An 867,581-nucleotide genomic window follows, 5' to 3' on the forward strand; every position below is an offset into this window, starting at 1 on the left:
GAGAACCAAGGCGAGCGATGCAAACAGTGCGATGACTGTTTTCTTCATGGATTTCCTTGTCCTGGCCGGTTAGCCATTCACGGAGAGTGCTTGCCAAAAGTTTTTGCTCTACACCAACCCTAGGTCAGGTCGGGGTCACCTTTGGACGATCCGACGAAGAGTTCACGGCGACGAAACACGTGTCCGTAAGAGTTACTGACGGGTGTTGAAAATTGCCTGCAATTGCAGGGGTGAAACCATGTCACCAAAGCTGTGTGTGGCGCAGGTCACGTGATGTGACGTGGGCCTCAGCTTTTGGCTGGAGACGTCTCGGGCGCATAGCCATAGCCATAGCCATAGCCATAGCCATAGCCCCCGCCACCCTTGGCCGGCGTCATGTTGAGGATGACGCCGACGGGCTTGGCGCCGACCGATTCCAGGCGCTCGACGGCGACCGAGACCTGGTCGGCGGTGGTCTTGCCGTGGCGCACGACGAGCAGTGCGCCGTCGGCCTGAGAGGCCAGCAGGGCACCGTCAGTGACGGGCAGCAGCGGCGGCGCATCGATCAGCACGATGTCGAACTTCGCCCGCAGCGATGCGATCAGCGTGCGCATCGCATCCGACTTCAGCAGCTCGGCCGGGTTGGGCGGCGTGGCGCCGCTGGTCAGCACGTCAAGTCCGTCGTGCGAGGTCGGCTGCAGTGCGTCGTCGAGCGGCAGCCGGCCGATCAGCACGGTCGTCAGGCCGACGGCAGACTCGAGGCGCAGATATTCGCTGATCTTCGGGCGGCGCAGGTCGCCTTCCACGAGCGCGACGCGCTCGCCGCCTTCGGCCAATGCCAGCGCGAGGTTGACCGACGTGGTGGTCTTGCCCTCGCCCGGCAGCGAGCTGGTGACGACGAAGACCTTGCGCTCGATGTCGGGGTCGATGAACTGCAGGTTGGTACGCAGCACGCGAAACGCCTCGGCACGCGGCGCGTACGTGTCGAGCGACGAGATGAGCGGGGTGTCGACGGCGTCAGTGTCGTAGCTGATGGTTCCGATGACAGGCGCGTCAACCAATGGCTCGAGCTGCTTCGTCGACTTGATCGTGGTGTCGAGAGTTTCACGCAGCACTGCTACGGCGGCTCCGAGCAGCAGTCCGACGATCAGTCCGAGCGCAATGTTTCGCTTCGGACTAGGTGAGATCGGGCCTGCTGGCGTGGACGCCGGGTCGACCACAGTTGCCTTGATAGTGGCCGCGTCCTTGCCGGGGGGGGTCTCGAGTTCGGCCACATAGGACACGAAAACGCTCGCAACCGCGTTGGAGAGCATGCGGGCACGCTTCGGATCTTGGTCAGTGACTGTCACAGTCAGGATCACCGTGTCGACCTTCGCGGACGCCGAGATCTGACGTGAAAGGGAGGTCGGCGTTTCGTCCAGACCCAGTTCATCGACAACCCTACGGGCGATCTCCCGCCCGGTGAGAAGGTCGGCGTAGGACTTGACTCGCTGAAGTGAAAACTGACCGCCCTGATTTGCTTGCGCGTCGTCGGTAGACCCCTGTGTTGAGACAAACAGGCGGGTGGAGGACGCATATTCGGGGGTGGCTCGAATGGTCAGCAGCGCTGCGATAGCGACGCAGACGAGACCCCCAATTGCGACGGGAAGCCAGCGCGTCCGGAGGATCGTGAGATAGTCGCGCAGTTCCACAGGTGATTCCCGTCCGAGATGAGAGCGGCCAACTTGCCCGGCCGCGATGACTGAGTCTAACGATCCGCTACGGTCACCGGAGGCACTGTGACCAGTCCTACTCGGTCACTGCACGGTTCGCATGCACGACGGCGGCATAGGGTCATGACCAGTTGGGGCGGGGCGAGCCTTGTCGACGCGCGGCGTTTCTGCCTAGGTCGGCTGAAGGCAGGCATCCGTCAAACGCACAGTTCTGAGCTCAATTCAGACTTCGACTACGACCAGTTCTTGAAGAGGTGGATTGCGTTGCCGTTGGGGCGGAGTTCGAGCGCGAGCGCCGCTTTGCAAGCGCGTCCGCGACGCCAATGGGGAACGCAAGAAGGGCAGTTCCCGGATAACTGAGAAACAAGCCGCCGAGAACAATAGTCAAGCCAGTTAGCGCAAAGTTCGTGTTCCTATGACGGAAGAGAGCCACTGCAGCCGCCAGTGTGAGGGAGCCGATCAGAAGGCCAGCGATTCCCCCTTGCCCGAACAGTTGTATGAAGTTGTTGTGAGCGGCGTTCTGCCGTCCCGACTCGGTCTCGATGAAATCTTGAGCGTTAGATCCGGCCCCGAATGGGAGACTCTTTACTCCAAGGCGCATCCACGCCTCGGCATACTCGCGCCTGTCTGATGCTGATACCTCAGCTGCAGCATCGGACTGATACGAGATGGCTGCGCTTCCAGATATTGCGACTTGAAGTCCATCGAGGACTCGATCTCGTTGACCTCCGACGTTCGCAGCGAAGCCGATCATCAAAACAATGCACGCAGTAACGACCAGGCCGCGGCCGCGGGAATTGGGCTGCTGGCCCGACCCGCGGCGTTGTCTGTTGAAGAAGAGGATCACCACAGACACAAGCGCGAGGATGAACCCTGCACGCGAGTTCGTGCTTAGAAGGCCAGCGGTGACTATCGCGAGGGCAGGGAGTCGGGCTTTGAGGCGGTGCCACTGCATGATTAGCGGGATTGACGAAGCCAACAGCACCGCGAGGAAGTTCGGGTCTCCAAGCAGTCCGCTTCCGCGAAGGCTCCCGTCTGCGGCGGTTGCTCTTCCCCAAAGGTCTCGACCCAATGCCCCGACCAGGCCTTGTTGCTGTAAAAATGCAACCGCGCCGCTAACGACCGAGAAGAAGATGTACATGTCTGTGAGGCGTTGACGCCCGCTCGTAGTCGCGAGCGATCTAGCGGCGACTATGGCCACACCTACCGCGGCGAATTGCTTCGTGAGTTCGGAAAGCACCTGAACGGCGTTTCCGTACCCTTCGATGGCCCACGGGAGGAGGCAGTATGCGGGCAGTAGCAGTGCTAATGTCGCCGCCCCGGGCGTACGAACGGAAGGCCCCTTGCAAAGTAAGAGGATGAGGGTTGGGATCAGCGCAAGCCGAAGGATTGACCCGAAGCCTGGGACGGGAACATCGACGAACAAAACGAGGCAAACGAGTAGAGGTCCCCAAGTCCCGTTTGCCCGAGAGGGGGTTTCCGTTGGCTCACTCATGGATCGTCTCCAACGCGGCGTCCAGGTTGTCGGCAAACGTGACGAAGGGTGAAGGCCAGGCACCGAAGTAGGCTCTGAGCTTTCCGTAACCGGTGTCGACTGCGATCACGTCGATCTCAAGTATCGAAGCGATGATCGCGGCGTGGAGTCGGTCAGTGATCAATCTCTGCGCTCCAGCAATCAATTGCACGGCGCGCCGCACCTCAGCATCTGCGTGCAAGTCGTATACAGGCGTATTCGGCAGGGCTCTCATGAGGACGTTGAACGCGACAGAGTGCGGCGCCCGCGCTCGGACGAGTTCGTGAGTCCAGCGCAAAGCACGATTGGTTCTCGAACTCGGAGCATCCACGAAATCAAGCACAGGGATGTTCAGTTCGAGTGCTCGGGCGACTAGTGAGCCGTCACCTTCGGAGTCGGATCTAGCGATGACTCGCACGTCGCTGAGTGTCCGATCCGGTTGCTTGATGAGCTCGCTCAGGTCGGTAGCAGCGAGAGCTTGAGCGGAGTCCGGCACCAAATCAGAGTCTGCGGATGGGAACAGAGCCCGGGCGATGTCCAAGCTCCGAGCGTCCCGAAGTAAAAGTCGCACATCACCGTGTTGGCGGATGCTTGATTGCAAGGAATCGACGGTCGATTCACTTAGGGTTCCGATGGACTGTGGCATGAAAACGAGCCTGCTACCGGAATACTGGCGGCACGCATCGAAGAATGCCTTGAGTTCGGTCGGCCATAGGTCACCCAAATAGCCCCCGCCGCGCACCAGGACAATCGGTGCTGGGCCAGGCACGTCGAATTGGTCTAGAACATTTGTGAAGGATCTCAGACTTGACCGCCCAACGCCCAAGGCCTGGAGAAGCTTGCGTTGGCCGAGCCAGATCGCACTGTCGCCGCAATTGTTGTGCAGCGGAACATTGACCAAGTCGACGTGGGTGTTCGGAGGAAACTCCGATGAGAGGGCCTTGACCAATACTTGGGCGTGGCCCCCAAGCGACGAAGGGGTGGCGTCTCGCCTCGCCTCGCGGCTTCCTATAACCCGCCCAATTGACTCGACAATGTTCGCCGGTCGAAATGGAGCTAGCCGGCGAATGCCACGCCTACTTCGGGCGATGTTGATGGCGTGACTAGCCGCATCTTTGGGTGTCCATATGGCTCGACCCGCGAACTGGGCAAGTGATCTCGCCTCTTTGACTGCGCGGATATAGAGCGCTCGAAGTCCTTCTCTGCGGCGATGCAAGCCGGAGACTGAAAGGTCCGACACATAGACGAGTTTCAATCCGCGGCGCGCTACCCGGTTCGCCCACTCCTTGTCCTCGCATGCCGCAAGAGTCTCGTCGAAGGGCTCAGACAGGGCGGTCGAGCGACGGACAGCGGAAGCGTGATTGGAGAAGCCGGCGAACGAAAACCACTCCTCACTTTGCTCGGCTGAACCAGCCACCGCAGCCAACTCGACCGCGGCCAGTGGATCGCGAACCGTCAGCGGGATACTGCCGCCGTTGACTGAGCTCACACCGTTCAGTCCGACGACGTCGTCATCTGTGAAATAGGCCAGTGCTCGCTCGGCCCAGTCGGTGTGAGGTAGTGAGCAGTGAGCGGAAAGTACGAGAACAACATCGGCGCTGGCCTCGCGAACGCCGATGTTGATCGCTCGGCCGTAGGTGAACTCACCAGGGTCGATCTCAATGACCTTCGCGCCGAGTGATCTCGCGACCTCTACCGTTCGATCGGAGGAGCCTGAGTCTATGACGAGCACCTCGCTGGAAACGCTCTGCGCCATCACGGACGCAATGGCGGCACCGATCGTTCCTTCCCTATCCTTTGCGCGGATGACAGCACTAATTGCAGGCGAAGTCACTTCACGAACCTCCGGTGACGATTGATAAAGTTGATCGGTTGGCTATCACTCGCGCGACGGTGTAGACGCACGCGTAGGTGACGACATTCACGAGCGCGGCTCCGAGTATGCCGCCGCCTAGGGGAACGACTACGAGCAACAGAGCGACGGACATGATGAGGCCTGAGCCTTGGCTAACGACGGTCAAGCGGCCCAGGCCGCGTGCGATGAGAGTGCTGTTCACGAGCCCCGCCGCGATGATGAAGGCGCTTGCAAGGATGAGAGACGCAAGAACTTGGGCGGCCGAGTCGAATGCTGATCCAAAGACCCAACCCATGAGGGGACCGCCGACCATCAAGCTCGCCGACGAAATCAGAATTCCGGCAATCAGAATGGTGTTGGTGGCCTTGATGACTCCAGCAGCGCCTCCACGTTCGGACACGCGGACGATGATGATCTGGCGAAGACCAGAGGCGAGCACCACAGGGAGTTCGGCTAACGTGACGCATACGGCATAGATGCCAAGTTGATCCGGAGCGATCAGCGTGGCCAAGACGAGCTGGTCCAAGCGCGAGTTCAGCGACCATGCCAGGTTTGCGGGCCAGAGCGTCAGAGCCTCGTGGCCGATGCGTCGGAACTCCTCAGGCTGCGACGTGATCGGCGCCTTGAATGGCCGCGCGAGGAGTACAGGGATGCTGGCGACCGCAGTCGAGCCCGCTATCAAGATCAGCGCAAGGTTCGGATCATCGCGGTTGGCGAGGAGGAGGATCCCTGGAGCGATCAGCCGTACCACCCCGCCGGCCAGCACGACTCCAATGAGGCGTCGAAATGCGCGACGACCCGCCAAGACGCCTCGACCAAGTGCAGCAATGGTCGCGATCGGAACAACCGCTGCGGCGGTTGCAGCAGAAAGTGGCTCAAAACTGCGATCGATCGCCCACCACCAAACGATGGCCGCTGGGACCATCGATCCGGCCACACCGATGATCAAGACCCGACGGAGGGCGCTCGCAGAGATGGTCTTCCTGGAGACATGCCGCGTTAGTACATCAGGGAATCCAAAGACAAGCACCGCCTCGCACACCGCCAGCGCAGCAACTACAGCCGCTAGCTCGCCGCGACCAGACGGACCGAGAGTGCGGGCGTAAACGATGTTTGCAGCGAAACCACCGATGGGTCCCAACAGGCTTGCGGCACCCAAGAGGAGTGCGGCGCGCCCGTCCTTGCCTAGGGCGCGGCTCGAGAATCGGCCGTTGGTGAGGCTAGCCATGACGACTCCGAAGGCCGACCCAGAATGCCTCGCGTCGACCGCGAGCGTCGAGTTGGAAAGCCTCTAACCATCCTTGGCGTTCGGTCACGGAAAATGTCTGCGACTGCTTCTCGAGAAGTTGAGCCAGTTCCTCAGCAGTCCAAAAGGACCCGCCAGAGTCAGCGAACAGCTCGTGGTGAGGAGGAATTGAACTCCACAGGACATTGGCTCCAGCCAGGATTGCTTCCTGGCCAACGATGGGCATGCCCTCGGAGTAGCTGGGGAGCACCACGAGATGGGCGTGATGCATCATCGAGGTGATTCCCGGGATGCTCTGTGCAAATGTCACGTTCGACTCGACCCCCCGGAGTCGAGCCAGCTCGATCAATCGATCTCGGTAGGCCGGGTCGTCGACGGAACCGCAGAACAGAACAGGCCTCCGTGGGGCCGACGTCAATGCAAGCGCTTCAATCACGACCTCAAGACGTTTCTGTGGGTTGTATCCGCCGGGGACAAGCACTGTGGAGTTGAGAGCCGGCACAGGGTCCGCTACAGGCGGGATGCTCACGCTGGCAAGGACCAAGTTTGGAAAAAACACGATGCGAGGTGACCCGTCGCGACGTGTCCAGTCCGCCTGCTCCGCACGCGAGACGCAAAGGACCGAGTCAGTCCGTCGAAGGAGGATCCGCTCCGAGATCTCGGTCATGAGGAAGCCGCGGGTGGAGCCGCCAGACCATGGAGTGCCATGCGGCGTGTATAAAACTGTCCCGACCTGATTCCGGGGCCCCAAGAGCCGAAGTAGAAACCCGGCCTGTCGACCGTGGAGGTGCAGGATCTGCGGGCGGCTCTTGGCGATGGCGCGGCGTGCTTGGATCAGTCCGCGAAGCGAGGCGAGTGGGCGGGTCAACACCACATGATCGACTGTGGGCGGTAGTTCTTTGACGCGGTCGCCATCTTGGACCAGAACGCTGACCTCGAAGCCACCCAGAGCGGTCAATTCGGCGGCTTGTGACACGACGGCGGAGAAGCCTCCGCGCGTCGGACGAGAGTGAACAAGCATGATGCGTGTCACGCGCGGTACCAGAATCGCTTGCCGACCCAAATGGAACTGGCGCAATTGCGGATCAGTCCGCGCGCTGAGACCTGACGCGTCAATCGTGCATGCTCAACAAGAATACGGACGGTGCTCCGAGCCTGAAGCCGTCGCTTGCCAGCGTGTGTCGTACCCGCGCTGAGGCGATAGTCGTACACAGCCGTATCGATCGTGGCTAGACGACCAATTCTCGAGAGGCGCATCCAGAGGTCGAAATCCTCGGCTCCGGGTAGGCGTCGGTACCCGCCGACATCCTCGATGGAGCATCGCTTTGCCAGTACAGCCCCATGAATTAGGGGATTCCCCCGCAACATGGATTGACGAAGCGGGTCCCCTGAGCGCGGGGGCGCTTGGATCGTTTTGATTTCGCCAGATGGGCGGCGCAGGATAGCGGCGCCAAAGACGGCGACCGCTTCGGGTTCTGACTCAAGGTGCTGTAGTAAGGAGTCGATATGCCCGGGAAGCCACAAATCGTCCGCGTCACATCGAGCGATGTATGTGCTTCGGCAGGTGACTAGGCCAGTGTTAAGGGCGTCAACGATTCCACGACCAGTGTTCTTCAATAGACGAATCGGTCCCGGGATCGACTTCAGCACGTCTGATGTTGCGTCATCAGATCCATCGTCCACGACGACGAGTTCGTCATTTGGTCCGAGGTCGGCGAGCACCGATCGTGCCGCAGCTTCGACGGTTGCTGCCCCATTCTTCACGGGCATCAGCACGGAAACCCTCGCGGACGGCGTTTGGGTGTCAACGTTCATGTTGCCCCACTTGCTGCGAAACCTCTTGGTTGTCGCCGATCCACGATCGGATCCGTGACTGAAACTGTGTCTCACCGAATTGGCGAACCTGATCAAGCATCATCTTCTTGTCGATCGCTATTGCAAGAAGCGCGGCCTCGCGAAGCTCTGCGGCGCTGGCGGACTGTGGGACGACAGAGCCGCCCTGCGCCAGACGTACGCTTTCGGCGCCGCCGCCAACTGCGTTGGCCAGAACCGGTGTCCCTGCGGCCATGGCCTCAACCGGCATGATCCCAAAATCCTCGACGGCCATGAACACAAACAAGACTGAGCGTTGGTAAAGCGCATAGAGAAGCTCGTCAGACACACGGCCCAAGAAGGTCACTGGCGTGTCGGTCTTTTCCGCCTGATCAACTAGCTGGGAGCGAAAGGGGCCATCACCCGCAATGACTACAGGTAAATCGAGCAGGCTGCCGACCTTGATGGGCATATCCAATCGTTTGTACTCGACCAGGCGGGACGCGCCGAGGACGAAGTCGGAGGGCAGCGCTTCCAGCGTCTCCCTGTCCGTGTTCGATAGCGACCCGGACCAATTGTTGATTTCTTGGATGCGCTCAACGGCAACCGGGGGATAAATGACTTCGGCCGGCTGCGCCCACGCGCGTTCAATTCGTGAGCGGACGAAGTTGCTATTCGCCGCGTATTGGACGGCCGAGGACGTAAGCCGCTTGTCGCGCCGCTTCAGCGCAGAAGCCATCATGCGGGCCGCAGGACCAGCGCCGCGCTGATCAAGATCCGGGGTCCATAGATAGCGAGCCGGAGTATGAACGTAGGCGTAGGCATCGATGCCTTGCTCGGCGGCCCGTGTCGCTAGGTGGTGTCCGAATGCGTGACTACTTGATATCACCCGATCAACAGCGCGAAGGTCGACAGAGCCCCACGCCGAATCATGGAAGAGTAAGGACAACGCCTTTGAGTGTCGAACGGGCGTCCGGGCGAGCCACGTCTCAGAAACGTCGGACCCAAAGCGCTCAGGAGCATCATTCCAAAGGCATTGCGCAGTTGCAGACGGGACCGCTTTGAGGAGTTGCTCAAAGACGTTTTCGGACCCGCCATGAGCGGCCAACCATTCATGACTGATCAGCGTCGATGCAGAAGGCGAGTTCACGATCGCAGGCCCTTGATAGTCGCTCTCCAGACTCCGCGTATCGCTGGTCCGTGCGAGGCTCTGATGGGTGCTTCATCTCGCCCCTTTGAGCACGAGCTTCTCTTCGCCAGCGGTCCGAATGCTTGCGTTGTCGCGCGGCCGCTCGATGTGACGTTAGTAGGCGCCATCGGAGCCCAGAACCGCTCGCACAGTTCGCCAGAGGATGATGAGGTCCGCGGTCATGGACCAGTTCTCGACGTAAGACATGTCGAGGCGGATCGCCTCTTCCCAAGACAGGTCGGATCGACCGGAGACCTGCCACAGCCCGGTCATGCCAGGGCGAACGCGGAGGCGACGGTGCGCCTTGTCGTCATAGAGCTCGACTTCGGCGGCCTGCTGGGGCCGGGGGCCGACGAGGCTCATGTCTCCCTTGAGGACGTTGAAGAGCTGGGGAATCTCATCAATCGAAAAGCGCCGAAGGAAGGCGCCGACCTTGGTGATCCGGGGGTCGTTGGAGATCTTGAACAGTGGTTTGTCAGCCGTGCCCTGCGCGACCAGCAGTGCCTGCAGCTCGGCATCGGCGCCGCTACGCATGGACCGGAACTTCATCATCCGGAACGCCGTGCCGTCGCGGCCGATGCGCTCCTGGTGGAAGAAGACGGCGCCAGGGCTCGTCAGCTTGACGGCAATGGCTGAACCAATGAGCAGTGGGGAGAGCATGACGATGAGGAAGGCCGCGCCAGCCCGGTCGAAGAGCGCCTTGGGCCAGGTGCCAGCTGCCGCATACTGCGGCTCCTCGAGGTGCAGGAACGACATGCCGGCGACCCCACGCATGTGAAGCCGTGACCCCGCGACGTCGACGAGGTTGGGCGCGACCATGAGGTCGATGCCGGCGCTCTCGAGCTGCCAGACCAGGTCGCGCAGGCCTTCGTGTCCGAGGTGCTCGGTGTCGGTGAGCACGACAGTGTTGGCGTTCGAGATCGCCAAGGCCTCCGAGAGACTGCGCTCGGTGCCGATCACCGGCACGAAGCGGTGGGGCACGTCGAGCCATTCAGTCATCACGTGGTTGCGGTCGGGCACCCAGACTCCGGTGACGCGGTAGCCGGCTGCCTTGTTCTTGTCGAAGCTGTCGGAGATGCTCTTGGACGACTGGGCGCCGCCAATCACCAGCACGCGAGACAACCCGCGACCGCGATAGCGCTGCTTGCGGAGCCACACCCGCCACAGCTTGCGGCTGACGAGGAGCACGGCGCCACCGAGGGGAAAGGCAAGGGCCAGGTAGCCGCGTGACATGTCAGCCTTGATCAGCAGCGAGACGATGGCCAGCAGGCTGAAGGTGAACACGGTGGCCTTGATGACGCGGCGATACTCCTCGGCGTCATCGCCAAACAGTCGCTGGTCGCGGGAGCGATAGATGATCAGGCTGAGCCACCAGGTCACGACGATGATGGCGCCGAGCTCGGCGTAGTTGAGCCCGACCGGGCCGTTGGTCCGCTCCTCGGGTGCCGAGCCGAACTTCGTGATCATGGCAATCAAGACGGCGACCGTGAGCACGATCAGATCTGTCGCGGCGAGGCGGGCCGCATGCCGGTGCTCCCAGGCGTCGCGCGCTGCATGCTGGTCCGCAGGCCGATCGAAGCGAGGCCGACGGCGTCTGGACGGTCCGCCGCGGCGGTCTCCGCTCTGACGGCGCTCCTTGCGCGCGGTCTCGATCTGTTGCGTCACTACGGCTCCCTCGAACCCGGCACCCTGGAGCCGGCTCAACTGACTAGGGACGACACGCCACTCCCATGAGTGCCGCCCTCTGAGATAACCGTAGGCACAATTCCGGCAGGTTTCTGCCGTTTGACGAACCTACGCATCAGTACCACTTGTGATGAGAGTCACCAATGCGCGGCAAAGAGGAAATCGTCGCGTCACCTTGGCGTTTCACTCTCGTTATCGATGCATGGTGGTTGTGGTGTGGGTCACGATTTCGATCGTCGCGGTCAATGCGCTGGTCGTGGGTGCGCTCATCGTGAAGTTCCGAAAAGAGGCTCGGCGACGCGAGCCCGAGTCCGATGGCGATCGGTCGACCAGCCACGCGCGGCCGACCGTCAAACTGGCCTGACTCAGCCCGTTGCCAGCAGGATGGCGCCGCTGGCGACAAGCGCGACCGCGAGCCACTGCTTGGGGTCAAGGCGCTCGCCCAGCAGGGCTACGCCGAAGATGGCGACCAGCACGACGCTGAGCTTGTCGACCGGCGCGACGAGTGAGGCGGGTCCGAGCTTGAGGGCCCGGAAGTAGCAGATCCACGAGGCTCCAGTGGCCAGCCCCGACAGGATCAGGAACGTCCACGTCTTCGTCGACAGCTGTCCGGGGGAGTGGAACTTGCCGAGCGAGACGAGGATCAGTCCGAGCGTCACCAGGATGACGATGGTGCGGATGAAGGTCGCGACGTCGGAGTCGACATCCTTCACCCCGACCTTGGCGAAGATCGCCGTCATGGCCGCGAAGCCGGCCGAGAGCAGAGCCCAGAAGGGCCACGAGTCGACGAGCGAGCTGTTCATGGGTCTCCTTGGTGGTGTCACCTCGATAGTGCCCTTGTGGCTCAGGCAACTCGATGACCCGAGAGTGTGTCGTTCGAGGGATCGTCGCGATGTGGCCGCACCGATAGGCTCTCCGGGTGAGCACAAAGATTGCCGTTGTCGGGCTCGGCTATGTCGGACTGTCCATTGCCGTGCTGCTGTCGCAGCACCACGAGGTCGTCGGTCTGGAGATCGACGCCGCCAAGCTCGCTGAGCTCGAGGCCGGCCGCAGCCCCATCCAGGACCCCGAGATCGAGGGCTTCCTGGGTCGCGACGACCTGCACCTGTCGTTCACCGACGACCCCGCCGTGGCCTACGCCGGCGCGGAGTATGTCGTCATTGCGACGCCGACCGACTACGACGCCGAGTCCAACTACTTCAACACCCGCACGGTCGAGAGCGTCATCAGCGACGTGACCAAGCGGGCGCCCGACGCCACTATGGTCATCAAGTCGACCATCCCGGTCGGGTTCGTCCTCGACGCCCGCAAGCGACTCGGCACCGAGAACGTCATCTTCTCGCCGGAGTTCCTTCGCGAGGGCAAGGCGCTCTACGACAACCTGCACCCGTCACGCATCGTCGTGGGGGAGCGGAGCGATCGTGCTCAGCGGTTCGCCGACCTGCTGATGGAGGGCGCCGCCGAGAAGGGGTGCCCGGTGCTGCTCACCGAGCCCACCGAGGCCGAGGCGGTCAAGCTGTTCGCCAACACCTATCTGGCGATGCGCGTCGCCTACTTCAACGAGCTCGACTCGTTCGCCATCAGCCACGGGCTGGACACGCGCCAGATCATCGACGGCGTCGGCCTCGACCCCCGCATCGGCACGCACTACAACAACCCGTCGTTCGGCTACGGCGGCTACTGCCTGCCCAAGGACACCAAGCAGCTGCTGGCCAACTACCAAGACGTGCCGCAGACGCTGATCAGTGCGATCGTCGACGCCAACCGCACTCGCAAGGACTTCATCGCTGACGACATCCTGAGTCGGCAGCCCAAGATCGTCGGCATCCACCGGCTGATCATGAAGGCCGGCTCCGACAACTTCAGGGCCAGCTCGGTGCAGGGCATCATGAAGCGGCTCAAGGCCAAGGGCATCGAGGTCGTCCTCTATGAGCCCGAGCTGGCTGAGGACGAGTTCTTCCACTCCAAGGTCATCCGCGACCTCGACGAGTTCAAGCGGCTGTCGGACGTGATCGTGGCGAACCGACGTGTCGACGAGCTCGAAGACGTCCGTGATCGGGTCTACACGCGTGACCTGTTCGGGTCTGACTGACAGCGACGAGAACCGCCACTGCAAACTGCCCCTCTGCTAGGGGGAGCGCTGGGAGCAGCGCATACAGAGAGGCAGTCGCACGGGTTGGTACCCTCCCGCACTCCGAGCCTATGACCGCAAGGGAAATGTCGCCATCAAACGTGACTCTGTGTCTCAGGTCACAGGGCTTGTGGGAGTTTGTCCGCGGAGGGTCGCCTCAGCGCCGGCCGTGATACTTCGTCGGGTGCGGGCACGCCTGATGGTGCCTCAGACGGCAGCGCAGCTTGGATCGCTTCCAGATCCTCTTCATGCCCATACGAGAAGGGTCGTCTCGTCCTCTGGTTGGAGGCAACGTGATGTCGGGCACGCCCGCGAGGGGTTGGCGAACCGCCGGGGGCCGCTTGTGGGCCGCCGGTCTCAGGTGCGGATCAGTTGGAGCGCGGACCCGTGCCGGGCTTGACGGGCTTGCCGTCCTTGAGCTGGTTCTTGCGCTCGGCCAGGCCGTACTGAGCCTTCACCTGAGCCTGCGCATCGGCCAGCTCCTTGACGAGACGCGCCTTGTCTCCCTCGAATGACATAACTGAATGATAAACCGGTCCGGGGTCGGAGGCAGCACGGGCAAGGCCATCTCGGCGATCGAGGACTTTGGTCTCGACCTGTGGGCGGCATGGCCATTCGCCATACCGGCGCGCCGGCAAGCGATAGGTTCGCGCCATGTTTTCGCGGAGGCAGGCGCGTCGAGCGGGGGCCTCAGAGGCCACGCCTTGGGGCGATCGGAACGCCATCGACCTCTTCAGCTACGAGATGCTGCTCTCGCGTGAGGCCGAAGAGCATGCCCACATGTGGCAGACGCCAGCACTGGCACTGACTGCTCAGGCGTTCCTGCTCACCATCTCGCTCGACACGGGGCAGCACTGGTTCGCTCGATGCATCGCCTCCGGTCTGGGCGTCGTTCTGGCTTTCATGTCCGTCCAGCTCATGGCCAAGCACAGGTTTCACATGCTGCTGGACCGCGAGATGCTGAAGCAGATCGAGACCCGCCTGGGCATGACCCCCGTGTCTCAAAGAAGCTGGGCTCCGAGCCCGCAGCATCCGTCGACTCGTCTCAACCGCCTGCGGAGCTACGCACTCTGGCGGACGGGGCTCCTGGCGATCCTGTTGGTCAATGCTGTCGTCTTCGGCTGGGCCCTCACCGATGCGCCGTGGGACTGGTCGATCGACGTCGGCTGAGCCATCCACTCGATCAGGCAGCATCAGGCGTTCGGCTGCGGCACAGGCTGTCGGTCCGTCAGGATGCGGGGATGCGCGTCGGCCACCTCAACTGCGGCACCTTCGGACCCCCTTTCGTGGGTGAGATCGTCTGCCACGTCCTGCTCGTCGAGACGGGTGACGGGCTCGTGCTCGTCGACACCGGACTGGGTCTGGATGACTACGCCGACCCCAAGGGTCGGATGGGTCCGGTGCGCAAGCTGCTGCGCGCCCAGTTGGGCACCGAGGCGACCGCTCTGCGCCAGATCGAGGCGATGGGTCACTCGGCGGCCGACGTCTCGCACATCGTGCTGACCCACCTCGACTTCGACCACATGGGTGGCCTGTCTGACTTCCCCGACGCCACGGTGCACACCACCGCCGACGAGCACGCGGCCGCGATCACGTCGCCCGACTTCCTCGACAAGCGGCGCTACCGCCCCGCGCAGTGGGCGCACGGCCCGGCGTGGAAGATCCACGGCGGACGCGGCGACGAGTGGAAGGACGGGCTGACCGGTCACGAGGTGCTGCCGGGCATCACGCTGGTGCCGATGCCCGGCCACTCACGGGGTCACGCGGCAGTGGCGGTCGACGCGGGGGAGCGGGGGCTGCTCGTCCACGCCGGCGACGCGGTGTTCGACGCGTCGTCGTACGCCGACGTCTCGCCGTCCGGAGCCCCGCTCACGAAGGTCGGCATGCTGCGGACGTTCGAGAAGACTGTCGGCCGCGACCGCGCGGCGATCAAGCGCAACCACGTGAGCCTGCGCCACCTCAACGACACCGACGGCATCACGGTGCTGCCAGCGCACGACAAGCGCATCCTCGATGCGTTGACCGCTCCCAGCTGACAGTCGGTCGCTCCGGGACGGGCCACGTCACCGATCCGTGTGCCACAGGTCCCGCGATCGCCGATTCACCCCACGCGGGGGCCGTCCTTCCGCCAAACTCGGGTGTCGACGTATCGACAGGCTCCTGAGCGCGTCTGGGCTCACCGGGGGGAGAGCCCACCAGTGACACCGATGGAGACGCAATGGGACAGACCGGACGGCAGATGCGGCAGCGCACCGTCAAGACCATGAAGGCCGGCACGAACACCAAGCAGGGCAAGGCGTACGTCGAGCCGACCCGCGGTGCACGGCTGCGCTACTGGTTTGACGGCACGATGGCGCGGGGCACGTCCGCTCTGGTCGGCTGGCTCGCCGTCGTCACCGTGGTGCTGATCCTCGTGTTCACGGTCTTCGTCACCATCACGGGTCTCGAGCCCGGCCAGGGCAACGCCAAGGACGGCTTCTTCGGCCGCCTGCTCACGACGTTCTTCCACACCCTCGACCCCGGCACCGTCGCGGGCGACAGCGGCACGTGGCGCTTCCTCATCACGATGCTCGTGCTGACGGTCGCCGGCCTGTTCATCGTCAGCGCCCTGATCGGCGTCATCGCGACCGGCATCGACGACAAGCTCGCCGAGCTGCGCCGCGGACGGTCCCTCGTCATCGAGAAGGACCACACGGTCATCCTCGGCTGGTCCGACTCGGTGTTCGCGATCGTCCGCGAGCTGTCGATCGCCAACGAGAGCCGCAAGAAGCCGGCCGTCGTCATCCTCGCCGAGCAGGACAAGGTCGAGATGGAGGACGCGATCCGCGAGAAGGTCGACGACCTCCACGGCACCCGCGTCGTCTGCCGCACCGGGTCGGCGCTCGACATCGGCGACCTCGCCCTCACCAACCACGGCCTGGCCCGCTCGATCATCGTGCTCTCGCCGGGCGGCGACGACCCCGACAGCGAGGTCATCAAGACCTTGCTCGCCCTGACCCACGAGGGGTCCGGGCCGCACATCGTCGCGGAGATCCAGGACCCGCAGAATCTCGAGGCGGCCCGCCTCGTCGGCGGCGACCGCACGGTCATCGTCGACAAGCGCGAGACGATCGCCCGCCTCATCGTCCAGACGTCCCGCCAGTCGGGTGCCGCCGCGGTCTACACCGAGCTGTTCGACTTCGACGGCGACGAGATCTACTTCCACTCCGACGCGTCGCTGGCCGGCAGCTCGTACGCCACGGCCGTCGCGGCCTACGAGTCTGCGTCCGTCATCGGGCTCGTCTCGCCCGAGGGGATGGTGCAGCTCAACCCGCCGATGGACACCGTCATCGCCGGCAGCGAGCTCGTCGTCGTCGCCGAGGACGACTCGGTGCTGACCGGTGCCGCGCGCACCTCGGCGCCGGTCGACGAGAGCCGCATCAACACCGCCGACGTGCTGGCCGAGGCGACGTCCAAGATCCTGCTGCTGGGATGGAACGAGCGCGCCGCGACCGTCGTCCGCGAGCTCGACGAGTATGCCCAGACGGGCTCGACCCTCGAGATCCTCACCGAGCTCGGCACCCCCGACGTGCCCGAGCTGACCAACCTGACCGCGACCGTCCAGCACGGACGGACGTCGGACCGGGCGACCCTCGACCGGTTCGAGATCTCGACGTACGACCAGGTCATCGTGCTCTGCTACTCCGACGAGCTGTCGGTGCAGCGGGCCGACTCCAAGACGCTGGTGACGCTGCTGCACCTGCGCGAGATCGTCGGCGACCGCACCAAGGGCGAGCGCCCGTCGGTCGTCAGCGAGATGCTCGACGACCGCAACCGCGCTCTCGCCCAAGTCGCCCATGTCGACGACGTCATCGTCAGCGACGAGATCCTCAGCCTGATCCTGTCGCAGCTGTCGGAGAACGAGCGCCTCGAGGCGGTGTTCCAGGACCTCCTCGACGCTGACGGTGCCGAGATCTATCTGCGTCCCGCCCGCGACTACGTGCTGCCGGGGGAGCCCGTCACGTACGCGACCGTCGTCGCCGCGGCTGCCCGGCGCGGCGAGACCGCCCTCGGCTATCGGGTCTCGGCGGAGTCGGACGACCCGGCCGCCGGGTTCGGCGTCTACGTCAACCCGGCGAAGTCGGCACGTTTCTCCGTCGAGCCCGCCGACCGCGTCGTCGTCCTCGCCGAGGACTGACCCCGTCCCTCTCCCACCCAAGATTTCGGCACTTATGGGTCACCGTGCGCTCTCGCGCCACCCATAGGTGCCGAGATCTCGAGTCTCGGGACGGGCTGGTGCGCGCTCCACCGTGACGGAACCCACGCAGCCGCCCGTAGATATTCGGAGACACACTCCGTAAAGTTGGTTGCACGAAGCAATCGCTTCGGAACTCCATCATGCTCTTCGAGGGATGTACAGCTGTGCCCACGTCCACCCGCCGCACCCACTACTGGGTGACCTTCGCGGTCCTCGCCGTCTCCGTCGCGTCCTACACGCTGATGCAGTCGCTGACGATCCCGGTTCTCTCCGAGATCGAGCAGGAGATGAACACCGACCAGAGCACCGTCACCTGGGTGCTCACGGCATACCTGCTGTCGGCCTCGGTCTTCACCCCCATCGTGGGACGCCTCGGCGACGCGTTCGGCAAGCAGCGGATGCTCGTGCTGTCGCTCGTCGCCCTCTCGGTCGGCTCGCTGCTCGCGGCCCTCGCGCCCAGCATCGGCGTGCTCATCCTCGCCCGCGTCATCCAGGGCGTCGGCGGCGGCGTGCTGCCCCTCGCGTTCGGCATCATCCGTGACGAGTTCCCGCACCACAAGGTCGGCAGCGCCGTCAGCGTCGTGTCGTCGCTGCTCGCCGTCGGCTTCGGCGCCGGCATCGTCCTGGCCGGCCCGATCTCGTCCGGCCTCGGCTACCACTGGCTGTTCTGGCTGCCGTTCATCGTCACGGCCGTCATGGCGGTCGCCGCGGTGCTGCTCGTCCCCGAGTCCCCGGTGCGTACGCCCGGCCGCATCGCGATCTTCCCGGCCGTGCTGCTCTCGGCGTGGCTCGTCGCCCTGCTGCTCGCGCTGAGCGAGGCGCCCAAGTGGGGCTGGGGCTCGCCCAAGACGGTCGGCCTGCTGATCGCCGCCGCCGTGCTCGCCGCCGCGTGGATCCGCGTCGAGCTCAAGGTCGACGTGCCGCTCATCGACATGAAGATGATGCGCCTGCCCGGCGTCTGGACGACCAACCTCGTCGCGCTGCTGCTCGGTGTCGGCATGTATGCCTCGTTCGGCTTCATCCCGCAGTTCAACCAGACGCCCAGCGCCAGCGGGTACGGCTTCGGGTCGTCCATCACCGAGTCGGGCATGCTGATGCTCCCGTCGGCTGTCGCCACGTTCCTCACCGGCCTCGTCGCCGCGTCGATCGCCCAGCGCATCGGCGCCAAGACGGTCGTCGTCTTCGGCTCGGCCGTGGGTGCGCTCGGCATGTTCCTGCTCGCGTTCTTCCACGACGAGAAGTGGCAGGTCGCCGTCGCCAACGGCATCGTCGGCATCGGGATCGGCCTGGCGTTCGCGTGCCTCGCCGGGCTCATCGTCGCGGCCGTCACGCCGGAGCAGACCGGTGTCGCGAGCGGCATGAACGCGAACATCCGCACGATCGGTGGCTCCATCGGCACCGCCGTCATGGCCAGCATCGTCACGGCGCACTACCTGCCCAACGGGTTCCCGAAGGAGATCGGCTACACCGCCGGCTTCCTGGTGCTCGCCGGCGGACTGCTCGCCGCGGCCATCGCCGGTCTGGCGATCCCGAGCGTCTCGCCCGAGAAGCTCGAGGAGCGCCTCGAGATGGACCCCGCCAGCGGCGAGACGTTCGACCGCGAGGGCAACCTCGAGCCTGCGTCGGCCTGATCGCTCGTCGAGAATGACCCCATGACGCCGCGCTCGTCCGACCGCGCCCACCCCCGCACCACGATCGTGGTGCTGGCGGTGGGCGTCGGATCGTTCGGGCTGCTGCAGTCGCTCGTCGTCCCGGTGCTGTCGCTCGTCCAGGACCGGTTCGACACCGACCAGGCCACGACCGCCTGGGTGCTGACGTCCTATCTGCTGTCGGCCGCTGTGGCGACGCCGCTGATCGGACGCATCGGCGACGCCGTCGGCAAGCAGCGGATGCTGATCGTCACGCTGACGCTCCTCGCCGTCGGGTCGGCGATGGCGGCGCTCGCCCCGTCGATCGAGTGGATGATCGTGGCGCGCGTCGTGCAGGGCATGGGCGGCGGCGTGCTGCCCCTGTCGTTCGGCATCATCCGGGACGAGGTGTCGCCGCGGCGAGCGGCCACCGCGGTGGGGATCATCGCCTCGCTGGTCTCGGCGGCGTTCGGCATCGGGATCGTGCTCGCGGGCCCGATCGTCGACGTGCTCGGCTACACGTGGCTGTTCTGGCTGCCAGCGATCTTCACCGGGCTCGCGGCGCTCGGCACGCTGCTGCTCGTCCCGGAGTCGCCGGTGCGGATGGCCGGCCGCATCAGCATCCTCCCGGCGGTGCTGCTGTCGAGCTGGCTCGTGCTGCTGCTCCTCGCCCTCAGCGAGGGCAACGACCAGGGATGGACGTCAGGCGTCATCCTCGGGATGCTCGCCGCCGCCGTCGTGACGTTCGGCCTGTGGGTCCGCTCCGAGCAGCGAGCCAGGGTGCCGCTCATCGACATCCAGCTCATGCGCACGCGCGGGGTGTGGACGGCCAACGCCGTGGCGTTCGTGGCGGGGCTCGGCACGTTCGCCTCGCTCGGGTTCCTGCCGCAGCTGCTGCAGACCCCGACCGCGTCCGGATACGGCTTCGGTGCGTCGATCTCGGAGTCGGGGCTGATCCTGCTGCCGTCGTCGGTCATGGGGTTCGTGATGGGGTTCGTCGCCCCGAGGCTCGTGCGGCGCTTCTCGGCGCGGGCGGTCATCTGCGTGGGGGCGGTCTCCAACACGTTGGCGTTCACCCTGGTGGCGCTGCTGCACGAGGAGACGTGGCAGATCAGCCTGTGGATGCTGCTGCAGGGCATCGGCGTCGGGTGCGTCGTGTCGAGCCTTGCCGGCGTCGTGCTGGGCTCGGTACCGCCCGAGCAGAGTGGCGTGGCCAGCGGGATGAACGCCAACATCCGGCTCATCGGTGGGTCGCTGGGGTCGGCGATGATGGCCGGCATCGTCACTGCTCGCGCGGACGCCAACGGGTTTCCGCTCGAGGCCGGCTATCGCGACGGCTTCCTCGTGCTGGCGGTCGGGGCGCTGCTGGCGGCAGGCGCGGCGCTGCTGATCCCGCGGACGCCGGGACGTGCTGTCGTGCGCTCGGTCGATGAGTCGGCGGCGCAGGCGCAGGTGCCGGTCTGAGCCTCGTCCTCGAGGTGATTTCGGCCCGTTCGTCCACAGGCGCGGTCGTCGGCATGGTGGGGTGTCGGGGGTGTTCTGTAGGCTTGGAGCGACTCGCTCCGTATCTCGATATGCACTGTTATTGCAGTGAAAAAGTTTGCTCAGGCTCTTGTGCTCGCGGATTCCTGCTGGTTGAATAGAACACATGTTCGAGTCATCGTCACCGCAGTCGCCGGTCGGGAGCCTCCCGACCCTGGCGGGTGTCGCCGCGATGCTCGACTCGATCCCGTTGGACTCCTACGACCGCCTGGCCGTCCGCGACCAGATCGCCGCGTGCGAGGCGCTGGGACGGATCGAGGCCCGGGTCAAGGCCCACCAGCTCGCCGCCGCGACAGCCGCCGACCAGGGCGATGCCGCCTCCAGCGTCGGCGCGACGTCGACCAGCGCGATGATGGCCAGCTCGTTCGGCGGTGACGTCAAGGCCGCCGGCCGCCTGCTCAACCAGGCCAAGAAGCTGCACGCCAACACCGCGACCCGCCAGGCGTTGGCCCAGGGCGAGGTGTCGTTGGGGCAGGCCGAGCTGATCGCCGACAAGCTCAACGACCTCAAGGGCGACCCGACCCCCGCCCAGCGTGAAGGGTGCGAGACCCAGCTGCTCGACGACGCGAAGAAGCTGTCGATCAAGGACCTCGCCCGCAGGGCCGACCGCATCACCGACACCTTCGCCGCACCGGGCGACGTCGACGCCCACGAGGACCAGACCCTGCGCCAGCGCGAAGCCGCAGCGTTGAAGAAGTCGTACTTCTGGATGGCCGACCGAAAGGACGGCACCTTCAAGGGCGAGTTCGTCATCCCCGAGGCCCAGGGCGAGATGCTCAAGAACTGCCTCGAGGCCCTCAACGCACCCCAGGTCAAGAAGCCCGACGACGACCCCGCCCTGGCGATCCTCGACGACAAACCCACCTACGGCCAGCAGATGGCCGTCGCGTTCATGACCCTCATCGAGCACCTGCCCGGCAACAGCCTGCCCGACGTCGCCGGCGTCGGCGTGACCGTCACGGTCAACATCGACCTCAAGTCTTTGATCGACGGCCTCAAGGCCGGCACCCTGTCGACCGGCTGCCGCATCTCAGCCGTCGAAGCCCGGCGCATGGCTTGCGAGCAGGCGATCATGCCGATGGTATTCAACGGCAGACCACTGCCCCTGGACTGCGGACGTGAGCAGCGCCTGTTCAACCGCGCCCAGCGACGCGGCGCCGAACGCCGCGACCGCGGCTGCACCTTCCCCGGCTGCGAACGCCCACCCGCCTGGTGCGTCGGACATCACGCCCGCAAACGCTGGGCCGAGGGCGGCACCACCACCCTGGACGACATCGTCCTGATCTGCGCCCACCACCACCGCGTGGTCCACGCCCAGGACTGGGACGTCCACTTCGCCGACGACGGCTACCCCGAATACGTCCCACCCGCCACGATCGACCCCCACCGAAGGCCACTGCGGAACGCCCGATTCAGGGCCGACACCGCCACGGGTCCACCTGGCGCCAGTCCCGGTGCCACGAGCCCCAGCGCCGCGAGCCCCACCGCCACCAGCTCCACCAGCAACGCCGCCTGAGCCTGCCCTCCGCAGGTTCATCGGCATGCCCGGGGTCGGGTGGTCTAGCGGCCGAGCTCCTCGACGAGGTCGATGAACCGCTGCGCCGGCTGGGCGCGGTCGGGGCCGCCGAGGTAGTGGTCGGCCCGCTCGGCGCGCACCACCGCCATGGGGTCCTTGCCGAGGGCCGCGTCGAGCACGGCGTCGAGCTGTGTCAGGTCGCGGTCGATGACGTAGGCGCCCTGGGCCGACGGGTGGGTGGCCCGGAACTCGTCGGGGTCGGCGTACTGCGCGGCATACATGACCAGCGGCTTGTTGCTGGCCATGAAGTCGACGACGATGCCCGAGACGTCGGAGATCATCGCGTCGGCCTCGTTGAACGCCTCGATGAGCGGCTGCTCCATCATGGCGACGCCCCAGCCGTGGGGGTCACCGGTGCTCTCGTGCTGACGCTCGAGCAGCTCGTTGACCCGCTCGATCATCGCCTCGGCCTCGGCATGCTTCTGGCCTGCGAAGTGGCGGCGGAACCGGACGATGCACCCACGGTCGATCAGCCGCTGCACGATCTGATCGGCGACTGCCAGCGACGAGACGTTGAGGGAGTCGTCGGCGTGACGCCAGGTGGGGGCGTAGAGCACGACCGGCTTCTTGGGGCGGCGGCGACCGCCCGGGGTGATGCCCTCGGTCTGGGGCCGGCCGATGACCCGGATCCGGTCGGCTGGGAGGTCGAGCCCGGCAGCGGCGAAGCGGTCGATCGCCGCCTGTCCTGCGACGGCGACGATGTCGTACTGCAGCACGCGCTCGGACGCGCTGAGCGGCTTGTCGCTGTCGCCGTGGCCGAGGAACACGTGGGTCGCGGCCGAGCCGGCGATGAAGTCGGCGTTGGCTGCAGCGCCGTGCGGGTAGAAGGCACCGGTGACGCTGGCGGGGATCTCGCCCTGGACGATCGGGGTGTCGGGATACATCGCGGCGAGCTCGTGGAACAGGCCGGGCGTGCGGGCGACGATGACCCACGGGATGCCGGTGCGATAGATCCACGGCGACCACATGCCGATGTGGACGCCGACCTTGCCGGCATAGGGGACGGCGATGCGGGGGGCGAACGCGTCGAGCGCCTGCTGGGACTCGCGGCACCCGGCAGCGTAGCGGCCGAGGATCGCGGTGATGAGGCCGAGGACGACCAGTGCCAGCAGGGCCGCGGCGACCTGGAACTCGGGCGCGAACGCGATGCACAGCGCCGTGATGACGGTCGTGACGACGGCCGCCACGGCCCAGACCCGGAGCCGGAACGGCGGGGCCGGGCTGAGCCAGGTCGGCTGGCCCGGGACGTGCGCGGCGAGCGGCGGGCGGGCGGCGACGTCGCGGCGGGCGGGGACGACGGTGGCCAGAGCTGCGAGGAGCACCACGACGGCCACGACGATCACGGCTCGACTCTATCGGCCGGTCCGGCAGCCGACGGGCGCCCGGCCACCGGACGCCGCGGCGTCAGCCTGTCGCGCGGCCTACAGTGGCAACCGTCGGGGGCGACGATCGGTGACACCGGTCGACGACATCGACGAGGAGCCCAGATGCGTACCATCACCCAGCAGGTCTTCGGCGGCACCGAGGTGCTCGAGCTCGTGGACATCGCGACGCCCGAGCCCGGCGCCGGTGAGGTGCGGGTCGCCGTGGCGGCGATCGGGGTCAACCCGCTCGACGTCGCCGTGCGTGAGGGCTGGTACCCGATGATCGGCGAGCCGCCGTTCACCCTCGGGTGGGACGTCGCCGGCAGGGTCGACGCCGTCGGCGCGGGGGTCACGTCGCTCGCGGTGGGTGATCGCGTCTTCGGCATGCCCGCGCTGCCGGGGGCGGGCAACACCTATGCCGAGCAGGTCGTCGTCCGCGCCGACGAGCTCGTCCGGACGCCCGACGACCTCGACGACCAGCGGGCCGCGGCCCTCGGTCTGGTCGCCTACACTGCGCACCGGGCGATCGTCGAGATCGCCGACCTGCAGCCCGGACAGCGCGTCCTCGTGCAGGCCGCCGGTGGCGGGGTGGGGCACATCGCGGTGCAGCTGGCGAAGGCGCTCGGGGCAGAGGTCGTCGCGACCGCCAGCACGGGCAAGGTCGATGTCGTGCGCGGGCTCGGGGCCGACGAGGTCATCGACTACACGCGGCACGACTTCACCGAGGTGCTCGCCGACCTCGACCTGGTCATCGACCCGTTCGGCGGCGAGAGCGTCGAGCGCTCTCTGGCAGTCGTGCGCGACGGCGGGACGGTCGCGTCACTGCTCGACGTCCGGGACGAGGACGTCGCGACGGCTGCGGAGCGCGGCATCACGCTCGACCGCATCCGCATCGTCCCGCGCACCGAGCACCTGCAGGCGATGCTCGACCACGTGATGGCCGGTCGCATCAACGTCCACGTCTCGGCGACGTTCCCGCTCGACCGGGCCGGCGACGCGCACGACCACCTCGGGACCGGTGTCGTCGGCAAGATCGTGCTGCTGCCGTAGCCGGTTCTCGGGCAGCACCGGGAACACCCGGGCGGCCGAGATGGTTGAATCTTGTATGAAGAACGTCGGTTTTCTCTCCTTCGGCCACTACCAGGCCGTCCCGGGCTCGCAGACGCGCACGGCGTCCGACGTCCTGCTCCAGTCGATCGACCTCGCGGTCGCGGCTGAAGAGCTGGGCCTCGACGGCGCGTACTTCCGGGTGCACCACTTCGCCCGCCAGCTGGCGTCGCCGTTCCCGCTGCTGGCCGCCGTCGGTGCCCGCACGAGCCGCATCGAGATCGGCACCGGCGTCATCGACATGCGCTACGAGAACCCGTTGGGCATGGCCGAGGACGCCGCCGCGGCCGACCTGATCAGCCAGGGCAGGCTGCAGCTCGGCATCAGCCGGGGATCACCGGAGACCGCGATCCGCGGCTACGAGGCGTTCGGCCACGTCCCGCCGGAGGGCATGTCGGACGCCGACATGGCGCGGGCGCACACCGAGCTGTTCCGGGCCGCGATCGACGGTGCCGGCCTGGTCGACTCCGACCCCCGCATGACGGGTCGCTCCGTCCGGCTGCCGCTGATGCCGCAGGCCCCGGGCCTGTCCGAGCGCATCTGGTGGGGCTCCGGCACCCGCGCGACGGCCGAGTGGACCGCGCAGCAGGGCATGAACCTCATGAGCTCGACCCTGCTCACCGAGGACACGGGCGTGCCCTTCGACGAGCTGCAGCTCGAGCAGATCGAGATGTTCCGGGCCGCCTGGTCCGCCGCCGGGTGGGAGCGGACGCCGCGGGTCTCGGTGAGCCGCAGCGTCATCCCGATCCTCGACGCTCAGGACCGGGCGTGGTTCGGCGAGCGGTCGGGCGACGACCAGGTGGGTCACCTCGACGGCGGGCTCGCGCGGTTCGGCAAGTCGTACGTCGGCGAGCCCGACGTGCTGGCCGAGGAGCTCGCCGAGGACGTCGCGGTGCAGGCCGCCGACTCGGTGCTGCTCACGGTGCCCAACCAGCTCGGCGTCGACTACAACGCCCGCCTGCTCGGCGCGCTGGCCGAGCACGTGCTGCCGGCGATCGACTGGAAGCCGCGTCTCTAGCCCAGGTGACGGCGAGATCGCGGCTGCTCCGGGTGCCTCCGTGGCGCCCCCACCTCTCCCCTCAGTGCCGCTGACACGGCACGACGAAAGGACATCCAGATGCCTCTGGTCATGATCGACACCATCCGCGGCGCGTATGACGAGCCCCAGCTGCGCACCCTGCTGGACGTGGTGCAGGAGGCCGTGGTCGAGGCATTCGACGTGCCCGAGACAGACCGCTACCAGATCTTGACCCAGCACGAACCGTTCGAGCTCGTCGCCCTCGACACGGGGCTTGGCATCGAGCGCAGCGACCGCCTCGTCATGATCCGGCTGTCGTCGAAGGCGCGCACGCAGGAGGCCAAGGTCGCCCTGTACGCAGCGCTCGCGCGCAACCTCGGCGACCGTCTCGGCATCTCTGGAGACGACCTCGTCGTCACGATCAACGAGAACGGTGACGCGGACTGGTCGTTCGGGCACGGCACGGCCCAGTTCCTCACCGGCGACCTCGCGTAGGGGAGAGGGTTCGCCGCCGGGACCGGCCGATCAGCCCTAGCGGTCGCGGGGGACGTCGCGGGGGCTCGACCCCCACGACGTCTGCGGCTCGGGGCCGACCGAGACCGTCAGGTCGCCGCCGCGGTTGAGCACCGAGGCCGGGATCCACGAACGGGTGTGGGTCCGGCCGTCGAGCCGGGCCGACTGCACGTAGACCGCGTCGTCGGCGGCGCCGGGGGCGGTGACCGTCGTGGTCGGTCCGCCGTGGCGGTTGATCCAGGCCTTCGAGAACGTGGGGCTCGACAGCAGCATCTCGCCGCGGCTCGGGGTCTGGGGATACATGCCCAGCGCACCCCAGACGTACCAGGCCGACATCGTGCCGAGGTCGTCGTTGCCGGGCAGCCCGCGCGGGCCGGTGCCGTAGACGCGCGCCATGTAGTCGCGGACGGTGCGCTGGGTCTTCCAGGGCTGGCCGAGCGCGTTGTAGAGCCACGGGGCGTGGATGCCGGGCTCGTTGGTCGGGTCGTAGCCGTTGACGAAGAACGCGTCGAGGCGCGCGGCGGCCACCTCGTCGCCACCCATCAGCGCAGCGAGTCGGTGGACGTCGTGCTGCACCATCCACGTGTAGGTCGCCGAGCTACCCTGAGCGAAGCCGACGTCGCTGGTCGGGCTGAACGGCTCGACCCACGAGCCGTCCGCCCGCCGGGCCTGCTGATAGCCGGCCTCGGGCGTCGCCTCCGGGTTGAACGTGTTGCGCCACCACCCGGCGCGCTCGGTGAAGCGCCGGGCGTCCCGGTCGCGGCCCAGCCGCTTCGCCCACTGGGCGAGGCCGTAGTCGGCGGCGCTGTCCTCGAGGGTCTCGGCGGCACCGCCCCAGCAGTGGCAGGTGTCCTGCGGGGCGTACTGGAGCCTGAGGTACTCGGCGAGGTTGGGGCGCATGCCGGCGCACTGGCCGGGGCAGCCGTAGTCGGACAGGCCCGCGGGGTTGGGCACGGTCGCCTGCCTCGCGAGGGACGCGTATGCCGCCGCGACCTCGAAGTTGTCGACGCCGAGGGCGTTCATGCCCGCGAGGGTCGGGGCGCTCGGGTCGCCGGTCATGACCCGGGTCGGGCCGTTGACGTGCACCCAGCGGTCCCAGACGCCGCCGTTCTGACGTGACAGGTTGAGCAGCGACTGCGCGAAGTCGCCGGCGATGCGCGGCTCGAGCAGGGCGAGCAGCTGGGTGTGGGCGCGGTACTGGTCCCAGCCGGAAAAGTTGCCGTACTGTGCCCGCTGGCCGCGCTCGAGCCGGTGGACCAGGCGGTCGGCACCGAGGTAGGTCCCGGCGACGTCGCTGGTGATGTTGGGCTGCAGGAACGAGTGGTAGAGCGCGGTGTAGAACGTCGTGAGCCTGTCGCGGCTGCCGCCGGCGACCTCGATGCGGCGCAGCTGGTCGTTCCAGTCCCGGGTGCCGGCGTCGGCGACCCGGTCGACCGTGGTGCGGGGTCGCAGCTCGTCCGCGAGGTTGGCCTCGGCAGCGCGCTGGCTCGTGTAGGAGATGCCGACCCGCATCGTCACGGGGCGGTCGGTGTCGAAGCCGACGTAGCCACCCGAGCCACGTCCGGCGCGCTTGGCGCCCGTCTCGTAGCCCTCGCCGCCGCTCGCGGACGTGGTGCCGGGCCGCAGCTGGTCGTCGATCCAGGTGCCGGTGCGGACGAACGGCTGGTCGAAGTGGGCCGTGAAGTAGAGGCGGTAGTAGCTGAACTTGTTGCTGCCGCCGCCGTTGCCGCGGCGACCGCAGAATCCGCCGGTCAGCACCGATCCGGTCACGGTGCGGGCCTTCGCATCGATGCGGGTCGTGGCGTCCTCGCTGCCGTTGAGCGAGTTGGACGTGCGGAAGAGCAGGTTGGCCTGCTTGCCCTGGGGGAAGTCGAACGTGCCGACGCCGGCGCGGGTCGTCGCGGCGAAGTCGGTCTCGACGCCGTTGGCGAGCCCCAGGGCGTACCGGCCGGGCTCCGCGCGCTCGTCGTCGTGGGAGAAGTCGCTCGCGTAGGTGGCGTCCTTGGTGTCGGCCGTCGGAGACCCGGTGACCTCGCCGACGTGCGGGAAGATCGGCACGTCTCCGGCGGCGCCGGGGTGGCAGCCGGCCCCGTTGACGTGCGTGAGGGCGAAGCCGCGCAGGCGGGTCGTGTCGTACTGGTAGCCGTTGGCCGCGCCGGTGTCGGTCTGGTCGCCCTTGGTGCTGGTCGGCGACCACGAGAGCATCCCGAACGGGCGGACCGCGCCGGGATAGGTGTTGCCGCCGTTGGCGGTGCCGATCAGCGGGTCGACGTACTGCGTCAGGTTGCCGTGCGGCCGCCCGGCCGGGGGCGGTGCTGCCGCCGGATCGGCCGTCGCCGGTCGGGCGACCCCGATCGGTGCCATCAGGCCCAGCGCGAGAGCGGCGGACAGCATGCGTCGAACGTTCATCGTCTTCCCCCCAGAAGAGACCGGCGTGGTCTGCCCGCATTGTGCGCACGTCGAGATGGCGAAGGGAAGGCCCGCAGGTGAACGGCGGTGGGAGCGACCGAACATACGCCCGCAACATTCGTTCGGCAGACTGGTGCCGTGACACCACAGAGCCGATTGACCACCGAGGAGATCCTCGAGTCCGACCGTCGCCAGCCCGACGCCGCCCTGTTCGGCGGTGGGCTGTCGTCCGACACCGAGCACGCTGCGCTGCGGGCGTCCGTCCGCCAGCTCACGACGCTGCTCGGCGAGGCGCTGACCCGGCACGAGGGCGCCGACCTGCTGGCGCTCGTCGAGCAGGTGCGACGGCTCGCGCGTCAGCCCGAGGACGCCGAGCTGCACCGGGTGCTCGACGAGATCGACCCCGCCACGGCGGTCGTGCTGGCGCGGGCGTTCACGGCGTACTTCCAGCTCGTCAACACCACCGAGCAGCTGCACCGCTGGCAGGAGATCACGGCCGACGACGAGGGGCCGCTGTCGGCCACGGTCGGTCGCATCGGCGCGGCGCTCGAGGACGGGTCGCTGTCGCGCGAGCTGCTCGACGACGTGCTGGGCCGGCTGGAGTACCGCCCGGTGTTCACCGCGCACCCGACCGAGGCCAGCCGCCGCAGCGTGCTGCGGCTGCTGCGCAAGGTCGCCGAGACGATCCGCGCCATGGAGGACCCGCGCCGGGCCGCCTCGCAGGTGCAGGCCGACGACCGGCGGCTCGCCGAGCTGGTCGACCTGCTGTGGCAGACCGACGAGCTGCGCGTCGTCCGGCCCGAGCCCCAGGACGAGGCCCGTACCGCGGTCTACTACCTGCGGTCGATCGCGTCGGAGGTCGTGCCCGACCTGCTGGCCGAGCTCGACCGCCAGCTCGCCCGCATCGACGTGACGCTGCCGACGACGGCGCGTCCGCTGCGCTTCGGCACGTGGGCCGGCGGTGACCGCGACGGCAACCCCAACGTGACGCCCGCGGTGACGCTGGAGATCCTGCACCTGCAGCACACGTCGGGCCTGGCCGAGCTGGTCGGCATGGTCGACGAGATCCTCACCGAGATGACCGCGTCGACCCGCATCGTGCCGGCGACCGACGCGCTGCGCGAGAGCCTCGAGGCCGACGCCGTGGCGCTGCCGATCACGTGGGAGTCGATCCGCCGGCTCAACGCCGACGAGCCCTACCGGCTCAAGCTGAGCTTCGTCCGGGTGCGGCTGATGCGCGCCCGCGACCGTCTGGTCAACGGGACGCCGCACGAGCCCGGCCGCGACTACCTGACGTTCGACGAGCTCGTCCACGACCTGCAGCTGGTGCGCGACTCGATGCTCGCCGGTGGCGACGAGCTGACCGGTGACGGGGCGATCCTGCGGCTCATCCGCACCGCCGTGGCGTTCGGCGCCGGTCTGGCGACGATGGACGTCCGCGAGCACAGCGAGAAGCACCACGCGGCGCTCGCCGAGCTCTACGCCCGCGTCGGCGACGACACCTACGGGACGCTGGACCGTCCGGCGCGCATCGAGGTGCTGCAGCGCGAGATGGCCTCGGCCCGCCCGCTGACCGGTGTCGTCGGCGGCGGTCTGGGCGACGCGGCGACGGCGTCGCTGAGCCTGCTGACGGTGATCCGCGACGCCCTCGACGCCTACGGGCCCGAGGTCATCGAGACCTACATCGTGTCGATGACCCACGACATCGACGACCTGTTCGCGGTCGTCGTGCTGGCCCGCGAGGTCGGCCTGGTCGACCTCACCGGTGACGAGGCCACCGCCCGGATCGGCTTCGCGCCGCTGTTCGAGACCGTCGCCGAGCTCGAGGCGGCCGGTCCGCTGCTCGAGGCGCTGCTGGCCGACCCGTCGTACCGCCGCATCGTCGCCGCGCGCGGTGACGTGCAGGAGATCATGCTGGGCTACTCCGACTCGTCGAAGGACGCCGGCATCGCCGCCTCGCAGTGGCAGGTGCACCGGGCGCAGCGCGGCCTGCGCGACATCGCCCGCCAGCACGGCGTCGTGCTGCGGCTCTTCCACGGGCGCGGCGGGTCGACCGGTCGCGGGGGAGGGCCGACGGCCGAGGCGATCATGTCGCAGCCGTACGGCAGCCTCGACGGGCCCATCAAGATCACCGAGCAGGGCGAGGTCATCTCCGACAAGTACGCCCTGCCGGGCCTCGGCCGGCAGAACCTGGAGTCGGCGCTCGCCGCGGTGCTCGAGGCGTCCGTGCTGCACCGCACGTCGCTGCTGCCCGCCGACCTGCTCGACGGGTGGAACGGCACGATGGACCTCGTCGCCGAGCAGGGCAAGCAGGCCTATCGCGCGCTCGTCCGTGATGACGCGCTGGTGCCGTTCTTCGTCGCCGCGACGCCGGTCGACGAGCTGGGCAAGATGAACATCGGCTCACGGCCCGCGAAGCGTCCCGGTGGCGCGGGCGGTCTCGACGACCTGCGGGCGATCCCGTGGGTGTTCGGGTGGACCCAGTCGCGGATCATCCTGCCCGGCTGGTTCGGTGTCGGGTCGGGGCTCAAGGCCGCGTTCGACGACGGCCGTGGCGAGACGCTGCGCGAGATGTACGGCTCGTGGGCGTTCTTCCGCACGTTCGTCTCCAACGTGCAGATGACGCTGGCCAAGACCGATCTCGACATCGCCGCGGAGTACGTCCAGGCGCTGGTGCCGGACGGTGCCCGCCAGGTCTTCGACGTCATCCGGCGTGAGCACGAGCTGGCGGTGGAGCAGGTGCTGCGGGTGACCGGCGACGGCTCGCTGCTGGAGTCGGCTCCGGTGCTGCAGCGCACGCTCGAGCTGCGCGACTTCTACCTCGCGCCGCTGCACGCCCTGCAGATCTCGTTGCTCCGCGCGGTGCGGGCCGTCCCCGACGGCGAGGAGCCCGACGACGACCTGCAGCGCGCCCTGCTCCTGACGATCAACGGCATCTCCGCCGGTCTGCGCAACACCGGATAGCCCCCCCAACCCAGAAGCGGTGCACTGGCGTCCAGATCAGTGACGATCGTGGACGCCAGCGCACCGCCCTCGCGCTGGCGGGTCCTACAGGCCCAGGCGGGCCTTCAGGCCGTCGAGCTCGGTCCAGAGGACGGCCGGCAGGGTGTCGCCGAACTTCTCGAACCACTCGTTGATCTGCGGGATCTCGGCCGCCCACTCGTCGGTGTCGACGGAGAGGGCCTTGGCGAGCTGCTCCTCGGTGACGTCGAGTCCGTCGGTGTCGATCGACGACGTCGGCGGGACGAGGCCGATGGGCGTCTCGTGCGCCTCGACCTTGCCCTCGACGCGGTCGATGACGTACTTGAGGATGCGGCTGTTCTCGCCGAAGCCGGGCCACAGGAAGCCGCCGTCGTCGTCACGACGGAACCAGTTGACGTAGAAGACCTTGGGGAACTTCGACTCGTCGTTGTTCTTGGCCATGTTGATCCAGTGACCGAAGTAGTCGCCCGCGTCGTAGCCGATGAACGGCAGCATCGCCATCGGGTCGCGGCGCACGACGCCGACGGCGCCGGTCGCGGCAGCGGTGGTCTCCGACGACAGCGTCGCACCCATGAACGTGCCGTGGGTCCAGTCGCGGGCCTCGGTCACCAGGGGGATCGTCGTCTTGCGGCGGCCGCCGAACAGGATCGCGTCGAGCGGGACGCCGTTGGGGTCGTCGTACTCGTCGGCGAGCGTCGGGCACTGCTTGATCGGCGTGCAGAAGCGGCTGTTGGCGTGGCTCGAGAGCTGGTCGCTCTCGGGCGTCCAGTCGTTGCCCTTCCAGTCGGTCAGGTGGGCCGGCGGCTCGTCGGTCATGCCCTCCCACCAGATGTCGCCGTCGTCGGTCAGGGCGACGTTGGTGAACACCGAGTTGCCCTGCTCGATCGTGCGCATGGCGTTGGCGTTGGTGTCCCAGCCGGTGCCCGGCGCGACGCCGAACAGGCCGAACTCGGGGTTGACGGCGTAGAGGCGACCGTCGGCACCGACGCGGATCCACGCGATGTCGTCACCGATCGTCTCGACCTTCCAGCCCGGGATGGTCGGCTCGACCATCGCGAGGTTGGTCTTGCCGCACGCGCTCGGGAAGCCGGCGGCGATGTACTTGACGACGCCCTCGGGGTTGGTGAGCTTGAGGATCAGCATGTGCTCGGCCATCCAGCCCTCGTCGCGGCCCATGACCGAGGCGATGCGCAGCGCGTAGCACTTCTTGCCGAGCAGGGCGTTGCCGCCGTAGGAGGAGCCGTACGACCAGATCATGCGCTCCTCGGGGAACTGCACGATGTACTTGGTGTCGTTGCACGGCCACGGGACGTCGGTGGCGCCGTCGGCCAGCGGGGCGCCGAACGAGTGGAGCGCGGGGACGTAGTCGGCCTCGGTCTCCTCGATCTTGGTGAGGACGTCCTTGCCGATGCGGGCCATGACGGTCATCGACGCGACGACGTAGGCGGAGTCGGTGATCTCGACGCCGAACATCGGGTGGTCGGACTCCAGGTGACCCATGACGAACGGGATGACGTACATCGTGCGGCCCTGCATGCAGCCGTCGTACAGATCGGTCATGACCTGCTTCATCTCGTCAGGAGCCATCCAGTTGTTGGTGGGTCCTGCGTCCTTCTCGTCGACGGAGCAGATGTAGGTGCGGTCCTCGACGCGGGCGACGTCGTTGGGGTCGGACGCGCAGTAGAAGGAATTGGGCTTCTTCTCGGCGTTGAGACGCTTGAACGTGCCTGCCTCGACGAGCCTGTCGGTGATCGAGACCCACTCTTCGGGCGATCCCTCGCACCAGTAGATGTCGGCCGGCTTCGTGAGGGCGGCCACGTCGTCGACCCAGCTCTGGAGCTGGGCGTAGGACGAGCGGTAGGTGGTGCTGATGGACGTGTCTGCAGACATATGTGGACTTTTCCTTCTCGCGCATCGCGAACCAAGCGCATTGGATCGCACTCCCGGGACGGTCGGGGTCACGGGTAGCTGATGTGTGATGAATCGCCACCGACCGGCGGTGACGATTCAGCCGACTTTACGGGTGATGCCCGTGAGCGGCTATGGCGAGGCGGGTGAACATCGTCACACGTATGTCAGGAGGGAGGCACCGGACCGGCGCCTCCCTCCTGACCTGCTGTGCTGCTGCGGCTACTTGCGGTAGGACAGCTGGAGCGCGAAGTCACCACGGGTCACGGCAGATGTCGAGACCTTGTTGCGGCTGATCTTCGACGTCCCGTTGGAGTTGCGGAAGATCTGGTCGCTGACCACCGAGTCGCTGCGGACCTGGGCCTTGAGCGCGGCCAGGACCTCGGCCAGGGTGGCCGGGGTCTCGTCCTCGTAGAAGTACTCCTCGTCCTCCTCGTCGAGGCCGATCGTGAAGTCCTCCTCCGACGTCGGGTAGTAGCTCTGGCCGCCGCTGATCAGCGCCAGGCCGCTGCCCGCGGCGTACTTGTCGATCTTCTGGTCGATCCGCTTGACGGCCGGAGCGGCCACCGAGTCGGGGTTGGCGGGCGTCAGGAAGACCTGGAGCGGCAGGGTGCGTCCGCGCTGGGCGGAGAGCCTCTGGCCGTTCTTGACGGTCACCCACTTCATGACGGTCTTCTTGCCGACCTTCGTGCTCTTGCGGTACTGCACCTTGGAGATGCGCAGGGCGTTGTAGTCGGGCTTCAGCGCCGTGTTGACCGTGATCGAGTGGATCGCGACCTTCTGGTCGGAGCCGAACTGCAGGAACTCGACGTCGCTGGCGACCTCGTACGGCAGCTGCTCGGCGAGGTACTCGTTGTAGGAGATGCGCTGCGAGCGGGTGTAGCTCGCGGCCGCGCCGCCCTGGGGCGTGTAGTTGATCGTCCAGCTGACCTCGGCCTCGCCGCCGTTGGCGTACGCGTCGAGGCCGTCGAGCACGTCGTTGAACAGCTGGCTGGCCAGCACCGTGGAGACAGCGGCCGGGGTGCCGACCTTGGAGACCGCCTGGGTCGAGTCGCCGTCGAGCGTCGTGTTGGTCGTGATGGTGGTCTCGGTCGGGAACACGCCCTTGATGCCGAGGATGCCGCTGAGGCGGTCCTGCGTCAGCTTGCCGACGGGATCCTGGTCGATCGACGCGAGCTTGTAGGAGCCGAACGTGCCGTCCTCCTGGATGTAGTCGGCGTACGCCGCGTGGAACGTCTCGTTCGTCTTGTTGCCGTCGAACTCGTCGGGGTGGCCGTAGGCGAAGACCTGGTTGCCGCACACCGCGGTGATCGAGCCGACCGCCGCGAGGGCGACGTCGCCGTGCGACCACGAGGTGGCGATGTTGCCGCCGGGGACGATCGCGGCGTCCTGGTCGAGGTCGCCGTCGTACTGGGTGCCGGGGGAGAACTTCGGCGTCGCGTTGTTGAGCTTCTTGTTCAGCGCGCGTGACCTGCCGGCGAAGTCGGTCGCGGCGTCGGCGAGGCGGCTGCCGCCGACCGACACCTTCGGCAGCGTGAGCTGGCGGATGTAGCCGTACTGGGACGCGCTGTCGCTGGTGGTCGTGGTCGACTGCGCGACCTGCTTGCTGACCGCGGACGGCACGGCGACCTTGCCCGCGGCGGCGGCCGGCGAGCTCTGGATGTCGAGGACGTCCTTGGCCGGGGTGATGCCGGCGAGGTTGCTGGGGGCGCCGCTGAAGCCGTAGGAGACCGATCCGACGAGGTTGTTGTCGTCGTCATAGACGGGGGAGCCGGAGATGCCGGCCCAGATGCCGGCGTCGACGTTGACGTTGCCGTCGGCGTCGGTCTTGGTGATGCGGCTGCCCTCGAGCTTGAACAGCAGGATGTCCTTGCCGCGGCCCGCGCCGTTCTTGAGCGTGCTGACGTACTCGCCGCTGAACGACTCCGGCGTGATGCCGTGCGTCGTGGTCAGGCCGTGGACGGACTGGCCGGCGGTGAAGCCGCCGGTCCACACCGGGGTGCCGGCGCACAGGGTCGTGTCGACGTCTCCGACGGCCGTGGCTGCGGTGGTCGTTGCTGCGATTCCTGCTGCCACGAGAGCAAGAGTGGACGTGGCGCTGGCAGCGATGCGCAGCGGTCGTGATGACATGGGAGGGCCTCCCCGATAGGTGAAAGGTTGTGACCTGACACACTAGGTCCACCGGGTTCACGCGGGGGGAAGTCCAAGAATGTTGGCCGGATTTTCACCCACGGCCAGGGCACGGTAGGATCGACGAGGCCCTTCGGGGTGTGCGCCCGTAGCTCAACGGATAGAGCATCTGACTACGGATCAGAAGGTTAGGGGTTCGAATCCCTTCGGGCGCGCAAAGCAAGTCCCCCACCTGCATCGCTGCAGGTGGGGGGCTTTTTTTGTGTGCTCTGCCGAGTGGCGCAAACCGCACCGCGAGTGGCGCAGAAGTGGACGACTCGCCGTCTCAAAAACTTCTGTCTGCGCCACTCGCGGTGAGGGGGGTGGGTCAGGCGTCGGCTTCGAGGTCGGCCTTGACGCGGCGGTGCGCCTCCCAGATCTCCTCGGGCAGGTCGTGGAACTGCTCGAGGTGGGTCTGGCGGAAGCCGATCTCCTGCTGCCAGCGGGCGTTGTCGATCGTGAGGATCGTGTCGAGGTCCTCCGGAGTGATCTCCACGCCCTCGAGGTTGAGCTCCTCCTTGGTCGGGATGATGCCGACCGGGGTCGTGCGACCGGTGACCTCGCCGGCCTTGAGCTGCATGAGCCACAGCAGCGGGCGCAGGTTGTCGCGGTAGCCGGGCCACAGGAAGTGGCCGTCCTCGCCGCGCTGGAACCAGTTGACGTGCGCGAACATCGGCACCTCGGTGGCCTCGCCGATGATCTTGAGCCAGTGGGCGGCGTACGCGCCCTCCGGGTAGGACATGAACGGACGCATCGACATGGGGTCGTAGCGCAGCTGGCCGTCGACGCCCTCGGCCGCGAACGTCGCCTCGGCGCCCAGCGTCAGGCCGTCGTAGACGCCCTCGGCGAGGTCGGTGATCGCGCGGATCAGCGGCTCACGGTCGCGCGTGCGGCCGCCGAAGATGATCGCGTCGATCGGCACGCCGGCCGGGCTGTTGAAGTCGGGCGCGACGTTGGGGACGTTGGCCAGCGTCGTCGTGAACCGGCTGTTGGGGTGCGCCCACGGCGAGTCGTCGCCCTCGGTGCGCTCGGAGACGAGCTCGCCCTTCCAGTCCTGCCAGCCCGTGACGTCGGCGGGCGGCTCCTTGGTCTTGCCCTCCCACCACACCTCCTGGGTGTCGGGGTTGTAGGCGATGTTGGTGAAGATGGCGCCGGAGCCCGGGCCGATCGAGTCGAGGGCCGTCGGGTTGGTCGCCTCGTTGGTGTCCTTGGCGACGCCGAACACACCGAACTCGGGGTTCATGCCGTAGAGCTTGCCGTCCTCCGGGTCGACCCAGAGCCACGCGATGTCGTCGCCGTAGAAGTCGACGTAGTAGCGGTCGCCGAGGGCGTCGGGCGCCAGCGTCATGGCGAGGTTGGTCTTGCCCGAGGCGCTCGGGAAGCCACCGCAGATGTGGTACTTCTTGCCCGTCTCCTTGTCCGTGATGCCCAGCAGCATGAACTGCTCGGACAGGAACTTGCCCGACGCCCAGCCGTCGTACGCCGCCTGGCGCAGGCCGTGGGCGATCTTGCCGAGCAGCGCGTTGCCGCCGTAGGACGAGCCGAAGTGCAGGATCGTGCGCTCGTCGGCGACCGTCACGAAGTAGCGGGCGTCGTCGGGCGTGCCGTGACCCAGGTTCTCCAGGTCGCCGGTCACGTGGACGGCGCGCGCGAAGCTGTTGGGGTCGGCGAGGTTGTTGATGAAGTCGACGCCGACGCGGGCCATACGGATCATGTGCATGACCACGGTGCGCGAGTCGGTGAGCTCGACGCCCGCGGCGTAGGCCTCGAGGGGGGAGCCGGGAGGTGCCATCAGGTAGGGCACGACGTACATCGTCTTGCCCGCCGAGGCGCCGCGCATCTTGCCCTCGAGCAGCGGCTTCATCTCCGACGACGGACGCCAGTTGTTGTACTGGCCGGCGTCGGACGGGTTGCTGGTGGCGACGATCGTCCGCTCCTCGGAGCGTGCGGTGTCCTTGTGGAAGCTGCGCGAGTAGTAGAGCCCCTCGCCGGCGGGCAGGAGCTCTCCGGCAGCCAGCGCCTCCTCGGCCAGGCGCGGGTCGTCCGACGCGCTGATGACCTCGACCCGGTCTGCGCCGGTCAGGTCTGCCCAGTAGTGGACGTACTCACGGACGTGCGGATTGGTCAGTCCCGCCAGGTCCAGTGCTGCCTCAACATCTGCCATTGACTGCATGCCTCTCGTATCAGTGGTGCCGCGCGGGCGCGCCGTGCTGCACCGAAGGTTACGCGTGGTGCTGCGAGAACGCCCGTGTCCGTGCGATTTCTCACGTGTGACGCCGTGTGACCACGGCGTGGACGGCGGCGCCGGCCGCGATCAGGCCCAGCACCAGCGCCGTGCCGATCTGGCCGGACGGGCGCGCGTCAGGCCGTGGCGTCCTCGACGCTCCCGAAGACCTGGAAGACGTCCTCCATGCCGGTGATCGTCAGCACGCGGTGCACGGCCGGGTTGGCGCCGGCGAGGCGGAAGTCGCCCTCGTCGCGCGTCATCTGCCAGCCGCTGACGAGCGCTCCGAGGCCGGACGAGTCCATGAACTCGACGTCGGAGAGGTCGATGACGAGCTTGGACGTGGGATCGGCGCGGTCGACGATGTGGGCGCGCAGGTCGCGGGCGGTCTCGATGTCGATGTCGCCGGCCAGCGCGACGACGTGGAAGTCGCCGGCGGAGCGGTCCGAGATGGAAAGGGTCATGAGGTGGCTCCTGTCGTGCGGAGTGCGACGATCGTGAGGTCGTCGTCGAGGGTCCCGGGGACGGCCGTCAGGAGGTCGTCGATCCAGGTGTCGAGAGTGCGGGTGTGGTCGGTCGTGACGGCGGCGCGGCGGAAGCGCTCGATCGAGGTGTCGATCTCGACGCCCCGGCGCTCGACCAGGCCGTCGGTGTACATCAGCAGGACGTCTCCGGGGGCGAGCACGAGCTCGTCGGTGCGCGCCTGCCCGTGGGCCACGCCGAGCAGCGGGCGTCCCGCGGTCGGCAGCGCCTCGCAGGCGCCGTCGTGCAGCAGCAGCGGCGGCGGGTGGCCGGCGTTGGCGACCTCCACGCGTCCGGTGGTCGGGTCGACCGCGGCCACCACGACGGTGGCCGTCTGGCCCGGCAGCAGCGACTGCACGAGCACGTCGAGACGGTCGAGGCAGGCCGCAGGGGAGTGGCCGTCGATCATGTACGCCCGCAGGGCCGTGCGGACCTGCGCCATCGCGGTGGCGGCAGAGACGCCGTGGCCCGCGACGTCGCCGACGGCGAGGACGACCCGTCCGTCGGACAGCGGGAACGCGTCCCACCAGTCACCGCCGAGCTGGCTGCCCTTGGCGGGGCGGTAGCGCGAGAGCACGTCGATGCCGGCGAACTCCGGGGCCTCGTCGAGCACGACGGCGCGCTGCAGCGACTCGGCGATCGCGGTGTGCTCGTGGCTGCGCCGCAGCAGCTCGCTCGCCAGGTGCTGGCGCAGGTTCTCGACCATGCTGAGCTGCCACGCGTGCCAGGGCGCGCTCTGGCCGCGGACGACCTGCTGCCACTTCTCGAACGACTTGCGGGGGCTGAGGCGGACCGAGGGGTCCTCGGCGGCGGCGAGCGCCTTGTTGGTGGGGTCGCCGCCCCAGTCGACGGTCTTCTCGATCTCGGGGCGCAGCCACATCATCCAGCGGTCGGGGCCGTTGCCGATGTGCACGGCACCCGCGGCCACGTGAGCCGCGTCCGCGAGCTCGGGAGCGAGGCCGGCGAGGTGGCTCGTCGACGTGACGTGGCCGTCGGCCGAGCCGAGGTGGCGGGCGATGACGTGCAGGGTGGACTCGTCGGGCACGTCGCCCACGGTCAGCAGGCGGCCGTCGACCCACAGGGCGGCGCCCCGGGCGTCGATCAGGTCGAGCAGCCCGGGGTGGGCGAACAGCGCGTCGTAGACGGGCCGCGGGTCGGCCGCGAGTGCCGCGGTGAGGCGGGCCAGCACGACGCTGGCCCGCAGCTCGTCGGTGTGGCTGTCGGCGCGCTCGCGGTCGTCGATGAGCTGGGACGCGGTCTGGCCGAGGAACTCCGCGGCGGAGCGGGCATCGAACGGCACCCGGAGCGGTCCGGAGTAGTGGTGGCAGGCCACGAGGCCCCAGAGCAGCCCGTCCTTGACCATCGACACCGACATCGACGCCGAGACGCCCATGTTGGACAGGTACTCGACGTGGATCGGCGAGACGCTGCGCAGCACCGAGTGCGACAGGTCGAGCGGCGCCCCGGTGGACGGGTCGAGCACGGGGTCGAGCGCGACGGGCTCGTAGAGGACGTCGGCGATGAGCCGGGTCCAGTTGACGGTGTAGAGCCGGCGCGCCTGGGCCGGGATGTCGGTCGCCGGGTAGTGCAGCCCCAGGAACGGGTTGAGGTCGTCGCGCCGTTCCTCGGCGACGACCTCGCCGTTCCAGGCCTCGTCGAAGCGATAGACCATGACCCGGTCGAACCCGGTGATCCGGCGGATCTCCCGGGCGAGCTGCTGGCACAGCTCGGCGGTCGTCGACGACTCGGTCAGGCGGGTCACGGCCGCTCGGGCCGACCGGTACGAGACGGTCTGCGAGGTCTGGGGCGCGGCGACCGGCTCGAGCTCGACGACGGTGCGGCTGCCCGAGCGGTGGACGATCAGGTCGACCTCGGCGGCGCCGAGCTGGCCGAGGTTGGGCGCGATGGTGACCGGGATGGGTGCCGAGAGGTCGCCGTTGGCCAGGGCCTGGGCGATCGCGGTGGCCGGTCCGGCCCCCAGCACCTCGCGGACGTCGAGGCCGAGCAGGTCGCGCGTCGGTCGGCCGATCAGCTGGGCGGTGTTGCGCGAGGCCATCACGATGCGGCGCTGCTCGTCGAGCGCGAGGAGCAGCCCGTGCGGCTGGATGGCGCCGGGAATGTGGATCGGCTCCTGCTCACAGTTGGTGAGATCGGGAGCCGAGTAGGCCGGGGTGTGGTCGAGTCGACCGAGGGCGTCGGAGGTCAAGGCGCAACTTTCTACAGGTGTCACCGCCTGGCTGCACAACCGGTGGTCGTCAGCATATCCACTCGGCGAGCCGCCTGCTGAGAGCGATCGAGTCTGAGCGCCGACTCCGTTATGGTTCGGGCATGGACGTCACGCACGAAGACTTCTTCGACGAGGCCCCGTGCGGATGTGTCGAGCTCGACGCCGACGGTGTCGTCATCGCCGCCAACCGCCGATTCCTGGCGCTGGTCGACCGTTCGTCCGCCGACGTCGTGGGCTCGTCGTCGTTCGCCACCCTCGTGGCGGCCGCCGACCGGAGCCGGCTCGAGGCGCTCCTGCGACAGGACGAGCAGGCCGGCGGCGAGACGACCGGGACCGCCGTGTCGCTGGTGCGCCCCGACGGCAGCCTCGTCCGGGTGCTGCTGAGCGCCAGCTGCCGCACCGTCGGCGGCGCTGTCACGACGCGGGTCGTCGTCCTGCCCTCCGGCAGCGAGCAGGCGCCCGCCGAGGAGCACACCGCCTCGCTGGTCAAGGCCCTGCAGCGCACCTTCGTGCCGGCGATGGTCACCGACGTCCCGGGTCTCGAGGTCGCAGGCGCCCATCGTCCGGCCGGTGACGGCACCGAGATCGGCGGCGACTTCTACGACGTCTTCCAGATCCGCTCCGGCGAGTGGGTCGTCGTGGTCGGTGACGTCTCCGGCAAGGGCGTCGAGGCCGCGGTGCTGACGACGTACGTCCGTCACGCCGTGCGGGCCCTTGCCGTCCAGAACGACTCGCCCGCCGGGGTCCTGAGGGCCCTCAACACCCTGCTGCTCGCGCACGGCAGTGAACGGTTCTGCACCGTCGCGATCCTGCGGCTGCTCAAGGAGGACGACCACTGGCTGGCGACCGTCAGCTCCGGCGGACATCCGTTGCCGCTGCTCGTCGCCTCCGAGGGAGCCGTCGCCGAGGTCGGCACCCCCGGCTCGCTCATCGGCATGCTGTCGACGGTGCAGCTCGACGACGGCCGAACCACGATCGGCCCGGGGGACCGGGTCGTCCTCTACACCGACGGCGTCACCGAGGCCAGGCGCGACTCCGAGCCCTTCGGCATCGACCGGCTCATGTCACTCACGTCCGGCGACGCGTTGTCGGCAGACGAGACGACGGCCGCGGTGCTCGACCGGGTCCTGGAGTTCCAGGACGGCCAGGCCCGCGACGACATCGCGATCGTGACGGTTCGGGTGCTCGAGCCCGCAGAGGCCGAAGCAGGCGGGGCAGGGCAGGCGCCGACCGCTCCGCTCGACGCCGAGGCCAGGAACCGTGCCCTGATCGCCCTCCAGCAGGCCGAGTCAGACGCGGAGTGACTCAGCTGCGACCGGTCTCGGTCGCCAGCAGCTCGGGTCGCACGCGCACGAGCGCCAGGGGCTGGTGCCACGGGTCGTCCAGCGACGAGTCGATCGCGATCTCGACGACGGTGCCGGGATGCACGAGGTGGACGGTCTCGCGCTCCTGCGCAGGCCAGCCGGGGACGTCGCCCGGAGCGAGGTCCGACCACGGGTGGTCGTCGTGCGGGCGTTCCAGGTGGGCGCCCAGGCGCCGGCTCTGCGGGAGGGTGAGCTCGGTCGTGCAGCCGACGATCTCGACGGTGCCGTCGGCGCCGGCCCGACCGAGGACGAGACGACACGGCGCACGCAACGACCCGGTGACGGCGCCGACGACGCAGGTCACGGCGTCGCGGATGCGGAGCGTCGACCAGCCTCGCTCGCCCGACTCGTACGTCGTGGCGAGGCCCTTGGCGACGACTCCCTCGACGCCGACGTGCGCCTCGGCATAGCTGACCATCCACTGGCTCGCCTCGTGGAAGTCGCGCGTCTGCGGCACGACGTGCAACGGAGCGGGGAGGTCGTCCATCAGGATCGTGAGGGCCTGGCGTCGCACCCGGAACGGGCTGTTGCGCATGTCCATGCCCGCGCCGGCCAGCACGTCGAACGCGATCAACGACGCGGGGTGTGACGCCATCAGGTCGTCGGGGACGTCGCCGTCGAGCCGGCGCTGCAGCTCGGTCGCGTCAGACGCGTCGTCGCCCCACACGACGATCTCGCCGTCGAGCACGACGCCTGACGGCAGGCACTCGATCGCCGCCGAGACGATGTCGGGGAACGACGCGGTGATGTCGCGGCCGTGCCGTGACTGGATGCGGCACCAGCCGTCCTGGACGAAGACCAAGGCCCGATAGCCGTCGAACTTCGGCTCGTAGACCGTGCCACCCGGCAGGGCGTCCTCGTCGGGGAGGGCGTGCACCGTCCGCGCGAGCATCGGCTCCTGCGGATACGGCAACACGGAGAACTCCACTTCCTGGGCCCGATCGGAGAAAGACTGTCGTCGAGGAGTCTGCCACCGTTGACGGGAGTGGTGATGGTTCGTCCTGATCTGGCGTGGCTGCGTCAGCTTCACGGTATCCCCTCTCACTGCAGGAGGAGTACCCAACAGTCCGCGGCGCAACCCGTCAGTCGGGTCGGGTCACCTCAGTGGGCGCAGGTCATGCACAGGGTCGCGCGTGGGAACGCCTCCAGCCGGGGCCGGGCGATCTCGCCGGAGCACGACTCGCAGACGCCGTAGAGACCGGCCGACAGGCGGTCGAGCACGTGCTGGGTCTGGGCCAGGATCGCGGCGACGTTCTCGGCCTGCACGGCGTCCTGCAGCAGCTCGGAGCGCTGCGACGCGAGGTCGAGCTCGTCGTGGAGGACGTCGAGCGTCGAGGCCGAGGCGGCGGCACCGAGGTCGCTGTCGACGACCATGAGCTCGGCCTGCAGGCGGGTGACGGCGGTCTCGAGCCCTTCGCGGACGGCGTCCAGCTCGGCGGCGGACCAGGCGGACGGGGCGGTGCGTTGCAGCTCGGCAGTCATGAGACACCTCGGGGTCGGGCGGAGAAAGGTGAAGTGCCTTTACCCCGCCCGACCCCGGGCAATCGTGCGCGTCAGGACTTTTTCGTCGGCGCCTTCTCGGCGGCCGCCGCCGCCTCGTCGAGCACGTCGGCAGCCGTCGGCACGTCGGTGGGCGCCGGGGCGGCCTCCGGTGCGGGCGGGGCGGCAGCGGCGGGCGCCGGTGCCGGTGCCGGCGGCGGGGTCGGCGGCACGTACGCGGCCGGTGCATCGTCCTTGCGCTTGAGCACCGCGAAGGCGGCCGCTCCGGCACCGGTCAGGACGCCGACGGCGGCGATCCGGCGCAGGCGCTTGCGCTTGGGCTTGACCTTCTCGGGCAGCTTCTCCTGGACGTTGTCGGGGAGACGGTCGAACAGGTCGTCGCGCAGGTCGAGCAGCTGGTCCTTGTCGGGCAGCGCCGCGACGATCTGGTCACGGACCACGGGGGCCCGGTCGGCGACGTGCTGGCGCAGCCCACCGGCCTGCTCCACGATCTGGTCGCGCACGCCCGGGGCGCGCTCGACGACCTGCTTGCGCAGCTCGTCGGTCTGCTCCACGAGGTCGCTCAGCTGAGTCTCGAGCTTGTCGCGCAGCGTCTTCTTCTTGAAAGGCCTGGCCATGTGCTTGCTCCTCTTCATCGGTCGTGCCTGCTCAGGTGATCTTCATCCGGTGGATGAGCCACTGGTTCTTGTTGGTGTGGATCAGTGCGTACTTGCGGCGGCCGCCGAGCCCGCCCTTCTTCGTGCCGGTGAGCGTGGCGATGATCTCTCGACCCTTCCACTTCTCGAGCTCGTACGTGCCGTGGTCCCAGATGGTGACCCTGCCACCTCCATACTCCCCCTTCGGGATGGTGCCCTCGAAGGAGCCGTAGGAGAGGGGGTGGTCCTCGGTCTGCACCGCAAGATGATTCTTCGCCGTGGTGGTCGGGACGCCCTTGGGCAGGGCCCACGAGACCAGCACGCCGTCGTGCTCGAGCCGGAAGTCCCAGTGCAGGCTGCTCGCGTGGTGCTCCTGGATCACAAAGGAGCGACCGTCCGACGGCTCGGGCGCGTCGTCCGGCACCGGCTCGGGGGTCTTGGCGCCGTCGCGCTTGGACCGGTAGGTCGCGAGCCGGTCTCCGGCACCGTCGGCCGGCTCGGCCGCGTGGTCGGCGAGATCGGCCATCGGGTCCTTGCGCCGCTTCATGCGCGCCAGCACCTCGTCGAGCGTCAGGTGCGTCAGGTCGTCGTTCATCTCCCGCCACGTGCGGGGGACGGCGACGCGTGGCTCGACGGTGCCGCGCAGCGAGTAGGGGGCGACGGTCGTCTTGCTGCCGTTGTTCTGGCTCCAGTCGACGAGCACCTTGCCGTGGCGCTCGCTCTTGCGCATCGAGCTGACGACGAGGTCGGGCAGCTCGGACTCCAGCGCCTGCGCGACCTGCTTGGCGAAGGCGTTGATGTAGTCGGAGTCGTGCGAGCCGTCCAGCGGGGCGTAGAGGTGGATGCCCTTGCTGCCGCTGGTGACGGGGCAGGTCGTCAGGCCGAGGTCGCCGAGCAGCTTCTTGGCCCGCTTGGCGACGGCGACGCACTCGGGCAGGCCCGTGCCGGGCCCCGGGTCGAGGTCGAGCACGAAGCGGTCGGGGTGCTGCGGTGTGCCGTGCCGGTCGACGCGCCACTGCGGCACGTGCAGCTCGAGCGCCGCCACCTGACCCGCCCATGCGAGCGCCGCGGCGTCGTCGAAGACCGGGTAGGTGTTGGCGTGGTCGCGGTGCTTGATCTCGACCCGTCGGATCCAGGACGGCGCCGAGTCGGGCAGGTTCTTCTCGAAGAACACGTCGCCCGGTGTGCGGGCCGTGCCGACGCCGTCGACCCAGCGCTTGCGGGTCACGATGCGGCCGGCCACGTGCGGGAGCAGGTAGGGCGCGATCTGCTGGTAGTAGGCGATGACGTCGGCCTTGGTGGTGCCGGTCGACGGGTAGAGCACCTTGTCGGGGTGCGTCAGGCGCAGGCGGTGCCCGGAGACCGACACGGTGTCGGGGGCGCTGCTGCGGGCCATGGAGTCCTCTCGCCGCCGGGGACGTCCCGGATCGCGTGGGAGCGTCGTACCCGTCGCGAGGTCACCGAAACCCGGGTCGCCGAGGCAATCGCGAGGTGAATAGTCCCTCCGAACTAGGTGAACTAGTTCATCCTCACCGCGACGGGCTTGCCATGCAGGGTCGAACAGTGCCATGCTCGAATGGTCGGTTGAGCAGTTAGCCGCACGTGGTTCTAGACCCTTAGGGGGTCGTCATGAACATTGCTCCCGCAACATCCAGCATCTCCACGAACGTCTCGTCGGCGCTGTCCTCGACCGAGTCGGACGACACGTCAGCGCTCATCGAGGCCGCCGCGAAGGCCGGTCCGGCCGAGCGTGCAGCCCTCGAGGACGAGGTCGTTCGTCGTCATCTCGGCCTGGCCCGGCACCTCGCCGGCCGCTATGCCGGTCGAGGCATCGACCGCGAGGACCTGGTGCAGGTCGCCAACTTCGCGCTCGTGAAGTCGATCCGCGGATTTCACCACGACCGGGGCGAGTTCGTCCCGTTCGCCACGGTGACGATCCTCGGCGAGATCAAGAAGTACTTCCGCGACCACGGTTGGGGGGTGCGTCCTCCGCGGCGCATCCAGCAGCTGCAGGCCGACATCTCCGCCGCGTCCGAGCGCATCTTCCACGCCGAGGGTCACGCACCCGACGCCGCCGAGATCGCCAAGGAGCTCGGCGCTGACCGGGCTGACGTCGACGAGGCCATGGCGGCCCGTGGATGCTTCTCGCCGACGTCGCTCGACCAGCCGGTCCGCGACGGCGGGCAGCCGCTCGGCGAGACGATCCGGTGGGACGAGTCGGCATACTCGTTCATCGACGACTGGGTCACGGTCGGCCCGCTCTGCGAGGGTCTGGAGGACGATGAGCGCGAGCTGCTCCGCCTCCGGTTCGTCGAGGACCGCACCCAGCAGGAGATCGCCGACCTGGTCGGCGTGAGCCAGATGCAGGTGTCGCGCCGTCTCGCCAAGCTGCTCGAGCAGCTGCGCACCAAGGCGGCCGTCGAGGACGTCGCCTAGCCGGCACCCCTTCCACGCAGCAGGTCCCGGGCGGGTGCGCCCGGGGCCTGCTGCGTTGGTAGGGTCCTGTCACCGGTTCAGCAGCAGCCGTTCGCTCTGCTGATCCGGAAAGGCCCTTCCCCGATGCCTCGCACCACCTTGGTGTTCAGCCTGAGCAGCAGCCAGGCCCAGCGTGACCTGCTCCACGAGTTCTCGCTCCACCGCGACCTCGACGCGACCGGCGAGGTCACGGCTGGCCTGCCGACGATCCAGGTCGTGGTCGGTGACGTCGCCACCCGGGTCTGGGAGGTGCGAGCGACCGTCGGGATGTTCGACGATGCCGCGACCGAGGTCGGTGGTCAGGCGTGACCGCGGTGGCGGCGCGGCTCGAAGGTCTGGGTCACGAACGACGGCGCGGACGTCCACGCCTCCTGGACTCCGACCTCGTCGGCGATCGTCGCCGCGAGGTCGCGGGGCGCCGGGGTCAGCTCTGCTGGCAGGACGCGGCGGGCCTCGTCGAGGCGCACCTCGAGCGGGGCGTGCCAGATGACCGAGACGTCGTGGTGCTCGCCGCACTGGCGGCACAGGTCCTGCAGGCGCTCGGTGGTGGCCGCGTCGGTAGGCGTCCCACACACGATGACCACGTGGCTGGCCGGTGCGTCCCGGCTCGCCAGGTCACGGATCGCCTGCTCGCCGGTCGTGGTGTCCAGGCGGATGACGGCGTGACTGACCGACGTCAACCAGCCGACCGGCGTCGTGACGGAGTGTGTGCTGCAGCCGCGCCGACCGAGCTCGGCGCTGAGCGCCTCGTCGAGTGCATCGCGCTCGCCGAACACGGTCACGGTGGGGCCGGAGAGGTGAAGGTCGGCGGTCATGCGTGCGTTCCTTCTGGTCGAGGTCCACGGCGGAGGGTGTCGCCGGTCGGGCGTATTGGTGTCCTTGCCGTACCCTGCCGTGCATCGGGCAAACGATCGGCCTATCCTCACCTGTATTCCGACCGCGGGCCGTGGTTCTCGTGACCAGCGGCTCTGACTTCTGGAGGAGTGGATCCGTGGAGAGCTCGACCTTCTTCGCCCAGATGGCACTCGACCTGCACGACGAGCCGACGGCCGAGCGCACGATCGAGCGCATCACGGAGTACGCCCAGCTGGCGACCAGCTGCGACGACGCCGGCATCATGCTCGTCCACGCCCGCAACCAGATCGAGACTGCGGCCGCCACCTCGCAGCGCGTGGGCGAGTCGCACAACCTGCAGATCGTCCACGACGAGGGACCGTGCCTCGACGCGATCGAGGGCGAGCCCCACTACCAGTCGCCCGACGTGAGCGCCGATCCGCGATGGACCAAGTGGGGGCCGGCCGTGGCCGAGCTCGGCATAGGCAGCGTGCTCAGCCTGCGGCTCGAGACGCGCTCGCGCCGCTACGGATCGCTCAACCTCTATGCCGATCGGGTCGAGGCCTTCGACGACGACGACCTCGCCGTCGCCACGATCTTCGTCCGGCACGCCTCCGTCGCCCTCGCCAACGCGCACAACGAGGAGGGCCTGCAGACCGCGATCGACGCACGCAAGCTCATCGGCCAGGCGCAGGGCATCCTCATGGAGCGGTTCAACATCGACGCCGACCGGGCCTTTGAGTTCCTGCGGCGCCAGTCGCAGACCCACAACGTCAAGCTGCGCTACGTCGCGGAGTGGGTCGTCGACCACCGTGGATCGCCCGACGCCGTCTTCGCGGTCTCGGCATCGAGCGAGGTGCCCTCGACCTAGCCGGTCTTGCGGGCCGCCCTCTTGGCAGGAGTCTTCTTGGCGGCGGGCTTCTTCTTCGCCGCCGTCTTCTTCGCGGGTGCCTTCTTGGTCCCCGCCTTCTTCGCCGCTGTCTTCTGGGTGGTGGCCGACTTCTTGCGGTCGAGGCTCTTTTTGAGCGCCTCCATCAGGTCGACCACCTCGGCGTCGTCGCCGTCCTCGGTCTCGCCGAACGTGGCGTCGGTGTCGAGGGCGTCGCCCTCCTTGATCTTGGCCTCGACCAGGGTCCGCAGCTGCTCCTGGTAGTCGTCGGTGAACGAGGCGCTGTCGAAGTCGCCGGCCAGCGAGTCGACGAGCTGCGCGGCCATGTCGCGCTCCTTCTGGCTGATGCGCGGCACCTGCTTCAGCACGTCGAACGCCGGAGCGCGGACCTCGTCGTCCCACAGCAGCGTCTGCAGGAGCAGGACGTCACCGCGCACACGCAGCGCCGCGAGTCGGGTCTTCTGGCGCAGGGCGAACCGGACGATCGCGGTGCGGTCGGAGTCCTCCAGCGCCCGGCGCAGCAGGGTGTACTGCTTGAGGGTCTTCTCCTCGGGCTCGAGGTAGTAGCTCTTGTCGAGGCGCAGCAGGTCGACCTGGCTCGCCGGGACGAACTCGACGACCTCGATCTCGTGGTTGCGCTCGGCCGGCAGGGACGCGAGGTCCTTGTCGGTGAGCACGACGGTCTGCTGGCCGTCGTCGTACGCCTTGTCGATGTCGCCGTAGTCGACGACCTTGCCGCACACCTCGCAGCGACGTTGATAGCGGATGCGACCGCCGTCCTTGGCGTGCACCTGGTGCAGGGGGACGTCGTGGCTCTCGGTCGCGCTGTAGACCTTGACCGGCACGCTCACCAGCCCGAAGCTGATCGCGCCCTTCCAGATGGACCTCATGCTCCATTGGACCGCCGTCACCCCCACCCCGCACCTCGGGCGGTGGATTCGCCACCTTTTCGCGGGGCGCGGTGGATCCTCCACCGTACGAGCGCCGTCCGGCCCTGGGACGGTGGAGAATCCACCGCGCCGGGGTGGGGTCAGCGCAGGAAGAAGCGGCGGCGCCGTGCGGGGGACGGGGCGGCCGGCTTGGCGATCTCGACGAACCCCGGGTCGTACGGCTCGAGGCCTGCGGCGATGCGGGGTCGCAGCTGGGCCGCCGCCGCGGCCGGGTCGTCGTAGGGGATGCCGCTCAGCTGGTTGGGGGAGTGGCGCCACCACTGCAGGTCGAGCAGCTCGGCGCGCAGGTCGTCGTCGACGCGGGAGCGGATGACCTTGGCGGGCATGCCGCCGGCGATCGAGTAGGGCGGGATGTCCTTGGTGACGACGGCGTTGGCCGCGACGATCGAGCCGTCGCCGATCGAGACGCCGCGCAGGACGACGACGTTGGCGCCGATCCATACGTCGTTGCCGATCGTGGCGAGGTCGCCGGCGACGCTGCGGAACGACTGGCGTCCGCCCGCCTCGGGGTCGACGACCTCGGTGTCGTCGGCCGAGGGGTGCCAGCCCCACGTGGCCTTCTTGTACTGGAACGCCGAGACGCTGAGCCACGACGTCGGGTGACCCGTCGCGCCGATCAGGCTGCCGGGGCCGATCTCGCAGTAGCGGCCGAACGTGGCGGCCTGCACCTCGACCTCGCGGCCGAACTCGGTGAACGCGCCGATGCGGGTGTCGGCGCGGATGACGAACGGGCCGAGGAACCGCACCGGCGGCTCGACGATCAGGCGTGACGAGCCGATGCGCTGCACGTGATGTGCGCCGCGGGTGTGCTCGTCCACCGTTCCTCCTCAGGGGTGCCGCCTCAGGCTATCGAGTGCGACGACGTGCCGATCGGCGACACCGCGCAACGGGGTCGCGGGGCGATATCGTCGGGGTGTGATCAGACTCTGGCACGGCCTCGTCGCGGCCCTCACGGCCTTCGCGCTGGTGGGCCAGGCCTGCCTGACGATCGACCGCGACCGCTCGTTCACCAACTTCATCAGCTACTTCACGATCGAGTCCAACATCCTCGTGCTCGTCACGAGCCTGCTGCTCGTGCAGCGGCCCGACCGCGGAGGCACGGCGTTCGGCATCCTGCGCCTCGGCAGCCTGGTCGCGATCACGGTGACCGGCATCGTCTATGCCACGGTGCTCGCCGGCAACGGCAGCTTCACGGGTGTCGAGTGGTGGTTCGACAAGATCTTCCACTACGTCGTCCCGGCCATGTCGGTGATCGGCTTCCTGTTCCTGCGCCCGCGCACCCGCCTGGGATGGACGGCCCTGTGGTCGCTCGCGTTCCCGATCGTGTGGCTGGCCTACACGCTGGTGCGGGCCGAGGTCGCCGACCCGGTCTTCGACCTCACGCCGACGGTGACCGCCAAGGTTCCCTACGGATTCCTCGACGTCGCCGAGCACGGAGCCGTCGCCGTCACGGTGGCCTGCCTCGTCGTGACGGCGCTGTTCGTCGCGCTCGAGCTGGCCTACGTCCGCGTCAGTCGCCGCGGCGTCAACGCCTGACGACGGACAGGGGCAGCCGCGCACAGCTGACGACCTGGGAGCACTCCTCGAGGTCGATCAGGCTGCCGGTCGCCTGGTGCGGATCGGCTGACATGACGGTGCGTCCGAGGTCGTTGACGAGCGTCGCGCCGACGGCACGGAAGGTCGGGAGCAGCAGCTTCTCGAGGGTCTCGACGAGGGTGTCGGCGCCGACGACGCCGACCATGCGGCCGTGCGAGAAGACCGGCGTCGTCGACGTCATGACGTACTCGTCGGTGCAGACGAAGTCGACGTAGGGCCCCGTGACGTGGGGCTCGCCGGTGCGCTCGGGCGTGCGGAACCACGGGTGGCGCGTGTAGTCGAGCGGTGCACCGGTGGCGGGTGCGTCCGGCTCGGCGAGCAGGTGCTGGTCGTCGCCCTGCCACCACGCGAGGTAGAGCGGCTGGTCGTCGAGGGCGCCGCGCGCCGCGACGTAGCCGGCACCGACGATGTCGGACGTGGCGAGGAACGTGCGCACGAGCGGCTCGATGCTGCTGCGGGCGGTGTCGGCGTCGACGGGCCCCCGGTCGAAGAGCCCGACCAAGGGGGCGCGCATCGACTCGAGCTGGTCGAGGATGTGGTGGAAGTGGGTCTCGACCCGCTCGACGCACGCCGCGAGCTCCGCTGTCTGGACCGTCATGCGGGGTGCTCCTTCGTCGTGAGCCGGGGCCGTATTTGGTTGATCATTGCATCGATGCGTGCACATCGGCCAGCCTTTCCAGGGCATCGCCGACGTGCTCCTTCACACAGGTCCGGGCCGTCGCGGCATCATGCTGCTCGATCGCGTCGACGAGGGCGGCGTGCCGCGCGCACGTCTCGGTGCGGAAGTCCTCGTCGGCCAGGGGCATGCGCAGCAGCGCGCCGAAGTCGGCCTCGAGGCGGACGACCTCGCGCGTCATCCGCGCCGACTGGGTGAGGGCCGCGACCGAGAGGTAGAGCTCGGAGTCGGCGTGGCGCCAGACCCCGACGTCGGGCTCCTCGGCCTCGACGAGCAGCTGGCGCAGACCCTCGACGTCGGTGGGGTCGGAGCGCTCCGCGGCGAGCTCGGCGCACCCGGCGAGGATGACGCCGTAGATCGTGCCGCGGTCGCGCAGCTCGACCCGTGACATGGCCGTCAGGCGGCTGCCCAGCTCGTCGACGCTGCTCGGCTCGGGGCGGGTGACGAAGCTGCCGCCGCCCCGTCCGCGGGTCGTGGTGACGAGTCCCTGGGCGCGCAGGGCGACCAGCGCCTCGCGCGCGGTGACGGTGGCGACGCCGAGCATCGAGGCCAGCTCGGGCTCGCTCGGCAAGCGTTCGCCGTCGGCGAGGACGCCTGAGCGGATGGCCTCGGCAAGGCGGTTCTCGACGCGGACGGCGCGGCCTTCGTCACCGAGGGGGGCGAAGATCGCGGATCGTGCACGCGTGGCGGGACGTCGGACGGTCGCCATCTGCACCTCCTCGGGATCGTCACCTGATCGTTACAGAGTGAGCCTAGCCATTTAATATCTGGTCCCATATGATTTTGCCACCACGTGGCTCAGGTCACACCCACCGACCTCGAGGGGACCGCACACCGATGGCTGTGAGCACGACCGACGAGACCTCCGCAGGGCTCACGGCGCCCTCCGGCACCGCGATCTCCCTGCGCGGGCTGAGCAAGCACTTCGGCGAGGTCAGGGCCGTCGACGACGTCGACCTCGACATCGCCGACGGCGAGTTCTTCTCGATGCTCGGCCCCTCGGGCTCCGGCAAGACCACGGTCCTGCGCCTGGTCGCCGGCTTCGAGCAGGCCACCAGCGGGACGATCGAGCTGGCCGGCGAGGACGTCACGTCCCGCGCGCCCTTCGACCGCGACGTCAACACCGTCTTCCAGGACTACGCCCTCTTCCCGCACATGAGCGTGCTCGACAACGTCGCGTACGGGCTGCGGGTCCGTGGGGTCAAGAAGTCCGTCCGTCGTCGCCAGGCCGAGGAGGCCCTCGGCACGGTGCAGCTCGCGCACCTCGCCGACCGCAGCCCCGGCCAGCTCTCCGGCGGTCAGCGCCAGCGCGTCGCCCTCGCCCGCTCGATCGTCGTCCAGCCCAAGGTGCTGCTGCTCGACGAGCCGCTCGGTGCGCTCGACCTCAAGCTCCGCGAGCAGATGCAGGTCGAGCTCAAGCAGCTGCAGCGCAACCTCGGCATCACCTTCGTCTTCGTGACCCACGACCAGGAGGAGGCGCTGACGCTGAGCGACCGGGTGGCCGTCTTCAGCGAGGGCAAGATCGTGCAGCTCGGCACCCCGCAGGAGATCTACGAGACGCCGACGTCGGAGTACGTCGCGTCATTCGTCGGCACCTCCAACATCTTCGACAGCGCCACGTCCCAGCGGCTCCTCGGACGCGACGGCACCCACGCGCTGCGGCCCGAGAAGATCTCGATCAGCGCGTCGGGGACGTCGACCCGATCCGGTGGCGCGGGCGTCGTCCGCGCCGAGGGCGTCATCTCCGAGTCGATCTACCTCGGCACCGGCCACCGCATCCACGTCCTGCTCGACGACGGCACGCGCCTCGTCGTGCTCGAGCAGAGCACCGGCGCCCAGGCGCAGAGGGAGCAGCGCGGCGAGAAGGTCGTCGCCAGCTGGTCCCTCGACGACCTCGTGCCCCTCACCTGACCCGACCCCCACCGAGCACCACTCCGCAAGGCACCACTCCCACCACCGAAGAGAGATGGAGACACCGATGAGAAGGACGACACACCGCAGGAGGGCCCTCGGAGCCCTCCTCGCCAGCAGCGCGCTCGTCGCCCTCGCCGCCTGTGGCGGGAGCGACTCCGGCAGTGCTGCCGAGGTCCCGACCAAGCTGGGGAAGATGGAGGGCAAGGTCTCCATCCTCGCGTGGCCCGGCTACGTCGAGGACGGCAGCAACGACCCCAAGGTCGACTGGGTCACCGCCTTCGAGAAGGAGACCAAGTGCGAGGTGACCTCCAAGACGTACGGCACCTCCGACGAGGCCTTCAACCTGGCCAAGACGGGTGACTACGACGTCGTCGTCTCCTCGGGGGACCTCACGGCGCGGATGGTCGCGTCGAAGGAGGCCGTCGAGGTCAACACCGACCTGATCCCCAACTACGAGAAGGTCTTCGACTTCCTCAAGGACCAGGAGTGGAACACCTTCGACGGCAAGCACTACGGCGTCCCGCACGGCTACGGCGCCAACCTGCTGATGTACAACGAGGACGAGGTCTCGCCCGCTCCCACCTCGTGGTCGGCCGTGTTCGAGCCCGAGGAGATGGCGAAGTACAAGGGCAAGATCACCTCGTACGACTCGCCGATCTACATCGCCGACGCGGCGCTGTACCTCATGAAGCACTCGCCGGAGCTCGGGATCAAGAACCCGTACGCCCTCGACGACAAGCAGTTCGCGGCGACGATCGACCTGCTCAAGGAGCAGCGCAAGAACGTCGGCGAGTACTGGTCGGACTACCTCAAGGAGATCTCCGCGTTCGAGACCGGCGACTCGGTCATCGGCACGACGTGGCAGGTCATCGTCAACTCGATCGACACCAAGAAGACCAAGGTCAAGGCCGTCCTGCCCGAGGAGGGTGCGACCGGCTGGTCGGACACCTGGATGATCTCGTCGCAGGCCAAGAGCCCCAACTGTGCGTACGCGTGGCTGAACTACATCGACTCGCCCCAGGCCAACGCCCAGGCGACCGAGTACTTCGGCGAGGCGCCGAACAGCAAGGAGGCGTGTGACTTCGCGAGCGATCCCGGCTTCTGCGACTCCTACAAGGCCGGCGACGAGGACTTCGCGTCCAAGCTCTGGTACTGGCGCACGCCGGTCGCCGAGTGCCTCGACGGCCGCACCGACGTCGAGTGCAAGGACTACTCGGAGTGGACCAAGGCCTGGACAGAGATCAAGGGCTGATCTGATCCATGTCGACTGACACCAGCCGTGCGGCCGTCCCCTCGCGGACGGCCGCACGGCGGGCCTCCTCCCTCCTCACCTCCAAGCCGTGGCTGAGGTTGACCCTCCTGCTCACCGCGCCCCTGACCTGGCTGGTGCTCGTCTACGTCGTCGCGCTCGCCGCGCTGCTCGTGACGGCGCTGTGGTCGGTCGACAGCTTCACCGGGGAGATCACGCGCTCGCTGACGTTCGACAACATCAAGGAGATCGCGACCGAGTCGCTCTATCGCACCGTCACGCTGCGCACGATCGGCGTGGCCGCCGCGGTGACGATCATCGACATCGCGATCGCCCTGCCCATCGCGTTCTACATGGCCAAGATCGCGTCGCGCCGCATGCAGCGCGTGCTCGTGATCGCGGTGCTGACGCCGCTGTGGGCGAGCTATCTCGTCAAGGCGTTCGCGTGGCGCTCGGTGCTGTCGGACGACGGCATCTTCGAGTGGGCCAGCAGCAAGATCGGCATGGGGACGCCGGGCTACGGCATCACGGCCGTCATCATCACGCAGGCCTACATCTGGCTCCCGTACGTCATCCTGCCGATCTTCGCCGGTCTCGAGCGCGTGCCCAACTCGCTGCTCGACGCGTCCGGCGACCTCGGCGCCTCCGCCTGGCAGACCCTGCGGACGGTGGTGTTCCCGCTCCTGAAGCCGGCCATCATCGCCGGGTCGATCTTCAGCTTCTCGCTCACCCTCGGCGACTACATCACGGTCAACATCGTGGGCGGCGCCAACCAGATGCTCGGCAACCTCGTCTACACCAACGTCGGCGCGGCCAACAACCTGCCGCTCGCAGCGGCGGTCGCACTCATCCCCATCGTCATCATGATCGGCTACCTGACGGCTGTGCGCCGTACGGGTGCCCTCGAGAACCTGTGAGGTCGCAGCGATGATCCTCGGCGCCGGAGTCAAGCGCATCCTGGCCACCCTGACCGCACTGACGTTGCTGGTCATGTACCTGCCGCTGATGCTGGTGGTGCTCAACTCGTTCAACACCAGCCGCTCGTTCGCGTGGCCGCCCAGCGGCCTGACGCTCGAGTGGTGGCGCCGGGCGTGGAGCTCGGACGGCGCGCGCGAGGCGGTCATGACGAGCGTCCAGGTCGCGCTGGCGTCCACGGCGATCGCCCTCGTGCTCGGCACGCTGATGTCGCTGGCGCTGCAGCGCTACTCGTTCTTTGGCAAGAACTCGGTCAACCTGCTGGTGATCCTGCCGATCGCGCTGCCCGGCATCGTCACGGGCATCGCGCTCAACAACGCGTTCCGCGGCGTCATGGGCATCCAGCTGGGCCTGCTCACGGTCATCGTCGCGCACGCGACGTTCTGCATCGTCACGGTCTTCAACAACGTGCAGGCGCGCCTGCGGCGGATGGGTGGATCGTTCGAGGAGGCGTCCGCCGACCTCGGTGCGGGGGTCTGGACGACGTTCCGTCTCGTCACGTTCCCGCAGCTGCGCTCGGCGCTGCTGGCCGGTGGCCTGCTCGCGTTCGCACTCAGCTTCGACGAGATCATCGTGACGACGTTCACCGCCGGTGCGGGCACCACGACGTTGCCGATCTGGATCCTCAACAACCTCTTCCGACCCAACCAGGCGCCTATCGTCAACGTGGTGGCGGTCGTGCTGATCCTGCTGTCGATCGTCCCCATCTGGATCGCCCAGAAGATCAGCGGTGACGCCGAAGGAGTCCGATGAGCACGATCGACCGGTCACGGCTGGAGGAGCTGCTCGTCCGCGAGCGGGCGCTGTTCGCCGAGCGCAACCCCGCGTCGGCGCGCCTCTACGCCGCGGCGACCCACCTGTTCGGGCGGGTGCCGATGACGTGGATGAACAAGAACGCCGCGGGCTTCCCGCTCTACGTCGACCGGGCGCGGGGCAACCGCGTCTGGGACGTCGACGGTCACGAGTACATCGACTTCGCGCTCGGCGACACCGGGGCGATGGGTGGTCACTCGCCGCAGCCGACGCTCGACGCCGTCACGCACCGCATGAGCGGGCTGGGGGGCCTGACCACGATGCTGCCGACCGCGGACGCCGAGTGGGTCGGGGCCGAGCTGACCCGTCGCTTCGGGCTGGGCCGCTGGAGCTTCTCCCTCACCGCGACCGATGCCAACCGCTGGGCCATCCGGCTGGTGCGGGCGCTGACGGGTCGACCCAAGATCCTGGTCAACGCCTACTGCTACCACGGCAGCGTCGACGAGTCGCTGATCGTCGTCGGCCCCGACGGCGAGGGCATGATGCGTCCGGGCAACGTCGGCGCGCCGGTCGACGTCACCGAGACCAGCCGCGTCGCGGAGTTCAACGACCTCGCGGCGCTGGAGCGTCAGCTCGCCCACGGCGACGTCGCCGCGGTGCTGATGGAGCCGGCGCTGACCAACATCGGCATCGTGCTGCCGGAGGAGGGCTATCTCGCGGGCGTCCGTGAGCTCTGCACCCGTACGGGCACGCTCCTGATCATCGACGAGACCCACACCTTCTCCGCCGGTCCCGGCGGGGCCACGGCCCTGTGGGGGCTCGAGCCCGACGTGCTGGTGATCGGCAAGGCGATCGGCGGCGGCATCCCGTGCGGCGCCTACGGCCTGTCCGACGCGCTCGCCGAGATGGCCGAGGGGCGTACCGACCTCGACCTCGTCGACATGGGCGGTGTCGGCGGGACGCTCGCCGGCAACCCCGTGTCGGTCGCGGCCATGCGGGCTACGCTCGAGAACGTGCTCACCGACGAGGCGTTCGAGGTCATGGTGCAGACCGCCACGGCCTTCACCGACGGGGTCCAGGCGGCGATCGACCGCCACGACCTGCCATGGTCGGTGAGCCAGCTCGGCGCACGCACGGAGTACCGCTTCGCGTCGCCGGCTCCGCGCAACGGCACCGAGTCGGCCGCCGCCCAGGACGACGACCTCGAGGACTATCTCCACGTGTTCCTCGCCAATCGCGGCATCCTGCTGACCCCGTTCCACAACATGGCGCTGATGTCGCCCGTGACGTCGATCGCCGACGTCGAGCGCCACCACGAGGTCTTTGCCGAAGCCCTCGCCGACCTGCTTGCCTGACCCCGCCACGACCACGAGGAGAACCATGACCAGCCCCACGTACCAGGTGACCGACCCGTCGACCGGCGAGGTCGTCGAGTCCTTCGAGCACGCGACCGATGCCGAGATCGAGTCGGCGTTGGCGGCGTCGGCCGGGGCGTACTCGGCGTGGAAGGACGTGCCGATCGCCGAGCGCGCCGTCGTCGTCAAGCGGGTTGCTGCCCTGTTCGCCGAGCGGGCCGACGAGCTCGCGGCGATCGCGACCCGGGAGATGGGCAAGCCTCTCGGCGAGGGGGTCGAGGAGGCCGAGTTCTGCCAGGCGATCTTCGACTACTTCGCCGACGAGGGTCCGACGCTGGCCGCCGACCAGGAGATCAAGAGCTTCTCCGGCGGCAAGGCGATCGTCCAGAAGCTGCCCGTGGGGCCGCTGCTCGGGGTCATGCCGTGGAACTTCCCGTACTACCAGATCGCCCGGTTCGCGGCGCCCAACCTGATGCTGGGCAACACGATCATCCTCAAGCACGCCGAGTCGGTGCCGCGGTCGGCGCTCGCGGTCGAGCAGATCATGAAGGACGCCGGCGTGCCCGAGGGCGCCTACGTCAACGTGTTCGCGACGTTCGACCAGATCGAGACGATCATCGCCGACCCGCGGGTGGCCGGGGTGTCGCTGACGGGGTCGGAGCGGGCCGGGTCGGTGGTCGCCGCGCTGGCGGGCAAGAACCTCAAGAAGTGCGTGCTCGAGCTCGGCGGGTCCGACCCGATGGTCGTGCTCGACTCCGACGACCTCGACTCCGTGGTCGGTGACGCGTGGGACTTCCGGATGTACAACACGGGTCAGGCCTGCAACTCCAACAAGCGCATGATCGTCATGGACGACCTGTTCGACGACTTCGTCGCCAAGCTCACCGAGAAGGCCCTGGCGCTCGACACGTTCTCGCCGCTGTCGTCGCGCAAGGCCGCCGAGACGTTGGCCGAGCAGGTGCAGGACGCCGTCGACAAGGGCGCGACGCTGCATGCCGGCGGTGTGCTCGGCGAGGCCCCGGCGGCGTTCTACTCCCCGGCGGTGCTGACGGGCATCACCCAGGACATGCGGGCGTACTCCGAGGAGCTGTTCGGCCCCGTCGCGGTCGTCTACTCCGTGGGGTCCGACGAGGAGGCGCTCGCGCTCGCCAACGACACGACGTACGGGCTGGGTGGCTCGGTGTTCAGCGCCGACCCGGAGCGGGCGCGGTCGCTGGCCGAGCGGCTCGAGGTCGGCATGGCCAACGTCAACTCCACGGCCGGTGAGGGTGCGGAGATCCCGTTCGGCGGCGTCAAGCGCTCCGGCTTCGGCCGCGAGCTCGGTCCCCTCGGCATGGACGAGTTCGTCAACAAGCGCATGTTCTACGTCGCCGACTGACCCCCTTTTCGGTTTACCACGGTCCCTACGCAAATTGAATGGGGCGGACGGTCCGCCCGAGGTAAACGTCGTCCGCCCGAGGGAGATCTCCCTGGGGCGGACGATGTTTGTGTGGGGGAGACGGTTGACCCGTTCGGTTTGCCCAGGGGAGACGGTTGACCCGCTCGGTTTGCCCAGGGGAGACCGTCATCCCGTTCGGTTTGCGTAGGGACCGTGGTAAACCGTCGCCGGGGGATCAGTCGGGCCAGGCGACGCTGAGGTACTGGGTCTCCTGGAACTCCTCCAGGCCGGCGCGGGCGCCTTCACGGCCGATGCCGCTCTGCTTCATGCCGCCGAACGGTGCCGCCGGGTCGGACACGAGCCCCCGGTTGACGCCGACCATGCCGGCCTCGATCGCCTCGCCGAGGCGCAGGCCGCGCTGGAGCTCGCCGGCATAGACGTACGCCGCGAGGCCCATCTCGGTGTCGTTGGCGTAGCCGATGACCTCCTCGTCGGTCGTCCACGTGACGATCGGCGCGATGGGGCCGAAGATCTCCTCGTGGACGATCTCGGCGTCGGCCGGGACGTTGCTGAGCACGGTCGGCGCGAACCAGAAGCCCTTGCTGTCAGCAGGGACGGGAGCCTGGTGAGCGATCCGGGCACCGGCCTCGATCGCCCCGGCGAGCAGCGCGTGCGTCGAGTCGACGGCCTTGGCGTTGATGAGGGGCCCGATGTCGGAGCCCTCGGCGGCCGGGCCGACGGTCAGGGCCTCGACCTTGGCGCCGAGCTTGGCGGTGAACTCCTCGGCGACGTCGGCGTGGACGTACAGCCGGTTGGCCGCCGTGCAGGCCTGACCTCCACCGCGGAACTTCGCGACCATCGCGCCCTCGACCGCGGCGTCGATGTCGGCGTCCTCGGTGACGATGAAGGGAGCGTTGCCGCCGAGCTCCATCGACGAGTTCACGACGCGGTCGGCGGCCTGCTTCAGGAGCACCTGACCGATCGCGGTCGAGCCGGTGAACGAGATCTTGCGGACGCGCGCGTCCTCCATCCACGCGCCGACGATCTTGCCCGCCGACGACGACGGCACGATGTTGACGACGCCCTCGGGCAGCCCGGCCTCGACCATGAGCCTCGCGATGGCGAACGCCGTCAGGGGCGTCTCCGACGCGGGCTTGAGCACCACGGTGCATCCGGCGGCGAGCGCCGGGGCGATCTTGCGGGCGGCCATGGCGGCCGGGAAGTTCCACGGCGTCACGAGCGCGGCGACACCCACGGGGTGGTGGGTGACGAGCGTACGGGTGCCGCCGGCGGGCGCGGAGCCGTAGTCGCCCCCCATGCGGACGCCCTCCTCGGCGAACCAGCGGAAGAACTCCGCGGAGTACGTCACCTCGCCCTTGGCGTCGGTCAGGGACTTGCCGTTCTCGGCGGCGATCAGCGCGCCGAGCTCGTCACGGTCGCGGATCATCAGCTCGAACGTCCGGCGCAAGATCTCGCCGCGCTCGCGCGGGGCGACCCGGCGCCAGCTCTTCAGGGCGGTGGCGGCCGCGTCGACGGCCGCCGTGGCGTCGGAGACGCCGCCGTTGGACACGGCGCGGATGGCCTCGCCGGTCGAGGGGTCGACGACGTCGAACTCCCCGTCGGCGCCGGGCAGCCAGGCGTTGTTGATGAAGACGTCAGAGCTCATGAGGTGGCCTCCTTGAAGATGTCGGTCAGGATGTCGAGCGCCTCGGTGAGCAGCTCGTCGCTGATCGCGAGCGGCGGCAGGAACCGGAGCACGTTGCCGTACGTCCCGCACGTCAAGACAATCACGCCGGCCTGGTGGGCGCTCGTGGCGACGATCCTGGCGAGGTCGGCGTCGGGCTCGTCGGTGCCGGACCTCACGAGCTCGACCGCGATCATCGCGCCGCGGCCACGGACGTCGCCGAGGCGGTCGTCGTCGGCCTGCAGGCGGTGGAGCCGGTCGAGCATGAGTCGCTCGATCTGCGCCGCGCGCTCGACCAGCCCGTCGGCCTCGATGGTCTCGATCGTGGCCAGGGCCGCGGCGCACGCCAGGGGGTTGCCGCCGTACGTGCCGCCGAGGCCGCCGACGTGCGAGGCGTCCATGATGTCGGCGCGACCGGTGACCGCCGAGAGCGGCAGGCCGCCGGCGATGCCCTTGGCCGTGACGATGAGGTCGGGGACGACACCCTCGTGGTCGCACGCGAACAGCGCGCCGGTGCGGGCGAAGCCGGTCTGCACCTCGTCGGCGATGAACACGACGCCGTTGGCGGTGCACCACTGCGCGATGGCCGGCAGGAAGCCGTCGGCCGGGACGATGAAGCCGCCCTCGCCCTGGATCGGCTCGATCACGACGGCCGCGAGGTTGCCGGCGCCGACCTGCTTCTCGATGACGGTGATCGCGCGGCGCGCCGCGACGGTGCCGTCGACGTCCTTCTCGTCCCGGTAGGGATAGGACAGGGGCGCGCGGTAGACCTCGGGGGCGAACGGCCCGAAGCCGCTCTTGTAGGGCATCGACTTGGCCGTCATGGCCATCGTCAGGTTGGTGCGACCGTGATAGGCGTGGTCGAACACGACGACGGCCTGCTTGTTGGTGTGGACGCGGGCGATCTTGATGGCGTTCTCGACCGCCTCGGCGCCGGAGTTGAACAGCGCCGACCGCTTCTCGTGGTCGCCGGGCGTGAGCCGGTTGAGGGCCTCGGCGACGGCCACGTAGCCCTCGTAGGGCGTCACCATGAAACAGGTGTGCGTGAAGGCGGCCACCTGCTGCTGGACGGCCTCGACGACGCGGGGCGCGCTGTTGCCGACGGTGGTCACGGCGATGCCGGAGCCGAGGTCGATGAACGAGTTGCCGTCGACGTCCTTGACGACGCCGCCTCCGGCCTCGACGGCGAACACGGGCATCGTGGTCCCGATGCCGTGGGCGACCGCAGCGCTCTTGCGTGCCATGAGCTCGACGGAGCGGGGACCGGGGATCGCCGTGACGAGGTGACGGCGTTGCTCGAGAGAGGCAGACATGCCCCCATCCTCCCGCGCTGGGACTATGCCGTCCAATACTCATCTCTGATCAGGACTATGCTCTGCAGGCATGGAGCTGCGCACCCTCGGATACTTCGTCGCGGTCGCCGAGACGGGCTCGGTGAGCGCCGCTGCTGACGTCGTCCACGTGACCCAGCCGGCGATCTCACGTCAGCTCCGCCAGCTCGAGACCGAGCTGGGCGTCGACCTGTTCTCCCGCTCCGCCGGACGGCTGCGGCTGAGTGCGGCAGGTCGGGAGTTCCTGCCGCACGCGCAGGACGTCCTGCGGCGCGCGGACGGCGCGCGGGCCGCCGCGCGATCATCCGCAGCGGGACGGCTGGAACGTCTGACGATCGCCGCGCCGACCACGACCCTCACCGACGTCATCGCGCCGTTCCTTGCGACCCTGGGCGCCGACGACCCGATGCCGACGGTGTTCGAGTCGGACCCGCACGAGGCCTACGCCTCGCTGCGGCACGGCGCCGACCTCGCGATCGTCACGGAGCCGCCGCGACCACCGCTGGCGAGCGCACCGATCGCGGTGCTGCCGGTGTGGGCCTACGTGCCGGCGGGGCACCCGTGGGGCTCGGCCTCCACGGTCCGGCTGAAGGCGCTGGTTGACGAGACGCTGCTGGTGCTGACGCCCGGGTTCAGGCCGCGGCAGATCCTCGACCTCGCGATCGACCGCGCCGGGCTCGGCCCCGCCACGGTGGTGGAGTGCAGCAACCCCCAGGTCGCCCAGGCGCTCGCCGCGGCTGGTCGGGGCGTGGCCGTGGTGACCGACGACCCGCGGTTCGACCTGCACGGCCTCGAGGTCATCGGACGTGACGGGCCGCTGCGCATCGAGCTGTTCGCGGCGTGGGAGCCCGAGCACCACGCGGCGTCTACGCTCGAGGCGTTCACCGGACGCCTGCGCGACTTCTGCGTCGAGCGCTACGGCGCCGAGGTCGCGCCCGTCTGAGATGCGACGGCCAGCCGGCCCGTGCGGTCGGCCCAGGTCTCGAACCAGATGGTGAAGAACGGCGGGATGCTCGACGCCAGCGCCAGCAGCGTCGTCCTGACGTCCCAGCGGAAGCGGCTGCGGGCGACCAGGCACATGACGACGTAGAGGACGAAGATCGTGCCGTGGATGGGGCCCATGATCGGCACGCCGCCCTCGGCCCCGGTGTGCGGGTCGTCCGCGATGACCCACTTGAACAGCATCGCGATCAGCAGGCCCAGCCAGGAGATGGCTTCGGCGATGGCGACGTAGCGGAACACGGTGCGGGTGGTGGTGGGATTCACGCCACCACGCTACCCGCGTAACCGCAATGAAATGCCGGCCGGTGACAATGGTCATATGGCATTCCTGCTGCGCGTCGAGCTTCCTGACGTGCCCGGATCACTCGGCGCGCTGGCGACGGCGCTCGGTGGTGCGGGCGCCGACATCGAGGCGATCGAGATCGTCGAGCGGCGCTCTGACGGCAAGGTCGTCGACGACGTCCTGCTCGAGCTGCCTCCGCGCGTCATGCCCGACGCGCTGATCACGGCGTGCCACCAGCTCGAGGGCGTCAAGGTCGACTGGATCTCGCGCTACAACGCCGGTGCCAACCTCAGCATGGACCTCGAGGCGGTCGAACGGTTCACCGACGACCCGGCGCGCGCGATCGCCCGGCTCGTCGACGTCATCCCCGAGACGTTCCGCACCGACTGGGCGATGGCCCTGGAACGTGTCGACGGCGAGGCGCACGTGATGGCGAAGTCGTCGACCGCGCCGAAGCTCGTCGAGGGTGCCACCGAGTGGCTCGGCATCCGCAAGGCCAAGGTGCTGCGCGAGGTGCCGGAGTGGGACTCCATGGTGCTGGCGGCCTGCCCGGCGCGCGATCGTCGCGGCAACGGCCTGGTCGTCGTGGTCGGACGCCACGGCGGCCCGGAGTTCCTCAACTCCGAGGTCGCCCGGCTCGGCCACATGGTGTCGCTGGCCGCGTCGGTGCAGACGGTCTGAGACCGCGGCGGTCTGAGGCCGCGACGGTCCGAGGTCAGTCGGCCGGCTTGGTCTCGGGGACGTGGGAGTGGTGGAAGCGTCCGAGGGCGTCGACCTCGCGCTCGAGCCCGGGCACGGTCTTCTTGGCGATGCGTCGCAGCACCGGCCACGCCACGGGTGAGTTGGTGAGCGCCTTGGTCCAGCTCGCGAGCATCACGCCCTTGGGGACGTAGACCCGGCTCTTGCGCTTGGCGAAGCCGCGCAGGATCAGGGCGACGCAGTCCTCGACGCTCGTCGTGCTGTTGGCGGGGTAGGGCAGCTTCTGGCGCACCTCGCGGAACGACGGCAGGTCCTTCTCGGCGTTGCGGACGATGTCGGTGTCGATCCACGACGGGTGGCAGATGCCGACGTCGATGCCGAGGTGGGCGACCTCCTGCTTGTAGGCCAGCGCGAGCGACTCGGCGCCGGCCTTGCTCGCGTTGTACGACGCGAGGCCGGCGAGGGCGGTGAACGAGGCGAGCGAGGCGACCACGAGGGCATAGCCGTGGGTGGTCGCGAGGTGCGGGGTCGTGTGCTTGAGCGTGCGGAAGACACCGTTGATGTTGATGTCGACGACGCGCTCGAACGCGGTGTCGTCGATCTGGCGGACCGTGCCGTACGACGCGATGCCGGCATTGGCCAGCACGAAGTCGATGCGCCCGAAGTGGGCCGCTGCGGCGTCGACCGCCGTCTTGACCGCGGCACTGTCGCGGACGTCGGCCTCCCACCAGGCGGCCGCGTCGCCGAGCTCGTCTGCCAGCTCGGCGAGCATCTCGGGCTCCAGGCCGACGAGCGCGACCCTGCCGCCGCCCTCGACGAAGCCCCGGGCGACGCCGGCGCCGATCCCGCGCGCAGCGCCGGTAACGAGTGCGACCTTGCCTGCAAATGTGTCAGCCATGATCGTCAACATACCGTCGGTATCTGGAATGCGCCATGCCCCGCGGCGTCCGGACGATCAGCTGGGCGCAGGAGCCCGGCGGTCGAGGCGGGTCTTGAGGTCGTCGAAGGTCGGGCAGAACCACAGGTCCTTGCCCGTGTTGGCCTCCGCGACCCACGCGCTGAGCGAATCGCTCTCGCCGACCCGGCGGCCGATGTCGCCGACGATCGCCAGGCGCATGCGGTAGTTGGCGAACTTCTGGACGATCTCGCTGGCCACCTGCGTGCGCAGGTCGAAGAAGTCGTCGGTCAGTCGCTCGGCCGGGATGACGACCATCTCGGCCTTCAGGCTGAAGGCCTCGCCGAGGAGCTCGACGGCCGCGCCCTCGGTGTCGAGAGGAAAGCCCTCGGGCGCACAGATCATCATCGAGGTGCCGTAGACCGTGACGAGATGCTCAGGGCTCATGCGTCGACCCTAGCGACAGGGAGACGCTGTGTCTGCGCGAGTCGCGGCCACGGACGGCTCGGATGGCCGTCGTCGCGCCAGGCGATAGCCTGCCGACATGAGCGCCCTGGACCACGTCTCCGACACCTTCGACCCTGCCGCCTGGGAGGCCGTCCCCGGGTTCGAGGGCCTCACCGACCTCACCTACCACCGGGCCGTCGACCACGGGACGGTGCGCGTGGCGTTCGACCGGCCGGACATCCTCAACGCCTTCCGGCCCCACACCGTCGACGAGCTGCTGACGACGCTCGAGCACGCCCGCACGTCGGCCGACGTCGGCTGCGTCATCCTCACCGGCAACGGCCCGAGCCCCAAGAACGGCAAGCACTCGTTCTGCACCGGCGGCGACCAGCGCATCCGCGGCAAGGCCGGCTACCAGTACGAGGAGGCCGGCCACGACGAGGAGGCGGCGCCCCCCAACCCGATCGACCGGGCGAAGCTCGGGCGCCTGCACATCCTCGAGGTGCAGCGCCTCATCCGGTTCATGCCCAAGATCGTGCTGTGCGTCGTACCGGGCTGGGCGGTCGGCGGTGGGCACAGCCTGCACGTCGTCGCCGACCTGACGCTCGCCAGCGCCGAGCACGCCCGCTTCAAGCAGACCGACGCCGACGTCGGCAGCTTCGACGGCGGCTACGGCTCGGCCTACCTCGCCCGGCAGGTGGGCCAGAAGTTCGCCCGCGAGATCTTCTTCCTCGGTCAGGAGTACTCGGCCGAGGACGGCGTCCGCATGGGCACCGTCAACCGGGCCGTCCCGCACGCCGAGCTCGAGGCCACGGCCCTGGAGTGGGGCCGGCTCATCAACGCCAAGAGCCCGACGGCCCAGCGCATGCTCAAGTACTCCTTCAACATGATCGACGACGGCCTGGTCGGCCAGCAGGTGCTCATGGGCGAGACGACGCGGCTCGCGTACATGACGGACGAGGCCCAGGAGGGCCGCGACCAGTTCCTGGAGAAGCGCGACCCCGACTGGTCCGCCTACCCCTGGTACTACTGATCCCCGCCTGAACCCACCGCCCCCGAGGTACGCTGGAGGAGCCGAGGGTTCCCAGCACGAGAGTCTTTTTGCTCCGTCATTCTTGGATGCACATCGGCCCTGTGGGCCGGGGACGAGCCGGTTGTCGATGGTCACCACTCACGAAGCTGCGGCGCCTGCCGCCAGATCCACCCGCCTGCCGCACCTGCGCGACATCGTCAAGCGGGTCGCGCTGAGCCTGCTGGCCGCCGTGGTCGCGCCGGCCGTCCTGTTCGCGACGGTCCTGGTGCTCGTCAACGTGACAGCGGCGATGATCGCGGCGCTCGGCTGGACGGCGGGCGTCGTCGCCTGGCGAGCCGCCACCGGTCGGTGCGTGTCGGTGCTCCTGCTGCTGACCGGCGGGATCATGACGGTGAAGACCGGCATCACCCTCGCGACCGGCAACACCTTCATCTACTTCGTGCAGCCGGTCTTCGTCGATCTGGTCGTCGCGCTGCTCTTCCTCGGGTCGCTGTGGTCAGCCCGGCCCCTCGTGGCGCGGCTCGCGCCGGACTTCTGCCCCATGGACAGCGAGCTGGCGGCGCATCCGGAGATCCGCCGGCTGCTCCACCGGCTGACGCTGATGTGGGGCCTGGTCATCCTGGTCAAGGGCAGCGTGACCCTCTGGCTGCTGCTCTCGCTGTCGACCGTCGACTTCGTGCTGGTCAAGAGCGGGGCGATCATGACGTTGACCGTCACGGCCGTCGCCGCGACCATCGTGTGGGCGACCGCCGTGGGCCGCCGGGAAGGCCTGCTCGGCCTGCCGCAGGGGAGCCGTACACCGGCGCCCTGGTGATTCACATACTCAAAGGATGAGACGCGTGTCTCACAGGGTGGTCGGCCTAGGTGACGAACAGATAACGTTCGCCGAATGAGCGTCGTCGGAGTAGTCACTGAGTCGGTAGCGGGTGAGACCCGTGTCGCCGCCACACCGGAGACGGTGGGCAAACTGATCGGTCTCGGGTACGAGGTCGTGGTCGAGTCGGGTGCGGGCGAGAAGGCATCGTTCACCGACGAGGCGTACGCCGCTGCGGGTGCCACGATCGGCGCCACGGCCGACGTGTGGCGCAGCGACATCGTGTTCAAGGTCAACGCGCCCTCCGAGGCGGAGATCGGCCTGCTCGCGGACGGCGCGACGCTCGTCAGCCTCATCAGCCCGGCGCTCAACCCCGATCTCGTCGAGCAGCTGTCGGCCCGTCCGATCACGGTGCTCGCGATGGACGCCGTCCCGCGCATCTCGCGCGCACAGTCGATGGACGTCCTGAGCTCGATGGCCAACATCGCCGGCTACCGCGCCGTCGTCGAGGCCGCCAACGTCTTCGGCCGGTTCTTCACCGGCCAGATCACCGCCGCCGGCAAGGTCCCGCCGGCCAAGGTGCTCGTCGCGGGTGTCGGCGTCGCCGGTCTCGCCGCGATCGGCACCGCCAACAGCCTCGGTGCGATCGTCAAGGCGACCGACCCGCGCGCGGAGGTCGCCGACCAGGTCAAGAGCCTGGGTGGTGAGTACATCGCGGTCGACGTCGAGACCGAGCAGTCGACCGACGGCTACGCCAAGGCGACGACGGACGCCTACAACGCGCGCGCCGCGGAGATCTACTCCGAGCAGGCCGCGGACGTCGACATCATCATCACGACGGCACTCATCCCGGGCCGCGCCGCCCCGATCCTCATCACCGAGGCCGACGTCGCGTCGATGAAGGCCGGCTCGGTCATCGTCGACATGGCCGCAGCCAACGGTGGCAACGTCGTCGGGTCGAAGCCCGGCGAGGCCGTCGTCACCCCCAACGGCGTCACGATCCTCGGCTACACCGACCTGGCCGGTCGCCTGCCCACGCAGGCCTCGCAGCTCTACGGCACCAACCTGGTCAACCTGATGAAGCTGCTGACGCCCGGCAAGGACGGCCGGCTCGTCCTCGACTTCGAGGACGTCGTGCAGCGCACCATCACGGTCGTGCGCGACGGCGAGACGACGTGGCCCCCGCCGCCGGTGCAGGTGTCGGCGGCCCCCGCGGCAGCGCCGGTCGAGAAGGCCGAGCCCCAGCCGCCCAAGGCGGTGATGACGCAGCGCGCCAAGCTCGGGCTCGTCGGTCTCGGCATCCTCGCGCTGTTCCTGGTCAACGCCTACGCCCCGCCGCCGCTGCCCGAGCACTTCACGGTGCTCGTGCTCGCGATCGTCATCGGCTACTACGTCATCGGCAAGGTGCACCACGCGCTGCACACGCCGCTGATGTCGGTCACCAACGCGATCAGCGGCATCATCGTCGTCGGCGCGATGCTGCAGATCGGCATCGACGGGGACGCCGAGAACGGCACCGTCATCCAGGTGCTCGCGTTCATCGCGATCCTGCTCGCGTCCATCAACGTCTTCGGCGGATTCGCCGTGACCCGCCGCATGCTCAGCATGTTCTCCAAGTAAGGGCTGATCATGGATTCCGCAAGCATCGCCACCGCGGCGTACATCGTCGCCTCGCTCCTGTTCATCCTGTCGCTGGCCGGGCTCTCCAAGCACGAGACGGCGTCGCAGGGTGTCCTGTTCGGCATCTCCGGCATGACGATCGCGCTCGTCGCGACGTTCGTGCTGGTCGCCGACCTGGGCAGCACGACGTCGGTCGTGCTGCTGATCATCGCCGTCGCGATCGGCGCCGCGATCGGCCTGTGGCGCGCGCGGGTCGTCGAGATGACCGGCATGCCCGAGCTCATCGCGCTGCTGCACTCGTTCGTGGGTCTCGCCGCCGTGCTCGTCGGCTGGAACGGCTACCTCGAGCACGGCTACTTCGAGCTGCAGTCGCTCGAGGACATCCACAACGCCGAGGTCTTCATCGGCGTCTTCATCGGCGCGGTGACGTTCACCGGCTCGATCGTCGCGTTCCTCAAGCTGTCGGCGCGCATCAAGTCGAGCCCCCTGATGCTGCCGGGCAAGAACTACATCAACCTCGGCGCGCTCGTGCTGTTCGTCGCGCTGACGATCTGGTTCGTCATCAGCCCCGCGCTGTGGCTGCTGGTCGCGGTGACGGTCGTGGCGCTCGCACTCGGCTGGCACCTCGTCGCCTCGATCGGCGGCGGCGACATGCCGGTCGTCGTGTCGATGCTCAACTCCTACTCCGGCTGGGCCGCGGCGGCGTCGGGCTTCCTGCTCAACAACGACGCGCTGATCGTCACCGGCGCGCTCGTCGGCTCCTCGGGCGCCTACCTGTCCTACATCATGTGCCAGGCGATGAACCGCTCGTTCATCTCCGTGATCGCCGGTGGCTTCGGCATCGAGGCCGGACCGGCCGACGACAAGGACTACGGCGAGCACCGCGAGATCAACGCCGAGGACACCGCCGAGCTGCTCAAGAACGCCTCGAGCGTCATCATCACGCCGGGCTACGGCATGGCCGTCGCGCAGGCGCAGTACCCGGTCGCCGACCTCGTCCGCAAGCTCCGCGAGCGCGGCATCGACGTGAAGTTCGGCATCCACCCGGTCGCCGGTCGTCTGCCCGGTCACATGAACGTGCTGCTGGCCGAGGCCAAGGTGCCCTACGACATCGTGCTCGAGATGGACGAGATCAACGACGACTTCAAGGACACCTCGGTCGTCCTGGTCATCGGCGCCAACGACACCGTCAACCCCGCCGCGACCGAGGACCCGTCCAGCCCGATCGCCGGCATGCCGGTGCTCACGGTCTGGGAGGCCACCGACGTCGTGGTGTTCAAGCGCTCGATGGCCACGGGCTACGCCGGCGTCCAGAACCCGCTGTTCTTCCGCGAGAACTCGCAGATGCTCTTCGGAGACGCCAAGGAGCGGGTCGAGGACATCCTCAAGGCGCTGTGACCACGGCGCGCCGACCTCGGGACCGGGGTCCGGGCGCGCTGCACGTCACAGGCGGTGGGCGTGTCCCACGGCGGCCTCGGTCGTTAGTGCTGGCGAGGGACCGTCAGCCCGACATTGGAGCACGCCGTGGACAAGTCCGAGTACGACCGCCCCGAGGACCAGGAGAGCAAGGGCAACCGCGCCCTGATCTTCGTGGGTCTGGCCATCGTCGTCGTGGGAGTCTTCTACTTCGGCTACTACCGCTGAGGCCTGCCCGGCACCGCACGATCGCGGCACCGGGCAGACCAGCCGTCAGCGGCGTGCGGCCGAGCTGACGATCGAGTGCTTGCCCGCCGTCAGGCCTGACACGCGGACGTACCCGTCCTCGAGGCTGACGCCCGACGCCTTCGCGCGGCGGCCGTCCCAGACCGTCCTGCCGTCGACCTTCACGGTGACGCGTCGTCCGAACGTCGGGACGCCCGCGGTGCCCGTCGTGCGTCGCGGCGCCGACACCGTCGCCCGGTAGGTGCCCTTGCGGACGCTCCACCCGGCCGTGACGGCACCGTGGGTCGTGGTGATGCGACCCTGGGCGAAGGTGAGGTCGGCCGTGTGCGGCACGAACGACCACGCGTCGCCGCCCGCGGTCGTGGGCTCCAGGCCGAGCACGTAGCTCGTCAGGGCCGGTGTCGGACCCGCTGCCCAGCCGTGGGCGAGGCTCACGTACGTGCTGCAGAAGACGCAGTCCTCGCCGTTGCGGTAGGACTCCCAGAACGTGCTCTTGGTGCCGGCCGGGTGGTCGAGCATGTAGCCCCACTGGCGCCGGATGATGTCGACGCCCGCCTGGTCGGCCTCGGGGTTGCCCGCGGCGAAGTGCGCGTTGACCTCCATCGACCCGGAGAAGACGCCGGGGTTGCCCTTGTTCTCCGGTGCCGTCGAGGCGATCGGCGACCAGTTGCCCTTGAGCTCCTGGCTGATGGTCCGGGCCTGGTCGGCGTCGGTCATGCCGTACCAGACGGCGAGCGAGTTGCCGTCCTGCGGATGGATCGTCGAGTCGGGGTAGAACGTGTAGGCACCCGCAGCCCGATCCCACAGCCGGTCGTTGATCGCGGTGCGCAGCGACCCGGCCTGCGAGGCGTACGTGCGGGCGGTCGCGTCGTCGCCGATGCTGCGGGCGAGCGTCGCGCCCTTGTCGAGCGAGCGCCACAGCAGCACGTTGGCGATGAGGTTCTCGCCCTTGGCCAGGATGCGCACCGAGTCGGACGTCCCGGTGATCGAGAGCAGGCCGTTCTGGCTCATCTTGGCCCGGCTGAAGTCGATCGCCGAGCGGTACGCCGACCAGTGGTCGCGCAGCCACGCCGTGTCGTCGGTGTAGAGCATGTAGTCGTACGTCGCCGCCAGCGTCCACAGGTGATAGGTGTCAGACCCCCACTTGTCGAGCTCGGGGCCGGCGTACGGGAGCTCGCCCGTCGGCCGCTGCTCCTGGTAGATCGTCGTCAGGGCGTTGCGGGCCGACGTCGTGTCGTTGAACGCCGCGTAGGCCGCGGGGATCTGGATGCCGAGGTCGCCGGGCCACACCGTGCGGTCGCGCTTGGCGCCGTCGACCAGGATCGTGTCGCCGACCCCGACGTCACCCGTGTTGTCCCACAGGGTCGCCGGCGGCTCCCAGATGCGGCCGCTCTTGGGGTCGATCGTGTTGAGCTGGGTCGTGTAGGCGCCGGCGTACCAGATCCGGTTGAGCAGGTCGTCGCTGGAGTAGAAGTAGTTGGCATAGTCGTCGAGCTTCTTCATCGCGGGTGCGGCGGTGAAGTGCAGCGAGATCTTGTCGAGGTCGACGTGGCCGCCCGACTCCAGGTAGATCGTCAGGTAGCGAAAGCCGCCGCGCTGGTAGGCCTGGGGCATCCGGTAGCGGGTGCGGCCGTCGACGTCGGCGATGAGCGAGCCGTCGCGGCTGCGGGGACCGCCCGTGGAGGCGTCGGAGGAGGTGCCGACGTACATCGACGACTCGCTGAACGCGAGGCCCACCTGCTGCGGGCCCGACGACCCGGTGAAGTCGAGGCTGACGATGCCGCCGACCTCCTTGCCGAAGTCGACCGTGACGGCCGACCCGGCCCCGGAGATCCGCGTCGTGCGGTGCTTGAGCACGGCCGACGGCCGCGAGACGTCGCCGACCGTGGAGTGGATCGCCGTCGGCGCGACGGTCCGCGAGCTGGGTGAGTAGTTGTAGGCCTGCCACGGGCGGGCGGACGATGCGGAGTGTGCCGGCTTGTCGGGCTGCCGCGGGCTGGCGGCGACCCAGGCGGGCACCAGGGCCACGGAGGTCGCGGTGGCGATCACCACGACCGGCCTGCTGAGGAGTCTTCGGATCACGGGGTTCTCATCTCTGTGCTCGGAGGTGATCCGGCGGACGGGAGATGAAGACGGACGTGCAGAGCTGCTGGGTGATGCGGTGTGCCCCCGATGGCGCCGGAATATTGAAACGATTCAATATCTGGTGCGACCGACACTTCCACGGTGCGTGGGGTGTGTCAACGGTCACACGTGGCCGGAACCGGCAACCGGCGGTGGGGCCGGGTCGGTCAGTCGGCGACGCCGTAGAGGCGGTCGCCGGCGTCGCCGAGCCCCGGCACGATGTAGCCCAGCTCGTTGAGCTTCTCGTCGAGCGCGGCGGTCACGAGCGTGACGGGCACGCCGACGTCGGCGAGGTCGGCCTCGATGCGCGCGATGCCCTCGGGTGCGGCCAGCAGCGTGATCGCCGTGATGTGGTTGGCTCCCCGCTTGACCAGGAAGTCGATCGCCGCGGCGAGCGATCCGCCGGTCGCGAGCATCGGGTCGAGCACGTAGCACTGGCGGCCGGTCAGGTCGTCGGGCAGGCGCTCGGCGTAGGTGACGGCCTCGAACGTCTCCTCGTTGCGGACCATGCCGAGGAAGCCGACCTCGGCCGTCGGGAGCAGCCGCTGCATGCCCTCGAGCATGCCGAGACCGGCCCGCAGGATCGGGACGACGAGGGGACGCGGATCGGTCAGGCGTACGCCCTTGGCCATCGCGACCGGGGTCTTGACGTCGACCTCCTGCACGCGCACGTCGCGGGTGGCCTCGTAGGTCAGCAGCGTCACGAGCTCGTCGACCAGGCGACGGAACGTCGGCGAGTCGGTGGTCTCGTCGCGCAGCAGCGTCAGCTTGTGCGAGATGAGCGGGTGGTCGGCGACGTGTACCTGCATGTCACGAGACTAGCGGCGAGTCGATGCCGTCTGTCACCATCGCAGAGGAGACGTTGCCTACAGGTGGCGTTCCGCACCGGACTTGTTCCGTACAGGAGGCACGACCGTGGCCGAGGACGATGTCGACTTCGCCGTTGCCGCCTATCACGACGAAGGACGCTGGCAGGTCGTGGAGCTGCTGCCCGGGCTGGGCGAGGACGTCGACGAGCTGAGCGCCGCGCTCGGACGATTCCCGTCCGACGTCGGGGTGCTGGGGATCGTGTCGATCCAGGACGACTTCTTCGTGATCGTCCGCCGGTCGGGCACCGACATCCGCGCGATGCTGTCCGACGTCACGGCGGTCGACGACTTCCCGCTCGCCGGCGGCGTGGTCGAGCTGCTCGACATCGTCGACACCGGTGGCGACGACGACCCGATCGCCGTCGGAGACCTCGCGCTGCTCGCCGACCTCGGCATGTCGGCGCACGACCTCGGTGCGCTGTGCGAAGAGGTCGAGCTCTACCCCGAGGACATGCTGATGGACGTCGCGGAGCGGCTCGGCTTCGGCTCCGAGCTCGAGGCCGTCATCCGGTGACGTACGACCAGCTGATGGGTGAGGCTCTCGACCTCGCCCGCTCCGCCGTGGCCGAGGGGGACGTGCCGGTCGGCGCCCTCGTCGTCGACCCGTCGGGCGTCGTCATCGGGCGGGGGCGCAACACCCGCGAGCGCGACGGCGACCCGACCGGGCACGCGGAGGTCGTGGCGATCCGCGAGGCGGCGGCAGCGCGGGGGGAGTGGCGGCTCGAGGGCTGCACGCTCGTCGTCACGCTGGAGCCGTGCACGATGTGCGCCGGCGCGATCGTCGCGGCGCGGGTCGAGCGGCTCGTCTTCGGGGCGTTCGACGACAAGGCCGGCGCGGTCGGGTCGCTGTGGGACGTCGTGCGCGACCGCCGGCTCAACCACCGGCCCGAGGTGCTCAGCGGCGTACGGGCTGCGGAGTCGACGGCGCTGCTCCAGGAGTTCTTCGCCGCCCACCGGTGACCCCCCGCCCCGGGAGGTGGATCTGCAACGTCACGCGGTGCCCCTCCCGCCCGGCAGGTGGATCTGCAACGTCATTCGGCCGGATGAGGTTGCGGATCCACCCGGGCCGCGGGTGTGAGGTTGAGGATCCACCCGGGTCGCGGGTGTGAGGTTGAGGATCCACCCGGGCCGCGGGTGTGAGGTTGCGGATCCACCCGGGTCCCGGGTGTGAGGTTGCCGATCCACCGCACGGTATGGGGTGAGATGCGGTCGGGGAACATCCGGACGCCTGTGGACGGTTGACCCAGGTGTGAGGCTCTCGATCCTGGACCGTTCGCGGACGCGGGCCGGCCGTCCCGAGGCGGAGGGGCTGACCGGCTCGGTCGAGCGCGCCGTGCAGGCCGAGGCGCTCGGCTACGACCGGTTCTGGGTCGCCGAGCACCACGCCGTCCCGGGCATCGCCAGCGGCTCGCCCGCGGTCCTGCTCGCCGCGATCGGCGCGACGACCGACCGCATCCGCATCGGGTCGGGCGGGGTGATGCTGCCCAACCACCAGCCGCTCGTGGTCGCCGAGCAGTTCCTGATGCTGGAGGCGTTGCACCCCGGCCGGGTCGACCTCGGCATCGGCCGATCGCTCGGCTTCACCCCGGCCGTACGGGCGGCGCTCCGGCACGACCTCGACGGTCCCGACACGTTCGAGGACGACCTCGACGAGCTGCGCCGGCTGCTGGCCGGCGAGGCGGCAGTCACCGCCCATCCGGTCGCGCCGGCACCGGTGCCGATCTCGCTGCTGGCGACCGGGCGTGGCATGGAGATCGCCGCCCGGCTCGGCCTGCCGGTCGTGGTCGGCGGGCCGGTCCTGCTCGAGGACGCCGGCGTCGAGGCGCTGGCGTCCTATCGCCGCGACTTCCGTCCCAGCAAGCAGGCCGCCGACCCCCACGTCACGATCTCGCTCGACGTGACGGTCGCCGATGACGACGCGACTGCCCGGGAGCTGGCGCTGCCGGAGGCGTGGGCGATGGCCCGGTCGCGGCAGACAGGGGAGTTCCCTCCGCTGGAGGCGGTCGAGTCGATCCGCGCCCAGGCCTGGACGTCACAGCTCCGGCAGCGGGTCGAGGCCTCGCTCGACGCGGCCGTCGCGGGGTCGCCTGCGACCGTCCGCGCCAGTCTCGACGAGCTGGTGACCCGCACCGGCGCCGACGAGCTCATGGCGTCGACCTCGACGTACGACCGCGAGGCTCTCCTGGCGTCCGACGCCCTGCTGCGCGAGATCGTCGGCGGCGACCGGAACATCTGACCGCTGTGCGTGTTGCACCTGACATGAGAGCAGTCGTCTACAGCAGTGCAGGGGACCCCTCGGTCCTGGACGTCGTCGACCGTGAGCCCGGAGTGCCGGGCGACGGTGAGGTGCGGGTGCGCATCGTCGTCTCCGGCGTCAACCCGACCGACTGGAAGGCCCGCGCGGGCGCGACCGGACAGACCGTGGCCTTTCCCGAGGTCGTGCCGAACCAGGACGGCGCCGGCGTGATCGACGCGGTCGGCCCCGGCGTCGAGGGGCTTGCCGTCGGTGACCGGGTCTGGCTGCTGCTCGCGCAGCACCAGCGGCCGACCGGCACGGCGCAGGAGCTCACGGTCGTCCCGACCGACCGGGTCGTCAAGCTGCCTGACAGCGCGTCGTTCGACCTCGGCGCCACGCTGGGCGTGCCGGCCGTGACGGCCCACCGCGCCCTGACCGTCGCCGAGGGTGGGCCGTCGAGGCTGTCGCCCGGGGCCCTCGCCGGACGGACGGTGCTCGTCGCCGGTGGGGCGGGGGCGGTCGGCCACGCCGCGATCCAGCTCGCGCGCTGGGCCGGTGCCACCGTCATCACCACGATCAGCAGCCCTGAGAAGGCCGCGCTCGCGACCGCGGCCGGGGCCCACCACACGGTCGACTACACGACAGGAGATCCGGCCCAGGCGATCCGCGCGCTCGCGCCCGCCGGTGTCGATGTCGTCGTCGAGGTGTCGCCGGCGGTCAACGCAGGTCTCAACCATGCCGTCATCGCCAACCACGGCACCGTCGCGGTCTACGCCAACAACGGCGGCGACCAGATGACGCTCGACGTGCGGGCGCACTTCGCGCTCAACATCCGCTACCAGTTCCTGCTGCTCTACACGCTCGCCCCCGAGGCGCTGCGGGCCGCGACGCAGGACATCACGTCGGCGCTCGTCGACGGCGCGCTGCCGGTGGGCGAGGGCGCGGGTCTGCCGCTCGTGCGCTTCCCGCTCGAGCAGACCGCCGAGGCGCACGCCGCGGTCGAGAACGGGGTCGTGGGCAAGGTGCTCATCGACGTGACCGCACCCTGACGGGTCGACGCGGCGCGGCCGCGAACGATAGGTGTGGGGGATGACCTTCGCGATCGACGAGCTGCAGATGCCGGAGTCGCTGGACGCGCCGGGCGGTGCCGAGTTCACGGAGTACGCCACCGTTCGCAATGCGATCGAGGCCGACACCCTCGGCACCGACCTGCTGGTCATGGGGGTACCGGAGCTGCTCGCGGAGTACCGCAGCAACCCGCATCGCGTGCGGCGGCACTTCGTCGTCCGCGAGAGCTGCGCGGTGATCGGCCGGGCCCTAGTCACCACGCGGCCGCACACGCCCGAGACGGGTGCCCACCTCATGGTCGACGTGCTGCCACAGCACCGTCGCCGCGGCGTCGGGCGCGCACTGCTCGATCGGGCCGAGGGCGCCGCGCGGGAGGCGGGTGCCCCGGTGCTCAAGGTCGCGGTCACCCACTCCGTCCGGCCCGGAGGCGAGCGCGTGGAGCCGCCGACCGGGTTCGGCGACCTGTCGGCGGACGACGACGGGGCGCGGTTCCTGCTGCGGCACGGCTTCGCGCTCGAGCAGGTGACCCGCATCAGCCTGCTCGACGTCCGCGGCCTGCCGGAACGGCTGACATCCCTGCGGGACGCCGCAGCCGCCGTGGCCGGCGACGGCTACCGGCTGGTGACGTGGACGGGTGCGACGCCGGATCGATGGGTCGCCGACCTTGCCGCGCTGCGCACGCGCATGAGCACGGACGCCCCGATGGCCGGCATGGTGATGACCGAGGACGTGTGGGACGCCGGCCGGGTCCGCGAGCACGACGAGCGCATCACCTCCAGCGGCCGCGACCTGGTGACGGCGGCGGTGGAGCACGTCGCGTCGGGCACGCTGGCGGGCTTCTCCGAGATCGTCGTGGCGAGCGGCGATCCGGTCGCGGTGCAGGAGGACACCCTCGTGCTGCGCGACCACCGGGGACGACGCCTCGGGATGCTCCTCAAGGCGGCGACGGCCGAGCTGCTGGCGACGTCGGTCCCCGGGGTCGAGATGATCGTGACGTGGAACGCCGAGGAGAACCGGCCGATGCTCGACGTCAACGAGGCGATGGGCTTTCGGCCGATCGGCTCCGAGGGAGGATGGCAGAAGCGGGTCTGACCGTCCCGTGGGCGTGCGGGGAATAGGGCGCGTGCTAATCTAGTTTAAGATTCAACAAGGCCATTCGGCTTGGTGAAGGAGAACCATGAGCAGCATGCAGTTCGGCATCTTCAGCGTCGGCGACCTCACGGTCGACCCGACCAACGGATCGATCCCGACCGAGAACGAGAAGTTCAAGGCACTGGTCGCGATCGCCAAGAAGGTCGAGGACATCGGTGGCGACGTCTTCGCCGTCGGCGAGCACCACGACGCGGGCTTCGTCCCGCCGTCCATCAGCACGCTCCACGCTTTCATTGCGGCGCAGACCGAGCGACTCATCCTGTCGACGTCGATCGCGCACATCACGACCAACGACCCGGTCAAGATGGCGGAGGACTACGCGACTCTCCAGCACCTGTCGGACGGTCGCGTCGACCTCGTGCTCGGCCGCGGCAACACCGCGCAGGTCTATCCGTGGTTCGGCAAGGACCCGTCCAAGGGTGTCGAGCTGACGATCGAGAACTACCAGCTGCTGCGCCGCCTCTGGGACGAGGACCTCGTCAACTGGGAGGGCAAGTTCCGCACCCCGCTGCAGAGCTTCACGTCGATCCCGCGCCCCCTCGACGGCGTCGCGCCGTTCGTGTGGCACGGCTCGATCCGTACGCCCGAGGTCGCCGAGATCGCGGCCTACTACGGCGACGGCTACTTCGCCAACAACATCTTCTGGCCCAAGGAGCACTACATCCGGCTGATCAACTTCTACCGGCAGCGATACGCCCACTACGGGCACGGCGAGCCGGAGCAGGCGATCGTCGGACTCGGCGGCCAGTTCTTCATGCGCAAGAACAGCCAGGACGCCGTCAACGAGTTTCGCCCCTACTTCGACAACGCGCCCGTCTATGGGCACGGCCCGTCGCTCGAGGACTTCCAGGCGCAGACTCCGCTGACGGTCGGCAGCCCGCAGGAGGTCATCGAGAAGACCCTGTCGTTCGCCGACTACTTCGGTGACTACCAGCGGCAGATGTTCCTCGTCGACCACGCCGGCCTGCCGCTCAAGGTCGTCCTCGAGCAGCTCGACCTGCTCGGCGAGATCCTGCCGACCCTGCGCGCCGAGTTCGACGCACGGCGTCCGGCCAACGTCCCCGACGCCCCGACGCACGCCAACAGGGTCGCCGCCCGCGATGCCGCGCTGGCCGCCGAGTCCAGTGTGGAGGTGGACGCATGACCACCGTCGTCGCCCTCTCCGCGGGGCTCAGCGAGACGTCCAGCACGCGGCTGCTGGCCGACCGGCTCGTCGAGTCGTTCGGTCGGCAGTTCGGTGACGCCTCGGTCGAGGTCGTCACGCTGCGCGAGCTCGCGCACGACATCGTCGATGCGACGCTGACCGGCTTCGCGTCGCCGCGCCTGCAGGACGTCCTCGACAAGGTGACGGCCGCCGACGGGCTGATCGTCGCGACGCCGATCTACAAGGCGTCGTTCCCGGGTCTGTTCAAGTCGTTCATCGACGCGCTCGACGCCGACGCCGTCATCGGCAAGCCGGTGCTGCTGGGCGCGACCGGCGGGACGGCGCGGCACTCGCTCGCGATCGACCACGCCCTGCGGCCGCTGTTCGGCTACCTGCAGGCGCTGGTCGTGCCGACCGGCGTCTTCGCGTCGACCCACGACTGGGGCGCCGACGGTGCTCAGGCGCTGGAGCAGCGCATCGACCGGGCCGCAGGCGAGCTCGCGAGCCTGCTCAAGGGCGCCGGCACGGGCCGGGCCCGCGACGACGAGTTCGACCTGTTCAGCGACACGTTCCTGTCGATCTCCAACCCGGGCGGGGCGGCCGACGACCGGTCGTAGGGCTGGCCCGGTCAGTCCTCGCTGACGACCAGGTCGGCGGTGTCGCGCCGGGCGACGACGCGCTGGGCGTTGGGCTCGTCGACCCGGTCGACCCACTCCTGCGCCTCGTCGCGGGTCTTGCCGAACTTCACGTGCCGGTCGACGAGCCGTGCCCGGCGGCGGCCGTCGTCGAGGTCGACGAACCACACCTCGTCGAGCGCGGCGCGCACCCGGGGCCACGGCTCGTCGGCGTCGAGCAGGTAGTTGCCCTCGGTGACGACGACGCGGATCTCGGGGTCGACGGCGATCGCGGCGGCGATGGGCTGCTCCAGCGTCCGCTCGAACCCGGGGGCATAGACAGGGTGGTCGGTCTCGGTGCGGAGGCGATCGAGCAGGGCGAGGTAGCCGTACGCGTCGAACGTCTCGGGGGCTCCCTTGACGTCGAGCAGCCCTCGCAGCGTCAGCGCGTCGTCGGACAGGTGGAACCCGTCCATCGGCACCCGCGTCGCCGGGGTGCCGGCGGCGGTGAGGCGCGAGGCGAGCTGCTTGGCGAGTGTCGTCTTGCCTGATCCGGGGCTCCCGCAGATGCCCAGGACGACGCGTCCGTCGGCAGGAACCAGCTGCTGCGCGCGGGTCACGAGGGTGTCGGTCGAGGCAAAGGGCACGTCCCCAGTGTCCCGGGCCGACCGCGGATTCGGAGCGCCGACACCGGTCCGGTAATGTACCCGGCGGTGGCGTGTCCGAGCGGCCGAAGGTGCAACACTCGAAATGTTGTGTGGGTTCACGCCCACCGTGGGTTCAAATCCCACCGCCACCGCACGATGAAGACCCCCGATTTTCACTGGAATCACAGTGATATCGGGGGTTTTCTCAATTGCACAAGCGTCTTCGTGGGCACATTTTGGGCACACATTTCTCACTATGCGGATGAGATTGAGCGGCGAAACGCGATCTCCTCGGCCCTACCCTCGGGCTGTCCCGAAACCGCCACTTTTGATTCTGGCCCCACTTCGCTTCTGCCCATTGCGGTGCGCGATTTCCGCCCAGGAAGGACTTGTTGGGCGGTCTCAGCACCAAGTCGCGAAGATGTCGTACCGAGCATCTACAGTCCGAACTTGGATGCCACTGGGGCTTCTAGGCGGGTCCTTTCAGCACAAGCCGCGCTGCCGCAGCCAGCCAGTGGGGCACTGACATTCTCATTTAGGAGAGCTCGTGGGCGCTGACCAGAACGAACAAGAGTCGCCGCCCGATACGCCGACGATGGAAGACGTCCGGGCAAGTGGGTGGGAAGAAGTCATCGCATCTGTCGACCACGATGATCCTGACTTGGCGAACCTCGGAATGGCGTTCTGGCAGGCTGCGGAAGTCGCCGATGAACCCACTACGAGCCGGGTATTTGAACTGTTCGCCCTCGCAGCGTCGGCCACCCTAGACGCCGAAAGCTGGAACGAACCGTTCAAGCCGTTCATGACAATGGCCGGGAAGCGATCAGTCATCCCAAGTGACCTGCACCCGATCGAGGTTGCGTTCCTTGGCGAAGCAGCCGGATTAGTGGCAGGCGCCCCTGCCCTGCAAGCACGCCTGTACGACATCGCTTGGACACACGGTTCGCCGCGCCGTATCGAACACGCTTTAAGAGCTATAGAGGCGTACACCGGCGAGCCGCTTACTAACGACGCATGGATTGGTGATGCTGAGGAGGCTTGGCGACGGGCTATATTTCTAAGCCGCCGGCTAGGAAAAGCCACTGCAACCCAGCTAGCGGGCATTGAGGCCACGGTCGTCGACACCCTTCTCAGCTCCTCGGCCTCTGATGGTTTCCTCGCCGTGTGGCTAAGCGATCTGCTCGAACACTTCGGTCTGGCACGTGGCTCGGCCATCAAGATCGCGGCACACCTGCGAGCACTAGCGGATCTCGACCGTGCTGCCGACGATCATCATCGCAGCCAAGAGGAGTATCGCGCTGCTGCGAGGTGGTTCGAACGCGGTGACGAGAACGACCGAGCGTACGCATGCGCAGCTGACCTCGCCGAGTCATACGTCGCTCAGGCCGACAACCCTCGCAGCAGCGCGAATGTGTCCAATATCGTGGCAAGCAGTCACCTGGAAAAGGCTGTCGCAACCCTTCGATCACTTCCAAAGGATTACCGAACCGCGCAATCGCTCGACAAACGGCTCGAACATCTCCAGCAACGACTTCGGCAGTCCCGCAAGGATTCACTCAGGGAGATGGCGCGGATTGAGTCCGACCCCATCGATATTAGTGCCTACGTGCAGAGCGCGAAGCAACTCGTGTCTGGGCACGAACTGCCCGAGGCGCTGCTTCGGTTCGCGCTTGTCCTTCCACTCGTAGACGTACAGTCGCTGCGCGAAAACACCATCGATGCAATGAGGACGTTCCGCCTCTCCAGTCTATTCGGAGGAGCGACCCTGTCAGCCGATGGTCGAAAGGTCGCCGCCACGCCGGGAGGCACGTTTTCCGCCGACGACAACGCAGCGATCTTCAACCGGATGGTCCGCGATCATCAGAGCACTGCGGGGCTCGGCGCTCAGGCGCGAATCATTCCGGCGCTAGACGTCCTCAAGACTGAACACTGCATCAGCCGAGAGGTCGTGCGACAGATCTGTGGCGAGTCCCCGGTCATCCCACCGGATCGAAGCAACCTGTGGGCTGCCGGTCTGTTCGCCGGCTTTGACGGTGACTACGCGACCGCTTTGCACATTTTGGTCCCGCAATTGGAAGCCCTCATCCGCGCCCATCTCAACGATCAGGGTGTTTCGACTCTGCTTTTCGGCGAAAACGGAGTTGAGACCGAAAAGAGCCTAGGTCCATTGCTTGCACTCGAGGAGACGGCGGCGATATTTACGCCGTCGTTCCGGTTCGAATTGCAGGCACTCTTGACCGAGAGTCACGGCCCAAATTTGCGCAACTCTGTCGCGCATGGGCAAATGACTGACGAAACATCTTGGACCACTGTGACTCTGTACGTTTGGTGGTTGATGCTCAGGCTCTGCTACCTGCCGTTCTGGAACATGCATTCGGATCAAGCTCCCGTCGGCAAAGAATGACGGCCTGCCAGCGCATGAACCTCTGCCGCACCCCTAATTAGGGTCCTGGTCGTATGAAACCGCGTCGGCGGGCACCGACTGTCGGCTCCGGCCTCTAGGCTCCAATCTGTGCGATCGAACGCTCAGGTCCTGTGGGTTCCTCTGCGTTCGAACGCGCACTCTCTCGTCGCCGGCGCTCCCATCGCGTCGCTGAGGCGCCGTCTCAAACAAGCGGCAATCTTCTACGAGGAAATACTTCTCGAGAGCGGCGCACTCAGCATCACGGCCGGTCCAGGTGGCTGGATTGAGATGCCGCTTCCCAACGACCAGAAAAGTTCGTTCCAGAGTCCAAGGCACCGGCATGTCGCGGGTGGGCAGCGGTTTCGCGTTAGTTTCGGACCCGAGTCCGAAGTCGGTGTACCCGCACGAGAATTGCAACAGTTCATCAACTCCGAAACATCTATCATTTGGTTCCCCACACTCGCGCCATTCGCTGCTGAGTTGCCATCCACGGTGGACTGGATGAAGTTCGTCACGACTGAGCGGTCATCAGAGGTCAAGACCATTGCCGACGAGTGGCGACGCCGCGACGGCCGCAACGAGGCGTTGCGCCAGATGATTCCGCAGACTTTCGTTCGAGAAGTGGTCGTCAGGCACGCGGATACCGACCTCGCGGTCGCCGCGCAAGCCGGGGTTTCCGTAATGCAGGATTCGCGGCACCAGGCCGTGCTTCAAGCACGGTTCGAGGTGAACTCGCCGTGGTTCGCCACCGGCTTTGCACTCCCGATCCTGCTGCTGGCAGTTGGACATCTCGACTGGGAGACTGTTGCGGCCATCCGGTCACATAAGTCAATTAAGGATCTCCGCCGAATCCTTCGCGAAATCGAAGCGACTGCCCTCGAGGAGGCTCAGGGTGGCGACGTGGAGCGCGCAGTGAGGCAAGCGATGGAGAGCTACCTCATCCGGGCAAATGGGAGGGTGGAGAGCCTCGGATCCGTTCCGAAGCATGCTGTTGTCGACTTCGGCGTCGGCTCGATGACAGGCGTGCTGACCGCCGGATTCGTCGGTCCAGCGGCGATCTTGGGCGGGGCTGCTCTGGGTGCAGGGATAACCGCCACACGTGCAACCGTCGCCGCCATCAAAGGAAAGCGGAACAGAGGCTGGATGTCGGCTTACACCGAGCTCCGCGCCGCTGCGAGCGTGAACTGAGCCGCTTCCGTTGCGCCATGCCGGACTTTGAATGCCGGGAACTTGGCCCGCTCAACCATTGCACAACAACGTCACCCAATTGACCGAGTCGCATATGCCGAACCGCCGCAGGTTCCGCTCTCCAGCGATACCGCCTGGGCGCGTACGCCGCTGGGGCCTGTGCGCTGCTGATGACGAGGCCCGTGGTGCGTAATTGCGCCGCGACACGTGCTGGCCGTTGGGCGCGCGTGCGGGAAATGACCTTTGACGGGCCTACGCTCCCGATATGGAGCTTGATCTCGAGTGGGATCGCCAGATCTGGTGGCGTCGAGGAGCGCCCCAACGGCTCTGCGGTATCTCGGTGTTCTACGACTTCGCTTGGCTTGACGTATTCGCGGATGAGCGCACCCACTTCAGGCACGGGCAGAGGCTCGCTGAGGGCGTGCAGGAGCGCTGTCCGGAAGGCCTTGAGGCGGCGTTGCTCCTCACTCGACGCACTGACGTCGCGCAAGGCCTCCGAACCACCCCAAACCACTTCATTTATGTGCTCAACATTGACGAATGGTTGGCTGCCGAAGACGACTTCTCATTGGCCTATCTCGCTACGCACTTGTCGGTCGAGCCCGAGGATCTCAGCCAGTACGCGGATCTCAGCCTGATCGGGGACCCGGCCGAGGTCAGCAAGGTTCTCGACCAACAACTGACAGTCGATCGTGTCGCTGAGTGGTTGCAGCAGGATGGAGAACGTATCGAGCGCCTGGCGGGCCTCGTGGATTTCCGGCTCGCCGCGCCAACCGACGTTGATCACGCTTTGGATGTAATAGAAGCGCTGGGCGACCTCGACGAGCGCCAGATCCAGAAGCTAGTTGATTTCGTATCACGTCTCACCGACGCGGATCAACGAGCGGCGCTCATCCGGGGTGCGACGACTGACCAGCCCGGGCGCGCGGCTGCCGCAGTCGTGCTGCACGAAAGAGTCGCCGAGCGTGTCGCCGATGCCGGCCGAGACCTCGAGGCGTATCGCACGCTCCTGAACAACCCCTTGGCCAGCGAAACCAACATGCAAGACTTCCTCGCCACTCACCCGCTCCTCTTTGGGCTCGAGTACGCCAGCATCCGGCCGCAACAATCCGGCCCTAGCGGCTCGATGGACTTCCTCCTCGAGCGCTTTGACGGCTACAACGACGTGGTTGAATTGAAAGGCCCAAACGAGCCTATCCTCCGCTCTCGCCAGCAAACGCCGGGCTCAGCCGTCCCGACTCCGCATCACTACCGTCTGGGGAAGGAACTCGCTCACGCACTTCCCCAGGCACTTGCATACCGTGATCGCCTAAGTCGCCATCCCGGCGCGGCCGAGGAGTTTCATGGGATCCGAAATGCGCGGGAGCCGAGACTTCTCATCATCCTGGGCCGACAGTCAGCCCTTGCCGATCACGAGCGTCTGGTCTTGCTGGAGCTCAATCGTTCCCTGCACCGTGCTGAGGTCGTGCCCTACGACGTCATCGCCCAGCGGGCCGAAGTAACGCTCACCAACATCTCGTCCTACTTGGGTTTAACCGAAGGCTCAGAACAACCAACGTGAGGCCTCCTGAGCCCGACCTGTTGAGACAGGCACGCAGTTCGTTAGATCATCCGGATGCTGTGATGACAGTTCGGGCCGGAGGGAACTGAGAAGGCACGTCGATCGCCCGGAGGGGGGTGATAACGGACTCGGTGACCAGCGAGCACGTCACAGACTGGGATCTCCTGATCTTCCCAGGCGGAGCATTCCGAGCGTGGAACGTAGGCTTCGTCCGCGCGATAGACCATGCACATGTCGGCTCCACGGGACTGCAGCACCGTGGCCACGCCACGGATGTACGCGATATTGAACTCACCGAGCGTGAGCTTCTGAATCGCGTCGGGTTTGTTGTACTCGACCAGCTTCCCTTGCCGGAGAAGATGAGGGTCCCAAAAGGATGAGTCTGTCATTTGGGAGCGAAGCCACTCGTCGTCGTGCGCCTCGAGAGCTTGAGGCATGACGACTTTGAATGCGTTCCATCCGGCCTCGGTGAGCTGTTTTCCGTAGCACGCATCGACAGTCCAGTGGCTCTCGAATTCCGCGAGCTCATCAAGCCACAGAGACTTCATCGTCCGCCGTACGTCAGCATCGTCTAGATGGTGATAGTTCATTCCCACCGCACGTCCACCTCCAGGAGCGACTGACATGGGCTCGACAACTCGATGGTATTCCTGCTCGGGCCACGCTGGGTAGGGACTACGAACATGCTTTCGCGTTTGCCGACGCGCCTTGATTGGAACTTTCGTCAAAGTGGCTTCGAGGTTGTTTTCACGGCTCGAGGGCTCGAAGAGCCGCTTGGTTCATGGCAACCGCAACTGCGTCAAGGTCGTCCTCAAAGAGGTCGGCATACACGTCAAGAGTCATCGCGGCCGACTTGTGGCCGAGCATCCGTTGGACTGCCTTGGCGTTCGCGCCGGATGAGATGGCCAGCGACGCTGCTGTGTGGCGGAGGTCGTGGGGCGTGACGCGGGGGATGCCTGCGCGGCGTACGGCGCCGGCGAACCAGCCGCCGGATGAGCCGTCGGTACGGGTGCGGCGGCGGACCCCGCCGTCGGGTCCGGGGAAGAGGAGCCTGTCGGGCGGCTTGCCGGCGCTGGCCTTCTCGATGACGGGGTCGAGCATCTGGATGTAGGGGACGGACCGGCGTTCGTGGTTCTTGGGTGAGCCGACGTGGATCTGGGTGCCGACCTCGACGGCGTTGCGTTCGATCGAGAGGCGGCGTCGGTTGGTGTCGACGTCGCGCACGCGGAGCGCGATCATCTCGCCCCAGCGGATGCCGGTGTACGCGAGTACCAGGACGACCCCGGCGGAGTCGCCGGCCTCGCGAGCGAGGCGGTCGACCTGGTGGTGGTTGAGGTAGACGCGTCCGCGCATCTCCTTGCGCTTGGTCTTCACGCCCTTGGCCGGGTTAGCGATGATGCGGCGGTCGTCGACGGCGTCGTCGAGGATCGATGAAAGGACGCCGTAGGCGCGCTTGACCGTGGTGGCCGAGCGGTTCTTGCCGAGGGTTGCAACCCAGTCTTGAATGATCGTGCGGCTGATGTCGGTGACCCGGACGTCGCGCCAGCGCGGCTCGACGTGGACTCGCCAGCCGACCTCGAGCGCGAGCAACGACGACGGTTTCAGGTGGGCGCTCTGGCGTACGAGCCACGGTGGTCCGAGCTCGCCGATCGTCGCTTGGCCGGCTTGGTGAGAGACGTACTCGCCGCGGTACTTCTGGACCTCGACCGATGCCGCGTACTCCTGTGCCTCGCGCTTGGTCTTGAAGCCGCGCTTCTTGGTCTGCTTGCGGTCAGGGGTGCGGTAGCGGACTTGGTAGCGCTTGCCAGTGGTCGTCTCGTACGACTCGATCGTCGCCACGGGTCACCTCCTTCTGTGACTGGCCTATCGCCGAACCGGCGTCCGCCGTTATCGAGGTCGGGCTGGGTGTGGAGAACCTCGGTCAGGGAGGTCGCCTGTGGATGGCGGTGCTCACGTTTGGGAGCGGCGGTGCTCGGTCAGCCAGGTCTGCACGTCGGACAGCGCGTACCGGACGCGCGTGCCGACCTTGACGTATTGCGGGCCGGTTCCGAGGTAGCGCATCTGGGCCAGCTGGCCGGTGGTCACCGAGAGCATCGCGGCGAGGTCGTCCGGTGCAACGAGCCGCTCCATCATCTGGTCAGTCATTTCAGTCCTCCGTATACATGGGCATCACGCTTATTCACGGCCGTTCTTCCGGCGTTGGTGGCGGGGGAACGTTCGAACTTTCGGGGGAACGTCGGTAGGTAACGTTCACCGCGCGGGAGGGCGAGGCGTTCGCAGGGTTTGGCCGTGTTGTGTTTGTTGTGTTTAATAGTGGTATGGAGTCGGTGCTATTGAAGACGGGCGAGGTCGCCGAGATGCTCGGCGTCTCGCGTCAGCACGTCGTGAACCTGGCTGACCGCGGCGACGTCGCGTCCGTCAGGGTGGGCTCGCACCGGCGCATTCCTCGCTCCGAGGTCGACCGGCTCAGGGGCTACGCGCAGCTCTCTTCTGAGCGGCTCAAGTCCCTTCGCCTGCACCAGGCGTTGATCGCCGATCTGCTTGTTGATCCTGAAGGTGTCATCAGCAAGGCGCGCAGCAACATCGAGCGTTGGCTGCCCGAGCAGCGAGTCGACGGCATGACCGCCGCCTACCTGCGGGATTGGGAATCGGTCCTGGTCGGCGGCGTGGATCAGATCATCCATGTCATCACCTCGCTCGATGAGCGATCGGCTGATCTGCGTGAGAACTCGCCGTTCGCCGGTGTCATGTCACCCGAGCGCCGTACGAAGATCCTGCGAACGATCCGCGAGCAGCAGGCGGCAGCGCTCCGGTGAACCGCACTCAGCTCGCTCACGTGTTGCGTAGTGCGTCCCGCATCGCGAACGACCGTGATGTGCTGGTGGTCGGCTCGCAAGCGATCCTCGGATCTCGTGACGAGGACGAACTGCCAGCAGAGGCGACCGCCTCGATGGAGGCCGACATCGCGTTCCTCGACGATGTAGACCGCGCCAAGGCCGACGAGGTCGAAGGTGGCATCGGTGAGTTCTCGGCGTTCCATGAGCAGTTCGGCTACTACGCCGAGGGAGTCCACGTCGACACGGTGACGCTCCCGTCGGGCTGGGCGGAACGGCTGCTCAGGCCCGAGCTGCCCGATTCGGAGCCAGCGCAGGCGGCGTTTCTCGAGCCGCACGATCTGGTGGCGTCCAAACTGGTGGCTGGGCGCATGAAGGACCTGGCATTTGCCGGTGCGCTCGTTCGCGCCGGCCTGATCGATCTGGACGTTCTTGTCGAGCGGATCCTTGCGCTCCCGGACGAGACACAGCAATCCGTCATTGACCGCTTGATCGGCTGGGTCGAGTCGCAGCGAACGCCGTAGGCCTGAGGCGTTACCGGAGAGCCACACACCTGGTGCACTGCCGGACAGAGGTTGCGTCCGTACGAAACGTTCGCTCACCACCGAGACCTCGTGGGCGGGTTGAGCGCGTGGATCAGACCGACCAGTGCTGTCCGCGTGGACTCCCACTTCGGGTCCGCGCGGAGTGATCCATCTCGTGCTCGTTCGGTCAGCGCGAGAATCATCCGCCGGCAACCGACCGGTGATGCGATGGCGCGGTCCACGCACTCGGCAGTGGTGTGCTCGCGAGTCTCGATACGTTCCACGACCTCGACGGCAATCGCGCCTCGAGCTGCCGCTCGACGTTCCTCGTACGCAGCTCGTCGGCACTCCTGGGAGCACCAGATCGGCGGCCGCCCCGTCGGCTTGCGCCCGACGGGCTCGCCGCAGCGCGGGCAGGTTGCCTCTGTGTCGGTCGTCTGCTCGTTGGGATTGTTCATGCGTCCGAAGGTCTTTCGTACGGACGCAAGTGGTCACCGGCGGTGCATGAGGTGTGTGGCAGTTCGTCGGTGAGCGGCCGACCGGGATGTCGCTGAGGGTGTGGGTGTCGGCGATGACAACGGCGCGCGCATCTGACAAGCGGGTCGAGGACTTGTCGAAGCGGACCGAGACGACGCGCACGTTCGCGAACCCTGACGGAACGTTGACCGATGAGCAGTTCGGTGCCTCGGTGCGGGTGATGGATGAGACCGATGGCACCTGGCAGGACGTCGACAGTGACCTGACCCGGCAGGCTGACGGGTCGTGGGTGCCGAAGGTTTCGCCGGTAGATGTTCGGATCAATGGCGGCGGTGCGCAGGAAGCGTCGCAACCTACGAGTTGTCGGAGTCGGCTGGCCTGCTGGTCACGCTGACCGGTGAGGGGCTGACGACGCGCATCCGTATGAACGAGCAGCCCGCTGCGGACGATCCTGTGCACACGTTGGGTCTTCGCGCCGATGGTTTAGGTGTTGACGAGCTGGGTAACGGGAGCCTGGAGATCGCCGCCGGCGGCGACACGGTCGCCAAGACCTCGACATTGGTGGCGTGGGACGTCGCGACCACTGACGCCGGTGAACCAGTCAGCGTGGTGGCGCTGGAGAGCAACCTCGAGGAGCCGCGCTGTCCTTGCCACGCTGACCGCCCAGGGCAAGATCCGGCGGGACTATGGCTCCTTCGGTCCTGATGCCGTCGTCCGTGAACTGAGCAACCTTTCCCCGCAGCCCTGGGAGGTCGATTCGTGACCCCCGAGGAGGCGGCTCGCCACCGCTATTAGGAAGGTGGTCGATCAAGGGGCCCCTTGTGGGTGGCAGCTCTGGCCGACTTGCCCTGGCCGATGCTCGCCCTGGCCGATGCGGCCAACGAAGATTGAGCTCGTCATTACTTGGCGCAGAAATAGCGTTGATCGCCCCGCGGTTGCGGGGTGAGCCGCATCGATCGCTGCAAGACAGTGATGATACAGAAACATCTAGTCTGTTGTTTCGTTGACAAAAACGGCAAAGTGTCTCAGGATGGGGAGCGTGGTAGCGCTTGGGAATCGAGTCGTCGCAAAGGGGCTTCCGGTGGCGGATCTGGGGTTGCCCAGCCCCTCGTTGCCTCGCCCGGGGGCTACGGAAGCCTGGCGCCTGACACGGTGGGGAGTGCCCAGCTGCCTTGGGACTCGCAGCATGCATCTGAACCGGGCTCGGCGTCAGGCCTTGACATCAGGGTCGCAGAGCGGCTTGGTCTGTCGGTGAGTCCGACGCACGGAGCACTCCTTGGCGCAACCGAGTTCCTTGACACCGAACACGAAGCAGTGCGCGACTTCGTCACGACCGCGGTCGTAGGTGCGAACACCGATCGCGAAAAGGCGGTGCGACTGTTCACCGCTGTCCGAGATCAAATTTGGTACGACCCTTACCAGGTGTCAGACGATCCCGCTCATTACCGAGCGAGTCATGTCGTGAAGACTGGGCGTGCCTATTGCGTTCCCAAGGCGGTGCTGCTGACTGCGGCCTGCCGCTCGGCCGGTATTCCGGCGCGCCTGGGTTTCGCTGATGTGCGCAACCATCTTCAGACCGATTCGCTGCGTGAGTTGATGAGCGGGTCAGATCTCTTCGTCTTCCACGGTTACAGCTCCCTGTACATCGACGGACAATGGGTCAAGGCCACCCCGGCATTCAACCGCGAGTTGTGTGCTCGATTTGGAGTGCCACCCGTTGAGTTCGACGGCGAGAACGACGCGCTGATGCACGCATTTACCCCTGACGGCACCCAGCACATGGAGTACGTACGAGACCGTGGCGTCTTCGACGACCTGCCGTTGACCGAGATCCTGACGGAACTCCAACTTCACTACGGACTGCTGATGGGGGCCTCGATCCCCGCGGTCTCCGATGCCTTCACCGACGTGCTCAGCGCCGAACATGCCGAAAACACTCGAACAACGCCCTCGACGTCGGAGATCCCATGACCATTGCGAGCATTGCGGCAGCCCTGGACGTCCGCAACCCGTCAGATGGACGTTCGGTCGCGACCGTCAAGGTGAACGATCGCGAGTCGGTGAACGCCATCGCGGGTGGGCTCCGAGTTGCGCAAGGTGCGTGGGCAGAAACGGCCCCCCGCGAGAGAGCGAGATGGATGCATCGCTGGCGCGACTGGATCCTGGCACACACTGACGAGCTCACTGACCTGTTGCAGGCCGAGACTGGCAAGGTCCGCCCCGACGCACTGGTGGAGACGACAGCGTCATGCGAGTTCATCACCTACTACGCCGATCACGCGGAGCAGTTCCTCGCCGACAATAAAGTGAAGTCGTCTGGTCTTCTGAGCCTACCGAAGCGACTGTCCACGTCCTACCACCCCTACCCGCTGGTGGGACTGATCACGCCGTGGAACTTCCCGATCACCCTCTTCCTTATGGACGCCGCCCCGGCACTCGCCGCCGGGTGTGCAGTCCTGGCCAAGTCGTCCGAGGAGACCCCCTTGACGTGCGCGCGCGTCGTCGAGGGCTGGAATGAGATCGGGGCACCTCCGGTTCTTGCCCACGTCGTCGGTGCCGGCAGCACGGGAGCAGCTGTGGTCGATGCCGTTGACTACGTGCAATTCACGGGCTCAACGGCTACTGGTCGCGCGGTCGCAATCCGTTGCGCGGAGCTTCTCAAACCGCTGAGCCTGGAATTGGGCGGAAAAGACCCGGCAATAGTGCTCGAGGACGCCGACTTGCCGCGGGCGGTGGAGGGCATCGCGTGGGGCGGCCTCTTCAACGCCGGCCAGGTCTGTATCTCGGTCGAACGCGTGTACGTCGTCGCCGAGATCTACGACGATTTCGTGGCTCGACTCACCCAGCGCGTGCAGTCCCTGTCTCAGGGGTCGGGGCTAGGCAATGACGTGGGGGCAATGGTCACCGAGAATCAGGTCGACATCGCAGATCGTCATGTCAGCGAGGCCGTTCTCGCCGGAGCGCGCGTCGCGGCTGGCGGAACGCGCGGTGCTTTGGGCAACTACTACGCTCCGACGATACTCGTCGATGTCGATCACACGATGGCGTGCATGACCGAAGAGACGTTCGGCCCGACCATTCCGGTGATGCGTGTTGCCGACGAAGATGAGGCCATCCGGTTGGCCAACGACTCGACGTACGGTCTGTCTGCAACGGTCTGGACCCGCGACCACGCGCGAGCGCGACGTGTCGCGCGGCGACTGCAGGCGGGCGCGGTCAACATCAACGACGTCTTCAGCAACCTCTTCGCCACAACGTTGCCCCACAGCGGTTGGAAGTCGTCAGGGATCGGTGCGCGGTTAGGTGGCGCACAGGGGATGCGCAAATACTGCCGCGTCCAAGCCGTGACGGAGCCGCGCGTGCCTGTACTGGCGCGTGAAGTCACCTGGTATCCGTACACCTCCCGGCGTACGGCCATCGCTGGACGGGTGTTGCGAGTGGCAGCTGGTCGCGGTGTGAAGCAACGACTCGGACTGAACAAGGAGCAGAGCAGATGACGAACAGCAGCACACGAACCATGCCCAAGACAGTGGCGATCACTGGAGGGGCTCGTGGGATCGGGTATCAAACCGCCAAGGAGTTGATCCGCCGTGGCCACCGTGTCGCCATCGGTGATGTCGACGAAGTTCGGGCCAAGGAGGCCGCTGACGAGCTCGGGGTGACAGTGGTGACCCACCTCGACGTGACCGATCCCGAATCATTCCGGGCCTTCTTGGACCTGGTCGAGGCCGAGCTCGGTCCTCTCGACGTGCTGATCAACAACGCCGGCATCATGCCCACCGGGTACGCGCATGAAGAGGAAGACGCAATCACTCGCCGGCAGGTCGAGATCAACATCCTCGGTGTCATCTTTGGGACCAAGCTTGCGCTCCAGCGGATGCTGCCGCGGCGTACAGGTCACATCATCAACACTGCCTCGTTGGCTGGCGAGCTTGCCGTCCCAGGCTTGGCGACGTACTGCGCCACCAAGTTCGCGGTGATCGGTTTCACGGAGGCAGCGCGCCAGGAGTACCGCAAGTCGGGAGTTCAGCTCTCCACGGTTCGGCCAACCTTCACCAACACCGAGCTCGTCGCGGGCACCGCTGGGGCGAAGGGGCTCCGGAACGCTGAGCCGGAGGAGATCGGACGAGCCACGGCAGATCTGATCGAGCACCCTCGACCATTCGTGCGCGTCACGCGGCTCGCTGGTGGCGTGATCGCGGCCATGAAGTTCGTTCCAGGCCGGCTCGCAACGGGCCTCGGCTCGGCACTTGGCGCTGACTCAGTGTTCCTCACCGATGTCGACATCGGCGCCCGCCAGACCTACTTGGACCGAATCAGAGACAACTGACCTCCGGATCTCCGCCAACCCTGCCATCGCTCGAAGGAATTCACATGCCGCATACGACCCTCCTACAGGACTACCCGCATCAGATGGGAGGGCACTGCGGATCCGGCGCCATGCGCGACCTGCTGCACTGGCATGGTCTCGGGTGGGACGGACCTCCTAGTGAGGGTCTGGTGTTCGCCCTAGGAGGGGCTCTGGGGCTCTCATATGTTCGATCGAGCGGTCTCATCCCCCCGATTTATCTGGTCGGGCGTGGTGCGGATTTCGAAGTAGATCTGCCCACGCGCCTCGGCGGGGACGTTGAGATGCTCACCACCGACGACGCCGACGAGGGGTGGTCCTGGGTGCGCCAAGAGGTCGACGCGGGGCGACCCAGCTTGGTGTGGGGTGACATCGCCGAACTGCCATACTTGAGGGTCAAGCTGCAGATGAGTCGCCATGACATCGTCGTGATCGGCTACGACGAAGATCAGGGTGTGGCCTTCGTCGTGGATAACGACCGCGCTGACGTGCAGGAGGTCCCGCTTGACGCACTGGCGCGCGCGCGGTCATCCAAGTCGTTCCCCGAGCCGACCCGCCACTGCACCTATCGAATCGAGTGGCCCGATGAACTGCCGGACCTCGCCGAGGCCGCATCCACTGCGTTCCAGCAGTCGGCGGAAAGCATGCGCCACCCCTCAGGAGGGGGGATCGTGAACCTCAAGGGAGCAACGAGCGGAGCCGAAGGTCTGGCTGCCGTCACCCTCCTGGCGTCCGATGTCGAGACCTGGGCTGGGCTCCCGCTCGATGAGCTCGAGATTCTGCTGTTCAGTTTGAGTGCCTTCATCGAGAAGGCAGGGACCGGCGGAGGACTCTTCCGCCGGCTGCTCGCGGACGGTTCTGACGACGTCGCTCGGCTGACCGGAGACGTCGCCACCACGGAACTCGCCGACGTTGCCGGCCGATGTGCCCAAGCGTGGACGAAGGCCGCACGTGCCGGTGTCCAGCGAGACGTCGACGTGCGGACTCGCGTGAACTCGGTGGTCGCGGCGGTCAGCCTGCTGCCGCAGCTCGAGACAGAGGTGGTCGGCGCCCTGGAGGCAGCAGCAACGTCGCTGTCTCGCTCTCGTGCCTGATTGCGGAACTGATCTCAGGGACAACGACTTTTGAAAGCATCACAGACAGAGGAGTCTCATGCGGAGCACGATGATGGACGTTGCCCTCACCACAGCGGGCATACTGCGCCATGGATCGACCGTGCACGGCGCGGCTACCGTGCGGACGCTGCAGCCCGACGGGAGCGTGAAAGTTGGAACGTTTGCCGAGGTCGGGCGGAGGTCGGCCCAGCTCGCGAATGCCCTCCGAGGGTGCGGAGTTGACGGGGACGATCGTGTGGCGACGTTCATGTGGAACAACCAGGAGCACGTGGAAGCGTACTGCGCCGTACCGTCGATGGGTGCGGTGCTGCACACCCTCAACTTGCGCCTGACAGCGGATCAGATCAACTACATCGCGAACCACGCCGATGACCAGGTCGTCATCGCGGATGGGAGCGTTGTGCCCCTTCTCGCCCCGGTGTTGCCACAACTCGCTGCTGTCCACACAGTTGTCGTGACAGGTGGGGCGGACCTCACTCCGCTGCGCCGCGACGGTCTCACGGTCGTGGGCTACGAGGACTTCATCGCAGGTCAGCCTGAGACGTTCGACTGGCCCGCGCTGGATGAACGCTCAGCTGCGGCGATGTGCTACACCTCTGGCACCACTGGGAATCCGAAGGGCGTCGCCTACAGCCACAGATCGACATATTTGCACTCGATGGCCGCATGCGCTGCCGACGGGCTGCGAGTCAGCAGTGACGACCGAGTTCTCGCCATCGTGCCGATGTTCCATGCCAACGCGTGGGGGTTGGTCTACGCCGCGTTGATGGCTGGTGCAGACCTGCTCATGCCTGAGCGCTTCCTGCAGGCTGAGCCGCTGGTCCGGCTCATCGACAGCGAGAAGCCGACCATTGCCGGCGCAGTCCCGACGATCTGGAACGACGTCCTTCATTTCTTGGAGGCTCACCCGAGTTTCGACGTCACCTCCCTCGATCTGGTTGCATGCGGTGGTTCCGCCGTGCCTCTCCACCTGATGCAGGCATTCGAGGAGAAGTACGGCATCAACGCGGTGCAGGCGTGGGGCATGACCGAGACTTCCCCTTTGGCGTCGATTGCCCGGCCATCGACATCACTCGACGCTGACGAGCAATGGCGACTTCGAGCCACGCAGGGTCGGCCGGTCGCAGGGGTGGAATTGAGGATTGTTGACGACGCGGGGCACGATCTCCCGCACGACGACGAATCGGTCGGCGAGATACAGCTCCGCGGCCCATGGATCACTGGATCGTACGTCGGCGAGGAAGCGGACGACGAGAAGTTCCACGAGGGCTGGTTGCGAACCGGCGACATCGGTCGGATCGATGAACACAGCTTCGTCACGCTGACCGACCGGACCAAGGACGTGATCAAGTCCGGCGGAGAGTGGATCTCCTCAGTTGAGCTCGAGCTTCTGCTCGCCGGCCACCCAGACGTGCTCGAGGCCTCGGTGATCGGTGTGCCGGACGAAAAGTGGCAGGAACGGCCCCTGGCAGTCATCGTCGTACGGGACGGTCGTGAGCCATCGCCTGAAGACCTGCGGAGGTTCCTCGACGGTAGGGTCGCGAAGTGGTGGCTGCCTGAACGGTGGTGCTTCGTCTCCGAGGTGCCTAAGACTTCGGTCGGCAAGTTTGACAAGAAGCGTTTGAGGGCCCTCCACGCTGACGGAGAGTTGAGCGTCGTCGAGATCTAGCACCTCATCTTCGCTGGGCCCACATCGAACGGAGTAGAAATTGTCAGGCCAGACCGAGCCGCAAGGTCGTGGCGACGACCAGGCAGGCATCGCCGGTGACGCGAACAACCGCGAGCGCGCGGACGTCATCTCCCGGTGGTCCGATCACCTTGTCTTGCTGGACGCTGTAGAGGTAGGGCAGGTGCTGCCTCCGCACTCGCTGAACTGCGCAGGCTGCGGTCCAGATAATCCGTCTGGACTGGGGATGCAGGTAATTCGCACAGCGAACGGCGTCGGGTCGACCCATAGCTTCGGTGACGGCCAGGTCGGTGCGCCAGGTATCGCGCACGGGGGAGCGGTGGCGCTCGCTTTCGACGACCTCTTCGGGTTCGCGCTGTACACGGTGGGCACGCTCGCCGTCACACGAAGTCTGACAGTCGAGTATCAAGCGCCGTTCCGGCTGCACCAGCCCTATAAGTTCAACGCAGAGGTCGTCGAGCGTACGGGACGTCGGCTCCTGCTCCACGCCGATGGCTGGGACTCAGCAGGTCGAAAGGCAGGCTCGGCCGACGCCACCTTCGTGGTGGTCGAGTCGGCCCACTTTGCGGCGGCCCCACCGGATCATGAAGTGGGCGGTTTGTGATCGCGATACCGCGACGGGGAGTGGCGTGGTGGACTGCGTACATAGTCTGCAAGCCCGTTCTGGTCGCTGTCCGTCGTCGCGACTGGCGTGACGTGGACAGGATTCCTTCGCGCGGTGGTGCAGTGCTCGCCGTGAACCACGTCTCTGAGATCGACCCGTTGCTGATCGCCGAACTGGTACTGGCGAGGGGGCGAACTCCTGCCTTCCTCGCCAAGACCAGTCTCTTCAGTCGGGGCCTGGTAGGAACCTGGTTTCGTGCGGCCGGACATGTCGAAGTCGATCGCGATCACGGCGGTGATGGCTTCGGCGCAGCGTTGAGGGCGCTACGGGGAGGCGCGCTTCTCGTGGTCTACCCCGAGGGCTCGATCACGGTAGACCAGCGCGGGCGTCCGATGCCTCTGAAGACAGGAGCGGTACGGCTAGCACTCGAGTCTGGGGCTCCGCTCATTCCGGTGGCGCAGTGGGGGGCGCAAGAAATTCTTCCGGCTTACAGCCGCCGTCCGAGCCTCCTGGGGCGACCCAAAGTCAGCATCCACATCGGGCTTCCGCTCGGTCTAGCCGACCTCGCGGAGGGAATGTCTCCTTCGGATGCCGTGACCGCGGGCACCCGTCAACTCCATGAAGCTCTGACGCGAATGGTGGACAAGTTGGCGCGTGAGCGAATCCCGCAGTGACGGCAGCATCCCGTGGGATCAAGCGACGCACAGGTCCATCCTGGAGTCAGGTCAGTTGGCAGGTGCACTCATGAGGTCGGAACGCTCGACCGGTGTTCGCTGCGTGATGACCTTCTTGCTGAACATGAAGTCGCGAGGACGGTTGACGCAATCGGCCGCAATGAGTTCGCCCTGCCGCAGGTAGAAGCAGGTGAAGTCGCGGTCACGACTGGGATCGCCACTGAAGATGACCTCGTCGTAGTCGGTGTTGAGGCCCGCTATCTGAAGTTTGAGGTCGTACTGGTCCGACCAGAACCATGGCAACGCAGCGATCTCCTTGGACTTCCCGCACATCGTCGCGGCGGCCACCTTCGCCTGCTCGCCGGCGCTGGGCACAGATTCCAGACGTATCCGACGGCCGTAACGCGCAAAGTCGTGGCTGGCGCAGTCGCCAGCGGCGACAATGTGTGGGTCGCTCGTGCGTGCTTGGGCGTCGATCAGTACGCCGTTGTCCACGACCAGACCTGCGGCAGCGGCCAACTCGGTGTTTGGCTCGACGCCGATGCCGACGATGACGATGTCGGCGGGGATGGACTCGCCGTTGGCCAAGACCACCGCTCGGACCCGGCTCTCACCCGTGAGCGCCTGGACGAGAGCGCCCGTCCTGATGCTGACTCCCGCCTCCTCGTGGATACGGTGGAAGAACGCCGAGACTTCGGGGGCCGTCACGCGCTGGAGGACTCGCTCGGTCGCTTCCAGCACGGTGACTTCCAAGCCGAGGGCGCGCAACGAGGAGGCTGTCTCCAGCCCGATGTAGCCGCCACCCACGATCACAGCCGTGCCTGCAGTTGTGGCGGCTTCGCGGATCAGCTCGACGTCGGCTGCCGTGCGGAGGTAAAAGACCCCGGCCAAGTCAGCGCCGGGCGTGGGGAGCCTTCGGGCGCGGGCACCCGTGCAGAGCGCGAGCTTGTTGTAGCGCACGGTCTCACCGTTGCTCAGGGCGACGAGCCCAGCCGAGCGGTCGATCGCGTCCACCGTCGCGTCGAAGAGCTGGATGTTCTGTTTCGCGTAGAACTCGACATTACGGATCGCCAGTTCCTCCAGTGTGCTCCTCCCTGCGAGATACGCCTTGGAGAGCGGAGGGCGTTGATATGGCACCGCGGACTCATTCCCGATGAGGAGGATCTCCCCGTCCCACTTCTCCTGCCGCAGGCTGGCTGCAAGCTGTGCGCCAGCATGACTTGCGCCAATGATGACCGCCTGCGAGATAGTCACTCGTTGGACTTCGGGGTGAGTCGGACCATCAGTTTGCTGATGCCACGCACGAAGTTGGACTGCACATATTCGGGCTCGCCAACTACCTCGATGTTCTCGAAACGCGGGAGCAGCTCCTCCCAGAGGATCTTCAGCTGCAGCTCTGCCAGTCGGTTGCCCATGCAACGGTGAACGCCGAACCCGAAGGCAATGTGGTTGCGTGCGTTTGAACGATCGATGATCAGCTCGTCGGCCCGTTCGAACAGGGTTTCGTCGCGATTGCCTGACGCATACCACATCACAACCTTGTCACCCTTGCGGATGAACTGACCGTTCAGGACGACGTCCTTCTTGGCGATGCGACGCATGTATGCGAGAGGTGTCTGCCACCGGATGATCTCCGAGACCATATTGGGAATCAGGTCTGGGTTGGCCTTCAGCTTCTCGAACTGGTCGGGAAAGCGATTGAGCGCCAGGACGCCGCCGCTCATGGAGTTCCGAGTCGTGTCGTTGCCCCCGACGATCAGCAGAGTCAGGTTGCCGATGAACTCCATGGGGCGGTCGATCAGGTCCTTGGTGTCCTCGTTGCTCTGCAGCATGGTGATCAGGTCGAAGCCGGGTGCTTCTCCTGCCGCGGTCCGTGCTGCCTTGTCGCGCCAGAGGGCGCTCAGGCCCAACGCCGCGTCACGCATTCCACGAAACACCTCGTCGTTGTCGGACGGTCCACCGTTGGCCTGTTCCATCGATGACGCAAGGTCCGACCACTCGACAAGCTTGTGTCGCTGCTCGTACGGGAAGTCCAGCAGGGTGGCGAGCATCCGGGCGGTGAGCTCGACCGACACGTTGCTGACCCAGTCGAACGGTTGGTCGACCGGCAGGTCGTCCAGGACCTCACGGACACGTGATCGGATCAGGCCCTCCATCTCACGCAAGTTCTTGGGGGCGACCACACCTTGGACGGCCGCCCGCTGGAGGTCGTGCCGAGGCGGATCCATCGCAATGAACATCGCAACATCGAGGAAGCGGGGAGGAGTGCCGATGATGATGAATGGCTCGGCCGAAAAGGCATCGTGGTTCTTGTCCACGGCCACGATGTCGGCGTGACGCGTGACGGACCAGAACGGGCCGAAGGGGCTGTTCGCCTGGTAGTGGACCGGGGCCTCCTGACGCAGCCGCTCGAAGTAGGAGAGCCAGCGTCCCTGCCGATACATGAACGGGTTACTCATGTCGATGTCAGTGAGCTCGACATCCTCGACGGGAGGAATCGGCTTCTCGACGAAGAGCTTCTGACCGTTCGTGCCCGTCACCCATCGACGCGTCTTGTCGTAGAGATGGGCGCCTTGGATCTGACGGTCCACCGGAATGGCCGACTGAGCTTTGTTGGTGATCGCTTCGGAAATCTTCATAGTGAGGTGTCCTGGTCTCTCGTCGTCACATCTGGAATTCGGGAAGGTCGACGGTCAAGCCGTCCCATGCCGCGGATACCGCCATCTGGCACGAAAGGCGAGAGGTCGGTTGACGCTCAGGGTTCATCGAGAGCATCTCCTCTTCTTCTGGGCTCGAGAGGCCGACCGTCTCGGACCACTGCGGGTCAACCACCACGTGGCAGGTGCCGCACGCCGCCTCCCCGCCACAGTCTCCATCGATTCCGGGAATGGCTTCGTTGACCGCGACCTGCATCAATGACTGGCCCTCCTTCAGGGGAGCATCGAACTTCTCGCCGTCGTGCGACACAAAGGTCACAACTGCCATGTCAAACTCCTGATGTGATTTCCGGCGTACAAGGACCTTCCTTAAGTGTTGCCATCCGCGTCGCGTGTGACTAGGGTCACCCGGGTCAGTATGTTGTGAATTCGGCTCAGCCGGGGATGGGGTTGGTGATGATCTGCGACGACGTAGGCGTCCCGCCTCTGGCGTTTGCCCAACTTCTGGCAAGCGAGGCGATCGACCCAGCGGCGGTCGCGCGGTTCGACACCGTCATGGCTCGCGAAGGGTTGGATGCCGCATCTCTTGTCGAGCGGGATGTCCAAGCACCGTTGCGATGGTTCCGCGAGGTGTACCCCAAACTCGATGCAGACAAAGCAACGCGCCTGGGACTCGCGTGCGCGGACCAGGCTCAACTGACGTCCTTCGGGCCGCTGAGCCTGCCCCTGGTCAGTGCGGGCTCAGTGTCTGAGATCGTGGAACTGTTGACCTACCTACCGCTGATCACGACGGCCCTTAGTCCGCAGATGCACTCAAGTGACCAAGGGCTCACGGTCGGACTGACCGGACTTGCAGGCGACCCGGACTTGGACCGCTTGGCCATCACCTACTGCGGCTCGGCACTCGTTCGCCTGCTTGAACTGCTCGTCGGTGACATGTCCACGATCACCCTTCACTTGGACTGGCCAACGCCACCGTCGATGATTGATCATGATGACGTTCGTGCTAGCCGGCTGATATTTGACTCTCCGATCTCGTTTCTCCGCATTCCCGCCGAGACGCTCAACGAGGTGTGCCGATTCTCTGACCCGATCGCGTACCGACACGCGATAGGAGACCTCGAGAAGGACCTCGAGCAGCGCCGGGGGGCAAGGACATTCTCGCGGGCTGTGAGGAACTTGCTAGACGAAAAGACCGTGCTGAGAAGCAGTCAGTCAGTTGCGGCGGAACTTTCGATGTCTGTCAGTACTCTTAAGCGGCGACTCGCGGGTGAAGGGATGACTTTCCGCGACCTACGTGAGGCCTCGCTCAAAGAACGCGCAACGTTGCTCCTGCTCGAGCGGTCGGCATCGGTCAGCGAGATTGCCACTGACCTCGGCTACAGCGATGTGGCCAACTTCTCTCATGCTTTCAAGCGATGGACCGGCCAGTCCCCAAGCGAATTTCGGCTCATTCAGGAAGGTCGATGACGCGAAACTGGCCCGGATCCAGGCAGTACAGGCCTCACAGCGATGGTGCTTCGGACCGCTGAAGGCCCAGGTACCGAAGTGCCACCTCGGAGACCTGCTGGCCGGTGGCCTTTGCGTCTGCTCCGGGGAGTGCAAGATGGCTGACCGTTAGACGCACCAACGCGTCTGTCGCGTTCTGAACGTCCGTCTCGTCGAGCTGAGGAAATTGTTGGTGAAGCCAGGCGCCAAGTGTCTCGCTCGCGACGTCGAGGAGTCTTCCCGACGTCGTGATCAGCGGCAGCATCCCCTTTCGTGTGTCGACGGCCCCGGGATTGAGCGTCGGGTCGCGGTAGGACACCAAGACAGCCCGGAGCAGGGGGCTCTTCTCAGACTCGGCCAACGTGAAGTGAACTGAAGCCTGAATCCCGCCAGCTGCATCGGTTGGAAAGCCCGCAAGGACTTCCTTGATGCCGGCGAGGAATCGCTCAGCCTCGTGGAGAACAAGTGCCTCACCCAGACCCTGTTTGTCTCCAAACTCCTTGTAAAGCATCGCCCTTGAGGCTCCGATAGAGGTAGCAATCTGCCCGACCCTCACTTTGTCCCATCCCTTGTCGACGGTTTCGCCGTAGGCAGCTTCCAGTGCTAGCTGCCGAAGATGGGCCCGGTAGGACTGCCTCAGCGATGTCGTCACACACGAATCTTACGAGATTGTCTCGATCGGAACAGCAGCCCGGATGAAGGCCGGAAGAGAACCTCCAATCGAAAGGGCCGACCACGTCCCGGGGTTGCTGCTTGCTCATCTGGAAAGCAGAGTGCAGGCACAGCAGGACTTTTCGAGAGATGCCTTTACGTGAACGTGAAAATCTCTACATCCCTGCCCGGTGGCGCCACTACCTGTCCCACATTTGGGCGATGCAAGCACGAGACCCGCGGAGGACGAATGCCTGATGGGCGACCAGAACCGAAATGGTTCCTTCTGACACGCATCCTTGTGGCAATAGGTGGCCTGGGTAGCCTGATTCTGGCGGAAGTAGCCAGCGAGCTGTTCTTCATCGCTGCATCGGGTTTGTTCGTCATCTCGGTCGCACTGCCCATGGCGTTTGAGGCGTTGTCTCGCCGACCGGGCTCTGGCCACCACCAGTGAGATTCGATCGAACGGGACTGCTGCACGATCGGGTCTGTGCCGGATTCTGGGTAGGTGACGAGGTGCGGCCTTCCCATCGGGGGTTCGGGGCGAGCCCGTCAGCATGTCCCGCCGGCGTCCCTCCCACAGTGGCATCAGCGCAACGGAAACACTGATGGGGACTGCAATAGCGGTGAGGAATGTGAATCAGAAGCCTCTCGTGTTGAAAAGGTTGCCGAGCGCTTAGGTTGGATGCGTAGTCGCTTGACGGTGGCATGTCGTGGGACCGCACCGTGGCGTGGGCATAAGCGCGGCGCCGGTTATGGTCGTCGCGTTCCCCGAGAGGTATTTGATGTGCTAGCGCTTCGCTGCCTAGCTCGCGTGATGCTGAGTGCGCCGCGTCCTTCGTGGGCACATTTTGGGCACACTCTGCCGTGATCTGGCGGGATTCGAACGTATCGGCAGTGATGTGAAGTCACTGGAATAGCAGCGTATTCGGGCATCTTCGCAGGTCGGAGAGTGCGGAACTTCGAGTTCAAATCCCACCGCCACCGCACGATGAGAACCCTCGACATCACTGAAGTATCAGTGGTACCGGGGGTTTTCGCTTTGCCGCAGTGTCGCTTCTGGGCACACCTTTCCTCAATGGGTCTCTGCGGCTTTCGCTGTGACAGCTCGTGCAATCGCGGTCGGGTCTCAACCGCCGTCGAGCGCTCGCACCGCAGCCTCGTTCAAGGCGACTGCGACTGCGTCGAGGTCGTCTTCGAAGAGGTCGGCCTAGACGACCGGGGTCATGGCGGCGCAGCTCGCCTTCGGGGTCTGGGAAGAGGAGGCCGTCGGGCTCTCCACAGTCTTCATCGGTGGGCAGACCGTGGGCATGCCTGTTCAGGATCTCGTCGCGCTTCGGCGAACAGCCGACGGACGGGAGTGACATCGTGTCTACTTGGTCGGGCAGGGTGAAGCAGACCGCCCCGAAGCATCATCGCGGCATCAGTGCGGCGCGTCACGATAGGCACTTCACATGTTCGTTCGTTCGTGGTCGGCCGTCCTGGTCCTGAGCATGGGAGCTCTCACGGTGACCGCAGGGCCAGCGCGGGCCGCAGGCCAGCACACCGTCAACGGAACCGTCGTCGGTGACGCGCACCAGCCGCTCCAGGGCGTGCGCGTGACAGTGGAGGGCGTCGAGACGTCGTCCTCGAGAACGGTCCAGGCGGACCGAAGCGGCGCGTGGAGCGTCTCGGTCCTGGACGGTCGGTACAGAGTCAGGTTTGCGGATCCGCGCGGGATCTACCTCGGGGAGACGTTCGACAACCAGCTGGAGGCGCGGACGACCAACGGCGCGATCGAGGTGAGGGTGACCGGTCATGATGTCCCCGCAGTGGACTCGCAACTGATCAGGGTCGCCTCGATCAGCGGGCGAGTCGTGGATGGAGCGACACCCGTGGCAGGCTCCGGGATCACGCTCGAGCCGGTGATCGCGGGCGATCTGCAGCACGCGAGGTCGGGGTCGGACGGCCGCTTCAGCCTGTCCGACGTGATTCCGGGCACGTACCAGGTGATCGTCAAGGATCCGCTGCCGGACTTCGGTCTGATCGCTACGAGGACCACGATCACGATCAGGTCCGGGGCTCGTGTCGTCCTGCCTGATAGCCAGGTCCTTGGCGATGCAGATCTGGGCCGGATGAGTGTGGACGTGGCAGCTCACTCGGGCAGCGAGTCGGCGAGCATCAATGTCTGGTCGGTCAACGACCCCGTGGCGCCGATCAGCCAAGCCACGATGGGCCCTCCAGGCGAACCGGTGGACTTCCTGTCCGTGCTTCCGGGTCGCTACCGGGTGTCCCTCGGTGACAACAGCTGGGTGGGTGGGACGGCGTTCGAGAACGCCACGACCTACACGGTCAAGGCAGGGGAGACGACGAAGGTCGAGGCGACCCCGGCCGAGCAGACGGAGCTGCTTGGCTACGTGAGCACGGACCGCGGACAGGTCCTCCGTGGCGCGCTGGTCCTGGTGCACCGCATGGACGACCCGAAGACGATCGTGGCGTCGGCGGTGAGCTTCGAGAGTCCGGGGTTCAGGATCCAAGGACTCCCGAGGACGAGTTACGGCATCACGGTCATCGACCCAGGCGGCAAATACCGCACCACGACGGTCGACAACGTCGATCCCGACTTCCAGGTCGTGACGATGCCTCATTCACCGAAGCTTGCGACCTTCGACGAGCACGACAGCTCCGCCACCTTCACCGCGACGGGACGAGGGGCTCGGGCGGCGACCTACGGGGTGCTCTACAGGGCGGACGACGGTGAGGCCATCGCCAGCGTCGCCGCCAACCCCGGGGCGTTCGACCAGCATGCGCCGCCCGGGACCTACAAGGTCAGGATCGGAGAGCACTCGTGGTACGGCGGCCGATCGTTCGCGACGGCCAAGACGATTACGCTCAGGCGCGGCAGGACGACCCACGTCGCGCTCGGTGGTCTGCCGGCCAACGGCGACCTGGTCGGTTCAGCCGTCACGTCGAGCGGGTTGGTACTGCATCGCGCGTTCGCCACGATCTACGCCGCTGACAACTCACACGAGGTGATCGGCCGAGTGCCCGTCGATGGGACGTTCCGATTCGACGGGCTGCCTGTCCGTTCGTACAAGATCCGGATCAGCGATCCACTCGGACGATTCGCGACTCGGTGGTTCGGAGGGGGAGGATCGTTCGCATCAGCGCGTGCTGTGACCCCGGAGGTGTCCGAGGAGAGACTCGTCGGCACGACCGTGCTGCCGGTCGCCTTCACTGTGATGAAGCCGCCGACGATCACCGGCACGGCCAAGGTCGGTCGTCGGCTCACCGCGTCCGATCCGACGTTCAGCCGGGCCGGTGCGTCGATGAGCCGCCTCTGGTATCGCGACGGTCGACGGATCCGCGGTGTCACCAAGACGACGTACCTGCTCCTGGCCAAGGACGAGGGTCATCGGATCACAGTGAAGGTCACAGCCCGCAAGCAGGACGAGAAGACCCTCGTGGTGAGCTCGAAGAGCACGCCGCGCGTCGCAGGCCGTTGATACACCGGGAGTCCTCGGTCCCCCTCGATCGCGACGAGTCGTCGGACCCGGGCTGTCTGCCGAATAGGCCGTCGGCGAGGTCTGCCGTGAGGTCAGGCGTGTCGCGGAGGATGCGCGTCATCAGACGCCGGATGTCGCCAAGGCCAAGGAGCCGATAGGGCGTGCAGCGGCCATCCGTGGGCACGTTCTGTGTGATCTGGCGGGGTTCGGCTGCATCACGATAAGACGAACTCTTCTGGAATCGCAGAGTTTTTGCTCCTCCTCGGGTCTCGGCCTGGCCGATTTTCGCGGTCAAATTCCACCGCCACCGCCATGAGCTGGCCCCCGATTCTGGTGAGATATCAGCGAGGTCGGGGGTGTTCTCGTTCGTGCTGCCGGCGTGGGGCCCGCTTCTGCTGCGTCTGGAGACGGCCCGACAGGTTGCGACGGTTCACACCTGGCCACGTTGCCGAAGGTTCACCTCGTGCGCCGACGGCTCGCCAGTCGGCCGGGGGGTTGCGGTGGTCGGGACGTAGCGGGTGAGGAAGTCGACCTGGTCGGCGACGACGGTCTCGAACAGCGGCTCGACGTAGGGATCGAAGTGGCCACCGGGATAGAGCTTGACGGTGGAGTGCCTGATCTTGGCTGCCGTGGCCTCGGCGACCCGTCGTGGCGTGATGGTGTCGTCGGTGACGATCTGCACCAGGGCGGGGCACTGGACGCGACCGGCCCATCGTCTCGGCGAGTAGGTGCCGATGGTCAGCGCGATGCGCGCCGCCACGGTCTGTGGGTAGCTGCCTTCGGACAGGCCGGATTCACGAATCAGCTTGAGCATTCCCGGCCGGGCGTCCGGCGTCGTCATCATCCCCACGTGTCCCGGCGTGCTGACGCTGTCGATGCGCACGGGCTCACGTCCAAGCCATGAACCCACCAGGTCGCGGACGGCGGGAGTCGCCACCTTCGCGGCCGCCCGCAGGCCGGTCGACCGCACCGCGGCGGGTCCGCTGACGTGGGGGACCTGGGCGATGATCGCTGCCAACGGCTCGCCGCTGCCGGCCATCGTGATGACATGCCCACCGGCGAACGAGGTGCCCCACGCCACGACCTTCTGCGGATCGACCCCGTCCAGGGAGCGGGCGTAGCGCAGTGCGGCTCGCCAGTCCTCGTGCTGCATACGGACACTCAGCAGCTGACGGGGCTCCCCCTCGCTCTCGCCGAATCCGCGGTAGTCGAACACCACGACCACGTAGCCCTCCCCGGCGAAGCGCTCGGCATAGGCGTACAGGCGCAGTGCCCGCACGCCGCCGAACCCGTGGGCCATGACGACGACGGGTCGCTGCGCGCCTGCGTCGGCGGGCCGATAGACGCGAGCTGCGCAGCTGACGCCGCTGGAGTCGAACCGCTCCTCCGAGAACGTGAACAGGTGGTCGCTCGGCTCGGCCATCAGCTTCTCCTTCGAGTCCCGGGCGACGCAAGAGACTTCTTGGACGCCGATCAAGAAGGTACCGATTATCTTGATCGCCATGCAAGATAAGGTGACGTATGCCTCGAAATCGACGTCCCCGTGACCGCGAGGAGAAGTCTGCGGAGATCGTCGCCTCAGCCGCCGCCCTCTTCACCGAGGTGGGTTATGAGAAGACCTCGCTGACCAGCGTCGCGAGCGCCGCCGGCGTCACGACCAACACGATCTATTGGTACTTCGAGAGCAAGGAGGCGCTGCTCGTCGCGGCGCTCGACCACGTGCTTGCCGACGCCATGGGGAGTGTGGACGAGCAGGATGGGACGCCGTGGGTCGACCGACTCGTCTGGGTCGTCGATCGCCTGCAGCAGCAGGCCAAGCTCGTCACGACCGTCCACGCACTGGCCGCCACGTCGCCGATCGTCGAGTCCTGGCACGACGGCTTCCACGCCGTCACCAACGAGATCCTCGCCGAGGGCCTGCGGCATTCAGGCGTGCCCGAGGAGCAGGTCCTTCCCATGACCAGGCTGGGTGTCTTCGCCATCGAGGGCCTCCTGATGCACCCCCTGCCCGAGCCGGAGCAGCGCGCCGTCCTCAGCCTCGTCATGAACGGCGCTCGTTGAAGTATGTCCCGCTGACGATCCGGCTCTCACCAAGAAGCCCGGCTTCCACCGGAAGGTAGCGTGCCCGCATGAAGCTGAGTCGCGTCCTCGCCAGCGCCCTGGCTGTCGTCGTCCTGGCCGGGTGCGGCAGCGAAGGGGGCAGCAGCACCGGTGGCGCCCCGTTCACGCTGCCAGTGGGGAAGAGCTCGTGGGATGCCGTCACGGCACCGGCCTGGCTGAACGACGGGACCCTCCACGTGGGCGACCAGACCGTCAGGCTCGGCAAGCGGGTCGACGAGTTCGTGCTCGGTGCCACGGGCGTCTACTGGCTGCGCGGTGGCACGTTGTGGTTCACCGACACCGCTGGCGACACCCAGAAGGTCCACACGGTGGGCCAGAGCAACGTCGCGGTGTCCGCCGACCGGTCGGTGCTCGCAACCGTCGACCAGTCGCGGGGTCCGACCGACGAGTACGGCACCCACGTCATCCAGGCGGCTGCCTTCGACACCCGCACGGGACAGCAGCTCTATCGGACGCCCGACAAGGCCCCGGACAAGGGCGCCGACCTGACTGACCTCTACTCCGAGATCATGCCGCTGCTGCACGGCGTGAGCGACGAGCGGCTGTTCTTCGAGAACCGGACCATCGACCTGCGCGACGGGTCGTCCACGCCGTCGCGGCAGGACTCGGACGGGCTGGACGTCTATGAGGGCTTCGTCGACACCGTGTTCCCCGACGGCTACCGGGTGTCCTTGTCGGGCGAGGGCAAGACCCGCCAGCTCTCGGAGTCGTCGATGTTCGCGATCGGACGACAGTCTCCCGACCGCACGACTCTGTTCGACGTCGGCACGTGGCCGACAGATGCGGTCGTCTATGACGCGAGGTCGGGTCGGCAGTCCGACATCGGTGCCCCGTGGGACCACTTCACGCTGGTCGGATGGCAGGACGAGGACACCTTCTTCGGGGTCGCCGAGCGCATCGACGAGGACAACGTCATGAATGTGCTCCGAGCGCGCCAGGTCGTCACGTGCGAGCTGCGCACCTTGGCGTGCGATCCAGTGAGTCCGGTCATCAGGACGGACGATGACGAGGACGGTCAGTATCCGACGTTCCTGACCGAGGGGGATGCCAGCACCATGTAGGCGGCAGCGGATGAGCTCGGCCCATGACTCGAGCTCCTATGACTCGAGCTCCAGGGACCCCAGTGTCTGCTGGAAGGCATCGAGTTGCTCCTGCGGGGCGGCGGCCTCGAACTGGTCGCCCAAGAGTGCCTGGATCGAGATCCGGAAGGTGCTCGTCAGCGCTGCATGCCCGGGTGGCGTCGCTGGAGGGTCACCGTGCGATCACGGTGCGAGGACGGGTCGGAGCGTCACGAAGGAGTCGGCTCCCCGCTCCTGGAGGATCGACTGCGTCTCGGCATCGAGGTCGACCGTCGTTGAAGCCTGCGGCTTCACCTCGACGGTTGCGACGTCCCTGATCAGCGACGCCTGCTGAGGCTCGCCGCCCTGCGGGGCCTGCAGGACCAGCAGCACGATGCGGACCTTCGCGCTGTCGGTGTTGGGATTGTCCAGCCGCACCTGTCGGGCGTCCATGTCGTCGTCGAGGTCACTCCCGTCGGCGCCGACCGGCGTCAGCTCGACCGGATTAGGCAGGACGGCGCCCGCCACCTGCTTCACCTCGACGTCCTCGAACGTGATCGCTCGGACCTGGTCCGCGCCCGTGCCGCGAAGCTGGACGAAGTCGACGGACCCGCCGGGCGTCACCACGGCGCGTCCCTTGTCGGTCTCGAACGCGGTGTTGATCTGGACGTCGGGCACCTCGGCGTCGTCCCCGTCGCGAGCGATCAACCGGCCGCGAAGGGTGACCGACTGGTCGGTGGGGTTGTCGAAGTCAAGACTCATGTCGATGTAGCCGCTGGCCGCGATCCGGGTGAAGGTCGTCGTGAAATCGGTGGAAGGCGCGTCGCCCTGATCGGACTCTGTCGAGCATCCCGCCAGGACGAACGCAAGACTCGCTACCCCGCACATGATCCTTCGTGCCAGCCCATTCATCGTGTCATCCTGCCCGACCCGTTCGGGATGCGTCCAACCCGGCATGGCGCTCCGCGCTCAGGCCCGGATCGGCCAACCGATCTCGGTGACGCCGTCGCCACCGGGCACCCCTGCGACGTACGACTCGCGTATCGGGCCCGCGACGCTGACCTCGTGCTGGGCGACGTGTCGGCCGAGGTCGGCGTGGACCTGCCCGATCGTCGCGTCGGGGCCGGAGTGCGTGGCGACAGCGAGCATCGTCGCGGGTAGCACCTCGTACTGCACCCGACCTGCCTGCACGGTCTGTCGATGGGGCTCGACGGGATGGGGCTCGACCGGGCGGAAGAGGGCAACGTCGCCCGACTCGTCGAGGAACAGCTCGGTCGACCACAGGCCCCCCAACGGCCCGGCTGAGGTGGACCCGGTCGCCGTCAGGGCGCGGTCGAGGTCGACCTGCGCGGTGGTGAACCACGGCCCGAGATCGGACAGGTCGATGTGGTCGCGGATCACGAGCACGGGGGGTCTCCTCGACCCACCGGCGCTCGACGACCGCCGAGACGTGGTCCGACTCCAGCAGGCTCCGCAGGGCGGTCACGGCGTCCCGCGTCTCGGCCAGTCGTTGCTCCATGCGCCGCAGGTGCTCGGCGATGAGCTCGGTCCGGTCCTCCGGGCGGTCGACGGCGAGCACCTGGCCGATGACGTCGAGCGGCATGTCCAACGACCGGAAGCGCCTGATCAGGTGGGCGTCGTCGACCTGCTCGACGCCGTACGACCGGTAGCCGGTGAAGGGGTCCACCTCGACCGGCTCCAGCAGGCCGAGCCGGTGGTAGTGGCGCAGCGCCTTGGCGCTGAGGCGCGTCGCTCGGCTGAAGTCGCCGATGGTCATGGTCGCGGTCACGACCGCATCCTCGACCTTCCCCCTGGGGGAGAGTCCACCCCCTTCGAGGCAGCCATCCGCGGAGCGCTTGACCTTCCCCCCAGGGGAAGCCGGACGGTGAGTCTTGTCAGCGCCACCGGGCGCAACCCGTCGTCGAGAGGCTCGTCATGATCTATCCACCAGCACTGTCCCTGACCGGACGCCAGGCGCTCGTCGTCGGCGGCACCCGAGGCCTCGGGGACGCCGTCGTGCGCCGCCTCGTCGAGGCCGGAGCGCGGGTCATCGCCGTGGGGCGCACCGCACCTGAAGAGTCCGTGGCGGCGCGGGTCGTCCTTGCCGACAGCACGCAGACCGATGCCGCGGCTGCCATCGCGGCGGCCGTCGAGGAGGAAGGCGGCCTCGACATCCTCGTGCACGTCGCCGGCGGGTCGAGCTCGCCGGGCGGAGGCCACGGCGCCGTGTCGGATGCCGACTGGGACGCCGAGCTCGCGCTCAACCTGCTCTCGGCGGTCCGGATCGACCGTGCTCTCACCCCGCTGCTGCTGAGCCGGGGGCGCGGAGCGATCGTGTACGTCGGATCGATCCAGGGGCGGATGCCGCTCCACGACGGGACGTTGGGCTACGCGGCGGCGAAGGCCGCCCTGCGCACGTACAGCAAGGGGCTCGCGAACGAGCTCGCCCCGCAGGGCGTCCGCGTCAACACCGTGTCGCCCGGGGGCATCGCCAGCCCCGGCGCCAGAGCACTGGCCCAGCGCATCGCCACTGCCCGCGGCACCAGCGAGGAGGCCGGCATGCAGACGCTGATGGACTCCCTCGGTGGCATCCCCGACGGGCGTTTCGCGCCCGCGGAGGAGATTGCCGAGGTCATCGGCTTCCTGGTGTCGGACGCCGCTGCGTCGGTGGTAGGCGCCGACATCATCGTCGACGGCGGAACCGTCAAGACCATCTGATCCGGACGTCACCCGAGCCCCACACCAACCCAGGAGAACCCATGAACACGCACACCCTGCCCGCAGCTGTCGAGACCTACTTCGCCGTCATCGACGGCGACGCGCGGGAGAAGGCGATCGACTCGTTCGCCGCCGACCCCCACGTCACCGACGACGGCAGCACCTACCGCGGTCGCGACGAAGTCCTGTCCTGGCTCACCGGAGCGGCCTCGGAGTGGGAGACCACCTCGACCAGGCTCTCAGTGAACACGGAGGGCCAGGTCATCACGGTCGCGACCCGCATCGTCGGCAGCTTCCCGGGTGGTCAGGTCGACCTGCGACAGGAGTTCGTCCTCGACGACGAGGGGCTGATCCAGCGGCTCATGATCGCGGTGTAGCCGTCGCGGGACCACCGTCTTCGTGTGTTGTCCACAGGCTGTGATCGCGGGGGGAAGGGGTGTCGGTGGTGGTGTCTAGGTTGGATGTATGGCCACCTTGATGCTTGCTTCGACTGACGTCTTGACTGACGTTGTTCGTGAGCGGGCGCGGGCTGAGGCGCGTGAGGTGGTGGCGATGCTGGACTTCCGTGACCGGGAGCTGGAGCGGATCGCTTTGGTCGAGTCGCCGATGCGGCGGCTGGTGGAGCGTGGTGCGGTTGCGTTGGCGATCGGTGAGGCGATGGGGTTCAGCGAGGGTCAGGTCCAGCACCGGTTGTCAGTGGCTGACACGGTGCGGGACCAGTCGCCGTTGACGTGGTTGGCGTTCGGTGAGGGCCGGATCGATCTGGCGAGGGTCCGCGAGATCGGGCACACGATCGGCCGGTTGAAGCGGGCTGACTCGGTGCACCGTCTCGATCAGCGGGTGGTTGGTTATGCGGAGTCCCACACGGTGGGTGAGCTGAGGGCGTGGTTGCGGTCGTTCGTGCGGCGGGTCGAGGCCGACCTGGCTGTTGGGCGTGCCGATGACGAACGAGCCCGGCGGCACGTGTCGGTCTCCCATGGTGATGACTGCATGGGGTGGCTCAACGCCTATCTGCCGTCGCACGAGCTCGCAGCGATCGAGGCCCGCCTCCGCGACCAGGCCCGCCGCGGCACCGATCCCGACGACGGCCGGACGGTGGGTGAGCGGGAGGCTGATCTGCTGGTCGCCTGGTGCCTTTCGACCAGCTCAAGGGACGGGGAAGCGGCTGCGACCTCGGCGGTCGACGCGAACATTGCCGTCACCATCGGTGCGGACGTCCTGGCCGGCGCCGTGCCGGGGTTCGCCGAATCGAGCGATGGTCAGTGGGCGGTTCCGGCGCGGTGGATCGCGGAGATCGCCGCCACCGGGAGCACGTTCTGGCACCGGATCATCACCGACCCCGTCACCGACGATGTCCTGGCCCATGAGTATCTGGGCCGGTTCGCCCCTGACATCCTGGCCATCGCGTTGAGGTTCCTGCACGGGACGTGTCAGGGGCCCGGCTGCATGGTCCCGGCCGAACGATGCGACATCGATCACCGACAACCATTCCCCGAGGGCCCCACCCAGGGTGACAACCTCGGCCCGTTCTGCAGGCGACATCACGGCTACAAGGGCCACGGCCTCCTGCACTGGACCACCCGACCCCAGCCAGAAGGCGTGCGGGCGATCTAGAGTCGTGGCATGTGCCGAAACATCAGGGTGCTCCACAACTTCGACCCGCCGACGACCGATGACGAGGTCCGCGAGGCCGCTGTGCAGTTCGTGCGCAAGGTCAGCGGATCGACCCGTCCCTCCCAGGCCAACACCGAGGCGTTCGACCGCGCCGTCGACGAGATCGCCCTCGCGACGCGCCGCCTGCTCGACGACCTGGTGACCAAGGCGCCGCCGAAGAGCCGCGAGCTCGAGGCGATCAAGGGTCGCGAGCGGCACGAGAAGCGCATGGAGCGTGAGGTGCGCATCCGCACCGCGGATGGGTGAAGGCCCGCGTCAGCGGCCGGTCTGATCCGTTGCCTCAGGCGGCGTTGTGTGATGGCTCGATCCGGTGCCGGCGCGAGACGACGACGATCGCGATGATGACGTAGGCGAGCACCGCGGCGAACGAGCCGATGTAGCCCTTCTGGTCGACGAGGATCGCGGTGCCGGTGAGGATCGAGAAGTCGAACAGGCCGTGGATGACGGAGTTCAGGGCGTTGGATCCGGTGCGGCGGCGGATCAGATAGAAGAAGTAGCCGGCGAAGCTCACGATGATGGCCTGCGGGACGGCGCCGACGCCCCGGGTGATGGCGTTGGAGAGGTGCACGAGCCCGAAGATGATGCTGGAGTAGAGGGCGACCTTGCCCTCGGTGAGTCCATGCTCGCGCAGCATGGTGACGCCGAGCCCGCGGAACATGCCCTCCTCGCCCCAGCCGACGAGCTGTGTGGCGATCAGCAGCAGGATGATGAAGGTGCCGGTCTTCTGCGAGAGCGCGTCGTAGTCGATGGCGACGAGGATGCACGCGATGAAGATGATCGGGACGACGATGAGCCACTTCTGCACCGGCCGGTCGTCGCGCAGGACTGGTCGTAGCCGGCCGAGCGCGGCGACGGTCGCGTAGACGAACACGAGGGCGACCGTCAGCGGCATGATCAGCACCCAGATCACGACCTCGTTGGTGGCCATGGCATCGCCCTGGGCGTCTGCATCGGCGATGGTGCCGCCGATCAGTCCCCCGAGCTGGATGATCGCGAGGTAGATCACGACGATCGCGACGAACATCCAGTACGGAAGCGGTCGTGCTGTGGTCGTGCCAGATCGGTCGGTCACCCGTGGTCTCCCTCGTCACGTCATGGTCGAGCAGCCATCATTTCAGCGACGCCATGTCATGACAATGCGTCACCGAGGGTTTCCGATGACCGGATGCGGCATCGAGCCTTCTGGGTTGAGCCGAGCCGTGACCGATGTGAGGATCAGGGGATGACCTCTCGCAAGATCTTCGTGCTTCTTGTCTCGGCGGCTGCGATCTTCGCGGGCATGAGCTCGTCGCAGGCGGCGTCGGGCGAGGTGACCCACACGGTCGTGGTGGGCGAGCAGCGGCTGACGCTCAAGCTCAGACCGGTCAACATCCGCGCACCCCAGTTCGGTGTCTACGTGCAGCAGGCCGACGGCTCGCTGGAGCGAACGGCGGTCGCGCCGACGCGGGCCTACCTCGGCTACGTCGAGGGCAAGTCGTCGTGGATTGCCGTGGCAGTGCGGCAGCGCGACGGGGTCATGGCCGGCCAGCTCACGAGCGACGGTCGAGCCACGACGTTCTTCAGCGGATCGAAGGTCACTGGCACGCGCGGGACCGGCCAGGCGACCTATCACTGGCCTTCCGCCACGGGCGACAAGGCCGCGCGCAACGTGACGGCGAAGAAGGCGCAGATCGAGGGGTTCACCCGCCGGTGGGACGTCGGCTACGACCTGGACTACTCCTACATCAGCAGCAAGCTGGGTGGATCGGTGGCGAGGGCGATGGACGCCGTCGAGCTCACCACCGTCGAGATGCTGGCGACGTACGAGAGCAACGCGCGACTACGCCCGGCGATCGGGCGCGTGATCCTGCGTTCGGCCCAGGCAGCGAGCCCGTATGCGGGAAGGGTCGCCGAGCTCGGCGACGTGCGTGCCCAGTGGAGGTCGCGACTGGACCAGGACATCGTCGACACGGTCGCCTACCTGCACACGGACGGCGGCGGAGGCGGTGTGGCGTACGTCGGCACCGTCGGCGGCAACTACGCGGTGAGCCTCAACGGGAGCGGCAACTCGATCGCCATCATCCGGCACGAGCTCGGCCACACGTGGGGACCCGGCGACAACCACACGAACGGTCCCGAGGGGCAGACGATCATGTCGGGCAACGACTACGCCCGGTTCGACGGCACCGAGCTGGCCGCGATCCTCGCGACACGCGACGAGCGGCTGAAGACCGATCCCGCACGCTTCCCACGCGTCGGGACGAGTGCGATCCCGTTGCCGCCCTACGCCACCCTCGACCTGAAGGACTACCTCCGCAGCGGGTCCACGACGACCCTCTGGCCGACCGCGAACGACGTCGACGCCAACGGCGACACCATCCGACTCCGGACGGTCGACGCCCGCAGCCACCTCGGCGCGCGACTCACCCGCTCCGGCAACTCCGTCGTCTACCGGGCCCCGCAGGTGGCAGGCTCCCGCACGCTCGACTGGTTCCGTTACCGCGTCTTCGACTCGAGTGGAAGGTCCGCGTCAGGCATCGTCATGATGCGCGTCAGCCCGAAGGGTTGACCAGTCGTCAGGTCGTGCTGGCGCGATAGCCGACCGCGCTCGCGGCCAGCCCCAGTGCGATCAGCACTCCCGCGGTCTGGAACTGGGCGAGCATCAGGAACGCGACGCCGGTGAGGGCGACGACGGCGCCGAGGAGGGTGAGCAGGACAGCGATTCGCAGGTCGATCTTCAGCACCGCGTCAGCCTATGGACGGCTGCCAAGATCGCCGGGAGCGCAGGGCTCAGCGTCGAGGTCCGGCTGCCAGTGGGTCGGGCTGGTTGATCTCGGCCCAGACGGTGTCGAGGGACAGCCCGACGACGTCAGCGATGGCGGCGATGGTCGGGAAGGAAGGTGTCGCCACCCGTCCCGACTCGATCTTGCGGAGGGTCTCGGGAGAGACGCGGGCGTCGAGCGCCGTCTGGAGCATCGAGCGTTCTCCCCGTGCGCGACGCAGGAGGGCGCCGAGGCGCTGTCCGCGCTCGACCTCGGCGGGAGTGAGGGGCAACCTGACCATGATGCCCATACTAATACCGGGATAACATGACCGGGATAGTTATTGGAACGCTGAGGGGGAGCCCATGATCGAGATCCTGACCACCGACCAGCTGGACCGCGCGCGGCGGACCGGCGCGCTGGTCGGTGAGATCCTGCAGGCGCTGCGGACCCGCGCCACGGTCGGCACGAATCTGCTCGACATCGACCGGTGGGCCCAGCAGATGATCCTCGAGGCGGGTGCGCAGTCCTGCTACGTCGACTACGCCCCGTCGTTCGGTCGTGGGCCCTTCGGCCACTACATCTGCACCGCCGTCAACGACGCCGTGCTCCACGGGCTGCCGCACGACCGGGTGCTGGCCGACGGCGACCTGCTCACGCTCGACCTCGCGGTGCTGCTGGACGGTGTCGCAGCCGACTCCGCCATCAGCTTCGTCGTCGGCGAGTCACGACCGGCCGAGAGCATCGCGATGATCGAGGCGACCGAACGGGCCCTCGCGGCCGGCATCGCGATGGCACGTCCGGGCGCGCGCATCGGCGACATCTCCCACGCGATCGGCTCGGTGCTCGGCGAGGCCGGCTACCCGATCAACACCGAGTTCGGCGGCCACGGCATCGGGTCGACGATGCACCAGGATCCGCAGATCTCCAACACGGGCCGGCCCGGCCGCGGCTACATGCTGCGTCCGGGCCTGCTGCTCGCGCTGGAGCCATGGGTCATGGCCGACACCGACGAGCTCGTCACCGACGCGGACGGGTGGACGCTGCGCAGCGTGACCGGGTGCCGGACGGCGCACAGCGAGCACACGATCGCGATCACCGACGACGGGGCCGAGATCCTGACCCTGCCCCCGTCGACGCGCTGACTGCTGCGGTGCCACGGGCCGCGAATCAGGATGCACGGAGACAGGATGACTGTGCGCCCGAACTCCTGAAATTGATTTTCTCTGCTATCCGAGGGTGGGACACTCGTGCCGTGAACAGAGCCGGCGCGTGGCGCATCGCGCTGCCCCCGGCGGTCCTGACGCTGCTGATCACCTCGGTCCATGCCGGTCGCCGGCTGCCGTGGAGCGACGAGCTCGCGACGTGGCACGCCAGCACGATCTCCTTCGAGGACTTCCGCCGGCTGATCGGCAACGTCGACGCGGTCATCGCGCCCTACTACCTGTTCATGCGCGGCTGGGTCGACGTGTTCGGCGACAGCCCGGGCGCGATGCGTGCGCCGTCGATCATCGCGATGACGGTCGCGGCCGCGATCATCGCGCTGATCGGTCGTCGACTCGTTGGCGACGGCGCGGGGCTGCTGGCCGGCGTGCTCTTCGCGCTCGTGCCGTCGACGTCGCGGTTTGCCCAGGAGGCCCGGCCGTACGCCCTCGCACTGCTCGGGGTGGTGCTCGCGACGTGGCTGCTGCTGCGGGTGTGCGAGCGACCGACGCGAAGGGGATGGGCGCTCTACGCCGCGTGCGTCGCTGCCGCCGGCCTGATGCACGTCGTCACGCTCACGGTGCTGCTGGCCCACGGCTGGATCGCCCTGCGGGACGGTCGGCTCCGCGGGTGGGTGCCGGCCGCCGCCGTCGGGGTCGTCTGCGTCCTGCCGCTGGCGTATGTCGGGTCGCAGCAGGACGACGTGATCCAGTGGATCACAGCGGACGCGGTGGCGGTCCGCCGGCTGCCGCGGATCCTGTTCGGCGGCTCCGACGTCGCGGTCGGGGTCATCGCCCTCGGGCTCCTGGCGGCACTCGTGCGCTGGCGGCGGGCCGGCCGGGAGACCGTCGCGCTGCTGCTGTGGGCGGTCGTCCCGCCGGTCTTCTGCTACGTCACGTTCGACCTGCTCCACGTCTTCCTGGCCCGCTACATGCTGTTCACCGTGCCGGCCTGGGTGCTGCTCGTGGCATCGCTGGCCGGTGCCGCCCGGGCGCGGCGGCGCGAGATCCGGTACGGGATCGCGACGCTGCTCGTGGCCGCCCTCGCTGCCGTCGGGCTGAACGGCCAGCGCCTGGCTCGCAGCGATCCGTTGCCGAGCGAGCCCGCGTTCCGCGCGGCAGCCGCGGTGATCGACGAGCGGGCACTGCCCGGGGACGGGGTCGTGTTCGCCGGTGCCTCGCGGATCGGACGGAGGCCGTTCCTCTACCTGCAGCAGCACGGCGACCTCGGGCCGCTTGACGACGTGCTGGCCGGGAGGTCGCCGGAGTCGCAGGGACGCTTCCGCACCGAGGAGTGTCGTGACAGTGCGGCCTGCCTCGCCGACGTCGACCGCATCTGGGTCGTGTCGGCCTCACGCCCCGGTCAGGACGTGCTGTCCCGGATCTCGCCGCGGGCCCGCGCGATCCTCGAGTCGGACTTCGACCGCACCCCGGTCGCCCGGTTGCCGGCGGTGCGCGTCTTCCTGCTGACCCGGGTGGACGCGCCCTGAGCGAGGTCAGCGGGCCGGGAGCTCCTGGACGGTGCAGCGGTTGCCGTCGGGGTCGGCGAACGTCGTGAAGATGCCCCACGCCTGCACGTCTATCGGGGTCGCGTCGACGCCTGCCGCCACCAGCTCGGCCCGCGCCGCCTCGGTCCATCGGTCGCCGGGCCCGATGCCCGACGGGAATGACCCCATTCTTGCTGCCGAGGCGGACAGTTTCGAGGGTCAGAACTCCGGGAGCCGCGGGACGTACGGATCGGTGAGCGCGGCGATCTCGTCGTCGGTCAGGACGAGGTCGAGCGACGCGACGGCGTCGTCGAGGTGCAGCGGCTTGGTCGCGCCGACGATCGGCGCGGTGACCGCCTCCTGCTGGCGCACCCAGGCCAGGGCGACCTGGGCGCGGGAGACCTCGCGCGTCTCGGCGATCGCGCCGACAGCAGCGGCGATCGCCCGGTCGGAGGCGTCGGCCTGGCCGTAGTACGACTTCGTGACCTGGTCGGTCTCGCTGCGGCTCGTGCTCAGGTCGTCCCAGTCGCGGGTCAGCCGGCCCCGGGCCAGCGGGCTCCACGGGATGACGCCGATGCCCTCGTCGAGGCAGAACGGGTGCATCTCCCGCTCCTCCTCGCGCTGGACCAGGTTGTACTGGTCCTGCATCGAGACGAACGGCGTCCACCCGTTGAGGTCGGCGGCGTGCTGCGCCTGCGCGAGCTGCCAGGCATACATCGACGAGGCCCCGATGAACCGGGCCTTCCCGGACCGGACGACGGCGTCGAGCGCCTCCATCGTCTCCTCGATCGGGACCTCGGGGTCCCACCGGTGGATCTGGTAGAGATCGACGTAGTCGGTGCCGAGGCGGCGCAGGCTCGCATCGATCTGGCGGGCGATGTTGTCGGCCGACAGGCCGCCGGAGTCGGGCTCGCCCTCGACGGGGAAGTAGACCTTGGTCGCGATGATGACGTCCTCGCGCCGGGCGAGGTCGGCGAGGGCCCGGCCGACGATCTCCTCGCTGCTGCCGCCGGAGTACATGTTGGCGGTGTCGAACGTCGTGATGCCCGCCTCGAGGGCCTGACGGATGAACGGCCGGCTCTCGTCCTCGGGCAGCGACCACGGGTGCGGCCCGCGCGCGGGGTCGCCGTAGCTCATGCAGCCGAGGATGATCGAGGAGACCTCGAGGTCGCTGTCGCCCAGCCGTACGGAGTCCATGCCCCGATCATGCACCGTCGGGACCGGCCGACGTCAGAGCGTGCCGACGAACGGGAGCACGAGCCTGCACGGGACCGGCCGGGGGTGGGCCGGGTCGAGGGCGTTGAGCACCAGCGCGGCCGCCACGGGATCGGCGACGATCTGGAAGTGCTCGGAGAGGTCGAGCGAGCAGAAGTCCTGCACGACGAGGTTGGTCATGCCCTTCTGGATGCCGCTCGTGTAGGGGACGACCAGCTCGTCGTAGCGGGTCACGATGTTGGTGTAGCGGATGCCCTTGACGACCGGGGTGCCGCCAGAGCGCAGCTTGGCGAAGAAGGCCGAGCCCTTCAGCAGCTGCGGCCCGGACGCGAAGTACGGATCGAGCAGCCGCACGACCGCGGGGCTCACGCCGAACGGGGTGCCGAGGGTGACGAGCGTGTCGAGACCGGCGGGGTTGGTGCCGTGCCACAGCGGCGCGATCGAGACGTAGGCATGGATGTTCTTGGCTCCGCCGAGGAACTTCGCGTAGTAGTTGGGCACGACGGTGCCCTCGCTGTGGCCGAGGATGTCGACCTTCGAGGATCCGGTGGCGCTGCGGACCCGCGCCACGAACGTCTTGAGCTGTGCCGCGCTCTTCTCCATCGCCTGCAGCCCACCGAAGACCTGGTTGAACGGGGTCGGCACCTGGGTCGCCTGGCCGTAGGTCAGGGCGAAGACGCAGTAGCCCTCGTTCTTGAGCAGCGGGGCGAACGTCTGCCAGTTGGTCGCCTTGTTGCCGGTCAGCCCGTGCACCAGCACGACCGGCCGGGGGTGCCGCGCCGAGGGCTTGCACGACCAGTCGTTGGCGCCCGGCGGGTCGGCGTCGACGCCGAGGCCGGCGAGGACCGCGGAGGTCAGGAACGTGTAGGGGACGGGCAGCGGCTTCTTGGCCGCCTGTGCTGGACTGGCGGCGACGATCCCGAGCGCCAGCAGCAGGCTGGTCGCGGCAACGGTGAGGCGGCGGATCGTCATGGATGTCCTTGCATTCGAGCGGGTGTGACCGGGGCTACACCTGCTCAACGATCCGCGCAGGCCGAAGTGATGGAGGAACGATGACGGGCGAGACGATCGAGATCACCGCGGCCGACGGGACCGCCGAGGCGTACGTCAGCCGGCCCGACCGGTCCGATCCCGACCTCGACGCCTATGTCGACGCCCTCCTCGGGCTGCCCGGGGTCGCCGGCACCCGCATCGGCTTCACGGGCTACTGCATCGGCGGGCGGATGGCCGTGCGTGCCGCCGGTCTGCGGCCGGACGTCATCGCGGCGGCCGGGGCGTTCCACGCCGCGGGGCTGGTCGTCGACGCCGACGACAGCCCCCACCGGCTGGTCGCCCGCGCCAGTGGCGAGGTGCTGGCGGGCCATGCCGACCACGACGGGTCCAACCCGCCCGAGGCTGTCGCCGCGTTCGAGGCGGCGATGGCCGCGGCCGGCGTGGCGTACACCTCGGCGATCTATCCGGGTGCGCCGCACGGCTTCACGATGTCGGACACCTCGGTGTTCGACGAGTCCGCGACCGAGCGCCACTTCGCCGAGCTCGAGGACCTGCTGGCCCGCACGCTGGGCTGATGGCTGGGGCCCGACCCGATTATTTTTTCTTGATCTTTCCGTACGGGACAGCTTGTTCCGGGTCTACGTTGACCGAGTCAGAGGGAGCTGGCAGAGCACCGGACCACGGTTTGCCCGTCGGATGGGAGAGCCTCACCACGGTGAGGTGTTCGGCGGCTGGACCGTGAGTTGGCGGCACAGGGAGATCGCCGACGTGGTCTGGGCGATGTGGTCGTGGGGCGCCCCCTCCGATGATGCGAATCATCATCACAGGGAGACCCCACATGTCCAAGATCTCGAGACTGCTGGCCCTGTCAGCCGCCGCCGTCATGCTGCTCGTGTCAGCCACCAGTCCGGCCATGGCCGGCAAGAGCCCGAGGAAGCCGGCCACGAAGCCGCCGGCGCCCACCTGCGGCTCCCAGGTCTTCTACAAGGCCTCCGGTGCGGCGTGGACGTGCAGGTTCGCCGACGAGTTCGACGGCACGAGCCTCAACACGTCCAAGTGGGTCGTGCACCAAGGCACCGTCCCCGGCGGCCAGGAGTGCTTCAGCGCCAACAACGTCGCCGTCGCGAACGGCGTCCTGGTGCTGTCGACCAGGAAGGTGTCGACGCCGGTCACGTGTGGCTCGAGGACGAGCAGCTTCACGAGCGGCCAGGTGTCCGGCTACGGAAAGTACTCGCAGACGTACGGACGTTTCGAGATCCGGGCGAAGTTCCCCGCAGCCAAGGTCGCCGGCCTGCACAGCGCCCTGTGGATGTGGCCGGTCAACCCCACGAAGTACGGCACGTGGCCGGCCTCCGGCGAGATCGACATCGCCGAGATGTACACGACCTATCCGGGCCGGGTGATCCCCTACCTGCACTACAGCTCGCAGCCGGGTGACACGACCGTCACCAACAACTACTGCATGGTCGCCGACGTCTCGGCGTTCCACACCTACGTCCTGGAGTGGACGACGAACCGGCTCAAGGTCATGTTCGACGGGCAGACCTGCCTGGACCACACGATCAACGCGATGTCGCCGCTGACCGTGTCCGGGCCGTTCGACCAGCCGTTCTTCATGGCGTTGACGCAGGGTCTCGGTGTGGGCGGCAACAGCCCGACCTCGACGACGCCGCTGCCCGCTGACACCCAGGTCGACTACGTCCGCACGTGGTCGTGAGGGGGCTACGGCACGATCGCGTCGACGTAGCCACCGTCGACCCGGACTGCTGCGCCGGTGGTGGCCGAGGCCAGCGGTGAGCTCAGGTAGGCCACCAGGTGGGCGATCTCCTCGGGCTCGATGAGGCGCTGCAGCAGCGACTGCGGGCGGTGGACGCGCATGAACTCGGCCTGTGCCTCGTCCCACGGCAGGTCGCGGTCGACGAGTGAGTAGACGAAGTCCTCGACCCCGCCGGTGTGGGTGGGCCCGGCGATGACGGAGTTGACCGTCACGCCGGTGCCGGCCGCCTCCTTGGCGAAGCCGCGGGAGACCGAGAGCAGCGCCGTCTTGGAGGTGCCGTAGTGGATCATCTCGGTCGGGATGACGATCGCCGAGTCGCTCGCGATGTTCTGGATGCGGCCCCAGCCGCGCCCCATCATGCCCGGCAGGTAGGTGCGGATCAGGCGGATCGCGCTGAGCACGTTGACGTCGAAGTAGCGCTGCCAGTCGTCGTCGGTGATCTCGAGGGCCGCCTTGGCCTCGAAGATGCCGAGATTGTTGGTGAGGATGTCGACCTCGGGGAGCGCAGCCCGGGCGGTCTCGACGCCGGCGGGTGTCGTGACGTCGGCGGCGACCGGGACGAGGTCGGCCTCGGGCCACGTCGCGCGGATCGTCTCGATCGCGGCGGCGACCTTCTCGTCGCCGCGCCCGTTGACGCCGACGCGTGCGCCGGCGCCCGCCAGCGCTGAGGCGATCGCGAGCCCGATGCCCTGGGTGGAGCCCGTGACGAGTGCGGTGCGGCCGGAGAGATCGATCAGCATGTCTCCACTCTGGCACGCCCGCGCAACGGCACCGTCTCGGAATAATCCGCCCCGGCGGCGCCATTGACCCAGACATGACTTCGACACTCAACGCCCATGCGTCAGGAACGTTCCAGCTCGGCGGCGACCTGCCGGTGACCCGCCTCGGGTACGGCGCGATGCAGATCACCGGCGACGGTGTGTGGGGGGAGCCGGCCGACCGGGCCGAGGCCGTCCGGGTCCTGCGACGGGCCGTCGAGCTCGGCGTGACGTTCTTCGACACCGCCGACTCCTACGGTCCCGACGTCTCGGAGCAGATCATCCGCGAGGCGCTGCACCCCTACGCCGACGACGTCGTCATCGCGACCAAGGCCGGTCTGACGCGGACCGGTCCGGGGGAGTGGATCCCCGTCGGACGTCCGGCCTACCTCAAGCAGCAGGTCGAGCTCTCGCTGCGCAAGCTCGGCGTCGACCGCATCGACCTGATCCAGCTGCACCGCATCGACGCCGAGGTGCCGGTGGCCGACCAGGTGGGCGCGTTCAAGGAGCTGCAGGAGCAGGGCAAGGTGCGCCACATCGGCCTCAGCGAGGTCACGGTCGACCAGCTCAAGGAGGCGCAGAAGACCGCCGAGATCGTGTCGGTGCAGAACCTGTTCAACCTCGGCGACCGCTCCGCCGAGGCGCTGCTGGACCACGCGACAGCTGAGGGCATCGGGTTCATCCCGTGGTTCCCGTTGGCGACCGGCGGCCTGGTCAAGGATGGTGGACCGCTGGCGGAGCTGGCGAAGCAGCACGACGCGACCCCGTCGCAGCTGGCGCTCGCCTGGCTGCTGAAGCGCTCGCCCGTCATGCTGCCGATCCCCGGCACGTCGAGCGTCGCCCACCTCGAGGACAACATCGGCGCCGCCGACATCGAGCTGACCGACGACGAGCTCGAGGCCCTGACCAACGCCGTCTGACCCGCGAGCGGGCCGCTCAGTCGATCAGCTCGGCCTCGACGACCGAGTTGGGATGGAACGCGACCGGGTCGCCCCGGCGGGTCGGCCGGACGAGGTCGAACCCGCCGGTCGTGATCAGGGTCCACCGCAGCGGCGGCTCGGCATGGCCGAGGTGGCTGCCACCGATCGGCACGAACAGGTCGAGCGCCTCGTGAGCGCACTCCAGGTGTGTGGGCGGGAACGCGAACATCCGGTCGAGCCCCTCGGTCTCCGACCCGATGAACGCGATCGGACGGGTGAGGGGCGAGCCGCAGATGCCGCAGATGCGACTCAGCGCGCACCGGATGGCGCGGCGCTTGACCACGTGCGCGTGGTCAAGCGCCCCGCCGTCGTCCTCGCAGGCGAACGGCACGGGGAGCCCGCCGAGCTTTGGCCGCCCGGCGAGCCCCGCCGTCATGCCGAGGCCGTGCCCGACCACTTGCCGAGCTCCGAGCGGCGGGTCGGACGCTCGTCGTCGCGCAGGCGGCGCTCCTTGCGGGGCGACACCGGTGCGGGGTTGTCGGTCGTGCGGCGGTTGGGCAGCGACAGCTTGAGGATCGTGCGCAGGGTCTGGCCGTACTGCTTGTAGAGCGGTCCGGTCGTGTAGGGGATGTCGTAGCGCTTGCAGATGTCCTTGACCTTGACCGAGATGGCCGCGTAGCGGTTGCTGGGCAGGTCGGGGAACAGATGGTGCTCGATCTGGTAGCCGAGCTGGCCGCTCATGACGTGCAGCAGCTTGTTGCCGTTGAAGTTGGCCGATCCGAGCATCTGGCGCAGGTACCACTCGGCGCGGGTCTCGTCCTCGAGCTCCTCCTCGGTGAAGTGCACGGCGCCGTCGGGGAAGTGCCCGCAGAAGATGATGCCGTGCGTCCACACGTTGCGGATGATGTTGGCCGTGAAGTTCGCGGTCAGGGTCTGCAGGAAGAACGGGCCCGTCAGCAGGGGGTACATGACGTAGTCCTTGAGCGACTGCTTGCCGACCTTGTTGCCGATCTGCTTGAGCTGCTTCTTGAGCAGCGGGATGTCCTTCTCGCCCTTGCGGATGGCCTCGATGTCGAGATCGTGCAGGGCGACGCCCCACTCGAAGAACAGCGCGAGCAGCGCGTTGTAGATCGGCTGGCCGAGGTTGACCGGGTGCCACTTCTGGTCGCGCGACATGCGCAGGATGCCGTAGCCGATGTCGTTGTCGTGGCCGAGCACGTTGGTGAACTGGTGGTGGATGTAGTTGTGCGAGTGCTTCCACTGCTCGGCCGGCTGCGTGGTGTCCCACTCCCAGTTGGACGAGTGGATCTCGGGGTCGTTCATCCAGTCCCACTGGCCGTGCATCGCGTTGTGGCCGAGCTCCATGTTCTCCAGGATCTTGGCCGAGCCGAGCAGGGCGGTGCCGAGCAGCCACGCCGGCGGGAAGAAGCTCGCGAACAGCGTGATGCGGCCCGCGGCGGCGAGGCGACGCTGCAGCGTGATGATGCGCAGGATGTAGTCGCGGTCGGCCTGGCCGCGTGACTCCTCGATCTCAGCGCGGATCTGGTCGAGCTCGGCGCCGATGGCGTCGACCTCGGCATCGGTCAGGTGGGTGTACTCACGGACGTCGGCGAATGCCATGGTTCGTCCTTTCGGTGGTGGTGGGAGCTGGTTCAGAGGGCAAGGGTGCAGTCGCCGGCGGCGACGGAGACGCAGGTCTGGATGTACTCGTTGGGCTCGCCGTGCTCGACGCCGCTGCGCAGGTCGCGGACGGTTCCGGACGCGAGGGGCACGTCGCAGGTGTGGCAGATGCCCATGCGGCAGCCGAAGAGCATGTTGACGCCGGCCTTCTCTCCCGCCTCGAGCAGCGTGGTCGCTCCGTCGACGTCGACGGTCGGACCGCCGACGCCGAACGTCACGGTGCCGCCGGCGGCGTTGCTGTCGGCGCGGGCCAGGGTGAAGCGCTCGACGTGCAGCCGGTCGAGCAGCCCGTAGGTCTCGTAGAGGGTGCTGAACGCGTCGAGCATCGGCGCGGGCCCGCACGCCCAGGTCTCGCGGTCGCGCCAGTCGGGCACGGCGGTGTCGAGCTGGTCGGGGGTGAGCATGCCGTCGGCGTCGGTGAACCGCTCGTAGAACGTGAAGCTCTCGTAGCGCAGCGCCAGCACCCGCAGCTCGTGGACGAACATCATGTCGTCCTCGGTGCGCGCGGAGTAGGCGAGGACCGTGTCGGGGATCGACCCGCGGCGGTCGAGGGTGCGCAGGATCGACATGACGGGCGTGATGCCGCTGCCGCCGACGAGCATCAGCATCTTGGCCGGGGGCGGGTCGGGCACGACGAAGTCACCCTGCGGCGCCGCGAGGCGCACGATCGTGCCGGGCTCGAGGCCGTTGACGAGGTGGTCGGACATGAAGCCCTCGGGCATCGCCTTGACGGTGATGCTGACCGTGCGTCCCTCGACGAGGGGCACGGACGAGAGGGAGTACGAGCGCCAGTGGAAGCGGCCGTCGAGCTCGACGCCGATGCCGATGTACTGGCCCGGCGCGTGGTCGAACGACCAGCCCCAGCCGGGGCGGATGACGAGGGTCGCGGCGTTCTCGGTCTCGGGCACGACCCGCTCGATCCGGCCGCGCAGCTCGCGCTGCGACCAGAGGGGGTTGATGAGCGCGAGGTAGTCGTCGGGCGACAGCGGAGTGGTCATCGCCTTGCCGAGCTGACGCAGCCGGCGCAGGGCCGTCGAGCGCTCGATGAGCGGTGCGGTCATGGCGCCTCCTGTTCAGTGAACAGATGTTCACTCTGTATGTAACTCAGAGTTACATGTCGGCCCTTGGTGACGCAACAGGACGTGGGTCACGTTTTCGACCGATGATGGCATCATGAACCGCTCGCATCCGCTGCGCGACCTGAACGAAGAAATTCTGCGCCGCCGCACCAGCATCAAGTGGCGCGAGCACCCCGCCGACGTGCTGCCGCTGTGGGTCGCCGAGATGGATGTCCGCATCGCTGAGCCGGTCGCCGCCGCGCTGACGTCGGCGGTCGCCGACAGCGACACGGGCTATCCGCACGGCAACGCGTACGCCGAGGCGTTCGCCGACTTCGCCGCCGAGCGCTGGGGCTGGGAGGGGGTCGACTCGACTCGCACGGCGTACGCGGCGGACGTCATGACCGGGCTCGTCGAGGCGATCAGGCTCGTCTCGAGCCCGGGCGATCCGGTCGTGCTCAACCCACCGGTCTATGCGCCGTTCTTCGGCTTCACCGAGCACGCCGGGCGGGAGGTCGTCGAGGCGCCCCTGGGTGACGACGGACGTCTCGACCTCGACGGGCTCGAGGCCGCGATCATCCATGCGGGCGCCGGCGGGAGACCCGTCACCTACCTGCTGTGCAACCCGCACAACCCGACCGCGGTCGTGCACACCCGCGACGAGCTCGGACGGGTCGCGGCCCTCGCGCAGACGTACGGCGTGCGCGTCGTCGTCGACGAGATTCACGGGCCGCTGGTCGCCGACGGCTTCGTGCCCTATCTCAGCGTCGACGGCGCGGACGACGCGATCGCCGTGACGTCCGCCTCCAAGGCCTGGAACCTGGCCGGCGCCAAGGCGGCGCTGATGGTTGCGGGTCGGCGGTCGGCCGACGACCTCGCCCGGCTGCCCGAGGTGGTCGCGCACGGCCCCAGCCACCTCGGAGTCCTGGCCCACACCGTCGCCCTGCGCGAGGGCGCGGCATGGCTCGACGCGCTGCAGGCCGACCTCGCCGACAACCGCCACCTGCTCTCGGCCCTGCTGGCCGAGCACCTCCCGACGGTGCGCTGGGGCGGTGGTGCTGGCACCTATCTGGCCTGGCTCGACTGCCGTGAGCTCGGCCTGGGCGACGACCCCGCCGTTGCCTTCCTCGAGCGAGGTCGGGTCGCCCTCAACTCTGGCTTGCCGTTCGGGACGGGAGGGGCGGGTCACGTGCGGCTCAACTACGCGACGACGCCCGAGATCCTCACCGAGGCGGTCGTGCGCCTGGCTGCGGTCGCCCGAGGGGGACCTAGGTCCTGATCCGGGTGGTCCGGTCGGGCCATTCTTGGCCGACCGGGCACGGCGGAGGTGGGCGGTTCCTAGACTCGTCGCCGAGGGAGTGGGACATGCGTACCGAGGGAGACGGACCGCTGGCGTCGCTGCGCGCGTTGCCGGCGCTGACGGCCGCCACGGCGTCGATGTACGGCGTCGCCGCCGTGCTGCTCGTCGCCGGGGCGCTGACCTGGCAGCCGGGCAAGAATCCGCGTTGGGTCATCAGCTCGCTCGCCGTGGTCGCGGTCGTGTTCTTCGTGTGGACGCTGCTGCGCGGGGTCCGGTTCACCCAGACCGAGGCGCTGGCGATGACGGTCGCCCAGGTCGTCGTCATCGGCAGCCTGACGTGGACCACCCACCTGACCCTCGGAGCGTTCGCCAACGGCATGGTCCTGCCGATCGTCGGCGTCTACTCCGTCTGGTTCCTGCACCCTGCCGGTGCCCGTGTGGTGCTCTACGGGGGGACGACCTGGTGGTATGTCGCGATCGTGCACCAGCGCGAGAGCGTGCTGCTCCCGATGGCAGCGGCGGTGGCGATCCAGACCGTGATCGCCGCGGAGATCTTCGGCCGCATCAAGGAGCGGATGGAGCACCTGCTGCGCACCGATCCGCTGACGGGTGCGCTGAACCGGCGCGGCATCACCGAGGTGCTCGACCGCGAGATCGTCAGGTCCGCGCGGCGGTCGCAGTCGATCTCGGTCATCGCGGTCGACCTCGACGGCCTGCGGGCGGTCAACAACACGCACGGTCACCGCGCGGGCGACGAGCTGCTCGAGTCGGTCACCGATCACTGGGCTCGCCAGATGAGGCGCCGCGACGCGCTCGGGCGGACGGGCGGCGACGAGTTCCTCATCGTGCTGCCGTCGACGACCAAGGAGCAGGCCGAGGCGATCGCCGACCGCCTGGCGGCAGGCTCGCCGGGCTCGTGGTCGGCCGGTGTGGCGCAGGCGAAGCCCGGGGACTCGGTCTTCACGATGCTGGAGCGAGCCGACCAACGGATGTACGCGGTCAAGGCCGCACGGCGTCACGGCTGAGATGCCGCGAGGTGCCTCCGGACGTAGCGTGCCAGCATGAGCGATCGACCTGACCCGGCCCACCAACGCCCCGAGGGGCTCGACGACCAGACCGTGGAGGCGCTCGGCAAGCTGAGCGAGGCCCTCGAGGTCGTGGAGGAGGCCCGGGGGCACCTCTACGCCTTCCACCGTCGGTGCGGCGAGGCCGACCTGATGCTCGGCGACGCCGTCGACCTGCTGAAGGAGGCCGGCCACGACGACGTCGCCGACCGGATCACGACCGAGCTCGTCGGCCGCAACATCGTCGAGGGTCGGTGGTCGTTCCAGGTCGTCGAGGAGTACGACGACGGCTACTACGCGGCGTTCCGCGAGCACGAGCAGCGGGCGCGGGACGAGCTCGCCGACGGCAGGCGGCACCTGTTCGAGGCGGAGATGAAGGAGGACCGGCGCACCCACGGCCGCCGGCACCACGAGGCGACTCCCTGATTCTCAGGTCTTTTCATGATTGGCCCGCTGCCGGCCGGGTACACCGTCGTCAGTCGACGAAAGGAGCCCCCCATGGGACTCGGAGACAAGATCAGCAACGCAGCCGAGGACGCCAAGGGCAAGGTCAAGGAGGCCACCGGCAAGGCGACCGACGACAAGTCGCTCGAGGCCGAGGGCAAGGGCGACCAGTCCAAGGCAGACCTCAAGGACGCCGGCGAGAAGGTCAAGGACGCCTTCAAGCACTGAGTGTTCCCCACGATCGCGGGCGCATCGACCACACGCTGGTCGGGGCGCCCGTTCGTGCGTCCGATCCCGAGCGGCCTCAGCCGAGCAGCTGCTCCGCCTCGGCCCGCATCTGCACCTTGCGCACCTTGCCGGTGACGGTCATCGGGAACTCGTCGACGAGGTGGACGTAGCGGGGGATCTTGTAGTGCGCGAGCTGCCCGGTGCAGAACTCCCTCACGGTCGCCACGTCGAGGTCGGCCGTGCCGGGCTTCATCCGGATCCACGCCATGAGCTCCTCGCCGTACTTCTGGTCGGTCACCCCGATGACCTGGGCGTCGAGCACGTCGGGGTGGGTCAGCAGGAACTCCTCGATCTCGCGCGGATAGATGTTCTCGCCTCCGCGGATCACCATGTCCTTGATGCGGCCGGTGATGTTGACGTAGCCGTCCGCGTCCATCACGCCGAGGTCGCCGGTGTGCATCCAACCGTCGGCGTCGATAGCCTCGGCGGTCTTGTCGGGCTGCTCCCAGTAGCCGAGCATCACCGAGTAGCCCCGCGTGCACAGCTCGCCCGCCTCGCCGTGGGGCAGGGGCGCCCCGGTCAGCGGGTCGACGATCATGACCTCGAGGTGGGGCCCCACGCGGCCGACCGTCGACACCCGGCGCTCGATCGAGTCGTCGGTACGGGTCTGCATCGACACCGGCGACGTCTCGGTCATGCCGTAGCAGATCGACACCTCGGCCATCCCGAGCCGCTCGATGACCTGCTTCATGGTCTCGACCGGGCACGGCGAGCCGGCCATGATGCCGGTGCGCAGCGAGGTCAGGTCGAGCTCGTCGACGAGGGGGTCGGCCAGCATCGCGATGAACATGGTCGGCACGCCGTACAACGAGGTGCAGCGCTCGGCGGCGACCGATCGCAGGGTCGCGGCCGGGTCGAACCCGGGCGCCGGGATGACCATCGTCGCCCCGTGCGTGGTGCAGGCGAGGTTGCCCATGACCATGCCGAAGCAGTGGTAGAACGGCACGGGGATGCAGACCCGGTCGTGCTCGGTGTAGTCGATCAGCTCGCCGACGAACCAGCCGTTGTTGAGGATGTTGGTGTGCGACAGCGTCGCCCCCTTGGGGAACCCCGTCGTGCCGGACGTGTACTGGATGTTGATGGCGTCCGATGCCACCAGGTCGGCGCCGATCGTCGCGAGCCGGTCACGGTCGCCGCGTGCACCACGGTCGCGCAGCTCGTCCCACGACGACTCGCCGATCAGCACGACGTCGACCAGCCCCGGGTGCTCGGCCCGGGCCTCGTCGATCATGTCGGCATAGCTGGAGCCCTTGAACGCGGGCACCGCCACGATCGTCCGCATGGCCGACTGCCCGACGACGAACGACAGCTCGTGGGCCCGATAGGCCGGGTTGACGTTGACCAGGATCGCGCCGATGCGGGCAGTCGCGTACTGCACGAACACCCACTCGGGGCAGTTCGGTGCCCAGATGCCGACGCGGTCGCCCTTCTCGACGCCGAGGTCGAGCAGCCCGAGCGCGACGGTGTCGACCTCGGCCAGCAGCTCGTCGTACGTCCACCGCCGCCCGCTCGCGGAGTCGACGAGCGCCTCGCGGGCGCCGTGGGCGCGGACCGTCGCGACGAGGTTGTCGCCGATCGTGTCGGTGAGCAGGCGCGCGTCGGTCGGGCCGGCCGCCTGGCTGAGGGTCGCGGACATCGTGCTCCTCCCCGGGAGCCCGCTGTGACCCCCGTCACGACGAGCCTAGGCGGGGGCTGATCCGCCGAGGCGCGCGGGCACCCAGGGCTCGCCCGGCGGGTGCGGTCCGTACGCGTCCTGCACCTCGTGGAGCAGGGCGGTCATCGCGGCGCGCAGCACGGCGGTGAGCTCCTCGGCCGTGCCGGTCGGCGCGATGGGCTCCCCGATCGAGACCATGACCGGGGTCTTGGTCCGCCCGAGGTGCTTCTCGCCGCCCTTGGGCCAGATGCGCTGCGACCCCCACACGATGCTCGGGATGATCGGGACGCCGGCCTCGAGCGCCATGCGGGCCGCCCCCGTCTTGAGCTCCTTGATCTCGAGGCTGAGGCTGATCGTCGCCTCGGGATAGATGCCGACGACCTCACCGGCCCGCAGCTCCTCGACCGCAGCCAGGTAGGCGTCGTGGCCCGCCGACCGGTCGACCGGGATGACCTTGCAGCCCCACATCAGCCAACGGACGAGCAGGTTGCGCCGCAGCTCGGTCTTGCCCATGAACCGGATGAGGCGTCGGTCGACGGAGCGGGCGTTGATGCCCAGATAGGTGAAGTCGACGTAGCTCGTGTGGTTGATCGCGAGGACCGCTCCGCCGGTGGCGGGCAGGCGGTGCGGCCCGACCCGCGTCGTCCGGTGCCCGGTCACGAGGTTGGCCACGCGGAACACCAGGACGAGCAGGGCGTAGATCACAGCGTCTCCAGGATCTCCAAGGTTCGAGCCCAGGCCGTCGAGCTCGGGTCGATGACGACGAAGTGATCGCCCTCGACCTCCGCGAGTTCGGCATCCGCCCCTGCTGCCGTCGCCCGCTCAACGTAGTCGATCGACTGGCTCAGGGGAACGGTGTCGTCGGACGACCCGTGCACGCAGCGCACGGGCACGTCGAGCGGGATGACGCGGGTGGGGTCGGCGAGGTCGTAGCGCTCGTCGACCGATCCGCCCATGAGCTGCTGCACGGCACCCCCGCCGAGGTTGGCCGCGGTCGAGGCGTCGAGGTCGAGCACCCCGGCCTGCGAGATCGCGGCGGTGACCGGCACGGCCGGATCGGCCCAGTCCGAGCCGGCCAGCTGCGGCCGTCCGGCGGCCCAGACCGCCAGGTGCCCGCCGGCGGAGTGCCCGAGGGTGATGACCCTGGCGGTGTCGACGCCGTCGATCGTGGCCAGCGCGTCGATCGCCGCGGCGACGTCGTCGAACGTCGCCGGGTAGCCGCCGCCGTCGCCGACCCGGCGATACTCGATGTTGTAGGCCGTCCAGCCCTCCTCGACGAGGGACGCGGCCAGCGGCCGACCCAGCGAGAGGTCGTACTGCGCCTTCCAGAACCCGCCGTGGATCACCACCACCACGCCCTTGGAGGCGCCGGTCGGACGGGACAGCTCGGCGAACTGCTGCGGTCCCGGGCCGTACGTGATCTTCTCCACGCCGTCCTCCTCGTCGGTGCGGCCGCTGCTGTCGGGCGACGAGCACGCCGCCAGCACGGCTGCCGCCATCAGGGTGAGCATGCTGCGTCGGTCCACGGTGCCATCCCACCGGACAGCCGGTCCGGCCGCCACCCCAACGCGATCGGCGAGTGGTGAGGGCGCCCTTCGAACACCGATAGAATCAGGGTCCGTCGAGTTCATGGGGAGGAGAACCTTCGTGGACGTGCATGACCTCGACCGCTACCTGCTGGTCGGGGCCGCGGTGCTCATCCTCGCCGTCCTCGCGGTCCGCCTCTCGGTCAGCATCGGCCTGCCGTCGCTGCTGGTCTACCTCGGTCTCGGCCTGATGCTCGGCAGCTCCGGCCTCGGCATCGAGTTCGCCGACGCCGATCTCGCCCACGCGCTCGGCTTCGGCGGGCTCGTGCTGATCCTGGCCGAGGGTGGTCTGACGACCAAGTGGGAGCACGTCCGACCCAATCTGGGCTACGGCCTGCTGCTGGCGACGCTGGGCTCGGCCATCAGCGTCGTCGTGGTGGCGACGGGCGCCCACCTGTTCCTCGGGCTCGAGTGGGAGCTCGCGATCCTGCTGGCCGCCGTGCTCACCCCGACCGATGCGGCCGCCGTCTTCTCGGTCCTGCGGACCGTTCCCCTGAAGTCGTCGGTCACGGGCACGCTCGAGGCCGAGTCCGGCCTCAACGACGCCCCCATCGTCGTGCTGGTCGTCGCGATCAGCGCGGGCGACGTCGCCGACAAGGGCGTCGGCTACCTCGTGGGCCTCGTCGTGTTCGAGCTCGTCGTCGGTGCACTGTTCGGTGTCGGCATCGGGTGGTTCGGTGCGTGGCTCCTGCGCCGGGTCGCGCTGCCGGCGTCCGGTCTCTACCCGCTCGTCGTCATCGCCTTCACGGTGCTGGCCTACGGCGCCGCGGCCGCGGTCCACGCCAGCGGGTTCGCCGCGGTCTACGTCGCGGCCCTGGTGCTCGGCAGCGCCGACCTTCCCCACCGCACGGCCACGCGCTCGTTCATCGAGGGGGTCGGCTGGCTCGCCCAGATCGGCCTGTTCGTCATGCTCGGGCTGCTCGCGAGTCCCGACGAGCTGCAGTGGTGGCACGTCTGGCACGGCATCGTCGTCGGAGCGATCCTCACGTTCGTGGCGCGCCCGCTCACCGTCATGGCGTGTGCGGTGTGGTTCGGCCGCAGCCCACGCGAGCAGCTCTTCGTGGGCTGGGCGGGCCTGCGCGGGGCGGTGCCGATCGTGCTCGCGACGATCCCGCTGTCGGCCGGGGTCGCGGGGTCGCGCGACCTGTTCAACGTCGTGTTCGTCGCTGTTGTCATCTACACCCTGCTGCAGGCCGCGCCGCTGGCGCAGCTCGCCGCGGCGTGCGGCGTGCTGTCCGACGCGGCGCGCGACGTCGAGGTCGAGGCCGCGCCGCTCGAGCGCGTCTCGGCCGACCTCCTGCAGATCAGGGTGCCGCACGGCTCGCGGCTCGCGGGCGTCGAGGTCGGCGAGCTGCGCCTGCCGGTCGGCGCCTCGGTCACCCTCGTGGTGCGCGACGAGAAGACCTTCGTCCCGCACCGCACCGACCGGATCGCGATCCACGACGACCTGCTGATCGTCGCCGAGCGCTCGGTCCGCGAGCAGACCGAGAGCCGGCTGCGCGAGGTCGGACGCCACGGCCGACTGGCCGGCTGGGGCAGGGACGCGCCCTAGCCCCGAGGGGTGTGGCGGCTGGCGGTCAGGGCAGCGGCACGACGGGGACGCACACGCGGATGTCGCGGTCGGTCTTGACCGAGGTGCGGGACTTGCTCTTGAGGCCCGAGAAGTTGTTGCCGACCACCACGGTGACACCACCGGGGACCTCGATGTCGAGCTCGGCGTACGTGACCTTGTCGCGGAACTGCGCGGCGACGAGCTTGACCCGCGGATCGTCCCGGTTGGGGGTCAGGATCGCGACCCGGCCGGGCGTGGCCTGGCTCGTGCTGTTGCCGATCTGCCCGCCGAGGAAGCCGTTGGCCTGCAGGTTGATCGTGACGCGGTTGGCGAGACCGGAGCGGGTCGACGCGTTGAACACGTTGACCCGCACGACGTTGCTGTTGAGGTCGGTGCCGGCCTTGACGACCGAGGCCCGGCAGCCGGCGGTGGGCTCAGCGGCCTCGGTGCCCGAGACCAGAAGGCGGACGCCGACGATCGTGCCGACGACGAAGACGACGACCGCGACGGTCATCGTGGCGATACGGGTCATGCGTGCTTGCCGATCGAGTGGACGCGGGCGTGGAGCATGTTGCGCTGCTGCAGCGCGGCGCGCAGGGCGCGGTGCAGGCCGTCCTCGAGATAGAGCTCGCCGCGCCAGCTGACGACATGGGCGAAGAGGTCACCGAAGTAGGTCGAGTCGTCGTCGAGCAGGTGCTCGAGGTCGAGCTGGGTCTTGGTGGTCGTGAGGTCGTCGAGACGCACCTGGGAGGGGGAGATCTCGGCCCACAGGCTCTGCGAGAGCCCGTGGTCGGGATAGGGACGCCCGTCGCTCACCCTCCTGAAGATCACCCGGTCAGTCTAGACAGACCAACGCTGGTACGCCGGTAGCCTTGGCCCATGACGACGAGCGACGACGCCCAGACAGCTGCCGAGGAGGCCGCCCAGGCCGCCGCAGAGGCACAGGCTGTCGCCGAGGCGGCGCAGAAGAGGGCCGAGGAGCTGGCTGCCGCGGCAGCCCAGGCCCAGGCCCAGGCCCAGGCCACGGAACCCGCGGCAGCGGCGCCGGCCGAGGCACCGGCCGCGGCGGCCAGCGAGATCGTCGAGATCGTCACGGCCGGCTACACGTTCGAGGGCACCGCCATCGAGATGGGAGCACTCGTCGACGGCGGTCCCGTGCCCGCGGCGCAGGTGCGGATCCCGCTCGCGATGCTCAACCGTCACGGCCTCGTCGCCGGCGCCACCGGCACCGGCAAGACCAAGACCCTGCAGGTGCTCGCCGAGCAGATCGCCGCCAACGGCGTGCCGGTCTTCGCCGCCGACATCAAGGGTGACCTGTCGGGCATCGCCACGGCCGGCACGCCCAACGACAAGCTGCTCGAGCGCACCCGCAGCATCGGGCAGGACTGGCAGCCGGTCGCCTCCGCGACCGAGTACTACGCGCTGGGCGGTGTCGGCATGGGGCTGCCGGTCCGCGCGACGATCGACGGCTTCGGCCCGACGCTGCTGTCCAAGGTGCTGGGCCTCAACGCGACCCAGGAGTCGTCCCTGGGTCTGGTGTTCCACTACGCCCGCAAGGCGTCGCTGCCACTGATCGACCTCGACGACCTGCGCGACGTCCTGACCTACCTGACCGGCGACGGCAAGGCCGAGCTGAAGGCGCTCGGCGGATTGTCGGCCGCGACGGTCGGCGTCATCCTGCGCGAGCTGATCGCGTTCGCCGACGAGGGTGCCGACCAGTTCTTCGGCCAGCCCGAGATCGTGGTCTCCGACTTCCTGCGCACGGCACCCGACGGACGGGGCATCGTCTCGCTGCTCGAGGTGCCGGGCGTGCAGGACAAGCCGGCGCTGTTCTCGACGTTCCTCATGTACCTGCTCAACCAGCTCTTCACCGAGCTGCCGGAGGTCGGCGACTCCGACAAGCCCAAGCTGGTCTTCTTCTTCGACGAGGCGCACCTGCTGTTCGCCGACGCGTCCGACGACTTCCTCGAGACGATCACGCAGACCGTCCGCCTCATCCGCTCCAAGGGCGTCGGCATCTTCTTCGTCACGCAGACCCCCAAGGACGTCCCGAGCGACGTCCTGGCACAGCTCGGCTCGCGGGTGCAGCACCAGCTGCGGGCGCACACCCCCGACGCGGCCAAGGCGCTCAAGGCGACGGTGTCGACCTACCCCAACACGACCTACGACCTCGAGGAGGTGCTGACGTCGCTCGGCATCGGCGAGGCCATCGTCACCGTCATGAGCGACAAGGGTGCACCGACGCCGGTCGCCTGGACCCGCCTGCGGGCGCCGCAGGGATCGATGGACCCGACGCCGTCCGACCAGATCCAGGCCGCCGTCGCGTCCTCGCCGCTGCTCGCCAAGTACGGCACGGCGGTCGACCCCGAGTCGGCCAGCGAGATCCTCGGTGCCAAGGGGGCCGCGGCGGCCGCGGCAGCCCAGCAGGCCGAGGCTGACGCGAGGGTGCAGAAGGAGGCCGAGCGCATCGAGAAGCAGGCCCCGAGGCGATCGACGACCCGCTCCTCGCGGTCTAACCGGATGTCGCCGGTCGACCGGGCCGTGGGCGAGGCGAGCCGCACGATCGCCCGAGAGCTCATCAAGAACCTGTTCAGAAAACGTCGTTGAGGGGTACTAGCGTCGCCGTGCGGGGAAATTCTCGACGACCCTGAGGAAGAAATCAGGGAGTCCACTGGTTGTGGATGTCGGGAAAGCACACAAAGATGAAACACAGGAAGGCGCACCTGGGCGCCTTCTGCTGGGTCAGGGGCCCGAGCGACGCACAGGAGGCGTGATGACCCAGTCGGCTCAGCAGACGACCCCGGCGGTGGCCGAGAGCACGTCCGACCGCGTGCTGCACGCCGTCACCCGTGCAGGGTTCGAGATCGCGCTGATCGCCGTCCTCTACGTCGGCTACTGCATCACCCGCACGTTCGCCTCGACCGCGTTCGCACCTGCCCGAGGCCGCGCGCTCGACATCCTGACGTTCGAGAAGTCCTGGCGCATCGACGTCGAGTCGTGGCTCAACGACCAGTTCCTCGCCCACGACTGGCTCGGCGTCGCCGCCAGCTACTGGTACGCCACGACGCACTACCTGGTCACCCTGGCGGTGCTGATCTGGCTCTACCGGCGCGGCGCCGTCCAGTACGTCACCGCGCGGCGCGCGATCGTCCTCGCCTCGCTGATCGGGCTGACGCTCTACCTCCTGATGCCGACGGCGCCTCCGCGCCTGGTCGGCGGCTACCACGACATCCTCAGCCTCCACTCCGGCATCGGCTGGTGGAGCCAGAACGGGTCCGCGCCCAAGGGTCTCGGCGACATCACCAACGAGCTCGCCGCCTTCCCGTCGCTCCACGCCGGATGGGCCCTGTGGGTCGCGATCGTGCTGATCCGCGCCGGGGTGCCGCGCGTCGTGCAGGGCATCGGGCTCGCCTATGCGGCCACCATGACGCTCGTCATCATCGGAACGGGCAACCACTGGGTCGTCGACGCGGTCGCCGGCTGGGCGGTCGTGCTGGTCGCCTTCGGGGTGTCGATCGCGTGGGAGCGCAAGGGTCCGGCCGGAGCGCACGACGACGACGAGGTGCTCGTCGCGACCTAGCGGGTCGTTCGCGTCACCACGTGTCGACGGCCGCTCCGCTGCCGGTCAGGCGCCCGTCCCGCGCCGCGGCCGAGACCAGCCGCGCGAGCAGTGCGCGGGTCTCGGCGGGGTCGATGACGTCGTCGATCTCGAAGTGCCGTGCCACGTTGAGCGCGGCGGCACCGGCCTGCGCATGGGCGGTCAGCTCGCGCACCTGCTGCTCGCGCTCGGCCTCGTCCTCGATGGCCGCGAGCTCCTTGCGCATCGCCAGGCGCACCGCACCCTCCAGGCCCATCGCCCCGAGATGGGCGCCGGGCCACGCGACCGTCATCAGCGGCTCGTGCGTGCTGCCGCCGAGCATGGCCTGCGCGCCGAGCCCGTAGGCGCGTCGCAGGACGACGCCGATGAGCGGCACCTGCATGCGGGCGGCGGCGACGAGCAGGCGTGACGTGTGACGCACGAGGCCGGTCTGCTCGGCATCGGCGCCGACCATCATCCCCGGGGTGTCGACCAGCGAGACGACGGGGAATCCGTGGGCGTCGCACAGCTGCAGGAACCGCGCCGCCTTGTCGCCGGCATCGGCGGTGACGGCGCCGGCGGTGTGCCGGGTGTCGTTGGCGACCAGGCCGACCGTGCGCCCCTCCAGGCGCCCCAGCGCCGTGACGAGCTCGGGGGCGAACGTGGGTCGCAGCACCGTGACGCTGTCGTCGTCGCACAGCGTCTCGATCACGGGCACGACGTCGTAGGCGGTGCGCTCGCCCTCGGGGACGGCGTCGCGGAGCCACGACTGGTCGGGTGCCGTCCAGCCCTCGACCGGGCCCAGGAAGTAGCCCAGCAGGGTGCGAGCGGTGTCGACGGCGTCCTCGTCGTCGACCAGCACGTCGACGACGCCGTTGGCGGTCATGACGTCGACCGGGCCGACATCAGCCGCCGCGACGTCACCGAGCCCGCCGCCGGCGATCATCGCCGGGCCACCCATCCCCAGGGAGGCGCGCGGCGTGGCGACGATGAGGTCCGAGCAGCCGGCGATGACGGCGTTGCCGGCGAAGCAGTAGTCGTCCACGACCGCGATGCGTGGCACCCGTCCGGACAGGCGGGCCCAGGCGGCGAACGTCGTCACGTCGAGCGCGGACACCAGCGGGATGTCGGTGTCGCCCGGGCGTCCGCCACCGCCCGCGGCGAAGAACACCGTGGGCAGGGCCAGCTGCTCGACGACCTCGATCAGCCGGTCGGTCTTGCGGTGCCCCCGCATGCCCTGGGTCCCGGCCATCACGAGGTAGTCGTACGACATGACGGCGCAGGCATGGCCGCCGATCGTGGCGATGCCGCCGACGATGCCGTCGGCGACGGAGCGATCGAGCAGGTCGTCGAGACCGCGTCGTCCCTCCTGGGCGGCCGTCACGAAGCGGCCGTACTCGACGAAGCTGCCGGGGTCGACCAGGTCGGCGACGTGCTCGCGCGCGCTGCGTCCGCCACGGGCGCGCAGCCGCTCGACGGCCTCAGGGCGTGCCGTGTCCTCGGTGAGGGCGCGCCGGGCCAACAGGTCCAGCAGCTCGGGGCGGATCGTCACGCAGACCTCCTGGTGTGTGGCTCGACCGCACGCTAACAGCAGCGATCGGGCCGCCGGCGGCCCGGGAGGATCAGCGCGGTCGGCGCCGCAGCATCTCCTCGGCGGTGAGGAACTTGACCCGCGGCCGCTCCTCGGCCGATCCCCGGGCCCGCTCGGCGGCGTCGATCCGCTTCATGCGGCGGCGGTCCACGACATCGACGCCGCGCCGCTTGAGCAGCCGCGCGAACTCCTTGGCGGTGCGCGGCGCGTCAGGCAGCCGGTGCTCGCGGGCGTCGGCCAGCAAGGTCGCGACCGTCTCCTGGGCGTCGGTGCGGTTGGCGCCGATGCCGCCGGTCGCCCCGCGCTTGATCCACCCCACGACGTACGTGCCGGGCACCGGCTCGCTCGTCGCAGGATCCGTGACGCGTCCTGCGGTGTGCGGCACGGTCGTCGTGGCCTCGTCGAACGGGAGGCCGTCGACGCGGGTGCCGCGGTGGCCGGTCGACCGCACGAGCAGGCCGGTGGCGACGAGCTCGGTGGCGTCGTTGGCAGGGTCGGTGTGGCCCAGGCGCACGCCCTCGACGGACTGCTCGCCGACGACCTCCTCGACCGTGCGGTGGAAGGCCAGCACGAGCCGTCGACCCGGAGCCGGTGGCTGCGACCAGTCGACGGGGGTGAGGGGCACGTCGGCCAGCAGCGCGGCCTTCGAGCCCGGCTCGGCCGCGGCGATCTCGGCCGCGACGGCGTCGTCGGCCTCGACCACGACGTCGATCCCGGCGGGCATCATGAGCAGCTCGGGTCGGGTGAACGCCGCGTGCTGGGGTCCGCGGCGGCCGAGCACGACGACCTCGCGCACCGTGCCGGCCCGCAGCGCCTCGAGCGCGTGGTCGGCGATGTCGGTGCGGCCGAGCGCCTCGACGTCACCGAGCAGGATGCGGGCGACGTCGAGCGCGACGTTGCCGTTGCCGACCACGACGACCCGGTCGGTGGACACGTCGACGTGGCTGCCGGCGACGTCGGTGTGGCCGTTGTACCAGCCCACGACGTCCGGCGACCCGTGCACGCCGGGCAGGTGCTCGCCGGGCACGTCGAGCGGCCGGTCGGTACGGGCCCCGACGGCGTAGATCACGGCATCGTGGTGCTCGAGCAGGTCGGCGTGGGTGACGTCGCGACCGACCTCGACGTTGAGGAACATCGAGGTGCGCGGGTGGTCGTACGTCCACGTGAACATGTCGCCGAGGCGCTTGGTGTCCTGGTGGTCAGGGGCGATGCCGGCCCGCACGAGACCGCCGGCGACCGGGAGCCGCTCGATCATCGACACCTCGGCCGACGACGTCGTGAGCAGCTCGCGGGCGGCGTAGGACGCGGCGGGCCCCGTCCCGACGACGGCCACGCGCAGGGGCTTGGCTCTCGGTGCCTCGACGACCGGGAAGGTGGGGTCGGCCCACGTGTCGGTGGCGGGACGGTCGGCGTAGTAGGCGGCGTTGATGTCGCCGAAGACCTGCTCGCTGCCCGTCAGCAGCGCGAGCGGCTTGATCGCCGAGACCGGGCAGGCATCGGCGCACGCCCCGCAGTCGATGCACGACTTCGGGTCGACGTAGACCATCTCGGTCTTGCCGAAGTCGGGCTCACCGGGCGCGGGGTGGATGCAGTTGACGGGGCACACCGACATGCACGAGGCGTCGTTGCAGCAGGCCTGGGTGACGACGTACGTCATGGGTGTCGGGTCCTCGTCGGGTCGTGTCGCAGATCAGAGCATGTGTACAGCACGGTAGCGACGCATCGCCGCCGGCGTCAGCAGACCGACCTCGGACAGGAAGTCCATGAGGTGCACGCAGCTCAGGCGCATGAGGTTGTGGTGGTGCTCGTTGGACTTCGCGGCCTCGAGCGCGCGCTTCTTGTCCAGGCCCGCCGCCTCGTAGACCGCGGGGTTGACCATGCTCTTGACGATCACGTAGGCCGCGGTCGAGATGACCCAGGCGCTCTGACGACGGCGCAGCGCGCTCGAGCCCTCGAGGTGCTCACGGATCTCGTGCCGGGCGAACTTCATGTGCCGGGCCTCCTCCACGACGTGGATCTTGCTGGTCGTGCGGACGATCGGCAGGACGTTCTCGCCGCGCATCCAGTCGCGCTGCATGACGTCGAGGATCTCCTCGGCGACGAGGATCGCGCCGTACGCCACCTCGGCCTTGGCGACCGACTTCAGGCCGCGGGCGGCCTCGACGACGGGGCGGCTCGGCACGTAGTGGGGGACACCCATCGCGCTGCACGCGCGGGCGAACATCAGGGAGTGGCGGCACTCGTCGGCGATCTCGGTGAGCGCGAACTGGAACTCCGAGCCGGTCACGTCGGCGGTGTACTGCTCGCGGAGCAGCATCTGCTGCAGGATCATCTCGAACCAGATGCCGGTGCTCATGATCGAGCCGACCTCGTGGCGGGTCAGCGTGACGCGCTGCTCCGGAGTCATCTCGTCCCAGAGGTCGGTGCCGTAGAGCGTCGACCACTCGGGGTTGAGGCCGAAGTGCGTGGGGTCGAGCGGCGTGTCCCAGTCGACCTCGGTCTGCGGGTCGTACGACAGCTTCTGCGACGACTCGAGCAGGCGGGCCAGGGCGTCGTCGGGGTCGATCGTCGTACGGAACTCGTCGGCGGTGACAGTCATCCGGACCTCCACGGTGAATATGACACAGGTGATGTGACATCAAGAATGGTGCGTTCCATACCGAGGGTATGTGATGACGGCCGCGAGAGCCAGTCCGGGGAGGATGAGATCCACGTCACTGCGAGTGCCGATATACGCCACGGGGTATCCTGAGACCGATCACCGCACTCACCTGGAGGCACCCCGTGGAGCTCGACCGCGATCAGATGGACGCCGTCGTCAAACGGCTCAACCGCGCCCAGGGCCAGATCGGCGGGGTCGTCAAGATGATCGAGGAGGGCCGCGACTGCAAGGACGTCGTGATGCAGCTGGCCGCGGTGTCGAAGGCGCTGGACCGTGCGGGTTTCGCCGTCATCGCGACGGGTCTGCGGCAGTGCATCGACGATCCCGACGGCGAGGGCATGGACGTGGCGACGATGGAGAAGCTGTTCCTCTCGCTCGCCTAGGGACCCCCGCGTCACGCCTCCCGGGGCGCTGACAGGCGGGCCGACCCGGTCACGAACCAGCCGAAGGGGCGTGCGGGCCAGAGCCGCGACGCGTACCGCTGGTGCAGGTCCGGCACGTCGAGACCGGTTTCGGCCAGGAGGACCGGGACGTCCCGGTCGAGGTGACAGCCGCCGGCCAGCGGGCCCCATGCCGGCTGGAGGCGGCGCTGCGCGGCGGCGACTCGCGGCGACGGTGACAGCGAGTGCTCGACGAAGTGCAGGCGGCCGCCCGGCTTGAGGACGCGCGTGACCTCGGCCAGCGCCGATCTCAGGTCGGGGATCGTGCACATCGTCCATGTCGAGACGACTGCATCGACGCTGCCGGCCGCCAGGTCGAGCTCCGCCCCGTCGAGTCCGATGCGGTCGACGGGGCGGTCGAACGACGCGATGCTGGGTGCAGCCCGCTCCCAGGCGAGGTCTGACGGCTCGACCGCGAGGACGCGGGTGACGGCATCACCGTAGTGCGCGAGGTTGGTGCCCGACCCGAACCCGAGCTCGAGGACGTCGCCGGCGAGAGGGCGGGCGACCCGCTCCCGCCACCCGCCGGTGATCCTCTCGCCGAGGGCCACGTCGACGAGGCGTGGCACGGCACGTTCGTCCCACCAGCTCCTCGGACCCATGAGGGTCAGTGTGGCCGACTCAGCGGTCGAACGCCGGTCCGGGCCTCACCCCGAGCCGCCGCAGGATCGAGGCCGCTGGGCAGAAGCCCGTGACGCTCGACTGCAGCAGGTTGAGCCCGACGAAGCCGGTCAGCAGGAGCCACCACGGTGAGGCGGTCGCGGCCAGCAGGGTGCCGAGCAGGGTCAGGGTGCCGGCCAAGGTCAGCACGGCGCGGTCGATGTTCATGGGGTGCTCCTGGTGTCAGGTGTGGGCGGGTGGGTGTGGTGCTCAGTGGGAGAAGGTGATGTTCGGCAGCACCTTGCGCAGCCAGGCGGGTGACCACCAGGCACCGTGCCCCGTCAGGCGCAGGATCACGGGCAGGAGGATCAGGCGGACGAGTGCCGCGTCGAGCAGCACGGCGACGCCGAGGATGATGCCCATCTCCTTGGGGGGCAGGGGCTCGGCGAGGGCGAAGGTGAAGAACACCGCCACCATCACCGCAGCCGCTGCGAAGATGACGCGTCCTGAGTGGGCGAGCCCGTCGACCTGTGCGTCCTCGGCGCTGCCGGAGACCTCGTAGTGCTCCTTGGCCGTGGCGAGCAGGAACACGGTGTAGTCCATCGCGATCGCGAAGATCATGGCGAAGAAGAACACCGGGGCCCAGCCGTCGAGGAAGCCCTGGGGCTCGAAGCCGAGCAGGCCGGCTCCGTGGCCGTCCTGGAAGATCAGCTTGGCGACGCCGAATGCTGCGGCGGTCGACAGCAGGCTGACCAGCGTCCCGAGCAGGGCGATCAACGGTGCCTGCAGGGCGACCAGCAGCAGGGCGAAGCCGAGCACCAGGATGATGCCCATGACGATCGGCAGATACCTGTCGAGGGCCGACTGCAGGTCGAGGTTCTCCGCGGGAGCCCCTCCGACGACGGCCTCGCCGGGCAGGTCGGCACGTGTCGCGTCGAGGATCGTGCCCAGGGCCGGGGACGACGGGTCCACGGACGGGACCGCCTGCACCATGACGTAGTCGCTGCCGTCAGAGGCGGGCTGGGCCGGACCGACCATCGAGAACGAGTCGCCCTGGGCGAGCAGCGCCTCGCGGACGGCTGTTGCCTCCTGGCTGGGGGCGATCACCTGCAGGGCTCCGGGTGCGCCGTCACCGAACGCCTGCTGGACGACCTCGTACCCCTGACGGACCGGCGCGTCCTCGGGGACGACGGCGATCGACGGCATCGCGACCTTCAGCGACAGGACGGGCAGGGCCAGCAGCACGAGGATGCCCACGGACGCGACGGCGAACGGCCACGGGTGCCGGTGGAGCAGCGCACCCCAGGTGCCGAAGCGGTGCGAGCGCGGCTGGTGGGCCTTGGCCCACGGCAGGGAGGCCTTGTCGATGCGCGTGCCGAGCCCGCCGAGGATCGCCGGCAGCAGCGTCATGGTGGCGGCCAGCACGAACACGACGGCGAGCATGATGCCGACGGCCATCGTGCGCACTGCCGGTGCAGGAACCACGAGGACCGCCGACAGGCTGACGAGCACGGTGAGGCCCGAGAGCATGACGGCCTTGCCGGCGGTGTCCATGGTCTCGGCGACGGCCTGGACGGGCGTGCGTCCGTGGTGCAGGCCGCTGCGGAAGCGGTGGACGATGAACAGGGCGTAGTCGATGCCCAGGGCTAGCGCGAACATCAGGGCGAAGTTCATGGCCCACACCGAGATGGGGGTGATCTGGTTCAGCAGCACCAGGGCGCCGGCGGACGCGCCGAGACCGGCCATCGTCAGCAGGAGCGGCAGCCCCGCGGCCACCAGGGAGCCGAAGGCCAGCACCATGATGGTCAGCGTGACGGGCCACGAGATGATCTCGGCCTTGATCATGGCGTCGTGGTTGGCCTTGTTGAAGTCGCTCCACAGGGCTGAGGCGCCGGTCGGATAGACGTCGACGCCGTCGCCGGAGAGCCCGGTCAGTGACTCCTTGAGGTCGTCGACGGCGCGGACCATCTCGTTGGGGTCGGCGGCCGCGCCCGCGAGCAGGATGGCGGTACGGCTGTCGGGGCTGATCGTGAAGCCGGGCTGTGGGGGCACGATCGCGCCGATGCGGTCGTCCGAATTCAGGATCGCGGTGGCCTGCGCCACGACGTCCTGCGCGGCCGCCGAGTCGACCGAGCCGTTCTCGGTGTGGATCACGAGCTGGATGGCGTTGGACGAGTTGCCGCCGAAGTGCTGCTGCGCGAGCTCACGGGCCTTGACCGAGTCCGAGCCGTTGTCCTGCCACCCGGCGCCCGCGAGGTCGGAGAACACGCTCGGCGCCAACGAGCCCAGGCCTGCCACGAGCAGGAGCCACGCGATGGCGACGGCGCGGGTGCGAGTGGCCATGAGGGCGCCCCATCGCCCGAGGGCACCGGGGCGCGGATCGGTCGGCAGAGGTGGAGGCGAGGTGGTCGGTGTCGTCATGCGGTCACCGTAGCAGATACCCCCGGGGGTATACAAGGAGGCCGCGATCGCGGCGAATATGGCCGTCGCGACGTGGTCGTATGGCCCGCGTCGCGCTGTCCGGGTACCGTCGTCCCATGGCTCTCGGGGGAAGTGATCCAGGCGGCAGCGACCCGTTCTGGAGCGTGGTGCGGCGCGAGCACCCGGACATCGACGTGATCGTCCTCGATGTGCCGTCGCCGCTGGACCCGCCTGCCGGCGTGGCCGGGCAGACCGTCCCGATCGACCAGCTGCGGCTGATCGTGCGAGGGGTCGACGACCTCTACGCCTCGATCCTGCACCTGCTCCCGCCCGACCTCCCCGCGCCGACCCGCGTCTGGCGCGGAGCGGCCGGTGGTGACGCCTACGTGGTCGAGAAGGCACTGAGGGAGGCTGGCGGCGAGGCCGGTCTCGAGCTCCTGCGCCGGCTGGCCCGGCACCTGCACGACCGCGGCTGGGCCGTCGAGGCCGCGGGTGACGAGCGGCGTCCGCACCTCATGGCCACGAACGGCTGGATCGACCTCGACGCACGCAGCGGTGCCGCGGCCACGCAGCTCACGATCGCGGGTCCCGTCGTCCAGGTCGCGCCCGACGACCAGGCGACCCTGGAGCGCGAGGGGGACGGGCGGTGACCGGCGGGATGGAGGTCGACTACTCGATCCTCCGCGAGGCATCGGTGGTCTGGGACGGCGCAGCCGACAGCCTCGACGGCGGCTGGCGTCGCCTGCACGGGACGTCCGGATCGCCCATGGACCCCGGCGTCGCGGGTGCGTTCGAGACGTTCCGGGAGCGCTGGGTCGACGAGGTCAAGCGGGTGGCCACGAGGTCGCAGACCCACTCCGAGAGCCTCAGCGACGCGGTGGCCGCCTACGAGACCATCGATGCCAAGGCCTACGCGCGGATGCGGGCGATCCTGCCGTTCGACTACCGCGACAGCACGCTCGACCCCGAGGGTGCGCCGCCGCCTGAGCCCTCTCCCACTCCCGGTCCGTCGCCGTCCCCCGAGGTCGGCTCCGAGCCCGAGCCCGAGCCGTCGCCGCCGAGCCCGTCGCCCGGCCCGTCACCCACGCCATCGCCATGACATCGAGGGGAATGCCATGCCACTGAGACGAGTGAGCAGGCCAGAGGCCCTGCGCACCATGCCGGAGAGCGCCTCGAGCGTCGCCACCGGCATCCGGGCGACCGGCGAGAGCGTGAGCAACACGCAGGAGACGCTGGCCGGCGAGGGCACGCCGGCCGGGTGGAAGGGGTCGGCGTCCGAGGCGGCGTCCAACCAGTTCACGAAGCTCTCGGGCGATCTCGACTCCGCGGTCGCGGCCTTGTCCAAGGCGGCCACCGCGATGGACCGTTACGACGACAGGCTCCAGCGGCTCTACTCGCGACGTCAGACGTTGACCGAGGAGGTGAGCTCGATCAACGGTCAGATCGACGCCTACGACGCCGACGTCGCAGCATCGGACCCGGAAGATGCCGAGGCGCAGTCCGCGCTCAAGGCGCGCTCCAAGGAGCTCGAGCGGCAGGCCGACGCGTTGCAGGGCCGGGTCGACGGCTGGAACGCCGACCAGGACGCGGCCGATGCGGCGGTGATCAGCGCCCTGCAGTCGGTCGACACGGTCGCCGAGGGTGACGACGCCGCCAAGAACCCGAACCGGCCGGATGCGCCGGAGCTGGCCGACCGGCTGAAGGACAAGGTCGACGCGGGCGATCCCGAGGCGGTCGCGACCTGGTGGGCCTCGTTGAGCCCTGCCGAGAAGCAGGCGCTGATGATCCACTCGCCAGAGCTCGTCGGCAACGCGGGCGGCATCCCGACGGTCGACCGCGACGAGGCCAACCGCACGTCGATGTACAGCGACATCGACTACCTCGGCGAGCGGGAGAAGGACGGTCAGCTGACCGACCTCGAGGAGGACCAGCTGGAGAACGCCAGGGGCGCCCTCAAGACCCTCGAGAGCTACAAGGACCGGATCGACCCCGACACCGGCGAGAACACCGCGTTCCTCCTGGTGTTCCGCCCGGACGCCTTCGACGGCGACGGCGGCATCGCGATGAGCCTCGGCAACCCCGACACCGCCGACGACGTGACCTCGTTCGTGCCAGGACTGACCTCGGAGTCGTCGTCGCTCAGCGGCAACATCAAGAGCATGGACCGGCTGATGCAGCTGGCCGACGGCAAGAACGGTGACGACACCGTCGCGGCGATCGCCTGGATCGACTACGACGCGCCCAGCAGCGACGACGGCATGACCGACAACCCGTGGGACTTCGTGCAGGTGGCGGGCGAGGGCAAGGCGACCGACGGAGGCGAGCGGTTCGCCGAGTTCGTCGACGGCATGCGCGCCAGCGACCAGGGGTCACAGGCCCACTTCACCGCGATCGGCCACAGCTACGGCTCGACGACGGTGTCGCACGCTGCCACCGACAACGACCTCCAGGTCGACGACATGGTGCTGATCGGCAGCCCCGGCGCCGGCTCGGCCGACGTCGCGACCGACCTGATGGACAACGGCAACGTCTACGTCGGCTCGGCCGACTACGACCCGGTCAGCCTGCTGGGCGGCCCTGGTCTCGGCGCCCTCGGTCACGACCCGTCGCAGGACGACTTCGGCGCGCACCGGTTCGAGGTCGATCCCGGGTCCTACCGGGTGCAGGACCTGATGGACAACCACTCGTCGTACTTCAACGAGGACTCCACGTCGCTCGACGCGATGGCCGACGTCGTGGCCGGTGACCAGCCCGACGAGGTCGACGGTCGCGTCCCGGGCACCTACCAGCCCCTCAGCGACCTGCTCGCCGGCACGACGATCGTGTCAGGCGGCGAGCAGGCGTGGAACGGGATCGAGTACACGGGCGGCAAGGTGGCTGACGGTGTCGAGTACACGGGCGGCAAGGTGGCCGATGGCGCCGGGTGGGCGTGGGACCGTGCTGAGGACGCCGGTGGCTGGCTCGGGTCCCTGGGCTGACCGACCGACTGATTGACTGGGGGAGTGGCGATGAGACGCAGGGGAGTCGTGGTGGTCGTGATGATGATCGGCAGCCTGTTCGGGTGCGGTGCGTCGGACTCCGGGGGCGACGAGCCGGCGAAGGCCGAGCAGAGAGCCGATGCCACCCGCGCCGCGGCGAAGGAGACGTTCCCCCTCGTCGGAGACGCGGTCAAGGCGCTGACCTACACCAGTGGAGGCAGCGGTCGATGGGCGATCTGCGGCATGGAGCCGAGTCCCTCGGGTGCGGAGTACGCCGCAGAGGTCGCCGTCACCCAGAGCGACACCGCCGCGTCGGAGCAGGCCGAGCTGATCGCGTCGGCGCTGACGTCGGCCGGCTGGAAGGTCGACGAGACGACCAGCGAGGCCGTGACCGCGTCCAAGGGCGGGCTGGCGTTCCGGGCGCGCTACGGCGACGGCGGGATCAACCTCTCGATCACCAGCGGATGCGTCGACGTGTCCAAGGACCGCATCCGCGCGCTGACCGACGAGCCGAGTGAGGACCTGGGCCTGCCCCAGCCGTGACGGCGGGGCCTGCTGCTCAGTGCAGCAGCGCGCGGGTCCGGGCGACCAGGTCGTCGACCGCGGCGGCGGCGGCCGCGCTCATGAAGCCCATGTCGATGAACCCGTGCACGAGACCGTCGTACCGCGTGCGGTCGACCCGGACGCCGGCTGCCTCGAGGGCGTCGGCGTAGGCCTCTCCCTCGTCGCGCAGCGGGTCGAACTCGGCCGTCACGACCACGGCGGGAGGCAGGCCGACGAGGTCGCCGAGCAACGGTGAGTGGCCCACGTCGTCGAGGTCGACGCCCGAGTCGAGGTAGTGGCCGACGAACCACGTCATGGTGGCCGTGTCGAGGAAGTAGCCCTCGCCGTTCTCGGTGCGCGACGCGTAGTCGCCCGCCATGTGGGTCGCCGGGTAGATCAGCACCTGCCCCGTGACCCGGTCGCGCAGGGTCTGCGCGACGACGGCGGAGAGATTGCCGCCCGCGCTGTCGCCTCCCACCGCGAGGACGTCGTTGCCGCCCAGCTCGTCGAGGTGGTCGGCCGCCCACTGCGTCGCCGCGAGAGCGTCGTCGGCGGCTGCCGGGTAGGGCGCCTCGGGTGCCAGGCGGTAGTCGACCGCCAGGACCACGGTGTCGGCGCCCGAGCAGAGCCGGCGGCAGGTCTGGTCGTGCGTGTCGAGGTCGCCGATCACGAACCCGCCGCCGTGGAAGAACACCAGCGTCGGGAACGGTCCGTCGCCCGCCGGGCGGTAGAGCCGTGCGGGACGGCCCGCGACGGTGAGGTCCTCGACGCTCCCGACGGGCACGCGCGTCTCGGGGGTGACCACGTCAGCCGTCAGGGCACGGAATCCCTTGCGGGCGCTCTCGGGCGTCCCTGCGTGCATGGGCGGGTAGCCCGCGTCGGCGATGAGCTGGAGCAGGGCGGCGGTGCCCGGGTCGAGTGGCATGCCGTTCACGATAGGGCCCGGACGCACGAAGAGGGCTTCGGGCAGTGGTCGCTGCGCGAAACCCTCATCGGTGGTGCGTGGCGGAGGTGCTGGGACGGTATTCCAACCTCGGTGAGACAGGGGCGAAGGTGCGATCGATGCGAGACCAAGTGGCCAAGGATGTTCGAGACGAGCCTTGGAAGGTGCCCGAGCTAACGGGTAGGAGCCGGACTCGATGGGTCCTGTCGGGACATGAGTCTTCCGTCCGCGCCGACTACGAAGCCGGCATGGGATCGGTGTCTTTGTCGACGAAGTACGGCGTCCCAATGAGCACCCTGTTGGACTGGCTGCGACGAGAGGGCATCGAAATCCGAAGCGGCGGCAAGCTCTCGACCGAAGACATGCTCGAGGTCAGACGGCTTCGCTCGGATGGTTGGAGCCACCAGCGGATCGCTGAACAGTTCGGAGTGACTCGGTCGGCGGTGTCGCTGCGGTTGAGTCGTGAGCGATGACCCAAGGTAGATCCCTGAACGATGTCGGGAGTCCGCGAGGTCACCTCGCGAACGAAAGAACCCATCTCGCCCGGATGTGGACAGCACTGTGTCTGCCGGCAGCGTCCTGGCGGGCGGGATTCTTGTGATCGCTGGTACGGGCGTCGTGGTGTACGGCAGCTTCAGGTATCGAGCCACCGCGCGAGAGCTGGAAGATGGGCGCTTCGAGACAGGGCGGTCGACGGTCGGTCCGGTGACAGCGGCCGCCGTCCTGACCGTCTCCATCCTCCTCACGCTGCTCATCTCGCTGCTCGTCGATGTCTGATCTGGGCAGTTCAGGCTGACGTGAGGCGGCGGCAGGGTCATTGACGCCGTGCCTTCAGTCGGACTCCTCGCTGGTGCTGCTCGAGGTGATGTCGGCTTCGGCGATGGCCAGAGCCATTCCCATGACGGCGCTCAAGCCGGCCAGGGCGAGGCCGAGATAGGTCCACGGGAGGGCTTGGAGCGTGTCGTTCTGCGCCAGGACTATGAGCATGAGTCCGCAGATGAACATGGCGGCGGCGACGAGGACGCCGACCGACCACTCGATGGTGCTCTTGCGGAGTGTCTTCATCAGGAGCTTTCCTCTCATGGACGGTTGGGTCTGTTGAGTTCAGGGCTTCTTGAGCAGCTTGCCGGTGTGTACGCCGCGAAGGGTGCGGACGGCGACGACGGCCCAGGCACTGAGAAGGAGGATGAACAGTGCGCCGGCTGCGATCTGGAGCACGTGGTTGCCGGTCAGCTGGGCCAGCCCGGAGGTGCCGGTGACCACGGTGCCGACCGGGAAGGTGAAGGACCACCAGGTCAGGCTGAACGGAAGTCCTTCCCTGGCGGTGCGGGCGGTGAGGGTGGCGGCGATCGCCAACCACAGCATCGCGAATCCCCACATGGGAATGCCGTAGACGAGGGCGAAGGCGTGGAACGCGGTGCCGTAGGGGCTGTCGAGCACGTCGGGGGTCACGTTGCCGAGGTGGTGGGCCGCGGTGATCGACTGACCGACGGGGCCGAGGACGATCCATAGGGTGGGCACGGCGCCGGCCGCTCCGATGCCGTGGCGCAGGAGCCGGTTCCAGATGAACGCGATCATGATGATGCTGCACATGAGTGTGAGGCCGAAGAACGTGTAGCAGGCCAGCAGCATCGTCTGCTGGGCCTGGCCGGCCGGTAGGTGCGGGATGAGGGCAGCGCCGGTGGCGGCACTGACCATGGGCGGGACCACGGGCATGAGCCAGCCGCCGAAGGCGGAGTCCTCGCGGACCTCGTGCGAGGTGAAGGCACGGATCGGCACCAGCACGGCCGTGGTCAGACCGAGCAGGGTCCCAGCGGTCCACAGCACCCAGTCCAGCGTCAGCGCGGCAGTCATGCCGATCAGGTGGTGTCCCACCAGCACTGCGCCGGCACCGACGGTCATGAGTCCCATCGCGGGCGCGCCGTAGAAGTGCGACATCACCGGATCGTCCAGGTGACCGCGGGCCACCTCGCCATGCAACGTCCAGTGGCCGGCAGTCGCCACGACCACCACGACGAGCAGCAGGAGGGCGAGGACCCAGACGGTGGTGGCGAAGACCGTGATCCCGGGCACCGTGAAGGGCAGGGAGGCAGCGGCGACTGCGACGATGCCGGTGCCCATGACCGAGGCAAACCAGTTGGGTCCGATGAAGCCGAGAGCCGGAGCGCCCTCGAGATCGCGGAGCCAGCCCGTTCGGTCGCGGGTGCTGCGGGCGGCGTGCTCGCTGGTCGTCGTGAGGTGTGCGGTGGTCATGACTCCACTGTGGTCTCGATGCGGGGTTGCCGGTAGAACCCGTCACCCTGTGGCTCCACAGGGCAGACCTGTGGAGGACGGGTAGTCTAGGCAGATGCGCAACATCCCCGATCTGGCTGCTCTTCAGCTACTGGTCGACGTGGCCACTCATGGCAGCATCGGCGCTGCGGGCCGAGCGAACGGCATCACCCAGCAATCGGCATCCGAACGGCTCAGAGCCGTCGAGGCCCAGACGGGACTGACCCTCCTGCGTCGTGCTGCCGGAGGATCGACGCTCACCGAGTCCGGTGTCCTGATGGTCGGCTGGGCCGCACGTCTGATTGATCTCGCGCACGAGATCGACGAGTCGATCGCGACCCTGCGCGACGACCGGGCCCACCAGCTGAGCATCGCGGCGAGCATGACCGTCGCCGAGCACCTGCTTCCCCTGTGGCTGGTTCGGCTTCGCCAGCAGCACGACACCGTCGTCAGCCTGATCGCCACCAACAGCGAGCACGTGCGGACGGCCGTGGCGGACGGGTCGGTCGACATCGGTTTCGTCGAGGACGGTGCCGACCCCGGTGACTTGGCGTCACTGGTCGTCGCTCGCGACGAGCTGGGCCTGTACTCGGCACCGCACGACCCATGGGCCAAACAGGACTCGCCGCTGACTCCAGATGAGCTCGTCACACGGCCTCTGACGTGGCGTGAGCAAGGGTCAGGCTCCCGTCGCGTCGTCGACGACGCGCTCGCAGGGCTCGGCTTGACCGCCATGGCGCCAGCCGTCGAGCTGACCACCACGTCCGGCATCCGATCGGCGGTCAGCGCCGGAAGCCCGCCAGCGTTCATGAGCCGGCGCTCGGTGCGCAGCGACGTGGAGGCGGGCCGGCTCGTTGAGGTACCGATCACCGGGTTGGACCTTTCGCGCGACCTCACCGCGCTGTGGGTCGGCAGCGGCCGCCCGCCCGCCGGTCCGGTCCGCGATCTGCTGGGGATCGCCACGAAGGCCCGCACGAGATGAGCACCGATCGCCGGTCGCGAGTTGACGAGCCGCACGTTTTCGCGCTCAATGCGCTGGTCCGTGCGTGGCGCGCGGTGGGCGACGAACAGCGGTTCGTCCCGTGGTTCGACCCGGACGGTCCTGGCGTGAACGCGAGGATCCTGGTGCTGATGGAGTCGCCCGGCCCTCGCACCGTCGCCGCGGGTGACCTCGGGTTCAGCACCGAGGACAACGACGACCCGACGGCGGCCGCACTCCGTTCCGCGCGAGTTTCTGCGGGCATGGCCCGTGACGGGTATCTGCGGTGGAACGTGGTGCCGTGGCCGACCTACGACGCTGCCGGCCACCGCCGCCCTCCGCTGGTACGAGATCTTGAAGAGGCGCGTCCGGCGCTGGCCGCGCTGTGGGCGGCTCTGCCCGCCCTCCAGGTCGTCGTCGCCGTCGGGACACCAGCCCTCCAAGGTGTCATGCGGCTGATGACGATCGACGAGACTGCCCGAGTCGTGCCCGCGCTGGGCGCACCGCACCCGTCACCACGCAACGCCCACGCTCGCGCAGAAGCCTTCAATCGACTGCGTGTGGCTCTTGAACGAGCCCAGGAGATCGCGACCTCCTGAGAGCGTGAAGATCTTGACTCACGTCCGCCGCCGACCTGTCGCACTCGTTCGGCGCGCAGGCTGTCGTTGCGCCCCAGGGCTAATGTTGCGGCAATGTCATCTCGCGGTACGACCACGAGGGTAGGGACACCCAACTGGCAATTCCTTCGTGATTGGGAGGGTCGGATCGCGCGCTTGCCCATTGTGCATGGCATCCCACACGGTTCGCCGGTACCATCGTCCTTGGCGATGGACCCCGCCTGAGTCTCAGACTCGAACCGCATTGCGCTGATGGCTCCTGCTACTCGCAGGAGAAGTGTGTCCACATTCGATGACCAGCCCGTCGATCCGGACGTCGAATCGTCCGACCGCGTTATTGATCGAGGTCGTGCAGGCCATCGCCTGCGGGCAGTCACTTCTGTGCTCTGCGAGCGTTGGGACATTCTTGGCGTGATTGCCGCCGGTGGCGCTGCGGGTGCGATCGGGCGCGGGGCGCTGCTGGATGCGTTCCCGCACCGGCTGGGTGAGCTGCCGTGGGCGACGGTGGCGATCAACGCGAGCGGATCTCTGCTGTTGGGCGTCCTCATGGTCGTGGTGGTTGATGTGCTGCCAGATCAACGTCTGCTGCGGCCGTTCCTGGGCGTGGGCGTCCTGGGTGGGTACACGACCTTCTCGACCGCAGCGCTGGACGTGCACGAGCTGCTGCGCACTGGGCACGTGGCCGTCGCGGCTGCCTATCTGGTGTTGAGCGTTTCCTTGTCGTTGCTGGCGGTGTGGAGCGGCCTTGCCGGCGCCCGGTCAGTCGTCCGCCGAGTACATCGCGTGGCCTCGTGATGACGGTCCTCGTGGTCGCCCTGGGCGCAGCGGTAGGAGCGCCGACCCGCTACCTGGTCGATCTGTTCGTCCAGTCTCGCCATTCCTCGTCCCTGCCGTGGGGCACCATCACCGTCAACGCGATCGGGTCATTCGTCATCGGCCTCATCGCGGGACTCGCGGCCACCTCGGATGTCGACCAGGTAGTGGTGGCACTGATCAGCACCGGTTTTTGCGGGGCCCTCACGACCTTCTCCACCTTCAGCTTCGAGACGGTCAGGCTGATCGAGCAGCATCACGTGCCGACGGCCTTGCTGAACGTCGGACTGAGCCTGATTCTGACCATCGTCATGTGCGCCGGCGGATACGAGCTGGCCCTCGCGTCATAACACCTTTCTGAAAGGAAGTAGCCAGATGAAGGACAACCGCATGGAAACGGCGGACATGCGCATCAACCTGCGCGAGGCAGACGGGTCCGCGGGCGGTCTCGTCGTCGGGTTCGACCGAGACAGGTCGTCCGTGGAGGCGCTGGAACGAGCAGCCCAACTGGCAACCCGGCTGCTGATACCTCTTCACGTCGTGCACGCGGTCGACCTGCGCGACTACCCGATCGACCCAGACGGCCCCGACTGGGAGAACGAGGCGAGAGCCACGTTGCGGGACGAAGAACGCACCGTCCACGACGTCCTTGACCGTTTCGACTGCGTGTGGTCCTACCAAGCCGGACGAGCAGACCCCGCCGACCTCCTGATCAAGGTCGCGTCAGAGACCGAGGCCCTGATGATCGTCGTCGGCAGCCACGGCCAAGGCATAGGCACAGCGCTGACGCACCTTCTCGAAGGTTCGATCGAGCACCGACTCCTCAGCGGAAGACCACCCTGCGGGGTGCTCGTCGTACCTGATCAGATGAGGGAGTAGCCGAGCCTCGACTGTGAGTCATCCCGCGCGTCGCCGGTTGGAATAGCTTCCTCAGGGGGTCAGATTGGCGGAGGATAGGGGATTCGAACCCCTGAGAGCTTTCACTCAACCCGCTTTCCAAGCGAGCGCACTAGGCCACTATGCGAATCCTCCGTCGACGAGGTTACCGGTCGGTCGTCCGCGTCGACGAATCGGGCTGCCTCTGCCGTCCCGGCTTGGGGCGACAGCGCCCCGATCCGTATGATGGAGGAAGCCCCTCGCGTGGCGACACATCACCCAACTCCCCCAGGGCCGGAAGGCAGCAAGGGTAAGTGAGCTCTGTCGGGTACGCGAGGGGTCCTTCATGCCCGGGTGCAGGCTGTCAGGCTGCGAGCACGACGTCGTCGGTGAGGACCGGCTCGTCCTCCGCCCGGCGCAGGGCCGCCCATGCCGCGACCGCGCCGGCGAAGACGAGCGCCCCGGCAACGACCAGGCCCAGGCGGTAGCCGCTGAGGAACGCGTCCAGCGGCAGCCCGCCGTCGCCGAGCACCGAGTCCTGACGGCTGGTGAGGATGACGCCGATCACGGTGATGCCGAGCAGGCCCGCCAGCTCGCGCGAGGTGTTGAAGACGCCTGAGGCGACCCCCGCCTGGTCCTGCGGCATGATGCCGAGCACCGTCGCGGTCAGGGGCATCGTGAGGCCGCCACCGATGCCGATCGCCACGAAGCTCGGCATGAGGTCGAGCATCGACGCGTCCTGGCCGAAGATCGCGACGGACGCGATCGCGACGCCCATCAGGCCCATGCCGAGGCTGACCGAGCGGTGTGCGCCGAACCTGCGGGCGATCGTCTCAGAGCTGGCCGCCGCGACGGCCATGCACAGGGCCATCGGCACGAACGTCAGGCCGGCCTTGGTGGGGGAGAAGCCCAGCACGCTCTGCAGGTAGAGCGAGGTGAAGAAGTAGATGCCGAACAGGCCGAAGGCCCACAGCATCAGCGACACCAGCGCGCCGGAGAACACCCGGTCGCGGAACAGGGCCAGGTCGACCATCGGGTCCTCGACGGTCGTCTCGACCACGACGAACCACGCGGCGGTCAGCGCGGCGACGGCGAACGTCCCCAGGATCTCCGACGACGACCAGCCGCGACCATTGCCCTCGATGAGGGCGAAGGTCAGCGTCGACAGCGAGATCGTCGACGCGACGAGGCCCCACAGGTCGAGGCGACGCTCGACGGGGTCGCGCGACTCGCTGATCGCCCAGACCGCCAGGCCGGCCGTGATGGCGCCGAGCGGGACGTTGATGAAGAAGATCCACTCCCACGCGACGTGCTCGCTCAGCACGCCGCCCAGCAGGGGGCCGGCGGCGAGGGCGAGGGCACCGACCGCGCCCCAGATGCCGACCGCGACGTTGCGCTCGCGCTTGTCGGTGAACGTCGCGGAGATGATGGCGAGGGTCGTGGGCGTGAGCAGCGCGGCGCCGACGCCCTGGATCGCGCGGCTCGCGATGAGGGTCTCGACGTTCCCCGACAGCCCGGCGGCGAACGACGCGGCCGTGAAGATGCCGAGCCCGACGAGGAAGATCCGGCGGCGTCCCATCAGGTCGGCGAGGCGTCCACCGATCAGCATGAGGCCGGCGAAGGTCAGGATGTACGAGCTGACGACCCACTCCATGCCGGCCGTGCTGAGGCCGAGATCTTCCTCGATGACGGGCAGGGCGACGTTGATGATGTTGTTGTCGAGGTACGTCATGAACGTCGCGAGGGCGACGGCCACGAGGGCCCAGATGTTGCGGCGGTCGTCCATGACCACTCCTTTACGTTGTAAATGTACGCAGTAAAGGAAGAGAATCATATATGCCGTATAGTTGTCAACGTGAAGCAGAAGAACTCCCTCAACCCCGACCTCGTCGTGGCGAGCGCGCTGCGGATCGTCGACGAGCAGGGGCTCGAGGCGCTGACCGTGCGCAAGGTCGCCGACGAGTTCGGCGTGACGCCCATGGCGCTCTACTGGCACTTCTCCAACAAGGAGGCGCTGCTCGACGCCGTCGGCGACGCCGTGGTCTCGGCGCTGCGCGAGCCCGACACCGCCCTCGACCTGGAGCCCTATCTCCGCGAGGCCATGACGTCGCTCGTCGACACCATGCGGGCGCACCCCAGCGCGACGCCCCTGGTGCCGGCCCGGCTCCTGGTCAACGAGATCGGTCGTGACCTCACCGAGCACACGCTCGACAAGCTCATCCTGGCCGGCCACGACGTCGACAAGGCGGCGGCCGTCGCGCACTACGCGCTGATGATCGCGATGACGCTGGTCACCGGCGAGCCCGGTGCGGAGACGTCGGTCAAGCCGGCCGAGCGCGACGAGGCGCACGAGGCCAAGCTGGCCCTGCTGCAGTCACTGCCCCAGGAGCGCTATCCCCGTCTGCGCGCCGCGGCCCCGTCGATGGTCGTCTGCGGCGACTCCGACGACTACTACGGCACCGCGATCGACATCTTCGTCGCCGGTGTCATGGCCGACGTCCGGGCCCTGAACGCCTGAGGCGGTGCACCAGCGTCCACGATCGTGATCGACGTGGACGCCAGCGCACCGCCTCAGGGTGCGGAACGGGTTACGGCAGGGGCTCGACGACGTCGTGTCCGTCGAGCGCCGACGACAGCGCCGCGAGGTGGTGCCGACCGTCGCCGAGGGCGTGGTCGATCGCGGTCAGTCGCGACATGTAGTGACCGACGCTGTACTCGGCGGTCATGCCGATGCCGCCGTGCAGCTGGATGGCCTCCTTGCCGATGTGGCGTCCGGCCTTGCTGACCTGCAGCTTGGCGCGGGATGCCGCCTCGAGCACGTCGGCCTCGTCGCTGCCGTCGAGCAGCACGAGCGTCGCCCAGGTGACGGTGCTGCGGGCCAGCTCGAGCGACACGTACATGTCGGCCGCGCGGAACGTCAGCGCCTGGAACGTCATCAGCGGGACACCGAACTGCTTGCGCGACTTCAGGTAGTCCGTCGTCGTCTCGAGCGCGAACGCCATGGCGCCGAGCGCCTCGTGGCCGTAGGCGATCTGGGCCGCGGCGATGGCCTGGGCGATGGCGGCCGACTGGTCGACGCCGGCCTCGCCCAGCGGGGTGGCCGGGGTGCCGTCGAACGCGACGTGGGCCGCGCGACCGCCGTCGAACGTCGCGTAGGACGTGCGGGTCAGACCCGCCGCGTCACCCTGGACGAGGAACAGGCCGGTGCCGCCGTCGACGGCGGCGCTGACGACCAGCACGTCGGCACGGGCACCGCCGAGGACGGGCTCCTTGACGCCGGTGAGCGTCCAGTCGCTGCCGGACCCGGAGGCCGTGACGCCGGTGGCCGACTCGCTGTAGCGCGATCCGGGCTCGGTGTGGGCGAACGCCGGGACGAGCTGACCCTCGGCGAGAGCGCCGATGATCTCTGCGCGCTGCTCGGCCGTGCCTGCTGCCGCGACGAGGCTGCCGGCGAGGACGATCGCCTCGACGTAGGGCTCGGGAGCGATGACGCGTCCGATCTCCTCCGCGACGATCGAGACCTCGACCGGGCCGGCGCCGAAGCCGCCGTCCTCCTCGGCGAAGGGGAGCCCGAGGGCACCCATCTCGGCGAGGCGCTGCCAGGTCTTCTCGTCCCAGCCCGGATCGGTCTTGGTGATCTCGCGACGGGTCTCGGAGGAGCCGTACGCCTTGCCGAGCAGTCCGCGGACCGCGTCGCGCAGCGCTGTCTGCTCGGAGTCGAGTGTGAAGTCCATGTCAGCCCCTCAGTCCCAGGATCGTGCCCGCGATGATCTGTCGTTGCACCTCGTTGGAGCCGCCGTAGATCGACGCCTTCCGGTAGTTGAGGTAGTTGGTCGTCGCGGTGCGCGCCAGGTCGGGGACGTTGGATCCCTCACCGGCGCCGGTGGCGACCGCGTCGGGTCCGGCGAGGTCGACCCACAGCTCGGTGACGGCCTGCTGCAGCACGGTGCCCTGCAGCTTGAGCACCGACGAGGCCGGGTGCGGCTTGCCGTCGGCGGAGTTGGCGACGACGCGCAGCGCCGTGAGCTCGAGCGCCAGGAGGTCGTTCTCGAGCTCGGCGATCTCGGCGGCCAGCAGCGGGTCGTCGAGCAGCGACGAGCCGCCGGGACCGGCGGTCTTGGCGTACTCCTTGGCCGCGGCCAGGGTGCGCTTGCTCGAGCCGACCGGTGCGACACCGACGCGCTCGTTGCCGAGCAGGAACTTGGCGTAGTCCCAGCCCTTGTTCTCCTCGCCCACGAGGTTCTCGGCGGGCACGCGGACGTTGTCGAAGAAGACCTCGTTGACCTCGTGGCCGCCGTCGATCAGCTCGATCGGGCGGACCGTCAGGCCGGGCGACGTCATGTCGATGAGCAGGAACGAGATGCCGGCCTGCTTCTTGGCCTCGGGGTCGGTGCGGACGAGCGTGAAGATCCAGTCGCCGTACTGGCCGAGGGTCGTCCACGTCTTCTGCCCGTTGACGACGTACTCGTCGCCCTCCCTGACCGCCGTGGTGCGCAGCGAGGCGAGGTCGGACCCCGCATCGGGCTCGGAGAAGCCCTGCGACCACCAGATGTCGAGATTGGCGGTCTGGGGCAGGAAGCGCTCCTTGAGCTCCTGGCTGCCGAACGCCGCGATCACCGGGCCGACCATCGAGGCGTTGAAGGCGAGCGGCGGCATGACGCCGGCCAGCTGCATCTCCTCGTGCCAGATGTGGCGCTGGAGCGGGGTCCAGTCCTTGCCGCCCCACTCGACGGGCCAGTTGGGCACGGCGATCCCGGCAGCGTTCATGACCTGCATCGACTCGACGATCTGCTCCTTGGAGAGCTCTCGGCGGGCCGCGACGGTGTCACGGATGTGCTGGGGGATCTTGGTGGTGAAGAATTCACGCATCTCGTCGCGGAAGGCGACGTCCTCGTCTGACAGCTGCAGTCTCATGGTTCTCCTCGGCGAGTTGCCTACTGGCGCGTAACTTTCATACCACCTGCACGGTCACTGGCGCTTGGCGCGTGCCCTCAAGGGGCCGACCAGGCGCGGGCCGGCGAGGCGTTGCTCGAGCCTACGGGCTTCTCGGCGAACCGGCTGGGCGACGTATTCACCCAGGATCACGCCCGCGGCGAGCGAGATCGCGATCGCCGCGGCGGTGATCATCGCCAGGATGCCGGTGTAGTCGTCGGCGGCGAGCAGCGACAGGCCCCGGTAGATCGAGAGGCCCGGCAGCAGAGGGACGATCGCCGCCACGACCACGACGAGCGGAGGCACGCGGCACCAGCCGGCGACGGTGAACCCGACGAGGCCGATGAAGATCGCCGCGAGACCGGCCGGCCACGCCCGTCCGAGGTCGTGCTCGGTCAGGAGCAGGTAGATGCCGGCCGCGCATCCGGACACGGCGGCGATGGGCAGCAGGCTGCGGCCCGGGGCGTACGCGGAGTAGGCGAACGCCGCTGCGCTGATGGCTGCGCCTGCCACCATCAGGGGCAGCCGCGAGAGGCCCGCCGCCCCGGGGTCGAGGGCGATGTCGACGCCGAGCAGACCCCCGACCGTGAGGCCCCCGCTGACGCCGACGATGACGCCGGCGGTCGACATCATGACCTCGAGGATGCGCGCGACCGCGGTGACGTAGAAGCCCGTGAGCGCGTCCTGGATCGCACCGATGAAGCCCAGCCCCGCGAGCAGCATCACGATGCTCGCGGTGATGACGAGGGACGGGTCGACGTCGAGATCGACGGCGCGCGCTCCCACCGCCAGCAGCGTGGCGAAGAGCCCGCCGGCCACCTGCGCGTAGAAGAACGGCAGCCGCAGGCGCGACAGGTAGCGCTGGATCATCTCGATCCCGCTCGCCGCGACGGCCGCGATCAGGGTCACGACCCAGTCGCCGCCGATCAGCAGCGCGATGCCGCCGCCGATGAACGCCCACGCCACCGTCACCGCCCAGCGGGGGGTGTGGTGACCGGTCGAGGCGATCCGTGCGACCCGGGTGCGGGCCTCCTCGAGGTCGATCTCGTCGGCGAGCAGGTCGGTGACGACCTGGTCGACGTCCGTGAGGTCCTCGAAGTCGGTCTCGCGGTGCGTCACGTGGCGGGTCAGCGAGAGCGCCGGCTCGTCGAACGAGGCCTGGTAGGAGATCTCGAGGGTCGTGAACGTGACGTCGACGAGGGCCTGCCGCAGGCCCAGGTGGTGGGTGATCGACGACATCGTCGCCGTGACGTCAGCGGCGCCGGCGCCGTTCGACAGCAGCATCTCGCCCACGCGCAGGGCGAGGTCGAGCGTGCGTTGGATCTGGCGTGCGTCGGTCACGCTTCCCATAGTGTTGGACGTGACGGCCGAGTCCAACTTCGGCCGGTCCAGACGAGGAGTGACGATGACGGACTGGAAGCCCGACGAGCTGGGCGAGGGCTATGAGCAGCGCACGATCCCGCTCGGCAGCGACCCCGACGGCGAGGGCACGATCGAGGCCACGCTGGTGCGTCGCACCGCACCGGAGACGGTCGAGGCGGCCGTGCTCTACGTCCACGGGTTCAGCGACTACTTCTTCCAGACGCAGATGGCCGAGTTCTTCACCGAGCGAGGCTTCGCCTTCTACGCGCTCGACCTGCGCAAGTGCGGGCGCTCCCGCCGCGAGGGCCAGACGGGTCACTACGTGTCCGACCTGAAGATGTACGACCAGGAGCTCGACGCCGCGCTCGCGATCATCCGCGACGAGACGGGCGGCAAGCCGGTCGTCCTGTCGGCCCACTCCACCGGTGGCCTGATCCTCCCGCTGTGGCTGCACCGCCTCAACCAGACCGCCGGCGGCACCAGGGGCGCGGGCATCGCCGGGCTCGTGCTCAACAGCCCGTGGTTCGACCTGCAGGGCAAGGCGTGGATGCGCACCGTCGGCACGCGGGTCATCGGGCTGGTCGCCAAGGTCAGGCCGAAGGACATCATCAAGCTGCCGCCCACCAACGCCTACGGCACGAGCCTGCACGTCAGCGCGCACGGGGAGTGGGACTTCAACACGGCCTTCAAGCCGCTCGAGGGGTTCCCGGTGTCGTACGGGTGGTTGACCGCGATCCGTCGCGGCCACGCCCGACTGCACCAGGGGCTCGACGTCGGGGTGCCGTCGCTGGTGCTCCGGTCGACCAGGACGCGGTTCGCCCGGGAGTACTCCCCGGCCGTCGACGACGCCGACGCGGTGCTCGACGTCCGCCAGATCGCCCGCTGGTCGGGCTGCCTCGGCAACCAGGTGACGGTGGTCCCGATCGAGGGCGCCCGCCACGACGTGTTCATCTCCAAGGACCATGCCCGCCAGGCTGCCTACGACGCCGTCGACCAGTGGTTGCGGGCCACGCGCCTCGTCAAGGCCTGAGCCGTCGCCGGGTGCAGGGGTGACGGGATAGGCAGTGTCGTGGGCGGTCGTTAGTCTCTATGTGTGGATGCCCCCCTCGCGCTGTACCGCCGCTACCGGCCGGAGACCTTCGCCGAGGTGATCGGCCAGGAGCACGTCACCGAGCCCCTGCGCCATGCCCTCGCGGGCAACCGGGTCAACCACGCCTATCTGTTCTCGGGTCCGCGCGGCTGCGGCAAGACGACCAGCGCCCGCATCCTGGCCCGCGCCCTCAACTGCGAGAAGGCGCCGATCGCCGATCCGTGCGGCGAGTGCCAGAGCTGCCGCGACCTCGCCCGCGGCGGACCGGGCAGCATCGACGTCATCGAGATCGACGCGGCCAGCCACGGCGGCGTCGACGACGCGCGCGACCTGCGCGAGCGCGCGTTCTTCGCCCCGGTCAGCAGCCGCTACAAGGTCTACATCATCGACGAGGCCCACATGGTCTCGCCGCAGGGCTTCAACGCGCTGCTCAAGCTCGTCGAGGAGCCGCCGCCGCACCTGAAGTTCATCTTCGCGACGACCGAGCCCGACAAGGTCATCGGCACGATCCGGTCGCGCACCCACCACTACCCGTTCCGGCTCGTCCCGCCCAAGGCGCTCGGCGACTACCTCCTGCAGCTCTGCGAGGCCGAGGGCGTCGCGCTCGCTCCGACGGCGCTCCCGCTGGTGGTCCGGGCCGGCCAGGGCTCGGTGCGTGACACCCTCAGCGTGCTCGACCAGCTGCTGGGCGGCGCCGGTCCCGAAGGAGTCACCTACGACCTCGCGGTCCAGCTGCTGGGCTACACCCCCGACTCCCTGCTCGACGAGGCCATCGACGCCTTCGCGGCCAGCGACGGCTCGACCGTGTTCGGGGTCGTCGACAAGGTCATCGAGTCCGGGCAGGACCCGCGCCGTTTCGCCGAGGACCTCCTGCAGCGCCTGCGCGACCTCGTGATCGTCGCGGCCGTCCCCGACGCCCTCGACAAGGGTCTGCTCGACGTGCCCGGCGACCGCGCCGAGCGGCTCGTCACCCAGGCCAACGGCTTCGGCCCGTCCGAGCTGACCCGCGCCGCCGACATCGTCAACGCGGCGCTGATGGAGTTCCGCGGCGCCACCGCGCCGCGTCTGCTGCTCGAGCTGATGTGCGCGCGCATCCTCGTGCCGGGTGCCGACAACTCGACGCAGGGCTTCCAGGCCCGGCTCGACCGCGTCGAGCGCCGGCTGTCGATGGACGGCGGGTCGCCGACTCCCGCGCGACCGGCCCCCGCCGCTGCTCCGGTGCACGAGCCGGTGCACCAGCCCGAGCCCGAACCCGAGCCCGCTCCGGTCGTGCCGCCGGTCCAGGCCGAGCCCGCCCCCGTTGCACCGCCTGTCGCCGCCGAGCCCGCGCCGGTCGCCCCGCCGCAGCCGGTGGCCTCGCCGCAGCCGGTGGCTCCTGCCGCCGCACCGGCCGGCACCCTGACGATCGCCGACGTCCGCCGCCTCTGGCCCGAGATCCTCGACAAGATCCGCGACATGCGGCGCTTCGCCTGGATCATGCTGAGCCAGAACGCCCAGGTCATGGCGCTCGACGGTCAGGTGCTGACGATCGCCCTGGTCAACGCCGGAGCCCGCGACTCGTTCGTCAACAGCGGCTCGGCCGACTACGTCCAGAAGGCGCTGCAGGAGGTCCTCGGCGTCACCTGGCGCATCGAGGCGATCGTCGACCCGGGCGCGCGTCCCGGTGTCGTCGACGACTACGACGACGGCCCGTCCACGCCGCCGCCGGTCGAGCAGCCGTCCGCGCCGTCTGCACCTGCGGTAGCCGTGCCCGACTCCGTCCGCCAGGCCATGCGCGAGCAGCACAGCCCCCAGACCCGTGAGGACCCTGATGCCTCGGCCGACCGTGACGACCCGGTCGTCGACCACGAGATCCTCGATCCCGAGCTCCTGCTGAGCCGCGAGCTGGGAGCAGAAGTCATTGACGAGACCCCCACGAGCTGACCTCGCGCGGCATCGACTCGACCTCGACGCCGACCCGCTCGACGTCCTGCGGCGCTTTCGCGGTCACGACCGCCTCGTGGCGCTGCTCGGCGCCTGGCACCACGGTGAGGCCCTCATCGCGTTCGACCCGGTCGAGGTGCTCGACGGTGATCCGTTCACGGGCATCGACCTCGACCCGTTGCCGTCCGACGTCGCGGGGTTCGGCGGCGGCTGGATCGGGGCGTGGGGCTATCAGCTCGGCCGGCTCGTCGAGGACCTTCCTCCCGCACCCGGCCGCCCCCGCCCGCAGCCCGATCACCGCATCGCGTTCTACGACCACGTCCTGCGACTGACCGACGGGGTCTGGTGGTTCGAGTCGTTGACCCGCGACGACGAGCGCGACGCCCGCGTCATGGCAGCCCTCGGGGCGCCCGCCCCCGAGCCGATCGCCTACGACGTCGGTGCCTTCGCGATGACGCCGTCGCCCGACGGTCACCGCGCGGCCCTGGCGACGGTGCTCGAGCACATCGCCGCCGGCGACATCTTCCAGGCCAATCTGTGCGCGCGGCTGGAGGCGTCGTTCTCGGGCGATCCGCTCGACGTCTTCTGCGCAGGCGTCGAGCGGCTGCACCCGGCCTACGCCGCCTACGTCTCCAGCCCCGAGGGGGAGCTGGTGAGCTTCTCGCCCGAGCTGTTCCTGCGGCGGACGGGCGACGAGGTGCTGACCTCGCCGATCAAGGGCACCGCGCACCTCGACACCGACCCCGACGAGCTGGTCGCGTCGGCCAAGAACCGCGCCGAGAACATCATGATCGTCGACCTCATGCGCAACGACCTGGGGCGCGTCAGCCTGCCGGGATCGGTGCGCGTCCCGGCGATCACCCGCGCCGAGCGGCACACCGTCTGGCACCTGGTCTCCGACGTCGTCGGGCACGTCGGCCGCGGCGTCCGTGACTCCGACCTGCTGCGGGCCACGTTCCCGCCGGGCTCGGTGACCGGCGCACCCAAGGTCCGGGCGATGGAGGTCATCAACGCGCTCGAGTCGACTGGTCGCGAGGCCTACACGGGGGCGATCGGGCACGTCAGCCCGGCGGCGGGCCTCGAGCTCAACGTGGTCATCCGGACGTTCGAGTTCGCCGGCGACGCGGTCTGGCTGGGCGTCGGCGGGGGAGTGGTGGCCGACTCCACGCCCGACGACGAGTACGCCGAGTGCCTGGTCAAGGCGCGCCCCCTGATCGACGCGATCGGCGGGCGGCTCGACCTCGTCGCCGAGGTCTCCACGCCGACCGCGCCGACGTCCGTCCGGGCGCCTGCCGCAGCACCGACCGTCGACGAGTCGCTGGGCATCTTCGACACGCTGCTCGTCAGCGACGGCCACGTCGTCGACCTCGATGCCCACCTGGCACGCCTCGACGCCTCGGTGCGGGCCGTCTACGGCACGACGATCCGCGCCGGCCTCGACGAGGCGGTCGTCCGTCGTGCGGCTGCACTCGTCGGCGACCACCGGCTGCGCATCGACGCGGTGCCGCAGGGGGCCGATGTCGCCGTGACGATGACGACCGACGAGATCGCGGCCGCATCCGGCCCGTGGACCCTGACCCCACGCGCGGTCGGCGACGGATGGGGCCAGCACAAGTGGTCCGACCGTCGCGCCCTGGCCGACGACCGCGGCCTCCGTCACGACCTGCTGCTGACCGCCGACGACGGATCGATCCTCGAGACCGCCCGAGCCAACCTGTTCGTGGTCCACGACGACGGCGTGCACACGCCGCCCACCGACGGACGCATCCTTCCCGGCACGGCCCGCGCCCGGGTCGTCGAGATCCTGCGGGCGGCGGCCGTGCCGGTCTTCCAGCGCCGCCTCACCGCGGCCGACGTCATCGCCGCGACCGAGGTGTTCGTGACCAACGCCCTGCGCGGCGTCGTGCCGGTCGCCGCGTGCGAGGGCCTCGGCGCGTGGCCGGTGGGTCGTACGACGACCTGGCTCCGCGACGAGCTCGAGCGGCTCTGGCTCGACCCCGTCGTGGGCGGTGCGCGAGCGTCCACACGTGGCCCGTCCGTGGCCGCTGCACCGCCCACCGAGGCGAAGGTGCTGTTCATCGACAACTACGACTCGTTCGTCTACAACCTCGTCCAGTACGTCGGTGAGCTCGGCGCCTCGGCCGAGGTGGTCCGCAACGACGCCGTGACGGTCGACGAGCTGGTCGCGGCGCGGCTGCGCGGTGACTTCACCCACCTGGTCGTCTCGCCGGGCCCGGGCACCCCGGCCGACGCCGGCATCAGCCGTGAGGCGATCAGGCGGCTCGGGCCGACGACGCCGACGCTCGGGGTGTGTCTCGGCCACCAGGCGATCGGCGAGGTCTACGGCGCGTCCGTCGTCCGGGCCCCCGAGGTCGTCCACGGCAAGCCCTCGCTGGTCCACCACGACGGGCGCGGGGTCTATGCGGATCTGCCGTCGCCGCTGGTCTGCGCCCGCTACCACTCGCTCGTCATCGACCCGGCGACGCTGCCCCCCGAGCTCGACGCGACGGCGCACACCGCGTCGGGCATCGTCATGGGCGTCCGGCACCGCACCCACCCGGTCGAGGGCGTCCAGATGCACCCCGAGTCGATCCTCACCTCCCACGGTCACGACATGCTCCAGACCTTCCTCACCCCCTGATCCGCGAGTGGCGCAGATCGAAGGTTCTGAGACGGCGTGTCGTCGTTTTTCGCGCCACTCGCGGGGTGGAATGCGCCACTCGCGGACCAGGGTCTAGACATAGCGAGTGATCACTCGCTATCTTGACGTGATCCACATCACGCAAGGGCGGACAGCATGGACGAGCTCGACCTGGTCATCAGCGGCGGCACCTACTTCGACGGCTCGGGCGCGCCCGGCGTCGTCGCGAACATCGGCGTCAAGGACGGACGCGTCGCGGCGGTCAGCCCCGACCCGCTGCCGATCGGCCCCACGACGCGCGTCGTCGACGCCGCCGGCCAGTGGGTCATGCCGGGGTTCGTCGACACCCACACGCACTACGACGCCGAGCTGCAGGTGGCTCCCGGCCTCAACGAGTCGGTCCGCCACGGCGTGACGACGGTGCTGGTCGGCAACTGCTCGCTCTCGACGGTCTACTCGACGCCCCTCGACATCGCCGACCTGTTCAGTCGCGTCGAGGCGCTCCCGCGCACCCACGTGCTCGGCGCACTCGAGGACGCCAAGACGTGGTCGACGCCCCAGGGCTGGGTCGACGCGCTCGAGCAGCTGCCGCTCGGCCCGCACGTTGCCTCGTTCCTCGGGCACTCCGACGTCCGCGCGAGCGTCATGGGCATGGGCCGCTCGACCGACCCGGCGCAGAAGGCGACGCGGGGCGAGCAGGCCGAGATCGAGCGCCGGCTCGAGGACGCCCTCGACGCCGGCTTCCTCGGCATCTCCACCATGACCAACCCGTGGGACAAGCTCGACGGTGACCGCTACCGCTCCCGCTCGCTGCCGTCGACCTACTCCAGCTGGAAGGAGTTCCGGGGCCTGAGCCGGGTCCTGCGCCGCCGCGGGCGCGTGCTGCAGGGGGTGCCCAACCTCAACAAGAAGTACGACATCGCGTTCTACCTCGCGACCGCGACGGGCCTGCTCCGCAAGCCGCTCAAGGTGTCGCTGCTGGCCGCCGCCGACACCAAGGCCGAGCCCTGGGTGCAGCGCATCTTCGCCCCGCTGGCGTTCCTCGCCAACCGGATCGGTCGCGGCCGGTTCACCTGGCAGCACCTGCCGACGACGTTCCGGGTGTGGGCCGACGGCATCGACCTCGTCGTCTTCGAGGAGTTCGGCTCCGGCCGCGAGGCCCTGCACCTGCGCGAGGAGATGGGCCGCAACGAGCTGCTGAGCGACGAGGCCTACCGTCGCTGGTTCCGTCGTGACTTCGACAAGCGCTTCTCGCCCCGGGTCTGGCACCGCGACTTCGACGACGCCGAGATCACCGAGTGCCCCGACGCCGACCTGGTCGGCCAGATGATCGGCCAGGTGGCCCGTGACCGCGGGCTCCACCCCGTCGACTGCTACCTCGACCTCGTGGTCGAGCACGGCACCCGGCTGCGCTGGAAGACCAACATCGCCAACACGCGGCCCGAGGTCCAGGACCAGCTGATCAACCGTTACGGCATCACGATCGGCTTCTCCGACGCCGGGGCGCACCTGCGCAACATGGCGTTCTACAACTTCGGCATCCGGCTGCTCAACCGCGTCCACCGGGCGCAGACGAGCGGCAAGCCGTTCATGACGGTCGAGAAGGCGGTCTTCAAGCTGACCGGCGAGCTGAGCGACTTCTACGGCATCGACGCCGGCCGCATCGGGGTCGGCGACCGGGCCGACATCGTGGTCGTCGACCCGGCCGGGCTCAGCGACGAGGTCGACAGCTATCACGAGGCGCTGATGCCTGAGTTCGGCAACATGAGCCGGATGGTCAACCGCAACGACGCCGCCGTCAGCGCGACGATCGTGACGGGCGAGGTCGTCTTCGATCGCGGCGAGTTCGTCGACGGCTACGGCCGGACGCTCGGGACCGGGCGGTTCCTGCGCGCCGGTGAACCCCGCGGCACCGTCGCGCCCGTCCGCCGCCTCGACGCGGTGGTGGCACAGTAGGGGGCGTGACCGCGACCCCTCGACGCACGCAGGCCGAGCGGCGCGAGGGGACGATCGCCGCGATCGTCGACGCGGCTGTCGCGGCCCTCGGCGAGGTGGGCTACGCCCGCACCACGACTGCCGAGATCGCCCGCCGGGCCGGGGTGTCCCAGGGCGGCCTCTTCCGCCACTTCGAGTCGCGCCTCGACGTCATCTTCGCGGCGGCCGACGCCGTGCGGGCCCGTCAGTTCGACGACTTCCGCGAAGGTCTTGGCGCGCTGACGCAGTTCGACGTCGCCGCGACCGTGCGGCTGCTGCGTCGCGCGACGCGGGCCCCGATCAACGCCGCCTGGTACGAGCTGCTGGTCGCGGCCCGCACCGACGCCGAGCTGCAGGCCCGGCTCGCGCCGCTCGCCGACCGCTACCACCGCGAGATCATCGAGATGGGGCGAGCCCTGCCGATCGCGGCCTCGATGCCGCCCGACGAGCTCGACACGCTCGTGATCGGCATCGTCTACATGCTCGACGGTGAGGCCCTCACCGCCTCGGTCCACGTCGACGCCCGCCAGGAGGATGCACGGGTCGAGCAGGTCGTCCGCATCCTCGCCGGTGAGCCGGCGTTCGAGGGCGAGTCGAGCGCTCCCCGTCAGGCCTGACCGCATACCCTGAACACTTATGTATGACGGCGTGGTCCAAGACCTGATCGACGAGCTCGGGCAGCTGCCCGGCATCGGTCCCAAGAGTGCGCAACGCATCGCGTTCCACCTGCTCGACGCCGATCCCGAGGACGTCCGGCGCTTCGCCGCGACCCTCGTCGAGGTGAAGTCCAAGGTCCACTTCTGCTCGATCTGCGGCAACGTCACGGTCGACACCGAGTGCCGCATCTGTGCCGACCCGCGCCGCGACCCCAGCGTGCTGTGCGTCGTCGAGGAGTCCAAGGACGTCGTCGCGATCGAGCGCACCCGTGAGTTCCGGGGCCGTTACCACGTGCTGGGCGGAGCGATCTCGCCGATCGCGGGCATCGGCCCCGACCAGCTGCGCATCAAGGAGCTGCTGGGCCGGCTGCAGGACAACGCCGTCACCGAGGTCATCATCGCCACCGATCCCAACCTCGAGGGCGAGGCGACGGCGACCTACCTGATCCGCATGCTCTCGACGTACGGGCTGCGGGTCAGCAAGCTCGCCAGTGGGCTGCCGGTCGGCGGCGACCTGGAGTACGCCGACGAGCTCACGCTCGGGCGAGCGTTCGAGGGACGCACGACGATCGGCTGACACGCCGCGAATCCCTCTGATAGCGTTCGAGACAGCCTGTACGACCGGGAGAGGTCGTACGTCTCACCAGGGGGACACGATGACGATCCGTTCACGCATGATGGGCACCGCGCTCATGCTCACGCTCTCGATGGGCATGCTCGCTGCCTGCGGCGGCAGCGACGCCGGCAGTGACGACGCCGAGGCCACCTCGGAGGCGACGTCGTCGGCCGCCCCGACCACCGACGCAGAGGCCGAGAGCGACGAGGGCACCGACGGCAAGCCCAGCAAGGACGACGTCGTCGACGGATACACCAAGCTCGTCACCGGCAGCATGGGCGACAGCCTGCCCGACGACATCGTCGACAAGGTGGTCACCTGCTTCGTCGACGAGCTGTACGACGACGCGTCCGCCGACACGCTGCAGGCCATCGCCGACTCCAAGCCGGAGGGCATCAACCCCGACGACGCGACGCTGTTCACCGATGCGTCGACGTCCTGCACCCAGAAGATCACGGGTCAGTAGGCCCATCGCTCGGACGGCCCCGCACCTGATCAGGTGCGGGGCCGTCCGACGTCGCGGGCTGATTCTGCCGCTCGGCGTCATCGGGGTACGTTGAAACCGTGGAGCTGGAGCTGCGACACCTCAAGGTGGTCTGTGCCCTGGCTGACGAGGGCAGCGTCACCAAGGCGGCGGCGAGCCTCGGCCTGGCGCAGCCGGCCCTGACGGCCCAGCTCAACCGCATCGAGAAGTCGCTCGGCGGGCCGCTGTTCGAGCGCGACCACCGGGGCGTCCGGGCGACGCCGCTGGGCGACCTGGTGCTGGCCCGGGCCCGGGTCATGCTGCCGGCGATGTCGGGCCTTCGCGAGGAGGCCGCCCGCCTGCACCAGAACGAGGGGCGGGACGACGGCACCCCGGCCCACCTCAACCTCGGCGCGTCGACGGGCGCCGTCCTCGGTCAGCTGATCCAGGCGCTGGCGGCCGAGCACGCCGAGACGGTCGTGACCACGCATGCGTCGTGGTCGTCGGAGGAGCTCGCCGAGATGGTCGTCGAGGGGCGCATCGACTTCGCGGTCGTCGGGGTGTGTGCCGACGCTCCGCCGCCCTCGCAGCACGGGCTCACGTGGCACGAGGTGACGTCCGACCCGGTGTTCGTCCTGCTGCCCCGGACGCACCCGCTCGCCGACAAGCCGGAGATCGACCTCGCCCAGCTGGCCGACGAGGACTGGGCGGCGATGCCCATCGACGGCTGCTTCCCGAGCTGCTTCGCCGCGGCGTGCGCGCGTGCGGGGTTCACGCCTCGCACGATCTACCAGGCCGACGCCGTCAGCTGCATCGACCTGGTCGAGTCGGGCCATGCGGTCGCGCTGTGCCAGGCGACCCGCGAGCTGCCAGGTCTGGTGACCGTCCCGATCGTCGACACCCCGTTGCGCTGGCGCCACCTGATCGGGTGGCGCCCGGACTCCACGGTCGCCGGGTTCGCCGACGAGATGGTGCGCCTGACCACCCGGTCGTACGCCGAGCTGATCGGTCGCAGCCGGGTCTACTCGTCGTGGTTGCAGGGAAATCCGGGCTTCGGGCTGCAGCCTCTGCCGTCGGTCACACCGAGGGTATGACCCAACTGGTATGTCCCTGCGCGGCCTGAGCCGCACTACGTTGCTGACAACCCCACGGGGGGGCTCGGGGGCCGCAGCCAGGCTCCGAATCCGAGGCCGGGACACCCCCGGCCGTCGCGACGACGAAGGAGAATCACGATGACGCACACGATGCGGGTGTCCATGGGAATCTCAGTGCTTGCAGTGGGGGTGGTGACGGCCCTCGGGCAGGCCGCAGTGGGGCAGCCGGGCTCGTCGGACGAGTCTCGCTCCGCCACGATGAAGTCCGCGATGCAGCGCGACCTCGGCCTCTCGGCCGCTGAGGTGAACGACCGCCTCGCCGCCGAGAAGAAGGCATCGAAGACGCAGAAGGAGCTCCGCTCCGAGCTCGGATCGTCGTACGCCGGCGCGTGGTTCGATGCGACGAGCGGCTCGCTCGTGGTCGCCTCGACCAGCGCGGCGGAGGCCTCCACGATCAGGTCGGCGGGGGCGAAGGCCCAGCAGGCCAAGCGCAGCGAGAAGCAGCTCAGCACCTACCAGTCCCGGCTCAACGCCGCGAAGGCCCAGGCTCCTGACACGGTGCCCGGCTGGTTCGTCGACGTGAAGAGCAACTCGATCGTCGTGCAGTCCCGGGCCTCCGGCGTCGACGAGGCGAAGTCGTTCGTCAAGAAGGCCGGCGTCCCGGCCAGCGCGGTGACCGTGAAGACGTCGTCGGAGGCGCCGCGAGCGCTCGACGTCGTGGGCGGCAACGCGTACTACATCGACAACACCTACCGCTGCTCGGTCGGCTTCTCGGTCAACGGCGGGTTCATCTCCGCCGGCCACTGCGGCTCGCCGGGGTCGACCACGACCTCGCCGACGGGCACGTTCGCGGGCTCGAGCTTCCCCGGCAACGACTACTCGTACGTGCGGACCAGCGACACCTTGGTGGGTGCGGTCAACAACTACGCTGGCGGCACCGTGGCGGTGAGCGGCTCGTCCGAGGCACCGGTCGGTTCGTCGATCTGCCGGTCCGGCTCCACGACCGGATGGCGGTGCGGCACGATCGGAGCCCGCAACTCGACGGTCAACTACGCCGAGGGCTCGGTGACGGGCCTGATCCGCACCAACGCGTGCGCGGAGGGTGGCGACTCGGGAGGCTCCGCCCTCTCCGGCAACCAGGCTCAGGGCGTCACGTCGGGCGGCTCCGGCAACTGCACCACCGGTGGTACGACGTACTTCCAGCCGGTCAACGAGATCCTCAGCGCCTACGGGCTCTCGCTCGTCAGGGGCTGACCACTCCGCTGTCGCGGGCCCGCTCGACCTCCGGGTCGGGCGGGCCCGTCGTGATCGCCGGTCTCACGGCCGGAATCGGGGTCGGTCGCCCCGGGACGACCGGGTAGACTCCTCGGTGCGCAGCGTCGCGCGTCCGTACGTCACCACCAGGTAGGACAGAACCGTGGGCATTGTCGTCCAGAAGTACGGCGGCTCCTCGGTTGCCGACGCAACCAGCATCAAGAGGGTCGCCCAGCGCATCGTCGCGACCAAGAAGGCCGGTCACGACGTCGTCGTCGTGGTCTCGGCCATGGGCGACACCACCGACGAGCTGATCGATCTCGCCAACCAGGTCTCGCCGCTGCCGCCGGGTCGAGAGCTCGACATGCTGCTGACCGCCGGTGAGCGCATCAGCATGGCGGTCCTGGCGATGGCGATCGGCAACCTCGGCCAGGAGGCGCGCTCGTTCACCGGCTCGCAGGCCGGCGTCATCACCGACTCCGAGCACGGCCGCGCCAAGATCATCGACGTCACTCCCGGCCGCATCGAGGCCGCGCTCGCCGAGGGGGCCGTGGCGATCGTCGCCGGCTTCCAGGGCGTCTCGCAGACGACCAAGGACATCACGACCCTGGGTCGTGGTGGCTCCGACACCACGGCGGTCGCGCTGGCCGCCGCTCTCGGCGCCGACGTCTGCGAGATCTACACCGACGTCGACGGCATCTTCACCGCCGATCCGCGCATCGTGCCCAACGCCCGCCAGATCCCGCGGATCTCCTACGAGGAGATGCTCGAGATGGCCGCCAACGGCGCCAAGATCCTCCACCTGCGGTGCGTCGAGTACGCCCGCCGCAACGACATGCCGATCCACGTCCGGTCGTCGTTCTCCGACAAGACCGGCACCTGGGTCGTCAAGACCGAGGACGTCGTCCAAGCGGGCAGCGCTCAAGAAGGAAGTCCCATGGAACAGGCCATCATCTCCGGCGTCGCGCACGATCGCAGCGAGTCCAAGATCACCGTGGTCGGCGTGCCCGACAAGGTGGGCTTCGCCGCCGCCATCCTGCAGGCGCTCGCCGATGCCCAGATCAACATCGACATGGTCGTGCAGAACGTCTCTGCCGCGGCGACGGCCCTGACCGACATCTCGTTCACCCTGCCGCGCGCCGACGGCCAGACCGCCATGACCGCGCTCGCGCGGCTCAAGGACGAGGTCGGCTACGAGCGCCTGCAGTATGACGACAGCGTCGGCAAGGTGTCGATCGTCGGTGCCGGCATGCGCTCGTCACCGGGCATCACGGCCAAGTTCTTCCGCGCGCTCGCCGACGCCGGGGTCAACATCGAGATGATCTCGACCTCGGAGATCCGCATCTCGGTCGTCGTCACCGAGTCGCAGGTCGATGCCGCCGTCAACGCCGCTCACGCCGCGTTCGATCTCGGCACCGACGAAGTCGAGGCCGTGGTCTACGGAGGTACCGGCCGATGAGCACCACTCTCGCCGTCGTCGGCGCCACCGGACAAGACACCCCACGCCGTTCTGCACTCCTCCGCTCCGCTCCTCCGCGCACAACGCCGCGGGGACCCCGTCCTGAGGGGAACCTCTCATGACGACCCTCGCCGTCGTCGGCGCCACCGGACAGGTGGGCGTCGCCATGCGCAGCATCCTGGAGGAGCGCAACTTCCCGGCCGACCGGGTGCGCTTCTTCGCCTCCGCCCGTTCCGCCGGCAAGACGCTGCCGTTCCAGGGCGAGCAGATCGTCGTCGAGGACGCCGAGACGGCCGACATCTCGGGCATCGACATCGCCCTGTTCTCGGCCGGTGCCACGACGTCGCGCGCCCAGGTGCCCCGCTTCGCCGCGGCCGGCGCCGTCGTCGTCGACAACTCCTCGGCGTTCCGCAAGGATCCCGAGATCCCGCTGATCGTCAGCGAGGTCAACCCCGAGGACGTCGCCAAGGCGCTGGCCGCCAACGGTGGCCGCAACATCATCGCCAACCCCAACTGCACGACGATGGCTGCGATGCCCGTGCTCAAGCCGCTGCACGACGAGGCCGGCCTCGTCCGCCTCGTCGTCAGCAGCTACCAGGCGGTCTCGGGCTCCGGCATCGCCGGCGTCCAGGAGCTGCACGGCCAGGCGCTGGCCGTGGTCGAGAAGGCCGACGAGCTCGCCTACGACGGCTCGGCCGTCGACTACCCGGCCCCGGGCGTCTACGTCGCGCCGATCGCCTTCAACGTCCTGCCGATGGCCGGCTCGATCGTCGACGACGGCTCGTTCGAGACCGACGAGGAGCAGAAGCTCCGCAACGAGAGCCGCAAGATCCTGCACCTGCCCGACCTGCGGGTCTCGGGCACCTGTGTGCGCGTGCCGGTCTTCACGGGTCACTCGCTGTCGATCAATGCCGAGTTCGCTCGCGACATCACGGTCGAGCGGGCCACCGAGATCCTCGGCGGCGCGCCGGGCGTCCAGCTCGTCGACGTGCCGACGCCGCTGCAGGCCGCCGGCAACGATCCGAGCCTGGTCGGTCGCATCCGCCAGGACCAGAGCGTCGAGGGCCACCGAGGGCTGGTGCTGTTCGTCAGCGGCGACAACCTGCGCAAGGGTGCCGCGCTCAACACGATCCAGATCGCCGAGCTGCTCGTCTAGCTCCGGAGCCCGACGAACACGTCGAGGGCTGATGGGTCGGCCAGTGCGCCCCTGGCCGCAGCCTGCTCGACCGGGACGCCCTGCAGGATCTTCTTGACCGGGACCTCGAGCTTCTTGCCCGACAGCGTCCGGGGGAGCAGCGGCACCTGGTGGACGGCGTCGGGGACGTGGCGCGGCGACAGGCTGCTGCGGAGCGCCGAGGCGATGCTGCGGGTCAGGTCGTCGTCGAGCTCGCGCTCGTCGGCCAGCACCACGAACAGCAGCAACGTGCCGGCACCGCCCTCGGCGTCCTCGAGATGCACGACGAGGCTGTCGGTGACCTCGGGCAGCGCCTCGACGACGGAGTAGAACTCCGACGTCCCGAGCCGCACGCCGCCGCGGTTGAGGGTGGCGTCGCTGCGTCCGGTGATGGTGCAGGTGCCGCGCTCGGTGATCGTGATCCAGTCGCCGTGGCGCCAGACGCCGGGGATGTCCTCGAAGTAGGCCGCGCGGTAGCGGGAGCCGTCGGCGTCGCCCCAGAAGCCGACCGGCATCGACGGCATGGGTCCGGTGATGACGAGCTCGCCGAGCGAGCCCACGACGGACCGTCCCTGCTCGTCGTACGCGTCGACGGCGCAGCCCAGCATCCGGCAGGAGATCTCACCGGCGTGGACGGGCACGATCGGAGACGATCCCACGAAGCCGGAGCACACGTCGGTGCCGCCGGAGATCGAGCCGAGCTGGGCCGTGGGGCTCACCGCGTCGTAGACCCAGCGGAAGCCCTCAGCGGGCAGCGGAGCGCCGGTCGACCCGATGCCGCGCAGGCGGGACAGGTCGGCGACCTCACGCGGCACGAGGCCGTCCTTGCGGCACTGCAGCAGGAACGGTGCACTGGTGCCGAAGTAGGTGATCTCCAGCTCCTCGGCCATGCGCCACGTCGCGCCGAGGTCGGGGAAGGCGGGGTTGCCGTCGAACATGACGATGCTGGAGCCGACGGCGAGGCCGGAGACCAGCAGGTTCCACATCATCCAGCCCGTCGTGGAGAACCAGAAGAACCGGTCGTCCGGGCCGAGGTCGTGGTGCAGCGCGAGTGACTTGACGTGCTCGACGGTGATGCCGCCGTGGCCGTGCACGATCGGCTTGGGCAGGCCGGTGGTGCCCGACGAGAACAGCACGTAGAGCGGGGCGCTGAAGGGGACGCGCGCGAACGCCAGGGGCGCGCTCTGCGACGTCAGGTCGGCCCACGTGACGGCGCCGTCGGGGGCTGGGGCGCTGGCATCGAGGTAGGGCAGCCAGACCAGCGTGCGGACGCTCGGCAGGGCGGCGTGGATCTGCTCGACCTCGGCGCGGCGATCGATCGGCTTGTCGCCGTACCTGTAGCCGTCGACCGCGAGCACGACGGTGGGCTCGATCTGCTGCCACCGGTCGATCACGCTCTGGGTGCCGAACTCAGGGGCGCAGGACGAGAAGACCGCACCGAGGCTGGCCGTCGCGAGCAGCAGCACCAGCGTCTCGGGGATGTTGGGGGAGTAGGCCGCGACCCGATCACCCTCGGCCACCCCGGCGCGGACGAGCCCGGCCCGGGCGCGCGCCACCTGCTCGCGCAGCTGTGACACCGTCAGCGTGACGTCGTCACGGCTCTGCGACCGCGCGATGACGACGACATCGTCGTCAGCACGGTCCGGGAGGCGCAGCATGACCTCGGCGTAGTTGAGCCGCACGTGCGGGAACCACACGGCTCCCGGCATCGACGCATCGGCGAGCGCGGGTGCAGGATCGCCGTCGGCCGGGATGTCGAAGACCCGCCACACCTCGGACCAGAAGGCGTCGGGCTCGTCGACCGACCAGCTCCAGAGGCTCTCGTAGTCGTCGAACGACGGTCGGCCGTGCTCCCGCAGGGCGCCGATGAACCGCTCGAGGCGGGTCGAGCCGTCGAGGGCCGGCTCCCAGAGGACGTCGCTCACTCGACGACGGCGGGGGTGTTCTCGGCAAGGTCGATGAGCCAGTGGGCCAGCGTGCAGGCTGCCGCCCCGAGGACGGGCACGATGAGCAGGGCCGTGGCGGGCTGCCGGTCGACGATGTCGAGGAAGAGCCCCAGCATCGCCACGATCGTGAGCACGACGGCGAGGAAGCTCGTCAGGCGCGCGGCGGCGGACCCGAAGCCCCGCAGCAGGGCCTGACCGAGATAGACGCTGACGATCGCCACGACGACGAACGCGAGGCCGCCCCAGAACCCTCCGCCCGAGGACACACCACGGACGGCCTCGAAGATGCGCAGCGCGACGGCCCCGAGGACCACGGCGACCAGACCGACGACGGCGCCGGTGATGACGGACGCGAGGTAGAGGTTGATGTGGGGCAGACGCCACGCGGCGACGGCGCGGCCGCGCTCGGCGACAGCGTGCCCCGAGGTGCGAGCGGCATCACCGGTGCGGTCGGCGACCGCCCACCAGGCATCGCGGACCCGCTCGCCGGCGGCACCGACCTTGGCGCCGATGGCCAGGTCGCGCCGAGGCCGCTGGGGCCGGGACCCGCTCCTGCTGCTCGGTGCGCCGGGAGCCGGCGCACGAGCGCCGACCTTCTGGGGCTTCGACTGGGCCTTGGCCTGCGGCTTGGTCGCGGTGGCGACCGGACGGCCGTAGCGGACCTGGGGCGGTGGCTCCGAGGGCGCGGCAGGACGAACGACGGTCTTCTTGACCACTCGTTTGACAACCCGCTTGGCGGGCTCCTGCTCGTCGACCATGTGCTCAGTTTGTCACATGGTGTGGCAGGTCACAGTGCGGTCCGCGACCCGAAGACGTCAGGCGTTGGCGCGGCGTGTGGCGACGGCGCCGCCGCCGGCCACGACCAGTCCGGCACCGAGCACGAGCCACCAGATGTTGGCGCCGCCGGTGTTGGGCAGTGCGCCGTTGTCGTCGTCATCGGCTGCCAAGTCGTCGTCGGCGCAGTCGCGGACCTTGACGACGGCGCTGGCGCTGAGCGTCTGGTTCGAGGTGCCGTCGGAGTAGGTGGCCGTCGCGCTGAGCGTGACCGACTTGGTCGACGTGACCTTGGGTGCCGTGACCGTGGTGCTGAACGTCGAGCCGTCCGAGCCGGTCTTGGTCTGGCCGTTGAACGACACCGCGAAGTCGGCGTCCTGGCCGGCGGCGTCGACCGTGACCGGGACGGAGGCGTTGGAGCACACGCTGCCGTCGACGTCGATGCTGAGCGCACCGTCGGGGTAGGCGTGGGCAGCACCGCTCGCGGCCAGGAGGATTCCTCCGGCCAGCCAGGCGGCGGCTGTCGTGCGCAGTGCGTTCATGATGTCTCCCTGTGTCGCGGTCCGAGGATCATCGAACCGTGCCTTGTGGAGGACAACGAGGTCACCCACCTCCACGTCACGATGATTTTACCGTTGATCTGCGGTTGATGCGACGAAACCGGCCCACCGTGCGGTGGACCGGCCTCGTCATGGTCGGGCTGACAGGATTTGAACCTGCGGCCTCGTCGTCCCGAACGACGCGCGCTACCAAGCTGCGCCACAGCCCGACGCTCCCTCAGAAGTGGGAACCGGACGAGTCTATCCCAGTGAGGGTGAGCAGTGTTGCCTCGGGGCGGCATGCCACCCGAACCGGGGTGAACGGGGACGTCCCGAGGCCCGCCGAGACGTGCAGCCAGGACGGGTCGTGGGCGTCGACCTGGTGCCGATGAAGGCCGCGGGCGCGGGCACGATCGAGGTCGCAGTTGGTGACCAGGGCACCGTAGAACGGGATGCGCAGCTGCCCGCCATGGGTGTGCCCGGCCATGATCAGCGGGTAGCCCTGGGCGTTCCAGCGGTCGAGGACCCGCAGGTAGGGCGCATGGGCGACGCCGATCGCGAGGTCGGCGTCGGCGTCGGCGGGCTCGTCGTCCAGCACGTCGTAGTTCAGGTGCGGGTCGTCGACGCCCACGAACGACAGTCGCCGCCCGGCGACCTCCAGCTCGTCGTGACGGTTGCCGAGGTCGGTCCACCCCCGCACGCTGAAGGCGGCACGGAGCTCCTCGAACGGCAGGTCCTTCTCGCGGTGCCACTCGCCGGCGCTGCTGACGCCGGTGCCGCCCGTCAGGTAGCCGACCGGGTTCTTCAGGACGGGTGAGAAGTAGTCGTTGGACCCGAAGACGAAGACCCCGGGCAGGTCGAGCAGGTCGCCGTACGCGTGCAGCACCGACGGCACGGCGTCGAGGTGGGCGAGGTTGTCGCCGGTGTTGACGACGAGATCGGGCTCGAGCTCGGCCAGGCCGCGGAGCCACTGCTGCTTGCGGTGCTGCCCCGGCGTCATGTGGGTGTCGGACAGGTGCAGGACGCGCAGGGGGTCGGATCCTGCCGCGAGCACCGGGACGGTCACCTCGCGCAGCGTGAACGCCCTGGTCTCCGCGACGGCGTACGCCAGCCCGGTCGCAGCAGCGGCGACGGACCACAGGAGGGGGCGCATGCCCCCAGCATGTCACCCTCCGGGTGGGACACTGGGGGCATGTCAGCTCTCAAGGACCAGCTCCACTCCGACCTCACGACCTCGATGAAGGCCCGCGACGCGCTGCGCACGTCGACGCTCCGCATGGTGCTCACGGCGATCACCAACGCCGAGGTGTCGGGCAAGGAGGTCAAGGAGCTCACCGACGACGACGTGCTGACGGTGCTCGGGGCCGAGGCCAAGAAGCGCCGCGAGGCGGCTCAGGCCTTCGCCGACGGCAACCGACCGGAGCTCGCCGAGAAGGAGACGGCCGAGGCCGCGATCCTGGCCGAGTACCTCCCCGCCCAGCTGTCGGCCGACGAGATCGCCGCGGTCGTCTCGGCCGCCGTGGAGTCCGCCGGCGCAGCCGGCGAGGGCATGAAGGCGATGGGCAAGGTCATGGGGATCGTCTCGCCGCAGGTCAAGGGCAAGGCCGACGGCGGCGCCGTGGCCGCCGAGGTCAAGCGCCAGCTGGGCGCCTGACCCGGCTCAGGCCCGCGGCAGACGCACGACCCGCATCAGCGCGCCCTCGGCCGTGACATCGGCGAGCAGGGCCAGCGAGCCGTCGGGGGTCGACCAGGAGCTGCGGAGAGGGGTAGCTCCCGCCGGACACGGTGAACCCGACCCAGTCGCCGAACCGGCGGATGTCGGTGGGCAGCGCGTCCTTGTCCGACCCCCCGGGGAAGTCGTCCATGACGACCGTCGCCCCGCCCGACGTCATGGCCGCAGGCTGCTCAGCGGGATCATCCGCGGTCGCGACCTCCGCCGTTGCCGCCACCGTTGTTGCCGCCTCCGCCGTCGTTGTTGTCGTCGTTGCTGGCCTTCTTGGGTGCCCTCTTGGCGACGGGCTGGCGCTGGGGCGGCGTGTCGAAGTTGACCGGTGTCAGGTAGTCCTGGATCTTCTGCATCGCCTTGGCCCACATCGGGCCGGCCAGCGAGGAGCCGCCGACGGCGTTGAAGTCGAGGAAGGCGCCGTTGATCTGGACCCCGGCCAACGAGCGCGGGCTGCCGTTCTTCTTGACGCCGGCGATCATCGAGGCCGTGGACAGCTCGGGGGTGTAGCCGACGTACCAGACGGACTGGTTGTCCTGGGCGGTTCCAGTCTTGGCGGCCGACGGGATCTGCAGGCCGGTGCCGTTCTGGAAGCCGAAGCCACCCGGCTCCTGCACGCCGCGCAGGATGTCGTTGATCTGCGCGGCCTGGTCCTTGGTCAGCGCCTGCTCGCAGTCGGGGCCGTACTTCTTGACGCTGTTGCCCTGGGCGTCGAGGATCTCGGCGACCGGACGCGGCTTGCAGTACATGCCGCCCGAGGCGAACGTCGCGTAGGCGGCCGACATGTCGAGCGGGCTGACGTTGGTCACGCCGAGGGTGAAGGCGGGGACCTGGTTGTTGAGGCTCGACGTCTTGTTGGGGAACGGCACGGTGATGCCCATCGACTCCGCGGCCCGGACGACGTTGCAGAGTCCGGCCTTCTTCTCCAGCTGCGAGAAGTAGGTGTTCACCGACTCACGGGTTCCGGTGTACATGTTCTTGGAGCCCGACGTGGTCGAGTTGCTGACCTTCCAGGGTGCGGTGCCGCCACCCTCGCAGTCGAAGTAGCTGCCGGCGGGCATCGTCATCGACTTGGGCGAGTTGAACGTCTGGCCGACGTCGACGCCGTTCTTGAGCGCAGCGGCGACGGTGAACAGCTTGAACGTCGAGCCGGCGGGGAAGCCGCCGGAGTCGCCGTAGCGACGTGGCACGACGAAGTTGATGAAGGACTCGCCCTTCTTCTTGTTGCGACCCATGGGACGCGACTGCGAGAGGGCGCGGACCTTGCCGGTGCCGGGCTCGACCGACGCGAGGGCCGCGATGGCCTCGGTGTCGGTGGCCTTGACGGTCGACTCGACGGCGGCGTCGGTCGCGGCCTGCGCTCGCAGGTCGATATTGGACTTGATCGTCAGGCCGCCGCGCTCGAGCCGGGTCTGGCGCTCCTGGGTCGTGGTGCCGAGGGCCGGCTGGCGCAGCAGCCAACGGCGCACGTAGTCGCAGGAGAACTCGGCGCTGGAGCTCACGCAGCCGTTGGGGAACTTGGTGATCTTGAGCGCGAGCGGAGCGGCCTGGAACTTCTCGGCCTCCGCGGGCGTGATCTTGCCGAGGCGGGCCATGACGGCGAGCACCGTGTTGCGGCGCTGCAGGGCCTTCTCGGGGTAGACGTTGGGGTCGAACTCGACCGGGTTCTTGACCAGGCCCGCGAGGGTCGCGGCCTGGCGGACGTTGAGCTGGTCGGGGCTGCGCGAGAAGTAGTGGAACGAGGCCGCGCTGATGCCGTAGGCGCCGTCGCCGAAGTAGGCGATGTTGAGGTAGCGCTCGAGGATCTCCTTCTTGGTGTGCGTCGCCTCGTAGTCGATCGCGAGCTTGAGCTCACGGATCTTGCGGGCCGTCGACTTCTCCGTGGCGGCCTTGACCTGCTCCTTGGTCGTGGCCTGCGAGACCAGCGTCAGCTTGACCAGCTGCTGCGTGATCGACGAGCCGCCCTGGGTCTGACCGTCCGAGGCGTTGTTGAACAGGGCGCGGACGGTGCCCTTGAGATCGAGCGCGCCATGCTCGTAGAAGCGGTTGTCCTCGATCGAGATGAGCGCGTCCTGCATGACCGGCGCGATCTCGTCGAGCGGGACGTCCTGCCGGTTCTCCTTGTAGAAGTAGGCGATCAGGTCGCCGTTGGAGGCCAGCAGGCGCGTGGTCTGGGCGTTGGGCTGGTCCTCGAGCGCCAGCGGCATGTCGACGACGTCGTTGGTGACGTCGTTGAACGTGACGGCGACCATAGCGGTCGCGGGGATCAGCATGAGGGCGATCAGCAGGCCGGCGAAGGCCGAGAGCCCGGCCATGGTGCCGATCCGCCCGGACCGTCCACGGGGCTTGCTCTCGGACTGGGCAGCGCGGCGCAAGAAGGTGCGAAAGTCGTCCGAGGCCATGCAGGACAGCGTACGTGACGCACTCCAACCGGCCCAGAAGGCGACATGGTGTCTAGTTCTTTGGGGCTAGTGAAAATGGTCAGCATCGGTCCTGCCGCCGACGGGACTTAGTTCCTACGTTTGTCCTAACCAACTTCGGTCAACGTGGCCGGTCTCGGGGAGGTTTTGACAATGTGGAATGACAACTGGGCGGCTGAAGCCGCTTGCCGCGGCAAGTCCGATGCCCTTTTCGTGAAGGGCGCGGAGCAAAACCGCGCGAAGCAGGTCTGCGGGACGTGCCACGTCCGGGCCGAGTGCCTGGCCGAAGCGCTGGACAACCGCATCGAGTGGGGCGTCTGGGGCGGCATGACCGAGCGTGAGCGTCGTGCTCTGTTGCGTCGCCGCCCGAACGTCACCGCGTGGCGCAGCATCCTCCAGGTCGCGGTCTAGCCCTTCGGCCCGCTGGCGGGAACGCCGGCCAGCAGGTCTCCGACCTGACGCAGCCCGTCGAGGTCGTGGACGTCGCCGGCGAGCGCTGCGACCGACACCGTCGGCACCGCGGGGTGCGCCGCGCCGAAGCGCCTCTTGAGGCGTGACTCCCGGGCGTCGACCCGCATGCGGTCGGCGTGGATCAGCAGCAGCTCGGACGTCATCTGGTCGGCCGTGCTGCCGCTCGAGAGCTTGTGCGCCGCCGACTCGGCCTCGGCCGTGCCGATGCCGTCGGCGCCGTTCTCGTGGACCCGGTTGACGACCAGGCCGGCCAGGGGCATGTGCTCGCCGCCGAGCCGCTCGACGAAGTAGGACGCCTCGCGCATCGCGGCGGGCTCCGGGGCAGCGACGACGACGAACGCCGTGCCGTCGGCCTGCAGCAGGGCGTAGGTGCTCTCGGCGCGCTGCCGGAAGCCGCCGAAGAGGGTGTCGAATGCCGCGACGAACGTCTGGACGTCGGTCAGCACCTGGGCGCCCAGGACCTTGTTGAGCGCGCTCGTGACGATGCCGAACCCCGCGGAGAGCAGACGGGCGGGGCCCTTGGCCGGTGCGAGGAGCAGCTTGATGAAGCGGCCGTCGAGCAGTGACGAGAGCCGCTCGGGGGCGTCGAGGAAGTCGAGCGCCGACCGCGACGGCGGGGTGTCGACGACGATGAGGTCCCACGTCGACGTCGCGTGCAGCTGGCCGAGCTTCTCCATCGCCATGTACTCCTGCGTGCCGGCGAACGAGCTCGACAGGGCGACGTAGAACGGGTTGTTGAGGATCTGCTGGGCCTTCTGCGGGGTCGCGTGCTGCTCGACGACCTCGTCGAAGGTGCGCTTCATGTCGAGCATCATGGCGTCGAGCGATCCGCCGCGCTCGACGTCGACGTCCTTGACCGGGCGTGGCGTGTTGTCGAGCTCGGTCAGGCCCATCGACTGCGCGAGGCGGCGGGCGGGGTCGATCGTGAGGACGCAGACCTTGCGCCCCTTCTCGGCCGCACGCAGCGCGAGGGCCGCAGCGGTGGTGGTCTTGCCGACGCCGCCGGACCCGCAGCAGACCACGATCCGCGTGGTGGGGTCGTCGAGCAGGGCATCGACGTCGAGCCGTCCGCCAACGCTCGTGCGTGCACCGCCGCGCGGCGCCGTGCGTGCCTTGCGCGAGGACGGAGTGGTCCGGGCCTTGCCGGTCATGCGAGCTCTCCCAGCTGCTCGGCGAGCTCGAACAGGGCGCCGAGGTCGATCGCGTCGCCCAGGAGCGGGAGCTCGACCAGCGGCGTGCCGCAGTCCTCGAGGATCTGGCGCTGACCGTCCTGCAGGACCTGGCGCTCCAGGTGGGCGAGGCCCCCCTCGACCAGAGCGGGAGCCGCCGCCGGATCGAGGCCGGCTGCGCGGAGGGACGCGGCGACCTTCGCCGGCTTGAGCGTGCCGCCGACGAGGGCATCGCGCGTCGCGGCCGAGACCAGCGAGGGACGGACGAGGTTGAGGACGACATGTCCGACGGGCAGCCGCTCGGACGTGAGCTCGGCGATGCCGTCGATCGTCTCCTGCACCGGCATCTCCTCGAGCACCGTCACGAGGTGGACGTGGGTCTCGGCCGAACGCATCATCTCCATGATCGAGTCGGCCTGGCGGCGGATCGGTCCGACCTTGGCCAGACCGGCGACCTCGGAGTTGACGTTGAGGAAGCGGGTGATGCGCCCGGTCGGCGGGGCGTCCATGATCACGGCGTCGTAGGCGAAGCCCTTGCCGTCACGGCGGCGCGCGGCCTCGTAGACCTTGCCGGTCAGCAGGACGTCGCGCACACCTGGCGCGATCGTCGTCGCGAAGTCGATGATGCCGAACTTGTCGAGCGCCTTGCCGGCGCGGCCGAGGCGGTAGTACATCGCGAGGTACTCCAGCAGGGCCGACTCCGGGTCGATCGCCAGGGCGTAGACCTCGCCGCCGCCGAGGCCGACGGCGATCTGGCGCTCTTCGTAGGGCAAGGGCGGGACGTCGAACAGCTGGGCGATGCCCTGGCGTCCCTCGACCTCGCACAGCAGGACCTTCTTGCCCTCACCGGCGAGGGAGATCGCGAGGGCAGCGGCGACCGTCGTCTTGCCGGTGCCACCTTTGCCGGTGACGACATGGAGCTCGGTCGACTGTGCCACCCCTCGAGCCTACCGAGGACCTGCCAAGATGCCCGCTGATCAGTGGTTTCCCTACTTATGCGCACCCGCTGCCGTCCCTACGCTGGAGCTCCCCTGTGCCCCTGAGGAGCTCCCATGCGCCGTCGTGCTGCCGTCGTCTCGATCGTCCTGATGTCCCTGCTCGGCGCCTGCGGAGGCAGCGACGACCCGGCCCCGTCCGACGACGCTGCCGGCAGCGCCTCCTCCACGGACTCCGGCGACGGTGAGGTCGAGGTGCTCGACGTGTGCAAGGAGATCTCGGCCGACGAGGTGGGTCAGGTCCTGGGCGCCACGGTGACGTCCGAGCTCGGCCCGTTCGACGCGTGCGAGTACGACCAGGAAGACCCGCGCGCGACGTCGGTCGCGATCGACGCCCAGTCCCTCGCCGAGCTCGGAGGCGGCTTCGAGTCGTACCGCGCCGGGACGGGGAGCGTGCTGACCGACGGGGAGACCGTCGACGTCCCCGGCGTCGGCGACGAGGCCTTCATCACGACAGGGCGCTTCGGCGACGGCGAGAACACGCAGCTGCAGGGCGCCGTGTCGATCGGTGGGCAGCTCATCTCGGTCAACCTGACCCAGGCGTCCGGCATCGCCGGCGACGTGCTCGTGGGCCAGGCGACCGAGCTGTTGAAGCTCGTCGTCTCGAAGGTCTGACCGCATCGCCGAGCGCGTCCCGGGGTCGCTCAGCGATACAGTCGGGCCATGACGAAATGGGAGTACCTCACCGCACCGGTCCTCGTGCACGCCACGAAGCAGATCCTCGACAACTTCGGGCAGGACGGGTGGGAGCTCGTGCAGATCGTGCCCGGCATGAACCCGGAGAACCTCGTCGCCTACTTCAAGCGGCCGGTGGCCTGACGTGGGCGCCGTCGACGAACGCCTCGCAGAGATCGGTCTGACGGTTCCTCCGGTGCCGGCGCCCGTGGCGGTCTACGTGCCGGCCGTGCGCACGGGATCGTACGTCTACACGTCGGGCCAGCTGCCGCTCAGCGACGGACAGCTGCTCGCGACCGGCAAGGTCGGCGGTGAGGTGAGCGCCGACGTCGCCTACGACTGCGCCCGCCAGTGCGCGCTCAACGCGATCGCGGCGGTCAAGTCGCAGGTCGACCTCGACGCGGTCGTCCGGGTCGTCAAGGCGACGGTCTTCGTCGCCAGCACGCCCGACTTCACCGGCCAGCCCGGCGTCGCCAACGGCGCGAGCGAGCTGTTCGGCGCGGCGTTCGGCGAGGCCGGTCAGCACGCCCGCAGCGCCGTGGGCGTCCCGGTGCTGCCCCTCGACGCCCCGGTGGAGGTCGAGCTGGTCGTCGAGGTCTCATGACCGAGCGGATCCCGATGCCCGACCGGCTGCGGGAGGCCGCGGCCCACCCGCCGGAGTCACCCGTCGAGCCGCGGGACGCCGCGACGATCGTCGTCGTCCGCGACGGTGACGAGGGCATCGAGGCCTACCTGATGCGCCGGCAGACCAGCATGGCGTTCGCCGCGGGGATGTACGTGTTCCCCGGCGGCGGCCTGATGGCGTCGGACATCGAGCTCGAGACGCCGTGGTTCGGACCCGGTGCCGACGAGTGGGGAGCCCGTTTCCGGTGTGCCCCCGACCTCGCCCGCGGGCTGGTCGTCGCCGCGGTGCGCGAGACGTTCGAGGAGACCGGCATCCTGCTGGCCGGTGCCGATGGCGAGAGCGTGGTCGCCGACACCAGCGGTGACCACATGCAGGCCGCCCGTGACGCCCTCGAGGAGGGCGAGCTGGCGTTCGCCGACTTCCTGGTCGACGAGGGGCTGGTGCTCCGTGCGGACCTGCTCGGTGCGTGGGCCCACTGGATCACTCCCGACTTCGAGCCGCGCCGCTACGACACCCGCTTCTTCGTGGCCGCGCTGCCCGCGGGCCAGCAGGTCGGCACCATGAGCCGCGAGGCTGACCATGCCGTGTGGGCGCCGCTGTCGCGGGTGCTGGCCTCGGTCGAAGCCGGCGAGGCCGCGATGATGCCGCCGACGATCGCCGCGTGCCGCGACGTGTCGGCCCACACCGCCGGCACCGTGCTCGACGCGGCCGCGGGCCGCGCGTTCCCCACGATCCTGCCGCAGCTGGTGCTCGTCGACGGCGAGCCCTACCTCGAGACCTACCTGGGGGAGTCCTCATGACCGTCACACCCGTCGTCGCCACCGAGCGCGCGTCGTCCGTGCTCGCCGCCAACCCGGGCATCATGACGCTCGACGGCACCAACACCTGGATCCTGCGCGAGCCCGGCGCCACCCGGTCGGTCGTCGTCGACCCGGGACCGGCCGACGACGCGCACCTGCAGGCGGTGCTCGCAGCCGCGGGCGAGGTGGGGCTGGTGCTGTTCACCCACCGCCACTTCGACCACACCGAGGCGCTGGCGCGCATCGTCGAGCTCACCGGCGCACCGACCCGGTCGGTCGACCCCGAGTTCACGCACGGCGCCGAGCCGCTGGTCGACGGCGAGACGATCGAGGTCGACGGCCTGCGGATCGACGTCCTCGCGACGCCCGGTCACACGACCGACTCGACCTGCTTCCTGGTCGGCGCCGAGGCATCGCTGCTCAGCGGCGACACGATCCTCGGTCGGGGCACGACGGTGATCGCCCACCCCGACGGCGTCCTCGGCCCCTACCTCGACTCGCTCGCGCACATCCGTGAGCTGGTCGAGGAAGGACTCGTCGCGCGGATCCTGCCCGGTCACGGCCCGGTCATCACCGAGCCGGGTGCGGTCGTCGACTTCTACCTCGAGCACCGCGCGGAGCGGCTCGACCAGGTGCGCGCGGCGGTCGAGGCCGGCGCAACGAGCGCACGCGAGGTCGTCGAGGCCGTCTATCGCGACGTCGACGAGTCGCTCTGGGGCGCCGCCGAGCTCAGCGTCGCTGCTCAGCTGGACTACCTGCGGGCGTAGCCGTACGGCTAGCGGGCGCGGCGCTGCAGACGCTCGAGGTCGAGGATCACGACGCTGCGGGGCTCGAGGCGCAGCCAGCCGCGCGAGGCGAAGTCGGCGAGCGCCTTGTTGACCGTCTCGCGGGAGGCGCCGACCAGCTGGGCCAGCTCTTCCTGCGTCAGGTCGTGGTTGACGTGGATGCCGTCGTCGGCGCGACGACCGAAGCGCGAGGCCAGGTCGAGCAGCGCCTTGGCGACACGACCGGGGACGTCGCTGAACACGAGGTCACCGACGACCTCGTTGGTGCGACGCAGCCGGCCGGCGAGCTGGTTGAGCAGCGCGTGGGCGACGTCGGGGTGGGCGTTGAGCACGGGGCTCAGCGCCTCGTGACCCAGTGACTTGAGCTCGACGTCGGTGACGGCGGTGGCCGTCGCGGAGCGGGGTCCGGGGTCGAAGAACGACAGCTCGCCGAACATCTGCCCGGGGCCGAGGATCGCGAGCAGGTTCTCGCGTCCGTCGGGAGAGGTGCGGCCCAGCTTGACCTTGCCCTCGGTGACGACATAGAGCTGGTTGCCGTCGTCGCCCTCGTTGAAGAGGATCTCGCCGCGGCGCAGCGAGGACGAGGACATGGACGCCTCGAGCGCGCCTGCCACCTCGTCGTCGAGGCCTGAGAACAGCGGTGCCTGCCGGAGAACGTCGTCGGTCACGGTCTTCCCTATCGGTTGTGTCGCAGAGGTCACAGTGTGTGCACCCTTGCGCAGTTTCCCACATCAGGGCGGCTCACGGCGAGATACGCGCCGAGGCACGTACGCTTGAGCCTGTGCCGACCACCGTGACCCGACCGGAGACGGCACTCGTCCGACGGGCCCGCAAGGTCCACCGCGTGCTCGCCGAGACCTATCCCGAGGCCGGGTCCGAGCTCGACTTCCGCTCGCCGTTCGAGCTGCTCGTCGCCACCGTGCTGTCGGCGCAGACGACCGATCGCCGGGTCAACGCGATCACGCCGGCGCTGTTCGCGGCCTTCCCCGACCCGTACGCGATGGCAGCTGCCTCACGGGTCGAGCTGGAGGAGATCATCCGCCCGACCGGCTTCTTCCGGGCCAAGACCGACAGCCTGCTGGGGCTCTCGGCAGCCCTCGTGGAGCGGTACGACGGCGAGGTTCCTGGCCGGCTCGCCGACCTCGTGACGCTGCCCGGCGTGGGCCGCAAGACGGCGAACGTCGTGCTGGGCAATGCGTTCGACGTGCCCGGGCTGACCGTCGACACGCACTTCGCGCGCCTGGTGCGACGGCTCGAGTGGGTGCCCGACGACATCGCCAAGGACGCGGTCAAGACCGAGCACGCGATCGCCGCGATCTTCCCGCGCAAGGACTGGACGATGCTCAGCCACCGACTCATCTGGCACGGCCGCCGACGCTGCCACGCCAAGAAGCCGGCGTGCGGCGCGTGCCCCGTGGCCCACTGGTGCCCGTCCTACGGCATCGGCCCCACCGACCCGGTCGAGGCGGCCCGGCTCGTGACGACGCAGGGGCCCGCATGAGTCGGCGCCTGGTGATCGCGCTGACCGCGGTCCTCGCGGTCACGGCGTGCTCGTCGTCCGAGCCCGCGAGCACCAAGCCGACCTTCGGTGGCGGCCCCCGCCCGACCGTTGCCGCCGGCGACCTGGCCGCGGCCAAGCAGGCCGCGGGCATCGAGGACTGCCCGGCCGCAGGCGACGCGGCGTCCGGCCTGCCGGACATCACGCTCGACTGCCTCGGCGGCGGCCGTCCCGTGAACCTCTCCGAGCTGGGCGGCACCCCGACCGTCATCAACCTCTGGGCCAGCTGGTGCGCCCCGTGCCGCACCGAGATGCCGCTGCTGGCCCGAGCCGACGAGGCGTACGGCGGACGGGTGAGATTCATCGGCATCGACTTCAAGGACTCCGCCCCCGACGACGCGATCGAGCTGGCCCGGTCGACCGGCGTCACCTATCCGCAGCTGAGCGATCCTGACCAGGAGGTCGCCGCCGCACTGGGCGTCGTCGCCCTGCCGCAGACGGTGTTCGTGGACGCGCAGGGAAGAATGGTCGCCACGGAGCGCAAGGAGTTCCGTTCGTACGCCGACCTCACGGCCGCGATCGACCAGAACCTGGGAGTGACGCCATGACGGCCGACCGCCTGCCGGAGTGGCTCCGGCCGCTCGACGAGCTGGCGTCGTCGGTCGAGGCGTCGCAGCTCTCGCCCCAGTTCCCGACCGTGCCCGACGACGCGCGCCCGGCGGCCGTCCTCATGCTGTTCTCCGACGGGTCCGACGGTCCCGAGCTCCTGCTGACCGAGCGTGCGAGCACGATGCGGTCGCACCCCGGCCAGATCGCGTTCCCCGGCGGCAAGGCCGACCCGGGCGACGCCGACGCCGCCGCGACGGCCCTGCGCGAGGCCGAGGAGGAGGTCGGCGTCGAACCCGCGACGGTCGACGTGTTCGGCACGCTCCCGACGCTCTGGCTGCCGCCCAGCAACTTCGCCGTGACCCCCGTGCTCGGCTACTGGCGCGAGCCGCGGCCGCTGGGCCCGGTGAGCGACCAGGAGGTCGTCACCGTCATCCACCAGCCCATCCGCAGCCTCGTCGACCCGGCCAACCGCTTCAGCGTGCGCCACACCTCGGGCTGGATGGGGCCGGCCTTCGAGGTCGGCACGCGCATGCCGCTGTGGGGCTTCACGGCCGGAGTCATCTCACGCCTGTTCGAGACGCTCGGCTGGGAGCAGCCGTGGGACGACAGCGTGACCCGCCCCCTGCCCGAGCTGCCGTCACGATGAACTCCCTCGACCTGATCATCGTCCTGGTCCTCGTCGCCTATGCGATCTCGGGCTACTTCCAGGGCTTCGTCGTCAACCTGATCGCGACGGTCGGCCTGCTCATCGGCGGCCTGCTTGCGGTCGCGGTGGTGCCGAGGTTCCTGTCGGGCGGCACCCCGACGCTGACGAGCTCGCTGCTGGCCCTGGGCCTGGTGATCGGCGCCGGTGCGATCGGCCAGGCCGTCGGCACCTACGTCGGCACCGACCTGCGCAACGGCATGACCTGGCGGCCCCTGCGGTGGGTCGACGCGGTCGCCGGCAGCGCGCTCAGCGTGGTCGCCGTCCTTGCGGCCGCGTGGGCTCTCGGCTACTCGGTGAGCGGCACGTCGATCCCCTACCTCTCGACGGCGTCGCGGGACTCCTCGATCCTGGAGCAGGTCGACGACGTCATGCCGGCGCGGGCGACGTCCGTGCTGCGGTCGTTCAACGAGGTGCTCGACTCCAACCTCTTCCCGCGCTACATCGACCCGTTCGAGAGCGAGGACATCACCGAGGTCGGCCCGCCCGACGCCGAGAGCCTGGCCAGCCCCGGCGTGAGGACGGCGCGTGACAGCGTCGTCAAGATCCTCGGCCAGGCCAAGTGCGACCGCGGCATCGAGGGCTCCGGCTTCGCCTATGCCGACGGCCGCGTCATGACCAACGCCCACGTGGTGGCCGGCGTCGACTCCCCGTCGATCGTGATCGGAGACCGCCAGGTGCCGGCGCGCGTCGTGCTGTTCGACCGCCAGCTCGACGTCGCCGTCCTGGCCGTCGACGGGCTCGGGCTGGAGCCGCTCGAGTTCGACACCGGCGGGGAGGACGGGCAGCCCGCCGCGATCCTCGGCTTCCCCGAGAACGGCCCCTTCGACGCCCGGGCAGCACGCATTCGCAGTGAGATGCGGCTGCGGAGCCCCGACATCTACGATCGTGGCCAGGTCGTGCGCCAGACGTTCTCGGTGCGCGGACTCGTCCGCTCGGGCAACTCGGGTGGACCGCTCGTGTCGGAGAAGGGTGACGTGCTCGGCGTGATCTTCGCGGCCTCGATCTCCGACAAGTCGACGGGCTACGCCCTGACGGCCGACCAGGTCGCCGACGACGCTCGCAAGGGTGCGGCGGCATCCGACCCGGTCTCGACCGGGGAGTGTGCCTGATGCGGTCGTTCACGTCGGTCGTGGCGTGGCTCGCCGCCGTGGTCGCGGGGGTGCTGACCGTCCCGCTGCTGTGGATCTCGTCGCACGTCGTCGACGAGGACGGCTACGTCGCGTTCAGCAGCGAGCTGGCGACCGACACCGAGCTGCAGGGGGCGTTCGCGGCCTACCTCGCCGACGACTTTGTCCAGCGGGGCGCGCTGCCGAAGCGCCTGCAGAAGGCCGCGACCTCGGCGTTGTCGCTGGTCGGACGGCAGACCAGCAACCAGCCGGGCTTCGTCGAGGCGTGGGAGCAGACCCAGCGCAGCTTCCACCAGTCGGCGTTCAGCGACGACTCCGGCCCGTTGATGGTCGAGGCGGGCCCCCTGGCCGACTTCGTGGTGCAGCGGCTCGGTGACGCGCTGCCGGTGTCGCTCCAGGTGCCGGGCGACCTCACCGTCGAGATCGGCACGGCCGACGACCGGCGAGCCGTCGACCGGCTCTCGATGGCGCGGACCTTCGGCCTGCTGGGCCTGCTCGTCGTCATCGTGGCCGGCGTGACGTCCCTGCTGTCCGCCCGCAGCCGCCCGCTCGCGATCGCCGGCCTCGGAGTGGGTGCGCTCGTGGTGGCGGGCGTCGTGCGGGTCGCCACGTCGGTCGTGACCCCACGGATCATCGACGAGACGCGCGGCACGACCGAGTTCGCGCAGTCGTTCCAGAAGCTGCTGGTCGACCGGGCGTCCGACTCGCTGTCGGGATGGCTGGTGTGGGTCGCCGTGGCTGGCGCAGCAGCGGTCGCCGTCGGGCTCGTCGGCCGTCTGGTCGCGGGCCGCTCTCGCTAACTGGTGCGGCCCTTGAGCGCCGCCGGGATCTCCTTGGCGGTCGCGATGGTCTTCTGAGGCACCCGGATCTTCCTGAGGGCCTTGATGCCCACGAGGATCAGCACGACCGCGAGGAGCAGATAGGCGCCGGCGACGATCAGGAACGCCCAGGCGGGGTCGAGCCCGGTCATCGTCAGGAAGTAGGCGAAGGCGATCGACAGCAGGATCACGATGAGCAGGCCGAGGAATCCGGCGACGGCGATCATGGCCGCGCCGATGCCTCCGGCCTTGGCGCTGAACCTGAGCTCGCTCTTCGCGAGCTGGATCTCGGCCTGGACGAGGGCGGAGATGTCGCGGCTGGCGTCGGCGACGAGCCGGCCGATCGTCGGGTCTTCCGGGGTGCTCATACCCGCGAGCCTACAAGCGACTCAGGGTGACGCGCAGGTCAGTGCGACCCGAGGACCGTGAGGATGCCGGCGTCCGACGCGTGCCAGAGCAGGTTGCCGCCGATGACGACGGCCAGCACCGCGCTGCCGAACCGCAGGTCGCTGTGCACGCGACGGTCCGATGCGTCCGTGGCACTCGACTCGGTGTCGCTGTGCTCGGCTGCGCTCGGCGGGGGCGTGATCGTCTGCATGGCGCCATGGTGCCCAGATCAACCTGATCAAAACCTGAACGAGACCCGTCTTCTGCCTGTCCAGGTGACCAAGGCCACGCTCGGGCAGCCGGAGTCAGTCGTCGTCCTTGGCGGTCTGCATGCCGCTGGTGATGAGGTCCATGACGCCCGAGTCGGCCAGGGTCGTGGTGTTGCCGACCTCGCGGTTCTCGGCCACGTCGCGCAGCAGTCGTCGCATGATCTTGCCCGATCGGGTCTTGGGCAGCTCGGGCACGACCATGATGGTGCGCGGCTTGGCGATCGGGCCGATCTCCTTGCCGACGTGGTTGCGCAGCTCGGCGACGATGTCGTCGCCGCCGCCCTGGGCCGACTCCCTGAGGATCACGAACGCGACGACGGCCTGCCCGGTGGTGTCGTCGGTGGCACCGACGACGGCGGCCTCGGCGACCTTGGGGTGCGACACCAGCGCCGACTCGATCTCGGTCGTCGACAGGCGGTGGCCCGAGACGTTCATGACGTCGTCGACGCGGCCGAGCAGCCAGATCGCGCCGTCGGCGTCCTTGCGGGCGCCGTCGCCGGCGAAGTAGTACTGCGGCCAGCGCGACCAGTAGGTGTCCTTGTAGCGGTCGTCGTCGCCCCAGATCGTGCGGAGCATCGAGGGCCACGGCTCGGTGATGACCAGGTAGCCGCCCTCGCCGTTCTCGACGGGGTGGCCGGCATCGTCGACGACCTCGGCGGCGATGCCCGGGATCGCGGTCATGGCCGAGCCGGGCTTGCCCGACGTGACGCCCGGCAGCGGGCTGATCATGTGGGCGCCGGTCTCGGTCTGCCACCAGGTGTCGACGATCGGGGTCCGGCCTCCGCCGACGTTGTCCCGGTACCAGACGTACGCCTCGGGGTTGATCGACTCACCGACGGAGCCGAGGATGCGCAACGAGCTCAGGTCGAACGTCGCGGGGATCTCCTCGCCCCACTTCATGCACGTACGGATGGCCGTGGGCGCCGTGTAGAACAGCGAGACCTTGTGCTTCTCGATGATCTCCCACCAACGGCCCTTGTGGGGGGTGTCGGGCGTGCCCTCGTAGAGCACCTGCGTCGCGCCGTTGGCGAGCGGTCCGTAGACGATGTACGAGTGGCCGGTGACCCAGCCGACGTCGGCGGTGCACCAGTAGACGTCGTCGGGCTTGTAGTCGAAGACCGCCCAGAACGTCCACGCCGACTGCACGAGGTAGCCGCCCGTGGTGTGCAGGATGCCCTTGGGCGAGCCGGTCGTGCCCGACGTGTACATGACGTAGAGCGGGTGCTCGGCGTCGAACATCTCGGGGGTGTGGTCGGTCGAGGCCTGGTCGACGGTCTCGTGCCACCAGACGTCGCGGCCTTCGGTCCACTCGACCTCCTGGCCCGTGCGTCGCACGACGAGGACGCCGGTGACGTCGGGGCACTTCTGCAGGGCCTCGTCGACGGCCGGCTTGAGGGCCGACGCGGCGCCGCGACGGTAGCCGCCGTCGGCGGTGATGACGACCTTGGCGTCGCAGTCGAGGATGCGCGACGAGAGTGCGTCGGCGGAGAAGCCGCCGAAGACGACCGTGTGCGGGGCGCCGAGGCGGGCGCAGGCGAGCATCGCGACGACGGCCTCGGGGATCATCGGCAGGTAGATCGCGACCCGGTCGCCGGTCTGCACGCCGAGGTCGATCAGGGCGTTGGCCGCCTGCGACACGAGGTCCTTGAGCTCGGCGTACGTGATGTCGCGGGTGTCGTCGGCCGGCTCGCCGACGAAGTGCAGCGCGACCTTGTCGCCGTTGCCGGCATCGACGTGGCGGTCGACGCAGTTGTGGGCGGCGTTGAGCTTCCCACCCACGAACCACTTCGCGAACGGGGCGTTCGACCAGTCGAGCACCTCGGTGAACGGCGTGCCCCAGTCGAGGCGCTGCGCCTGCTCGCCCCAGAACGCGACCCGGTCGGCCGCTGCCGTCTCGTAGACCTCGGCCTTGACGTTCGCGCTCGCCGCAAGATCGGCCGGCGGGTCGAACGTCCGGTCCTCCTGGGACAGGTTGCTGATGTTCTGCTCGGTCATGGCCGACTCCTCAAGGTGGTGGTTCGTGGTGCTGATGCTCTGCGCGGGCAACCTGCGTGCAGCGTGCCCGTGACAAACTGGTGTGGTCTGCCCCACATCGTGTGGGTGGTGCAGACGGCTGGTCTAGCCCCGGAAGGGGGTACGCGGTGACGGACGACGGGCGTGCCGGCGATCTCGCCCTGCTGCGGTCCGCGGCGTCCCGCCTGCACCGCGAGTGCGAGGTGCCACTGGTCTTCGGCGGGCTGCGCGACGAGCACGGAGTTCCCGTGACCCTCACGCTGGGCGAGGTCACGAGTGATCTCGCGACCATCACGATCAAGCCGTCCAGGGGTCTGGGCGGCAAGACCTGGCTGAGTCGCCGCCCGGCGTTCGTCCGCGACTACGGCACGTCGCTCGACATCACGCACGAGTACGACCGCCAGATCCTCGGCGAGCGCGTCACCTTCCTCGCTGTCGTGCCGATCGTGGTGCGCGACGACGTGCGGGGCCTGCTCTATGCCGGGACCCGTGGTGCTGCGCCCCTGTCGGAGGCTGCGCTCGAGTCGCTGGTGAATGAGGCCCGCAAGGTCTCGGGCGAGATGGAGATCCGTGACGAGGTCGATCGTCGCGTGCGCCTCGCCGCGTCCGTCGCCTCGGCCGGCCCGGAGACCGCCGAGCTGCAGCGGCTGCGCGACGCCTTCGCCGAGATGCGGCTCATCGCCCGCGACACGGCCGATCTCCGGACCCGTGACCGGCTCGAGGCCCTGCTGGGCGGGGATGCTCCCGACGCCGAGGTGAGCCTGACGGCGCGCCAGCTCGATGTCGTGTCGTTGGCCGCGGCCGGGTGCCGCAACGCCGAGATCGCCGACCGTCTGGGCCTGGGGCCGGAGACCGTCAAGAGCTATCTGCGCAGCGCCATGGCCCGCCTCGGTGCACGGTCGCGGCACGAGGCCGTGGCGGCTGCCCGCCGCCACGGCCTCCTGCCCTGACCTACTTCTCGGAGCCGGCACCGGTCATCGACCGGACGTCGAGCTCGACGTACCTGGCCTCGGCATCGGCGTCGGGCGCCGTGACGGTGCCGAGCCAGCCGAAGAAGAAGCCGAGCGGGATCGAGATGATGCCCGGGTTGGCCAGCGGGAACCAGCTGAAGTCGGCGCCCGTGATCATCGCGGTCTCCGACCCCGAGACGACCGGCGAGAAGATCACCAGACCGACGCACGAGATGAGTCCGCCGTAGATGCTCCACACCGCCCCGCGGGTGTTGAACTTCTTCCAGAACAGGTTGAACAGCAGCGCCGGCAGGTTGGCCGAGGCCGCCACTGCGAAGGCCAGCGCCACCAGGAAGGCGATGTTGAGCTTCTGCGCCGGGATGGACAGGGCGATCGCGATGCCGCCGATGATGAAGGCGGCGATCTTGGCGACCTTGACCTCCTGCTTCTCGGTGACCTTGCCGCGCTTCCACACGTTGGCGTAGAGGTCGTGAGCGACCGACGACGCCGACGTCAGGGTCAGACCTGCGACCACGGCGAGGATCGTCGCGAACGCGACCGCCGAGATCAGCGCGAGCAGCACCGCTCCACCGGTCGACCCGGATCCGCCGCCCACGGCCTCGGCCAGCAGCGGCGAGGCCAGGTTGCCGCCGGAGTCGACGATGTCCTGCTTCTTGTCGCCGGTGACGAGGGCCGCGGCACCGAAGCCGAGGACGAGCGTCATCAGGTAGAAGGCGCCGATCAGGCCGATCGCCCACAGCACCGACTTGCGGGCCTGGCGTGCGGTCGGGACGGTGTAGAAGCGGATCAGGATGTGCGGCAGGCCGGCCGTGCCGAGCACGAGGGCGAGACCGAGCGAGATGAAGTCGATCTTGGCCTCGGTCGAGACGCCGTACTTGAGGCCCGGCTCGAGGAACGCCTTGCCGGCGCCGCTCTTGTCGGCCGCGGTGCCGAGCATGTCGCTGATGTTGAACTGGAACTTCGCCAGCACCAGCACCGTGATGAGGATGGTGCCGCCCATCAGCAGGATCGCCTTGACGATCTGCACCCAGGTGGTGCCCTTCATGCCGCCGACGACGACGTAGAAGATCATCAGCACGCCGACGCCCATGATCGTGAGGTTCTTGGCGGTCTGGCTGTCGACGCCGAGCAGCAGGGCGACCAGCGCTCCGGCACCGACCATCTGGGCCAGCAGGTAGAAGATCGACACGACGACGGTGGATGTGGCCGCTGCGGTCCGGACCGGACGCTGTCGCATCCGGAACGCGAGCTGGTCGGCCATCGTGAACCGGCCGGAGTTGCGCAGCAGCTCGGCGACCAGCAGCAGGGCGACGAGCCAGGCGACGAGGAAGCCGATCGAGTAGAGGAACCCGTCGTAGCCCGACAGCGCGATCGCGCCGGAGATGCCGAGGAAGGAGGCGGCCGACATGTAGTCGCCGGCGACGGCGAAGCCGTTCTGGACGCCGGTGAAGCTGCGCCCGCCTGCGTAGTAGTCGGCGGCGGTCTTGTTGTTGCGGCTGGCCCAGAACGTGATGCCGACCGTGAGGGCGACGATCAGCAGGAACAGGGTGCCGGTGAGGGCCTGGTTGCCGCCGTCGCTCGCGGCGAGGAGGTTGTCGGTCTTCATCGCTCGATCTCCGCTTCGTACTCGTCACGCAGCTTGTCGGCCAGGGGATCCATCCGCGACGCGGCGAAGCGGGCGTACCAGATCGCGATGCCGAAGGTCGTGACGAACTGGAGCAGCCCGAAGACGAGTGCGACGTTGATGTTGCCGAAGACCTGCTTGCCCATGAAGCCGCCGGCGTAGATCGACATCAGGACGTAGAGGACGTACCACGCCATGAAGGCGATGGTCAGGGGGACGACGAAGCCGAAGTAGGACTTCTTCAGCTGGGCGAAGTCGTCCGAGGCGTTGATGCGTTCGTAGGCCTCTTGGGCCTCGACAGAGATCTTCTCGCTCACGGTTTCACCACTTTCTTCGAGTGAGGTGTCGGGACAGGACGGCACGGGGCGCCGCATGCCTGAACCTAGGGACGCGAGCAGGTGTGAGCCAGATCACCAAGGTCCCGCTGCGACGAGCCCCCGCCCCTCGTGCGGTGTGCGGTCGACGAAGTGCGACGAACGGTCGGTGTGGCGCGACGAGCGGTCGGGCGTCGCGGCGTCAGGACCGCCGGTCGACGTCGACGTGCTCGGGGGTGTGGAGGCGGACCATGGTCCGCGCGACGTTGCCCGGCACGCTCGATCGGGTGAGCAGCGAGCCGCCGACCATCAGGCCGAAGCCGATCGGCACCGACCACGCGGCCGGCTGGCTCATCAGGACGCCGAGCCAGCCGCCAGGGCCCCAGGCAATGGTCAGGACGGGCGCGACGCCGGCACAGAGACCGCCGCCGACCAGGCCGGCGATCGCGCCTGTCGCGGTGAGACCCCGCCACCAGATGCCCAGCACCAGCAGCGGGCAGAAGGTCGAGGCGGCCAGCGCGAAGGCGAACGTCACCGAGTTGGCCACCGCGATGCGCTCGGCCGACAGCGCCAGGGCCAGCGGCACGAGCACCCCTCCCGCTGCCGCGAGCCGGAGCGCCGTGATGGTCGTGAGCCCGACCTTGCGGGTGATCGGCAGCGTCGCGGCGTGCTTGGCGAGGCCCTGCCCGACGACGCCGGCGATCGACATCGTGATGCCCGACGAGGTCGACAGGAAGGCGGCGAACGCCCCGGCCGTCAGCAGCGCTGCGAGGACCTCGCCGGTGGTGCCGCCGATCATCCGCGAGGGCAGCTCGAGCACGACGGTGTCGGTGCGGCCGGACGCCACGAGGTCGCCGGCGTAGATGCGGCCGAGGACGCCGTAGAGCGTCGGCAGCAGGTAGAACGAGCCGAGCAGCGCGAGCACGATCAGCGTCGTCCGGCGGGCGGCGTGGCCGTCGGGGTTGGTGTAGAACCGCACGACGACGTGCGGCAGCCCCATCGTGCCGAGGAACGTCGCGACCATGACCGAGTAGGTCAGGTAGAGGCCGGGCCCGTCCGCCTCGCCGAACGGCTGGAACCAGTCGCTCGGCGCCACGGGCGAGGGCCGACCGTCGTCCGACCATGCGTGCAGCAGGAAGAACAGCGGGATGAGCAGGGCGGTCAGCTTGAGCCAGTACTGGAACGCCTGCACGAAGGTGATGCTGCGCATGCCGCCCGAGACGACGTTGATGACCACGATGACCGCGACGAGGACCGTGCCGACCCACGTCGGCGCGCCGGTCACCGTCCGCAGCGTCAGTCCGGCGCCCTGGAACTGGGGCATGAGGTAGAGCCAGCCGACGGCGACGACGAGCAGGGTCGCGACCCGACGGACGGCGTCGGACTGCAGCCGCACCTGCGCGAAGTCGGGCAGCGTGTAGGCCCCGGACCGGCGCAGCGGCGCGGCGACGAACACCAGCAGCATGAGGTAGCCCGTGGTCCATCCGATCGGGTACCAGAGCATGTCGGCGCCGGAGGCCAGCACGAGGCCCGCGACGCCGAGGAACGACGCGGCCGACAGGTACTCCCCGCCGATCGCCGCGCTGTTCCAGACCGGGCTGATCGAGCGGGACGCGACGTAGAAGTCGCTCGTCGTCCGGCTGAAGCGCAGCCCGAACGCGCCGATGCCCAGGGTCGCGACCGCCACCAGGGCCACGGCGATGACGCCGTACGTGGTGTTCATGCCTCGGGGCGCTCCTCAGGGCGCTCCGGCTCGACGAGCTCGGCGAAGTCACGCTCGGCCCGCTCGGCCTGGCGCAGGTAGAGCCACCCGAGCGCGAACAGGCAGGGATAGACGACGAGGCCGAGGATGACCCACGGCAGAGGGGCGCCGAGGACGCGGAACTCGGTGACCGAGTCAAACGCGAGGAACACCAGGGGCAGGGCGCCGATCGACAGCACCAGCGTCGTCGCGACGGTGAGGGCGGCGCGCAGCTGCAGCCGGATCAGGGAGCGCATGTAGACCTCGCCCACCCCGGTCGACTCGTCGATCTCCTGCCGGACGCTGCGCCGGACGTGGGACGGCGCCGCGGCGAGCGGGTTGGTGACGCGCACCCGGCCGGTGTACGTCGTCGGGGGCGGGCCCGGGTCGGCGGGCTCGTCGGTCACAGGGCGCGCTCGTGCAGGTGCTCGCGGAGCGAGCGGGTGTGGCGCCGGGCGACCGTGAGCTCGACGACCCCGGAGCCCGACGGCACGATGACGCTGCACTGCCCGGCGGCGGCGCGCACCTCCTGGACGTGCGCGAGGTTGACCAGGTGGCTGCGGTGGATGCGGACGAAACCGGCGGCGGCCCACTCGTCGGCGAGCGTGCTGATGGGGGTGCGGATCAGGTGGCTGGGGCCGTCGGTCGTGTGGAGCCGGACGTAGTCGCCCTGCGCCTCGGCGTAGGACACCGTCGCCCGCGACACGAACCGGGTGACCCCGCCGAGCTCGACCACGATCGAGTCGTCGCCGGACGGCGCGACGGCGTCGCGGTCTGCCGTGGCGCGGCGGACGCTCTCGCGCAGCCGGTCCTCGCGGATCGGCTTGAGCAGGTAGTCGACCGCATTCATCTCGAACGCCTCGACCGCGTGCTGGTCGTGGGCCGTCACGAACACGATCTGCGGAGGGTTGCGGAACCGGCCGAGCAGCCGGGCGATCTCGAGCCCGCTCAGCCCCGGCATCGCCACGTCGAGGAAGACCAGGTCGACGTCGACCTCGTCGAGCAGCCGCAGAGCCTCCGCCCCCGAGCGTGCCGCGCGGACCTGACCGATGCGTTCGTCCCGCTCCAGGAGCCACACCAGCTCGTCGAGGACGGGTTGCTCGTCGTCGACGACCAGGGCGTTCAGGGGGCCGGTCATGCCCTGATCCTGCCCACTGGTGACCTGCGCCACAAGTGCGGGGCCTCGGTCAGCCGGCCGTGGGCGGCATCGGGTGGAACTTCGGGATGCGCAGCGTCACCTTCGTGCCGTGCCCCGGAGCGGTCTCGACGACGATCCCGTGGGCGTCTCCGTAGACGGTGCGGACCCGGGCGTCGACGTTGGCGAGGCCGACCGAGCTGCTGGTCGTCCGGCCGACGAGGGCGTCGCGGACGGTGTCGGGGTCGACGCCCACTCCGTCGTCCTCGATCGTGATGACGCACTCGGCGCCCTCGTCGAGGGCGATGACGGTGAGGGTGCCGCTGCCGTCCTTGGCCTCCAGGCCGTGCCGCACCGCGTTCTCGACGATCGGCTGCACCGAGAGGAACGGCAGGGTGACGCTGAGGACCTCCGGCGCGATGCGGGTGACGACCCGGAGGCGGTCGCCGAAGCGGGCCTTCTCCAGCACGAGGTAGCGCTCGATCGAGCGGAGCTCCTCGGCCAGGGTCGTGAACTCGCCGTGCTCGCGGAACGAGTAGCGGGTGAAGTCGGCGAACTCGAGCAGCAGCTCGCGAGCCCGCTCGGGGTCGGTGCGCACGAACGACGCGATCGCGCCGAGCGAGTTGTAGATGAAGTGCGGCGAGATCTGGGCGCGGAGGGCGCGCAGCTCGGCCTCGACCAGGGCGGATCGTGACTCCGACAGCTCGGCGAGCTCGAGCTGGCTCGACATCCAGCGGGCGACCTCCGTCGTCGCGCGGGCCAGGCCGGCGGACGCCTCGTCGCTGACGACGACGATGCTGCCGACGACCCGACCGTCGACCGACAGGGGAGCGACGATCGCCCGGGCGGACGCCTGGGTCGTGCCACGCGCCAGGGCGTCGGACATCAGGGGGATCACGTCGACGTCTGCGTGGGCGCCGTCCCACGCGAGCGGGCCGTCGAGGTCGGTGATGGCGACGGTCGACGTGCCGAGCAGGGCCCGGACGTGGGGGATCGCCTGTGCCGCGCTCTCGGCGTCGAGCCCGCGGCGCAGCGACGGCGCGGCGAGCGACGCGGTGTGCAGCGTCTTGTAGGTGGCCCGGTCGGCGGGCGACCCGAGGGTGCGGCGGCGGGTGAGCAGCCGCCAGCGCACGAAGGCTGCCGTGGCGACGAGCACCACGGCGACGGCGACCGCGGTGCTGGCGTTGTCCATCGTGCGACGCTACCGCGCCGGGGCCGGATCCCACGAGACGCCGTGGGACCCGGCCCCGGTGGTGGGTCAGCCGACGCTGACGGCGCTCCACGCCGCGGCGACGGTCGCCGACTGGGTGCTGCCGGCGCCGAAGAGGTCGTTCGCCGCGCTGATCGTCGCGGTGCGCGCCTGGGCGTACGTCGTGCCCGAGGTCATGTAGACCGTGAGCGCGCGGTACCAGATCGCGGCCGCGTCGGTGCGCCCGATCCCGGCGACCGTCGACCCGTTGCACGTCGACGACGCGTGGGCCGTTCCGCCGATCGTCTTCGCCCCGGAGCCCTCGGCCAGCAGGTAGAAGAAGTGGTTGCCGATGCCGGACGAGTAGTGAACGTCGACGTTCTTGGCGTTCGTCGACCAGCACGCGAGGGACGAGCCGTCCGAGGCCGGGTCGTCCATGCGGCGCAGCCCTGACCCGTCGGCGAGGTCGAACTCCTCGCCGATCAGGTAGTCGCCCTGGTCGCTGGGGTTGGCGGCGAAGAACTCGACCATCGTGCCGAAGATGTCGCTCGTCGCCTCGTTGAGTCCACCGGACTCGCCCGAGTAGGTCAGGCCCGCGGTGTTCTCCGTGACGCCGTGCGACATCTCGTGGCCCGCGACGTCGAGCGAGGTGAGCGGCCCGTACGTCGTGCCGTTGCCGTCCCCGTACGTCATCTTCTCGCCGTCCCAGAACGCGTTGACGTAGTTCTTGCCGTAGTGGACCCGGTTGAACGAGCCGGCGCCGGTGCCGAAGATGCCGTCGCGTCCGAAGGTGTCCTGGTAGTAGTCCCAGGTCGCGTCGGTGCCGTACTGCGCGTCGACCGCAGCGGACTCGCGGCTGCTGGTGGTGCCGTTGCCGAACGAGGTGTCGGTGCTGGAGAAGACCGCACCGGTCGCACAACCCATGTTGAGCACGCTGCAGAGTGCGCCGTCGGTCTTGTTGTTGACGTCGATCGTGTAGGTGTTGCCACGTGTGGCGTCCTTGAGCTGGTAGGCGCTGCCGGACTGCGTCAGGTCGAGCGGCACCGTGCCGCCGTAGAGCGACTGCCCTTCGCCGTCGACCGTCTGGATGCGCTGTTCCGACCGGATCGTGTCGCCGGTGCGTGCGTCGACGTAGGAGTCGATGCGGCTGGGTGTGCCGTCGCGCTGGGTTCCACGGGTGGTGACGAGCCAGGCGAGGCGCGGGGTCGCGGTCGCGTCGACGACGAGCTCCGGCGCACCGGCCTTCTTGGCGGTCGTCCCGACCTTCTCGAGCGCCGACGCCGCCGACCGCTTTGGCGTCGTGGAGAGGGAGAGCTGGCGACGCAGCGTCTGGGACGTGCCCAGCACGTCGCCGTCGGCAGCCCGGTGGACCACGAGGTCTCCACCGACGACGCGCAGCCCGTCGTACGTTCGCCGCATGCGGACGTGGGTGGCCCCGGTCGAGTCGACGAGCGCGTCGGTGACCTTCAGGGTCTCGTCGTCCCCGACCCGGGCGGCTGGTGCCCGCTTCGCCGCGGCGACGGCCGCCCGAGCGGTGGCACCGGACTCCGAGACGCTGCGCGTCGAGGTGACCCGTTCGGGTCCGGCGGGTGCGGCGGTCGCGGCCTGCATGCCGGCACCGACCATGCTCAGTGAGGCGACGGCTGCTGCTGCGGACAGAGTTCTTCTGCTCATGCATATCCCCCGATATGAGCGCGTCGCCACGAGGACGTCCCCCGAGGCATCCGCGATGGTCGGAGCCTAGGTCAGGGGAGGGGATCTGTAAACGGTGGTTACTCGTCTCCGATGCCGCGGGCGTGCAGGGCGGCCCCGGTCTCGTAGGCCTGGGCGACCGTGCGGATGGCCATCGGGACGAGCAGCGCGCGGGGGCTGCGCTCGAGGCCCCGGGCCTTGGCGGCCGAGCGGGTCTCCTGGGCGATCTCGACGATGCCGGGGATCGCCCGCAGCACCAGGGAGAAGGAGAGGGCGAACCGCTCGGGGTTGACGCCGATCCGGCGGAAGGGCCCCAGGCCCCGGGTGATGGCGTCGAGCATCGAGTCGATCGACGTCGTCGTGGTGAACACGAGCGCTGCGATGAACGAGGCCAGCAGCCCTGCGACGACGTGGATGGCGGTGGGCCAGCCCTGCTGCCAGACCTGGAAGGCCGTGACCACGACGACCACCAGCAGGAGTGGCCGCAGCGCCCGCAGGGTGTGCCGCAACGGCATGCGGACCCACGCCGCGAGCGCAACGGCCACGGCGAGGAGCGCGAGGGCGGGCCACAGCCCCGGGATCGCCACGGTCGCGACGCCGAACAGCGCCAGCAGGCCGAGCTTGGGGCCGGTCGGGAGGCGGTGGACGAACGTCGTGCCGGGCCGATAGGCGCCCACGAGCAGCTGGCTCATGCATCGACCACGCAGCGGTAGTGCTCGATGGCGTCGGCGGGGGCGCCGTCGAACACGACCCGGGCCTCGTCGATCACCAGCGCCCGGTCGCACCGGGCGGCGAGCTCGAGGTCATGGGTCACGAGCACGAGCTGCTGCGACAGGGCGAAGAGCCGGTCGGCGACGGCGCGGGTGTTGCGCAGGTCGAGCAGGGTCGTGGGCTCGTCGGCGACCAGGATGGCCGGCTCGGTCGCCAGGACGCCCGCCAGGGCGAGCATCTGCTTCTGGCCGCCGGAGAGCGCGTGCACCGTGGTATCGGCCTTGTCCTCCAGGCCGATCCCCTCGAGGATCGACCGCGCCCGGCGCAGTCGCTCCTTCTTGTCCTTGATCGTGCGCCGCAGCGACAGCGCGACGTCCTCGATGCAGGTGGGCATCACGAGCTGGGCGTCAGGGTTGGTGAAGACGAAGCCGACCGTGCGCCGGACGGCGGGCCCGTCGTCGACGGTGTCGAGGCCGTTGACCGTGACGGCCCCGCTGGTCGGCTCGACCAGGCCGTTGAGCAGGCGGGCGAACGTCGACTTGCCCGAGCCGTTGCTGCCGATCAGCGCGATCCGGTGCTCGGTCAGCTGCGCGCTTGTGGGGTGCAGAAGGACGAGGTCGCCGCTCGGGGTGGATACCGAGACGGCGACCTCGTCGAGCCGGATCGAGGGGGGCACGATCAGCGCTTGGCTACCAGCTGGGGGAAGGCGCGGTGGACGGCCGCCGCCACGACCGCCGCGATGACGCCCTTGACGATGTCGAAGACGAAGAACGGCGTCGCGTAGCCCCAGGCCGTGCCGAAGCTGACGTCGAGCTTGATCGACATGCCGACGGCGCCGATGACGCCGACGACCGCGACGGTCACGATCGCCGCGGCGACCGACAGCGCGACCGTGAGGGCCGCGGGATTGCGGCGCGCGAACGAGCTGGCGACGAGACCGACCAGGAAGGCCGCGACCGGGAAGGCGATGAGGTAGCCGGCGGATGCGCCGGTCCACACCGAGGGGCCACCGGTCTGGCCGGCGAAGATCGGCACGCCGGCGGTGCCGACGGCGAGGTAGAGCAGCACGGCGAGCGCCCCGCGCCTGGCGCCCAGGACACCGGCGGCCAGGAAGATGCCGAACATCTGCAGGGTGAACTCGACGCCGGACGCGTTGGTGCCCAGCGCGGGCAGGATCGCGCAGACCGCGATGAAGGCGGCGAAGGTCGCGACGAGCGCGAGGTCGGTCGTGCTGAGGCCTGCGGCGCGCCGGGGGGTGGCAGTGGTCGTCATGGTCGTGCTCCTGGTGAAAGGGAACCTGAACGGTGCTCAGGTGAACGGCGTTCAGGTTAGCGTATAGGCTGTCCTCGCTGTCAATGTGACGTCTTCGGAGGACCCATGCGCTATCGCCGTGCAGACATCGTCGAGCGGGCCGTCGACGTCCTCGACCAGTATGGGCTCGCCGACCTCTCGATGAGAAGGATCGCGTCGGAGCTGGGCCTGCAGCCCTCCGCGCTCTACCACCACTTCGGCAACAAGCAGGAGCTGCTCGCGGCGGTCGCCGACGAGGTGCTGCAGCGGGGCCGGCACGCCGACCACGACCGGCTGGCGTGGGAGGCGGCGGTCTCGGCGATCAGCCACGAGCTCCGTGACGCGATGCTCGCGTATCGCGACGGCGCCGAGCTCGTGGCGACCGTGCAGGCGTTCGGCCTGGGCACACGATCACTCGTGGAGCCGCTGGCAGCGGCCTTCTCGCGGGGTGGTCTCGGCGACGACCTCGCGCGTGCGGCGGCCGCGACGGTGCTGCACTTCGTGTTCGGCTTCGTCACCGAGGAGCAGATCCACCTGCAGGCGAGCAGCGCCGGCGCGATCGACGACGACCGGCTCGTGCGGCCCGGCACCGGCTCGTTCGACCTCGGCCTGTCCTTCATCGTCGACGGCGCCCGCCACCGAAGCGAGCAGGCCGCCGGTGCGAGCGCCAGCGCATGACGCAACCCCGGGCGAGCGAAGCGAGCAGGCCGCCGGTGCGAGCGCCAGCGAGCACCGAGAGGAGCGGCGAGGAACGAGCCGCGAGCGGCCTACCAAGAGGTGTTCAGCGGGCGACCCTCGTCGTAGCCGGCGGAGCTCTGCAGCCCGACGACCGCGCGGTCGTGGAACTCCGCGATCGACCGCGCTCCGGCATAGGTCGCGCTCGACCGCACGCCGGCGATGATCGCGTCGACGAGGTCCTCGACGCCGGGGCGATCGGGGTCGAGGAACATGCGTGACGACGAGATGCCCTCCTCGAACAGCGCCATCCGGGCCCGCTCGAAGCCTGCGGCGTCGCGGGTGCGGTTGGAGACGGCGCGCGCCGAGGCCATGCCGAACGACTCCTTGTAGGGACGGCCGTCGGGGCCGACCTTGAGGTCGCCGGGGCTCTCGAGCGTGCCGGCGAACCACGAGCCGATCATGACGCTCGCGGCTCCGGCCGCCAGGGCGAGGGCGACGTCGCGCGGGTAGCGGACACCGCCGTCGGCCCACACGTGGGCCCCGAGCTCGCGGGCAGCGGCGGCGCACTCGAGCACTGCGGAGAACTGCGGTCGGCCGACGCCGGTCATCATGCGCGTGGTGCACATCGCGCCGGGGCCGACGCCGACCTTGATGATGTCGGCGCCCTCGGCGACGAGGTCGCGGACGCCGGCCGCCGAGACGACGTTGCCCGCAGCGATCGGCACGCGCCGTCCGGACTCCGCGGCGTAGGTGTTGCGCGCCACCGTGACGAGCGGGAGCGCCTCGAGCATCTTGTCCTGGTGCCCGTGGGCCGTGTCGACGACGATGACGTCGATGCCCATCGCGAGCAGCTCGGCGGCCTTGCCGGCGACGTCGCCGTTGATGCCGACCGCTGCGCCGATCACGAGACGGCCGTCGGCGTCGACCGCCGGGTCGTAGATCGTCGAGCGCAGGGCTGACTTGCGGGTCAGCACGCCGGCCAGCCGGCCGCCGTCGAGCACGGGTGCGACGTCGACGTGCCGGGCCGACATCTGGTTGAAGCACTCACGGGGGTCTGCGCCGGCCTCGAAGGTGAGCACGTCGGTCGTCATGACGTCGCGCACCTGGGCGAAGCGGTCGACCTCGGCGCCGTCACGCTCGGTGACGATGCCGAGCACGACGCCGTCGTCGACGACCACGACCGCGCCGTGCGCCCGCTTGGGGATCAGGCTCAGGGCCTCGCCGACCGTGGTGGTCGGGTCGACCGTGACGGGGGTGTCGTAGACCGTGTGGGCGGCCTTCACCCGGTCGACCGTCGCAGCGACGATGTCGAGCGGGATGTCCTGCGGGATGATCGCGATGCCGCCGCGGCGCGCGATCGTCTCGGCCATGCGCTTGCCGGAGATCGCAGTCATGTTGGCGACGACGAGCGGCAGCGTGGTGCCCGTGCCGTCGGCCGTCGCGAGGTCGACGTCGAAGCGGCTGGTGACGTCGGAGCGTGCGGGGACCATGAACACGTCGTTGTACGTGAGGTCGAAGGACGGGGCGAGGTCGTTGAGGAACTTCACGAAACGATCCTAGGCGGACAGGCCGTCAGGCGGTGAGTCCTCCGTCGGCGACGATGGTCTGCCCCGTGATGTAGGTGTTGTCGGGCGACGTCAGGAACTGCACGATGCGCGCGATGTCGGCCGGCTCGCCGAGGCGTCCGGCCGGGGTGCGCCGGACGATCTGGTCGAGCTGCCCCTCGTCGAGCCCGTGCGACATCTCGGTGCGCAGGTAGCCGGGCGCGACGGAGTTGACGAAGATGCCGCGGGAGCCGAGCTCGCGGGCCAGCGCACGGGTCATGCCGTCCATGGCCGCCTTGGTGGCGCTGTAGACCGCGAGGCCCCGGTAGCCGGAGAGGCCGACGATCGACGAGATGCTGATGATGTGCCCCGATCCGCGGGACAGCATGCGGCGGGACACGAGCTTGCTGATGTGCAGCGTGCCCTTGAGGTTGAGGTCGATGACGGTGTCGACGTCGTCGTCGGGCGTCAGGGCCAGGATGCCGTCACGCGCGACACCGGCGTTGTTGACCAGGATGTCGACGACGTCCCACTCGTCGGTGACGTCCTTGACGAACGCGTCGACCTGCTCGCGGTTGCTGAGGTCGACCGCGCGGAACAAGAAGCGTCCGGCCGTGGCGGGGTCGTTGGTCCAGCGCTCGATCTCGTCGGTCGACGACCGGGCGCACGTCGCGACGCGGTCGCCGGAGTCGAGGTAGGACTGGACGATGCCGGCCCCCAGCCCGCGGCTGCCGCCGGTGATGATGACGACGCGTCCTGTGGACACCGTCATGATGTGCCACCTCTCGTGAGTTTGTTGCCGGTGGTGCCCATGGTCTCGACGAAGCGGATGCTCCGGGGGCGGGAAGCGGGTGGAAGGTCTGCGCACGCCGCGCGGATCGCAGCGTCGATCTCCTCGGTGTCGTGTCCCGACTCGGGGACCACCTCGACGGCGACGATCGCGCCGACCATCGCGTTGGGACGACCGAAGACCCGCACCAGCGCGACGCCGGGGATCTGGCCGATGCGGTCCTCGACCGGCAGCGGGTGGACCTTGACGCCGCCGACGTTGATGACCTCGGAGGCGCGGCCGCGGAACTCGATGCGGTCGTCGACGATCTCGACGAGGTCGCCGGTCGCGCGCCACGCGTCGGCGTCGATCGGGGGCTGGCCGTAGTAGCCGAGCATCGAGGCGCGGGACCTGACCCACAGCTCGCCGTCGACGACCTTGAAGACGACGTCGCCGCCCTCCTGGAGCATCGAGACCGGCAGACCCGCGACACCGTCGCGCACCGAGACGTTCTGGCCGAACTCGTTGGCGCCGTAGATCTGCGACACGCGGGCGGTCGGGAAGCGGTCGGCGACGCGCTGCAGCAGGGCGGGCGGGACCGCCTCGCCGCCCATCGTGATCTGGCGCAGGGGTGGGACGTCGCCGCCGTCGCTGTCCATCTCGATGAGCAGGAACCGCCAGAACGTCGGCGTGCCGCTCGCGTGGGTGACGCCCCAGCGCCGCATCGCGGCGAGGCCGTCGCGGGGCTGGAAGGTCTCGGCGGCGGCCAGCGTGGTCTGTGCCGCGACGACGTGGATGAGGATCTGCAGCCCGCCGAACTGGTTGAGCCCGTAGGCCAGCAACCACATCTGGTCGTCGACCGGGCGGATCCGCCGGGTCGTGAGCAGCACGCGGCTCCACAGATGGCGGGCGGCCTTGGGGGCGCCGGTCGTTCCGGTCGTCATGCACATCAGCGAGGCGTCGTCGGGCGCCGTCGCCGGGACGGGCTCGCCGTGGTCGACCAGGAGGTCGGCGGTCGCGGTGGCGCCGGCGTCGACGAGGCCGGACCGGGTCGTGACGAGGTGGTCGTGGTCGAACCGCTCGCGGTACTCCGCGACGGCCTCGTCGCTCGCGGCGAGCGGGTAGACGCACGCCTCGGCGCCGGCGAGGGCCGATCCGGCCAGGAGCGCCATGACCTGCGCCGGGTCGTCGTCGAGGATCGCGAGACGTCCGACGCCCCGCGCGACGAGGTTGGCGGCGACGGCCTCGGCCCGGGTCAGCAGCTCGGCGAACGTCGTGGCGCCTCGCGGCGAGACGACGGCAGGCTGCTCACCACGCTCCGCGGCGGCCGTCCGCAGCAGCTCGATCACGCGGAGGGCTGTTCCTCGGCGCTGTAGTAGTCGAGGATGTCGCCGACCGTCGTGGCCATGATCCCGACGCTGAACGGGTCGTCGCCGAGGTCGTCCTCGAGCATCGACGACAGCTCGGCGATCTCGAGCGAGTCGAGCCCGACACCATCGGCGAACAGGGACGTCTCGGCGGTGACGTCGGCGTCCTTGTTGGCCCGCGAGAGGAAGCGCTTGATCGTCTCTTCGGCCTGACTGCGAGGGCTTCCCATGCTCATGTGCTCCAGATGCTGTGGTGGTGGGATGTCACGCGGCTCAACGACGTCCGCGAGAAAAGGTTACCGCCGGTCGACGGGCGGCTAGGCGGGCTTGGACGCGGAGATCAGGCCGTAGCCCAGGGTGCCGTCCTGCCAGAAGGCCTGGAGGATGTCGAGGGACTCCTCGAACGTGTCGAGGCTCTCCTGACCGATGAGCCCGATGACGGCGTCGCGGTGCTCGGCGGCGGTCGCCCGCCAGCGGTCGAGGGTCGGAAGGGTCTCGCGGGTGATGTCGACGACCTCGTCGACGACGAGCCCCGCATCGGCCATCAGCCCGGAGTAGATCTCGAGGGAGTCCATGCGCGCCGCGCCGTAGGCCGACCGCAGCACCGCGAACTCGTGGCGACGCTCCTTGAGCTCGGCGAAGCCGATCTCGCGACGGCGGATGATGTCGCACAGGGCGATGCGTCCGCCCGGGCGCAGGACGCGGGCGCACTCGGAGATCAGGGCCCGGCGGTCGGGCATCAGGTGGGACGACTCCAGCACCCAGGCCCGGTCGAAGGAGGCGTCGGGCAGCCCGTTGGCCGTGCCGTCACGCTGCTCGAACGAGACGGTGTCGACGCCGAGACGTGCCGACTCCTGCGTCGCTGCCTCGACGCCGACCGCGCTGGTCGTGATGCCCAGCACCTCGACGCCGTGCTCGGTCGCGATCCGGCGGGCCGGGGTGCCGGAGCCGCACCCGACGTCGAGCACGCGCAGTCCCGGCGAGAGCTGGGACGCGGCGATCATGCGGGTCGTGAGCTCGGCGGTCGCGACGTCGAGCGGCTCGTCGCCGGTCTCGAACACGCCCCAGTGCAGCTCGTCGCCCAGCAGAAGGCCCCACGCCTCGGTCACCCGGTCGTAGTGGGCGGCCGGCTCGTAATGCTCCTGGGTCATGGTCTCCCTGCCGTGGTCACTCGGTGGTCAGAATTCGTGGCTGCGGTGCATCCGTACGGGGTCGAGCGGTGGTCAGCCTAGCAGCGCTCCTGCGGGTGGAGGGGCGAAAATCCGGGGGGTCGTCGCAGGCTGATCGGGGGTCAGTCAGCGGCCGTCAGACGCGCGGACACGACGGGCTCGAGGGCCGTCGCGACCGCCTGCATGCCGGTCGCCCGTGGGTGCAGCGCAGAGCCGTCGCCGGGCTCGGCCGTGATGCCGCTGACCCACGCTTCGGCCGGATCGGCGCAGGCGTCGTGGCCCACCGAGGCCCGGCGCATCGACAGATAGCTGGCCCCGGCGTCCTCGGCGGCGCCGCGCATCGCGGTCTCGAGGCTCCCCTCGGCAGCCGCGCCCGCCCGCAGCTCGGCGGGCGTCACCGGGACCTGCTCGGGCGGGCACGTGCCGTCGTCGGGCATGAGGCGCAGATAGCTGACCAGCACGACCAGGGCGTCGGGGGCGCGTCGCTGGATCTCGTCGAGCACCTCGGTGACGTCGGACCGGATGCCGTCGAGGGCCGCGGGGAGCCGGTCGGTCGTCGCCTGGCACGTCTCGGGTGCAGAGGCCGGACGGGCGTAGCAGTAGCCGAACAACGACGGGATGTAGCCCGCGTCGTTGCCGCCGATGCTGATCGTGACCACGTCGGTCTGGGGCCCGACTGCGTCGACCTGCGGGGGGAGCGCGGTCGGCTGCTGCCGGCCGAGCAGCACGTCCTTGGTCGTGGCCCCGGGGCAGCTGACGTCGGTCAGCTGGTCGGCGTCGAGGCCGAGCGACCGCGCGACGAGCGACGGGTAGTTGGCGTCGGACCTCAGGCACGGCCCGGACGGCGTGCCGATGCCGGCCCCGGCCACCGCGGAGTCGCCCAGGGCGACGTACGAGACCTTCGCCGGCACGGACGGAACAGGCTCGGGGGTGGAGCCCGTGCACGCCGCCAGCAGGAGCGTCGACGCAATCGCGCCGGACGTGGCGAGCCGCAGGCGCGGACGCGAGATCATGCGGTCAGGCTACCGCTGCGTGTGTTGCCCGACATCGCCCTCACGGGCGGCTCTGCCCGTGTAGGCTCCTGCTCCGTGAACCCCACCGTCTATCGCGCCGTTCGCGCGACCGTGCGGACCGTCAACACGCCCATCGCGAAGGTCCGGGCCCGTCGAGCGCTGGGCGAGGCCTCCCGCCCCCTCAAGCTCGAGATCGGTGGCCTCGTGCCGCGGCCGGGATGGGTCGTGACCAACGTCAACGCCGTGACCCGCAACTACCTCGACGCCACGCGCACGTGGCCGCTCGAGGACGGGTCGGTGTCACACGTCTACTCCGACAACGTCATCGAGCACCTGCCGCTCGAGGCCACGCGGGCGATGCTGGCCGAGGCGTACCGCTGCCTGCAGCCCGGCGGTGTCATCCGGCTCATCACGCCTGACGTGCGGGCCCACGTCGAGATGTACCTCTCCGGCCAGCCCGCTCTCGACGACGCCGCCGCGACGCACTACCGCGAGCTGGGCCTGGTCGTCGAGCACCCCATCGACGTGCTGCGGATCCCGATCGGCGCGTTCGGGCACCACGAGGGCTATGTCTTCGACTTCGAGACGCTGAAGGTCGAGCTCGAGAAGGCCGGCTTCTCCGACGTGGTCCGCACGCCCACCGGCTCCAGCGACCGGCCGGAGTTCGCGGGCCTGGACCAGCGCACCAGCGAAGGTGGCGCCCAGCTCGCCGTCGAGGCGGTGCGCTGACGCTGCGTCAGCGCGGGGCCAGCACGAACACGCCGGAGTGCGCCGAGCTGTCGGCCTGACGGCGGAGCATGACGGCTCGCATGAGCGCGAGCCCGCCCGGCGTGCGGTTGACGGTCGACTTGAGCGCGTTCTTGGCCTTGGACCGGCCGCGCACGCGCAGCCACTCCCGGCTGAACATCTCGTCGGGCAGCCAGGTCCGCTCGTGGTGCAGGACCGCGAGGTCGAGCCGCTCGGCGTACTCGGCCATCGTCCGGTCGCCCAGGAAGTGCAGGTGGTCGCCGAGGTTCCAGTGGAGCATGTCGCCCTTCTGGGCGCCCGCCGTCATCTCGCCGGTCGCCATGACGACGATGCCGCCGGGTCGCAGGATGCGGGCCAGCTCACGGAACGTCTCGGTGGGGCTGATCAGGTGGGAGAACACGTTGATCATGCTGATCACGTCGAACGAGTCGTCGGGGTAGCCGACGTCCTCCACCGGCAGGCCGTGCACGGTCGCGCCGGTCTGCTGGGCCGCGATGCGCATGCGGTCGGCGCTGAGCTCGATGCCCTCGATCTCGTAGCTGGCGTCCCGGGCGAGGCCGAGGAGCAGGCCCGCGCCGCAGCCGATGTCGAGCCAGCGGCCGGAGGGGGTGTGCTCGCGGGCGAGGTCGACGAAGCCCTGGAAGCGGCTGCGCAGGATCAGCTCGCTCTGGCTCTGCTTGTCGGCCGCGACGATCTCCTGGGTGCCCGCGTAGTGGCCGGCCTCCATCTCGGTCATCCGGCGCTGGGGCTCGGGGATGTCGTCGATGTAGAGGAGGTCGCACCGGGGGCACTGCCCGAGACGGATGCCGTTCTCGGAGAACAGCGGCGTCCAGTCCGCCGAACCGCAGCAGTCACACCTCATGCGTCACCCTTTCACGTCGCCCGTCCGGGCCTCGGCACTCGCGGACACGCTACCGGAGCAGGCTCGCCGTGACCCCCGGGTTCGGCCCGGTCCCCCCGTCGCGTCGGTCCACGCCCTATCCTCTGCGCATGAATGATCGGCGACGTGGCCCGGGCGGCCCGGGCTCCACGATCCTGGTCGAGCCGTTCCCGGGCGGCCACCGCTCCCAGGCCGTCGCCAACGTGGCTCGAGTCGCCGAGCGCTCCTCCGAGGTGCTGATCATGACGTCGCGCGGCGGCACCCAGGACCCCGCGTTCGTGGAGTACCTCGGCGACCTCGGCTACCGGACGGTCGAGGTGTTCTCGTCCGAGCTGCCGCCGATCCGTGACATCGCCCGCGAGGTCGCGGCGGTCTGCCGGGCCGAGCGGGTCGACACGGTCGTCGTGATGGACGCCGACCAGTCGCTCAAGCGGTGGTGGTTCGAGGCGCCGCGGGCGTTCGGGCTGCGCCGGCGACCCCGCGTGGTCTTCATGCTGACGCGCTACCCGGCCAAGCTGCGGCTCACCGACTGGGTCGGCTGGCGGCTGCGGATCCCCAAGGCGACCCTGGCGCTCGTCGCCATGGCGACCGGGTCGCTGCACCGGGTGGCCGGGTTCGCCGGTCGCGACGACATGACGCGGGGCTGGATCGTCAAGCGCGCCCGCGACCCCGAGATCTGCGGGGCCCACTCCCGCGACCGCGTCGCCCTGCGCGCCGCGCTCGACCTGCCCGCCGACCGACGGATCGTCGGCATCTTCGGCGGCGTGTCCGAGCGCAAGAACCCCCAGCTGCTGTGGGAGGCGATGCAGACCGGCGGCATCGACGCCGACCTGCTCCTCGCCGGTGGCCTCTCGGAGGGGGTCGCCCGCTGGGCGGCGTCCGTGGAGCCGGGACCCCGCGGGCGGATCATCACGCGCGAGGGATTCCTGCCCAACGACCTGCTCGACCAGCTCGTCGCGGCGTCCGACGTGGCCGCGCTCATCATGACCAACAACGGCCCCAGCGGCATCATGGGCAAGGCGCTGGCGGCCGGCGTGCCGGTGGTGACCGCCGGCTCGCAGGTGCGGGCGCGCGAGGTCGCCGCGACCGACGGTGGGGAGACCGCGGAGGTCGACGCCGCCGACATCGCCGCCGCGATCGCTCGCGCGCTGGCCCGCGACCCGCTCGCCCCGAGCCGCAGCACCGTGCCTCCCGCCACGGCCGACGCCTTCGCCGAGCGTCTCCTGGGCGTGCCCTCGTCCACGGCCTCGGCATGAGCGGACCGGCCGCCGCGCGGCTTCGCCGGACTGCCTGCGCGGCCGGCACCCGGTTGGTATCGTCCAGTGACCTCGATGAAGGAGAGCACCGTTGCGCATCGCGGTACTGATGACAGGCCTGACGGCCTACCAGGACAGCTGCTTTCGTGAGCTGAGCGAGCTGGGCAACGAGCTGTTGCTGGTGCATCCCGGCTCGATGCCCTTCGCCCCGTTCGACAAGGACTCCTTCAACCGGGTCGTCGAGCGTCACGTCTGGGACGACGCGATGCCCGAGCCGGCCGAGCTGGTGCCGCTGGTCGAGGCGTTCGACCCTGACGTCGTGATCATGTGGTCGTGGGACGGCAAGGGCTACCGCGCCGTCATGAAGGCCATGAAGAGCCGCGCGCTGCGCGTCATCTTCACCAGCAACTTCTGGCACGGCAGCCGCAAGCAGTGGGCCGGCCTGCTGGCGAGCCGCTTCTACGTGCTGCCCCTGTTCGACTGCGCGTGGGTGCCCGGCGAGCGGTCCGAGCTGTTCGCCCGCCGGATCGGCTTCGCCGGCCGCGACATCATCCGCGGGGCGAACTCGGCCGACACGCCCGTGTTCGACCGCGGGGCGCGCGACCCGGCCGAGCTCGCCGGACGCCGCCGGTTCCTGTTCACCGGGCGGCTCATCTGGCACAAGGCGCCTGCCGAGCTGGCCGAGGCCTATCGTCGCTATCGCGCCACGGTCGACGATCCGTGGGACCTCGACATCGCCGGTGACGGACCCCTCAAGACCGCGTTCGAGGGCATCGAGGGCGTCACGCTGCACGGGTTCGTCCAGCCCGCCGAGCTCGCCGAGCTCATGCACCGCTCCTCCTGCCTGCTGATGCCCTCGCACATCGAGTGGTACGGCGTCGTGGTCCACGAGGGGGCCGTGGCGGGGCTGCCCCTGATCTGCTCCGACGGCGTCGGCGCGGTGCCCCACCTGCTGCAGGACGGCTTCAACGGCTGGACCTTCGCGGCGGGCGACGTCGACGGGCTCGCGCGGTCCCTCGCCTGGATGTCGTCGGCGGGCACGCAGCGTCTCGGCACGATGTCGGAGGGCAGCCGGGCGCTCGGCAGCCGGTCGACCCCGACGATCTGGGCCCAGAACCTGCACGAGCAGCTGGACTTCAGGGTCCGCGGCCTGCGGACGCGCGTCGCGGAGGTGAGTCGATGAGCACCCGGTCGAGCGTTGTCAACGCGGTCGCCACCCGTCTGGGGCGACGCGGCTTCGAGCTGCGGCGGCACCCCGCCGTGCGACGCCAGGCCATGCTGAAGCAGCACGACGTCGACCTCGTCCTCGACGTCGGGGCCGCCGGAGGTGGCTACGGCACGAGCCTGAGGTCGTTCGGCTACACCGGGCGGATCGTCTCGTTCGAGCCGATCGCCGCGGCGTTCGCCGACCTCTCGGCGACGATCGCCGGCGACCGACTCTGGACGGCCCGCAACACGGCCCTGGGCGCCGAGGCGGGGGAGGCCACGATCAACATCGCCTCCAACAGCACGAGCAGCTCGATCCTGCCGATGCTCGACACGCACATCGAGGCCGCGCCCTCGGTGCGCTACGTGGGCCAGGAGACCATCGCGGTCGCCCGGCTCGACGACGAGGCCGCACCGCTCGTCGCCGAGCACCGGCGGCCGTTCCTCAAGATCGACACGCAGGGCTTCGAGCGCGAGGTGCTCGCCGGCGGCACCGAGACCGTGTCGGCCTGTGTCGGCATCCAGCTCGAGCTCTCGCTGACACCGCTCTACGGCGGCGGCATGCTGATCGACGAGGCGGTCGGCTGGGCGTACGCGCAGGGGTTCCAGCTCGTCGGCATCGAGCAGGGCTACGCGGCCCCGACCGGGGAGATCCTGCAGATCGACGGCGTGTTCGTCCGTGCGTGAGGCGAGTGGGTCCGGACGCCCCGCCGACGGTCGACGAGAGTGGAACAGCACCCCACACGAGATGGAGACCTGAGTGACGACGACCCCCCTGCCCATGCCGATCCGGATCCTCGTCAAGGGCGCGTCCACGGTCTCGTGGACCTCGTTCATGGGCGGCCCGCGCACCGACTTCACGTTCCCGCGCGCGGCCGAGGTCGAGCTGCTCGCCGGTGGCTACCCGGTCCAGATGCAGGTGAACTCGGTGCCGGCCGAGCTCACCAGGAACACGCTCAAGACGTGGCAGCAGGAGGCCGGCGGCTGGTCCCCTGACGTCATCGTGCTGTCCTACGGTCACGCGGAGTGCGTGCACCTGCTGCTTCCGCTGTGGCTGCAGCGCCACTCGCACGGCATGACGAGCAGGCCGGGCCCGGTCCGCGACCGCTACCGCAAGCACCTGCTCGCCCCCACCTGGCGACTGCTGGCCCGGGTGCAGCAGAAGATCGACCGGGCGCTGCCCACGTCGGTCGCCCGCCGTCGCGTCCGTCGTGTCGCCGCCGACTACGAACGGCTGCTCAAGCGCCTGCAGATGCTGGCGAGCCCGTTGATCCTCGTGCTCGACATCCCGGGTCCCAACGCCACGTGGCAGCAGTGGTTCCCGGGCATGGCCCCGCGCATCGGCCTGGTCAACGAGCAGCTCGAGCAGCTGGTCGAGCGCATCGACAAGCCCAACGTCCGACTGTTCAGGCTCACCGACGTCACCGCGGAGTTCGAGGCTCGCGGCGAGGAGGTCTGCTCCGACGGGGCACACTTCACGCCGGCCGTGCACGCCGCGATCGGCGAGAAGCTCGGCCAGGAGATCCTCGGGTGGGCCCGGACCCAGACCCACCTGGGGCCTGCTCAGGTCTGAGGGGTCGACCGCTCGCCGGTCGCCGGGGCGAGCCCGTCCACGAAGCGGGCGAAGTGGTCCCGCACCACGGTGACGCCCGCAGCGTTGGTGTGGATGCCGTCGTCGGTGAGCTCCGCGCGCAGGCCGCCGCGGGTGTCGGACAGGACCGTCGTCGCGTCGAACAGCTCGGCGCGGACCGGTCCGTCGTGCGACGACACCGCTGCGCCGAGGGCCGAGCGGAGTGCGAGGAACGTCGAGATGCGCTCGTCGATCGAACCGACCACGGGATAGCCCGGCAGCACCGGTGCGTCGATGCTGGGCGGCGGCGGGACGACGAGCACCACCCGCGACGCGCCCATCAGCGCCGCGAGCTCGCACCCGCGCTCGACGTAGGTCGCCACGAAGCCGAGGTCGCGGGAGCCGTCGGGGCCTGTGTGCGCAGCCAGGTGGCACCGCACGTCGATCTCGCCGGTCACGACCACCGGGAGCACCTGGTCGCTGTCGGCGACGCGCCGCACCAGGCGAGCGGTTCTGGTCGCGCGGGGCGGAAACCCGTTGCGGGCCACGGAGAACATCAGCCGTGGACCCAGGTGGCACACCGTCTGGTCGCGATCGGCCCGCCACAACGACGCAGTGGTGACGGGCCCGTTGAAGTACATCGCGTGGGAGTCGCCGAACCAGAGCTCGGCCGTGCGCCCGCGGCGGGAGTCGCGCGCGAGACGGGCCACTGTCCCGGAGCGCCGGAAGGCGTGCACGACACGTGCGGGCACGAGCAGGATCGCGTACAACCAGCGAGGCATGGGCCCTCCTTGGCTCGCGAGCACCGTACCAGCCGGGACACCGTGCTCCGTGGCCCCGCCCGCTGCCGAAATATGGGGTGACCCGACGGGCTGTCGCTCGTTGACCATCGAGGGAATGATCGCCGGCCGCCGGTCGACCGCCCCTCGACGCAGACGACCGGAGGTGCCATGGCAGCGACGGGCAGCACGCGTCGCGTCACGGCGGTGGGCGTCGGCAGCCAGATCCTGCCGATCTCCGCTCCTGGGCGGCTCGCGTCAGGGAAGATGGCAGGGTGATTCCATGCGCGTGCTGATCGATCCCCAGATCTTTCTGTTCCAGCAGAGAGGTGGCGTCTCGCGACTGTTCTCCGAGCTGGCCAAGGAGCTCACGGCCACGCCGGACGTCGAGGTCGTCCTGCCCTTCGGCTACGTGCAGAACGAGTACATCGCGCGCGACTTCCCCGACCGCATGCGACAGGTCGCCGGTGGGGTCCACCGCACCCGTCCGCGGCCGCTGCAGATGCTGAACACGCTCACGCGGATGCCGCCGCGGGCCGTCGACGTCGTGCACCACACGTGGTATCGCCCCGAGTACATCGACCGCTACCGCACGCGCACGCGCGTCAGCACGGTGTTCGACATGATCCCGGAGGTCATGCCCGAGTGGAGCGGCGGTGACCCGCACGTCGGCAAGCGCGAGTACCTCGAGGCGTCCGACGCGATCGTGTGCATCTCCGAGACGACCAAGGCCGACCTGCTGCAGCACTGGGGCGACTTCGGCAAGCCGGTCCACGTGACGTACCTCGGGGTCGAGACGAGCTTCTTCTCGCCGACCACACCGTCGTTCGCGCTGCCCGACCACTACGTCCTGTTCGTCGGCCGGCGCGCCGACTACAAGAACTTCTCGCTGCTCGCCGAGGCGTTCGCCGACGTCGCCGGCGCCCGGCCCGACCTGCACCTCGTGTGCGTCGGCGGAGGAGCCTTCGGGCCGGCGGAGGCGGAGTTCTTCGAGCGGCACGGCATCACCGACCGGGTCCACCAGTTCGCCGTGGACGACGCCGACCTGCCGGGCGTCTACGCGGGCGCGCGGTGCCTGGTCTTCCCGAGCAAGTACGAGGGATTCGGCCTGCCGATCCTCGAGGCCTATGCGGCCGGCTGCCCGGTGGTCGTCGCCGACACGCCCTGCCTGACCGAGGTGGCCGGTGGCCACGCCACCATCGTCTCGCCCGAGGACCCCAGCGAGCTCGCCAAGGCGCTGCTCGAGATCTCCGACCCTGATGCCCCTGACGCCGCCGTCATGATCGGCGCGGCACGAGACCGGGCGGCCGAGTTCACGTGGGCCCGGACGTGCGCCGAGACCCTCGCGATCTATCGGGAGATCACCGCATGACCGACGCGTCCACGCGGGAGCGCACCCGGGAGCGTGCGCTGGTGAAGGCCGGACTCGCTGCCGTCGCGTCGCGAGGCAGCACGACCTTCGCGACCCTGCTGCTGACCCCGCTGCTGACGCACCTGCTGGGCATCCAGCTCTACGGCGTGCTCGTCACGCTGACGATGACGTCGTTCCTGCTGCTGCTGGGCGACTTCGGCATCGCGAGCGGCCTCGTCAGCAAGCTGAGCGGCAACGACCAGGGCCCGGCCCACGCGCGCACCCTGATCTCGTCCGCCTATGCCGTGGTGGGGGCGGCGTCGGCCATCGGCCTGGCGGTGGCCGCGCTGCTGGCGATCGTCCTGCCGTGGAACTCGTGGACCGGGGCCGACGGGGTCTCGGCCAGCGACATCCACTGGGCGGCGTTCATCGCGCTCGGCGGTGCGGCCCTGCAGCTGACGACCAACCTGGGCCAGAAGATCGAGCTCTCGCGCCAGCGGGGACACGCCGCCTCGCTCTGGCTGGGCGTCGCCAACATCGGCTCGCCCGTCGCGGCGACGATCGCCGCGGCCCTGACGCAGGACATCCGCTGGACCGTCGCCGCGATGTGCCTGACGCCCCCGATCGTGATGTACGTCCAGTCGGTGCGCGTCATCCGGTCGCTGCCCGAGGAGATGCGGCCCCACCGGTCGTACGTGTCCCGGCCGATGGTGCGCGAGCTCCTGACCTCGGGTGCGCAGTTCACCGGCGTGGCCCTGCTCGGCGCGATCGCCTTCCAGCTCGACACCCTGATCGTGTCGTCGTTCCTGGGGTCCGAGGCCGCCGCGAAGTACAGCATCACGATCAAGCTCTTCGCCCTCGTCTCGACGACGACGCACGTCGCCGTCACCCAGCTGTGGAGCGCGTTCGCCGATGCGACGAGGCACGGTGACGTGGCGTGGGCCCGCCGGACCCTGGTGAGGTCGACGGTCTACTGCGGCGCCGTGGCGGTGCTGCTCTCAGCCGTCCTGTTCGTGGCCGGGGAGCCGTTGATCCGGATCTGGCTGGGCAGCCAGTACGTCCCCGGCACCGCGTTGCTCGCGGCGGCCGCGGTGTGGACGGTGCTGTCGTCCGCGGCCTCGCCCCTGACGTTCTTCCTCAACGGCAACCAGAAGCAGCGACAGCAGCTCCTCGTGGGCGTGCCCATGGCGATCTGCAACATCGTCGTGTCGATCTGGCTCGTGCAGGTCGTGGGGGCGAGCGGGGTCCTGTGGGCCAGCAGCATCGCCTGGATCGTGTTCATCGTGGTGCCGCTGGGTCTCATGGCCCGCACCATCCTGCGCGAGCAGGAGCGGGACCGGGCCGCTGCAGGGCCACCCGTCGAGGAGGTCGGGACGGAGCCGGTCGACAGCATCGGCGCCGACCCCGGCCCCGCCCCCTCCACCCCCACAGATGCGGAGCCTCCGGTGTCGTCGACGTCCATGCCGCACCGGGTCGCCGGATATCGACCCGACATCGACGGGCTGCGTGCCGTCGCGGTCATGTCCGTCATCGGGTTCCACTACTTCCCGGGGATCTTCCGGGGCGGGTTCATCGGGGTCGACGTCTTCTTCGTGGTCTCCGGCTTCCTCATCACGGGCCTGGTGGCCAAGCGCGTCCAGGCCGGGACGTTCACGATCCGCGACTTCTACGTCCGCCGCATCCGGCGGATCTTCCCGGCGTTGATCGTCGTGCTCGTCGCCACCCTGCTCGGCGGCTGGCTCGTGCTGTTCACCGACGAGCTGCGCAGCCTGGCCCGTGAGGCCGGTGCGGGCGCGTTCTTCGTGGCCAACTTCCACTTCATGGCGGAGTCGTCCTACTTCGACCCCGGCGCCTACACCAAGCCGCTGCTGCACCTGTGGTCGCTGGCGATCGAGGAGCAGTTCTACCTCGTGTGGCCGCTGCTCATGATCGTGTGCCTGCGGCGCAGTCGTCGTACCGCGCTCGTGGTGGTGGCGGTGCTGACCGTGCTCTCGTTCGCCTTCAACCTCTACCTGGCCTCGGCCGACCCGTCGGCCGACTACTACTCGCCGTTCACCCGGTTCTGGCAGCTGTCGGTCGGCGGGCTGCTCGCCCTCGCGCCGTCGGCGGGCCAGGTGCGCAGCCGGGTCGCCGCCCACGTGCTGTCGGTCGTGGGCCTGCTCGTCATCGCCTTCGGCGTCCTCACGGTCAGCTCGAAGGTCGCCTATCCGGGGCAGTGGGGTCTCCTGCCGGTGCTCGGTGCGGCCATGATCATCGCCGCCGGTCCCGCGTCGGTGTTCAACCGCCGGCTCCTGTCGATGCGGCTGGCGGTGGGCATCGGCCTGATCAGCTATCCGCTCTACCTGTGGCACTGGCCCATGATCTCCCTGACCACGATCGTCGAGCGGGGCTTCCCGTCCATCCCGATCCGCGCCCTGATGGTGCTGGTGGCGATCGGGCTGGCGACCCTGACCTACTTCTTCGTCGAGAAGCCCGTGCGGCGTGGCCGGCTGGCACGGCGTTCACCCCGGTTCCTCGCGGCGGGCGTCGGCGTCGTGGGCGCTGCCAGCTTCGTCGTCGCGACCTCGTTCGGCCCCGCCTCCGCCCATGGAGGTGACTCGGGACCCATCGCAGAGCTCGGCCAGTGGAGCTATCTCACCAACGCGACGTGCGACTCGCGCTATCCCTTCGCGCAGAAGGAGGGCGGCTGGTGGTTCTGCGTCACCAACAAGGACGAGCCGGCCGACGTCCTGCTGCTGGGCGACAGCCTGGCCAACGAGCTCTACCCCGGCATGAGGTCGGCCTACCCCGACAGCACCGTCCTCTCGATCGGCACCTGCAGCCCGACGCAAGGCGTGCAGCTCAAGCTGGCAGGGGCCGACCCGGGCAACCCGTGCTTCGCCGCCCGGTCGCAGGTCCAGGAGGAGTTCATCGACTCGGTCATCGCGCGTGACCGCGTCCCGGTCGTCGTGATCAGCATGACGTGGCCGCAGTTCGACGAGAAGGGCCAGTGGGTGACCCCTGCCGGCCTGCCCGCGGGCTCGATCGCCACCCGGGGTTCGTCGGTCGACGAGACCGATCGCGAGGCCTTCGTCCGCGGCCTCCAGCGGCGCGTCAGCGACCTGGAGAAGCGCGGCGACCAGGTCGTGCTGTGGGGGCCGAAGCCGCAGCTGGGCTACGACATCGCCCAGTGCTTCGCCCGGCCCTTCAACTCCGACACCGCGTCGTGCGAGGTGCCGCGGACGCAGGAGCGCACGGCGTTCGCCTCGTTCAAGGCGGTCGCCGACGACATCGTCCGGGAGCATCCCGACGTCAAGGTCTACGACCCGTCCTCGGTGTTCTGCACCGACAGCACCTGCTCGTTGCTGAAGGACGGTCGTCCCCTCATGCGCGACACCGTGCACCTCTCGGTGCTGGGCAGCCGACTCGCGGCGCAGGACTTCCAGCGGTGGGCCGCGACGCGGGTGCCGGGCCTCGGCCGCTCCTGAGAGCGGCCGGGAGCGGCATCACTTCTTGAGCGACATCTCCAGCTCGGCGGAGTCGGAGTCGACCATCAGGCGGGCAAGGTCGAGGGCCGTGGTCTTGGCCTCCCAGCCCAGATGGGTGCGCGCCTTGGTGGCGTCGCCGAGCAGCGCGTCGACCTCGGACGGGCGTTCGTACATGTCGTTGTGGACGACGTGGTCCTGCCAGTTGAGGCCGGCGTGCGAGAACGCGGCCTCGCAGAACGCGCGCACGCTGTGGCCCTCGCCGGTGGCGAGCACGTAGTCGTCGGGCTCGTCGGCCTGGAGCATCTGCCACATGCCGACGACGTACTCGGGGGCGTAGCCCCAGTCGCGGGTCGCGTCGAGGTTGCCGAGCTCGAGGGTGTCGGTGAGACCGGCGCGGATGGCGGCGACACCGCGGGTGATCTTGCGCGTCACGAAGTTCTCGCCGCGGCGGGGGGACTCGTGGTTGAACAGGATGCCGGACACGGCGAACAGCCCGTAGGCCTCGCGGTAGTTGATCGTGACCCAGTGGGCCTGCAGCTTGCTGGCGCCGTAGGGAGAGCGGGGGTGGAACGTGGTGTCCTCGTTCTGCGGCGGCGGGGTCGAGCCGAACATCTCGGACGTCGAGGCCTGGTAGAACTTGCAGCTCATGCCCGAGGCGCGGATCGCCTCCAGCAGGCGCAGCGTGCCGATGGAGTTGGTCGACGCGGTGTAGTCGGGCATCTCGAACGAGACCTTGACGTGGCTCTGCGCGCCGAGGTTGTAGACCTCGGTGGGCTCGATCGACCGGACCAGGTTGACCAGTCCGACGCCGTCGGTGAGGTCGCCGTAGTGCAGGTGCAGCCGGTCGTTGCCGGCGAGGTGGTCGATGCGACTGCGGTTGAGCGTCGACGACCGTCGGACCAGCCCGTGGACCTCATATCCCTTGTCGAGCAGGAACTCCGTCAGGTAGGACCCGTCCTGGCCGGTGATGCCGGTGATGAACGCTCTATTCATGCAGGTCAGCCTATCGTCCGGGCCGCCGGAGCAGGTGCAGGACGAGGGAGTCGGTGGCATCGATTTGTGTGGGTCGGCAGCCGGCGTAATGCGCCTCGGCGAGGGTCCTCACTGCGTAGAATCCTCCGCATGGACGCTCCCCTCCCGCCAGTCCCGCGGCGCAGCGCGAAGCAGCGCGCCCTGCGCTTCCTCCCCGCCCCCCTCGTCGAGTCCCTCGACGGTGCCGTGTTCCGGTTCCGGCGCGCACGGGTCCGGCTCGCGCTGTCGGTCTTCGGCGCGCTCGGCTACAACGTGGTCAAGAAGAAGGACTACTACTCCACGCTGCCCGTGCTGGGCGAGATCGAGCAGACGCGGGAGCGGTGGGACCGTCCGAGCAGCCTCGTGGGCGTCGACGCCGACGTCCCCGGCATGCGCAAGCACCTCGCCGAGCTGGCCGGGCGGTGGGAGACCGAGTTCGCCGCGACGACCGGTGACTACCTGACCAACACGCGCCGCGGCTTCGGGCCGGGATACCCGCAGCTCGACGCCCGCACGCTCTACTACTTCCTGCGCGAGCACAAGCCGGCCCGCTACCTCGAGGTCGGCTCGGGCCTCTCGACCTACTACGCCTCGCTCGCCGCGGCGCAGAACGCGCAGGAGGGCTCGCCGCTGCGCATCAGCTGCATCGAGCCGTATCCCTTCGACGCCCTCAAGACCCTTCCGGACTTCGAGCTCATCGAGGGCTTCGTCCAGGACGTGCCGCTCGAGCGGTTCGAGGAGCTCGAGGCCGGCGACGTCCTGTTCATCGACTCGTCCCACGCGCTCAAGATCGACAGCGACGTGGCGTTCTTGTTCCTCGAGGTGCTGCCGCGCATCAAGCCCGGCGTGCTCGTGCACATCCACGACGTGCACTTCCCGTTCAACGGCCCCTACCCGGCCGACACCTGGCTGTTCGGGGAGCGCTGGCCGGTCTACTGGAACGAGGCGATGGTCGTGCAGATCTTCCTGAGCTTCAACTCCGCCTACGAGGTGCTGCTGTCCGTCCCGATGATCCGCCACGACGACGAGTCGTCGCTGAGCGAGCAGTTCGGCGACTACGTGCCCGTCGCCCAGGACCCCAACCCGCCGTCGTCCCTGTGGATCCAGCGGGTGCGCTGACGTGGATCGCCCCGACACCGGCCCTGTCCTGCCGATGCTGACCCTGCTGCGCGCCGACATCGAGGCGACGACGCACGCCAACTTCCGTGCCCGGTCTCCGCTGCGCTTCTGGGGACGGGCCCTCACCAAGGCGCTCGTCAGCCCCAACGTGCGGGCCGTCGTCATCTACCGGATGGCGCAGGCCGTGACCAGGAAGGGATATCTGCCCCTCGGCCTGCTGCTGCGGGCGCGCTCGATGCGCACGACGGGCGCGGAGATCAACCCGCTGGCCTCGATCGGTCCGGGCCTCTACCTCGCGCACTCGGTCGGTGTCGGCATCGGTGCCTACGTCGTGATCGGCTCCAACTGCCGCATCCACCTCGGGGTCGTCATCGGTCCCCAGACGATGGACCACTCGGGGCCCGAGTACACCGTGATCGGCAACGACGTCTTCATCGGCACGCACGCCGTCATCGTCGGCGGGGTCACGATCGGCGACGGTGCGGTCATCGGCGCCAACGCGCTGGTCGTCCGCGACGTCGCGCCCTACACCGTGGTCTCGGCGTCGCCGGCCCGCGTGGTGGGCAGCCGCGAGCCCACCGACACCCACCCGGCCTGACGGCCCGGCGCTCAGCGCGCCGGATCGTCCTCGCGCCGCACGAACAGCCCGTCGACCTGGAGCATGCGGCCGTCGGGGTCGGAGATGCCGGGCTCGAGCTGCTGGATGCGGTAGCCCGCGGTCGCCATCGCGGCCACCAGGTCGTCGAACAGCCGCTGGCCCGCGTAGAGCTCGACGAACGACAGCTCGAGCTGGATCGCGGCGACCTGGCCGACGAGGTCGCCGGCCCCGCGGAGCACCTCGTCCTCGAAGCCCTGCGTGTCGATCTTGAGCAGCGTGTGCCGGGGGTCGAGGCCGTGCGCCTCGACGAGGGCGGCGACGGTCGTGACCGGCACCTCCTCGGTCGCGATGAAGCGTGACTGCGGAGCCGTGGTGAGGTGCGCCTCGGTCATGTCGCGGATCGAGGAGGAGAAGGAGTTCTCCGACACGTTGATCGTCGCGGTGCCCGACTCGGCCCCGACGGCGGTGTTGAGCGCGGTCCAGTGCTCGTCCTTGGCGGCGCGCTGGCTGAGCTGGGCGAACGCTCCGCTCAAGGGCTCGCAGCTGATGATCTGCCCGCCGAAGCCGGCGCTGCGGGTCAGCACGGCGTACTGGCCGACGTTGGCGCCGATGTCGAGGACCGCGCGGACGTCGTGCGACGCCAGGGTGCGCACGAGGCGTCCGGCGTAGGACCCGCGGCCGATCTCGAGGTCGGCGCGCTGCAGGGTGCGGCGGATCCAGAGCTTGCCGGTCTCGCGCGCTCGGTTGGTCATGGACTGATCGGTCATGGGCGCGGAGCCTCCGGGAGGGCGGGAGCACGTCCCGCGACGGGTGGTGGACGAAGAGAAGAGGTCATGTGGCCAGCAGCTCCTCGACGGCTGCGAGGACGGACTGCGGCGACAGGTCGATGTCGTTCTGGACCCGGTTCATGCGGCGCTCCGGGCGGTCCGGCTCGACGGGCTCGGCGACGAGGTAGCGGTAGACCGAGTCGGGGATGTTGTCGGTGATCGACCAGTAGCCGGGATTGAGGTAGCGCGGTGCGAACAGCTCGAGGACCCGCACCCCCTCGGGCGCGAAGTTGAGGTTGACCAGGCCCGCGCCGTGCGGCGCCACGACCACCTCGGCGGCGGCGAAGTGGTCGATCTGCTCCTGGACGCTCACGGCGCCGGGATCGAACCGGACGAAGCCGAGCCGCTCGAGGTGGGGCAGCAGCTCGGCCTCGCGGACGAGCCGACGCGTCTGGGGCACGTCGCCGCGCGTCACGTAGATGCGTCGCGGCCGGCCCTGCACGTCGCGCGGGGGCAGCGCGGTGCGCAGCCACGAGGTGATCCACGGCGGGGCGAGGGTCTGCTGGTTGTCGAGGCTGGGGACCAGGAGTCGCTCCGCGCGCAACGACAGGTGCTTGACGGGCTCGACCAGCTCGATCTGGTCGAGGCCCAGCATCGCGACGAGCTGCTGGTCCCAGCGCGTGCGATGGCTGATCACGATGCGGTCGGGCCGGACGCCCGGCATCGCCTCCTGCAGCAGGCCCCAGCGGGGCAGCGTGTCCATGATGGAGTGGTAGTAGTTGCGTCCCGACGCGGGGGAGGCCAGCGAGAGGGTCGTGCCCGCGAGCTGCTGGGGCGCCGGCAGGCGAGGGCGCAGGTAGATCGGGTGCTCGCGCCAGCCGCGGATGCCGAAGTAGGGGCTGGTCTGCAGGTCGAGCACTCCGCCCGGGGTGACGGTCGCGGCGTACTCGCCGACGAGGTGGCCGTCGGTGACGTCGAGGACGAACCGGGGAGGGACGTCGAGGTCGCGCACCTCGTCCCAGAAGCGCAGACCCGCCGGCCGGCCGGCGGGAACGGGACGTCGCACGTGCGTGGCCGGGCCGCCGACGTGGACGCGCACCGCGTCGGGCTCGTGCCGGGCGGTCTCGGCCGACGACGGTGACGCCGTCCGGGGCACGGCGCGCGATCCTCCTGCCCCGGTCGCACGGGACACGCGTCCGACCTCGCGCGTCGCGGCGCGGTGGGCCCGCTTGGCGGCCGGCCACAGGGGCTGGAGCGCCGGTGGGAGTCGGGTCATCGGCGGCGCTCAGGCAGCCGCGGCGCGCGCGAACCAGGCGTTGCCCAGGCCGGGGCGGTCGGCCGGCTCGTTGCGCACGAGGTCGAGCCCCACACCGCCGAGGAACGCGACCAGGTCGTCGAACGAGTAGCCGTCGACCGGGTGGTACTCCATGACGACCCGCTGGACCGTGGTCCAGTGCGCCGGGTCGCTGGTGAGGATCACGCCGTACTCGGCGCCCTCGGCATCGCTCTTGATGAGGTCGATCCGGCCGCCGGTCGCTGCATGGATGTCGGCGAAGGTCACGCACGGCACCGACACCGTGGCCCCGTAGCCGTCGGGGGCGGTCAGGCCGTTGTGGGCGCTGGCGCTGCCGTTGTCGACGAACTCGAGGGCGCCGGCGTGGTCGGACACGGCGCGACGGTGCACCACGAGGCGGTCACCGAGGTCGTTGGCCGCGACGTTGCGCTCGAGCCAGGCGGCGGTCGAGGGCGAGGCCTCGTAGGCGTGCACCGTGGCACCCGGCACCGCCGCGCACACGGCCGTCGAGAAGCTGCCGATGTGGGCGCCGATGTCGACGGCCGTCAGGTCGGGGCGAAGCCCCTCGAGCAGGTCGCCCATTCGGTAGACGTCGTCGGCGTTGATCTCGTAGACGGGGAAGCGGGCGCCCGCGATGTTGGGGGCGTACATCGTCAGGCCCGTCTTGGTGCGGAAGGTCATCTCCTTGGACCGCACGGTGCTCCAGAGCAGCTCGGTGCCGTTGTCGAAGTGGGTGAACGACTGGCGGATCCGGCGTCCGGCCCGGACGACCCTGCGCACTCTCATTCCACGTTCCTCTCGTCGACGGGCCGGCACGGACGGCTGACCCAGTATGGCATTGATGACCCTCGCGAACCGGTGCTCGGGCGATGTCGTCGGGGCTGATTCACGGGGTCCCGGGTCGGCGGATCTGCCACCGACGAGAGGCCCGCTGAGTATGCTGATCCGGCGATGCTGCCGCCCGCCCGGGTCCTGCGGCTGCGACTCTGACGACGGATCGACGGACCTGCGAGGTGGCCATGAAGCGTGCGCTCGTGACGGGGCTGGGCGGACAGGACGGCACGCTGCTGGCGCGTCACCTGCGGTCGCTCGACTACGACGTCGTCGGCACGCTCCGACCGGGCTCGCACCACGACCTCGCGCCCTACCTCGACGCCGTGACGGTGGTCGAGCACGAGCTGGACGACGTGCCCGCGTTCGCCGCGCTGCTGGACGAGCACGAGCCGCACGAGGTCTACAACCTGGCCGGCATCACGTCGGTCGGCCGAGGCTGGAGCGAGCCGGAGCTGACCCGTGCGCTCAACGAGCACGCGGTCGAGGGGATGCTCCGGGCGATGCTGGCCCACGGGGAGCGCACCGGGGCGCCGGTCCGCTTCTTCCAGGCCTCGACGTCGGAGGTCTTCGGCCCGGGGGCGGTCAACCCGCAGGACGAGCAGACCCCGCACGCCCCGGCCCATCCCTATGCGGAGTCCAAGAGCCGTGCCCAGCTGGCGACCGCGGCGGCCCGCGAGCGTCACGGGCTGTTCGCCTGCGCGGGCATCCTCTACAACCACGAGAGCCCCCTGCGCCGCGTCGACGTGGTCACGCGCAAGGTCACCCGGGCGGCCGCCCGCATCGCGCAGGGGAGCGGGGAGCGTCTGACCCTCGGCAACCTCGACTCGGCCAGGGACTGGGGCGCGGCGACCGACTACGTCCGGGCCATGCACGCCGCGCTGCAGCACGACGAGCCCATGGACTACGTGATCGCCACCGGCCGGCTGCACACGATCCGCGAGCTCGTCGAGCTGGCGTTCGCCGCCGCGGGCCTGGACGATGCGTGGCAGCACGTCGACCAGGACCCGGCTCTGCTCAGGAAGGTCGACGCGCCGGGTCTCTGCGGCGACGCCGGCAGGGCCCGTGACGTCCTCGGGTGGGAGCCGAGCGTGTCGTTCGAGCAGCTGGTGCGCGACATGGTCGCCGTCGACCTGCTCCGGGTCAGGACCGGGATCGAGCACGCGCCCGCCCATCTCGAGGGCTCAGCCGGCTGAACGGGCGCCGCGGCGGTCGGCCACGGCGTCGCGCAGGATCGTCTCGAACTGACGGGTGACGTCGGTGACGTCGAACTTCTGCTCGGCGATCTGTCGTGTCCGCAGCCCGATCGAGGTGATCGTGTCGCGGTCGCCCGCCAGCTCGGCCAGCCACTCCGCGGCGACCTTGGCGCCGACCGGTGTCGGATCGGCGACGAAGCCGCCGCTGGCGTCGATGTCCTGGGCGGCGGGGTTGTCGGCCGGCATCAGGCCGAGGATCGGTCGTCCGGCCGCCATGTAGGACAGCACCTTGCTGGGGATGGAGAACTTCGTCGCGTCGGGCTCGAGCAGCGCGACGAGGACGTCGGCGGAGCCGAGCACGTCGGGCAGGTTCTCGGCCGGCTGGAACGGCAGGACCGTCAGCGGCAGGTTGCGGGTGCGGGCCACCTCGGCGATCTCGTCGGCGGCCTCGCCGACCGAGATCACGGCCATCGACGCGTCGATGCCGTTGTCGAGGACGTTCTGCAGCAGGTCGACCAGCAGGTGCGGGTTGTGCTTGCGCCCGATCGTGCCGGCGTAGACGAGCCGGAGCGAGTCCTCGTCGTCGAACAGCAACGCCGATCGCCGGTTGCTGCGACCGACCGGGAAGACCCGGTCCAGGGGAGCCCAGTTGGGGATGACCGACACGCACTGGGCCTTGACCCGCCAGCGCGGGTAGATGGCCTTGAACGCCTCACCGATCGCGACCACGTGGCGGGCGTTGCGCGCGCAGTAGGCCTCCATCGTGATGAACAGGTGCGTGCCGAGAGCAGCCATCGGACGCGGCAGGCGTCGGCGCAGCTCGTCGGACAGCCCGCTGCTGTAGATGTCCTGGTGCCACATCACGTAGGGCAGCTTCGTCCGCCGGGCGTAGCGTGCGAAGAAGTACATCGAGACCAGTGGGAGGTTGCACGCGACGACGGCCTCGGGCCGGTCGGCCTTGAGCTGCTTGATCCACTCGCGCGCGTACGCCCGCTCGAACCGCAGCCGGGCCAGGGGCGAGTACTTCATGAACGGCAGGTGCAGCGTCAGACCCCGAAACGCCAAGGTCCGGCTGTCGCCGGGCTGGCGGGTGAGATGTCCCTTGCCGCTGACGTACTGCTCGGAGAAGACGTGGTCGACGTGGTGTCCCTTGGCAGCGAGCTCACGGGACAGCTCGGCCTGGAAGGGATGTCCAGAGAAGTCGTGGACGATGACCTTCATGGAGTCAGCCGCGTGCCGCGAGCTGGTCGTAGATCCAGGAGTAGGTCTTCTCGAGCCCGTCGCGCAGCGAGATCGACGGCTCCCAGCCGTAGATGCTGTGGAAGAGCTCGTTGTCGCTGTTGCGGCCGCGGACGCCCTGCGGTGCTGACAGGTCGTGGTTCTTGGTGACCGTGATGCCCGAGATCTCCTCGAGGATGCCGATCATCTGGTTGATCGTGACGAGCTCGGCCGAGCCGAGGTTGACCGGCTCGACGTTGTCGCCGGCCAGGATCTCCTGGGTGCCGCGGACGCAGTCGTCGATGTACATGAAGCTGCGGCTCTGCTCGCCGTCGCCCCACACCTCGATCGTGTGGTCGCCGCTGAGCTTGGCCTGGGCGATCTTGCGCGAGAGCGCCGCGGGGGCCTTCTCGCGACCGCCCTCGAACGTGCCCTCGGGGCCATAGACGTTGTGGTAGCGGGCGATGCGGGTCTTGAGGCCGAAGTCCTCGCGGAAGTGGCGGGCCATCCGCTCGCTGAAGAGCTTCTCCCAGCCGTAGCCGTCCTCGGGGTCCGCCGGGTAGGCGTCGGACTCCTTGAGGGCCGTGACGTTGGGGTCGGTCTGCTTGTCGCCGGCGTAGACACAGGCCGAGCTGCTGTAGAAGAAGTGCTCGGTGCCGGCGTCCTTCGCGGCGACCAGCATGTTGGTGCTCGTCAGGACCGAGAGCATGCACTCGGCCTTGTTGTTCTCGATGAACCCCATGCCGCCCATGTCGGCCGCGAGGTTGTAGATCGTCTCGGTGCCGACGGCGACCTTGTGGGCGTCGCCCATGTCGGCGCAGTCGGCGACGATGTTCTCGGCGTCCGGGTGGACCTGGTACCACTCGTCCTGGGGCTTGACGTCCACGGCGCGGACGTCCTTGCCCTGCTTGAGGAGGTCGGCGACGAGGTGTCCGCCGATGAAGCCTCCGCCGCCAGTTACGAGTACGGTCATGCGGGTCTGCCTATCTCACGGGATCTGGAGTGGAACATCTGCTCACGTACCTGTGGCGCCGTCGCGAAGACGGCTGAGCCACACGTTACAACGGGTGACTTCTCCGCGGGTTACGAATTAGATGCCGCTGGTTGTCACGTGGTCGATTCGGTGCGCAGATCGACCACTGACTCGCATACACTCCCTGTGATACTTGCCGGAGCACTGCCTCCAAGCCATAAGGGGAACCCGTGGATCTGCGTCAATTTCTGGGCATCTTGCGTGCGCGCTGGAAGTTCAGTGTCGTCACGTTCGTGGTGGGTGCCCTGGCCACCTTGTTCCTCAGCCTCAGCGCGACACCGCAGTACGGATCCAGTGCCAAGCTGTTCATCTCGACGCCCGTGGGCCAGCAGGCCGACTACACCGCAGCGCTCTTCGCAGGCCAGCGACTGGCGTCCTACGCCGACCTGGCGACCGACCCGTCCCTGCTGCAGAACGTGATCGACCGGCTCAACCTCGTCGGGGTCACGCCCGACGAGCTCAAGGGCCAGGTGTCGGCGTCGGTCATCACGTCGACGCAGACCCTCGAGATCAGCGTGACGGCCGAGACCCCGCAGGTCGCCCAGCAGATCGCCGAGGCCGCGGCCCAGGGCATCGTGGCGCTCGTCGCCGAGCTCGAGAAGCCCGCCGCCGGCGAGGGCCAGCCGGCCTACGTGGCGCGCGTCGTCGGCAAGCCGAGCATCAGCCAGTCGCCGGTCTCGCCCAACATCCCGCTCAACCTGGCCGTCGGCCTGCTGCTGAGCCTCTTCGTCGGCATCGCCGGCTCGGTGCTGCGCGACCTGCTCGACCGCACCGTCAAGCTGCGCAAGGACGTCGAGGAGATCACCGGCAACGCCGTGCTGTCGACCCTGCCGTTCGACAAGCAGGTCAAGAAGCGCGCCCTCAGCAACGAGGGCCACGGCCCGCTCGCCGAGGCGTTCCGCGTGCTCCGCACCAACCTGCAGTTCGCCAACCTCGATGCCAAGGTCGAGTCGATCCTGGTGTCGAGCGCCGTTCCCGACGAGGGCAAGACGCTGGTCGCGACCAACCTCGCCCTCTCGATGGCCCAGTCCGGTCGCTCCGTGCTGCTGATCGACGCCGACATGCGCAACCCCAACGTCGCGGACATCCTCGGCCTCGAGAACTCGGTCGGCATCGTCTCGGTGCTCATCGGTCGCGCGACGCTCGAGGAGGCGACCCAGTCGCACCCCAGCGGCATCAACTTCCTCGCCACAGGCCCGACGCCGCCCAACCCGGCCGAGGTGCTCGACACCCAGGCCATGCGTGACCTGCTCTTCAGCGTCCGCAGCGAGTACGACGTCGTCATCATCGACGCCCCGCCGATGCTGCCCGTAGCCGACGCCTCGATCCTCATGGGCGAGGTCGACGGCGCCCTGCTGCTGGTCAGGTACGGGTCCACGACGCGCGAGCAGCTGCGCCTCGCGGTCAGCCGCATCGAGACCGTCGGTGGACGCCTGTTCGGCACGATCCTCAACCGCACGCCCCCGCGGCTGGGTGACTCCTACGGCTACGGATATGGCTACGGGTATGGCTACGGGCAGGTGGAGCAGGAGCCGGAGAAGCCGCGCCGCGGCCTCCTCGCCAAGACGACTCGTCGGACGACGCCCAGTCGTCGGGCCTCAAGGTAGCCACAATGGCCAGCACGCTCGGGGAGGTCAGCCGGCGTCGGGGCGGGTTCGCCCACCCCAAGGCCCACCGGCTGGTCGCGGCCGTGGCGCCGCCCCTCGGCGTGCTCGTCCTGCTGGGCCTCCTGCTGCCCGTCGGGCTCGGCTCGGTGTTCGGAGCGGCCTTCGCGCTGTTCGTGATCCTGTTCCTCACGGTGCTCGTGACCGTGGGCATCGAGGGCACCGCGATCGGGATGTTCGTGCTGGGCTTCCTGCTCTCGCCGATGAACGACGTCCGGCCGGTCGAGGCCCTGACGTTCATCACGGCCTCCGACGTGTTCCTCGTGCTCGGCGTGGTGCTCCTCGTCCCCTACCTGCTGACCCGCGGGTTCGAGGCCCAGCTCCCGTTCATGGTCGGGGCGGCGGGCGTCGTGGCCTTCGGCCTGCTCTCGTCGGCCGCCAGCGCCGACCCGGCCACGAGCCTCAACGCGGTGCTGCGCCTGGTCGTCGGCGCCTTGGTCTTCCCCGTCGCCTTCATGCTGTGGCGCCCGCGGCGTGAGGTCGTCATCGCGCTGGCCGCGGCCTACCTGTTCGGCAACTGCATCAGCGTGGGTCACGCGCTGGTGTTCGGCGCCGCCTCCTACGAGGGGCGCTACCTCGGGCTCACCCGGCACCCCAACATCCTCGGTCTCTGCTCGATGCTGTCGCTCGCGGTGATCCCGTTCCTGTGGCAGGAGCTGCCGCGGTGGAGCCGCTTCTACCTGCTGGTGGGGGCCGCGTTCGGTGCCTACGGCGTGTGGATCAGCGGCAGCCGCGCAGCGCTCCTCGTCACGGTCGCCGTCCTGGCGGTCTACCTCGTCCTGTCACGCTCGATCGGCTTCGCGGTCATCCTGTTCGGCCTCAGCATCCTGCCGATCTACTTCGTGGGGCGGACCCTGGCCTCAGGCGATGCGGGCAACAACATCCTCGGTCGCCTGCAGGGCAACGGCAGCGCCACGTTCTCCGACCTCCAGCGAGAACAGCTGATCCGCGAGGCGACCGACAAGTTCGTCACCCACCCGATCCTCGGCGTGGGCTTCGGCGACGTGCTCGAGGCGCACAACATCTACCTGCAGGTCGCGGCGGCCGGAGGCATCCTGGGCCTGCTGTTCTACCTGATCCTGCTGGGCGCGGTCGCCTGGCAGCCGTTCCGCCTCGGGACGCGATACCTGCCGCTGGCCCTGCCCGTGCTCGCCTACGCGATGATCGGCGCGATCACGCCATTGTTGTGGGATCGCTACATCTGGTGCCTGTTGGCCCTACCGTTCCTCGTGTCGTTGTCCGACCGATCCGCGACCCCGACGACGCCGTCCGACCGATCCGCGACCCCGACGACGCCGTCCGACCGATCCGATCAGCTCCAGGAGACTTCATGAATGTGGTTCGTCGTGCCCGGTTCGCGCTGATGCGCACCCGCCAGACGGTGTCGATCTTCGACAACGGCTGGGACGTCCTGCGCCGCATCGCCACGCACGCCGACGAGCTCGTCTACCAGGTCGACGGGCTGCGGATCACCGCCCCCAACGCGCCCGGAGCCCGGGTGCCGGTCTACGAGGTCTTCGCCGAGGACGAGTACGGCATCGAGTGGTTCGGCCAGGGGCTCGACGCCCCGGTCCTGGTCGACATCGGCGCCCACATCGGCTGCTTCTCGATCGCGTTCGCGACGACGTTCCCCGGCTCCCGCGTCTCCACCTACGAGCCGACGCCGTCCACCGGCTCCTACCTGCAGCGCAACGTCGACGACAACGGCCTCGCCGATCGCATCGCCGTGCACCGCAAGGCCGTGGGCGCCACGACGGGTGCGCTCGTGATGGCCGACAACGGCGCCGGCAGCGGCCACAACGGCGTCCTGCACCTGGGTGAGCCCGGTGCCGTGACGATCGAGGTGCCCTGCGTCGGATTCACCGACGTCGTCGCCGAGGCCGGTGGCCACGTCGACATCCTCAAGATGGACGCCGAGGGGGCCGAGTACGACGTCGTCCTCAACTCGCCGGTCGAGATGTGGTCGTCGGTGCGCCGCGTCGTCATGGAGTACCACGCGATGCCGGGTCGCTCGTTCGACGAGCTGGAGTCCCACCTCGCCGCGGCAGGTCTGGCCCTGGTGCGGCGTGACCGCTACAACGAGGGCCTGGGTCTCGCGTGGTTCTCGCGCGACCCGATCACCCCGCGCTGACCTCAGCGGAAGTCGAGCAGCATCGTGTCGGGCGGCGGGGTCTCCTGGCTGAGCCCGGCCTTGTCGACGCGCGCGCGGACGCAGAACGTCTCGTGCCGCAGCCGCAGGAAGCCGGTCTGACCGCCGTAGCTCATGAACAGGTCGCGGACCTGTGCCAGTGCGGCCTCACCCACCGAGGGGTGCTTGGTGGCCTGGGCGAAGCGGAGCAGGCCCGGCAGGTCGAGCTTCTCCCACGTGCCGAACTCGTGCGTCTCGGGCTCGTGGAACAGGCCGGACGCGCCGAAGGTGTCGACCGGGGCGGCGCCGCGGTCGAGGGAGCCGGTGATCTCGCGCAGCTTGCGCATCCACGGGATCGAGTCGTCGTGCCGCTGCGAGATCGCTGAGAGCAGCCCGTCGGGACGCAGCACGCGGGCGTACTCGGCCAGTGCCGTCGGCGCCTCGCGCAGCTCGGGCGCGACGACGACGTCGAACGCGTCGCCGAGGAACGGCAGGCGCTCACCGGCGCTGCGGACGTACTGGATGTCGGGGTGGCGGCTCGACGTCACGTCGTCGCCGGCCACGACGACCTCGTGGCCCTGCTCGGCGAGCTGGTAGGCCAGCGCCCCGTCGCCGAGGTGGAGCACGCAGGACAGACGGTCCCCGACCAGCCACTTGGCCGTGCGATCTTCGGGGGAGTCGTTCATTGTGTGAAGGCTACCGGGCGGCGCGAGGGGCGGCGGGTACGCTTCGGGCGTGTCCGATCCGTTCATCTCGGCTGCCGCGCTCGAAGGCATCCCGTCGACCTATGCCGGCACCCGCGACGGTCTCGACGGCATCCTGCGTGACCGGGGCCTGCGACGCAGCACCCCCGACGACACCGCACGGTCGTTGCTCCTCGGCGCCGTCGCCACGGCGTCGCTCGAGGGCAGCGTCTTCGAGATCGACGAGCTGGCCTCCGGTGGCGGCGATGCCCTCGCCCGCGGCGCGGTCCGGCTGTCGACCGAGCTGCTCGGCCTGCTCCCGGTCTGGAACCGCGCACCGGTGCAGGCCCTGGCTCGCATCCACGCCCTGGCGGCCGCCGGCTCGGTCGACGACGCCGACCTCGGCCGGCCGGTCAATCCCGACGGCGTCGCGCGGCTGACGGAGCTGGCCTGGATGCTCGGCCGGCCGACCGAGGCCCCCGGGCTGGTCGTCGCCGCCCTGGTCCACGCCGAGATCAGCGCGGCAGGGGCCTTCGCGACGCACAACGGCATCATCGGGCGCGCGGCCGAGCGTCTCGTGCTGGTCGCCAAGGGCGTCGACCCCGCCTCGGTGATCGTGCCGGAGGCGGGACACGCCGCCGAGCCCGACGGCTACCGCGCCGCGCTGGAGGCGTACGGCAGCGGCAAGCCGACCGGTGTGCACCAGTGGCTGATGTACGCCTCGCAGGCGTTCACGCGGGCGGCCGAGGCCTCCCCGCTCGCTCGCTGAGGCGGGCACCGACCCCAGACAGAGCGGCGGCGCCGACCCCGGGGGGATCGACGCCGCCAGGCCAGCAAACTCTCGGCTACCAGGCGTGCTGGATCTGAGTCGTCGTGGCTCCAGTGAATCCCTGAGTGGTCTGGAGTCCGGTGAGCGACTGTCCCATTGAGACGGGTGATCGCCGCGTGGGTACCGAGGTGCTGTGCCGATCTGGAGTTGTCATGTGGTCCTGCATCCTGTGTACGCCTGTTGACCTCGATCCGACAGCCCTACTCGTGCGTAATGTTGTGCGCCTCGTTTCACAAGCGCCGGGCAGAACGCCGGCGGCCGGATAGGCTTTCCGGCGTGGTTCGTCGCCGGCTCGTCGTGATTCTCCTGCTCGTCGTGGGGCTCGTCGCCGCGTGCGGCAGCGACAGCGATCCCGGACCGTCCGGCCTGACCTACGTCGCCCTCGGAGACTCCTACGCGTCCGGTCCGGGCCTCGGCTCGATGGACCAGGAGACGCCGGGCTGCCTGCGGTCGGCCCGCAACTATCCGCACCTCGTGGCCGACGAGCTGACGTCCTACACGCTGGTCGACGTGAGCTGCGGCGGCGAGACGAGCGGCCAGATCCGCAACGGTCGCACCCTCGGCGACGGGACGGTCGTCGAGCCCCAGCTCGACGCGGTCACCGACGACACCGGCCTCGTCACGCTCGGCATCGGGGCCAACGACGCCAGCGCCTACCTCGGGCTGTTCAGCTACTGCCTCCTGCCGGCGACGGCCAACGACGCGAGCTGCGAGCAGTACCTCGCGACCTATGCGGCGCCCACCTTCACCGCGACCCGCGATCGCATCGTCGCGCTGGTCGAGGAGATCCGCGAGCGGGCGCCGCGTGCCACGATCGTGCTGGTCGGCTACCTGCGGCTGGTGCCGGACTCCGGCAGCTGTGCCGTCATGCCCCTGTCGGACGTGCGGCGGGCCGCTGCGCTGAAGATCGAGTCGCTGATGAGGACCGCCCAGAAGGACGCTGCGAAGACGGCGGGGATCGACTTCGTCGACGCCCGCTCTCTCTCGGCCGGCCACGACGCGTGCGCAGGGAGCGAGGCCTGGGTCAACGGCGTCGACAACGTCCCGGGTGACGGCACGCTGCTGCACCCCAAGGCCGAGGGCATGCGGCGGGTCGCCGACGAGGTCCTGGCGACGGTGGAGAAGGACTGAGGGTCCGACCTCAGGCGGTGAAGCGGCCCTTGCGACGGGTGACGAGCGTGAGGGCGACCGCGCCGACCGCACTGGCGACGACCGTGACCGCCGCAGCCTTGCCGACGCGGGTGTCGAGGCCGAGGCGGCGACGCAGGGCCACGGGCCGGGCGAACACGAGGATCGGCCAGTCGTTGTCCTCGGCGATCTTGCGCAGCGCCTTGTCGGGGTTGACGGCGAACGGGTGACCCACCGCCTCGAGCATCGGGGCGTCGGTCTCGGAGTCGGAGTACGCGTACGACCCGGCCAGGTCGTAGCCCCGCTCCTCGGCGAGGGCGCGCATGGCGGTGGCCTTGTGGGGGCCGTAGGCGTAGAACTCGACGTCGCCGGTGTAGCGGCCGTTCTCGGCCACCAGCGTGGTCGCGATGACGTGGTCGACGCCGAGCATCGCGCCGATCGGCTCGACGACCTCGACGCCGGACGCGGAGACGATGATGACGTCGCGGCCGGCGGCCTGGTGCTGCTCGATGAGCGTGACGGCCTCCTCGAACACGAGCGGGTCGATGATCGAGTGCAGCGTCTCGGCGACGGCCTGCCGGACGACCTCGACGTCCCACCCGGTGACCATCTGCGTGAGGTAGGCGCGCATCTTCTCGAGCTGGTCGTGGTCGGCGCCGCTGATCGAGAACATGAAGTTCGCGTAGGCGCTGCGCAGCACGGCCCGCCGGGTCAGCAGTCCGCCCTCGTAGAACGGCTTGCCGAAAGCGAGCGTGCTCGACTTGGCGATGATGGTCTTGTCGAGGTCGAAGAATGCCGCAGTCCGCGTCGGGCTCACCCCATCAGGATAGGGGCGTCCACATGACGCCGGGGCAGGCTCGGCCGTCCACAGGTCGAGGTTCGCCCCTTTCGTCGCGCGTTCGGGGTCGCCATCGTCGGTGGCATGACCGATGTGCCGGCCCCGTTGATCGCGACCACCGACGAGCACCTGATCGACCTCGCGCAGCGGTGGTGCGCCGCGCTGGGGGCGAGCCCTGAGGTCGCCCGCGACGTCACCGCGGCCCGGCGGTCGTGGCGTCGAGCCGCCGCCGTCGTGGTGGGCGACGACCTGGTCGGCGCCCTGGCGGGGGCCGGCGTGTCGCGGCGTGACCACGTCGTGGTCGTCGCCCGGACGCCCGAGGCCTGCTGGCCCGCCGCGGTCGGGCTCGGAGCGACGGTCGTGTGCGAGCCCGTCGAGGAGGACCGGGTGCTGGGCGCGCTCGCGGCGGCGCTCGACGGGCGCGACGAGGCCTGTGTGGTCAGCGTGGTCGGCGGCTCCGGGGGCGCGGGCGCATCGACGCTCGCTGCGGCGCTGGCCGTCGTCGCCGGGCAGCGAGGGTTCAGGGCCCTGGCCTTCGACGCCGATCCGCTCGGTGGCGGCCTCGAGCTCGTGCTCGGGGCCGAACGCGCCGAGGGCCTGCGGTGGCACGACTTCGCGGTGACCCGTGGCCGCATCGACGCAGGCTCCCTCGCCGACGTGCTGCCGGAGCACCGCGGCGTCGCGAGCCTGTCGTGGACGCGCGACGAGCGGGGACCGCTTCCGGAGTCGCTGCCGGCCGTGGTCACGGCCGCGGTGCGCGGCTTCGACCTCGTCGCGGTCGACGTGCCGCGCCAGCTCGACCCGGCGGGAGTCGACCTCGTCGGGCGCTCGGTCCTCACGCTCCTGGTAGTGCCCGAGGAGATCGGTGCCGTGGTCGCGGCCCGCACGGTCGCCGGGAGGCTGGCCGACAGTGCGCCGTCGACCGGCCTGGTGACGGTCGCGCGGCCCGGCGGCATCGGCCCGGGTGCGGTGTCCGAGGCGCTCGGGCTCCCGGTGCTGGTCCGTCTGCGGCACGACCGCCGCGTCCGGGGCGCGGTCGACCGGGGTCATGGGCCGGCACGGTCGCGGGCCGTCCGTCGCGCGGCGTCGGCCGTCCTCGACGCGGTGGGGCTGGAGCGTCCGTGACCGACCTGCCGATCCTCGAGCGCGTCCGCCGGCGCCTGGCTGCCGACGGCGCCGATCCGACGCCGCACAGCGTCGCCGAGGCGCTGCGCGCGGAGCACCAGATGGCCGGCAGCGACACGGTGCTCGCGCTCGTCGACCGCCTGCGCAGCGAGACCCGCGGCGCAGGTCCCCTCGATCCGCTGCTCGCCCTGCCCGGGGTGACCGACGTGCTGGTCAACGGGCCGTCCGCGATCTACGTCGACCGGGGTCACGGGCTCGAGAAGACGCAGGTGCAGCTCGACGACGAGGCCGCCGTGCGCCGCCTCGCCCAACGGCTCGCAGCCCAGGCGGGCCGGCGCCTCGACGACGCGAGCCCGTGGGTCGACGCCCGGCTCTCCGACGGCACGCGCCTGCATGCGGTCCTCGCGCCGCTGGCCCGACCGGGCACGGCGCTGTCGCTGCGGGTGCCGGCGCGGCGGACGTTCAGCCTTGACGAGCTGCACGCGGCCGGCTCGGTGTGCGACGAGGCACTGGTCTGCCTGCGGCGGATCGTCGCGTCCCGGGCGGCGTTCGTCATCTCCGGCGGCACGGGCTCCGGCAAGACCACGCTGCTCGCCGCGCTGCTCGCCGAGGTTGACCACCGCGAGCGCATCGTCATCGTCGAGGACTCGACGGAGCTGCGACCCGCCCACCCCCACGTCGTGGGTCTCGAGGCACGTCCCGCCAACGTCGAGGGGGCCGGGCTCGTCACGGTGCGTGACCTCGTGCGCCAAGCCCTCCGCATGCGTCCTGACCGGTTGGTCGTCGGGGAGGTGCGCGGCGCCGAGGTCGTCGATCTCCTCGCTGCGCTCAACACCGGGCACGAGGGAGGGTGCGGCACGCTGCATGCCAACGCGCCGGCCGACGTCCCGGCACGGTTCGAGGCCCTGGGCGTCGCGGCCGGCATGCCGCGGGTGGCGGTGCACAGCCAGTTGGCCGCGAGCATCGACCTGGTGGTGCACCTCGGCCGCGGTGGCGACGGGCGACGGCTGGTCGAGCAGGTGGCGGTCATGGACCGGACTGCCGACGGCGTGGTCGTCTGCCGGCCGGCGTGGACGTTCGGCCCCCGTGGTCCGCTGGCGGGCCCGGGGCTCGATCGCCTGCTGGAGGTCACGGGATGATCGCGGCCGCGGCCGCGGGAGCGGCGGTGCTCGCGGTCCTGCTGTGGCGGCCACCCGGACGCTGGATCGTCCGACACCGCCTCGGTCGCCCGGCGGTCCGCGTGCGCCCGAGGTGGCTGCTGTCTGCTGCTGTCGCGGCTCTCTGCGCGGGGTTGCTCGACCAGGCGAGGGGGCCCCAGGTGGTGCTGGTCGCGACGGTGCTGGCCGTGGCGGCCTTCGTCGCCCGGCAGGTCGCAGCCGCGCGTCGGCGCGAGCAGGTCCGCGGCCGACACCGTGAGGTGGCGGAGGTGCTGGGCCTGATGGCGGCCGAGCTGCGGGCCGGTCTGCTGCCCGTCCGCACGCTGACGGGGCTGGCCGACGACTTCGCCTTCCTGGCACCTGCGGCACGGGCCGCCGGCCTCGGCGGTGACGTCGCCGCGGCCCTGCGCGAGGCGGCGACCGAGCCGGGGCGGGAGGTGCTGCGCGAGGTCTCGGCGGCGTCGCAGGTCGCCGAACGAGCCGGGGCGCCGCTGGCCTCGGTGCTCGTGCGGCTCGAGCACGCCGTGCGCGACGACCGTGAGGTCGACCGCGAGGTGCAGGCCGGCGCTGCACCCGCCAGGGCGACCGGCCGGCTCATGGCCGTGCTGCCGGTCGTGGGCCTGACGCTGGGATCGGGCATGGGCGGCGACCCGGTGGGTCTCCTGACGGGCACGTGGATCGGTGTCACGTGTCTCGCGGCCGGGTGCGCCCTCGCCTGCCTCGGGATCACGTGGGTCGAGCGGATCGCGGCTGCGGCGGAGCGCACGGCGTGACGGCGGCGGTGCTGGCAGCGATCGCGGTCTGGCTGCTCGTCCCGGTGTCGTCCAGGCGCCGGTCACGGCTCGTCCTCGTGACCGCCGACCCGCCCCGCTCGATCGACCTGCGGGTGGTGGCGGCCGTCGTCGCGCCGGTGGGATCGCTGGTGCTGCTCGGCATGCCGACGGGGTTGTTGCTCGGTGTCGTCCTCGCGCCCGTCGCCCACCGCGCGGTCGGGCGTCTGGAGTCGGCCGGGGCCCGTCGTCGAGCCGCTGCGGTCGAGGCGGCGCTGCCGGCGGCGCTCGACCTGATGGTCGCGGCGCTCGAGGTCGGCCGGCCACCGGTGGCCGCCTTCGCCCTGGTCGCCGATGCGACGGCGCCGCCCCTCGGACCCGAGCTCGGTGCCATCTCCGGACGTCTGGCGATCGCCGCCGACCCCGACACGGTCTGGCGGTCGGTCGCGGCCGATCCCGCCCTCGCGGCGGTCGGACGAGCCTTTCGTCGGGCCGAGTCCTCCGGCATGCCCGTCGCCGGGATCGTGGCCGGAGTCGCGACCGAGCTGCGGCGCGAACGGGCGGCACGGCTCCGCGAGCAGAGCCGCAAGGTCGCGGTCCGCACCGCCGCACCGCTGGGCGCCTGCTTCCTGCCGGCGTTCTTCCTGGTCGGGATCGTCCCGACGGTGCTCGCCTCGTTCCGGTCGCTCGGCTGGTGACGTCCACAGGTGCAGCGTCGTGGACCGGTCGTCCCCAGGCCGCAGATCCGGCCGCACCCGGCGACGTCCCGGCCCCATCTTCTCCATGACAGATCCACCACCGAAAGGACACCTCATGAAGAAGCTGCGCAACCGGGCCGAGCAGGGCATGACCACCGCGGAGTACACCGTCGGCACCCTCGGTGCGTGCACGATCGGCGGCGTGCTGGTCAAGGTCGGACAGTCCGAGTGGTTCGGCGACATCGTCAAGGACCTCATCGACAAGATCCCCAGCATCCTGCCGTTCTGACCGTCGCCCGGGACGGCGCCGGTGCGCCGTCCCGGGCCCTCCCGAAGGACCTGACATGACTCGACACGACGACCGCGGCATGGCGACCGCGGAATACACGATCGGCACCCTGGGCGCGGTGATGATGGCGACGATCCTCTACAAGCTCGGCCTGCTCGGCGTCGACGGCCCCTGGTTCGACCACCTGATGGACCTGGTCCAGAAGGCCTTGTCGTGGCGCAACATCTTCTCGGGCATGCCCCGGCTCGGCATCGGATGAGGCGCGAGCGCGGCATGGTGACGGCCGAGCTCATGACGATCGCCCCGTTGGGCGTCGCCCTGGCCTTCCTCCTGCTGTGGATCGTCTCCCTCGGGCTCACGCAGGTCCGGCTGGCCGACGCGTCGCGGGAGTCGGCCCGACTGCTGGCCCGGGGTGAGTCGACCTCCTCCGCCCAGACCGCCGCGCGGAGGCACGCCCCGGACGGTGCCACGGTCCGGGTGACCGAGGAGGGCGGAGTCGTCGTCGTCTCCGTGACCGTGCGGTCGCGTCTGCCCGTGCCGTTCTTCTCCGGAGTCGGGTCGCGCACCCTGACGTCGACGTCGGTGGCCGCCCGGGAGTCGCCGTGAGAGGGGCACGCGACCGCGGTGCCGTCACGGTGCACGCCGCGGCGGTGGCCACGATGCTGGTGGTGGCCGCCCTGGTGATGGCGCAGGTGGCGGGGCTGGTGCGCATGCGGCACCGGGTGGCCGCCGCCGCCGACCTCGCAGCCCTTGCGGGGTCCCAGGCCAGCGTCGACGGCGCAGACGGGTGCGAGGCCGCCCGCGCGATCGCGCGACGCAACGGCGCCGTGCTCGTGTCCTGTCGCATGGACTACGACGTGGCCACCGTGACGGCGCGGGCGGAGAGCACCCCGTGGTGGGGCGTCGGATGGTCGACGGAGCAGGAGGCCAGGGCGGCCCCCGACTTCTACCTCAGTGATCCCCCGTGACCGGGGCGTCGACGAGCAGGGCGTCGAGCAGGCGGACCGCCCCGGCCTTGTCGAGGGGCTCGTTGCCGTTGCCGCACTTGGGCGACTGCACGCAGGAGGGGCACCCGTCGTGACACTCGCACGCCATGATCGCGTCGCGGGTCACGCGGAGCCACCGGGCCGCCATCTCATAGCCACGCTCGGCGAATCCCGCGCCGCCGGGATAGCCGTCGTAGACGAAGACCGTCATCGTGCCGGTGTCCGGGTGCAGGGCGGTTGAGACCCCGCCGATGTCCCAGCGGTCGCAGGTCGCCAGCAGCGGGAGCAGGCCGATCGCCGCGTGCTCTGCGGCGTGGGCCGACCCTGGCACGTCGTCGTGCTCCATGGCGGCGCTGACGGCGTCGGGCGCGAGGGTCCACCAGACGGCCTTGGTCTGCAGGGTCCGGGCGGGCAGCTCGAGCAGCTCCTCGCCGAGCACCCCGCCGCCCGAGGTGCTGCGCTTGAGGTACGACACGACCTGGTTGACGACCTCGACGGAGCCGAACGACATCGCGGCGTCGCCCCACTGCTCGGTGCGCTCGGTGTCGATCACGGCGATCTCCGTGACCGACTTGGCCATCGTGGAGTAGTCCGGGTCGGCGCGGTGCACGATCGCGACGCCGTGCTCGACGTCGTACTCATCGACCAGGTGCACGTCGCCCTGGTGCACGTAGACGGCACCCTCGTGCACCGTGGAGTCGGCCGATCCGCCGTCGACCGTTCCGATCAGGCGGCCCGTGCCGGCGTCGACGATCTGCACCGGCGACCCGCCGCTGGAGCGGATGTCGGCGAGATCGCTCGCGCGCTCGCGCTTGGTCCAGAACCACCCGGCCTGCCGCTTGCGCAGCCAGCCGGCGGCCTCGAGCGCCGCGACGCCCTCGGCGGTCCGGGGGCCGAACATCGCGAAGTCGTCCTCGGTGAGCGGGATCTCCTGGGCCGCGGCGGCGAGGTGCGGACCGAGCACGTAGGGGTTGTCGGGGTCGAACACCGACGCCTCGACGGGCGCACCGAGCAGCGCCTCGGGATGGTGGACCAGGAAGGTGTCGAGCGGATCGTCCCTCGCGACCAGGATGCCGATCGAGTCGCGCCCCGAGCGTCCGGCGCGGCCGAACTGCTGCTGCAGCGCCGCGCGTGTGCCCGGGAAGCCGACCGTGATCACGGCATCGAGGCCCGCGATGTCGATGCCGAGCTCCAGCGCGTTGGTGCTGGCCAGGCCGAGCAGGTCGCCGCTGCGGAGCCGTTGCTCGAGCTCGCGGCGCTCCTCGGGCAGATAGCCGCCCCGGTAGGTCGCGACCCGCCGCACCAGCTCGGGGTCGACCTCGCCCAGCCGGCGCTGGGCGGTGGCGGCGACGGCCTCGGCACCACGGCGCGACCGGACGAAGGCCAGCGTGCGGACCTTGCCGATGACCAGGTCGGTCAGCAGCTCGCCGGCCTCGGTGGTGGCCGAGCGCCGGACGACCCCGGGGTTGGTGGGGTCGACGCCCGGGATGATCGGCGGCTCCCACAGTGCGATGGTGCGGGCCGCGTGGGGCGAGGCGTCGTCGGTCACCGGCACCACGTCGAGGCCGGTCAGGCGCGAGGCGAAGACCTCGGGGTCGGCGACGGTCGCCGACGAGAGCACGAACGTCGGGTCGGCGCCGTAGTGGGCGCAGATGCGGCGCAGCCGCCGCAGGACGTGAGCGACGTGGGCGCCGAACACGCCGCGGTAGTGGTGGCACTCGTCGACCACGACGTGCGTGAGCCCACCGAGCGCCCGGGTCCAGCGAGCGTGGCCCGGCAGGATCGAGTGGTGCAGGGTGTCGGGGTTGGTCAGCAGGTAGTTCGCGTGGTCGCGGGCCCACGCCCGCTCCTCGCGCGAGTTGTCCCCGTCGACCGTCGCGGGGCGGGCGAACGCCGCCGCGCCGGCGAGGCGCCGCAGCTGGTCGGCCGCCAAGGCCTTGGTCGGAGCGAGGTAGAGGACGGTCGGCATCCGGTTGCCGCGCAACGAGCTGCCCGTCCGCCCGGCGGCGAGACCGGTGAGGGCCGGTGCCTGGAAGACCAGCGACTTGCCCGAGGCGGTGCCGGTGGAGATGACGGTGTGGCGTCCGGCGTGCACGTGGTGCAGCGCCTCGGCCTGGTGGCCCCACAGGGTCGAGATGCCGTCGGCGGCGTACATCTCCCGCACGGCCGGGTCGACCCACTCCGGCCACGGCTCGACGACCGCCTCGCGGGCGGGCACGCGCTCGACGTGGGTCACCCGCTCGCCGTAGCGCAGCACGAGGTCGGCAGGGTCCACCTGCCGAGTCTCCCAGAACCCCCATGACCCCGGAGAGGTGACAGGTGGTCATGATGGGTCTCACACCGTGCTCGGACCCCGGCGGGCACGGGAAGATCGTGGTTGGATGGAGGCCACGGCATGGGCTGACGGAGGAGAGCGTCGATGGAGCTGGCACTGACGTCCCGCACGGACGGTGACTTCGAGATCATCGAGGTCGGCGGCGAGATCGACGTCTACACCGCACCCCGCCTCCGCGAGGCGATCGTCACCGCCGTCGATGCGGGCCACACCCGGCTCATCATCGACGTGCAGCGGGTCGACTTCCTCGACTCCACCGGGCTCGGAGTCCTGGTGGGCGCGCTCAAGCGCGTGCGCGCCGACGGTGGATCGCTCGACATCGTGTGCACCCAGGAGCGCATCCTGAAGATCTTCCAGATCACCGGCCTCGACAAGGTCTTCGGCCTGCACACCTCCGTCGAGGACGCGCGCTCCGCCTCAGCGTGATCCCCGTCACACTCCACGGGTCGCTCGGCATGTAACCTGCGTCACAACGGCCTGCTCGGCAGGCCGTCCGTACGCTCTGCCGAACCTTGGAGGATTTACATGGCGAACGCGACCCTCGTTGCGGCAGCCGGTGACCTCGACCTCTCCAACGACAACACCTTCTGGGTGTACGGCGTTGCAGCGGTCGGCGTGATCGCGCTGATCATGGCAGCGGTTTTCCGGGCCGAAGTGCTGAAGGCATCCGAAGGCACCGACAAGATGCAGGAGATCGGGCTCGCGGTCCAGGAGGGCGCCACGGCGTACCTCGGCCGCATGTTCAAGACCCTTGCCGTCTTCGCCGTGCTGGCGTTCGGGCTGCTGTTCCTGCTGCCGGGCGACAGCGAGATCCGGATCGGGCGGTCGATCTTCTTCCTGCTCGGAGCCGGCTTCTCCGCCGCGATCGGCTACATCGGCATGTGGCTGGCCACCCGGGCCAACATCCGCGTCGCCGCAGCCGCCCAGAACGCAGGTCGCGAGGCCGCGATGAAGATCGCGTTCCGCACCGGGGCCACCGTCGGCATGCTGACCGTGGGCCTCGGCCTCGTCGGCGCCGCCTCGGTCGTGCTGATCTACGAGGGAGACGCCCCGCGGGTGCTCGAGGGCTTCGGCTTCGGCGCCGCCCTGCTCGCGATGTTCATGCGTGTCGGTGGTGGCATCTTCACCAAGGCCGCCGACGTCGGCGCCGACCTCGTCGGCAAGGTCGAGCAGAACATCCCCGAGGACGATCCCCGCAACGCCGCCACCATCGCCGACAACGTGGGCGACAACGTCGGCGACTGCGCCGGCATGGCAGCCGACCTGTTCGAGTCCTACGCCGTCACGCTCGTCGCGGCCCTGATCCTTGGATCGGTCGCGTACGGCCAGGAGGGCCTCGTCATCCCGCTGGTGATCCCGGCGATCGGCGCGATCACCGCGCTGCTCGGTGTCTACTTCACCCGTCCCCGCGTCGGCGAGGGCGGACTGACCACGATCAACCGCTCCTTCTACCTGTCGGCCCTCATCTCGGCCGTGGCCTCGGGCGCGTTCCTCTGGCTCTACCTGCCGTCGTCCTTCGACGAGCTCACCGGCGCCGGAGGCAGCACCGTCATCGAGCAGGTCTTCGCCCAGGGCGGGATCCTGGAGTCCGCCGCCGACAGCGATCCTCGCTTCATCGCGATCTTCGCCGTGCTCATCGGCATCGTGCTCGCCGCGGTGATCCTCGCGCTCACCGGCTACTTCACCGGCACCGAGACCCGGCCGGTCCAGGACGTCGCCAAGACGTCGCGCACCGGTGCGGCGACCGTCATCCTGTCGGGACTGTCGGTCGGCTTCGAGTCGGCGGTCTACACCGCGATCGTCATCGGCGCTGCCGTCTTCGGCGCGTTCCTGCTGGGCAGCGGCTCGGTCATCGTGTCGCTGTTCGCGGTCGCGCTCGCCGGTTGCGGCCTGCTGACGACGGTCGGCGTCATCGTCGCGATGGACACCTTCGGCCCGGTCAGCGACAACGCCCAGGGCATCGCGGAGATGTCGGGCGACGTCGACGAGGAGGGCGCGCAGATCCTCACCGAGCTCGACGCGGTCGGCAACACGACCAAGGCGATCACCAAGGGCATCGCGATCGCCACGGCGGTGCTCGCGGCGACGGCCCTGTTCGGTGCGTTCACCGACGCCATCAAGGACGCGGTCGAGGAGGTCGGCGAGAGCGCCGGCGAGACGACGTTCAAGATCGGCGACCTGCTCGCCACGCTCGGCGTCTTCAACGTCGCCGATCCGAGCATCCTGGTCGGCCTGCTGATCGGTGCGGCCGTCGTCTTCCTGTTCTCGGGTCTTGCGATCAACGCCGTCGGCCGCGCTGCCGGCGCCGTGGTGTTCGAGGTCCGTCGCCAGTTCCGCGACATCCCCGGGATCATGGAGGGCACCGGTCGTCCGGAGTACGGCAAGGTCGTCGACATCTGCACGCGTGACTCGCTGCGCGAGCTCGCGACGCCGGGCATCCTGGCGATCTTCGCGCCGATCGCCGTCGGCTTCGGCCTCGGTGTCGGCCCGCTCGGTGCCTACCTCGCCGGCGCGATCGCGACCGGAACGCTGATGGCCGTCTTCCTCGCCAACTCCGGTGGTGCGTGGGACAACGCCAAGAAGCTCATCGAGGACGGCAACCACGGGGGCAAGGGCTCGCCCGCCCACGAGGCGACGATCATCGGTGACACCGTCGGTGACCCGTTCAAGGACACGGCCGGCCCGGCGATCAACCCGCTGCTGAAGGTCATGAACCTGGTGGCGCTGCTGATCGTGCCGTTGGTCATCAAGTACACCTATGGCGACGACGCCAGCGATGCGCTCCGCTACACGATCGCCGGTGTCTCCACCGTCATCATCGTCGTCGCGGTCTACATCTCCAAGCGTCGTCCGATCGCCCTCGACCCCGAGGAGATGAAGGAGTCCACCCCCGCCTGACCCCCACTCCGCGAGTGGCGCAGATCGAGCTTTTTGGGACGGCGTGTCGTCCAGATCTGCGCCACTCGCGGATGGGTTTGCGCCACTCGCGGGGTCGCTGGACGACTCTGGGAGGCTGGTGGGGTGATCGCAGACCAGCACGTGCAGCCCCTTCGTGACGCCCTGACCCGCGCCGACTTCACGGTCGACGCGGTCTACGCCCTCCTCGGCGACGACGCCCACCGGGCGCTAGGCCGCAACCAGACCACCCCCGCCGTCCGGGCGACCCGGGGCGATGGTGACCTCGCGACCCTGGTGCGCCTCTTCGCCCTCCAGGTGCCGGTCGCCCGTGACCGCGCTGAATCCGCCCTGCCCGGCCTGGTCGAGCCGCTCGCCGCGGCCGGGATGCTCGAGGTGTCGGCCGACGAGGTCCGTGCCTTGGTTGACGTCCGCCCCTATGGCGACGAGGAGCACGACTGGTGGGTCGTGTGCGACCCGACCTCCGGCCTCGACGGGCGGTCGGCCCCGATGGACCCGTCGTACGTGCTCGGCATCAGCGAGGCATCGTCGTCACTGGCCCAGCTGACGATCCGTCGCCCCGCGGGCCGCGCGCTCGACCTCGGGACGGGCTGCGGGGTGCAGGCCCTGCACCTCGCGCAGCACGTCGGTGAGGTCGTCGCGACGGACGTCAACCCGCGCGCGCTCGCCATGGCGCGGCTGACGGCTGCGCTCAACGAGGCCGCGGTCGACGTCCGCGACGGCAGCCTCTTCGACCCGGTGGCGGGGGAGACCTTCGACCTCATCGCGACCAACCCGCCGTTCGTCATCTCGCCGCCCGGCAGCCAGGTGCTCGTCTATCGAGACTCGGGCATGCCCGGCGACAGCGTCGTGCGGCACCTCGTCGAGAACGCCGCCGCCCACCTCAACGACGGTGGCTGGTGCCAGATCCTGGCCAACTGGGCGCACCACCGTGGCATCGACTGGCAGGACGACCTCGGAGGGTGGCTCGACGGCCAGCCGCTTGACGCGTGGATCCTCCAGCGCGAGGTCGTCGACCCGGCGGCGTACGTCGAGATGTGGCTCGCCGACGCGGGGCTGGCGGGGTCCGACGACTACGTCGCGCGCTACGACGCATGGCTCGACTGGTTCGAGTCCGAGGGCATCGAGGCCATCGGGTTCGGCTGGCTCAGCCTGCGCAAGACGGCGGCGACGCCGGTGCACCGGCTGGAGGAATGGACCGGCGAGATCGCCCAGCCGGTCGGGCCGACGATCGCTGCCTGGGGCGACCGTGTCGACGCGCTGCGGGGCCTCGACGACGCGGCGCTGCTGGACCGTACCTTCCGCCAGGCGATCGACCTGGTCGAGGAGACGCGCGGCGCCGCCGGAGCGGACGACCCCGAGAGCATCGTCATCCGCTTGCAGCACGGCGTACGACGTGCCCGCCAGGTCGACACGGTCGAGGCGGGGCTGGTGGGTGCCAGCGACGGTGACCTCACCTCCGGGCAGATCCTCGACGCATTGGCCTCGCTGCTGGGCCGCGACGCCGCCGAGCTGCGTCGCACGTACGCCCCAACGGTCCGCGACCTCGTCAGCGAAGGCTACCTCGTCTGACCCAGGCGCCCAGGCGCCGAGGCGCGCAGGCGCCAGTAGGCACGAAACTGTGCGATTCTGCACCGTTCTGGAGGCGAGATCGGTGCAGGGTCGAACAGTTTCTGCGCGGGGTGGTGCAGGATCGCACATTTTTGGTTCGGGGGCGGGGGTGGGATGAGATGCGGTCGCGGCGTGGGCGGGGGATGCTCGTCGCATGACTTCAGCACAGCGGGGCCTCGTCGACGACCCCGGCTACGACCTGTCCGCCGCGGTGCTGGAGAGCTGGGACGCGTTCATCGCCCTGGTCGACGGAGCCGACCTGTCGGCCAAGACCCGGCTCGGCGGGTGGACCGTCAAGGACGTCGTCGTGCACCTGGGCACGTGGGACGACGAGTCGGCGCTGACGCTGGTGCTCGGCAGCCTGAGATCGGGTGACATCGACACGGCGTTCGACCCTGACACGTTCAACCGGAGCGTCATCTCCGCCCACGGCGATGCGAGCGACGACGAGGCGCGGGCGGCACTGGCGCAGTCGCGGGCAGCGGTCGCAGAGCTGCTCGACTCCGACGAGGCGAAGGAGCGCGGTGGCGATCCGGTCGCCAGCCAGCTCGGGCCCATGCCGCTGCTCACGGTCGTGCACGCCGGCTGCTACGAGCTGGCCGTGCACGCGCTCGACGTCGCCGACGCGGTCGACGGCACGTGCCCGCCGTCGCTTCTGAGGCACGGCATCGCGGCACTCACCGACTCGACGGGCTGCCTCGCCGCGCGTGAGGGGATCGACGCCACGATCGGCATCAACGCCAAGGAGGCGCCGTGGTCGTTCGACGCTAACGCCGACGGCACCTGGACGACGGCGCGGATCGAGGGCAGCGCCCACGGGCCACGGGTCTCGGGCAGCGCCGAGGACCTGCTCGAGGCCTCGGCCGGACGGGCCGACCCGGTCCGGCTCGTCACGCTGCGCCACCTCAAGATCAAGCACCTCGGCGGGCTGCTGGCCCTGACGCCGATCATCGACCAGGTTCCCGGGCTGCCGGGCGGCCGCGGTCTCAAGGTCGCGGCCAAGAGCCTGGGCGGTCTCTTCAACCACTGACCCCGACCACTGACCTCGACCACGGACCTCGCCCACCGACCTGCACCGGTCGCGTGGTCAGAGGTCGAGCTGCATCACGGTGAGGTCGAGCCAGCGGCCGAACTTCGTGCCGACCTCGTCCATCTGCCCGACGACCCGGAACCCGCGACGCTCGTGCAGCCCGATCGACAGGGTGTTGGACGACTCGATCATGGCCATCATGCGGTGCAGGCCGGCCTCGCGCGCTCGCAGCAGCAGCGTGTCGAGCAGGACCGAGGCCAGCCCGTGGCCGTGATGCGCCGCGAGGACGTAGAGGGAGTTCTCGACCGTGTGGCGGTAGCCCGACTTGGGCCGCCACGGCCCGAAGGAGGAGTAGCCGGCGACGACGCCGTCGACCTCGGCGACCAGCACCGGGAACCCCGCCGCCTGCCGCTCGACGAACCAGGTGCGGCGGTCGTCGAGGTCGACCTCGTCCTCGTCCCAGATCGCCGTCGTCGTGCGCACAGCCTCGTTGTGGATCGCTAGCAGGGCGGGGACGTCGTCGATCGTGGCGTCGCGGACCGTCATCGTGAGGCTCCTTCGATCGATGCCTGCTCGGGAGTGGGGCGCCAGCGCGGGATCAGCTGCCCGCCCCACGCCGTCAGGGCGATGACGGTCGCGATCGATCCGCCGACCACGAAGCCGCCCCAGGCGCCGACGCCGTCGATCGCCGCGCCGATGAGCGGTGAGCTCGCGGCCCCGCCGAGGGTGAATGCCGTGCCCTGCCAGCCCATCGCCTCGCCGCGGCGCTCCTCGGGCACGAGCTTGGCGATCCACTCCCCGGCGGCCGTCATGGCGGGGGCGCACAGGAACCCGGTGGGGATGACCCACAGCGACAGCGACCACACCTCGCTGCCGAGACCGACGGGGATCGTCGTGAGGCCGAGCGCCAGCAACAGATAGGTCGGCCGGATCGACCGGTCGAGCGCGCCGTAGAGCAGGCCGCCGACGAGGGACGAGAGTCCCCAGAGCCCGTACGTGATCCAGACCGACCCGACGGCGTCGAGCTCGCGCAGCTCGGCGACGATGCCGAGATCGGTGCCGATGAGCGTGGCCATGGTGCCGGCGGAGATGAGGAAGAGGAAGGCAAGGGGCACCGACATCCACGGCGTCCTGACCTCGTCGTCGTCCTCGACAGCCGCGTCGGGCTCGGCCTGGGTCGCCGAGCGCGTCGGCGGGTCGAGCCACAGGAAGATGAACCCGGCGATCGCCTCGCAGACGCCGATCGCGATGAGCGCGGGGCCGCCTCCGGCGGTCGTGACGATGAGGGCCCCGACCGCGGGCCCGATGATGAAGCTCGCCTCGGCGAGCACGCCGTCGGCGGCGAACGCGGTGCGGCGCTGGTCCTCGTCGACCATCACGGTCAGCGACAGGCGCACGATCGAGAAGATCGGGATGAGGAAGACGCCCATGAGGAAGGCGATGGGGATGAGCCAGACGTAGGTCACGGCGGTCGCCGCGGGATAGAGGACGAGCACCGCGACGATCGACGGCAGCACCGCGCGCCGCATGCCGAGCCGGTCGATCAGGCGGCCGCGCCATGGTGCGCCGATGGCGATGCCGATCGTGCTGGCCGCCGCGAGGATGCCGGCCTGGGCGTAGGTGCGGTCGAGCTCGTCGACGACGTAGAGCGTGAAGACGAGCGGCGACGCCATGGCCGGGATGCGGGCGAAGAAGGCCGCGACGAACAACGTCCGGACGGACCTGTCCGCCCAGAGCCGCGCGTATCCAGAAAAAGCCACACGACATCATCTCACCGGGCGCGGACAGGCTGATCCGATGTCCGGTGGACCCCTGCGGTGCGTGATTGCTTGACAGGACGCGTTAGCGTATGCGCGTCCGACCACTCAGGAGTTTCCCTTGACCACGCTCGTCATCGTCGAGTCCCCCAACAAGGTCCGCAGCATCGCGGGCTACCTCGGGGACGGCTACGTCGTGGACTCCTCCGTCGGCCACATCCGCGACCTGCCGCGGGGCGCCGACGAGGTGCCGGCGGCCTTCAAGGGAGAGTCGTGGGCGCGCCTCGGCGTCAACATCGACTCCGCGTTCGAGCCCATCTACGTCGTCTCGGCCGACAAGAAGTCGCAGATGACCAAGCTCAAGAAGCTGCTCAAGGACGCCGACGAGCTCGTCCTCGCGACAGATGAGGACCGCGAGGGCGAGGCCATCGCGTGGCACCTGTTCGACGAGCTGAAGCCCAAGGTGCCGGTCAAGCGCATCGTCTTCAACGAGATCACCAAGGACGCGATCCAGTACGCGATCGCCCACCCCCGCGACATCGACATGGACCTCGTCGACGCGCAGGAGGCCCGCCGCATCCTCGACCGCCTCTACGGCTACGAGGTCAGCCCGGTGCTGTGGAAGAAGGTCATGAGCGGCCTGTCCGCCGGCCGCGTGCAGTCCGTCGCGACCCGCCTGGTGGTCGAGCGCGAGCGTGAGCGCATGGCGTTCCACGTCGCGTCCTACTGGGACCTCGAGGCGACGTTCGACGCCGGCGAGGGCTTCGACCCGCGCCAGTTCCCGGCCAAGCTCTTCAGCCTGGACGGCAAGCGCATCGCGTCGGGCAGCAGCTTCGACAACACCGGCGCGCTCACCAACGACAAGGTCGCTCACCTCGACGAGGCGCAGGCCGGGGCTCTGGCCGACGCGCTTGCCGACCAGGCGTTCACGGTCCGCTCGGTCGAGGAGAAGCCCTACACCCGCCGTCCCTACGCACCGTTCCGCACCACGACGATGCAGCAGGAGGCGTCCCGCAAGTTCGGCTTCGGCGCCGCCCGCACGATGCAGGTCGCCCAGCGCCTCTACGAGGGCGGGCACATCACCTACATGCGTACGGACTCGACCACGCTGTCGCAGACGGCGCTCACCGCGTCCCGCGCCCAGGTGCTCGAGCTCTACGGCGACGCCTACCTGCCGAAGGAGCCGCGCGTCTACGCCAGCAAGGTCAAGAACGCGCAGGAGGCCCACGAGGCCATCCGACCGGCCGGCGAGAAGTTCAAGACGCCGAAGGAGACCGGCCTCGGGGGCGACGAGCTGCGCCTCTACGAGCTCATCTGGAAGCGCACGATCGCCTCGCAGATGAACGACGCCAAGGGCAACTCCGTCTCGATCCGCATCGGCACGACCGCCAGCACGGGCGAGGACGTCGTCTTCTCCAGCTCGGGCCGGACCATCACGTTCTACGGGTTCCTCAAGGCCTACGTGGAGTCGAGCGACGACGCCGATGCCGAGGGCGACGACCAGCAGACCAAGCTGCCCAACCTGTCGGAGGGCCTGACCGTCACGGCCGCCGAGCTGGGCAAGGCCGGCCACGAGACCAAGCCGCCGTCGCGGTTCACGGAGGCCTCGCTGATCAGTGAGCTCGAGACCCGGGAGATCGGCCGCCCGTCGACCTACGCGTCGATCGTGGGCACGATCCAGAACCGTGGCTACGTCTACAAGAAGGGCACGGCGCTCGTCCCGGCGTGGATCGCGTTCAGCGTCATCCGCCTCATGGAGCAGCACTTCGGCCGGCTCATCGAGTACACCTTCACGGCGCAGCTCGAGGACGTCCTCGACGAGGTCGCCAACGGCCGCGAAGAGCGGCTCAACGTCCTCAACGGCTTCTGGACGGGCGAGGGCGACGGCAACACCGGGCTCAAGCGCTTGGTCGAGAACCTCCCCGACATCGACGCCCGCGGCCTCGCGACGTTCCCGCTCGGCGAGGAGATCGACCTGCGCGTGGGTCGCTACGGGCCGTACGTCGAGGGTCCTCCGTTCACCGAGGAGGACGGCAAGAAGACGCCGACCCGCGCCAACGTGCCCGACGACCTGCCGCCCGACGAGCTGACGCTCGACAAGGCCAAGGAGCTCCTCGCGACCCCGTCGGGCTTGGAGAAGGAGCTCGGCAACCACCCCGAGACCGGCCTGGCGATCACCGCCAAGAACGGCCGCTTCGGCCCCTACGTCACCGAGGCGCTGCCCGAGACGGCCAAGAAGGCCGACAAGCCGCGCACCGCGAGCCTGTTCAAGGACATGGACCTCGACACCATCACGCTCGAGCAGGCCGTCCAGCTGCTGACCCTGCCGCGCGTCATCTACGTCGAGGACGACGTCGAGGTCACGGCGCAGAACGGTCGTTACGGTCCCTATCTCAAGAAGGGCACCGACTCGCGGTCGCTGGAGCGCGAGGAGCAGCTCCTGACGATCACCGAGGAGGAGGTGCGGGCGATCTACGCGCAGCCCAAGACGTACGGCCGTCGGGCTGCAGCCGCACCGCTCAAGGAGCTCGGCAACGACCCCGTCAGCGGCACTCCGGTCGTGGCCAAGGACGGCCGCTTCGGCATGTACGTCACCGACGGCGAGTACAACGCGACGCTGCGCAAGGACGACTCGCTCGAGACCCTGACGCCCGAGCGTGCCTTCGAGCTGCTCGCCGAACGCCGCGCCAAGGGCCCGGCCAAGAAGGGCGGCAAGAAGACCGCCAAGAAGGCCACCAAGAAGACGGCGGCCAAGAAGACCCCCGCGAAGAAGACGGCTGCCAAGAAAGCCGCGACCAAGAAGACGGCGGCCAAGAAGACGACGAAGGCCGCAGCGGAGAAGGCCTGACCCGTGGCCCCCTCCGGGGCCTGGAGCGGCTTGCCGGTCACGTCGGCGCGATCCGCACCGACCCGACGGTCGCGCGCCCGGTCGACCGGCTGAACGGTGTCGACTGACAGGGCGAGACACCAGAGGTGACGGGCTGACAGAATCTCAGCATGATCCGTGCCCTCGTGCGCCCGCTGGCGCCCCGTGACCCGCACGAGACCCACCGGGTCGCGTCGCCGCTCGAGCTCTTCACCGACCTCTGCTACGTCGTCGCGATCGCCCAGGCGGCCCTGACGCTGGAGCACGAGGTCGCCGAGGGGCATGCCGCCCACGGGCTCGTCTGGTTCTGCGCGGCGTTCTTTGCGATCTTCTGGGCCTGGCTCAACTTCGTCTGGTTCAACTCCGCCTACGACCCGGACGACACGATCCACCGGGTGCTGACGCTGCTGCAGATCTTCGGCTCGCTCGTGCTGGCCGCGGGCGTCCCCCAGATCTTCGAGGAGGACTTCACCCTCGGCATCATCGGCTACGTCATCATGCGCGTCGGACTGGTGCTGATGTGGCTGCGGGCGGCAGCCGGCCACCCGGAGCGACGCCAGACGGCGCTGCGCTACGCGTACGGGCTGATCGCGGTCCAGATCGGCTGGGTCGCTGCGCTGCTTGTCACCGGCGGGCACCTGCCCCTGTGGGTCTTTCTCATCGGCATCGCGCTCGACTTCGCCGTGCCCCTCTATGCCGAGCATTGCGGCACGACTCCGTGGCACCCGCATCACATCGCGGAGCGCTACGGGCTGTTCTTCATCATCGTGCTCGGCGAGACGATCCTGTCGGTGACGTTGGCACTGCAGGTCGCGTTCGACGAGAAGGACCCGCCCGCCGAGCTCTGGTACGTCGTCGCCGGTGGTGTGCTGGTGACGTTCTCGGCGTGGTGGCTCTACTTCGCCCGCGAGAACGCCGACGTCCTGACGGGCAACGACGTGGGCTACGTCTGGGGGTTCGGCCACTACGTGATCTTCGGGTCGGCCGCCGCCGTCGGAGCCGGTCTGTCGGCTCGCATCGCCTACTACGGCCACCACGCGGAGGTGTCCGACCTGGTCAGCAGCGCGTTCGTCACCGGCCCGGTGGCCGCCGCCCTGGCGGCGCTCTGGCTCGTCAACGTCCGCCTGCACGACTCGACGATCCGGACCGCCGGGCCGTTCGCGGTGGCGATCCTCGCCACGGTCGCGGTGACGTTCGTGCCGATGTCAGAGCTGTGGGTCGGCCTGATCTGTGTCGCGTTGCTGGCGGTCGAGGTCAGGCTCACCAGCAAGGACGAGGAGACTGTCGGCGCCCGGACCTAGGTTGGGCCCATGGCGGACGTCCCTCCTGATCTCCTCGACCAGCTCCGGTCGATCTGTCTCGCGCTCCCCGAGGCCTACGAGGAGCGGGCGTGGGTCGGCGTGCGGTGGAGGGTCCGTCAGCGCACCTTCGCGCACGTCTTCACGGTCGACCCCGACTCGCCGTCGTCGCTGCGGGCCGCCTTCGACCTCGACGGCGAGGTCACGGGGGTGACGTTCCGGGTGCCGGGCGAGGAGCTGCTGGCGCTGCGCGAGGCGGGGCATCCCTACTACGACGTCGGATGGGGCCGCGACGTCATGGGTCTGCACCTCGACGGTGGCACCGACTGGGCCGAGGTCCGTGAGCTGCTCGCCGAGAGCTTCTGCCTGCTGGCGCCGCAGAAGCTGGTCGCCCGTGTCGACAGGCCCTAGATCGCGAGTCGTGTCCTGCCGGCCCTCCGGCGACTAGGGTGGCGACAGCATCGTCAACGGACGGAATCCACATGGGCTTCACAGCTCGCGGTGAACAGCTCCTGCGTCATCCGATCGCCAGCGCCCGCGCGGTCGCCCGACGTGCCCGTCGACTGGCCCGCGCCCGTGGTGCGACGCCCTGCCTGGTGTGCGGGTCACGCCGCACCCACGTCACGACGGTCCAGCGCAAGCGCCGGGCGTACGACATCCGGGTCTGCGAGGCGTGCGGCTACCTCTCCAACTTCACCAACACGGTCGACTACTCGGCGTTCCAGTCGGTCGAGAGCTTCAAGCTCTCGCCGCGGGTCGGCACCGCCCAGCACCAGGGGCGCGAGTTCCACATGGCGCAGATGGGCGTCGCGATCCTGCGACGTCCTGCGCTGCAGGCCATGGTCTTCGGCGCGGGCCGCAGCCTGGACTACCAGCACATCGCCCGGCTCCCGACCGTCGCGCGTGTCGTCATGAGCGACGTCGTCGAGCTCACCGGCGAGGCCGACTTCGTCAACATCACCGAGGGCACGGACGAGCGGTTCGACCTGATCATCGCCTGCGAGGTGGTCGAGCACTTCGAGGACCCCCGCGCGGAGTTCCGGCGGTTGTTCGAGCTGCTGACGCCCGGTGGTCTGCTCGTCTGCTCGACGAACGTCTACGACGGCGGCAACTTCGCCAAGCACACCTATCTCTACCTGCGCGGCCACGTCTCGTACTACACCCCGCGGGCGCTGACCCACATCGCCCGCAGGTCCGGGCTGACGGTCGACTTCCGCACGCCCGCGATCGCCCAGGGCTCGGTGGGACCCCGCAAGCGCTACCTGCTGTTCACCCGTTCGCCCGAGGTCGTGGCGCGCACCGACGAGTACTTCGTCGACCGGCCCTACGCACCGTCGGAGGATGTCGCGGCATTCGAGGCGTTGCACGAGGTCGAGCAGGGCGTCACCGGCAACTGAGGTCGGCTGTCAGACCCCAACGACTAGGCTCGCCCCATGCCTGCTCTCTTCACCGACACCGGGGTGTTCCTCGCCCTCGAGGGTGGGGAGGGCGCCGGCAAGTCGACCCAGGCCGCCCTGCTCGTCACCTGGCTGGAGAGCTTGGGCCACCGGGTGCTGCTCACCCGTGAGCCGGGGGGCACCGAGGTCGGCACGATCCTGCGCGGCATCGTCCTCGACAACGCCACCGGCGAGCTGTCGCCACGCACCGAGGCGCTGATCTATGCCGCCGACAAGGCCGAGCACGTCGACAGCGTCGTCCTGCCCGCGCTCGCCGAGGGCACCGTCGTGCTCACCGACCGCTACGTCGACTCGACGCTGGCCTACCAGGGCGCCGGCCGCGCCCTCGACATCGCCGAGCTCGAGAGCGTTGCGCGCTGGGCCACGTCCGACCTGCGTCCGCACCTGACGATCGTGCTCGACATCGATCCGGCGATCGGCCACACCCGCTTCGAGGGCGCCGACCGCATCGAGGCCGAGCCGCTGGAGTTCCACCAGCGCGTGCGCCAGCACTTCCTCGACCTCGCGGCCGTCGACCCCGACCACTACCTCGTGGTCGCCGGCGGGGGCACGCCCGACGAGATCCACCGCGTGATCCGGTCGGCGGTCGAGCCGTGGCTCGGGCAGGCCGTCCGATGACCGTCACCGACGTGTGGTCCGACCTGGTCGGTCAGGAGCCCGTCGTCGACACCCTGCGTGCCGCCGTGGCGTCGGCCGGGGGTGACGGCCGGTCGATGACCCACGCGTGGCTGTTCACCGGGCCACCGGGGTCCGGGCGGTCCAACGCGGCACTCGCGTTCGCCGCGGCCCTGCAGTGCGAAAGTGGTGGCTGCGGGCAGTGCCACTCGTGCACGACGGCGCGGGCGGGCAGCCACCCCGACATCACGGTCATCACGACCGAGGGGCTCACGATCGGCGTCGACGGCATCCGCGAGTACGTCCGCGCGTCGTCGCTGCGGCCGGCCCTCGGCCGGTGGCAGGTGCTCGTCGTCGAGGACGCCGACCGGCTCACCGACCCGGCGGCTGCCGCCCTGCTCAAGGCGATCGAGGAGCCGTCCAAGCACACCGTCTGGATGCTGTGCGCCCCGTCCGCCGAGGACGTCATGATCACGCTGCGCTCACGGTCGCGCTCGGTCATCCTGCGCACCCCCGGCACCGCGGCGATCGCCCGGCTGCTGGTCGAGCGCGACGGCATCGAACCGGCGATGGCCCAGGCGGTCGCCGCCGCGTCGCAGGGGCACATCGGCCGGGCGCGGGGACTCGCCCGTGACCCGTCCGCGCGTGAGCGGCGACGGGCGATTCTCTCGATCCCGGTGTCGATCCACGGTCTCGGTGACTGCCTGGTGGCGGCCCAGCGCATCAGCGACGAGGCGACCGTCCGGGCGTCCGACTTCTGCGACGCCGCCGACGAGCGCGAGCTGGCCGACCTGCGCCAGGCCTGGGGTGTCGAGGAGCGCGGACGTCGTCCGGCCGGCTACGCCGGTGCCGCGTCGGCGCTCGAGAAGGACCAGAAGCGGCGCCGCACCCGCATGACCCGTGACGGCATCGACGGCGTGCTGCTCGACCTGCTGTCGTTCTGCCGCGACGTCCTCGCTGTGCAGTGCGCGACAGGCGTCGACCTGGTCAACGCCGACGTCGCCGACGACGTGCGCGAGATGGCCCGGGTGTGGACGCCCGAGTCGACGATCGGTGCCATCGATGCGATCGTCGAGTGCAGGGAGGCCCTGACCGCCAACGCCGCCCCGCTCCTTGCCCTCGAACGCATGATGATGGGACTTCGCCGGTGACCCGTGCTCGTACGACCCTCGTGGTCGCGACCGTTCTTGCCCTTCTCGTCGGGGTCGCGGTCTATGCCGCGTTCGCGACCCGCGACGACTCCACCGGCTCGTTCACGACGCCGAAGCCTCTCGACGAGACCGCTCCCGAGGGTCTCGACGCCTTCTATGGCCAGAAGCTCAGCTGGTCGGCGTGCGACTCCGCCCGCTGTGCATGGGTCAAGGTGCCGGTCGACTACGACGAGCCCGACGGCGAGACGACCCGCATCCGGGTCAAGGTGCACCCCGGTGACGACGCGAAGCGCAGCCTGTTCGTCAACCCCGGCGGTCCCGGCGGATCGGCGATCGACTTCGCCGACACCATGGTCGACCGCTTCGGCTCCCAGGTGACCCAGGCCTACGACGTCGTGGGCGTCGACCCGCGGGGCGTTGGCGAGAGCTCGCCCCTCACGTGCCTGCCGGCGAAGCAGTTCGACGACTTCGTCGCGACCGATCCCGACCCTGACGACGACGCCGAGGTCGCGGCCCTGCGCAAGAGCTCGGAGACCATGGGCCAGGCGTGCCTCGACAACTCCGGTGACCTCGCCGCCCACGTCTCCACGGTCGAGGTCGCCCGCGACATGGACGTCGTCCGGGCCCTGCTCGGCCGCAGCAAGCTCGACTGGTTCGGTGCGTCCTACGGCACCCAGCTGGGCGCGGTCTATGCCGAGCTCTTCCCCGACAAGGTCGGCCGCATGGTGCTCGACGGTGCCGTCGACCCCACGCTCGACTCGGTCGACGCCAGCTTCGCCCAGACGACGGGCTTCCAGCGGGCACTCGAGGCCTATGCCAAGGACTGCGTGACGTCCGACGACTGCCCGATCGGCAACGACGCGGAGGCCGGCATCGCCAAGATCGCCGACCTGCTCAAGCAGCTCGACCAGAAGCCGCTCGAGCTCGACGGCGGTCGCCGCCTCACCGAGGGCAACGCGTTCTACGGCATCGCCGTGACGCTCTACGACCAGCAGACGTGGACCTACCTCAGCCAGGCGCTGCGCGGAGCGTTCGACGGCGACGGCACGATCCTCATGCTGCTGTCCGACACCTACTTCGACCGTCAGCCCGACGGCTCCTACGGCGACAACAGCGGGCAGGTCATCTATGCCGTCAACTGCCTCGACTCGGGCGGTGCCGGCCTCTCGGTGGCCCAGACCCGGGCCGAGCTGCCTCGCTTCATGAAGGCGTCGCCGGTGTTCGGCTCCGCCCTCGGTTGGGGGGCCCTCGGCTGCTCCGACTGGCCGATCAAGGCGACCAACCCGCTGCCCGACATCGACGCCCAGGGCGCGCCGCCGATCGTGGTCGTCGGCACGACGCGCGATCCGGCGACGCCCTACGAGTCCGCCGAGGCGCTCGCGTCACAGCTCGACTCCGGCGTGCTGCTGACCCGCGAGGGTGACGGTCACACGGCCTACGTCTCGGGCAACCAGTGCATCGTCGACGCCGTCAACACCTACCTGCTCGACGGCACCCCGCCGAAGGACGGCACGGTCTGCAAGGAGTCCTGACCGCGCCAGACGCTCGGACCGCCCTGCCCCGGCCCCGTCCCGCCCCAGCCCCGCTTTTGGGCAGTTCTGTACCGATCGCGTGGCCGGACACCTGCACAACTGCCCACAACCTCGCGGGCGAGCGGGTGGGGTCAGCCGCGGATGTTCTCGTGGTGGCGGATGACCTCGGCGATGATGAAGTTGAGGAACTTCTCGGCGAACGCCGGGTCGAGATCGGCGTCGAGGGCCAGCGTGCGGAGGCGGGCGATCTGTCGCTCCTCGCGCGCCGGGTCGGACGGCGGCAGGTCGTGCTCGGCCTTGAGGCGGCCGACCCGCTTGGTGTACTTGAACCGCTCGGCCAGCACGTGGATGAGCGCAGCATCGATGTTGTCGATGCTCGCTCGGATCTCTTCCAGCTCGGCCTGCGTCGTGTCAGTCACGCGTGTGATTCTACGGTGACCGGGGTGGTGCGCCGACGCTACGACCACCCGGTAGACTCTCTTCTTGGTTCGGCGGGCGATCCTCGGCGAACCTTGGCCGCCTTAGCTCAGTCGGTAGAGCGTTTCACTCGTAATGAAAAGGTCGTCGGTTCGATTCCGACAGGCGGCTCCGATACTTTTCTCCGTGTCGGGGTGTGTGACTCGCCCCCGAGCGAGGGTGGTGCGACATGCGAGCGGTGAGGTTCGAGCGGTTCCAGGCCACGCCTGAGCTCGTCGACGTCCCCGATCCGCACTGTCCTCGTGCGGGTGTCGTCATCGCCGTGGGCGCGACGGGCCTGTGCCGCAGCGACTGGCACGGGTGGATGGGCCACGATCCTGACATCCGGCTGCCGCACGTGCCCGGCCACGAGCTGGCCGGCACGGTCGTCGCCGTCGGCGGCGACGTCACGTCGTGGCGGGTGGGGGACCGGGTCACGACTCCGTTCGTGTGCGCGTGCGGCACGTGCGCGACGTGCCTGCGCGGCGACCACCAGGTGTGCGAGGACCAGCGGCAGCCGGGCTTCACCGACTGGGGCTCCTTCGCCGAGCTGGTGGCCATCGACCGGGCCGAGGTCAACCTCGTGCGCGTGCCCGACGAGATGACGTTCGACGTCGCCGCCAGCTTGGGCTGCCGGTTCGCGACGGCCTACCGTGCCGTCGTCCAGCTCGGCACCGTCGGGGCCGGTGACTGGGTCGCGGTGCACGGATGTGGCGGCGTCGGGCTGTCTGCGGTCATGATCGCGGCCGCCCACGGCGCGCGGGTGATCGCGGTCGACATCGCGCGGGAGTCGCTGGAGCTGGCCACGTCGGTGGGAGCGGAGGTCGTGATCGACTCCGTGGACCGTGACGTCCCGGCCCTCATCCGTGAGGTCACCTCGGGTGGTGCTGACCTGTCGGTCGATGCCTTGGGCAGCACCGCGACGATGAACGACTCCCTGAGCTGCCTGCGCAGGCGAGGCCGTCACGTGCAGGTCGGCCTGCTGGCCGGCGCGGACGAGGCGCCCTCGGTACCGATGGGGATGGTGATCGGCTCCGAGCTGCAGATCCTCGGCAGCCACGGCATGTCGGCCCACACCTACCCAGCGATGCTGCACGAGGTGGCCACGGGCGTGCTGAGGCCCGACCTGCTGGTCCGGGACGTCATCGGGCTCGAGGACGTCCCGCAGCGTCTGGTCGGGCTCGGCCGTCAGGGTGGCGTCACCATCATCCGGCCCGGCCTGACCCGCGAGTCCGCACCGCGATCCTGACCGGCTGCGAGTCACCGGCGTAGTTGAACGACACGAGCGTGAAGACGTAGCGCCGCCCGGGAGCCAGGCCGCGCAGGACGGCGCGGTGCGTCGTCGACGGCAGGGAGAGAGCGGTGCGCGTGCGCGAGATCCGGAAGCCGTCGACGCGGGGATCATCGGTGGTCGAGGGATCGCGCCAGGTCACGACGGCACGGGTGCGGTCAGCGTGGACGCGCACGTGGGTCGGGCTCATGGGCGGGCCCAGCGTCCCCGGATCGTCCGTCTCGACGACGGAGCCGGGAAACCAGGCATTGATCTCGCCGCTGTCGCCCGACACCGTCGCCGAGAGGTCGACCGTCGCCCCCGCGACCAGCGGCTGCGCCAACGGCACGGTGACGGTCTGCTCGACCCCGCCGCCCACGCACGACATCTCGGTCTGGCCGATGACGGCCGGCTGATCGGCACCCGCGAGGACGAACACCGTGGTGGGCGGATCGGTCGGACAGACGATCACCAGCTCCACCGAGGAGGACCTGAGGTGCGACAACGTGATGCCGAGGTCGGCGCCCACGGCTGCGGGAGGTGCTGCCAGGGCCGCGACGGCGGCGGCAACCGCCAGGAGGATGATCCGTGGCGTGGTGCGACGTGCGTGCATAGGGGCTCCCTCGATCGTGTGACCCCGGAGGATGCGCCCCTCTGCGGCCGCTGAGACGGCGACTGTAGCCCGGTACCGCCGGATCGTTCAGGGACGTTGGTCATCAATAGATCGACCTGAAGGTCCCGGCCGCAGCGGAGGGAGGCCTGCAGAAATTGATGGCGCGAGGATGTCGAGAACGCTCCGCCGGTTCCGTCCCAGGCATGAGCGCGACCACAATGGGTCGCACGACACCGAGGAGAACCACCATGGCCAAGTACTTGATGCTCAAGCACTACCGAGGCGCTCCCGCCGCGGTCAACAACGTGATGATGGACCAGTGGACCCAGGACGAGATCTCGGCCCACATCCAGTACATGAACGACTTCGCCGACCGGCTCAAGGAAGCCGGAGAGTTCGTCGACGCCCAGGCGCTGGCGCCGGAGGGCACCTGGGTCCAGTACGGCGGTGAGGGCCGTCCGCCCGTCACGGACGGTCCGTTTGCGGAGACCAAGGACCTCATTGCCGGCTGGATGGTCATCGACGTCGACTCCTACGACCGTGCCCTCGAGCTGGCGGGCGAGCTGTCGGCCGCACCAGGCGCGGGCGGACGTCCGATCCACGAGTGGCTCGAGCTGCGCCCGTTCATGGGCGAGGCCCACACGATCACGGAGTGAGCGGTCCGGTGGACGAGGCCCTGCTGCGCAGCCTCGCGCCCAGCGTGCTCGCGATCCTCGTCCGTCGCGGAGCAGACTTCGCGGCGGCCGAGGACGCGGTGCAGGACGCGCTGGTCGAGGCCGTGCGTGCCTGGCCGGCCGACCCGCCGCGGGACGCCAAGGCGTGGCTGGTCACGGTCGCGTGGCGCAGGTTCCTCGACGCCACCCGGTCGGAGTCCGCCCGCCGCCGGCGTGAGGAGACCGTCGACCACGAGCCGGAGCCGGGCCCGACCCCGGACGTCGACGACACGATGCAGCTGTACTTCCTGTGCGCCCACCCCGCCCTGACTCCGTCGTCGGCGGTCGCGCTGACCCTGCGCGCCGTCGGCGGACTGACCACCCGGCAGATCGCCGAGGCCTACCTGGTGCCCGAGGCGACGATGACGCAGCGCATCAGCCGGGCCAAGCGCACCGTCGCGGAGGTGCGACTCGACCAGCCGGGCGACGTCGCCACGGTGCTGCGGGTGCTCTACCTGGTCTTCAACGAGGGCTACTCGGGCGACGTCGACCTCGCCGCCGAGGCCGTCCGGATCACCCGCCAAGTGGCCGCCGCGATCGACCACCCGGAGGCGTCGGGGCTGCTGGCGCTGATGCTGCTCCACCACGCCCGGTGCCCTGCCCGCACGGCCGCCGACGGCAGCCTCGTGCCCCTCGCCGAGCAGGACCGTGGGCGGTGGGACACCGAGTCGATCGCCGAGGGCGTCGAGATCTTGCAGACCGCGCTGGCCCGCGACCGGCTCGGCGAGTTCCAGGCCCAGGCGGCGATCGCCGCCTTGCACGCCGACGCGCAGCGCGCCGACGAGACCGACTGGGTGCAGATCGTCGAGTGGTACGACGAGCTCGTGCGGCTGACCGGCAGCCCCGTCGTCCGCCTCAACCGAGCGGTCGCCGTCGGTGAGTCGGACGGGCCCCGCGCCGGCCTCGCGGCGCTCGCCGAGGTCGATCCGTCACTGCCCAGGCACGCCGCCGTGGCTGCCTACCTGCACGAGCGAGACGGCGATCCGGTGCGTGCCGCCGGCCTGTATGCCGAGGCGGCGCAGCGGGCGACGAACCTGGCCGAGCGCGACCACCTCATGCGTCAGGCGGCCCGGCTCAACGCCCGGTGAGGTCGACAGGTCGGGGTCAGTGTGAGGAGTCGGACCCCAGCAGGCGGTCGAGCACGTCGACGATGAGCTGGTGGTCGTCGCGCTGGGGCAGTCCCGAGACCGCGATCGTCCCGACGCAGCCGGTGCCGCCGAGGAGCAGCGGGAACGCGCCGCCGTGTGCCGCGAAGACGGCCGGGTCGAGCCGCGAGCTGGCCTCGAACGTGCTGCCCCTGACCCGGAACTGCTCGCCGACCCGCAGCGACGACTGGCCATAGCGGTCGACGACGGCGCACTTGCGGTCGAGCCAGCCGTCGTTGTCGGCCGAAGCGCCCGGCAGTGCGGTGTGGAAGAGCCGCTGGCCGTTGCGGCGGATGCTGATCGCGACCGGGAGCGACGCCGACAGCGCCACGTCGCGCAGCGCACCGCCCACCTCCCACGCATCGGCCTCGTCGAACGCCGGGAACACGAGCCGCTGCTCCTGGGCGATGAGCTCGTCGAGCAGCTCCCGGCCCGTCATGCCGACGCTCCCGGGCGCACGGTCTCGCCGGTGGTGGCGCTGACACGTGCGGCCTCGAGGACGTCGGCCGTGGCCACGGCGTCGGCTGCCGGCACGGGTGGCGGTCCCTCTCCGCGGACGGCGCGGGCGAAGGCCGGGTAGTAGGTGTCCCACGCGCCGCGGGCCAGGGTGACGGCCGACGGCACGGATGCGACGAAGAGCTGGTCGACATCGGACGGTGGCTCGACACCCCAGCTGTCGCCGGCTGCCGGGCCGACGCCCGTGATCAGCACGTCCTCCTGGGAGTCGGCGCTCGTGACGACGACCGAGGCGGACGATCCGGTCACGCGGAAGCGCGGTCCGGGAGCATGCTGGCTCCAGCTGCCCCACAGGTGCGACACGGCCCCGCCGGAGTGCTGCAGGGCGACGAACACGTCGTCGTCGAGGCCGTTGTCACGGGTGCGCCACTCGGCACGGACCGCGTCGACCGGACCGAGCAGGACGAGCGCCTGGTCGACCAGGTGCGCCCCGAAGTCGAGGAGGGTCCCGCCGCCGGCCGCCCCCGGACCGTCCTGCGGCGCGAAGCGCTCGAACCGCGACTCGAACCGTGAGACCTGACCGAGCGTCCCGTCGTCGACCAGCCCGCGGACGGTCAGGAAGTCGGAGTCCCAGCGCCGGTTCTGGTAGGGGCTCAGCACGACGCCCTGCTCGTCGGCGAGTGCCACCGATCGCCTGGCCGCCGCCGGGTCGAGCGCGAAGGGCTTGTCGCAGACCACCGCGAGCCCGAGGCCGATCGCCTCGTCGGTGAGGGCGGAGTGGGTGTCGGCGGGCGTCGAGATCGCCACGGCCTCGGCGCCGGCGGCGGCGATCGCCGCCAGGGAGTCGTACGTCGTGGTGCCCGGGTGCTCGCTCTCGACGAGTGCACGTCGCTCGTCAGAGGTCGTGACGACGCCGACGAGCTCGCACTCCGGCGCACCGGCGATCAGCGGGGCGTGGAAGTAGCGACCGCCGAAGCCGTAGCCGACGAGTCCGATCCTGAGGGGTTCCATGGTGTCCATCCTGTCGCGTGGTGTCGGAGCTCAGGACGGCAGCCGGATGGAGCCCATCCCGCCGTCGACGGTGAGCAGGGTGCCGGTCGTCGACCCGCTGAGCGGGCTGGCGAGGTAGGCGATCGAGTGCGCCACCTCGTCCGCGGTCACGAGCCGGCCGAGCGGCTGCCTCGCCCGCAGGGCCGAGGCCGCCGCGTCAGGGTCGTCGGCCGCGTCGAGGAGGCGACCCACCCAGGGAGTGTCGGCGGTGCCCGGCAGCACGGCGTTGACCCGGACGCCCTCGCGGACGTGGTCGGCCGCCATCGCGAGCGTCACGGCGGCGACGGCGCCCTTGCTGGCGGAGTAGAGCGCGCGCTGCGGGACGCCGACCGCGGCCACGATCGAGCTGGTGTTGACGATCGCCGCTTGGGCCGATCGCCGCAGGTGGGGCAGGGCCGCCGCCGACACGCGGGCCAGGCCCACCACGTTCACGTCGAGGACGCGGGTCCACTCCGCGTCGTCGTTGGCCGCGATGTCACCCGCCGCGCCGATGCCGGCGTTGTTGACCAGGACGTCGACGCCGCCGAGCTCCCGGACGACCTCCGCCACACCGGCCTCGACGGCGGAGCGGTCGGTGATGTCGGCGGTGATCTCGAGGTGCCCGCTGGTGCCGGAGTGCTCGCGGTCGACGATCGCTACACGGGCGCCTCGGGCCTGCAGGAGGTCGGCAGTCGCCGCTCCGATGCCGCTGGCGCCGCCGGTGACGATCGCGACGAGTCCGTCGAAGTCGCTCATGGCTGTCTCCTTGCTCGGGGGTCCACGTGGATCTTGGGGCCGGGACCGATGTGCTCGGGTCGTTCGCCGCGCAGGGTCGCGTCGACGTCGTCGAGGGTGACGGTCGCGGCGACGAGCAGGCGCGGGTCGACCGCTCCGGAGGCGTACAGCTCGATCGCCCCGGCCAGGCCGGGCGAGGCGCTGAGGATGCCGACCGTGGTGACGTCCTTCATGACGAGCAGGCGGGTGTCGAGGGTGCTGGGTGTCTCGGAGAGCCCGATCAGGACGACCCGCCGACCGGCGTCGACGAGCTGGGCCGCGAGCGCCGGCGACGACGGGTGGTTGGACGCGTCGATGACACCGTCCCACCGCAGGTCGGGCAGGTCGGCCGCGGTCCAGGCACCGGTCAGGCCGAGGCCGGCCGCGAAGGCGAGCGATGGCGGAGTCACGCCGAGGACGTGCACCTCGCACCCCTGGGCCATGGCGATCTGGGCAGCGAGCAGGCCGATCGTCCCCGGGCCGATGACGAGCAGCCGCTCGCCGGGTGAGAGGTCGGCTGCGCGGACGGCGCGCAGCGCGTTGCCACCCGGCTCGACCATGGCGCCGGCGGCGTCGTCGACGCTGTCGGGCAGCGGGAGCAGGGCCGAGACAGGCACCGCCATCTGCTCGGCCAGAGCGCCGTCGAACCCCCTGCGGAGACCGATCTCGTGGCGGTCGTCGCAGTCGTGCTGCCGGCCGGTCAGGCACCGGTGGCAGCGTCCACAGCCGATCTGGGTGTCGCCCGTCGTCCGCCGCCCGATCCACGCAGGGTCGACCCCGTCGCCGACCGCCGAGACGGTCCCGCACCACTCGTGACCGAGTCGCACGGGATAGGTCGCGAGCCCGTTGTGGAGGTACTCCATCTCGCCGGAGAACATCTCGGCGTCCGTCCCGCAGACGCCGACCCGCGCGATGTCGACGACGACCTGTCCCGGGCCCGCGGCCGGTGCGTCGACGTCGAGGACGGCCGACTTCCCGGGCCCGGTCAGGACGAAGGCGCGCACGTCAGCGCGGCTCGACGACGAGCTGGCGCTGGGTGCCGAGACCCGTGATGCCGAGCTCCATGACGTCGCCGGGCGCGAGCCATCGCTGCGGCGTCTGTCCCATGCCGACGCCGGGCGGTGTGCCGGTGTCGATCAGGTCTCCGGGCTCCAGCACCATGAACTGGCTCAGGTGGTGGACGATCACGTACGGGTCGAACACCATGGTCGACGTCGACCCGTCCTGGAAGCGGACGCCGTTGACGTCGAGCCACATGTCGAGCGCGAGCACGTCGTCGATCTCGTCGGGCGTCACGAGCCACGGACCCGTCGGGTTGAAGGTCTCGGCCGACTTGCCCTTGGACCACTGGCCGCTGCGCTCCATCTGGAAGGCCCGCTCGCTGACGTCGTTGACGAGCACGAAGCCGGCGATCGCGTCACGGGCCTCGCAGACCGAGTCGAGGTAGGAGGTGCGGCGGCCGATCACGATGCCGAGCTCGACCTCCCAGTCGGTCTTGGTCGCCCCGCGCGGGATCCGGACGTCGTCGTACGGGCCCACGATCGTGTTGGGCGACTTGGTGAACAGGATCGGCTCGTCCGGGACGGCCTGGCCCGTCTCGGCGGCGTGGTCGCTGTAGTTGAGGCCGATGCAGAGGATCTGGTGCGGTCGCGCGATCGGTGAGCCGATCCTCTCGCCGGCGAACGTCCGCACGTCGCCGGCGGCGGTGCGGGCGTCGACGAGGTCGCGCAGCGGCTGCATGCCGCCGGCGAAGAAGGCCTCGTCGAAGTCGTCGAACGTGTCGGACACGTCGACGTACGTCGTCTCGTCGATCCGGACGGCGGGACGTTCGGCGCCGAGCGGGCCGAGGCGCATGAGCTGCATGGAGTCTCCTGGGGAGTGGGGTCGGAAGGTGCGTCAGGGAGCCGGTGACAGGTGGCCGGACCACCGGTGGACGGGGGTGCCGCGACATCCGGGGCGGGCGAGGAAGAGGCTGCCCGACAGCGGGTGCTCGGCCAGCTGGTCGGGGGTGAGCTCGGTGCGGGCAGACGTGATCAGGAGCAGGTCGAGGTCGTCGCCGACGAACGCGACGCTCGACGTGTGCAGCGCCGGGACCACGATCGTGTCGACGAGCGCACCGTCGGGGGAGTAGCACCGGACCTCGCCGTGGCTCCAGATCGCGATCCAGAGTCGTCCGTGCTCGTCGACCGCGAGCCCGTCGGGCGTCGCGTCCGGCAGGTCGATCAGGAGCGTCCGGGTGCCGGTGGCGCCGGTGGCCTGGTCGTAGGGGCGGGCCCACACCCGTCCGGGCACGCTGTCGACGCTGTAGAGGATCGAGTCGTCGGGCGAGAACGCCAGACCGTTGGCCAGGCCGAGGTCGTCGTCGAGGACGGTCGAGGCCCCCGCGTCGACCTGCAGCAGCCGTTGTCCGTCGTGATCGCCGGTCAGGGAGAGGGTGCCGACGAGGAAGCGTCCGGCGGCGTCGCAGGTGCCGTCGTTGAGGCGGTCGTCGGGGCCGACCTGGCTCACCGGCTCGGTGTGTCGGGCGCCGTCGGGACCGATGACGGTCAGGGCGCGGGTCTCGGCGACGAGCAACGATCCGTCGACCGATGTCGCGACCGCCCCGGCGAAGCCGTCGACGTGGTGCTCGGTGTCGATCGTCAACGAGTCACCGTCGATCCGGCCGACCAGCACGAGCCCCTCGGGGATGTCGACCCACAGCACGAGGCGACGGGTCGCGTCCCAGACCGGCCCCTCGGCGAGGACGAAGCGCGGCTCGGTGACCGCGACGACGTCGATCACCGGGGGCTGCCGGTCATCGCGCGGATGGTCTCGACGTCGGCGACCAGCGTGGACAGGGGTGTCCGATAGGCGAGCGCGCTGACGCTGATCGCGCCACTGGGCGTCGTCGGCCCGGTCAGGAAGGCCGGCACCGCGAGGCAGTTGACCCCGGGCTCGTTCTCCTGGTCGTCGACGCCGTAGCCGCGGGCGCGGATCAGCTCGAGCTGCTCGTGCAGGCCGGCTGCGCTCGTGACGCTGTGCTCGGTACGGCCCTCGAGCGTCCGGTCGCCGACCCACGTCTCGACCGCGGCGAGGTCGGGCAGACGGTGGGCCAGCAGCAGCTTGCCGGCCGCCGTGCAGTGCGCGGGGTTGCGACCGCCGACGACCGAGGTGAGGCGGACGGCTCCCGTCGGCGGGTCGATCTTGGAGCGGTAGACCACCGAGTCGCCGTCGAGCGCGGTGTAGTGGACGGTCTCGCCGAAGCGGGTGGCGAGCGCCGTCAGGGTGTCCTCGACGCGGACGTGGTCGGGCCGTGCCTGGTGGTGGGCGAACGCGAGGCGCAGGAAGTCGTCGCCGAGCACGTAGTGGCCCGGTCCGGTCTGCGACGCGAAGCCTGCCCGGCGCAGCGCACTGAGCGCGCGGTGGACCGTGGGCTTGGGGCTGCCGACGGCGGAGGTGATCTCCTCGAGGCTGACGCCGTCGGGATACGTCGCGAGGGCCGCCAGCACGGCCAGCGTCCGGTCGGCGCCGACCAGCTTCTCGGGCGCAGGGCTGTCCTTCGACGCCGCATCCGATGTAGTCTGGATCACATTCCAGATGCTAGACCATCATTTCGAGAATTGGAATCGGATGCCCTCTCCGCGCAGTGCACAGTGGTACGGCGGGACCGACCGCAACGCCTACATCCACCGTGCCTGGATGCGCCGCGGCCTGCCGGCCCACGCGTTCGACGGCCGTCCGCACATCGCCATCGCCAACACGGCCTCCGACCTGACGCCCTGCAACGCCCACCTCGACGAGGTCGCGCAGAGCGTCTCGCAGGGCGTCTACGAGGCCGGCGGCATCCCGCTCGACCTGCCGGTGGTGTCGCTGGGGGAGACGCTCGTGCGTCCGACCGCGATGCTGTGGCGCAACATGGCGGCGATGGCGACCGAGGAGATGCTCCGAGCCAACCCGATCGACGGCGTCGTCCTGCTCGGCGGCTGCGACAAGACCATCCCGTCGCTGCTGATGGCCGCCGCCTCGGTCGACCTGCCCGCGCTCGTGGTGCCCGGCGGTCCGATGCTGACCGGCACGTTCCAGGGCGTGCCGCTCGGCTGCGGCACCGACGTCTGGCGGCTCAGCGAGGAGGTGCGCGCCGGCACGCTCTCGGAGGCGAAGTTCCTCACGTCGGAGTCGTCGATGATCCGCAGCAAGGGGCACTGCAACACGATGGGGACGGCATCGACCATGGCGATGGTGGCCGAGGCGCTCGGCGCGACGATCCCGGGCACGGCCGGCACCCCCGCGCCCGACAGCCGTCTGCTCGAGGGCTCCCACGCCGCGGGCCGGCTCGCGGTCGAGATGGTGGCGGCCGACCGGCGTCCGAGCGAGGTCTTCACCCGTGGCTCCTTCCTCAACGCGATCGTCGCGCTGGCCGCGGTCGGCGGGTCGACCAACGCCGTGGTGCACCTGCTCGCGATCGCCGGCAGGCTCGGGGTCGAGCTGACGCAGGACGACTTCGACCGGGTCGGCGCGGGCGTTCCGCTGCTGGTCAACCTGCAGCCCGCGGGGGAGTTCCTGATGGAGGACTTCCATCGGGCCGGCGGTCTGCTGGCAGTGCTGAAGGAGGTCGAGGACCTGCTCGACCACGACGCCGTGACGGTGACGGGCCGGGCGCTCACCTCCTACCTCGACGAGGCCGAGATCTGGGACCGCGAGGTCATCCGTCCCCGGTCCGAGCCCTTCCAGCCGCACGCCGGCATCGCCGTCCTCCACGGCAACCTGGCGCCCGACGGCGCGGTCCTCAAGCCTGCCGCCGCGACCCCCGCCCTGCTGCAGCACCGCGGCCGCGCGATGGTCTTCGACTCGATCGAGGACATGCACGCGCGCATCGACGACCCCCACCTCGACGTCGACGCCGACTCGGTGCTGATCCTGCGCGGCTGCGGCCCGCGAGGCTATCCGGGGATGCCCGAGGTCGCCAACCTGCCGCTGCCGAAGAAGCTCCTCGAGGCCGGGGTGCGCGACATGGTGCGCATCTGCGACGGCCGCATGAGCGGCACGGCGTACGGCACCGTGGTGCTCCACGTGTCGCCGGAGGCCGCCGCGGGTGGACCGCTCGGCCTGGTCCGCACCGGTGACGTGATCGTGCTCGACGTCGAGGCCCGCCGCCTCGACGTCGACGTGCCGCAGGACGTGCTCGACGCGCGCGAGCCCGCCCGGGCCGCCGTCGAGGCCTTCGCGTCACCGACCCGCGGATGGGAGAGGCTCTACGTGAGCACCGTGATGCAGGCCGACACCGGTGCCGACCTCGACTTCCTGGTCGGGTCGAGCGGCGACGCGGTGTCGCGGGAGTCGCACTGATGGCGGCGGTCGCCGACGACCTCGTGCGTGCGCTGGGCCCCCGGGTCGTCGTCGACCCCGACCGGATGACGCCGTGGACCCGCGACCAGAGCCCGTTCTCCACCTCCGGGGCGCCGGCGGCGGTGGTCCGTGCCGCGTCGACCGACCACGTCGTCGTCACGCTGCAGACCGCGACCCGGCACGGCACGCCGGTGGTCACCCGCGGGGCGGGGTCCGGTCTGTCCGGCGGCGCGAACGCCCTCGACGGGTGCATCGTGCTGGCGCTCGACGAGATGGACGCGATCGTCGACATCGACGTCGCGCGACGGACCGCCACCGTGCAGCCCGGGGTCATCAACGCCGACCTCGGACGGGCGGCCGCCGAGCACGGCCTGCGCTACACGCCCGACCCCGGCAGCCGCGACATCTCGTCGATCGGCGGCAACATCGCGACCAACGCGGGCGGCATGTCGTGCTGCAAGTACGGCGTCACCGCCGACCACGTCGCAGCGCTCACCGCGGTGCTGCCCGACGGGACGGTCATCCGCACCGGAGGGCCGCTGCGCAAGAACGTCACGGGCCTCGACCTGACCCGGCTGCTCGTCGGGTCGGAGGGCACGCTCGCGGTCGTCGTCGAGGCGACCGTGTGGCTGCGGCCCGTGGTCGCCGACGAGTCGACGATCGTCGCGATGTTCGCGTCGCTCGAGGCCGCGATGCGGGCCGTCGTCGCCGTGACCGGCGAGACGACACCGTCGGCCGTCGAGCTGATGGACCGCACCACCGTCGCGGCCGTCAACGCCATGACCGGCATGGCCATCGACGCGACGGCCGAGGCGGTGCTGCTCATGACCTACGACGGACCCGCGGCCGCCGGCGAGGTCGTGGCCGGGGAGGTTGTCGTCGTGGCGGAGGGGGCGACGGAGGTCTTCCGCACCGACGACCGGGCCGAGGGCGCCGAGCTGATGAACGCCCGTCGACTGGCGCTGCCGGCCCTCGAACGGCTCGGCTCGATCCTGCTCGACGACGTCGGCGTCCCGGTCGACCGGCTGCCCCGGATGGTCGCCGACATCCAGGCGGTCGCGGCGCGGCACGACGTCACGATCGGCACGTTCGGCCATGCCGCTGACGGCAACCTGCACCCCACGATCATCTTCGACGCGCAGGACGTCGCCGAGCGCGACCGGGCGCAGGCGGCGTTCACCGACATCGTCCGGGCGGCCCTCGCCCATGGCGGAACCGCGAGCGGTGAGCACGGCATCGGCAGCCTCAAGCTGCCCTTCGTGACCGAGATGTACGGCGCGGCCGAGATCGACCTCATGCGCCGCATCAAGGCAGCCTTCGACCCGGACGGTCTGATGAATCCGGGTCGCGCCTACTGAGCAGGCTCGGAGACGTCGATCAGTTCTTGCGCGAGGACTTGCTGCCGAAAACCAGGTCGTTGAGCCCGAAGGCGATCAGCATCGCGTTGATGACCCAGAGCGTCGAGACGATCAGGTCGGTCGTCGTCTTGGCTTCCATGGATTTCTCCTGTCGTGGGTCTCGTCACTACCAACGAGGCCGCTGCCTCCATGGTTACGCGGGCGACCAAGGAGCGCCAGAGTCACACGTCCGGGACCAGGCCCTGCAGCCGGCTCATCGCCTCGGCGATGACGGCGGGCTGCTTGCAGAACGCCCACCTGACCAAGGGGCGTCCGGGATTGTCACGGCCGGGCCTCTCGTCGTAGAAGACCTGGTGCGGGATCGCCGCGACGCCGACCAGCTCGGGCAGCCGTCGGCAGAAGTCGGGGCCGTCCTCGAACCCCAGCGGCCGGATGTCGGTCGTCGCGAAGTAGGTGCCCTGCGGCACGAAGACCTCGAACCCGATCGACCGCAGGCCGTCGCACAGCTGGTCGCGCTGCGACTGCAGGCGGGCCGTGAAGTCGTTGAAGTAGGCGTCGTCGGCCCCCAGCGCGTGCGCGATCGCCGGCTGCAGCGGTGAGCCCGAGGTGTAGGTGAGGAACTGCTTGGCGCCCACCATCGCCGCGACGAGCGGGGCCGGCCCGGTCGCCCAGCCGACCTTCCACCCCGTGAACGAGAACGTCTTGCCGCCGCTGGAGATCGTCAGGGTCCGCTCGGCCATGCCGGACAGCGTCGCGACGGGCACGTGCGGGACGCCGTCGAAGGTGAGGTGTTCGTAGACCTCGTCGCTGATGACGACGAGGTCGTGCTCGATCGCGATGTCGGCGACCACCTGCAGCTCGTCGCGACGCAGCACCGTCCCCGTGGGGTTGTGCGGGCTGTTGAGCAGGATGGCCGTCGTCCGCGGGCTGACGGCGGCGCGCAGCTCGTCGACCGGAAGGCGGAAGTCCGGCGCCCGCAGCGTCACCGGCCGGCGGACGGCGCCGGCCATCTGGATCATGGCGACGTAGGAGTCGTAGTAGGGCTCGAGGACGATGATCTCGTCGCCCGGGTCGACCAGCCCGAGCAGGGCCGCGGCGATCGCCTCGGTAGCACCCGTGGTCACCGCGACCTCGGTGTCGGGGTCGACCGTGAGCCCGTGGAACCGCTGCTGGTGGGCGGCGATCGCGATCCGCAGCTCGGGCGCGCCGATGCCCGGCGCGTACTGGTTGCGCCCGCCGCGCAGCGCCTCGACGGCGTGGTCGACGACGTCGACGGGGCCGTCGGTGTCGGGAAAGCCCTGGCCGAGGTTGACGGCTCCGGTCCGGGCCGCCTGGGCGCTCATCTCGGCGAAGATCGTGGTGCCGAGGCCCGCGATGCGGGAGCTGGAGGTCTTCATCACCCCGAGCCTAGCCACGCCGGCCGGCCGATGCGTCCTGCCGGAACCGCCACGCCGGGGCCCTCGCGGCCCTACGATGGGGTGACGTCAGCCCACGCGCTGTCATGCCGACGGGTCGGGAGTCCCGCAGGTGTACCAGGCGCGCGTGGTCGAGAAGGAGACTGCACGGAGGGAGCCCCGTGAGCAGTGCACGCATGTCCGCCTCGGTGGCACCCGCCGTGCTGCCGTCGTCGCGCCAGCACGTCGGCAACCGCTTCACGTTCGGCGTGAGCGAGCAGGTCGCGACCGAGCTGCGCGCCGCCTCGAGCTGGAGCTCCTGGCTGGAGAAGCAGATGGCGTGGAGCAGGATCAGCGACCCGCGGGCCACGGCCGTCGCCGGCTGGTACCCCCGGCTCGCCGACTCGCCCGCCGCGGCGTGGAACCGGGTCAAGACCCAGCAGCGCAGCGCCTGGGACTACGGCTTCGACTTCTCCTGCTACACGATGGCGCGCAAGATCGTCGCCCGCCGCCAGGTCCACGAGGTCATGACCGACTTCTGGTCCAACCTGCTCTACATCCCCGCCGGCGAGGACCGCTCGTTCCCGTGGCGCTTCTCCTACGACCAGGTGATCCGCAAGCACGCCCTCGGCAGCTATCGCGCGATGCTGCGCGCGGCGGTCGTGCACCCCGCGATGTCGGGCTGGCTCAACAACTCGTCCAACACCAAGGACGGGATCAACGAGAACCTCGGCCGCGAGCTGCTCGAGCTCTACACCGTCGGCCGTCCGGCGGGCTACGACGAGAACGACGTCAAGAGCTCCGCGCGACTGCTCACGGGCTTCCGGGTGCGGGTCTTCGAGGACTTCGCCGCGTCCTACTCGCCCGACGACCACTACGTCGGTCCGATCTCGGTGCTGGGGTTCCGCCACAGCAACTCCGCGAAGGACGGACGCGCCGCGGTCAACGCCTACCTCGACTACCTCGCGCGCCACCCCTCGACGGCCTATCGGATCGCCAAGCGGCTGTGCGTCCGCTTCGTGTCCGACACGCCGTCGTCGTCGATCGTCAGCGCGGTGCAGAAGGCCTATCGACGTTCCGACACCGACATCAGGGCGACGCTGCGGGCCATGGTGCGTCACCCCGACTTCCAGGCGTCGAAGCGCAAGAAGGTCCGCACGCCGATCGAGGACGTCGTCAACGCCGCTCGGGTGCTCGGGATGCGACCGACCGACTCCACGCGGGGCTCCTCGTTCGCGCAGCACGTCATCTGGATGAGCAACAGCATGGGACAGCGCCAGTTCGAGTGGCCACGGCCCGACGGGTTCCCCGAGACCTCCTCGACGTGGACCTCGCCGGCCCGGGTGCTCCGCACGTGGGACATGCACTACAACCTCGCCGGCAACTGGTGGGGCTCGACCGAGCTGTCGCGCCCGGCGGTCAAGAACCTCCTGCCGACCCGGTGGCCGCTCACGATCGGCCAGATCGTCGACCACCAGTCGCGGATGCTCCTCGGTCGTCCGGCGACCACCGCCCTGCGCCAGTCGGTCGCCAATGCGCTCGACGTGCCGGTGACCTTCCAGGTGGCGTCCGTCGCCGCCGTGACGGACTGGCGGTGGACCGTCGTGCGGGGCGCGGTCCTCAACGCTCCCGAGGGGATGCTGCGATGATCCACGACGACTGCGGCTGCGACGACTACGGCGTGAGCCGTCGCTCCCTGCTGAAGGCGGCGGGGCTCGCGTCGATGGCCGGCGTCGCCACCTCGATGGTCGGCGACGTGCTGACCTCGACGGTCTACGGTGCCGGCGACGCCAACGTCCTCGTCGTGGTGTCGCTGCGAGGCGGTGCCGACGGCCTGTCGATGATCGTCCCGCACGCAGAGCCGGCCTACTACTCGGCCAGGCCGACGACAGGCATCGAGCGGAGCCGGCTCCAGGACGCGGACGACACGTTCGGCCTGCATCCGGCGTTCGCCCCGCTGGGCTCCCTGTGGCAGCAGGGGCGGCTCGCGGGGCTCCACGCCGTGGGGATGGCCACGCCCAACCGCAGCCACTTCGACGCCATGGAGCTGATCGAGGACGCCGATCCGGGCAGCTCGGCCCGGGTCGGGTGGATCAACCGGATGATCGCGGGCCTGGCGGCCTCGCCCGACGTCTTCGACGGCATCCAGATCGGCTCGACGATCACGCCGACCGCGTTGGCCGGCAAGGCGCCGACCCTGTCGACCGTCGAGTTCGGCGACCTCGCCCTGCCCTTCAGGTCCGACGCCGTCCTGAAGGAGCGGGTCCGGTCGGGCCTGGCGCGGCAGTACTCCGCCTACGGCGGTCAGATCGGTGCTGCGGGGGTCAACGCCCTGGCGCTGGCCGAGCGGGCGGCCATGATCGACAGCACGGTCGGCGACGGGCCGCAGGGTGGCGCTGTCTATCCGAAGTACTCGTCGCTGGGGTCGGCGTTGCGCACCACGGCCGGACTCATCCGCTCCAAGGTCGGGGTCAAGGCGGTCGCCGTTGATGCGGGCGGCTGGGACCACCACGTCGACCTCAGGTGGCGGGTCGACGACTCGATCAAGGACCTGGCCCAGTGCCTGGCGGCGTTCTTCCTCGACCTCGGCGCCGACGCGGGTCGTGTCACGGTCGTCACGATGAGCGAGTTCGGACGGCGGCTGCAAGAGAACGGGTCGGCGGGAGTCGACCACGGCTACGGCAACGCGGTGCTCGCCCTGGGGGCCGGGGTCAAGGGCGGCCAGTACTACTCCCGGTGGCCGGGTCTCGGCATCGGCAAGCAGGTCGACGGCGACCTCGCGGTGACGACCGACTACCGCAGCGTCCTGACGGAGATCCTCCGCTCGCGGTTCCCGGCGGTCGACACCTCGAAGGTCTTCCCGGGGGTCTCCTACGACCCGCTCGGCTTCATGGGCTGAGCGGACCCGTCGCGGCCCTACGATGTCGCAGGTGACCGAGCTGAGGCGTACGCGCATCGCGGTGGGTGCGGGATTCTTCCTGCAGGGGCTGGTGTTCGCCGCGATCGTGACCCAGGCGCCGCGCATCAAGGACCGCTTCGACATCGGCGACGGCGGCCTGACCGGCATCCTCGTGCTGGTCGCGGTGGTCTCGGGCGTCGGCAGCGTGGCCGCGGGCATGATCGCGGAGCGTCGGACCAGCGCGGTGGCCTTCCGGCTCGCGCTCCTCGCGATCGGCCTCGGCGCGCTCCTCGTCGGCGTGGCGCCGACACTGCCGCTCCTCGTGGCGGCCTTCGTGGTCTACGGCCTCGGCGTCGGTGCGGTCGACGCTGGCATGAACATGCAGGGTGTGCGGGTGCAGGGCGCCTACGGCACCAGCATCATGGCGAGCTTCCACGGGCTCTGGTCGGTCGGCGGCATCCTCGGTGCGCTGTACGCCGCGGGGGTGGCCGAGGTCGACCTGCCGTTCGCCCTGTCGCTGGTGCTCGTCGCCGTCGCGACCTGGCTGGTGACGCTCGTGGCGTCGCCCTTGTTCATCGCCGCCCAGGAACGTGACCCGGGACTCTCGGCCAAGGGTCTCGACCTGCCGTGGCGTCCGGTGCTGGTCTTCGGGCTGGTCGTGCTGCTCTTCTACGCCTGCGACACGGGCATCCTCACCTGGAGCAGCGTCTACCTCGAGGACGCCCTCGACGCCTCGACGTCGGTCGCTCCGCTGGCCTACGGCGCCTACCAGGCCGGCGCGCTCGTCTCACGGTTCGGCGGTGACCTGCTCGTGCGCCGCATCGGAGCTCAGGCGGTGGTCGGCATCGGCACCACGACCGGAGTCGTCGGGCTCGCCGTGGTCGTCGCCGCGGCTGCGCCGGAGATGGCGATCGTCGGCTTCTTCGTCGTGGGCCTCGGGCTCGCGATCCTCGCGCCGCTGGCGTTCGCCGCGCTCGCCGGTGCGGTGCCGGCCCGGTCGCTCGACGTCGCGATCGCGCGCATGAACATCGCCAACTACCTGGGCGCGATCCTCGGCGGCGGCCTGATCGGCGCGGCCGCCTCGGCCGACCACCTGCGCTGGGCGTTCGTCATCCCGCTCGTGCTGGTGCCGGCGGTGCTGCTGTTCACGCGGGCGTTCCGCACGGCGGACGACGTCGCGGGCGTCTGATCGAGGACCAGAGGGCATAAGTCGGCCCACCGTTCTCGGGGGGTGAAACGGTGGGCCGACAACAGGCGCCAACGGCTGTGAGGCACTTTGACCCTGCACCAAGAATGCTACGCGACCGACCAAGGCGTGTGGCCGTTTTCGCCAAATTTCTCATCTGCTTCTTGGGCGACCACCTGACCGGCCCTCGGCGCGAGTGCGACAATCTCTGTCATGACCGCAGCCCACCTGCCGGCTCCCACCGGCCGCGGCCCCTGGCGACGCATCGTGACCGCCTTCGGCCTTGCCATGATCCTGGCCGGTCTGGGCGTGCTCGTCTGGTTCGCCTGGCAGTACTTCGGCACCAACATCGTCTCCAAGCGCCAGCAGGCCGAGATCAAGCAGACTCTCAAGATCGACTGGGGCAAGGGCATCGACAGCGACGCGATCGGGCTGCTGCGGGTCAAGCGCTTCGGTGACGACTTCGAGGCCCCGATCGTCAAGGGCGTCGACGACGGTGCCCTGGCCCGCGGCGTCGGGTGGGACACCAACTCGGCCAAGCCGGGGCAGATCGGCAACTTCGTGATCGCCGGGCACCGCGTGACCCACGGCGAGCCGTTCGCCAAGTTCCCGAAGCTCAAGCGGGGCGACAAGGTCGTGGTCGAGACCCGCACCGCGATCTACACCTACAAGCTGCGCAACTCCGGCACCTCGATCACGGTCGACTTCACGACGTCGTGGCCGCTGTGGGACGTCCCGGACCCCGACGCACGCGGCGAGGTCCAGACGCGTCCGGTGCTGACGATGCTGACGTGCTCGGAGCTCTTCCACACGCGCAACCGCAGCGTCGTGCTCGGCGACCTGGTCAAGACGGTCAAGAAGACCAAGGACAACACCAAGACGGACGCGGACAGCAAGACCACCGCCCCCACTCCGACGGACTGAGGACATGCAGGACTACCAGCGCGAGTTCATCGAGCTCGCCCTCGACCACGAGGTGCTGCGCTTCGGCGAGTTCACCCTCAAGTCAGGGCGCACCTCTCCCTACTTCTTCAACGCCGGGCTGTTCAACACCGGCGCCCGGCTCGCGGGGCTCGGACGCTTCTACGCCGACGCGATCGTCGACAGCGGCGTCGACTTCGACCTGCTGATGGGCCCGGCCTACAAGGGCATCCCGATCGCTTCCGCCGCCGCGGTGCAGCTCTCGGCGCTCCACGACCGTGACGTGCCGTGGTGCTTCAACCGCAAGGAGGCCAAGGCCCACGGCGAGGGCGGCCTGATCGTGGGCTCGCCGCTGGCCGGTCGTGTCCTCGTGGTCGACGACGTCATCACCGCCGGCACCGCGATCCGCGAGGTCATGGAGATCGTCGCCGGGGCCGACGCCACCGTCGCGGGCATCGTCGTGGCGGTCGACCGTCAGGAGCGGGGCCGCGGCGAGCTGTCGGCGATCCAGGAGGTCGAGCGCGACTTCGGCGTCCCGGTCATCTCGATCATCTCGTTCGACCAGATCATCGAGTACGTCGAGGAGACGGGGCGCCACGCCGAGCACCTGGGCGCGATCCGCGGATACCGCGAGGAGTTCGGCATCGCGTCATGACCGAGCCGGAGCCCCTGCCCGTCGGCCTCGGCCCGTGGCAGGGGGACTGGCCGGTCGGTGACCACTACGACCCCGACCTGCTGCGCGACGGCGACCGGCGCAACGTCGTCGACCGCTACCGCTACTGGACGCTCGAGGCGATCGTCGCCGACCTCGACCTGCACCGTCACCCGTTGCACGTCGCGATCGAGAACTGGCAGCACGACTTCAACATCGGCTCGATCGTCCGGACGGCCAATGCCTTCGCGGTCGCCGAGGTGCACATCGTCGGGCGGCGGCGCTGGAACCGGCGCGGGGCGATGGTGACCGACCGCTACCAGCACGTGCGACACCACGAGAGCGTCGAGGTCTTCGCGGCCTGGTGCGCCGAGGCCGGTCTCGAGGTGATCGGCATCGACAACGTCGACGACTCGGTGCCGATCGAGACCACCGACCTGCCGTCCGCCTGCGTGCTCGTCTTCGGGCAGGAGGGCCCGGGACTGTCCGACGAGGCGCGCGCGGCGTGCCGGCGGACGCTGTCGATCGCCCAGTTCGGCTCGACGCGGTCGATCAACGCCGGCGCGGCGGCCGCGATCGCGATGCACGCCTGGATCAGGCAGCACGCCGAGCTCTGACCGTCGGCGGGCGGCACCGTGCCCCGTGGGGCGGGCGACCGTAGGCTCGGACGCATGAGCAGACGGGTAGTGGTCATCGGCGGCGACGCTGCAGGCATGACGGTGGCCTCGGCGGTCCGCCGCCGCCTGCCGGACGACGACGAGGTCGTCGTGCTGGAGCGCGGCACGTGGACGTCCTACTCCGCCTGCGGCATCCCCTACTGGGTGGCCGGTGAGGTCGAGTCCGCCGACGCGCTGGTCGCCCGGACCCCCGACGCGCACCGCAAGAACGGCATCGACCTGCGGCTCGGCGCCGAGGCCACCGCGATCGACCCGGCGGCACGCACGGTCTCCGTCGCCGGCAGCGAGCCGCTCACGTACGACCGGCTGGTCATCGCGACCGGGGCCGAGCCGATCCGCCCCGACCTGCCGGGCATCGACGGCGACGGCATCCACGGCGTCCAGTCCCTCGACGACGGCCAGGTGATCCTCGACGAGCTCGAGCGCGGCCCACGGCACGTCGTGGTGGTGGGCAGCGGCTACATCGGCCTGGAGATGGCCGAGGCGTGCGTCGCCCGTGGCTTCGACACCACGGTGGTCGAGAAGAGCCCGACCGTCATGCCGATCATCGAGGCAGCGCTGGGCGACCAGGTCGCCGACGCGATGCGGGCGCGCGGCATCCACCTGCGCGCGGGAGTCGGCGTCACCGGCTTCGCGCTCGACGACTCGGGCCGGGTCAGCGCGGTCGAGACCGACGACGGGACGATCGCGGCTGACCTGGTGATCCTGGGCCTCGGCGTCTCGGCGCGGTCGTCGCTGGCCGCCGACGCCGGGCTGCCGACCGGGCCGAAGGGCGGCATCGTCGTCGACGACCGTCAGCGGGTCGACGGCTTCCCGGAGATCTTCGCCGCCGGCGACTGCGTCGCCACTCTCGATCGGGTGACCGGCGAGCTCATCCACATCCCGCTCGGCACCCACGCCAACAAGCAGGGCATGGTCGCCGGTGACAGCATCTCGGCCGACCTGCTCGGCGAGGAGCCGCGGCTCGCCTTCCCCGGTGTCGTCCAGACGGCGATCACCAAGTTCTGCTCGCTCGAGATCTCCCGCACGGGCCTCGGCGAGCGGCAGGCCCGCGAGGCCGGCTTCGACCCCGTGGTCGCCTCGATCGAGACGACCAACTTCGCCGGCTACATGCCGCACCCCGGCACCATGACCGTGATCGCCGTGGCCGATCGCTCGAGCCGGCGCCTGCTGGGAGCCCAGATCGTCGGGGCCGAGGACGCGGCTCTGCGGATCGACGTCGCGGCGACGGCGCTGGCGACCGGCATGACCGTCGACGACGTCGTGATGCTCGACCTGGCGTACGCGCCGCCGTTCTCGTCGGTGTGGAGCCCGATCCAGGTCGCGGCTCGGGCCGCCGTCAAGGCGCTCGCGGGCTGAGAGCGGGGTCGTCGACCGCTGTTCGGCGAGGCTGGAATACTGGCTGCGACTGCCACCCCGTCCACAGGAGATCGTCATGCCCGTCGCCACACCCGAGGTCTACGCCGCGATGCTCGACAAGGCCAAGAGCGAGTCCTTCGCCTACCCGGCCATCAACGTCTCGTCGTCGCAGACCCTCAACGCCGCCCTCGCGGGATTCGCCGAGGCCGAGAGCGACGGCATCATCCAGGTCTCGACCGGCGGCGCCGAGTACTTCTCCGGCCCGACCGTCAAGAACATGGTCTCCGGCTCGCTGGCGTTCGCCGCGTTCGCCGAGGAGGTCGCCAAGAAGTACCCTGTCAACGTCGCGCTGCACACCGACCACTGCCCCAAGGACAAGCTCGACGGCTTCGTCCGTCCGCTGATCGCCGCCTCGCAGGAGCGGGTCAACGCCGGTGGCCTGCCCTACTTCCAGTCGCACATGTGGGACGGCTCGGCCGTCCCGCTGCACGAGAACCTCGACATCGCGCAGGAGCTGCTGGCTGCCGCCGCTGCCGCGCAGATCATCCTCGAGGTCGAGATCGGCATCGTCGGCGGCGAGGAGGACGGTGTCGAGGGCGGCATGGGCGAGCACCTCTACACGACCCCCGAGGACGCGCTCGCGACCGCGGCGGCGCTCGGGCTCGGCGAGAAGGGCCGCTACCTGACGGCCCTGACGTTCGGCAACGTCCACGGCGTCTACAAGCCGGGCAACGTCACGCTCCGTCCCGAGATCCTCAAGGAGGCGCAGGAGGCGGTCGCCGCCACGTACGGCAAGGAGTCGCCGTTCGACCTGGTCTTCCACGGCGGCTCGGGCTCGCTGCCCGAGGAGATCTCGGCCGCGGTCGACTACGGCGTCGTCAAGATGAACGTCGACACCGACACCCAGTACGCGTTCACGCGGCCCATCGCCAGCTGGATGATGTCCAACCACGAGGGCGTGCTGAAGGTCGACGGCGAGGTCGGCAACAAGAAGCACTACGACCCCCGTGCGTGGGGCAAGGTCGCCGAGGCCGGCATGGCGGCTCGCGTCGCCGAGGCCTGCACCGCGCTGCGGAGCGCCGGCACCTCGCTCTGATCCAGCCCCGGCCGCCGGTTCACCACGGTCCCTGAGCAAGCAGACACCTCCCGAGGGAAATCTCCCTCGGGAGGTGTCTGCCTGCTGCGGGGAGTGGTGCCTCGGCGACGGGTGACAGGATGGGCGCCATGACGAACCTCTTCGGTGAACCGCCCGCCACCCTGCTGCCCGAGGACCCGGGAGCCGCCGAGCTCGCCGCCGGCGACAGCCCCCAGTCGGTGGCGTCGCTGCACCCTGACTCCGCTCTCGCCTGGGTGACCCTGGCCGAGCTGGCCCTGGCGGAGGGACGTGACCTCGAGGGCTATGCCTTCGTCCGGACGGGATACCACCGCTCGCTCGACCTGCTGCGCCGCAACGGCTGGAAGGGCCACGGCCCCCTGCCGTGGGAGCACGAGCCCAACCGCGCGTTCCTGCGCTCGCTGGCCGCGCTGGCCGACGCGTCGGAGCGTCTCGGCGACGACGGCGAGGCCCACCGCTGCCGCGAGTTCCTGCACGAGTCGAGCCCCGAGGCGTACGCCGCGCTCGTCGCCCCGAAGGGCTGACGACCGGGACCCGGGGGAGGAGGCGACGGTGCTCCACGTCCAGGTCGTGGCGTCGGCCGAGGTCTGCGACCGGGTCGTCGACTGCCTGAAGGTCGATCCCGCGGTCGTCGACCTCGTCCTGGTCCGCGGGGCCGCGGTGGCCGGTGCGGGAGACCTGCTGGCGTTCCACGTCGCGCGCGAGGGCGCGGACGTGGTGGTCCGTCGCTTGCACGAGCTGGGGGTCGACCGGGTCGGCTCGATCTCGATCTCGGAGCCGCTGGCCGTGATGTCCGCAGCGGCCGACGCGGCCGAGGCCAGTGCCCCGGGTCACCCCTCGGACGGCGTGGTGTGGGCCCAGGTGGAGAGCCAGGCCCGTCGCTCGGCCGCGGGCTCCTGGTCGTTCTTCGTCTTCCTGACCATCGCCTGCCTGATCGCCGGCGTGGGGCGCTACCTCGACCAGCCGATCCTCATCATCGGCGCGATGGTCGTGGGTCCGGAGTTCGCTCCCGTGGCGGCGATCTGCCTGGCGATCGCCCGGCGACGACCAGGGCTGGCCGGTCCGGCACTCGGCACGCTGACGGCGGGCTTCGGCGTCGCGCTGGTCGTGTCGTGGGCCGTCTGGTCGGTGGCCCACGTCCTCGGCGGGCTCGACACGGTGCAGGCGACGACCGGCGACCTGACCGAGTTCATCGTCAAGCCCGACATCTGGTCGTTCGTGGTGGCGCTCCTGGCCGGGTGCGTCGGCGTGCTGTCGCTGACGGCGTCGCGGTCGTCGGCGCTGGTGGGTGTCTTCATCTCGATCACGACCGTGCCGGCCGTCGCGACGGCGGGACTGACGCTGGCGGTCGGTGCCTGGGGCGAGGCTGCGGCATCGGGGCTGCAGCTCGCGATCAACCTCGCCGGGCTGCTCCTCGCCGGCACCGTGACCCTGGCCGTGCAGTCGTTGCTGTGGCGTCGCCTTGCCGGCCGGAGGAGATCCGCCGGAGCGTGAGGGCGCTCGGGCCTACGGCACGTACATCGTCATCGCGGCGGGCCGCAGGCTCCAGCGGTAGTGCGGTGACGCCGACGTGAGCTCGCCGTCACTGGTGCAGCGCAAGGCGTCGCCCCGCACCTCGACCTCGGTGCCTCGCAGGTAGACGACGTCGTCGCGCCGGTGGTGCTCGCCGCGGCGGACGCTGAACGCATAGGCGATGCGGCGCCGCGGTGACTCGGTGTAGGACACCGACACGTCGAGCCGGCCGTCGGACGGGTCGGCCTGGGGCAGCAGAGGTGCGCCGCCCCCGACGAACCGGCCGTTGCCGACCGCGACCTGGATGACGGGCTCCTTGCGGGTGAGGGCCCGGCCGTCGACGGTGATCGTCAGACGTGCCCCCGGCGTGGTCAGGCCCTTGAGCCCGGTGAGGGCGGCGCCGACGGCGTAGCCGACGGGCCCGAGGGCCTTCTTCCACGGACGGGCAGCGGCGGCGGCCTCCGCACCGATCCCGATGTGGGCGGCGTTGACGACGACGGCGTCGGTGCCGTCGACGATGAGGTCGATCGGGCGGGTGCTGCCGGCCGCGATCACGCGGGCCGCTTCGACCGCGTCGCCCGGCAGCTCCAGCGTCGCCGCGAAGTCGTTGCCCGTGCCGAGGGGCACGAGCCCGACCGTCACGGAGTCGAGCCTGCCCGCCTCGTGCAGCGCCGCCACGACCGCGTGCAGGCTCCCGTCGCCGCCGAGCACCGCCACGGCGTCGAGGCCCGGTCGGTCCGCGAGAGCGGAGGACAGGTCGTCGGGGCTGGAGGTGTGGACCAGCTCGACGTCGAACGCGTCGCGCAGGACGGCGACGACCTGGTCGGTGACGGTGTCGTCGGCGGTGCCGGCATCGGCATTGGCGATCGCGAGGAGGCTCTTCATGGAGCCGCCAGACTACGGGGTGGAGGGGACCGGCGGCGGATCCTCGACCTGCGGCTCACCCAGGCGGACGACCACGACGCCGACCAGGATCAGTGCGCCGCCGATCAGCTGGACCGACCGGGGCGTCTCCGCCAGCAGCAGCCAGGCGAACACCACTCCGGCGACGGCCTCGGACAGCCCGACGAAGGCCGCGAGCCGTGACCCCAGGCGACGGGTGCCCGCGATGCCCAGGACGTACGCCAGGCCGGCCGTGACGGACCCGAGCACCAGCACCGTGAGCCACCACGGGAACGCCGTGCCGCGCAGGACGACGTCGGCGCGGGTCGCGGCCAGCGGGATGACGCCGACCAGCCCGGCCGCGAGCAGCACCACGCCGCCGAGCAGCAGGCCGCCGGCGGCGAGCACGAGGCCCGGCAGGCCGTTGTCCTCGTCGGCGGAGATGACCCAGTAGAACGCCGCGCAGACCATCGAGCCGAGCGCCCACACGACGCCGATCCCGTCGAGCTCTGCGCCTGACAAGAGGTCGAGCACGAGGACGAGGCCCGCGACCGCGGCAAGCGCGCCGACCACGGTGAGCCGCCCGGGGCGCTGCCCGTGCCGCAGCCACATCCAGCCGATGACGGCGACGGGGCAGGTGAACTCGATGAGCAGCGCGATGCCGACCTGCATGCGGTCGACGGCGTTGAAGTAGGCGAGCTGGCACCCGGCCACGGCGATGAGGCCGTAGGCGATGATCAGCCCGGCGTTGCGGCGCACCAGGTGCCAGCGGCCGCGCAGCGTCACGAGCGCGGGGATGACGAGGACCGCGGCGGCGACGAGCACCCGAGCGGTGACAGCGGCGCCCGGTGTCCAGCCCGCGGTGATGAGTCCCTTGGCCAGGGGGCCCGACAGGGCGAACGATCCGGCCGCCGCGAGCGCGAAGCCGGTGCCGGAGGCGACACGCGACGGGGGCAGCGTCGTGTCATGAGTCAAGGTGGCCATGACATGTGACAGTACGGCGACCGCATGTAAGGTGTCAACATGGTCTTCGCTCATGACACCGAGCTGGCGCTGCTGGCTGCCGTGGGGCTGGTCAACTCCGGGCAGGAGCCCGACTCGCTCGCGCAGGTCGCCGACGTCGTGGCGTTCTACGACGATCACGGCTACACCGGCCGGATCGACCGCGACGACGCCGAGCTCGCCGAGATGCGTGACCTCCGCCCGCTCCTGCGCCAGCTCCTGACGAGCTCGCGCGACGAGGCCGTCGACCTCGTCAACGAGATGCTGCGCCGCACGCACGCCCTGCCCCAGCTGGTCCGGCACGACCCGCTCGACTGGCACCTGCACGCCGTGTCCGACGACCGGCCGCTGGCCGAGCGGGTCGAGGTCGAGTCGGCCATGGCGATGGTCGACGTGATCCGGGCCGACGAGCTCTCGCGGCTCGACGTGTGTGCCGACGAGACGTGCGACGGCCTCGTCCTCGACCTGTCGCGCAACCGGTCCCGTCGCTTCTGCAGCACGGCGTGCAGCAACCGGGCCGCCGTCGCCGCCTACCGCGCCCGTCAGTCCGGGTGACCCGCCCGCGCGGACACAGATGCCACGCGGAGCGTGAATTCCGCTAGGCTTGGCCGGTAAGAGCCCCGCGAGAACGGGGCTTGTCGCATGTGTGAGGGTGGTGCATCCCATGCCCGCAGTCGTCATCGTCGGAGCCCAGTGGGGCGACGAAGGCAAGGGCAAGGCCACGGACATCCTGGGTAGCCGGGTCGACTACGTGGTGAAGTTCAACGGCGGCAACAACGCCGGGCACACGGTCGTCATCGGCGACCAGAAGTACGCCCTGCACCTGCTGCCCAGCGGCATCCTCAGCCCCGGCTGCGTGCCCGTCATCGGCAACGGCGTCGTCGTCGACCTCAAGGTGCTGTTCGAGGAGATCGACGGGCTCAACGAGCGCGGCATCGACACGTCCAAGCTCGTGGTCAGCGCCAACGCGCACGTCATCGCCGACTACAACAGGACGATGGACAAGGTCGCCGAGCGCTTCCTCGGCAGCCGCAAGATCGGCACGACGGGCCGCGGCATCGGCCCGACCTACGCCGACAAGATGAACCGCCTCGGCATCCGCATCCAGGACCTCTTCGACGAGAAGATCCTGCGCCAGAAGGTCGAGGGCGCCCTCGACCTCAAGAACCAGATCCTCACCAAGATCTACAACCGTCGCGCGGTCGAGGTCGACGAGATCGTCGAGGAGCTGCTGTCGTACGTCGACCGCCTCCGCCCCATGGTCGCCGACACCCCGCTGCTGCTGCACGACGCGCTCAAGGCCGACAAGACCGTCCTGCTCGAGGCCGGCCAGGCCACGCTGCTCGACGTCGACCACGGCACCTACCCCTTCGTGACGTCCTCGTCGGCGACGACCGGCGGCGCGTGCACCGGCTCGGGCATCGCGCCCACCGAGATCACCCGCGTCATCGGCATCGTCAAGGCCTACGCCACCCGCGTCGGCGAGGGGCCCTTCCCGACCGAGCTGTTCGACGCCGACGGTGAGCAGCTGCGCACCAACGGCGCCGAGTTCGGCACGACGACGGGCCGCCCGCGTCGCTGCGGCTGGTACGACGCGCCGATCGCTCGCTACGCCGCGCGCATCAACGGTGTCACCGACTTCGTCCTGACCAAGCTCGACGTGCTGACCGGCTGGGAGCAGATCCCGGTGTGCGTCGCGTATGACGTCGACGGCGAGCGGGTCGACGAGATGCCGATGACGCAGACCGGGTTCCACCACGCCAAGCCGATCTACGAGTACTTCCCCGGCTGGTCCGAGGACATCTCCGGCGCGCGCACGTTCGAGGACCTGCCGCAGAACGCGCAGGACTACGTGCTGGCGCTCGAGGGCATGTCGGGCGCACGCATCTCGACGATCGGCGTCGGGCCCGACCGCGAGCAGTCGATCGAGCGGCACGACCTGCTCTGAGGGGCGCCCTGTAGTCCGAACGAACCATTTCGCAGCTCGTTAGGGCCATTTGTCCTGCCCTTTGGTGACTCCTTGTCTCGACCTTCGTTGAGTGTGATGGCCGACACATTGGCCGTCCCCGCCGGCATCGGCGGGGGCACGCACAGTGCAAGGGGATCACCGCATGACCATCACTCCCAGACGACGTCTGCGCCGCTCCGGCGCGGGCGTCACGGTCGGGGCGCTCGTCGCGTCCGGGCTGCTCATGGCCTCACCCGCGCAGGCAGCCAGCACCACGCTCAGCGAGCTCGACGTCAACCTGAACTACACCCGCGCGGCAGGAAGCAACACGTTCCTGGCCGACGGAGTGCGCGTCCAGACGGTCGGCACGACCTCGCAGTCGAAGGCAGCCGGCTACTTCGACACCGAGATCCCCTTGGCCGACTCGGGCACTCCGAGCCTCGACTGGTCAGGCACCTCCCCCCAGCCCGGCAAGCAGCTCGTCGTCGACTTCGACGGTGACGGCGACACGGACGGCATCCTCGTGGGAGAGCCGGTCTACGGTGCCAACTGGTGGCTGCCGGGCAGCACGCTGCAGGGCAGCCCGGTCGCGCAGTCGATCAAGGACGCGGCCCCCAAGGTCGGCGGCGGCGGCTCGGCCGACAACGGCCCGCTCAGCGACTGGCGCACCGCCTTCCCCGATGCCGTGATCCGTCAGGCCGGCTGGTCGCTCGGCTCGGGCATCGAGGGCGAAGGGACCATCTTCGGCATCTCGGTCGGCGACGAGGAGTTCTACTTCAGCAAGGCCGAGGTCGGTGCGACGACGCTGCGCCGCAGCGACGTCTCGCCCCGCGACACCCGCAGCCAGGGACGCAACACGTTCCGCCCCACCGGCGGCGTGCGCATCTTCACGCTCGACAGCTCGTCGAACGCCAAGGCGACCGGCTACTTCCGGATCGCCGAGCCGCTGTCCGACGTCGGCGAGCCGGTGTGGGACGTCCGCCTGACCGAGAGCATCGAGCCCGGCAAGCAGCTGGTCATCGACCTCGACGGCGACAACGCCACGACCAACGACCGCGGCATCCTCGTGGGCGAGCCCGTCTACGGCAAGAACTGGTGGCTGACGGGCGGCAGCAGCCAGCTGATCCGCGACATCGCCCCCGCCACCGGTGGCGGCAATGGCTCCAACTGGTTCGGGACCCTCAACCAGTGGCGTCTGGCTGCTCCTGACGCGACGGTCCTGGAGGCGGGCTGGTCGCTGGGCTCCGGCGTCAGGGGTGACCTGGTGCTCAGCGAGTTCCGGGTCGGTCAGACGGTCTACACGTTCGCCGGCAACAGGGCCCCGAGTGCCGACGACGTCACCGGCTCGATCCGTGAGGGCGACGACGCCGTCACCATCCCGCTCGCAGGCAGCGACCCCGACACGGACACCTACACCGACATCGCCGGAGTCTCGGCGATCGCGGACACCCTGACCTACACGGTCGACGGGGCCGACGGTGAGGTCACCGTCGACGGCGCCAGCCTGGTCTACGAGAACGACGACGTGGCGGCGGACTTCGACGACGAGTTCACCTACACCGTGACCGACGATCGTGGGCGGTCCGCCACGGCTGCCGTGTCGGTCGACGTCACGGCCAACCAGGCGCCCTCCGCCGCGGACGTCGACGCGTCCACGCGCACCGGTGACGCCGTCGACATCGCGCTGTCGTCCACCGATCCCGAGGGTGACGACGTCACCATCGTGGCCGCGGACGATGCGGATCACGGCACCGTGACGCAGGACGGCGACACGGCGACGTACACGCCGGACGAGGACTACACCGGAGCCGACGAGTTCACCTACACCGCGACGGACGACCGAGGCGCTTCGAGCACCGGCACGGTCACGGTCACCGTCGCTGCCAACCGGGCGCCGGTCGCGTTCGACACGACGTCCGGTGTCAAGGTCGGCAGCTCGGTCGCGGTGGGGGTGGACGCCACCGATGCGGACGGCGACTCCCTGACCTATGCGGTCGCGGGCACGCCGGCCAACGGCACGGTCGTGGCCAACGGCAGCCAGCTCACCTTCACTCCGGCGGCCGGCTACAGCGGGACCACCTCGTTCGACTTCACCGTCTCGGACGGTCGCGGCGGCAGCGACACCGGCACCGTGACGGTCGTCGTCTCGAAGTACGCCTCGACGACGACGATCAAGTCGATCTACCCGGTTGCGCCGACCGCGCGCAGCACGATCTACGCGTACGTCAAGGTGACGGCTCCCGGTGCTCCGGCGGTGGCGGGCAGCACCGTCACGGTCAAGTACGGCTCCAAGGTCGTCGGCACCGGCGTCCTGGGCGCGGGCGGCACGGTCAACGTCAAGATCAACCGCACGCTGCCCAAGGGTGCCGCGCGGACGCTCAAGGCCTCGTTCCCGTCCAGCGCGACGACGGCAGCCTCGAGCGGGTCGATCACGTTCGCCGTGAAGAAGTAGCAACGCCGCACGATCAGTGAGGGGCCCCGCCGAACGGCGGGGCCCCTTCTGCGTGCCGATAGGCTGACCTCCCGTGAAGACACTCGTCATCGGCACCGGGGGCCGTGAGCACGCCCTGGCCCTCGCCCTGTCCCGAGACCCCCAGGTCACCGAGGTGCACGCCGCGCCGGGCAACCCCGGCATCGCCGCGGTCGCGACCCTGCACGACGTCGACCCGATGGACGGGGCTGCGGTCGCCGCCCTGGCCACGACGCTGGGCGTCGACCTCGTCGTGGTCGGTCCCGAGGCCCCGCTGGTGGCCGGGGTCGCCGACGACGTCCGCGCCGCCGGGATCGCCTGCTTCGGCCCCAGCAAGGATGCCGCGCAGATCGAGGGCTCCAAGGCGTTCGCCAAGCAGGTCATGGCCGGCGCCGAGGTGCCGACCGCGATGGCGCATGTCTGCGAGACGCCCGAGCAGGTCGTCGCCGCGCTCGACGCCTTCGGCCCGCCCTACGTCGTCAAGGACGACGCGCTGGCAGCCGGCAAGGGTGTCGTCGTCACCGACGACCGCCAGGCCGCGATCGACCACGCCGCCGCGTGCGGGCGGGTCGTCATCGAGGAGTTCCTCGACGGGCCCGAGGTCTCGTTGTTCGCGATCACCGACGGCGAGACGGTGCTGCCGCTGCAGCCGGCGCAGGACTTCAAGCGCGCCCTCGACGGCGACGCGGGGCCCAACACGGGCGGCATGGGTGCCTACACGCCGCTCGACTGGGCCCCCGACGACCTCGTGGCCGAGGTGTCGCGCCGCGTGCTCGTGCCGACCGTCCAGGAGATGGCCCGTCGCGGCACCCCGTTCCAGGGCCTGCTCTACGCCGGGCTCGCGCTGACGAGTCGCGGGGTCAAGGTCATCGAGTTCAACGCGCGCTTTGGTGACCCGGAGACGCAGTCGATCCTCGCGATGCTCAAGACGCCGTTGTCGGCCCTGCTGCACGGTGCCGCGACTGGTGGTCTCGCCGAGGTCGGTCTCCCGCAGTGGGAGCCGGCGTCGTCCGTCACGATCGTCGTCGCCTCGCAGGGCTATCCCGAGTCGCCCGTCAAGGGTGACGCCATCGAGGGCCTCGACGCCGCGAACGCCCTCGAGGGCGTCGACGTCATCCACGCCGGCACCGCGATCGTCGACGGTCAGCTCGTCACCGCGGGCGGCCGCGTCCTGTCGGTCACGGCAATCGGCGCCGACCTGGCCGAGGCGCGCCGCCGGGCCTACGCCGGGATCGACCTCATCGACATCCGCGGTGCACACCACCGGACCGACATCGCCCTCGCGGCGGAGCAGGGAACAATAGAGCCGTGACCACGCCCAACGTCCTCGCCAGCCGCTACGCCTCGCCCGAGGTGGCGCGCATCTGGTCGCCCGAGCACAAGATCGTCCTGGAGCGCCGGCTGTGGATCGCCGTCCTCCGCGCCCAGAAGGATCTCGGCGTCGAGACCCCCGACGGCGTCATCGAGGCCTACGAGTCGGTCGTCGACCAGGTCGACCTCGCCTCGATCGCTGCCCGCGAGAAGATCACCCGCCACGACGTCAAGGCGCGCATCGAGGAGTTCGCGGCGCTCGCGGGCACCGAGCACATCCACAAGGGCATGACCTCGCGCGACCTCACCGAGAACGTCGAGCAGCTGCAGATCAAGGCCTCGCTCGAGCTCATGCGTGACCGTGGCATCGCGACCCTGGCCCGTCTCGGCCGCCTCGCCTCTGAGCACGCCGAGCTCGTCATGGCCGGCCGCAGCCACAACGTGGCGGCCCAGGCGACGACCCTGGGCAAGCGCTTCGCGACCGTCGCCGACGAGCTGTTCGTCGCGATCGACCGGCTCGACGACCTCATCGCGCGCTACCCGCTGCGCGGCATCAAGGGCCCGGTCGGCACGGCGCAGGACCAGCTCGACCTGCTGGGCGGTGACGAGGCCAAGCTCGTCGAGCTCGAGCAGCGCGTGGCCCGCCACCTCGGCTTCGACAAGGTGCTCACCAGCGTCGGTCAGGTCTATCCCCGCTCGCTCGACTACGACGTCGTGACCGCGCTGGTGCAGCTGTCCGCCGCGCCGTCAAACCTCGCGACCACGATCCGGCTGATGGCCGGCAACGAGATCGTCACGGAGGGCTTCAAGCCCGGCCAGGTCGGCTCCAGCGCGATGCCGCACAAGATGAACACCCGCTCGTGCGAGCGCGTCAACGGCCTCGCGGTGATCCTGCGCGGCTACTCCTCGATGGTCGGCGAGCTGGCCGGCGACCAGTGGAACGAGGGCGACGTGTCGTGCTCGGTCGTCCGCCGCGTCGCGCTGCCCGACGCGTTCTATGCCGCCGACGGACTGTTCGAGACGTTCCTGACCGTCCTCGACGAGTTCGGCACGTTCCCGGCCGTCATCCAGCGCGAGCTCGACCGCTACCTCCCGTTCCTGTCGACGACCAAGGTGCTGATGGCCGCGGTCCGTCAGGGCAAGGGACGCGAGACGGCGTACGACGCGGTCAAGCAGCACGCCGTCGCCGTGGCGCTCGAGATGCGCGAGAAGGGTGCCGCCGAGAACGACCTGTTCGCCCGGCTGGCTGCCGACGAGCGGCTCGGTCTGTCCGAGGCCGACCTCGCGAGCCTCGTCGCCTCGCCGATCGACTTCACCGGCGCGGCCGTCAGCCAGGTCCACGCCGTCGTCGCCCGGGTCGAGCAGGTCGTCGCGGACCACCCGCACGCCGCGGCCTACAGCCCCGGATCGATTCTCTGACCTGACGCCGCCGAGGCGCGAGACCTGATCGGCGGGGGCCTGCTTTCGGCCCTACGCTCGGGCCATGGGCATCTCGTACATCCCGTTCGGCCTCGTCGCGGTCGGCGGCTGGCTCGTGTGGTGGGGGCTGCGGCGGAGACGCCAGCGGACCGACCTGCCGCAGGACTGGCGACGGGTGGTCGGCACGGTCCTCGACGTCGGCGACGGCGAGACGACCGCGCCGCGCATCGAGTACCGCACCCCGGACGGCCGACGGCTGCGCGTCCCCGGGCCGATGACCGTGCCCTTCACGGTCGGCCAGGAGGTCGCGGTGCTGATCGACCCGACGAACCCGCGACGTGCTCGCCTCGACGTGACCGAGCGCGAGGCCGCCCTCGTCGTCAAGCTCCTGCTCGTGACCGGCGGCATCCTGCTCGTGCTCGGGGCGGTCTTCGCCGTGGTCCTGGTGTGACTAGGCTGAGCGCGTGCCACTCGACATCCCCGGAGCCACCCACCTGCACTCGGGCAAGGTCCGCGACCTGTACGAGGTGGAGTCGGGTCACCTGCTCATGGTCGCCTCCGACCGGATCTCGGCGTTCGACTTCATCCTGACGCCGGGCATCCCCGACAAGGGCGAGATCCTCACGCGCATGTCGCTGTGGTGGTTCGACCAGCTGGCCGACCTGATCCCGAACCACGTCGTCTCGACGACCGTGCCCGAGCGCGTCCGCGGACGTGCGCTGATCGTCGAGAAGCTCGACATGTTCCCGGTCGAGTGCGTCGCTCGCGGCTACCTGACCGGCTCGGGGCTCCTCGACTACGAGGCGACCGGCGAGGTCTGCGGTGTCCCGCTCCCGTCCGGGCTGGTCGACGGCTCCCGCCTGCCGGAGCCGATCTTCACCCCGGCCACCAAGGCCGACCTCGGCGAGCACGACGAGAACGTGTCGTTCGAGCAGATCACCGAGACGATCGGCCTCGAGAGCGCGACGGCCCTCAAAGACCTGACGCTGGCGATCTACGCCCGCGCCGAGCAGGTCGCTCGCGAGCGCGGCATCATCCTGGCCGACACCAAGCTGGAGTTCGGTGCACGCCCCGACGGCACGATCGTCCTGGGCGACGAGGTCCTGACGCCCGACTCGTCCCGCTTCTGGCCGGCTGACTCGTGGCAGCCGGGCCGTGCGCAGCCGTCGTACGACAAGCAGTTCGTGCGCAACTGGCTCATCTCGCCCGAGAGCGGCTGGGACCGTGCGGGCGACCAGCAGCCACCGACCCTGCCGGCCGAGATCGTCGACAGGACCCGGGCCCGCTACGTGCAGGCGTACGAGCAGCTCACCGGCCAGACCTTCTGACCCGGTTCGTCCGGGTCTAGGGCCACCACAGCACTGCTGCTGCGGCACCGGCGAACGCGACGACCGCGAGCGCGAGCACGACGGCGACGGGCACGTCGCGGCGCAGTCGGCGGAAGCCGCGGAGCTTGGTGCCGTCGACGACCTGGTCGAGAGCGTCGGCGAGCTCGACCGCCGTCGCGGGACGATCAGCGGGCTGGAACGCCAAGGCCCGGCCGAGCACCCGGTCGATGCTCCTGGGCAGGCTGCGAGAGCGAGCGACCGGATCCGGGCGGGTCGTGGGGGTGCGCGAGAGCAGCTCGGTGAGGTTGCCGCCCTCGAACGGCGGGGTGCCGGCAAGGAGCTCGTAGGTGAGCGCGCCGAGGGAGTAGACGTCGGCACGGGCATCGACCGGCCGGCCCCGAGCCTGCTCGGGCGACATGTAGGCCGGGGTGCCGGTCGTGACGGTGATGCCGCTGGCCTCGGCGAGCTGCTTGGCGCTGCCCAGGTCGGAGATCAGCGCGTGGTCGGCGCCGTCGTCGTCGGTGCGGACGAGGACGTTGCTCGGCTTGATGTCTCGGTGCAGCACGCCGGCGTCGTGCAGCACCTGGACGGCGCGAGCCGCCTGCGAGGCGAGCCGCAGCGCGGCGTCGGTCGGCAGCCGTGGGTGGACGCGCTCGGCGAGCGTCCCGCCGTGGATGAAGTCCATGACGAAGTAGGGGCGGCCCTCGTGGGTGCCGACGTCGTGCACTCGGATGACGCGAGGGTCGTCGATCCGGCGCAGGAGGCGGGCCTCGGCGAGGAAGCGTTCGCGGACGTCGGCGTGGTTGGCCCAGTTCTCGGCGAGCACCTTGACGGCGACGGTGATCTCGAGCTCGGTGTCCCACCCACGCCAGACCGTGGCGAAGGCGCCGAACCCGTGGACCTCGTCGAGGCGGTAGCGTGCGATCTGGGTCATCAGCCCCAGTATTGTCGATGGCCGACGACTCATGCGGGAGGCTCAGTGGACGGGGATCGCGATCTCGACGATCTCGTGACCCGGGCGCGCGACGGTGACGAGCGGGCGATGGAGGAGCTGCTGGGTCGGCTGCGGCCCCGCGTGCTGCGCCGGTGCGCCCGCTTCCTGCCCTACAACCAGGACGCCGAGGAGGCCACGCAGGAGGCGATGCTGACGATCGCGACCAAGCTCGGCGACTTCGCGGGTCGGGGCTCGTTCGTCGGGTGGGTCACGATCATCGCGTCCAACGCGGCCCGCCAGACCTACCGGTCGATGAAGCGCCAGTTCGACGAGCGCTCGCACGGCGAGCTGCCGGACCGCCCCGACGCGCGCACGACGAGCGTCATAGCCGGCAGCCGGATCGACCTGCTCGACGCGATCGAGGCGCTGGGGATCCGTCATCCCGAGGCGGTCGAGGCGTTCGTGCTGCGCGACCTCGGCTCGCTGCCGTACGACGAGATCGCCGAGCTGACGGGGGCGCCGCTCGGCACGGTCAAGGCGCGCATCCACACCGCTCGCGGCTTCGTGCGCGAGACCTGGGGCGTCGATGACGGCAACTTCTGAGCCGTTGCGCGCATCTCCTGCGGCGAGGCCTCCACGGGCCGACGTCTGGAGGAGAGCATGAAGCAGCAGCTGGCCGCGGTGATCGTCACCGTCGCGCTGTGCGGCGGGGCCGGCACCGGGTACGCCGTGCGCGAGACGCGCGCCGAGACCGAGAAGCCGGTGGCGAAGCCGTCGCCCGCGGCCACGACCACCCAGGCGACCAAGGAGCCTGCCAAGACCACCCAGGCCCCGCAGCAGCCGGTGCGCACGACGCCCGCTCCGCCTCCGGCGCCGTCGCTGCTGTCGCTGAGCTCGCTGCAGATCGGCACCGGGTCGATCGGGCCGGTCAAGGTGGGCATGACCAGCGAGGCGGCGGCCGACACGGGCTACTTCGAGACCGAGGTCGAGGCCTGTGGCGGGGCGTTGCAGTGGAAGACCGACTACGCCGCCGTGATCGACGTCGCGGTCGCCGGTGGCATCGTCACGTCGATGGGCGTCCGGGCCCCGGGTCCGCGCACGGTGTCGGGGCTCGGCGTCGGGTCGACGTTCGCGACCGTCCGGGGCGTCGTGGGTGCGGAGTCCGTGGCCGAGCCGGCCGGGGCCGGCCAGTCGGGCCTCTTCGTGACCGACGGTGCGGGGTGGATCGGGTTCCTGTTCGACGCCGCTCCCGAGGCCGTCACCGACGAGACGCCCGTGACCTACATCGAGGTCACCAGCGGGGCCCGTCCCGACCTCGTGCGCAACGGCTGCTGAGCCCGGCTCAGCCCCGGTGGAGGTGGAACCTCAACCCCACCGTGCGGTGCAGATCCACCTTCCGCACCGGGCGGTGGATCTGCAACCTCATCAGTGCCGATGAGGTTGCAGGCCAACCCGGCGCCGCCGGACGAGGTGGAGGATCCACCTCCCGGACGGGCGTGCGCAACGGCTGCTGAGCCCGACTCAGATACCGAAGGTATTGTGAGAGTCCCGTCACACCTGAGGAGAAGCCGTGGCCAATCTCGCCGCCCTGCTGGAGAACTCTGCCGAGAAGTACGCCGATCGCACCGCGATCGTGTTCGGCGACACCCGACTGTCGTACGCGCAGGTCAACGGTGCCGCCAACCAGGTCGCCAACCTGCTGGTCGAGCGTGGCATCCAGCCCGGTGACAAGGTCGCCCTGTCGTCGCCCAACCTGCCCTACTTCTCGATCATCTACTACGGCATCCTCAAGGCGGGTGGCACCGTCGTCCCGCTCAACGTGCTGCTGCGCCCACGTGAGGTGGCCTACCACCTTGCCGACTCCGACGCAAAGGCCTACTTCGCGTTCGAGGGCACGCCTGACCTGCCGATCGGCGACAACGCGTGGGAGGGCTTCCAGGCCACCGACACGTGCACCGAGTTCTTCCTGATCCGCATGGACGCCAAGTGGCCCGAGCCGATCTCCCCGCCGGAGTACTACGCGCCGCTGGTGGCGAAGCAGCCGCCGACGTTCGAGACCGTCGAGCGCGACGACGACGACACCGCGGTGATCCTCTACACGTCCGGCACGACCGGCCAGCCCAAGGGCGCCGAGCTGCGGCACCGCAACATGCGCGACAACGCGCTGGCCGGCACCGACCTGTTCGGCGCCGACGAGACCAACCCCGACACCTACCTGTGCGTGCTGCCGCTGTTCCACTCCTTCGGGCAGACCTGCATCCAGAACGGTGCCTTCGCGTTCGGCGGCACCGTCGTGATGCTGCCGCGCTTCGAGGCCAAGGCCGCGCTCGACCTGATGCTCGCCAACGAGGTCTCCTACTTCGCAGGCGTCCCGACGATGTACTGGGGCCTGCTCGCGGCGCTCGACGACACGGTCGACGTCAAGACCCTGGCGGCCAACCTGCGCGTCGCCGCTGCGGGTGGGGCGGCGCTGCCGGGCGAGATCCACAAGCAGTTCAAGGAGCGCTTCGGCGTGACGATCCTGGAGGGCTACGGCCTGTCGGAGACGTCGCCGGTGGCGTCGTTCTCGGTCTACGGCGAGGAGCCGCGCGTCGGCTCGATCGGCAAGCCGATCCCCGGCGTCGAGATGAAGCTCATCAATGACGACTGGTCCGACATCGAGCCCGGCCCCGACGCGGTCGGCGAGATCGCGATCAAGGGTCACAACGTCATGAAGGGCTACTACGACCGCCCCGAGGCCACGGCCGAGGCGATCAAGGACGGCTGGTTCCGCTCCGGCGACCTGGCCAAGAAGGACGACGACGGCTTCTACTTCATCGTCGACCGGTCCAAGGACATGATCATCCGCGGTGGCTACAACGTCTATCCGCGTGAGCTCGAGGAGGTGCTGATGGAGCACCCCGCGGTCTCGCTGGTGGCGGTCATCGGCGTCCCCAACGACCAGCACGGCGAGGAGATCAAGGCCGTCGTGGTCAAGAACAAGGACTTCGACGACGTCTCGGAGGCCGACCTGGTGGCCTGGGGCAAGGAGCAGTTCGCTGCCTACAAGTACCCCCGCGTCGTGCAGTTCCTCGACGAGCTGCCCATGACGTCCACGGGCAAGATCCTCAAGCGCGAGCTGTCCTAGTCGTGCTGCTGGCGCCTCTCCCCTCGGGGAGGGGCGCCAGTGTCGTTGTCCCAGGGCGGTCTTGTTGCGGTCGGGCTCTGCGCCGTCGGCAGGCAGGGGTCGCCCGGGCAGGTGGTCTGTTCGGCCAGGCTCGTGCCGCCGATACACTGGCACCACCGACCACTCAAGGAGCGTCCGTGGCCCGCGTCATCGTCGATGTCATGCCCAAACCCGAGATCCTCGACCCCCAGGGCAAGGCCGTCCACGGCGCCCTCCCGCGGCTCGGCTTCACCGCCGTCAGCGACGTCCGTCAGGGCAAGCGCTTCGAGCTCGAGGTGGCGGAGGCCGACGAGGCCACCCTCGCCGAGATCCACCAGATGGCCGAGACGCTGCTCTCGAACCCCGTGATCGAGGACTACGCCGTCCGGGTCGAGGCCGCCGAGTGAAGGTCGGCGTCGTCACCTTCCCGGGATCGCTCGACGACACCGACGCGCAGCGCGCCGTCCGGCTCGCCGGTGGCGAGGCCGTGGCCCTCTGGCACGGTGACCACGACCTGCAGGGCGTCGACGCCGTCATCCTGCCGGGGGGCTTCTCCTACGGCGACTACCTGCGCTGCGGTGCGATCGCCCGCTTCGCGCCGGTCATGACCGAGGTCGTCGCGGCGGCGCAGGGCGGCATGCCCGTGCTGGGCATCTGCAACGGGTTCCAGATCCTGTGCGAGTCGCACCTGCTGCCGGGTGCGTTGATCCGCAACGACCATCGCACGTTCATCTGCCGCGACCAGACCCTGCGCGTCGAGAACGCATCGACGGCCTGGACGTCCGACCTCTCGGCCGGCCAGGAGATCGTCGTCCCGCTCAAGAACGGTGAGGGGGGCTTCGTCGCCGACGAGGACACCCTCGACCGCCTCGAGGGTGAGGGCCAGGTCGTCTTCCGCTACGTCGACGTCAACCCCAACGGCTCGCTGCGCGACATCGCCGGCATCACCAACGAGCGCGGCAATGTCGTGGGGCTCATGCCGCACCCCGAGCACGCCGTCGAGGACCTCACGGGCTCCGGCACCGACGGTCTCGCGCTGTTCACGTCGGGCCTGGCTGCACTCGCCTCACGCTGACGGACGGTTCGCGGCGCAGTCCGAGGGGCACCGCTACATCGGCAGGGGAACGGACTCGCGACGCGTCTGACGCTTGGCCGACGACCCGACCACCCACGACAGCACCGCGGCAACGGCGCACAGTCCGGCGCCGCCGAACCACGCGAGCGAGTAGCTGCCGGTCTGGTCACGGATGACCCCGGCGGCGAAGGCCGCGGCGGCGGCGCCGATCTGGTGGGACGCGAAGACCCAGCCGAAGACGATCGTGCCGTCGTCGCCGAAGATCTCGCGACACAGCGCGACGGTCGGGGGCACCGTGGCGACCCAGTCGAGCCCGTAGATGACGACGAACGCCACGATGCTGGGCTTGACGCTCGACGCCAGCAGCGTCGGCAGCAGCACGAGCCCGACGCCGCGGAACGCGTAGTAGCCGGCCAGCAGCAGGCGCGGGTCGTAGCGGTCGGTGAACCAGCCGGAGGCGATCGTGCCGACGATGTCGAAGACGCCGACGACGGCGAGCAGGCCGGCCGCGGTCGTCTGGTCCATGCCGTGGTCGTGGGCCGATGGAATGAAGTGGATGCCGACGAGGCCGTTGGTCGTCGCTCCGCAGATCGCGAACGCGGCCGCGAGCGCCCAGAACGCCGGCACGTGGGTGGCGCGCCGCAGGCCGTCGATCGCGCGGCGGGCCGAGCCGCCGGTCTCGCGGACGGGTGCCTCCCAGTCGTCGTCGGCGCCGTACGGCGTGAGGCCGCGGTCCTCCGGGAAGTCGCCGATGAAGCGGATGACGAGCGGCACCACGAGCAGTGCGGCCCCGGCGATCACGAGCGAGGCGGTGCGCCAGCCGACCGACTCGGCCAGGGCCGCGACGATCGGGAGGAAGACGAGCTGGCCGGTCGCGCCACCGGCGGTCAGGATGCCCATGACAAGTCCGCGGCGCTCGACGAACCACCGGTTGGCGATCGTCGCCGCGAACACCATCGCCATCGACCCGGTGCCGAGGCCGATCAGCACGCCCCAGGTGATGAGCAGCTGGAACGACTCGGTCATGAAAACGGTGAGCCCGCTGCCGAGCGACACCATGAGCAGGGCAACGGTCGTCACGCGCCTGATCCCGAAGGTGTCCATCAGGGCGGCGGCGAACGGGGCGGTGAGGCCGTAGAGCAGCAGGTTGATGCTGACCGCCAGGGACATGACGCTGGTCGACCAGCCGAACTCGTCGTGCAGCGGCACCATCAGGGCGCCGGGTGCGGCCCGGAAGCCGGCCGCACCGACGAGCGCGACGAACGCCGTGACGGCGACGAACCACGCGGGGTGGATCCGGGTGCGGGTCATGATCTGACTTTCTTGAAAAGAGCGGCAGGCTCGACCATACTGGCACTGGCTTTCCTGGAGCAAGCACGATCTCGAGACACAAGAGGTGCATGATGCCGTTGCGATCGGACTGGTCCGAGGAGCTCTGCCCCGTCCGCCGGGGCCTCGACGTGCTGGGCGACCCGTGGATCATGCTGATCATGCGCGAGGTGCTGCACGGCCGGACCCGGTTCGAGCAGATCCGCGACAGCATCGGCATCTCGGACGCCGTGCTCAGCCGCCGGCTCCGTCTGCTGGTGGAGGAGGCGCTGCTCCGCAAGGTCGACTATCGCGACGAGCGCCGCACCCGCAGCGAGTACGTCGCGACCGAGGCCGGGGCGGACCTGCTGCCGATCATGCATGCCGTCTCGATCTGGGCCGAGAAGCACACCCCGATGCCGGTCGGTGGCTCGCACATGGCCGTGATCCACGAGGTGTGCGGCCAGGAGACGACGTCCGCCGACACCTGCAGCGAGTGCGGCGAGCCGCTGCGACCGTCCGACGTCAGCTGGGACAAGCCCTGGAAGTCCACCCGGGAGCGTCTCGTCGGGCCCACCCCCGCCTGAGGCGGTGTGGGGCTGGAAGAATCCGGGACATGGATCTCCCCGTGGCTGTCGCCGTCCTGCTGATCGTGGCCGGGCTCTGGAACCTCGTCATCTGGCCGCAGTTCCTGCGCCGCGTCGTCAAGGACCCCCGTGCTCGCGACGAGGCGGGCAGGGCGACGACGTTCCTGACGGTCCACCTCGTCCTCGTGACGATCTCCATGGTGCTCGGCATCGCCGTCGGCGTCGTGGGAATCGCTGCGCTCGTCTGAGCGTTGACCCCATCATGACGAACAAGGTCGTGCACAACACCGACGAGCAGCGCTACGAGATCCTCGTCGACGGGATCCTCGCCGGCTTCACCGAGGCCAAGGAGGGTGACGGCGACGTCGTCGTCTTCCCGCACACGGTGGTCTTCGAGCAGTTCGAGGGGCAGGGGCTGGCGTCCCAGCTCGTCGCGGGTGCTCTCGACGACATCCGGGTGCGTGGCAAGAAGATCAAGGCCGTCTGCCCGTACGTCGCCCGCTTCGTCGAGAAGCACCAGGACTACGCCGACCTGCTGGCCTGAGAGGCCCGTCACACCGGTCGGAATCGTTGATCCCGCCAACCGACTGCTAGTATGTGAACACGTGAACGCGCAATTCTGCGCTGTTCCGGCCCGACGAAGTAGCGCTGCCGATCCGGTGGCGCGAAATATTTGCGGGCACCGTCCCGAAACGTCTGTGAGTTCCTTGAATCAGCCTGCCGGCAGCCCTGTGCTGCCCACCTTCTCCACCCTTTCCCTTCCCCAGTCGCTCGTCTCGACGCTCGCGCGTCAGGACATCGTCAACCCCAGCCCGGTGCAGCTGGCGGTCATCCCCGACGCCCTCGCCGGCAAGAACGTGCTGGGCCGTGCCCGCACGGGTTCCGGCAAGACCCTGGCCTTCGGCCTCCCGGTCCTCGTCCGCCTGGCCGGTCGCACCAGCCGTCCCAAGGCCCCGCGCGGCCTGATCCTGCTGCCCACCCGCGAGCTGGCCACCCAGGTCCGCACCGCGATGGAGCCGCTCGCCCAGAAGATGGGCCTGCGCCTCACGACCGTCTACGGCGGCGTGCCGATCAACAAGCAGATCAACACGCTCAAGAACGGCGTCGACATCGTCATCGCCACCCCGGGTCGTCTGACCGACCTGCTCGACCGTCGCTGCATGACGCTCGACGACATCGAGATCACGGTCCTCGACGAGGCCGACCACCTGTGCGACCTCGGCTTCTACAAGCCGATCGACGCGATCCTCGGTCGCACCAACGAGCGCAGCCAGCGGCTCCTGCTGTCGGCCACGCTCGACGGCGACGTCAACAAGCTCGTCAAGCGTCACCTGCCGCAGCACGTGCTGCACGAGCTCGACTCCGGCGAGAGCGCGGTCGAGACGATGGAGCACCACGTCCTGGTCAGCGCCGCGACCGAGAAGTCCAAGGCCGCGTTCGACCTGCTCCGCGCAAATCCGCGCAGCATCGTCTTCACCCGCACGCGCCGCGGAGCCATGCGCCTGGCGAAGCAGCTCACGCAGAACGGCATCGAGGCCGTCGACATGCACGGTGACCTGTCGCAGCGTCACCGCGAGCGCAACCTCGAGGCGTTCAGCAGCGGCAAGGCCAGCGTCATCGTCGCCACCGACGTCGCCGCCCGCGGCATCCACGTCGACGGCATCGGCCTGGTCGTGCACTACGACGCGCCCGCCGAGCACAAGGCCTACCAGCACCGCTCGGGCCGGACGGCGCGCGCCGGTGAGTCCGGAGCCGTCGTCACGATGACGACGCCCGAGGCTCTCCGCGACGTCATCCAGCTGCAGAACAAGGCTGGCGTCACGGCTCGCCACCACGACGCGCGCACCGCGCCGTCGCCGATGACGGTCGACGCCCTGTCGGGTGCCGGCACCGAGGCCCCGCACGCATCGACCGTCCGTCAGGGCGCCCGCTCCGGCGGCAACGGTGGCGGTGGCCGCGGTGGCTCCGGTGGCGGCGGCAACCGTGGTGGAGGTCGCCCGCAGGGTGGCTTCCGCGGCAACGGCGGCGGACGCCCGCAGGGCTCCGGCGGCAACCGGGGCGGTGGCGGCGGACGCCGTCGCAGCGGCGGAAGCGGCGGCTCGACCCGCGTCTACTCCTCCTCTTAGGACCCGCACGATCCACGACGGCGCCACTCCCGGTCACGCACCGGAGCTGGCGCCGTTCGTCGTCTAGGCCCCGGGAGGCGGCGGAGGCGGTGCTCCGACCGGAGGCGGCGGTGCCTGACGGACCTGCCCTGGGGGCAGCGCGGCGTCCGCGGCGGCGACGTCCTTGTGGAACCGGCGGTGGATGTAGAGCTTGTCGCCGAGCGACAGGCACTTCCACCACAGACCGCTCGCCGGTCCGATGCGCGTCGCGCGCGGCAGCTCGCGCAGCACCGATCGGGGCGTCCCCATCGTCCATCGGCCCGTGTCGAGCACCAGGATGCGGTGCTGGGTGACGATGACGGCCTCGAACCGGTTCCAGAACACCCAGAGATAGGTGAGAAGCCCCCACCACCCGCTGATGCGCTGGCCGACCATGACCGCCTCGACGGTCTCGCCGGGGTGCAGGAACTGCTGGGAGTTCTCGACGAGCTTGGGACGAATTGCGACAGCCATGCACATCACGCTAGTGCACGACCTCGTCGGCCGGGCGCGTCGTCCACGCGTGGCCGGGCGTACGTGGCGTGCAGCCCATGCGGGATGCTGGTGCGCATGCTCGTGAAGGATCGTCTGCCGCGGATCGGCCTGCTGGGCCCGGCGTTCATCGCCGCGGTGGCCTACGTCGACCCGGGCAACGTCGCGACCAACGTGACGGCCGGGTCCGAGTTCGGCTACACGCTGGTGTGGGTCGTGGTGATGGCCAACGTCATGGCAGTCCTGGTGCAGTACCTCTCGGCCAAGCTCGGCATGGTCACCGGCACGTCGCTGGCCGGTCACATGGGGCAGAAGCTCCCCCGGGGCCCGCGCATCGCCTACTGGCTGCAGGCCGAGGGCATCGCGGTGGCGACGGACCTCGCCGAGGTGGTCGGCGGTGCGATCGCCCTCAACCTGCTCTTCGACCTGCCCCTGATGGTCGGCGCGGTCATCACGGCGGCGGTGGCGATGCTCATCCTGCGCATCGGCGACCTGCGGGGCCAGAGCGCCCTCGAGCGGGTCATCATGGGCTTCCTGCTGCTGATCGCGGTCGGCTTCATGGCCGGCCTGTTCATCGACCCGCCGTCCGCCGGGCCACTCGCACAGGGTCTGATCCCCACCTTCGAGGGGTCCGAGAGCGTGCTGCTGGCCTCGGGCATCATCGGGGCCACGGTCATGCCCCACGTCATCTATCTCCACTCGAGCCTCACCACGTCACGGCTCGGGTCACGCGGTGACGGTCACACGGTCCGGCAGCTGCTGGCCGCGACCCGCACGGACGTGGTGCTGGCGCTGATCCTCGCCGGCGTGCTCAACCTCTCGCTGCTGGTCGTGGCCGCGACGAGCCTGGAGGGTCTGCCCGGCACCGACACGCTCGAGGGCGTCCACGAGGTCGTGACCTCCGAGCTCGGCGCCGGTGTCGCCCTGTTGTTCGCGGTCGCGCTGCTCGGCTCGGGCCTTGCGTCGACGTCGGTCGGCAGCGCCGCGGGCGCCGAGGTGATGCAGGGGCTGCTCGGCGTACGCCTCCCGATCCTGCTCCGCCGCGTCGTCACGTTGATCCCGGCGCTCGTCGTCCTCGGGCTCGGAGCCGAGCCCAGCCGGGCACTGGTGGTGTCGCAGGTGGTCCTGTCGATCGGCATCCCCTTCGCGCTGGTCCCGCTGGTCGTCCTGACCTCGCGCCCCGACGTCATGGGCGAGCACGTCAACCGGCGCGGCACCACGGTGGCCGCCTGGGTCGTCGCGGCGATCGTCGTCGTGCTCAACGTCTCGCTGCTCTGGCTGACCTTCACGGGTTGAGCCACCACGCATCGGGTAGTCAGGACAGGTGGATCACCTGTTCGGCGCCGACGCCGTCTACCTGCTGACGGGGCTGGCGCTCCTCCTCGCGGTGATCCTGCCGTACGCGCTGCGGACCGCGGCCCTCTCGGCCCCGGTCGTGCTGCTCGGGTTCGGTGTCCTCGTGGGTCTCCTGCCGCTGCCGGACGCCGTGCGCCTGACGCCCACGGACGACCGCGCGGTGATCGAGCACCTCACGGAGTTCACGGTGATCATCTCGCTGATGGGCGTGGGGCTCGCGCTCGACCGTCCGCTCAGCCTGCGGTCGTGGGCATCGTGGCGGCGGTGGGGGACGACGTGGCGCCTGCTCGCCATCGCGATGCCGCTGTCGATCGCGGCGACGGCCTGGCTGGGGTGGTGGGTGCTGGGCCTGGCGCCGGCCTCGGCGATCCTGCTCGGCGCTGCACTCGCCCCGACCGACCCGGTGCTCGCGTCGGACGTCCAGGTCGAGGGCCCCACGACCGACGCGGAGGACGAGGCCGAGATCGACGAGGGCGACGAGGTGCGGTTCGCGCTGACGTCGGAGGCAGGTCTCAACGACGCGCTGGCCTTCCCGTTCGTGCACCTGGCGATCCTGGTCGTCGGCGCGAGCTCGGTCGCCGACTACGGGGTGACGTGGTTCGCGTGGGACGTCATCGGCATGACGGTGGTCGGCGCTGGCACCGGCATCCTCGTCGGCTGGGGGCTCGCGCGCGGCGCCTTCCACTCACGGAGGCCGTCGGTCCGGACCGCCGAGACGGGTGAGCCGCTGCTGGCGATCGCCGCGGTGCTGCTCTCGTACGGCGCGGCCGAGGTCGTCCATGGCTACGGCTTCCTCGCGGTGTTCGCCTGTGCCATGACGCTGCGCTCGATGGAGCGGAGCGCGGACTACCACGCGCTGATGCACCAGGTCATCGAGCGGCTCGAGCGGCTGCTGACGCTCGTGGTCCTGCTGCTGCTCGGCGTCGCGATCTCCGGGGGGCTGCTCGACTCGCTCAGCTGGCGCGGCGCGGCGCTCGGGCTCGTGCTGCTGCTGGTCGTCCGTCCGGTGACGGCGTGGATCGCGCTGCGCATCGGCAGTCGTCCGCGTGACCGCGTCGGTGACGTGCACCTGGGGCCGCGCGAGCGGCTCGCGACCGCCTTCTTCGGCATCCGCGGCATCGGCTCGATCTTCTACCTGGCCTACGCGACCGGGCAGGAGACGTTCGTCGGGGCCGACACCATCTGGTCGACGGTCGGGTTCGTGATCGCCGTGTCGGTCGTGCTCCACGGCGTCACGGCGACCCCCGTGATGCGGTGGCTCGACCGTCACCGGGAGTCCGCCGCAGGAGGATGACGCGGCGGGCCCGACCCGCCTCTGGGACACTCGACGGGTGGCACTCCCGATCGTCGGGCTCCCTCGCAAGCTCGGGGCGGCCCGCACCAACCTGTCCGACAAGATCCAGCGCAAGCCGATCGCCGACCTGCGGCGGATGCCGCGCGACATCGTCGACCGGCGGGCGTCGTTCACGCTCTACCGCTACAACGCGGTGCCGGGCATCCCGGTGCGCGGTCGTCCCGTCCTGCTGGTGCCGCCTCTCGCGGCCCCGGCGATCGCGTTCGACCTGCGGCGCGGGTGCAGCCTGATCGAGTACTTCGTCCAGCAGGGTCGGCCGGTCTATCTCGCCGACTACGGGCCCGTGAACTTCGCCCACCGCGGCCTGGGCATCGAGCACTGGGTGGACTCGGTCGTCCCGTCAGCGGTCGAGGCCACGGCCGAGCACGCCGGGGTCGACGCGGTCCACCTGGCGGGTTGGAGCCTGGGCGGCATCTTCACGATGTTCACCGCCGCGGCCCACCCCGAGCTGCCGCTGGCCTCTGCCACCGCCGTCGCGAGCCCGTTCGACCTGCGGCAGGTGCCGCTGTTCGCCCTGGCCCGTCCCCTCGACCGCGTCGCCGGCCCGCTGGTCGGACCGGCCTATCGCGCGATGGGCGGCATCCCGGCGCCGTTGACCCGCCTGGGCTTCCAGGTCTCGAGCCTCGACAAGTACCTCACCAAGCCCGTCGCGATGCTGACCCACGCCGACGACCGCGACTTCCTCGCGCAGCTCGAGGCGGTCGACGAGTTCATGGGCCAGATGTACGCCTACCCGGGCCGGACGTTCGGGCAGCTCTACCACGTCGTCATGCGCACCAACGAGTTCGCGACCGGCACGATGGAGCTCGCCGGACGGGTCGTCGAGCTCGCCAAGATCGACGTCCCGGTCCTGGTCGTCGCCGGGCTGGGCGACACGCTGGCGCCCACTGCGGCCGTCCAGCACCTGCTCGACCTCGTGACGGGATCGCCCGACGCGCAGCTCGTGCAGGCGCCCGGAGGCCACCTCGGGGTGCTGACCGGTCGTGCCGCGCGACGCACGACCTGGCCGGCCATGGAGAATTTCTTCGCCAAGCACGATGATTGACCCATGCCCGAGCTGCCCGAGGTCAATGCGCTGGTCGAGCTCCTCGACCGCGAGCTGACCGGGGCGGTCGTGGCGGGAGTCGAGCTCGCGTCGTTCTCGGTCCTGAAGACCTACGCCCCGCCGGTCTCGGCGCTCCAGGGCCTCGAGGTCACGGGAGTGACCCGGCACGGCAAGTTCATCGACATCGACGTCAGCGGCATCCACGTGGTGGTGCACCTGGCCAAGGCCGGGTGGCTGCGGTGGTCGGACCGGCTCCCCGAGACCCGGCTCAAGCTCGGTGCCAGCGCGATCGCGGCCCGGGTGCGGCTCGACCGCGGCGACGGGCCCAGCGTCGGCTTCGACGTGACCGAGGCCGGCACGCGCAAGGGCCTGGCGATGTACGTCGTCAACGACCCCAGCGAGGTCCCGGGCATCGCGGCGCTCGGGCCGGACCCGCTCGCGGAGGGCTTCGAGCTGCGTCCGCTGCTCGACCGCCGCATGCAGGTCAAGCGCCTGCTGCGCGACCAGAAGATCATCGCCGGGGTCGGCAACGCCTACAGCGACGAGATCCTGCACGCGGCACGGCTGTCGCCGTTCGCGATCGCCGAGTCGCTCAAGGACGACGAGGTCGACCGGCTCGAGGCCGCGGTCCAGGACGTCCTGCGTGAGGCTGTCGAGGAGGCCCGCGGCAAGCCTGCGGAGGACCTCAAGGACGACAAGCGGACCCGCATGCGGGTCCACGGTCGGGCCGGCGAGGCGTGCCCGGTCTGCGGCGACACGGTGCTCGAGGTGACGTACGCCCAGTCGTCGCTGCAGTACTGCCCGACGTGCCAGACCGGCGGCAAGCCGCTGAAGGACCGGACGACGAGCAAGTTCCTCAAGTAGGTCCCGCTGGGCTGGTCCGAGACCGTGGTGGTGTCAGCCGGCGGCCACGAGCCCGACGGCCAGGGCGGCGAAGACGAGACCGACGCCCTGCCAGCGGTGGATCTTCTCGCGCAGCACGACGGCGGCCAGCAGCACCGTGCTGGCGGGGTAGAGCGACGAGATCACCGAGACGACCGAGAGCAGGCCGTGGTGCGTGGCATAGAGGAACGCGCCCTGCGCCAGCGCGCCCAGCGGCCCCATGACGACCGCACCCCAGGCGGCTCGGTCGCGGGGCACCCACGCCTGACGTAGCAGCAGCGCCGTGATGATGACGCTGAGGATCGAGGTCAGCTGCGACAGCGCGAGAGGCAGCAGCCCCGCATCGTCGCCGATCTGGCCGAGGAAGACGAACAGCAGCCCGAACCCCAGGCCCGCCAGTACGCCGTCGACGACGCCACCGCGATGCGCAGGGTTGTCGTCGACCACCCGGGAGATCAGGGCGATGGCCGGGAAGGCGAGCACCAGGCCGATCAGCGTGGTCTCGGACGGCCGGTCGCCGGTGACGAGGCCGACCGCGACCGGGATGAGCGCGGTCCCGATCGCCGAGATCGGTGCGACGACCCCCATCCGGGCGCTGGAGAGGCCTCGGTAGAGGAACGCGGCACCGAATCCACCGCCGAGTCCGGCGAGCGCCCCGAACACCAGGTCGCGCCCGGTCGGGGACCCGCCGACCACGATCGCGGCGAGCAGGCTGAACGCCGTGGAGGACGACTGACCGACGACCGCGATCTGCCACGCGGACGCCCGTCTGGCGAAGATCCCGCCCAAGAAGTCGGACACGCCGTAGGCCAACGCCGAGACGAGAGACAGGACGATGGCCACGGGATGCAGCCTAGGGCGCATGTCGCCGGGCGATGTCATGGGACCGGCACGTAAAATGGCGCGGTGGCACAGCACCGGTCGAACCGACGCATGATCGGTGGCCACGTCCTCCGGGCAGACATCCAGGCACTGCGCGCGCTCGCGGTGGCGTCGGTCGTGGTCTACCACCTCTGGCCCGACTTCCTCCCGGGCGGCTTCGTCGGCGTCGACGTCTTCTTCGTCATCAGCGGCTTCCTCATCACCGACCACCTGGCGCGCGAGGTGGACCGCACCGGTGCGATCGGGCTCCGTCGCTTCTGGGCGGCCCGCGCGCGGCGGCTCCTGCCGGCGTCGTTGCTGGTGCTGCTCGTCACCGCCGTCACCGTGCTGGTGGCGGTGCCGCGGAGCCTGCAGGAGCGATTCTTCTCCGAGATCATCGCGTCAGCGCTCTACGTCCAGAACTGGAAGCTCGCCGGCGACTCGGTCGACTATCTCGGCGCCGACAACCTGCCGTCGGCGTCCCAGCACTTCTGGAGCCTCTCGGTCGAGGAGCAGTTCTACGTCGGGCTGCCGGTGGTGATCATGGTCGCCATCCTCGTGGCGCGCACGTTCGTCCTCGACAAGTACCGCGCGATCTTCGGCGTCCTCGTGGTCGTCACCGCCGCGTCGTTCGTCTACTCGCTCCACCTGAGCTCGGCGAGCCCGGGCACCGCCTACTTCTCGACGCTCACGCGGGCGTGGGAGTTCGGCCTCGGCGGCGTCGCGGCGTTCGCGCCCCCGCTGCTCGTGACGCTGACCCGCCGCGGACGCCTGGTGGTCGGCATCGCGACGGCCGTGGCCACGGTCACGATCCTCACCTCGATGTTCGTCATCGACGGCAGCACCGAGTTCCCCGGATGGGCCGCGGTGCTCCCCGTCGTCGGCACGGCCGTCATCCTGCGCTGGGGTGCCCCGACGTTCATGACGGGGGTCGGCCAGCTGGCACCGGTCGCGGTGCTCGGTCGCATCTCCTACTCGCTCTACCTGTGGCACTGGCCGCTGATCGTCATGGTCCCGATCATCACGCTCCACCCGCTCACGGGCGTCGAGAAGATCCTCATCCTCGTCGGTGCACTGGTGCTCTCGTGGCTGTCGACGACCTGCTTCGAGGAGCCCGTCCGCTTCTGGTCGATCCCGCGGCTGCGCTCGTCGCACGTGCTGGGCGGCGTCCTGGTCGCGATGATCCCCGTGCTCGTCGTCGCCTACTCCGGGCGGGCCTACGTCGAGGGCGAGCGCCAGGACGAGATCCGGGCGGCGGCCGCGGTCCTCGACGAGCTGCCGCCGTGCCTGGGCGCCGCGGCGATCGATGCCGACGCCACCGGCTGCGGTGATCCCGAGCTCGAGCCGCTCACGGTCGTCGACCCGGCCATGGCCGCCGAGGACGATCCGAGCTTCAACGACTGCTGGGCCACCCATGGCGTCGAGAAGCTCAACATCTGCACGTTCGGGCCCAAGAGCGGCTTCGACCTGCACCTGTTCGCCGTCGGTGACTCGCACACCGCGGCGCTGCTCGAGGCCTACAAGTACATCGCCAAGAAGAACAACTGGCGCATCGACGTCGCCGGTCACGCCGGCTGCTACTGGACGACGGCCACGATCGACCTCGACGGTGACGTGCAGGAGTCGAGCTGCCGCGCCTGGCAGGCCAACCTGGCCGACCACCTGCGCACCACCACCGACACCTACGACGCCGTCCTGGCGACCCATGCGACGAGCCTCGGCATCACCGACAGGCCCGAGGGGCTCGACCGTGACGAGACGATCGTGAAGGGCCTGGTCGACGCCTGGCAGCAGACCGACGCGCCGGTCGTGGCGATCGTCGACAACCCGCGCAGCACCGACAACAACGCGCAGTGCGTCGAGCGCTACGGCGTCAGCGACCCGCAGCGGTGCGGCACGACCCGGGCCTACGGGCTGCGCCGCTTCGACGGCAACGCGGAGGCGGTCGCCATGAGCGACCGGGCGACCCTCCTCGACATGACCGACTACTACTGCACCGACACCCGGTGCCCGTCGGTCATCGGAGGCGTCTCGGTCTATCGCGACCAGACCCACCTGACCAGCACCTACGTCCGCACCCTCGCTCCGTTCCTCGACGCGCGGGTCGAGGCCGCGCTCCGTGACCTGAAGGTGCTGCCCACCTCGCCCTGACCGTCGACCGTGCCTGATCGGTGCGCCCGAGAGGAGTCGGTGGTCCGTACGATGAAGACATGATGTTCAGACGGGTCCGCGGCATGGGGTCACAGGCCAACGCCGCAGCGGGTGGGTTCGCGTCGCGGGTCGACGGACAGTCGACCGAGGTCGCGGCGAGGGCCGCCCAGATGATCTCCGTGGCGGTGCGGCTGATGCGCATCCCGACCGCGGTCGTCGGGTCGCTGCCCGTCCCGTTCGTGCTGATGACGCTGGTGCTGGGGGTCCTGGCCGACGGCGCCGTGGCGTTCGTCATCCTGGCCTTCGGGATCGTCATGCTGGCCGTGTCGGTCGCCTTCTGGGCGCGGCGGGCACGGGTCCTCGCCGCCGTCCGGGAGCCTGATCAGCTGGCGACCGAGCTCGCGATCATGATCAGCCTCACCGACAAGGTCGAGGAGACCCGCGGGGCGCTGTCGCAGATCGCCGGTGGCGAGGGGTGGCGCCTGCTCACCCGGCTCCGGGGGGTCTGGAAGGGCGCCACGATGACTGGCCGCTGGATCGAGGGCGTCGGAGACCTGCCGCGGGCGAAGTACTTCGGCCCGCCCAAGATCGGCACGAGCGTCACGCTCACGGTGGCGGCGCTCTGGCTGGTGCCGATCTCGATCGTCGTCGCGCTGTTCTCGCTCGTCGGCACGATCGCCGGCTCGATCTAGGGAGCCAGCTCGGTCAGTGACGCCCGGGCGGCGTCGTCGAGGTCCGTGGCGCGGCGCCCTGCGTCGAGTGCGAACTGGGCCACCCGGCCGGCGAAGCGCGGATGGCCCTCCGCGGCGAGCCGGTGAGCCAGCTCCGACAACGCGGCGAAGTCGTAGGCGACGACTGCGCGGGCGAACGCCTGCCACACCGCCGGCGTGCCCGTCGGGTCGACGACGTCGTCGACTGCGGCGAGCAGACGTGGCCCGATCCGGGGCCCGTCGATCAGCACGGCCACGCCGAGGGCGTCCACCTCGATCGTGAGCAGGCCGTGCTGGTGCGCCTCGTCGGCGAGGTCCTCGAGGATCTCGAGCGCCCGCTCGGGATCTGCCAGTGCGTCGTGGGCCAGGGCCTGCGCCAGGCGCCGGTCGAGGTCGTTCTGCCGTCGCTGGTGCACCGGATGCGCCTCGGACGAGGCGAGCAGCGCCGATGCCTCCTCGTGGCGCCCGAGGACGGCGAGCACGTGGGCCGCGACGGCCTCGACCCAGCCGCGGAACCGCAGGGCGTCGCTCTCGGCGGACCGGGTCAGGAAGAGCTGGGCATTGGCCAGCGCCATGTCGGGGCGGCCGCGCATCAGGGCCAGGAGGCCGGCCATGAGGAGCCCGAGTCGTCCGCCCAGCCCGTAGCGGACGCAGTGGGCCTGATAGCGGTCGAGGAGGTCCTGGCCGTCGTCGAGCTGCATGGCCGACAGGTGCGCCATGAACAGGATCTCGCGGACGGGGTCGATGAGGGCAGCGCTCGCGTCGATCTCGGGAGACTCCAGCATCGCCACGGCGATGCGTCCTGAGTGCACGGCCTCGGCGAGCCGGCCGGCATGGCGCAGCAAGGCGGCGAGCACGGCATGGGCCAGCGCCTCGTTGACGGGGGAGAGGTCGCCCGACAGGGTCCGCGAGCGCACCGTCCTGATCATCTCGGGGCTCGTCTCGGAGAAGGCGTCCGTGTAGAGCTCGGCGAGCTCGACCACGATCGTCCGGCGGCGCCGGGTCGGTGCGTCGTGGTGCGGCCCGACGGCGCGCTCCCGCAGCAGCTGTCGCTCCTCCTCGGTCACGATCCGGGTCGCCCAGCGCATCAGGTGCAGCAGCTCGTCCTCGGGCACCTGCGCGGGGTCCAGGGTGGCGAGCAGGGCGCGAAGACCGTCCAGGTCGCCCACCTGGATGAGGGCGTGGGCGCGCTCCTGCTGCGTCGTCAGCGGGTCCGCCGTCGTCCGGCCGGGCGCCGTGAACTCCACCGTGCGGCGGTACAGACCCCGTCGATTGGCCTCGCGCGCTGCCAGTCGCGCCAGCCGGGGACCCACGCTCACGCCGCTCGCCGAGCACCAACGGACCGTCCGGATCACGCTCTCGGGCCGGTGGATCGAGATCTCCAGCCGGTCGGCGTACGCGTGCCACAGCTCTGACATGCGGGCGGCTGACATCGCGGCCACCACAGCCTCGGCCTCCAGGGCGTCGAGCATCGTGAGGACGCCGTCACGTCGGCGCAGGGCGCCGTGGCGCACGGCGAACGCGATGACGGCAGGGTCGAGGCAGGCGGAGGCCTCCGTCGCGTCGACCTCGCCGATGAGCGCGACCAGGTCGACGAGCGTCACCGTCTCGGGACGCCCTCCGAGTCGCTCGGCCGAGAGCGGCCGCCGCCGGTGCGGCAGTGCCAGCCGGAAGGCCTCGAGGCGCTCGGGGTCGACCATGACCACCCCCTCGGCGCGGACGAGTGCACCGGCCTCGTCGAGCAGGTCACCGATGTCGCAGAGGCTGCCGTAGGACCCTTGGGAGCGTTCCTCCACGAAGCCGACGAGCACGTCGTGCGGGATCGCGCCGAGTCGCGCCCGGAGCAGACGCTCGATCGTCGTCCGGTCGAGGGGATCGAGGTCGACCCGCTCGGACATCGCCGCGAGGCGCGGGACGGCCGCCACGGCCTCAGGTGTCACGGCGAGCACGATCAACAGGTCGCGGGCGACGGCAAGGTCGGCCAGGACGTCGATGCTCTCCTCGTCGGCGAATCCCGCATCGCCCAGCAGCAGGACGGGGCATGGCCCCTCCTGGGCGCGGACGAGCTCGGCGAGCGTCGAGGCGACCTGCTCGGGTGGCGTCGACGGATCGCCCCCGAGCGCCGCGAGCAGGCGAGCGACGGTGCGACCGGCCCGCTCGCCGTCGTCGTGACGGCAGGCGTGCTGCCACACCACGCCGTCGGCGGTCTCCGCCACGGCACGGCCGAGGCGGTGCCGGTTCGACCCCGGGGCACCGACGATCAGCAGCACGCCGCGCCGCTCGAGCAGCGCACGGGCCGCGTCGACGACATCGTCGGAGAAGGCGGGGGGCCACCGACGAGCGGCCTGGTGTGCATTCACGGCGAGCCCCGTTCCCGTCTCATCAGCCCCGGCCAGAAGGCTAGGGCAGATGTTGGGTCCCCGTCACCCACCTGCTCAGGTCCGGTCGACGTGGCGGTGCGACATGGGATCGGCCAGCTGCTGGAGGTGGGACCGGGTGTCAGCATCGAGATCGGTCTTGCGGCGAGCCATGTCGAGCACGTACTGCGCGACCTCGGCAGCGAACAGGTGGGCACCACGCTCGTGCAGGTCGTCGGCAAGCTTTGCCAGGGCTGGGATGTCGTAGTCACGCGCTGCCCACGCGAAGCGCTGCCAGATCGCCGGAGTGCCCGACGGGTCGACGAGCCCGTCGACGGCCTGCAGCAGCATGGGCAGGTGGGGCGGGCCTCCGATCTGCACGCTGAGGACCGCAGCGTCGATCTCGGAGAGGCGCAGACCGCGCTCGCGGGCCTCGTCCATCACCCCGGCGAGGATGACCAGGGCCTCCTCGGGCTCGGCGAGCGCGTCGTGGGCGCACGCCTGCGTGATCCGCCGCTCGAGGTCGTGCTGGACCCGGTCCGCCGGGTGGCTCGTCGAGATCTCGAGCATCTCGCGGGCCTCGTCCGGGCGCTCGACCTGGACGAGGATCTGGGCGAGCATGCCTTCGACCCATCCGCGGATCTGGTGCGGGTCGTGACGTCGAAGCCCCGCCAGGCAGAGGCGGGCGTTGACCAGGGCCTGCTGGACGTCGCCGCGGAAGAGCTCGAGCAGCCCCCGCAGCGCCGTGGTCATCCGTCCGCTGCCGGCGTGGCCGAAGATGCCCGAGGAGTAGGCCTGGATCGCTTGCTCGGCACCGGCCAGGTCGACGGCCGAGATCAGGGCGAGGATCTGGCACTCGCGAGTGACGTCGAGGTGGAAGGCACTGACGGTCTCGGGGCACTGGAGCAGGATCTGCAGGGCGAACTCGGCCGACTCGACCGCCTGCACGGGGTGTCCTGAGTGCCTCTGCACCAGCGACAGCGCGGTGAAGGCCGCCGCCTGGTTGTGAGGCGAGAGCCGGCCGGAGAACGTGAGGGTGCGCAGCTGGTGGGTCAGCTCGTCCCCGCCCTCGAAGAACGCTCGCTCGAGCAGGCCGGCCAGCGTGTTCACGGCCGCGCGTCGCCGCGCCTCCTCGGGGTCTGTCGCCGCGATCGCCTGGTCCACCAGCCGTGCCCGGACCGGGCCGGAGGCGAGGCGAGAGGTCCATCGCAGATAGGGGAGCAGCTCGTCCTCGGTGAGCTCGCTCGGCTCCAGCGACGCGAACATCTCGCTCAGGGCGGTGGTGTCGCCAAGCTCGACCAGCGCGAAGGCGCGTTCGATGGGCTCGACGACGATCCCCGACTCGTTGTGGTCGGGATGCGTGTAGACCAGGGTGCGGCGGTGACGCCCGGACAGGTTGGCCTCACGGGCCGCGCGCCCGGCCAGCTCGACCGGGAGGAGGCGTCCGGCGGTGCGCCACCAGTCGGCTGCGTGCAGGGCGACCCCCGGACGCTCGAGCGACGACGTCAGCACGCCGGCGAACCGGTCGAAGAGCTCGATCTGTCGCTCACGCGGCATGGTGCGCTGGACGAACGTCGACTCGGCCCGGGACGTGAACGCCAGTCCGGCCCCGAGCGTGCGCAGCGTGCCGTGACGCAGGGCGCCGTCGATCGTGTCGTCGTCGAGGTGGCGCCGCGCCTCCTCGAGGTCGAGCTCACCCAGCAGCGCGGTCAGGTGGATGACGTCGCTGACCGCGTCGCCGCCTCCCAGTCGTTCCACCACGGGGGGTGCCCAGAGGCCGGCCAGCCGGTCGGCCGTGGCGGCGGAGCCGGCAGGGTTCACGACGAGGACGCCCTCGACGGGAACGATCATCCCGGAGTCGAACGCGGCGTCGCTGACCTCGCGGATGACGCCGTAGGAGCCCTCGGTGCGCTCGACGAGCAGCTCGACGACGGTCGGGTGTGGTGCTGCTCCGAATCGCAGCCGGAGCAGCTCGCTGATGGTGGGACGGTCCAGCGGCGGGATGTCGATGACCTCGGCGACCGACAGCAGTCGCTGCTGCTCGGAGACGGTCTCGGGCGTGAGCGTGGCGATCAGGCGGATGTCGCCCGTGGCGGAGAGACGGATCAGCACCTCGATGCTCTCGGGATCACACAGGTCGGCGTTGGCGATGATGAGCACCGGCGCGACCTCGACGAGGCCGCGCAGGATCTGTCGGACTTCGGCCTCGGCCGTGTGGACCGTGTCGGTGTGGTCGAGGTGGAGGCCGGTCAGCAGCTGCTGCACGGCGAAGAAGCGCAGGTCGTCCTCGCCGAGACGTGCGACGTGCCGGGTCCACACGGGGCCCTCCGGCACTCCGGCGACGTCGGCAGCGAGGCGGTTGCGGCTCCCGCCGAGCGGGCCCACGATGACCAGCACCGACCGGCGCTCGAGGAGCTGTCGGGCCTGGGAGATGAACGCGGCCGAAAACGGAGCCGGCCATGGGCCAGCCGGCTTCGCGTTCCTCGGTTCCGACATCGTTCCGCTCTTCTCGTCCGGCCCCTGGACGCCTCAAACGATAGACCCGACGGTCATGTCGCGACATTCGGCCCGCCAGATCGTGACATCGGGAGTGTCAAGGTCCTACGCTTCCGGCATGGATCTTCGCGGAGTCGCCCTGTTGCCCCTGCGAGTCACGGTGGCTGCCACCCAGGCGACCCTGGGTCTGGGCCAGCTGGCCTCGCCCAACGGTCCGATCCTGCGCGAGGGCGGCTACGCGACCCGCTTCGCACAGCTGTTCGCCGAGGGTGGACTGCTCGATCAGCTGGCCAGGATCCTCGCGGACGAGCGGGGGCCCATCGGGCTGGCCAACACCTTTGCCGACCTCACGTCGGACGACCGGCCGATCGGCAAGGCGCTGGCCCGCGACGGCCTGCTGGACCGCATGGCCGACGAGGACGGCCCCTTCGTCCGGCTGCTCGAGGCCGGAGGACCGCTCGACCGGGCACTGTCCGAGGACGGTCCGCTCTACCGATTCCTCGCGCCGGGCGGCCCGCTCGACCGGTTGCTCGCCGAGGAGGGCGCGCTCGACCGGGTGCTGGCCGAGGACGGGCTCCTCGAGCAGCTGCTGGCTGACGACGGCATCCTGGAGAAGCTCCTCGCGCCGGGCGGCACCCTCGACCAGCTGATCTCGCTGGGGGCGACGTTCGACGCGATCGTGCCCCGCCTCGAGGCCCTCGGGCACGCGATCCCCACCCTCAACAGCGCGGTCACGGTGCTCAGCGGTGCGGTGGAGCCGCTCGGTGCCCTGGCCGGACGTCTTCCGGGTGGACGGCGCCGACCCGCGGTCGAGCCGTTCGTCACTGCCGCGCCCGACGTGGACTGAGCCATGATCGACGTCCCGCAGACCCGCAGCAACCGTTTCTCGCGGCTGCCGGCTCGCGTGCGGCTCGAGGACACCGTCACCTCCTGCGACACCGAGCCGGTGCCCGACCCCGAGGGCGGCCGCGACACCGACCGTGACTTCCTGATCCGCTACGGCTTCGGCCTCTGAGGGGAATGGTCGGGGCGACTCGTCCGTTGCCTCTCGTGTGACTGCTCTCTTCGCACCCCTGACCCTGCGCGGCGTCACCGCCCGCAACCGCATCTGGCTCGCACCGATGTGCCAGTACAGCGCCTTCGACCGCGACGGCATGCCCACCGACTGGCACCTGGTCAACCTCGGCCAGCACGCGACCGGCGGTTTCGGTCTCGTCATGACCGAGGCGGCCGCCGTGGTGCCGGAGGGGCGGATCAGCCCGGAGGACGTCGGCATCTGGTCCGACGAGCACATCGCTCCGTGGCGGCGGATCGCCGACTTCGTCCGCGGCCAAGGTGCGGTGCCGGCCATGCAGCTCGCCCACGCCGGCCGCAGGGCATCGACCTACGGCCTGAGCGGGGCCGCGGGCACGGTGCCGGCGACCGACGGCGGGTGGGAGCCACGGGGGCCGTCGGCCGTCGCGTTCGAGGGCTACGTGGTGCCGGCCGAGCTCGACGTCGACGAGATCACAGCGATCCCCCGGGCGTTCGCCGAGGCGGCGGCCCGGGCCGAGCAGGCCGGGTTCGACGTCGTCGAGATCCACGCTGCGCACGGCTACCTGCTCCACCAGTTCCTCTCGCCCCTGGCCAACCAGCGCACGGACGGCTATGGCGGCTCGTTCGAGGCCCGGACCCGCCTGGTCGTGGAGGTCGCCGACGCCATCCGTGCCGTCTGGCCCGACGACAAGCCGCTCTTCGTCCGGCTGTCGGCGACCGACTGGGCCGACGGCGGGTGGGACGTCGAGCAGTCCGCGCGCCTCGGCGCGATCCTCAAGGACCACGGTGTCGACCTCGTCGACGTGTCGTCCGGCGGGCTGGTCGCTCACCAGAAGATCACGGTGGGACCGGGCTACCAGGTGCCGTTCGCCGCCGAGGTGCGTCGCGACAGCGGGCTGCCGACCGTCGCGGTCGGACTCATCACCGAGCCCGCGCAGGCCCAGCAGGTGCTGGCCGACGGGTCGGCCGACGCCGTGATGCTCGCCCGGGTCGCGATCCGTGAGCCGGCGTGGCCCCTGCGGGCGGCCCACGAGCTCGGTGTGGCGCCGCAGGATGCGCCCTACCCGCCGCAGCACGCCCGCGGAGCCTGGCGCTAGACCGCGAGTGGCGCAGGATGAAGGAAATGAGACGGCGAGTCGTCCACATCTGCGCCACTCGCGGTTCGATGTGCGCCGGTCGGCGGGCTCGCAGGGACCGATAGGATTCGGTACGTGACTGCAGCCCGCCAGCTCGACACCGTTGCCCACGCCTCCAGCACCCCCGACCAGGGGCAGCCCTGGGCCGAGCTGGGACTCCGCGAGGAGGAGTACGCGAGCATCCGCGAGATCCTCGGCCGTCGCCCCACGGGCGCCGAGCTGGCGATGTACTCGGTCATGTGGAGCGAGCACTGCTCCTACAAGTCGAGCAAGGTCCACCTGAAGAAGTTCGGCGACCTGCCGCAGGAGACACCGCTCGGCAAGACCCTCGCCGGCATCGGCGAGAACGCCGGCGTCATCGACATCGGCCAGGGCTACGCCGTGACGTTCAAGGTCGAGTCGCACAACCACCCGTCCTACGTCGAGCCCTACCAGGGCGCGGCGACCGGCGTGGGCGGCATCGTCCGCGACATCCTCGCGATGGGCGCCCGTCCGGTGGCGGTCATGGACCCGCTGCGCTTCGGCCCCCTCGACGCCGATGACACGCGTCGCGTCCTGCCCGGCATCGTGGCCGGCGTCGGTGGCTACGGCAACTGCCTCGGCCTGCCCAACGTCGGTGGCGAGGTCGTCTTCGACGAGACCTATGTCGGCAACCCGCTGGTCAACGCCCTGTGCGTCGGTGTGCTGCGACACGAGGACCTCCACCTCGCCTTCGCGTCGGGCGTCGGCAACAAGGTCGTCCTGTACGGCGCTCGCACCGGCGGCGACGGCATCGGCGGTGTGTCCGTGCTCGCGTCCGAGACGTTCGAGTCGACCGGCCCGTCGAAGCGTCCCGCCGTCCAGGTCGGCGACCCGTTCATGGAGAAGCTGCTCATCGAGTGCACCCTCGAGCTGTTCGCGGCCAAGGTCGTCAACGGCATCCAGGACCTCGGCGGCGCGGGCCTGTCGTGCGCGACCTCCGAGCTCGCCTCGGCCGGCAGCGGCGGCATGCACGTCGAGCTCGACACGGTCCCGCTGCGTGACTCGACCCTCTCGCCCGAGGAGATCCTCATGAGCGAGTCGCAGGAGCGCATGATGGCGGTCGTCGAGCCCGAGCACCTCGAGGCCTTCATGGCGATCTGCGAGAAGTGGGACGTCGAGGCCGTCGTGGTCGGCGAGGTCACCGACGGCGACCGCCTGATCATCGACTGGCACGGCGAGACCGTCGTCGACGTCCCGCCCCGCTCGGTCGCGCACGACGGCCCGACCTACAACCGGCCCTTCGCCCGTCCGGCCTGGCAGGACGAGCTGCAGGCCGACGGCGCCGGCCGGCTGGCACGCCCTGCCACGGGCGACGAGCTGCGTGACCAGCTCGTGGCGGTCGTGTCGTCTCCCAACATGGCCGACAAGTCGTGGGTCACCGACCAGTACGACCGCTACGTGCAGGGCAACACCGTGCTGGCCCAGCCCGAGGACGCGGGCGTCATCCGCATCGACGAGGACACCCACCTCGGCGTCGCGGTCTCGACCGACTGCAACGGTCGCTTCGCCAAGCTCGATCCCTACGTCGGAGCGCAGCTCGCCCTCGTGGAGTCCTACCGCAACGTCGCCGTCACCGGCGCGCTGCCGCTCGCGGTGACCGACTGCCTCAACTTCGGCTCGCCGGAGAACCCCGACGTCATGTGGCAGTTCGAGCAGGCGACGCACGGCCTCAAGGACGCCTGCGCGGTGCTCGGCATCCCGGTCACCGGCGGCAACGTGTCGTTCTACAACCAGACCGGCGAGACCCCGATCCTCCCGACGCCCGTCGTCGGCGTCCTCGGCGTCATCGACGACGTCCGCCAGCGCATCACCCAGGGCTTCGTGGCCGAGGGCAGCCACGTGCTGGTGCTGGGCGAGACGCGCGACGAGCTCTCGGGGTCGACCTGGGCCGATGTCGTCCACGGGCACCTCGGCGGCCTCCCGCCGGTCGTCGACCTCGCCGCCGAGCAGGCCCTCGCGGGGCTCATGGTCGAGGCCGCGCAGACCGGGATCCTCGAGTCGGCGCACGACCTCTCCGACGGCGGGCTCGCCGTCGCGCTGGCCGAGGCGGCGTTCCGTCACGGCGTCGGTGTCACGGTCGACCTGGACGATCCGTTCCTCGAGCTGTTCAGCGAGTCGTCGGCCCGGGCGATGGTCGTCGTGGCCGAGGATCGCCACGAGGAGCTCGTCGCCCTGGCGCAGAAGCACGGGGTCGAGCTGGCGTCGGTCGGTCGTACGGGCGGAGCCGACCTGGTCGTCGAGGGCCAGCTCAGCGTCGCGGTCGCCGATCTCAAGGCCGCCTGGCAGGCCACCCTGCCGGCGGTGCTCGGTGCGCACCTGGCCTGAGCCGGCCCGGCGGTGGCTTGCTACTTGCGGGTGCCGGTGACCGTCAGCTGGTGCGTCATGTCGGCGGTCGAGGTGCCGCTGAGGCGGACGTCGACGGCGATGCGGTTCTTGCCGTCGCGCAGCAGCGACAACGGGATCTCGAACGTCCACGCCTCGCCGACCGCTGCTGACGTCGACACGGCCGAGTCGGCCGGGACGACGCCTGCGGTGACCCGCCTGCGCTTGACCTCCTCGCCGTTGACCATCACCACGGCCCCGTCGTCGGCGCGGGTGCTGACGATGATCCTGGAGTAGGCCGAGACGTCGTCGATGTCGAGCGATCGCCGGAAGTAGGCACGCTCGACTCCGGCGGGCCGGGCCAGCGACGTCTGCAGCCCCGGTGCCCCGAAGCCGAGGGGAGCCTGGCCGTAGGTCCAGCCGGCGTCGTCGGTGCTGGTCTTCCAGTCGGAGGCGGGGGACGGTGACTGGAACCAGTAGGCCCAGTAGGCACTTGAGCCGATCAGCGTGGTCGTGCCCGCCGACGTGGCCGCAGCGGTGACGGCTGAGGTCGAGGCCGAGCGGTTGCCCACGCCGTCGGTGGCGCGGACGAAGAAGCGGTCACCGGCCGCGGAGTCGCTCACCGTGACCGACGTGGCACCCGGGTCGGCGATCTCGACGACCTTGCCGTCTCGGAGGATCTCGTAGGAGACGCCGCTGGTGGCCGACGCCGTCCACGACACCGTCGCGGTGGAGCCGGACACCGACGCACGCGGGCCGGTGGGGGCGGCGGGCGGGGTGTGCGGGCGCATCGCGAAGCGGACGAAGCCCTGCGTGACCTGGGCGGAGCCGTCGCGGCCCACGACGCTCTGGTAGTCGCCGCCTGCCCACAGGGTGCCGTCGCTGGCCGACAGCAGGGCCCACGGCCCCTCGCCGTTGCGCATCTTCGACGTCGGCGCGAACTGCGGGTAGTAGGCGCCGGTCGCTGCGTTCCACGCGCCGAGGTAGCCGATGCGGTCGACCTGGGTGTAGCCCGAGGCGCGCGGCGAGTCGTAGCGCGAGGTGCCGCTGTAGTTCCAGTTGTTGCAGTGGCAGGAGCCGTAGACGACGCCGCCCTGGGCCGCCGTCGCCTGCAGGTCGCCACCGCTGAGCGTGATGTTCTTGGCCGACAGGCCCAGGCTCGACGAGGTGTAGGAGAAGAAGCTGTGCTGGCTGCCACCGAGCCAGACCCGGCTGCCGACCCGCTTGACGGTCTGCTGGTACCGGTTGCGCGGGGCGGACGTACTGGACTTCACCGACCACGACTGGAAGGTCGCCGGTGTCGACGTCTTGATCGCTGCGGCTCCCGGCTTGGACACCGCCGACCTGCCGTCGTCGCCGACGTAGCCCTGCTGGAACTGGCCGGCGGCGTAGACCCGGGAGCCGTCGTCGGAGACGTCGAGCGACAGGACGCTCGAGCTCAGGGACCGCTTGCCGTTGGACTGGACGATGCCCGAGCCCAGGTTGGGTCGCCACCCGGTGCTCGGTGCCCCGGTGGCGGCGCTGACACGCAGGATGTTGCGAAAGGAGTAGCTCTTGCTGCTCTTGCCGCCCTTGTAGCTGGTGAAGCCGCCGCCGACGTAGAGGTGGGAGCCCGAGACGTCGAGGGCGCGCACCCAGCGCTTGGCGCCCTTGGTGCCCTGGCCGATCGTGGCCTTGAAGCCGGAGTAGCGCGCGCCGGTCGTCGCGCTGACGACGACCAGGCCGGTGGCAGCCTTGCCGTCGAGGGTGGAGAACTCGCCGCCGACGGCGAGCCGCCCGTTGGGCAGCGCTGCGAGTGCCTTGACCTGGTTGTTGAGTCGCGGCCGGAACGACGAGATCCACTGGCCGCTCGTCGCGTCGAACGCAGCGAGATAGGGCTGGCTCGCCGACGCGCTCCCGTCGGAGCGGCGAACCGTGGTGAAGTTGCCGCCGACATAGACACGGTTGCCGATCTGGGCGAACGCCGAGACCTCGGTGGCGTAGTAGAGCGAGCCGCCCTTGCCGAGACCGGTGACGCCCCACGGCTGGGGGAGCGCGCCCGACTCGGGGATCGCCGGTGCGGCCTGGGCGGGGGTGCCGCTCGCCGGCACGGCCGGGTAGGTCATCGAGGACGTCAGGGTCCGGGGACGCAGCCAGACCCGGGTGAACGGTGAGGCGTACTGACCGCCCGCGACGGTCGAGTAGAGATAGCTCGAGTCGCTCGTCGATCCCGCGGGGCCGTTCTTGCCGTAGAGGAAGCCGCGGACGTAGTTGTTGGTCGACGTGTTCGCCGTCCAGGTGCGCTGGGAGTCCGAGCCGATCGTCAGGTCGCGGGTGTACTGGGACTTGGCGGTGGTGGTGCCGTTGACCGAGTAGGACGAGACCGGGATGCCGGGGTCGGCGGCAAGCGCCCACGTCCAGCGGTCGCGGGACTTCAGCCGGATCCGCACCTCCTGGTAGGCCGTGCCCGCCTGGTTGGTGGCCCGTTGGAGCCGGATGCCGTCGGCGAGGCCGTCGACCCGGCCGCCACCCAGCAGGGCGTCGATCGTCCGACCGGGCAGCTGCTTGGCGTAGAAGGCTGACGGCCCCGAGACGGGGGAGGCGACCGACGTCGTGCTGCCCCGGCCGTCGCCGCCCTCGACCCAGCCGTGGCGACCCCGTGCGACCAGCACCCAGCCGCCGCCGTCGGTGGCCTGGTCGCAGTAGAAGCGGGTCGGCGCCTGCAGCTGGGGGGTCACGAGCCAGTACTGCCCGCTGCCGCCGTCGGGATCGTTCTTCTTGACCTCCCAGCACGAGGCGGCCGCGCGCTCGGGCGAGCTGCCGTCGTGGACGACGGCGGCCTCGGCGGGGGAGCCGGCGACGGCCACGAGGGTCACCGATGCGACTGCGGCCGCCACGAGGCTGGCGATGCGGGCACGACGAGTCATGGGGGTCTCTCTGCGATGGGGGTGCAGGGATGAAGAGGATCCGGTGGAGACGGTATGACGCGAAAGGGCGATCGAATCCGTGACTAGGCTGGGCGCATGGCCCGCCACACCCCGCTGACGCACGAGGAGTTCGCCGCGATCTGCGCGCGCCTCGACGCCGGCGATCCGTCCCGCCAGGACCTGAAGGCGGCTACCAAGCACCTCGCGGCCCTGCTGGTGCACCGCGCACCGGGAGCCAGCGTCGAGGTGCGCATCCCGCCGTTCGCCGCGGTCCAGTGCATCGCCGGCGCGCGCCACACCCGCGGCACGCCGCCCGCGGTCGTGGAGATGGACCCCCTCACCTGGATCGCGCTCGGGCGGGGGCGTCTCGCCTGGTCCGACGCCACGATCCGGGCCTCGGGGGAGCGGTCCGACCTGTCGCACCTCCTGCCGCTCGACGTCATCTGAACGTCACGAGATCGGTAGCAAAAAACCCGTGACCGCAGGGGGACCTGCCGCTACGATCGTCGCGGAGGGACCGATCTCAGCGAGGGTGACGCGTGACGTTGGAACAACAGGACCTCGCCAGGCAGTGGGCACACCACCTGAGCGGGCTCGATCCCACACGCCGTGCCGCCGTGCTCCAGGCGCTGCAGCACTCCTCCGACACCGGCTGGCCCGCCTCCGAGCAGTCCGTGCGGCTGCTGGTCGCCTATGCCGACGGCGAGATCACGGCGCGTGACTACGCGGCCGGCATCCTGGCGTCGATGGGCCTGTCGTTCGACGACCGGGTCGCGCTCGACGTGAGGCCGCCGGCCCGGTCGTCGTACGTCGCGGGTGCCGTCGACGCCCCCATGCCGCCGGCGCCCCACGAGCCGGTCGAACCTGCACCGGTGCGCCGGGAGGATGCCGTGCACGCCTACGTCACGGGCCAGATCCCGGTGGGCGAGTTCCTGCGCATCGCCCGCAGCTGAGCGTCCCGGAGGGCGAGGCAGCCGCGGTCAGCGCCGGGCCGCGAGCGCCCGCTCGGGGTGGTTGGTCGTCACCATCCACACGTCGGGATCGTTCATCCAGCGTGCGAGCTCGTCGGGCCGGTCGACGGTCCACACGAGCAGCGGCAGCCCGCGGCGTCTCGCGTACGCCCTGAGCGACCACCGGGCGACCGCCTTGTGGGAGACCACGACGTTGGCGCGGCTCCACCAGACTCGGGTCCGGGGAAAGGCCGACTCGGCCCGCGCGAGCAGGCGCCCGAGGCGGCTGCCGTGCGAGGAGCGGGGGCTCGACGACAGCCCGACGAGCAGGCCGGGCGCGTGGAGCCGCGACCAGGCGACGAGGCGCCGGACCGACGCGTCCTCGGCCGTCGTGATGACGACGTCGGCGACGCCGAGGACGCCGAGGATGCGGCTGACGAGCTCGACCTCCCGGCCCGCGACCTTGAGGTCGACGTGCGCCTTGACCCGTCCGCGCACGAGGGCGAGGACGTCGTCGAGCGTCACCAGCACGACCCCCGTGAACTCGTCGAGCCGGTGCCCGGCGATCGACCGGCTGGCGCCGTCGTCGGTGAGCTGGTCGTCGTGGAAGACGACCGCGGTCCCGTCGGCGGTCAGCCGGACGTCGAACTCGACGTAGTCGCAGCCCAGCGCGATCGCGTCCTCGAACGCCGCGAGGGTGTTCTGCGCCGTGTGGTCGTCACCGGCGCCGCCGCGGTGCGCCGAGACCAGCGCCATCGCTCAGGCGGTCTTGCCGCGCTGCAGCTGGCCCCACACCGTCGACTCGGTCGTCGTGTAGCCCGAGAGGCCCCGAGCCTTGCGGTAGGCCTCGACCGCCTTGACGGTGTTGTTGTCGTAGACGCCCGTCATGCGGGGTCGCAGGCCGGCCGCGATGAGCGAACGCTGCAGCCGCCAGACCGACTGCCCCACCGAGCCGTACTTCAGCACGCGGGGGTTGGTGCCGTGGGCCAGCAGGGCGGTCCACGTCGGGCGGGTGGTGCGGCCGGCAGCGGACCAGCCGCGCTTGGCCCGGAACGCGTCGATCGCCTTGGCGGTGCCGGTGCCGAAGGTCGAGTCAATCGTCTTCATGAAGCCTTGCGTCTTGAGCAGGCACTCCAGTGCGGCGACCTCGGGGCCGGTGCTGCCGACCTTGAGAGCGGGGTAGGAGGTGAACGTCATCCGTGTGCCGCAGGGCAGGGACTGCTTCACGGCGACCGAGCCGCGGCCGACGTCGAGGAAGTTCTTGTCGATGTTGAGCGTCTTTCCGCCGTACGTCACGTTGATGCCGTTGTGGTACTGGTGGATCCGCTGGTGGTTCTTCCAGCCGTCGTCGGACAGGTAGGGCCCGCCGTCGGTGTCGGCGACCTTGTTGACCCAGGCGATCCACATCTGGTCGGGCAGGGTGAAGCCCGCACGCTTCGAGGCGCGAGCCTCGTCGATCGCGGCGATCGCCGCGGACCCGCTGGAGTAGACCCCGGACTTGTAGCCCTGGTCGTGGAGGTACTCGGTCCAGGCGTCGGCGAACTGCAGGACGATCGTGTCGCACGCCGACGTGCGGGCGTACCACTCGATGTCGAGGTAGGAGTAGCTCCCCTTGCCGAAGCCGTACTTCGTGAGGGCGGCGATCGTCTCCTTGGCCTCGTCACGGGCCTGGCTGCGCGCCTTGCTGACGACGGACGACATGTGCTTCTTCTGCACGCGGCTGTTGGGGTTGTTCTTGAAGCAGGGGGCCTGCCGGCCGACGTGGATCGGCATGAAGCGCCATCCGCGCGACGCGTTCTTGGCGACCCAGGCCTTGCTGAGGTTGGGCTGGTAGGCGTCGCCGCAGTAGCGCGAGTTGCCCGAGACGTAGATGCCGATCGCGCTGAACGGCGACCGCAGGTTCCACGTGTCCATGACGCCCTGGGACGGCGCGACACAGGCGTCGAAGCCGTGGCCCGTGAAGCTGCCGGGAGCCTGTGGCTCGGCGGCGGAGGCGGGGACGGACAGGAGGACGGACGCGGCCAGGCCGGTCAGGAGACCGGTGATCGTGAGCCGCGAGGGGGAAGACGGTTTGATGGGGGGGCCGGGCACCAGGCGCATGGTGACGAGGGTACGTGCTGGGTGAGAGGTCTGTCACGAAACGCGTGTTGCTGGAGTGACGAGGTGGACGAGCGCCGCTAGGCTTGTCGCATCGCGGCCCCGGTCCCTCCCCTGGATGATCGGGGCCGCGTTACGTCGTCGTCCGGGCGCCCGCGGATCAGACCTGCCGGGCCCCGTCGCCCCAGTAGGGCTTGCGCAGGTCGCGCTTGAGGATCTTGCCCGACGGGTTGCGCGGCAGCGCCTCGACCACGTCGATCGAGGTCGGCGCCTTGTAGCCGGCGAGCCGTTCGCGGGCGAAGGCGATCAGCTCGTCGGCCGTCGCCGACTGGTCGGGCCTGAACGCGACGACGGCCTTGACCGTCTCGCCCCAGCGGTCGTCGGGCACGCCGATGATCGCGATCTCGGCCACGGCCGGGTGCTCGGCCAGGACGCGCTCGACCTCGGGGGAGTAGACGTTCTCGCCGCCGGTGATGATCATGTCCTTCAGACGGTCCTCGATGAACAGGAAGCCGTCGTCGTCGACCCGTCCGAGGTCGCCGGTGCGCACCCAGCCGTCGGGGGTGATGAGCTCGGCGGTCGCGTCGGGGCGACCGATGTAGCCGATCGTGGCCTGCGGGGTGCGGAACCACACCTCGCCGGAGCTGCCGGTCGGCACGTCCTCCAGCGTCGTCGGGTCGACGATGCGCATCTCGGCCCGGGCCACGGGACGACCGGCCGAGACGAGCCGCTCGGGGTGGGCGGCGTCGCGGTGGGCGGCATCGTCGAGGATCGTGATGACGCCGCCGAACTCGGTCATGCCGTAGACCTGCTGGAACTCGGTGTCGGGCCAGGCGTCCATCGCCGCCCGCAGGACCGGCAGCGGCATGGGGGCTGCTCCGTAGCCGACCGCCTTGAGCCGGCCGAACAGGCCCATCGCCTGCGGGCCGGCCGCGACCAGGGCTGCGACGACGGCCGGCACGAGGAACGCGTGGGTGGCGCCGGCCATGATGCCGCCGGCCATCAGCGTGGCGTCGACCTCGGGGACGATGTAGCCCGGGACCCCGAGCACGGGTCCGAGCAGGGCGTAGGACGTGCCGCCGACGTGGAACATCGGCATCGCGACGAGCATCATGTCGCCGTCGCCGTAGCGGGTGTCGCCGGCACCGTTGAGGCTGTGCTCGACCATGGCCTGCTGGGTCAGCTGCACGCCCTTGGGCCGCCCGGTCGTGCCCGAGCTGTACATCACGACGCAGACGTCACCGGGATCGACGTCGGGCAGGCGGTCGCTGGGGGTTCCCGCGGCGAGCCAGGCCTCGAGCTGGTCGTGCTCGCCGCCGACCACGATGATTGTCGGGGCGTGCTGCAGCCGGTCGCGCACGAGCTCGAGCTGGTCGACGAGCTGGTGCCCCACGAACACGACCGTGGCACCGCAGTCGTTGAGCACGTAGTCGAGCTCGTCGCCGGCGAGACGCCAGTTGACGACGGTCGTCGCCGCGCCGATCTGGCAGCCCCCGAGGAGGATCTGCAGGACGGCGGGGTTGTTCTTGTCGAGGATCGCGACGCGGTCGCCGCGTCGCACGCCCGCGGCCTGCAGGGCACCCGCGGCCTGCCGGACCGTCTGCCACGCCTGCGACCACGACCACGTCCGGTCGCCGAAGACCCAGCACGGCTGGTCGGGACGCTCGGCGGCGCGCGCCCGGAGGAAGTCGGGCAGGAACGTGGCGGGTGGGATCGTCGCGGTCATGGGGTCCCCTCGGTGGCTGTGACGTGGATCACGCCACCCTAGGGGGTCCGGTCAACCGCCGTCATCGGCCGTTGACCGCCGCAACCGTCACGACTCGAGGGTCTCCGCGAGGCGCTCGAGCGTCTTGCGCATGCCGGACTTGGCCTTCGGCGCCATCTTGCTGCGCTTGAGGAAGAACTTCTGCTTGTCCTTCGACACGTCCCAGGTCTCCTTGACGAGCGTGCCGTCGGCGACGGGCTCGAGCTCGTAGCGCCAGATGCGTCCGCCGACGAGGCCCTTGGCGCCCGTCGTCCGCCACGCGATGCGCCGGTCCTGCTCGAACTCCACGACCTCGTTGGACGTCGTGTAGCCGACCCCCATGTGCATCGACATGCCGAACTTCGTGCCGAGGCTCAGCGGCCGTGAGGGCTGCTTGGTGCCCCGGACCGTCCCCGATCCGTCGAACTCGGCGTGCTTGGCGGCGTCCGAGAGCAGGGCGAAGATGTCCGCTGCCGGGGCCTTGATCGTGCGCTCGACGGTGATCGTGTCCGATGTCATGGGTCCATCTGATCGGTCCGCCGATCTGCCCGCAACCCCAAGTGGTCGTCGCTAGGCTGCGGCCATGACGCTGGTGGACGAGCAGACCGTCGAGGACTATCGCCGGGACGGGGTGGTCTGCGTCCGCGGGCTGCTCGACCCCGACGAGGTGGAGTGGGCGCGCGAGGCCGTCGCGGACGTGCTCGAGGCCCCCGGGCCCCTCGCGCAGGTGGCGAGCGGGGCGGACGATCCCGGCTTCTTCATCGAGGACTTCCGCCGGTGGCGCGACCTCCCCGCGATCGGCGACCTGGCGCTGCACTCCCGGGCCGGACAGGTCGCCGCCGAGCTGATGCGCTCGCCGACCGTGCGGCTCTTCCACGACCACGTGCTCGTCAAGGAGGGCGGGACGACCCAGCGGACGCCGTGGCACCAGGACCAGCCCTACTACAACGTCGACGGCCGGGGCGTCAGCGCCTGGATCCCCGTCGATCCCGTGCCGGAGGGCGGCTGCCTCGAGCTGGTCGCCGCGACGCACCGGGGTCCGTGGCTGATGCCGCGCACGTTCCTCGACGGCGAGGCCAGGTGGTTCCCGGAGGGCTCGCTGCAGGAGCTGCCCGACATCGAGGCCGATCGGGCCGCTTACGACATCCGGCGCTTCGAGATGGAGCCGGGCGACGCGATCTTCTTCGACTTCCTGACGGTGCACGGAGCGCCCGGCTTCCCGTTCGCCGGCCGGCGCCGCGTCCTGTCGCTCCGCTACCTCTCCGCCGAGGCCCGCCACGCGCCCCGGCACTGGCGCACCTCGCCACCGTTCGACGGGCTCGTCGACGAGCTCGACGACGGCGCGTCGATGGACCATCCCCTCTTCCCGGTCGTCTGGCCGGCCTGACGTCACACCGAAAGATTGGGACCTGGCAGGGACCGGCCCCTACACTTGTGACGTGCCCCGCGGAGATGGACGCCTCACCCATGACCTTGATCCTCAGGACGCCGGACCCCAGGACGCCTGTGGCGTCTTCGGTGTCTGGGCGCCCGGCGAGGAAGTCGCCAAGCTGACCTACTTCGGTCTCTATGCGCTGCAGCACCGCGGCCAGGAGTCCGCAGGCATCGCGGTCAGCAACGGCCGACAGATCCTCGTCTACAAGGACATGGGGCTCGTCTCCCAGGTCTTCGACGAGGCGACGCTCGAGTCGCTGAAGGGCGAGGTCGCGATCGGCCACGCGCGCTACTCGACCACCGGCTCCAGCGTCTGGCACAACGCCCAGCCGACGTTCCGCCCGACGGCGGCCGGCTCCGTCGCCCTCGGTCACAACGGCAACCTCACCAACACCGCCGAGCTGATCGACCTGCTCCGCGCCCGCGACGCCGAGTCCGGCCGCGACTCCGGCAAGGGCGAGACCGCGACGTCCGACACCTCGGTGATGGCCTCGCTGCTCGCGTCCTACCCCGACCGCTCGGTCGAGGAGGCCGCCCTCGAGGTGCTGCCGCTGCTGCGCGGCGCCTTCTCGCTCGTGTTCATGGACGAGGGCACGCTCTACGCCGCTCGCGACCCCCAGGGCATCCGCCCCCTCGTGCTGGGTCGCCTCGAGCGCGGCTGGGTCGTCGCCAGCGAGACCGCCGCCCTCGACATCGTCGGCGCCTCCTTCATCCGCGAGATCCAGCCCGGCGAGTTCGTCGCGATCGACGAGAACGGTCTGCGGTCCGAGCGCTTCGCCAAGGCCGAGCCCAAGGGCTGCATCTTCGAGTACGTCTACCTCGCCCGTCCCGACACGACGATCTCCGACCAGCGCGTGTTCTCGGTGCGCGCCGAGATCGGTCGCCGGCTCGCCCGGGAGTTCCCCGTCGACGCCGACCTGGTCATCCCGGTGCCGGAGTCGGGCACGCCGGCCGCGATCGGCTATGCCGAGGAGTCGGGCATCCCGTTCGGTCACGGCCTGGTCAAGAACTCCTACGTCGGCCGCACGTTCATCCAGCCGTCGCAGACGCTGCGCCAGCTCGGCATCCGGCTCAAGCTCAACCCGCTGCGCGACGTCATCGCGGGCAAGCGGCTCGTCGTCGTCGACGACTCGATCGTCCGCGGCAACACTCAGCGCGCCCTCGTGCGGATGCTGCGCGAGTTCGGCGCCGCCGAGGTCCACGTGCGCATCTCGTCGCCGCCGGTCAAGTGGCCCTGCTTCTACGGCATCGACTTCGCCTCGCGCGCCGAGCTCATCGCCAACGGCATCTCGGTCGACGAGATCTGCCGGTCGATCGGCGCCGACTCGCTGGCGTACGTCACGCTCGACCAGCTCGTCGAGGCGACCAACATCCCCAAGGACAACCTGTGCCGGGCGTGCTTCGACGGCATCTATCCCGTCGCGCTCCCGGAGGACGACCTGATCGGCAAGCACCTCCTCGAGGTCCAGGACCAGCTCCCGCTCGAGGTCATCCAGTGACCGGCACCCCGACGTCCTACGCCTCGGCCGGCGTCTCCATCGAGGAGGGCGACCGCGCGGTCGAGCTCATGAAGGAGTGGGTCGAGAAGGCCCGTCGTCCCGAGGTCGTCGGTGGCATCGGCGGCTTCGCCGGGCTCTTCGACGCCACCGCGCTCAAGGCCTACGACCGTCCGCTGCTGGCGACGTCCGCCGACGGTGTCGGCACCAAGGTGCAGATCGCCCAGCGCATGGACAAGCACGACACGATCGGCTTCGACCTGGTCGGCATGCTGGTCGACGACCTCGTGGTGTGCGGCGCGGAGCCGCTGTTCATGACCGACTACATCGCGACCGGCAAGGTCGTCCCCGAGCGCATCGCCGACATCGTCAAGGGCATCGCCCAGGCGTGCGCCGAGTCGGGCACGGCCCTGCTGGGTGGCGAGACCGCCGAGCACCCGGGCCTGCTGGGCGTCGACGAGTACGACATCGCCGGCTCCACGACCGGCGTCGTCGAGGCCGATGCGCTGCTGGGCGCCGAGCTCGTCCGCCCCGGTGACGTCGTCATCGCGATGGCGTCGAGTGGTCTGCACTCCAACGGCTACTCGCTGGTGCGCCACGTGTTCTTCACGCAGGCGGGCTGGGAGCTCGACCGGCACGTCCCCGAGCTCGGCACGACGCTGGGCGAGGAGCTGCTGACCCCGACGCGGCTCTACACGCTGCCGTGCCTGGCCCTGGCCAAGGCCGTCGAGGTCCACGCGATGTCGCACATCACCGGCGGCGGGCTCGCAGCCAACCTGGCCCGGGTCGTTCCCCCGACCGTGTCGGTGCGCGTCGACCGCTCGTCGTGGACGCCGCAGCCCGTCTTCGGTCTCGTCGGATCGCTCGGTGGAGTCTCCCAGGCCGATCTCGACCTGGCGCTCAACATGGGCGTCGGCATGGTCGCCCTCGTGGCGCCCGACGCGGCCGACGGGGCTCTGCGCCTGCTCGCCGAGCACGGCATCGACGCCTGGATCGCGGGCGACGTCGCCGAGGCCGGCGTGCACGGCGAGGGCGGAACAGTCACCCTCACCGGCTCCCAGGGCTGAACCTGTTCGAGAATCTCGGGCCCATTGGGGGGTCGATGACACTTTTGTTGTCACCTTTGGGTACGATTGTCAGCACGACAAACTGACTATTTCTCTGCGAGGGGGTCGAGCCTTATGGGCCGCGGCCGTGCGAAAGCCAAACAGACCAAAGTTGCGCGCGACTTGAAGTACCGGACTCCGGACACAGACTTCAACACCCTGCAGCGTGAGCTCCATGGTGAGTCGGGCGACCCGATTCCGGAGCAGTACCGCGACCTCGAACGAGAAGACCCGGCGGCCAGCTGAGGCTGGTCACGACGCACGACTGGCGCGAGCCGGTCGACGTCGATCACATCGTCGCGATCCGTCGTGACGCTGCACGCCGCGCGATCGGTGGCGCACTGCACCAGGTGCTCGAGGTGCTGGCCTACGCCCTCGACGAGGCCGCCTGCGGAACGACGCGCGCCATCGACGTGATCGTGCACTCCGACGGATCGGTGTCGGTGGCGGATGACGGTCGGGGCACCGACACGCGGCAGGACGACCGCGGGGTGTGGAGGGTCAAGCCGGTCATGGCGACAGCCGACCTCAGGTTCTTCGACGTCCCGGGCGCGCCGGTGCTCACGGACGGTCTGCCCCGCGCCGGCATGTCGGTCGTCACGGCGCTCAGCGAGTGGCTCGTCCACACCAACGTCCGCCACGACACGGCGTGGTCGGCGCGCTACGAGTGGGGCCTGCCGGCCGGACCTCCTGAGTCGGTCGAGGCGGGCCGAACGACCGGCACCACCGTGCGGTTCATGCCCGACACGGGCCTGCTCGGTGGGCCGCTCGACGTGGCGGCCCTGGGCGCGGCGATCGCGGCGGTGCGTTCGCCCGCCGCGATCCACCTCGCTGGTGCCTGAGGTCAGCCCTTCGGCAGGTAGACCTGACGCAGGCGTCCGACCTCGCGCATGCGCTGCTCGGCCACGCGGTCAGCGGCGATCGACGGCGGGACGCCGTCGGCCTTGGCCCGCTCCAGCACGCTCAGCGTCGTGTCGAAGATCTTGGTCGCCCGCATCTTGGCCCGGTCGAAGTCGAAGCCCTCGAGCTCGTCGGCGACCTGGATGACCCCGCCGGCGTTGACGCAGTAGTCGGGGGCGTAGGTGATGCCGCGCTCCTCGAGACGCTTCTCGATGCCGTCGTGGGCCAGCTGGTTGTTGGCCGCACCGCACACGACGGTGGCGGTGAGGGCCTCGATCGACTCGTCGTCGAGCGCGCCGCCGAGGGCGCAGGGTGCGTAGATGTCGAGCGGCTCGCGGATGAGCGTGTCGGTGTCGGCGACCGCGGTGATCGACGGGTAGGTCTCACGCAGCGCCGTCACGGCCGGCTCGTAGGGGTCGGTGACGACGACGTGGGCGCCCTCGTCGACGAGGTGACCGACCAGGTGCCTGCCGACCTTGCCGACGCCGGCGACGCCGATCCGCTTGCCGGCCAAGGACGTGTCGCCCCACAGGTGCTGGGCCGAGGCGCGCATCCCCTGGTAGACGCCGAAGGCGGTGAGCACGGACGAGTCGCCGGCGCCGCCGTGCTCGACGGTCCGGCCGGTGACGAACTCGCACTCGCGGGCGATGAGATCCATGTCGGGCGAGAACGTGCCGACGTCGCACGCCGTGAAGTAGCGGCCGTTGAGCGACTGGACGAACCGTCCGTAGGCGCGCAGCAGCGCCTCGGTCTTGAGGGTCGTGGGATCGCCGATGATGACGGCCTTGCCGCCGCCGAGGTCGAGGCCGGCCAGCGCGTTCTTGTAGGCCATGCCCTGCGACAGGTTGAGGACGTCGGTGAGCGCGTCGGCCTCCGAGGCGTACGGGTAGAAGCGGGTGCCGCCGAGGGCGGGGCCGAGGGCCGTCGAGTAGATGGCGATGATCGCCTTGAGGCCGGTGGCCTCGTCGTGGCAGAAGACGACCTGCTCGTGCCGGCTGCCGAAGGGCGACGGCGCGTGGGGCGAGGGGGGTGTCGTCGGGACGGGCGGGGTGCTGCGATCGGTCACGGTAGTGCTCTCTGTCGTGGATGGCGGGGGAGCGGTGGTGGGCTCCTCCATCGGATGAGCCGCGGGGTGGTGCGGCTCACACCTGACTCTACTCGTGACGGCGGGTTCAGGCTGCCGGTGTGCGCACGCTCGTCGTCGTCCCGTCCTTCCAGACGACGAGGCCGGTCCGGTCGGGGCGGGTCTGCAGCCAGCCGGCCGCGTCCGGTCCGTGGGCGAACGCGGCGGTCGCGTCGATGTCGGCCCAGGTCAACGATCCCGTGACGACCGTGACCGACGCGACGCCCCGGGGCACGAGCCCCGTGCGCCCGTCGAGGATGTGCTGACCGCGGTGCGCGGTGCCCGACGTCGCCACCGCGCCGTCGACGATCGGCAGGACGGCCAGCACCCGCTCCGGCGCTCGCGGGTCCTCGATGCCGATCCGCCAGCCGGTCGAGCCGACGACCCGGGTGCGGCAGACCATGTCGCCCCCGGCCGACAGGCAGGTGTCGGTCGCTTCGAGATGATCCAGCAGGGCTGCAGCGCGCTCGATCGCCCAACCCTTCACGACGCCGCTGGGGTCGAGGGTCCGCGATCCGTCGGGGCTCGGGATCTGGACGTCGAACGCCCCGTCGCTCGCGACGCGGGCCTGCTCGGCGATGGCCAGCACCTCGACCAGCTCGGGAGGAGCATGCTCGAGGCGCAGGGATCCGTCGCGGACGCGGGAGACCGCCGAGTCGGCCCTGTAGGTGCTGAACATCCGGTCGACGTCCCGCAGCGACGCCACGACGTCGTGCCATGCCGCGAGTCCCTCGGGCGATCGGGCGTGCCGGCCTCGCAGGGCGAGGGTGACCGGCAGGCCCATGATCTGCTCGACGTGCCGGGTGGTGCCGGTCTCGCTCACAGGTCGGCGATCACAGGTCGGCCTCGTCGATCGCCTCCTGCAGCGACTGGAGGTAGCCCTGGCTGGTGACCGTCGCGCCGCTCACCATGTCGATGCTCGCGCTCTGGGCCTGCAGCGTCTCCTCGACGAGGATCGGCAGGGCGTAGGAGTTGATCTCCTGGTCCTTCGGGTTCTGTGTCGGGTAGACCGGCACGTCCACCGCGGTGATCTTGCCGCCGGCGACGGTCAGGGCGACCTGCACCGGGCCCCAGCGGGTGTCGACCGACGGACCCGTGACGGTCGAGCTCTCGCTCGTGGTCGTCTCGTCGCTGCTGCCGCTCGACCCCTGCCTGGCAGGTGTCGCGACGATGCTCGTGTCGGCGGGGCCGGAGGTGGAGGTGTGGTAGCCGAGCAGCAGGACCAGGACGGTCAGGGTGCTCAGGGACCACAGGACGATGCGTCTCATGGGATCACCAGCTGAAGCTTTCGAGATGGATCTGGTCGGCGGGAGTGCCCGCGTCGACCAGAGTCTGGACGACCTGGGCGGTCCAGGCTGACGGGCCGCACACGTAGACGTCACGGGCGGCGATGTCGGGCACCCAGTGGGTGAGCGACCGGACGTCGCTGGCGGTGCCGGCATGGGAGCCGAGCCACGACTCGGGGGACCGGCGTGGTCCGGGCAGCCAGAGCAGCTGCAGGCCTCGCTGGGTCGCGAGGTCGGCGAGCTCGACCTCCATCAGGGGGCGGACGCGGAACCGCTGCAGCAGGACGGCCTCGCCAGGGGCGTAGTCGAGGCCCTCGGCCAGGGCGCGCAGCGGCGTGACGCCCACCCCGGCCCCGATGAACGCGACGCGGTCGCGGGTCCGGGCGCGGTCGCTGAGCCGTCCGAACGGCCCCTCGAAGACGACCCGGGTGCCGGGCTCGAGGTCGCGCAGTCGCGCGCTCTGGTCGCCCAGCGCCTTGACGGTGATGCGCAGGGTGTCGCCGTCGGGGGCTGCCGAGAGCGAGTAGGGGTTGCCTCGGGTGCGGCCGGCGCCGTTGAGGAACCGCCACACGAAGAACTGGCCCGCCTCGGCGCGAAGGGCGTGAAGGCGTCTACCGCCGAGGTGCACCGAGACGACGTCGTCCTCGACGACGACCGCCGTCACCCGCAGCTGGTGGCGCAGGTTGCGCCACAGCGGCAGCCCCATGCGGAACACGACAACGGCACCGGCCGCGACGCCCCAGGCCGTCCACCAGAAGACGGTGCGGGCGGTCGAGGTCAGCAGATCCTGGCCCGTCCACAGCTGGTGGGGCAGGGCGAGGCCGACGCCGAGATAGGCGTAGAGGTGCAGCAGGTGCCACGACTCGTAGCGCAGGCGGGCACGTGCTGCACGGATGCTGGTCATGACGACCATCACGAGGCAGACCGTTCCGGCGACGGCCAGGAGCATGCCGGGGTCGTCGATCGTCGTGCGCCAGGCCTCGGCGAGCAGGTGGGGCAGTGATCCGCCGGCGTAGCCCCAGAGGATCAGGACGATGTGCACGACCATCAGGTTGAACGAGGTGAACCCCGTCAGGCGGTGCAGGTGGGCGAGGCGATCTTGGCCGAATGCTCGCTCGAGCACCGGGAGCCGCGACATCAGCACCACCTGCGCGAGCAGCAGCACCGAGGACGTCAGCCCCGTGAGGCGGCCGACGGAAAGCAGGCCGCTCTGCCAGCCGGTGAGGTCCTGGAAGCCGCGACCGGTGGCCCACCAGTAGGCGACGAGCAGCAGGCTCAGCCACAGGGCCGAGCCCGCGGCGAGGCGCACCGCGGCGTCGACGCGGGCACGCCGCCCCCGCGGTGCGTGGGGACGTGCCGCCACCGGCGCGGTGACGGCGGCGGTCACGTGTCGTCGCCGCTGGTGCCGGTGCCGCTGCCGTCCGTGCTGCCGCCGGTTCCGTCGGGTGCGGAGCCGGGACCGAGTCGCTGTCCGTCCTGCATGCCACCGGGTCCGTGGCGGCCGTCGCCATCACCATCGGGGCGGCCCATGCCGTCGGCGCCGTAGCCGCCGGGCAGCTGCTGGCCGACCGGTCGCACGCCCGGGTCGTCGGAGCCTGCGGTGGCACGGCCGATGCCGAAGCCGGCGAGCCCGCCGACGACGACGAGGGCGACGGCGCCGGCGGCCACGACCTCACGCGTGCGTCCTCGACCCTGAGTCGGGGTGGCAGTGGTCGTCTCTGCCGTGGGCGCAGCGCCGGCCGCGGGTGCAGCCTCGAGCTCCTGCGTCTCGCCGTCGGCTGACGTATCGGGGGCTGGGGGCGCTGCCTGCCAGGCAGGGGCCGTCCGATCGGCAGGTGCCTGGCCGTCGGGGTCCTGGCCGTCTGGGGTCTGCTCTTCGGGGGTCTGGTCGGCGGGCGTCTTGTCGTCGCTCACGGGATGCTCCTTCTCGCGGTGGTGCCACCATCGTGAGCTCGCATCCTGAACGCGTGCGGGGCATCGTCTGTGACGAACCTGTGAGACAGGCTCCCCGACAAAACATGAGGCTTTCCTCGGGTTTATGCTGGGGGAGTGAAGACGACCGCCGCGCCCAGCATCTCCTACTCGATCACCATCCGCCTGGAGGTGCCGTCAGGCGGCTCGGCGATCAGTGACCTCACCACGACGGTCGAGCGAGCAGGCGGGCTCGTCACGGCGCTCGACGTCGCCGCGTCCGGCTCCGACGCGCTGCGGATCGACCTCACCTGCGCCGCCTCGGACACCGATCACTCGGCCCGGGTCGTGGAGAGCCTCCGGGCGCTCGACGACGTCGCCGTGCTCAAGGTGTCGGACCGGACGTTCCTCATGCACCTCGGTGGCGTCATCGAGACGGCGACCAAGCACCCGCTGCGCAACCGCGACGACCTCTCGATGATCTACACCCCCGGCGTCGCCCGCATCTGTCAGGCGATCGCCGCCGACAAGGAGGACGCACGCCGCCTCACGGTCAAGCGCAACAGCGTCGCCGTCGTCAGCGACGGTTCGGCCGTGCTGGGGCTCGGCAACATCGGCCCGCACGCGGCGCTGCCGGTCATGGAGGGCAAGGCCGCCCTGTTCAAGAGCTTCGCCGACATCGACGCCTGGCCCATCGTGCTCGACACGCAGGACGTCGACCAGATCGTCGAGACCGTCGCGGCGATCTCGCCGGGCTTCGCGGGCATCAACCTCGAGGACATCTCCGCCCCGCGCTGCTTCGAGATCGAGGCCCGTCTGCGCGAGCGGCTCGACATCCCGGTGTTCCACGACGACCAGCACGGCACCGCGGTCGTGGTGCTCGCGGCGCTGCGCAACGCCCTCAAGGTCGTCGGCAAGGATCTGCCGCAGGCGCGCATCGTGCTGGTCGGGGCCGGGGCCGCTGGCACCGCGGTGCTCAAGGTGCTGCTGCACGCCGGCGCCGTCGACGTGACGGTCTGCGACGTGAAAGGCGTGGTCCACACCGGGCGCGACGGGATGGACCCCTCGCTCGCATGGATCGCCGAGCACACCAACCCGGCCGGCCACACGGGCTCGCTGGCCGAGGCGCTGCCGGGCGCCGACGTCTTCATCGGCGTCAGCGCCCCCAACCTCATCACCGCGGAGGACGTCGAGGCCATGGCGTCTGACTCCGTCGTCTTCGCCCTGGCCAACCCCGATCCGGAGATCGATCCGGCGATCGCCCGCCGCCATGCGGCCGTCGTGGCCACCGGCCGCTCCGACTACCCCAACCAGATCAACAACGTGCTCGCGTTCCCCGGCATCTTCCGAGGCCTGCTCGACGCCCAGTCGCACGGCATCAGCATGGACGTGCTGATCGCCGCTGCCGAGGCGGTCGCCGGATCGGTGTCGGCCGACGAGCTCAACGCCAACTACATCGTCCCGTCGGTGTTCCACCACGACGTCCACCAGAAGGTGGCCGCGGCCGTGCGGGCGGCCGCGATCGCCGCCGATGCGTCACAGCACCCAGAAGAAGCCGATCACCGTGGGGACGATGGCCAGCGGGATCCACGCTGAGACCAGGCGCGCCCCGAGGATGAGGCGCACGACGACGTAGGTCACGACCGCGAAGACGGCGGACAGCACGAGCAGCAGCACGGCGTCGCTGTCGCGGCCCTCGCCCTTGACGACGTGGGCGACGACGATCAGGCCGAGCACTCCGTGGATCGCGACGGCGAAGAATGCGATGGCGCCGACCCGTCGCTGCACCCGGCGCAGGGCGACGAGCTGCTCGGCGGGGCTGGGGCTCGTCATGGGGTCACGCTCTCGTGGGCGGCATCGATGATGCGGTGGAGGATGGCGTTGGTCGCGACGAGGTCGTCCTCGGACATGCCGAGCCGCGAGAGCATCGTGGGCGGGACGGCCAGGGCTCGGCGTCGGAGTGTCCGCCCGTCGGCGGTGACGCTGACGGCGAGGCTGCGCTCGTCCGCGGCCGAGCGGGCGCGGCTGACGAGGCCGGCGGCCTCGAGCCGCTTGAGCAGCGGCGAGAGCGTGCCGGGGTCGAGGTGCACCAGCGTGCTGAGCTCCTTGACGGACATGCCCGTCGTGCCAGACGGGTCGTCGTGCTGCCAGAGGGCGAGCATCACCAGATACTGCGGGTGGGTCAGGCCGAGGGGGTCGAGGACCGCCTTGTAGGCGCTGACCACCTCACGCGACGCCACGGCGAGCGCGAAACACACCTGCTCCTCGAGGGCCAGCGGATCACGATCGGTCACACGATGAGTGTACCAATCATTGGTGCACCAATCATGAGTCGTGCGTCACGCGGGCGGGAGGTCGACCAGACCCGCGAGGCGGCCACGGTGCTGCTCGGGAGTGCCGAGAGCACTCAGGTCCACGAGTGCCCGCTTGAGGTAGAGGTGGGCCGGGTGCTCCCACGTCATCCCGATGCCGCCGAGCATCTGGATGCACTCCTCCGCTGCGCGCACCGCGACCTCCGAGCAGAGGGACTGCGCGACCGACGCCATGACGTCCGGGTCGGCGCCCGTCGCGCCGGCCTGTGCGGCGACGGTGGCCGAGTCGACGTCGATCCACAGGTGGGCGAGGCGGTGCTTGAGCGCCTGGAAGCTGCCGAGCACGCGACCGAACTGGCGGCGTTGCTGCACGTGGGCCACGGTGGTCGCGAGGCACCACGAGGCCAGGCCGACCTGCTCGGCGGCCAGGGCGACGCAGGCGCGGTCGAGAGCCGAGGCCAGCGCGGCGGACGCGACCTCACCGCCGGCCACGATCGTCACCGGGCTGGCGTCGAAGGTGAGGTCGGTGAGCGGCCGGGTCGTGTCGAGCGACGTGACGTCGTCGAGCTTGACGCCGGCGGTGGTCGGCGAGAGGGTCGCGATCGCGATCTCGCCCGCCAGCAGCACCGGGACGACGAGCACGTCGGCCCGGGTCGCCCCGGCGACGGATCGCACGCTGCCGTGGAGCAGGTCGTCGGTGAGCGTGAGACCCGGGGTCGGCCGGAACGGTCCGTCAGGAGCGGTGTCCCACGGGACGACGAGGCACGCGACGGCGTCGGGTCGGGGGTCGCCGACGTCGGCGAGCAGCGGACCGCACAGCACGGTGCTGGTCAGGAAGTCCGACGGGGCGCACGCGCGACCCAGCTCCGTCGCCACGGCGGCTGCGTCGAGCAGGGTGCCGCCCAGGCCTCCCTGGTCGTCGGGAACGAGCAGACCGGCCAGGCCGATCTCGTGGTTCAGGGCGTCGTCGACTCGCTGGTGGAGAGCGGGGAGCCCGTCCTCGCGGACGAGCAAGGTCGCCGGCGCGCGGTCGGCGAGCATCCGTCGCACGGCTTCGGCCAGCGCCGTGGACTCTGCGGCCGAGGACTCGGCTGACGAGGACTGTGCTGACGTGGACTGTGCTGGGCTCGTCGTCATCGTGCGGTCTCGTTCCACGGTGCTCCCTTGTCGGGCCGGTGCTCGGCGGGCAGTCCGAGCACCCGCTCGGCGATGAGGTTGAGCAGCACCTCGCTGGTGCCGCCCTCGATCGAGTTGCCCTTGGCCCGCAGGTAGCGGTAGCCGGGGCCCCGACCCGTGAACGAGACGCGCTCGGGGCGTCGCATCGTCCAGTCGTCGTAGCGCATGCCCTCGGACCCCAGCAGCTCCACCTCGAGGGACGTGAGCTGCTGGGCGATCCGGGCGAACGTGACCTTGGCCGCGGAGTCGCCGGGGCCGGGTGCCACGTCGGCGGCCCGGCGTCGTACGCGGTCGGACGCGAGCCGTGCCACCTCGGCGTCGACCCACAGTCGCAGCAGGCGGTCGTGGAGGACCGGCCTGCGGCGGTCGGGGTGGCGGCGCCACGTGTCGGCGACGACGCCGATCATGCCGCTCTCGCGCCGGCTCTCGCCGCCGCCGATGGCGACCCGCTCGTTGTTCAGCGTCGCGGTGGCGACCTCCCAGCCCTGGCCGACGGCACCGAGCCGCAGCTCGTCCGGGATCCGCACCCCGGTCAGGAAGACCTCGTTGAACTCGGCCTCGCCGGTGATCTGGCGCAGGGGCCGCACCTCGACCCCGGGGTCGTCCATGGGGCAGATGAAGTAGGTCAGCCCCGCATGCTTGAACGCGCCCGGGTCGGTGCGGGCGACCAGGATCGCGAACGCGGCGTTCTGGGCGCCCGACGTCCACACCTTCTGGCCGTCGACGACCCAGGTGTCACCGTCGAGCACCGCCGTCGTCGCGACGTTGGCGAGGTCGGAGCCAGCTCCGGGCTCGCTGAAGAGCTGGCACCAGATTTCCTCGCCGGTCCACAGGGGACGCAGGAAGCGGTCGACCTGGTCGGTCGTGCCGTAGCGGAGCAGGGTGGGTGCGGCCATGCCGAGGCCGATGCTGTTGGCCGCCGGGTCGTTGTCGGGGGCGCCGGCGGCGTGCAGCGCGCGGTCGACGGTCGCCTGGTCAGCGACGGTGAGGCCGAGCCCGCCGCGTCCGACCGGCTTGGCCACCCACGCGAGCCCGGCGTCGTACTGCGCGCGGAGGAAGGCCGGTCGGGGCGTGGACGCCGGCCGATGGGCGGCCACGAGGCGCGCGACGAGGCCCTCGAGGTCGGCGGCGGAGGTCACGCGACCATCACCACGCGCCCCGTCGTCACCCCGTCGGCGAGCCGCTGGAGACCCGCCGGGACGTCGCCGAGCCCGATCCGCTCGCTGACGATCGGCACGGCGGCGCCGTTGTTGGCCAGGGCGGTCAGCTCGTCGTGGCAGCGGCGGACGAGATCGGGGTTGCGCTGGTTGTAGAGGCCCCAGTGGAGCCCGACGATCGAGTAGTTCTTGATGAGGGCGTGGTTGAGCGGAGCGGACTGGATCTCGCCGCCGGCGAAGCCGATCACCACGATGCGTCCCTCGAAGGCGATGCACTTGGTCGAGCGCTGGTAGGTCTCACCGCCGACCGGGTCGTAGACGATGTCGGCGCCGCGGCCCCCCGTCACCTCCTTGACGACCTCGACGAAGTCCTGCTCGTGACGGTTGACCACGACGTCGGCGCCCAGCGCACGGGCGACCTCGGCCTTGCCGGCGTTGCTGACGACGCCGATCACGGTGGCTCCGGCTGCCTTGCCGAGCTGCACGGCCGAGCTGCCCACACCCCCGGCAGCGGCGTGGACGAGCAGGACGTCGCCGGCCGCGATCTGGGTGCGACGGTGCAGGGCGAACCAGCTGGTCTGATAGCCGACGAACAGCGAGGCGGCCTGGGCGTCGTCGAGGCCGGCGGGGGCCGGGAACGTCGTCGCAGCCTCCATGAGGGCGACCTCCGCGAACGCTCCTGCAGGAGCGACCGGTGGTCCGATGACCCGGTCGCCGACGGCGAGCCCGGTGACCTCGGTGCCCAGCTCGACGATCTCGCCGCAGAGCTCGACGCCCGGGGTGAAGGGCAGCTCGGGACGGACCTGGTAGAGGCCGCGGCACATCAGGACGTCCGGGAAGTTGGCCGCTGCGGCCCGCACCGCGACCTTCACCTGGTGGGGCCCGGGGCTCGGGTCCGCCACGTCGGCGAGGCGCAGGACGTCCTTCGGCTCACCCAGCTCGACGACCTGCCAGGCCTTCATCGCGCCACCTCGAAGAGGCCGGCCGCGCCCATGCCGCCGCCGACGCACATCGAGACGACCGCGAACTGCTCGCCGCGGCGACGGGCCTCGAGCAGCGCGTGGCCCACCGCCCGGGACCCGGTCATGCCGTAGGGGTGGCCGATCGCGATCGCGCCACCGTTGATGTTCATGCGCTCCGGGTCGATGCCGAGGACGTCGCGGCAGTGCACGGCCTGCGAGGCGAAGGCCTCGTTGAGCTCCCAGACACCGATGTCGCCGACCTTCAGGCCGTGCAGGTCCAGCAGCCGGGGGATCGCGGTGACCGGCCCGATGCCCATCTCGTCGGGCTCGCACCCGGTCACCGTCATGCCGACGTAGAAGCCGAGCGGAGCGATGCCGAGCGACGCTGCGTAGTCGCTGTCCATGAGGACGTTGGCCGAGGCCCCATCGCTCAGCTGTGAGGCGTTGCCGGCCGTGACGGTGGGGTGGGCCGTGACGTCGCCGGGCGAGAGCACGGTGCGGAGCGCCGCGAGCCCCTCGGCAGTCGTCCCGGGGCGGACGCCCTCGTCGGCCGAGACGGTCTGCACGACCTCGTGCGTCTCGCCGGTCGCCTTGTCGAGCACGCGGGTCGTGACGGTGATCGGGGAGATCTCGTCGTCGAAGATCCCGGCGGCCTGCGCGGCGGCGGCGCGCTGCACCGACTGCAGACCCATCTCGTCCTGTCGCTCGCGGCTCACGTCGTAGCGGGCCGCGACGTTCTCGGCCGTGTGCAGCATTGGGGCGTACAGGCCGGGGTGGTTCTGCTCGAGCCAGGCGTCCGTGGCGCGGTAGGCGTTCATGTGCTCGTTCTGGACCAGCGAGATCGACTCCACGCCGCCACCGACGGCGACCCGCATCCCGTCGTGCAGGATCTGCTTGGCCGCCGTGGCGACCGCCATGAGGCCCGACGAGCACTGCCGGTCGATCGTCTGTCCGGGCACCGTCACGGGCAGGCCGGCGCGCAGGGCCGCCTGTCGGGCGACGTTGAAGCCGCTCGACCCCTGCTGCGCTGCGGCACCCAGCACGACGTCCTCGACGAGTGCCGGGTCGAGGTCGACCTTGGCGAGCGCCGCGGCGATCGCGTGGCCGGCGAGCTCGGGGCTGGAGGTGTCGTTGAACGCCCCTCGGTAGGCCTTGCCGATGGGGGTGCGGGCGGTGGCAACGATCGCGGCTCGGGGCACGACGACTCCTTCAGGAACGGGCGGGAAGATTTTCCGGCAACCTACTTGAACATGAACCCGGATTCAACTACGGTCCTCAACGTGAGGCCCGTCACGTGAGACAGGTCACACCACACTCCGAGGGAAGAGAGCGACTGCAGATGGTGAATGTGGCGGCGAACGTCTGGTCCAACGGGCAGGACGACCCCGATCGGGTCGCTCTGCGCTCGCCGAGGGGAGACCTCTCGTACGGCCGCCTCCGCGAGCTGAGCAGCCGGGTGGGCGGCGCGGTGAAGGCCGCAGGCCTGCAGCCGCTCGACCGCGTCGTGTTCATCGCCCCGAGCATCGTGGAGTTCCCGGTCGTCTACTTCGGCCTGCACGCCGCCGGCGTCAGCGTCATCACGATGAACACGATGGCGACCGCGCCGGAGATCGGCTACGTGCTCGACGACTCCGGTGCGACGCTCGTCATCGCCTGGCACGAGAGCGCCGAGGCCGCACGCGCTGCCGCCGCCGAGCGCGACCTTGCGTTCTGGGTCGTCGACGAGGGGGCCGTCTTCGACGCCGATCCGCTCGACGTCGCCCACGACCACGCGCCGGACGACACCGCGATCATCCTCTACACGTCCGGCACGACGGGTCGGCCGAAGGGCGTCGAGCTCACTGCGACCAACCTCGTCGACACCACGTCGTCGTTCCTCCCGGTGCTCTCGCTGACGGCCGACGACCGGTTCGGCACCGCGCTGCCGCTCTTCCACGTCTATGGCCAGGCCGTCGTCATGAACACCGTGCTCGTCACCGGCGCGTCGCTCTCGGTGCTCTCGCCGTTCGAGCCGACCGCGATGCTCGAGATGCTCCGCCGCGACGAGCTCACCGCCATGGCCGGCGTGCCGACGATGTGGAACGCGATGCTCCACGCCGCCGCCGACTACGGTCCGCAGGACTTCGTCCACCTGCGCCTCGCGACGTCGGGCGGGGCGTCCCTGCCCGTGGAGGTCATGCGAGCCTTCAACGAGCGCTTCGACTGCGCGATCCTCGAGGGCTACGGCCTCACCGAGTCGACCGGCGCTGCCACGTTCAACGACATCAACCGCGAGCAGAAGACCGGCACGGTCGGCCCCGCGCTGCCCGGCAGCCAGATCGAGGTGCGCGACGTGCTCGGCGCCGTCGTCGCCCCCGGGGTCGTCGGTGAGGTGTTCATCAAGGGCCCCACGATCATGAAGGGCTACCGCAACCGTCCCGACGCGACGGCGGAGGACCTGCGGGACGGCTGGCTCAAGACCGGAGACCTCGGCACGCTCGACGAGGACGGCTACCTGAGCATCGTCGACCGGGCGAAGGACCTGATCATCCGCGGCGGCTACAACGTCTATCCGCGCGAGGTCGAGGAGATCCTCTACGAGCACCCGGACATCGTCGAGGTGGCCGTCGTGGGGGTGCCCGACGAGCACTTCGGCGAGGAGGTCGCCGCCGTCATCGCGCTGCGCGCGGGCTCGTCGCTCACCGGCGAGGAGCTGCGGGCCTGGGCCAAGGTGCAGCTGTCGGCCTACAAGGTGCCGCGGCTCTACCAGTTCGTCGAGGCGCTGCCCAAGGGGGCGACCGGCAAGATCCTCAAGCGGGAGATCGACCGCGACGCCATCCGTGCCGCCGCGATGGGAGCAACCGCATGATCATCGAAGGATCCGTCGCCGTCGTCACCGGCGCGTCCGGTGGCATCGGGTCGGCACTCGCGCAGCGACTGCTCGAGCACGGCGGCCGTGTCGTGGTCACCGACCTCGACGCCGACCGCGTCGCCGCGACCGTCGCCTCGCTGGAGCCCGCCGGTCAGGGTCGGGTCGCCGGTCTCGCCGGTGACTGCTCGGTCGAGGCCGACGTGCAGGCCGTCATCGACCTCGCCGAGGACCGCTTCGGTCCGGTCGACCTCTATGCGGCCAATGCCGGCGTGGGGCTCGGCCAGGGTCTGGAGTCGTCCGAGAGCGACTGGGAGACGTCGATCGACGTCAACGTGCTGGCCCACGTGCGAGCGGCCCGGCTGCTGACGCCGGGCTGGTTGGAGCGCGGCCGAGGCTACTTCCTGAGCACGGCGTCGGCGGCCGGCCTGCTGACCCAGATCGGCTCACCGACCTACTCGGTGACCAAGCACGCCGCCGTCGCGTTCGCCGAGTGGATGTCGGTGACGTACGGATCGCGCGGCATCGCGGTGAGCTGCCTGTGCCCCATGGGCGTCAACACCGACATGCTCAACGGCGGCGCGGAGTCTGACGACGAGACCGCTCGGATGGGGGCCAAGGCGGTGACGGAGGCCGGAGGCGTCCTCGAGCCCCTCGACGTGGCCGACATCGTCATCACGGCGATCGGCACCGAGCAGTTCCTGATCCTCCCGCACGAGGAGGTCCTCGAGTTCTACCGCCGCAAGGGCTCTGACTACGACCGGTGGCTGGCCGGCATGCGTCGCTACCAGGACACCCTCGCGTGACCGCGGTGTCGACGAAGGCGTCGTACGGGGCCGTCCTGTTCGACTTCGGCGGAGTGCTGACGTCCAGCGTGTTCGAGGCGTTCGGCGAGTTCGGTCGGGTCGAGTGCGGCGACCGCGACCTCCCGCTCAGGCTGCTGGGTGGTGACCCGGAGTCGAAACGGCTGCTGACCGAGCACGAGGAGGGCCGCCTCGACCACGACGGCTTCGAGGCGGGCTTCGCGGCCCGGCTGCGGGAGCACGGCGCCCAGGTCGAGACCGACGGCCTGGTGGCGAAGATGCAGTCGCGACTCGTCCGGGACGAGGAGATGGTGACGCTCGTCGCCTCCCTGCGTGCCTCGGGCGTGCCGGTCGGGCTGCTGTCGAACTCGCTGGGCCGTGACTGCTACGCCGGCTTCGACCTCCCCTCGATGTTCGACGCCGTGACCATCTCCGGCCAGGAGGGCGTGCGCAAGCCCTCGCGCCGGCTCTACGAGATCGGGTGCGAGCGCCTCGGCGTCGCACCGACCGAGGTCGTCATGGTCGACGACCTCGCCCAGAACATCGTCGCCGCCGAACGTCTCGGGATGGCCGGCGTCGTGCACCGCAAGGCATCGGACACCGCCCGGGAGCTGGACCAGCTCCTGGGACGGGCGTCCGGAGGAGCTGTCGCCCTGCAGTGATCCATCGGGGGAACGAGCACCACCCTCGGCAAGGCCACCCGGCTGCGCCGCACCACCTGTCGCCCCACCGCGGGACGACGACAGTTTCAGGAGGACCCATGAATGTTCGACGAATCGGCGGCGTGCTCGCAGCTGCGCTGGCCCTGACGGTCACCGCAGCGTGTGGCAGCAGCGACTCGGGCGGATCAGGCGGCGGCGGTGGCGACGACACGTACACGATCGGCATCGTGAAGTTCGCCTCGAGCGACCAGACGTCAGAGCAGGCCATCGCCGGTTTCCGGGCGTACGCCGAGAAGCAGGGGTGGGAGACCAGCGCCGTCGACCCGCAGGGCGCCGTCGACAAGGCGAACGGCTCGATGCAGGACTACGTCCAGAAGAAGGTCGACCTCATCGTCACCGCCGTCTTCGACAGCAGCACGCTGACCGCGGGCGCCCAGGCGGCCAAGGCGGCCGGCATCCCGGTCGTGTCGATCTCGGGCGGCACGGCCGACGGCATCACGGCCAACCTCGACGCGGGCGTCTCCAACGGTGAGCCGGTGGCCAAGCAGCTCGTCGAGGACCTCGGTGGCAAGGGTGACCTGCTCGTCCTCGGCTACAAGAGCGGCCTGCCGTGCATCGGCCGTGAGCAGGCGCTCGACTCGGCGCTGAAGTCGACGTCGATCAAGACGACCCGCAACGAGGTCCCGATCCCGGGTCAGGTCGAGGCCAGCACGCAGTTCGCCCAGGCCTGGCTCGCCAAGCACCCGAAGGGCAGCGGTCCGCTGGCCGTCTGGGGCTGCTTCGACGATCCGGCCCTCGGCACGGTGGCTGCGCTCAAGTCCGCGGGTCGCGACGACGTGAAGGTCTATGGCATCAACGGGCAGCCGGGCGCGATCAGCGCGATCAAGGACGGCGACATGCGGGCGACGGTGTTCCTGCTGGCCACCGAGGCCGGCGAGAACTTCGCCAAGCTCGTGCCCGACTTCGTCAAGGGCGGGGTCGACGCGAAGCCGCAGGAGGTCGCGCTGACGAACGTGCTCGTCACGACGGACACGATCGACGACTTCCTGACCGAGTACCCGGACTCGACCAAGTAGCACCTGACCACGTCCTCCAGGGCCGAGCGGCCCTGGACCCCGAGGAGGAGTTTGCATGACCGAAGCGACAGCCTTCGACGATCTCGCGGTCGCCCCGGTGCCCGAGCCGACCTGCCTGGAGATGACTGGTGTCTCCAAGCAGTTCGGCGGGCACCAGGCCCTGGAGGACGTGTCCATCTCGCTGAGCCCCGGCCGGGTGCTGGCTCTGTGCGGCGCCAACGGCGCCGGCAAGTCGACGCTCGTGCGGATCCTGGCCGGGGCGGAGTCCGCCGACGCGGGCACCATCCGCGTCCACGGGTCCGAGGTCGCGATCAGTGCGCCCCAGGACGCCACCCGGCTGGGGCTCAGCTTCATCCACCAGGAGCTCAACCTGGTCCCCAAGTTCACGGCGCTGCAGAACATGGCCATGGGGGCCGACCGCGGCGGCCGGGCCGGCGTCCTGGACCTGCGTGCACTGCGCCGCAAGGCGCAGCAGGTGCAGGACCGCATCGGCTACCGGGTGCCGCTCGACGCCAGGGTCGAGGACCTCGCGGTGTCCGACCGATGGATGGTGTCCCTGGGACGGTCGCTCATGCGTGACGCGACGATCGTCGCGATGGACGAGCCGACGGCCTCGTTCACCAAGGAGGAGGCCGAGCGCCTCTACGGCATCATCGACGAGCTCACCGCCGACGGCGTCGGCATCCTCTACATCTCCCACCGGCTCGAGGAGGTCCTGCAGGTCGCCGACGACGTGACCGTGCTGCGCAACGGCCGCCTGGTCGGCAGCTTCGGTGCCTCAGAGCTCGACGTGGCCTCCTTGACCCACCACATCGTCGGACGCGACGTCGAGGGCGTCACCCACCGGGTGACCGCGGTCGACCCCACCCAGGGCCCCGAGCTGCTGACGGTCGAGGGCCTGACCCGCGAGCCCCGGGTGCGCGACGTGAGCCTGACGCTCCACCGCGGCGAGATCCTCGGCGTCGCGGGTCTGGTCGGCGCCGGCCGGACCGAGCTGGCGCGCCTGCTGATCGGTGCGGATCCGGTCGGGTCGGGCTCGATGACCCTGGACGGCAAGCCCTATCACCCACGGTCTCCGTACGACGCGATCAAGGCCGGCGTCGCGCTGGTGCCCGAGGAGCGGCGCTCGCAGGGCCTGATCCTGCGCAACTCCGTCAGCGCCAACCTGGGCATGGCATCGCTGCGTGACCCGGCCGGGAAGGTCGGCACCTACAGCCCGCGTCGGGCGGTGCGGATCGCCCGCGAGGCCGTCTCGCGGTTCGGCATCAAGACCAGCTCGGTCCACGAGGCCGTCGGCGAGCTGAGCGGTGGCAACCAGCAGAAGATCGTCGTCGGCAAGTACGTGCTCGCCGGGCCCCAGCTGCTGATCCTCGACGAGCCCACCGTCGGCGTCGACGTGGGGGCGCGCAGCGAGATCTACGACATCATCCGCGGCCTCGCGGCAGGGGGGACGTCGATCCTCATGATCTCCAGCGACTTCGAGGAGCTGGCCATCTGCGACCGGGTCCTCGTGATGCGCGAAGGAACCGTCACCGCCTCGGTGCCCGCCAGCCGGGCGACCAAGGACCATCTCACCGCGCTCTGCTTCGGCACCGACTCCGCCTCTCACGAACAGGACCCGTCATGACCACCACCTTCGTCGACCACGCCGCCGTCACGGCCACGCGTCCAGCGAGCGCCCGTGTCTGGAGGTGGTTCGGTCGCTACGGCGCGCTGCTGGTGCTCGCGATCCTCGTCGTCGGCACGAGCATCCTCGAGCCGACGACCTTCGCGACGTACGACAACTTCATCAACATCCTCAACCAGAGCGCCCTGTCGGCGATCATCGCGATGGGTCTCACCTTCGCGCTGGTCACCGGCGAGTTCGACCTCAGCATCGGCAACGTCGCGAGCCTCTCCGGGGTCGTGTGCCTCAGCACGATGGTCGACAAGGACATCAGCATCCCGGTGGCGCTGCTCCTTGCCGTCCTGATCGGCGCGGTCGTCGGCCTGCTCAACGGCCTCGTGGTGACGCTCATGAACGTCAACGCCCTGGTGGCGACCCTCGGGATCGGCACGGTCGCCGTCGGCGTCAACTACGCCGTGGCGGGCGGGACGCCGGTCGGCCTGCCCGATCCGGGCAGCTTCATCCAGCTGACGCTCGGACGCTTCCTCGGCATCCCGTATCCGGTCTACATGATGCTCGGCCTGGCGGCGATCCTGTGGTTCGTCCTCAACCGGACGGTGCTCGGCCAGTCGATGCAGGCCGTGGGTGGCAACCCCGTCGCGGCTCAGCTCTCGGGCATCCGGGTCGACCGCGTCCGCGTCTTCGCGTTCGTCATCTGCGGCATCTGCGCCGCGCTGACCGGCATCCTGCTGGCGTCCCGGACGGGCAGCGCGGCCGTCTCGGGCGGCGACTCCTACCTGCTCGCGGCCTTTGCCGCGGCGTTCTTCGGGTCGGCGGTCCTGCGTGACGGGGAGTTCCACGTCCTGGGCACCCTCGTCGGGGTCATCACGGTCTCGGTCGGGTTCAACGCGATCGCGCTGATCGGGCTGGAGACCTACTGGCAGTACCTGTTCCAGGGACTGCTCCTCATCCTCGGCGTGGGTGTGGGTTCGTTGGCCCGTCGTCGTGCGGCAGCGGCGTGATTTATATGAACTTGAACTCAGATTCATATATGGTGATCGCATCATGACCGTCCTGACCGAGCAGCTCGTGCTGACCGAGCGCCGTGGAGCCGTGCTCCTCGTGACGTTCAACCGGCCGGAGCGGCTCAACGCCTGGACCGACGCGCTCGAGGACCAGTACTTCGACGCGCTGGTCGCTGCTGAGGCTGACCCCGAGGTCCGGGCGATCGTCGTCACCGGGGCCGGGCGCGGGTTCTGCGCCGGGGCCGACATGGACGACCTCGCGGGGGCGCCGGACGCCTCCGACGCCGAGATCGACCGCAGCCGCCCGCGCCACCTGCCGCTCACGATCCGCAAGCCCGTCGTCGCGGCGGTCAACGGGGCCGCGGCCGGCCTCGGTTTCGTCGAGGCGCTCTACTGCGACGTCCGGTTCGCCTCGCCCGACGCGGTCTTCCTGACGGCATTCGTGCGTCGCGGCCTGGTGGCCGAGTACGGCGCCTCGTGGCTGCTGCCCCGCATCGTGGGTCGCAGCCGTGCGCTCGACCTGCTGCTGTCGGGTCGCCGCGTCGGTGGCGAGGAGGCGTACCGCATCGGTCTCGTCGACCACCTCGTGCCGGCCGACGACCTCGTCGAGGCGGCGCTGGCCTATGCCGCAGACCTCGCGAGCAGCTGTTCGCCCTGGTCGATGGCCACGATCAAGGAGCAGGTCGCCCTCGACGGCGAGCGCGACTTCTCCGCCTCCGTCGGCGACGCCGACGCCCTCATGCGCGCGTCGTTCCACGGCGCCGACATCGCCGAAGGTGTGGCCAGCTTCACCGAACGACGCACCCCAGTTTTCGCACCGCTATCCCACAAGGAGATCTGATGGAGTTCGCACCCAGCCCGAGGGCCCTTGAGTACCAGGAGAAGCTCCTGGACTTCATGGACCAGTACATCTACCCCGCCGAGTCCATCTACGCCGCGCAGATGGCGGAGTCCGGAGACGCGAACTTCCACCCGCCGATCCTCGAGGAGCTCAAGACCGAGGCCAAGAAGCGTGGCCTCTGGAACCTCTTCCACCCGCACGAGGACGAGGCCTGGGGCTCGCCGGGCCTGAGCAACCTCGACTACGCGCCGCTCGCCGAGATCATGGGCCGCAGCCCCTACATCGCTCCCGAGGCGATGAACTGCAACGCCCCCGACACCGGCAACATGGAGGTGCTGCAGCTCTTCGGCACCGACGAGCACAAGGAGAAGTGGCTCAAGCCGCTGCTCGCCGGCGAGATCAACTCGGCGTTCTGCATGACCGAGCCGGAGGTCGCGAGCTCGGACGCCACCAACGTCCAGCTGCGCATGGATGCCGACGGCGACGAGTACGTCCTCAACGGTCGCAAGTGGTTCGCCTCCAACGCCCTGCACGCCAACTGCAAGGTGCTCATCGTCATGGGCAAGACCAACGTCGAGGCGGCCACGCACCGCCAGCAGTCGATGATGGTCGTCCCGATCGACACCCCCGGCGTCACGATCGTCCGCGGTCTGCCGGTCTTCGGCTACATGGACCGCGAGGGCCACGCCGAGATCCTGTTCGAGGACGTCCGCGTGCCCAAGACCGCGCTGCTCGCGGAGGAGGGTGACGGCTTCATGATCAGCCAGGCCCGCCTCGGACCCGGTCGCATCCACCACTGCATGCGCTCGATCGGCATGGCCGAGCGCGCGCTCGACCTGATGATCGGCCGCGCCCAGAACCGGGTCACGTTCGGCGAGCCGGTCGCCAACCGCTCCAACATCCAGGACTGGATCGCCGAGGCGCGCATCGAGATCGAGATGATCCGTCTGCTGACCTTCAAGACCGCCTGGCTCATGGACACCGTCGGCAACCAGAAGGCGCGCATCGAGATCGCGGCGATCAAGGTCGCCGCCCCCCAGGTCGCGCTGAAGATCATCGACCGGGCGATCCAGGTGCACGGAGGCGGCGGCATCACCGACGACTTCCCGCTCGCCAGCTTCTACGCCCACCAGCGCACCCTGCGGCTGGCCGACGGTCCGGACGAGGTGCACAAGCGCACGATCGCCCAGGTCGAGCTGCGTCGCATCTCGCCTGAGTGGAACAAGAAGAAGTGACCGAGGGACGTCTGGCGGGCCGCACCGCGATCGTCACGGGCGCGTCGCGCGGCATCGGCCTGGCCGCGGCCGCGGCGCTGCACGACGCGGGTGCCAACGTCGTGCTGACGTCCCGCACCGAGGAGGCGGCCGTCGCGGCCGCCGCCTCGGTGGGCGAGCGGGCGCTCGGCATCCAGGCGCACGCGACCGACGAGGCCGCCGCACGTGCCTGTGTCGAGCGGACGCTCGAGACGTTCGGCAGCATCGACGTGCTGGTCAACAACGCCGGCACCAACCCGGCGTTCGGCCCCGTGCTGTCACAGGACCACGGCCGGTTCGCCAAGACCATGGACGTCAACCTCTGGGCGCCGATCCTGTGGTCGCAGCTCGCGGTCGAGGCATGGATGGGCGAGCACGGCGGATCGATCGTCAACACCGCCTCGATCGGTGGGTTGTCGGTCGGTCCCGACCTCGGCATCTACCACGTGTCGAAGGCGGCGCTGATCCACCTCACCAAGCAGCTGGCGATCGAGCTCGGCCCGGACATCCGGGTCAACGCGGTCGCCCCCGGTGTCGTGCGCACCCGTCTCGCCGAGGCCCTGTGGAAGGAGCACGAGGGCACGGTTGCCGGCCGGACCCCGCTCGGCCGCATCGGTGAGCCGGAGGACGTCGGCACGGCGATCACGTTCCTCGCCTCGAGCGACTCGTCCTGGATCACGGGGGAGACGCTCGTGATCGACGGCGGACAGATGATCGGCGCCGGCGCCGCGGCGGACGCGCTGGCGGCGAGCGCAGGAGTCGGCTGACCCATGGGTGCAGCCGGGATCGCGAACGACGTGGCGGTCGACCTCGACGTCCTCGGTGCGCTGCTGCGCGCTGACGGCGTCGAGGCGGTCGCGCCCTTCTCCGCCGTGCGGGTCGGCCGGGGCCAGTCCAACCTGACCTACCTCGTCGAGGATGCGCAGGGCACGCGGTGGATCGTCCGTCGACCGCCGCGGGGCCACCTGCTGGACTCCGCGCACGACGTGCAGCGGGAGTACAGGATCCTCTCGGCCCTGCAGGGCACGGGCGTCCCGGTGCCTGCCGTGATCGGCGAGTACGTCGACGAATGTCTCGCCGAGACCCCCGTCGTGGTCATGGAGCACGTCGACGGCCTCGTCGTCGATCGGCCCGAGATCGCCGAGGACACCGGTGTCGAGCTGCGGTCCGCACTCGGTCCGTCGCTGGCTCGGACCCTCGCCACGGTCCACGAGGTCGACCTGGCCGGCGTCGGCCTGCTCGACCTCGCGAGCCACCAGCCGTACGCCGCACGCCAGCTCAAGCGCTGGTCGCGGCAGTGGGAGGCCAGCCGCACTCGCGACCTGCCGGCGCTCGACCGTCTGACCGAGCTGCTGCGGCGCACGATGCCCGAGCAGCGGGAGCTCACCCTCGTGCACGGCGACTTCCACATCCGGAACGTCATCGCCGATCCCGCGACGGGCGACCTGCGTGCCGTCCTCGACTGGGAGCTCAGCACGCTGGGGGACCCGCTCGCTGACATCGGCAGCCTCCTGGCCTACTGGCCCGAGGCAGGGGATCCGCCGACGGGGCTCTTCGCAGCCTCGACGCTGCCGGGCTTCGCCGACCGCCGAGGTGTCGCCGACGCCTATCTGGCGGCCTCGGGCCGCGACGGCTCCGATCTCGACTACTGGCACGTGCTGGGCCTGTGGAAGATCGCCGTGATCTGCGAGGGCGTGCTTCGACGTGCGCTCGACGACCCGCGCAACGCCGCGGACGGCGGACCCCCGGAGCCCGGATTCATCGACAGCCTCGTCGACCGTGCCTGGACCACCGCGCGCGCCGCCCACCTGGACAGCTGACCTGACCCCCTGCGACACCGACCGAAGGAGATCATCATGACCGACACCCCGTACGTGGGCGACTTCCTCAAGGACTCGCCGAGGAACTGGGGCAAGTGGGGGCCGGACGACGAGGTCGGCTCGCTCAACTACCTGACCGGCGCCGAGGTGCTGCGCGGTGTCGCCAGCGTGAAGTCGGGCGAGGTCTTCACGCTGCAGGTCAAGATGGGCAGCCCCGGGGGCGACCCCGTGTGGCCCGGGCGCGAGAGCATCCAGCGCAAGAACGTCATGGACGAGTCGTTCTTCGAGCGCGGCGAGGGCGACGAGACGCCCGGAGGTGCGCACTACGCCGACGACGTCGCGACCCTCTACCTGCAGGCGTCGACGCAGTACGACGCCCTCGGTCACGTCTGGTACGACGGGCAGATCTGGAACGGCTTCGACGCGTCCACCACGGCCGGCGACATGTCGAAGGCATCGGTGCTGCCGATCGCCGAGCGCGGGATCGTCGGTCGCGGCGTGCTGATCGACGTCGCGCGCCACCGCGGCAAGAAGGTCCTCGACAAGGGCGAGACGTTCACCCACGAGGACCTGCTCGAGATCGCAGCGGCCCAGGGCCACACGATCGAGAAGCACGACATCCTGCTCCTGCGCACCGGGTTCATCGGCTCCTACTACGACCAGACCTCCGAGGAGTTCTACGAGGGCTTCCTCGAGCCGGGGCTGACCTACAGCCCCGAGCTCGTGCAGTGGTTCCAGGACATGGAGATCCCCAACCTGGTGACCGACACGATCGCGAACGAGGTGACCTTCGAGCCGGGCACCGGGGTCACGCTGCCGCTGCACAACGCGCTGATGCGCAACCTCGGCGTCACGTTCACCGAGATCGCCTGGCTCGAGGACCTCGCCGAGGCGTGTGCCGCCGACGGGCGCTGGACGTTCCTGTACACCGCCGCCCCGCTCAAGGTCGTCGGCGGCACGGGCGCCCCGGTCAACCCGGTGGTCGTGCGATGAGCGAGGTGCTCGACGTCATCGCGACGATCCAGGTGCAGCCCGGCCGCGCCGACCGTGTCGTCGAGATCGTGACCGGTCACCTGGAGTCGGTCCGCGCCGAGGACGGATGCCTGCGCTACGACCTGTTCCGCGTCCGCCGCGATCCCGACACGCTCGTGATGGTCGAGCAGTGGGCTTCCAAGGACGCGCTCCGCGCCCACGGGACGGCTCCGCACTTCCAGCAGATGTCGGCCGAGCTGGCCGCCGAGGTCGCGGGAGCGCCGGTCGTCCGGGTGCTCGATCCGGTGATCTCGTGACCACCGGCAGGCCGTGCTGCCGGGCCGTCGTGTTGCACCGTGAATCCACCTTCAGTACAAAGAACACATGACTGAGCGCGCGGAGGACCAGGCCGGCGAGGTGTCGTCGCCTGCCGGTGCCGCCGCGGTGAAGGAGCTTCCCGTCACTGCGCGGGGGGTCCGGACTCGTGCGGCTCTCGTGGTCGCCGCACGGACGGTGTTCGAGCGCGACGGGTTCCTGGGCTCGCGCCTGACGGACATCACGGCCGAGGCGCGGTGCTCGACCGGCACGTTCTACACCTACTTCACGAGCAAGGAAGAGATCTTCATGGCGGTGCTGGAGGCCGCCAAGGACGACATGCTCCACCCCGGCATGCCGCACGTCGCCGAGAGCGACGACCCGGTCTCCGTGATCGAGGCGAGCAACCGGGCCTACTTCGAGGCCTATCAGCGCAATGCCAAGCTCATGATGCTGCAGGAGCAGGTCGCCACGATCGACGCCGACTTCAGGCAGCTGCGCCTCAAGCGCAGCGAAGCCTTCGCGCAGCGCAACGCCAAGAGCATCCAGCGTCTCCAGCAGGCGGGCGACGTCGACCCGGCGCTCGATCCGATCATGACCTCGCGCGCCCTGTCGGGCATGGTCGGCCGCCTCGCCTACGCGAGCTTCGCGCTCGGGCAGGACTGGTCGGTCGACGTGCTCGTCGAGACCAGCACGCGGCTGTGGGCCAACGCGCTGGGTCTCAGCACGCGTCCGACGGACGGCTGACGGCTCAGAGCTCGAGCACGAGCTTGCCGGTGTTGCCGCCAGAGAAGAGCATGAGCAGGGTGTCGCCGAACGCGTCGACGCCGCCTGCGACGACGTGCTCGCGCGCCACGAGCGTGCCCGCGTCGAGCATCGCGCGGATGCCGTCGACGGCCTCGCCGTAGCGGTCCTCGTAGTCGAACACCAGGAAGCCGGCCATCGAGGCGCGGTTGACGAGCAACGACATGTAGTGCGCCGGACCGGGTGGCGGCTCGGTCGCGTTGTAGGTCGAGATGGCGCCGCAGATCGCGATGCGCGCACCGAGCCGCAGGACGCGGAGCGCCGAGTCGAGCATCTCGCCGCCGACGTTGTCGAAGTAGACGTCGATGCCCTCAGGGGCGACCGCACGGACACCCCGGTGGACGGCTCCCTCGCGGTAGTCGACCACCGCGTCGAAGCCGAGCTCGTCGGTGAGCCACCGACCCTTCTCCGGACCGCCGGCGATGCCGATGACCCGACATCCGTGGGCCTTGGCGAGCTGCCCGACGACGCTGCCGACCGCGCCGGCCGCGCCCGAGACCAGGACGGTGTCGCCGGGCTTGGCCCGGGCCACGTCGAACAGGCCGAACCAGGCGGTCATGCCGGGCATGCCGAGGGCGCCCAGCCACGTGGTGGCCGGGGCCACGTCGAGGTCGATCGCGGTGAGCTGGTCGCCGGGCAGCACGGCGTGGTCGGTGACCCCGAGGATGCCGGTGACGGCATCACCCGGCGCGAAGGCGGGGTCGCGGGACTCGACGACGACGGCCGCCCCGAAGGCGCGCATGACCTCGCCGACCGCGACCGGGGGGACGTAAGACCGCACGTCGTTGAGCCAGCCGCGCATGGCCGGATCGAGCGACAGGTGGGTGACGCGGACCAGCACCTCGCCGTCCGACGGGGCCGGCAGCTCGGTCTCCTCGATCGCCCACGTGGAGTCGTCGGGCAGGCCGAAGGGCCGTGCAGCCAGGTGGACGCGTCGGGCCGTCACCGTCACGGCTCAGGCCTCCGCGGGGTACTCGGTGAACTGGCCGACCGACTGCGCGACGCAGATCGGCTTCTCGGCTCCCTCGCGCTCGAACGTCTGGACCGTGACGATCCGCGCGGAGCCGCCGCCGACGTCGTCCACCGACACGATCTCGGCATGCATCCGGATGCGTGAGCCGACGGGGTTGGGGGAGGGGAAGCGGACCTTCTCGTAGCCGTAGTTGAGGCTGTGGGCGAAGCCGTCGAACGCCATCAGGTCCTCCATGAACCGCGGGCCGATCGACAGGCTGTAGAGGCCGTGGGCGATCGTCGAGCCGAAGACGCTGTCCGCGGCCCGGACGGGGTCGACGTGGATCCACTGGTGGTCGCCGGTGAGCTCGGCGAACGCATCGATGCGCTCCTGGGTGATGTCGTGCCACTCGGTGGGGCCGAGCTTCGAGCCGACCAGGTCCTTGAGGTCCTGGATCGACGTCGGGCGGATGGGGGCGTGGGTGTCGGGCATGCCATCTCCTCGTGCAGTCGGGCTCCACGGGGGAGCATGGATCGGACGCTACTTGAACATGAACCCGGATTCAAGTAGCGTGACCTGCCTCACACTACTGCATTCCGGAGGGCGACCATGGCTCGGATCGACGTCAACGGCACCACGTTGAGATACCAGGACGAAGGGCCCCGCGACGCGCACGCGATCGTCATGAGCCCGTCGATGTTCTTCGACGTGCGGATGTTCGCGGCCCAGGCGGCAGCACTGTCGGACCGGTTCCGCGTCGTCCGCTACGACCACCGCGGCCAGGGGGAGAGCGCGCGTGACGTTCGAGAGCGGCTCGACATGGACACCTTGTCCGAGGATGCAGCGGCGCTGATCGAGGCGCTCGACCTCGGCCCCTGCACGTTCGTCGGCAACTCCATGGGTGGCTTCGTGGGGCTGCGTCTCGCGGCCCGCCGACCTGACCTGATCGCGTCGGCGGTGCTGATGGGCACCTCGGCCGACGTCGAGGAGCAGGCCGACGAGATGGACGGCCTGGTGGAGGTGCTGGCCGAGCAGGGGATCGAGCCGGTCCTCGACGGCGTCCTGCACTTCATGATGGGCGACACGACGCTGACCGACCCGTCCCGTGCCGACGTGCTCGCGGAGGTGACGGCACTGCTGCGCAGCCGCACCCCCGAGTACGCCGACGCCGCGTGGAACATCGCCCACCGGCTCCCGGTGCTCGACGAGCTCGGATCGATCCGGGTGCCCGTCCTGGTCGTGGCCGGCACGGAGGACCACACCTATCCGCCGCACAAGTCCCAGCAGATCGTCGACGCGACGCCGGGCGCGACGCTGGAGGTCATGGAGCGGACCGGCCACGTCCACGCCATGGAGAACCCGGACGCCGTCATCGACGTGCTGGAGCGGCACCTCGCCGGGGTCGACCTGACGGCGGCGCGCGCATGAGCCTGTTCGTCGCCGACACCGGCGAGGCCGACCTGCCGGTGGTCGTGTGCCTGCACTCACTGTTCCTGGACCACACGATGTTCGACGCCTTCACGGCTGCGGTCGCCGGCCGGTTCCGGGTCGTGCGCCCTGACTTCCGCGGCCAGGGTGCCAACCCGGATGCCACGGACCTGGTCTCGATGGACGACTGTGCGGACGACGTGCTGGCCCTGCTCGACGAGATGTCGCTCGAGCGGGTGAGCATCGTGGCCCAGTCGATGGGCGGCGACGTCGCCGTCCGGGTGGCCTCCCGCCGGCCCGAGGTGGTCGAGCGGCTCGTGCTGCTCGGGTCGTCGGCTCGCGAGGAGCCGGCCGAGCACCTCGAGGCGTTCCGGCCGATCGCCGACGAGGTCGCACGCCACGGGTTCGCCGGAGACCTGCTCGAGACCACGATGCAGATCATGTTCGGCGAGACGATCCGCAACGACCCCGACCGCGCCGAGCTGCTCGTCCCGTGGCGTGAGCACATCGCGGCGCTGTCGCCGGGGCTCGTGCACGCCATCCGCGGCGTCGTGGAGCGGCCCAGCGCCGTCGACGCCCTGCCGCGCATCACGGCGAGGACGCTCGTGGTGAGTGGCGGCGAGGACGGTGCGCGGCCTCCCGCGTGGTCGCAGGAGCTGGTCGACGAGATCCCTGACGCGGAGCTGTGGAGCCTGCCGACGACGGGTCACAGCGTCATCCTCGAGCTGCCGGAGCAGGTCATCGGCCGGGTCGCCGGATTCCTGTCCGAGGGGCAGACGGGGTCTTGACCGTCGCTGTGACCTGGCACACACTGAACCCGAACTTGAATCCAACCTCAACAACACATGAAGGGTGGTCCTGATGGCCTCCGTCCAGACCGTCACCGGAACGATCGACTCCAGCGAGCTGGGCCACACGTTGGTCCACGAGCACGTCTTCGTCCTCAACACCGAGTACCGCGAGAACTACCTCACGGACTGGGACGAGCAGGTGCGGATCGACGACGCGGTGGAGAAGCTGACCGACCTCAAGGCGGTCGGCATCGACTCGATCATGGACCCGACCGTGATGGGCCTGGGCCGCTACATCCCCCGGATCCAGAAGATCGCCGCGCGGGTCGACCTCAACATCATCGTCGGCACGGGCCTCTACACCTACAACGACGTCCCCCACCAGTTCGAGCACCAGGGGCCGGGGCTGCTGGTCGACATCCCGGAGCCGCTCACCGCGATGTTCGTCAAGGACATCACCGAGGGCATCGCCGACACGGGGGTGCGGGCGGGCCTGCTGAAGTGTGCGATCGAGCACCAGGGCCTCACGCCGGGCGTCGAGCGGGTCATGCGGGCCGTCGGCCAGGCGCACGTGCAGACGGGCACGCCGATCACGGTGCACACCAACCCGGCGACCGAGTCGGGCCTGGTGGCCCAGAAGGTGCTGAAGGAGGAGGGCGTCGACCTCTCGAAGGTCATCATCGGGCACTCCGGCGACACCAACGACGTCGACTACCTGTGCAAGGTCGCCGACGCGGGCTCGCTGCTGGGCATGGACCGATTCGGGCTCGACCTGTTCAACCCGCTCGAGGAGCGCATCGGGACGATCGTCGAGCTGGTGCGTCGCGGCTACGTCGAGAGCATCACGCTCGCGCACGACGCCAACTGCTTCATCGACTACTTCAGCCCCGAGGCGAAGCACGAGGCCGCGCCGAACTGGCACTTCCGTCACATCAGCGAGGACGTCATCCCGGCCCTGCTGAAGGAGGGCCTGACCGAGGCCGACATCGAGACGATCCTCGTGGCCAACCCGCGCCGCCACTTCGAGTGATCGAGAGCGGGCGAGGGGTCAGCCCTTCGCCCGCTTCTCCAGGGCGCGGTCCATGCGGCGGAACAGCGGCCGCATCCCGGCCGTGAGCACGCCGGGGATCGTGGCCATCCCGATCTCGGCGGCGGCCCCCTGCAGGCTCGTGACCCTTGTCGGCTTGTCGACAATCGCCTTGACGAGCCAGTTCGCCGCCTTGTCGGCGCTCAGCATCGGCATGGCCTGATAGATGTCGGTCTTGCCCGACATCTCGGTGCGCACCATCGGAAAGTAGACCGTGGTCGCCGAGACGCCCTCGCCGCCGAGCTCGGCGACCAGCGAGCGGGTGAACGACTCGAGCGCCGACTTGCTGGCGAGATAGGCCGAGAACAGCGGGATCGGCACCTGGGTCGACATGCTCGACGAGATCACCACGTGGCCGTGCCGCTGCTCGAGGAAGCGCGGCACGAGGGCCAGCGTGAGTCGCACGGCGGCGAAGTAGTTGATCGCCATCGTGCGCTCGTGGTCGTGCAGGCGGTCGAGCGACTCGGTGATGGGTCGCCGGATCGACCGGGCGGCATTGTTGACCAGGGCGTCGATGCGATCGTGCTCGGCGAGCAGCCGGGCGGTGACGGCGTCGGTCTGCTCGGCGTCGGTGAGGTTGACCGCGTACGCGTGTGCCGTGCCGCCGGCGAACCGGATGTCGGCCACCACGGCGTCGAGCTCGTCCTCGCGGCGGGCGAGCAGGCAGACCGTGGCGCCGAGCCGGGCGAGCTTGCGGGCGGCCTCGGCGCCGATGCCGCTCGAGGCGCCGGTCAGGACGATCGTCTGTCCGGCGAGCCGGGCGCTCACCCGCCGCCGCCGAACAGCGCCGTCAGCAGCCGGCCGCAGCGCTGCATCATCTGCTCCGCAGTCTGCTCGGGGTGCTCGACCCACCAGTTCATCAGCGAGTCGACGATGCCGAGCCACACCGACGTCATGGCCGCGATGTCGAGCTCGTCGTCGTTGCCGGCGAGCGTCATCAGCTCGGCGACACCCTCCTCGGCCAGCTTGCCGATGCGGTCGGCATAGAGCGTGATCGAGTCGGCGATCGGGCCGGTGGTCGGTGCGGTGCTGTCGAAGAAGAGCCGCCAGAGATAGCGCTGCTCCTCCAGGAGGGAGAACATGCCGGCGAGCGTCTGCATGCCGCGCTCGATGCCGACCGCGTCGCCACGGGCGATGCGCTCGATCTCGTCGGCGACGAGGGAGCCGCCGCGGTCGAGGCACGCCTCGTAGAGCCCCTCCTTGGAGCCGAAGTAGTTGTAGATCAGCGGCTTGGAGATGCCGGCGCGCTGGGCCACGGCCGCGACCGAGGTGGCGGTGAAGCCGTACGTGCCGAACTCCTCGGAGGCGATGGTGAGGATCTGGGTCTCCCGATCCAGGCGGGGGACGCCCTTCGTGCCGGCGTTGGGTCGGGCCATGTCGAAAAGCCTAGCCGAGACAACTGATCTCGTGGTAACTTACCCAAGAGTCATATAGGAGGAACCGTGGAAGCCCTGGACCCGCTGAAGAACCCGACGCTCGTCGCCGCCCCGTTCTTCGTCCTCACGTTGCTGATCGAGCTCGCCGCCTTCAAGTTCCTCGAGACCGACGAGCAGATGCGCGGCTACGAGAAGAAGGACGCCCGCACGAGCCTGATCATGGGCGTCGGCTCGATCGTCTCCAGCGCGGTCTTCAAGATCACCACGCTGGTGGTCTTCGTCGCGATGAGCGTCTACCTCGCACCGTGGCACCTGCCGACCGACACCTGGTGGTCGTGGACGCTCCTGATCGTCGGCCTCGACCTCGCCTTCTACCTGCAGCACCGGTTCGTCCACCGGGTGCGCATCGGGTGGGCCGCCCACCAGGCGCACCACTCCAGCGAGTACTTCAACTTCTCCACCGCGCTGCGTCAGAAGTGGAATCCGTGGGCCGAGGCGATCTTCTGGGCGCCGTTCCCGCTCCTGGGCTTCGAGCCGTGGATGCTCTACGTCGCGTTCTCGTTCAACCTGATCTTCCAGTTCTTCCAGCACACCGAGCGCATCGGCACGATGTGGTGGCCGATCGAGCTGGTCTTCAACACCCCGTCGCACCACCGCGTGCACCACGGCAGCGACCCGGAGTACCTCGACAAGAACTACGCCGGCATCTTCATCATCTGGGACCGGATGTTCGGGACCTTCCAGAAGGAGCTGCACCGCCCGACGTACGGCCTGACCGTGCCGGTCGGCACCTACAACGTCCTGAAGCTGCAGTACGGGCCGTTCGTGTCGCTGTTCCGTGACGTGCGAGCGGCCGAGCGCTGGCGCGACAAGATCGGCTACGTCGTCATGCCGCCGGGCTGGAAGCCTGGAGAGACCCGCGAGCAGGCGGAGCAGCCTCGCGTGGAGGAGTCGCAGCCGGCATGAGCCGGCGGTCGTGACGTACGCGGTGCTGCTGGTCGTGCTCTGGCCCGATGGCGCGTGCGAGGCGGACAGTTGGTCTCCTTTAGGCTGGTGGTCAGTCACGACATGACGGGGGATGTGCCATGACCGCGACCGAAGACCTTCCATCGGTGGAGGGCTCCAGCCTGCCTCCGGTGCTCTACGTGCCATGTGCCGAGCACGTCGTCGAGATCGACGACCTGCAGCTGGAGTATCGGCGGACGAGCGACGGCAAGGTGGCCTTCATGGCCTACACCGCGCTGGATCGCCTCCGTGACGGTTGTGGCGTCGATCAGCCGTGGGTCATGCTCCCGCTGGCCGCGATCAAGGCGCTCTACGTCGACCGTCCATGGGACGTGCTGCTCCTTGACCTGCACGTGCCGCAGGAGCATCGCTGGGGCGTCGACCGATGAACCAGGCTGCGGGGGAGGGAGGCGGTGGTGTTGCGACGGTCGGCGCGGTCGTGGTCGACCCCGACCGGTTGCGGCGTGTCACGTCCAAGCTGACGGCGGCCGGCACCACGCTCGACGGCTGCGCCGACTCGATGCCGGCCACCGGTGCCACGGGGGACGCCGAGATGCTGATCTCCGCGATCCTCGCGGAGTTCTCCGAGACGGCCGTCGACCTCATCAGCGAGGGCGAGCTGCTCGCCCAGACGGCGGACTCCTGCAACGTGGCCTACGTCGATGCGGATGCCGAGGCTGCGGCGCGGTTCCTGGTCGAGGGGGTGGAGAACGAGTGAGCGACGACCTCGAGACCTTCATCCCCGGTGTGCCAGGGAGCATCGAGGCGGTCGCCGAGTGGCTCCGCGTCACGTTGCGTGACAAGGCCGCGGACCACGCGGACACCACCTACGCCCAGCGCAACGAGTCCGGCTCGGCCTGGGAGGGTGAGGCCGGCGAGGCATTCGGCTCCCGCCTCAGCACCTTGGCGAGTGCCAGCGACGACGTGTCGGCCGCCGCTGTGACCCAGGGCCAGTCGCTCGACACCCTGGCCGCTGCGCTGCGCTCGGCCCAGTCAGAGGCCGGCCGGGCGCGCACCCACGCGTCCGGCGGAGGTCTGACGGTCTCGGGCATGACGGTCATCAACCCCGGACCCGGCCCCTCGCGACCGATCGCTCCGAGCGCCGATGCCCCGCAGCCGCTCATCGACGCCCACAACGAGCGGGTCGAGACCTACGACGAGCACCAGCTGAAGGTCACCTGCTGGAACGAGACCGTCGAGATCGCGCAGGGGGCGTTCGACGACTGGGACGAGGCGTTGGTGTCCGCCGGCGAGCGCTGGCAGTCCAACGCCGGCAACCTCGCGTCGCTGACGCAGGGTTTCCTGGCCGCCGGCCTGGGCGGTGCGTCAGCTGCCGCGCGGGCCTCGCGATTCCACGGGAAGGCCAACCTGCACCGCTCCAACATCAGCAGCCTCCGGGGACACGTCGGTGCCCTCACCAACCCCGACGGCACGACGCGCGGATCGAGCACCCGCATCAACCAGCTGCTCGACGAGATCGACGACGCGAAGATCAAGGCCGCGGACGCGCACGCCTCGGGCATGACGGCCAAGCCGTCAGCCGGTGTCAGCAAGCTGCTCAACCGCCTCGGATACGCTGCCGCCATCTACGGGACCTACGACGACTACGCGAACGGCGGCGAGTCGCTGCCGCAGGCGGTCACGTCCAACGCCGGTGGCCTCGTCGCCGGAATGGTCGCCGGCGCCTACATCGGTGGCGCGATCGGCACGGCGATCCCCGTGCCGATCCTCGGGACCGCCGTGGGAGCGCTGTCCGGCGCGCTGATCGGTGCCGGTGTCGGCATCTTCACCTCCGGGATGATCGACTCGCTGTGGGAGAACGGCGTCGACGGCCTCGAGGACGTCGGAGGCGCCATCGTCGACGGCGGCAAGGAGGTCGTCGACACCGTCAAGGACGTCGGAGGGCTTGCCAAGGACGGCTGGAACGCGGTCTTCGGATGAGGGACGGCACCAACATCGTCCAGCTTGCCGGTCAGCGGTGGATCACCTGGGCCACCTTGCCTCTCGGGCCGGCTTTCGCGGTGCTCCTCGTCCTCGGGTTCGTCGGCCTCCGGCGCGACGAGGAGCCGTGGGCGTCGATCCTGCTGCCACTGGCGCTGGTGGCGCTCAGTGTCTCCGTCGCGACCTACGTGCGCTGGCTCGCTCGTCCGCACCGATTCACGGTCGGTCTCGAGGAGCTGGACGGCGAACAGGCCACCGTCGTGCCGGTCATGCGCCGGTCCCTCGTCTACGTCGCCGCGCCGTTCTCGGCCCTGCTCGTCGTTGCGGTGTGGGGGCTCGTCCTCTCGCTGCGCACGGGCGACCCGTCGTGGCCATGGGTCGTGGGTGGCGTGCTGGTTGCCGGCTTCCTGCCGCAGGCGTTCCGGTCGATGGTGCGCCGACCGGTGCTCGCCCTCACTGCCACGGGTGTGCGCTATCGAGGTCAGACGATCGACGCCTTCGTCGCATGGGACGACATCGCCGGCGTCGGGCTGCGCCGCAACGCCCGTGGGCCCGTGGTGTCGATCGTGGGACGGGGCAGCTCCCCGTCATGGCAGATCAGCCGGAGGTTCTGGATCTTCCCGATGGAGTGGAACCCGATCGACGAGCACGTCGACATCGAGATCCACGGCCGTGGCGACTCTGAGCTGGCGACGGTGCTGACGCCGTGGATCACGACCTACTGGACGAGTCCCGCACTGCGCCCCGAGCTGGGTTCAGCAGCTGCTGTGCGGCGAGCCGACGAGGTGCGGACCCGATCGGTCACAGCGAGCGGGTGAGCCCGCCGTCGACCGGCACCATGACGCCGGTCAGGAAGCCGGCGGCGGGAGACAGCACGAACGCGGCGACCTTGCCGAACTCCTCGGGTGCTCCGTAGCGGCGCAGGGGGATCGTGCGCTCGACGCTGGCGCGGGCAGCGTCCGCGTCACCGGTGGCGGCGTCGATCGACCGGACCCGGTCGGTCGAGATGCGTCCCGGCAGCAGGCCGTTGACCCGGATGCCACGCGGCCCCAGCTCGTCGGCGAGGTTCTTGGCCGCCATGGCCAGGCCGGGACGCAGGCCGTTGGAGATGCCGAGCCCCGCGATGGGTGACTTCACGGACGTCGAGAGCACGAACGCGATCGAGCCGCCGTCGCCGAGCACCTCCGCGACGGTCGTCGCGAGCCGGATGGCCCCGAGAAACACCGACTCGAACGAGGTGCGCCACTCCTCCTCGGTCCGGTCGAGGATCGGGCCCGGCGGGGGACCGCCCACGCTGATGAGCACGCCGTCCACGCGGCCGAACGCCTCCTGTGCCGCGGCGACGAGCTGCGCCGGAGCGGTGGCGTCGGCGTTGTCGACCGCGACGCCGATCGCGCGAAGCCCGAGCTCGGCGGTGGCCCGGTCGACCGACTCCTGGCTGCGCGACGAGATGACGACGTTGGCGCCGTCCGCGACCAGCTGCTGCGCCGTCGCGAGCCCCAGGCCGCCCGATGCGCCGGTGAGGATGTAGGTGCGGTCGGTGAGTCCCAGGTCCATGGCTCAAGGGTAGGTGGGGCCGGCGAAGGTGGATCTGCAACCTTGCCCGGGCATCGAAGGTGGAACTGCAACCCTATTGGTCCGGATGGGGTTGAGGATCCACCTCCCGCGGGGCGGGGATCCACCTGCCGGGGGTTGGCCGAGCTCTTCGTCCTGCGCGGGGTCGAAGCCCCAAGCTCTCCGCTGGCGCTCCGAGCAGGGGACCCCAGGCAGCCGGGGTTCGCCGACAGACCCTGGCCAGAGCAACAGAAAAACCCCCGCAAAGAGCGCGGGGGCTTTTCTGTTGCTGTGGCCAGGGCCGGGGTCGAACCGGCGACCCTCCGCTTTTCAGGCGGATGCTCGTACCAACTGAGCTACCTGGCCACCGCTCGCGAACGAGCGACGTTCACCTTATCGCATGCTCCCGGAGCTCTACGAATCAGCCAACCGGTCGAGCAGCAGCGCCTCGGCGAGGCACACCTTGGCGAACTCGCCGAGGTGCAGGCCCTCGTCGATGCCGTGGGCCCGGGTGTCAGGGTCCTCGACTCCTGTGACGAGCACCGCGGCGTCGGGGAAGATGCGGGCGAACTCCGCGATGAACGGGATCGACCCACCCATGCCCATGTCGACCGGCTCGGTGCCGTCCCACGCGTCGCGGAAGGCCGACCGGGCCGCGTCGTAGGCCGGACCGTCGGCGTCGACCGTGAACGGCTCGCCGACGTCGCCACGCTCGACCGTGACCCGGGCGCCGAACGGAGCGTGCTGCTCCAGATGTGCGACGAGCGCGTCGAGGTGGGCCACGGCGTCACCGCCGAAAGCCACCCGCATGCCGATCTTGGCTCGGGCGCTCGGTGCCAACGAGTTGGACGCCGTGGCGACCGGGGTCGCATCGATGCCCAGGACGCTCACGGCCGGCTCGGCCCACAGCCGCTGGACGATCGAGCCGCGTCCGATCTGCTCGACGCCGTCGAGCACGGACGACTCCTGGCGGAACCGGTCCTCCGGATAGACGAGGTCGGCCGCGACGCCGTGGTGCAGGCCCTCGACCGCCACGGCTCCCTCGGAGTCGTGCAGCGTCGCGAGCAGGCGGCACAGGGTCGTCAAGGCATCCGGCACCACCCCGCCCCAGATGCCGGAGTGGACCGCGTGGCCGAGGGTCTCGACCGTCACGACGCAGTCGACCATGCCGCGCAGGGTGACCGTCAGGGCCGGGACGCCGATGTCCCAGTTGGCCGAGTCGGCGATGACGATGGCATCGGCCGTCAGCTCGTCGCGGTGCTGCTCCAGCAGCGCCACCAGGCTCGGCGAGCCGGACTCCTCCTCGCCCTCGACGAAGACCGTGACGCCGACCGGTGGATTGCCGTCGTGAGCGCGGAACGCGGCCAGGTGGGCCGCCAGTCCGGCCTTGTCGTCAGCCGTGCCCCGCCCGTAGAGGCGGTCGCCCCGCCGGGTCGGCTCGAACGGGGGAGACGTCCACAGCGCGGGGTCGCCCGTCGGCTGGACGTCGTGGTGGGCGTAGAGCAGCACGGTCGGGGCCCCGGGCGGCGCCGGGTGGTGGGCGATGACGGCGGGTGCGCCACCGGCCTCGACGATCTTCGTCCGGGCGAACCCGGCCTCGTGCAGCAGGCGCTCGACCTCTGCGGCCGACCGGCGCACGTCGTCGTGGTGCTCGGGCTGGGCCCAGATCGAGGGGATGCGGGCGAGCGACACGAGGTCGTCGATCACGGAGGGGAGGAGGTCGTGGACGCGGGAGGTGAGATCGGCCATGAGCTCAGCCTGCCACGCGACCCGGTGAGGGTCGCGTGGCAGGCGAGGGCGTCAGAGGGTGCGGATCGCGTCGTCGGCCGAGATGCGCGGCAGGCGGTCGAACCACGGGTTCTCGCCCGGGTGACCGATGTTCACGACGAGCTGGGTGCGCCAGCTGGTGCCCGCGAAGTACTCGGCATCGATGCCCGCGGCGTCGAAGCCGCCGACGGGTCCGGCGTGCAGGCCCGCTGCGCGGATGCCGACGATGAAGTAGCCGGTCTGCAGCGCGGTGTTGTAGCGCGCGATCTCGTACCGGTTGGCGTCGTCGCTCGCGAACATGTCGCCGATGCCGGGCTTGTGCGGGAAGTGCACGTCCATCGAGGTGTGGAAGTCGGCGTCGGCTGCGACGACCGCGACGAGCGGCGCCGTCTGGGCCTTGGCGCGGTTGCCCTCGGCCATGTGCGGAACGAGCCGGTCACGGCCCTCGCCCGGCTCGAGCAGCAGCAGGCGCATCGGCTGGATGTTCATCATGGTCGGGCCCATCTTGACCAGCTCGAACACCTCGCGGACCTGCTCGACCGAGACGGGCTCGTCGCTGAAGGTGTTGAGGCTGCGCGCCTCGCGGAACAGGAGATCGAGGGCGTCGTCGGTCAGGATGAACGGGGATTCGGTAGCAGTTGAAGTCATGGAATCTTCAACTATCTTCCGGACAGAAAAAATCCCACGCCCTCCGAAGAGGGACGTGGGCTTCTTCACATGGCGACCCCGACCGGACTCGAACCGGCGACCTCCGCCGTGACAGGGCGGCGCGCTAACCAACTGCGCCACGGGGCCATGCTGTGCGGCTAACCGCGCACGCAACTGTAACGCACGCCCCGGCCGGGCGACAAAACGGGTTCAGGTTCGGTCGGTGACGCCCGCGTCCATGACCTGCGCGCCGGTCGTCGTCGGGTCGTCCGGCGCCTGCGGTTCCAGGGTGTCCCGGCTCGTCAGGCAGTCGTCCAGTCGGTGCGGCCGGTTGGACGCCGCGTGGGCCGAGCGGCGCGCGGTGAGCAGCCAGAGGGCTCCCACGACGATCAGCAGGACGACGGCGAGCAGGACCCACTTCATGAACAACTTCCTCTCGTTGGCGTGATTACCCCACGGTAACCTCGCGGCGACGTACTGCATCCTCTGCGACTTCGGACTCGATGTCCAGAGTGTGAACCGACCCGATCTGGTCACGGATCTGAGATTCGATGAGTCCCATGTCCGCACGCCGTCCCACTGTCGCGCCCCTGTCGCTGGCCGATCTCGCCGCTCTGACGAGCACGGTCGCCGACGAAGTCCGCGCGGGCCTCCACGAGGTTCACGCCGATGCACAGAGCCGCTGGCACGTGCGACTGCGATGTGACGACCAGGTCGACGTCTGGCTGATCAGCTGGACCGAGGACCAAGGCACCCAGCTGCACGACCACGGCGGTTCGTCCGGCGCCTTCACGGTCGTCAGCGGCGAGCTGAGCGAGGCCGTCTGGACGCCGGGCGCCGAGGTGCTGGCCGAGAGCCCGCGCTCTGCGGGGGACTCCGTCGTCTTCGGCGAGCACTACGTCCACGACGTGCGCAACGTGCAGGGGCGCACCGCCGTGAGCGTCCACGCCTACTCACCACCGCTGTCGCAGATGAACTACTACGACGTCGACGGGCACCAGCTGACGAGGCTCGCCTCGGTGTGGACCGACGACCCCGAGGCGCCGGCGCCCGACCTGCGGGCGGCGTCATGACCACGACCTTCGCGACGGTCGACGACCTCCTCGACGCGGCGCGGGCCCGTCTCGTGCGGCTCGACCCGCTCGAGGCGGCCCGTCGGGTGGGTGCAGGTGCCCTCGTCGTCGACATCCGTCCGGCCTGGCAGCGCGAGGCCGACGGGGAGATCCCCGGTTCTGTCATCGTCGAGCGCAATCATCTGGAGTGGCGTCTGCATCCGTCGTCCGGGGCGAACCTGCCCCTGGCGACGGTCGGACAGGAGTGGATCGTCGTGTGCACCGAGGGCTACACCTCGTCGCTCGCGGCGTCCGCCCTGGTGTCGCTGGGCCTGCCTGCCAGCGACGTCGTCGGCGGCATCCACGCGTGGCGTGCCGCCGGTCTGCCCATGGTCGCCGGGCCCACCCCGGTCGAGCACCGGGTGGGGTCGACGTCCGCAGCGCCACGCAGTGCCTAGATCCCCCGATTGCCGCGACGCGGCGATCACGCAAGACTGTGTCCACCCTGTTCCTTGCCTACCTACTGTCCCGGCGCGCTGGCGCCGAGCGCGGAGGACCGCATGATCGAGTACCGCTCCATCGGCAAGACCTTCGCCGACGGGACGGAGGCCGTCGGTGACTTCAGCCTCGTGCTGCCCTCCCGCACGACGACGGTGTTCGTCGGATCCTCCGGCTGTGGCAAGACCACGCTGCTGCGCATGGTCAACCGCATGATCGAGCCGAGCCGCGGACAGGTGCTGATCGACGACGTCGACATCGCCACCCGCAACAAGGTCGAGCTGCGGCGCAGCATCGGCTACGTCATGCAGCACTCGGGCCTCCTGCCGCACCGCAAGGTCATCGACAACGTGGCAACGGTGCTGCGGCTCAACGGCGTCGACAAGTCGGAGGCGCGCGACCGGTCGTACGCCGTGCTGGAGACCGTCGGGCTGGACGCGTCGCTGGCGACGAAGTACCCCAGCCAGCTGTCGGGCGGCCAGCAGCAGCGCGTCGGCGTCGCCCGGGGCCTGGTGTCCGACCCCAACATCCTGCTGATGGACGAGCCGTTCGGCGCCGTCGACCCCATCGTCCGCGAGGAGCTGCAGGCCGAGCTGCTGCGCCTGCAGCGCGAGCTCGACAAGACCATCGTCTTCGTCACCCACGACATCGACGAGGCCTTCCTGCTGGGTGACCAGGTCGTCATCCTCAAGAAGGGCGGCGAGGTCGCGCAGGTCGGGTCGCCCGCCGAGATCCTGGCCACCCCGGCCGACGACTTCGTCCGCAGCTTCGTCGGCCTCGACAAGGGGCACCGCAAGCTGCATGTCGAGGACCGTGACGGCTCGCGCATCGTCGTCGACGCCACCGGCAAGGCGGCCGGAGTCCTCACGGAATGACCTGGCTGCAGAACAACACCGACAAGGTCGTCGACCTGCTGCTCAGCCACCTGTGGCTGAGCGCGCTGCCGATCGTCCTCGGCTTCGTCATCGCCCTGCCCATCGGCTGGTACGCCAACCGCCACCGTCGCATCCGCGGCGTGCTCCTGTCGGCCGCCGGCGTGCTCTACACCGTGCCGTCGCTGGCGTTCTTCCTGATCCTGCCGAGCATCATCGGCACGGGCTTCCTGTCGCCGGCCAACGTCGTGGTCGCCCTGACGATCTATGCCGTTGCGATCATGGTCCGGTCGGCCACCGACGCCTTCGCCTCGGTCTCGCCGGCGGTGCTCGACGCTGCCACGGCGACCGGCTTCGCGGCGGCCGGTCGCGCGTTCCGGGTGGAGCTGCCGCTCGCCGGACCCGTGCTCGTCGCGGGCCTGCGGGTCGTCGCCGTCAGCACGGTCAGCCTCGTGAGCGTCGGTGCCCTGATCGGCGTCAACAACCTCGGCTCGCTGTTCACCGAGGGATATCGCACCGACAACGACGCCGAGATCCTCACGGGCGTGATCGGGATCGTGATCCTGGCGCTCGTCTTCGACGGCCTGATCGTCCTGGTCGGCCGCCTGCTGATGCCGTGGGCCACCGCGTCGCGCACGACCGGCACGTCGCTGCGAGGACTCGCGAGGGCCCGCCGATGAGCGTCGTCTCCGACACGATCGACTGGTTCAGCGACTCGACCCACTGGTCGGGCGACGACGGCGTCCCGCACCGCCTGGTCCAGCACCTGGGCTACACGTCGCTCACGATCGCGATCGCCGCCGCCGTCGCGATCCCCATCGGGCTGTGGATCGGCCACACCGGTCGACTGCGGGGCCTGGCGGTCGTGTCGTCCGGGGCGTTGAGGGCGCTGCCCACGCTGGGCGTGCTCACGTACGCCTCGCTCTACACCGGCATCGGCATCAAGGCCGCGATCTTCACGCTCGTGCTGCTCGCCATCCCGCCCCTGCTCGCCGGGGCCTATGCGGGTCTGGAGTCGGTCGATCGGCAGACGATCGACGCAGCACGGTCGATCGGCATGACCGAGTGGCAGATCCTGACCAAGGTCGAGGTGCCGCTCGCGCTGCCCCTGATCGTCGGGGGCTTCCGGTCGTCAACCCTGCAGGTCGTGGCGACCGCCACCGTCGCGGCCTACATCCCCGGCCCCGGTGGCCTCGGCCGCTACCTGATCGACGGCCTCGCGCTGCGCGACTACCCGCAGGTCGTGGCCGGGTCCGTCGTCGTCATCGTCCTGGCCCTGGTCCTCGACGGAATCTTCGTCCTCCTCCAGCGGTTGGCACTACGCAACCGGCCGGCCCCCGTCCGCTCCACCGTCTGACCCCACCCCCACCAAGGAGAAACATGTCCATCACCAAGCTCACCGCAGGCCTTGCGGCGGTCTCGCTCGGCCTCGCGCTGTCCGCCTGCGGCGGCGACCCGACCTCGGAGGGCTCCTCCGGCTCGGGCTCGTCGAGCGACACCATCACGATCGGGTCGGCAGCCTTCCCCGAGAACGAGATCATCGCCGAGATCTACGCGCAGGCCCTCGAGGCCGACGGCGTCAAGGTCAAGAAGCAGCTCAACATCGGTGCACGCGAGGCCTACATCCCGGCCCTCGAGAACGGCGAGATCGACCTGCTGCCCGAGTACTCCGGCAACCTGCTGTCCTACCTCGACCCGAAGGCCACGGCGACGTCCGAGGCTGACATCGAGGAGGCGCTCGACGACGCCCTGCCCGACAACCTCGAGGTGCTCGACGCCGCGAAGGCCGAGGACAAGGACTCGCTCAACGTCACGCCGGAGTTCGCCGCCGAGAACAACCTCACGACGATCGCCGACCTCAAGAACGTCAAGGGCCTCAAGCTCGGGGCCAACCCCGAGTTCAAGGAGCGCCCGTACGGCATCCCCGGCCTCGAGAAGGTCTACGGCATCACCGGCATCACGTTCGTCCCGATCAGCGACGGCGGCGGACCCAAGACGCTGAAGTCGCTGCTCGACGGCGACATCGACGTCGCGGACATCTACTCCACGACCCCGTCGATCCTGGCCAACAAGCTGGTCACGCTCGAGGACCCCGAGAACCTCATCGCCGCCCAGCAGGTCATCCCGCTGATCAACGACGAGAAGGCGACCGACAAGGTCGAGGCCGTCCTCGACAAGGTGTCGGCGGCGCTGACCACCGAGGACCTGCTCGACCTCAACAGCAAGAACCAGGGTGACGAGAAGGCCGCCCCGGCCGACCTCGCCAAGGAGTGGCTGACCGAGAAGGGCCTGATCTAGGCCTCAGCCCACAGCGGTGCGCTGGCGTCCGGGATCGCCGTGATCCCGGACGCCAGCGCACCGCCTCGGTGTGTCAGGCGTCGACGAGCTCGGGCTCGTAGGCGTCCTCGTGGCTCTTCACCCGGCCGAGCCCCTGCAGCCGGCCCTTGAAGCCGAGCAGCAGCGCCGGCAGGAGCACCAGACGGACCAGGGTCGCGTCGAGCAGGATCGCGACCGACAGGCCGACCCCCATCTGCTTCATCTCCAGCATCCCCAGCGTGGCGAACACGGCGAACACGGACACCATCACCGCCGCGGCGCTCGTGACGACGCTCGCCGTCTCGCGGATGCCGAACTCGACGGCCCGCTCGAACGGCAGCCCCCGGCGCAGTCCCTCGCGGACCCGGGTCATGACGAACACGTGGTAGTCCATCGACAGCCCGACGAGCACCACGAAGCAGAACAACGGGATCCAGTCGACGACGAACCCGGACGACGTGTAGCCGAGCAGGCCGTCGGCCCAGGAGTGCTGGAACACCAGCGTCAGCACGCCGAACGCGGCGCCGACCGACAGCAGGTTGAGCCCCGTCGTGAGCAGCGCGAGCGTGACGCTGCGGAACGTCCAGACCATCATCAGCATCGTCAGGACCAGCACGAAACCGATGATGAGCGGGAGCCGGTTGGGCTGGTGCTCGTAGTCGTACGACTCCGCGACGCCGCCCCCGACGGCGGTCGTGACGCCGTCCTGACCGTCGACCGCCCGCGGCACGATGGTGTCGCGCAGCTGCTCGACGGTCTTCGCGTTGCGGGCGTCGCCGTCGGTGAACGGGGCCAGCAGCGACACGACCGCGGTACGTCCGTCGTCCGAGACCCGGACAGGGTTGCCGCTCGGGGTGGCGATGCCGGCCTCAGCGGCGGCCGAGGAGACGTCGTCGAGCAGCGTGCGGGCAGCGTCCGCGTTGCTGGACCGGACGACGATCTCGACGGTGGGGCGCTCCGACGGGAAGCTCTCCTGCGCCCGCTGGAACGCCTGCACCGCGGGGATGTCCTGCGGGAGCGTCGCGATCGTCGACTCGTGGGTCGACATGCCGAGCGCCGGGACGGCGAGGGCCAGCAGCGCGCCTCCGGCGACGAGCGCCGAGACGAGGGGCTTGCGGATGACCGGGCGGATGAGCCGTCCGCTGATCCCGCCCGTGCCGATGCGTCGGTTGACCCGCCACAGCAGCGGGATCCGGGGACGGTCGACGAATCGGCCGAGCTTCGCCAGTAGCGCGGGCAGGACGGTCAGCGACCCGATGACGGCGACGAGGACGACGAGGATCGACCCGACGGCCAGGGCGTTGAAGACCGGCTCGCCGGACAGGAACAGGCCCGACATCGCGACCATGACCGCGAACCCGGAGACCACGACCGCGCGCCCTGACGTCGCCGCGGCGACCTCGATCGCGTCGATCGTCGACCGGCCGCGCTCGCGCTCCTCCCGCTCGCGCTTGAGGTAGAACAGCGAGTAGTCGACTCCCACGGCCATGCCGATCAGCAGCACGACGTTGGCAACGCTCCCGGCGTCCGGGACCAGCTGCGAGACGGGCGCGTAGAACCCCAGCGCCGTGATCACCGAGGTGATGGCGAGCAGCACGGGGATGCCGGCGGCGACGAACGCGCCGAACGCGACGAGCAGGATGAGGAAGGTGATCGGCAGGCTCAGCGCCTCGGCCGAGGCGAGGTCGTCGCCGACCTTCGCGTTGATGCCGACGTCGAGCGACGCCTCGCCGGCCTGCTGGACGTCGAGCTGCGGATGCGCCTTCTGCACCGCGGCCGTCGCGTCGATGAGGGCCTCGACGTGGTCGGCCGCCGCGTCGGCGTCACCGCTCATCGTGATGGGGACGAGAACGGCGTCCCGCTGCTGCGACACGAGCGGTGGGCCGACGTCGGCGACTCCCTTCACGTCGACGGCCGCCTCGCTCACCTGGGTGGCGACCGTCTGCGCCCGGTCGAGGTCGAGGGAGCCGGTGGGGGCGGTGATGAGGACGGACTCGGTCGGGCTGGCAGTGAGGCCGGCGTCGTCGAGCATCGCCGACGCGGTGCCCGACTCGCCGATGCGGAAGTCGGCGTCGCTGACCTGCTGGGTGGGGACGGACGACATGAGGGCGATCGCCGTGGCGACGAACGCGACCCACAGGCCGATCGCGCGCCAGGGGTGGAGAGCGCTCCAGCGGGCGACGCTCACGGTGGGAGATCTGCGGGACATGGTGGAGCCTTCCTGACGAGGTGGTTGACGTCGTCCAGCCTCGTCAGGCACCGGCCCCGCCACGATGGGTTCAGGACCCGTTCGAGAAGTGGGTCTGGGCCCACTGCCCGGGCCGGACCGATGCGGCAGGATCGGGTGATCGCCTCCTCGACCCGAAAGGCCAGCTGATGAGCACCACCGTCAACCTCGCACCGCCCGCCGAGGGCGAGTCGTTCGTCGAGGGGGTGCGTCGCCGGGTCGCCCTGACCGGCCTGTCGGTCGTCTACGTCCTGCTCGCGGTGCCGGCACTGGCGCTGCTGTGCGTGCTCACGACGTCGCTCGGCGTCGCGGTCGTCGGCGTCGGTCTGGCGCTGCTGCTGGTGTTCGTGCCGCTCAACCAGCAGCTGGCCAACCTGCACCGGGTGCTCTCGGGGCGGATCCTCGGCAGCGAGATCGAGTCGCCGTACCTCTCGCCGATGGGCGGCACGCCGTGGAAGGTCATCCGCGGCTGGGCCAAGGACCCGGCCCGCTGGCGCGACTTCGTCTGGACGTACGTCTCGGTGACCGTCGGGTGGGCGCTGGCGTGGCTCGCGCTCGGCCTCGGCCTCGCGGTGCTCTGGTACGCGGTCTTCCCGTTCGTCTTCGCCGTCACCCCCGATGGCGTGTTCGACATGGACTACGGGGTCCTGACCCTCGACACCCAGGCCGAGGCGTTTCTCGAGTGGATCTGGCTCGCGGTCTCGTTCGGCCTGTGGTGGTGGCTCGTCCCGCTGATCATGAAGTGGCGCGCCGAGCTCGACCGGGCGGTCCTGTCGCCGTCGCGCGAGGTGCTGGAGCGCCGGGTCGCCGAGGTGTCGCAGTCGCGCGCCGAGTCGATCGATCACTCCGCGGCCGAGCTGCGGCGGATCGAGCGGGACCTGCACGACGGAGCCCAGGCGCGGCTCGTGGCCCTGGGGATGAGCCTCGGCCTCGCCGAGGAGCTGCTGGCGAAGGATCCCGCTGCGGCTGCGACGCTGCTCGCCGAGGCCCGTTCGGTGACGACGTCGGCCCTGGGCGACCTGCGGTCGGTGGTGCGCGGCATCCACCCGCCCGTGCTGGCCGACCGTGGCCTCGCCGGGGCGATCCAGGCGCTGGCGCTCGACATGTCGTTGCCCGTCGCGGTGACGATCGTGCTGCCCGGGCGTCCGCCGGCGCCGGTCGAGTCGGCGGCCTACTTCGCGACGAGCGAGCTGCTCGCCAACATCGGCAAGCACGCCGGTGCTGCCCGGGCGTCGATCGACGTCTCGCACGACGGTCGGGCGCTGCGGATCGTCGTCGAGGACGACGGCGTCGGCGGCGCATCGGTCGACCGCGGCACCGGTCTCGCCGGGGTCGCTCGCCGGCTGGCGGCGTTTGACGGCACGATGGACGTGGTCAGTCCCGTCGGGGGGCCGACGGTGGTCACCCTGGAGGTTCCGTGCGCGTTGTCATCGCCGAAGATCTCGCCCTCCTCCGGGACGGCCTGACCCGCCTGCTGGAGGCCTACGAGTTCGAGGTCGTCGCGGCCGTCGACGACGCGGTCAAGCTCGGTGAGGCGCTGCGGACGTACGAGCCCGACATCGCCGTCGTCGACGTGAGGATGCCGCCGACGTTCACCGACGAGGGGCTGCGTGCGGCCATCGCGGCCCGCGAGGATCGTCCGGGGTTGCCGGTGCTGGTGCTGTCGCAGTACGTCGAGCAGCTCTATGCCCGCGAGCTGCTCGGCAGCGGGGACGGCTCGGTCGGCTACCTGCTCAAGGACCGCGTCGCCGACGTCTCGACCTTCGTCGAGGCGGTGCGCACCGTGGCCGCCGGAGGGACGGTGCTCGACCCGGAGGTCGTCTCGACCCTGATCGCCCGGGCCCCGACCGACAGCCCGGTGTCGCGGCTGACCGATCGTGAGCGCGAGGTGCTGGGCCTCATGGCGGAGGGACGCTCGAACGCCGCGATCGCCGCGGCCCTCTTCGTCACCGAGAAGGCGATCAGCAAGCACACCAGCAACATCTTCATGAAGCTCGACCTCGACCCCGACGACGACAGCAACAACCGCCGGGTCATGGCCGTCATCGCCTACCTCCAGTCCTAGGGCACCGCGTCAGGGGTGGGTCGCTGGTGGGGGGAGGGACTCGTCGAGGCCGAAGCGCTCGTGGAGGCGGCGGAGCGGTGCCGGTGCCCACCAGTTGCGGCGCCCGAGCAGCGCCATGAGGGACGGGACGAGCATCGCGCGCACGATCGTGGCGTCGATCAGCACCGCCAGCGCCGTGCCCACGCCGAGCTCCTTGATGAAGATGATCTGCGACGTCGCGAACGAGCCCAGCGCGATCGCGAACAGCAACGCGGCGGCGGTGACGATCCGACCGGTCCGCTGCAGGCCGAGGGCGACCGCCTCACGCTCGCCGGCCCCGTTGTCGCGGGCCTCCTTGATGCGGGTCAGCAGGAACACCGCGTAGTCGGTCGAGAGCCCGAACACGACGGCGAACAGGAACACCGGCTGGGACGACTCGAGCGCGCCCTGCGAGGTGTAGTCGAGGAACCCCTCGAACCGGCCGTCCTGGAAGATCAGCACGAGGATGCCGAACGTCGCACCGATCGTTAGGACGTTCATGATCAGGGCCTTGACCGGCAGGACGACCGAACCCGTCAGAAGGAACAGGGTGACGAGCGTCAGGACGCTCAGGATCGTCAGCGCGAGGGGGATGTTGGCGGCGATCGACGCGACCTGGTCGACCTGCTCCGCGCTCGGGCCGCCGACGAGCGCCGTGCCGGGCGCATCGACGTCGCGGATGTCTCCGACGAGGTCGAGGGTCTGCTCGTCGAGGGTCGTGGCCGCGGGGACGACGTCGACCTGCCACGTGTCGCTGCCGAGGAACCGCGGCTCCAACACGTCGGCGGCACCCGGCAGCCCGCCCAGCTCGGTGGCGTACGCCGCCACGTCCGACGCCGCCGACTCGGGCGCCTCGACCGCGACGATGATCGGCGTGGACTCGGCGCCGACGAAGTCGGTGCGCAGCGTCTCGTCGACGACCTTCGCCGTCGCGCCGTCGGGGAGGACACCGGCGTCGACACCGGTGAACTTCACGCCGAGGAACGGAGCGCCGAACGCGAGCAGGATCGCCGCACCGCTGAGCGCGATCGCCACCGGGAACCTCATCACGAACGCCGCGAGGCGGAACCAGAAGCCGGAGGCCTCGGCTGCCGTCTCGGCGGCTCGCGCCCGCTGCCAGCGCTTCGGCGCGAGCGAGTTGACCCGGTGCTCGAGCACCGCGAACAGCGACGGCAGGACGATCAGCGAGACCGCCGCCGAGACGAGCGCGACGATCGTGACCCCGATGCCCATCGAGTAGAGGAACCGCAACGGGAAGACGAGCAGCGCCAGGCCGGCTCCGGCGACGGTGAGGGCGGAGAACGCCACGGTGCGCCCCGCCGTCGCGACGGTGCGGCGGATCGCCTCGGCGCCCGGGCCGACGCGGTCGAGCTCCTCCCGGTAGCGGGAGACGAGGAAGAGGGAGTAGTCGATGGCGAGGCCGAGCCCGAGCCCGGTGATGAGGTTGAGCGCGAAGATCGAGATGTCGACGACCTCGTTGATCCCGCGGATCACGAGCATCGACGTGACGATCGTCAGGCCGCCCACGAGCAGCGGCAGCAGGGCCGCGACCGCCGACCGGAAGACCCACAGCGACACCAGGAACAGCAGCGGGAACGCGATGAGCTCGGCCGTGAGCAGATCGCTCTCGACCTGCTCGTTGACCTGCTGGTAGGCCGGGCCGAAGCCACCGACCGTGACCCCGTCGACGCGTTCGAGCTGGTCGCGCAGGTGCTCGGTCGTCTCGTCGGCATCGGCGTCGGCGGCGTAGATCGCGGCGAGGTAGGTCTGGCTGCCGTCCTTCGAGACGAACTGGGGTCCGCCGTCCGGTCCGCCGACGACCATCGCGACGTCGGGGTCGTCCTCGAGGATCGAGCCGGCCTCGTCGATCGCCCCGGTGTCGGCGGTGTCGGCGAGCACGATCAGGTCGGGTGCCGCCTTCTGGCCGGTGGCATTCTCGACCTGACGGATCGCCTGGGCGCTGCTGGCCCCGGTGTCGGAGAACGAGTCGTTGTCGGTGTTGAGCAGCCCGGCGACGGGGCCGCCGAGCACGCCGGCGAGGGCGAAGAACACGACGGTGATGCCGAGGACGCGCTTCGGCCGGGACGTGGCGAGACGAGCGAGTGCAGTGAACATCAGAACTCCTTCGCGACGGCGAGGGGGTCGCCGTACAGCTCGGTCAGGTCGAGGGCGCCCAGGATCGTCAGGAGCATCCCCTGGGCCATGAAGTCGCGGACCTCGTCGGCGGACGCCCCGCTGAGCTCGGCGATGTCGTCCCAGATCTCGCGGTACGTGCGCTGGGCGACGTCCTTGATCGCCGGGTCCGACGCCGCGGCCCAGGTGTGCAGCTGGCATCGCAGCGAGTTGGCGTCGTCCTGGAGGAAGCCGATGTAGGCCACGCCCATCGCCTCGAGCGCGGAGGTGTCGGGACCGCGCTGCTCGGCTGCCGCACGGAACGTCGCTCGGAGCTGGGTCGTGTGGTGCTCGATCGCCGCGGCGATCAGCTCGGCCTTGGTGCCGAACAACCGGAACAGGTAGGGCTGTGAGACTCCCGCGCGCTCGGCGATGGCCTCGGTGGAGGTGGCCTGCATGCCGGCACGGCCGTACTCCTCGATCGCTGCCTCGAGGATCAGGACCTTGCGGTCCTCGGCCTTCATGCGCTTCCCGGTCACCATGCAGACAAGTTAGTGATGACTCACAAACTATGTCAAGAGGTGCGCGGCTGCTCCGGGGACGAGGTCGCCGGCGGCTCGAACACCCACGGCTCTCGGGGGATCCGGTCGACGGAGAAGCCGTCCAGCAGGTTGGCGGCGGTCTCGCCCTGCAGCCCGAGCGAGGCCGCGACGATCCCGAACGTGGCGGGTCCGAGGTCTCGCGCCGTCACGGCGCCGTCGCGCTTGGCCAGCCGCTGTCCGACGGTGTTGAGCGCGAGCGGCACGTGGACGTACGTCGGCGGGACGGCTCCCAGGAGCGTGGCCAGATAGGCCTGGCGGGGCGCGGAGCTGAGCAGGTCGTCGCCGCGCACGACCTGGTCGACGCCCTGCTGCGCGTCGTCGACCACGACGGCGAGGTTGTAGGCGACGACCCCGTCGCCCCGGCGCAGCACGACGTCGTCGACGGCCCCCTCGTACGTCCCGTGCAGGGCGTCGTCGACCGTGAACGACGACGCCTCGGCGCGCAGGCGCAGGGCGGCCGGACGCTCGGCGCGCCGTCTCTCGCGCTCGTCGTCGCTGAGGTCGCGACACGTGCCGGGGTAGGCGCCGGGCGGCGCATGGGGCGCCGACGGGGCCTCGAGGATCTCGCGCCGGGTGCAGAAGCACTCGAACAGCAGCCCTCGGCCGCCCAGCGAGGCGAGCGCCGCGTCGTAGTAGCGAGCGCGCTCCGACTGCCGCACGACCGGGCCGTCCCAGTCGATGCCCAGGGCCGCGAGGTCGGCGAGCTGTCGCTCCTCGGCACCCGGCCTGACCCGGTCGAGGTCCTCGACCCGCATCACGAAGTCGCGGCCCGACTGCCGTGCACACAGCCAGGCGAGCAGGGCCGTGCGGAGGTTGCCGACGTGCAGGTCGCCCGACGGTGACGGGGCGAAGCGTCCAGCGGCCATCGGGTCAGACCCTCATCAGGTCAGAGAAGGGGCTTCTCGTAGGAGCGGTAGACCTCGTCGAGCTGGTAGCCGTGGCGGACGTAGACCGCCTGTGCCCGCTCGTTGGCGTGGGCCGTGCTGAGCTCGATCGAGATCGCCCCGGCGTCGACGGCCATGTTGGCGGCGGTGTCGAGCAGCTTGTCGACGACACCGGTGCCCCGGGCGTGCTCGACGACGAAGAGGTCGTTGAGCACCCAGATGCGGGCCAGCCGGGTCGAGGAGAACATCGGATAGATCTGGGTGAAGCCGACGACCTCGTCACCGTCGAGCGCCAGCAGGACCACGGACTCGTCGCGCGAGATGCGGCTCGCGAGAAATGCGGCCGCGGGTGCGACGTCATAGGGCTCGCCGTAGAACTCCCGGTAGGCAGCGAACAGCTGGGCGGCCTCGAGGACGTCCTCGATCGTCGCGCGGATGACGGTCACCGCTCCAGCCTCCCACGAGAACTTCGCGGTGACGGCTCAACCTGCGGCGAGAAGTGCCTTCTTCATCACACTCGCGAGGTACTCGTTGCCGGCCCGGTTGGGGTGCTTGTCGTCGATCGTCTTGCTGGTGGGCAGGGTCTTGGTGGTGACGTAGGTGAAGCCCTCCCGATCGGCGTAGCGCTCGACGTAGTACTGGATCTCGTCGCCGAGGCCGCGCTGCAGCTTGCCCCAGGGGCTGACCACGAAGACCCGGCTGCGGGGGATGCCGATCGCCGTCACGTGGGTGTCGAGCCGCTCCATGTAGGCCTTGATGCCGGCGCGGCGCTTGGCCTTGGTCAGCAGCTTCTTGCGGTTCTTGGAGTCGCACGTGTTGTAGTCGTTGCGGCCGCCCTCGATGATCAGGTAGTCGACCTTCTGGATCGACTTGATGCGCTGCCCGAACGTCGTGCCGGCGCACTTGTTGCCCCGGGTGTTCATGCCCGAGCCGCCCTCGGCGAACGTCGTGATCTTCGAGGCGTTGATCGCGGGGTCGTGGGCGAGGATCGACCACCACCCCTGCGACGGGCTGCCCGGCTCGTCGCGGAACCACGAGGTGATCGAGTCGCCGATGACCAGCACCGTCGGGCCGTCGGCAGCCGGCTCGACGGCCTGGACGCCGTTGAGCGAGGACGCCTCGGCGGTGCCCCCGGTGGTGGGTCCCTCCTCGGCGTCGGCGGACGAGCTGATCGCGAGGGTCGACAGCATGACGGCTGCCGTGGACAGGGCGAGAGTACGCAGCATGGGTGCCTCTGGTTCGTGGTGGGGAGTCCCCGAGATCGTACGGGGGTTCGTCAGAAGAGACGGGCTTTCTCGACAGATGTGACGCAATACGCCCCATCGATCTCGCGATCACGACGCGTGAGAGGCTCGAGGAGCCACCCGGCACCCGGACGAGGCGCGTCGTACCCGGCCAGCGACAAGACGATGCGAAGGGGTGCTCTCGCATGTCCGTCTCCTGGATCGTCCTGGTCGTCTCCGGGGTGCTCGAGGCCGTGTGGGCCACGGCTCTCGGTCGCTCCGACGGCCTCACCCGGCTCGTCCCGTCGCTGGTCTTCGGCGTGGGGGTCGTGCTCAGCATGGTCGGCCTCGCCTTCGCGATGCGCCAGCTGCCGGTCGGCACGGCGTACGCCGTGTGGGTCGGCATCGGTGCGGTGCTGACCGTCGCGTACGCGATGGCGTTCGACGGCGAGGCCGTGTCGGCGCTGAAGATCGTGTTCCTGACGGGCATCGTCGCCTGCGTCGTCGGTCTCAAGCTGGTGCACTGAGCGAATGGGTCCCGCCACTCGCACGCGGCATGGTGCGCTCCGCGGCGAAAGTCGGCATAATCGTCCGCGAGCGTGAAGAAGTCGCGCGGGCCGGTCGGCCGTTTCGTGACACGCAGGTGAACCACCGGGCGGGACAGACCTTCGATGCGCAACTCCTGGAGCACGAGCGAGGTGGGACGCGACCTTGCCGAGGTCGACTGGGCCGCCACGCCGCTCGGCCCTCCGGAGGGCTGGTCGCAGAGTCTCAAGACGGCCGTGCGCATCCTGCTCAGCTCGAAGTTCGCGATGTGGATGGCGTGGGGGCCCGAGCTCACCTTCTTCTGCAACGACTCCTACCGGCGCGACACCCTGGGCACGAAGTACCCGTGGGCGCTGGGGCGACCGGCCACGGAGGTCTGGTCGGAGATCTGGGAGGACGTCAGGTCGCGCGTCGAGACCGTCATGAGCACGGGCGTCGCCACGTGGGACGAGTCGCTGATGCTCCTGCTCGAGCGGAGCGGCTTCGTCGAGGAGACCTATCACACCTTCTCCTACAGCCCCCTCGCCGACGACGACGGCAGGATCGAGGGGATGCTGTGCGTCGTCAGCGAGGTCACCGACGAGGCCATCTCGACACGGCGCATGACGACCCTGCGCGACCTCGGAGCGCGCACCACGGGTCAGCTCACCGAGGACGAGGCGATCGTCGCGGCCTGTGAGCAGATCGAGGCCGACCCGCTGTCGCTGCCCTTCGGGCTCGTCTACCTGCTCGACACGACGGCCGGCGTCGTGCGACGGGCGTGCTGCGCCGGTGCCCCCGACGACCATCCCCTGGCCCCCGAGGAGATCGCCCTCGACGACCGCTCGTCGCCCTGGCCTCTCGTCGAGCCGTTGGCCGGTCGTGAGGTGCTGGTCGACCTGACGGTCCTGCCGCACGTCCCGCCGCCGGGGCCGTGGGACGAGCCGCCCACCCAGGCGCTCGTCGTCCCGCTGGTCGGTGCCGCGTCGCCGGAGCCCTACGGGTTCCTGGTCGCCGGCCTGAGCCGCTACCGACCGATCGACGAGGCCTACACGGGCTTCGTCAACCTCTTCGCCGGGCAGCTCGCCGCCTCGATCACCGCGGCGCGGATGTTCGACGGCGAGAAGCGGCGCGCCGAGACGCTCGCGCGGCTCGACCAGGCCAAGACGGACTTCTTCACCAACGTCAGCCACGAGTTCCGCACGCCGCTGACCCTGCTGCTGGGCCCGACCTCCGACGCCCTCAACGACCCGGCGCTGCCTGAGGGCGGCGTGCAGCGCGAGCGGTTCGAGATCATCCACCGCAACGGTCAACGACTCCTGCAGCTGGTCAACAGCCTGCTCGACTTCTCGCGGCTGGAGGCGGGGGGCATCTCCTCGCACTTCGAGGCCGTCGACCTGGCCCGGGTCACCGAGCCGCTGGTCACGATGTTCGAGTCGGCGGCGGCACAGGCCGGCCTCTCGCTGACGATCGAGTGCGAGCCGTTGCCGGCCGACACCTACGTCGACGTCGAGCACTGGGCCAAGATCGTGCTCAACCTGTTGTCGAACGCCTTCAAGTTCACGTTCGAGGGCGGCATCGTGGTGACGTTGCGCGAGGACGAGGGCCACGCCGTGCTCGCCGTGACCGACACCGGGGGCGGCATCCCCGCCGAGGAGCTGCCGCACCTGTTCGAGCGGTTCCACCGGGTGCACGGTGCAGAGTCGCGGACGCACGAGGGATCGGGCATCGGACTGGCGCTGGTGGCCGAGCTGACCCGCCTCCACGGCGGAGAGGCCAGCGCGTCGAGCATCCTCGGGGTCGGCACGACCATGACGGTGCGCATCCCCCTCGGGCGCGCGCACCTCCCGCCGGCCGAGATCGTGGAGAGCACCCGGACACGGCACGAGCCGCCCCCCGCGTCGACCCAGCTGGTGTCGGAGGCGTGGCGGTGGCTGGAGTCGGCGCCCGACCCGGCCACGGCCCAGCCCGACCCCTCCGGCGACGGCCGGGCCCGGGTGCTCGTCGTCGACGACAACGCCGACATGCGGATCTACGTCGCCGGGCTGCTCTCCGACCTCTACGCGGTCGCGACCGCGGCGGACGGCATCGAGGCCCTGGAGCAGGTCGAGGCGGCCGCACCCGACCTGATCCTCACCGACGTCATGATGCCCCGCCTCGACGGCTTCGGGCTGCTCGAGCGGCTGCAGGCCGATCCGCGCACGACGAGCATCCCGGTCATCATGCTGAGCGCCCGAGCCGGCGAGGAGGGGACCGTCGAAGGGCTCGAGGCCGGCGCTGCCGACTACCTCGTCAAGCCCTTCGCGGCGCGCGAGCTCATGGCCCGGGTGCGGGTCAACCTCGAGCTCGACCGGGTGCGGCGCATCCGTGCCACGCTCGAGCGCAGCGAGTCGCTGCTCGACCAGGCGCAGCGCCTGGCCAAGGTCGGCAGCTGGGAGGTCGACCTCGTCACGAGCTCGGTGACCGGCTCCGACGAGCTGCTGCGCCTGCTGGGACGGACGCGTCAGGACCTCGACGACATGGGCTATCCCGGCGTGATCGCGGGCGTCATCCACCCCGACGACGTCGAACGGGTCGAAGCATCGCTCGCGGCGCTGGAGGTGGGTGGCGTCACGGCGTACGACATGCGGGTCCTCCCGCCGGACGGGGCCGAGCGGTTCGTGAGCGTGCGCGCAGCCCTGCTGGGTGACGCCGACGGTGTCGCCCACACGCTGCAGGGATCGCTGCAGGACGTCACCGAGCAGCGGGCCGCCGAGCAGGCGCTCGCCGAGGTCAGGGCCCGCGAGGAGGCCGCCCAGCGCGAGCACACGATCGCCGAGGAGCTGCAGCTGAGCCTGCTGCCCGCCGCGACGTTCGACCTCGACCACCTCGACGTCGCGACCTACTACCGCGCAGGTGTCGAGGGCACCTACGTGGGCGGTGACTGGTACGACATCATCGAGCTCGCCGCCGGTCGCACGGCCTTCGTCATGGGTGACGTGATGGGCCGTGGCGTGCGTGCTGCCTCGGTCATGGGGCAGCTGCGCTCGGCCGTGCGTGCCTTCGCGACGCTCGACCTGCCTCCCGACGAGGTCATGCGCCACCTCGACGTGCTGGTCGAGGACCTGGCCGGCGACCAGATCGTCACGTGCGTGTACGCCATCTTCGACCCGAGGGACGAGACGCTGCGCTATGCCAACGCGGGCCACCTCCCCCCGCTCGTCGCCGGGCGTGACGGCGCGACGCGACGGCTGACGGGCGGTGGACCGCCGCTCGGCGCCGGCTATGGCGACGAGCCGACCCGCGAGGTGCCGCTCGAGGCCGGCGCGACGATCGTGTTCTACACCGACGGTCTTGTCGAGCACCGGGGCCAGGACATCGACGAGGGCATCCTCGCGCTCGAACGTCAGGTCGACGCCCGGGTCGGTGCGGCCCTGACCGGGATGCCCGAGGCGATCGTCGACGCGCTGCTGCCCGGGGGACCCGACGACGACGTCGCCATGCTCATCGCGCGGGTCAGCGTCGCTGTCGACGTGGCCGAGCTGGCAATGCATCGCGACACCGGGCGGGCGACGATCGCCGAGGCCCGCCAGTTCGTCGTCGACCACCTCGACCGCTGGCAGGTACCAGCGGTCGTGACCCGCGACCTGGCGTTGATCACCAGCGAGCTGGTCACCAACGCGCTGGTGCACGGGGGCCCGCCGGTCGAGCTACGGGTGCGCCGTACCGGCTCTCACGTCGTGGTGGAGGTGCAGGACGACGCCCCGCAGGTCCTGCCCCAGCCGCGGCTGCCGGCTGTCGAGGACGAGCACGGCAGGGGGCTGCACATCATCGAGGTGCTGTCCGACGAGTGGGGAACGCGGTCGACCGACCGCGGCAAGTGTGTATGGAGCATGCGGGCCTGGACGCCCGACGACGAAGGAGGATCATGAGCGGGCTGACGTTCACGACGAAGGACCAGCAGGAGCAGATCCTGCTGTCCGTCGCAGGAGAGATCGACATGCAGTCGTCGGCCGACCTCCGGTCGCAGGTCGACGAGCTGGAGACATCGCGCCGGACGCTGGTGCTGGAGCTGGCGGGAGTGACGTTCGTCGACTCCAGCGGTCTCGGTGCGCTGCTCGGCATCAAGAAGCAGCAGGAGCGGGCGGGCGGGCGCCTCGTGCTCGCCGGCGTCTCGCCGGCCGTGGCGCGGATCATCGAGATCACCAAGATGGACCGGGTGTTCGACCGGGTCGACGGCTGACGATTCAGCAGGCACGTTCTGGGCACTGATCAGGGGCAACCCCGACGAGAGGACCAGACGTGTCGAAGACGACCACCAACGGGATCCAGATCAACCACACCGACTCCGGAGGCGACGGTCGTCCCGTCGTGCTCATCCACGGATGGCCCCTCAGCGGTGCCTCGTGGTCGAGCCAGGTGGCGGCGCTGACCGCCGCCGGGCACCGTGTCATCACCTACGACCGCCGCGGCTTCGGCGACTCCGACAAGCCCGACAGCGGCTATGACTACGACACGTTCGCCGCCGACCTCGCGGGCCTGCTCGAGGCGCTCGACGTCACGGATGCGACCCTCGTGGGGTTCTCCATGGGTGGCGGCGAGGTCGTGCGCTACCTGTCGTCCCATGGCGCGGACCGCGTCCGCTCCGCCGTGCTGGCCGGGGCCGTGCCGCCCTTCCTGCTCAAGACCGACGACAACCCCGACGGCGGTCTCGCCGACGAGGACGTCGAGGGGATGAAGGCCGGTGCCCGCGACGACCGTGCGGGGTTCCTCGACGGGTTCATGACCAACTTCTTCTCGGCGGACGGTGAGCTGAAGGTGACCGAGGCCCAGCGTCAGGAGGCGCTCGCGCTGGCGGCTCCGGCCGCCGACCAGGCCGTCGTCGGCTGCATCGATGCGTTCGGACGCACGGACTTCCGTGCCGACCTCGACGCGATCGACGTGCCGGTCCTGGTCATCCACGGTGACGCCGACGCGATCGTGCCGATCGAGGTCTCCGGCCGACGTAGCGCCGACCAGCTGGCGAACGCGACCCTCCACGTCGTCGAGGGCGGGCCCCACGGGTTCAACGTGAGCCACGCCGACGAGCTCAACACCGCCCTGCTGGAGTTCATCGCCGACTGATCGTCGACACCTCGCACGTGCCCGTCCGGCTTGATCGGACGGGCACTCGTGCGTCCGGGGCCGGCGGCGTCAAGATCGCGTCAAGGGCTGCCAAGAAGCTGTCAAGATCGCCGGTCCGGCCCGGGACCGGCGGTTGAGTGGCGCTCATGAGTATCGAAAGCGGTTTGCTGATCGCCCTGGTCGTCGCCCTCGTGACGTACCTGCTGGCGGCCCTGATCTTCCCGGAGCGTTTCTAGTGTCCGACACCTGGAGCGGCCTGCTCACCATCGTCACGCTCGTGGGCGTCCTCGCCCTCGTCTACGTGCCGCTGGGCGACTACATGGCCCGCGTCTTCACGACTCCCCGGCACACCCGCGTCGAGCGACGCATCTATCGGCTCGGCGGCGTCAACGCCGACGCCGAGCAGAGCCCGCGCGCCTACACGCTGAGCGTCCTCGGGTTCTCGCTCGTCAGCATCGTGGTGCTGTTCGCGATCCTGGTGGGCCAGTCCCACCTGCCCTACAGTCGCGACCTGCCCGGCATGCCCGGATGGATGTCGTTCAACACGGCGATCTCGTTCGTGACCAACACCAACTGGCAGTCGTACGGCGGCGAGTCGACGCTCGGGTTCACGGCGCAGGCCGCCGGCCTCGCGGTGCAGAACTTCCTGTCGGCCGCGGTCGGCATCGCCGTGGCCGTCGCGCTCATCCGCGGGTTCGTCCGTGTCCGCAGCGGCGAGCTCGGCAACTTCTGGGTCGACCTGACCCGCGGGACGATCCGGATCCTGCTGCCCATCGCCTTCGTCGGCGCCCTCGTGCTCGTGCTCAACGGCGTCGTGCAGAGCTTCACCGACAGCACCGTCACGACGCTGGCCGGTCACAGCCAGGTCATCACCGGCGGCCCGGTGGCGAGCCAGGAGGCCATCAAGGAGCTCGGCACCAACGGTGGCGGCTTCTACAACGCCAACTCGGCGCACCCGTTCGAGAACCCGAACGGCTTCACCAACGCGTTCGAGATCTTCCTGATCCTGCTCATCCCCGTAGCCCTGACCCGCACGCTCGGCACGATGCTGGGCGACCGCAGGCAGGGCCTGACCGTCCTCGGCGCGATGGGCGTGCTGTTCGCCACGGCCGTCGCGATCGCCACGTGGGCCGAGATCGGCGGGCACTCGCAGGCGGCGAGCGCCGCCGGTGCAGCGATGGAGGGCAAGGAGACGCGCTTCGGCGAGTGGGCGTCCGCCCTGTTCGCCGTCGCCACGACCGGCACCTCGACGGGTGCGGTCAACTCCTCGCACGACTCGTTGACCCCGACCGGTGGTGGCGTGACCCTCGTCAACATGATGCTGGGAGAGGTCGCTCCCGGCGGCGTCGGCGCCGGCCTCTACGGGATCCTCGTCATGGCGATCCTGGCGGTCTTCATCGCCGGCCTGATGGTCGGCCGCACCCCCGAGCTGCTCGGCAAGAAGATCGGCGCCAGGGAGATGACCTACGTCGCGCTCTACACGCTGAGCGTCCCGGCGATCATCCTCGTCGGCGTCGGCTCCGCCATCGCGCTGGGCAGCACGCCGGGTGCGATGGGCAACCCGGGAGGCCACGGTTTCAGCGAGGTCGTCTACGCCTACACCTCGGGTGCCAACAACAACGGCAGCGCCTTCGGTGGCATCACCGTGACGTCGACGTTCTTCCAGGTCACGATCGGTCTCGCCATGCTGCTCGGCCGGTTCATCCCGATCGTCCTGGTGCTCCTGCTCGCCGGCTCCCTGGCCCGGCAGGCCAAGGTGCCCGAGACGGCCGGCACGCTCCCCACCAGCACACCTCTCTTCGGGGGCCTCCTCGTCGGCGTCATCCTGCTCACCACCGGACTGACGTTCTTCCCGGCCCTCGCCCTCGGTCCCATCGCGGAGGCACTGTCATGACCATCCGACTCCTGATCAAGCAGATGCTGGCCCAGCTGCCCGCAGCCCTGCGCAAGCTCGATCCGCGCCACCTGTGGCGCAGCCCGGTGATGTTCATCGTCTGGCTCGGCTCGGTCGCGACGACCGTCGCGGTGTTCACCGACCCCAGCACGTTCACGATCTCCCTGGCCGTCTGGCTGTGGCTCACGGTCGTCTTCGGCAACCTCGCCGAGGCCGTCGCCGAGGGCCGGGGCAAGGCCCAGGCGGCCTCGCTGCGGGCCGCCCGGACCGACACGGTCGCCCGGGTCGTCGCGCCGGACGGCACCGAGACCACGGTGCCCGGCACGCAGCTGAAGATCGGCGACCTGGTGCTGGTCGCGGCCGGCGAGGTCATCCCCGGAGACGGTGACGTCGTCGTGGGAGTCGCCTCGGTCGACGAGTCGGCCATCACCGGCGAGTCCGCACCCGTCATCCGGGAGGCCGGCGGTGACCGATCGGCGGTGACCGGCGGCACCACGGTGCTGTCGGACGAGATCACCGTCAAGATCACCTCCGCCCCCGGTGAGACGTTCCTCGACAAGATGATCGCCCTGGTCGAGGGCGCCTCGCGCCGCAAGACGCCCAACGAGATCGCGCTGTCGATCCTGCTGGTGAGCCTGACCCTGGTGTTCGTCCTCGCCGTCGCGACGCTCTCGCCGATGGCCGACTACGCCGGGGCCCCGCAGGACCTCGTCGTCCTGGTCGCCCTGCTGGTCTGCCTGATCCCCACCACGATCGGCGCCCTGCTGAGCGCGATCGGCATCGCGGGCATGGACCGGCTGGTGCGGGTCAACGTCCTGGCGATGTCGGGCCGTGCGGTCGAGGCGGCCGGCGACGTCAGCACGCTGCTGCTCGACAAGACGGGCACCATCACGTACGGCAACCGGCAGGCCTCGCGGTTCGTCCCGGTCGGGGGCGTGTCCGAGACTGAGCTGCGGGACGTCGTCCGGCTCTCGAGCCTGGCCGACCAGACGCCCGAGGGACGCTCGATCGTCGCGCTGGCCCTCGCCGAGGGCGCTGACGACCAGGACCTGCCGGTCGGGGCGGAGTTCATCGAGTTCACGGCCCAGACCCGCATGTCGGGCGTCGACCTGTCGGACGGCACCCAGATCCGCAAGGGTGCGGGCTCCGCGATCCACGGCTGGGTCGGCGGCACGATGCCGGTCGAGCTGACCGACACGATCGAGTCCATCTCCCGCGACGGCGGCACGCCGCTGGTCGTGGCGTCGAAGACCGGCGACACGAGCCGGGTGCTCGGCGTCATCCACCTCAAGGACGTCGTCAAGGAGGGCATGGTCGAGCGCTTCGCGCAGCTGCGGGCCATGGGCATCCGCACCGTCATGGTCACCGGCGACAACGCGCTCACCGCGACGTCGATCGCGGCAGAGGCAGGGGTCGACGACTTCCTGGCCGAGGCGACGCCGGAGGACAAGATGGAGCTGATCCGCAAGGAGCAGGCCGGTGGGCGACTCGTCGCCATGACCGGTGACGGCACCAACGACGCCCCGGCACTTGCCGCGGCCGACGTCGGCGTCGCGATGAACACGGGCACGTCGGCGGCCAAGGAGGCCGGCAACATGGTCGACCTCGACTCCGACCCGACCAAGCTCATCGACATCGTCGAGATCGGCAAGCAGCTGCTCATCACCCGTGGCGCGCTCACGACGTTCTCGATCGCGAACGACATCGCGAAGTACTTCGCGATCATCCCCGCGATGTTCCTCGTCGCCTATCCGTCGCTGGACACCCTGAACGTCATGGGCCTGGCCACGCCGGAGTCGGCCATCCTGTCCGCGGTCATCTTCAACGCCCTGATCATCGTGGCGCTGATCCCGCTGGCACTGCGCGGCGTCAAGTTCCGTCCGGCCTCGGCATCGGACGTGCTGCGCCGCAACATCCTGGTGTTCGGCCTCGGCGGCGTCATCGCCCCGTTCGTCGGCATCAAGCTCATCGACCTCGTCATCTCCACCATCCCAGGAATCGGGTAACACGCCATGATCAAGGACCTCGGTCGTCAGTCCCTCGCGGGGCTGCGCATCCTGCTCGTCTTCACCGTCATCCTCGGCATCGGCTACCCCGCTGCCGTCTGGGGCCTCGGCCAGACCGTGCGCGGGCAGGCCACCGGTCAGACCGTCACGGTCGACGGCCGGGTCGTCGGGTCGGGCCTCATCGGCCAGGGCTTCGAGGGCGACGAGTGGTTCCACTCCCGTCCGTCGGCCAACGACTACGACACCCTCGCCTCGGCTCCGACCAACCTCGGGCCCTCCAACCCCGACCTGCTCGCGGCGATCGAGAAACGTCGCGCGGCCGTCGCCGAGGCCGAGTCGGTCGACCCGGCCGACGTCCCGCCCGACGCCCTGACGGCTTCGGCGTCGGGTCTCGACCCGCAGATCTCCGTCGACTACGCGACGATCCAGGTCGCGCGGGTCGCCCGGGCCAACGGGCTGTCGGTCGAGGACGTCCGCGCGCTGGTCGAGAAGCACACGGAGGGCCGGTCGCTCGGCTTCCTCGGTGAGCCGGGCGTCAACGTGCTGCGGCTCAACGTCGCGGTGCAGGCAGCTGCCGCGCAGGAGGCGGGCTGACGGTGAGGTCGAACCGGTGGCACCTTCATGGAAGTGCCAGCTTGGTTCGTTGGGGATGAGCAGTAGCTGCGGTCTGATGGGGTCTCTCGTGCTGCCTCCGTGCTGCCTCAAGATCGAGTGACCCGATTGAAGGCGCTTGACACTTCTCTTGTCACAGGACAAGACTTGTGTCATGTCGTCGATGAGCGTCCCTGAAGCGGCCAATCATCTGGGAGTGTCCCGACAGCGGGTGCTGCAGATGATTGCTGATGGCGTCTTGCCAGCTCAGAGGATCGGCCGTTCCTGGGCCATCGCCGACGTCGACGTGGACGTGGCTCGCCACTACAGGCCGTCGAGTCGGCCGTTGTCTCGAGCAATGTCGGCACACTTGCTGCGGCTCGCAGCGGGTTCAAGGCCCCGCATCGACGACCAGGAGCTGTGGCGGCTTCGCCAGTACCTCCTTCGTCTCGCCGACGCAGCGAGCGCTCCAGATGGCAACCCAGCAGACGTCTTGCGGTCTCTGCTGCGCCGGCGCGCGGATCGCCTCGCGTCGAGCGTTGCCCCGTCGGACATCCCTGAGATTGTCAGCGATGAACGACTGGTCGTCTCTGGGGTTTCGGATCCTCGATCAGGGATGTACTCCTCGCACGTCGCAGAAGGGTACGTGGATGGAGACGTTGCCCAAGCCTTCCTCGCGAGCCACTTCATCGTCCCGGCGCCATCGTCTCCACGAGCGAACGTCGTCATCCACGTCAGCAGTCCTCTCCCGCCGGTCTCGCCTCTGCTGATCGCCGCTGACCTCGCCGACTACCGCGGAGATCGCGAGGACAATCAGGCTCGCGAGGTCCTTGTCACGTGGTTCGGCTCGAGCGAGTTCCCATCGCCCAAGCTGCTGGACGGGCGTTCATCGTGACCGTGCAGATGCCGGCTATGGCCGCCGAGCAGGCGACCTCATGGCACGCACTCATGGATATCCAAGAACGCTATCCGGACTCGTGGACGTTGGTGGGTGGGCAGATGGTGCACCTCCACTGTGCAGAACGCGGAGCATCCCCGGTGCGCCCCACCGATGACGCCGATGCCCTCCTCGACGTACGGGCTCACCCGGCGATCCTCTTCGACTTCACGGCCCGTCTGGAGGACGTCGGATTCGTGGCAGACCAGCCCACGCCGGAGGGCCACCAACATCGGTGGCGAAAGGGCAGGGCGCAGATCGATGTGCTGATACCTAGCGGAATCGGCCGGCGGGCAACGCGACGGACCGGGGTCAGTGGCAGCACCACTCTTGAGACGCCTGGGTCAACGCAGGCTCTCAACAGGTCAGAGCGCATCGAGGTCTCGGTCGAGGGACGCAGCGGCGTGATGAGGCGGCCCAACCTGGTGGGTGCGCTGGTCTGCAAAGCTGCCGCTCACACCCTGCAGGACCAACGCGGTCGGGGTCGTCATCGCCGAGACTTCGCCCTCCTTGCCACCCTTCTGGCAGCAACAGACCTACGTGAAGCCGCCGTCTCCACGAGTGATCGGAAGTATCTCCGTCCGATGCTCGAGCAGGTGTTGACCGATCCTCAGGCGCTGCACGTTGCCGAGGACGTCCAACGCGGCCTGGACCAGATAGCGCTCCTCCTGGAGCCACGTTCGCGAGCGTAGACAGTGTCAGACGCCACGATCGGCCACCGATGAGACTGGCACCCCCAACGGGATTCGAACCCGTGCTACCGCCGTGAAAGGGCGGCGTCCTAGGCCGCTAGACGATGGGGGCCTGAAACCGCACCAGCATAGAGGGTGACAGGTCCCTGCGCGACACCGCATCAGGCAGGATGGAGTCATGATCGAGCTGAGCGAGGACCGGTTCGCCGAGCTGGTCGAGGACGCGTTCGCCGCGGTGCCCGCCGAGCTGGCGGCGCTGCTCGACAACGTCGTCCTGTTCATCGAGGACGACGCGCCGGCCGACGACCCCACGCTGCTGGGGCTCTACGACGGCATCCCGTTGACCGAGCGCGACAGCACCTACGCCGGAGCGATGCCCGACCGGATCTTCGTCTATCGCAACCCGACGCTGGCGATCTGCGACACCGAGGCTGACGTCGTCGAGGAGGTCGGCATCACGGTGGTGCACGAGATCGCGCACCACTTCGGCATCGAGGACGATCGCCTGCACGAGCTCGGCTATGCCTGAGGTCCGCCGCGCAGCCCAGCGCTTCCACACCGTCGGCGACGGTGTCGAGACGTGGCACAGCTTCTCGTACGGCGTGCACTACGACCCCGACCAGATCGGCTTCGGCCCGATCATGGCGATCAACACCGAGCACGTCGCCCCGGGCGGTGGCTACGACGTCCACGCGCACGCTGACGTCGAGATCGTGACCTGGGTGCTCGCGGGAGCCCTGCGGCACGAGGACTCGACCGGGCAGTCCGGCGTGGTGCGCCCCGGAGTCGCGCAGCGCCTGAGCGCCGGGACGGGGGTCGAGCACTCCGAGCGCAACGCGTCCGCCGACGAGCCGCTCGTGTTCGTCCAGATGATGCTGCGGTCCGATCACGACGCCGCGCCTGACTACGCCCAGGTCGACGTCGGCCACGACCACGGCGTGCTCGTGCCGACCGTGCCGGTGCGCGCCCCCGCCGAGATGTTCGCGGTGGGCTTCGCCGGCGGCGACACGGTGAGGGTCCCGGCGGCCGCGCGCAGCCTGGTGATCGTCACGTCGGGCACGATCGGCTGCGGCGACACCCAGCTGACGATCGGTGACGAGGCGAGGTTCACCGACGCCGGTGAGTACGATCTGAGTGCGTCCAGCGCCGCCACCGCGCTGATCTGGCAACTGCAGAGGTGACCCGATGACCGTCCTCGTCCTCAACGGCCCCAACCTGGGCCGTCTCGGCGTGCGCGAGCCGGACGTCTACGGCACCGCGACCTATGCCGACCTGGTCGCGCGCTGCGAGCAGGTCGCGGCAGAGGTCGGGCTCGAGGTCGAGGTCCGCCAGACCGATGCCGAGGCCGAGATGATCGGCTGGCTGCACGAGGCCGCCGACGCCGGATCGGCCGTCGTCCTCAACGCCGGGGCCTGGACCCACACGTCCGTCGCGGTGCGCGACGCGGCCACCCAGCTCGCGGCGCCCCTGATCGAGGTGCACCTCAGCAACGTGCACGCGCGCGAGGCGTTCCGTCACACGTCCTACCTCAGCGACATCGCTGCGGCGGTCGTCGTCGGCATGGGCCTCGAGGGATATGCCGCCGCGCTGCGGTTCCTCGCACAGCCCTGACCCGGGCAGGTGGATCCTCCACCTCATCGCGCCGCCGCCGGCCGTGGCAGGTGGATCCTCCACCTCATCGGCGCTCATGAGGTTGCGTCTCCACCGAGATCCGGCACGAGACGTTGCAGATCCACCTTCCCGGGCGAGAGGTTGCAGATCCACCTCCCCGGGCGGGGGAGCGGCGTAACCTCCGTCACATGTCGTTGCTTGGTGCAACCTTCTTAGGCTGACCTGCTCTGGGCAGGGTCATCCGACGGGAATAACCTGCTCACAAAGAGAGGTTGGGTCCGTACGTGAGAGGTTGGCACGCGCACCGCGAAGCCGTTGACCGGTTGCTGGAGTCCTACGGGGCTATCCCGCCCGGCGCTCGGGTGCGCCTGGCGAAGAAGACGTCCAACCTGTTCCGGCCCCGATCGGCCGACGACACCCCGGGCCTCGACGTCGGCGGCCTCGACGGCGTCATCGCGATCGACACCGCGGCGGCCACGGCCGACGTCCAAGGCGTCTGCACCTACGAGGACCTCGTCGCGGCGACCCTCCCACTGGGGTTCATCCCCTACGTGGTGCCGCAGCTGCGCACGATCACACTCGGCGGCGCCGTCACGGGGCTCGGCATCGAGTCGACGTCGTTTCGCAACGGGCTGCCGCACGAGTCGGTGCTCGAGATGGACATCCTCACCGGTGCCGGCGACCTCGTCACGGCGACACCTGACGGTGAGCACGCCGAGCTGTTCGACGCGTTCCCCAACTCCTACGGCAGCCTCGGCTACGCGACCCGGCTCAAGATCAAGCTCGAGCAGGTGCCGCCCTACGTCACGCTGCGGCACGTCCGCATGGCCGACGCGGCCCAGGCGGTCAAGGTCATCGAGCAGATCGCCGAGACCCGGGAGTGGCACGGCGAGCGCGTCGACGGGCTCGACGGCACCGCCTTCACCCCCGACGAGATCTATCTGACCCTCGCCCGCTTCACCGACACGCTGCCGTCGGGCGGGCCGCGAGCGGTCAGCGACTACACGGGCCAGCAGATCTTCTACCGCTCGATCCAGCAGCGCGAGACCGACGCCCTGACGATGAACGACTACATCTGGCGCTGGGACACCGACTGGTTCTGGTGCTCGGGTGCCTTCGGCGCTCAGAACCCCTGGATCCGGCGGCTCTGGCCGGCGAAGTACCGCCGCAGCGACGTCTTCCACAAGATCGTCGGCCTCGACGAGCGGTTCGGCATCATCAAGACCCTCGACCGGATCAAGAAGATCCCCGGTCGCGAGCGCGTCATCCAGGACATCGAGGTGCCGCTCGACCAGGTGCCCACGTTCCTCGAGTGGTTCGACGCCGAGATCGGGATGCGCCCGGTCTGGCTGTGCCCCCTGCAGACGACGCGTCGCTGGCCGGCCTATCCGCTCGAGCCCGCCACGACCTACGTCAACGTCGGGTTCTGGGGCACCGTCGAGGTTCCTGCCGACGCCCCGGCCGGCCTCGTCAACCGCACGATCGAGGAAGCCGTGCACGGCATGGGTGGCCACAAGTCGCTCTACTCCGAGGCGTTCTACGACCAGGAGACGTTCGACCAGATGTATGGCGGCGAGGTGCTTGCCGCCGCTCGACGGAGGTACGACCCCGAGAGCAGACTCAGCACCCTGTACCAGAAAGCAGTGAGGAACTCATGACTACGGATGTCGCCGTACGACTCTCGATCGCCGATGCTCTCGGCAAGCTCATGAAGGAGGGTCTGCCGTTCCGGTTCGAGGCCTTCGACGGCAGCTCGGCCGGCCCGGTCGACGCGCCCTTCACGCTGCGCCTGCTCAACGAGCGCGGCCTGTCCTACCTCATGACGGCGCCCGGCGACCTCGGCTTCGCCCGGGCCTACGTCGCGGGTGACCTCGAGCTCGACGGCATCCACCCGGGCAACCCCTACGACGCGATGGTGCTCATCATGAGCCAGCTGCGGTTCAAGGTGCCGTCGGCCGCCGAGATGGTCCAGATCGTCCGCAGCCTGGGCTTCGGCAACCTCAAGCCGCCGCCGCCTCCGGCCGAGGAGCACCTGCCGAAGTGGCGCCGGGCCCTGGAGGGCATGCGCCACAACAAGAAGCGTGACGCCGAGGCGATCCACCACCACTACGACGTCTCGAACCGGTTCTACGAGCTCGTGCTCGGCCCGTCGATGACCTACACCTGCGCGGTCTACCCGACGCTGGAGTCGTCGCTGGAGGAGGCGCAGTTCGAGAAGTACGACCTCATCGCCCGCAAGCTCGACCTCAAGCCGGGTGACCGCCTGCTCGACATCGGCTGCGGCTGGGGCGGCATGGTGCGCCACGCCGCCAAGCACTACGGGGTCAAGGTGCTCGGCGTGACGCTGTCGCGCGAGCAGGCCACGTGGGCGCAGGAGGAGATCAAGCGCCAGGGCCTCGACGACCTCGCCGAGGTGCGCTTCTCGGACTATCGCGACGTGCCGGAGGGCGACTTCGACGCGATCAGCTCGATCGGCCTGACCGAGCACATCGGGGTCAAGCAGTACGGCGACTACTTCGGCTTCCTGCAGGGCAAGCTGCGCCCCGGCGGTCGCCTGCTCAACCACTGCATCACGCGCCCCAGCAACAGGACGACCACCACAGGTGCGTTCATCGACCGCTACGTGTTCCCCGACGGCGAGCTCACGGGGGTCGGTCGCATCACGCTGGCCGCCCAGGACGCCGGCCTCGAGGTGCGCCACGTGGAGAACCTCCGCGAGCACTACGCCATGACGCTCAAGGGCTGGTGCGACAACCTCGTCGAGCACTGGGACGAGGCGCTGGGCGAGGTCACCCTCGGCCGGGCCAAGGTCTGGGGCATCTACATGGCCGGGTCGCGGCTGGCGTTCGAGCGCAACGAGATCGAGCTGCACCACGTCCTCGCGGTCAAGGCCGACGAGCATGGCAACGCCAGCTGGCCGCTGCGTCCGACCTGGGGCAGCTGAGCCTCGGGGCTGGCGTGTTCCGGGTCTGCTCGCCACGGCAGCCGGGGGATGGATAGTCTTCGACAGACCCCCGAGCCCGAACCCGGAGAGCCGTGAACGAGCACCTCGATGTCCTGCGTGCGCAGATGCGCTACATCGACGTCGACCCCTACTCGATCTCGACCACCGCGATCCGCTTCGGCATCCCTGACGCGCTCGACCTGCTCGCGCTCGTCGCGACCGACGGCCGTGAGGACTTTGCGGCTGTGTCGGCCGCGGCCGAGCGGTTCGCGGCGTCCGGTGCCCTGCACGCGCCGGACGACGTGCGCGCGCTCTGTGCCGCTCGGCCGGTGGGTGCCCTCGCCCAGGCGTTGGTCGGTCGTGCCTGTCGCGACGTCGACTATGCCTCGTCGGCGCGGATGCACCGCTTCGCCCACGCGCTCGGACCGGTCGAGGACCAGCCGACCGGCTTCGCACGGCTGCTGCTGCAGACCCAGCTCGCGGCCGGCGAGCACGCCTATCTCGACGCGGTCGTCGCTGACGACCCCGATCTCGCCGACGAGCACCTCCGCTGGGTGATCCGCACCGACCGCCTCGGTCCGGCGGTCACCGGTGATGCCTTCGACGCCGATCGCTGGAGCGCGTCGTTCAGCGAGATCTTCGCGGGGGTGCCCCCCGTTCGTCTCGGCGGCGGCGACCTGCCGTTCTTCGACCGCCTCGAGGTGGCCGGCCCCGTGCCTCCGGCGCCTCCTGGCCCCCTCGTGACCGTGGTGATGTCGGTCTACGCGCCCGACCAGAGCCTCGAGACGTCGGTGCGGTCGATCCTCGCGCAGACGCACGGCGACTTCGAGCTGCTCGTCGTCGACGACTACTCGCCGCCGGAGTTCACCGCCGGCATCGATGCCGTGGCCGACTGGGACCCTCGCATCCGGGTGATCCACATGGAGGAGAACGGCGGCACCTACGCGATCCGCAACCGGGCCCTGCGCGAGGCGCGCGGCGAGATCATGACGTTCCAGGACTCCGACGACTGGTCGCACCCCGAGCGGCTGGCCCGTCAGGTTGCCGTGCTGGTGCAGCGCCCCGAGGTCGTGGCGTCGCTCAGCTCGTGGGTGAGGGTGACTCCCGACCTGGTCCTCAACCGCGTCGGCTACGACGCCACCCGGGTCAACGCGTCGTCGATGATGTTCCGCATCGCGCCGGTTCGCGAGCGGCTCGGGGGCTTCGATCCCGTCCGCAAGGACGCCGACTCGGAGTTCCGCAACCGCCTGGAGACCGTCTTCGGCGAGGAGGCGGTCGTCGCGCTGCCCGACATGTGTGCCGTGGCCCAGCTGACGACCGACTCGCTGTCGCGCGACGACTTCTCGTTCAGCTGGCGGGCGGCCACGCGCGACGCCTACGGCACCGCGGCCGGCGACTGGCACCGGCGGATCGCGGCGGGTGAGGCGTCGCCGTTCCTCGACCCGGACGGACCGCGCCCGTTCCCGTCGCCGGCGACCTTCACCACCCGGTCGCCCGATCCCGTCACGTGCGACGTCGCCTACATCAGTGACTGGCGCACGCGCATCCACCGCTACGACGGAGCGCCACGGCGGATCCGCGCACTGGTCGACGCCGGACTCGACGTGCACCTGGGCCAGTCGATCAACCTGCGCCATGCGTTTCGCATCCGGCGCAACACCCTGCCCGAGGTGATGCAGATGCGCTCGGCCGGCGAGGTCGGCTGGCTCGTGTGGAGCGAGCCGGTCCACGCGGCGGTCACCATGGTCGACTCGCCCGAGCTGCTGATGTTCCCGCGCAGCAGCGACGGCGTGCGGGTCACGACCGATCGGCTGGTCGTCGCCGCCGGCATGCCGCCGCTGGTGCCCGATCGAGACTGGATGCTCTACGACCCACGCACGGTCGAGCGGCGCGGACGCGAGCTCTTCGGCGTCGAGGTGGAGTGGCTGCCGGCGACCGACGAGGTGGCGACGGCCTTGCGCGCCGCAGGCGCCTCCGGGTCACTGCTGCCGACCCGCGACGTCGCCGTGGTCGACCCCGGCAGCCCGCGCGTCGCCGGGGTCCGAGGCCGCCCGGTCCTGGGTGCGGCCCGGCTCGAGCGGGTGAGCAAGAACCGTCTCCCCGGCAGCAAGATCGTCCAGTGTCTGCCGGCCGACGACGCCTACGACGTGCGCGTCCTGGACGACGACGAGGTCGTGCCCAAGCTGTTCCGCAAGAACCCGGTGCCGGCCAACTGGACCCCGGTCGAGGGCGTCCCGCTCGCCGACTTCCTGGCCGACGTCGACTTCTTCATGGGCTACGCCCCCGACGCCTGGGGCAACGGGGCGACGTGGCCGATGCTCCAGGCCCTCGCAGCAGGTGCGGTGCTGGTCGTCGATCCGCGGCACCGCGCGGTCCTGGGCGACGCGGCCGTCTACGCGGAGCCGGCCGAGGTGCGGAGCCTGGTCGACGCGCTCGCGGCTGACCCCGGGGCCTTCTCGGCGCAACAGGCCCGAGGAGACCAGCACGTGCGGTCGGCGCTCGACCCAGCGGCCTTTGCGGCCTTCGTCGCCAGCCTTCGCCGCTGAGCGGGACGAGGCGGGGCAGTCGGGCCGAGGCGGACTAGAGCCGCTCGACCCGCTCGTCGTCCGTCGCACCCTTGGTGTCGAACAGCGTGCGCGCAGTCCCGGCCAGGTGGGCGAGGTCGTACTCGCGGTGGTTCTGCAGCAGCACCGACACGTCGGCGGTGCGCAGGGCGTCGTCCAGGTCGCCGGCTCGGGTGACGGCCTCGCCGTTCGGCGTCCACGCCTCGACGTGCGGGTCGTGGAACACCAGGTTCGCCCCCTTGGCCAGCAGCAGCGCCGCCAGCGGGGTGGCGGGCGACTCGCGCTGGTCGGCAATGTTGGGCTTGTAGGTCACGCCCAGCAGCAGGATGGTCGAGCCACGCAGGGCCTTGCCCTCGTCGTTGAGCAGGTCGGTCAGGCGCTCGACGACGTAGGCCGGCATCTGCAGGTTGATCGACTGGGCGAGCTCGACGAACTGGAACGGGCGTCCGAGGGTCGACCGCACCTTGAACGACAGGTAGTTCGGGTCGATCGGGATGCAGTGACCGCCGACGCCGGGGCCCGGGTAGAAGGCCTGGAAGCCGAACGGCTTGGTCGCCGCGTTGCGGATGACCTCCCACAGGTCGATGTCCATCTCGTGGCAGAACTGCGCCATCTCGTTGACCAGGGCGATGTTGATGTGCCGGTAGGTGTTCTCCAGCAGCTTGGTCATCTCGGCCTCGCGGGTGCCCTTCGACGGCACGACGGTGTCGATGAACCGCCCGTAGAAGGCAGTCGCGACCTCGGTGGACGCCGGGGCGTGGCCGCCGACGACCTTGGGGGTGTTGGCGATGCCGTACGTCGCGTTGCCGGGGTCGACCCGCTCGGGGCTGAACGCCAGGTGGAAGTCGACGCCTGCGACCAGGCCGCCCTCCTCGAGGATGGGACGCACGACCTCGTCGGTCGTGCCCGGGTAGGTCGTCGACTCCAGCACCACGAGGTGGCCGGGACGCAGCTGCCGGGCGATCGTCGTGGTCGCGGCCACGACGGCGCCGAGGTCGGGCTCGCCGTCGAGCGAGAGCGGCGTCGGCACGCAGATGACGATCGCATCGGCGTCGGCGAGCACGGACTCGTCGGTGGATGCCGTGAATCCCAGCGACAGCATCTCGGCGACGTCGGCGTCCGACAGGTCGTCGATGTGGCTGTGGCCGTCGTTGAGGGACTCGACCATCGAGGCGTTGAGGTCGAAGCCGACGACGCTCACCCCGGATCGCGCAGCCTGCTGGGCGAGGGGGAGGCCGACGTAGCCGAGACCGATGATGGCCATGTCGTTGTGCACCCCGTGAGGCTATCAATGCGCGCCGCTGGCCGGAGGAATCGGACCTTCGCGGCCGATCGGATAACCTGTTCGAGGCCCACGGCCCAGCCAGACCGACCACCATCTGCCCAGACGGGACCCGCGCGCATGTCCACCGCTCAGCACCGATCCGGCGGAAGCGCGACCCTGACCAAGCCCGATCACGGTCGGACGATCCGCCTCGACATCGAGGGCATGCGCACGATCGCGGTGGGATCGGTGCTCATCGCCCACGCGGGCGTCCCGTTCATGGCCGGTGGATTCGTCGGCGTGGACGTCTTCTTCGTCCTGTCGGGCTTCCTCATCACCGGGCTGCTGGCGCGCGAGGTCTCGCGCTCGGGGCGGGTGAGCCTCACCAACTTCTGGGCCCGGCGCATGAAGCGCCTGCTGCCGGCCAGCGCCACGGTGCTCGCCTTCTCGGCACTCATCACCTATCTCTACCTGCCGATCACGCAGCGCAAGGACTTCGGCGGCGACATCATCTCCGCGGCGCTCTACGTCGTCAACTGGCGCCTGGCCGATCGCGGTGTCGACTATCTCGCGGAGGACATCGGCCAGTCGCCGGTGCAGCACTACTGGTCGCTCGCCGTCGAGGAGCAGTTCTACCTCGTCTGGCCGATCCTCATGCTGATCATCGGTCTCGTCGCGGCCAAGCGCTGGAAGCGTGGCGCGTTCGCCGTGCTCGGCGTCGTCACCGTCATCTCGTTCGTCTATGGCCTGCAGCAGACCAACGACAGCCCGGCCACGGCGTACTTCGTGTCGACGACGCGCATCTGGGAGCTCGGCATCGGTGCCCTGCTGGCGCTCTCGGCGAGCCAGGTCGAACGGATCCCGAGCATCCTGCGTGCCATCGGCGGCTGGGTCGGCATCGCGATGATCACCTACGCCGTGTTCGTCTTCGACGAGCAGACGACGTGGCCCGGCGCCGCCCCGCTGGTGCCGGTCCTCGGTGCTGCGCTGATGATCGCGAGCGGCCTGACGACGACGCCCGGCTCGCCCCAGCGGCTGCTGAGCATCAAGCCGATGGTGTGGATCGGAGGTCTGTCCTACTCGATCTACCTGTGGCACTGGCCGATCCTGGTCGCTGCCCAGGCCGAGCGCCCCGACATGCGACTGCGCTTCGTCGTCGTGCTGATGATCCTGTCGATCATCCCGGCCTACCTGTCCAACCGGTTCATCGAGAACCCGGTCCGCTTCGGCTCCTTCTTCAAGCCGACCGGGCGGGCCCTGGGCCTCGGTCTGGCCCTCTCGGCGGTCGGCGTCGGCGTGGGCCTCGCGCTCAACGCCTCGGTCAGCCTCGGGTCGGTCGTCGACGAGGCGGACAAGAGCGACAGCCCCGGCGCCGCCGCGCTGCTCGACCCCGCCAACAAGGACGTCGTGTGGAGCGAGATCAAGGCGGTCGACAAGATGCGACCGCTCGCGACCGACGCCGTCGACGACCGCCCGCCGTTCTACAGCGACGACTCCGGCTGCCAGGTCGAGAACGGCAACCCCGTCCCGAAGCTCTGCGAGTGGGGCGACACGGCCTCGGACCGCACCGTCGTCATCATCGGCGACTCCAAGATGGCGCAGTGGCAGACCGGCCTCGAGGACATCGCCAACGACGAGGGCTTCAAGCTCGTCCAGATCACCAAGTCGGCGTGCCCGTTCACCGACGCGAGCATCGACCGGTCCAACAAGACCGACTGCCGACAGTGGGGCCAGACCGCGTTGCAGGACATCGTCGACATGAAGCCCGATCTGGTGATCACGTCGCACCGTCTGCAGGACGCGCTGCCCGAGGGCAAGTCCGACGACAAGGATGCGACGGTCGACGCGATGGCTTCGGGCATGGCGCGCTACTGGACGACGATCACCGACGCCGGCATCCCGCTCGTGGCGCTGCTCGACAACCCCTCGCCGACCAACCAGCCGGTCTACGAGTGCGTCGCGCAGAACCCCAAGAACCTCACGGACTGCTCGTTCGACCGCAAGCGCGGCATCGCCGACTCTGGTGCCGTGGCGGCGCTGCAGGCCGCCAAGGAGGTGCCGGCCGTCAAGATCCTCGACATGACCGACACGATCTGCCCCGACGGCGAGCGCTGCTCGGCCGTCATCGGCAACGTGCTGGCCTACCGCCAGGGAACCCACCTGACGATGTCGTTCATCGACAGCGCCGAGAAGCAGCTCGCTGCCCAGCTTTTCGCGGTCACCGACGGGAAGTTCGGCGCCCCGCTGAAGTGACGGGAAGGTCGTCAGCTGATCCCGCGCGAGCGGACCAGCTGCTCGACCGCCTCGACCGCGCGCCGTGAGTTGTCGCGGTCGTGGAACGTGAACGCCCGCCGGGCCCGCTCGTCGTACTCGGGCTCGCGGACGCAGCCGGTCTCGAGGTAGCGCTGCAGCGCGTCGATCGTCGTGTCGAGGTCGTACGTGACCGGGCCGAAGCCGTCGCGCTCGTGGTCGAACCACGAGGGCTCGGCGTGACCGGCGGTGAACTCGTCGCGGTCGAAGTGCGTGTAGACCATCGGCGTGCCGAGATAGGCCAGGTCGAAGTGCACCGACGAGTAGTCAGTGAGGAAGAGGTCGCAGCGACGCATGACCTCCTGGATGTCGGACGCGCCGCCGTCGAGGATCGTGACGCGGTCGCCGCCGATCGTCGGGTCGGCGTACTGCGCCCGCAGGTTGTAGTGCGGCATGAGCTCGAAGCGGTGGTCGTGCTGCTCCAGCAGGGCCTGCAGACGCTCGCTGGTCAGCAGCCCGTCGACGAACTGCTGGTAGGTCGATCCCTCGAACGGCGTCTCGCCGGCCCCGCCCTGGCTGAACAGCTCGGGCGCGAGGTAGCGGCGCCACGTCGGCATGTAGAGGATCGTGCGGCTGCGGGGCGTCGGCACGAGCGCGTCGAAGCGGGGCAGCCCCGTCTCGGCGACCTGGTGGTCGTAGCCGGACGCCAGCCGAACGGCGTCGGACTCGGCCGGGCTGGCGGTGAGGAACAGGTCGTAGCCGCCCGTGCGACGCCGGACGTCCTTGGTCTTGTCGTTGATGCCGTGCTTGAGATAGACCCGGTAGGCGCCGATCCGCCAGTTGAGCTGGCGCATGTAGTGCTGCTTCTTCCAGCGGCTCGGCACCATGTGCTTGACCGAATAGGCGTTGGCGAGCACCGTCGCGTGCACCATGAGGATGCGGTGGCGCCACGACGAGTGCCGCACGACGCGGCCGAGCTGCGAGAGCTCGGCGAAGCGGTCGCTCGACGGGTCGAGCACGTAGTAGGCGCGGATGTCGGGCCGCTCGCGCCGCAGATAGCTGAAGAAGTGGAAGCCGTTGTCGCGCGCGGTGTCGGCGCGCTCGCCGACCAGCCAGATCTCGCGGCCGATGAAGAAGGGCTTGGTCAGCAGGCGCAGCGGCTGGACGAAGGCGTAGGGCCGGCGGTGGACGAGGTCGCGCACGGCGCGGACGGTGCGTGCAGTCGCCCAGCGGAAGCCGGCCAGTGCCGCGGGGAAGGCCTGGGTGACGACCTCGGCGCGCTCCGACAACGAGGGCAGGAGCTGCAGCCGGCGCCCGGCGGCGATGATCGGGCGCGACGTCGCGAGCGCGCCGGGGGCGGCGTTGACGACGACCCGGGACGGCTCGCCGGCCGGGGTCGTCAGCTCGATCTCGACGCCGGTGGTGCCGACAGGGATCTGGTCGATCGGGACGTCGCCGACGAAGCCCGTCCAGCGGTAGGCGCCGTCCTCGTAGCGAAGGCGCGGCTCGGTCACGGCGGAGACGGCCGCGGTGCCGTCGGGGGCGCTCCAGTGCAGGGTGAGCGTCTGGTCGGCCGGCGGCCCGGCCGCGTCAGTGCCGGGACGACGGCACGTGCCGGTGAGGCGCAGCGTGCGCCCACCGTCGACGACGTCGAGCCCGTGCAGGCTCGCCGCGATGATGCGCACGGGCTCGGCGGTCACTTCGCCTTGGCGTCGAGCTCGGCGATCGCGTCGAGGATCGACTGCCGGGCGCGGGAGATGTCGGACAGGGTGCGGGTCGAGGCCTGGTCGACGGCCGCCTGGACGTCGGTCGACGCGGTCGACACCTGCGGTGCGGGAGCCGTCACGAGGTAGCCCGCGATCGCGGCCTGCAGCAGCAGGATGCAGAACAGGACGAGGTCGTACTCGTCGGCGAGGAGGCCGATGACGCCGAGCACCAGCAGGACGGCGGTCGCGCCCGCCAGCACCTTGGTGCGTTCGGCGACGAGGCGACGCACGGACGTCTTCGCGGTGCCCTGCCAGGTGCTGCTCATCAAGATCCCCCTGTGGTGGTGAGCGAGGTGATCGCCGCGACGTACGCCTCGGCGCCGAGGACAGTCTGGCAGAACGCCAGTGACCGGCCCTGCTGGTCGGCGAACAGTGCCGGGTCGGCGACGAGCTTGTCGAGCACCTGCTCGACCGGCGCGTCGTCGAGGTAAAGGGCCGCGTCGCCGAGCCGGTCGCGCAGCGCGGGATCGGCGATGACGACGCAGCCGCGGGCCATGGCCTCGATCGCCGGTCGCAGCAGCGCCGAACCAGCGGTCCGGGGCGCGGGGACGACGACCACGTCGCACTGGTCGTAGAAGGCCGACGGGGAGACGACGCCGTCGCGGAAGACGAGGGCGCCGGGCACCGCCTCGGGGCGTCGCTCCTGCTCCAGCACGCGGATGTCGAAGCGGTCGGTGGTCGGGAGCAGGGCGCCGAGGTGTCGGCGGTCGGCCTGCTCGGCGCGATAGGTCGAGGCGTCGGCGACACCCAGCACGAGGCCGTCCTCGATGCGACGACGGGTGAACCGCGGGACGTCGGCGATCTCCATCAGCTGCGCCGCGTGCACCGTGCCGGTGACGCCGCTGGCCCAGATGGCCTTGCCGATCTGGTCGGTCGCGGGGATCCACTCCGCGACCCGGCCGAACATGCGGCGCACGGCTGCCTCGACGTGCGGCGGGTCCCACGACACCCGCGGCGAGACGCCCTCGGTGGGCATCCGGTCGGCGATCACGACGACTCGCTCGGGCGTCATCGCGATGGCGTCGTTGGAGCGGGGGAGCGTCAGCAGGTCGACGTCGCGGACGACCAGCACCGTCGGGCTGACCGGGGCGCCGAGGGCCATCCAGGACGTGACGCCGTGGGCCATGAGGTCGAGCAGGTCGGCGCGGGGGTAGCGGCGCTGTCGCGAGGCGAACCGGAGGGCGTCGGCGCGGGCGAGCCCGACCCGCAGGCCGCTCGCGTGCAGGGCCGAGATCTCGCGGGCGACGCCCGTCGAGGCGACCGGCCCGGGACGGGGATCGGTCAGCACCACGACGTTGGGGGTGGCGTCGGCGTAGGTGGTGCCCTCGAGCTCCGGCGGTGCGGGGAACGGCCGGCGTCCGTCGGCGTCGGGGCTGCGGGGTGCGAGGCCCTCGGTGCGGATGCGCTGGTGCCAGTGCCGGAACGCCGAGTGGTAGGACACCCGCGCCGGTCGGTGCCAGCTCGGACGGAAGTCTTCGCGCGACAGCGATCCGTCGGTCAGCTGGTAGAGCGACAGCGGCTGCTTGAGGGTCGTCACGGTGTGCTGGCCGAACACCGCGGCGATGCGTTCGATGTACTCCGTGTCAGCGGCCTTGCGCATCTCGTCGAACGGCCCGAGCCGGCCGAGGACGGCCTCGCGACGGAACAGCAGCGACGGCGCGTTGTGCGCGAACGGCAGCGAGCCGACGCGGGTGATGTAGAGATCGGTGTGCAGGCGGATCGACTTCGACAGCGTCGCGACTAGGCGCGGGTCGGCGTCGAACGCGGCCATCTGGCGCTCGAGGCGCTGCGGGTGCGACCAGTCGTCGCCGTCCTGGATGCCGGCGAACTCGCCCCGCGCCATCGACAGCCCCAGGTTGCGGGCCCGGTAGGCGCCGCCGTTCTGGGGCATCCGGTGATAGGTGACGCGGTCGCTGAGCGCGCGCACCTGCTCGAAGATCGGCTCGAACCCGGCGGGGCTGTGGTCGTCGACGACGATGACCTCGAGGTTGGCCCACGTCTGCTCGAGCACCGAGCGGGTCGCCGTCAGGAGGCTCTCGGTGGGCGAGTAGACGGGCATGACGATGCTGATGAGCGGGCCGTCGACGGAGCCTGCGACCGCGTCGGTGCGCACGGTGTCGAACGGCGAGGCGGTCGCCTCGAACGTCATCGGGGCCAGGCCGCGGTCGATGAACGGCGCGTTGAAGGCCTGCTGCCAGGTCTCCAGCGACGCCGGCTCGATGCCGCGGAACGGATTGATGATGTCGGTGTTGACCGCCCAGTGGTACCAGGACGGAGCGTCGTTGGTGACGACGTTCGGGTTGTCGTGCGAGGTGTGGCGACGGACGTAGTCGACCCGGCCGACGGCGAGGTGCGCCTGGATGTCCTGGCGGTCGTACTCGTGGGGCTGGCCGTCGCGGTCGGCGACACGGCGCGACAGCGCGAACAGGTCGGCCGCCGCCGTGAAGTCGCCGTCGGACCCGAACGAGTGACCGAGCACCAGATAGGCGAAGGCGTACATCGACGGGGCGTGCAGGGGGGCGAGCGCGCGGTCGACGACCGGCCGGCCGGCCGTGATGTCGCCGGCGATGCCGATGATCTGGGCGGCGTTGTAGGTGCCGCGTGACGCCATGCGGGCCAGGACGTCGGCGGAGTCGGTGTACTCGTAGCGCAGCAGCGTCGCGGAGAGCCGCGCTGCCGACACGACTCCGGAGTCGGCGAGGTCGACGAGGTGGGGAGGGAGGCCGGGGGTCTGGGGGCTCACCGGTGGGGGTGCTCACTTCCGGGTCGACTGCGGGGCACGGTGCGTGCTGGTCGTGCGCCGACAGGATACCGGGGTCGGGTCGTCCCGCCCTAGTCGCCGACGTGCCGGGGCGGTCCTGCGGTGGCCCCCAGCCGTGGCACGGTGTCTCGCAGCGCCGGGGCCGGACTAGTCCTTTCGGACCAGTAGAGTGGGTGGGCCGTTCCCGTCGACCGTCAGGACATCTGCCTTCATGAGCTCAGCCCGCGTCTCCCAACCGTTCGCGATCGTGGCGAGCCTGCTGGCGGCGCTGGCGATCGTGGTCGCCGTCGTCGCCTGGAACCTCGACGAGGTCACCTCGTCGGTCAGGGTGCTCGTCCTGCTCGGTCTCGTGATCCTCGCCGCCGTGCTGGCGCTGGGAGTCCTGGCCGAGCGTCGTTCCGACGAGCGGCATGCCGAGCGGCACGCCGAGCTGAGGGCCCTCGCGGCCGCGGTCGGCTCCGACGCCGCCTCGATCGCTGACGTGCAGCAGCGGGTCAGGCGACTGCAGGAGGGGCTCAACAACAGCTCCGCGTCGGGCCCCCTGCGCTACATCAACAAGCACGCCGACCAGGTCTTCGAGCAGGTGCAGGCCACGATCAACCTGTTCGCGATGGTCGACATCGCGGCACCCGTGCCGCCACTGCGCCACTGGGCGGTCTCGCCCGATGCGCTCAACCTGCTGGTCCAGGAGCTCCTGGCCGTCCGTCCGCGCGTCGTGGTCGAGTGCGGCAGCGGCAGCTCGACCCTGTTCCTGGCGCTGGTCGCCCGCAAGCACGGCCTCGACACCCGCATCGTCGCGCTCGACCACGAGCAGGAGTACGCCGACAAGACCAACCGCCTGCTCGCCGCGCACGGCGTCGACGACATCGCATCGGCCCGCCTGGCGCCGCTCGAGGACGTCACGACAGATCGCGGAGCCCAGCCGTGGTACGCCGCGACGGCGCTCGACGACCTGTCCGACGTCGGTCTCTTGTTCGTCGACGGCCCGCCCGGCGGCGGCAACCGGTTGGCCCGCTACCCGGCGCTGCCGCTGCTGTGGGACCGCCTCGCACCGGGCGCGTCGATCGTCCTCGACGACACCGACCGGGCCGACGAGCAGGAGATCATCGCCCTCTGGGCGGCCGCGCACCCCGAGCTCTCGGGCGAGTCGATCGCGACCGAGAAGGGCGCCTACATCCTGCGTCGCCCCTGAGTCGTCGTCACAGAGCGGTCGCCTCGGCGAGCCGTCTCAGCTGATGTCGATGACGACGGGTGCGTGGTCGCTGGCGCCCTTGCCCTTGCGCTCCTCGCGGTCGATCCACGCCGTGTCGACGCGCGCCGCGAGGGCCTGCGAGGCCAGGATGAAGTCGATGCGCAGCCCGCGCTTCTTCGGGAACGCGAGCTGCTGGTAGTCCCAGTAGGTGTAGACGCCGGGTCCCGGTGCGTGGGGGCGGACGACGTCGGCATAGCCCGCGTCGACGACGGCCTGGAATGCGTCTCGCTCCGGCTGCGACACGTGGGTCTTGCCCTCGAACGCCGTGACGTCCCAGACGTCCTCGTCGGTCGGGATGATGTTCCAGTCGCCGGTGAGGGCGATCTGCGCGTCCGGGTTCTCGGCCAGCCAGTCGGCGGACGCCTGGCGCAACCGCTCGAGCCAGGCCAGCTTGTAGGCGTAGTGGGGGTGATCGAGCTCGCGGCCGTTGGGCACGTAGAAGCTCCAGACCCGCACGCCGCCGCACGTCGCGCCGATCGACCGGGCCTCGACGACCTCGGGATCGCCGAACATCGGCTGGTCGTCGGCGAACTGGGTCGCGACGTCCTCGAGGCCGACCCGCGAGATGAGGGCGACGCCGTTCCACTGGCTCAGGCCGCGGTGGACGTACTCGTAGCCCATCGAGGAGAGCTCGAGACCGGGGAACTGGTCCTCGCGGCACTTGGTCTCCTGGATGGCCAGCACGTCGACGTCGTGGCGTTCGAGGAACGCCGTGACGCGGTCGATGCGGCTCCGGATGGAGTTGACGTTCCAGGTCGCGATACGCACCCGCCGAACCTATCGCAGCCCGCCCCACCCCCCAACCGCTGACGAGACCGTTGCCGCCCCTCGACGAGACCGTTTCCGCCCTTCGACGAGACCGTTCCGGTCCCTGATCCGCGTGACCACCGTGATTCGGGTGACAGACGGGGTGCGTGAGGCGCACCATGGAGGACGTTGTCTCGGGAAGGTGCTGGTCGTGCGCAGGATGTGGATCGCCCTCGTGGCGCTCGTGCTGGGAGCCGGGCTGCTGGCCTCGCCGGCCGTCGCGGGCGACCCACCGATCTCCCTGCCGTCGAGCCCGACCGGGCTGAAGGCGCCGGTCGACCTGCCCGACGAGGTCGACCCCGCCTCCCCCTACCTGCCGCAGACCTCGTGCAGCCCGCTCGACATGCCGGGGGCGCTGATGCTCCGCGACCTCGTCCTCGAGACGTACGGCGAGGGGCGCTCCGGTGCGATCTCGCGCGGGTGCACCGAGGGCGTCTCCGAGCACAGCGACGGCCGGGCGTGGGACTGGATCGTCGACGTCGACGACAAGCAGGAGAAGGCAGCGGCGGCCGACTTCATCTCCTGGGTGACCCGCAACGACGGCCGCAACGCCCGGCGCCTCGGCATCATGTACGTCATCTACAACAAGAAGATCTGGGCGGTCTACAACACCAAGGCCGGCTGGCGTCCCAGCTACGGCCACACCGACCACGTCCACGTGTCGCTGAGCTGGAACGGTGCGCGGGGCAACGTGTCGTTCTGGACCGGCGAGGTCAGCCGCACCGACTACGGACCGTGCGTCCGCTTCAGCGGCACCTACGCCGCGCGGACGGGCAGCCCCCGCACGGGTGACTGCCCGGCCGTGGCGCCGCTGGTGGCCAGGACGTCGATGGGTGACCGCCAGTACGGCCGCACCGGCGGCACGGTCGAGAAGGCCCAGGGGCTGCTCAAGGTGGCGCGGACGGGCCGGTTCGACGCCGCGACCTGGACGGCGGTGCGTCGCTACCAGCGGGCTCACGACATCCCCTACACCGGCGTGCTCGACCAGCCGACGTGGGCGTCGCTCAGCCCGGGCAGCCTCACCTACCGCGCCGTCAAGGGATACACGAAGGCGGAGGCCATCGCCTACGGCATCGAGCACTACTCGGGCAGCGCGATCACGCGGGGACGGGTCGCCAAGGCCGTCGTCTTCCTGCAGACCGCCCTCGGGCTGCCGGTCGCCGACCGCAACGGGTTCTACGACTCCGTCACGCTCGCCGCGGTCAAGCAGGTGCAGGAGGACGCCGGGATGTCGCGCGACGGGGTCGTGCGTGGCGCCGAGTGGCAGGCGATGGCCGACGCGCTCGACTGACCCGGACGGCGCCGGGCTGCCATGATGGCGCCATGACTGACGAGGACTCCGCGGCGTACAACCCCGAGCACGAGGACGACCACCTCGAGCGCAAGATCGCCGACCAGCCGAGTGGCGTCTCGCCCCACCGGTGGGTCAAGCGCCTCGTGCTGGCGATCGCGATCGTCGGCGTCGCCTACATCGCCTACCTGATGTCGGCCGCCTTCTTCCCTCGGTGGTGGGCGCAGCGGGTCGCCGACCAGGTCAACGGTGGCGTCACGCGGGGCACCCTGTGGGGCCTCTTCTACGGCTTTCTGTTCACGCTCGTCCCGCTCCTGCTGCTGTTCCAGATCAGACGGCGCTTCTTCAGCTGGGGCTGGCGGGGGATCGTCGCGCTGGTCGCGGTCGTCCTCGCGGCGCCGAACTGGCTGACGCTCTCGGTCGTCATCGGCAACAGCAACGCCGCCCACGCGGGCGAGCGGATCATGGACGTCGATGCGCCCGGCTTCCGGGCCGCGACGCTGATCGGAGTGATCATCGGTGGAGTGCTGGCCTTGCTCATCACGGGCCTGGGCATGCGGCTCAAGGCGCGCAAGAACGAGGTCAAGCGGCTGCAGGGCGAGCGCGACGAGCTGAAGCGCTCGCGTCAGGATCACGACGAATCTCGCTGAGGTTGCCGCGCGACGCTGCGGTTTCCGACGATTTCGGTCGTGTGAACAAGTGAAATCTGAACCGAAAAGGTCTAGAGGCAATCGACGTCACCGCGCTAGCATGCAGCAACTTCTTCTGAGAGCTGGGTGCATTCCATGGCCGATCACCTCACCGACGACGAGAAGCATCTCGCGAGCCTGGGCTACAAGCAGGAGCTGAACCGCTCCTGGTCGAGCTTCTCCAACTTCGCGATCTCGTTCTCCATCATCTCGATCCTCGCCGGCTGCTTCACGACATTCGGCCAGGCGTGGAACAACGGCGGTCCGGTCGCCATCTCGTGGGGCTGGCCGATCATCTCGATCTTCATCCTCATCATCGGTTTCACGATGTCGGAGCTGGTGTCGGCCTATCCGACGTCGGGCGGCATCTACTGGTGGGCCTCGAAGATGGGTGGTCCGGCTGCCGGGTTCTTCACCGGCTGGCTCAACCTGATCGGCCTGCTGGCCGTGACGGCCTCCGTGGCCTATGGGTGCGCGACCTTCCTCGACCTGACGCTCGGCACGCTGAGCTCGGGGTGGGCCGAGGACTACAGCCTCCAGCGGGTCTTCGTGCTCTTCGTCGTCATCCTGGCCGTGGCGGCGGTGCTGAACATCTTCAGCGGTCACCTGCTCGCGGTGATCAACAACATCTCGGTGTGGTGGCACGTCGCCGGCGTGGCCGTCATCGTCGCGATCCTGGTGATCGTCCCCAAGACGCACCTGGCGATCAGTGAGGTGTTCACCGGCAAGGTCAACAACTCCGGCTACGCCGAGGGTGCGATGAACAACGGGACGTACTGGTTCCTGGTCCTGCCGCTCGGGTTCTTGCTGACGCAGTACACGATCACCGGCTTCGATGCCTCCGCTCACCTCTCCGAGGAGACCCAAGGGGCCTCGGAGGCGGCGGCCAAGGGCATCTGGCGCTCCATCGCCTACTCCGCGATCGGCGGGTGGATCCTGCTGCTCTCGTTCCTGTTCGCGGTGCAGGACAAGGATGCCGTGACTGCCGGTGGCGGTGGCGTCGACCTGATCTTCAGCCAGGCGCTGGGCCAGGGGTGGCACGTCATGGTGCTCGCGATCTCGGTGGCGGGCCAGTTCTTCTGCACGATCGCCTGTCTGACGAGCGCATCTCGCATGACGTTCGCGTTCAGCCGTGACGGGGCGATTCCTGGCTCGAGCATCTGGTCGAAGGTCACGTCCGCGAAGGTTCCGGCCAACGCCGTCGTCTTCGTGGCCGTGATCGGAGTGCTCATCTCGCTGCCGGCTCTCGTCGAGGTCAACCTCGGAACCGCTGACGCGCCGTTGATCGTGCCGGTCGCCTTCTACGCGGTCGTCTCGGTCGCGGTCATCGGGCTCTACCTGGCCTTCCTGATCCCCATCTTCCTGCGCTGGAAGATGGGCGACGCCTTCGTGCCGGGCAGCTGGAACAACGGCAACAAGTACAAGTGGATGAACCTGGTGGCGGTGGCCGAGATCGCGATCATCTGCGTCTACTTCGTCCTCCCGTTCGTCCCGGCAGCGGTGCCGTGGAACGACAACTTCTCGTGGAAGTTCGTCAACTACGCGCCGATCCTCACCGGCGGCACCTTGATCATCCTGACGCTGTGGTGGCACCTGTCGGCCAAGAAGTGGTTCACCGGGCCGAAGCACACGATCGACACGGCGGTGACGGAGGCGTTCAAGGACTAGGGGTCGATCGATACGGTTCTTCTCCATGAGGACGCTCGCGGTCGACGACGAGGCACTGGGCGGCAAGCCCGATCTCTCGTCGTCGACCGACGAGCCGTCGCACGTGCGCATCACGGCCTGGCTGCTCGATCGCATCGGGACGGGCCGGATCCGCATCGACGACAAGCTGCCTCCCGAGGAAGAGCTTGCGGCCTCGATCGGGGTCAGCCGCATGACCCTGCGGCAGGCCCTCGGGTCGTTGGAGGCGCAGGGCTGGATCGAGCGCAGACGCGGCCGTTCGGGCGGCAGCTTCGTCCGTGAGCCCAAGGTCGAGGTCGACCTCTCGGGGCTGCCCGGCTTCACCGAGCAGATGCGCCGGGCCAACGTCCGTGCCGGCGCCCGGGTCGTGCGCGCCGGCCTGGTCGAGGCGGCCGGCGAGGTCGCCGCGGCGCTCGAGGTGGCCAAGGGCCAGCCGGTCATCGAGATCGTCCGCGTGCGGTCGGCCCGCCGCCAGCCGCTGGCGCTGGAGGAGACCTACCTGCCGGCACACCTGTTTCCGGGGCTGCTGGAGCGCAACCTCTCGGCGTCGGTCTACGGCCTGATGCGCCAGCACTACGACCTGGCTCCGCAGAGCGCGCAGGAGTGGCTGGAGCCCGAGATCTCGTCGGACGAGCACGCCCGCCTGCTCGAGGTCGCGCCCGGCTCGGCCCTGATGCTGGTGACGCGCAAGGCGTGGACGGCGTCAGGTCTGCCGGTCGAGTTCGCCTACGACCGCTATCGGTCCGACCGCACCCGCATCACGCTGCAGACCGGACTGGGCACCGACACCACGATCACCGTCGAACCCACCTGATGCTGACGAGACCTTTACCGCGGCAAGGGGAACGTCTAGACCTTATGGCGAGGCGCCACTAGGCTCTCGTCATGGCGGACCTTGATGAGCTGTTCGACCAGGTGACGTCGCTCGCCGGGCGTCCCCGCACGATCGAGGACCTCCCGGGCGGGCTCACCAACCAGAACCTCAAGGTCACCACCCCCGACGGGGTCTACGTCGTGCGGCTGAGCCGCAGCGAGAACGAGCTGCTGGGCATCAACCGAGACGCCGAGTCGTTCAACACCCGAGCTGCCGAGGCGTCCGGCGCCGGTGCACCGTTCGTCGACTACCGGCCCGACCTCGGCCTGCTGGTCATCGGCTTCCTCGGCGGTCGCAGCTATGCCAACGACGACCTGCGCAGGCCCGGCACCCTGCCGCGCGTCGCCGAGGCGATGCGACGTCTGCACGCCGGCCCCCGGTTCGCGTCGGACTTCGACATGTTCCGCCGCCAGCCGGCCTATCTGCAGACCTGCGTCGAGCGCGGGTTCCGGATCCCCGACGACTACGTCGCGCACGCCCAGGACCTCCTGCGCATCCAGGGCGCCCTCGCCGCCAGCCCCCAGCCCACGGTGCCGTGCAACAACGACCTGCTCGCGGGCAACATCGTCGACGACGGCGACCGCATCTGGCTGATCGACTACGACTACGCCGGCAACAACGACGCCTTCTTCGAGATCGGCAACTCCTGGACGGAGTGCGAGCTCGACGACGATCACCTCGCCGAGCTCGTCACGGCGTACGTCGGTCACGAGGCCCCCGAGCTCGTCGCGCGCGCCCGCCTCCAGGCCACGGTGTCCCGCTACGGCTGGTCGCTGTGGGGGTTCATCCAGGCGGCGTCGTCGGACGATGACTTCGACTACTACGGCTGGGGCCAGGAACGGTTCGACCTCGCCGTCTCCGACTTCCGGTCACCCCACTTCTCGACTCTCCTCGACCAGGCGGCGCCATGACTCTTCCCGGCAGGGCCCGCATCGTTGTCATCGGCGGTGGTGTCATCGGCACCAGCGTCGCCTATCACCTGACCAAGAACGGCGAGAGCGACGTCGTCCTGCTCGAGCAGGGTGAGCTGTCGTGCGGCACCACGTGGCACGCCGCGGGCCTGGTCGGCCAGCTGCGCGCGACCCAGAGCGGCACGTCGCTGGTGCAGTACAGCGCCTCGCTCTACGAGCAGCTCGAGGACGAGGTGGGGCTCAGCTCGGGCTTCCGGCGCAACGGCGGGGTGACGGTCGCCCGCACCGAGGACCGCATGGAGCAGCTGCGCCGCACCGCCGCGACCGCCGTGGCGTACGACCTGGAGTGCGAGCTGCTGACCCCTGACCAGGCGGGGGAGCGCTACCCGCTGCTCGAGACCGGCGACCTGGTCGGCGGCATCTGGCTGCCCGGCGACGGCACGGCCAACCCCACCGACCTGACCCAGGCGCTTGCGAGGGGCGCGCGCCAAAGAGGCGCCACGGTGGTCGAGCACGTCCGCGTCACCGAGGTCGTCGTCGCGGACGGCGTGGTCACCGGGGTGCGCACCGACCAGGGCGACATCGATGCCGAGATCGTCGTCAACTGCGCCGGGCAGTGGGCGCACCACCTCGCCGCGCAGATCGGTGTGGCCGTGCCGCTGCACTCCGCCGAGCACTTCTACGTCGTCACCGACCAGATCGAGGGCGTCCGCCCGGACCTGCCGATCCTGCGCGACCCCGACGGTTACACCTACTTCAAGGAGGAGGTCGGCGGCCTCGTGGTCGGCGGGTTCGAGCCCGAGGCGAAGCCGTGGGTCGCCCCCGACCAGATCCCGTACCCGTTCGAGTTCCAGCTGCTCGACGAGGACTGGGACCACTTCCAGGTGCTCATGGACAGCGCGATCGAGCGCATCCCCGTGCTCGGCGAGGTCGGCATCCGCAAGTTCTACAACGGCCCCGAGAGCTTCACCCCCGACAACCAGTTCATCCTCGGCGAGGCGCCGTCCGTCCGTGGCTTCTTCGTCGGCGCCGGATTCAACTCGGTCGGCATCGCCTCGGCCGGGGGCGCCGGACGTGCCCTCGCGGAGTGGATCCTGCAGGGTGAGCCGACGATGGACCTGCTCGCGGTCGACATCCGGCGCTTCGCCCCGTTCCAGAACGACCGGGACTACCTGCGGGCGCGGGTGACCGAGGTGCTCGGCCTGCACTACGCCGTGCCGTGGCCCAACCGCGAGTACGACACCGCGCGGCCGCTGCGGACGTCACCGGTCTACGAGCGCCTCGCCGCGGCCGGCGCCGGCTTCGGGTCGAAGATGGGCTGGGAGCGCGCCAACTTCTTCGCGCCCCAAGGGCAGGACCCCACGATCGAGTACGCATGGGGGCGGCAGAGCTGGCTGCCGTGGGCGGTCGCCGAGCAGGTCGCGTGCCGCTCACAGGTCGCGGTCTTCGACCAGACCTCGTTCTCCAAGTACGTGGTCCACGGCGCCGACGCCGAGGCGGCGCTGCAGTGGATCTGCAGCAACGACGTCGCGGTCGAGGTGGGACGGACGGTCTACACCGCGCTGCTCAACAGCCGCGGCGGCTACGAGTCGGACCTGACGGTCACTCGCGTGGCCGACGACGAGTTCATGCTGGTCGCGAGCTCGGCGACGACCGAGCGCGATCAGGACTGGATCCGCCGGCACGTGCCGGACGGGATCGACGCCGTCGTCACCGACATCACCGACCGGCTTGCCGTGCTCGGCGTGATGGGACCGGCGTCGCGTGAGCTGCTCGCGCGGCTCGGCGCCGCGGACCTCGGCGAGGACGCCTTCGCGTTCGGCGCGAGCCGCGAGGTCGAGCTGGCCGGCATCCGGGTGCGCGCCACCCGCATCACGTACGTCGGCGAGCTCGGCTGGGAGCTGTACGTCCCGGTCGCTCGGGCGCTCGAGCTGTACGACGCGCTGAAGGCCGCGGGGCAGGATCTCGGGCTGGCCGACGCCGGCTACTACGCGATCGAGTCGATGCGCCTGGAGAAGGGCTATCGCGCGTTCGGCCGCGAGCTGACGCCCGACGTCGACCCGGTCGAGGCGGGCCTGACCTTCACCTGCAAGCTCAGCACCGACATCGACTTCGTGGGGCGCGAGGCCGTCGAGAGGGCCAAGGCGACCGGCCCGGCCCGGCGGCTGGTGTCGTTCGTGCTCGACGACCCGGACGTCATGGTGTGGGGCGGCGAGCTGCTGGTCCGTGACGGGCTGCCCGTCGGTCAGGCGACGTCGGGGGCCTGGGCCGCCACGCTCGGCGCCGGTGTCGGGCTGGCGTGGGTCCACGCGCCGACCGGCGAGGTGGCCACGGCGGCGTACGTCCGCGGGGGCGACTACCAGCTCGACGTCGGTGGCCGGCGGGTCGCCGTCCAGGTGTCGCTGCGCCCGCTGCTCGACCCCGACGGCGAGCGACTGCGACCGGCCTGAGCCATGGACAACGTCGCCGGACGGCCGATAAGGTTCGAAACCAGACCTTATGGGACGGAGGTGGGCCGCGGATGACGATCGCCGAGCACCGGGGCGAGCTCGCTGATGCCGTCCTGCGCCCCGTCCGCGGTCATCACGCCTTCGAGTCGTGCGTCGAGCGCCTCGCCACGTCGATCCGCCTCGGCATCTATGCCGACGGCAGCACCCTCCCGCCCGAGCGCGACCTCGCCGACCGCATCGGCGTCTCGCGCGCCACGCTGCGCGAGGCCATCGCGGCCCTGCGGGAGGCCGGGCTCGTGACGACGCGGCGCGGTCGCGGGGGCGGCACCGTCGTCACGTTCCGTCCCGGCGAGCCGGGGTCTGCCCCGACGCTGGCTCGCCCGCGCGCCGAGCTGCTCGACGCCCTCGACTTCCGCCGCATCGTCGAGCCGGGAGCCGCGTGGGCCGCCGCCGACCAGGACCTCACCGTTGCCCAGGATGAGATGCTCCGGACGGCGCTCGAGCAGGTCAGCACGGCGTCCACCAAGGCCCTGCACCGTCAGGCCGACTCGCTGCTCCACCTCGCGATCGCCTCCGTGACCGGGTCGCCGCTGCTGATCGACGCCGTTACCAACGTCCAGATGTGCCTGCACGACATGCTCGACGCCATCCCGGTGCTCGACCGCAACATCGACCACTCCCGGCGGCAGCACGTCGCCGTGGTCGAGGCGATCCTCGCCGGTGACGCCGCCAAGGCGCGCCGCACGATGGAGAGCCACTGCGACGACACGGCGGCTCTGCTCCGGGGCCTGATGTGAAGGGGACTTCCACGATGAGGACAGCACCATGACCACCCGCAACCCGCGGCTGCTGAGCCTGGAGCAGCTGCGCGTCCAGATCACGGAGGGGCACGTCGACACCGTCGTCGTGGCGTTCACCGACATGCAGGGCCGCCTCCAGGGCAAGCGGCTCCACGCGGCCTACTTCCTCGACGTCGTCGTCCACCAGGGCACCGAGGGGTGCAACTACCTGCTCAGCGTCGACGTCGACATGAACACCGTCGACGGCTACGCCATGAGCTCGTGGGAGAAGGGCTACGGCGACATGGAGTTCGCGATCGACTTCGACACGATCCGTCGCCTCGACCACCTGCCGGCCACGGTGATGGTGCAGTGCGACCTGGTGTGGCTCGACCACGCCCCGGTGGTGCAGTCGCCGCGCACGATCCTCAAGGCCCAGGTCGACAAGGCCGCTGCGGCCGGGTTCGCCGCGCTCGCCGGCACGGAGCTCGAGTTCATCCTGTTCGACACGACCTACGAGCAGGCGTGGCGCGACAACTACCAGGGGCTCCCGGCCGCCAACCAGTACAACGTCGACTACTCGATCGTCGGCACGACCCGGGTCGAGCCGCTGCTGCGCGAGATCCGCAACACGATGTACGCCGCTGGCATGAACGTCGAGGGCGCCAAGGGCGAGTGCAACTTCGGGCAGCACGAGATCGGCTTCCTCTACGACGACGTCGTGGTGACGGCCGACAACCACGCGGTCTACAAGACCGCCGCCAAGGAGATCGCGGCGCAGCACGGCAAGGCGCTGACGTTCATGGCGAAGTACGACGAGCGGGAGGGCAACTCGTGCCACATCCACCTGTCGCTGCGCGGCACGGACGGGTCGATCGCGTTCTGGGAGGACGGGGCCCGCTCGGCGGTCTACGACCAGTTCATCGCCGGCATCCTCGCCACGATGCGCGACTTCACGCTGCTCTACGCGCCCAACATCAACTCCTACAAGCGCTTCGCGGACGGCTCGTTCGCGCCCACGACCGTGGCGTGGGGCCTCGACAACCGCACGTGCGCCGTGCGCCTGGTGGGCCACGGTCCCTCGGCCCGGCTGGAGAACCGAGTCCCCGGCGGTGACACCAATCCCTACCTGTCGCTCGCGGCGATGCTGGGCGGCGGCCTGTACGGCATCGAGCACCAGCTGGAGCTGGAGCCCGAGCAGACCGGCAACGCGTACGCGTCGGGCAAGCCCAAGGTCCCGACGACGCTGCGCGAGGCCCGCGACGCGTTCCACGGGTCCGCGATCGCGCGCGCGGTCCTCGGCGACGACGTCGTCGACCACTACACCAACATGGCCGACGTCGAGCTGAAGGCGTTCGACGCCGCCGTGACCGACTGGGAGCTGCGCCGCGGCTTCGAGAGAATGTGAGGGAGCTGGATGAGCGCCACCTACACCGTCGTGAACCCCGCGACGGAGCAAGCCGTGACGGACGTCGCGATGGCCTCGCTCGCGGAGGCGGACGCCGCGATCGAGCGGGCTGCCGAGGCCTATCCGGCCTGGCGTGACACGGCCCCCGGCGAGCGAGCCCGCCTGCTGCGTCGCTTCGCCGCGGTCGTCGACGAGCACATCCCCGAGCTGGCCGAGCTCGAGGTCCGCAACTCGGGCCACACGTGGGGCAACGCGACGTGGGAGGCGGGCAACGTCCGCGACGTCCTCAACTACTACTCCGCGGCGCCGGAGCGGCTGACCGGTCATCAGATCCCCGTCGCCGGCGGCATCAACGTGACGTTCCACGAGCCGCTCGGTGTCGTCGGCATCATCGTGCCCTGGAACTTCCCGATGCCGATCGCCGGCTGGGGGTTCGGCCCGGCGCTCGCCGCCGGCAACACGGTCGTCCTGAAGCCCGCCGAGCTGACGCCGCTGACCGCGATCCGGCTCGCTGAGCTCGCCCTCGAGGCAGGCATCCCCGAGGGCGTCTTCACCGTCGTCCCGGGCAAGGGGTCCGTCGTGGGGGAGCGGTTCGTCACCCACCCGCTCGTGCGCAAGGTGTGCTTCACCGGCTCGACCGACGTGGGCAAGAAGATCATGGCCGGGTGCGCCGACCAGGTGAAGCGCGTGACGCTCGAGCTCGGCGGCAAGAGCGCCAACATCGTGTTCGCTGACGCCGACCTGGCCAAGGCCGCCGCCGCCGCCCCGTCGGCCGTGTTCGACAACGCAGGCCAGGACTGCTGCGCCCGGTCGCGCATCCTGGTGCAGCGATCGGCGTACGACGAGTTCGTCTCGCTGCTGCAGCCGGCCGTCGCCGGCGTGAAGGTCATCGACCCGTCCGACCGGTCCAGCGAGATGGGACCGCTCATCTCGGCGGCCCAGAAGGCGGCCGTCCAGGGCTTCGTCGACGAGGTCGAGGTCGCCTTCGCAGGCGTCGCACCGCAGGGGCCCGGCTACTGGTTCGCCCCGACGGTCGTGCTCGCCGACGACCCGCAGCAGCGGATCTGGCGCGAGGAGGTCTTCGGGCCGGTCGTGGCGGTCATGCCGTTCGACGACGAGGCCCACGCGGTCGAGCTCGCCAACGACACCGAGTTCGGGCTCTCAGGCTCGATCTACACCCGTGACGTCGGCCGTGCGCTGCGCGTCTCGCGGGGCGTCGAGGCCGGCAACCTCAGCGTCAACTCGCACTCGTCGGTCCGCTACTGGACGCCGTTCGGCGGCTTCAAGCAGTCCGGCCTCGGCCGCGAGCTGGGGCCCGACGCCCCGCACAGCTTCACCGAGGTGAAGAACGTCTTCATCAGCAACGACTAGTGGTCTCGACACACCGCTCGTTCCTCGGCGGCACTCGACCAACGAGTGCTCGCTGATCGAGTGCCCGTGAGGAACGAGCGGGTGTATCGAGATCAGACAGGAGAGATCTCATGGCAGGACGCATCGAGGGCAAGGTCGCCGTCGTCACCGGAGGATGCTCCGGCATCGGGCTGGCGACGGTCCGCCGGTTCGCCGAGGAGGGCGCCCAGGTCGTCATCGGCGACCTGGACGACGCCAAGGGGCCCGGCATCGCCGAGGAGGTCGGGGGCACCTACGTGCACGTCGACGTCACCGACAAGGAGCAGGTCGACGCGCTGTTCCAGACCGCGAAGGACACCTACGGCTCGGTCGACATCGCCTTCAACAACGCCGGCATCTCGCCGCCGGAGGACGACTCGATCCTCGACACCGACCTCGAGGCGTGGAAGCGCGTGCAGGACGTCAACCTGACGAGCGTCTACCTGTGCTGCAAGGCCGCGCTGCCCTACATGCTCGAGCAGGGCAGGGGATCGATCATCAACACCGCGTCGTTCGTCGCGGTGATGGGCGCGGCGACGTCGCAGATCTCGTACTCGGCCTCCAAGGGCGGCGTGCTGAGCATGTCGCGCGAGCTGGGTGTGCAGTTCGCCCGCGAGGGCGTCCGCGTCAACGCCCTCTGCCCCGGCCCGGTCAACACCCCGCTGCTGCAGGAGCTCTTCGCGAGCGATCCCGAGCGCGCTGCGCGGCGTCTCGTGCACGTGCCGGTCGGACGCTTCGCCGAGCCCGAGGAGATGGCCAACGCGGTGCTGTTCCTCGCCTCGGACGAGTCGTCGTTCATCACGGCATCGACCTTCCTGGTGGACGGTGGCATCTCCGGGGCCTACGTCACCCCGCTGTGACGGGATGCCCGCGATGACCCGGCCCCTCATCGGCATCTCGACCTACCGCGAGCAGGCCCGGTGGGGCGTGTGGGACGAGTTCGCGGACGTCCTGCCGGCCGGCTACGCCCGCTCGATCGAGCGCGCCGGCGGGGTGCCTGTCCTGCTGCCGCCGGGCGACCCGTCCGGGGCTGCATCGATCGTGACCCGCCTCGACGGCCTGGTCATCGCGGGTGGGGCCGACGTCGACCCGGCGCGCTACGGGCAGGCGCCGCACGAGCGGACGGCTGCGTGGCGCGAGGACCGGGACGCCTGGGAGCTCGCGCTGCTCGGGGCCGCCCCGTCCGACCTGCCCGTGCTCGGCATCTGCCGGGGCATGCAGGTCATGGCGGTGCACGCCGGAGGCACGCTCGTCCAGCACGTGCCGGACGTCGTCGGGCACGAGGACCACTCGCCGGGGGGTGCGAAGTTCGGTGAGGTCGACGTCGACGTGCTGCCCGGCACCCGGCTCGCCGCAGCGATCGGCGCCAAGGGCGCGGTGCGCTGCCACCACCATCAGGCGGTGCGCGACCACCCCGGGTTCGTCCCGGCGGCCCGGGCCGCCGACGGCACGCTCGAGGCGATGGAGGACCCGTCGCACCGGTTCCGCCTCGCGGTGCAGTGGCATCCCGAGACCCGGGACGACGCGGGCCTGTTCGCGGCCCTGGTCGCGGCGTGCGGATGAGGGCCCTCGTCGGATCCGCCCCGCTGGCCTAGGGTCGAGCCATGGGGGTAGAGATCAGGGCCGAGGGTCTTGTCATGACGTACGGCGACGTGCGCGCCGTCGACGGGGTCAGCTTCACGGTGGCGCCGGGCGAGTTCTTCGGGCTCCTCGGGCCCAACGGTGCGGGCAAGACCACGACGCTCGAGATGGTCGAGGGGCTCCGCAAGCCCCAGGCCGGCTCGGTGCGCATCGACGAGCACGAGCCCTGGAAGCGGGAGCCCGCGCTGCAGCGGCGCATGGGCGTCCAGCTGCAGTCGTCGTCGTTCTTCGAGCGGCTGACGGCGCGCGAGCAGCTCGACACGTTCGGCGCTCTCTATGGCGTCGCCGCCGGACGCACCGACGAGATGCTCGAGCAGGTGGGGCTCGTCGACAAGGCCGACATCCGCACCGAGGACCTCTCCGGCGGCCAGAAGCAGCGCCTCTCGATCGCGTGCGCGTTGATCCACGATCCTGAGGTCGTGTTCCTCGACGAGCCGACTGCGGCCCTCGACCCGCAGGCGCGGCGCAACCTCTGGGACGTCCTGCGCACGATCAACGACTCCGGGCGGACGGTCGTGCTGACGACGCACCACATGGACGAGGCCGAGGTGCTCTGCGACCGTGTCGCGATCATGGACTCCGGCCGGATCCTGGAAATGGACACTCCCGCAGCTCTCGTGAGGGGGCTCGACGCGCCGGTGCGCATCAGTCTCGCCCCCGGCACCCTGTCGGCCGACGACGCGCGGGCAGTGGCCGGTGACGACGCCGTGGACACCGACGAGTCGGGGACGACGATCACGACCCGTGACCCGTCGCGGGTGCTGAGCGACCTCGCCAACCGCGACGCGCTCGCGGGGCTGAGCGTCAAGGGGGCGTCGCTCGAGGACGTGTTCCTCGAGCTCACCGGACGGGAGTACCGGGCATGAACGCCTTCAGGTCGCTCGCCCGGGCCATGCTCAAGGGCTTCTTCCGCGACAAGATGGCGTTCTTCTTCGCCGTGATCTTCCCGCTGATGTTCCTCGTGCTGTTCGGTGGCATCTTCACCGACCAAGGGGCGTCGAAGTCCGAGGTCATCCAGATCGGTGCGGTCCCGGTGCTCGACGACACACCCCGGGAGGTCAAGGCCTCCCTCGCCGAGAGCCTCGAGATCACGACATCGTCCGACGAGAAGGACGCCATCGAGCAGGTCCGCAAGGGCGACGCCGACGCGGTGATCTCCCAGCGGGGCGACGAGCTCGTCGTCCGCTACTCCCAGGCCGACCAGGTCAAGGCCGCCACGGTGCAGGGCACCTTCCAGGCGATCGTGCAGTCGGCCAACATCGCTGTCACGGGCGAGGCTCCGCGCTTCAGCCTCTCGACCGACCAGGTCGAGGACGACTCGCTGAAGCCGATCCAGTACTACACCCCGGGCCTGATGGGCTGGGCGATCGCGTCCGGCGCCACGTTCGGTGCAGCGACCAACCTCGTCGTCTGGCGCAAGAACGGGCTGCTCAGGCGCCTGCGCCTCGCCCCGATCCCGACCCGTTCGGTCGTGACGGCCCGCGTCGCGGTGTCGATCGCGATCGCGGTGGTGCAGGCGGCGATCTTCCTCGGCGTCGGCGTCGCGCTGTTCGGGCTACGCCTCACGGGGTCGTGGCCGATGATCGTCCCGCTGCTGGTGTGCGGCACGCTCGCCTTCATGGCGATCGGCCTGCTGGCGGGGGCCATCGCCAAGAGTGAGGAGGCCGCGGTCGGCATCGCCAACTTCGTCGTGCTCCCGATGGCGTTCCTGTCGGGGTCGTTCTTCCCGCTCGACGGCGCGCCGGGCTACGTCACGGCGATCAGCAAGGTGCTCCCGCTCAAGCACCTCAACGACGGCATGCTCGACACCATGGTCCGCGGCGAGGGTCCGGCGGCGGCACTGCTGCCCATGGCGATCCTGCTCGGCTTCGCGATCGTGGTCACCGCGATCGCGAGCCGACTCTTCCGCTGGGACGACTGACCGGTCGGGCCGGCGGTCGCCTGGGCTAGAGGCCGCGCAGGTAGTCGGGGTCGTCGTCAGGGCCTCGCGGCCCGGGCGGCGGCGTCCATCCGCCGGTGTTGCGGGGCTTCGGCGGGGCGTCCTTGATGTGGCCCCAGAAGATCCACAGCAGCGGACCGGCCACCGGCACCAGCAGGATCACGAGCCAGACGATCTTGGGAAGCAGCCGGGCCTGGGCCTTGGGGGTGGCGATCAGGTCGAACACCGCGTACACGAAGAGAACCACGCCGAGTGCGACGAGAACAGCCTTGCCCATGCCTCCACCGTATCGGGGTGTTCACAACCGGCAGGGCGTGTGGCTGGCGCGACGGTTTAGGCTGGCGCCATGAAGGCTTTTTGGACCTACACCCTGGCTCGCTTCGCCGTCCTGGCCGTGGTGTTCGCCATCGTGTGGTTCGCTGCGCCGATCTGGTTCGAGCGCACCGAGATCGTCAACATCTTCGTGCTCCTCGTCTCGCTCGTCATCTCGTCGGTCATCTCGATCTTCCTGCTCGCCGGGCTGCGCGCGCGGCTCGCCGAGGACGTCCACGCCCGTGCCGAGCGGATGACCGCACGGATCGAGGAGTCCCGTCGTGCCGAAGACATCGACTGAGAGCCGCGACTGGATCGCCGAGGCGATCCGCCGCGTCGACGCCGACGCCAACCGCAGCGCCGACACGCACCTGCACGTCCTGCCGATCCCGGTGCCGGGCATCGACCTCTATCTCAAGGACGAGTCGGTCCACCCGACCGGCAGCCTCAAGCACCGTCTCGCGCGGTCGCTGTTCCTCTACGCCCTGTGCAACGGCTGGATCGGCCCGTCGTCGACCGTCATCGAGGCGTCCAGCGGGTCGACCGCGGTCAGCGAGGCCTACTTCGCCCGGCTGATCGGCCTGCCGTTCGTGGCCGTGATGCCCGCCTCGACCAGCACCGAGAAGATCGCCCTGATCGAGTTCTACGGCGGTCGGTGCCACCTGGTCGACGACCCCGGCACGGTCTACGACGTCGCCCGCCAGTTGGCCGTCGACTGCGGCGGGCACTACATGGACCAGTTCACCTACGCCGAGCGGGCCACCGACTGGCGGGGCAACAACAACATCGCGGAGTCGATCTTCGACCAGCTGTCGGCCGAGCCGCACCCCTGCCCCAGCTGGATCGTGGTCAGCGCGGGCACGGGTGGCACCTCGGCGACGATCGGCCGTTTCGTCCGCTACCGCCGCTTCGCGACCCGCATCGCGGTCGCCGACCCCGAGAACTCCGCGTTCTACGGCGGCTGGGAGCAGGACCGTTCCGACGTCACCACCGACACCCCGTCGCGCATCGAGGGGATCGGTCGCATGCGCGTCGAGCCGTCGTTCGTCGGCGGCGTCATCGACGACATGGTCAAGGTGCCCGACGCCGCGTCGATCGCGACGATGCGCTGGGTCTCGGCGATCCTCGGGCGGCCGGTCGGCGGCTCGACGGGCACCAACGTGTGGGCGTCCCTCGAGCTGATCGGCGACATGCGCGAGGCCGGCGAGGTGGGCAGCGTCGTCACGCTGCTGTGCGACGGTGGCGAGCGCTACGCCCACACCTACTACGACGACGCGTGGCTGGCCGCCAAGGGCATCGACATCGCGCCCTACGTCGCGGCGCTCGACGAGTTCTCCGCCACGGGCGTCCTGCCCGTCGTCACCAACGGCGCCTGACGGCCCGACCTCGGTGACGAGGGCTGCCGGTCACGGGGCCGCAGGGGTGACCGGCACGATGTCGACCGACACGATGCGTCCGTCGTCGACGACGACCCGGGCCATCGTCCCGCGGGGCTGGCGGCGCTTGTCGGTCGGCGACCCGGGGTTGAGCAGACGCTGACCGTCCTGCTCGGTGTCCCACGGGATGTGGGAGTGGCCGAACACGACCAGGTCGGCGTCGGGGAACCGGCGCCGCATCCGGGCGGCACGCCCCTGCTTCGGGCCGGAGTCGTGGATCATCGCGACGCTGACGCCGTCGAGGTCGAGCTCGAGGGTGTCTGGAGCACCCCAGGCGCGGACGTCGTCGCCGTCGTTGTTGCCGGCCACGACGTGCACGGGTGCGTACGCCGCCAGCTCGTCGAGCACCGAGGGCAGGCAGACGTCGCCGGCGTGCAGGATCAGGTCGACGTCGCGCAGCTGCTCGGCGACCGCATCGGGCAGCGCCTTCCAGAACCGGGGTGCGTGGGTGTCGGAGACGACGGCGACGCGCAGCACGTCAGGCGCCGATCGCGAGACCGATCGCGAGACCGGCGGCATAGACGAGCTCGGCCAGGCCGGTGTCGCGCAGCACGGGGATGAGGGCCATGCCCTGGGCGCCCGAGGCGACGACGGAGGCGCCACGGCCGATCAGGGGCAGGGCCGCGAGGCCCAGGAGGGCCCACGGGGTGGAGAAGGCGGCCCAGACGAGCATCCCGATCGCGACGACCATGAGGACGCCGTAGAGGCGACGGGTCCCGGCCTCGCCGAGCACCACGGCGAGGGTCTTCTTGCCCGTGACCGAGTCGGTCGGGATGTCGCGCAGGTTGTTGGCGACGAGGATCGCGCAGGCGAGCGCGCCGATGCCGATCGATGCCGCGATCGCCGGTGCGGTGATGTCCTCGATCTGGACGTAGGCGGTGCCGAGCACGGCGACGAGCCCGAAGAAGACGAAGACGCTGACCTCGCCGAGCGCGCGGTAGCCGTACGGCGAGGGGCCGCCCGTGTAGGTCCAGGCGGCACCCAGCGCGGCGACCCCGACCAGCAGGAGCCACCAGCTGGAGGTCGCGGCCAGCGCGAAGCCGAGCGCGCCACCGAGGCCGAGGAAGAGGAGTGCAGCTGCCTTGACCCGCCGGGCCGGCACGAGCCCCGATCCGACGAGCCGCAGCGGGCCGACGCGGTCGTCGTCGGTGCCCTTGATGCCGTCGGAGTAGTCGTTGGCGTAGTTGACGCCGATCTGCAGCGCCAGCGACACGCCGAGGGCCAGCAGGGCCTTCCACCAGACGACGGAGTCGGCGAACGCCGCCGCGCCGGTGCCGGCCAGGACCGGAGCCACGGCGGCCGGAAGGGTGCGCGGCCTCGCTCCGGCGATCCAGAGCTGGGCGGGGGAGAGCGAGGCGGTCATGACCGACCAGTCTGCCACCCATATGCCATGTCAACCTCCAGTTGACGCCATTTGGGTGTCAAGATAGCGTTGACGGCATGACGATCGATGACGCTGAGTTCTCGGACCTCATCGCGCGTGCCGTCGCGCGGCTCGACCCCACGTTGGAGCGTCGGCTCGAGAAGGAGCCCCAGGCGCACCTCGACCTCGTGGTCATCACCCGGCGCGCCCACGACGAGACCAACCAGCTGCTGGCCGCTGCCGTCTCGTCGGCGCGGGCGGCGGAGTGGAGCTGGGAGGCGATCGGCACGGCGCTGGGGATGTCGCGCCAGGCCGCGCAGCAGCGGTTCGGCAAGCGCCCCGAGCCCATCCCCGGCACGACGGAGCACCGCCAGCTCGTCGGCCTCACGGCGCTCAACGAGATCGACCAGCTCAACGAGTGGGGTCGCCACGGCTGGCACTCGGTGGGCTACGGACCCCTCTTCCACGACGTGGAGAAGTCGCCCGTCCAGTGGGAGCACCGCCGGGCGGTGATCGGCAGCCGCAAGGCCAAGGACCTGGAGGCCAGGGGGTGGGAGCGCATCGGCACGATGTGGTTCCCGTGGACCTATCTCAAGCGTCCGATCGACCTGCCCGCCGTGCCGGGTGAGCCTGCGTGACCGGGCTGCGGCCCGTCGCCGGCGACCCGCGCGACGTCTTCGCCCTCGTCGTGGACTGGGTGCGCGAGGGCGGCGACCCGGTCGTGATCCGCACGTCCGGCAGCACGGGCGAGCCCAAGGACGTCGTGCTGTCGCACGCGGCGATGCTGGCCTCGGCGCAGGCCAGCCTCGAGCGCCTCGGTGGTCCCGGTGGCTGGCTCCAGGCGATGCCCGTCACCGGCGTGGGCGGCCTGCAGGTGCTCGTGCGGTCGGCGCTCGCCGGCCTCGAGCCGGTCTATGCCGCCGACCACGCGTCTCTCCCCGAGGCGATCCTGGCGATCCCCGGAGACCGTCGCTACGCCTCACTGGTGCCGACGCAGGTGCACCGGCTGCTCGAGAGCGGCTCGGCCGACCTGTTCCGGTCGCTCGACGCGCTCCTGATCGGCGGCGCCGCGGTGCCGCAGGACATGCTCGACGCCCTGGCGGACGTCACGGTCGTCCGCACCTACGGGATGAGCGAGACGTGGGGCGGGTGCGTCTACGACGGCGTGCCGCTCGACGGCGTCGAGCTGCGCATCGACCACGACGGTCAGGTGCTGATCTCGGGCCCCGTCCTGTTCGACGGCTACGCCGATGCCGCTGCCACGGCTGCCGCGCTGCAGGACGGCTGGTTCGCGACCTCCGACCTCGGTGAGATCGTCGACGGTCGGCTGCGGGTGACCGGACGATCGGACGACGTCGTGATCAGCGGCGGCGTCAACGTGCCGCTGCCGGCGGTGACCCAGGCCCTGCGCGGGCTCGCGGGCGTCCGCGACGCCGTGGCGCTCGGCGCCAAGGACGAGGAGTGGGGTGCGCGCGTCGTGGCGTACGTCGTGCCCGCCGATGCGGTGTGCCTCGACGGCCTCCGGCTCGACGAGCTGCGCGACGCCGTCGAGGAGGCGGGCCTGCCGCGCAGCTGGGCCCCGCGCGAGGTCGTGCTGCTGGACGATCTTCCGTTGCTGCCCGGCGGCAAGATCGACCGCCGGGCCCTGCAGGGCGGCACCTGAGCGGCGACCCGGACTGCGGTGTCGCTCAGGTGCTCGCTGCGATCAGGCAGCGGCGACCGCGTCGGCGATCGGGGTGGACCCGCCGACGACCTCCCACTGCTTGCCGTACGTCGTGGGGTCGGCGACCACGGCCGCGATCAGCGCGGCGACGTCGGCGCGAGGGATCTCGCCCCGGTCGACCTCCTCGGCGAGCTCGACCGAGCCCGTGCCGGAGTCGTCGGTGAGTCCGCCCGGCCGGATGATCGTCCAGTCGAGGTCGCTGTCGCGCAGCGCCACGTCGGCGTCGCGCTTGGCCTCGACGTACGCCTTCCACACCGGCTGGGTGTCGTCGGGCAGCGGCTCGTCGACGCTGATCGCGGAGATCTGCACGAACCGGCTGACACCGGCTTTGGCGGCACCCTCGATCGACTTCAACGAGCCACCGAGGTCGACGCTCTTCTTGCGGTCGATGTCGCCGTCGGCGCCTCCGCCGGCCGCGAACACGATGCCGTCAGCACCGGTGAAGGCATCGGCGAACGCGTCGCTGTCGGACGCCTCGATGTCGAGGAGGACGACCTCCGCGCCGGCGGACTCGAGCTCGGCGGCGTGGTCGGGGTTGCGGACGAGGGCGACGGGCAGGTGGCCGGCGTCGACGAGGAGGGGGATGAGGAGGCGGGCGATCTTGCCGTGGCCTCCGACGATGGCAATTCGGCTCATACCTCCACCGTAGGTCGGTGGCGGTAAGTTGCCAGTCGTGCAGCCCCGTACCTTCGCGATCCCCATGCCGACGACCTTCCGCGGCATCACCCGGCGCGAGGGCATGGTGCTCGAGGGCCCGGCGGGCTGGGCGGAGTTCAGCCCGTTCCTCGACTACGACGCCCGTGAGAGCGCGCCGTGGCTCGCCGCCGCGATCGAGTCGGCCGGGCGGGAGTGGCCCGCGCCGCTGCGCGACCGGATCCCCGTCAACTGCACCGTGCCGGCGGTCGGACCCGAGCAGGCCGCGGCGATCGTCGCCCGAAGCGGCTGTGGCACGGCCAAGGTCAAGGTCGCCGAGAGGGGCCAGACCCTCGCCGACGACATCGCGCGGGTCGAGGCGGTCCGCGACGCCATCGGCCCGCGGGGCAAGGTGCGGGTCGACGCCAACGGCGGCTGGTCCGTCGACGAGGCGGTCAGCGCCGTCGCAGCACTCGAGCTGGCGGCTCACGGGCTCGAGTACGTCGAGCAGCCCTGCGCCTCGGTCGAGGACCTCGCCGTCGTACGTCGCAGGGTCGGCGTGCCGATCGCTGCCGACGAGTCGATCCGCCGGGCCGACGACCCGTTCCGCGTCGTCGAGCTCGAGGCGGCCGACATCGCCGTCCTCAAGGTCGCGCCCCTCGGTGGCGTCCACGCGAGCCTGCGCATCGCCGAGCAGATCGGACTGCCGGTCGTGGTCTCCAGCGCGGTCGACACGTCGATCGGTCTCGCGGCGGGTCTGGCGCTGGCCGCCGCGCTGCCCGAGCTGCCCTATGCCTGCGGTCTCGCGACGACGTCGCTGCTCGACGGAGACGTCGTCGCGGCGCCGCTCGTGCCGGTCGACGGCTTCCTGCCGGTCGGGCGCCAGGTGCTCGACCTCGACGCCTACAGCGCCGTGGCCGCCGACGGCGAGACCGACGCCCGTTGGCAGGCCCGGCTGTCGGCCGTCCGCGCGGTGCTGGCGTGAGCGCGACGCAGGACTCCCGCAGCCTCGTCGGGATGCTCCACCAGCTCGGCGTGCGTGAGGCGGTGCTCGCGCCGGGGTCGCGGTCCGGACCGCTGGCGCTGGCGCTCTGGCAGGCCGACCAGCAGGGCATGGTCAGGCTGCACGTCCGGGTCGACGAGCGGGAGGCCGCCTTTCTCGCCCTCGGCATGGCGAAGGCGTCGCACCGGCCCGTGCCGGTCGTGACCACCTCGGGCACCGCGGTGGCCAACCTGCACCCGGCGATGCTGGAGGCGGTGCACGCCAAGGTGCCCCTGATCGCGATCACGGCCGACCGCCCCGCTCGCCTGCGCGGCACCGGCGCCAACCAGACCACCGAGCAGCGCGAGATCTTCCCGGGCGTCAGGTTCGTCGCCGACCCGGACGACATCGTCGAGCTGATGGCGGGAGACGGTCCCGGGCACCTCAACCTCGAGCTCGACGAGCCGCTCGTCGAGCCCGTCACGGGTCCCATCGAGGAGGGTCGACCGGCCGAGCACCCGCGCCGTGGCCCCCTGCGCGACCACGTGCTCGACCTCGGCCCTCGCACCGTCGTGGTGGCCGGTGACGACGCTCGTCAGCCCGCCCGCATCCTGGCCCGCGACGCGCACTGGCCGCTCCTGGCCGAGCCCAGCTCGGGGTCGCGCAACGGAGAGGCGCTCGTGGCCTACCGGCTGCTGCTGGCCCACTCCCCGCTGGCCGAGCAGGTCGAGCGGGTGATCAGCCTCGGGCACGCGACGCTCACGCGGCCGGTCACGCGGCTGCTCGCACGCACCGACATCCCGATCGTGCACGTGGGCGACCAGTCCACCTTCCCGGTGCCTGCCGGCCCCAACGTGACGTTCGTGTCGCCGCTGGACGCCCGTGTCGCCGTCGACGGTGCGGACGACCCGGCCTGGCTCGACGCGTGGAAGGTCGCCGACGACGCCGCCACCGCTGCTGTCGACGCCGCGCTCGACGGCACCACCCCCTACGACGTCGCGCAGGCCGTCAACGCCGCCGTTCCCCGGGGTGGGCTGCTGTTCGTCGGCTCCTCGAGCCCCGTCCGCGACCTCGACCTGGTGGCGCGCCCCTACGTCGTCGGCGAGAAGCGCCTCATCATCGCCAACCGCGGGCTGGCCGGCATCGACGGCGTGCTGTCGAGCGCGATCGGTGCGGCGCTGGCCCGTCCGTCGACCCGCGCGATCGCCTACGTCGGCGACCTGACGTTCCTGCACGGCAGCAACGGTCTGCTGATCGGTCCTGACGAGCCGCGTCCAGACCTCACGATCGTCGTCGCCTCGGACGACGGCGGCAGCATCTTCACGACCCTCGAGCAGGGAGCCCCGGAGTACGCCACGTCGTTCGAGCGCGTCTACGCGACCCCGACCGGCGCCGACCTCGGTGCCCTCTGCGCCGGCTACCGAGTGCCGCACCGGCTGGTCGACGCCGCCGACCTGGCGGCCGCGCTCGCCGAGGACGTCGCCGGCATCCGGGTGCTCGAGGTGCCCGTCGACAGGACAGTCCGTCGCGATCTCGACGCGCGGATCTCCGCCTCCGTGAAGGCCGCCCTGCAACCCTGACACCGGTTGTGTCATCGTCATACCCGCAGTAGGTTTGTGTCCCACGTCACGTGCCGTCGAGAGGGAACCATGGCTGACGAGAGCTACGACTACATCGTCATCGGATCGGGCAGCGCGGGCGGTGTCGTCGCAGCCCGACTGACCGAGGACCCCCAGGTGAGCGTCCTGCTCCTCGAGGCAGGTCCCGCGGACGACGACGAGATGATCCACATGCCGCTGGGCTTCTCGACGCTGTTCAAGACCAAGTGGGACTGGGGCTACGAGACGACGCCGCAGAAGCACCTCGCCGGACGGCGCGCCGACTGGCCGCGCATGAAGGCCCTCGGCGGCTGCTCGTCGATGAACGCGATGATCTACATCCGCGGCAACCACGCCGACTACGACGAGTGGCGCGACGCCTACGGCGCGACCGGCTGGGGCTTCGACGACGTCCTGCCCTACTTCAAGAAGGCCGAGGGCAACACCCGCCTCGGCGACCCGTTCCACGGCACGAAGGGTCCTCTGCACGTCGAGGACCGCAGCTACAACCACGAGCTCAGCACGGCGTTCATCGAGGCAGGTGTCGCAGCCGGGCTCAAGCGCAACGACGACTTCAACGGTGCCGAGCAGGAGGGCATCGGGCTCTATCAGGTCACGTGCAAGAAGGGGCGTCGCTGGTCGGTCGCCGACGCCTACATCCACCCGGCGGAGAAGCGTCCCAACCTGACCGTGCTGACCGAGGCCTTCGTCACCAAGATCGTGCTGGAGGGCACCCGCGCGGTCGGCGTCGCGTACGTCCGCGGCGGCCAGGCGCACGTCGCGCGGGCCGGTGCCGAGGTCGTGCTCAGCGGCGGTGCCATCAACAGCCCCCAGCTGCTGATGCTCTCGGGCATCGGGCCGGGCGCCCACCTGCGCGAGATGGGCATCGACGTCGCGGTCGAGTCGTCCGGCGTCGGGCAGAACCTGCAGGACCACCCGGTCTCGGGCATCCTCACCTACACCAAGGACACGTCCGACGTCGCCGAGATGCTCGGTCTCGGCAACCTGATCAAGTGGCGCGCCACGGGCAAGGGGCCGCTGAGCTCCAACGTCGCCGAGACCGGTGCGTTCTACGCCTCGCGCGACGACCTCGACGTGCCCGACATCCAGCTGCACGTCGCCCCGACGGGCTTCTACGACAACGGCCTGCACGAGCCGACCCGGCGCGCGTTGACGACCGCCGTGACGCTCGTCAACGTCCAGAGCAAGGGTCACATCAAGCTGCGATCGGCCGACCCGACGTGGCACCCGGAGATCGAGCCGGGCTACTTCGACGACCGGGCCGACCTCGACGCCATGATCAGCGGCTACCGCCGGGCGTTCGAGATCCTGCGCGAGGGACCCATCGCCAAGTTCCTCGAGGCTCCCTGGGTGCCGGCATCGTCCGACCCCACCGACGACGAGATCATCGAGGCGATCGGCTCGCTCGCCCAGACGCTCTACCACCCTGTCGCGACCTGCGCGATGGGCACGATCGAGGGCAGCGTCGTCGGCCCCGACCTCAAGGTCCACGGCGTCGAGGGCCTGCGCGTCGCCGACGCGTCCGTCATGCCGCGGGTGCCCCGCGGCAACACCAACGCCCCGACCATCATGATCGGCGAGAAGTGCGCCGACCTCATCAAGGAGAACGCATGACCGCCACCCTCGAGCCGACCGCCGCGCCTGACGCGCCGGTCGCGACGTTCGACTCGCTCAACCCCGCCAACGGCGACCTCGTCGGCACCTACCCGATCGCGTCCAAGGCCGAGGTCGACGCCGCGGTCGCCCGCGCCCGCGAGGCCGCGGGCTGGTGGGGCAACCTGACGTTTGCCGAGCGCGCCGAGCACCTGCTCACGTGGCGCAGCGTGATCACCCGCCGCATCGCCCAGCTCGCCCACCTCTCGCACCTGGAGACCGGCAAGCCGCACGGCGACGCGCAGCTCGAGATCGTCCTGGCGATCGACCACATCGCGTGGGCCGCCAAGAACGCCAAGAAGGTGCTCGGCCCGCACAAGGTCTCGTCCGGCCTGCTCATGGCCAACCAGGCCTCGACGGTCGAGTACAAGGCGCTCGGCGTCGTCGGCGTCATCGGGCCGTGGAACTACCCGGTCTTCACCCCGATGGGCTCGATCGCGTACGCGCTGGCGGCCGGCAACACCGTGGTCTTCAAGCCGAGCGAGTACACGCCGGGCGTCGGCCAGTGGCTCGCCGACACGTTCAGCGAGGTCGTCCACGGCCGGGCCGTGCTGCAGGTCGTCACAGGACTCGGCGAGACCGGCAACGCGCTGTGCACCGCCGACGTCGACAAGCTCGCCTTCACCGGATCGGGCCCGACGGGCAAGAAGGTCATGGCCGCGTGCGCCCAGAACCTCACGCCGGTCATCATCGAGGCCGGAGGCAAGGACTCGCTGATCGTCGACGAGGACGCCGACATCTCCAAGGCCGCCGAGGCGGCGCTGTGGGGCGGCATGTCTAACGCGGGCCAGACCTGCATCGGCACCGAGCGGGTCTACGTGCACGAGAGGGTCTTCGACCAGTTCATGGCCGAGATCCTCGACCAGGCCAAGGGCCTGCGCGCCGGCGCCGACGCGGGGGCCAAGATCGGCCCGATCACGATGCCGTCGCAGCTCGGCATCATCAAGAGCCACATCGACGACGCGATCGCCAAGGGCGCCACCGTCGCGCTCGGTGGAGCCGACGCGGTCGGCGAGCGGTTCGTCCAGCCGACGATCCTCACGCACGTGCCGGAGGACTCCACCGAGATCACCGAGGAGACGTTCGGCCCGACGCTCGCGATCAACCCCGTCGCGAGCATGGACGAGGCGATCAGCCGCACCAACGCGACGGCCTACGGCCTCGCGGGTGCCGTGTTCTCCAAGAAGCAGGGCATGGAGATCGCGCGCCAGATCCGTTCGGGCATGACGTCGGTCAACTCGGTGATCGCCTTCGCCGGCGTGCCGACCCTGCCGTTCGGCGGCGTCGGCCAGTCGGGCTTCGGGCGCATCCACGGGCCCGACGGGCTCAAGGAGTTCACCTACGCCAAGGCGATCACGCGGCAGAAGTTCAAGCCCGTCATGATGCTGACGTCGTTCACCCGCGACGCCAAGACCGACGGCAAGGTCGCCACGCTGATCACGCTGATGCACGGGGGCAAGAAGACCCTCAAGTAGGGCGCGCGGCTCCTTCGTCGCCGCTCCAGCGGCTCGTTCCTCCCCGCTGCCGGGCTGCGCCCGGGCGCCTGCCGGCGCTCGCTGGCGCTCGCTCGACCTGAGGCTCGGGGAGGTCTGGATGCAGGGGTCTGAGGTAGGCGGGGTCTGAGGTAGGCGGCGCGAGCATAGGGCGTTCGCCCGATGTGGCGGCCTACCTCAGGCGCCGAGGCTGGACGCATGATCATCGACCCGCTGACCTTCGTCCCCCTGGAGCTGGACCGTCGCCTGGCGGCCGCCCGCGCTGCGCAGGCGTACAGCGAGCGGGCGGGCGCTGCGGGACGGCGCAGGCCCCGGCGCAGCCTCGTGCTCCGCCTCGCCGCCTGGGCGACCGGCCGCACGGTCCATGCATGAGCCTCGAGGTGGTCGAATCGTCGGTCGCGTCCGCCATGATGGACTCCATGGCGAACGACCGGGCACCCTCGACGCCGCTGGTCGGACGAGGCCGTGAGCTCGACCAGCTGCTGGGCTATGCCGGGCTGGGCGATCCCGACGTCCGCGACGTCGTCCTGCTCGGCGGTGACGCCGGCATCGGCAAGACCCGGCTGCTGCGCGAGCTGGGCATCCGTGCCCGCGAGGCCGGCCACCGCGTGCTCGCCGGTCACTGCCTCGACCTGGGCGACAGCTCGTTGCCCTACCAGCCGTTCGCCGAGGCGTTCTCGTCGCTGGGCGATGCCGAGCGCGTCGGGCTCGCCGAGCGGTTCCCGGCCCTCGCACCCCTGCTGCCGTGGCCGTCGCCGGCACCTGGACCGGGCGTCGAGCGGGCCGAGCTGTTCGCGTCGGTGGTGGCGGCGCTCGACTCGCTCGCGGTCGATCAGCCGCTGCTGCTCGTCGTCGAGGACGCCCACTGGGCCGATGCCTCGACACGGCACCTGATCCGTTATGTCCTCGCGCAGGGATTCCACGAGGCGGTCCACGTCGTGATCAGCTATCGGGCCGACGACCTGCACCGCCGGCACCCGCTGCGTCAGGCCATCGCCGAGTGGGTGCGCCTCGCGGGGGTGCGGCGCATCGAGCTGGAGCCCCTCGACGACGCAGACGTCGCCGATCTCGTGCGCGTCCGGGCCGCCGCCGAGCTGCCGCCCGACGAGCTCCACGCCGTCGTGCAGCGGGCGGCGGGCAACGCGTTCTTCGTCGAGGAGCTGCTCGACGCCGGTCTCGCCGACCGCTCGTCGGCGCTGCCCGAGACGTTGAGCGACCTCCTGCTGGTGCGCCTCGAGCGGCTCGACGACGAGGCACGCCGGCTCGTACGGGCCGCGTCCGTCACCGACGGTCGCGAGGGCTTCGCGGCCCTCGCCGCGGCCGCGGGCCTCACCGAGGCGGAGCTCGACGCCGCGCTCGGGTCTGCCGTCGACCACAAGGTGCTGCGTCGCATCGGCGCCGACGACTACGCGTTCCGCCACGCCCTGCTCGGCGAGGCGCTGCGCGACGACCTCCTGCCGGGGGAGCGGCGTCGCATCCACGCGGCGTTCCTCGCCGCGCTCGACGACAGCGCACCGGCGGCGACCGTCGCCCGGCACGCCTCCGCGGCCGGTGAGCACGAGATCGCGTTCAGCGCGACGGTCAGGGCGGCCGAGCAGGCGAGCCGCGTCGCGGGCTACGACGAGGCGGCGCAGCACTACGAGCACGCGCTGGCCCTGATCGACGCCGCGCCTACGGGCACCGACGAGATCGACCTGGTCATCGACGCCGCCGACGCGCTGGTCACCTCGGGCCAGATCCTGCGCGCGCTCGAGCTGCTGCACGACCAGCTGACCCAGCTGACCCAGCTGCCCACCGACACGGGTCGCGACTGCCACGGCAGGCTTCTGGTCGCGATCGGCAACACGACCTACTACGGCAACCTCGACGCCGAGTCCCAGCAGGCCAGCATCGAGGCCGCGCGGGTCGTGCCCGACGAGTCGACGGTGCTGCGGGGCGAGGTCGCCGCGCTGCGGGCGCGGACGCTGGCCAACCGCCGCCAGGACGCCGAAGCCGTCCAGTGGGGTGAGCGGGCCCTCGCGATCGGCGAGCAGCTCGGGTCTGCTGACATCATCTCCGACGCCAAGGCGACGCTGACCCGGCTCATGGTGCGCTCCGGCAACGACCCGGCGAAGGCCAAGCTGGCGTTCCGAGAGCTGATCGAGGGCTCCCGCGCCGCCGGCCACGTGCTGGGCGAGCTGCGGGGCCTGCACCAGATGGCCTTCGTGCACCTCAACGCCGGCGAGCTCGACGAGGCGGAGTGGGCATTCGGCGAGGCTCGGCGGCGGGCCGACGAGACCGGTTGGTCATTTGGGCCCTACGGCTTCGACGGTCGATTCTTCGGCGCACTGCTGGCCTACATGCGGGGCCGGTGGGACGAGGCGCTCGAGCTATGCGAGGGCGGGCCCGGCACCCCGGCGATGTTCGAGGCCTACCTGAGGGCGATCGCCTTGCTGGTCGCGGCCGGCCGGGGCGAGATCGAGCAGGTCGAGCGCACCTTGTCGTTGCGGTCGATGTGGCGCCACGAGATGGCCTCGTCGATCCACAGCAGCGCCTCGCTCATCGAGCTGTACGGTCTCGCGGGCGATCTCGTTGCCGCGCGGCAGACGCACGACGCGCTGGTCGAGCTGGAGACCAAGGCCTGGGACGAGCCGCTGTTCCCGGGCCGCATCCGCATCTCGGCCCTGCTGGTCGCCCACTACGCGACGGCGCTGCCCGCCCTCCAGCGCGCTGATCAGGCTCCGCTGCTCGAGCACGCGGCCGAGCTCGCGGGCATCGTCGACGAGGTCGTGGCCGACAACCCGCTCCTGGGGCCTGAGGGGCTCACCTGGCGGGCACGTTTCGAGGCCGAGCACGCTCGGGCGCGCTGGCTGGCCGGGGTCGCCGATCCGGATGCCGCCCCGGATGCCACCGAGCTGGCGGCCAGGTGGCGCGCGGCGCTCGACGGCTTCGTCGCCCTCGACGACCCGTACGAGACCGCTCGGTCGGCGACCCGGCTCGCGGCCGTCCTGCTGACCTCGGGCGAGGAGGCCGAGGGGCGCAGGCTCCTGCAGGAGGCCCGCGACGTGGCGCAGCGGCTCGGGGCGCGACCCTTGCTCGCCGAGATCGAGTCGCTGGGCGGTTGGCGTCCCCGGCTGGTCGACGTCGACCTCACGCCCCGCGAGCGCGAGGTGCTCCAGCAGGTCGCCCTCGGCCGCAGCAACGGCGAGATCGGCACGCGGCTGTTCATCAGCACCAAGACCGTGTCGGTGCACGTCTCCAACATCTTGGCCAAGCTGGGCGCGGCCGGGCGCACGGAGGCCGCTGCGATCGCGCGCCGCAAGGGTCTTCTCGACGACTGACGCCCACCCCTCCCGCCTCGGCAGGTGGATCTGCAACCTCATCGCGGCGGACCCCGGCCGGGCAGGTGGATCTGCAACCTGTCACGCCGTCTTGAGGTGGAGGATCCACCTGGCCCCGCCGGGTGAGGTGGCGGATCCACCTGGATCGGTCCGCGGACGTCGGGCGGCCCGCCCCCGTACCCTGAGGGGGTGACCTTCCACCGCTACGTCGCGCTCGGCGACTCGTTCACCGAGGGTGTCGGCGACCCCGACGCCGCCCGGCCCAACGGCGTGCACGGCTGGGCCGACCGGGTGGCCCGGGTGCTGGCCGGCGACGACTTCACGTACGCCAACCTGGCGATCCGCGGTCGCAAGCTGCTGCAGATCGTGGCCGAGCAGATCGATCCGGCGATCGAGATGAAGCCCGACCTCGTCACGATCTATGCCGGCGCCAACGACGTGCTGCGTCCCCGCGTCGACATCGACCACCTCGTCGCGGCGTACGACGTCGCGATCGGCCGACTCGTCGACGCCGGGGCCCACGTCGTCCTGTTCACGGCCTACGACCCCGGTGGCTCCCCGATCTTCGGCGCGCTGCGCGGACGGTTCGCGATCTACAACGAGCTGGTGCGCGAGGTCGCCGACCGCCACGGCGTGACGCTGGTCGACTTCTGGCGCATCCGCGACTACCGCGACGACCGGCTGTGGGACGTCGACCGCATGCACATGTCGAGCGCCGGGCACCAGCGCATGGCGATCGCCGTCCTCGACGCGCTGGGCGTCCCGCACGACCTCGAGCCGCTTGTCCTCGCCGACCGCCCGCTGCTCTCCGCCAAGGAGCGTCGAGCCGCCCACGTCGACTGGGCCAAGGCCCACGCCGCGCCGTGGGTCAAGCGGCGCCTCACCGGCACGTCCTCGGGCGACAGCCTGAGCCCGCGCTGGCCCGATCTCACGCCGGTCGCCGGCAGCTGACGTCGTCATGGTCCGTCTGCCGAGGCTCGGCCCCAAGCTGGCGCCGCCACCGACCGACCTCGACGACGACTCGATGGAGCGGCTCGACGCGTTCATCCGCATGTCCGGCAGCGAGAAGGTCATCAACACGCGGCGGCTGCTGTGGCTGGCGGTCGTGTTCTCGGGGCCGCTCCAGCTCAAGGACGACAGCCAGCCCAAGGCGACGCAGGACACCGTCGTGCTGCGCCCGCACACGGTCGTGATGACGCCCCAGCAGTTCGTCGGCGTCGCGAAGGTCAACTACTACCTGACACAGCTCGACGCCGGCGAGACGATCAAGCCCGCGCGGGTCTACGACGTCGGCGACGGCAACGGCTGGTGGCACCTCGACGGGCTGCACCGGCTGCTCGCCGCGCGCATCCTCGGCCACGACCTCGAGGCCAAGGTCTGGCGCTGAGCCCGGTCAGGGCCTCAGGGTGTCAGCGCGTCGCGCACCGGGATGAGCTTGGCGTTGGACTCGGCCAGCTCGTCGGCCGGGACGGAGTCGGCGACGATGCCGCACCCGGCGAACAGGCGGACGGTGCGGCCGTCGCCCTCGACCTGGGCCGAGCGCAGCGCGATGCCCCACTCGCCGTCGCCCGACGCGCCGATCCAGCCGACAGGCCCGGCGTAACGGCCCCGGTCGAGCTGCTCGATCTCGGCGATGAGTGCCACGGCCGCTTCGGTCGGGGTGCCACCGACGGCGGCCGACGGGTGCAGCGACGCGGCCAGGGTGAGGGCGCTCGCGCCGTTCTTCATGACGCCGGTGACGTCGCTGGCCAGGTGCATAACGTTGGGGAGGTGCAGCACGAACGGCGCCTCGGGCACGTTCATGCTCGTGCAGTGCGGCGCCAGGGCCTCGGCGACGGAGCGCACGGCGTACTCGTGCTCCTCGAGGTCCTTGCTCGACCGGGCGAGCGACCCGGCGAGGGCGAGGTCGTGGGCGTCGTCGCCCGTGCGGCGGATCGTGCCCGCCAGCACCCGTGACGTCACGAGGCCGCGCTCGAGACGGACGAGCATCTCGGGGGTGGAGCCGAAGAACCCGTCGACGTGGAAGGTCCAGCAGCTCGGGTAGTCGGCGGCCAGCCTGCTGAGAGGGGCGCGGACGTCGAGCGGCTCGTCGAGCGAGGCGACGAGGTCGCGGGCCAGGACGACCTTGTCGAGGGCGCCGCCCTGGATGCGCTGGACCGCCTCGGCGACGAGCCCCTGCCACGTGGCGCTGTCGACCGGCCCGTCGGCGAACGTCGTGCCGGCCGGCAGGGTCACGGGCTCGGCCGGTCCGACGGCCGGCGGGGCAGCGATGCCGGCGCCGATGACGGTGACCCAGGCGACGCCGTCACGGCGACCGACGACGACCTCGGGGACGACGAGGGCGCTGCCGTCGGCGTCGTCGGTGAACGTGAACGACCCGAACGCGACCAGGCCGGACCCCGGGGTGTCGACGTCGTCACGGACGACGGCGTGCGCGCACAGCTCGCTCCACCACTCGTCGGCGTCGGCGAAACGAGATGCGCCGGACGTGCGGAACTCGGCCGCTCGACCCCACGCGACGATGCCGTCGGCGGCATGGACCCATGCGAACGCGTCGTCGGGCGGCAGCAGGGAGAGCAGCGCACCGGGGTCGTCGATCGGTGTGGACCGGACCACGAGGGGCCCGATCTCCGCGACGACGGCTGGGTTGCTCACAACTCATGAGCCTACTGGTGGCCCCCACAACGCGCTCACGCTGTGAGCCCTCCACGGGTGTGACATTCGCACGGTCGCCGGGGCTGGAACGGCGTGCAGGGGCTCCGCGTCGTACGCTTCAGCGGTGAGCAGAGCCGGTCTGGACAAGCAGCCCCACGACGTCGCGAAGATGTTCGACGGCGTGGCCGAGAAGTACGACATCACCAACGACGTGCTGTCGCTCGGGCAGGACCGACGCTGGCGCAAGCGCGTCGTCGACCTCGTGGCGCCGATGCCCGGCGAGGTCATCCTCGACCTCGCTGCCGGCACCGGCACGTCGAGCCAGCCGTTCGCCGACGCCGGCGCGACCGTGGTGCCCTGCGACTTCTCGATCGGCATGCTCGAGGTCGGCAAGCGTGATCGGCCGGACCTGGCGTTCACCGCCGGCGACGGCACGCAGCTGCCGTTCGGCGACGAGACGTTCGACGCCGTCACGATCTCGTTCGGGCTGCGCAACATCGTCGACCCGATCGCCGGGCTCCGCGAGCTGCTGCGGGTCACGCGCCCGGGCGGACGCATCGTGGTGTGCGAGTTCAGCACCCCCACGTGGGGCCCGTTCGACGCGATCTACACCAACTACCTGATGCGCGCGCTGCCCCCCGTGGCTCGCGCGGTGTCGTCGAACCCCGAGTCGTACGTCTATCTCGCCGAGTCGATCCGCGAGTGGCCCGACCAGAAGGGGCTGGCCATGCGCATGGTCGAGGCCGGCTGGGGCAAGGTCGAGTGGCACAACCTCTCGGCGGGCATCGTCGCCCTGCACCACTCCACCAAGCCCATCCGCTGACGAGACCCTTCCGGCCCCTTCGCGAGACCTTTCCCGCCCCTTGAGCGGGCGGTCCGACACGCCCCGGGGCGGCAACCCTCTCCTCGAGGGGCGGCAACGCTCTCCTCGGGGGGCGGGAACGCTCTCGCGAGCGTTCGGGCGGGTTAGTGTGACCTAAGTTACAGGTCCGATCCCGCGGGCGTAGGGTGAGACCGTGATCACGTTGTGAAGTAATTCACAAGGGAACGATCACGCAGGTTCCTCGCTCTGTCGGCCCCGATCCTGGAGGTGTCGTGACGGCTTACACGCCGATCCTCGTGCTGGGTGGTCTGGCTGCCCTCTTCGCCATCGGCAGCATCGCCATCGCGCCGTTCACGGGGCCCAAGCGCTACAACCGCGCCAAGCTCGACCGCTACGAGTCCGGCATCGAGCCGAGCCCGCTGCCCGACGGCGGCGGCAAGGTGTCGATCCGCTACTTCATCATCGCGATGCTGTTCATCGTCTTCGACATCGAGATCATCTTCCTCTACCCCTTCGCCGTCGCGTTCGACGCGCTCGGCTGGTTCGGGCTGATCGAGATGTTCCTGTTCATGCTCACCGTGTTCATCGCTTATGCCTACGTCTGGCGCCGTGGAGGCCTCGAATGGGACTAGAAGAGAAGCTGCCCTCAGGAGTTCTGCTCTCGACCGTCGAGGGGCTCGCCGGCTACATGCGCAAGGCCTCGTTCTGGCCCGCGACGTTCGGCCTGGCCTGCTGCGCGATCGAGATGATGACCTTCGGCGCCCCGCGCTTCGACTCCTCGCGCTTCGGCATGGAGGTCTTCCGCCCCTCGCCGCGTCAGGCCGACCTGATGATCGTCGCGGGCCGCGTCAGCAACAAGATGGCGCCGGTGCTGCGCCAGATCTACGACCAGATGGCCGGCCCCAAGTACGTCCTCGCGATGGGCGTCTGCGCCAGCTCGGGCGGCATGTTCAACAACTACGCGATCGTCCAGGGCGTCGACCACGTCGTGCCGGTCGACATGTATCTCCCCGGCTGCCCGCCGCGGCCCGAGATGCTGATCGACGCGATCCTCAAGCTGCACGACCAGATCCAGCACGAGAAGCTCGGCGCCAACCGCCTCGCCCAGATCAAGGAGGAGGAGAAGGTCGCGCTGCTGGCCACTCCCACCTCGGCGATGAAGGGCCTCATGCGATGAAGGGCGGTCACTGATGGTCGACGCCAAGGGCGACAAGGACGCACGCGACGCCGGCACGACGACGCAGGACGGCTCGCACGAGACCCGCGACGAGCTGGTCCGCGCCGGCACGACCGAGCTCGAGGTCGTCGAGATCCGCGAGGGGGCGTTCGGCGCCCACGGCACCGGCGACACCAGCGGCTTCGGCGGACTGACCCGGCCCGTGATCATGCCCGGCGCCAGCCAGAGGCCGTACGGCGGCTGGTTCGACGAGGTCGCCGACCGCTTCGAGGGCGGTCCGGGCCTCGGTGACGCGATCGAGAAGGTCGTCGTCGACCGCGGCGAGATCACCTTCTACGTCCGCCGGCAGCTGCTGCTGGAGGCCGTGACGCACCTGCGCAACGACCCCGTGCTCCGCTTCGAGTTCTGCTCCAGCGTGTCGGGCGTGCACTTCCCGCACGAGACCGGCCGCGAGCTGCACGTCGTCCACCACCTGCTGTCGATGACCCACAACCGTCGCATCCGCCTCGAGGTCACCGCCCCCGAGGACGACCCGCACATCCCCAGCGTCGTGCCGATCTATCCGACGGCCGACTGGCAGGAGCGCGAGGCCTGGGACTTCTTCGGCATCGTCTTCGACGGGCACCCCGCGCTGACCCGCATCCTCATGCCGGACGACTGGCCCGGCCACCCCCAGCGCAAGGACTATCCCTTGGGCGGCATCCCCGTCGAGTACAAGGGCGGCACCATCGCACCACCGGACCAGCGGAGGAGCTACTCATGACACAGAGCGCCACGTCGGGTCAGACCGACCCCTACGCCGGCACCACCGACTCGACCGACGGTCCGGTCTTCACCGTCACCGGTCAGGACTGGGACACGATCGACTCGTCGGCGGTCGAGGGCGACCACCTGGTCATCAACATGGGTCCGCAGCACCCGTCGACCCACGGCGTCCTCCGCCTGATCCTCGAGATCGACGGCGAGACGGTGCGTGACGCCCGCGCGGGCATCGGCTACCTGCACACCGGCATCGAGAAGAACATGGAGTTCCGCACCTGGACCCAGGGCGTGACCTTCTGCACCCGCATGGACTACGTCGCCCCGTTCTCCAACGAGGCGGCGTACGTCATGGCCGTCGAGAAGCTGCTCGGCATCGAGGCGCCCGAGAAGGCGCAGGCGATGCGCGTGCTGCTCCTCGAGCTCAACCGGATCTCGTCGCACCTGGTGTGCCTGGCGACCGGCGGCATGGAGATCGGCGCCCTCACCGTCATGACCTGCGGCTTCCGCGACCGTGAGCTGATCCTCGACGTGTTCGAGATGATCACCGGCCTGCGCATGAACCACGCGTTCTTCCGCCCCGGCGGCGTCGCGCAGGACCTGCCCGACGGCGCGATCGAGAAGCTCCGCTCGACCGTCGCGCTGCTCAAGAAGCGGCTGCCGGAGTACGCGGCCCTCTGCAACGCCAACCCCATCTTCAAGGGACGCCTCAAGGGTGTCGGACACCTCGAGCTGGCCGGCTGCCTGGCCCTCGGCCTCACCGGCCCGGTGCTGCGCGCCACCGGCTACGACTGGGACCTGCGCAAGAAGCAGCCCTACTGGGGCTACGAGACCTACGACTTCGACGTCGTGACCCGCGACGAGCCCGACGCCTACGGACGCTTCCGGGTGCGCCTCGACGAGATGTGGGAGTCCATCAAGATCGTCGAGCAGGCCATCGAGCGGCTCGCCGGCATGGAGGGCATGCCCGTCATGGTCGCCGACAAGAAGATTGCGTGGCCGGCCCAGCTGAGCGTCGGGGCCGACGGCCAGGGCAACTCCGCCGAGCACATCAAGCACATCATGGGCGAGTCGATGGAAGCGCTCATCCACCACTTCAAGATCGTGACCGAGGGCTTCCGCGTCCCGGCCGGTCAGGCGTACGCCTCGATCGAGGCGCCGCGCGGCGAGATCGGTTGCCACCTGGTGTCCGACGGCGGCACCCGGCCCTACCGGGCGCACTTCCGCGACCCGTCGTTCGTCAACCTGCAGGGCACCTCGGTGATGAGCGAGGGCGGCATGCTCTCGGACGTCATCGTCGCGATCGCCAGCATCGATCCCGTCATGGGCGGTGTCGATCGGTGAGCCGTCAGTCGCTTCGCTCAGGCCATGGTTGCGTCCGGATGGGATGGTTCTAGATGACGCTTTCTGATGTGACTCTGGGTGAGCTGCGCGAGCTCGCCTCTCGCTACCCGCAGGCCCGCAGTGCTCTGCTGCCCATGCTGCATCTCGTGCAGTCGACCGAGGGCAGCGTCACCAACGAGGGCATCGAGGTCTGCGCCGACATCCTCGACATCAGTGCCGCCGAGGTCTCCGGCGTCGCCACGTTCTACACGATGTACAAGCGCCGTCCCATGGGCAAGCACCACGTCGGCGTCTGCACCAACACCCTGTGCGCCGTCATGGGCGGCGACCTGATCTTCGAGCGGCTCAAGGGCCACCTCGATGTCGGCAACGACGAGACGACCGACGACGGCACGGTCACGCTCGAGCACATCGAGTGCAACGCCGCGTGCGACTTCGCGCCGGTCGTCACCGTCAACTGGGAGTTCTTCGACAACCAGACCCCCGAGTCGGCCGTCGAGCTGGTCGACCAGCTGCGCGCCGGCGAGACGGTCAAGGCCACCCGTGGCGCGACCATCACGTCGTGGCGCGAGGCCGAGCGGGTCATCGCCGGCTTCGAGGACGGGCGGGCCGACGAGGGCCCGACCGCTGCGGGCGCCTCACTGGCCGGCTTCGAGATCGCGAAGGCCAACGGCTGGACCGCTCCGGCCTACGGCACAGACGCGACGGCACCGACCGGCAAGGCCGACAAGAGCGACAAGGCCGGCGCGACCACCAAGAAGAAGGCGGCCGAGCAGGCCGACACCTCCCGGGCCGAGACCGAGACGGCGATCGAGGAGTCACCGGCCCAGACGTCGAAGGAGTCGGCGTCGAACGAACCAGCCTCGAAGGAGGACTCGGATGACTGACCTGCTCACCCCGGTGCTGACGGCCGACTGGGGCACCGACCGTGCGTGGACGCTCGACGCCTACCGCAGCGCGGGCGGCTACCAGGGGCTCGAGAAGGCCCTGACGATGAAGCCGGCCGACGTGGTCGAGATGGTCAAGGAGTCGGGCCTGCGCGGTCGCGGCGGCGCCGGATTTCCCACGGGGATGAAGTGGAGCTTCATCCCGCAGGACAACCCCAAGCCCAAGTACCTCGTCGTCAACGCCGACGAGTCGGAGCCGGGCACCTGCAAGGACATCCCGTTCATGATGGCGACGCCGCACACCCTCATCGAGGGCGTCATCATCGCGGCCCACGCGATCAACGCCAAGCAGGCGTTCATCTACGTCCGCGGCGAGGTGCTGCACGTCATCCGCCGGCTGCGCGCCGCGTGCCGCGAGGCCTACGAGGCCGGCTACCTCGGCACCGACATCCTCGGCAGCGGCATCGACATCGACCTGGTGATCCACGCCGGCGCCGGTGCCTACATCTGCGGCGAGGAGACGGCGCTGCTCGACTCGCTGGAGGGCAGACGCGGTCAACCCCGTCTGCGCCCGCCGTTCCCCGCGGTCGAGGGCCTCTACGCCAGCCCCACCGTCATCAACAACGTCGAGTCGATCGCCTCGGTCCCGGCGATCATCCGGGGCGGGCACGAGTGGTTCTCCTCGATGGGCACCGAGAAGTCCAAGGGCTTCGTCATCTACTCGCTGTCGGGCCACGTCAAGAAGCCCGGCCAGTACGAGGCGCCGCTCGGCATCACGCTGCGCGAGCTGATCGACCTTGGCGGGGGCATGCGCGAGGGCAGTGAGCTCAAGTTCTGGACCCCCGGCGGGTCGTCGACGCCGCTGCTGACGGCCGAGCACCTCGACATGCCCCTCGACTACGAGTCGGTCGGGGCCGCCGGGTCGATGCTCGGCACCCGCGCCCTGCAGATCTTCGACCAGACGACGTCGGTCGTGCGCTGCGTGCTGCGGTGGACCGAGTTCTACAAGCACGAGTCGTGCGGCAAGTGCACCCCGTGCCGTGAGGGCACGTGGTGGCTGGTCCAGACCCTGCAGCGCCTCGACGAGGGCCAGGGCCGCGAGGGCGACATCGACCTGCTCGTCGACCTCTGCGAGAACATCCTCGGTCGTTCGTTCTGCGCCCTCGGCGATGGCGCGACGAGCCCCATCACCTCGGCGATCCAGCACTTCCGAGAGGAGTTCGAGGCGGGCCTGCACACGCCGTCACACGAGCTCTTCCCGCCCGCCGCCTCCACCCTCTTCCCGCAGGAGGTGCCGGCATGACGGTCACCGTCCCGCCCTCAGGATCGACCGACGAGACCCCCGTCGAGCTCGTCACGCTGACGATCGACGACGTCGAGGTCAGCGTCCCGAAGGGCACGCTCGTGATCCGCGCGGCCGAGCTCATCGGCACCGAGATCCCGCGCTTCTGCGACCACCCGCTGCTCGAGCCGGTCGGTGCCTGCCGCCAGTGCCTGGTCGACATCACCGACGCGGGCAACGGCCGCGGCTTCCCCAAGCCGCAGGCCTCGTGCACGATCGAGGTCGCCGCCGGCATGGTCGTCAAGACCCAGGTCACGTCGCCGGTCGCCGAGAAGGCGCAGCGCGGCACGATGGAGTTCCTCCTCATCAACCACCCGCTCGACTGCCCGGTCTGCGACAAGGGCGGCGAGTGCCCGCTGCAGAACCAGGCGATGACGCACGGGCAGGGCGAGTCGCGCTTCACCGAGACGAAGCGCACGTTCCCCAAGCCGATCAAGGTCTCCGAGCAGGTGCTGCTCGACCGCGAGCGCTGCGTGCTCTGCGCCCGGTGTACCCGGTTCTCCGAGCAGATCGCCGGTGACCCGTTCATCGCCCTGATCGAGCGCGGTGCGCGCCAGCAGGTCGGCATCTACGAAGAAGAGCCGTTCAGCTCCTACTTCTCGGGCAACACGATCCAGATCTGCCCGGTGGGTGCGCTCACCAGCGCCGACTATCGCTTCCGCTCGCGGCCGTTCGACCTCGTCTCGACCCCGTCGATCGCCGAGCACGACGCCAGCGGCTCCGCGATTCGCGTCGACCACCGCCGCGGCAAGGTCATGCGCCGTCTCGCCGGCGACGATCCTGAGGTCAACGAGGAGTGGATCACCGACAAGGACCGCTTCGCGTTCACCTACGCCACCCAGGGAGACCGGGTCGCCACGCCCCTGGTCCGCAGCCCCGAGACCGGCGAGCTCGAGCCCGCATCGTGGCCCGCGGCCCTCGCGATCGCCGCCCGCGGGCTCGCCGCGGCCGAGGGCAAGGTCGGCGTGCTGCCCGGCGGCCGGCTGACCGCCGAGGACGCCTTCGCCTACAGCAAGTTCGCCCGGATCGTCCTGCGCACCAACGACATCGACTTTCGGGCCCGCGCCCACTCCGCCGAGGAGGAGGCCTTCCTGGCCTCGCACGTGGCCGCGACCCAGCTCGTCGTCCGCTTCGCCGACCTCGAGAAGGCATCGACGGTCGTGCTGGTCGGCTTCGAGCCCGAGGACGAGAACGGCAGCATCTTCCTGCGCCTGCGCAAGGCCGCGCGACAGAACGGCGTCAAGGTCGTCTCGATCGCGAGCCACGCCACCCGCGGCCTGACCAAGATGTCGGGCGAGCTGGTCCGCACGGTGCCCGGCGACGAGCCGGCCGCGCTGGCCGGGCTCGACCTGCCCGCCGGATCGATCATCCTGGTCGGCGAACGCCTCGCCTCGGTCGCCGGTGGCTTCACCGCTGCCCTCGCGGCCGCCGACAAGGCCGGAGCCCGCCTCGCGTGGGTCCCGCGCCGCGCCGGCGACAGGGGAGCGGTCGAGACCGGCTGCCTGCCCCACCTGCTGCCGGGCGGACGTCCGCTCGACGACGTGGAGGCGCGCACCGACCTCGCCGCAGCCTGGGGCGTGCGCACGATCCTGGCCAAGGCCGGCCGCGACACCTCGACGATCTTCGCCGACGCCAAGCACGGCGTCGTCAAGGCGTTGCTCGTCGGCGGCGTCGAGATCGACGACCTGCCCGACCCGGCGACGGCCCGCGCGGGGCTCGCCGCGGCCGACTTCGTCGTCAGCCTCGAGGTCAGGCACAGCGACGTGACGGCCGCGGCCGACGTCGTCCTGCCGATCGCCCCCACCGTCGAGAAGCCGGGCATGTTCGTCAACTGGGAGGGCCGTGTCCGGACCTTCGACGCCGTGCTGCACGAGCCCGGCTCGCTGACCGACATCCGGGTGCTCGCCGGCATCGCGGAGGAGATGGGCACGCCGCTCGGCTTCCGCACGGTCGCCGCCGCCCGCCAGGCCATGACAGAGCTGGGCCCGTGGGACGGCACCCGCGCCGCCGCTCCGACCGTCCAGCCCGCCCAGCCCGCTGCCACGAAGGGCACCGTCGTGCTCGACTCGTGGCGCCTGCTCGTCGACGACGCCCGCGGCCAGGACGGCCAGGAGCAGTTCAAGGCCACCGCCCGTCCGGCCGTCATCCGCGCCAGCGCGTCGACCTTCAAGGCCTTCGACGTCGAGCCGGGCGCCCCGGCGACGCTGTCGACCGAGACCGGCAGCGTGACGTTGCCGAGCCAGGTCGCCGACCTGCCCGACGGCGTCGTCTGGGCGCCGGCCAACTCCGGGGTGAGCCTGCGGGCCGCCCTCGGTGCCGGCTTCGGGGACCGGGTCATGCTGAGCGGAGGAGCGTCATGAGCGATCTCTTCGGCAACGAGCCGTTCTGGGTCATCGCGCTCAAGGCCGTGCTGATCTTCGTCGTCCTGCTCGTCTACACGCTGTTCAACATCTGGTTCGAGCGCCGCGTCGTGGCCAAGATGCAGCACCGCATCGGCCCCAACGTCCACGGACCCTTCGGCCTGCTGCAGAGCCTCGCCGACGGCGTCAAGCTCGCGCTCAAGGAGGACATCGTCGTCAAGGCGGCCGACAAGGTCGTCTACATCCTGGCGCCGATCCTCGCCACGATCCCGGCGTTCCTCGCCTGGGCGGTCATCCCGTTCGGCCCCGAGGTCACGATCCCGTTCACCGACACCAAGACCGTGCTGCAGCTGACCGACCTCCCGGTCGCGGTGCTCTACGTCCTCGCGGTGACCTCGATCGGGGTCTACGGCATCGTCCTGGCCGGCTGGGCCTCCGGGTCGATCTACGCCCTGCTGGGTGGCCTGCGCTCCAGCGCCCAGGTCATCTCGTACGAGGTCGCGATGGGCCTGTCGTTCGTCTCGGTGTTCATGTATGCCGGATCGATGTCGACGTCGGAGATCGTCGAGGCGCAGTCCGACCTCTGGTACTTCGTGCCACTGTTCCCCTCGTTCGTCATCTACTGCATCGCGATGGTCGGCGAGACCAACCGCGCACCGTTCGACCTCCCCGAGGCCGAGGGTGAGCTGGTCGGTGGCTTCCACACCGAGTACTCCTCGCTGAAGTTCGCGCTCTTCTTCCTCGCCGAGTACGTCAACATGGTCACCGTGTCGGCGCTCGCCACGACGCTGTTCCTCGGCGGCTGGCGTGCACCGTTCGGCATCGGCCAGATCAACGACGGCTACTTCAACACCGGCTACTGGCCGTTGATCTGGTTCTTCGGCAAGACGCTGTTCTTCATCTTCTTGTTCGTCTGGCTCCGCGGCACCCTGCCGCGCATGCGCTACGACCAGTTCATGAACTTCGGCTGGAAGATCCTCATCCCCGTCTCGCTCGTGTGGATCATCGCGGTCGCGTTCATCCGCAAGCTCAAGAGCGAGGACATGCTCGACCAGCAGACCCTCACGTACGTCGCGATCGCGGCGGGCGTGCTGGTCGCCATCACGTTCTTCATCCCCGAGAAGAAGACCCCCGACAGCGGGGACGATGCGGAGCCCGAGGAGTGGGACGCCTTCGCCGGCGGCTACCCCGTGCCCCCGATGCCGGGCCAGCAGACCACCGAGACCCTGCCCGACGCTCGACCCGAGAGGACGGCTCCCTGATGAGCTCACCGATTCGCGAGACCTTGTGGGACCCGATCGCCGGCTTCGGCGTGACGTTCCGGACGATGTTCCGCAAGACCGTCACCGAGCAGTACCCGTTCGAGAAGGTGCCGACCGCGCCGCGCTTCCACGGCCGTCACCAGCTCAACCGCTGGCCCGACGGGCTCGAGAAGTGCATCGGCTGCGAGCTGTGCGCCTGGGCCTGCCCGGCCGACGCGATCTACGTCGAGGGCGCGTCCAACGCCGACGGCGACCGTCACAGCCCCGGTGAGCGCTACGGCCGCGTCTACCAGATCAACTACCTGCGCTGCATCCTGTGCGGCCTGTGCATCGAGGCCTGCCCGACCCGCGCGCTGACGATGACCAACGAGTACGAGCTGGCCGACAACAACCGCCAGGACCTCATCTACGAGAAGAGCGACCTGCTCGCCCCGTTGCTGCCAGGCATGGTGGAGCCGCCGCACGAGATGATGATCAGCGACGACCACCACGACTACTACAAGGGCATGCAGCTGCCGATCGTCGCCGTGACGTCGGGCGACGCCGGAGGTGCGGACGAGTGACCACGTTCTGGCTCCTGGCGCCGATCATGGTGATCGCCGCCCTCGGCCTGCTGTTCGCGAGGAAGGCCGTGCACGCGGCCCTCGCGCTCGCGGTCGTGATGATCAGCCTCGCGATCCTCTACGCGGCGCAGGGCGCCCCGTTCCTGTTCGCGGTGCAGATCATCGTCTACACCGGCGCGATCATGATGCTGTTCCTGTTCGTCCTCATGCTGGTCGGCGTCGAGTCGTCCGAGGCGGTCCGCGAGACCATCTCGGGCCAGCGCCTGTTCGCGACCGTCATCGGCCTGGTCTTCGGCATCACGCTGGTGCTCGCGGTCGGTCAGACCGTCACCGGAGTCGTGGTCGGTCTCGGTGCCGCCAACGAGAACGGCAACCCGTACGGCCTCGCCGAGCTGCTGTTCGGCAAGTACGTCCTCGCCTTCGAGTTCACCAGCGCCCTGCTGATCACCGCTGCCCTCGGTGCGATGGTGCTGGCCCACAAGGAGCGCCTCACGCCGCGGCACACGCAGGCCGACCTCGCGGCCCGCCGCATGCGGGAGTACGCCGAGACCGGCCGGCACCCCGGCCCCGCGCCGACGCCGGGCGTCTTCGCCCGTCACAACGCGGTCGACACCCCGGCGCTGCTGCCCGACGGCACGCCGCTGGAGGAGTCGATCTCGCCGAGCATCGTCGAGCGTGGCCAGGTCCGCTCCGGCTTCGACGACGACATCGACACGGTCGTCGACCAGCTCGCGACCGACGAGCAGCGCGACAGCGACGGATTCGGGGGAGAGAAATGAACGAGTACATCACCCTCTCGCTGATCCTGTTCACGATCGGGGCCGTCGGCGTCCTCGTCCGCCGCAACGCGATCGTCGTCTTCATGTGCATCGAGCTCATGCTCAACGCCACCAACCTCGCGTTCGTGAGCTTCTCCCGCCAGCACGGCAACCTCGACGGGCAGGTGGCCGCGTTCTTCGTGATGGTCGTCGCCGCGGCCGAGGTCGTCGTCGGGCTGTCCATCATCGTGTCCATCTACCGCACGCGCCGCTCGACCTCGGTCGACGACGCGAGCCTGCTGAAGTCGTAAGGGGGGCATGATGTTCGATCTCCAGTGGCTGCTCATCGCCATCCCGCTCGCCAGCGGCGCCCTGCTCCTGATCTGGGGCAAGGAGGCCGACCGGTTCGGTCACCTCATCGGCACCGCCGCCTCGGCCGCGTCGTTCCTGTTCGGCGTCGTGCTGTTCGCGGCCCTGCTGGGCAAGGACGCCGAGGCCCGCTCGCAGTCCACGTCGTTGTTCACGTGGATCGACACGGGCACGTTCCACGTCGAGATGGGCTTCACGTTCGACCAGCTGTCGGGCCTGTTCGTCCTGCTGATCACCGGAGTGGGCACGCTGATCCACGTCTACTCGATCGGCTACATGGAGCACGACCCTCGCCGTCGCCGCTTCTTCGCCTACCTCAACATCTTCGTCGCGGCGATGGTCACGCTCGTGCTCGCCAGCGACTACCTCGTGCTGTTCCTCGGCTGGGAGGGCGTCGGCCTGGCGTCCTACCTGCTGATCGGCTTCTGGCAGCACAAGCCCTCGGCGGCGGCCGCGGCCAAGAAGGCGTTCGTCGTCAACCGTGTCGGTGACATCGGCATGGCGCTGGCGATCATGCTGATGTTCGCGCAGTTCGGCACCTCGGCGATCCACGCCGTCAACGCCGCTGCCCCGGGTGCGGGCGACGGTGTCGCCACGGCGCTCGGCCTGCTGCTCCTGCTCGGCGCGTGCGGCAAGTCCGCCCAGGTGCCGCTGCAGAGCTGGCTGCTCGACGCGATGGAGGGCCCGACCCCGGTCTCGGCCCTCATCCACGCCGCGACGATGGTCACCGCCGGCGTCTACCTCGTGGTCCGCTCCGGCGGCGTCTTCGACTCGTCCGAGGCCGCCCGCACCGCGGTCATGATCGTCGGCCTCGTCACGCTGCTCGCAGGTGCCTGGATCGGCTGCGCCAAGGACGACATCAAGAAGGCGCTCGCCGGCTCGACCATGAGCCAGATCGGCTACATGATGCTCGCCGCGGGCCTCGGCCCCGCGGGCTACCCGTTCGCGATCTTCCACCTCATCACCCACGGCTTCTTCAAGGCCAACATGTTCCTCGGCGCCGGCTCGGTCATGCACGGCATGAACGACGACGTCGACATGCGGCACTACGGCGCCCTCCGCAAGGCCATGCCCATCACGTTCGCGACCTTCGCCCTCGGCTACCTCGCGATCATCGGGTTCCCCGGCTTCTCCGGCTTCTGGTCCAAGGACAAGATCATCGAGACGGCGTTCGGCGAGAACCTCTGGGTCGGCCTCGGCGCCCTGCTCGGAGCCGGTGTCACGGCGTTCTACATGACGCGCCTGATGATGATGACCTTCTTCGGCGACAAGCGCTGGAAGGACGACGTCCACCCGCACGAGTCGCCCAAGGTGATGACCTACCCGCTCATCGCGCTCGGCGCCCTGTCGCTGCTCGGTGGTCTGCTCCTGGTCGGCGACTGGATCGTCGAGTGGCTCGAGCCGGTCGTCGGCGAGGGCGAGCACCACGAGCTCGCGATCCCCGCGATCGCCCTGACCGGCATCATCACGCTGGTCGCCGCGTCGGGTGTCGCGCTCGGCTACTTCACGTACGGCACGAAGCCCATCGCGGCCGAGACGCCCGCTGACAGCTCGGTGTCGGTGTTCACCCGCGCCGGTCGCCACGAGCTCTACGGCAACCAGATCAACGACGCGGTCGTCGTCCGTCCCACGACCCACCTCACCCGGTTCCTGGTCTGGCTCGACGGCAAGGGCATCGACGGCTTCGTCACCGGTCTCGCCGACCGGCTCGGCGAGACGTCGCAGTTCCTCCGCAAGCCGCAGACCGGCTTCGTCCGTTCCTATGCCCTCACGATGTTCGGTGGCGTCGCCATCCTCGTCCTGTGCCTCCTGGCGGTGACCCTCGCATGATCCTGACGATCCTCGCTGCGACCCCGATCGCAGGTGCGCTGATCCTTGCGCTCCTGCCGCGGGAGACCGGCTCGCACCTGCGGGCCAAGACCGTCGCCCTCGGCGTCTCGCTGATCACCCTCGCGCTCTCGCTGGTGGCTCTCGCGAAGTTCGACCCGGAGTCCGGCGGCTACCAGCTGACCTCGACGCACGAGTGGATCAGCGCCTTCGGTGCCCACTACGCCGTCGGCGTCAACGGCATCGGCATCACGCTGGTGCTGCTGACCACCGTGCTCACACCGATCGTGCTGCTGGCCGCCTTCGGCGACCGGCTGCCCGACCCCAGGAGCACCAACGCCTACTTTGCGTGGATGCTCGCGGTCGAGGGTCTCGCGATCGGCGCCTTCTCGGCGACGGACGCCTTCTTGTTCTACGTCCTGTTCGAGGCCACGCTGATCCCGCTCTACTTCCTGATCGGCACGTTCGGCGGCCCCAACCGCTCGTACGCCGCGGTGAAGTTCCTCATCTACAACCTGGTCGGCGGCCTGCTGATGCTGGCCGCGATCGTCGGCCTCTACGTCGTCAGCTCGCGCCAGGGCGAGGCGTCGTACCTCCTCAGCGACCTGCAGGACCTCGACTACAGCCAGACCACGGAGCGCCTGCTCTTCCTCGGCTTCATGGCGGCGTTCGCGATCAAGGCGCCGCTGTTCCCGCTGCACACCTGGCTGCCCGACGCGGCCGGCCAGGCGACCCCCGGCACCTCGGTGCTGATGGTCAGCGTGGTCGACAAGATCGGCACCTTCGGCATGATCATCTGGTGCGTCGGCCTGTTCCCCGAGGCAGCCGACTGGGCCAGCCCGGTGATCATCGTGCTCGCGGTCATCAGCATCGTCTACGGCGCGCTGCTCGCGATCGGCCAGGACGACATCCGCCGGCTCATCGCGTTCACGTCGGTGTCGCACTTCGGCTTCATCATCCTGGGCATCTTCGCCTTCACGACGACCTCGATGGCCGGCGCGACGCTCTACATGTTCAACCACGGCCTCTCGACCGCGGCGCTGTTCCTCGTCACGGGCATCATGATCGCCCGCCGCGGCTCGGCCCGGATCTCCGACTTCGGCGGCGTGCAGAAGATCGCCCCGATCCTCTCGGGCGTCCTGCTCATCGCCGGCCTGTCGAGCCTCTCGCTGCCGGGCCTCGCGCCGTTCGTCTCGGAGTTCCTCGTGCTCGCGGGCACCTTCACCCGGTCGATCCCGGCCGCCGCCGTCGCGACGCTGGGCATCGTGCTGGCCGCGCTCTACATCCTGATCATGTACCAGCGCACCATGACCGGACCGCTCAAGGAGGGCACCGAGGGAGTCACCGACCTCGAGCCCCGCGAGATCGCGGCCCTGACCCCGGCGATCGTCCTGATCATCGGCCTGGGCTTCTTCCCGCAGCCGATGCTCAACGCGATCTCACCGGCGATCGACACGGTCATGAGCCATGTCGGCAGCAACGGCGGCAAGTCCGACCCCGCCCCGAAGTCGCCCACGATCGTCGATGCGCCCGCTGAAGAGGAAGGAGGTCACTGATGAAGACCCTCATCACCGCGACCGACCTGCCTCCCATCAAGGCACCGGAGATCGAGTACGCCCTGCTGGGCCCGCTGTTCATCATCGCCGGTGCCGCCGTGCTCGGCGTCATCATCGAGGCGTTCTGGCCCCGCGCGACCCGCTTCTGGACCCAGGTCGTCGTGGCCGTCGTCGGCATCATCGCCGCGCTGGCCGACACCGTCTGGGTCTACACCGACCTCGACAAGGTCGATGCCGACCTCGTCGCCCGCGGCAAGGTCGCCGCCGAGGGCGCGCTCTCGGTCGACGGTCCCGGCGTCTTCACGTGGGGCATCCTGCTCGTGTTCGGCCTGCTCAGCATGCTGCTGTTCGCCGAGCGCCGCCTCGAGGGCGGCATGAGCGCGTTCACGGGACGCGCCGCGGACGCCCCGGGCTCTGCCTCGGAGGCCGAGGCGATCAAGCTCCGCGTCGAGCACACCGAGGTCTTCCCGCTGGCGCTGTTCGCCCTCGTCGGCATGATGCTGTTCGCGACGTCGAACGACCTGCTGACGATGTTCGTCGCGCTCGAGGTGCTGTCGCTCCCGCTCTATCTGCTGTGCGGCCTCGCGCGGCGTCGCCGGCTGCTCAGCCAGGAGGCGGCGCTCAAGTACTTCCTGCTCGGCGCCTTCTCGTCGGTCTTCTTCCTCTACGGCATCGCGCTGGCCTACGGCTACGCCGGCAGCTTCGAGCTCTCGGCGATCGACACCGCCGTCAGCAACCGCTCCGGCAGCGAGAACATGCTGCTCGCCTCGATCGCGCTGATCGCGGTGGGCCTGCTGTTCAAGATCGGCGCTGCGCCGTTCCACACGTGGACGCCCGACGTCTACCAGGGGGCCCCGACCCCGGTCACCGCGTTCATGGCTGCCGGCACCAAGGCGGCGGCGTTCATCGCCCTGCTGCGGGTGTTCTTCGTGGCCTTCGGTGGGTCGCAGTGGGACTGGCGGCCGATGATCGTGGCGATCGCGATCATCACGATGTTCCTCGGAGCCGTGGTCTCGATCTCGCAGACCGACGTCAAGCGCATGCTGGCCTACTCGTCGATCGCCCACGCGGGCTTCCTGCTCGTCGGCTTCGTCGGCGCCTATGCGGGCGTCGCCGGGTCCGACCGGGTCACCTCCGTCTCGAGCACGCTGTTCTACCTGACGGTCTACGGCATCTCGTCGATCGGCGCGTTTGCCATCGTCACGCTCGTTCGTGACTCCGGAGGCGAGACGACTCACCTGTCGAAGTGGGCGGGTCTGGGAAAGAAGTCACCCTGGCTCGCGGGGGCGTTCGCGCTCTTCATGCTGTCGTTCGCCGGCATCCCGCTGACGGGTGGCTTCATCGGCAAGTGGGGCGTGTTCAGCGCGGCCTACTCCGGCGGCTTCTGGTGGCTCGTGGTCATCGGTGTGCTCGTCAGCGCGCTGGCCGCCTACTTCTACGTGCGCGTCATCGTCCTGATGTTCTTCACCGATCCCGTCGGCGACGGCCCGACGGTCGCGGTCCCGAGCCTGCTGACTACCGTGGTCATCATCATCGCCGCGCTGGGCACGGTCGGACTCGGTATCATTCCGGGACCGGTGCTGGATCTGGCGCAGCACGCGGGCGCCTTCGTGCGCTGACCACTTTCCGACCGATGTGCCGGACTTCCTCCTAGGAGCACTGCGTGTCCACTCTGGGTGTCTCGTTCACCGACGCCGCACTGGAAGCACGGGTGCTGGCCGGTGTCGAGGACGTCGAGCGGCAGCTCTCGGCCGCGGTCGAGAGCCCTGACGCGCTGGTGTCCGAGGCGGCGGCCCACCTGCTCAACGCCGGTGGCAAGCGGTTCCGGCCGCTGCTGGTCATGCTCAGCGCCGAGTTCGGCACGCCGGCCGAGCCCGACGTCGCTCGTTCGGCCGTCGTGGTCGAGCTGACCCACCTCGCGACGCTCTACCACGACGACGTCATGGACGAGGCCGACAAGCGCCGCGGAGCCCCCAGCGCCAACGACCGGTGGGGCAACTCGGTCGCGATCCTGGTCGGCGACTACCTGTTCGCCCAGGCATCCGAGCTGGTGTCATACCTCGGGCCCGAGGCGGTCCGCATCCAGGCCCGCACGTTCTCGCGCCTCGTGCAGGGGCAGATCCGCGAGACGATCGGTCCCGCCGACGACGAGGACGCGCTCGCCCACTACCTCGCGGTCGTGGCCGACAAGACCGGCTCGCTCATCGCGACCGCGGCGCTGTTCGGCGCCAAGATGTCGGGTGCTCCTGACGACGTCCAGGAGACGCTCACCGAGTTCGGCGAGCGCATCGGTGCGGCGTTCCAGCTGGCCGACGACATCATCGACATCGCCAGCGAGACCGGCGACTCGGGCAAGACGCCCGGCACCGACCTGCGCGAGGGCGTCCCGACGCTGCCGACCCTCATCGCGCTGCGGTCGACAGACGCCGGGAGCGAGCGCCTGCGCACCCTGCTCGGTCGTCCACTCACCGACGACGCCGAGCACGCGGAGGCGCTCGCCCTGCTGCGGGTCCACCCGGCCCTCGACGAGGCGCGCTCCTACGTCCAGGCCGAGGCCGACGCCGCGAGCGTCCTGCTCGCCAAGCTGCCGGCCTCGCCGGCCCGTGAGGCGCTGCAGGCGCTGTGCGACACCGTCGTCACCCGCCTGGGCTGAGCCACCTCGGGACGATCTGTCCCAAACCTCCTCCGCGGTGGGACTTTCGTCCCTAGACTGCCGAGTGGGAGAGTTCCCGGGTCCACGTATGGGAGTGCGTGCCGGGCGCTGAAGAGGGAGTTGCCCAGGCCGCGGCGTCAACCGCGGCGGGGCGTGAGGGAGTCACACATGTCTCGTCGTGCCGTCGGCGCCAGTGCAGCACTGGTGCTCGTCCTGTCCGGGCTGACCATGCTCAGCACGTCGCCCGCATCAGCGGCGCCGCCCAGTCCGGAGGCGCTCGCGGTGGCCCTCGACGCCCCGGAGGACGTCACCGTCTCCGCGCCGGCGGACCCACTGTCGTACGCCGTCGTTGATCAGCTGGTCGATCCGACGGTGGCGTTCAACGACCTCCCCTCCAAAGGTGACAGCTATGTCGTGCTCTCGACGGGTCTGGCGGCCGATGCCTTCTCGTCGAGCGTGCCCAACGACCAGCCGAGCACCGATCTCGGCGTTGCCGGGCCCGACACGACCACCCTGACGCTCGACGTCGCGCCACAGAGCGTCATGCGTTGCCTGCTGGTCGACTTCTCGATGGCGACCGAGGAGCGGGTCCACACCTACACGGCTGCCAGCCCCAGCGACTACCTCTCGGTCAAGCTCGCGGGCGACGCGACGGAGCGGGCCAGGAACCGCGGAGGTGCCTACATCAACGAGTCCGGCGTCCTGGCAGACGACGTCGACTACACGGTCAACGCCGTCAACTACTGGCACAGCCCCGGCGACTCGAGCGACCCCCTGCACGGCACGATCGAGCAGCCCCGCCTGCCCGCGGGCGCCACGCCCTTCGACTACTTCACGACCCGCGACACCGCGGAGGTGCCGATCTCCGCGGCAGGTGGCACCGTCACCGTGACGATCGCCGACGCCAACAACGGCAGGCTCGACTCCGCAGCACTGGTCGACAGCGTGCGGCTCACGCAGGCCTGCTCGTTCGACGTCAGCGCCGACACCGGGATCTCGACCGGCAAGGCCCGCATCGACGGCTACCGCGGCGTCGGCAACACCCTCACCCTCGATCCCGACCGGTCGACCGAGGACGTCGTCGAGAAGTACGACGACCCGTCCAACGGCTGGTTCGCCCAGCCCGTCGAGCTGCGGTTCCGCTGGTACCGCAACAAGATGCCCTACACCAGTGACTGCTACAAGACGAGCCTCGCCAACTGGACAGCGATCCCTGATGCCGACCGGCAGTCGTACGTGCCGACCAACGTCGACAAGAACTACTGCCTGATGGCGCGCGTGACCGGCGTCAAGGACGGCTATCGCAGCGAGACCTTCCCCCAGTCGGCCTCGCCCGACCAGTGGTACGTGACACTGCCGATCCAGGACGGCGCGTTCACCGCGGAGGAGCCGACCGTGACGGGCGCCTTCGAGGTCGGCGGCGACGTGACGGTGCAGGTTCCGTCATTCACGCCGCGACCGGACTCCCACTCGATCCAGTGGTACGCCGGCACCAGCCAGATCTCCGGTGCGACCGGCCAGGTGCTGCGGCTCACTGCGTCCGAGGCGGGCAAGATCATCAGCGTCAAGGTCACCGCCAAGCGCAGCGGCTTCGCCGATGCCACCAAGACCAGCCCGCAGTACGGCCCGGTGCTGCTGCAGGAGATGACGTCGGCCGACACGCCGACCATCTCCGGCACCACCGCCGTCGGGGCCACGCTGACGGCGCTGCCGGGCACGTGGAGCCCGGTGCCCGACAAGTTCACCTATCAGTGGAAGCGCGACGGAGAGGTGATCGGCAGCTCCATCACCTCGACCTACACGACCAAGACGACCGACGTCGGCCGGCGGATCTCCGTCGAGGTGACCGGCGCGAAGTCGGGCTACTTCCCGCTGACCAGGACGAGCGACCCCGTGATGATCGGCGAGGGCGGGATGGGCGGCCTTGACCCGACGATCAAGGGCACCCCGACCGTGGGGGAGCAGCTCACCGCCAGCACGACCGGGTGGTCGCCGGTCGGAGCCAGCTTCACCTATCAGTGGAAGGTGGACGGCGTGGCGGCCTCCAAGGGCACCAGCCGCCTCTTCACGATTCCCGGGACGGCCGCCGGCAAGAAGATCACCGTGACGGTCTCGGGTGAGCTGGCCGGCTACACCACGACGTCGCGCACGACGGCGCCGACGGCGGCCGTGGCCAAGGGCAGGATCACGACCACCTCGCCCGGCATCAGCGGGCGGACGAAGGTCGGGTACACGGTGTCGGTGCGCACGCTCGGCTGGAGCCCGTACGACGTCAGGAAGACCTATCGCTGGATGCTCGACGGCAAGTTCTACGGCGGCTCGACGAGCCGGTCGACGTTCAAGCTGCCGAAGTCGGCGCGCGGCAAGCGCGTCAGCGTCCGGGTGACCGGCACCCTGACGGGCTACACGACGGCGGTCCGCACCAGTCCCAAGACGAGCAGGGTCTCGAAGTAGGCCGCCCCCACAGACTGCCTCCGCGCCCAGCGTGACCCACCCCGGTGGGCCGACCCTCAGCCCGTTCCCTCCATCCGGGGTGGTGCTGCGCGGGCGCGGAGGCCTGCACTCCTCGCCGGTGCTAGATGGCGGTGGCCTCTGCGGTCTGCCGCAGGAGCCGCCGCCGGCTCAGCACGGCGTCGGTCGTGAAGATCACGAGCGCCGCCCAGACCAGGACGAACCCGGCCCAGCGGGCGCCGGTCATCTCCTCGTCGAAGATCGTCAGGCCGGTGATGAACTGGATGATCGGTCCGAGGTACTGCAGCAGCCCGATCGTCGTCAGCGAGAGGCGCGTCGCGGCAGCGCCGAACAGGAGCAGAGGGATCGCCGTGACGACGCCCGTGCCCACGAGCAGGGCAACGTTGCCGGGCCCCTCGTGGCCGAACGTGAGCTCGCCCCGCAGCTGCAGCACGACCAGGAAGCCCAGTGCGACCGGGAACAGGATCGCGGTCTCCATGCCGAGGCCCTCGAACGTGCCGATGTCGGCCTTCTTCTTCAAGAACCCGTAGGCGGCGAACGTGAACGCGACGAGCAGCGCGACCCAGGGCAGCCGGCCGTAGTCGACGGTCAGCACGACCACCGCGATCGTCCCGATGCCGACCGCGCACCACTGAGCGGGCCGCATCGTCTCCTTGAGCACGAAGACGCCGAGCATGACGGTCACGAGGGGGTTGATGAAGTAGCCCAGCGACGTCTCGATGACGTGGCCGTTGGTGACGCCGTAGATGAAGCCGCCCCAGTTGCCGGCGATGACGACCGACGCAGCGGCGAGGATCAGCATCAGCCGGCGGTTGCGGGCGATGGCGCGGAAGGCGCCCCACTTGCCCATCACCGTGATCAGCACGAGCACGAACGCCATCGACCACACGAAGCGGTGCGCGAGCACCTCGAGCGAGCCGGCCGGCTCCAGCAGCGGCCAGTAGAGGGGGAAGAAGCCCCAGCAGAGGTAGGCCGCGACGCCGAAGGCCGCGCCGCGCTGGGTCTCGTTCACCAGCCGAGAGTACGCCCGTCAGGGCCGGTGGGCGACGATGGGCGCATGACCGACCGCCCCCGCTGGTTCACCGAGACCAAGGACGGCCACTCGAAGTGGTACGTCGACCGCTTCCGCACGATGGCCGCCGAGGGCGCCGACCTGGCGGGAGAGGCACGACTGGTGGACGCTGCGATCGCCCCGGGCTCGCGAGTGCTCGACGCCGGGTGCGGTCCGGGCCGTGTCGGCGCCGAGCTGCACGCCCGCGGGCACACGGTCGTCGGCGTCGACGCCGACCCGGTGCTGATCGCCGCGGCGCAGGAGGACCACCCGGGCCCCCGGTGGCTCGTGGCCGACCTCTCGACGCTCGCCCTCGACGACGAGTCGATCGTCGAGGACCTCTTCGACGTCGCGGTCGTCGCGGGCAACGTCATGGTGTTCGTGGCCCCCGGCACCGAGCAGGCGGTGCTCGGCTCCCTGCGCGCGGCGGTACGCCCCGGCGGGCGGATCATCATCGGGTTCGCGACCGATCGCGAGTATGCCCTCGAGGCCTTCGACGCTGACGTCGAGGCGGCGGGGCTCGTGATCGAGCAGCGCTTCGCGACGTGGGACCTCGTGCCGTTCACGGCCGACGCCGACTTCGCGGTGACGTTCTTGACGGTTCCCGAGGTCGTCTGAGCCCCTTTCGAGTTGTGCTGGAGTGCGCTCCAGGTCGTAGCGTCGAGAGCATGACTGACAACGCCTCCAAGATCTGGTTCATCACCGGTGCGTCGCGCGGCTTCGGTCGGGAGTGGAGCATCGCCGCTCTCGAGCGGGGTGACAAGGTCGCCGCCACGGCCCGCGACACGTCCTCGCTGGACGACCTGGTCGAGAAGTTCGGCGACGCGATCCTGCCGATCCAGCTCGACGTCAACGACCACGACGCCGACTTCGCCGCCGTCGCCCAGGCACACGAGCACTTCGGCCGCCTCGACGTCGTCATCAACAACGCCGGCTACGGCCACTTCGGCTTCATCGAGGAGATCTCCGAGGCCGAGGCCCGCGCCCAGATCGAGACGAACCTGTTCGGTGCGCTCTGGGTGACCCAGGCGGCCCTGCCGTTCCTGCGCGACCAGAGCAGTGGCCACGTCATCCAGGTGTCGTCGATCGGCGGCATCTCGGCCTTCCCGCTGGTCGGCATCTACCACGCCTCGAAGTGGGCCCTCGAGGGCTTCTCGCAGGCTCTCGCCCAGGAGGTTGCCGACTTCGGCATCCACGTCACGCTCGTCGAGCCCGGCGGCTTCTCGACCGACTGGAGCGGCGACTCGGCCTCGCACTCCGAGCAGAATCCGGCCTACGAGGCGTTCCGCGAGAAGACGATGCAGGGCCGAGCGAGCCGCAACGCCACCCCCGGCGACCCGCAGGCGTCGGCCCAGGCCATCCTCGAGGTCGTCGACGCCGACGAGCCCCCGCTGCGCGTCTTCTTCGGAACGGCGCCGCTCGGCATCGCCAAGGCGGACTACGAGCAGCGCCTCGCCACGTGGCAGAAGTGGAACCACGTGTCGGAGCTGGCGCAGGGCAAGGGGTAGGTCGACTACCCTCGCGGCATGACGTTGGCGGCGGGGGAGCGGTTCGAGTCGTACAGCTCGTCGCACCTCGTCGTCCTCGCGATCTTCGTCGCGGGGGTCGCCGTGGTGATCGTCGCCGGGCGCCGACTCGCCGGTCAGCCGGCCGAGCAGCGGGTGCGTCGGACGTTCGCGGTGGCCCTGATGGGCATCACGATCCCGCTGCAGATCCTGCAGCTCACCCCTGACGAGTGGAACCTGCAGACCTCGCTGCCGTTCCAGCTGTGCGACCTGGCGTGGATGTTCGCGGCTCACGCGCTCTGGACCCGCAACCGGCTGACCTCGACCATCACCTATCTGTGGGGCATCACGCTCACGACCCAGGGGATGCTCACGCCCGACCTCGCCTCTGACTTCCCCGAGCCACGGTTCCTCATGTTCTGGGGCATGCACGTGCTGATCGTGTGGGCCTCGTTCTTCCTCGTCGTGGGCCTGCGCATCCTGCCGACGTGGCGCACGTACCGGCAGACGGTCGCGGTGACGCTGGGCTGGGCGGTCAGTGCGTATGTCTTCAACGTGGTCGCCGGCACGAACTACGGCTATCTCAACCGGCTGCCGAAGAACGCGTCGCTGCTCGACTACCTCGGACCGTGGCCGCTCTACGTCGTGCTCGAGATCGCGATCGTCGCCGTCGTCTGGGCGCTGCTGACCTGGCCGTGGACGAGGTCTCGCGCGCGGGTGGACGCATGAAGCGGCCCGCACTCCCTCGGGCCTCGACGTGGCGTCCCGCCTTCTTCCGCCGTCGCCGTGCCGGCAAGGCAGAGATGGTGAGGCTTGCCGAGGTCGCGTGGGAGCAGCGGAACTACGCCACGGTGGTCATCCTGTTGTCGCCCTTCAAGGGCAGCCTGGACTTCGACTCGGCCCAGAGGCTGGCGCTCGCCGAGGTGAGGGCAGAGCTCTCCTGAGGTTGCGGTGGCTCAGGGTCGCCAGCGGTGGTTCTGCTGCCAAGCGGTGTCGCCGGGGCGCTTCCACTGGATGTGACCGGTGGGCCCGAGACGAGCCTGCCAGCTGTCCTGGTGGGCTCTTCGGTGGTGGAAGGCGCAGATGAGGACGCCGTCGGCCAAGGTGGTGGTGGCTCCGTGGGCCCACTGCTGTCGCCAGTGGTGGCCCTCGCAGTCCTCGGGTGGTTTGTCGCAGCCCGGCGCGGTGCAGCCGCCGTCCCTGGCCGACATGTCCTGCTTCTGGGCCTTGGTGAAGAAGCGCTGCTCGTGACCGTGGTCGACGGGGATCGTCGAGCCGTTGAAGACCTGCGGGATGATGCCGAGGTTGCAGGCCATGTGGCGGGCCTGGGAGGCGGAGATGCGCGTGCCGGTCGACAGGGTCGCGGCCTTGATGCCGTGCAGGAGGGTGTCGTAGTCGAGGTGGACCATCAGCGTCGCTCCGAGGCCCGATCGCCCGGGCAGCAGATGGCCGGGCAGGCGCGAGCAGACCTCGGCGAAGCCCATGCCCAGGCGGGTGCGGTAGTCGAGCTCGCGGTCGTAGATCGTCGACGAGGCGTCACCCTCGGCGCTGCGGGCGTCGGTGTGGCCGTGATCGTCGGCCTGGGCCCCCGGGTGGTCTCGCAGGTGGTCGCGGCGCGGTGCGGACACGGCCTTGATCGCGGTGTCGAGCATGTCGGCCTGTGCGTCGGGCAGCGTGAACCCACCGGTCGTGGTGCCGTCGCCGTTGGGACGCATCCAGAACTCCGACTTCGCCCAGGCGCGCTTCTCCTGCGCCTGCAGGGAGTCGTTCTCGCCCTGGTCGACCTCGGGCTCGGGCAGGAACTGGTCGGTGATCCGCTTCGACCGTGATCGCAGGTCCTTGAGGGAGTACTTCTGGGCGTCGCCAGCGAGCGTGTCCTCGCACGCCTGACGCTGCTCGGGCGTCGTGGTGTCGGGCAGATCGGCCACGGCCCGCGCGATGATCTCGGCCTGCGGCTGCGACAGGTCTCCGGCGGCCATGGCCTGCTCGGTGCGGGGCGAGCTCTTGAGCGCCTCGCCCGCCCTGACCATGCGATCACCGCCGGTCTTGTCGGCGCCGAAGCTGCCGGCCAGCAGGGCGCCGGTCGACCGGGCGCCCATCTGCTGGGCCAGGCCCGAGGCCTCCAGGACGCGGGTGCCGGCGATCTGGTGTGCCTTGAGCCGCGCCTCGACCCGCATCATCCGCTCGACCAGCGACCTGACCTCGGTCGACGCGAGCCCGTCCCACGCCTCGACCGGCATCCGGTCCAACGCGTCCTCGATCGCTGCGACCCCACCCGCCAACGGGTGAGGGAGCTGACCGAGATCGGTCGAGAGCTGGGCAGACATACGCATCCTGGGGGCCATCGTCAGCGTTGACGGTTTGAAGACGCAGGATGCGTGTGTGAAACCCGACCACGGTGGTCGACGCTGGTTCCAGCCTAGTCGCTCGTCTGGCTGCTGTCGAACACCTGTTCGAATAATGAGACGGATTCTTTCGTAGCCCGATCGCCCACCCGATCGTTGAGAGGGTGTCGCGAACCCAGGGGGACCACATGACCGATGACGACGGCACGGCCGCCAGCCCGACCTCACCGAGCACGCCACCGACTACAACACCACCGACCGCCACACCACCGAGCACGCCGCCTCAACCCTCAAGCGACATCTGGACCACGCTCGACGTCACTCCCACCGGTCTGGTCTCAGCGCTGCGGGTCGGCGCCATGGCCTATGCCGTGGCGTGGGTCGCCGGACTTGCGACCACGCTCCTGGCGATCGGGGTCGCGCAGCTCGAGGACGCCGGCGCCGACGTGTCGTACTGGTGGCTGCTCACGGCGCCCGGACAGATCGTGGCGATGGCGTTCCGCAGCCCAGCGGTGCTCTCGGCGAGCTCGGGCGGCGACGACTATGCCTTCACCGGGACGTTCGCCACCACGGCGCCGATCCTCACGATCCTGGCCATCGCGCTGGTGGCGGTCTTCCGATTGTCCCGACGTGACGAGTCGGCATCGCCGACCACGTCGACGACGGGCGCGGTGAGCCTCGCCGCCGCGACCGCGGTGTCGTTCGTCGCGATCGGCTGGCTGCTGGCCTTCGTGCTCAAGGTCTCCTACTCCGAGGGCGGCGACGGCACGTCGATCGGGGCGGGTCGGATCGAGCTCGTGCTCTTCGGCCTGCTCGGCGTGACGGTCACGGCCCTTCTGGGCCGCCGGGCCTGGAGCACGTGGCCGAGCGCGGCCTCGATCCCGCTCGCTGCCCGCGGTGCGTGGCGGGGAGTGCTGACGCACCTCGTGGTGTTCTCGGCGCTCACGATCCCCGCCGCGGTGATCTGGCTGGTGATCGAGGGCGATGCGAGCCTGCTGATCGCCGTTCCGGCCGCTGCCGGAAACGTCGTGGTCTATGCCCTCACGCTGGGACACCTCGGTGCGCTGCGGTTCGCGGGCGCCGGTGAGTTCCTCGGCGAGTCGGAGGGCGACTCCGACCATCTCTGGCTGTTCTCCGACGGCGTCGACGCCATCTTCTGGCTGCTGCTCGCCTTCGCCGTCGTGGCGACCCTCGCCGCCTCCGTGGTCCTGCACGAACGAGGCAAGGCGGCGCCGCGGACGACGTCCCACTGGGTCTGGGCCGCGGTCGTGTACGGACTCGTCGGTGGTGCGCTCACCTTCCTCGGCACGGCGTCGACGGGGGTCGGATCGTCGTTCGGGGCGAGCGGCTCCGCATCGTTCGGCCCGGCGATCTGGTTCGTGCTCGTGCTCGCCGCCTGGGGCGCGCTGGCCGAGCTGCTCGCGCGCACCGTCGCGCCGGCGCTCGCGGGCGCCCTGCCGCCGGCCTGGGTGGAGCGGGCGGTCGGCAAGCCTGCCGAGATCGCCGTCGCGCCGGCCCCCACCGGGACAGCAGCGACGGCGCAGGCCTCCACCGGTCCCGCAGTCGTCCCGCCCACGGCACCGGCCGCTCCGCTGGACCCCCGCACGCGCAAGATCCTCGTCGGGATCGCCGGCCTCGCCGTGCTGGCTGTCGTCGCGGTGGTCGGGGTCTCGGTCGCGAACGGCTTCTTCTTCGGCCCTGAGAAGCAGGTCAAGGAGTACTTCGCGGCGCTCGAGGCGGGGGACGGCGAGAAGGCGCTCGACCTGGCCCGCCTCGACTTCTCGGACGACGAGCGGGCGCTGCTGACGGCCGACGTGATCGGCGAGGGTGGCATCACCGACGTCGAGATCGGCGACGTCGAGACGCGGGGCGATCTGGCGGAGGTCACCGTCGACTACCAGCTCGACGGGGCCGACCAGAGCCAGGACGTCACGCTGCGGAAGTCGGGCTCGCGCTTCGTCGTCTTCGACGAGTGGGAGCTGGTCGATCCCGAGCTCGGATCGGTGTCGCTCACGGCTCCCGGCGCCACCGGGCTCACCGTCAACGGCGAGCAGGTCGACGTCTCCGGGCTCGACGACGGCGTCACGCTGCCGGTCTTCCCCGGGCGCTACGACATCGAGCCGGTCGGCGACTCCGACCTCATCGTGTACGAGCCGCAGGACGCCTCGATCGGCACGGACGACGAGTACCTCGACTTCGAGGCCGCGCCGTCGGACGCCCTGGTCACCGAGGTCACCACCCAGGCATCGGCCTATCTGGACGAGTGCATCTCGCGGCGTGAGGCAGACCCGGACGGCTGCCCCAACGAGACGTACGGCTTCGACCTGGAAGACGTGAAGTGGACGCTCAGCGACCCGCCGACCTATGCCGTCGAGTCGGACTTCTCGGGCGGGTGGCGCTTCACAACCTCCGTGCAGGGGTCGGCCACGGTCACCGCCAAGGCGCCGTCGTTCATCGACGGCGAGCCGGCCGAGGACTACAAGGACACGGTGCCGATCGACCTGTCGGGCACGGTCTCGATCGACGGCGGGACCGTCACGATCAAGGTCGACGACTACTACTGACGCCGCGCTATCTCCGGTGCCGGTCGTTGCGCCGCGACGCCACGACGGAGGCCTGCCGGCGCAGACCCTCGACGCGGCCGAACAGCCGACGGTCCGGGCCGGTGGGGGCCGTCAGCGACAGCTCGCGCAGCCACGCGAGCATGTCGCGGGCGGACGCCTTCTGGGCGCGCAGCCGTCCCGGCTCGATCAGGCTGCGCCGCTTGACCAGGACGGGGTTGGTGTTGATCTCCCACACCTGCAGGCGCCCCTCGTGGAAGCCGTAGTCGACGCGGCCGTAGTCGAGACCGGCGAGCGCGAAGACGTCCTCGATCTGGTCGCGATGTGGGAACTCGGCGAGGTAGGCGCGCTCCTCCTCGATCATCGGCCGGGTGATCAGGTCGGAGTGCTTGGTGACCCACTGCTCGCTGAAGAAGACGTGGCGGGGGAAGAGGCGGTCGCCGATCTTCTGCGCGGAGTACTTGCGGAACAGGCCGTCGTCGCTGCGCACGTCGAGCTGCTCGATCACGAGCAGCTGGTCACGCGACGTCCGACGTCGGCCGCGCGCGACGTCGGCGAGTCGGCGGTCGAGCTCGTCGCGTGACCGGACGGGGTCGCCGACGCTGCCGCCGTGGTCGTTCTCCCAGCGGACGAACGCCGGGAACCGCAGGTCGTCGGGCACGTCGGCGGCGCGGAACGCGCGGTAGTCGTTGATGCCGGCGCGGGTGAGGGCCTGGTTGAGGCCGAGGCGGCCGGTCCACCGACCCGGGGAGTTGAGCACGGCGTACGACTCGGGGTGCTCGACGAGCCGGTCGTGGAACGTCCGTGCGAGGGTGAGCTCGGACGGGGTGAGCCGCTCGAAGTCGCTCAGCAGGTGCAGGCCGGCCGGGACGGGGCGGTGCAGGGCGAGGTCCTCGTAGGGGGTCACGGTGAGGGGAACGGTGCCGGCCTTGTCCCACGACGCCAGGAACTTCTCGACCAGGAAGGTGAACCTGCGGGTCGTGTGGACGTGGATCACGCGAGCGTCCCGGGGACCATCGAGAAGTGGGTGTGGACGGCGCGCAGGGTGTCGTCCGCGCTGCTGAGGACGATCGTGGCGCGGCCCTCACGACGCCGGCGCGACCCGTCGGGCTCGAGCCCGTCCGAGCCCCACTCGGCCATCACGACGAGCAGCTCACCGTCCGACCACGACGTCGCGGCGTCGGTGTCGAACGCGAAGTCCCCGGTGCGATCCCACACGCCTCGCCACTGCTCGCGCTCGAGCTCGTCGAGGCTGACGTAGCGGGCGGCGACGGTGCCGAAACCCTCCGCGTCGTCGGTGCAGAGTGCGCGGCCGGCTGCGTAGTCGCGGCTGCGCACCGCGGCGGCGAATGCCTCGAGCCACTCACGGACCACGGGTGGGGTGGTCGAGGGCGAGGCAGGCACGCGCTCATTATGGCGGCAGGCCGCCGAACGGTCTCGCGCTTCACCGTGACAGATCGAGCCGGACGGCAGTGCCACGCCCTAGAGTGGGCCTATGCGCGCCTACCTGGACGACACCTATCTGGAGGGCTACCTCCCGGTCGGCGTCATCATCCTGGTGGGCATCGGCCTCGCCGCCGCGATGCTCGGTGTCAACCGGCTGATGCGCCCGCAGGTCGCGTCGCGCGAGAAGGCGACGACCTACGAGTCGGGTGTCGACCCGGTCGGCGACGGCTGGTCGCAGTCGACGGTCCGCTACTACGTCTACGCGTTCCTCTACGTGATCTTCGCGGTCGACGCGGTGTTCCTGTTCCCGTGGGCGGTCGTGCTGGAGGAGATCGGTGCCGCCGCCGCGGTCGAGATGGGCATCTTCATCGGCATCCTCGTGGTGGGCCTCGCCTACGCCTGGCGCAAGGGGGTCCTGTCGTGGACGTCGTAGGCGCCGTCGACCTGCCCATGCCCACCGTCGCACCGTCGACGCTCGGCGTCGGGTCGCAGGTCGCGCCCAAGCCGGCCCGCTACCTGCTCAACTGGGGCCGCAAGTACTCCCTCTGGGTCTTCAACTTCGGCCTCGCCTGCTGCGCGATCGAGTTCATCGCGACGTCGATGTCGCGCCACGACTTCATCCGCCTCGGCGTCATCCCGTTCGCTCCGGGCCCGCGCCAGGCCGACCTCATGGTGGTCTCCGGCACGGTGACCGACAAGATGGCGCCGGCCATCAAGCGTCTCTACGACCAGATGCCCGAGCCGAAGTACGTCATCAGCTTCGGCTCGTGCGCCAACTCCGGCGGTCCCTACTGGGACTCCTACTCCGTCACCAAGGGCGTCGACCAGATCATCCCCGTCGACGTCTACGTGCCGGGCTGCCCGCCGCGCCCCGAGGCGCTGCTCAACGGCATCGTCACGTTGCAGGACAAGATCGCGGGCGAGAACCTCTCCGAGCGCTACTCCCGGTCCACCACGTCGCTGCTGTCGCCGCGCGTCGTGGCGCCCCCGGCGGTCGATCAGTGACGATCGAGGCCAACGCCTTCGGCCCGCCCCACCGCGTCGTCGAGGTCGAGGGCTGGCACGACGCCGTCGCCGGGCTCAAGCGTGATGGCTACACCTACTTCGACTGGCTGTCGGCGGTCGACGAGCACCCCGACGGGTTCCGGCTGGTCGTGCACCTGGCCCGTCTCGAGCCGGCGCTCGACCACCTGTTGCTGGTGACCTATCTCGACCGCGAGGCGCCGAGCGTCGCCTCGATCGCCGACGTCTTTGCCGGAGCGGCGTGGCACGAGCGCGAGACCCACGAGATGTTCGGCATCTCGTTCGGCGTCGACCTCGAACCGCTGCTGCTGCCCGACGGGTTCGAGGGGCATCCGCTGCGCAAGGAGTTCGTCCTCGCCTCCCGCGTCGCCAAGCCGTGGCCGGGTGCGAAGGAGCCCGGCGAGAGCGACTCCGACTCGTCGCACTCGCCGAGCCGGCGCCGGGTCAAGCCGCCGGGCGTCCCCGACGACTGGGTGCAGGAGCGAGGCGTCGATGGGTGAGCTGCTCGACGCCGTCCTGCGGTGCCTGATCGTCCTCGGTGCGTTCCTGACGCTGCCGCTGCTGGTGGGCCAGATGGAGCACAAGGCGATGGCGCACATGCAGAGCCGGGTCGGGCCGATGGCCGCCGGCGGTTTTCACGGGTGGGCTCAGCTGGTCGCCGACGGCATCAAGTTCGTGCAGAAGGAGAGCATCACGCCGGCTGCGGCGGACCGTCGCGTGTTCGAGCTCGCTCCGGCCGTCGCCCTCGTGCCCTACCTCGTCGCGATGCTCGCGATCCCGCTCGGACCGTTCTTCGGCCAGACCAACCTCATCGGTCAGGACCTCGACCTCGGACTGTTCTTCGTCCTCGCGGCCATGAGCGTCGGCGTGCTCGGCACCCTCATGGGTGGTCTCGGCAGCGGCAACAAGTACTCCTACATCGGCGGCATGCGGGTCGCCGCGCAGCTCATGTCGTACGAGCTGCCGATGGTGCTGGCCGCGGCGAGCGTCGCGATGGCCGCCGGCACGCTCTCGCTGGTCGGCATCGCCCAGGAGTGGGAGCCGTGGTGGCTGCTGACCCAGCTGCCCGGGCTCGTGGTGTTCTTCGTCGCCGGGCTGGCCGAGCTGCAGCGGCCCCCGTTCGACGCCCCGCTGGCCGACGCCGAGCTCGTGATGGGTCCGTTGACCGAGTACGGCGGCATGCGCTTCGCGATGTTCCTGCTGGCGGAGTACGCCGGCATCGTCGTCCTCGCGGCCCTGACGACGGTGCTGTTCCTCGGCGGGTGGGCCGGTCCGTGGTCCGACCACCTGGGCTGGGTGTGGTCGCTGCTGAAGATCGTGGCAGTCTCGTTCCTCGTGATCTGGGCGCGCGTGGCATATCCCCGCCTGCGCGAGGACCAGGTCAACGCGCTGGCGTGGAAGGTGCTGGTGCCGGTCGCGCTGGCGCAGGTCACCCTGACGACGGTGCTGGTGGTCGCATGAGCGGGTCGTTCTGGGGCAAGGGCCTGCTGCAGGGACTCGCCGTCACGTGGCGCAACCTGACCCACCGCAGCGTCACGGCGCACTATCCCGACGTCGAGCCCGACCTGCCACCGCGCAGCCGCGGCGTCATCGCCCTGCAGGAGGAGAATTGCACGTCCTGCATGCTGTGCGCCCGCGAGTGCCCGTCGTGGTGCATCACGATCGACTCCCACAAGGAGGTCATCCCGGCCGCGACCGAGGGCGGACGTGACCGCAGCCAGAACGTCCTCGACCAGTTCGACATCGACTACTCGATCTGCATGTACTGCTCGATCTGCATCGAGGTGTGCCCCTTCGACGCCCTGCACTGGTCGCCGGAGTTCGCCTATGCCGAGGGCGACCTCAAGGACCTCACGCACGACATGAACCGCCTGCGCACGTGGATGGACACGGTCCCGCCGCCGCAGCCGCTCGACCCCGGTGCGGAGCAGGGCAAGGAGCTCGACTCCTACCGTGCCTCGCAGGCAGCCGAGGCGGCCGAGGCGGCCCAGCCGGCCGAGGAGGAGTCGTGACCCTCACCGAGATCGTGTTCCTCGTCTTCGCGGTCATCGCCGTCGGCTCGGCCCTGCTGTCGATGACGAGCGGCCAGCTCGTCCACGCCGCGCTCTGGCTGGTCGTGACCCTCGGGGCCGTGGCCGGCTGCTTCGTGCTGATGACCGCCGAGTTCGTCGCGTGGGTGCAGGTGCTCGTCTACGTCGGCTCGGTCGTCGTGCTCGTGATCTTCGCCCTGATGCTGACCCGCCAGCCGAGCGGTGCCCGGTCGGCCGAGGTCACGGGCAACCGTTGGGTGGCCGCGGTGCTGGGCGCCGCGGCAGCGATCGGGCTCGGCGCGACCATGGTGGCCGGTTTCGGCGGCGAGCAGATCGAGGGGCGCCGCATCGGCACCGCCGGGTCGATCGGCGACGCCCTCTTCAACGACTGGGTCCTCCCGTTCGAGATCCTCAGCGGCGTGCTGCTCGCCGCGCTGATCGGCGCCATCGTCATCTCGCGATCAGGGTCCGATCGCTGATGCCGCTGCTCTATCCGCTGGTGCTGGCGTCCGCCCTCTTCGGCATCGGGCTCTACGGCGTCCTGGCCCGGCGCAACGCCGTCATGATGCTGCTCGGGGTCGAGCTGATGCTCAACGCCGTCAACCTCAACCTGGTCGCGTTCGACGCGTGGTTCGCCGACGTCGTGCACTCGGGGCAGGTGCTCACGCTGTTCACGATCACCCTCGCGGCCGCCGAGATCGGTCTCGGGCTGGCGATCATCCTGGCGCTGTTCCGTGCGCTGCGGACGGTCGACGTCGACGAGGTGGGCCGATGAGCCGCCGCTGGATCTATGTCGCCCTGACGGCGGCGCTCGCGACAGCCGCGTCGATCTGGGCGGTCCCGCGCCTGGACGAGCCGGGATGGTTCGCGTACGTCGGTCAGGGCGGCGCGGGGGACGGCCCGCCGCTGCCGTCCCTGTCGCCCGACCTGTTCCTCTATCCGGTCAGCGCCCAGGTCGTGCTGCTCGCGGTCGGCGTCGGCCTGCTGGTGCAGATCTACTCGACCGCCTATCTGGGTCACCACCCGCGCTACCGGTCCTACGCCCTGATCATCATTCTGTTCCTCGTCGGCATGATCGCCGTCGTCGGCACGACCAACCTCTGGGTGCTGCTCGTGGGCTGGGAGGTCATGGGGCTGTGCTCCTACCTGCTGATCGGCCACGAGTGGCAGACGGCTGAGGCGCGCGCCGGCGCCGCGAAGGCGTTCCTCGTCACCCGCGTCGCCGACCTGGGCCTCCTGCTCGCGATCCTGGTGATCGGCGAGACCTACGGGACGTACGACATCGTGGGCGCGCAGATCGCCTCGTCGCAGGACGGTGTGGCGAGCTCGACGGCGATCGGTCTGCTCGTCCTCGTGGCTGTCGTCGGCAAGTCGGCGCAGTTCCCGCTGCAGACCTGGCTGCCCGACGCGATGCCCGGTCCGACGCCCATCACGGCGCTGATCCACGCCGCGACGATGGTCGCTGCCGGGGTCTATCTGGCCGCCCGCCTCTTCCCGTTCTACGCCGACTCGACCGTCGTGCTCACCGCCATGGCGGTCGTCGCCGGCATCACGATGCTGATGGGCGCGCTGTTCGCGCTGGTGCAGACCGACCTCAAGCGAGCACTGGCCTGGTCGACCGTCAGCCAGCTGGCGTTCATGTTCGCCGCGATCGCAGCCGGCGACCCCGAGGCGGGCACCGACCACCTGATCTCGCACGGCGTGTTCAAGGCCCTGCTGTTCCTGGGCTGCGGCTGCCTCATGCATGCCGTCGGCTCGAGCGCTCTCGCGGCGATGGGCGGTCTTCGCCGGTCGATGCCGGCGACGTTCTGGACCATGTCGATCGGGTTCGCGGCGCTCGCCGGCGTCATCCCCACGGTGGGCTTCTTCACCAAGGACTCCGTGCTCCATGCCATCGAGCAGTCCGCCGGCGAGGACGGTGGTCTCGCGACCGGCACGACGTACGTCCTGCTGGGCGTGGCCCTCGTGACGTCGTTCGTCACGGCGGCCTATGCGACCCGGCTGTGGCTGCGGGCGTTCTTCGGCCCGGTGCCGGACGGACGCCAGGAGCACCACGGGCACGAGGCGCCGCGCGCCATGATCGGCCCGCTGGTCGTGCTGGCCGTGGCGACGTTCGCCCTGTCGATCGGGCAGCCGTTCCACCTCGGCATCGGGGTCGTCGGCACCGTGATCGCCGCGGGCGGCATCGCCGTCGTGGTGTGGTCGTGGCGGGGCGGCTCGACCTTGGAGTGGACGACGCGGCCCCTCACGGCCGAGCTCGGCCTCGATCGTCCCTTCACCTCGTGGGCGCCGGCGTTCGCGCGAGGGGTGTCGCGCACCGTGGTCGACCTCGATCGTGACGGGGTCGACGTCTATCCGCGCGCCGGCGCAGGGGTCGCCGGACTCACGTCGCGCGCGCTCGAGCTCGTGCAGACACGCAACGTGCAGCGCTATGCGACCGTCATCGCGGTCGGCGTCCTCGTGCTCGTCGTGGCGGCGGTGATCTGGACGTGATCGTCACCGCTCTCGCCGTCCCCTTCGTCATCGGCCTGCTCCTGATGGTCGGACGGGCCAGGGTCTCCGGACCCGTCGCCGCAGCGATCGGTGCTGCCGCGATGACGGTGTCGCTGCTGCTCTACGCCCTCGTCTGGGAGGGCCGCGACGTCGTCTCGGGCGAGGTCGACACCTCGTGGATCGAGCCCCTCGGCGCTCGCCTGCACCTCGGCGTCACCGCCGTGTCGTGGCCGTTCCTGCTCATGACGGCCTTCATCGGCGTGCTGTGCTGCCTGTGGCTCGTCGCCCGCGACACCGCGCCGGCGCTGGTCGGGCTCGTGCTCGTCATCAGCGCGTCGTCGCTCGGCGTCTTCAGCTCGCTCGACCTGCTGCTGTTCTTCGTCTTCTTCGAGCTCGCGCTGATCCCGATGTGGTTCGTCATCGCCTGGTTCGGCACGGGAGACGGCACCCGCCGCGCGGCGACGCGGTTCCTGCTGTTCACGGTCGCCGGGTCGGCGCTGGTGCTGGTCGGCATCGTCGTCATCGGGCTCGACGGCGGGCTGCAGGTCGACGAGACGGTGACCGGGTCGCTCGCGGCCGCCGTGCTGGTCTGCCTCGGTTTCGCGGTCAAGACGCCGATCGTCCCGCTCCACACCTGGCTGCCCGACGCCCACAGCACGGCGCCGACGGTCGGCTCGGTGCTGCTGGCTGCGGTGTTCCTCAAGCTCGGCACCTACGGACTGATCCTGTTCGCCCCGCTCATGGACCGCTTCGCAGACGTCGCGCCCTACCTCGCGATCGCCGGGGTCGTCGGCATCGTCTGGTCGGGCTTTGCCTGCTACGGCCAGGACGACCTCAAGCGGCTCGTCGCCTACTCCAGCATCGGGCACATGGGATTCGTCGTCCTGGCCATCTCGACCCGCTCGGACGTCGGCCTCGCCGCCGCGGTCTTCGGCTCCGTCGCGCACGGCCTGATCACGGGGCTGCTGTTCTTCACCGCCGGGTCGCTCAAGGACCGTTTCGGCACCGCGTCGATGGCCGCCATCGGTCGCGGGCTGTACGGCCGCACCCCGTGGCTGGCGGTGACGTTCGTGCTCGCCGCTGTCGCGAGCCTGGGCCTGCCGGGGCTCGCAGGGTTCTGGGGAGAGCTTCTGTCGCTTCGCGCGGCGTACGAGATCGGTGACGTGCTGACCAAGCCCGTCGCCTGGACTGCCCTGGCGCTCGCCCTGGTCGGTGTGGCGCTGACGACGGCCTACTTCGTGCGTGCGATCCGGCTCGTCGCACAGGGCGAGCCGGTCGAGCAGGACGCCGACCGCGACCTCGACCGGCGTGAGGCCGTCGTGCTCGGGGCACTCGTGGTTGCCGTGCTGGTGCTGGGCCTGTGGCCGGCGCCGATCCTCGACCTCTTCGAGCCGTTCACCGTCGTCGCCGGAGTCGCCCGATGAACATCCCCATCGACTGGAGCCTCGTCGCCCCCGCCGTGATCGTCATGGTCGGCGCGCTCGTCGCGCTGCTCGTCGACGCGTTCTACCCGCGGCGGACCTGGCTCGGATCGGGTCTTCCGTCGACCGGCGCGCTGGTCGTGGCCGGCGTCCTGGCGCACGTCCACCGCGACGACATCGGCCGCCTCTCGTTCGCTCTCGTGGCGATCATCCTCGTCGGCAGCCTGTTCGTCGTCGTCGCGTCCAACATCATGAACTTCGAGACCGCGATGCCGCCGGGGGAGTTCCACTTCCTGCTGATGAGCGCTGCCGCCGGCGCCGTGCTCATGGTCGTCGCGCGCGACCTGGTGACCCTCGTGATCTCGCTCGAGCTGCTCTCGCTGCCGTCGATCGCGCTCGTGGGGCTGCGGCAGGGCGACAAGGTGGCCATCCGCTCGGCGTGGACGTTCTTCCTCGCCTCCGTCGTGTCGACGGCGATCACGTTGATGGGCATCTCGCTCCTCTACGGCGTCACCGGCTCGCTCGACTACGTCGAGATCCGCGAGGCGCTGGCCAGTCCCGAGGTACCGCAGAGCGTCGTCGCGGTGGCCGTCGTCCTGACCCTGGTCGGGCTGCTGTTCAAGCTGGGTGCGGTGCCGTTCCACGTGTGGATCCCCGACACGTACGTCGGCACGTCCGTCATGGTCGCCGGCTTCCTGTCGGCGGTCTCCAAGGCGGCAGCGCTGGGCGCGCTGCTGATCCTCGTCAACGTGGCGTTCCCCTACGCGTACGGCACCTGGCAGCCGCTCCTCGCGGTCGTCGCGGCCGTGACCATGACGATCGGCAACATCGGCGCCCTGCGCCAGAGCGACGCGATCGGGCTGCTGGCGTGGTCGTCGATCGCCCAGGCGGGGTTCCTGATCGCACCGTCGGTCGCGCTGCTGACGACGGAGGGGCTGACCGCGCCGGTGCAGTACCTCGCGGTCTACGCCCTGGCCAACCTGGTCGCGTTCGCCGCGCTCTCGGTCGTCCTCCGTCTGCGCGGCAGCACCCGGATCGACGAGCTCAAGGGCATGGTCCGCACCGACCCGTGGATGGGTATCCCGCTGGTCTTCGCAGCCCTGACTCTCGCCGGCTTCCCGCCGGCGGTGATCGGTCTGGTGACCAAGTACGTCGTGATCCGGCCGGTCGTCGACTCCGACCACGTGTGGCTCGCGGTCGTCATGGGCGTCAACGTGATGCTGGGGCTGGCCTACTACCTGCGGCTCGTCGTCACGCTCTGCGACCAGCCCGACGGTGAGCCCTACGTCAGCCCGTCACCGCCGGTGTCGGTGCGCATCGCCAAGACGACCGTCCTGCTGGGGACTGCCGGCCTGATCGCGCTGAGCGCGTGGCCCGACCTGCTGCTGCGGCACCTGCCCTGACCCTCGCCGTGGGGCAGCCAGCCGCGCGGCGAGCTCCACGATGTCGGCACTGATGGGTGACCCAGGACCGTGAGACCGCACAAAAGTGCCGAGATCGTGGACGGCTCAGCGGTAGTTGGTGAACTGCACCGCGAAGTCGAGGTCGGCACCCTTGAGAAGCGCGATGACCTCCTGCAGGTCGTCGCGCTTCTTGCTCGTGACGCGCAGCTCGTCGCCCTGGATCTGGACCTTGACGCCCTTGGGACCCTCGTCGCGGATCAGCTTGGAGACCTTCTTGGCCTGCTCCTGGCTGATGCCCTCGCCGAAGCTGCAGTTGATCTTGGTGTCCTTGCCCGACTGGCGGGGCTCGCCGTCCTCGAGGGCCTTGAGCGAGATGCCGCGCTTGATGAGCTTGTCCTTGAAGACGTCGAGCACCGCGAGGGCCCGCTCGTCGGCGTTGGCGGTGATCTCGATGCCCCACTCGCCGCTCCACTTGATCTCGGCGCCGGTGTTCTTGAAGTCGTACCGGGTCTGGATCTCCTTGACCGCCTGGTTGAGCGCGTTGTCGGCCTCCTGACGATCGATCTTGCTGACGATGTCGAAGGATGAGTCGGCCATGGGGGTGCTCCTGGTGCGTTGCGGGGGACTGATTTCTCTCAGACTAATCGGCTGCGATAGTCTTGCTTGTCGTTGCCCCGGCAACACCCCGGCAGGTTGCCCGAGTGGCCAAAGGGATCTGACTGTAAATCAGACGGCTCAGCCTACGCAGGTTCGAACCCTGCACCTGCCACGGGAATCGTGAAGGGCCTCTGACCCACCCAGACGTGGGTCAGAGGCCCTTCTGCGGTCGCGGTCGCCCGGCGACCGTCTCCGTGAGCGGTGCTACGAGCAGCGCGGGGGCAGGACGCTTCCGGTCGTGTAGACGGCGTCGTAGCGGGCCCAGCCGGCGGCACCCGTGCTCGTGTTGCGGGCGTAGACCCACTCGAGGCCGTTGTCGTTCACGCGGCTGCAGTGCACGTCGATCCCCTGGCCCTGGTAGCCCCGCCCGACGACCGTGCAGTCGGTGTAGCCGGCGGTGCGGATCGCGGTGCCGTCGCCCCAGCTGAAGGTGCCGGTGCTGATCTTGTCGGGGTGGACGTCCCACTTCGCCTGGGTGCAGTGGGTCGCGGCCGTCGCCGAGCCTGCCGTCATCGGCGAGATGGCGGTCAACGCTCCGGCGGCCATCGCAGCCGCGCCGACCAGTCGTGTCATTCGCTTCATTGTTTCCCCCTTGATGATCGGGACATCCCACCCGTGAGAGGCCCCTGAGCCCTCGCGCCGCTGGTCGGTGTGAGGTGACTCACGGACGACCGTAGAGGCCGACCCGGGGTCCGTCGACACGCGAGTTCGAGCGGAGAAGCATCAAGCCCGGAAGCACAGGACGGTGCTGCCGAGTGTTCATTCGTGTGTCCGGGACGGTTCACCTGCCGCGATCGGGACGGACGGTGCAGGGTCAGCTCCTGCGGTGCCAGGTCCAGTCGGTCGGCAGGGCGATCCCGTCGAGCCCGATGCCCTGGTAGATCAGTCGGTAGGCGTCGGGGTTGTCGATGCGCTGGCGCTCGAACATGCGGTGCAGGTTGGCCCACAGGGGAGTGCTGCTGGGCGATCCCAGGTACTCGCCGGTCTTGGTGCCGGGCAGCGCCTGGGTCTGCATCTGCAGACCGGTCAGCAGCTGGCGGGCGTGGGAGTCCATGATCATCACGATGTAGTCGATGTCGTTGGCGACCGCCGCGGTGACGATGCCGTGATACAGCGCCCCGGCGCACAGGCCCCCGCGTCCTGCTCCCTTGCGGACGGCGATCGTCGCGACGTCCCACGTGCGCTCCGGGTCGACGCCGGCCGACCGTGCCGAGCGCAGGCCGTCGACGCGCCACGGCGGACGGCTGACGTCGTTGAGGGTCTTGAGGCCGGCCGGACCCGGGGCGATGAACCGCGCCGTCGCGATCGCGCTGCCGTCGTCCTCGAGCACGGTCATGAACCCGGTCGACTCCTCGTAGGGGCCGTACTCGACGTCGAACTCCTCGGGGGTGTTGCCATAGGTCTCCCAGAAGACCTGTGCCTCGCACCGCTGGGCGGCCGCCAGCTCGTCGCCGACGGGATCGAACACGAACCTCAGGGGTGCGGCGGTCATCGGGTCTCCTCCCGGTCGAGGTCGGGGTCATGGCTATCGACCGCCGTGGACGGGTCCGAGGAGTGCTGGGTGGCGGTCCAGTCGCGCACCCACTCGTTGATCCGCGACGACGGCATCGGCCGCGCGAGGTGATAGCCCTGCACGGTGTCGATCCCCATCGCGACCAGCGCGGCGAGGTCGGCGGCGTTCTCGACGCCCTCCGCCACGATGCGCATGTCGAGGGCGTGCGCGAGCTGGATCGTGGAGGCGACGATCATGCGGCTGCGGTCGTCGGTGGCGACGTTGGCGATCAGGGCGCGATCGATCTTGAGCTCCTGGACCGGCAGGTTGCGCAGGTAGGTGAGGGACGAGAACCCGGTGCCGTAGTCGTCGATCGAGACCTGGACGCCGTGGCTTCGCAGCTCGAGCAGGATGTCGCGGGTGGCCTGCGGGTCGGAGAGGAACGAGTCCTCGGTGACCTCGAGGACCAGGCAGTCGGCCGGGATCTCGAGCTCGGCCAGTGACGTGTAGAGCTGGGGCAGGAAGCTCGGCCCGAGCAGCTCGGGCGGCGCGCAGTTGACCGCCACGCGGACGTCGAGACCGACCTCCAGACGGGCCCGGAGGTCAAGGACGGCCTGGCGCGCCACGACGTCCGAGAGTCGGCCCATCAGGCCGGCGCGACGGGCTGCGGGCAGGAACGACACCGGGCTGATGAGGCCCTGGGTGGGGTGGCGCCACCGCACGAGGGCCTCGAGGCCGGACACCTGCATCGTCGCGGCGTCGAGCTGCGGCTGGTACCAGACCTCGATCTGGCCGTCGGCGATTCCCTTGCGCAGCTCCTCGGCGAGCTGCAGGCGCGACCGGGAGAACTCGTCGAGCTCGGCGTCGTAGAGCGCCACCCCCAGGCCGGAGTTCTTGGCCTGGTACATCGCGACGTCCGCGCGGCGCAGCACCTCGCTGCCGTCCTGGTCGCCGGCCTGTGCGACGGTCACGCCGATCGATCCCGACGGGGAGATCTCGATCTCGTCGACGACGATCGGCTGGGCGAGCTCGGCGAGGACCTCGTGCGCCGTCTCCATCAGCACGATCTCGTCGGTCGTGCTGAGGATGATCGCAAACTCGTCGCCACCGAGGCGGGCGACCCGCACGTGCTGGTCGACAGCCTCGCGCATGCGCAGGGCCACCAGCATGAGCACCTCGTCACCGGCCCGGTGGCCCAGGGAGTCGTTGATCTCCTTGAACCCGTCGAGGTCGAGCAGCATCAGTGCCATCGGCTCGCGGTCGGTCAGACCCTGCGACAGCCAGGTGCGGACGGCGCGGCGGTTGGGCAGCTTGGTCAGGTCGTCGGTCTGCGACAGGGCGAACGCCTCGTTGGCCCGGTTGGCGTCGCGGAGCGCCAGCGCGAGGCGGCCGGCGACGGCGACCATCGTGAGGAGCGCCGGCGGCAGCGTGTAGTAGGCGAGCGTGTCGTCGGGTCGGATGGTCAGCACCGCCATCGCGGCGACTCCGGCGCTGACGAGCACCGTGGGGCCGGCGACCTTGGGGACGCCCCGGATGACCGACTGGCGAGGCCGGCAGGCGGCCGCCACGAGCAGGGCGAACCCGCTTCCCCACAGGGCGTTGCTGAGGTTGCCGAAGTCGTAGGTGCGGGCCGAGACCTGCAGGGCGAAGCCGGAGTCCGCACCGGCCAGCATCAGGAACGCGACCCCGATCATCAGCGACTTGCGGCGGTCGCTGCGCGTGAGCAGGAGCGACTGGCCGAGCACGACGAGGGCCAGGATCACGTCAGCCAACGGGTAGATCAGGGCCAGCAGCAACGAGAGGCCGTCCTGCCCCGACGCGAGCTGGATCGGCGTCACCAGCAGCAGCGACGCCAGGCACATCGTGCCGCCGCAGATGACGGCGATGTCGAGCCAGCCGCGTGCGGGGCGAGTGGCGCGGCGGTCGACGTCGCGCAGCAGGTAGCCGGCCATGCCGAGATAGGAGATCAGGAACAGCCACTCGCCCGGAGCAGGGAAGTGCGCCTGCTCGCCCACACGAGCGGCGTTGACGGAGATCGATCCCAGCGACCAGGCCGTCACCGCGGCGAGCAGGAGCAGCAGCGTCGTGCGGCGGCCCGGCGACAGCACCACGGCGAGCGCCATGCGGAGCACCAGCAGGGGGAAGAAGACCGAGAGCGAGGTCAGCAGGATCGCCGGGCTCCGGTGGTGGGCGACCGACTGCGAGACCTGGTTGGCGAGCAGCCCGACGATCAGCACCGCCCACGACAGGCGCGCGACGACCAGGTGTGCTCTTGAGACCCACGCGGTGGTCGCGGCGGAGATCCTCACGGCGGTCATGATCTATGCCTCCAGGCTCGCCAGGACGAGGTCGACGTCGTGGGTCGACGTCAGGGGGTTGACGAAGCAGAGCCGGAGCGCCGGCTCACCGGCGAAGGACGTCGGCGCGACCAGGGCGAGACCGTCCGCCCGGGCGCGAGACGACCACTGCGCGTACTGCTCACGGATCCACCCCTTGCGGCGGAAGAGCACGACCGACAGGTGGGGATCGGTCGCGAGCTCGAGGTGGGAGCTGGCCTCGATCTGCTTCGCCGCATGGTCGGCGGTGGCCAGGCAGACCTCGATCGCGTCGACGTAGGCATCGGTGCCGTTGGCGACGAGCGACGCCCAGACGGGCAGGCCGCGAGCCCGGCGGGTCAGGTGGACGGCGTAGTCGGCCGGGTTGTCGTCATCGGCGCCGTTGACGACGTCGAGGTAGTCCGCGCGCTGTTGATGGGCCTCGCGGGCGAGCCTCGGGTCGCGATAGAGCACCGCAGCGCAGTCGAACGGGGTGAACAGCCACTTGTGCGGGTCGATCGTGATCGAGTCGGCGGCCTGGATGCCGGCGAACGAGGCGCGGCGGGCCGGAGCCAGCAGCGCAGCCCCGCCGTAGGCGGCGTCGACGTGGAGCCAGGTGCCGCGATCGGCACAGCACTCGGCGATCTCGTCGAGGGCGTCGATGGCTCCGGTGTTGGTCGCGCCGGCCGTCGCGACGACCGCGACGACCGTGGCCGGGTCGAGGGATCCGAGCGCCAGTGCCAGGTCGTCGGACCCTAGCGGCCGGTCGGGCGACCCGGCGAGGACGACCTCGCAGCCCATGATGGCGGCAGCGGCCCGCACCGAGGAGTGGGCTGATGCGCCGGCGACGATGACGCTCGGGACGCCGCCGCCGGGAGTCGTCCGCCCGTGCCGTGCAGTCACCAAGGCACTGAGGTTGGCCAACGAGCCGCCGCTCACGAAGACGCCGTGGGCCTCGACCGGGTAGCCGACGACGTCGCACATCCAGCGGATCGCGGCGCGCTCGGCGGCCACGACGTCGCCGGCCTCGAGCTCGCTGCCCCCGTAGATCGACGCTGCCGACAGGGCGGCGTCCGCAATGACGGCGGCGGGAGTCGGTGAGCCCCCGACGAAGGCGAGGTAGCGCGGGTGGTCAGTCGGGAAGGCCGTCGGCATCAGCACGTCGCGCAGAACGGTCCACGTCGCCCCGATCCCGATGCCGGCCGCGGTGACCTCGGGCAGTCGGGTCAGGCGGGCAGGGCGGACGGGCGCGACGGTCGACCGACGGTCGGCGATCCAGCCGGCGAGGTCGGTCAGGACCTCCCGGTCCTGCAACGCAAAGTCGTGCACGTGAACCCATCGATCCCGAAGTTGAACAGCGAACAGGGCGTCGAGGCCCCTCGGACGTGACCGTCCGGCGGTTGTTCTGTCTCCCTCAGAATCCCCCCACCGTCAGGTTAACCTCGCGCTCGTCCAGGTGCGCGCACAGCGGCGTGACGCTGGTCACTCGGCGGCGATGGCGGCCCGTCGGGACGCGGTCTGGCCCGCTCGTCAGGCCCGCTCGTCAGGCCCGCTCGTCAGGCCCGCTCGACCTTGGTCCAGCCACGCCCGCCCGGCTCGGTGAGCAGCTCCCTCAGCCGCGGGACCATCGAGTGGGTCTCGCGGCACTGTCACGGGCACCGCAAGGGGTGCGTCAGAGCGGCGCGAGACGGGTCCTGAGCAGGCAGAACTCGTTGCCCTCCGGATCGGCCAGGACGTGCCACGCGTCGTCGCCCGTCTGACCGATGTCAGCAGGGCGGGCGCCGAGCGTCAGCAGCCGCTCGAGCTCGTCGGCCTGGTCGCGGTCGGTGGCGTTGACGTCGATGTGCAGCCGCGACTTGCCGGGCTCCGGCTCCTCGCGGGCGCTCAGGATGATCGTCGGCTGCGGTCCGCCGAAGCCCTCGCGTGGCCCGATCTCCAGCGTGCCGTCGTGCTCGCGGTCGAGCACGACGTAGTCGAGGACCTCGCACCAGAAGCGCGCGAGCACCTCCGGATCGCTGCACCCCAGGACGAGCTCACTGATGCGACAAGCCATGGACGGGGACCTTCTCTCGATCGGAAGCGGACGCTCCCGCGACCGTACCGTCAGCCCAGCGCGCCGATGGCGATGCGCGTGGCCTCGGCGATCATCGCGTCGTCGGAGGTGTCGTCCTGCCCGTCCCGGCTCGACATCACCGCGATCAGCACCGGAGAGCGGCGGGGAGGGAACAGCACGGCGACGTCGTTGCGCACCCCGTAGTCGGCACTCCCCGTCTTGTCGGCCACCACCCAGCCGTCGGGCACGCCGGCCCGGATGAGGGCGTCCCCGGTCGTGTTGTTGACCATCATGGTGCGCAGCAGGGCTCGGTCGCGGCGGGGCAGTGCGGTGCCGGTGACGTACGTGCCGACCGTGCGTGCGAGGGCCTGCGGTGTCGTGGTGTCGCGGACGTCGCCCGGGATCGCGGTGTTGAGGTCGGGCTCGAGACGCTCCGGGTCGGTGACGCGATCGCCGACCCGGTCGAGCGCGCGGTCGAGGCCGTCCGGACCGCCGATCTCGGCATAGAGCAGGTTGGCGGCGGTGTTGTCGCTGAAGCGCAGGGCGGCGTCCATGATCGCGCGCAGGGTCATCCCGTCGTCGACGTGCTGCTCGGTCACGGGGGAGTAGGGCACGAGGTCCTGTGCGGTGAACCGGATCACGCGCGACAGGTCGCGCTGCGAGACGCGATCGAGGACGGCTCCCGACAACGGAGCCTTGATGGTCGAGGCGAAGGCGAACCGCTCGTCGCTGCGCCACGTCACGGAGCGTCCTGTGCTGGTGTCGAGCACGAAGAGCCCGAGCCGTGCGTCGTACGTCTTCTCGAGTGCGGTGAGGTCGTCGGCGACCGGGGTCGGGATCGGGGCCGTGCTCACGTCGATGGCGTCGGGTGAGGCGGCGTCGGCCTGGTCGGGTGCACAGGCGGTCGCGAGCAGGGCTGCGGCGGCGGCCAGCGCCGCGACGGCGGTCCGGGTGTTGTTCACGGTGTTCTCTCCGTTGCTGTGTGAGGCGTCCAGGGGGGTCGGGCGGTCTAGATCCAGCCGTGCTCGCGGGCCTTGAGCGCGGCCTCGTAGCGGTTGGAGACACCGAGCTTGGCCATGGCGGACGACAGGTAGTTGCGGGTCGTGCCCATCGACAGGTGGGCGCGCTGGGCGATCTCCTCGACGGACGAGCCATCGGCGGCGAGCTCCAGGACGTCGGCCTCGCGCGCCGAGAGCAGGGAGTCGCCCGCACTGATCGCGTCGGCGGCCAGCTCCGGGTCGACGTAGCGGCCGCCGGAGTGGACCGTGCGGATGACCGCGGCCAACGTCGCCGCCGGGGTCGTCTTGGGCAGGAAGCCCCGGACGCCGGCGGTCAGTGCGCGCTTGAGATAGCCCGGACGTCCGTGGCTGGTGACGATCATGGTGCCCGCGCCCGGCGTCAGCAGGAGGATCTGCTCCGCGGTGTCGACGCCGTCGATGCCCGCCATCTGCAGGTCGATGACGGCCACGGCCACGGGCTCGCCGGCGTCGACTCGACGGCGCCACAGGGCGAGCAGCTCCTCGCCGGACTCGACGTGGGCGACCACGTCGATGTCGTCCTCGAGGTCGAGCATCGTGGCGAGCGCGGATCGGATCAGTGTCTCGTCATCTGCGAGCAGTACCGGAATCATGCAGTCTCCCAATGGATCTCGAGGATGAACTCGCCGTCTCGTACGACGGTGTCGAGCGTCGCGCCGCCGGTTGCGAGGCGCTCGGCGAGGCCCAGCAGACCGGATCGTTCCTTCGGGGCGTCGGATGCGCCGTCGTTGCGCAGTGACATCCCGGACCGCCCGAAGGCGAGGGTCGCCGACCGCGCCGCCGAGTGCTTGACGATGTTGGTGGTCCCCTCGCGCACGACCCATGCCGCGAGCTCGTGGACCTCGGAGGGCACCGCAGCCGGATCGCCCTCGACGACCAGCGCGCACCCGGCGGACGACAGCAGGGCGCGGGCACCGGCGACCTCGCCCTCGAGGTCGATGTCGCGATAGCCGCGGACGAGCTGGCGCATCTCGGCCATCGACTCGACCGCGAGCGCCCTGACCTCGTCCATCTCCGCCGTGGCGCGGTCGGCGACGCCTGCGCGTGACAGCGCCGCGGCCAGCTCGCTCTTGACGGCGATCGCCGAGAAGCTGCGACCGACGACGTCGTGCAGGTCGCGAGTAAAACGCAGAAGTTCCTCGGCGAGCTGCAGCTCCGCGCCGAGGTCCTTGGCGTGCTCGAGGTCGTCGACGATCCGCAGGCCCCACAGGGTCAGGAGCGACGTCGTGACGACGAACAGTCCCAGGGCGAGCGTCGTCGACATGACCCGGAGCTCGGTCCCGGCCGGGGCGCCGAGGGCGAAGCCGGTCGCGACGCTGAGCGCGACCACCAGCCACCAGCGGTGACGGCTGAACGAGATCAGGCAGAGGGCGCCGAACATCGCCGCGCAGACACCGGCCACGCGAGCCTGCTCGATGGCGGCCTCGCTGCCGGCGGTGTTCGCGACGACTGCGGAGGCGCCCCACACCGCGGTGAGGACAGCCGCGGATGCGGGTATGGCCCACCGCCGGAACGTCGCACCGGGCCAGGTGGCCAGCTCGGTGCGTGCCTCCAGGGCGGCGATCGTGGCGATGCCGGCCAGGACGATCGCCACCACCGGCCGCGGGCCGCCGCTGCTGATCGACAGGGCGATCACGGCAGCGACGACCGCTCCTTGGAGGGTGAGCCGGGTGTAGAGGCGGAACTTGGCCGGGCCGGGCATGTCCCGCCACCAGGTGGACCAGCGCATCAGCCGCGGTCGTCCCAGCGGAAGTTCCTGCGGGTGAGCTCGAGCGCGAGGACGGTCCACACGACCAGTATCGCCACGGGCTCAGCGATCTCTGCAAACGTGCCGGAGAAGTCCAGCGCCGTGGCCGAGTCGGGGGCGGTGGCCAGACGGCCCGAGGTCCCGATCGACATGAGGTCGGACAAGGCGGCGAACGGCGTCCAGTCGGCGAGCTGGGCCAGCCGGTCCGGGAAGGTGCTGCGGAGCGTGGAGAGCCCCATGAAGGCGAGGGCCATGATCGGCAGGGACGTGATCTGGGCGGCCTCGGCATTCTTGGTCAGCGCGCTCGTCGCCAGGCCGAGCAGCGAGAAGATGGCGATTCCGGCGAGGACGGCGATCGCCATGAGCACGGGATTGACCGGAGCCGGGGCGCCGGCCGCGTAGACGACGGCAGTGACGAGGGCCGTGCCGACCAACGTGATCACCGCGCCCGGCACCATCGGTGCGACCTGGATCTGCCAGTCGGTGGCCTCGCCCGTCCTCAGCCGCTTGAGCACGCCCTCGGAGCGACGGGTCGTGACCATCGACAGCACCGAGTAGAACTGCACGAAGAGCAGGGCCAGGAGGACGAACATCTCGAACGTGGTCGTGGCCAGGGACGCCGAGACGCCCTCCTGGTTCCTGACGACGAAGAACGTCGCCAGCGGGATCGCCACGGGGAAGCCGATGCCCATGACGAGCAGGGTGGTGTTGCGGCGGAACTGCAGATACTCGGCCTTGGCGAGCGCGACCAGCGGACGCCTGCGTCGGGCCGGTGCGGATGCGGTCGTGGTGGTCATGAGGGTGCTCCGATCAGTCCGGGGGTGGGGGCCGACGTGGTGGTGGGGTTGTCGGCGATGGTGAGGAAGACCGACTCGAGCGAGGCGGCCCTGGCGTCGAGCCCGACGAGCTCGATGCCGTGGGCGCGAGCCCAGCCGAGCAGCTCGTACAGGTGACCTTGCAGGTCGCGAGTGCTCACGGTGACGCGTGACCTGGCCTCGACGTGGGCACCGTCCAGCGGTGGCAGTGCGAGGCCCGGGTGCTCGAAGGCGATCGTCGCCGGGTGGGCGTCGACGATGTCGCGGAGCGTCCCGCTGTTGGCCACCTCGCCCTGGTGCATGATCGCGATGTGGTCGGCGAGCGCCTCGGCCTCGTCGAGGTAGTGGGTCGTCAGGACCATCGTCACGCCTGACGCCTTGAGGTCGGCGAGCAGCTGCCACGTGGCGCGTCGGCTCTCGGGGTCGAGCCCGGTCGTGGGCTCGTCGAGGAACAGCACCCGTGGCTGCCCGAGAAGGGCGGCTGCCAGGTCGACGCGGCGCTTCTCGCCACCTGACATCGCGCCGACCCGGACGTGGGCCCGGTCGATGAGGTCGACCTGCTCGAGGACGGCCTCGACCGTCGTGGGGTTGCTGCAGGTGCCGCGCCACATCTCGAGCGTCTCGGTGACGGTGAGCTCGGCCGGCAGGCCGCCGGACTGGAGCATGATGCCGATCTGCGGGCGGACGGTCGCGCGCTCGGTGTGGGGGTCCAGACCGAACACCTCGACCCTGCCGCTGGTGGGGGCGGACAGCCCTTCGAGCAGGTCGAGCGTCGAGGTCTTGCCGGCCCCGTTGGTGCCGAGGAGGCCGAAGACCTCGCCTTCCTGGACATCGAGGTCGATGCCCTTGACCGCCTCGAAGGCAGAAGCCCCGTGGCCGTAGACGCGGCGCAGATCGCGCGTCGAGATGACGGTGCTCATCGGGCACCCCACTTCCGGATGCCGGCGGCCCAACGGATCGCGACGTAGACGACGGCGGCAGCGGCGACGCCGACCGCGACGGCGGGCTCGGGCCGGATCACCGCAAGGCCGGCGCCGACCACCGCGAGGTTCACGATCGCCGAGAAGGCCTCGCGCGAGCGGTTGGGGGCGGGACCGAGGCGCGACACGTCCTTGACCAGCTCGTCGAGGCCGGCGTCACGGAAGCCTGGTTCGGTGGGGACAGGATGGTTGGTCTGTGTGCTGTTCATGTCTTCCAGCCTCGCCGTCAGGCGCCCTCGCCAGTAGTGCGTGCAGTCACGACTTGGGACGCGCAGCTCATCGATCGGCGATGACAAATGTCATCCGCGGATCGGCGCTGCTGAGACGTCGAGGAGATGGCCGGCACGGCGGTGCGGGCGGTCCGTCGGCGGCGCGCGAGTCGGCGGCCGAGCAGCCCGGTCAGCCCGACGGCAGCCGCCGCGAGCATCATCTCCGGATGATCGAGGACACCGCTCGTCGCGATCCCTGAGCCGGCGCCGACCCACAGCGTGGACCAGGCCACGGCTCCGATCAGCGATGCCGGCAAGAAGGCGCGGTAGCGCAGCTCGGCCGAGCCGGCCACGACCGGCATGACGGTGCGCACGACCGGCAGCAGCCTGCTCGCGAGCATCGCCCAGAAGCCGAACCGTTGGACGACGTCAGCGGCTCGGTCCCACCGGTCGACTCCCAGGCGTGCGACGAGCCGCGAGCCGCGGATCCGTGAGCCGCCGCGTCGACCGATGGCGTAGCCGAGGTGGTCTCCGGCCGTCGCGCCGAGGGCGACCGCGCCACCGAGGGCGAGGGCGCCTCTGGGCCCGTCGGCCACCGCCGCGAGGGCCGAGATGGCCATCTCGCCGGGCACGACGGCACCGAGGCCCAGACCGGACTCGGCCAGCGCGAGGGCGAAGCCGACCAGCGCCGCGATCATGAACGGGTCCAGGTGACGAGCCTGCCGGGTGCGCTCACGTGGATCCTGTGCCGGCCCGGGGCCGGGAAGAGCGCGAGCCCCAGGCCGAGCAGCGCAGTCGCCACGATGCCGTCCAGCAGCCAGTGGTTGGCGGTGATCACGACCATGACGACCGTGATGGCGGCATGGAGCACACCGAGGGCCGCGATCGGCCGCGGAGCCGTCCGGACGAGAACCACCGCGATGAGCACGGCCCAGCCGATGTGCAGGCTCGGCATCGCGGCGTACTGGTTGGCCACGGACGCGCTCGCGCCGCCATAGGCGTTGGGGCCGAACACCGCCATGGTGTCGACGAACCCCCACTCGGGGAACATCCGCGGCGGAGCCAGCGGGAAGGCGATGTGCAGGATCAGGGCCAGCGAGGTCTGGATGATCAGGAGGGTGCGCGCCCAGGCGTACTCCGCACGGGGGCGGGCGAGGAATCCCCAGAGCAGGAAGGCCACGATCACCGGGAAGTGCAGGGCGACGTAGTAGCGGTTGGCCAGCTCGTAGACGTCGGGGATCACGGCGACGGCGTCCTGGATCATGGCCTCTGACGGCAGGTGCAGCAGCTGCTGCGTCCGGTGGACGAGCTCGGCGTGGCCGTGTGCGACGTCTTCACGGCCCAGGCCGATCAGGCGACCGAACCGGTAGGCGAGGTAGAGGGCCACGATGATCGCCACCTCGAGGGCCGCGCGGGTCGCGGGTCGGGGACGTCGTCGGTCGGGTGACGGGAGCCGACGAGGTGGGGGTCCTGCTGTCGTCACGGGGTCGGGTGCGTGCTCCATGAGGTCCAGCGTCGTCGGCGTCAGCCGCCGGCAGTAGTGCCCGCAGTCACCGGCTCACGGGCGCATCTCATGGCCGGGCGATGACAAAAGTCATGCGCCGGAGCGCGGTCAGCGGGTTCGCGCGGCCTGCAGGTCGCGCACGACGTCGGCGACCATCCGGATCGACGCGGCGTCGAGCACGTTGCCGAACTCGATGACGCGGACCCGTCCCTCGAGCCGCTGCTTCAGCTGGGGCATCTCGCTGGGGATGACCACCAGGTCGAGGTCGGTCAGCTCGTCGTCGGCGGCGTCCTGCAGCACCCGGATGTTGGTGATGCCGGACTGCGCGAGCGAGTCGCGGATGCTGAGGGCCTGGTCCTGCGTGGAGTACCAGATGCCGACCGTGCGGTCTGACGGCACCTGCGCGATCTGCACCAGCGTCTGCACGTGCGGGGCGACGACGATCGCGACGACGTCGGTCCGCGGTCGCCGCAGGAGCGCGCGCACCTCGGCGAGGTGGAAGAACGTCGTGAGGACGAGGTCGGGGTGCACCGTCGCCGGATCGAGCTCGCCCAGGACGAGCGGCGTGACGGTGAGGCCGAGGTGCTGCTCGAGCTCTTCGGCGAAGTAGGCCGCCCGGTCGGCGTTGCACTCCACGAACGAGACGCTCACGCGGTCGTGCTCGGCGCGGATCGTGGCGTTGACGGCGAGGGCCTGGATCTGTGTCGCCGAGAGCCCGAGCTCGCTGCACTCACGGGCCGCCGACTCGAGCGCGGCCCGAGCGCGGTCACGGGCGACCGAGGAGGAGCGCGCCCGCTTGCCGCCGATCACGACCATCCCGTTGCGCCGGCGCGACTCGACGAGCCCGGCGTCGCGGAGCGTGGCGTAGGCGTGGGCGACGGTGTTGCGGTTGACGTGGAGGTTGTCGGCGAGCAGCCGGCTGCTCGGGAGGCGCTCGCCGTCGACCAGCCCGCCGGTCTCGATCAGCGCGGTGAGCTGGGCGGCGATCTGGCGATAGATCGGCATGTCGGACTGCTGGGTGACGCGGATCGCGACCATGTCCCGTCCCGTCTCGCGTGGTGTCGGCGGGTGCCGCCGTGGCCTGCTCGTGGAGCAATCTCACTATGGCACAACAGTGCTGGGATGAGACATCTGCTGCAACGACAGCAGATTCATTGACATAGTCGTTGGGGCCAAGGACAGTCGACAGGGACCGATGTGCACGCCGAGGTGAGGACCGTGATGAGCACCGAGAGCTTCCCGACCGATGTCGAGCGACACCTGGTGCGCTACGGCGCGGCCTTCACGCCCCGCATCATCGAGCGAGCTGCCGGGTCGTACGTCCATGACACCGCAAGCACGCCGATCCTCGACTTCACGTCCGGGCAGATGAGCGCGATCCTCGGCCACTCGCACCCCGACGTCGTCGCCGCGGTGAGCCGGTCGGTGGCCTCGCTCGACCACCTCTACAGCGGCATGCTGAGCCGCCCCGTGCTCGACCTCGCGGAGCGGCTGGCCGGCACCCTGCCGGACTCGTTGGGCAAGATGCTCCTGCTCACGACAGGGGCCGAGGCCAACGAGGCCGCGATCAAGATGGCCAAGCTCTGCACCGGGCGCTACGAGATCGTCTCGTTCGACCGCTCGTGGCACGGCATGACGTCGGGTGCGGCCTCGGCGACGTTCTCCGCGGGCCGCAAGGGCTACGGCCCCCCGGTGCCGGGCAACCTCACCCTGCCGACCCCCAACGCGTACCGGTCGCCGTTCCGGCACGCTGACGGCTCCTACGACTGGGAGTCCGAGCTGCGCTACGGCTTCGGCCTCGTCGACCAGCAGTCGAGCGGCAGCCTGGCGGCCTGCCTGGTCGAGCCGATCCTGTCGTCCGGCGGCATCATCGAGCCGCCGCCCGGCTACCTGACGCGTCTGCAGGAGATGTGCACCGAGCGGGGCATGCTGCTGATCCTCGACGAGGCGCAGACGGGCCTGGGACGGACCGGCCTGATGTACGCCTTCGAGCGCGAGGGGGTCGTCCCTGACCTGCTGACGCTCTCGAAGACGCTGGGAGCGGGACTGCCGGTGGCGGCGGTCATGACGAGCGCCGAGATCGAGCAGGAGTGCCACGACCGCGGCTTCCTGTTCTTCACGACCCACGTGTCCGACCCGCTCGCCGCGACCGTGGCCCTCACGGTGCTCGACGTCATCGAGCGCGAACAGCTGGTGGATCGAGCCGAGCGGCTCGGCCATCAGCTCGAGGAGCGGCTGCTTGGCCTCCGGGACTCGTTCGACGTCGTGGGCGACGTGCGCGGACGCGGGCTGCTGCGCGGCATCGAGCTGGTGACCGACAAGGCCAGCAAGGCTCCGGCCGACGCCCTGGGCCAGGCCGTGACGGCGGCGTGCCTCGATCGCGGTCTGCACATGAACATCGTCCAGCTGCCCGGGATGGGCGGCATCTTCCGGATCGCCCCGCCGCTGACGATCAGCGAGGACGAGCTGCACACCGGCCTCGACATCCTCGCTGCCTCCCTCGAGGCGGTCCTCCGCGGTGCCGACCTCCGGGTGTGACGAGACTGGTCTGACGAGACGGGTCTGACGAGAGGGTGTGGTCAGGCGGACGGACCGGGCGGGATCCCGTCCTTGACCAGGTCGGCCGCCACGTCCCTCAGCTTCTGCGTGCCGTGCTGCGACATGCGCACGAGCACGCTGAAGGCCTGGCGCCCGTCGAGGCCGTAGCGCTGCATCAGCATCCCCTCGGCCTGACCGATCAGGGCACGCGATGCGAGGGCGCCCTCGAGCGAGGCGTAGTGCTGGGCCGACGCGAGGGCCACGGCGACGTGCGCAGCCAGACCCAGCCTCAGCGACCGGTCGGTGTCGTCGAACGCGGACGGTTCGGCGGAGTAGACGTTGAGCGCGCCGAGAGGTCATGGGGCACGATCGTGATGGCGCTCGCGACCGCCGAGTGAAGGGGCGCCCCGACACCGTCGGCGCTGCTCATCGCTCGGGCCGCTTCGGAGAACTGGGCCCGGAGATCGTCGGTGTCCATGCTCCAGAGTCGCAGACTGCTGGAATGGCGGGCCGGCGCGCGTGATCGGTGCTACGTTCTCGGCGTGCGCGAGGGGGTCGTCGAGTCCGTGGCCATGGCCTTTCGCGGTCTGGTGGAGCCGTCTCGTGAGGCGCTGGCGCGTGGAGCAGCGGACGACGTGCTCGCCGGGGCGCTGTGGTCGTTCGCGGCCGCCGACTACGAAGCCTGTGTGCGCCAGGTCGCCGAGGCCGGGCCGGAGCAGTCGGCGGACCGATCGGCTCTGAGGTCGGCCCTGCGGTCACTCGTGCAGGTCGAGTGCGAGGGGTGTGTGGTCGTGCCCGTGGACGAGACGCTGGTCGACCCGCGGTCGCCGGTGTCGGGGCTGGTCGGATATCTGATGACGGAGACGGCCTACTCGGCAGGCCTGCTCGAGCGTGCCGTGTCGATCAGCCAGCGGGTGCTGTCGGGGACCGGTGCGGGCGATCCCTTCGTCCCCTGGGTGCGCATCACGCGGATCCGGGTGCTGGCGTTCCTCGGGCTGGTCGACGAGGCCGAGGCGGAGCTGTCGTGGCTGGTGGACGAGGTGGGTGACTGGCCGATCGGGGAGGCCGTGATCGCCTGCCACACCGCGCTCGTCGCAGGGGTCAGGGGCGATGCGGACAACGTCCTGTCGGGCGCCGAGCGGGTGCGCGAGCTCATCCCGCGACCTGCTGACCAGCTCTCGGGGATGACCCTGGCGCTGACGGGGCTCGCCCTCTCGACGATCCCGCGGCCGGACCTGGCGATCGAGACCCTGGAGGCCGTCGGCGACGACCTGCGGCTGCTGCCGGTCGTGAGCCGTTGCCACGCGGGCGACCTCGCGGTCGAGTCGTGCCTGCTGCTCGGCCGGGTCGACGACGCCCGACGGCACCTGCGGCGGTCGGAGTCGTACGGGGTCGAGCCTGGATCGTTCTGCGGCGCCGCGGTCGAGCGGTCACAGGCTCGACTGGCCGCCTTCGAGGACGCCGGCGCGCCGGACGCGGGGCCGCACGCGCAGATGTATCTCACCCGCGAGCGCGCCTTCGCCGACCTGGCCGCGCTGCCCACCAGCCCGGCGGACGTCGAGGAGCTGACGCGGCTCGTCGCGGGGGAGGGCCTCGCCGCCGTCCGGGTGTGGGCGGGCCGGGAGCCCGGCAGCGAGGAGTCGACGCTCCGGCTGTTCGCGGGGCTGGGCTGGGACGCGCTGCCCGCGCAGACCCGGGTCGTGGCGCGCCTGGCCGCAGCGGGCATGCGCAACAAGGAGATCGCCGAGCGGATGTTCCTCGCCGAGAAGACGGTCGAGTCGCACGTCGCTGCGGTGCTCGCGACGCTCGGCGCCGAGACGCGCGTCGGCATCGGGGCGCGGACGTCGTTCACGGTCGCAGGCCGGTCGTCCGTCGCCCTGACCCCGCGCCAGGTCGAGATCGCCCGGCTCGTCGCGGACGGGCTGGGCAACCGCGAGATCGCCCAGCGCCTGTCGATCACCGACAAGACGGTGGAGAAGCACGTGAAGGCGCTGTTCGCGGCGCTCGACGTGAGGTCTCGCGCCGGCATCGCGGCGGTCGTCCGCGCCCTCTGACCGGGTTTCTCCGATCCTGCCCCGGACGTACGAGGGCCCCGACCACCTCGGTGAGGTGGTCGGGGCCCTGCGTGGTGGGGCGGTGCGCCTAGGCTCGGGCGCCTCCGCGGTTGAAGATGCTCCATCCACCAGGTCCGACGGCGAGGCCGAGGACGATGAGGATGATTCCCCACAGGACGCTTCCCCCGATGAGGGTCACGATCCCGGCCACCACGAGGACGACCGCTGCGAGCCAGAGTAGTAAGGACATGGCATCTCCATTTCGTTGTTGGCCGGCCGAGGGGATTCACTGCGTGAGTGACTCGGCCGGGCACCTTCGATGTACCCGCTGTGGCTGGTGTGAAACACGAGGCGTCGCGAGGCGACTAAACTGCAGGTCAGACCAGGCCCGGTCGGTCGAGACGAGGTGGGAGTGATCGTGGACGTTCATCGGATGCTCGCCGAGATGTCGCTGGAGCTCGAGCAGGAGGGCACGCCTGCGGCGATGCTCGAGCGGGTCAGCCACTACGCGCGCCGGGTGCTCGACGCCGACGACGCAGGCATCCTGCTCATGCGGAGCCGCTCCCGCTTCGAGACCCCGGCGGCGACCTCGCCCCGGGTCGACGAGGCGCACCAGCTGCAGATCAGGTTCGACGAGGGCCCGTGCCTCGACGCGATCACCGGGCAGGCGACCTACCTGACCAACGACGTCGAGCACGACGAGCGGTGGACTCAGTGGGGGCCCGCGGCCGCCAAGATCGGCATCCGCAGCGCCGTCGGCGTGCGGCTGGCCTCGCGGGGCCGCGGCTACGGATCGCTCAACATCTATGCCGACCGCGCCCAGGCGTTCACCACCGAGGACGCGGCCGTCGCCGAGATGCTGGCCGCCCACGCCACGGCGGCCTTCGCGGCGGCCGAGAAGGTCGAGGGCCTCGAGACGGCGCTCGAGTCGCGGACCACGATCGGTCAGGCGCAGGGCATCCTGATGCAGAAGTTCGACATCGGCGCCGACGCCGCCTTCGACTTCCTCAAGCGGATCTCCCAGCACGAGAACCGCCGCCTCTATGCCGTCGCCGAGGCGATCGTCGTGCAGCGGGAGTCGAACTCGCAGCCTGGTCAGGAGTGACGGTCAGCGGATGACCTGATCCCCGGGCTTTGGCCGGCGGACATGTGGGTACTGCCCGGGCGTACGACGTCCACGGGCATCCGACAGGCAGGGAATCTCGCATGAGCGACCACGACCAGCAACCGACCACGACCGATGCGGGCATCCCCGTCGCGAGCGACGAGTACTCGCTCTCGGTGGGCCCGGACGGCCCGCTGCTCCTGCAGGACCACTACCTGATCGAGCAGATGGCCAACTTCAACCGCGAGCGGATCCCGGAGCGGCAGCCGCACGCCAAGGGTGGCGGCGCCTTCGGCACGTTCGAGGTCACGCACGACGTCACCGAGCTCACCCGAGCCGCCGTGTTCCAGCCCGGGACCTCGACCGAGGTGCTCGCCCGGTTCTCGACCGTCGCCGGCGAGCGAGGCAGCCCCGACACGTGGCGCGACCCCCGCGGCTTCTCGCTGAAGTTCTTCACGACCGAGGGCAACTGGGACATGGTCGGCAACAACACGCCGGTCTTCTTCATCCGCGACCCCATGAAGTTCCAGCACTTCATCCGCTCGCAGAAGCGGCGCCTCGACAACAACCTGCGCGACCACGACATGCAGTGGGACTTCTGGACGCTCGTGCCCGAGTCCGCCCACCAGGTGACGTGGCTGATGGGCGACCGGGGCATCCCGCGCACGTGGCGCCACATGAACGGCTACTCCAGCCACACGTACTCCTGGATCAATGCCGACGGCGAGCAGGTCTGGGTCAAGTACCACTTCAAGACGGACCAGGGCATCGAGACCTTCACGCAGGACGAGGCCGACCAGATGGCGTCTGCCGACACCGACTACCACCAGCGCGACCTGTTCGAGCACATCGACTCCGGGGAGCACCCGAGCTGGACGCTCCACGTGCAGGTCATGCCGTTCGAGGACGCGAAGACCTATCGGATCAACCCGTTCGACCTGACGAAGGTGTGGCCGCACTCCGAGTACCCCCTCCAGGAGGTCGGCAGGCTGACGTTGAACCGCAACGTCACCGACTACCACACCGAGATCGAGCAGGCGGCGTTCGAGCCAAACAACGTCGTGCCGGGCACAGGTCTCTCGCCCGACAAGATGCTGCTCGCGCGCGGCTTCAGCTATGCCGACGCCCACCGTGCCCGGCTGGGCGTGAACTACAAGCAGATCCCGGTCAACGCCCCCAGGTCGCCCGTGCACAACTACCAGAAGGACGGCGCGATGCGGGTGCAGAACGCGACCGACCCGGTCTACGCCCCCAACTCCTACGGAGGCCCGGCCGCCGACCCGAGTCGCACCGACGACGGGGGCAGGTGGCACTCCGACGGCGAGATGGTGCGTTCGGCGTACACGCTCCGGCCTGACGACGACGACTGGAGCCAGGCCGGAACCTTGGTCCGCGACGTCATGGACGACGACGCACGCGACCGGCTGGTGCAGAACATCGTCGGCCACCTGCTCAACGGGGTGAGCGAGCCGATCCTGGTCCGCGCGTTCGAGTACTGGCGCAACGTCGATGCAGACCTCGGCGCCAAGGTCGAGGCCGGCGTCCGCGACAAGCAGGACGAGAAGGACCCGAAGGCCGCGCAGCAGGGCAACCCGGCGCGCTCGAGCATGCAGGACAAGGCCTGATCGCAGCTGGTCGGCCCGGTCAGTCGTGACGGGCCGACCAGCTGCGCAGCATCGCGTCGAGCGAGTCGAGGATGTGCTCCCACGACTGCTGCGGCGCGGGGGTGCTGTGGGCGAACCCGCCCGAGCGCTCGAGGCTGACGAAGCCGTGGAACACGCTGCCGAGCAGGCGCGCGGCGTGGGTCTGCTCGTCCTCGGAGAGGTCGTAGGCGCGCAGGACCGCTCGCAGCATCGACGCGTGGCGGGGACCGGCGCTGGCGGCGGCGGTCTCGGCGTCGAGCCGCACCTGCGTCGCGTCGTAGCGGCCGGGGAAGTCCCGGCCGTAGTCGCGGTAGACGTGGCCGAGCGCGACGAGCGCCTGCTGGCCGGAGCGGCCCGCAACGGCTGACGCCGCCAGGTCGGCCATCTCCTGGAGAGCGATCAGCGCGATCTGGGCGCGCAGGTCGTCCGAGCTGCGCACGTGCGAGTAGAGGCTCGGCACCTTGACCTCGAACCGGCGCGCGACCTCGGACAGGGTCACGCGCTCGAGGCCGATCTCGTCGGCCAGGTCCGCGCCCGCGCGGGCCACCCGCTCCGTCGTCAGTCCTGCTCGCGCCATCGCTAGGCCCTGACCCGCTCGACGAACCCGACGACGCGCTCGACGAGCGCCTCGACCCGGGTGTCGGGCAGCCCGGACACCGATGTCTCGTGCGCCTTGAGGGGGCGGCGGGCCCGCAGCGAGCACGCGAAGTCGGCGCAGACGTAGAGCCCCACCGAGTCGCCGTTCTTGCCACGGGCGCCAGCACGTGGGGCGACCATCAGCAGCGAGCCGGCCGGCGCCTCGGCGGTCTGGCACAGGTCGCACATGCTCTGACGGCGCGGTGGCGGGCTGCTGGGCAGGCGCAGCTCGATCGCGATGACGTCGTCGTCGACGGGGGCGACCGCCAGGTAGGCGCGGCGCGGTGCCTTCGGGTCGACCCAGCCGACGAAGTCGAGCTCGTCCGCGTGCGGTGGCGGCCACGAGGCCGGGGGCGTCATCGACGCCGCCTTGCTCCGTGAGCTGTTGACGAAGGCGCTGCGCACTGTCGAAATGTCGGGAACGTCCATGGCGCCACCGTACCCCAAAACTAAGACCTATAGGTAATTGCCTTGTGGCTATGCGTTGATCAGTCGGGGGTGGTCGGTTTCCCGTCCCGCGCGGCGGGTAGATCGAAGGGGAGCCGGGTCGTCTGCCCCGTCCGAGAGAGGCGCACCATGGATCGCCAGTCGTCACCGGCGTCGGTCGTCGAGTTCGGTGGTCTCCAGATCGCCTTCGACGACCGCGTCCTGGTGCCCCGGGCGTGGACGATCGCACAGTCACGCTGGGCGGTCGATCTCCTGGACGGCGCGCCACCCGGGCCCGTGCTCGAGCTCTTCGCCGGTGCCGGGCACATCGGTCTGGCGGCGGTCGCCGCCACTGAGCGTGCGCTCGTGATGGTCGACCTCAACCCGGCCGCCTGTGACCTGGCCCGTCACAACGTCGAGGCTGCCGGTCTCGGCGCGCGGGTCGAGGTGAGAGAGGGCCGCATCGACGAGGTGGTGGCGCCCGGCGAGGTCTTCGGCCTGATCATCGCCGATCCGCCCTGGGTGCCCTCGTCGGGCATCGACGCGTTTCCGGAGGACCCGTCCATCGCGATCGACGGGGGTGATGACGGACTCGACCTCGCACGGATCGCGTGCGCCGTGATCGACGGGCACCTCGCAGCGAGCGGCGCGGCCGTCCTCCAGCTGGGCACTCCGGAGCAGGTCGAGGCGCTGGGGGCGTACCTCGAGAGCGGGCTCGGGTCGGACATGCGGGTGGTCGAGACCAGGCAGTTCGAGCGGGGCGTGCTCGCCCGCCTGCAGCGCTAGCCGCGTCGAGGATCAGGCCGAGCGGCGCGGGATCACCTTGTGCGTGGCGTCGCACCACGGCGGCACGCCGGACTTGCCGCACCGGCAGATCGCGCTGATCGGGCGGGTCGTGCGGTGCAGGCCGCCGTCGGCGTCCTGCACGACGTGATCGCCGCGGACGAGCATCGGGCCGTCGGCGCAGAGGATGACGTCGGGCTGCTCGGGTCGCTCCTGCCGCCCAGCCTCGTCGGGGGACGTCATGCGGCCCACGTCTGGAGCATCCGGCGGGCGAAGCGGTCCTCGAGGTCGAGGCAGGTCGCGGCGCCGAAGAAGATCTCGTCGCGCTGCGCCGGCTCCTCGGCCAGGAGGGATCCGCAGATGGTCCGGACGGCCAGCTGCTCGTGCACGGCATCGGCCTCGACGTGCTCGGCGTAGTAGTCGATCATCGACGGAGCCAGGCCGAGTCGGCCGAGGCCCTGCGCCATGCGTCGTGACGGCAGGCTGCTGGTGACCTCGAACGCGGCGAGGTGGCCGAGGGCGGCGCCGCGCAGGCGGCGGTTGAGCCCGAACAGCGACATCGCGTTGTTCTCCTCCAGCACCTCCAGCGGCACGTCGTCGATGTAGGCGCCGTACTCCGGACGCAGCCCGCAGTCGTCCATGCCCCGGGCGAACATCCGCGCGTGCAGACGGTTCACGTCGCCGCAGCCGTACTCGTCGAACTGCAGCTCCATCAGCGCCGCCTTCGTCGCATCGGGCAGTCGCGGCACGAGCCAGGCGCTGGGGTCGGACTCCTTGAGGTGGTAGATCGATCGCATGCGCAGCAGCTCGAGCGTCTGCTCGTGATCGGCCTCGCGGTGCACGAACGTGGCCAGCGAGGGGCCGTCGTGGTCGGCGACGAAGCCGAAGAAGGCCTCGGCGAACTCGCCGTCGGGTGACGCGTGGGGGATGCGCTCGCGCAGGTCCTGCTCGAAGGTCGTCTCGAGCGAGCGGCGCAGCTCGATGAGCTCCGGCTGCCACTCGAGCGCCTCGTCGACGTCCTCGAAGCCGCGGTAGTGCATCTCGTAGAGGGCCCACAGGGTGATCTGCAGGTCCTCGTCGGTGTCGGGCAGCGTGTGGAGGGCCCGGCGCCACGACGGTGCCGCGCCGCGCATCGCCTCGAACACGACCTCGCTGAGCGAGCCGCGGCCCTTGGGGGTCAGCACGCTAGTGCCGTCGCATCGGTGGAGTGCTCGTGCATGGATGATCCTCGGTGACTCGCAGGGCTCCGGCCGGTTGCACGACAGGGCTACGGGGGAGTACCCCCGACCGGGGGTCTCAATCGCGGGTGGCGAGTGGCTCAGGAGGCGGCGAGCCGGGGAGCCAGGACGCCGATGCGCCGGTCGAGCTCGGCGTGGGCAAGGTCGAACGCCGCTTCGTCGCCCTGCGGCACCGGGTCGGCGATCGACCAGTGGATGGCCACGGCCGACCCGAGCTCTTCGTAGGCGTTGTCGCACACGGCGACGAGGAGGTCGCCGTCCGCGGCGACGTCGGCGAGCCGTTGCGGTCCGGCCGCCGCGAGGGTCAGTCCGTGCCGGTCGGCGGCGGCCCTCGCCCCCGCGGCGACCTGCTCGGCGGGCCGGGTGCCTGCCGACGCGACGGGCACGTCGCTGTTGGCGGCCCACAGTGCTGCCGCGAGCTGTGACCGCGCGGAGTTCGCGGAGCAGACGAACACCACCCGGTCGACCGGGGTCGGCTCGACAGGATAGGGGCCAAGTGCCGAGTGGTCCGTGAGGGTCAGGTAGGTCCGCCGACGATCGCCCTCCGACCTGCGCCGGGCGACGATGCCGACGTCCTGCAGGACCTTCAGGTGGTGGGCGACCAGGTTGGACGGCAGGCCGAGCCTGACCTGGATCTCGCTGGGCGAGAGGTCGCCGGCGGCCAGCGCGTCGACGACGGCGAGGCGCGCCACGTCGGCCAGCGCCGCGTGGTGCGCCGCCCGACGAGCCAGCGAAGGTCGCTCAATGTTCATTGAGTCGAGTTTGACTGAGTGAACGCTGTCGAGTCAAGATGGGTCCGTGACCACCCACGACCCCGCACCCCCGGCCCCTGTGCCGCCACTGGCCCGCCGGCTGCTCGCCGAGCTGCTCGGCACGGCGCTGCTGGTGACGGTGGTGGTCGGGTCCGGGATCGCGGCCGCGCAGCTCTCGCCGGACGACGTCGGCATCCAGCTGCTCGAGAACAGCACCGCGACGGTGCTCGGCCTGGCCGTCCTGATCCTCGTGCTGGGGCCCGTCTCGGGCGCGCACTTCAACCCGGTCGTGACGATCACGGACTGGTGGCTCTCGCGCCGTGACCCGGCGGGCTTCTCGGCCGCTCACGTGTGGCCCTACGTCGCGGCCCAGACGGTCGGGGCGGTGGCCGGATGCCTGCTGGCCAACGCGATGTTCGACATCGGCACGACGTTCTCCGGCAACGAGCGGGCCAGCTGGGGTCATCTGCTGGGCGAGGTCGTGGCGACGGCGGGGCTCGTGCTGCTGATCTTCTCGCTCGTCCGCACCGGTCGCGCGGCGCTCGCTGCCCCTGCCGTCGGCGCCTACATCGGCGCGGCCTACTGGTTCACCAGCTCCACGTCGTTCGCCAACCCGGCCGTGTCGGTCGGCCGCATGTTCAGCGACACCTTCGCCGGCATCGCGCCGACATCAGTGCCGGCGTTCGTCGTCGCCCAGGCTGTCGGCGCGGCGATCGGCGTCGTGCTCGTGCTCGTGCTGTATCCCACCGAGGCGACGACGCCTCACCATCACCCAGGAGAGTCTCATGCCTGATCGCCCCTCCGTGCTGTTCGTCTGCGTGCACAACGCCGGTCGGTCCCAGATGGCCGCCGGGTTCCTCACGGCCCTGGCCGGCGACCGCGTCGACGTGCTGTCGGCCGGCTCGATGCCCGGAGACCAGATCAACCCGACCGCTGTCGAGGCGATGGCCGAGGTCGGCATCGACATCGCCGGCGAACAGCCCAAGAAGCTCACTGAGGCAGCCGTCGTGGCCTCCGACGTCGTCATCACGATGGGATGCGGCGACGAGTGCCCGTACTTCCCGGGCAAGCGCTACGAGGACTGGGTGCTCGAGGACCCGGCCGGCCAGGGCATCGAGGCCGTCCGCCCTATTCGCGACGAGATCAGGACCCGCATCGAGGCCCTCATCGACTCGCTGGAGCTGCCGTCTGCCTGACGCTGCGCGTCTGCGTCAGTCGCGCAGGGTGTCGGCGAGTGCCGGGAGCGCCCCCGGGACGAGCGAGTAGTAGGACCACGTGCCGCGCTTGGTGCGCGTGAGGAGCCCCGCGTCGACGAGGATCTTGAGGTGGTGCGAGACGGTGGGCTGCGAGAGGTCGAGCGGCTCGTTGAGGTCGCAGACGCACGCCTCGCCGTCCTCGCGTGCGGCGACCAGCGACAGCAGGCGGAGCCGGGTCGGGTCGCCGATCGCCTTGAACTTCGAGGCCAGGGAGATGGCGTCGTCGGCGCTCATCGCTCCGCCGGTGACGGGCGAGCAGCAGGTCGTCGTCTCGATGACGGGCAGCGTGGAGGCCATGGATCAACTCTACCCCTTTCATTGACATTTTTCGATGGACAGGTATCGTCGACTTCATCGAAGAACATGGATGCATTCGCGTCACGAGGAGATCCGCACATGTCTGAGCCGTCCACCGACCTGCCTGTCGTCGTCATCGGAGCCGGGCCCTCCGGTCTGGCTGCCGCAGCCCACCTGCAGAGTCGACACGTCCCGGTCGTCGTGCTGGAGTCGGGCCCCGGCCCTGGCTCTGCCGTGAGCGAGTGGGGGCACGTGCGGCTGTTCTCGCCGTGGTCCGAGCTGGTCGACCCGGTGGCGGAGCAGCTGCTGTCCGGTGCCGGCTGGACCGCGCCCGACCCCTCGAGCTTTCCGACCGGTGCCGAGTGGGTGAGCCGCTATCTGCAGCCGCTGGCCGACGCCTTGGGTGACGTGGTCCGCCGCGGGACGACCGTGACGGCGGTGACGAGGCAGTCGCGCGACCGCCTCGTCAGCTCTGGTCGCGACGAGGCGCCGTTCACGGTGCACGTCCGCACGCCTGCGGGAGACGAGCACGTCGTGGCACGCGCGGTGATCGACGCGTCCGGCACCTGGGGTGGGCCGAACCCGCTGGGTGGCGACGGCGTCGCGGCGATCGGCGAGGTCGATGCCGCCGACCGGATCAGCCACCACATCCCCGACCTGCGCGATGCCTCGACCCGTCAGCGGTACGCCGGGCGGCACGTCGTGGTCGCAGGCACCGGTGCCTCGGCCAAGAGTGCGTTGATCGGCCTCACGGCGCTGGCGAAGGAAGAGGCGGGCACCCGCGTCACGTGGCTCGTGCGGCGAGCGAGCGTCGGCGAGGCGTTCGCCGGCAGCGGTCAGGACGAGCTGCCCGAGCGGGGGGCGCTCGGCCAGCGGGCCCAGGCCGCCGTCGAGTCAGGCCCGGTCGCGACGCTCCACGGTTTCCGCACCGCGCGCGTCGATCGAGCCGATGACGACCGCTTGACCCTGACCTCGTTCGACGGGCAGATCGTCAGTGACGTCGACGAGGTCGTGGTGCTGACCGGCTTCCGCCCCGACCTGCAGATGCTGTCGGAGATCCGTCTCGACCTCGACCCGGTCCTGCAGGCGCCGCGGCAGCTCGCTCCACTGATCGACCCCAACGAGCACTCCTGCGGCACGGTCTATCCCCACGGCGCCGCCGAGCTCGCGCAGCCCGAGACGGGGTTCTACCTCGTCGGCATGAAGTCCTACGGCCGCGCGACGTCGTTCCTGGCGCTGACCGGCTTCGAGCAGACACGCTCGGTCGCCGCGGCGATCGCCGGCGACCACGAGGCCGCCGCGCGGGTCGAGCTGACCCTGCCCGACACCGGCGTGTGCGGCGGGGCAGGACTGTTCGACGACGAGTCCGCGCAGGGGGGTGGCTGCTGCGACGCACCGGCTGCACCCGAGCTGATCTCGCTGGGCGTCCCGTCAGACCTTCTCCGGGGCGCCCCGCAGTGACCGACCTCGACGGTCGCGACGTCGCGATCGTGGTCGTCGGGGCGGGTCAGGCGGGCCTGGCCACGGGCTACTACCTGCAGCGGGCCGGGCTCGCGCCCGGTCGCGACTTCCTCGTGCTCGACGGCGATGAACAGCCCGGTGCCGCGTGGCAGCACGCGTGGGACTCCCTCACCCTCTTCTCGCCGTCGGCGTTCTCGTCGCTGCCCGGGTGGCTGATGCCGCGCTGGAGCGAAGGTTTCCCGCCGGCCGACCACGTCGTCGACTACCTGACGAGGTACGAGGAGCGCTACCGGCTCGACGTGGTCCGACCGGTGCGCGTCACTGCCGTCCATCGGTCGGACGGGCCGCGCCGCTATCGCCTCGAGACCAGTGCGGGGGACGTGACGGCAGACTCCGTCGTCTCGGCGACCGGCACGTGGACGCAGCCGTTCTGGCCCGCCTGCCCAGGGGCGGCCGACTTCGCCGGTGCGCAGATCCACACGACGGGCTACCGGACGCCGGAGCCGTTCGCCGGGCAGAGCGTCGTCGTGGTCGGCGGCGGCAACTCCGGCGCCCAGCTGCTCGCGGAGATCTCGACCGTCGCCGAGACGACGTGGGTCACCCAGCACGAGCCCCGTTTCCTGCCCGACGACGTCGACGGGCGCGTGCTGTTCGGCATCGCGACCGATCGAGCCGCAGCCCTCGCGAGGGGCGACGCCGATCCGGGCGGGGTGGCGAGCCTCGGGGACGTCGTCATGGTGCCGTCGGTGCTGGAGGCCCGGGCGAGGGGAGTCCTTCACTCGGTGGGGCCGTTCGAGCACCTGAGCGCCGACGGACCGGTCTGGGCCGACGGGACGCGTCGACGGGCGGACACGATCGTGTGGTGCACCGGCTTCCGACCGAGCCTGGCCCACCTGGCTCCGCTGGGACTGCCTCGTCACGCCGGGCACCCGCAGGTCATCGGCACCGAGGCCGTCGAGGCCCCGGGCGTGCACCTGGTCGGCTACGGGGACTGGACCGGGCCCGCGTCGGCGACGCTGATCGGCGTGGGCCGCACCGTCCGCAGCATCGCCCAGGAGATCGGTCGGCGCACTGCCGGATCGGCTGCAATCGCAGACTGAAGCCTGCCTGAGGATTGACGATCTGCTCTGCCGAACAGGCGCCGGCGACGTATCCTCGACGCATGACCTATGTCGTCGTGACGCTCCTCGGGCTGGTGATGACCGTCCTGGTCGTCGGCGCCCTGACGGGTCGTGTCCGCCTGACGGCGTGCTGCTCGGTGGCCGATCCCCGACGTGACCTGCGGATGCGCGGCGCCTTCGACGACGAGGTGCCCTCGTGAGGCGTCGCACCTGGCTGCTGGTCGGCCTGAGCGCGCTGCTCGTCGTGGGAGTAGTGGCGATGCACAGCCTGGTGCTGCGTCCCGCTGCCTCGATGCCGACCGCTGGTGCAGACCACTCGCACGCGGCTGCCATGGGCGGCAGCACCATGACGGTCGCCACGGATGTCGGCCACACGGGCGGTGATGCCGGCCTCGGTGGCCACGGTGAGCACGGCGGTGGCCTCCTCGAGGGGTGCGAGGGTCTCGTGGCCATCTGCCTGGCCCTCCTGGTCGGCTTCGCAACGCTCCTGCTGCTGCGGGAGCGGGTCCTGCGCCGGGTCCTGTGGCAGCTGCCCCCTCCGACGGCGATCCGTCTCGGTCTCGTCCGGGTGGCCCATCAGTCCCTCTCGCCGTTGCAACGCACGACGGTCCTGCGCTGCTGACAGGTCGGCGCGTCGAGCCGACGCGCCTCGATCCGATCGATGTCAGCACACACACCACAGGAGAGCAATGCGTATCAAGATCATGGTGGCGACCCTTGTCGCCCTGGCCGCGGCGAGCCTCGCCGCGTGCTCGAGCAGTGACGACAGCGCCGGCAGCGGCGACTTCAACGACGCGGACGTCACGTTCGCCCAGGAGATGATCCCGCACCACCGGCAGGCCACCGAGATGGCCGAGATGGCCGCGTCCCGCACGAAGAACGCCGACGTCCTCGAGCTGGCGAAGCGGATCCAGGCGGCGCAGGATCCCGAGATCGAGACGATGTCGGGCTGGTTGAAGGACTGGGGCAAGGACGTCCCGGCCGATGACGCCGGCATGGGCGACATGGCCGGGATGGATCACTCCAGCGGGGGCTCGATGCAGGGCATGATGACCGACGCCCAGATGTCCGGCCTCGAGGCCTCGAGCGGCTCGCAGTTCGACGACCTGTTCCTGACCATGATGGTCGAGCACCACGAGGGCGCGGTCGCGATGGCGAAGGCGGAGCAGGCGGACGGCAAGAACGCCGAGGCGGTGGCGCTGGCGAAGGCCATCGAGACGGCCCAAACTGCGGAGATCTCCGAGATGAACGGGCTCCTGGGCTCGTGATTCCCGCGGTGCCCGGGCCGCCGATCGGCGACCCGGGCACCGCTGCAGTGCTCAACGGAGGAAGCGCTCCACGAAGTTGTCGAACGGCATGGGCTCTCCGACGAGGTAGCCCTGCGCCAGATCGACGCCTTCGGCGCGGATGACGTCGAGGACGGCGGGCTCGGAGACGAACTCCGCATCCGTCTTCTTGCCGAGGTCGTGGGCGATCCCCACGACCGACCGCAGGATGCTGCGGTCGACGTCCGAGCGATGGCAGCTGGTGATGAACTCGCCGTCGATCTTGACGTAGTCGAACAGCAGGTGCTTGAGGTAGAAGAACGAACCGAAACCGGCACCGAAGTCGTCGAGGGCGAACTTGCAGCCCAGCTCGGTCATCCGCTCGGCGAACGCGCGCGCCGCCTCGATGTCGGCCACGGCCGCAGTCTCGGTGATCTCGAGGATCAGCGTCTGGGGATCGACCGCGTGATCGTGCAGGGCCGTCGTGATGGCGTGCTCGATCAGCGTGTCGCCGATCGAATGACCCGAGAGGTTCACCTCGAGGGAGAAGCCGGGCGAACGTTCCTGGAGCCGGCTCAGCAGCTCGACGCTGCGCCGGACGACGAGGGCATCGAGCTGTGGCATGAGTCCTGTGCGCTCGGCGACGTAGAGGAAGCGCGACGGCATGACGAGCTCCTCGGAGTCGGCCAGACGAAGCAGGACCTCGGCCGTCCGCACGGTGTCGGTCTGGAGGTCCATGATCGGCTGCAGGTGCAGGGTGAGGTCATCATTCTCCAGGGCTCGCTCGATGCGACCCTTCCACTCCAGCCGTGCGCCGGTGCGCGGCTTGCGGCCGCCACTCTCCTCGAGCACAGCGAAGCCGTCACGCCCGGCGTCCTTCGCGTCGTACATCATCAGGTCGGCCAGCGCGAGGATGTCTCCGCCGTGGTCGCGGGCCGCCAGGACCGTCGCGACTCCCACGCTGGCTGTGACTCGTCGGCGCGTCCCGTCGAGCGTCCGGGTGTGCTCGCGAACTCGTTTCACGATGGATCGAGCGACGGCCGAGGCGTCGGCCTGGTTCGACTTCGTCAGCAGGATGGCGAACTCGTCCCCACCCAGACGAGCCACCACGTCGGATCCCCGCACGCCGCTGAGCAGCAATGCGGCAGTCGACACGATCAGCTCGTCACCTGCGTTGTGGCCCAAGGTGTCGTTGACCTCCTTGAAGTGGTCGAGGTCGAGCAGGAGGACGGCCCCTTCGGCGCCGTAGCGGGAGCAGTGGTCGAGGTGACGCTGCAGCTCGTCGCCGAAACGGCGCCGGTTGACCAGGCCGGTGAGGGCGTCGTGATCGGCCAGATGGGCGAGACGCCGCTCGTAGCGGTAGCGCTCGGAGATGTCGACGACGTTGGTGATGACGATGTCTTCTCCACCGGTCGTGAGGACGCGACTGCTGACGGACACGTGGAGCAGGCTGCCGTGGGGTCCGTGGATCTCGCACTCCGACTCGACGCGCTGACCCGGTCGCGAGCGGGCGTCGGACAGGTGTCGCTGGAGCCGATCATCGACCGGGACCGCGAGGTCGAGCACGTTCGAGCCGAGGAGCCGAGTCTCGTCGTGGCCGGTCATCGCGAGCAGCGCGGCGTTGGCCTGCAGGAAGGTGCCGCTCGGGGCCAGCACAGCGATGCCGTGGGGTGCATCGGTGAAGAGTCGCTCGGCTCGCTCCTTGGCCTCGACGATCACCCGCTCCCGCTCGCGGTCGCGGCTCACGTCGCGGGCGAGGATGAGCGCGCGGCCGCGCCCGCCCTCGGAAGGAAGAGGGGTGACGAAGACCTCGTGCTCGTCGCCGGTCCGGGACGACGGCAGCTCGGCGACGCCGTCCTTGCCGTCGATCGCATCGAGCACGAGGCCCGACAGGATCTCGAAGTTGTGGGGGTTGGAGACGGCCGACAGGTGCTTGCCGACGGCCCCTTCGAGCCCTTGTCGCATCGCTCCGGCACCGGCGACCACAGAGATCGTGAGGTCCTCGTCGAGCATGACGACCGTCAGCTCGGGCAGATGGTCCATCAGCACACGCCAGCGCGCCTCCGCCAAGGCCAAGGCGCGTTGGGACTCGACGTTCTCCGTCGCGTCGATCGCGACGCCCAGGTAGCCGGTCACCAGCCCGTCGGCCGTCAGCAGCTCGGTCACGACGAGCCGGACGAAGATGCGTCGGCCGTCTCCTCGCACGTAGGTCCAGATGCGGCTCGGCGCGTGGCGACGAGCCAGCTCGGAGAACACCGAGAATCCCGGCTCGACCCCGAGCTCGTCGGCCACCGTGACGATCTCTGCGGCGTCGTGGAAGACCTGGGGTGTCTCGACCCCGACGAGGTCATCGGCGCCGTAGCCCAGGAGAGCCTCGGCGCCGCTGCTGAAGGACCGGATGATGCCGGCTGCATCGGTGGAGATCATGCTGCTCAAGCGGGCCCCCCGCATGATGCCTTCCAGCTCGGCCGACGCCGCTTTCTCCTTCATCGTCTCGGCCGCCAGCTGACGGACCATGCGCTGCACGACAGGAGCGACGAAGGCCGCGAAAGCCGTCCACAGCAGAGCCCGCCGCCAGTCGCTGACGGGATAGTCGGGCGCCCCCACGAGCAGGATGGGCAGCAGGAAGATCGTGGCGGTGAGGGCGCCCACTGCCGCGAGGTCGCGTCGTGTGCCGGTGATGGCCACCCACATGATGGGCAGTGCCGTGAGCGGGGCCAGCCCGGAGGTGGTCCCACCGGAGATGTCCCGGGCCAGGGCGAGCACGACGAGGAACACCAGAGGCCCTGCCGGATCGACCCAGGAGCGGTGGTCACGGTGGGTGCTCACCCACACGAACCCGAGAGCGACGACGAACAGCGCCACGACGAGCAGAGGCTCGCCACCGTTGCGGTTGTAGGGCGGGAGGAGGACGCTGCCGAGTCCGAGCACGGCGACGGCAACGAACGGCGCCGCATCCCGCAGGCTCGGACGGCCGGGCACGGCGTTCCACGTCGTCGAGGCGGATTGTCGAGACATCTGCGGCTCCTGTCGCTTCCGAAGCCTAGGGCGAGAGGGGGTCACCGATCCGGTCCGGCGCTTGCCGGAGAACCTCACCTGCCGGGAGCGGCGGCGCGAAGAGATAGCCCTGGGCGAGGTCGCAGCCGAGGCCGGCCAGCACGTCGTGCTGATCCTGGCGCTCGACGCCCTCGGCCACGACCTGCGTGCCGCAGGCGTGGGCTGCGGCGGTGATCAGGGCGACAAGCTCCGACCAGCCGGGATCGGTCGATGCGAGGAAGCTCTTGTCGATCTTGAGCGTGTCGATGGGCAGCTCGCGCAGCTGCCCGATCGAGGTGAAGCCTGTGCCGAAGTCATCGAGGCTGACGCTGACGCCGAGGTCGCGCAGCGCGCCGAGCTGGACCGCTGCGTGAGGGACATCGACCATCACTGTCTCCGTCACCTCGACGACCAGTCGGGAGGCATCGAGGCCGGACCTGTCGAGAACGTGCGCGACATCGTCGACGATCGTGTGGTCGGCGAGGTGGCGACCTGAGATGTTGACCGCGACGGTGGCGTGACCGAATGCATCAGGATCTGCAGTGGTCCAGCTCTCGAGCTGGCGGGTGGCCTCGTGCAGGACCCATCGGCCGATCTCGCAGATCAGATCGGACCGCTCGGCGATCGGGATGAACGCCGCAGGCATGACGAGGCCCTCGGGTCGGCGCCATCGGACCAAGGCCTCGTAGCCGATGATGTCGCCGGTCCGGACGCTGATCACGGATTGGTAGTGCAGCTCGAGGTCGCCTTCGTCCATCGCGACACGGAGCCCGGCCTCGACCTCGGCGCGTTGGGCGATCTCACGGCGCATGTGGTGGTCGAACACTTCGATGGCCCCCGCGCCGGACGCCTTGGCGCGGTGGCTCGCGATCATGGCCTGGTGCAGGAGGCCGTCGGCGTCGGTGCCGATGTCGAGGCTGACCGACAGGCCGATGCTGCAGGCGGTGGTGATGGTGCTCCCGCTGACGACGTGGGGCGCGGCCAGTGCTCCGAGGATCTCGTGCGCGACGACGGGCGTCTCGTCGACGGCGTCGATCGTCTCGACGAGCACCACGAACTGGTCGTCGCCGAGACGCGCCACGGGGTGGTGGGCGCCCGCGGCAGTGCGGATACGGCGGGCCGTCTCGCGCAGCACCTCGTCGCCGGTTGCCGGTCCCCACTCGTCGTTGATCGTGGTGAAGCGGTCGAGGTCGACCAGCACGAGGCCCGTCGACCGCTCTGCGCACCTGCCGCGCGACAACGCGCCATCGATGAGGCGCAGCATGTAGGCCCGGCTGAACATGCCGGTGAGCGGGTCGTGGGCCGCCTGGTGGAACAGCTCGTCCTGCAGGTCGTCACGCTGGCGTGCAGTCAGTCTCACCTCTCTGATGGCGTAGGCCATGCGGGCCAGGACCAGGGAGGTCAGGATGATGGCCCCGACCACGACGACGGGCGCGTCGATGGTTCGACCGGTGGCCATGGCGACGAGGAAGGTGGCCGGCGGCAGCAAGGCCGCGCTGCTGAGAGCGGCCATGCGTCGGCGCGTGAAGCCCACCGGACCCGCTGCCGCGGGCTCTGCGAGGCTCCCCATCTGGGGGTGCAGAGCCGACGCCCCCCACAGCACGTAGGACGCCAGCCAGAGAAGGTCGAGCGCCGTCGAGTAGTCCCACGACGTCGACGGGGCCGCGGCCCAGGCCGTGTCGGCGATGATCTGGACGGACACCGCGCCGACGAGCAGGCGAAAGGCCGCGGACGAGGCGGGCGATGCAGCGACGAGCCGAGCCAGCATCGTGAGCAGCAGGATGTCGCTGATCGGGTAGGCCACCGCGACCGCCCGCTCGAGGACGGGCACGTCGGAGGCCGCGACGATGGGGCCGGCGATCCAGGCCCACGAGATCAGGCCGAGGCCGGCGACGACGATGGCGCTGTCGAGGGCGCCCGGGACGTCGAGCCTGGCGCCCCGTCGCCGGATGAGCACGAAGATGCCGGCGGCGAGGACGGGATAGGCGCCCAGATAGGCGACGTCGGAGATCGAGGGGAACGGCACGACGCCGCGCACGTCCTCGTTCCAGCTGTAGATCGTGTCGGCCACGACCCACGACAGAAGACCTGCGACGAACAAGTGCCAGGGGGCCCGCGTGGCGGGTCCGTTCTGGCGGACGCCCCAGCAGATCGCCACCACGGCGGACAGGCCGACCACGAGGAAGACGGCATCGCTGACCAACCCGCGGGGCACCAGGACATAGGTGCTGACGGTGAGCATCCCCGCCACGAGGTAGGCGCGCCAGACGGCCATGCGCACTCCCTCGAACGAAGACGCCCGAACGGCGTCGTCAGAGATCCACGGTAGGGCCAGGGGAGGGCGTGCGACGGATTTTGATCTTTTTGCGGCGGGAGAGCGTGGACGCCGCAGGGCCATGAGTCCCCTCGTCTCCGGCCCTCCGGCCCGGGCGGAGTCACTATGACCGCGCGAGACTGCCGACATGACCGGAGCCGGCGTGGACGTCGATGTCGCCCTGCTGCTCGACTGCAGCACCGTCGTCGTTCGGCGGCTGGCCCAGGACGACGAGCCCGCGCTGAGGGCCCTCTTCGAGTCGACGTCGGTCCACAACCTCTACACCCGCTTCTTCACGGTCGGACGGGGCATGGTCGACCGCCACCTGAGCCACCTGTTCAGCGGGTCGCCGGACGTGACCACGCTCGTCGTCGATCGCGACGGCAAGATCCTGGGCGTGGCCGATGTCGAGCGGTGTGACGCCGCCACCTCGGAGATCGCCTTCCTCGTGGCGGACGACGAGCACGGCCAGGGGATCGCGACACTGCTGCTCGAGCGCGCGGCGAGAGACGCCAGGAGGACCGGGACGTCGTGGTTCGTGGCCGACGTGCTGCCAATCAACCACGCGATGATCCAGGTGTTCAACGACGCCGGCTACGAGGTGACGATGCACGTGCTGGGCGACGACGTGTCGGTGCGCATGAGCACCGAGGTGACGCCGCAGGTGGTGGCCGCCACTGCGCGGCGCAACGCGCTTGCCCGCGGAGACCGAGCATGCGTGCCGGATGGTCATCGGGACCGACGACCCGATGCGAATCTCCACGGGCTGGTCCGACGTCGCGCAGCGCGTCGCGCTGCATGCGGTGGCAGCGGTCGTAGTGGTTCCTCGCGGGACGCCGCCCGGGAGCCGCGAGGCACCCGTGCTCGTCGCCGTCGACGGCTTGCACCCGGCCGACGGTCAGATCGGCTTCGCCCTGGAGGCCGCAGAGCTCCGCGGGACCGGCCTGTCGGTCGTGCTGGCGGCAGGCGCGACCAGCGACTACCCCGGACGACAGGCGCGCCTGGGTCGCCTGGAGGACGAGCTCGACAGGTGGCGATCCCTTCACCCCTCGGTGTCGATCACCGTGGCTGTCGAGGGCGGCCACCTGGTCGAGTCCTGCCTCGCCGCCGGCACCCACGCGTCCCTGATGGTCATGGGTCGCCCCGCCGGCAGACATCCGCGGATCGGTTCCCGCTCCGTCGCGTCACGGGTGCTGCGGCACTCCCACGTGCCGGTCGCCGTGGTTCCTGCCGACTATGTGCCGTCGGTCCGGTCGGGCCTGACGACCTGAGGGCCCAGCCCGCCCGTGGACGTGGTCAGCGAGGCGGGAGCTCGTCGCGCCGGGCTGTGCGGCTGCGCTGCCCGTTGGCCACGAGGCTGAGGACGATGCCGAGGGCTCCGGCCGCCATGAAGATGTAGCCGACCATGACGAGGTCGACGCCTGACACAGAGTCCTGGACGGCGAACGACAGAACTGCGCCGATCGCGATCAACGCGATTGAGCCACCGAAATACATGGAATGCCCCTTTCGAAGGCTGAAGTTCGTTGCTGATTACCCCGAAGGGGAGAGGATAAACCCGATGGTCCGAGCCGCTGGGTCGGTGCAGGTCGCGCTCGTAGGCGGCTACTTGCCGCCCTTGCCCTTCGACTTGCCCTTGGACTTGCCCTTGCCGGTGGAGGTGCTCGATCCGCTGCCGGAGGTCGAGGTCGACCCGCTCGACTCGGCCGCGGGAGCGACGGCGACCGACAAGGTGATGGTGCTGCCGTCGGGCAGCCGCCCCGACCGGTCGAGGGCGACGACCTGACCCGCGTCGGCCTGCTGCGCGACGTCGTCACGCCTCACCTGGAACCCGAGCTTCTCGAGGGCTGCCGCGGCCTTGGCATACGTCGTCCCCACCACGTCGTCGGCCGACACCCGCACCTTCCCCGATGCGACGAGGACGCGAACTGTCCCGGCGTCGGACGGTATCGAACCGGCGGCGGGGGTCTGCTTCACGACGTCGCCGGAGCGGTGCCCGGCGACGTCGACGGTGCGTGGGCGTGCTGTCATGCCGGCGTCACGCAGCTGGGCCGAGGCATCGTCGATGCTCATGCCGACGACGTCCGGCATGACCAGCTCGTCCTCGGAGCCGACGGCGTTGACGCCCACGAGACCGACGATCAAGGTTGCGGCAGCGGCCGCGACGAGCAGCAGCGGCCGGCGTCGGGACCCGGCGGGGCCGGGCACAGGGGCGGTCGCGGGGGCGCTCGTCATCACGCCGGTCGGCGGGACGCTCGTCATCACGCCGGTGGGCTGAGGGTGCGCGACGGCAGGCAACTCGAACGTCGGCGGCAGGTCGATCGTGGAGGCAGCGCCGATCGCGGCCGCCTGCAGCGCCACGACAGCTGCCGTCGAGGGACGGGCGGCCGGGTCCTTCGCGGTCAGCGACTCGATGAGCTCGCGGACCGCCGCAGGCGCAGCCACCTCCATCACAGGCAGGTCGTCCTGTAGGTGAGCCAGTGCTGTGGCGACCGGCGTCTCGCGGCGGAACGGCGACTCGCCGGTGAGGCACGTGTGCGCGACGACGCCCAAGGCGTAGAGGTCGGACTGCGGGGTCGCCGGGCGTCCTGAGGCCTGCTCGGGGCTCATGTAGTCGGCTGTGCCGAGCAGCGACCCGGTGTCGGTGAGGGGCTCGCTCGTCGCCGTCCGGGCGATCCCGAAGTCGACCAGCACGGTGCGGCCGGCGGGCGTCAGCATGATGTTGGCCGGCTTCAGGTCGCGGTGCACGATGCCTGCCTCGTGGGCGGCCTGGAGGCCCTCGGCCACCTGCACCACGACCGACATCACCTGGTCGGGCGCCATCGGACCCTGGTCGCGCAGGAGCTGGGCGAGCGAGTGGCCCTCGACGTACTGCATCACGATGAACGTCATGCCCTCGTGCGACGAGCTGACCTCGGCGAAGTCGAAGACCTGCGCGACGCCGGGGTGATGGATGGACGCGGCGAGCTGAGCCTCGCTGCGCATGCGGGCGCGAGCCGTCTCGTCGGCGAGCGGACCTCCCCGCAGCACCTTGACCGCGACGGTGCGGCCGAGCCGCACGTCCGTGGCGCGGTAGACCGCTCCCATGCCACCTGCGCCGACGACCTCGCCGAGCTCGTAGCGGTCGTTCAGGAGGTCGTTCATGGCAGAACCTTCATGTCAGGTCCGGGCCGGTCCAGCTCGAACGCGGCACCCGTGCGGCCCCGGAGCATCGTCGGGTACCCCCGACGACGATTCCCAAACACGTCCAGCACCCTGCTCGTCGGCTGCCCCAGTGCGCCGACCGTCAGCGCTCGGCCGGGTTGGGTGGCGTCACGGGATTGCCCTCGGTGTCAGTGTCGGTCGGAGGGTGCTCGGGATCCCCGGGACGGGGCGTCCCGGTCGGCTCGCTCGGGTGGGTGCTCATGTCAACCTTCCGGTGGTGGGGTGTCAACGGACGAGGGCCCGCGCTGCGGCACGGGAGTGGAGCTCGGCGAGCTGCTCGCCTTGGCGGAGAGCCTGCTCGTGGAGCGCGGTGAGCTCGTCGAGCGGCAGTCCGTCGTGCTGGTCGACGACGGACAGCAGGGCCTCCCAGCCGGCGGTCTTGCCGGCGACCGCCACGCGCATGGCCTCGAGGTCGATCAGGTCGGTCAGGGGCGTGCGGTGCAGGAGGTGGCCGTTGGGCTTGAGGCGACCGATGCGCTCGCCGACCTTCGCGGCGACGGCCGCGAGCGGGGCCGGTCGTGCACCGACCCGATGAGCGATCGACAGCAGCTGCTCGCGCTCCTCGACCAGCTCGTCCCTGATGCCGAGCACGACGCGGCGGGCCTCCTCGTCGGGCATGCCGCTGCCGCGCGAGAAGAGCTCGATCCCGCCGGCCGAGCCGGTCAGGTGGATGCGGAGGTAGTGGCCGAGTGCGTCCATCAGGATCCTTCGGGCTGCGTGGTCTGCCAAGGTGCGCGGTGCCGGACAGGCGGCGGGTACCCCCGAGAGGCAGGGACAAACAGCGTCCGCAGCCCGGCCCGTCGTCACGCCGTGAGGGACGCCACGACCTTGTCGATCCGGCGGGAGCGGGTCTCCGCGGCCTTGGCCTCGGTCACCGAGCGCACGTGCTCCTTCGACCGGCTGGGGGGCAGGGCGTCGAACGCCGGCCGGACACCGGCGGCCTCGATGGCCGCAGCGAGGTCGTCGGGCACGTCGGGCGTCCGGGTCGACGTGTCGTGCTCGAGCGTGACGTCGTACGCCTCGCCGCCCGTGACGCCGGCAGCCTCCCGCACGGCCTTCGACACCGGCACGAGGAAGCGGCCACCCATCGAGGCGATCGTCGATGCGTAGACGTAGCCGTTGACCTCCACCGTGACCGGCACGCGCCGACCTGCTTCGAACCCGAGGACGACGTCCTCCGGCACCTCGATCCCGACGTTGTTGCCCATCTGGAGCAGGACGGTGTGGAACGTGGTCATGGCGCCTCCCGGCCTCGACGTCCGATGGGGTGATCGTAGGCCTGCGCAGCACCGAGGTCGAGGCTGTCGCATGTCTGCCGCAGGCCGGGGTACCCCACATGGAGAATCGAACTGCAGGAGGACGACATGCCCGACAAGAAGACTCCGAGCCTGAAGAAGCCCGAGATGTACGAGGACCTCCGCAAGGAGGGTGCCTCCAAGGAGAAGGCTGCGCGCATCTCCAACGCCGCAGCGCAGAAGGGACGATCAAAGTCGTCCGTCGGTGCGAAGGGCGGAGAGGCCGGCTCCTACGACGACTGGACCGTCGCGGACCTGCGCCGGCGCGCCAAGGAGCTGGGCCTGTCGAGCTATTCCGACCAGAAGAAGGCTGAGCTGGTCAAGCGACTGCGGCAGCACTGAGCTGGACGGCACGGGCCGACAGCGCAGACGCGGCCCGCGTCCCGGCTCAGCTCTCGGTGACCAGCTCGATCGCGAAGGCCGCACCCCGGCTCACGGCGTCCGCGTAGGCCGCGAGCTGCTCGCCCGTCAGCTGCACACCGATCGTCGCGAAGGCGTCCTCGGCCTGGGAAGCGATGCTCGCGACCGACTGTCCGGTCAGCTTGGCGCGCACCTCGGCGTCGACCTCCTCGACACTTGGCTGGACGCTGGCCAGCATCTCGTCGTGGCCGTCCGGCCTGAAGTCGTTCGTGGTGCCGCTCACGGGGTCGTGTGCGCGGCCGCCGCGACGTGGTGGCGCTGGGGCTGCAGCCACGACCGGCTCGTTCGCGGCTGCCGCCTCAGGGTCGAGGTGACGGCACCGCCGGCTCCCGAGGCGACCTCGGCGAACAGGAACGAGGTCGAGGTGATGGCGTCGAGCATCGTCTTCATCGCGCCGATGTACCCACCGGCCGCCGGGTCAAACGATCCGGCGGCCCGCTCTCGCCGCGCGCCGGCTCAGCTGATGACGGCGTCGATCGTCTTCTTCAGGGCGCTGGGCTGGGAGGGGTGCCGCGGGGCCGTCATCTTCGCCTCGATCATGGCCGCACCGATCTCCTGCAGGGTCGTGCGCCCGAGCCCTGCACGCACCTTCGGGAACCACTCCTGCTCCTCCTCGGCCATGTGGTGCGTGACGTTCTCGATCAGCACCATCGTCTTGGCGGTGAAGCGTTCGGCGTCCGGCTTCATGCCGGCGAGCTCGACGACCAGCACGTCGGCGACATGGTGCTCCTCGTACGACTCCAGGACGTCGTCCTCGAGCTCGGGCATCAGGTCGCGCACGCGGGGATACATGACCTCGTTCTCGATGTAGGTGTGGACGGTCAGCAGCTCGATGATCCGGTTGACGAGCTGACCCTTGGCGACATGGGCGTCGGGACCTGCCTTCTCGAAGGCGCTGAAGACCTTGCGGATCTCCTGGTGGTCGTTCTTGAGCAGCACGATGGCGTCGGTCGACATGGGGATCTCCAAGGGGGTTGGGGGGTGAGCCGAGGGCGTACCCGTCCAGGGACGAGCCAACCGGCACGTCGCTGAACGTCGCTCAGTCGCGGGCGGACGGGTCGGCGAGCCTCGCCGTGGCGGTCGCGGCGTCGCGGCCGCGCAGGACCGTGGAGTCGTGCTCGACCCAGTGAGGCTGCTCCGCGGGGTCGGCAGCGGTCACGCTGGCGGCAGCGGCGAGCACGCCCCCGTCGACGTCCTTGGCGAGCTCCTCGAGCCGGGCCGCGGAGTTCACGGCGTCGCCGATGACGGTGTACTCGAACCGCGACCGCGCCCCGACGTTGCCGGCCACGGCCTGGCCGGTCGAGACGCCGATGCCGGCGCCGATCTCGGGCATCTCGTCGGCGATGCGGGCGGCGATGACGCGTGCGGCGGACAGAGCGGCGCCCGCGTGGTCGTCGAGGTCGGTGGGGGCGCCGAAGATCGCAAGCACAGCGTCACCCATGAACTTGTTCACGAGCCCGTCGCGGCGGTCGACCTCCTCGACGATGATCGCGAAGAACCGGTTGAGCATGTCGACGACCTCGCTGGGCGGCCGGTTGGTCGCGTACGTCGTCGACCCCACGAGGTCGATCATCAGCACGGACACGAGTCGCGTCTCGCCGCCGAGCTCGACCTGGCCTGTCGTCGCGGCTGCCGCCACCGACTGGCCCACGTGCCGTCCGAACAGGTCGCGGATCTGCTCACGCTCCCGCAGCCCCTGGACCATCTCGTTGAAGCCCGACTGCAGCAGGCCGAGCTCGGTGCCGTCGTTGACGCGGATCTCGACGTCGAGATCGCCCTCGCCGACCCGGGCGAGGGCGGCCTGCACCGAGGCGATCGGCGAGACGATCGAGCGGGCGTTGAGCACCGTCACGAGCAGGCCGAAGACGAGCACCACAGCGGCGAGCCCGAGGATCACGAAGGCCAGCCGGGTGATGTCGATGTCGTCGCGGGTCAGCGCGATGACCGACGCGACGACCAGGCCGAGCACCGGCGACGCCGTGCCGAGGCACCAGAAGATGACCATCTTGCGCTCGACCCCCGCGCCGAGCTCGTCGGTCGCGGCCCGCCCGGCCAGCGCCCGCGCCGCAATGGGTCGCAGGGCGAACTCGGTGATGAGATACGCGATCGCGCACACCACGAGACCGGCGATGCCGACGGCGAACAGCGCGCTCAGCGCCGCCTCGGGCTGCAGGGACAGCGCGAGCACGGTGAACACGACGGTGCCGCCCGACCACAGGCCCGACTGGATCAGGGTCATGCGCCAGGGGAGTCTCAACGCGATCCGACGCTCCTCGGCGGTCGGCTCGTCGTCGTCGCGGACCCATCGCAGGGCCCGCAGGGCGCTGACGGTGACGAGGCTCGCGCCGACGATCACGGCGACGCCGACATAGACGGGGACGGCGATGGCCAGTCCCGCGAGGTACGTGGAGTCCGGGCCGCCGCCCGGCGTGATGAGGAACGTCAGCCCGAAGACGATGCCGGCGCCGATGACGTTCGTGAGGATCAGCAGGACCGTGAGCAGGACCTGCACGCGCGCACGCAGCCGTCGGCTCGGCTGATCCGGCGGGCCGAGCAACCAGTCACTGCCCCAGCGGTGCACGGCTGCCACGGTCACTCCGATCAGAGGTGACGGGAGCCCGCCACGAGGTCGTTGGCCGAGTCGTCGGCCGCTCAAGACAAAATAGCGGCCATTTGTCGCTACCGTGTGGCGTACGACACCTCCCGGCGCCGTGCGTCGTTGACGAAGGGAACTCCCATGCTCCGCAAGCCCAAGGCCGATCCAGAGGTCGTTGACCGCCTCACCCACGTCACGGGGTTCGACCCGGAGGTCGTCAAGCGCATCGCGACGGTCGGCACGCAGGTCAACATCCCGTCGGGCTGGTCGATCATCATGGAGTCCACGCCCGCCGACTCGGCCTACATCGTGCTCGACGGCACGGTGGAGATCCGCAAGGGCGGCGAGACCCTGGCGACGCTGGGCCCGGGCGCGGTCTTCGGCGAGATCGCCCTGGTCAACCACCGCCTGCGCAACGCGTCGGTCGTCGCCTCGTCGCCCATCTCGGCGCTGCGACTCGGTGACGAGGCCGTGCGGGAGCTGCTGGAGCACGATGCCGGCTTCGCCGACACGATGCGGTCGATGGCTGAGGCCCGGCTCGAGGCCGAGTAGCACCTGGCGTCGCGTCACCGTAAATGTTGCGGTGACGCGACGCAGTGGGACGGTGGAGGTCGGTTGGGCAGCAGCCGGCTCGTCGGCCTCCGCGAGGAATCATGTCGCTCTCCCACTCCCGCCCCCCGATCTCGCACGACGACCTGCGCGCCCACACGCGCGACCTGTGGCCGGTGCCCGGATCGGGCGAGACGCTGCGGCGCTGGTCGATGATGTCCGCGATCTCGGCCATCGACCTGCCGCTCGCCAAGCTCGTCGAGCCCCACCACGACGCTGCCGCGATCCTCGGCGATCTCGGCGCACCGCCTCCGGGGGCCGGCGAGATCTGGGCCGTGTGGGCCTCGGAACCTCCGACTGCCGTCCTGACGGCGACGCAGGGCACGGACGGCTGGCGGCTCTCCGGGGTCAAGGCCTTCTGCTCCGGCGCCTCGCTCGTCACCCATGCGCTGGTGACGGCCGAGACGTCCGACGGCTCGCGGCTGTTCTCCATCGAGGTGGGGTCCGGGACGCAGGTAGGAGCGGCAGGACCCTCGTGGTCCGGCCCGGGCATGAGCCGCTGCGGAACCGTCACGCTCGACCTCCACGACGTCCCGGCCCAGCCGGTCGGCCCGGCAGGGGCGTACGTCGACCGTCCCGGCTTCTGGCTCGGCGCCATCGGCATCGCCGCCTGCTGGTTGGGCGGCGCGCGCGGCGTCGCGGCGACCCTGGAGCGGGGCTCGGCCCGTCTGGACGCGCACGGCCGGGCTCACCTCGGCGCCGTGCGGTCGGCCCTCGACACGACCGACCTGGCCTTCGAGGCGGCCGCCGACCTGGTCGACCGACAAGCCCTGAGCACCAGCCAGGCGAGACGTCTGGCGTTGTCCTTGCGGGGTCACACGGCGGGGGCCGTCGAGAGCGTCATCAGCCACGTCGGGCGCGCCACGGGGCCGGGGCCGCTGGCCTTCGACGGTGCACACGCCGAGCACGTCGCCGACCTGCAGGTCTTCGTGCGCCAGCACCATGCCGAGCGTGACATGGAGCAGCTGGGATCCGAGCGGGCCGACGATGTCTGACGCGTGGCGGCAGCGGCTGGAGGCGGAGCCACCGGCCGAGGCGGTCGACCCCGGAGGGCGTGTCCTGGTGCTGTCGGCCCATCCCGACGACGAGGTGCTGGCCATCGGCTCGTGGTTGTCCCGGCAGCGGGATCGTGAGCTGGTCTTCGTCACCGCCACCGACGGCGAGGCGTCCCACCCCGGAAGCACCGCGATCACCCCGGACGAGCTTCGACTCCGCCGTCCGCGCGAGCTGGTGCACGCGTTGTCGCTCCTGGGTGTCGAGGACCCGCAGGTCGAGCGGCTGCAGCTGCCCGACGGCGGCCTGCACGACGAGCGCGAGCAGCTGCGTCGACGGCTGCGCCCCCTGGTCGCAGACGCTGACCTGGTCATCGCCCCGTTCGAGGCCGACGGGCACCCTGACCACGACGCCATGGGCGAGGTCGCCCTCGAGCTGACGGCGGGAGCGACCCCGCTGTGGCGCTACCCGGTCTGGACCTGGGCGTGGACCGTCCCTGACGACCAGTGGTGGTGGGGCGCGGTGCGCAGGCTCGACAGCACCACGTCCGACCGGGCGCGCAAGCGGCGTGCCCTCGCGGCCTTCGTGACGCAGGTCCAGCCGTTGAGTCCCGGGCCCGACGACCAGGCAGTCGTCGACGGGGCGCTCCTGCAGCACGCCATGTTCGCGCCCGAGGTCGTGATCGCATGACCGCCGCCGAGTACTTCGAGCAGATGTACGCCGAGTCGAGCGATCCGTGGCAGCTGGCCGAGCGGGCCTACGAGCAGCGCAAGTACGCGCTGACGGTGGCGAGCCTGCCGCGCGACCGATATCGACGCGGCTTCGAGCCGGGCTGCTCGATCGGCGTGCTCACCGGGCTGCTGGCGCCTCGATGCGACGAGCTGATCTCGACCGATCCCGTCGCCGCCCCGTTGACGCTGGCGAGGCAACGGGTCGGTGGGTCCCACGTCAGCCTTCGCCAAGCCGCCCTGCCTGACGACTGGCCGGCCGGGCCCCTCGACCTGGTCGTGCTGTCGGAGGTCCTCTACTACCTGTCGGCCGCCGCCCGGGTGCAGGTGCTCGCCCACGTCATGAGCACGTTGGCTCCCGACGGGCACCTGGTGCTGGTGCACTGGCGCCACCGCTTCGAGGCGGCGACGTGCACCGGCGACGAGGCCCACGACGAGGTGGTGGCCTGCGAGGGTCTGGTCACCCTCGTGAAGCACGTCGAGCGTGACTTCCGGCTGGAGGTGCTCGGCCGTGGATGAGGTGCGCAGCATCGCCGTGGTCATCCCGGCCCGTGACGAGGAGGCATCCATCGCGCGCGCCGTCGCCTCGGTGCAGGTCGCTGCTGCGGGGGTCGGTGACCGGGTGCGGGTTGACACGATCGTGGTCGCCAACGGGTGCTCCGACGACACGGCCGGGGCAGCCCGCCGCGCCGGCGCCCACGTGCTCGTCCACCCGAGACCGGGTGTCGGCGCGGCCCGGGCGGCGGGTGCCGACTGGGCCTGCCTCCGGTCGACGGATCCCCGATCACTGTGGTTGGCCTCGACCGACGCGGACAGCGTCGTCCCGCGGGACTGGTTGAGGGCGCAGCTCTCGCACGCCGCAGCAGGCGTCGACCTCGTGCTGGGGACGATCACGATGGCCGCTCGCGACCTCGTCGTCCACGACCACTGGCGTCGCGCCTACGAGGTGCGCCTGGCCGGAGGTTCGCACGGCCACGTCCACGGCGCCAACCTCGGCATCCGAGGCACCACCTACACGGTGGCCGGCGGGTTCCGCGCGATGGCGGTGCACGAGGACGTCGACCTGGTCCGTCGTGCGATCGACACGGGCGCCGTGGCGGCGTGGGTCGACGACCTCGCGGTGACGACCTCGGCGCGGCACCGTTCCCGGGTCGATGGCGGCGTGGCGTCCGACCTCGCTGCGTCCTGGGCAGCGGGGTGTGCGTCCGCCTGAGAGCGCGGTGCGACTCGTCGCTCACGGGTGCTAGATTGCGACAGCCAGTCAACTCAGCGATGAGCCAGGGAACCCGGTGAGAGTCCGGGACTGACGCGCAGCGGTAAGGGCGACGGGCGGAGCACGAGGCCACTGGATCGCGAGGTCCGGGAAGGCGCGCCGTCCGGTTGACCCCGAGTCCGAAGACCTGCTGGCCGCAGACACCCGTCTGCGTCACCCGCTCACCAGGCTTCGCGCACGAGCCTCCGGACTCGAGAGAGACCCATGACGTCGACCCGTCGTACCTTGCTGACCCCTGCCCGTCTGACTCCCACCGTGCTGTCCCTCGCCGCGCTCTGCCTGTCGGCGTGCGCCGGAGCGCCGGAGCCCACCGCTGCCGCCGCCGAGGACCGATCCGGATATCCGGTGAAGGTCACGAGCTGCGGCTTCACCTCGACGATCACGTCGCGGCCGCAGCGCGCCGTGACGATGAACCAGGGTGCCACCGAGGTGGCCCTCGCCCTGGGGGTGGAGGACCAGCTGGCCGGCACGGCCTATCTCGACGACTCCGTGCCGAAGCGGTGGCAGGAGGCGTACGACTCGGTGCCGGTGCTGTCGAAGGATTACCCGGACCACGAGAGCCTGCTCGCGACGAAGCCCGACTTCGTCTACGGCTCCTACGCCAGTGCCTTCGACCGTGAGGCCGCCGGCGCGCAGTCCGAGCTCGCCGATCTCGGCATCGGGTCGTTGACCTCGCTGTTCGGCTGCGCCGACAACACGCCGAGCGAGGACGTCTCGTTCGAGGCGGTCTGGAGGGAGATCGAGCTCGTCGGCGACGTCTTCGGCGTCCCCGACCGGGCCTCGCGGATCAGCACCGACCAGCAGGAGCAGCTCGCGGCTCTCGAACGGGACCGGGTCGGCGAGGGGCTCGACGTCTTCTGGTTCGACTCCGGTGACAAGACCGCCTTCGCCGGCGCGGGCGAAGGAGGACCCCAGCTGATCCTCGACGCGGAGGGGGCGACCAACGTGTTCGCCGACCTGAGGGGCGGTTGGGCCGACGTCAGCTGGGAGAAGGTCGTCGCCACCGACCCGGACGTCATCGTGCTGGCCGACGCCAGCTGGTCGTCCGCCGCCGACAAGATCGCCTTCCTGCAGAAGGACCCCGTGCTGAGCACGCTCGACGCGGTCCGTGACGAGCGGTTCGTGGTGCTGCCGTTCTCCGAGACGACGCCCGGCGTGCGACTGGCCGACGGGGCGCAGGCAGTCGCCGACGGTCTCGCGACGCTCGACCGCGGCTGATGCACCAGCTGCAGGCACCGCCGCGGCCGGCGCAGCGGTCCGGCGCCGTCGTCCCGATCGCGCTGCTCTCGCTGGTGCTCGTCGCGACGATGGTCGTGGCCCTGGGCATCGGGGCCGTCTCGGTCCCCGTCGGCACGGTGGCCGAGGTCGTCCTCCGCCGGCTGGGAGCTGGGATCGACGTCGACCTGCTCGACGACCAGATCGTCTGGCAGCTGCGGATGCCGCGCGTGCTGGCCGCTGCCGCGACCGGTGCGGGCCTGGCGATCTGCGGCGCGGTGCTGCAGTCGTTGACCCGCAACGACCTCGCCGACCCCTATCTGCTGGGCATCTCCGGGGGAGCCGCGGTGGGCGCGGTCAGCGTGATCGTCCTGGGCGTCAGCGTGGCCGGTCTCGTCTCCGCCACGATGCTGACCGTCGGCGCCTTCGCCGGTGCGCTGGTCGCCCTCGCGCTCGTGCTCCTGCTCGCGACGGGGCGCACCGGCACCCTGCCGCCGGGACGCACGGTGCTCGCCGGCGTGGCGGTGGGCCAGATCTGCGCCGCCTACACGTCGTTCGTCGTCATCATGAGCGGCGACCACGACGCTGCCCGGCGGGTCCTCAGCTGGACGCTGGGCTCACTGGCCGGCGTGCGGTGGGGCTCGGCGACGTTCCTGTGCGTCGTCGCGCTGCTCGCGGTGGTGCTGATCATGGCGTTCGCGTCCGACCTCGACGCCTTCGCGTTCGGGGAGGCGTCGGCGGGCTCGCTGGGCGTCTCGATCGCGGCCACGCGGTGGACCCTGCTGGTCGGCACCGCCCTGCTGACGGCCTCGCTCGTCGCGTTCACGGGAGCCATCGGGTTCGTCGGGCTCGTCGTGCCACACGTCGTGCGCATCGTCTGGGGCCCGCTGCACCGCCGGCTCCTGCCGTTGAGCGCTGTGGCCGGCGCCATCCTCCTGGTGTGGGCCGACACGATCGCCCGGTCCCTGGTGACCGGTCAGGAGATCCCGATCGGTGTCGTCACGGCCGTGATCGGTGCCCCGGTGTTCGCCTGGCTGCTGCGACGTGACGGGCGGCAGGCATGAGAACCGTCGTCGAGGGCGTCGACTGGGGCGTCAAGGACCTCACGATCCTGCACGAGGTCTCGGCCGAGTTCCCGGCCGGCAGCGTCACCGGTCTGATCGGGCCCAACGGGTCGGGCAAGACGTCGCTGCTGCACGTCGTGGCCGGCTTGCGGCGTCCCTCGCAGGGACGGGTCGAGGTCGGCGGTGAGGACGTCCACGCCTGGTCGGCGCGGGTCCGGGCCCGTCGCATCGCCCTGCTGGAGCAGCACGCGTCGACGTCGCTCGACCTCACCGTCCGTCAGGTCGTGGAGCTGGGTCGCACGCCTCACCGGGGTCGCTGGCCGGGTCGGCTCGACGAGGGACGTCGGCAGGTCGAGTCGGCGCTGGAGCTGGGCCGCGTCGCCGACCTCGCCGACCGGCGGTGGCAGACCCTGTCGGGTGGCGAGCGCCAGCGTGTCCAGCTGGCGCGGTCACTCGCCCAGGAGCCGTCGCTCCTGATGCTCGACGAGCCGACCAACCACCTCGACCTGCGCCACCAGATCGACTTCCTGACCACGGTGCGCGACCTGGGCATCACGACGATCGCAGCGCTGCACGACCTTGACCTGGCGGCCGCGTTCTGCGACCGGCTGGTCGTCATGCGCGGCGGGCACGTCGTCGCGGCGGGCCCGGTCGAGTCGGTGCTCTCGTCCGCGCTGGTCCTCGACGTCTTCGGCGTCCGCACGACGATCGACCGTCACGCCGCTGCCGACCGGTGGAACGTGGTGTGGCACCGGTGAGCGCGATCGTCCACGTCGGGATGTCCGTCCGCGAGGCCAACCAGCGCGACGTCCTGCACCGGCGCGCGGAGGCTGCGGGTGCCTCCCTCGCGTTCCTCCAGCACGGCGAGCCCTCGCTGGTGGCCGAGCTGGACCGGCTGGCCGACGCCGGGGTCGACTCGATCCGCCTCGAGCCGGTCGTGGTGGGCGGCCGCTCGCCGGCGCGGTCGTGGCTGCGGCGGGTCGCGGGGCACTGGCTGCGTGCCGGCGACCGGCGCGCGACGATCCTCGTCGGCGACAGCGAGGTGACCGGACGGGAGGCCGGCCTCACGTCACCTGCGTGGCAGGAGGTGCCGTCCCACACGCGACACCTGCTGGTGTGCCGGGGGCCGCGCTGCCAGGCGCAGGGCGCCGACGCGACAGCAGCGGCCGTCGACGACGCGTTGGGAGATCTCGGTCTGGGCGACGACGACGTGCTGGTCACCCAGACCGGCTGCCTGTTCCCGTGCAACAACGCCCCGGTGCTGGTCGTGCACCCCGACGACACCTGGTTCGGCCGGGTCGACGCCGACGAGGCGCGCCGCATCGTGGTCGATCACGTGGTCGGCGGCCAGGATCCCGGCGACCACGTGCTGCCCCGGCGATGACCTGGCGCCGTCCCTCACGGCCCGATGACCGCAGGGACGGCGCCTGCGGCGCCCGACCGATACGCTGACGTCGTGGTCTATCGCGCCTTCTTCGACGCCGTCTTCCGCTCGATGGATCCCGAGAAGGCGCACGAGCGCGGTTTCGCCGCGATCCGCGCCGGTCGGCCGGTCACTCGGGTGGTGTTCCCGCAGACCCACGCTCCCCGCACCGTCATGGGCGTGGAGTTCCCGAACGCGTTCGGCCTCGCCGCCGGTTTCGACAAGAACGCCCACGCCGTCCCGGGACTCCTGGCGCTGGGCTTCGGCCACGTCGAGATCGGCACCGTCACGGCCCGGGCGCAGCCCGGCAACCCCCGGCCGCGCCTGTTCCGCCTGGTCGAGGATCGCGCGATCATCAACCGGATGGGCTTCAACAACGTCGGCGCGGCGGAGGTCGCCTCCCGCCTGCACCGGCTGCGCCGCACGAAGGTCGGCCGCGCCGCCGTCATCGGCGTCAACATCGGCAAGACCAAGGCCACCGCGCCGCAGGACGCCGTGGCCGACTACGTCGAGAGCGCTCGGCTGCTGACGCCCTACGCGAGCTATCTCGTGGTCAACGTGTCGTCGCCCAACACCCCGGGCCTGCGCGACCTGCAGGCCGTCGACGAGCTGCGTCCGCTGCTCGCCGCGGTCAAGGAGGTCGCCGACCGCAACCCGTCGAGGCGGGTGCCGCTCGTCGTCAAGATCGCGCCCGACCTCGCCGACGCCGACGTGGACGCCGTCGCCGACCTCGCGCTGGAGCTGGGCCTCGACGGCATCAGTGCCACCAACACGACGATCGCCCGGCCCGACTCGCTGCTCACCGCCCGGGCGACGATCGACGCCGCGGGAGCCGGGGGACTCTCCGGTCCGGTGCTCGGCGAGCGGGCGACCGAGGTGCTCGTCCGTCTCCGTGCGCGGGTCGGCGACCGGCTCGCGATCATCGCGGTCGGCGGCGTCACGACTCCCGACGACGTCCGTGCCCGCCTCGCCGCGGGAGCCGACCTCGTGCAGGGCTACACGGGCTTCATCTACGAGGGACCGGCGTGGCCGTCCCGCCTCGCTGCGGCCTCGGCGTGAGCCGATGTCGGCCGTCTTTGCAGCCTCTGCGAGCCCGCGTCGATGCCGCCCTCACGACAGGGGCACCCCCGATTTCACTTCCCGGCGACGGCCCGGTATCTTTGACTGTCGGCTTGCCCCTTTAGCTCAGTCGGCAGAGCGTTTCCATGGTAAGGAAAAGGTCTACGGTTCGATTCCGTAAAGGGGCTCTGGACTCGCAACACGAAGAGTCCGTCGGGCATGAGGCATCTCATGCCCGCGGCTGGGTAGCTCAGGTGGTTAGAGCACACGACTCATAATCGTGGTGTCGCGGGTTCGAGTCCCGCCCCAGCTACCGCACGACTGCACAGGCAAGACCCCAGCATCATCGATTAGAAGAGGCACCCTCGTGGCCAGCAAGAGCTCAGACGTTCGCCCCAAGATCACCTTGGCCTGCACCGAGTGCAAGGAGCGCAACTACATCACGAAGAAGAACCGTCGCAACGATCCCGATCGTATGGACCTCAAGAAGTTCTGCCCGCGCTGCAAGACCCACCAGACGCACCGCGAGACGCGCTGAACCCAGCACTTCGTACGACGGCTCCCACGGCTCCGGCCGGTGGGAGCCTTCGTCATTCCCGGGCGGAGTCCACTGCTAGCGTCGCGGCCATGGACCTCGCGGAGATGACGACGCTGCGTCTGGGTGGCCCCGCGCGGGCCGTGATCGAAGCGACCACCGAGGAGCACCTCGTCGACGTCGTCCGCATCGCCGACGAGGGCGGCGACCCGGTGCTCCTCGTGGCCGGCGGCAGCAACCTCGTCGTGTCCGACGAAGGGGTCGTCGGCACCGTCGTGCGGGTGCTGACCCGTGGCGTGACCGTCGACGCCGACGCGTGCAGCGGCGCCATGGTGACGGTCGCCGCGGGGGAGCCGTGGGACGCCTTCGTCGCCCGGGCCGTCGACGAGGGCTGGATCGGCATCGAGGCGCTCTCGGGCATTCCCGGCTCCACCGGCGCCACGCCCGTCCAGAACGTCGGGGCCTACGGCCAGGAGGTGTCGCAGACCATCGCGTCGGTCCGCACCTACGACCGCTACGACCGACGCATCCGCACCTTCGCCGCGGCCGACTGCGGCTTCGCCTACCGGCACAGCCGGTTCAAGGCCGAGCCGCAGCGTCACGTGGTCCTGTCGGTGACGTTCCAGCTCGCGCTGGGCGACCTGGGAGTCCCGGTCGCCTACGCAGAGCTCGCCCGCACGCTGGGCGTCGAGGTCGGCGGACGTGCTCCTGCCACGGCGGTCCGCGAGGCGGTGCTCGGGCTGCGTCGTGGCAAGGGCATGGTGCTCGACCCCGCTGACCACGACACGTGGAGCGCCGGCTCGTTCTTCACCAACCCGCTGCTGACGCCCGAGCAGGCGGCGTCCCTGCCCGCCGAGGCGCCCCGCTTCGACCAGCCCGACGGCACGGTCAAGACGAGCGCCGCGTGGCTGATCGACCACGCGGGCTTCGCCAAGGGCCACGGCACGTCGGCGGTCTCGCTGTCGACCAAGCACACGCTCGCGCTGACCAACCGGGGCAGCGGCACGACCGCGCAGCTGCTCGACCTCGCCCGCGAGGTGCGTGACGGCGTCCGCGCCGCCTACGGCATCACCCTCGTCAACGAGCCGGTGCTCGTCGGCTGCTCCCTCTAGTCGGACGAGGTCGCGGCCGCCCGGACCACGGTGGCGAGGGCGTCCACGGAGTCGGTGCGCGAGCCGCTGCTCGAGTCGTCACCCCAGAAGTCGTCGACCGTGAACGAGAGCACCACGATCAGCGTGATGACGGCCAGGACGAGGGTCAGCAGGACCGTGCCGATGATGCCGAGCACGAAGCCGGCCTTGGCCTCGCTGCGGCCGGAGAGCTGACCCTGGCTCGCGTCGATGTCCCGCATCGCGCGTCGCCCCTGGAACCAGGCGAAGGGCGCCACGAGCAGCGGCAGGCCGTAGCAGAGCATCCCCCCGCCGACCCCGACGATGCCCAGCACCATCGCGGTCGTGGCCTGCGGATGCTTGGGCGCCTGCGGACCGTACGCCGGGTAGCCGTAGCCGGGCGGGGGCGGATAGCCCGGTGGGTAGGAGCCGGGCTGCGGGGGATAGCCCGGTGGGTAGCCGTATCCGGAGGGCGGCACCGACGAGCCCGGCGGCGGGTACGACGAGGCGGGCGGCGGGTAGGCGGAGCCCCAGTTGGGCTGCTGCGGTTCCTCCGACGGGTACTTCGGTGCGTCGTCGCTCATGCGCCCAGCCTTCCACAGCCGGGTCGGTCAGGAGCCGTAGCCGGAGTCGTAGGCGTTGACGACCAGCTGGCCGGCGACGCCGACGGCCAGCCCGAGCAGCAGCAGGAGCAGCAGGGCGCTCGCGATCATGCCGAGGATCATCCCGGCCCGCGCCTCGCCGGCTCCTGACCAGCGGGTCGGCTCTCGCTGCGCCTCGCGGCGGGCCGAGGCGCCGAGGTACCACGCGAGCGGTCCCATGACGACCGGCACGACGACGATGATGCCGACCAGGCTCACGATCCCGATGACGAGCGAGGCGGTCGCTCCCGGTGCCTTGGGCGCCGGCGGGTGGAACACCGTCACGCGCTCGGAGCCTCGTCGGTCGAGGTGAGCCACGAGTCGACGGCCGTGAGGGACGACGACACCAGGTCGCTCGGGGCGTACGACCGGCGGATCGACATGCGGCCCAGCTCGGCGAGCTCGCCGTCGGTGAGGCCCTGCGCCGCGCGGAGCACGGCGTACTGCCCGGCCAGGCGTGAGCCGAAGAGCAGGGGGTCGTCGGCGCCCAGCGCGACGTCGACGCCAGCCGCCATGAGGGGACGGATCGGCACCTCCTCGAGCGTGCTGAAGACACCCAGCGAGACGTTCGAGGTCGGGCACACCTCGAGGGCGACGCCGCTGTCGGCGACCCGTCCCAGCACCGCGTCGCTCTCGGCCGCCCTGACCCCGTGGCCCAGCCGGTGCGGGTGCAGGTGGTCGAGGCACTGCGTCACGTGGGCGGGGCCGCGCAGCTCACCGCCGTGGGGCACGAGTGCCAGGCCGGCGCGCTCGGCGATCGCGAACGCGGGACCGAACGACGCGGTGTCGCCGCGCCGCTCGTCGTTGGAGAGGCCGAACCCGATCACGCCGCGCCCGGCGTACTGCGCCGCCAGGCGCGCGAGCGTCCTGGCGTCGAGCGGGTGCCGGGTGCGGTTGGCGGCGATCACCAGGCCCATGCCGATCCCCGCCCGTTGCGACGCGTCACGCACGGCGTCGATGACCAGGTCGGTGAAGTCGGTGACGGTGCCGAAGCGCGCGGCGTAGCCCGAGGGGTCGACCTGGATCTCGGTCCAGACCGATCCGTCGGCGGCGTCGTCGAGGGCGGCCTCGAGCACAAGACGGCGCACGTCCTCCTCGGTGCGCAGCACGGAGCGGGCGACGTCGTAGAGCCGCTGGAAGCGGAACCAGCCCTTCTCGTCGGCCGTGCTCAGCTCGGGCGGCCACTCCTCGGTCAGCGAGGTCGGCAGCCGGATGCCGTCGCGCTCGGCCAGCTCCAGCAGCGTGCCGTGGCGCATCGAGCCGGTGAAGTGCAGGTGCAGGTGCGCCTTCGGCAGCGCCGTGATCGAACGGGCGGGGGCCACACTGGCTGCGGGGAAGTCTTCGACCGGGTCGGGCACACCGCCATCCTGCCAGCCGCCGTACGCGGGCGTGACCGGCGATGCCCCACGCCTCGGTTCGACGGCGGCACGTGCCACCACGTACACTTGACCCACCGGTGAATATTCACTCTGAATCGTCATGCCCGAAGCCGGGCGGCGGCTCGATGAAATTGACTGAGGGCACTAGCTCAACTGGCAGAGCATCGGTCTCCAAAACCGAAGGTTGGGGGTTCAAGTCCCTCGTGCCCTGCGAAACACGACCATGACACGACCAAGGAGATTCACGTGAGCGATCGTCACGAGCTGGCCGGCACGTCCGGCAAGCGCACCTCGCCGATCACGTTCTACCGCCAGGTGATCGCCGAGCTCCGCAAGGTGGTCTGGCCGACCCGTCCGCAGGTCGTCAACTACTTCTGGGTGGTCCTCGTGTTCGTGCTGGTCATGATGGCCATCGTGGCCGGACTCGACTACGGCTTCGGCAAGGCTGCGTTCGCCATCTTCGCCTAGCCACCCGCCCGACAGCACTCACCCGCACCAGACTTGCAAGGCCAAAGGATCACTGTGACTCAAGGTTACGAAGAGAACATCGACGTGGACACGGACGAGCTGTCCGACGTCCCGGACGTCGATGTCGACGCGCCTGACGCCGAGGAGCCGACCGACGAGGTCGACAGCCCGGCCGACGAGGCCGACGTCGACACGACGGACGACGCCGAGGGCTCTGACGACGCCGAGGTCGACGAGGAGCAGGCCGACGAGGTCGACGCCTCCGCCGACGCTGACGAGGACGAGGACGACGCCCCCGTCGTCGACGCGCTCCAGGAGTTCAAGGACCGTCTCTACAGCCAGTTTGGCGACTGGTACGTCGTCCACACCTACTCCGGCATGGAGAAGCGGGTGAAGTCGAACCTCGAGAACCGCGTCACCTCGCTCAACGCCGAGGACTACATCTTCGAGGTCGTCGTGCCCACCGAGGAGGTCGCCGAGATCAAGAACGGTCAGCGCAAGCTCGTCAAGCGCACCGTCCTTCCCGGCTACGTCCTGGTCCGCATGGACCTCACCGACGAGTCGTGGGGCGTCGTCCGCCACACCCCGTCGGTCACGGGCTTCGTGGGCAACTCCCACCAGCCCGTCCCCCTCAGTCTTGCCGAGGTCGAGAGCATGCTCGCCCCGGCAGTGGAGGCGGAAGTCGCAACTGCGGCGGACGCCCCCGATCAGCAGCAGACGAAGACCGCCAAGGTCGAGTTCTCCGACTTCGAGGTCGGCGACTCCGTCATGGTCGTCGATGGACCGTTCGCCACGCTGCACGCGACCATCACCGAGATCAACATCGATGCGCAGAGGGTCAAGGCCCTCGTGGAGATCTTCGGTCGCGAAACGCCGGTCGAGCTCAGCTTCACCCAGATCCAGAAGGTCTGATCGCGAAGCGATCGTCGAGCCGACCGAACTACTAGCAACAATCTATAAAGGACCCGAGAAATGCCTCCCAAGAAGAAAGTCGCAGCCATCGTCAAGGTGCAGCTGCAGGCCGGTATGGCCAACCCGGCACCGCCCGTCGGTACCGCGCTGGGCCCGCACGGCGTCAACATCATGGAGTTCTGCAAGGCCTACAACTCGGCCACAGAAGCCATGCGTGGCAACGTCGTGCCGGTCGAGATCACGATCTACGAGGACCGCACCTTCAGCTTCATCACCAAGACGCCTCCGGCGGCTGAGCTGATCAAGAAGGCTGCTGGTCTGCAGAAGGGGTCGGCCATCCCGCACAAGGAGAAGGTCGGCAAGATCTCCAAGGACCAGATCCGCGAGATCGCCACGACCAAGCTGCCCGACCTCAACGCGACCGACATCGACGCCGCGATGAAGATCGTCGAGGGCACCGCGCGCTCGATGGGCGTCACGACGGACTAGGTCCGTCACACACCTACACCCGCACCACTAGTGGCAGGGCCGGCTGGGCCCGTTCAGACCACGACTGGTTCACACACAGAAGGAACACCAGAGATGGCACAGCACAGCAAGGCGTACCGCGAGGTCGCCGAGAAGATCGACAAGGACAACCTCTACACGCCGCTCCAGGCCACCAACCTGGCCAAGGAGTCGGGCAGCAAGAAGTACGACTCGACGGTGGACGTCTCCATCCGCCTCGGCGTCGATCCCCGCAAGGCCGACCAGATGGTGCGCGGCACCGTCAACCTTCCGCACGGCACGGGCAAGACCGCACGGGTCCTGGTCTTCGCCACCGGCGCCAACGCCGAAGCTGCTCGTGAGGCCGGAGCCGACTTCGTCGGTGCCGACGAGCTGGTCGACAAGGTCAACGAGGGCTGGCTCGACTTCGACGCCGTCGTCGCGACGCCGGACATGATGGGCAAGGTCGGTCGCCTGGGTCGCGTGCTCGGCCCCCGCAACCTGATGCCGAACCCCAAGACCGGCACGGTCACCCCCGACGTCGCCAAGGCTGTCGGCGACATCAAGGGCGGCAAGATCGAGTTCCGCGTCGATCGTCACGCCAACCTGCACTTCGTGATCGGCAAGGCGTCGTTCTCCGCCGAGCAGCTCGCCGAGAACTACGGCGCCGCGCTCGACGAGGTCCTGCGTCTCAAGCCGGCCAGCTCGAAGGGTCGCTACGTCAAGAAGATCACGGTCTCCACGACCAACGGTCCCGGCATCCCGGTCGACCCGAGCCGCACCAAGAGCTACGCGCTCGACGAGGCCTGAGCCTCCTGCACGTCCCACCGGCCCTGTGCTGATGTCACTGACATCGGCACAGGGCCGGTGTCGTTGCTGTCGGGGGATGGTGTGATGAGGCTCAGCCGTGTCGTGGTGGGTGCAGCTGTCGTCCTGGGAGTCCTCAGCGGGTGCAGCGGGTCCGACACGACTGCCGGGTCGATCGACCCCGACTCGTTCATGCCCGACCTGATCGCCGCGATGCGCGAGCAGGGGTCGGTGAGCATCACGATGAAGGTCACCGGGTCCGGCGGATTCAGCGGCGAGGGCGACATGGTGTTCGGCCAGGACCCCGAGGAGTCCGACATCGACTTCCGGGCCGACACCGCGGGCGAGAGGTTCGGCATTCGCGTGGTCGACGGTCGCACGTTCATCGCCTACGACTCGCTGACGGACGGCAGGTTCTACGAGCTCGACACCGACGGCGGAGGCGCGCTGGAGCAGCAGCTCGGCAGCCTGGCGGACCAGCTCGACCCGAGCGCCTCGTTCGAGCCGTTCGCCGACTCGGTCACGTCGGTCGAGCAGGTGGGTGAGCCCGAGACGGTCGCCGGGGTCGAGTCGCAGCACCTGCGTGTCACGGTCGACACCGCCAAGATCGACAGCCCCGAGCTCCAGGGCCTCCCGGCGGCCCAGCTGCCCGACACGTTCACCTACGACTTCTGGGTCGACGACGACGGCCTGCTGCGCCGGGCCGCGTTCGAGCTCGGTGGCTTCGCCCTGTCGGGCGACTACCTCGACTACGGCAAGACCGACGAGATCCCCGTGCCGTCGGGAGACGAGCTGACGACGAAGAACCCGTTCGCCGGCGTCACCGCCGACTAGAGACACCCTGTCGAGGAGGTTACGATCGTGCCCATGAACCTGCGCCCGAAGAAGCTTGCCGCTGCTGCCTCTGTCGCCGTCCTCGTCCTCGGAGCCGCTGCGTGCGGTGGGAGCGACGACGGCGCCGCCTCGAAGGGGTCGTCGTCCGACTCCTCCTCGTCCTCCAGCTCGTCCTCGACCGGCGGTGAGCTGACGAAGGCCAACTTCATCTCCTCGGTCACCGACGCCCAGCTCGACGCGAAGTCCAGCCATGTCGTGATGGACATCGGCGTCGGTGGGCAGTCGATCAAGGCCGAGGGAGACGTCGAGGTCGGCGCCAGCGCTGCCGAGACCTCGATGAACCTGACCATGGACATGGGGTCCACGGGCATGGGGTCGCTCAAGATGGTCCTGGTCGACTCGATCCTCTACCTCAACTTCGGGCAGATGACCGGCGGCAAGTACGCCAAGATCGACCTCAACGACGACAGCAACCCGTTCGCCCAGCAGTTCGGCAGCATCACCGAGCAGCTCGACCCGTCCCAGCAGCTCGGGCAGTTCGAGGCGGCGCTGACGTCGTTCGAGAAGAAGGGCAGCCCCGAGAAGCTCGACGGAGTCGACGCCCAGCCCTACGAGGTGGTGCTCGACACCACCAAGATCAAGGCCTTCTCCGAGCTGCCCGGCGCAGCGAGCGCCCAGATGCCCAAGACGCTGACCTACGTCATGTACGTCGGGTCCGACAACCTGCTGCGGCGCATGACGGCCGACGTGGCCGGATCGAAGATCCAGGTCGACTACTCCCAGTGGGGCGAGGACATCGACGTCAAGGCGCCGGCCGCCGACGAGATCACCGACAAGGACCTCAGCCAGCTCGGCGCCATGGCGTCCTGACCACGGTGACGGGGTGACCGATTTGGTCACCCCGTCACCGTGCCCTATTCTGGAACTGCCGAAGACCGCTGGCCGGTAGCTCTCAGGAGCTGCCCGAAGCGCCCGAGAGGGTGGCCCGCGCAGGTTCACGATCCAGATGCAGCATCACCGCGTCCCGTGGCCCTGTGCCCGGGACGCTTTTTCGTGTCGGGCCCGTGTACGCACATGGGGTCGCAGTCTTCGTAGGACCCATGTGCTGGAAGGAGACCCATGGTCAACGCGGAAAAGATTGCCGCCGTTGCCGAGCTCGCGGACAATTTTCGCGATTCGAGCGGCGCAGTTCTCACCGAGTACCGCGGTCTCACCGTCAAGCAGCTGCAGGAACTGCGGCGCTCGCTCGGTGAGGACGTGCACTATGCCGTCGCCAAGAACACGCTGACCAAGATCGCCGCCAAGGACGCAGGTGTGGAGCTCGACAACGAGCTGCTCGTCGGTCCGACCGCGATCGCCTTCATCAAGGGCGATCCGGTGCTGGCTGCGAAGAGTCTGCGCGACTTCGCGAAGGCCAACACGCCCCTCGTCATCAAGGGAGGCTTCCTCGACGGGAAGATCCTCTCCGCTGACGAGATCACGAAGCTGGCCGACCTCGAGTCGCGCGAGGTCCTCCTCGCCAAGCTCGCAGGTGGCATGAAGGCCAGCCTCTCGAACGCCGCGTCGCTGTTCAACGCCCCGCTGTCGCAGGCCGCCCGAGTTCTGGGTGCCCTGCAGGCGAAGGCCGCGAGCGACCCGTCGATCCTGGCTGCGGGCCCCGAGCCTGTCGCCGCTGCCGCCGAGGAGGCCCCCGTGGCCGACGAGGCTGCCGTCACCCCGGCCGAGGCACCCGCCGACGCCGCCCCTGTCGAAGCGTCTGCCGACGCCGAGACGACCGAGGGCTGAAAGCCCGATTCACATCGGGACCCCCTCGGGGTCTCATAACGGAAGGACGCCACCATGGCGAAGCTCAGCACCGGCGACCTGCTGGATGCATTCAAGGAAATGACCCTCATCGAGCTCTCCGAGTTCGTCAAGGAGTTCGAGGAGACGTTCGACGTCACCGCGGCCGCTCCTGTTGCTGTTGCCGCGGCCCCCGCCGCGGGCGGCGCTGCCGGTGGCGAAGCCGCCGCCGAGCAGGACGAGTTCGACGTCATCCTCGAGGGTGCCGGCGAGAAGAAGATCCAGGTCATCAAGGAAGTTCGCACGATCACCGGTCTCGGACTCAAGGAGGCCAAGGACCTCGTCGAGGGCGCCCCGAAGCCTGTCCTCGAGAAGGCCAACAAGGAAGCTGCCGACAAGGCCAAGGAGGCCCTCGAGGCCGCCGGCGCCAGCGTCACCGTCAAGTGACACTCGGCTAGCTGCCACACCTCGAAGGCGCTCCTCCCTCACGGGAGGGGCGCCTTTGGCGTGTCCGGACCGATTGAGGTGGCGGGCTGACGTGGCGTGGGTCACGATTGTGACTCGGAGTTACCTGGGGTATGTTGCCTCAGATCCCTCGGTGTTACTCACGAGTCACAATCTGACCTGATTTCGTAACCTCGGTTGCGAACCTTCGTTATGTTCTGTGTCCACGGTCACACCGACCTAGGATGTACATGTTCTGCCGGCAGCAGCCGGTGGGCCACGGTAAGCAAGGAGGGGCCGTCCGTGGGCGTTGAAGTCGTCGTCGAAGGTCTGACGAAGAAGTTCGGTAGCCAGACGATCTGGAACGATGTCACGTTGACCCTGCCTGCGGGCGAGATCTCGGTGATGCTCGGTCCGTCGGGCACCGGCAAGTCGGTGTTCCTGAAGACCCTGATCGGGCTGCTCAAGCCCAACTCGGGCCACGTCTTCATCGAGGGCGTCGACATCGCGAACTGCAAGGAGAAGGAGCTCTACGAGATCCGCAAGCTCTTCGGCGTCCTGTTCCAGGACGGCGCGATGTTCGGCTCGATGGACCTCTACGACAACGTCGCCTTCCCGCTGCGCGAGCACACCAAGAAGTCCGAGTCCGAGATCCGCACCATCGTGATGGACAAGATGGAGCTCACCGGTCTGGTCGGCGCCGAGCGCAAGCTGCCCGGCGAGATCTCCGGCGGCATGCGCAAGCGCGCCGGTCTGGCCCGTGCGCTGGTGCTCGACCCCGAGATCCTGCTGATCGACGAGCCCGACTCCGGCCTCGACCCGGTCCGTACCTCCTACATCAACCAGCTGTTCATCGACCTGAACGCGCAGATCGACGCGACGTTCCTGATCGTGACCCACGACATCAACACGGCCCGCCGGGTCCCTGACAACATCGGCCTGCTCTACCACAAGCACCTGGCGATGTTCGGTCCGCGCGAGATGCTCCTGACCTCCGAGGAGCCGGTCGTCGCGCAGTTCCTCAACGCGCAGACCGTCGGTCCGATCGGCATGTCCGAGGAGAAGGACGCCGACGAGCTCGCCTCCGAGGCCGGCATCGCGATGCCCGCGCTGCCGCCGGTGCCGATGCAGCTGGAGACCTCCGACGGCCGTCCGCGCCGCGGCCAGCGCGAGCCCGGAGCCTGGTGCCGCGACAACGGCGTCACCCCGCCCCCCGGATCCTTCGAGCGCAGCTCCGAACAGGCTGTCACAGCGTGAGCGCAGCTGTCGTCGCCGGGCCCGCACGGGTTGCCGGCAACCTCTTCGCCTTCGCGCTGGACGTGCTGGTCGCGCTGTTCCGGCGGCCGTTCCAGCTCAAGGAGTTCCTGCTCCAGGCCTGGTTCATCGTCAAGGTCACGATCGTCCCCACGGCGTTCGTCGCGATCCCGTTCGGTGCCGTGATCGCCCTGCAGGTCGGTGGCCTGATCAAGCAGTTCGGTGCGCAGTCGTTCACCGGCTCGGCGGCCGTGCTCGCGGTCGTCCGCGAGGCCGGCCCCATCGCCTGTGCGCTCCTGATCGCCGGAGCTGCCGGATCGGCCATCGCCGCCGACTTCGGCGCCCGTCGCATCCGTGAAGAGCTCGACGCGATGATGGTCCTGGGCATCGACCCGATCCAGCGCCTCGTCGTCCCGCGTGTGCTCGCCTGCATGCTCGTCGCCGTCTTCCTCAACGGCATCGTCACGGTCGTCGGCGTCGCCGGCGGATACGTGTTCAACGTCGTCCTGCAGGACGGCACGCCAGGCGCCTACCTGTCGTCGTTCACCGCACTGGCGCAGCTACCAGACATGTATCAAGGCATGGTCAAGGCCCTCATCTTCGGCTTCCTCGCCGCGATCGTCGCCGCCTACAAGGGAATGAACGCCAAGGGCGGCCCCAAGGGCGTCGGTGACGCGGTCAACGAGGCGGTCGTCATCACGTTCACCCTGCTGTTCATCGTCAACTTCTTCATCTCGGCGATCTACATCCAGCTTGTCCCGCCGAAGGGGATGTGACGATGTCCGACAAGACAGCTCTGTCCGCTATCACGAGCGTTCCCGGCAAGTTCGGCAGCTTCCTGGACGGCCTCGGCCACCAGATGCTCTTCTACATCCGGGTCATCCGCTCGGTGCCGCGCACGATCACCACCTACGGCAAGGAGATCGTCCGTCTCCTCGCCGAGGTCACGCTGGGCTCCGGCTCGCTGGCCGTCATCGGCGGCACCGTCGGCGTGATCACCGCGATGTGCTTCTTCACCGGCACCGAGGTCGGCATCCAGGGCTACGCAGCCCTCGACCAGCTCGGCACCGCGGCCCTCACCGGATTCGTGTCCGCCTACTTCAACACCCGTGAGATCGCGCCGATCGTGGCCGGCATCGCCCTGGCTGCGACGGTCGGCTGCGGGTTCACCGCCCAGCTCGGCGCCATGCGCATCAGCGAGGAGGTCGACGCGCTCGAGACGATGGCGATCCCGTCGCTGCCGTTCCTGGTCACCACGCGTGTGATCGCCGGTCTCATCGCCGTCGTGCCGCTCTACATCGTCGGTCTGCTGTCGTCCTACTTCGCGACGAGGTTGACGATCACCCAGATCAACGGGCAGAGCTCTGGCACCTACGACCACTACTTCACGACCTTCTTGCCACCCAGCGACGTCTTGTGGTCGTTCGCGAAGGTCCTGATCTTCGCGATCGTCGTGATCCTCATCCACTGCTACTACGGCTACTACGCCAGCGGTGGACCGGCCGGGGTGGGTGTGGCCGTCGGCCTCGCCGTCCGAACCTCGATCGTTGCCATCAACGTCGTCGACCTGCTCGCCTCGATGGCGATCTGGGGCACGAACGTCACCGTGAGATTGGCGGGCTGACCCATGGCTCGTACCCCTGTCCTCGAGCGGCCCACGTCGCTGAAGATCCTCGGCGCCGGCTTCCTGGCCATGGTCCTGCTGTTCCTGTGGGTCACCTACGCCTTCTTCACGAAGGCCTTCGTCGACTACGACACCGTGACCCTCAAGACCGACACCACCGGCGTCAACCTGCCGCAGAACGCGGACATCAAGCTGCGCGGCATGATCGTCGGCGAGGTCCGCAGCGTCAAGCCCGACGGCGACGGCGTCAAGCTCGAGCTCGGCATGAACCCCAAGTTCATCGACGACGTCCCGAAGGGCGTCACGGCGCAGCTCATCCCCAAGACGCTGTTCGGCGAGAAGTACGTCGCCCTGATCCCGCCGGACGGCGCGGGCACCGACGGTCCGTCGCTGCAGGCAGGCGACACGATCACGAAGGCCAACGTGCCGATCGAGGTCGAGACGCTGCTGAACGACCTCTACCCGTTGCTCGACGCGGTCGACCCGGCCAACCTGTCCTACACCCTCAGCGCGGTGTCCTCGGCGCTCGAGGGACGGGGCACCGAGCTCGGCGAGACGCTGGTCACGCTCAACAGCTACCTGCAGAAGACCAACCCCGACGTGCCCCAGCTGATCACCGACCTGACCAAGCTCGGCACGGTCGCCGACGGCTACGCCGACGCGATGCCCGACATCGGCCGGCTGCTCCGCAACACCGTGGTCACGGGCAACACCGTCGTGGCCAAGAAGGCCCAGCTCGCGGCGTTCTTCGACGAAGGGACCCGCTTGTCCGACACGCTGACCGCGTTCACCACCGAGAGCGGCGACGACCTGGTCGAGCTCGCGAGCGACAGCCGGCCGATCCTGGAGATGGTCGCCGACTACTCGGTGACGTTCCCGTGCTTCCTGAAGTCGTTGAGCACCCTGATCCCGCGCCTCGACAGCGCCTTCCGTGACGGCATGCTGCACATCAACGTCGAGGTGATCAAGCAGCCCAACGCCTACAGCGCCAACGAGAACCTCTCGGCGAGCCAGGCGACCTTCGACGCGGCCCGCCAGGACCCCGGCGCCAAGAACGGCTCGCAGATCACGGGCCGCAACGCCGCGTCGCCGTCGTGCATCGACCTCAACGAGATCAACAAGGGTCGCGCGCAGCAGGAGGCCATCAGCTCGCAGGAGAACCCGTTCACGATCCCGGCCGACGTCTACAAGCTCGTCGGCGTCAAGCGCGCCCACACCAAGTTCGGCACCTCCGGCCCCGGCGGTGACTTCGCCAAGAACCGTGCGGCGGCCTCGAGCCTGGATCTGCAGGACCTCGTGGGTCCGAGCATCGGCTCCACCGACTCGGCGGGCGAGCGCGCCCAGCTCGACCTGCTCATCGCCTCGATGACCGGCTCGGAGGCCGCTGACGTCCCCGACGTCAGCTCGCTGCTGATCGGTCCGATGCTGCGCGGCACGGAGGTGAGCCCGAAGTGAAGCAGATCGACAAGGAGTCGATGACCGCAGCGGTCAAGCTCGGCTTCTTCTTCGCCTTCACCGGCATCTCGACGCTGATCCTGGCGCTCACGCTGAGCAACGGGTCGTTCGGCGACCGCAAGGAGTACAAGGCGATCTTCTCCGACGTGACCGGCATGGCCAAGGGCGATGACGTGCGCATCGCCGGCGTGGCCGTCGGCTCGGTCAAGAAGGTCGAGATCGTCAACCGTGACAAGGCTCGCGTCACCTTCGGCGTCGACTCCGACGTTCCCCTGACGGCCAACACCAACGCGACGATCAAGTTCCGCAACCTGGTCGGACAGCGCTACATCGCGCTCACCCAGGGTGCCGACGGTGCCAAGTCGGTGCTCGCGGCCGGCAGCACGATCCCCGAGGAGCGGACGCAGGAGGCACTCGACCTCAACGTCCTGCTCAACGGCTTCAAGCCGGTCTTCCAGGCTCTCTCGCCCGAGGACACCAACAAGTTCGCCTACGAGATCGTCCAGACCCTGCAGGGCGAGAGCGGCAACGTCGAGAACCTGCTGGCCCGCACCTCGTCTCTCACCAACACGCTCGCCGACCGCGATCAGCTGATCGGTGACGTGATCGTCAACCTCAGCGACGTGCTCGACACCGTCGGCAGCCGCGACAAGCAGCTGACCGACACGATCGACACGCTCCAGCAGTTCGTCACCGGGCTCAAGGACGACCGCAACGCGATCCTCGACTCGGTCGACTCGATCTCCGACCTCACCGACGAGACCTCCGACCTGCTGGTCCAGGGGCGTCCGGCGCTGACCGAGGACATCAAGCAGCTGCGGGCCCTGACCAAGAACCTGTCGTCGAAGAAGAACCTCAAGACGATCTCGACCTCGATCCAGATCCTGCCGATCAAGCTCAGCAAGATCGGCACGGCGGCGTCGTCGGGCAGCGAGTTCAACTTCTACCTCTGTGAGGTCAACGGCAGCATCACCATCCCCGCCATCAAGCTCGGTGGCGTGACCGTCCTGCCCGAGACCCCGCTCGACCTCACCGGCCCCAACGGCCTGAAGGTCGGCGGATCACGATGCAACCAGCCGGGGTATGACAAGTGAAGCCTTTCCGCGAACGCAATCCCGTGATCATCGGTGTCATCGGCATCGCCGTGATCGCCCTGATGATGCTCGGTGCCTTCCGTGCCGACCGGCTGCCGATCATCGGCAGCGGCGACACCTACTACGCCAACTTCGCCGAGATCGGCGCCCTCAAGGACGGCAACGAGGTCCGGGTGGCCGGCGTGTCGGTCGGCAAGGTGCGGGGCATCGAGCTCGACGGCAACAAGGTCCGTGTCACGTTCAAGATCGACAAGGGCACCGAGCTTGGTCTCGAGACGGGCGCCGACATCCGGGTCCGGACGCTGCTGGGCGCGGAGTACCTCGCGTTGACGCCGAAGGGCGATGGCACGCTGCCCAAGGGCGCCACGATCCCGATGGAGCGCACGACGCCTCCGTACGACGTCGTCCAGGCGTTCTCCGACCTCAGCCGCACGACCGACCAGATCGACGTGCCCCAGCTGTCCGACGCGCTCGACACGCTCGCCGAGGTCTCGAGCCAGACACCGGAGGAGTTCCGTGGAGCGATCCAGGGAGTCTCCGACCTGTCACGCAACCTCGCCGCGCGTGACGACCAGATCAACACCCTGCTGGTCAACCTCAAGAAGGTCTCCGGCGTGCTCAACTCGCGCAACGACGAGCTCGTCACGCTGTTCAAGGACTCCGACGTCCTGTTCTCCGCGATCAGCGAGCGGCGCGACTCGATCCACCGCCTGCTGGTCTCGACCCAGTCGATCTCCACACAGCTGCGGGGACTCGTCAAGGACACGCGGGCCGATCTCAAGCCGGCCCTCGACCAGCTCGACGTCGTCACCTCCATGCTGCGCAAGAACGAAGCCAGCCTCGACGAGGCGTTGCGGGTCTACCCGGCATTCACGCGGGTGTTCTCCAACGCGCTCGGCACCGGGCCGTGGTTCGACATCTATCTGGGCGGACTCACCTCCGCCTCGGGCCTGGGCGAACAGCTGGCCGACGCACTGAAGGGAGCCACGCCATGACCGCGCTGGCCCAGCGATTCGCGGGATTCTCCAAGGTGCTGGCGGCCGTCGTCGTCCTGCTCCTGATCGCCGCCGCCCTGCTGTTCCTCAACAACGGCGACGGCAAGCGATATCTCACGGTCGACTTCGAGCAGACCAACTCGGTCTACAAGGGCTCGGACGTCAAGATCCTCGGTGTCCCGGTCGGCAAGGTCGAGAAGCTGACGCCGCGCGGCAACGTCGTGCGGGTCAAGATCGCCTACGACGGCAAGCAGAAGCTGCCGGCCGACGTCAAGGCCGTCGTCGTCTCGCCGTCGATCGTCGGCGACCGCTTCGTCCAGCTGGCTCCCGCCTACAACGGTGGACCGACCCTGAAGGACAACGCCTTCCTGTCCGTCGACCGCACCGCCGTGCCGATCGAGCTCGACGCGGTCTACCAGTCCCTTGACGACCTCTCGGTGGCGCTCGGCCCGAAGGGTGCCAACAAGGAGGGCTCGCTCAGCAAGCTCCTCGACGGCACCGCCGCCCAGTTCAAGGGGCAGGGTGCGCAGGTCAACGAGACGATCAAGAACTTCGGCAAGCTCAGCACGACGCTGTCCAACAACAAGGACGAGCTGTTCGGCGGCCTGCGTGAGGTGGAGGACTTCGTGAGCCTGCTCAAGACCAACGACTCGGCTGTCCGGTCGTTCAACGACAGCACGGCCAAGGTCTCCACCGTCCTGGCTGGAGAGCGCGACGACCTTGCAGCAACGCTCGAGGCGCTCAGCAAGGCCTTGGTCGACGTCAACGGTCTCGTCAAGGAGAACCGCAGCGCGCTGCGCGGCAACGTCGACAACATCGCCTCGCTCGCCAAGCTGCTGGCCAAGCACAAGGACGACCTCGAGCAGATCACGCTCAACGCGCCGACGGCCTTGACCAACGTCTCGCTGGCCTACAACAGCACGTCCGGCACGCTCGACACCCGGGCCGACATCCCCGAGGTGCTGTTCAGCGCGCTCGACAACCCCGCGAGCCTGGTCTGCAACCTTCTCGGTGAGACCCTCGACGAAGGTGGCCTGTGCTCCTCGCTGACCGACCTGCTGCCCGACATCCTGCCTCGCGCCGGTGCTGCCCAGCAGCCGACCGCGAAGGCTCCGGCCGCAGTCGCGCAGGCGCCGAGCGACCCGGTCTACGACTCGCTCGCCGGACTGGGAGCAGGCCGATGAGCGCGCGCAGGACCGTCAAGGTCGGCGTCCTCGCCGCCGTCTCGGCACTGGTGCTGAGCGGCTGCGGGTTCTCGCCCTACAAGCTGCCGCTGCCCGGTGGCGCCGACGTGGGCAGTGAGCCCTACCAGGTCAAGATCCAGTTCCGGGACGTCCTCGACCTGGTGCCGCAGAGCGCCGTCCGGGTCAACGACATCGCGGTCGGCAAGGTCACCGACATCAAGCTCCAGGGCTGGACGGCGCTCGTGACCGTCAAGGTCAACCGCGATGCCCAGCTGCCCGACAACACCGTCGCCACGATCCGCCAGACCAGCCTCCTCGGCGAGAAGTTCGTCTCGCTGGCTCCACCCGAGCAGGGCGCCATCGGCTCGCTGGGCAACGGCGACATGATCCCGTTGGAGCGCTCGAGCCGTAACCCCGAGATCGAGGAGGTGCTCGGTGCCGCCTCGCTGCTGTTCAACGGTGGCGGCCTCGAGAAGACCAACACGATCATCAAGGAGCTCAACAACGCGTTGGGAGGCAACGAGCCCGAGGTCAAGGAGCTCATCGCCTCCACGTCCTCGTTCATCACGCAGCTCGACGACAACAAGGACGCGCTGCTGACCTCGCTGGAGAAGGTCGACCGTCTGGCGACCGCGACGCTCGACCAGAAGTCGGCCATCACCGGCGCGCTCGACGACCTGCCTGATGCACTCCGGGTGGTCAACCAGCAGCGCGACGACCTGGTCGGCCTGCTCCAGTCGCTCGACAAGCTCAGCAACGTCGCCACCGACGTCATCCGCGAGTCCAAGGACGACACCGTGGCCGACCTCAAGGCGCTGGCTCCGACGCTCAAGAACCTGGCTGCTGCCGGAGACGACCTCGCCACCGGCACCAAGGCCCTGCTGTCCTACCCGTTCACCGACGGCTTCGTCGGCAACTCCCTGGCCGCGGCCACCGGTCGTTGCCAGGACACGCCGACGGTCAAGGAGGGCGCCTGCTTCGGTGACTTCGCCAACCTGTCGATCAGCCTCGACATCAGTGCGGACCAGCTCAGCAACCTGCTCGGGGTCGATCTGGGCGATGCGCTGGCCGGCACGCCGGCCGACGCGGCCGCCGCATCGGGTGACCCGTTGTCCGGTGACGACCTGGCCGACCTGATCTCGGGTCTGCTCCCCGGTGGCTCCGGCAGCCTTCCCGACCTGGGTCTGCCGACCCTGGGTGGCGGCGCCGACAAGCCGTCAGGCACCTCGAGCCCGACGCCCAAGCCGACCGAGCCGACCCAGAAGGGCCTGCTCTGCGGGCTGCTCGGGTCGTGTCGAGCGCCGGCTGCCAGTGCCTCGTCGTCCGACGTGGTGCGACTTCTCACGGAGCCGGTGATGGCGCGATGATCACCAGACTGACCAAGTTCCAGCTCGTGATCTTCGCGATCGTGACCGTCATCGGCGGCGCTTTCGTCGGTGGGCGCTACGCGCAGCTCGATCGTCTCGTGGTCGACCGCAGCTTCCCGGTCACTGCACAGTTCTCCGACTCCGGGGGCATCTTCGCCGGCGCCCAGGTGACCTATCGCGGCATCCCGGTCGGCAAGGTGGGGTCCTTGGACTTCCAGCAGGGCGGCGTCCAGGCCACGATCGACATCGAGAACAGTGCGCCCAGGATCCCGCGCGACGTGCTGGCGGTGGTCGCCAACAAGTCGGCCATCGGCGAGCAGTTCATCGACCTGCAGCCGCGTGCCAACTCCGGCCCCTACCTGACGCGCGGCTCGGAGATCTCGATCCTCAACACCCGGATCCCGATCGACACGACGACGCTGCTCGTCGACGTCAACTCCCTCGTCAAGTCGGTCAACACCGACAGCCTGCGCACCGTGGTCGACGAGCTCGGTCAGGCCTTCGAGGGCACCGGCAAGGACCTCGCGACGATTCTCGACACGTCCTCGGACTTCATCCAGACCGCCGACGACAACATCGACGTGACCCGCTCGCTGATCCGCGACTCCGACACGGTGCTGCAGACCCAGATCGACAAGCAGGGCGAGCTGGCGACGTTCTCCAAGAACCTCGCGCTGCTGTCCGACACGCTCGTCGACGCCGACCCCGATCTGCGCCGCCTGCTCGACAAGGGCAGCGTCAGTGCCCGCACGGTGCGCAAGGTCGTCGACGAGAACTCCAAGGATCTCAGCAATGCGGTGCGTGACCTCGTCACGGCCAACAAGCCGCTGAGCAAGAACGTGCTGGGGCTGCAGGCCGTCTTCGTGCTCTACCCCTACCTGCTCGAGGGCTCGTTCTCGGTGCTCGACCCTGCGGTCGAGAACGGCAAGGAGACCGGCGACTACAACGCGACCTTCGGCCTGGTCCTCACCGACCCGACGGCGACGTGCTCGTTCGCCCAGAACGGTGGCGACGCGTCGGGCTATCGTCAGCGTCGTGCGGAGGGCACGATCAGCGACACCGAGTTCAGCACGGACGTGGACTGTAAGGTCAAGGACAACAAGATCGCGCGGCAGGCATCGAAGACGGTGCTGCAGCGATCCGCGGCCGCGTCAGGACTTGCGGCAGACGGAAAGGACTCCTGGAAGTGGCTTCTGCTCGATCCGGCCCAGTGACCTCGTGGTCTGGCCGACGTCGAACGATCCGCGTCCTGGTGGTCCTCGCCTCTCTCGGCGTGCTGCTGGCCGTGGCCGGCGTCGTCCTGCCGAGCTTCGGCGGGGACGACCGGACGGGAGACCGTGAGCAGGTGACGTCGCGTGCCAGCGACTTCGCCGTCGCGATGAACACCTTCGACTTCTCCCAGCCCGAGGACTACCGCAAGCGGATCAAGACGCTGCTGACGCCGGGCTACTACAAGGAGTTCCTCGCGAACTCCGAGGCGACCGAGGAAGTCCTCGCCAAGAACAAGGTGAGCCTCAAGAGCGGCGACGCCAAGGTCATCGGCATCGCGGTGCAGAGCATCGACAGCGACTCGGCCGAGGCGATCGTGGCCTTCGACGCCTCGATCTCCAGCGACAAGGCTGCCGTGACGGCGCCGCGGGAGTTCCGCTGGAAGATCGCGTTCGCCAAGACGAAGGGTGAGTGGCTGGTGTCCCGGTTCGAGAGCGTCGGCACGGTCGAGTCCCAGGTCGCGACCGAGCCGACACCGAGCTCGACCCCGTCCGCCGGAGGTGATGGGCAGTGAGCGACTCCAACGGACCCGTCCGTCGTCGGCGCATCGCCGGCGAGGCGCCGGCCTCGGCCCCCGCCAAGAAGGCGCCGGTGAAGAAGTCCCCCGCCAAGAAGGCGCCCGCCAAGAAGGTGCCGGCCAAGAAGGCCCCCGCGACGGCGAAGGCAGCGCCGGCCAAGAAGACACCGATCAAGAAGGCACCGGCGGCCAAGAAGGCGTCTGCTGTCGAGCAGGCCGTCTCGCTCGACACGTCCACGACATCGGCTCCGACGCGACCCTCTGTGCCCACCGCCCGCAGGAGCACGCCGGCCGTCGCCAAGCCGGTCCGCCCCGCCCCCGCGGCCGCAGCGGACGACGACGGCGCCGGAACAGGCCGCCCGGGCCGCGCCGACCTGCGCTGGCTGGTGCCTGCCGCGCTGGTCACCGCCGCCGTCCTCGTGCTGGGCGCGCTGCTCGCGATCCGCGGCGTGCAGGACTTCACCGACGACGGGGGAGACCTCGCCACGGCCCAGCGCCAGGCCACCTCGGCTGCTGCGACGGCGTCCGAGGCGATCTTCTCCTACCGCTACGACCAGCTCGACGGCTACGTCCAGGAGCGTCAGGCGCTGATGACCCCGGCCTTCGGCAAGAAGTTCGCCGAGGCGCAGCCGCTGCTGGAGGAGATCGCTCCACAGGTCAAGGTGCAGATGAAGGGCGTGACCCAGGACGCCGCGCCGATCGCCTGTGGCGAGGAGTGCTCCGACACCAAGGTCGACGTGCTGCTGTTCTTCGACCAGGTCCGACTGGTCGGCGACGCGAACGAGACGACGACGTTCCCGCGGCGGCTCAAGATGACGATGGTCAAGGCCGACGACGGCTGGCTCGTCGACGACATCGTCTATCTCGAGAACTCCCCGGAATCACCGGGCGAAACCACGCAGGGCGACACAAAAGCCAACTAGCCTCCCTGACGAGTCGCTGATTGTCAAGACCCGCCCTTGCTTCGGCGTGGCTTGCGGGTTACACTGAACTTTCGCGCTCGCCTTGTCCTGCCCATCTCCTCATCGGGGTGCAAAGGCGCCCCTTGACCGGGGTCGTTTGGCGTGCGCGCAGCACGACCTTCGAGCCACCCGCCTGCGAGCCCTTGGAAGGACCCCTCTTGGCCGCCTCGCGCAACACTGCAACTGTTCAGCCCCGCCGCATCTCTTTCGCCAAAATCGCAGAACCCCTCGAGGTCCCTGAGCTCCTGGCTCTGCAGACCGACAGCTTTGCCTGGCTGATCGGCGACGAGAAGTGGAAGGAAGGCGTCGACGCCGCTCTTGCAGCCGGCCGTACCGACGTCTCCACGAAGTCCGGCCTCGAGGAGATCTTCGAGGAGATCTCCCCGATCGAGGACTTCTCCGAGACGATGAGCCTGTCGTTCCGGGACCACCGCTTCGAGCCGCCGAAGTACTCGGTCGACGACTGCAAGGACCGCGACGTCACCTACGCCGCGCCCCTGTTCGTCACCGCCGAGTTCATGAACAACGAGACCGGCGAGATCAAGAGCCAGACGGTCTTCATGGGCGACTTCCCGCTCATGACCGACAAGGGCACCTTCATCATCAACGGCACCGAGCGTGTCGTCGTCTCGCAGCTCGTCCGGTCGCCGGGCGTCTACTTCGAGCGCACGCCCGACAAGACGTCCGACAAGGACATCTACACCGCCAAGGTCATCCCCTCGCGTGGTGCCTGGCTCGAGTTCGAGATCGACAAGCGCGACATGGTCGGCGTCCGTCTCGACCGCAAGCGCAAGCAGAGCGTCACCGTGCTGCTCAAGGCGCTCGGCTGGACCGAGGCGCAGATCCTCGAGGAGTTCGGCCAGTACGAGTCGATCCGCCTGACGCTGGAGAAGGACAACACCACCGGTCAGGACGACGCGCTGCTCGACATCTACCGCAAGCTGCGTCCGGGCGAACCGCCGAGCCGCGAAGCTGCCCAGACCCTTCTGGACAACTACTACTTCAACGCCAAGCGCTACGACACGGCCAAGGTCGGTCGCTACAAGATCAACAAGAAGCTCGGTGTCGACGAGGCGTTCGACCAGCAGACGCTGACGATCGACGACATCGTGTCGACGATCAAGTACATCGTGGCCCTGCACGCCGGTGAGACCGAGCTGGCCACCGCAGCCGGCGACACCATCGTCGAGGCCGACGACATCGATCACTTCGGCAACCGTCGGATGCGCACGGTCGGCGAGCTGATCCAGAACCAGCTCCGCACGGGCCTGGCCCGCATGGAGCGCGTCGTCCGCGAGCGCATGACGACCCAGGACGTCGAGGCCATCACGCCGCAGACCCTGATCAACATCCGCCCGGTCGTCGCGGCGCTGAAGGAGTTCTTCGGAACCTCGCAGCTGTCGCAGTTCATGGACCAGAACAACCCGCTCGCGGGCCTGACGCACAAGCGTCGTCTGTCGGCCCTCGGACCGGGCGGTCTGTCGCGTGAGCGCGCCGGCTACGAGGTCCGCGACGTCCACCCGTCGCACTACGGCCGCATGTGCCCGATCGAGACCCCCGAGGGACCGAACATCGGTCTGATCGGCTCGCTCGCGTCCTACGGACGGATCAACTCGTTCGGCTTCGTCGAGACGCCCTACCGCAAGGTCGTCAAGAACAAGGTCACCGAGCAGATCGACTACCTGACCGCGACCGATGAGGACCGCTTCATCATCGCCCAGGCCAACTCGATCCTGAGCGAGGACGGCACCTTCGCCGAGGACATGGTCCTGGTGCGTCAGAAGGGTGGCGAGGCCGAGCTGCGTCCCGCCGCCGACGTCGACTACATGGACGTCTCGCCCCGCCAGATGGTGTCGGTCGCGACCGCGCTGATCCCGTTCCTCGAGCACGACGATGCCAACCGCGCCCTCATGGGCTCGAACATGCAGCGTCAGGCCGTCCCGCTGATCCGCAACGACGCGCCGCTCGTCGGCACCGGCATGGAGTTCCGTGCCGCCGTCGACGCCGGTGACGTCACGGTCGCCAAGGTCGCCGGTGTGGTCAACGAGGTGTCCGCGGACGCCATCGAGATCATGCAGGACGACGGCTCGTACTTCACGTACCGCCTGGCCAAGTTCAAGCGCTCCAACCAGGGCACCTGCACCAACCAGCGTCCGCTCGTGGCGCACGGGCAGCGGGTCGAGGTCGGCACGCCGCTGGCCGACGGTCCCTGCACCGACGAGGGCGAGATGGCGCTGGGCACCAACCTGCTCGTCGCCTTCATGCCCTGGCAGGGTCACAACTACGAGGACGCGATCATCCTCTCCCAGCGCGTCGTCCAGGACGACCTGCTGACCTCGATCCACATCGAGGAGCACGAGGTCGATGCTCGCGACACCAAGCTGGGCCCCGAGGAGATCACGCGGGACATCCCCAACGTCTCCGAGGAGATGCTGGCCGATCTCGACGAGCGTGGCATCATCCGCATCGGTGCCGAGGTCGGCAACGGCGACGTCCTGGTCGGCAAGGTCACGCCCAAGGGCGAGACCGAGCTGACCCCCGAGGAGCGTCTGCTCCGTGCGATCTTCGGCGAGAAGGCGCGCGAGGTGCGCGACACCTCGCTCAAGGTCCCGCACGGCGAGAGCGGCACCGTCATCGGCGTCCGGGTCTTCGACTCGGCCGAGGGTGACGAGCTGTCCCCGGGCGTCAACCAGCTGGTCCGCGTCTACGTGGCCCAGAAGCGCAAGATCTCCAACGGCGACAAGCTGGCCGGCCGTCACGGCAACAAGGGCGTCATCTCCAAGATCAACCCGATCGAGGACATGCCTTTCCTGGAGGACGGCACGCCCGTCGACATCGTGCTCAACCCGCTCGGTGTCCCCGGTCGAATGAACGTCGGACAGGTGCTGGAGACGCACCTGGGCTGGGTCGCCAAGACCGGCTGGGACATCACCGACATGAAGGACGAGTGGGCCGACCGCCTGCGCGCCATCGGTGCTGACCGTGCGCCCAAGGACAGCAACGTCGCCACGCCCGTCTTCGACGGTGCCCGTGAGGACGAGATCCAGGGCCTGCTGGCCTCGACGCTCCCCAACCGGGACGGCGAGCGCATGGTCAAGCGTGACGGCAAGGCGGTGCTCTTCGACGGTCGTACCGGCGAGCAGTTCCCCGATCCCGTCTCGGTCGGCTACATGTACCTGCTCAAGCTGCACCACCTGGTCGACGACAAGATCCACGCACGTTCCACGGGTCCCTACTCGATGATCACGCAGCAGCCCCTGGGCGGCAAGGCGCAGTTCGGTGGACAGCGTTTCGGCGAGATGGAGGTGTGGGCCCTCGAGGCCTACGGAGCGGCGTACGCGCTGCAGGAGCTCCTCACCATCAAGTCCGACGACATCCTCGGACGCGTCAAGGTCTACGAAGCCATCGTCAAGGGCGAGAACGTGCCGGAGCCGGGTATCCCGGAGTCCTTCAAGGTTCTCGTCAAGGAGATGCAGTCCCTGTGTCTCAACGTCGAGGTGCTCTCGAGCGACGGAACCGCTGTCGAGATGCGCGACGCGGAAGAGGATCTCTTCCGTGCCGCCGAAGAGCTCGGCATCGATCTGTCCCGGCGCGAGCCCTCCAGCGTGGAAGAAGTCTGAGACGTCGCGAGGGCCCCGCACGGGGCCCTCGCACCCTCAGCCTGAATCCACCACCAGCAAGAACTTCTGAAAGGGAAAGAAGACCAACGTGCTCGACGTGAACTTCTTCGATCAAATCCGGATCGGTCTCGCGACCGCCGACGACATCCGCGGATGGTCGTTCGGCGAGGTCAAGAAGCCCGAGACGATCAACTACCGCACGCTCAAGCCCGAGCGCGACGGACTCTTCTGCGAGAAGATCTTCGGTCCCACCCGGGACTGGGAGTGCTACTGCGGCAAGTACAAGCGCGTGCGCTTCAAGGGCATCATCTGCGAGCGCTGCGGCGTCGAGGTCACGCGGTCCAAGGTGCGCCGTGAGCGCATGGGCCACATCGAGCTCGCCGCTCCCGTCACGCACATCTGGTACTTCAAGGGTGTCCCGAGCCGTCTGGGCTACCTGCTCGACCTGGCTCCGAAGGACCTCGAGAAGGTCATCTACTTCGCGGCCTACATGATCACCAAGGTCGACGAGGACGCGCGTCACCAGGACCTGTCGAGCCTCGAGGCCAAGATCGACCTCGAGCGCCAGCAGCTCGAGAGCCGTCGTGACAACGAGGTCAACGAGCGCATGCAGAAGCTCGAGGAGGACCTCAAGGCACTCGAGGACGAGGGCGCCAAGGCCGACGCCAAGCGCAAGGTCAAGGACTCCGCCGAGCGCGAGGCCAAGCAGCGTCGTGACCGCGCCCAGCGCGAGATCGACCGCCTCGACGAGGTCTGGAGCCGCTTCAAGAACCTCAAGGTCCAGGACCTCGAGGGCGACGAGCTGCTCTACCGCGAGATGACGTACCGCTTCGGCAAGTACTTCGAGGGCTACATGGGCGCCACAGCGATCCAGAAGCGCCTGCAGGACTTCGACCTCGAGGCTGAGGCCGAGTCGCTGCGCGAGATCATCGCGACCGGCAAGGGACAGAAGAAGACCCGCGCGCTCAAGCGCCTCAAGGTCGTCTCCGCGTTCCTCGGCAGCAGCAACGCCCCCGAGGGCATGGTCCTCGACGCCGTCCCGGTGATCCCGCCGGAGCTGCGTCCCATGGTCCAGCTCGACGGTGGGCGCTTCGCGACCAGCGATCTCAACGATCTGTACCGTCGCGTGATCAACCGCAACAACCGGCTCAAGCGCCTGCTCGACCTCGGTGCGCCGGAGATCATCGTCAACAACGAGAAGCGCATGCTGCAGGAGGCCGTCGACTCGCTGTTCGACAACGGCCGCCGCGGTCGTCCGGTCACCGGACCGGGCAACCGTCCGCTCAAGTCGATCTCCGACATGCTCAAGGGCAAGCAGGGTCGCTTCCGTCAGAACCTGCTCGGCAAGCGCGTCGACTACTCGGGCCGTTCGGTCATCGTCGTCGGCCCGCAGCTCAAGCTGCACCAGTGCGGTCTGCCCAAGCAGATGGCTCTGGAGCTGTTCAAGCCGTTCGTGATGAAGCGTCTCGTCGACCTCAACCACGCGCAGAACATCAAGAGCGCCAAGCGCATGGTCGAGCGTGCACGTCCGGTCGTGTGGGACGTCCTCGAAGAGGTCATCACCGAGCACCCCGTGCTGCTCAACCGCGCGCCCACCCTGCACCGTCTGGGCATCCAGGCGTTCGAGCCGCAGCTCATCGAGGGCAAGGCCATCCAGATCCACCCGCTCGTCTGCTCGGCCTTCAACGCCGACTTCGACGGTGACCAGATGGCCGTGCACCTGCCGCTGAGCGCCGAGGCCCAGGCCGAGGCCCGCGTCCTGATGCTGTCGACCAACAACATCCTGAAGCCGTCGGACGGTCGCCCCGTGACCATGCCGACCCAGGACATGATCATCGGTCTGTACTTCCTGACGCTGGAGCGTTCGGGACACATCGGTGAGGGTCGCGCCTTCAGCTCGGTCTCCGAGGCCGTCATGGCCTTCGAGCGTCACGAGATCTCGCTGCAGAGCCACGTCAAGATCCGCATCGACGGCGAGATCCTCGACACGACCCTGGGTCGGGCGATCTTCAACGAGGCGCTGCCGGACGACTACCCGTACGTCAACATCCAGATCGGCAAGTCGCAGCTGGGTGTCATCGTCAACGACCTCGCGGAGCGCTACTCCAAGGTCGACGTCGCCAACGCGCTCGACAACCTCAAGGACACCGGCTTCCACTGGGGCACCCGCTCCGGCGTGACGGTCTCCATCGAGGACGTCGTGACGCCTCCGCGCAAGCAGGAGATCCTCTCGGGCTACGAGACGCAGGCCGCCAAGGTCCAGACCCAGTTCGACCGTGGTCTGATCACCGAGGACGAGCGTCGCCAGGAGCTCATCGAGATCTGGACGCAGGCAACTGCCGAGGTCTCGGCCGAGATGGAGAAGGGCTTCGACGAGGACAACCCGATCTGGATGATGGTCCACTCGGGCGCACGAGGCAACATGATGCAGGTCCGTCAGATCGCCGGCATGCGTGGCCTCGTGGCCAACCCGAAGGGCGAGATCATCCCGCGCCCGATCAAGGCCAACTTCCGTGAGGGTCTGTCGGTCGTCGAGTACTTCATCGCGACCCACGGCGCCCGCAAGGGACTCGCCGACACCGCGCTGCGTACCGCTGACTCGGGCTACCTGACGCGTCGCCTCGTCGACGTCAGCCAGGACGTCATCATCCGCGAGGAGGACTGCGGCACCGAGCGTGGTCTCAAGCAGGTCATCGCGACCAAGCTCGACGACGGTCGCCTGACCGCTGCCGAGAACGTCGAGACGGCGGCCTACTCGCGCACGGCGGCGACGGACGTCACCGACGCCAAGGGCACGGTGCTCATCCCGGCCGGCGGTGAGCTCGGCGACGTCGAGATCGCCCGCCTGATCGCCGAGGGTGTCGAGGAGATCAAGGTCCGCACGGTCCTGACGTGCGAGGCGAAGGCCGGCACGTGCGCCAAGTGCTACGGCCGCTCGCTGGCCACCGGCAAGCTCGTCGACATCGGCGAGGCCGTCGGCACCATCGCGGCCCAGTCGATCGGTGAGCCCGGCACGCAGCTGACCATGCGTACCTTCCACACCGGCGGTGTGGCCGGTGACGACATCACGCACGGTCTGCCCCGCGTCGTCGAGCTCTTCGAGGCTCGTCAGCCCAAGGGCAAGGCTCCCATCACGGAGTCGGCCGGACGCGTCGTCATCGACGACTCGGACAAGACCCGCAAGCTCGTCGTGACGCCGGATGACGGCTCTGACGTGCTCGAGTACCCGGTGACCAAGCGTGCGCGCCTCCTGATCCAGGACGGCGACCACGTCGAGGTCGGACAGATGCTCACGCACGGCACGCCGGATCCGCAGGAAGTCCTGCGCATCCTCGGCGTCCGCCGCGCCCAGGAGCACCTCGTCGACCAGGTGCAGGAGGTCTACCGCTCGCAGGGTGTGGCCATCCACGACAAGCACATCGAGATCATCGTGCGCCAGATGCTCCGTCGCGTGACGGTCATCGAGCAGGGCGACGCCCAGCTCATCCCCGGTGACCTCGTCGATCGTGCGAAGTTCGAGGAGGAGAACCGCCGCGTCGTGGCCGAGGGTGGCACGCCCGCCTCCGGCCGCCCGGTCCTCATGGGCATCACGAAGGCCTCGCTGGCCGTCGAGTCGTGGCTGTCGGCCGCCTCCTTCCAGGAGACGACCCGCGTCCTCACCGACGCCGCCATCCACGGCAAGTCGGACTCGCTGCGCGGTCTGAAGGAGAACATCATCATCGGCAAGCTCATCCCGGCGGGTACCGGTCTCGACCGCTACCGCAACATCCGGGTCGAGCCCACCGAGGAGGCCCGTCAGGCCGCCTACGCCGTCACCGGCTACGGCGACTACGACTACGGCTTCGGCACGGCAGACGCCGCGCCGGTGCAGCTGGACGACTTCGACTTCACGTCGTACGACTCCTGATCCGTCGCTGAACGAACGAAGCCCCCCGGTCCGCAAGGGCCGGGGGGCTTCGTCGTCACCTGTTGATGGACGACCCCCTTGACCGTGCCTGTCGTCGAGGCGGCCTGGGCCGGCAGGGTCATCCCGGTCAGGAGCAGGGCGATCACCCTGAGCAGCGCGGCCGGTGGAGATGCGCGGAACAGACGTGTGGTTGTCGACCGGCGCAGCTCGTTCGACGCGGCTGGATCAGACGCCGCTGCGGGCCAGGATCCGGTCGAGCTGTCGTGCGGTGGCCCGGGCCGACGACTCCTGCTCGTAGAAGTGCTTGTGGGTCGCCGATGGAGGCCCGCCGGGAGCCCCCTGGTCGTTGCAGATCTCGTCGCCCTCGACGCACAGGGCGATCGCCGACCGCCGCAGGTCAGGGTCGATCGGCGTGCCCGATCCGAGCCGCCCATGGCCCGTGACCGGTGCCGCGGCATAGCTCCACTGGACGATGTCGTCGGACGGGTTGCGACGGGGGTCGGCGATCATCGCGACCAGCGCCACCCGGCGGGCCTCGCTCGCGGAGACATCGACCGACGCGGCGTGGACGACCTGGGCGCCCTGGCTGAACCCGACCAGCGCGAACCGGCTGTCGGGGCATCTCTGCCCCAGCGTGTCGAGCCTGCTCGTCATCATGCGGGCGCCGCGCGCGACGTGGTCCTGGTAGGCCTCGAGGGTTGCGGTCTTCGACGAGTCGTAGCGGATCGCCTCGATGCGCAGCGTCGTGTCGGACCGCTGGTGCAGGCGGCGCGCGAGCTGCTCGACCGTCAGGCGCACCTCGGTGCCCACCCCGAAGTTGAGGTCAGGATCCTGGGTCGACCCGCGGGCGCCGAGGACGACGAGGTCGGCGCACGTCTGCCCGACCAGCAGCGACCGGTCGGTGGGATCGTTCCGGCCCGACGACTCGGAGAAGCAACCGCCCATCAGCAGGGCGGAGACCAGGAGGACGGCGAGGCGGGCTGGCCGCCGCGTCACTTCGCCGGGACCGTGGTCGTCGGGTTGGGCGGCGGCTTGATCTCGCCGGCGTCGTCGACGGCGCTGGCGGGCACCCGAACTGACGGTGGTTCGGCCTCGCGGAACAGCCAGGTCAGCTTCGGCTCGAACAGGGGGCGAAACAGCGTGGCGACCGGCTTGGTCATGAGCAGGTTGGCCACGACCACCGCGGCCAGCATGAATCCGATGACGGACACCGCACCGTACTCCTGCAGGTTCTTCCAGATCTGCAGCTCGCGGTCGAGCAGGATGATGATGTAGCCGTGCAGGAGGTAGCAGTAGAACGTCCGCCCGCCGAGCACGGTCGTGAAGGACCTGGAGCGAGGGATCAGCGACAAGGTGGCGAAGGTGAGCAGCGCGCCCACCAGCAGCAGCTCGCCGCGCATCATCATGCCGCCCCACGCGGTGGCGTCGAGCGGGTCCTCGGCGTAGCGGTCCTTCCACAGCAGCCACTGGGTCGTCCAGTCGGCGGAGTAGAGCTGACAGATCACGAACGAGACCACGAGCGCCACGACGGACGCGATGCGGATGCGGATGTCGCCAAGCTTCATGAACAGCTCGCGGTTCATGTGCAGGCCGATGACCCAGAACGGCAGGAGGGCGAGCACCTTGGGCAGGGCCAGCACGTTGGGGATCTCGATCAGGCCGGCGAGCAGGGAGATCACGATCGACGTCGTGATGGGGTACTTCAGCGCCCGCCAGATGGGCGTCGTGATGCGCCAGATGAACAGGGCGGCGAGGAACCAGCCGAGCCACTGCGGCGAGAGGATCATCAACGTCTCGGGCTTGCCGTCGTAGTGACGCGTGATGAGCTGCAGGCTGGTCTCGACCAGGAGGTACGGCACGATCAGCGTGCTGACGATGCGCCGGATCTGACGGAAGTCACCGATGTAGTGACGAGCCGTGTAGCCCGAGATCAGGATGAAGAACGGCATGTGGAACAGGTAGATCCACGTGTAGACGCCCTTGGCGGAGTCCATCACGACGTACTCGGTGAGGGAGTGACCGATGACGACCAGCAGCATCACCCAGTAGCGGGCGTTGTCGAGATAGGCCACGCGCTCCTTGGGCGGAGCGGTGGCCACGGGCAGCGGGTCGAGGGCACTCATCCCTCCTGACTCTAATAGCCTGAGGCCAATCTGACCTGTGGAGGGCACATGAGCGAGCCGACCCGCACGCAGCGGCTGGGAGCGTACGCCGTCGTGCTGCGCGACGCCCACATCCTGCTCACCCGCATCTCGCCGGCCGGCTACCCCGCAGGAGCGTGGACGCTGCCCGGTGGGGGAGTCGACCACGGGGAGTCGCCGCACGATGCGGTCGTGCGGGAGCTGCACGAGGAGACCGGCCTGCAGGCGCTCACGTCACGCCTCGTCGACGTCCACGACGTGCACGTCGTCGCCCAGGGGCGTGACGACCAGTACGAGGACTACCACGGCGTGCATCTGCTCTACGCCGTCACGGTGGACCCGTCGGTCAAGCCCCACGTCGTCGAGGTGGGAGGCACCACCGACGTCGCCATGTGGGTGCCGATCGACCGGGTCGGGTCAGCCGACCACGCCCCGGTGCTCCCGATGGTCACCCATGCGCTGGAGCGCGCGGATCACTTCGCGGCAGGCGTGTAGAACAGCGCGGTGTAGTTGCCGCGGGCCGACAAGATGTAGACCGCGCGGGCGATCGAGCCGTCCTTGGTCCTGACGGCGTACATCGTGCTGACGGAGTTGAGGTCCTCGGTGACGTCCTTGGTGACCTTGCCGTCGGGGCTGTTGGCGCGAACGAACTGCTCGGCGACCTGGTCGGCGGCGAAGGCACGCGTCGTCGTGACGGCTGCGAACTTCGGCGTGAAGCCGCTCAGCAGCAGCGTGGCGCTGGTCGGTGCGGTCCAGCCGTTGACCAGCTTGGTCGTCGACGGGGCGTCCTCGTCCATCTTGGGCCAGATCAGCCCGGAGGTCTCGTCCTGCGACTTGATCTCGGCGACGTTGTCGAGCGAGCCGGTCTCGCGGGCGATCTGTCCGGCGCGGGGGTCGCCGACGTACTCGACGAGCACCTGCATGACGGGGCGGGTCATCGCCGCCGGCGGAGCGGTGCGGGTCGAGAGCCTGCCGGGATCGACCTTGAGCGTCACCCGGATCTCGCGGTTGCCCTCGGTGTTGCCGCGGGCCACGGCCTCGCAGCGGGTGATGCGACGCTCCTTGGACCGGCAGTAGGTCGAGAGGTCGTTGAGGTCGAGGTCGGCGGTGGGGATCGCCGCGTCCATCTGGGCCAGCATCTCTCGGACGACGGTGCTGGGGTCGCCGTCGATGCGCATCAGGGAGATCGTCGTGTCGGGCCGAGGCGGCTCCTCCAACAGCTTGAACGAGTCGGGGCTGGGGCGAGTCGTGGGCGTCGGGGTCGGGCTGGGTGACGGCGTGCCGTTGGCCTCGTCCTCGGCCACCTTGTCGGCGGCCTCGGCGTCCTTCTGCGCCTGCGCTGCGTCGAGCTCGGGGCGGAACGCCGAGATGAGCCGAGGACTGCGATAGCGGAAGAGCGGTCCGAGCTGAGTGGCGCCGGCCGGCACGTAGAGGCCGTAGGCGATGGGGCTCTCGGGCCCCGACTCGCTGTCGGAGAGGTCGGGAGCCTGCGTCGTCCTGGTCGTGGACGTCGCCGTGGGCGACGGGTCGGGCGAGTCCTCGCTCGTGCAGGCGGCGAGGGCGCTGAGCATCAGGACGGCGGCGAGCGCGCTCCGGCCGGACCGAGACTTCATCGATTCCCCTTGTCGTCACCCACGCGTGGGACATGATCACGTCAGCGGCCCGGGGGCACGTCGATCCGACGGCGACCGGTCCACCAGCACCACACGATATCGTTTGGCACCAAGGCGAAGGATCCAGAGGGGAGAACCAGCCACGATGGCTCGCATCTCCACGACCGACCGGGTGTTCGCCTCGCTGCGGGAGTCGATCGTGACCGGCGAGTTCCCGGCCGGGTCGCTGCACTCGATCTATCGCCTGGCCGACCTGCTCGACGTCTCGCGCACGCCGGTCCGTGAGGCGGTGCTCCGCCTGGCCGACATCGGCCTGGTGACGATCGAGCGCAATCGCGGCGTCCGCATCCGTGGCGTCTCGGTCTCGGACGTGCAGGCGGTGTTCGAGCTGCGGCTCATGCTCGAGGTCCCGGCGGCGGCGTTCGCGGCTGCCCACGCCGACGCTGCGACCGTCGCCACGATCGAGGCCGAGCTCGACGCGATGCGCACCTGCGTGGGGGACGACGACGAGGCCGGTTTCACCGCTCACGACCGGCTGCTCCACCAGGCGATCGGCGCGGCGACGGGCAACGCCCGGCTGCGGGGGGAGGTCGCGACGCTCCGTGACTCGATCCAGGCCCGCGGCGCCTCCACGATCCGGCGGTCCCGGGGCATGGGCGACGTCGCGGAGGAGCATGCACCGATCGTCGCGGCGATCGCCTCGCGTGACCCGGCCGAGGCCGCCGCACGCATGGAGGACCACCTGGTCCGCACCGCGACCCTGCTGATGGAGCAGGTGGCGGTCGACGGGGTCGACCTCGTCGATCCCGGCTGGTCGCGCGGTCTGCGGGAGCACCTCTACCTGCCCGGTCGATCGGCGACGGCACAGCCACCGACGCAGTAGCATGCTAGCGTGACCCCACGCGGAGAGACGAGGAGCTGACGTGTCAGGTTTCCACCCCAGCCATCCGGAGACGGTCTTCACCTACGGGGCGCCCGGCCTCAAGTTCGGTGTCGGCGCTCGCCACGAGCTCGGCCACGACCTCGCCCAGCTGGACGCGCGTCGGGTCCTCGTCGTGACCGATCCCGGCGTGGCCGCGACGGGGTCGCCCGCAGAGATCGCCGAGGCGCTGCGTGCCGCGTCCATCGAGGCGGTCGTCTTCGACCGCGCGCGTGTCGAGCCGACCGACGGGAGCCTCGAGGAGGCCATCGCGTTCGCCCGTTCCGAAGGCCCGTTCGACGCGATCGTCGCGGTGGGCGGCGGCAGTGCCATCGACACCGCGAAGGCCGTCAACCTGCTGACGACCAACGAGGGCGAGCTGATGGACTACGTCAACGCGCCCGTCGGCCGGGCCCGCGCTCCGAAGAACCCGCTCCTGCCGCTCATCGCCGTGCCGACGACGACCGGCACCGGCAGCGAGAGCACGACGATCTGCGTGCTCGACGTCGTCAGCCAGCACGTCAAGACGGGCATCTCGCACGCGCGGCTGCGTCCGGCGTTCGCCGTCGTCGACCCCGAGCTCACGCTGACCCAGCCCGCCGGAGTCACCGCGGCGTCAGGACTCGACATCCTGTGCCACGCCCTCGAGAGCTACACCGCACGTCCGTTCGCCTCCTACGAGCACAAGCAGGCCCACGAGCGGGTGCCCTACTGCGGCTCCAACCCGATCGCCGACATGTGGTCGGAGAAGGCGCTGAGCCTGATGTCCGCCTCGTTCCGCCGCGCCGTGCACCACGGTGACGACATCGCTGCCCGCACCGAGGTCGCGATGGCGGCGACCTTCGCGGGGCTCGGCTTCGGCAATGCGGGCGTGCACATCCCGCACGCCAATGCCTACCCGATCGCCGGCCAGGTCCGCGACTTCCGTCCCGAGGGCTACGAGGCAGACCACGCGATGGTGCCGCACGGCATGGCGGTGTCCCTGACGGCCCCGGCAGCGTTCCGCTACACGTTCGAGGCCGCCCCCGAGCGCCACGTCCGGGCTGCCGAGCTGCTCGACCCCACGGCGGTGCGCCCGGATGACGCTGCCGACTTCCTGCCGCAGGTGCTCGCCTCGATCATGCGAGACGTCGGCATCCCGTCCGGCATCGGCGCCGTCGGCTTCGGCGCGGGCGACATCGACTCGCTCGTCGAGGGCACGATGAAGCAGCAGCGGCTGCTCGCCACCGCGCCGCTCGAGGTCACCGAGGACGCCGTCGCGACGATCCTCGACGAGTCGATCGAGATCTGGTAGCCGTGACGCGTTCCTTCGCCGCGCTCGGTCGCGGCCCCGCCGCTGCCCGGATGTCGACCTCCGGTCGACCCGTGGTGACGTCAGAGGTTGTCGGGGAGCTGCGTCGGGCCGGTGTGACCGACGTCGACGACTCCACCCTGACCCGAGCCCTCTACAGCACCGACGCCTCGCTCTACCGGGTCGTGCCGCAGGTGGTCGTGCGGCCGCGCAGCGCCGAGGAGGTGCTGGCCACGGTCGACGCGTGTCGCCGGACGGGCACCCCGCTCACCTCGCGCGGCGCAGGCACGTCGATCGCCGGCAACGCGATCGGCACCGGGGTCGTGATGGACGCGCGTCGCCACCTCAACCGTGTCGTGTCGATCGACACGGAGTCGCAGACCGCGGTCGTCGAGCCCGGGACGGTGCACGCCGACCTGCAGCGCCTCGCCGCCCCGCACGGCCTGCGCTTCGGCCCGGACCCGTCGACCCACACGCGGGCGACGATCGGCGGCATCATCGGCAACAACGCCTGCGGCAACCGGGCCCTCGGCTACGGCCGGGCGTCCGACAACGTGGCGGCTCTGGACGTCGTGCTGTCGTCGGGAGAGCGGCTCGCCCTCGCGGGCGGGACCGACACCTTGTCGCCGACCCTGGACCGGCTGCGTGAGGTCGTCGGCAGCGGCCTCGGCACGATCCGCACGGAGCTTGGCCGCTTCGGACGACAGGTGTCCGGCTACAGCCTCGAGCACCTGCTGCCGGAGCGGGGGTTCGACGTCGCGTCGTTCCTCGCCGGGACCGAGGGCACGCTCGCCACGACCCTGCAGGCGACCGTGCGCCTCAGGCCCACCCCGGCGCACATCCATCTCGTGCTGCTGGGTTATCCCTCGATGGCCGACGCCGCTGACGACGTGCCCACGATGCTGCCGTTCGGACCGGTCGCGTGCGAGGGCCTCGGCACGCGGGTCATCGAGGTGTTCCGCGCGGCACAGGGCTCGGACGCGGTGCCGGAGTATCCCCGAGGAGACGGCTTCCTGATGGTGGAGCTGGCCGGCGACGACCCGGCCGAGCTCGCGTCCGTGGGGGAGCAGGTCGTCCGGGAGTCCAACGCCCTCGGCCACCGGCACGTCACCTCCCCGGCCGAGCAGGCGCGGCTGTGGCGCATCCGCGAGGAGGGCGCCGGCCTCGCCTCCCGCATGTGGGACCGTCCGGCGCTGTCGGGCTGGGAGGACGCCGCGGTGCCGCCGGCTGCCCTGGGCGACTACCTGCGCGACTTCGAGGTGCTCCTGGCCGAGCACGGGCTCAACGGCGAGACCTACGGGCACTTCGGCGACGGCTGCGTGCACGTGCGCATCGACTTCGACCTCGACGAGGGCCGGGGGCGTCCCCGCTACCGCGACTTCGTCTTCGCCGCGGCGCGCATGACCGCCGGGCACGGCGGCTCGTTCTCGGGCGAGCACGGTGACGGCCGGGCGCGGTCCGAGCTGCTCCCGCTCATGTACTCCGGCGAGGCGATCTCGCTCTTCGAGCAGGTCAAGGCCGTGCTCGACCCCGACGACCTGCTGAACCCCGGCGTCCTCGTGCGTCCGCGCGCGATCGACGACGACCTGCGCGGGCAGCACCGGGCCGCGGCGCCGCTCGTCGACCGCGACGGGGGACTGCGCCTCCTGCACGACGACGGCAGCCTCGGTGCCGCCGTGCACCGGTGCACCGGCGTCGGCAAGTGCGTCGCTGCCTCGACACCGGCCAACGGAGTCATGTGCCCGTCGTTCCAGGCGACCCGCGACGAGAAGGACTCCACCCGGGGGCGGGCCCGCGTCCTGCAGGAGATGATCGACGGCCGCCTGGTGAAGGGTGGCTATCGTGCGCCCGAGGTGCACGAGGCGCTCGACCTGTGCCTGTCGTGCAAGGGCTGCCTCAGCGACTGCCCGACGGGCGTCGACATGGCGTCCTACAAGGCCGAGGTGCTGCACCAGTCCTATCGGGGCCGTCTGCGTCCCCGCAGCCACTACGTCCTCGGCCGGCTGCCGTTCTGGGCGCGCGTCACGTCGCCGATCGCGCGACTGGCGAACCTGGGGCTCCGCACCCCGGGCATCCGGTCGATCGCCCGCTGGGTCGCCGGTGTCGACCAGCGCCGCAGCCTGCCGATGTTCGCGACCAGACGGTTCACCCGTCAGGCGCGCCCGGTCCTGCAGGACGGACGTCCGAAGGTCGTCGTCTGGGCCGACTCGTTCACCGAGTTCTTCTCGACCGCCGGCGGCACCGCGGCCCTGCGGGTGCTCGACGGCGCGGGCTACGACGTCGAGGTCCTGTCACGCCCCCAGTGCTGTGGCCTGACCTGGATCACGACGGGCCAGCTCGACACGGCCCGCACGATGGTCGGAAGGGCCGTGGAGCAGCTGCACCCCTACGTGGCGGCGGGCGTCCCGGTCGTCGGGCTGGAGCCGTCGTGCCTGGCGGTGCTGCGCTCCGACGCCGTCGAGCTGCTCGACGACCCCCGAGCCGTCGACGTCTCCCGCGGCGTCTTCACCCTGTCCGAGCTGCTGCAGCGCACCGAGGGCTACCGCCCGCCCGACCTCACCGGGACGACGTTGGTGGTGCAGCCGCACTGCCACCAGGCGTCCGTGATCGGGTTCGAGGCCGACCTGGCGATCATGGGCGCGACCGGCGCCACGATCGACCGGGTGTCGGGCTGCTGCGGGCTCGCCGGCAACTTCGGCGTCGAGAAGGGGCACTACGAGGTGTCCGTGGCGGTCGCCGAGCAGCAGCTGATGCCGGCGGTCCGTAACGCGCCGCCCGGTGCCGTCGTTGTCGCAGACGGGTTCTCGTGCCGCACTCAGCTCGACGACCTCGCGGCCGTCCCGGCCGTGCACCTCGCCCAGCTCCTCGATCGCTCGCCGGAAGACTGATTCCCCATGGACCACGCGCTCGAGCTCGGCACCGCCATGGCACGCTTCGCCGAGCTCGCAGGTCTCGGGACGGGCGAGGAGCCCGTCCCCGCGTGCGAAGGGTGGACCACGCGCGACCTCGCCGAGCACCTCGGCACCGTGCACCGGTGGGCGGGCAGCATCCTGCTGAGCGGCCAGCGGCTCGCGTCGCCGAAGCCGGTCGTCACCGAGCCGGTCTCGGAGTGGTACTCCGCCACGGCGAGCGCGCTGCTCGGCGCGATCCAGGCCGTGAGCCCGGACGAGGCCGTCCCCAACTTCACCCGGATGGGCGAGACCGCCGCGTTCTGGCCGAGACGCCAGATGCACGAGACGATCGTCCACGGGGTCGACGCCGCCCAGGCTCTCGGGTTCGACGAGGACGAGTGGACCGTCGCCCCGCAGATCGCCGCCGACGGCATCGACGAGGTGCTGCAGGTCTTCTTCCCCCGCATGACCGCTCGGGGCGTCCGCCCCGACGTCCGGTCGCGCATCCGTCTGGTCGCCACGGACCTCGAGCAGTCGTGGCTGGTCGGACCGGGGGAGGGGGAGTCCGGCACGCCCCTGCAGCTGCACGCGTCGCGCGAGGCCGACGCCACGGTGACCGGGCTGGCGTCCGACCTCTACCTGGCGCTGTGGCACCGCGTCTCGCGCTTCCGGCTCGAGTTCGACGGCCCCGACGGCATCGCCCTGCTCGACGGCCCGACCACGCCCTGACGGCATCGTTCACCGGCGGCCATGGGTGATTTGTCCCGGGCAGGGGCAGGCGGGTAGTATTTGGCGCTGTGCCTGAACTCATCAGGCCGATGCGCGCATCCTGCCGGATTGCACGGTGGCGAGTGCATCACGACTCATGGCTCACGCCAGCCAGAAGAAGGAAGTTTGTAGTGCCCACGATCAACCAGCTGGTCCGCAAGGGCCGTCAGCGCAAGGTCGTCAAGACGACGACCCCCGCGCTCAAGGGTTCACCTCAGCGCCGCGGTGTCTGCACCCGCGTCTACACCACCACCCCGAAGAAGCCGAACTCCGCGCTCCGCAAGGTGGCTCGTGTGAAGCTCTCCAGTGGTACCGAGGTCACTGCATACATCCCGGGCGAGGGTCACAACCTGCAGGAGCACTCGATCGTGCTCGTGCGCGGTGGCCGCGTCAAGGACCTTCCCGGTGTCCGCTACAAGATCGTCCGCGGCGCCCTCGACACGCAGGCCGTCAAGGGTCGCAAGCAGGCTCGCAGCCGTTACGGCGCGAAGAAGGAGAAGAGCTAATGCCTCGTAAGGGTCCCGCGCCCAAGCGCGTCGTCGAGACTGACCCCGTCTACGGCAGCCAGCTCGTCACCTCCCTGATCAACAAGGTCCTGGTCGACGGCAAGAAGCAGGTCGCCCAGCGCATCGTCTACACCGCCCTCGAGGGCACGCGTGAGAAGTCGGGCACCGACCCGGTCATCACCCTCAAGCGCGCGCTCGACAACGTCAAGCCGGCCATCGAGGTCAAGAGCCGCCGTGTCGGTGGCGCGACCTACCAGGTCCCGATCGAGGTTCGCGCCTCGCGTCAGAACACGCTGGCCCTGCGCTGGCTCGTCAGCTACGCCGGCGCACGCCGCGAGAAGACGATGGCCGAGCGCCTCATGAACGAGCTGCTCGACGCCTCCAACGGCCTCGGCGGCGCTGTCAAGAAGCGCGAAGACACCCACAAGATGGCCGAAGCCAACAAGGCGTTCGCCCACTACCGCTGGTAAGTCAGCACCACCTTCACCTCTCGCCGTGACCCGGCGGGGCCCGCATCAAAGGAAGCGATCACACTCGTGGCAACCGACATCACCACAGACCTCAACAGGGTCCGCAACATCGGCATCATGGCGCACATCGATGCCGGCAAGACCACGACGACCGAACGCATCCTCTTCTACACCGGCATCAACTACAAGATCGGTGAGGTCCACGACGGCGGCGCCACGATGGACTGGATGGAGCAGGAGCAGGAGCGCGGCATCACGATCACGTCTGCCGCGACGACCTGCTGGTGGAAAGACAACCAGATCAACATCATCGACACCCCCGGTCACGTCGACTTCACCGTCGAGGTCGAGCGCAACCTGCGCGTCCTCGACGGTGCGGTCGCGGTGTTCGACGGCGTCGCCGGCGTCGAGCCGCAGTCCGAGACGGTCTGGCGCCAGGCCGACAAGTACGGCGTCCCGCGCATGTGCTTCGTCAACAAGCTCGACCGCACCGGCGCCAGCTTCGACTACTGCGTCAAGACGATCCGTGAGCGCCTCGGCGCCACCGCCCTCGTCCTGCAGGTCCCGATCGGCGCCGAGAGCGACTTCATCGGCGTCGTCGACCTGATCGGCAACCGCGCCCTGGTGTGGCGCGGCGAGACCGCGATCGGTGAGGACTACACGATCGAGGAGATCCCGGCCGACCTCGTCGACCTCGCAGCCGAGGCCCGCAACGAGATGATCGAGACCCTGGCCGACCAGGACGACGAGTTCGCCGAGGCCTACCTCGACGGCGCCGAGATCACCCCCGAGCTGCTCAAGCCGGCCATCCGTCGCGCGACGCTGGCTGCCAAGCTCAACCCGGTCCTGTGCGGCACGGCGTTCAAGAACAAGGGCGTCCAGCCCCTGCTCGACGCCGTCATCGACTTCCTGCCCTCGCCGATCGACGTCGGAGCCATCACCGGCCTCGACCCCCGCGACGAGACCAAGACCGACACGCGTGAGCCCAAGGAGAGCGAGCCGTTCTCCGCGCTCGCGTTCAAGATCGCGTCCGACCCGCACCTGGGCAAGCTGACCTACCTGCGCGTCTACTCCGGTCGCCTCGAGGCCGGCTCCACGGTCATCAACGTGACCAAGGGCCGCAAGGAGCGCATCGGCAAGATCTACCAGATGCACGCCAACAAGCGTGCCGAGATCGCGTCCGTCGGCGCTGGCCAGATCGTCGCCGTCATGGGCCTCAAGGACACCACGACCGGTGAGACCCTGGCCGACCCGCAGAAGCAGATCGTCCTGGAGTCGATGACGTTCCCCGCGCCGGTCATCCAGGTCGCCATCGAGCCCAAGACCAAGAGCGACCAGGAGAAGCTGGGCACCGCGATCCAGCGCCTCGCCGAGGAGGACCCGACGTTCCAGGTCCACACCGACGAGGAGACCGGTCAGACGATCATCGCCGGCATGGGCGAGCTGCACCTCGACATCCTCGTGGACCGCATGAAGCGCGAGTTCAACGTCGAGGCCAACGTCGGCAAGCCGCAGGTCGCGTACCGCGAGACCATCAAGCGCAAGGTCGAGAACGTCAGCTACACCCACAAGAAGCAGACGGGTGGCTCGGGCCAGTTCGCCAAGGTCATCATCTCGATCGAGCCCACGGGCCCGCTCGCTGGTGGCGAGGGCGGCTACGAGTTCGACAACGCAGTCTCCGGTGGCCGTGTGCCCCGTGAGTACATCCCCTCGGTCGACCAGGGTGCGCAGGACGCCATGCAGTTCGGTGTCCTCGCCGGCTACCAGATGGTCGACGTCAAGGTCACCCTGGAGGACGGCGCGTACCACGACGTCGACTCCTCGGAGCTCGCCTTCAAGCTCGCCGGTTCCATGGCGTTCAAGGAAGCAGCTCGCAAGGCCGATCCGGTGATCCTCGAGCCCGTGTTCGCGGTCGAGGTCACCACGCCCGAGGACTACATGGGCGACGTGATCGGCGACCTCAACTCCCGCCGTGGCCAGGTTCAGGCCATGGAGGAGGGCATGGGCGGCGTCAAGATCGTCAAGGCGATCGTCCCCCTGTCCGAGATGTTCGGGTACGTCGGCGACCTGAGGTCCAAGACCTCGGGCCGTGCGTCATACTCGATGCAGTTCGACTCCTACGCGGAGGTTCCCAAGAACGTCGCGGAAGAGATCATCAAAAAGGCCCGCGGCGAGTAACAGCGGACCATCTCATAAGATGGCCTGAGGTACTCGTGCCGCGAGTATCCGACGGCGTTCAACAGCAACCAATTCGAAGAAGGAGCCCCAAGTGGCTAAGGCGAAGTTCGAGCGGACCAAGCCGCACATGAACATCGGCACCATCGGTCACATCGACCACGGCAAGACGACTCTTACCGCGGCGATCACCAAGGTGCTGCACGACAAGTACCCCGACCTGAACGAGGCCTCGGCCTTCGACCAGATCGACAAGGCGCCGGAAGAGAAGCAGCGCGGTATCACGATCTCCATCTCGCACGTCGAGTACCAGACCGAGAACCGTCACTACGCGCACGTCGACTGCCCGGGTCACGCGGACTACGTCAAGAACATGATCACCGGTGCGGCCCAGATGGACGGCGCGATCCTCGTGGTCGCCGCCACCGACGGTCCCATGCCCCAGACGCGTGAGCACGTGCTGCTCGCTCGCCAGGTCGGCGTGCCCGCGATGGTCGTCGCGCTCAACAAGTGCGACATGGTCGACGACGAGGAGATCCTGGAGCTCGTCGAGCTCGAGGTCCGTGAGCTCCTGAGCGATCAGGACTTCGACGGCGACAACGTCCCCGTCGTCAAGGTGGCGGCCGTTCCGGCCCTCGCCGGCGACGCCAAGTGGGGCGAGTCGGTCCTCGAGCTCATGCAGGCTGTGGACGACTACATCCCGATGCCCCCGCGTGAGACGGACAAGCCGTTCCTCATGCCCGTCGAGGACGTCTTCACGATCACCGGTCGTGGAACCGTCATCACCGGTCGTATCGAGCGTGGCGTCATCAAGGTCAACGAGACCGTCGACATCGTCGGCATCCGTGAGACCAAGCAGACCACGACGGTCACCGGCATCGAGATGTTCCGCAAGCTGCTCGACGAGGGTCAGGCCGGCGAGAACGTCGGACTGCTCCTGCGCGGTACCAAGCGCGAGGACGTCGAGCGCGGCATGGTCATCATCGCGCCCGGTTCCACGACTCCCCACACGGAGTTCGAGGGTCAGGTCTACATCCTGTCGAAGGAGGAGGGTGGCCGTCACACGCCGTTCTTCAACAACTACCGTCCGCAGTTCTACTTCCGCACCACGGACGTCACCGGCGTCGTCACGTTGCCCGAGGGCACCGAGATGGTCATGCCCGGCGACAACACCGAGATGAGCGTCGAGCTGATCCAGCCCATCGCCATGGAGGACGGACTCCGGTTCGCCATCCGTGAGGGTGGACGTACGGTCGGCGCAGGTCGCGTCACGAAGATCAACAAGTGATCTAGCACCACCTGATCACGGGCAAGGGCCCCGTTCCGGCTTCGGCTGGAGCGGGGCCCTTCGCCGTCCCCGCCCTGTCCGATCCGGGAGTGGTTCCCAGTGGCGTCCTTCTGGCGGACACGGGTTAGCAGTTTTCGCAACGTCGCCCTAGCCTTATTGCATGGGACATGACCACGCACACGGCTCGGGTGTCCAGCACCGCGGCCGACTCGCCATCGTCCTGGCCCTGTCGCTGACGGTCCTCGTCGTCGAGGCCGTCATCGCCGTGATGACCGGGAGCCTCGCGCTGCTGGCCGACGCCGGCCACATGCTCGGGGACTCGTTCGGCCTGGTCATGGCCCTGGCTGCGATCACGGTCGCCCAGCGCGGGGGAGCGCCCGGGTCCCGGCGCACGTTCGGCTACCACCGCACGGAGATCCTCGCGGCCGGTCTCAACGGCTTGGTCCTGCTGGGACTGGCGGTGTGGGTCACGGTCAGTGCCATCGGGCGCTTCGGTGACGCACCGGAGCTCGAGGGTGGGCTGATCCTGGTCGCCGGCGCGGTGGGCCTGGTCGTCAACGTGATCGGCCTGGCGCTGCTGCGGTCGGGCTCGCAGGAGAGCCTCAACGTCCGGGGCGCGTACCTCGAGGTCCTGGGAGACGCCCTCGGGTCCGTCGCGGTCATCGCGTCCGCGACGATCATCCTGCTGACCGACTTCTATGCCGCCGACGCCATCGCCTCGCTCGTGATCGCCGCGATGATCCTGCCTCGAGCGGTCTCGCTGCTGAAGGACGTCGTCGAGGTGCTGCTCGAGTCGACGCCCAGCGACGTCGACCTGGTCGAGCTGCGCGCCCACATCGTCGGCACGCCCGGGGTCAAGGACGTGCACGACCTCCACGTCTGGACCATCACGTCGGGCATGCCGGTCATGAGCGCGCACGTCGTGGTCGACGACGACGTCACGGGCATGGTCGAGGCCCACGCCGTCCTCGATCGTCTGCGCGGCTGCCTGGCCGAGCACTTCGACGTCGAGCACTCGACCTTCCAGATCGAGCCGTCCGGGCACCTGGACTCCGAGCACCACGTCCACCACTGACGAACGACGACGGCCCGCCACCCTCGCTGGTGCGAGGACGACGGGCCGTGACGGCCGGTGGATCAGGACGTCGGCAGGTCCACCGAGAAGATCTTCTCGGGGATCTCCTTGTCCTGGCCGATGATCTTGGCGGCCAGGCGCTTGTACTTCAGCTGGTAGGTGTCCTGCCGCGTGTTGACCTGGAACGCGACCCAGCCCTTGGTCTGCTCGCCGGAGCTGGCTGTCTCCCACGGGGTGAAGCCTGCGGCGGTCATGTCGTCGTCGATGATGCCGGTGGTCGTGCCACCCAGCTCCTCGCCGGTGTAGAGCGTGAAGCCGCCCTGGATGCCGCCGCTGAACTTGTCGCCCGCCGTGGTGTCGAGCTCGACGAGCACCCACTCGCCGCCGCCGTCGGGGATGTTGGGCTTCGACGGCGCGGTGAAGTCGCGCACGAGCCCGGTGATCTTGATGACGTTGTCGTACTCGGGATCGGTGATCGTCTCGTCGACGGCGATCTCGGTCTGCTCGGCAGCGGGAGCCTCGGTGGTCTCCTCGGGCACGGGCGCGCTCGACGTGGTCTCGGCGGGGGCGGAGTCGTCGTCGCTGCCGTCGGACCCGCCGCAGGCGGACAGGGACAGCAGGAGGGCGGCCGAGACGGCCGCGATCGGAAGTCGCAGGGTGTGGCGCATGCGTCACCTTTTCTCGCAGGGCGCACGGGGTCCTTCCCCCGTGCAGGACGAGTCCACCCTGTCAGTAGTGACGACCTGTCGCCAACCCCGGGGTGATCCGACCCGGTGTGACCTGCGCCGCAGGGCCTGGAGGGCCGATATCACTCCCAGGACTCGATTTGTGTTTACCGCGGCGGGTCTGTCAGAATAGTTCGGTTGCTCCGGCTTGATCGCTGGGGCGCCGATCGTCCGGCATCTCACGCCGATCATGACGATGGCGCCGAACCTGAGATCGAGCTTGTCCCGCTGAGGCGGGTCCAACCACCTAACTCGACAAGTGTGTGACGTATGCGCCCAAGTGGCCGCGACACGCCCGACCTCGGGGGTCGGCGGGAGGGAGGAGCCTTTCTCCCTCGATCCGGGGTGAGACTGCGAAGCGAACGAACGTAAAGGACAAGCGAGAGCATGGCGGGACAAAAAATCCGTATCCGGCTCAAGGCCTACGACCACGAGGTCATTGACTCGTCGGCGCGCAAGATCGTCGACACGGTGACGCGCACGGGCGCCAAGGTCGCAGGACCGGTGCCGTTGCCCACCGAGAAGAACGTGTTCTGTGTGATCCGTTCGCCGCACAAGTACAAGGACAGCCGCGAGCACTTCGAGATGCGCACGCACAAGCGTCTCATCGACATCATTGACCCGACGCCCAAGACGGTCGACTCGCTCATGCGACTCGACCTGCCTGCCGGCGTCGACATCGAGATCAAGCTCTGAGGGGAGTCAGCGACCAATGAGCGACACCAGCACAGCCACGACGCGCGGCCTCCTCGGCCGCAAGCTCGGCATGACCCAGGTCTGGGATGCCGACAACAAGATCATTCCCGTCACCGTCATCGCGGCCGACACCAATGTCGTCACGCAGATTCGTACGCGTGAGACCGACGGCTACTCCGCCGTCCAGGTCGGCTTCGGCGAGATCGACGGCCGCAAGGTCAACAAGCCGGTCTCCGGTCACTTCGCGAAGGCCGGCGTCACGCCGCGTCGCCACGTGGTCGAGATCCGCACCGAGGCCATCAGCGACTACACCCTGGGTCAGGAGATCTCCCCGGAGATCTTCGCTGCCGGAGACGTCGTCGACGTCACCGCGACCAGCAAGGGCAAGGGATTCGCGGGCGTCATGAAGCGCCACGGCTTCCACGGCGTGGGCGCCTCGCACGGCGCGCACCGCAACCACCGCAAGCCCGGCTCGATCGGTGGCTGCGCCACCCCGGGTCGCGTCTTCAAGGGTCTGCGCATGGCCGGTCACATGGGTGCCGAGCAGGTCACCACCCAGAACCTCAAGGTCCACGCGGTCGACCTCGACAAGGGCGTCATCCTGATCAAGGGTGCGGTTCCCGGCCCCAAGGGTGCCCTCGTCGTCGTCCGCTCTGCAGTGAAGGGAGCCTGACGATCATGGCCAAGACCATTGACGCGCAGCTGCCCGTCGACATCTTCGACGTCCAGACCAACATCCCGCTGATCCACCAGGTCGTCGTCGCGCAGCTCGCGGCGGCTCGCCAGGGCACGCACAGCACCAAGTCGCGTGGCGAGGTGTCCGGTGGTGGCAAGAAGCCGTACCGCCAGAAGGGCACCGGTCGCGCCCGTCAGGGCTCGATCCGCGCACCCCAGTACAACGGTGGTGGCATCGTGCACGGCCCGACGCCGCGCTCGTACGACCAGCGCACGCCCAAGAAGATGAAGGCTGCCGCTCTGCGTGGCGCCCTGTCGGACCGGGCCCGCACGGGTCGCCTCCACGTCGTCGACAGCATCGTGGGTGGCGACAAGCCGTCCACGAAGCTGGCCATCGCCACGCTGCGCGAGCTCACCCCTCGCCCCCGCGTGCTGATCGTCGTCGACCGTGAGGACACGATCACCGCGCTGAGCCTGCGCAACGTCGACAACACCGTCATCCTGACGTTCGACCAGCTCAACACCTACGACGTCCTCAAGGCTGACGACCTCGTCTTCACCCAGGTCGCGTTCGACGCCTTCGTGGCGGCGCGCTCGGCCGAGGGCAGCGACACGATCGCCCTGAGCAAGCTGGCGACCGAGGTCTCGGCGAACGACAAGGCTCCGGCTGCGAAGAAGGCCGCCAAGAAGGCTCCGGCCAAGAAGGCTGCTGCCGACAAGGCTCCCGCCGCCAAGGTCGTCGAGGCTCCGGCCGACGACGCCGAGGGCGACAAGCCCGCCGGTGCGACCGCGACCCAGCCCTACGGCCCCGGGTCGAAGGCGCCCCTCAAGAGCGGCAACGCTCCCAAGGGTCACGAGATCAAGGGCAACGAGGACTCGATGAAGTACCACGAGCCCGACGGCCAGTGGTACGACGCCACGGTCGCCGAGGTCTGGTTCGACTCTGCCGAGACGGCTGAGGCTGCCGGCTTCACGAAGGCAGGCTCTACTGAAGGTGAGGGGCACTGATGAGCACGATCCACAAGGACCACCGCGACGTTCTGATCGCGCCGGTCGTCAGCGAGAAGAGCTACGGCCTGCTCGATGACAACAAGTACACGTTCGTGGTGCACCCCGACGCCAACAAGACGGAGATCAAGATCGCCGTCGAGAAGATCTTCGGCGTCAAGGTCACCGCGGTCAACACGCTCAACCGCAAGGGCAAGACCCGTCGCACGCGTTCGGGACTCGGCAAGCGCAAGGACACCAAGCGAGCCATCGTCAGTGTCGCCGCCGGCCAGAGCATCGACATCTTCTCGAGCCCGAGCAACTGAGGACTGAGGACTAATGGCTATTCGCAAGTACAAGCCGACAACGCCGGGCCGTCGTGGCTCGAGCGTCGCCGACTTCGCCGAGATCACCCGCACCACGCCGGAGAAGTCCCTGGTGGAGCCGCTGCCCAAGAAGGGTGGCCGCAACAACCAGGGCCGGATCACGACGCGTCACCAGGGTGGTGGACACAAGCGCGCCTACCGCATCATCGACTTCCGTCGCTACGACAAGGACGGCGTCCCCGCGAAGGTCGCTCACATCGAGTACGACCCCAACCGCACGGCGCGCATCGCGCTCCTGCACTACGCGGACGGCGAGAAGCGCTACATCATCGCGCCTGAGGGTCTCAAGCAGGGCATGCCCGTCGAGTCCGGTGTCGGTTCCGACATCAAGGTCGGCAACAACCTGCCGCTGCGCAACATCCCGGTCGGCACGCTGCTGCACTGCATCGAGCTCCGTCCCGGTGGCGGCGCGAAGATGGGCCGTTCGGCCGGCGTCAAGGTCCAGCTCGTCGCCAAGGAGGGCGCCAAGGCTCAGCTGCGTCTGCCCTCCGGCGAGATGCGCTACGTCGACGTCCGCTGCCGCGCCACGATCGGCGAGGTCGGCAACGCCGAGCAGTCGAACATCAACTGGGGCAAGGCCGGCCGCAACCGCTGGAAGGGCAAGCGCCCGACCGTCCGTGGTGTCGCCATGAACCCGGTCGACCACCCGCACGGTGGTGGTGAGGGCAAGACGTCCGGTGGACGTCACCCCGTCTCCCCGTGGGGCAAGCCGGAAGGCCGCACGCGCAAGCGCAAGGCCAGCGACTCCCAGATCGTCCGCCGCCGCAAGTCCGGCCGCTGAGCCCTTCGTCAGGCTCAGGAACCAGGAGAGAATTGATATGCCACGCAGTTTGAAGAAGGGCCCGTTCGTTGACGGGCACCTCGAGAAGAAGGTCGACGCGCAGAACGCCGCCGACACCCACACCGTGATCAAGACCTGGTCGCGTCGCTCGATGATCCTGCCGTCCTTCATCGGACACACGATCGCCGTGCACGACGGCCGCAAGCACGTCCCGGTCTTCATCACCGACTCGATGGTGGGTCACAAGCTGGGCGAGTTCGCCCCGACCCGCACGTTCCGTGGGCACGAGAAGGACGACCGGAAGGCGAAGAGGCGATGAGTGCAGCTACCCGTGAGAGCGTGAGCGCTCGCCGCGAGCGGCTCCTGGGCGACGAGCCCGGCGCGTTCGCCGTGGCCCGCTTCGTGCGCGTCACCGCCCAGAAGTCGCGTCGTATCGGCGACCTGATCCGTGGCGAGTCCGTGGACAACGCCCTGGCGACCCTGCAGTTCGCTCCGCAGGCCGTGGCCGAGGTGTTCTACAAGCTCGTCGACAGCGCTGCCGCGAACGCCGAGACCACCGAGGGCCTCGACCGGTCCTCGCTGATCATCACGACGGTCCACGTTGACGAGGGCCCGACGATGAAGCGCTGGCGCCCGCGCGCCAAGGGTGCGGCCAACCGCATCCTCAAGCGCAGCAGCCACCTGACCGTGGTCGTCCAGCCGGCTGACTTCGTCGAGGGCAAGCGCCTCGCCGCAGCCTCCAAGAACAACAAGAAGAAGGGCGGGAACCGATAGTGGGACAGAAGATCAACCCTCACGGGTTCCGACTCGGCATCTCCACCGATCACAAGAGCCGTTGGTACGCCGACAAGCTCTACAAGAGCTACGTCGGTGAGGACGTCCAGATCCGCAAGATGCTCACCAAGGGCATGGACCGCGCCGGCATCAGCCGCGTGGAGATCGAGCGCACGCGTGACCGCGTCCGCGTCGACATACACACCGCTCGTCCGGGCATCGTCATCGGCCGCCGTGGCGCCGAGGCCGACCGCATCCGCGGCGACCTCGAGAAGCTCACGGGCAAGCAGGTGCAGCTGAACATCCTCGAGGTCAAGAACCCCGAGATGGACGCGCAGCTGGTCGCCCAGGGCGTCGCCGAGCAGCTCTCGGGCCGCGTGCAGTTCCGTCGCGCCATGCGCAAGGCGATGCAGTCGACGATGCGTTCGGGCGCCAAGGGCATCCGTATCCAGTGCTCGGGCCGCCTCGGTGGCGCCGAGATGTCGCGCTCGGAGTTCTACCGCGAGGGCCGCGTGCCCCTGCACACGCTCCGTGCTGACGTCGACTACGGCTTCTACGAGGCCAAGACGACCTTCGGCCGCATCGGCGTGAAGGTCTGGATCTACAAGGGCGAGGTCGCGGGCACCCGCGCCGAGCGCGAGGCAGAGGCTGCCAAGCGCGCCGCCGCTCCTGGCAGCAACCGTCGTCCCGCCCGTGGCGGAGCCGCTGGTGGCGCCCGTCGTCCCGAGCGTCCCGCTCGCGACGAGGCCGCTCCGGCGACCGAGACCGCTGCTGCTCCGACCGAGGCACCTGCCGAGGCCGTCGCCGCTACTCCTGCAGGGGAGGGTTCCTGATGTTGATGCCCCGTAGGGTCAAGTACCGCAAGCAGCACCACCCCGATCGTCGCGGCGCAGCCAAGGGCGGCACGGAGCTGGCGTTCGGTGACTATGGCATCCAGTGCATCACCTCGGCCTACGTGACCAACCGTCAGATCGAGTCCGCTCGTATCGCCATGACGCGTCACATGAAGCGTGGTGGCAAGGTCTGGATCAACATCTACCCGGACCGCCCGCTGACCAAGAAGCCCGCTGAGACCCGCATGGGTTCGGGCAAGGGCTCACCCGAGTGGTGGGTCGCCAACGTCAAGCCCGGACGCGTCATGTTCGAGCTCTCCGGTGTCGACGAGAAGACCGCCCGTGAGGCCACGCGCCTCGCGATCCACAAGCTGCCGATGAAGGCACGCTTCATCTCCCGAGAGACAGGTGAGCTGTGATGGCTGCAGTGACCACCGCCGCCGAGCTGCGCGCCGTGAGCGTCGAGGACCTGGCCGTCAAGCTGGCCGAGGCCAAGGAGGAGCTGTTCAACCTGCGCTTCCAGAACGCGACCGGACAGCTCGACAACACCGCGCGACTTCGCGCCGTGCGCAAGGACATCGCCCGGATCTACACCGTCATGCGTGAGCGCGAGCTCGGCATCGTCGAGGGGGTTGAGGCATGACCAAGAACCAGAAGGACGACTCAGTGACCGACCGTACCGCTCGCAAGACCCGCGAGGGTCTTGTCGTCAGCGACAAGATGGACAAGACCGTCGTGGTCAACGTCGAGGACCGCGTCAAGCACGCGCTCTACGGCAAGGTCCTGCGTCGCAACATCAAGCTCAAGGCTCACGACGAGTCCAACGCTGCCGGCATCGGCGACCGGGTCCTCATCATGGAGACCCGTCCGCTCTCGGCCACCAAGCGTTGGCGCATCGTCGAGATCCTCGAGAAGGCCAAGTAGGAGACGACAGATGATTCAGCAGGAGTCTCGACTCAAGGTCGCCGACAACACCGGTGCGAAGGAAATCCTCTGCATCCGTGTCCTCGGTGGTTCAGGCCGTCGTTATGCAGGCATCGGCGACACCATCGTCGCCACTGTCAAGGACGCGATCCCCGGCGGAAACGTCAAGAAGGGTGACGTCGTCAAGGCTGTCGTCGTGCGCACCGTCAAGGAGCGCCGTCGTCCGGATGGCTCGTACATCAAGTTCGACGAGAACGCAGCCGTCATCCTCAAGGCGGACGGAGATCCGCGCGGAACGCGCATCTTCGGCCCCGTCGGCCGTGAGCTTCGCGACAAGAAGTTCATGCGCATCATCTCTCTCGCACCGGAGGTGCTCTGACATGGCCCGCAAAGGCACCGTCAGCATTCGCAAGGGTGACCAGGTCAAGGTCATCGCCGGCAAGGACAAGGGCGTGACCGGTTCGGTCATCGAGGTCCTCGCCGAGCACGACCGCGTCATCGTCGAGGGTGTGAACCGCGTCAAGCGTCACACCAAGCCCACGCAGGAAGGTGGCGTCGGCAGCGGCGGCATCATCACCAGCGAGGCACCGATCCACATCTCGAACGTCATGCTGCTGGCCGACAAGGAGCCGACTCGCGTCGGCTACCGCCGTGACGACGTCACCAAGACGCGTCCCGACGGTTCGACCTACGCCGCGCAGCGCAGCGTCCGTATCGCCAAGAAGACCGGAAAGGAGATCTGATCATGGCTGACGACACCACCAGCACCACCACCACGGCGCCGCCCCGCCTGAAGACGCGGTACCGCGAGGAGATCCTCCCGGCCCTGCGTGAGCAGTTCGACTACGACAACGTCATGCAGGTCCCCGGCCTGACCAAGATCGTCGTCAACATGGGCGTCGGCGAGGCTGCCCGCGACGGCAAGCTGATCGAGGGCGCGATCCGCGACCTCACTGCCATCACGGGTCAGAAGCCGCAGGTCACCAAGGCCCGCAAGTCCATCGCCCAGTTCAAGCTGCGTGAGGGCATGCCGATCGGCACGCACGTCACGCTGCGTGGAGACCGCATGTGGGAGTTCCTCGATCGTCTCCTGACGCTCGCGCTGCCCCGCATCCGCGACTTCCGTGGTCTGAGCCCCAAGCAGTTCGACGGTCGCGGCAACTACACGTTCGGTCTGACCGAGCAGGTCATGTTCCACGAGATCGACCAGGACAAGATCGACCGCTCGCGCGGCATGGACATCACGGTCGTCACCACGGCGACCAACGACGACGAGGGGCGCGCGCTGCTGAAGCTGCTCGGCTTCCCCTACAAGGAGAACTGACATGGCGAAGACTGGACTGAAGGTCAAGGCCGCTCGCAAGCCCAAGTTCGCGGTTCGCGGCTACACCCGCTGCCAGCGGTGCGGCCGTCCGCGCTCGGTCTACAAGAAGTTCGGCCTCTGCCGCATCTGCCTTCGCGAGATGGCACACCGCGGTGAGCTCCCGGGCATCACCAAGAGCTCCTGGTAGTCACTCACTTCACAACTACGTCGTAGGTCCCCTCCCACTCAGGGGTCGAGCCAGCTCGATCACTCGAAGACGAGGACGAAACCGCGGCGAGAACGGAACACCAGCAATGACAATGACCGATCCGATCGCGGACATGCTCACGCGTGTCCGCAACGGCAATCAGGCGTACCACGACAGCGTGGCCATGCCCTACTCCAAGCTCAAGGCCGGCGTCGCCGAGATCCTGAAGCAGGAGGGCTACATCACCTCGATCGACGTGGCCGATCCCAAGGAGGGCGAGGTCGGCAAGACGCTGACCATCACCCTCAAGTACGGCCCGCACCGCGAGCGCTCGATCGCCGGCATCCGCCGCATCAGCAAGCCGGGCCTTCGCGTCTACGCGAAGTCGACCGGACTGCCCAAGGTCCTCGGCGGACTCGGCGTCGCGATCATCTCGACCAGCCAGGGTCTCCTCACGGACCGCCAGGCCAACCAGAAGGGCGTAGGCGGAGAAGTCCTCGCCTACGTCTGGTGAGAGGGGTCTGAACACATGTCACGCATTGGCAAGATTCCCGTCACGGTCCCGGCCGGCGTCGAGGTCACCATCGAGGGCCAGGACGTTCGCGTCAAGGGCCCCAAGGGCGAGCTGACGCACACCGTCGCCGAGCCGATCACGGTCGCCAAGGCCGAGGACGGCGCGCTGTCGGTCGAGCGTCCCAACGACGAGCGTCGGAGCAAGGCCCTCCACGGCCTGTCCCGCACGCTGATCAGCAACATGGTCATCGGTGTGACCGACGGCTACGAGAAGAAGCTCGAGATCGTCGGCGTCGGTTACCGCGTCGCGCTCAAGGGCCCCACGGAGCTCGAGTTCGCACTCGGCTTCAGCCACCCGGTCGTCGTCAAGGCGCCCGAGGGCATCACGTTCGCCGTCGAGAAGCCCACCGCTTTCTCCGTGATCGGCATCGACAAGCAGGCCGTCGGTGAGGTCGCCGCGAACATCCGCAAGATCCGCAAGCCCGAGCCTTACAAGGGCAAGGGCGTCCGCTACGCCGGCGAGCACGTCCGTCGCAAGGTCGGAAAGGCTGGTAAGTAGTCCATGGCTATCTCGATCAGGCACAACAAGAGCACCAAGGGTCGTACCGCGTCGCGTCTGCGCCGCCAGATCCGTGGTCGCAAGAAGATCCAGGGCTCGGCTGAGCGTCCGCGTCTCGTCGTGACGCGCTCCAGCAAGCACATGGTCGCCCAGATCGTCGACGACCTCGAGGGGCACACGCTCGCCTCGGCGTCGACGATGGAGGCCGACCTGCGCTCGTCCAGCGACGACAAGACCGCCAAGGCCAAGCGCGTCGGCGAGCTCGTCGCCGACCGTGCCAAGGCAGCCGGCGTCGCCTCCGTGGTCTTCGACCGCGCGGGCAACAAGTACGCGGGACGGGTCGCGGCTCTGGCCGACGGCGCTCGCGAGGGCGGACTGGAGTTCTGATGACCATCACCACCGAAATTCTCTCAATCGTGAGGAGTGCCGCATGAGCGGGCAGCAGCGCCGCGGAGGCGGAGGCGGACGGGGCCGTGACAACGGTCGCGGAGCCGAGAAGTCGCAGTACATCGAGAAGGTCGTCACGATCAACCGTGTCGCCAAGGTCGTCAAGGGTGGTCGTCGCTTCAGCTTCACCGCTCTGGTGATCGTCGGCGACGGCGACGGTCAGGTCGGCATCGGCTACGGCAAGGCCAAGGAAGTTCCCACCGCGATCGCGAAGGGCGTCGAAGAGGCCAAGAAGTCCTTCTTCCGCGTTCCCCGCATCCAGGGCACCATCCCGCACCCGGTGCAGGGCGAGAAGGCGGCTGGCGTCGTCTTCCTGCGTCCGGCATCGCCCGGTACCGGCGTCATCGCCGGTGGCCCGGTGCGCGCAGTGCTCGAGGCGGCCGGCGTCCACGACGTCCTGTCGAAGTCGCTCGGATCGTCCAACGCGATCAACATCGTCCACGCGACCGTGGCAGCCCTCAAGCTGCTCGAGTCGCCCGAGGATGTTGCCCAGCGTCGCGGCCTGACGGTCGAGGAGGTCGCTCCGGCGGCTCTCCTGCGCGCCGGCAAGGAAGGCATCGCCGAGGCCAAGGCCAAGGCTGACGCCGGAGCGGGTGTCTGATGGCCAAGCTCCAGGTGACCCAGACCAAGTCCGGTATCGGACGCAAGCAGAACCAGCGCGACACGCTGCGCTCGCTCGGTCTCAAGAAGATCGGCGACGTCGTTGTCGTTGAGGATCGTCCCGAGCTCCGCGGCATGGCTGAGGCCATCCCGCACCTCGTGGACGTCAAGGAGGTGGACTGATCATGGCGCTGAAGCTTCATCACCTGCGCCCGGCCCCCGGAGCCAAGACCGCCAAGACCCGCGTGGGTCGCGGTGAGGGCTCCAAGGGCAAGACGGCTGGTCGTGGAACCAAGGGCACCAAGGCCCGTTACCAGGTTCCCGCCGGCTTCGAGGGTGGACAGGTTCCCATCCACATGCGCCTGCCGAAGCTGAAGGGGTTCAAGAACCCGTTCCGCGAGGAGTACCAGGTCGTCAACCTCGATCGCATCGAGGAGCTCTACCCGAAGGGCGGCGACATCGACGTCGCGTCGTTGGTCGCCAACGGAGCGGTCCGCAAGGGTCGCCCCGTCAAGGTCCTCGGACAGGGCGAGATCAGCGTCAAGGTCCAGGTCACGGCGAACAAGTTCTCCGCCTCGGCCAAGACCAAGATCGAAGCAGCCGGAGGCAGCGTCACCATTCTTGGTTGATGCTGCCCGGGGGCAGGGCAGTAGCCCTGCCCCCGCTGCTTCGCTGACTGTTAGAGTCAGCACGCGGGCTTCGACGCCCGCATTCGTCCGTCTAACCGACGCCCGTATCTATATGCACACTGGTGCACGAGGAGGATCGCGGTGCTCAGCGCCTTCGTCAATGCGTTCCGAACGCCCGACCTGCGGAAGAAGATCCTCTTCGTCCTGTTCGTCATCGTCCTGTTCCGCCTCGGCTCGACCATGCCCGCACCGGGCATCAACGTCGGCAACGTGCAGGACTCCGTCGAGGCCGCCTCGACCGGCGACAACAGCAGCCTCTTCGCCCTCATCAACGTCTTCTCCGGTGGTGCGCTGCTGCAGCTGACCGTGTTCGCGCTGGGCATCATGCCCTACATCACCGCGAGCATCATCCTGCAGCTGCTCGTCGTCGTGATCCCGCGTCTGGAGGCCCTCAAGAAGGAGGGTCAGGCCGGGCAGACCAAGATCACCCAGTACACCCGCTACCTGACGCTGGGCCTGGCGATCCTGCAGGCGACCGGCATCGTGGCACTGGCCCGCAGCGGCAACCTGTTCGGCGGCGCCGAGACCGGGCCCCTGCTCTACAAGCCCGACAGCATCCTGTCCTTCCTGCTCATCGTCCTGACGATGGTGGCGGGCACCGCGGTGATCATGTGGCTCGGCGAGCTCATCACGGACCGCGGTGTCGGCAACGGCATGTCGATCCTGATCTTCACCCAGGTCGTCGCGACCTTCCCCGGCGCCATGTGGCAGATCAAGGAGACCAAGGGCTGGACCACGTTCACCCTCGTGGTCCTGATCGGCCTGGTCATCGTTGCCGGCGTCATCTTCATCGAGCAGGCCCAGCGCCGCATCCCGGTGCAGTACGCCAAGCGCATGGTGGGTCGTCGCATGTTCGGTGGCTCGTCGACCTACATCCCGCTCAAGGTCAACCAGGCCGGCATCATCCCGGTCATCTTCGCCTCGAGCCTGATGTACCTCCCCGCCCTCATGGCCCAGTTCAACTCCGGTGCCTCGTGGGCGACGTGGATCAACGACAACTTCGTGCGCGGCGACCACCCGCTCTACATGGCCACGTTCTTCCTGTTGATCGTGTTCTTCACGTACTTCTACGTGTCGATCACGTTCAACCCCGAGGAGGTCGCCGACAACATGAAGAAGTACGGCGGCTTCATCCCGGGCATCCGTGCCGGCCGGCCGACGCAGGACTACCTGGCGTACGTGCTCAGCCGCATCACGGCGCCCGGCGCCCTCTACCTCGGCCTGATCGCCCTCATCCCGATGATCGCGATCGCCCTGATCGGTGCCAGCCAGAACTTCCCGTTCGGCGGCACGACCCTGCTGATCATCGTCGGCGTGGGACTGGACACGGTCAAGCAGATCGAGAGCCAGCTCCAGCAGCGCAACTACGAAGGGTTCCTCAAGTAAATGCGCCTCCTCATCATGGGCCCGCCTGGCGCGGGCAAGGGAACTCAGGCCGTGAGCCTGGCGGAGCGCATCGGTGGGGCGCACATCTCCACGGGAGACATCTTCCGGGCCAACATCCAGCAGCAGACCGAGCTGGGCAAGACGGCACAGCGCTACTCCGATGCGGGCGAGTACGTCCCTGACGAGGTCACCAACGCGATGGTCAAGGACCGTCTGGCGCAGGACGACGCCCGTGAGGCGTTCATCCTCGACGGCTATCCGCGCACCGTGGGTCAGGTCGACACGCTCGACGCGATCCTCGACGAGCTGGGCAACCACCTCGACGGTGTCATCGAGCTCGTCGTCGATCCCGAGGAGCTCATCCAGCGTCTGCTGAAGCGGGCCGAGACGAGCGGGCGGGCTGACGACACCGAGGACGTCATCCGGCACCGCCAGGAGGTCTACACCAACGAGACGGCACCGCTGCTCGCGGTGTACGGCTCGCGCGGCCTGCTGATCCAGGTCGACGGCGTCGGCGACGTCGACGAGGTCTCGCACCGCATCGACGCGGCGCTCCCGTCCTAGCCGGTCGCGTCCGCTGATGTTCGAGCGCGGCATCGAGATCAAGACTCCGGCCCAGATCGAGACGATGCGGGCCGCCGGCCTCGTGGTCGGCGAGACGCTCGAGGTGCTGCGGTCCGCCGCGGTCGCGGGCATCTCGACCGGCGAGCTCGACGCGATCGCGCACGAGAGCATCCGCTCACGGGGCGCGACGTCGAACTTCCTCGGCTACCACGGGTTCACCGGCGTGATCTGCACGTCGGTCAACGACGAGGTCGTCCACGGCATCCCCGGCTCCCGGGTCCTGCGCGACGGCGACATCGTGTCGATCGACTGCGGCGCGATCGTCGACGGGTGGCACGGCGACGCCGCCACCACCGTGGCGATCGGTGAGGTGCCCGACGAGGTCACCGAGCTCATGCGGGTGACCGAGGAGGCGATGTGGCGTGGCATTGCCGCCGCGTCCCTCGGCGGACGGGTGTCCGACATCAGCCACGCGATCGAGACGACGATCGACGCCGCGGGCGACTATGGGATCGTCGAGGGCTACACCGGTCACGGCATCGGCTCGCAGATGCATCAGCCGCCCAGCGTCCACAACTACGGCAAGCCGCGGCGCGGTCCCAAGCTCGTCAAGGGGCTCGCCCTCGCGGTCGAGCCGATGGTCACGCTCGGCACGGCGCAGACGCGCACGCTGGCCGACGACTGGACGGTCGTGACGACCGACGGCTCGTGGGCCGCGCACTACGAGAACACCTTCACGCTCACCGACACCGGCGCATGGGTGCTGACGGCGCTCGACGGCGGCAAGGCCCGGCTGGCCGAGCTCGGTGTGCCCTATGGGGGAGACTGAGCAGATGAGACGCCTCCTCGCCGCTGCCGCCCTCGTCGTGCTGGCCGCGTGCGGCTCGGAGGGCTCTGCTGGTCCTGAGGCGACGGGTGGCACGACGCCGTCGGCCACGACCGCTGCTCCGGACGAGCAGCCGTCCGCGCCCGAGCGAGCGGTCGAGACGCTGATGCGGTCGCTGGACGACGGCGACTGCGCGGCGGTCCGGGCGATCGTGGTCACCCCGGCGACCGTCGACTGCGACGTCGTGCGGCAGACGGAGGGGTCGTTCGCCGACGAGGGCATCGTCCTCGACGACGTGATCTATGCCGGGGGACCGGTCGAGGACAGCAGCTCGACCGTGACCATCACCTGGGGCAACGAGTACCCCGACGAGTCCTACGACGTCGAGAAGGTCGACGGCTCGTGGCGGGTCGTGTTCGACTCCGTCGCCTGATCGCGGTCGACGGGCCCGTGCCCCTGACGATCAGCTGATCGTCAGGGTGCGGCTGTAGCTCGCTCCGGCAACCGTCGAGGTGCCGCCGTAGGTGAAGCGATAGGTGCGCTCGCCGGCTGCCTGGCCGGTGAGGGCGAGCGTGGCGCGTCCCCTCACCACGGCGACGGTTGCCGTCCGGGTCGATGCGTAGCGGACCGTGATGGTGCCGCCGGGCGCGGAGACGCCCGGGACGTCGACGCGCAGCGAGAAGGTCACCTTGCCGGCGCCCGGCTTGGTCGCCGAGGCGGTGACGGTCGAGGCAGCCTTGGCGACGCTGGTCGCCGCGGTGGTGACGGTCGTGGCGGAGTAGCCCGTGGCCTTCATGGTGACCGTGGCCGAGAGCCGATGCCCCAGGTCGTTGGCGTTGACACGGTGCGTTCGACCGGTGGCTCCGGAGAGCGGCTTGCCGTCGCGCAGCCACTGGTAGCGCAGCGATGCACCGGTCGGGGTGTGGGTGCCACCCGCGATCGACAGCACCGAGTCGAGTCGGGGCGTTCCCGTGACCGTCGGTGCGGCAGTGACGCGGATCCGTCCGTTGGCGACGACCGTGGTGTTGACCGACGACGCGGCCGACGTCGAGAACCCGTCGCGGCGGGCAGTGACCCGGACCCGCATCTTGAGCCCCCGCTCGCGGTGCGACGGGGCGAACGACTGCCCGGTGGCGCCGGCGACGGCCTGGTCGTTGGCGTACCACTGGAACGAGTAGGTCGCAGTCGGCGACCACGTGCCGGTGGAGGCGGTGAGCGGCGACCCGACGCGGGGCGTGCCGGAGATGGTCGGACGGGCAGCGACGGACAGGGAGCCTCGGGCGACGCGCCCGGTCGCGACGGAGGCGGCGGAGGCACTGGTGTAGCCCGGCCGGCTTGCCGTGACTCGCACCGTCACGGTGCCGTCGAGATCCTCAGCACGAGGGACGAACGTCGATCCGGTGGCGCCGCCGACCTCCTGGCCGTCCACGAGCCACTGGTAGCCATGGGTGAGGCCGGTCTTGCTCCACCCGCCGGGGGAGGCGGTCAGACGGGAGCCGACACGGGGGGTGCCGGTGATCGTCGGCCTGGCCGTCGACGACAGCGCCCCCGGGGCCACCGCGGCGGTGGTGTCCGACGTCGTGGAGGCGGCGGTGTAGCCGCCCTTCGCCGCACGGACCCGCACGCTGATGGGCCGACCGACGAGCTCGGCAGCCGGGACGAACGTGCTGCCGGTCGCGCCGTCGATCGCGGTGCCGTCGGCGAGCCACTGGTAGGTGTAGGCCGAGGCGGTGGGCGTCCACGAGCCGGCCGACGCGGTCAGGGGTGCATCGACCCGCGGCGTGCCCGAGATGGACGGTGCCTGCGCGTTGTCGAAGGTGCCCGGCGCGACGGCCTTGGCCGACGACACCGCCTTGGCCGTGGTGTAGCTCGGACGGGTCGCCGTCACCGAGACGGTGAGGTCCTTCTCGAGCTGGGAGTAGGCCGGGGTGAACGTCTTCTCGGTCGCGCCGCTGATGGCCTTGCCGTTGGCGAGCCACTGGTAGCTGTAGGTGTTGCCCTTGGGGCTCCAGACGCCGCCCGAGGCCTTGAGCGTCGTGCCGACCCTGACCGAGCCGAGGATGGCGGGCTTGGTCTCGTTGACGATCTTGGGGTCGGAGAAGTGGATGAACCCGTCGGGCCAGCCGTTGCCGGACTTGGTGATGCGCCGCCAGTCGAACGAGCCGCTCCAGTTGGACTCCGAGACGAGGATCTCGGTCGACGACACGACCTTCTCGACGTAGGCGACGTGGTTGCCGGTGCGGCCCCACCAGGCGACGCTGCCGACGGCGGGTGTCGAGTCGGTGACGGAGGCCATCGCCGTGCCCCAGTCGCGGGCGTTGCCGACGCCGGACTTGGGCCGCTTGTTGGGCAGCCCGTTGGTGGTGACGAGGCGGTAGGCGACGTAGTTGGTGCAGTTGGTGCCGGTGTACATGTTCCAGTAGCTCGTGCCCTTGTGGGACTCGTAGCCGCTGTGCGAGTAGCCCTTGCCGGTGCAGGAGGAGTAGCCCGTGCAGAGCACGGTGTACGACGCCTGGGCAGGGGCGGTCGGCACCAGCAGGGCGGCGAAAAATAGCACGGCAAGTGCAATCCGAGAGCGCGACACGCCGTCACTCTACGTGACAGATGGGGTTGGTGGGACTCGAACCCAGGACCTAGGTCCCTGCTGTGAGCCGCTGTGGCTCAGCGGTGCAGCTCCATGGTGCAGCACTTGACGCTGCCGCCGGACTTGAGGAACTCGCCCAGGTCGACCGGCACCGGCGTGTATCCGCGGTCGCGCAGGCTCTCGGCCAAGCCTGTCGCCGCGGACGGGAGCACGACGTGGTGTCCGTCGCTGACAGCGTTGAGCCCGAGCACCTGGGCATCGGTCTCGGAGCAGATGATCGCGTCGGGGAAGAGGTCGCGCAGCGTGCGCTGGCTGTGCCGGCTGAAGGCTCCGGGGTAGTAGGCGATGTCGGCCGGGGCGCTGCCGTTGCCGTCGTCGAGCACGGCGATCGCGACGTCGAGGTGGTAGAACCGCGGATCGACGAGCTCGAGCGACACGACCGGACGATCGAGGGCGTCCGCCGCCTCGATGTGGGCCTGCAGCGAGGTGCGGAACCCGGTCCCGGCGAGGATCATCTGGCCGAGCGCCAGGAAGTCGCCCTCGCCCTCGTTGGTGTGCACCGGCTCGGTCAGTCGCAGGCCGTGCTGGGTCATCCAGGCGGCGTAGGCGCCACCCTCGGCCGCCCGCTCGGGGTGGCGGAACTTCGCGCCGTACGCGCGACCGCCGACCACGAGGCCGCCGTTGGCCGCGAACACCATGTCGGGCTGCCCACCCATCGGATCGATCAGGTCGACCCGGTGGCCCAGGCTCAGGTAGGTGTTGCGGAGCACCTCCCACTGCAGGCGGGCGCGCTCGACGTGGACGGGGTTCGTGACGTCCATCCACGGGTTGATCGCATAGGTCACCTCGAAGTGCTCGGGCGCACACATCAGGTAGTGGCGGGTGCGGGCGACGCGGGTGGTCGCCGGCGCGATGCTCGTGCGGGTGTCGAGAACGGTCAAGGTGAGGCCTCCGGGGTGAGCTCATGCAGTGACTCTGCGCAATGAATCCCATGCTAGGGAGGGCAGCGCCCTGACAACGAATCGGAAAGTGCGGTTCGAGCGAAGATTTCTTGCGTGCATCGTGAATCTGCGACAGAAACTTGCAACACTGGTGGGATGGACGATCTCGACCGCCAGCTGATCGGATGCCTGCTCGAGGACGGGCGCGCCAGCTATGCCGCGATCGGTGACCGGATCGGGCTCTCTGCACCTGCGGTCAAGCGGCGGATGGACCGGCTCGTGAGCGACGGAGTCATCAGCGGGTTCACCGCAGTCCTCGACCCCCACCTGGTCGGGTGGACCACCGAGGCCTACGTCGAGGTGCACTGCAAGGGGACGATCTCGCCCGACGAGCTGCGGGCCGCGTTCGGTCGGGTGCCCGAGGTGCACTCGGCCGCGACGGTGTCGGGCCCGGCCGACGCGATCCTGCACATCGTGGCCAAGGACGTCCGTGACCTCGAGCGGGCGCTGGAGCGCGTACGGATCGAGACCGCGAACGTCGACCACACCGAGACGGCGATCGTCCTGTCGCGGCTGATCGAGCGCTACGGGCCGGGACAGACGGAGTTCAGCCCGCCGAGCTGAACCCGCGACTCACATCAGGGTGACAGCCGAGCTCGAGGCCCCACCCAGCCAGCGTCCATAGCGTCGACGACATGCACCCCGGAACCTTCAGAACATGGGCGGCCAGCGCCGCGATCAGTGCCGTCGTGGCAACCGGAGTCGTGGTGGCGACGTCGCAGGACTCGGAGGCGGCCACGAATGCCGCCGCGTCCTCGTCGACCGCGGCCACCTCGACCGCGAATGCGTCGTCGACGACGTCGACCGACGCGCTCGAGGCCATCGAGACCGACGCGCGGTTCTCCGTCTCGGTGCTCGACGTCGACTCGGGCGCCTCGCTGACCTACGGCGACGGGTCGTTCGACACCGCCAGCATCGTCAAGGTCGACATCCTCGCGGCGCTGCTGGCCCAGCACCAGGAGGCGGGCACCGAGCTGACCGCGACCGAGCAGGCCCAGGCTGCCGCGATGATCGAGCAGAGCGCCAACGACGCTGCGACGGCGCTGCTCGAGGCGGTCGGGGGAGAGGTCGGCCTGGAGGCGTTCAACGAGACGATCGGGCTGACCGAGACCGACATCGGCGCCGACGGCTACTGGGGGCTCACCCAGACCACGTCGGCCGACCAGGTCCGCCTGCTGCAGGTCGTGCTCGGCGACGACTCCGTGCTGACCCCCGACGCGCAGGCGTACGCGAGGTCCCTGATGTCGAACGTCGTCGACACGCAGGTCTTCGGGGTCTCCGCCGCGGCCGACGACGCCGACAACGCGGTGCTCAAGGTCGGCTACCTGCAGCGGTCCGCCACGGGCCTGTGGGACGTCACCAGCATCGGCGAGATCGAGTCCGGCGGCCGGACGTACCTCGTCGCGATCCTGTCGGACGGCAGCGCGAGCTACGACGCCGGTGTCACTCTGGTCGACGAGATCGCTCGTGCCGCTGTCAGCGGCATGACCGCGATTTGAGTCTGCCGCCCGCGTAGGCGTAGAATCGAGAGTCGGCCTTTTCAGGTCCCTCTTCCCATGTCTGGGACTCGGTCTCCTCGAGTCCCGAGCCGGGGTGCTGCTTCGGCAGTCTTGGGGTGCGCCCGGGCCGATGCAGCAGACAGCAACACCCAGATCGTGCAACCGAAGAAGAGGTTATGGCGAAAAAAGAAGGCGTCATCGAAATGGAAGGTGCCGTAGTCGAGGCACTGCCCAACGCGATGTTCCGCGTGGAGCTGGCCAACGGCCACAAGGTCCTCGCGCACATCAGCGGCAAGATGCGTCAGCACTACATCCGCATCCTCCCCGAGGACCGCGTCGTTGTGGAGCTCTCGCCGTACGACCTCTCCCGCGGTCGCATCGTCTACCGCTACAAGTAAACAACCACGTTCAGATCGCAAAGAGAGACTCTCGATGAAGGTCAACCCGAGCGTGAAGAAGATCTGTGACAAGTGCAAGGTGATCCGTCGCCACGGCCGCGTCATGGTGATCTGCGAGAACCCCCGCCACAAGCAGCGTCAGGGCTAACTCAGCTTCTTCACACAGCACGACGAAACATCTGATCGCTCCCGCCGCAGCACGATCGCGGTGGGTCACCCCCGGAAGCGTAGGCCGGGGCCCGGCTCCGAGTCGCAGAAGACTCGGGAGGCAGTCGGGATGCATCAGGTGACCACACCTCGCTCAACGGAAGGAAATGCCTAGATGGCACGCCTCGTAGGAGTCGATCTCCCGCGCGAAAAGCGCATCGAGATCGCACTCACGTATGTATTCGGGATCGGCCGCACCCGCGCCACCGAGACCCTCGCAGCAACCGGCATCAGCCCGGACAAGCGAGTCCACGAGCTCGACGACAACGACCTCGTAGCGCTCCGCGATCACATCGAAGCGAACTACCAGACCGAGGGCGACCTGCGTCGTACGGTCACGGCTGACATTCGCCGCAAGATGGAGATCGGCAGCTACCAGGGCCGTCGTCACCGTGCGCACCTGCCCGTTCGCGGCCAGCGCACCAAGACCAACGCGCGTACCCGCAAGGGCCCCAAGCGCACCGTCGCCGGAAAGAAGAAGTGATAGCGCATGCCTCCTAAGACAGCTGGCAAGAAGGTTCGCCGCAAGGAGAAGAAGAACGTCGCTGCGGGCGAAGCCCACATCAAGAGCACGTTCAACAACACCCACGTCACGATCACGGACCCCACGGGTGCCGTGATTGCTTGGGCCTCCGGCGGAACCGTCGGATTCAAGGGCTCGCGCAAGTCGACGCCGTTCGCCGCCGGCATGGCCGCGGAGTCGGCCGGTCGCCAGGCGATGGAGCACGGGATGAAGAAGGTCGACGTCTTCGTGAAGGGCCCCGGTTCGGGCCGCGAGACGGCGATCCGGTCGCTGAGCGGAGTCGGCCTCGAGGTCGGCACCATCTCCGACGTGACCCCCAGCCCGCACAACGGCTGCCGTCCCCCCAAGCACCGTCGTCTCTGACGACTGCCTGATCTTTTCTTTCTAGGAGTTATCACTCATGGCCCGTTACACCGGACCTCTCACCAAGAAGTCGCGCCGTCTCGGCATCGACCTCGTCGGTGGTGACGCTGCATTCGAGAAGCGTCCTTACCCTCCCGGCCAGCACGGCCGCGCGCGTGTCAAGGAGTCGGAGTACCGCAACCAGCTGCTCGAGAAGCAGAAGGCGCGCTACACCTATGGCGTCCTCGAGAAGCAGTTCCGCAAGTACTACGAGCTCGCGTCGCGTCGTCCCGGCAAGACCGGTGACAACCTGCTCCAGATCCTGGAGTCGCGTCTGGACAACGTCGTCTACCGTGCAGGCTTCGCCCGCACGCGTCGTCACGCCCGCCAGCTCGTCAACCACGGTCACTTCATCGTCAACGGCGTCAAGACCGACATCCCGTCGTTCCAGGTGAGCAAGCACGACATCATCGACGTCAAGCCCAAGTCGCTGGAGACCACGCCGTTCATCGTCGCGCGTGAGACGCACGACAAGGACACCGTTCCCGGCTGGATCGACGTTGCGCCCGAGCGTGGCCGCATCCTCGTCCACCAGCAGCCCGTTCGCGAGCAGATCACCGTTCCGATCCAGGAGCAGCTGATCGTGGAGTTCTACTCCAAGATCTGATCCTCACCACAACCCGGACCTTCAAATAGAGGTTGGTTCGGAAAGGAAGAAAACCATGCTGATCGCCCAGCGCCCCGCCCTGTCCGAAGAGGTCGTCGACGAGTTCCGTTCGCGGTTCGTCATCGAGCCCCTGGAGCCCGGCTTTGGCTACACCCTCGGCAACTCGCTGCGTCGCACGCTGCTGTCGTCGATCCCGGGTGCGGCTGTCACCTCGATCAAGATCGACGGTGTCCTGCACGAGTTCTCGACCGTCCCCGGTGTCACCGAGGACGTCACCGAGATCATCCTCAACCTGAAGGAGCTCGTGGTCTCCTCGGAGAACGACGAGCCCGTCGTCATGTACCTCCGCAAGGAGGGCGCCGGCAGCGTGACCGCCGCCGACATCCAGCCCCCGGCCGGTGTCGAGGTCCACAACCCCGACCTGCACATCGCGACGCTCAACGCCAAGGGCAAGATCGAGATCGAGCTCGTCGTCGAGCGCGGCCGCGGCTACGTCTCGGCGGTTCAGAACAAGTCGGGTGACGAAGAGATCGGCCGCATGCCGGTCGACTCGATCTACTCGCCGGTCCTGAAGGTGACCTACAAGGTCGAGGCGACTCGTGTCGAGCAGCGCACCGACTTCGACAAGCTCGTCATCGACGTCGAGACCAAGAAGTCGATCCTCCCGCGCGACGCCATCGCGTCGGCCGGTTCGACCCTGGTCGAGCTGTTCGGCCTGGCGCGTGAGCTCAACGTCGAGGCCGAGGGCATCGACATCGGTCCGAGCCCGGTCGACGAGCAGCTCGCTGCAGACCTGGCCCTGCCGATCGAGGACCTCAACTTCACGGTTCGGTCCTACAACTGCCTCAAGCGCGAGGGCGTCCACACCGTGGGCGAGCTCATCACGCGCTCGGAGCAGGACCTGCTCGACATTCGCAACTTCGGTTCGAAGTCGATCGACGAGGTCAAGGCCAAGCTCACCGAGATGGGTCTTGCGCTCAAGGACAGCCCGGCCGGCTTCGACCCGTCCGCGGCCATCGATGCGTACGACGACGACGCCAGCTTCGCCGAGGACGAGCAGTACTGACGTACTGCCCGATCACCGGCCTCTCGCCCGATTGATTCTGGAGACACACCATGCCCACGCCCACCAAGGGTCCCCGCCTCGGCGGTAGCCCGGCTCACCAGCGACTGATCCTCGCCAACCTCGCGCAGAACCTGTTCGAGCACGGCAAGATCACGACGACCGAGGCCAAGGCTCGCCGTCTGCGTCCCTACGCCGAGTCGCTCATCACGAAGGCCAAGACGGACACGGTGGCCAACCGCCGCCAGGTCGTCAAGGTCATCCGTGACAAGAGCATCCTGCACACGCTGTTCACCGAGATCGGTCCCGCCATGGCGACCCGTCCCGGCGGCTACACGCGCATCACGAAGATCGCGCCGCGCAAGGGCGACAACGCCCCCATGGCCGTCATCGAGATCGTCGAGGCCAAGCAGTTCGGCGCGCAGAACCAGACGCCCAAGAAGGCGAAGGCTGCCCCGAAGGCCGAGGCTCCCGTCGTCGAGGCCCAGGACTCCCCGTCCGACGACCTCGGCACGGACATCGACGTCGTCGAGGCGACTCAGGATGCTCCTGAGGCTGCCGAGACCGTTGACGCCGCGGCCGACGTCGACACCGAGGCTCCGGCCGAGGACACCCTCGAGACCGAGGCTCCGGCCCCGACCGAGGACGACGCCAAGTAGTCATCCGCACGACCCAGGACGCCCGTCACCGCAAGGTGGCGGGCGTCCTGTCGTTGCCGGCTGTGCGCCGCGGGCAGGGCTCGGGGGCGACTGATATTTTGGAGGTCCCGCGGGGTGCGCGCCGACGCCACGCCTTCACAGTGAGACATCTGCCGTGACCAGTGCTCGCCGGTCGTTGACCGTTGCCGTGGCCACCTCGGTCGTCCTGGCCGGCCTGACGGTCGGCGCCTCGGCCGAGACCGTGCCTGACGTGAGGTCGCCGAAGGGCGGCCCTGTGAAGCCTGCCGAGGTGCCCGACGTCGCCAAGGGCCTGATCGTCAAGACGACCACGGCGACCCCGTCCGACGCGCTGCTGGCGGCCACCGACGACGCCCTGGGAGCCAAGGGCGAGGTGGCCGGCGACGACAGGCTCATGGCCCGGGTGTCGACCGTCGACTTCGACGAGGTGGTGGCCGGCGACGTCGCGGAGGATGCTGCTGCCAAGGTCGCCGAGCGTGCCGACGTGGTGTGGGCGGTGCCCAACCGGCTGCGGCAGGTCGGCACGCAGGCCCCCGTCGTCAAGAACGACTCCGACTTCGCGGTGCAGCGCAGTCTCTGGAACACCGGCTACACGACCAACCCCCAGCTGAACGTCCCGAGCAACGGCGGCTACAGCATCAAGGCCCCGTCGCTCTGGCGCGCGACCGAGGGCTTGTCGAGCACCGTGGTCGCCGTGATCGACACCGGCATCCTGCCGGGGCACCCGGACCTGGCCGGCAAGATCGTGCCGGGGCGCGACATGATCACCAACCTCGCGACGGCCGGTGACGGCAACGGGCGTGACAGCGATCCGACGGATCCGGGCGACTGGTACGACGAGGGCGACTGCACGTTCCGCGGGTCGTCGGCCAGCTCGTGGCACGGCACCTTCGTCGCGGGCCAGATCGCGGCTGCGACGAACAACGCCGCGGGCATCGCGGCCGTGGCACCCAACGTCAAGGTCCAGGCGGTCCGTGCACTCGGCACGTGCGGCGGCTACGACAGCGACATCGCCGACGCCATGCGATGGGCGGCCGGAGTGACCGTCGACGGCAGCACGAACCCCACACCGGCAGCGGTCGTGAACCTCTCGTTGGCCGGCTCGCCGGGGACGGCGACCCAGCGCAACGACGACTGCCTGCTCTACAACGCCGCCGCCAGGGAGGGGAAGGCCAAGGGGGCCATCTACGTCGCGTCGGCGGGCAACGACGGTGCCAACGCCAACCGCGTGACACCGGCATCGTGCTCCGAGCTCATCTCGGTGGGTGCGACCAGCATCAACGGGTTCAGCGCGATCTACTCCAACATCGGGTCGACGGTCGACCTGTCCGCCCCCGGTGGCGACACCACGGTCGACGCGGTGAGGGGCAGCGACAGCTCGAAGCGCGACATCATCTGGTCGCTGGGTGACACCGGCCAGAAGGCGCGGAGCGCCTACGCGGTCATCGGCTACGAGGGCACCAGCATGGCGGCGCCGCAGGTGGCCGGCGCGGCAGCACTGCTCCACGGGTTGGGCTTCGCGACTCCGACCGAGCTCACCAACGCCCTCTACGCGTCGGTGTCGCCGTTCCGGGCGCGGTCGGGTGCCTATGCCAAGAAGGCCGTCGGGCCCGACCCCTACGACCTCAACTGCACGTCGCCGGGCCGGCAGTGGTGCGGCCGTGGTCTGCTCGACCTCAGCCGCGTGCAGGTGCCGCTCACGGCTCCGGTCATCAATGGCACACCCACGGTCGGGGAGCCGCTCACGACGTCGCTCGGCACCTGGGTTCGTACCCCGTCGGCGCCGACGTACGTGTGGAAGGTCGACGGCGCCACCCGCGGCACGGAGAGCACCTACTGGCCCACTGCTGACGACATCGGGCGGTCGATCACCGTCACGGTGGCGCCGTCGACGTCTGCCTTCAAGAGGCTGTCGAAGACCTCAGCCGCGCTCAGCGTGCCGGACGGACCGGAAGTCGCGCTGAACGGGCCGACTGCCACGCCGACCTACGGATCGCCCTTCACCCTCACCGCGACCGTGCAAGGCGCGTCGGGCGGCGCCGTCGAGCTGCGCACCGACGGCGGGACCGTGCTCGGCACGGGTGTGGTGGCCGGTGGGAAGGCGACCATCGCGGTCTCCGCAGCCTCGGCACGCAGGCTGGTCCCGGCAGGCTCGTCGCTGCGTGCGGCCTACCTGGGCGACGGCACGACCGCGAAGGCCTCATCACCCCGCCGCACCATCACCTCGAGGAAGCTGGCAGCCAAGGTCTCCACCTCGCTCGGCTCCCGGGTCAGGACGACGTCACGGGCGACCCTGGAGGTCCGGGTGCTGGAGAGCCCCGACCTGTTCGCCAACCCCACCGGTGAGCTGCGGGTCTACGACGGGACGAAGCGGATCCTCATCACGCGGATCTACAGCAACAGCGGCGGCACGAAGTCGATCCGGCTGCCGCAGCTGAAGAAGGGCACCCACCGGATCAAGGTCTACTTCAAGGACAGCGACTACATCGCGTCGACCTACTCGGCGGTGCGGACGATCACGGCGTCATAGACGTCACAGGGCTCGCAAAGCCCAGACAGGCTGCCTCCTGGGCCGATATGTTTCTCGCTGCTGCGGTGACGTCGTAACCGCCTCTTCCAGGGGGAGTCCCACCGCATGTCCAGGATCCGTCGGTCGCTGACCGTCACCGCTGTCGCGTCGTTGCTGCTGTCGGGGCTGGCGGTGAGCGCCTCGGCCGACCAGGTGCCCGCGGCGGTCCGGGCTCCGTCGGCCGAGGCGCCGTCGCCGGTGGTCGCGGCGCCTGAGGCCGACGGCATCGCCCGCGGGCTCATCGTCAAGACCACGACCTCGGACCCGTCCGAGGCACTGCTGGACGCCGCTGACGACGCACTCGGGTCGCAGGCCGAGATCGTCGGCGACGCGACGATCTCGGGCACGACCTCGTCCGTCGCGTTCGACGAGCCGGTGTCAGCCGACCTGGCCGCCGACGTCGCCGAGACCGTCGAGCGCCGCAGCGACGTGGTGTGGGCCGTGCCCGACACGATGCGGCAGATCAGCGCCAACCCGCCGGTGACGACGAACGACTCGTTGTTCGCCGAGCAGTGGGCCCTGTGGGACCGCTCGGTGAGCAAGCCGGCGGGTGGCTTCAGCCTCAAGGCCCCCGCGCTGTGGCCGGTGACGACCGGTTCGCCGGAGGTCCGCGTCGCAGTGCTCGACACCGGGGTCCGCACGTCCCACCCCGAGCTGAGCGGCCGGCTGGTCCCCGGCTACGACATGATCGCCGCGGACAGGTCGAAGAGCCGCAAGAAGACGTACTTCGTCGCCAACGACGGCAACGGCCGCGATGCCAGTCCCTCCGATCCGGGCGACTGGGCGCGCAAGGGCCAGTGCTATCGCAGGTCTCCGGCGTACGACAGCTCGTGGCACGGCACATTCATCGCGGGGCAGATCGTCGCGAGGTCGGGCAACGGCTCCGGCATCGCCGGTGTCGCGCCGGGCGTGAAGGTTCAGCCCGTGCGCGTCCTGGGTCGCTGCGGTGGCTGGGACTCCGACATCCTGGCCGGCATCAGGTGGGCCTCCGGCGGTCATGTGAACGGGGTGCCGGACAACCAGACGCCTGCGCAGGTCGTCAACCTCTCGCTCGGCTCGCTCTACCGCACGGCCAAGGACGCGGCCAAGGCGTGCAAGCCGTACGCCGAGGCCGCGACCCAGGCCATGTCGCGGGGATCGCTCCTGGTGGTGGCGGCCGGCAACGAGTTCGCCGAGGCGAGCGAGGCCGTGCCGGCCGCGTGCAACGGCTTCCTCACGGTCGGCGCGACGAGCCGCAAGGGCTATCGCGCCGCCTACTCGAACAAGGGCAAGAAGGTCGACATCGCTGCGCCGGGAGGCGACTCGTGGATCGAGGGCGGGCGCGACCTGATCGTCTCGCTGGGCAACAAGGGCAGGACGAGGCCGTCGACGAACGGCTACCTGCGCTACGAGGGCACGAGCATGTCGACCGCCTACGTGTCGGCCGGCGCGGCGCTGCTCTACTCGCTCGGGCTCGACGACCCGCGGGAGGTGAGGGCGGCCTTGATCGCCTCGACGTCCGCATTCCCGCGCAAGTCGTCGAGCCGGGAGAGGTACCGCAAGAAGTCGGGTGGCCGGACCTACACGTTCAACCTCAACTGCGGCTACACCGAGTGCGGCAAGGGGATCCTCGACCTGAGCAAGGTGCAGGCGCCCCTCGAGCAGCCCACGGTGTCCGGGACGCAGTGGAACGGTCAAGCCGTCGTCGGCCAGGAGCTCACCTACACCCAACGTTGGGCGGGGCCCGAGGTCGGCGTGCGGTGGTATCGCGAGCAGGGGCTCGGCGGCGAGCGTGAGCTGATCGGCGAGGGTCCGACCTACATCCCGACGTGGTCCGACGTAGGACACGCGCTGTCGGTCGAGTCGGTCCCCGGCGGGGCCTTCCGTCCGCTGCGGACCCGGGTCGACATCGCCGGCACGGTGTTCGGGACCGGCGTCACCGTCTCCCTCGAGCAGGACCACCACCAGCAGGGTCGTACGTTCCCCGTCATCGTGAACCTCAGCTCTGTTGCGGACCCGGACCGTGTGGTCGAGGACGGTGACGTCGAGGTGCTCTATGGCGACGACGTCGTGGCGACCGGTCGCTCGACGTCCGGTCACGCGACGATCGACGTTCCGGCAGATGCCTGGCGACCCGGCTCGATCGACGTGCGCGCGCGATACGTCGGCACGTCCGCCACGCCTCCGGGCACGTCACCGTCGCGCCAGGCCTCGGGCTACCTGCCCGACCCCGAGATCACGCTCGCGGTGGCCTCGCCCCAGGTCGGCGAGACGCCGGCGGTCGTGACGGTCACGGTCAGTGCGCCGGACGGTTTCCCGCCCGGGACGGTGTGGATCCATCCGCCGTACAACGAGAACTATCTGCTGGCCCGGGCGACGCTGTCGAGCGAGGCGGACAGCCCCGCGCAGATCACGATGCCGCTCCAGGGGGCCGGCGCCTCACGGCTGGTCGCCACCTACTACAGCTCGGAGCGGGCGGCAGTCAGCTCGAACGAGGTCGTGGTCACGACAGGCTGAGACGCGTGGCCGGGCAGGGGGTCAGGGCCGCCGGACGTCGAGGATCCGGAAGCCCTTCTCGCTGTCGACCCGCGCGGTCGGCCAGCCCTGCTCGACCAGCCAGCGCTGCAAGGAGTCGGCACCGAAGTTCTTGCCGACGACGAGTCGCGCCGTGCCTGACGGGGCAAGGCGGGGCAGCCACCGGAGCAGCAGGTCGTGCAGGGCCTGCTTGCCGATGCGGATGGGTGGGTTGGACCAGATCTGGTTGAACGTGACGTCGGCCGGCACGTCGTCGGGCAGCGCCGCATGGACGCTCACCCCGAGCCGCTCGGCGTTGACCCGGGTGAGGTCGAGCGCCCGCTCGTTGGGGTCGACGGCCCAGACCACCGTGGCCGAACGGGCCAGTGAGCAGGCGATCGGGCCCCACCCGCAGCCGAGGTCGAGCACCGTGCCGGAGGTCGGTGGGGTGCTGTTGCGCAGCAGCACCGCGGTGGCCTTGTCGAGGCCGTCCTGGGAGAAGACGCCGGTGGACGTCGTAAACGTGACGTCCTGCCCCCAGATGTGGGTCGTGATGTCGTGGCGTCGGTCGTCGCTGGTCGGCGTTCCCTCGAAGTAGTGCTCTGGCACCCGACCAGTCTGGCAGGAGTCGTTCGAAGAAATCTCGCCACGTCTTCAACGCGGGCGCCACGGGTGCGGTATCCCTTCATGAGACCGGCAAAGATGCCGGCCCGGACCACGGAGGAATCCATGCGCCAGCGAACTCGTACCCTCGTCGCCCTCGGAGCGGCAGCAGCACTCGGACTCGGCACCACCGCCGCTCTCGTCGGCTCGGCCGAGGCCGCCGCGACGTCGGCCCTCGGTCTGTCGTCCAACGGCAAGACCCTCAAGACCTTCTCGCTGAAGGACGGCGCGAAGATCAAGAACATCGGCAACGTGAGTGGTCTGTCGGGCGACACCAAGCTCGTCGGCATCGACGTCCGCCCCGAGAACAAGGCGTTCTACGGCGTCGGCAACGCGGGCGGCGTCTACACGCTCAACACCAGCACGGGTGCGGCGACCAAGGTCTCGCAGATCAGCGTGGCCCTCGAGGGCACCAACTTCGGTGTCGACTTCAACCCGGCCGCCGATCGTCTGCGCATCGTGGGCGACACGGGCCAGAGCCTGCGCCACGACGTGACCCAGGCGACGCCGACGACTGCCGTCGACAGCCGGGTCAACTACCCCGTCGGCACCCCGCCGGCGCCCGGTCCGGACGCCACCGGCATCACCGCGGCGGCCTACACGAACAACGACGCGTTCGCGAACACCGCGACCGGCACGACGCTGTTCGACCTCGACATGACGCTCGACCGCGTCGCGCAGCAGGTCCCGGCCAACGCGGGCACCCTGGTCGTGGCCGGTCCGTTCGGTCCGCGCCTGGGCCCGGTCGCGGGCTTCGACATCGTCAGCACCGTCCGCGACAACGGCAACGCCGTCACCAACACGGGCTACGCGACGCTGCGTCCGACCTCCGGTGGTCTCGGATCGCTCTACAAGGTCGATCTGCTGAGCGGAGCGCTCACCAAGGTGGCAAACTTCACGCACGACGTCGCCGACCTGGCGATCCCGCAGGGCTGACGCCCAGGCGCTGCGGCGCCCGTACGTGAACTACAGGAGCAGCACTGGTGGCACCGTGGAGGAGCTCCCGGGCCAGTGACGACGGCGTGCCCGGCACGCCTGACGCACTGGCCCGGGAGGGCTACGCCCGACACGGGGCCGAGCTCTACGGCTACGCGCTGAGCCGTCTGGCCGACGACGCAGCCGCCCAGGACGCCGTCCAGGAGACGATCGTGCGCGCCTGGCGGGCGGGGGAGCGCTTCGACCCGGCTGCCGGGTCGTTGCGCACCTGGCTCTACGCCATCTTGCGCAACGTCATCATCGACCAGGCGAACGCCCGCCAGAGGGCCACGGCCCTGGCCCAGACCGTCGTCGAGGAGGAGGACCTGATGGCCGACCAGACCGGCGCGGTCGCCGACGTCGACCTGATCACCCGCGCGCTGGGCTTCATCAGCCACGACCACCGCACGGCGATCGTCGAGACCTATCTGCGCGATCGCCCCTACGACGAGGTGGCGGCCGAGCTGGGGGTCTCGGTGAGTACGCTGCGAAGTCGGGTTTTCTACGGCCTCAAACAACTACGACACGCGATGAAGATGATGGTGGTCGAACCATGACCCGCTCACACGACGAGCTGAGGGAGGCGCTGGGGGCTCATGCTCTCGGCCAGCTCGACGACCCCGCGCTGCAGCGTGAGGTGGAGGACCACCTGCTGACGTGCGCGGAGTGTCGCGCCGAGCTCGACGAGATCGCTCCGCTGGCCGCTGCACTTCGTCAGGTGGACGCCGATCAGGTGCGCCCAGTCGGCATCGCGCCACCGGCCGAGCTCGACGACCGGATCCGGCGCGCACTGCCGCGCCGGGTATCGACGGTGCGGCGCCTGGCACCGGCAGCGGGTGGGGTCCTGGCGGGGGCGGCTGCTGCCGCGTTCGTGACCGTTCTCGTGGTGCAGGACGACCGGCCCGTCGGCCCGACCGTCATCGCGGTCCCCGAGGTGGAGTCGGTCCGCGGCGTCACCGCCACCGCAGGCCTCGTCGACCACACCTGGGGGCTCGAGGTCAAGCTCGAGGCGACCGGTCTGCCCGCCGGTGAGACGTTCGAGATGTGGGTGGTCGGCAACGACGGCACGGCTTATGACGCCGGCGAGTTCATCGGCGTGAAGGACAAGAAGATCGTCTGCGACATGAGCTCGTCGGTGCTGTTCAAGGACGCCGAACGCTTCAAGGTGGTCGACGCGCAGGGCACCGAGGTCATCGCGGCCGACCTGCCGTCATGACCGGTCAGCAGTGCCTGAAGACATAGCCCTTGGAGCCGGCCGGCACGACGTCGCGGTCGCGCAGCAGGACGGACGCTGCGCCGGCGCGTGCCGCACACGCGCGCTCGTAGGCCTGGCGCCCGTTGTCGGTGTACTCGATCTCGATGAGCCGGGTGCCGTAGGTCGCGGTGTAGTCGCCGCACTCGCGGTAGACCTCGCACTCCTCGACCACCGCGAAGTCGAAGCCGATGCCTCGCGTGCTCAGCTCGGGGGTGTTCTTCTGGGCGATCGCGACCCCTGCGCCGTGGGCCTCGCGGACGAGTCGCTTGCCGAAGTTGACGGCGTACGACTGCTTGAGCAGGCCACGTGACCGGGTCCACGAGTCGAGGTTGTCGGGCTCGACGGCCGCGAAGCCCTCGCGCCCGCACCGGGCGAACCACGCACGGTTGAGCTCGCCGATCGCCGCGCGCTTGCCGGACGTGCGGATGTCGAGCAGGACCTCGTCGGGCCAGCCGGGATCGCGCACGAGATGACCCCGGCGATCGCGCAGGAGCAGTCCGGGGTGCTTCTTCTTCCACCAGCCGAGCGTGCCCGGCTGGGTCTGGAAGGAGTTGACGTAGCAGATCGAGTAGAGCCCGGCTGCGGGTGACTCGGTGCGGTCGCGGGTCACGATGTCGACGTCGGGGGCGGGCGCGTAGGCACCACCCAGCTGGTAGTCGGCGACGCCGGCCGTCGGGGGAGGCGTGACGGGTGACGCCATCGCGAGCGCGACGAGCACCGACGCGAGCAGGCCCGTCATCCGGCCGCCCGCTTGCGGACCGCCGGCGGGGCCACCAGGTGCCAGGCGTCGGTCACCAGCTCGAGCAGTTCGGCGCGGTCGACGGCGTCGAGGTCGACCAGGACGTAGTCGTGGCCGTCGTAGTGGGGCGTCGTGAAGAAGGCAGGGTCGTCGCCCTCGACCAGGGCGACCTTGTCGCCGGCGCTGCACCTCAGGGCCAGTGCGCCGTCGCTGTCGGTGCGAAGGCGACCCATCAGCCGGTTCGCCACCTTGAGCGCCGTGGTGCCGTACGACGTCGACTCGGCGACCTCGGGCAGGGTTGTGCCATGGGCCACGACGTCGTCCCAGGGCACTGCCATGACGCCATCCTCTCAGGTCCGGGGGACAGGAGTCACTCGTCCCGTCGCCTCCGCGACTCGAGGGCTCGCGCGGACAGCCCGGCGTCGTCCGGATAGACGACCTCCTCCAGCACCAGGCCGTGTGCCGGCATGACCTTGACCCGGGCGTCGCGGACAGCACCGGCGAGGATCTCGCCGGACCACTCGGCCCGGTGCCGTCCCTCGCCGACCGCCACCAGGGCTCCCATCAGCGCCCGCACCATCGAGTGGCAGAACGCGTCGGCGCGCACGGTGGTCGCGAGCAGGTGGCCGTCGCGGACGGTGTGCAGCTCGAGCAGCGTACGGATCGTCGTCGCCCCTTCGCGGCGCTTGCAGAAGGCGGCAAAGTCGTGCTCACCCACCAGGTGCGCCGCCGCCGCGTTCATGGCGTCGACGTCGAGGGTGCGGTTCCAGCCGACCACCACGCTGCGGGTGAGCGGATCGGGTCCGGCCGGCGCGTCGCACAGGCGGTAGACGTAGCGCCGCTCGAGCGCGGAGAACCGGGCGTCGAAGCCCTCGGGCGCGACAGTCAGTGCTCGCAGCGCGATGTCGTCGGGGAGCAGGCGTCGCAGCCGACGCTCGAGCGTCGGCGGGTCGACGCCGTCGAGGTCGACGTGGGCGACCTGGCCCCGGGCGTGGACTCCCGCGTCGGTGCGACCGGCGCAGGTGAGCTGGGGCGCGACGTCGAGCCGCAGGATCGTCGCGAGGGCCGACTCCACCTCGCCCTGCACGGTGCGCAGCTGCGGCTGGGTCGCCCAGCCGCGGAAGGCGGTCCCGTCGTAGGAGATGTCGAGTCGCAGTCGCACCCCGTCACGCTATCGCCCGCCGAGACCTGAGGGGGTCGACGCCCTCGACGACGAAGCCCCCACCCCGACGGGGTGAGGGCTTCGGTGCGCGGGGCTTCAGGCCCAGCGCTGGGCGGCCGGCACGAAGTCGAGCGTGCGGTCGCCGGTGTAGATCTGCTTGGGGCGGGCGATCTTCTGCTCCTTGTCGTCGACCAGCTCGAGCCACTGGGCGAGCCAGCCGGCCGTGCGCGGGATCGCGAACAGGACCGTGAACATCTCCGGCGGGAACTGCAGCGCCTCGTAGATGAGCCCGGAGTAGAAGTCGACGTTGGGGTAGAGCTTGCGGCTGATGAAGTAGTCATCCTCCAGCGCGATGCGCTCGAGCTCCTGGGCGATCTCCAGCAGCGGGTTGACGCCGGTGACCTCGAAGACGTCGTCGACGGCCTTCTTGATGATCGTCGCGCGCGGGTCGAAGTTCTTGTAGACCCGGTGACCGAAGCCCATGAGCTTCTCGTCGCCGCGCTTGACGCCCTCGATGAAGGCGGGGATCTTGTCGGGCGTGCCGATGCGCTTGAGCATCTTGAGCACAGCCTCGTTGGCGCCGCCGTGCAGCGGGCCGTACAGCGCCGCGATGCCGGCGCTCACGGCCGAGTAGGGGTCGACCTCGGACGAGCCGACCGAGCGGACTGCGTTGGTCGAGCAGTTCTGCTCGTGGTCGGCGTGCAGGATGAAGAGCACCTCGAGCGCCTTGGCGAGCCGCGGGTCGGGGTTGTACTTCTGCTCGGACATCTTGAACAGCATCGAGAGGAAGTTCTCGGTGTAGGACAGATCGTTGTCGGGGTAGACGTACGGCTTGCCCTGCGCGTGGCGGAACGACCAGGCGCCGAGGGTCGGCATCTTCGCGATCAGGCGGACGATCTGGTCGTGGCGCACCTGCGGGTCGCGGATCGCGCGGGCCTCGGGGTAGAACGTCGACAGGGCGCCGACGCTCGAGAGCAGCATGCCCATGGGGTGGGCGTCGTAGCGGAAGCCCTGCAGCTGCGACTTGAGGTTCTCGTGCACGAACGTGTGGAACGTGATCTCGTGCACCCACTGGTCGTGCTGCTCGCGGGTGGGCAGCTCGCCGTGGATCAGCAGGTAGGCCACCTCGAGGAACGTCGAGCTCTCGGCGAGCTGCTCGATGGGGTAGCCGCGGTACTCCAGGATGCCCTTGTCGCCGTCGATGTAGGTCACGGCGCTGCGGGTGGACGCGGTGTTCGTGAAGCCCGGGTCGTAGACCGCGAGACCTGGATCATCGTCGGTCCTGCCGATCTTGCCGAGGTCTCCTGCGCGGATGGTGCCATCCGTGATGGGGATCTCGAACTCTTCACCCGTACGGTTGTCGCGGACGGTCAATGTCTGGTTCTCGGTCACGATGGGTCTCCTGTGACGATGCAAATGGGGGCCGCTGTGATGGCGCGGACCACTCCTCAACTTAGACGTGAGTGAAACCTCAGGGGCAAAGGGGGTCCGGGTGGGGCCTCGTTTTGACCCGAGCGTCCCCGGGCGGTTAACCTAGTGTGTCGTTGTGCCCAGCGGCTTCGCCATGGGCTACGACCACTACCGAGCAAGCTTTCAGTACCGCCACCATCATCAAAGAACGAGAAGGTCACGCCGTGCGCACGTTCAGCCCCAAGCCGTCTGACATCACCCGTCAGTGGCACGTCATCGACGCTCAGGACATCGTCCTGGGCCGTCTCGCCGTCCAGGCTGCGACGCTGCTGCGCGGCAAGCACAAGCCGACCTATGCACCGCACGTCGACGGTGGCGACTTCGTCATCATCGTCAACGCCGAGAAGGTGGCCCTGTCGGGCAACAAGCGCACCGACAAGCTCGCCTACCGTCACAGCGGCTACCCGGGCGGACTCAAGTCCATCGCCTACGGTGACCTGCTCGACCGGGATGCGCGCAAGGCGATCGAGAAGTCGGTCCGCGGCATGCTTCCCAAGAACCGTCTGGGTGATCAGCTGATCACGAAGCTCAAGGTCTACTCCGGCCCCGAGCACCCGCACACCGCCCAGAAGCCCCAGCCGTTCGAGATCACGCAGATCTCCCAGTAAAGAAGAGAAGCAGGCGCATCGTGGCTGAGACCACCACCGAAGAGACCACCGAGTTCGAGACGAACTCCGAGGGTGTTGCTTACACCTCGGAGTCGGCCGGCTCCTCCGAGACCTCCAGCAAGCCCGCGACGATCGCTCCGGGTGCTGCGACGGGCCGCCGCAAGGAGGCCATCGCGCGAGTCCGCATCGTGCCGGGCACCGGCGTGTGGACCGTCAACGGCAAGCCCCTCGAGGAGTACCTCCCCAACAAGCTGCACCAGCAGATTGCCAAGGAGGCCTTCGCCGAGACGGGTCTGCAGGACCGCTTCGACGTCATCGCCCGTGTCACGGGTGGCGGCATGACCGGTCAGGCCGGCGCCCTGCGTCTCGGCGTGGCCCGCTCGCTGAACCAGATCGACGAAGAGGCCAACCGCCCCGTCCTGAAGAAGGCCGGACTCCTGACGCGCGACTCGCGCATCAAGGAGCGCAAGAAGGCTGGTCTCAAGAAGGCTCGTAAGGCGCCCCAGTACAGCAAGCGCTGATCCTTCGTGGGCCGGATCTTTGGCACCGATGGCGTTCGCGGACTCGCGAATCGTGATCTGACCGCCGAGCTCGCCGTCGACCTCGCGGTCGCAGCGGCCCACGTGCTGGGTGAGGTCGGTGCTTTCGCTGACCAGCGCCCCACAGCAGTCGTGGCCCGCGACCCCCGCGCCTCAGGAGAGTTCCTGGAGGCAGCGGTGGTCGCGGGCCTTGCTTCTGCCGGGGTCGACGTCCACCGCCTGGGCGTCGTGCCGACCCCCGGGGCGGCGTTCCTGACGTCGTTCCTCGAGGCCGACATGGGCGTGATGATCTCCGCCAGCCACAACGCGATGCCCGACAACGGCATCAAGTTCCTCGCGCGCGGCGGCCTCAAGCTCGATGACGACCTCGAGGTGCTCATCGAGAACCGTCTCGAGGAGCCCTGGGACCGCCCCGTCGGTGCGGACGTCGGACGCATCGGCGACAGCCACGCGGGCGTCGCGGCCTACGTCAAGCACCTCGTGTCGTCGTCGCCGCGCAGGCTCGAGGGCCTGACCGTCGTCCTCGACTGCGCCAACGGTGCGGCGTTCGAGGTCGGACCCCGCGTGTTCGAGCAGCTCGGTGCCACGGTCATCTCGATCCACGCCGAGCCCGACGGCCTCAACATCAACGAGAACTGCGGCTCCACCCACCTGGAGGATCTGCAGAAGGCGGTCGTGGAGCACGGGGCAGACGCTGGGTTCGCCTTTGACGGCGACGCCGACCGCTGCCTGGCCGTCGACCAGACCGGCGAGGTCGTCGACGGCGACCACATCCTGGCGGTCCTCGCGATCGCGGCCCGCGACGCCGGACGTCTCACCGACGACACGGTCGTCGCGACGGTCATGAGCAACCTCGGCTTCGTCCAGGCGCTGGAGTCGGTGGGCATCACGGTCATCCAGACGGCCGTCGGAGACCGCTACGTGCTCGAGGCCATGCGCGCCGGTGGCTTCAACATGGGCGGCGAGCAGTCCGGCCACGTCATCATGGGCGATTACGCGACGACCGGTGACGGCGTCCTGACCGCTGTGCACATCGCGGCGCGCATGAGCGAGTCGGGCCAGACGCTGGCGCAGCTGGCCTCGGTCATGACCCGCCTGCCGCAGGTGCTGATCAATGTCCCGGGCGTCGACAAGGCCCGAGCCGACTCCGATCCGACGCTGCTCGGCGAGGTCGCGATCTCCACGGCCAGGCTCGGCGACTCCGGCCGGGTGCTGCTGCGGCAGTCGGGCACCGAGCCGCTCGTGCGTGTCATGGTCGAGGCGTCGACCCACGAGGAGGCCACCGACGTGGCCCAGCACCTCGCCGCGGTCGTGCGCACCACCCTGTCGCTCTGAGGTCGTAGGGTCGGGGCATGGTGTCGATCCATCGCGTCGACCTCGGCGATGACGAGTCGTTCGTCGAGCTCTACGACCTCTATGCCCGCGCGTACTCCCGGCCGTTCGACGGTCCCTACCTGGCTGTCGAGAAGCGGGTCAACCTGACCGACGACGCCTACGGCTCCAAGACCGCGGTCATGGCGCGGGACGATGCCGGGACACCCGTGGCAGGCGGCACCGCCGTCATGACGCTGCAGGACAACCGCGAGTTCGTCTTCGTCGAGGTGTTCGTGCCCACGGAGAACCGCCGGCGCGGGCACGGCACAGCAGTGCTCGAGGCGCTGGTCGCGACCGGGCGCGAACGCGGTCGGACCATCGCGTTCGCGATGGCGGCGTGGGCCGTCGGCGACGAGACCGACGCGGGGCGGCGCTTCCTGGAGGCCCATGGGTTCACGCTCGACATCATGGACGCGATCCGTGAGCTGACGCTGCCGGCCGACCTGCCGGCCCTCGAGCTCGACCCGGCCTACACGCTCGAGACCTGGCGCGGGCCCTGCCCCGAGGAGTGGATCGACGAGTACGCCGAGCTGCGCCGCATCCTCATCACCGAGGCACCCAGCGGTGACGCGGGCCTGGAGGACGAGCACTGGGACGCCGACCGCGTGCGCAAGGACGAGGCAGACCTCGTCCGGATGGGTCGAGAGATGCAGGTGTCGGTGGCGCGTTCCCGTGACGGGCGGCTGGCGGGGCACACCCAGCTCGCCTTCCCGCACGACGGCGACGAAGTCTACCAGTGGGACACCCTGGTGCGGGCCGACCACCGGGGTCACGGCCTGGGTCTGGCGCTCAAGATCCACACGATGCAAGCCGCAGCCGACCTGCTGGCGGATCGGCGCCGGATCACGACCGAGAACGCAGCGAGCAACACCCACATGATCGCGGTCAACGAGAAGCTGGGGTTCCGCCAGATCGCGTGGACGGGCGAGTTCGTCCGCGACATCTGACGATCTCCTGACACGGCGGGAGGGCGCGAGTAGGTTGCTGGGCAGTCGACCTGCCGGGAGTCCTGCCATGCGTCCTGCTCGTGCCCTCATCGCCGCCCTGATCGCGGCCACCGCCACGGCGGGGGTCGGTCTCACCCACGAGGCGGCCCACGCTGCGGGATCTAAGAGCCTGTCGGTCTATCCCCCGGACCCGGTGAAGAACGAGAAGGTCACCTTCGTCGGTCAGCTGACGACACCGGTCGAACGACGGGTGGTGCTGCAGTACAAGACCAAGAACTACGGCTGGAAGTACTTCGCCGAGACCGACAGCGCGAACGGCAGCGGATACTTCTCGTTGTCCCGCACGATCACCCGGTCCCGCACCTATCGCTACTACGCGCCCAAGGCCACGGTCGACGGCACGAAGCTCGCGAGCATCACTGGCTACAGCCGGAGGATGAACGTCGTCGCTGCCCAGGCCTCGATCTCGTTGACGCCTGCCCGCCAGTGCCTCGGCCAGAACAAGCAGATCATCGTGATCGCGACGTTCTCGCCGATCCGCGAGGGCCGCACCGTCAGCTTCAGCACCCAGGTCGGGCCGATCCTCGGCCAGCAGGACCACCGCGGCAAGGTCGGGCTCGCCGTCGGCCCCGGTGGTGAGGCTGGCACCTTCTCGATCAAGGCCACCGCGACGGCGCTCAACGGTGCACCCGCCAAGTCGACCCCCAGTGCGTCCTACGCGGTCGTCGACAACTGCCCCTGAACCTTCCCGGCAAACAGGGGGACATCCAGGCGATGTGATCGCTAGTCTCTGATCGCACCCCTCACTCCCAGGAGCACTCCCATGACATCCCTGCGCATCCGCACCCTGCTCACCTCGGTCGCCCTCGTGGCGTCGGCCGGCGGTGTCGTCCTCGCGACGGACGCCACTGCGTCGGCCGGCTCGAGCAACGAGATCACGACGGTCTCGCCCTACAAGCCGATCATCTCCGAGACCTTCACCGTCCGCGGCAAGCTGGCGACCGCGATCGTTCGCCCGATCCAGCTGCAGCGCCTCACCAGCAGCGGCTGGAAGAAGGTCACGAGCGGCAGCACGACTGCTGACGGCAAGTTCGCCATCAAGGCCGCGACGACGGCCAAGAAGACCTATCGCGTCTTTGCCCAGCGCTTCACGATCGGCGACAAGACGTACGGCTCGCGCACGACGGACCGGCGCACCGTCACGCCGGTCTCGCAGAAGGTCACCACGACGGTCAACCGCACCACGCTGCGCGTGGGGGACACCCTCGTCCTCACGATCGCGAACTCACCGATCCGCAAGGGACGTGAGGTCGCGCTCAGAGGCACCGTGCGTACCCCCGGTGGGGGAACCGAGACCTTCACGCAGACGCTGGGCGTCCAGAACGTCAACGGGAAGCTCCGCGTCGACGCACAGGTGGAGTCCGGCACGCCGAAGGGCACCTACATCTATCAGGGCGTCGCCGCCGAGGCCAACGGCGCACCCCGCAAGTTCGGCAACAAGGTGACGGTCACGATCAAGTAGCCACCCGACCAGCGACGCCCCGTCCGGATCCGTCCGGGCGGGGCGCTGGTGTGCCGGCCGGGTGGGGTTTTCACCCAAGCTGCGGGGAATCTGCTGTGGGCACCCTGCCCCGGGTCTAGTTTCAGGACGTCGAGACCGCCCGGCAGCCCGGGTGCTGACCCTCGACCCATCCCCGTCGTGAGAGGCACCATCATGCGTTCAGCTCGGATCCTCGCCGCCGCAGTGCTGGCTGCATCGGGCCTCGTCGCCGTCGGTCTCACGACCGAGACGGCCCGGGCCGCGACCTCGAAGGACCTCACGGTCCTCCCGAGCAGCAAGGTCATGAAGAACGAGAAGTACGCCCTCACCGGCTCGGTCGGACCGTCGAGCATCTCCCGTCGGGTCAAGCTGCAGTACAGGTCGGGGTCCACCTGGAAGACCTCGGGCGAGACGATGACCTGGAGCGGTGGCTTCAGCCTGACCAAGACCATGACGGCGACCAAGACCTGGCGCTTCTACGCCCCGAAGGTCACCTCGGGCGGGACGACCTACAAGGCGGTCACCGGCAACGCCAAGAAGGTGTCGCTGGTCGGGCAGACCGCATCAGGCTTCGTGACGCCGTACGGCTCCTGCTCGGCGAGCGTGCTGCAGACCGTCACGGTCGTCGCGACCTTCTCGCCCGCCCGGTACGGCCGCATCGTCCTGTTCGACACCGTCGAGGGGGAGTTCTCCGGGCAGCAGGACTCGAAGGGTCGCGTGGCGTTCACGTTCGACCACATGGACGGCGCGGGCAGCTTCGACGTCAAGGCGACCGCGCTGTCCTACCTCGGCGCATCGGCCAAGAGCGTCACCCTGCCGTACCGGGTGAGCAGCTCGTACTGCCCGCTCTCCTGACCACCGACCCGACTCGACACAGGACTGCTCCGAAGGTGGTCGGGCGCGGCTCAGATCTTGCGCAGCCTGACCCAGTCGACAGCGTGGTCGGGACCTTTTCGCAGCACGAGGGAGGCCCGGCCGCGGGTCGTCGCGATGTTCTCCTTCAGGTTGGGCCAGTTGATCGTGTCCCACAAGGCGCTCGCGCGCTCGACCGCCTGCTCGTCGGTGAACGCGCTGTAGCGGTGGAAGTACGACGCGGGGTCGGCGAAGGCGGTCTTGCGCAGGGTCAGGAAGCGGTCGATGTACCACCGGCGCAGGTCCTTGCCGGACGCGTCGACGTAGATCGAGAAGTCGAAGAAGTCGCTCACGGCCAGGCCGGGCGAACCGTCGCCGCGCGGACGGGCGGGCGCGAGGACGTTGAGGCCCTCGACGATCACGATGTCGGGCGCCTTCAGCGTCACGAGCTCGTCGGTGCGGTCGTAGGTCAGGTGGGAGTAGACGGGGGCGGTCACGACCTCGACGCCTGACTTGACCTCCATGACGAACCGCAGCAGCGCCTTGCGGTCGTAGGACTCGGGAAAGCCCTTGCGGTCGAGCAGGTCGCGGCGTTCGAGCTCGGCGTTGGGGAACAGGAAGCCGTCGGTCGTGACGAGCTCGACGACCGGGTGGTCGGGGGACTGGGCGAGCAGCTCGCGGAGCAGCCGCGCGGTGGTCGACTTGCCGACGGCGACCGACCCGGCGATGCCGATGACGAACGGGGTGCGACGCGACTGCGGGGCGTGGAGGAACTCCTCCGTCGCCTCGTAGAGCGCGCCGGCGAGACGCACGCGCATGCTGATGAGCTGGGTCATCGGGAGATAGACCTGGCGGACCTCCTCGAGGTCGAGCTCGTCGCCGAGGCCGCGCACACGCTCGATCTCATCGGGCTTGAGCGGCTGGGGGACGTCACCGGCGAGCTCGGCCCAGGCGGACCGTTCGAGCTCGACGTACGGTGACTGGTCACGCGTCATGCCGCCATTCTGGCGTGTCAGGGGTTCCGGCGCTGCACTCGGTCCCTCGCAGGCCCGACTCGGTACTCTGGACAGCATGTGCGGAATTGTCGGTTACGTCGGTCAGCGCTCCGCTCTCGACGTCGTCATGGGGGGCCTGCGACGCCTCGAGTACCGAGGCTACGACTCCGGCGGCGTCGCGCTCGTCCACGACGGCGTCATCTCGTCGGCCAAGAAGGCGGGCAAGCTCGTCAACCTCGACGCCGAGCTCGAGGCGCACCCCCTGCCGGAGGCGCACACCGGCATCGGTCACACCCGGTGGGCCACCCACGGTGCTCCCAACGACGTCAACGCGCACCCGCACCTCGACGCGTCCGGGCGGGTCGCGGTCGTCCACAACGGCATCATCGAGAACTTCGCCTCGCTGCGCGCCGAGCTCGAGGCGGCCGGCCACGAGATGCTCTCGGAGACCGACACCGAGATCGTCGCCCACCTCCTGCACGACGAGCTCGAGCGCACGCCCGACCTCTCCGACGCCCTGCGCGCAGTGTGCCGACGGCTCGAGGGCGCCTTCACCCTCGTCATCTGTGACGCTGCGCAGCCCGACGTGGTGGTCGGTGCCCGCCGCAACTCGCCCCTCGTGGTCGGTCGCGGCGAGGGCGAGAACTTCCTCGGCTCCGATGTCGCGGCCTTCATCGAGTTCACCCGCGACGCCGTCGAGCTGGGGCAGGACCAGGTCGTCACGATCACGCCCGACGACATCGTCGTCACCGACTTCTTCGGCGAGCCGGCCGAGACCACGGAGTACCACGTCGACTGGGACGTCTCGGCGGCCGAGAAGGGCGGCTTCGACTGGTTCATGCTCAAGGAGATCGACGAGCAGCCCCAGGCGGTGGCCGACACCCTCCTCGGGCGGCACACCCCCGGCGGCAAGCTGCAGCTCGACGAGATGCGCATCAGCGACGGCGAGCTGCGCGAGGTCGACAAGATCATCGTGATCGCGTGCGGCACGTCGTTCTACGCCGCGATGGTCGCCAAGTACGCGATCGAGCACTGGACCCGCACGCCCTGCGAGGTCGAGCTCGCGTCGGAGTTCCGCTACCGCGACCCGATCCTCGACAAGAGCACGCTCGTCGTCACGATCAGCCAGTCCGGCGAGACCATGGACACGCTCATGGCGATCCGTTACGCCCGCCAGCAGCGCGCCCGGGTGCTGTCGATCTGCAACACCAACGGCTCGACGATCCCGCGCGAGTCCGACGCCGTCATCTACACGCACGCCGGCCCCGAGGTCGCGGTCGCGTCGACCAAGGGATTCCTCGCCCAGGTCGTCGCGTGCTACTTGCTCGCACTCTACATCGCCCAGGTCAAGGGAATGAAGTACGGCGACGAGATCGACGGCATCCTCGCCGAGATCGGCAAGATCCCCGCCGGCATCCAGCGGATGCTCGACGAGGGCGACCAGATGCGCAAGCTCGCCGCGGAGCTCTCCGGCTCCCGGTCGATCCTGTTCCTGGGTCGTCACGTCGGCTACCCGGTGGCCCTCGAGGGCGCGCTCAAGCTCAAGGAGCTGGCCTACATCCATGCCGAGGGCTTCGCCGCCGGCGAGCTCAAGCACGGGCCGATCGCGGTCATCGAGGAGGGCCTGCCGGTCTTCGTCGTCGTGCCGCCCAAGGGCCGCGACCAGCTGCAGGAGAAGACCGTCAGCAACATCCAGGAGATCCGCGCCCGCGGTGCTCGCACGATCGTGCTGGCCGAGGACGGCGACGAGGACGTCGTGCCCTACGCCGACCACCTGATCCGCCTGCCCCGGGTGCCGACGCTGCTGCAGCCGCTCGTCTCGACGGTGCCGCTGCAGATCTTCGCCGCCGAGTTCGCGAGCCAGCTGGGCCACGACGTCGACCAGCCCCGCAACCTCGCCAAGTCCGTCACGGTCGAGTAGCCATGGCCATCCTCGGCATCGGCGTGGACGTCGTCGACCTCGCGCGGTTCGCCGCGACGCTGGAGCGTACGCCGACGCTGCGCAACCGCCTGTTCACGCCGGGCGAGATCGACCTGCCGCTGGAGTCGTTGGCAGGGCGGTTCGCGGCCAAGGAGGCGTTCGTCAAGGCGCTGCGCGCTCCAGCGGGCATGTCGTGGCAGGACATCGAGGTCGTCAACGACCCGCAGGGCGCGCCGGGGCTCCGCCTGCAGGGCGCCGCTCTCGACCGGGCCACGGAGCTCGGCGTCACGACCGCCCACCTGTCGATCTCGCATGACACCACGGTGGCCACGGCCTTTGTGGTGGCTGAATGCTGAGGGCCCACAGCGTCGCCGACGTCAGGGCCGCCGAGGAGGCCTTGGCGGCCACCCTGCCCGACGGCGAGCTCATGCGCCGGGCGGCCCGTGGGCTCGCCGATGCGCTCGACCACGTCGCCGCAGGTGAGGTCGTCGTCATGCTCGTCGGCCCCGGCAACAACGGCGGCGACGCGCTCTACGCCGCCGTCCACCTGCTCGACCGAGGTGTCCGGGTCGACCTGTGCCTGCTCGACGCCGCCACGGTGCATGTCGACGGTCTCGGTGCGGCGCTGGGCGCCGGAGCGCTGCTCGTCGATGCGCCGTCGGACCAGCGGCACTGCCTCGACGCGCTGTTCGGCATCGGTGCTCGCCCCGGCCTGACCGGACGTGCCGCGGAGTGGGCCGAGTGGATCTCCGGCACCCGTCCCTACACGGTCGCGGTCGACGTGCCGTCCGGGGTCGACGTCGACGGGGCCACGCTGCCGGCGCAGCACGTCATGGCCGACGCGACGATCACCCTGGGCACCTACAAGACCGCCTTGCTCGTCAGCCCGGCAGCCGGCGCGGCGGGGTGGAACGGCACCGCGATCGCCGAGCTCGTCGACATCGGCCTGGCGCCCCACCTTCCCGAGCCGACGGTCGAGGCCATCGAGGCGTCCGACGGTCACCTGCTGGTCGACACCTTCGACTGGCTGCGCAACCCGACGAGCCACAAGTACTCCCGCGGGGTCGTCGGCATCTCGGCCGGCTCGGAGCAGTATGCCGGGGCGGCCCACCTGTGCGTCGCCGGAGCGCTGACCGGCATGGCCGGCATGGTGCGGTTCGTCGGTGACCTCCACCTCAGCCGGCGCGTCGTCGATCGGGCGCCGGAGGTCGTGGCTGGTCCGGGGCGCGTCCAGGCGTGGGTCGTGGGCCCGGGCGGTGGCGACGAGGCCGAGGAGAAGCTCCGAGCGGCTCTCGCCGACGGTGTGCCGGTCGTCGTCGACGCCAGCGCGCTGGCCTTCCTGCCCGACTCGTTCGACGCCCCCGCGCTGCTGACGCCGCACGCCGGTGAGCTCGCGATGATGCTCGACACCCGCCGCGAGGCCGTCGAGGCGGAGCCGCTGGCGCACGCCACCGAGGCGGCCCACCGGTGGGGCGTCACGATCCTGCTCAAGGGCTCGCGGACGCTGGTCGTCACGCCGGGGCGGACCACGCGGGTCAACCTCACCGGGTCCCCCTGGCTCGGCACCGCCGGGTCAGGCGACGTCCTCGCCGGGCTTGCCGGCTCGCTGCTGGCGTCGGGGGCCGATCCGCACGACGCCGGCTCGATCGCCGCGTTCCTGCACGGCGCGGCGAGCATCCGGGCCAACCGGGGTGGTCCGGTGACGGCGTCCGCGGTCGCGGCCGCGCTGCCCGGCACGCTCGCGGCGTTCCACGACGGCCTGCTCGGCGACGTCCGCGACTGGAGGGACTGACATGTCGACCCTGCAGGCGCCTCAAGCCGAGGCGCTCATCGACCTCGACGCGTTCGGCGCCAACATCGCGGCCCTGGCGCAGTGCGCGCGGTCGGCGGCGCTGATGACGGTCGTCAAGGCCAACGCCTACGGCCACGGCATGCTGCCGATGGCCCGCGCGGCCCGTGCGGCCGGCACCGACTGGCTCGGTGTCGCGACGGTCGACGAGGCGCTCGCGCTGCGGGCGGCCGGCGACACCGGTGACCTCCTGTGCTGGCTCCACGCACCCGGTGCCGACTTTGCCGCGGCGGTCGACGCCGGCGTCGAGGTGACGGCGTCGTCGGCCGAGCAGCTCGCCGAGATCCTCGCCGCTGCGCCGCGACGGCCGCGGGTGCAGCTCAAGGTCGACACCGGCCTGTCCCGCAACGGCGCGCTCGGTGAGCAGTGGACGGCACTGGTCGCCGCGGCTGCCGCGGCGCAGTCAGCCGGGCAGGTCGAGATCACCGGGACGTGGTCGCACCTCGCGTGTGCTGACGAGCCGGCGCACCCCGCGAACGACCACCAGGAGACGGTCTTCCGTGCAGCCGTCGACGAGCTCGCCGCCGCCGGGGTCGATCCCGGGCTGCGCCACCTCAGCAACTCCGCAGCCACGCTCAGCCGTCCGTCCGCGCACTTCGACCTCGTTCGCGTGGGCATCGCGGCCTACGGCATCCGTCCCGACCCGGCGATGACCTACCCGACCCTGCTGACCCCGGTCATGACGCTGCGCGCACGCCTGGCGCAGGTCAAGACGATCCCCGCGGGTGCGAGCGTCTCCTACGGGCAGACGTGGACCGCCGAGACGGCGACCACGGTCGGGCTGGTGCCGCTCGGCTACGGCGAGGGCATCGCGATCTCGGCCTCCAACCGGGCCGAGGTGCAGGTGGCCGGGGCGCGAGCGCGGCTGGTCGGCCGGGTCTGCATGGACCAGCTCGTGGTCGACCTCGGCGACCGTCCTGCGGCCCGAGGCGACGAGGTCGTCCTGCTGGGTCCCGGGCACGACGGGGAGCCCACGGCGGAGGACTGGGCAGCGGCATCGGGCACCATTGCGTACGAGGTGGTCACCCGGCTGGGCGGCCGCATCGTCCGGACGTACAAGGGTGGAGCATGACCAAGACAGCCAGGATCGCGACGACAGCCGGAGCCTTCGTGGCCGCCGGAGCGGTGGCGACGCTGCTCAACGGCCGTCAGCGGACCCAGCGCCGGCGGCGCCGCGGCGAGGACGTGGAGTTCGGCTCCGTCCGCAGCAGCCCGGTGACGGTCATGTCGTCCGACGGCGTGCCGCTCAACGTCGAGATCGACGAGGCCGAGCGCAAGACACCGACGATCGTCTTCTTGCACGGCTGGGTCGAGGACATCGACGTCTGGCACTACCAGCGACTCGCCCTGCGGGGCCGGGTGCGGATGGTGTTCGTCGACCTGCGCTCGCACGGCCGGTCCGGCCGGTCCTACGCCGACAGCTCCGGCTTCGCCGAGCTGGCCGACGACGCTGCGACCGTGATCAAGCAGCTCGTGCCGCGTGGTCCGATCGTCCTCGTCGGACACTCGATGGGCGGCATGACGATCATGGAGCTCGCACGGTCGCGGCCCGAGCTGTTCGGCGGTCGGGTCAAGGGCGTCGTCCTCGTCGGCACCAGCGCCGGGCGGCTGATGCGCAGCAGCCCCGGCCTGCGGCACCTGGTGCCGCTGCTCCGGGCGGGTGCGCCGCTGCTCGACTGGGGGCGACGGTTCAACTCCTACTCGGTCATCCGGCGCTGGGGCCTCGGACCGAACGCGCAAGAGCGCCACGTCGACATGGCCAACGAGATGATCCTGCGGGCGCCCACCCACGTGCTGATGGACTTCTACCCCAACTTCGTGAGCCTCGACCTCACCTCGGGGCTGGCCGACCTCGGCAAGGCACGCACCGTCGTCATCGGCGGCACGGCCGACATGCTGACGCCGATCAAGCACAGCCGCCGGCTCGCCGACCAGATCCCCGACGCCAAGCTCGTCGTGCTCGAGGACGTCGGCCACATGGTCATGTTCGAGGACCACCAGGCCGTCACCAAGACCATCGAGGACGTCCTGGAGGACATCCAATGACCGGTTCCAACGCACTCAACGTCATCGAAGCGGGGCCCGAGCACGCGGCGGTCATCGTCGACATCATCCACCGCTCGTTCGGGGCCCGGCCGGTGCTCGACCCGCCGTCGACGGCGCTCGAGGAGTCGGTCGAGTCGGTCGCCGAGACGCTGGCGACCGCGGGCGGGCTGCTCGTGGAGCGACGCGGCCTGCCGATGGGGGCGATGCTCTTCGACGAGTCGCGCCCCGGGCAGCTGGGCCTGCGGCGGGTCTGCGTCGACCCCGACATCCAGGCACGAGGTGTCGCCTCGGCGATGCTCGGCGTCGCGGAGGACACCGCGGAGGAGCGGCGCAAGGACGGCATCTGGCTCGACGTCCGCGAGGAGCTGCCCGAGACGGTGCAGTTCTGGTCAAGGCGGCTCTACCACCCGGTGGGGCGCGACGAGCCGTTCATCGAGTTCGGCAAGACGCTGTGGCTGGCGCGTGAGGTGCCCACGCCCGAGGAGATGCAGCTGCTGGCCTCGCGGCTCGCCCCGCTGCTGCGCGCCGGCGACCTGCTGGTGCTCTCCGGCGACCTCGGTGCCGGCAAGACGACGTTCACCCAGGGGCTCGGCGAGGCGCTGGGGGTGCGAGGTCCGATCACGTCCCCGACGTTCGTGCTGGCCCGCGCCCATCCGTCGCTGGTCGACGGGCCGCCGCTGGTGCACGTCGACGCCTACCGCCTCGGCGACCTGAGCGAGATCGACGACCTCGACCTCGACTCCACCACGGACTCGGCGGTGACGGTCGTCGAGTGGGGTGACGGGATGGCCGAGCAGCTCACCGACAGCTGGCTGCACATCAAGATCGAGGTCCGCGGCCCTCGGCCGATCGACCCGGTCGGCACGCCGCACGACGGCGAGGTGGGCGACGTCCCCGACGAGGTCGATCCGCGCGTCGTGACGATCAAGCCGCACGGTTCGCGGTGGGTCGGCGTCCCGCTCCGCTCCACCCTCCTCGCCTGACCCCCCGCTGACGAGGGCGTTCCGGCCCCTCGACGAGAGGGTTCCGGCCCCGCGAGGAGAGAGCCGGGGGCGGCAAGGGTCTCCTCGAGGGGCGACAAAGGTCTCCTCACGGGCCGGTAAGGGTCTCGTCAGCGTTAGGGTGGCGGACGTGCTGCTGCTTGCTTTCGACACCGCCACCCCGGCCATCACGGTCGCCGTCCACGACGGGAACAGGGTCGTCGGCGAGGCGTTCGGCGAGGGCGCGATGGCCCACGGCGAGCTGCTCGCTCCGGCGATCCGCGACGCGCTCGCGCAGGCCGGCGCGTCGATGGGCGACCTGACCGACGTCGCGGTGGGCGTCGGTCCCGGCCCGTTCACGGGTCTTCGCGTCGGGGTCGTCACGGCCCTGACCCTCGGGTCGACCCTGCGCCTGACCACCCACGGGGTGTGCTCGCTCGACGTCGTCGCCGCGGACGTCCAGGTCGCAGGGGAGTTCCTCGTCGCGACCGACGCCCGGCGAAAAGAGGTCTACTGGGCCCGCTACGGCGCCGACCACGTCCGGCTCGACGGGCCGCACGTGCTCAAGCCCGCCGATCTCGCGGCGCAGCACCCCGACCTGCCGGTATACGGACGCGGCGCGCACCTCTACGACGACGTGCTGCGTGCCGCCGGCGAGGCGGGCGATCCCCGCGCCGCAGCGCTCGCGACGCTGGTGGTGTCGGGCCGGGCCGTCGAGCTGCCCCTCGAGCCGCTCTACCTGCGCCGTCCCGATGCCGTGCCGCAGGCCGTCTCCAAGCGCGCATGACCCGCACGGCCGCGGACGACGACGTCCCCGCGATCGTCGCGATCGAGCAGACCTGCTTCGGCGCGGGCGCGTGGAGCGAGGGGCTCGTCCGCGACGAGGTCGGCAGCGACCGCCACGTGGTGCTGGTCACGGACGACCTGCAGGCCTACGGCGCCGTGTCGGTGGCCGGCGAGGTGGCCGACCTCGACCGCATCGCGGTGCTGCCCGCGCTCCGGGGACGCGGCGTCGCCCGCGACCTGCTCGACGACCTCGTCGACCGGGCCCGCGACCTCGGCGCCGGCCGCATGCTGCTCGAGGTCGCAGCCGACAACGGTCCCGCGATCGGCCTCTACGAGTCCTACGGGTTCGACACCATCAGCACGCGCCGCGGCTACTACGCCGGCGGCGTCGACGCGCTGGTCATGGAGCTCACGATCGAGGAGTGGTGATGAGGCTGAGCCCATGAGGCTGGACCCATGAGGAAGAACATCAGCTCCCGCAACCCGTGGGAGGACTCCGTCGGCTACAGCCGCGCGGTCCGCGTCGGCGGGTCGGTCTGGGTCGCAGGCACCACGGCGACGGTCGAGGGCGAGGTCGTCGGCGTCGGTGACCCGTACGAGCAGGCGCGGGTCGCTTTCGGCATCGCCGTCGCGGCGGTCAGGACGGCGGGCCTCGAGGTGAAGGACGTCGTCAGGACCCGGATGTTCGTCATCGACATGGCCCACATGGACGAGATCGGGCGGGCCCACCGGGAGGTCTTCGGCGACGTCCGGCCGGTGGCGACGATGGTCCAGGTCTCCGGATTCGCGCACCCCGACCACCTCGTCGAGGTCGAGATCGACGCCCACGTTGCCCCTCAGGGATGGCGTGCGAGGCTGGGGTCATGACCGAGACACCTGACACCTTCGACGACGGCGAAGACGGCCCCGACCAGGACGCGATCTTCGACAACCCGGACGAGACCCTCGACGCCGGCTACTCGCCGCCCGAGAGCTACCGCGGCGAGGGATTCGGCACGACCGCCGAGGAGGCGCTGGAGGGTGAGTCCCTCGACGAGCGCCTGCGCCAGGAGGAGCCGGACGTCGATCCGTACGCCGACGAGGACGAGGTGCTCGACGACGGCGAGGTGGGCACGCAGCGTGCCGGTCGCCTGGTCGATCCTGACGGCGGCTTCGGCGAGGACACCGAGAAGGACCTCGTCGGCGAGGACGTCGGCATCGACGGAGCAGCGGCGAGCGCCGAGGAGGCCGCGGTCCACGTCGTCGAAGACGACTGAGGGCTGAGGGTCGAAGACGACTGACGGCTGAGGGTCGCGTCGACACGACCGGCCGGGTGCACGCGTGTGCACTACCCTGACCGGATGCGCGACTACACGTACCCGGCCACCATCCTGACGGCCAAGACGCTGTTCAAGGTGCTGGGCATGAAGTTCCAGATGTCCGGCACCGAGCACATCCCGCGCGAGGGTGGTGCGATCCTCGCGGCCAACCACATCGGCTACGTCGACTTCATCTTCGACGGGCTGGCGGCCCAGCCCAGCGGCCGTCTGGTGCGGTTCATGGCCAAGAAGGACGCCTTCGACCACAAGATCTCGGGGCCGATCATGCGGTCGTTCCACCACATCTCGGTCGACCGCGAGAACGGTCAGCAGTCGTACGACGACGCGGTCGAGTATGCGCGCAACGGCGAGATCGTCGGCATCTTCCCGGAGGCCACGATCAGCCGCTCGTTCGAGATCAAGGAGCTCAAGACGGGCGCGGTGCGCATGGCCGCGGCGGCCGGCGTCCCGTTGATCCCGATGGTCACGTGGGGCACGCAGCTGCTCAAGACCAAGGACCACGAGTCGGACATGAAAGGTCGTGGCAAGACGATCGGCCTGCACGTCGGCGCACCGCTGGCTGTCACGGGTGAGGATCCCGTGGCCGAGACCGTCCTGCTGCGTGACGCGATGACGAACCTGCTCGACAAGGCCATCGCGGAGTACCCGATCCGTCCCGAGGGTCAGTGGTGGGCCCCGGCCCGCCACGGTGGCACCGCGCCGTCGCTTGCGGAGGCGCGCAGAATGGACGAGGAAGAGTATGCGGCCCGCGCCGCCCGACGCGCCGCCAAGAAGACCCAGCAGTAGAGGAGACGCCATGAAGGCAGTCATCGGCACCACCGTCGTCGCCGAGGCCCCCACCGAGGACCTCGTCAAGATCGAGGGCAACTGGTACTTCCCGCCGGCCAGCCTCACCGAGGGCGCGTTCGAGAAGAGCCCGACGGCCTACCACTGCCCGTGGAAGGGCGATGCGCAGTACTGGAACGTCGGCACCGGCGCTGACCTGGCGCCCGACGGCGGCTGGTCCTACCCCGAGCCGATCCCGTCGTCGTTCGACCGCGTGGGCCAGGACTACAGCGGCTACGTCGCGTTCGACAAGTCGCAGGTCGCCCTGACGGAGTAGTCCCACACCGCAGGTCAGTAGCCCGTGGACCCGTCGGCCATCTCGCGCAGGATGTCGAGGTGGCCGTTGTGGCGTGCGGTCTCCTCGATCAGGTGCTGCAGGATCCAGCGCGCCGTGACGGGCTGCGTCCGGTCCTCGCTGAGGCGCACCATGTCGAGGTCGACCTCGGCGAAGACCGCTCGGGTGCGGGCGGCCTCCTCCTCGTAGAGGCGGACGACGTCCTCGAGCGGCAGCGTCGAACCTTCCTCGAACTCCGCGTCGGGGTTCTCCTCGCTCCACGGCGCCTCGTCGGGACGTCCGAAGAGGTCGTTGTTGACCCACGACCACTCCACCCAGCGCAGGTGGTTGAGGATGTTGGCCGGGCTCATCAGCGGCGAGGTCGCGAGCGGCGCCGTGCGTGCCTGCTCCTGCGTGAGACCGCTGACCTTCAGGACGGCGGTCTCCTGCGAGTAGCGGAGCACCTGCAGCAGGATCGTCCGCTCGTCGAACGTCTCGGGGATGTCGTCGGTGCGTGCCATGTCCCGACTCTAGGCCCCCACGTCAGGCGGGAACCCCCTGCGGCCGGGGTGCGTCGGCCAGACCGAGGTGGTCGCGCAGCGTGCTGCCGGCGTACTCGGAGCGGAAGAGGCCGCGCCGACGCAGCTCGGGCACCACGGCGTCCACGAACTCCTCGAAGCCGCTCGGCGACTGCCCGACCGAGAGGATGAAGCCGTCGGCCTGGTCTCCGGTGAAGACCTCCTCGATCTGGTCGGCGACGTCGGACGCCGTGCCGACGAACTGCGGCAGCAGGACGCCCTGGGCGTAGAGCTTGCCGATGTCGCGCAGCGTGAGGCTGTCGCGGCCGCTCAGCCGGCGGGCGACGTCGAACAGGCCCTGGCTGCCGGTCACCTGCACGTCCTCGACCGGTGCGTCGAGGTCGTACGAGGAGAAGTCGTGGTTGGTGTGCACCGAGAGGGTGTGCAGGCCCGAGATGGGGTCGGCCAGCTCGTTGTGGAAGGCCTGCTTCTCGCGGGCGATCGACTCGGTCTCGCCGATGAACGGGATGAACGACGGGAAGATCTTGACGTGGTCGGGGTCGCGGCCGGCGTCGCTGGCGCGGCTCTTGATGTCGTCGTAGTAGGCGCGGCGTCCCTCGGGCGTCGGGTCGATCTCGAAGATCGCATCGGCCCAGCGCGCGGCGAAGTCCTTGCCCTTGCCCGAGGCGCCCGCCTGGATCAGGACGGGACGTCCCTGCGGCGACGCGGGCACCGGCAGCGGTCCCTGCGACTTGAAGAACAGGCCGTCGTGCTCGGCCGCGTGCACCTTGGACGGGTCGGCGAAGAGTCCGGACTCCTTGTCCTGCACGAGGGCGTCGGGCTCCCAGCTCTGCCACAGCTTGACCGTCGCCTCGACGAACTCCTGGGCGCGGTCGTAGCGCAGGTCGTGGTCGAGGGCGTTCTCGAGGCCGAAGTTGCGGGCCTCGGCGCTGCTCAGGGACGTCACGATGTTCCACGCGACGCGCCCCTGGCTGAGGTGGTCGAGCGTCGCGAAGATGCGCGCGACCTCGAAGGGGTGGAAGTACGTCGTGCTCTTGGTGATCGCGATGCCGAGCCGGCGGGTCACCGCGGCGATGCTGGTCGCCACGAGGGTGGGGTCGAGGGTCGCGGCGGCCTGGGTGCCGCGCCGCAGGGCCTCGTCCGGCCCGCCGCCGTAGTTGGTGGGGACGGCGAGCAGGTCGGCGAAGAACACGAAGTCGAACGTCCCGCGCTCGAGGGTGCGGCCGATGCGGTGGTAGTAGTCCGCCGTCAGGAAGCCCGGGTCGCTGGAGGGGTGCCGACACGAGGCGTGCGAGTGGGTGACGTTGGAGGCGATCTGGAAGCCGCCGAGGTGGAGCTGGCGAGTCATGTCTGTGTCCTTGGGGGAGGGGCAACGGTGACGTCGACGCTAGGCGCGAAATCGTGCGTGGAGGTGTCCTGCCGACTGATGAGATCGGCGCGGGACGCTCAGGTCGGTCGTGTATGCGGCCGGCTGGTCAGGCACACTGGGCGGGTGAGCGAACCGTTGGTGATGGGCATCGAGTCGTCCTGCGACGAGACGGGTGTCGGCATCGTCCGCGGCACCGAGCTGCTCGCGCACGCCCTGAGCTCGAGCATGGAGCAGCACGTCCGTTTCGGCGGCGTCGTGCCCGAGGTCGCCAGCCGGGCGCACCTCGAGGCGATGGTGCCCACCCTCGAGCAGGCCTACGCCGAGTCGGGCATCCGGGTGCAGGACGTCGACGCGATCGCCGTGACCAGCGGCCCCGGGCTCACCGGCGCGCTCCTGGTCGGCGTCGCTGCGGCCAAGGCCCTCGCGCTGGCCCACGACAAGCCGCTCTACGGCGTCAACCACCTGGCCGCACACGTCGCGGTCGACCAGCTGGAGCACGGCCGGTTCGGCGAGCGGGTCGCCGCGCTGCTGGTCAGCGGTGGGCACACCGAGCTGCTGCTCGTCGACGACATCGTCACCGACATCACGATGCTCGGTCAGACGATCGACGACGCCGCCGGCGAGGCGTTCGACAAGGTGGCTCGGCTGCTCGACCTGCCCTACCCGGGCGGTCCCCACATCGACCGGGTGGCCCGGGACGGCAACCCGACGACGATCGCGTTCCCTCGCGGCCTGACGACCGGGCGTGACGTCGAGAAGCACCAGTACGACTTCTCGTTCTCGGGGCTCAAGAGCGCCGTGTCCCGTCACGTGCAGCACGAGCAGCGGATGGGACGCGCCTTCGACGTCGCCGACGTCGCGGCGTCCTTCCAGGACGCGGTGTGCGACGTGCTGACCAAGAAGGCCGTCGCTGCCTGCCTCGAGCACGACGTCGACACGCTGATCGTCGGCGGCGGGGTGGCGGCCAACTCGCGGCTCCGACACTACGCCGAGGAGCGGACGGCCAAGGCGGGCATCGAGCTGCGCATCCCGCGGATGGGGCTGTGCACCGACAACGGCGCAATGGTCGCGGCCCTCGGCGCCGAGGTCGTGCGGCGCGGCATCGCGCCGTCGTCGCTCGACCTGCCGGCCGACTCGAGCATGCCCGTCACGCAGGTCGTGGCGGCCTAGGCCGTGTCGTCCCAGCGGCCCGCAGGGGGCCGTCGCCGGCTGGCGACGGTCACGGCCCTGACCGCGGCCGCGCTGGCGGTCACCGCCGGTGTGGTCTGGGTGACCGGGCGCGACGGTGACACAGCGAAGGGGGCGTCACCGTCGTCGGCGGCAGCCTCGACCACACCTAGCGCCCGAGGCGCCGAGAAGCCCGTCGGCTGGGGGCCCACGCAGCAGGAGAAGGCGAAGGCGCGCCAGCTCGCCGACGGGCTCAGCCTCGACGAGCTGGCCGGCCAGCTCATCATCGCCCGCAGCTTCTCGAACGAGTCGTCGCTCGCGCTGGTCCGCGACAAGCACTTCGCCGGTGTCATGGTGACGGGTCAGCAGATCCTCGACGTGACGACCGACGACCCGCTCGACAAGGTCCGGTCGTTCAACCAGCAGCTGCAGGACGCCGGCGAGGGCCGTGGCTTCCCGGTCATGGTGCCGATCGACCAGGAGGGCGGGCTGGTGGCTCGCCTCGCCGACCCGCTGACGACGTTCCCGACGTTCATGTCGGCCGGGGCGGCGATCGCCGGCCACGGCGACGCGGGCGCCGCAGTCGTCACGGCGGCGACGCGGGCGTCAGGCGCCGAGCTGCGCGCGGCCGGCTACAACACCGTCTTCGCCCCGGACGGCGACGTCACGATCGGTCCGGCCGACCCGATCATCGGCAGCCGCTCGGCGGGCTCCGACCCCGAGACGGTCGCCCGCGCGGTCGTGGCGGCGGTGGACGGCTACTCCGCGGCGGGCCTGATCTCGGCGGTCAAGCACTTCCCCGGGCACAACGTCGACGAGGACAGCCACGAGGGCCTGCCCGTCCTCGACAGCGACCGCACGCGGCTGCGTACCCATGACCTCAAGCCGTTCGAGGCGGCGATCGCCGACGCCGCGCCGGGCATCATGACCGGTCACCTCGACGTCCCCGTGATCGACAAGGGGGTGCCGGCGTCGATGTCACGCAAGGTCATCACCCGGGGCCTGCGGCAGAACCTCGGCTTCGACGGCCTCGTCATCAGTGACTCGCTCGGCATGGGTGCGGTGATGAGCCGCTATCCCGGAGGAGACTCGACCGTCGAGGCGATCAAGGCCGGCAGCGACCTCGCGCTCATGCCGGCCGACAACGACCAGGCGTACGACGCGGTGCTCGCGGCCCTGAAGTCCGGCGAGATCCCGGAGCAGCAGGCGCGCGACTCCGCGGCCCGCACGATCGCCTACCTCCTGCACGCGCAGGCGTCCCCGGAGCTGCCCGGCGACCCCGGCAGCCACACCGACGAGTCGGAGGCGTTGAGCGCCCGGGCCGCGACGATCGTCGCCCATCCCTGCCCCGTGCCGAAGATCAGCGCCGTCGCGCCGTCGGGGTCGCCCGAGGCCGTCGCCGCGTTCCGGACTGCGGCCGAGGAGGCCGGGCTGCCGCTGGGAGCGGGCACCTCCGTCGTGCTCCTGGGGCCGAGGTCGCCCGGCGGGAGCGGTGACGTCGTGGTCTCGACGGACACGCCGTACGGGCTGGCATCGAGCTCGGCCCCGACGAAGATCGCGCTGTACGGCCGCGACGTCCCCGCGATGCGCGCGCTCGTGAAGGTGCTGCAGGGCAAGGCCCGCGCGCAGGGCGAGCTGCCCGTCGAGATCGGGCTCCCCGCACCGACGAGGTGCTGAGCCTCCCCGGGGGGGGATCTGCAACCTCTCGCGACAGTGGGAGGTGGATCTGCCACCCCATCTGGCCGTTTGAGGTTGCGCACGCACCTCGCGACGGGGGTCGCGACGGGAAGCGTTGCCGATCCACCTTCCCGGAGGCGGAGGGCTCACGGTCGGCGGCGGAACCTGATGACCTGCCCGGGCCGCGCCTGGGCCAGGCGGTCGGTGTGCGCGTCGACGACGACCGCGATGACGGGATAGCCACCGGTGACGGGGTGGTCGGGACCGAAGACGATGGGCTGCCCGTCGGCGGCGACCTGGACGCTGCCGCGCACGCACGGCTCGCTGGGGAGCTCGCCGGCCCGCGAACGATCGAGCGTCGGGCCGGTGAGGCGCACCCCGACCCGGTCGGACGCACCACTGACCTGCCACGGCTCGTCGAGCAGCCGGCGCATGGCGTCGGGCTCGAACCAGTCGTCGCGCGGGCCGAGCACGACGTCGAGCGTCATGTCTCCGGCGATGCCGAGCGGCGGGACGTCGTCGACCTCGGGCAGAGCCGACGGACGTCCGGTCGGCAGCTCGTCACCGACGGCCAGCGGCGGGGGGCCGAGCCCGGCGAGGGTGTCGGTCGCGGCCGAGCCGAGCTCGCGGCCGACGTCGAGACCGCCGGCCACCGCGACGTACGTGCGCAGGCCGGTGACGGCCGTGCCGAGCTCCAGCTGCTGTCCTGCGGCGAGGCGAAGCGCGCGGCCGTACGCGGCCTGTCGCCCGTCGATCGTCACCGGCCCCGCAGCACCGGTCACCGCCACGACGTGCGCCTCGGTGGCCCGCAGCGCGAGCCCACCGCCGATGGCCTCGATCACGGCCGCGTCCGCGGCGTTGCCGAGCACCGCGTTGACCTGGCGCAGGGCCACCCGGTCGAAGGCCCCTGACGTGCTGACGCCGAGGTGGCCGAGGCCCGGGCGGCCGGAGTCCTGCACGAGGCTCAGCAGACCGGTCTGGACGACGACGAGGCTCATCCGGTCACGAACCTCACGATCGTCCCGGGGGTCAGCAGCGCGGGCTGGTCGCGGCTCGTGTCCCACATCTGAAGGGACGTCCGACCGATCAGCTGCCACCCGCCGGGCGACGCCCGGGGATAGACGCCGCTGAACTCGCCGGCCAGGCCCACGCTGCCCGCGGGCACGCTGGTGCGGGGCGAGGACCGTCGCCGGACGGCGAGGCGCGGATCCCCTCCGACGAGGTAGGAGAAGCCCGGCGCGAACCCGCCGAACGCCACGGTCCACGGTGCTCCCGTGTGGGCGGCGACGACCTCGTCACGGCTCAGACCGGTCAGGTCGGCGACCTCGACGAGGTCGGGCCCGTCGTACGTCACGGGGACCTCGACGAGGGGGGAGCTCGCTGCCGTGGTCGGGTCCTGCGGCGTGGTGCGGCCGACGAGGGCACGCAACGACGACGGCTCGCCCCGGACCAGCACGGTGCGGGCCCCGAGCACGACCTCGGCCTCGTGGCGCAGGGCAGCGAACCACGCCTGTGCTTCCTCGAGGTCGCCGCAGTCGAGCAGCAGCGCCGCGTCGCCGTAGGGGCGGATGTTCACGGTGCGCTCGCGACCTCGGCGCCGGCGCCCTCCAGCGCGACGCGGACCGCCCGGGCCAGGTCGAGCGCGCCGGGACTGTCGCTGTGCACGCAGATCGACGCCACGTCGCCCAGCAGCCGCACGGCCTGGGCTGCGACGGCGGCACGGTCGTCGAGCACCGCGCCGGGCTCGGAGCGCGGCACCAGGCGCCCGTCGGGGGTGTAGGCCCGATCGGCGAAGCCCTCGTGGACGACCGGGATGCCTGAGGCCGCGGCGATCCCGAGCGACGCCGAGCCGGGCAGGCCGAGCAGGGGCAGCGGGGAGGCGAGCTGCAGGAGAGCGTCGACGACGGCCTGCGCCTGCGGCTCGTCGTGGACGATCGTGTTGTAGAGCGCACCGTGCGGCTTGACGTACGTGACCGAGCCGCCGGCGGCACGGGCGATCTCGTCGAGGAGCCGGATCTGCGCCAGCAGCTCGGCCGTCAGCTCGGCGGCCGGCACGTCGAGCGGCAGGCGTCCGAAGTGCTCGCGGTCCGGGTAGCCGACCTGTGCGCCGATCGCGACGCCCCGGGCGACGGCCGCCTCGCAGGTCACCCGCATGAGCTCGGCGTCACCGGCGTAGGCCCCGCAGCAGACGTTGGCCGACGTGACGACGTCGAGCAGGGCGACGTCCTCGCCGGAGTGCCAGCGCTCCCACGACTCCCCGAGGTCGGCGTTGAGGTCGACCCGCATCAGAGCCGCTCCACGAGGAAGGCCCGTCCCTGCCCCTGGACCCGGGTCATCACGACGAGGGCCTTGTTGGGGCCCTTGAGCTTCATCCGCCGCACGACCTCCTCCGGCACGATGTCGACGCCGCGCTTCTTGATCGTGAGCGTGCCGACCCGTCGCACCTGCAGCGCGGCCTTGAGCGGCTTCTCGCGAAACGGCAGCTCGTCGACGATCCGGAATCCCCGCGCGAGCGGTGTGGTGTCGGCGTGGTCCGAGCTGACGTAGGCGATGTGGCCGTCGGGCAGCCAGCCTCCGATGGTCGCGGCGAGCTCGCTCACCAGACCGGCCCGGATCACGGCGTCGTCCGGCTCGTAGAGGTAGGCGCCGACCTCGGCCACCGCAGCGGGCTCGCCGGCCGCGACGAGACCGGCGCCCGAGGGTAGCACCGTCGACCGGCGGTCGGTCGTCGCGAACGGGACGCCCCACAGGCAGGCCTCGACGAGGTCGCCCCCGTCGCTGACCCACTCGGCCTCGACGCCGGTCGGCACGGCGTCGTGGGCGAGACCGGGCATGACCTTGGCGACCGCACGGCCCGCCAGGAGCTGCCGGACCCAGTCCCACGGCGGCTGCAGGTCGGCGGTCGAGAACGTCCGACCGCGACCGTCGCGGCGGGCGGGATCGATGAACGCGACCTCGTCCCGACCGATCGTGACGTCGCGGGCGTCAGCGCACACGACCTCGCCGGTCAGGTCGAGCGATCGCAGGTTGGCGGTGGCGATCGCGGCTCGGACCGGGTCCTTCTCGACGCCGCGCACCTCGAGACCGGCACGGGCCAGGGCGATGAGGTCGCCGCCGATGCCGCAGCCGAGGTCGACGACCGCCTCGGCGCCGGTCGACGCGAGCCGCGAGGCGCGGTGGGTCGCGACCGACATGCGGGTGGACTGCTCGAGGGCGTCGTGGGTGAAGTAGAGACGGGCGGCGTCGTCGCCGAACTTCGCCACGGCCTTGCCGCGCAGGTGGTTCTGCGTCACGGCCGCCGCGACGAACCCCGGCTGGTACGTCTTGCGCAGTCGCGTGCCGAGTGCGAGATCGCTCTCGATGCCCGCCCGCGCGGCGACCTCTGACAGCAGCAGCTGGCCGGCGGGAGTCATGAGCTGCTCGAAGGTCTCGAGATCCATGCGAGAAGTGTGCCGTGTCGCTGTGCGCGGGCGTTCGCCGATCGCGAAACTGATTAGCAGTCTCTTGGGGGGAGTGCCAGCGACGTGCTAAGTTTCGTATTGGCACTCTCACCATGTGAGTGCCAACCACCGGTGAGCACGACCCCCGCGACGGCGTTCTCACCCACGTCCAACGTTTCACCGTTGAAAGGGGAGGTCGACACGTGTCGGTCACCATCAAGCCGCTCGAAGACCGCCTGGTCATCCAGGTCGTCGAGGCCGAGCAGACCACTGCGTCCGGACTCGTTATTCCGGACACCGCCAAGGAGAAGCCGCAGGAAGGCATCGTCGTGTCGGTCGGCCCCGGTCGGGTCGACGACAACGGCAACCGCGTTCCGCTCGATGTCGCCGAGGGCGACAAGGTCATCTTCAGCAAGTACGGCGGCACCGAGGTCAAGTACGCGGGCGAGGAGTACCTCATCCTCTCCGCGCGCGACGTTCTCGCTGTCGTTTCGTGATCTGACGCCCCGGCGCCCCTCACGGGGTGCCGGGGCCTCTCACTTTCCGGGCCCCCAGGCCCCAGTCGCACCCCAAAATTTCTTGTGAAAGAGGCAACAGATGCCCAAGATTCTTGAATTCGACGAGAACGCGCGTCGCTCACTGGAGCGCGGCGTCGACAAGCTCGCCAACACCGTCAAGGTCACGCTCGGCCCCAAGGGTCGCTACGTCGTCCTCGACAAGAAGTGGGGCGCCCCCACGATCACCAACGACGGCGTGACCGTCGCCCGCGAGGTCGAGCTCGACGACCCGTTCGAGAACCTCGGCGCCCAGCTGGCCAAGGAAGTCGCCACCAAGACGAACGACGTCGCCGGTGACGGCACGACCACCGCGACCGTCCTGGCCCAGGCCATGGTCCACGAGGGCCTGCGCGCCGTCGCGGCCGGCGCCAACCCGGTCGGCCTCAAGAAGGGCATCGAGGCTGCCGTCAAGGCCGTCGTCGAGCAGCTGCACTCGGTCGCCCGCGAGGTCGACGACATCAAGGACATGACCGACGTCGCCACGGTGTCGTCGCGTGACGCCCACATCGGCGAGCTCATCGCCGAGGCCTTCGACAAGGTCGGCAAGGACGGCGTGATCACGGTCGAGGAGTCCAACACCATGGGCACCGAGCTCGAGTTCACCGAGGGCATGCAGTTCGACAAGGGCTACCTGTCGCCCTACATGGTCACCGACACCGAGCGCATGGAGGTCGTCCTCGACGATCCCTACATCCTGGTCAACCAGGGCAAGATCTCGTCGGTCAGCGACCTGCTGCCGATCCTCGAGAAGGTCGTCCAGGCCGGCAAGCCGCTGTTCATCATCGCCGAGGACATCGAGGGCGAGGCCCTGTCGACGCTGGTCGTCAACAAGATCAAGGGCACGTTCACCTCGGCCGCCGTCAAGGCGCCGGCGTTCGGTGACCGCCGCAAGGCGATGCTCCAGGACATCGCGACCCTCACGGGCGCCGAGGTCGTGACGCCCGACGTCGGTCTCAAGCTCGACACGATCGGCCTCGAGGCGCTCGGCACCGCGCGCCGCGTCGTCATCACCAAGGACGACACGACGATCATCGAGGGTGGCGGCGAGACCTCTGAGGTCGAGGGTCGCGTCAACCAGATCAAGGCCGAGATCGAGAACACCGACTCGGACTGGGACCGCGAGAAGCTCCAGGAGCGTCTGGCCAAGCTCGCCGGCGGCGTCTGCGTCATCCAGGTCGGCGCGGCCACCGAGGTCGAGCTCAAGGAGAAGAAGCACCGCATCGAGGACGCCGTCTCGGCGACTCGCGCGGCGATCGAGGAGGGCATCGTCGCCGGTGGCGGCTCGGCTCTCGTCCACGCCGTCTCGGTGCTCGACGGCAACCTGGGCCTGACCGGTGACGAGGCAGTCGGTGTCCGCATCGTCCGCATCGGCGCCGACGCCCCGCTCGAGTGGATCGCCCGCAACGGCGGCGTCTCCGGCGAGGTCGTCGTCAACAAGGTCCGCGAGAGCGGCGAGGGCTACAACGCGGCCACGGGCGAGTACGGCGACCTGGTCGCCCAGGGCGTCCTCGACCCGGTCAAGGTGACGCGTTCCGCGCTCGCCAACGCCGCGTCGATCACCGCGATGCTCCTGACCACGGAGACGCTGATCGTCGAGAAGCCGGCCGAAGAGGCCGACGACGCGCACGCCGGTCACCACCACTGATCGATCCGTCTGCACGACGCTCGCTGCCCGCCCCCTCGTCGAGGGGGCGGGCAGCGTCGTCGTTGCGGGTCGTGCTCGGGGCTGGTCAGGCCTCGCGCAGCACCGGGGGCAGGTAAGGATCGGTGCCCGTGCAGTCGGCCCGCCGCAGTGCCGCGCGCACAGCCATCCGCGCGGGATCGCGGTCGGTCGGCGAGTGGTTGCCCTGCACACACACCTCGAGCAGCGCCACGGCGAGGTCACGCAGCTTGAGGTTGGACTGCATCGACCACCGCTGCAGGATCGAGAACGCGTGCGAGTCGTCGAGCTGGTAGAGGAACATCAGCACCCCCTTCGCCTGCTCGATGGCGGCGCGACGCTCCATCGCGCGGCGAAATCCCTCCAGCTCGTCGCGAAGGGTTGCTTCCAGGTCCTGCTGAGTCGTTGACATGACGCCTGCCTCGAGGTCCGGATGGGGAGGGAATGTCGGCTGGGTGAGTTGTTGACATTTCAATCGTGCTGCGCCGTACAGGGGTGCAACAGGGGTGAAGTTATGCAGTTCTGGCGGGCGTGCGACCCTTCAGGTGCGGAGCCTCAGGTGCCCCGTGGACCGGAGGTGGCCGTGGCATCGGAGTCCGCCATCGTCCTGCCCGCCGGTGGGCTGCAGATCCGCCGCGTGAGCGAGCTGCTGGGCGTCCCGGCGCCGACCCTGCGGTCGTGGGAGCGGCGCTACGGCGTGCCGACCACGGTCCGCAGCGAGGGCGGTCATCGACGCTACGGCGCCGACGAGCTGCAGGAGATCCGTCTCATGCGCGACGAGATCGCCCGCGGCCTCCGCGCATCCGACGCAGCCCGGTCCGTGAGGCTCCTGCTCGACCGCGACAACCCGGCCCAGCCGCGCATCACCGCCCTGCTCGAGGCCTCGGGCCGCATCGACCCCGACGGCCTGCGAGCCGTCCTCGAGGAGTCCCGCGCCGAGCTCGGGCTGTCGATGACGATCGACCAGGTCGTCATGCCGGCGCTCCGGCAGGTGGGTGCCTGGTGGGAGGCAGGCCGCTGCGGGCTGGAGCAGGAGCACGTCACGACCGAGACCATCCGCGGCTGGTTCGCGCGGTCCACGACCTTGGCCCCGGACGTCTGCCACGACAGGCCGATCGTGCTGGCGTGCGGTCCTCGCGACCAGCACACCGTCGGGCTGGAGGCGCTCGCCGCGCTGCTGGCCGAGCGGGGGCGAGGGGCGCGGCTCATGGGGCCTCGCACGACCTGTGAGGCCGTGCTGGCCGCGATCGTGGCGACCCACGCCGAGGCGGTCGTGGTGGTGTCGCACCTGCGGGCGCAGCGCCGACCCGCGGTCGAGACGGTGGTTGCCGTCGACGACACGGGCACGGCGGTCTTCTACGCCGGCAACGCCTTCTCGTCGCCGGAGCTGCGGATCGGGGTGCCCGGCACCTACCTGGGCACGAGCCTGTCCGTCGCCGCCACCACGATCGTCGACCAGCTGCAGCGGTGAGGGGACCGGGTACGTTCGGAGCGTGAGCACCCACGACTTCGACGCGGTCCGTGCCGAGCTGGGGCTGCCATCGGCGGCCAGGACCGACGAGTTCCCCGACGACGTGCTGGCCGAGGCCACGACGATCGCAGCGGCCAGGGCACCGGACGTCGAGGACGCCACGAGCATCCCCTTCGTGACGATCGACCCGCCGGGCGCCCGCGACCTCGACCAGGCGGTCTTCATCGAGCGGATCGGGTCGGGGTTCCGGGTCCACTACGCGATCGCCGACCTCGGATCCGCGATACCTGCCGGTGGTGCGGTCGACTCCGAGGCGCGGCGGCGGGGCCAGACGATCTACCTGCCCGACGGTCGCGTGCCGCTGCACCCGCCCGTCATCTCCGAGGGATCGCTCAGCCTGCTGCCCGACCAGGTCAGGGGAGCGGCGCTGTGGACGATCGACGTCGACGAGCGGGGCGAGGCGAGCCACGTGTCGGTGCGCCGGGCCCGGGTCAGGTCGGTGGCCCAGCTCGACTACGAGGGCGTCCAGCAGTCGTTCGACGCGGGATCACCGCATCCGTCGATCGAGCCGTTGGCCGATCTCGGGCGGCTGCGGCGTGCCCTCCGCGTCGGCCTCGAGGCCGTCGAGCTGGCGCTGCCCGAGCAGGAGGTCGTCGCCGCGGACTCGCCCGAGGGTCCGGGACCGGACTGGGTCGTGCGCATGCGACGTCGCACCGAGGTCGACGGGTGGAACGCCGAGGTGTCGCTGCTCACCGGCATGGGTGCTGCTCGTCTCATGCTCGGGGCCGGCGTGGGTCTGCTCCGCACGCTCCCGCCTGCGGAGGACGAGGCGCGGGCCGCCTTCCTGCGGACGGCTCGGTCGCTCGGCGTGGCAGTCGCTGACACCGCGACGCCGTCCGAGGTGCTCGCCGACCTCGATCCAGACCTGCCGGCGTCCATCGCGTTGATGCGCGAGGCGACCGGGCTCCTGCGGGGGGCGGGCTACGTCGCGTTCGACGGCACGCCGCCGGAGCAGGCTGACCACGCCGGTGTCGGCGGCCCGTACGCCCACGTGACGGCACCGCTGCGCCGGCTCGCCGACCGGTTCGGCACCGAGATCTGCCTGGCGATCTGCGCGGAGCGCGAGATCCCGGCGTGGGTGCGAGAGGCACTGCCGGTGCTGGGCGACATCATGCGTTCCTCCGACCAGGCGGCGTCGAAGGCGGATCGCACCTGCATCGACCAGGCGGAGGTCTGGGAGCTCGAGGGGCGGGTGGGCGAGGTCTTCGACGCGATCGTCGTGCGCGCCGAGCGGTCGCAGGGTGAGGTCATGCTCGTGACCCCTCCGGTCATCGCAACGTGCACGGGCAGCGGACTTCCGGAGGGGCAGCACGTCCGGGTGCGTCTGGCGGAGGTCGACGTGGTCCGTCGGCGGGTCGTCTTCGGCTATGAGAAGGGTCACGTCAAAGGTTAGGCTGGCCTACGTTAGGGTCGCCTTATGAAGAAGATTCTCCTCGCGGCACTGGCCGCGCTGGCCCTCACGACCCTGGCCGCCTGCGGCTCGTCCGACGCTGACTCCACCGGCTCGAAGGACTCGTCGTCCTTCAGCTTCACGGACGACCTCGGCAACCAGATCGACCTCGACAAGGCGCCCGAGCGCCTGCTGGTGCAGTCGTCGATGGCAGCGGCCCTGACCGACCTCGGCCTCGGCGACAAGATCGTCGGCACGTTCGGCCCGCTCAAGAATGCTGACGGCGAGCCCGACTCGCAGGTCGCCGGCCTCGACATCGCCAAGGCCCCCGACGTGACGGGCGGCGGTGACTACGGCTCGATCAACCTCGAGGACGCCGCCGAGCTCAAGCCCGATCTCGTCGTCACGAGCGCCTACCTCGACGACGACCTCTGGTACATCAACGACAAGACCGCCACCGACCTGAAGAAGCTCGCACCGATCCTCGTCGTCAGCTTCGACGGCAAGACCCTGCCCGAGCTGCTCGACGGCACGGAGCGGGCTGCCAAGGCCCTCGGCGCCGACCTCGAGTCCGACGGCACGACCGCCTCGCACGAGGCGTTCACCACCGCGGCCGACCGCGTCAAGAAGGTGTCGGCCGACCTCGGCGACCGCACGATCCTCGCCGGCTCGGCCGCGCAGGACCTGTTCTACGTCTCCAACCCGAAGGTCAGCCCCGACCTGTTCTACTGGAAGGACGAGCTGGGCCTGCCCCTCACCGTCCCCGACAACCCCGACGCGGGCGGCTACTTCGAGAGCCTGAGCTGGGAGAAGGCCGACAAGTACCCGGCCGACATCTTCCTGTACGACGACCGCATCGGCGCGGCCGGTCTACAGCTGTTCGCCCAGGAGAAGGTCTTCCAGACCCTCGCCGCGGCCCAGGACGAGGCATACGTTCCGTGGACGTCCGTCGCGCCGCCGAGCTACCAGGCCTACGCCGACCTGATGGACCGTCTCGCGGACGATCTCGAGAAGCAGCTCTAGGACGATGGGTCGCACGCTGGGGGTCATCGCCGACCGCATCGATGCGCAGTCCTTCGGGCTGCGGGTCGCGGTGCACGAGGCGATGGGTGCGAACCTGACCCGGCTCGTGCTGGCGGGGGACGACCTCGTCGGCACGAGCACGGATCCGTGCGACGTGACCGCGTTCCGGGTCTCGCGCACCGACTTTCGGCACTACACGCCGGCCGCGCTCGACCCGGAGGCCGGCGAGGTCACGATCATCGTGCACCGCCATGGTGCTGGTCCGGGGGAGGAGCTCATCGCGGGTTGGTCGGTGGGTGACGACGTGCTGCTGTGCCGGTGGTCGTCGACGCGCGGCTTCCGGTGGACCGATGACGAGGCGCCGGTCGTCCTGCTGGGCGACTCGACGGTCATCAGCCTGGCGATGTCGATGAGTGATCGGGCGGCCCGGGAGGGGCGGACCCTGTTGGCGGTGCTCGAGGTCGATGCCGACGACGTCGAGGCAGTGCGCGAGCTGGTGCCCGGAGCGGTCGTGGTGGCCGCCGGCGACGAGCCCGGTCTCACCCTCGACGACTGGCTCGACCAGCATCACGATCGAGTGACGGCGCTCGAGGACCCGGTGGTCCACCTCGCCGGGCATGGGCAGTCGATCCAGCGCCAGCGGACGTTCCTCCGCGCGGCGTGCGGGCTCGACCGGCGCCAGATCAGGACGCAGCCCTACTGGGCCACCGGCAGGTCGGGGCTGTGAGTCCTAGGACTCGATGCGTCGCGTCGCGAGGCCGGCCAGGAAGATGTCGAGCTTGCGCTCGAAGAGGCCGCGGCCCTTCCAGACCTCATCGGTGTCGTAGGGCTTGATGACCGGGATCTCGGTGCGGACCGGGAAGTCCTCCTGCATGCGGCGCAGGCGGGCCATCTGGCTCGAGCAGTCGAGCGCGAGGGAGATCGCGAACTCGACGGCGACAGCGGCGTCCTCGAGCTGGAAGTCCTGGGCGTGCACGGCGGCGACCCAGCCGTCCATCATGTTGACGACTGCCGACGAGGGTCGGGGAGCCATCTGCGAGGCGCGGTCGAGGCCCGGGTGGGCGTCGCACGCCCGCCAGACCGACTCGCCCAGCTCGCGCAGCAGCTCGTCCCACGGGAGGTCGGTGCTCGGCCAGGTCGTGGCCATGTAGGCCTTGTCCATCGCCTGGATCAGCAGATCGTCGCGATCGGTGACGTAGCGGTAGAGGCCGGAGTGCGCGACGCCGAGACGGCGGGCCACAGACGGCATGCTGAAGGTGTCGATTCCGTCGTCGAGGGCCGCTTGGGCAATCACGTCAACGGTGAGGGCCCGCGGGCGCCCTGGCTTGCGCTCCATGAAGATGCAGCGTACTCCGGGTACGGGTCATCGGCGCAGCGAACCGCGGGTAATCAGCAGACTCTCAGCAGGCGGTCGGCCGACTTCCCTCGGGAGATACCATGAGGGCATGGAGCAGACGGGCATTCCTGACAAGTTCGCGACTCTCGGACTCACGTACGACGACGTGCTCCTGCTGCCGGGGTTCTCCGACCTCAACCCGGCCGAGATCGACACCACGTCGCGGCTGACCCGCGAGATCAGCCTCAAGGTCCCGCTCATCAGCGCTGCCATGGACACGGTGACCGAGTCACGCATGGCGATCGCGATGGCGCGCCAGGGTGGCATCGGCGTCCTGCACCGCAATCTCTCGCTCGAGGACCAGGCCTACCAGGTCGATCTGGTCAAGCGCACGCAGACCGGCATCATCTCCAACCCCGTGACGATCGGTCCCGACGCGACGCTGGAGGACCTCGACCGCATCTGCGGCGAGTACCGCGTCTCCGGCCTGCCGGTCGTCGATCCCGACGAGCGTCTCATCGGCATCATCACCAACCGCGACCTGCGTTTCACCCCGGTCGCGGAGTGGGCCACGACCAAGGTCGACGAGATGATGACCCCGATGCCGCTGATCACCGGTGACGTCGGTATCTCCCGTGAGGACGCGACCTTGCTGCTGCGCAAGCACAAGCGTGAGCGCCTGCCGCTGGTCGATCCCGACGGACGTCTCGCCGGCCTCATCACGGTCAAGGACTTCGTCAAGGGCGAGCAGTTCCCGCAGGCCTCCTACGACGCCGACGGCCGCCTCATGGTCGGTGCCGCGATCGGCTACTTCGGCGATGCGTGGGAGCGTGCGACGACCCTCATCGAGGCCGGTGTCGACGTGCTCGTGGCCGACACGGCCCACGGCCACGTCCGGCTGCTGCTCGACATCGTCAAGCGGCTCAAGACCGACCCGGCGACCCGCCACGTGCAGGTCATCGGCGGCAACGTCGCCACCCGTGAGGGCTCGCAGGCCTTCGTCGACGCCGGCGCAGACGCCGTCAAGGTCGGCTTCGGGCCCGGCTCGATCTGCACCACGCGCGTCGTGACCGGCTGCGGCGTCCCGCAGATCACTGCCGTCTACGAGGCGTCCCTCGCGGCCAAGGCCGCGGGCATCCCCGTGATCGCCGACGGCGGTCTGCAGCAGTCCGGCGACATCGCCAAGGCCCTGGTCGCCGGGGCCGAGACCGTCATGATCGGCTCGATGCTCGCCGGTGTGGAGGAGTCGCCCGGTGAGGTGGTCTTCGTCAACGGCAAGCAGTTCAAGGCCTACCGGGGCATGGGCTCGCTGGGCGCGATGAGCAGCCGCGGCAAGAAGTCGTACTCCAAGGACCGCTACTTCCAGGCCGAGGTCACCAGCGACGACAAGATCGTCCCCGAGGGCATCGAGGGCCAGGTCGCCTACCGCGGCCCGCTGTCCGCGGTCGCGCACCAGCTCATCGGCGGCCTCAACCAGTCGATGTTCTACGTCGGCGCCCGCACGATCCCCGAGCTGCAGGACAAGGGCCGGTTCGTCCGGATCACGTCGGCGTCGCTCAAGGAGAGCCACCCGCACGACATCCAGATGACCGCCGAGGCCCCGAACTACTCCTCGCGGTAGTCGCCTTCCGGCTCAGCCCGCCGTTATTGGCGTTGGTGGCCGGGGTCTCGTCCGGGCAGGACGGGTGGTGGGGTTGACCGGTACTGGTGGCCGGTGGGGGTGTGCCAGGTGGTGGTGTTTCCGGTGGTGGTGATGGTCCAGCCGGGTTGGTGCTTGATGGTGTGGGATCTGACGCAGAGCCCTTGACCGTTGTCGGCGACGGAGAGTCCGCCGTGTTCGTGGGCGTGGATGTGGTCGTCGTGGCGGATCGTGGCGTCGCAGCCGGGTTGTCTGCAGCGGCGGTCGCGGGTGCGGATGTGGGCTGAGGTGGTGCGGGTGAAACGCCGCCGCCTGGGTTCGCGGACGAGGAGTGTGCCGTCGGCGGGGTCGACGAACAGGCGGCGGATGGACGCGGTGCGGGCTTTGGCAATGATCTCGTCGGCGACATCGGGGCTGATGGGTCCGTAGCCGTCGAGCTCGACGGGTGTGTCACCACCGGCGACGAGGGTCTTGGCGTCGAGGACGAGGTTGATCTCGACGGCGATGTCGTCGGCGAATGCTTGTCCGGTGACGCGTTCGACGAGGGTGCCGGTCATGATCTGGCCCCGTGATCGGGGGTCTCCGGTGGAGCGGAGGCCGGTGGCCCAGTCGTCGAGGGCCCGGTGGGCGGCGACGATCTGCTCAGCCGGTCCCCGAACCCGCAGGTGGGCGATGCCGTCGGTGTCGGGGTGCAGGGTGACCCGGGCATCAGCCCGGTTGCGGCGGGCCCTTTCGTGGGCGGCCTCAGCATCGATGCCGATGACGACCCTGGCTGCGGCGTCCCTGGCCTGGGCGGTCGTCATGCCGGTGATCTTCGCGGCGATCTCCCCATCAGCGACCACGTCGTCATCGACGTGCAGGGACTGGGTCTCCCGCGCCACCGCACGAGCGGTGGCCTCACTGATCAGGCCGGCTTCGAAGAGCGCGAACACCTTCGGCAACCTGGTCATCCCCAGAGCCAGTTCGACCTGCGTGCCCGCCGCCGTCGGCCCGATCATCCTTGCCATCGACACCTCGCCGATCACCGACAGGGTCGGATCGCCGTGACCCAGGCCCATCTTGCGAGCGCGTTCGCGGTGCAGCAGGGCGACCTGGCGGACCTGCTCGGCCTGCGCGGCCCGGATGGTGCGGTCGAGCTCACGGATCGCATCGACCCGGACCGCATCGACCTCCAGAGCCGGCTCCCCAGCGAAGTCGTGCGCGCGCACCTCGTCGAGGAGGCGACCAGTCGGCACGGCTTCGAACATGCTTCAACTCTAGAGGCCACCACTGACACGAACCTTCTGCGATCAGAGCGATTTCCACAGGGCATCGCTGGTCCGATCGACATGCCGCGCAGGGCGCCACGCAGCGCCCTCGGACGCACAGCGCGGTGGCGATGCTGGGGGACCGTTAGCCTCGAGGCTGTGACCAACCGCAACGTTGCCGTCTTCATCGACGCCGAGAACCTGTTCAAGGGCTACGGCAAGCTCGACATCCCCGACCTGTCGATGGCGGACATCCTCGACCAGCTCGAACGTGCCGCCGCGCGCGAGGCGGGCGCGGGCAGCATTGCCCTCGCCCGTGCCTACGCCGACTGGAGCGCGCTGGGCCTCGAGGACTACCGCCGCGACGTCGAGCGGGCCGGCGTGCAGACGATGCAGGTCTTCTCGGTCAGCAAGGCCGAGAAGAACGCCGCTGACATCGTCCTCGTGGTCGACTGCCTGCGGGCGGCGGCCGATCTCGACCAGCTCGAGGTCTTCATCATCGTGTCGGCCGACGGCGACTTCGTCCCGCTGGTACGCCGCCTCCACGAGCTCGACAAGTACGTCATCGGTGCGACGCTCGCTGACCACCCGGTCAACAACGTGCTGGAGCAGGAGGTCGACCAGTACGTCCCGCTGAAGATCAAGGCGACCCCGCCCGCCGCGGCGCTGCAGCCGATCTTCTCCGGCGACCCCTCCGCCCAGCTGCCCACGAGGCGCCCCGCGCGCACCGACCGGTCGCGGGCGGAGAAGCCCGTCGTCGAGCGGCCTCTTGTCGAGCGGCCCGCGAAGAAGGCCGAGCCGAAGCAGGAGCAGCCCAGGAAGGCCGAGCCGAAGAAGGCCGAGCCCAAGCAGGAGCAGCCCAAGAAGGAACAGGCAAAGAAGGCCGAGCCCAAGAGGACCGAGCAGCCCAGGAAGGCCGCCAAGATCTCGTGGCACGAGATGGCCCAGGAGATCGCGGTCGTCCACGACGGTCCGGCATCCTCGCCCGACGACTACAAGGCGATCATCAAGAAGGTGCTGTCCGACCCCAAGGTCCGCAGCTACTGCGACAAGCTCGCCAACGAGGGCGGGACCCTGCCGATCCTCGCGATGGCGATCAAGGCGGCCGCACCCCACATCAGCCCCTCGGACGCCAAGGTGAGCTCGATGTCGCGTGCGCTCCGGTTCGCGCTGGCCGACACGCAGTACGCGCTGGCCCGCGAGAGCGACGACGTCCAGCCGGTGCTGGTGCGCCGCAACGCCAACCCGGCGGGCGTGCTGCCCGACCTGTCGCTCGACGACATCCAGCGCGGCGTCCAGTAGGCACGCGGCCGTCGGGCACGCACTAGGCTGGCCCCATGGCAGACATCGAGATCGGCACGGCCAAGCGCGGTCGGCGCGCCTACTCCTTCGACGACATCGCGATCGTCCCGAGCCGGCGCACCCGTGACCCCGAAGAGGTGTCGACGGCGTGGCAGATCGACGCCTACCGCTTCGAGCTGCCGGTCATCGCGGCGCCGATGGACTCAGTCATGAGCCCCGAGACGGCCATCGCCCTCGGCAAGCACGGCGGGCTCGGCGTGCTCGACCTCGAGGGCCTCTGGACCCGCTACGACAACCCCGAGAAGCTGCTCGACGAGGTCGCCGGCATCGAGGGTCCGCTCGCGACCAAGCGTCTGCAGGAGATCTACGCCGAGCCGATCAAGGCCGAGCTCATCACGGCCCGCCTGCAGCAGATGCGCGAGTCCGGCGTCACGGTTGCGGGCGCCCTGTCACCCCAGCGCACCAAGCAGTTCGCCGACGCCGTCGTCGACGCGGGTGTCGACCTGTTCGTGATCCGCGGCACCACGGTGTCCGCCGAGCACGTCTCGGGCCAGACGGAGCCGCTCAACCTCAAGGAGTTCATCTACGAGCTCGACGTCCCCGTCATCGTCGGTGGCTGCGCCACCTACCAGGCGGCCCTGCACCTGATGCGCACCGGCGCGGCCGGCGTCCTGGTCGGCTTCGGCGGAGGTGCGGCGCACACGACCCGCTCGGTGCTCGGCATCTCGGTGCCGATGGCGTCCGCTGTCGCCGACGTCGCCGCGGCACGTCGTGACTACCTCGACGAGTCGGGCGGTCGCTACGTCCACGTCATCGCCGACGGCTCGATCGGCCGCAGCGGCGACATCGCCAAGGCGATCGCCTGTGGGGCCGACGCCGTCATGATCGGCTCGCCGTTCGCGCGCGCCGTCGAGGCGCCGGGTCGCGGGTTCCACTGGGGCGCCGAGGCCTGGCACCCCGACCTGCCGCGCGGCGAGCGGGTCGACATCGGCACGGTCGGCGACCTCGAGTCCGTCCTGTTCGGCCCGTCCTCCGTCCCCGACGGCACGATGAACCTGATCGGTGCCCTGCGCCGCGCGATGGCCACGACCGGCTACACCGACCTCAAGGAGTTCCAGCGGGTCGAGGTCGTCGTCGGCTGATGCCGGGCTTCCGGCTCGAGCGGGTCACGTTCGACCACCCTGATGCCGTCCTGCTCCGCGACGAGCACGTCGCGCTGGGCAACCTGCTCTATGCCGACGATCCGGCTGCGGTCCACCGTGGCGGATCGGAGGGCATCGATCCCGCCTCGGTCGTCGCGACCTTCGTCGCCTACGACGGTGCGGTGCCGATCGGCCACGCCTGCGTGCGCCGGCTCGACGGCGCGATGGCCGGCGACATGGAGATGAAGCGTCTCTACGTCCGCGAGGCGTCGCGGGGGAGCGGAGTCGCCGACGACCTCCTCCTTGCGATCGAGCAGGTCGTGCGCGACGAGGGACTCCCGCGGGTCGTCATCCACACCGGCGACCGTCAGCACGCGGCACTCACGTTCTACGGGCGGCGCGGCTACACGCCCATCGAGGTGTTCGCGCCCTACGAGGCGGTCACCTACTCGCTCTGCTTCGAGAAGGTCTTCGCGTGACGGGGGCCCCGATGCGTGTGCGGTCCCTGCACGTCCACCCGGTCAAGGCCACGGCACCGATCGACGTGACGACCGCCGAGGTCGGGCTGGAGGGCTTGCGGCACGACCGACGCTGGGCCGTCGTCGACCAGTCGGGTCATCGGCTCAACGCCGGCCACCACGACGTCCTCATGACCGTCAGGGCCGTGCCCACGCCCGACGGTCTCGAGCTGTCGGCGCCCGGCCTCGCGCCCGTGAGGGTCGCCGAGCCTGTCGGGGGACCACGGCTCGACGTCGACATCTCGCGGATGCCGACCGCGGTCGACGCGGGTGAAGCCGCGGCGGCCTTCTTCACCGCACTGCTGGGGCTGCCGGCCCGCCTGGTCTGGCAGGACGATCCCGCGGCGAGGTCGGTCTCGACAGCCCACGGGGGACGCGGGGACGAGCCACTCAACCTGGCCGATGCCGGTCCGCTGCTGCTGACCACGACAGAGTCCCTCGCCCGGCTCAACGCGTGGATCGCCGAGACGGGCGAGCCTGCCGACCTGTCGATGCAGCGCTTTCGGCCCAACGTGGTCGTCGACGGGGTGGCCGAGGCCTTCGCGGAGGACGCCTGGCAGACGTTCCGGATCGGGACGGTCAGCTTCCGCTTCGCCGAGCACTGTGACCGGTGCTCGACGACCCTCATCGACCCGACGACGCTCGAGCACGGCAAGGAGCCGATCCGCACGCTCGCCCGCCATCGCCGCTGGGACGGCCGCACCTGGTTCGGCATCAGGATCGTGCCGCTCACCACCGGCACCATCGCGCTGGGCGACGCCGTGGTCACGGGCTGATCCGGCGGACATCACACCGCATCCGCATGGCGGGTTACGGTAGGCGTGCCTTAGCATGGTGAGGCTAGCCTTCCTCCCGGCTCGCACGTCCCCCGAAGGAACGCCTCCATGAAGTCCAGCCTCGCCGCCCTCGGCGTCATCGCAGCCCTGGGTCTCAGCGCCTGCGCATCCGATCCGTCCGAGTCGACCGCGTCCGGCGACCTGACGGTCGCCGCCACCGACTCCGACTGCAAGGTCTCGGCCACGAAGCTCGAGGCCGGTCCCTCGACGTTCACCGTCACCAACAAGGGCAGCAAGGTCACCGAGTTCTACGTCTACGCCGACGGCGACCGGATCATGGGCGAGGTCGAGAACGTCGGCCCCGGGCTGACCCGCAAGCTCGTCGTCGACCTGCCGAAGGGCACCTACGAAGGCGCCTGCAAGCCCGGCATGATCGGCGACGGCATCCGCCAGACCCTGAGCGTCACCGGCGAGGCCGCGAAGCCGCTGTCCGACTCCGAGGAGCTCAAGGCCGCCGCCGAGAGTTACGCGCGCTACGTGAAGTCGCAGTCCGACACGCTGATCGTCAAGACCACCGAGTTCGTCGACGCGGTCAAGGCCGGCGACGTCGACAAGGCCAAGACGCTCTTCCCGATCGCCCGCACCTACTGGGAGCGCATCGAGCCCGTCGCCGAGAAGTTCGGCGACCTCGACCCGATCACCGACGGTCGTGAGCCTGACGCCAAGGCCGCCGGGATCGAGTTCACCGGCTGGCACCGCATCGAGAAGCAGCTCTGGGTCGAGAACAACACCACGGGCATGGACAAGTACGCCGACCAGCTGCTCGACAACGTCAAGAAGATCGTCCAGCTCGGCCAGGACACGCCGCTGACCGCCCTCGAGCTGGCGCAGGGCTCGAAGGGCCTGCTCGACGAGGTCGCCACCGGCAAGATCACCGGCGAGGAGGACGAGTTCAGCCACACCGACCTGTGGGACTTCAAGGCCAACATCGAGGGCTCGCAGGCCGCCATCTCGTCGCTGCGCCCCGTGCTGGTCGAGCAGGACCCGGCGCTGGTCAAGGACCTCGACGCCAAGTTCGCCGCGCTCGACACCGAGCTCAACCAGCACCAGGACAAGGCCACGGGCGAGTGGGCGTTCTACGACGAGCTGTCGAAGGACCAGATCAAGGCGCTGTCCGATGCTGTCGCCGCGCTGAGCGAGCCGATCAGCAAGGTCGCTGCGGCGATCGCCCAGTCGGCCTGACAGCCGGTCTCCTGACAGACTGCCGATCGTGAGCACCGAGGACAGCACCACCGGATCCGGTCTCTCCCGCAGGAAGCTGCTGGGAGCGGCCGGCATCGGCGCCATCGCGGCAGGGGCCGCGGGAGTCGGGGCCGGCTACGCCGCCGGCGACAAGCCCGCGCCCGTCGTCCCCGACAAGGACGCCCTGCCGATCCCGTTCGAGGGCAAGCACCAGGCCGGCATCGTGACACCTGCCCAGGACCGGCTCTACTTCGCGACCTTCGACATGACGTCCGACGAGCGCGACGACCTCATCTCGTTGCTCAAGGACTGGACGAAGGCGTCGCGGCAGATGTCGCAGGGCAACGACGTCGGCGACTTCGGTGCCGTCGCGGGCGCCCCGTACTCCCCGCCGGAGGACACCGGTGAGGCGCTCGGCCTGCCGCCGTCGGGTCTGACGATCACGATCGGCTTCGGTCGCAGCCTGTTCGTCGACGCCAAGGGCAAGACCCGTTTCGGCCTCGACGGTCAGCTGCCCGACCGGCTCAAGCCGATCCCGGGGTTCTCGGGCGACCGGCTCGACCCCGCCATCAGCGACGGCGACATCGCGATCCAGGCATGCGCCAACGACCCGCAGATCGCGGTGCACGCGATCCGCAACCTCGCCCGGATCGCCTTTGGCCGCGCCTCGGTGCGCTACTCCCAGATGGGCTTCGGTCGTACGTCGTCGACCTCGACGGCGCAGGTGACGCCGCGCAACCTGTTCGGGTTCAAGGACGGCACGGCCAACGTCAAGGTCGAGGACAAGACCGACGTCGAGGACTTCGTGTGGGTGCACCAGGAGGACGGGCCCGCGTGGCTGGTCGGTGGCTCCTACCTGGTGTCGCGCAAGATCGACATGCGCATCGAGACCTGGGACCGTGAGCCGCTCAACGGCCAGGAGGCGATCATCGGTCGCACCAAGGGCTCGGGCGGGCCGATGTCCGGTGGCGACGAGTTCGCGCCCATCGACTTCGACGCCAAGGACGACGCGGGTCAGCCGCTGATCGACATGAAGTCGCACGTGCGGCTCGCGCACCCCGACTTCAACCGGGGCGCCAAGCTCCTGCGCCGTGGATACAACTTCGTCGACGGCTCCAACGGGCTCGGTCAGCTCTCGGCCGGGCTGTTCTTCATCGCCTACCAGCGCGACCCGGAGAAGCAGTTCGTCCAGATCCAGGGATCGCTCGCGGGCCTGCAGAACGACCTGCTCAACGAGTACATCGTCCACGTCAGTTCGGGCCTGTTCGCCTGCCCGCCGGGCGTCACGACGACAGGCTTCTGGGGCGAGGGACTTTTCGCCTGAGCGGGCAACGTGTCGGTGAACACCTTCATTACTGACCGGTAGCCATGTGACACTGCCGATGTCATACTCGGGGTATGACCGCGCTCGACACCCCTGCCGTGACGGCCTCGCCCCTCTCCGCGACCCGCCTCGCGGAGCTCACGGCGTTGATCCGCACGACCACCGGCGAGAGTCGGACGACGTACTCGCCCCTCGACGGCGCCCCGGTGGCAGACGTCCCGGTGTCGAGCGTCGCCGACGTCGACGCCGCCTTCGCCGCGGCCCGTGAGGCTCAGAAGGCATGGTCGAGGACGTCGTTCCGCGAGCGCCGGAAGGCACTGCTGCGCCTGCACGACCTCGTGCTGGAGCACCAGGACGAGCTGCTCGACCTGATCCAGATCGAGTCGGGCAAGAGTCGCCAGCACGCGTATGACGAGGTGGCCCACCTGGCCCTGACGGCGCGGTTCTACGCACGCCGCCTGCGCAAGCAGCTGCGGCCCAGGCGTCGCAACGGCGCGCTCCCGACCCTCACCTCGATCACGGTCAACCAGGTGCCCAAGGGTGTCGTCGGCATCATCAGCCCCTGGAACTACCCGCTCACGATGGCGGTCTCCGACGGTCTGCCCGCGATCGCCGCCGGCAACGCCGTGGTGCACAAGCCCGACAGCCAGAGCCCGCTCATCGCGCTCGCCGGCGTCGAGCTGCTGCGCGCCGCGGGCATCCCGGCGGGCGTCTGGCAGGTCGTCAGCGGCGCCGGCTCGGTCGTGGGCACCGCGATCATCGACCGCGCCGACTACGTCTGCTTCACCGGCTCGACCGCGACCGGCAAGCTCATCGCCCAGCAGGCCGCGGCCCGCCTCATCAGCTGCTCGCTCGAGCTGGGTGGCAAGAACCCGATGATCGTCCTGCCGGGCGCCGACATCGACAAGGCTGCCGAGGGAGCGGTCCAGTCGTGCTTCTCGTCCGCCGGCCAGCTCTGCGTGTCGATCGAGCGGCTCTACGTGCCGCAGGACCGCTACGAGGAGTTCTCGGCCGCGTTCGTCTCGCGCGTCCAGCACCTCGCGCTCGGAGCATCGCTCGACTGGGACGCCGACATCGGCTCCCTCGTGTCGCAGGCTCAGCTCGACACCGTCACGGCCCATGTCGCCGACGCGACCGCCCACGGTGCGACGGTGCTCGTTGGCGGCAAGGCGCGTCCCGACATCGGCCCCTACTTCTACGAGCCGACCGTGCTGGAGGGCGTCACCGAGGCGGCCGAGTGCTTCGCCGGGGAGACGTTCGGCCCCCTCGTCTCGCTCTACCCCTACTCCACCGTCGACGAGGCCGTCGCCCTCGCCAACGGCGGCGAGTACGGCCTCAACGCGAGCCTGTGGGGCAAGCCCCGCGAGGCCAGGGCGATCGCGCCGCTGATCAAGGCCGGCACGGTCAACATCAACGAGGGCTTCTCGGCCACGTTCGGCAGCATCGACGCCCCCATGGGCGGCATGCGCCAGTCAGGTCTCGGTCGCCGGCAGGGCGCCGAGGGCATCTTGCGCTACACCGAGCCGCAGGCCGTCGGTGTGCAGCGCCTCGTGCCGATGGCCGGTCCGGCCTTCCTGAAGCCGCAGACGTACGCGCGTCTGCTCACCACCGGTCTGCGGATCCTGAGGAGGACCCCCCGTGCCTGAGTCCACTGAGTTCGACTACGACGTCCTGATCATCGGATCGGGCTTCGGCGGCAGTGTCTCGGCGCTGCGGCTGACCGAGAAGGGCTACAAGGTGGCCGTCCTCGAGGCCGGCAAGCGCTTCAAGGACGAGGACTTCGCCAAGACGTCGTGGCGCCTGCGCAAGTTCCTGTGGCTCCCGCAGCTGGGCTGCTACGGCATCCAGCGCATCGACAAGCTCAAGGACGTCCTCATCCTGTCGGGGGCCGGTGTCGGCGGCGGCTCGCTGGTCTATGCCAACACGCTGTACGAACCGCTCGACCCGTTCTACAAGGACCCGTCGTGGGGCCACATCACCGACTGGAAGAACGAGCTCGCGCCCTACTACGACCAGGCCAAGCGGATGCTCGGCGTGCAGGTCTACCCCCACACGACGCCGGCCGACACGGTCATGCGCGAGGTCGCCGAGAAGATGGGCGTGGGCGGCACGTTCCACCACACGCCCGTGGGCGTGTTCTTCGGTGCCGACCCGGGCGAGAAGGTCGCCGACCCCTACTTCGGTGGCGCCGGTCCCGAGCGTGCGGGCTGCACCAACTGCGGCGAGTGCATGACCGGATGCCGTCACAACGCCAAGAACACCCTGGTCAAGAACTACCTCTACCTCGCCGAGCAGGCGGGTGCGGAGATCCGTGCACTGACGACGGCGACGGCCGTGACGCCGCTGGCCGGCGGCGGCTACGAGGTCGAGACGCGCCGCACCAACCGACGCTTCCGGCCGCACCAGAAGATCACCGCGCGTGAGGTCATCTTCTCCGCGAGCACCATGGGCACCCAGAAGCTGCTCCACAAGATGCGTGACCAGGGCAAGCTGCCGCACGTGTCGGAGCGCCTCGGGCTGCTGACCCGCACCAACTCCGAGGCCCTGCTCGGCGCCATCGCCGGTGGCCGCGACGTCGACTACAGCGAGGGCGTGGCGATCACCTCGTCGTTCCACCCCGACGAGCACACCCACATCGAGCCGTGCCGCTACGGCAAGGGCTCCAACGCGATGTCGCTGATGCAGACCGTGCTGACCGACGGAAGCACCAGCACGCCGCGCTGGCGGGTGTGGCTCAAGGAGATGTGGAACGCGAAGTTCAGCATCTTCAAGCTCTACGACCTGCGTCACTGGTCCGAGCGCACCGTCATCGCGCTGGTCATGCAGACCCACGACAACTCGATCACGACCTACACCAAGCGCGGCATCACCGGGCGCCGCCGCCTCACGTCCAAGCAGGGTCACGGGGCGCCCAACCCGGCGTTCATCCCGCCCGCGCACGAGGCCGTGCAGCTCATGGCCGAGGAGATGGACGGCACCCCGGGCGGCACCATCGGCGAGCCGTTCAACGTCCCGCTCACGGCCCACTTCATGGGTGGCTGTGCGATCGGAGACTCGCCCGAGACCGGAGTCATCGACGCCTACCAGCGGCTCTTCGGCCACGAGGGCCTGCACGTCATCGACGGCTCGGCGATCAGCGCCAACCTCGGCGTCAACCCGTCGCTGACGATCACGGCCCAGGCCGAGCGTGCCATGGCCTACTGGCCCAACAAGGGCGAGGCCGACGCACGGCCCGCGGTCGGCCAGGCCTACCGCGTGGTCGACGCTGTCGCCCCGAAGAACCCGGTCGTGCCCGACAGCGCCCCGGCGGCTCTGCGCCTGCCCATCGTCGGGGTCAGCTAGCAGCCTTCCGCCACGAACCCTCCGCCTGGAGCGGCGCGCTGGCGTCCACCGTCCTCGCGACGGTGGACGCCAGCGCACCGTCTTGCGCTGGAAGTGGCGGAGGAAGGTCCCGGCATGCACAAGGTCCCGGAATGCACAGAGCCCGACCGGGAGGGAGCTCACGGGTCGGGCCCTGTTGTGCCACGAGGAGCAGCACATGATCTAACGGGAGGGAGTGTTGTTAGATCCACCCTGTAAAACGACGGCGATCACGCGGAGTTACGAGGTTCTGTGGGAATTTTTCGAGCCGGTGGCCCGACCGATAGACTCACCGCGTGACCCCCGAACATGACCTTGTCCTCGTCGTCGACTTCGGGGCTCAGTACGCCCAGCTCATCGCCCGCCGGGTGAGGGAGGCTCGGGTCTACTCCGAGATCGTCCCGCACACCATGCCGGTCGACGAGATGCTGGCCAAGGGCCCGGCCGCGATCATCCTGTCCGGCGGTCCGTCGTCGGTCTACGAGGAGGGCGCCCCGCAGCTCGACGCGACCCTGTTCGACACCGAGACCCCCGTCTTCGGCATCTGCTACGGCTTCATGGCCATGGCGCAGGCCCTCGGCGGCACCGTCGCGCACACGGGCCAGCGCGAGTACGGCCGCACCGCGGTCAGCGTGCTCGAGCCCGGCACCCTGCTGAGCGGCCTGCCCGCGACCCTCACCTCGTGGATGTCGCACGGCGACGAGGTCGTCGCGGCGCCCGAGGGCTTCGTCGTCAACGCCAACTCGCCGCGCGCGACCGTCGCGGCATTCGAGGACACCGACCGCCGCCTCGCCGGTGTGCAGTGGCACCCCGAGGTGCTCCACAGCGAGCACGGCCAGCGCATCCTCGAGACGTTCCTGACCGAGATCGCCGGCTGCCGCCAGACCTGGACCAGCAGCAACATCGTCGAGGAGCAGGTCGAGCTCATCCGTCAGCAGGTCGGTGACGCACGCGTCATCTCGGCGCTGTCCGGGGGCGTCGACTCCGCGGTCTCGACGGCGCTCGTGCAGCGCGCGATCGGCGACCAGCTCACCGCGGTGTTCGTCGACCACGGCCTGCTCCGCGAGGGCGAGGCCGAGCAGGTCGAGAAGGACTACGTGAAGGCGACGGGCGTCGACCTCAAGGTCGTCGACGCCAAGGACCAGTTCCTCGGCTTCCTCGCCGGCGTCTCCGACCCCGAGGAGAAGCGCAAGATCATCGGACGCGAGTTCATCCGCGTCTTCGAGGCCGCGGAGCGCGAGGTGCTCGCGACGCCCGGCCCGCCGGTCAAGTTCCTGGTGCAGGGCACGCTCTACCCCGACGTCGTCGAGTCCGGCGGGGGAGCGGGAGCCTCCAACATCAAGAGCCACCACAACGTCGGTGGGCTGCCCGAGGACCTCGAGTTCAGCCTCATCGAGCCGCTGCGCACCCTGTTCAAGGACGAGGTCCGCGACGTCGGACGTCAGCTGGGCATCCCCGAGGCGATCGTCGGACGCCACCCGTTCCCGGGTCCGGGTCTGGCGATCCGTATCGTCGGCGCGGTCGACGCCGAGCGTCTCGCCATCCTGCGCCGGGCCGACGCGATCGTCCGCGAGGAGACCACGGCCGCCGGCCTCGACGCCGAGATCTGGCAGTTCCCGGTCGTGCTGCTGGCCGACGTCCGGTCGGTCGGCGTGCAGGGCGACGGCCGCACCTACGGTCACCCCATCGTGCTGCGCCCGGTCTCGAGCGAGGACGCCATGACGGCCGACTGGAGCCGCCTGCCGTACGAGGTGCTCGAGCGGATCTCGACCCGCATCACCAACGAGGTCGACGAGGTCAACCGCGTCGTCCTCGACATCACGAGCAAGCCGCCCGGAACGATCGAGTGGGAGTAGTCGCGACCGCTTGTTAGGGTCGTCGGAGTCGATCGGAAGGCAACACCGTGAGTCAGTCCGCCTCATCGCGGCGCAAGCCCCTGCTGGTGGCGGGCGCCGTCCTGCTGATCGTGGCAGTCGTCGCCGTGGCCGTCTGGCGCCTCGGTGGCGAGGACGACGTCACCCCGCTGGCTACGGGCACCGACGAGACCAGCACGGCGACACCGACGCCTGAGGCGACGACCACGCCGACGCCCAAGAAGACCAAGGCCACCACCGAGTGCGAGGGCCCCGACACCCAGTTCAACGTCGAGGGCATCCGCCAGGAGAGCCTGCTGCCCGACTGCGGCACCCAGCCGGTCACGGCGGCGGAGGAGAAGAAGTCCGGTCTCGGCCTGGCCTGCGGTGGGACCTACCCGGTCATCCTCTTCAAGACCACCACGAGCGGCGCCAAGACCTCGATCTGCGGCGTCGACAGCTCGGGCGAGAGCTTCCGGTTCGTGACGCAGGCCTCGGGCGGTGACGTCGTCGACGTCAAGGGGCAGTACGACCCGCAGCTCGACGCGTTCGTGGCCAAGAAGGACGGCGTCTCCTACGCCGTGCAGGCCTACGACGGCACGCTGCTCGTCACGAAGGACGGTCAGACGACGACCCAGAAGTCGTCCGACTGGATCTCGCTCGACAACGAGTCCGACTACGACTGACCCCAGCGGGGTGTCGGCGGCGCACTGAGGGGTACTCGCGGGGAGTTCCCCCAGCGAAAGGCACTCTCGTGGACCTCGGCATCTCCGGACGTACGGCACTCGTGACAGGAGGAGACTCCGGCATCGGGTGGCACACCGCGCAGGTGCTGCTCGACGAGGGCGCCACCGTGGTGCTGTCCGACCTCGACCAGGACTCGCTCGACGAGGCCGCCGGACGACTCCAGGGCCCGAAGACCCGTATCCACGCGATCGCCGCCGACGTCGACTCGGTCGAGTCGATCATCGACCTGCGCGACGCGGTGTCGCAGGCCGCGGGCGACATCGACATCCTCGTGCAGTCGGCCGGTGTGACCGGTGCGCAGGGGCTCTTCCACGAGATCGACGACGCCGGCTGGGTCGACACCCTGACGACCGACCTGCTGGGACCGATCCGCCTCACGCGCGCCTTCCTGCCCGCGCTGCGCAGCGGCGGCTGGGGTCGCATCGTCTACCTCGCGTCGGAGGACGCCGTGCAGCCGTACGACGACGAGCTGCCCTACTGCGCCGCGAAGGCCGGCATCCTGGCGTTCGCCAAGGGGCTGTCGCGGACCTATGCGAGCGAGGGCCTGCTGGTGAACTGTGTCTCGCCGGCATTCATCAGCACGCCGATGACCGACGCGATGATGGAGAAGCGGGCGGGCGAGCTCGGCACCGACGTCGACACCGCGATCGAGTCGTTCCTCGACGACAAGCGTCCCTACATGGAGCTCGGTCGTCGCGGAGAGCCCGAGGAGGTCGCGGCCGTCATCGCCTTCCTCTGCTCTGATCGAGCCAGCTTCGTCAACGGCTCCAACTACCGGGTCGACTCCGGCTCCGTGGCGACGATCTAGCGATCGTGTCGCTCCATCACGTCGACCACGGAGGCACCGGGCCGGCGCTCGTGCTGCTGCACGCCTTCCCCCTGGACTCGGGAATGTTCGATCGTCTGGTGCCGCTGCTGGTCGAGGACGCGCGGGTCGTGACGATCGACCTGCCGGGCCTCGGCGAGAGCCTCGTCCCGGCCGCGGCGCCCTCGATGATCCGCGCGGCGCGCGCCGTCGTGGCGGTGCTGGATGATCTCGACATCGACCGGGCCGTCGTGCTGGGCATCTCGACCGGTGGCTACCTCGCGCTGGAGCTGGCGGCGCTCGTGCCAGGACGGCTGGCCGCCCTCGTGCTCGGCAGCACGACCCCGTGGCGCATCGAGCCCGACGAGCCGCTCGACCGCCTCGAGGTGGCGGACGACGTCGAGCGACGCGGGTCGACCGAGCCCGTGGCGGACAGCGCCGACGAGGGTCTGGGCGCCACCGCGCACCGTGACCAGCCTGAGCTGCGGGACGAGCTGCAGCGCACGATCGACGCCGCCGACCCGGCCGGCGTCGCCTGGATGGCACGCGCCATCGCCGACCGTGACGACACCACCGAGGCGCTCGCGACGTTCACCGGTCCGGTGGTCCTGCTCTTCGGGGCGGAGGACACAGCGACCCCTGCGACCCGTGGCGAGGAGATGCTCGCCGTCCGTGGCGAGGGCTCCGCGACGACCCTGGCGGTGCTGCCGCACACGGGCCACCTCACGCCGCTCGAGGCGCCGGCCGAGGTCGCCGAGATCGTCCGGGAGCTGCTCGCCCAGCTCCCGTGACCGGTCTCAGATGAGCCCGTCGAACGAGTCGGGCCGGCTGTGCGCGGCGAGCACCCGGCGGGCCGGCTCGACCCCGTCGGCGACCTTCCACAGCAGCACGCCGACGACCTCGTCGCCGTCGAGGTAGTAGACGACCCGGCCGCCGTCGTCCTTCTCGTCCTCGACGGTCTCCAGGCTCGCGTCGAGCGTCCCCACCGCTTCGTACCAGGCGTCGAACAGGTCGGAGTAGAACAGCGGCGTGTGGTCGTACGTCTCGTCCGACCCGGCGAGGATGCGCCCGGCCGCGGCGCCCATCTCGTTGGCGTTGTCGACGTGCTCGACGCGGCGACGTCCCAGGATCCGGTCGGGGTACTCCGCGACGTCGCCGGCGGCGAGGACGTCGGGGTCGGCGGTGGTGAGGTGCTCGTCGACCACGATGCCGCCGTCGGACGAGGTCTCGAGACCGGCGCGCCCGGCCAGCGTCCCGGCGGGCTCGATGCCGAGGCCGATGACGGCGAGGTCGGCCTCGACCGTGCTGCCGTCGTCGAGCTGCAGCGTGACGCCGGTGGGGGAGGACGAGCCGCCCTCGACCTTGGCCCCGCCGTGGACGGTGACTCCCGCGTCGACGAACATCGCCTCGACCTCGGACGCGATGCTCGCGGGGAACGTCTTGGCGCCGAGGACGTCGGCCGGGTGGATCAGTGTCACGGTGCACCCCTGCTGCACGAGTGCCGCGGCGATCTCGGTGCCGATGTAGCCGCCGCCGACGACAGCAATGCGGGGCTTGTCCGCGACGGCCGCCCGCAGCCGGTGGTAGTGGTCGAGCGTCCGGAAGTAGATGATGCGGTCGCTGGGGGTGAGCCCGGGCACCTGGCGGGGGTGGCCGCCCGTGGCGAGCAGCAGCCGGCCGTAGCCGAACGAGTCGCCGGTGCTCGTCTTGACGCGGTGGCCCTCGCGGTCGATCGTGTCGACACGTGCGCCGAGGTGCAGCTCGGCGCCGGTCTCGTCGGTCGTGTTGAGGGCGGCGTCGTCCTCGGTGAAGTCGTCGTCGGTCCAGAGCTTCTTGGAGAGTGCAGGGCGGGGGAACGGAGCGGTCGACTCCTCGCCGACGATGCCGATCGACCCGTCCGGGTCGCGCTCGCGGATGCCTCGGGCGGCCGTGTCGGCGACCATCCCGCCTCCGACGATCAGGTAGTCGTAGTCGCGGTCCATGGGCACTCCTTGGTCGAGAGATCAGATCAGGTGCGGAGTACCCGGATGGGACGCCCGCAAGCGCTCCCGTTGCGCGTCACCGACGGGTGCCTACGCTGGGAAGAGTGGCCCCTGACATCGACACCCCGTCCCCGCACGTCTTCGTCCTGTTCGGGGCGACCGGCGACCTCGCCAAGCGCAAGCTGTTCCCCGGCATCTACCGTCTCGCCGCGGCCTCGCGCCTGCCCGACGACTACGCGATCATCGGCTCCGGACGTCACTCCCCGGGCTCGGACGACGAGTTCCGCCAGAAGATCCGCACGTCGCTGGAGGAGTTCGTCGACGACCTCGACGACGACGTCGCCGACGACGTGCTGGGCCGTCTGACCTTCCAGACCTCGGACGCCGACGACGGCTCCGACCTCGCCGCAGCGGTGAAGGACGCCCTCTCCGACCTCGGCGAGGACGCGAAGAAGCTCATCTACCTGTCCGTGCCGCCGTCGGCGATGGAGCCCATGATCGGGATGCTCGGTCGTGAGGGCCTGTCGGACGACGCCCGGCTCGTCATCGAGAAGCCGTTCGGCACCGACCTCGACTCCGCCCGCGAGCTGGACGCGACCCTCAAGGAGGTCGTGTCGGAGGACCAGGTCTTCCGCATCGACCACTTCCTGGGCAAGGAGGCCGTGCAGAACATCCTCGCGCTGCGCTTCGCCAACGGGATGATCGAGCCCGCGTGGAACCGTGACCACCTGTGCTCGGTGCAGATCGACGTGCCGGAGGAGCTGACCGTCGAGGGACGTGGCAGCTTCTACGAGTCGACCGGTTGCTTCCGCGACATGATCTCGACCCACCTGTGCCAGGTGCTCGGATTCGTGGCGATGGAGCCGCCCGTGCACCTCGACGCCTTGTCGCTGCGCAACGAGAAGGCCAAGGTGTTCGCCGCGATGCGCCCGCTCGACCCCGAGCGCGTCGTGTTCGGCCAGTACGAGGGCTACCGCGACGAGGACGACGTCGCCGACGACTCCGAGGTCGAGACGTTCGTGGCCCTGGAGGCCTACGTCGACACCGAGCGCTGGCAGGGCGTGCCGTTCTACCTGCGCACCGGCAAGTCGCTGGGGGCCACCCGGCGGACCATCACGCTCACGTTCCGCACGCCCCCGATGGGACGGTTCGGCGACGACCACTACGGCCCCAACGAGCTCGTGCTGGAGCTCACCGACACCCCCACGATCAGCGTCGACCTGCACGCCAAGCGGCCCGGCCCGACGATGGAGCTCACGTCGTCGACCCTGCACCTCGACCTGGCGCAGGACGATCCGGACGACGCGCCGCTGGAGGCGTACGAGCGCCTGCTGCTCGACGTGATGAAGGGCGACCAGACCCTGTTCACCCGGTCCGACGAGGTCGACCGGCTGTGGCAGATCTGCCAGCCGGTGCTCGACGCGCCGCCGGCCACCCAGCCGTACGCCGCGGGCTCGTGGGGCCCGGACGACGCGCTGGACCTGCCGGGTGAGCGCGGGTGGCGGCTCCCGGATGCCTGAGTCGGTCGACTGGCCGGCGATCGAGGACCACGGACTGATCGGCGACCTCCGCACGGCCGCGCTCGTCGGCACGAACGGCACGATCGACTGGTTCTGCGCTCCCCGGTTCGACTCGCCCAGCATCTTCGGGGCGATCCTCGACCAGCAGGAGGGTGGCTCGTGGCAGATCGCACCGACGTGCGGTGCGACCCGCACCCAGCAGTTCTACTTCCCCGACTCCGCGATCCTGGCGACCCGGTTCCTCACCGAGGAGGGGGTCGTCGAGGTGCACGACTTCATGCCGGTGCTGCAGGCCGGAGACCCCGACCACCGCCAGCGCCTCGTGCGCCGGGTCGTGGCCGTGCGCGGATCCACCACGGTCGGCATGCGGCTCGACGCCCGCCCCGACTACGGACGGGCGCGGAGCACCGCCGAGACGGTCGACCACGGTGTCGTGATCACCGGTGACGGCGTCCGGCTGGGCCTCGGCGCGACGACCGCCCTGGAGATCGACGACGGCGTGGTGACCGCCGAGGTCGACCTGGCCGAGGGCGAGGCGACGCTGTTCGTGCTGGAGGTGCTGGACGACGGCGACGAGCTGCCCGACGCCGACCTGGCCGACACCGCAGCACTGTTCGACGCGACAGCCGCCTTCTGGCGCGGCTGGCTGAAGCAGTCGACCTACACCGGACGCTGGCGCGAGACCGTCAACCGGTCGGCCATCACGCTCAAGCTCCTGACGCACGAGCCCACCGGCGCCGTGGTCGCCGCACCCACGACGAGCCTGCCGGAGGTCGTCGGGGGCGACCGCAACTGGGACTACCGCTACGTCTGGATGCGCGATGCCGCCTTCAGCCTCTATGCGCTGCTGCGCCTGGGGTTCACCGACGAGGCCGACGCGTTCGTCGTGTGGCTGTCGCAGCGCCTCGGCGAGGATGCCGACCATGGCCTCGGCCCCCTGCGCGTCATGTATGACATCGACGGCAACGTGCCGCAGGACGAGCAGACGCTCGACCACCTGTCAGGCCACCGCGGCTCGCAGCCGGTCCGTATCGGCAACGCGGCCGTCGAGCAGCTCCAGCTCGACATCTACGGCGAGCTCATCGACTCGATCTACCTGTTCAACAAGTACGGCGCCGGCATCAGCAGCGACGCGTGGGCCGACGTCGCTCGTGTCACCGACTGGGTGTGCGCGAACTGGGACCAGCCCGATGCGGGGATGTGGGAGGTGCGGGGAGGCCTGCAGGCCCACACGACGTCGCGCCTGATGTGCTGGGTGGCGATCGAGCGCACGATCCGCATGGCTCGCCAGCGCGGACTGCCCGGCGACATCTCGGCGTGGGCGGCGGTCCGCGACGAGATCTACGAGCGCATCATGACCGAGTCGTGGGACGACGAGATCCAGGCCTTCACCCAGGTCGAGGGCGGTGACGCGCTCGACGCGGGCGTGCTGCTCATGCCGATGGTCAAGTTCCTGTCGCCCGCCGATCCGCGGTTCCTCTCGACCCTCGAGGCGATCGAGGACCGGCTCGTGGTCGACAGCCTGGTGTTCCGCTACGACCCCGAGGTCTCGCCCGACGGGCTCGAGGGGGTCGAGGGAACGTTCTCGCTCTGCTCGTTCTGGTACGTCGAGGCGCTGACCCGTGCGGGGCGTCTGGACGATGCGCAGCTGGCGCTGGAGAAGATGTTCACCTATGCCAACCACGTCGGCCTCTATGCCGAGGAGGTCGGTGCGACGGGCGACCAGCTGGGCAACTTCCCGCAGGCGTTCACGCATCTGGCGCTCATCAGCGCGGCCATCAACCTCGACCGGGCGCTCGACGCAGCGCACTGACGCAGGAACACGTGTTCACAGGGATACCCACAGGATGTGCGTATCAGTACAAAGCACTACGTAGGTCCGATTCCCCGTGATGCAGGTCACAGGAGGGGGCACTGTGGGGTCAACGCTCGTAGACGTCGGGGACGCCGTCGCCATCGGCGTCGAGCCGCTCGATCTCCTCGACCCGGCGGTAGTGGCGGTTGCGTGAGCGCAGGACGATCGTCGCGGCGACCGCGGAGACCAGGGATCCCAGCAGCACGCCGACCTTGACGTGCTCGTCGGCCGCCGAGCCGGGGCCGTAGGCCAGCTCGCCGATGAGCAGCGACACCGTGAACCCGATGCCGGCGAGCATCGACAGGCCGGTGACGTCGATCCACGCGAGGTCGTCGTCTAGGTCGGCCCGGGTGAACCGGGCGGCGAGCCACGTGGCGCCGAGCACGCCGATCGTCTTGCCGAGGAACAGGCCGAGGACGACGCCGATCGTGATCGGGTCGCGGAGCGCCGACCGCAGGCCGTCGAGGCCGCCGACCGCCACGCCGGCGGAGAAGAAGGCGAACACCGGGACGGCGACCGCCGACGACACCGGGCGGAAGACGTGCTCGAAGTGCTCGGCGAGACCGGGGCCGTCCTCCCTGTCGCGTCGCAGCACCGGCACCGCGAAGCCCATCAGGACGCCGGCGACCGTCGCGTGGATGCCGGAGGCGTGCACGAGGGCCCAGATGGTGACCGCGAGCGGCAGCAGGATCCACCACGTGCGCACCCGGCGCTGGACCAGCACCGTGAACGCGGCCAGCGGCAGCAGCGCCACCAGCAGCCAGACGATCTCGAGGTCGCTGGTGTAGAACGTGGCGATGATGAGGATCGCGAGCAGGTCGTCGACGATCGCGAGCGTCAGCAGGAACGTACGCAGGGCCGACGGCAGGTGCGTGCTGATGACGGCCAGCACCGCGAGCGCGAACGCGATGTCGGTCGCCGTCGGGACGGCCCATCCCCGCACCGAGCCGCCGAGGTTGACGAGGGTGAAGATGACCGCCGGCACGGCCATGCCGCCGATCGCGGCGACGACCGGGATCGCCGCGCGCCGAGGGTCGCGCAGGTCGCCGGCGACGAGCTCGCGCTTGAGCTCCAGACCGGCGACGAAGAAGAAGATCGCCAGGAGCCCGTCGGCGGCCCACGTGCCCAGCGACAGGTCGAGGTGCAGCGCCGACGGACCGACCACGGTGTCGCGCAGGTCGGCGTACCAGTCGCCGGTGTTGGCCGCGACGAGAGCGGCGACGGCCGCGACGATCAGCAGGCCACCGCCGATCGTCTCGCGTCGCAGGATCTCGGCGATCCGTGAGGTCTCGGGCCACGATCCGCGCTGGAGGAAGCGGTGGGGGGACGAGGGCGTGCGGCGGGGCATGGGGCTCCTGGGGTCGGTGACGTCATGCCGACCAGACTTCCCGGCGCACCTGTGTCCACCCTACCGGGGCGAGTAGCCTTCCGGCATGCCCGACGTCGCGCTCGCCGCTCCCAACGAGGCCGCCGCCGACGCGGGTGGGCAGGTCGCCCGAGCCGGCGGCAACGCGATCGACGCGGCGCTGGCCGCCGCGCTGGTGACGATGGTCAACGAGGTCGGCATCGTGTCGCTGAGCTCAGGCGGGTTCATCACGGTGCAGCCGCCCGACGGCAGCGCGCCGCAGACCGTCGACGGCTGGATGGACATGCCCGGGCGCGGTCGCGATCTCGGTGGCGGCACGTGGGACGTCGACACGGAGTACGGCGGGGGAGTCACGGTCACGATCGGTCCGGGCTCCGTGGCGACCCACGGCTCGGTGGCCGCCTTCGAGGAGGCGCACCGCCGCTGGGGCAGCATGCCCTGGCGCGAGATCGTCGCCCCGGCGATCGACGTCGCCCGTCGCGGCTTCCGGCTGAGCTCGGCGTCGCGCTACTACCTGGAGTACGTCCACCAGGACATCTTCGGCTGGGACGACGAGAGCCACGCCGCGGTGCACGACGCGGACGGGGCGATCGAGACCGGGCTGATCGTGATGCCCGACCTGGCGGGTTCGCTCGAGCTGATCGCCGCCGACGGCGCCAGCACCCTGCACACCGGTGAGCTGGCACGCCTGATCAGCGACGACGTGATCCGGCGCGGCGGCATCCTGGGCATCGACGACCTCGCCGACTACCGCCCCGTCGTGAGGCCGTCGCTCGTGTCGACGGTGGGCGACTGGACGTTCGGCACCAACCCTCCACCCTCGGTGGGCGGCGTCTGCGTCGCGGCGATGCTCCGGCTGCTCGACGGACGTCCGCACGGGCCATGGGCCGCTGACGACGTCGAGCACCTGGTGCGGGTGCAGCGGGCCGTGCTGGGGCACCGGCTGCAGGTGCTCGACCACACCGACGACCTCGAGCGCGACGCCGCTGCGTTCCTCGAGCTGGTCGATCGCGACCACCTGGCGGTGCTGGAGTCGGGCTCGACGGCGCACGTCTCCGCGACCGACAGCGACGGCGGGGCCTGCGCCGTCACGGTCTCGTCGGGCTACAGCTCCGGCATGGTCGCGCAGGGGACCGGCATCTGGCTCAACAACTGCCTCGGCGAGCAGGAGCTCAACGCCCGGGGGCTGCACGGGCTGGCACCGGGCACGCGGCTGCTGTCGAACATGGCGCCGACGGTCGGGCACCACGTCGACGGCTCCGCCCTGGCGATCGGCTCGCCCGGTGCCGACCGCATCACGACCGCGATCGTCCAGGCACTCGCCGGCTTCGTCAACGGGGGGCTCGGCCTGCAGCACGCCATCAACCACCCGAGGGTCCACGTGCACCGCGCCGGCGGGCCGGGCGAGGTGATCAAGACCGAGACGGACCTGACGATGTACTACGGCGGGGTCGCAGCCACGCTGCGCCGGCACGATGGCCACCTGGTCGCAGCCGCCGACCCACGCCGCGACGGTGCCGTACGTCTCGTCCACGATCCGACACAACGACCCTCGACTGCGGTTTGATGGACGGGTGTCCCGGACGCCCATCGTCATCGGTCACCGCGGAGTGCCCGGGGAACGCCTCGAGCACACCCGGCCCTCCTACCTGCTCGCGATCGAGCAGGGCTGCGACTACATCGAGCCCGATGTCGTCGCGACCCGCGACGGTGTCCTCGTCGTCCGCCACGAGAACGAGATCGGCGGCACGACCGACGTGGCCGAGCACCCCGAGTTCGCCGACCGCAAGGTCAGCAAGTTCGTCGACGGCGTCCCGATCACGGGCTGGTTCACCGAGGACTTCACGCTCGAGGAGATCAAGACGCTGCGGGTGCGCGAGCGCCTGCCTCAGCTGAGACCGCAGAACATCCCGCTGGCCCGCACCGAGGAGATCCTGACCTTCGACGAGGTGCTCACCATCGCCGAGGAGGCCAGCGTGGGGCGGGACGAGCCCATCGGGGTCTACGTCGAGACCAAGCACCCGACCTACTTCGCCCGCATCGGCCTGGACCTCAACGACCTCCTGGTCGCCGACCTCGAGCGCCGGCGGGTCAACCACGAGGGCGCGAAGATCATCATCCAGTCGATGGAGACCGGCAACCTGCGGGCGATCCGCGACCGGACGCCGCTGACCCTGATCCAGCTCATGGACCGCCAGGGAGCGCCGTTCGACCTCGTGGCCGCGCGCGACCCCCGCACCTATCGCAAGATGCGCAAGCCGCGCGAGCTCTCCACGATCGCCGAGTACGCCGACGGGATCGGGCCCAACAAGAGCCAGGTCATCCGGCGCGACGAGCGCTACCGGCTCAACGGGCCGACCAAGCTGGTGCGCAACGCCCACGACCTCGGGCTGATGGTGCACATCTGGACGATGCGCAACGAGAACAACTTCCTGCCGACCAACCTGCGCATCGGCACCGACAAGGCCGCCCACGGCGATGCGATGGCGGAGTATCTCGCCTTCTTCGACGCCGGGGTCGACGGAGTGTTCTCCGACTTCACGCAGACGGCTGTGCGGGCTCGGACGCTGTGGCTGGCACGTCAGTAGCCTGCGCCCACACGACGTCGTGGGGCCGACGCTTCGGCATGAGGACCCACGCCACGAGGTAGCCGATGATCAGGGACCCGGCGCCGAGCACGGTGCAGATCGCGAGGACCAGGCGGATCAGGTTGACGTCGATGCCGGTGTAGTCGGCGGCACCTGAGCAGACGCCCCCGATCCAGCGGTCGTCAGTGTTGCGGGTCAGCTTCTTCATCGAAGGCTCCTTCGGTCGCAGATGTCGTGGGGGTGGTGGGTGTCGTCGTGGCGACGGGGGTGGGTCGGGCCTGCCAGATCGTGGCCGCGACGCCGATGACGCCGAGGAAGATCAGGACGCCGGACGCCGTGAGGCTGAGCTCGCGAGCGGTCAGGAGGTCCTGCTTCCAGACGGCCCAGTTGCCGACGATCACCAGGAAGAGCAGCCCGAAGGCGAGATTCTCCCAGCGCAACGGATGACGGTTCATCGGTTGATCACCTCGATCTGTCCGAGCTTTTGGTCGATGTCGATCGTGAGGGCGGGCTCGGTCGGTCGGTCGGCGGTGTCGGTCATCGAGATGTCGGTGCCGTCGTCGATACGACCGAAGAGCGCGATCTCGCCGCCCTTCATGTCGGTCGTGACGTCGAGGTTGAGCCCGTCGGGGACGATCACGCGGGTCTGGCCGATGCCGTTGTCGAGCCTGATCGTGCGACCCAGCAGACGCTCGGGGTCCGACACCTCGCTGAGGTCGAGCTCGAGCTGCCCGATGCCGTGCTTGTAGGTGGCCTTGACCTGGGCCGCGACCTCGGGCGTCGGCGCCTGTCGGCCGATGCGACCGCTGGGGAAGACCGATCCGATCCCGAGGGCGATCGCGAGCAGGATGCCGATCCCGATCAGGATCCCGCCGTTGCCGAAGAAGGTCCCGACCAGCAGGCCGACACCGACCACGGCCAGGGCTACCGCGACGTACGTCGTCCATGGCACGTTCTCCTGGGTCTGGTCGTAGATCAGGGTCGCGGCAAGCGCGATCGCGGCGATCGACGTCGTCAGCACCAGCAGCGCGGGGGAGCGTCGGGGGCGGGACGTGGAGACCTTCTGCTGGGTGACGCCGAGGTGCTGGGTCTCATCGAAGCCTGCGCCGGTAGCCGGGTCGTACGCGCCCGTGTGGCGTTCACGTTGCTCGCGCTCCTCGCGGCGCCGTCGGGGCCTGATCCAGAACACGTAGAGGAGGAGGGCGAACGGCAGGAGCCACCACGGGGCGCCGCCCCACCAGGCCCAGCTGCTGTCGCCGACCAGCGACAGGACTGCGAGGACGACCGCGGCGACGAGTCCGGCGACGCGCACCTGCTCCTCGTTCTTGTCGAGGTTGAACCAGTCGGCGCCGATGCTCCGCTCGGCGTCCTCGGACGGCAGGAGGACCCATGCGGCGGCATAGAGGATGACGCCGGCGAAACCGGCGACCGTGAGCACCGCGATGACGACGCGGACGATGACGGGGTCGATGTTGAGGTACTTCGCCGCGCCGGCGCAGACGCCACCGACGATGCGGTCGTCCTTCGACCGCTTCATGTCCGTGATGGTGCGCAGCCGGTGGGGGTCGAAGTCCTGGTCGGGTCCGTGCCCCGGAGGTGCCTGCTGGGTGTCGTTCATGGCCCCATCGTGACCGAGGACGGGGCCGCGGCGCATCGGGTACGACCCTGATTCGCACCCGGGAGTCGTCAGGGTGGGGAGGGGGCCGTCCTCGGTGGCGCCCCGGCCCGCGCGCGTGTGACGATCAGGGGGTGACCCCCACCCCCGCGAGCACCTACCGCCGCGCCTACCGGCCGGCGGACCATCGCCTCGTCGGCGGTGTGGCGACAGGTGTCGCCGAGCACTTCAACGTCCCCGTGCTCTGGGTGAGGCTGGCGTTCATCATCGGCACGTGGTTCCAGGGCATCGGCGTCATCGCCTACCTCCTGCTGTGGCGGCTGCTGCCGCTGCAGCGACCCCAGCTGTCGCCCGGCCTGGAGTCCGCCACCCGGCGCGGGCTGCGCACGGGAAGCCGGACCGGTCCGGCCGAGATCGCCCAGACGATCGCGCTCGCCGCCGTCGGTATCGGTGTGCTGCTGCTGATCCAGTCGACCGGTCGGGGCATCAACGACAACGTCCTCGGCCCGCTCCTGGTCGGTGTCGTCGGCATCGCCGTGGTCTGGCGGCAGTACGACGACGCGGCCTGGGGGCGCTGGATGCGCGAGACCAGAGGGTTCGGCTTCGCCTCGCGCATCGCCGCGGGAGCGGGGCTGGTCGCCGTCGCCGGCATCTACTTCGTGACGAAGGAGGGCGGCTGGGGGGCTGCGGTCAACCTCGCCTCGGCCCTCGTCGTCGCGATCCTCGGGCTCGGTCTCATCCTCGGGCCCTGGATCTTCCGGCTGGTCGGCGACCTGGCACAGGAACGACGTGAACGGGTGCGCTCCCAGGAGCGCGCCGACGTCGCCGCGCACCTGCATGACTCCGTCCTGCAGACGCTCGCGCTGCTGCAGAAGAACGCGGGGGACGCCGCTGCCGTGGCCACGCTGGCCCGCCGCCAGGAGCGAGAGCTGCGGGCCTGGCTGTACGGCAACGACGAGCAGCCCGGCGACTCGCTGGTCGCCGCCCTGCGTGCGGCCGCCGCCGAGGTCGAGGACGTCCACCACGTGCCGGTCGAGGTCATCGCGGTCGGCGACGCCGCGCTCGATCCCGACGTCACGGCGCTCGCCAGGGCCTCACGGGAGGCCATGATCAACGCCGCCAAGCACGCCCAGGTCGATCGCATCGACGTCTACGCCGAGAGCGACGGTCGCACCGCGGAGGTCTTCGTGCGCGACCGAGGGGTCGGCTTCGACCTCGAGGCCATCGCGGACGACCGCATGGGCGTCCGGGGCTCCATCGTCGACCGGGTCGAGCGACACGGCGGCACCGCGACGATCCGCAGCAGCCCGGGAGCGGGCACGGAGGTCGCGATGACCATGCCGATCCGTCGCGGTGAGTCGGCGTCGCCCGCCACCACCCCGCCCACCCCCGCTCCGTCCACTTCCATCGAAGGTGCCACCTCATGACCACCCTGCGCATCGTGATCGTCGACGACCACGCCATGTTCCGCACCGGCGTGCGGGCCGAGATCGACGGCCCCGTCGACGTCGTCGCGGAGGCCGAGGACGTCGACTCCGCCGTCGCCGCGATCACTGCGGCGAAGCCCGACGTCGTCCTGCTCGACGTCCACATGCCCGGGGGCGGCGGGCTCGAGGTCATCCGGCGGCTCCACGTGCGGCACCCGGAGACGAAGTTCCTCGCGCTGTCGGTCAGCGACGCCGCCGAGGACGTCATCGGCATCATCCGAGCGGGTGCCCGCGGCTACGTCACCAAGAACATCTCCGGCCCCGAGCTGCTCGACGCGATCGACCGGGTGGCGGCGGGTGACGCGGTGTTCTCGCCCCGCCTCGCCGGGTTCGTCCTCGACGCGTTCGCCGGGACGATCGAGATCGCCCAGGTCGACGAGGACCTCGACCGGCTGACCGAGCGTGAGCGCGAGGTCATGCGACTCATCGCCCGCGGCTACGCCTACAAGGAGGTCGCCAAGGAGCTGTTCATCTCGATCAAGACCGTCGAGACCCATGTGTCGAGCGTGCTGCGCAAGCTCCAGCTGTCGAGCCGGCACGAGCTGACCCGCTGGGCCAACGACCGCCGCCTGATCTGACGTCGTCGGCGGCACCTTTCACCGGTCCGGCCCGATCGGGGTCATGATGAGGGCATGAAGACTCTCGGGGCTGTCGTCCTGCTCACCGTCGCACTCACCGTCCCGACGGTAGGACCGACCGTCGCCGCGGACGAGCCGCCGTCGGCGATCGTCGAGAAGCGGGTGATCGGCCACACCGTCAAGGGTCGCGACATCGTCGCGTGGCGCCTCGGCAACCCGAAGTCGAAGAAGAAGGTCCTGCTCATCGCCGCGATGCACGGCAACGAGACGGCTCCGACGCACACCCTGCGGGCACTCCGCGACGGCCGCCCCATCGACGGCGCCGACATCTGGGTGGTGCCGGTGCTCAACCGTGACGGGGTGGCGAAGAACAAGCGCCAGAACGCTCACGGGGTCGACCTGAACCGCAACTTCTCGACCGGCTGGAAGAAGCAGGGCGGGGCGACGTACTCCGGTCGCAGGGCCTTCTCGGAGCCGGAGGCCAGGGCGATCCGCACCTTCGCCGACGCGATCAAGCCCGAGTACACGATCAGCTTCCACCAGCCGCTCGACGGCATCGACATCCGCGACACGGGCAACAACAAGTGGGCCAAGCGGCTGGCTGACCAGATCAGGCTGCCCCGGAAGGCTTTCGACTGCTTCTCGTCGTGCCACGGCACCTACTCGATGTGGTTCCGCAAGCATCATGCGAAGGGGGCCGTCATCACGGTCGAGATGCCCAGGAGCCCCTCCAAGAAGTACCTCACCCGCATCGCGCCGCGAGCGATCCTGCGCAGCCTCAACGCGACTCGCTGACGGCGGAGCAGGCCGAGAGTTCACGCCTGCGCAACCTGTCGGGTCTAGCCTGAGGCCATGAACGAGCCTCATCTGATCGTGCTCTTCGGTGCCACGGGCGATCTCGCCCGCCGCAAGCTGCTGCCCGGCATGCTGCACCTGCTCCAGTCGGGACTCGTCCCGGACTCGCGCATCATCGGCGTCTCGATGGACGACTTCGACGACGAGTCGTTCCGCGAGTTCGCCCACTTGGCCTGCAAGGAGTTCAGCCCGCGGCCCATGCGCAGCGAGCAGTGGGAGGCGTTCGCCCCCAAGCTCTCGTACGTCAACGTCAAGGACGGCGCCGACGCCCTCGCGCAGGTCGCCGCGAAGCTCGAGGCGGACCTCGGCGGCTCGCCCCGCCGCCTGCACTACCTCAGCGTCCCGCCCAAGTCGGCGCTCGACGTCGTGCACACGCTCGACGCGGCGAAGCTCGTGGAGCGGTCACGGATCATCATGGAGAAGCCGTTCGGCACCGACCTCGCCAGCGCGAAGTCGCTCAACGCCGAGATCCACGAGGTGTTCGACGAGCAGCAGATCTTCCGCATCGACCACTTCCTCGGCAAGGAGGCGGCGCTCAACATCCTCGCGTTCCGCTTCGCCAACGGTCTCTTCGAGCCGATCTGGAACCGCAACTTCATCGACCACGTCCAGATCGACGTCCCCGAGACGCTGTCGCTGGCCGGCCGGTCCGGGTTCTACGAGGGCACGGGCGCGTTCAAGGACATGGTCGTGACGCACCTGTTCCAGGTGCTGGCCTTCATGGCGATGGAGCCGCCGACCTCTCTTGACTCCGACTCGATCTCGGAGGAGAAGAACAAGGTCTTCCGGTCGATGCTGCCGCTCGACCCGCACTTCGTCGTCCGTGGTCAGTACCAGGGATACCGCGACGAGCCGGGTGTCGCGGCCGACTCCGAGACCGACACGTTCGTGGCTCTCAAGGCCGAGATCGACAACTGGCGGTGGGCCGGTGTGCCGTTCTACCTGCGCACGGGCAAGAAGCTCGCCGAGGGTGCGCGCATCATCTCGATCGCGTTCCGCGAGCCGCCGAAGAGCATGTTCCCGACCGGCTCGGGCGTCGGTCTCGCCGGGCCGGACCACCTCACGTTCGACCTGGCCGACGCCTCCAAGATGTCGCTGTCGTTCTACGGCAAGCGGCCCGGGCCGGGCATGCGGCTCGACAAGCTCAGCATGCAGTTCGCGATGCAGGAGACCGAGAGGGCCGGTGAGGTCCTGGAAGCGTACGAACGGCTGATCTACGACGCGATGCGCGGTGAACGGACGCTCTTCACGACGGCCGAGGGCATCGAGCGGCTGTGGGAGATCTCCGAGCCGCTGCTCAACGACACCCCGCCGGTGCGTCCGTACCAGCAGGGCACGTGGGGACCCAACGCGATCCACCAGCTCATCGCGCCCAAGGCGTGGCGTCTCCCGTTCGAGCGGAGCTGGCGCAAGCCGAACACGAACGCCGAGTAGGTCCAGCGCGTCGAGCAGGTCTAGGAGGCGTCGGGGTTCTTGCGCTCGTTGAGCTTGTCCTGGACGTCATGCCCGGGCAGGCGCGGCGGCGGCTCGTGGGAGCGGTCGGTGCTGCCATAGCCGCTCAGCGCGACCGCCATGAGGGCGATTCCGGCCACGAGCAGCAGGAAGAGGACGAATTCGAACGGCACAGGTCCACGGTAGCGGTCAGCCGCAACCGCGGCCGCGGAGGCTGCCGAGGCGGCTGGACGGGTGCCGCCGTTATTGGCGTTGGTGGCCGGGGTCTCGTCCGGGGAGGACGGGTGGTGGCGTGGACCGGTACTGGTGCCCGCTGGGGGTCTTCCAGGTGGTGGTGTTGCCGGTGGTGGTGACTGACCATCCGGGTTGGTGCTTGATGGTGTGGGAGCGGACGCAGAGCCCTTGACCGTTCTCCTTCACTGACAAGCCGCCGTGCTCGAAGGCGTGGATGTGGTCGTCGTGGCGGATCTTGGCGTCGCAGCCGGGTTGGCGGCAGCGGCGGTCGCGGGTGCGGATGTGGGCTGAGGTGGTGCGGGTGAAACGCCGCCGGCGCGGTTCGCGGACGAGCAGTGTGCCGTCGACTGGGTCGACGAACAGGCGGCGGATGGACGCGGTGCGGGCCTTGGCAATGATCTCGTCGGCAACGTCAGGGCTGATGGGTCCGTAGCCGTCGAGCTCGACCGGGGTGTCACCACCGGCGACGAGGGTCTTGGCGTCGAGGACGAGGTTGATCTCGACGGCGACGTCGTCGGCGAATGCTTGTCCGGTGACGCGTTCGACGAGCGTGTCGGCCATGATCTGCCCCCTGCTGCGGGGGTCTCCGGTGGAGCTGAGGCCGGTGGCCCAGTCGTCGAGGGCCCGGTGGGCGGCGACGATCTGCTCGGCCGGTCCCCGGACCCGCAGGTGGGCGATGCCGTCGGTGTCGGGGTGCAGGGTGACCCGGGCATCAGCACGGTTGCGGCGGGCCCTTTCGTGGGCGGCTTCGGCGTCGATGCCGATCACGACCCTGGCTGCAGTGTCACGGGCTTGGGCGGTGGTCATGCCGGTGATCTTCGCGGCGATCTCCCCATCAGCGACCACGTCGTCATCGACGTGCAGCGACTGGGTCTCCCGCGCGACCGCCCGAGCAGTCGCCTCACTGATCAGGCCGGCCTCGAAGAGCGCGAACACCTTCGGCAACCTGGTCATCCCCAGAGCCAGCTCGACCTGCGTGCCCGCAGCTGTCGGCCCGATCGTCCTTGCCATCGACACCTCACCGATCAACGACAAGGTCGGGTCACCATGCCCAAGGCCCATCTTCCGGGCCCGTTCGCGATGCAGCAGGGCGACCTGGCGGACCTGCTCGGCCTGCGCCGCGCGGATGGTGCGGTCGAGCTCACGGATCGCATCGACCCGGACCGCGTCGACCTCCAGAGCCGGCTCAGCGGCGAAGTCGTGCGCGCGCACCTCGTCGAGGAGGCGACCAGTCGGCACGGCTTCGAACATGCTTCAACCCTAGAGGCCACCACTGACACCAACCCCCTGCGATCACAGCAGTTTCCACACGACGGAGAAGGGCGGAGGCTAGGCCCAGTGTCGCTCGATCATCCGCAGCGCCCGATCCAGATCGAGGCCCTGGTCGCGCGCCGCCCGGACGTAGGTCGCGGCTGCCGCGTCGCCCGGCTCGATGCTCGCGACGAACGTGCCACGTCGCCCGTGCGTCTCGACCACGCCGCTGGTCTCGAGGGCACGGTAGGCCTTCGCGACGGTGTTGGGCGCGAGGCCGAGCGTGTCGGCGAGGGCGCGGACCGTCGGCAGGTGGTGCCCGGCCGGCAGGCGTCCGTCGGTGGCCTGCTCGGTGACCTGACGTCTCAGCTGCTCGAACGGGGGCTCGCTGCTGCCGCTGTCGATCGTGAACGCCATGGGATGAATCTAGCCCGTCCGCCTCCGGCTCTGCGCTGCCGAGATGGTCGAGCTCGCCGGCGTCCGGTGAGTCAGCGGGAAGCCCGTTCCAGCACCACCATGGCGAACGGGCGTCCCGCCGCGTCGCGGGCCCGTCGGCGTACTTCGCTGAAGCCCTGCGACCGGTAGAAGCCCACCCCCGTCTCGTTGTCGGCGTAGACCTCGACGCTCGTCGCCCCGACGTGGGCGAGCAGGTGCTGCCCCAGGCCCTGTCCGTGGAACGGCGGGTCGACGTAGAGCAGCTCGACGTGTGCGCCGCGGGCGCCCACGAAGGCGATCGGTCCGCCGTCGGACTCCACCAGCCAGACGTCCATCGACGGGAGGTAGGAGTCGCGGACGAACGGGCGCATCTCCACGATGTCGGCCTCGTCCATGAAGCCGTGCGACGACCGCGCGGCACGCTCCCAGACGTCGGTCAGCGCGTCGAGATCACCCTCGCGGGCCTCGCGGATGCTGACGGCGCGGTCCATGGCAGGGCAGTCTACGACCGGTCGAACCCCTGCGGTCGATGTCGGCCGCTGCAACTAGGCTGGACGACACGATGACGCTGCCGTTCCCGGTCCCTCCCATGGGACGTCCCTCTTCCGCCGCCACCGAGTCCGCCGTCGGTCGACGGCCTCGCTCGGAGACCCTGCTCGAAGGTCTCAACGACGCCCAGCAGGCGGCGGTGTCGCACCCCGGCGGACCGCTGCTGGTCGTCGCCGGTGCCGGCTCGGGCAAGACCCGCGTGCTGACCCGGCGCATCGCGTGGCTCATCGCGGCGCGCGGCGCCCATCCCGGATCAATCCTGGCGATCACGTTCACCAACAAGGCCGCGGCCGAGATGCGCGAGCGGGTCGCCGACCTCGTGGGTCCCCGCGCCCGGATGATGTGGGTCTCGACGTTCCACTCCGCGTGCGTGCGCATCCTGCGCCGCGAGGCCACCAAGTTCGGCTTCACGTCGTCGTTCACGATCTACGACGCCGCCGACCAGCGACGCCTCATGACACTGATCTGCCGCGACATGGACCTCGACCCCAAGCGGGTCAACCCGCGGGCGGTCCTCAACTGGATCTCCAACCTCAAGAACGAGCTCGTCGACCACGAGGCAGCGGCCGGCAAGGCGACGAACCCGACCGAGGAGCTCTACGCCGAGGCCTACACGGCCTATCAGGCGCGGCTGCAGGCAGCCAACGCGATGGACTTCGACGACCTCATCATGAACACGGTCCACCTGTTCCAAGCGTGGCCCGACGTGTGCGAGACCTACCGCCGCCGGTTCCGTCACATCCTGGTCGACGAGTACCAGGACACCAACCACGCCCAGTACCAGCTCATCAAGGAGCTGACCGACCCCGAGTCCGACCTGCTGGTGGTGGGCGACTCCGACCAGTCGATCTATGCCTTCCGCGGCGCCAACATCCGCAACATCCTGGAGTTCGAGGACGACTTCCCCGACGCCACGACGATCCTGCTGGAGCAGAACTACCGCTCGACGCAGACGATCCTGTCGGCGGCCAACGCCGTCATCAGCCGCAACGAGGGCCGCAAGGACAAGAAGCTGTGGTCGGCCGAGGGCGACGGCGAGAAGATCGTCGGCTACGTCGGCGACGACGAGCGCGACGAGGCACAGTTCATCGCCGACGAGATCGACAAGCTCGTCGACGCCGGCGAGGTCGCCTCCAAGGACGTCGCGATCTTCTATCGCACCAACGCCCAGAGCCGGGTGTTCGAGGAGGTGTTCATCCGCGTCGGCCTGCCCTATCGCGTCGTCGGCGGTGTGCGGTTCTACGAGCGGAAAGAGATCAAGGACGCGCTGGCCTACGTCCGCGTGCTCGTCAACCCGCGCGACACCGTCTCGTTGCGGCGGATCATCAACGAGCCCAAGCGAGGCATCGGCGAGCGCGCCGAGGCCTCGATCCAGCGTCTCGCGACGCTGCACGACATCAGCTTCTGGGAGGCGCTGACGCGCGCCGACGAGGCCACCGACCTGGCGACCCGTTCGCTGAACGCGATCCATGCGTTCACCGCGGTCATGACCGAGCTCATGGCGATGGCCGACACCGGCGCTGCGGCCGACGCGGTCCTCGAGGCTGCCCTGACCCGCAGCGGCTATCTCGGCTCGCTGGAGCAGAGCACCGACCCGCAGGACGAGACCCGGGTCGAGAACCTCGCCGAGCTCGTCGCCGTCGCGCGCGAGTTCGTCGTCGGCGCCAGCACGGTCGACGACACGGACGAGACCGAGCCGGTCGAGGAGGAGCCGTCTGCGGCGGTCGACGCGATCTCCGACGAGCCGACGCTGGGGGAGGGGTCCCTCGCGGCATTCCTCGAGCAGGTGGCCCTGGTGGCCGACGCCGACCAGATCCCCGACGAGGGCGACGGCGTCGTCACGCTGATGACCCTGCACACCGCCAAGGGCCTGGAGTTCCCCGTGGTGTTCCTGACCGGGCTCGAGGACGGCGTCTTCCCCCACATGCGGTCGCTGGCCGACACCAAGGAGCTCGAGGAGGAGCGCCGGCTCGCCTACGTCGGCATCACCCGGGCCCGATCGCGGCTCTACGTCACCCGCGCCACGACCCGGGCCGCCTGGGGGGCTCCGTCCTACAACCCGGCATCACGCTTCCTCGACGAGGTGCCCGAGTCCCTCGTCGACTGGCGACGCCTGGCCTCCCCGCCCACGCAGTGGACGCCCAGCCAGCCGTCCGCCACGGCCCAGTCCTCGTTCCGTTCCACCAACGTCGCGGCGCGCTCACGCAAGGCCGACCGCGAGATCATCTCGCTCGCGCCGGGCGACCGGGTCAGCCACGACAGCTTCGGCCTCGGCACCGTCATCGCGGTCGAGGGGCAGGCCGAGAAGTCCGTCGCCTCGGTCGACTTCGGGTCGCAGGGCGTCAAGCGCCTGCTGCTGCGCTACGCACCGGTCGAGAAGCTCTAGCCGAGCGGCCTGGTCGAGCCGTCCTGGCCGCGCAGTCTTGGTCGAGCGGGACGATCGTCAGGGCGTGACGTTGTGCTCGACGAGCGCCGTGTAGGGATCGACCGGTCCGCCGCCGTTGGGGTGCACCTCGAGGTGCAGGTGCGGGCCGGTGACGTTGCCGGTCGAACCGGTGTAGCCGATGATGTCGCCGGCTCCGACCGTGTCGCCGGGCGAGACCGCGATGTTGCTCTGGTGGCAGTACCAGATGTCGGTGCCGGCGTCGGGACCGTTGGTCAGCGTGATGACCGTCCGGTTGCCGTAGGCGCCTTCGTAACCGGTGGACTTCACGGTTCCGGCGGCGATCGAGACGATCGTGCTGCCGGCGGGGCCGGCGAAGTCGAGACCGGTGTGGGTCGTCGACCAGAGGCCGCTGCGCTGGCCGAAGCGGGCGGTGATGTTGTAGCCGGTGACCGGCAGGACCCACTGGCGCGACTTCAGCTGCTTGTCGACGTTGGCGGCGAGCTCTTTCTGCTCCTGCTGCGCTGCCTGGACCTGGGCCGCCTGGGCGTTGGTCTGCTTGATCTGGTTGGTGCGGTTGAAGTCGCGGCTGATGTCGACGTCGCCGGCTGCTGCCTTGGCGGAGCCGGAGTAGCTCTGCGAGATCGTCTGGTACTTGTCAGCCTTCAACGTGTTGCCGTCCGTGGCGCCACCGACGACCGCTGAACCAAAAGCAGCCAGGATCAGTGCGAATGCACCGGCCATGGCTGGAGTGGGGGTGAGGGAGCGCTTGCTGCTCCTGCGTCGCTGAGCGGCTCGCTTGCCGGCGACGCGGGAGGGGCTCTCCTGACGTACGTCCAGTCGGCGTTTAGGCGCAGGTGAAGACACGCAAAAAACCTCCACGGGGTGACGACAGGACCTGATGAGCCTAGCCGACGCCCCCACGCCGGGGAAACTGAATCCGAACTTCGGTGGCCCCGCCGACCACATTTCCGTGTGGATCGGCGACACGATGTGACGGCATTCACCCGTGTGGGAGCATCGATCCATGGCCAGGAACCGCATCGTCGTGGGCTCTTTCGGGGACGGCTCCGACGCCCGGGCGACGGCCCATCGACTCCGCGACGCGGGTCACGAGGTCGTCCTCGTCGGTGGTGGTCAGAGCCCCGAGCAGCTGCTCCGCACGGCGGTGGCCGAGGACGCGTCGCGGATCGTCGTCGTGGGCGACGGCCACGAGGCGGGAGCTGCGCTGGCGCGGCTGCGGACTCTCACCGGGGAGCTGGGTGTCGACGCCCCCGAGGTGGGTACGTCGGTGTGACGCATCCAACGCTCGTAAACCCTGAGTTAACGGCTAGAGTCGCAAAGGCTCATTTCTGGCGGCCTTCGGCCGGACGTGGGATGAGCGGAACCTCCAACCTAGGACGGACACCACCGTGGATTTGATGGAATATCAGGCGAAGGAGCTCTTCGCCAAGCATGGCGTCGCGACGACGCTCGGCAAGGTCGTCACCAGCGCTGACGAGGCCAAGGCCGCCGCCGAGGAGATCGGTGGCGTCACCGTCATCAAGGCGCAGGTCAAGGCGGGAGGCCGCGGCAAGGCCGGCGGCGTCAAGCTCGCCAAGACCCCCGACGAGGCGTTCGAGCACGCGTCGAACATCCTCGGCATGCAGATCAAGGGACTGACGGTCAACCGCGTCCTGGTCACCCCGGCGACCCCGCCGCTGGAGGAGTACTACTTCTCCTTCCTGCTGGACCGGTCCAACCGCAGCTACCTCTGCATCGCGAGCGTCGAGGGCGGTGTCGAGATCGAAGAGGTCGCCAAGACCAACCCCGAGGCCGTCCGCCAGATCGCCGTCGACCCGGGCACCGGCGTCGATGAGGCCAAGGCCCGCGCCATCGTCGAGGAGGCCAAGTTCCCGGCCGAGCTCGCCGAGCAGGCCGTCACGCTGATCCAGGCCCTCTGGAAGGTCTTCGTCGAGGAGGACGCCACCCTCGTCGAGGTCAACCCGCTCGCCCGTCTCGAGGGCGACAAGCTCGAGGCCCTCGACGGCAAGGTGTCGCTCGACGACAACGCGTCGGAGTTCCGTCACCCCGAGCACGAGGACTTCGTCATCCACGAGGAGGCCGACCCCCTCGAGGCCAAGGCCAAGGCCAAGGGCCTCAACTACGTCAAGCTCGACGGCGAGGTCGGCATCATCGGCAACGGCGCGGGTCTCGTCATGAGCACCCTCGACGTCGTCGCCTACGCCGGCGAGAAGCACGGCGGCGTCAAGCCCGCCAACTTCCTCGACATCGGCGGAGGAGCGTCGGCCGAGGTCATGGCCAACGGCCTGGACGTCATCCTGAACGACTCGCAGGTCAAGAGCGTGTTCGTCAACGTCTTCGGCGGCATCACGTCGTGCGACGCGGTCGCCAACGGCATCAAGGGCGCGCTCGAGCTGCTCGGCGCAGAGGCCACGAAGCCGCTGGTCGTCCGTCTCGACGGCAACAACGTCGACGAGGGTCGCGCGATCCTCGACGAGCTGAACCACCCGCTGGTCACGCAGGTGGACACCATGGACGGCGCGGCCGACAAGGCCGCCGAGCTGGCGAACGGCTGAGGGGCGCACACATGTCGATCTTTCTGAACAAGGACTCCAAGGTCATCGTCCAGGGCATCACCGGCGGTGAGGGCTCCAAGCACACCGCCCGCATGCTCGCGGCCGGCACCCAGGTCGTCGGTGGCGTCAACGCCCGCAAGGCCGGCACGACCGTCGAGCACGTCGACGCGTCGGGCGCCACGGTCGAGCTGCCGGTCTTCGGCTCCGTCGCCGAGGCCATAGAGAAGACGGGCGCCGACGTGTCGGTCGCCTTCGTCCCGCCGGCCTTCACCAAGGACGCCGTCATCGAGGCCATCGACGCCGAGATCGGTCTCCTGGTCATCATCACCGAGGGTGTCCCGGTGCAGGACAGCGCCGAGTTCTGGGCCTACGCCCAGGGCAAGAAGACGCGCATCATCGGCCCCAACTGCCCCGGCATCATCACGCCGGGCGAGGCGCTCGCGGGCATCACGCCGGCCAACATCGCCGGCAAGGGACCGGTCGGCCTGGTCTCGAAGTCGGGCACGCTGACCTACCAGATGATGTTCGAGCTGCGCGACTTCGGCTTCTCGACCGCCATCGGCATCGGCGGCGACCCGATCATCGGCACGACCCACATCGACGCCCTCGAGGCGTTCGAGAACGATCCCGAGACCAAGGCGATCGTCATGATCGGCGAGATCGGTGGCGACGCCGAGGAGAAGGCCGCGGCCTACATCCAGGCCCACGTCACCAAGCCGGTCGTCGGCTACGTCGCCGGCTTCACGGCACCCGAGGGCAAGACGATGGGCCACGCCGGCGCCATCGTGTCCGACGGTGCGGGCACGGCCCAGGGCAAGAAGGAGGCCCTCGAGGCTGCAGGCGTCAAGGTCGGCAAGACGCCGTCCGAGACCGCCGAGCTCATGCGGGAGATCCTGAAGAACCTGGTCTGATCCGCCAGGCCCAGCACGACGTACGAAGCCCCTCCACCGTCACGGTGGAGGGGCTTCGTCGTGCCGGGGAGGCGCTGCGGCGCCGGGCTCAGTCGACGTACTTGAGCCGGGTGCCGGCGCGCTCGGCGATCGCGACGAACTTCTTCTTGGAGATGTCGTACTTGCCGGCCGGGGTGAACGTCACCTGCGCCACGTCGGCGCCGCGGCGGATGATGGCCGTGCGGTAGTAGACCCGCTTCTTGCTGTCGTCGGAGATCTCGAACCCGACGCGCCAGGCCTGCCCCGAGAAGCTCGGGTTCTTGAACGACTCGGTCTGGTCGACCTGGGCCGAGAGGATCTCGTCGTCGCAGGCCTCGATGCGCTTCTGGACGAGGTCGGCGAACGCCTTGGCCTTCTTGGTCGAGGTGAACCGCGCGACGGTCTCGGCGACGCCGAACTCCTGTGGCAGGTCGTTGGCCTGGTAGAGCACGTAGATGCGTGATCCGGCCTTCGAGACGGCCTTGCTGGTGAAGTCGGCCTTGTCGCAGAGGGTGGCCGCCGGGTTGGTGCTCGCGTCGAACCGCGCCGCCGCCCAGACCTTGTCGATGTCGGCGATCGGCGGCAGGTCGACGATGCCGAGGAACGACGGGGCCTTCGAGGTGGCCGGGGGATCGGTGCGCATGACCTGGATCGAGTCCGAGCACGTGCCGCCGCTGTCGGCGCAGACCTTGGAGACCGAGTCGTTGAGCGTCCGCGCGAAGGCCTGGATGCTGGGCCCCTTGGCGCCGTCGACCTCGTGCACCAACGTGCTGGTGATCGTGCCGGAGTGGCTGAAGCCGACCGTGAAGGTGCGCTCGGGCTCGCGGTGCGACCGCAGCTTGAGGATCTGGAAGTCGCCGAACGGTCGCTTGACGGTGTAGGCCGCGACGAGCTCGACCCGGGGGTGCTCGCAGTCGGAGTACCACTGCACGAGCCGGTCGTACGACGCCGTGGCGATCTTGTCGCTCTTGGACAGCTCGATCGACTGCGCGAGACGCTCGTTGTCGCTGCCGGCCGCGGTGTAGGTGCGGACGAAGACCTTGACGGGGTTCTTGTCGGCGTAGCGCTGCGTGGGGCAGGTCGCGTAGGGCGTGGTGTTGGTGACGTCCTCGTCGGTGCTCTCGACCTTCCACGAGGTGGTCGTGTCGAGGTTGCCGACCTGCCGGGCCGTCAGGAGGTTGCCCGCGTCGATCTTGGCCGCGTCGAGGCGCACGTCGGGGGTCTCGTCGCCGAGCTTCTGCCGGGACGGCAGATCGCCCTTGGTCGCGAGGGCGTCGCCGTCGGTCGCGACGAACCCACCGCCGAAGATCAGCGCGACCGCTGCCGCAACGAGCAGCACGGTGTTGCGCTGGCGCCCGCGCTTGGCCGCGGTGCGGATCGAGGCGGACGGCGGCACGGGCAGCGTGCTGGTGACCGCGGCCAGCCCGTGCATGCGCCGCTCGATCGCGTCGATCCCCTCGCCGAGGGCCGTCTCGAGCGCGGCCAGGGCGGTCGTGACGTTCTCGATGCCTTCCTCGGCGGGCAGCCCGACCTCGCGGGACGCCTCCTCCAGGTCGGTGTTGCCGAGCGTCATCAGGACGATGAGGCGCCGGTCGTCGACCGACAGGTCGTGCAGGGCGGTCAGGAGCCCGGTGTCGCTGTCCTCCTCGTGGCGTCGCCGCAACGGGTGGGTGCCTCGGCTCACCGCCGTCAGCTTCCACGCCTCGTTGCGGACGTAGGAGATGGGGTGACGGTCGCGGATCTTGGACCAGTCGCGCCAGGCCCGGCGGTAGGCGTCGACCGTCGCCTCGTAGGCGACCTGGCGGTCTCCGCTGACGGCGTAGGTCACCTGGACGGCCTCGGCGAAGGTCGAGGAGTAGAAGCTGTTGAACTCGTCGACGCGAGTCATGGTCCAGCCTCCTTCGGCGTTCGGCGTGCCTGTGTGCAACGCGGCAACTTTACAGGGAGGATGAAGCGGTGCCCGAGCCCGCCGAATCCTCCTACCTCCGGCCGGCCTTCCTCACCGCGATCGTCGCCGCCCTCGTGTCGGTGGCCGTCGCCGGCGTGCTGGTGCTGGTCGCACGGGGTGCCTCCGACCTGACGCTGACCTCCTTCGCCCGCACGAGCGTCCGGACCTGGCTGGTGTCGATGGGGTCGGGCATCGACGTCGGACCGTTCGCGTTCGGGCTCGTCCCGCTCGGCGCCACGCTGGTCTGCATCGCGCTGGTGGCCCGCGCGGCCAGCTGGATCGTCGTCGACCCGCTCCACGACCTCGCCGCCTTCGCCGCCTCCTCGGCCGGCGCCTTCGGCGTCATCGCCGGCATCGCCGCGGCGGTCACCAACGCCGGGGACGTCACGATCTCCTCGGTGCGTGCGGCGTTCGTCGCCTTCGTCGTCGGTGGACTGGGTGCGGCCGCCGGATCCATCCGCCGCCACGGTGACGCCGAGCGGTGGTGGTTCACGGCCTCGGAGGACGTCCGGATCGCCGTCCGGGCCGCGATGCCGGGTGTCGCCGTGGTGCTGGTCAGCGCGACGGCCATCGTGGCCGTGCTGCTGGCCCTCAACGTCGCCCAGGCCGGCGACCTGTGGGCCCTGCTCGACCCGGGTCTGGGCGGCGGTGTCGCGCTCGGTGTCGGGTCGCTGCTCGCTGTGCCGACGCTCGTGCTGTGGACCGCCTCGGCGCTGGTCGGGCCGGGCTTTGCCATCGGCACCGGGACGTCGGTCGACCTCACGGGCTCGCAGCTGGGCCAGGTGCCGGGATTCCCCCTGCTCGCGGCACTGCCCTCGCCGGGGGCCTTCCCCGGCTGGGTCTTCGTGCTCGGGCTCCTGCCGCTCGTGGCCGGCATGGTCGCTGGCTGGCGTGTCGAGCCGGGTGCCAGGACGGGCCTGGGGGCCCGGGCCGCCCTCGGTGCCGGCGCCGGCGCCATCGCCGGACTCGTGCTCGGAGTGCTGATCGGCCTGTCCAGCGGCGCGATCGGCCCGGGGCGCATGGCCGAGGCGGGGCCGCCCACCTACACGCCCCTGCTCGTGGCCGTGCCCGTCATGGCCATGGGCGGCGCACTCGGCGCGCTGCTCAACCACTATCGTGGAAGCCGTGCCTCCCGCCCCTCGGACACCAGCGCGACTGGTCGTCCTCGTCTCTGGAAGCGGCACGAATCTCCAGGCGCTGATCGACGCGTCGACGGCGCCTGACTTCGGCGCCGAGATCGTCGCGGTCGGCGCCGACCGCGACGGCATCGAGGGTCTCGCCCGGGCCGAGCGCCACGGCATCGAGACCTTCGTGCTCTCGACGCGTGACTTCGCCGATCGTGCCGCGTGGGACGAGGCGCTGGGCGCGCAGGTCGAGGCCTACGCGCCCGACCTCGTCGTGCTCGCGGGCTTCATGAAGCTCACCGGGCCGGCGTTCCTGTCCCGCTTCGGCGGCCGCACGCTCAACACGCACCCGGCACTGTCGCCGGCCTTCCCGGGCATGCACGGCCCTCGTGACGCGCTCGCCTACGGCGTCAAGGTCACCGGGGCGACGCTGTTCGTCGTCGACGAGGGCGTCGACACCGGGCCGATCGTGGCCCAGGTCGCCGTTCCGGTGCTCGACGACGACGACGAGAGCTCGCTGCACGAACGGATCAAGACCAGCGAGCGCGCCATGCTGGTCGAGTGGGTCGGCACCCTGGCGCGCAACGGTTTCCACCTCGATGACCGGGCCGTACGGCTCGGAGACGTCAACCCTCGATGAAGGTTCTGGCATGACTGACACCACCACCCGTCCCCTCCAGCGCGCGCTCGTCTCGGTCTACGACAAGACCGGCCTCGACGACCTCGCCCGCGACCTGCACGCCGCCGGCGTCTCGATCGTGTCGACCGGCTCGACCGCCAAGACCATCGAGGCGGCGGGCGTGCCCGTGACGCCGGTCGAGGAGCTCACCGGCTTCCCGGAGTGCCTCGACGGCCGGGTCAAGACGCTGCACCCGCGCGTCCACGCCGGCATCCTCGCCGACCTGCGGCTCGACTCGCACGTCGAGCAGCTCGCCGAGCTCGAGGTCGAGCCCTTCGACCTGGTGATCGTCAACCTCTACCCCTTCCTCGAGACGGTCGCGTCGGGCGCGACGCCCGACGAGTGCGTCGAGCAGATCGACATCGGCGGACCGTCGATGGTGCGTGCAGCGGCCAAGAACCACCCGAGCGTCGCGGTGGTCGTCTCGCCCGGCGCGTACGACGACGTCCGCGCCGCCCTGGCCGCCGGCGGATTCACGCTCGAGCAGCGCAAGGTCCTCGCGGCCCGCGCCTTCGCGCACACCGCGGCCTACGACGTCGCGGTCGCGTCGTGGTTCGCCAGCGTCTACGCCCCCTCCGAGGACGGCTGGCCCGAGTTCACCGGCGCGACGTGGGACAAGTCGGCCGTCCTCCGCTACGGCGAGAACCCGCACCAGCCCGCGGCGCTCTACCAGCACGGACGCGGAGGCCTCGCGGCCGCCGAGCAGCTGCACGGCAAGGAGATGTCCTACAACAACTACGTCGACACCGACGCGGCTCGTCGTGCGGCCTACGACTTCGAGCGCCCGGCGGTCGCGATCATCAAGCACGCCAACCCGTGCGGCATCGCGGTCGGCGCCGACGTGGCCGAGGCCCACGCCCGTGCTCACGCGTGTGATCCCGTCTCGGCGTTCGGTGGGGTCATCGCCACCAACCGTCCCGTCAGCGTCGCGATGGCGCAGCAGGTCGCCGAGGTCTTCACCGAGGTCATCGTCGCGCCCGACTACGAGCCCGGCGCCGTCGAGATCCTGCAGGGCAAGAAGAACATCCGCATCCTGCGCGTCCCGGCCGACACCGACGCGGAGCCGGTCGAGTTCCGCGGCATCAGCGGCGGCGTGCTGATGCAGCGTGCCGACCACGTCGACGCCGAGGGCGACGACCCGTCGAGCTGGACGCTCGCGACGGGCGAGGCCGCCGACGAGGCGACGCTGGCCGATCTCGCGTTCGCGTGGACGGCGACCCGCGCGGTCAAGTCCAACGCGATCCTGCTGGCCAAGGACGGCGCGTCCGTCGGCGTCGGCATGGGCCAGGTCAACCGGGTCGACTCGTGCCGGCTGGCGGTCGAGCGGGCCGGTGCCGAGCGCGCAGCCGGCTCCGTGGCCGCGTCCGACGCGTTCTTCCCCTTCGTCGACGGCCTGCAGGTCCTGCTCGACGCCGGTGTGAAGGCCGTCGTGCAGCCGGGTGGCTCGGTGCGCGACGAGGAGTCGATCGAGGCGGCCCGGGCGGCCGGCGTGACGATGTACTTCACGGGCACGCGCCACTTCTTCCACTGAGCCCCGTCCACTGAGCCCCATCCACTGAGGCCAGCTCGCTGAGCCCATTCCGCTGAGCCCAGGCTCAGACCCGCACGCCCAGCCCGTCGAGGACCTGGGCGCCGGGGAGGTCGGCCAGCGCCGTTCCGGGCAGCACGAGCTTGGAGCGGCGCAGGCCGCTGCCGACCACGACCCAGGGCTGCTCCGTGACGGCGCGGTCGACCAGGATCGGCCACGTGCTGGGCAGGCCCACCGGGGTGATGCCGCCGTGCTCCATGCCGGTCTCGCCAACCGCCCAGTCCTGGGGCGCGAACGAGCACTTGCGGGCGTCGATCGTGCGTCGGACGACCCCGTTGACGTCAGCCCGGGTGCTGGAGAGCACCACGCACGCGGCGGGGCGCTGCTCGCCTCCGCGCCGGCCGAGCACGATGACGCAGTTGGCTCCTGCATCGGCAGAGATCCCGAACGCGTCGTTGAGCGCCTGGGTGTCGGCGAGCGCGGGATCGATCGCGACGACGTACGAGCGGGCCGCGACCTGCGGCTGCGAGGCGAGGAGGTCGGCCACCGGTCGTGCGACCAGGTCGGGGGAGTAGGGCGACAGCTCGAGCGAGCCGAGCCGAGGGGTCACTCCGGGTCCTCGCGCAGCGACGCGAGGGCCTCGTCGACGTGGTCGGTGCCCAGCACGTGGGCCGCGATGAGGTCGCGGATGGCGGCGGTCAGGAGCTGGGCCTCCTCCTTCTCGGAGTAGACCCCGGTCTGACGGCGCAGGGCCGTGCCGCCGATGAGCGTCACGATCGAGACGGCGAGGTGGCCTGCGGGCTCGACGCCGACCTTCGCGAGCAGCGCGCTCGCGAGCGCCTCGAGCGACTGCATGGCCCGGGACGCGACGTCGCGCAGGGCCGGCTCACGGGCCGCCGTGAGGAAGATCGAGAGCTCGACCGCCGCCACCTCGGGCCCGCGCTGCGAGAACACCTTCGCGATCAGCCTGACCGCGTCGTCGAGCCTCACCTCTGCCTCGATGTCGACCTTGGCCAGGGCGTCGAGCTCGGTGGTCCACTGCACGATGTGGGCGCTGAGCGCCTCGCGGATCAGGTCGTCGATCGACTCGAAGTAGTAGGTGGTGGTGGCCGACGGGAGGCCGGCGCGAGCCGCGACCGCCCGGTGGGTGACCGCGCGCGAACCGCCCTCGGCGAACAGCTCGATCGCGGCGGCCAGGAGCTGCCCGCGCCGTACGCGACTGCGTTCCTGGGACAGCTGTGCACGCGTGACCATGGATCAGTTCCACCTGTTCTGTACGTTCGTCCGAATTCATGTGATCTGCTTCACACGACTCCGCAGGCCAAAGTCTAGGGGGCGACGCCCGGACCGCCCGACGACCGCCGTCGCGCGCTGACCTGGCCCGACGCCGTCCATCCGTCGCAGGGTGAGGTCGCCCGTCGCCCGGTGGAGGGCCCGGACGTGAAACACTCATCCGTGTGACAGCGCAGATCCTCGACGGCAAGGCGGCCGCAGCCGCGATCAAGGGTGAGCTCACGGAGCGTGTGACCGCGCTCCGTGAAAAGGGTGTCGTGCCCGGGCTCGGGACGATCCTGGTCGGCAACGACCCCGGGAGCCAGTGGTACGTCGCGGGCAAGCACCGCGACTGCGCCGAGGTCGGCATCGAGTCGATCCGTGTCGATCTTCCGGAGACGGCCACCCAGGCCGACGTCGAGGCGGCGATCGACCAGCTCAACGCCGACCCGACCTGCACCGGCTACATCCTGCAGCTGCCCCTGCCCAAGGGCCTCGACGAGAACGCCGCGATCGGCCGGATCGACCCGGCCAAGGACGCCGACGGCCTGCACCCGACCAACCTCGGCTGGCTGGTGCTGGGCAAGGAGGCCCCGCTGCCCTGCACGCCGCGCGGCATCATCGAGCTGCTCCGCCGTCATGACGTCCCGATCGCAGGTCAGCACGTCGTCGTGGTGGGCCGTGGCATCACGGTCGGACGCCCCATGGGGCTGCTCCTGACCCGTCGCAGCGAGAACGCCACCGTGACCCTCTGCCACACCGGCACCACCGACCTGGCGGCCGAGGTGCGCCGCGCCGACATCGTCATCGCCGCGGCAGGCGTGCCCGGCATCATCCGTGCCGACATGGTCAAGCCCGGGGCGGCCCTGCTCGACGTCGGCGTGAGCCGCGACGAGAACGGCATCGTGGGCGACGTCGACCCCGCTGCGCACGAGGTCGCCGGCTGGATCTCGCCCAACCCCGGCGGCGTCGGCCCGATGACCCGCGCGCTGCTGCTGGCCAACGTCGTCGACACCGCGGAGCGACTGAACCCGTGATCGGCCCCCGCAGCCGTGGCTCGCAGCTCTACCTGCTGCAGCTGCTGACCGTCGCCGTCGGGCTCGTGCTCGTCGTGGCGGGGCCGTGGCGTGCGGGCATCATCGCGATCGGCCTCGCGTTCGTGGTGGGGGCGCTGGCCCGCTCGGTCGTGCCGATCGACCACACCGGCATGCTGCGGGTGCGCGGCAAGGCGTTCGACATGTTCTGGATGACGACGCTCGGCGCCGCGCTGATCGTCCTGGCCTGGGTCATCCCCGGCCAGCCCGGCTGAGGCCCTTCGCGCACCTCGAAACCAACGATGTCGGCACCTCTGCGTCCTGACGTGGTCAGGGACGCAGAGGTGCCGACATCAGGTCGACCTGGTGCCGGGCCGTGGCCCGGCGGACGGATCAGATCAGGCCGAGCTCCGTCACGGCGTCGCGCTCCTCGATGAGCTCGGCGGCGGTGGCGTCCATCTTGCCGCGCGAGAACTCGTCGATCTCGAGACCCTGGACGATCTCCCAGTCACCGTTGCTGGTCGTGACGGGGAAGGAGTAGATCAGGCCCTCGGGCACGCCGTACGAGCCGTCGGAGCGGACGGCCATCGAGGCCCAGTCGCCCTCGGGGGTGCCGTGCAGCCAGTCACGCGCCGCGTCGATCGTCGCGGAGGCGGCCGAGGCCGCCGACGACGAGCCGCGCGCCTCGATGATGGCCGCGCCGCGCTTGGCGACGGTCGGGATGAAGTCGTTCTCGATCCAGGTCTGGTCGTTGACGGTCTCGGCGGCGTTCTTGCCGGCGATCTCGGCGTGGAAGATGTCGGGGTACTGGGTCGCGGAGTGGTTGCCCCAGATCGTGATCTTCTTGATGTCGGTGACGGCCGAGCCGGTCTTGGCGGCCAGCTGCGAGATCGCGCGGTTGTGGTCGAGGCGCGTGAGGGCCGAGAAACGCTCCTGCGGGATGTCGGGGGCGTTGGTCATCGCGATCAGGGCGTTGGTGTTGGCCGGGTTGCCGGTCACGCCGATGCGGACGTCGTCGGCCGCGACGTTGTTGAGGGCCTTGCCCTGCGCGGTGAAGATCGCGCCGTTGGCCGACAGCAGGTCGCCGCGCTCCATGCCCGGGCCGCGCGGACGCGCGCCGACCAGCAGGGCGAGGTTGACGCCGTCGAAGATCTTCTCGGCGTCGTCGCCGATCTCGACGCCGGCGAGGGTCGGGAAGGCGCAGTCGTCGAGCTCCATGACGACGCCCTCGAGCGCCTTCAGCGCGGGCGTGATCTCGAGCAGCTGCAGCTGGATCGGGGTGTCGGGGCCGAGCAGCGAGCCGCTGGCGAGACGGAAGAGGAGGCTGTAGCCGATCTGGCCGGCGGCGCCGGTGACGGCGACCTTGACAGGGGTTGTGCTCACGAGAGGTGCTCCTTGGGGCAGTGCCGAGATGAGAGGTCTACCTTCCGAAACTAGCGCAGCCGCTGCGGTCTCACGTGCCGGGGGCAGAGGGACGGGACGTCGCCGGCCTCGTCTGCGGCCCCACGTGGCGCACCCGTGACCCGAGGGCCACGACCCAGCGACGGTGGCCGGGACGGCGGTCCAGCGCGTACGACGTGTGCCGTCGATAGACCCGTTCGACGGCCCTGACGGAGGCGAGCGGCTCGGGCAGGGGGCCGGCGTCGGCGACCAGGAAGTCGAGGACGTCGTCGTGGGAGCACCCGCGGCGGGGGTTCTCGGCCGCCCACGTGTCGAACCGGCGAGCGAGGTCGGGGACGTCGCGCAGCGCTGGAACGGCCCCGATGGCCTCGCTGCGACGCTTGGTGCGCAGGACGCCGATGGTCATCGCCGCCGAGCGGGGGTCGAAACCGGGCGGGACGTCGCCGGCGAGCAGGTCGCGCAGCACGGACTGCTGGCGTCGCTGCAGGTCGTCGCGGGTCATGGCAGGACCGATGAGGCCAGGTCGACAGCCCTGCGGACCCGGCGCAGCTCGGCGCGGACGACGGACGGGTCGACGTCGGTGTCTCGCTCGAGCAGGACGGGTGGCCCGTCGGGGCCGAGCAGGTCGACGACGTGCGTGAGCAGCGACAGGACGTCGTCGACCATGTCATGGGCGTGGGTGTCCCAGTAGACGCCGTCGGGGTCGGTGAGCCCGCCCGCCACGTGGACGTAGGCCACGTGGTCGAGCGGCATCCGCTCCAGCTGCTCCCGGGGGTCGCCGCCGAGTGCCGACGCCGTGGCGTGCAGGTTGGCGACGTCGAGGAGGAAGAAGCAGCCGGTCGCCTCGGTGAGGGCCGTCAGGAAGTCCGGCTCGTCCATCGTCGTCTCCGGCCAGGCGAGGGTCGCGGCGATGTTCTCCAGCGCGAGGGGCACCGGCAGCCGCGCCTGGGCCGCCCGCACGTTGTCGACGAGGATCGCGAGGGTGTCGGGCGTGCGGGCCGCCGGCACCAGGTGCCCGGCCTCGAGGACGTCGGCGTGCAGCGGGTCCCCGTCCGGCCCGGCATCACCCGCCCGGACGAAGGCGACGTGCTCGCTGACCAGGGGAGAGCCCGTCGCGCGTGCGAGCGCGGCCAGGTGGTCGACCCGGGCCGGGTCGGGCGTGGATCCGCCCGCGAGGCCGAGCGTGACGCCGTGGGGGACCACGGTGAGCCCGGAGCGGAGGCCGGCGGCAAGCGACTCGGGCAGGCGGGTCGGGTCGACGTTCTCGGCGACGACCTCGGAGAACCGCATGCCCTCGCGGGTCTGGGACAGCAGCTCGTCGGCGATGCAGGGCCGCCAGCCGGCGCCGACGCCGAGGCCCGCGACGGGCGAACGGGGCATCAGCTGCCGCCGCCGCCTCCGCAGCCGCCGCCACCGCACGACGAGCCGCCGCCGCAGCTGTGCCCGCCGCCGCTGTCGCCGGACGACGAGCCGCCGTCGCCGGAGGAGGATCCGGCGTCCCCGCCGAAGTAGGCGCCACCTGAGCCGCTGGCGCCGTAGCGGCCGCTACGGCGACCCCAGGTGCCGCTCTGGTCGCGGCCCATCGCGATGACGACGAGCGAGCCGACGCCGACGACGATGAGTGCGGTCACGATGAAAGGAGCCATGGTGTCCTCCAGATGAGAGGTGCATCGGAGTCCGTCGCCGTTGACGTGACGTGGGAAGAGGATCGTGCCAGACGAACGGCGCGAAGGGAAGAGTGACGACCTGTCAGGTGTCGTCGCCGACGATCAGCGCGTGGCTCACGCCGGCGATCGCTGCGCCGATCACGGGGGCCAGGACGAAGACCCACAGCTGCTGGATCGCGTCGCCCCCGGCGAACAGCGCCACGCCGATCGACCGGGCCGGGTTGACCGAGGTGCCGTCGACCGGGATCGAGATCAGGTGGATCAGCGTGAGGGCCAGGCCGATCGACAGGCCGGCGAAGCCGGCGGCCGCTCGCTTGGCCGTCGCTCCGAAGATGACGTAGAGGAAGAACGCCGTCAGCACGATCTCGGTGAGGATCACGGCGCCGAGGCTGTAGCCGCCGGGGGAACGGTCACCGTAGCCGTTGGTGCCGAAGCCTCCCTTGGCGACGAAGTCGTCACGTCCGGACGCGATGACGTAGAGGACGGCGCCGGCCACGATCGCGCCGACGAGCTGCGCGGCGAAGTAGCCGGGCGCGTCCTTCCAGGCGAACCGCTTGGCGGTGGCGAGGCCCACCGTGACGGCGGGGTTGAAGTGACCGCCGGAGACGTGGCCGAAGGCGTAGGCGCCGGTCAGCACCGTGAGTCCGAACGCCAGCGAGATGCCGAGCGTGCCGACGCCCTCGCCGGCGAGCACGGCCGTGCCGACTCCGCCGAGCACGAGCCAGAACGTTCCGAGGGCCTCGGCCCCCAGCTTGTGGGTCATCGTGGGACTGGACATGATGCCTCCTGGGGCATGGAGTGATCCTGGTCACATGGTAGGACCGCCCGGGGGTCGGGTGGGGGACCCTCGAGCCTCGCCGACAGTGAGATATCTTGATGTCAAACAATCTTTCCTGGCGTCCCACTCTGAAGGAGACACCGCACTCATGGCCACGATCATCTACACCCACACCGACGAGGCTCCGCTCCTCGCGACCTACTCCTTCCTCCCCGTCATCGAGGCCTACGCCTCGACGGCCGGCGTCGAGGTCGAGACCCGCGACATCTCCCTGGCCGGGCGCATCATCGCGCTGTTCGGCGATCGTCTGACCCCTGAGCAGCAGATCGGCGACGCCCTCGCCGAGCTCGGCGAGCTGGCCAAGACGCCTGGGGCCAACATCATCAAGCTGCCCAACATCAGCGCCTCGGTCCCGCAGCTGAAGGCCGCGATCGCCGAGCTGCAGTCGCAGGGCTACGCCCTTCCCGACTACCCCGAGGACCCGCAGACCGACGAGGACAAGGACGTCCGCGCGCGCTACGACAAGGTCAAGGGCAGCGCTGTCAACCCGGTGCTGCGCGAGGGCAACTCCGACCGCCGCGCTCCCGCCTCGGTCAAGAGCTACGCGCGAAAGCACCCGCACTCGATGGGTGCCTGGAGCAGCGACTCCAAGACCAACGTCGCGACGATGGGCGCCGACGACTTCCGCTCCAACGAGAAGTCGGTCGTCATCGACGCCGACACGACCGTCTCGATCCAGCACGTGGCTGCCGACGGCACGACGACGACCTTGAAGGGCGCCTTCGACGTGCTGGCCGGCGAGATCGTCGACGGCACGGTCATGCGCGCCGCCGCGCTCGACGCGTTCCTCACGGCCCAGGTCGAGCGGGCCAAGGCCGAGGGCGTCCTGTTCTCGGTCCACCTCAAGGCCACCATGATGAAGGTGTCCGACCCGATCATCTTCGGCCACGTCGTCAAGGCGTTCTTCCCGGCGGTGTTCGAGCAGTACGGCGCCGACCTCGAGGCCGCCGGCCTCAGCCCGAGCAACGGTCTCGGCGGCATCCTCGGGGGGCTCGACAAGCTCCCGAACGGCGCCGAGATCAAGGCCGCCTTCGAGCAGGGCATCGCCGACGGGCCGACCCTCGCGATGGTCGACTCCGACAAGGGCATCACCAACCTGCACGTCCCGAGCGACGTCATCGTCGACGCCTCCATGCCGGCCATGATCCGCACGTCGGGCCACATGTGGGGCCCCGACGGCAACGAGGCGGACACGCTCGCCGTCATCCCCGACAGCTCCTACGCCGGCGTCTACCAGACCGTCATCGACGACTGCCGCGCCAACGGCGCGTACGACCCGACCACGATGGGCTCGGTGCCCAACGTGGGCCTGATGGCCCAGGCGGCCGAGGAGTACGGCAGCCACGACAAGACGTTCGAGATCGCCGCGGCCGGCACGGTCCAGGTCGTCGACGCTGCCGGCACCGTGCTGATCGAGCACGCGGTCGAGCAGGGCGACATCTGGCGCGCCTGCCAGACCAAGGACGTCCCGATCCGCGACTGGGTCAAGCTCGCCGTGACGCGCGCACGTGCGTCCGCCACCCCGGCGGTCTTCTGGCTCGACCCGTCCCGCGCCCACGACGCCAACCTCATCGCGAAGGTCGAGGCCTACCTGCCCGACCACGACACCGAGGGTCTGACGATCGAGATCATGGCGCCCGCCGAGGCGACCCAGTACTCGATCGACCGCATCCGCAAGGGTGAGGACACGATCTCGGTCACCGGCAACGTGCTGCGCGACTACAACACCGACCTGTTCCCGATCCTCGAGCTCGGCACCAGCGCCAAGATGCTGTCGATCGTCCCGCTGATCAACGGCGGCGGACTGTTCGAGACCGGCGCCGGAGGATCGGCCCCCAAGCACGTGCAGCAGCTCGTCAAGGAGAACTACCTGCGCTGGGACAGCCTCGGCGAGTTCCTCGCGCTGGCGTCGAGCTTCGAGCACATGGCGACCACGACCGGCAACGCCCGGGCGCAGATCCTCGCCGACACGCTCGACCGCGCGACCGGCACGTTCCTCGACGAGAACAAGTCGCCCGGCCGCAAGCTCGGCACGATCGACAACCGGGGCAGCCACTTCTACCTCGCGCTCTACTGGGCTCAGGAGCTCGCGAAGCAGACCGAGGACGCCGATCTCGCGGCGGCGTTCGCCGAGGTCGCGGGCGCGCTGCTCAGCAACGAGCAGACGATCGTCGACGAGCTGCTCGCGGTGCAGGGCCACCCGGCCGACATCGGTGGCTACTACCGCCCCGACGAGGCCAAGGTGACGTCGGTCATGCGTCCGTCGGGCACGCTGCTCGAGGTGCTGGCAGCCCTCGGCTGATCCTCGCGTCATGATCTGACGGGCACGGACTCTCACAGGGTGTCCGGGACGGTTTCTGCGAGCCGTCCCGGACACCCTTGTCATGTCCAGCAGCAGTCATGTCCAGCAGAAGGCGCCCGATGAACAAGCTCGTCCTCGCCCTGGTCGGCGCCGTTCTCGCGCTGGTCGTGCCGGCACTCCCGGCCTCGGCTGCCGACACGCCGACGGCCCCGGAGATCTCCGGCTCCGGCCGTGTCGGCGACACGCTGACCATCACGAGCCTCGGCCCGTTGGCCGGTGACTCCGGCGGCTACACGTATGCCTGGCTCTGGGACGGCGACGAGGATCCGGGCCCCGGTGACACCGGGGCCTCGCACGTCGTGACCCGGGACGACGTCGGCAAGGCGCTCAGCGTGCTGGTCAAGCCGGCCGATCCGGACTCCGACCGGCTCGAGTCCAACCGCATCGTCGCGATCGAGGGCGCACTCGTGGCTCCGGCCGTCACGGTCTCGGGCACGGCAGCCGTCAAGCACACCCTGACGGCGACCTTCACGAGCTCGGGCACCCCGGGCGCCAACGTGACCTTCTCCTGGACCCGCGACGGCGTCGACATCCCCGGTGCGACGGGTGAGACGTACGTCCTCCAGCCCGCGGAGGCCGGACGTCGGATCGCGTTCCGGACGACGTCGACGACCGAGGCGGGAGAGTCGCTGCAGCAGAGCACCTCGCCCCTGCGGATCCCGGCCTTCTCGTCCAGCAGGCCGACCGTCTCCGGCACGTTCAAGTCCGGCAGGACGGTCAGGCTCAGGTCGGTGGGCACCTGGTACGGGGCCGGCTACTCGTTCAGGACCTACCGCTGGCTCCGCAACGGCAGCCCCATCAAGGGCGCCACGGCGTCGAGCTACCGCCTCACGTCGAAGGACAAGGGCAGGCGCGTCTCGCTTCGGGTCACGGCGACGAAGTCGGGCTTCGCCTCCGTCGCTGCCACCAGCGCGAGCACCAAGGTCCGCTAGGTCGCCGGGGGAGCGCGCTGCGGGCTGGGCGTGGGGGTTTTCACCCAATGTGGCGGATAACAATCTGTCTCGGCGCGGCAGACGGTCACGATCGGTGCCATGCTCCCCTCGCGTCGCCCTGCCCGGACGTCACTCGCACTCCTCGCCTCGGCGGCGCTGACCTTCTCGGTCGTCGTCGGGCTGTCATCGCCTGTCGTGGCGTTCACGCCGTCGATCAAGCCTGCGGCGACGACGGTCGCTGCGGGTGGCACGTTCACCCTGGCGATCGCGGGCAACCGGCAGATCTATGCCACCGGCAAGAACGACGACGGGCAGCTGCCCGGCGCCGGCGCGGCGCTCACGACCCTGACGCAGATCGACGCCCTGCCTGACGGGACGTGGCCCACGGCACTGGCCGCCGGGACCGGCCACTCGGTGGCTCTGGGCGAGAACGGCAAGGTCTATGCCGTGGGGCTCAACAACGTCGGCCAGCTTGCGAACGGGACGACCAACACGGCAAGCCCGGCGACCTGGGCCGAGGTCACCGGCCTGCCGGTCGGTGCCTATCCGGTCAGGCAGATCGCGGCGGCTGGGCTCAACACCTACGTCCTGGGGGCCAACTTCGAGGTCTACGGCGCCGGGTGGAACGACAGCCACCAGATCTCGTCGGCCGCGACCGGCGAGATCAACACCATGACGCAGATCTCCGTGCCGGGGGACCCCGTCCAGATCGCGGCCGGCGGGCCGGTCTCCGGCTTCGACGGGTTCGTGCTGGCGCGGAACACCGCCGGCTTCGTGTTCGGGCGCGGGGACAACGGCGTGGGCCAGCTCAACCAGGCCGCTGGTGCTGACGTGACCACGATGACCCTGTTCGCCGGATCGACCGGCAACGCCACGATGATCGCTGCCGGCGGCGCTGCCAGCTACATCGCGACGAGCACGAACGCGATCCTCGCCGTCGGTGCCAACTCCAAGGGCCAGCTCGGGAACGGCTCGACGTCGCCGACCTCGGCGCTGGTCACGATGACGCCACCGACCGGCGGATTCGTCCCTGCCGCGATGGCCGCGGGTGACAGCCATGTCGTCGTGGCGAACTCGCTGGGCACTGTGTATGCGGCCGGTGAGGCGGGCGCCGGAGCGGTGGCCAGCGGCAGCATCTCGCCTGACCAGCTGGTCCTCGCGCCCGTCGAGGAAGGCGGTGGCGTCACCATCGGCTCCGCCGTCGAGGTGGCAGCGACGTCCAAGACCACGATCCTCCGCAACGCCGAGGGCCTGCTGCTGGGGTCGGGCAACGGGTTCGACGGACAGCTGACGGGGTCACCGGGCAACCGGCTGTCGGTCGTCCAGCTCTCGGGCCAGTGGCTGTTCAACTACGTGCGCCCGAGCCTGACCTCGCCGATCCAGGTGGGCCAGGTGGCGACAGCCTCGCCCGGATCGTGGTCGGTGAAGCCCACGGCGTTCACCTACGAGTGGTTCAACGACGGCGTGGCGATCAGCGGCGCGACGTCGCAGACGTACACGATCGCGCCCGACGACCTCGGCGACCCGATCACGGTGAAGGTGCGCGGCACGCGCGCCGGCTTCACGGCGTTCCAGTACGAGAGCCTTCCGGTCGCGCCGGCGGCGGGCACCTTCGACATCAGCATCGACCCGGTCATCACCGGCACGCCCGCGATCGGCAACGAGCTCGGGGTCGACGAGGGGCTGTGGACGCCGGCGGCCACGTACGCCTACGAGTGGCGCCGCGGTGGTGTGCCGATCCCCGGAGCCGACGCCTCCACGTACGTGCTCACCGCGGCCGACCTGGGTCAGGACATCGAGGTCGGGCTCGTGGGCTCGGCCACCGGCTACACGCCGCTCTCCACGGTGTCCGACACGGTGGTGCCCGTCGCCGGGGCGTTCAGCAGCGTCGGCGTGCCGACCTTCTCCGGCGCCCTGAGGGCCGGCCAGACGCTCACGGCCCAGGGTGGTGCGGCGGTGCCTTCGGCGACGACCTACACCTATCAGTGGCTGCGCGACGGCGTGCCCATCAGCGGTGCCACCGCTGCGACGCGCAGGCTGTCGTCCTCGGACGCGGGCCGCAGCATCTCGGTGGTGGCGACGGCCACGCGACCCGGTTACACCAGCCAGCCGGCCACGTCGGTCGCGAAGGTGGTCGCGCTCTACAACCTGGTCAGGCCGAGCATCTCGGGCACCGCCAAGGTCGGCAGGACCCTGAAGAAGAAGTCGGTCGGCAGCTGGACGACCAGGCCGACCAGCTACACGTACCGGTGGTGCCGCAACGGCGCTCCGATCGGTGGGGCGACCGGCACGAGCTACAAGCTCAAGAGTGCCGACAAGGGCAGACGCATCACGTTGGTCGTGACGGCCCGCAGGTCGGGCGTGCCCAGCACGTCGGCCACCAGCGCCAGGACCGACAGGGTGAAGTAGGACACGGCGGGAACAAAGCCTGCCGCCGAGGGCCTTGAATGAGCACGTGACTGTTATGGAGACACCCACGCGCACCCGGCACGTGACGTTGGCCCTGATCGCCCTCGCCCTGGGTGGCTTCGCCATCGGCACCACCGAGTTCATGACGATGGGTCTGCTCGAGAAGATCGCGGTCGGCATCGATCGCCCCAACGCCGAGACGGGCCACATCATCACGGCGTACGCGTTCGGCGTGGTCGTGGGCGCCCCGCTGATCGTGTCGCTCGGTGCGCGGCTGCCCAAGAAGGAGCTCGCGATCGGGCTGATCCTGGCGCTCGGCGTGGGCAACGCGATCACCGCGGTCGCCAGCGGCTACGTGCCGGTCATGGTCGCGCGGTTCGTCGCCGGGCTCCCGCACGGCGCCTACTTCGGCGTCGCGTCGCTGCTGGCCGCCTCGCTCGTGCGCCCCGAGCTGCGGGGCCGGGCCGTCAGCTCGGTCATGCTCGGCCTGTCGGTCGCGACCGTCGCGGGCGTGCCGGCGAGCACGCTCCTCGGCCAGCACCTGGGGTGGCGCAGCGCGTACTGGGCCGTCCTGGTCATCGCGATCGCCGCGGCGGTCATGATCTTCTGCTTCGTGCCGCACTCGCCGGCCAACCTCGAGACGTCGATCCGCGGCGAGCTGTCGGCCCTCAAGCGCCCGCAGGTGCTCTTCGCGGTGTCGGCCGGCATGGTCGGGTTCGGCGGTCTCTTCGCGATGTACAGCTACATCGCCCCGATCGTCACCAAGGTCATGGACCGCTCGGACGCCTGGGTCGTCGCGTTCACGCTCGCCTTCGGCATCGGGTCGGTGCTGGGGTCGTGGGCGGCCGGGATCCTCGCCGACTGGAACGTGGAGCGGTCCGTGGTGTGGGGATTCGTCGCGACGGCGCTCGTGCTCGTCGCGTTCTACTTCGCCGCGCCCTATCTGGTGCCGGCGCTGGTCCTCGTGCTGGCCGTGGGTGCCCTGGGGTCGATCGTCGCGATCAACCTGCAGATCCGGCTCATGGACGCCGCCGGCGACGCGCAGATGCTCGGCGCCGCGCTCAACCACTCCGCGCTCAACATCGCCAACGGCCTGGGAGCGTTCTTCGGGTCGGCGATCATCTCGGCCGGCTACGGCTACCGGGCCACGAGCTGGGTCGGCGTCGTGCTGGCCAGCCTCGGCCTGATGATCTTCCTCGTCGGCATCGCCGCCCAGCGCCGCTCCACCCCCGTCACCGCGAGTGGCGCAAGCTGACGAAAATGAGACGGCGAGTCGTCGACTTCTGCGCCAGTCGCGAGGCGGTTTGCGCCACTCGGGGGACGGTCGGCGGGATGATCAGCGGCTGACGGCGTCGGCGCCGACGCGCGGCCGGAGCCAGACGAGGTCGCCCTCGTGCAGCTGCAGCGCCGTGGCCTCGGCCTTGGTGACGACGACCTGCACCGGGTCGGGGCGCAGCGCGTCGTCGGGCGTCACCTCGAGCCGGATCTCGAAGCCGACCCGCGTCCAGCGCGTGATCCTGCCCGACGCCGTGGCGGCGTGCTCGTAGCGGGTGATGTCGATGTCGTGCGGACGGATGAGTCGGTCGCCGAGCGTGGTCACCGGACCGAGGAACGACAGCACGAAGTCGCTGGCGGGGCGGTCGTACAGGTCGTCGGGCGTGCCGATCTGCTCGATACGGCCCTCGTTGATGACGACCAGGCTGTCGGAGACCTCGAGGGCCTCCTCCTGGTCATGGGTCACGAACACCGTCGTCACGTGCACCTCGTCGTGCAGGCGCCGCAGCCAGTCGCGCAGCTCCTTTCGGACCTTGGCGTCGAGCGCGCCGAACGGCTCGTCGAGCAGCAGGACGCTCGGCTCGATCGCGAGGGCGCGGGCGAGGGCCATGCGCTGGCGCTGGCCGCCCGAGAGCTGGGCAGGCAACCGGTGGGAGAACTGCTCGAGGTGCACGAGCTTGAGCAGCTCGTCGACGCGCCGCTTGACCTCGTCCTTGGGCTTCTTGCGGATCTCGAGGCCGAACGCGACGTTCTTGGCGACCGTCATGTGCTTGAACGCGGCGTAGTGCTGGAAGACGAATCCGACGTTGCGCTTCTGCGCTGGCACGCCGGTCGCGTCGACGCCCTCGATCTCGATCGTCCCGCTGTCGGACGACTCGAGACCGGCGATGATGCGCAGCAGGGTCGACTTGCCGCCGCCGCTCGGCCCGAGCAGGGCGGTGAGCTGGCCGCTCGGGATGCTCAGGTCGATGTCCTGCAGCGCCACGAAGTCGCCGAAGTTCTTGTTGACTCCGCGGATCTCAATCCCCATCAGTGTCGTCCTTGGGTCGAAGGATGGTCACGACGACGAGCGCCGCGACCGCGATCAGTGCGAGCAGGAACGACGTCGCGTACGCCGTGCCCTGCTCGAAGTCCTGGTACTTCTCCTCGACGACGAGGGTCGCGGTCTGGGTCTGCTGGGCGATGTTGCCCGAGATGACCTTGACGGCGCCGAACTCGCCGAGCGAACGGGCGAGGCTGAGGACGACGCCGTAGACCAGGGCCCACTTGATCGAGGGAAGCGTGATGCGGCGGAACGTCTGGACGGGGCCGGCGCCGAGGCTCTTGGCGGCCTGCTCCTGCTCGGTGCCGATCTCCTGGAGCACCGGGACGAGCTCGCGGATCACCAGCGGCAGGCTGACGAACGCCGTCGCGAGGATGATGCCCGCAGGGGCGAAGGCGACCTGCAGCCCGGCGGACTCCAACGTCGGGCCGAACAACCCGTCGGTCCCTGCGTAGGCGAGGAGCAGGGCCAGGCCGACCACGACGGGGGAGACCGACAGGGGCAGGTCGATCAGGGCGGACAGGACCCTGCGCCCGGGGAACTCGTAGCGCACCAGCAGCAGCGAGATGCCGACGCCGAAGACCGTGTTGATGGCCACGGCCCACACCGCCACGTAGACGGTGAGCTGGAGGGCGAAGACGACCTCCGGGTCGGACAGCGCGCCCTGGATGTTGCCGAGGCCGCCGTCGAAGGTCTTGACGACGACGAGGGAGACGGGCCAGACGATCAGCAGGAACAGGTAGCCGACGACGATGAGCCGGCGCACGTACGTGCCGGGGGTGCGGGGCTGCGCTGCGCGGCTAGCCACGGCGGGCCACCACCGCGGACAGCACCTGGAGCAGGACGATGGCGGCGAGCGCGACGACCAGCAGGATCACCGCGACCGATGCCGCAGCGGCCTCGTTGCCGTTCTCGATGTAGGTCAGGATCCGGACCGAGGCGACCTCGGTCTTGCCCGGCAGGTTGCCCGAGAGCAGGACCAGCGACCCGTACTCGCTGATGCCGCGGGCGAACGACAGGGCGGCGCCGGCAGTGATCGCGGGGGCGAGGCTCGGCAGGATGATGCGGCGCAGCGTCGTGAAGCGGCTGGCGCCGAGCGAGGCGGCGGCCTCCTCGACGTCGCGGTCGAGCTCCATCAGCACGGGCTGGACGGTGCGGACGACGAACGGCAGCGTCACGAACAGCAGGGCGAGGAACACCGAGCGCTCGGTGTTGGCGACGTTGACGCCGAGGGGGCTGTCAGGTCCGTAGAGGCTCAGCAGCACGAGACCCGCCACGATCGTCGGCAGCGCGAAGGGGATGTCGATGACGACCTCGAGCAGGCGCTTGCCCCAGAACGAGTCGCGGACGAGCACCCAGGCGATCAAGGTCCCCATGACGACGTTGATCAGCGTGACGATCAGGGCCTGCGTCACGGTGAGCCGCAGGGCGGAGGCCGTCTGGGGGTTGGTGAGCGTGTCTCGGAAGGTCGCCCAGCCGCCGTCGACGGACTGGATCACGATCAGGGCGAGCGGGATGAGGACGAGCAGGCTGAACCACGACAGCGCGATCCCGAGCCCGAGGGCCGAGGACCGCGTCAGCGAGGTCACGCTCCGGGCGCGGCGCTTGGGCGCGGCACCCGGAGCGACGGGGGCGTCGACCGTCACGAGGCCCCGGACTTCGCGATGATCTGGGTGATGATGCCGTCGTTCTCGTCGAAGAACTTCGTGTTGGCGGCCTCCCAGCCGCCGAAGTCCTGATCGATCGTGAACAGCTCGTCGATGGCGGGGAACGGGTTCTTCGGGTCGTTCGCGCCCTCGACGGTGCCCACGTCGACACCGTCGACCGTCGCGACGGGGCGGAAGCCGTACTTCGCGTAGATGCCCTGGCCCTCGGCGCTGGTCGCGAAGTCGAGGAAGTCCTCGGCGCTCGGTGCTGCCTCGGTGGTGACCGCACCCGGGTTCTCGATCAGCAGGTTCTGCTCGGGGACGACGTAGTCGACCTTCTCGCCGCTCTGCCGGGCGAAGATCGCCTCGTTCTCGTACGACAGCAGGACGTCGCCGGTGCCGCTCTGGAACGCTGTCGTCGCGTCACGGCCCGATCCGGGCAGCGCCTTGACGTTCGCGAACACCTTCGTGAGGTAGGCCTCGGCGTCAGCCTCGGAGCCGCCGCCGGCGATGACCGACTGGTAGGCGGCCAGGATGTTCCACCGGGCTGATCCGGAGGACCCCGGGTTGGGGGTCACGACGCCGACGCCGGGCTTGGCCAGGTCGGCGAAGGTCTGGATGTTCTTGGGGTTGCCCTTGCGGACCACGAGCGAGACGACCGAGGTGCTGATGATGCCCTTGTTCGCACCGTCGTCCCAGGACGTGTCGACCAGGCCGGCGTCGACCAGGCGGGTGACGTCGGGGCTGAGCGAGAAGTGGACGACATCTGCCTTGAGCCCCTTGGCGACCGCGCGGCTCTGGTCGCCCGATGCGCCGAAGGAGTCCTTCCACGCGATCTTGTCGCCGGACTGCTTCGCGGCGAACGCCTTCTGCAGGGCGCCGTCCGCCGCCTTCGGGACGGAGTAGGCGACGAGCGAGAGCGTGGTCGACGAGGTGCCCTTGGCGCTGTTGCCGCTGCTCGGCGCGCAGGCGGCCAGGAGCGCTATGGCGGCCGCCGCCGCGAGGATCCTGGTCGGTCGTGCGCGTCTGATGATCATGGTTCTGCTTTCGTCGTGGCCCGCCGTGTGCGTGCTCCGAACTTCAAACTAGGGGGATTCTCGAGGCGGCTTCGCACATCTCATGATGTGGGACGTCTGGACGCATGGTGAGATCAAGCACGTCGCGAGACTGTCGGTGGGTGCCGTTGCGCCCGGCAGCGTTCACCACGGGTTCATCCGGCCTGCCTACGCTCCGGAGCGTGAGCACCGACTTCCTGTCCCCGATCGGGATCGACCTGGCCAAGCTGCACGGCTACACCGTCGTCGATGCCGAGGACGACGATCCCGTGCTGCTCGACAGCAGCGGCCGGCACGTCGACACGTGGCGCGAGGGCTATCCGTACGACGCCCGCATGGACGTCCGTGAGTACGAGCTGCAGAAGCGGTTCCTGCAGATCGAGCTGCTGAAGCTGCAGAACTGGGTCAAGACGACCGGCGCGCGGCTCGTGCTGGTCTTCGAGGGGCGCGACGCCGCCGGCAAGGGCGGCACGATCAAGCGCTTCACCGAGCACCTCAACCCGCGAGGTGCCCGCGTCGTGGCGCTGGAGAAGCCGAGCGAGCGCGAGTCGACGCAGTGGTACTTCCAGCGCTACGTGCAGCACCTGCCGGCCGCCGGCGAGATGGTCATGTTCGACCGCTCCTGGTACAACCGGGCGGGTGTCGAGCGGGTCATGGGCTTCTGCTCCGACCGCCAGTACGACGAGTTCATGCGCCAGGTGCCGCAGTTCGAGCGAATGCTCGTGGGCGACGGCGTCCACCTGGTGAAGTTCTGGTTCTCGGTGTCGTCGTCGGAGCAGCGCACGCGGTTCGCGATCCGTCAGGTCGACCCCGTCCGGCAGTGGAAGCTGTCTCCTATGGACATCGAGTCGCTCGACAAGTGGGAGGCCTACACCGCGGCGAAGGAGACGATGTTCACGATGACGGACACCCCCAGCGCGCCGTGGACGGTCGTCAAGAGCAACGACAAGAAGCGCGCCCGGGTCGAGGCGATGCGGCACGTCCTGGCGCAGTTCGACTACGACAACAAGGACACCGAGCTGGTGACGGCCGCCGACCCGTTGGTCGTGGGGCCGGCGGCCGAGATCTTCCGGGACGCCGCCGACTAGGACGCGCCGCCGGACGTCTAGTCGAAGACGACGGTGCGGGGTCCGTTCATCAGCACCCGCGACTCCGCGTGCAGCTGCACCGCGCGCGACAGCGTCTGGGCCTCGACGTCACGACCGACGCGGGCCAGGTCGGCCGACGTCATGCGGTGGTCGACGCGCAGCACGCCCTGGTCGATGATGGGCCCCTCGTCGAGCGCCGCCGTGACGTAGTGCGCGGTGGCGCCGATGAGCTTGACCCCGCGGTCGTGGGCCTGCTGATAGGGACGGGCCCCCTTGAAGCTGGGCAGGAAGCTGTGGTGGATGTTGATCGCCCGGCCCTCGAGGGCCCGGCACAGGTCGTCCGACAGGATCTGCATGTAGCGCGCCAGCACGACGACGTCGACGTCCAGCTCGTCGACCAGGGCGAGCAGGGCCCGCTCGACGTCCTGCTTGGTCTCGGCGGTGACGGGTGCGTGGACGAAGGGCACGTCGTACGCCCCCGCGAGCTTCTCGAGGTCGCGGTGGTTGGACACGACGGCCGGGATCTGGACGTGCAGCGCGCCGGTGCTCTGGCGGTAGAGCAGGTCGTTGAGGCAGTGACCCTCCTTCGACACCATGACGAGGGCGCGGAGCGGCTGCTCGGCGACCACGAGCCGGTACGTCATGGCGTGCTCGGCGGCGACGGCGCCGAACGCGGTCGAGAGATCAGAGGCGCTGCGCTCGTCGGCGAAGTCGAAGTGGACCCGCAGGAAGAACTCGGCGTCGCTCGTGTCGGTGAACTGCTGGCTGTCGAGGATATTGCCGCCGGCCTCGGCGACCCATCGGGTCACGGCGAACACGAGGCCCGGGCGGTCAGGGCACGAGAGGGTCAGGACGAAGGACGGCACCCACCCACTCTAGGAGAGCGGGGGGTGCCGTCCGGTGGCGGTCACTCCGCCGCCGCGGCCTCCTTGGCCGGTGCCGGAGCCCCGCCGTGTCCGGCGTGGGACGGCTTGGCCAGGAACAGCACCAGCACCAGGCCCAGCGCGAACGCGATGGCCGGCAGCAGCAGCGCCTGCGACATCGCGTCGGCGAACGGGACCTGCACCTGCCCGGGCATCGAGCCCTTCTGGGAGAAGAAGTCGCCTGACGAGCCGCCGAGCTGGTTGGCGGCCAGACGGGCCTCGATCAGCGAGGCGATCGCCGCGCTGCCGAGCACGGCGCCGATCTGGCGGGTCGTGTTGTAGATGCCGGCTCCCGCACCGGCCGACGTCATCGGCAGGTTGCGCGTCGCCGTCGCGCTCAGCGGCGCCCACAGGCAGGCGTTGGAGACGCCGAAGAGGGCCATGGGGAGCAGCAGCTGCCACACCGGGGTGTCGGGTGTCAGCAGCTGCGACAGCCAGAACATCGACACCGCCGCCGTGCCGAAGCCCACCAGGGTGATGTTGCGCGGGTGCGTGCGGTCGACGAGCTTGCCGACCAGCGGGGACAGGACGATGAGCACGACGGCCATCGGCACCATCAGGAGCGCCGACTCGGTGGGGCTCCAGCCGCGGACGCCCTGGGCGTAGTACTGGAACGGCAGCGACATGGCCGTGATGGCGAGCGAGACCAGGGCGATGCCGCCGTTGCCCAGCGAGAAGTTGCGGTCGCGGAACAGCCCGAGCGGCACCAGCGGCTCGGCCTTGATGCGGCTCTGCCACCAGATGAAGGTCGCGAACACGACCAGGCCGACGGCGATGAGCAGCGGGACGCTGATGACGCCCGTGATCTGGCCCCAGTCGTACTTCTCGCCCTCCTGCAGGCCGAACACGACGAGGAAGACGCCGACGCCGCTGAGGGCCACGCCCAGCCAGTCGAAGGTGTGCTTGTGGGTCGTCAGCACCGGGACGAGGCGCATCGCGAGGACGAACCCGACGATGCCCACCGGCACGTTGATGAAGAAGATCCACTCCCAGCCGAGGGAGTCGACGAGGACGCCGCCGAGGATCGGGCCGACCAGCGTCGCGACGCCTGCGGTGGCTCCCCACAGGGCCATGGCGCTGCCACGCTTGGCCGGCGGGAACGTCCGGGTGATCACGGCCATCGTCTGCGGCGTGATGAGGGCGGCGCCGATGCCCTGCACGACGCGGGCGACGATCAGCATCTCGATCGACCCCGTCAGGCCGCACCACAGGGAGGCGAGCGTGAAGATCGTCAGGCCCACGAGATAGACGTTCTTGGGGCCGAACTGGTCGCCGAGGCGTCCGGTCACGAGCAGGGGCACGGCGTACGACAGCAGGTAGGCGCTGGTGACCCAGATGACCGTGTTGGAGTCGGCCTGGAGGTCTCGGGCGATCGACGGGGTCGCGACGAAGACGATCGTGTTGTCGACGAGGATCATGAAGAAGCCGATGACCATGGCCCAGAGAGCGGGCCAGGGCTTGTAGTCGGCGGGCAGGTCAGTGCTGGGTGGTGCTCCGGTTGCCATGGGCGTCCTTGGTCTCGGGCGGTGCGGGGGGAGGCGGTCGACGGCGGTGCGCGGTTTCGACGTGCAACCATTCTGCGCTCCACCTACGACAATTGCCGCGCGGACGTTTCCATTCCCCCGGCGCCGGCGACGCCGACCGTCAGCGCAGGATCTCGTAGCCGCGCAGATCGTCGTACGAGCCGTCGCCGAGACGCTCGGCCGCGCGCTGGGTGCCGTAGTGGGTGTAGCCGGCCGCGACGGCGACGGCGTTGCTGGCGGGGTTGTCGGCCGCGGCGTAGAGGACGAGCCGGCGTCGGTCGAGCCCGTCGGGGTCGAGGGCGTGCCCGATGACGGTCCGGCAGGCCTCGGTCATCAGGCCCCGACCCCGCGCGTCCGGGTGCATCCAGTAGCCGATCTCGCCGTGGTCGGGGTTGATGCCGAGCAGGTCCATCACGGCGATGTTGCCGACCAGCTCGTCGGTCTGCCGGTCGGCGACGGCCCAGGTGACCTTGGCGCCGATGGCCGCCTGCCAGAGGTTGTCGTGGAGCCAGCTGCGAGCCGTGGCCGGCGTGTAGGGACGGGGCAGGCCGGCGAGGAAGTGCCGGGCGATCGGGTCGCTGCACGCCTCGACGATGCGGGGCACGTCGGCCTCGGTGAAGGGACGCAGACGCAGCCGCTCCGACTCGAGCACCACCGACTCCGCCCAGGACGTGCGCGGGAACGGTGCGTCGCCGAACCGGATCGATCCGGTCCAGGCGTCGATGACCTGCCCGCGCTCGTGCAGCATGCCGGGGGTGGTGCCGTGGAGGGTGAAGCCGGTCGAGTGCGCCACGCGCAGGGACGCCTCGTTGCCGACGTGCGAGCGCCAGTGCACGATCTCGACGCCGCCCTCGGTGAGGGCCCAGTCGACCGCGAGGCGCACCGCGCGCGCCATGATGCCGCGACCGCGAGCCCAGGGGTGCAGCGCGAAGCCGATGTCGGCGATCGGCCGCTGGCGGATGTCGACGTTGCCGGCGAACCGCGACCGACCGGCGTCGTCGGTCGCCTCGATGGCCCAGCCGCGGTGCGACCCGTCCTCCCAGCCGCGGGGGATGATCGTGAACGCGAACTGCTCGCTCATGCTGCGCTGGTGGGGTGTCGGGATGCCGGTCCACCGCACCATGACCGGGTCGACGGCCATCTCGAGCATCGCGTCGATGTCGTCCGGCACGTGAGCGCGGATCGTGACGACCCCGTCGCTCAGCACGGGGACGTTCAGGGGCCACCTCACGGCAGGGGGCTCACTGCGAGAGGGCGCGGAACGGGTCGGCCGGGTAGACCCCGAGGATCGTCACGTCGGTCGTGAAGAACGTGAGCTCCTCGAGAGCCCGCGCCAGGGGTCCCTCGTCGGGGTGGCCGTCGACCTCGGCGAGGAACTGGGTGGCGGTGAACTCGCCGCCGACCATGTAGCTCTCGAGCTTGGTCATGTTGACGCCGTTGGTCGCGAAGCCGCCGAGTGCCTTGTAGAGGGCGGCCGGCAGGTTGCGGACGTTGAAGACGAAGCTCGTGACGGTGGGGCCGTCGCCGACCGGTGCGCGGACGGGGTCGCGCGACAGCACGACGAAGCGGGTCGTGTTGTGGTCCTCGTCCTCGATGTCGGACGCCAGCACGTCGAGGCCGTAGATCTCGGCAGCCATCGACGGGGAGATCGAGGCCTGGGTCGGGTCACCCGCGTCGGCGATCTCGCGGGCGGCACCGGCAGTGTCGCCGGAGATGACCGTCGTGAGCCCGTGCTCCTTGATGATCTTGCGGCACTGGCCGAGAGCGTGGACGTGGCTGTGCACGGTCTTGATCTGCTCGATCGTGGCGCCGCGCACCCCCATCAGGCTGAACTGGATGCGCAGGAAGTGCTCGGCGATGATGTGGAGCCCCGAGGTGGGCAGGAAGTGGTGGATGTCGGCGACCCGGCCGGCGATCGAGTTGTCGATCGGGATCATCGCGAGATCGGCCTCACCCGCGGCGACGGCGGCGAAGACGTCCTCGAACGACGCGCAGGGGAGCGTCTCCCAGTCGGGGTAGTGCTGGTTGGCCACGATGTGCGAGTTGGCACCGGGCTCGCCCTGGTAGGCGATCCGTCGAGAGGTCATGGGCCTAGTTTGGCACCTGGTGCGCGCCGTCGGCCGCGTGCACGGTGAACACCTCGGGTCGTGACCACTGGTGCGCGAGGTAGCGGGCCTCGATCCGTTCACGGACGGGCTGGACCTGCTCGGGAGCGACCAGCGCGATGGCGCTGCCGCCGAAGCCGCCGCCGGTCATGCGCGCGCCCAGTGCTCCGGCCTCGAGCGCCGCCACGACGGCGACGTCGAGCTCGGGGCAGCTGACCTCGAAGTCGTCGCGCAGCGAGGCGTGGGACGCGGTGAGGATCGTGCCGAGCTGGGGCCAGGCCCGCCGGCTGATCGCGTTGACGGCGCCCCTGACCCGCGCGGTCTCGGTGAGGACGTGGCGGGTGCGGGCCTTGAGCGTGTCGTCGGTCAGGGCGACCGTCGCGTCGAGCGTCGCCTGGGCGAGCCACTCGATGCCGAGCTCCTCGGCGGCGCGCTCGCACTCCTCCCGCCGGGCGGCGTACTCCCCGTCGGCGAGGGCGTGGTGGACCCCGGTGGCGATGACGACGAGCACCAGACCGTCGTCCTCCCAGCCGAGGGGCACGAGCCGGGTCGTGTGCGGCGTCACCGCGGTGTCGATCTGCACGGCGTGGCCGGCCGTCCCGTGCAGGACGGCGAGCTGGTCCATGAGCCCGACAGGGGCGCCGACGAAGCCGGACTCGGCGCGCTGGGCCAGCAGCGCGACCTGCGTGCGGTCGAGCCCGAGGCCGTGGGCGTCGTCGAGGGCCGCGGCGATGCCGCACGTCGTGGCGGCCGACGACGACAGACCGGCCCCCGACGGCAGCCGGGACTCGATCACCAGGTCGGCACCCGTCAGGGCGTGGCCCGCGTCGACCAGGCTCCAGATCGTCCCGGCCGCGTACGTGGCCCAGCCCTCGACGTCACCGGGCTGAACGGAGGTCGGGAAGGTCATCTTGGCCGCGCCCGGCAGGTCGCTCCAGACGTTGACGACGCCGTCGTCACGCAGGCGCACCTTGACGGTCACGCTCCGGTCGATCGCGAGCGGCAGGACCGGTCCGCCGTTGTAGTCGAGGTGCTCCCCGATGAGGTTCACCCTCCCGGGCACGTCCCACCGGCGTACGTCAGTCACGCGTCGAGCATAGGCGCAGCCTCGCGGAGGACCGCGACAGCGCGACTGGCAGAATGCCCCCATGCCTGCTGAACGCCGACCACGCGTGCTGTCCGGGGCCCAGCCCACGGCTGACTCGTACCACCTGGGCAACTACTTCGGAGCCTTCAAGCAGTGGGTGGCCCTGCAGGACGAGTTCGAGGCGTTCTACTTCATCCCCGACCTGCACGCCATCACGGTCGAGTACGACCCGGCGCTGCTGCGCGAGCGCACCTACATCGCCGCGGCCCAGCTGCTCGCCGCGGGCGTCGACCCCGAGCGGAGCGCGCTGTTCGTGCAGAGCCACGTGCCGGAGCACGCGCAGCTCGCCTGGGTGCTGGGCGGCGTCACCGGGTTCGGCGAGGCCAGCCGCATGACCCAGTTCAAGGACAAGAGCGCCAAGGGTGGCCAGGACTCCTCCAGCGTCGGGCTGTTCACCTACCCGATCCTCATGGCCGCCGACATCCTCGTCTACCAGGCCGACCGGGTCCCGGTCGGCGAGGACCAGCGCCAGCACGTCGAGCTGACCCGCAACCTCGCGCAGCGCTTCAACCACCGCTTCGGCGAGACGTTCACGGTGCCCGAGGCGCACATCGTCAAGGCGACCGCCAAGATCTACGACCTGCAGGACCCGACCTCCAAGATGAGCGGCTCCAACCAGTCGCACGCCGGTGTGGTCGACCTGTCGGACACGCCCAAGCAGGTCCTGAAGAAGATCCGCTCCGCGATGACCGACTCGGGCAGCGAGATCTCGTTCGACCCGGTCGAGAAGCCCGGCATCTCCAACCTGCTCTCGATCTACTCGGCGCTGACCGACGAGCCGATCGAGTCGGTCGTGGCGACGTTCGAGGGCCAGCAGTACGGACACCTCAAGGTCGCGCTGGCCGACCTGGTGGCTGACTTCGTCGGGGCGTTCGGCGACCGCACCCGTGCTCTGCTCGACGACCGGGCCGAGCTCGACCGGATCCTCGCGCTCGGCGCCGACCAGGCTCGCGAGGTCGCGAGCGCGACGCTCGAGCTGGTCTACGAGCGCTCCGGGTTCGTGCGGCGGGCCTGAGCGATGCCGATCATCGGAGTCGCGATCCCCGTCCCTGACCCCTACGGGGCCCTGCTGCGGGAGAAGCGGGCCGACTTCGGCGACCCCATGGCCGAGACGATCCCCAGCCACGTCACCCTGATCCCGCCGACCGAGGTCGAGGACGACGAGCTCGAGGTCGTGTGCGCCTCGCTGGAGCGGGCGTCCGCGACGCTCCCGCCGTTCCCGATGCGGCTGCGCGGCACGGGCACGTTCCGGCCGGTGTCACCGGTCGTCTTCGTCGCCGTCAGCCAGGGCATCTCCTACACCGAGATGCTGGCCAAGTGCGTCCGCAACGCGCTGCACAGCCCGGAGCCGGAGTTCCCGTTCCACCCGCACGTGACGGTCGCCCACAATCTCGACGACGGTCGCCTCGACCGGGCCTACGACGAGCTGCGCGACTTCGAGTGCCAGTTCACGGTCAGCGAGTTCGCGCTCTACCACCACGAGGACGAGTCGGGCTGGGTGCCGCAACGTGCCTTCCCGCTCGGCCCGGAGCTGCCCTGACCCGTCGCTAGGACTGCGCGACGACCCGCTCGACCGCGAGCTCGGCCAGGGCCGTGAACCTGGCCTGCGGCATCTCGTCCTCGATGGCGTAGCGCGTCACGCCGACGACGGTCTGGCCGACCTGGGCGACGACGAGGTTCATCCTGAACGAGACGCCCTCGACCCGGCCGCCGATGTTGTACTCGACGGCCCGGTCGCCGAGGTCGGGCTCGCCGACCTTCTCGACGCGCATCTTGAGCGAGCGGCCGTCCTTGTTCTCGACCGTGAACGCCGTGCAGCGACCGAGGCGCTCGACGCCGGTGTCGAAGTCCTGCGTCGCACCGGCGCCCTGGAAGGAGGTGATGGTCTCGGCGAAGAACGGTCCGGCGTCCGACGCCTTGAACGCGGCCTTCTGGACGACCGGGGCGGTGATCTTCTGGTCGAGCACCTCGTTGCACTCGGCGGGTCCCTTGGTCACGGCGCCCTTGAACGCGACGCCGGAGTCGAGGTCGATCTTCCAGGAGTAGGGCATGTCGTCGCTGGTGATGAGCGCCTTGCGTGCCGACTCCTTCGAGAGCGGGTCCGTCGGGCCTCGGTCGTCACCACCGCCGCACGCGCCGAGCGTCAGGGCGAGAGCCGCGGCGGCGACGACGGGGAGGCGCATGGTCCGATGCTAGCGACTCAGACCCCGGTGAGGCCCCCGGTTCCGAAGGTCGTGAGGTGATCGATCAGGTCGGCCTTGAACGCCTGTGCGGCCAGCGGCAGCGCCTCGGAGCTGCGGTGGGCCAGGGCGATGACCCGGTCGAGCGGCGGGTTGACCAGCTCGGTCGCCCGGAGCTGGGGGCGGGTCGCGAGCACCATGCTCGGGACGACCGCGTGCCCCAGGCCCGCCTGGACGAACCGCAGCACGGCGCCCATCTCCCCACCCTCCACGGCCAGTCGGGGCTCGAACCCCGCAGCGGTGCAGGCTCGCAGCGTGACGTCGCGCAGGTCGTAGCCCTCGCGGAACATCACGAGCGGCAGGTCGCGCAGGTCGCTGACGTCCATGCGGTCGGGCATGTCGGCGTCGACGGGACTGGCCAGCACGAGCCGCTCCCGCAGCAGCGGCGTGGTCTCGATGTCGGGGTCGCCGGAGTGCAGCGGGACGATCAGCAGAGCCACGTCGAGTCGGCCTTGGGACAGCTCGCGGGTCAGCACGCGCGAGCCGGCCTCCTGCACCTCGAGGTCGATCGCGGGGTACGCCTCGTGGAAGCGGGTCAGCGCCTCGGGCAGCAGCCCGTCGCACAGGGACGGCGTCGCGCCGAGCCGCACGCGTCCGCGTCGCAGGCTCGCGACCTCGTGCACCGTCCGCTCGGCGCTCTCGACGTCGATGAGGATGCGCTGCGCGTGGGGGAGGAGCGCCTCGCCGGCGCTGGTCAGCTCGATGCCGCCGCGGTCCCGGACGAACAGCGGCGCACCGAGCGAGTTCTCGAGCACCCGGATCTGCTTGGAGAGTGTGGGCTGCGACACACCCGTCATCTCGGCGGCACGGGTGAAGTGACGGGTGCGGGCGACGGCCACGAAGTACGCGAGCTGGTGGATCTGCACGGGTCAAGTGTGTCATAGCCTTTGGCTATGAAGGTGAGCCTCAACAAGACTTAGCGTGAATCGTCGATCGGTTCTACTGTGTGTTTGTGGCAACTACCCAAACTGCGAAGCGACCGTCGGCGAAGCGTTCCACCGTCGCCCTGAAGTATTCGATGGCGGTGTCGGGCCTGATCATGCTCGGCTACCTGCTCGTCCATGCGTACGGCAACCTGAAGTTCTTCCAGGGGCCGGAGAAGTTCGACAGCTACCTCGAGGGGCTCGACGACATCCTCTACCCGTACCTCCCGCACGAGGGCGCGCTGTGGATCCTGCGCGTCGTGCTGGTCGGTGCGCTGGTCGTCCACGTCTACGCGGCCATCACGCTGTGGCGCCGCAACAAGGTCGCGGCCGGCTACGTCGGCAACACGCGCTACCAGACCAAGCAGAACAAGACCGGCTACCAGCGCAGCTACGCCTCGTTCACGATGCGCTGGGGCGGCATCATCCTGCTGCTGTTCATCATCGGCCACGTCGCACAGATGCTGCCCAACTGGCTGTCGCCCGGCGGCGCCTCCGACAGCAAGTACGAGCGCGTCGTCAACGGCTTCGAGCTGTGGTGGGTCGTCCTGCTCTACACGATCGGCCTCGTCGCGGTGGGCTTCCACCTCGCGCACGGCTTCTGGAGCGCGCTGACGACCCTCGGCCAGAACCACAGCTCGACCCGCCGCTCGTCGCGCATCACGGCCGTGTCCATCGGGCTGGCCGTGCTGATCGCGGGCGGCTTCCTCACCGTCCCCTTCGCCATCTTCTTCTTCGGAGCCGGATCATGACCATCACCGAGCCGTACAAGAACCCGTCCGAGCAGTTCCACGCCGTCGGCGAGGACATCGTGGACCTCAAGGCGCCGTCGGGCCCCATCGAGAAGCGCTGGGACGATCGCAAGTTCAACGCCAAGCTCGTCAACCCGGCCAACCGCCGCAAGCTCAGCGTCCTGGTCGTGGGCACGGGCCTCGCGGGTGCCTCGGCGGCCGCCACGCTCGGTGAGGCCGGCTACCACGTCCGGAGCTTCTGCTACCAGGACAGCCCCCGCCGCGCGCACTCGATCGCTGCGCAGGGTGGCATCAACGCCGCCAAGAACTACCGCAACGACGGCGACAGCATCTACCGCCTGTTCTACGACACGGTCAAGGGTGGCGACTTCCGCGCCCGCGAGTCCAACGTCTACCGCCTCGCGCAGGTGTCGGTGAACATCATCGACCAGTGCGTCGCGCAGGGCGTCCCGTTCGCCCGTGAGTACGGCGGACTGCTCGACAACCGTTCGTTCGGCGGCGTGCAGGTCTCCCGCACCTTCTATGCCCGCGGACAGACCGGCCAGCAGCTGCTGATCGGCGCCTACCAGGCCCTCGAGCGTCAGATCGCGGCCGGCACGGTCGAGATGAACACGCGCCACGAGATGCTCGAGCTGATCATGGTGCCCGACGCCAACGGCGTCGAGCGGGCCCGCGGCATCATCGTCCGCGACATGGTCACCGGCGAGATCGAGACCCACACGGCCGACGCCGTCGTGCTGGCCTCGGGCGGCTACGGCAACGTGTTCTTCCTGTCGACCAACGCGATGGGCTGCAACACGACCGCGACGTGGCGTGCCCACCGCAAGGGTGCCTACTTCGCGAACCCCTGCTACACGCAGATCCACCCGACGTGCATCCCGGTCTCCGGTGACTACCAGTCCAAGCTGACCCTCATGTCGGAGTCGCTGCGCAACGACGGCCGCATCTGGGTGCCCGCAAAGCTCGGTGACGACCGCGTCGCCAGCCAGATCCCCGAGGACGAGCGCGACTACTACCTCGAGCGCATCTACCCGGCGTTCGGCAACCTGGTGCCGCGTGACATCGCCTCGCGGGCCGCCAAGTACCAGTGCGACGCCGGCAAGGGTGTCGGTCCCGGCGGTCTGGGCGTCTACCTCGACTTCGCCGACGCGATCGAGCGTCTGGGTCGCCCGGCCGTCGAGGCCAAGTACGGCAACCTGTTCGACATGTACGCGCAGATCACCGGTGAGGACCCCTACTCCGAGCCGATGCGCATCTACCCGGCCGTGCACTACACGATGGGCGGGCTGTGGGTCGACTACGACCTGCAGAGCAACCTGACCGGTCTGTTCGTCGCCGGAGAGGCCAACTTCTCCGAGCACGGCGCCAACCGCCTGGGTGCCTCGGCGCTCATGCAGGGACTGGCCGACGGCTACTTCGTGCTGCCCTACACGCTGGCCAACTACCTGGCCGACGGACCGTACGAGAAGGTCGCCGACGACCACCCGGCGGTGCTGGAGGCCAAGGCTGCCGTCGAGAACCGGATCTCGACCCTGCTGTCGATCAACGGCACGCGCACCGTGGACTCGTACCACAAGGAGCTCGGCCAGATCATGTGGGACTACTGCGGCATGGAGCGCACCGAGGAGGGCCTGACCAAGGCCATCGGCATGATCCGTGACCTCAAGACCGACTTCTGGGCCAACGTCAAGGTCACGGGTGTCAACGAGGAGCTCAACCAGACGCTCGAGCGGGCCGGCCGCGTCGCCGACTTCTTCGAGCTCGGCGAGCTCATGTGCATCGACGCGCTCAACCGGCGCGAGTCGTGCGGCGGTCACTTCCGCGCGGAGAGCCAGACCGAGGACGGCGAGGCCCTGCGCCACGACGACGAGTTCGCCTACGTCTCGGCCTGGGAGTTCGGCGACAAGCAGCCCACGCTGCACAAGGAACCACTGGAGTACGAGTACGTCGAGATGAAGTCGAGGAGCTACAAGTGAACATCACCGTGCGTGTCTGGCGTCAGAAGAACGCCGACGACAAGGGAAAGATGGTCACGTACGGCGTCGAGAACGTCAGTGAGCACATGTCCTTCCTGGAGATGCTGGACGTCCTCAACGAGCAGCTCACGCTGTCCGGTGACGACCCCATCGCCTTCGACCACGACTGCCGTGAGGGCATCTGCGGTGCGTGTGGCGTCGTGATCAACGGTCAGGCCCACGGCCCGCAGACCACTACGACCTGCCAGCTGCACATGCGCAGCTTCGAGGACGGTGCGGTCATCGACATCGAGCCGTGGCGCGCGGGTGCGTTCCCGGTCGTCAAGGACCTCGTCGTCGACCGCTCGGCCTTCGACCGGATCATCCAGGCCGGTGGCTTCATCTCGGCGCCGACCGGATCGGCGCCCGAGGCCAACAACCTGCCGGTGCCGAAGGAGGACGCGGACCACGCGTTCGAGTCGGCCACCTGCATCGGCTGCGGCGCGTGCGTCGCGGCGTGCCCCAACGGCTCGGGCATGCTCTTCACGGCTGCCAAGATCACGCACCTGGGCCTGTTGCCGCAGGGTCAGCCCGAGCGCGACTCGCGCGTCATCGGCATGATCGAGCAGCACGACCACGAGGGCTTCGGCGGCTGCACCAACATCGGTGAGTGCACGGCGTCGTGCCCCAAGGGCATCCCGCTCGACACGATCAGCCGGCTCAACCGCGACCTCCTCGGAGCGCTCGCCAAGGGCAAGGCCTAGAGCTCCTTCCTGCCCAGCGACGTCATGCCCGTAGCCCTAGGCTGCGGGCATGACCTCTGCGCCCACGTCCACGCTCGACGGATGGGTGGTGTCGTCCTTCACCGGGGGCGGGCTGACCCACGACTGCTACGAGAAGGGCAGCGGCCCCGGCGTCGTCCTCATCCCGGAGATCCCCGGGATGACGCCCGAGGTGCTGGGTCTGGCCGACCACCTCGTCGGCCAGGGGTTCACGGTGGTCGTCCCCTCGCCGTTCGGCACGCCGGGCAGGGCGATGTCCGCGCCCTACGTGCTGGGCGTCGTCGCGAGGCTGTGCGTGTCGGCGGAGTTCCGGGCGTTCGCCACGAAGTCGGCCCGGCCGATCAGCGAGTTCCTGCGCGCCGTGGCCCGTGACCTCGACGGCCGCACCCCCGGTCACGGCGTCGGCGTCATCGGCATGTGCTTCACGGGCGGGTTCGCGCTCGCCGCTGCCGTCGACGATGCGGTCATCGCTCCGGTCATGAGCCAGCCGTCGGTGCCGTTCCCGATCGGCGGTGCGCGTCAGGCCGACGTGGGGCTGTCGACCGACGAGCTCGCGACGATCAAGGCCCGCGTCAAGGACGACGGCCTGTGTGTCATGGGCCTGCGGTTCAGCGAGGACAAGGCGGTGTCACCCCGGCGGTTCGCCGCACTGACCGAGCACCTCGGCGATGCCTTCGAGGTCATCGAGCTCGACTCCTCGAAGGGCAACGCCGGAGGGTTCTCGAAGACCGCCCACTCGGTCCTGACGGCCGAGGTCCGCGAGGTCGAGGGCAACCAGGCCCTCGCGGCCCGCACGCGGGTCGTCGAGTTCCTCCGCGAACGCCTCACCTGACCCCTCCCGGTGAGGAGACCTTTGCCGCCCCTCGACGAGACCGTTTCCGCCCTGCAGAGGGGCGGAAAGGCTCTCCTGGAGGGGCGGAAACGGTCTCGTCAGCGTTTTGGTTAGCGTGGGTAATTTGTTATGCTAATGATATGCCCACTGATGCCCACCAGCTCGCCCGATCGGTGGCGCGGATGAACCGTCGGCTCCGGCAGGAGCGCCAGAGCGACCTGACGCCGACCCAGCTGTCGGTGCTCGGAGCGGTCCTCAAGATCGGCCCGGCGACGCCCAGTGCGATCGCGGCCCACGAGCGCGTCCGCCCGCCGTCCATCACCCGCACCCTGACCCACCTCGTCGACGAGGGCCTGGCGATCCGCGAGCCGCACCCCGACGACGGACGGCAGGTGCTCATCTCGCTCGCCGACAAGGGTGACGCCGTGCTCGCCGAGGAGCGCACCCGGCGCGACCTGTGGCTCGGCCACCGTCTCGCCGAGCTGACGACCGATGAACGCGCGACGCTGAGGGAGGCTGCCGCGCTGCTCGAACGGCTCGCACAGAGTTGAGTCCCACGTTCAGCGCGCTGGCGGTGCGCAACTACCGCATCTACATCCTCGGCGCGATCGTCTCCAACACCGGCACCTGGATGCAGCGGATCGGCCAGGACTGGCTGGTCCTGCAGCTGACCAACAGCGGCACGGCCCTGGGCGTCACGACGGGCCTGCAGCTGCTGCCCGCCCTGCTCTTCTCGCCGATCGCCGGCGTCGTGGCCGATCGGGTGCCCAAGCGCACGGTGCTGCGCTGCACCCAGGTCGCCATGGCGCTCCCGGCGGCACTGCTCGGCGTCCTCGCGGTCACAGGTGTGGTGCAGGCCTGGCACGTGTACGTCCTGGCGTTCGTGTTCGGCATCGGCACGGCGTTCGACGCGCCGGCCCGCCAGTCGTTCGTCGTCGAGATCGTCGGCAAGGAGGACCTCGCGAACGCCGTCGGGCTCAACTCCGCGTCGTTCAACCTCGCGCGCATGATCGGCCCGGCCGTCGCCGGGGTCCTGATCGCTGCACTCGGGTCGGGCGTCGAGGCGGCCGGATGGGTCATCCTGGTCAACGCCGTGAGCTATCTCGCCGTGCTGACGTCGCTGCAGCTGCTCGACGGCAGCCTGCTGAGGCCGTCGGCCGTCACCGGCACGCGCAAGCACGCAGTCCGCGACGGCGTCACGTACGTCCGCTCGCGTCCTGACCTCGTCCTGATCCTGACCTGCGTGTTCTTCGTCGGCACGTTCGGCATGAACTTCCAGATGACGAGCGCCCTGATGGCGACGGACGTCTTCGGCAAGGGTGCGGGGGAGTACGGCCTGCTGGCCTCGATCATGGCTGTCGGCTCGCTGGCCGGCGCGCTCCTGGCCGCCCGGCGGGCCCGTCCGAGGCTGCGCTTCGTCGTCATCGCGGGAGCCTCGTTCAGCGTCGTCGAGATCGTCGCCGGGCTCATGCCGACCTACACGACGTTTGCAGCCGTGCTGCCGCTGCTCGGCCTCTGCGCCCTGACGATGATCACCTCGGCCAACGCCACGATCCAGCTGACGTCGAGCCCCATGATGCGCGGACGCGTCGCGGCGCTCTACCTCATGGTCTTCATGGGCGGGACGCCGTTCGGGGCGCCGCTCGTCGGCTGGGTCGGCGAGACGTTCGGCGCCCGGTGGATGCTGATCGGCGGGGGAGGGCTGACGCTCGTGGGCATCGCCCTCGCCACTGCCTGGTACCTCCACCGGCAGGACGAGCAGCTGGAGGAGTTGCGGGCGAGCCTGCGGGACCTACGCTGGCGGAATGCACGTCGAGCGGACATTCACGGTGTCGAGGTCCATCGAGGACGTCTTCGACTACCTCAGCAACTTCGAGAACACGAACGAGTGGGACCCGGGAACCATCCAGACCACCCGCACGGCAGGTGACGGCGGCCTCGGCACGACCTACGAGAACCGGTCGCAGTTCATGGGGCGCGAGACCGAGCTGTCGTACGAGACGATCGGGTTCGACCGTCCGACGTTCTTCTCGGCCCGCGGCACCAACAAGACCGCGACGGCGACCGACTCCATGACGTTCACGCGTGACGGCGACCGGACCCAGATCCACTACCGCGCCGACTTCGAGTTCCACGGCATCGTCAAGCTCGTCGCGCCCCTGGTGGTCAAGCCCAAGCTCGACGCGCTCGCCGACGAGACGGTCGAGGAGATCCGCCAGACGCTGGAGTCCCGCTGATCGAATCAGCGATACCCTGAGGGAATGTCCTTGGTCGAGTCGCTCGCACGATCCATCGATGTGGTCACGCCTGACCTCATCGAGGTGCGCCGTGACCTGCACTCCTATCCCGAGCTCTCGTGGCAGGAGGAGCGGACGACCGACGTCGTCGCGATGTGGATGGACAAGAGCGGCATCTCCTACGAACGGTTCGAGGGCACGGGCCTGATGGCCGAGATCGGTCCGGACGAGGGGCCGATCGTGGCGCTGCGGGCCGACCTCGACGCGCTGCCGGTCGTCGACACGTCGCAGGACCCCTGGAAGTCGACCGTCCCCGGTGTCTCGCACTCCTGCGGCCACGACGTCCACGTCTCGGCGCTGCTGGGTGCCGCGGTGGCTCTCTCGCACGCGCACGCCGAGCACCGTCTGCCCGTGCGCGTCCGGCTGATCTTCCAGCCGGCCGAGGAGGTCATGCCCGGCGGCGCGCTCAAGCTGCTGGCTGCCGGAGCGCTGAAGGGTGTCTCGCGCATCTTCGCCCTGCACTGCGACCCGTCGCTCGACGTCGGCCAGGTCGGCCTGCGCGAAGGCCCCATCACCGGCGCGTCCGACCACATCACGGTGCAGCTCAGCGGCCGCGGCGGTCACACGTCCCGGCCCCACCTCACCGAGGACCTCACGTACGCCCTGGGCAGCCTGCTGACCCAGCTGCCCGCGGTGCTGTCGCGCCGCTTCGACCCGCGCGCCGGAGCCAGCATGGTGTGGGGCCAGATCCACTCCGGCAACGCCGCCAACGTCATCCCGTCCACGGGTGAGCTCAGCGGCACGCTGCGGATGCTCGACGCCGCCGCGTGGCACCAGGCCGAGCACCTCGTGCGCGGCCTGATCAGCGACATCATCGAGCCCTTCGGCGTCAGCGCCGACGTCACCTACACCCGCGGCGTCCCACCCGTCGTCAACGACTTCGGTGCCACCGAGATCCTGCGCCGCGCGGTGGCCCAGGCGGTCGGTCCCGGCGGCGTCGCGTCGACCGCGCAGAGCCTCGGCGGCGAGGACTTCGCCTGGTACGTCGAGGCCGTCCCGGGCGCCATGGGGCGTCTGGGCACCCGCACGCCCGACGGGCCCACGTACGACCTGCACCAGGGCAACCTGCGGGTCGACGAACGCGCCATCGCGGTAGGGGCGAAGGTCCTCGCGATGGCCGCAATCAGCTGATCCGCAGGCCCCTTCGACGCCCTGAGGTGAAGAATCGGTTACGGCCGCCGCCAATCCCTCCGACCCACTCCCGAACGACCCACCGGGACATTAGGGTCGTCTCGAGTGCCGGGCTCCCGGCTCCGTACTGAGGAGGAATTTTGCGTCGATTGACCAAGCTTTCCGCTGTTGCCGCCGTCGCCGCGCTTGCTCTCGCGGGCTGTGGAGGCAGCGACAGCGAAGGTGGCGGAGGCGACAAGCCCGCTGCCAGCGACGACGTCTGCAAGACCGCTGACGGCGACGGACCCAAGATCGGCCTGGCGTACGACGTCGGCGGTCGTGGCGACCAGTCGTTCAACGACTCCGCCTACGCCGGCCTCGAGAAGGCCGTCACCGACTTCGACGCCACGTGCATCGAGGGCGAGGCCACCGACGGTGAGGCCGAGTCCGCACGTGAGGACCGCCTCCGCAACATGGCCGAGAACGGCGCCACCGCCATCATCGGCGTCGGCTTCGCCTACAGCGAGTCGGTCAACGCGGTCGCTCCTGACTTCCCCGAGGTCAACTTCGCCGTGATCGACGGCTTCGACCCCGACGAGACCGCCAACGACAACGTCGCCTACCTCGGTTTCGCCGAGGAGCAGGGCTCCTTCCTGGTCGGCGTCGCCGCCGCCGAGAAGAGCAAGTCCGGCACTATCGGCTTCGTCGGTGGCGTCAACAACGACCTCATCCAGAAGTTCGAGGCCGGCTACACCGCGGGTGCCAAGGCAGCCAACCCCGACATCAAGGTCGAGGTCGCCTACATCCAGGAGTCGGACCTCGCCGGATTCGGTGACCCGGCCGGTGGCAAGGCCGCCGCGACGGGCGAGTTCGACAAGGGCGCCGACGTGGTCTACCACGCAGCCGGTGGCTCGGGCTCGGGCGTCTTCGACGCTGCTGTCGAGGCCGGCGAGGGCAACTACGCGATCGGTGTCGACTCCGACCAGTACCTCACCGCGACCGACGCACAGAAGCCGTTCATCCTCACGTCGATGCTCAAGCGCGTCGACACGGCGACGTACGACTTCGCGAAGTCGATCGACGAGGGCAAGGCGCTCGTCAGCTACACGGTCTACGACCTGAAGGCAGACGGCGTCGGCTACTCGAAGTCCGGCGGTTTCGTCGACGACATCGCGGCCGACATCGACGGCTACAAGGACAAGATCATCGGCGGCGAGATCAAGGTTCCGACCAAGCCGTAGCAGCATCAGCAGCATCCGGCGACGAACCTGGGCTGGCGCGGTAGCGTTCAGCCCAGGTTCGTCCTGTCTGTCCACGGCTCACGCAGAGCCACGAAAGTCGTACGTAGGGAGTGTCCGTGCCGTCTGATGTTGACGCGGTTCAGCTGCGAGGGATCGGCAAACGATTCCCCGGAGTGATCGCCAACCACGATGTCGATGTGACGATCCGGTCGGGCACGGTCCACGCCCTGATCGGTGAGAACGGCGCCGGCAAGTCGACGCTCATGAAGATCCTCTACGGGGTCCAGCGCCCCGACGACGGCACGATCACGATCGAGGGCAAGGACGTCGTCCTCAAGTCGCCCACCGAGGCGATCGACGCCGGTGTGGGCATGGTCTTCCAGCACTTCATGCTCGCCGACAACCTCACGGTGCTCGAGAACATGGTGCTCGGCGCCGAGAAGCTGCACGGCATCGGCGACGCCGCCCGCACCGAGATCCGGCGCATCTCCGACCGGTTCGGCTTCGACCTCGACCCCGACGTGCTGGTCGAGAAGCTCGGCGTGGCGGCCCGCCAGCGCCTCGAGATCGCCAAGGTGCTCTACCGCGGCGCCCGCATCATCATCCTCGACGAGCCCACCGCGGTGCTCGTGCCGCAGGAGGTCGAGGCGTTGTTCGTCAACCTGCGCGAGCTCAAGGACGCCGGCAACTCCGTGCTGTTCATCTCGCACAAGCTCGACGAGGTCCTCGCGATCGCCGACGACATCACCGTCATGCGCCGTGGCACGACGGTCGGCACCGCCGACTCGCACACGGCCACCAAGCGTCAGCTCGCCGAGCTCATGGTCGGCTCCGAGCTGCCCTCGCCCGAGACGGAGGAGTCGACCGTCACCGACACGGTCGAGCTCTCGCTCGACGGCGTGACCCTCACCGACGAGTTCGGCCGCAACCTCCTGACCGACCTGTCGCTGAAGATCCGGCGCGGCGAGGTGCTGGGCATCGCGGGCGTCGAGGGCAACGGACAGTCCGAGCTCGTCGAGACGATCATGGGCATGCGCATCCCGTCGGCCGGCACGATCAAGCTCGGCGACCAGGACGTCACCCACTGGCACACGCGCCAGCTGCGCGAGGCCGGCATCGGCTACATCCCCGAGGACCGGCACCGTCACGGCCTGCTGCTCGACGCGCCGCTGTGGGAGAACCGGATCCTCGGTCACCAGACCCGTCCGCCCAGCGCCAAGGGCATGTGGATCAACCGCAAGGGCGCTCGCCAGGACACCGAGCGCATCGTCGCCGACTACGACGTCCGCGCGCCCGGCATCGACACGCCCGCCCGGGCGTTGTCCGGCGGCAACCAGCAGAAGCTGATCGTCGGGCGTGAGATGAGCGGTGACCCGGTCCTGCTCATCGCGTCCCACCCCACGCGCGGCGTCGACGTCGGCGCCCAGGCCGCGATCTGGGACCACATCAAGCGGGCGCGCCGAGCCGGTCTCGCGGTGCTGCTCATCTCGGCCGACCTCGACGAGCTCATCGGCCTCTCCGACACGATCCAGGTGATCCTGCGCGGACGCTTCGTCGGCACGTTCGAGCCGTCGAAGGTCACGCCGCAGGACCTCGGCACGGCCATGACCGGAGGCGAGGCAGCATGACGTCCTTCAACCCCAAGACGATCGGGCTGGCGCTGCTCGCGCCGGCCATCGCGATCATCCTCAGCATCCTGGTGACGACCGCGGTCATCGCGGCCGTCGGCAGCTCGCCGGGCGAGTTCTGGTCGACGATGTTCGAGATGCCCAAGCCCCGCCTGCGGGTCGACATCGTCAACCAGACCGCGATGATCTACATCGCCGCGGTGGCAGCAGCGATCGGCTTCCGGATGGGCCTGTTCAACATCGGCCTCGAGGGCCAGTACACGATCGCCTCGTTCGCGGCGGCCTCGTTCGCAGGAGCCGCCTACCTCGGTGGGTTCGCCAACGTCGCCGCGTCGATCATCGTCGCGATGGTCGTGGGCGCCGCGTGGTCGGGCATCGCCGGCATCCTCAAGACGACCCGAGGGGTCAGCGAGGTCATCTCGACGATCATGCTCAACGCGATCGCCGTGACGTTGGTGGGCTACTTCCTCAACAACTACGGCGTCAAGGAAGGCAACACCGTCCACACCAAGAACCTCGAGCCCGGCAGCACGCTGGGTGGCTTCGCGCCGTTCGAGGACCGGGACGGTGAGATCTGGGCGCTGTCGATCATCGCGGTCCTGGTCGGCGTCGGCTTCTGGGTGCTGCTCAACAAGACCCGCTTCGGCTACGACCTGCGCGCGAGTGGACAGTCCGAGAGCGCGGCCCTGGCCAGCGGCATCAACCCCAAGCGGATGATCCTGGTCTCGATGATGCTCTCGGGCGCGGTCGCCGGCCTGATCTGGCTGCCGGCGCTGTTCGGCGGGGCCCGCAACTACGGCACCTCGTTCCAGGTGGGCCTCGGCTTCCTCGGCATCGCCGTGGCGCTGCTGGGCCGCAACCGCCCCCTGGGGATGCTGTTCGGCGCGCTGCTGTTCGCCTTCTTGTCCGTCAAGTCCAACGACCTCACATTCAGCACCGACGTGTCGCCGAGCATCGTCCAGATCACGCAGGGCGTCGCGGTCCTCGCGGTCGTCGTGACGTACGAGGTGGTGCGCCGATGGCGCACCCGGCTCGAGCAACGAGCGGTCAGCCGTGAGCTGGCCGAGGCACGGGAGGCCACCGCATGAGCACCGCAACGGCAACCTCGACCAAGCGCACGATCGTCGAGCGGCTCACCAAGAGCTGGCTCTACATCGGCCTGATCGGCATCGGCGTCGTGTCGTTCGTCCGTATCGTGACCGACACCGACGACCTGACCGGGGCCGGCACGATCCGCGCCGCGATCATCGCGACCTGCCCGATCCTGGCGGCGGCCCTCGGCGGTCTCTGGGCCGAGCGGGCCGGCGTCGTCAACATCGGCCTCGAGGGGCAGATGATCCTCGGCACGTGGGGCGCGGCCTTCTTCACCTATCACTACGGCCCCTGGGTCGGCATCATCGGCGCGGCCATCCTGGGGCTCGTCGGAGGGCTGCTGCACGCCATCGCGACGGTGACCTTCGGGGTCGACCACATCGTGTCGGGCGTGGCGATCAACCTGATCGGCGCGGGCGCGGCGACGTACCTCGCGGAGGCGGTCTTCCCCGACTACGAGGGTGGCGGTCCCCGCCAGCTCAACGGGCTGGAGGCGCCGACCCAGATCACGATCCCCGGGGTGTCCGACCTGGCCAAGGACGTGGCCGACCGCCACTGGTTCTTCGTCTCGGACGTCGCCTCGTTCATCCAGGCGCTCACGACCAACATCTCGAGCCTGAGCCTGGTGATGTTCGCGCTCGTCGTGGTGTCGGCCGTGGTCCTGTGGCGCACCTCGTTCGGGCTGCGGCTCCGCTCGTGCGGCGAGAACCCGCAGGCGGCCGAGACGCTCGGCGTCAACGTCTACCTCTACAAGTACATCGCGGTGCTCATCTCGGGCGCCCTGGCGGGCATCGGTGGTGGCTTCCTGGCCCTCGTGTCGTCCAGCGGCTTCAGCACCGGCCAGACCGGCGGTCGTGGCTACATCGGCCTCGCGGCGATGATCTTCGGCAACTGGCGCCCGGGCGGCCTGCTGGCCGGCGCGCTGACGTTCGGCTACACCGACTCGCTGCGCCTGCGCGACACGCAGTCGGTCCACGCGCTGCTGCTGCTGGTCGCCCTCGGACTCCTGGCCTTCGCCGCGTTCCGGGCGGTCCGCAAGCAGGTGCGGGGGGCGCTGGTCGTCGCCGTCATCGGTGTCGTGGTGATGGTCTGGTTCCTGGCCACCGACAGCGTGCCGCGCGAGTTCACGGTCATGACGCCCTACATCACGACCTTGTTCGTGCTGGCGCTGGGAGCGCAACGGCTCCGCATGCCGGCAGCCGACGGCAAGTCCTATCGACGAGGAAGTGCCGGCTAAGTGGCACGGGAGATCTGATGGCACTGGGAATCAACGGTCCGGACGACCCGATCGACTGGGCGTCGCTGACCAAGTACGCGACCGAGGTCATGGGGCGGGCCTATGCGCCCTACTCCAACTACAAGGTGGGCGTCGCGGGGCTCGTCGACGACGGCCGTGTCGTGCTCGGCTGCAACGTCGAGAACGCGGCCTACGGCGTGGCGCTGTGCGCGGAGTGCGGCATGGTGTCGGCGCTGCACTCGACCGGCGGCGGCCGGCTCGTCGCGGTGGCCTGCGTCGACGCGCAGGGCGCGGCCCTCATGCCGTGCGGCCGCTGCCGTCAGCTGCTCTGGGAGAACGGCGGCCCCGACATGCAGCTCATGACGCCCGGCGGCGTCAAGACCATGGACCAGGTGTTCCCCGACGCGTTCGGCGCCGAGAACCTGGCCCAGCACGATCCGGCGGACCGGTGACGCGCTACGCCGTCCAGCTCGACCCCGGCTCGCCGGCGTTCCTCCGCGACCCCTACCCGGTCCTGGCGGCACTGCGGGCCAACGGTCCCGTCCTGTGGCACGAGCCCATGGGGGTGTGGCTGGCGACGACCCACGATGCGGTCAGCCAGGTGCTCCGCAACCGGGCCTTCGGGCGGCTGTGGAGCGACTGGGAGCCGGCGTCGCAGATGGAGCCGTTCAACGCGCTGCACCGCAACCAGATGATGGAGAACGAAGATCAGGTCCACCGTCGATTGCGCGGGTTGGTCTCGAAAGCTTTTGGGCGCGGGCACGTCGAGCGGATGCGGCCGCGCATCGAGCAGCTCGCTGCGTCGATGGTCGACGACCTGGGGGAGCAGTTCGACCTGCTCGGCGACTATGCCGAGCCGATGCCGGTCTTCGTCATCGCCGACCTGCTCGGCGTGCCGCGCGAGGACCACGTCCGCCTGCGTGACTGGTCGCAGGCGATCGTGCACATGTACGAGCCCAACGTCGGCGCCCTGACCAAGAAGGCGGCGATCGAGGCGAGCACGGCGTTCTCCGACTACGTCCGTGGCGTCGTGGAGCTGCGCCGCAGCGCACCGGGCGACGACCTCATCACCGATCTCATCGAGGCCCGTGACGAGGGCACCCGGCTCAGCGACGACGAGCTGGTGGCGTCGGTCGTGCTGCTGCTCAACGCGGGGCACGAGGCGTCGGTCAACGTCTTCGGCAACGGGTTCCACGCCCTGCTGCAGCACCCCGACCAGATGGCGCGCATCACCGGCGGCGAGGTGTCGGTCGAGGTCGCGCTGGAGGAGCTCATCCGCTTCGACGCGCCCCTGCAGCTCTTCGAGCGGACCGCGACAGCAGATGTCGAGGTCGCCGGCCAGCTGATCCGTTCCGGCGAGCGGATCGCCTGCCTGATGGGCTCGGCCAACCGCGACGCGGCGGTGTTCGAGGCCGCCGACGCGTTCGACGTCGGCCGCGACCCCAACCCCCACGTCGGCTTCGGCATGGGACTGCATTTTTGCCTCGGGGCGCCGCTGGCGCGGCTCGAGCTGCAGATCAGCATCCAGACCCTGCTCGACCGCTATCCGACGCTGCGACTGGTCGGCGAGCCGCCGCGCCGCCCCACCTGGGTGCTGCGCGGCTTCGAGCGCATCGACGTCACCACCTGAGGAGCAACCATGACGGAGAACTTTGACGCGGTCGAGGTCATCGCCGCGAAGCGCGACAAGCACGAGCTCACCGACCCGCAGATCGACTGGGTCGTCGACGCCTACACCCGCGGTGTCGTGGCCGACGAGCAGATGTCGGCCCTCGCGATGGCCATCCTGCTCAACGGCATGAACCGCCGCGAGATCTCGCGCTGGACCAACGCGATGATCGCCAGCGGCGAGCGCATGGACTTCTCGTCCCTGTCGTGGGCGACGTCCGACAAGCACTCGACTGGAGGCGTGGGCGACAAGATCACGCTGCCGCTCGCGCCGCTCGTCGCGGCCTGCGGTGTCGCCGTCCCGCAGCTGTCCGGCCGCGGCCTCGGCCACACCGGCGGCACGCTCGACAAGCTCGAGGCGATCCCCGGCTGGCGCGCCGCGCTGACCAACGACGAGATGATGGCCCAGCTGGAGGATGTCGGCGCGGTCATCTGCGCCGCCGGTGCGGGGCTCGCTCCCGCCGACAAGAAGCTCTACGCGCTGCGTGACGTCACCGGCACCGTCGAGGCGATCCCGCTGATCGCCAGCTCGATCATGAGCAAGAAGATCGCCGAGGGCACCGGCTCCCTGGTGCTCGACGTCAAGGCCGGCTCCGGCGCGTTCATGAAGGACGTCGCGATGGCGCGTGAGCTCGCCGAGACGATGGTCGCGCTGGGCACCGATGCCGGCGTGACGACCGTCGCCCTGCTCACCGACATGTCGACGCCGCTGGGCCTCACCGCCGGCAACGCGTGCGAGGTCGCGGAGTCCGTCGAGGTGCTGGCCGGTGGGGGTCCGCAGGACGTCGTCGAGCTCACGGTCGCGCTCGCGCGCGAGATGCTGGCCGCGGCCGGCAAGGACGACAAGGACCCCGCCGACGTGCTGGCGTCCGGTGCGGCGATGGACGTCTGGAAGCGGATGATCTCGGCGCAGGGGGGAGACCCGGACGCACCGCTGCCGACCGCCAAGGAGACCCACGTCGTCACGGTGCCCGAGTCGGGCACCCTGACCCGTCTCGACGCGATGGCCGTCGGTGTCGCCGCATGGCGCCTCGGCGCCGGGCGGTCGCGCCCGGGCGAGCAGGTGCAGGCCGCAGCCGGAGTCGTCATGCACGCCAAGCCCGGCGACACCGTCACCGCCGGCCAGCCGCTCATGACGCTGCACACCGACACGCCCGAGCGCTTCGATCGTGCGATGGCGGCGCTGGAGGGTGGCTACGACGTGGGGGCAGCGGGCGCGGAGCGGCCTGCCGTGGTGATCGACCGGATCGGTTAGGTTCGTGTGATGCGCATCTTGAACAACAGCAAGGAGATCGCCGACGCGGCGGGCGAGGAGCTCGGCGTCAGCGAGTGGGTCGCGATCACGCAGGACCGGATCGACATGTTCGCCGACGCGACGGGTGATCGTCAGTGGATCCACGTCGACCCCGAGCGCGCGGCCGACGGCCCGTTCGGGGCCACGATCGCCCACGGCTACCTGACGCTCTCGATGCTCCCGTTCCTCGGTGCCCAGGTCTTCGCCTTCGCCGGCGACGTCGCGCGGGTCAACTACGGGCTCAACAAGGTCCGCTTCGTGTCGCCGGTCAAGGTCGGCTCGAAGGTGCGCAGCCGGGTGGAGCTGCTGACGGTCGAGGACATCGACAAGGGCCAGCGGGCCACGTTGCAGCACACGGTCGAGATCAAGGGCAGCGACAAGCCGGCCTGCGTCGCGGAGACCGTGACCCTGCTGATGGCGTCATGACACGATGACCCTGTGAGCGCCACTTCCGAACAGATCGCCCAGGCCCCCAAGGTCGCCCTCCACGAGCACCTCGACGGTGGGGTGAGGCCGGCGACGATCGTCGAGATAGCCGCCGAGATCGGTCACGACCTGCCCGCCGAGGGCGCCGAGGCGCTGGGGGTGTGGTTCGAGGAGGCATCGAGCTCAGGCTCGCTCGTGCGCTACCTCGAGACGTTCGTCCACACCGTCGCGGTGATGCAGCGCCCCGAGGACCTCGCTCGCGTGGCCCGCGAGTCGGTCGTCGACCTCGCGACCGACGGCTGCGTCTATGCCGAGCTGCGCTGGGCGCCCGAGCAGCACCAGTCCGCAGGGCTGTCGTTGCGCGAGGCCGTCGAGGCCGTGCAGGCCGGCATCGACGCCGGACGCGAGGAGGCCGCCGCGCTCGGTCATCCGATCGTGGTGGGGCAGCTGCTCACCGCAATGCGCCACGCCAAGCGTGGCCTCGAGATCGCCGAGATCGTGGTCGAGTACCGCACACGCGGTGTCGCCGGGTTCGACATCGCCGGTGCCGAGGACGGCTTCCCGCCGATCCTGCACCTCGAGGCGTTCGAGTACCTCCGTCGCGAGAACGCTCACTTCACGATCCACGCCGGCGAGGCGTTCGGGCTCCCGTCCATCTGGCAGGCGATCCAGCGCTGTGGAGCCGAGCGGCTCGGTCACGGCGTGCGCATCGTCGACGACATCGACTGGGACGCCCCGGGCGGCCCCGTCCTGGGCGACCTCGCGGCCTACATCCGCGACCGGCGCATCCCGCTCGAGATGTGCCCGTCGTCCAACCTGCAGACCAAGGCGGTGCCCGGCATGACCTCGATCGCCGACCACCCGATCGGCAAGCTCAAGGACCTCGGCTTCCGGGTCACGGTCAACTGCGACAACCGGCTGATGAGCGGCACGTCGATGTCGCGCGAGCTCCAGCTGCTCGTCGACGCCTTCGGCTACGAGCTCGACGACCTGCGGTGGTTCACGGTCAACGCCATGAAGTCGGCGTTCCTCCCGTTCGACCAGCGCCTCGTGCTGATCAACGACGTCATCAAGCCGGCCTACGCCGCCCTCCAACGCTGACGAGACCCTGCCGGCCCCCTGAGGAGAGGGTTACCTCCCCTCGGCAGGGGCGGCAACGGTCTCCTCGAGGGGCGACAAGGGTCTCGTCAGCGTGGGGTCAGGCGGCGGTGGGCTTCGCCTCGCTCGCCTGGCTCGCGGGCTCCAGCGCGTACGCGAGGATCTCGGCGACGTCGGCGACCGGACGGACGTCGAGCTCGGCGAGCACCTCCTCGGGCACGTCGACCAGGTCGACCTCGTTGCGGGCGGGGATGAAGACCGTCTTCAGGCCGGCACGCTGCGCCGCCATGAGCTTCTGCTTGACGCCGCCGATCGGCAGGACCCGACCGTTGAGGGTGACCTCGCCGGTCATGCCCACGTCGGCCCGCACGTTGCGCCCGAGCGCCAGTGACGTCAGCGCGGTGACCATCGTGACGCCCGCGGACGGACCGTCCTTGGGCACCGCGCCGGCCGGCACGTGCAGGTGGATCGAGCGCTCGAGCGTCGCGGGGTCGACGCCGATGGCCTCGGCGTGCGACCTGACGTACGTCAGAGCGATGTGCGCCGACTCCTTCATGACGTCGCCGAGCTGGCCGGTGATGGCCAGGCTGCGCTCACCGTCGTAGGCACTGGCCTCGATGAAGAGCACGTCGCCGCCGAGCCCCGTGACCGCGAGCCCCGTGGAGACGCCCGGCACCGCCGTGCGCTCGGCCCCCTCGGGGATGAACCGTGGCCGACCGATGTAGTCGACGAGGGTGTGCTCGTCGACCACGACGGGGCGGACGACCTCGGGATCGGTGAGCCGGGTCGTGACCTTGCGGAAGACCTTGGCGAGCAGCCGTTCCATCTGCCGCACGCCGGCCTCGCGGGTGTAGGACGCCGCGACCTCCCGCAGGGCACCGTCGGTGACCTCGACCTCGTCGTCCGTCAGGGCAGCGCGCTCCAGCTGGCGGGGCGCCAGGTAGCGGCGCGCGATCTGCACCTTGTCGTCCTCGGTGTAGCCGTCGAGCTGCACGAGCTCCATGCGGTCGAGCAGCGCCTCGGGGATCTGCTCGACGACGTTGGCGGTCGCCAGGAACAGCACGTCCGACAGGTCGAGGTCGAGATCGAGGTAGTGGTCGCGGAACGTGTGGTTCTGCGCCGGGTCGAGCACCTCGAGCAGGGCGGCCGCGGGGTCGCCGCGATAGTCGGCGGCGACCTTGTCGATCTCGTCGAGCAGCACGACGGGGTTCATCGAGCCGGCCTCGCCGATGGCCCGCACGAGCCGTCCGGGGAGTGCGCCGACGTACGTCCGACGGTGCCCGCGGATCTCGGCCTCGTCGCGCACGCCACCGAGGGCGACGCGGACGAAGCTGCGTCCCAGGGCCCGTGCGACGCTCTCGCCGAGGGAGGTCTTGCCGACGCCGGGAGGGCCGACGAGCGCCATGACGGCGCCGGAGCCACGGCCGCCGACGACCTCCAGGCCCCGCTCGCTGCGTCGGGCACGCACTGCGAGGTACTCCACGATGCGGTCCTTGACGTCGTCGAGGCCGTGGTGGTCGGCGTCGAGCACCTCACGGGCGGCCGAGATGTCGGTGCTGTCGTCGGTCTTCACGCCCCACGGCAGCTCGAGGACCGTGTCGAGCCACGTCCGGATGTAGCCCGCCTCGGGGTTCTGGTCGCTGCCGCGCTCGAGCTTGCCGACCTCGCGCAGCGCCGCCTTGCGGACGTCGTCGGGCAGGTCGGCCTCCTCGACACGCTCCCGGTAGTCCAAGGCGCCCTCCGGCTCGTCGTCGCCCAGCTCCTTGCGGATCGCGGCGAGCTGCTGGCGCAGCACGAACTCGCGCTGGTTCGCATCGATGCTCTCCTGCACCGACTCCGAGATCTTCTCGTTGACGTCGGCCTCGGCGAGGTAGTCGCGCGCCCAGCCGATCAGGACCGTCAGCCGCTCGGCGACGTCCTGCGTCTCCAGGAGCTGACGCTTCTGCTCGAGGTCGAGGTACGACGCGTAGCCGGCGGTGTCGGCGAGCTCGCCGGGGTCGGTCAGCCGCTGCACGGAGTCGATGACCTGCCACGCGTTGCGCTTCTGCAGGATCGTCACCAGCAGGCCCTTGTAGTCCTTGGCGAGGTCGAGGACGGCCTCGGTGGGCTCGGCGTCCTCGATGAGCTCGGCCTCGACCCAGAGCGCTGCGCCGGGGCCCGCGACGCCGCCCTGGATGTGGGCGCGCTGCTCGGCACGGAGCACGGCTCCGGGTCCGCCGCCGGGCAGGCGACCGACCTGCTGGATCGTGGCGACCACGCCGTGGGTGGCGTAGCGGTCCTCGAGGCGCGGGGCGACGAGGAGGCGGTCGTCGTTGCTGGTGCGGGCGGCGTCGACGGCGGCACGGGCCGCGTCGTCGAGCTCGATCGGGACGACCATCCCGGGGAGGACGACGACGTCCTCGAGGGCCAGGACGGGGAACTGCTGCAAGATGCTCACGCGTGCTCCTAGGAAACGGGTGCCTCAGAGTTGAGTCTGATGGGCTCAACTGCGGTGAGGGACGCCTTGTTCCGGAGGAGGGCTCCTGTTCGCTCTGGGCGGACGTGCCGGGCGGGCCGGACGGTCGGCCGCTGCGCCGATCAGCCGCCCAGCATCGCGCGGGCCTCGCGCGGCGTCATCGCCTCGCAGCCGTGGGCGACCGCCTCGGCGACGATGCGGTGCTCGTCCTGCATGAGGCGCCAGCCCCGCCGGACGAGCACCCACGGCGACTTGCGCCCCTCGCGGAGGTCGCGGGTGAGCCGGAGGACGAACGTGACCATGCGGTGCCGTCGCAGGCAGATGGCCGCGTCGAGCAGGCCGGCCTCGCGGCAGGCGTCGACGATCACGGGCGCGAACAGGCCCTCGGCGATGAACGTGCCGTCGGGCACCGACAGGGTCTGCAGGCCCGAGCGCCGGCTGGCGGCGATGTCGTAGACCGGCACCTCGGAGACCCCGGCGGCGCAGAGCTCGGCGATCGCGCCGACGGCGTCCACGGCGCTCCAGGACCGGACGTCGTCCCAGTCGACGATGCCGAGCGTCGACCGCGGCATGTCGGGCTCGTCGACGTCGCGGTAGAAGTCGTCGAGCCGCAGCACGGGCCACCCGAGCCGCGCGGCGAGGTGGGACTTGCCGGACCCTGACGGCCCGGCGACGATGACGACTCCCATGACCGACGACTCTAGGATAGGAGCCATGAGCACCGACATCACGGTCACCGACATCGCCCGCACGATCGATCACGCGATCCTCAAGCCCGACCTCACGCGCGACGAGGTCGACGCCCAGCTGGCGCTGTGCGCACAGTACGAGGTCTTCAGCGCGTGCGTGCGCCCGAGCGACGTCTCCCACGCCTACGAGGTCCTCGAGGGATCCGGCGTCGCGGTGTGTGCCGTCATCGGCTTCCCGCACGGCACGACCACGACGCAGACCAAGGTCGCCGAGGCCACCGAGGCCCTCGACAACGGTGCGTCCGAGCTCGACATGGTCATCAACATCGGACGGCTCCGCAGCGGCATGCTCGACGACGTCGAGGACGACATCCGGGCGGTCGTGGTCGCCGCCGGCGAGCACGTCGTCAAGGTGATCCTCGAGACGGCGCTGCTCGACGACGCCCAGATCGAGGCCGGCTCGAAGGCCGCCGAGCGCGCCGGGGCGGCGTTCGTCAAGACGTCGACGGGCTTCGCCGGTGGTGGCGCGACCGTCCCGCACCTGCGCCTCATGCGGGCGGCCGTCGGCCCCGAGGTGCAGGTCAAGGCGTCCGGGGGAGTGCGCGACCTCGACACCCTGCTGCAGATGCGCGAGCTCGGCGTGACCCGTTTCGGCACCAGCGCCACGGCCACGATCCTCGACGACGCAGCCGCGCGCGAGGCGGGCGAGCAGGGCACCGGTGCCACCGACGACACCTCCTACTGAGCCCCCGGCGGGGCGCCGTCGGCGTGCAACCGGGGTTTCATCGACAACTTCACCAATTCGTCACGTTTCGTCCTCGTTAAAGGCGTTGACTTCGCTTTCGGCTCGGGATGTTCTTTACCCCTACAGTTCCTGAGACCTTCTCAGGTGCGTGCTCGGGGGCCGCGTGTCGAGACCTCCGACGACCCACAACGGAGGAAAACATCCCGTGAGCTCCCTGTCCCGTCGCCTGGTCGGAGTCGCGAGCGCGACCCTGCTGGCCGCTCCACTCCTGGCCGCGCTCCCCGCGCAGGCCGCGGACGACGTCCCGATCAACCTGATCGGCATCAACGACTTCCACGGACGGGTCGACGCGTCGACGCTCCAGTGGGCCGGCACCGTGGAGACCCTGCGCTCGCAGTTCCCGTCCGACAACTCGCTCATGGTCTCGGCCGGTGACAACATCAGCGCGTCCCTGTTCGCCTCGGCGATCCAGCAGGACAACCCGACGATCGACATCCTCAACTCGATCGGCCTCGACGCCTCGGCGGCGGGCAACCACGAGTTCGACTTCGGCTACGACGACCTGGTCAACCGCATCATCCCGCGCGCCGACTACTCGATCCTCGCCGCCAACGTGCGCAAGGCCGACAACAGCCGCGCCCTCGACGCGTACGACACCTTCGACGTCGCCGGCGTCAAGGTCGCCGTCGTCGGCGCCGTCACGCAGGAGACGCCGACGCTCGTCAGCCCGGCCGGCATCCAGGGCCTGAGCTTCAGCGATCCGTCCACCGCGATCAACGACGCCGTCGCCGAGCTCGACGCCCTGCCCGCGGAGGACAAGCCCGACGTGATCGTCGCGGCCTACCACGAGGGCGCGCCCGACGGCAGCCTGTCGTTCACCGACGCGATGGCCGCGAGCGCGGTGTTCCAGAAGCTCGTCAACAACACCTCGGCCGAGGTCGACGCGATCTTCATGGGCCACACCCACCAGAAGTACGCCTACGACGCGCCCGTCCCCGGTGTCGCCGGCAAGACGCGCCCCATCATCCAGACCGGCAACTACGGCGAGAACGTCGGCCAGATCGTCCTCAACGTCGACCCCGACACCGGTGAGGTCTCCAGCTACACCAAGCAGAACCTGGCCCGGGTCGCCACGACCGATGCCAACCTGCTGACCCAGTTCCCGTCGTCCAACCTCGGGCAGATCAAGCAGATCCGTGACGACGCCGTCGCCTACGCCAACACCGTCGGCAACGTCCAGAAGGGCGAGATCACCGCCGACATCACGCGCGCGTTCGTCAACGGCACCACGGAGGACCGCGCGAGCGAGTCGACGATGGGTGGCCTCGTCGCCGATGCGCTGCTCGAGACGGTGTCCAAGCAGCCCGCCGGAGCCGACATCGGCCTGGTCAACCCCGGTGGACTGCGTCCGCCGGACCTGACGTTCGCCGGCGTCCCGGGCAACGACGTCAACACCGACGGAGTCGTCACCTACGCCGAGCTCAACGCGGTCCTGCCGTTCGCCAACAACCTCAACTCGGTCAAGCTCAGCGGAGCGACGCTCAAGAAGGTCCTCGAGCAGCAGTGGCAGCGTGACGCCCAGGGCAACGTCCCGTCGCGCCCCTACCTGCAGCTGGGCACGTCCAAGAACCTGACCTACACCTACGACGACTCCAAGCCCGAGGGCAGCCGCATCCAGTCGATCCGGATCAACGGCAAGGAGTACGACCCGCAGGCTCAGTACAAGGTCGCGACGTTCTCGTTCCTCGCCGCCGGCGGTGACAACTTCCGGGCCTTCAAGGAGGGCGCCAACACCGACACGGGTCTGGTCGACCGCGACGGCTGGATCACCTACTTCGAGAACAACAGCCCGATCTCGCCCGACTTCGCCCGTCGTTCAGTCAAGACGGCCGGCGTCAAGAGCACCTACCGGGTCGGCAGCAGCGTCTTGTTCACGCTCTCCAAGCTCAACCTGACGTCGACCGGCAGCCCGAGCAACACCTCGGTGTCGTCGAAGCTGTTCTACACCGAGGACGGTGTCGAGAAGACCAGGAGCCTGGCGTCGAAGTCCGTCACGGCCGGCACCAGTGCCCCGATCGCCTTCACCCTCCCGGCAGGGGCCAGCGGTGCGATGCGGGTCGAGTCCACCGCGTTCCCGACCGGCACCAAGGTCGTCGTCCCGCTCGACGTCACGGGTGCGTCGGTGACGGCCGAGCCCGTCTCCGGCACGTTCGGCGACGACGTCGACGTGGCCGTCACGGTCACCGGACCGGAGGAGACGCCGTCGGGCGACGTCGTGCTCAAGAAGGGCGACACGCAGGTCGGCAGCGGCACGCTCACCGACGGTGCGGCGACGATCACGGTCGACACCGAGGACATCGGTGCCGGCGCGAACGATCTGACGATCGCCTATGCGGGCGACGCGAGCTATCCGGCGGCGACGGGCACCGTCAAGGTGACCGTGGCCCAGGCCGGCACGACGACGGCTGCGGCCGAGCCGGAAGCCACCAAGGTCGACGTCCCGGCCGACGTCGACGTCACCGTCACCTCGGCGACCGGCACCACGCCGACGGGTGACGTGACGATCTCCGACGGCACGGACGTGCTGGGGGAGGGCGAGCTCGCCGACGGCACGAGCACGGTCAGCACCGACGTGTCGGGCCTGTCGATCGGCCAGCACACGCTGACCGTCGACTACGCGGGTGACAGCAACCACGAGGCGTCCATCTCGACGGTCGACGTCAACGTGCTCAAGGGCACGACGCCGCTGAGCGCCAGCTCGGACGGGGCCGCCTACGGAACCTCCGCGAAGGTCAAGGTCGAGGGCGCCGACGGCGCATCCGGCCTGGTCTACGTGGGCAACGGCGACGACGTCGTCGGTGTCGGCTTCCTCAGGGACGGGGCCGCGAGCATCACCCTCGACAAGACCGCGCTGAAGCCGGGCAGCTACGAGCTCGACGTCTACTACGGCGGCAGCGGGACGTTCGACAGTGCCCAGACCACGGTCGACCTGACCGTCACCAAGGGCGCGACGACGACGAAGAAGATCTCGGTCAGCCCGACCAAGATCGTCAAGAACCGCACCAAGCCCTACGTCGAGATCGGCGTCACCGGCGCCGGGTTCACGGTCGACGGCGGCAAGGTCACCGTGCGCGTCAACAGCAGCAACGTCGTGACCGGCACGGTCGAGGACGGCAAGGTCCGGGTCCGCCTGGGCGTCTTCACCTCGACGGGCTCGGCCAAGACCGTCTCGGTCAAGTACGCCGGCAGCGACGTCGCCCTCGCGTCCTCGACCAGCTTCACGGTCAAGGTCGTCTCGAAGTAGCACTGTCCGGGTCCGGGGCGTCATGCCCCGGACCCGGCTGCTCCACGCCTCCATCAGCCATCAGCGCTCCACCTTCACGAGACCGGGGAACTCCTCCATGAAGACATCGATCGTCACGCGATGGGCGGCCGCAGCAGCCGTCGCCGTCGCGTCGCTCGTCGCCGCTCCGGCGTCACCTGCCTCGGCCAACCCGGCCGGCAGCAACCTGATCATCAACGAGATCTATCCCAACGGCGGCAGCGGCGGCGGTGTCTACAAGCTGCGCTACTACGAGCTCTACAACCCGACGAACGCGCCGATCAACGTCAACGGCTGGTCGCTGCAGTACCGCTCGGCCCTGTCGAGCGGTGTGCCCAACGTCGGCAGCTTCGGCACCGTCGCGGCGCTCGGCGACAAGACGATCCCGGCCGGCAAGCACCTGCTGGTGTCGGGCCCCGGCAACGCCAACAACGCCAACGACCTCCCGACCGCCGACGTCACCAGCACGATCGGCGCGGCCGCTGCCGGAGGCACCGTCGCGCTCGTCAACGACACGGTCGCCCTCACCGGTGATCGTGCTGCCGTGCTGGCCGACGCCAACCTGGTCGACCTCGTCGGCTACGGCAGCTCCACGACGTACGAGGGATCGGCTGCGGCACCGGTGGGTGCCGCAGCGTCGTCCATCTCCCGGTCCGTGACGCACGTCGACACCGACGACAACGCGGCCAACTTCGCGGCCCTCAACCCGGCCGACCCGTGCAACCTGGCCGGCTGCCCGGTCGTCGAGCCGCCGGCCGACCCGACGCCGGCGACGATCGCCGAGATCCAGGGCGAGGGCGCCACGAGCCCGTTCGCCGGTGATCCCGTCACGACCCGGGGCGTCGTGACGGCGGCCTACAAGACCGGTGGCTACAGCGGCGCGTTCATCCAGACGCCGGGCACCGGAGGCTCGGTCGGCGCCGCCTCGCACGGTGTCTTCGTCTTCAGCAGCGCCTTCGCAGCCGCCGTCTCGAAGGGCGACTACGTCGAGGTCACCGGTGACGTCGTGGAGTTCGGCGGCACCACCGCCGTCCCGCAGACGCTCACCGAGATCACGACGGCGACGGGCAAGTTCACCGTGCTCGACGAGTCGGTCACGGCCCCCGTCCCGACCGAGGTGACCTTCCCGCTGTCGACCGCCCAGAAGGAGAAGGTCGAGGGCATGCTGGTCGCGCCGCAGGGCGGGTTCACGATCACCAACAACTTCTCGACCAACCAGTTCGCCGAGATCGGCCTCGCGCCGGGCGACGAGCCGCTCGACACCCCGACCAACGTCGTGGCCCCCGGCGCTGCCGCCGTCGCTCTGCAGGCCAAGAACGCCGAGGACCTCGTCACGCTCGACGACGGCGCCTCGACGAACTTCCTCACCACGACGGGCACCGCGCTGCCGTGGCTGACCCGTGACAACGAGATCCGCGTGGGCCAGGGCGTCACGTTCGACGACCCGGTCGTCATGGACTTCCGCAACTCGCTGTGGAAGCTGCAGCCGACCGAGCAGCTGCTCGCCGGCGGCGACGAGCCCGTCACCTTCGGCCCGTCGACCCGCGACGCCGCGCCCCAGGACGTCGGCGGTGACGTCACGGTCGGCACGTTCAACGTGCTCAACTACTTCACCAAGACCGCCGAGGAGTACGACGCGGAGCCCGGCAACGTGTGCCTCTACTTCAAGGACCGCGACGGGGTCAACGTCACCGCCGACGAGTGCGGCAGCCCGGCGTCCGACGACGGCAACGGCCCGCGCGGCGCTGCCAACGCCGCGGCGCTGAAGAACCAGCAGGACAAGATCGTCAAGGCGATCAACACCCTGGACGCCGACGTCGTCTCGCTCGAGGAGATCGAGAACTCGATCAAGTTCGGTGAGGACCGCGACGCCGCGCTCGACACGCTGGTCGCTGCGCTCAACGCCACCCCGGGCAACGCGGGCAAGTGGGCCGCGGCTCCGTCGCCGGCCGACCTCCCGGACCTGGCCGGCCAGGACCTCATCCGCACGGCGTTCATCTACCAGCCGGCAGCCGTCTCGCTGGTGGGGGAGTCGACGATCCTCGACGTCCCGGCGTTCGCCAACGCGCGCGAGCCGCTCGCCCAGGCGTTCAAGGTCACAGGTGGTGGGGCCAGCTCCACGTTCGCGGTGATCGTCAACCACTTCAAGTCCAAGGGATCGGGCACCCTGCCCGGTGACGCCGACCAGGGCGACGGCCAGGGCGCGTCGAACGCCTCCCGCGTCGCGCAGGCCACGGCGCTGGTCGACTTCGCCGAGGACGTGGCGGCCGACGCCGGCACCGACAAGATCTTCCTGACGGGTGACTTCAACTCCTACAACAAGGAGGATCCGGTCCGGATCATCGAGGAGGCGGGCTTCGTCAACGTCGCGGTCGAGAAGACCGACAAGGAGACCTACCAGTTCGGTGGCGCGGTCGGCTCGCTCGACCACGTCTTCGCCTCCGACGCGGCGTTCTCGAAGGTCTCGGACGCCGACATCTGGAACATCAACTCGTACGAGTCGGTGGCCCGGGAGTACAGCCGCAAGAACTACAACCTGACCGACTTCTTCGTGGCCGACAGCCCGTTCCGGGCCAGTGACCACGACCCCGAGATCGTCGGCTTCGACGTCGACCCGTCGACCACGACGGTGACGGCCAAGGCGCCGGCCACGGTGCGCTCGGGTCAGGACGTCACGGCGTCGGTGCAGGTCGCCGCTGACGGCGGCTCGCCCACGGGCGACGTCACGATCACCGAGGGCGGCACGCAGGTCGGCACCGGCACGCTGGCGGACGGTGCGGTCGACGTCGTGATCGACAGCCCGGCGATCGGCTCGCACTCCTACGTCGTGTCCTACGCCGGTGATGCCAACAACGCGCCGGCGACCACGACGCTCCAGGTCGTCGTGCTCAAGGCGGAGGCGGGCCTGCAGGCCACGGCCGAGCCGTCGACGTACGGCACCGGCGGTGTCGTCGAGGTGACGGCGGCGCCCGGCGTCTCCGGCCTGGTCTACGTCTCGCTCGGTGACGACGTGGTCGGCATGGGCACGCTGCTCGACGGCGCCGGCAGCGTGAAGCTGTCGAGCACGATCCCGGTCGGGACCAACGAGCTCGGTGTGTTCTACGCCGGCAACCTGGCCAACGACCCGGACAGCACCTCGGTGTCGCTGACGGTCGCCAAGGCGGCGTCGACGATCAAGAAGGTCTCGGTCAGCCCGACCAGGATCGTCAAGGGGCGCACCAAGCCCTATGTCGAGCTGTCGGTCAAGGCGCCGGGCTTCACGGTCGACGGCGGGACGGTCACGGTCCGCGCGAGCGGCAAGACCTACACCGGCACGGTCAGGAGCGGCACGGTCCGCATCCGGCTGGGGGTCTTCACCTCGTCGGGCTCGGCCAAGACCGTCACGGCGAAGTACGCCGGCAACGGGTTCGCCAAGCCGTCCTCGACCAGCTTCACGGTCAAGGTGCTCAAGAAGTAGGTGACGTGTGGGGAGTCAGCCCGTCATGGCCCGGTGCCGGCTCGGGCTGACTCCCCGGACGCGCTTGAACGCCGCGCTGAGCGCGAAGGGGCTGCCGTAGCCGACGCGGTGGGCGACGGCGCCGATCGTCAGGTCGCTCTGGGCCAGCAGGTCGGCCGCGAGGTCGAGCCTCAGGCGCGTCAGGTAGGTCATGGGCGGCTCGCCGAGCTCGGCCGTGAACCGACGCGCCAGCGAGGCACGTGAGACGCCGACCTCGCGGGCGAGCGACTCCAGCGTCCACGGACGCGCCACGTCGTCCTCGAGGAGCCGCAGAGCCGGTCCGAGCACGGCATCGCCCGACGCGCGGTGCCACGCCGGGGCGCGATCGGCGTCTGCGGCGAACCAGGCCCGGACGGCCTCGATCAGCACGAGGTCGAGCAGCCGGTCGAGGAACACCTCCTGCCCGAGGTCGTCGCGGGTCATCTCGTCGCAGAGCACGTCGACCAGCCGTCCGTTCCACTCCTCGGCCCGGAGCACGAGGATCGTCGGCAGGCTGCGCAGGAGCCGGTCGCTGACGGCGCGCACCGTCTCGTAGGTGCCCGTCACCAGCCAGGTGGCGCAGTCGACGGCGTTGCCCCACGTGCGGGTGCCCAGGGTCATGGCGTCGGCGAGACTGGTGCCGTCGGCGTCGACGCAGTGCTGACCGGGCTCGATGAAGACCTGTGGAGCGGTGGTGGGCGCGTCAGCCACCGTGTAGTGCTCGGGCCCGCGGGCGATCATGACGTCGCCGGCGGCGAGCCGGGTCGGCTCGCTGCTGCCCGAGAGGACCCATGCCTCGCCCCGGGCGACGACGGCGATCGAGAGCGGAGCCTCGTCGCGGATGCGCAGCGACCACGGGGGCTCGAGCTGGGAGCGGAGCAGGAAGGCACCGCCGGCTCGGGGGCCGTCCAGCAGACCGCTGAGGGTGTCCATGGACAGATCCTAGACGTTGGCGCATGGATCTGGCGTTCTTGACCATGGAACGTCTCAGGGATCTGCGGTGGACTGGTCGTCATGACCAAGACACTGCTCACCGTCGCGATCGTCCTCAGCGGGCTGTCCGCAGGCCTCTTCGCCACCTTCTCGTACGCCGTGATGCCCGGGCTTCGTCGCACGGAGGACGTGACCTTCGTGCAGTCGATGCGCGCGATCAACGTCGCGATCCTCAACCCGGTGTTCGCCGTGGTGTTCGTCGGCGCAGCGGCGGCTGCGGTGGCGGCGCTGGCGTCAGGGTGGAGCGGGGACGCACGCCCGTGGCTCGTCGCCGGAGTCGCCCTCTACGTGGTCGGGGCCTTCGTGGTGACGGGAGCGGTCAACGTGCCGCGCAACGACGCGCTCGAGGCAGGCATGACGAGCGACGCCTCGCTGCGGGAGCAGTTCGAGAGCACGTGGGTCGCCTGGAACCACGTGCGGTCGCTGCTCACCACCGGGGCGTTCGTCTGCCTCGTGCGGGCCGCGTTGGTGCTCTGAGCGGCCCGCACGCGGATCCGGCTAGATCCCGAGCGCCTCGGCGAGGTCGGTCTTGATGCCGGCGATCTGACCGTCCGCCATCGAGCGGGCGGCCTCGATGGAGTCGTCGACCCCGATGACCACCTCGATGTAGCACTTGAGCTTGGGCTCGGTGCCGGACGGACGGCAGATGATGCGCGCCCCGCCGTCGAGGCCGAGGCGGATGCCGTCGGTGGGCGGCAGGCCGTGGTAGCCCTCGGCGAGGTCGTCGACCGACGTCACGGCGAGGCCGCCGAGCACCGCCGGGGGCGACGTGCGCAGGACGTCCATCGCGCGGGAGATGATCGAGAGGTCCTCCACCCGCACCGACAGCTGCGCGGTGGCGTGCAGGCCGTGCTGGCGGTAGATGTCGTCGAGCCGGTCGATGAGCGAGCGCCCCTCGGCCTTCAGCTGCGCCGCGAGCTCGAGCACCGTGATGATCGCCGAGACGCCGTCCTTGTCGCGCGCGATGTCGGGCGCGACGCTGTAGCCGAGCGCCTCCTCGTAGCCGAACGCGAGCGTCGGGATCTTGCCGATCCACTTGAAGCCGGTGAGGGTCTGCTCCCACGGCTGGTCGTGGGCGGCGGCCTGGCGTCCCAGCAGGTCGGACGAGACGATGGAGGCGGCATAGGTGCCGGTGACGCCGCGCGCGAGCAGGAAGTCCGCGAGCAGCGCACCGACCTGGTCGCCGGAGAGCATCCGGTACGACTCGCCGTCCCTCACGCCGACGGCGCACCGGTCGGCGTCGGGGTCGTTGGCGACGATGATGTCGGCGCCGACCTCGGACGCGAGCTTGAGCGCGAGGTCCATCGCGCCCGGCTCCTCGGGGTTGGGGAACACGACGGTCGGGAAGTTCGGGTCGGGGTCGCCCTGGGCCGGGACGACGTGCAGCGCCGGGAAGCCGGCCCGGGCGACGGCCTCGACCAGGGTGTCGCGCCCGACGCCGTGCATCGGCGTGTAGACGGCGACGACGTCGCGGGGGCCGTCACCGGGCAGCGCCACGACGGCCTCGACGTACGCCTCGGCGACCTCGGGTCCCAGCGTCTCGTACGCCTCGCTGCGCGGCATCTCGTCGACGCGACCGACCGCGTCGATCGCGTCGGAGATCTCGGCGTCGGCGGGCGGGACGATCTGGCTGGAGTCCTCGAGATAGACCTTGTAGCCGTTGTCCTGCGGCGGGTTGTGCGACGCCGTCACCATGACCCCGGCGCTGCAGCCGAGGTGACGGATCGCGAAGGCGAGCACGGGGGTCGGCAGGTGGGTCGGCAGCAGGAAGGCGTGGACGCCCGCGCCCTCCATGATCTCGGCGGTGTCACGGGCGAACACGTCGCTGTTGTGCCGGGCGTCGTAGCCGACGACGACCGACGGCGCCCGGCCGTCGGCAGCGTGCTCGAGGAGGTAGGCCGCGAGGCCCGCGGCGGCCTGCGCCACGATGACCCGGTTCATCCGGTTGGGGCCTGCGCCGAGCGCGCCCCGCAGACCGGCGGTGCCGAACTGGAGCCGCTCGAAGAAGCGGTCCTCGAGCCCGGCGGTGTCGCCCGCGTCGAGCAGGTCCTGCAGCTCGGCGCGGGTGGCGGGGTCGGGGTCCTGGCTCAGCCAGTCGTGCGCACGGGTGAGGAGGTCGTCGGTCACGGTGATTCCCTTCAGAAGGCGGGTCGGACGAGGTCGTCGAGGGCGAGCGGGCCCCCGACGAGTGCGTTCTCGTCGGGGTCCTGGGTGCGGGCCGCGATCGACCCGGCGAAGTGCTCGGCGTCGTCCTGCGGGTCGAAGCCGATCGCCCGTCCGGGGGCGAGGTCCCACCAGCCCCGGGTGTTGGCGCTGGTGCCGTGCACCACGGTGTACCCCGGAGCGGGGGTCCTGATCGCGGCGTCGACCATCCGCACCGCGTCGTCGAACGACAGCCAGGTGGAGAGCTCGCGGACCGTGGTCGGCTCGGCGACGCAGGTGCCGATCCGCATCGCGACGGCGCTGATCGCGAACCGGTCGACGTAGAGGCTGAGCAGCGCCTCGGCGGCGACCTTGGCCGTGCCGTAGAACGTGTCGGGTCGTGGTCGGACCGACGTCGTCAGGGGCCGGTCGTGCGGCGTTCGGCCGACCGCGTGGTTGCTGCTGGCATAGGCGATGCGGTCGACGCCGTGGCGCAGCATCGCCTCGAGCAGGCGGGCCGTGGTGTGCACGTGGGACTCCAGGGAGGACGGCAGGGAGCCCTCGTCGGGATCGCCGGCGAAGTGCGCCACGGCGTCGACGCCACGGACGGCCGCGTCGACGACGTCCGGGTCGAGGCAGTCGCCGACCACCCAGTCGTGCTGGTAGCCGGGGGCCGGATCGCCCACGAGATCGAGACCCCGGAGGTCGTGACCGAGGCCGGGGAGTCCTCGTCCGAGCGCGCGGCCGATCGAGCCGCCCGCGCCCGTGACGAGGACCTTCATCAGATCCGGGGGAGGACGTCGCCGAGGAGCTGACCCATGCGGGTCGCGGCGGACTTGCCGGCCTCGAGGACCTCCTCGTGGTTGAGCGGCTCGCCCGTCATGCCGGCGGCTGCGTTGGTGACCAGCGAGATGCCGAGGATCTCGAGCCCCGCGGCGCGCGCAGCGATCGCCTCGAGCGTCGTCGACATGCCGACGAGGTCGCCGCCGATCGCGCGGACCATGCCGATCTCGGCGGGGGTCTCGTAGTGCGGGCCGGGCAGCTGCACGTAGACGCCCTCGTCGAGGCTCGGGTCGGCCTCCTTGCACAGGGCGCGCAGCCGCGAGGAGTAGAGGTCGGTGAGGTCGACGAAGTTCGCTCCCTCGAGGGGCGAGGTCGCCGTCATGTTGATGTGGTCGCTGATGAGCACGGGCGTGCCGGGGGACCAGGCAGGGTTGAGCCCGCCGCAGCCGTTGGTCAGCACGAGGGTCTTGACCCCGGCCGCGGCGGCGGTCCGGACGCCGTGGACGACGGCCGCGACGCCCTTGCCCTCGTAGTAGTGCGTGCGGCCCAGGAAGATCAGCAGACGCTTGTCGCCGAGGGTCACCGAGCGGACCGTCCCGCCGTGGCCGGCGACGGCCGGTGCGCTGAATCCGGGCAGCTCGGCCAGGGGCACCTCGTGGTCGGGAGCGCCCAGTGCGTCGGCGGCCGGGAGCCAGCCCGAGCCCATCACGAGGGCGATGTCGTGGTCACCTCCGCCCGTGCGCTCTCGGAGTGCGTCGGCGGCCTGTCGGGCGAGTTCAGAGGTGCTCACCTGCCGTACATTACGACAATGCCGAAGATCATTGGTGGCTCGCTCGAGCAGCATCGCGAGCAGACCCGCCGCCGCGTCTTCGAGGCACTCACCTCGCTGCTCGCCGAGCGGTCGTTCGACGCATTGACGATGGCCGATCTGGCCTCGGAGGCCGGCATCGGGCGGACCGTCATCTACAACCACTTCGCCGACAAGGACGCCGTCGTCGTGGCGTTCGCGAGCGAGGAGACCGACCGCTACCTGGCCCGGCTCGCCGATGCGCTGGAGCCGGCCACCGACCCGGCCGATGCCATGCGGATCTACGTGCGCGAGCACCTCAGCTCGTCCGAGGAGTTCCACTTCGGCTTCGGACCCGAGCTCTACGCGATGCTCTCGCGCGAGTCCCTGGCCCAGATCCGCGAGCACGTCATGGCGGTCGAGGCCGTCCTGCGCACGATCATCGACGACGGACGCGCGACGGGTGACTTCGCGGTCGACGACGTCGAGTCGACGATGTCGCTCGTCCACACGACCCTGCAGAACAGGCGTGTCGCGGCCGGGGCGGTCGAGGTGTTCGTCATGCGCGCTCTCGGCGCCGGCTGACAGGTCGCCGGCACGACCGACGGCGGGCCCCGAGGGAGCCCGCCGCCGTGACGTCGGTGACGCCTACTTCGTGACCGTGAACGATCCTGCAGCGGTCGTCGCAGTTCGGGCGAAGCGTGCGTTGCCCGCGAACTTCACCGAGACCTTCCACGTGCCCTTGGCCAGCTTCGGGATCGTGACGTCCGCCCGGCCGGCGGAGACGTACTTCGTCTTGGTCCTGGTCGACTGGCCCGACTTCTTGAACGTGACCGTGACCGTGCCGTACGGCGTGACGCCGCCCGTCAGGGCCTTGAGGTAGACGGTGGTCCGCCCGGCCTTCCTGGTGGTCGGCTTCGTCGTGCTGCCGCGCGTCGCGGCGACCTTCGCCGCCGTGATGGTCAGCGACGTGGTCGTCGACGAGCCGTGGTTGGCCTCGTCGCCGGCGTAGGAGTAGACGACTGATCTCGCACCGACGTCGGTCGTGCGTGACAGGGCCAGCGTCGCGACTCCCGCGCCGTCCAGCACGCCGGTGCCGACCGTCGTCGAGCCGATCTTCGCGGTGACGCTTCCCGTGGGGGTCGGCGCGCCGTCCTCGGTGTCGACCGTGACCTTCGCGGTACGGGCCGCGCCGTACGGCGACGACGCGGCGACCCCGACGACCGAGAGGGTGGTCTCGGCAGGCTCGACGGGAGCCTCCTCGATCGTGACCGGGACCGACTCGGAGGTGGACCCGAAGGCGCTGTCGCTGCCGAGGTAGGTGACCTTCAGGTCGCCCTCGCCGGCCTCGATGCTCGCCGGGAGCTCGAGCGTCGCGCGGCCGTTGTCGCCGAGCGTGGCCGTGTCCACGACGTCGCCGCTCCCGGCGCCGTCTGCGGTGTACTCCAGCTCGACCTCACCGGCCGCTGCGTCACCGGACGGGACGGAGACGTCGGTGATGACGGGTGTGGCCGTGCCCTCGGTGCCGCTGTAGGCGGACCGGTCCAGGTCGACGGTCGTCGTGTCCTTGTCGACGAACGAGATCGGGGTGAAGGTCGAGTACTCGGGCACGGCGGCGTTGCCGGCGCGGTAGGTGTAGATGCCCCAGCTGCCCGAGTCCTTGGTGATGTCGCTCTTCTTGACCGTGAGGCTCGTGGAGAACGATCCGTCGGCCGCTAGCTCGGTGTACGACGCCGCGCTCGGGTCCTGGGCGGGTGCTCCAGGGAACGAGCTGCTCGGGACGGCCCACTTCACGCTGCGACCGTTGCGGGTCTGCGGATCGCCGAGGCCCCGGTTCGAGCTCGGCGGCGCCGGGGTGAGGGTGGGGTCCCACGGATCGGCGAAGCGGCCGAAGGCGATGTAGAGGCCGGACGCCTTGCCGGCGAACGGCGGCTGGGTGTTGCCGGCGGACAGGGCCGGGTTGAACCCGGTCCCGGTGACCGTCACGGTCTCCTCGGCGTCGTTGTCGAAGACGCTCTGCGAGATCGTCACCTCGCCCTGGTCGGTCGGGAACTTCACGTCGATCGGCAGCGGCGGCTTGTTGTCCTGCTTGCCGCCGCACCCGGTCGAGTAGAAGTGGGCGAGCACCGACTGGCCCGAGACGTGACTGGAGAGGGCGGTGATGAGCTCCTGCGGCCATGCGCCCCACCATCCGGTCGTGCCCTCGGCTGCCGTGCACGTGCGGTTCTGCTGGGCCTGGCCCGCGGGGATCGTGGCCTCGACACCTTGGTAGTCGGGGGTGACGCGATAGCCGCGAGGCGTCTTGGCGCTCAGCGAGCCGGCATCGAACGTCGCGATGGTCAGCCGGCCGAAGCTCTGCTCGGGGAACGCCTCACCGGTCATCGAGGTGCCGGCGCCGATGGTGAACTCGGCCTCGAGGCGGCCCGAACCGTCAGCGTCGACCGTGAGCGACGGATCGCTGTAGATCTCGTTGGGGGCGTTGTAGATCGCGGGGTAGGCGTTGACCGTGTAGCTGCCGGACCACTCGAGGTCGGCCGTGCCGGTCGCACGATCGATCGTGCCGTCCCCACCGGTGAACTTCACCGCGTTGGGCGCCTTGCCGGCCTTGGACGTCGGGAAGGACGTCGCCGGGACCGGGTCGACGACGTACTCGGTCTGCGGGGTCGGGTTGACCGGGGCGGTCGCGACGTTGCCCTGCAGGTACGAGGCGTCACCCGTGAAGTCCTTGAACGTCCACGGGCCGAAGATGCCGTCCTGGGCGTAGCCGCTGACACCCCAGGTGAACGTCGCGTTGTCGATCGTCTCCGGGGCGGCCTGGGCCGGTGTGGTCGTGACCGCGAGCGTGCCGGCGGCCAGTGCGCCGGCGGCTGTCAGCGCCAGCAGCCGGCTCCGCAGCCGGGTGGTGAAGGGGGACATCGTGTGCTTCCTTTCGGGGGATCTCCGCGGAGGTGCCGGGGAGAGACGGGGACGGCGACGTCGTGGACGCGCCGGAACGAGTGGGTCAGGTCGCTCGGCGACGAGCGGCGGCGTAGGCGAACGGGCTGGCACCGGCCACGACGGCGGCCCCGAGGAGTGCGCCGCCGAGGATCCAGACCGGTCTGGTCCGCGGGCCCTCCGGCGGTGGTGCGGCACCGAGCACGGTCGACATTGGCTGCACCCGGGTCAGACCGGCGTCGGCCCTGACGGCTGCTGAGGTGACGGGAGCGTCGATCGGCGGTGAGGTCACCGCGGGGGGAGCGGCCGGGGTCTGGGCAGGTCGATCGACCGCGTCGTTGGTCGGGGTCGTCGTGCCCCCTCCGGTCGTCGGCGGATCGTCGGTCTCGACCGGCTCGTCGGCGGAGTAGCTCACCGTCACGGGCAGGGCGACCTTGTGGGCATCGGTCGAGCCACCGCTCGCGTACCAGTACGAGCCGGACCCCGACGAGACCTGGTAGTCGATGAACGACTGGGGGAACGAGCCCCATGCATCACCCGATCGCACCTGCTGGGTCTGGTCGGCCGGAAGGTCGACCTCGACGCCCCGGTATGCGGGTGTCGCGTCGAAGCCGCGGCCGTCGTCGAGGTCCACGGCGCCGAGCCGGGCGAGCACCACGTCGTCGACCGGCTCGATCGCCTCCCACCGGTCCAGGTCCGTCATCGAGGAGCCGTAGCCGCTGAGCGTGGCGGTGAGGGTGCCGACGCCGTCCTTCACCGTCAGCTCGGGGTCGGTGACGTAGAAGAAGCTGTAGCCGGAGTAGTAGAGCACCGTGAACGACCCCGTCCACCGGATCGTCGCCGTCCCCGCATCAGGGTCGACCGCGCCCGTGCCGCCGTCGACGACGACCTCGTGGTTGCTGAACGGCCCGTTGGTGCCCGCCATCGCGGCGCCCCTCGAGTCCGTCCGAAGACCCGCCCAGGTGGCGAGCGACCACGACGAGGACGAGGCGGAGAACTTCTCGATGCGGACGTCGCCGGTCGAGGCGTCCCAGCCCGACTCCTTGAGGGTGACCCCGCCGCGTCCTGGATTGGCGATCTTGCCGGCCGAGAAGAAGTTGAAGGTCCCTGGTGCGAACGCACGGTTGTTCGACTCGTTGTTGAAGCCCCAGCGCAGCTGGGCGTCGCTCACCGTGAAGGCAGGTCGCGGGGTGGCAGCGACCGTCGCCGAGGCCGTGACGAGCACGACAGCGACGGCCACGAGAGCGGCCAGGGCCGTTCGGATCTCAGAGCGCATGAGCGGCCTCTCCCGTCGGAGCCGTGCCGTGGGGCCGGTCGGTGGTGCGGTGCCGCCTGCGGAGCGAGCGGACGCGCATCGCCGCGAACGACACGGCGCTGAGCAGGGCGAGCGTTGCGACGGCGACGAACGCGAAGGGCACCCAGGTCGGGAGCCCGTCCGCCTCGTCGGCGATGGCGGCCGTGTCGGCCGCAATCGGGAAGTTGACCGTCGGTGCTGCCCCTGAGGCCGCGCCGGTCAGGCGCAGGACGTGGGTGCCGGCGGTCGTGCCCGCCGGCAGCTGGAGGACGCCGGCTATCTCGCCCGAGGCACCCGCAGCGAGCGGCCCGACCGCAGCACGCCCGTCGTCGAGCGTCGCGACGACCTGCTCCCCGGGGGTGAACCCACTGCCGGTGAACGACAGCACCCGGCCGACGACCGCCGTGCTCGTGTCGACGGCAGCCGCAGCGTCGGCAGCCTTGGCCCGGGTCGAGGCCTTGTCGTCCGTGCTCGGATCGTCTGCAGCCGTCTGCGGTTCGGCGGCCGCGTCCGTCGGCGGTGCCTGGCGGTCGAGGGACGAGAACGACACCGGGGTGAAGGTCTCGTTGCGGGCGTTCTTGACGCCGTGTGCGCCGATCGTGATGACGCCGCACGTGACCTTGCGGCAGTCGACCGTCACGACCTTGCCGGCGCGGTCGACGGTCCTGAACGTGGCACCGGGCACGGTCATCGACGTCGACCAGGTCCCGTCGGCTGCGATCGTGCCGCCGTTCGCCGCGCCGGCGGTGTCGCTGCCGGGGAAGGCGACGAATCGTTGGAAGCCCTGGTTGTTCTTCGCCTCGCTGTCGGGGACGTAGCGGTAGTCGGCGCCGACCTGACCGCCCTTGCTGGGGCGCCAGGTGCCGCTCACCGTCCCGAAGAAGACGTAGACGCCACCGTGGCCGCCCTTGATCGACTGGAAGCCCGCGCCCCGGACCGAGATCCTGGTGGCGTACTCCGGGTCGATCGCGGTCGAGCCCTGGTCGTTGGCGACGGTGACCCGGGCGGCGGCCTGCGCCGGCAACGGGACGAGCAGGGTGCTCGCGGCGACGGCCGCGAGGGTCAGGAGAGCACGGGTGCGCATGACGACTCCTCGGTGTGGGTGATCAGGTGGGGGAGGACGACGAGGCGGCTCGCGTGGTCGATGACGTCGACCGGGTGTCCATAGACCTCGGCGAGGATCTCGGGCGTGATCACGTCGCGGGGGGCGCCGTCGGCGTGCAGCCGACCGTTCGCCAGGACGCAGATGCGGTCGGCGTGGGCAGCCGCGACGGTCAGGTCGTGCAGCACCGCGACGACGGCGTGACCGTCGGCAGCGAGGCGACGGGCCTGTGCGAGCACCTGCTCCTGGTGGCGGATGTCGAGCGCGGCGGTCGGCTCGTCGAGCAGCACGAGCGGCGTCTGCTGGGCCAGCACGCGGGAGAAGGACGTCCGCGCCTTCTCCCCGCCGGACAGGGTCGGGAACGAGCGCTCGGCCAGGGTGAGGACGTCGGTGCGCTCCATCGAGTCGGCGACGACGACGTCGTCGAGATCCTCCTCGGGCAGACGGGCCCAGGGGGCGCGTCCCATGCGCACGACGTCGACGACGCGAAAGCCGAAGGCCAGACGTTGCTCCTGGGGGAGCACGGCTCGCTCGCGGGCGAGCGCCGCGACCTTCCACCCTCGAAGGCGCGTGCCGTCGAGCACAGCCTCGCCGTCGGTCGGCTCGATGTCGCCGGCCATGACGCTCAGCAGGGTCGTCTTGCCTGCGCCGTTGGGTCCGACGAGTGCGACGAGCTCGCCGGGGACGATCTCGAGGGTCACGTCGTGCAGGATCTGGTGGCCGCCGAGAGCGGCGGAGACGTGGGTCAGTCGGAGCGTCACCGGGTCACGCCCATCCACCGGCGGTCCTGCGCGTGCGGCGCAGGAGCCAGAAGAAGAACGGTCCGCCCACGAGCGACGTCAGCATCCCGATGGGAAGGTCGGCGCCGGTCATCGCCGTGCGGGCGATGAGGTCGGCCAGGAGCAGCAGGACGGCACCGGCCAAGGCGCTGGCCGGGACGAGCACACGATGACCCGGGCCGACGAGCATCCGGATCAGGTGGGGGACCACGAGCCCCACGAACGCGATGATGCCGGCGAACGAGACCGCGGCGGCGGTGAGCAGCGCGACCAGCACGATCGCGACGAGCCGCAGCCGCTCGACGTCGATGCCCACGTGCCGGGCGGCGCGGTCGCCCAGGGCGAGCACGTCGAGCCGGCGGGCCATGAGCATTGCTCCGGCGAGGCCCACGACGACCAACGGCGCGACGACCCCGACGTGCTGCCAACGACTGCCGTTGAGGCTGCCGAGCTGCCAGAACACGATCTGCTCGCGCTCCTGCGTGTCGCCGAGGAAGATCATCAGGGCGAGGCCCGCGGCGCACACCGCGTTGACGGCGATGCCGGTCAGGACGAGTGTCACGACCTCGGTGCGGCCGTCGGCCCGGGACAGCGCGTAGACCAGCAGCGTCGTGACGAGGCCACCGACGAACGCGAACAGGGCCACGGTCCAGCTGCCGATGAGCTGGATCTGGAACACGATGACGATCGCAGCGGCGAAGGCAGCACCGGTGGACACGCCGACGACGCTCGGCTCGGCCAGCGGGTTGCCGAAGACGCCCTGCATGAGGGCCCCCGCGGTCGAGAGCGCCGCACCGACGACGATCGCCAGGGCGATGCGCGGGAACCGCACCTGCCAGAGCGTGTTGTCGCCCTGCGGGTGCGTCGGCAGCGTGCCCCGGTCGAGGCCGATGCGATGCAGGATCGAGCCCCACACCTCGTGGGCGGGGATCGCGAGCTGTCCGCGTCCGGCCGCATAGACCGTGAGCAGCACGAGGCCGACCCCGAGGACGACGAACAGCGCTGTGGCACGGACGGGGTGGCGACGGGGGAGGGAGGGAGCCGGGCGGACGGCCGTGCCGGCGCGCGAGACGAGGGTGGCCGTCACTGCATCGACTCCGGCGCGTAGATCGCCACGGCGAGCGAGTTGAGCACCTCGGCGGTGCGAGGGCCGAAGCTCAGGACCTGGCTGTCCTGCATGTCGACGATGCGCCGGTTCTGACCGGCCGGGGTGTTGGCGATCGCGGGCAGGCGATCGAGCAGCCCGTCGACGCCGCCGACTGACTCCAGGCCCTTCGACATCATGATGACGAGGTCGGGCTGGACCGAGATGATGGCCTCGTCGTTGACGGGCTTCATCCCGTTCCAGCCGATCTCCTGGGTGACGTCGTAGCCACCGAGCGCCTCGACGAGCCCGTCGGCGCCCGAGCCCTTTCCGAACATGTAGTAGACACCGGCCTGCCCGCGCACGTAGAGGAAGACCATCCGCAGCTTGTCCTGGACGGACGACGGCGCGATCGCCGCGATCTCGGCCTGGGTCGCCGTGACCTCGGCCTTGATGCGCTGGGCCAGCTGCTTGCCCTCGGCCGGGACGCCGAGCGCGGCGGCGACCTCCCGCGTCAGTGACCCGAGGTTGTCGAGGCTGCGACGAGAGTCGGTGACCACGACCGGTATGCCCGAGTCGCGCATCTGCAGGATGACGTCCCACGGACCGAGCGACGTGTCGGTGATGATGACCGTGGGGTCGAGCTCGAGGATCGACTCGGCGTTGAGGTCGTGCCCGTTGCTCGTGACGAGCGGCAGCTTTGCCGCCTCGGCGAACTGGGTCGAGATGTCGCGGCCGACGACCTGGTCGCCGAGCCCGAGCTCGAACACGGTCTGCGAGAGCGTGCCGTAGATGTCGAGCGCCAGGATGCGGCTGGTGTCGGTGATCGTGACCCGGGTGCCCTGGGCGTCCGTGACGGTGACCGGCAGGTCCTGGTCGGGGGAGTCGGTGACCGGGTCGATCGCGCTGCTAGCGAGGGAGGCGTGGGTCTCGCCCTCGTACGCCTTGGGGTCGTCGAGGACGGTGGCGGCGGCGAGGTCGATCGCGGCAGAGCCATCGCTGCCGGTGGCGTTGCCGCCAGGCGTGGCGCCGCACGATGCGACGAAGCCGGCGACGAGCAGAAGCGCGGCGACACGTCGCGCAGTGCGGAGGGCGGGGCGGGACACAGGGGGTTCCTTCGATCCGGAGGGCTTCGCGATCTCCCGACCGTGAAGTAAGGTGACGCTAATATTTATTAGGGTTGCCTATCCATACTGTGACTTATATCATGACAGACTGTCAGCACATGCTGACGATGTGTCATAACCTTGAGCACGTCATCACCCACGACGCAGGAGCCGACCATGACCGTGACCGCCGAGAACCAGGCGACGTCCCTGTCGACGCTGCTGCGCACGGGCTCGCAGGCCGAGCACACGGCGGCAGAGGGGTCGAGCTTCATGTCCGAGCTGCTGGCCGGCCGCATCGACGAGGCCGGCTATGCGCACTTCCTCGGTCTGCTCCGCCGGGTCTACGAGGCGTTGGAGACCGCGGCCCGTGCCCTGGCCGACGATCCGCTGGCCTCCGCCGTCATCGATCCGTCGATCGAGCGTCTCGCCGCGATCGACGCCGACATCGAGCACTGGGGGAGCACCGTCGTCGCCAGCCCGGCGACCGACGCGTACGTCGCCCGCATCCAGAAGTCCACGAGCTGGGGCGGGCTCTTCATCGCCCACCACTACACGCGCTACCTGGGTGACCTGTCGGGTGGCCAGGCGATCGGACGGATCCTCGGTCGCGAGTTCGACCTCGACGGCGCGGGGGTCGCGTTCTACGAGTTCGCCGCGGTCCCCAAGCCCAAGCTCTACAAGGATGCCTATCGGGCCCGTCTCGACGCCTTGCCTCTCGACGACCTCGACCGTCAGCGGGTGCTCGACGAGGTCAAGGCCGTCTTCGGTCTGAACGGCGGCATCTTCGCCGAGATGACGACCTATCTCGACGTCTACCGGCGCTGACGTCGCCCGATCCCGGGTCGTCCGGGGGCTGTGGAAACTGCTGTGATCGCAGGGGGTTGGTGTCAGTGGTGGCCTCTAGGGTTGAAGCATGTTCGAGGACGTCGCCACCGCTGACCTGCTGGGTCACGTGCGGGCGCACGACTTCGCTGGGGAGCCGACTCTGGAGGTCGACGCGGTCCGGGTCGATGCGATCCGTGAGCTCGACCGGACCATCCGTGCCGCTCAGGCCGAGCAGGTCCGCCAGGTCGCCCTGCTGCATCGTGAACGCGCCCGGAAGATGGGCCTGGGTCACGGCGATCCGACCCTGTCGGTGATCGGCGAGGTGTCGATGGCAAGGATGATCGGGCCGACGGCGGCGGGCACGCAGGTCGAGCTCGCTCTGGGGATGACCCGGTTGCCGAAGGTGTTCGACCTGTTCCTGACCGGCGCCATCAGCGAGGCCACCGCACGTGCCGTGGCCCGGGAGACCCAGTCGCTGCACGTGGATGATGACGTGGTGGCTGATGGGGAGATCGCCGCGAAGATCACCGGCATGACGACCGCACAGGCCCGTGACGCCGCAGCCAGGGTCGTGATCGGGATCGACGCTGAGGCCGCCCACGAAAGGGCCCGCCGCAACCGGGCCGATGCCCGGGTCACCCTGCACCCCGACGCCGACGGCATCGCCCACCTGAGGGTCCGGGGCCCGGCTGAGCAGATCGTCGCCGCCCACCGGGCCCTCGACGACTGGGCCACCGGACTCAGATCCACCGGAGACCCCAGATCACGCGGGCAGATCATGACCGGCACCCTCGTCGAACGCGTCACCGGACAAGCATTCGCCGACGACGTCGCCGTCGAGATCAACCTCGTCCTCGACGCCAAGACCCTCGTCGCAGGTGGTGACACACCGGTCGAGCTCGACGGCTACGGACCCATCAGCCCTGACGTTGCCGACGAGATCATCGCCAAGGCCCGCACCGCGTCCATCCGCCGCCTGTTCGTCGACCCCGCCGACGGCACACTCCTGGTCCGCGAACCGCGCCGGCGGCGTTTCACCCGCACCACCTCCGCCCACATCCGCACCCGCGACCGCCGCTGCCGCCAACCCGGCTGCGACGCCAAGATCCGCCACGACGACCACATCCACGCCTTCGAGCACGGCGGCCTCTCCGTCGCCGACAACGGTCAAGGGCTCTGCGTCAGATCCCACACCATCAAGCACCAACCCGGCTGGACCATCACCACCACCGGAACCACCACCACCTGGAACACCCCCACCGGCCACCAATACCGATCCACCCCACCACCCGTCCTCCCCGGACGAGACCCCGGCCACCAACGCCAATAACGGCGCGCCAGTTGAGCAAGGAGTCGTTCGCGATTCGCTTCGTCAGGTGCCGGTGCGCGACAATGAGCGCGTGACTCATGTGACGATCGTCGGCGGCGGACCTGGTGGATACGAGGCGGCGCTGGTCGCCTCGAGACTGGGTGCCGAGGTGACACTGATCGAGCGTGACGGCATCGGCGGCTCGACGGTCCTCACCGACTGCGTGCCCAGCAAGACCCTCATCGCGACGTCCGACCTGCTCACCGAGGTCAGCAGCGCCGCCGAGCTGGGCGTCCAGGTGCCGACCTCGGTCCGCGCCGACCTGGCCACGGTCGACGCCCGCGTGCTGCGCCTGGCGCAGGCGCAGTCGACCGACATCGCGCACCGGCTCGCCGCGAGCAACGTCGTCATGATCGCGGGCACCGCGACGATCGAGAGCGCGGGCACGGTGGTCGTCGAGACGGCCGACGGGCAGCAGCGGGTCGACACCGACGCGATCCTGGTCGCGACCGGTGCGCACCCACGGGTCAGCCCCGACGCGCAGCCCGACGGCGAGCGCATCCTGACCTGGGAGCAGGTCTACGCGCTGCAGGAGCTGCCCGAGCACATGATCGTGGTCGGGTCGGGCGTCACCGGCGCCGAGTTCGCCAGTGCCTACAACGGCCTCGGTGCAGCCGTGACCCTCGTGTCCAGCCGTGACCGGGTGCTCCCGGGCGAGGACGTCGACGCCGCCAACGTCATCGAGGACGTCTTCACCCGTCGCGGCATGACCGTCATGGGCAACTCCCGGATGGCGTCGGTCGAGCGCACCGACGACGGCGTCCTGGTCACGCTGACCGACGGCCGGACGGTCTCGGGCTCCCACTGCCTGCTCGCCCTCGGCTCGATCCCCAACACGGAGGGTCTTGGTCTCGAGGCGCTCGGCATGGTGCTCGACGACCACGGCTTCATCAAGGTCGACCGGGTGTCGCGCACGAGCGTCCGCGGCATCTACGCTGCCGGTGACTGCACCGGCGTGCTGATGCTCGCCTCGGTCGCCGCCCAGCAGGGACGCATCGCGATGTCGCACCTGCTCGGCGACGCCGTGCATCCGCTCGACCTCGGCAAGGTGTCCAGCAACGTCTTCACGTCGCCCGAGATCGCGACCGTCGGCATGTCGCAGAAGCAGGTCGAGGAGAGTGACCTGCAGATCGACATGGCGATGCTCCCGCTGGCCAGCAACGCCCGCGCGAAGATGCAGGGCGTCCACGACGGCTTCGTCAAGATCTTCTCCCGCCGGGGGATGGGCGTGGTGGTCGGCGGTGTCGTCGTCGGCCCCAAGGCGAGCGAGCTGATCCACGCGCTGTCGATCGCCGTGTCGGCCTCGCTGACCGTCGACCAGGTGGCTGACGCGTTCACGGTCTACCCGTCGATGTCCGGGTCCGTCGCCGAAGCGGCCCGGCGTCTGCACCCGCTGGTCTGACGTCAGAGCGGTTGTTGCGATTGCAGGAATGACACGGTTGTAGTTCGGCGATCTTCGGTTTTTCAGTCGCATTCTGGGAAAAACTGTGGGCATAATCGACCGGCAACCTCATCAGTCACACCAGTCACACCTGCCACAGGATTGGACTTCCCCCATGCTCTCCAGGCGCGTGGCTCGGCGTACGCCGTGCCTCATTGCTGCTGCTGCGGCGACCTTCGGCGTCCTGATGCCCTCAGCGGCTCAGGCCGACGGCACCCAGGTCACCGGCGGCGCCCCCGGTGCTGTCGTGGCCCCGGCCGCCCCCGCGAAGCCCGCCCAGGTCACCCAGAGCGACATCCCGACCCGGGCTCCCGCCGATCTTGCGCCGGCCCCGAAGTCGGCCCAGGACCACGACGGTCACGGCCACACCGGCGACGAGACGATCGTCGCCGAGCTGAAGAGCACCGACCTGAAGCCGTTCGCGATGCTCGGCGTGACGTGGGAGGGCGGCCTCGACGAGTCCGACACGTACGTCGAGGCGCGCTGGCGTGCCGACGGCGAGTGGTCGGCGTGGACGGAGCTGCACACCGATCCCGCCCCCGAGGAGGGTGGCCGCGCCGGCACCGAGCCCCAGTGGGTCGGCTCCGCCGATGCCGCGCAGGTGCGAGTCGCCTCCGCTGGCGACGCCAAGCCGCGCGGGCTGTCGCTCAGCACGATCGATCCCGAGGCCGACGCCGACGACTCGACCGCCTCGGCGGTCTCCCCGGCCGTGGCCGTACGGCAGGCCGCGACGGTCGCGAAGCCGTCGATCGTCTCGCGTGCCTCCTGGGGCGCCAGCAGCTCCAGCGGCTGCGACAGCCCCATCTACGGCAAGACCACTCGCGGCGCCGTCATCCACCACACGGCCGGCAACAACACCTACACCAAGGCGCAGTCCAAGGCGATCGTCAAGGCCACGCAGGCCTATCACATGAAGAGCCGCAACTGGTGCGACATCGGCTACAACTTCCTGGTCGACAAGTACGGCCAGATCTTCGAGGGCCGCGCCGGTGGCACGACCAAGCCGGTGCGCGCGGCCCACTCGGGCAACGACGCCGTCAACCAGGAGACGATGGGCGTCTCGCTGATGGGGACGTTCAGCACCACCAAGCCCTCGGATGCCATGAAGTCCGCCGTCACCGACCTCGTCGCCTGGCGCTTCGCGTCGTACGGGCTCAAGGCCAAGGGCACCTACTCGCTCGGCGGCAAGACGCTCAACCGCATCGCCGGTCACCGCAACGTCGTCGGCACCGAGTGCCCGGGCAACGCGGCCTACGCCTGGCTGTCGGAGAAGGGTGGCCTGCGCGACAGCGTCGAGTCCAAGCTCGCGACCGGCACCGTGACGGCCGAGGTCTCCGGACGCGTCGTCTCGGACGTGACCACCACCGGGTTCACCCTCGCGTGGCGTGCCGCCTCGGGCGCCGCGACGTACCAGGTGCAGACCTCGACGTCGTCGACCCGCCCGACGACCTGTGGCACCGGGTGCATCACCCAGAAGGCCACCGCCTCGCCGACGGCGACGGTCGAGGGGCTCAAGGCCGGCGCAACGACCTACGTGTGGGTGCGGGCCGTCGACGCCTCAGGCTCGGCGACCACGGCGTGGCAGGTCACGCCCAAGAAGGTCGAGCTGAAGGCCGTGACGGTCGCGAGGCCGGCCGCGGTCACCGGCGTCACCGTCTCGGCCGGGTCGCACTCCGCGCGCATCCGCTGGGCAGCGGTGAGCGGTGCGACCGGCTACGACGTCTGCCTGCTGGCCACCAAGACCTCGACCTCGTGCGCGGAGTGGGTCGACGTCGGCACGTCCACCACGACCCTGCTGTCCAACCTCACCTCCCGTTCCGGCACCGACTACTACGTCAAGGTGCGGGCCGCCAACAGCGCGGGCAGCGGCAGCTGGTCGTCCCTGAAGGGCTTCGACCTCACCACGGCGACGCCGTCGGTCGGCAACACCGCGAGCGTCTCGAGCTCGGGCAAGATCGCGATCTCGGGCCACGGCTACGGCCACGGCATCGGCATGAGCCAGTACGGCGCGCAGGGCGCGGCCCGCAAGGGCGTCTCGTACTCCAAGATCCTGTCGACCTACTACCCGGGCACGAAGCTGGCATCGAAGTCGGGCAACATCCGGGTGCTGATCTCCCAGGACACGACCGACGCGGTCGACGTCGTGGCGGGCTCGGGCCTGGTCTTCCGCAAGCTCTCGAGCTCGTTCAAGGCCGCCCTGCCGACCACGATCGGCGGTGCGAAGGTCACGACCTGGCGCATCGTGCAGGTGTCGTCGAGGAAGACCCAGTCGACGCTGCAGTACCGCACGACCGGCGGCTACGCGAGCTACAAGGGCATCCGCTGGACGGGTGACGGCCAGCTCGAGGGCCCGTCCCGCATCGCCCTGGTGATGCCCAACGGGTCGACGGTCAAGTATCGCGGGGCGATCCGCTCGGCGCTGCCGTCGAAGGGCTCGACGGCCCGCGACACCGTCAACGTGCTGCCCATCGACCACTACGTGCGCGGCGTCATCGCGGCCGAGATGCCGTCGGGCTGGGAGGCCGAGGCGCTCAAGGCGCAGGCCGTCGCGGCGCGGACCTACGGCGTGCGCAGCATCACGTCGAGCCGCTACTACGACATCTGCAGCACGACCGCGTGCCAGGTCTACGGTGGCGCCTCGCGGGAGACGGCGTCGACCGACGCCGCCGTGCGCGCGACCGGCGGCAAGATCCTCACGTACGGCGGGACACCGGCCTTCACGCAGTTCTCGTCGTCGTCAGGCGGCTACACGGCAAAGGGCTCGCAGCCCTATCTCAAGGCCGTCAGCGACCCGTACGACAACTGGTCCGGCAACGCCAACCACGCGTGGACGACGACTGTCGCGGCGTCGACGATTCAGCGGGCCTACCCGTCGATCGGCACGCTGAAGCAGCTCAAGGTCACCCAGCGCACCGGCGCCGGCGACTGGGGCGGACGCGTCACCTCGATCAGCCTCGTGGGGTCGTCCAGGACGGTGTCGATCTCGGGTGACGACGCTCGCTGGGCGTTCGGCCTGAAGTCGAACTGGTTCCGCTTCCCCTAGACCTGAGCGCGGTTGCCTCTTCAGGTTCTGCGGCTAGGGTCGGTGGATGCGACTCATCTCGGGGACGATCGCCGGGCTCGTGCTGGCCGGCTCCATGACGTACGTGGCCCAGGCCGACGAGCTGCCGATCGACCAGGCGCAGCAGCGGGTCGAGGCCGTCGACGTCGGCGCGGCCGCCGTGCCGGCCGTCCGTGACGACGCTGCTGGCGACGTCGTGGCCGAGCTGCCGGCCCGACGCACCGACGACTTCGGGCTCGTGGGCGTGACGTGGAAGCGCGGCTTCGACGACGCGGGCATGGTCGTCGAGGTGCGCCTGCGCACCGACGGCACCTGGGGGGCCTGGGAGGAGCTGCACGTCGAGAGCGACGAGGGTGAGGGTGGCCGAGACGGCACCGAGCCGCTGTGGGCGGGCGAGTCCGACGGGGTGGCCGTGCGGGTGACCAGCCCGACGGGCGGCCGGCCCGACGACCTCGAGGTCTCGACGATCGACCCCGGCACCACGGCGGCGGAGACCGCGACCGCGAGCACCGCCGCGTACGACCGCACGGGCACTGCGGTGACCCAGGCCGCCGACGGGTCGCCGACCTACACGCCGAGGCCGGCGATCATCTCCCGCTCGGGCTGGGGCGCGAAGAAGAACACCTTCTGCGACTCCCCGCGCACCGGCAACGAGAGCCGTGGCGTCGTGGTGCACCACACGGCAGGCAGCAACAGCTACAGCAAGTCCCAGTCCGCCTCGATCGTGCGAGCGGTGCAGGCGTATCACATGAACGGCCGCGACTGGTGCGACATCGGCTACAACTTCCTGGTCGACCGGTACGGCCAGATCTTCGAGGGCCGCAACGGTGGCGTCGACCAGCCGGTGCGCGGCGCCCATGCCGGTGACAAGACCGTCAACACCTCCACGATGGGCGTCTCCATGATGGGCACCTTCACCTCGTCGGAGCCGACCGCCGCGACCAAGGACGCCATGGTCCGCCTGATCGGCTGGCGCATCGGCACGACGTTCCACCCGGCGGTCGGCACGTACGGCATCGGCTTGTACCGCCTCAACCGCATCGCGGGCCACCGCAACGTGGTCGGGACGGCCTGCCCGGGCCAGGCTGCGTACGACTGGCTCAGCGACGATGGCGGCCTGCGTGACCGCGTGGCAGCCTACGTCTCCGGCTACCGCTCGGACATCAAGACCCGCTTCCAGAAGCTCACCAGCGCCGTGACGGGGCCGGTCAAGGTCGGCGAGTACCCCTTCACGACGGGTGACGGAGGCCGCAAGGCACGGCTGGGCAAGGTCGATATCTACTCCTCGCCCGCAGGGACGTTCTCGATCGGCGACTACTTCCGCACCGAGTACGCCGCCGTGGGCGAGCAGACCGGTGCCCTCGGCGTCCCGATCAGCACCACCGAGGCGACGAGCCGCGACAGCATGCGGGCCCAGCGCTTCGCCGACGGGTCGATCTACCGGGTCAAGCGCTCGTCGACCCGGGGCTATGCCCTGTGGGGCGCGATCGACGCCACGTACCGCGATCTCGGGCAGGAGAAGAGTGCGCTCGGGGCGCCCACCCGGCGCCAGACCAAGATCTCCGGCGACCGCTACCGGGCCTGGTTCGCGCACGGCCACCTGACCCGGCAGGCCAGCGGCTACGTGAGCGTCTACGTGTCGTGAGGCGAGGCGTTCGGGCCGGTCAGGTCTGGGATACTCAGACCATGCCCGACCTCCTGAAGTCCATCGCGATCTCGGCCGCCGCCAATGCCGTCTCCCTGGGCTTCGCCGCATGGATCTTCGACAGGTTCGACATCCGCTTCGGCTGGTTCCTCGTCGCGGTCGTGCTCTTCACGGCGCTGACGGTGCTGCTGCGCGGCATCGTGGTCAACACGGTCAACCGCTTCGCCCGTGGCTACACGATCCTCGGGGGTCTGGTGCTGACGTTCCTGGGGCTGCTGCTCACCGAGGTCGTCGTGCCGGAGTCCGGATTCTTCATCGACGGCTGGGGCACCTGGCTCGGCGTCACCCTGATCGTGTGGGCGGCCGGCGTGGCCTACGGCGAGGTCGACAGCTCGGCGCCCGCCCCCAAGTCGCAGTGACCGAGGGCGGGCGGAACGCGCCGGCAGCTACTCGGCTGCTGCGTCCTTGATCTCGGCGACGACCTCGCCCGAGCCGATGGGGCCTCCGACGGTGACGGTGAGACCCGTGACGACGCCGTCCTTGTGGGCGTTGATGGGCTGCTCCATCTTCATGGCCTCGACGACGATGATCTGGTCGCCGGCCGAGACGGTCTGACCCTCCTCGACGGTGACCTTGACGACGGTGCCCTGCATCGGGGCCACCAGCGAGTCGCCGGACGCCGCAGCGCCGGCAGCCTTGCCGGCCTTGCGCTTGGCCTTCTTGGCGCCGCCGGCGGCGACTGCCGAGGCACCCAGCCCGCCGGGCAGGACGACCTCGACGCGCTTGCCGCCGACCTCGACGGTGACGCGCTCGCGCTCGCCGGGCTCTGCGTCCTCGGACGCACCGGCGTAGGGCTCGAGCTCGTTGACGTAGTCGGTCTCGATCCACGTCGTGTAGACCGTGAAGTCGCCGTCGGCCGCGGTGAACGCGGGGTCGTCGACGACCGAGCGGTGGAACGGGATGACGGTCGGCATGCCGTCGACGACGAACTCGTCGAGGGCGCGACGCGAGCGGGCCAGGACCTGCTCACGGGAGGTGCCGGTGATGATGAGCTTGGCGACCAGGGAGTCGAACGACCCGGGGATCGTCTCACCCTCCTCGTAGCCGCCGTCGAGACGCACGCCGGGGCCCGACGGGGGAGCCCACTTGGTGAGGGTGCCGGGGGCCGGCAGGAAGCCGCGGCCGCCGTCCTCGGCGTTGATGCGGAACTCCATGGAGTGGCCGCGGATCTCGGGGTCGCCGTAGCCGAGCTCCTCGCCGGCGGCGATGCGGAACATCTCGCGCACCAGGTCGATGCCCGTGACCTCCTCGGAGACCGGGTGCTCGACCTGCAGGCGGGTGTTGACCTCGAGGAAGCTGATCGTGCCGTCGGCGGCGACGAGGAACTCGCAGGTGCCGGCGCCGACGTAGTTGGCCTCCTTGAGGATGGCCTTCGACGAGGCGTAGAGGCGCTCGATCTGGTCGTCGCTCAGGAACGGCGCGGGCGCCTCCTCGACGAGCTTCTGGTGACGACGCTGCAGCGAGCAGTCGCGGGTCGAGATGACCACGACGTTGCCGTGGGAGTCGGCGAGGCACTGGGTCTCGACGTGGCGCGGCTTGTCGAGGAACTTCTCGACGAGGCACTCGCCGCGGCCGAAGGCGCTGACGGCCTCACGGACGGCCGACTCGTAGAGCTCGGGGATCTCCTCGAGGGTGCGGGCGACCTTGAGGCCACGTCCGCCACCGCCGAACACGGCCTTGATCGCGACGGGCAGGCCGTTCTCCTGCGCGAAGGCGACGACCTCGTCGGCGTCCTTGACGGCGTCCTTGGTGCCCGGAGCCAGCGGGGCGTTGGCCTTGAGGGCGATCTGCTTGGCCTTGGCCTTGTCGCCGAGGCTCTCGATCGCGGCCGGCGGGGGACCGATCCAGATCAGTCCGGCGTCGATCACGGCCTGGGCGAACTCGGCGTTCTCGGCCAGGAAGCCGTAGCCGGGGTGCACGCTGTCGGCGCCGGAGCGCTCGGCGACGGCCAGGATCTTCTCGATGGAGAGGTAGGACTCGGCGGGCGTGGAGCCCTCGAGCGAGTAGGCCTCGTCCGCGAGGCGCACGAACACGGCGTCGCGGTCGGGCTCGGCGTAGACGGCGACGCTGCCGATGCCGGAGTCCTTGCAGGCTCGGATGACACGGACGGCGATCTCGCCGCGGTTGGCGACGAGGACCTTGGCGAGGGGCTTGAGCTCAGTCATGGGTGTTCCATTCATCTCGATGCGAATGCCGTGCGGCGCCACTGGTCGGGGCCGAAGGTGTGGGGGGTGCGGACCTGGCGAGCGGGGTGACCCCACTCGCTGCGCAGCGTGGGCTTGCCCGCCGCGGCGGCGTTGGCCGCCGCCGCGTTGCGGACGGCCACGACCGCGACGAGCGCGGCGAGCTCCTCGGGCGTCAGGTCTCCCTTGACGACCCGCAGGACGGGCGTGCCGCTCACAGGGGGATGTTCCCGTGCTTCTTGGGCGGCAGGGTCTCGCGCTTGGTGCGCAGCAGCCGCAGCCCCTTGACGATCTCGGCGCGGGTCTGCGACGGCTCGATGACCGCGTCGATGTAGCCGCGCTCGGCCGCGAGGTAGGGGTTGCAGAGCGTGTCCTCGTACTCGGTCATGAGCTGGGCCCGCAGCGCCTCGGGATCGTCGGACGCGGCGAGCTCCTTGCGGTAGAGGATGCCGACCGCGCCGGACGCACCGACGACCGCGATCTGGCCCGACGGCCACGACAGGTTGAGGTCGGCGCCCAGGTGCTTGGAGCCCATGACGTCGTAGGCGCCGCCGTAGGCCTTGCGGGTGATGATCGTGATGAGCGGGACGGTGGCCTCGGCGTAGGCGTAGATGAGCTTGGCGCCGCGCCGGATGATGCCGTTCCACTCCTGGTCGGTGCCGGGCAGGAAGCCGGGCACGTCGACGAACGTGAGCACGGGGATGTTGAACGCGTCGCACGTGCGGACGAACCGGGCGGCCTTCTCGGACGCGTCGATGTCGAGGCAGCCCGCGAGCTGCATCGGCTGGTTGGCGACGATGCCGACGCTGCGCCCCTCGACCCGGCCGTAGCCGATCACGAGGTTCTGGGCGAACAGCGGCATGACCTCGAGGAAGTCGCCGTCGTCGACGATCGTCTCGATCACGGTCTTGATGTCGTACGGCTGGTTGGCCGAGTCGGGGATCAGCGTGTCGAGAGCGAGGTCGGTCTCGTTGGGCTCGAGGTCGGCCACCTCGTCGTAGACCGGCGCCTCCTCCATGTTGTTCTGCGGCAGGAACGAGACGAGCGCCTTGGCGTACTCGATCGCGTCCTCCTCGTCGGCTCCCATGTAGTGGGCGTTGCCGCTCTTGGTGTTGTGCGCGCGGGCACCGCCGAGGTCCTCCATGGAGACCTCCTCGCCGGTGACGGTCTTGATGATGTCGGGACCGGTGATGAACATGTTGGACGTCTTGTCGACCATGATCACGAAGTCGGTGACGGCGGGGGAGTAGACGTGGCCACCCGCGTTGGCGCCCATGATGAGCGAGATCTGCGGGATGACGCCCGACGCGTGCACGTTGCGCTTGAAGATCTCGCCGTAGAGGCCGAGCGAGACGACGCCCTCCTGGATGCGCGCGCCGGAGCCCTCGTTGATGCCGATGATCGGGCAGCCGGTCTTGATCGCCAGGTCCATGACCTTGACGATCTTCTCGCCGTAGACCTGGCCGAGCGATCCGCCGAAGACGCTGAAGTCCTGGCTGAACACGCAGACCTGGCGGCCGTCGATCGTGCCGTAGCCGGTGATGACACCGTCGCCCAGCGGCCGGTTCTTCTCCAGGCCGAAGTCGGTCGAGCGGTGCTTGGCCAGCGCGTCGAGCTCGACGAACGAGCCCTCGTCGAGCAGCTGGTCGATGCGCTCGCGGGCGCTCTGGCGTCCGCGCGCACTCTGCTTCTCGTGGGCCCGCTCCGCCATCTCGACGAGCGCGGTGTCGCGCCGCTCGATGAAGTCGGCGAGCTTGCCCGCCGTCGTGTGCAGCTCGGGCTTGATCTCGATGTCGTCGATCGACACATGCACTCCTGAAGCTCAGAACGACCGGATGATACGCAGTCCGACTGGATGATACGCAGTGTCACGTGTCAGGATCAACCCATGACAGATCTCGACCGTGTCACGGTTCGTGAGCGTATCGTCGAAGCGGCGTTCACGCTGTTCCGCGAGCGTGGCTACGACCGGACGAGCGTCGACGACATCGCGGCGGCCACCGGGGTCAGCCGCAGCACGTTCTTCCGCCACTTCGGGTCGAAGGAGTCGGTGATCTTCCCCGACCACGACCTGCTGCTCGAGCGCATCGAGCAGCGGCTGGCCGCGACGACCGAGAAGTCGGCCCTCCGCGCGGTCGCCGACGCGGTGCGCCTGGTGCTGTTCCACTACGTCGCCGAGGGCGACCGCGCCCACCAGCGCTACGAGCTCACGAGCACCGTCACGGCTCTGCGTGAGCGTGAGCTCGTCAGTGGTGCGCGCTACCAGCACCTGTTCCGTCGGCACCTGAGTGCATGGTCGGACGGCAGCAACGCGGCCGAGCTGCGCGCCGAGGTCATGGCAGCGGCGGTCGTCGCCGCGCACAACCAGGTGCTGCGCCGTTGGCTGCGCGGAGAGAGCAGGGACCCGCACGTCGAGATCGACGCCGCGCTCGGAGGGGTCCTCGAGGCGTTCGCCGAGCGGAGCCTCGAGCCGCCGGCCGTGGTCGTGCTCAGCGAGGGCACGTCGCTGGAGTCGGTGGGCCAGGCGATCCAGGCGATGATCGACCGCGGTGACGGCCGGGCGACCTCCGCCGGTTAACGATGGTTAACCATTCTTGGTAGCATCGGTGCATGACGTTCGCCCTCTCTCCCGAGCACGAGTCCTTCCGCCACAGCGTCCGTGAGTTCGCCGAGGCCGAGATCGCGCCTCATGTCGCCCAGTGGGACAAGGATCATCACTTCCCGGTCGACGCGGTGCAGAAGATCGGCAAGATGGGGCTCTTCGGCCTCACCGCTCCCGAGGAGTTCGGCGGGTCGGGCGGCGACTTCACGAGCCTGTGCGTCGCGATCGAGGAGCTCGGCCGGGTCGACCAGTCGATCGGCGTCACGCTCGAGGCCGGCGTCGGCCTGGGCATCACGCCGATCCTCGAGTACGGCACGCAGCAGCAGAAGGAGACCTGGCTGCCCGACCTCGTCGACGGCCAGCGCCTGGCCGGATTCGGTCTCACCGAGCCGGGTGCCGGCTCCGACGCCAGCGCGACCAGGACCCGCGCCGAGCTCGACGGCGAGGAGTGGGTCGTCAACGGCTCCAAGCAGTTCATCACCAACTCCGGCAGCGACATCACGTCTGTCGTCACGGTGACCGCCCGCACGGGCACCCGCGACGACGGCAGGCCCGAGATCTCGGCCATCATGCTGCCTGCCGGCACGCCGGGCTTCGTCGCCGAGGCCCCCTACGACAAGCTCGGCTGGCACCTGTCCGACACCCACCCGCTGTCGTTCACCGACGTCCGCGTGCCCTCCGACCACCTGCTCGGCGAGCGAGGTCGCGGCTACGCACAGTTCCTCGCCACCCTCGACGACGGCCGGATCGCGATCGCTGCGCTGGCGGTCGGCTGCATCCAGGCCTGCCTCGACCTCGCGGTGCAGTACGCCGGCGAGCGCACGACGTTCGGCGTGCCGATCGGCACCAAGCAGGGTGTCGCGTTCCAGATCGCCGACCTCGCCGTGATGGCGCAGGCCGGCCGGGCCCTGACCTATCAGGCCGCCGCCATGAAGGACGCCGGAGCGCCGCCGAAGGAGCTCAAGCAGGCCGCATCGATCGCCAAGCTCTACACGTCGGAGGCGGCGGTCACCGCGACGCGCATCGCGACGCAGGTGTTCGGCGGCTACGGCTTCATGGAGGAGTTCCCCGTCGCCCGGTTCTACCGGGACGCCAAGATCCTCGAGATCGGCGAGGGGACGTCCGAGGTCCAGCGCATGCTGATCGCGCGGGGTCTCGGCCTGCCGGTCGAGTGACTTAGAGCGCGGTCATCTTGGCGCAGGGGAGCGGGATGTGCTTCGCGCCCTCGCCGAAGTCGACCTGCGCCGACTGGGTGCCCTGGAGGCTGATGATCCGGCCCATGCCGTAGGTGTCGTGGGAGACGCGGGCGCCGACCTCGTAGACCTCGTCAATCACCTCCGGACCTGCCTGGAAGGGGCTGGATGCGTGGTAGCGGCGTCGCCGCGGTGAGGTTGCCATCGTTCGACCAGTCTCTCACTGTTCGGCGCCGACGACCAACAAATGCGTCAGTTTGACAGGGTCCACAGCGAGGTCCAGGCGATACCGAGGTCGCCCACGAGCTCGCGGAGCACCGGCAGCGACAGACCCACGACGTTGTGGTGGTCGCCCTCGATGCCGGTGATGAACGCTCCTCCGAGGCCGTCGATCGTGAAGGCTCCCGCGACGTGGAGCGGCTCGCCCGTCGCGACGTAGGCGTCGATCTCGTCGTCGGTGATGGCGGCGAAGTGGACGATCGTCGTGGCGGTCTCGATGAACTCCTGGTCACCTCGGCGGACGCAGTGCCCGGTGTGGAGCACGCCGCTGCGGCCCCGCATGCGGCGCCAGCGCCCGGCCGCCTCGACCGGGCCGGCGGGCTTGCCGAAGATCTCGCCCTCGAAGGCCAGCACGGAGTCGCAGCCGATGACGAGCGCATCGGGCTCGACCCGCTCCGCGACGGCCCGGCACTTCATCTGCGCCAGCGCTGCAGCGAGGTTGCTGGGATCGCTCGAGGTGATGCGGTCCTCGTCGACGCCCGACACGACGACCTCGGGCTCGATGCCGGCGGCGCGGAGGGTCGCGAGGCGGGCAGGGGACTGGGACGCGAGGACGATCCTCATCGCAGGGCTCCTTCGTCGTACCGCTGACGGACGACCTCGAGACGCGGCTCGCGCAACAGGTCGTCGACGAGGTCGCTCGTGCCGCCGACACCGGTCCACGTGCCGTCGATGGGGGTCGTGACGAACCACGCGTGGTCGGCGGGCCACATCAGGTTGGGGCTGTTGATGTCGCGCGGCGCCCCGGACCGGTAGTGCGTCGCACCCCAGCGCCCGGCCTCCGCGATAGGGCCGCCGAACAGCAGGTACGCCTCACCGCCGAGGCCCAGGCGGGGCCCGGACATGACGGGCGACGAGAAGGCGGGTCGTTCCGGTGGCGGGGGCTTCTCCCGCGTGAAGACGCGTCCGGGCCACCGCGGCGAGCCGCTGAAGGCGCTGAGGAAGTCGACGGCGTCGCCGCCGTGGATCTCGCCGTAGCCGTCCCACAGGCCGAAGAAGCAGTCGCTCGGTGTCGAGGTGTGACGGGCGAGCACCTGGCACAGGGCGTCGAGCAGCGGGTCCGACAGGTGCCCCTCGTCACGGTCGCCCTCGCCCGGGCGGGCGTGGAGCACGCGGACGTGGGCGGTGAAGCCGGACGGTCCGAGCCGCGCCCGCAGGTGCGCCGGACCCGGGTCGTCGACCAGCCAGTCGGCGGGTGAGACGTCCGACAGGGGGATCAGCGCCATGGGCCCATGCTCTCAGACGGGTGTGTGAGGCTGGTCCCATGTCCTACCGCGACCTCGACCGCCCACCCCTCGACGCCGTGGCCCTCCGCTCGGCGCTGACCGGTCCGGGCCGGTTCTGGACCGAGGTCGTCGTGACGGCCGAGACGGGCAGCACGAACGCCGACGTCGCCGCGGCGGCGCGGGCAGGTGCCGCGGAGGGACTCGTCCACACGACCGACGCACAGACCGCCGGCCGGGGGCGCCTCGACCGGTCCTGGACCTCGCCGGCCGGCTCCGGCGCCATCGTCTCGGTGCTGCTGCGCCCCGACGCCGTCCCGGCCGCCCGGTGGGTGTGGCTCCCGCTCCTGGTCGGCCTCGCGGTCGACGCCACGGTCCACGAGTGCGGCGTCGAGTCGTCCCTGAAGTGGCCCAACGACGTGCTCGTCGACGGTCGCAAGATCGCCGGCATCCTGCTCGAGCGGGTCGAGACGCCGCAGGGGCCCGCCGCCGTGATCGGCGTCGGGCTCAACGTGTCGCTGCGCCAGGACGAGCTGCCGGTCGAGACGGCCACCTCCTTGGCGTTGGAGGAGGCCACCGAGACCGATCGCACGATCGTGATCCGGGCGTTCCTCCGCAACCTCGAGGCGCTCTACCGGGCGTGGTCGGCGTCGGGCGGCGACCCGTCGGGCGGCATCCGCGAGTCGTACGTGCGCCGGTGCGTGACGATCGGCCAGCGGGTCCGGGTGACCCTGCCGACGGCCGACCCGCTGGTGGGGCAGGCCACCGGCATCGACGACCTCGGACGCCTGCTGGTCGACGGCCAGGCCATCAGCGCCGGAGATATCACCCACGTGCGTCCGGCGAAGTGACAGAATTGAGCCCATGAGCCTTCCGCGCAAGCTGATGATCGACGGCGAGCAGACCGTCGCCACCACCCGGACGCACGTCAAGGTGCTGTTCCTCCCGTTCCTGATCCTGCTGGTCGTGTGCGTGGCAGCCGGCTTCCTCGTCGCCCAGATCGGTGACAAGAGCGACAACGTGGTGGGCTGGGTGATCATCGCGATCGCGGCGGTGCTGATCCTGTGGGGCTCGTTCCTGCCGTTCCTGACCTGGTACCTGTGGACCTACACGCTGACCAACAAGCGCATCGTGGAGCAGAAGGGCATCCTGACCCGCACCGGTCGGGTCATCCCGCTGAGCCGCGTCAACGACGTCGCGTTCGAGAAGAACCTCAACGACCGCATCCTGGGCTGCGGGACGCTGATCATCCACGACGCGAGCGAGCAGGCGGGCCTGGAGCTCAAGGACATCCCCAAGATCGAGGCGTTCCACCGGACCGTGACCAACCTCGTGTTCGAGAAGCACGACACCACGAAGAACGATGAGTCGGTCTGAGCTCCGCGACGCGCTCGCCCACCTGATCCTGGGGGGCGAGCTCACCCTCACGAGCGCCGAGGTCGCGGACAAGGGGGGTCTCTCGATCGAGGACGGCCAGCGGCTGTGGCGCGCCCTCGGCTTCGCCGACACCGGTGACAGCATCGCGTACGGCGAGCCCGACGTCGACGCGATCGCCACGGTCGCCGCGGCGCTCGACGGTGAGGTCATGGACGAGCAGACCGTCTTCCGCATGACCCGTGCCCTCGGCACGACGATGGCCCGGCTCGCCGACTGGCAGGTCACGACGCTCGTCGAGCAGATCGAGCGCGACGTCCACGCCGGCCGGGCCGCCACCCGTCTGGACGCGGCCGTCGAGCTCGCCGAGACGGCAGCACCCGGCTTCGAGCACCTGATGATCTATGCGTGGCGCCGTCACCTGGCTGCTGCCTCGGCCCGCATGGAGGCGCTCGGTGCAGCGGAGGAGGAGCTCCTCTCGACCACCATGACGGTCGGTTTCGCCGATCTCTCGCGCTTCACCTCGCTGTCCAACGGGCTCGACGACAACAGCCTCGGCGCGCTCGTGGAGAACTTCGAGACCCGCTGCTCCGACATCGTCACGGCGCACGGGGGCCGGGTCATCAAGACGCTCGGCGACGCCGTCCTGTTCGTGACCGACGATCCCGCCGAGGGCACCCGCACGGCCCTCGACCTGGTCAAGCAGATCGCGCTGCGCGCAGAGCTGCCCAACATCTGCGTGGGGCTGGCGACCGGCTCCGTCGTCAGCCGGCTGGGCGACGTCTACGGGCCCCCGGTCAACCTCGCCGCCCGTCTCTCGCACGTGGCCCGCAGCAACCGGGTGCTGGTCGACGACGCGACCGCCGCCGCGATCACCGGCGAGTTCGACACCCGGGCACTGCCGCCGCGTCCGCTGCGCGGCTTCGGCAACGTCTCGCCGATCACGGTGAGCGAACGGCGCAGCTTCCGGTCCCGATAGACTCCGGTCGTGCCCACACCTGAGCTCGCCGTCATCGGCGGAGGCCAGCTGGCCCGCATGATGCAGCAGGCTGCGACGGGCCTCGGCCTGCGCATCCGCCTCCTGGCCGAATCGCCCGACGTCTCCGCCGCGCAGGTCGTGCCCGACCACGTCGTCGGCGACTACACCGACCTCGACACGTTGCGTGCGGTCGTCGCCGGCGCGCCGGTCGTGACCTTCGACCACGAGCACGTCCCGCCGGAGCACCTGCGCGCGCTGGAGGCCGAGGGCCACGCGTGCCGCCCCGGTCCGCACGCCCTGCTCTTTGCTCAGGACAAGGGCTCGATGCGCGAGCGGCTCGGTGCCCTCGGGGCGCCGTGCCCGCGCAACGCGCCGATCTCCTCGGTCGCCGACCTCGAGGCCTTCGGCTTCCCGGCCGTGCTCAAGACGACGCGCGGCGGCTACGACGGCAAGGGCGTCTGGGTCGTCCGGTCCGTCGCCGACGCCGACGAGGCCTTCGCCGCCGGTCGTCCGCTGCTCGCCGAGGAGCTCGTCGACTTCCGCCGCGAGCTCTCCGCCCTCGTGGCGCGGTCGCCCTCGGGCGAGGTGCGGTCCTATCCTGTCGTCGAGTCGCGGCAGAAGGACGGCGTGTGCGCCGAGGTCATCGCCCCCGCGCCCAACCTCGATCCCGCCCTGGCGGCAGCAGCACGTGACCTGGCCGAGCAGATCGCGACGGAGCTCGACGTCACCGGCATCCTCGCGGTCGAGCTGTTCGAGACGACCGATGGGCGCCTGCTCGTCAACGAGCTCGCGATGCGCCCCCACAACACGGGGCACTGGTCGATCGACGGGTCGCACACGAGCCAGTTCGAGAACCACCTGCGGGCCGTCCTCGACCTCCCGCTCGGGTGCGCCCACGCGCGCGAGCCCTGGTCGGTCATGGTCAACGTGCTGGGTGGCGTCGTCGACGACCTCGAGGCCCAGCGGGCCGTCGTCCTCGCCGCCGAGCCCGACGTCAAGATCCACCTCTACGGCAAGGCGGTCAAGGCCGGTCGCAAGGTGGGTCACGTGACGGCGTACGGCGACGACCTCGACGACGTCCTCGCCCGTGCGCGGCGCGCCGCCGCCCTGTTCGTCGACGGCGTCGACCCCAGCCCAGCCGCGTGACCCCCGCTGCGTGGCTAGGCTGAGCGTCATGACTGCTCAGCCGCGTGTCGGCATCGTGATGGGATCTGACTCCGACTGGCCGACGATGGAGGCCGCCGCGACGGCGCTGGGCGAGTTCGACGTCGCCCACGAGGCAGACGTCGTGTCGGCCCACCGCATGCCTGACGAGATGCTCGCCTACGGGCGCGACGCGCACGGTCGCGGGCTCGAGGTCATCATCGCCGGCGCCGGGGGAGCGGCCCACCTGCCGGGCATGCTCGCCGCCGTCACGCCGCTGCCGGTCATCGGTGTGCCCGTGCCGCTCAAGCACCTCGACGGCATGGACTCGCTGCTCTCGATCGTCCAGATGCCGGCCGGCGTGCCGGTCGCGACGGTCTCGATCGGCAACGCCCGCAACGCCGGCCTGCTGGCCGTCCGCATCCTGGCGGCCGGCGACCCCGACCTCACCGCCAGGATGATCGCGTTCCAGGCCGAGCTCGCCGACGTCGCGCGGGCCAAGGGCGAGAAGGTCCGCAACCCGGCGGCGCGCTCCTCCGGATTCCGCTGACGGTCCGGTCGCGATCGGTCAGTAGAGGCCGTCGGCGTACTGCTCGCCGTAGTAGGCCTCGAGCTCCTCGATGGAGTCGTCGGGACGCTCGAGGTTCTTGGCGATCTGGGCGCGGCTCATGACCGCGTCGGGGCGCCACGTCTCCGGCTTCCAGAGCGATGAGCGCAGGAACGCCTTGGCGCAGTGGAAGAACACCTGCTCGACCGCGACCTCGAGGATGACGGCCGGCCGGTGCCCCGCGACCTCCATGCGGTCGGCGTAGGGCGCGTCGGCCAGGATCGTGGCCCGCCCGTTGACACGCAGCGTGTCGCCGCGACCCGGGACGAGGAAGATCAGGCCCACGTGCGGGTTCTGCAGGATGTTGACGAAGCCGTCGGCCCGTCGGTTGCCCGGACGCTCGGGGATCGCGATCGTCGTGTCGTCGACGACGAGCGCGAAGCCGGCCGGGTCGCCCTTGGGCGAGACGTCGAGGCGCCCCTCGGCGTCGGAGGTCGCCACGAGGCACAACGGCGAGGCCGCCAGCCAGTCGCGGTGCTCGGGCGTCAGGGCTGGCCGGTCCTTGTCGAGCACCCGCTGCAGGGGAGTGCCGAGCAGATCGCGCAGCGCCGCCTCGGTCGTGATCTCGGTCCGCATGGACCTCAGGCTACGGCCTCGCGGACGTACGACGTGAGGGCCGTCAGGGTCGGCTGGGCCGGCGAGGAGGCGAACCCGAACCGGACGGGCGGCGTCACCTGGGCCAGGTCTCCGAGCTCGTCGCCCTCCCACGTCGCCCGGGCGCACGACAGCCTGCGCACGCCGGTCGCGGCGTACCACTCGGTGCGACCGCCGCCGGCGGAGCCATAGGTCTGCACGCCCGGCATCAGCCGGGACGCGATGGGGTTGCAGACCCTCGCCCACGACGCGGTGCGACGCAGGACCGCCGGCACCAGGGCCAGCAGCGGCGAGACCCACAGCCGCTTGCCGGGCGTGAAGCGCACCTGCAGCGAGCGGGTGTGCACCGACCACTCCGCGCCGTGGGTCACCGAGACGGGCTCGATCCGGATCTCGTCGAAGGCATAGGTCGATGCGACGAAGTCGGCGATCTCCTGGCGCGGTGCGATGAGGATGCGGTGCCCCGACGGCTGCTCGAGCATGACGTCGGCGAACGTGCCGTACGGGCTGGCATCCCACATGCCCACCACGATCCTGGTGCCGGAGGCAGTGCCCAGACCGGCGATGTGACCCGCGAAGGAGCTCGTCATGGGTCAAGTCTGTCCGATGGCTCCACAGCCGCCTCCCCAACGGGTGACAGGCTGGGGTCATGGCGCTGCTCCCGTTCGACCTGCCGGACGGCTTCGTGGCGCACGCGCGGCGCGGTGACGACTGGGCCGCCTGGGTCGATGGGGTGCCGCGGACGGTGCGTGACCTGCTGTCGGAGTGGGACCTGACGGTCGACGGCCAGGCCGTGCACGGACACGCGGCCCTGGTCGTGCCGGTCACGTCGGACGGACGCCGCCTGGTCCTCAAGGTGGCGTGGCCGCACGAGGAGGGGCAGCACGAGATCCTGGGGCTGCAGACGTGGCACGGCAACGGTGCGGTACGGCTGGTGAGGGCCGACCCGCGGCGCAACGCGCTGCTGCTCGAGCGGCTCCACGCCCGCGACCTGACGCAGGTGCCGGTGCTGAAGGCCTGCTCGGTCGTCGCCGGGCTGCTGGGGCGCCTGCACGTGCCCGCGCCGCCGCAGCTCGTGCCGCTCACGTCCTACGTCGAGCAGTGGACCGATGCCCTCGACCGCCTGCCCCGCGACGCACCGCTGCCCCGCCGCGTCGTCGAGCAGGCCGTGCACCTGGGTCGCTCGTTCGTCGCCGACCCGGCCAGCGTCGGTCGCATGATCCACGGCGACCTGCACTACGCGAACGTGCTCGCCGCCGAGCGCGAGCCCTGGCTGGCCATCGACCCGAAGCCGATGTCGGGCGACCCGCACCACGAGGTTGCGCCGCTGCTCTGGAACCGCTGGGACGAGGCGGTGGCGACGGGTGATCTGCGCACCGCGGTCCGGCGCCGGTTCCACACCGTCGTCGACGACGCGGGGCTCGACGAGGAGCGGGCGCGCGACTGGGTCGTGGTCCGTGAGGCCCACCGTGCCATGTGGGCCATCGAGGACGCCGACCCCGATCGGGTCACGGCCGCCGTGGCGATCATCAAGGCCGTCCAGGACTGACGGGTGCGCGTGTCCGCGGTCGCGGCTAGCGTGACGGGATGCCTCTCGTGACCTTCAAGGACCTGTGCATCGACGCCAACGACGTGCCGGCCATCCAGGGCTTCTGGGCCCGGGTGCTGCACCTGGAGAGTGAGTTCTTCGACGACGACGGATCGGCCGTGCTGCGTGGCGCACGCCCGGGGCAGACGATCTGGATCAACCCGGTGCCCGAGCCGCGCACGGTCAAGAACCGGGTCCACCTCGACGTCGTCGCGGCGTCGTTGGAGCCGTTCGCGGACCTCGAGCAGCTGTCGCGTGACGGTGAGCTCCCGTGGACGGTGTTCGCCGACCCCGAGGGCAACCAGCTCTGCGTGTTCGTCCAGCACGACCGGCCGCCGGGCCTCAAGGACGTCGGCGTCGACTGCGTCGACCCACCGGCGCTCGCCACGTGGTGGGCGGGCCTCTGGGGTGGCGAGCTCGGCCACGACCCCGACGGCGACTACTCCTTCATCGACGCGATCCCCGGAGCGCCGGTCGACTCCTTCGACTTCGCGCCGGTGCCCGAGCCGCGCAAGGTCAAGAACCGGCTCCACTGGGACGTCGTCCTCGCCGACGGCGCCACCGTCGCTGACCTCGTCGCAGCCGGTGCGACGCTGCTGGCCGAGCCGACTGACGACACCCGCTGGACCGTCATGGCCGATCCGGAGGGCAACGAGTTCTGCGTCTTCGCGCAGAGGTGACGTCGACCGCCCGACCGTGCGTGGCAGAGTGATCCTGTGCCCACCATCGACCTGACCACCGACGTCGTCAGCCTCACGGCGGCCCTCGTCGACATCGCCTCGGAGAGCCTGAGCGAGCAGGAGATCGCCGACGCGGTCGAGGCTGCGCTGCGACCGCTCGACCACCTCGAGGTGATCCGTGACGGCCACACGATCGTCGCCCGCACGTCACTCGGCCGTGGTGAGCGCGTCGTGATCGCCGGGCACCTTGACACCGTGCCGGCCAACGGAAACTTCCCGTCGCGGCTCGAGGGCGACGTGCTGCACGGGCTCGGCACCTGCGACATGAAGGGCGGCGTCGCGGTCGCCCTGCTGCTCGCCGCGTCGGTGCCCGACCCGGTCCGCGACGTCACCTACGTGTTCTACGACGCCGAGGAGATCGCCGCCGAGTTCAACGGGCTCGGCCGCATCGCGCGTGCGCGTCCCGACCTGCTCGCGGGTGACTTCGCGATCCTCATGGAGCCGTCCGACGCCGGCGTCGAGGCCGGCTGTCAGGGCACGATGCGGGTCGACATCCGCACGACGGGGGAGCGCGCCCACTCGGCACGGTCGTGGATGGGCAGCAACGCGATCCACGCCTTGGCCCCGGTGCTCGACGGCCTCAACGCCTACGTCCCGCGCGAGGTCGAGATCGACGGGCTCGTCTACCGCGAGGGCCTCAACGCCGTCGCGATCTCCGGCGGTGTCGCGGGCAACGTCGTGCCCGACGAGGCGGTCGTCACCGTCAACTACCGCTTCGCGCCCGACCGCTCCGAGGCCGAGGCCCACCAGCACCTGCAGGAGGTTTTCGAGGGCTTCGGGCTCACGATCACCGACTCGGCCCCCGGCGCGCTGCCGGGTCTCACCCGGCCCGCCGCCGCGGCGTTCGTGCAGGCGGTCGGCGCCGAGCCTCGACCGAAGTTCGGCTGGACCGACGTCGCACAGTTCACCCTGCTGGGCGTCCCGGCCGTCAACTACGGCCCCGGCGACCCGATCTTCGCGCACAAGGCCGACGAGCAGGTCCCGACCGAGCACCTGCACCGGGTGCACCAGTCCCTGGAGAAATGGCTCACCACATGACCGACCGTCCGTCCCACCAGAAGGGTCCGGTCCGCCTCAAGGGCGGCCAGATGCCCAGCAGCACGACCGACCAGCGGCTGCTCGACTCCCGTGGACCCGCCGACTGGGTGCACACCGATCCGTGGCGGGTCCTGCGCATCCAGGCCGAGTTCGTCGAGGGCTTCGGCGCGCTGGCCGAGCTCGGCCCGGCGGTCAGCGTCTTCGGCTCCGCCCGGACCCAGCCCGACGACCCGATGTACGCCGCGGCGTCCCAGATCGCTGCCCAGCTGTGCGGCGAGGGCTATGCCGTCATCACCGGCGGTGGCCCCGGGGCGATGGAGGCGGCCAACAAGGGCGCCAGCGAGTGCGGCGGCGTCTCGGTGGGCCTGGGCATCGAGCTGCCCCACGAGCAGGGCATGAACGACTGGGTCGACCTGGGGGTCAACTTCCGCTACTTCTTCGTGCGCAAGACGATGTTCGTCAAGTACGCCCAGGGGTTCATCGTGCTGCCCGGTGGGTTCGGCACGATGGACGAGCTGTTCGAGGCCCTGACGCTGGCGCAGACCGGCAAGGTCACGTCGTTCCCGATCGTGCTGTTCGGGTCGGCCTACTGGGGCGGGCTCGTCGACTGGCTTCGCGACACGATGCTGGTCGACGGCAAGGTCGGTGCGGCCGACATCGACATGCTGCACGTCACCGACGACATCGACGAGGCCGTGTCCTACTTCGTCGCCAAGGACCGCTGAGCGGTCACCGCAGGTCGCGGGCGATGCGGTTGTGCCGCTCGACCAACGGCCCGACGTCGATCGTGGTGAGGCGCCCGTCCTCGACGACGACCCGCCCCTCGACCACCGACAGGTCGACGTTCGACGGCTGGCAGAACACGACGGCTCCCAGGGGGTCGTGCACCGCTCCGCCGGCCATGGCGAGGGAGTCGAGCCGCACGCCGATGACGTCGCCACGCAGGCCGACCTCGAGCCGTCCCACGTCATCGCGTCCCAGCACCTCGGCGCCGCCGCGCGTCGCCATGCGCAGCGCCGCCCGGGCCGACATCGCCATGGGTGAGGGCGCCTGACCCGCGAGGGGCGCGCCGCCGACGCGCTGGAGCAGCATCGCCATCCTCGCCTCGGCCAGCAGGTGGGACCCGTCGTTCGACGCCGACCCGTCGACTCCGAGGCCGGTGCGCATCCCGGCGTAGGCCCAGGCGTGGATCGGGGCGATGCCCGAGGCGAGCCGCATGTTGGACGACGGGCAGTGCGTCGCACCGGTGCGGGTCGACCCGACCCGCGAGATCTCGGCGGGGGAGGGGTGCACGAAGTGGGCGAACCAGACGTCGGGTCCGGTCCAGCCGAGGTCCTCGCACAGCTCGACGGGGCTGCGGCCGAGCGTGGCCCGGCAGAACTCGTCCTCGTCGATCGTCTCGGCCAGGTGCGTGTGCGAGTGGACGCCGTGCGCCCGCGCCAGCGTGATGCTCTCGCGCATCAGGTCGGGCGTGACGCTGAAGGGGGAGCACGGTGCGAGGACGACCCGGGTCATGGCGCCGGGCGCGGGGTCGTGGAAGGCCTCGATGACGCGCTGGGAGTCGGCGAGGATCGCGTCCTCGTCCTCGACGACGTGATCGGGCGGCAGGCCGCCGGCGCTCTCGCCGCGCGACATCGAACCGCGCGAGACGTGGAACCGGATGCCGACCGGCTCGGCCGCCTCGACCTGGTCGTCGACGCGGGCCCCGTGGGGCCACAGATAGGTGTGGTCGAACGCCGTGGTGCAGCCCGACAGGGCCAGCTCGGCCAGCGCCACCTGGGTGCTGACCTGCACGGCCTCGGGCGTGATGCCGGCCCAGACCGGGTACAGCGTCCGCAGCCAGGTGAACAGCTCCGCGTCCTGGGCCATGGCCCGGGTGAGGGTCTGCGTGAAGTGGTGGTGCGTGTTGACGAGCCCCGGCATGAGCACCATGTCGCTGGCATCGATCACGGTGTCGGCGGGCGGCAGGTCGGACGTCGGGCCGATCGCGGTGATGACGCCGTCGGTGATCACGAGCCCGCCGTCGGGGATCTCGGTGCCGGCGTCGTCCATCGTGGCGAGCAGCGTCGCGTGCTCGAGGCGTACGGAGGTCATCCCCTGAGTCTCGTGACGTCGTGTGACCTCGTGTTTCGCCGATGTGAGCCGCAGGAAAACTTCGTTTCGTCGTGTCCGAGGTGACTGGCAGACTGCGGACATGCCTGAGCCCAGCACCCCCGTCGTCCGCTGCCCGTGGGGCGATGCCCCGCCCGGGTGGGAGGGACCGCCTCCCGCCATGACGGCCTACCACGACACCGAGTGGGGGCGAGAGCTCCGCGGCGACCGCGACCTCTTCGAGCGGATGTCGCTCGAGGCGTTCCAGTCGGGGCTCTCCTGGGCGATCATCCTGCGCAAGCGGGAGCGGTTCCGCGAGGTGTTCGCGGGGTTCGACCCGGCGGTCGTGGCGGGGTTCGGCGACGCCGACACGGCACGCCTGCTCGACGACGCCGGCATCGTCCGCAACCGCCAGAAGATCGAGGCGACGATCAGCAACGCCCGCACGCTGCTCGAGCTCGACGAGTCGTTCTCCGACCTGCTGTGGTCGTTCGCGCCTCCGGCCCGTCCGGCACCGCGGTCCTACGCCGAGGTGCCGGCCACGACCCCGGAGTCCGTCGCGATGGCCAAGGCGCTGAAGAAGAAGGGCTTCCGCTTCTTCGGACCGACCACGGCCTATGCCCTCATGCAGGCGACCGGCATGGTCAACGACCACCTCGACGTCTGCGTCGCCCGCGACGGATCGGGCGCCGCCTGACCCCGTGTGTCACATCCGTCCCACCGGCACCGGGCGTGGCTACCAGAGATCGAGGGCGGGGCGTTTTACGATCCGGACATGTCCAACCGGAGAATCCCCCGCTCCCGCAGAGCCCTCGGTGCCACCGGGCTGCTCGTCTCGGCCGTCGTCGTGGCCGTCGTCGGCTTCATCGTGGCGACCGTGCCCGTGCTGGTCGTCGCGACCGCCTATGCCGCCGTGACCGGCGTCGTCGCCGGTCGCCTGCTGTCCAACGAGATCGCCCAGGTCCGCCGCGACTGGGCCCGTGACCGTGCCGAGCTCGCCGACGACAACCGCAAGATCGCCGTGGTCCGCTCCCGTGAGCACATCGCGTTCGCCGACCAGATGGGTCAGCGGGTCAGCCTGCGGGACTCGCAGATCGCGACGCTGCGAGACGCCCTGGTCACCGCCGAGATCGAGCTCGCCCAGGCGCGCGAGCGGATGTCCGCCGAGCGGGCCCGCAGCCAGGCCCTCGCGTCCGACGTCCAGAGCGCCCAGTCCGACCTCGAGTCGTCCCGTGTCGACCTGCGCGCTGCCCAGGACGCTCTCGCTGCCAGCGAGGCGGCCGAGGTGCAGGTCCGGGCCGAGCTGCTCGCCTGGGAGGAAGCCGCGACCGAGGAGACCAAGCGTCTCCACGACCGCAAGCTCGCCTGAGCGGGCTGCGTCGCCGGCGACTCAGCGGCCGGTGAACTCCGGCTTCTCCTTGGCCAGGAAGGCCTTGACGGCCACGACGTGATCGGCCGACGCGCCGGTCAGCGCCATCTTCCGGCCCTCGTGCTCCAGTGACGAGGGCAGGTCGTGCGTCGCCGAGAAGGCGACAGCGCGCTTGATCGCCCCGTAGGCCAGGGTCGGCCCCTGGGCGAGCTCGAGCGCGAGGGCGGCCACGGCGTCGTCGAAGGCGTCGTCGTCGACCACCGACGTCGCGATGCCGATCTCGAGGGCCTCGTCGGCCGAGATGGTGCGGGGACGCATCAGCAGGTCCGTCGCGCGGGTGGGCCCGACCAGGCGCGGCAGCGTCCACGACGCCCCGGTGTCGCAGGAGAACGCGATCGCGGCGAAGGCGGTGTTGAACCCCGCCGATCGCTTGACGATGCGGAAGTCCGCGGCGAACGTCATCGACGCGCCGGCGCCGGCGGCGATGCCGTTGACCGCGGCGATGACCGGCTTGGGCATCGTGGCGATGGCCGTGGCGATGGGGTTGTAGTGGTCGTCGACCGTGCTGGAGCCGCCGTAGGGATCGTCGTCTGACGTCATCCCGGTCACGTGCTCCTGCAGGTCCTGACCCACGCAGAACGCCCGTCCGGTGCCGGTCAGCACGACGCAGCGCACGGCGCTGTCGGCCGCCGCGGCGTGCAGCGCGTCGCGGAGCGCGACCTTCGTGGCGAGGGTCAGGCTGTTCATCGCGGCGGGACGATCGAGCGTCACCGTGGCGACTCCGTCGGCCACCTCGTAACGGATCGGAGGGGTCTCGGGAACGCTCATGGGTGTCTCCTTCGGGACTGCGGTCGAAGGCGGTCCGGGCATAGGCGATAATGGTACGCACGCCTCGACCGAATGCGGTGGAGCGACCTGACGAGAGGGGAACTGATGGCCGCCATGAAGCCACGGACCGGAGACGGCCCGATGGAGGTCACCAAGGAGGGTCGCTGCATCGTGATGCGGGTCCCTCTCGAGGGTGGCGGACGCCTGGTCGTCGAGCTGAACAACGAGGAAGCTGCCACACTCGGCGACGCGCTCAAAGCGGTCTGATGTACGGGTTGACGGTGCGTTGGTCGCTGACCGACGCCCCCAAGGGCACGCTCAAGGCCTTGCGGGCCTACGTCGAGGACGAGTCGTACGCCTCGTCCGCCGGCCTCGACGGGCTGCGCTTCAAGACGTGGCGCGCCCACAAGGGTGAGTGGTTCGAGGACAACTACGTGTTCGTGTCCGACGAGGCGCGCGCTGCGTTCCAGGACTCGTTCGAGCCGAAGGCCGCGAGCGCCGGGGCGTCGAGGGTCATCGGCTCAGCGCCGATCCTCATCGAGGCCTGCGAGATCATCGGCGTTGTCCGCGGCGCTGCCGGCTTCCGGTCGTCCAGCCACTTCGAGCACGGCAACAAGGACGACTGACCGTCCACCGTCTCGCCCGCTCGCTCGCGAGAGCGTGGGGGTGGGATCAGGGCAGGAGCTGGGCGACGAGCAGGCCGTCGCCGAGCGGCACGAGCATGCTGCGCAGACGGTCGTCGGCGGCCACCCGCTGGATGACCTCGCGGATCGCGGTCGTCTCGGGGTCGCGCTGCGCCGGATCGGCGACTCGGTCGTGCCACAGCGCGTTGTCGAACGCGATGAGGCCGCCGGGGCGGACGAGCCGCAAGGCCTGGTCGAGGTACTCGCCGTACTCGACCTTGTCGCCGTCGAGGAAGACCAGGTCGTAGCCGGCGTCGGTCAGCCGGGGCATGACGTCGAGGCCCGAACCGGCGATGAGCCGAAAGCGCTGCGGGGCGAACCCGGCCTCGGTGAACGTCTCGCGCGCGAGACGCTGGTGCTCGGCCTCGAGGTCGACCGACGTCAGGACGCCGTCGGGCTGCATGCCGCGCAGCAGCCACAGCCCCGAGACACCCGTGCCGGTGCCGATCTCGGCCACGGCCTTGGCCTGCACGGCAGACGCCAGGAACGACAGGACAGCGCCGCTGCCGGCGCCGACAGGGACGACTCCGACCTCGTCGGCACGGCGTCTGGCCGCGACGAGGTGATCGTCCTCGCTCAGGTGGTCCTCGGCGAACGCCAGGCTTGCTGCGGTGGTGATGGTCGGCTCCTCGGTCGGTGGTGGCACCAGCCTATCGGCGCACGTCCTCCGATCCCGGGAGGCTGCGACCAGCAGTTCATCTGAATCGGAGGGAACAGTCAGGTGGTTCTGTGCGTTCTCTCAGGTACAGGGACAACGATCTACTCATGAAGGTAGAAGACGTGGCAACCACGACGATCGACCAGGCACTCCCGGACTGGGAGGGCATCGTCGCGGAGCACTCCGCCCGTGTCTACCGCCTGGCCTACCGTCTGACCGGCAACCGTCAGGACGCCGAGGACCTCACGCAGGACGTGTTCATCCGCGTCTTCCGCTCGCTCGACAGCTACGAGCCGGGCAACTTCCCGGGCTGGCTCCACCGCATCACGACCAACCTGTTCCTCGATCGCGTGCGCCGCAAGTCCCGCCTGCGCATGGACGGCTTCGGCGAGGGCGCCGAGGACCGGCTGCTCAGCGCGGAGGTCCTGCCGGAGTCGGCCGTCCACGACGCCAACTTCGACCCCGACATCGAGGCTGCGCTCGCGTCGCTCTCCGACGAGTTCCGCGTCGCGGTCGTCCTGTGCGACATCGAAGGTCTGTCGTACGAGGAGATCGCGGGCGTGCTGGGCGTCAAGCTCGGCACGGTCCGCTCGCGCATCCACCGTGGCCGCACGCAGCTGCGTGAGGCCTTGGCGCACCGCGCCCCGCGGCAGGGTCGCACCCGATTCGTGGGACCGATCGGGATCTGATGGCTCATCTGGGTGCAGACGTCGCAGCATTCGTGGACGGACAGCTGTCCGACTCCGCGATGCAGGAGGCGTCCACCCACCTCGTCACGTGTGACGAGTGCGAGAAGGCCGTACGGCAGCAGCGCCTGCTGAAGTCGCGCATGTCGACCGTGCGGGCTCCTGAGCCGCCGGCCGCGCTGCTGGCGTCGCTGGCCGAGATGGCATCGACTCCGCCGCCGCGCGAGCGCTGGTGGGTGCGACTGACCCGGGCGGTGCCGTTCCGCGCCGGCGTCGTGATCGCCGGGGCGTCGGTCGCGGTCGTGGCGACCGCCTATGCCATCGGCGGTGTCGACCGCGTCGGCGACGAGGTCGCCCCGCCCTACAACCGCTATGCCGCCGACTTCACCGGTGGATCGACCGTCCAGACGGGCAACGTCATCACCGAGGCGACGATGGCCGAGCTCGACAGCTCGGGCTGGCCCTGCCACGAGACCCTCGCGGGCGACCTGCACCGGGTCTCCGGGTCCTACACCGAGAGCGGCGAGGTCGTGGCGCTGACCTACACCGACGGTCGCGCACGCCTCAACCTGTTCGAGCAGAACGGCGCCCTCGACCGCGCCGGGCTCGAGGGCTTCACCCGCACCACGCTGGGTGGCTCGGACGTCTGGGTGAGGGACGGCCAGCCGCTCGTCGTCACCTGGGACGGTGACGGCACGGTCTACACGATCGTCACCGACGCCGAGCGCGAACGTGTCGCACTGGCCGTCGAGGACCTTCCGCGGATGACCAGCGACGCCGGACCGGTCGACCGGGTCGGCGACGGACTCACCCGGATGTCGACCTGGCTGGGCGCGGCCTGAGGCACAGCACGGTGGCCACGGCTCCGGCCCCGAGCACGAACGCCGCCTTGAGGTAGAGCTCGGTCGCGGGTGCGTGCAGGTGCACCTGGTTGACGCCCAGGGCGATCGCCGCCGCACCCACCCCGACGGCCGTCAGGTCCGCCGGGCTCGGAGACCGCAGCGGACGCTCCGGCCACCAGCGTGACCACCGGACGAACGCGCCATAGGCGACCACGTTGGCGGCGCACGCGATGCTCAGCACCAGCAGGACGCCGACGTGGAACGCCACGAGGACGGGCAGGGCCCGGACGAACCAGGTCCATCGCACGACCGCGACGAGCAGCAGCAGCTCCAGGGCGACGGTGAACCAGTCGAGCAGCTCCCACAGGGGCCGGCTGTCGAGGTGGCTCACCAGCGGCGCCAGGAAGCGGTCGTTGCCCTGCACGACGAACGAGCTGACGAAGTGGGACCGGGTCGACTGGGAGTCGAGGTCGAGCCAGCCCGCCCGCAGCTTGGCCAGGCCCGCGGTCGCGAACGCCACGGCGATGCACAGGGCGAGCAGCCGCAGGGGCCACTGGGGCACGGGACGGTCGTCGTCCGGTCGCCGGCGGGCGTCGACCGACAACCGTCGACCCCATCCGGCCCAGCACAGCACCAACGGCACGACCGCGAGCAGGATGTAGTGGTAGATCGGGCCGTAGCCGTTGCCGAGCCCGTCGGCCACGACGAAGAGCAGGGCGGCGGCGATCGACGACACCGTGGTGAACACCCCGAGCAGGACGAGCACGAGGGCGAGCACCTGGATGACGGTGATGCCCGCGACGACCGCCGGCGGCGGGGGTGAGTCGAGCAGCCGGAACGGGCCCGGAGGCGGCTTCCACAAGAAGTCGGGCAGCCCCGACATCGCCTCGGGGCGCGGGAGCAGCAGGAGCGACGAGAGCGCGAACAGGATGCGGAAGATGCCCAGGTCGAGCGCCGTGAAGGGGCCGCGGTCGACCCAGGCGTCGAAACTCGTCGCGGCGCTCACGGCGCGAGCCTGACGCTGTAGGCCTGCACGACCACGCCGCGCTCGGCCCCGTCGCGCTCGCGCGGACCGCGCGTCGTGGAGTACCACGTCACCCGCAGGCGGACGGGGGAGTCGATGCCCAGCTCGGCCGCCCGCTCGCGGACGTACGCCACGGCTTCGGGCGTCCGCATCCGCCGAGGGTCGCGGAGCGCCGAGCGCGTGGCGCTGAGGAGATAGCCGCGCTCGAGCTCGGGCACGTCGAGCAGATCGGTCACCGCGATGCGGTGCCGCTCACCGGCCGCGTCACGCACCATGACGACCGCCTCGTCGCGACCGAACAGGTCGCCGCGCATCGTGCTGCCGTCGAAGGCTGGCTGGTAGAGCCCCGGATAGGGCTCGCCGACGCTCTCGCGGACGACGATCATGAGGGGAAGTGACAGCAGGACGGCGGCGAACAGCGCGCGGAGAGCGATCCGTCTGCGGCTCGTCACGTCGATTCGGGGTCGAACGGCGGGATCTCTCCCGGACGCAGGATCCGTGTCTCCTTCGTCGCTGCGGGTGTGGTGTCCTCGTCGTCGAGGAAGTTGCGGCGGACGATCTCGCGGGGATCGAGGTCCCTGAGGTTGAGGTCGGAGAAGTCCTGACCCATCTCGCGGCCGAGGTCGTTCTTGGCGTTGTCGGCCATCTGGCGCAGGGTGCGGACGAAGCCGCCGGCCTGCTTGGCGAGCTCGGGGAGCTTCTCAGGGCCGAACACCAGCAGGGCGACGACGAGGATCAGACCGATCTCGGCCACGCCCATGCCGAACATGCTGCGACTCTACAGGCGGCCGGCGGGCGCGAGGCCCAGCTGCATCCCCGCGAGGCCGCGCGAGCGGCCGCTGAGCTGGTCGGCGACCCCCTGCAGGACCTTCGCCGACTCCGAGTCGGGGTCGGACGAGATGATCGGGTCGCCGACGTCACCGCCCTCGCGCAGCGTCTGGTCGAGCGGGATCTGTCCGAGCATCGGGACGTCGTAGCCGAAGCGGGCGCTGAGCGTCTCGGCGACCTTGGCCGCTCCGCCGGCGCCGAAGATCTCCAGACGGTCGCCGCCCGGCACCTGCAGGTAGGACATGTTCTCGATGACGCCCACGACACGCTGGTGCATCATCGAGGCCATCGTGCCGGCGCGCTCCGCGACGTCGGCGGCCGCGGGCTGTGGGGTCGTCACGACGACGACCTCGGCGTTGGGCAGGTGCTGGCCCAGGCTGATGGCCATGTCGCCGGTGCCCGGGGGCAGGTCGAGCAGCAGCGCGTCGAGGTCGCCCCAGTAGACGTCGCTGAGCATCTGGACGAGTGCACGGTCGAGCATCGGGCCGCGCCAGGCGACGACCTGGTCCTTGCGGGGCTTGAGCATGCCGATGCTGATGACCTTGAGGCCCTTGATCGGGACCGGCATGATCATGTCCTCGACCTGGGTCGGGCGGACGTCGCCGACGCCGAGCATGTCGGGGATCGAGTGGCCGTAGATGTCGGCGTCGACGATGCCGACCTTGAGTCCGCGCTTGACCATCGCGAGCGCGAGGTTGACGGTGACGGTTGACTTGCCGACGCCGCCCTTGCCCGACGCGATGGCGTAGACCTTGGTGAGCGAGCCGGCCTGCGCGAAGGGCACCTCGCGGTCGGCACGGCCGCCGCGGAGCATGGTCTGCATGTCCTTGCGCTGCTCGTCGGTCATGACGCCCATGTCGACGACGACGGCGTGCGCCGGCGCGACGTTGCCGACGGCGGCGGTGATGTCGCGGGTGAGCGTGTCCTTGAGCGGGCAGCCCGAGACGGTCAGGAGCAGTCGTACGGTGATCTGCGCGTCCTCGATCGTGACGCCGTCCACCATCCCGAGCTCGGTGATGGGCCGCTTGATCTCAGGATCGTTGACGGTGCTGAGGGCTTCGCGAATCTGCTCTTCGGTGACAACTGCCATGTCTCCATGGTACGTGGGGGCAGGGCGCTGGCTGCCTGAGTGTGACCTAACAGGGGTGGCGCTGCGAGGATGCTCCCGTGGGACACCTCGACCTCAACTCCATCAGCTACACGCTCTCCGACGGGCGGCCGCTGCTGTCGGACGTCAGCCTGCGCGTCGGCGAGGGCGCCAAGGTCGCCCTGATCGGACCCAACGGCACGGGCAAGACGACGCTGACCAGGATCGCCACGGGTGACCTCGCCCCGCACGCAGGGGCCGTGACGATCACGGGCGGGCTCGGCGTGATGCGCCAGTTCATCGGCTCCGTGCACGACGAGTCGACCGTGCGCGACCTGCTGGTGTCGGTCGCCCCGACGGCGGTGCGCGCCGCGGCCGAGGAGGTCGACCGCACCGAGCTGCTGATGATCGAGCGCGACGAGGAGCGCGACCAGATGGCGTACGCCCAGGCAATCGTCGACTGGGGCGACGCCGGCGGCTACGAGCACGAGGCGATGTGGGACGTCTGCACGATGGCGGCGCTCGGCCTGCCGTTCCAGCAGGCGCAGTACCGCCCGGTCACCACGTTGTCGGGCGGCGAGCAGAAACGACTCGTGCTCGAGGCGCTGCTCCGTGGGCCCGAGCAGGTCCTGCTGCTCGACGAGCCCGACAACTACCTCGACGTGCCCGCCAAGCGGTGGCTGGAGGAGCAGCTCGTCGAGAGTCCCAAGACCGTGCTGTTCGTCAGCCACGACCGCGAGCTGATCGAGCGGGTCGCGCAGCGCATCGCGACGCTCGAGCCGGGCGCCGCGGGCAGCAGCCTGTGGGTTCACCCCGGACGGTTCTCGACGTACTACCAGGCTCGTCTCGACCGCAACGCCAAGCTGGAGGAGCGGCGGCTGCGCTGGGACGAGGAGCGGGCCAAGCTCAAGGCGCTGGTCATCATGTATCGCCAGAAGTCGACGTTCAACTCCGACATGGCATCGCGCCTGCAGGCAGCAGAGACCCGGCTCGAGCGGTTCGAGCGCGAGGGGCCGCCCGAGGCCGTGCCACTCGCCCAGAACCTGCGGATGCGGCTGGAGGGGGGACGGACGGCCAAGCGCGCCGTGGTCGCCGAGCAGGTCGAGCTCACCGGGCTGATGCAGCCCTTCGACCTCGAGATCTGGTTCGGCGAGCGGGTCGCCGTCCTGGGCAGCAACGGATCGGGCAAGTCGCACTTCCTGCGGCTGCTCGCCGGGGGCGGGTCGCGGCCCGACATCGAGCACGAGCCGGTCGGTGACGTCGTCCCGCCGCCGGTCGACCACACCGGCATGGCCCGGCTCGGGTCGCGGGTCCGTCCGGGCTGGTTCGCGCAGACGCACGAGCATCCGTCGTTGACGGGGCGCACGTTGCTCGACATCCTCCATCACGGCGACGGGCACCGGAAGGGCATGGGTCACGAGGGATCGGCCAAGGCGCTCGACCGCTACGGCCTGGCCAAGGCTGGCGACCAGGTCTTCGACCAGCTCTCCGGCGGCCAGCAGGCGCGCTTCCAGATCCTGCTGCTCGAGCTCGCCCACGCGACCCTGCTGCTGCTCGACGAACCCACCGACAACCTCGACCTGGAGTCGGCCGAGGCCCTCGAGGGCGCACTCTCCACGTTCGAGGGCACCGTCGTGGCGGTGACGCACGACCGGTGGTTCGCCCGCGGCTTCGACCGGTTCGTGGTCTTCGGTGCCGATGGCAGGCTGTATGAGTCGGACGAGCCGGTGTGGGACGAGACCCGAGTCGCGAGGAAGCGGTAGCCATGAGCCAGGACGTGTTCAGCGAAGGATTCTGGGACGAGCGCTACGGCGCCGACGCCGGGTCTGGAGTGGCCACCCCAACCCGCAGCTCGTCGACCGGGTCGCGGCGCTGACTCCCGGTCGGGCGCTCGACGTCGGGTGCGGCGAGGGCGCGGATGCGGTCTGGCTGGCCCGCCAGGGCTGGCAGGTCACGGCACTCGACGTCTCGGCGGTCGGCCTGGCCAAGGCAGCCCTGCACGCGTCCGACGCCGGGGTCGACGTCACCTGGCGCCGGGTCGACCTCGACGGCTGGTCGGGGGAGCCGGGGGCGTACGACCTGGTCTCGGCGCAGTTCATGTATCTCGACCAGCCGGCCCTCACCGAGCTGTTCAGGGCCCTCGGTGCCTCGGTCGCTCCGGGCGGCACGCTGCTGCTCGTGGGCCACCACCCGATCGATCCGCGCCACGGGAGCCACGAGTTCCCCGACGTCCGCTGGACGCCGGAGGACGCCGTGTCGTGGCTCGACGCCGACGACTGGTCGTCGATCGACGTCGCGACCATTCGGCGCGAGGGACACCTCGGCACGATGCACGACGGCATCGTCCAGGCGACGCGAGCCTGACCCCGGCGGCCTCGGAGGCTACCTTGTGGGCAGTTGTGCACGGCTCGTCGGGCCGGATCGGTACAGAACTGCCCAAAAACTGGTCAGCACGGGGACCGGCCTGCCCCGGCGGGTGACTAGCTCTTGGTGTCGTCGTCCTCGGCGGCCTCGTCGCGCTTGTCGAGGTCGTTGACGAGGTTGCGGAGCTCTCCGCGGATGAAGTCGCGGGTCGCGACCTCGCCGATGCCGAGGCGCAGGCTCGCGACCTCGCGGGCGAGGAACTCCATGTCGGCGTTGGCCTGGGCCGTGGCGTCGCGGTCCTGCTCCTGCGTGACGCGGTCCCGGGCCTCCTGCCGGTTCTGCGCGAGCAGGATCAGCGGGGCGGCGTACGAGGCCTGCAGCGACAGGATCAGCGTCAGGAAGATGAACGGGTACTCGTCCCAGCGGGGACGGTCGGGACCGTAGGGCATGTTCCACCCGATCCAGAACGCGACGAAGACCGTCATCCAGGCGATGAACGTGGCGGTGCCGAGGAACCGGGCCGTCGACTCGGCGAACCGCCCGAAGCGCTCGGGGTCGACCTCGCCGCGGCGGGGCCTGAAGGTGCGGCGGACCGCGCGGGGCTGGTCGAGGCGGGCGCGCTCAGCCATGGGTGACCACCTCCGCGTTGTCGGGGTCGCTCTCGCGCCAGCCTTCCGGGAGCAGGTGATCGAGGACGTCGTCGATGGTCACCGCCCCGAGCAGGTGCGCGTTCTCGTCGACGACCGGCAGGGCGACCATGTTGTAGGCGGCCAGCAGGTTGGCGACGTGCTCGAGCGAGGCGGTCGGACGAGGCCAGTCGATGCCGTTGTCGACGATCGCGCCGACGAGGGTCGACGGCGGCTCGCGCAGCAGCGCCTGGAAGTGCACGATGCCGAGGAACTTGCCCGTCGGTGTCTCGAGCGGAGATCGACAGACGTAGACCATCGACGCGAGCGCCGGGATGAGGTCGGAGTTGCGGATGCGGGCGAGCGCCTCGGCGATGGTCGCGTCGGCGGGCAGGACGACGGGCTCGGTCGTCATCATGCCGCCCGCGGTGCGCTCCTCGTACGACAGCAGACGTCGCACGTCCTCGGCGTCCTCGGGCTCCATCTGCGCCAGCAGCGCCTCGGCGGTGGCCGGGGGCAGCTCGCCCAGCAGGTCGGCGGCGTCGTCGGGGTCCATCTCGGTGAGGACGTCGACCGCCCGGTCGGGATCGAGGACGCCGAGGATCTCGACCTGGTACTTCTCGGGCAGCTCCTCCAGGACGTCGGCGAGCCGCTCGTCGTCGAGCTCGGAGACGACCTCCATGCGGCGCTTCGGCGCGAGGTCGCGCAGCGCGTTGGCGACGTCGGCGGCGCGCATCTCGTCCATCGTGGCGAGCAGGTGCGTGGCGCCCTGGCTGGTCTCCTCGCTGGTGAGGCCCTTGACCTCGTCCCACTCCAGCACCTGGTGCGGACCACGACGACCGAACCGCTTGCCGACGGCCTGGACGGCGAGGCTGGAGATGTACCAGTCGCGGCGGGGGTCCTGCTCCATGGCGAGGTCGTAGACGGTGCCCGGATTGCCGTCGGGCAGTGTCACGGTGCGGTCGAGGAGCTCGTGGATGGCGAGGGTCTCGGTGCTGCGCTGCTCGAACCTGCGCACGTTGAGCACGCCGGTCGTGATGATCTGGCCGGAGTCGAGCGACGTCACGCGGGTGATCGGCAGGAAGACGCGGCGCCGACCGAGCACCTCCACCACGATGCCGAGCACGCGGGGACGCTGCTTCGCGGAGCGGACGGCGACGACGACGTCACGCAGCTTGCCGACCTGGTCGCCCGCGGGGTCGAAGACTGCCTGCCCGACGATGCGGGACAGGAAGATACGTCCGGGCGTAGCGCTCACGCTCGAACTGTACCGGGGCGGCGCGGGCGCATCCGGGTGCGGATCGGCCCGACCGGCCGTACGTTGTTGGATGGGTCACACGTCCTTTGGGGGGGAACATGACACTCACCGTCCTCGATCGTCAGCACACGATCGCCAAGCCGGGCTTCAACCGCTGGCTCATCCCGCCGGCGGCGCTCGCCGTCCACCTGTGCATCGGGCAGGCATACGCCACCAGCGTCTACAAGGCGTCGCTGGTCAAGAACTTCGATGCGAGCCTGACGCAGATCGGCATCATCTTCTCGATCGCGATCGTCATGCTGGGCGTCTCGGCCGCCGTGTTCGGCACCTGGGTCGACACGGGCGGCCCTCGTCGCGCGATGTTCACGGCCGCGCTGTTCTGGTCGGGCGGGTTCGCGATCGGCTCGCTCGGCATCGCGACCGACCAGCTCTGGCTCGTCTACCTCGGCTACGGCTTCATCGGCGGTATCGGGCTCGGGATCGGCTACATCTCGCCGGTCTCGACCCTCATCAAGTGGTTCCCCGACCGCCCCGGCCTCGCCACCGGCATGGCGATCATGGGCTTTGGTGGCGGCGCGATGATCGCCAGTCCGCTCTCGGCCAAGCTGCTGGGCATCTACGACGACTCCTTCGACACCGCGACCGGCGTCGCATCCGGATCAGCGGTCGCCAAGCTCTTCATCACGCTCGGCGTCGTCTACCTCGTGCTCATGATGTTCGGAGCGTGGCTGATCCGCGTCCCGGCGGACGGGTGGAAGCCGGCCGGGTTCGACCCCTCGACGGTGAAGTCGAAGGCCCTGGTGACGACCGACAACGTCTCGGCTGCCAACGCGATCAAGACACCGCAGTTCTGGCTGCTGTGGGTCGTGCTGTTCTGCAACGTGACCGCCGGCATCGGCATCCTCGAGCAGGCGGCACCGATGATCCAGGACTTCTTCCGTGAAGGTGCCGACTCGACCGTCGCTGCTGCTTCAGCCGCAGGCTTCGTCGGGCTGCTGTCGCTGTTCAACCTGTCGGGCCGGTTCATCTGGTCGTCGACGTCGGACGTCGTGGGCCGCAAGAACATCTACGTCGGCTACCTCGGCCTCGGCATCGTGCTCTACGCGTTCCTGGCCTTCCAGGGATCGAGCTCGACGATCCTGTTCGCGCTCGTCGCGGGAGTCATCATCAGCTTCTACGGCGGTGGGTTCGCGACGGCGCCCGCCTATCTGCGGGACCTGTTCGGCACCTACCAGGTCGGAGCGATCCACGGACGGTTGCTGACGGCGTGGGCCGCTGCCGGTGTCGTCGGACCGCTGATCATCAACGGCTTCCTCGATGCTCGGGGCGAGCCCGGGCAGCTGAATGCGAGCGACTACCGCCCGGCCCTGCTGACCATGGTCGGGATCCTGGCGGTGGGCTTCGTCGCCAACCTCCTGATCCGCCCCGTCGCCGACCGGTTCCACGAGGAGAAGAGGCCCGTGACCAGCACGGCTGAGGAGTCGGTCGGCTCGGCCGCGCACGACGTCGCGGTCGACCAGGCCGGCCCCCTGCTCCTCGTCGCGTGGATCGTGGTGCTGGTGCCGTTGGCGTACGGGATCTACGAGACCGTGGTCAAGGCCGCCGACCTCTTCTGACCCAGCGCTGACGAGACCCTTGTGGCCCCTTGAGGAGACCGTTGCCGCCCTACGCAGGGCGGCAAAGGTCTCGTCGAGGGGCCGAAACCCTCTCGCCGAGGGGCAGGAACCCTCTCGCCGAGGGGCGGGAACGCTCTCGTCAGCGGAGGGGTCAGCTCAGGTGGGTGGGCTGCGGATGCTTCTTGTGCGCCTCGTCCGAGCCCGTCGGCGCCTGGCTCGCGCTGCTCTCGTAGGAGCCGTGCTGGGTGCGAGCGAGGTCCGACGCCGCCATCTTGATGATGACTGACTTGGACGTCGGCGTGTTGCTGCCGTCCGCGGTCGAGTCGAGGGGCACCAGGGGATTGGTCTCGGGGTAATAGGCGGCTGCCGACCCGCGGGGGGTGTCGTACGCGACGATGCGGAAGTCGCGAGCGACCCGATCGATGTCATCGTCGTCCCACCGGGTCGACAGGTCGACGAGGTCGCCGGCCGAGAAGCCCAACGACGCGATGTCGTCGGGGTGGACGAACACGACACGCCGGCCGCCCTCGATGCCGCGGTAGCGATCGCTCAGGCCATAGATCGTGGTGTTGAACTGGTCGTGGCTGCGCAGGGTCTGCAGGACGAGGTGACCCTGCGGCACGTGCAGGACCTCGACGGGCGAGACGACGAACTCGGCCGATCCCGACTTCGTGTCGAAGGTGCGGGTGTCGCGAGGCGGATGGGGCAGGACGAACCCGCCGGGTCGGTCGACCTTGGCGGTGTAGTCCTCGCAGCCGGCCACGACGCGGGAGATGTGGTCGCGCACGACGTCGTAGTCGTCGCGCATCGCGGACCAGCGGATGCCGTGGCGGTCGCCCAGGACCGCCTCGGCGATGCCGCAGACGATGGCAGTCTCCGAGCGCAGGTGCTTGCTGGCCGGCTCGAGGACGCCCCGCGACGCGTGAACCGCGCAGACCGAGTCCTCGACCGAGATGAACTGCTCCATGCCGCCGCGGACGTCCTTCTCCGTACGGCCGAGGGTGGGCAGGATCAACGCGGTGTCGCCGCACACCAGGTGCGAGCGGTTGAGCTTGGTCGAGATCTGCACCGTCAGCCGCGTCCTCGCCAGGGCGGCTGCTGCCACCGGGGTGTCCGACACGGCCTGCACGAAGTTGCCGCCGAGACCGATGAAGACGTGGGCGTGACCGTCGCGCATCGCTCGGATGCTGTCGACCGTGTCGAGACCGTGCTCCCGGGGCGGGTCGAAGCCGAACTCGGCCTGCAGCGCGTCGAGGAACTTCGCCGGCGGACGCTCCCAGATGCCCATCGTGCGGTCGCCCTGGACGTTGGAGTGCCCGCGGATCGGGAACAGGCCCGCGCCCGGCTTGCCGATGTCGCCGCGCGCGAACGCGACGTTGCAGACCTCCTTGATGGTGGCGACGGCGTTGCGGTGCTGCGTCAGCCCCATGGCCCAGCAGTAGATCGTCTTGGAGGAGGCGCGGATCATCTCGGCGGCCTGCGTGATCTGGGCCCGGGTCAGGCCGGTCGCGTGCTCCACCACGGCCCAGTCGACGGACGCGACGTGCTGCGCCCAGGCCTCGAAGCCGGTCGAGTGACGCTCGATGAAGTCGTGGTCCAGCGCGTCCCACTCCACGAGCAGCGACCCGATTGCCTGGAAGAAGGCCAGGTCGCCGTTGATCTTGATCGGCAGGTGCAGGTCGGCGATCTCGGTGCCCTTGCCGACGATGCCCCGGGGAACCTGCGGGTTGCGGAAGTTGTGCAGGCCCGCCTCCTTGAGCGGGTTGACCGCGATGATCTTGGCGCCGCGACGCTTGGCGATCTCGAGGGCGGAGAGCATGCGGGGGTGGTTGGTGCCGGGGTTCTGCCCGGCGATCAGGATCAGGTCGGCCTGGTAGACGTCGTTCATCGACACGCTCGCCTTGCCGATGCCGATCGACTCCGCCAGCGCGATGCTGGTCGACTCGTGGCACATGTTCGAGCAGTCGGGCATGTTGTTGGTGCCGAAGGCGCGCGCGAACAGCTGGTAGGAGAACGCGGACTCGTTGGACGCGCGGCCCGAGGTGTAGAACACGGCCTCGTCGGGGCTCTGCAGAGCGGTCATGTGGTCGGCGACCAGCGCGAAGGCCTCGTCCCACTCGATCGGCTCGTAGTGCGTGCCACCGGGACGCTTGACCATCGGGTGGGTGATGCGCCCCTGCTGCCCGAGCCAGTACTCGTCGTGGGAGTCGAGCTCCTCGATGCTGTGGCGGGCGAAGAACGCCGGGGTGGCCCGCTTCTTCGTCGCCTCCTCGGCGACGGCCTTGGCGCCGTTCTCGCAGAACTCCGCGGCGTGGCGGTGCTCGGGGTCTGGATCGGGCCACGCGCAGCTCATGCAGTCGAAGCCGTCGGCCTGGTTGAGCTTGAGGAGCGTCTTGGCGGTGTTCTTCACGCCCATGTGCCCGATCGCGCGCTTCATCGAGACGGCGACGGCCTTGACGCCGGCCGCATGGTGCTCCTGGTCATGGACCCGGAGCTCGTTCTCGTTGATCTGGTCCTTCGGCATGGAGTGCCCCCTGTTCGCTTCCATTGTGAGTCGGTATCGTGCTGCCCGCACCTTCGGGAGCGGTCAGCGTGAGAGTCGCGGGGCGGTGTGCCCGATCTCGGTGGTGATCTCTCCCGGCACGGCAGCGGTGCCGGTGGGGACCAGACGGACGACGACGGACTCGCGTCCCCAGCGCTCGACGGCCCCGTCGCTGTCGGCGAGGTTGAGCCGTCCGGTCTTCAGCGCGGTCGCGACGGCGTCCCAGTGCTCCGAGCCGGGCTGGACGACCTCGACGCGGGCCTCGGCCTCGGCCGCGAGGGCGCGGGTCGTCTTGCTGCGCAGCAGCAGCGTGACGGTCTGCTGGTCGGCGATGCCCGGCAACGCCTGCTCGGTGCCGCCGGAGACGACGCACACCGCGTCACCGACCCACTCGTGCCAGACGGCACGGCTGGCGCCGCCGAAGGAGACCCAGACGAGGCCCGACTTCTTGGCGAGCTCGGCGACGAGGTCGGTCGTGGTCATGCGGTCAGCACATCACATCGTCAGACCTGGGCGACGCGGGCGCTCCGGGGGACGGGCGTCGTGACCATCGTGGGCGCCGTCTCGGCGACGTCACGTGTGGCCAACGAGCGCACGAACGTGCCGATCTCGCCGATCGCGAGCCGTGCCTCGGGCACCCAGGACGCTGCCGCGTGGAACACGTGGACCTGCTTCTCCCAGACCTGCAGGTCGCACGGCACGCCCGCTGAGACGAGGCGGTTGGCCATCAGCTCGGCGTCGGCCATGAGCACCTCGCGTGACCCGACGTGGATCATCGCCGGCGGCATGTCGGCGAGCGGCATGTTGACCGGGTCGACGCGTCGTCCGACGATGCCCCGGCGGGTGTCCATGCGCAGCGACACGTCCGAGAGCTTGGCGACGGCGTGCATCGGGAAGGTCTGGCAGCGGTGCGCGTTGCGGTGCGCCAGCTTGCCCGTCGGGTCGAAGTCGAGCAGCGGCGAGATCGCGACGACCCCGGCGGGCCGGCCCCATCCTTCGTCGATGACGGCGCGCGCGACGCTGAACGCCAGGTAGCCGCCGGCGGAGTCGCCGGCGATCGTGATGTTCTCGGGACGGTAGCCCTGCTCGAGCAGCCAGCGGAAGCCGTCGACGCCGTCGGCGACCGACTCGGTGATCGGCTCGTAGGGCATCTGGCGGTAGCCGACGTTGAGGACCGGCTGCTTCGCGGCGAACGAGATGCGCGACACGAGGCGACGGTGGGTGTTGAGGCCACAGGTCAGGAACGCCCCGCCGTGGAAGTAGAGGATCGCGTGCTCGTTGCCGCCGTTGACGTCGGCGACGCCCTTGGCCTGCAGCCACTCGCTGGTGGAGGTCGGCAGGTCGACCGAGCGCCACATCGTGCCCTCGTGGACGGGCAGCAGCTTGGCAGCGTGCTCGACCACGTTGGGCGGGAACAGGTCGAAGGGGAGATGGGCCCAGAGGCCGAGGAGCGGACGCACGGTGTGGCGCAGGCCGAAGCCCAGCGCTCTCGACTGCAGACTTGCGCCACGGAAGTACTGCGGCTCGGCAGCGAGTGACAGGTGCGCCATCGTGATTTCCCTCCCTCAGGACCGTTCCCCGATGGACGGCCGTTTACGAATATGTCACATAGAGTGACTTGCGCCACACGTGGTCGTTAGCGTACTGCCGGTACGTACTCCCTCGCCTAAGGATTGCCGAATGTCGTTCATGCCCCCCACCGACTCCATGTTCTTGCTGGCGGAGTCCCGGGAGCATCCGATGCACGTGGGTGGCCTGCAGCTGTTCGTGCCGCCGGAGGGGTCCGGTCCGGAGTACGCCCGCGAGATGGTCGCGGCGTTCCGGGAGTCCGGCCAGGTCTCGCCGCTGTTCCGCAAGCGCCCCGCCGAGCCGGTCGGGTCGCTGGGCAACACGTGGTGGAAGGTCGACGAGGCGATCGACTTCGACTACCACGTGCGCCACTCGGCGGTGCCCCAGCCGGGACGCATCCGCGAGCTGCTGCAGCTGACGTCGCGCTGGCACGGCTCGCTGCTCGACCGCCACCGCCCGCTGTGGGAGGCGCACGTCGTCGAGGGCCTCTCCGACGGGCGCATCGCCGTCTACAGCAAGATCCACCACTCGATGGTCGACGGCGTCTCGGCGCTGCGGCTCATGCAGAAGTCGCTGAGCGAGGACCCTGACGCGCGGGACTGCACGCCGCCGTGGGGCGTCATGAGCCGGAGCGCCGGCGGCTCCAGGCGCGGCCTCGACCCGATGGGGCTGCTCCGCACGAGCGCCGGCGCCCTCGGCGACATCGCGGGGCTGGTGCCGGCGTCGATGCGCATCGGCAGCCAGATCATCCGCGACGGCGACATCACGCTGCCCCGGGCGCCGAAGACGATCCTCAACGGCCCGGTCGGCGGCGCGCGACGGTTCGCGGCGCAGTCGTGGGAGATCGAGCGCATCCAGCGGGTCGCGAAGTCGTCCGCCACGACGCTCAACGACGTCGTGCTCGCAATGGTGTCGGGCGCCCTGCGCGAGTACCTCCTCGAGCAGCACGCGCTGCCCGACGAGCCCATGACCGCGATGGTGCCGGTGTCGCTCGCCCTGCGCGCGGAGTCGGCCGGCACCGACGGGGGAGGGGGCAACTCCGTCGGCGCGATCGTGGTCAACCTGGCGACCGACCGCGAGCAGGGAGCGACCCGGCTGGAGGAGATCGCCTACTCCTCGCGACAGGCCAAGAAGATCATGGGCGACCTGTCGCCGACGCAGATCCTGGCGTTCTCGGCCCTGCAGATGCTGCCGCTGGCGCTCACGCCGGTGCCGGGGTTCGTCAAGTACACCCACCCGCCGTTCAACGTCATCGTCTCCAACGTCCCGGGCCCGAAGAACCCGATGTACTTCAACGGCGCCAAGCTCGACGGGATGTACCCGGTCTCGATCGTCCTCGACGGCCAGGCGCTCAACATCACGCTGACGAGTCGCGACAAGTACCTCGACTTCGGGCTCATCGGCTGCCGTCGGTCCGTCCCTCACCTGCAGCGGCTGCTCACGCACCTCGAGTCGTCCCTGGCCGAGCTGGAGAAGAGCTGGGGGTAGCGCGCAGTCGCGCGCTGACTGCGCCCCCGCCGGCCCGCCGCGGAGGGTGATCGGCAGACTGTCGGGGTGAACGCCTTTCTCGTCGCCGTCGCGATCCTCGGCGTCTCCGCCTCCGGCCCGCTCATGGCAGGGGCCTCCGCGCCGGCGTTGGCCATCGCGTTCTGGCGCAACGCCCTCGGGACGGCGGCCGTCGCGCCGTTCGCGGCCTCGCGCGCCAAGGCTGAGCTGGGCGGTCTCGACCGGGACGGGTGGCGCACGACGATCTTCGCCGGTCTCATGCTGGCCGCGCACTTCGCCACGTGGTGCACCTCGCTCAAGATGACCTCCGTCGCGGCCGCGACGGCGATGGTCAGCATGCAGGTGGTCTTCGTCGTCGTGATCGATCGCCTGCGCGGTGACGCGGCTCCGGTCGCGGTCGTGGTCGGGATCGGCGTCGCTGTCGCGGGCGTCCTGGTCATCACCGGCGTCGACTTCACGCTGTCGACCCGTGCGCTGACCGGCGACCTGCTCGCGCTCGTCGGCGGTCTCACCGCCGCGCTCTACCTGATGGCGGGCAGCCGGGTGCGCGAGCGCGTGTCGACGTCGTCCTACACGGTCGCCTGCTACGGCATCTGTGCCGTGACGCTGGCGATCGGCTGCCTCGTCGCGCAGACGGAGATGGTCGACTTCTCCGGCACGACGTGGGCCGCCATCATCGGCGTCACGATCTGCGCGCAGCTGCTCGGCCACTCCGTGCTCAACCACCTGTTGGCGGTCATGAGCCCCGGGCTGATCTCGCTCCTGCTCCTGCTCGAGGTGCCGGGCGCGGCGCTGCTCGCCGGCATCTTCCTCGACCAGACGCCTCCTGTCGGGGTCTACGTCGGGCTGGCCCTGATCCTGGCCGGTCTCGTCGTCGTGGTGACCCGTCGCACACCGCCCGAGGTCGTCCTCGCGGAGTGACGCGTGGGGGATGTCACGAGAGACTCCGCGCGACGTGCAGGTTACTAGTCGGTACAGTCAGCAGGTCACCGCCGCAGCAACCGTTGGGAGCCCACGATGGGTCGTCTGGTCAGCACTGAAGGTCTCACCGAGGATCAGCAGGAGATCCTCAAGCTAGTTCGCCAGTTCGTGGAGAAGGAGATCATCCCGGTAGCGACGGAGCTCGAGCACAAGGACGAGTACCCGACCGACATCGTCGAGGGGCTCAAGGAGCTCGGCATCTTCGGCCTGATGATCCCCGAGGAGTTCGGCGGTCTCGGCGAGAGCCTGCTGACGTACGCGCTGGTCGTCGAGGAGATCGCCCGCGGCTGGATGAGCGTGTCGGGCGTCATCAACACGCACTTCATCGTGGCCTACCTGCTGATGCAGCACGGCACGCAGGAGCAGAAGGAGCGCTACCTGCCGAAGATGGCCACCGGCGAGGTCCGTGGAGCCTTCAGCATGAGCGAGCCGAGCCTGGGCTCGGACGTCGCGGCCATCAGCACCAAGGCCACCAAGAACGACGACGGCTCCTACGAGATCACCGGCCAGAAGATGTGGCTGACCAACGGCGGCAGCTCGACGCTGGTCGCGGTCCTGGTCAAGACCGACGAGGGCGCCGACAGCGTCTACAAGAACATGACGACGTTCCTGATCGAGAAGGAAGCCGGCTTCGGCGAGACGGCCCAGGGCATCACGATCCCGGGCAAGATCGACAAGATGGGCTACAAGGGCATCGACACGACCGAGATGATCCTGGAGAAGCACCAGTCCTCGGCCGACCAGATCCTCGGTGGCGAGCCCGGCCAGGGCTTCTACCAGATGATGGACGGCGTCGAGGTCGGCCGCGTCAACGTCGGCGCCCGCGCCGTCGGCATCGCCAACCGCGCGTTCGAGCTCGGCATCGCGTACGCGCAGCAGCGCGAGACGTTCGGCAAGCCCATCGCGCAGCACCAGGCGATCCTGTTCCGCCTCGCCGAGATGGCCACCAAGGTCGAGACCGCGCACGCGATGGTCGTCAAGGCCGCTCGTCTCAAGGACGCCGGCAAGCGCAACGACGTCGAGGCCGGCATGGCCAAGATGGTCGCCTCGGAGTACTGCAACGAGGTCGTGCAGGACTCGTTCCGGATCCACGGCGGCTACGGCTACTCCAAGGAGTACGAGATCGAGCGCCTCTACCGCGAGGCGGCGTTCATGCTGATCGGCGAAGGCACGACGGACATCCAGAAGATGATCATCGGCCGCGCCCTCCTCAAGGACTACAAGCTCTGAGTCGAGCGGTCGCTGCTCGAGCCGTCAGAACCTGAGCGTGACGGTCTGGTCGAATGCCAGGCTGACACGCTCAGGTGCGGCGGGATCTCCGTAGCGGATGCTCGTGCTGGAGAACTCGTCGCCGACGTACAGCTCCATGGGGTCGTCGGCGCCGACCTCCCACGTGTAGGTGCGGTCCTGGTACTGCAACGTGTCGTCGGGAGCCCGTGCCGTCGGGTCCGTCCGCGCGGTGTCCAGCGGCTCCTGGCCGTCGAGCGTCACGTCGGGGGAGAACGTCGTCCGCCGGTAGGTCGTCAACCGCTGGTCCTGCGTGAAGGGGAACGCGAACGACCAGCGCAAGGGGCCGAGCAGCCGGGTCTCCACCGAGACGACGGCCCAGCGGCGTCCGGCGGGAGCCCACCCGAGCTCTGAGGTGTAGGGAAGCAGCGCGGCCGACGCGATGCGGCAGGTCGCCTCGCTGAACTGGACCCGGGGCAGGGCGCCTTCGGGCTCCAGCTCCCCGCACGGTCGCTGGGGCACCGGGCCGTCGACCGTGGGCTTGTCGTACATCGCCGCGGCACCGCCGGGGGTGCGGTCGCCCGAGAGCAGGTCGACGGACTGGGCGACGCCGTCGTACTCCGCCTCGAGCAGGACCTGCTCGGGGTCGCCGTCGATCGCGACGAAGGAGGACCGGCCGGTGGAGGGGAGCACCGAGGCAGGCACCCGGGTCGCGTCCTTGCCGCTGCCGTCCTGCACCTCGTAGGGGCTCTCCAGGGGATAGCGGGCGTCGCCGACGACGAGCGTGAACGTTGCCTGCTGGGCGTCGCCCGTCGGACGGCTCTTCGGGAGGATCGACGTCGCGTCGCGCAGGTAGAGGTCGAAGCCGATGAAGCCTCCGTCGGCCGGCGGCGCGGGCACGGGCTCCTCGATGCCGTCGACGTCCTCGAGGTCGTCGAGGACCGGCGTCGACAGGATGTCGATCGTGCCGACGGGCAGGTTCAAAGACGTCTTGCTGTCCTCGTCGACCCGGTAGTCGTAGGCCACGACCTCGCCGGGCGCAGCGCGATTCTCCGGCTCCGAGCAGGCGGCCAGCGTGGTCGCTGCGAGCAGCAGCGGGATGCTCCCGAGGAGCGCGCGTCTCATGGTGACAACCTATCCGTCGTGCCGGCCGGCACAGGTGGGTACGCTCAGTGGCATGCCAGAGATCTTCTCGCTCGAGTACCCGCAGTCGCTGGGTGTCTTCGACCAGTACGCGGACGCCCAGAAAGTCGTCGACTACCTCTCGGACGAGGAGTTCCCGGTGCAGAACGTGCTGATCGTCGGCACCGAGCTGCGCCAGGTCGAGCGGGTGACCGGTCGACTCACGTGGGGCCGGGTGCTGTCGGCCGGCGCCGCGTCGGGCGCCTGGCTGGGCCTGCTGATCGGCCTGATCCTCAGCCTGTTCTCCGAGGGCAGCTCGGTCGCGGTCACCCTCCTCGGCGGCATCGCCTTCGGCATCGCGTTCGGCGTCATCTCCGGTGCACTCGGCTACGGCGCCACGCGCGGCCAGCGCGACTTCAGCTCGGTCCAGAAGGTCGTGGCGACGAAGTACGAGATCCTCGTCGAGCACAAGTTCCTCGCCGACGGCCAGGCGCTGCTCGCGAAGATGCCCGGACACACCGCGAACCCCTTCGCCTGACTCCCCGTACGACCGCCGCACCACCCAGGAGCTCCGCAGGATGACCAAGACCAACGCCGGCCACTTCTTCGAGGACTTCACGGTCGGTCAGGTGCTCGAGCACGCGACGCCCCGCACCGTCACCGAGGGGGATCGAGCGCTCTACGGCGCGCTCTACCCGACCCGCTTCGCCGTGCCGTCGTCGGCGGAGTTCGCCGCATCCGTGGGCCTGTCGCCGGCGCCGGTCGAGGAGCTCGTCGCGTTCCACATCGCGTTCGGCAAGACCGTGCCGGACGTGTCGCTCAACGCGGTCGCCAACCTCGGCTACGCGGAGTGCCGCTTCCACCAGCCGGTCGTCCCCGGTGACACGCTGCGGACGTCGTCGGAGGTCATCGGTCTCAAGGAGAACTCCAACGGCCGGACGGGCGTCGTCTACGTCCGCTCGACCGCGACCAACCAGCGGGGCGAGGTTGCCCTCGACTGGGCCCGCTGGGTCATGGTGCACAAGCGCGACCCCGAGGCGCCGGCACCGGAGGCCGTCGTCCCGGCCCTCGCGGACGTCGTCGACCCGAGCGACCTCGTCATCCCGGCCGGGCTCGACTTCACGGCCTACGACTTCGCCGCCGCGGGGGAGCCGCACCGCTGGGACGACTACGAGGTCGGTGAGACGATCGACCACGTCGACGGCGTCACGCTCACCGATCCCGAGCACATGCTCGCGACCCGGCTGTGGCAGAACACCGCCAAGGTGCACTTCAACACCGAGGCCCGCCCCGACGGCACGCGGCTGATCTATGGCGGCCACGTCATCTCGATGGCACGCGCACTGTCGTTCAACGGACTCGCCAACGCGCAGCTCATCGCGGCGATCAACGCCGGGGCCCACACGGCCCCCGCCTTCGCGGGCGACACGGTCTACGCGTGGTCGCAGGTGCTCGACAAGGCCGAGACGTCCGCCCCGGGCGTCGGGGCGCTGCGGCTGAGGCTGGTCGCCACGAAGGCCCGCGACGAGACGACGACCCTGCGTGGCGACGACGGCAAGTACGCGCCGGGCGTCCTGCTCGACCTCGACTACTGGGCCCTCGTGCCGCGATGAGCACGCCGGCTGCCGAGGCCGAGGACCAGCTGTGGCTGGTCCGCCACGGCGAGACGGAGTGGAGCCTCAGCGGGCGACACACGTCGACGACCGACCTTCCTCTGACCGAGGCCGGCGAGGCCGGGGCCCGCGCCCTCGAGCCCGTCCTCGCCGATCTCGACTTCGCCCAGGTGCTGACGAGCCCACGCCGGCGGGCGCGTCGTACGGCTGAGCTGGCCGGGTTCGCGCACGCCGGCGTCGACGACGACCTCGCGGAGTGGTCCTACGGCGACTACGAGGGGTTGACCACGCCGCAGATCCGGGAGTCTGACCCCGGCTGGACGATCTGGACCCACCCGAGCCCGGGTGGTGAGACGGCCGCCGACGTCGCCAGTCGACTCGACCGCGTCGTTGCGCGGGCGCGCGCAGCCGAGGGCAGGACGCTGGTCTTCGCGCATGGCCACTCGCTGAGAGCCCTGGCAGCGCGGTGGCTCGGCCTGGATGTCGCCGAGGGGCGTCACTTCGCCCTCGACACGTCGACGATCTCGGTGCTCGGCGTCGACCGCGGCACCCCGGTCGTCCGCCGTTGGAACGTCGTGCCGACGGGCTGAGACCGCTCTGGCAGAGTGTGGGCAACATCTTCGGGGGAAGGAAGTCGATGAGGCGTCTCATCGGTGCACTGACCGTGCTCCTGGTCCTGTCCGGCTGTGGCGCAGGCAGCGAAGAAGCCCCTGCCCAGGAGCGGCCGAGTGCCGAGGCCACGCCCCGGACCTACTCGCTGAGCGAGCTGGCTGCAGCTCTGCCGCGCACCAGCCAGGTGCCCGGCGCGGAGAAGAAGGTGTTCTCCTGCCCCGGAGGAGACGCCTGCAAGGCCGACCAGGCCACTGTCGGGGTGCAGCTCAAGGCGTCCCTCACGAGGGACGAGGTGTTCAGCACCTACGGGTCCTACGTGCTCCCGGAGGACGTGTCCGTGGCGGCGCGGCTCTCGACGGACGCCGACGCGGCGGCCGGCAAGGTCGCCCGGGCACGCGCGACGGAGGAGAAGGGCTTCGTCGGCAGCTTCGCCACGCGGGGCAAGGACCTCGGTGACGGCGGCTTCACCTTCGGCTTCAAGGGCACCGGGACGCTGGAGCCGGCCACGGTGGCCGGATGGAAGGGCTATGTCGCGCAGCGCGCCCAGACGCTGACGACCCCCGAGGGCAACACCGACAGCGGGCCGGTCGCGCGCACCGAGCTGCACCTGTCCAAGGGATCGGTCTCGGTGCAGGTCTATGCGAGCGTGCTCCGCGACGACGCCGGCGACCTGGCTGCCTCCGAGGAGCTGGCACGACAGCTCTTCACCGACTACGTCGAGCGTCTGGGATGACCGTCCGACCCGTGGCCTAGCCTGAAGTCGTGCGCATCGACCTCCACACCCACTCCAACCGTTCCGACGGCACCGACACCCCCGCCGAGCTCGTGGCCGGCGCCAGGGCCGCCGGTCTCGACGTCGTCGCGCTGACCGATCACGACGCGACGACGGGCTGGGACGACGCCGTTGCGGCCGGGCAGTCGCTGGGCGTCCACGTCGTGCGGGGCATCGAGATCTCGACCCGCCTGCACGGGCGGAGCGTGCACCTGCTGGGCTACGAGTTCGACCCCGACGACCCCGCTCTCGTCGCCGAGCTGCGCCGCGTGCTCGACGGGCGCGAGGACCGCCTGCCTCAGATGCTCGACAAGCTCGCCGCGCACGGCTGGCCCATCATGATGGACGAGGTCGCCGCGCAGTCCGGCGACGCCGCGGCCTCCGGCCGGCCGCACATCGCCGACGCGATGGTGGCCAAGGGCTACATCGCCCACCGCGACGAGGCGTTCAACGGCTGGCTCAACACCGGTGGCAAGGCCTACGTCGACCGCTACGCGGCGCCGCTGATGGATGCCGTGCGGCTGCTCAAGGCGGCGGGCGGCAAGGCCGTCATCGCGCACCCGTGGTCGCGCGACAGCAAGAGCGTCCTGACGCCCGAGGCGTTCGACGAGCTCGCCGCTGCCGGTCTCGACGGCCTCGAGGCCCATCACAACGACCACGACGCTGAGGCGACCCGCGAGCTCCGTGGCATCGCTGCCGACCTCGACCTGGTCGTGACCGGGTCGAGCGACTATCACGGCACCGGCAAGAGCGCGGAGTTCTGTCTCGGCGCCCACACGACCGATCCCGAGCAGTACGAGCGCCTGCTCGGCTGACGCGCGAAGGGGTGCGTCAGCCGGTCGGGCCGAACTGCTCGACCCGCACGGAGTCGCTGCGCACCCCGGCCTCGCCGAGGATGCGACCGACGAAGCTCACGAAGCCCACCGACCCGCACACGTACGCCCGCTCGACGCCCTCGGCCAACGACTCGATCTCGTCGGGGTAGATGTGGGCGGCGACGCGCTCGGCGTCGCCGGCCTGCACGTGGTTCTCGCGGGTCAGGGCGATGAACGCCCCGTAGGCCTCGAGCTCGTCGGCATAGGGGAGCTTGTCGCGGTGCTGCGCCGAGGCGACGACCCGCAGGAGCGACTCGGTGCCCGTGCGACGGGCATACCTCATCATCGACACGAACGGCACCACGCCGGAGCCTCCGGCCACGCAGATCGACGGCGTCGTGCCGCCCCAGACGAACCAGCGACCGATCGGCCCGCGCACCTCGAGCTCGTCGCCGACCTCGACCACCTCGTGCAGGAACGACGACACCTCGCCGCGGGGGAGGCACTCGACCATGAGCTCGACCAGCGGGTCGTCAGGGTCGGAGGCGATCGAGTAGGACCGCTGGGCGGTGTAGTCGTCGGGGGCCCGCAGGCGCACGACGTAGTGCTGCCCCGGAACGTGCGGGGTGCGGTCGGCGACGTCGAGGCGGATCTTGACGAACGTGTCGCCGAACCGCTCGACCTCGCGCACGACGGCGGTGGTCCACGAGCTGGCGACGGGCTCCGGACCTGCCGGCGCCGCGGCCTGGCTCATGCGTCGCCCTGGTAGCGCTGCTCGAGCCACGGGTCGCCGCGGTCGTGGTAGCCGTTGCGCTCCCAGAAGCCCTGCTCGTCGTGGTCGCGCAGCTCGATGCGCGTGATCCACTTGGCGGACTTCCAGAAGTACAGGTGCGGCACCAGCAGCCGGACAGGACCGCCGTGCTCGGCCGTCAGCGGGGCGCCGTCGAACTCCCAGACGATCCAGGCCTTGCCGCCGGTGATGTCGGCCAGGGGCAGGTTGGTCGTGTAGCCGGTCGTCGACGTGGCGAAGACGTGCGTCGCCTCGGGCTTGACGCCCGTGACCTCGAGCAGGGAGTCGACGCTGACGCCGGTGAAGGTCGTGTCGAACTTCGACCACGTCGTGACGCAGTGGATGTCGCCGAAGTAGGAGTCGTTGGGCAGCGCGTGGATGCCGCGCCAGTCCCACGTCGTCGGCTGGTCGACGAGGCCGTCGACCGTCATCGTCCACTCGTCGACGTCGACCTGCGGCGTGAGCTCGGCGGTGAGCGTCGGCCAGCCGGCGCCGGTGTCGTACTGCCCCGGCGGCAGGCGGTCGTTGCCGCCGCGGCGCGGGCGTCCGGTGAATCCACGGGTGACGGCCATCAGCCCGCCTCCTTCTGTCGGTGGTGGTCGAGGAACGGCAGCCACGCCGCGACGAGCGCTTCAGGGTTCTCGACGGCGGGGGAGTGGGCCGAGTCGGGGATGACGTGGACGTCGGTGCCCAACCGACGCGCCATCGCGTCCTGGACGTCGTGCGGCCAGGCATCGTCGTCGGCGCCTCGGCCGACCCAGACGGGCAGGCCCGTGGCCACGACGGCGTCGATGATGTCGGGGGCGTCGATCAGGTGCTGGGTCATGGCCTTGAGCGACGCCGGGGCGTTGGAGGTGAAGCGCCTGGCGAGGAACCCGGTGATCTGGGCCGGGCGCTTGATGCCCTGCTCGCGGATCTCGTGCAGGTGCAGCAGCGGCACCTTGCCGATCGCGCTGGCGAGCTTCTTGAGCGGGCGGCGGGCGGTGTCGCCGAGGGCGCCAGGCCCGGTGCAGAGCAGGCTCAGCGTCTGCCACGTCGACGGGTCGGTCACGGCGGCCTGCTGGGCGACCAGCCCGCCGAACGAGTGGCCCATCAGCGCCGATCGGGAGTGCCGCGACGTCGCCCGCACCGCGGCGGCATCGGCGGCGAAGCCGGCCAGGGAGTAGTCGTCGTCCGGCAGGCCCGGCGTCTCGTACTGTCCGCGCTGGTCGTACGTCGTGGCGTCGAGGCCGGCGGCGGCCAGCAGCGGCAGGAGGGGGGTGAAGTCCTCCTTGCTGCCCGTCCACCCGGGGACGAGCAGGACGTGTCCGACCGGGTCGACGGCGAGGGCGCGATGCGCGGCGAACGCACCACGCGGCGTCTGCAGCGTCGCCGCCTCGACACCGGGTGGCAGGTCGAGGGTGCGGGGGACGCTCACGCGCTCACCGTCCGCGCTTGGCCATGCGGGTGACCAGCGTCTTGGGGAGGTACTGCGCCAGCCCGGCCAGCACCTTGTAGCGGAACGACGGGATCGACACCGGCTTGTCGCGATCGAGGTCCCTCAGTGAGGCGGCGACGACCTTGTCGGCCTTGAGCCACATCCACTTCGGCACCCCCGACACGTCCATCTGGCCGCGGGGGTGGAACTCGGTGCGGACGAACCCGGGACACAGGGCCTGCACCGAGATGTTGACGTCGTCGTAGTGGATGTCGGCCCAGCGCGACAGGTTGAGCAGCCATGCCTTGTGCGCGGAGTAGGCGCCGCGAGGGGTGAATGCCGCGACGCTGGCGACGTTGATGATCTCGCCGCCACCGCGACCGGCCATGGTCTTGATCGCGGCGTCCATCAGGTGCATGGGGGCGCGGACCAGCAGGTCGAGCTGGTAGTCCTCGTCGGCGATGTCGGTGGTGCCGAACCAGCCGGCGAGCGAGGCGCCGGCGTTGTTGACGAGCAGGTCGACCGGACGGGCCGAGTCGGTCAGCGCGTTGGCCGCGGCCTGCATGCCCGCCAGGGTCGCCAGATCGGCCGTGACGACGTCGACCTCGACGCCGTGCTTGCTGCGCAGCTCGGCCGCGATGGCCTCGAGCTGGTCGGTCGTGCGGGCCACGATGACGAGGTCGAGACCGCGCTTTGCGAGCTCTCTGGCGAACGCGTTGCCGATGCCTGATGTTGCCCCGGTCACCAGCGCACGACGTGTCATGGACCAAGCATGCCAAACACCGTCGCGCGCACGTCCCGGAGCGTCCCCATCGGTGACACAATGGCCAGCGTGACGACGACGATCGCAGTGGCCAACCAGAAGGGCGGGGTCGCGAAGACGACCACCGTGGTGTCCCTCGGGTCAGCGCTCGCCGAGCTCAAGCAACGGGTCCTGCTGGTCGACGTCGACCCGCAGGGCAGCCTGACGTTCTCGCTGGGCATCGACCCGGAGGACCTCGACGTCACGATCGCCGAGGTCCTGCTCGGCACGAAGCAGGCCGACGACGCGATCGTCATCACCGACGACGGCATGCACCTGCTGCCCGCCAACATCACGCTGACCCAGGCCGAGGAGAGCCTCGTGGGCCGCACGGGGCGTGAGCAGCGTCTGCGCGTCGCGCTCGACAAGGTCGCGGCCGACTACGACTGGATCGTCATCGACTGCCCGCCGACGCTCGGCGTCCTGACGGTCGGGGCGCTCTCCGCCGCCCAGCAGGTGCTGATCCCGCTGCAGGCCGAGACCCTGTCGCACCGCGGTGTCGGCCAGCTGCTCGACACGATCCACGACGTCCGCAAGTTCATCAACCCGCAGCTGGAGATCCTGGGCGTCCTCCCGACGATGTACGACGGGCGCACCAAGCACGCCCAGAACGTCCTCCAGGCGATCCAGGAGACGTACGACCTGCCGGTCGTGCTGCCGGCGATCCCCAAGACGATCCGTTTCGCCGAGGCCCCCGCGATCGGTCGCTCGGTGCTCGCCACGGCGCGCAACCACAAGGGCGCCGAGGCATACCGTCAGGTCGCCGCCGGCCTGATGAAGTCGGCTCCGAAGAAGACGCGCAAGAAGTCGGCTGCTCCGGACTGATCGTCACCCCGCCGGTACGATGGGGCCCGTGTCTAAGCATCGCGCCTCCCACCGTGCCGCTCGTCGCCGGCGGGCGAGTGCCATGGCGCTCGCGCTCGGCGTGACGATCGCCGTGGGCGGCGCAGCCGTCGGTGTCCTGCCGCAGCTCACGACCGATCAGGCCGCCGCCACGCAGGCCACCAGCGGTCGTGCAGCCACGCCGTCCTCGCTCGAGACGGCCTCGCTCGACCCGGTCGAGGCCAAGGCCGACGCGGCGAGCAGCAGCAAGGTCGCCGGCGTCGAGTCGGCTCCTGACACCGAGCTGACGGACAAGGTCGCCACGGCGGCTGCCGATCCCGACCCGGCTCCCCCGAAGGACTCGGGCGAGGGCCGACGGATCGTCTTCGACCAGGGCGACCAGCGGGTCTGGCTCATCGGCGACGACGGCTCGGTCGAGCGCACCTACCGCGTCTCGGGCAGCCGCTTCGAGAACCTGCAGCCCGGCTCCTACGCCGTGCAGTCCAAGACCCGCTACGCCACGGCGTTCGACGCCAGCGGCACGATGGAGTACTTCGTCCGGTTCGCGACCGGGGTGAGCGAGCCGATCGGCTTCCACTCGGTGCCGCGCGACAACACCGGTGCGCTCGAGCAGACCAAGTCACAGCTGGGCACGCGGCTCTCGGCCGGGTGCGTGCGTCAGTGGAAGCCCGACGCGATCGCGCTGTGGGACTTCGCCCCCATCGGCACCAAGGTCTACGTCACCGCCTGAACGCACGATGTCGGCACCAGCGGGTGCGTCCCCGGCGCGGGGACACCCGTCGGCGCCGACATCGTGGAAGGCGGTGCTGGCTACTCGGACTTGGCGACCGGGTCTCCGCCGCGCGAGCGCGTACGGCTGCGGCTGCGCTTGCGGATGCGAGGCGCGTCGTCACCGGTGGGCAGGGGAGCCGACTGCTGCTCGCCGGCGTTGCCGCCGCCTGAGCTGTCGTTGCCACGGTTGCCACCGCCGCTGCGTCCGCCACCGCCACCGTTGCTGCTGCCACCGTTGCTGCTGCGACCGCGGTCGCCACCACGGCCACCGCCGTTGCCGCCACCGCTGCGGCCGCGACCGCCACGGTCGTCGTCCTTCTTGGGCTCGCGCGGCGCCGGGGGCTTGATGCGTCCCTTGACGTTGCGGTCGATGCCGAGGTCGTGGAACAGGTGGTCCGACGTGGAGTAGGTCTCCTGCGGCTCGTCGAACGGCAGGCCGAGGGCCTTGTTGATGAGCTTCCAGCGGGTGATGTCGGCCCAGTCGACGAACGTCACGGCGATGCCGGAGGCGCCGGCGCGACCCGTACGACCGATCCGGTGGACGTACGTCTTGTCGTCTTCGGGGCAGTTGTAGTTGATGACGTGCGTGATGCCGGCGACGTCGATGCCGCGGGCGGCGACGTCAGTGGCCACGAGGATGTCGATCTTGCCCTCGCGGAAGCGGGTCAGCGCCTTCTCGCGCGCGGGCTGCGCCATGTCGCCGTGCAGCGGCGACGCGGGGAAGCCGCGGTCGATGAGCTCGTCGGCGACGCGCTGGGCCGTGCGCTTGGTGCGCGTGAAGATGATGACGCGGCCCACGTCGTCGGCCTGCAGGATGCGACCGACGATCTCGGGCTTGTCCATGTCGTGCGCCTGCCAGACGAACTGCGCCGTGGCGGGCACCATCTGGGTGTCCTCGCCGGACTCGGCACGGATGTTCATCGGGTGACGCATGTGCTTGCGCGCCAGACCGACGATCGCACCTGGCATCGTGGCCGAGAACAGCATCGTCTGGCGGGTCTCGGGCGTCTTGGCCAGCAGCGACTCGACGTCGGGCAGGAAGCCCAGGTCGAGCATCTCGTCGGCCTCGTCGAGCACGAGCGACTTCACGTGGGACAGGTCGAGCGCGCCACGGTTGGCGAGGTCGAGCAGACGCCCGGGCGTGCCGACGACGATGTCGACTCCGGCCTCGAGGGCGTCGAGCTGCGACTCGTAGGGCACGCCGCCGTAGATCGTGAGGTTGCGGGTGCCGCGACGCTTGGACGCGACCGCGATGTCGCTGGCGACCTGGATCGCGAGCTCACGGGTGGGCGCGACGATGAGGGCCTGCGGCTTGCCGGCCACGACCTGGTCGTAGTCGGCGTCGTGCGGGGCGACGGTGCGCTGGATGACGGGGATGCCGAACGCCAGCGTCTTGCCCGTGCCGGTGCGTGCCTGGCCGATGAGGTCGGTGCCCATGAGCGCGACGCCGAGCGTCATCTCCTGGATCGGGAAAGCTTCTTCGATGCCGACGTCAATCAGTGCGTCGGCGATCTCGGGCATGACGCCCAGATCTTTGAACGTAGTCAGGGTCTTCTCGAATTCTTCAGATTCGTGGGATTTCCGCCCCCAGTCTAACGTCTGGCGGAGGTGTGCCACGCGCTACGCTGCACAGTCATGGCCACCAAGGACGTTCCGACCCCCTCGACGATCGACGATCCGGTCTACCGCACCGGCGTGCTGGAGCTGCTGGGCCTGCTCGCCTACGGCGAGATCAGCGCCTGCGAGCGGCTCGCCGAGGACGCCAAGATGGCGCCTGACCTGAAGAACAAGGTCGAGATCGCCGCGATGGCGACGGCGGAGTTCCACCACTTCGAGAAGCTGCGCGACCGGCTCGTCGAGATGGGGGAGGACCCGTTCGCCGTCATGCTGCCGTTCGCCCCGACGTTCGAGCGCTTCCACCACCAGACCAGGCCGTCCGACTGGCTCGAGGGGCTCGTCAAGGCGTACGTCGGTGACGGCCTGGCGGCCGACTTCTACCGCGAGATTGCGGCCTACCTCGATGCCGACACCCGGGCCCTGGTGCTCGACACGCTGAGCGGCACGGGGCACTCCGACTTCGTGATCGGTGCCATCCGTGGCGCGATCGAGGACGACCACCGCGTCGGCGGACGGCTCGCGCTGTGGGGTCGCCGGCTCATGGGCGAGGCGCTGAGCCAGGCGCAGATGGTCGTCGCCGAGCGCGATGCGCTCAGCACCGTCCTGGTCGGCGGGGTCGACCACCCGGGCATGGATCTTGCTGCCATCGGCCGGATGTTCACCCGGCTCACCGAGGCCCACGCGGCGCGGATGGAGAAGCTGGGCCTGGCCGCCTAGCGACCAGGCCCCTCGCGCCCTACTTCGCGGCGGCGGCGACGGCTTCGCCGGCGGCGAGGCCGAAGCCGACCTTGCGACCGACGTCCGACGTGAAGTCGAGGTAGGCCACCTTGGCCGCGGGCACCGCGACCGTACGACCCTTGTCGTCGGTCAGGGTGAAGACGCTGTCGTTCTTGAGGGCGGTCTCGAGCGCCGCGAGGACGTCCTTCGGCTCGTCCTCGGTCGACACGGACAGCTCACGGGGCGCGTACTGCACGCCGATCTTGACCTCCACGGTCACTCATCTCCTTGCGCGTTGGTGTTGGGCTCTGCGTCATCTTCGTTGCGGGGGAATCCGCCGATGCCGCGCCAGGCCAGCCCGGCGACGAGCTGGACAGCCTCGCTGCGCGAGAGGCTGGAGTCCTGGGACAGCCAGTTGCGGGCGCCGACGTGGCCCATGCCGACCAGGCTCACGGCGAGCAGGTGGGCGGCGGCCAGCGGCAGACCGGTGTCGTCACGGATGACCTCGGCGACGAGCGCCGCGGACTCCTCGATGACCCGGTCGACCTGCTCGCGCACGGCGGGGTCGCTGGTGAGGTCGGACTCGAACACGAGCCGGAACGCGGCACCCTGGTCGGCGACGTAGTCGTACCAGAGCTCCATCGTGGCCTGGACGCGACGACGGTTGTCGTGGGTCGAGGCCAGCGCGCCCTTGACCCCGTCGATGACGGTGTCGCACGAGGTCTCGAGGAGGGCCAGGTAGAGATCGAGCTTGCCGGGGAAGTGCTGGTAGAGGACGGGCTTGGAGACGCCCGCCCGCTCGGCGATCTCGTCCATGGAGGCCGAGTGGTATCCCTGCTCGACGAACACCTCGAGCGCGACCTCGAGCAGCTGCGCCCGGCGCGCGGTGCGCGGCAGGCGGCTCGTGCGCGGACGCATCGGGATGGCTTCAGTCACCCGCTCAGCCTAACGGGCGCGCCCACGATCCGGACGGGCGGCGCGACCGTGGCGCAGGACGGGGAACAATGGGACCCAGTGGCGGCGTTATGCCGCCAGAACGGTTTGCACCGCACGTACGCACCAGAGGAGAGCCCGTGGTCGCCCCACTCGTGGAACCCGCCGAAGAGCTGACGATCGACGAGGTCCGTCGATACAGCCGGCACCTCATCATCCCCGACGTCGGGATGACCGGTCAGAAGCGCCTCAAGAACGCCAAGGTCCTGGTCATCGGCGCCGGCGGACTCGGCAGCCCCGCACTGCTCTACCTGGCTGCGGCCGGCGTGGGCACGCTCGGCATCATCGACGACGACGTCGTCGACGAGTCCAACCTGCAGCGCCAGATCATCCACGGCCAGTCCGACATCGACAAGCCCAAGGCCGAGTCGGCCGCGGCGTCGGTCGCCGAGGCCAACCCGTACGTCAAGACGATCGTGCACAACGAGCGTCTCGACAACGACAACGTCCTGGAGATCTTCAGCCAGTACGACCTCATCGTCGACGGCACCGACAACTTCGCGACGCGCTACCTGGTCAACGATGCCGCCGTGATCCTCGGCAAGCCGTACGTCTGGGGCTCGATCTACCGCTTCGAGGGCCAGGTCAGCGTCTTCTGGGCCCAGGAGGGCCCGCAGTACCGCGACCTCTACCCCGAGCCGCCGCCGCCGGGCATGGTCCCGTCGTGCGCCGAGGGTGGCGTGCTGGGCGTCCTGTGCGCCTCGATCGGCTCGATCATGGTGACCGAGGCGATCAAGCTCATCACCGGCATCGGTGACCCGCTCATCGGTCGCCTGATGGTCTACGACGCGCTCGAGATGCGGTACTCGACGCTCAACATCCGTCGTGACCCCAACGGCGTCCTGCCGACCGAGCTCATGAGCGACTACGAGGCGTTCTGTGGCTCGATCAGCGAGGAGGCCGCCGACGCGGCCGCCGACTCGACGATCTCGGTCGCGACGCTCGACGGCTGGCTGAAGGAGCGGAACGACGGCGGGCGCGACTTCGTGCTGGTCGACGTGCGCGAGCCCAACGAGTTCGAGATCAACAAGATCCCGGGGTCGGTGCTCATCCCCAAGGGCGAGTTCCTCAACGGCAAGGCTCTGGAGCAGCTGCCCGACGACAAGCAGATCGTGCTGCACTGCAAGTCGGGCGTCCGCTCCGCGGAGGCGCTGGCCGTGCTCAAGGGCGCGGGCTACAAGGACGCCGTCCACGTGGGTGGCGGCGTGGTGGCCTGGGTCAACCAGATTGACCCGAGCCAGCCGACGTACTGAGCGACACACGATGAGCCCCGACTTCACGGATCGGGTCCTGGACCTGGTCGAGCGCATCCCGCCCGGCCAGGTCCTGTCGTACGGGCTCATCGCCGAGATGCTGCAGGACGGTGGGCCCCGGCAGGTCGGTCGGGTGATGGCGCTCGAGGGCGCCGCGGTGCCCTGGTGGCGGGTCGTGCGGGCCAACGGGAGCCTGCCTGCGTCGCACGCGATCGACGCCCAGGTGCACTACCGCGAGGAGGGCACGCCGATGCGGGCCAACGGCTCGTCGGTCGACATGCGCGAGGCTCTCTGGCAGTTCGACGACTGAGTGTCACCCCCGTCTGGTGGGATGGAGCCATGACGGTCGAGTACGAGCGGGAAGCACCCCAGCAGACGCCCCCCGCGCACCGGCTCGACCTCCAGCAGCGCAGCGTCGTCGAGCACCCGGGCGGGCCGCTGCTCGTGCTGGCCGGGCCCGGTGCCGGCAAGACGTCGACCCTGGTCGAGGTCGTCGCCGATCGGGTCGACCGCGGTATCGCGCCCGAGGAGATCCTGGTCCTGACGTTCAGCCGCAAGGCGGCCGACGAGCTCAAGTCCCGCATCGCCCGCCGGCTCGCCCGCACCACCGCCACGACGCCGGCCATGACGTTCCACTCCTTCTGCTACGCCCTGGTCCGCCACCTCCAGACCGAGAGCGAGTTCTCGCGGCCCTTGCAGCTGCTGAGCGCGCCCGAGCAGGACGCGATCATCCAGCGGCTCCTCGGTGAGGGCGACGCCGAGGACTGGCCGGTCCTCATGCGGCCCGCCCTGCGCACCCGAGGCCTGGCCGACGAGATGCAGAAGCTGCTCTCCACGGCCCGCGGCCGCAACATGGACGCGCTCGACCTGCTGCGGCTGGGGGAGTCGACCGGCCGGGCGGAGTGGACGGCAGCGGCGCGCTTCTTCGACGAGTACACCGGCGTCGCGGCCCTGCAGAACACGATCGACTACTCCGACCTGGTGTTCCAGGCCGTGCAGCTGCTGGGCGATCCCGTCCACCGCGAGCGCATGCGCCAGGCCTACCGGCTCGTCGTGGTCGACGAGTACCAGGACACCGATCCGCTGCAGGTCGAGCTGCTGCAGGCTCTGGCCGGCGACGGCCGCGACCTCGTGGTGGTGGGCGACCCCTACCAGTCGATCTACGGCTTCCGGGGCGCCGACGTGCGCGGCATCCTCGATTTTCGTGAGCAGTTCCGGCAGATCGACGGCACGCCTGCCGACCTCGCCGTCCTGACGAGCACCAGTCGCTACGGCGAGACGATCTCGGCGGCGGTCGCCTCGATCGTCTCCAACCGCGGCGTGCTCGGACCGGTCGACGGCCACGACTTCGACGGGCTGCGCCACCTCACGCCGCGCCGCCACCTCGAGGGCGACGTCGATGTCTCGACCTATGCGACCGCGACGGCCGAGGCCGAGCATGTCGCGCTGTTCCTGCGCGAGCAGCGGCTGTCCCACGAGGTGCCGTGGGACCAGATGGCCGTGCTCGTGCGGTCGGGAGCCGACATCGCCCGGTTCCAGCGGTCGCTGAGCGCTGCAGGCGTCCCGGTCGTCGTGGCGGGCGACGAGCTGCCCCTGCGGGCCGAGCCGGCCGTCCGCACCCTGCTGGTGGCGCTGCGCGCAGCCGACGACCTCGCCCACGACCGTCCCGTCGATCCCGCCGCGGCCGATGCGCTGCTGGCCGGGCCACTGTGCGGCCTCGACGCCCCGGCGCTGCGCCGCGTCGGACGGGCCCTGCGCGACGCCGACCGCACCGACGAGCGTGGTCCCCGCGCGTCCCGGCTCCTGCTGGCCGAGGCGCTGTCCCAGCCGGCCGTGCTGCTCTCGCTCGCCGCTCCGGGGTCGCCGCTCGGTCACTCGGCTGCACGGGCGTCCCGGCTCGCGGCCCTGCTGCGGCGTGCCGCCGACCAGATCGGTGCCGGCGAGCCCGCCGAACGCGTGCTGTGGACGCTGTGGGCGGGCACCGGGTGGCGCGACCGCCTGCGCGACGAGGCCCTGGGCGACGGCGAGGGGTCGGCCCGGGCCGACCACGACCTCGACGTGCTCGTCGCCCTCTTCGCCCAGGCCGCCCGCGCCGAGGAGCAGCACACCCGCCGCTCGCTCGCCGAGTTCATCACCGAGCTGGAGTCCCAGGAGATCCCGGCCGACACCTTGGCCCAGGGGGTGATTGCTCCCGACGCCGTCCAGCTCATGACGGCCCACCGGTCCAAGGGGCTGGAGTGGCACACCGTGGTCGTCGCCGGCGTGCAGGACGGGACGTGGCCCGACGTGCGTCATCGCGGCAGCTTCCTGCGGGCCGAGCGGCTGGGGCCGGGTGGCGAGATCGCGCCGCCCACGCCGCGTGAGGCGCTGCGCGAGGAGCGGCGGCTGTTCTACGTGGCCTGCACCCGGGCCCGGCAGCACCTGTTCGTCACCGCGGTCGAGAGCGGCCGCGAGGACGGTGACCAGCCCTCGATGTTCGTCACCGAGCTGTGGGAGCACCTGCACCGCGACGCGTCCGGGGCCGTCCCCGTGCGTGAGCCGCAGCGCCGTCCCGAGCGTCCGCTGTCGCTGCGCGGGTCCATCGCGGCGCTGAGGCGGCTCGGAGAGACCACCGAGAGCGACGTCGTCCGCGACCGGGTCGCCCGACTCCTCGCGATGCTGGCCGAGCGACCCGGCGGTGCGACGCGTCCGGCGCGGCCCGAGCGGTGGTGGGGCATGAGCGCCATCACCCGGGCCGAGGCGCCGATGCGGGCCCCCGACGCCACGATCCGGCTGTCGGGCAGCTCGGTGAGCGCGATCACCGAGTGCCCCCTCAAGTGGTTCTACGACCACGAGGTCAAGGCATCCACGGGCACCACGACGGCTCAGGGCTTCGGGTCGGTCGTTCACGCGGTGGCGGCCGAGGTGGCCGAGGGCCGGCTGCCCGCTGACGCCGAGGCGCTGGGTGTCTACGTCGACCGGGTGTGGGACCAGCTCGCGTTCGCCGCCGACTGGATCGGCGGGCGCGAACGGGCCGAGGCCCGCGACGCCCTCGTCCGGTTCGTGCAGTGGCACCTGCAGCACGGTCGTCGCACCCTGGCGGCCGAGCACGAGTTCCTCGTCACCACGACGGTCGACGGTCGCGAGGTCGCCCTCGGCGGATCGATGGACCGGGTCGAGATCGACGACGACGGCATCCACGTGGTCGACCTCAAGACCAGCAAGTCGGTCGCCGACAAGAAGGATCTCGCCGAGCACCCGCAGCTCGGCTTCTACCAGCTGGCCGTCGACCTCGGGGCGACGTCCGACCTCGCCGCTGGCGTCCGCGCGGCCGGTGCCGAGCTGGTGCAGCTGCGCAACGGTGAGAAGAAGGTCCCCGACTACCCGGTCGTGCAGCCGCAGGACGGTCCGCCGGCCGACCTGCCGTTCTTCGCGCTCGAGCAGCTGACCCGGTCCGTGCACGTCATCGCCGAGGAGCAGTTCGTGGCCACGCCCAGCGAGAAGTCCTGCCGCTACTGCGAGTTCCAGCGAGCCTGCCCCGCGCAGCCCGAGGGCGCCACGATCCTCGACGGAGGCCACGCATGACGCTGCTGCAGACGATCGACGACCTCAACCGGGTCTTCCAGGGTCTCTTCCCGGCCGCGCCGGGCCGCGACCCGTTCCACTTCTCCGAGCCCCAGGTCGCGGCCATCACGGCGCCGGTCGACAGTCCCAGCGTCATCATCGCGGGCGCCGGATCGGGCAAGACGACGGTCATGGCGGCCCGGGTCGTGTGGTTGGTGGGGCACCACGGCGTGCTGCCCGAGCGCATCCTCGGCCTGACGTTCACCAACAAGGCGGCGTCCGAGCTGGGCGTTCGCGTGCGGCGCTCGCTCGCGGGGCTCGACCTCGAGACCGACGGCGATCCGACGACCTCGACCTACCACGCCTTCGCCGGCACCCTGATCGCCGAGCACGGCCTGCGCCTGGGCATCGAGCCCGACCTGCGGATCCTGTCCGACGCCTCGCGGTTCCAGCGCGTCGCCCGGGCCATCGAGTCTCACGACGGCGAGCTCACCGAGGTCACGACGAGCGTGCCGCGCCTGGTCGGCGACGTCATGGCACTCGACGGCCAGCTGTCCGAGCACCTCGTCACGACCGACCAGCTGCGCGCCTTCGACGCCGAGCTCATCACGATGCTCCAGGGTGCCGACAAGCACTACGCCGTGCACGACGCCGGCATCGCAGCCGCCCGCAAGCGCATCGAGCTGAGCCGGCTGGTCGATCGCTACCGCGGGGCCAAGGCAGCGGCCGGTGTCATGGACTTCTCCGACCAGATGGCCTGGGGCGCCGAGCTGTCGGCCGTTCCGGAGGTCGCGGAGTCGCTGCGCGAACGCTTCGACGTGGTGCTCCTCGACGAGTACCAGGACACCTCGGTCGCCCAGCGCGACCTGCTCAAGAACCTCTTCTCCGGGCCTGACGACGAGCGCGGACGCGGGCACAGCGTCATGGCGGTCGGCGACCCGGCGCAGGGCATCTACGGCTGGCGCGGCGCCGCGGCCGGCAACCTGATCGAGTTCCTCGACCACTTCCCGAGCCGCGACGGCGGACGGGGATCGTTGTTCTCGTTGGTCGAGACCCGGCGCTGCGGCAAGACCATCATCGGCGCTGCCAACGAGCTCGCCGCCGACTTCTACGCCACCTCCGACGTCGTCCAGCCGCTCCAGGCGCACCCCGACAACGCCGACGGAGCGGTCACCGTCTCGCTGCACCCGACCGTGGCCGACGAGGTCGCCTCCGTCGTCGCGGGCGTGCAGACCGCGATCGACGGTGGACACCCGCTGTCGGAGATCGCGATCCTCGTGCGCGTCGGTGGCGAGAACGGCGAGATCGTCGCCGGCCTGCGCGAGGCGGGCATCCCGTTCGAGGTCGTCGGCCTCACGGGCCTGCTGTCGCAGCCGGAGGTGCAGGACCTCGTCTCGGTGCTCGAGGTCGTCGACGACGTCACGGCCAACCCCGCGATGCTCCGCCTGCTCACCGGCCCCCGGTGGCACATCGGGCCCCGCGACCTCGCCCTCCTCGGCCGGCGGGCAGCGACGCTGAGCGGACGGGTGTTCGGGCGCGAGGGCGACCTCACCCTCGACGAGCAGCTCGCCAAGGCCGTCGAGGGCACCGACCCCACGGAGATCGTGTCGCTGGCCGACGCCGTCGAGGACCCGGGCGACCTGCCCTACTCGCCCGAGGCGCGGGTCCGGTTCCAGTCGCTGTCGGGCCTGCTGTCGGGGCTGCGGTCGCACGTCGGCGAGCCCCTCTACGACTTCGCCCGGCGGGCCATGCACGCGCTCGACCTCGACGTCGAGCTCGAGGCCAGCGGTGCGCCGTCAGGGCTCGACAACCTCGCTCTGCTGCTCGAGGCGATCGCCTCCTACTCCGCCGACGACGCGTTCGCCTCGTTGTCGGGCCTGCTGGCCTATCTCGAGGCCGAGGAGCGCTTCAACGACGGCATGGAGGTCTCCACGCCGTCCGACGCCGACTCCGTCAAGCTGCTCACGGCGCACAAGGCCAAGGGCCTGGAGTGGCGGGTCGTGTTCGTCCCGTTCATGGCCAAGGGGGTCTTCCCGCACTCGCGCGGCCGGTCCCGCTGGGTCGGCAGCGCCACGACGCTGCCCGTCGCGCTGCGCGGCGATGCCGAGCAGCTGCCCGACATCGCCGAGTGGACCTACGCCGGCGACAAGGAGTACCGCACCCTCAGCTCCGCCGATGCCCTGCAGGAGGAGCGTCGCCTGGGCTACGTCGCCTACACCCGCGCCAAGCTCGAGCTGCACGTCTCGGGCCACTGGTGGGGCCGCACCGCCACCAGGCCCCGGGGTCCGTCCCCGTTCCTCGACAACACGCGCACCTGGCTGGCCTCGCGGGGAGTCGAGCCATCGCTCTGGACGCCGGAGCCCGAGCCAGACGACCGCAACCCGCTGGCCGAGCAGCGTCTCGCCGTGGCATGGCCTGCTTCCGTCGCCGACCTCGTCGCGCGACACCGTCTGGCTGCCCTCGTCGACGCGCACATCGAGAACCCGTCGATCCCCGCGCTGCCGGAGTTCGGCATGCCCGACGAGCAGGCCGAGCTGGCCGTCGTCCAGCAGATCGAGGACGAGCTCGCGCTGCTGGTGGCCGAGGCCGATCGCGCGGCCGATCCCGTCCGCACGATCGCGCTGCCCTCGACCCTGTCGGCGACCACGGCCCTGCGGCTCGCGGCCGAGCAGGACGAGGTGCTCGCCGAGCTCGCGCGCCCGATGCCGCGCGAGCCGATCGCCGGCGCTCGGTTCGGCACCCGCTTCCACGCCTGGGTCGAGGCGCAGTTCGGCCAGCAGACCCTGCTCGACCCGTCCGACCTCCCGGGGCGCGGCGACACCCACATCGGCAACGACGCCGAGCTCGACGAGGTGACCCGAGCCTTCCTCGCCGGGCCCTACGGAGGCAGCTCGCCGCACCGCATCGAGGCACCCTTCTCGCTGGTGCTGGGCGGCCAGCAGGTCATCGGGCGCATCGACGCGGTCTACGAGACCGAGAAGGGATTCGACGTCGTCGACTGGAAGACCAACCGGCAGGCGACGTCCGATCCGCTCCAGCTCGCGATCTACCGGTTGGCCTGGGCCGAGCTGCAGGGCATCGACCCGGCTCTTGTCGATGGTGTCTTCTACTACGTCCGCCTCGGCGAGGTGCACCGCTACGACGACCTGCCCGGGCGCGCCGAGCTCGAGCAGCGCCTCGGGCTAGCCTGAAGGGGTGGACTTCGCCTTCGATCACGCCCAGCACGACCGCGCCGGACACCTGCGCAAGAACGACGCCTGGCGCACGCCGGACGTGAAGGTGCTGGTGATCGGCGGAGAGCACGTCCCGACGGTCGACGGCTCGGGCCTGCGGTGGATCTCGATCGACGAGGCACCGGAGGGGGAGTGGATCTTCCTCGGCATCAAGGACGACGTCCGCTACGCCGCCGTCATGGTGGATCGGGTGCCTGATGAGTTCGAGCCCGCCAGCCTGCGGATGATCGGCCCCACCGTCGCGCCCGACGAGGCGTCGCTCGCGGTGCACGCGGTCGGCATCGCCCGCTGGCACCAGACGCACCGCTTCTGCGCCCGCTGCGGCGCGGCGAGCGAGGTCGCCGAGGCCGGACACGTGCGCGTCTGCCCGGTCTGCGGTGCCCACCACTTCCCGCGCACCGACCCGGCCGTCATCATGCTGATCACCGACGACCAGGACCGTGCCCTGCTCGGGCGCCAGCCCGTGTGGCCCGAGGGACGCTTCTCGACCCTGGCCGGCTTCGTCGAGCCGGGGGAGACCCTCGGCGACGCGGTGCGCCGCGAGGTCATGGAGGAGGTCGGCGTCGAGGTCGGCGACGTGACCTACGCCGCCAGCCAGCCGTGGCCGTTCCCCTCGAGCCTCATGCTCGGCTTCTTCGGGCGTGCTCTGTCGCACGAGATCAGGGTCGACGAGAACGAGATCGCCGAGGCCCGGTGGTTCACCCGCGAGGATGTCACCGAGATGACCGCGTCGAGCGAGCTGCTCCTGCCGCCCAACGTCTCGATCTCACGCTGGCTGCTCCAGCAGTGGCACGGAGGAACCATCCACGGCAAGTGGTAGCAGGGGGCGCTGACGGGTCGTTGACCAGATGGCTGACGCTCGCCGCTGCGGTCAGGAGGCGAGCTGGGCCTTGATCTGGGCGAGGCTCGGGTTGGTCAGCGCGGTTCCGTCGGCGAACACCAGCGTCGGCACCGTCTGGTTGCCGTTGTTGGCCTTCTCGACGATGAGCGCGGCGTCGGGCTGCTGCTCGATGTCCACCTCGTCGAAGGCGATGCCCTCGCGCTTGAGCTGTCCCTTCAGGCGGTGGCAGTAGCCACACCAGGGGGTGGAGTACATCGTGAACGTGCCGGACATGAGCTGTCTCCTTCGACGACTGGTCTCGATCATCTCAACACACCGGTGGGGTCGGCCATTCCACGGGTTGGCGGCCGAGTTGTGTCAGGGTGTCGCCTCTGGCATCTTGCTCACCATGGAACAGCTCAAGGGGAAGAGCTCAGCGCTCATGGTTGTCGTCGTGCTGGTCGCCGGAGGGATCTTCTACCTCATCGGCGGGGGATCGGACACGGTCGAGGTCAGCAGCAGCGTCAAGAAGCCCTACGACGCGGTCGAGATGACCGTCTCGTCGGTGCGCAGCGACGGCAGGTTCCGCGGCATGATCGAGCGGTCGGGGCGCTACGCCGACAAGGGGCTGCGGACGATCGGCACCTACGACCGGGTCTACCTGCGGCTGGCCGACGTCGAGCCACCGCAGCCCGCCCGGGACCCCTGCTGGATCGACGAGGGGCAGAACGCCCTCGACGACCTGATCGGCGCGCGCATCTGGGTCGACCCCAAGGACGTGCAGGAGCAGGGCAGCGGGACCTTCACGGTCTACGCCTGGAACCGCTCGGGCACGTTCGTGCAGGAGCAGCTGATCCGCGACGGCGACGCCAAGGTCTTCGCCGGACGCCTGTCGTCGACCTATCGCGACGCCCTCACGGCGGCCGAGGACGAGGCGTCCGCGGCAGAACGGGGCCTCTTGGGAGCCTGCGCAGGACAGTAGGACCGGTGGACAGCGCGGTGGGGAGTGTCGTCCTCGGCGACTAGGCTGGGGAGGTTCCCGCACGACCCGCCACGACCACCTCCTGAGGAGCCCGAGTGCCCGACGCCGACGACCTGTTGACCGGGCTCGACCCCGAGCAGCGGGAGGTCGCGCTGGCGCTGCGGGGCCCCGTCAGCGTCGTCGCCGGTGCCGGCACGGGCAAGACCCGGGCCATCACCCACCGCATGGCCTACGGCGTCGCCACGGGCGTCTACAAGCCCACCGAGGTCCTCGCGGTCACCTTCACGACCAAGGCCGCCAACGAGATGCGCGTCCGACTGCGCGAGCTCGGTGCCGCCGGCGTCCAGGCCCGGACGTTCCACTCCGCGGCGCTGCGGCAGGCGCGGTTCTTCTGGCCGCACGTCTACGGTGGCGAGTTCCCCGAGGTGACGCAGTCCAAGTTCCCTCTCGTCGCCGAGGCGATGCGCCGCCTGGGCAAGCGCGCCGACACCCCGCTCCTGCGCGACCTGTCGTCCGAGATCGAGTGGGCCAAGGTCTCCAACATCACCCCGACGGCCTACGCCGCGGCGGCCGGTCCGGCGCGCCGTGAGGTCGCCGACCTGTCGGCCGGCGACGTCGCCAACGTGCTGGCCAGCTATGAGGAGGTCAAGCGCGAGCGGGGCCGCATCGACATGGAGGACATCCTCCTGGTCACCGCCGCGATCCTCGCCGACGACGAGCGCATCGCCGCCCGGGTGCGCCAGCAGTACCGCTGGTTCGTCGTCGACGAGTTCCAGGACGTCAACCCGTTGCAGTCGACGCTGCTCGACCTGTGGCTCGGCGGTCGCGACGACATCTGCGTGGTCGGCGACCCCCGCCAGACGATCTACTCGTTCGCCGGTGCGTCCCCGCAGATCCTCGCCTCGTTCGCCCGCAAGCACGAAGGTGCACAGCGCATCGAGCTCGTGCGCAACTACCGCTCGACACCACAGATCGTCGCGGCGGCCAACGCCGTGTTTGCTCGGACGGCTGCAGCCGACGGCGTCCGTCTGCTGTCGCAGCAGGAGCCCGGCGACCCCGTGACCTACGTCGGCTTCCCCGACGAGCTCGCCGAGGCCAACGCGGTCGCCAACGAGATCGCCCTGCTGCACCGCCGGGGCATGCCCTACCGCGAGATGGCGATCCTCTATCGCATCAACGCCCAGTCCGAGGCCTTCGAGGAGGCCCTGGGCGAGCACGGCATCCCCTACTCGATGCGCGGCGCGACGGGGTTCTTCAACCGCGCCGAGGTGCGCCAGGCGGTCACGCTCCTGCGCGGCTCCGCCCGAGGCGGCGAGACCGAGGGACACCTGGTCGACGACGTCCGCGCGATCTTCTCCGCCATGGGCCACACCGACGACCCGCCGACCGCGGCGGGCGCCGTCCGCGACCGGTGGGAGTCGCTGCACGCCATCGTGACGATGGCCTCCGACCTCGCCGAGGCAGCTCCCACCGCCGGCATGACGGCACTCGTCGCCGACCTCGACCGACGCATCGAGCAGGCGCACGCACCGGCGGTCGACGGGGTGACGCTCGCGACGCTGCACTCGGCCAAGGGCCTGGAGTGGGACGCGGTCTTCTGCGTCGGCATGCACGAGGGCATGATGCCCAGCGTCCACGCCGACACCCCGGTGCTGGTCGAGGAGGAGCGACGCCTGTTCTACGTCGGCGTCACCCGCGCGCGGCACGACCTGATGATCTCGTGGGCGGCGTCCCGCAAGCCGGGTGGCCGGGGCTCACGCCAGCCGACCCGCTTCCTCGACACGCTGCTGCCCGCGGGGCACCAGGCGCGTCAGGTCTCGGCGCAGGCACGCCAGCGCAAGGTGGCCAAGTGTCGGGTCTGCAACGAGATCCTCGCGGTGGCCGACCGCAAGCTCGGGCGCTGCTCGACGTGTCCGGCGACCTATGACGAAGAGCTCTACGAGACGCTGCGGGCCTGGCGCAAGGAGCAGGCGACCGAGCAGGGCAAGCCCGCCTACGTCATCTTCACCGACGCGACGCTGCAGTCGATCGCCGAGGCGAAGCCGGCCGACGCGGCCGCGCTGGAGCGAGTGCCCGGCATCGGTCCGGCCAAGATCGAGCAGTACGCCGCGTCAGTCCTGGCCCTCGTCGAGGAAGCCCGGTAGCGACTCCTCGAGGATGGCCCTGAACGGGGCCGTCGCACCGAGCTGGCTCAGCACACCGATGCCGCCGATCCACACCCGGTGGATCAGGAGGTACTGCGGTGGCAGGTTGATCTTCATCGCGGTGCCCATGCCCTCGGCGTTGGGGGCGCTGACCCGCAGGGTCTGCGCCCGCATCCACTCGCGGCTGAACGTGAACCGTTCGACCTGGGCGGGCTCGACGAACGGGCCGATGTAGCGGGCGATCGTCTCGGCGTCGAGATCGGTCTTGGCCTTGAGGAAGCCCTCGTCGCGCAGCCCCTCGAGGACGCTGTCGTAGTCGCCGGCGACGGCGTGGCGCAGCAGTCGTCCCATCGAGGCCGGCAGGCCCTCGGGCAGGCGGGCGACCGCACCGAAGTCGACGACGCCGAGCCGACCGTCGGGCATGATCCGGAAGTTGCCCGGGTGCGGGTCGGCGTGCAGCATGCCCGCGCGCCGGGGACCGGCGAACAGGAACCGCACGTAGGCCTCGCCGTAGCGGTCGCGCTCCTCCTGGGTGCCGTTGGTGATGACGTGGGCGAGGGAGGAGTCGCTCTCGAGCCACGTCGAGACGAGAGCACGCTCGGTGTGGGCGAGCGGAGAGGGGACGGTGATCTCGGGGTCGTCGGTGAACGCCTCGGCAAAGACGCTCTGGGCGCCGGCCTCGAGCGAGTAGTCGAGCTCTTCGGCGACGCGGTCCTGCAGCTCCTTGACGAGTGGCTTGACGTCGAGGCCCGGTGCGATGACACCGAAGAGACGAGCCAGGCGACTGATCTGCCGCAGGTCGGACAGCAGGGCCTTGGCGGCGCCGGGATATTGCAGCTTGACCGCGACGTGGCTCCCGTCCGACCAGGTCGCGCGGTGCACCTGCCCGATCGACGCGGAGGCCGCCGGCTTGTCCTCGAACGACGTGAACTGGGTGCGCCAGTCTGGGCCGAACTCCTGGGTCATGACGCGGTGGACGGTGCCCGGCGGCATAGGGGGAGCGGAGTCCTGCAGCTTCACGAGGGTCTCGCGATAGGGGCCGATGAACTCCTCGGGCAGCGCGGCCTCGAAGATGCTCATGGCCTGGCCGAACTTCATCGCCCCGCCCTTCAGCTGCCCGAGGACGCTGAAGATCTGGTCGGCGGTGCGGCGCTGCACCTCGTCGAGAACGAGGTTGGCCGGCGTCCCGACGATGCGCTTGCCGAGGCCGAGCGTGGTCCGTCCGGCGAACCCGACCGGGAGCGATGCGAGGCGAGCACCTCGGGCGAACGCGCTGCCGGCGATGGGGCCGCCCTTCGGCTGGTCCTGGTCTGGGGTCTCGGGCACCCGTTCAGGATAGTCCCGCTGTCGCGATCACGCGGTCTCGAGCAGGTCGCACGCGCACCGGTGGTGGAACGGGACAGGCCGGACCGTGCGTTCGTCAGGTGCCGGGCCGACGAGCAGGCACTGCCCGACGGAGCGTGCTCGTCGGCCATCGGCGTGTGACAGCACCTCGACGGCGAGCTCGACCGCTGCGGCGTGGCAGGTCGTCGCTGCCAGGGCCGCGGCACTGGCGCCGGTCGCAGGACGGCCGAGCTGCAGCAGCAGTGCCGGCCACGCGGGATCCCAGTCGGCCCGGTGCAGGTCGTGGCAGCCCACGCACGGCGTGACGCCGGGGCGGACGAGCGGCCCGATGCGCACCCGGTCCTCGTCGATCACGACGGGCAGGTGGGTGAGCCCCCACAGTGATGCCTGCTCGAACGTGGCGCGCGACGGCTCGCCGCACGAGACGACGACGGTCAGATCGGGCTCGGTCGAGCTGAGCCGAGTCAGGCCCGACTCCATGAGGATCGAGCGGGTCGTGTCGGCCAGGGCGACACCGCCGGGGTCGCTGTGGATCGCGAGCTCGTAGGCCGGCCGAGCCGGCCGCTGCGGACCGTCGACGACGGCCCCGAGCGCGAGGAGCTCGTCGAGCGTCGCGCCGACGTCTGCCTCCAGCTCGGGCACCCGCTCACGGGCCAGCGATCGAAGTCGCCCGATGTCGCGGGCCCCGTCGAGCAGCCGCAGGAACGCGAGGAGGCCGGGTCGGTCGGCGAACACGATGCCGGGGGAGGTGCCGACCTGAAGGTGCGTGGCGTCGCGCCGCAGCAGCGGTGCTCCCGGACGCACGGCGGGTCGAAATGCCATGGCGACAGCCTGCCCCCGAGCGCGGGGACGGCCAACCGCCCGTCCACAGACCTGGCTGGCCGGCCCCGCCGTGTGCGCGCGAGGATGGCCGTCGCGACTCGCCGGTGGCATTTACGCGGGGCTGAGCGTGAAATCCCGCGCTCACGGCTACGCTGACAGTGATCAGCACCACATCGTCAAGGAGGCCGCAATGTCGGAAACATGGAGTGGCGAGTTCTACTGCGTCAAGTGCAAGGAGAAGCGCGAGACGTCCGGAGAGGTCCACGTCAGTGACAAGGGCACTCGCATGGCCAAGGGCATCTGCCCGGTCTGTGGCACGAAGCTGAACCGGATTCTCGGCAAGGCCTGAATCCACACCCGCGGAGCCCCTGCGGCTCCGCACTTCCCCGAACCTCGCGGAGGATCCGACACCGGTCGGATCCTCCGCAGTTCTGTCTGGGGCACCTGATGGTCCGCGGGCCCTCGGCACGAAGAAGAGGCTCCCGACCGGGCTTGCCTTCCCCTTGCGAGCCCGATCAGGAGCCTCGAATGGCGTTGACGCTAGGGGCACGGAACGGTGCCCGTCAACCGACTTCACCGAACTGTTGTCCACGCTTGTGGATAACAATGGGGACAAGTTGTGGGGAACGCCGAGCGGGCATGTGGACGAGCCCGTGCACAACCTGTGCGCGGTCCATCGGATCACCCGTGACCGGCCGGTGTGACCTGCACGTTTGCCCCGTTTCGGCTGTGGACACAGAAATGTCGTGGACCCGGCGATAGATTCCTCCCATGGACGAGGTGGAGATCCGGCGCAGCACCCGACGCAAGCGCACGGTGCGCGCCTACCGCGAGGGCGGCAAGACGATCGTGCTCATGCCGGCCCACCTGTCGAAGGCCGTCGAGGACGAGCACGTGCGCAGCCTCGTGGAGCGGCTCGACCGCCGCGAGCAGCGAGTGCGGCCCAGCGACGACGAGCTCCTGGCACGGGCCGCCGAGCTCTCACAGGCATGGTTCGGCGGACGGGCCGTCCCGTCGTCGGTGCGGTGGGTCACCACGATGGACAAGCGCTGGGGCTCGTGCTCCAGCGGTGATGCGAGCATCCGGTTGTCACACCGGCTGCAGGGCATGCCGGCGTACGTCGTCGACTACGTGCTGGTGCACGAGCTCGCGCACCTGATCGAGCCCAACCACAGCCGTGACTTCTGGGCCCTCGTCAACGCCTATCCGCAGACGGAGAAGGCGAAGGGATTCCTCGAAGGCGTGTCGTGGCAGCAGCGATGAGGTCGCGCACCGACTGATCGGTGTCGGCCGGCAGGTCGTCGATGGCGAACCACGCGAGATCGTCCGACTCGTCGCTGATGATGATCGAGTCGTCCGCCGCGACGCCGACGAACTGCACGTCGAGGTGGTGCGACGGTCGGACGGGACCGCATCCGGGCACCTCGTGCAGCGACAGGAGCACGGGCTCCGGATCGATCGAGAGCGACGTCAGGCCGCTCTCCTCGCGGCCCTCCCGCAGCGCCGCGTCGACGAGGGACGCGTCACCGGGCTCGCAGTGCCCGCCGGTCTGAAGCCAGCGCCTGATCCGCTTGTGGAGCGTCAGCAGGACCCGGGTCCGGTCGTCGGCGACGATGATGACGCTCGCCGTCAGGTGGTCGGGGTGGCAGTCGCGGCTCATCGCATCGACGTGTGCCTCGAGGTGGTCGAGGTAGACCAGACGCAGACGCTCCTGCTCGGCGTCGGGTGCGGTCCACCGGGTGAGGACCTCGTGCGCGTCGTCGCGCAGCGTCACTCGGGACGGTCCTCGTCGCCGGCGTCGCCGTCCTTGCCGGAACCGTCAGCGCCGGAACCGTCAAGCAGCTCACCGAGCGCCGCGTCGAAGTCGTCGTCGCTCTGGCTGCGGCTCTCGCCCTGCGCGAACCCGAGCGGGTCGTCGAGGTCGGCGGCCACGGGCATCAGGTCGGGGTGGCTCCACACCGCGTCGCGGGCGTCGGCGCCTTGACGGTCACGCATCGCCGCCCACAGGGTCGTGGCCTCGCGCAGCTTGCGTGGACGCAGCTCGAGGCCGACGAGCGCCGCGAACGTCTGCTCGGCCGGACCGCCGGTCGCACGACGACGACGCATCGCCTCGGCGAGGGGAGCGGCCGCAGGCATGCGGTTCTTGGTGGCCTCGGCGACGACCTCGTCGACCCAGCCCTCGATGAACGCGAGCAGCGTCTCGAGACGGTCGAGCGCGCGCTGCTGCTCGGGGGTGCGCTCGGGCTCGAACAGCCCACCGGCGAGGGCCTCCTGGATGTCCTCGGGGCGGGAGGGATCGAGGCTCTGCATCTGCTGCTCGATCGCCGAGATGTCGATGCGGGTGCCGCGGCCGTACTCCTCGATGGCGCCGACGAGAGCCGACCGGAGCCAGGGGGAGTGCTGGAAGAGGCGGTGGTGCGCGCACTCGCGGAGCACGACGTAGAGGAGCACGTCGGACGCCGGGTGCTCGAGGCCCTCGCCGAACGCCTCGACGCCGGACGGCAGGACGGCCGCGACCCGCTCGGTGCCCAGCGGCAGGCCGATGTCGGTGGACGACACGACCTCTCCGGCGAGCCCGCCGAGCGCCTGGCCGACCTGCTGGCCGAACATCGCGCCGCCGGCCTGGGTCAGCATGCCCATCAGGGGGCCGGCCATGGCCTTGGCCTCCTCGGGCAGTGCCTCGCTCATGGCCTTCACGACGTGCTCGGCGATCGGCTCGACGAGCGTCTGCCACGTGTCGGCCGTCGACTCGATCCACTCGGCGCGGCTCCACGCGGTGGCCGTGGTCGCGCCGGCCGGGATCGACGTGACGGTGTCGAGCCACGACTCCGCGAGGCGTACGGCGTCGTCGACCGCGCCCTGCTGCGCCGACGTGGGCGACGGGTCGGGACCGGCCGCGGCCACGGTGTGGCGGGCGACGTCCTTGGCCATGTCGAAGTTGACGCTGCCCTCGTGCGGAGCGAACATCTTCTGCATCTGCCCCATGATCTGGTTCATGTCGATCTGGCCACCCGAGAACGCGCCGAAGAGCTGCTCCATCGGGGTGCCCTTGAAGGGGTTCTCGGGCTCGTTCTTGTCGTCGTCGGCCATGGGTCAACCCTAGCGAGTGAGTCCTCGGAACCCGAGGCATTCGTGTTCGCCCTACGATGAATCCGACATGACTGCCGTTCGCCTCGTCGACATCCGCGAGACGCCGTTGAGCCTCGACGAGGTCTACGGCGCCGTCATCGACCCGACGGCAGGTGGCACGTGCCTCTTCGTCGGCACCGTCCGCGACCACGACGGTGGCCAGGGCGTCGAGGCCCTCGGCTACTCGTCCCACCCGACCGCGGTGGCCCGGCTGCGCGAGGTGGCCGAGCGCATCGCAGAGGAGTGCGACGTCGTCGCCCTGGCCGGCGTCCACCGGGTCGGCGACCTGACGATCGGTGACCTGGCCGTCGTCGTCGCTGCCTCGGCCGCGCACCGTGCCCAGGCGTTCGAGGCGTGCCGACGCCTGATCGACGAGCTCAAGACCGACGTGCCGGTGTGGAAGCACCAGACCTTCACCTCGGGTGACTCCGAGTGGGTCCACCACGCGTAGGTTGCCGTCACTCACTAGGCTGCACGTGTGTCCGACCCCACTTCCATGAGCCGCCGCTACACGACCATGGTCGTGGCAGTGGTGTCGCTCATCGTGCTGACGAGCGTGGCATTTCTCGTGCCGGTGCCGTACGTGACGATGAAGCCGGGGCCGGTGTTCGACACCCTCGGGTCACCCCGCGTCAGCAACAACCAGCCGCTGCTGACCTTCGGCGACGACGTCAAGACCTACCCGACCACCGGGTCGCTCGACTTCACGACAGTCTCGGTCAGCCGGGCCGACAGCCACGTGACGCTGCTCGAGGCGGTGACGTCCTACTTCGACGGTGACGTCGCCGTCGTGCCCAAGTCGCGGATCTATCCCGACAACGAGTCCGCGAAGCAGTCGACCGCCGAGTCGGCCGCGCAGCTTGACGGATCCAAGGACGCCTCCAAGGTCGCCGCGCTTCGGGCGGCCGGCTACACCGTCACCGCGCGGGCCGAGGTTGCCGGCGTGCTGAAGGACGGTGCCTCGGCCGGCAAGCTCGAGGCGGGCGACATCATCACGACGGTCGACGGCACGAAGGTCGCCGACCCCGATGCCACCGTCGCGGCGATCGGCTCGGTGAAGCCGGGCGACACCGTCAAGATCGGCATCACCCGCAAGGGCGCCAGGAGCGTCGTCCCGATCGTGACCAGGCCCGACCCCGACGACGCCTCCGCGCCGCGGATCGGCATCTCGATCGGCACTGACTACTCGTTCCCGATCACGGTCGACAACAACGTCGGGCGCGACATCGGCGGCCCCAGCGCCGGCACGATGTTCGCCCTCGCGATCTACGACCGGCTCACCCCCGGCCAGCTGACCGGGGGCAGGACGATCGCCGGCACCGGCGAGATCACCGCTGACGGAGTCGTCGGCCCCATCGGAGGCATCCGCCAGAAGATGGCCGGCGCCGCCGAGGCCAAGGCCACGATCTTCCTGGTGCCCGCCGACAACTGCGCCGAGGCCACCGACGGCGACGACGACGGCCTGCAGCTGGTCAAGATCACGAAGCTCGATGACGCGATCGCCTCGCTCGAGGCGCTCGCCAAGGATCCGAAGGCGAAGGTGCCTGCATGCAGCTGATGCCCGACTCCCCGCTGCGACAGGCAGCGCTCGAGGTCGAGTCCCACGTGGGATCTGAGGGATGGGACCAGGCTCCGCGCCTGTTCGCCCTCGTCCCGACCGCCGACCTCATCGCCGCCGAGCCCGGTCTGGCCGAGCAGCTCAGCGACGACCACGACGGCTACACGCCCATCGAGCAGGAGCTGCCGCAGGGTCGCGAGCTCGAGGACCTCCTCACCGAGATCGAGTGGCCCGACGCCGTCACCGGATGTGCGGCCGTGATCGAGCGCATCATGCTGCCGCCGGAGGCCGAGGAGTCGCTGCCCGACGACCCCGAGGCGATCGTCGAGGTCGCCGCCAGCCACCCCGACCGTCGCGAGGTCCGTCTCGTCGCGGCCGTCACCCGCGACGGGCAGGCGCACAGCGCCGTCCGCGCCAAGGATCCCGACGACGCCGTGCTGCTCGAGGGCCCCGATCTCGTCCCCGGACTGATCGAGCACCTCCGCCGCACCCTGACATAGAGTCTTGACACACCCCCACCCAGGAGACCCGTGAGCGACATCTTCGGAACACCCCGACCACGCCAGCCCCAGCCCTCCGGGTCGGGACGACGTCAGCGGGTGCTCGTCCCGACCCTCGTCACCCTGGCCGCCCTGCTCCTGCTCGGCTCGATCTTCGTCAGCGTCTGGACCGACCGTCTCTGGTTCAAGTCCGTCGGCTACAGCGACGTCTTCCGCAGCATCCTCGTCTCGCGGATCCTGCTGTTCGTCGTGCTGGGCCTGATCTTTGGCCTGTTCGTGGTGGCCAACCTCTACATCGCCTATCGCACCCGGCCCGACACCGTGCCGCTGCGTCGTGACGATCCGGCCTACCGCTACCGCCTGGCCCTGACCCCGATCCTCAAGCCGATCGGCATCGGCCTGTTCGTCGTGCTGACCGCGTTCGCCGGCTCGGTGGGTGCGAGCCACTGGGACACCTACAAGATGTGGCGCAACGGCTCGTCGTTCGGCGTCAAGGACCCGCAGTTCGGCAAGGACGTCGGCTTCTACGTCTTCGACTACCCGTGGTGGCGCTTCCTGACGTCGTTCTCGTTCGCGATGATCGTCATCACGGTGCTCGCGGTGCTGTTCCTCAACTACGTCTACGGCGGCATCCGCATCGCCGGCCGCGGTCCCAAGCTGACCCGCGCCGCCCAGGTGCACCTGTCGGTGCTGGTCGGCCTCGGCGTCCTGACCCGCGCGGTGTCCTACTACCTCGACCGCTTCGGGCTCGCGATCGGCAACTCGACGCTGTTCGACGGCATCGGCTACACCGACGCCAATGCCCGCATCCCCGGCAAGAACATCCTGATCGGCGTCGCGATCGTCTGCGCGCTGCTCTTCTTCGCCGCGATCTTCATCCGGTCGTGGACCCTCCCGGCCATCGGCCTGGGCCTTCTCGCGCTCACCTCGATCCTGATCGGTGCCATCTGGCCGGCCGTCATGCAGGGCTTTCAGGTCAAGCCGTCCGAGCCCGACAAGGAAGGGCCGTTCATCGCCCGCAACATCGAGGCGACCAGGCAGGCCTACGACGTCGCCGACACCGAGGTGGAGGAGTACTCCGCCAAGACTGCGCTCACGCCGGCCGAGCTCGCGTCGTCGGCCGAGTCGCGAGTCAGCACGCGTCTGCTCGACCCGACGCTCATCTCGGACGCGTTTGAGCAGCTGCAGCAGGTGCGCGGCTACTACTCCGTGCCGCAGACCCTCGACGTCGACCGCTACAAGCTCGAGGGCGAGGACAACCCGCAGGACACGATCATCGCCGCGCGCGAGCTCAACCTGAGCGGTCTGCAGGACAGCCAGCGCAACTGGGCCAACGACCACACGGTCTACACCCACGGCTACGGCATCATCGCGGCCCGCGGCAACGAGCGCGGACCCAACGGCGAGCCGGTCTTCACGGCCAAGGACATCCCGCCGGTCGGCGAGATCAAGACCACGACGCCTCCGCGCATCTACTTCGGCGAGCAGTCGCCGTCCTACTCGATCGTCGGTCGTCCGAAGGGTGCCGCCCCGATCGAGGTCGACATCCCGCGCGGTGGCTCGACCTCGGCCGACGACGGCGAGGCCAACGCGGCCCAGAACACTTACGACGGCAAGGGCGGCGTGCCGGTCGGCAGCCTGTTCAACAAGGTGCTCTACGCCTTCAAGTTCGCCGAGCCCAACATCGTCCTGTCGAGCCGGGTCAACTCCGAGTCCAAGATCCTCTACGACCGTGAGCCCCGCGACCGGGTCAAGAAGGTCGCTCCGTGGCTGACGGTCGACGGCGACTCCTACCCGGCGGTCGTCGACGGTCGCGTCGTCTGGATCGTCGACGGCTACACGACCAGCAACGCCTACCCGTACTCCGAGCACCGCTCGCTGCGCGAGGCGACGGCCGACACGCTGACCGACGGTCGGTCGCAGGCGGCGCTGCCGACCGACCAGGTCAACTACATGCGCAACTCGGTCAAGGCCGTCGTCGACGCCTACGACGGCAGCGTCAAGCTCTACCAGTGGGACACCGAGGACCCGGTGCTCAAGACGTGGATGAAGGTCTTCCCCAACGTCGTCGAGGACAAGACCAAGATCAGCGACGCCCTGCTGGAGCACCTGCGCTACCCGGTCGACCTGTTCAAGGTGCAGCGCGACGTGCTGCAGCGCTACCACGTCACCGACGCCCAGACGTTCTACGAGGACGGCGAGCGCTGGAAGGTCCCCGAGGACCCGACGGCCCCGCGCGCCTCGCGGGCGCTGCAGCCGCCCTACTACCTGTCGACGGCGCGTCCCGGCGAGGACACCCCGAAGTTCAGCGTCACGAGCGTCTACCTGCCCAACAGCCGGCAGAACCTGGCGGCGTTCGTCTCGGTCAACTCCGAGGCGACCGACACCGAGAACTACGGCAAGATGCAGATCCTGCAGCTGCCGAGCGAGACCCAGATACCGGGTCCGAGCCAGATCGCCAACAGCTTCCAGACCGACCGAGGGGTCACCCAGGCGCTGCTGCAGTTCGAGCAGTCTCAGGAGGCCCGCATCCTGCGCGGCAACCTGCTGACCCTGCCGGTCGGTGACTCGCTGCTCTACGTCCAACCGGTCTACATCCAGCGCAGTGCGTCCGAGGGCAGCTTCCCGGTGCTCCAGTTCGTGGCGGCGTCCTTCGGCGGCGACGTGGGCTTCGGCCAGTCGCTCGACGAGGCGCTGCGGGTGGCGCTCGGGCTCGAGGAGGGGTCGTCCGGCACCGACGGCGGGACCGCCACGCCCGGTGACTTGGGAACCACCGAGCCGGACGACGCCACGAAGCAGACGGCGTCGCAGCTGCTCGACGATGCGTCGCGCTTCTACGACCAGGCCCAGGCAGCCCTGAAGGACGGCGACCTGTCGCTCTACCAGCGTCGGATCAACCAGATGGGCGAGAAGATCGACCAGGCCAAGCAGGTCGTGGACGACGCCGCTGCTGCTGCGAAGAAGTAGTGGTTCTGGGCGGCGCCCGCTGGGGCGCCGCCCAGACCAGGCAGCTCACACCAGGTAGTGGAACAGGGGGCTCCCTGGCGGCACCTGCTCGACGCCGAGCGGGCTGTCGTCGAGGCGTGCCAGCAGGCCCGCAAGGTCGTCGTGGCTGGCCAGCTCGATGCCGATGAGGGCCGGGCCGTTCTCGCGGTTGTTGCGCTTGACGTAGTCGAACAGCGTGATGTCGTCGTCGGGGCCGAGGATCTCGTCGAGGAACCGGCGGAGCGCTCCCGGCTCCTGGGGGAAGCTGACCAGGAAGTAGTGCTTGAGGCCCTGGTGGATCAGCGAGCGCTCGAGGATCTCGCCGTAGCGGCTGATGTCGTTGTTGCCGCCTGAGACGACGCAGACGACCGTCGATCCTGGCTCGATCTCGAGCCCGGCGTCGAGCAGCGCCGTGGCGAGGGCGCCAGCGGGCTCGGCGATGATGCCGTCGGACTGGTAGAGCCGCAGCATCTCGGTGCAGGCGTGGCCCTCGTCGACGGTCATGATCTCGGTGCCGGCGTCGCGCACCAGCGGGAAGGTGTGGTCGCCTACGATGCCGACGGCGGCGCCGTCGACGAAGGGGTCGACGTCGTCGATCCGCACGGGCCTGCCGACGCGCACCGCGGCGCTCATCGACGCGGCACCGGTCGGCTCGACGCCGACGATGCGGGTCTCGGGGTGGCGCTCGCGCATCCACGTCGAGATGCCGGCGACCAGGCCGCCGCCTCCGACCGGGACGACGAGGAGGTCGGGGGCGGTGCCGAGCTGCTCGACGATCTCGGGCGCGACGGTGCCCTGCCCGCTGATCGTGCGGGGATCGTCGAACGCAGGGACGAGCACGGCACCGGTGTCGGCGGCGTCCTGCTGAGCGGCGCGGAATGCGTCCTCGTACGAGTCGCCGACCACGATGATCTCGACGTCGCTGCCGCCAAGCGTGACGATCCGCTCGCGCTTCTGGCGCGGGGTGGTGCCGGGCACGAAGATCCGACCACGCACGCCGAGCCGCTGGCACGCGAGGGCGACTCCCTGGGCGTGGTTGCCGGCGCTGGCGCACACCACACCGTGGCTCCGTGCCTCGTCGTCGAGCTGGACGATGAGGTTGTAGGCACCCCGGATCTTGTAGGAGCGGACGGGCTGCAGGTCTTCACGCTTGAGCCACACCTGTGCGCCGGTCGCCTCCGACAGGCGGGCGTTGAGCTCCAACGGCGTGCGGGTGGCCACCTCGGCGACCCGGATCGCGGCCTCGTCGATCGTCTGAGCGGTGACCTGAAGCGGTGGTGTTGGGGGAGTGCTCACGTCGGTCAACGCTAGTCGCGTGACGTATGGCCCGTGATGCCGGTGTCAGGGCGTGGACGGTGCACGCGTCCAGGGACCCGATTTGGAAGTGCGGGCGGTGACCTGTAAAGTAGAGCAGGCGACGCGGGGTGGAGCAGCTCGGTAGCTCGCTGGGCTCATAACCCAGAGGTCACAGGTTCAAATCCTGTCCCCGCTACCAATCGAAGGCCCGAACCAACAGGTTCGGGCCTTCGTCATGCCGGCAGCGTCGGAGCCCTGACGGCGTCAGATCTCCTCAGGCACCATGGCGATCGCGCCGGACGGGCACTCTGTCGCGCACAGGCCGCAGCCCTTGCAGTAGTCGAGGTCGATCGCATACGGCTCGCCGGGCATGCCGAGCTGGACGATCGCGTTGTCCGGACACATCGCGAAGCAGTTGTCGCAGGAGAAGCAGCTCCCGCACGACATGCATCGCCGCGACTCGTACTGGGCCGTCTCGGCATCCAGACCGACGACCACCTCGTCGAAGGTCGAGGACCGGCGCACGGCCTCGAGGCGGGATCGGTGCGTACGGGGGGCGTCCTCGAAGTACCAGGTGTTGAGCGAGGCGAAGTCCGCCAAGGGCCCGCTCGCTTGGGGCTCGGCGACCTGACCTGCCAGCCAGGTGTCGACGGCTCGCGCGGCCCGCCTGCCGTGCCCGATCGCGACCGTGGCGGAGCGCTCTCCGGGCACCATGTCGCCGCCGGCGAAGACCCCCGACCGGCCGGTCATGCCGATCTCGTCGACGCGGACGACTCCGTCGGTGACGTCGACGTCGTGCATGCCGTCGAGCAGCGACAGGTCGGTGTCCTGGCCCAGGGCGAGGACGACCGAGTCGGCTGTCAGCGTCTCGAACGTGCCGGTGGGTTGGGGGAAGCCGTCCGCGTCCAGCTCCATCCGTTCGAGAGTCACCTCGTCCGCGTCGACGTGGTCGATCGTCGACAGCCAGCGGAAGGCAATCCCTTCCTCCTCGGCTTCGTGGACCTCGCTGTCACTCGCAGGCATCCGGTTGCGCGTCCGTCGATAGACGACGACGGCTTCGGCGGCACCGAGGCGCTTGGCACTGCGGGCCGCGTCGATCGCCGTGTTGCCACCGCCATAGATGGCCACTCGCCGACCGACCAGGGGCGGTTGCTCGTCGGCGACGCTGTGCAGCAGGGACACGGCGTCGAGGACGTGGGAGGTCGAACCAGCGGGTATGTAGGCCCGTTTACCGATCTGCGCACCGACGGCGACGAACGCGGCGTCGTAGTGTTCCGCTTGCATCAGTGCTGCGAGGTCGTCGACGGGGGAGTCCAGCTCGATCTCGACACCCAGGGTGAGGATCCGGTCGATCTCAGCATCGAGGACGGCCCGCGGCAACCGGTACGACGGGATCCCGTAGTGCATCATCCCGCCAGGTTCCGAGGCTGCTTCCTTGACTGTGACCGAGTGTCCGAGGAGGGCGAGCTGATAGGCCGCGGAGAGCCCCGACGGGCCCGACCCGACGACGAGGACGCGCTGGCCGGTGGGGGCTGGCTTGGGCAGCTGCCAGCCCTGGCGAATCGCCTCGTCGCCCAGGAACCGTTCCACGGAGTTGATGCCCACAGACTCGTCCAGGACGCCGCGATTGCAGGCGGTCTCGCACGGGTGATAGCAGATGCGACCCATGACCGCCGGGAACGGATTGGCGATCATGATCTGCCGCCATGCGTCCTCATAGCTCTCTTCGGTCTCGGCATGCTTGAGCCAGCCGCGCACGTCCTCGCCGGCCGGACAGCCATTGCTGCACGGCGGCATCGAGGTGACGTAGGTCGCTCGCTCGGTCCGCCAGGTGCCCGTCTTGTCGGCCGTGCTGGATCCGGGGGCCAGGCTGATCGCGAAGGGTGTCTTGTCCATCTCACACCTCCAGGGTGTGGTCGTGGGGCTCGGCTCCGAGGAGGCCGAGGCGAGCAATGGTGCGGTCAGCCTGCTCCTGGAGGCGCGCGACGATGTCGGGTCGCGGATGTTCTCCGAACAGGTGTGCAAAGCGGCCCTGGAGTCTGAGATAGTCCTCGGCCGGCACCTGCCGGCGGATGGGACTGACCGCGGTGACGTCACCGCGCTCGCCTTCGAAGACCCCGAACATGCCTGACTCGGTCGCCAGGCGAGCCAGCTTGATGGTGTCGTGAGAGGCCGATCGCCATCCGAGCGGACACGGGACCAGTACGTGCAGGTAGCGAGCTCCTCGAAACGTCATCGCCTTCGCGACCTTGCGCTCGAGATCGTGCAGATCGGCGACCGTCGCGGTGGCGACGTACGGGATCTCGTGAGCCAGCGCGATGCGGGGAAGATCCTTGCCCTGGCCGAAGATGTTGCCGGGCTCGGCTCCGAGTGCCTTGGTGTTGGCGGTCGCTGCCGAGGCGGGCGTCGCCCCCGAGCGCTGCACCCCAGTGTTCATGTAGCCCTGGTTGTCGTAGCAGACGAACAGGACGTCGTCGTTGCGCTCGAACATCCCCGACAACGGGCCGAACCCGATGTCGACGGTTCCTCCGTCGCCCGCCTGGCCGACCACCCGGATGTCGTCGCGTCCTTGGGCACGCAGTCCTGCGGCCATGCCAGTCGCGACTGCGGCACCGTTGCCGAACAGCGAGTGGACCCACGGCACCTGCCAGGCCGACTCCGGATACGGGGTGGAGAAGACCTCCAGGCACCCGGTGGAGTTGGACACCACCACCTTGCCGTCACAGGCGCGCATCGCCGCATCGAGGACGAACCGGGCGCCGAGCACCTCGCCGCACCCCTGACAGGCTCGATGACCCGAGGTGATCGAGTTCGTCCGGTCGCCGTGTGCTTGGACGCTCCGTTGATCCAGGTCAAGCAGTCGGTTGCCCGCTGCGTACGTGCCGATCTGGTAGAGCTCGCGCGGTGTGATGGTCATCGGATCGCCTCCCGGCCGGCCCGCGCGGGTCGTCGCTCGGCGAGCTCGCGCGCCACCACGGACCGGTCGACATCGATGAAGTGCAGGACATCGGCCTCGAGCTCGCCGTCGCGCACGTCGGCGACCAGGCGGCGGATGATGTCGGCCGTCACGGGTCGGCCGCCGAGCCCTGCGACTGCGGTGAAGACGGTCGCCCCGAGGTCAGCAAGGGCAAGCCGGACGTCGTTGCCCACGATGCTTCCCGACCCCATCGAGAACGCCTTCTCGACGACGATCACCGTCGTGGCGCGGGCCAGGGCCGAAGTGACCTGGCCTTCGGGCCAGGGTCTGAAGCAGGTGACGGCCAGAGCGCCCACCGCCAACCCCTCGGAGCGCAGGCCGTCGACGGCATCGCAGATGCTGCCGTGGACCGAGCCGAGCGAGACGATCACGATGGCTGCGTCGTCGGAGCGGTAGCCGCGCACCAGTCCGCCGGACTCGCGGGCGAAGCTCGCTCGGAAGTCGTCCGCCACCTCGTCGATGACCTCCAGAGCGGCCAGCTGATCAGCGGCTGCGAGGTACTTCACCTCGGTGAAGGTGTCCGGGCCGACCATGGATCCGATCGTGATCGGCTCGTCAGGGTCCAGGACCTGACGAGGCACGAACGGTGGCAGGAACGAGTCGACGGCCTGCTGGTCCGGGACGTCGATCTCCTCGACCGCATGGGTCAGGACGAAACCGTCCATGCAGACCATCACGGGGATCGACGTGCGCTCCGCGATCACGAAGGCCTGGACGTGCAGGTCGACCGCCTCCTGGTTGGACGATGCGAAGAGCTGGATCCAGCCGCAGTCGCGCTGCGACATGACGTCCGAGTGGTCGTTCCAGATGTTGATGGGGGCTCCGATCGCCCGGTTTGCCACGGTCATCACGATCGGCAGCCCGAGACCGGACACGTTGGGCAGCGCCTCAGCCATGTAGAGCAGCCCCTGGCTGGCCGTCGCGGTGTAGGCGCGGGAGCCCACGACGCTCGCGCCGATGCAGGCACTCAGTGCTCCGAGCTCCGACTCGACCATCAGGTAGGTGCAGTCCTGCAGGTCTCCTGCGCGAACTCGATCGGAGAGTGCCTCGACAATGTGCGTCTGCGGCGAGATGGGGTAGGCAGCGACGACCTGGGGTCGGCAGCGTGCCACCACGTCGGCCACGGCACGGGAACCTTCGACCTGCTCAAGCATCGGCGAACCTGGTGCCTGGTTGGACCACGGACTCGTAGGCAGCTCGCGCGGCTGCGACGTTTGCCTCGCCGAGCGCCCCAGCGAAGCGCTGGCGGATCGCTGTGGCGACCGATTCGAGCGAGATCAGGCCGGTCAACGCAGAGAAGGCGCCGAGCAGCGGGGCCCCGGGGAGAGGGCGGCCGATGTGCTGGCGAGCCAGCTCAGTGGCAGGAACCGTCAGGACGCGTCCCGTACGGAAATCGCTGACCAGCGGCTCGACCCCGAGATCCTCGACGGGCCGCGAGGAGTTGATCAGCACGTAGGTGTCCGGCGAGGTGCCGACCAGCACGGGCGCGACGTGCAGCAGCGTTGGGTCCTGGATGATGACCGCATCGGGACTGGTGATGGGCTCATGGGCTCGAATGCCGACGTCGTCGATCCGGCAGAAAGAGGTCACCGGAGCCCCGGTGCGCTCCGAGCCAAAGGTCGGGAGGGCCTGGGCATGCCTGCCCTCGGTGAAGGCCGCGACCGACAGCATCTCTGCAGAGGTGACGACGCCTTGCCCTCCGCGGCCATGCAGCCTGACGGCGAACATCAGACACCCACGTGACCGGGGCAGAAGACGTGCCTCCAGACCAACTTGTTGGTGTGGCGGGTGCCGAGCATCGGGATCATCGCGGACCATCACTTCCTGTGTGGTTGCGAGACTGCCAGCCATCCGGGGCTTGCGGACGGGCCATTGGACCCTTTGTCGCAGGCCCCGCGATCCGGGAGGCCGCCAAGGGTCCCGATCACGGGAGCCCCTTGCCGGATCCATGGCGACTCACGCTCGAGGACCTTCGCCTCTGATGACGAGCCGCCAGGTGCGGTCAAGTGGCTGCAGGACGAGGGGAAGCTCGCACCAACGTATTCTCGTCGTCCCTCAGTTCCCGCCTTCAGCAATTTGGAGACGAGACAGGTTCGGCCGCTCCTCGCGGGATCACGATCCGGCTGACACAAGACCTTGTCGCGGCCTCGGCGGGCCGGGTGCTTCACCTCATGGGTGAGGAACGGCTGCCTGACCGGCGCAACGACGCTGACAACTACTCATGAAGTGGCGGCAGTCGCATGACCGTATTCAGTTCTCAGGGCAGGCCTCGTACGGGCGCTGTGATCGTGGCGCTGTTCATCCTGGTGGCCCTTGGCCTGCCGGCTGTCGCGAACGGGGCGAGTGGCGCAGAGGTGAGCATTTCTTCGGCATCTGACCTGATGGCCAAGCGGGCGAGGGCAGATGTCACGTTGAACTCGGTCGGTTCGCGGTACGTGGGCGCGCCGATCCCGATCAAGGGCTACACGTCTGACCTGAGCGCACGCAAGCACAAGCTCGTCCTGCAACGGCACCGGCCCGGTGCGCGCAACTGGTCCACGCGCGCGGTGCAGTACGTGCGCGAGGGTGGCTACCGGTTCAGCCCCCAGTACTGGAACCGGTCGGGGAGCGTGAAGTACCGCACCGTGCTGTATTCGCGCGGTCGCGTGATCGACGTCTCGAACGTCATCAAGGTCAGGGTGGTGGCCAAGCCGCCGGCTACCTGCGGGAGTGCGCCCAGCCCGAGCACGTGCCCGAAGCCCGCCTCGATTGTCGAGCAACGCGTCGTCGAGGTGCCCAACTGTCCCCAGCTGACCGTGGCCCGGCGCGACGAGACCCGTGTCGTGTCGTGGATCTGGGACGCGGGCCGCCGGGCGTGGGCGCAGAGTCCGCAGACGTGGGTGCAGGTGGGGTCCGAGATGACGCGCGCTGCTGGAGCGGCCGACTGCATCAAGGTCGTCGACCAGACACCCGCGGGTGCGGCTCTCCCGGACCTGCGGATCAAGGACCTGACCAAGTGCGGCCAGGGCGACGCCGCGGCAACCGGGGGAACCTGCTTCATGATCGTTCCCGAGGCGCCGTTCGATGAAGACTTCCCAGCGCTGGCAGGCAAGAAGCTGTTGAAGTTCGGCGTGATCACGATGAACGTCGGCGACGGACCGGGGGAGATCGTCGCCGATCGCTCCGGCCCCGACGCCGCCTCGTGGCAGGCCTACCAGAGCTTCTACGACCCGAGCGGCACGCTGCTGGGCTCCGTGGCCGAGCCGGAGGTGAAGTTCTACTTCGCCGGTGACGGTCACAACCACTGGCACGTGCGCGACTTCGACACCTACGAGCTCCTGGACTCGACCGGGACCGTGGCGGCGCGTGCGGAGAAGCACGGCTACTGCATGCAGGACAACACCACGTACGGGCCCTTGGCATCGCAACCGGGTGTGCCGGCTCTCCCCGTCTACGCGGAGGCGTCCTCCTGCGGGAAGGGCCTCCCCGACGCCCTGACGATCATTCACGGACTCAGCAGGGGATGGGGCGACACCTATCCGACCACGCTTCCGGACCAGGCCATCGACGTCACCGGTCTGGCAGACGGTGAGTACACGGTGCGCGTGCACGCCGATGCGGTGGGAGCCGTCACCGAGGCCGACGAGAGCAACAACACCTCCGAGGTCAGGATCTCGATCGCCGGGAGCGTGGTCACGGTTGTTCCCGGCACGGCGTCCGGTGGACTCCCGTGAGCCATCAGGTGGCATGGTCGTAGGCCGGGACGGGCGGCCGAGCCGGGAACTCGTGACCGCGGACCTCCACCGGGGGACCTACGGCACACGTCACCAGCTCGGTCCCCACCTACGCTCACCTCATGGACACCACCGAGCCGGAGCTCGTCACCACTAACGCGCAGCCCATGATCGAGATCCGCGAGTCCCTGCCGATGGACCAGATCACAGCGTTCTTCGACCGCGCCTACAGCCGGTTGGGGGAGTACGTCGCTGCTCGACACGTCGCAGTCTCTGGGCCGCCGTACGGGATCAGCCACTGCGTTCAGGGCGAGACGATCGACGTGTCGGCGGCACTTCCTGTGGCCGAACAGGTGTCCGGCGAGGCCGAGATCCGACCTGTGGTTCTGCCGGCAGGACGTGCTGCGACGCTCACGCTCACCGGCTCCTACGACGACATCGCGCCCGCCTACGAGACGCTCCTGGGCTGGATCACCGCCCACGGACATCGGCCGGCCGAGCTCGCCTGGGAGCAGTACCTCACCATGCCCGAGCCAGGAGGCGACCAGCAAGGCAACGTCACCCAGCTCTTCTGGTTGCTCGAAGACTGACCGACCTCTGCGGGACCGAGACGGAAATGGCGGCCGAGCATCGGTCCCCTTCGGCACGATGCTCGGGCAGCAGATCTCACCTCATCGGTGGGCCGTCGAGAGGTGCGCGAGGTGCTCCTCGAGGTGGGCGAACACGGCCGCGGGCTGCTCCAGGCTCACCGAGTGCCCGGCGGCTGCCACCTGCCGGGAGGTGCCGCCGGTGGCGTCGGCGATGTTCTCGTCCGAGATGGGTGGCGGGTAGGCATGGTCCTCGGTTCCGGAGATCGCGAGCACGGGAACGCTGCATCCGGCGAGCTCCTCGACCAGCCGGTCGCGGTGGATCACGCGGTCGGCGCTGTCCGCGATGGCTGCCGGCAGGGCGGCCATCTGGTGGCGCCAGTGCTCGGTGACCGGACCGCCGGCTGCGAGGCTCGTGTCGCCGAACATGATGTGCATCAGGGTGTCGACGAGCGGCTCTGCGCCGACCTCACGCATCGCATCGACGAGGGGTGCGAAGGCCTCGAGCTGGTGCTCCTGCTCTGCCGACGAGCCGACGGCGATGGCGGAGAGCAGGAGGTCGGGTCGCCGGGCGGCGAGGCGCAGGGCGACGAAGCCGCCCATCGAGTTGCCGAGGAAGTGGACCGGCCCGAGGTCGAGCTGCTCGATGAGGGCGGCCGCATCCTCGGTCAGTTCGTCCATCGACTGGCGGGCGCGATCTGCCGGTGAGTTGGAGCCCTGGCCGCGGTGGTCGTACGCGACGACGCGGTGGCCGGCCTCCACCAGCAGGGCCGTCAGGGGAGCGAACATCGTGTGGTCGAAGAACAGCGAGTGGCTCAGGACGAAGGTCGCGCCGCTCGTCGGCCCGGAGTCGACGTAGGCGATGGTGCCCTCTCGGACATCGGTGTGCAGCAGGTCGGGTGTCGACGTGGGGGTCATGGCATTCCTCCGGCTCAGGCCGCCCGTGTGACGGGCGACACGTTAGACTCACGACGCTAGGCGAGGACGCGGGGCGTGGCCTCCGGCTGGACGCACGGTCCTTCCGGATGTGCGCACGCCGCCCAAGGAGGCCATGTCGATGACCACGACATCCCCCCTGCGCGACTACGCGGTGACCGGTCTCAGCACCGAGTCCACCGCGCACGGGGACCAGCTCGACGTGTGGACCGACGAGGTGCGGCGCAACCACGGCATGCTGGACCTGCAGCCGTCTGCGCCGTCGGAGTTCGCCGGCACGACAGTCGTCCAGCGCGCCGGCGACCTGCAGCTGGTCGAGTTCTGGTCGGATGCGGTCGCCTACCGTCGACGTCCCCGTGACGCACGTCGTGACGGTGACGAGACGATCAGGATCCTCGTGCCGCGCGGGGGCAGGTTCAGGGTGGAGGCCGACGGGCGCCAGCTCGACCTGGGCTCCGGAAGCGCCGCGATGGTGTCGATGGCGAGCGCGTTCACGATCGCGCACGACCGGGCGGCTCGGGCGTGGGTGCTGAGCGTGCCCCCGGACCGGTTGTCACGAGGGCTCGACCCCCGGACGCCCCGGACGGTCGACCTGACGGCGGGCGCGGGAGCGGTGGCTCTCGCGATGATGAGGCAGATCTCGCACGAGCGAGAGTCGCTGGATGCGGCGGACTTCATCGCGCTGGCGGAGTCACTCGCCTCCCTGATGGGACGGGAGCCGGGCCGCGACCGCGCGAGGCCGTCGTTGGTGGCGGCGGCGGCCGAGCTGGTGCGCCGTACCTGCGACGACCCCGCTCTGACCCCGACGACGTTGGCCGCGCAGCTCGGATGGTCGCCGCGCCACGTCCAGGTGGTGCTGGCCGCGACCGGCACCACCCCGTCGAAGCTGATCCGCGAGGCACGGCTGGAACGGGCCGCGGTGCGTCTGCGCGATCCCGCGTGGGCCGATCAAGACGTCGCCGCCGTGGCGATGGCGTCCGGCTTCGGCTCGGTCAGCAGCTTCTACGACGCGTTCCGCGAGGCGTTCGGACGGTCGCCGGGGCGCTCTCGCGGCTGAGCCGGCCCGGCTGCGCGCTCCGAACGCGACTCCGCAGACGAGCTCACCCGGCCCGCATCATCCAGCTCCCGCCGCGGTTGGGCATGTGCTGGTTCATCCAGTCGACCATGAGGCCGCAGTGCTGGTGACCCGAGAGTCTGGCATCAGCACGTCCTTGGTCGACCCACTCGCGGCAGTAGCGGTCCATGCGCTCGGGGCTGCGCCACATCATCGAGCCCATCATCGACCCGCCCGACCGATCCTCCATCCAGGTGAACATGTCGGTGCACCACCGCTCGTCGTCCGGTCCGTCCTGCGACGCGTTCCAGTCGCGGCACGAGCTCTCGACCCGCGCGAGCTGCGCGGACGGGCTGGTGCTCGGCGGGCTGTCCCCGGCCAGGGTCACGGCAGTGATGACGGCTCCGACCACCATGCCCACCAGAAGGACGATCAGCGCGATCCCTCGCACGCCGGGTGTCCGCGTGGCGGTCTGCTCGCCGGGGTGAGTTGAGGTCATGAGGTGACTCTGGTCGCGGCTGCCCGGCGCGGGCAGGGGACGAGGGCCCGGATCGAGGGCCATTGGGCCCGCACCTACCGCTGATGCCGGACGCCGACCACCACCTCCCGGCAGATATCATCGTCACATGACGATGCCGCTGCAGGTGCTGGAGCCTGAGGTCGAAGCGCCCCTGACAGCCGCAGCGTGCCTGTTCCACGGATTCGGCGACCGGTCCCGCCTGGCGATCCTGCAGCACCTGCTGACGGGGGAGCACCGGGTCGTCGAGCTGACCGAGCACCTGGGTCTGGCGCAGTCGACGGTCTCCCAGCACCTGGCCTGCCTGAAGGACTGTGGACTCGTCACCTCGCGGCCGCAGGGACGGGCCTCGGTGTTCAGCGTGACCCATCCGGAGGCCACGACCGAGCTCCTCGCCGCGGCCGAGAAGCTGCTGGACCTGACGGGCTACGCCGTCGCGCTGTGCCCCAACCACGGGGTCGACGCCGATGTCTGACCTCGATCAGCAGACCAGGGCGCGCCTGGGCCGGCGCGCGAAGATGCTGGCCGGGTTCTCGGTGACCTACAACGTGGTCGAGGCCGCCGTCGCCATCTCGGCCGGGCTCGTGGCGGGGTCGGTGGCCCTCGTCGGGTTCGGCCTCGACTCCGTCGTGGAGGTCTCGAGCGGCCTGATCATCCTGTGGCAGTTCTCCCACCGGATCCCGGAGTCGCGCGAGCGTCAGGCGCTGCGCCTGCTCGCGTTCTCGTTCTTCGCCCTGGCCGCCTACGTCGGGTTCGAGTCGATCCGCGGCCTCGTCGCCGGCTCTGACGCCGACGCCTCCACGGTCGGCATCGTCCTGGCCGCGGTGTCGCTCGTCGTCATGCCGTTCATCTCGCACGCCCAACGGCGCACCGGCAAGGCGCTGGGGTCCAACGCCGTCTACGCCGACGGCACGCAGACGTTGCTCTGCACCTATCTGTCGGCGGTGCTGCTGGTCGGTCTGCTGCTCAACGCGACCCTCGGGTGGTCCTGGGCCGACCCGATCGCGGGGCTGGTCATCGCGGTGGTGGCCGCTCGGGAAGGCATCGAGGCCTGGCGGGGTGAGGGCTGCTGCTCCCCGATCGGGCGCGGTGCCGAGGCCGACGACGGCTGCGGATGCACCGACTGCCAGGGAGGCTGCTGCTCCGACACCAGCGAGCCGACGTTCGTCGCGCTCGACCTCGACCGGAGGACCTCATGAAGACCATGACCCGACAGACCGCGATCCCGCTCGCCCTCACGGCGGTCGTCGTCGCGCTGATCGCCGGCGTGCTCACCGTCCGAGCCCTCACCTCTCCCGAGCCGGCCGACGCGGCCGAGCGCGCCGACACGACCGTCCGGGCCGACAGCCATCGCCTGGCCACGGCCGAGGACGGCAAGGTCACCCTCGTGGAGTTCCTCGACTTCGAGTGCGAGGCGTGCGCTGCGGCCTATCCCTTCGTCGAGCAGCTGCGCGAGCAGTACGACGGCAAGGTGACGTTCGTGCTCCGCTACTTCCCGCTCCCGGGGCACCGCAACGCCGACGACGCCGCCTTCGCCGTGGAGTCCGCAGCCCGTCAGGGCAAGCTCGAGCAGATGTACCAGCGGATGTACGACACGCAGGCCGAGTGGGGCGAGTCGCAGGACTCCAAGGCAGCGCTGTTCCGCGGGTATGCCGAGGACCTGGGGCTCGACATGGCGCAGTACGACGCCGAGGTCGCCAGCCCGGAGGTCGCCGCCCGCGTGCAGAAGGACGTGGACGACGGGACCCGGCTCGGCGTCACCGGCACTCCGTCGTTCTTCCTCAACGGAGAGCGCCTGGCGCCGGCGACCACCGAGGAGTTCGTCCAGGCGATCGACGACGCCCTGGCGCAGTGACCCGAGGCCGCGGCGCGTCTCAGGGGATGATGCGCGCAGCGCGGTAGCGCGCGACGTGCTCGAAGAAGCTCTCGCGCGTGTCGCGGAAGCCGAGAAATCCCGCGGCGCGGCTCTTGTTCATGTCCGTGAGGCTCTCGACCGTACGACCGAGGTCGCCGTCGGTGTGCCACCACGACGCGAGACGGGTGACGTCGGCCTCGACGAGACCGTGCTGCGCCGCGATGCGTCGCCACGTGTCTCCCATGTCGGCCATCGCCGGCTCCAGCGGCCGCGGGGCGCCGTCGAACCCCTCCCACTCGACGCCGAAGTGTTCGGCGATCCGGGGCCACAGCGAGCGCCAGCGGAACACGTCGCCGTTGGCGATGTTGAACGCCTCGTCGCGTCCGGCGTCGTGGGTCGCGGCCCAGATGATCTGCTCGGCGAGCAGGTCGGCGTCGGTCACGTCGGTGAGTCCGTCCCACTGCAGCTGCGATCCGGGGAACACGAAGGGCTGCCCCAGCTCCTTGCAGATCGTCGCGTAGACCGAGAGGGTCAGCGCCATGTTCATGGCGTTGCCCGTCGCGAAGCCGAAGACCGTGTGCGACCGGTGGACGCTCCAGCCGAAGCCGTTGCGTCGGGCGGAGGCGAAGAGCTCGTCCTCCTGCGCGTAGTAGAAGTTCGGGTGGTCCAGACGTGGCGACTCCTCGCGGAACGGCGTGTCCGGGAGGTTGCCCTCGCCGTACGCCTCGAACGGGCCCAGGTAGTGCTTGAGCCCCGTCATCAGGGCCACGTGGCGCATCGACCCGGCCGGCTCGAGTGCAGCGAGCACGTGGCGCACGGCCGCGCCGTTGACCGCGATGTTCTCCTGCTCGGTCGGCTGGCGGGTCCAGGCCGTGATGGCGACGAGGTCGGGGCTGACTGTGTCGAGAGCCGTGGCGAGCGTGTCCGGATCGGCCAGGTCGGCCGCCACCGGTGTCACGCCGGGCACGGCCCCGCCGCTGCGGGACAGCCCGTACGTCGCCCAGCCCGCTGCGACGAGCTGGTTGCTGAGGGCCTGGCCGATGATGCCGGTGGCTCCGACGACGAGTGCGCGGCCGGGAGTGCTGATCGAGGTCATGCATGTCCTTCGGGTGAGTTGGTTGGTGCGGTGTCCATCTCGTCGAGTACCCGCTGCGCGATGCGGAACGCGGTGTTGGCGTCGGGGACACCGCAGTAGATCGCGGTCTGGAGCAGCAGCTCCTTGATCTCGTCGTTGGTCAGGCCGTTGGTGCGGGCTGCGCGGACGTGCATCGCGAGCTCCTCATGGTGGCCGCGAGCCACGAGTGCGGTGAGGGTGATCAGTGAGCGGCTGCGGCGGTCGAGCCCCGGTCGGGTCCAGATCGATCCCCAGGCGTATTGAGTGATGAGGTCCTGGAAGTCAGCCGTGAAGTCGGTCGAGGCCGCGGTCGCGCGGTCGACGTGGGCGTCGCCCAGCACCTGCCGGCGCACGGCCGCACCAGCCTGCCTGACCTCGTCGACCGTCGTGAGGGTGCGCGGTGCGTCGGCGAGGACGCCGTCGGCATGATCGCGGACCAGCCGCGCCACCTCGGCCGGCGCCTCGGCAGGGGGGAGGTGCGCGACGTCGTCGAGCACGACGAGGCGCCCGTTGCGGACGCCGTCGGCGATCTCCTGCAGCGACGCCACAGGGGTCGGGACGTCATCGCGTCCGGCGATCGCCAGGACGCGGACTCCGATGCGCCCGAGGCGGTCGCGGACGTCGTGCCCGGCGAGCGCCTCGCACACCTGGGCGTAGCCCTCGCGGTCCGCGTCCTGCAGGGCCTGCAGCAGCGCAGACCCGGTCTCGGGCTCCCGCTGCAGGAAGCCGGGAGCGAACCACCGGCTGGCCGAGCCCTCGAGCACGGCCGGGGTGCCGGAGGCCCTGACAGTCGCGGCGCGCTCGTGCCAGGCTCCGGGCTCGCCGATCACGGCACCGGTGGAGACGAGGACGGCGGAGTCGACGCGGCCCGGGGCATCGAGCAGCAGGTGCAGGCCGACGGCTCCACCGACCGAGTCCCCGGCATAGACGAACGACGTGTCGACGGTGCCGCGCTCGGCGAGCATGTCGTCGACCATGGCGAGCACTCCTGCCGCGAGCTCGGCCATCGTGAACGGCTGCCCGACGAGCAGGTTGCTGCCGTGGCCCGGCAGGTCCCAGGCGATGACCTCGAACCGGTCGGCCAGGTGGGTGGCTGCCCTGGACCACAGGGTGCGGGCCGACGTGCCCAGTGACGGGCCGAGCACCAGCAGCGGCAGCTGGGGCGACCCGCCGAGGCGGACGGCGGTGATCTGTGGGACGGTCACGCGTTCTCCTCCAGGAAGATGCGGGCCCGATCGACCGCGCCGGCGACGATGTCGAGCGTGATGCCCAGATAGGTGGCGGGGTCGGGGTCGTGCTTCGCGTCGACGAGGTCGGCGACCCCGCGTCGCTCGGCGAGGACGTCGTCGGCCGACTCGTCGAGCGTCGCGCCCATGCGGGCCGCGTTGACGTGCAGGCCCTGCAGCAGCTCGGTGGTCTGGGAGGCGGCGACGGCGGTGCGCCGCGCGATCGTGCGCAGGGTCGCCCACTCGGTGTGCCAGGCGCCGTCGGGGCGCTGGTCGCCGGCGGTGGCCGAGGCCAGGTGCATCGTGGACCCGAGGGCGGGAGCGGCGAGCGCAGCGCGGCGCACGAGCACCGACAGCACGGGGTTGTGCTTGTGCGGCATCGTCGACGACCCGCCTCGACCGTCGACCGAGGGCTCGGCCAGCTCGCCGATCTCGGTGCGCGACAACGTGGCGACGTCGGTCGCCACGTGTCCCCAGGCATCCGTGCAGGTCACGAGGGCGTCGGCGGTGCGGGTCAGGGGTGCGCGCGAGGTGTGCCACGGGCGGATGACCCGCAGGCCGAGCGACTCGGCAGCGATCGTCACGACCTCGTGCGCGACCGAGGCCGGGTCGGACAGCCCCCGCAGCGCGGCGAGCTCGGTCGTCGCCGCGAGCGTGCCGACCGCACCGCCGAGCTGGACGGGCAGCAGCGAGCGGGCGTCGACGACCAGCTCGGTCGCGTCGACGATGCCGTCGAGCCATGTGGCGACCACGGCCCCGAAGGTCGTGGGCACGGCGTGCTGGGTCAGCGTGCGGCCGACCATCGGCGTCTCGGCATGGCGCTCGGCGAGGATCGACAGGGCGATGACCTGCGACCGCAGCTCGTCGAGCAGCCGGTCGAGGACGTCGCGCGTGGCGAGCACCAGGGCAGTGTCGAGGACGTCCTGGCTGGTCAGCCCCCGGTGCAGCCACCGCGCGGCGTCGATGCTGACCCGCGACCGCAGCAGCGTGACCAGGGGGATGACCGGGTTGCCGCCGGACTCGGCCGCTGCGGCCACCCGCTCCACGTCGTCGGCCGTCACGACAGCGGTCAGGTCGCTGTCGCTGGACGCAGGTGCCAGGCCGGTGTCGACGAGGGCGTCGAGCCAGGCGGCCTCGACCCGCACCATGGCCTCGAGCAGGGAGGCCTCGGACATCAGGTCACCGGCGCGCTCGTCGCCCGGCCAGAACAGATTGGTCATGCTGCCAGTCTGCCGGTCAGTGTCCCGGGAGCTTCGGTGGGCAGCCGATCCGCTCGGGTGCCCGTCGGGAGGTGACCGCTCACGCCGGCGGCGGCTCCCACAGCTCGATCGGGTGGCCCTCCGGATCGTTGACCCGCGCGAACCGGCCAGTCTCCGGTGAGTCCCACGAAGGATCCACGGTGACGGCGATCCCAGCGGCCCGGAGCTCGTCGAGCAACCCGTCGAGGTCGCTGACGCGCAGGTTGAGCATGAACTGCTGGTCCGCGGGCCAGTAGTCCGTCCCGGCCTCGAACGGCGCGAAGACCAGGGGGCCTCCCTGCACGGTCCACGACCACTCGTCGACCGGCCCGGTGCCCTCGGCGGCGCATCCGGCACCGATCCCGAGGTGCTCGCGGTACCACGCGCTCAAGCCATCCGGGTCGTTCGCGCGGAAGAAGATCCCGCCCACTCCCAGCACCGGCATCATCGGCCTCCTCGTCGTCGTGTCAGTCCCGCAGGATCTTCTCCATCGCCTTGCCCCGGGCCAGCTCATCCACGAGCTTGTCGAGGTAGCGGATCTTCTGCATCAGGGGGTCCTCGACGTCCTCGACACGCACTCCGCAGACCACGCCGGTGATCAGCGCGGCGTTCGGGTTCAGCGGCGCAGCGGCGAAGAAGTCCTCGAACGTCGTGCCTGCCTCGAGGTGCCCGGTCAACGTGGCCTGGTCGAACCCGGTCAGCCAGCGGAAGACCTCGTCGACCTCGGCCTGCGTGCGCCCCTTCTTCTCCGCCTTGGCGACGTAGTGGGGGTACACCGAGCTGACGCTCGTGGTGAAGATCCGGTGCATGCCGGTCAGCCTAGGGACTGCGAGGCCTCAGCGCGAGAGTGCTCGACGCAGGTAGGGGGCCGTGATGCTGTCGGCCACGTCCAGGAGGTCGGCGGGCGTGGCGGACGCCACCACGGTGCCGCCGCGGTCACCACCGCCGGGGCCCAGCTCGACGACCCAGTCGGCCGCCGCGACGACCTGCATGTCGTGCTCCACGGTGATGACGGTGTCACCGGCGTCCACGAGCCGCCCGAGCACGCGCACCAGGTCGCGGACGTTGACCGGATGGAGGCCGCCGGTGGGCTCGTCGAGGACGAAGACCGTGTTCTCCCGGCGGGGACGCTGCAGCTCGGTCGCGAGCTTGATGCGCTGGGCCTCGCCGCCCGACAGCTCGGTCGCCGGCTGGCCCAGGGTCAGATAGCCGAGCCCGACGTCGAGCAGCGTGGACAGGGATCGGTGGATCGACGGGGTGTCCTCGAAGAACGCGGCGGCCTCCTGCACGGTCATCGCGAGCACCTCGCCGATGTCGCGACCTTGCAGGTGCACCTGCAGCGTCTCGGGGTTGTAGCGCGAGCCGTGGCACGTCGGACACGTCGAGTAGCTCGTCGGGAGGAAGACCAGCTCGATGGCGATGAACCCCTCGCCCTCGCAGGTCGGGCAGCGGCCGGCCTCGACGTTGAATGAGAAGCGTCCTGCCGGCCAGTCCCGCTCGCGGGCCTCCGGGGTGGCCGCGAAGAGCCGCCGCACCGCGTCGAACAGGCCGGTGTAGGTCGCGAGGTTCGAGCGGGGCGACCGGCCGATCGGCTTCTGGTCGATCGAGATGATGCGCCGGGGCTGCTCGGACGAAGAGCCCGACTCCTCGAGGCGGCTGACGACCTCTGCGAGCAGGGACGACTTGCCCGACCCCGAGACACCGGTGATGGCGGTCATGACCCCGATGGGCAGGCGGACGGTGACGTCCTGCAGGTTGTGCCGCGACAGGTGCTCGAGCTCGAGCCAGCCGGTGGGCTCCCGGTCCGACAGGGTCGGTGCCGCCGTGCGGTCGAACATGAACTCGGCGGTGGCCGAGTCGGCGACCTCGGCCAGCGCGCCGGGTGGTCCGCTGTGCACGACGTGGCCACCCAGCACGCCGGCGCTCGGGCCGACGTCGACGACCCAGTCGGCGTGACGGGCGATGGACAGGTCGTGCTCGACGACGAAGAGCGAGTTGCCGGCCGCGACCAGCTGCCGCAGCGCGGCGTACAGCGCCTCGGAGTCGGCGGGGTGCAGGCCGGCCGACGGCTCGTCGAGCACGTAGAGGACACCGAACAGCCCTGCCCGCAGCTGGCCTGCGAGGCGTACCCGCTGCAGCTCGCCGGGGGAGAGGGCCGTGCTCGACCGGTCCATCGACAGGTAGCCCAGTCCGAGGTCGATGATCGCGTCGACCCGGGCCCGGAAGTCCTTGACCAACGACCGGGCGGCCGTCGAGGCGGCTGCCCCGTGTCGATCGGTGCCACGGGACTGCTCCTCGAGCCCCGTCTCCAGCAGGGCGCAGACGTCCGACAACGGCATGGCCGCCAGATCGGCGATGTCCACCCCGGCGAACGTCACGGCGAGGGCCGCCGGGCGCAGTCGCTTGCCGCGGCACGTCGGGCAGGGACCCTCGGCGATGAACGCCTCGAGCTTCTCCCGCTGGGTGGGCGACTGCGTCTTGGCGAGGTTGCGCAGCAGATACTTCTCGGCCGACGACCAGTGCCCGTGATAGGCGCTGGCCTCGCCCTGCTTGTTGCCCTGCAGGAGCATGCGCGGCTCCTCGTCGGTGAAGAGCAGCCAGTCCCGATCGGCCTGGGGGAGGGTGTGCCAGGGAGCGTGGATGTCCATCCCGAGCTTGGTGACCATGCGACGCACGTTGAGGCCGACCCACGCCTTGTTGGCCCACACGCCGATCGCGCCCTCGTCGATCGTCAACGCCGGGTCGGGGACCAGCAGCGCCTCGGTTGTCCGCCGCGCGACTCCGCTGCCGTGACACGTCGGGCAGGCGCCGACGGCGGTGTTGGGGGAGAAGGCCGAGGCCGGCAGGTGGTCGGCGCCCGCGGGATAGGTGCCGGCACGGCTGTAGAGGAGCCGCAGGACGTCCGACAGCGAGCTCAGCGTGCCGAGGGTCGAGCGGGTGCTGGCAGCGCCGCGCGCCTGCTGCAGGGCGACGGCAGTGGGGAGACCGTCGATCGTGTCGACGGCGGGCGCCCCCACCTGGGACATCAGCCGGCGGGCGTACGGGGCGACCGACTCGAAGAAGCGGCGCTGCGACTCGGCGAACACCGTGCCGAAGGCCAAGGACGACTTGCCCGACCCGGACACCCCGGTGAAGACGACGAAGCAGTCGCGGGGGAGGTCGACGTCGACGTCGCGCAGGTTGTGCTCGCGCGCGCCCCGGACGCGTATCCACCCTGACGACCCCTCGGGAAGAGCTGTTCCGCGCAGGTCGGGGGCGTGGCGTGAGGGCATCTGGACAACCTAGTTCGCATCGACGGATGGGGGCTTGATCGGGGTGCTGCACGCGCTGCTCACGAGACAGACTGATCGCCGACCCTGCAATATCAGGCCGGATCGGGTGACGTGGGGGCGAGCGGACGACAAGGGGTACCCCCGATTTGGTGTTCTCAAAAGGCGTCCGGTAGTGTTCTTCTTGTTGGACAGCGCAGCGAGATGACAGGCCGAAACGCCTGGCACTCAGCCTTCTAACCAGCTTCACCGAAACGGTCAACGGCACGGAACCTTGTGGGTTTCAGGAGACGGATCGCTGATAACGGGGGCTGTGCATGGTGACCGACCCGGGTTTTGACCGGTGAAAACGAACCGTGTAAGTTGGACGAGTTGCCCCGCTTCTGGATCAAGGTTTTCTTGGTTTGGGTGTGGTGAGCGTCTGATCCTTGAGAACTCAACAGTGTGCCAAAAGTCGACGAGATTAATTAGTAGTACCCCGTCGAGACCTGCGGTGAGCTTCGGCTTGCTGTGATGATCGATGGATAA

At 69.8% G+C, this 867,581-nt stretch carries 850 protein-coding genes, 13 tRNA genes, 1 other RNA gene, 6 pseudogenes and 3 riboswitches (1 of these 873 running past the window's edge); of the genes and pseudogenes, 545 read left to right on the forward strand and 325 right to left on the reverse strand.

Going from position 1 to position 867,581, the window contains the following annotated elements:
• The 9 genes from HQK15_RS04690 to HQK15_RS04730 form a co-directional block, all read right to left on the reverse strand.
• Window positions 1-48, reverse strand: partial view of a hypothetical protein gene (locus HQK15_RS04690; RefSeq protein ID WP_173490233.1) — the start only. The gene continues 342 nt to the left of window position 1, outside the view; only the first 48 of its 390 coding nucleotides appear in the window; its start codon is at window positions 46-48; its stop codon lies off the left edge, out of view.
• 239 nt (window positions 49-287) lie between these two features.
• A complete protein-coding gene (locus HQK15_RS04695) occupies window positions 288-1,670 on the reverse strand; it encodes a tyrosine-protein kinase domain-containing protein (RefSeq protein ID WP_173490234.1) in 1,383 nt (460 codons plus the stop codon).
• A 238-nt stretch (window positions 1,671-1,908) separates the two neighbouring features.
• Window positions 1,909-2,832, reverse strand: a complete 924-nt coding sequence (locus HQK15_RS04700) for an O-antigen ligase family protein (RefSeq protein ID WP_173490235.1) — start codon at window positions 2,830-2,832, stop codon at window positions 1,909-1,911.
• Window positions 2,833-3,178: 346 nt separating this feature from the next.
• Complete coding sequence (locus tag HQK15_RS04705) at window positions 3,179-5,038, reverse strand: polysaccharide pyruvyl transferase family protein (RefSeq protein WP_173490236.1); 1,860 nt, start codon at window positions 5,036-5,038, stop codon at window positions 3,179-3,181.
• Between the two features lies 1 nt (window position 5,039).
• Window positions 5,040-6,287 (reverse strand): oligosaccharide flippase family protein, encoded by a 1,248-nt coding sequence (locus tag HQK15_RS04710; protein WP_173490237.1) that lies wholly within the window; start codon window positions 6,285-6,287, stop codon window positions 5,040-5,042.
• Window positions 6,280-7,338, reverse strand: coding sequence for a glycosyltransferase family 4 protein (locus HQK15_RS04715; RefSeq protein WP_173490238.1), 1,059 nt, complete (start codon window positions 7,336-7,338; stop codon window positions 6,280-6,282). Before HQK15_RS04715 ends, HQK15_RS04710 begins: the two co-directional genes overlap by 8 nt.
• Window positions 7,335-8,120, reverse strand: coding sequence for a glycosyltransferase family 2 protein (locus HQK15_RS04720; RefSeq protein ID WP_173490239.1), 786 nt, complete (start codon window positions 8,118-8,120; stop codon window positions 7,335-7,337). The genes HQK15_RS04715 and HQK15_RS04720 overlap by 4 nt, the downstream gene beginning before the upstream one ends.
• Window positions 8,110-9,267 carry a glycosyltransferase gene (locus HQK15_RS19005; protein ID WP_217361341.1) on the reverse strand — a complete coding sequence of 386 codons (1,158 nt, stop codon included), beginning with the start codon at window positions 9,265-9,267 and terminating at the stop codon, window positions 8,110-8,112. Before HQK15_RS19005 ends, HQK15_RS04720 begins: the two co-directional genes overlap by 11 nt.
• A 153-nt stretch (window positions 9,268-9,420) precedes the next feature.
• Window positions 9,421-10,971 carry a sugar transferase gene (locus HQK15_RS04730; RefSeq protein WP_173490241.1) on the reverse strand — a complete coding sequence of 517 codons (1,551 nt, stop codon included), beginning with the start codon at window positions 10,969-10,971 and terminating at the stop codon, window positions 9,421-9,423.
• Between the two features lie 223 nt (window positions 10,972-11,194).
• On the opposite strand from HQK15_RS04730, the gene HQK15_RS04735 reads away from it, so the two are divergent.
• Window positions 11,195-11,356, forward strand: coding sequence for a hypothetical protein (locus tag HQK15_RS04735; protein WP_173490242.1), 162 nt, complete (start codon window positions 11,195-11,197; stop codon window positions 11,354-11,356).
• 1 nt (window position 11,357) lies between these two features.
• Here HQK15_RS04735 and HQK15_RS04740 read toward each other — a convergent pair whose 3' ends face one another.
• Window positions 11,358-11,795, reverse strand: coding sequence for an EamA family transporter (locus HQK15_RS04740; protein ID WP_173490243.1), 438 nt, complete (start codon window positions 11,793-11,795; stop codon window positions 11,358-11,360).
• A gap of 116 nt (window positions 11,796-11,911) precedes the next feature.
• Between HQK15_RS04740 and HQK15_RS04745 the strand changes: the two genes are divergently transcribed.
• Window positions 11,912-13,084, forward strand: a complete 1,173-nt coding sequence (locus HQK15_RS04745) for a nucleotide sugar dehydrogenase (protein ID WP_173490244.1) — start codon at window positions 11,912-11,914, stop codon at window positions 13,082-13,084.
• Window positions 13,085-13,491: 407 nt separating this feature from the next.
• On the opposite strand, the gene HQK15_RS04750 is transcribed toward HQK15_RS04745, so the two are convergent.
• Window positions 13,492-13,641, reverse strand: coding sequence for a hypothetical protein (locus HQK15_RS04750; protein WP_173490245.1), 150 nt, complete (start codon window positions 13,639-13,641; stop codon window positions 13,492-13,494).
• A gap of 136 nt (window positions 13,642-13,777) precedes the next feature.
• Between HQK15_RS04750 and HQK15_RS04755 the strand changes: the two genes are divergently transcribed.
• The 6 genes from HQK15_RS04755 to HQK15_RS04780 all read left to right on the forward strand — a co-directional run bounded on the left by HQK15_RS04755 (window position 13,778) and on the right by HQK15_RS04780 (window position 22,046).
• Window positions 13,778-14,293 carry a hypothetical protein gene (locus tag HQK15_RS04755; protein WP_173490246.1) on the forward strand — a complete coding sequence of 172 codons (516 nt, stop codon included), beginning with the start codon at window positions 13,778-13,780 and terminating at the stop codon, window positions 14,291-14,293.
• 71 nt (window positions 14,294-14,364) lie between these two features.
• A complete protein-coding gene (locus HQK15_RS04760; RefSeq protein WP_173490247.1) occupies window positions 14,365-15,159 on the forward strand; it encodes an MBL fold metallo-hydrolase in 795 nt (264 codons plus the stop codon).
• 182 nt (window positions 15,160-15,341) lie between these two features.
• Complete coding sequence (locus HQK15_RS04765) at window positions 15,342-17,300, forward strand: CASTOR/POLLUX-related putative ion channel (RefSeq protein WP_173490248.1); 1,959 nt, start codon at window positions 15,342-15,344, stop codon at window positions 17,298-17,300.
• A gap of 224 nt (window positions 17,301-17,524) precedes the next feature.
• Window positions 17,525-18,991, forward strand: coding sequence for an MFS transporter (locus tag HQK15_RS04770; protein WP_367649059.1), 1,467 nt, complete (start codon window positions 17,525-17,527; stop codon window positions 18,989-18,991).
• A gap of 21 nt (window positions 18,992-19,012) precedes the next feature.
• On the forward strand, window positions 19,013-20,452 hold the full coding sequence (locus tag HQK15_RS04775; protein ID WP_173490250.1) for an MFS transporter: 1,440 nt from the start codon (window positions 19,013-19,015) through the stop codon (window positions 20,450-20,452).
• Between the two features lie 184 nt (window positions 20,453-20,636).
• Complete coding sequence (locus HQK15_RS04780; protein WP_173490251.1) at window positions 20,637-22,046, forward strand: HNH endonuclease signature motif containing protein; 1,410 nt, start codon at window positions 20,637-20,639, stop codon at window positions 22,044-22,046.
• A 44-nt stretch (window positions 22,047-22,090) separates the two neighbouring features.
• Here HQK15_RS04780 and HQK15_RS04785 read toward each other — a convergent pair whose 3' ends face one another.
• Window positions 22,091-23,449 (reverse strand): CDP-glycerol glycerophosphotransferase family protein, encoded by a 1,359-nt coding sequence (locus HQK15_RS04785; RefSeq protein WP_173490252.1) that lies wholly within the window; start codon window positions 23,447-23,449, stop codon window positions 22,091-22,093.
• A gap of 144 nt (window positions 23,450-23,593) precedes the next feature.
• Between HQK15_RS04785 and HQK15_RS04790 the strand changes: the two genes are divergently transcribed.
• The 3 genes from HQK15_RS04790 to HQK15_RS04800 all read left to right on the forward strand — a co-directional run bounded on the left by HQK15_RS04790 (window position 23,594) and on the right by HQK15_RS04800 (window position 26,090).
• Window positions 23,594-24,520, forward strand: a complete 927-nt coding sequence (locus HQK15_RS04790; RefSeq protein ID WP_173490253.1) for a quinone oxidoreductase family protein — start codon at window positions 23,594-23,596, stop codon at window positions 24,518-24,520.
• A gap of 55 nt (window positions 24,521-24,575) precedes the next feature.
• Window positions 24,576-25,595, forward strand: a complete 1,020-nt coding sequence (locus HQK15_RS04795; protein WP_173490254.1) for an LLM class flavin-dependent oxidoreductase — start codon at window positions 24,576-24,578, stop codon at window positions 25,593-25,595.
• Window positions 25,596-25,694: 99 nt separating this feature from the next.
• Complete coding sequence (locus tag HQK15_RS04800; RefSeq protein WP_173490255.1) at window positions 25,695-26,090, forward strand: tautomerase family protein; 396 nt, start codon at window positions 25,695-25,697, stop codon at window positions 26,088-26,090.
• Between the two features lie 36 nt (window positions 26,091-26,126).
• Here HQK15_RS04800 and HQK15_RS04805 read toward each other — a convergent pair whose 3' ends face one another.
• On the reverse strand, window positions 26,127-28,502 hold the full coding sequence (locus HQK15_RS04805; protein WP_254450670.1) for a GH92 family glycosyl hydrolase: 2,376 nt from the start codon (window positions 28,500-28,502) through the stop codon (window positions 26,127-26,129).
• A gap of 153 nt (window positions 28,503-28,655) precedes the next feature.
• On the opposite strand from HQK15_RS04805, the gene ppc reads away from it, so the two are divergent.
• Complete coding sequence (gene ppc, locus HQK15_RS04810) at window positions 28,656-31,481, forward strand: phosphoenolpyruvate carboxylase (RefSeq protein ID WP_217361342.1); 2,826 nt, start codon at window positions 28,656-28,658, stop codon at window positions 31,479-31,481.
• 84 nt (window positions 31,482-31,565) lie between these two features.
• Here the strand turns inward: ppc and HQK15_RS04815 are convergent, their stop codons facing one another.
• Both HQK15_RS04815 and HQK15_RS04820 read right to left on the reverse strand, forming a co-directional pair.
• The gene (locus HQK15_RS04815) at window positions 31,566-33,389 is read right to left on the reverse strand and encodes a phosphoenolpyruvate carboxykinase (GTP) (protein ID WP_173490257.1); all 1,824 of its coding nucleotides are present in this window, start codon (window positions 33,387-33,389) and stop codon (window positions 31,566-31,568) included.
• A gap of 240 nt (window positions 33,390-33,629) precedes the next feature.
• Window positions 33,630-35,537, reverse strand: a complete 1,908-nt coding sequence (locus tag HQK15_RS04820; RefSeq protein ID WP_173490258.1) for a hypothetical protein — start codon at window positions 35,535-35,537, stop codon at window positions 33,630-33,632.
• Between the two features lie 142 nt (window positions 35,538-35,679).
• On the opposite strand from HQK15_RS04820, the gene HQK15_RS04825 reads away from it, so the two are divergent.
• Window positions 35,680-35,752: transfer RNA gene (locus HQK15_RS04825), tRNA-Arg, on the forward strand.
• 152 nt (window positions 35,753-35,904) lie between these two features.
• Here the strand turns inward: HQK15_RS04825 and HQK15_RS04830 are convergent.
• From HQK15_RS04830 to HQK15_RS04840, 3 genes are all read right to left on the reverse strand, one after another.
• Window positions 35,905-37,740: a phosphoenolpyruvate carboxykinase (GTP) gene (locus tag HQK15_RS04830; RefSeq protein WP_173490259.1), complete on the reverse strand. Its 1,836-nt coding sequence runs from the start codon at window positions 37,738-37,740 to the stop codon at window positions 35,905-35,907.
• 197 nt (window positions 37,741-37,937) lie between these two features.
• Window positions 37,938-38,264, reverse strand: coding sequence for an STAS domain-containing protein (locus HQK15_RS04835; protein ID WP_173490260.1), 327 nt, complete (start codon window positions 38,262-38,264; stop codon window positions 37,938-37,940).
• Window positions 38,261-40,528 carry a SpoIIE family protein phosphatase gene (locus HQK15_RS04840; RefSeq protein ID WP_173490261.1) on the reverse strand — a complete coding sequence of 756 codons (2,268 nt, stop codon included), beginning with the start codon at window positions 40,526-40,528 and terminating at the stop codon, window positions 38,261-38,263. Before HQK15_RS04840 ends, HQK15_RS04835 begins: the two co-directional genes overlap by 4 nt.
• Window positions 40,529-40,650: 122 nt before the next feature.
• On the opposite strand from HQK15_RS04840, the gene HQK15_RS04845 reads away from it, so the two are divergent.
• On the forward strand, window positions 40,651-41,853 hold the full coding sequence (locus tag HQK15_RS04845; RefSeq protein ID WP_173490262.1) for a PP2C family protein-serine/threonine phosphatase: 1,203 nt from the start codon (window positions 40,651-40,653) through the stop codon (window positions 41,851-41,853).
• A 1-nt stretch (window position 41,854) separates the two neighbouring features.
• On the opposite strand, the gene HQK15_RS04850 is transcribed toward HQK15_RS04845, so the two are convergent.
• The 4 genes from HQK15_RS04850 to ligD all read right to left on the reverse strand — a co-directional run bounded on the left by HQK15_RS04850 (window position 41,855) and on the right by ligD (window position 45,444).
• Complete coding sequence (locus tag HQK15_RS04850) at window positions 41,855-42,829, reverse strand: ATP-dependent DNA ligase (protein WP_173490263.1); 975 nt, start codon at window positions 42,827-42,829, stop codon at window positions 41,855-41,857.
• A gap of 185 nt (window positions 42,830-43,014) precedes the next feature.
• Complete coding sequence (locus HQK15_RS04855) at window positions 43,015-43,395, reverse strand: TraR/DksA family transcriptional regulator (RefSeq protein ID WP_173490264.1); 381 nt, start codon at window positions 43,393-43,395, stop codon at window positions 43,015-43,017.
• Window positions 43,396-43,466: 71 nt separating this feature from the next.
• Window positions 43,467-44,030: a hypothetical protein gene (locus HQK15_RS04860; RefSeq protein WP_173490265.1), complete on the reverse strand. Its 564-nt coding sequence runs from the start codon at window positions 44,028-44,030 to the stop codon at window positions 43,467-43,469.
• 31 nt (window positions 44,031-44,061) lie between these two features.
• The gene (gene ligD / locus HQK15_RS04865; protein WP_173490266.1) at window positions 44,062-45,444 is read right to left on the reverse strand and encodes a non-homologous end-joining DNA ligase; all 1,383 of its coding nucleotides are present in this window, start codon (window positions 45,442-45,444) and stop codon (window positions 44,062-44,064) included.
• Between the two features lie 233 nt (window positions 45,445-45,677).
• Between ligD and HQK15_RS04870 the strand changes: the two genes are divergently transcribed.
• A complete protein-coding gene (locus HQK15_RS04870; RefSeq protein WP_173490267.1) occupies window positions 45,678-46,484 on the forward strand; it encodes a sigma-70 family RNA polymerase sigma factor in 807 nt (268 codons plus the stop codon).
• A 123-nt stretch (window positions 46,485-46,607) separates the two neighbouring features.
• Window positions 46,608-46,832 carry a hypothetical protein gene (locus tag HQK15_RS04875; protein WP_173490268.1) on the forward strand — a complete coding sequence of 75 codons (225 nt, stop codon included), beginning with the start codon at window positions 46,608-46,610 and terminating at the stop codon, window positions 46,830-46,832.
• On the opposite strand, the gene HQK15_RS04880 is transcribed toward HQK15_RS04875, so the two are convergent.
• Window positions 46,823-47,338 carry a hypothetical protein gene (locus tag HQK15_RS04880; RefSeq protein WP_173490269.1) on the reverse strand — a complete coding sequence of 172 codons (516 nt, stop codon included), beginning with the start codon at window positions 47,336-47,338 and terminating at the stop codon, window positions 46,823-46,825. The two genes, HQK15_RS04875 and HQK15_RS04880, sit on opposite strands and share 10 nt — an antisense overlap.
• A 176-nt stretch (window positions 47,339-47,514) precedes the next feature.
• On the opposite strand from HQK15_RS04880, the gene HQK15_RS04885 reads away from it, so the two are divergent.
• Window positions 47,515-48,228, forward strand: a complete 714-nt coding sequence (locus HQK15_RS04885) for a GAF and ANTAR domain-containing protein (protein ID WP_173490270.1) — start codon at window positions 47,515-47,517, stop codon at window positions 48,226-48,228.
• Here HQK15_RS04885 and ku read toward each other — a convergent pair.
• Both ku and HQK15_RS18795 read right to left on the reverse strand, forming a co-directional pair.
• Window positions 48,225-49,136: a non-homologous end joining protein Ku gene (ku, locus tag HQK15_RS04890; protein WP_173490271.1), complete on the reverse strand. Its 912-nt coding sequence runs from the start codon at window positions 49,134-49,136 to the stop codon at window positions 48,225-48,227. The genes HQK15_RS04885 and ku overlap by 4 nt on opposite strands.
• A gap of 140 nt (window positions 49,137-49,276) precedes the next feature.
• A complete protein-coding gene (locus HQK15_RS18795; RefSeq protein WP_173490272.1) occupies window positions 49,277-50,014 on the reverse strand; it encodes a CatB-related O-acetyltransferase in 738 nt (245 codons plus the stop codon).
• Window positions 50,015-50,111: 97 nt separating this feature from the next.
• On the opposite strand from HQK15_RS18795, the gene HQK15_RS04900 reads away from it, so the two are divergent.
• The gene (locus HQK15_RS04900) at window positions 50,112-50,732 is read left to right on the forward strand and encodes a Pr6Pr family membrane protein (protein ID WP_173490273.1); all 621 of its coding nucleotides are present in this window, start codon (window positions 50,112-50,114) and stop codon (window positions 50,730-50,732) included.
• On the opposite strand, the gene HQK15_RS04905 is transcribed toward HQK15_RS04900, so the two are convergent.
• Both HQK15_RS04905 and HQK15_RS04910 read right to left on the reverse strand, forming a co-directional pair.
• Window positions 50,722-51,390 (reverse strand): cache domain-containing protein, encoded by a 669-nt coding sequence (locus HQK15_RS04905; protein WP_173490274.1) that lies wholly within the window; start codon window positions 51,388-51,390, stop codon window positions 50,722-50,724. The genes HQK15_RS04900 and HQK15_RS04905 overlap by 11 nt on opposite strands.
• Window positions 51,391-51,433: 43 nt before the next feature.
• Window positions 51,434-52,177, reverse strand: a complete 744-nt coding sequence (locus HQK15_RS04910) for a FadR/GntR family transcriptional regulator (RefSeq protein WP_173490275.1) — start codon at window positions 52,175-52,177, stop codon at window positions 51,434-51,436.
• Between the two features lie 128 nt (window positions 52,178-52,305).
• Here HQK15_RS04910 and HQK15_RS04915 point away from each other — a divergent pair, with 128 nt between their 5' ends.
• The 6 genes from HQK15_RS04915 (at window position 52,306) to HQK15_RS04940 (ending at window position 59,092) form a co-directional block, all read left to right on the forward strand.
• On the forward strand, window positions 52,306-53,379 hold the full coding sequence (locus HQK15_RS04915; protein WP_173490276.1) for an ABC transporter ATP-binding protein: 1,074 nt from the start codon (window positions 52,306-52,308) through the stop codon (window positions 53,377-53,379).
• Between the two features lie 67 nt (window positions 53,380-53,446).
• Entirely contained in the window at window positions 53,447-54,634 is a 1,188-nt protein-coding gene (locus HQK15_RS04920) for an ABC transporter substrate-binding protein (protein ID WP_173490277.1), read from the forward strand.
• Between the two features lie 8 nt (window positions 54,635-54,642).
• On the forward strand, window positions 54,643-55,548 hold the full coding sequence (locus HQK15_RS04925; RefSeq protein ID WP_173490278.1) for an ABC transporter permease: 906 nt from the start codon (window positions 54,643-54,645) through the stop codon (window positions 55,546-55,548).
• Window positions 55,549-55,558: 10 nt separating this feature from the next.
• Window positions 55,559-56,359, forward strand: coding sequence for an ABC transporter permease (locus HQK15_RS04930; RefSeq protein ID WP_173490279.1), 801 nt, complete (start codon window positions 55,559-55,561; stop codon window positions 56,357-56,359).
• Window positions 56,356-57,714, forward strand: coding sequence for a transaminase (locus HQK15_RS04935; RefSeq protein WP_173490280.1), 1,359 nt, complete (start codon window positions 56,356-56,358; stop codon window positions 57,712-57,714). Before HQK15_RS04930 ends, HQK15_RS04935 begins: the two co-directional genes overlap by 4 nt.
• Window positions 57,715-57,739: 25 nt before the next feature.
• The gene (locus HQK15_RS04940) at window positions 57,740-59,092 is read left to right on the forward strand and encodes an NAD-dependent succinate-semialdehyde dehydrogenase (RefSeq protein ID WP_173490281.1); all 1,353 of its coding nucleotides are present in this window, start codon (window positions 57,740-57,742) and stop codon (window positions 59,090-59,092) included.
• Between the two features lie 235 nt (window positions 59,093-59,327).
• Here HQK15_RS04940 and HQK15_RS04945 read toward each other — a convergent pair whose 3' ends face one another.
• Together HQK15_RS04945 and gabT are read right to left on the reverse strand one after the other, a co-directional pair.
• Window positions 59,328-60,758 (reverse strand): NAD-dependent succinate-semialdehyde dehydrogenase, encoded by a 1,431-nt coding sequence (locus HQK15_RS04945; RefSeq protein WP_173490282.1) that lies wholly within the window; start codon window positions 60,756-60,758, stop codon window positions 59,328-59,330.
• A complete protein-coding gene (gabT, locus tag HQK15_RS04950) occupies window positions 60,755-62,089 on the reverse strand; it encodes a 4-aminobutyrate--2-oxoglutarate transaminase (protein WP_173490283.1) in 1,335 nt (444 codons plus the stop codon). Before gabT ends, HQK15_RS04945 begins: the two co-directional genes overlap by 4 nt.
• Window positions 62,090-62,159: 70 nt before the next feature.
• On the opposite strand from gabT, the gene HQK15_RS04955 reads away from it, so the two are divergent.
• On the forward strand, window positions 62,160-63,050 hold the full coding sequence (locus tag HQK15_RS04955) for a LysR family transcriptional regulator (protein ID WP_173490284.1): 891 nt from the start codon (window positions 62,160-62,162) through the stop codon (window positions 63,048-63,050).
• On the opposite strand, the gene HQK15_RS04960 is transcribed toward HQK15_RS04955, so the two are convergent.
• The gene (locus tag HQK15_RS04960; RefSeq protein ID WP_173490285.1) at window positions 63,023-63,373 is read right to left on the reverse strand and encodes a DUF3817 domain-containing protein; all 351 of its coding nucleotides are present in this window, start codon (window positions 63,371-63,373) and stop codon (window positions 63,023-63,025) included. The genes HQK15_RS04955 and HQK15_RS04960 overlap by 28 nt on opposite strands.
• A 64-nt stretch (window positions 63,374-63,437) precedes the next feature.
• On the opposite strand from HQK15_RS04960, the gene HQK15_RS04965 reads away from it, so the two are divergent.
• Window positions 63,438-64,073 carry an ACT domain-containing protein gene (locus tag HQK15_RS04965; RefSeq protein ID WP_437340244.1) on the forward strand — a complete coding sequence of 212 codons (636 nt, stop codon included), beginning with the start codon at window positions 63,438-63,440 and terminating at the stop codon, window positions 64,071-64,073.
• A gap of 34 nt (window positions 64,074-64,107) precedes the next feature.
• Here the strand turns inward: HQK15_RS04965 and HQK15_RS04970 are convergent, their stop codons facing one another.
• The gene (locus tag HQK15_RS04970) at window positions 64,108-64,989 is read right to left on the reverse strand and encodes an SDR family oxidoreductase (protein WP_173490287.1); all 882 of its coding nucleotides are present in this window, start codon (window positions 64,987-64,989) and stop codon (window positions 64,108-64,110) included.
• A 57-nt stretch (window positions 64,990-65,046) separates the two neighbouring features.
• On the reverse strand, window positions 65,047-65,433 hold the full coding sequence (locus HQK15_RS04975) for a DUF4180 domain-containing protein (RefSeq protein WP_173490288.1): 387 nt from the start codon (window positions 65,431-65,433) through the stop codon (window positions 65,047-65,049).
• Between the two features lie 97 nt (window positions 65,434-65,530).
• Here HQK15_RS04975 and HQK15_RS04980 point away from each other — a divergent pair, with 97 nt between their 5' ends.
• The 4 genes from HQK15_RS04980 (at window position 65,531) to pntB (ending at window position 70,298) form a co-directional block, all read left to right on the forward strand.
• Window positions 65,531-66,466, forward strand: a complete 936-nt coding sequence (locus HQK15_RS04980; protein WP_173490289.1) for a 1,4-dihydroxy-2-naphthoyl-CoA synthase — start codon at window positions 65,531-65,533, stop codon at window positions 66,464-66,466.
• A gap of 127 nt (window positions 66,467-66,593) precedes the next feature.
• Window positions 66,594-67,280 (forward strand): VC0807 family protein, encoded by a 687-nt coding sequence (locus tag HQK15_RS04985; protein ID WP_173490290.1) that lies wholly within the window; start codon window positions 66,594-66,596, stop codon window positions 67,278-67,280.
• Between the two features lie 75 nt (window positions 67,281-67,355).
• Window positions 67,356-68,900 carry a Re/Si-specific NAD(P)(+) transhydrogenase subunit alpha gene (locus HQK15_RS04990; RefSeq protein ID WP_173490291.1) on the forward strand — a complete coding sequence of 515 codons (1,545 nt, stop codon included), beginning with the start codon at window positions 67,356-67,358 and terminating at the stop codon, window positions 68,898-68,900.
• A gap of 9 nt (window positions 68,901-68,909) precedes the next feature.
• On the forward strand, window positions 68,910-70,298 hold the full coding sequence (pntB, locus tag HQK15_RS04995) for a Re/Si-specific NAD(P)(+) transhydrogenase subunit beta (protein WP_173490292.1): 1,389 nt from the start codon (window positions 68,910-68,912) through the stop codon (window positions 70,296-70,298).
• A gap of 291 nt (window positions 70,299-70,589) precedes the next feature.
• Here the strand turns inward: pntB and HQK15_RS05000 are convergent, their stop codons facing one another.
• Window positions 70,590-72,644 carry an alpha-L-rhamnosidase-related protein gene (locus tag HQK15_RS05000; RefSeq protein ID WP_173490293.1) on the reverse strand — a complete coding sequence of 685 codons (2,055 nt, stop codon included), beginning with the start codon at window positions 72,642-72,644 and terminating at the stop codon, window positions 70,590-70,592.
• A gap of 209 nt (window positions 72,645-72,853) precedes the next feature.
• Window positions 72,854-73,495, reverse strand: a complete 642-nt coding sequence (upp, locus tag HQK15_RS05005; RefSeq protein ID WP_173490294.1) for a uracil phosphoribosyltransferase — start codon at window positions 73,493-73,495, stop codon at window positions 72,854-72,856.
• Window positions 73,496-73,601: 106 nt separating this feature from the next.
• On the opposite strand from upp, the gene HQK15_RS05010 reads away from it, so the two are divergent.
• The 7 genes from HQK15_RS05010 to HQK15_RS05040 all read left to right on the forward strand — a co-directional run bounded on the left by HQK15_RS05010 (window position 73,602) and on the right by HQK15_RS05040 (window position 79,772).
• Window positions 73,602-74,069 (forward strand): tRNA adenosine deaminase-associated protein, encoded by a 468-nt coding sequence (locus tag HQK15_RS05010; RefSeq protein WP_173490295.1) that lies wholly within the window; start codon window positions 73,602-73,604, stop codon window positions 74,067-74,069.
• A gap of 14 nt (window positions 74,070-74,083) precedes the next feature.
• On the forward strand, window positions 74,084-74,515 hold the full coding sequence (locus HQK15_RS05015; protein WP_173491090.1) for a nucleoside deaminase: 432 nt from the start codon (window positions 74,084-74,086) through the stop codon (window positions 74,513-74,515).
• 289 nt (window positions 74,516-74,804) lie between these two features.
• Complete coding sequence (locus HQK15_RS05020) at window positions 74,805-75,791, forward strand: LLM class flavin-dependent oxidoreductase (RefSeq protein ID WP_173490296.1); 987 nt, start codon at window positions 74,805-74,807, stop codon at window positions 75,789-75,791.
• A 23-nt stretch (window positions 75,792-75,814) separates the two neighbouring features.
• On the forward strand, window positions 75,815-76,840 hold the full coding sequence (locus tag HQK15_RS05025) for an NADPH:quinone reductase (protein WP_173490297.1): 1,026 nt from the start codon (window positions 75,815-75,817) through the stop codon (window positions 76,838-76,840).
• 40 nt (window positions 76,841-76,880) lie between these two features.
• A complete protein-coding gene (locus HQK15_RS05030) occupies window positions 76,881-77,951 on the forward strand; it encodes a GNAT family N-acetyltransferase (RefSeq protein ID WP_173490298.1) in 1,071 nt (356 codons plus the stop codon).
• Between the two features lie 85 nt (window positions 77,952-78,036).
• On the forward strand, window positions 78,037-79,155 hold the full coding sequence (locus HQK15_RS05035) for an LLM class flavin-dependent oxidoreductase (protein WP_437340240.1): 1,119 nt from the start codon (window positions 78,037-78,039) through the stop codon (window positions 79,153-79,155).
• On the forward strand, window positions 79,152-79,772 hold the full coding sequence (locus HQK15_RS05040) for a CE1759 family FMN reductase (RefSeq protein WP_173490299.1): 621 nt from the start codon (window positions 79,152-79,154) through the stop codon (window positions 79,770-79,772). The genes HQK15_RS05035 and HQK15_RS05040 overlap by 4 nt, the downstream gene beginning before the upstream one ends.
• An 11-nt stretch (window positions 79,773-79,783) precedes the next feature.
• Here HQK15_RS05040 and HQK15_RS05045 read toward each other — a convergent pair whose 3' ends face one another.
• Window positions 79,784-80,416 (reverse strand): nucleoside/nucleotide kinase family protein, encoded by a 633-nt coding sequence (locus HQK15_RS05045; RefSeq protein ID WP_173490300.1) that lies wholly within the window; start codon window positions 80,414-80,416, stop codon window positions 79,784-79,786.
• 65 nt (window positions 80,417-80,481) lie between these two features.
• On the opposite strand from HQK15_RS05045, the gene HQK15_RS05050 reads away from it, so the two are divergent.
• The 4 genes from HQK15_RS05050 (at window position 80,482) to HQK15_RS05065 (ending at window position 85,569) form a co-directional block, all read left to right on the forward strand.
• Window positions 80,482-80,568 (forward strand) — tRNA-Ser (locus tag HQK15_RS05050).
• A 395-nt stretch (window positions 80,569-80,963) separates the two neighbouring features.
• Window positions 80,964-82,820, forward strand: coding sequence for a DUF7380 domain-containing protein (locus tag HQK15_RS19010; protein ID WP_173490301.1), 1,857 nt, complete (start codon window positions 80,964-80,966; stop codon window positions 82,818-82,820).
• A 501-nt stretch (window positions 82,821-83,321) separates the two neighbouring features.
• Complete coding sequence (locus HQK15_RS05060; protein ID WP_173490302.1) at window positions 83,322-84,008, forward strand: hypothetical protein; 687 nt, start codon at window positions 83,322-83,324, stop codon at window positions 84,006-84,008.
• Between the two features lie 265 nt (window positions 84,009-84,273).
• Complete coding sequence (locus tag HQK15_RS05065; RefSeq protein ID WP_173490303.1) at window positions 84,274-85,569, forward strand: Shedu anti-phage system protein SduA domain-containing protein; 1,296 nt, start codon at window positions 84,274-84,276, stop codon at window positions 85,567-85,569.
• Window positions 85,570-85,610: 41 nt separating this feature from the next.
• Here HQK15_RS05065 and HQK15_RS05070 read toward each other — a convergent pair whose 3' ends face one another.
• The 3 genes from HQK15_RS05070 to HQK15_RS05080 form a co-directional block, all read right to left on the reverse strand.
• Entirely contained in the window at window positions 85,611-86,117 is a 507-nt protein-coding gene (locus HQK15_RS05070) for a hypothetical protein (protein ID WP_173490304.1), read from the reverse strand.
• Between the two features lie 199 nt (window positions 86,118-86,316).
• Complete coding sequence (locus HQK15_RS19015; protein ID WP_173490305.1) at window positions 86,317-87,408, reverse strand: site-specific integrase; 1,092 nt, start codon at window positions 87,406-87,408, stop codon at window positions 86,317-86,319.
• 111 nt (window positions 87,409-87,519) lie between these two features.
• A complete protein-coding gene (locus tag HQK15_RS05080) occupies window positions 87,520-87,714 on the reverse strand; it encodes a helix-turn-helix transcriptional regulator (protein ID WP_173490306.1) in 195 nt (64 codons plus the stop codon).
• Window positions 87,715-87,887: 173 nt separating this feature from the next.
• Between HQK15_RS05080 and HQK15_RS05085 the strand changes: the two genes are divergently transcribed.
• From HQK15_RS05085 to HQK15_RS05135, 11 genes are all read left to right on the forward strand, one after another.
• Complete coding sequence (locus tag HQK15_RS05085) at window positions 87,888-88,385, forward strand: helix-turn-helix domain-containing protein (protein ID WP_173490307.1); 498 nt, start codon at window positions 87,888-87,890, stop codon at window positions 88,383-88,385.
• Window positions 88,382-88,927, forward strand: a complete 546-nt coding sequence (locus HQK15_RS05090) for a DUF6036 family nucleotidyltransferase (protein ID WP_173490308.1) — start codon at window positions 88,382-88,384, stop codon at window positions 88,925-88,927. Before HQK15_RS05085 ends, HQK15_RS05090 begins: the two co-directional genes overlap by 4 nt.
• Window positions 88,928-89,438: 511 nt before the next feature.
• On the forward strand, window positions 89,439-89,798 hold the full coding sequence (locus HQK15_RS05095; RefSeq protein WP_173490309.1) for a hypothetical protein: 360 nt from the start codon (window positions 89,439-89,441) through the stop codon (window positions 89,796-89,798).
• Between the two features lie 29 nt (window positions 89,799-89,827).
• Complete coding sequence (locus HQK15_RS05100; RefSeq protein ID WP_173490310.1) at window positions 89,828-90,109, forward strand: hypothetical protein; 282 nt, start codon at window positions 89,828-89,830, stop codon at window positions 90,107-90,109.
• 609 nt (window positions 90,110-90,718) lie between these two features.
• On the forward strand, window positions 90,719-91,375 hold the full coding sequence (locus HQK15_RS05105) for a transglutaminase-like domain-containing protein (RefSeq protein ID WP_367649060.1): 657 nt from the start codon (window positions 90,719-90,721) through the stop codon (window positions 91,373-91,375).
• Window positions 91,372-92,901 carry an aldehyde dehydrogenase family protein gene (locus HQK15_RS05110; protein ID WP_173490312.1) on the forward strand — a complete coding sequence of 510 codons (1,530 nt, stop codon included), beginning with the start codon at window positions 91,372-91,374 and terminating at the stop codon, window positions 92,899-92,901. Before HQK15_RS05105 ends, HQK15_RS05110 begins: the two co-directional genes overlap by 4 nt.
• Window positions 92,898-93,734 (forward strand): SDR family oxidoreductase, encoded by an 837-nt coding sequence (locus HQK15_RS05115; RefSeq protein WP_173490313.1) that lies wholly within the window; start codon window positions 92,898-92,900, stop codon window positions 93,732-93,734. Before HQK15_RS05110 ends, HQK15_RS05115 begins: the two co-directional genes overlap by 4 nt.
• A gap of 83 nt (window positions 93,735-93,817) precedes the next feature.
• Window positions 93,818-94,846: a BtrH N-terminal domain-containing protein gene (locus tag HQK15_RS05120; RefSeq protein ID WP_302477542.1), complete on the forward strand. Its 1,029-nt coding sequence runs from the start codon at window positions 93,818-93,820 to the stop codon at window positions 94,844-94,846.
• A 58-nt stretch (window positions 94,847-94,904) separates the two neighbouring features.
• The gene (locus HQK15_RS05125; protein ID WP_173490315.1) at window positions 94,905-96,536 is read left to right on the forward strand and encodes a fatty acid--CoA ligase; all 1,632 of its coding nucleotides are present in this window, start codon (window positions 94,905-94,907) and stop codon (window positions 96,534-96,536) included.
• A gap of 40 nt (window positions 96,537-96,576) precedes the next feature.
• Window positions 96,577-97,158 (forward strand): PaaI family thioesterase, encoded by a 582-nt coding sequence (locus HQK15_RS18290; RefSeq protein WP_217361344.1) that lies wholly within the window; start codon window positions 96,577-96,579, stop codon window positions 97,156-97,158.
• A 92-nt stretch (window positions 97,159-97,250) separates the two neighbouring features.
• Complete coding sequence (locus HQK15_RS05135; RefSeq protein ID WP_367649061.1) at window positions 97,251-97,832, forward strand: lysophospholipid acyltransferase family protein; 582 nt, start codon at window positions 97,251-97,253, stop codon at window positions 97,830-97,832.
• A gap of 51 nt (window positions 97,833-97,883) precedes the next feature.
• Here the strand turns inward: HQK15_RS05135 and HQK15_RS05140 are convergent, their stop codons facing one another.
• The 3 genes and pseudogenes from HQK15_RS05140 to HQK15_RS05150 form a co-directional block, all read right to left on the reverse strand.
• Window positions 97,884-99,086 (reverse strand): NAD(P)/FAD-dependent oxidoreductase, encoded by a 1,203-nt coding sequence (locus HQK15_RS05140; protein ID WP_173490317.1) that lies wholly within the window; start codon window positions 99,084-99,086, stop codon window positions 97,884-97,886.
• A pseudogene (locus HQK15_RS05145) lies at window positions 99,086-100,471 on the reverse strand (cytochrome P450); the annotation flags it as partial. The pseudogene HQK15_RS05145 and the gene HQK15_RS05140, both read right to left, overlap by 1 nt.
• Window positions 100,472-100,496: 25 nt before the next feature.
• Window positions 100,497-100,817, reverse strand: coding sequence for a 2Fe-2S iron-sulfur cluster-binding protein (locus tag HQK15_RS05150; RefSeq protein WP_173490319.1), 321 nt, complete (start codon window positions 100,815-100,817; stop codon window positions 100,497-100,499).
• 128 nt (window positions 100,818-100,945) lie between these two features.
• On the opposite strand from HQK15_RS05150, the gene HQK15_RS05155 reads away from it, so the two are divergent.
• A complete protein-coding gene (locus HQK15_RS05155; protein WP_173491093.1) occupies window positions 100,946-101,959 on the forward strand; it encodes an AraC family transcriptional regulator in 1,014 nt (337 codons plus the stop codon).
• A 34-nt stretch (window positions 101,960-101,993) separates the two neighbouring features.
• Here the strand turns inward: HQK15_RS05155 and HQK15_RS05160 are convergent, their stop codons facing one another.
• Window positions 101,994-102,629: a TetR/AcrR family transcriptional regulator gene (locus HQK15_RS05160; protein WP_367649062.1), complete on the reverse strand. Its 636-nt coding sequence runs from the start codon at window positions 102,627-102,629 to the stop codon at window positions 101,994-101,996.
• A gap of 1,225 nt (window positions 102,630-103,854) precedes the next feature.
• Here HQK15_RS05160 and HQK15_RS05165 point away from each other — a divergent pair.
• Window positions 103,855-103,992, forward strand: a complete 138-nt coding sequence (locus HQK15_RS05165) for a hypothetical protein (protein WP_173490320.1) — start codon at window positions 103,855-103,857, stop codon at window positions 103,990-103,992.
• Window positions 103,993-104,859: 867 nt separating this feature from the next.
• Window positions 104,860-106,113 (forward strand): hypothetical protein, encoded by a 1,254-nt coding sequence (locus tag HQK15_RS05170; RefSeq protein WP_173490321.1) that lies wholly within the window; start codon window positions 104,860-104,862, stop codon window positions 106,111-106,113.
• Between the two features lie 430 nt (window positions 106,114-106,543).
• Here the strand turns inward: HQK15_RS05170 and HQK15_RS05175 are convergent, their stop codons facing one another.
• Window positions 106,544-107,536 (reverse strand): alpha/beta hydrolase, encoded by a 993-nt coding sequence (locus HQK15_RS05175; protein ID WP_173490322.1) that lies wholly within the window; start codon window positions 107,534-107,536, stop codon window positions 106,544-106,546.
• Window positions 107,537-107,634: 98 nt separating this feature from the next.
• On the opposite strand from HQK15_RS05175, the gene HQK15_RS05180 reads away from it, so the two are divergent.
• Window positions 107,635-108,174: a TetR/AcrR family transcriptional regulator gene (locus tag HQK15_RS05180; protein ID WP_173490323.1), complete on the forward strand. Its 540-nt coding sequence runs from the start codon at window positions 107,635-107,637 to the stop codon at window positions 108,172-108,174.
• A 68-nt stretch (window positions 108,175-108,242) separates the two neighbouring features.
• Entirely contained in the window at window positions 108,243-109,295 is a 1,053-nt protein-coding gene (locus HQK15_RS05185; protein ID WP_173490324.1) for a hypothetical protein, read from the forward strand.
• Window positions 109,296-109,496: 201 nt separating this feature from the next.
• Here the strand turns inward: HQK15_RS05185 and HQK15_RS05190 are convergent, their stop codons facing one another.
• The 3 genes and pseudogenes from HQK15_RS05190 to HQK15_RS19025 form a co-directional block, all read right to left on the reverse strand.
• A complete protein-coding gene (locus HQK15_RS05190) occupies window positions 109,497-110,054 on the reverse strand; it encodes a hypothetical protein (protein ID WP_173490325.1) in 558 nt (185 codons plus the stop codon).
• 207 nt (window positions 110,055-110,261) lie between these two features.
• Entirely contained in the window at window positions 110,262-110,699 is a 438-nt protein-coding gene (locus HQK15_RS19020; protein WP_254450672.1) for a GyrI-like domain-containing protein, read from the reverse strand.
• Between the two features lie 118 nt (window positions 110,700-110,817).
• Window positions 110,818-111,069 (reverse strand): annotated as a pseudogene (locus HQK15_RS19025) (MerR family transcriptional regulator); the annotation flags it as partial.
• Between the two features lie 158 nt (window positions 111,070-111,227).
• Between HQK15_RS19025 and HQK15_RS05200 the strand changes: the two are divergent.
• From HQK15_RS05200 to HQK15_RS05215, 4 genes are all read left to right on the forward strand, one after another.
• On the forward strand, window positions 111,228-112,010 hold the full coding sequence (locus tag HQK15_RS05200) for an oxidoreductase (protein ID WP_173490327.1): 783 nt from the start codon (window positions 111,228-111,230) through the stop codon (window positions 112,008-112,010).
• Between the two features lie 41 nt (window positions 112,011-112,051).
• Window positions 112,052-112,387 carry a nuclear transport factor 2 family protein gene (locus HQK15_RS05205; protein WP_173490328.1) on the forward strand — a complete coding sequence of 112 codons (336 nt, stop codon included), beginning with the start codon at window positions 112,052-112,054 and terminating at the stop codon, window positions 112,385-112,387.
• Window positions 112,388-112,475: 88 nt separating this feature from the next.
• A complete protein-coding gene (locus HQK15_RS05210; RefSeq protein WP_173490329.1) occupies window positions 112,476-113,624 on the forward strand; it encodes an HNH endonuclease signature motif containing protein in 1,149 nt (382 codons plus the stop codon).
• Window positions 113,625-113,633: 9 nt separating this feature from the next.
• A complete protein-coding gene (locus HQK15_RS05215; RefSeq protein WP_173490330.1) occupies window positions 113,634-113,930 on the forward strand; it encodes a DUF2277 domain-containing protein in 297 nt (98 codons plus the stop codon).
• 34 nt (window positions 113,931-113,964) lie between these two features.
• On the opposite strand, the gene HQK15_RS05220 is transcribed toward HQK15_RS05215, so the two are convergent.
• Window positions 113,965-114,756: a CPBP family intramembrane glutamic endopeptidase gene (locus HQK15_RS05220; RefSeq protein WP_367649063.1), complete on the reverse strand. Its 792-nt coding sequence runs from the start codon at window positions 114,754-114,756 to the stop codon at window positions 113,965-113,967.
• A 150-nt stretch (window positions 114,757-114,906) separates the two neighbouring features.
• Between HQK15_RS05220 and HQK15_RS05225 the strand changes: the two genes are divergently transcribed.
• Window positions 114,907-116,232, forward strand: a complete 1,326-nt coding sequence (locus HQK15_RS05225; RefSeq protein ID WP_173490331.1) for an Ig-like domain-containing protein — start codon at window positions 114,907-114,909, stop codon at window positions 116,230-116,232.
• Window positions 116,233-116,239: 7 nt separating this feature from the next.
• Here the strand turns inward: HQK15_RS05225 and HQK15_RS05230 are convergent, their stop codons facing one another.
• Both HQK15_RS05230 and HQK15_RS05235 read right to left on the reverse strand, forming a co-directional pair.
• Entirely contained in the window at window positions 116,240-116,407 is a 168-nt protein-coding gene (locus tag HQK15_RS05230; protein ID WP_173490332.1) for a hypothetical protein, read from the reverse strand.
• Window positions 116,408-116,453: 46 nt separating this feature from the next.
• The gene (locus tag HQK15_RS05235; RefSeq protein ID WP_173490333.1) at window positions 116,454-116,726 is read right to left on the reverse strand and encodes a helix-turn-helix transcriptional regulator; all 273 of its coding nucleotides are present in this window, start codon (window positions 116,724-116,726) and stop codon (window positions 116,454-116,456) included.
• A 64-nt stretch (window positions 116,727-116,790) separates the two neighbouring features.
• On the opposite strand from HQK15_RS05235, the gene map (HQK15_RS05240) reads away from it, so the two are divergent.
• Together map (HQK15_RS05240) and HQK15_RS05245 are read left to right on the forward strand one after the other, a co-directional pair.
• Window positions 116,791-117,570, forward strand: a complete 780-nt coding sequence (gene map, locus HQK15_RS05240; protein ID WP_173490334.1) for a type I methionyl aminopeptidase — start codon at window positions 116,791-116,793, stop codon at window positions 117,568-117,570.
• A gap of 110 nt (window positions 117,571-117,680) precedes the next feature.
• Window positions 117,681-119,117: a glycosyltransferase family 39 protein gene (locus HQK15_RS05245; RefSeq protein WP_173490335.1), complete on the forward strand. Its 1,437-nt coding sequence runs from the start codon at window positions 117,681-117,683 to the stop codon at window positions 119,115-119,117.
• A 6-nt stretch (window positions 119,118-119,123) separates the two neighbouring features.
• Here HQK15_RS05245 and HQK15_RS05250 read toward each other — a convergent pair whose 3' ends face one another.
• The 3 genes from HQK15_RS05250 to HQK15_RS05260 are packed head-to-tail and all read right to left on the reverse strand — an operon-like array spanning window position 119,124 to window position 121,301.
• The gene (locus tag HQK15_RS05250; RefSeq protein ID WP_173490336.1) at window positions 119,124-119,303 is read right to left on the reverse strand and encodes a VOC family protein; all 180 of its coding nucleotides are present in this window, start codon (window positions 119,301-119,303) and stop codon (window positions 119,124-119,126) included.
• A gap of 30 nt (window positions 119,304-119,333) precedes the next feature.
• Window positions 119,334-120,311, reverse strand: a complete 978-nt coding sequence (locus HQK15_RS05255) for an aldo/keto reductase (protein WP_173490337.1) — start codon at window positions 120,309-120,311, stop codon at window positions 119,334-119,336.
• Window positions 120,312-120,344: 33 nt separating this feature from the next.
• Window positions 120,345-121,301, reverse strand: coding sequence for an esterase/lipase family protein (locus HQK15_RS05260; protein ID WP_173490338.1), 957 nt, complete (start codon window positions 121,299-121,301; stop codon window positions 120,345-120,347).
• 80 nt (window positions 121,302-121,381) lie between these two features.
• Between HQK15_RS05260 and HQK15_RS05265 the strand changes: the two genes are divergently transcribed.
• Both HQK15_RS05265 and HQK15_RS05270 read left to right on the forward strand, forming a co-directional pair.
• Window positions 121,382-121,897, forward strand: a complete 516-nt coding sequence (locus tag HQK15_RS05265; protein ID WP_173490339.1) for a dienelactone hydrolase family protein — start codon at window positions 121,382-121,384, stop codon at window positions 121,895-121,897.
• 263 nt (window positions 121,898-122,160) lie between these two features.
• Window positions 122,161-123,039, forward strand: a complete 879-nt coding sequence (locus HQK15_RS05270; RefSeq protein WP_173490340.1) for a glycoside hydrolase family 16 protein — start codon at window positions 122,161-122,163, stop codon at window positions 123,037-123,039.
• Window positions 123,040-123,044: 5 nt separating this feature from the next.
• Here HQK15_RS05270 and HQK15_RS05275 read toward each other — a convergent pair whose 3' ends face one another.
• On the reverse strand, window positions 123,045-123,839 hold the full coding sequence (locus tag HQK15_RS05275; RefSeq protein ID WP_173490341.1) for an SDR family NAD(P)-dependent oxidoreductase: 795 nt from the start codon (window positions 123,837-123,839) through the stop codon (window positions 123,045-123,047).
• Between the two features lie 74 nt (window positions 123,840-123,913).
• Between HQK15_RS05275 and HQK15_RS05280 the strand changes: the two genes are divergently transcribed.
• Window positions 123,914-124,777 carry an aldo/keto reductase gene (locus HQK15_RS05280; RefSeq protein WP_173490342.1) on the forward strand — a complete coding sequence of 288 codons (864 nt, stop codon included), beginning with the start codon at window positions 123,914-123,916 and terminating at the stop codon, window positions 124,775-124,777.
• A gap of 16 nt (window positions 124,778-124,793) precedes the next feature.
• Here HQK15_RS05280 and HQK15_RS05285 read toward each other — a convergent pair whose 3' ends face one another.
• Genes HQK15_RS05285 through HQK15_RS05295 form a run of 3 tightly spaced genes read right to left on the reverse strand, consistent with a single transcriptional unit; the run spans window position 124,794 to window position 127,518 of the window.
• A complete protein-coding gene (locus tag HQK15_RS05285) occupies window positions 124,794-125,213 on the reverse strand; it encodes a hypothetical protein (RefSeq protein WP_173490343.1) in 420 nt (139 codons plus the stop codon).
• Window positions 125,210-126,397, reverse strand: a complete 1,188-nt coding sequence (locus tag HQK15_RS05290; RefSeq protein WP_173490344.1) for a fatty acid desaturase family protein — start codon at window positions 126,395-126,397, stop codon at window positions 125,210-125,212. The genes HQK15_RS05285 and HQK15_RS05290 overlap by 4 nt, the downstream gene beginning before the upstream one ends.
• A 32-nt stretch (window positions 126,398-126,429) precedes the next feature.
• Window positions 126,430-127,518 carry a ferredoxin reductase gene (locus HQK15_RS05295; RefSeq protein WP_173490345.1) on the reverse strand — a complete coding sequence of 363 codons (1,089 nt, stop codon included), beginning with the start codon at window positions 127,516-127,518 and terminating at the stop codon, window positions 126,430-126,432.
• Window positions 127,519-127,630: 112 nt separating this feature from the next.
• On the opposite strand from HQK15_RS05295, the gene HQK15_RS05300 reads away from it, so the two are divergent.
• From HQK15_RS05300 to HQK15_RS05315, 4 genes are all read left to right on the forward strand, one after another.
• Complete coding sequence (locus HQK15_RS05300) at window positions 127,631-128,794, forward strand: MalY/PatB family protein (RefSeq protein WP_173490346.1); 1,164 nt, start codon at window positions 127,631-127,633, stop codon at window positions 128,792-128,794.
• An 86-nt stretch (window positions 128,795-128,880) separates the two neighbouring features.
• Window positions 128,881-129,840: a GGDEF domain-containing protein gene (locus HQK15_RS05305; RefSeq protein WP_173490347.1), complete on the forward strand. Its 960-nt coding sequence runs from the start codon at window positions 128,881-128,883 to the stop codon at window positions 129,838-129,840.
• Between the two features lie 36 nt (window positions 129,841-129,876).
• On the forward strand, window positions 129,877-130,305 hold the full coding sequence (locus HQK15_RS05310) for a hypothetical protein (RefSeq protein ID WP_173490348.1): 429 nt from the start codon (window positions 129,877-129,879) through the stop codon (window positions 130,303-130,305).
• Between the two features lie 72 nt (window positions 130,306-130,377).
• Complete coding sequence (locus HQK15_RS05315) at window positions 130,378-130,551, forward strand: CsbD family protein (RefSeq protein ID WP_173490349.1); 174 nt, start codon at window positions 130,378-130,380, stop codon at window positions 130,549-130,551.
• Window positions 130,552-130,627: 76 nt separating this feature from the next.
• On the opposite strand, the gene HQK15_RS05320 is transcribed toward HQK15_RS05315, so the two are convergent.
• From HQK15_RS05320 to HQK15_RS05330, 3 genes are read right to left on the reverse strand one after another with little or no spacing between them, the layout of a single operon-like run.
• The gene (locus HQK15_RS05320; RefSeq protein ID WP_173490350.1) at window positions 130,628-132,247 is read right to left on the reverse strand and encodes an AMP-binding protein; all 1,620 of its coding nucleotides are present in this window, start codon (window positions 132,245-132,247) and stop codon (window positions 130,628-130,630) included.
• Between the two features lie 45 nt (window positions 132,248-132,292).
• Window positions 132,293-132,970: a lysophospholipid acyltransferase family protein gene (locus HQK15_RS05325; RefSeq protein ID WP_173490351.1), complete on the reverse strand. Its 678-nt coding sequence runs from the start codon at window positions 132,968-132,970 to the stop codon at window positions 132,293-132,295.
• Window positions 132,967-133,791 (reverse strand): alpha/beta hydrolase, encoded by an 825-nt coding sequence (locus HQK15_RS05330; protein ID WP_367649065.1) that lies wholly within the window; start codon window positions 133,789-133,791, stop codon window positions 132,967-132,969. The genes HQK15_RS05325 and HQK15_RS05330 overlap by 4 nt, the downstream gene beginning before the upstream one ends.
• A gap of 121 nt (window positions 133,792-133,912) precedes the next feature.
• Between HQK15_RS05330 and HQK15_RS05335 the strand changes: the two genes are divergently transcribed.
• Window positions 133,913-135,403 (forward strand): potassium/proton antiporter, encoded by a 1,491-nt coding sequence (locus HQK15_RS05335; RefSeq protein ID WP_173490352.1) that lies wholly within the window; start codon window positions 133,913-133,915, stop codon window positions 135,401-135,403.
• A 25-nt stretch (window positions 135,404-135,428) separates the two neighbouring features.
• Here the strand turns inward: HQK15_RS05335 and HQK15_RS05340 are convergent, their stop codons facing one another.
• Together HQK15_RS05340 and HQK15_RS05345 are read right to left on the reverse strand one after the other, a co-directional pair.
• Complete coding sequence (locus HQK15_RS05340) at window positions 135,429-135,935, reverse strand: LytR C-terminal domain-containing protein (RefSeq protein WP_173490353.1); 507 nt, start codon at window positions 135,933-135,935, stop codon at window positions 135,429-135,431.
• Window positions 135,932-136,234 carry a type II toxin-antitoxin system VapB family antitoxin gene (locus tag HQK15_RS05345; protein WP_173490354.1) on the reverse strand — a complete coding sequence of 101 codons (303 nt, stop codon included), beginning with the start codon at window positions 136,232-136,234 and terminating at the stop codon, window positions 135,932-135,934. Before HQK15_RS05345 ends, HQK15_RS05340 begins: the two co-directional genes overlap by 4 nt.
• 48 nt (window positions 136,235-136,282) lie before the next feature.
• On the opposite strand from HQK15_RS05345, the gene HQK15_RS05350 reads away from it, so the two are divergent.
• Both HQK15_RS05350 and HQK15_RS05355 read left to right on the forward strand, forming a co-directional pair.
• Entirely contained in the window at window positions 136,283-138,010 is a 1,728-nt protein-coding gene (locus HQK15_RS05350; protein WP_173490355.1) for a helicase HerA-like domain-containing protein, read from the forward strand.
• Between the two features lie 166 nt (window positions 138,011-138,176).
• Window positions 138,177-138,983 (forward strand): phosphatase PAP2 family protein, encoded by an 807-nt coding sequence (locus tag HQK15_RS05355; protein ID WP_173490356.1) that lies wholly within the window; start codon window positions 138,177-138,179, stop codon window positions 138,981-138,983.
• A 13-nt stretch (window positions 138,984-138,996) separates the two neighbouring features.
• Here the strand turns inward: HQK15_RS05355 and HQK15_RS05360 are convergent, their stop codons facing one another.
• The 3 genes from HQK15_RS05360 to HQK15_RS05370 form a co-directional block, all read right to left on the reverse strand.
• Window positions 138,997-140,532 (reverse strand): acyl-CoA carboxylase subunit beta, encoded by a 1,536-nt coding sequence (locus HQK15_RS05360; RefSeq protein WP_367649066.1) that lies wholly within the window; start codon window positions 140,530-140,532, stop codon window positions 138,997-138,999.
• 70 nt (window positions 140,533-140,602) lie between these two features.
• The gene (locus HQK15_RS05365) at window positions 140,603-142,228 is read right to left on the reverse strand and encodes an FAD-dependent oxidoreductase (RefSeq protein WP_173490357.1); all 1,626 of its coding nucleotides are present in this window, start codon (window positions 142,226-142,228) and stop codon (window positions 140,603-140,605) included.
• 33 nt (window positions 142,229-142,261) lie between these two features.
• On the reverse strand, window positions 142,262-143,170 hold the full coding sequence (locus HQK15_RS05370; protein ID WP_173490358.1) for an AurF N-oxygenase family protein: 909 nt from the start codon (window positions 143,168-143,170) through the stop codon (window positions 142,262-142,264).
• A 185-nt stretch (window positions 143,171-143,355) separates the two neighbouring features.
• On the opposite strand from HQK15_RS05370, the gene HQK15_RS05375 reads away from it, so the two are divergent.
• Window positions 143,356-143,616 carry a metal-sensitive transcriptional regulator gene (locus HQK15_RS05375; protein ID WP_173490359.1) on the forward strand — a complete coding sequence of 87 codons (261 nt, stop codon included), beginning with the start codon at window positions 143,356-143,358 and terminating at the stop codon, window positions 143,614-143,616.
• Window positions 143,617-143,627: 11 nt separating this feature from the next.
• On the opposite strand, the gene HQK15_RS05380 is transcribed toward HQK15_RS05375, so the two are convergent.
• The 3 genes from HQK15_RS05380 to HQK15_RS05390 are packed head-to-tail and all read right to left on the reverse strand — an operon-like array spanning window position 143,628 to window position 146,694.
• On the reverse strand, window positions 143,628-144,242 hold the full coding sequence (locus tag HQK15_RS05380; RefSeq protein WP_217361346.1) for a class I SAM-dependent methyltransferase: 615 nt from the start codon (window positions 144,240-144,242) through the stop codon (window positions 143,628-143,630).
• 52 nt (window positions 144,243-144,294) lie between these two features.
• Window positions 144,295-144,501: a YgaP family membrane protein gene (locus HQK15_RS05385; protein ID WP_173490361.1), complete on the reverse strand. Its 207-nt coding sequence runs from the start codon at window positions 144,499-144,501 to the stop codon at window positions 144,295-144,297.
• 42 nt (window positions 144,502-144,543) lie between these two features.
• Entirely contained in the window at window positions 144,544-146,694 is a 2,151-nt protein-coding gene (locus HQK15_RS05390; protein WP_173490362.1) for an MMPL family transporter, read from the reverse strand.
• 116 nt (window positions 146,695-146,810) lie between these two features.
• Between HQK15_RS05390 and HQK15_RS05395 the strand changes: the two genes are divergently transcribed.
• From HQK15_RS05395 to HQK15_RS05410, 4 genes are read left to right on the forward strand one after another with little or no spacing between them, the layout of a single operon-like run.
• Entirely contained in the window at window positions 146,811-147,344 is a 534-nt protein-coding gene (locus HQK15_RS05395; protein ID WP_173490363.1) for a hypothetical protein, read from the forward strand.
• Window positions 147,341-147,793 carry a hypothetical protein gene (locus HQK15_RS05400; RefSeq protein WP_173490364.1) on the forward strand — a complete coding sequence of 151 codons (453 nt, stop codon included), beginning with the start codon at window positions 147,341-147,343 and terminating at the stop codon, window positions 147,791-147,793. The genes HQK15_RS05395 and HQK15_RS05400 overlap by 4 nt, the downstream gene beginning before the upstream one ends.
• Window positions 147,794-147,809: 16 nt before the next feature.
• The gene (locus HQK15_RS05405; protein ID WP_173490365.1) at window positions 147,810-149,672 is read left to right on the forward strand and encodes an alpha/beta hydrolase; all 1,863 of its coding nucleotides are present in this window, start codon (window positions 147,810-147,812) and stop codon (window positions 149,670-149,672) included.
• A 30-nt stretch (window positions 149,673-149,702) separates the two neighbouring features.
• A complete protein-coding gene (locus HQK15_RS05410) occupies window positions 149,703-150,215 on the forward strand; it encodes a hypothetical protein (RefSeq protein ID WP_173490366.1) in 513 nt (170 codons plus the stop codon).
• Between the two features lie 16 nt (window positions 150,216-150,231).
• Here the strand turns inward: HQK15_RS05410 and HQK15_RS05415 are convergent, their stop codons facing one another.
• Window positions 150,232-151,140, reverse strand: coding sequence for an alpha/beta hydrolase (locus HQK15_RS05415; protein WP_173490367.1), 909 nt, complete (start codon window positions 151,138-151,140; stop codon window positions 150,232-150,234).
• Window positions 151,141-151,445: 305 nt separating this feature from the next.
• Between HQK15_RS05415 and HQK15_RS19030 the strand changes: the two genes are divergently transcribed.
• Both HQK15_RS19030 and HQK15_RS05420 read left to right on the forward strand, forming a co-directional pair.
• Entirely contained in the window at window positions 151,446-151,631 is a 186-nt protein-coding gene (locus HQK15_RS19030; protein WP_367649067.1) for a helix-turn-helix domain-containing protein, read from the forward strand.
• An 88-nt stretch (window positions 151,632-151,719) separates the two neighbouring features.
• A complete protein-coding gene (locus HQK15_RS05420; RefSeq protein ID WP_173490368.1) occupies window positions 151,720-151,935 on the forward strand; it encodes a hypothetical protein in 216 nt (71 codons plus the stop codon).
• A gap of 54 nt (window positions 151,936-151,989) precedes the next feature.
• Here the strand turns inward: HQK15_RS05420 and HQK15_RS05425 are convergent, their stop codons facing one another.
• Both HQK15_RS05425 and HQK15_RS05430 read right to left on the reverse strand, forming a co-directional pair.
• Window positions 151,990-152,223, reverse strand: a complete 234-nt coding sequence (locus tag HQK15_RS05425) for a hypothetical protein (protein WP_173490369.1) — start codon at window positions 152,221-152,223, stop codon at window positions 151,990-151,992.
• Window positions 152,224-152,262: 39 nt separating this feature from the next.
• Window positions 152,263-153,411 (reverse strand): TDT family transporter, encoded by a 1,149-nt coding sequence (locus tag HQK15_RS05430; RefSeq protein ID WP_173490370.1) that lies wholly within the window; start codon window positions 153,409-153,411, stop codon window positions 152,263-152,265.
• A 94-nt stretch (window positions 153,412-153,505) separates the two neighbouring features.
• Here HQK15_RS05430 and HQK15_RS05435 point away from each other — a divergent pair, with 94 nt between their 5' ends.
• The 5 genes from HQK15_RS05435 to HQK15_RS05455 all read left to right on the forward strand — a co-directional run bounded on the left by HQK15_RS05435 (window position 153,506) and on the right by HQK15_RS05455 (window position 156,717).
• On the forward strand, window positions 153,506-154,411 hold the full coding sequence (locus tag HQK15_RS05435) for a LysR family transcriptional regulator (protein ID WP_173490371.1): 906 nt from the start codon (window positions 153,506-153,508) through the stop codon (window positions 154,409-154,411).
• Window positions 154,408-155,007, forward strand: a complete 600-nt coding sequence (locus tag HQK15_RS05440; RefSeq protein ID WP_173490372.1) for a uracil-DNA glycosylase family protein — start codon at window positions 154,408-154,410, stop codon at window positions 155,005-155,007. The genes HQK15_RS05435 and HQK15_RS05440 overlap by 4 nt, the downstream gene beginning before the upstream one ends.
• A gap of 215 nt (window positions 155,008-155,222) precedes the next feature.
• Window positions 155,223-155,294, forward strand: a riboswitch (Fluoride riboswitch).
• 10 nt (window positions 155,295-155,304) lie between these two features.
• Window positions 155,305-155,820 (forward strand): fluoride efflux transporter FluC, encoded by a 516-nt coding sequence (locus HQK15_RS05445; protein WP_217361347.1) that lies wholly within the window; start codon window positions 155,305-155,307, stop codon window positions 155,818-155,820.
• The gene (gene crcB, locus HQK15_RS05450) at window positions 155,820-156,188 is read left to right on the forward strand and encodes a fluoride efflux transporter CrcB (RefSeq protein WP_173491098.1); all 369 of its coding nucleotides are present in this window, start codon (window positions 155,820-155,822) and stop codon (window positions 156,186-156,188) included. The genes HQK15_RS05445 and crcB overlap by 1 nt, the downstream gene beginning before the upstream one ends.
• A 25-nt stretch (window positions 156,189-156,213) precedes the next feature.
• Window positions 156,214-156,717, forward strand: a complete 504-nt coding sequence (locus tag HQK15_RS05455; RefSeq protein ID WP_173490374.1) for a universal stress protein — start codon at window positions 156,214-156,216, stop codon at window positions 156,715-156,717.
• 65 nt (window positions 156,718-156,782) lie between these two features.
• Here the strand turns inward: HQK15_RS05455 and HQK15_RS05460 are convergent.
• A tRNA-Ser gene (locus HQK15_RS05460) sits at window positions 156,783-156,870 on the reverse strand.
• 95 nt (window positions 156,871-156,965) lie between these two features.
• Between HQK15_RS05460 and ffs the strand changes: the two genes are divergently transcribed.
• Window positions 156,966-157,062, forward strand: an RNA gene (ffs, locus tag HQK15_RS05465) — signal recognition particle sRNA small type.
• Between the two features lie 16 nt (window positions 157,063-157,078).
• Here the strand turns inward: ffs and HQK15_RS05470 are convergent.
• On the reverse strand, window positions 157,079-158,500 hold the full coding sequence (locus tag HQK15_RS05470; RefSeq protein ID WP_173490375.1) for an MFS transporter: 1,422 nt from the start codon (window positions 158,498-158,500) through the stop codon (window positions 157,079-157,081).
• A 69-nt stretch (window positions 158,501-158,569) separates the two neighbouring features.
• On the opposite strand from HQK15_RS05470, the gene HQK15_RS05475 reads away from it, so the two are divergent.
• Window positions 158,570-159,232, forward strand: a complete 663-nt coding sequence (locus HQK15_RS05475) for a TetR/AcrR family transcriptional regulator (protein WP_173490376.1) — start codon at window positions 158,570-158,572, stop codon at window positions 159,230-159,232.
• A gap of 70 nt (window positions 159,233-159,302) precedes the next feature.
• Here HQK15_RS05475 and HQK15_RS05480 read toward each other — a convergent pair whose 3' ends face one another.
• From HQK15_RS05480 to HQK15_RS05490, 3 genes are read right to left on the reverse strand one after another with little or no spacing between them, the layout of a single operon-like run.
• A complete protein-coding gene (locus HQK15_RS05480; protein ID WP_173490377.1) occupies window positions 159,303-160,448 on the reverse strand; it encodes an acyl-CoA dehydrogenase family protein in 1,146 nt (381 codons plus the stop codon).
• A gap of 1 nt (window position 160,449) precedes the next feature.
• Window positions 160,450-161,628 (reverse strand): acyl-CoA dehydrogenase family protein, encoded by a 1,179-nt coding sequence (locus HQK15_RS05485; RefSeq protein ID WP_173490378.1) that lies wholly within the window; start codon window positions 161,626-161,628, stop codon window positions 160,450-160,452.
• A gap of 54 nt (window positions 161,629-161,682) precedes the next feature.
• Window positions 161,683-162,996 (reverse strand): threonine/serine exporter family protein, encoded by a 1,314-nt coding sequence (locus HQK15_RS05490; protein ID WP_217361348.1) that lies wholly within the window; start codon window positions 162,994-162,996, stop codon window positions 161,683-161,685.
• 55 nt (window positions 162,997-163,051) lie between these two features.
• Here HQK15_RS05490 and HQK15_RS05495 point away from each other — a divergent pair, with 55 nt between their 5' ends.
• From HQK15_RS05495 to HQK15_RS05545, 11 genes are all read left to right on the forward strand, one after another.
• Window positions 163,052-164,038 (forward strand): alpha/beta hydrolase, encoded by a 987-nt coding sequence (locus tag HQK15_RS05495; protein ID WP_173490380.1) that lies wholly within the window; start codon window positions 163,052-163,054, stop codon window positions 164,036-164,038.
• Between the two features lie 63 nt (window positions 164,039-164,101).
• On the forward strand, window positions 164,102-166,021 hold the full coding sequence (locus tag HQK15_RS05500; RefSeq protein WP_173490381.1) for a DNA polymerase III subunit gamma and tau: 1,920 nt from the start codon (window positions 164,102-164,104) through the stop codon (window positions 166,019-166,021).
• The gene (locus HQK15_RS19220) at window positions 165,999-168,662 is read left to right on the forward strand and encodes a chorismate-binding protein (protein WP_173490382.1); all 2,664 of its coding nucleotides are present in this window, start codon (window positions 165,999-166,001) and stop codon (window positions 168,660-168,662) included. The genes HQK15_RS05500 and HQK15_RS19220 overlap by 23 nt, the downstream gene beginning before the upstream one ends.
• Window positions 168,663-168,818: 156 nt before the next feature.
• On the forward strand, window positions 168,819-170,618 hold the full coding sequence (locus HQK15_RS05510) for an N-acyl-D-amino-acid deacylase family protein (protein WP_173490383.1): 1,800 nt from the start codon (window positions 168,819-168,821) through the stop codon (window positions 170,616-170,618).
• A 5-nt stretch (window positions 170,619-170,623) separates the two neighbouring features.
• Complete coding sequence (locus HQK15_RS05515; RefSeq protein WP_173490384.1) at window positions 170,624-171,253, forward strand: TetR/AcrR family transcriptional regulator; 630 nt, start codon at window positions 170,624-170,626, stop codon at window positions 171,251-171,253.
• A 19-nt stretch (window positions 171,254-171,272) separates the two neighbouring features.
• Window positions 171,273-171,869 (forward strand): recombination mediator RecR, encoded by a 597-nt coding sequence (gene recR, locus HQK15_RS05520; protein WP_173490385.1) that lies wholly within the window; start codon window positions 171,273-171,275, stop codon window positions 171,867-171,869.
• 79 nt (window positions 171,870-171,948) lie between these two features.
• Window positions 171,949-172,374 (forward strand): hypothetical protein, encoded by a 426-nt coding sequence (locus HQK15_RS05525; RefSeq protein ID WP_173490386.1) that lies wholly within the window; start codon window positions 171,949-171,951, stop codon window positions 172,372-172,374.
• 98 nt (window positions 172,375-172,472) lie between these two features.
• On the forward strand, window positions 172,473-173,465 hold the full coding sequence (locus HQK15_RS05530; RefSeq protein ID WP_173490387.1) for a LysR family transcriptional regulator: 993 nt from the start codon (window positions 172,473-172,475) through the stop codon (window positions 173,463-173,465).
• A 162-nt stretch (window positions 173,466-173,627) separates the two neighbouring features.
• Window positions 173,628-174,719: a S1 family peptidase gene (locus tag HQK15_RS05535; protein ID WP_173490388.1), complete on the forward strand. Its 1,092-nt coding sequence runs from the start codon at window positions 173,628-173,630 to the stop codon at window positions 174,717-174,719.
• A 163-nt stretch (window positions 174,720-174,882) separates the two neighbouring features.
• The gene (locus HQK15_RS05540) at window positions 174,883-176,178 is read left to right on the forward strand and encodes an aspartate kinase (protein ID WP_173490389.1); all 1,296 of its coding nucleotides are present in this window, start codon (window positions 174,883-174,885) and stop codon (window positions 176,176-176,178) included.
• A 118-nt stretch (window positions 176,179-176,296) separates the two neighbouring features.
• The gene (locus HQK15_RS05545; RefSeq protein ID WP_173490390.1) at window positions 176,297-177,334 is read left to right on the forward strand and encodes an aspartate-semialdehyde dehydrogenase; all 1,038 of its coding nucleotides are present in this window, start codon (window positions 176,297-176,299) and stop codon (window positions 177,332-177,334) included.
• On the opposite strand, the gene HQK15_RS05550 is transcribed toward HQK15_RS05545, so the two are convergent.
• From HQK15_RS05550 to HQK15_RS05570, 5 genes are all read right to left on the reverse strand, one after another.
• Window positions 177,331-179,277 (reverse strand): acetoacetate--CoA ligase, encoded by a 1,947-nt coding sequence (locus HQK15_RS05550; protein ID WP_173490391.1) that lies wholly within the window; start codon window positions 179,275-179,277, stop codon window positions 177,331-177,333. The two genes, HQK15_RS05545 and HQK15_RS05550, sit on opposite strands and share 4 nt — an antisense overlap.
• Window positions 179,274-180,056, reverse strand: a complete 783-nt coding sequence (locus HQK15_RS05555; RefSeq protein ID WP_173490392.1) for a hypothetical protein — start codon at window positions 180,054-180,056, stop codon at window positions 179,274-179,276. Before HQK15_RS05555 ends, HQK15_RS05550 begins: the two co-directional genes overlap by 4 nt.
• Window positions 180,057-180,113: 57 nt before the next feature.
• The gene (locus HQK15_RS05560) at window positions 180,114-180,614 is read right to left on the reverse strand and encodes an LPXTG cell wall anchor domain-containing protein (protein ID WP_173490393.1); all 501 of its coding nucleotides are present in this window, start codon (window positions 180,612-180,614) and stop codon (window positions 180,114-180,116) included.
• A gap of 150 nt (window positions 180,615-180,764) precedes the next feature.
• Window positions 180,765-180,841, reverse strand: a tRNA-Pro gene (locus tag HQK15_RS05565).
• Between the two features lie 8 nt (window positions 180,842-180,849).
• Window positions 180,850-181,764 (reverse strand): metallophosphoesterase, encoded by a 915-nt coding sequence (locus HQK15_RS05570; RefSeq protein ID WP_173490394.1) that lies wholly within the window; start codon window positions 181,762-181,764, stop codon window positions 180,850-180,852.
• Window positions 181,765-181,803: 39 nt separating this feature from the next.
• Between HQK15_RS05570 and HQK15_RS05575 the strand changes: the two genes are divergently transcribed.
• The gene (locus HQK15_RS05575) at window positions 181,804-182,265 is read left to right on the forward strand and encodes a GatB/YqeY domain-containing protein (protein WP_173490395.1); all 462 of its coding nucleotides are present in this window, start codon (window positions 181,804-181,806) and stop codon (window positions 182,263-182,265) included.
• A 260-nt stretch (window positions 182,266-182,525) separates the two neighbouring features.
• Here the strand turns inward: HQK15_RS05575 and HQK15_RS05580 are convergent, their stop codons facing one another.
• Entirely contained in the window at window positions 182,526-184,736 is a 2,211-nt protein-coding gene (locus HQK15_RS05580; protein WP_173490396.1) for a transglycosylase domain-containing protein, read from the reverse strand.
• Window positions 184,737-184,907: 171 nt separating this feature from the next.
• Here HQK15_RS05580 and HQK15_RS05585 point away from each other — a divergent pair, with 171 nt between their 5' ends.
• Window positions 184,908-185,165 carry a WhiB family transcriptional regulator gene (locus tag HQK15_RS05585; RefSeq protein ID WP_173490397.1) on the forward strand — a complete coding sequence of 86 codons (258 nt, stop codon included), beginning with the start codon at window positions 184,908-184,910 and terminating at the stop codon, window positions 185,163-185,165.
• Here the strand turns inward: HQK15_RS05585 and bagB are convergent.
• Entirely contained in the window at window positions 185,162-186,376 is a 1,215-nt protein-coding gene (gene bagB / locus HQK15_RS05590; RefSeq protein WP_173490398.1) for an ArsA family ATPase, read from the reverse strand. The genes HQK15_RS05585 and bagB overlap by 4 nt on opposite strands.
• Window positions 186,373-187,332, reverse strand: coding sequence for an ATPase BagA (gene bagA / locus HQK15_RS05595; protein ID WP_173490399.1), 960 nt, complete (start codon window positions 187,330-187,332; stop codon window positions 186,373-186,375). Before bagA ends, bagB begins: the two co-directional genes overlap by 4 nt.
• Before the next feature lie 114 nt (window positions 187,333-187,446).
• Here bagA and HQK15_RS05600 point away from each other — a divergent pair, with 114 nt between their 5' ends.
• The 5 genes from HQK15_RS05600 to HQK15_RS05620 are packed head-to-tail and all read left to right on the forward strand — an operon-like array spanning window position 187,447 to window position 190,256.
• Entirely contained in the window at window positions 187,447-188,004 is a 558-nt protein-coding gene (locus tag HQK15_RS05600) for a hypothetical protein (RefSeq protein WP_173490400.1), read from the forward strand.
• Between the two features lie 48 nt (window positions 188,005-188,052).
• Window positions 188,053-188,208: a Sp36 family protein gene (gene sp36, locus HQK15_RS05605; protein ID WP_118397113.1), complete on the forward strand. Its 156-nt coding sequence runs from the start codon at window positions 188,053-188,055 to the stop codon at window positions 188,206-188,208.
• A 1-nt stretch (window position 188,209) separates the two neighbouring features.
• Window positions 188,210-188,668 carry a RidA family protein gene (locus HQK15_RS05610; RefSeq protein ID WP_173490401.1) on the forward strand — a complete coding sequence of 153 codons (459 nt, stop codon included), beginning with the start codon at window positions 188,210-188,212 and terminating at the stop codon, window positions 188,666-188,668.
• Window positions 188,665-189,489 carry an NUDIX hydrolase gene (locus HQK15_RS05615; protein WP_173490402.1) on the forward strand — a complete coding sequence of 275 codons (825 nt, stop codon included), beginning with the start codon at window positions 188,665-188,667 and terminating at the stop codon, window positions 189,487-189,489. Before HQK15_RS05610 ends, HQK15_RS05615 begins: the two co-directional genes overlap by 4 nt.
• A complete protein-coding gene (locus tag HQK15_RS05620) occupies window positions 189,486-190,256 on the forward strand; it encodes an MBL fold metallo-hydrolase (protein WP_173490403.1) in 771 nt (256 codons plus the stop codon). The genes HQK15_RS05615 and HQK15_RS05620 overlap by 4 nt, the downstream gene beginning before the upstream one ends.
• Before the next feature lie 8 nt (window positions 190,257-190,264).
• Here HQK15_RS05620 and HQK15_RS05625 read toward each other — a convergent pair whose 3' ends face one another.
• On the reverse strand, window positions 190,265-190,942 hold the full coding sequence (locus HQK15_RS05625) for a Crp/Fnr family transcriptional regulator (RefSeq protein ID WP_173490404.1): 678 nt from the start codon (window positions 190,940-190,942) through the stop codon (window positions 190,265-190,267).
• Between the two features lie 113 nt (window positions 190,943-191,055).
• Here HQK15_RS05625 and nth point away from each other — a divergent pair, with 113 nt between their 5' ends.
• From nth to HQK15_RS05650, 5 genes are read left to right on the forward strand one after another with little or no spacing between them, the layout of a single operon-like run.
• Window positions 191,056-191,775, forward strand: coding sequence for an endonuclease III (nth, locus tag HQK15_RS05630; RefSeq protein WP_367649068.1), 720 nt, complete (start codon window positions 191,056-191,058; stop codon window positions 191,773-191,775).
• Window positions 191,772-192,380, forward strand: coding sequence for a TlpA family protein disulfide reductase (locus tag HQK15_RS05635; RefSeq protein WP_173490406.1), 609 nt, complete (start codon window positions 191,772-191,774; stop codon window positions 192,378-192,380). The genes nth and HQK15_RS05635 overlap by 4 nt, the downstream gene beginning before the upstream one ends.
• Window positions 192,377-193,027, forward strand: a complete 651-nt coding sequence (locus HQK15_RS05640) for an NUDIX hydrolase (protein WP_173490407.1) — start codon at window positions 192,377-192,379, stop codon at window positions 193,025-193,027. Before HQK15_RS05635 ends, HQK15_RS05640 begins: the two co-directional genes overlap by 4 nt.
• Window positions 193,024-194,196 carry a MarP family serine protease gene (locus HQK15_RS05645; RefSeq protein WP_173490408.1) on the forward strand — a complete coding sequence of 391 codons (1,173 nt, stop codon included), beginning with the start codon at window positions 193,024-193,026 and terminating at the stop codon, window positions 194,194-194,196. Before HQK15_RS05640 ends, HQK15_RS05645 begins: the two co-directional genes overlap by 4 nt.
• Entirely contained in the window at window positions 194,196-195,014 is an 819-nt protein-coding gene (locus HQK15_RS05650) for a hypothetical protein (RefSeq protein ID WP_173490409.1), read from the forward strand. The genes HQK15_RS05645 and HQK15_RS05650 overlap by 1 nt, the downstream gene beginning before the upstream one ends.
• Here HQK15_RS05650 and HQK15_RS05655 read toward each other — a convergent pair.
• The 3 genes from HQK15_RS05655 to acs form a co-directional block, all read right to left on the reverse strand.
• Window positions 195,011-195,400 (reverse strand): phage holin family protein, encoded by a 390-nt coding sequence (locus tag HQK15_RS05655; protein WP_173490410.1) that lies wholly within the window; start codon window positions 195,398-195,400, stop codon window positions 195,011-195,013. The genes HQK15_RS05650 and HQK15_RS05655 overlap by 4 nt on opposite strands.
• A gap of 38 nt (window positions 195,401-195,438) precedes the next feature.
• Entirely contained in the window at window positions 195,439-195,630 is a 192-nt protein-coding gene (locus tag HQK15_RS05660; RefSeq protein ID WP_173490411.1) for a hypothetical protein, read from the reverse strand.
• Between the two features lie 94 nt (window positions 195,631-195,724).
• A complete protein-coding gene (gene acs, locus HQK15_RS05665; RefSeq protein WP_173490412.1) occupies window positions 195,725-197,683 on the reverse strand; it encodes an acetate--CoA ligase in 1,959 nt (652 codons plus the stop codon).
• Window positions 197,684-197,829: 146 nt separating this feature from the next.
• Here acs and HQK15_RS19045 point away from each other — a divergent pair, with 146 nt between their 5' ends.
• Window positions 197,830-198,651 (forward strand): helix-turn-helix transcriptional regulator, encoded by an 822-nt coding sequence (locus tag HQK15_RS19045; RefSeq protein ID WP_173490413.1) that lies wholly within the window; start codon window positions 197,830-197,832, stop codon window positions 198,649-198,651.
• Between the two features lies 1 nt (window position 198,652).
• Here the strand turns inward: HQK15_RS19045 and HQK15_RS05675 are convergent, their stop codons facing one another.
• The 10 genes from HQK15_RS05675 to HQK15_RS05720 all read right to left on the reverse strand — a co-directional run bounded on the left by HQK15_RS05675 (window position 198,653) and on the right by HQK15_RS05720 (window position 208,350).
• On the reverse strand, window positions 198,653-200,278 hold the full coding sequence (locus HQK15_RS05675; RefSeq protein ID WP_173490414.1) for a monocarboxylic acid transporter: 1,626 nt from the start codon (window positions 200,276-200,278) through the stop codon (window positions 198,653-198,655).
• On the reverse strand, window positions 200,275-200,613 hold the full coding sequence (locus HQK15_RS05680; RefSeq protein WP_367649069.1) for a DUF485 domain-containing protein: 339 nt from the start codon (window positions 200,611-200,613) through the stop codon (window positions 200,275-200,277). The genes HQK15_RS05675 and HQK15_RS05680 overlap by 4 nt, the downstream gene beginning before the upstream one ends.
• 199 nt (window positions 200,614-200,812) lie before the next feature.
• Window positions 200,813-202,333 carry a sodium/solute symporter gene (locus HQK15_RS05685; RefSeq protein WP_173490416.1) on the reverse strand — a complete coding sequence of 507 codons (1,521 nt, stop codon included), beginning with the start codon at window positions 202,331-202,333 and terminating at the stop codon, window positions 200,813-200,815.
• Complete coding sequence (locus tag HQK15_RS05690) at window positions 202,330-202,758, reverse strand: hypothetical protein (RefSeq protein ID WP_217361349.1); 429 nt, start codon at window positions 202,756-202,758, stop codon at window positions 202,330-202,332. Before HQK15_RS05690 ends, HQK15_RS05685 begins: the two co-directional genes overlap by 4 nt.
• Complete coding sequence (locus HQK15_RS05695; RefSeq protein WP_173490417.1) at window positions 202,755-203,489, reverse strand: LytR/AlgR family response regulator transcription factor; 735 nt, start codon at window positions 203,487-203,489, stop codon at window positions 202,755-202,757. The genes HQK15_RS05690 and HQK15_RS05695 overlap by 4 nt, the downstream gene beginning before the upstream one ends.
• Before the next feature lie 49 nt (window positions 203,490-203,538).
• Window positions 203,539-204,678, reverse strand: coding sequence for a sensor histidine kinase (locus HQK15_RS05700; RefSeq protein WP_173490418.1), 1,140 nt, complete (start codon window positions 204,676-204,678; stop codon window positions 203,539-203,541).
• Window positions 204,679-204,744: 66 nt separating this feature from the next.
• The gene (locus HQK15_RS05705) at window positions 204,745-206,349 is read right to left on the reverse strand and encodes a M4 family metallopeptidase (protein WP_173490419.1); all 1,605 of its coding nucleotides are present in this window, start codon (window positions 206,347-206,349) and stop codon (window positions 204,745-204,747) included.
• A gap of 98 nt (window positions 206,350-206,447) precedes the next feature.
• A complete protein-coding gene (locus tag HQK15_RS05710) occupies window positions 206,448-207,059 on the reverse strand; it encodes an energy-coupling factor transporter transmembrane component T family protein (RefSeq protein WP_173490420.1) in 612 nt (203 codons plus the stop codon).
• Entirely contained in the window at window positions 207,056-207,754 is a 699-nt protein-coding gene (locus tag HQK15_RS05715) for an energy-coupling factor ABC transporter ATP-binding protein (RefSeq protein ID WP_367649070.1), read from the reverse strand. The genes HQK15_RS05710 and HQK15_RS05715 overlap by 4 nt, the downstream gene beginning before the upstream one ends.
• A gap of 2 nt (window positions 207,755-207,756) precedes the next feature.
• Window positions 207,757-208,350 carry a biotin transporter BioY gene (locus tag HQK15_RS05720; RefSeq protein WP_173490421.1) on the reverse strand — a complete coding sequence of 198 codons (594 nt, stop codon included), beginning with the start codon at window positions 208,348-208,350 and terminating at the stop codon, window positions 207,757-207,759.
• Window positions 208,351-208,455: 105 nt separating this feature from the next.
• Here HQK15_RS05720 and HQK15_RS05725 point away from each other — a divergent pair, with 105 nt between their 5' ends.
• Window positions 208,456-209,046, forward strand: coding sequence for a TetR/AcrR family transcriptional regulator C-terminal domain-containing protein (locus HQK15_RS05725; RefSeq protein ID WP_173490422.1), 591 nt, complete (start codon window positions 208,456-208,458; stop codon window positions 209,044-209,046).
• An 89-nt stretch (window positions 209,047-209,135) separates the two neighbouring features.
• On the opposite strand, the gene HQK15_RS05730 is transcribed toward HQK15_RS05725, so the two are convergent.
• The 6 genes from HQK15_RS05730 to HQK15_RS05755 form a co-directional block, all read right to left on the reverse strand.
• Window positions 209,136-210,593 (reverse strand): GuaB1 family IMP dehydrogenase-related protein, encoded by a 1,458-nt coding sequence (locus HQK15_RS05730; protein ID WP_173490423.1) that lies wholly within the window; start codon window positions 210,591-210,593, stop codon window positions 209,136-209,138.
• A 25-nt stretch (window positions 210,594-210,618) separates the two neighbouring features.
• A complete protein-coding gene (locus tag HQK15_RS05735; protein ID WP_173490424.1) occupies window positions 210,619-211,362 on the reverse strand; it encodes an SDR family NAD(P)-dependent oxidoreductase in 744 nt (247 codons plus the stop codon).
• The gene (locus HQK15_RS05740; RefSeq protein WP_173490425.1) at window positions 211,359-212,708 is read right to left on the reverse strand and encodes a class I adenylate-forming enzyme family protein; all 1,350 of its coding nucleotides are present in this window, start codon (window positions 212,706-212,708) and stop codon (window positions 211,359-211,361) included. Before HQK15_RS05740 ends, HQK15_RS05735 begins: the two co-directional genes overlap by 4 nt.
• The gene (locus HQK15_RS05745) at window positions 212,705-212,956 is read right to left on the reverse strand and encodes an acyl carrier protein (protein WP_173490426.1); all 252 of its coding nucleotides are present in this window, start codon (window positions 212,954-212,956) and stop codon (window positions 212,705-212,707) included. Before HQK15_RS05745 ends, HQK15_RS05740 begins: the two co-directional genes overlap by 4 nt.
• A gap of 87 nt (window positions 212,957-213,043) precedes the next feature.
• The gene (locus tag HQK15_RS05750; RefSeq protein WP_173490427.1) at window positions 213,044-213,877 is read right to left on the reverse strand and encodes an SAM-dependent methyltransferase; all 834 of its coding nucleotides are present in this window, start codon (window positions 213,875-213,877) and stop codon (window positions 213,044-213,046) included.
• Window positions 213,878-214,017: 140 nt separating this feature from the next.
• Window positions 214,018-214,908 carry an SGNH/GDSL hydrolase family protein gene (locus HQK15_RS05755; protein WP_173490428.1) on the reverse strand — a complete coding sequence of 297 codons (891 nt, stop codon included), beginning with the start codon at window positions 214,906-214,908 and terminating at the stop codon, window positions 214,018-214,020.
• Window positions 214,909-214,983: 75 nt separating this feature from the next.
• Here HQK15_RS05755 and HQK15_RS05760 point away from each other — a divergent pair, with 75 nt between their 5' ends.
• Entirely contained in the window at window positions 214,984-215,637 is a 654-nt protein-coding gene (locus HQK15_RS05760) for a class I SAM-dependent methyltransferase (RefSeq protein ID WP_173490429.1), read from the forward strand.
• Window positions 215,638-215,644: 7 nt separating this feature from the next.
• On the opposite strand, the gene HQK15_RS05765 is transcribed toward HQK15_RS05760, so the two are convergent.
• On the reverse strand, window positions 215,645-216,517 hold the full coding sequence (locus HQK15_RS05765; RefSeq protein WP_173490430.1) for a class I SAM-dependent methyltransferase: 873 nt from the start codon (window positions 216,515-216,517) through the stop codon (window positions 215,645-215,647).
• A gap of 128 nt (window positions 216,518-216,645) precedes the next feature.
• Between HQK15_RS05765 and HQK15_RS05770 the strand changes: the two genes are divergently transcribed.
• The 4 genes from HQK15_RS05770 to HQK15_RS05785 all read left to right on the forward strand — a co-directional run bounded on the left by HQK15_RS05770 (window position 216,646) and on the right by HQK15_RS05785 (window position 220,570).
• Window positions 216,646-217,791, forward strand: coding sequence for a glycosyltransferase (locus HQK15_RS05770; protein WP_173490431.1), 1,146 nt, complete (start codon window positions 216,646-216,648; stop codon window positions 217,789-217,791).
• Window positions 217,792-217,882: 91 nt separating this feature from the next.
• Window positions 217,883-218,974, forward strand: coding sequence for a glycosyltransferase family 4 protein (locus HQK15_RS05775; protein ID WP_173490432.1), 1,092 nt, complete (start codon window positions 217,883-217,885; stop codon window positions 218,972-218,974).
• Window positions 218,971-219,684 (forward strand): FkbM family methyltransferase, encoded by a 714-nt coding sequence (locus HQK15_RS05780; protein ID WP_173490433.1) that lies wholly within the window; start codon window positions 218,971-218,973, stop codon window positions 219,682-219,684. The genes HQK15_RS05775 and HQK15_RS05780 overlap by 4 nt, the downstream gene beginning before the upstream one ends.
• A 73-nt stretch (window positions 219,685-219,757) precedes the next feature.
• A complete protein-coding gene (locus tag HQK15_RS05785; RefSeq protein WP_173490434.1) occupies window positions 219,758-220,570 on the forward strand; it encodes an SGNH/GDSL hydrolase family protein in 813 nt (270 codons plus the stop codon).
• Here the strand turns inward: HQK15_RS05785 and HQK15_RS05790 are convergent.
• Window positions 220,561-221,349, reverse strand: coding sequence for a hypothetical protein (locus tag HQK15_RS05790; protein WP_173490435.1), 789 nt, complete (start codon window positions 221,347-221,349; stop codon window positions 220,561-220,563). The two genes, HQK15_RS05785 and HQK15_RS05790, sit on opposite strands and share 10 nt — an antisense overlap.
• 280 nt (window positions 221,350-221,629) lie before the next feature.
• On the opposite strand from HQK15_RS05790, the gene HQK15_RS05795 reads away from it, so the two are divergent.
• Both HQK15_RS05795 and HQK15_RS05800 read left to right on the forward strand, forming a co-directional pair.
• Window positions 221,630-222,718, forward strand: a complete 1,089-nt coding sequence (locus HQK15_RS05795; protein WP_173490436.1) for a glycosyltransferase family 4 protein — start codon at window positions 221,630-221,632, stop codon at window positions 222,716-222,718.
• Window positions 222,715-226,164: an SGNH hydrolase domain-containing protein gene (locus HQK15_RS05800; RefSeq protein WP_173490437.1), complete on the forward strand. Its 3,450-nt coding sequence runs from the start codon at window positions 222,715-222,717 to the stop codon at window positions 226,162-226,164. The genes HQK15_RS05795 and HQK15_RS05800 overlap by 4 nt, the downstream gene beginning before the upstream one ends.
• Window positions 226,165-226,182: 18 nt before the next feature.
• Here HQK15_RS05800 and gmd read toward each other — a convergent pair whose 3' ends face one another.
• On the reverse strand, window positions 226,183-227,157 hold the full coding sequence (gene gmd / locus HQK15_RS05805; RefSeq protein ID WP_173490438.1) for a GDP-mannose 4,6-dehydratase: 975 nt from the start codon (window positions 227,155-227,157) through the stop codon (window positions 226,183-226,185).
• Window positions 227,158-227,286: 129 nt separating this feature from the next.
• On the opposite strand from gmd, the gene HQK15_RS05810 reads away from it, so the two are divergent.
• On the forward strand, window positions 227,287-228,294 hold the full coding sequence (locus HQK15_RS05810) for a class I SAM-dependent methyltransferase (RefSeq protein WP_173490439.1): 1,008 nt from the start codon (window positions 227,287-227,289) through the stop codon (window positions 228,292-228,294).
• A 1-nt stretch (window position 228,295) separates the two neighbouring features.
• Window positions 228,296-228,892, forward strand: coding sequence for a serine O-acetyltransferase (locus HQK15_RS19050; protein WP_173490440.1), 597 nt, complete (start codon window positions 228,296-228,298; stop codon window positions 228,890-228,892).
• Window positions 228,893-228,903: 11 nt separating this feature from the next.
• On the opposite strand, the gene HQK15_RS05820 is transcribed toward HQK15_RS19050, so the two are convergent.
• The 3 genes from HQK15_RS05820 to HQK15_RS05830 form a co-directional block, all read right to left on the reverse strand.
• Entirely contained in the window at window positions 228,904-229,659 is a 756-nt protein-coding gene (locus HQK15_RS05820; RefSeq protein WP_173490441.1) for an FkbM family methyltransferase, read from the reverse strand.
• A 64-nt stretch (window positions 229,660-229,723) separates the two neighbouring features.
• Entirely contained in the window at window positions 229,724-230,935 is a 1,212-nt protein-coding gene (locus HQK15_RS05825; protein ID WP_173490442.1) for a glycosyltransferase family 61 protein, read from the reverse strand.
• Window positions 230,936-230,944: 9 nt separating this feature from the next.
• The gene (locus HQK15_RS05830; RefSeq protein WP_173490443.1) at window positions 230,945-231,739 is read right to left on the reverse strand and encodes an FkbM family methyltransferase; all 795 of its coding nucleotides are present in this window, start codon (window positions 231,737-231,739) and stop codon (window positions 230,945-230,947) included.
• 233 nt (window positions 231,740-231,972) lie between these two features.
• On the opposite strand from HQK15_RS05830, the gene HQK15_RS05835 reads away from it, so the two are divergent.
• A complete protein-coding gene (locus HQK15_RS05835; RefSeq protein WP_173490444.1) occupies window positions 231,973-232,980 on the forward strand; it encodes a GDP-mannose 4,6-dehydratase in 1,008 nt (335 codons plus the stop codon).
• Here HQK15_RS05835 and HQK15_RS05840 read toward each other — a convergent pair.
• Together HQK15_RS05840 and HQK15_RS05845 are read right to left on the reverse strand one after the other, a co-directional pair.
• Window positions 232,969-234,201 (reverse strand): glycosyltransferase family 4 protein, encoded by a 1,233-nt coding sequence (locus HQK15_RS05840; RefSeq protein ID WP_173490445.1) that lies wholly within the window; start codon window positions 234,199-234,201, stop codon window positions 232,969-232,971. The two genes, HQK15_RS05835 and HQK15_RS05840, sit on opposite strands and share 12 nt — an antisense overlap.
• Before the next feature lie 4 nt (window positions 234,202-234,205).
• Window positions 234,206-235,171 (reverse strand): NAD-dependent epimerase/dehydratase family protein, encoded by a 966-nt coding sequence (locus tag HQK15_RS05845; RefSeq protein ID WP_173490446.1) that lies wholly within the window; start codon window positions 235,169-235,171, stop codon window positions 234,206-234,208.
• A 230-nt stretch (window positions 235,172-235,401) separates the two neighbouring features.
• On the opposite strand from HQK15_RS05845, the gene HQK15_RS05850 reads away from it, so the two are divergent.
• From HQK15_RS05850 to HQK15_RS05860, 3 genes are read left to right on the forward strand one after another with little or no spacing between them, the layout of a single operon-like run.
• A complete protein-coding gene (locus HQK15_RS05850) occupies window positions 235,402-236,838 on the forward strand; it encodes a tyrosine-protein kinase domain-containing protein (protein WP_173490447.1) in 1,437 nt (478 codons plus the stop codon).
• Window positions 236,839-236,843: 5 nt separating this feature from the next.
• Window positions 236,844-238,229, forward strand: coding sequence for an O-antigen ligase family protein (locus HQK15_RS05855; protein WP_173490448.1), 1,386 nt, complete (start codon window positions 236,844-236,846; stop codon window positions 238,227-238,229).
• Entirely contained in the window at window positions 238,226-239,026 is an 801-nt protein-coding gene (locus tag HQK15_RS05860) for an FkbM family methyltransferase (RefSeq protein WP_173490449.1), read from the forward strand. Before HQK15_RS05855 ends, HQK15_RS05860 begins: the two co-directional genes overlap by 4 nt.
• 2 nt (window positions 239,027-239,028) lie before the next feature.
• Here HQK15_RS05860 and HQK15_RS05865 read toward each other — a convergent pair whose 3' ends face one another.
• A complete protein-coding gene (locus tag HQK15_RS05865; RefSeq protein ID WP_173490450.1) occupies window positions 239,029-239,709 on the reverse strand; it encodes a class I SAM-dependent methyltransferase in 681 nt (226 codons plus the stop codon).
• Between the two features lie 49 nt (window positions 239,710-239,758).
• Between HQK15_RS05865 and HQK15_RS05870 the strand changes: the two genes are divergently transcribed.
• Both HQK15_RS05870 and HQK15_RS05875 read left to right on the forward strand, forming a co-directional pair.
• Window positions 239,759-240,475, forward strand: coding sequence for a Fic family protein (locus HQK15_RS05870; RefSeq protein WP_173490451.1), 717 nt, complete (start codon window positions 239,759-239,761; stop codon window positions 240,473-240,475).
• A 336-nt stretch (window positions 240,476-240,811) separates the two neighbouring features.
• Window positions 240,812-241,666: an SGNH/GDSL hydrolase family protein gene (locus tag HQK15_RS05875; RefSeq protein ID WP_173490452.1), complete on the forward strand. Its 855-nt coding sequence runs from the start codon at window positions 240,812-240,814 to the stop codon at window positions 241,664-241,666.
• Window positions 241,667-241,676: 10 nt separating this feature from the next.
• Here the strand turns inward: HQK15_RS05875 and HQK15_RS05880 are convergent, their stop codons facing one another.
• On the reverse strand, window positions 241,677-242,480 hold the full coding sequence (locus HQK15_RS05880) for an HAD family hydrolase (RefSeq protein ID WP_367649071.1): 804 nt from the start codon (window positions 242,478-242,480) through the stop codon (window positions 241,677-241,679).
• Window positions 242,481-242,585: 105 nt separating this feature from the next.
• Here HQK15_RS05880 and ssd point away from each other — a divergent pair, with 105 nt between their 5' ends.
• From ssd to HQK15_RS05920, 8 genes are all read left to right on the forward strand, one after another.
• The gene (gene ssd, locus HQK15_RS05885; RefSeq protein ID WP_173490453.1) at window positions 242,586-243,626 is read left to right on the forward strand and encodes a septum site-determining protein Ssd; all 1,041 of its coding nucleotides are present in this window, start codon (window positions 242,586-242,588) and stop codon (window positions 243,624-243,626) included.
• Window positions 243,623-244,765, forward strand: a complete 1,143-nt coding sequence (locus HQK15_RS05890) for a TadA family conjugal transfer-associated ATPase (RefSeq protein WP_173490454.1) — start codon at window positions 243,623-243,625, stop codon at window positions 244,763-244,765. Before ssd ends, HQK15_RS05890 begins: the two co-directional genes overlap by 4 nt.
• Window positions 244,762-245,556, forward strand: coding sequence for a type II secretion system F family protein (locus HQK15_RS05895; RefSeq protein ID WP_173490455.1), 795 nt, complete (start codon window positions 244,762-244,764; stop codon window positions 245,554-245,556). The genes HQK15_RS05890 and HQK15_RS05895 overlap by 4 nt, the downstream gene beginning before the upstream one ends.
• A complete protein-coding gene (locus HQK15_RS19055) occupies window positions 245,553-246,251 on the forward strand; it encodes a type II secretion system F family protein (protein WP_173490456.1) in 699 nt (232 codons plus the stop codon). The genes HQK15_RS05895 and HQK15_RS19055 overlap by 4 nt, the downstream gene beginning before the upstream one ends.
• 115 nt (window positions 246,252-246,366) lie before the next feature.
• The gene (locus HQK15_RS05905) at window positions 246,367-246,540 is read left to right on the forward strand and encodes a DUF4244 domain-containing protein (protein ID WP_217361350.1); all 174 of its coding nucleotides are present in this window, start codon (window positions 246,367-246,369) and stop codon (window positions 246,538-246,540) included.
• A 55-nt stretch (window positions 246,541-246,595) separates the two neighbouring features.
• Window positions 246,596-246,799 (forward strand): DUF4244 domain-containing protein, encoded by a 204-nt coding sequence (locus tag HQK15_RS05910; protein WP_173490458.1) that lies wholly within the window; start codon window positions 246,596-246,598, stop codon window positions 246,797-246,799.
• A complete protein-coding gene (locus HQK15_RS05915; RefSeq protein WP_173490459.1) occupies window positions 246,796-247,146 on the forward strand; it encodes a TadE family type IV pilus minor pilin in 351 nt (116 codons plus the stop codon). The genes HQK15_RS05910 and HQK15_RS05915 overlap by 4 nt, the downstream gene beginning before the upstream one ends.
• Entirely contained in the window at window positions 247,143-247,508 is a 366-nt protein-coding gene (locus HQK15_RS05920) for an Rv3654c family TadE-like protein (protein ID WP_367649072.1), read from the forward strand. Before HQK15_RS05915 ends, HQK15_RS05920 begins: the two co-directional genes overlap by 4 nt.
• On the opposite strand, the gene HQK15_RS05925 is transcribed toward HQK15_RS05920, so the two are convergent.
• Entirely contained in the window at window positions 247,492-249,801 is a 2,310-nt protein-coding gene (locus HQK15_RS05925; RefSeq protein WP_173490460.1) for a DEAD/DEAH box helicase, read from the reverse strand. The genes HQK15_RS05920 and HQK15_RS05925 overlap by 17 nt on opposite strands.
• A gap of 144 nt (window positions 249,802-249,945) precedes the next feature.
• On the opposite strand from HQK15_RS05925, the gene HQK15_RS05930 reads away from it, so the two are divergent.
• The 4 genes from HQK15_RS05930 to HQK15_RS05945 all read left to right on the forward strand — a co-directional run bounded on the left by HQK15_RS05930 (window position 249,946) and on the right by HQK15_RS05945 (window position 255,418).
• Window positions 249,946-250,287, forward strand: coding sequence for an STAS domain-containing protein (locus HQK15_RS05930; protein WP_173490461.1), 342 nt, complete (start codon window positions 249,946-249,948; stop codon window positions 250,285-250,287).
• Window positions 250,288-250,386: 99 nt separating this feature from the next.
• On the forward strand, window positions 250,387-252,759 hold the full coding sequence (locus tag HQK15_RS05935; RefSeq protein WP_173490462.1) for a sodium-translocating pyrophosphatase: 2,373 nt from the start codon (window positions 250,387-250,389) through the stop codon (window positions 252,757-252,759).
• A gap of 123 nt (window positions 252,760-252,882) precedes the next feature.
• Entirely contained in the window at window positions 252,883-254,349 is a 1,467-nt protein-coding gene (locus tag HQK15_RS05940; protein ID WP_173490463.1) for a DUF7059 domain-containing protein, read from the forward strand.
• Between the two features lie 193 nt (window positions 254,350-254,542).
• Complete coding sequence (locus tag HQK15_RS05945; protein ID WP_173490464.1) at window positions 254,543-255,418, forward strand: maleylpyruvate isomerase family mycothiol-dependent enzyme; 876 nt, start codon at window positions 254,543-254,545, stop codon at window positions 255,416-255,418.
• A 57-nt stretch (window positions 255,419-255,475) separates the two neighbouring features.
• Here HQK15_RS05945 and HQK15_RS05950 read toward each other — a convergent pair whose 3' ends face one another.
• Both HQK15_RS05950 and HQK15_RS05955 read right to left on the reverse strand, forming a co-directional pair.
• Window positions 255,476-255,964, reverse strand: a complete 489-nt coding sequence (locus HQK15_RS05950) for a GNAT family N-acetyltransferase (RefSeq protein ID WP_173490465.1) — start codon at window positions 255,962-255,964, stop codon at window positions 255,476-255,478.
• On the reverse strand, window positions 255,961-257,178 hold the full coding sequence (locus HQK15_RS05955) for an MFS transporter (protein WP_173490466.1): 1,218 nt from the start codon (window positions 257,176-257,178) through the stop codon (window positions 255,961-255,963). Before HQK15_RS05955 ends, HQK15_RS05950 begins: the two co-directional genes overlap by 4 nt.
• A 118-nt stretch (window positions 257,179-257,296) precedes the next feature.
• Here HQK15_RS05955 and topA point away from each other — a divergent pair, with 118 nt between their 5' ends.
• From topA to HQK15_RS05990, 7 genes are all read left to right on the forward strand, one after another.
• Window positions 257,297-260,023: a type I DNA topoisomerase gene (topA, locus tag HQK15_RS05960; RefSeq protein WP_173490467.1), complete on the forward strand. Its 2,727-nt coding sequence runs from the start codon at window positions 257,297-257,299 to the stop codon at window positions 260,021-260,023.
• Between the two features lie 149 nt (window positions 260,024-260,172).
• The gene (locus tag HQK15_RS05965; RefSeq protein WP_173490468.1) at window positions 260,173-261,342 is read left to right on the forward strand and encodes a low temperature requirement protein A; all 1,170 of its coding nucleotides are present in this window, start codon (window positions 260,173-260,175) and stop codon (window positions 261,340-261,342) included.
• A 9-nt stretch (window positions 261,343-261,351) separates the two neighbouring features.
• Window positions 261,352-261,750, forward strand: a complete 399-nt coding sequence (locus HQK15_RS05970; protein WP_173490469.1) for an MmcQ/YjbR family DNA-binding protein — start codon at window positions 261,352-261,354, stop codon at window positions 261,748-261,750.
• A 71-nt stretch (window positions 261,751-261,821) separates the two neighbouring features.
• Window positions 261,822-262,736 carry a class I SAM-dependent methyltransferase gene (locus HQK15_RS05975; RefSeq protein WP_173490470.1) on the forward strand — a complete coding sequence of 305 codons (915 nt, stop codon included), beginning with the start codon at window positions 261,822-261,824 and terminating at the stop codon, window positions 262,734-262,736.
• A gap of 36 nt (window positions 262,737-262,772) precedes the next feature.
• The gene (gene tmk / locus HQK15_RS05980) at window positions 262,773-263,414 is read left to right on the forward strand and encodes a dTMP kinase (protein WP_173490471.1); all 642 of its coding nucleotides are present in this window, start codon (window positions 262,773-262,775) and stop codon (window positions 263,412-263,414) included.
• Window positions 263,411-264,562: a DNA polymerase III subunit delta' gene (locus tag HQK15_RS05985; protein WP_173490472.1), complete on the forward strand. Its 1,152-nt coding sequence runs from the start codon at window positions 263,411-263,413 to the stop codon at window positions 264,560-264,562. Before tmk ends, HQK15_RS05985 begins: the two co-directional genes overlap by 4 nt.
• Entirely contained in the window at window positions 264,559-266,094 is a 1,536-nt protein-coding gene (locus tag HQK15_RS05990; protein WP_173490473.1) for an alpha/beta hydrolase, read from the forward strand. The genes HQK15_RS05985 and HQK15_RS05990 overlap by 4 nt, the downstream gene beginning before the upstream one ends.
• Window positions 266,095-266,225: 131 nt before the next feature.
• Here the strand turns inward: HQK15_RS05990 and HQK15_RS05995 are convergent, their stop codons facing one another.
• Window positions 266,226-266,513 carry a chorismate mutase gene (locus HQK15_RS05995; RefSeq protein WP_173490474.1) on the reverse strand — a complete coding sequence of 96 codons (288 nt, stop codon included), beginning with the start codon at window positions 266,511-266,513 and terminating at the stop codon, window positions 266,226-266,228.
• Window positions 266,514-266,609: 96 nt separating this feature from the next.
• Here HQK15_RS05995 and HQK15_RS06000 point away from each other — a divergent pair.
• Both HQK15_RS06000 and HQK15_RS06005 read left to right on the forward strand, forming a co-directional pair.
• Window positions 266,610-266,682 (forward strand) — tRNA-Thr (locus HQK15_RS06000).
• Between the two features lie 58 nt (window positions 266,683-266,740).
• A complete protein-coding gene (locus HQK15_RS06005; RefSeq protein WP_173490475.1) occupies window positions 266,741-267,799 on the forward strand; it encodes a zinc-dependent alcohol dehydrogenase family protein in 1,059 nt (352 codons plus the stop codon).
• Here HQK15_RS06005 and HQK15_RS06010 read toward each other — a convergent pair.
• Window positions 267,756-268,433 (reverse strand): fibronectin type III domain-containing protein, encoded by a 678-nt coding sequence (locus tag HQK15_RS06010; protein WP_173490476.1) that lies wholly within the window; start codon window positions 268,431-268,433, stop codon window positions 267,756-267,758. The two genes, HQK15_RS06005 and HQK15_RS06010, sit on opposite strands and share 44 nt — an antisense overlap.
• Window positions 268,434-268,681: 248 nt before the next feature.
• Between HQK15_RS06010 and HQK15_RS06015 the strand changes: the two genes are divergently transcribed.
• Window positions 268,682-269,089 carry a YciI family protein gene (locus HQK15_RS06015; protein WP_173490477.1) on the forward strand — a complete coding sequence of 136 codons (408 nt, stop codon included), beginning with the start codon at window positions 268,682-268,684 and terminating at the stop codon, window positions 269,087-269,089.
• Entirely contained in the window at window positions 269,086-270,234 is a 1,149-nt protein-coding gene (locus HQK15_RS06020) for an RNA polymerase sigma factor (protein ID WP_367649073.1), read from the forward strand. The genes HQK15_RS06015 and HQK15_RS06020 overlap by 4 nt, the downstream gene beginning before the upstream one ends.
• A gap of 16 nt (window positions 270,235-270,250) precedes the next feature.
• On the opposite strand, the gene HQK15_RS06025 is transcribed toward HQK15_RS06020, so the two are convergent.
• Genes HQK15_RS06025 through HQK15_RS06055 form a run of 7 tightly spaced genes read right to left on the reverse strand, consistent with a single transcriptional unit; the run spans window position 270,251 to window position 276,119 of the window.
• Complete coding sequence (locus tag HQK15_RS06025) at window positions 270,251-270,730, reverse strand: heme-degrading domain-containing protein (protein WP_173490478.1); 480 nt, start codon at window positions 270,728-270,730, stop codon at window positions 270,251-270,253.
• Window positions 270,727-271,758: a Gfo/Idh/MocA family protein gene (locus tag HQK15_RS06030; protein ID WP_173490479.1), complete on the reverse strand. Its 1,032-nt coding sequence runs from the start codon at window positions 271,756-271,758 to the stop codon at window positions 270,727-270,729. The genes HQK15_RS06025 and HQK15_RS06030 overlap by 4 nt, the downstream gene beginning before the upstream one ends.
• Before the next feature lie 30 nt (window positions 271,759-271,788).
• Entirely contained in the window at window positions 271,789-272,532 is a 744-nt protein-coding gene (locus tag HQK15_RS06035) for an SDR family NAD(P)-dependent oxidoreductase (RefSeq protein WP_173490480.1), read from the reverse strand.
• Window positions 272,529-273,554: a zinc-dependent alcohol dehydrogenase gene (locus HQK15_RS06040; protein WP_173490481.1), complete on the reverse strand. Its 1,026-nt coding sequence runs from the start codon at window positions 273,552-273,554 to the stop codon at window positions 272,529-272,531. Before HQK15_RS06040 ends, HQK15_RS06035 begins: the two co-directional genes overlap by 4 nt.
• Before the next feature lies 1 nt (window position 273,555).
• On the reverse strand, window positions 273,556-274,413 hold the full coding sequence (locus HQK15_RS06045; RefSeq protein WP_173490482.1) for a fumarylacetoacetate hydrolase family protein: 858 nt from the start codon (window positions 274,411-274,413) through the stop codon (window positions 273,556-273,558).
• Window positions 274,414-274,446: 33 nt separating this feature from the next.
• Window positions 274,447-275,331 (reverse strand): SMP-30/gluconolactonase/LRE family protein, encoded by an 885-nt coding sequence (locus HQK15_RS06050; RefSeq protein ID WP_173490483.1) that lies wholly within the window; start codon window positions 275,329-275,331, stop codon window positions 274,447-274,449.
• Window positions 275,328-276,119, reverse strand: coding sequence for an IclR family transcriptional regulator (locus HQK15_RS06055; protein WP_217361351.1), 792 nt, complete (start codon window positions 276,117-276,119; stop codon window positions 275,328-275,330). The genes HQK15_RS06050 and HQK15_RS06055 overlap by 4 nt, the downstream gene beginning before the upstream one ends.
• Window positions 276,120-276,159: 40 nt before the next feature.
• On the opposite strand from HQK15_RS06055, the gene HQK15_RS06060 reads away from it, so the two are divergent.
• Both HQK15_RS06060 and HQK15_RS06065 read left to right on the forward strand, forming a co-directional pair.
• Window positions 276,160-277,875, forward strand: coding sequence for an IlvD/Edd family dehydratase (locus HQK15_RS06060; protein ID WP_173490484.1), 1,716 nt, complete (start codon window positions 276,160-276,162; stop codon window positions 277,873-277,875).
• Window positions 277,875-279,233 carry an FAD-binding oxidoreductase gene (locus tag HQK15_RS06065; protein ID WP_173490485.1) on the forward strand — a complete coding sequence of 453 codons (1,359 nt, stop codon included), beginning with the start codon at window positions 277,875-277,877 and terminating at the stop codon, window positions 279,231-279,233. The genes HQK15_RS06060 and HQK15_RS06065 overlap by 1 nt, the downstream gene beginning before the upstream one ends.
• A gap of 221 nt (window positions 279,234-279,454) precedes the next feature.
• On the opposite strand, the gene HQK15_RS06070 is transcribed toward HQK15_RS06065, so the two are convergent.
• Window positions 279,455-280,630, reverse strand: a complete 1,176-nt coding sequence (locus HQK15_RS06070) for a pyridoxal phosphate-dependent aminotransferase (protein ID WP_173490486.1) — start codon at window positions 280,628-280,630, stop codon at window positions 279,455-279,457.
• A gap of 194 nt (window positions 280,631-280,824) precedes the next feature.
• Here HQK15_RS06070 and HQK15_RS06075 point away from each other — a divergent pair, with 194 nt between their 5' ends.
• The 10 genes and pseudogenes from HQK15_RS06075 to HQK15_RS19060 all read left to right on the forward strand — a co-directional run bounded on the left by HQK15_RS06075 (window position 280,825) and on the right by HQK15_RS19060 (window position 290,929).
• A complete protein-coding gene (locus HQK15_RS06075; RefSeq protein WP_217361353.1) occupies window positions 280,825-282,276 on the forward strand; it encodes a DUF1800 domain-containing protein in 1,452 nt (483 codons plus the stop codon).
• A complete protein-coding gene (locus HQK15_RS06080; protein WP_173490488.1) occupies window positions 282,273-283,526 on the forward strand; it encodes a DUF1501 domain-containing protein in 1,254 nt (417 codons plus the stop codon). The genes HQK15_RS06075 and HQK15_RS06080 overlap by 4 nt, the downstream gene beginning before the upstream one ends.
• A gap of 19 nt (window positions 283,527-283,545) precedes the next feature.
• Window positions 283,546-284,715: pseudogene (locus HQK15_RS06085) on the forward strand (MFS transporter); the annotation flags it as partial.
• A gap of 210 nt (window positions 284,716-284,925) precedes the next feature.
• Entirely contained in the window at window positions 284,926-285,636 is a 711-nt protein-coding gene (locus HQK15_RS06090) for a sortase domain-containing protein (protein ID WP_173490490.1), read from the forward strand.
• A gap of 4 nt (window positions 285,637-285,640) precedes the next feature.
• Window positions 285,641-286,288, forward strand: a complete 648-nt coding sequence (gene pyrE / locus HQK15_RS06095) for an orotate phosphoribosyltransferase (protein ID WP_173490491.1) — start codon at window positions 285,641-285,643, stop codon at window positions 286,286-286,288.
• On the forward strand, window positions 286,285-286,902 hold the full coding sequence (locus HQK15_RS06100; RefSeq protein ID WP_173490492.1) for a TrmH family RNA methyltransferase: 618 nt from the start codon (window positions 286,285-286,287) through the stop codon (window positions 286,900-286,902). The genes pyrE and HQK15_RS06100 overlap by 4 nt, the downstream gene beginning before the upstream one ends.
• 54 nt (window positions 286,903-286,956) lie before the next feature.
• The gene (locus HQK15_RS06105) at window positions 286,957-288,321 is read left to right on the forward strand and encodes an FAD-dependent oxidoreductase (RefSeq protein ID WP_173490493.1); all 1,365 of its coding nucleotides are present in this window, start codon (window positions 286,957-286,959) and stop codon (window positions 288,319-288,321) included.
• A gap of 76 nt (window positions 288,322-288,397) precedes the next feature.
• Window positions 288,398-289,417 (forward strand): class II fructose-bisphosphate aldolase, encoded by a 1,020-nt coding sequence (gene fbaA, locus HQK15_RS06110; RefSeq protein ID WP_173490494.1) that lies wholly within the window; start codon window positions 288,398-288,400, stop codon window positions 289,415-289,417.
• A gap of 128 nt (window positions 289,418-289,545) precedes the next feature.
• On the forward strand, window positions 289,546-289,959 hold the full coding sequence (locus HQK15_RS06115) for a DUF3151 domain-containing protein (RefSeq protein ID WP_173490495.1): 414 nt from the start codon (window positions 289,546-289,548) through the stop codon (window positions 289,957-289,959).
• Between the two features lie 28 nt (window positions 289,960-289,987).
• Window positions 289,988-290,929: a DUF389 domain-containing protein gene (locus tag HQK15_RS19060; protein WP_173490496.1), complete on the forward strand. Its 942-nt coding sequence runs from the start codon at window positions 289,988-289,990 to the stop codon at window positions 290,927-290,929.
• A gap of 12 nt (window positions 290,930-290,941) precedes the next feature.
• Here HQK15_RS19060 and HQK15_RS06125 read toward each other — a convergent pair whose 3' ends face one another.
• On the reverse strand, window positions 290,942-291,832 hold the full coding sequence (locus HQK15_RS06125; RefSeq protein WP_173490497.1) for a diacylglycerol/lipid kinase family protein: 891 nt from the start codon (window positions 291,830-291,832) through the stop codon (window positions 290,942-290,944).
• Between the two features lie 12 nt (window positions 291,833-291,844).
• Window positions 291,845-292,813: an EamA family transporter gene (locus HQK15_RS06130; RefSeq protein ID WP_173490498.1), complete on the reverse strand. Its 969-nt coding sequence runs from the start codon at window positions 292,811-292,813 to the stop codon at window positions 291,845-291,847.
• Window positions 292,814-292,852: 39 nt separating this feature from the next.
• Here HQK15_RS06130 and HQK15_RS06135 point away from each other — a divergent pair, with 39 nt between their 5' ends.
• From HQK15_RS06135 to HQK15_RS06165, 7 genes are all read left to right on the forward strand, one after another.
• A complete protein-coding gene (locus HQK15_RS06135; protein ID WP_173490499.1) occupies window positions 292,853-293,386 on the forward strand; it encodes a CGNR zinc finger domain-containing protein in 534 nt (177 codons plus the stop codon).
• Window positions 293,387-293,495: 109 nt separating this feature from the next.
• Window positions 293,496-294,779 carry an adenylosuccinate synthase gene (locus tag HQK15_RS06140; RefSeq protein ID WP_173490500.1) on the forward strand — a complete coding sequence of 428 codons (1,284 nt, stop codon included), beginning with the start codon at window positions 293,496-293,498 and terminating at the stop codon, window positions 294,777-294,779.
• Window positions 294,780-294,942: 163 nt separating this feature from the next.
• On the forward strand, window positions 294,943-297,231 hold the full coding sequence (locus HQK15_RS06145) for an Ig-like domain-containing protein (RefSeq protein ID WP_173490501.1): 2,289 nt from the start codon (window positions 294,943-294,945) through the stop codon (window positions 297,229-297,231).
• A 73-nt stretch (window positions 297,232-297,304) separates the two neighbouring features.
• Complete coding sequence (gene purD / locus HQK15_RS06150; RefSeq protein WP_173490502.1) at window positions 297,305-298,561, forward strand: phosphoribosylamine--glycine ligase; 1,257 nt, start codon at window positions 297,305-297,307, stop codon at window positions 298,559-298,561.
• A complete protein-coding gene (gene purB / locus HQK15_RS06155) occupies window positions 298,558-299,979 on the forward strand; it encodes an adenylosuccinate lyase (protein WP_173490503.1) in 1,422 nt (473 codons plus the stop codon). Before purD ends, purB begins: the two co-directional genes overlap by 4 nt.
• Before the next feature lie 64 nt (window positions 299,980-300,043).
• Window positions 300,044-300,430 (forward strand): DUF3592 domain-containing protein, encoded by a 387-nt coding sequence (locus HQK15_RS06160; RefSeq protein ID WP_173490504.1) that lies wholly within the window; start codon window positions 300,044-300,046, stop codon window positions 300,428-300,430.
• Between the two features lie 13 nt (window positions 300,431-300,443).
• On the forward strand, window positions 300,444-301,307 hold the full coding sequence (locus tag HQK15_RS06165; RefSeq protein WP_173490505.1) for a phosphoribosylaminoimidazolesuccinocarboxamide synthase: 864 nt from the start codon (window positions 300,444-300,446) through the stop codon (window positions 301,305-301,307).
• A 16-nt stretch (window positions 301,308-301,323) separates the two neighbouring features.
• On the opposite strand, the gene HQK15_RS06170 is transcribed toward HQK15_RS06165, so the two are convergent.
• Window positions 301,324-302,241: a serine/threonine-protein kinase gene (locus tag HQK15_RS06170; protein WP_173490506.1), complete on the reverse strand. Its 918-nt coding sequence runs from the start codon at window positions 302,239-302,241 to the stop codon at window positions 301,324-301,326.
• Between the two features lie 45 nt (window positions 302,242-302,286).
• On the opposite strand from HQK15_RS06170, the gene HQK15_RS06175 reads away from it, so the two are divergent.
• The 5 genes from HQK15_RS06175 (at window position 302,287) to purQ (ending at window position 306,461) form a co-directional block, all read left to right on the forward strand.
• Window positions 302,287-302,844 (forward strand): sigma-70 family RNA polymerase sigma factor, encoded by a 558-nt coding sequence (locus tag HQK15_RS06175; RefSeq protein WP_173490507.1) that lies wholly within the window; start codon window positions 302,287-302,289, stop codon window positions 302,842-302,844.
• A gap of 57 nt (window positions 302,845-302,901) precedes the next feature.
• Window positions 302,902-303,576 (forward strand): hypothetical protein, encoded by a 675-nt coding sequence (locus tag HQK15_RS06180; RefSeq protein ID WP_173490508.1) that lies wholly within the window; start codon window positions 302,902-302,904, stop codon window positions 303,574-303,576.
• Between the two features lie 235 nt (window positions 303,577-303,811).
• Window positions 303,812-305,368: a long-chain-fatty-acid--CoA ligase gene (locus HQK15_RS06185; protein ID WP_173490509.1), complete on the forward strand. Its 1,557-nt coding sequence runs from the start codon at window positions 303,812-303,814 to the stop codon at window positions 305,366-305,368.
• A gap of 176 nt (window positions 305,369-305,544) precedes the next feature.
• Complete coding sequence (gene purS / locus HQK15_RS06190; protein ID WP_173490510.1) at window positions 305,545-305,793, forward strand: phosphoribosylformylglycinamidine synthase subunit PurS; 249 nt, start codon at window positions 305,545-305,547, stop codon at window positions 305,791-305,793.
• Entirely contained in the window at window positions 305,790-306,461 is a 672-nt protein-coding gene (purQ, locus tag HQK15_RS06195; protein ID WP_173490511.1) for a phosphoribosylformylglycinamidine synthase subunit PurQ, read from the forward strand. The genes purS and purQ overlap by 4 nt, the downstream gene beginning before the upstream one ends.
• A 33-nt stretch (window positions 306,462-306,494) precedes the next feature.
• Here purQ and HQK15_RS06200 read toward each other — a convergent pair whose 3' ends face one another.
• Window positions 306,495-307,772 (reverse strand): MFS transporter, encoded by a 1,278-nt coding sequence (locus tag HQK15_RS06200; RefSeq protein WP_173490512.1) that lies wholly within the window; start codon window positions 307,770-307,772, stop codon window positions 306,495-306,497.
• Window positions 307,773-307,861: 89 nt separating this feature from the next.
• On the opposite strand from HQK15_RS06200, the gene HQK15_RS06205 reads away from it, so the two are divergent.
• From HQK15_RS06205 to HQK15_RS06220, 4 genes are all read left to right on the forward strand, one after another.
• A complete protein-coding gene (locus HQK15_RS06205; RefSeq protein ID WP_254450675.1) occupies window positions 307,862-308,356 on the forward strand; it encodes a winged helix-turn-helix transcriptional regulator in 495 nt (164 codons plus the stop codon).
• A 29-nt stretch (window positions 308,357-308,385) separates the two neighbouring features.
• Complete coding sequence (locus HQK15_RS06210) at window positions 308,386-308,604, forward strand: SCO4848 family membrane protein (RefSeq protein ID WP_173490513.1); 219 nt, start codon at window positions 308,386-308,388, stop codon at window positions 308,602-308,604.
• A 14-nt stretch (window positions 308,605-308,618) separates the two neighbouring features.
• Window positions 308,619-308,900, forward strand: a complete 282-nt coding sequence (locus HQK15_RS06215; RefSeq protein ID WP_173490514.1) for a GNAT family N-acetyltransferase — start codon at window positions 308,619-308,621, stop codon at window positions 308,898-308,900.
• Between the two features lie 187 nt (window positions 308,901-309,087).
• Window positions 309,088-310,482: a DEAD/DEAH box helicase gene (locus HQK15_RS06220; RefSeq protein WP_217361355.1), complete on the forward strand. Its 1,395-nt coding sequence runs from the start codon at window positions 309,088-309,090 to the stop codon at window positions 310,480-310,482.
• A 63-nt stretch (window positions 310,483-310,545) separates the two neighbouring features.
• Here HQK15_RS06220 and HQK15_RS06225 read toward each other — a convergent pair whose 3' ends face one another.
• Window positions 310,546-310,974, reverse strand: coding sequence for a hypothetical protein (locus HQK15_RS06225; protein ID WP_173490516.1), 429 nt, complete (start codon window positions 310,972-310,974; stop codon window positions 310,546-310,548).
• A 132-nt stretch (window positions 310,975-311,106) separates the two neighbouring features.
• Between HQK15_RS06225 and HQK15_RS06230 the strand changes: the two genes are divergently transcribed.
• The 4 genes from HQK15_RS06230 to HQK15_RS06245 are packed head-to-tail and all read left to right on the forward strand — an operon-like array spanning window position 311,107 to window position 315,611.
• Entirely contained in the window at window positions 311,107-312,288 is a 1,182-nt protein-coding gene (locus tag HQK15_RS06230) for an Nramp family divalent metal transporter (RefSeq protein ID WP_217361504.1), read from the forward strand.
• A 28-nt stretch (window positions 312,289-312,316) separates the two neighbouring features.
• A complete protein-coding gene (locus tag HQK15_RS06235; protein ID WP_367649075.1) occupies window positions 312,317-313,642 on the forward strand; it encodes a cation:proton antiporter in 1,326 nt (441 codons plus the stop codon).
• A 37-nt stretch (window positions 313,643-313,679) separates the two neighbouring features.
• Window positions 313,680-314,747 (forward strand): alpha/beta hydrolase, encoded by a 1,068-nt coding sequence (locus tag HQK15_RS06240; protein ID WP_367649076.1) that lies wholly within the window; start codon window positions 313,680-313,682, stop codon window positions 314,745-314,747.
• A gap of 3 nt (window positions 314,748-314,750) precedes the next feature.
• Window positions 314,751-315,611 (forward strand): Fpg/Nei family DNA glycosylase, encoded by an 861-nt coding sequence (locus HQK15_RS06245; protein ID WP_173490518.1) that lies wholly within the window; start codon window positions 314,751-314,753, stop codon window positions 315,609-315,611.
• Window positions 315,612-315,644: 33 nt separating this feature from the next.
• Here HQK15_RS06245 and HQK15_RS06250 read toward each other — a convergent pair whose 3' ends face one another.
• The gene (locus HQK15_RS06250) at window positions 315,645-316,472 is read right to left on the reverse strand and encodes an EamA family transporter (protein ID WP_173490519.1); all 828 of its coding nucleotides are present in this window, start codon (window positions 316,470-316,472) and stop codon (window positions 315,645-315,647) included.
• A gap of 63 nt (window positions 316,473-316,535) precedes the next feature.
• Here HQK15_RS06250 and HQK15_RS06255 point away from each other — a divergent pair, with 63 nt between their 5' ends.
• Window positions 316,536-318,641, forward strand: coding sequence for an acyltransferase family protein (locus tag HQK15_RS06255; protein ID WP_173490520.1), 2,106 nt, complete (start codon window positions 316,536-316,538; stop codon window positions 318,639-318,641).
• Window positions 318,642-318,700: 59 nt separating this feature from the next.
• On the forward strand, window positions 318,701-319,333 hold the full coding sequence (locus HQK15_RS06260) for a hypothetical protein (protein WP_173490521.1): 633 nt from the start codon (window positions 318,701-318,703) through the stop codon (window positions 319,331-319,333).
• On the opposite strand, the gene HQK15_RS06265 is transcribed toward HQK15_RS06260, so the two are convergent.
• Both HQK15_RS06265 and HQK15_RS06270 read right to left on the reverse strand, forming a co-directional pair.
• On the reverse strand, window positions 319,330-321,711 hold the full coding sequence (locus HQK15_RS06265; protein WP_173490522.1) for a hypothetical protein: 2,382 nt from the start codon (window positions 321,709-321,711) through the stop codon (window positions 319,330-319,332). The two genes, HQK15_RS06260 and HQK15_RS06265, sit on opposite strands and share 4 nt — an antisense overlap.
• 75 nt (window positions 321,712-321,786) lie before the next feature.
• Window positions 321,787-324,105: a hypothetical protein gene (locus HQK15_RS06270; RefSeq protein WP_173490523.1), complete on the reverse strand. Its 2,319-nt coding sequence runs from the start codon at window positions 324,103-324,105 to the stop codon at window positions 321,787-321,789.
• Between the two features lie 217 nt (window positions 324,106-324,322).
• Here HQK15_RS06270 and HQK15_RS06275 point away from each other — a divergent pair, with 217 nt between their 5' ends.
• The 4 genes from HQK15_RS06275 to purL all read left to right on the forward strand — a co-directional run bounded on the left by HQK15_RS06275 (window position 324,323) and on the right by purL (window position 328,721).
• On the forward strand, window positions 324,323-325,051 hold the full coding sequence (locus HQK15_RS06275; protein WP_173490524.1) for an ABC transporter: 729 nt from the start codon (window positions 324,323-324,325) through the stop codon (window positions 325,049-325,051).
• A gap of 3 nt (window positions 325,052-325,054) precedes the next feature.
• Window positions 325,055-325,219, forward strand: coding sequence for a hypothetical protein (locus tag HQK15_RS06280; protein ID WP_173490525.1), 165 nt, complete (start codon window positions 325,055-325,057; stop codon window positions 325,217-325,219).
• Between the two features lie 37 nt (window positions 325,220-325,256).
• Entirely contained in the window at window positions 325,257-326,336 is a 1,080-nt protein-coding gene (locus HQK15_RS06285; RefSeq protein ID WP_173490526.1) for an NADH:flavin oxidoreductase/NADH oxidase, read from the forward strand.
• Window positions 326,337-326,450: 114 nt separating this feature from the next.
• Window positions 326,451-328,721, forward strand: coding sequence for a phosphoribosylformylglycinamidine synthase subunit PurL (gene purL / locus HQK15_RS06290; RefSeq protein WP_173490527.1), 2,271 nt, complete (start codon window positions 326,451-326,453; stop codon window positions 328,719-328,721).
• 20 nt (window positions 328,722-328,741) lie between these two features.
• Here the strand turns inward: purL and HQK15_RS06295 are convergent, their stop codons facing one another.
• Window positions 328,742-331,624: a fibrinogen-like YCDxxxxGGGW domain-containing protein gene (locus tag HQK15_RS06295; protein WP_173490528.1), complete on the reverse strand. Its 2,883-nt coding sequence runs from the start codon at window positions 331,622-331,624 to the stop codon at window positions 328,742-328,744.
• Window positions 331,625-331,720: 96 nt separating this feature from the next.
• Here HQK15_RS06295 and HQK15_RS06300 point away from each other — a divergent pair, with 96 nt between their 5' ends.
• On the forward strand, window positions 331,721-332,071 hold the full coding sequence (locus tag HQK15_RS06300; RefSeq protein WP_173490529.1) for a sterol carrier family protein: 351 nt from the start codon (window positions 331,721-331,723) through the stop codon (window positions 332,069-332,071).
• A 92-nt stretch (window positions 332,072-332,163) separates the two neighbouring features.
• The gene (locus HQK15_RS06305) at window positions 332,164-332,577 is read left to right on the forward strand and encodes a hypothetical protein (protein WP_173490530.1); all 414 of its coding nucleotides are present in this window, start codon (window positions 332,164-332,166) and stop codon (window positions 332,575-332,577) included.
• A gap of 27 nt (window positions 332,578-332,604) precedes the next feature.
• On the opposite strand, the gene HQK15_RS06310 is transcribed toward HQK15_RS06305, so the two are convergent.
• The 4 genes from HQK15_RS06310 to HQK15_RS06325 all read right to left on the reverse strand — a co-directional run bounded on the left by HQK15_RS06310 (window position 332,605) and on the right by HQK15_RS06325 (window position 336,934).
• Entirely contained in the window at window positions 332,605-333,330 is a 726-nt protein-coding gene (locus HQK15_RS06310; protein WP_173490531.1) for a glycerophosphodiester phosphodiesterase, read from the reverse strand.
• A gap of 3 nt (window positions 333,331-333,333) precedes the next feature.
• Window positions 333,334-334,674, reverse strand: a complete 1,341-nt coding sequence (locus HQK15_RS06315) for a glycoside hydrolase domain-containing protein (protein ID WP_173490532.1) — start codon at window positions 334,672-334,674, stop codon at window positions 333,334-333,336.
• 157 nt (window positions 334,675-334,831) lie between these two features.
• Window positions 334,832-336,397 (reverse strand): long-chain-fatty-acid--CoA ligase, encoded by a 1,566-nt coding sequence (locus HQK15_RS06320; protein ID WP_173490533.1) that lies wholly within the window; start codon window positions 336,395-336,397, stop codon window positions 334,832-334,834.
• A gap of 87 nt (window positions 336,398-336,484) precedes the next feature.
• Complete coding sequence (locus HQK15_RS06325) at window positions 336,485-336,934, reverse strand: SRPBCC family protein (protein ID WP_173490534.1); 450 nt, start codon at window positions 336,932-336,934, stop codon at window positions 336,485-336,487.
• A 64-nt stretch (window positions 336,935-336,998) separates the two neighbouring features.
• Here HQK15_RS06325 and HQK15_RS06330 point away from each other — a divergent pair, with 64 nt between their 5' ends.
• The 5 genes from HQK15_RS06330 to HQK15_RS06350 all read left to right on the forward strand — a co-directional run bounded on the left by HQK15_RS06330 (window position 336,999) and on the right by HQK15_RS06350 (window position 341,293).
• Window positions 336,999-337,802 (forward strand): phytanoyl-CoA dioxygenase family protein, encoded by an 804-nt coding sequence (locus HQK15_RS06330; protein WP_173490535.1) that lies wholly within the window; start codon window positions 336,999-337,001, stop codon window positions 337,800-337,802.
• 52 nt (window positions 337,803-337,854) lie between these two features.
• A complete protein-coding gene (purF, locus tag HQK15_RS06335) occupies window positions 337,855-339,348 on the forward strand; it encodes an amidophosphoribosyltransferase (protein WP_173490536.1) in 1,494 nt (497 codons plus the stop codon).
• Entirely contained in the window at window positions 339,345-340,412 is a 1,068-nt protein-coding gene (gene purM, locus HQK15_RS06340) for a phosphoribosylformylglycinamidine cyclo-ligase (protein WP_173490537.1), read from the forward strand. Before purF ends, purM begins: the two co-directional genes overlap by 4 nt.
• Before the next feature lie 114 nt (window positions 340,413-340,526).
• A complete protein-coding gene (locus tag HQK15_RS06345; protein WP_173490538.1) occupies window positions 340,527-340,697 on the forward strand; it encodes a DUF3073 domain-containing protein in 171 nt (56 codons plus the stop codon).
• A gap of 104 nt (window positions 340,698-340,801) precedes the next feature.
• On the forward strand, window positions 340,802-341,293 hold the full coding sequence (locus tag HQK15_RS06350; protein WP_173490539.1) for an ATP-binding protein: 492 nt from the start codon (window positions 340,802-340,804) through the stop codon (window positions 341,291-341,293).
• 2 nt (window positions 341,294-341,295) lie between these two features.
• Here HQK15_RS06350 and HQK15_RS06355 read toward each other — a convergent pair whose 3' ends face one another.
• From HQK15_RS06355 to HQK15_RS06375, 5 genes are all read right to left on the reverse strand, one after another.
• A complete protein-coding gene (locus HQK15_RS06355; RefSeq protein WP_367649077.1) occupies window positions 341,296-342,417 on the reverse strand; it encodes a Glu/Leu/Phe/Val dehydrogenase dimerization domain-containing protein in 1,122 nt (373 codons plus the stop codon).
• Between the two features lie 106 nt (window positions 342,418-342,523).
• Window positions 342,524-343,297 (reverse strand): FAD:protein FMN transferase, encoded by a 774-nt coding sequence (locus HQK15_RS06360; RefSeq protein WP_367649078.1) that lies wholly within the window; start codon window positions 343,295-343,297, stop codon window positions 342,524-342,526.
• Window positions 343,298-343,307: 10 nt separating this feature from the next.
• Window positions 343,308-343,742, reverse strand: coding sequence for an FMN-binding protein (locus tag HQK15_RS06365; RefSeq protein ID WP_173490541.1), 435 nt, complete (start codon window positions 343,740-343,742; stop codon window positions 343,308-343,310).
• Between the two features lie 4 nt (window positions 343,743-343,746).
• A complete protein-coding gene (locus tag HQK15_RS06370) occupies window positions 343,747-345,147 on the reverse strand; it encodes a ferredoxin reductase family protein (RefSeq protein WP_367649079.1) in 1,401 nt (466 codons plus the stop codon).
• Window positions 345,144-345,674, reverse strand: a complete 531-nt coding sequence (locus HQK15_RS06375; protein ID WP_173490542.1) for a hypothetical protein — start codon at window positions 345,672-345,674, stop codon at window positions 345,144-345,146. Before HQK15_RS06375 ends, HQK15_RS06370 begins: the two co-directional genes overlap by 4 nt.
• Window positions 345,675-345,809: 135 nt before the next feature.
• On the opposite strand from HQK15_RS06375, the gene HQK15_RS06380 reads away from it, so the two are divergent.
• The gene (locus HQK15_RS06380; RefSeq protein ID WP_173490543.1) at window positions 345,810-347,267 is read left to right on the forward strand and encodes an NAD-dependent malic enzyme; all 1,458 of its coding nucleotides are present in this window, start codon (window positions 345,810-345,812) and stop codon (window positions 347,265-347,267) included.
• Here the strand turns inward: HQK15_RS06380 and HQK15_RS06385 are convergent.
• From HQK15_RS06385 to HQK15_RS06410, 6 genes are read right to left on the reverse strand one after another with little or no spacing between them, the layout of a single operon-like run.
• Window positions 347,208-347,504, reverse strand: a complete 297-nt coding sequence (locus HQK15_RS06385; protein ID WP_173490544.1) for a hypothetical protein — start codon at window positions 347,502-347,504, stop codon at window positions 347,208-347,210. The two genes, HQK15_RS06380 and HQK15_RS06385, sit on opposite strands and share 60 nt — an antisense overlap.
• Window positions 347,501-347,965: a MarR family winged helix-turn-helix transcriptional regulator gene (locus tag HQK15_RS06390; protein WP_173490545.1), complete on the reverse strand. Its 465-nt coding sequence runs from the start codon at window positions 347,963-347,965 to the stop codon at window positions 347,501-347,503. Before HQK15_RS06390 ends, HQK15_RS06385 begins: the two co-directional genes overlap by 4 nt.
• Before the next feature lie 45 nt (window positions 347,966-348,010).
• Entirely contained in the window at window positions 348,011-349,138 is a 1,128-nt protein-coding gene (locus HQK15_RS06395) for an acyl-CoA dehydrogenase family protein (protein ID WP_217361356.1), read from the reverse strand.
• Complete coding sequence (locus HQK15_RS06400) at window positions 349,117-350,298, reverse strand: acyl-CoA dehydrogenase family protein (protein ID WP_173490546.1); 1,182 nt, start codon at window positions 350,296-350,298, stop codon at window positions 349,117-349,119. Before HQK15_RS06400 ends, HQK15_RS06395 begins: the two co-directional genes overlap by 22 nt.
• Window positions 350,295-351,278, reverse strand: coding sequence for an NADPH:quinone oxidoreductase family protein (locus HQK15_RS06405; protein WP_173490547.1), 984 nt, complete (start codon window positions 351,276-351,278; stop codon window positions 350,295-350,297). Before HQK15_RS06405 ends, HQK15_RS06400 begins: the two co-directional genes overlap by 4 nt.
• Window positions 351,275-352,477 carry an acetyl-CoA C-acyltransferase gene (locus tag HQK15_RS06410; RefSeq protein ID WP_173490548.1) on the reverse strand — a complete coding sequence of 401 codons (1,203 nt, stop codon included), beginning with the start codon at window positions 352,475-352,477 and terminating at the stop codon, window positions 351,275-351,277. Before HQK15_RS06410 ends, HQK15_RS06405 begins: the two co-directional genes overlap by 4 nt.
• 149 nt (window positions 352,478-352,626) lie before the next feature.
• Between HQK15_RS06410 and HQK15_RS06415 the strand changes: the two genes are divergently transcribed.
• From HQK15_RS06415 to HQK15_RS06475, 13 genes are all read left to right on the forward strand, one after another.
• Window positions 352,627-354,126 (forward strand): AMP-binding protein, encoded by a 1,500-nt coding sequence (locus HQK15_RS06415; protein ID WP_217361357.1) that lies wholly within the window; start codon window positions 352,627-352,629, stop codon window positions 354,124-354,126.
• Window positions 354,123-354,932, forward strand: a complete 810-nt coding sequence (locus tag HQK15_RS06420; RefSeq protein WP_173490550.1) for an SDR family oxidoreductase — start codon at window positions 354,123-354,125, stop codon at window positions 354,930-354,932. The genes HQK15_RS06415 and HQK15_RS06420 overlap by 4 nt, the downstream gene beginning before the upstream one ends.
• On the forward strand, window positions 354,929-355,591 hold the full coding sequence (locus HQK15_RS19065; RefSeq protein ID WP_217361358.1) for an HAD family hydrolase: 663 nt from the start codon (window positions 354,929-354,931) through the stop codon (window positions 355,589-355,591). The genes HQK15_RS06420 and HQK15_RS19065 overlap by 4 nt, the downstream gene beginning before the upstream one ends.
• Before the next feature lie 98 nt (window positions 355,592-355,689).
• A complete protein-coding gene (locus HQK15_RS06430; RefSeq protein WP_173490551.1) occupies window positions 355,690-356,667 on the forward strand; it encodes a sugar ABC transporter substrate-binding protein in 978 nt (325 codons plus the stop codon).
• A gap of 55 nt (window positions 356,668-356,722) precedes the next feature.
• On the forward strand, window positions 356,723-358,294 hold the full coding sequence (locus HQK15_RS06435) for a sugar ABC transporter ATP-binding protein (RefSeq protein WP_173490552.1): 1,572 nt from the start codon (window positions 356,723-356,725) through the stop codon (window positions 358,292-358,294).
• The gene (locus HQK15_RS06440) at window positions 358,291-359,295 is read left to right on the forward strand and encodes an ABC transporter permease (RefSeq protein ID WP_173490553.1); all 1,005 of its coding nucleotides are present in this window, start codon (window positions 358,291-358,293) and stop codon (window positions 359,293-359,295) included. The genes HQK15_RS06435 and HQK15_RS06440 overlap by 4 nt, the downstream gene beginning before the upstream one ends.
• 43 nt (window positions 359,296-359,338) lie before the next feature.
• Window positions 359,339-360,139 carry an enoyl-CoA hydratase-related protein gene (locus tag HQK15_RS06445; RefSeq protein WP_173490554.1) on the forward strand — a complete coding sequence of 267 codons (801 nt, stop codon included), beginning with the start codon at window positions 359,339-359,341 and terminating at the stop codon, window positions 360,137-360,139.
• Window positions 360,139-361,374 (forward strand): acyl-CoA dehydrogenase family protein, encoded by a 1,236-nt coding sequence (locus HQK15_RS06450; protein WP_173490555.1) that lies wholly within the window; start codon window positions 360,139-360,141, stop codon window positions 361,372-361,374. Before HQK15_RS06445 ends, HQK15_RS06450 begins: the two co-directional genes overlap by 1 nt.
• Window positions 361,371-362,159, forward strand: a complete 789-nt coding sequence (locus tag HQK15_RS06455; RefSeq protein ID WP_173490556.1) for an SDR family oxidoreductase — start codon at window positions 361,371-361,373, stop codon at window positions 362,157-362,159. The genes HQK15_RS06450 and HQK15_RS06455 overlap by 4 nt, the downstream gene beginning before the upstream one ends.
• A gap of 3 nt (window positions 362,160-362,162) precedes the next feature.
• Window positions 362,163-363,212 carry a phosphotransferase family protein gene (locus tag HQK15_RS06460; protein ID WP_173490557.1) on the forward strand — a complete coding sequence of 350 codons (1,050 nt, stop codon included), beginning with the start codon at window positions 362,163-362,165 and terminating at the stop codon, window positions 363,210-363,212.
• Window positions 363,213-363,248: 36 nt separating this feature from the next.
• Window positions 363,249-364,205: a cyclase family protein gene (locus tag HQK15_RS06465; RefSeq protein ID WP_173490558.1), complete on the forward strand. Its 957-nt coding sequence runs from the start codon at window positions 363,249-363,251 to the stop codon at window positions 364,203-364,205.
• Window positions 364,202-364,501, forward strand: coding sequence for a putative quinol monooxygenase (locus HQK15_RS06470; RefSeq protein WP_173490559.1), 300 nt, complete (start codon window positions 364,202-364,204; stop codon window positions 364,499-364,501). Before HQK15_RS06465 ends, HQK15_RS06470 begins: the two co-directional genes overlap by 4 nt.
• A gap of 67 nt (window positions 364,502-364,568) precedes the next feature.
• Window positions 364,569-365,246, forward strand: coding sequence for a TetR/AcrR family transcriptional regulator (locus tag HQK15_RS06475; protein ID WP_173490560.1), 678 nt, complete (start codon window positions 364,569-364,571; stop codon window positions 365,244-365,246).
• A gap of 4 nt (window positions 365,247-365,250) precedes the next feature.
• Here the strand turns inward: HQK15_RS06475 and HQK15_RS06480 are convergent, their stop codons facing one another.
• A complete protein-coding gene (locus HQK15_RS06480) occupies window positions 365,251-366,255 on the reverse strand; it encodes an NADP-dependent oxidoreductase (RefSeq protein ID WP_217361359.1) in 1,005 nt (334 codons plus the stop codon).
• Between the two features lie 3 nt (window positions 366,256-366,258).
• The gene (locus tag HQK15_RS06485; protein WP_173490561.1) at window positions 366,259-366,747 is read right to left on the reverse strand and encodes a MaoC family dehydratase; all 489 of its coding nucleotides are present in this window, start codon (window positions 366,745-366,747) and stop codon (window positions 366,259-366,261) included.
• 117 nt (window positions 366,748-366,864) lie between these two features.
• Between HQK15_RS06485 and HQK15_RS06490 the strand changes: the two genes are divergently transcribed.
• The 3 genes from HQK15_RS06490 (at window position 366,865) to HQK15_RS06500 (ending at window position 369,504) form a co-directional block, all read left to right on the forward strand.
• Window positions 366,865-367,683, forward strand: a complete 819-nt coding sequence (locus HQK15_RS06490) for an alpha/beta fold hydrolase (protein ID WP_173490562.1) — start codon at window positions 366,865-366,867, stop codon at window positions 367,681-367,683.
• Window positions 367,680-368,471 carry an alpha/beta fold hydrolase gene (locus HQK15_RS06495; protein WP_173490563.1) on the forward strand — a complete coding sequence of 264 codons (792 nt, stop codon included), beginning with the start codon at window positions 367,680-367,682 and terminating at the stop codon, window positions 368,469-368,471. The genes HQK15_RS06490 and HQK15_RS06495 overlap by 4 nt, the downstream gene beginning before the upstream one ends.
• A gap of 73 nt (window positions 368,472-368,544) precedes the next feature.
• Window positions 368,545-369,504, forward strand: a complete 960-nt coding sequence (locus HQK15_RS06500) for a phosphotriesterase family protein (protein WP_173490564.1) — start codon at window positions 368,545-368,547, stop codon at window positions 369,502-369,504.
• A gap of 18 nt (window positions 369,505-369,522) precedes the next feature.
• On the opposite strand, the gene HQK15_RS06505 is transcribed toward HQK15_RS06500, so the two are convergent.
• Together HQK15_RS06505 and HQK15_RS06510 are read right to left on the reverse strand one after the other, a co-directional pair.
• Complete coding sequence (locus HQK15_RS06505; RefSeq protein ID WP_173490565.1) at window positions 369,523-370,329, reverse strand: SDR family NAD(P)-dependent oxidoreductase; 807 nt, start codon at window positions 370,327-370,329, stop codon at window positions 369,523-369,525.
• On the reverse strand, window positions 370,326-370,937 hold the full coding sequence (locus HQK15_RS06510; RefSeq protein WP_173490566.1) for a TetR/AcrR family transcriptional regulator: 612 nt from the start codon (window positions 370,935-370,937) through the stop codon (window positions 370,326-370,328). The genes HQK15_RS06505 and HQK15_RS06510 overlap by 4 nt, the downstream gene beginning before the upstream one ends.
• A 66-nt stretch (window positions 370,938-371,003) precedes the next feature.
• Here HQK15_RS06510 and HQK15_RS06515 point away from each other — a divergent pair, with 66 nt between their 5' ends.
• The 5 genes from HQK15_RS06515 to HQK15_RS06535 all read left to right on the forward strand — a co-directional run bounded on the left by HQK15_RS06515 (window position 371,004) and on the right by HQK15_RS06535 (window position 374,701).
• Window positions 371,004-371,903 (forward strand): sterol desaturase family protein, encoded by a 900-nt coding sequence (locus HQK15_RS06515; RefSeq protein ID WP_367649080.1) that lies wholly within the window; start codon window positions 371,004-371,006, stop codon window positions 371,901-371,903.
• 119 nt (window positions 371,904-372,022) lie between these two features.
• Window positions 372,023-372,331 (forward strand): SAV_915 family protein, encoded by a 309-nt coding sequence (locus HQK15_RS06520; protein WP_173490567.1) that lies wholly within the window; start codon window positions 372,023-372,025, stop codon window positions 372,329-372,331.
• Entirely contained in the window at window positions 372,328-372,660 is a 333-nt protein-coding gene (locus tag HQK15_RS06525) for a hypothetical protein (RefSeq protein WP_173490568.1), read from the forward strand. Before HQK15_RS06520 ends, HQK15_RS06525 begins: the two co-directional genes overlap by 4 nt.
• Window positions 372,657-373,883 (forward strand): hypothetical protein, encoded by a 1,227-nt coding sequence (locus tag HQK15_RS06530; protein ID WP_173490569.1) that lies wholly within the window; start codon window positions 372,657-372,659, stop codon window positions 373,881-373,883. Before HQK15_RS06525 ends, HQK15_RS06530 begins: the two co-directional genes overlap by 4 nt.
• Window positions 373,880-374,701 (forward strand): hypothetical protein, encoded by an 822-nt coding sequence (locus HQK15_RS06535; protein ID WP_173490570.1) that lies wholly within the window; start codon window positions 373,880-373,882, stop codon window positions 374,699-374,701. The genes HQK15_RS06530 and HQK15_RS06535 overlap by 4 nt, the downstream gene beginning before the upstream one ends.
• Here the strand turns inward: HQK15_RS06535 and HQK15_RS06540 are convergent.
• The 6 genes from HQK15_RS06540 to HQK15_RS06565 all read right to left on the reverse strand — a co-directional run bounded on the left by HQK15_RS06540 (window position 374,685) and on the right by HQK15_RS06565 (window position 378,275).
• Window positions 374,685-375,440 (reverse strand): SDR family oxidoreductase, encoded by a 756-nt coding sequence (locus tag HQK15_RS06540; RefSeq protein ID WP_173490571.1) that lies wholly within the window; start codon window positions 375,438-375,440, stop codon window positions 374,685-374,687. The two genes, HQK15_RS06535 and HQK15_RS06540, sit on opposite strands and share 17 nt — an antisense overlap.
• Window positions 375,441-375,729: 289 nt before the next feature.
• Window positions 375,730-375,803, reverse strand: a tRNA-Phe gene (locus tag HQK15_RS06545).
• A gap of 48 nt (window positions 375,804-375,851) precedes the next feature.
• On the reverse strand, window positions 375,852-377,186 hold the full coding sequence (locus tag HQK15_RS06550) for a dipeptidase (RefSeq protein WP_173490572.1): 1,335 nt from the start codon (window positions 377,184-377,186) through the stop codon (window positions 375,852-375,854).
• Between the two features lie 51 nt (window positions 377,187-377,237).
• Window positions 377,238-377,852, reverse strand: a complete 615-nt coding sequence (locus HQK15_RS06555; protein WP_173490573.1) for a malonic semialdehyde reductase — start codon at window positions 377,850-377,852, stop codon at window positions 377,238-377,240.
• A gap of 70 nt (window positions 377,853-377,922) precedes the next feature.
• Window positions 377,923-377,999: transfer RNA gene (locus HQK15_RS06560), tRNA-Asp, on the reverse strand.
• 63 nt (window positions 378,000-378,062) lie between these two features.
• Window positions 378,063-378,275, reverse strand: coding sequence for a hypothetical protein (locus HQK15_RS06565; RefSeq protein WP_173490574.1), 213 nt, complete (start codon window positions 378,273-378,275; stop codon window positions 378,063-378,065).
• Between the two features lie 137 nt (window positions 378,276-378,412).
• Here HQK15_RS06565 and HQK15_RS06570 point away from each other — a divergent pair, with 137 nt between their 5' ends.
• The 6 genes from HQK15_RS06570 (at window position 378,413) to HQK15_RS06595 (ending at window position 382,572) form a co-directional block, all read left to right on the forward strand.
• On the forward strand, window positions 378,413-378,925 hold the full coding sequence (locus HQK15_RS06570; protein ID WP_217361360.1) for a cysteine dioxygenase: 513 nt from the start codon (window positions 378,413-378,415) through the stop codon (window positions 378,923-378,925).
• On the forward strand, window positions 378,922-379,362 hold the full coding sequence (locus HQK15_RS06575) for a rhodanese-like domain-containing protein (protein ID WP_173490576.1): 441 nt from the start codon (window positions 378,922-378,924) through the stop codon (window positions 379,360-379,362). Before HQK15_RS06570 ends, HQK15_RS06575 begins: the two co-directional genes overlap by 4 nt.
• Before the next feature lie 102 nt (window positions 379,363-379,464).
• The gene (locus HQK15_RS06580) at window positions 379,465-380,277 is read left to right on the forward strand and encodes an ABC transporter ATP-binding protein (RefSeq protein ID WP_173490577.1); all 813 of its coding nucleotides are present in this window, start codon (window positions 379,465-379,467) and stop codon (window positions 380,275-380,277) included.
• Window positions 380,274-380,954 (forward strand): ABC transporter permease, encoded by a 681-nt coding sequence (locus HQK15_RS06585; protein ID WP_173490578.1) that lies wholly within the window; start codon window positions 380,274-380,276, stop codon window positions 380,952-380,954. The genes HQK15_RS06580 and HQK15_RS06585 overlap by 4 nt, the downstream gene beginning before the upstream one ends.
• Window positions 380,951-381,631 carry an ABC transporter permease gene (locus HQK15_RS06590; protein ID WP_173490579.1) on the forward strand — a complete coding sequence of 227 codons (681 nt, stop codon included), beginning with the start codon at window positions 380,951-380,953 and terminating at the stop codon, window positions 381,629-381,631. The genes HQK15_RS06585 and HQK15_RS06590 overlap by 4 nt, the downstream gene beginning before the upstream one ends.
• A 23-nt stretch (window positions 381,632-381,654) precedes the next feature.
• A complete protein-coding gene (locus HQK15_RS06595; protein ID WP_173490580.1) occupies window positions 381,655-382,572 on the forward strand; it encodes an ABC transporter substrate-binding protein in 918 nt (305 codons plus the stop codon).
• Window positions 382,573-382,645: 73 nt separating this feature from the next.
• On the opposite strand, the gene HQK15_RS06600 is transcribed toward HQK15_RS06595, so the two are convergent.
• On the reverse strand, window positions 382,646-384,799 hold the full coding sequence (locus tag HQK15_RS06600; protein WP_173490581.1) for an MMPL family transporter: 2,154 nt from the start codon (window positions 384,797-384,799) through the stop codon (window positions 382,646-382,648).
• Between the two features lie 167 nt (window positions 384,800-384,966).
• On the opposite strand from HQK15_RS06600, the gene HQK15_RS06605 reads away from it, so the two are divergent.
• Both HQK15_RS06605 and HQK15_RS06610 read left to right on the forward strand, forming a co-directional pair.
• On the forward strand, window positions 384,967-386,283 hold the full coding sequence (locus HQK15_RS06605; RefSeq protein WP_173490582.1) for a sensor histidine kinase: 1,317 nt from the start codon (window positions 384,967-384,969) through the stop codon (window positions 386,281-386,283).
• Window positions 386,235-386,882: a LuxR C-terminal-related transcriptional regulator gene (locus HQK15_RS06610; protein WP_173490583.1), complete on the forward strand. Its 648-nt coding sequence runs from the start codon at window positions 386,235-386,237 to the stop codon at window positions 386,880-386,882. Before HQK15_RS06605 ends, HQK15_RS06610 begins: the two co-directional genes overlap by 49 nt.
• Window positions 386,883-386,891: 9 nt before the next feature.
• Here HQK15_RS06610 and HQK15_RS06615 read toward each other — a convergent pair whose 3' ends face one another.
• The 5 genes from HQK15_RS06615 to HQK15_RS06635 are packed head-to-tail and all read right to left on the reverse strand — an operon-like array spanning window position 386,892 to window position 391,724.
• Window positions 386,892-389,015: an MMPL family transporter gene (locus HQK15_RS06615; protein ID WP_173490584.1), complete on the reverse strand. Its 2,124-nt coding sequence runs from the start codon at window positions 389,013-389,015 to the stop codon at window positions 386,892-386,894.
• Window positions 389,015-389,554 carry a TetR/AcrR family transcriptional regulator gene (locus HQK15_RS06620; protein WP_173490585.1) on the reverse strand — a complete coding sequence of 180 codons (540 nt, stop codon included), beginning with the start codon at window positions 389,552-389,554 and terminating at the stop codon, window positions 389,015-389,017. The genes HQK15_RS06615 and HQK15_RS06620 overlap by 1 nt, the downstream gene beginning before the upstream one ends.
• Before the next feature lie 32 nt (window positions 389,555-389,586).
• Window positions 389,587-390,480 carry a tRNA glutamyl-Q(34) synthetase GluQRS gene (gene gluQRS, locus HQK15_RS06625; RefSeq protein WP_173490586.1) on the reverse strand — a complete coding sequence of 298 codons (894 nt, stop codon included), beginning with the start codon at window positions 390,478-390,480 and terminating at the stop codon, window positions 389,587-389,589.
• A 20-nt stretch (window positions 390,481-390,500) separates the two neighbouring features.
• A complete protein-coding gene (locus HQK15_RS06630; protein WP_173490587.1) occupies window positions 390,501-390,944 on the reverse strand; it encodes a GNAT family N-acetyltransferase in 444 nt (147 codons plus the stop codon).
• Window positions 390,945-390,980: 36 nt separating this feature from the next.
• A complete protein-coding gene (locus tag HQK15_RS06635) occupies window positions 390,981-391,724 on the reverse strand; it encodes an SGNH/GDSL hydrolase family protein (protein ID WP_173490588.1) in 744 nt (247 codons plus the stop codon).
• 128 nt (window positions 391,725-391,852) lie between these two features.
• Window positions 391,853-391,914, forward strand: a riboswitch (guanidine-III (ykkC-III) riboswitch).
• Window positions 391,915-391,927: 13 nt separating this feature from the next.
• On the opposite strand from HQK15_RS06635, the gene HQK15_RS06640 reads away from it, so the two are divergent.
• From HQK15_RS06640 to HQK15_RS06685, 10 genes are all read left to right on the forward strand, one after another.
• A complete protein-coding gene (locus HQK15_RS06640) occupies window positions 391,928-392,248 on the forward strand; it encodes a DMT family transporter (RefSeq protein ID WP_173490589.1) in 321 nt (106 codons plus the stop codon).
• Window positions 392,249-392,392: 144 nt separating this feature from the next.
• Complete coding sequence (locus HQK15_RS06645; RefSeq protein ID WP_173490590.1) at window positions 392,393-396,157, forward strand: SpoIIE family protein phosphatase; 3,765 nt, start codon at window positions 392,393-392,395, stop codon at window positions 396,155-396,157.
• The gene (locus HQK15_RS06650) at window positions 396,154-396,468 is read left to right on the forward strand and encodes an STAS domain-containing protein (protein ID WP_173490591.1); all 315 of its coding nucleotides are present in this window, start codon (window positions 396,154-396,156) and stop codon (window positions 396,466-396,468) included. Before HQK15_RS06645 ends, HQK15_RS06650 begins: the two co-directional genes overlap by 4 nt.
• A gap of 59 nt (window positions 396,469-396,527) precedes the next feature.
• Complete coding sequence (locus HQK15_RS06655; RefSeq protein ID WP_173490592.1) at window positions 396,528-397,349, forward strand: alpha/beta fold hydrolase; 822 nt, start codon at window positions 396,528-396,530, stop codon at window positions 397,347-397,349.
• Between the two features lie 146 nt (window positions 397,350-397,495).
• Window positions 397,496-397,585, forward strand: coding sequence for a K(+)-transporting ATPase subunit F (gene kdpF, locus HQK15_RS06660; RefSeq protein ID WP_173490593.1), 90 nt, complete (start codon window positions 397,496-397,498; stop codon window positions 397,583-397,585).
• Window positions 397,585-399,243, forward strand: coding sequence for a potassium-transporting ATPase subunit KdpA (gene kdpA, locus HQK15_RS06665; RefSeq protein ID WP_173490594.1), 1,659 nt, complete (start codon window positions 397,585-397,587; stop codon window positions 399,241-399,243). Before kdpF ends, kdpA begins: the two co-directional genes overlap by 1 nt.
• A gap of 89 nt (window positions 399,244-399,332) precedes the next feature.
• Window positions 399,333-401,249, forward strand: coding sequence for a potassium-transporting ATPase subunit KdpB (gene kdpB, locus HQK15_RS06670; RefSeq protein WP_437340245.1), 1,917 nt, complete (start codon window positions 399,333-399,335; stop codon window positions 401,247-401,249).
• A 6-nt stretch (window positions 401,250-401,255) separates the two neighbouring features.
• Window positions 401,256-401,843: a potassium-transporting ATPase subunit KdpC gene (gene kdpC, locus HQK15_RS06675; RefSeq protein WP_173490596.1), complete on the forward strand. Its 588-nt coding sequence runs from the start codon at window positions 401,256-401,258 to the stop codon at window positions 401,841-401,843.
• A 172-nt stretch (window positions 401,844-402,015) separates the two neighbouring features.
• The gene (locus HQK15_RS06680; protein ID WP_173490597.1) at window positions 402,016-402,735 is read left to right on the forward strand and encodes an excisionase family DNA-binding protein; all 720 of its coding nucleotides are present in this window, start codon (window positions 402,016-402,018) and stop codon (window positions 402,733-402,735) included.
• Window positions 402,732-403,469: a hypothetical protein gene (locus HQK15_RS06685; RefSeq protein WP_173490598.1), complete on the forward strand. Its 738-nt coding sequence runs from the start codon at window positions 402,732-402,734 to the stop codon at window positions 403,467-403,469. The genes HQK15_RS06680 and HQK15_RS06685 overlap by 4 nt, the downstream gene beginning before the upstream one ends.
• 36 nt (window positions 403,470-403,505) lie before the next feature.
• Here the strand turns inward: HQK15_RS06685 and HQK15_RS06690 are convergent.
• Window positions 403,506-403,581 (reverse strand) — tRNA-Glu (locus HQK15_RS06690).
• A 66-nt stretch (window positions 403,582-403,647) separates the two neighbouring features.
• Here HQK15_RS06690 and HQK15_RS06695 point away from each other — a divergent pair.
• From HQK15_RS06695 to HQK15_RS06720, 6 genes are all read left to right on the forward strand, one after another.
• Window positions 403,648-403,998, forward strand: coding sequence for a metallopeptidase family protein (locus tag HQK15_RS06695; RefSeq protein ID WP_173490599.1), 351 nt, complete (start codon window positions 403,648-403,650; stop codon window positions 403,996-403,998).
• The gene (locus HQK15_RS06700; RefSeq protein WP_173490600.1) at window positions 403,991-404,650 is read left to right on the forward strand and encodes a pirin family protein; all 660 of its coding nucleotides are present in this window, start codon (window positions 403,991-403,993) and stop codon (window positions 404,648-404,650) included. Before HQK15_RS06695 ends, HQK15_RS06700 begins: the two co-directional genes overlap by 8 nt.
• Before the next feature lie 4 nt (window positions 404,651-404,654).
• Window positions 404,655-405,080: a type II 3-dehydroquinate dehydratase gene (gene aroQ, locus HQK15_RS06705; protein ID WP_173490601.1), complete on the forward strand. Its 426-nt coding sequence runs from the start codon at window positions 404,655-404,657 to the stop codon at window positions 405,078-405,080.
• Between the two features lie 284 nt (window positions 405,081-405,364).
• A complete protein-coding gene (locus HQK15_RS06710; protein WP_173490602.1) occupies window positions 405,365-406,738 on the forward strand; it encodes an FAD-binding protein in 1,374 nt (457 codons plus the stop codon).
• Window positions 406,735-408,024, forward strand: a complete 1,290-nt coding sequence (locus HQK15_RS06715; RefSeq protein WP_173490603.1) for a class I SAM-dependent methyltransferase — start codon at window positions 406,735-406,737, stop codon at window positions 408,022-408,024. Before HQK15_RS06710 ends, HQK15_RS06715 begins: the two co-directional genes overlap by 4 nt.
• A gap of 92 nt (window positions 408,025-408,116) precedes the next feature.
• Entirely contained in the window at window positions 408,117-410,570 is a 2,454-nt protein-coding gene (locus HQK15_RS06720; RefSeq protein ID WP_173490604.1) for a glycosyltransferase family 2 protein, read from the forward strand.
• Between the two features lie 34 nt (window positions 410,571-410,604).
• Here HQK15_RS06720 and HQK15_RS06725 read toward each other — a convergent pair whose 3' ends face one another.
• Window positions 410,605-411,864: a nucleotide sugar dehydrogenase gene (locus HQK15_RS06725; protein WP_367649081.1), complete on the reverse strand. Its 1,260-nt coding sequence runs from the start codon at window positions 411,862-411,864 to the stop codon at window positions 410,605-410,607.
• A gap of 126 nt (window positions 411,865-411,990) precedes the next feature.
• On the opposite strand from HQK15_RS06725, the gene HQK15_RS06730 reads away from it, so the two are divergent.
• The gene (locus HQK15_RS06730; RefSeq protein WP_173490605.1) at window positions 411,991-414,105 is read left to right on the forward strand and encodes an acyltransferase family protein; all 2,115 of its coding nucleotides are present in this window, start codon (window positions 411,991-411,993) and stop codon (window positions 414,103-414,105) included.
• Window positions 414,106-414,116: 11 nt separating this feature from the next.
• Here HQK15_RS06730 and HQK15_RS06735 read toward each other — a convergent pair whose 3' ends face one another.
• From HQK15_RS06735 to HQK15_RS06745, 3 genes are read right to left on the reverse strand one after another with little or no spacing between them, the layout of a single operon-like run.
• Complete coding sequence (locus tag HQK15_RS06735) at window positions 414,117-415,802, reverse strand: CDP-glycerol glycerophosphotransferase family protein (RefSeq protein ID WP_173490606.1); 1,686 nt, start codon at window positions 415,800-415,802, stop codon at window positions 414,117-414,119.
• On the reverse strand, window positions 415,799-416,134 hold the full coding sequence (locus HQK15_RS06740) for a hypothetical protein (RefSeq protein WP_173490607.1): 336 nt from the start codon (window positions 416,132-416,134) through the stop codon (window positions 415,799-415,801). Before HQK15_RS06740 ends, HQK15_RS06735 begins: the two co-directional genes overlap by 4 nt.
• Window positions 416,134-418,611: a glycosyltransferase gene (locus tag HQK15_RS06745; protein WP_173490608.1), complete on the reverse strand. Its 2,478-nt coding sequence runs from the start codon at window positions 418,609-418,611 to the stop codon at window positions 416,134-416,136. Before HQK15_RS06745 ends, HQK15_RS06740 begins: the two co-directional genes overlap by 1 nt.
• Before the next feature lie 229 nt (window positions 418,612-418,840).
• Between HQK15_RS06745 and HQK15_RS06750 the strand changes: the two genes are divergently transcribed.
• Window positions 418,841-419,821, forward strand: coding sequence for a class I SAM-dependent methyltransferase (locus HQK15_RS06750; protein WP_173490609.1), 981 nt, complete (start codon window positions 418,841-418,843; stop codon window positions 419,819-419,821).
• Between the two features lie 36 nt (window positions 419,822-419,857).
• On the opposite strand, the gene HQK15_RS06755 is transcribed toward HQK15_RS06750, so the two are convergent.
• Complete coding sequence (locus HQK15_RS06755) at window positions 419,858-420,649, reverse strand: exodeoxyribonuclease III (RefSeq protein WP_173490610.1); 792 nt, start codon at window positions 420,647-420,649, stop codon at window positions 419,858-419,860.
• A gap of 199 nt (window positions 420,650-420,848) precedes the next feature.
• Here HQK15_RS06755 and HQK15_RS06760 point away from each other — a divergent pair, with 199 nt between their 5' ends.
• The 13 genes from HQK15_RS06760 to HQK15_RS06820 all read left to right on the forward strand — a co-directional run bounded on the left by HQK15_RS06760 (window position 420,849) and on the right by HQK15_RS06820 (window position 435,727).
• Entirely contained in the window at window positions 420,849-421,979 is a 1,131-nt protein-coding gene (locus tag HQK15_RS06760) for a peptidoglycan-binding domain-containing protein (RefSeq protein WP_254450863.1), read from the forward strand.
• Between the two features lie 32 nt (window positions 421,980-422,011).
• Window positions 422,012-422,629: a hypothetical protein gene (locus tag HQK15_RS06765; RefSeq protein ID WP_173490612.1), complete on the forward strand. Its 618-nt coding sequence runs from the start codon at window positions 422,012-422,014 to the stop codon at window positions 422,627-422,629.
• Between the two features lie 135 nt (window positions 422,630-422,764).
• A complete protein-coding gene (locus tag HQK15_RS06770) occupies window positions 422,765-424,336 on the forward strand; it encodes an amino acid permease (RefSeq protein ID WP_173490613.1) in 1,572 nt (523 codons plus the stop codon).
• A 25-nt stretch (window positions 424,337-424,361) separates the two neighbouring features.
• Window positions 424,362-425,168 (forward strand): GntR family transcriptional regulator, encoded by an 807-nt coding sequence (locus HQK15_RS06775; protein ID WP_173490614.1) that lies wholly within the window; start codon window positions 424,362-424,364, stop codon window positions 425,166-425,168.
• Between the two features lie 71 nt (window positions 425,169-425,239).
• Window positions 425,240-426,139, forward strand: a complete 900-nt coding sequence (locus HQK15_RS06780) for a phosphotransferase (RefSeq protein WP_173490615.1) — start codon at window positions 425,240-425,242, stop codon at window positions 426,137-426,139.
• Entirely contained in the window at window positions 426,136-428,589 is a 2,454-nt protein-coding gene (locus HQK15_RS06785; protein WP_173490616.1) for a GcvT family protein, read from the forward strand. The genes HQK15_RS06780 and HQK15_RS06785 overlap by 4 nt, the downstream gene beginning before the upstream one ends.
• A 71-nt stretch (window positions 428,590-428,660) precedes the next feature.
• Window positions 428,661-429,386: a FadR/GntR family transcriptional regulator gene (locus HQK15_RS06790; RefSeq protein WP_173490617.1), complete on the forward strand. Its 726-nt coding sequence runs from the start codon at window positions 428,661-428,663 to the stop codon at window positions 429,384-429,386.
• Window positions 429,387-429,414: 28 nt separating this feature from the next.
• Entirely contained in the window at window positions 429,415-430,776 is a 1,362-nt protein-coding gene (locus HQK15_RS06795) for a glutamine synthetase family protein (protein ID WP_173490618.1), read from the forward strand.
• 9 nt (window positions 430,777-430,785) lie between these two features.
• Window positions 430,786-432,147, forward strand: a complete 1,362-nt coding sequence (locus HQK15_RS06800) for an aldehyde dehydrogenase family protein (protein ID WP_173490619.1) — start codon at window positions 430,786-430,788, stop codon at window positions 432,145-432,147.
• A gap of 110 nt (window positions 432,148-432,257) precedes the next feature.
• Window positions 432,258-433,025: a 3-oxoacyl-ACP reductase gene (locus HQK15_RS06805; RefSeq protein ID WP_173490620.1), complete on the forward strand. Its 768-nt coding sequence runs from the start codon at window positions 432,258-432,260 to the stop codon at window positions 433,023-433,025.
• Between the two features lie 13 nt (window positions 433,026-433,038).
• Window positions 433,039-433,728, forward strand: a complete 690-nt coding sequence (locus tag HQK15_RS06810; RefSeq protein ID WP_173490621.1) for a gamma-glutamyl-gamma-aminobutyrate hydrolase family protein — start codon at window positions 433,039-433,041, stop codon at window positions 433,726-433,728.
• Window positions 433,729-433,769: 41 nt separating this feature from the next.
• Window positions 433,770-434,672 (forward strand): ABC transporter ATP-binding protein, encoded by a 903-nt coding sequence (locus HQK15_RS06815; RefSeq protein ID WP_173490622.1) that lies wholly within the window; start codon window positions 433,770-433,772, stop codon window positions 434,670-434,672.
• Window positions 434,669-435,727 (forward strand): ABC transporter permease, encoded by a 1,059-nt coding sequence (locus HQK15_RS06820; RefSeq protein WP_173490623.1) that lies wholly within the window; start codon window positions 434,669-434,671, stop codon window positions 435,725-435,727. Before HQK15_RS06815 ends, HQK15_RS06820 begins: the two co-directional genes overlap by 4 nt.
• A gap of 25 nt (window positions 435,728-435,752) precedes the next feature.
• Here HQK15_RS06820 and HQK15_RS06825 read toward each other — a convergent pair whose 3' ends face one another.
• Window positions 435,753-436,022 (reverse strand): PLDc N-terminal domain-containing protein, encoded by a 270-nt coding sequence (locus HQK15_RS06825; protein ID WP_173490624.1) that lies wholly within the window; start codon window positions 436,020-436,022, stop codon window positions 435,753-435,755.
• A gap of 69 nt (window positions 436,023-436,091) precedes the next feature.
• On the opposite strand from HQK15_RS06825, the gene HQK15_RS06830 reads away from it, so the two are divergent.
• Window positions 436,092-436,358, forward strand: a complete 267-nt coding sequence (locus HQK15_RS06830; RefSeq protein WP_173490625.1) for a DUF4229 domain-containing protein — start codon at window positions 436,092-436,094, stop codon at window positions 436,356-436,358.
• Window positions 436,339-437,433 carry an L-cysteine desulfhydrase Cds1 gene (gene cds1 / locus HQK15_RS06835; RefSeq protein ID WP_173490626.1) on the forward strand — a complete coding sequence of 365 codons (1,095 nt, stop codon included), beginning with the start codon at window positions 436,339-436,341 and terminating at the stop codon, window positions 437,431-437,433. The genes HQK15_RS06830 and cds1 overlap by 20 nt, the downstream gene beginning before the upstream one ends.
• Window positions 437,434-437,463: 30 nt before the next feature.
• Here cds1 and HQK15_RS06840 read toward each other — a convergent pair whose 3' ends face one another.
• Together HQK15_RS06840 and HQK15_RS06845 are read right to left on the reverse strand one after the other, a co-directional pair.
• Window positions 437,464-437,970: a metallophosphoesterase family protein gene (locus tag HQK15_RS06840; protein WP_367649082.1), complete on the reverse strand. Its 507-nt coding sequence runs from the start codon at window positions 437,968-437,970 to the stop codon at window positions 437,464-437,466.
• A 1-nt stretch (window position 437,971) separates the two neighbouring features.
• Window positions 437,972-438,856 carry a 1,4-dihydroxy-2-naphthoate polyprenyltransferase gene (locus HQK15_RS06845; RefSeq protein ID WP_173490627.1) on the reverse strand — a complete coding sequence of 295 codons (885 nt, stop codon included), beginning with the start codon at window positions 438,854-438,856 and terminating at the stop codon, window positions 437,972-437,974.
• A 77-nt stretch (window positions 438,857-438,933) separates the two neighbouring features.
• Here HQK15_RS06845 and HQK15_RS06850 point away from each other — a divergent pair, with 77 nt between their 5' ends.
• On the forward strand, window positions 438,934-439,494 hold the full coding sequence (locus HQK15_RS06850; protein ID WP_217361363.1) for a hypothetical protein: 561 nt from the start codon (window positions 438,934-438,936) through the stop codon (window positions 439,492-439,494).
• Window positions 439,491-440,519 carry an AMP-binding protein gene (locus HQK15_RS06855; RefSeq protein ID WP_367649083.1) on the forward strand — a complete coding sequence of 343 codons (1,029 nt, stop codon included), beginning with the start codon at window positions 439,491-439,493 and terminating at the stop codon, window positions 440,517-440,519. Before HQK15_RS06850 ends, HQK15_RS06855 begins: the two co-directional genes overlap by 4 nt.
• Window positions 440,520-440,561: 42 nt before the next feature.
• Here the strand turns inward: HQK15_RS06855 and HQK15_RS06860 are convergent, their stop codons facing one another.
• Entirely contained in the window at window positions 440,562-441,215 is a 654-nt protein-coding gene (locus tag HQK15_RS06860) for an SDR family oxidoreductase (RefSeq protein WP_173490628.1), read from the reverse strand.
• A gap of 64 nt (window positions 441,216-441,279) precedes the next feature.
• Here HQK15_RS06860 and HQK15_RS06865 point away from each other — a divergent pair, with 64 nt between their 5' ends.
• The 8 genes from HQK15_RS06865 (at window position 441,280) to HQK15_RS06900 (ending at window position 451,666) form a co-directional block, all read left to right on the forward strand.
• Window positions 441,280-442,197 carry an o-succinylbenzoate synthase gene (locus HQK15_RS06865; RefSeq protein WP_217361364.1) on the forward strand — a complete coding sequence of 306 codons (918 nt, stop codon included), beginning with the start codon at window positions 441,280-441,282 and terminating at the stop codon, window positions 442,195-442,197.
• Window positions 442,194-443,774, forward strand: a complete 1,581-nt coding sequence (gene menD / locus HQK15_RS06870) for a 2-succinyl-5-enolpyruvyl-6-hydroxy-3-cyclohexene-1-carboxylate synthase (RefSeq protein WP_367649084.1) — start codon at window positions 442,194-442,196, stop codon at window positions 443,772-443,774. Before HQK15_RS06865 ends, menD begins: the two co-directional genes overlap by 4 nt.
• Window positions 443,775-443,843: 69 nt before the next feature.
• The gene (locus HQK15_RS06875) at window positions 443,844-445,427 is read left to right on the forward strand and encodes a GMC family oxidoreductase (RefSeq protein WP_173490630.1); all 1,584 of its coding nucleotides are present in this window, start codon (window positions 443,844-443,846) and stop codon (window positions 445,425-445,427) included.
• Window positions 445,424-446,941, forward strand: coding sequence for an aldehyde dehydrogenase family protein (locus HQK15_RS06880; protein ID WP_173490631.1), 1,518 nt, complete (start codon window positions 445,424-445,426; stop codon window positions 446,939-446,941). Before HQK15_RS06875 ends, HQK15_RS06880 begins: the two co-directional genes overlap by 4 nt.
• 216 nt (window positions 446,942-447,157) lie before the next feature.
• Window positions 447,158-447,331: a hypothetical protein gene (locus tag HQK15_RS06885; RefSeq protein ID WP_173490632.1), complete on the forward strand. Its 174-nt coding sequence runs from the start codon at window positions 447,158-447,160 to the stop codon at window positions 447,329-447,331.
• Entirely contained in the window at window positions 447,328-450,279 is a 2,952-nt protein-coding gene (locus tag HQK15_RS18825) for a helix-turn-helix transcriptional regulator (protein ID WP_173490633.1), read from the forward strand. The genes HQK15_RS06885 and HQK15_RS18825 overlap by 4 nt, the downstream gene beginning before the upstream one ends.
• A gap of 189 nt (window positions 450,280-450,468) precedes the next feature.
• The gene (locus HQK15_RS06895; RefSeq protein ID WP_173490634.1) at window positions 450,469-451,230 is read left to right on the forward strand and encodes an SGNH/GDSL hydrolase family protein; all 762 of its coding nucleotides are present in this window, start codon (window positions 450,469-450,471) and stop codon (window positions 451,228-451,230) included.
• A gap of 7 nt (window positions 451,231-451,237) precedes the next feature.
• Window positions 451,238-451,666 (forward strand): hypothetical protein, encoded by a 429-nt coding sequence (locus HQK15_RS06900; protein WP_173490635.1) that lies wholly within the window; start codon window positions 451,238-451,240, stop codon window positions 451,664-451,666.
• 14 nt (window positions 451,667-451,680) lie between these two features.
• Here the strand turns inward: HQK15_RS06900 and HQK15_RS06905 are convergent, their stop codons facing one another.
• Window positions 451,681-452,934 carry an isochorismate synthase gene (locus HQK15_RS06905; RefSeq protein WP_173490636.1) on the reverse strand — a complete coding sequence of 418 codons (1,254 nt, stop codon included), beginning with the start codon at window positions 452,932-452,934 and terminating at the stop codon, window positions 451,681-451,683.
• A 124-nt stretch (window positions 452,935-453,058) separates the two neighbouring features.
• Between HQK15_RS06905 and HQK15_RS06910 the strand changes: the two genes are divergently transcribed.
• The 17 genes from HQK15_RS06910 (at window position 453,059) to HQK15_RS06990 (ending at window position 473,068) form a co-directional block, all read left to right on the forward strand.
• Entirely contained in the window at window positions 453,059-453,757 is a 699-nt protein-coding gene (locus tag HQK15_RS06910; protein WP_173490637.1) for a demethylmenaquinone methyltransferase, read from the forward strand.
• 272 nt (window positions 453,758-454,029) lie between these two features.
• Window positions 454,030-454,389 carry an NADH-quinone oxidoreductase subunit A gene (locus HQK15_RS06915; RefSeq protein WP_173490638.1) on the forward strand — a complete coding sequence of 120 codons (360 nt, stop codon included), beginning with the start codon at window positions 454,030-454,032 and terminating at the stop codon, window positions 454,387-454,389.
• Window positions 454,380-454,934, forward strand: coding sequence for a NuoB/complex I 20 kDa subunit family protein (locus HQK15_RS06920; protein ID WP_173490639.1), 555 nt, complete (start codon window positions 454,380-454,382; stop codon window positions 454,932-454,934). The genes HQK15_RS06915 and HQK15_RS06920 overlap by 10 nt, the downstream gene beginning before the upstream one ends.
• A 13-nt stretch (window positions 454,935-454,947) precedes the next feature.
• Window positions 454,948-455,697 carry an NADH-quinone oxidoreductase subunit C gene (locus HQK15_RS06925; protein ID WP_173490640.1) on the forward strand — a complete coding sequence of 250 codons (750 nt, stop codon included), beginning with the start codon at window positions 454,948-454,950 and terminating at the stop codon, window positions 455,695-455,697.
• On the forward strand, window positions 455,694-457,037 hold the full coding sequence (locus HQK15_RS06930) for an NADH-quinone oxidoreductase subunit D (protein ID WP_173490641.1): 1,344 nt from the start codon (window positions 455,694-455,696) through the stop codon (window positions 457,035-457,037). The genes HQK15_RS06925 and HQK15_RS06930 overlap by 4 nt, the downstream gene beginning before the upstream one ends.
• A 53-nt stretch (window positions 457,038-457,090) precedes the next feature.
• Window positions 457,091-457,924, forward strand: a complete 834-nt coding sequence (gene nuoE, locus HQK15_RS06935) for an NADH-quinone oxidoreductase subunit NuoE (protein ID WP_173490642.1) — start codon at window positions 457,091-457,093, stop codon at window positions 457,922-457,924.
• Window positions 457,917-459,227, forward strand: coding sequence for an NADH-quinone oxidoreductase subunit NuoF (gene nuoF / locus HQK15_RS06940; protein ID WP_173490643.1), 1,311 nt, complete (start codon window positions 457,917-457,919; stop codon window positions 459,225-459,227). The genes nuoE and nuoF overlap by 8 nt, the downstream gene beginning before the upstream one ends.
• Entirely contained in the window at window positions 459,224-461,626 is a 2,403-nt protein-coding gene (locus HQK15_RS06945; RefSeq protein ID WP_173490644.1) for an NADH-quinone oxidoreductase subunit G, read from the forward strand. The genes nuoF and HQK15_RS06945 overlap by 4 nt, the downstream gene beginning before the upstream one ends.
• Window positions 461,623-462,888 (forward strand): NADH-quinone oxidoreductase subunit NuoH, encoded by a 1,266-nt coding sequence (gene nuoH / locus HQK15_RS06950; RefSeq protein ID WP_173490645.1) that lies wholly within the window; start codon window positions 461,623-461,625, stop codon window positions 462,886-462,888. The genes HQK15_RS06945 and nuoH overlap by 4 nt, the downstream gene beginning before the upstream one ends.
• Entirely contained in the window at window positions 462,888-463,451 is a 564-nt protein-coding gene (gene nuoI / locus HQK15_RS06955) for an NADH-quinone oxidoreductase subunit NuoI (RefSeq protein ID WP_173490646.1), read from the forward strand. Before nuoH ends, nuoI begins: the two co-directional genes overlap by 1 nt.
• The gene (locus HQK15_RS06960; protein ID WP_173490647.1) at window positions 463,448-464,230 is read left to right on the forward strand and encodes an NADH-quinone oxidoreductase subunit J; all 783 of its coding nucleotides are present in this window, start codon (window positions 463,448-463,450) and stop codon (window positions 464,228-464,230) included. The genes nuoI and HQK15_RS06960 overlap by 4 nt, the downstream gene beginning before the upstream one ends.
• Window positions 464,227-464,520, forward strand: coding sequence for an NADH-quinone oxidoreductase subunit NuoK (gene nuoK / locus HQK15_RS06965; protein WP_173490648.1), 294 nt, complete (start codon window positions 464,227-464,229; stop codon window positions 464,518-464,520). Before HQK15_RS06960 ends, nuoK (HQK15_RS06965) begins: the two co-directional genes overlap by 4 nt.
• 7 nt (window positions 464,521-464,527) lie before the next feature.
• Window positions 464,528-466,408 carry an NADH-quinone oxidoreductase subunit L gene (gene nuoL, locus HQK15_RS06970; RefSeq protein WP_173490649.1) on the forward strand — a complete coding sequence of 627 codons (1,881 nt, stop codon included), beginning with the start codon at window positions 464,528-464,530 and terminating at the stop codon, window positions 466,406-466,408.
• Entirely contained in the window at window positions 466,405-467,961 is a 1,557-nt protein-coding gene (locus HQK15_RS06975) for an NADH-quinone oxidoreductase subunit M (protein WP_173490650.1), read from the forward strand. The genes nuoL and HQK15_RS06975 overlap by 4 nt, the downstream gene beginning before the upstream one ends.
• Window positions 467,961-469,580, forward strand: coding sequence for an NADH-quinone oxidoreductase subunit NuoN (gene nuoN / locus HQK15_RS06980; RefSeq protein WP_173490651.1), 1,620 nt, complete (start codon window positions 467,961-467,963; stop codon window positions 469,578-469,580). Before HQK15_RS06975 ends, nuoN begins: the two co-directional genes overlap by 1 nt.
• Before the next feature lie 44 nt (window positions 469,581-469,624).
• On the forward strand, window positions 469,625-470,614 hold the full coding sequence (locus HQK15_RS06985) for a polyprenyl synthetase family protein (protein ID WP_173490652.1): 990 nt from the start codon (window positions 469,625-469,627) through the stop codon (window positions 470,612-470,614).
• A 168-nt stretch (window positions 470,615-470,782) separates the two neighbouring features.
• Window positions 470,783-473,068: a hypothetical protein gene (locus tag HQK15_RS06990; RefSeq protein WP_173490653.1), complete on the forward strand. Its 2,286-nt coding sequence runs from the start codon at window positions 470,783-470,785 to the stop codon at window positions 473,066-473,068.
• A 121-nt stretch (window positions 473,069-473,189) separates the two neighbouring features.
• On the opposite strand, the gene rarD is transcribed toward HQK15_RS06990, so the two are convergent.
• Complete coding sequence (gene rarD / locus HQK15_RS06995; RefSeq protein ID WP_173490654.1) at window positions 473,190-474,098, reverse strand: EamA family transporter RarD; 909 nt, start codon at window positions 474,096-474,098, stop codon at window positions 473,190-473,192.
• 45 nt (window positions 474,099-474,143) lie between these two features.
• Between rarD and HQK15_RS07000 the strand changes: the two genes are divergently transcribed.
• The 4 genes from HQK15_RS07000 to HQK15_RS07015 are packed head-to-tail and all read left to right on the forward strand — an operon-like array spanning window position 474,144 to window position 476,586.
• Window positions 474,144-474,755, forward strand: a complete 612-nt coding sequence (locus tag HQK15_RS07000; protein ID WP_173490655.1) for a class I SAM-dependent methyltransferase — start codon at window positions 474,144-474,146, stop codon at window positions 474,753-474,755.
• A 50-nt stretch (window positions 474,756-474,805) separates the two neighbouring features.
• The gene (locus HQK15_RS07005) at window positions 474,806-475,645 is read left to right on the forward strand and encodes an SDR family oxidoreductase (RefSeq protein WP_173490656.1); all 840 of its coding nucleotides are present in this window, start codon (window positions 474,806-474,808) and stop codon (window positions 475,643-475,645) included.
• An 18-nt stretch (window positions 475,646-475,663) separates the two neighbouring features.
• Window positions 475,664-476,371, forward strand: a complete 708-nt coding sequence (locus HQK15_RS07010; protein WP_173490657.1) for a YwaF family protein — start codon at window positions 475,664-475,666, stop codon at window positions 476,369-476,371.
• Window positions 476,368-476,586 (forward strand): hypothetical protein, encoded by a 219-nt coding sequence (locus HQK15_RS07015; RefSeq protein WP_173490658.1) that lies wholly within the window; start codon window positions 476,368-476,370, stop codon window positions 476,584-476,586. The genes HQK15_RS07010 and HQK15_RS07015 overlap by 4 nt, the downstream gene beginning before the upstream one ends.
• A gap of 12 nt (window positions 476,587-476,598) precedes the next feature.
• On the opposite strand, the gene HQK15_RS07020 is transcribed toward HQK15_RS07015, so the two are convergent.
• Window positions 476,599-477,969 carry an HNH endonuclease signature motif containing protein gene (locus tag HQK15_RS07020; protein ID WP_173490659.1) on the reverse strand — a complete coding sequence of 457 codons (1,371 nt, stop codon included), beginning with the start codon at window positions 477,967-477,969 and terminating at the stop codon, window positions 476,599-476,601.
• 206 nt (window positions 477,970-478,175) lie between these two features.
• Between HQK15_RS07020 and HQK15_RS07025 the strand changes: the two genes are divergently transcribed.
• Window positions 478,176-480,551: a zinc ribbon domain-containing protein gene (locus HQK15_RS07025; RefSeq protein WP_173490660.1), complete on the forward strand. Its 2,376-nt coding sequence runs from the start codon at window positions 478,176-478,178 to the stop codon at window positions 480,549-480,551.
• Between the two features lie 7 nt (window positions 480,552-480,558).
• Here the strand turns inward: HQK15_RS07025 and HQK15_RS07030 are convergent, their stop codons facing one another.
• Together HQK15_RS07030 and HQK15_RS07035 are read right to left on the reverse strand one after the other, a co-directional pair.
• Window positions 480,559-481,545 (reverse strand): hypothetical protein, encoded by a 987-nt coding sequence (locus HQK15_RS07030; protein ID WP_173490661.1) that lies wholly within the window; start codon window positions 481,543-481,545, stop codon window positions 480,559-480,561.
• The gene (locus HQK15_RS07035) at window positions 481,542-481,952 is read right to left on the reverse strand and encodes a YybH family protein (protein WP_173490662.1); all 411 of its coding nucleotides are present in this window, start codon (window positions 481,950-481,952) and stop codon (window positions 481,542-481,544) included. The genes HQK15_RS07030 and HQK15_RS07035 overlap by 4 nt, the downstream gene beginning before the upstream one ends.
• 91 nt (window positions 481,953-482,043) lie before the next feature.
• Between HQK15_RS07035 and HQK15_RS07040 the strand changes: the two genes are divergently transcribed.
• The 10 genes and pseudogenes from HQK15_RS07040 (at window position 482,044) to HQK15_RS07085 (ending at window position 490,364) form a co-directional block, all read left to right on the forward strand.
• Window positions 482,044-482,427 carry an NADH-quinone oxidoreductase subunit A gene (locus HQK15_RS07040; protein WP_173490663.1) on the forward strand — a complete coding sequence of 128 codons (384 nt, stop codon included), beginning with the start codon at window positions 482,044-482,046 and terminating at the stop codon, window positions 482,425-482,427.
• The gene (locus HQK15_RS07045) at window positions 482,415-482,999 is read left to right on the forward strand and encodes an NADH-quinone oxidoreductase subunit B (RefSeq protein ID WP_437340241.1); all 585 of its coding nucleotides are present in this window, start codon (window positions 482,415-482,417) and stop codon (window positions 482,997-482,999) included. The genes HQK15_RS07040 and HQK15_RS07045 overlap by 13 nt, the downstream gene beginning before the upstream one ends.
• A complete protein-coding gene (locus HQK15_RS07050; protein ID WP_173490664.1) occupies window positions 482,996-483,517 on the forward strand; it encodes an NADH-quinone oxidoreductase subunit C in 522 nt (173 codons plus the stop codon). The genes HQK15_RS07045 and HQK15_RS07050 overlap by 4 nt, the downstream gene beginning before the upstream one ends.
• Window positions 483,510-484,478: a complex I subunit 1/NuoH family protein gene (locus HQK15_RS07055; protein WP_173490665.1), complete on the forward strand. Its 969-nt coding sequence runs from the start codon at window positions 483,510-483,512 to the stop codon at window positions 484,476-484,478. Before HQK15_RS07050 ends, HQK15_RS07055 begins: the two co-directional genes overlap by 8 nt.
• Window positions 484,479-484,606: 128 nt before the next feature.
• Window positions 484,607-484,831: pseudogene (locus HQK15_RS19070) on the forward strand (4Fe-4S binding protein); the annotation flags it as partial.
• A gap of 194 nt (window positions 484,832-485,025) precedes the next feature.
• Window positions 485,026-485,526, forward strand: a complete 501-nt coding sequence (locus tag HQK15_RS07065; protein ID WP_173490667.1) for an NADH-quinone oxidoreductase subunit J family protein — start codon at window positions 485,026-485,028, stop codon at window positions 485,524-485,526.
• The gene (nuoK, locus tag HQK15_RS07070) at window positions 485,526-485,822 is read left to right on the forward strand and encodes an NADH-quinone oxidoreductase subunit NuoK (RefSeq protein ID WP_173490668.1); all 297 of its coding nucleotides are present in this window, start codon (window positions 485,526-485,528) and stop codon (window positions 485,820-485,822) included. Before HQK15_RS07065 ends, nuoK (HQK15_RS07070) begins: the two co-directional genes overlap by 1 nt.
• The gene (locus HQK15_RS07075; RefSeq protein ID WP_173490669.1) at window positions 485,819-487,540 is read left to right on the forward strand and encodes an NADH-quinone oxidoreductase subunit 5 family protein; all 1,722 of its coding nucleotides are present in this window, start codon (window positions 485,819-485,821) and stop codon (window positions 487,538-487,540) included. The genes nuoK (HQK15_RS07070) and HQK15_RS07075 overlap by 4 nt, the downstream gene beginning before the upstream one ends.
• The gene (locus tag HQK15_RS07080; protein ID WP_173490670.1) at window positions 487,537-488,964 is read left to right on the forward strand and encodes a complex I subunit 4 family protein; all 1,428 of its coding nucleotides are present in this window, start codon (window positions 487,537-487,539) and stop codon (window positions 488,962-488,964) included. The genes HQK15_RS07075 and HQK15_RS07080 overlap by 4 nt, the downstream gene beginning before the upstream one ends.
• On the forward strand, window positions 488,961-490,364 hold the full coding sequence (locus tag HQK15_RS07085) for an NADH-quinone oxidoreductase subunit N (RefSeq protein ID WP_173490671.1): 1,404 nt from the start codon (window positions 488,961-488,963) through the stop codon (window positions 490,362-490,364). The genes HQK15_RS07080 and HQK15_RS07085 overlap by 4 nt, the downstream gene beginning before the upstream one ends.
• A gap of 105 nt (window positions 490,365-490,469) precedes the next feature.
• On the opposite strand, the gene HQK15_RS07090 is transcribed toward HQK15_RS07085, so the two are convergent.
• Entirely contained in the window at window positions 490,470-490,961 is a 492-nt protein-coding gene (locus HQK15_RS07090) for a YajQ family cyclic di-GMP-binding protein (protein ID WP_173490672.1), read from the reverse strand.
• 90 nt (window positions 490,962-491,051) lie between these two features.
• Between HQK15_RS07090 and HQK15_RS07095 the strand changes: the two genes are divergently transcribed.
• Window positions 491,052-491,133, forward strand: a tRNA-Tyr gene (locus tag HQK15_RS07095).
• Window positions 491,134-491,225: 92 nt separating this feature from the next.
• Here the strand turns inward: HQK15_RS07095 and HQK15_RS07100 are convergent.
• The 14 genes from HQK15_RS07100 to HQK15_RS07165 all read right to left on the reverse strand — a co-directional run bounded on the left by HQK15_RS07100 (window position 491,226) and on the right by HQK15_RS07165 (window position 504,211).
• Window positions 491,226-491,594: a hypothetical protein gene (locus tag HQK15_RS07100; protein WP_173490673.1), complete on the reverse strand. Its 369-nt coding sequence runs from the start codon at window positions 491,592-491,594 to the stop codon at window positions 491,226-491,228.
• 241 nt (window positions 491,595-491,835) lie between these two features.
• Window positions 491,836-492,513: a hypothetical protein gene (locus HQK15_RS07105; RefSeq protein ID WP_173490674.1), complete on the reverse strand. Its 678-nt coding sequence runs from the start codon at window positions 492,511-492,513 to the stop codon at window positions 491,836-491,838.
• Complete coding sequence (locus HQK15_RS07110) at window positions 492,510-494,831, reverse strand: putative bifunctional diguanylate cyclase/phosphodiesterase (protein ID WP_173490675.1); 2,322 nt, start codon at window positions 494,829-494,831, stop codon at window positions 492,510-492,512. The genes HQK15_RS07105 and HQK15_RS07110 overlap by 4 nt, the downstream gene beginning before the upstream one ends.
• A gap of 3 nt (window positions 494,832-494,834) precedes the next feature.
• On the reverse strand, window positions 494,835-496,157 hold the full coding sequence (locus HQK15_RS07115; protein WP_173490676.1) for a pyridoxal phosphate-dependent decarboxylase family protein: 1,323 nt from the start codon (window positions 496,155-496,157) through the stop codon (window positions 494,835-494,837).
• A gap of 343 nt (window positions 496,158-496,500) precedes the next feature.
• Window positions 496,501-496,881, reverse strand: a complete 381-nt coding sequence (locus HQK15_RS07120) for a VOC family protein (RefSeq protein WP_173490677.1) — start codon at window positions 496,879-496,881, stop codon at window positions 496,501-496,503.
• A gap of 50 nt (window positions 496,882-496,931) precedes the next feature.
• Window positions 496,932-497,843 (reverse strand): class A beta-lactamase, encoded by a 912-nt coding sequence (gene bla, locus HQK15_RS07125; RefSeq protein ID WP_173490678.1) that lies wholly within the window; start codon window positions 497,841-497,843, stop codon window positions 496,932-496,934.
• A gap of 47 nt (window positions 497,844-497,890) precedes the next feature.
• Entirely contained in the window at window positions 497,891-498,511 is a 621-nt protein-coding gene (locus HQK15_RS07130; protein WP_173490679.1) for a response regulator transcription factor, read from the reverse strand.
• Complete coding sequence (locus tag HQK15_RS07135) at window positions 498,508-499,647, reverse strand: sensor histidine kinase (protein ID WP_173490680.1); 1,140 nt, start codon at window positions 499,645-499,647, stop codon at window positions 498,508-498,510. Before HQK15_RS07135 ends, HQK15_RS07130 begins: the two co-directional genes overlap by 4 nt.
• Complete coding sequence (locus HQK15_RS07140; RefSeq protein WP_173490681.1) at window positions 499,647-500,462, reverse strand: ABC transporter permease; 816 nt, start codon at window positions 500,460-500,462, stop codon at window positions 499,647-499,649. Before HQK15_RS07140 ends, HQK15_RS07135 begins: the two co-directional genes overlap by 1 nt.
• Window positions 500,459-501,400 carry an ABC transporter ATP-binding protein gene (locus tag HQK15_RS07145; protein WP_173490682.1) on the reverse strand — a complete coding sequence of 314 codons (942 nt, stop codon included), beginning with the start codon at window positions 501,398-501,400 and terminating at the stop codon, window positions 500,459-500,461. Before HQK15_RS07145 ends, HQK15_RS07140 begins: the two co-directional genes overlap by 4 nt.
• Window positions 501,397-501,669 (reverse strand): hypothetical protein, encoded by a 273-nt coding sequence (locus HQK15_RS07150; RefSeq protein WP_173490683.1) that lies wholly within the window; start codon window positions 501,667-501,669, stop codon window positions 501,397-501,399. The genes HQK15_RS07145 and HQK15_RS07150 overlap by 4 nt, the downstream gene beginning before the upstream one ends.
• A 17-nt stretch (window positions 501,670-501,686) precedes the next feature.
• On the reverse strand, window positions 501,687-502,367 hold the full coding sequence (locus tag HQK15_RS07155; protein WP_173490684.1) for a DedA family protein: 681 nt from the start codon (window positions 502,365-502,367) through the stop codon (window positions 501,687-501,689).
• Window positions 502,364-503,173 carry a phosphatase PAP2 family protein gene (locus HQK15_RS07160; protein WP_173490685.1) on the reverse strand — a complete coding sequence of 270 codons (810 nt, stop codon included), beginning with the start codon at window positions 503,171-503,173 and terminating at the stop codon, window positions 502,364-502,366. Before HQK15_RS07160 ends, HQK15_RS07155 begins: the two co-directional genes overlap by 4 nt.
• Before the next feature lie 108 nt (window positions 503,174-503,281).
• Window positions 503,282-504,211 carry a GntR family transcriptional regulator gene (locus tag HQK15_RS07165; protein ID WP_173490686.1) on the reverse strand — a complete coding sequence of 310 codons (930 nt, stop codon included), beginning with the start codon at window positions 504,209-504,211 and terminating at the stop codon, window positions 503,282-503,284.
• A gap of 183 nt (window positions 504,212-504,394) precedes the next feature.
• On the opposite strand from HQK15_RS07165, the gene HQK15_RS07170 reads away from it, so the two are divergent.
• Window positions 504,395-505,711 carry an aspartate aminotransferase family protein gene (locus HQK15_RS07170; RefSeq protein ID WP_173491120.1) on the forward strand — a complete coding sequence of 439 codons (1,317 nt, stop codon included), beginning with the start codon at window positions 504,395-504,397 and terminating at the stop codon, window positions 505,709-505,711.
• Window positions 505,712-505,752: 41 nt separating this feature from the next.
• Here the strand turns inward: HQK15_RS07170 and HQK15_RS18830 are convergent, their stop codons facing one another.
• Entirely contained in the window at window positions 505,753-505,974 is a 222-nt protein-coding gene (locus tag HQK15_RS18830; protein WP_173490687.1) for an ANTAR domain-containing protein, read from the reverse strand.
• Window positions 505,975-506,253: 279 nt separating this feature from the next.
• Here HQK15_RS18830 and HQK15_RS19075 point away from each other — a divergent pair, with 279 nt between their 5' ends.
• Window positions 506,254-507,765: a helix-turn-helix transcriptional regulator gene (locus HQK15_RS19075; RefSeq protein WP_173490688.1), complete on the forward strand. Its 1,512-nt coding sequence runs from the start codon at window positions 506,254-506,256 to the stop codon at window positions 507,763-507,765.
• Window positions 507,766-507,853: 88 nt separating this feature from the next.
• Here HQK15_RS19075 and HQK15_RS07185 read toward each other — a convergent pair whose 3' ends face one another.
• Window positions 507,854-508,015, reverse strand: coding sequence for a GPGG-motif small membrane protein (locus HQK15_RS07185; RefSeq protein WP_173490689.1), 162 nt, complete (start codon window positions 508,013-508,015; stop codon window positions 507,854-507,856).
• Between the two features lie 168 nt (window positions 508,016-508,183).
• On the opposite strand from HQK15_RS07185, the gene HQK15_RS07190 reads away from it, so the two are divergent.
• Entirely contained in the window at window positions 508,184-508,870 is a 687-nt protein-coding gene (locus HQK15_RS07190; RefSeq protein ID WP_173490690.1) for a GAF and ANTAR domain-containing protein, read from the forward strand.
• 101 nt (window positions 508,871-508,971) lie between these two features.
• On the forward strand, window positions 508,972-510,495 hold the full coding sequence (locus tag HQK15_RS07195) for a catalase (protein WP_173490691.1): 1,524 nt from the start codon (window positions 508,972-508,974) through the stop codon (window positions 510,493-510,495).
• 19 nt (window positions 510,496-510,514) lie between these two features.
• Here HQK15_RS07195 and HQK15_RS07200 read toward each other — a convergent pair whose 3' ends face one another.
• Window positions 510,515-511,090: a TetR/AcrR family transcriptional regulator gene (locus tag HQK15_RS07200; protein WP_173490692.1), complete on the reverse strand. Its 576-nt coding sequence runs from the start codon at window positions 511,088-511,090 to the stop codon at window positions 510,515-510,517.
• A gap of 2 nt (window positions 511,091-511,092) precedes the next feature.
• A complete protein-coding gene (locus tag HQK15_RS07205) occupies window positions 511,093-511,578 on the reverse strand; it encodes an FBP domain-containing protein (protein ID WP_173490693.1) in 486 nt (161 codons plus the stop codon).
• A 147-nt stretch (window positions 511,579-511,725) separates the two neighbouring features.
• On the opposite strand from HQK15_RS07205, the gene HQK15_RS07210 reads away from it, so the two are divergent.
• Window positions 511,726-512,361: an RsmD family RNA methyltransferase gene (locus HQK15_RS07210; protein WP_173490694.1), complete on the forward strand. Its 636-nt coding sequence runs from the start codon at window positions 511,726-511,728 to the stop codon at window positions 512,359-512,361.
• Between the two features lie 12 nt (window positions 512,362-512,373).
• Here the strand turns inward: HQK15_RS07210 and HQK15_RS07215 are convergent, their stop codons facing one another.
• The 3 genes from HQK15_RS07215 to HQK15_RS07225 form a co-directional block, all read right to left on the reverse strand.
• On the reverse strand, window positions 512,374-512,601 hold the full coding sequence (locus tag HQK15_RS07215) for a CDGSH iron-sulfur domain-containing protein (protein WP_173490695.1): 228 nt from the start codon (window positions 512,599-512,601) through the stop codon (window positions 512,374-512,376).
• On the reverse strand, window positions 512,598-513,542 hold the full coding sequence (locus HQK15_RS07220) for an iron-containing redox enzyme family protein (protein WP_367649085.1): 945 nt from the start codon (window positions 513,540-513,542) through the stop codon (window positions 512,598-512,600). Before HQK15_RS07220 ends, HQK15_RS07215 begins: the two co-directional genes overlap by 4 nt.
• Before the next feature lie 134 nt (window positions 513,543-513,676).
• A complete protein-coding gene (locus HQK15_RS07225) occupies window positions 513,677-514,348 on the reverse strand; it encodes an arsenate reductase/protein-tyrosine-phosphatase family protein (RefSeq protein WP_173490696.1) in 672 nt (223 codons plus the stop codon).
• A gap of 46 nt (window positions 514,349-514,394) precedes the next feature.
• Between HQK15_RS07225 and HQK15_RS07230 the strand changes: the two genes are divergently transcribed.
• Together HQK15_RS07230 and HQK15_RS07235 are read left to right on the forward strand one after the other, a co-directional pair.
• Entirely contained in the window at window positions 514,395-515,141 is a 747-nt protein-coding gene (locus HQK15_RS07230) for an aquaporin (RefSeq protein ID WP_367649086.1), read from the forward strand.
• Entirely contained in the window at window positions 515,134-515,544 is a 411-nt protein-coding gene (locus HQK15_RS07235) for an arsenate reductase ArsC (protein WP_173490697.1), read from the forward strand. Before HQK15_RS07230 ends, HQK15_RS07235 begins: the two co-directional genes overlap by 8 nt.
• 15 nt (window positions 515,545-515,559) lie before the next feature.
• On the opposite strand, the gene HQK15_RS07240 is transcribed toward HQK15_RS07235, so the two are convergent.
• Window positions 515,560-515,901, reverse strand: coding sequence for an ArsR/SmtB family transcription factor (locus HQK15_RS07240; protein ID WP_173490698.1), 342 nt, complete (start codon window positions 515,899-515,901; stop codon window positions 515,560-515,562).
• Window positions 515,902-516,000: 99 nt separating this feature from the next.
• On the opposite strand from HQK15_RS07240, the gene HQK15_RS07245 reads away from it, so the two are divergent.
• From HQK15_RS07245 to HQK15_RS07265, 5 genes are all read left to right on the forward strand, one after another.
• Complete coding sequence (locus HQK15_RS07245; protein ID WP_173490699.1) at window positions 516,001-517,362, forward strand: FAD-dependent oxidoreductase; 1,362 nt, start codon at window positions 516,001-516,003, stop codon at window positions 517,360-517,362.
• Window positions 517,359-518,462 carry an ArsO family NAD(P)H-dependent flavin-containing monooxygenase gene (locus HQK15_RS07250; RefSeq protein WP_367649087.1) on the forward strand — a complete coding sequence of 368 codons (1,104 nt, stop codon included), beginning with the start codon at window positions 517,359-517,361 and terminating at the stop codon, window positions 518,460-518,462. Before HQK15_RS07245 ends, HQK15_RS07250 begins: the two co-directional genes overlap by 4 nt.
• 62 nt (window positions 518,463-518,524) lie before the next feature.
• The gene (locus HQK15_RS07255) at window positions 518,525-518,683 is read left to right on the forward strand and encodes a hypothetical protein (protein WP_173490700.1); all 159 of its coding nucleotides are present in this window, start codon (window positions 518,525-518,527) and stop codon (window positions 518,681-518,683) included.
• The gene (locus tag HQK15_RS07260; protein ID WP_173490701.1) at window positions 518,680-519,105 is read left to right on the forward strand and encodes a DUF6153 family protein; all 426 of its coding nucleotides are present in this window, start codon (window positions 518,680-518,682) and stop codon (window positions 519,103-519,105) included. The genes HQK15_RS07255 and HQK15_RS07260 overlap by 4 nt, the downstream gene beginning before the upstream one ends.
• A 67-nt stretch (window positions 519,106-519,172) precedes the next feature.
• Entirely contained in the window at window positions 519,173-519,751 is a 579-nt protein-coding gene (locus tag HQK15_RS07265; RefSeq protein ID WP_173490702.1) for a DUF305 domain-containing protein, read from the forward strand.
• Between the two features lie 51 nt (window positions 519,752-519,802).
• On the opposite strand, the gene HQK15_RS07270 is transcribed toward HQK15_RS07265, so the two are convergent.
• Together HQK15_RS07270 and HQK15_RS07275 are read right to left on the reverse strand one after the other, a co-directional pair.
• Window positions 519,803-522,766, reverse strand: a complete 2,964-nt coding sequence (locus tag HQK15_RS07270; protein ID WP_173490703.1) for a sensor domain-containing protein — start codon at window positions 522,764-522,766, stop codon at window positions 519,803-519,805.
• 25 nt (window positions 522,767-522,791) lie between these two features.
• Entirely contained in the window at window positions 522,792-525,059 is a 2,268-nt protein-coding gene (locus tag HQK15_RS07275; protein ID WP_173490704.1) for a putative bifunctional diguanylate cyclase/phosphodiesterase, read from the reverse strand.
• A gap of 187 nt (window positions 525,060-525,246) precedes the next feature.
• On the opposite strand from HQK15_RS07275, the pseudogene HQK15_RS19080 reads away from it, so the two are divergent.
• Window positions 525,247-525,636: pseudogene (locus HQK15_RS19080) on the forward strand (GNAT family N-acetyltransferase); the annotation flags it as partial.
• A 211-nt stretch (window positions 525,637-525,847) separates the two neighbouring features.
• On the forward strand, window positions 525,848-526,369 hold the full coding sequence (locus HQK15_RS07285) for a universal stress protein (protein ID WP_173490705.1): 522 nt from the start codon (window positions 525,848-525,850) through the stop codon (window positions 526,367-526,369).
• A 25-nt stretch (window positions 526,370-526,394) separates the two neighbouring features.
• On the opposite strand, the gene HQK15_RS07290 is transcribed toward HQK15_RS07285, so the two are convergent.
• The 4 genes from HQK15_RS07290 to HQK15_RS07305 form a co-directional block, all read right to left on the reverse strand.
• Complete coding sequence (locus tag HQK15_RS07290) at window positions 526,395-526,595, reverse strand: DUF6458 family protein (protein ID WP_173490706.1); 201 nt, start codon at window positions 526,593-526,595, stop codon at window positions 526,395-526,397.
• A 108-nt stretch (window positions 526,596-526,703) separates the two neighbouring features.
• Window positions 526,704-528,242 (reverse strand): protein kinase domain-containing protein, encoded by a 1,539-nt coding sequence (locus HQK15_RS07295; RefSeq protein ID WP_173490707.1) that lies wholly within the window; start codon window positions 528,240-528,242, stop codon window positions 526,704-526,706.
• 285 nt (window positions 528,243-528,527) lie between these two features.
• A complete protein-coding gene (locus HQK15_RS07300; protein WP_173490708.1) occupies window positions 528,528-529,001 on the reverse strand; it encodes a hypothetical protein in 474 nt (157 codons plus the stop codon).
• Window positions 529,002-529,105: 104 nt separating this feature from the next.
• Window positions 529,106-529,540, reverse strand: a complete 435-nt coding sequence (locus HQK15_RS07305) for a YdeI/OmpD-associated family protein (RefSeq protein WP_173490709.1) — start codon at window positions 529,538-529,540, stop codon at window positions 529,106-529,108.
• Between the two features lie 126 nt (window positions 529,541-529,666).
• On the opposite strand from HQK15_RS07305, the gene HQK15_RS07310 reads away from it, so the two are divergent.
• Window positions 529,667-529,939, forward strand: coding sequence for an SAP domain-containing protein (locus tag HQK15_RS07310; protein WP_173490710.1), 273 nt, complete (start codon window positions 529,667-529,669; stop codon window positions 529,937-529,939).
• Between the two features lie 46 nt (window positions 529,940-529,985).
• On the opposite strand, the gene HQK15_RS07315 is transcribed toward HQK15_RS07310, so the two are convergent.
• The 4 genes from HQK15_RS07315 to HQK15_RS07330 all read right to left on the reverse strand — a co-directional run bounded on the left by HQK15_RS07315 (window position 529,986) and on the right by HQK15_RS07330 (window position 532,607).
• On the reverse strand, window positions 529,986-530,240 hold the full coding sequence (locus tag HQK15_RS07315) for a hypothetical protein (protein ID WP_173490711.1): 255 nt from the start codon (window positions 530,238-530,240) through the stop codon (window positions 529,986-529,988).
• On the reverse strand, window positions 530,237-530,407 hold the full coding sequence (locus HQK15_RS07320) for a hypothetical protein (protein ID WP_173490712.1): 171 nt from the start codon (window positions 530,405-530,407) through the stop codon (window positions 530,237-530,239). The genes HQK15_RS07315 and HQK15_RS07320 overlap by 4 nt, the downstream gene beginning before the upstream one ends.
• A 66-nt stretch (window positions 530,408-530,473) precedes the next feature.
• The gene (locus HQK15_RS07325; protein ID WP_173490713.1) at window positions 530,474-530,974 is read right to left on the reverse strand and encodes a hemerythrin domain-containing protein; all 501 of its coding nucleotides are present in this window, start codon (window positions 530,972-530,974) and stop codon (window positions 530,474-530,476) included.
• Window positions 530,975-531,056: 82 nt separating this feature from the next.
• Window positions 531,057-532,607: an adenylate/guanylate cyclase domain-containing protein gene (locus HQK15_RS07330; RefSeq protein ID WP_367649088.1), complete on the reverse strand. Its 1,551-nt coding sequence runs from the start codon at window positions 532,605-532,607 to the stop codon at window positions 531,057-531,059.
• 147 nt (window positions 532,608-532,754) lie between these two features.
• Here HQK15_RS07330 and HQK15_RS07335 point away from each other — a divergent pair, with 147 nt between their 5' ends.
• The 14 genes from HQK15_RS07335 to HQK15_RS07400 all read left to right on the forward strand — a co-directional run bounded on the left by HQK15_RS07335 (window position 532,755) and on the right by HQK15_RS07400 (window position 542,624).
• Window positions 532,755-533,165 (forward strand): cyclic nucleotide-binding domain-containing protein, encoded by a 411-nt coding sequence (locus tag HQK15_RS07335; RefSeq protein ID WP_254450677.1) that lies wholly within the window; start codon window positions 532,755-532,757, stop codon window positions 533,163-533,165.
• Window positions 533,166-533,266: 101 nt separating this feature from the next.
• A complete protein-coding gene (locus HQK15_RS07340; RefSeq protein ID WP_173490715.1) occupies window positions 533,267-534,217 on the forward strand; it encodes an acyl-CoA dehydrogenase family protein in 951 nt (316 codons plus the stop codon).
• Window positions 534,210-534,905, forward strand: a complete 696-nt coding sequence (locus HQK15_RS07345) for a PIG-L deacetylase family protein (protein ID WP_173490716.1) — start codon at window positions 534,210-534,212, stop codon at window positions 534,903-534,905. The genes HQK15_RS07340 and HQK15_RS07345 overlap by 8 nt, the downstream gene beginning before the upstream one ends.
• Complete coding sequence (locus HQK15_RS07350; RefSeq protein ID WP_173490717.1) at window positions 534,902-535,462, forward strand: class I SAM-dependent DNA methyltransferase; 561 nt, start codon at window positions 534,902-534,904, stop codon at window positions 535,460-535,462. The genes HQK15_RS07345 and HQK15_RS07350 overlap by 4 nt, the downstream gene beginning before the upstream one ends.
• Window positions 535,455-536,156 carry a glycosyltransferase family 2 protein gene (locus HQK15_RS07355; protein WP_173490718.1) on the forward strand — a complete coding sequence of 234 codons (702 nt, stop codon included), beginning with the start codon at window positions 535,455-535,457 and terminating at the stop codon, window positions 536,154-536,156. The genes HQK15_RS07350 and HQK15_RS07355 overlap by 8 nt, the downstream gene beginning before the upstream one ends.
• Window positions 536,157-536,184: 28 nt before the next feature.
• Window positions 536,185-536,365: riboswitch (cobalamin riboswitch) on the forward strand.
• A gap of 55 nt (window positions 536,366-536,420) precedes the next feature.
• The gene (locus HQK15_RS07360) at window positions 536,421-537,434 is read left to right on the forward strand and encodes an ABC transporter substrate-binding protein (RefSeq protein WP_173490719.1); all 1,014 of its coding nucleotides are present in this window, start codon (window positions 536,421-536,423) and stop codon (window positions 537,432-537,434) included.
• On the forward strand, window positions 537,434-538,495 hold the full coding sequence (locus tag HQK15_RS07365) for a FecCD family ABC transporter permease (RefSeq protein WP_173490720.1): 1,062 nt from the start codon (window positions 537,434-537,436) through the stop codon (window positions 538,493-538,495). Before HQK15_RS07360 ends, HQK15_RS07365 begins: the two co-directional genes overlap by 1 nt.
• Window positions 538,492-539,253 carry an ABC transporter ATP-binding protein gene (locus HQK15_RS07370; RefSeq protein WP_173490721.1) on the forward strand — a complete coding sequence of 254 codons (762 nt, stop codon included), beginning with the start codon at window positions 538,492-538,494 and terminating at the stop codon, window positions 539,251-539,253. Before HQK15_RS07365 ends, HQK15_RS07370 begins: the two co-directional genes overlap by 4 nt.
• Window positions 539,250-539,879 carry an NAD(P)H-dependent oxidoreductase subunit E gene (locus HQK15_RS07375; protein WP_367649089.1) on the forward strand — a complete coding sequence of 210 codons (630 nt, stop codon included), beginning with the start codon at window positions 539,250-539,252 and terminating at the stop codon, window positions 539,877-539,879. Before HQK15_RS07370 ends, HQK15_RS07375 begins: the two co-directional genes overlap by 4 nt.
• Window positions 539,880-539,951: 72 nt before the next feature.
• Window positions 539,952-540,977: a quinone-dependent dihydroorotate dehydrogenase gene (locus HQK15_RS07380; RefSeq protein ID WP_367649090.1), complete on the forward strand. Its 1,026-nt coding sequence runs from the start codon at window positions 539,952-539,954 to the stop codon at window positions 540,975-540,977.
• A gap of 115 nt (window positions 540,978-541,092) precedes the next feature.
• Window positions 541,093-541,165: transfer RNA gene (locus HQK15_RS07385), tRNA-Thr, on the forward strand.
• A 51-nt stretch (window positions 541,166-541,216) separates the two neighbouring features.
• A tRNA-Met gene (locus HQK15_RS07390) sits at window positions 541,217-541,290 on the forward strand.
• Window positions 541,291-541,344: 54 nt separating this feature from the next.
• Complete coding sequence (gene rpmG, locus HQK15_RS07395) at window positions 541,345-541,515, forward strand: 50S ribosomal protein L33 (protein ID WP_173490723.1); 171 nt, start codon at window positions 541,345-541,347, stop codon at window positions 541,513-541,515.
• Window positions 541,512-542,624, forward strand: coding sequence for a UDP-N-acetylmuramate dehydrogenase (locus HQK15_RS07400; RefSeq protein WP_302477562.1), 1,113 nt, complete (start codon window positions 541,512-541,514; stop codon window positions 542,622-542,624). Before rpmG ends, HQK15_RS07400 begins: the two co-directional genes overlap by 4 nt.
• Here HQK15_RS07400 and HQK15_RS07405 read toward each other — a convergent pair.
• Genes HQK15_RS07405 through HQK15_RS07415 form a run of 3 tightly spaced genes read right to left on the reverse strand, consistent with a single transcriptional unit; the run spans window position 542,621 to window position 544,620 of the window.
• Complete coding sequence (locus HQK15_RS07405) at window positions 542,621-543,205, reverse strand: hypothetical protein (RefSeq protein ID WP_173490725.1); 585 nt, start codon at window positions 543,203-543,205, stop codon at window positions 542,621-542,623. The two genes, HQK15_RS07400 and HQK15_RS07405, sit on opposite strands and share 4 nt — an antisense overlap.
• A gap of 27 nt (window positions 543,206-543,232) precedes the next feature.
• On the reverse strand, window positions 543,233-543,547 hold the full coding sequence (locus HQK15_RS07410) for a DUF4190 domain-containing protein (RefSeq protein WP_173490726.1): 315 nt from the start codon (window positions 543,545-543,547) through the stop codon (window positions 543,233-543,235).
• Window positions 543,544-544,620, reverse strand: coding sequence for an adenosine deaminase (locus HQK15_RS07415; protein WP_367649091.1), 1,077 nt, complete (start codon window positions 544,618-544,620; stop codon window positions 543,544-543,546). Before HQK15_RS07415 ends, HQK15_RS07410 begins: the two co-directional genes overlap by 4 nt.
• A gap of 159 nt (window positions 544,621-544,779) precedes the next feature.
• On the opposite strand from HQK15_RS07415, the gene HQK15_RS07420 reads away from it, so the two are divergent.
• From HQK15_RS07420 to HQK15_RS07525, 22 genes are all read left to right on the forward strand, one after another.
• Window positions 544,780-544,852: transfer RNA gene (locus HQK15_RS07420), tRNA-Trp, on the forward strand.
• Between the two features lie 35 nt (window positions 544,853-544,887).
• The gene (gene secE, locus HQK15_RS07425) at window positions 544,888-545,109 is read left to right on the forward strand and encodes a preprotein translocase subunit SecE (RefSeq protein WP_173490728.1); all 222 of its coding nucleotides are present in this window, start codon (window positions 544,888-544,890) and stop codon (window positions 545,107-545,109) included.
• Window positions 545,110-545,187: 78 nt separating this feature from the next.
• Window positions 545,188-546,021, forward strand: coding sequence for a transcription termination/antitermination protein NusG (nusG, locus tag HQK15_RS07430; protein WP_437340246.1), 834 nt, complete (start codon window positions 545,188-545,190; stop codon window positions 546,019-546,021).
• A 60-nt stretch (window positions 546,022-546,081) separates the two neighbouring features.
• Window positions 546,082-546,510 carry a 50S ribosomal protein L11 gene (gene rplK, locus HQK15_RS07435; protein WP_173490729.1) on the forward strand — a complete coding sequence of 143 codons (429 nt, stop codon included), beginning with the start codon at window positions 546,082-546,084 and terminating at the stop codon, window positions 546,508-546,510.
• Window positions 546,511-546,603: 93 nt separating this feature from the next.
• On the forward strand, window positions 546,604-547,317 hold the full coding sequence (rplA, locus tag HQK15_RS07440) for a 50S ribosomal protein L1 (RefSeq protein WP_173490730.1): 714 nt from the start codon (window positions 546,604-546,606) through the stop codon (window positions 547,315-547,317).
• An 84-nt stretch (window positions 547,318-547,401) separates the two neighbouring features.
• The gene (locus HQK15_RS07445; RefSeq protein ID WP_173490731.1) at window positions 547,402-548,148 is read left to right on the forward strand and encodes a LolA-like protein; all 747 of its coding nucleotides are present in this window, start codon (window positions 547,402-547,404) and stop codon (window positions 548,146-548,148) included.
• A 33-nt stretch (window positions 548,149-548,181) separates the two neighbouring features.
• Window positions 548,182-549,018 (forward strand): SCO4651 family lipoprotein, encoded by an 837-nt coding sequence (locus tag HQK15_RS07450; RefSeq protein WP_173490732.1) that lies wholly within the window; start codon window positions 548,182-548,184, stop codon window positions 549,016-549,018.
• Between the two features lie 249 nt (window positions 549,019-549,267).
• Window positions 549,268-549,933 carry a 50S ribosomal protein L10 gene (gene rplJ / locus HQK15_RS07455; RefSeq protein WP_173490733.1) on the forward strand — a complete coding sequence of 222 codons (666 nt, stop codon included), beginning with the start codon at window positions 549,268-549,270 and terminating at the stop codon, window positions 549,931-549,933.
• Window positions 549,934-549,987: 54 nt separating this feature from the next.
• Entirely contained in the window at window positions 549,988-550,377 is a 390-nt protein-coding gene (gene rplL, locus HQK15_RS07460) for a 50S ribosomal protein L7/L12 (protein ID WP_173490734.1), read from the forward strand.
• A gap of 300 nt (window positions 550,378-550,677) precedes the next feature.
• The gene (locus tag HQK15_RS07465; protein ID WP_173490735.1) at window positions 550,678-551,631 is read left to right on the forward strand and encodes an ABC transporter ATP-binding protein; all 954 of its coding nucleotides are present in this window, start codon (window positions 550,678-550,680) and stop codon (window positions 551,629-551,631) included.
• Window positions 551,628-552,404 (forward strand): MlaE family ABC transporter permease, encoded by a 777-nt coding sequence (locus HQK15_RS07470; protein WP_173490736.1) that lies wholly within the window; start codon window positions 551,628-551,630, stop codon window positions 552,402-552,404. The genes HQK15_RS07465 and HQK15_RS07470 overlap by 4 nt, the downstream gene beginning before the upstream one ends.
• 2 nt (window positions 552,405-552,406) lie before the next feature.
• Complete coding sequence (locus HQK15_RS07475; RefSeq protein WP_173490737.1) at window positions 552,407-553,252, forward strand: MlaE family ABC transporter permease; 846 nt, start codon at window positions 552,407-552,409, stop codon at window positions 553,250-553,252.
• A gap of 3 nt (window positions 553,253-553,255) precedes the next feature.
• On the forward strand, window positions 553,256-554,707 hold the full coding sequence (locus HQK15_RS07480) for an MCE family protein (protein ID WP_173490738.1): 1,452 nt from the start codon (window positions 553,256-553,258) through the stop codon (window positions 554,705-554,707).
• The gene (locus HQK15_RS07485; protein WP_367649092.1) at window positions 554,704-555,801 is read left to right on the forward strand and encodes an MCE family protein; all 1,098 of its coding nucleotides are present in this window, start codon (window positions 554,704-554,706) and stop codon (window positions 555,799-555,801) included. The genes HQK15_RS07480 and HQK15_RS07485 overlap by 4 nt, the downstream gene beginning before the upstream one ends.
• 23 nt (window positions 555,802-555,824) lie before the next feature.
• Window positions 555,825-556,796 (forward strand): MCE family protein, encoded by a 972-nt coding sequence (locus HQK15_RS07490; protein ID WP_367649093.1) that lies wholly within the window; start codon window positions 555,825-555,827, stop codon window positions 556,794-556,796.
• Window positions 556,793-557,980: an MCE family protein gene (locus tag HQK15_RS07495; RefSeq protein WP_173490740.1), complete on the forward strand. Its 1,188-nt coding sequence runs from the start codon at window positions 556,793-556,795 to the stop codon at window positions 557,978-557,980. Before HQK15_RS07490 ends, HQK15_RS07495 begins: the two co-directional genes overlap by 4 nt.
• The gene (locus tag HQK15_RS07500; protein ID WP_173490741.1) at window positions 557,977-559,347 is read left to right on the forward strand and encodes an MCE family protein; all 1,371 of its coding nucleotides are present in this window, start codon (window positions 557,977-557,979) and stop codon (window positions 559,345-559,347) included. The genes HQK15_RS07495 and HQK15_RS07500 overlap by 4 nt, the downstream gene beginning before the upstream one ends.
• A complete protein-coding gene (locus tag HQK15_RS07505; protein WP_173490742.1) occupies window positions 559,344-560,561 on the forward strand; it encodes an MCE family protein in 1,218 nt (405 codons plus the stop codon). The genes HQK15_RS07500 and HQK15_RS07505 overlap by 4 nt, the downstream gene beginning before the upstream one ends.
• Window positions 560,562-560,599: 38 nt before the next feature.
• Entirely contained in the window at window positions 560,600-561,130 is a 531-nt protein-coding gene (locus tag HQK15_RS07510) for an Rv1363c family protein (protein ID WP_173490743.1), read from the forward strand.
• Window positions 561,127-562,056, forward strand: coding sequence for a hypothetical protein (locus tag HQK15_RS07515; RefSeq protein ID WP_173489404.1), 930 nt, complete (start codon window positions 561,127-561,129; stop codon window positions 562,054-562,056). Before HQK15_RS07510 ends, HQK15_RS07515 begins: the two co-directional genes overlap by 4 nt.
• A gap of 197 nt (window positions 562,057-562,253) precedes the next feature.
• The gene (gene rpoB, locus HQK15_RS07520; protein WP_173490744.1) at window positions 562,254-565,715 is read left to right on the forward strand and encodes a DNA-directed RNA polymerase subunit beta; all 3,462 of its coding nucleotides are present in this window, start codon (window positions 562,254-562,256) and stop codon (window positions 565,713-565,715) included.
• 88 nt (window positions 565,716-565,803) lie between these two features.
• Window positions 565,804-569,622 carry a DNA-directed RNA polymerase subunit beta' gene (locus HQK15_RS07525; RefSeq protein ID WP_173490745.1) on the forward strand — a complete coding sequence of 1,273 codons (3,819 nt, stop codon included), beginning with the start codon at window positions 565,804-565,806 and terminating at the stop codon, window positions 569,620-569,622.
• Window positions 569,623-569,847: 225 nt separating this feature from the next.
• Here the strand turns inward: HQK15_RS07525 and HQK15_RS07530 are convergent, their stop codons facing one another.
• Window positions 569,848-570,618, reverse strand: a complete 771-nt coding sequence (locus tag HQK15_RS07530; RefSeq protein ID WP_173490746.1) for a cutinase family protein — start codon at window positions 570,616-570,618, stop codon at window positions 569,848-569,850.
• A complete protein-coding gene (locus HQK15_RS07535) occupies window positions 570,615-571,745 on the reverse strand; it encodes an acyltransferase family protein (protein WP_173490747.1) in 1,131 nt (376 codons plus the stop codon). Before HQK15_RS07535 ends, HQK15_RS07530 begins: the two co-directional genes overlap by 4 nt.
• 48 nt (window positions 571,746-571,793) lie before the next feature.
• On the opposite strand from HQK15_RS07535, the gene HQK15_RS07540 reads away from it, so the two are divergent.
• The gene (locus tag HQK15_RS07540; RefSeq protein WP_173490748.1) at window positions 571,794-572,258 is read left to right on the forward strand and encodes an NUDIX hydrolase; all 465 of its coding nucleotides are present in this window, start codon (window positions 571,794-571,796) and stop codon (window positions 572,256-572,258) included.
• Here the strand turns inward: HQK15_RS07540 and HQK15_RS07545 are convergent.
• Window positions 572,237-573,376 carry a hypothetical protein gene (locus HQK15_RS07545; protein WP_173490749.1) on the reverse strand — a complete coding sequence of 380 codons (1,140 nt, stop codon included), beginning with the start codon at window positions 573,374-573,376 and terminating at the stop codon, window positions 572,237-572,239. The two genes, HQK15_RS07540 and HQK15_RS07545, sit on opposite strands and share 22 nt — an antisense overlap.
• A gap of 145 nt (window positions 573,377-573,521) precedes the next feature.
• On the opposite strand from HQK15_RS07545, the gene HQK15_RS07550 reads away from it, so the two are divergent.
• From HQK15_RS07550 to HQK15_RS07590, 9 genes are all read left to right on the forward strand, one after another.
• On the forward strand, window positions 573,522-574,259 hold the full coding sequence (locus HQK15_RS07550) for a GntR family transcriptional regulator (RefSeq protein WP_173490750.1): 738 nt from the start codon (window positions 573,522-573,524) through the stop codon (window positions 574,257-574,259).
• Window positions 574,260-574,299: 40 nt separating this feature from the next.
• Window positions 574,300-575,589 (forward strand): hydroxyacid-oxoacid transhydrogenase, encoded by a 1,290-nt coding sequence (locus HQK15_RS07555; protein ID WP_173490751.1) that lies wholly within the window; start codon window positions 574,300-574,302, stop codon window positions 575,587-575,589.
• 2 nt (window positions 575,590-575,591) lie between these two features.
• On the forward strand, window positions 575,592-578,474 hold the full coding sequence (locus HQK15_RS07560; RefSeq protein ID WP_367649094.1) for an FAD-binding and (Fe-S)-binding domain-containing protein: 2,883 nt from the start codon (window positions 575,592-575,594) through the stop codon (window positions 578,472-578,474).
• Window positions 578,475-578,480: 6 nt separating this feature from the next.
• A complete protein-coding gene (locus HQK15_RS07565) occupies window positions 578,481-579,206 on the forward strand; it encodes a maleylpyruvate isomerase family mycothiol-dependent enzyme (RefSeq protein WP_173490752.1) in 726 nt (241 codons plus the stop codon).
• 170 nt (window positions 579,207-579,376) lie between these two features.
• Window positions 579,377-579,751, forward strand: a complete 375-nt coding sequence (rpsL, locus tag HQK15_RS07570) for a 30S ribosomal protein S12 (RefSeq protein WP_056209459.1) — start codon at window positions 579,377-579,379, stop codon at window positions 579,749-579,751.
• Window positions 579,751-580,221, forward strand: a complete 471-nt coding sequence (rpsG, locus tag HQK15_RS07575; RefSeq protein WP_173490753.1) for a 30S ribosomal protein S7 — start codon at window positions 579,751-579,753, stop codon at window positions 580,219-580,221. The genes rpsL and rpsG overlap by 1 nt, the downstream gene beginning before the upstream one ends.
• 66 nt (window positions 580,222-580,287) lie before the next feature.
• Entirely contained in the window at window positions 580,288-582,399 is a 2,112-nt protein-coding gene (gene fusA / locus HQK15_RS07580) for an elongation factor G (protein ID WP_173490754.1), read from the forward strand.
• A gap of 91 nt (window positions 582,400-582,490) precedes the next feature.
• Window positions 582,491-583,684: an elongation factor Tu gene (gene tuf / locus HQK15_RS07585; RefSeq protein ID WP_173490755.1), complete on the forward strand. Its 1,194-nt coding sequence runs from the start codon at window positions 582,491-582,493 to the stop codon at window positions 583,682-583,684.
• A 160-nt stretch (window positions 583,685-583,844) separates the two neighbouring features.
• A complete protein-coding gene (locus tag HQK15_RS07590) occupies window positions 583,845-584,759 on the forward strand; it encodes a cation diffusion facilitator family transporter (protein ID WP_173490756.1) in 915 nt (304 codons plus the stop codon).
• 62 nt (window positions 584,760-584,821) lie between these two features.
• On the opposite strand, the gene HQK15_RS07595 is transcribed toward HQK15_RS07590, so the two are convergent.
• Window positions 584,822-585,427 carry a hypothetical protein gene (locus tag HQK15_RS07595; RefSeq protein ID WP_173490757.1) on the reverse strand — a complete coding sequence of 202 codons (606 nt, stop codon included), beginning with the start codon at window positions 585,425-585,427 and terminating at the stop codon, window positions 584,822-584,824.
• A gap of 444 nt (window positions 585,428-585,871) precedes the next feature.
• On the opposite strand from HQK15_RS07595, the gene rpsJ reads away from it, so the two are divergent.
• The 25 genes from rpsJ to HQK15_RS07720 all read left to right on the forward strand — a co-directional run bounded on the left by rpsJ (window position 585,872) and on the right by HQK15_RS07720 (window position 599,068).
• Window positions 585,872-586,180: a 30S ribosomal protein S10 gene (gene rpsJ / locus HQK15_RS07600; protein ID WP_012923688.1), complete on the forward strand. Its 309-nt coding sequence runs from the start codon at window positions 585,872-585,874 to the stop codon at window positions 586,178-586,180.
• A gap of 16 nt (window positions 586,181-586,196) precedes the next feature.
• Window positions 586,197-586,853, forward strand: coding sequence for a 50S ribosomal protein L3 (gene rplC / locus HQK15_RS07605; protein WP_173490758.1), 657 nt, complete (start codon window positions 586,197-586,199; stop codon window positions 586,851-586,853).
• Between the two features lie 5 nt (window positions 586,854-586,858).
• Complete coding sequence (gene rplD / locus HQK15_RS07610; protein ID WP_173490759.1) at window positions 586,859-587,863, forward strand: 50S ribosomal protein L4, sunset domain variant; 1,005 nt, start codon at window positions 586,859-586,861, stop codon at window positions 587,861-587,863.
• Window positions 587,863-588,168 (forward strand): 50S ribosomal protein L23, encoded by a 306-nt coding sequence (rplW, locus tag HQK15_RS07615; protein ID WP_153654347.1) that lies wholly within the window; start codon window positions 587,863-587,865, stop codon window positions 588,166-588,168. Before rplD ends, rplW begins: the two co-directional genes overlap by 1 nt.
• A 13-nt stretch (window positions 588,169-588,181) precedes the next feature.
• Window positions 588,182-589,009 (forward strand): 50S ribosomal protein L2, encoded by an 828-nt coding sequence (gene rplB / locus HQK15_RS07620; protein WP_173490760.1) that lies wholly within the window; start codon window positions 588,182-588,184, stop codon window positions 589,007-589,009.
• 37 nt (window positions 589,010-589,046) lie between these two features.
• Entirely contained in the window at window positions 589,047-589,328 is a 282-nt protein-coding gene (gene rpsS / locus HQK15_RS07625) for a 30S ribosomal protein S19 (protein ID WP_056209436.1), read from the forward strand.
• Between the two features lie 20 nt (window positions 589,329-589,348).
• Window positions 589,349-589,783, forward strand: a complete 435-nt coding sequence (gene rplV / locus HQK15_RS07630) for a 50S ribosomal protein L22 (RefSeq protein WP_437340242.1) — start codon at window positions 589,349-589,351, stop codon at window positions 589,781-589,783.
• The gene (rpsC, locus tag HQK15_RS07635) at window positions 589,783-590,616 is read left to right on the forward strand and encodes a 30S ribosomal protein S3 (protein WP_173490762.1); all 834 of its coding nucleotides are present in this window, start codon (window positions 589,783-589,785) and stop codon (window positions 590,614-590,616) included. The genes rplV and rpsC overlap by 1 nt, the downstream gene beginning before the upstream one ends.
• A complete protein-coding gene (gene rplP / locus HQK15_RS07640; protein ID WP_173490763.1) occupies window positions 590,616-591,035 on the forward strand; it encodes a 50S ribosomal protein L16 in 420 nt (139 codons plus the stop codon). The genes rpsC and rplP overlap by 1 nt, the downstream gene beginning before the upstream one ends.
• On the forward strand, window positions 591,035-591,259 hold the full coding sequence (gene rpmC, locus HQK15_RS07645) for a 50S ribosomal protein L29 (protein ID WP_173490764.1): 225 nt from the start codon (window positions 591,035-591,037) through the stop codon (window positions 591,257-591,259). Before rplP ends, rpmC begins: the two co-directional genes overlap by 1 nt.
• Window positions 591,256-591,540 (forward strand): 30S ribosomal protein S17, encoded by a 285-nt coding sequence (rpsQ, locus tag HQK15_RS07650; RefSeq protein WP_173490765.1) that lies wholly within the window; start codon window positions 591,256-591,258, stop codon window positions 591,538-591,540. The genes rpmC and rpsQ overlap by 4 nt, the downstream gene beginning before the upstream one ends.
• A 10-nt stretch (window positions 591,541-591,550) precedes the next feature.
• The gene (gene rplN, locus HQK15_RS07655) at window positions 591,551-591,919 is read left to right on the forward strand and encodes a 50S ribosomal protein L14 (RefSeq protein ID WP_056209423.1); all 369 of its coding nucleotides are present in this window, start codon (window positions 591,551-591,553) and stop codon (window positions 591,917-591,919) included.
• Window position 591,920: 1 nt separating this feature from the next.
• The gene (rplX, locus tag HQK15_RS07660; RefSeq protein WP_173490766.1) at window positions 591,921-592,283 is read left to right on the forward strand and encodes a 50S ribosomal protein L24; all 363 of its coding nucleotides are present in this window, start codon (window positions 591,921-591,923) and stop codon (window positions 592,281-592,283) included.
• A gap of 2 nt (window positions 592,284-592,285) precedes the next feature.
• Window positions 592,286-592,864 carry a 50S ribosomal protein L5 gene (rplE, locus tag HQK15_RS07665; RefSeq protein ID WP_173490767.1) on the forward strand — a complete coding sequence of 193 codons (579 nt, stop codon included), beginning with the start codon at window positions 592,286-592,288 and terminating at the stop codon, window positions 592,862-592,864.
• Between the two features lies 1 nt (window position 592,865).
• Window positions 592,866-593,051 (forward strand): type Z 30S ribosomal protein S14, encoded by a 186-nt coding sequence (locus HQK15_RS07670; RefSeq protein ID WP_056209415.1) that lies wholly within the window; start codon window positions 592,866-592,868, stop codon window positions 593,049-593,051.
• Between the two features lie 106 nt (window positions 593,052-593,157).
• A complete protein-coding gene (gene rpsH / locus HQK15_RS07675) occupies window positions 593,158-593,565 on the forward strand; it encodes a 30S ribosomal protein S8 (protein WP_173490768.1) in 408 nt (135 codons plus the stop codon).
• A 15-nt stretch (window positions 593,566-593,580) separates the two neighbouring features.
• Window positions 593,581-594,123: a 50S ribosomal protein L6 gene (rplF, locus tag HQK15_RS07680; protein WP_173490769.1), complete on the forward strand. Its 543-nt coding sequence runs from the start codon at window positions 593,581-593,583 to the stop codon at window positions 594,121-594,123.
• Window positions 594,124-594,126: 3 nt separating this feature from the next.
• Window positions 594,127-594,510, forward strand: a complete 384-nt coding sequence (gene rplR, locus HQK15_RS07685) for a 50S ribosomal protein L18 (protein WP_173490770.1) — start codon at window positions 594,127-594,129, stop codon at window positions 594,508-594,510.
• Window positions 594,511-594,553: 43 nt separating this feature from the next.
• Complete coding sequence (rpsE, locus tag HQK15_RS07690) at window positions 594,554-595,171, forward strand: 30S ribosomal protein S5 (RefSeq protein ID WP_173490771.1); 618 nt, start codon at window positions 594,554-594,556, stop codon at window positions 595,169-595,171.
• Window positions 595,171-595,353 carry a 50S ribosomal protein L30 gene (rpmD, locus tag HQK15_RS07695; RefSeq protein WP_129185632.1) on the forward strand — a complete coding sequence of 61 codons (183 nt, stop codon included), beginning with the start codon at window positions 595,171-595,173 and terminating at the stop codon, window positions 595,351-595,353. Before rpsE ends, rpmD begins: the two co-directional genes overlap by 1 nt.
• 2 nt (window positions 595,354-595,355) lie before the next feature.
• A complete protein-coding gene (gene rplO, locus HQK15_RS07700; RefSeq protein WP_173490772.1) occupies window positions 595,356-595,799 on the forward strand; it encodes a 50S ribosomal protein L15 in 444 nt (147 codons plus the stop codon).
• Between the two features lie 141 nt (window positions 595,800-595,940).
• Window positions 595,941-597,245 (forward strand): preprotein translocase subunit SecY, encoded by a 1,305-nt coding sequence (secY, locus tag HQK15_RS07705; RefSeq protein WP_173490773.1) that lies wholly within the window; start codon window positions 595,941-595,943, stop codon window positions 597,243-597,245.
• Window positions 597,246-597,809: an adenylate kinase gene (locus tag HQK15_RS07710; protein ID WP_173490774.1), complete on the forward strand. Its 564-nt coding sequence runs from the start codon at window positions 597,246-597,248 to the stop codon at window positions 597,807-597,809. It begins immediately after the preceding gene.
• 13 nt (window positions 597,810-597,822) lie between these two features.
• The gene (gene map / locus HQK15_RS07715; protein WP_437340247.1) at window positions 597,823-598,638 is read left to right on the forward strand and encodes a type I methionyl aminopeptidase; all 816 of its coding nucleotides are present in this window, start codon (window positions 597,823-597,825) and stop codon (window positions 598,636-598,638) included.
• A 4-nt stretch (window positions 598,639-598,642) separates the two neighbouring features.
• Window positions 598,643-599,068, forward strand: a complete 426-nt coding sequence (locus tag HQK15_RS07720; RefSeq protein WP_173490776.1) for a hypothetical protein — start codon at window positions 598,643-598,645, stop codon at window positions 599,066-599,068.
• Between the two features lie 30 nt (window positions 599,069-599,098).
• Here the strand turns inward: HQK15_RS07720 and HQK15_RS07725 are convergent, their stop codons facing one another.
• On the reverse strand, window positions 599,099-601,219 hold the full coding sequence (locus tag HQK15_RS07725) for a CHAP domain-containing protein (RefSeq protein WP_173490777.1): 2,121 nt from the start codon (window positions 601,217-601,219) through the stop codon (window positions 599,099-599,101).
• Between the two features lie 77 nt (window positions 601,220-601,296).
• Window positions 601,297-602,160, reverse strand: coding sequence for a dimethylargininase (ddaH, locus tag HQK15_RS07730; protein WP_254450678.1), 864 nt, complete (start codon window positions 602,158-602,160; stop codon window positions 601,297-601,299).
• Between the two features lie 156 nt (window positions 602,161-602,316).
• On the opposite strand from ddaH, the gene HQK15_RS07735 reads away from it, so the two are divergent.
• The 11 genes from HQK15_RS07735 (at window position 602,317) to HQK15_RS07785 (ending at window position 612,661) form a co-directional block, all read left to right on the forward strand.
• Window positions 602,317-602,784 carry an Lrp/AsnC family transcriptional regulator gene (locus HQK15_RS07735; RefSeq protein WP_173490778.1) on the forward strand — a complete coding sequence of 156 codons (468 nt, stop codon included), beginning with the start codon at window positions 602,317-602,319 and terminating at the stop codon, window positions 602,782-602,784.
• Window positions 602,785-602,855: 71 nt separating this feature from the next.
• On the forward strand, window positions 602,856-603,719 hold the full coding sequence (locus HQK15_RS07740) for a serine hydrolase (RefSeq protein WP_173490779.1): 864 nt from the start codon (window positions 602,856-602,858) through the stop codon (window positions 603,717-603,719).
• Window positions 603,720-603,895: 176 nt separating this feature from the next.
• Entirely contained in the window at window positions 603,896-604,117 is a 222-nt protein-coding gene (gene infA, locus HQK15_RS07745; RefSeq protein WP_007078610.1) for a translation initiation factor IF-1, read from the forward strand.
• Between the two features lie 34 nt (window positions 604,118-604,151).
• On the forward strand, window positions 604,152-604,265 hold the full coding sequence (rpmJ, locus tag HQK15_RS07750) for a 50S ribosomal protein L36 (RefSeq protein WP_008361054.1): 114 nt from the start codon (window positions 604,152-604,154) through the stop codon (window positions 604,263-604,265).
• 174 nt (window positions 604,266-604,439) lie between these two features.
• Window positions 604,440-604,808, forward strand: coding sequence for a 30S ribosomal protein S13 (rpsM, locus tag HQK15_RS07755; RefSeq protein ID WP_056606237.1), 369 nt, complete (start codon window positions 604,440-604,442; stop codon window positions 604,806-604,808).
• Window positions 604,809-604,814: 6 nt separating this feature from the next.
• Window positions 604,815-605,210 (forward strand): 30S ribosomal protein S11, encoded by a 396-nt coding sequence (rpsK, locus tag HQK15_RS07760; RefSeq protein WP_173490780.1) that lies wholly within the window; start codon window positions 604,815-604,817, stop codon window positions 605,208-605,210.
• Between the two features lie 37 nt (window positions 605,211-605,247).
• The gene (gene rpsD, locus HQK15_RS07765; RefSeq protein ID WP_173490781.1) at window positions 605,248-605,856 is read left to right on the forward strand and encodes a 30S ribosomal protein S4; all 609 of its coding nucleotides are present in this window, start codon (window positions 605,248-605,250) and stop codon (window positions 605,854-605,856) included.
• Window positions 605,857-605,911: 55 nt separating this feature from the next.
• Window positions 605,912-606,922 carry a DNA-directed RNA polymerase subunit alpha gene (locus tag HQK15_RS07770; RefSeq protein WP_173490782.1) on the forward strand — a complete coding sequence of 337 codons (1,011 nt, stop codon included), beginning with the start codon at window positions 605,912-605,914 and terminating at the stop codon, window positions 606,920-606,922.
• A 50-nt stretch (window positions 606,923-606,972) separates the two neighbouring features.
• Complete coding sequence (gene rplQ, locus HQK15_RS07775) at window positions 606,973-607,578, forward strand: 50S ribosomal protein L17 (RefSeq protein WP_173490783.1); 606 nt, start codon at window positions 606,973-606,975, stop codon at window positions 607,576-607,578.
• A 154-nt stretch (window positions 607,579-607,732) separates the two neighbouring features.
• Window positions 607,733-610,126, forward strand: coding sequence for a S8 family serine peptidase (locus HQK15_RS07780; RefSeq protein ID WP_173490784.1), 2,394 nt, complete (start codon window positions 607,733-607,735; stop codon window positions 610,124-610,126).
• Window positions 610,127-610,231: 105 nt separating this feature from the next.
• The gene (locus HQK15_RS07785; RefSeq protein ID WP_173490785.1) at window positions 610,232-612,661 is read left to right on the forward strand and encodes a S8 family serine peptidase; all 2,430 of its coding nucleotides are present in this window, start codon (window positions 610,232-610,234) and stop codon (window positions 612,659-612,661) included.
• Between the two features lie 21 nt (window positions 612,662-612,682).
• Here the strand turns inward: HQK15_RS07785 and HQK15_RS07790 are convergent, their stop codons facing one another.
• A complete protein-coding gene (locus HQK15_RS07790; RefSeq protein WP_173490786.1) occupies window positions 612,683-613,267 on the reverse strand; it encodes a class I SAM-dependent methyltransferase in 585 nt (194 codons plus the stop codon).
• Between the two features lie 120 nt (window positions 613,268-613,387).
• Between HQK15_RS07790 and HQK15_RS07795 the strand changes: the two genes are divergently transcribed.
• The 3 genes from HQK15_RS07795 to HQK15_RS07805 are packed head-to-tail and all read left to right on the forward strand — an operon-like array spanning window position 613,388 to window position 615,512.
• Window positions 613,388-614,257, forward strand: coding sequence for a DUF4394 domain-containing protein (locus HQK15_RS07795; RefSeq protein ID WP_173490787.1), 870 nt, complete (start codon window positions 613,388-613,390; stop codon window positions 614,255-614,257).
• A gap of 47 nt (window positions 614,258-614,304) precedes the next feature.
• Complete coding sequence (locus HQK15_RS07800; RefSeq protein WP_367649095.1) at window positions 614,305-614,853, forward strand: sigma-70 family RNA polymerase sigma factor; 549 nt, start codon at window positions 614,305-614,307, stop codon at window positions 614,851-614,853.
• Window positions 614,850-615,512 carry an anti-sigma factor family protein gene (locus tag HQK15_RS07805; protein ID WP_173490788.1) on the forward strand — a complete coding sequence of 221 codons (663 nt, stop codon included), beginning with the start codon at window positions 614,850-614,852 and terminating at the stop codon, window positions 615,510-615,512. Before HQK15_RS07800 ends, HQK15_RS07805 begins: the two co-directional genes overlap by 4 nt.
• A gap of 4 nt (window positions 615,513-615,516) precedes the next feature.
• Here HQK15_RS07805 and HQK15_RS07810 read toward each other — a convergent pair whose 3' ends face one another.
• The 4 genes from HQK15_RS07810 to HQK15_RS07825 all read right to left on the reverse strand — a co-directional run bounded on the left by HQK15_RS07810 (window position 615,517) and on the right by HQK15_RS07825 (window position 618,844).
• A complete protein-coding gene (locus tag HQK15_RS07810) occupies window positions 615,517-616,290 on the reverse strand; it encodes an endo alpha-1,4 polygalactosaminidase (RefSeq protein ID WP_173490789.1) in 774 nt (257 codons plus the stop codon).
• The gene (locus tag HQK15_RS07815) at window positions 616,287-616,628 is read right to left on the reverse strand and encodes an MmcQ/YjbR family DNA-binding protein (protein WP_217361367.1); all 342 of its coding nucleotides are present in this window, start codon (window positions 616,626-616,628) and stop codon (window positions 616,287-616,289) included. The genes HQK15_RS07810 and HQK15_RS07815 overlap by 4 nt, the downstream gene beginning before the upstream one ends.
• A gap of 32 nt (window positions 616,629-616,660) precedes the next feature.
• A complete protein-coding gene (gene truA, locus HQK15_RS07820; protein WP_173490790.1) occupies window positions 616,661-617,452 on the reverse strand; it encodes a tRNA pseudouridine(38-40) synthase TruA in 792 nt (263 codons plus the stop codon).
• A gap of 96 nt (window positions 617,453-617,548) precedes the next feature.
• Window positions 617,549-618,844, reverse strand: a complete 1,296-nt coding sequence (locus tag HQK15_RS07825) for a citrate synthase (RefSeq protein WP_173490791.1) — start codon at window positions 618,842-618,844, stop codon at window positions 617,549-617,551.
• Window positions 618,845-619,086: 242 nt separating this feature from the next.
• On the opposite strand from HQK15_RS07825, the gene rplM reads away from it, so the two are divergent.
• From rplM to HQK15_RS07860, 7 genes are all read left to right on the forward strand, one after another.
• Window positions 619,087-619,530, forward strand: a complete 444-nt coding sequence (gene rplM, locus HQK15_RS07830) for a 50S ribosomal protein L13 (protein WP_173490792.1) — start codon at window positions 619,087-619,089, stop codon at window positions 619,528-619,530.
• 20 nt (window positions 619,531-619,550) lie between these two features.
• Window positions 619,551-620,051, forward strand: coding sequence for a 30S ribosomal protein S9 (rpsI, locus tag HQK15_RS07835; RefSeq protein WP_173490793.1), 501 nt, complete (start codon window positions 619,551-619,553; stop codon window positions 620,049-620,051).
• Window positions 620,052-620,057: 6 nt separating this feature from the next.
• Entirely contained in the window at window positions 620,058-621,404 is a 1,347-nt protein-coding gene (glmM, locus tag HQK15_RS07840; protein WP_173490794.1) for a phosphoglucosamine mutase, read from the forward strand.
• A 17-nt stretch (window positions 621,405-621,421) separates the two neighbouring features.
• On the forward strand, window positions 621,422-622,390 hold the full coding sequence (locus HQK15_RS07845; RefSeq protein WP_173490795.1) for a GNAT family N-acetyltransferase: 969 nt from the start codon (window positions 621,422-621,424) through the stop codon (window positions 622,388-622,390).
• A 67-nt stretch (window positions 622,391-622,457) separates the two neighbouring features.
• Window positions 622,458-623,132, forward strand: coding sequence for a hypothetical protein (locus HQK15_RS07850; protein WP_173490796.1), 675 nt, complete (start codon window positions 622,458-622,460; stop codon window positions 623,130-623,132).
• Window positions 623,133-623,213: 81 nt separating this feature from the next.
• Window positions 623,214-623,912, forward strand: coding sequence for a hypothetical protein (locus HQK15_RS07855; RefSeq protein WP_173490797.1), 699 nt, complete (start codon window positions 623,214-623,216; stop codon window positions 623,910-623,912).
• A gap of 192 nt (window positions 623,913-624,104) precedes the next feature.
• Window positions 624,105-624,785 carry a hypothetical protein gene (locus HQK15_RS07860; RefSeq protein WP_173490798.1) on the forward strand — a complete coding sequence of 227 codons (681 nt, stop codon included), beginning with the start codon at window positions 624,105-624,107 and terminating at the stop codon, window positions 624,783-624,785.
• Between the two features lie 50 nt (window positions 624,786-624,835).
• Here the strand turns inward: HQK15_RS07860 and coaA are convergent, their stop codons facing one another.
• Window positions 624,836-625,777, reverse strand: coding sequence for a type I pantothenate kinase (gene coaA, locus HQK15_RS07865; RefSeq protein ID WP_173490799.1), 942 nt, complete (start codon window positions 625,775-625,777; stop codon window positions 624,836-624,838).
• A gap of 76 nt (window positions 625,778-625,853) precedes the next feature.
• Here coaA and glmS point away from each other — a divergent pair, with 76 nt between their 5' ends.
• The 12 genes from glmS (at window position 625,854) to HQK15_RS07925 (ending at window position 635,780) form a co-directional block, all read left to right on the forward strand.
• Window positions 625,854-627,698 (forward strand): glutamine--fructose-6-phosphate transaminase (isomerizing), encoded by a 1,845-nt coding sequence (gene glmS, locus HQK15_RS07870; protein ID WP_173490800.1) that lies wholly within the window; start codon window positions 625,854-625,856, stop codon window positions 627,696-627,698.
• A gap of 2 nt (window positions 627,699-627,700) precedes the next feature.
• Entirely contained in the window at window positions 627,701-628,054 is a 354-nt protein-coding gene (locus tag HQK15_RS07875; protein WP_173490801.1) for a holo-ACP synthase, read from the forward strand.
• Window positions 628,048-629,490 carry a bifunctional ADP-dependent NAD(P)H-hydrate dehydratase/NAD(P)H-hydrate epimerase gene (locus HQK15_RS07880; RefSeq protein WP_173490802.1) on the forward strand — a complete coding sequence of 481 codons (1,443 nt, stop codon included), beginning with the start codon at window positions 628,048-628,050 and terminating at the stop codon, window positions 629,488-629,490. The genes HQK15_RS07875 and HQK15_RS07880 overlap by 7 nt, the downstream gene beginning before the upstream one ends.
• Before the next feature lies 1 nt (window position 629,491).
• Window positions 629,492-630,619 carry an alanine racemase gene (gene alr / locus HQK15_RS07885; RefSeq protein WP_173490803.1) on the forward strand — a complete coding sequence of 376 codons (1,128 nt, stop codon included), beginning with the start codon at window positions 629,492-629,494 and terminating at the stop codon, window positions 630,617-630,619.
• Window positions 630,616-631,593 carry an alpha/beta fold hydrolase gene (locus tag HQK15_RS07890; protein ID WP_173490804.1) on the forward strand — a complete coding sequence of 326 codons (978 nt, stop codon included), beginning with the start codon at window positions 630,616-630,618 and terminating at the stop codon, window positions 631,591-631,593. The genes alr and HQK15_RS07890 overlap by 4 nt, the downstream gene beginning before the upstream one ends.
• Window positions 631,590-632,576, forward strand: coding sequence for a tRNA (adenosine(37)-N6)-threonylcarbamoyltransferase complex ATPase subunit type 1 TsaE (gene tsaE / locus HQK15_RS07895; protein ID WP_173490805.1), 987 nt, complete (start codon window positions 631,590-631,592; stop codon window positions 632,574-632,576). Before HQK15_RS07890 ends, tsaE begins: the two co-directional genes overlap by 4 nt.
• A 148-nt stretch (window positions 632,577-632,724) precedes the next feature.
• Window positions 632,725-633,360 carry a tRNA (adenosine(37)-N6)-threonylcarbamoyltransferase complex dimerization subunit type 1 TsaB gene (gene tsaB / locus HQK15_RS07900; RefSeq protein WP_173490806.1) on the forward strand — a complete coding sequence of 212 codons (636 nt, stop codon included), beginning with the start codon at window positions 632,725-632,727 and terminating at the stop codon, window positions 633,358-633,360.
• Complete coding sequence (locus HQK15_RS07905; RefSeq protein WP_173490807.1) at window positions 633,357-633,788, forward strand: GNAT family N-acetyltransferase; 432 nt, start codon at window positions 633,357-633,359, stop codon at window positions 633,786-633,788. The genes tsaB and HQK15_RS07905 overlap by 4 nt, the downstream gene beginning before the upstream one ends.
• A gap of 27 nt (window positions 633,789-633,815) precedes the next feature.
• Window positions 633,816-634,226 (forward strand): RidA family protein, encoded by a 411-nt coding sequence (locus HQK15_RS07910; RefSeq protein ID WP_173490808.1) that lies wholly within the window; start codon window positions 633,816-633,818, stop codon window positions 634,224-634,226.
• Window positions 634,223-634,615: a DUF5709 domain-containing protein gene (locus HQK15_RS07915; protein ID WP_173490809.1), complete on the forward strand. Its 393-nt coding sequence runs from the start codon at window positions 634,223-634,225 to the stop codon at window positions 634,613-634,615. Before HQK15_RS07910 ends, HQK15_RS07915 begins: the two co-directional genes overlap by 4 nt.
• Window positions 634,616-634,699: 84 nt before the next feature.
• Window positions 634,700-635,464 carry a lysophospholipid acyltransferase family protein gene (locus HQK15_RS07920; RefSeq protein ID WP_173490810.1) on the forward strand — a complete coding sequence of 255 codons (765 nt, stop codon included), beginning with the start codon at window positions 634,700-634,702 and terminating at the stop codon, window positions 635,462-635,464.
• A gap of 10 nt (window positions 635,465-635,474) precedes the next feature.
• Complete coding sequence (locus HQK15_RS07925; RefSeq protein WP_173490811.1) at window positions 635,475-635,780, forward strand: DUF427 domain-containing protein; 306 nt, start codon at window positions 635,475-635,477, stop codon at window positions 635,778-635,780.
• A 14-nt stretch (window positions 635,781-635,794) separates the two neighbouring features.
• Here HQK15_RS07925 and HQK15_RS07930 read toward each other — a convergent pair whose 3' ends face one another.
• Both HQK15_RS07930 and HQK15_RS07935 read right to left on the reverse strand, forming a co-directional pair.
• Window positions 635,795-636,298 (reverse strand): DinB family protein, encoded by a 504-nt coding sequence (locus tag HQK15_RS07930; protein WP_173490812.1) that lies wholly within the window; start codon window positions 636,296-636,298, stop codon window positions 635,795-635,797.
• A gap of 22 nt (window positions 636,299-636,320) precedes the next feature.
• Entirely contained in the window at window positions 636,321-637,664 is a 1,344-nt protein-coding gene (locus HQK15_RS07935) for an LLM class flavin-dependent oxidoreductase (RefSeq protein ID WP_173490813.1), read from the reverse strand.
• 144 nt (window positions 637,665-637,808) lie between these two features.
• On the opposite strand from HQK15_RS07935, the gene tsaD reads away from it, so the two are divergent.
• Entirely contained in the window at window positions 637,809-638,855 is a 1,047-nt protein-coding gene (tsaD, locus tag HQK15_RS07940; protein ID WP_367649096.1) for a tRNA (adenosine(37)-N6)-threonylcarbamoyltransferase complex transferase subunit TsaD, read from the forward strand.
• 3 nt (window positions 638,856-638,858) lie between these two features.
• Complete coding sequence (locus HQK15_RS07945; protein WP_173490815.1) at window positions 638,859-640,529, forward strand: glycoside hydrolase family 3 N-terminal domain-containing protein; 1,671 nt, start codon at window positions 638,859-638,861, stop codon at window positions 640,527-640,529.
• 146 nt (window positions 640,530-640,675) lie between these two features.
• Here the strand turns inward: HQK15_RS07945 and HQK15_RS07950 are convergent, their stop codons facing one another.
• From HQK15_RS07950 to HQK15_RS07965, 4 genes are read right to left on the reverse strand one after another with little or no spacing between them, the layout of a single operon-like run.
• Window positions 640,676-641,527 (reverse strand): 5-oxoprolinase subunit C family protein, encoded by an 852-nt coding sequence (locus HQK15_RS07950; RefSeq protein WP_173490816.1) that lies wholly within the window; start codon window positions 641,525-641,527, stop codon window positions 640,676-640,678.
• Entirely contained in the window at window positions 641,524-642,105 is a 582-nt protein-coding gene (locus tag HQK15_RS07955) for a 5-oxoprolinase subunit B family protein (protein WP_367649097.1), read from the reverse strand. The genes HQK15_RS07950 and HQK15_RS07955 overlap by 4 nt, the downstream gene beginning before the upstream one ends.
• Complete coding sequence (locus HQK15_RS07960; RefSeq protein ID WP_217361540.1) at window positions 642,102-642,818, reverse strand: LamB/YcsF family protein; 717 nt, start codon at window positions 642,816-642,818, stop codon at window positions 642,102-642,104. Before HQK15_RS07960 ends, HQK15_RS07955 begins: the two co-directional genes overlap by 4 nt.
• Window positions 642,815-643,969 carry a class I SAM-dependent methyltransferase gene (locus tag HQK15_RS07965; RefSeq protein WP_173490818.1) on the reverse strand — a complete coding sequence of 385 codons (1,155 nt, stop codon included), beginning with the start codon at window positions 643,967-643,969 and terminating at the stop codon, window positions 642,815-642,817. The genes HQK15_RS07960 and HQK15_RS07965 overlap by 4 nt, the downstream gene beginning before the upstream one ends.
• Before the next feature lie 203 nt (window positions 643,970-644,172).
• On the opposite strand from HQK15_RS07965, the gene groES reads away from it, so the two are divergent.
• Both groES and groL read left to right on the forward strand, forming a co-directional pair.
• Window positions 644,173-644,466: a co-chaperone GroES gene (gene groES, locus HQK15_RS07970; RefSeq protein ID WP_056606353.1), complete on the forward strand. Its 294-nt coding sequence runs from the start codon at window positions 644,173-644,175 to the stop codon at window positions 644,464-644,466.
• A gap of 100 nt (window positions 644,467-644,566) precedes the next feature.
• The gene (gene groL / locus HQK15_RS07975) at window positions 644,567-646,171 is read left to right on the forward strand and encodes a chaperonin GroEL (RefSeq protein WP_173490819.1); all 1,605 of its coding nucleotides are present in this window, start codon (window positions 644,567-644,569) and stop codon (window positions 646,169-646,171) included.
• 85 nt (window positions 646,172-646,256) lie between these two features.
• Here groL and HQK15_RS07980 read toward each other — a convergent pair whose 3' ends face one another.
• Window positions 646,257-646,598: an ANTAR domain-containing protein gene (locus tag HQK15_RS07980; protein ID WP_173490820.1), complete on the reverse strand. Its 342-nt coding sequence runs from the start codon at window positions 646,596-646,598 to the stop codon at window positions 646,257-646,259.
• Window positions 646,599-646,769: 171 nt separating this feature from the next.
• On the opposite strand from HQK15_RS07980, the gene HQK15_RS07985 reads away from it, so the two are divergent.
• Genes HQK15_RS07985 through HQK15_RS08000 form a run of 4 tightly spaced genes read left to right on the forward strand, consistent with a single transcriptional unit; the run spans window position 646,770 to window position 650,857 of the window.
• Entirely contained in the window at window positions 646,770-647,657 is an 888-nt protein-coding gene (locus HQK15_RS07985; protein WP_173490821.1) for a MerR family transcriptional regulator, read from the forward strand.
• Between the two features lie 22 nt (window positions 647,658-647,679).
• Window positions 647,680-649,110: an RNB domain-containing ribonuclease gene (locus HQK15_RS07990; protein ID WP_173490822.1), complete on the forward strand. Its 1,431-nt coding sequence runs from the start codon at window positions 647,680-647,682 to the stop codon at window positions 649,108-649,110.
• Between the two features lie 24 nt (window positions 649,111-649,134).
• Window positions 649,135-650,130 (forward strand): ABC transporter substrate-binding protein, encoded by a 996-nt coding sequence (locus tag HQK15_RS07995; RefSeq protein ID WP_173490823.1) that lies wholly within the window; start codon window positions 649,135-649,137, stop codon window positions 650,128-650,130.
• A 4-nt stretch (window positions 650,131-650,134) separates the two neighbouring features.
• A complete protein-coding gene (locus HQK15_RS08000; protein ID WP_173490824.1) occupies window positions 650,135-650,857 on the forward strand; it encodes a siderophore-interacting protein in 723 nt (240 codons plus the stop codon).
• Window positions 650,858-650,860: 3 nt separating this feature from the next.
• Here the strand turns inward: HQK15_RS08000 and HQK15_RS08005 are convergent, their stop codons facing one another.
• Window positions 650,861-651,466, reverse strand: a complete 606-nt coding sequence (locus tag HQK15_RS08005) for a TetR/AcrR family transcriptional regulator (protein WP_173490825.1) — start codon at window positions 651,464-651,466, stop codon at window positions 650,861-650,863.
• 109 nt (window positions 651,467-651,575) lie between these two features.
• Between HQK15_RS08005 and guaB the strand changes: the two genes are divergently transcribed.
• Window positions 651,576-653,087 (forward strand): IMP dehydrogenase, encoded by a 1,512-nt coding sequence (gene guaB / locus HQK15_RS08010; protein ID WP_173490826.1) that lies wholly within the window; start codon window positions 651,576-651,578, stop codon window positions 653,085-653,087.
• A gap of 23 nt (window positions 653,088-653,110) precedes the next feature.
• On the opposite strand, the gene HQK15_RS08015 is transcribed toward guaB, so the two are convergent.
• Entirely contained in the window at window positions 653,111-654,352 is a 1,242-nt protein-coding gene (locus HQK15_RS08015; protein ID WP_173490827.1) for an HNH endonuclease signature motif containing protein, read from the reverse strand.
• A 159-nt stretch (window positions 654,353-654,511) separates the two neighbouring features.
• Between HQK15_RS08015 and HQK15_RS08020 the strand changes: the two genes are divergently transcribed.
• From HQK15_RS08020 to HQK15_RS08075, 12 genes are all read left to right on the forward strand, one after another.
• A complete protein-coding gene (locus HQK15_RS08020) occupies window positions 654,512-655,654 on the forward strand; it encodes an NYN domain-containing protein (RefSeq protein ID WP_173490828.1) in 1,143 nt (380 codons plus the stop codon).
• Window positions 655,655-655,689: 35 nt separating this feature from the next.
• Window positions 655,690-656,796 carry a GuaB3 family IMP dehydrogenase-related protein gene (locus HQK15_RS08025; protein ID WP_173490829.1) on the forward strand — a complete coding sequence of 369 codons (1,107 nt, stop codon included), beginning with the start codon at window positions 655,690-655,692 and terminating at the stop codon, window positions 656,794-656,796.
• Window positions 656,796-657,275, forward strand: coding sequence for a GNAT family N-acetyltransferase (locus tag HQK15_RS08030; protein ID WP_173490830.1), 480 nt, complete (start codon window positions 656,796-656,798; stop codon window positions 657,273-657,275). The genes HQK15_RS08025 and HQK15_RS08030 overlap by 1 nt, the downstream gene beginning before the upstream one ends.
• Window positions 657,276-657,286: 11 nt before the next feature.
• Window positions 657,287-658,090, forward strand: a complete 804-nt coding sequence (locus tag HQK15_RS08035) for an MOSC domain-containing protein (protein WP_173490831.1) — start codon at window positions 657,287-657,289, stop codon at window positions 658,088-658,090.
• Window positions 658,091-658,198: 108 nt separating this feature from the next.
• Complete coding sequence (gene efeO / locus HQK15_RS08040; protein ID WP_173490832.1) at window positions 658,199-659,332, forward strand: iron uptake system protein EfeO; 1,134 nt, start codon at window positions 658,199-658,201, stop codon at window positions 659,330-659,332.
• A 28-nt stretch (window positions 659,333-659,360) separates the two neighbouring features.
• The gene (gene efeB / locus HQK15_RS08045; protein WP_217361369.1) at window positions 659,361-660,656 is read left to right on the forward strand and encodes an iron uptake transporter deferrochelatase/peroxidase subunit; all 1,296 of its coding nucleotides are present in this window, start codon (window positions 659,361-659,363) and stop codon (window positions 660,654-660,656) included.
• 74 nt (window positions 660,657-660,730) lie between these two features.
• Window positions 660,731-662,302, forward strand: coding sequence for a succinic semialdehyde dehydrogenase (locus tag HQK15_RS08050; RefSeq protein WP_173490833.1), 1,572 nt, complete (start codon window positions 660,731-660,733; stop codon window positions 662,300-662,302).
• The gene (locus tag HQK15_RS08055; protein ID WP_173490834.1) at window positions 662,295-663,998 is read left to right on the forward strand and encodes a GMC oxidoreductase; all 1,704 of its coding nucleotides are present in this window, start codon (window positions 662,295-662,297) and stop codon (window positions 663,996-663,998) included. Before HQK15_RS08050 ends, HQK15_RS08055 begins: the two co-directional genes overlap by 8 nt.
• A gap of 314 nt (window positions 663,999-664,312) precedes the next feature.
• Window positions 664,313-665,872 (forward strand): glutamine-hydrolyzing GMP synthase, encoded by a 1,560-nt coding sequence (gene guaA, locus HQK15_RS08060; RefSeq protein WP_173490835.1) that lies wholly within the window; start codon window positions 664,313-664,315, stop codon window positions 665,870-665,872.
• A 47-nt stretch (window positions 665,873-665,919) separates the two neighbouring features.
• Window positions 665,920-666,555 (forward strand): hypothetical protein, encoded by a 636-nt coding sequence (locus tag HQK15_RS08065; RefSeq protein WP_173490836.1) that lies wholly within the window; start codon window positions 665,920-665,922, stop codon window positions 666,553-666,555.
• A gap of 68 nt (window positions 666,556-666,623) precedes the next feature.
• Complete coding sequence (locus tag HQK15_RS08070; RefSeq protein WP_173490837.1) at window positions 666,624-667,424, forward strand: SDR family NAD(P)-dependent oxidoreductase; 801 nt, start codon at window positions 666,624-666,626, stop codon at window positions 667,422-667,424.
• A gap of 5 nt (window positions 667,425-667,429) precedes the next feature.
• Window positions 667,430-668,212, forward strand: coding sequence for an alpha/beta fold hydrolase (locus tag HQK15_RS08075; RefSeq protein WP_173490838.1), 783 nt, complete (start codon window positions 667,430-667,432; stop codon window positions 668,210-668,212).
• A 6-nt stretch (window positions 668,213-668,218) separates the two neighbouring features.
• Here the strand turns inward: HQK15_RS08075 and HQK15_RS08080 are convergent, their stop codons facing one another.
• Entirely contained in the window at window positions 668,219-669,403 is a 1,185-nt protein-coding gene (locus HQK15_RS08080; protein ID WP_173490839.1) for an NAD(P)/FAD-dependent oxidoreductase, read from the reverse strand.
• Between the two features lie 104 nt (window positions 669,404-669,507).
• Here HQK15_RS08080 and zwf (HQK15_RS08085) point away from each other — a divergent pair, with 104 nt between their 5' ends.
• The gene (gene zwf / locus HQK15_RS08085) at window positions 669,508-670,923 is read left to right on the forward strand and encodes a glucose-6-phosphate dehydrogenase (protein WP_367649099.1); all 1,416 of its coding nucleotides are present in this window, start codon (window positions 669,508-669,510) and stop codon (window positions 670,921-670,923) included.
• Window positions 670,916-672,736: a glycoside hydrolase family 15 protein gene (locus HQK15_RS08090; protein WP_173490840.1), complete on the forward strand. Its 1,821-nt coding sequence runs from the start codon at window positions 670,916-670,918 to the stop codon at window positions 672,734-672,736. The genes zwf (HQK15_RS08085) and HQK15_RS08090 overlap by 8 nt, the downstream gene beginning before the upstream one ends.
• A 109-nt stretch (window positions 672,737-672,845) precedes the next feature.
• On the opposite strand, the gene nhaA is transcribed toward HQK15_RS08090, so the two are convergent.
• Window positions 672,846-674,126 carry a Na+/H+ antiporter NhaA gene (gene nhaA, locus HQK15_RS08095; RefSeq protein ID WP_173490841.1) on the reverse strand — a complete coding sequence of 427 codons (1,281 nt, stop codon included), beginning with the start codon at window positions 674,124-674,126 and terminating at the stop codon, window positions 672,846-672,848.
• An 85-nt stretch (window positions 674,127-674,211) separates the two neighbouring features.
• Here nhaA and HQK15_RS08100 point away from each other — a divergent pair, with 85 nt between their 5' ends.
• Both HQK15_RS08100 and HQK15_RS08105 read left to right on the forward strand, forming a co-directional pair.
• Window positions 674,212-675,711, forward strand: coding sequence for a gamma-glutamyltransferase (locus HQK15_RS08100; protein ID WP_173490842.1), 1,500 nt, complete (start codon window positions 674,212-674,214; stop codon window positions 675,709-675,711).
• A gap of 7 nt (window positions 675,712-675,718) precedes the next feature.
• Window positions 675,719-676,732 (forward strand): glycerophosphodiester phosphodiesterase, encoded by a 1,014-nt coding sequence (locus HQK15_RS08105; protein ID WP_367649100.1) that lies wholly within the window; start codon window positions 675,719-675,721, stop codon window positions 676,730-676,732.
• Here HQK15_RS08105 and HQK15_RS08110 read toward each other — a convergent pair.
• The 3 genes from HQK15_RS08110 to HQK15_RS08120 are packed head-to-tail and all read right to left on the reverse strand — an operon-like array spanning window position 676,683 to window position 678,350.
• Window positions 676,683-676,940: a PspC domain-containing protein gene (locus HQK15_RS08110; RefSeq protein ID WP_173490844.1), complete on the reverse strand. Its 258-nt coding sequence runs from the start codon at window positions 676,938-676,940 to the stop codon at window positions 676,683-676,685. The genes HQK15_RS08105 and HQK15_RS08110 overlap by 50 nt on opposite strands.
• Entirely contained in the window at window positions 676,915-677,187 is a 273-nt protein-coding gene (locus HQK15_RS08115; protein WP_173490845.1) for a hypothetical protein, read from the reverse strand. Before HQK15_RS08115 ends, HQK15_RS08110 begins: the two co-directional genes overlap by 26 nt.
• Window positions 677,184-678,350 (reverse strand): PspC domain-containing protein, encoded by a 1,167-nt coding sequence (locus HQK15_RS08120; RefSeq protein ID WP_173490846.1) that lies wholly within the window; start codon window positions 678,348-678,350, stop codon window positions 677,184-677,186. Before HQK15_RS08120 ends, HQK15_RS08115 begins: the two co-directional genes overlap by 4 nt.
• Window positions 678,351-678,481: 131 nt before the next feature.
• Between HQK15_RS08120 and HQK15_RS08125 the strand changes: the two genes are divergently transcribed.
• Genes HQK15_RS08125 through zwf (HQK15_RS08140) form a run of 4 tightly spaced genes read left to right on the forward strand, consistent with a single transcriptional unit; the run spans window position 678,482 to window position 682,701 of the window.
• Window positions 678,482-679,774 (forward strand): ATP-binding protein, encoded by a 1,293-nt coding sequence (locus HQK15_RS08125; protein WP_173490847.1) that lies wholly within the window; start codon window positions 678,482-678,484, stop codon window positions 679,772-679,774.
• Window positions 679,771-680,412: a response regulator gene (locus HQK15_RS08130; RefSeq protein ID WP_173490848.1), complete on the forward strand. Its 642-nt coding sequence runs from the start codon at window positions 679,771-679,773 to the stop codon at window positions 680,410-680,412. Before HQK15_RS08125 ends, HQK15_RS08130 begins: the two co-directional genes overlap by 4 nt.
• A gap of 54 nt (window positions 680,413-680,466) precedes the next feature.
• On the forward strand, window positions 680,467-681,207 hold the full coding sequence (locus tag HQK15_RS08135; RefSeq protein WP_173490849.1) for a M14 family zinc carboxypeptidase: 741 nt from the start codon (window positions 680,467-680,469) through the stop codon (window positions 681,205-681,207).
• A gap of 57 nt (window positions 681,208-681,264) precedes the next feature.
• The gene (zwf, locus tag HQK15_RS08140; RefSeq protein WP_173490850.1) at window positions 681,265-682,701 is read left to right on the forward strand and encodes a glucose-6-phosphate dehydrogenase; all 1,437 of its coding nucleotides are present in this window, start codon (window positions 681,265-681,267) and stop codon (window positions 682,699-682,701) included.
• A gap of 20 nt (window positions 682,702-682,721) precedes the next feature.
• Here the strand turns inward: zwf (HQK15_RS08140) and HQK15_RS08145 are convergent, their stop codons facing one another.
• The 4 genes from HQK15_RS08145 to HQK15_RS08160 form a co-directional block, all read right to left on the reverse strand.
• On the reverse strand, window positions 682,722-682,892 hold the full coding sequence (locus tag HQK15_RS08145; RefSeq protein ID WP_173490851.1) for a hypothetical protein: 171 nt from the start codon (window positions 682,890-682,892) through the stop codon (window positions 682,722-682,724).
• A 70-nt stretch (window positions 682,893-682,962) separates the two neighbouring features.
• Window positions 682,963-684,204 carry an HNH endonuclease signature motif containing protein gene (locus tag HQK15_RS08150; RefSeq protein ID WP_173490852.1) on the reverse strand — a complete coding sequence of 414 codons (1,242 nt, stop codon included), beginning with the start codon at window positions 684,202-684,204 and terminating at the stop codon, window positions 682,963-682,965.
• 78 nt (window positions 684,205-684,282) lie between these two features.
• The gene (locus tag HQK15_RS08155; RefSeq protein ID WP_173490853.1) at window positions 684,283-684,621 is read right to left on the reverse strand and encodes a GntR family transcriptional regulator; all 339 of its coding nucleotides are present in this window, start codon (window positions 684,619-684,621) and stop codon (window positions 684,283-684,285) included.
• A 71-nt stretch (window positions 684,622-684,692) separates the two neighbouring features.
• Entirely contained in the window at window positions 684,693-685,130 is a 438-nt protein-coding gene (locus HQK15_RS08160) for a GNAT family N-acetyltransferase (RefSeq protein ID WP_173490854.1), read from the reverse strand.
• A 98-nt stretch (window positions 685,131-685,228) separates the two neighbouring features.
• On the opposite strand from HQK15_RS08160, the gene pcrA reads away from it, so the two are divergent.
• On the forward strand, window positions 685,229-687,574 hold the full coding sequence (pcrA, locus tag HQK15_RS08165; protein ID WP_254450681.1) for a DNA helicase PcrA: 2,346 nt from the start codon (window positions 685,229-685,231) through the stop codon (window positions 687,572-687,574).
• Window positions 687,575-687,631: 57 nt separating this feature from the next.
• Here pcrA and HQK15_RS08170 read toward each other — a convergent pair whose 3' ends face one another.
• A complete protein-coding gene (locus HQK15_RS08170; protein ID WP_173490856.1) occupies window positions 687,632-688,315 on the reverse strand; it encodes a M23 family metallopeptidase in 684 nt (227 codons plus the stop codon).
• A 283-nt stretch (window positions 688,316-688,598) separates the two neighbouring features.
• Between HQK15_RS08170 and HQK15_RS08175 the strand changes: the two genes are divergently transcribed.
• From HQK15_RS08175 to sucD, 3 genes are all read left to right on the forward strand, one after another.
• Window positions 688,599-688,868 carry a hypothetical protein gene (locus HQK15_RS08175; protein ID WP_173490857.1) on the forward strand — a complete coding sequence of 90 codons (270 nt, stop codon included), beginning with the start codon at window positions 688,599-688,601 and terminating at the stop codon, window positions 688,866-688,868.
• A 115-nt stretch (window positions 688,869-688,983) separates the two neighbouring features.
• Window positions 688,984-690,150 carry an ADP-forming succinate--CoA ligase subunit beta gene (gene sucC / locus HQK15_RS08180; protein ID WP_173490858.1) on the forward strand — a complete coding sequence of 389 codons (1,167 nt, stop codon included), beginning with the start codon at window positions 688,984-688,986 and terminating at the stop codon, window positions 690,148-690,150.
• Window positions 690,151-690,161: 11 nt separating this feature from the next.
• Entirely contained in the window at window positions 690,162-691,061 is a 900-nt protein-coding gene (gene sucD, locus HQK15_RS08185; protein WP_173490859.1) for a succinate--CoA ligase subunit alpha, read from the forward strand.
• An 88-nt stretch (window positions 691,062-691,149) separates the two neighbouring features.
• Here sucD and HQK15_RS08190 read toward each other — a convergent pair whose 3' ends face one another.
• Window positions 691,150-692,967: a SigE family RNA polymerase sigma factor gene (locus tag HQK15_RS08190; protein WP_173490860.1), complete on the reverse strand. Its 1,818-nt coding sequence runs from the start codon at window positions 692,965-692,967 to the stop codon at window positions 691,150-691,152.
• 68 nt (window positions 692,968-693,035) lie between these two features.
• On the opposite strand from HQK15_RS08190, the gene HQK15_RS08195 reads away from it, so the two are divergent.
• Genes HQK15_RS08195 through purH form a run of 3 tightly spaced genes read left to right on the forward strand, consistent with a single transcriptional unit; the run spans window position 693,036 to window position 696,361 of the window.
• On the forward strand, window positions 693,036-694,250 hold the full coding sequence (locus HQK15_RS08195) for a cell division protein PerM (RefSeq protein ID WP_173490861.1): 1,215 nt from the start codon (window positions 693,036-693,038) through the stop codon (window positions 694,248-694,250).
• Window positions 694,153-694,791, forward strand: coding sequence for a phosphoribosylglycinamide formyltransferase (purN, locus tag HQK15_RS08200; RefSeq protein WP_367649101.1), 639 nt, complete (start codon window positions 694,153-694,155; stop codon window positions 694,789-694,791). Before HQK15_RS08195 ends, purN begins: the two co-directional genes overlap by 98 nt.
• Before the next feature lie 10 nt (window positions 694,792-694,801).
• Window positions 694,802-696,361 (forward strand): bifunctional phosphoribosylaminoimidazolecarboxamide formyltransferase/IMP cyclohydrolase, encoded by a 1,560-nt coding sequence (purH, locus tag HQK15_RS08205; protein ID WP_173490863.1) that lies wholly within the window; start codon window positions 694,802-694,804, stop codon window positions 696,359-696,361.
• 64 nt (window positions 696,362-696,425) lie between these two features.
• Here purH and HQK15_RS08210 read toward each other — a convergent pair whose 3' ends face one another.
• Together HQK15_RS08210 and HQK15_RS08215 are read right to left on the reverse strand one after the other, a co-directional pair.
• Window positions 696,426-696,968 carry a YbaK/EbsC family protein gene (locus HQK15_RS08210; protein WP_173490864.1) on the reverse strand — a complete coding sequence of 181 codons (543 nt, stop codon included), beginning with the start codon at window positions 696,966-696,968 and terminating at the stop codon, window positions 696,426-696,428.
• Window positions 696,965-697,612, reverse strand: a complete 648-nt coding sequence (locus tag HQK15_RS08215) for a TetR/AcrR family transcriptional regulator (RefSeq protein ID WP_173490865.1) — start codon at window positions 697,610-697,612, stop codon at window positions 696,965-696,967. Before HQK15_RS08215 ends, HQK15_RS08210 begins: the two co-directional genes overlap by 4 nt.
• 203 nt (window positions 697,613-697,815) lie before the next feature.
• Between HQK15_RS08215 and HQK15_RS08220 the strand changes: the two genes are divergently transcribed.
• Together HQK15_RS08220 and HQK15_RS08225 are read left to right on the forward strand one after the other, a co-directional pair.
• On the forward strand, window positions 697,816-698,667 hold the full coding sequence (locus HQK15_RS08220) for a bifunctional methylenetetrahydrofolate dehydrogenase/methenyltetrahydrofolate cyclohydrolase (protein ID WP_173490866.1): 852 nt from the start codon (window positions 697,816-697,818) through the stop codon (window positions 698,665-698,667).
• Window positions 698,664-698,939: a DUF3017 domain-containing protein gene (locus HQK15_RS08225; protein WP_173490867.1), complete on the forward strand. Its 276-nt coding sequence runs from the start codon at window positions 698,664-698,666 to the stop codon at window positions 698,937-698,939. Before HQK15_RS08220 ends, HQK15_RS08225 begins: the two co-directional genes overlap by 4 nt.
• A gap of 118 nt (window positions 698,940-699,057) precedes the next feature.
• Here the strand turns inward: HQK15_RS08225 and HQK15_RS08230 are convergent, their stop codons facing one another.
• The 5 genes from HQK15_RS08230 to aqpZ all read right to left on the reverse strand — a co-directional run bounded on the left by HQK15_RS08230 (window position 699,058) and on the right by aqpZ (window position 702,510).
• A complete protein-coding gene (locus HQK15_RS08230) occupies window positions 699,058-700,047 on the reverse strand; it encodes a malate dehydrogenase (RefSeq protein WP_173490868.1) in 990 nt (329 codons plus the stop codon).
• Between the two features lie 70 nt (window positions 700,048-700,117).
• Window positions 700,118-700,567, reverse strand: coding sequence for an SCO6045 C-terminal-like domain-containing protein (locus tag HQK15_RS08235; protein WP_173490869.1), 450 nt, complete (start codon window positions 700,565-700,567; stop codon window positions 700,118-700,120).
• Entirely contained in the window at window positions 700,564-701,445 is an 882-nt protein-coding gene (locus HQK15_RS08240; protein WP_173490870.1) for a multinuclear nonheme iron-dependent oxidase, read from the reverse strand. The genes HQK15_RS08235 and HQK15_RS08240 overlap by 4 nt, the downstream gene beginning before the upstream one ends.
• Window positions 701,445-701,711 (reverse strand): hypothetical protein, encoded by a 267-nt coding sequence (locus HQK15_RS08245; protein WP_173490871.1) that lies wholly within the window; start codon window positions 701,709-701,711, stop codon window positions 701,445-701,447. The genes HQK15_RS08240 and HQK15_RS08245 overlap by 1 nt, the downstream gene beginning before the upstream one ends.
• Before the next feature lie 103 nt (window positions 701,712-701,814).
• The gene (aqpZ, locus tag HQK15_RS08250) at window positions 701,815-702,510 is read right to left on the reverse strand and encodes an aquaporin Z (RefSeq protein WP_173490872.1); all 696 of its coding nucleotides are present in this window, start codon (window positions 702,508-702,510) and stop codon (window positions 701,815-701,817) included.
• A 148-nt stretch (window positions 702,511-702,658) separates the two neighbouring features.
• On the opposite strand from aqpZ, the gene HQK15_RS08255 reads away from it, so the two are divergent.
• The 4 genes from HQK15_RS08255 to HQK15_RS08270 all read left to right on the forward strand — a co-directional run bounded on the left by HQK15_RS08255 (window position 702,659) and on the right by HQK15_RS08270 (window position 709,528).
• On the forward strand, window positions 702,659-704,872 hold the full coding sequence (locus HQK15_RS08255; protein ID WP_173490873.1) for an NADP-dependent isocitrate dehydrogenase: 2,214 nt from the start codon (window positions 702,659-702,661) through the stop codon (window positions 704,870-704,872).
• Window positions 704,873-704,991: 119 nt separating this feature from the next.
• The gene (locus HQK15_RS08260) at window positions 704,992-705,864 is read left to right on the forward strand and encodes a hypothetical protein (RefSeq protein ID WP_173490874.1); all 873 of its coding nucleotides are present in this window, start codon (window positions 704,992-704,994) and stop codon (window positions 705,862-705,864) included.
• Window positions 705,865-705,963: 99 nt separating this feature from the next.
• Entirely contained in the window at window positions 705,964-708,273 is a 2,310-nt protein-coding gene (locus HQK15_RS08265) for a hypothetical protein (RefSeq protein ID WP_173490875.1), read from the forward strand.
• Between the two features lie 55 nt (window positions 708,274-708,328).
• The gene (locus tag HQK15_RS08270) at window positions 708,329-709,528 is read left to right on the forward strand and encodes an MFS transporter (RefSeq protein WP_173490876.1); all 1,200 of its coding nucleotides are present in this window, start codon (window positions 708,329-708,331) and stop codon (window positions 709,526-709,528) included.
• 81 nt (window positions 709,529-709,609) lie between these two features.
• On the opposite strand, the gene HQK15_RS08275 is transcribed toward HQK15_RS08270, so the two are convergent.
• From HQK15_RS08275 to HQK15_RS08290, 4 genes are read right to left on the reverse strand one after another with little or no spacing between them, the layout of a single operon-like run.
• The gene (locus tag HQK15_RS08275) at window positions 709,610-710,578 is read right to left on the reverse strand and encodes a sulfate/molybdate ABC transporter ATP-binding protein (RefSeq protein WP_173490877.1); all 969 of its coding nucleotides are present in this window, start codon (window positions 710,576-710,578) and stop codon (window positions 709,610-709,612) included.
• On the reverse strand, window positions 710,568-711,398 hold the full coding sequence (locus HQK15_RS08280; RefSeq protein WP_173490878.1) for a sulfate ABC transporter permease: 831 nt from the start codon (window positions 711,396-711,398) through the stop codon (window positions 710,568-710,570). Before HQK15_RS08280 ends, HQK15_RS08275 begins: the two co-directional genes overlap by 11 nt.
• Window positions 711,391-712,236 carry a sulfate ABC transporter permease subunit CysT gene (cysT, locus tag HQK15_RS08285; RefSeq protein WP_173490879.1) on the reverse strand — a complete coding sequence of 282 codons (846 nt, stop codon included), beginning with the start codon at window positions 712,234-712,236 and terminating at the stop codon, window positions 711,391-711,393. The genes HQK15_RS08280 and cysT overlap by 8 nt, the downstream gene beginning before the upstream one ends.
• Window positions 712,233-713,273: a sulfate ABC transporter substrate-binding protein gene (locus HQK15_RS08290; protein ID WP_173490880.1), complete on the reverse strand. Its 1,041-nt coding sequence runs from the start codon at window positions 713,271-713,273 to the stop codon at window positions 712,233-712,235. The genes cysT and HQK15_RS08290 overlap by 4 nt, the downstream gene beginning before the upstream one ends.
• A 104-nt stretch (window positions 713,274-713,377) precedes the next feature.
• On the opposite strand from HQK15_RS08290, the gene ppk2 reads away from it, so the two are divergent.
• Window positions 713,378-714,379, forward strand: a complete 1,002-nt coding sequence (ppk2, locus tag HQK15_RS08295) for a polyphosphate kinase 2 (RefSeq protein ID WP_173490881.1) — start codon at window positions 713,378-713,380, stop codon at window positions 714,377-714,379.
• A gap of 17 nt (window positions 714,380-714,396) precedes the next feature.
• On the opposite strand, the gene purU is transcribed toward ppk2, so the two are convergent.
• The 5 genes from purU to galK all read right to left on the reverse strand — a co-directional run bounded on the left by purU (window position 714,397) and on the right by galK (window position 720,017).
• Entirely contained in the window at window positions 714,397-715,245 is an 849-nt protein-coding gene (gene purU, locus HQK15_RS08300) for a formyltetrahydrofolate deformylase (RefSeq protein ID WP_173490882.1), read from the reverse strand.
• Window positions 715,246-715,286: 41 nt separating this feature from the next.
• Window positions 715,287-716,807 (reverse strand): MFS transporter, encoded by a 1,521-nt coding sequence (locus HQK15_RS08305; RefSeq protein ID WP_173490883.1) that lies wholly within the window; start codon window positions 716,805-716,807, stop codon window positions 715,287-715,289.
• Between the two features lie 139 nt (window positions 716,808-716,946).
• Window positions 716,947-718,056 carry a GNAT family N-acetyltransferase gene (locus HQK15_RS08310; protein WP_173490884.1) on the reverse strand — a complete coding sequence of 370 codons (1,110 nt, stop codon included), beginning with the start codon at window positions 718,054-718,056 and terminating at the stop codon, window positions 716,947-716,949.
• Window positions 718,057-718,066: 10 nt separating this feature from the next.
• Entirely contained in the window at window positions 718,067-718,912 is an 846-nt protein-coding gene (locus HQK15_RS08315; RefSeq protein ID WP_173490885.1) for a prephenate dehydratase, read from the reverse strand.
• A gap of 4 nt (window positions 718,913-718,916) precedes the next feature.
• Window positions 718,917-720,017, reverse strand: a complete 1,101-nt coding sequence (galK, locus tag HQK15_RS08320; RefSeq protein ID WP_173490886.1) for a galactokinase — start codon at window positions 720,015-720,017, stop codon at window positions 718,917-718,919.
• Between the two features lie 61 nt (window positions 720,018-720,078).
• Here galK and trpS point away from each other — a divergent pair, with 61 nt between their 5' ends.
• Both trpS and HQK15_RS08330 read left to right on the forward strand, forming a co-directional pair.
• Complete coding sequence (gene trpS / locus HQK15_RS08325; RefSeq protein WP_173490887.1) at window positions 720,079-721,092, forward strand: tryptophan--tRNA ligase; 1,014 nt, start codon at window positions 720,079-720,081, stop codon at window positions 721,090-721,092.
• Window positions 721,093-721,095: 3 nt separating this feature from the next.
• The gene (locus tag HQK15_RS08330; protein ID WP_173490888.1) at window positions 721,096-721,617 is read left to right on the forward strand and encodes a 2'-5' RNA ligase family protein; all 522 of its coding nucleotides are present in this window, start codon (window positions 721,096-721,098) and stop codon (window positions 721,615-721,617) included.
• Between the two features lie 7 nt (window positions 721,618-721,624).
• Here the strand turns inward: HQK15_RS08330 and HQK15_RS08335 are convergent, their stop codons facing one another.
• Together HQK15_RS08335 and HQK15_RS08340 are read right to left on the reverse strand one after the other, a co-directional pair.
• Complete coding sequence (locus HQK15_RS08335) at window positions 721,625-722,260, reverse strand: hypothetical protein (protein WP_173490889.1); 636 nt, start codon at window positions 722,258-722,260, stop codon at window positions 721,625-721,627.
• Window positions 722,261-722,277: 17 nt separating this feature from the next.
• Window positions 722,278-723,183 carry a LysR family transcriptional regulator gene (locus tag HQK15_RS08340; protein WP_173490890.1) on the reverse strand — a complete coding sequence of 302 codons (906 nt, stop codon included), beginning with the start codon at window positions 723,181-723,183 and terminating at the stop codon, window positions 722,278-722,280.
• A gap of 86 nt (window positions 723,184-723,269) precedes the next feature.
• On the opposite strand from HQK15_RS08340, the gene HQK15_RS08345 reads away from it, so the two are divergent.
• From HQK15_RS08345 to HQK15_RS08425, 17 genes are all read left to right on the forward strand, one after another.
• Window positions 723,270-723,992: a succinate dehydrogenase cytochrome b subunit gene (locus HQK15_RS08345; protein WP_367649103.1), complete on the forward strand. Its 723-nt coding sequence runs from the start codon at window positions 723,270-723,272 to the stop codon at window positions 723,990-723,992.
• The gene (locus HQK15_RS08350; protein WP_173490891.1) at window positions 723,989-725,968 is read left to right on the forward strand and encodes a fumarate reductase/succinate dehydrogenase flavoprotein subunit; all 1,980 of its coding nucleotides are present in this window, start codon (window positions 723,989-723,991) and stop codon (window positions 725,966-725,968) included. The genes HQK15_RS08345 and HQK15_RS08350 overlap by 4 nt, the downstream gene beginning before the upstream one ends.
• Window positions 725,965-726,711 carry a succinate dehydrogenase/fumarate reductase iron-sulfur subunit gene (locus HQK15_RS08355; RefSeq protein WP_173490892.1) on the forward strand — a complete coding sequence of 249 codons (747 nt, stop codon included), beginning with the start codon at window positions 725,965-725,967 and terminating at the stop codon, window positions 726,709-726,711. Before HQK15_RS08350 ends, HQK15_RS08355 begins: the two co-directional genes overlap by 4 nt.
• A 49-nt stretch (window positions 726,712-726,760) precedes the next feature.
• Window positions 726,761-727,561 (forward strand): dienelactone hydrolase family protein, encoded by an 801-nt coding sequence (locus HQK15_RS08360; RefSeq protein WP_173490893.1) that lies wholly within the window; start codon window positions 726,761-726,763, stop codon window positions 727,559-727,561.
• Window positions 727,562-727,701: 140 nt separating this feature from the next.
• Window positions 727,702-728,112 (forward strand): MarR family winged helix-turn-helix transcriptional regulator, encoded by a 411-nt coding sequence (locus HQK15_RS08365; protein ID WP_173490894.1) that lies wholly within the window; start codon window positions 727,702-727,704, stop codon window positions 728,110-728,112.
• On the forward strand, window positions 728,109-729,491 hold the full coding sequence (locus HQK15_RS08370) for an MFS transporter (RefSeq protein WP_173490895.1): 1,383 nt from the start codon (window positions 728,109-728,111) through the stop codon (window positions 729,489-729,491). The genes HQK15_RS08365 and HQK15_RS08370 overlap by 4 nt, the downstream gene beginning before the upstream one ends.
• Entirely contained in the window at window positions 729,391-729,798 is a 408-nt protein-coding gene (locus tag HQK15_RS08375) for an SRPBCC family protein (protein WP_173490896.1), read from the forward strand. The genes HQK15_RS08370 and HQK15_RS08375 overlap by 101 nt, the downstream gene beginning before the upstream one ends.
• A 24-nt stretch (window positions 729,799-729,822) precedes the next feature.
• Window positions 729,823-730,989 (forward strand): amidohydrolase, encoded by a 1,167-nt coding sequence (locus HQK15_RS08380; RefSeq protein WP_173490897.1) that lies wholly within the window; start codon window positions 729,823-729,825, stop codon window positions 730,987-730,989.
• 149 nt (window positions 730,990-731,138) lie between these two features.
• Entirely contained in the window at window positions 731,139-732,209 is a 1,071-nt protein-coding gene (locus HQK15_RS08385) for a BMP family lipoprotein (protein WP_254450683.1), read from the forward strand.
• A gap of 197 nt (window positions 732,210-732,406) precedes the next feature.
• A complete protein-coding gene (locus HQK15_RS08390; RefSeq protein ID WP_367649104.1) occupies window positions 732,407-733,837 on the forward strand; it encodes an ABC transporter ATP-binding protein in 1,431 nt (476 codons plus the stop codon).
• Entirely contained in the window at window positions 733,834-734,925 is a 1,092-nt protein-coding gene (locus HQK15_RS08395; RefSeq protein ID WP_173490900.1) for an ABC transporter permease, read from the forward strand. The genes HQK15_RS08390 and HQK15_RS08395 overlap by 4 nt, the downstream gene beginning before the upstream one ends.
• Window positions 734,922-736,166, forward strand: a complete 1,245-nt coding sequence (locus HQK15_RS08400; RefSeq protein WP_173490901.1) for an ABC transporter permease — start codon at window positions 734,922-734,924, stop codon at window positions 736,164-736,166. Before HQK15_RS08395 ends, HQK15_RS08400 begins: the two co-directional genes overlap by 4 nt.
• Before the next feature lie 17 nt (window positions 736,167-736,183).
• Entirely contained in the window at window positions 736,184-736,618 is a 435-nt protein-coding gene (locus HQK15_RS08405) for a cytidine deaminase (protein WP_173490902.1), read from the forward strand.
• Window positions 736,615-737,796: a cytochrome P450 gene (locus tag HQK15_RS08410; RefSeq protein ID WP_217361570.1), complete on the forward strand. Its 1,182-nt coding sequence runs from the start codon at window positions 736,615-736,617 to the stop codon at window positions 737,794-737,796. Before HQK15_RS08405 ends, HQK15_RS08410 begins: the two co-directional genes overlap by 4 nt.
• A 9-nt stretch (window positions 737,797-737,805) precedes the next feature.
• Complete coding sequence (locus HQK15_RS08415) at window positions 737,806-739,089, forward strand: thymidine phosphorylase (protein ID WP_173490903.1); 1,284 nt, start codon at window positions 737,806-737,808, stop codon at window positions 739,087-739,089.
• A gap of 9 nt (window positions 739,090-739,098) precedes the next feature.
• A complete protein-coding gene (locus tag HQK15_RS08420; protein WP_173490904.1) occupies window positions 739,099-739,554 on the forward strand; it encodes a MaoC family dehydratase in 456 nt (151 codons plus the stop codon).
• Window positions 739,555-739,566: 12 nt separating this feature from the next.
• The gene (locus HQK15_RS08425; RefSeq protein WP_173490905.1) at window positions 739,567-740,655 is read left to right on the forward strand and encodes an adenosine deaminase; all 1,089 of its coding nucleotides are present in this window, start codon (window positions 739,567-739,569) and stop codon (window positions 740,653-740,655) included.
• A gap of 97 nt (window positions 740,656-740,752) precedes the next feature.
• On the opposite strand, the gene lon is transcribed toward HQK15_RS08425, so the two are convergent.
• Entirely contained in the window at window positions 740,753-743,089 is a 2,337-nt protein-coding gene (gene lon / locus HQK15_RS08430; protein WP_367649105.1) for an endopeptidase La, read from the reverse strand.
• A 140-nt stretch (window positions 743,090-743,229) separates the two neighbouring features.
• Window positions 743,230-743,796 (reverse strand): ATP-binding protein, encoded by a 567-nt coding sequence (locus HQK15_RS08435; protein WP_173490906.1) that lies wholly within the window; start codon window positions 743,794-743,796, stop codon window positions 743,230-743,232.
• 25 nt (window positions 743,797-743,821) lie between these two features.
• On the opposite strand from HQK15_RS08435, the gene deoC reads away from it, so the two are divergent.
• From deoC to HQK15_RS08450, 3 genes are all read left to right on the forward strand, one after another.
• Complete coding sequence (gene deoC, locus HQK15_RS08440) at window positions 743,822-744,541, forward strand: deoxyribose-phosphate aldolase (protein WP_173490907.1); 720 nt, start codon at window positions 743,822-743,824, stop codon at window positions 744,539-744,541.
• Between the two features lie 205 nt (window positions 744,542-744,746).
• A complete protein-coding gene (locus tag HQK15_RS08445) occupies window positions 744,747-747,845 on the forward strand; it encodes a 5'-nucleotidase C-terminal domain-containing protein (protein ID WP_173490908.1) in 3,099 nt (1,032 codons plus the stop codon).
• Window positions 747,846-747,942: 97 nt separating this feature from the next.
• Window positions 747,943-751,320: an ExeM/NucH family extracellular endonuclease gene (locus HQK15_RS08450; protein ID WP_173490909.1), complete on the forward strand. Its 3,378-nt coding sequence runs from the start codon at window positions 747,943-747,945 to the stop codon at window positions 751,318-751,320.
• Window positions 751,321-751,335: 15 nt separating this feature from the next.
• Here HQK15_RS08450 and HQK15_RS08455 read toward each other — a convergent pair whose 3' ends face one another.
• On the reverse strand, window positions 751,336-752,271 hold the full coding sequence (locus HQK15_RS08455; RefSeq protein WP_173490910.1) for an AraC family transcriptional regulator: 936 nt from the start codon (window positions 752,269-752,271) through the stop codon (window positions 751,336-751,338).
• Window positions 752,272-752,352: 81 nt separating this feature from the next.
• Between HQK15_RS08455 and HQK15_RS08460 the strand changes: the two genes are divergently transcribed.
• Window positions 752,353-752,808: an anthrone oxygenase family protein gene (locus tag HQK15_RS08460; RefSeq protein WP_173490911.1), complete on the forward strand. Its 456-nt coding sequence runs from the start codon at window positions 752,353-752,355 to the stop codon at window positions 752,806-752,808.
• Window positions 752,809-752,829: 21 nt separating this feature from the next.
• Here HQK15_RS08460 and HQK15_RS08465 read toward each other — a convergent pair whose 3' ends face one another.
• Genes HQK15_RS08465 through HQK15_RS08475 form a run of 3 tightly spaced genes read right to left on the reverse strand, consistent with a single transcriptional unit; the run spans window position 752,830 to window position 756,046 of the window.
• A complete protein-coding gene (locus HQK15_RS08465) occupies window positions 752,830-754,458 on the reverse strand; it encodes a phospho-sugar mutase (protein ID WP_173490912.1) in 1,629 nt (542 codons plus the stop codon).
• An 11-nt stretch (window positions 754,459-754,469) separates the two neighbouring features.
• On the reverse strand, window positions 754,470-755,255 hold the full coding sequence (locus HQK15_RS08470) for an NAD-dependent epimerase/dehydratase family protein (RefSeq protein WP_173490913.1): 786 nt from the start codon (window positions 755,253-755,255) through the stop codon (window positions 754,470-754,472).
• Entirely contained in the window at window positions 755,255-756,046 is a 792-nt protein-coding gene (locus HQK15_RS08475; protein ID WP_367649106.1) for a purine-nucleoside phosphorylase, read from the reverse strand. The genes HQK15_RS08470 and HQK15_RS08475 overlap by 1 nt, the downstream gene beginning before the upstream one ends.
• Window positions 756,047-756,064: 18 nt before the next feature.
• Here HQK15_RS08475 and HQK15_RS08480 point away from each other — a divergent pair, with 18 nt between their 5' ends.
• Window positions 756,065-756,628, forward strand: a complete 564-nt coding sequence (locus HQK15_RS08480; RefSeq protein WP_173490915.1) for a TetR/AcrR family transcriptional regulator — start codon at window positions 756,065-756,067, stop codon at window positions 756,626-756,628.
• 63 nt (window positions 756,629-756,691) lie between these two features.
• On the opposite strand, the gene HQK15_RS08485 is transcribed toward HQK15_RS08480, so the two are convergent.
• The 6 genes from HQK15_RS08485 to HQK15_RS08510 all read right to left on the reverse strand — a co-directional run bounded on the left by HQK15_RS08485 (window position 756,692) and on the right by HQK15_RS08510 (window position 764,342).
• Window positions 756,692-758,959, reverse strand: a complete 2,268-nt coding sequence (locus HQK15_RS08485) for an Ig-like domain-containing protein (protein WP_173490916.1) — start codon at window positions 758,957-758,959, stop codon at window positions 756,692-756,694.
• Between the two features lie 85 nt (window positions 758,960-759,044).
• Window positions 759,045-760,253 carry a hypothetical protein gene (locus tag HQK15_RS08490; RefSeq protein ID WP_173490917.1) on the reverse strand — a complete coding sequence of 403 codons (1,209 nt, stop codon included), beginning with the start codon at window positions 760,251-760,253 and terminating at the stop codon, window positions 759,045-759,047.
• Window positions 760,243-761,355 carry a hypothetical protein gene (locus HQK15_RS08495; protein WP_173490918.1) on the reverse strand — a complete coding sequence of 371 codons (1,113 nt, stop codon included), beginning with the start codon at window positions 761,353-761,355 and terminating at the stop codon, window positions 760,243-760,245. The genes HQK15_RS08490 and HQK15_RS08495 overlap by 11 nt, the downstream gene beginning before the upstream one ends.
• Window positions 761,334-762,134 (reverse strand): heme ABC transporter ATP-binding protein, encoded by an 801-nt coding sequence (locus tag HQK15_RS08500; RefSeq protein ID WP_173490919.1) that lies wholly within the window; start codon window positions 762,132-762,134, stop codon window positions 761,334-761,336. The genes HQK15_RS08495 and HQK15_RS08500 overlap by 22 nt, the downstream gene beginning before the upstream one ends.
• Before the next feature lie 4 nt (window positions 762,135-762,138).
• Window positions 762,139-763,239 carry a FecCD family ABC transporter permease gene (locus tag HQK15_RS08505; protein ID WP_173490920.1) on the reverse strand — a complete coding sequence of 367 codons (1,101 nt, stop codon included), beginning with the start codon at window positions 763,237-763,239 and terminating at the stop codon, window positions 762,139-762,141.
• Window positions 763,236-764,342 carry a heme/hemin ABC transporter substrate-binding protein gene (locus HQK15_RS08510; protein ID WP_173490921.1) on the reverse strand — a complete coding sequence of 369 codons (1,107 nt, stop codon included), beginning with the start codon at window positions 764,340-764,342 and terminating at the stop codon, window positions 763,236-763,238. The genes HQK15_RS08505 and HQK15_RS08510 overlap by 4 nt, the downstream gene beginning before the upstream one ends.
• 177 nt (window positions 764,343-764,519) lie before the next feature.
• Between HQK15_RS08510 and HQK15_RS08515 the strand changes: the two genes are divergently transcribed.
• From HQK15_RS08515 to HQK15_RS08540, 6 genes are all read left to right on the forward strand, one after another.
• Window positions 764,520-765,170 (forward strand): biliverdin-producing heme oxygenase, encoded by a 651-nt coding sequence (locus HQK15_RS08515; RefSeq protein ID WP_173490922.1) that lies wholly within the window; start codon window positions 764,520-764,522, stop codon window positions 765,168-765,170.
• An 88-nt stretch (window positions 765,171-765,258) separates the two neighbouring features.
• Window positions 765,259-766,500, forward strand: a complete 1,242-nt coding sequence (locus HQK15_RS08520) for an HNH endonuclease signature motif containing protein (RefSeq protein WP_173490923.1) — start codon at window positions 765,259-765,261, stop codon at window positions 766,498-766,500.
• Window positions 766,501-766,570: 70 nt separating this feature from the next.
• Entirely contained in the window at window positions 766,571-767,941 is a 1,371-nt protein-coding gene (locus HQK15_RS08525; RefSeq protein WP_173490924.1) for an NAD(P)H-quinone dehydrogenase, read from the forward strand.
• A gap of 154 nt (window positions 767,942-768,095) precedes the next feature.
• Window positions 768,096-771,023, forward strand: a complete 2,928-nt coding sequence (locus HQK15_RS08530; RefSeq protein ID WP_173490925.1) for a SpoIID/LytB domain-containing protein — start codon at window positions 768,096-768,098, stop codon at window positions 771,021-771,023.
• A gap of 46 nt (window positions 771,024-771,069) precedes the next feature.
• Complete coding sequence (locus HQK15_RS08535) at window positions 771,070-772,686, forward strand: N-acetylmuramoyl-L-alanine amidase (RefSeq protein ID WP_173490926.1); 1,617 nt, start codon at window positions 771,070-771,072, stop codon at window positions 772,684-772,686.
• 41 nt (window positions 772,687-772,727) lie between these two features.
• Window positions 772,728-773,105 (forward strand): phage holin family protein, encoded by a 378-nt coding sequence (locus HQK15_RS08540; protein ID WP_173490927.1) that lies wholly within the window; start codon window positions 772,728-772,730, stop codon window positions 773,103-773,105.
• Between the two features lie 27 nt (window positions 773,106-773,132).
• On the opposite strand, the gene HQK15_RS08545 is transcribed toward HQK15_RS08540, so the two are convergent.
• The 3 genes from HQK15_RS08545 to HQK15_RS08555 are packed head-to-tail and all read right to left on the reverse strand — an operon-like array spanning window position 773,133 to window position 776,736.
• Window positions 773,133-774,911, reverse strand: coding sequence for an acetyl/propionyl/methylcrotonyl-CoA carboxylase subunit alpha (locus tag HQK15_RS08545; RefSeq protein ID WP_173490928.1), 1,779 nt, complete (start codon window positions 774,909-774,911; stop codon window positions 773,133-773,135).
• A gap of 11 nt (window positions 774,912-774,922) precedes the next feature.
• Window positions 774,923-775,147, reverse strand: coding sequence for an acyl-CoA carboxylase subunit epsilon (locus HQK15_RS08550; RefSeq protein WP_173490929.1), 225 nt, complete (start codon window positions 775,145-775,147; stop codon window positions 774,923-774,925).
• On the reverse strand, window positions 775,144-776,736 hold the full coding sequence (locus tag HQK15_RS08555) for an acyl-CoA carboxylase subunit beta (protein ID WP_367649107.1): 1,593 nt from the start codon (window positions 776,734-776,736) through the stop codon (window positions 775,144-775,146). Before HQK15_RS08555 ends, HQK15_RS08550 begins: the two co-directional genes overlap by 4 nt.
• 81 nt (window positions 776,737-776,817) lie before the next feature.
• Here HQK15_RS08555 and HQK15_RS08560 point away from each other — a divergent pair, with 81 nt between their 5' ends.
• Window positions 776,818-777,507, forward strand: coding sequence for a TetR/AcrR family transcriptional regulator (locus HQK15_RS08560; RefSeq protein WP_173490931.1), 690 nt, complete (start codon window positions 776,818-776,820; stop codon window positions 777,505-777,507).
• 32 nt (window positions 777,508-777,539) lie between these two features.
• Window positions 777,540-778,706, forward strand: a complete 1,167-nt coding sequence (locus tag HQK15_RS08565; RefSeq protein ID WP_173490932.1) for an acyl-CoA dehydrogenase family protein — start codon at window positions 777,540-777,542, stop codon at window positions 778,704-778,706.
• Window position 778,707: 1 nt separating this feature from the next.
• On the opposite strand, the gene HQK15_RS08570 is transcribed toward HQK15_RS08565, so the two are convergent.
• From HQK15_RS08570 to HQK15_RS08580, 3 genes are read right to left on the reverse strand one after another with little or no spacing between them, the layout of a single operon-like run.
• Window positions 778,708-778,929: a hypothetical protein gene (locus tag HQK15_RS08570; RefSeq protein ID WP_173490933.1), complete on the reverse strand. Its 222-nt coding sequence runs from the start codon at window positions 778,927-778,929 to the stop codon at window positions 778,708-778,710.
• Window positions 778,930-778,976: 47 nt separating this feature from the next.
• Window positions 778,977-779,567, reverse strand: a complete 591-nt coding sequence (locus HQK15_RS08575) for a Maf family protein (RefSeq protein ID WP_173490934.1) — start codon at window positions 779,565-779,567, stop codon at window positions 778,977-778,979.
• The gene (locus HQK15_RS08580) at window positions 779,564-780,229 is read right to left on the reverse strand and encodes a hypothetical protein (protein WP_173490935.1); all 666 of its coding nucleotides are present in this window, start codon (window positions 780,227-780,229) and stop codon (window positions 779,564-779,566) included. The genes HQK15_RS08575 and HQK15_RS08580 overlap by 4 nt, the downstream gene beginning before the upstream one ends.
• A gap of 38 nt (window positions 780,230-780,267) precedes the next feature.
• On the opposite strand from HQK15_RS08580, the gene HQK15_RS08585 reads away from it, so the two are divergent.
• Genes HQK15_RS08585 through purE form a run of 5 tightly spaced genes read left to right on the forward strand, consistent with a single transcriptional unit; the run spans window position 780,268 to window position 784,272 of the window.
• Complete coding sequence (locus HQK15_RS08585) at window positions 780,268-781,077, forward strand: biotin--[acetyl-CoA-carboxylase] ligase (RefSeq protein ID WP_173490936.1); 810 nt, start codon at window positions 780,268-780,270, stop codon at window positions 781,075-781,077.
• A gap of 13 nt (window positions 781,078-781,090) precedes the next feature.
• A complete protein-coding gene (locus tag HQK15_RS08590; protein ID WP_173490937.1) occupies window positions 781,091-781,603 on the forward strand; it encodes a PH domain-containing protein in 513 nt (170 codons plus the stop codon).
• Window positions 781,590-782,579 carry an adenylate/guanylate cyclase domain-containing protein gene (locus HQK15_RS08595; RefSeq protein ID WP_173490938.1) on the forward strand — a complete coding sequence of 330 codons (990 nt, stop codon included), beginning with the start codon at window positions 781,590-781,592 and terminating at the stop codon, window positions 782,577-782,579. The genes HQK15_RS08590 and HQK15_RS08595 overlap by 14 nt, the downstream gene beginning before the upstream one ends.
• Window positions 782,580-782,588: 9 nt before the next feature.
• Window positions 782,589-783,725, forward strand: coding sequence for a 5-(carboxyamino)imidazole ribonucleotide synthase (locus HQK15_RS08600; protein WP_173490939.1), 1,137 nt, complete (start codon window positions 782,589-782,591; stop codon window positions 783,723-783,725).
• 28 nt (window positions 783,726-783,753) lie between these two features.
• Complete coding sequence (gene purE, locus HQK15_RS08605; protein WP_173490940.1) at window positions 783,754-784,272, forward strand: 5-(carboxyamino)imidazole ribonucleotide mutase; 519 nt, start codon at window positions 783,754-783,756, stop codon at window positions 784,270-784,272.
• A gap of 18 nt (window positions 784,273-784,290) precedes the next feature.
• Here the strand turns inward: purE and HQK15_RS08610 are convergent, their stop codons facing one another.
• Window positions 784,291-784,905, reverse strand: coding sequence for a pyridoxamine 5'-phosphate oxidase family protein (locus HQK15_RS08610; RefSeq protein WP_173490941.1), 615 nt, complete (start codon window positions 784,903-784,905; stop codon window positions 784,291-784,293).
• A gap of 5 nt (window positions 784,906-784,910) precedes the next feature.
• The gene (locus HQK15_RS08615) at window positions 784,911-785,513 is read right to left on the reverse strand and encodes a hypothetical protein (RefSeq protein WP_173490942.1); all 603 of its coding nucleotides are present in this window, start codon (window positions 785,511-785,513) and stop codon (window positions 784,911-784,913) included.
• A 59-nt stretch (window positions 785,514-785,572) separates the two neighbouring features.
• On the opposite strand from HQK15_RS08615, the gene HQK15_RS08620 reads away from it, so the two are divergent.
• Genes HQK15_RS08620 through HQK15_RS08635 form a run of 4 tightly spaced genes read left to right on the forward strand, consistent with a single transcriptional unit; the run spans window position 785,573 to window position 789,014 of the window.
• Complete coding sequence (locus HQK15_RS08620; RefSeq protein ID WP_173490943.1) at window positions 785,573-786,472, forward strand: aminoglycoside phosphotransferase family protein; 900 nt, start codon at window positions 785,573-785,575, stop codon at window positions 786,470-786,472.
• Window positions 786,473-786,510: 38 nt separating this feature from the next.
• Window positions 786,511-787,191, forward strand: coding sequence for a VOC family protein (locus HQK15_RS08625; protein ID WP_173490944.1), 681 nt, complete (start codon window positions 786,511-786,513; stop codon window positions 787,189-787,191).
• A 36-nt stretch (window positions 787,192-787,227) separates the two neighbouring features.
• Window positions 787,228-788,289 carry a succinyl-diaminopimelate desuccinylase gene (gene dapE / locus HQK15_RS08630; protein ID WP_173490945.1) on the forward strand — a complete coding sequence of 354 codons (1,062 nt, stop codon included), beginning with the start codon at window positions 787,228-787,230 and terminating at the stop codon, window positions 788,287-788,289.
• A complete protein-coding gene (locus HQK15_RS08635) occupies window positions 788,286-789,014 on the forward strand; it encodes an LOG family protein (protein WP_173490946.1) in 729 nt (242 codons plus the stop codon). The genes dapE and HQK15_RS08635 overlap by 4 nt, the downstream gene beginning before the upstream one ends.
• Before the next feature lie 4 nt (window positions 789,015-789,018).
• On the opposite strand, the gene HQK15_RS08640 is transcribed toward HQK15_RS08635, so the two are convergent.
• Window positions 789,019-790,383, reverse strand: coding sequence for an 8-oxoguanine deaminase (locus tag HQK15_RS08640; RefSeq protein ID WP_173490947.1), 1,365 nt, complete (start codon window positions 790,381-790,383; stop codon window positions 789,019-789,021).
• Window positions 790,384-790,483: 100 nt separating this feature from the next.
• On the opposite strand from HQK15_RS08640, the gene HQK15_RS08645 reads away from it, so the two are divergent.
• Window positions 790,484-791,077 (forward strand): DNA-3-methyladenine glycosylase I, encoded by a 594-nt coding sequence (locus HQK15_RS08645; RefSeq protein ID WP_173490948.1) that lies wholly within the window; start codon window positions 790,484-790,486, stop codon window positions 791,075-791,077.
• A gap of 78 nt (window positions 791,078-791,155) precedes the next feature.
• Window positions 791,156-791,749: a hypothetical protein gene (locus HQK15_RS08650; RefSeq protein WP_173490949.1), complete on the forward strand. Its 594-nt coding sequence runs from the start codon at window positions 791,156-791,158 to the stop codon at window positions 791,747-791,749.
• A 21-nt stretch (window positions 791,750-791,770) separates the two neighbouring features.
• On the opposite strand, the gene HQK15_RS08655 is transcribed toward HQK15_RS08650, so the two are convergent.
• Window positions 791,771-792,577: an enoyl-CoA hydratase-related protein gene (locus HQK15_RS08655; protein WP_173490950.1), complete on the reverse strand. Its 807-nt coding sequence runs from the start codon at window positions 792,575-792,577 to the stop codon at window positions 791,771-791,773.
• Window positions 792,578-792,682: 105 nt separating this feature from the next.
• Between HQK15_RS08655 and HQK15_RS08660 the strand changes: the two genes are divergently transcribed.
• On the forward strand, window positions 792,683-792,844 hold the full coding sequence (locus tag HQK15_RS08660; RefSeq protein WP_019145023.1) for a DUF3117 domain-containing protein: 162 nt from the start codon (window positions 792,683-792,685) through the stop codon (window positions 792,842-792,844).
• Window positions 792,845-792,858: 14 nt separating this feature from the next.
• Window positions 792,859-793,203, forward strand: a complete 345-nt coding sequence (locus HQK15_RS08665; RefSeq protein ID WP_367649108.1) for a hypothetical protein — start codon at window positions 792,859-792,861, stop codon at window positions 793,201-793,203.
• A gap of 46 nt (window positions 793,204-793,249) precedes the next feature.
• Here HQK15_RS08665 and HQK15_RS08670 read toward each other — a convergent pair whose 3' ends face one another.
• Window positions 793,250-793,906 (reverse strand): O-methyltransferase, encoded by a 657-nt coding sequence (locus tag HQK15_RS08670; protein WP_367649109.1) that lies wholly within the window; start codon window positions 793,904-793,906, stop codon window positions 793,250-793,252.
• Between the two features lie 119 nt (window positions 793,907-794,025).
• Between HQK15_RS08670 and sigE the strand changes: the two genes are divergently transcribed.
• Both sigE and HQK15_RS08680 read left to right on the forward strand, forming a co-directional pair.
• Window positions 794,026-794,607 carry an RNA polymerase sigma factor SigE gene (gene sigE, locus HQK15_RS08675; RefSeq protein ID WP_173490952.1) on the forward strand — a complete coding sequence of 194 codons (582 nt, stop codon included), beginning with the start codon at window positions 794,026-794,028 and terminating at the stop codon, window positions 794,605-794,607.
• Window positions 794,607-795,446, forward strand: a complete 840-nt coding sequence (locus tag HQK15_RS08680; RefSeq protein WP_173490953.1) for an anti-sigma factor family protein — start codon at window positions 794,607-794,609, stop codon at window positions 795,444-795,446. The genes sigE and HQK15_RS08680 overlap by 1 nt, the downstream gene beginning before the upstream one ends.
• On the opposite strand, the gene HQK15_RS08685 is transcribed toward HQK15_RS08680, so the two are convergent.
• Genes HQK15_RS08685 through HQK15_RS08700 form a run of 4 tightly spaced genes read right to left on the reverse strand, consistent with a single transcriptional unit; the run spans window position 795,412 to window position 798,388 of the window.
• A complete protein-coding gene (locus HQK15_RS08685; RefSeq protein WP_173490954.1) occupies window positions 795,412-796,452 on the reverse strand; it encodes an HTTM domain-containing protein in 1,041 nt (346 codons plus the stop codon). The two genes, HQK15_RS08680 and HQK15_RS08685, sit on opposite strands and share 35 nt — an antisense overlap.
• Window positions 796,449-796,922 (reverse strand): hypothetical protein, encoded by a 474-nt coding sequence (locus tag HQK15_RS08690; RefSeq protein WP_173490955.1) that lies wholly within the window; start codon window positions 796,920-796,922, stop codon window positions 796,449-796,451. Before HQK15_RS08690 ends, HQK15_RS08685 begins: the two co-directional genes overlap by 4 nt.
• The gene (locus HQK15_RS08695) at window positions 796,919-797,239 is read right to left on the reverse strand and encodes a sec-independent translocase (RefSeq protein WP_173490956.1); all 321 of its coding nucleotides are present in this window, start codon (window positions 797,237-797,239) and stop codon (window positions 796,919-796,921) included. Before HQK15_RS08695 ends, HQK15_RS08690 begins: the two co-directional genes overlap by 4 nt.
• Window positions 797,240-797,248: 9 nt before the next feature.
• Window positions 797,249-798,388, reverse strand: a complete 1,140-nt coding sequence (locus tag HQK15_RS08700; protein WP_173490957.1) for an Mrp/NBP35 family ATP-binding protein — start codon at window positions 798,386-798,388, stop codon at window positions 797,249-797,251.
• A 77-nt stretch (window positions 798,389-798,465) separates the two neighbouring features.
• On the opposite strand from HQK15_RS08700, the gene HQK15_RS08705 reads away from it, so the two are divergent.
• Window positions 798,466-800,148 carry an ABC-F family ATP-binding cassette domain-containing protein gene (locus HQK15_RS08705; RefSeq protein WP_173490958.1) on the forward strand — a complete coding sequence of 561 codons (1,683 nt, stop codon included), beginning with the start codon at window positions 798,466-798,468 and terminating at the stop codon, window positions 800,146-800,148.
• Complete coding sequence (locus HQK15_RS08710) at window positions 800,096-800,749, forward strand: class I SAM-dependent methyltransferase (protein ID WP_217361372.1); 654 nt, start codon at window positions 800,096-800,098, stop codon at window positions 800,747-800,749. The genes HQK15_RS08705 and HQK15_RS08710 overlap by 53 nt, the downstream gene beginning before the upstream one ends.
• A 116-nt stretch (window positions 800,750-800,865) precedes the next feature.
• Here the strand turns inward: HQK15_RS08710 and HQK15_RS08715 are convergent, their stop codons facing one another.
• Together HQK15_RS08715 and HQK15_RS08720 are read right to left on the reverse strand one after the other, a co-directional pair.
• Window positions 800,866-801,378: a DUF1003 domain-containing protein gene (locus tag HQK15_RS08715; RefSeq protein ID WP_173490959.1), complete on the reverse strand. Its 513-nt coding sequence runs from the start codon at window positions 801,376-801,378 to the stop codon at window positions 800,866-800,868.
• Complete coding sequence (locus HQK15_RS08720; protein ID WP_173490960.1) at window positions 801,371-802,633, reverse strand: magnesium transporter MgtE N-terminal domain-containing protein; 1,263 nt, start codon at window positions 802,631-802,633, stop codon at window positions 801,371-801,373. The genes HQK15_RS08715 and HQK15_RS08720 overlap by 8 nt, the downstream gene beginning before the upstream one ends.
• A 98-nt stretch (window positions 802,634-802,731) precedes the next feature.
• Here HQK15_RS08720 and HQK15_RS08725 point away from each other — a divergent pair, with 98 nt between their 5' ends.
• Window positions 802,732-804,249 (forward strand): OFA family MFS transporter, encoded by a 1,518-nt coding sequence (locus HQK15_RS08725; protein WP_173490961.1) that lies wholly within the window; start codon window positions 802,732-802,734, stop codon window positions 804,247-804,249.
• Window positions 804,250-804,400: 151 nt separating this feature from the next.
• On the opposite strand, the gene HQK15_RS08730 is transcribed toward HQK15_RS08725, so the two are convergent.
• From HQK15_RS08730 to HQK15_RS08740, 3 genes are all read right to left on the reverse strand, one after another.
• Complete coding sequence (locus tag HQK15_RS08730; protein WP_173490962.1) at window positions 804,401-806,773, reverse strand: FdhF/YdeP family oxidoreductase; 2,373 nt, start codon at window positions 806,771-806,773, stop codon at window positions 804,401-804,403.
• A gap of 63 nt (window positions 806,774-806,836) precedes the next feature.
• Complete coding sequence (locus HQK15_RS08735) at window positions 806,837-807,274, reverse strand: hypothetical protein (RefSeq protein WP_173490963.1); 438 nt, start codon at window positions 807,272-807,274, stop codon at window positions 806,837-806,839.
• 20 nt (window positions 807,275-807,294) lie between these two features.
• The gene (locus HQK15_RS08740; RefSeq protein WP_173490964.1) at window positions 807,295-808,341 is read right to left on the reverse strand and encodes an alpha/beta hydrolase; all 1,047 of its coding nucleotides are present in this window, start codon (window positions 808,339-808,341) and stop codon (window positions 807,295-807,297) included.
• Window positions 808,342-808,471: 130 nt separating this feature from the next.
• On the opposite strand from HQK15_RS08740, the gene HQK15_RS08745 reads away from it, so the two are divergent.
• The 3 genes from HQK15_RS08745 (at window position 808,472) to HQK15_RS08755 (ending at window position 812,077) form a co-directional block, all read left to right on the forward strand.
• Window positions 808,472-809,848 (forward strand): WS/DGAT/MGAT family O-acyltransferase, encoded by a 1,377-nt coding sequence (locus HQK15_RS08745; RefSeq protein ID WP_173490965.1) that lies wholly within the window; start codon window positions 808,472-808,474, stop codon window positions 809,846-809,848.
• A gap of 66 nt (window positions 809,849-809,914) precedes the next feature.
• Entirely contained in the window at window positions 809,915-810,787 is an 873-nt protein-coding gene (locus HQK15_RS08750) for a DMT family transporter (RefSeq protein WP_173490966.1), read from the forward strand.
• A 96-nt stretch (window positions 810,788-810,883) separates the two neighbouring features.
• Window positions 810,884-812,077 (forward strand): acyl-CoA dehydrogenase family protein, encoded by a 1,194-nt coding sequence (locus HQK15_RS08755; RefSeq protein ID WP_173490967.1) that lies wholly within the window; start codon window positions 810,884-810,886, stop codon window positions 812,075-812,077.
• A 24-nt stretch (window positions 812,078-812,101) separates the two neighbouring features.
• Here HQK15_RS08755 and HQK15_RS08760 read toward each other — a convergent pair whose 3' ends face one another.
• Window positions 812,102-813,199, reverse strand: a complete 1,098-nt coding sequence (locus HQK15_RS08760; RefSeq protein ID WP_173490968.1) for a hypothetical protein — start codon at window positions 813,197-813,199, stop codon at window positions 812,102-812,104.
• A gap of 52 nt (window positions 813,200-813,251) precedes the next feature.
• Between HQK15_RS08760 and HQK15_RS08765 the strand changes: the two genes are divergently transcribed.
• The 5 genes and pseudogenes from HQK15_RS08765 (at window position 813,252) to HQK15_RS08785 (ending at window position 817,008) form a co-directional block, all read left to right on the forward strand.
• On the forward strand, window positions 813,252-813,734 hold the full coding sequence (locus tag HQK15_RS08765; protein WP_173490969.1) for a YflT domain-containing protein: 483 nt from the start codon (window positions 813,252-813,254) through the stop codon (window positions 813,732-813,734).
• A 37-nt stretch (window positions 813,735-813,771) separates the two neighbouring features.
• A pseudogene (locus HQK15_RS08770) lies at window positions 813,772-814,809 on the forward strand (MaoC family dehydratase); the annotation flags it as partial.
• The gene (locus HQK15_RS08775; RefSeq protein ID WP_173490971.1) at window positions 814,806-815,399 is read left to right on the forward strand and encodes a histidine phosphatase family protein; all 594 of its coding nucleotides are present in this window, start codon (window positions 814,806-814,808) and stop codon (window positions 815,397-815,399) included. The pseudogene HQK15_RS08770 and the gene HQK15_RS08775, both read left to right, overlap by 4 nt.
• Window positions 815,400-815,446: 47 nt before the next feature.
• A complete protein-coding gene (locus tag HQK15_RS08780) occupies window positions 815,447-816,154 on the forward strand; it encodes a hypothetical protein (protein ID WP_173490972.1) in 708 nt (235 codons plus the stop codon).
• Window positions 816,155-816,183: 29 nt separating this feature from the next.
• Window positions 816,184-817,008: a PHP domain-containing protein gene (locus HQK15_RS08785; protein WP_173490973.1), complete on the forward strand. Its 825-nt coding sequence runs from the start codon at window positions 816,184-816,186 to the stop codon at window positions 817,006-817,008.
• A gap of 16 nt (window positions 817,009-817,024) precedes the next feature.
• On the opposite strand, the gene HQK15_RS08790 is transcribed toward HQK15_RS08785, so the two are convergent.
• From HQK15_RS08790 to HQK15_RS08805, 4 genes are read right to left on the reverse strand one after another with little or no spacing between them, the layout of a single operon-like run.
• On the reverse strand, window positions 817,025-817,762 hold the full coding sequence (locus HQK15_RS08790) for an FAD-binding oxidoreductase (protein WP_173490974.1): 738 nt from the start codon (window positions 817,760-817,762) through the stop codon (window positions 817,025-817,027).
• A complete protein-coding gene (locus tag HQK15_RS08795; protein ID WP_254450684.1) occupies window positions 817,759-818,370 on the reverse strand; it encodes a sulfite oxidase-like oxidoreductase in 612 nt (203 codons plus the stop codon). The genes HQK15_RS08790 and HQK15_RS08795 overlap by 4 nt, the downstream gene beginning before the upstream one ends.
• On the reverse strand, window positions 818,370-819,215 hold the full coding sequence (locus HQK15_RS08800) for an alpha/beta fold hydrolase (RefSeq protein WP_173490975.1): 846 nt from the start codon (window positions 819,213-819,215) through the stop codon (window positions 818,370-818,372). The genes HQK15_RS08795 and HQK15_RS08800 overlap by 1 nt, the downstream gene beginning before the upstream one ends.
• Before the next feature lie 4 nt (window positions 819,216-819,219).
• Window positions 819,220-819,978 carry an SDR family NAD(P)-dependent oxidoreductase gene (locus tag HQK15_RS08805; protein ID WP_173490976.1) on the reverse strand — a complete coding sequence of 253 codons (759 nt, stop codon included), beginning with the start codon at window positions 819,976-819,978 and terminating at the stop codon, window positions 819,220-819,222.
• Window positions 819,979-820,038: 60 nt separating this feature from the next.
• On the opposite strand from HQK15_RS08805, the gene HQK15_RS08810 reads away from it, so the two are divergent.
• Together HQK15_RS08810 and HQK15_RS08815 are read left to right on the forward strand one after the other, a co-directional pair.
• Window positions 820,039-820,842 (forward strand): ParA family protein, encoded by an 804-nt coding sequence (locus HQK15_RS08810; protein ID WP_173491140.1) that lies wholly within the window; start codon window positions 820,039-820,041, stop codon window positions 820,840-820,842.
• 28 nt (window positions 820,843-820,870) lie between these two features.
• Window positions 820,871-821,590: a L,D-transpeptidase gene (locus HQK15_RS08815; protein ID WP_173490977.1), complete on the forward strand. Its 720-nt coding sequence runs from the start codon at window positions 820,871-820,873 to the stop codon at window positions 821,588-821,590.
• 80 nt (window positions 821,591-821,670) lie between these two features.
• Here HQK15_RS08815 and HQK15_RS08820 read toward each other — a convergent pair whose 3' ends face one another.
• Window positions 821,671-823,152, reverse strand: a complete 1,482-nt coding sequence (locus HQK15_RS08820) for a DEAD/DEAH box helicase (protein ID WP_173490978.1) — start codon at window positions 823,150-823,152, stop codon at window positions 821,671-821,673.
• A 114-nt stretch (window positions 823,153-823,266) separates the two neighbouring features.
• Here HQK15_RS08820 and HQK15_RS08825 point away from each other — a divergent pair, with 114 nt between their 5' ends.
• Window positions 823,267-823,965, forward strand: coding sequence for a ferritin-like fold-containing protein (locus tag HQK15_RS08825; RefSeq protein ID WP_173490979.1), 699 nt, complete (start codon window positions 823,267-823,269; stop codon window positions 823,963-823,965).
• 19 nt (window positions 823,966-823,984) lie between these two features.
• On the opposite strand, the gene HQK15_RS08830 is transcribed toward HQK15_RS08825, so the two are convergent.
• On the reverse strand, window positions 823,985-824,245 hold the full coding sequence (locus HQK15_RS08830) for a DUF3107 domain-containing protein (protein ID WP_367649110.1): 261 nt from the start codon (window positions 824,243-824,245) through the stop codon (window positions 823,985-823,987).
• Window positions 824,242-824,901, reverse strand: coding sequence for a TetR/AcrR family transcriptional regulator (locus HQK15_RS08835; RefSeq protein ID WP_367649111.1), 660 nt, complete (start codon window positions 824,899-824,901; stop codon window positions 824,242-824,244). The genes HQK15_RS08830 and HQK15_RS08835 overlap by 4 nt, the downstream gene beginning before the upstream one ends.
• 89 nt (window positions 824,902-824,990) lie before the next feature.
• On the opposite strand from HQK15_RS08835, the gene moeZ reads away from it, so the two are divergent.
• The 5 genes from moeZ to nudC are packed head-to-tail and all read left to right on the forward strand — an operon-like array spanning window position 824,991 to window position 833,807.
• Complete coding sequence (gene moeZ, locus HQK15_RS08840; RefSeq protein WP_173490980.1) at window positions 824,991-826,211, forward strand: adenylyltransferase/sulfurtransferase MoeZ; 1,221 nt, start codon at window positions 824,991-824,993, stop codon at window positions 826,209-826,211.
• A 10-nt stretch (window positions 826,212-826,221) separates the two neighbouring features.
• The gene (locus HQK15_RS08845; RefSeq protein WP_173490981.1) at window positions 826,222-826,521 is read left to right on the forward strand and encodes an MGMT family protein; all 300 of its coding nucleotides are present in this window, start codon (window positions 826,222-826,224) and stop codon (window positions 826,519-826,521) included.
• A gap of 29 nt (window positions 826,522-826,550) precedes the next feature.
• Complete coding sequence (locus HQK15_RS08850; protein ID WP_173490982.1) at window positions 826,551-829,775, forward strand: ATP-dependent helicase; 3,225 nt, start codon at window positions 826,551-826,553, stop codon at window positions 829,773-829,775.
• Window positions 829,772-832,945, forward strand: a complete 3,174-nt coding sequence (locus HQK15_RS08855; protein WP_173490983.1) for an ATP-dependent helicase — start codon at window positions 829,772-829,774, stop codon at window positions 832,943-832,945. The genes HQK15_RS08850 and HQK15_RS08855 overlap by 4 nt, the downstream gene beginning before the upstream one ends.
• 4 nt (window positions 832,946-832,949) lie before the next feature.
• On the forward strand, window positions 832,950-833,807 hold the full coding sequence (gene nudC, locus HQK15_RS08860) for an NAD(+) diphosphatase (RefSeq protein ID WP_173490984.1): 858 nt from the start codon (window positions 832,950-832,952) through the stop codon (window positions 833,805-833,807).
• Between the two features lie 51 nt (window positions 833,808-833,858).
• Here nudC and HQK15_RS08865 read toward each other — a convergent pair whose 3' ends face one another.
• The gene (locus tag HQK15_RS08865; protein ID WP_129185255.1) at window positions 833,859-834,101 is read right to left on the reverse strand and encodes a mycoredoxin; all 243 of its coding nucleotides are present in this window, start codon (window positions 834,099-834,101) and stop codon (window positions 833,859-833,861) included.
• Between the two features lie 115 nt (window positions 834,102-834,216).
• Here HQK15_RS08865 and HQK15_RS08870 point away from each other — a divergent pair, with 115 nt between their 5' ends.
• Complete coding sequence (locus HQK15_RS08870; protein WP_173490985.1) at window positions 834,217-834,789, forward strand: thermonuclease family protein; 573 nt, start codon at window positions 834,217-834,219, stop codon at window positions 834,787-834,789.
• A 95-nt stretch (window positions 834,790-834,884) separates the two neighbouring features.
• Window positions 834,885-836,933 (forward strand): ATP-dependent DNA helicase UvrD2, encoded by a 2,049-nt coding sequence (locus HQK15_RS08875; RefSeq protein WP_173490986.1) that lies wholly within the window; start codon window positions 834,885-834,887, stop codon window positions 836,931-836,933.
• On the opposite strand, the gene HQK15_RS08880 is transcribed toward HQK15_RS08875, so the two are convergent.
• Window positions 836,901-838,259 carry an ABC1 kinase family protein gene (locus HQK15_RS08880; RefSeq protein WP_367649113.1) on the reverse strand — a complete coding sequence of 453 codons (1,359 nt, stop codon included), beginning with the start codon at window positions 838,257-838,259 and terminating at the stop codon, window positions 836,901-836,903. The genes HQK15_RS08875 and HQK15_RS08880 overlap by 33 nt on opposite strands.
• A 27-nt stretch (window positions 838,260-838,286) precedes the next feature.
• Entirely contained in the window at window positions 838,287-839,099 is an 813-nt protein-coding gene (locus HQK15_RS08885) for a hypothetical protein (RefSeq protein WP_173490987.1), read from the reverse strand.
• Window positions 839,100-839,289: 190 nt separating this feature from the next.
• Here HQK15_RS08885 and HQK15_RS08890 point away from each other — a divergent pair, with 190 nt between their 5' ends.
• Together HQK15_RS08890 and HQK15_RS08895 are read left to right on the forward strand one after the other, a co-directional pair.
• Window positions 839,290-839,448 carry a DUF5679 domain-containing protein gene (locus tag HQK15_RS08890; protein ID WP_162891075.1) on the forward strand — a complete coding sequence of 53 codons (159 nt, stop codon included), beginning with the start codon at window positions 839,290-839,292 and terminating at the stop codon, window positions 839,446-839,448.
• A 422-nt stretch (window positions 839,449-839,870) separates the two neighbouring features.
• Window positions 839,871-840,362 carry a SprT-like domain-containing protein gene (locus tag HQK15_RS08895; RefSeq protein ID WP_217361373.1) on the forward strand — a complete coding sequence of 164 codons (492 nt, stop codon included), beginning with the start codon at window positions 839,871-839,873 and terminating at the stop codon, window positions 840,360-840,362.
• Here the strand turns inward: HQK15_RS08895 and HQK15_RS08900 are convergent.
• Window positions 840,295-840,873: an NUDIX hydrolase gene (locus HQK15_RS08900; RefSeq protein WP_173490988.1), complete on the reverse strand. Its 579-nt coding sequence runs from the start codon at window positions 840,871-840,873 to the stop codon at window positions 840,295-840,297. The two genes, HQK15_RS08895 and HQK15_RS08900, sit on opposite strands and share 68 nt — an antisense overlap.
• Entirely contained in the window at window positions 840,870-842,189 is a 1,320-nt protein-coding gene (locus HQK15_RS08905; protein WP_173490989.1) for a zinc-dependent metalloprotease, read from the reverse strand. The genes HQK15_RS08900 and HQK15_RS08905 overlap by 4 nt, the downstream gene beginning before the upstream one ends.
• A 67-nt stretch (window positions 842,190-842,256) precedes the next feature.
• Here HQK15_RS08905 and HQK15_RS08910 point away from each other — a divergent pair, with 67 nt between their 5' ends.
• The 4 genes from HQK15_RS08910 to HQK15_RS08925 are packed head-to-tail and all read left to right on the forward strand — an operon-like array spanning window position 842,257 to window position 847,253.
• Window positions 842,257-842,679 (forward strand): molybdenum cofactor biosynthesis protein MoaE, encoded by a 423-nt coding sequence (locus HQK15_RS08910; RefSeq protein WP_173490990.1) that lies wholly within the window; start codon window positions 842,257-842,259, stop codon window positions 842,677-842,679.
• A gap of 27 nt (window positions 842,680-842,706) precedes the next feature.
• Window positions 842,707-843,786: a YlbL family protein gene (locus HQK15_RS08915; protein ID WP_173490991.1), complete on the forward strand. Its 1,080-nt coding sequence runs from the start codon at window positions 842,707-842,709 to the stop codon at window positions 843,784-843,786.
• Entirely contained in the window at window positions 843,777-844,286 is a 510-nt protein-coding gene (locus tag HQK15_RS08920; protein ID WP_217361374.1) for a PPA1309 family protein, read from the forward strand. Before HQK15_RS08915 ends, HQK15_RS08920 begins: the two co-directional genes overlap by 10 nt.
• Window positions 844,287-844,316: 30 nt before the next feature.
• Window positions 844,317-847,253, forward strand: coding sequence for a UPF0182 family membrane protein (locus HQK15_RS08925; protein ID WP_173490992.1), 2,937 nt, complete (start codon window positions 844,317-844,319; stop codon window positions 847,251-847,253).
• A gap of 45 nt (window positions 847,254-847,298) precedes the next feature.
• Here HQK15_RS08925 and ilvA read toward each other — a convergent pair whose 3' ends face one another.
• Complete coding sequence (ilvA, locus tag HQK15_RS08930) at window positions 847,299-848,567, reverse strand: threonine ammonia-lyase IlvA (RefSeq protein ID WP_173490993.1); 1,269 nt, start codon at window positions 848,565-848,567, stop codon at window positions 847,299-847,301.
• 122 nt (window positions 848,568-848,689) lie between these two features.
• Between ilvA and HQK15_RS08935 the strand changes: the two genes are divergently transcribed.
• A tRNA-Met gene (locus tag HQK15_RS08935) sits at window positions 848,690-848,766 on the forward strand.
• Window positions 848,767-848,831: 65 nt separating this feature from the next.
• On the opposite strand, the gene HQK15_RS08940 is transcribed toward HQK15_RS08935, so the two are convergent.
• From HQK15_RS08940 to HQK15_RS08955, 4 genes are read right to left on the reverse strand one after another with little or no spacing between them, the layout of a single operon-like run.
• Window positions 848,832-850,463 (reverse strand): NAD(P)-binding protein, encoded by a 1,632-nt coding sequence (locus tag HQK15_RS08940; RefSeq protein WP_173490994.1) that lies wholly within the window; start codon window positions 850,461-850,463, stop codon window positions 848,832-848,834.
• Window position 850,464: 1 nt separating this feature from the next.
• Complete coding sequence (locus tag HQK15_RS08945) at window positions 850,465-851,484, reverse strand: thiamine pyrophosphate-dependent enzyme (protein ID WP_173490995.1); 1,020 nt, start codon at window positions 851,482-851,484, stop codon at window positions 850,465-850,467.
• A complete protein-coding gene (gene porA, locus HQK15_RS08950) occupies window positions 851,481-852,698 on the reverse strand; it encodes a pyruvate ferredoxin oxidoreductase (RefSeq protein WP_173490996.1) in 1,218 nt (405 codons plus the stop codon). Before porA ends, HQK15_RS08945 begins: the two co-directional genes overlap by 4 nt.
• Window positions 852,691-853,272, reverse strand: coding sequence for a 2-oxoacid:acceptor oxidoreductase family protein (locus HQK15_RS08955; RefSeq protein ID WP_173490997.1), 582 nt, complete (start codon window positions 853,270-853,272; stop codon window positions 852,691-852,693). Before HQK15_RS08955 ends, porA begins: the two co-directional genes overlap by 8 nt.
• Window positions 853,273-853,979: 707 nt before the next feature.
• Between HQK15_RS08955 and HQK15_RS19085 the strand changes: the two genes are divergently transcribed.
• Entirely contained in the window at window positions 853,980-855,257 is a 1,278-nt protein-coding gene (locus HQK15_RS19085) for a lysyl oxidase family protein (protein ID WP_173490998.1), read from the forward strand.
• Between the two features lie 122 nt (window positions 855,258-855,379).
• On the forward strand, window positions 855,380-855,847 hold the full coding sequence (locus HQK15_RS08965) for a GyrI-like domain-containing protein (RefSeq protein ID WP_173490999.1): 468 nt from the start codon (window positions 855,380-855,382) through the stop codon (window positions 855,845-855,847).
• A gap of 81 nt (window positions 855,848-855,928) precedes the next feature.
• On the opposite strand, the gene HQK15_RS08970 is transcribed toward HQK15_RS08965, so the two are convergent.
• Window positions 855,929-856,762, reverse strand: a complete 834-nt coding sequence (locus HQK15_RS08970; RefSeq protein ID WP_173491000.1) for an alpha/beta fold hydrolase — start codon at window positions 856,760-856,762, stop codon at window positions 855,929-855,931.
• Between the two features lie 139 nt (window positions 856,763-856,901).
• Between HQK15_RS08970 and HQK15_RS08975 the strand changes: the two genes are divergently transcribed.
• Window positions 856,902-857,837 (forward strand): helix-turn-helix transcriptional regulator, encoded by a 936-nt coding sequence (locus HQK15_RS08975; RefSeq protein ID WP_173491001.1) that lies wholly within the window; start codon window positions 856,902-856,904, stop codon window positions 857,835-857,837.
• A gap of 43 nt (window positions 857,838-857,880) precedes the next feature.
• Here HQK15_RS08975 and HQK15_RS08980 read toward each other — a convergent pair whose 3' ends face one another.
• Window positions 857,881-858,333: a hypothetical protein gene (locus tag HQK15_RS08980; protein WP_173491002.1), complete on the reverse strand. Its 453-nt coding sequence runs from the start codon at window positions 858,331-858,333 to the stop codon at window positions 857,881-857,883.
• A gap of 127 nt (window positions 858,334-858,460) precedes the next feature.
• Here HQK15_RS08980 and HQK15_RS08985 point away from each other — a divergent pair, with 127 nt between their 5' ends.
• From HQK15_RS08985 to HQK15_RS08995, 3 genes are read left to right on the forward strand one after another with little or no spacing between them, the layout of a single operon-like run.
• Window positions 858,461-858,826, forward strand: coding sequence for an ArsR/SmtB family transcription factor (locus HQK15_RS08985; protein ID WP_217361376.1), 366 nt, complete (start codon window positions 858,461-858,463; stop codon window positions 858,824-858,826).
• Window positions 858,819-859,550 (forward strand): cation diffusion facilitator family transporter, encoded by a 732-nt coding sequence (locus tag HQK15_RS08990; RefSeq protein WP_173491003.1) that lies wholly within the window; start codon window positions 858,819-858,821, stop codon window positions 859,548-859,550. The genes HQK15_RS08985 and HQK15_RS08990 overlap by 8 nt, the downstream gene beginning before the upstream one ends.
• Window positions 859,547-860,206 (forward strand): DsbA family protein, encoded by a 660-nt coding sequence (locus HQK15_RS08995; protein ID WP_254450685.1) that lies wholly within the window; start codon window positions 859,547-859,549, stop codon window positions 860,204-860,206. The genes HQK15_RS08990 and HQK15_RS08995 overlap by 4 nt, the downstream gene beginning before the upstream one ends.
• A 19-nt stretch (window positions 860,207-860,225) precedes the next feature.
• Here the strand turns inward: HQK15_RS08995 and HQK15_RS09000 are convergent, their stop codons facing one another.
• From HQK15_RS09000 to HQK15_RS09025, 6 genes are all read right to left on the reverse strand, one after another.
• Window positions 860,226-861,302, reverse strand: coding sequence for an SDR family oxidoreductase (locus HQK15_RS09000; RefSeq protein WP_173491004.1), 1,077 nt, complete (start codon window positions 861,300-861,302; stop codon window positions 860,226-860,228).
• Window positions 861,299-862,525: a bifunctional 3-oxoadipate enol-lactonase/4-carboxymuconolactone decarboxylase PcaDC gene (gene pcaDC / locus HQK15_RS19225; protein WP_173491005.1), complete on the reverse strand. Its 1,227-nt coding sequence runs from the start codon at window positions 862,523-862,525 to the stop codon at window positions 861,299-861,301. Before pcaDC ends, HQK15_RS09000 begins: the two co-directional genes overlap by 4 nt.
• On the reverse strand, window positions 862,522-863,766 hold the full coding sequence (locus HQK15_RS09010) for a lyase family protein (protein WP_173491006.1): 1,245 nt from the start codon (window positions 863,764-863,766) through the stop codon (window positions 862,522-862,524). Before HQK15_RS09010 ends, pcaDC begins: the two co-directional genes overlap by 4 nt.
• Window positions 863,767-863,845: 79 nt before the next feature.
• Window positions 863,846-864,229 carry a VOC family protein gene (locus tag HQK15_RS09015; protein ID WP_173491007.1) on the reverse strand — a complete coding sequence of 128 codons (384 nt, stop codon included), beginning with the start codon at window positions 864,227-864,229 and terminating at the stop codon, window positions 863,846-863,848.
• Between the two features lie 22 nt (window positions 864,230-864,251).
• On the reverse strand, window positions 864,252-864,593 hold the full coding sequence (locus tag HQK15_RS09020; RefSeq protein ID WP_173491008.1) for a DUF2200 domain-containing protein: 342 nt from the start codon (window positions 864,591-864,593) through the stop codon (window positions 864,252-864,254).
• A gap of 27 nt (window positions 864,594-864,620) precedes the next feature.
• Window positions 864,621-867,056: an ATP-binding cassette domain-containing protein gene (locus tag HQK15_RS09025; protein ID WP_173491009.1), complete on the reverse strand. Its 2,436-nt coding sequence runs from the start codon at window positions 867,054-867,056 to the stop codon at window positions 864,621-864,623.
• Window positions 867,057-867,581: the final 525 nt, after the last annotated feature.

The sequence above is a fragment of the Aeromicrobium stalagmiti genome, from assembly GCF_013283745.1.
GTDB lineage: Bacteria > Actinomycetota > Actinomycetes > Propionibacteriales > Nocardioidaceae > Aeromicrobium > Aeromicrobium stalagmiti.

Excerpts from the sequence above, each read along its gene's own strand:
- HQK15_RS04700 (WP_173490235.1), bottom strand. The coding sequence starts at position 2,832 with ATGTACATCTTCTTCTCGGTCGTTAGCGGCGCGGTTGCATTTTTACAG.
- HQK15_RS04710 (WP_173490237.1), bottom strand. The coding sequence starts at position 6,287 with ATGGCTAGCCTCACCAACGGCCGATTCTCGAGCCGCGCCCTAGGCAAG.
- HQK15_RS04720 (WP_173490239.1), bottom strand. The coding sequence starts at position 8,120 with ATGAACGTTGACACCCAAACGCCGTCCGCGAGGGTTTCCGTGCTGATG.
- HQK15_RS04735 (WP_173490242.1), top strand. The coding sequence starts at position 11,195 with ATGGTGGTTGTGGTGTGGGTCACGATTTCGATCGTCGCGGTCAATGCG.
- HQK15_RS04740 (WP_173490243.1), bottom strand. The coding sequence starts at position 11,795 with ATGAACAGCTCGCTCGTCGACTCGTGGCCCTTCTGGGCTCTGCTCTCG.
- HQK15_RS04750 (WP_173490245.1), bottom strand. The coding sequence starts at position 13,641 with ATGTCATTCGAGGGAGACAAGGCGCGTCTCGTCAAGGAGCTGGCCGAT.
- HQK15_RS04755 (WP_173490246.1), top strand. The coding sequence starts at position 13,778 with ATGTTTTCGCGGAGGCAGGCGCGTCGAGCGGGGGCCTCAGAGGCCACG.
- HQK15_RS04760 (WP_173490247.1), top strand. The coding sequence starts at position 14,365 with ATGCGCGTCGGCCACCTCAACTGCGGCACCTTCGGACCCCCTTTCGTG.
- HQK15_RS04765 (WP_173490248.1), top strand. The coding sequence starts at position 15,342 with ATGGGACAGACCGGACGGCAGATGCGGCAGCGCACCGTCAAGACCATG.
- HQK15_RS04775 (WP_173490250.1), top strand. The coding sequence starts at position 19,013 with ATGACGCCGCGCTCGTCCGACCGCGCCCACCCCCGCACCACGATCGTG.
- HQK15_RS04780 (WP_173490251.1), top strand. The coding sequence starts at position 20,637 with ATGTTCGAGTCATCGTCACCGCAGTCGCCGGTCGGGAGCCTCCCGACC.
- HQK15_RS04790 (WP_173490253.1), top strand. The coding sequence starts at position 23,594 with ATGCGTACCATCACCCAGCAGGTCTTCGGCGGCACCGAGGTGCTCGAG.
- HQK15_RS04795 (WP_173490254.1), top strand. The coding sequence starts at position 24,576 with ATGAAGAACGTCGGTTTTCTCTCCTTCGGCCACTACCAGGCCGTCCCG.
- HQK15_RS04800 (WP_173490255.1), top strand. The coding sequence starts at position 25,695 with ATGCCTCTGGTCATGATCGACACCATCCGCGGCGCGTATGACGAGCCC.
- HQK15_RS04805 (WP_254450670.1), bottom strand. The coding sequence starts at position 28,502 with ATGCTGTCCGCCGCTCTCGCGCTGGGCCTGATGGCACCGATCGGGGTC.
- HQK15_RS04815 (WP_173490257.1), bottom strand. The coding sequence starts at position 33,389 with ATGTCTGCAGACACGTCCATCAGCACCACCTACCGCTCGTCCTACGCC.
- HQK15_RS04820 (WP_173490258.1), bottom strand. The coding sequence starts at position 35,537 with ATGTCATCACGACCGCTGCGCATCGCTGCCAGCGCCACGTCCACTCTT.
- HQK15_RS04830 (WP_173490259.1), bottom strand. The coding sequence starts at position 37,740 with ATGGCAGATGTTGAGGCAGCACTGGACCTGGCGGGACTGACCAATCCG.
- HQK15_RS04835 (WP_173490260.1), bottom strand. The coding sequence starts at position 38,264 with ATGACCCTTTCCATCTCGGACCGCTCCGCCGGCGACTTCCACGTCGTC.
- HQK15_RS04845 (WP_173490262.1), top strand. The coding sequence starts at position 40,651 with ATGGACGTCACGCACGAAGACTTCTTCGACGAGGCCCCGTGCGGATGT.
- HQK15_RS04855 (WP_173490264.1), bottom strand. The coding sequence starts at position 43,395 with ATGACTGCCGAGCTGCAACGCACCGCCCCGTCCGCCTGGTCCGCCGCC.
- HQK15_RS04860 (WP_173490265.1), bottom strand. The coding sequence starts at position 44,030 with ATGGCCAGGCCTTTCAAGAAGAAGACGCTGCGCGACAAGCTCGAGACT.
- ligD (WP_173490266.1), bottom strand. The coding sequence starts at position 45,444 with ATGGCCCGCAGCAGCGCCCCCGACACCGTGTCGGTCTCCGGGCACCGC.
- HQK15_RS04870 (WP_173490267.1), top strand. The coding sequence starts at position 45,678 with ATGAACATTGCTCCCGCAACATCCAGCATCTCCACGAACGTCTCGTCG.
- HQK15_RS04875 (WP_173490268.1), top strand. The coding sequence starts at position 46,608 with ATGCCTCGCACCACCTTGGTGTTCAGCCTGAGCAGCAGCCAGGCCCAG.
- HQK15_RS04880 (WP_173490269.1), bottom strand. The coding sequence starts at position 47,338 with ATGACCGCCGACCTTCACCTCTCCGGCCCCACCGTGACCGTGTTCGGC.
- ku (WP_173490271.1), bottom strand. The coding sequence starts at position 49,136 with ATGAGGTCCATCTGGAAGGGCGCGATCAGCTTCGGGCTGGTGAGCGTG.
- HQK15_RS04905 (WP_173490274.1), bottom strand. The coding sequence starts at position 51,390 with ATGACGGTCCAGACAGCGGAGCTCGCGGCGTGCGTCGAGCGGGTCGAG.
- HQK15_RS04910 (WP_173490275.1), bottom strand. The coding sequence starts at position 52,177 with ATGGCGACCGTCCGACGTCCCGCCACGCGTGCACGATCCGCGATCTTC.
- HQK15_RS04915 (WP_173490276.1), top strand. The coding sequence starts at position 52,306 with ATGGCTGTGAGCACGACCGACGAGACCTCCGCAGGGCTCACGGCGCCC.
- HQK15_RS04920 (WP_173490277.1), top strand. The coding sequence starts at position 53,447 with ATGAGAAGGACGACACACCGCAGGAGGGCCCTCGGAGCCCTCCTCGCC.
- HQK15_RS04925 (WP_173490278.1), top strand. The coding sequence starts at position 54,643 with ATGTCGACTGACACCAGCCGTGCGGCCGTCCCCTCGCGGACGGCCGCA.
- HQK15_RS04930 (WP_173490279.1), top strand. The coding sequence starts at position 55,559 with ATGATCCTCGGCGCCGGAGTCAAGCGCATCCTGGCCACCCTGACCGCA.
- HQK15_RS04935 (WP_173490280.1), top strand. The coding sequence starts at position 56,356 with ATGAGCACGATCGACCGGTCACGGCTGGAGGAGCTGCTCGTCCGCGAG.
- HQK15_RS04940 (WP_173490281.1), top strand. The coding sequence starts at position 57,740 with ATGACCAGCCCCACGTACCAGGTGACCGACCCGTCGACCGGCGAGGTC.
- HQK15_RS04945 (WP_173490282.1), bottom strand. The coding sequence starts at position 60,758 with ATGAGCTCTGACGTCTTCATCAACAACGCCTGGCTGCCCGGCGCCGAC.
- gabT (WP_173490283.1), bottom strand. The coding sequence starts at position 62,089 with ATGTCTGCCTCTCTCGAGCAACGCCGTCACCTCGTCACGGCGATCCCC.
- HQK15_RS04955 (WP_173490284.1), top strand. The coding sequence starts at position 62,160 with ATGGAGCTGCGCACCCTCGGATACTTCGTCGCGGTCGCCGAGACGGGC.
- HQK15_RS04970 (WP_173490287.1), bottom strand. The coding sequence starts at position 64,989 with ATGGCTGACACATTTGCAGGCAAGGTCGCACTCGTTACCGGCGCTGCG.
- HQK15_RS04975 (WP_173490288.1), bottom strand. The coding sequence starts at position 65,433 with ATGAGCCCTGAGCATCTCGTCACGGTCTACGGCACCTCGATGATGATC.
- HQK15_RS04980 (WP_173490289.1), top strand. The coding sequence starts at position 65,531 with ATGAGCGCCCTGGACCACGTCTCCGACACCTTCGACCCTGCCGCCTGG.
- HQK15_RS04985 (WP_173490290.1), top strand. The coding sequence starts at position 66,594 with ATGGTCACCACTCACGAAGCTGCGGCGCCTGCCGCCAGATCCACCCGC.
- HQK15_RS04990 (WP_173490291.1), top strand. The coding sequence starts at position 67,356 with ATGAGCGTCGTCGGAGTAGTCACTGAGTCGGTAGCGGGTGAGACCCGT.
- pntB (WP_173490292.1), top strand. The coding sequence starts at position 68,910 with ATGGATTCCGCAAGCATCGCCACCGCGGCGTACATCGTCGCCTCGCTC.
- upp (WP_173490294.1), bottom strand. The coding sequence starts at position 73,495 with ATGCAGGTACACGTCGCCGACCACCCGCTCATCTCGCACAAGCTGACG.
- HQK15_RS05015 (WP_173491090.1), top strand. The coding sequence starts at position 74,084 with ATGGGTGAGGCTCTCGACCTCGCCCGCTCCGCCGTGGCCGAGGGGGAC.
- HQK15_RS05025 (WP_173490297.1), top strand. The coding sequence starts at position 75,815 with ATGAGAGCAGTCGTCTACAGCAGTGCAGGGGACCCCTCGGTCCTGGAC.
- HQK15_RS05030 (WP_173490298.1), top strand. The coding sequence starts at position 76,881 with ATGACCTTCGCGATCGACGAGCTGCAGATGCCGGAGTCGCTGGACGCG.
- HQK15_RS05035 (WP_437340240.1), top strand. The coding sequence starts at position 78,037 with ATGAGCAGCATGCAGTTCGGCATCTTCAGCGTCGGCGACCTCACGGTC.
- HQK15_RS05040 (WP_173490299.1), top strand. The coding sequence starts at position 79,152 with ATGACCACCGTCGTCGCCCTCTCCGCGGGGCTCAGCGAGACGTCCAGC.
- HQK15_RS05060 (WP_173490302.1), top strand. The coding sequence starts at position 83,322 with ATGAAGTTCGTCACGACTGAGCGGTCATCAGAGGTCAAGACCATTGCC.
- HQK15_RS05065 (WP_173490303.1), top strand. The coding sequence starts at position 84,274 with ATGGAGCTTGATCTCGAGTGGGATCGCCAGATCTGGTGGCGTCGAGGA.
- HQK15_RS05070 (WP_173490304.1), bottom strand. The coding sequence starts at position 86,117 with ATGAAGTCTCTGTGGCTTGATGAGCTCGCGGAATTCGAGAGCCACTGG.
- HQK15_RS05080 (WP_173490306.1), bottom strand. The coding sequence starts at position 87,714 with ATGACTGACCAGATGATGGAGCGGCTCGTTGCACCGGACGACCTCGCC.
- HQK15_RS05085 (WP_173490307.1), top strand. The coding sequence starts at position 87,888 with ATGGAGTCGGTGCTATTGAAGACGGGCGAGGTCGCCGAGATGCTCGGC.
- HQK15_RS05100 (WP_173490310.1), top strand. The coding sequence starts at position 89,828 with ATGAACGAGCAGCCCGCTGCGGACGATCCTGTGCACACGTTGGGTCTT.
- HQK15_RS05110 (WP_173490312.1), top strand. The coding sequence starts at position 91,372 with ATGACCATTGCGAGCATTGCGGCAGCCCTGGACGTCCGCAACCCGTCA.
- HQK15_RS05115 (WP_173490313.1), top strand. The coding sequence starts at position 92,898 with ATGACGAACAGCAGCACACGAACCATGCCCAAGACAGTGGCGATCACT.
- HQK15_RS05120 (WP_302477542.1), top strand. The coding sequence starts at position 93,818 with ATGGGAGGGCACTGCGGATCCGGCGCCATGCGCGACCTGCTGCACTGG.
- HQK15_RS05125 (WP_173490315.1), top strand. The coding sequence starts at position 94,905 with ATGCGGAGCACGATGATGGACGTTGCCCTCACCACAGCGGGCATACTG.
- HQK15_RS05150 (WP_173490319.1), bottom strand. The coding sequence starts at position 100,817 with ATGGCAGTTGTGACCTTTGTGTCGCACGACGGCGAGAAGTTCGATGCT.
- HQK15_RS05155 (WP_173491093.1), top strand. The coding sequence starts at position 100,946 with ATGATCTGCGACGACGTAGGCGTCCCGCCTCTGGCGTTTGCCCAACTT.
- HQK15_RS05165 (WP_173490320.1), top strand. The coding sequence starts at position 103,855 with ATGGCGGCGCAGCTCGCCTTCGGGGTCTGGGAAGAGGAGGCCGTCGGG.
- HQK15_RS05175 (WP_173490322.1), bottom strand. The coding sequence starts at position 107,536 with ATGGCCGAGCCGAGCGACCACCTGTTCACGTTCTCGGAGGAGCGGTTC.
- HQK15_RS05180 (WP_173490323.1), top strand. The coding sequence starts at position 107,635 with ATGCCTCGAAATCGACGTCCCCGTGACCGCGAGGAGAAGTCTGCGGAG.
- HQK15_RS05185 (WP_173490324.1), top strand. The coding sequence starts at position 108,243 with ATGAAGCTGAGTCGCGTCCTCGCCAGCGCCCTGGCTGTCGTCGTCCTG.
- HQK15_RS05190 (WP_173490325.1), bottom strand. The coding sequence starts at position 110,054 with ATGAGTCTTGACTTCGACAACCCCACCGACCAGTCGGTCACCCTTCGC.
- HQK15_RS05200 (WP_173490327.1), top strand. The coding sequence starts at position 111,228 with ATGATCTATCCACCAGCACTGTCCCTGACCGGACGCCAGGCGCTCGTC.
- HQK15_RS05205 (WP_173490328.1), top strand. The coding sequence starts at position 112,052 with ATGAACACGCACACCCTGCCCGCAGCTGTCGAGACCTACTTCGCCGTC.
- HQK15_RS05210 (WP_173490329.1), top strand. The coding sequence starts at position 112,476 with ATGGCCACCTTGATGCTTGCTTCGACTGACGTCTTGACTGACGTTGTT.
- HQK15_RS05215 (WP_173490330.1), top strand. The coding sequence starts at position 113,634 with ATGTGCCGAAACATCAGGGTGCTCCACAACTTCGACCCGCCGACGACC.
- HQK15_RS05225 (WP_173490331.1), top strand. The coding sequence starts at position 114,907 with ATGACCTCTCGCAAGATCTTCGTGCTTCTTGTCTCGGCGGCTGCGATC.
- HQK15_RS05235 (WP_173490333.1), bottom strand. The coding sequence starts at position 116,726 with ATGGTCAGGTTGCCCCTCACTCCCGCCGAGGTCGAGCGCGGACAGCGC.
- map (WP_173490334.1), top strand. The coding sequence starts at position 116,791 with ATGATCGAGATCCTGACCACCGACCAGCTGGACCGCGCGCGGCGGACC.
- HQK15_RS05250 (WP_173490336.1), bottom strand. The coding sequence starts at position 119,303 with ATGGGGTCATTCCCGTCGGGCATCGGGCCCGGCGACCGATGGACCGAG.
- HQK15_RS05255 (WP_173490337.1), bottom strand. The coding sequence starts at position 120,311 with ATGGACTCCGTACGGCTGGGCGACAGCGACCTCGAGGTCTCCTCGATC.
- HQK15_RS05260 (WP_173490338.1), bottom strand. The coding sequence starts at position 121,301 with ATGACGATCCGCCGCCTCACCGTTGCCGCGACCAGCCTGCTGCTGGCG.
- HQK15_RS05265 (WP_173490339.1), top strand. The coding sequence starts at position 121,382 with ATGACGGGCGAGACGATCGAGATCACCGCGGCCGACGGGACCGCCGAG.
- HQK15_RS05270 (WP_173490340.1), top strand. The coding sequence starts at position 122,161 with ATGTCCAAGATCTCGAGACTGCTGGCCCTGTCAGCCGCCGCCGTCATG.
- HQK15_RS05275 (WP_173490341.1), bottom strand. The coding sequence starts at position 123,839 with ATGCTGATCGATCTCTCCGGCCGCACCGCACTCGTCACGGGCTCCACC.
- HQK15_RS05280 (WP_173490342.1), top strand. The coding sequence starts at position 123,914 with ATGACTTCGACACTCAACGCCCATGCGTCAGGAACGTTCCAGCTCGGC.
- HQK15_RS05285 (WP_173490343.1), bottom strand. The coding sequence starts at position 125,213 with ATGACGGCGGGGCTCGCCGGGCGGCCAAAGCTCGGCGGGCTCCCCGTG.
- HQK15_RS05290 (WP_173490344.1), bottom strand. The coding sequence starts at position 126,397 with ATGGCATTCGCCGACGTCCGTGAGTACACCCACCTGACCGATGCCGAG.
- HQK15_RS05295 (WP_173490345.1), bottom strand. The coding sequence starts at position 127,518 with ATGACCGCACCGCTCATCGAGCGCTCGACGGCCCTGCGCCGGCTGCGT.
- HQK15_RS05300 (WP_173490346.1), top strand. The coding sequence starts at position 127,631 with ATGAACCGCTCGCATCCGCTGCGCGACCTGAACGAAGAAATTCTGCGC.
- HQK15_RS05305 (WP_173490347.1), top strand. The coding sequence starts at position 128,881 with ATGCGTACCGAGGGAGACGGACCGCTGGCGTCGCTGCGCGCGTTGCCG.
- HQK15_RS05310 (WP_173490348.1), top strand. The coding sequence starts at position 129,877 with ATGAGCGATCGACCTGACCCGGCCCACCAACGCCCCGAGGGGCTCGAC.
- HQK15_RS05315 (WP_173490349.1), top strand. The coding sequence starts at position 130,378 with ATGGGACTCGGAGACAAGATCAGCAACGCAGCCGAGGACGCCAAGGGC.
- HQK15_RS05320 (WP_173490350.1), bottom strand. The coding sequence starts at position 132,247 with ATGTCCGCGACCCTCAGCCAGGCGGCCGGCCCGACCGACGCGCGCCTG.
- HQK15_RS05340 (WP_173490353.1), bottom strand. The coding sequence starts at position 135,935 with ATGACCCGTATCGCCACGATGACCGTCGCGGTCGTCGTCTTCGTCGTC.
- HQK15_RS05350 (WP_173490355.1), top strand. The coding sequence starts at position 136,283 with ATGACGACGAGCGACGACGCCCAGACAGCTGCCGAGGAGGCCGCCCAG.
- HQK15_RS05355 (WP_173490356.1), top strand. The coding sequence starts at position 138,177 with ATGACCCAGTCGGCTCAGCAGACGACCCCGGCGGTGGCCGAGAGCACG.
- HQK15_RS05365 (WP_173490357.1), bottom strand. The coding sequence starts at position 142,228 with ATGACGTACGTCGTCACCCAGGCCTGCTGCAACGACGCCTCGTGCATG.
- HQK15_RS05370 (WP_173490358.1), bottom strand. The coding sequence starts at position 143,170 with ATGACTGTCACCGCCGACGAGTTCCGTACGACGATCGACCCCGACGAC.
- HQK15_RS05385 (WP_173490361.1), bottom strand. The coding sequence starts at position 144,501 with ATGAACATCGACCGCGCCGTGCTGACCTTGGCCGGCACCCTGACCCTG.
- HQK15_RS05390 (WP_173490362.1), bottom strand. The coding sequence starts at position 146,694 with ATGACGACACCGACCACCTCGCCTCCACCTCTGCCGACCGATCCGCGC.
- HQK15_RS05395 (WP_173490363.1), top strand. The coding sequence starts at position 146,811 with ATGGCTCTCGGGGGAAGTGATCCAGGCGGCAGCGACCCGTTCTGGAGC.
- HQK15_RS05405 (WP_173490365.1), top strand. The coding sequence starts at position 147,810 with ATGCCACTGAGACGAGTGAGCAGGCCAGAGGCCCTGCGCACCATGCCG.
- HQK15_RS05410 (WP_173490366.1), top strand. The coding sequence starts at position 149,703 with ATGAGACGCAGGGGAGTCGTGGTGGTCGTGATGATGATCGGCAGCCTG.
- HQK15_RS05415 (WP_173490367.1), bottom strand. The coding sequence starts at position 151,140 with ATGCCACTCGACCCGGGCACCGCCGCCCTGCTCCAGCTCATCGCCGAC.
- HQK15_RS19030 (WP_367649067.1), top strand. The coding sequence starts at position 151,446 with ATGAGCACCCTGTTGGACTGGCTGCGACGAGAGGGCATCGAAATCCGA.
- HQK15_RS05425 (WP_173490369.1), bottom strand. The coding sequence starts at position 152,223 with ATGAAGACACTCCGCAAGAGCACCATCGAGTGGTCGGTCGGCGTCCTC.
- HQK15_RS05430 (WP_173490370.1), bottom strand. The coding sequence starts at position 153,411 with ATGACCACCGCACACCTCACGACGACCAGCGAGCACGCCGCCCGCAGC.
- HQK15_RS05435 (WP_173490371.1), top strand. The coding sequence starts at position 153,506 with ATGCGCAACATCCCCGATCTGGCTGCTCTTCAGCTACTGGTCGACGTG.
- HQK15_RS05440 (WP_173490372.1), top strand. The coding sequence starts at position 154,408 with ATGAGCACCGATCGCCGGTCGCGAGTTGACGAGCCGCACGTTTTCGCG.
- crcB (WP_173491098.1), top strand. The coding sequence starts at position 155,820 with ATGACGGTCCTCGTGGTCGCCCTGGGCGCAGCGGTAGGAGCGCCGACC.
- HQK15_RS05455 (WP_173490374.1), top strand. The coding sequence starts at position 156,214 with ATGAAGGACAACCGCATGGAAACGGCGGACATGCGCATCAACCTGCGC.
- HQK15_RS05470 (WP_173490375.1), bottom strand. The coding sequence starts at position 158,500 with ATGGACGACCGCCGCAACATCTGGGCCCTCGTGGCCGTCGCCCTCGCG.
- HQK15_RS05480 (WP_173490377.1), bottom strand. The coding sequence starts at position 160,448 with ATGGACTTCACACTCGACTCCGAGCAGACAGCGCTGCGCGACGCGGTC.
- HQK15_RS05485 (WP_173490378.1), bottom strand. The coding sequence starts at position 161,628 with ATGAGACTGCAGCTGTCAGACGAGGACGTCGCCTTCCGCGACGAGATG.
- HQK15_RS05490 (WP_217361348.1), bottom strand. The coding sequence starts at position 162,996 with ATGGGAAGCGTGACCGACGCACGCCAGATCCAACGCACGCTCGACCTC.
- HQK15_RS05495 (WP_173490380.1), top strand. The coding sequence starts at position 163,052 with ATGACGGACTGGAAGCCCGACGAGCTGGGCGAGGGCTATGAGCAGCGC.
- HQK15_RS05510 (WP_173490383.1), top strand. The coding sequence starts at position 168,819 with ATGGACGAGCTCGACCTGGTCATCAGCGGCGGCACCTACTTCGACGGC.
- recR (WP_173490385.1), top strand. The coding sequence starts at position 171,273 with ATGTATGACGGCGTGGTCCAAGACCTGATCGACGAGCTCGGGCAGCTG.
- HQK15_RS05525 (WP_173490386.1), top strand. The coding sequence starts at position 171,949 with ATGACGATCCGTTCACGCATGATGGGCACCGCGCTCATGCTCACGCTC.
- HQK15_RS05535 (WP_173490388.1), top strand. The coding sequence starts at position 173,628 with ATGGGAATCTCAGTGCTTGCAGTGGGGGTGGTGACGGCCCTCGGGCAG.
- HQK15_RS05545 (WP_173490390.1), top strand. The coding sequence starts at position 176,297 with ATGACGACCCTCGCCGTCGTCGGCGCCACCGGACAGGTGGGCGTCGCC.
- HQK15_RS05555 (WP_173490392.1), bottom strand. The coding sequence starts at position 180,056 with ATGGTCGACGAGCAGGAGCCCGCCAAGCGGGTTGTCAAACGAGTGGTC.
- HQK15_RS05560 (WP_173490393.1), bottom strand. The coding sequence starts at position 180,614 with ATGAACGCACTGCGCACGACAGCCGCCGCCTGGCTGGCCGGAGGAATC.
- HQK15_RS05570 (WP_173490394.1), bottom strand. The coding sequence starts at position 181,764 with ATGCGCCCCCTCCTGTGGTCCGTCGCCGCTGCTGCGACCGGGCTGGCG.
- HQK15_RS05575 (WP_173490395.1), top strand. The coding sequence starts at position 181,804 with ATGTCAGCTCTCAAGGACCAGCTCCACTCCGACCTCACGACCTCGATG.
- HQK15_RS05580 (WP_173490396.1), bottom strand. The coding sequence starts at position 184,736 with ATGGCCTCGGACGACTTTCGCACCTTCTTGCGCCGCGCTGCCCAGTCC.
- HQK15_RS05585 (WP_173490397.1), top strand. The coding sequence starts at position 184,908 with ATGTGGAATGACAACTGGGCGGCTGAAGCCGCTTGCCGCGGCAAGTCC.
- bagB (WP_173490398.1), bottom strand. The coding sequence starts at position 186,376 with ATGACCGGCAAGGCCCGGACCACTCCGTCCTCGCGCAAGGCACGCACG.
- HQK15_RS05600 (WP_173490400.1), top strand. The coding sequence starts at position 187,447 with ATGCGCCGTCGTGCTGCCGTCGTCTCGATCGTCCTGATGTCCCTGCTC.
- sp36 (WP_118397113.1), top strand. The coding sequence starts at position 188,053 with ATGACGAAATGGGAGTACCTCACCGCACCGGTCCTCGTGCACGCCACG.
- HQK15_RS05615 (WP_173490402.1), top strand. The coding sequence starts at position 188,665 with ATGACCGAGCGGATCCCGATGCCCGACCGGCTGCGGGAGGCCGCGGCC.
- HQK15_RS05620 (WP_173490403.1), top strand. The coding sequence starts at position 189,486 with ATGACCGTCACACCCGTCGTCGCCACCGAGCGCGCGTCGTCCGTGCTC.
- HQK15_RS05635 (WP_173490406.1), top strand. The coding sequence starts at position 191,772 with ATGAGTCGGCGCCTGGTGATCGCGCTGACCGCGGTCCTCGCGGTCACG.
- HQK15_RS05640 (WP_173490407.1), top strand. The coding sequence starts at position 192,377 with ATGACGGCCGACCGCCTGCCGGAGTGGCTCCGGCCGCTCGACGAGCTG.
- HQK15_RS05645 (WP_173490408.1), top strand. The coding sequence starts at position 193,024 with ATGAACTCCCTCGACCTGATCATCGTCCTGGTCCTCGTCGCCTATGCG.
- HQK15_RS05650 (WP_173490409.1), top strand. The coding sequence starts at position 194,196 with ATGCGGTCGTTCACGTCGGTCGTGGCGTGGCTCGCCGCCGTGGTCGCG.
- HQK15_RS05655 (WP_173490410.1), bottom strand. The coding sequence starts at position 195,400 with ATGAGCACCCCGGAAGACCCGACGATCGGCCGGCTCGTCGCCGACGCC.
- HQK15_RS05660 (WP_173490411.1), bottom strand. The coding sequence starts at position 195,630 with ATGCAGACGATCACGCCCCCGCCGAGCGCAGCCGAGCACAGCGACACC.
- acs (WP_173490412.1), bottom strand. The coding sequence starts at position 197,683 with ATGACCGAGCAGAACATCAGCAACCTGTCCCAGGAGGACCGGACGTTC.
- HQK15_RS05675 (WP_173490414.1), bottom strand. The coding sequence starts at position 200,278 with ATGAAGACCGACAACCTCCTCGCCGCGAGCGACGGCGGCAACCAGGCC.
- HQK15_RS05685 (WP_173490416.1), bottom strand. The coding sequence starts at position 202,333 with ATGAACACCACGTACGGCGTCATCGCCGTGGCCCTGGTGGCGGTCGCG.
- HQK15_RS05695 (WP_173490417.1), bottom strand. The coding sequence starts at position 203,489 with ATGACCGGCCCCCTGAACGCCCTGGTCGTCGACGACGAGCAACCCGTC.
- HQK15_RS05700 (WP_173490418.1), bottom strand. The coding sequence starts at position 204,678 with ATGGACAACGCCAGCACCGCGGTCGCCGTCGCCGTGGTGCTCGTCGCC.
- HQK15_RS05705 (WP_173490419.1), bottom strand. The coding sequence starts at position 206,349 with ATGAGCAGAAGAACTCTGTCCGCAGCAGCAGCCGTCGCCTCACTGAGC.
- HQK15_RS05710 (WP_173490420.1), bottom strand. The coding sequence starts at position 207,059 with ATGAGCCAGCTGCTCGTGGGCGCCTATCGGCCCGGCACGACGTTCGTC.
- HQK15_RS05720 (WP_173490421.1), bottom strand. The coding sequence starts at position 208,350 with ATGACGACCACTGCCACCCCCCGGCGCGCCGCAGGCCTCAGCACGACC.
- HQK15_RS05725 (WP_173490422.1), top strand. The coding sequence starts at position 208,456 with ATGCGCTATCGCCGTGCAGACATCGTCGAGCGGGCCGTCGACGTCCTC.
- HQK15_RS05735 (WP_173490424.1), bottom strand. The coding sequence starts at position 211,362 with ATGACGGTGTCCACAGGACGCGTCGTCATCATCACCGGCGGCAGCCGC.
- HQK15_RS05745 (WP_173490426.1), bottom strand. The coding sequence starts at position 212,956 with ATGGGAAGCCCTCGCAGTCAGGCCGAAGAGACGATCAAGCGCTTCCTC.
- HQK15_RS05750 (WP_173490427.1), bottom strand. The coding sequence starts at position 213,877 with ATGACCCAGGAGCATTACGAGCCGGCCGCCCACTACGACCGGGTGACC.
- HQK15_RS05755 (WP_173490428.1), bottom strand. The coding sequence starts at position 214,908 with ATGATCTCGCGTCCGCGCCTGCGGCTCGCCACGTCCGGCGCGATTGCG.
- HQK15_RS05765 (WP_173490430.1), bottom strand. The coding sequence starts at position 216,517 with ATGAGGTGTGACTGCTGCGGTTCGGCGGACTGGACGCCGCTGTTCTCC.
- HQK15_RS05770 (WP_173490431.1), top strand. The coding sequence starts at position 216,646 with ATGAATGATCGGCGACGTGGCCCGGGCGGCCCGGGCTCCACGATCCTG.
- HQK15_RS05780 (WP_173490433.1), top strand. The coding sequence starts at position 218,971 with ATGAGCACCCGGTCGAGCGTTGTCAACGCGGTCGCCACCCGTCTGGGG.
- HQK15_RS05790 (WP_173490435.1), bottom strand. The coding sequence starts at position 221,349 with ATGCCTCGCTGGTTGTACGCGATCCTGCTCGTGCCCGCACGTGTCGTG.
- HQK15_RS05795 (WP_173490436.1), top strand. The coding sequence starts at position 221,630 with ATGCGCGTGCTGATCGATCCCCAGATCTTTCTGTTCCAGCAGAGAGGT.
- HQK15_RS05800 (WP_173490437.1), top strand. The coding sequence starts at position 222,715 with ATGACCGACGCGTCCACGCGGGAGCGCACCCGGGAGCGTGCGCTGGTG.
- gmd (WP_173490438.1), bottom strand. The coding sequence starts at position 227,157 with ATGAATAGAGCGTTCATCACCGGCATCACCGGCCAGGACGGGTCCTAC.
- HQK15_RS05810 (WP_173490439.1), top strand. The coding sequence starts at position 227,287 with ATGGACGCTCCCCTCCCGCCAGTCCCGCGGCGCAGCGCGAAGCAGCGC.
- HQK15_RS05820 (WP_173490441.1), bottom strand. The coding sequence starts at position 229,659 with ATGACCGATCAGTCCATGACCAACCGAGCGCGCGAGACCGGCAAGCTC.
- HQK15_RS05825 (WP_173490442.1), bottom strand. The coding sequence starts at position 230,935 with ATGACCCGACTCCCACCGGCGCTCCAGCCCCTGTGGCCGGCCGCCAAG.
- HQK15_RS05830 (WP_173490443.1), bottom strand. The coding sequence starts at position 231,739 with ATGAGAGTGCGCAGGGTCGTCCGGGCCGGACGCCGGATCCGCCAGTCG.
- HQK15_RS05835 (WP_173490444.1), top strand. The coding sequence starts at position 231,973 with ATGAAGCGTGCGCTCGTGACGGGGCTGGGCGGACAGGACGGCACGCTG.
- HQK15_RS05840 (WP_173490445.1), bottom strand. The coding sequence starts at position 234,201 with ATGAAGGTCATCGTCCACGACTTCTCTGGACATCCCTTCCAGGCCGAG.
- HQK15_RS05845 (WP_173490446.1), bottom strand. The coding sequence starts at position 235,171 with ATGACCGTACTCGTAACTGGCGGCGGAGGCTTCATCGGCGGACACCTC.
- HQK15_RS05855 (WP_173490448.1), top strand. The coding sequence starts at position 236,844 with ATGGCCAGCACGCTCGGGGAGGTCAGCCGGCGTCGGGGCGGGTTCGCC.
- HQK15_RS05860 (WP_173490449.1), top strand. The coding sequence starts at position 238,226 with ATGAATGTGGTTCGTCGTGCCCGGTTCGCGCTGATGCGCACCCGCCAG.
- HQK15_RS05865 (WP_173490450.1), bottom strand. The coding sequence starts at position 239,709 with ATGAACGACTCCCCCGAAGATCGCACGGCCAAGTGGCTGGTCGGGGAC.
- ssd (WP_173490453.1), top strand. The coding sequence starts at position 242,586 with ATGACCGATGTGCCGGCCCCGTTGATCGCGACCACCGACGAGCACCTG.
- HQK15_RS05895 (WP_173490455.1), top strand. The coding sequence starts at position 244,762 with ATGATCGCGGCCGCGGCCGCGGGAGCGGCGGTGCTCGCGGTCCTGCTG.
- HQK15_RS05905 (WP_217361350.1), top strand. The coding sequence starts at position 246,367 with ATGAAGAAGCTGCGCAACCGGGCCGAGCAGGGCATGACCACCGCGGAG.
- HQK15_RS05910 (WP_173490458.1), top strand. The coding sequence starts at position 246,596 with ATGACTCGACACGACGACCGCGGCATGGCGACCGCGGAATACACGATC.
- HQK15_RS05915 (WP_173490459.1), top strand. The coding sequence starts at position 246,796 with ATGAGGCGCGAGCGCGGCATGGTGACGGCCGAGCTCATGACGATCGCC.
- HQK15_RS05930 (WP_173490461.1), top strand. The coding sequence starts at position 249,946 with ATGGAGCTGGCACTGACGTCCCGCACGGACGGTGACTTCGAGATCATC.
- HQK15_RS05935 (WP_173490462.1), top strand. The coding sequence starts at position 250,387 with ATGGCGAACGCGACCCTCGTTGCGGCAGCCGGTGACCTCGACCTCTCC.
- HQK15_RS05945 (WP_173490464.1), top strand. The coding sequence starts at position 254,543 with ATGACTTCAGCACAGCGGGGCCTCGTCGACGACCCCGGCTACGACCTG.
- HQK15_RS05950 (WP_173490465.1), bottom strand. The coding sequence starts at position 255,964 with ATGACGGTCCGCGACGCCACGATCGACGACGTCCCCGCCCTGCTAGCG.
- HQK15_RS05965 (WP_173490468.1), top strand. The coding sequence starts at position 260,173 with ATGATCCGTGCCCTCGTGCGCCCGCTGGCGCCCCGTGACCCGCACGAG.
- HQK15_RS05970 (WP_173490469.1), top strand. The coding sequence starts at position 261,352 with ATGGCGGACGTCCCTCCTGATCTCCTCGACCAGCTCCGGTCGATCTGT.
- HQK15_RS05975 (WP_173490470.1), top strand. The coding sequence starts at position 261,822 with ATGGGCTTCACAGCTCGCGGTGAACAGCTCCTGCGTCATCCGATCGCC.
- tmk (WP_173490471.1), top strand. The coding sequence starts at position 262,773 with ATGCCTGCTCTCTTCACCGACACCGGGGTGTTCCTCGCCCTCGAGGGT.
- HQK15_RS05985 (WP_173490472.1), top strand. The coding sequence starts at position 263,411 with ATGACCGTCACCGACGTGTGGTCCGACCTGGTCGGTCAGGAGCCCGTC.
- HQK15_RS06005 (WP_173490475.1), top strand. The coding sequence starts at position 266,741 with ATGCGAGCGGTGAGGTTCGAGCGGTTCCAGGCCACGCCTGAGCTCGTC.
- HQK15_RS06010 (WP_173490476.1), bottom strand. The coding sequence starts at position 268,433 with ATGCACGCACGTCGCACCACGCCACGGATCATCCTCCTGGCGGTTGCC.
- HQK15_RS06015 (WP_173490477.1), top strand. The coding sequence starts at position 268,682 with ATGGCCAAGTACTTGATGCTCAAGCACTACCGAGGCGCTCCCGCCGCG.
- HQK15_RS06025 (WP_173490478.1), bottom strand. The coding sequence starts at position 270,730 with ATGACGGGCCGGGAGCTGCTCGACGAGCTCATCGCCCAGGAGCAGCGG.
- HQK15_RS06030 (WP_173490479.1), bottom strand. The coding sequence starts at position 271,758 with ATGGAACCCCTCAGGATCGGACTCGTCGGCTACGGCTTCGGCGGTCGC.
- HQK15_RS06035 (WP_173490480.1), bottom strand. The coding sequence starts at position 272,532 with ATGAGCGACTTCGACGGACTCGTCGCGATCGTCACCGGCGGCGCCAGC.
- HQK15_RS06045 (WP_173490482.1), bottom strand. The coding sequence starts at position 274,413 with ATGCAGCTCATGCGCCTCGGCCCGCTCGGCGCCGAACGTCCCGCCGTC.
- HQK15_RS06060 (WP_173490484.1), top strand. The coding sequence starts at position 276,160 with ATGCCCTCTCCGCGCAGTGCACAGTGGTACGGCGGGACCGACCGCAAC.
- HQK15_RS06065 (WP_173490485.1), top strand. The coding sequence starts at position 277,875 with ATGGCGGCGGTCGCCGACGACCTCGTGCGTGCGCTGGGCCCCCGGGTC.
- HQK15_RS06070 (WP_173490486.1), bottom strand. The coding sequence starts at position 280,630 with ATGAAGACCTCCAGCTCCCGCATCGCGGGCCTCGGCACCACGATCTTC.
- HQK15_RS06075 (WP_217361353.1), top strand. The coding sequence starts at position 280,825 with ATGTCCGCCTCGGTGGCACCCGCCGTGCTGCCGTCGTCGCGCCAGCAC.
- HQK15_RS06080 (WP_173490488.1), top strand. The coding sequence starts at position 282,273 with ATGATCCACGACGACTGCGGCTGCGACGACTACGGCGTGAGCCGTCGC.
- HQK15_RS06090 (WP_173490490.1), top strand. The coding sequence starts at position 284,926 with ATGACCGCAGCCCACCTGCCGGCTCCCACCGGCCGCGGCCCCTGGCGA.
- pyrE (WP_173490491.1), top strand. The coding sequence starts at position 285,641 with ATGCAGGACTACCAGCGCGAGTTCATCGAGCTCGCCCTCGACCACGAG.
- HQK15_RS06100 (WP_173490492.1), top strand. The coding sequence starts at position 286,285 with ATGACCGAGCCGGAGCCCCTGCCCGTCGGCCTCGGCCCGTGGCAGGGG.
- HQK15_RS06105 (WP_173490493.1), top strand. The coding sequence starts at position 286,957 with ATGAGCAGACGGGTAGTGGTCATCGGCGGCGACGCTGCAGGCATGACG.
- fbaA (WP_173490494.1), top strand. The coding sequence starts at position 288,398 with ATGCCCGTCGCCACACCCGAGGTCTACGCCGCGATGCTCGACAAGGCC.
- HQK15_RS06115 (WP_173490495.1), top strand. The coding sequence starts at position 289,546 with ATGACGAACCTCTTCGGTGAACCGCCCGCCACCCTGCTGCCCGAGGAC.
- HQK15_RS06125 (WP_173490497.1), bottom strand. The coding sequence starts at position 291,832 with ATGAAGAGCCTCCTCGCGATCGCCAATGCCGATGCCGGCACCGCCGAC.
- HQK15_RS06130 (WP_173490498.1), bottom strand. The coding sequence starts at position 292,813 with ATGGCCACCTTGACTCATGACACGACGCTGCCCCCGTCGCGTGTCGCC.
- HQK15_RS06135 (WP_173490499.1), top strand. The coding sequence starts at position 292,853 with ATGGTCTTCGCTCATGACACCGAGCTGGCGCTGCTGGCTGCCGTGGGG.
- HQK15_RS06140 (WP_173490500.1), top strand. The coding sequence starts at position 293,496 with ATGCCCGCAGTCGTCATCGTCGGAGCCCAGTGGGGCGACGAAGGCAAG.
- HQK15_RS06145 (WP_173490501.1), top strand. The coding sequence starts at position 294,943 with ATGACCATCACTCCCAGACGACGTCTGCGCCGCTCCGGCGCGGGCGTC.
- HQK15_RS06160 (WP_173490504.1), top strand. The coding sequence starts at position 300,044 with ATGGGCATCTCGTACATCCCGTTCGGCCTCGTCGCGGTCGGCGGCTGG.
- HQK15_RS06170 (WP_173490506.1), bottom strand. The coding sequence starts at position 302,241 with ATGACCCAGATCGCACGCTACCGCCTCGACGAGGTCCACGGGTTCGGC.
- HQK15_RS06180 (WP_173490508.1), top strand. The coding sequence starts at position 302,902 with ATGAAGCAGCAGCTGGCCGCGGTGATCGTCACCGTCGCGCTGTGCGGC.
- HQK15_RS06200 (WP_173490512.1), bottom strand. The coding sequence starts at position 307,772 with ATGACCCGCACCCGGATCCACCCCGCGTGGTTCGTCGCCGTCACGGCG.
- HQK15_RS06205 (WP_254450675.1), top strand. The coding sequence starts at position 307,862 with ATGATGCCGTTGCGATCGGACTGGTCCGAGGAGCTCTGCCCCGTCCGC.
- HQK15_RS06210 (WP_173490513.1), top strand. The coding sequence starts at position 308,386 with ATGGATCTCCCCGTGGCTGTCGCCGTCCTGCTGATCGTGGCCGGGCTC.
- HQK15_RS06215 (WP_173490514.1), top strand. The coding sequence starts at position 308,619 with ATGACGAACAAGGTCGTGCACAACACCGACGAGCAGCGCTACGAGATC.
- HQK15_RS06225 (WP_173490516.1), bottom strand. The coding sequence starts at position 310,974 with ATGGCTGTCGCAATTCGTCCCAAGCTCGTCGAGAACTCCCAGCAGTTC.
- HQK15_RS06245 (WP_173490518.1), top strand. The coding sequence starts at position 314,751 with ATGCCCGAGCTGCCCGAGGTCAATGCGCTGGTCGAGCTCCTCGACCGC.
- HQK15_RS06260 (WP_173490521.1), top strand. The coding sequence starts at position 318,701 with ATGATGTTCAGACGGGTCCGCGGCATGGGGTCACAGGCCAACGCCGCA.
- HQK15_RS06275 (WP_173490524.1), top strand. The coding sequence starts at position 324,323 with ATGGATCTTCGCGGAGTCGCCCTGTTGCCCCTGCGAGTCACGGTGGCT.
- HQK15_RS06280 (WP_173490525.1), top strand. The coding sequence starts at position 325,055 with ATGATCGACGTCCCGCAGACCCGCAGCAACCGTTTCTCGCGGCTGCCG.
- HQK15_RS06295 (WP_173490528.1), bottom strand. The coding sequence starts at position 331,624 with ATGACTCGTCGTGCCCGCATCGCCAGCCTCGTGGCGGCCGCAGTCGCA.
- HQK15_RS06300 (WP_173490529.1), top strand. The coding sequence starts at position 331,721 with ATGGCCCGCCACACCCCGCTGACGCACGAGGAGTTCGCCGCGATCTGC.
- HQK15_RS06310 (WP_173490531.1), bottom strand. The coding sequence starts at position 333,330 with ATGGCGCTGGTCTCGGCGCACCGCGGCGGCGCCGGTGACGACCACACG.
- HQK15_RS06315 (WP_173490532.1), bottom strand. The coding sequence starts at position 334,674 with ATGCGCCTGGTGCCCGGCCCCCCCATCAAACCGTCTTCCCCCTCGCGG.
- HQK15_RS06320 (WP_173490533.1), bottom strand. The coding sequence starts at position 336,397 with ATGACCGCGACGATCCCACCCGCCACGTTCCTGCCCGACTTCCTCCGG.
- HQK15_RS06325 (WP_173490534.1), bottom strand. The coding sequence starts at position 336,934 with ATGACATCGGACACGATCACCGTCGAGCGCACGATCAAGGCCCCGGCA.
- HQK15_RS06330 (WP_173490535.1), top strand. The coding sequence starts at position 336,999 with ATGACGCTGGTGGACGAGCAGACCGTCGAGGACTATCGCCGGGACGGG.
- HQK15_RS06345 (WP_173490538.1), top strand. The coding sequence starts at position 340,527 with ATGGGCCGCGGCCGTGCGAAAGCCAAACAGACCAAAGTTGCGCGCGAC.
- HQK15_RS06365 (WP_173490541.1), bottom strand. The coding sequence starts at position 343,742 with ATGAGACGCATCGTCCTGTGGTCCCTGAGCACCCTGACCGTCCTGGTC.
- HQK15_RS06385 (WP_173490544.1), bottom strand. The coding sequence starts at position 347,504 with ATGACGAGCCCCAGCCCCGCCGAGCAGCTCGTCGCCCTGCGCCGGGTG.
- HQK15_RS06405 (WP_173490547.1), bottom strand. The coding sequence starts at position 351,278 with ATGAAGGCCTGGCAGGTCGTCGAGCTGGGTGAGCCGAAGGACGTCCTG.
- HQK15_RS06420 (WP_173490550.1), top strand. The coding sequence starts at position 354,123 with ATGATCATCGAAGGATCCGTCGCCGTCGTCACCGGCGCGTCCGGTGGC.
- HQK15_RS06430 (WP_173490551.1), top strand. The coding sequence starts at position 355,690 with ATGAATGTTCGACGAATCGGCGGCGTGCTCGCAGCTGCGCTGGCCCTG.
- HQK15_RS06435 (WP_173490552.1), top strand. The coding sequence starts at position 356,723 with ATGACCGAAGCGACAGCCTTCGACGATCTCGCGGTCGCCCCGGTGCCC.
- HQK15_RS06440 (WP_173490553.1), top strand. The coding sequence starts at position 358,291 with ATGACCACCACCTTCGTCGACCACGCCGCCGTCACGGCCACGCGTCCA.
- HQK15_RS06445 (WP_173490554.1), top strand. The coding sequence starts at position 359,339 with ATGACCGTCCTGACCGAGCAGCTCGTGCTGACCGAGCGCCGTGGAGCC.
- HQK15_RS06450 (WP_173490555.1), top strand. The coding sequence starts at position 360,139 with ATGGAGTTCGCACCCAGCCCGAGGGCCCTTGAGTACCAGGAGAAGCTC.
- HQK15_RS06460 (WP_173490557.1), top strand. The coding sequence starts at position 362,163 with ATGGGTGCAGCCGGGATCGCGAACGACGTGGCGGTCGACCTCGACGTC.
- HQK15_RS06465 (WP_173490558.1), top strand. The coding sequence starts at position 363,249 with ATGACCGACACCCCGTACGTGGGCGACTTCCTCAAGGACTCGCCGAGG.
- HQK15_RS06470 (WP_173490559.1), top strand. The coding sequence starts at position 364,202 with ATGAGCGAGGTGCTCGACGTCATCGCGACGATCCAGGTGCAGCCCGGC.
- HQK15_RS06475 (WP_173490560.1), top strand. The coding sequence starts at position 364,569 with ATGACTGAGCGCGCGGAGGACCAGGCCGGCGAGGTGTCGTCGCCTGCC.
- HQK15_RS06485 (WP_173490561.1), bottom strand. The coding sequence starts at position 366,747 with ATGCCCGACACCCACGCCCCCATCCGCCCGACGTCGATCCAGGACCTC.
- HQK15_RS06490 (WP_173490562.1), top strand. The coding sequence starts at position 366,865 with ATGGCTCGGATCGACGTCAACGGCACCACGTTGAGATACCAGGACGAA.
- HQK15_RS06495 (WP_173490563.1), top strand. The coding sequence starts at position 367,680 with ATGAGCCTGTTCGTCGCCGACACCGGCGAGGCCGACCTGCCGGTGGTC.
- HQK15_RS06500 (WP_173490564.1), top strand. The coding sequence starts at position 368,545 with ATGGCCTCCGTCCAGACCGTCACCGGAACGATCGACTCCAGCGAGCTG.
- HQK15_RS06510 (WP_173490566.1), bottom strand. The coding sequence starts at position 370,937 with ATGGCCCGACCCAACGCCGGCACGAAGGGCGTCCCCCGCCTGGATCGG.
- HQK15_RS06520 (WP_173490567.1), top strand. The coding sequence starts at position 372,023 with ATGACCGCGACCGAAGACCTTCCATCGGTGGAGGGCTCCAGCCTGCCT.
- HQK15_RS06525 (WP_173490568.1), top strand. The coding sequence starts at position 372,328 with ATGAACCAGGCTGCGGGGGAGGGAGGCGGTGGTGTTGCGACGGTCGGC.
- HQK15_RS06535 (WP_173490570.1), top strand. The coding sequence starts at position 373,880 with ATGAGGGACGGCACCAACATCGTCCAGCTTGCCGGTCAGCGGTGGATC.
- HQK15_RS06540 (WP_173490571.1), bottom strand. The coding sequence starts at position 375,440 with ATGGACCTGGGACTCACCGACCGCACCTACATCCTCACCGGCGCATCG.
- HQK15_RS06550 (WP_173490572.1), bottom strand. The coding sequence starts at position 377,186 with ATGGCCGATCTCACCTCCCGCGTCCACGACCTCCTCCCCTCCGTGATC.
- HQK15_RS06555 (WP_173490573.1), bottom strand. The coding sequence starts at position 377,852 with ATGACTTCAACTGCTACCGAATCCCCGTTCATCCTGACCGACGACGCC.
- HQK15_RS06565 (WP_173490574.1), bottom strand. The coding sequence starts at position 378,275 with ATGAAGTGGGTCCTGCTCGCCGTCGTCCTGCTGATCGTCGTGGGAGCC.
- HQK15_RS06570 (WP_217361360.1), top strand. The coding sequence starts at position 378,413 with ATGTCCGCACGCCGTCCCACTGTCGCGCCCCTGTCGCTGGCCGATCTC.
- HQK15_RS06575 (WP_173490576.1), top strand. The coding sequence starts at position 378,922 with ATGACCACGACCTTCGCGACGGTCGACGACCTCCTCGACGCGGCGCGG.
- HQK15_RS06580 (WP_173490577.1), top strand. The coding sequence starts at position 379,465 with ATGATCGAGTACCGCTCCATCGGCAAGACCTTCGCCGACGGGACGGAG.
- HQK15_RS06585 (WP_173490578.1), top strand. The coding sequence starts at position 380,274 with ATGACCTGGCTGCAGAACAACACCGACAAGGTCGTCGACCTGCTGCTC.
- HQK15_RS06590 (WP_173490579.1), top strand. The coding sequence starts at position 380,951 with ATGAGCGTCGTCTCCGACACGATCGACTGGTTCAGCGACTCGACCCAC.
- HQK15_RS06595 (WP_173490580.1), top strand. The coding sequence starts at position 381,655 with ATGTCCATCACCAAGCTCACCGCAGGCCTTGCGGCGGTCTCGCTCGGC.
- HQK15_RS06600 (WP_173490581.1), bottom strand. The coding sequence starts at position 384,799 with ATGTCCCGCAGATCTCCCACCGTGAGCGTCGCCCGCTGGAGCGCTCTC.
- HQK15_RS06605 (WP_173490582.1), top strand. The coding sequence starts at position 384,967 with ATGAGCACCACCGTCAACCTCGCACCGCCCGCCGAGGGCGAGTCGTTC.
- HQK15_RS06615 (WP_173490584.1), bottom strand. The coding sequence starts at position 389,015 with ATGTTCACTGCACTCGCTCGTCTCGCCACGTCCCGGCCGAAGCGCGTC.
- HQK15_RS06620 (WP_173490585.1), bottom strand. The coding sequence starts at position 389,554 with ATGGTGACCGGGAAGCGCATGAAGGCCGAGGACCGCAAGGTCCTGATC.
- gluQRS (WP_173490586.1), bottom strand. The coding sequence starts at position 390,480 with ATGGCCGCTGGACGCTTCGCCCCGTCACCGTCGGGCGACCTGCACGTC.
- HQK15_RS06635 (WP_173490588.1), bottom strand. The coding sequence starts at position 391,724 with ATGCTGCGTACTCTCGCCCTGTCCACGGCAGCCGTCATGCTGTCGACC.
- HQK15_RS06640 (WP_173490589.1), top strand. The coding sequence starts at position 391,928 with ATGTCCGTCTCCTGGATCGTCCTGGTCGTCTCCGGGGTGCTCGAGGCC.
- HQK15_RS06645 (WP_173490590.1), top strand. The coding sequence starts at position 392,393 with ATGCGCAACTCCTGGAGCACGAGCGAGGTGGGACGCGACCTTGCCGAG.
- HQK15_RS06650 (WP_173490591.1), top strand. The coding sequence starts at position 396,154 with ATGAGCGGGCTGACGTTCACGACGAAGGACCAGCAGGAGCAGATCCTG.
- kdpF (WP_173490593.1), top strand. The coding sequence starts at position 397,496 with ATGAGTATCGAAAGCGGTTTGCTGATCGCCCTGGTCGTCGCCCTCGTG.
- kdpB (WP_437340245.1), top strand. The coding sequence starts at position 399,333 with ATGTTCATCGTCTGGCTCGGCTCGGTCGCGACGACCGTCGCGGTGTTC.
- kdpC (WP_173490596.1), top strand. The coding sequence starts at position 401,256 with ATGATCAAGGACCTCGGTCGTCAGTCCCTCGCGGGGCTGCGCATCCTG.
- HQK15_RS06680 (WP_173490597.1), top strand. The coding sequence starts at position 402,016 with ATGTCGTCGATGAGCGTCCCTGAAGCGGCCAATCATCTGGGAGTGTCC.
- HQK15_RS06695 (WP_173490599.1), top strand. The coding sequence starts at position 403,648 with ATGATCGAGCTGAGCGAGGACCGGTTCGCCGAGCTGGTCGAGGACGCG.
- HQK15_RS06700 (WP_173490600.1), top strand. The coding sequence starts at position 403,991 with ATGCCTGAGGTCCGCCGCGCAGCCCAGCGCTTCCACACCGTCGGCGAC.
- aroQ (WP_173490601.1), top strand. The coding sequence starts at position 404,655 with ATGACCGTCCTCGTCCTCAACGGCCCCAACCTGGGCCGTCTCGGCGTG.
- HQK15_RS06715 (WP_173490603.1), top strand. The coding sequence starts at position 406,735 with ATGACTACGGATGTCGCCGTACGACTCTCGATCGCCGATGCTCTCGGC.
- HQK15_RS06730 (WP_173490605.1), top strand. The coding sequence starts at position 411,991 with ATGTCCACCGCTCAGCACCGATCCGGCGGAAGCGCGACCCTGACCAAG.
- HQK15_RS06740 (WP_173490607.1), bottom strand. The coding sequence starts at position 416,134 with ATGAGCAGCACCTGGCAGGGCACCGCGAAGACGTCCGTGCGTCGCCTC.
- HQK15_RS06750 (WP_173490609.1), top strand. The coding sequence starts at position 418,841 with ATGAGCTCAGCCCGCGTCTCCCAACCGTTCGCGATCGTGGCGAGCCTG.
- HQK15_RS06760 (WP_254450863.1), top strand. The coding sequence starts at position 420,849 with ATGTGGATCGCCCTCGTGGCGCTCGTGCTGGGAGCCGGGCTGCTGGCC.
- HQK15_RS06765 (WP_173490612.1), top strand. The coding sequence starts at position 422,012 with ATGACTGACGAGGACTCCGCGGCGTACAACCCCGAGCACGAGGACGAC.
- HQK15_RS06770 (WP_173490613.1), top strand. The coding sequence starts at position 422,765 with ATGGCCGATCACCTCACCGACGACGAGAAGCATCTCGCGAGCCTGGGC.
- HQK15_RS06775 (WP_173490614.1), top strand. The coding sequence starts at position 424,362 with ATGAGGACGCTCGCGGTCGACGACGAGGCACTGGGCGGCAAGCCCGAT.
- HQK15_RS06780 (WP_173490615.1), top strand. The coding sequence starts at position 425,240 with ATGGCGGACCTTGATGAGCTGTTCGACCAGGTGACGTCGCTCGCCGGG.
- HQK15_RS06785 (WP_173490616.1), top strand. The coding sequence starts at position 426,136 with ATGACTCTTCCCGGCAGGGCCCGCATCGTTGTCATCGGCGGTGGTGTC.
- HQK15_RS06790 (WP_173490617.1), top strand. The coding sequence starts at position 428,661 with ATGACGATCGCCGAGCACCGGGGCGAGCTCGCTGATGCCGTCCTGCGC.
- HQK15_RS06795 (WP_173490618.1), top strand. The coding sequence starts at position 429,415 with ATGACCACCCGCAACCCGCGGCTGCTGAGCCTGGAGCAGCTGCGCGTC.
- HQK15_RS06800 (WP_173490619.1), top strand. The coding sequence starts at position 430,786 with ATGAGCGCCACCTACACCGTCGTGAACCCCGCGACGGAGCAAGCCGTG.
- HQK15_RS06805 (WP_173490620.1), top strand. The coding sequence starts at position 432,258 with ATGGCAGGACGCATCGAGGGCAAGGTCGCCGTCGTCACCGGAGGATGC.
- HQK15_RS06810 (WP_173490621.1), top strand. The coding sequence starts at position 433,039 with ATGACCCGGCCCCTCATCGGCATCTCGACCTACCGCGAGCAGGCCCGG.
- HQK15_RS06815 (WP_173490622.1), top strand. The coding sequence starts at position 433,770 with ATGGGGGTAGAGATCAGGGCCGAGGGTCTTGTCATGACGTACGGCGAC.
- HQK15_RS06820 (WP_173490623.1), top strand. The coding sequence starts at position 434,669 with ATGAACGCCTTCAGGTCGCTCGCCCGGGCCATGCTCAAGGGCTTCTTC.
- HQK15_RS06825 (WP_173490624.1), bottom strand. The coding sequence starts at position 436,022 with ATGGGCAAGGCTGTTCTCGTCGCACTCGGCGTGGTTCTCTTCGTGTAC.
- HQK15_RS06830 (WP_173490625.1), top strand. The coding sequence starts at position 436,092 with ATGAAGGCTTTTTGGACCTACACCCTGGCTCGCTTCGCCGTCCTGGCC.
- HQK15_RS06845 (WP_173490627.1), bottom strand. The coding sequence starts at position 438,856 with ATGACCGCCTCGCTCTCCCCCGCCCAGCTCTGGATCGCCGGAGCGAGG.
- HQK15_RS06850 (WP_217361363.1), top strand. The coding sequence starts at position 438,934 with ATGACGATCGATGACGCTGAGTTCTCGGACCTCATCGCGCGTGCCGTC.
- HQK15_RS06860 (WP_173490628.1), bottom strand. The coding sequence starts at position 441,215 with ATGAGCCGAATTGCCATCGTCGGAGGCCACGGCAAGATCGCCCGCCTC.
- HQK15_RS06865 (WP_217361364.1), top strand. The coding sequence starts at position 441,280 with ATGCCGACGACCTTCCGCGGCATCACCCGGCGCGAGGGCATGGTGCTC.
- HQK15_RS06875 (WP_173490630.1), top strand. The coding sequence starts at position 443,844 with ATGGCTGACGAGAGCTACGACTACATCGTCATCGGATCGGGCAGCGCG.
- HQK15_RS06880 (WP_173490631.1), top strand. The coding sequence starts at position 445,424 with ATGACCGCCACCCTCGAGCCGACCGCCGCGCCTGACGCGCCGGTCGCG.
- HQK15_RS06885 (WP_173490632.1), top strand. The coding sequence starts at position 447,158 with ATGATCATCGACCCGCTGACCTTCGTCCCCCTGGAGCTGGACCGTCGC.
- HQK15_RS18825 (WP_173490633.1), top strand. The coding sequence starts at position 447,328 with ATGAGCCTCGAGGTGGTCGAATCGTCGGTCGCGTCCGCCATGATGGAC.
- HQK15_RS06900 (WP_173490635.1), top strand. The coding sequence starts at position 451,238 with ATGGTCCGTCTGCCGAGGCTCGGCCCCAAGCTGGCGCCGCCACCGACC.
- HQK15_RS06920 (WP_173490639.1), top strand. The coding sequence starts at position 454,380 with ATGGGACTAGAAGAGAAGCTGCCCTCAGGAGTTCTGCTCTCGACCGTC.
- HQK15_RS06925 (WP_173490640.1), top strand. The coding sequence starts at position 454,948 with ATGGTCGACGCCAAGGGCGACAAGGACGCACGCGACGCCGGCACGACG.
- HQK15_RS06930 (WP_173490641.1), top strand. The coding sequence starts at position 455,694 with ATGACACAGAGCGCCACGTCGGGTCAGACCGACCCCTACGCCGGCACC.
- nuoE (WP_173490642.1), top strand. The coding sequence starts at position 457,091 with ATGACGCTTTCTGATGTGACTCTGGGTGAGCTGCGCGAGCTCGCCTCT.
- nuoF (WP_173490643.1), top strand. The coding sequence starts at position 457,917 with ATGACTGACCTGCTCACCCCGGTGCTGACGGCCGACTGGGGCACCGAC.
- HQK15_RS06945 (WP_173490644.1), top strand. The coding sequence starts at position 459,224 with ATGACGGTCACCGTCCCGCCCTCAGGATCGACCGACGAGACCCCCGTC.
- nuoH (WP_173490645.1), top strand. The coding sequence starts at position 461,623 with ATGAGCGATCTCTTCGGCAACGAGCCGTTCTGGGTCATCGCGCTCAAG.
- nuoI (WP_173490646.1), top strand. The coding sequence starts at position 462,888 with ATGAGCTCACCGATTCGCGAGACCTTGTGGGACCCGATCGCCGGCTTC.
- nuoK (WP_173490648.1), top strand. The coding sequence starts at position 464,227 with ATGAACGAGTACATCACCCTCTCGCTGATCCTGTTCACGATCGGGGCC.
- nuoL (WP_173490649.1), top strand. The coding sequence starts at position 464,528 with ATGATGTTCGATCTCCAGTGGCTGCTCATCGCCATCCCGCTCGCCAGC.
- HQK15_RS06975 (WP_173490650.1), top strand. The coding sequence starts at position 466,405 with ATGATCCTGACGATCCTCGCTGCGACCCCGATCGCAGGTGCGCTGATC.
- nuoN (WP_173490651.1), top strand. The coding sequence starts at position 467,961 with ATGAAGACCCTCATCACCGCGACCGACCTGCCTCCCATCAAGGCACCG.
- HQK15_RS06990 (WP_173490653.1), top strand. The coding sequence starts at position 470,783 with ATGTCTCGTCGTGCCGTCGGCGCCAGTGCAGCACTGGTGCTCGTCCTG.
- HQK15_RS07000 (WP_173490655.1), top strand. The coding sequence starts at position 474,144 with ATGACCGACCGCCCCCGCTGGTTCACCGAGACCAAGGACGGCCACTCG.
- HQK15_RS07005 (WP_173490656.1), top strand. The coding sequence starts at position 474,806 with ATGACTGACAACGCCTCCAAGATCTGGTTCATCACCGGTGCGTCGCGC.
- HQK15_RS07010 (WP_173490657.1), top strand. The coding sequence starts at position 475,664 with ATGACGTTGGCGGCGGGGGAGCGGTTCGAGTCGTACAGCTCGTCGCAC.
- HQK15_RS07015 (WP_173490658.1), top strand. The coding sequence starts at position 476,368 with ATGAAGCGGCCCGCACTCCCTCGGGCCTCGACGTGGCGTCCCGCCTTC.
- HQK15_RS07020 (WP_173490659.1), bottom strand. The coding sequence starts at position 477,969 with ATGTCTGCCCAGCTCTCGACCGATCTCGGTCAGCTCCCTCACCCGTTG.
- HQK15_RS07025 (WP_173490660.1), top strand. The coding sequence starts at position 478,176 with ATGACCGATGACGACGGCACGGCCGCCAGCCCGACCTCACCGAGCACG.
- HQK15_RS07040 (WP_173490663.1), top strand. The coding sequence starts at position 482,044 with ATGCGCGCCTACCTGGACGACACCTATCTGGAGGGCTACCTCCCGGTC.
- HQK15_RS07055 (WP_173490665.1), top strand. The coding sequence starts at position 483,510 with ATGGGTGAGCTGCTCGACGCCGTCCTGCGGTGCCTGATCGTCCTCGGT.
- nuoK (WP_173490668.1), top strand. The coding sequence starts at position 485,526 with ATGCCGCTGCTCTATCCGCTGGTGCTGGCGTCCGCCCTCTTCGGCATC.
- HQK15_RS07075 (WP_173490669.1), top strand. The coding sequence starts at position 485,819 with ATGAGCCGCCGCTGGATCTATGTCGCCCTGACGGCGGCGCTCGCGACA.
- HQK15_RS07085 (WP_173490671.1), top strand. The coding sequence starts at position 488,961 with ATGAACATCCCCATCGACTGGAGCCTCGTCGCCCCCGCCGTGATCGTC.
- HQK15_RS07090 (WP_173490672.1), bottom strand. The coding sequence starts at position 490,961 with ATGGCCGACTCATCCTTCGACATCGTCAGCAAGATCGATCGTCAGGAG.
- HQK15_RS07100 (WP_173490673.1), bottom strand. The coding sequence starts at position 491,594 with ATGACACGACTGGTCGGCGCGGCTGCGATGGCCGCCGGAGCGTTGACC.
- HQK15_RS07105 (WP_173490674.1), bottom strand. The coding sequence starts at position 492,513 with ATGACCGCCGCACCCCTGAGGTTCGTGTTCGATCCCGTCGGCGACGAG.
- HQK15_RS07110 (WP_173490675.1), bottom strand. The coding sequence starts at position 494,831 with ATGACCGCCGTGAGGATCTCCGCCGCGACCACCGCGTGGGTCTCAAGA.
- HQK15_RS07120 (WP_173490677.1), bottom strand. The coding sequence starts at position 496,881 with ATGGCTTGTCGCATCAGTGAGCTCGTCCTGGGGTGCAGCGATCCGGAG.
- HQK15_RS07130 (WP_173490679.1), bottom strand. The coding sequence starts at position 498,511 with ATGATTCCGGTACTGCTCGCAGATGACGAGACACTGATCCGATCCGCG.
- HQK15_RS07135 (WP_173490680.1), bottom strand. The coding sequence starts at position 499,647 with ATGCGCTGGTCCACCTGGTGGCGGGACATGCCCGGCCCGGCCAAGTTC.
- HQK15_RS07140 (WP_173490681.1), bottom strand. The coding sequence starts at position 500,462 with ATGACCACCACGACCGCATCCGCACCGGCCCGACGCAGGCGTCCGCTG.
- HQK15_RS07145 (WP_173490682.1), bottom strand. The coding sequence starts at position 501,400 with ATGAGCACCGTCATCTCGACGCGCGATCTGCGCCGCGTCTACGGCCAC.
- HQK15_RS07150 (WP_173490683.1), bottom strand. The coding sequence starts at position 501,669 with ATGAACAGCACACAGACCAACCATCCTGTCCCCACCGAACCAGGCTTC.
- HQK15_RS07155 (WP_173490684.1), bottom strand. The coding sequence starts at position 502,367 with ATGATCGCGGCGCTGGTCGGCTTCGCCCTCGCGCTGGCCGAGTCCGGT.
- HQK15_RS07160 (WP_173490685.1), bottom strand. The coding sequence starts at position 503,173 with ATGGAGCACGCACCCGACCCCGTGACGACAGCAGGACCCCCACCTCGT.
- HQK15_RS07165 (WP_173490686.1), bottom strand. The coding sequence starts at position 504,211 with ATGGTCGCGATCCGCGTCACCCAGCAGTCCGACATGCCGATCTATCGC.
- HQK15_RS07170 (WP_173491120.1), top strand. The coding sequence starts at position 504,395 with ATGAGCACCGAGAGCTTCCCGACCGATGTCGAGCGACACCTGGTGCGC.
- HQK15_RS07185 (WP_173490689.1), bottom strand. The coding sequence starts at position 508,015 with ATGTCCTTACTACTCTGGCTCGCAGCGGTCGTCCTCGTGGTGGCCGGG.
- HQK15_RS07195 (WP_173490691.1), top strand. The coding sequence starts at position 508,972 with ATGAGCGACCACGACCAGCAACCGACCACGACCGATGCGGGCATCCCC.
- HQK15_RS07200 (WP_173490692.1), bottom strand. The coding sequence starts at position 511,090 with ATGGCGCGAGCAGGACTGACGACGGAGCGGGTGGCCCGCGCGGGCGCG.
- HQK15_RS07205 (WP_173490693.1), bottom strand. The coding sequence starts at position 511,578 with ATGGACGTTCCCGACATTTCGACAGTGCGCAGCGCCTTCGTCAACAGC.
- HQK15_RS07210 (WP_173490694.1), top strand. The coding sequence starts at position 511,726 with ATGGATCGCCAGTCGTCACCGGCGTCGGTCGTCGAGTTCGGTGGTCTC.
- HQK15_RS07215 (WP_173490695.1), bottom strand. The coding sequence starts at position 512,601 with ATGACGTCCCCCGACGAGGCTGGGCGGCAGGAGCGACCCGAGCAGCCC.
- HQK15_RS07225 (WP_173490696.1), bottom strand. The coding sequence starts at position 514,348 with ATGAACATTGAGCGACCTTCGCTGGCTCGTCGGGCGGCGCACCACGCG.
- HQK15_RS07235 (WP_173490697.1), top strand. The coding sequence starts at position 515,134 with ATGCCTGATCGCCCCTCCGTGCTGTTCGTCTGCGTGCACAACGCCGGT.
- HQK15_RS07240 (WP_173490698.1), bottom strand. The coding sequence starts at position 515,901 with ATGGCCTCCACGCTGCCCGTCATCGAGACGACGACCTGCTGCTCGCCC.
- HQK15_RS07245 (WP_173490699.1), top strand. The coding sequence starts at position 516,001 with ATGTCTGAGCCGTCCACCGACCTGCCTGTCGTCGTCATCGGAGCCGGG.
- HQK15_RS07255 (WP_173490700.1), top strand. The coding sequence starts at position 518,525 with ATGACCTATGTCGTCGTGACGCTCCTCGGGCTGGTGATGACCGTCCTG.
- HQK15_RS07265 (WP_173490702.1), top strand. The coding sequence starts at position 519,173 with ATGCGTATCAAGATCATGGTGGCGACCCTTGTCGCCCTGGCCGCGGCG.
- HQK15_RS07270 (WP_173490703.1), bottom strand. The coding sequence starts at position 522,766 with ATGTCTCGACAATCCGCCTCGACGACGTGGAACGCCGTGCCCGGCCGT.
- HQK15_RS07275 (WP_173490704.1), bottom strand. The coding sequence starts at position 525,059 with ATGGCCGTCTGGCGCGCCTACCTCGTGGCGGGGATGCTCACCGTCAGC.
- HQK15_RS07285 (WP_173490705.1), top strand. The coding sequence starts at position 525,848 with ATGCGAATCTCCACGGGCTGGTCCGACGTCGCGCAGCGCGTCGCGCTG.
- HQK15_RS07290 (WP_173490706.1), bottom strand. The coding sequence starts at position 526,595 with ATGTATTTCGGTGGCTCAATCGCGTTGATCGCGATCGGCGCAGTTCTG.
- HQK15_RS07295 (WP_173490707.1), bottom strand. The coding sequence starts at position 528,242 with ATGAACGACCTCCTGAACGACCGCTACGAGCTCGGCGAGGTCGTCGGC.
- HQK15_RS07300 (WP_173490708.1), bottom strand. The coding sequence starts at position 529,001 with ATGGACGCACTCGGCCACTACCTCCGCATCCACCTGACCGGCTCGGCC.
- HQK15_RS07305 (WP_173490709.1), bottom strand. The coding sequence starts at position 529,540 with ATGACCACGTTCCACACCGTCCTGCTCCAGATGGGCAACAACGTCGGG.
- HQK15_RS07310 (WP_173490710.1), top strand. The coding sequence starts at position 529,667 with ATGCCCGACAAGAAGACTCCGAGCCTGAAGAAGCCCGAGATGTACGAG.
- HQK15_RS07320 (WP_173490712.1), bottom strand. The coding sequence starts at position 530,407 with ATGAAGACGATGCTCGACGCCATCACCTCGACCTCGTTCCTGTTCGCC.
- HQK15_RS07325 (WP_173490713.1), bottom strand. The coding sequence starts at position 530,974 with ATGTCGACCGACGCCATCGTGCTGCTCAAGAACGACCACCAGGAGATC.
- HQK15_RS07335 (WP_254450677.1), top strand. The coding sequence starts at position 532,755 with ATGCTCCGCAAGCCCAAGGCCGATCCAGAGGTCGTTGACCGCCTCACC.
- HQK15_RS07340 (WP_173490715.1), top strand. The coding sequence starts at position 533,267 with ATGTCGCTCTCCCACTCCCGCCCCCCGATCTCGCACGACGACCTGCGC.
- HQK15_RS07345 (WP_173490716.1), top strand. The coding sequence starts at position 534,210 with ATGTCTGACGCGTGGCGGCAGCGGCTGGAGGCGGAGCCACCGGCCGAG.
- HQK15_RS07350 (WP_173490717.1), top strand. The coding sequence starts at position 534,902 with ATGACCGCCGCCGAGTACTTCGAGCAGATGTACGCCGAGTCGAGCGAT.
- HQK15_RS07360 (WP_173490719.1), top strand. The coding sequence starts at position 536,421 with ATGACGTCGACCCGTCGTACCTTGCTGACCCCTGCCCGTCTGACTCCC.
- HQK15_RS07365 (WP_173490720.1), top strand. The coding sequence starts at position 537,434 with ATGCACCAGCTGCAGGCACCGCCGCGGCCGGCGCAGCGGTCCGGCGCC.
- HQK15_RS07370 (WP_173490721.1), top strand. The coding sequence starts at position 538,492 with ATGAGAACCGTCGTCGAGGGCGTCGACTGGGGCGTCAAGGACCTCACG.
- HQK15_RS07405 (WP_173490725.1), bottom strand. The coding sequence starts at position 543,205 with ATGAGCGACGACGCACCGAAGTACCCGTCGGAGGAACCGCAGCAGCCC.
- rplK (WP_173490729.1), top strand. The coding sequence starts at position 546,082 with ATGCCTCCCAAGAAGAAAGTCGCAGCCATCGTCAAGGTGCAGCTGCAG.
- rplA (WP_173490730.1), top strand. The coding sequence starts at position 546,604 with ATGGCACAGCACAGCAAGGCGTACCGCGAGGTCGCCGAGAAGATCGAC.
- HQK15_RS07445 (WP_173490731.1), top strand. The coding sequence starts at position 547,402 with ATGAGGCTCAGCCGTGTCGTGGTGGGTGCAGCTGTCGTCCTGGGAGTC.
- HQK15_RS07450 (WP_173490732.1), top strand. The coding sequence starts at position 548,182 with ATGAACCTGCGCCCGAAGAAGCTTGCCGCTGCTGCCTCTGTCGCCGTC.
- rplJ (WP_173490733.1), top strand. The coding sequence starts at position 549,268 with ATGGTCAACGCGGAAAAGATTGCCGCCGTTGCCGAGCTCGCGGACAAT.
- rplL (WP_173490734.1), top strand. The coding sequence starts at position 549,988 with ATGGCGAAGCTCAGCACCGGCGACCTGCTGGATGCATTCAAGGAAATG.
- HQK15_RS07475 (WP_173490737.1), top strand. The coding sequence starts at position 552,407 with ATGTCCGACAAGACAGCTCTGTCCGCTATCACGAGCGTTCCCGGCAAG.
- HQK15_RS07480 (WP_173490738.1), top strand. The coding sequence starts at position 553,256 with ATGGCTCGTACCCCTGTCCTCGAGCGGCCCACGTCGCTGAAGATCCTC.
- HQK15_RS07495 (WP_173490740.1), top strand. The coding sequence starts at position 556,793 with ATGACCGCGCTGGCCCAGCGATTCGCGGGATTCTCCAAGGTGCTGGCG.
- HQK15_RS07500 (WP_173490741.1), top strand. The coding sequence starts at position 557,977 with ATGAGCGCGCGCAGGACCGTCAAGGTCGGCGTCCTCGCCGCCGTCTCG.
- HQK15_RS07505 (WP_173490742.1), top strand. The coding sequence starts at position 559,344 with ATGATCACCAGACTGACCAAGTTCCAGCTCGTGATCTTCGCGATCGTG.
- HQK15_RS07535 (WP_173490747.1), bottom strand. The coding sequence starts at position 571,745 with ATGAGTGCCCTCGACCCGCTGCCCGTGGCCACCGCTCCGCCCAAGGAG.
- HQK15_RS07540 (WP_173490748.1), top strand. The coding sequence starts at position 571,794 with ATGAGCGAGCCGACCCGCACGCAGCGGCTGGGAGCGTACGCCGTCGTG.
- HQK15_RS07545 (WP_173490749.1), bottom strand. The coding sequence starts at position 573,376 with ATGAAGTCTCGGTCCGGCCGGAGCGCGCTCGCCGCCGTCCTGATGCTC.
- HQK15_RS07550 (WP_173490750.1), top strand. The coding sequence starts at position 573,522 with ATGGCTCGCATCTCCACGACCGACCGGGTGTTCGCCTCGCTGCGGGAG.
- HQK15_RS07565 (WP_173490752.1), top strand. The coding sequence starts at position 578,481 with ATGGACCACGCGCTCGAGCTCGGCACCGCCATGGCACGCTTCGCCGAG.
- rpsG (WP_173490753.1), top strand. The coding sequence starts at position 579,751 with ATGCCTCGTAAGGGTCCCGCGCCCAAGCGCGTCGTCGAGACTGACCCC.
- HQK15_RS07590 (WP_173490756.1), top strand. The coding sequence starts at position 583,845 with ATGGGACATGACCACGCACACGGCTCGGGTGTCCAGCACCGCGGCCGA.
- HQK15_RS07595 (WP_173490757.1), bottom strand. The coding sequence starts at position 585,427 with ATGCGCCACACCCTGCGACTTCCGATCGCGGCCGTCTCGGCCGCCCTC.
- rpsJ (WP_012923688.1), top strand. The coding sequence starts at position 585,872 with ATGGCGGGACAAAAAATCCGTATCCGGCTCAAGGCCTACGACCACGAG.
- rplC (WP_173490758.1), top strand. The coding sequence starts at position 586,197 with ATGAGCGACACCAGCACAGCCACGACGCGCGGCCTCCTCGGCCGCAAG.
- rplD (WP_173490759.1), top strand. The coding sequence starts at position 586,859 with ATGGCCAAGACCATTGACGCGCAGCTGCCCGTCGACATCTTCGACGTC.
- rplW (WP_153654347.1), top strand. The coding sequence starts at position 587,863 with ATGAGCACGATCCACAAGGACCACCGCGACGTTCTGATCGCGCCGGTC.
- rplB (WP_173490760.1), top strand. The coding sequence starts at position 588,182 with ATGGCTATTCGCAAGTACAAGCCGACAACGCCGGGCCGTCGTGGCTCG.
- rpsS (WP_056209436.1), top strand. The coding sequence starts at position 589,047 with ATGCCACGCAGTTTGAAGAAGGGCCCGTTCGTTGACGGGCACCTCGAG.
- rplP (WP_173490763.1), top strand. The coding sequence starts at position 590,616 with ATGTTGATGCCCCGTAGGGTCAAGTACCGCAAGCAGCACCACCCCGAT.
- rpmC (WP_173490764.1), top strand. The coding sequence starts at position 591,035 with ATGGCTGCAGTGACCACCGCCGCCGAGCTGCGCGCCGTGAGCGTCGAG.
- rpsQ (WP_173490765.1), top strand. The coding sequence starts at position 591,256 with ATGACCAAGAACCAGAAGGACGACTCAGTGACCGACCGTACCGCTCGC.
- rplN (WP_056209423.1), top strand. The coding sequence starts at position 591,551 with ATGATTCAGCAGGAGTCTCGACTCAAGGTCGCCGACAACACCGGTGCG.
- rplX (WP_173490766.1), top strand. The coding sequence starts at position 591,921 with ATGGCCCGCAAAGGCACCGTCAGCATTCGCAAGGGTGACCAGGTCAAG.
- rplE (WP_173490767.1), top strand. The coding sequence starts at position 592,286 with ATGGCTGACGACACCACCAGCACCACCACCACGGCGCCGCCCCGCCTG.
- HQK15_RS07670 (WP_056209415.1), top strand. The coding sequence starts at position 592,866 with ATGGCGAAGACTGGACTGAAGGTCAAGGCCGCTCGCAAGCCCAAGTTC.
- rpsH (WP_173490768.1), top strand. The coding sequence starts at position 593,158 with ATGACAATGACCGATCCGATCGCGGACATGCTCACGCGTGTCCGCAAC.
- rplF (WP_173490769.1), top strand. The coding sequence starts at position 593,581 with ATGTCACGCATTGGCAAGATTCCCGTCACGGTCCCGGCCGGCGTCGAG.
- rplR (WP_173490770.1), top strand. The coding sequence starts at position 594,127 with ATGGCTATCTCGATCAGGCACAACAAGAGCACCAAGGGTCGTACCGCG.
- rpsE (WP_173490771.1), top strand. The coding sequence starts at position 594,554 with ATGAGCGGGCAGCAGCGCCGCGGAGGCGGAGGCGGACGGGGCCGTGAC.
- rpmD (WP_129185632.1), top strand. The coding sequence starts at position 595,171 with ATGGCCAAGCTCCAGGTGACCCAGACCAAGTCCGGTATCGGACGCAAG.
- rplO (WP_173490772.1), top strand. The coding sequence starts at position 595,356 with ATGGCGCTGAAGCTTCATCACCTGCGCCCGGCCCCCGGAGCCAAGACC.
- HQK15_RS07710 (WP_173490774.1), top strand. The coding sequence starts at position 597,246 with ATGCGCCTCCTCATCATGGGCCCGCCTGGCGCGGGCAAGGGAACTCAG.
- HQK15_RS07720 (WP_173490776.1), top strand. The coding sequence starts at position 598,643 with ATGAGACGCCTCCTCGCCGCTGCCGCCCTCGTCGTGCTGGCCGCGTGC.
- HQK15_RS07735 (WP_173490778.1), top strand. The coding sequence starts at position 602,317 with ATGGACGATCTCGACCGCCAGCTGATCGGATGCCTGCTCGAGGACGGG.
- HQK15_RS07740 (WP_173490779.1), top strand. The coding sequence starts at position 602,856 with ATGCACCCCGGAACCTTCAGAACATGGGCGGCCAGCGCCGCGATCAGT.
- infA (WP_007078610.1), top strand. The coding sequence starts at position 603,896 with ATGGCGAAAAAAGAAGGCGTCATCGAAATGGAAGGTGCCGTAGTCGAG.
- rpmJ (WP_008361054.1), top strand. The coding sequence starts at position 604,152 with ATGAAGGTCAACCCGAGCGTGAAGAAGATCTGTGACAAGTGCAAGGTG.
- rpsM (WP_056606237.1), top strand. The coding sequence starts at position 604,440 with ATGGCACGCCTCGTAGGAGTCGATCTCCCGCGCGAAAAGCGCATCGAG.
- rpsK (WP_173490780.1), top strand. The coding sequence starts at position 604,815 with ATGCCTCCTAAGACAGCTGGCAAGAAGGTTCGCCGCAAGGAGAAGAAG.
- rpsD (WP_173490781.1), top strand. The coding sequence starts at position 605,248 with ATGGCCCGTTACACCGGACCTCTCACCAAGAAGTCGCGCCGTCTCGGC.
- HQK15_RS07770 (WP_173490782.1), top strand. The coding sequence starts at position 605,912 with ATGCTGATCGCCCAGCGCCCCGCCCTGTCCGAAGAGGTCGTCGACGAG.
- rplQ (WP_173490783.1), top strand. The coding sequence starts at position 606,973 with ATGCCCACGCCCACCAAGGGTCCCCGCCTCGGCGGTAGCCCGGCTCAC.
- HQK15_RS07785 (WP_173490785.1), top strand. The coding sequence starts at position 610,232 with ATGTCCAGGATCCGTCGGTCGCTGACCGTCACCGCTGTCGCGTCGTTG.
- HQK15_RS07795 (WP_173490787.1), top strand. The coding sequence starts at position 613,388 with ATGCGCCAGCGAACTCGTACCCTCGTCGCCCTCGGAGCGGCAGCAGCA.
- HQK15_RS07805 (WP_173490788.1), top strand. The coding sequence starts at position 614,850 with ATGACCCGCTCACACGACGAGCTGAGGGAGGCGCTGGGGGCTCATGCT.
- HQK15_RS07810 (WP_173490789.1), bottom strand. The coding sequence starts at position 616,290 with ATGACGGGCCTGCTCGCGTCGGTGCTCGTCGCGCTCGCGATGGCGTCA.
- HQK15_RS07815 (WP_217361367.1), bottom strand. The coding sequence starts at position 616,628 with ATGGCAGTGCCCTGGGACGACGTCGTGGCCCATGGCACAACCCTGCCC.
- HQK15_RS07845 (WP_173490795.1), top strand. The coding sequence starts at position 621,422 with ATGGTGTCGATCCATCGCGTCGACCTCGGCGATGACGAGTCGTTCGTC.
- HQK15_RS07850 (WP_173490796.1), top strand. The coding sequence starts at position 622,458 with ATGCGTCCTGCTCGTGCCCTCATCGCCGCCCTGATCGCGGCCACCGCC.
- HQK15_RS07855 (WP_173490797.1), top strand. The coding sequence starts at position 623,214 with ATGACATCCCTGCGCATCCGCACCCTGCTCACCTCGGTCGCCCTCGTG.
- HQK15_RS07860 (WP_173490798.1), top strand. The coding sequence starts at position 624,105 with ATGCGTTCAGCTCGGATCCTCGCCGCCGCAGTGCTGGCTGCATCGGGC.
- coaA (WP_173490799.1), bottom strand. The coding sequence starts at position 625,777 with ATGACGCGTGACCAGTCACCGTACGTCGAGCTCGAACGGTCCGCCTGG.
- glmS (WP_173490800.1), top strand. The coding sequence starts at position 625,854 with ATGTGCGGAATTGTCGGTTACGTCGGTCAGCGCTCCGCTCTCGACGTC.
- HQK15_RS07875 (WP_173490801.1), top strand. The coding sequence starts at position 627,701 with ATGGCCATCCTCGGCATCGGCGTGGACGTCGTCGACCTCGCGCGGTTC.
- HQK15_RS07880 (WP_173490802.1), top strand. The coding sequence starts at position 628,048 with ATGCTGAGGGCCCACAGCGTCGCCGACGTCAGGGCCGCCGAGGAGGCC.
- alr (WP_173490803.1), top strand. The coding sequence starts at position 629,492 with ATGTCGACCCTGCAGGCGCCTCAAGCCGAGGCGCTCATCGACCTCGAC.
- HQK15_RS07890 (WP_173490804.1), top strand. The coding sequence starts at position 630,616 with ATGACCAAGACAGCCAGGATCGCGACGACAGCCGGAGCCTTCGTGGCC.
- tsaE (WP_173490805.1), top strand. The coding sequence starts at position 631,590 with ATGACCGGTTCCAACGCACTCAACGTCATCGAAGCGGGGCCCGAGCAC.
- HQK15_RS07905 (WP_173490807.1), top strand. The coding sequence starts at position 633,357 with ATGACCCGCACGGCCGCGGACGACGACGTCCCCGCGATCGTCGCGATC.
- HQK15_RS07910 (WP_173490808.1), top strand. The coding sequence starts at position 633,816 with ATGAGGAAGAACATCAGCTCCCGCAACCCGTGGGAGGACTCCGTCGGC.
- HQK15_RS07915 (WP_173490809.1), top strand. The coding sequence starts at position 634,223 with ATGACCGAGACACCTGACACCTTCGACGACGGCGAAGACGGCCCCGAC.
- HQK15_RS07920 (WP_173490810.1), top strand. The coding sequence starts at position 634,700 with ATGCGCGACTACACGTACCCGGCCACCATCCTGACGGCCAAGACGCTG.
- HQK15_RS07925 (WP_173490811.1), top strand. The coding sequence starts at position 635,475 with ATGAAGGCAGTCATCGGCACCACCGTCGTCGCCGAGGCCCCCACCGAG.
- HQK15_RS07930 (WP_173490812.1), bottom strand. The coding sequence starts at position 636,298 with ATGGCACGCACCGACGACATCCCCGAGACGTTCGACGAGCGGACGATC.
- HQK15_RS07935 (WP_173490813.1), bottom strand. The coding sequence starts at position 637,664 with ATGACTCGCCAGCTCCACCTCGGCGGCTTCCAGATCGCCTCCAACGTC.
- HQK15_RS07950 (WP_173490816.1), bottom strand. The coding sequence starts at position 641,527 with ATGAGCCTCGTCGTCGTCCAGACCGGTCTGCTGAGCCTCGTGCAGGAC.
- HQK15_RS07965 (WP_173490818.1), bottom strand. The coding sequence starts at position 643,969 with ATGGATCTCGAGACCTTCGAGCAGCTCATGACTCCCGCCGGCCAGCTG.
- groL (WP_173490819.1), top strand. The coding sequence starts at position 644,567 with ATGCCCAAGATTCTTGAATTCGACGAGAACGCGCGTCGCTCACTGGAG.
- HQK15_RS07980 (WP_173490820.1), bottom strand. The coding sequence starts at position 646,598 with ATGTCAACGACTCAGCAGGACCTGGAAGCAACCCTTCGCGACGAGCTG.
- HQK15_RS07995 (WP_173490823.1), top strand. The coding sequence starts at position 649,135 with ATGAAGAAGATTCTCCTCGCGGCACTGGCCGCGCTGGCCCTCACGACC.
- HQK15_RS08000 (WP_173490824.1), top strand. The coding sequence starts at position 650,135 with ATGGGTCGCACGCTGGGGGTCATCGCCGACCGCATCGATGCGCAGTCC.
- HQK15_RS08005 (WP_173490825.1), bottom strand. The coding sequence starts at position 651,466 with ATGGAGCGCAAGCCAGGGCGCCCGCGGGCCCTCACCGTTGACGTGATT.
- guaB (WP_173490826.1), top strand. The coding sequence starts at position 651,576 with ATGGAGCAGACGGGCATTCCTGACAAGTTCGCGACTCTCGGACTCACG.
- HQK15_RS08015 (WP_173490827.1), bottom strand. The coding sequence starts at position 654,352 with ATGTTCGAAGCCGTGCCGACTGGTCGCCTCCTCGACGAGGTGCGCGCG.
- HQK15_RS08025 (WP_173490829.1), top strand. The coding sequence starts at position 655,690 with ATGGCAGACATCGAGATCGGCACGGCCAAGCGCGGTCGGCGCGCCTAC.
- HQK15_RS08030 (WP_173490830.1), top strand. The coding sequence starts at position 656,796 with ATGCCGGGCTTCCGGCTCGAGCGGGTCACGTTCGACCACCCTGATGCC.
- HQK15_RS08035 (WP_173490831.1), top strand. The coding sequence starts at position 657,287 with ATGCGTGTGCGGTCCCTGCACGTCCACCCGGTCAAGGCCACGGCACCG.
- efeO (WP_173490832.1), top strand. The coding sequence starts at position 658,199 with ATGAAGTCCAGCCTCGCCGCCCTCGGCGTCATCGCAGCCCTGGGTCTC.
- HQK15_RS08050 (WP_173490833.1), top strand. The coding sequence starts at position 660,731 with ATGACCGCGCTCGACACCCCTGCCGTGACGGCCTCGCCCCTCTCCGCG.
- HQK15_RS08080 (WP_173490839.1), bottom strand. The coding sequence starts at position 669,403 with ATGGACCGCGACTACGACTACCTGATCGTCGGAGGCGGGATGGTCGCC.
- HQK15_RS08090 (WP_173490840.1), top strand. The coding sequence starts at position 670,916 with ATGCCTGAGTCGGTCGACTGGCCGGCGATCGAGGACCACGGACTGATC.
- nhaA (WP_173490841.1), bottom strand. The coding sequence starts at position 674,126 with ATGCCCCGCCGCACGCCCTCGTCCCCCCACCGCTTCCTCCAGCGCGGA.
- HQK15_RS08100 (WP_173490842.1), top strand. The coding sequence starts at position 674,212 with ATGCCCGACGTCGCGCTCGCCGCTCCCAACGAGGCCGCCGCCGACGCG.
- HQK15_RS08110 (WP_173490844.1), bottom strand. The coding sequence starts at position 676,940 with ATGAAGAAGCTGACCCGCAACACTGACGACCGCTGGATCGGGGGCGTC.
- HQK15_RS08115 (WP_173490845.1), bottom strand. The coding sequence starts at position 677,187 with ATGAACCGTCATCCGTTGCGCTGGGAGAATCTCGCCTTCGGGCTGCTC.
- HQK15_RS08120 (WP_173490846.1), bottom strand. The coding sequence starts at position 678,350 with ATGAACGACACCCAGCAGGCACCTCCGGGGCACGGACCCGACCAGGAC.
- HQK15_RS08130 (WP_173490848.1), top strand. The coding sequence starts at position 679,771 with ATGACCACCCTGCGCATCGTGATCGTCGACGACCACGCCATGTTCCGC.
- HQK15_RS08135 (WP_173490849.1), top strand. The coding sequence starts at position 680,467 with ATGAAGACTCTCGGGGCTGTCGTCCTGCTCACCGTCGCACTCACCGTC.
- zwf (WP_173490850.1), top strand. The coding sequence starts at position 681,265 with ATGAACGAGCCTCATCTGATCGTGCTCTTCGGTGCCACGGGCGATCTC.
- HQK15_RS08150 (WP_173490852.1), bottom strand. The coding sequence starts at position 684,204 with ATGTTCGAAGCCGTGCCGACTGGTCGCCTCCTCGACGAGGTGCGCGCG.
- HQK15_RS08155 (WP_173490853.1), bottom strand. The coding sequence starts at position 684,621 with ATGGCGTTCACGATCGACAGCGGCAGCAGCGAGCCCCCGTTCGAGCAG.
- HQK15_RS08160 (WP_173490854.1), bottom strand. The coding sequence starts at position 685,130 with ATGGACCGCGCCGTCAGCATCCGCGAGGCCCGCGAGGGTGATCTCGAC.
- pcrA (WP_254450681.1), top strand. The coding sequence starts at position 685,229 with ATGGGACGTCCCTCTTCCGCCGCCACCGAGTCCGCCGTCGGTCGACGG.
- HQK15_RS08170 (WP_173490856.1), bottom strand. The coding sequence starts at position 688,315 with ATGGCCGGTGCATTCGCACTGATCCTGGCTGCTTTTGGTTCAGCGGTC.
- HQK15_RS08175 (WP_173490857.1), top strand. The coding sequence starts at position 688,599 with ATGGCCAGGAACCGCATCGTCGTGGGCTCTTTCGGGGACGGCTCCGAC.
- sucD (WP_173490859.1), top strand. The coding sequence starts at position 690,162 with ATGTCGATCTTTCTGAACAAGGACTCCAAGGTCATCGTCCAGGGCATC.
- HQK15_RS08190 (WP_173490860.1), bottom strand. The coding sequence starts at position 692,967 with ATGACTCGCGTCGACGAGTTCAACAGCTTCTACTCCTCGACCTTCGCC.
- purH (WP_173490863.1), top strand. The coding sequence starts at position 694,802 with ATGACTGACACCACCACCCGTCCCCTCCAGCGCGCGCTCGTCTCGGTC.
- HQK15_RS08215 (WP_173490865.1), bottom strand. The coding sequence starts at position 697,612 with ATGGTCACGCGTGCACAGCTGTCCCAGGAACGCAGTCGCGTACGGCGC.
- HQK15_RS08235 (WP_173490869.1), bottom strand. The coding sequence starts at position 700,567 with ATGACCCGCGACGACCTGCAGCGACGCCAGCAGTCCGTGCTGCGCGAC.
- HQK15_RS08240 (WP_173490870.1), bottom strand. The coding sequence starts at position 701,445 with ATGCCCCGTTCGCCCGTCGCGGGCCTCGGCGTCGGCGCCGGCTGGCGG.
- HQK15_RS08245 (WP_173490871.1), bottom strand. The coding sequence starts at position 701,711 with ATGGCTCCTTTCATCGTGACCGCACTCATCGTCGTCGGCGTCGGCTCG.
- aqpZ (WP_173490872.1), bottom strand. The coding sequence starts at position 702,510 with ATGTCCAGTCCCACGATGACCCACAAGCTGGGGGCCGAGGCCCTCGGA.
- HQK15_RS08255 (WP_173490873.1), top strand. The coding sequence starts at position 702,659 with ATGGCCACGATCATCTACACCCACACCGACGAGGCTCCGCTCCTCGCG.
- HQK15_RS08260 (WP_173490874.1), top strand. The coding sequence starts at position 704,992 with ATGAACAAGCTCGTCCTCGCCCTGGTCGGCGCCGTTCTCGCGCTGGTC.
- HQK15_RS08265 (WP_173490875.1), top strand. The coding sequence starts at position 705,964 with ATGCTCCCCTCGCGTCGCCCTGCCCGGACGTCACTCGCACTCCTCGCC.
- HQK15_RS08270 (WP_173490876.1), top strand. The coding sequence starts at position 708,329 with ATGGAGACACCCACGCGCACCCGGCACGTGACGTTGGCCCTGATCGCC.
- HQK15_RS08275 (WP_173490877.1), bottom strand. The coding sequence starts at position 710,578 with ATGGGGATTGAGATCCGCGGAGTCAACAAGAACTTCGGCGACTTCGTG.
- HQK15_RS08290 (WP_173490880.1), bottom strand. The coding sequence starts at position 713,273 with ATGATCATCAGACGCGCACGACCGACCAGGATCCTCGCGGCGGCGGCC.
- ppk2 (WP_173490881.1), top strand. The coding sequence starts at position 713,378 with ATGGTGAGATCAAGCACGTCGCGAGACTGTCGGTGGGTGCCGTTGCGC.
- HQK15_RS08305 (WP_173490883.1), bottom strand. The coding sequence starts at position 716,807 with ATGGCAACCGGAGCACCACCCAGCACTGACCTGCCCGCCGACTACAAG.
- HQK15_RS08315 (WP_173490885.1), bottom strand. The coding sequence starts at position 718,912 with ATGACCTCTCGACGGATCGCCTACCAGGGCGAGCCCGGTGCCAACTCG.
- trpS (WP_173490887.1), top strand. The coding sequence starts at position 720,079 with ATGCCTGCTGAACGCCGACCACGCGTGCTGTCCGGGGCCCAGCCCACG.
- HQK15_RS08330 (WP_173490888.1), top strand. The coding sequence starts at position 721,096 with ATGCCGATCATCGGAGTCGCGATCCCCGTCCCTGACCCCTACGGGGCC.
- HQK15_RS08335 (WP_173490889.1), bottom strand. The coding sequence starts at position 722,260 with ATGCGCCTCCCCGTCGTCGCCGCCGCGGCTCTCGCCCTGACGCTCGGC.
- HQK15_RS08350 (WP_173490891.1), top strand. The coding sequence starts at position 723,989 with ATGACCATCACCGAGCCGTACAAGAACCCGTCCGAGCAGTTCCACGCC.
- HQK15_RS08360 (WP_173490893.1), top strand. The coding sequence starts at position 726,761 with ATGACCTCTGCGCCCACGTCCACGCTCGACGGATGGGTGGTGTCGTCC.
- HQK15_RS08365 (WP_173490894.1), top strand. The coding sequence starts at position 727,702 with ATGCCCACTGATGCCCACCAGCTCGCCCGATCGGTGGCGCGGATGAAC.
- HQK15_RS08380 (WP_173490897.1), top strand. The coding sequence starts at position 729,823 with ATGTCCTTGGTCGAGTCGCTCGCACGATCCATCGATGTGGTCACGCCT.
- HQK15_RS08395 (WP_173490900.1), top strand. The coding sequence starts at position 733,834 with ATGACGTCCTTCAACCCCAAGACGATCGGGCTGGCGCTGCTCGCGCCG.
- HQK15_RS08400 (WP_173490901.1), top strand. The coding sequence starts at position 734,922 with ATGAGCACCGCAACGGCAACCTCGACCAAGCGCACGATCGTCGAGCGG.
- HQK15_RS08405 (WP_173490902.1), top strand. The coding sequence starts at position 736,184 with ATGGCACTGGGAATCAACGGTCCGGACGACCCGATCGACTGGGCGTCG.
- HQK15_RS08415 (WP_173490903.1), top strand. The coding sequence starts at position 737,806 with ATGACGGAGAACTTTGACGCGGTCGAGGTCATCGCCGCGAAGCGCGAC.
- HQK15_RS08420 (WP_173490904.1), top strand. The coding sequence starts at position 739,099 with ATGCGCATCTTGAACAACAGCAAGGAGATCGCCGACGCGGCGGGCGAG.
- HQK15_RS08435 (WP_173490906.1), bottom strand. The coding sequence starts at position 743,796 with ATGGGAGTCGTCATCGTCGCCGGGCCGTCAGGGTCCGGCAAGTCCCAC.
- deoC (WP_173490907.1), top strand. The coding sequence starts at position 743,822 with ATGAGCACCGACATCACGGTCACCGACATCGCCCGCACGATCGATCAC.
- HQK15_RS08450 (WP_173490909.1), top strand. The coding sequence starts at position 747,943 with ATGAAGACATCGATCGTCACGCGATGGGCGGCCGCAGCAGCCGTCGCC.
- HQK15_RS08455 (WP_173490910.1), bottom strand. The coding sequence starts at position 752,271 with ATGGACACCCTCAGCGGTCTGCTGGACGGCCCCCGAGCCGGCGGTGCC.
- HQK15_RS08460 (WP_173490911.1), top strand. The coding sequence starts at position 752,353 with ATGACCAAGACACTGCTCACCGTCGCGATCGTCCTCAGCGGGCTGTCC.
- HQK15_RS08470 (WP_173490913.1), bottom strand. The coding sequence starts at position 755,255 with ATGAAGGTCCTCGTCACGGGCGCGGGCGGCTCGATCGGCCGCGCGCTC.
- HQK15_RS08480 (WP_173490915.1), top strand. The coding sequence starts at position 756,065 with ATGCCGAAGATCATTGGTGGCTCGCTCGAGCAGCATCGCGAGCAGACC.
- HQK15_RS08485 (WP_173490916.1), bottom strand. The coding sequence starts at position 758,959 with ATGTCCCCCTTCACCACCCGGCTGCGGAGCCGGCTGCTGGCGCTGACA.
- HQK15_RS08490 (WP_173490917.1), bottom strand. The coding sequence starts at position 760,253 with ATGCGCTCTGAGATCCGAACGGCCCTGGCCGCTCTCGTGGCCGTCGCT.
- HQK15_RS08495 (WP_173490918.1), bottom strand. The coding sequence starts at position 761,355 with ATGCGCACCCGTGCTCTCCTGACCCTCGCGGCCGTCGCCGCGAGCACC.
- HQK15_RS08515 (WP_173490922.1), top strand. The coding sequence starts at position 764,520 with ATGACCGTGACCGCCGAGAACCAGGCGACGTCCCTGTCGACGCTGCTG.
- HQK15_RS08520 (WP_173490923.1), top strand. The coding sequence starts at position 765,259 with ATGTTCGAGGACGTCGCCACCGCTGACCTGCTGGGTCACGTGCGGGCG.
- HQK15_RS08530 (WP_173490925.1), top strand. The coding sequence starts at position 768,096 with ATGCTCTCCAGGCGCGTGGCTCGGCGTACGCCGTGCCTCATTGCTGCT.
- HQK15_RS08535 (WP_173490926.1), top strand. The coding sequence starts at position 771,070 with ATGCGACTCATCTCGGGGACGATCGCCGGGCTCGTGCTGGCCGGCTCC.
- HQK15_RS08540 (WP_173490927.1), top strand. The coding sequence starts at position 772,728 with ATGCCCGACCTCCTGAAGTCCATCGCGATCTCGGCCGCCGCCAATGCC.
- HQK15_RS08545 (WP_173490928.1), bottom strand. The coding sequence starts at position 774,911 with ATGACTGAGCTCAAGCCCCTCGCCAAGGTCCTCGTCGCCAACCGCGGC.
- HQK15_RS08560 (WP_173490931.1), top strand. The coding sequence starts at position 776,818 with ATGACAGATCTCGACCGTGTCACGGTTCGTGAGCGTATCGTCGAAGCG.
- HQK15_RS08565 (WP_173490932.1), top strand. The coding sequence starts at position 777,540 with ATGACGTTCGCCCTCTCTCCCGAGCACGAGTCCTTCCGCCACAGCGTC.
- HQK15_RS08570 (WP_173490933.1), bottom strand. The coding sequence starts at position 778,929 with ATGGCAACCTCACCGCGGCGACGCCGCTACCACGCATCCAGCCCCTTC.
- HQK15_RS08575 (WP_173490934.1), bottom strand. The coding sequence starts at position 779,567 with ATGAGGATCGTCCTCGCGTCCCAGTCCCCTGCCCGCCTCGCGACCCTC.
- HQK15_RS08580 (WP_173490935.1), bottom strand. The coding sequence starts at position 780,229 with ATGGCGCTGATCCCCCTGTCGGACGTCTCACCCGCCGACTGGCTGGTC.
- HQK15_RS08585 (WP_173490936.1), top strand. The coding sequence starts at position 780,268 with ATGTCCTACCGCGACCTCGACCGCCCACCCCTCGACGCCGTGGCCCTC.
- HQK15_RS08590 (WP_173490937.1), top strand. The coding sequence starts at position 781,091 with ATGAGCCTTCCGCGCAAGCTGATGATCGACGGCGAGCAGACCGTCGCC.
- HQK15_RS08595 (WP_173490938.1), top strand. The coding sequence starts at position 781,590 with ATGAGTCGGTCTGAGCTCCGCGACGCGCTCGCCCACCTGATCCTGGGG.
- purE (WP_173490940.1), top strand. The coding sequence starts at position 783,754 with ATGACTGCTCAGCCGCGTGTCGGCATCGTGATGGGATCTGACTCCGAC.
- HQK15_RS08610 (WP_173490941.1), bottom strand. The coding sequence starts at position 784,905 with ATGCGGACCGAGATCACGACCGAGGCGGCGCTGCGCGATCTGCTCGGC.
- HQK15_RS08615 (WP_173490942.1), bottom strand. The coding sequence starts at position 785,513 with ATGACGAGCTCCTTCGCGGGTCACATCGCCGGTCTGGGCACTGCCTCC.
- HQK15_RS08620 (WP_173490943.1), top strand. The coding sequence starts at position 785,573 with ATGGCGCTGCTCCCGTTCGACCTGCCGGACGGCTTCGTGGCGCACGCG.
- HQK15_RS08625 (WP_173490944.1), top strand. The coding sequence starts at position 786,511 with ATGCCTCTCGTGACCTTCAAGGACCTGTGCATCGACGCCAACGACGTG.
- HQK15_RS08635 (WP_173490946.1), top strand. The coding sequence starts at position 788,286 with ATGACCGACCGTCCGTCCCACCAGAAGGGTCCGGTCCGCCTCAAGGGC.
- HQK15_RS08640 (WP_173490947.1), bottom strand. The coding sequence starts at position 790,383 with ATGACCTCCGTACGCCTCGAGCACGCGACGCTGCTCGCCACGATGGAC.
- HQK15_RS08645 (WP_173490948.1), top strand. The coding sequence starts at position 790,484 with ATGCCTGAGCCCAGCACCCCCGTCGTCCGCTGCCCGTGGGGCGATGCC.
- HQK15_RS08650 (WP_173490949.1), top strand. The coding sequence starts at position 791,156 with ATGTCCAACCGGAGAATCCCCCGCTCCCGCAGAGCCCTCGGTGCCACC.
- HQK15_RS08655 (WP_173490950.1), bottom strand. The coding sequence starts at position 792,577 with ATGAGCGTTCCCGAGACCCCTCCGATCCGTTACGAGGTGGCCGACGGA.
- HQK15_RS08660 (WP_019145023.1), top strand. The coding sequence starts at position 792,683 with ATGGCCGCCATGAAGCCACGGACCGGAGACGGCCCGATGGAGGTCACC.
- sigE (WP_173490952.1), top strand. The coding sequence starts at position 794,026 with ATGAAGGTAGAAGACGTGGCAACCACGACGATCGACCAGGCACTCCCG.
- HQK15_RS08680 (WP_173490953.1), top strand. The coding sequence starts at position 794,607 with ATGGCTCATCTGGGTGCAGACGTCGCAGCATTCGTGGACGGACAGCTG.
- HQK15_RS08695 (WP_173490956.1), bottom strand. The coding sequence starts at position 797,239 with ATGTTCGGCATGGGCGTGGCCGAGATCGGTCTGATCCTCGTCGTCGCC.
- HQK15_RS08700 (WP_173490957.1), bottom strand. The coding sequence starts at position 798,388 with ATGGCAGTTGTCACCGAAGAGCAGATTCGCGAAGCCCTCAGCACCGTC.
- HQK15_RS08710 (WP_217361372.1), top strand. The coding sequence starts at position 800,096 with ATGAGTCGGACGAGCCGGTGTGGGACGAGACCCGAGTCGCGAGGAAGC.
- HQK15_RS08715 (WP_173490959.1), bottom strand. The coding sequence starts at position 801,378 with ATGGCTGAGCGCGCCCGCCTCGACCAGCCCCGCGCGGTCCGCCGCACC.
- HQK15_RS08725 (WP_173490961.1), top strand. The coding sequence starts at position 802,732 with ATGACACTCACCGTCCTCGATCGTCAGCACACGATCGCCAAGCCGGGC.
- HQK15_RS08730 (WP_173490962.1), bottom strand. The coding sequence starts at position 806,773 with ATGCCGAAGGACCAGATCAACGAGAACGAGCTCCGGGTCCATGACCAG.
- HQK15_RS08735 (WP_173490963.1), bottom strand. The coding sequence starts at position 807,274 with ATGACCACGACCGACCTCGTCGCCGAGCTCGCCAAGAAGTCGGGCCTC.
- HQK15_RS08740 (WP_173490964.1), bottom strand. The coding sequence starts at position 808,341 with ATGGCGCACCTGTCACTCGCTGCCGAGCCGCAGTACTTCCGTGGCGCA.
- HQK15_RS08745 (WP_173490965.1), top strand. The coding sequence starts at position 808,472 with ATGTCGTTCATGCCCCCCACCGACTCCATGTTCTTGCTGGCGGAGTCC.
- HQK15_RS08755 (WP_173490967.1), top strand. The coding sequence starts at position 810,884 with ATGGGTCGTCTGGTCAGCACTGAAGGTCTCACCGAGGATCAGCAGGAG.
- HQK15_RS08760 (WP_173490968.1), bottom strand. The coding sequence starts at position 813,199 with ATGAGACGCGCGCTCCTCGGGAGCATCCCGCTGCTGCTCGCAGCGACC.
- HQK15_RS08765 (WP_173490969.1), top strand. The coding sequence starts at position 813,252 with ATGCCAGAGATCTTCTCGCTCGAGTACCCGCAGTCGCTGGGTGTCTTC.
- HQK15_RS08775 (WP_173490971.1), top strand. The coding sequence starts at position 814,806 with ATGAGCACGCCGGCTGCCGAGGCCGAGGACCAGCTGTGGCTGGTCCGC.
- HQK15_RS08780 (WP_173490972.1), top strand. The coding sequence starts at position 815,447 with ATGAGGCGTCTCATCGGTGCACTGACCGTGCTCCTGGTCCTGTCCGGC.
- HQK15_RS08790 (WP_173490974.1), bottom strand. The coding sequence starts at position 817,762 with ATGAGCCAGGCCGCGGCGCCGGCAGGTCCGGAGCCCGTCGCCAGCTCG.
- HQK15_RS08795 (WP_254450684.1), bottom strand. The coding sequence starts at position 818,370 with ATGGCCGTCACCCGTGGATTCACCGGACGCCCGCGCCGCGGCGGCAAC.
- HQK15_RS08805 (WP_173490976.1), bottom strand. The coding sequence starts at position 819,978 with ATGACACGTCGTGCGCTGGTGACCGGGGCAACATCAGGCATCGGCAAC.
- HQK15_RS08810 (WP_173491140.1), top strand. The coding sequence starts at position 820,039 with ATGGCCAGCGTGACGACGACGATCGCAGTGGCCAACCAGAAGGGCGGG.
- HQK15_RS08820 (WP_173490978.1), bottom strand. The coding sequence starts at position 823,152 with ATGCCCGAGATCGCCGACGCACTGATTGACGTCGGCATCGAAGAAGCT.
- HQK15_RS08825 (WP_173490979.1), top strand. The coding sequence starts at position 823,267 with ATGGCCACCAAGGACGTTCCGACCCCCTCGACGATCGACGATCCGGTC.
- moeZ (WP_173490980.1), top strand. The coding sequence starts at position 824,991 with ATGCCGCCAGAACGGTTTGCACCGCACGTACGCACCAGAGGAGAGCCC.
- HQK15_RS08845 (WP_173490981.1), top strand. The coding sequence starts at position 826,222 with ATGAGCCCCGACTTCACGGATCGGGTCCTGGACCTGGTCGAGCGCATC.
- HQK15_RS08850 (WP_173490982.1), top strand. The coding sequence starts at position 826,551 with ATGACGGTCGAGTACGAGCGGGAAGCACCCCAGCAGACGCCCCCCGCG.
- HQK15_RS08855 (WP_173490983.1), top strand. The coding sequence starts at position 829,772 with ATGACGCTGCTGCAGACGATCGACGACCTCAACCGGGTCTTCCAGGGT.
- HQK15_RS08865 (WP_129185255.1), bottom strand. The coding sequence starts at position 834,101 with ATGTCCGGCACGTTCACGATGTACTCCACCCCCTGGTGTGGCTACTGC.
- HQK15_RS08870 (WP_173490985.1), top strand. The coding sequence starts at position 834,217 with ATGGAACAGCTCAAGGGGAAGAGCTCAGCGCTCATGGTTGTCGTCGTG.
- HQK15_RS08885 (WP_173490987.1), bottom strand. The coding sequence starts at position 839,099 with ATGGCATTTCGACCCGCCGTGCGTCCGGGAGCACCGCTGCTGCGGCGC.
- HQK15_RS08890 (WP_162891075.1), top strand. The coding sequence starts at position 839,290 with ATGTCGGAAACATGGAGTGGCGAGTTCTACTGCGTCAAGTGCAAGGAG.
- HQK15_RS08895 (WP_217361373.1), top strand. The coding sequence starts at position 839,871 with ATGGACGAGGTGGAGATCCGGCGCAGCACCCGACGCAAGCGCACGGTG.
- HQK15_RS08905 (WP_173490989.1), bottom strand. The coding sequence starts at position 842,189 with ATGGCCGACGACGACAAGAACGAGCCCGAGAACCCCTTCAAGGGCACC.
- HQK15_RS08910 (WP_173490990.1), top strand. The coding sequence starts at position 842,257 with ATGACTGCCGTTCGCCTCGTCGACATCCGCGAGACGCCGTTGAGCCTC.
- HQK15_RS08920 (WP_217361374.1), top strand. The coding sequence starts at position 843,777 with ATGCAGCTGATGCCCGACTCCCCGCTGCGACAGGCAGCGCTCGAGGTC.
- HQK15_RS08940 (WP_173490994.1), bottom strand. The coding sequence starts at position 850,463 with ATGGACAAGACACCCTTCGCGATCAGCCTGGCCCCCGGATCCAGCACG.
- HQK15_RS08945 (WP_173490995.1), bottom strand. The coding sequence starts at position 851,484 with ATGACCATCACACCGCGCGAGCTCTACCAGATCGGCACGTACGCAGCG.
- porA (WP_173490996.1), bottom strand. The coding sequence starts at position 852,698 with ATGCTTGAGCAGGTCGAAGGTTCCCGTGCCGTGGCCGACGTGGTGGCA.
- HQK15_RS08955 (WP_173490997.1), bottom strand. The coding sequence starts at position 853,272 with ATGTTCGCCGTCAGGCTGCATGGCCGCGGAGGGCAAGGCGTCGTCACC.
- HQK15_RS08965 (WP_173490999.1), top strand. The coding sequence starts at position 855,380 with ATGGACACCACCGAGCCGGAGCTCGTCACCACTAACGCGCAGCCCATG.
- HQK15_RS08970 (WP_173491000.1), bottom strand. The coding sequence starts at position 856,762 with ATGACCCCCACGTCGACACCCGACCTGCTGCACACCGATGTCCGAGAG.
- HQK15_RS08975 (WP_173491001.1), top strand. The coding sequence starts at position 856,902 with ATGACCACGACATCCCCCCTGCGCGACTACGCGGTGACCGGTCTCAGC.
- HQK15_RS08980 (WP_173491002.1), bottom strand. The coding sequence starts at position 858,333 with ATGACCTCAACTCACCCCGGCGAGCAGACCGCCACGCGGACACCCGGC.
- HQK15_RS08985 (WP_217361376.1), top strand. The coding sequence starts at position 858,461 with ATGACGATGCCGCTGCAGGTGCTGGAGCCTGAGGTCGAAGCGCCCCTG.
- HQK15_RS08990 (WP_173491003.1), top strand. The coding sequence starts at position 858,819 with ATGTCTGACCTCGATCAGCAGACCAGGGCGCGCCTGGGCCGGCGCGCG.
- HQK15_RS08995 (WP_254450685.1), top strand. The coding sequence starts at position 859,547 with ATGAAGACCATGACCCGACAGACCGCGATCCCGCTCGCCCTCACGGCG.
- HQK15_RS09000 (WP_173491004.1), bottom strand. The coding sequence starts at position 861,302 with ATGACCTCGATCAGCACTCCCGGCCGCGCACTCGTCGTCGGAGCCACC.
- HQK15_RS09010 (WP_173491006.1), bottom strand. The coding sequence starts at position 863,766 with ATGACCAATCTGTTCTGGCCGGGCGACGAGCGCGCCGGTGACCTGATG.
- HQK15_RS09015 (WP_173491007.1), bottom strand. The coding sequence starts at position 864,229 with ATGCCGGTGCTGGGAGTGGGCGGGATCTTCTTCCGCGCGAACGACCCG.
- HQK15_RS09020 (WP_173491008.1), bottom strand. The coding sequence starts at position 864,593 with ATGCACCGGATCTTCACCACGAGCGTCAGCTCGGTGTACCCCCACTAC.
- HQK15_RS09025 (WP_173491009.1), bottom strand. The coding sequence starts at position 867,056 with ATGCCCTCACGCCACGCCCCCGACCTGCGCGGAACAGCTCTTCCCGAG.